At 73.5% G+C, this 910,065-nt stretch carries 882 protein-coding genes, 16 tRNA genes, 3 rRNA genes, 2 other RNA genes, 8 pseudogenes and 1 riboswitch (2 of these 912 running past the window's edge); of the genes and pseudogenes, 491 read left to right on the top strand and 420 right to left on the bottom strand.

All coding sequences use genetic code 11. The features are described from left to right. The 3 genes from AD017_RS12640 to AD017_RS12630 form a co-directional block, all read left to right on the top strand. On the top strand, positions 1–2,024 hold the 3' portion of the coding sequence (locus AD017_RS12640; protein WP_060574349.1) for an acyltransferase. It extends 1 nt beyond the left edge of the window; the window shows 2,024 of its 2,025 coding nt (coding positions 2–2,025); only part of the start codon is in view: it crosses the left edge, with 2 bases visible at positions 1–2; it ends in the stop codon at positions 2,022–2,024. A 164-nt stretch (positions 2,025–2,188) separates the two neighbouring features. Further along, entirely contained in the window at positions 2,189–2,866 is a 678-nt protein-coding gene (locus AD017_RS12635; RefSeq protein ID WP_060574348.1) for a hypothetical protein, read from the top strand. Between the two features lie 23 nt (positions 2,867–2,889). Then, the gene (locus tag AD017_RS12630) at positions 2,890–3,540 is read left to right on the top strand and encodes a nitroreductase family protein (RefSeq protein ID WP_060574347.1); all 651 of its coding nucleotides are present in this window, start codon (positions 2,890–2,892) and stop codon (positions 3,538–3,540) included. Positions 3,541–3,558: 18 nt separating this feature from the next. On the opposite strand, the gene AD017_RS12625 is transcribed toward AD017_RS12630, so the two are convergent. Continuing rightward, a complete protein-coding gene (locus AD017_RS12625) occupies positions 3,559–4,314 on the bottom strand; it encodes a decaprenylphospho-beta-D-erythro-pentofuranosid-2-ulose 2-reductase (RefSeq protein WP_010243854.1) in 756 nt (251 codons plus the stop codon). A gap of 16 nt (positions 4,315–4,330) precedes the next feature. Further along, positions 4,331–5,737, bottom strand: a complete 1,407-nt coding sequence (locus tag AD017_RS12620) for an FAD-binding oxidoreductase (protein WP_060574346.1) — start codon at positions 5,735–5,737, stop codon at positions 4,331–4,333. A gap of 246 nt (positions 5,738–5,983) precedes the next feature. Here AD017_RS12620 and AD017_RS12615 point away from each other — a divergent pair, with 246 nt between their 5' ends. Continuing rightward, positions 5,984–7,666 (top strand): hypothetical protein, encoded by a 1,683-nt coding sequence (locus AD017_RS12615; RefSeq protein WP_060574345.1) that lies wholly within the window; start codon positions 5,984–5,986, stop codon positions 7,664–7,666. A 20-nt stretch (positions 7,667–7,686) separates the two neighbouring features. Further along, a complete protein-coding gene (locus AD017_RS12610) occupies positions 7,687–8,289 on the top strand; it encodes a DUF1707 domain-containing protein (RefSeq protein ID WP_010243848.1) in 603 nt (200 codons plus the stop codon). An 18-nt stretch (positions 8,290–8,307) separates the two neighbouring features. On the opposite strand, the gene AD017_RS12605 is transcribed toward AD017_RS12610, so the two are convergent. From AD017_RS12605 to AD017_RS12590, 4 genes are read right to left on the bottom strand one after another with little or no spacing between them, the layout of a single operon-like run. Further along, positions 8,308–9,048 (bottom strand): ABC transporter permease, encoded by a 741-nt coding sequence (locus AD017_RS12605; RefSeq protein WP_060574344.1) that lies wholly within the window; start codon positions 9,046–9,048, stop codon positions 8,308–8,310. After that, complete coding sequence (locus AD017_RS12600; RefSeq protein ID WP_060574343.1) at positions 9,045–9,917, bottom strand: ABC transporter ATP-binding protein; 873 nt, start codon at positions 9,915–9,917, stop codon at positions 9,045–9,047. The genes AD017_RS12605 and AD017_RS12600 overlap by 4 nt, the downstream gene beginning before the upstream one ends. Further along, on the bottom strand, positions 9,914–10,228 hold the full coding sequence (locus AD017_RS12595) for a transcriptional regulator (RefSeq protein WP_010243843.1): 315 nt from the start codon (positions 10,226–10,228) through the stop codon (positions 9,914–9,916). The genes AD017_RS12600 and AD017_RS12595 overlap by 4 nt, the downstream gene beginning before the upstream one ends. Further along, positions 10,225–10,833: a hypothetical protein gene (locus tag AD017_RS12590; RefSeq protein WP_010243841.1), complete on the bottom strand. Its 609-nt coding sequence runs from the start codon at positions 10,831–10,833 to the stop codon at positions 10,225–10,227. The genes AD017_RS12595 and AD017_RS12590 overlap by 4 nt, the downstream gene beginning before the upstream one ends. Positions 10,834–10,958: 125 nt before the next feature. Between AD017_RS12590 and AD017_RS12585 the strand changes: the two genes are divergently transcribed. Then, complete coding sequence (locus AD017_RS12585) at positions 10,959–11,414, top strand: GtrA family protein (protein ID WP_010243839.1); 456 nt, start codon at positions 10,959–10,961, stop codon at positions 11,412–11,414. A gap of 217 nt (positions 11,415–11,631) precedes the next feature. On the opposite strand, the gene AD017_RS12580 is transcribed toward AD017_RS12585, so the two are convergent. From AD017_RS12580 to AD017_RS12555, 6 genes are all read right to left on the bottom strand, one after another. Then, positions 11,632–12,639, bottom strand: coding sequence for a type IV toxin-antitoxin system AbiEi family antitoxin domain-containing protein (locus AD017_RS12580; protein WP_145982743.1), 1,008 nt, complete (start codon positions 12,637–12,639; stop codon positions 11,632–11,634). A 435-nt stretch (positions 12,640–13,074) separates the two neighbouring features. Continuing rightward, complete coding sequence (locus tag AD017_RS12575) at positions 13,075–13,989, bottom strand: glycosyltransferase (protein ID WP_060574341.1); 915 nt, start codon at positions 13,987–13,989, stop codon at positions 13,075–13,077. Beyond that, on the bottom strand, positions 13,986–14,750 hold the full coding sequence (locus tag AD017_RS12570; protein ID WP_010243833.1) for an ABC transporter ATP-binding protein: 765 nt from the start codon (positions 14,748–14,750) through the stop codon (positions 13,986–13,988). Before AD017_RS12570 ends, AD017_RS12575 begins: the two co-directional genes overlap by 4 nt. 6 nt (positions 14,751–14,756) lie before the next feature. Then, positions 14,757–15,572: an ABC transporter permease gene (locus AD017_RS12565; RefSeq protein WP_029240134.1), complete on the bottom strand. Its 816-nt coding sequence runs from the start codon at positions 15,570–15,572 to the stop codon at positions 14,757–14,759. Positions 15,573–15,765: 193 nt separating this feature from the next. Beyond that, entirely contained in the window at positions 15,766–16,311 is a 546-nt protein-coding gene (locus tag AD017_RS12560) for a bacterial proteasome activator family protein (RefSeq protein WP_010243829.1), read from the bottom strand. 28 nt (positions 16,312–16,339) lie between these two features. Continuing rightward, positions 16,340–17,332, bottom strand: coding sequence for an NAD(P)H-quinone oxidoreductase (locus tag AD017_RS12555; RefSeq protein WP_010243827.1), 993 nt, complete (start codon positions 17,330–17,332; stop codon positions 16,340–16,342). Between the two features lie 57 nt (positions 17,333–17,389). Here AD017_RS12555 and AD017_RS12550 point away from each other — a divergent pair, with 57 nt between their 5' ends. After that, complete coding sequence (locus AD017_RS12550) at positions 17,390–18,079, top strand: GNAT family N-acetyltransferase (protein ID WP_010243825.1); 690 nt, start codon at positions 17,390–17,392, stop codon at positions 18,077–18,079. On the opposite strand, the gene AD017_RS12545 is transcribed toward AD017_RS12550, so the two are convergent. Next, entirely contained in the window at positions 18,072–18,689 is a 618-nt protein-coding gene (locus tag AD017_RS12545; RefSeq protein ID WP_060574340.1) for a VC0807 family protein, read from the bottom strand. The genes AD017_RS12550 and AD017_RS12545 overlap by 8 nt on opposite strands. Next, complete coding sequence (locus tag AD017_RS12540) at positions 18,686–19,543, bottom strand: alpha/beta fold hydrolase (RefSeq protein ID WP_060574339.1); 858 nt, start codon at positions 19,541–19,543, stop codon at positions 18,686–18,688. The genes AD017_RS12545 and AD017_RS12540 overlap by 4 nt, the downstream gene beginning before the upstream one ends. 86 nt (positions 19,544–19,629) lie before the next feature. On the opposite strand from AD017_RS12540, the gene AD017_RS12535 reads away from it, so the two are divergent. Further along, positions 19,630–20,223 carry a TetR/AcrR family transcriptional regulator gene (locus AD017_RS12535; RefSeq protein ID WP_082539099.1) on the top strand — a complete coding sequence of 198 codons (594 nt, stop codon included), beginning with the start codon at positions 19,630–19,632 and terminating at the stop codon, positions 20,221–20,223. A gap of 53 nt (positions 20,224–20,276) precedes the next feature. Here the strand turns inward: AD017_RS12535 and AD017_RS12530 are convergent, their stop codons facing one another. Both AD017_RS12530 and AD017_RS12525 read right to left on the bottom strand, forming a co-directional pair. Then, positions 20,277–21,209, bottom strand: a complete 933-nt coding sequence (locus AD017_RS12530; protein ID WP_010226443.1) for a neutral zinc metallopeptidase — start codon at positions 21,207–21,209, stop codon at positions 20,277–20,279. Between the two features lie 82 nt (positions 21,210–21,291). Continuing rightward, positions 21,292–22,140 (bottom strand): AraC family transcriptional regulator, encoded by an 849-nt coding sequence (locus AD017_RS12525; RefSeq protein ID WP_082399212.1) that lies wholly within the window; start codon positions 22,138–22,140, stop codon positions 21,292–21,294. A gap of 111 nt (positions 22,141–22,251) precedes the next feature. Between AD017_RS12525 and AD017_RS12520 the strand changes: the two genes are divergently transcribed. After that, positions 22,252–23,043: a class I SAM-dependent methyltransferase gene (locus AD017_RS12520; protein WP_060574336.1), complete on the top strand. Its 792-nt coding sequence runs from the start codon at positions 22,252–22,254 to the stop codon at positions 23,041–23,043. Between the two features lie 31 nt (positions 23,044–23,074). Next, positions 23,075–23,160, top strand: a tRNA-Ser gene (locus tag AD017_RS12515). Positions 23,161–23,579: 419 nt separating this feature from the next. On the opposite strand, the gene AD017_RS12510 is transcribed toward AD017_RS12515, so the two are convergent. Further along, on the bottom strand, positions 23,580–24,005 hold the full coding sequence (locus tag AD017_RS12510; RefSeq protein WP_060574335.1) for a DUF6194 family protein: 426 nt from the start codon (positions 24,003–24,005) through the stop codon (positions 23,580–23,582). A gap of 53 nt (positions 24,006–24,058) precedes the next feature. Next, positions 24,059–24,508 (bottom strand): SRPBCC family protein, encoded by a 450-nt coding sequence (locus tag AD017_RS12505; protein WP_060576371.1) that lies wholly within the window; start codon positions 24,506–24,508, stop codon positions 24,059–24,061. Positions 24,509–24,598: 90 nt separating this feature from the next. Here AD017_RS12505 and AD017_RS12500 point away from each other — a divergent pair, with 90 nt between their 5' ends. Further along, complete coding sequence (locus AD017_RS12500) at positions 24,599–25,105, top strand: DinB family protein (protein WP_060574334.1); 507 nt, start codon at positions 24,599–24,601, stop codon at positions 25,103–25,105. A gap of 3 nt (positions 25,106–25,108) precedes the next feature. Here the strand turns inward: AD017_RS12500 and AD017_RS12495 are convergent, their stop codons facing one another. Next, the gene (locus tag AD017_RS12495; protein WP_060574333.1) at positions 25,109–25,510 is read right to left on the bottom strand and encodes a VOC family protein; all 402 of its coding nucleotides are present in this window, start codon (positions 25,508–25,510) and stop codon (positions 25,109–25,111) included. Between the two features lie 48 nt (positions 25,511–25,558). Between AD017_RS12495 and AD017_RS12490 the strand changes: the two genes are divergently transcribed. Beyond that, a complete protein-coding gene (locus AD017_RS12490) occupies positions 25,559–25,900 on the top strand; it encodes a hypothetical protein (RefSeq protein WP_060574332.1) in 342 nt (113 codons plus the stop codon). On the opposite strand, the gene AD017_RS12485 is transcribed toward AD017_RS12490, so the two are convergent. Both AD017_RS12485 and AD017_RS12480 read right to left on the bottom strand, forming a co-directional pair. Further along, entirely contained in the window at positions 25,901–27,097 is a 1,197-nt protein-coding gene (locus AD017_RS12485) for an FAD-dependent monooxygenase (RefSeq protein WP_029239307.1), read from the bottom strand. A 169-nt stretch (positions 27,098–27,266) separates the two neighbouring features. Further along, positions 27,267–29,789 carry a hypothetical protein gene (locus AD017_RS12480; protein WP_168170526.1) on the bottom strand — a complete coding sequence of 841 codons (2,523 nt, stop codon included), beginning with the start codon at positions 29,787–29,789 and terminating at the stop codon, positions 27,267–27,269. 237 nt (positions 29,790–30,026) lie between these two features. Here AD017_RS12480 and AD017_RS12475 point away from each other — a divergent pair, with 237 nt between their 5' ends. Continuing rightward, entirely contained in the window at positions 30,027–30,431 is a 405-nt protein-coding gene (locus AD017_RS12475) for a YccF domain-containing protein (RefSeq protein ID WP_029239948.1), read from the top strand. A gap of 10 nt (positions 30,432–30,441) precedes the next feature. Here the strand turns inward: AD017_RS12475 and AD017_RS12470 are convergent, their stop codons facing one another. Then, complete coding sequence (locus AD017_RS12470; RefSeq protein ID WP_060574330.1) at positions 30,442–31,707, bottom strand: M18 family aminopeptidase; 1,266 nt, start codon at positions 31,705–31,707, stop codon at positions 30,442–30,444. 10 nt (positions 31,708–31,717) lie between these two features. Here AD017_RS12470 and AD017_RS12465 point away from each other — a divergent pair, with 10 nt between their 5' ends. Genes AD017_RS12465 through AD017_RS12450 form a run of 4 tightly spaced genes read left to right on the top strand, consistent with a single transcriptional unit; the run spans position 31,718 to position 36,273 of the window. Continuing rightward, positions 31,718–33,214, top strand: coding sequence for a GMC family oxidoreductase (locus tag AD017_RS12465; protein ID WP_060574329.1), 1,497 nt, complete (start codon positions 31,718–31,720; stop codon positions 33,212–33,214). A 21-nt stretch (positions 33,215–33,235) separates the two neighbouring features. After that, the gene (locus AD017_RS12460) at positions 33,236–33,724 is read left to right on the top strand and encodes an SRPBCC family protein (RefSeq protein WP_060574328.1); all 489 of its coding nucleotides are present in this window, start codon (positions 33,236–33,238) and stop codon (positions 33,722–33,724) included. Further along, entirely contained in the window at positions 33,721–34,218 is a 498-nt protein-coding gene (locus AD017_RS12455; protein ID WP_010241118.1) for a GNAT family N-acetyltransferase, read from the top strand. The genes AD017_RS12460 and AD017_RS12455 overlap by 4 nt, the downstream gene beginning before the upstream one ends. An 18-nt stretch (positions 34,219–34,236) precedes the next feature. Then, positions 34,237–36,273, top strand: a complete 2,037-nt coding sequence (locus tag AD017_RS12450; RefSeq protein ID WP_060574327.1) for a M3 family metallopeptidase — start codon at positions 34,237–34,239, stop codon at positions 36,271–36,273. Between the two features lie 76 nt (positions 36,274–36,349). On the opposite strand, the gene AD017_RS12445 is transcribed toward AD017_RS12450, so the two are convergent. Then, entirely contained in the window at positions 36,350–37,792 is a 1,443-nt protein-coding gene (locus AD017_RS12445) for a family 16 glycosylhydrolase (protein WP_060574326.1), read from the bottom strand. 434 nt (positions 37,793–38,226) lie between these two features. Between AD017_RS12445 and AD017_RS12440 the strand changes: the two genes are divergently transcribed. Further along, on the top strand, positions 38,227–38,961 hold the full coding sequence (locus AD017_RS12440; RefSeq protein ID WP_010229587.1) for a response regulator transcription factor: 735 nt from the start codon (positions 38,227–38,229) through the stop codon (positions 38,959–38,961). Here the strand turns inward: AD017_RS12440 and hisC are convergent. Then, positions 38,958–40,022, bottom strand: coding sequence for a histidinol-phosphate transaminase (gene hisC / locus AD017_RS12435; protein ID WP_010229589.1), 1,065 nt, complete (start codon positions 40,020–40,022; stop codon positions 38,958–38,960). The two genes, AD017_RS12440 and hisC, sit on opposite strands and share 4 nt — an antisense overlap. A 60-nt stretch (positions 40,023–40,082) precedes the next feature. On the opposite strand from hisC, the gene AD017_RS12430 reads away from it, so the two are divergent. The 4 genes from AD017_RS12430 to AD017_RS12415 all read left to right on the top strand — a co-directional run bounded on the left by AD017_RS12430 (position 40,083) and on the right by AD017_RS12415 (position 43,193). After that, positions 40,083–40,778: a dienelactone hydrolase family protein gene (locus tag AD017_RS12430; protein WP_010229591.1), complete on the top strand. Its 696-nt coding sequence runs from the start codon at positions 40,083–40,085 to the stop codon at positions 40,776–40,778. A gap of 100 nt (positions 40,779–40,878) precedes the next feature. Continuing rightward, a complete protein-coding gene (locus AD017_RS12425; RefSeq protein WP_060574325.1) occupies positions 40,879–42,876 on the top strand; it encodes an acetoacetate--CoA ligase in 1,998 nt (665 codons plus the stop codon). Between the two features lie 100 nt (positions 42,877–42,976). Continuing rightward, positions 42,977–43,066, top strand: a tRNA-Ser gene (locus AD017_RS12420). A gap of 54 nt (positions 43,067–43,120) precedes the next feature. Next, positions 43,121–43,193, top strand: a tRNA-Arg gene (locus AD017_RS12415). Positions 43,194–43,251: 58 nt separating this feature from the next. Here the strand turns inward: AD017_RS12415 and AD017_RS12410 are convergent. Next, positions 43,252–43,854, bottom strand: coding sequence for a response regulator transcription factor (locus AD017_RS12410; protein ID WP_060574324.1), 603 nt, complete (start codon positions 43,852–43,854; stop codon positions 43,252–43,254). Beyond that, entirely contained in the window at positions 43,851–45,059 is a 1,209-nt protein-coding gene (locus tag AD017_RS12405; protein WP_060574323.1) for a sensor histidine kinase, read from the bottom strand. The genes AD017_RS12410 and AD017_RS12405 overlap by 4 nt, the downstream gene beginning before the upstream one ends. A gap of 153 nt (positions 45,060–45,212) precedes the next feature. Between AD017_RS12405 and AD017_RS12400 the strand changes: the two genes are divergently transcribed. Both AD017_RS12400 and AD017_RS12395 read left to right on the top strand, forming a co-directional pair. Beyond that, on the top strand, positions 45,213–45,767 hold the full coding sequence (locus AD017_RS12400) for a hypothetical protein (RefSeq protein WP_060574322.1): 555 nt from the start codon (positions 45,213–45,215) through the stop codon (positions 45,765–45,767). A gap of 38 nt (positions 45,768–45,805) precedes the next feature. After that, positions 45,806–46,744, top strand: a complete 939-nt coding sequence (locus tag AD017_RS12395; protein WP_060574321.1) for a CPBP family intramembrane glutamic endopeptidase — start codon at positions 45,806–45,808, stop codon at positions 46,742–46,744. Here the strand turns inward: AD017_RS12395 and AD017_RS37405 are convergent. Continuing rightward, on the bottom strand, positions 46,741–47,895 hold the full coding sequence (locus AD017_RS37405) for a C40 family peptidase (RefSeq protein ID WP_060574320.1): 1,155 nt from the start codon (positions 47,893–47,895) through the stop codon (positions 46,741–46,743). The genes AD017_RS12395 and AD017_RS37405 overlap by 4 nt on opposite strands. Before the next feature lie 1,065 nt (positions 47,896–48,960). Here AD017_RS37405 and AD017_RS37400 point away from each other — a divergent pair. Then, a pseudogene (locus AD017_RS37400) lies at positions 48,961–50,217 on the top strand (DUF6531 domain-containing protein); the annotation flags it as partial. A 412-nt stretch (positions 50,218–50,629) separates the two neighbouring features. Further along, the gene (locus AD017_RS37395; protein ID WP_060574318.1) at positions 50,630–52,480 is read left to right on the top strand and encodes an RHS repeat-associated core domain-containing protein; all 1,851 of its coding nucleotides are present in this window, start codon (positions 50,630–50,632) and stop codon (positions 52,478–52,480) included. 277 nt (positions 52,481–52,757) lie between these two features. Here the strand turns inward: AD017_RS37395 and AD017_RS35310 are convergent, their stop codons facing one another. The 3 genes from AD017_RS35310 to AD017_RS12370 all read right to left on the bottom strand — a co-directional run bounded on the left by AD017_RS35310 (position 52,758) and on the right by AD017_RS12370 (position 55,938). Next, on the bottom strand, positions 52,758–52,925 hold the full coding sequence (locus AD017_RS35310) for a hypothetical protein (RefSeq protein WP_168170524.1): 168 nt from the start codon (positions 52,923–52,925) through the stop codon (positions 52,758–52,760). A gap of 1,138 nt (positions 52,926–54,063) precedes the next feature. After that, positions 54,064–54,948, bottom strand: coding sequence for a transcriptional regulator (locus tag AD017_RS12375; protein ID WP_174521799.1), 885 nt, complete (start codon positions 54,946–54,948; stop codon positions 54,064–54,066). Between the two features lie 66 nt (positions 54,949–55,014). Beyond that, on the bottom strand, positions 55,015–55,938 hold the full coding sequence (locus AD017_RS12370; RefSeq protein ID WP_227012733.1) for a LysR family transcriptional regulator: 924 nt from the start codon (positions 55,936–55,938) through the stop codon (positions 55,015–55,017). A gap of 71 nt (positions 55,939–56,009) precedes the next feature. Here AD017_RS12370 and AD017_RS12365 point away from each other — a divergent pair, with 71 nt between their 5' ends. The 5 genes from AD017_RS12365 to AD017_RS12345 all read left to right on the top strand — a co-directional run bounded on the left by AD017_RS12365 (position 56,010) and on the right by AD017_RS12345 (position 62,220). After that, positions 56,010–57,188 (top strand): TDT family transporter, encoded by a 1,179-nt coding sequence (locus tag AD017_RS12365; protein WP_082399209.1) that lies wholly within the window; start codon positions 56,010–56,012, stop codon positions 57,186–57,188. A gap of 76 nt (positions 57,189–57,264) precedes the next feature. After that, complete coding sequence (locus AD017_RS12360; RefSeq protein WP_060574317.1) at positions 57,265–58,347, top strand: chemotaxis protein CheB; 1,083 nt, start codon at positions 57,265–57,267, stop codon at positions 58,345–58,347. Continuing rightward, a complete protein-coding gene (locus tag AD017_RS12355; RefSeq protein ID WP_060574316.1) occupies positions 58,344–60,272 on the top strand; it encodes a CheR family methyltransferase in 1,929 nt (642 codons plus the stop codon). The genes AD017_RS12360 and AD017_RS12355 overlap by 4 nt, the downstream gene beginning before the upstream one ends. Before the next feature lie 62 nt (positions 60,273–60,334). Beyond that, the gene (locus AD017_RS12350) at positions 60,335–61,117 is read left to right on the top strand and encodes a helix-turn-helix domain-containing protein (protein ID WP_060574315.1); all 783 of its coding nucleotides are present in this window, start codon (positions 60,335–60,337) and stop codon (positions 61,115–61,117) included. A gap of 38 nt (positions 61,118–61,155) precedes the next feature. Further along, complete coding sequence (locus AD017_RS12345; protein ID WP_202796479.1) at positions 61,156–62,220, top strand: LacI family DNA-binding transcriptional regulator; 1,065 nt, start codon at positions 61,156–61,158, stop codon at positions 62,218–62,220. A gap of 14 nt (positions 62,221–62,234) precedes the next feature. Here AD017_RS12345 and AD017_RS12340 read toward each other — a convergent pair whose 3' ends face one another. The 8 genes from AD017_RS12340 to AD017_RS12305 all read right to left on the bottom strand — a co-directional run bounded on the left by AD017_RS12340 (position 62,235) and on the right by AD017_RS12305 (position 70,243). Further along, a complete protein-coding gene (locus AD017_RS12340; protein ID WP_060574314.1) occupies positions 62,235–63,011 on the bottom strand; it encodes an SDR family NAD(P)-dependent oxidoreductase in 777 nt (258 codons plus the stop codon). Positions 63,012–63,048: 37 nt separating this feature from the next. Then, positions 63,049–63,786, bottom strand: coding sequence for an SDR family NAD(P)-dependent oxidoreductase (locus AD017_RS12335; protein WP_060574313.1), 738 nt, complete (start codon positions 63,784–63,786; stop codon positions 63,049–63,051). Beyond that, complete coding sequence (locus tag AD017_RS12330; protein ID WP_082399207.1) at positions 63,780–65,135, bottom strand: MFS transporter; 1,356 nt, start codon at positions 65,133–65,135, stop codon at positions 63,780–63,782. The genes AD017_RS12335 and AD017_RS12330 overlap by 7 nt, the downstream gene beginning before the upstream one ends. A 75-nt stretch (positions 65,136–65,210) precedes the next feature. Beyond that, complete coding sequence (locus tag AD017_RS12325) at positions 65,211–65,747, bottom strand: 2,4'-dihydroxyacetophenone dioxygenase family protein (RefSeq protein WP_060574312.1); 537 nt, start codon at positions 65,745–65,747, stop codon at positions 65,211–65,213. Between the two features lie 196 nt (positions 65,748–65,943). Further along, positions 65,944–66,387 carry a hypothetical protein gene (locus AD017_RS12320; protein ID WP_010242475.1) on the bottom strand — a complete coding sequence of 148 codons (444 nt, stop codon included), beginning with the start codon at positions 66,385–66,387 and terminating at the stop codon, positions 65,944–65,946. A 1-nt stretch (position 66,388) separates the two neighbouring features. Beyond that, positions 66,389–66,661 (bottom strand): hypothetical protein, encoded by a 273-nt coding sequence (locus tag AD017_RS12315; RefSeq protein WP_010242472.1) that lies wholly within the window; start codon positions 66,659–66,661, stop codon positions 66,389–66,391. Positions 66,662–66,759: 98 nt separating this feature from the next. Next, the gene (locus AD017_RS12310; protein ID WP_060574311.1) at positions 66,760–69,372 is read right to left on the bottom strand and encodes a LuxR C-terminal-related transcriptional regulator; all 2,613 of its coding nucleotides are present in this window, start codon (positions 69,370–69,372) and stop codon (positions 66,760–66,762) included. 286 nt (positions 69,373–69,658) lie between these two features. After that, positions 69,659–70,243, bottom strand: coding sequence for a potassium channel family protein (locus AD017_RS12305; protein WP_082399206.1), 585 nt, complete (start codon positions 70,241–70,243; stop codon positions 69,659–69,661). Between the two features lie 225 nt (positions 70,244–70,468). Between AD017_RS12305 and AD017_RS12300 the strand changes: the two genes are divergently transcribed. The 8 genes from AD017_RS12300 to AD017_RS12265 all read left to right on the top strand — a co-directional run bounded on the left by AD017_RS12300 (position 70,469) and on the right by AD017_RS12265 (position 77,270). Next, on the top strand, positions 70,469–71,749 hold the full coding sequence (locus tag AD017_RS12300) for an AI-2E family transporter (RefSeq protein ID WP_060576368.1): 1,281 nt from the start codon (positions 70,469–70,471) through the stop codon (positions 71,747–71,749). 228 nt (positions 71,750–71,977) lie between these two features. Further along, positions 71,978–72,313 (top strand): DUF3040 domain-containing protein, encoded by a 336-nt coding sequence (locus AD017_RS12295; RefSeq protein ID WP_010242466.1) that lies wholly within the window; start codon positions 71,978–71,980, stop codon positions 72,311–72,313. A gap of 17 nt (positions 72,314–72,330) precedes the next feature. Next, positions 72,331–73,857, top strand: coding sequence for an MFS transporter (locus AD017_RS12290; RefSeq protein WP_060574310.1), 1,527 nt, complete (start codon positions 72,331–72,333; stop codon positions 73,855–73,857). A gap of 104 nt (positions 73,858–73,961) precedes the next feature. Further along, a complete protein-coding gene (locus AD017_RS12285; RefSeq protein WP_060574309.1) occupies positions 73,962–74,453 on the top strand; it encodes a DUF1269 domain-containing protein in 492 nt (163 codons plus the stop codon). A gap of 6 nt (positions 74,454–74,459) precedes the next feature. Continuing rightward, a complete protein-coding gene (locus tag AD017_RS12280; protein WP_202968849.1) occupies positions 74,460–74,894 on the top strand; it encodes a DUF1622 domain-containing protein in 435 nt (144 codons plus the stop codon). Positions 74,895–74,981: 87 nt separating this feature from the next. Then, positions 74,982–75,188: a hypothetical protein gene (locus tag AD017_RS12275; RefSeq protein ID WP_010234446.1), complete on the top strand. Its 207-nt coding sequence runs from the start codon at positions 74,982–74,984 to the stop codon at positions 75,186–75,188. 106 nt (positions 75,189–75,294) lie between these two features. Next, positions 75,295–75,798 (top strand): NUDIX hydrolase, encoded by a 504-nt coding sequence (locus tag AD017_RS12270; RefSeq protein ID WP_202796417.1) that lies wholly within the window; start codon positions 75,295–75,297, stop codon positions 75,796–75,798. Positions 75,799–75,836: 38 nt separating this feature from the next. Continuing rightward, positions 75,837–77,270 carry a DUF2252 domain-containing protein gene (locus AD017_RS12265; RefSeq protein WP_060574308.1) on the top strand — a complete coding sequence of 478 codons (1,434 nt, stop codon included), beginning with the start codon at positions 75,837–75,839 and terminating at the stop codon, positions 77,268–77,270. Between the two features lie 22 nt (positions 77,271–77,292). Here the strand turns inward: AD017_RS12265 and AD017_RS12260 are convergent, their stop codons facing one another. From AD017_RS12260 to AD017_RS12250, 3 genes are all read right to left on the bottom strand, one after another. Beyond that, positions 77,293–78,663 carry a diacylglycerol kinase family protein gene (locus AD017_RS12260; protein WP_075302488.1) on the bottom strand — a complete coding sequence of 457 codons (1,371 nt, stop codon included), beginning with the start codon at positions 78,661–78,663 and terminating at the stop codon, positions 77,293–77,295. A gap of 61 nt (positions 78,664–78,724) precedes the next feature. Then, entirely contained in the window at positions 78,725–79,969 is a 1,245-nt protein-coding gene (locus AD017_RS12255; RefSeq protein ID WP_060574307.1) for a DUF418 domain-containing protein, read from the bottom strand. A gap of 94 nt (positions 79,970–80,063) precedes the next feature. Then, positions 80,064–80,876 (bottom strand): IclR family transcriptional regulator C-terminal domain-containing protein, encoded by an 813-nt coding sequence (locus AD017_RS12250; RefSeq protein ID WP_010242339.1) that lies wholly within the window; start codon positions 80,874–80,876, stop codon positions 80,064–80,066. Positions 80,877–81,024: 148 nt separating this feature from the next. Here AD017_RS12250 and AD017_RS12245 point away from each other — a divergent pair, with 148 nt between their 5' ends. The 4 genes from AD017_RS12245 to pcaD (AD017_RS34500) all read left to right on the top strand — a co-directional run bounded on the left by AD017_RS12245 (position 81,025) and on the right by pcaD (AD017_RS34500) (position 85,430). Further along, positions 81,025–81,573, top strand: a complete 549-nt coding sequence (locus AD017_RS12245; RefSeq protein ID WP_010242341.1) for a flavin reductase family protein — start codon at positions 81,025–81,027, stop codon at positions 81,571–81,573. 85 nt (positions 81,574–81,658) lie between these two features. Further along, positions 81,659–83,233: a 4-hydroxyphenylacetate 3-hydroxylase family protein gene (locus AD017_RS12240; RefSeq protein WP_010242343.1), complete on the top strand. Its 1,575-nt coding sequence runs from the start codon at positions 81,659–81,661 to the stop codon at positions 83,231–83,233. A 77-nt stretch (positions 83,234–83,310) separates the two neighbouring features. Continuing rightward, positions 83,311–84,129, top strand: a complete 819-nt coding sequence (locus AD017_RS12235; RefSeq protein WP_060574306.1) for a hypothetical protein — start codon at positions 83,311–83,313, stop codon at positions 84,127–84,129. Next, positions 84,126–85,430, top strand: a complete 1,305-nt coding sequence (gene pcaD, locus AD017_RS34500; protein WP_145982736.1) for a 3-oxoadipate enol-lactonase — start codon at positions 84,126–84,128, stop codon at positions 85,428–85,430. Before AD017_RS12235 ends, pcaD (AD017_RS34500) begins: the two co-directional genes overlap by 4 nt. 14 nt (positions 85,431–85,444) lie before the next feature. On the opposite strand, the gene AD017_RS12225 is transcribed toward pcaD (AD017_RS34500), so the two are convergent. Further along, the gene (locus tag AD017_RS12225; RefSeq protein ID WP_060574305.1) at positions 85,445–86,365 is read right to left on the bottom strand and encodes a LysR family transcriptional regulator; all 921 of its coding nucleotides are present in this window, start codon (positions 86,363–86,365) and stop codon (positions 85,445–85,447) included. A 121-nt stretch (positions 86,366–86,486) separates the two neighbouring features. Here AD017_RS12225 and kdgD point away from each other — a divergent pair, with 121 nt between their 5' ends. The 7 genes from kdgD to AD017_RS12190 all read left to right on the top strand — a co-directional run bounded on the left by kdgD (position 86,487) and on the right by AD017_RS12190 (position 94,080). Then, positions 86,487–87,413: a 5-dehydro-4-deoxyglucarate dehydratase gene (gene kdgD / locus AD017_RS12220; RefSeq protein ID WP_060574304.1), complete on the top strand. Its 927-nt coding sequence runs from the start codon at positions 86,487–86,489 to the stop codon at positions 87,411–87,413. Between the two features lie 37 nt (positions 87,414–87,450). Continuing rightward, positions 87,451–89,064 carry an aldehyde dehydrogenase (NADP(+)) gene (locus AD017_RS12215; RefSeq protein ID WP_060574303.1) on the top strand — a complete coding sequence of 538 codons (1,614 nt, stop codon included), beginning with the start codon at positions 87,451–87,453 and terminating at the stop codon, positions 89,062–89,064. Positions 89,065–89,252: 188 nt separating this feature from the next. Further along, positions 89,253–90,104 (top strand): ABC transporter permease, encoded by an 852-nt coding sequence (locus AD017_RS12210; protein WP_060574302.1) that lies wholly within the window; start codon positions 89,253–89,255, stop codon positions 90,102–90,104. Continuing rightward, the gene (locus tag AD017_RS12205) at positions 90,083–91,132 is read left to right on the top strand and encodes an ABC transporter substrate-binding protein (RefSeq protein ID WP_227012731.1); all 1,050 of its coding nucleotides are present in this window, start codon (positions 90,083–90,085) and stop codon (positions 91,130–91,132) included. The genes AD017_RS12210 and AD017_RS12205 overlap by 22 nt, the downstream gene beginning before the upstream one ends. 19 nt (positions 91,133–91,151) lie before the next feature. Beyond that, the gene (locus AD017_RS12200) at positions 91,152–91,931 is read left to right on the top strand and encodes an ABC transporter ATP-binding protein (RefSeq protein ID WP_060574300.1); all 780 of its coding nucleotides are present in this window, start codon (positions 91,152–91,154) and stop codon (positions 91,929–91,931) included. 23 nt (positions 91,932–91,954) lie between these two features. After that, on the top strand, positions 91,955–93,610 hold the full coding sequence (locus AD017_RS12195) for a M24 family metallopeptidase (protein WP_060574299.1): 1,656 nt from the start codon (positions 91,955–91,957) through the stop codon (positions 93,608–93,610). Then, positions 93,607–94,080, top strand: coding sequence for a RidA family protein (locus AD017_RS12190; protein ID WP_060574298.1), 474 nt, complete (start codon positions 93,607–93,609; stop codon positions 94,078–94,080). The genes AD017_RS12195 and AD017_RS12190 overlap by 4 nt, the downstream gene beginning before the upstream one ends. Positions 94,081–94,084: 4 nt before the next feature. Here AD017_RS12190 and AD017_RS12185 read toward each other — a convergent pair whose 3' ends face one another. Beyond that, complete coding sequence (locus AD017_RS12185; protein ID WP_010224395.1) at positions 94,085–94,870, bottom strand: hypothetical protein; 786 nt, start codon at positions 94,868–94,870, stop codon at positions 94,085–94,087. A gap of 114 nt (positions 94,871–94,984) precedes the next feature. On the opposite strand from AD017_RS12185, the gene AD017_RS12180 reads away from it, so the two are divergent. Both AD017_RS12180 and AD017_RS12175 read left to right on the top strand, forming a co-directional pair. Then, positions 94,985–95,242, top strand: coding sequence for a hypothetical protein (locus AD017_RS12180; protein ID WP_060574297.1), 258 nt, complete (start codon positions 94,985–94,987; stop codon positions 95,240–95,242). 150 nt (positions 95,243–95,392) lie between these two features. Next, positions 95,393–96,235, top strand: coding sequence for an SDR family NAD(P)-dependent oxidoreductase (locus AD017_RS12175; RefSeq protein ID WP_145982735.1), 843 nt, complete (start codon positions 95,393–95,395; stop codon positions 96,233–96,235). 61 nt (positions 96,236–96,296) lie between these two features. Here AD017_RS12175 and AD017_RS12170 read toward each other — a convergent pair whose 3' ends face one another. The 3 genes from AD017_RS12170 to AD017_RS12160 form a co-directional block, all read right to left on the bottom strand. Beyond that, positions 96,297–97,085: a carbon-nitrogen hydrolase family protein gene (locus AD017_RS12170; RefSeq protein WP_060574296.1), complete on the bottom strand. Its 789-nt coding sequence runs from the start codon at positions 97,083–97,085 to the stop codon at positions 96,297–96,299. Continuing rightward, the gene (locus AD017_RS12165; RefSeq protein ID WP_060574295.1) at positions 97,085–98,746 is read right to left on the bottom strand and encodes an NAD(P)/FAD-dependent oxidoreductase; all 1,662 of its coding nucleotides are present in this window, start codon (positions 98,744–98,746) and stop codon (positions 97,085–97,087) included. Before AD017_RS12165 ends, AD017_RS12170 begins: the two co-directional genes overlap by 1 nt. A 151-nt stretch (positions 98,747–98,897) precedes the next feature. Next, on the bottom strand, positions 98,898–99,731 hold the full coding sequence (locus AD017_RS12160) for an SDR family oxidoreductase (protein WP_060574294.1): 834 nt from the start codon (positions 99,729–99,731) through the stop codon (positions 98,898–98,900). 140 nt (positions 99,732–99,871) lie between these two features. Here AD017_RS12160 and AD017_RS12155 point away from each other — a divergent pair, with 140 nt between their 5' ends. Continuing rightward, positions 99,872–100,291 (top strand): hypothetical protein, encoded by a 420-nt coding sequence (locus AD017_RS12155; protein WP_060574293.1) that lies wholly within the window; start codon positions 99,872–99,874, stop codon positions 100,289–100,291. A gap of 10 nt (positions 100,292–100,301) precedes the next feature. On the opposite strand, the gene AD017_RS12150 is transcribed toward AD017_RS12155, so the two are convergent. Continuing rightward, positions 100,302–100,694: a group 1 truncated hemoglobin gene (locus tag AD017_RS12150; RefSeq protein WP_033200631.1), complete on the bottom strand. Its 393-nt coding sequence runs from the start codon at positions 100,692–100,694 to the stop codon at positions 100,302–100,304. 157 nt (positions 100,695–100,851) lie between these two features. Continuing rightward, positions 100,852–105,246 (bottom strand): Pls/PosA family non-ribosomal peptide synthetase, encoded by a 4,395-nt coding sequence (locus AD017_RS12145; RefSeq protein WP_145984047.1) that lies wholly within the window; start codon positions 105,244–105,246, stop codon positions 100,852–100,854. A 400-nt stretch (positions 105,247–105,646) separates the two neighbouring features. Here AD017_RS12145 and AD017_RS12140 point away from each other — a divergent pair, with 400 nt between their 5' ends. Genes AD017_RS12140 through AD017_RS12130 form a run of 3 tightly spaced genes read left to right on the top strand, consistent with a single transcriptional unit; the run spans position 105,647 to position 109,088 of the window. Further along, positions 105,647–107,065, top strand: coding sequence for an amidase (locus tag AD017_RS12140; protein WP_060574291.1), 1,419 nt, complete (start codon positions 105,647–105,649; stop codon positions 107,063–107,065). Between the two features lie 58 nt (positions 107,066–107,123). After that, complete coding sequence (locus AD017_RS12135) at positions 107,124–108,071, top strand: NADP-dependent oxidoreductase (protein WP_060574290.1); 948 nt, start codon at positions 107,124–107,126, stop codon at positions 108,069–108,071. Positions 108,072–108,131: 60 nt separating this feature from the next. After that, positions 108,132–109,088 carry a TIGR03557 family F420-dependent LLM class oxidoreductase gene (locus AD017_RS12130; protein WP_060574289.1) on the top strand — a complete coding sequence of 319 codons (957 nt, stop codon included), beginning with the start codon at positions 108,132–108,134 and terminating at the stop codon, positions 109,086–109,088. 12 nt (positions 109,089–109,100) lie between these two features. Here AD017_RS12130 and AD017_RS12125 read toward each other — a convergent pair whose 3' ends face one another. The 4 genes from AD017_RS12125 to AD017_RS12110 form a co-directional block, all read right to left on the bottom strand. Then, positions 109,101–109,964, bottom strand: a complete 864-nt coding sequence (locus AD017_RS12125; RefSeq protein WP_060574288.1) for a hypothetical protein — start codon at positions 109,962–109,964, stop codon at positions 109,101–109,103. Beyond that, positions 109,961–110,860 carry an ATP-binding cassette domain-containing protein gene (locus AD017_RS12120; protein ID WP_060574287.1) on the bottom strand — a complete coding sequence of 300 codons (900 nt, stop codon included), beginning with the start codon at positions 110,858–110,860 and terminating at the stop codon, positions 109,961–109,963. Before AD017_RS12120 ends, AD017_RS12125 begins: the two co-directional genes overlap by 4 nt. Next, positions 110,857–111,249 carry a GntR family transcriptional regulator gene (locus AD017_RS12115; RefSeq protein WP_060574286.1) on the bottom strand — a complete coding sequence of 131 codons (393 nt, stop codon included), beginning with the start codon at positions 111,247–111,249 and terminating at the stop codon, positions 110,857–110,859. Before AD017_RS12115 ends, AD017_RS12120 begins: the two co-directional genes overlap by 4 nt. Before the next feature lie 129 nt (positions 111,250–111,378). Beyond that, positions 111,379–111,738 carry a hypothetical protein gene (locus AD017_RS12110; protein ID WP_010241083.1) on the bottom strand — a complete coding sequence of 120 codons (360 nt, stop codon included), beginning with the start codon at positions 111,736–111,738 and terminating at the stop codon, positions 111,379–111,381. 125 nt (positions 111,739–111,863) lie between these two features. On the opposite strand from AD017_RS12110, the gene AD017_RS12105 reads away from it, so the two are divergent. Then, a complete protein-coding gene (locus tag AD017_RS12105; protein ID WP_060576363.1) occupies positions 111,864–112,844 on the top strand; it encodes a zinc-dependent alcohol dehydrogenase family protein in 981 nt (326 codons plus the stop codon). Here the strand turns inward: AD017_RS12105 and AD017_RS12100 are convergent. The 4 genes and pseudogenes from AD017_RS12100 to AD017_RS12085 form a co-directional block, all read right to left on the bottom strand. Then, positions 112,841–114,010 (bottom strand): macrolide family glycosyltransferase, encoded by a 1,170-nt coding sequence (locus AD017_RS12100; RefSeq protein WP_060576362.1) that lies wholly within the window; start codon positions 114,008–114,010, stop codon positions 112,841–112,843. The two genes, AD017_RS12105 and AD017_RS12100, sit on opposite strands and share 4 nt — an antisense overlap. Positions 114,011–114,124: 114 nt before the next feature. Then, the gene (locus AD017_RS12095) at positions 114,125–115,531 is read right to left on the bottom strand and encodes an APC family permease (protein ID WP_060574285.1); all 1,407 of its coding nucleotides are present in this window, start codon (positions 115,529–115,531) and stop codon (positions 114,125–114,127) included. Positions 115,532–115,857: 326 nt separating this feature from the next. Beyond that, positions 115,858–116,235, bottom strand: a pseudogene (mscL, locus tag AD017_RS36230) (large conductance mechanosensitive channel protein MscL); the annotation flags it as partial. A 144-nt stretch (positions 116,236–116,379) separates the two neighbouring features. After that, on the bottom strand, positions 116,380–117,123 hold the full coding sequence (locus AD017_RS12085; protein ID WP_060574284.1) for a FadR/GntR family transcriptional regulator: 744 nt from the start codon (positions 117,121–117,123) through the stop codon (positions 116,380–116,382). A 49-nt stretch (positions 117,124–117,172) separates the two neighbouring features. Between AD017_RS12085 and AD017_RS12080 the strand changes: the two genes are divergently transcribed. The 7 genes and pseudogenes from AD017_RS12080 to AD017_RS12050 form a co-directional block, all read left to right on the top strand. Then, positions 117,173–118,414: an MFS transporter gene (locus tag AD017_RS12080; RefSeq protein WP_349675468.1), complete on the top strand. Its 1,242-nt coding sequence runs from the start codon at positions 117,173–117,175 to the stop codon at positions 118,412–118,414. Positions 118,415–118,534: 120 nt separating this feature from the next. Continuing rightward, the gene (gene trpB, locus AD017_RS12075; RefSeq protein WP_193408781.1) at positions 118,535–119,800 is read left to right on the top strand and encodes a tryptophan synthase subunit beta; all 1,266 of its coding nucleotides are present in this window, start codon (positions 118,535–118,537) and stop codon (positions 119,798–119,800) included. Then, positions 119,797–120,588 (top strand): tryptophan synthase subunit alpha, encoded by a 792-nt coding sequence (gene trpA, locus AD017_RS12070; protein ID WP_010241072.1) that lies wholly within the window; start codon positions 119,797–119,799, stop codon positions 120,586–120,588. Before trpB ends, trpA begins: the two co-directional genes overlap by 4 nt. Before the next feature lie 415 nt (positions 120,589–121,003). Beyond that, positions 121,004–121,402: a 6-carboxytetrahydropterin synthase gene (locus AD017_RS12065; protein WP_010241071.1), complete on the top strand. Its 399-nt coding sequence runs from the start codon at positions 121,004–121,006 to the stop codon at positions 121,400–121,402. Next, positions 121,399–122,472: a glycosyltransferase family 4 protein gene (locus AD017_RS12060; protein ID WP_227012730.1), complete on the top strand. Its 1,074-nt coding sequence runs from the start codon at positions 121,399–121,401 to the stop codon at positions 122,470–122,472. The genes AD017_RS12065 and AD017_RS12060 overlap by 4 nt, the downstream gene beginning before the upstream one ends. Next, positions 122,469–123,329, top strand: a complete 861-nt coding sequence (locus AD017_RS12055) for a class I SAM-dependent methyltransferase (RefSeq protein ID WP_227012729.1) — start codon at positions 122,469–122,471, stop codon at positions 123,327–123,329. The genes AD017_RS12060 and AD017_RS12055 overlap by 4 nt, the downstream gene beginning before the upstream one ends. Further along, positions 123,326–124,114, top strand: a pseudogene (locus AD017_RS12050) (lysylphosphatidylglycerol synthase domain-containing protein); the annotation flags it as partial. The gene AD017_RS12055 and the pseudogene AD017_RS12050, both read left to right, overlap by 4 nt. Positions 124,115–124,234: 120 nt before the next feature. Here AD017_RS12050 and AD017_RS33370 read toward each other — a convergent pair. Continuing rightward, complete coding sequence (locus tag AD017_RS33370) at positions 124,235–124,945, bottom strand: creatininase family protein (RefSeq protein WP_029239742.1); 711 nt, start codon at positions 124,943–124,945, stop codon at positions 124,235–124,237. Here AD017_RS33370 and AD017_RS12045 point away from each other — a divergent pair. Beyond that, positions 124,940–125,623 carry a GTP cyclohydrolase II gene (locus tag AD017_RS12045; protein ID WP_082399574.1) on the top strand — a complete coding sequence of 228 codons (684 nt, stop codon included), beginning with the start codon at positions 124,940–124,942 and terminating at the stop codon, positions 125,621–125,623. The genes AD017_RS33370 and AD017_RS12045 overlap by 6 nt on opposite strands. Positions 125,624–125,627: 4 nt before the next feature. Here AD017_RS12045 and AD017_RS12040 read toward each other — a convergent pair whose 3' ends face one another. Next, the gene (locus tag AD017_RS12040; protein WP_060574282.1) at positions 125,628–126,605 is read right to left on the bottom strand and encodes a zinc-binding alcohol dehydrogenase; all 978 of its coding nucleotides are present in this window, start codon (positions 126,603–126,605) and stop codon (positions 125,628–125,630) included. Positions 126,606–126,646: 41 nt separating this feature from the next. Here AD017_RS12040 and AD017_RS12035 point away from each other — a divergent pair, with 41 nt between their 5' ends. Beyond that, a complete protein-coding gene (locus AD017_RS12035; RefSeq protein ID WP_082399200.1) occupies positions 126,647–127,345 on the top strand; it encodes a dihydrofolate reductase family protein in 699 nt (232 codons plus the stop codon). On the opposite strand, the gene AD017_RS35795 is transcribed toward AD017_RS12035, so the two are convergent. Both AD017_RS35795 and AD017_RS35300 read right to left on the bottom strand, forming a co-directional pair. Further along, on the bottom strand, positions 127,335–129,671 hold the full coding sequence (locus AD017_RS35795; protein WP_082399199.1) for a CDP-alcohol phosphatidyltransferase family protein: 2,337 nt from the start codon (positions 129,669–129,671) through the stop codon (positions 127,335–127,337). The two genes, AD017_RS12035 and AD017_RS35795, sit on opposite strands and share 11 nt — an antisense overlap. Continuing rightward, positions 129,668–130,447, bottom strand: a complete 780-nt coding sequence (locus AD017_RS35300; protein ID WP_060574281.1) for an FkbM family methyltransferase — start codon at positions 130,445–130,447, stop codon at positions 129,668–129,670. The genes AD017_RS35795 and AD017_RS35300 overlap by 4 nt, the downstream gene beginning before the upstream one ends. A 774-nt stretch (positions 130,448–131,221) precedes the next feature. Between AD017_RS35300 and AD017_RS12020 the strand changes: the two genes are divergently transcribed. Genes AD017_RS12020 through AD017_RS11995 form a run of 6 tightly spaced genes read left to right on the top strand, consistent with a single transcriptional unit; the run spans position 131,222 to position 136,832 of the window. Then, positions 131,222–132,598: a ferric reductase-like transmembrane domain-containing protein gene (locus AD017_RS12020; protein WP_010233214.1), complete on the top strand. Its 1,377-nt coding sequence runs from the start codon at positions 131,222–131,224 to the stop codon at positions 132,596–132,598. 28 nt (positions 132,599–132,626) lie between these two features. Further along, positions 132,627–133,778 (top strand): DUF4142 domain-containing protein, encoded by a 1,152-nt coding sequence (locus tag AD017_RS12015; protein ID WP_060574280.1) that lies wholly within the window; start codon positions 132,627–132,629, stop codon positions 133,776–133,778. After that, positions 133,775–134,743 carry a Pecanex-like protein 1 gene (locus AD017_RS12010; protein WP_145982732.1) on the top strand — a complete coding sequence of 323 codons (969 nt, stop codon included), beginning with the start codon at positions 133,775–133,777 and terminating at the stop codon, positions 134,741–134,743. The genes AD017_RS12015 and AD017_RS12010 overlap by 4 nt, the downstream gene beginning before the upstream one ends. 1 nt (position 134,744) lies before the next feature. Continuing rightward, positions 134,745–134,945, top strand: coding sequence for a hypothetical protein (locus AD017_RS12005; protein ID WP_060574278.1), 201 nt, complete (start codon positions 134,745–134,747; stop codon positions 134,943–134,945). Continuing rightward, positions 134,945–136,363, top strand: coding sequence for a DUF6529 family protein (locus tag AD017_RS36225; RefSeq protein ID WP_227012728.1), 1,419 nt, complete (start codon positions 134,945–134,947; stop codon positions 136,361–136,363). The genes AD017_RS12005 and AD017_RS36225 overlap by 1 nt, the downstream gene beginning before the upstream one ends. Before the next feature lie 16 nt (positions 136,364–136,379). After that, a complete protein-coding gene (locus AD017_RS11995) occupies positions 136,380–136,832 on the top strand; it encodes a Rieske (2Fe-2S) protein (protein WP_060574277.1) in 453 nt (150 codons plus the stop codon). A 545-nt stretch (positions 136,833–137,377) separates the two neighbouring features. Here AD017_RS11995 and AD017_RS11990 read toward each other — a convergent pair. Continuing rightward, positions 137,378–138,853, bottom strand: coding sequence for an aldehyde dehydrogenase (locus AD017_RS11990; RefSeq protein WP_060574276.1), 1,476 nt, complete (start codon positions 138,851–138,853; stop codon positions 137,378–137,380). A 108-nt stretch (positions 138,854–138,961) separates the two neighbouring features. Between AD017_RS11990 and pcaD (AD017_RS11985) the strand changes: the two genes are divergently transcribed. Continuing rightward, a complete protein-coding gene (gene pcaD / locus AD017_RS11985; protein WP_060574275.1) occupies positions 138,962–139,732 on the top strand; it encodes a 3-oxoadipate enol-lactonase in 771 nt (256 codons plus the stop codon). Between the two features lie 27 nt (positions 139,733–139,759). On the opposite strand, the gene AD017_RS11980 is transcribed toward pcaD (AD017_RS11985), so the two are convergent. Next, positions 139,760–140,329 (bottom strand): CGNR zinc finger domain-containing protein, encoded by a 570-nt coding sequence (locus AD017_RS11980; RefSeq protein ID WP_060574274.1) that lies wholly within the window; start codon positions 140,327–140,329, stop codon positions 139,760–139,762. 55 nt (positions 140,330–140,384) lie between these two features. Here AD017_RS11980 and AD017_RS11975 point away from each other — a divergent pair, with 55 nt between their 5' ends. After that, positions 140,385–141,329, top strand: a complete 945-nt coding sequence (locus tag AD017_RS11975) for a DMT family transporter (RefSeq protein WP_060574273.1) — start codon at positions 140,385–140,387, stop codon at positions 141,327–141,329. 39 nt (positions 141,330–141,368) lie between these two features. Next, positions 141,369–141,617, top strand: coding sequence for a DUF397 domain-containing protein (locus tag AD017_RS11970; protein WP_010226554.1), 249 nt, complete (start codon positions 141,369–141,371; stop codon positions 141,615–141,617). A gap of 9 nt (positions 141,618–141,626) precedes the next feature. Here AD017_RS11970 and AD017_RS11965 read toward each other — a convergent pair whose 3' ends face one another. Genes AD017_RS11965 through AD017_RS11955 form a run of 3 tightly spaced genes read right to left on the bottom strand, consistent with a single transcriptional unit; the run spans position 141,627 to position 143,220 of the window. Next, complete coding sequence (locus AD017_RS11965; protein WP_010226556.1) at positions 141,627–142,481, bottom strand: helix-turn-helix transcriptional regulator; 855 nt, start codon at positions 142,479–142,481, stop codon at positions 141,627–141,629. 56 nt (positions 142,482–142,537) lie between these two features. Beyond that, positions 142,538–142,990 carry a PTS glucose transporter subunit IIA gene (locus AD017_RS11960; protein ID WP_010226558.1) on the bottom strand — a complete coding sequence of 151 codons (453 nt, stop codon included), beginning with the start codon at positions 142,988–142,990 and terminating at the stop codon, positions 142,538–142,540. Then, positions 142,987–143,220 (bottom strand): glucose PTS transporter subunit EIIB, encoded by a 234-nt coding sequence (locus tag AD017_RS11955; protein ID WP_029239312.1) that lies wholly within the window; start codon positions 143,218–143,220, stop codon positions 142,987–142,989. The genes AD017_RS11960 and AD017_RS11955 overlap by 4 nt, the downstream gene beginning before the upstream one ends. 92 nt (positions 143,221–143,312) lie before the next feature. Between AD017_RS11955 and AD017_RS11950 the strand changes: the two genes are divergently transcribed. Continuing rightward, on the top strand, positions 143,313–144,557 hold the full coding sequence (locus AD017_RS11950; protein WP_010226562.1) for a PTS transporter subunit EIIC: 1,245 nt from the start codon (positions 143,313–143,315) through the stop codon (positions 144,555–144,557). After that, complete coding sequence (locus AD017_RS11945) at positions 144,554–144,817, top strand: HPr family phosphocarrier protein (RefSeq protein WP_060574272.1); 264 nt, start codon at positions 144,554–144,556, stop codon at positions 144,815–144,817. Before AD017_RS11950 ends, AD017_RS11945 begins: the two co-directional genes overlap by 4 nt. 10 nt (positions 144,818–144,827) lie before the next feature. Here the strand turns inward: AD017_RS11945 and AD017_RS11940 are convergent, their stop codons facing one another. Further along, positions 144,828–145,514 (bottom strand): thioredoxin domain-containing protein, encoded by a 687-nt coding sequence (locus AD017_RS11940; protein ID WP_168172278.1) that lies wholly within the window; start codon positions 145,512–145,514, stop codon positions 144,828–144,830. A gap of 127 nt (positions 145,515–145,641) precedes the next feature. On the opposite strand from AD017_RS11940, the gene AD017_RS11935 reads away from it, so the two are divergent. Together AD017_RS11935 and AD017_RS11930 are read left to right on the top strand one after the other, a co-directional pair. Further along, complete coding sequence (locus tag AD017_RS11935) at positions 145,642–147,948, top strand: cation-translocating P-type ATPase (protein ID WP_060574270.1); 2,307 nt, start codon at positions 145,642–145,644, stop codon at positions 147,946–147,948. Between the two features lie 55 nt (positions 147,949–148,003). Then, complete coding sequence (locus tag AD017_RS11930) at positions 148,004–148,471, top strand: SRPBCC family protein (protein ID WP_010225747.1); 468 nt, start codon at positions 148,004–148,006, stop codon at positions 148,469–148,471. Between the two features lie 9 nt (positions 148,472–148,480). On the opposite strand, the gene AD017_RS11925 is transcribed toward AD017_RS11930, so the two are convergent. From AD017_RS11925 to AD017_RS11870, 12 genes are all read right to left on the bottom strand, one after another. Then, complete coding sequence (locus tag AD017_RS11925) at positions 148,481–150,535, bottom strand: cytochrome c oxidase assembly protein (protein ID WP_082399193.1); 2,055 nt, start codon at positions 150,533–150,535, stop codon at positions 148,481–148,483. 124 nt (positions 150,536–150,659) lie between these two features. Next, on the bottom strand, positions 150,660–152,351 hold the full coding sequence (locus AD017_RS11920; RefSeq protein WP_060574269.1) for a serine/threonine-protein kinase: 1,692 nt from the start codon (positions 152,349–152,351) through the stop codon (positions 150,660–150,662). 127 nt (positions 152,352–152,478) lie between these two features. After that, positions 152,479–153,345 carry an alpha/beta fold hydrolase gene (locus tag AD017_RS11915; protein WP_060574268.1) on the bottom strand — a complete coding sequence of 289 codons (867 nt, stop codon included), beginning with the start codon at positions 153,343–153,345 and terminating at the stop codon, positions 152,479–152,481. A gap of 26 nt (positions 153,346–153,371) precedes the next feature. Then, positions 153,372–154,676, bottom strand: a complete 1,305-nt coding sequence (locus AD017_RS11910) for a geranylgeranyl reductase family protein (protein WP_060574267.1) — start codon at positions 154,674–154,676, stop codon at positions 153,372–153,374. A gap of 52 nt (positions 154,677–154,728) precedes the next feature. Then, a complete protein-coding gene (locus tag AD017_RS11905; RefSeq protein WP_060574266.1) occupies positions 154,729–155,097 on the bottom strand; it encodes a PH domain-containing protein in 369 nt (122 codons plus the stop codon). Then, positions 155,094–155,639, bottom strand: a complete 546-nt coding sequence (locus tag AD017_RS11900; protein WP_145982730.1) for a hypothetical protein — start codon at positions 155,637–155,639, stop codon at positions 155,094–155,096. Before AD017_RS11900 ends, AD017_RS11905 begins: the two co-directional genes overlap by 4 nt. Further along, positions 155,632–156,885 carry a molybdopterin-dependent oxidoreductase gene (locus AD017_RS11895; protein ID WP_060574265.1) on the bottom strand — a complete coding sequence of 418 codons (1,254 nt, stop codon included), beginning with the start codon at positions 156,883–156,885 and terminating at the stop codon, positions 155,632–155,634. Before AD017_RS11895 ends, AD017_RS11900 begins: the two co-directional genes overlap by 8 nt. Beyond that, positions 156,882–157,520 (bottom strand): methyltransferase domain-containing protein, encoded by a 639-nt coding sequence (locus AD017_RS11890; protein ID WP_227012727.1) that lies wholly within the window; start codon positions 157,518–157,520, stop codon positions 156,882–156,884. Before AD017_RS11890 ends, AD017_RS11895 begins: the two co-directional genes overlap by 4 nt. Then, positions 157,517–158,218: a DUF2064 domain-containing protein gene (locus AD017_RS11885; protein ID WP_060574264.1), complete on the bottom strand. Its 702-nt coding sequence runs from the start codon at positions 158,216–158,218 to the stop codon at positions 157,517–157,519. The genes AD017_RS11890 and AD017_RS11885 overlap by 4 nt, the downstream gene beginning before the upstream one ends. Then, positions 158,215–158,862 (bottom strand): glycosyltransferase family 2 protein, encoded by a 648-nt coding sequence (locus tag AD017_RS11880; protein ID WP_010233054.1) that lies wholly within the window; start codon positions 158,860–158,862, stop codon positions 158,215–158,217. The genes AD017_RS11885 and AD017_RS11880 overlap by 4 nt, the downstream gene beginning before the upstream one ends. Positions 158,863–158,949: 87 nt before the next feature. Next, positions 158,950–160,011, bottom strand: coding sequence for an NAD(P)-dependent oxidoreductase (locus tag AD017_RS11875; protein ID WP_060574263.1), 1,062 nt, complete (start codon positions 160,009–160,011; stop codon positions 158,950–158,952). Positions 160,012–160,021: 10 nt separating this feature from the next. Further along, positions 160,022–160,864, bottom strand: a complete 843-nt coding sequence (locus AD017_RS11870; protein WP_060574262.1) for a nucleoside phosphorylase — start codon at positions 160,862–160,864, stop codon at positions 160,022–160,024. A gap of 116 nt (positions 160,865–160,980) precedes the next feature. Between AD017_RS11870 and AD017_RS11865 the strand changes: the two genes are divergently transcribed. Beyond that, positions 160,981–162,309: an LCP family protein gene (locus AD017_RS11865; RefSeq protein WP_082538246.1), complete on the top strand. Its 1,329-nt coding sequence runs from the start codon at positions 160,981–160,983 to the stop codon at positions 162,307–162,309. 5 nt (positions 162,310–162,314) lie between these two features. Here the strand turns inward: AD017_RS11865 and AD017_RS11860 are convergent, their stop codons facing one another. After that, positions 162,315–163,325: a Ku protein gene (locus AD017_RS11860; RefSeq protein ID WP_060574261.1), complete on the bottom strand. Its 1,011-nt coding sequence runs from the start codon at positions 163,323–163,325 to the stop codon at positions 162,315–162,317. Between the two features lie 84 nt (positions 163,326–163,409). Here AD017_RS11860 and ligD point away from each other — a divergent pair, with 84 nt between their 5' ends. After that, positions 163,410–164,339 carry a non-homologous end-joining DNA ligase gene (ligD, locus tag AD017_RS11855; protein ID WP_082539066.1) on the top strand — a complete coding sequence of 310 codons (930 nt, stop codon included), beginning with the start codon at positions 163,410–163,412 and terminating at the stop codon, positions 164,337–164,339. Positions 164,340–164,421: 82 nt separating this feature from the next. After that, positions 164,422–165,012, top strand: a complete 591-nt coding sequence (locus AD017_RS11850) for a putative glycolipid-binding domain-containing protein (RefSeq protein WP_060574259.1) — start codon at positions 164,422–164,424, stop codon at positions 165,010–165,012. Here AD017_RS11850 and AD017_RS11845 read toward each other — a convergent pair. The 4 genes from AD017_RS11845 to AD017_RS11830 are packed head-to-tail and all read right to left on the bottom strand — an operon-like array spanning position 165,009 to position 169,356. Beyond that, a complete protein-coding gene (locus AD017_RS11845) occupies positions 165,009–165,953 on the bottom strand; it encodes a prephenate dehydrogenase (RefSeq protein WP_060574258.1) in 945 nt (314 codons plus the stop codon). The two genes, AD017_RS11850 and AD017_RS11845, sit on opposite strands and share 4 nt — an antisense overlap. 38 nt (positions 165,954–165,991) lie before the next feature. Next, positions 165,992–166,624 carry a hypothetical protein gene (locus tag AD017_RS11840; protein ID WP_060574257.1) on the bottom strand — a complete coding sequence of 211 codons (633 nt, stop codon included), beginning with the start codon at positions 166,622–166,624 and terminating at the stop codon, positions 165,992–165,994. Further along, a complete protein-coding gene (locus AD017_RS11835; RefSeq protein WP_060574256.1) occupies positions 166,621–167,913 on the bottom strand; it encodes an amidase in 1,293 nt (430 codons plus the stop codon). Before AD017_RS11835 ends, AD017_RS11840 begins: the two co-directional genes overlap by 4 nt. Positions 167,914–167,952: 39 nt before the next feature. Beyond that, positions 167,953–169,356: an MFS transporter gene (locus tag AD017_RS11830; RefSeq protein WP_060574255.1), complete on the bottom strand. Its 1,404-nt coding sequence runs from the start codon at positions 169,354–169,356 to the stop codon at positions 167,953–167,955. A 315-nt stretch (positions 169,357–169,671) separates the two neighbouring features. Between AD017_RS11830 and AD017_RS37015 the strand changes: the two genes are divergently transcribed. Beyond that, entirely contained in the window at positions 169,672–169,803 is a 132-nt protein-coding gene (locus tag AD017_RS37015) for a hypothetical protein (protein ID WP_255356989.1), read from the top strand. A gap of 58 nt (positions 169,804–169,861) precedes the next feature. Here AD017_RS37015 and AD017_RS11825 read toward each other — a convergent pair whose 3' ends face one another. After that, positions 169,862–171,145 (bottom strand): M20 family metallopeptidase, encoded by a 1,284-nt coding sequence (locus AD017_RS11825; RefSeq protein WP_227012726.1) that lies wholly within the window; start codon positions 171,143–171,145, stop codon positions 169,862–169,864. 50 nt (positions 171,146–171,195) lie between these two features. On the opposite strand from AD017_RS11825, the gene AD017_RS11820 reads away from it, so the two are divergent. From AD017_RS11820 to AD017_RS11810, 3 genes are all read left to right on the top strand, one after another. Beyond that, a complete protein-coding gene (locus AD017_RS11820; RefSeq protein ID WP_174521798.1) occupies positions 171,196–171,711 on the top strand; it encodes a tRNA adenosine deaminase-associated protein in 516 nt (171 codons plus the stop codon). Position 171,712: 1 nt separating this feature from the next. After that, a complete protein-coding gene (locus AD017_RS11815; RefSeq protein ID WP_082399188.1) occupies positions 171,713–172,186 on the top strand; it encodes a nucleoside deaminase in 474 nt (157 codons plus the stop codon). A 21-nt stretch (positions 172,187–172,207) separates the two neighbouring features. After that, positions 172,208–172,296: transfer RNA gene (locus AD017_RS11810), tRNA-Ser, on the top strand. 218 nt (positions 172,297–172,514) lie between these two features. On the opposite strand, the gene AD017_RS11805 is transcribed toward AD017_RS11810, so the two are convergent. Next, the gene (locus AD017_RS11805; protein WP_010227865.1) at positions 172,515–172,724 is read right to left on the bottom strand and encodes a hypothetical protein; all 210 of its coding nucleotides are present in this window, start codon (positions 172,722–172,724) and stop codon (positions 172,515–172,517) included. 755 nt (positions 172,725–173,479) lie between these two features. Here AD017_RS11805 and AD017_RS11800 point away from each other — a divergent pair. From AD017_RS11800 to AD017_RS11785, 4 genes are all read left to right on the top strand, one after another. After that, positions 173,480–173,854 (top strand): hypothetical protein, encoded by a 375-nt coding sequence (locus AD017_RS11800; protein WP_010227867.1) that lies wholly within the window; start codon positions 173,480–173,482, stop codon positions 173,852–173,854. A 417-nt stretch (positions 173,855–174,271) separates the two neighbouring features. Next, entirely contained in the window at positions 174,272–176,629 is a 2,358-nt protein-coding gene (locus AD017_RS11795) for a molybdopterin cofactor-binding domain-containing protein (protein WP_060574254.1), read from the top strand. Positions 176,630–176,653: 24 nt separating this feature from the next. Then, positions 176,654–177,124 (top strand): (2Fe-2S)-binding protein, encoded by a 471-nt coding sequence (locus AD017_RS11790; protein ID WP_060574253.1) that lies wholly within the window; start codon positions 176,654–176,656, stop codon positions 177,122–177,124. A gap of 88 nt (positions 177,125–177,212) precedes the next feature. Beyond that, positions 177,213–177,533 (top strand): hypothetical protein, encoded by a 321-nt coding sequence (locus AD017_RS11785; protein ID WP_060574252.1) that lies wholly within the window; start codon positions 177,213–177,215, stop codon positions 177,531–177,533. A 64-nt stretch (positions 177,534–177,597) separates the two neighbouring features. Here AD017_RS11785 and AD017_RS11780 read toward each other — a convergent pair whose 3' ends face one another. Continuing rightward, positions 177,598–177,912 carry a multidrug efflux SMR transporter gene (locus AD017_RS11780; protein ID WP_060574251.1) on the bottom strand — a complete coding sequence of 105 codons (315 nt, stop codon included), beginning with the start codon at positions 177,910–177,912 and terminating at the stop codon, positions 177,598–177,600. 21 nt (positions 177,913–177,933) lie between these two features. Further along, positions 177,934–178,000, bottom strand: a riboswitch (guanidine-III (ykkC-III) riboswitch). A gap of 136 nt (positions 178,001–178,136) precedes the next feature. On the opposite strand from AD017_RS11780, the gene AD017_RS11775 reads away from it, so the two are divergent. The 4 genes from AD017_RS11775 to AD017_RS11760 all read left to right on the top strand — a co-directional run bounded on the left by AD017_RS11775 (position 178,137) and on the right by AD017_RS11760 (position 181,094). Beyond that, positions 178,137–179,030, top strand: a complete 894-nt coding sequence (locus AD017_RS11775) for a metal ABC transporter substrate-binding protein (RefSeq protein WP_227012725.1) — start codon at positions 178,137–178,139, stop codon at positions 179,028–179,030. Beyond that, positions 179,027–179,752 carry a metal ABC transporter ATP-binding protein gene (locus tag AD017_RS11770; protein ID WP_060574250.1) on the top strand — a complete coding sequence of 242 codons (726 nt, stop codon included), beginning with the start codon at positions 179,027–179,029 and terminating at the stop codon, positions 179,750–179,752. Before AD017_RS11775 ends, AD017_RS11770 begins: the two co-directional genes overlap by 4 nt. After that, on the top strand, positions 179,749–180,627 hold the full coding sequence (locus AD017_RS11765; protein WP_060574249.1) for a metal ABC transporter permease: 879 nt from the start codon (positions 179,749–179,751) through the stop codon (positions 180,625–180,627). Before AD017_RS11770 ends, AD017_RS11765 begins: the two co-directional genes overlap by 4 nt. A 101-nt stretch (positions 180,628–180,728) precedes the next feature. Continuing rightward, positions 180,729–181,094: a nuclear transport factor 2 family protein gene (locus tag AD017_RS11760; protein WP_010227883.1), complete on the top strand. Its 366-nt coding sequence runs from the start codon at positions 180,729–180,731 to the stop codon at positions 181,092–181,094. Between the two features lie 19 nt (positions 181,095–181,113). On the opposite strand, the gene AD017_RS11755 is transcribed toward AD017_RS11760, so the two are convergent. After that, positions 181,114–181,503, bottom strand: coding sequence for a nuclear transport factor 2 family protein (locus tag AD017_RS11755; RefSeq protein WP_010227885.1), 390 nt, complete (start codon positions 181,501–181,503; stop codon positions 181,114–181,116). Positions 181,504–181,842: 339 nt separating this feature from the next. Between AD017_RS11755 and AD017_RS37010 the strand changes: the two genes are divergently transcribed. Further along, positions 181,843–181,977: a hypothetical protein gene (locus AD017_RS37010; RefSeq protein WP_255356987.1), complete on the top strand. Its 135-nt coding sequence runs from the start codon at positions 181,843–181,845 to the stop codon at positions 181,975–181,977. A gap of 99 nt (positions 181,978–182,076) precedes the next feature. Here the strand turns inward: AD017_RS37010 and AD017_RS11750 are convergent. After that, positions 182,077–182,164, bottom strand: a tRNA-Ser gene (locus AD017_RS11750). A gap of 80 nt (positions 182,165–182,244) precedes the next feature. Here AD017_RS11750 and ffs point away from each other — a divergent pair. Beyond that, an RNA gene (gene ffs, locus AD017_RS11745) (signal recognition particle sRNA small type) lies at positions 182,245–182,339 on the top strand. 63 nt (positions 182,340–182,402) lie between these two features. Beyond that, positions 182,403–184,916 carry a DNA polymerase III subunit gamma and tau gene (locus AD017_RS11740; RefSeq protein WP_060574248.1) on the top strand — a complete coding sequence of 838 codons (2,514 nt, stop codon included), beginning with the start codon at positions 182,403–182,405 and terminating at the stop codon, positions 184,914–184,916. A gap of 16 nt (positions 184,917–184,932) precedes the next feature. Here AD017_RS11740 and AD017_RS11735 read toward each other — a convergent pair whose 3' ends face one another. Next, on the bottom strand, positions 184,933–185,724 hold the full coding sequence (locus AD017_RS11735) for an N-acetylmuramoyl-L-alanine amidase (protein ID WP_145984046.1): 792 nt from the start codon (positions 185,722–185,724) through the stop codon (positions 184,933–184,935). 130 nt (positions 185,725–185,854) lie between these two features. Here AD017_RS11735 and AD017_RS11730 point away from each other — a divergent pair, with 130 nt between their 5' ends. Together AD017_RS11730 and recR are read left to right on the top strand one after the other, a co-directional pair. Next, positions 185,855–186,169 (top strand): YbaB/EbfC family nucleoid-associated protein, encoded by a 315-nt coding sequence (locus AD017_RS11730; RefSeq protein WP_010243985.1) that lies wholly within the window; start codon positions 185,855–185,857, stop codon positions 186,167–186,169. A gap of 1 nt (position 186,170) precedes the next feature. Further along, positions 186,171–186,788, top strand: a complete 618-nt coding sequence (gene recR, locus AD017_RS11725; protein WP_010243983.1) for a recombination mediator RecR — start codon at positions 186,171–186,173, stop codon at positions 186,786–186,788. A 135-nt stretch (positions 186,789–186,923) separates the two neighbouring features. Here the strand turns inward: recR and AD017_RS11720 are convergent, their stop codons facing one another. After that, positions 186,924–187,127, bottom strand: coding sequence for a hypothetical protein (locus tag AD017_RS11720; protein WP_029240143.1), 204 nt, complete (start codon positions 187,125–187,127; stop codon positions 186,924–186,926). A 287-nt stretch (positions 187,128–187,414) separates the two neighbouring features. On the opposite strand from AD017_RS11720, the gene AD017_RS11715 reads away from it, so the two are divergent. The 6 genes from AD017_RS11715 to AD017_RS11690 all read left to right on the top strand — a co-directional run bounded on the left by AD017_RS11715 (position 187,415) and on the right by AD017_RS11690 (position 194,190). Continuing rightward, complete coding sequence (locus AD017_RS11715) at positions 187,415–188,311, top strand: helix-turn-helix transcriptional regulator (protein WP_060574247.1); 897 nt, start codon at positions 187,415–187,417, stop codon at positions 188,309–188,311. Between the two features lie 167 nt (positions 188,312–188,478). Further along, entirely contained in the window at positions 188,479–190,116 is a 1,638-nt protein-coding gene (locus tag AD017_RS11710; protein WP_174521797.1) for an ABC transporter substrate-binding protein, read from the top strand. 75 nt (positions 190,117–190,191) lie between these two features. Beyond that, positions 190,192–191,196: an ABC transporter permease gene (locus tag AD017_RS11705; protein WP_060574246.1), complete on the top strand. Its 1,005-nt coding sequence runs from the start codon at positions 190,192–190,194 to the stop codon at positions 191,194–191,196. Next, positions 191,193–192,122: an ABC transporter permease gene (locus AD017_RS11700; RefSeq protein WP_010243973.1), complete on the top strand. Its 930-nt coding sequence runs from the start codon at positions 191,193–191,195 to the stop codon at positions 192,120–192,122. The genes AD017_RS11705 and AD017_RS11700 overlap by 4 nt, the downstream gene beginning before the upstream one ends. Then, positions 192,119–193,105, top strand: coding sequence for an ABC transporter ATP-binding protein (locus AD017_RS11695; protein WP_060574245.1), 987 nt, complete (start codon positions 192,119–192,121; stop codon positions 193,103–193,105). Before AD017_RS11700 ends, AD017_RS11695 begins: the two co-directional genes overlap by 4 nt. Continuing rightward, positions 193,102–194,190 carry an ABC transporter ATP-binding protein gene (locus AD017_RS11690; RefSeq protein WP_060574244.1) on the top strand — a complete coding sequence of 363 codons (1,089 nt, stop codon included), beginning with the start codon at positions 193,102–193,104 and terminating at the stop codon, positions 194,188–194,190. The genes AD017_RS11695 and AD017_RS11690 overlap by 4 nt, the downstream gene beginning before the upstream one ends. Before the next feature lie 54 nt (positions 194,191–194,244). On the opposite strand, the gene leuA is transcribed toward AD017_RS11690, so the two are convergent. Further along, positions 194,245–196,041: a 2-isopropylmalate synthase gene (leuA, locus tag AD017_RS11685; protein ID WP_010243967.1), complete on the bottom strand. Its 1,797-nt coding sequence runs from the start codon at positions 196,039–196,041 to the stop codon at positions 194,245–194,247. Between the two features lie 285 nt (positions 196,042–196,326). On the opposite strand from leuA, the gene AD017_RS11680 reads away from it, so the two are divergent. Then, positions 196,327–196,632, top strand: coding sequence for a hypothetical protein (locus tag AD017_RS11680; RefSeq protein WP_227012724.1), 306 nt, complete (start codon positions 196,327–196,329; stop codon positions 196,630–196,632). Positions 196,633–196,647: 15 nt separating this feature from the next. On the opposite strand, the gene AD017_RS34495 is transcribed toward AD017_RS11680, so the two are convergent. Continuing rightward, entirely contained in the window at positions 196,648–196,830 is a 183-nt protein-coding gene (locus AD017_RS34495) for a hypothetical protein (RefSeq protein WP_139316958.1), read from the bottom strand. A 56-nt stretch (positions 196,831–196,886) separates the two neighbouring features. On the opposite strand from AD017_RS34495, the gene AD017_RS11675 reads away from it, so the two are divergent. The 3 genes from AD017_RS11675 to AD017_RS11665 all read left to right on the top strand — a co-directional run bounded on the left by AD017_RS11675 (position 196,887) and on the right by AD017_RS11665 (position 199,954). Continuing rightward, positions 196,887–197,375 carry a CGNR zinc finger domain-containing protein gene (locus AD017_RS11675; protein WP_010243961.1) on the top strand — a complete coding sequence of 163 codons (489 nt, stop codon included), beginning with the start codon at positions 196,887–196,889 and terminating at the stop codon, positions 197,373–197,375. 227 nt (positions 197,376–197,602) lie between these two features. Next, positions 197,603–198,868: an aspartate kinase gene (locus AD017_RS11670; RefSeq protein ID WP_010243960.1), complete on the top strand. Its 1,266-nt coding sequence runs from the start codon at positions 197,603–197,605 to the stop codon at positions 198,866–198,868. 6 nt (positions 198,869–198,874) lie between these two features. Next, the gene (locus AD017_RS11665) at positions 198,875–199,954 is read left to right on the top strand and encodes an aspartate-semialdehyde dehydrogenase (RefSeq protein WP_010243957.1); all 1,080 of its coding nucleotides are present in this window, start codon (positions 198,875–198,877) and stop codon (positions 199,952–199,954) included. Positions 199,955–200,029: 75 nt separating this feature from the next. Here the strand turns inward: AD017_RS11665 and AD017_RS11660 are convergent, their stop codons facing one another. Together AD017_RS11660 and AD017_RS11655 are read right to left on the bottom strand one after the other, a co-directional pair. Continuing rightward, positions 200,030–201,052: an endonuclease/exonuclease/phosphatase family protein gene (locus AD017_RS11660; protein WP_060574242.1), complete on the bottom strand. Its 1,023-nt coding sequence runs from the start codon at positions 201,050–201,052 to the stop codon at positions 200,030–200,032. Between the two features lie 184 nt (positions 201,053–201,236). Next, entirely contained in the window at positions 201,237–202,430 is a 1,194-nt protein-coding gene (locus tag AD017_RS11655) for an MFS transporter (RefSeq protein WP_060574241.1), read from the bottom strand. Between the two features lie 133 nt (positions 202,431–202,563). Between AD017_RS11655 and AD017_RS11650 the strand changes: the two genes are divergently transcribed. Continuing rightward, positions 202,564–204,015, top strand: a complete 1,452-nt coding sequence (locus tag AD017_RS11650) for a catalase (protein ID WP_060574240.1) — start codon at positions 202,564–202,566, stop codon at positions 204,013–204,015. 64 nt (positions 204,016–204,079) lie between these two features. Beyond that, positions 204,080–204,424, top strand: a complete 345-nt coding sequence (gene arsC / locus AD017_RS11645; RefSeq protein WP_060574239.1) for an arsenate reductase (glutaredoxin) — start codon at positions 204,080–204,082, stop codon at positions 204,422–204,424. A 24-nt stretch (positions 204,425–204,448) separates the two neighbouring features. Here the strand turns inward: arsC and AD017_RS11640 are convergent, their stop codons facing one another. Continuing rightward, a complete protein-coding gene (locus AD017_RS11640; RefSeq protein WP_060574238.1) occupies positions 204,449–205,744 on the bottom strand; it encodes a Fic family protein in 1,296 nt (431 codons plus the stop codon). Between the two features lie 106 nt (positions 205,745–205,850). Then, a complete protein-coding gene (locus AD017_RS11635; protein WP_010225703.1) occupies positions 205,851–207,692 on the bottom strand; it encodes a prolyl oligopeptidase family serine peptidase in 1,842 nt (613 codons plus the stop codon). Positions 207,693–207,769: 77 nt separating this feature from the next. Here AD017_RS11635 and AD017_RS11630 point away from each other — a divergent pair, with 77 nt between their 5' ends. After that, positions 207,770–208,171, top strand: coding sequence for a hypothetical protein (locus AD017_RS11630; protein ID WP_139316960.1), 402 nt, complete (start codon positions 207,770–207,772; stop codon positions 208,169–208,171). Between the two features lie 8 nt (positions 208,172–208,179). Here AD017_RS11630 and AD017_RS11625 read toward each other — a convergent pair whose 3' ends face one another. Continuing rightward, positions 208,180–208,776 (bottom strand): TetR/AcrR family transcriptional regulator, encoded by a 597-nt coding sequence (locus tag AD017_RS11625; protein WP_010225699.1) that lies wholly within the window; start codon positions 208,774–208,776, stop codon positions 208,180–208,182. A 164-nt stretch (positions 208,777–208,940) separates the two neighbouring features. Here AD017_RS11625 and AD017_RS11620 point away from each other — a divergent pair, with 164 nt between their 5' ends. Next, on the top strand, positions 208,941–210,107 hold the full coding sequence (locus AD017_RS11620) for an LLM class flavin-dependent oxidoreductase (RefSeq protein ID WP_010225697.1): 1,167 nt from the start codon (positions 208,941–208,943) through the stop codon (positions 210,105–210,107). Between the two features lie 24 nt (positions 210,108–210,131). Here AD017_RS11620 and AD017_RS11615 read toward each other — a convergent pair whose 3' ends face one another. Then, positions 210,132–210,563 (bottom strand): DUF1707 domain-containing protein, encoded by a 432-nt coding sequence (locus AD017_RS11615; RefSeq protein ID WP_168170522.1) that lies wholly within the window; start codon positions 210,561–210,563, stop codon positions 210,132–210,134. A gap of 56 nt (positions 210,564–210,619) precedes the next feature. On the opposite strand from AD017_RS11615, the gene AD017_RS11610 reads away from it, so the two are divergent. Next, positions 210,620–211,099 (top strand): trans-aconitate 2-methyltransferase, encoded by a 480-nt coding sequence (locus tag AD017_RS11610; RefSeq protein WP_082399184.1) that lies wholly within the window; start codon positions 210,620–210,622, stop codon positions 211,097–211,099. A 13-nt stretch (positions 211,100–211,112) separates the two neighbouring features. Here AD017_RS11610 and AD017_RS36220 read toward each other — a convergent pair whose 3' ends face one another. The 4 genes from AD017_RS36220 to AD017_RS11590 form a co-directional block, all read right to left on the bottom strand. Beyond that, positions 211,113–211,961 carry an excalibur calcium-binding domain-containing protein gene (locus tag AD017_RS36220; RefSeq protein ID WP_060574235.1) on the bottom strand — a complete coding sequence of 283 codons (849 nt, stop codon included), beginning with the start codon at positions 211,959–211,961 and terminating at the stop codon, positions 211,113–211,115. Positions 211,962–212,067: 106 nt separating this feature from the next. Further along, complete coding sequence (locus tag AD017_RS11600; protein WP_060574234.1) at positions 212,068–213,030, bottom strand: NADPH:quinone oxidoreductase family protein; 963 nt, start codon at positions 213,028–213,030, stop codon at positions 212,068–212,070. Between the two features lie 21 nt (positions 213,031–213,051). Continuing rightward, positions 213,052–213,867: an NAD(P)-dependent oxidoreductase gene (locus AD017_RS11595; protein WP_060574233.1), complete on the bottom strand. Its 816-nt coding sequence runs from the start codon at positions 213,865–213,867 to the stop codon at positions 213,052–213,054. Next, positions 213,864–214,304 (bottom strand): nuclear transport factor 2 family protein, encoded by a 441-nt coding sequence (locus AD017_RS11590; protein ID WP_060574232.1) that lies wholly within the window; start codon positions 214,302–214,304, stop codon positions 213,864–213,866. The genes AD017_RS11595 and AD017_RS11590 overlap by 4 nt, the downstream gene beginning before the upstream one ends. An 87-nt stretch (positions 214,305–214,391) precedes the next feature. Between AD017_RS11590 and AD017_RS11585 the strand changes: the two genes are divergently transcribed. The 6 genes from AD017_RS11585 (at position 214,392) to AD017_RS11560 (ending at position 220,630) form a co-directional block, all read left to right on the top strand. Further along, complete coding sequence (locus AD017_RS11585) at positions 214,392–214,997, top strand: TetR/AcrR family transcriptional regulator (RefSeq protein ID WP_060576346.1); 606 nt, start codon at positions 214,392–214,394, stop codon at positions 214,995–214,997. Positions 214,998–215,121: 124 nt separating this feature from the next. Beyond that, a complete protein-coding gene (locus tag AD017_RS11580; protein ID WP_060574231.1) occupies positions 215,122–215,829 on the top strand; it encodes a TetR/AcrR family transcriptional regulator in 708 nt (235 codons plus the stop codon). A gap of 129 nt (positions 215,830–215,958) precedes the next feature. Further along, entirely contained in the window at positions 215,959–216,162 is a 204-nt protein-coding gene (locus AD017_RS35295; protein ID WP_010225175.1) for a hypothetical protein, read from the top strand. A gap of 110 nt (positions 216,163–216,272) precedes the next feature. Next, positions 216,273–217,214 carry a DNA-binding protein WhiA gene (gene whiA, locus AD017_RS35290; protein ID WP_060574230.1) on the top strand — a complete coding sequence of 314 codons (942 nt, stop codon included), beginning with the start codon at positions 216,273–216,275 and terminating at the stop codon, positions 217,212–217,214. Between the two features lie 97 nt (positions 217,215–217,311). Beyond that, positions 217,312–218,553: an acetyl-CoA carboxylase biotin carboxylase subunit family protein gene (locus AD017_RS11565; RefSeq protein WP_060574229.1), complete on the top strand. Its 1,242-nt coding sequence runs from the start codon at positions 217,312–217,314 to the stop codon at positions 218,551–218,553. Between the two features lie 52 nt (positions 218,554–218,605). After that, positions 218,606–220,630: a hypothetical protein gene (locus AD017_RS11560; RefSeq protein ID WP_060574228.1), complete on the top strand. Its 2,025-nt coding sequence runs from the start codon at positions 218,606–218,608 to the stop codon at positions 220,628–220,630. A gap of 19 nt (positions 220,631–220,649) precedes the next feature. On the opposite strand, the gene AD017_RS11555 is transcribed toward AD017_RS11560, so the two are convergent. After that, a complete protein-coding gene (locus AD017_RS11555; RefSeq protein ID WP_010240938.1) occupies positions 220,650–221,480 on the bottom strand; it encodes a phosphotransferase family protein in 831 nt (276 codons plus the stop codon). Positions 221,481–221,634: 154 nt separating this feature from the next. On the opposite strand from AD017_RS11555, the gene AD017_RS11550 reads away from it, so the two are divergent. From AD017_RS11550 to AD017_RS11535, 4 genes are all read left to right on the top strand, one after another. Beyond that, the gene (locus tag AD017_RS11550) at positions 221,635–222,741 is read left to right on the top strand and encodes a DUF418 domain-containing protein (RefSeq protein ID WP_060574227.1); all 1,107 of its coding nucleotides are present in this window, start codon (positions 221,635–221,637) and stop codon (positions 222,739–222,741) included. Between the two features lie 53 nt (positions 222,742–222,794). After that, complete coding sequence (locus AD017_RS11545) at positions 222,795–223,052, top strand: DUF4287 domain-containing protein (RefSeq protein WP_060574226.1); 258 nt, start codon at positions 222,795–222,797, stop codon at positions 223,050–223,052. Between the two features lie 75 nt (positions 223,053–223,127). Next, positions 223,128–223,859 carry a MerR family transcriptional regulator gene (locus AD017_RS11540; protein WP_060574225.1) on the top strand — a complete coding sequence of 244 codons (732 nt, stop codon included), beginning with the start codon at positions 223,128–223,130 and terminating at the stop codon, positions 223,857–223,859. Positions 223,860–223,969: 110 nt separating this feature from the next. Continuing rightward, a complete protein-coding gene (locus tag AD017_RS11535) occupies positions 223,970–225,874 on the top strand; it encodes a S9 family peptidase (RefSeq protein WP_060574224.1) in 1,905 nt (634 codons plus the stop codon). Positions 225,875–225,878: 4 nt separating this feature from the next. Here the strand turns inward: AD017_RS11535 and AD017_RS11530 are convergent, their stop codons facing one another. Further along, positions 225,879–226,796, bottom strand: coding sequence for a TIGR03564 family F420-dependent LLM class oxidoreductase (locus AD017_RS11530; RefSeq protein ID WP_060574223.1), 918 nt, complete (start codon positions 226,794–226,796; stop codon positions 225,879–225,881). A 175-nt stretch (positions 226,797–226,971) separates the two neighbouring features. Between AD017_RS11530 and AD017_RS11525 the strand changes: the two genes are divergently transcribed. Continuing rightward, positions 226,972–227,562 (top strand): TetR/AcrR family transcriptional regulator, encoded by a 591-nt coding sequence (locus AD017_RS11525; RefSeq protein ID WP_010240927.1) that lies wholly within the window; start codon positions 226,972–226,974, stop codon positions 227,560–227,562. Between the two features lie 105 nt (positions 227,563–227,667). Then, the gene (locus AD017_RS11520) at positions 227,668–228,402 is read left to right on the top strand and encodes an SDR family NAD(P)-dependent oxidoreductase (protein ID WP_010240925.1); all 735 of its coding nucleotides are present in this window, start codon (positions 227,668–227,670) and stop codon (positions 228,400–228,402) included. Positions 228,403–228,491: 89 nt separating this feature from the next. On the opposite strand, the gene AD017_RS11515 is transcribed toward AD017_RS11520, so the two are convergent. Next, positions 228,492–228,568: transfer RNA gene (locus tag AD017_RS11515), tRNA-Pro, on the bottom strand. A gap of 47 nt (positions 228,569–228,615) precedes the next feature. Further along, positions 228,616–229,566, bottom strand: a complete 951-nt coding sequence (locus AD017_RS11510) for a metallophosphoesterase (RefSeq protein WP_060574222.1) — start codon at positions 229,564–229,566, stop codon at positions 228,616–228,618. Positions 229,567–229,604: 38 nt separating this feature from the next. On the opposite strand from AD017_RS11510, the gene AD017_RS11505 reads away from it, so the two are divergent. Further along, complete coding sequence (locus AD017_RS11505) at positions 229,605–230,078, top strand: GatB/YqeY domain-containing protein (protein WP_010240921.1); 474 nt, start codon at positions 229,605–229,607, stop codon at positions 230,076–230,078. Between the two features lie 93 nt (positions 230,079–230,171). On the opposite strand, the gene topA is transcribed toward AD017_RS11505, so the two are convergent. From topA to AD017_RS11480, 5 genes are all read right to left on the bottom strand, one after another. Next, the gene (gene topA / locus AD017_RS11500) at positions 230,172–233,075 is read right to left on the bottom strand and encodes a type I DNA topoisomerase (RefSeq protein WP_060574221.1); all 2,904 of its coding nucleotides are present in this window, start codon (positions 233,073–233,075) and stop codon (positions 230,172–230,174) included. Positions 233,076–233,304: 229 nt separating this feature from the next. After that, positions 233,305–233,895, bottom strand: a complete 591-nt coding sequence (locus AD017_RS11495) for a hypothetical protein (RefSeq protein ID WP_227012838.1) — start codon at positions 233,893–233,895, stop codon at positions 233,305–233,307. 75 nt (positions 233,896–233,970) lie between these two features. Further along, positions 233,971–234,573, bottom strand: coding sequence for a hypothetical protein (locus tag AD017_RS11490; protein ID WP_010240915.1), 603 nt, complete (start codon positions 234,571–234,573; stop codon positions 233,971–233,973). An 81-nt stretch (positions 234,574–234,654) separates the two neighbouring features. After that, entirely contained in the window at positions 234,655–235,257 is a 603-nt protein-coding gene (locus AD017_RS11485; protein WP_060574219.1) for a hypothetical protein, read from the bottom strand. Positions 235,258–235,397: 140 nt separating this feature from the next. Further along, positions 235,398–237,698, bottom strand: a complete 2,301-nt coding sequence (locus AD017_RS11480; RefSeq protein WP_060574218.1) for a sodium-translocating pyrophosphatase — start codon at positions 237,696–237,698, stop codon at positions 235,398–235,400. Positions 237,699–238,057: 359 nt separating this feature from the next. Between AD017_RS11480 and AD017_RS11475 the strand changes: the two genes are divergently transcribed. Continuing rightward, positions 238,058–240,541: a DEAD/DEAH box helicase gene (locus tag AD017_RS11475; protein WP_060574217.1), complete on the top strand. Its 2,484-nt coding sequence runs from the start codon at positions 238,058–238,060 to the stop codon at positions 240,539–240,541. 343 nt (positions 240,542–240,884) lie between these two features. On the opposite strand, the gene AD017_RS36215 is transcribed toward AD017_RS11475, so the two are convergent. The 6 genes from AD017_RS36215 to ssd all read right to left on the bottom strand — a co-directional run bounded on the left by AD017_RS36215 (position 240,885) and on the right by ssd (position 245,993). Beyond that, on the bottom strand, positions 240,885–241,868 hold the full coding sequence (locus AD017_RS36215; RefSeq protein ID WP_060574216.1) for an Rv3654c family TadE-like protein: 984 nt from the start codon (positions 241,866–241,868) through the stop codon (positions 240,885–240,887). 82 nt (positions 241,869–241,950) lie between these two features. Continuing rightward, the gene (locus AD017_RS11465; RefSeq protein WP_060574215.1) at positions 241,951–242,145 is read right to left on the bottom strand and encodes a DUF4244 domain-containing protein; all 195 of its coding nucleotides are present in this window, start codon (positions 242,143–242,145) and stop codon (positions 241,951–241,953) included. 56 nt (positions 242,146–242,201) lie between these two features. Next, positions 242,202–242,912 carry a type II secretion system F family protein gene (locus AD017_RS11460; RefSeq protein WP_082399181.1) on the bottom strand — a complete coding sequence of 237 codons (711 nt, stop codon included), beginning with the start codon at positions 242,910–242,912 and terminating at the stop codon, positions 242,202–242,204. Continuing rightward, positions 242,909–243,754, bottom strand: a complete 846-nt coding sequence (locus AD017_RS11455) for a type II secretion system F family protein (protein ID WP_060574214.1) — start codon at positions 243,752–243,754, stop codon at positions 242,909–242,911. The genes AD017_RS11460 and AD017_RS11455 overlap by 4 nt, the downstream gene beginning before the upstream one ends. Beyond that, entirely contained in the window at positions 243,748–244,905 is a 1,158-nt protein-coding gene (locus tag AD017_RS11450; protein ID WP_060574213.1) for a TadA family conjugal transfer-associated ATPase, read from the bottom strand. Before AD017_RS11450 ends, AD017_RS11455 begins: the two co-directional genes overlap by 7 nt. Then, positions 244,902–245,993, bottom strand: a complete 1,092-nt coding sequence (gene ssd / locus AD017_RS11445; protein WP_060574212.1) for a septum site-determining protein Ssd — start codon at positions 245,991–245,993, stop codon at positions 244,902–244,904. The genes AD017_RS11450 and ssd overlap by 4 nt, the downstream gene beginning before the upstream one ends. Positions 245,994–246,548: 555 nt before the next feature. Here ssd and AD017_RS11440 point away from each other — a divergent pair. Then, positions 246,549–247,439, top strand: a complete 891-nt coding sequence (locus AD017_RS11440; protein ID WP_060574211.1) for an HAD family phosphatase — start codon at positions 246,549–246,551, stop codon at positions 247,437–247,439. 438 nt (positions 247,440–247,877) lie between these two features. Here the strand turns inward: AD017_RS11440 and AD017_RS11435 are convergent, their stop codons facing one another. Further along, on the bottom strand, positions 247,878–248,630 hold the full coding sequence (locus AD017_RS11435; RefSeq protein ID WP_060574210.1) for a hypothetical protein: 753 nt from the start codon (positions 248,628–248,630) through the stop codon (positions 247,878–247,880). Between the two features lie 351 nt (positions 248,631–248,981). On the opposite strand from AD017_RS11435, the gene acs reads away from it, so the two are divergent. From acs to AD017_RS11415, 4 genes are all read left to right on the top strand, one after another. Continuing rightward, positions 248,982–250,952 (top strand): acetate--CoA ligase, encoded by a 1,971-nt coding sequence (gene acs, locus AD017_RS11430; RefSeq protein ID WP_010224454.1) that lies wholly within the window; start codon positions 248,982–248,984, stop codon positions 250,950–250,952. Positions 250,953–251,031: 79 nt separating this feature from the next. After that, positions 251,032–251,460: an alternative ribosome rescue aminoacyl-tRNA hydrolase ArfB gene (arfB, locus tag AD017_RS11425; protein WP_010224453.1), complete on the top strand. Its 429-nt coding sequence runs from the start codon at positions 251,032–251,034 to the stop codon at positions 251,458–251,460. A 130-nt stretch (positions 251,461–251,590) separates the two neighbouring features. Then, on the top strand, positions 251,591–252,109 hold the full coding sequence (locus AD017_RS11420) for a phage holin family protein (RefSeq protein ID WP_010224452.1): 519 nt from the start codon (positions 251,591–251,593) through the stop codon (positions 252,107–252,109). A gap of 9 nt (positions 252,110–252,118) precedes the next feature. Beyond that, positions 252,119–253,063 carry an alpha/beta fold hydrolase gene (locus tag AD017_RS11415; protein ID WP_060574209.1) on the top strand — a complete coding sequence of 315 codons (945 nt, stop codon included), beginning with the start codon at positions 252,119–252,121 and terminating at the stop codon, positions 253,061–253,063. Here AD017_RS11415 and AD017_RS11410 read toward each other — a convergent pair. Next, positions 253,008–254,099, bottom strand: coding sequence for a glycerophosphodiester phosphodiesterase (locus AD017_RS11410; RefSeq protein WP_060574208.1), 1,092 nt, complete (start codon positions 254,097–254,099; stop codon positions 253,008–253,010). The two genes, AD017_RS11415 and AD017_RS11410, sit on opposite strands and share 56 nt — an antisense overlap. Positions 254,100–254,183: 84 nt before the next feature. Between AD017_RS11410 and purD the strand changes: the two genes are divergently transcribed. From purD to AD017_RS11395, 3 genes are all read left to right on the top strand, one after another. Then, positions 254,184–255,452: a phosphoribosylamine--glycine ligase gene (gene purD, locus AD017_RS11405; protein ID WP_060574207.1), complete on the top strand. Its 1,269-nt coding sequence runs from the start codon at positions 254,184–254,186 to the stop codon at positions 255,450–255,452. A 233-nt stretch (positions 255,453–255,685) separates the two neighbouring features. Further along, positions 255,686–255,895 carry a hypothetical protein gene (locus AD017_RS11400; protein ID WP_029239161.1) on the top strand — a complete coding sequence of 70 codons (210 nt, stop codon included), beginning with the start codon at positions 255,686–255,688 and terminating at the stop codon, positions 255,893–255,895. Between the two features lie 182 nt (positions 255,896–256,077). Further along, positions 256,078–257,262 (top strand): pyridoxal phosphate-dependent aminotransferase, encoded by a 1,185-nt coding sequence (locus AD017_RS11395; RefSeq protein WP_202968848.1) that lies wholly within the window; start codon positions 256,078–256,080, stop codon positions 257,260–257,262. Between the two features lie 7 nt (positions 257,263–257,269). Here AD017_RS11395 and AD017_RS11390 read toward each other — a convergent pair whose 3' ends face one another. The 3 genes from AD017_RS11390 to AD017_RS11380 all read right to left on the bottom strand — a co-directional run bounded on the left by AD017_RS11390 (position 257,270) and on the right by AD017_RS11380 (position 261,606). Next, positions 257,270–259,420, bottom strand: coding sequence for a YhgE/Pip domain-containing protein (locus AD017_RS11390; protein WP_060574206.1), 2,151 nt, complete (start codon positions 259,418–259,420; stop codon positions 257,270–257,272). Further along, positions 259,417–260,166: a hypothetical protein gene (locus AD017_RS11385; protein ID WP_227012722.1), complete on the bottom strand. Its 750-nt coding sequence runs from the start codon at positions 260,164–260,166 to the stop codon at positions 259,417–259,419. The genes AD017_RS11390 and AD017_RS11385 overlap by 4 nt, the downstream gene beginning before the upstream one ends. Before the next feature lie 291 nt (positions 260,167–260,457). After that, positions 260,458–261,606, bottom strand: a complete 1,149-nt coding sequence (locus tag AD017_RS11380; protein WP_060574204.1) for a low specificity L-threonine aldolase — start codon at positions 261,604–261,606, stop codon at positions 260,458–260,460. Between the two features lie 160 nt (positions 261,607–261,766). On the opposite strand from AD017_RS11380, the gene AD017_RS11375 reads away from it, so the two are divergent. The 4 genes from AD017_RS11375 to AD017_RS11360 are packed head-to-tail and all read left to right on the top strand — an operon-like array spanning position 261,767 to position 265,237. After that, complete coding sequence (locus tag AD017_RS11375; RefSeq protein WP_060574203.1) at positions 261,767–262,345, top strand: TetR/AcrR family transcriptional regulator; 579 nt, start codon at positions 261,767–261,769, stop codon at positions 262,343–262,345. Positions 262,346–262,397: 52 nt separating this feature from the next. Then, complete coding sequence (purB, locus tag AD017_RS11370; protein WP_060574202.1) at positions 262,398–263,816, top strand: adenylosuccinate lyase; 1,419 nt, start codon at positions 262,398–262,400, stop codon at positions 263,814–263,816. Beyond that, positions 263,813–264,670, top strand: a complete 858-nt coding sequence (locus AD017_RS11365; protein ID WP_060574201.1) for a phosphoribosylaminoimidazolesuccinocarboxamide synthase — start codon at positions 263,813–263,815, stop codon at positions 264,668–264,670. The genes purB and AD017_RS11365 overlap by 4 nt, the downstream gene beginning before the upstream one ends. 36 nt (positions 264,671–264,706) lie before the next feature. Then, positions 264,707–265,237, top strand: coding sequence for a DUF6879 family protein (locus AD017_RS11360; protein ID WP_060574200.1), 531 nt, complete (start codon positions 264,707–264,709; stop codon positions 265,235–265,237). A 15-nt stretch (positions 265,238–265,252) separates the two neighbouring features. On the opposite strand, the gene AD017_RS11355 is transcribed toward AD017_RS11360, so the two are convergent. Together AD017_RS11355 and AD017_RS11350 are read right to left on the bottom strand one after the other, a co-directional pair. After that, positions 265,253–265,846, bottom strand: a complete 594-nt coding sequence (locus AD017_RS11355; protein WP_227012721.1) for a flavoprotein — start codon at positions 265,844–265,846, stop codon at positions 265,253–265,255. Between the two features lie 13 nt (positions 265,847–265,859). Next, positions 265,860–266,810 (bottom strand): sugar-binding transcriptional regulator, encoded by a 951-nt coding sequence (locus tag AD017_RS11350; RefSeq protein WP_060574199.1) that lies wholly within the window; start codon positions 266,808–266,810, stop codon positions 265,860–265,862. Positions 266,811–266,967: 157 nt separating this feature from the next. Between AD017_RS11350 and AD017_RS11345 the strand changes: the two genes are divergently transcribed. The 6 genes from AD017_RS11345 to AD017_RS11320 all read left to right on the top strand — a co-directional run bounded on the left by AD017_RS11345 (position 266,968) and on the right by AD017_RS11320 (position 273,243). Continuing rightward, the gene (locus tag AD017_RS11345) at positions 266,968–268,065 is read left to right on the top strand and encodes an alcohol dehydrogenase catalytic domain-containing protein (protein ID WP_010240201.1); all 1,098 of its coding nucleotides are present in this window, start codon (positions 266,968–266,970) and stop codon (positions 268,063–268,065) included. Positions 268,066–268,075: 10 nt separating this feature from the next. Further along, positions 268,076–269,392 (top strand): MFS transporter, encoded by a 1,317-nt coding sequence (locus tag AD017_RS11340; protein WP_060574198.1) that lies wholly within the window; start codon positions 268,076–268,078, stop codon positions 269,390–269,392. 57 nt (positions 269,393–269,449) lie between these two features. Then, the gene (locus AD017_RS11335; protein WP_060574197.1) at positions 269,450–271,174 is read left to right on the top strand and encodes a dihydroxyacetone kinase family protein; all 1,725 of its coding nucleotides are present in this window, start codon (positions 269,450–269,452) and stop codon (positions 271,172–271,174) included. Next, complete coding sequence (locus AD017_RS11330) at positions 271,171–271,677, top strand: ribose-5-phosphate isomerase (protein ID WP_010240207.1); 507 nt, start codon at positions 271,171–271,173, stop codon at positions 271,675–271,677. Before AD017_RS11335 ends, AD017_RS11330 begins: the two co-directional genes overlap by 4 nt. Continuing rightward, on the top strand, positions 271,677–272,396 hold the full coding sequence (locus AD017_RS11325; RefSeq protein WP_060574196.1) for a GolD/DthD family dehydrogenase: 720 nt from the start codon (positions 271,677–271,679) through the stop codon (positions 272,394–272,396). The genes AD017_RS11330 and AD017_RS11325 overlap by 1 nt, the downstream gene beginning before the upstream one ends. Positions 272,397–272,484: 88 nt before the next feature. Continuing rightward, the gene (locus AD017_RS11320; RefSeq protein ID WP_060574195.1) at positions 272,485–273,243 is read left to right on the top strand and encodes a DUF2334 domain-containing protein; all 759 of its coding nucleotides are present in this window, start codon (positions 272,485–272,487) and stop codon (positions 273,241–273,243) included. 88 nt (positions 273,244–273,331) lie between these two features. Here AD017_RS11320 and AD017_RS11315 read toward each other — a convergent pair whose 3' ends face one another. The 3 genes from AD017_RS11315 to AD017_RS11305 form a co-directional block, all read right to left on the bottom strand. Further along, complete coding sequence (locus tag AD017_RS11315; protein ID WP_060574194.1) at positions 273,332–273,712, bottom strand: VOC family protein; 381 nt, start codon at positions 273,710–273,712, stop codon at positions 273,332–273,334. Then, positions 273,712–274,353, bottom strand: a complete 642-nt coding sequence (locus tag AD017_RS11310; RefSeq protein WP_060574193.1) for an MBL fold metallo-hydrolase — start codon at positions 274,351–274,353, stop codon at positions 273,712–273,714. Before AD017_RS11310 ends, AD017_RS11315 begins: the two co-directional genes overlap by 1 nt. Before the next feature lie 81 nt (positions 274,354–274,434). After that, positions 274,435–275,445, bottom strand: a complete 1,011-nt coding sequence (locus AD017_RS11305; protein WP_060574192.1) for an NAD-dependent epimerase/dehydratase family protein — start codon at positions 275,443–275,445, stop codon at positions 274,435–274,437. Positions 275,446–275,507: 62 nt separating this feature from the next. On the opposite strand from AD017_RS11305, the gene purS reads away from it, so the two are divergent. The 6 genes from purS (at position 275,508) to purM (ending at position 281,991) form a co-directional block, all read left to right on the top strand. After that, a complete protein-coding gene (gene purS / locus AD017_RS11300) occupies positions 275,508–275,741 on the top strand; it encodes a phosphoribosylformylglycinamidine synthase subunit PurS (RefSeq protein WP_029239885.1) in 234 nt (77 codons plus the stop codon). Further along, positions 275,738–276,409 (top strand): phosphoribosylformylglycinamidine synthase subunit PurQ, encoded by a 672-nt coding sequence (gene purQ / locus AD017_RS11295; protein ID WP_060574191.1) that lies wholly within the window; start codon positions 275,738–275,740, stop codon positions 276,407–276,409. The genes purS and purQ overlap by 4 nt, the downstream gene beginning before the upstream one ends. Positions 276,410–276,493: 84 nt before the next feature. Further along, positions 276,494–278,794 carry a phosphoribosylformylglycinamidine synthase subunit PurL gene (gene purL, locus AD017_RS11290; RefSeq protein WP_060574190.1) on the top strand — a complete coding sequence of 767 codons (2,301 nt, stop codon included), beginning with the start codon at positions 276,494–276,496 and terminating at the stop codon, positions 278,792–278,794. A 7-nt stretch (positions 278,795–278,801) separates the two neighbouring features. After that, complete coding sequence (locus tag AD017_RS11285; RefSeq protein WP_060574189.1) at positions 278,802–279,134, top strand: sterol carrier family protein; 333 nt, start codon at positions 278,802–278,804, stop codon at positions 279,132–279,134. 134 nt (positions 279,135–279,268) lie between these two features. Beyond that, positions 279,269–280,843, top strand: coding sequence for an amidophosphoribosyltransferase (gene purF / locus AD017_RS11280; protein WP_010240227.1), 1,575 nt, complete (start codon positions 279,269–279,271; stop codon positions 280,841–280,843). Between the two features lie 50 nt (positions 280,844–280,893). Then, on the top strand, positions 280,894–281,991 hold the full coding sequence (purM, locus tag AD017_RS11275) for a phosphoribosylformylglycinamidine cyclo-ligase (RefSeq protein WP_010240228.1): 1,098 nt from the start codon (positions 280,894–280,896) through the stop codon (positions 281,989–281,991). 245 nt (positions 281,992–282,236) lie between these two features. Here purM and AD017_RS11270 read toward each other — a convergent pair whose 3' ends face one another. The 4 genes from AD017_RS11270 to AD017_RS11255 all read right to left on the bottom strand — a co-directional run bounded on the left by AD017_RS11270 (position 282,237) and on the right by AD017_RS11255 (position 285,189). Next, positions 282,237–282,971 carry an NUDIX domain-containing protein gene (locus AD017_RS11270; RefSeq protein ID WP_060574188.1) on the bottom strand — a complete coding sequence of 245 codons (735 nt, stop codon included), beginning with the start codon at positions 282,969–282,971 and terminating at the stop codon, positions 282,237–282,239. Positions 282,972–283,181: 210 nt separating this feature from the next. Continuing rightward, on the bottom strand, positions 283,182–283,385 hold the full coding sequence (locus tag AD017_RS11265) for a DUF3073 domain-containing protein (protein WP_010240231.1): 204 nt from the start codon (positions 283,383–283,385) through the stop codon (positions 283,182–283,184). A gap of 221 nt (positions 283,386–283,606) precedes the next feature. Beyond that, the gene (locus tag AD017_RS11260) at positions 283,607–284,728 is read right to left on the bottom strand and encodes a folate-binding protein YgfZ (RefSeq protein WP_060574187.1); all 1,122 of its coding nucleotides are present in this window, start codon (positions 284,726–284,728) and stop codon (positions 283,607–283,609) included. Further along, on the bottom strand, positions 284,725–285,189 hold the full coding sequence (locus AD017_RS11255) for a Fur family transcriptional regulator (protein ID WP_010240233.1): 465 nt from the start codon (positions 285,187–285,189) through the stop codon (positions 284,725–284,727). The genes AD017_RS11260 and AD017_RS11255 overlap by 4 nt, the downstream gene beginning before the upstream one ends. Before the next feature lie 232 nt (positions 285,190–285,421). Between AD017_RS11255 and AD017_RS11250 the strand changes: the two genes are divergently transcribed. Together AD017_RS11250 and AD017_RS11245 are read left to right on the top strand one after the other, a co-directional pair. Next, positions 285,422–287,503 carry a V-type ATP synthase subunit E gene (locus AD017_RS11250; RefSeq protein ID WP_060574186.1) on the top strand — a complete coding sequence of 694 codons (2,082 nt, stop codon included), beginning with the start codon at positions 285,422–285,424 and terminating at the stop codon, positions 287,501–287,503. A 43-nt stretch (positions 287,504–287,546) separates the two neighbouring features. Continuing rightward, positions 287,547–289,109: a hypothetical protein gene (locus AD017_RS11245; RefSeq protein WP_060574185.1), complete on the top strand. Its 1,563-nt coding sequence runs from the start codon at positions 287,547–287,549 to the stop codon at positions 289,107–289,109. Here the strand turns inward: AD017_RS11245 and AD017_RS11240 are convergent, their stop codons facing one another. The 9 genes from AD017_RS11240 to AD017_RS11205 all read right to left on the bottom strand — a co-directional run bounded on the left by AD017_RS11240 (position 289,110) and on the right by AD017_RS11205 (position 294,682). Further along, on the bottom strand, positions 289,110–289,973 hold the full coding sequence (locus tag AD017_RS11240; RefSeq protein ID WP_060574184.1) for a biotin-dependent carboxyltransferase family protein: 864 nt from the start codon (positions 289,971–289,973) through the stop codon (positions 289,110–289,112). It lies immediately after the preceding gene. Beyond that, positions 289,970–290,584, bottom strand: coding sequence for an allophanate hydrolase subunit 1 (locus tag AD017_RS11235; RefSeq protein ID WP_060574183.1), 615 nt, complete (start codon positions 290,582–290,584; stop codon positions 289,970–289,972). The genes AD017_RS11240 and AD017_RS11235 overlap by 4 nt, the downstream gene beginning before the upstream one ends. An 8-nt stretch (positions 290,585–290,592) precedes the next feature. Beyond that, on the bottom strand, positions 290,593–291,231 hold the full coding sequence (locus tag AD017_RS11230; RefSeq protein WP_010227970.1) for an FABP family protein: 639 nt from the start codon (positions 291,229–291,231) through the stop codon (positions 290,593–290,595). Then, positions 291,228–291,398 (bottom strand): hypothetical protein, encoded by a 171-nt coding sequence (locus tag AD017_RS35280; RefSeq protein WP_010227971.1) that lies wholly within the window; start codon positions 291,396–291,398, stop codon positions 291,228–291,230. The genes AD017_RS11230 and AD017_RS35280 overlap by 4 nt, the downstream gene beginning before the upstream one ends. Before the next feature lie 84 nt (positions 291,399–291,482). Further along, on the bottom strand, positions 291,483–291,782 hold the full coding sequence (locus AD017_RS11225) for a DUF1416 domain-containing protein (protein WP_010227972.1): 300 nt from the start codon (positions 291,780–291,782) through the stop codon (positions 291,483–291,485). A 2-nt stretch (positions 291,783–291,784) separates the two neighbouring features. Beyond that, complete coding sequence (locus tag AD017_RS11220) at positions 291,785–292,621, bottom strand: sulfurtransferase (RefSeq protein ID WP_010227973.1); 837 nt, start codon at positions 292,619–292,621, stop codon at positions 291,785–291,787. A gap of 38 nt (positions 292,622–292,659) precedes the next feature. Further along, positions 292,660–293,124, bottom strand: a complete 465-nt coding sequence (locus AD017_RS11215; protein ID WP_060574182.1) for a DUF4395 domain-containing protein — start codon at positions 293,122–293,124, stop codon at positions 292,660–292,662. Between the two features lie 204 nt (positions 293,125–293,328). Beyond that, the gene (locus AD017_RS11210; RefSeq protein ID WP_060574181.1) at positions 293,329–293,778 is read right to left on the bottom strand and encodes a thioredoxin family protein; all 450 of its coding nucleotides are present in this window, start codon (positions 293,776–293,778) and stop codon (positions 293,329–293,331) included. Between the two features lie 7 nt (positions 293,779–293,785). Further along, positions 293,786–294,682: a DUF2993 domain-containing protein gene (locus AD017_RS11205; protein ID WP_060574180.1), complete on the bottom strand. Its 897-nt coding sequence runs from the start codon at positions 294,680–294,682 to the stop codon at positions 293,786–293,788. Between the two features lie 221 nt (positions 294,683–294,903). Between AD017_RS11205 and AD017_RS11200 the strand changes: the two genes are divergently transcribed. Next, a complete protein-coding gene (locus AD017_RS11200) occupies positions 294,904–295,704 on the top strand; it encodes a response regulator transcription factor (protein ID WP_010227980.1) in 801 nt (266 codons plus the stop codon). 67 nt (positions 295,705–295,771) lie between these two features. Next, positions 295,772–296,653, top strand: a complete 882-nt coding sequence (gene mshD, locus AD017_RS11195; RefSeq protein ID WP_060574179.1) for a mycothiol synthase — start codon at positions 295,772–295,774, stop codon at positions 296,651–296,653. Between the two features lie 39 nt (positions 296,654–296,692). On the opposite strand, the gene AD017_RS11190 is transcribed toward mshD, so the two are convergent. Beyond that, on the bottom strand, positions 296,693–297,109 hold the full coding sequence (locus tag AD017_RS11190; protein ID WP_060574178.1) for a hypothetical protein: 417 nt from the start codon (positions 297,107–297,109) through the stop codon (positions 296,693–296,695). Between the two features lie 486 nt (positions 297,110–297,595). On the opposite strand from AD017_RS11190, the gene pstS reads away from it, so the two are divergent. From pstS to ppk2 (AD017_RS11160), 6 genes are all read left to right on the top strand, one after another. Then, positions 297,596–298,699, top strand: a complete 1,104-nt coding sequence (gene pstS, locus AD017_RS11185) for a phosphate ABC transporter substrate-binding protein PstS (RefSeq protein WP_060574177.1) — start codon at positions 297,596–297,598, stop codon at positions 298,697–298,699. Positions 298,700–298,815: 116 nt separating this feature from the next. After that, on the top strand, positions 298,816–299,760 hold the full coding sequence (pstC, locus tag AD017_RS11180) for a phosphate ABC transporter permease subunit PstC (RefSeq protein ID WP_060574176.1): 945 nt from the start codon (positions 298,816–298,818) through the stop codon (positions 299,758–299,760). A 1-nt stretch (position 299,761) separates the two neighbouring features. Further along, positions 299,762–300,871: a phosphate ABC transporter permease PstA gene (pstA, locus tag AD017_RS11175; protein WP_060574175.1), complete on the top strand. Its 1,110-nt coding sequence runs from the start codon at positions 299,762–299,764 to the stop codon at positions 300,869–300,871. 12 nt (positions 300,872–300,883) lie between these two features. Then, positions 300,884–301,663: a phosphate ABC transporter ATP-binding protein PstB gene (gene pstB / locus AD017_RS11170; protein ID WP_060574174.1), complete on the top strand. Its 780-nt coding sequence runs from the start codon at positions 300,884–300,886 to the stop codon at positions 301,661–301,663. Between the two features lie 273 nt (positions 301,664–301,936). Further along, positions 301,937–304,672 carry an HAD-IC family P-type ATPase gene (locus tag AD017_RS11165; RefSeq protein ID WP_060576342.1) on the top strand — a complete coding sequence of 912 codons (2,736 nt, stop codon included), beginning with the start codon at positions 301,937–301,939 and terminating at the stop codon, positions 304,670–304,672. A gap of 21 nt (positions 304,673–304,693) precedes the next feature. Continuing rightward, on the top strand, positions 304,694–305,572 hold the full coding sequence (gene ppk2 / locus AD017_RS11160) for a polyphosphate kinase 2 (RefSeq protein ID WP_060574173.1): 879 nt from the start codon (positions 304,694–304,696) through the stop codon (positions 305,570–305,572). A gap of 19 nt (positions 305,573–305,591) precedes the next feature. Here the strand turns inward: ppk2 (AD017_RS11160) and phoU (AD017_RS11155) are convergent, their stop codons facing one another. From phoU (AD017_RS11155) to AD017_RS11125, 7 genes are all read right to left on the bottom strand, one after another. Then, on the bottom strand, positions 305,592–306,251 hold the full coding sequence (gene phoU, locus AD017_RS11155; RefSeq protein WP_060574172.1) for a phosphate signaling complex protein PhoU: 660 nt from the start codon (positions 306,249–306,251) through the stop codon (positions 305,592–305,594). Between the two features lie 92 nt (positions 306,252–306,343). Next, positions 306,344–306,541: a dodecin family protein gene (locus AD017_RS11150; protein WP_060574171.1), complete on the bottom strand. Its 198-nt coding sequence runs from the start codon at positions 306,539–306,541 to the stop codon at positions 306,344–306,346. A gap of 100 nt (positions 306,542–306,641) precedes the next feature. Beyond that, entirely contained in the window at positions 306,642–307,298 is a 657-nt protein-coding gene (gene phoU, locus AD017_RS11145) for a phosphate signaling complex protein PhoU (protein WP_010228002.1), read from the bottom strand. A gap of 102 nt (positions 307,299–307,400) precedes the next feature. Continuing rightward, entirely contained in the window at positions 307,401–309,767 is a 2,367-nt protein-coding gene (locus AD017_RS37210; RefSeq protein WP_060574170.1) for an LCP family protein, read from the bottom strand. Between the two features lie 99 nt (positions 309,768–309,866). Next, positions 309,867–310,754, bottom strand: coding sequence for a GGDEF domain-containing protein (locus tag AD017_RS11135; RefSeq protein ID WP_060574169.1), 888 nt, complete (start codon positions 310,752–310,754; stop codon positions 309,867–309,869). A 142-nt stretch (positions 310,755–310,896) separates the two neighbouring features. Next, entirely contained in the window at positions 310,897–311,958 is a 1,062-nt protein-coding gene (dusB, locus tag AD017_RS11130) for a tRNA dihydrouridine synthase DusB (protein ID WP_238592077.1), read from the bottom strand. A gap of 173 nt (positions 311,959–312,131) precedes the next feature. Further along, positions 312,132–312,722, bottom strand: a complete 591-nt coding sequence (locus AD017_RS11125; protein ID WP_060574168.1) for a superoxide dismutase family protein — start codon at positions 312,720–312,722, stop codon at positions 312,132–312,134. A gap of 95 nt (positions 312,723–312,817) precedes the next feature. On the opposite strand from AD017_RS11125, the gene AD017_RS11120 reads away from it, so the two are divergent. Both AD017_RS11120 and AD017_RS11115 read left to right on the top strand, forming a co-directional pair. Then, positions 312,818–313,015 carry a hypothetical protein gene (locus AD017_RS11120; protein ID WP_139316965.1) on the top strand — a complete coding sequence of 66 codons (198 nt, stop codon included), beginning with the start codon at positions 312,818–312,820 and terminating at the stop codon, positions 313,013–313,015. A 121-nt stretch (positions 313,016–313,136) separates the two neighbouring features. Beyond that, positions 313,137–313,209: transfer RNA gene (locus AD017_RS11115), tRNA-Lys, on the top strand. A gap of 12 nt (positions 313,210–313,221) precedes the next feature. Here the strand turns inward: AD017_RS11115 and AD017_RS11110 are convergent. From AD017_RS11110 to AD017_RS35275, 4 genes are all read right to left on the bottom strand, one after another. Beyond that, positions 313,222–313,413: a hypothetical protein gene (locus tag AD017_RS11110; protein WP_369821671.1), complete on the bottom strand. Its 192-nt coding sequence runs from the start codon at positions 313,411–313,413 to the stop codon at positions 313,222–313,224. After that, the gene (locus AD017_RS11105; RefSeq protein ID WP_060574166.1) at positions 313,395–313,940 is read right to left on the bottom strand and encodes a hypothetical protein; all 546 of its coding nucleotides are present in this window, start codon (positions 313,938–313,940) and stop codon (positions 313,395–313,397) included. Before AD017_RS11105 ends, AD017_RS11110 begins: the two co-directional genes overlap by 19 nt. A gap of 502 nt (positions 313,941–314,442) precedes the next feature. Then, positions 314,443–314,826 (bottom strand): hypothetical protein, encoded by a 384-nt coding sequence (locus AD017_RS11100; RefSeq protein ID WP_060574165.1) that lies wholly within the window; start codon positions 314,824–314,826, stop codon positions 314,443–314,445. A gap of 383 nt (positions 314,827–315,209) precedes the next feature. Further along, positions 315,210–315,476 (bottom strand): helix-turn-helix domain-containing protein, encoded by a 267-nt coding sequence (locus AD017_RS35275; protein ID WP_010241770.1) that lies wholly within the window; start codon positions 315,474–315,476, stop codon positions 315,210–315,212. Between the two features lie 499 nt (positions 315,477–315,975). Here AD017_RS35275 and AD017_RS36205 point away from each other — a divergent pair, with 499 nt between their 5' ends. Together AD017_RS36205 and AD017_RS36200 are read left to right on the top strand one after the other, a co-directional pair. Then, the gene (locus tag AD017_RS36205) at positions 315,976–316,440 is read left to right on the top strand and encodes a hypothetical protein (protein WP_060574164.1); all 465 of its coding nucleotides are present in this window, start codon (positions 315,976–315,978) and stop codon (positions 316,438–316,440) included. Positions 316,441–316,445: 5 nt separating this feature from the next. Further along, a complete protein-coding gene (locus AD017_RS36200; protein WP_060576341.1) occupies positions 316,446–316,781 on the top strand; it encodes a transcriptional regulator in 336 nt (111 codons plus the stop codon). Positions 316,782–316,833: 52 nt separating this feature from the next. Here AD017_RS36200 and AD017_RS11080 read toward each other — a convergent pair whose 3' ends face one another. Beyond that, positions 316,834–317,766: an N-acetyltransferase gene (locus AD017_RS11080; RefSeq protein WP_060574163.1), complete on the bottom strand. Its 933-nt coding sequence runs from the start codon at positions 317,764–317,766 to the stop codon at positions 316,834–316,836. Between the two features lie 221 nt (positions 317,767–317,987). On the opposite strand from AD017_RS11080, the gene AD017_RS11075 reads away from it, so the two are divergent. Next, the gene (locus AD017_RS11075; RefSeq protein ID WP_060574162.1) at positions 317,988–318,479 is read left to right on the top strand and encodes an SRPBCC family protein; all 492 of its coding nucleotides are present in this window, start codon (positions 317,988–317,990) and stop codon (positions 318,477–318,479) included. 41 nt (positions 318,480–318,520) lie between these two features. Here AD017_RS11075 and AD017_RS11070 read toward each other — a convergent pair whose 3' ends face one another. The 3 genes from AD017_RS11070 to AD017_RS11060 all read right to left on the bottom strand — a co-directional run bounded on the left by AD017_RS11070 (position 318,521) and on the right by AD017_RS11060 (position 321,131). Next, positions 318,521–319,654 (bottom strand): serine hydrolase, encoded by a 1,134-nt coding sequence (locus AD017_RS11070; protein ID WP_060574161.1) that lies wholly within the window; start codon positions 319,652–319,654, stop codon positions 318,521–318,523. A gap of 45 nt (positions 319,655–319,699) precedes the next feature. Next, entirely contained in the window at positions 319,700–320,032 is a 333-nt protein-coding gene (locus tag AD017_RS11065) for an antibiotic biosynthesis monooxygenase (RefSeq protein ID WP_227012718.1), read from the bottom strand. 115 nt (positions 320,033–320,147) lie between these two features. After that, positions 320,148–321,131 (bottom strand): AraC family transcriptional regulator, encoded by a 984-nt coding sequence (locus AD017_RS11060; RefSeq protein ID WP_060574159.1) that lies wholly within the window; start codon positions 321,129–321,131, stop codon positions 320,148–320,150. Between the two features lie 341 nt (positions 321,132–321,472). On the opposite strand from AD017_RS11060, the gene AD017_RS11055 reads away from it, so the two are divergent. From AD017_RS11055 to AD017_RS11035, 5 genes are all read left to right on the top strand, one after another. Further along, positions 321,473–322,162, top strand: coding sequence for an alpha/beta fold hydrolase (locus AD017_RS11055; RefSeq protein WP_060574158.1), 690 nt, complete (start codon positions 321,473–321,475; stop codon positions 322,160–322,162). Between the two features lie 124 nt (positions 322,163–322,286). Beyond that, positions 322,287–323,057: a YoaK family protein gene (locus tag AD017_RS11050; protein ID WP_060574157.1), complete on the top strand. Its 771-nt coding sequence runs from the start codon at positions 322,287–322,289 to the stop codon at positions 323,055–323,057. 148 nt (positions 323,058–323,205) lie between these two features. Beyond that, entirely contained in the window at positions 323,206–323,889 is a 684-nt protein-coding gene (locus AD017_RS36195) for a response regulator transcription factor (RefSeq protein WP_029240001.1), read from the top strand. Between the two features lie 5 nt (positions 323,890–323,894). Further along, on the top strand, positions 323,895–325,307 hold the full coding sequence (locus AD017_RS37390; RefSeq protein WP_060633607.1) for a HAMP domain-containing sensor histidine kinase: 1,413 nt from the start codon (positions 323,895–323,897) through the stop codon (positions 325,305–325,307). Continuing rightward, positions 325,304–326,254, top strand: a complete 951-nt coding sequence (locus AD017_RS11035; protein WP_082399175.1) for a TAXI family TRAP transporter solute-binding subunit — start codon at positions 325,304–325,306, stop codon at positions 326,252–326,254. Before AD017_RS37390 ends, AD017_RS11035 begins: the two co-directional genes overlap by 4 nt. Before the next feature lie 8 nt (positions 326,255–326,262). On the opposite strand, the gene AD017_RS11030 is transcribed toward AD017_RS11035, so the two are convergent. The 3 genes from AD017_RS11030 to AD017_RS35265 all read right to left on the bottom strand — a co-directional run bounded on the left by AD017_RS11030 (position 326,263) and on the right by AD017_RS35265 (position 327,632). Beyond that, entirely contained in the window at positions 326,263–326,913 is a 651-nt protein-coding gene (locus AD017_RS11030) for an LmbU family transcriptional regulator (RefSeq protein WP_168170519.1), read from the bottom strand. Positions 326,914–327,144: 231 nt separating this feature from the next. Continuing rightward, complete coding sequence (locus AD017_RS35270) at positions 327,145–327,444, bottom strand: histone-like nucleoid-structuring protein Lsr2 (protein WP_010241789.1); 300 nt, start codon at positions 327,442–327,444, stop codon at positions 327,145–327,147. Then, positions 327,441–327,632, bottom strand: coding sequence for a hypothetical protein (locus AD017_RS35265; RefSeq protein ID WP_168170518.1), 192 nt, complete (start codon positions 327,630–327,632; stop codon positions 327,441–327,443). The genes AD017_RS35270 and AD017_RS35265 overlap by 4 nt, the downstream gene beginning before the upstream one ends. 703 nt (positions 327,633–328,335) lie before the next feature. Here AD017_RS35265 and AD017_RS11015 point away from each other — a divergent pair. Both AD017_RS11015 and AD017_RS11010 read left to right on the top strand, forming a co-directional pair. Further along, entirely contained in the window at positions 328,336–329,067 is a 732-nt protein-coding gene (locus tag AD017_RS11015) for a MerR family transcriptional regulator (protein WP_060574153.1), read from the top strand. Continuing rightward, positions 329,064–329,402: a YnfA family protein gene (locus AD017_RS11010; RefSeq protein ID WP_212592131.1), complete on the top strand. Its 339-nt coding sequence runs from the start codon at positions 329,064–329,066 to the stop codon at positions 329,400–329,402. The genes AD017_RS11015 and AD017_RS11010 overlap by 4 nt, the downstream gene beginning before the upstream one ends. A gap of 3 nt (positions 329,403–329,405) precedes the next feature. Here AD017_RS11010 and AD017_RS11005 read toward each other — a convergent pair whose 3' ends face one another. After that, positions 329,406–329,723: a putative quinol monooxygenase gene (locus tag AD017_RS11005; RefSeq protein ID WP_010241793.1), complete on the bottom strand. Its 318-nt coding sequence runs from the start codon at positions 329,721–329,723 to the stop codon at positions 329,406–329,408. Continuing rightward, the gene (locus AD017_RS11000) at positions 329,720–330,181 is read right to left on the bottom strand and encodes an NUDIX domain-containing protein (protein WP_060574152.1); all 462 of its coding nucleotides are present in this window, start codon (positions 330,179–330,181) and stop codon (positions 329,720–329,722) included. Before AD017_RS11000 ends, AD017_RS11005 begins: the two co-directional genes overlap by 4 nt. 76 nt (positions 330,182–330,257) lie before the next feature. Between AD017_RS11000 and AD017_RS10995 the strand changes: the two genes are divergently transcribed. Further along, positions 330,258–330,617 (top strand): TraR/DksA C4-type zinc finger protein, encoded by a 360-nt coding sequence (locus tag AD017_RS10995; protein WP_010241797.1) that lies wholly within the window; start codon positions 330,258–330,260, stop codon positions 330,615–330,617. Here the strand turns inward: AD017_RS10995 and AD017_RS10990 are convergent. The 4 genes from AD017_RS10990 to AD017_RS10980 all read right to left on the bottom strand — a co-directional run bounded on the left by AD017_RS10990 (position 330,593) and on the right by AD017_RS10980 (position 333,949). Next, a complete protein-coding gene (locus AD017_RS10990) occupies positions 330,593–332,002 on the bottom strand; it encodes a HAMP domain-containing sensor histidine kinase (protein WP_033200578.1) in 1,410 nt (469 codons plus the stop codon). The two genes, AD017_RS10995 and AD017_RS10990, sit on opposite strands and share 25 nt — an antisense overlap. A 14-nt stretch (positions 332,003–332,016) precedes the next feature. Beyond that, positions 332,017–332,745: a response regulator transcription factor gene (locus tag AD017_RS10985; protein ID WP_010241799.1), complete on the bottom strand. Its 729-nt coding sequence runs from the start codon at positions 332,743–332,745 to the stop codon at positions 332,017–332,019. A 93-nt stretch (positions 332,746–332,838) separates the two neighbouring features. Further along, positions 332,839–333,012, bottom strand: coding sequence for a hypothetical protein (locus tag AD017_RS35260; protein ID WP_010241800.1), 174 nt, complete (start codon positions 333,010–333,012; stop codon positions 332,839–332,841). A gap of 55 nt (positions 333,013–333,067) precedes the next feature. Next, on the bottom strand, positions 333,068–333,949 hold the full coding sequence (locus AD017_RS10980; RefSeq protein ID WP_060574151.1) for a nicotianamine synthase family protein: 882 nt from the start codon (positions 333,947–333,949) through the stop codon (positions 333,068–333,070). A gap of 126 nt (positions 333,950–334,075) precedes the next feature. Between AD017_RS10980 and AD017_RS10975 the strand changes: the two genes are divergently transcribed. From AD017_RS10975 to AD017_RS10965, 3 genes are all read left to right on the top strand, one after another. Then, complete coding sequence (locus tag AD017_RS10975; protein WP_010241802.1) at positions 334,076–334,405, top strand: multidrug efflux SMR transporter; 330 nt, start codon at positions 334,076–334,078, stop codon at positions 334,403–334,405. After that, a complete protein-coding gene (locus AD017_RS10970) occupies positions 334,398–334,922 on the top strand; it encodes a TetR/AcrR family transcriptional regulator (RefSeq protein ID WP_010241803.1) in 525 nt (174 codons plus the stop codon). Before AD017_RS10975 ends, AD017_RS10970 begins: the two co-directional genes overlap by 8 nt. A gap of 96 nt (positions 334,923–335,018) precedes the next feature. Then, positions 335,019–335,726, top strand: a complete 708-nt coding sequence (locus AD017_RS10965) for a metal-dependent transcriptional regulator (protein ID WP_029240003.1) — start codon at positions 335,019–335,021, stop codon at positions 335,724–335,726. Positions 335,727–335,771: 45 nt separating this feature from the next. Here AD017_RS10965 and AD017_RS10960 read toward each other — a convergent pair whose 3' ends face one another. Next, positions 335,772–337,508 (bottom strand): BCCT family transporter, encoded by a 1,737-nt coding sequence (locus tag AD017_RS10960; protein WP_227012717.1) that lies wholly within the window; start codon positions 337,506–337,508, stop codon positions 335,772–335,774. Positions 337,509–337,748: 240 nt separating this feature from the next. On the opposite strand from AD017_RS10960, the gene AD017_RS35255 reads away from it, so the two are divergent. Beyond that, positions 337,749–338,069 (top strand): DUF3040 domain-containing protein, encoded by a 321-nt coding sequence (locus tag AD017_RS35255; RefSeq protein ID WP_168170517.1) that lies wholly within the window; start codon positions 337,749–337,751, stop codon positions 338,067–338,069. A 57-nt stretch (positions 338,070–338,126) separates the two neighbouring features. Here AD017_RS35255 and AD017_RS10950 read toward each other — a convergent pair whose 3' ends face one another. Both AD017_RS10950 and AD017_RS35250 read right to left on the bottom strand, forming a co-directional pair. Beyond that, entirely contained in the window at positions 338,127–338,672 is a 546-nt protein-coding gene (locus AD017_RS10950; RefSeq protein WP_060574149.1) for a Dps family protein, read from the bottom strand. A gap of 33 nt (positions 338,673–338,705) precedes the next feature. After that, entirely contained in the window at positions 338,706–338,855 is a 150-nt protein-coding gene (locus AD017_RS35250; protein WP_157179035.1) for a hypothetical protein, read from the bottom strand. 90 nt (positions 338,856–338,945) lie between these two features. Here AD017_RS35250 and AD017_RS10940 point away from each other — a divergent pair, with 90 nt between their 5' ends. Further along, on the top strand, positions 338,946–339,887 hold the full coding sequence (locus AD017_RS10940; RefSeq protein WP_033200580.1) for a ring-cleaving dioxygenase: 942 nt from the start codon (positions 338,946–338,948) through the stop codon (positions 339,885–339,887). Positions 339,888–339,902: 15 nt separating this feature from the next. Here the strand turns inward: AD017_RS10940 and AD017_RS10935 are convergent, their stop codons facing one another. From AD017_RS10935 to AD017_RS10920, 4 genes are all read right to left on the bottom strand, one after another. Then, positions 339,903–340,262, bottom strand: a complete 360-nt coding sequence (locus AD017_RS10935) for an STAS domain-containing protein (RefSeq protein ID WP_082399167.1) — start codon at positions 340,260–340,262, stop codon at positions 339,903–339,905. Further along, positions 340,259–341,401: a B12-binding domain-containing protein gene (locus tag AD017_RS10930; protein WP_060574147.1), complete on the bottom strand. Its 1,143-nt coding sequence runs from the start codon at positions 341,399–341,401 to the stop codon at positions 340,259–340,261. The genes AD017_RS10935 and AD017_RS10930 overlap by 4 nt, the downstream gene beginning before the upstream one ends. Beyond that, the gene (locus AD017_RS10925; protein ID WP_227012716.1) at positions 341,398–342,783 is read right to left on the bottom strand and encodes a PP2C family protein-serine/threonine phosphatase; all 1,386 of its coding nucleotides are present in this window, start codon (positions 342,781–342,783) and stop codon (positions 341,398–341,400) included. Before AD017_RS10925 ends, AD017_RS10930 begins: the two co-directional genes overlap by 4 nt. 357 nt (positions 342,784–343,140) lie before the next feature. Continuing rightward, the gene (locus tag AD017_RS10920) at positions 343,141–343,806 is read right to left on the bottom strand and encodes a DUF4383 domain-containing protein (RefSeq protein WP_060574146.1); all 666 of its coding nucleotides are present in this window, start codon (positions 343,804–343,806) and stop codon (positions 343,141–343,143) included. Between the two features lie 157 nt (positions 343,807–343,963). Between AD017_RS10920 and AD017_RS10915 the strand changes: the two genes are divergently transcribed. From AD017_RS10915 to rrf, 4 genes are all read left to right on the top strand, one after another. Next, positions 343,964–344,482: a CvpA family protein gene (locus tag AD017_RS10915; RefSeq protein ID WP_010241821.1), complete on the top strand. Its 519-nt coding sequence runs from the start codon at positions 343,964–343,966 to the stop codon at positions 344,480–344,482. A gap of 1,346 nt (positions 344,483–345,828) precedes the next feature. Beyond that, a 16S ribosomal RNA gene (locus AD017_RS10910) occupies positions 345,829–347,348 on the top strand. 320 nt (positions 347,349–347,668) lie between these two features. Continuing rightward, positions 347,669–350,771: ribosomal RNA gene (locus tag AD017_RS10905) — 23S ribosomal RNA — on the top strand. 133 nt (positions 350,772–350,904) lie between these two features. Next, positions 350,905–351,021, top strand: a 5S ribosomal RNA gene (gene rrf / locus AD017_RS10900). The 16S, 23S and 5S rRNA genes sit together here, the layout of an rRNA operon. Before the next feature lie 815 nt (positions 351,022–351,836). Here the strand turns inward: rrf and AD017_RS10895 are convergent. From AD017_RS10895 to AD017_RS10885, 3 genes are all read right to left on the bottom strand, one after another. Further along, complete coding sequence (locus AD017_RS10895) at positions 351,837–352,940, bottom strand: quinone-dependent dihydroorotate dehydrogenase (RefSeq protein WP_060574145.1); 1,104 nt, start codon at positions 352,938–352,940, stop codon at positions 351,837–351,839. A gap of 26 nt (positions 352,941–352,966) precedes the next feature. Next, positions 352,967–353,341 (bottom strand): RNA-binding S4 domain-containing protein, encoded by a 375-nt coding sequence (locus AD017_RS10890; protein WP_010231739.1) that lies wholly within the window; start codon positions 353,339–353,341, stop codon positions 352,967–352,969. An 81-nt stretch (positions 353,342–353,422) separates the two neighbouring features. Then, on the bottom strand, positions 353,423–354,223 hold the full coding sequence (locus tag AD017_RS10885; protein WP_060574144.1) for an SDR family NAD(P)-dependent oxidoreductase: 801 nt from the start codon (positions 354,221–354,223) through the stop codon (positions 353,423–353,425). 51 nt (positions 354,224–354,274) lie between these two features. Between AD017_RS10885 and AD017_RS10880 the strand changes: the two genes are divergently transcribed. Next, positions 354,275–355,153 (top strand): diacylglycerol kinase family protein, encoded by an 879-nt coding sequence (locus AD017_RS10880; protein ID WP_060574143.1) that lies wholly within the window; start codon positions 354,275–354,277, stop codon positions 355,151–355,153. Between the two features lie 16 nt (positions 355,154–355,169). On the opposite strand, the gene AD017_RS10875 is transcribed toward AD017_RS10880, so the two are convergent. Continuing rightward, complete coding sequence (locus tag AD017_RS10875) at positions 355,170–356,024, bottom strand: 2-keto-4-pentenoate hydratase (RefSeq protein WP_227012715.1); 855 nt, start codon at positions 356,022–356,024, stop codon at positions 355,170–355,172. A 19-nt stretch (positions 356,025–356,043) separates the two neighbouring features. Next, positions 356,044–357,834, bottom strand: a complete 1,791-nt coding sequence (malQ, locus tag AD017_RS10870; protein WP_227013371.1) for a 4-alpha-glucanotransferase — start codon at positions 357,832–357,834, stop codon at positions 356,044–356,046. An 86-nt stretch (positions 357,835–357,920) separates the two neighbouring features. Here malQ and AD017_RS36185 point away from each other — a divergent pair, with 86 nt between their 5' ends. From AD017_RS36185 to AD017_RS10845, 6 genes are all read left to right on the top strand, one after another. Continuing rightward, entirely contained in the window at positions 357,921–358,091 is a 171-nt protein-coding gene (locus AD017_RS36185; protein ID WP_227013370.1) for a hypothetical protein, read from the top strand. 226 nt (positions 358,092–358,317) lie between these two features. Then, a complete protein-coding gene (locus AD017_RS10865; RefSeq protein ID WP_060574141.1) occupies positions 358,318–360,717 on the top strand; it encodes a carboxypeptidase-like regulatory domain-containing protein in 2,400 nt (799 codons plus the stop codon). Then, entirely contained in the window at positions 360,714–361,577 is an 864-nt protein-coding gene (locus tag AD017_RS10860) for an alpha/beta hydrolase (RefSeq protein WP_060574140.1), read from the top strand. The genes AD017_RS10865 and AD017_RS10860 overlap by 4 nt, the downstream gene beginning before the upstream one ends. Before the next feature lie 85 nt (positions 361,578–361,662). Beyond that, on the top strand, positions 361,663–367,266 hold the full coding sequence (locus AD017_RS10855; protein ID WP_060574139.1) for a SpoIIE family protein phosphatase: 5,604 nt from the start codon (positions 361,663–361,665) through the stop codon (positions 367,264–367,266). Positions 367,267–367,511: 245 nt separating this feature from the next. Then, complete coding sequence (locus tag AD017_RS10850; protein ID WP_060574138.1) at positions 367,512–368,084, top strand: cysteine dioxygenase family protein; 573 nt, start codon at positions 367,512–367,514, stop codon at positions 368,082–368,084. Further along, positions 368,081–368,515 (top strand): rhodanese-like domain-containing protein, encoded by a 435-nt coding sequence (locus AD017_RS10845; RefSeq protein WP_060574137.1) that lies wholly within the window; start codon positions 368,081–368,083, stop codon positions 368,513–368,515. The genes AD017_RS10850 and AD017_RS10845 overlap by 4 nt, the downstream gene beginning before the upstream one ends. On the opposite strand, the gene AD017_RS10840 is transcribed toward AD017_RS10845, so the two are convergent. After that, entirely contained in the window at positions 368,461–369,156 is a 696-nt protein-coding gene (locus AD017_RS10840; RefSeq protein WP_202968847.1) for a TetR/AcrR family transcriptional regulator, read from the bottom strand. The genes AD017_RS10845 and AD017_RS10840 overlap by 55 nt on opposite strands. A gap of 56 nt (positions 369,157–369,212) precedes the next feature. Here AD017_RS10840 and AD017_RS10835 point away from each other — a divergent pair, with 56 nt between their 5' ends. After that, positions 369,213–370,454: an oxygenase MpaB family protein gene (locus AD017_RS10835; protein WP_060574135.1), complete on the top strand. Its 1,242-nt coding sequence runs from the start codon at positions 369,213–369,215 to the stop codon at positions 370,452–370,454. 393 nt (positions 370,455–370,847) lie between these two features. Here the strand turns inward: AD017_RS10835 and AD017_RS10830 are convergent, their stop codons facing one another. The 7 genes from AD017_RS10830 to AD017_RS10800 all read right to left on the bottom strand — a co-directional run bounded on the left by AD017_RS10830 (position 370,848) and on the right by AD017_RS10800 (position 381,188). Continuing rightward, the gene (locus AD017_RS10830; protein ID WP_060574134.1) at positions 370,848–372,050 is read right to left on the bottom strand and encodes an acyl-CoA dehydrogenase family protein; all 1,203 of its coding nucleotides are present in this window, start codon (positions 372,048–372,050) and stop codon (positions 370,848–370,850) included. Between the two features lie 65 nt (positions 372,051–372,115). Next, entirely contained in the window at positions 372,116–372,502 is a 387-nt protein-coding gene (locus AD017_RS10825) for a VOC family protein (RefSeq protein WP_060574133.1), read from the bottom strand. Positions 372,503–372,547: 45 nt separating this feature from the next. Next, on the bottom strand, positions 372,548–376,867 hold the full coding sequence (hrpA, locus tag AD017_RS10820) for an ATP-dependent RNA helicase HrpA (protein ID WP_082399165.1): 4,320 nt from the start codon (positions 376,865–376,867) through the stop codon (positions 372,548–372,550). A gap of 405 nt (positions 376,868–377,272) precedes the next feature. Then, positions 377,273–378,892, bottom strand: a complete 1,620-nt coding sequence (locus AD017_RS10815) for an ATP-binding protein (protein WP_060574132.1) — start codon at positions 378,890–378,892, stop codon at positions 377,273–377,275. Next, a complete protein-coding gene (locus tag AD017_RS10810) occupies positions 378,889–379,581 on the bottom strand; it encodes a response regulator transcription factor (protein WP_060574131.1) in 693 nt (230 codons plus the stop codon). The genes AD017_RS10815 and AD017_RS10810 overlap by 4 nt, the downstream gene beginning before the upstream one ends. Before the next feature lie 36 nt (positions 379,582–379,617). Next, on the bottom strand, positions 379,618–380,433 hold the full coding sequence (locus AD017_RS10805) for a serine hydrolase domain-containing protein (RefSeq protein WP_202796415.1): 816 nt from the start codon (positions 380,431–380,433) through the stop codon (positions 379,618–379,620). 80 nt (positions 380,434–380,513) lie between these two features. Beyond that, positions 380,514–381,188: an SDR family NAD(P)-dependent oxidoreductase gene (locus AD017_RS10800; RefSeq protein WP_060574130.1), complete on the bottom strand. Its 675-nt coding sequence runs from the start codon at positions 381,186–381,188 to the stop codon at positions 380,514–380,516. A gap of 176 nt (positions 381,189–381,364) precedes the next feature. Here AD017_RS10800 and AD017_RS10795 point away from each other — a divergent pair, with 176 nt between their 5' ends. After that, entirely contained in the window at positions 381,365–382,180 is an 816-nt protein-coding gene (locus tag AD017_RS10795) for a DUF72 domain-containing protein (protein ID WP_060574129.1), read from the top strand. 161 nt (positions 382,181–382,341) lie between these two features. Next, positions 382,342–383,574: an MmpS family transport accessory protein gene (locus AD017_RS10790; RefSeq protein ID WP_060574128.1), complete on the top strand. Its 1,233-nt coding sequence runs from the start codon at positions 382,342–382,344 to the stop codon at positions 383,572–383,574. A 104-nt stretch (positions 383,575–383,678) separates the two neighbouring features. On the opposite strand, the gene AD017_RS10785 is transcribed toward AD017_RS10790, so the two are convergent. From AD017_RS10785 to AD017_RS10755, 7 genes are all read right to left on the bottom strand, one after another. After that, a complete protein-coding gene (locus AD017_RS10785; protein ID WP_369822003.1) occupies positions 383,679–384,497 on the bottom strand; it encodes an ABC transporter permease in 819 nt (272 codons plus the stop codon). Continuing rightward, positions 384,494–385,474 (bottom strand): daunorubicin resistance protein DrrA family ABC transporter ATP-binding protein, encoded by a 981-nt coding sequence (locus AD017_RS10780; RefSeq protein ID WP_010236748.1) that lies wholly within the window; start codon positions 385,472–385,474, stop codon positions 384,494–384,496. The genes AD017_RS10785 and AD017_RS10780 overlap by 4 nt, the downstream gene beginning before the upstream one ends. 102 nt (positions 385,475–385,576) lie before the next feature. Beyond that, positions 385,577–386,797 (bottom strand): MFS transporter, encoded by a 1,221-nt coding sequence (locus AD017_RS10775; protein WP_227012714.1) that lies wholly within the window; start codon positions 386,795–386,797, stop codon positions 385,577–385,579. A gap of 49 nt (positions 386,798–386,846) precedes the next feature. Next, entirely contained in the window at positions 386,847–388,469 is a 1,623-nt protein-coding gene (locus AD017_RS10770; protein ID WP_060574126.1) for an acyl--CoA ligase family protein, read from the bottom strand. A 100-nt stretch (positions 388,470–388,569) separates the two neighbouring features. Then, complete coding sequence (locus tag AD017_RS10765; RefSeq protein WP_010236740.1) at positions 388,570–388,761, bottom strand: ferredoxin; 192 nt, start codon at positions 388,759–388,761, stop codon at positions 388,570–388,572. Positions 388,762–388,840: 79 nt separating this feature from the next. Then, on the bottom strand, positions 388,841–389,128 hold the full coding sequence (locus tag AD017_RS10760; protein ID WP_060574125.1) for a hypothetical protein: 288 nt from the start codon (positions 389,126–389,128) through the stop codon (positions 388,841–388,843). 200 nt (positions 389,129–389,328) lie between these two features. Beyond that, positions 389,329–391,218: a propionyl-CoA synthetase gene (locus tag AD017_RS10755; RefSeq protein WP_060574124.1), complete on the bottom strand. Its 1,890-nt coding sequence runs from the start codon at positions 391,216–391,218 to the stop codon at positions 389,329–389,331. 265 nt (positions 391,219–391,483) lie between these two features. Here AD017_RS10755 and AD017_RS10750 point away from each other — a divergent pair, with 265 nt between their 5' ends. The 5 genes from AD017_RS10750 (at position 391,484) to AD017_RS10730 (ending at position 393,602) form a co-directional block, all read left to right on the top strand. Beyond that, the gene (locus AD017_RS10750) at positions 391,484–392,749 is read left to right on the top strand and encodes a GDSL-type esterase/lipase family protein (protein ID WP_145982722.1); all 1,266 of its coding nucleotides are present in this window, start codon (positions 391,484–391,486) and stop codon (positions 392,747–392,749) included. Positions 392,750–392,942: 193 nt separating this feature from the next. Beyond that, positions 392,943–393,161 carry a hypothetical protein gene (locus AD017_RS10745; protein WP_010243745.1) on the top strand — a complete coding sequence of 73 codons (219 nt, stop codon included), beginning with the start codon at positions 392,943–392,945 and terminating at the stop codon, positions 393,159–393,161. 149 nt (positions 393,162–393,310) lie between these two features. After that, positions 393,311–393,383, top strand: a tRNA-Glu gene (locus tag AD017_RS10740). A 39-nt stretch (positions 393,384–393,422) separates the two neighbouring features. Further along, a tRNA-Asp gene (locus AD017_RS10735) sits at positions 393,423–393,496 on the top strand. Between the two features lie 32 nt (positions 393,497–393,528). Continuing rightward, a tRNA-Phe gene (locus AD017_RS10730) sits at positions 393,529–393,602 on the top strand. A gap of 22 nt (positions 393,603–393,624) precedes the next feature. Here the strand turns inward: AD017_RS10730 and AD017_RS10725 are convergent. After that, a complete protein-coding gene (locus AD017_RS10725; RefSeq protein ID WP_060574122.1) occupies positions 393,625–394,410 on the bottom strand; it encodes a DUF899 family protein in 786 nt (261 codons plus the stop codon). Between the two features lie 222 nt (positions 394,411–394,632). Between AD017_RS10725 and AD017_RS10720 the strand changes: the two genes are divergently transcribed. After that, positions 394,633–395,577: an MBL fold metallo-hydrolase gene (locus AD017_RS10720; RefSeq protein ID WP_060574121.1), complete on the top strand. Its 945-nt coding sequence runs from the start codon at positions 394,633–394,635 to the stop codon at positions 395,575–395,577. A gap of 40 nt (positions 395,578–395,617) precedes the next feature. After that, positions 395,618–396,577 carry an endonuclease/exonuclease/phosphatase family protein gene (locus AD017_RS10715; protein ID WP_060574120.1) on the top strand — a complete coding sequence of 320 codons (960 nt, stop codon included), beginning with the start codon at positions 395,618–395,620 and terminating at the stop codon, positions 396,575–396,577. On the opposite strand, the gene AD017_RS10710 is transcribed toward AD017_RS10715, so the two are convergent. The 3 genes from AD017_RS10710 to AD017_RS10700 all read right to left on the bottom strand — a co-directional run bounded on the left by AD017_RS10710 (position 396,556) and on the right by AD017_RS10700 (position 398,917). Further along, positions 396,556–397,191 (bottom strand): MerR family transcriptional regulator, encoded by a 636-nt coding sequence (locus AD017_RS10710; protein WP_029239523.1) that lies wholly within the window; start codon positions 397,189–397,191, stop codon positions 396,556–396,558. The genes AD017_RS10715 and AD017_RS10710 overlap by 22 nt on opposite strands. Before the next feature lie 9 nt (positions 397,192–397,200). Further along, positions 397,201–397,758 carry an ATP-dependent Clp protease proteolytic subunit gene (locus tag AD017_RS10705; protein ID WP_010229852.1) on the bottom strand — a complete coding sequence of 186 codons (558 nt, stop codon included), beginning with the start codon at positions 397,756–397,758 and terminating at the stop codon, positions 397,201–397,203. A 112-nt stretch (positions 397,759–397,870) separates the two neighbouring features. Beyond that, positions 397,871–398,917: a sigma-70 family RNA polymerase sigma factor gene (locus AD017_RS10700; protein ID WP_010229849.1), complete on the bottom strand. Its 1,047-nt coding sequence runs from the start codon at positions 398,915–398,917 to the stop codon at positions 397,871–397,873. A 242-nt stretch (positions 398,918–399,159) separates the two neighbouring features. Here AD017_RS10700 and mftR point away from each other — a divergent pair, with 242 nt between their 5' ends. Then, positions 399,160–399,798 (top strand): mycofactocin system transcriptional regulator, encoded by a 639-nt coding sequence (gene mftR, locus AD017_RS10695; RefSeq protein ID WP_010229847.1) that lies wholly within the window; start codon positions 399,160–399,162, stop codon positions 399,796–399,798. A 96-nt stretch (positions 399,799–399,894) separates the two neighbouring features. Here mftR and AD017_RS36180 read toward each other — a convergent pair whose 3' ends face one another. After that, on the bottom strand, positions 399,895–400,956 hold the full coding sequence (locus tag AD017_RS36180) for a hypothetical protein (RefSeq protein WP_060574119.1): 1,062 nt from the start codon (positions 400,954–400,956) through the stop codon (positions 399,895–399,897). A gap of 640 nt (positions 400,957–401,596) precedes the next feature. On the opposite strand from AD017_RS36180, the gene AD017_RS10685 reads away from it, so the two are divergent. Further along, complete coding sequence (locus AD017_RS10685) at positions 401,597–401,800, top strand: cold-shock protein (RefSeq protein WP_060574118.1); 204 nt, start codon at positions 401,597–401,599, stop codon at positions 401,798–401,800. A gap of 109 nt (positions 401,801–401,909) precedes the next feature. On the opposite strand, the gene AD017_RS37005 is transcribed toward AD017_RS10685, so the two are convergent. Continuing rightward, entirely contained in the window at positions 401,910–402,683 is a 774-nt protein-coding gene (locus AD017_RS37005; RefSeq protein WP_010243757.1) for a tryptophan-rich sensory protein, read from the bottom strand. Between the two features lie 318 nt (positions 402,684–403,001). Here AD017_RS37005 and AD017_RS10675 point away from each other — a divergent pair, with 318 nt between their 5' ends. The 7 genes from AD017_RS10675 to lon all read left to right on the top strand — a co-directional run bounded on the left by AD017_RS10675 (position 403,002) and on the right by lon (position 409,987). Continuing rightward, on the top strand, positions 403,002–403,511 hold the full coding sequence (locus AD017_RS10675; RefSeq protein WP_060574117.1) for a hypothetical protein: 510 nt from the start codon (positions 403,002–403,004) through the stop codon (positions 403,509–403,511). A 327-nt stretch (positions 403,512–403,838) separates the two neighbouring features. Next, positions 403,839–405,182 (top strand): DUF445 domain-containing protein, encoded by a 1,344-nt coding sequence (locus AD017_RS10670; RefSeq protein WP_010224853.1) that lies wholly within the window; start codon positions 403,839–403,841, stop codon positions 405,180–405,182. A 159-nt stretch (positions 405,183–405,341) separates the two neighbouring features. Continuing rightward, positions 405,342–405,833, top strand: coding sequence for a helix-turn-helix domain-containing protein (locus tag AD017_RS10665; RefSeq protein WP_060574116.1), 492 nt, complete (start codon positions 405,342–405,344; stop codon positions 405,831–405,833). 5 nt (positions 405,834–405,838) lie between these two features. Then, positions 405,839–406,567 carry a hypothetical protein gene (locus AD017_RS10660; protein WP_033198738.1) on the top strand — a complete coding sequence of 243 codons (729 nt, stop codon included), beginning with the start codon at positions 405,839–405,841 and terminating at the stop codon, positions 406,565–406,567. 159 nt (positions 406,568–406,726) lie between these two features. After that, on the top strand, positions 406,727–407,035 hold the full coding sequence (locus tag AD017_RS10655; RefSeq protein WP_010224859.1) for a DUF2516 family protein: 309 nt from the start codon (positions 406,727–406,729) through the stop codon (positions 407,033–407,035). Then, positions 407,029–407,571, top strand: coding sequence for a YbaK/EbsC family protein (locus tag AD017_RS10650; RefSeq protein ID WP_060576337.1), 543 nt, complete (start codon positions 407,029–407,031; stop codon positions 407,569–407,571). The genes AD017_RS10655 and AD017_RS10650 overlap by 7 nt, the downstream gene beginning before the upstream one ends. A gap of 73 nt (positions 407,572–407,644) precedes the next feature. Then, the gene (gene lon, locus AD017_RS10645; RefSeq protein WP_202968845.1) at positions 407,645–409,987 is read left to right on the top strand and encodes an endopeptidase La; all 2,343 of its coding nucleotides are present in this window, start codon (positions 407,645–407,647) and stop codon (positions 409,985–409,987) included. A 187-nt stretch (positions 409,988–410,174) separates the two neighbouring features. Here lon and AD017_RS10640 read toward each other — a convergent pair whose 3' ends face one another. The 3 genes from AD017_RS10640 to AD017_RS10630 form a co-directional block, all read right to left on the bottom strand. Beyond that, on the bottom strand, positions 410,175–411,092 hold the full coding sequence (locus AD017_RS10640) for a DUF559 domain-containing protein (RefSeq protein WP_060574114.1): 918 nt from the start codon (positions 411,090–411,092) through the stop codon (positions 410,175–410,177). A 211-nt stretch (positions 411,093–411,303) separates the two neighbouring features. Continuing rightward, the gene (gene purU / locus AD017_RS10635; RefSeq protein ID WP_060574113.1) at positions 411,304–412,179 is read right to left on the bottom strand and encodes a formyltetrahydrofolate deformylase; all 876 of its coding nucleotides are present in this window, start codon (positions 412,177–412,179) and stop codon (positions 411,304–411,306) included. After that, entirely contained in the window at positions 412,176–412,673 is a 498-nt protein-coding gene (locus AD017_RS10630; RefSeq protein WP_010228403.1) for a DUF2505 domain-containing protein, read from the bottom strand. Before AD017_RS10630 ends, purU begins: the two co-directional genes overlap by 4 nt. Positions 412,674–412,695: 22 nt before the next feature. On the opposite strand from AD017_RS10630, the gene AD017_RS10625 reads away from it, so the two are divergent. From AD017_RS10625 to AD017_RS10615, 3 genes are all read left to right on the top strand, one after another. Beyond that, the gene (locus AD017_RS10625) at positions 412,696–413,745 is read left to right on the top strand and encodes a UDP-N-acetylmuramate dehydrogenase (RefSeq protein ID WP_060574112.1); all 1,050 of its coding nucleotides are present in this window, start codon (positions 412,696–412,698) and stop codon (positions 413,743–413,745) included. A 205-nt stretch (positions 413,746–413,950) separates the two neighbouring features. Then, complete coding sequence (locus tag AD017_RS10620; RefSeq protein ID WP_082399163.1) at positions 413,951–415,117, top strand: Ig-like domain-containing protein; 1,167 nt, start codon at positions 413,951–413,953, stop codon at positions 415,115–415,117. 18 nt (positions 415,118–415,135) lie between these two features. Continuing rightward, positions 415,136–415,333 (top strand): hypothetical protein, encoded by a 198-nt coding sequence (locus AD017_RS10615; protein WP_010228396.1) that lies wholly within the window; start codon positions 415,136–415,138, stop codon positions 415,331–415,333. Positions 415,334–415,340: 7 nt separating this feature from the next. Here AD017_RS10615 and AD017_RS10610 read toward each other — a convergent pair whose 3' ends face one another. Continuing rightward, positions 415,341–416,078 carry an SDR family NAD(P)-dependent oxidoreductase gene (locus AD017_RS10610; RefSeq protein ID WP_060574110.1) on the bottom strand — a complete coding sequence of 246 codons (738 nt, stop codon included), beginning with the start codon at positions 416,076–416,078 and terminating at the stop codon, positions 415,341–415,343. A gap of 137 nt (positions 416,079–416,215) precedes the next feature. Between AD017_RS10610 and AD017_RS10605 the strand changes: the two genes are divergently transcribed. Next, entirely contained in the window at positions 416,216–417,817 is a 1,602-nt protein-coding gene (locus AD017_RS10605; RefSeq protein ID WP_060574109.1) for an alkaline phosphatase, read from the top strand. 19 nt (positions 417,818–417,836) lie between these two features. Here the strand turns inward: AD017_RS10605 and AD017_RS10600 are convergent, their stop codons facing one another. After that, on the bottom strand, positions 417,837–418,118 hold the full coding sequence (locus AD017_RS10600; protein WP_010228389.1) for a DUF2530 domain-containing protein: 282 nt from the start codon (positions 418,116–418,118) through the stop codon (positions 417,837–417,839). Positions 418,119–418,184: 66 nt separating this feature from the next. Here AD017_RS10600 and AD017_RS10595 point away from each other — a divergent pair, with 66 nt between their 5' ends. Further along, positions 418,185–419,618: an NCS2 family permease gene (locus AD017_RS10595; protein ID WP_010228387.1), complete on the top strand. Its 1,434-nt coding sequence runs from the start codon at positions 418,185–418,187 to the stop codon at positions 419,616–419,618. A gap of 183 nt (positions 419,619–419,801) precedes the next feature. On the opposite strand, the gene AD017_RS10590 is transcribed toward AD017_RS10595, so the two are convergent. The 5 genes from AD017_RS10590 to AD017_RS10570 form a co-directional block, all read right to left on the bottom strand. Then, complete coding sequence (locus tag AD017_RS10590) at positions 419,802–420,731, bottom strand: family 16 glycosylhydrolase (RefSeq protein WP_060574108.1); 930 nt, start codon at positions 420,729–420,731, stop codon at positions 419,802–419,804. A gap of 85 nt (positions 420,732–420,816) precedes the next feature. Beyond that, entirely contained in the window at positions 420,817–421,878 is a 1,062-nt protein-coding gene (locus AD017_RS10585) for a glycoside hydrolase family 16 protein (RefSeq protein WP_060574107.1), read from the bottom strand. A gap of 4 nt (positions 421,879–421,882) precedes the next feature. After that, positions 421,883–422,995 carry a lytic transglycosylase domain-containing protein gene (locus AD017_RS10580; RefSeq protein ID WP_145982721.1) on the bottom strand — a complete coding sequence of 371 codons (1,113 nt, stop codon included), beginning with the start codon at positions 422,993–422,995 and terminating at the stop codon, positions 421,883–421,885. Continuing rightward, positions 422,992–423,774, bottom strand: coding sequence for a hypothetical protein (locus AD017_RS10575; RefSeq protein ID WP_145984040.1), 783 nt, complete (start codon positions 423,772–423,774; stop codon positions 422,992–422,994). The genes AD017_RS10580 and AD017_RS10575 overlap by 4 nt, the downstream gene beginning before the upstream one ends. 220 nt (positions 423,775–423,994) lie before the next feature. Continuing rightward, the gene (locus AD017_RS10570; protein ID WP_029239708.1) at positions 423,995–425,482 is read right to left on the bottom strand and encodes a glutamate--cysteine ligase; all 1,488 of its coding nucleotides are present in this window, start codon (positions 425,480–425,482) and stop codon (positions 423,995–423,997) included. Between the two features lie 168 nt (positions 425,483–425,650). Here AD017_RS10570 and AD017_RS10565 point away from each other — a divergent pair, with 168 nt between their 5' ends. After that, a complete protein-coding gene (locus AD017_RS10565) occupies positions 425,651–426,460 on the top strand; it encodes an RNA methyltransferase (protein ID WP_060574104.1) in 810 nt (269 codons plus the stop codon). Between the two features lie 15 nt (positions 426,461–426,475). On the opposite strand, the gene sepH is transcribed toward AD017_RS10565, so the two are convergent. The 3 genes from sepH to AD017_RS10550 form a co-directional block, all read right to left on the bottom strand. After that, positions 426,476–428,203 (bottom strand): septation protein SepH, encoded by a 1,728-nt coding sequence (gene sepH / locus AD017_RS37000; protein WP_145984039.1) that lies wholly within the window; start codon positions 428,201–428,203, stop codon positions 426,476–426,478. A gap of 305 nt (positions 428,204–428,508) precedes the next feature. Then, positions 428,509–429,642, bottom strand: a complete 1,134-nt coding sequence (serC, locus tag AD017_RS10555) for a phosphoserine transaminase (protein ID WP_010242526.1) — start codon at positions 429,640–429,642, stop codon at positions 428,509–428,511. A 74-nt stretch (positions 429,643–429,716) separates the two neighbouring features. After that, positions 429,717–430,703, bottom strand: coding sequence for a GlxA family transcriptional regulator (locus AD017_RS10550; RefSeq protein WP_082399162.1), 987 nt, complete (start codon positions 430,701–430,703; stop codon positions 429,717–429,719). A 70-nt stretch (positions 430,704–430,773) separates the two neighbouring features. On the opposite strand from AD017_RS10550, the gene AD017_RS10545 reads away from it, so the two are divergent. Together AD017_RS10545 and AD017_RS10540 are read left to right on the top strand one after the other, a co-directional pair. Beyond that, positions 430,774–432,060, top strand: coding sequence for an MFS transporter (locus AD017_RS10545; RefSeq protein ID WP_033200638.1), 1,287 nt, complete (start codon positions 430,774–430,776; stop codon positions 432,058–432,060). Between the two features lie 91 nt (positions 432,061–432,151). Then, positions 432,152–433,075 (top strand): hypothetical protein, encoded by a 924-nt coding sequence (locus AD017_RS10540; RefSeq protein ID WP_060574103.1) that lies wholly within the window; start codon positions 432,152–432,154, stop codon positions 433,073–433,075. A 24-nt stretch (positions 433,076–433,099) separates the two neighbouring features. Here AD017_RS10540 and AD017_RS10535 read toward each other — a convergent pair whose 3' ends face one another. Next, entirely contained in the window at positions 433,100–434,248 is a 1,149-nt protein-coding gene (locus AD017_RS10535) for a citrate synthase 2 (protein WP_060574102.1), read from the bottom strand. Between the two features lie 220 nt (positions 434,249–434,468). Here AD017_RS10535 and pdxH point away from each other — a divergent pair, with 220 nt between their 5' ends. The 4 genes from pdxH (at position 434,469) to AD017_RS10515 (ending at position 439,480) form a co-directional block, all read left to right on the top strand. Beyond that, a complete protein-coding gene (gene pdxH / locus AD017_RS10530; protein WP_010242516.1) occupies positions 434,469–435,122 on the top strand; it encodes a pyridoxamine 5'-phosphate oxidase in 654 nt (217 codons plus the stop codon). A gap of 90 nt (positions 435,123–435,212) precedes the next feature. Further along, complete coding sequence (locus AD017_RS10525; protein WP_202969038.1) at positions 435,213–436,583, top strand: MFS transporter; 1,371 nt, start codon at positions 435,213–435,215, stop codon at positions 436,581–436,583. 89 nt (positions 436,584–436,672) lie between these two features. Then, entirely contained in the window at positions 436,673–437,983 is a 1,311-nt protein-coding gene (locus AD017_RS10520) for a citrate synthase (protein ID WP_010242512.1), read from the top strand. 102 nt (positions 437,984–438,085) lie between these two features. After that, on the top strand, positions 438,086–439,480 hold the full coding sequence (locus tag AD017_RS10515) for a deoxyribodipyrimidine photo-lyase (RefSeq protein ID WP_060574101.1): 1,395 nt from the start codon (positions 438,086–438,088) through the stop codon (positions 439,478–439,480). A 32-nt stretch (positions 439,481–439,512) separates the two neighbouring features. Here the strand turns inward: AD017_RS10515 and AD017_RS10510 are convergent, their stop codons facing one another. Both AD017_RS10510 and AD017_RS10505 read right to left on the bottom strand, forming a co-directional pair. Continuing rightward, positions 439,513–440,691 carry an ABC transporter permease gene (locus AD017_RS10510; RefSeq protein WP_060574100.1) on the bottom strand — a complete coding sequence of 393 codons (1,179 nt, stop codon included), beginning with the start codon at positions 440,689–440,691 and terminating at the stop codon, positions 439,513–439,515. Continuing rightward, positions 440,688–441,602: an ABC transporter ATP-binding protein gene (locus AD017_RS10505; RefSeq protein ID WP_010242506.1), complete on the bottom strand. Its 915-nt coding sequence runs from the start codon at positions 441,600–441,602 to the stop codon at positions 440,688–440,690. The genes AD017_RS10510 and AD017_RS10505 overlap by 4 nt, the downstream gene beginning before the upstream one ends. A 132-nt stretch (positions 441,603–441,734) precedes the next feature. Here AD017_RS10505 and AD017_RS36995 point away from each other — a divergent pair. Beyond that, positions 441,735–442,430 (top strand): annotated as a pseudogene (locus tag AD017_RS36995) (MFS transporter); the annotation flags it as partial. A 100-nt stretch (positions 442,431–442,530) separates the two neighbouring features. Further along, complete coding sequence (locus tag AD017_RS36990) at positions 442,531–443,154, top strand: MFS transporter (protein ID WP_369822004.1); 624 nt, start codon at positions 442,531–442,533, stop codon at positions 443,152–443,154. A gap of 60 nt (positions 443,155–443,214) precedes the next feature. Here the strand turns inward: AD017_RS36990 and AD017_RS10495 are convergent, their stop codons facing one another. Beyond that, entirely contained in the window at positions 443,215–444,318 is a 1,104-nt protein-coding gene (locus AD017_RS10495; RefSeq protein WP_060574099.1) for a gamma-glutamylcyclotransferase family protein, read from the bottom strand. Between the two features lie 144 nt (positions 444,319–444,462). Then, entirely contained in the window at positions 444,463–446,295 is a 1,833-nt protein-coding gene (locus AD017_RS10490) for a sigma-54-dependent Fis family transcriptional regulator (RefSeq protein WP_010242500.1), read from the bottom strand. A gap of 536 nt (positions 446,296–446,831) precedes the next feature. Here AD017_RS10490 and AD017_RS10485 point away from each other — a divergent pair. The 7 genes from AD017_RS10485 (at position 446,832) to AD017_RS10455 (ending at position 455,304) form a co-directional block, all read left to right on the top strand. Next, positions 446,832–448,469 carry a methane monooxygenase gene (locus tag AD017_RS10485; RefSeq protein ID WP_010242498.1) on the top strand — a complete coding sequence of 546 codons (1,638 nt, stop codon included), beginning with the start codon at positions 446,832–446,834 and terminating at the stop codon, positions 448,467–448,469. A 219-nt stretch (positions 448,470–448,688) separates the two neighbouring features. Then, a complete protein-coding gene (locus AD017_RS10480) occupies positions 448,689–449,747 on the top strand; it encodes an FAD-binding oxidoreductase (RefSeq protein WP_029240048.1) in 1,059 nt (352 codons plus the stop codon). After that, the gene (locus tag AD017_RS10475) at positions 449,747–450,931 is read left to right on the top strand and encodes a toluene hydroxylase (RefSeq protein WP_060574098.1); all 1,185 of its coding nucleotides are present in this window, start codon (positions 449,747–449,749) and stop codon (positions 450,929–450,931) included. The genes AD017_RS10480 and AD017_RS10475 overlap by 1 nt, the downstream gene beginning before the upstream one ends. A 44-nt stretch (positions 450,932–450,975) precedes the next feature. Next, the gene (mimD, locus tag AD017_RS10470) at positions 450,976–451,290 is read left to right on the top strand and encodes a propane 2-monooxygenase effector subunit MimD (RefSeq protein ID WP_050802567.1); all 315 of its coding nucleotides are present in this window, start codon (positions 450,976–450,978) and stop codon (positions 451,288–451,290) included. Between the two features lie 164 nt (positions 451,291–451,454). Further along, positions 451,455–453,143 carry a chaperonin GroEL gene (gene groL / locus AD017_RS10465; protein ID WP_010242490.1) on the top strand — a complete coding sequence of 563 codons (1,689 nt, stop codon included), beginning with the start codon at positions 451,455–451,457 and terminating at the stop codon, positions 453,141–453,143. Positions 453,144–453,243: 100 nt separating this feature from the next. Continuing rightward, positions 453,244–454,392: an amidohydrolase family protein gene (locus tag AD017_RS10460; RefSeq protein ID WP_060574097.1), complete on the top strand. Its 1,149-nt coding sequence runs from the start codon at positions 453,244–453,246 to the stop codon at positions 454,390–454,392. Positions 454,393–454,428: 36 nt separating this feature from the next. After that, entirely contained in the window at positions 454,429–455,304 is an 876-nt protein-coding gene (locus tag AD017_RS10455; protein ID WP_060574096.1) for a LysR family transcriptional regulator, read from the top strand. Here AD017_RS10455 and solA read toward each other — a convergent pair. After that, on the bottom strand, positions 455,249–456,433 hold the full coding sequence (gene solA, locus AD017_RS10450) for an N-methyl-L-tryptophan oxidase (RefSeq protein ID WP_060574095.1): 1,185 nt from the start codon (positions 456,431–456,433) through the stop codon (positions 455,249–455,251). The genes AD017_RS10455 and solA overlap by 56 nt on opposite strands. Further along, the gene (locus AD017_RS10445) at positions 456,430–457,791 is read right to left on the bottom strand and encodes a sodium/glutamate symporter (RefSeq protein WP_060574094.1); all 1,362 of its coding nucleotides are present in this window, start codon (positions 457,789–457,791) and stop codon (positions 456,430–456,432) included. Before AD017_RS10445 ends, solA begins: the two co-directional genes overlap by 4 nt. Before the next feature lie 207 nt (positions 457,792–457,998). Between AD017_RS10445 and AD017_RS10440 the strand changes: the two genes are divergently transcribed. Both AD017_RS10440 and AD017_RS10435 read left to right on the top strand, forming a co-directional pair. After that, positions 457,999–459,009 carry an iron-siderophore ABC transporter substrate-binding protein gene (locus tag AD017_RS10440; protein ID WP_145982718.1) on the top strand — a complete coding sequence of 337 codons (1,011 nt, stop codon included), beginning with the start codon at positions 457,999–458,001 and terminating at the stop codon, positions 459,007–459,009. Between the two features lie 22 nt (positions 459,010–459,031). Further along, complete coding sequence (locus AD017_RS10435; RefSeq protein WP_010231756.1) at positions 459,032–460,294, top strand: MFS transporter; 1,263 nt, start codon at positions 459,032–459,034, stop codon at positions 460,292–460,294. A 489-nt stretch (positions 460,295–460,783) separates the two neighbouring features. Here the strand turns inward: AD017_RS10435 and AD017_RS10430 are convergent, their stop codons facing one another. The 3 genes from AD017_RS10430 to AD017_RS10420 form a co-directional block, all read right to left on the bottom strand. Further along, complete coding sequence (locus AD017_RS10430) at positions 460,784–461,410, bottom strand: MBL fold metallo-hydrolase (protein WP_202968844.1); 627 nt, start codon at positions 461,408–461,410, stop codon at positions 460,784–460,786. Next, positions 461,410–462,498: an S-(hydroxymethyl)mycothiol dehydrogenase gene (locus AD017_RS10425; protein ID WP_010232574.1), complete on the bottom strand. Its 1,089-nt coding sequence runs from the start codon at positions 462,496–462,498 to the stop codon at positions 461,410–461,412. The genes AD017_RS10430 and AD017_RS10425 overlap by 1 nt, the downstream gene beginning before the upstream one ends. A gap of 228 nt (positions 462,499–462,726) precedes the next feature. Further along, entirely contained in the window at positions 462,727–463,278 is a 552-nt protein-coding gene (locus AD017_RS10420; protein ID WP_060574091.1) for a hypothetical protein, read from the bottom strand. 336 nt (positions 463,279–463,614) lie between these two features. Here AD017_RS10420 and AD017_RS10415 point away from each other — a divergent pair, with 336 nt between their 5' ends. Further along, positions 463,615–464,796, top strand: coding sequence for a fumarylacetoacetate hydrolase family protein (locus AD017_RS10415; RefSeq protein ID WP_060574090.1), 1,182 nt, complete (start codon positions 463,615–463,617; stop codon positions 464,794–464,796). Here AD017_RS10415 and AD017_RS10410 read toward each other — a convergent pair whose 3' ends face one another. Together AD017_RS10410 and AD017_RS10405 are read right to left on the bottom strand one after the other, a co-directional pair. Further along, complete coding sequence (locus AD017_RS10410) at positions 464,797–465,231, bottom strand: thioesterase family protein (protein WP_010232571.1); 435 nt, start codon at positions 465,229–465,231, stop codon at positions 464,797–464,799. A 29-nt stretch (positions 465,232–465,260) separates the two neighbouring features. Then, the gene (locus AD017_RS10405) at positions 465,261–466,004 is read right to left on the bottom strand and encodes a MerR family transcriptional regulator (protein ID WP_060574089.1); all 744 of its coding nucleotides are present in this window, start codon (positions 466,002–466,004) and stop codon (positions 465,261–465,263) included. Positions 466,005–466,195: 191 nt separating this feature from the next. Between AD017_RS10405 and AD017_RS10400 the strand changes: the two genes are divergently transcribed. The 6 genes from AD017_RS10400 to AD017_RS10375 all read left to right on the top strand — a co-directional run bounded on the left by AD017_RS10400 (position 466,196) and on the right by AD017_RS10375 (position 472,591). Beyond that, complete coding sequence (locus tag AD017_RS10400) at positions 466,196–467,416, top strand: acetyl-CoA C-acetyltransferase (protein WP_010232569.1); 1,221 nt, start codon at positions 466,196–466,198, stop codon at positions 467,414–467,416. A gap of 34 nt (positions 467,417–467,450) precedes the next feature. After that, positions 467,451–469,625: a 3-hydroxyacyl-CoA dehydrogenase NAD-binding domain-containing protein gene (locus AD017_RS10395; RefSeq protein WP_060574088.1), complete on the top strand. Its 2,175-nt coding sequence runs from the start codon at positions 467,451–467,453 to the stop codon at positions 469,623–469,625. A gap of 93 nt (positions 469,626–469,718) precedes the next feature. Further along, entirely contained in the window at positions 469,719–470,015 is a 297-nt protein-coding gene (locus AD017_RS10390; RefSeq protein WP_010232566.1) for a Dabb family protein, read from the top strand. Positions 470,016–470,085: 70 nt separating this feature from the next. Then, complete coding sequence (locus tag AD017_RS10385; RefSeq protein WP_212592092.1) at positions 470,086–470,724, top strand: DedA family protein; 639 nt, start codon at positions 470,086–470,088, stop codon at positions 470,722–470,724. A gap of 155 nt (positions 470,725–470,879) precedes the next feature. After that, on the top strand, positions 470,880–471,878 hold the full coding sequence (locus tag AD017_RS10380; protein ID WP_168170516.1) for an ATP-binding cassette domain-containing protein: 999 nt from the start codon (positions 470,880–470,882) through the stop codon (positions 471,876–471,878). A gap of 17 nt (positions 471,879–471,895) precedes the next feature. Continuing rightward, positions 471,896–472,591 (top strand): hypothetical protein, encoded by a 696-nt coding sequence (locus tag AD017_RS10375; protein ID WP_060574086.1) that lies wholly within the window; start codon positions 471,896–471,898, stop codon positions 472,589–472,591. Between the two features lie 12 nt (positions 472,592–472,603). Here AD017_RS10375 and AD017_RS10370 read toward each other — a convergent pair whose 3' ends face one another. After that, positions 472,604–473,293: a TetR/AcrR family transcriptional regulator gene (locus tag AD017_RS10370; protein WP_060576334.1), complete on the bottom strand. Its 690-nt coding sequence runs from the start codon at positions 473,291–473,293 to the stop codon at positions 472,604–472,606. A 103-nt stretch (positions 473,294–473,396) separates the two neighbouring features. Between AD017_RS10370 and AD017_RS10365 the strand changes: the two genes are divergently transcribed. Beyond that, a complete protein-coding gene (locus AD017_RS10365) occupies positions 473,397–474,005 on the top strand; it encodes a hypothetical protein (RefSeq protein ID WP_060574085.1) in 609 nt (202 codons plus the stop codon). A gap of 121 nt (positions 474,006–474,126) precedes the next feature. Here AD017_RS10365 and AD017_RS10360 read toward each other — a convergent pair whose 3' ends face one another. Then, positions 474,127–474,624, bottom strand: a complete 498-nt coding sequence (locus AD017_RS10360) for an SRPBCC family protein (RefSeq protein WP_060574084.1) — start codon at positions 474,622–474,624, stop codon at positions 474,127–474,129. Beyond that, positions 474,621–474,962 carry a helix-turn-helix transcriptional regulator gene (locus tag AD017_RS10355; protein ID WP_060574083.1) on the bottom strand — a complete coding sequence of 114 codons (342 nt, stop codon included), beginning with the start codon at positions 474,960–474,962 and terminating at the stop codon, positions 474,621–474,623. Before AD017_RS10355 ends, AD017_RS10360 begins: the two co-directional genes overlap by 4 nt. 119 nt (positions 474,963–475,081) lie before the next feature. On the opposite strand from AD017_RS10355, the gene AD017_RS10350 reads away from it, so the two are divergent. Genes AD017_RS10350 through AD017_RS10340 form a run of 3 tightly spaced genes read left to right on the top strand, consistent with a single transcriptional unit; the run spans position 475,082 to position 477,083 of the window. Then, on the top strand, positions 475,082–475,444 hold the full coding sequence (locus AD017_RS10350) for a GntR family transcriptional regulator (protein ID WP_010240402.1): 363 nt from the start codon (positions 475,082–475,084) through the stop codon (positions 475,442–475,444). After that, entirely contained in the window at positions 475,441–476,340 is a 900-nt protein-coding gene (locus tag AD017_RS10345) for an ABC transporter ATP-binding protein (protein ID WP_060574082.1), read from the top strand. The genes AD017_RS10350 and AD017_RS10345 overlap by 4 nt, the downstream gene beginning before the upstream one ends. Continuing rightward, a complete protein-coding gene (locus AD017_RS10340) occupies positions 476,337–477,083 on the top strand; it encodes a hypothetical protein (RefSeq protein WP_060574081.1) in 747 nt (248 codons plus the stop codon). The genes AD017_RS10345 and AD017_RS10340 overlap by 4 nt, the downstream gene beginning before the upstream one ends. A gap of 89 nt (positions 477,084–477,172) precedes the next feature. Here AD017_RS10340 and AD017_RS34475 read toward each other — a convergent pair whose 3' ends face one another. Further along, positions 477,173–477,742: a hypothetical protein gene (locus AD017_RS34475; RefSeq protein WP_145982717.1), complete on the bottom strand. Its 570-nt coding sequence runs from the start codon at positions 477,740–477,742 to the stop codon at positions 477,173–477,175. After that, positions 477,739–478,764 carry an NAD(P)-dependent alcohol dehydrogenase gene (locus AD017_RS10330; protein ID WP_227012712.1) on the bottom strand — a complete coding sequence of 342 codons (1,026 nt, stop codon included), beginning with the start codon at positions 478,762–478,764 and terminating at the stop codon, positions 477,739–477,741. Before AD017_RS10330 ends, AD017_RS34475 begins: the two co-directional genes overlap by 4 nt. A gap of 77 nt (positions 478,765–478,841) precedes the next feature. On the opposite strand from AD017_RS10330, the gene AD017_RS10325 reads away from it, so the two are divergent. Together AD017_RS10325 and AD017_RS10320 are read left to right on the top strand one after the other, a co-directional pair. Next, positions 478,842–479,396: a GNAT family N-acetyltransferase gene (locus AD017_RS10325; protein WP_010240415.1), complete on the top strand. Its 555-nt coding sequence runs from the start codon at positions 478,842–478,844 to the stop codon at positions 479,394–479,396. Between the two features lie 40 nt (positions 479,397–479,436). Continuing rightward, a complete protein-coding gene (locus AD017_RS10320; protein ID WP_010240416.1) occupies positions 479,437–479,877 on the top strand; it encodes a VOC family protein in 441 nt (146 codons plus the stop codon). Here the strand turns inward: AD017_RS10320 and AD017_RS10315 are convergent, their stop codons facing one another. Then, a complete protein-coding gene (locus AD017_RS10315; RefSeq protein WP_227012711.1) occupies positions 479,878–481,068 on the bottom strand; it encodes a class I SAM-dependent methyltransferase in 1,191 nt (396 codons plus the stop codon). Positions 481,069–481,160: 92 nt separating this feature from the next. Between AD017_RS10315 and AD017_RS10310 the strand changes: the two genes are divergently transcribed. Next, positions 481,161–482,399: an MFS transporter gene (locus AD017_RS10310; RefSeq protein ID WP_082539065.1), complete on the top strand. Its 1,239-nt coding sequence runs from the start codon at positions 481,161–481,163 to the stop codon at positions 482,397–482,399. Between the two features lie 243 nt (positions 482,400–482,642). After that, complete coding sequence (locus tag AD017_RS10305; protein ID WP_145986082.1) at positions 482,643–484,178, top strand: family 16 glycosylhydrolase; 1,536 nt, start codon at positions 482,643–482,645, stop codon at positions 484,176–484,178. 44 nt (positions 484,179–484,222) lie between these two features. Here the strand turns inward: AD017_RS10305 and AD017_RS10300 are convergent, their stop codons facing one another. Together AD017_RS10300 and AD017_RS10295 are read right to left on the bottom strand one after the other, a co-directional pair. Continuing rightward, a complete protein-coding gene (locus AD017_RS10300; RefSeq protein WP_010244001.1) occupies positions 484,223–484,573 on the bottom strand; it encodes a tetratricopeptide repeat protein in 351 nt (116 codons plus the stop codon). 81 nt (positions 484,574–484,654) lie between these two features. Continuing rightward, positions 484,655–485,485 (bottom strand): NAD(P)H-binding protein, encoded by an 831-nt coding sequence (locus tag AD017_RS10295; RefSeq protein WP_060574078.1) that lies wholly within the window; start codon positions 485,483–485,485, stop codon positions 484,655–484,657. A gap of 98 nt (positions 485,486–485,583) precedes the next feature. Here AD017_RS10295 and AD017_RS10290 point away from each other — a divergent pair, with 98 nt between their 5' ends. Beyond that, complete coding sequence (locus tag AD017_RS10290) at positions 485,584–485,973, top strand: helix-turn-helix domain-containing protein (RefSeq protein WP_060574077.1); 390 nt, start codon at positions 485,584–485,586, stop codon at positions 485,971–485,973. 88 nt (positions 485,974–486,061) lie between these two features. Continuing rightward, positions 486,062–487,411, top strand: coding sequence for a glycosyltransferase family 2 protein (locus AD017_RS10285; protein WP_168170515.1), 1,350 nt, complete (start codon positions 486,062–486,064; stop codon positions 487,409–487,411). Between the two features lie 51 nt (positions 487,412–487,462). Here the strand turns inward: AD017_RS10285 and AD017_RS10280 are convergent, their stop codons facing one another. Further along, a complete protein-coding gene (locus AD017_RS10280) occupies positions 487,463–488,608 on the bottom strand; it encodes an acyl-CoA dehydrogenase family protein (protein WP_060574075.1) in 1,146 nt (381 codons plus the stop codon). A gap of 13 nt (positions 488,609–488,621) precedes the next feature. Continuing rightward, positions 488,622–489,329 (bottom strand): GntR family transcriptional regulator, encoded by a 708-nt coding sequence (locus AD017_RS10275; protein WP_060574074.1) that lies wholly within the window; start codon positions 489,327–489,329, stop codon positions 488,622–488,624. Between the two features lie 64 nt (positions 489,330–489,393). Between AD017_RS10275 and AD017_RS10270 the strand changes: the two genes are divergently transcribed. Continuing rightward, positions 489,394–490,947: an AMP-binding protein gene (locus AD017_RS10270; RefSeq protein ID WP_060574073.1), complete on the top strand. Its 1,554-nt coding sequence runs from the start codon at positions 489,394–489,396 to the stop codon at positions 490,945–490,947. 60 nt (positions 490,948–491,007) lie between these two features. Further along, positions 491,008–491,424: a hypothetical protein gene (locus AD017_RS10265; protein WP_060574072.1), complete on the top strand. Its 417-nt coding sequence runs from the start codon at positions 491,008–491,010 to the stop codon at positions 491,422–491,424. On the opposite strand, the gene AD017_RS10260 is transcribed toward AD017_RS10265, so the two are convergent. Beyond that, on the bottom strand, positions 491,409–491,696 hold the full coding sequence (locus AD017_RS10260; protein ID WP_060574071.1) for a DUF1540 domain-containing protein: 288 nt from the start codon (positions 491,694–491,696) through the stop codon (positions 491,409–491,411). The two genes, AD017_RS10265 and AD017_RS10260, sit on opposite strands and share 16 nt — an antisense overlap. 248 nt (positions 491,697–491,944) lie before the next feature. On the opposite strand from AD017_RS10260, the gene AD017_RS10255 reads away from it, so the two are divergent. Then, positions 491,945–492,751, top strand: coding sequence for an SGNH/GDSL hydrolase family protein (locus AD017_RS10255; protein ID WP_168170514.1), 807 nt, complete (start codon positions 491,945–491,947; stop codon positions 492,749–492,751). A gap of 7 nt (positions 492,752–492,758) precedes the next feature. Here the strand turns inward: AD017_RS10255 and bla are convergent, their stop codons facing one another. Continuing rightward, positions 492,759–493,661 (bottom strand): class A beta-lactamase, encoded by a 903-nt coding sequence (bla, locus tag AD017_RS10250; RefSeq protein WP_060574069.1) that lies wholly within the window; start codon positions 493,659–493,661, stop codon positions 492,759–492,761. Positions 493,662–493,754: 93 nt separating this feature from the next. Between bla and AD017_RS10245 the strand changes: the two genes are divergently transcribed. Together AD017_RS10245 and AD017_RS10240 are read left to right on the top strand one after the other, a co-directional pair. Then, on the top strand, positions 493,755–494,639 hold the full coding sequence (locus tag AD017_RS10245) for a LysR family transcriptional regulator (protein WP_060574068.1): 885 nt from the start codon (positions 493,755–493,757) through the stop codon (positions 494,637–494,639). Beyond that, positions 494,636–495,529: a serine hydrolase gene (locus AD017_RS10240; RefSeq protein WP_060574067.1), complete on the top strand. Its 894-nt coding sequence runs from the start codon at positions 494,636–494,638 to the stop codon at positions 495,527–495,529. The genes AD017_RS10245 and AD017_RS10240 overlap by 4 nt, the downstream gene beginning before the upstream one ends. Positions 495,530–495,612: 83 nt before the next feature. On the opposite strand, the gene AD017_RS10235 is transcribed toward AD017_RS10240, so the two are convergent. Further along, on the bottom strand, positions 495,613–496,842 hold the full coding sequence (locus AD017_RS10235) for an amidohydrolase (protein WP_060574066.1): 1,230 nt from the start codon (positions 496,840–496,842) through the stop codon (positions 495,613–495,615). Between the two features lie 113 nt (positions 496,843–496,955). Here AD017_RS10235 and AD017_RS10230 point away from each other — a divergent pair, with 113 nt between their 5' ends. The 7 genes and pseudogenes from AD017_RS10230 (at position 496,956) to AD017_RS10200 (ending at position 503,996) form a co-directional block, all read left to right on the top strand. Beyond that, positions 496,956–498,056 (top strand): hypothetical protein, encoded by a 1,101-nt coding sequence (locus AD017_RS10230; RefSeq protein WP_060574065.1) that lies wholly within the window; start codon positions 496,956–496,958, stop codon positions 498,054–498,056. An 88-nt stretch (positions 498,057–498,144) separates the two neighbouring features. Beyond that, a complete protein-coding gene (locus tag AD017_RS10225) occupies positions 498,145–498,957 on the top strand; it encodes a 3-hydroxybutyryl-CoA dehydrogenase (protein ID WP_255388981.1) in 813 nt (270 codons plus the stop codon). A 123-nt stretch (positions 498,958–499,080) separates the two neighbouring features. Then, on the top strand, positions 499,081–501,228 hold the full coding sequence (locus tag AD017_RS10220; protein ID WP_010225210.1) for a molybdopterin-dependent oxidoreductase: 2,148 nt from the start codon (positions 499,081–499,083) through the stop codon (positions 501,226–501,228). A gap of 39 nt (positions 501,229–501,267) precedes the next feature. Next, positions 501,268–501,583: pseudogene (gene fdxA / locus AD017_RS10215) on the top strand (ferredoxin). After that, the gene (locus tag AD017_RS10210; RefSeq protein WP_060574063.1) at positions 501,580–502,554 is read left to right on the top strand and encodes an NAD(P)/FAD-dependent oxidoreductase; all 975 of its coding nucleotides are present in this window, start codon (positions 501,580–501,582) and stop codon (positions 502,552–502,554) included. Before fdxA (AD017_RS10215) ends, AD017_RS10210 begins: the two are co-directional and overlap by 4 nt. Before the next feature lie 10 nt (positions 502,555–502,564). Beyond that, positions 502,565–502,999, top strand: coding sequence for a CBS domain-containing protein (locus tag AD017_RS10205; RefSeq protein ID WP_060574062.1), 435 nt, complete (start codon positions 502,565–502,567; stop codon positions 502,997–502,999). A 55-nt stretch (positions 503,000–503,054) separates the two neighbouring features. Further along, positions 503,055–503,996 (top strand): helix-turn-helix domain-containing protein, encoded by a 942-nt coding sequence (locus AD017_RS10200; protein ID WP_010241849.1) that lies wholly within the window; start codon positions 503,055–503,057, stop codon positions 503,994–503,996. A gap of 36 nt (positions 503,997–504,032) precedes the next feature. Here AD017_RS10200 and AD017_RS10195 read toward each other — a convergent pair whose 3' ends face one another. Further along, complete coding sequence (locus AD017_RS10195) at positions 504,033–504,908, bottom strand: alpha/beta fold hydrolase (protein ID WP_010241851.1); 876 nt, start codon at positions 504,906–504,908, stop codon at positions 504,033–504,035. After that, the gene (locus AD017_RS10190) at positions 504,905–505,981 is read right to left on the bottom strand and encodes a tartrate dehydrogenase (RefSeq protein ID WP_060574061.1); all 1,077 of its coding nucleotides are present in this window, start codon (positions 505,979–505,981) and stop codon (positions 504,905–504,907) included. The genes AD017_RS10195 and AD017_RS10190 overlap by 4 nt, the downstream gene beginning before the upstream one ends. 108 nt (positions 505,982–506,089) lie before the next feature. On the opposite strand from AD017_RS10190, the gene AD017_RS10185 reads away from it, so the two are divergent. Next, positions 506,090–507,007 (top strand): LysR family transcriptional regulator, encoded by a 918-nt coding sequence (locus tag AD017_RS10185; protein WP_060574060.1) that lies wholly within the window; start codon positions 506,090–506,092, stop codon positions 507,005–507,007. Between the two features lie 92 nt (positions 507,008–507,099). Further along, positions 507,100–508,110 (top strand): amidohydrolase family protein, encoded by a 1,011-nt coding sequence (locus tag AD017_RS10180; protein WP_010241857.1) that lies wholly within the window; start codon positions 507,100–507,102, stop codon positions 508,108–508,110. Between the two features lie 15 nt (positions 508,111–508,125). On the opposite strand, the gene AD017_RS10175 is transcribed toward AD017_RS10180, so the two are convergent. The 5 genes from AD017_RS10175 to AD017_RS10155 form a co-directional block, all read right to left on the bottom strand. Further along, entirely contained in the window at positions 508,126–508,806 is a 681-nt protein-coding gene (locus AD017_RS10175; RefSeq protein ID WP_010241858.1) for a GntR family transcriptional regulator, read from the bottom strand. Between the two features lie 70 nt (positions 508,807–508,876). Continuing rightward, on the bottom strand, positions 508,877–509,938 hold the full coding sequence (locus AD017_RS10170; protein WP_227012710.1) for a 4-oxalomesaconate tautomerase: 1,062 nt from the start codon (positions 509,936–509,938) through the stop codon (positions 508,877–508,879). After that, entirely contained in the window at positions 509,935–510,651 is a 717-nt protein-coding gene (locus tag AD017_RS10165) for a 4-carboxy-4-hydroxy-2-oxoadipate aldolase/oxaloacetate decarboxylase (protein ID WP_060576330.1), read from the bottom strand. Before AD017_RS10165 ends, AD017_RS10170 begins: the two co-directional genes overlap by 4 nt. Before the next feature lie 53 nt (positions 510,652–510,704). Then, positions 510,705–512,078: an MFS transporter gene (locus AD017_RS10160; protein ID WP_060574059.1), complete on the bottom strand. Its 1,374-nt coding sequence runs from the start codon at positions 512,076–512,078 to the stop codon at positions 510,705–510,707. Continuing rightward, positions 512,075–513,019: an amidohydrolase family protein gene (locus AD017_RS10155; RefSeq protein WP_227012709.1), complete on the bottom strand. Its 945-nt coding sequence runs from the start codon at positions 513,017–513,019 to the stop codon at positions 512,075–512,077. The genes AD017_RS10160 and AD017_RS10155 overlap by 4 nt, the downstream gene beginning before the upstream one ends. A gap of 210 nt (positions 513,020–513,229) precedes the next feature. Between AD017_RS10155 and AD017_RS10150 the strand changes: the two genes are divergently transcribed. The 4 genes from AD017_RS10150 (at position 513,230) to AD017_RS10135 (ending at position 517,386) form a co-directional block, all read left to right on the top strand. Continuing rightward, entirely contained in the window at positions 513,230–514,576 is a 1,347-nt protein-coding gene (locus tag AD017_RS10150) for an MFS transporter (protein ID WP_227012708.1), read from the top strand. Between the two features lie 346 nt (positions 514,577–514,922). Then, positions 514,923–515,291, top strand: a complete 369-nt coding sequence (tgmA, locus tag AD017_RS33315) for a putative ATP-grasp-modified RiPP (RefSeq protein ID WP_168170513.1) — start codon at positions 514,923–514,925, stop codon at positions 515,289–515,291. Further along, the gene (gene tgmB, locus AD017_RS10140; RefSeq protein WP_060574055.1) at positions 515,291–516,250 is read left to right on the top strand and encodes an ATP-grasp ribosomal peptide maturase; all 960 of its coding nucleotides are present in this window, start codon (positions 515,291–515,293) and stop codon (positions 516,248–516,250) included. Before tgmA ends, tgmB begins: the two co-directional genes overlap by 1 nt. Next, on the top strand, positions 516,247–517,386 hold the full coding sequence (locus AD017_RS10135) for a methyltransferase domain-containing protein (RefSeq protein ID WP_060574054.1): 1,140 nt from the start codon (positions 516,247–516,249) through the stop codon (positions 517,384–517,386). The genes tgmB and AD017_RS10135 overlap by 4 nt, the downstream gene beginning before the upstream one ends. A 126-nt stretch (positions 517,387–517,512) precedes the next feature. On the opposite strand, the gene AD017_RS10130 is transcribed toward AD017_RS10135, so the two are convergent. Further along, positions 517,513–518,466 carry a DUF808 domain-containing protein gene (locus tag AD017_RS10130; RefSeq protein ID WP_060574053.1) on the bottom strand — a complete coding sequence of 318 codons (954 nt, stop codon included), beginning with the start codon at positions 518,464–518,466 and terminating at the stop codon, positions 517,513–517,515. A gap of 155 nt (positions 518,467–518,621) precedes the next feature. Between AD017_RS10130 and AD017_RS10125 the strand changes: the two genes are divergently transcribed. The 3 genes from AD017_RS10125 to AD017_RS10115 all read left to right on the top strand — a co-directional run bounded on the left by AD017_RS10125 (position 518,622) and on the right by AD017_RS10115 (position 521,576). After that, on the top strand, positions 518,622–519,989 hold the full coding sequence (locus AD017_RS10125) for a glycoside hydrolase family 140 protein (RefSeq protein ID WP_082399155.1): 1,368 nt from the start codon (positions 518,622–518,624) through the stop codon (positions 519,987–519,989). A 45-nt stretch (positions 519,990–520,034) separates the two neighbouring features. After that, complete coding sequence (locus AD017_RS10120; protein ID WP_082399154.1) at positions 520,035–520,898, top strand: MBL fold metallo-hydrolase; 864 nt, start codon at positions 520,035–520,037, stop codon at positions 520,896–520,898. A gap of 168 nt (positions 520,899–521,066) precedes the next feature. Next, the gene (locus tag AD017_RS10115; RefSeq protein ID WP_075299341.1) at positions 521,067–521,576 is read left to right on the top strand and encodes a bifunctional nuclease family protein; all 510 of its coding nucleotides are present in this window, start codon (positions 521,067–521,069) and stop codon (positions 521,574–521,576) included. Positions 521,577–521,584: 8 nt separating this feature from the next. On the opposite strand, the gene AD017_RS10110 is transcribed toward AD017_RS10115, so the two are convergent. From AD017_RS10110 to AD017_RS10090, 5 genes are all read right to left on the bottom strand, one after another. Then, entirely contained in the window at positions 521,585–521,815 is a 231-nt protein-coding gene (locus AD017_RS10110; RefSeq protein WP_060574050.1) for a hypothetical protein, read from the bottom strand. Positions 521,816–521,820: 5 nt separating this feature from the next. Beyond that, positions 521,821–522,240 carry a hypothetical protein gene (locus AD017_RS10105; protein WP_060574049.1) on the bottom strand — a complete coding sequence of 140 codons (420 nt, stop codon included), beginning with the start codon at positions 522,238–522,240 and terminating at the stop codon, positions 521,821–521,823. A gap of 133 nt (positions 522,241–522,373) precedes the next feature. Beyond that, positions 522,374–523,249: a LysR family transcriptional regulator gene (locus AD017_RS10100; protein ID WP_010241875.1), complete on the bottom strand. Its 876-nt coding sequence runs from the start codon at positions 523,247–523,249 to the stop codon at positions 522,374–522,376. 24 nt (positions 523,250–523,273) lie between these two features. Continuing rightward, entirely contained in the window at positions 523,274–524,425 is a 1,152-nt protein-coding gene (locus AD017_RS10095; protein WP_060574048.1) for a bifunctional 2-polyprenyl-6-hydroxyphenol methylase/3-demethylubiquinol 3-O-methyltransferase UbiG, read from the bottom strand. A 91-nt stretch (positions 524,426–524,516) separates the two neighbouring features. Further along, complete coding sequence (locus AD017_RS10090; RefSeq protein ID WP_060574047.1) at positions 524,517–525,653, bottom strand: NAD(P)/FAD-dependent oxidoreductase; 1,137 nt, start codon at positions 525,651–525,653, stop codon at positions 524,517–524,519. A gap of 78 nt (positions 525,654–525,731) precedes the next feature. Here AD017_RS10090 and AD017_RS10085 point away from each other — a divergent pair, with 78 nt between their 5' ends. Further along, on the top strand, positions 525,732–526,421 hold the full coding sequence (locus AD017_RS10085) for a TetR/AcrR family transcriptional regulator (RefSeq protein ID WP_060574046.1): 690 nt from the start codon (positions 525,732–525,734) through the stop codon (positions 526,419–526,421). 225 nt (positions 526,422–526,646) lie between these two features. Next, positions 526,647–527,972 (top strand): MFS transporter, encoded by a 1,326-nt coding sequence (locus tag AD017_RS10080; RefSeq protein ID WP_060576327.1) that lies wholly within the window; start codon positions 526,647–526,649, stop codon positions 527,970–527,972. A 26-nt stretch (positions 527,973–527,998) separates the two neighbouring features. On the opposite strand, the gene AD017_RS10075 is transcribed toward AD017_RS10080, so the two are convergent. Then, positions 527,999–528,388 carry a 4-oxalocrotonate tautomerase family protein gene (locus tag AD017_RS10075; protein ID WP_060574045.1) on the bottom strand — a complete coding sequence of 130 codons (390 nt, stop codon included), beginning with the start codon at positions 528,386–528,388 and terminating at the stop codon, positions 527,999–528,001. A 101-nt stretch (positions 528,389–528,489) separates the two neighbouring features. On the opposite strand from AD017_RS10075, the gene AD017_RS10070 reads away from it, so the two are divergent. After that, positions 528,490–528,936 (top strand): helix-turn-helix domain-containing protein, encoded by a 447-nt coding sequence (locus tag AD017_RS10070; RefSeq protein WP_060574044.1) that lies wholly within the window; start codon positions 528,490–528,492, stop codon positions 528,934–528,936. Positions 528,937–529,003: 67 nt separating this feature from the next. Then, the gene (locus tag AD017_RS10065; protein WP_060574043.1) at positions 529,004–529,591 is read left to right on the top strand and encodes a TetR/AcrR family transcriptional regulator; all 588 of its coding nucleotides are present in this window, start codon (positions 529,004–529,006) and stop codon (positions 529,589–529,591) included. Positions 529,592–529,594: 3 nt separating this feature from the next. On the opposite strand, the gene AD017_RS10060 is transcribed toward AD017_RS10065, so the two are convergent. Genes AD017_RS10060 through AD017_RS10050 form a run of 3 tightly spaced genes read right to left on the bottom strand, consistent with a single transcriptional unit; the run spans position 529,595 to position 532,054 of the window. Then, positions 529,595–530,374 carry an enoyl-CoA hydratase/isomerase family protein gene (locus AD017_RS10060; protein WP_060574042.1) on the bottom strand — a complete coding sequence of 260 codons (780 nt, stop codon included), beginning with the start codon at positions 530,372–530,374 and terminating at the stop codon, positions 529,595–529,597. A 22-nt stretch (positions 530,375–530,396) separates the two neighbouring features. After that, on the bottom strand, positions 530,397–531,377 hold the full coding sequence (locus AD017_RS10055) for an MBL fold metallo-hydrolase (protein ID WP_060574041.1): 981 nt from the start codon (positions 531,375–531,377) through the stop codon (positions 530,397–530,399). 59 nt (positions 531,378–531,436) lie between these two features. Next, positions 531,437–532,054, bottom strand: coding sequence for a LysE family translocator (locus AD017_RS10050; protein WP_060574040.1), 618 nt, complete (start codon positions 532,052–532,054; stop codon positions 531,437–531,439). A gap of 174 nt (positions 532,055–532,228) precedes the next feature. Between AD017_RS10050 and AD017_RS10045 the strand changes: the two genes are divergently transcribed. Continuing rightward, the gene (locus tag AD017_RS10045) at positions 532,229–532,630 is read left to right on the top strand and encodes an Lrp/AsnC family transcriptional regulator (RefSeq protein ID WP_238591901.1); all 402 of its coding nucleotides are present in this window, start codon (positions 532,229–532,231) and stop codon (positions 532,628–532,630) included. 141 nt (positions 532,631–532,771) lie between these two features. Here AD017_RS10045 and AD017_RS10040 read toward each other — a convergent pair whose 3' ends face one another. The 3 genes from AD017_RS10040 to AD017_RS10030 all read right to left on the bottom strand — a co-directional run bounded on the left by AD017_RS10040 (position 532,772) and on the right by AD017_RS10030 (position 533,768). After that, on the bottom strand, positions 532,772–533,188 hold the full coding sequence (locus AD017_RS10040) for a type II toxin-antitoxin system VapC family toxin (RefSeq protein WP_227012706.1): 417 nt from the start codon (positions 533,186–533,188) through the stop codon (positions 532,772–532,774). Then, complete coding sequence (locus AD017_RS10035; protein WP_060574038.1) at positions 533,185–533,478, bottom strand: type II toxin-antitoxin system Phd/YefM family antitoxin; 294 nt, start codon at positions 533,476–533,478, stop codon at positions 533,185–533,187. Before AD017_RS10035 ends, AD017_RS10040 begins: the two co-directional genes overlap by 4 nt. Positions 533,479–533,695: 217 nt before the next feature. Further along, positions 533,696–533,768: transfer RNA gene (locus AD017_RS10030), tRNA-Arg, on the bottom strand. Positions 533,769–533,931: 163 nt separating this feature from the next. Between AD017_RS10030 and AD017_RS10025 the strand changes: the two genes are divergently transcribed. After that, the gene (locus tag AD017_RS10025; protein ID WP_060574037.1) at positions 533,932–534,573 is read left to right on the top strand and encodes an N-acetyltransferase; all 642 of its coding nucleotides are present in this window, start codon (positions 533,932–533,934) and stop codon (positions 534,571–534,573) included. 37 nt (positions 534,574–534,610) lie between these two features. Further along, positions 534,611–535,021: a RidA family protein gene (locus AD017_RS10020; RefSeq protein ID WP_010241888.1), complete on the top strand. Its 411-nt coding sequence runs from the start codon at positions 534,611–534,613 to the stop codon at positions 535,019–535,021. Between the two features lie 84 nt (positions 535,022–535,105). Here the strand turns inward: AD017_RS10020 and AD017_RS10015 are convergent, their stop codons facing one another. The 3 genes from AD017_RS10015 to AD017_RS10005 are packed head-to-tail and all read right to left on the bottom strand — an operon-like array spanning position 535,106 to position 538,733. Continuing rightward, positions 535,106–536,788, bottom strand: a complete 1,683-nt coding sequence (locus AD017_RS10015) for a biotin/lipoyl-binding protein (RefSeq protein ID WP_060574036.1) — start codon at positions 536,786–536,788, stop codon at positions 535,106–535,108. A gap of 35 nt (positions 536,789–536,823) precedes the next feature. After that, positions 536,824–538,032: an ABC transporter permease gene (locus tag AD017_RS10010; RefSeq protein ID WP_010240981.1), complete on the bottom strand. Its 1,209-nt coding sequence runs from the start codon at positions 538,030–538,032 to the stop codon at positions 536,824–536,826. Then, on the bottom strand, positions 538,029–538,733 hold the full coding sequence (locus tag AD017_RS10005) for an ABC transporter ATP-binding protein (protein WP_060574035.1): 705 nt from the start codon (positions 538,731–538,733) through the stop codon (positions 538,029–538,031). The genes AD017_RS10010 and AD017_RS10005 overlap by 4 nt, the downstream gene beginning before the upstream one ends. Before the next feature lie 137 nt (positions 538,734–538,870). Between AD017_RS10005 and AD017_RS10000 the strand changes: the two genes are divergently transcribed. Next, on the top strand, positions 538,871–540,070 hold the full coding sequence (locus tag AD017_RS10000; RefSeq protein ID WP_060574034.1) for an FAD-dependent monooxygenase: 1,200 nt from the start codon (positions 538,871–538,873) through the stop codon (positions 540,068–540,070). 1 nt (position 540,071) lies between these two features. Here the strand turns inward: AD017_RS10000 and AD017_RS09995 are convergent, their stop codons facing one another. Beyond that, positions 540,072–541,175, bottom strand: coding sequence for an SDR family oxidoreductase (locus tag AD017_RS09995; protein ID WP_060574033.1), 1,104 nt, complete (start codon positions 541,173–541,175; stop codon positions 540,072–540,074). A gap of 147 nt (positions 541,176–541,322) precedes the next feature. Beyond that, positions 541,323–542,123: a polyphosphate kinase 2 gene (gene ppk2, locus AD017_RS09990; protein WP_010240989.1), complete on the bottom strand. Its 801-nt coding sequence runs from the start codon at positions 542,121–542,123 to the stop codon at positions 541,323–541,325. 158 nt (positions 542,124–542,281) lie between these two features. Here ppk2 (AD017_RS09990) and AD017_RS09985 point away from each other — a divergent pair, with 158 nt between their 5' ends. After that, the gene (locus AD017_RS09985; RefSeq protein WP_010240991.1) at positions 542,282–543,478 is read left to right on the top strand and encodes an MFS transporter; all 1,197 of its coding nucleotides are present in this window, start codon (positions 542,282–542,284) and stop codon (positions 543,476–543,478) included. Here the strand turns inward: AD017_RS09985 and AD017_RS09980 are convergent. Together AD017_RS09980 and AD017_RS09975 are read right to left on the bottom strand one after the other, a co-directional pair. Continuing rightward, positions 543,475–544,161 carry an SGNH/GDSL hydrolase family protein gene (locus AD017_RS09980; protein ID WP_060574032.1) on the bottom strand — a complete coding sequence of 229 codons (687 nt, stop codon included), beginning with the start codon at positions 544,159–544,161 and terminating at the stop codon, positions 543,475–543,477. The genes AD017_RS09985 and AD017_RS09980 overlap by 4 nt on opposite strands. Before the next feature lie 24 nt (positions 544,162–544,185). After that, on the bottom strand, positions 544,186–544,890 hold the full coding sequence (locus tag AD017_RS09975) for a hypothetical protein (RefSeq protein WP_060574031.1): 705 nt from the start codon (positions 544,888–544,890) through the stop codon (positions 544,186–544,188). Between the two features lie 88 nt (positions 544,891–544,978). Between AD017_RS09975 and AD017_RS09970 the strand changes: the two genes are divergently transcribed. From AD017_RS09970 to AD017_RS09945, 6 genes are all read left to right on the top strand, one after another. Beyond that, complete coding sequence (locus AD017_RS09970) at positions 544,979–545,206, top strand: hypothetical protein (protein ID WP_010240997.1); 228 nt, start codon at positions 544,979–544,981, stop codon at positions 545,204–545,206. A 5-nt stretch (positions 545,207–545,211) separates the two neighbouring features. Continuing rightward, positions 545,212–546,069 carry an NAD(P)-dependent oxidoreductase gene (locus tag AD017_RS09965; protein WP_174521795.1) on the top strand — a complete coding sequence of 286 codons (858 nt, stop codon included), beginning with the start codon at positions 545,212–545,214 and terminating at the stop codon, positions 546,067–546,069. A gap of 79 nt (positions 546,070–546,148) precedes the next feature. Then, on the top strand, positions 546,149–546,847 hold the full coding sequence (locus AD017_RS09960) for a response regulator transcription factor (protein ID WP_010241001.1): 699 nt from the start codon (positions 546,149–546,151) through the stop codon (positions 546,845–546,847). Continuing rightward, a complete protein-coding gene (locus AD017_RS09955; protein WP_139316979.1) occupies positions 546,844–548,328 on the top strand; it encodes a HAMP domain-containing sensor histidine kinase in 1,485 nt (494 codons plus the stop codon). The genes AD017_RS09960 and AD017_RS09955 overlap by 4 nt, the downstream gene beginning before the upstream one ends. Positions 548,329–548,386: 58 nt before the next feature. Then, entirely contained in the window at positions 548,387–550,039 is a 1,653-nt protein-coding gene (locus AD017_RS09950; RefSeq protein WP_060574029.1) for a trypsin-like peptidase domain-containing protein, read from the top strand. 235 nt (positions 550,040–550,274) lie between these two features. Further along, a complete protein-coding gene (locus tag AD017_RS09945; protein WP_010237740.1) occupies positions 550,275–550,766 on the top strand; it encodes a molybdopterin-binding protein in 492 nt (163 codons plus the stop codon). Positions 550,767–550,830: 64 nt separating this feature from the next. On the opposite strand, the gene AD017_RS09940 is transcribed toward AD017_RS09945, so the two are convergent. Further along, positions 550,831–551,247, bottom strand: coding sequence for an antitoxin (locus AD017_RS09940; RefSeq protein ID WP_010237742.1), 417 nt, complete (start codon positions 551,245–551,247; stop codon positions 550,831–550,833). Positions 551,248–551,408: 161 nt separating this feature from the next. On the opposite strand from AD017_RS09940, the gene AD017_RS35240 reads away from it, so the two are divergent. After that, on the top strand, positions 551,409–551,576 hold the full coding sequence (locus tag AD017_RS35240) for a hypothetical protein (protein WP_162832149.1): 168 nt from the start codon (positions 551,409–551,411) through the stop codon (positions 551,574–551,576). 16 nt (positions 551,577–551,592) lie between these two features. Here the strand turns inward: AD017_RS35240 and AD017_RS09930 are convergent, their stop codons facing one another. Beyond that, positions 551,593–552,249 (bottom strand): SAF domain-containing protein, encoded by a 657-nt coding sequence (locus AD017_RS09930; protein ID WP_060574027.1) that lies wholly within the window; start codon positions 552,247–552,249, stop codon positions 551,593–551,595. Between the two features lie 15 nt (positions 552,250–552,264). Between AD017_RS09930 and AD017_RS36160 the strand changes: the two genes are divergently transcribed. Continuing rightward, entirely contained in the window at positions 552,265–552,576 is a 312-nt protein-coding gene (locus AD017_RS36160) for a hypothetical protein (RefSeq protein ID WP_029239772.1), read from the top strand. 62 nt (positions 552,577–552,638) lie between these two features. Here the strand turns inward: AD017_RS36160 and AD017_RS36155 are convergent. Next, positions 552,639–552,797, bottom strand: a pseudogene (locus AD017_RS36155) (FmdB family zinc ribbon protein); the annotation flags it as partial. 37 nt (positions 552,798–552,834) lie between these two features. Beyond that, a complete protein-coding gene (locus AD017_RS09920) occupies positions 552,835–553,458 on the bottom strand; it encodes a 5-formyltetrahydrofolate cyclo-ligase (RefSeq protein ID WP_060574026.1) in 624 nt (207 codons plus the stop codon). Between the two features lie 61 nt (positions 553,459–553,519). On the opposite strand from AD017_RS09920, the gene AD017_RS09915 reads away from it, so the two are divergent. The 6 genes from AD017_RS09915 (at position 553,520) to AD017_RS09890 (ending at position 558,779) form a co-directional block, all read left to right on the top strand. Continuing rightward, on the top strand, positions 553,520–554,422 hold the full coding sequence (locus AD017_RS09915) for a UTP--glucose-1-phosphate uridylyltransferase (RefSeq protein ID WP_060574025.1): 903 nt from the start codon (positions 553,520–553,522) through the stop codon (positions 554,420–554,422). A gap of 2 nt (positions 554,423–554,424) precedes the next feature. Next, positions 554,425–555,645: a gephyrin-like molybdotransferase Glp gene (gene glp / locus AD017_RS09910; protein WP_082399152.1), complete on the top strand. Its 1,221-nt coding sequence runs from the start codon at positions 554,425–554,427 to the stop codon at positions 555,643–555,645. Between the two features lie 74 nt (positions 555,646–555,719). After that, positions 555,720–556,313: a GNAT family N-acetyltransferase gene (locus AD017_RS09905; protein WP_227013368.1), complete on the top strand. Its 594-nt coding sequence runs from the start codon at positions 555,720–555,722 to the stop codon at positions 556,311–556,313. 210 nt (positions 556,314–556,523) lie between these two features. Next, positions 556,524–557,897, top strand: a complete 1,374-nt coding sequence (gene glpR / locus AD017_RS37385) for a gephyrin-like molybdotransferase receptor GlpR (protein ID WP_145984038.1) — start codon at positions 556,524–556,526, stop codon at positions 557,895–557,897. A gap of 44 nt (positions 557,898–557,941) precedes the next feature. Continuing rightward, positions 557,942–558,017, top strand: a tRNA-Ala gene (locus AD017_RS09895). Between the two features lie 129 nt (positions 558,018–558,146). Further along, the gene (locus AD017_RS09890; RefSeq protein ID WP_010236777.1) at positions 558,147–558,779 is read left to right on the top strand and encodes a DUF5701 family protein; all 633 of its coding nucleotides are present in this window, start codon (positions 558,147–558,149) and stop codon (positions 558,777–558,779) included. Between the two features lie 24 nt (positions 558,780–558,803). Here AD017_RS09890 and AD017_RS09885 read toward each other — a convergent pair whose 3' ends face one another. The 4 genes from AD017_RS09885 to AD017_RS09870 form a co-directional block, all read right to left on the bottom strand. Then, entirely contained in the window at positions 558,804–559,514 is a 711-nt protein-coding gene (locus AD017_RS09885; RefSeq protein ID WP_060574021.1) for a CopD family protein, read from the bottom strand. A gap of 257 nt (positions 559,515–559,771) precedes the next feature. After that, on the bottom strand, positions 559,772–560,356 hold the full coding sequence (locus AD017_RS09880; RefSeq protein WP_060574020.1) for a copper resistance CopC family protein: 585 nt from the start codon (positions 560,354–560,356) through the stop codon (positions 559,772–559,774). 63 nt (positions 560,357–560,419) lie between these two features. Continuing rightward, positions 560,420–561,829, bottom strand: a complete 1,410-nt coding sequence (locus AD017_RS09875) for an NAD(P)/FAD-dependent oxidoreductase (protein ID WP_010225877.1) — start codon at positions 561,827–561,829, stop codon at positions 560,420–560,422. After that, the gene (locus AD017_RS09870; RefSeq protein WP_060574019.1) at positions 561,820–563,415 is read right to left on the bottom strand and encodes a dolichyl-phosphate-mannose--protein mannosyltransferase; all 1,596 of its coding nucleotides are present in this window, start codon (positions 563,413–563,415) and stop codon (positions 561,820–561,822) included. The genes AD017_RS09875 and AD017_RS09870 overlap by 10 nt, the downstream gene beginning before the upstream one ends. 25 nt (positions 563,416–563,440) lie before the next feature. Here AD017_RS09870 and rsmI point away from each other — a divergent pair, with 25 nt between their 5' ends. Next, positions 563,441–564,331, top strand: a complete 891-nt coding sequence (gene rsmI, locus AD017_RS09865; RefSeq protein ID WP_050802236.1) for a 16S rRNA (cytidine(1402)-2'-O)-methyltransferase — start codon at positions 563,441–563,443, stop codon at positions 564,329–564,331. A gap of 327 nt (positions 564,332–564,658) precedes the next feature. Here rsmI and AD017_RS09860 read toward each other — a convergent pair whose 3' ends face one another. Further along, positions 564,659–565,846: a cation:proton antiporter gene (locus tag AD017_RS09860; RefSeq protein WP_010225883.1), complete on the bottom strand. Its 1,188-nt coding sequence runs from the start codon at positions 565,844–565,846 to the stop codon at positions 564,659–564,661. 6 nt (positions 565,847–565,852) lie between these two features. Beyond that, positions 565,853–566,335, bottom strand: coding sequence for a cation:proton antiporter regulatory subunit (locus tag AD017_RS09855; RefSeq protein WP_010225885.1), 483 nt, complete (start codon positions 566,333–566,335; stop codon positions 565,853–565,855). A gap of 77 nt (positions 566,336–566,412) precedes the next feature. On the opposite strand from AD017_RS09855, the gene zwf reads away from it, so the two are divergent. Next, the gene (gene zwf, locus AD017_RS09850; RefSeq protein ID WP_060574018.1) at positions 566,413–567,834 is read left to right on the top strand and encodes a glucose-6-phosphate dehydrogenase; all 1,422 of its coding nucleotides are present in this window, start codon (positions 566,413–566,415) and stop codon (positions 567,832–567,834) included. After that, a complete protein-coding gene (locus AD017_RS09845) occupies positions 567,816–569,666 on the top strand; it encodes a glycoside hydrolase family 15 protein (RefSeq protein WP_060574017.1) in 1,851 nt (616 codons plus the stop codon). The genes zwf and AD017_RS09845 overlap by 19 nt, the downstream gene beginning before the upstream one ends. Positions 569,667–569,687: 21 nt before the next feature. On the opposite strand, the gene AD017_RS09840 is transcribed toward AD017_RS09845, so the two are convergent. Beyond that, complete coding sequence (locus AD017_RS09840; RefSeq protein WP_139323760.1) at positions 569,688–570,248, bottom strand: hypothetical protein; 561 nt, start codon at positions 570,246–570,248, stop codon at positions 569,688–569,690. Positions 570,249–570,372: 124 nt separating this feature from the next. Between AD017_RS09840 and metG the strand changes: the two genes are divergently transcribed. The 8 genes from metG (at position 570,373) to AD017_RS09805 (ending at position 580,194) form a co-directional block, all read left to right on the top strand. After that, entirely contained in the window at positions 570,373–572,163 is a 1,791-nt protein-coding gene (gene metG / locus AD017_RS09835; protein ID WP_082399151.1) for a methionine--tRNA ligase, read from the top strand. Continuing rightward, positions 572,160–573,014: a TatD family hydrolase gene (locus AD017_RS09830; RefSeq protein WP_060574015.1), complete on the top strand. Its 855-nt coding sequence runs from the start codon at positions 572,160–572,162 to the stop codon at positions 573,012–573,014. The genes metG and AD017_RS09830 overlap by 4 nt, the downstream gene beginning before the upstream one ends. A gap of 265 nt (positions 573,015–573,279) precedes the next feature. Continuing rightward, positions 573,280–574,188 (top strand): resuscitation-promoting factor, encoded by a 909-nt coding sequence (locus AD017_RS37205; RefSeq protein ID WP_060574014.1) that lies wholly within the window; start codon positions 573,280–573,282, stop codon positions 574,186–574,188. Positions 574,189–574,231: 43 nt separating this feature from the next. After that, a complete protein-coding gene (gene rsmA, locus AD017_RS09820; protein ID WP_060574013.1) occupies positions 574,232–575,110 on the top strand; it encodes a 16S rRNA (adenine(1518)-N(6)/adenine(1519)-N(6))-dimethyltransferase RsmA in 879 nt (292 codons plus the stop codon). 60 nt (positions 575,111–575,170) lie between these two features. After that, positions 575,171–576,712 (top strand): DHA2 family efflux MFS transporter permease subunit, encoded by a 1,542-nt coding sequence (locus AD017_RS09815; RefSeq protein ID WP_255356984.1) that lies wholly within the window; start codon positions 575,171–575,173, stop codon positions 576,710–576,712. Between the two features lie 458 nt (positions 576,713–577,170). Further along, positions 577,171–577,317: a hypothetical protein gene (locus tag AD017_RS35230; protein WP_168172831.1), complete on the top strand. Its 147-nt coding sequence runs from the start codon at positions 577,171–577,173 to the stop codon at positions 577,315–577,317. Positions 577,318–577,378: 61 nt separating this feature from the next. Next, positions 577,379–578,356, top strand: coding sequence for a 4-(cytidine 5'-diphospho)-2-C-methyl-D-erythritol kinase (locus tag AD017_RS09810; protein WP_060574011.1), 978 nt, complete (start codon positions 577,379–577,381; stop codon positions 578,354–578,356). A 17-nt stretch (positions 578,357–578,373) separates the two neighbouring features. Continuing rightward, positions 578,374–580,194: an ABC-F family ATP-binding cassette domain-containing protein gene (locus tag AD017_RS09805; protein ID WP_060574010.1), complete on the top strand. Its 1,821-nt coding sequence runs from the start codon at positions 578,374–578,376 to the stop codon at positions 580,192–580,194. Positions 580,195–580,434: 240 nt separating this feature from the next. Here AD017_RS09805 and AD017_RS09800 read toward each other — a convergent pair whose 3' ends face one another. Beyond that, entirely contained in the window at positions 580,435–581,265 is an 831-nt protein-coding gene (locus AD017_RS09800; protein WP_060576325.1) for an LLM class F420-dependent oxidoreductase, read from the bottom strand. 47 nt (positions 581,266–581,312) lie between these two features. After that, positions 581,313–582,680 carry a M20/M25/M40 family metallo-hydrolase gene (locus AD017_RS09795; protein WP_060574009.1) on the bottom strand — a complete coding sequence of 456 codons (1,368 nt, stop codon included), beginning with the start codon at positions 582,678–582,680 and terminating at the stop codon, positions 581,313–581,315. Positions 582,681–582,770: 90 nt separating this feature from the next. On the opposite strand from AD017_RS09795, the gene AD017_RS09790 reads away from it, so the two are divergent. Then, complete coding sequence (locus AD017_RS09790) at positions 582,771–584,453, top strand: fatty acyl-AMP ligase (RefSeq protein WP_060574008.1); 1,683 nt, start codon at positions 582,771–582,773, stop codon at positions 584,451–584,453. A gap of 18 nt (positions 584,454–584,471) precedes the next feature. Here the strand turns inward: AD017_RS09790 and pth are convergent, their stop codons facing one another. The 4 genes from pth to glmU form a co-directional block, all read right to left on the bottom strand. Beyond that, positions 584,472–585,065: an aminoacyl-tRNA hydrolase gene (gene pth / locus AD017_RS09785; protein WP_060574007.1), complete on the bottom strand. Its 594-nt coding sequence runs from the start codon at positions 585,063–585,065 to the stop codon at positions 584,472–584,474. Next, positions 585,062–585,736, bottom strand: a complete 675-nt coding sequence (locus AD017_RS09780; protein ID WP_060574006.1) for a 50S ribosomal protein L25/general stress protein Ctc — start codon at positions 585,734–585,736, stop codon at positions 585,062–585,064. Before AD017_RS09780 ends, pth begins: the two co-directional genes overlap by 4 nt. 231 nt (positions 585,737–585,967) lie before the next feature. Further along, complete coding sequence (locus tag AD017_RS09775; protein ID WP_010232607.1) at positions 585,968–586,948, bottom strand: ribose-phosphate diphosphokinase; 981 nt, start codon at positions 586,946–586,948, stop codon at positions 585,968–585,970. Further along, on the bottom strand, positions 586,945–588,432 hold the full coding sequence (gene glmU / locus AD017_RS09770; RefSeq protein ID WP_255358495.1) for a bifunctional UDP-N-acetylglucosamine diphosphorylase/glucosamine-1-phosphate N-acetyltransferase GlmU: 1,488 nt from the start codon (positions 588,430–588,432) through the stop codon (positions 586,945–586,947). Before glmU ends, AD017_RS09775 begins: the two co-directional genes overlap by 4 nt. 402 nt (positions 588,433–588,834) lie before the next feature. Between glmU and AD017_RS09765 the strand changes: the two genes are divergently transcribed. After that, positions 588,835–589,431 (top strand): L,D-transpeptidase, encoded by a 597-nt coding sequence (locus tag AD017_RS09765; RefSeq protein WP_060574004.1) that lies wholly within the window; start codon positions 588,835–588,837, stop codon positions 589,429–589,431. A 117-nt stretch (positions 589,432–589,548) separates the two neighbouring features. Continuing rightward, the gene (locus AD017_RS09760) at positions 589,549–589,992 is read left to right on the top strand and encodes an OsmC family peroxiredoxin (protein ID WP_010234715.1); all 444 of its coding nucleotides are present in this window, start codon (positions 589,549–589,551) and stop codon (positions 589,990–589,992) included. Between the two features lie 85 nt (positions 589,993–590,077). On the opposite strand, the gene AD017_RS09755 is transcribed toward AD017_RS09760, so the two are convergent. The 4 genes from AD017_RS09755 to AD017_RS09740 form a co-directional block, all read right to left on the bottom strand. After that, positions 590,078–590,797, bottom strand: a complete 720-nt coding sequence (locus AD017_RS09755) for a LuxR C-terminal-related transcriptional regulator (RefSeq protein ID WP_060574003.1) — start codon at positions 590,795–590,797, stop codon at positions 590,078–590,080. Then, positions 590,794–591,288, bottom strand: coding sequence for a hypothetical protein (locus tag AD017_RS34465; protein ID WP_060574002.1), 495 nt, complete (start codon positions 591,286–591,288; stop codon positions 590,794–590,796). Before AD017_RS34465 ends, AD017_RS09755 begins: the two co-directional genes overlap by 4 nt. 381 nt (positions 591,289–591,669) lie before the next feature. Next, entirely contained in the window at positions 591,670–592,431 is a 762-nt protein-coding gene (locus AD017_RS09745) for a GAF and ANTAR domain-containing protein (RefSeq protein ID WP_060574001.1), read from the bottom strand. 401 nt (positions 592,432–592,832) lie between these two features. Then, positions 592,833–592,903: transfer RNA gene (locus AD017_RS09740), tRNA-Gln, on the bottom strand. 196 nt (positions 592,904–593,099) lie between these two features. Here AD017_RS09740 and AD017_RS09735 point away from each other — a divergent pair. The 5 genes from AD017_RS09735 to AD017_RS09715 all read left to right on the top strand — a co-directional run bounded on the left by AD017_RS09735 (position 593,100) and on the right by AD017_RS09715 (position 597,331). Beyond that, the gene (locus AD017_RS09735; protein WP_369821667.1) at positions 593,100–594,347 is read left to right on the top strand and encodes a methyltransferase domain-containing protein; all 1,248 of its coding nucleotides are present in this window, start codon (positions 593,100–593,102) and stop codon (positions 594,345–594,347) included. Positions 594,348–594,351: 4 nt separating this feature from the next. Beyond that, positions 594,352–595,191: a sugar phosphate nucleotidyltransferase gene (locus AD017_RS09730; RefSeq protein WP_010224485.1), complete on the top strand. Its 840-nt coding sequence runs from the start codon at positions 594,352–594,354 to the stop codon at positions 595,189–595,191. A gap of 58 nt (positions 595,192–595,249) precedes the next feature. Continuing rightward, on the top strand, positions 595,250–595,939 hold the full coding sequence (locus AD017_RS09725) for a PIG-L deacetylase family protein (protein ID WP_010224486.1): 690 nt from the start codon (positions 595,250–595,252) through the stop codon (positions 595,937–595,939). 29 nt (positions 595,940–595,968) lie between these two features. Continuing rightward, positions 595,969–596,997 (top strand): NAD(P)-dependent oxidoreductase, encoded by a 1,029-nt coding sequence (locus AD017_RS09720; RefSeq protein ID WP_010224487.1) that lies wholly within the window; start codon positions 595,969–595,971, stop codon positions 596,995–596,997. Positions 596,998–597,061: 64 nt separating this feature from the next. Beyond that, entirely contained in the window at positions 597,062–597,331 is a 270-nt protein-coding gene (locus AD017_RS09715) for a DUF2277 domain-containing protein (protein ID WP_060574000.1), read from the top strand. 90 nt (positions 597,332–597,421) lie between these two features. Here AD017_RS09715 and AD017_RS09710 read toward each other — a convergent pair whose 3' ends face one another. The 3 genes from AD017_RS09710 to AD017_RS09700 are packed head-to-tail and all read right to left on the bottom strand — an operon-like array spanning position 597,422 to position 599,582. Further along, positions 597,422–597,826 (bottom strand): RidA family protein, encoded by a 405-nt coding sequence (locus tag AD017_RS09710; RefSeq protein ID WP_010224489.1) that lies wholly within the window; start codon positions 597,824–597,826, stop codon positions 597,422–597,424. After that, positions 597,823–598,587 carry an IclR family transcriptional regulator gene (locus AD017_RS09705; RefSeq protein WP_010224490.1) on the bottom strand — a complete coding sequence of 255 codons (765 nt, stop codon included), beginning with the start codon at positions 598,585–598,587 and terminating at the stop codon, positions 597,823–597,825. The genes AD017_RS09710 and AD017_RS09705 overlap by 4 nt, the downstream gene beginning before the upstream one ends. Continuing rightward, entirely contained in the window at positions 598,584–599,582 is a 999-nt protein-coding gene (locus AD017_RS09700; protein ID WP_060573999.1) for a sugar kinase, read from the bottom strand. Before AD017_RS09700 ends, AD017_RS09705 begins: the two co-directional genes overlap by 4 nt. A gap of 122 nt (positions 599,583–599,704) precedes the next feature. Here AD017_RS09700 and AD017_RS09695 point away from each other — a divergent pair, with 122 nt between their 5' ends. The 3 genes from AD017_RS09695 (at position 599,705) to AD017_RS09685 (ending at position 604,120) form a co-directional block, all read left to right on the top strand. Further along, entirely contained in the window at positions 599,705–600,973 is a 1,269-nt protein-coding gene (locus AD017_RS09695) for an alanine racemase (protein WP_060573998.1), read from the top strand. After that, positions 600,973–602,568 (top strand): amidohydrolase family protein, encoded by a 1,596-nt coding sequence (locus tag AD017_RS09690; protein WP_060573997.1) that lies wholly within the window; start codon positions 600,973–600,975, stop codon positions 602,566–602,568. Before AD017_RS09695 ends, AD017_RS09690 begins: the two co-directional genes overlap by 1 nt. Positions 602,569–602,644: 76 nt before the next feature. Then, complete coding sequence (locus tag AD017_RS09685) at positions 602,645–604,120, top strand: GntP family permease (RefSeq protein ID WP_060573996.1); 1,476 nt, start codon at positions 602,645–602,647, stop codon at positions 604,118–604,120. Positions 604,121–604,124: 4 nt separating this feature from the next. Here the strand turns inward: AD017_RS09685 and AD017_RS09680 are convergent, their stop codons facing one another. The 4 genes from AD017_RS09680 to AD017_RS09665 form a co-directional block, all read right to left on the bottom strand. Next, complete coding sequence (locus AD017_RS09680) at positions 604,125–604,427, bottom strand: nitrile hydratase accessory protein (protein WP_029239168.1); 303 nt, start codon at positions 604,425–604,427, stop codon at positions 604,125–604,127. Beyond that, positions 604,414–605,073 carry a nitrile hydratase subunit beta gene (gene nthB, locus AD017_RS09675; protein WP_060573995.1) on the bottom strand — a complete coding sequence of 220 codons (660 nt, stop codon included), beginning with the start codon at positions 605,071–605,073 and terminating at the stop codon, positions 604,414–604,416. The genes AD017_RS09680 and nthB overlap by 14 nt, the downstream gene beginning before the upstream one ends. Continuing rightward, positions 605,070–605,651, bottom strand: a complete 582-nt coding sequence (gene nthA / locus AD017_RS09670; RefSeq protein ID WP_060573994.1) for a nitrile hydratase subunit alpha — start codon at positions 605,649–605,651, stop codon at positions 605,070–605,072. The genes nthB and nthA overlap by 4 nt, the downstream gene beginning before the upstream one ends. Positions 605,652–605,815: 164 nt before the next feature. Then, the gene (locus tag AD017_RS09665; protein WP_033198676.1) at positions 605,816–606,697 is read right to left on the bottom strand and encodes a hypothetical protein; all 882 of its coding nucleotides are present in this window, start codon (positions 606,695–606,697) and stop codon (positions 605,816–605,818) included. Positions 606,698–607,008: 311 nt separating this feature from the next. Here AD017_RS09665 and mfd point away from each other — a divergent pair, with 311 nt between their 5' ends. From mfd to AD017_RS09640, 5 genes are all read left to right on the top strand, one after another. Continuing rightward, positions 607,009–610,635: a transcription-repair coupling factor gene (gene mfd / locus AD017_RS09660; RefSeq protein WP_060576324.1), complete on the top strand. Its 3,627-nt coding sequence runs from the start codon at positions 607,009–607,011 to the stop codon at positions 610,633–610,635. Positions 610,636–610,682: 47 nt separating this feature from the next. Continuing rightward, positions 610,683–614,189, top strand: a complete 3,507-nt coding sequence (locus AD017_RS09655) for a S41 family peptidase (protein WP_060573993.1) — start codon at positions 610,683–610,685, stop codon at positions 614,187–614,189. A 95-nt stretch (positions 614,190–614,284) separates the two neighbouring features. Continuing rightward, positions 614,285–615,205, top strand: a complete 921-nt coding sequence (locus tag AD017_RS09650) for a peptidylprolyl isomerase (RefSeq protein WP_060573992.1) — start codon at positions 614,285–614,287, stop codon at positions 615,203–615,205. Next, positions 615,202–616,140: a MazG family protein gene (locus AD017_RS09645; RefSeq protein WP_060573991.1), complete on the top strand. Its 939-nt coding sequence runs from the start codon at positions 615,202–615,204 to the stop codon at positions 616,138–616,140. The genes AD017_RS09650 and AD017_RS09645 overlap by 4 nt, the downstream gene beginning before the upstream one ends. 37 nt (positions 616,141–616,177) lie before the next feature. Then, positions 616,178–616,909 carry a lytic murein transglycosylase gene (locus tag AD017_RS09640; protein WP_227012704.1) on the top strand — a complete coding sequence of 244 codons (732 nt, stop codon included), beginning with the start codon at positions 616,178–616,180 and terminating at the stop codon, positions 616,907–616,909. Positions 616,910–616,922: 13 nt separating this feature from the next. Here the strand turns inward: AD017_RS09640 and efeB are convergent, their stop codons facing one another. From efeB to AD017_RS09620, 4 genes are all read right to left on the bottom strand, one after another. Next, on the bottom strand, positions 616,923–618,149 hold the full coding sequence (gene efeB, locus AD017_RS09635; RefSeq protein WP_060573990.1) for an iron uptake transporter deferrochelatase/peroxidase subunit: 1,227 nt from the start codon (positions 618,147–618,149) through the stop codon (positions 616,923–616,925). Then, positions 618,146–619,285: an iron uptake system protein EfeO gene (gene efeO / locus AD017_RS09630; protein ID WP_010242927.1), complete on the bottom strand. Its 1,140-nt coding sequence runs from the start codon at positions 619,283–619,285 to the stop codon at positions 618,146–618,148. Before efeO ends, efeB begins: the two co-directional genes overlap by 4 nt. 41 nt (positions 619,286–619,326) lie before the next feature. Then, the gene (gene efeU / locus AD017_RS09625) at positions 619,327–620,157 is read right to left on the bottom strand and encodes an iron uptake transporter permease EfeU (protein WP_060573989.1); all 831 of its coding nucleotides are present in this window, start codon (positions 620,155–620,157) and stop codon (positions 619,327–619,329) included. Between the two features lie 149 nt (positions 620,158–620,306). Beyond that, on the bottom strand, positions 620,307–620,732 hold the full coding sequence (locus tag AD017_RS09620; RefSeq protein WP_060576322.1) for a tetratricopeptide repeat protein: 426 nt from the start codon (positions 620,730–620,732) through the stop codon (positions 620,307–620,309). Between the two features lie 141 nt (positions 620,733–620,873). On the opposite strand from AD017_RS09620, the gene eno reads away from it, so the two are divergent. The 3 genes from eno to AD017_RS09605 all read left to right on the top strand — a co-directional run bounded on the left by eno (position 620,874) and on the right by AD017_RS09605 (position 623,462). Then, positions 620,874–622,169: a phosphopyruvate hydratase gene (gene eno / locus AD017_RS09615; protein ID WP_010242933.1), complete on the top strand. Its 1,296-nt coding sequence runs from the start codon at positions 620,874–620,876 to the stop codon at positions 622,167–622,169. 155 nt (positions 622,170–622,324) lie between these two features. Continuing rightward, a complete protein-coding gene (locus tag AD017_RS09610; protein WP_010242935.1) occupies positions 622,325–622,930 on the top strand; it encodes a septum formation initiator family protein in 606 nt (201 codons plus the stop codon). A 4-nt stretch (positions 622,931–622,934) separates the two neighbouring features. Next, complete coding sequence (locus AD017_RS09605; RefSeq protein WP_082399145.1) at positions 622,935–623,462, top strand: DUF501 domain-containing protein; 528 nt, start codon at positions 622,935–622,937, stop codon at positions 623,460–623,462. On the opposite strand, the gene AD017_RS09600 is transcribed toward AD017_RS09605, so the two are convergent. Then, the gene (locus tag AD017_RS09600) at positions 623,459–625,114 is read right to left on the bottom strand and encodes an acyl-CoA dehydrogenase family protein (RefSeq protein WP_145982709.1); all 1,656 of its coding nucleotides are present in this window, start codon (positions 625,112–625,114) and stop codon (positions 623,459–623,461) included. The two genes, AD017_RS09605 and AD017_RS09600, sit on opposite strands and share 4 nt — an antisense overlap. Positions 625,115–625,199: 85 nt before the next feature. On the opposite strand from AD017_RS09600, the gene AD017_RS09595 reads away from it, so the two are divergent. Both AD017_RS09595 and AD017_RS09590 read left to right on the top strand, forming a co-directional pair. Continuing rightward, positions 625,200–626,153, top strand: coding sequence for a Ppx/GppA phosphatase family protein (locus tag AD017_RS09595; protein ID WP_060576319.1), 954 nt, complete (start codon positions 625,200–625,202; stop codon positions 626,151–626,153). Next, positions 626,150–626,884: a uracil-DNA glycosylase gene (locus AD017_RS09590; RefSeq protein ID WP_060573988.1), complete on the top strand. Its 735-nt coding sequence runs from the start codon at positions 626,150–626,152 to the stop codon at positions 626,882–626,884. Before AD017_RS09595 ends, AD017_RS09590 begins: the two co-directional genes overlap by 4 nt. A 104-nt stretch (positions 626,885–626,988) precedes the next feature. On the opposite strand, the gene AD017_RS09585 is transcribed toward AD017_RS09590, so the two are convergent. Continuing rightward, on the bottom strand, positions 626,989–627,807 hold the full coding sequence (locus tag AD017_RS09585; protein WP_060573987.1) for a class I SAM-dependent methyltransferase: 819 nt from the start codon (positions 627,805–627,807) through the stop codon (positions 626,989–626,991). Between the two features lie 32 nt (positions 627,808–627,839). Between AD017_RS09585 and AD017_RS09580 the strand changes: the two genes are divergently transcribed. Together AD017_RS09580 and AD017_RS09575 are read left to right on the top strand one after the other, a co-directional pair. After that, positions 627,840–627,912: transfer RNA gene (locus AD017_RS09580), tRNA-Leu, on the top strand. 213 nt (positions 627,913–628,125) lie between these two features. Further along, entirely contained in the window at positions 628,126–628,422 is a 297-nt protein-coding gene (locus tag AD017_RS09575) for a DUF1905 domain-containing protein (RefSeq protein WP_060576318.1), read from the top strand. Positions 628,423–628,774: 352 nt separating this feature from the next. Here AD017_RS09575 and AD017_RS09570 read toward each other — a convergent pair whose 3' ends face one another. The 3 genes from AD017_RS09570 to AD017_RS09560 form a co-directional block, all read right to left on the bottom strand. Continuing rightward, positions 628,775–629,476 carry a class I SAM-dependent methyltransferase gene (locus AD017_RS09570; protein WP_060573986.1) on the bottom strand — a complete coding sequence of 234 codons (702 nt, stop codon included), beginning with the start codon at positions 629,474–629,476 and terminating at the stop codon, positions 628,775–628,777. Positions 629,477–629,700: 224 nt separating this feature from the next. Further along, positions 629,701–630,252 carry a dihydrofolate reductase family protein gene (locus tag AD017_RS09565; RefSeq protein WP_010242951.1) on the bottom strand — a complete coding sequence of 184 codons (552 nt, stop codon included), beginning with the start codon at positions 630,250–630,252 and terminating at the stop codon, positions 629,701–629,703. Positions 630,253–630,338: 86 nt separating this feature from the next. After that, positions 630,339–631,016 carry an FMN-binding negative transcriptional regulator gene (locus tag AD017_RS09560; protein ID WP_145986081.1) on the bottom strand — a complete coding sequence of 226 codons (678 nt, stop codon included), beginning with the start codon at positions 631,014–631,016 and terminating at the stop codon, positions 630,339–630,341. Between the two features lie 190 nt (positions 631,017–631,206). On the opposite strand from AD017_RS09560, the gene AD017_RS09555 reads away from it, so the two are divergent. Next, positions 631,207–631,758, top strand: coding sequence for a dihydrofolate reductase family protein (locus tag AD017_RS09555; protein WP_060573985.1), 552 nt, complete (start codon positions 631,207–631,209; stop codon positions 631,756–631,758). A 7-nt stretch (positions 631,759–631,765) separates the two neighbouring features. Here AD017_RS09555 and AD017_RS09550 read toward each other — a convergent pair whose 3' ends face one another. Further along, complete coding sequence (locus AD017_RS09550) at positions 631,766–632,338, bottom strand: TetR/AcrR family transcriptional regulator (RefSeq protein WP_010242957.1); 573 nt, start codon at positions 632,336–632,338, stop codon at positions 631,766–631,768. 86 nt (positions 632,339–632,424) lie between these two features. On the opposite strand from AD017_RS09550, the gene AD017_RS09545 reads away from it, so the two are divergent. Continuing rightward, positions 632,425–632,634, top strand: a complete 210-nt coding sequence (locus tag AD017_RS09545) for a hypothetical protein (RefSeq protein ID WP_060573984.1) — start codon at positions 632,425–632,427, stop codon at positions 632,632–632,634. A gap of 4 nt (positions 632,635–632,638) precedes the next feature. Here AD017_RS09545 and AD017_RS09540 read toward each other — a convergent pair whose 3' ends face one another. Further along, positions 632,639–633,142, bottom strand: coding sequence for a DinB family protein (locus tag AD017_RS09540; protein ID WP_060573983.1), 504 nt, complete (start codon positions 633,140–633,142; stop codon positions 632,639–632,641). Positions 633,143–633,194: 52 nt separating this feature from the next. Beyond that, entirely contained in the window at positions 633,195–633,986 is a 792-nt protein-coding gene (prcB, locus tag AD017_RS09535; RefSeq protein WP_010242963.1) for a proteasome subunit beta, read from the bottom strand. A 93-nt stretch (positions 633,987–634,079) separates the two neighbouring features. Here prcB and AD017_RS09530 point away from each other — a divergent pair, with 93 nt between their 5' ends. Further along, positions 634,080–635,129 (top strand): nitronate monooxygenase family protein, encoded by a 1,050-nt coding sequence (locus AD017_RS09530; RefSeq protein WP_060573982.1) that lies wholly within the window; start codon positions 634,080–634,082, stop codon positions 635,127–635,129. Positions 635,130–635,139: 10 nt separating this feature from the next. Here the strand turns inward: AD017_RS09530 and AD017_RS09525 are convergent, their stop codons facing one another. After that, positions 635,140–635,373 carry a DUF397 domain-containing protein gene (locus AD017_RS09525; RefSeq protein ID WP_010242967.1) on the bottom strand — a complete coding sequence of 78 codons (234 nt, stop codon included), beginning with the start codon at positions 635,371–635,373 and terminating at the stop codon, positions 635,140–635,142. 245 nt (positions 635,374–635,618) lie between these two features. Between AD017_RS09525 and AD017_RS09520 the strand changes: the two genes are divergently transcribed. Next, positions 635,619–635,831 carry a hypothetical protein gene (locus AD017_RS09520; RefSeq protein ID WP_060633595.1) on the top strand — a complete coding sequence of 71 codons (213 nt, stop codon included), beginning with the start codon at positions 635,619–635,621 and terminating at the stop codon, positions 635,829–635,831. Positions 635,832–635,848: 17 nt separating this feature from the next. Here the strand turns inward: AD017_RS09520 and AD017_RS09515 are convergent, their stop codons facing one another. Next, complete coding sequence (locus tag AD017_RS09515; RefSeq protein ID WP_010242972.1) at positions 635,849–636,085, bottom strand: hypothetical protein; 237 nt, start codon at positions 636,083–636,085, stop codon at positions 635,849–635,851. A gap of 148 nt (positions 636,086–636,233) precedes the next feature. Here AD017_RS09515 and AD017_RS09510 point away from each other — a divergent pair, with 148 nt between their 5' ends. The 3 genes from AD017_RS09510 to AD017_RS09500 all read left to right on the top strand — a co-directional run bounded on the left by AD017_RS09510 (position 636,234) and on the right by AD017_RS09500 (position 638,108). Beyond that, positions 636,234–636,512, top strand: a complete 279-nt coding sequence (locus AD017_RS09510; protein ID WP_139323764.1) for a hypothetical protein — start codon at positions 636,234–636,236, stop codon at positions 636,510–636,512. A 159-nt stretch (positions 636,513–636,671) separates the two neighbouring features. Further along, complete coding sequence (locus tag AD017_RS09505; protein WP_010242976.1) at positions 636,672–637,478, top strand: Bax inhibitor-1/YccA family protein; 807 nt, start codon at positions 636,672–636,674, stop codon at positions 637,476–637,478. A 177-nt stretch (positions 637,479–637,655) separates the two neighbouring features. After that, positions 637,656–638,108 (top strand): hypothetical protein, encoded by a 453-nt coding sequence (locus tag AD017_RS09500; RefSeq protein ID WP_145982708.1) that lies wholly within the window; start codon positions 637,656–637,658, stop codon positions 638,106–638,108. Between the two features lie 13 nt (positions 638,109–638,121). Here the strand turns inward: AD017_RS09500 and AD017_RS33300 are convergent, their stop codons facing one another. The 4 genes from AD017_RS33300 to AD017_RS09485 form a co-directional block, all read right to left on the bottom strand. Beyond that, positions 638,122–638,532, bottom strand: coding sequence for a DUF2267 domain-containing protein (locus AD017_RS33300; protein WP_075299480.1), 411 nt, complete (start codon positions 638,530–638,532; stop codon positions 638,122–638,124). Between the two features lie 128 nt (positions 638,533–638,660). Continuing rightward, positions 638,661–640,100, bottom strand: a complete 1,440-nt coding sequence (locus tag AD017_RS09495; RefSeq protein WP_029240085.1) for a sugar porter family MFS transporter — start codon at positions 640,098–640,100, stop codon at positions 638,661–638,663. A gap of 208 nt (positions 640,101–640,308) precedes the next feature. After that, positions 640,309–641,481: an ROK family transcriptional regulator gene (locus AD017_RS09490; RefSeq protein ID WP_060573979.1), complete on the bottom strand. Its 1,173-nt coding sequence runs from the start codon at positions 641,479–641,481 to the stop codon at positions 640,309–640,311. 312 nt (positions 641,482–641,793) lie between these two features. After that, positions 641,794–643,014, bottom strand: a complete 1,221-nt coding sequence (locus AD017_RS09485; RefSeq protein ID WP_010242989.1) for an acetyl-CoA C-acetyltransferase — start codon at positions 643,012–643,014, stop codon at positions 641,794–641,796. A gap of 110 nt (positions 643,015–643,124) precedes the next feature. On the opposite strand from AD017_RS09485, the gene AD017_RS09480 reads away from it, so the two are divergent. Genes AD017_RS09480 through AD017_RS09470 form a run of 3 tightly spaced genes read left to right on the top strand, consistent with a single transcriptional unit; the run spans position 643,125 to position 646,148 of the window. After that, on the top strand, positions 643,125–643,586 hold the full coding sequence (locus AD017_RS09480; protein ID WP_010242991.1) for a pyridoxamine 5'-phosphate oxidase family protein: 462 nt from the start codon (positions 643,125–643,127) through the stop codon (positions 643,584–643,586). Between the two features lie 19 nt (positions 643,587–643,605). Next, on the top strand, positions 643,606–644,973 hold the full coding sequence (locus AD017_RS09475; RefSeq protein WP_010242993.1) for a cystathionine beta-synthase: 1,368 nt from the start codon (positions 643,606–643,608) through the stop codon (positions 644,971–644,973). A gap of 29 nt (positions 644,974–645,002) precedes the next feature. Beyond that, the gene (locus AD017_RS09470; protein WP_060573978.1) at positions 645,003–646,148 is read left to right on the top strand and encodes a cystathionine gamma-synthase; all 1,146 of its coding nucleotides are present in this window, start codon (positions 645,003–645,005) and stop codon (positions 646,146–646,148) included. A 27-nt stretch (positions 646,149–646,175) separates the two neighbouring features. Here AD017_RS09470 and AD017_RS09465 read toward each other — a convergent pair whose 3' ends face one another. After that, complete coding sequence (locus AD017_RS09465; RefSeq protein WP_010242998.1) at positions 646,176–646,403, bottom strand: hypothetical protein; 228 nt, start codon at positions 646,401–646,403, stop codon at positions 646,176–646,178. A gap of 96 nt (positions 646,404–646,499) precedes the next feature. Between AD017_RS09465 and ilvA the strand changes: the two genes are divergently transcribed. Next, positions 646,500–647,738, top strand: coding sequence for a threonine ammonia-lyase (gene ilvA, locus AD017_RS09460; RefSeq protein ID WP_060573977.1), 1,239 nt, complete (start codon positions 646,500–646,502; stop codon positions 647,736–647,738). 93 nt (positions 647,739–647,831) lie between these two features. On the opposite strand, the gene greA is transcribed toward ilvA, so the two are convergent. Then, entirely contained in the window at positions 647,832–648,320 is a 489-nt protein-coding gene (greA, locus tag AD017_RS09455) for a transcription elongation factor GreA (RefSeq protein ID WP_010243002.1), read from the bottom strand. Positions 648,321–648,803: 483 nt separating this feature from the next. On the opposite strand from greA, the gene mca reads away from it, so the two are divergent. From mca to AD017_RS09435, 4 genes are all read left to right on the top strand, one after another. After that, on the top strand, positions 648,804–649,739 hold the full coding sequence (gene mca, locus AD017_RS09450; RefSeq protein WP_033200678.1) for a mycothiol conjugate amidase Mca: 936 nt from the start codon (positions 648,804–648,806) through the stop codon (positions 649,737–649,739). 74 nt (positions 649,740–649,813) lie between these two features. After that, positions 649,814–650,077, top strand: a complete 264-nt coding sequence (locus AD017_RS09445; protein WP_010243006.1) for a hypothetical protein — start codon at positions 649,814–649,816, stop codon at positions 650,075–650,077. A 24-nt stretch (positions 650,078–650,101) separates the two neighbouring features. After that, a complete protein-coding gene (locus tag AD017_RS09440) occupies positions 650,102–652,117 on the top strand; it encodes a thioredoxin domain-containing protein (RefSeq protein ID WP_060576317.1) in 2,016 nt (671 codons plus the stop codon). A 45-nt stretch (positions 652,118–652,162) separates the two neighbouring features. Beyond that, positions 652,163–652,729 carry a hypothetical protein gene (locus AD017_RS09435; RefSeq protein WP_060573976.1) on the top strand — a complete coding sequence of 189 codons (567 nt, stop codon included), beginning with the start codon at positions 652,163–652,165 and terminating at the stop codon, positions 652,727–652,729. Positions 652,730–652,772: 43 nt separating this feature from the next. Here the strand turns inward: AD017_RS09435 and AD017_RS09430 are convergent, their stop codons facing one another. Continuing rightward, positions 652,773–653,399: a hemolysin III family protein gene (locus tag AD017_RS09430; protein WP_060573975.1), complete on the bottom strand. Its 627-nt coding sequence runs from the start codon at positions 653,397–653,399 to the stop codon at positions 652,773–652,775. A 131-nt stretch (positions 653,400–653,530) separates the two neighbouring features. Here AD017_RS09430 and AD017_RS09425 point away from each other — a divergent pair, with 131 nt between their 5' ends. After that, a complete protein-coding gene (locus AD017_RS09425; protein ID WP_010240742.1) occupies positions 653,531–654,301 on the top strand; it encodes an isoprenyl transferase in 771 nt (256 codons plus the stop codon). A gap of 132 nt (positions 654,302–654,433) precedes the next feature. Here AD017_RS09425 and AD017_RS09420 read toward each other — a convergent pair whose 3' ends face one another. Together AD017_RS09420 and AD017_RS09415 are read right to left on the bottom strand one after the other, a co-directional pair. After that, positions 654,434–654,859: a hypothetical protein gene (locus AD017_RS09420; protein ID WP_139316990.1), complete on the bottom strand. Its 426-nt coding sequence runs from the start codon at positions 654,857–654,859 to the stop codon at positions 654,434–654,436. Positions 654,860–656,068: 1,209 nt separating this feature from the next. After that, positions 656,069–656,458 (bottom strand): hypothetical protein, encoded by a 390-nt coding sequence (locus AD017_RS09415; protein ID WP_010240746.1) that lies wholly within the window; start codon positions 656,456–656,458, stop codon positions 656,069–656,071. Positions 656,459–656,773: 315 nt separating this feature from the next. Between AD017_RS09415 and AD017_RS09410 the strand changes: the two genes are divergently transcribed. Both AD017_RS09410 and AD017_RS09405 read left to right on the top strand, forming a co-directional pair. Further along, entirely contained in the window at positions 656,774–658,048 is a 1,275-nt protein-coding gene (locus tag AD017_RS09410; protein ID WP_145982704.1) for a DUF885 domain-containing protein, read from the top strand. Between the two features lie 437 nt (positions 658,049–658,485). After that, a complete protein-coding gene (locus AD017_RS09405; RefSeq protein ID WP_060722291.1) occupies positions 658,486–659,766 on the top strand; it encodes a PhoH family protein in 1,281 nt (426 codons plus the stop codon). 63 nt (positions 659,767–659,829) lie between these two features. Here AD017_RS09405 and AD017_RS09400 read toward each other — a convergent pair whose 3' ends face one another. Continuing rightward, positions 659,830–661,275, bottom strand: a complete 1,446-nt coding sequence (locus AD017_RS09400; protein ID WP_060573973.1) for a GuaB1 family IMP dehydrogenase-related protein — start codon at positions 661,273–661,275, stop codon at positions 659,830–659,832. Between the two features lie 111 nt (positions 661,276–661,386). Between AD017_RS09400 and AD017_RS09395 the strand changes: the two genes are divergently transcribed. Next, entirely contained in the window at positions 661,387–662,136 is a 750-nt protein-coding gene (locus tag AD017_RS09395) for a GntR family transcriptional regulator (RefSeq protein WP_060573972.1), read from the top strand. Between the two features lies 1 nt (position 662,137). Here AD017_RS09395 and AD017_RS09390 read toward each other — a convergent pair whose 3' ends face one another. The 4 genes from AD017_RS09390 to glpX all read right to left on the bottom strand — a co-directional run bounded on the left by AD017_RS09390 (position 662,138) and on the right by glpX (position 667,828). Continuing rightward, positions 662,138–663,667, bottom strand: a complete 1,530-nt coding sequence (locus AD017_RS09390; protein WP_060573971.1) for an ATP-dependent DNA ligase — start codon at positions 663,665–663,667, stop codon at positions 662,138–662,140. A 94-nt stretch (positions 663,668–663,761) separates the two neighbouring features. Further along, a complete protein-coding gene (locus AD017_RS09385; RefSeq protein WP_060573970.1) occupies positions 663,762–665,168 on the bottom strand; it encodes an EAL domain-containing protein in 1,407 nt (468 codons plus the stop codon). A 140-nt stretch (positions 665,169–665,308) separates the two neighbouring features. Beyond that, entirely contained in the window at positions 665,309–666,709 is a 1,401-nt protein-coding gene (locus tag AD017_RS09380) for a class II fumarate hydratase (RefSeq protein WP_060573969.1), read from the bottom strand. Positions 666,710–666,766: 57 nt separating this feature from the next. Beyond that, entirely contained in the window at positions 666,767–667,828 is a 1,062-nt protein-coding gene (gene glpX, locus AD017_RS09375) for a class II fructose-bisphosphatase (protein ID WP_050802217.1), read from the bottom strand. A gap of 115 nt (positions 667,829–667,943) precedes the next feature. Between glpX and AD017_RS09370 the strand changes: the two genes are divergently transcribed. Further along, positions 667,944–668,789, top strand: a complete 846-nt coding sequence (locus AD017_RS09370) for a DUF4245 domain-containing protein (RefSeq protein ID WP_060573968.1) — start codon at positions 667,944–667,946, stop codon at positions 668,787–668,789. Between the two features lie 413 nt (positions 668,790–669,202). On the opposite strand, the gene AD017_RS09365 is transcribed toward AD017_RS09370, so the two are convergent. The 4 genes from AD017_RS09365 to AD017_RS09350 all read right to left on the bottom strand — a co-directional run bounded on the left by AD017_RS09365 (position 669,203) and on the right by AD017_RS09350 (position 672,470). Then, positions 669,203–670,171 (bottom strand): type IV toxin-antitoxin system AbiEi family antitoxin domain-containing protein, encoded by a 969-nt coding sequence (locus AD017_RS09365; RefSeq protein WP_060573967.1) that lies wholly within the window; start codon positions 670,169–670,171, stop codon positions 669,203–669,205. Between the two features lie 180 nt (positions 670,172–670,351). Further along, a complete protein-coding gene (locus AD017_RS09360) occupies positions 670,352–670,588 on the bottom strand; it encodes an exodeoxyribonuclease VII small subunit (RefSeq protein WP_060573966.1) in 237 nt (78 codons plus the stop codon). Further along, positions 670,585–671,862 carry an exodeoxyribonuclease VII large subunit gene (gene xseA, locus AD017_RS09355; RefSeq protein WP_060573965.1) on the bottom strand — a complete coding sequence of 426 codons (1,278 nt, stop codon included), beginning with the start codon at positions 671,860–671,862 and terminating at the stop codon, positions 670,585–670,587. The genes AD017_RS09360 and xseA overlap by 4 nt, the downstream gene beginning before the upstream one ends. Further along, positions 671,859–672,470 carry a lipid droplet-associated protein gene (locus AD017_RS09350; RefSeq protein WP_010225419.1) on the bottom strand — a complete coding sequence of 204 codons (612 nt, stop codon included), beginning with the start codon at positions 672,468–672,470 and terminating at the stop codon, positions 671,859–671,861. Before AD017_RS09350 ends, xseA begins: the two co-directional genes overlap by 4 nt. A 114-nt stretch (positions 672,471–672,584) precedes the next feature. On the opposite strand from AD017_RS09350, the gene AD017_RS09345 reads away from it, so the two are divergent. Further along, the gene (locus AD017_RS09345; RefSeq protein WP_060573964.1) at positions 672,585–673,547 is read left to right on the top strand and encodes a 4-hydroxy-3-methylbut-2-enyl diphosphate reductase; all 963 of its coding nucleotides are present in this window, start codon (positions 672,585–672,587) and stop codon (positions 673,545–673,547) included. A gap of 100 nt (positions 673,548–673,647) precedes the next feature. On the opposite strand, the gene AD017_RS09340 is transcribed toward AD017_RS09345, so the two are convergent. The 3 genes from AD017_RS09340 to rmuC all read right to left on the bottom strand — a co-directional run bounded on the left by AD017_RS09340 (position 673,648) and on the right by rmuC (position 677,106). Then, positions 673,648–674,202, bottom strand: a complete 555-nt coding sequence (locus AD017_RS09340) for a L,D-transpeptidase (protein WP_010225423.1) — start codon at positions 674,200–674,202, stop codon at positions 673,648–673,650. A gap of 203 nt (positions 674,203–674,405) precedes the next feature. Further along, positions 674,406–675,473 (bottom strand): DUF6542 domain-containing protein, encoded by a 1,068-nt coding sequence (locus AD017_RS09335; RefSeq protein ID WP_060573963.1) that lies wholly within the window; start codon positions 675,471–675,473, stop codon positions 674,406–674,408. Positions 675,474–675,477: 4 nt separating this feature from the next. Beyond that, positions 675,478–677,106 (bottom strand): DNA recombination protein RmuC, encoded by a 1,629-nt coding sequence (gene rmuC / locus AD017_RS09330; RefSeq protein WP_060573962.1) that lies wholly within the window; start codon positions 677,104–677,106, stop codon positions 675,478–675,480. Between the two features lie 247 nt (positions 677,107–677,353). Here rmuC and AD017_RS09325 point away from each other — a divergent pair, with 247 nt between their 5' ends. The 3 genes from AD017_RS09325 to AD017_RS09315 all read left to right on the top strand — a co-directional run bounded on the left by AD017_RS09325 (position 677,354) and on the right by AD017_RS09315 (position 679,181). Continuing rightward, positions 677,354–677,860, top strand: coding sequence for a hypothetical protein (locus AD017_RS09325; RefSeq protein ID WP_060573961.1), 507 nt, complete (start codon positions 677,354–677,356; stop codon positions 677,858–677,860). A 92-nt stretch (positions 677,861–677,952) separates the two neighbouring features. Further along, positions 677,953–678,477, top strand: a complete 525-nt coding sequence (locus AD017_RS09320; protein WP_060573960.1) for a hypothetical protein — start codon at positions 677,953–677,955, stop codon at positions 678,475–678,477. A gap of 194 nt (positions 678,478–678,671) precedes the next feature. Beyond that, the gene (locus AD017_RS09315; protein WP_145982703.1) at positions 678,672–679,181 is read left to right on the top strand and encodes a hypothetical protein; all 510 of its coding nucleotides are present in this window, start codon (positions 678,672–678,674) and stop codon (positions 679,179–679,181) included. Between the two features lie 63 nt (positions 679,182–679,244). On the opposite strand, the gene AD017_RS09310 is transcribed toward AD017_RS09315, so the two are convergent. The 3 genes from AD017_RS09310 to AD017_RS35790 all read right to left on the bottom strand — a co-directional run bounded on the left by AD017_RS09310 (position 679,245) and on the right by AD017_RS35790 (position 681,857). After that, positions 679,245–679,757 (bottom strand): methylated-DNA--[protein]-cysteine S-methyltransferase, encoded by a 513-nt coding sequence (locus AD017_RS09310; RefSeq protein WP_060573958.1) that lies wholly within the window; start codon positions 679,755–679,757, stop codon positions 679,245–679,247. Continuing rightward, positions 679,754–681,238, bottom strand: coding sequence for an AlkA N-terminal domain-containing protein (locus AD017_RS09305; RefSeq protein WP_060576315.1), 1,485 nt, complete (start codon positions 681,236–681,238; stop codon positions 679,754–679,756). Before AD017_RS09305 ends, AD017_RS09310 begins: the two co-directional genes overlap by 4 nt. A 76-nt stretch (positions 681,239–681,314) precedes the next feature. Continuing rightward, positions 681,315–681,857, bottom strand: a complete 543-nt coding sequence (locus AD017_RS35790) for a hypothetical protein (RefSeq protein ID WP_193408780.1) — start codon at positions 681,855–681,857, stop codon at positions 681,315–681,317. Positions 681,858–681,999: 142 nt separating this feature from the next. Between AD017_RS35790 and AD017_RS09295 the strand changes: the two genes are divergently transcribed. Genes AD017_RS09295 through ychF form a run of 3 tightly spaced genes read left to right on the top strand, consistent with a single transcriptional unit; the run spans position 682,000 to position 685,325 of the window. Then, positions 682,000–683,553 carry a cell wall metabolism sensor histidine kinase WalK gene (locus AD017_RS09295; RefSeq protein WP_227013367.1) on the top strand — a complete coding sequence of 518 codons (1,554 nt, stop codon included), beginning with the start codon at positions 682,000–682,002 and terminating at the stop codon, positions 683,551–683,553. Further along, the gene (locus tag AD017_RS09290; protein WP_010223755.1) at positions 683,550–684,227 is read left to right on the top strand and encodes a response regulator transcription factor; all 678 of its coding nucleotides are present in this window, start codon (positions 683,550–683,552) and stop codon (positions 684,225–684,227) included. Before AD017_RS09295 ends, AD017_RS09290 begins: the two co-directional genes overlap by 4 nt. Before the next feature lie 24 nt (positions 684,228–684,251). Next, the gene (gene ychF, locus AD017_RS09285; protein ID WP_060573956.1) at positions 684,252–685,325 is read left to right on the top strand and encodes a redox-regulated ATPase YchF; all 1,074 of its coding nucleotides are present in this window, start codon (positions 684,252–684,254) and stop codon (positions 685,323–685,325) included. On the opposite strand, the gene AD017_RS09280 is transcribed toward ychF, so the two are convergent. Together AD017_RS09280 and AD017_RS09275 are read right to left on the bottom strand one after the other, a co-directional pair. Beyond that, positions 685,315–686,163: an RCC1 repeat protein gene (locus tag AD017_RS09280; protein ID WP_060573955.1), complete on the bottom strand. Its 849-nt coding sequence runs from the start codon at positions 686,161–686,163 to the stop codon at positions 685,315–685,317. The two genes, ychF and AD017_RS09280, sit on opposite strands and share 11 nt — an antisense overlap. A gap of 14 nt (positions 686,164–686,177) precedes the next feature. Then, positions 686,178–686,900, bottom strand: a complete 723-nt coding sequence (locus AD017_RS09275; protein WP_060573954.1) for a dienelactone hydrolase family protein — start codon at positions 686,898–686,900, stop codon at positions 686,178–686,180. A gap of 178 nt (positions 686,901–687,078) precedes the next feature. On the opposite strand from AD017_RS09275, the gene AD017_RS09270 reads away from it, so the two are divergent. After that, the gene (locus tag AD017_RS09270; protein WP_010223787.1) at positions 687,079–687,504 is read left to right on the top strand and encodes a PIN domain-containing protein; all 426 of its coding nucleotides are present in this window, start codon (positions 687,079–687,081) and stop codon (positions 687,502–687,504) included. Positions 687,505–687,515: 11 nt separating this feature from the next. Here AD017_RS09270 and AD017_RS09265 read toward each other — a convergent pair whose 3' ends face one another. Together AD017_RS09265 and AD017_RS09260 are read right to left on the bottom strand one after the other, a co-directional pair. Continuing rightward, complete coding sequence (locus tag AD017_RS09265) at positions 687,516–689,438, bottom strand: S9 family peptidase (protein ID WP_060573953.1); 1,923 nt, start codon at positions 689,436–689,438, stop codon at positions 687,516–687,518. A gap of 113 nt (positions 689,439–689,551) precedes the next feature. Further along, positions 689,552–690,199: a LysE family translocator gene (locus AD017_RS09260; protein ID WP_060573952.1), complete on the bottom strand. Its 648-nt coding sequence runs from the start codon at positions 690,197–690,199 to the stop codon at positions 689,552–689,554. Between the two features lie 163 nt (positions 690,200–690,362). On the opposite strand from AD017_RS09260, the gene AD017_RS09255 reads away from it, so the two are divergent. Further along, on the top strand, positions 690,363–690,821 hold the full coding sequence (locus AD017_RS09255; RefSeq protein WP_060573951.1) for a MarR family winged helix-turn-helix transcriptional regulator: 459 nt from the start codon (positions 690,363–690,365) through the stop codon (positions 690,819–690,821). Between the two features lie 629 nt (positions 690,822–691,450). After that, positions 691,451–692,092, top strand: coding sequence for a hypothetical protein (locus AD017_RS09250; RefSeq protein WP_060573950.1), 642 nt, complete (start codon positions 691,451–691,453; stop codon positions 692,090–692,092). Positions 692,093–692,173: 81 nt separating this feature from the next. On the opposite strand, the gene AD017_RS09245 is transcribed toward AD017_RS09250, so the two are convergent. Beyond that, positions 692,174–692,731 (bottom strand): TetR/AcrR family transcriptional regulator, encoded by a 558-nt coding sequence (locus AD017_RS09245; RefSeq protein ID WP_010223797.1) that lies wholly within the window; start codon positions 692,729–692,731, stop codon positions 692,174–692,176. Between the two features lie 58 nt (positions 692,732–692,789). After that, complete coding sequence (locus AD017_RS35225; RefSeq protein WP_060573949.1) at positions 692,790–693,374, bottom strand: hypothetical protein; 585 nt, start codon at positions 693,372–693,374, stop codon at positions 692,790–692,792. A 162-nt stretch (positions 693,375–693,536) separates the two neighbouring features. On the opposite strand from AD017_RS35225, the gene AD017_RS09235 reads away from it, so the two are divergent. Both AD017_RS09235 and AD017_RS09230 read left to right on the top strand, forming a co-directional pair. After that, complete coding sequence (locus AD017_RS09235; protein WP_010223801.1) at positions 693,537–694,043, top strand: GNAT family N-acetyltransferase; 507 nt, start codon at positions 693,537–693,539, stop codon at positions 694,041–694,043. Between the two features lie 75 nt (positions 694,044–694,118). Beyond that, the gene (locus AD017_RS09230) at positions 694,119–694,538 is read left to right on the top strand and encodes a hypothetical protein (RefSeq protein WP_060573948.1); all 420 of its coding nucleotides are present in this window, start codon (positions 694,119–694,121) and stop codon (positions 694,536–694,538) included. Between the two features lie 22 nt (positions 694,539–694,560). On the opposite strand, the gene mscL (AD017_RS09225) is transcribed toward AD017_RS09230, so the two are convergent. Together mscL (AD017_RS09225) and AD017_RS09220 are read right to left on the bottom strand one after the other, a co-directional pair. Beyond that, complete coding sequence (mscL, locus tag AD017_RS09225) at positions 694,561–694,989, bottom strand: large conductance mechanosensitive channel protein MscL (RefSeq protein ID WP_060573947.1); 429 nt, start codon at positions 694,987–694,989, stop codon at positions 694,561–694,563. A gap of 190 nt (positions 694,990–695,179) precedes the next feature. After that, on the bottom strand, positions 695,180–696,250 hold the full coding sequence (locus AD017_RS09220) for a 3-deoxy-7-phosphoheptulonate synthase (RefSeq protein WP_060573946.1): 1,071 nt from the start codon (positions 696,248–696,250) through the stop codon (positions 695,180–695,182). 230 nt (positions 696,251–696,480) lie between these two features. Here AD017_RS09220 and AD017_RS09215 point away from each other — a divergent pair, with 230 nt between their 5' ends. After that, complete coding sequence (locus tag AD017_RS09215; RefSeq protein ID WP_060573945.1) at positions 696,481–697,293, top strand: carbon-nitrogen hydrolase family protein; 813 nt, start codon at positions 696,481–696,483, stop codon at positions 697,291–697,293. 25 nt (positions 697,294–697,318) lie between these two features. On the opposite strand, the gene AD017_RS09210 is transcribed toward AD017_RS09215, so the two are convergent. The 3 genes from AD017_RS09210 to AD017_RS09200 are packed head-to-tail and all read right to left on the bottom strand — an operon-like array spanning position 697,319 to position 699,404. Then, a complete protein-coding gene (locus tag AD017_RS09210) occupies positions 697,319–697,618 on the bottom strand; it encodes a 4a-hydroxytetrahydrobiopterin dehydratase (protein ID WP_010232766.1) in 300 nt (99 codons plus the stop codon). Between the two features lie 53 nt (positions 697,619–697,671). Continuing rightward, positions 697,672–698,475 (bottom strand): ABC transporter permease, encoded by an 804-nt coding sequence (locus tag AD017_RS09205; protein WP_060573944.1) that lies wholly within the window; start codon positions 698,473–698,475, stop codon positions 697,672–697,674. Continuing rightward, positions 698,472–699,404 carry an ABC transporter ATP-binding protein gene (locus tag AD017_RS09200; RefSeq protein ID WP_082399140.1) on the bottom strand — a complete coding sequence of 311 codons (933 nt, stop codon included), beginning with the start codon at positions 699,402–699,404 and terminating at the stop codon, positions 698,472–698,474. Before AD017_RS09200 ends, AD017_RS09205 begins: the two co-directional genes overlap by 4 nt. A 161-nt stretch (positions 699,405–699,565) precedes the next feature. Between AD017_RS09200 and AD017_RS37380 the strand changes: the two genes are divergently transcribed. Both AD017_RS37380 and AD017_RS09190 read left to right on the top strand, forming a co-directional pair. Beyond that, complete coding sequence (locus AD017_RS37380) at positions 699,566–700,390, top strand: NUDIX domain-containing protein (protein ID WP_349675466.1); 825 nt, start codon at positions 699,566–699,568, stop codon at positions 700,388–700,390. 260 nt (positions 700,391–700,650) lie between these two features. Next, positions 700,651–701,538: a hypothetical protein gene (locus AD017_RS09190; RefSeq protein WP_060573942.1), complete on the top strand. Its 888-nt coding sequence runs from the start codon at positions 700,651–700,653 to the stop codon at positions 701,536–701,538. Positions 701,539–701,776: 238 nt separating this feature from the next. Here AD017_RS09190 and AD017_RS35220 read toward each other — a convergent pair whose 3' ends face one another. Then, positions 701,777–701,926, bottom strand: a complete 150-nt coding sequence (locus AD017_RS35220; protein ID WP_010241599.1) for a hypothetical protein — start codon at positions 701,924–701,926, stop codon at positions 701,777–701,779. Between the two features lie 64 nt (positions 701,927–701,990). Here AD017_RS35220 and typA point away from each other — a divergent pair, with 64 nt between their 5' ends. From typA to AD017_RS09140, 10 genes are all read left to right on the top strand, one after another. Beyond that, positions 701,991–703,946, top strand: a complete 1,956-nt coding sequence (gene typA / locus AD017_RS09185) for a translational GTPase TypA (protein ID WP_010241597.1) — start codon at positions 701,991–701,993, stop codon at positions 703,944–703,946. A 160-nt stretch (positions 703,947–704,106) separates the two neighbouring features. Then, positions 704,107–705,975: an ABC transporter substrate-binding protein gene (locus AD017_RS09180; RefSeq protein ID WP_060573941.1), complete on the top strand. Its 1,869-nt coding sequence runs from the start codon at positions 704,107–704,109 to the stop codon at positions 705,973–705,975. Positions 705,976–706,294: 319 nt separating this feature from the next. Then, a complete protein-coding gene (locus AD017_RS09175; RefSeq protein WP_050802547.1) occupies positions 706,295–708,001 on the top strand; it encodes an ABC transporter substrate-binding protein in 1,707 nt (568 codons plus the stop codon). Between the two features lie 80 nt (positions 708,002–708,081). Further along, positions 708,082–709,014 carry an ABC transporter permease gene (locus tag AD017_RS09170; RefSeq protein ID WP_010241593.1) on the top strand — a complete coding sequence of 311 codons (933 nt, stop codon included), beginning with the start codon at positions 708,082–708,084 and terminating at the stop codon, positions 709,012–709,014. 51 nt (positions 709,015–709,065) lie between these two features. Next, complete coding sequence (locus AD017_RS09165) at positions 709,066–710,049, top strand: ABC transporter permease (RefSeq protein WP_010241592.1); 984 nt, start codon at positions 709,066–709,068, stop codon at positions 710,047–710,049. Position 710,050: 1 nt separating this feature from the next. Then, positions 710,051–712,114, top strand: a complete 2,064-nt coding sequence (locus AD017_RS09160; RefSeq protein ID WP_060573940.1) for an ABC transporter ATP-binding protein — start codon at positions 710,051–710,053, stop codon at positions 712,112–712,114. 35 nt (positions 712,115–712,149) lie between these two features. Beyond that, positions 712,150–713,268 carry a tRNA (adenosine(37)-N6)-threonylcarbamoyltransferase complex transferase subunit TsaD gene (gene tsaD / locus AD017_RS09155; protein ID WP_060573939.1) on the top strand — a complete coding sequence of 373 codons (1,119 nt, stop codon included), beginning with the start codon at positions 712,150–712,152 and terminating at the stop codon, positions 713,266–713,268. 9 nt (positions 713,269–713,277) lie between these two features. Beyond that, positions 713,278–714,168, top strand: a complete 891-nt coding sequence (gene mshB / locus AD017_RS09150) for an N-acetyl-1-D-myo-inositol-2-amino-2-deoxy-alpha-D-glucopyranoside deacetylase (protein ID WP_060573938.1) — start codon at positions 713,278–713,280, stop codon at positions 714,166–714,168. Then, complete coding sequence (locus AD017_RS09145; protein ID WP_060573937.1) at positions 714,165–714,551, top strand: hypothetical protein; 387 nt, start codon at positions 714,165–714,167, stop codon at positions 714,549–714,551. Before mshB ends, AD017_RS09145 begins: the two co-directional genes overlap by 4 nt. A 3-nt stretch (positions 714,552–714,554) precedes the next feature. Continuing rightward, entirely contained in the window at positions 714,555–715,364 is an 810-nt protein-coding gene (locus tag AD017_RS09140) for a hypothetical protein (RefSeq protein ID WP_060573936.1), read from the top strand. A 17-nt stretch (positions 715,365–715,381) separates the two neighbouring features. Here the strand turns inward: AD017_RS09140 and AD017_RS09135 are convergent, their stop codons facing one another. Beyond that, complete coding sequence (locus AD017_RS09135) at positions 715,382–716,452, bottom strand: GNAT family N-acetyltransferase (protein WP_168170510.1); 1,071 nt, start codon at positions 716,450–716,452, stop codon at positions 715,382–715,384. Positions 716,453–716,579: 127 nt separating this feature from the next. On the opposite strand from AD017_RS09135, the gene fdxA (AD017_RS09130) reads away from it, so the two are divergent. From fdxA (AD017_RS09130) to AD017_RS09120, 3 genes are all read left to right on the top strand, one after another. Continuing rightward, entirely contained in the window at positions 716,580–716,906 is a 327-nt protein-coding gene (gene fdxA / locus AD017_RS09130) for a ferredoxin (RefSeq protein WP_010241582.1), read from the top strand. Continuing rightward, positions 716,903–718,006, top strand: coding sequence for a succinyldiaminopimelate transaminase (dapC, locus tag AD017_RS09125; protein WP_010241580.1), 1,104 nt, complete (start codon positions 716,903–716,905; stop codon positions 718,004–718,006). The genes fdxA (AD017_RS09130) and dapC overlap by 4 nt, the downstream gene beginning before the upstream one ends. 92 nt (positions 718,007–718,098) lie before the next feature. Then, positions 718,099–719,328: a CynX/NimT family MFS transporter gene (locus tag AD017_RS09120; RefSeq protein ID WP_082399139.1), complete on the top strand. Its 1,230-nt coding sequence runs from the start codon at positions 718,099–718,101 to the stop codon at positions 719,326–719,328. A 242-nt stretch (positions 719,329–719,570) separates the two neighbouring features. On the opposite strand, the pseudogene AD017_RS09115 reads toward AD017_RS09120, so the two are convergent. From AD017_RS09115 to AD017_RS09105, 3 genes and pseudogenes are all read right to left on the bottom strand, one after another. After that, a pseudogene (locus tag AD017_RS09115) lies at positions 719,571–720,173 on the bottom strand (CHAD domain-containing protein); the annotation flags it as partial. Between the two features lie 138 nt (positions 720,174–720,311). Next, positions 720,312–721,250, bottom strand: a complete 939-nt coding sequence (gene dapD / locus AD017_RS09110) for a 2,3,4,5-tetrahydropyridine-2,6-dicarboxylate N-succinyltransferase (protein WP_010241575.1) — start codon at positions 721,248–721,250, stop codon at positions 720,312–720,314. 11 nt (positions 721,251–721,261) lie between these two features. Then, positions 721,262–721,957 carry a helix-turn-helix transcriptional regulator gene (locus tag AD017_RS09105; protein WP_082399138.1) on the bottom strand — a complete coding sequence of 232 codons (696 nt, stop codon included), beginning with the start codon at positions 721,955–721,957 and terminating at the stop codon, positions 721,262–721,264. Between the two features lie 505 nt (positions 721,958–722,462). Between AD017_RS09105 and dapE the strand changes: the two genes are divergently transcribed. The 8 genes from dapE to AD017_RS33290 all read left to right on the top strand — a co-directional run bounded on the left by dapE (position 722,463) and on the right by AD017_RS33290 (position 727,849). Next, entirely contained in the window at positions 722,463–723,527 is a 1,065-nt protein-coding gene (dapE, locus tag AD017_RS09100; RefSeq protein ID WP_174521817.1) for a succinyl-diaminopimelate desuccinylase, read from the top strand. Positions 723,528–723,574: 47 nt separating this feature from the next. Continuing rightward, positions 723,575–724,345, top strand: coding sequence for a TIGR00730 family Rossman fold protein (locus AD017_RS09095; RefSeq protein ID WP_060573932.1), 771 nt, complete (start codon positions 723,575–723,577; stop codon positions 724,343–724,345). Continuing rightward, entirely contained in the window at positions 724,345–724,938 is a 594-nt protein-coding gene (locus AD017_RS09090; RefSeq protein ID WP_010241569.1) for a TIGR00730 family Rossman fold protein, read from the top strand. The genes AD017_RS09095 and AD017_RS09090 overlap by 1 nt, the downstream gene beginning before the upstream one ends. Further along, positions 724,935–725,927 carry a glucosyl-3-phosphoglycerate synthase gene (locus tag AD017_RS09085; RefSeq protein ID WP_060573931.1) on the top strand — a complete coding sequence of 331 codons (993 nt, stop codon included), beginning with the start codon at positions 724,935–724,937 and terminating at the stop codon, positions 725,925–725,927. Before AD017_RS09090 ends, AD017_RS09085 begins: the two co-directional genes overlap by 4 nt. Before the next feature lie 12 nt (positions 725,928–725,939). Beyond that, complete coding sequence (locus tag AD017_RS09080; RefSeq protein WP_010241567.1) at positions 725,940–726,302, top strand: DivIVA domain-containing protein; 363 nt, start codon at positions 725,940–725,942, stop codon at positions 726,300–726,302. Positions 726,303–726,381: 79 nt separating this feature from the next. Next, on the top strand, positions 726,382–726,903 hold the full coding sequence (locus tag AD017_RS09075; RefSeq protein ID WP_029239979.1) for an SRPBCC family protein: 522 nt from the start codon (positions 726,382–726,384) through the stop codon (positions 726,901–726,903). Then, positions 726,900–727,493, top strand: a complete 594-nt coding sequence (locus AD017_RS09070) for a DNA-3-methyladenine glycosylase I (RefSeq protein ID WP_060573930.1) — start codon at positions 726,900–726,902, stop codon at positions 727,491–727,493. Before AD017_RS09075 ends, AD017_RS09070 begins: the two co-directional genes overlap by 4 nt. A gap of 188 nt (positions 727,494–727,681) precedes the next feature. Beyond that, positions 727,682–727,849 (top strand): DUF3117 domain-containing protein, encoded by a 168-nt coding sequence (locus AD017_RS33290; protein WP_010241564.1) that lies wholly within the window; start codon positions 727,682–727,684, stop codon positions 727,847–727,849. A 63-nt stretch (positions 727,850–727,912) separates the two neighbouring features. Here the strand turns inward: AD017_RS33290 and glgA are convergent, their stop codons facing one another. Continuing rightward, positions 727,913–729,076 (bottom strand): glycogen synthase, encoded by a 1,164-nt coding sequence (gene glgA, locus AD017_RS09065; protein WP_029239978.1) that lies wholly within the window; start codon positions 729,074–729,076, stop codon positions 727,913–727,915. A 125-nt stretch (positions 729,077–729,201) separates the two neighbouring features. Between glgA and glgC the strand changes: the two genes are divergently transcribed. Beyond that, positions 729,202–730,437 (top strand): glucose-1-phosphate adenylyltransferase, encoded by a 1,236-nt coding sequence (glgC, locus tag AD017_RS09060; RefSeq protein ID WP_060573929.1) that lies wholly within the window; start codon positions 729,202–729,204, stop codon positions 730,435–730,437. A 1-nt stretch (position 730,438) separates the two neighbouring features. Here the strand turns inward: glgC and AD017_RS09055 are convergent, their stop codons facing one another. The 21 genes from AD017_RS09055 to AD017_RS34435 form a co-directional block, all read right to left on the bottom strand. Next, positions 730,439–731,071 carry an O-methyltransferase gene (locus AD017_RS09055; RefSeq protein WP_060573928.1) on the bottom strand — a complete coding sequence of 211 codons (633 nt, stop codon included), beginning with the start codon at positions 731,069–731,071 and terminating at the stop codon, positions 730,439–730,441. A gap of 199 nt (positions 731,072–731,270) precedes the next feature. Further along, positions 731,271–731,810, bottom strand: coding sequence for a hypothetical protein (locus tag AD017_RS09050; protein WP_060573927.1), 540 nt, complete (start codon positions 731,808–731,810; stop codon positions 731,271–731,273). A gap of 50 nt (positions 731,811–731,860) precedes the next feature. Continuing rightward, positions 731,861–732,385 (bottom strand): hypothetical protein, encoded by a 525-nt coding sequence (locus tag AD017_RS34450; RefSeq protein ID WP_145982700.1) that lies wholly within the window; start codon positions 732,383–732,385, stop codon positions 731,861–731,863. An 828-nt stretch (positions 732,386–733,213) separates the two neighbouring features. Then, entirely contained in the window at positions 733,214–734,305 is a 1,092-nt protein-coding gene (locus AD017_RS09040) for a DUF5047 domain-containing protein (RefSeq protein WP_060573925.1), read from the bottom strand. A 58-nt stretch (positions 734,306–734,363) separates the two neighbouring features. Continuing rightward, positions 734,364–735,101 carry a hypothetical protein gene (locus AD017_RS09035; RefSeq protein WP_060573924.1) on the bottom strand — a complete coding sequence of 246 codons (738 nt, stop codon included), beginning with the start codon at positions 735,099–735,101 and terminating at the stop codon, positions 734,364–734,366. After that, positions 735,101–737,311, bottom strand: a complete 2,211-nt coding sequence (locus AD017_RS34445) for a hypothetical protein (RefSeq protein ID WP_145984036.1) — start codon at positions 737,309–737,311, stop codon at positions 735,101–735,103. The genes AD017_RS09035 and AD017_RS34445 overlap by 1 nt, the downstream gene beginning before the upstream one ends. 302 nt (positions 737,312–737,613) lie before the next feature. After that, positions 737,614–738,048, bottom strand: coding sequence for a hypothetical protein (locus AD017_RS09030; protein ID WP_060573923.1), 435 nt, complete (start codon positions 738,046–738,048; stop codon positions 737,614–737,616). 136 nt (positions 738,049–738,184) lie between these two features. Then, positions 738,185–738,454, bottom strand: a complete 270-nt coding sequence (locus AD017_RS09025; RefSeq protein WP_060573922.1) for a hypothetical protein — start codon at positions 738,452–738,454, stop codon at positions 738,185–738,187. Between the two features lie 260 nt (positions 738,455–738,714). Then, on the bottom strand, positions 738,715–739,143 hold the full coding sequence (locus tag AD017_RS09020; protein WP_060573921.1) for a hypothetical protein: 429 nt from the start codon (positions 739,141–739,143) through the stop codon (positions 738,715–738,717). A 31-nt stretch (positions 739,144–739,174) separates the two neighbouring features. After that, positions 739,175–739,540 carry a hypothetical protein gene (locus tag AD017_RS34440; protein ID WP_145982698.1) on the bottom strand — a complete coding sequence of 122 codons (366 nt, stop codon included), beginning with the start codon at positions 739,538–739,540 and terminating at the stop codon, positions 739,175–739,177. A gap of 380 nt (positions 739,541–739,920) precedes the next feature. Beyond that, the gene (locus AD017_RS09015; RefSeq protein ID WP_060573920.1) at positions 739,921–741,141 is read right to left on the bottom strand and encodes a phage major capsid protein; all 1,221 of its coding nucleotides are present in this window, start codon (positions 741,139–741,141) and stop codon (positions 739,921–739,923) included. Positions 741,142–741,256: 115 nt separating this feature from the next. Then, positions 741,257–741,904, bottom strand: a complete 648-nt coding sequence (locus tag AD017_RS09010; RefSeq protein ID WP_060573919.1) for a hypothetical protein — start codon at positions 741,902–741,904, stop codon at positions 741,257–741,259. 62 nt (positions 741,905–741,966) lie between these two features. Beyond that, on the bottom strand, positions 741,967–742,527 hold the full coding sequence (locus AD017_RS09005; RefSeq protein WP_060573918.1) for a hypothetical protein: 561 nt from the start codon (positions 742,525–742,527) through the stop codon (positions 741,967–741,969). A 302-nt stretch (positions 742,528–742,829) separates the two neighbouring features. Next, complete coding sequence (locus AD017_RS09000; protein WP_060573917.1) at positions 742,830–743,108, bottom strand: hypothetical protein; 279 nt, start codon at positions 743,106–743,108, stop codon at positions 742,830–742,832. 77 nt (positions 743,109–743,185) lie between these two features. After that, on the bottom strand, positions 743,186–743,626 hold the full coding sequence (locus AD017_RS08995) for a LysM peptidoglycan-binding domain-containing protein (RefSeq protein WP_145984035.1): 441 nt from the start codon (positions 743,624–743,626) through the stop codon (positions 743,186–743,188). Between the two features lie 106 nt (positions 743,627–743,732). Continuing rightward, on the bottom strand, positions 743,733–744,296 hold the full coding sequence (locus AD017_RS33285) for an N-acetylmuramoyl-L-alanine amidase (protein ID WP_369821666.1): 564 nt from the start codon (positions 744,294–744,296) through the stop codon (positions 743,733–743,735). A 166-nt stretch (positions 744,297–744,462) separates the two neighbouring features. Continuing rightward, positions 744,463–744,705: a hypothetical protein gene (locus AD017_RS08990; RefSeq protein WP_060573915.1), complete on the bottom strand. Its 243-nt coding sequence runs from the start codon at positions 744,703–744,705 to the stop codon at positions 744,463–744,465. After that, positions 744,705–745,301, bottom strand: coding sequence for an HK97 family phage prohead protease (locus AD017_RS08985; RefSeq protein WP_060573914.1), 597 nt, complete (start codon positions 745,299–745,301; stop codon positions 744,705–744,707). The genes AD017_RS08990 and AD017_RS08985 overlap by 1 nt, the downstream gene beginning before the upstream one ends. Further along, on the bottom strand, positions 745,294–746,460 hold the full coding sequence (locus AD017_RS08980) for a phage portal protein (RefSeq protein WP_060573913.1): 1,167 nt from the start codon (positions 746,458–746,460) through the stop codon (positions 745,294–745,296). Before AD017_RS08980 ends, AD017_RS08985 begins: the two co-directional genes overlap by 8 nt. A gap of 132 nt (positions 746,461–746,592) precedes the next feature. Then, positions 746,593–748,026: a hypothetical protein gene (locus tag AD017_RS08975; RefSeq protein WP_060573912.1), complete on the bottom strand. Its 1,434-nt coding sequence runs from the start codon at positions 748,024–748,026 to the stop codon at positions 746,593–746,595. A gap of 1,120 nt (positions 748,027–749,146) precedes the next feature. Continuing rightward, entirely contained in the window at positions 749,147–749,902 is a 756-nt protein-coding gene (locus tag AD017_RS34435) for a hypothetical protein (RefSeq protein ID WP_145982696.1), read from the bottom strand. Positions 749,903–750,179: 277 nt separating this feature from the next. Here AD017_RS34435 and AD017_RS08960 point away from each other — a divergent pair, with 277 nt between their 5' ends. The 6 genes and pseudogenes from AD017_RS08960 (at position 750,180) to AD017_RS34430 (ending at position 754,423) form a co-directional block, all read left to right on the top strand. Continuing rightward, positions 750,180–750,599, top strand: a complete 420-nt coding sequence (locus AD017_RS08960; RefSeq protein WP_202968842.1) for a helix-turn-helix domain-containing protein — start codon at positions 750,180–750,182, stop codon at positions 750,597–750,599. Positions 750,600–750,662: 63 nt separating this feature from the next. Beyond that, a pseudogene (locus AD017_RS37375) lies at positions 750,663–751,550 on the top strand (DDE-type integrase/transposase/recombinase); the annotation flags it as partial. A gap of 83 nt (positions 751,551–751,633) precedes the next feature. Next, on the top strand, positions 751,634–752,116 hold the full coding sequence (locus AD017_RS36125) for a Mu transposase C-terminal domain-containing protein (protein ID WP_227012702.1): 483 nt from the start codon (positions 751,634–751,636) through the stop codon (positions 752,114–752,116). After that, entirely contained in the window at positions 752,109–752,921 is an 813-nt protein-coding gene (locus AD017_RS08950; RefSeq protein WP_060573909.1) for an ExeA family protein, read from the top strand. The genes AD017_RS36125 and AD017_RS08950 overlap by 8 nt, the downstream gene beginning before the upstream one ends. 564 nt (positions 752,922–753,485) lie before the next feature. Further along, positions 753,486–753,932, top strand: coding sequence for a hypothetical protein (locus AD017_RS08940; RefSeq protein ID WP_145982695.1), 447 nt, complete (start codon positions 753,486–753,488; stop codon positions 753,930–753,932). Between the two features lie 77 nt (positions 753,933–754,009). Then, entirely contained in the window at positions 754,010–754,423 is a 414-nt protein-coding gene (locus tag AD017_RS34430) for a hypothetical protein (protein WP_145984032.1), read from the top strand. A 283-nt stretch (positions 754,424–754,706) separates the two neighbouring features. Here AD017_RS34430 and AD017_RS34425 read toward each other — a convergent pair whose 3' ends face one another. The 3 genes from AD017_RS34425 to AD017_RS08925 form a co-directional block, all read right to left on the bottom strand. After that, complete coding sequence (locus AD017_RS34425) at positions 754,707–755,264, bottom strand: hypothetical protein (protein ID WP_145982693.1); 558 nt, start codon at positions 755,262–755,264, stop codon at positions 754,707–754,709. A 27-nt stretch (positions 755,265–755,291) separates the two neighbouring features. Further along, positions 755,292–755,471 carry a hypothetical protein gene (locus AD017_RS08930; protein ID WP_060573905.1) on the bottom strand — a complete coding sequence of 60 codons (180 nt, stop codon included), beginning with the start codon at positions 755,469–755,471 and terminating at the stop codon, positions 755,292–755,294. A 133-nt stretch (positions 755,472–755,604) separates the two neighbouring features. Continuing rightward, positions 755,605–756,153, bottom strand: a complete 549-nt coding sequence (locus AD017_RS08925) for a GIY-YIG nuclease family protein (RefSeq protein WP_082538234.1) — start codon at positions 756,151–756,153, stop codon at positions 755,605–755,607. Between the two features lie 450 nt (positions 756,154–756,603). On the opposite strand from AD017_RS08925, the gene AD017_RS08920 reads away from it, so the two are divergent. Further along, on the top strand, positions 756,604–756,960 hold the full coding sequence (locus AD017_RS08920; RefSeq protein ID WP_060573903.1) for a hypothetical protein: 357 nt from the start codon (positions 756,604–756,606) through the stop codon (positions 756,958–756,960). A gap of 203 nt (positions 756,961–757,163) precedes the next feature. Here the strand turns inward: AD017_RS08920 and AD017_RS08915 are convergent, their stop codons facing one another. Next, positions 757,164–758,027, bottom strand: coding sequence for a tyrosine-type recombinase/integrase (locus AD017_RS08915; protein WP_060573902.1), 864 nt, complete (start codon positions 758,025–758,027; stop codon positions 757,164–757,166). Positions 758,028–758,288: 261 nt separating this feature from the next. Here AD017_RS08915 and sigE point away from each other — a divergent pair, with 261 nt between their 5' ends. From sigE to tatB, 4 genes are all read left to right on the top strand, one after another. Continuing rightward, on the top strand, positions 758,289–758,924 hold the full coding sequence (gene sigE / locus AD017_RS08910; RefSeq protein WP_010241558.1) for an RNA polymerase sigma factor SigE: 636 nt from the start codon (positions 758,289–758,291) through the stop codon (positions 758,922–758,924). After that, positions 758,921–759,574, top strand: a complete 654-nt coding sequence (locus AD017_RS08905; RefSeq protein ID WP_060573901.1) for an anti-sigma factor — start codon at positions 758,921–758,923, stop codon at positions 759,572–759,574. The genes sigE and AD017_RS08905 overlap by 4 nt, the downstream gene beginning before the upstream one ends. Positions 759,575–759,666: 92 nt before the next feature. Beyond that, the gene (locus AD017_RS08900) at positions 759,667–761,223 is read left to right on the top strand and encodes a S1C family serine protease (RefSeq protein WP_060573900.1); all 1,557 of its coding nucleotides are present in this window, start codon (positions 759,667–759,669) and stop codon (positions 761,221–761,223) included. A gap of 50 nt (positions 761,224–761,273) precedes the next feature. Further along, positions 761,274–761,738 (top strand): Sec-independent protein translocase protein TatB, encoded by a 465-nt coding sequence (tatB, locus tag AD017_RS08895; RefSeq protein WP_060573899.1) that lies wholly within the window; start codon positions 761,274–761,276, stop codon positions 761,736–761,738. A 34-nt stretch (positions 761,739–761,772) separates the two neighbouring features. Here tatB and AD017_RS08890 read toward each other — a convergent pair whose 3' ends face one another. After that, positions 761,773–763,182 carry an amidase gene (locus AD017_RS08890; protein WP_060573898.1) on the bottom strand — a complete coding sequence of 470 codons (1,410 nt, stop codon included), beginning with the start codon at positions 763,180–763,182 and terminating at the stop codon, positions 761,773–761,775. Between the two features lie 66 nt (positions 763,183–763,248). Beyond that, the gene (locus AD017_RS08885; RefSeq protein ID WP_010229777.1) at positions 763,249–764,232 is read right to left on the bottom strand and encodes a D-2-hydroxyacid dehydrogenase; all 984 of its coding nucleotides are present in this window, start codon (positions 764,230–764,232) and stop codon (positions 763,249–763,251) included. Positions 764,233–764,357: 125 nt separating this feature from the next. Between AD017_RS08885 and AD017_RS08880 the strand changes: the two genes are divergently transcribed. The 5 genes from AD017_RS08880 to AD017_RS08860 all read left to right on the top strand — a co-directional run bounded on the left by AD017_RS08880 (position 764,358) and on the right by AD017_RS08860 (position 768,903). After that, positions 764,358–764,855, top strand: a complete 498-nt coding sequence (locus tag AD017_RS08880; protein WP_010229774.1) for a DUF3830 family protein — start codon at positions 764,358–764,360, stop codon at positions 764,853–764,855. Between the two features lie 42 nt (positions 764,856–764,897). Then, entirely contained in the window at positions 764,898–765,626 is a 729-nt protein-coding gene (locus tag AD017_RS08875) for a maleate cis-trans isomerase (protein WP_060573897.1), read from the top strand. 12 nt (positions 765,627–765,638) lie between these two features. Continuing rightward, a complete protein-coding gene (locus AD017_RS08870; RefSeq protein WP_033199509.1) occupies positions 765,639–766,310 on the top strand; it encodes a GntR family transcriptional regulator in 672 nt (223 codons plus the stop codon). Between the two features lie 68 nt (positions 766,311–766,378). Next, positions 766,379–767,308: an AEC family transporter gene (locus tag AD017_RS08865; protein ID WP_010229767.1), complete on the top strand. Its 930-nt coding sequence runs from the start codon at positions 766,379–766,381 to the stop codon at positions 767,306–767,308. 338 nt (positions 767,309–767,646) lie between these two features. Further along, positions 767,647–768,903 carry an aspartate aminotransferase family protein gene (locus AD017_RS08860; RefSeq protein WP_060573896.1) on the top strand — a complete coding sequence of 419 codons (1,257 nt, stop codon included), beginning with the start codon at positions 767,647–767,649 and terminating at the stop codon, positions 768,901–768,903. An 81-nt stretch (positions 768,904–768,984) separates the two neighbouring features. Here the strand turns inward: AD017_RS08860 and AD017_RS08855 are convergent, their stop codons facing one another. Further along, positions 768,985–770,133, bottom strand: a complete 1,149-nt coding sequence (locus AD017_RS08855) for an Mrp/NBP35 family ATP-binding protein (protein WP_010229761.1) — start codon at positions 770,131–770,133, stop codon at positions 768,985–768,987. A gap of 110 nt (positions 770,134–770,243) precedes the next feature. Between AD017_RS08855 and AD017_RS08850 the strand changes: the two genes are divergently transcribed. Continuing rightward, positions 770,244–770,726 (top strand): MarR family winged helix-turn-helix transcriptional regulator, encoded by a 483-nt coding sequence (locus AD017_RS08850; protein ID WP_010229758.1) that lies wholly within the window; start codon positions 770,244–770,246, stop codon positions 770,724–770,726. On the opposite strand, the gene AD017_RS08845 is transcribed toward AD017_RS08850, so the two are convergent. Both AD017_RS08845 and AD017_RS08840 read right to left on the bottom strand, forming a co-directional pair. Further along, on the bottom strand, positions 770,716–771,273 hold the full coding sequence (locus AD017_RS08845; RefSeq protein WP_010229756.1) for a DUF1003 domain-containing protein: 558 nt from the start codon (positions 771,271–771,273) through the stop codon (positions 770,716–770,718). The genes AD017_RS08850 and AD017_RS08845 overlap by 11 nt on opposite strands. After that, positions 771,266–772,567, bottom strand: a complete 1,302-nt coding sequence (locus tag AD017_RS08840; protein ID WP_010229754.1) for a magnesium transporter MgtE N-terminal domain-containing protein — start codon at positions 772,565–772,567, stop codon at positions 771,266–771,268. The genes AD017_RS08845 and AD017_RS08840 overlap by 8 nt, the downstream gene beginning before the upstream one ends. A gap of 73 nt (positions 772,568–772,640) precedes the next feature. Between AD017_RS08840 and AD017_RS08835 the strand changes: the two genes are divergently transcribed. The 3 genes from AD017_RS08835 (at position 772,641) to AD017_RS08825 (ending at position 775,895) form a co-directional block, all read left to right on the top strand. Next, a complete protein-coding gene (locus tag AD017_RS08835; RefSeq protein WP_010229751.1) occupies positions 772,641–773,543 on the top strand; it encodes a PhzF family phenazine biosynthesis protein in 903 nt (300 codons plus the stop codon). A 155-nt stretch (positions 773,544–773,698) separates the two neighbouring features. Next, the gene (locus tag AD017_RS08830) at positions 773,699–774,658 is read left to right on the top strand and encodes a CoA ester lyase (RefSeq protein WP_060573895.1); all 960 of its coding nucleotides are present in this window, start codon (positions 773,699–773,701) and stop codon (positions 774,656–774,658) included. Between the two features lie 43 nt (positions 774,659–774,701). Then, positions 774,702–775,895 carry an acyl-CoA dehydrogenase family protein gene (locus tag AD017_RS08825; RefSeq protein WP_060573894.1) on the top strand — a complete coding sequence of 398 codons (1,194 nt, stop codon included), beginning with the start codon at positions 774,702–774,704 and terminating at the stop codon, positions 775,893–775,895. Here the strand turns inward: AD017_RS08825 and AD017_RS08820 are convergent. Beyond that, the gene (locus AD017_RS08820) at positions 775,880–776,362 is read right to left on the bottom strand and encodes a hypothetical protein (RefSeq protein WP_227013366.1); all 483 of its coding nucleotides are present in this window, start codon (positions 776,360–776,362) and stop codon (positions 775,880–775,882) included. The two genes, AD017_RS08825 and AD017_RS08820, sit on opposite strands and share 16 nt — an antisense overlap. 271 nt (positions 776,363–776,633) lie before the next feature. On the opposite strand from AD017_RS08820, the gene AD017_RS08815 reads away from it, so the two are divergent. The 4 genes from AD017_RS08815 (at position 776,634) to AD017_RS36120 (ending at position 781,240) form a co-directional block, all read left to right on the top strand. Further along, positions 776,634–777,155 carry a general stress protein gene (locus tag AD017_RS08815; RefSeq protein WP_060573893.1) on the top strand — a complete coding sequence of 174 codons (522 nt, stop codon included), beginning with the start codon at positions 776,634–776,636 and terminating at the stop codon, positions 777,153–777,155. A 137-nt stretch (positions 777,156–777,292) separates the two neighbouring features. Further along, the gene (locus AD017_RS08810; RefSeq protein ID WP_060573892.1) at positions 777,293–779,542 is read left to right on the top strand and encodes a carbon starvation CstA family protein; all 2,250 of its coding nucleotides are present in this window, start codon (positions 777,293–777,295) and stop codon (positions 779,540–779,542) included. Then, the gene (locus AD017_RS08805; RefSeq protein WP_010229733.1) at positions 779,500–779,730 is read left to right on the top strand and encodes a YbdD/YjiX family protein; all 231 of its coding nucleotides are present in this window, start codon (positions 779,500–779,502) and stop codon (positions 779,728–779,730) included. Before AD017_RS08810 ends, AD017_RS08805 begins: the two co-directional genes overlap by 43 nt. Before the next feature lie 133 nt (positions 779,731–779,863). Further along, positions 779,864–781,240, top strand: coding sequence for a class I SAM-dependent methyltransferase (locus AD017_RS36120; RefSeq protein WP_227013365.1), 1,377 nt, complete (start codon positions 779,864–779,866; stop codon positions 781,238–781,240). Between the two features lie 44 nt (positions 781,241–781,284). Here AD017_RS36120 and corA read toward each other — a convergent pair whose 3' ends face one another. Further along, on the bottom strand, positions 781,285–782,403 hold the full coding sequence (corA, locus tag AD017_RS08795) for a magnesium/cobalt transporter CorA (RefSeq protein ID WP_029239517.1): 1,119 nt from the start codon (positions 782,401–782,403) through the stop codon (positions 781,285–781,287). Between the two features lie 342 nt (positions 782,404–782,745). Here corA and AD017_RS08790 point away from each other — a divergent pair, with 342 nt between their 5' ends. Next, on the top strand, positions 782,746–783,249 hold the full coding sequence (locus AD017_RS08790) for a MaoC family dehydratase (RefSeq protein WP_010229726.1): 504 nt from the start codon (positions 782,746–782,748) through the stop codon (positions 783,247–783,249). Positions 783,250–783,433: 184 nt separating this feature from the next. Here AD017_RS08790 and AD017_RS08785 read toward each other — a convergent pair whose 3' ends face one another. After that, positions 783,434–783,841 (bottom strand): NUDIX hydrolase, encoded by a 408-nt coding sequence (locus AD017_RS08785; protein WP_029239516.1) that lies wholly within the window; start codon positions 783,839–783,841, stop codon positions 783,434–783,436. A gap of 104 nt (positions 783,842–783,945) precedes the next feature. Between AD017_RS08785 and AD017_RS35215 the strand changes: the two genes are divergently transcribed. Genes AD017_RS35215 through AD017_RS08765 form a run of 5 tightly spaced genes read left to right on the top strand, consistent with a single transcriptional unit; the run spans position 783,946 to position 787,300 of the window. Then, the gene (locus tag AD017_RS35215) at positions 783,946–784,098 is read left to right on the top strand and encodes a hypothetical protein (RefSeq protein ID WP_010229720.1); all 153 of its coding nucleotides are present in this window, start codon (positions 783,946–783,948) and stop codon (positions 784,096–784,098) included. A 4-nt stretch (positions 784,099–784,102) separates the two neighbouring features. Continuing rightward, the gene (locus tag AD017_RS08780) at positions 784,103–784,660 is read left to right on the top strand and encodes a PH domain-containing protein (protein WP_010229718.1); all 558 of its coding nucleotides are present in this window, start codon (positions 784,103–784,105) and stop codon (positions 784,658–784,660) included. A gap of 55 nt (positions 784,661–784,715) precedes the next feature. After that, positions 784,716–785,585 (top strand): PHP domain-containing protein, encoded by an 870-nt coding sequence (locus AD017_RS08775; protein WP_060573891.1) that lies wholly within the window; start codon positions 784,716–784,718, stop codon positions 785,583–785,585. Positions 785,586–785,636: 51 nt separating this feature from the next. Further along, the gene (locus AD017_RS08770; protein WP_060573890.1) at positions 785,637–786,518 is read left to right on the top strand and encodes a PD-(D/E)XK nuclease family protein; all 882 of its coding nucleotides are present in this window, start codon (positions 785,637–785,639) and stop codon (positions 786,516–786,518) included. Further along, positions 786,515–787,300, top strand: coding sequence for a hypothetical protein (locus AD017_RS08765; protein ID WP_060573889.1), 786 nt, complete (start codon positions 786,515–786,517; stop codon positions 787,298–787,300). The genes AD017_RS08770 and AD017_RS08765 overlap by 4 nt, the downstream gene beginning before the upstream one ends. Positions 787,301–787,317: 17 nt before the next feature. Here the strand turns inward: AD017_RS08765 and AD017_RS08760 are convergent, their stop codons facing one another. From AD017_RS08760 to AD017_RS08745, 4 genes are all read right to left on the bottom strand, one after another. Then, positions 787,318–788,661, bottom strand: a complete 1,344-nt coding sequence (locus tag AD017_RS08760; protein WP_060573888.1) for an NAD(P)/FAD-dependent oxidoreductase — start codon at positions 788,659–788,661, stop codon at positions 787,318–787,320. 83 nt (positions 788,662–788,744) lie between these two features. Next, positions 788,745–789,353 (bottom strand): PadR family transcriptional regulator, encoded by a 609-nt coding sequence (locus AD017_RS08755; protein ID WP_060573887.1) that lies wholly within the window; start codon positions 789,351–789,353, stop codon positions 788,745–788,747. Positions 789,354–789,381: 28 nt separating this feature from the next. Next, positions 789,382–790,647 (bottom strand): PQQ-binding-like beta-propeller repeat protein, encoded by a 1,266-nt coding sequence (locus tag AD017_RS08750; protein ID WP_060573886.1) that lies wholly within the window; start codon positions 790,645–790,647, stop codon positions 789,382–789,384. 15 nt (positions 790,648–790,662) lie between these two features. Further along, entirely contained in the window at positions 790,663–792,429 is a 1,767-nt protein-coding gene (locus AD017_RS08745) for a DEAD/DEAH box helicase (RefSeq protein WP_369821665.1), read from the bottom strand. A 307-nt stretch (positions 792,430–792,736) separates the two neighbouring features. On the opposite strand from AD017_RS08745, the gene AD017_RS08740 reads away from it, so the two are divergent. Further along, positions 792,737–793,393, top strand: a complete 657-nt coding sequence (locus AD017_RS08740) for a ferritin-like fold-containing protein (protein WP_060573885.1) — start codon at positions 792,737–792,739, stop codon at positions 793,391–793,393. A 61-nt stretch (positions 793,394–793,454) separates the two neighbouring features. After that, positions 793,455–793,685 (top strand): DUF3107 domain-containing protein, encoded by a 231-nt coding sequence (locus tag AD017_RS08735; protein ID WP_010232415.1) that lies wholly within the window; start codon positions 793,455–793,457, stop codon positions 793,683–793,685. 87 nt (positions 793,686–793,772) lie between these two features. On the opposite strand, the gene AD017_RS08730 is transcribed toward AD017_RS08735, so the two are convergent. Both AD017_RS08730 and AD017_RS08725 read right to left on the bottom strand, forming a co-directional pair. Next, positions 793,773–794,087, bottom strand: coding sequence for a DUF4873 domain-containing protein (locus tag AD017_RS08730; RefSeq protein WP_010232414.1), 315 nt, complete (start codon positions 794,085–794,087; stop codon positions 793,773–793,775). Next, on the bottom strand, positions 794,084–794,779 hold the full coding sequence (locus AD017_RS08725) for a TetR/AcrR family transcriptional regulator (RefSeq protein ID WP_060573884.1): 696 nt from the start codon (positions 794,777–794,779) through the stop codon (positions 794,084–794,086). Before AD017_RS08725 ends, AD017_RS08730 begins: the two co-directional genes overlap by 4 nt. 55 nt (positions 794,780–794,834) lie before the next feature. Between AD017_RS08725 and AD017_RS08720 the strand changes: the two genes are divergently transcribed. Together AD017_RS08720 and AD017_RS08715 are read left to right on the top strand one after the other, a co-directional pair. Further along, a complete protein-coding gene (locus AD017_RS08720) occupies positions 794,835–795,770 on the top strand; it encodes a diiron oxygenase (protein ID WP_010232411.1) in 936 nt (311 codons plus the stop codon). An 11-nt stretch (positions 795,771–795,781) separates the two neighbouring features. After that, the gene (locus tag AD017_RS08715) at positions 795,782–796,687 is read left to right on the top strand and encodes an alpha/beta fold hydrolase (protein ID WP_227012700.1); all 906 of its coding nucleotides are present in this window, start codon (positions 795,782–795,784) and stop codon (positions 796,685–796,687) included. A gap of 13 nt (positions 796,688–796,700) precedes the next feature. Here the strand turns inward: AD017_RS08715 and AD017_RS08710 are convergent, their stop codons facing one another. From AD017_RS08710 to AD017_RS08700, 3 genes are all read right to left on the bottom strand, one after another. Beyond that, entirely contained in the window at positions 796,701–797,324 is a 624-nt protein-coding gene (locus tag AD017_RS08710) for a TetR/AcrR family transcriptional regulator (protein ID WP_029239644.1), read from the bottom strand. 101 nt (positions 797,325–797,425) lie between these two features. After that, complete coding sequence (locus AD017_RS08705) at positions 797,426–799,210, bottom strand: HAD family hydrolase (protein ID WP_145984031.1); 1,785 nt, start codon at positions 799,208–799,210, stop codon at positions 797,426–797,428. A gap of 4 nt (positions 799,211–799,214) precedes the next feature. After that, on the bottom strand, positions 799,215–800,132 hold the full coding sequence (locus tag AD017_RS08700; protein WP_082538231.1) for a hypothetical protein: 918 nt from the start codon (positions 800,130–800,132) through the stop codon (positions 799,215–799,217). Positions 800,133–800,293: 161 nt separating this feature from the next. Between AD017_RS08700 and AD017_RS08695 the strand changes: the two genes are divergently transcribed. The 11 genes from AD017_RS08695 to AD017_RS08645 all read left to right on the top strand — a co-directional run bounded on the left by AD017_RS08695 (position 800,294) and on the right by AD017_RS08645 (position 814,074). Then, positions 800,294–801,322, top strand: coding sequence for an alpha/beta fold hydrolase (locus tag AD017_RS08695; RefSeq protein WP_060573882.1), 1,029 nt, complete (start codon positions 800,294–800,296; stop codon positions 801,320–801,322). Positions 801,323–801,364: 42 nt separating this feature from the next. Then, positions 801,365–802,537: an adenylyltransferase/sulfurtransferase MoeZ gene (gene moeZ, locus AD017_RS08690; protein ID WP_010228544.1), complete on the top strand. Its 1,173-nt coding sequence runs from the start codon at positions 801,365–801,367 to the stop codon at positions 802,535–802,537. 234 nt (positions 802,538–802,771) lie between these two features. Further along, positions 802,772–804,979, top strand: coding sequence for a hypothetical protein (locus AD017_RS08685; RefSeq protein WP_145982691.1), 2,208 nt, complete (start codon positions 802,772–802,774; stop codon positions 804,977–804,979). 106 nt (positions 804,980–805,085) lie between these two features. After that, positions 805,086–805,913: a TIGR02569 family protein gene (locus AD017_RS08680; protein ID WP_082399128.1), complete on the top strand. Its 828-nt coding sequence runs from the start codon at positions 805,086–805,088 to the stop codon at positions 805,911–805,913. 161 nt (positions 805,914–806,074) lie between these two features. After that, a complete protein-coding gene (locus AD017_RS08675) occupies positions 806,075–807,439 on the top strand; it encodes a NarK/NasA family nitrate transporter (protein WP_010229275.1) in 1,365 nt (454 codons plus the stop codon). 143 nt (positions 807,440–807,582) lie between these two features. Then, positions 807,583–807,981, top strand: a complete 399-nt coding sequence (locus tag AD017_RS08670; RefSeq protein WP_060573880.1) for a hypothetical protein — start codon at positions 807,583–807,585, stop codon at positions 807,979–807,981. Positions 807,982–808,374: 393 nt separating this feature from the next. Next, entirely contained in the window at positions 808,375–810,915 is a 2,541-nt protein-coding gene (gene nirB, locus AD017_RS08665; protein WP_060573879.1) for a nitrite reductase large subunit NirB, read from the top strand. Beyond that, on the top strand, positions 810,912–811,292 hold the full coding sequence (nirD, locus tag AD017_RS08660; RefSeq protein ID WP_010229285.1) for a nitrite reductase small subunit NirD: 381 nt from the start codon (positions 810,912–810,914) through the stop codon (positions 811,290–811,292). The genes nirB and nirD overlap by 4 nt, the downstream gene beginning before the upstream one ends. A 101-nt stretch (positions 811,293–811,393) precedes the next feature. Next, the gene (locus AD017_RS08655; protein WP_060573878.1) at positions 811,394–812,578 is read left to right on the top strand and encodes a uroporphyrinogen-III synthase; all 1,185 of its coding nucleotides are present in this window, start codon (positions 811,394–811,396) and stop codon (positions 812,576–812,578) included. Continuing rightward, positions 812,575–813,297 carry a sirohydrochlorin chelatase gene (locus AD017_RS08650; protein ID WP_010228941.1) on the top strand — a complete coding sequence of 241 codons (723 nt, stop codon included), beginning with the start codon at positions 812,575–812,577 and terminating at the stop codon, positions 813,295–813,297. Before AD017_RS08655 ends, AD017_RS08650 begins: the two co-directional genes overlap by 4 nt. A 21-nt stretch (positions 813,298–813,318) precedes the next feature. After that, a complete protein-coding gene (locus tag AD017_RS08645) occupies positions 813,319–814,074 on the top strand; it encodes a putative protein N(5)-glutamine methyltransferase (RefSeq protein WP_060573877.1) in 756 nt (251 codons plus the stop codon). Positions 814,075–814,183: 109 nt separating this feature from the next. Here the strand turns inward: AD017_RS08645 and AD017_RS08640 are convergent, their stop codons facing one another. Then, a complete protein-coding gene (locus AD017_RS08640) occupies positions 814,184–814,987 on the bottom strand; it encodes a DUF4190 domain-containing protein (RefSeq protein WP_060573876.1) in 804 nt (267 codons plus the stop codon). 217 nt (positions 814,988–815,204) lie between these two features. Then, positions 815,205–815,486 (bottom strand): MGMT family protein, encoded by a 282-nt coding sequence (locus AD017_RS08635; RefSeq protein ID WP_010228934.1) that lies wholly within the window; start codon positions 815,484–815,486, stop codon positions 815,205–815,207. Between the two features lie 65 nt (positions 815,487–815,551). On the opposite strand from AD017_RS08635, the gene AD017_RS37200 reads away from it, so the two are divergent. Beyond that, entirely contained in the window at positions 815,552–819,169 is a 3,618-nt protein-coding gene (locus AD017_RS37200) for an ATP-dependent DNA helicase (RefSeq protein WP_060573875.1), read from the top strand. 29 nt (positions 819,170–819,198) lie between these two features. Here AD017_RS37200 and AD017_RS08625 read toward each other — a convergent pair whose 3' ends face one another. Then, positions 819,199–819,870 (bottom strand): phosphatase PAP2 family protein, encoded by a 672-nt coding sequence (locus AD017_RS08625; RefSeq protein ID WP_060573874.1) that lies wholly within the window; start codon positions 819,868–819,870, stop codon positions 819,199–819,201. Between the two features lie 44 nt (positions 819,871–819,914). Further along, the gene (locus AD017_RS08620) at positions 819,915–820,754 is read right to left on the bottom strand and encodes an LLM class F420-dependent oxidoreductase (RefSeq protein WP_082399550.1); all 840 of its coding nucleotides are present in this window, start codon (positions 820,752–820,754) and stop codon (positions 819,915–819,917) included. 211 nt (positions 820,755–820,965) lie between these two features. Between AD017_RS08620 and AD017_RS08615 the strand changes: the two genes are divergently transcribed. The 4 genes from AD017_RS08615 (at position 820,966) to AD017_RS08600 (ending at position 828,464) form a co-directional block, all read left to right on the top strand. Next, positions 820,966–822,216 (top strand): IS110 family transposase, encoded by a 1,251-nt coding sequence (locus tag AD017_RS08615; RefSeq protein ID WP_060573872.1) that lies wholly within the window; start codon positions 820,966–820,968, stop codon positions 822,214–822,216. A gap of 119 nt (positions 822,217–822,335) precedes the next feature. Next, positions 822,336–823,586, top strand: coding sequence for a serine--tRNA ligase (gene serS, locus AD017_RS08610; RefSeq protein ID WP_060573871.1), 1,251 nt, complete (start codon positions 822,336–822,338; stop codon positions 823,584–823,586). A 288-nt stretch (positions 823,587–823,874) separates the two neighbouring features. Beyond that, entirely contained in the window at positions 823,875–825,047 is a 1,173-nt protein-coding gene (locus AD017_RS08605) for a family 16 glycosylhydrolase (protein ID WP_060573870.1), read from the top strand. Between the two features lie 33 nt (positions 825,048–825,080). After that, entirely contained in the window at positions 825,081–828,464 is a 3,384-nt protein-coding gene (locus AD017_RS08600) for an ATP-dependent DNA helicase (protein WP_060573869.1), read from the top strand. A 66-nt stretch (positions 828,465–828,530) separates the two neighbouring features. On the opposite strand, the gene AD017_RS08595 is transcribed toward AD017_RS08600, so the two are convergent. From AD017_RS08595 to AD017_RS08570, 6 genes are all read right to left on the bottom strand, one after another. Continuing rightward, on the bottom strand, positions 828,531–830,168 hold the full coding sequence (locus tag AD017_RS08595) for a cation acetate symporter (RefSeq protein WP_010242272.1): 1,638 nt from the start codon (positions 830,166–830,168) through the stop codon (positions 828,531–828,533). Next, positions 830,165–830,521, bottom strand: coding sequence for a DUF485 domain-containing protein (locus AD017_RS08590; protein ID WP_010242274.1), 357 nt, complete (start codon positions 830,519–830,521; stop codon positions 830,165–830,167). Before AD017_RS08590 ends, AD017_RS08595 begins: the two co-directional genes overlap by 4 nt. A 184-nt stretch (positions 830,522–830,705) precedes the next feature. Then, a complete protein-coding gene (locus AD017_RS08585; RefSeq protein ID WP_010242278.1) occupies positions 830,706–832,373 on the bottom strand; it encodes a cation acetate symporter in 1,668 nt (555 codons plus the stop codon). After that, positions 832,370–832,720 carry a hypothetical protein gene (locus AD017_RS08580; protein ID WP_060573868.1) on the bottom strand — a complete coding sequence of 117 codons (351 nt, stop codon included), beginning with the start codon at positions 832,718–832,720 and terminating at the stop codon, positions 832,370–832,372. Before AD017_RS08580 ends, AD017_RS08585 begins: the two co-directional genes overlap by 4 nt. Then, on the bottom strand, positions 832,717–833,550 hold the full coding sequence (locus tag AD017_RS08575) for a LytTR family DNA-binding domain-containing protein (RefSeq protein ID WP_060573867.1): 834 nt from the start codon (positions 833,548–833,550) through the stop codon (positions 832,717–832,719). The genes AD017_RS08580 and AD017_RS08575 overlap by 4 nt, the downstream gene beginning before the upstream one ends. Next, on the bottom strand, positions 833,547–834,647 hold the full coding sequence (locus tag AD017_RS08570; RefSeq protein WP_227012699.1) for a sensor histidine kinase: 1,101 nt from the start codon (positions 834,645–834,647) through the stop codon (positions 833,547–833,549). Before AD017_RS08570 ends, AD017_RS08575 begins: the two co-directional genes overlap by 4 nt. Positions 834,648–834,706: 59 nt before the next feature. Between AD017_RS08570 and AD017_RS08565 the strand changes: the two genes are divergently transcribed. The 10 genes from AD017_RS08565 (at position 834,707) to nudC (ending at position 845,480) form a co-directional block, all read left to right on the top strand. Then, the gene (locus AD017_RS08565) at positions 834,707–835,762 is read left to right on the top strand and encodes a TrkA family potassium uptake protein (RefSeq protein WP_010226530.1); all 1,056 of its coding nucleotides are present in this window, start codon (positions 834,707–834,709) and stop codon (positions 835,760–835,762) included. A gap of 48 nt (positions 835,763–835,810) precedes the next feature. Next, positions 835,811–836,518 carry a transketolase gene (locus AD017_RS08560; RefSeq protein ID WP_060576307.1) on the top strand — a complete coding sequence of 236 codons (708 nt, stop codon included), beginning with the start codon at positions 835,811–835,813 and terminating at the stop codon, positions 836,516–836,518. Further along, complete coding sequence (locus AD017_RS08555) at positions 836,515–837,432, top strand: transketolase family protein (protein WP_060573866.1); 918 nt, start codon at positions 836,515–836,517, stop codon at positions 837,430–837,432. Before AD017_RS08560 ends, AD017_RS08555 begins: the two co-directional genes overlap by 4 nt. Before the next feature lie 11 nt (positions 837,433–837,443). Further along, a complete protein-coding gene (locus AD017_RS08550) occupies positions 837,444–838,307 on the top strand; it encodes an exodeoxyribonuclease III (protein WP_060573865.1) in 864 nt (287 codons plus the stop codon). A gap of 124 nt (positions 838,308–838,431) precedes the next feature. Continuing rightward, positions 838,432–839,313, top strand: coding sequence for a DUF4142 domain-containing protein (locus tag AD017_RS08545; RefSeq protein WP_060573864.1), 882 nt, complete (start codon positions 838,432–838,434; stop codon positions 839,311–839,313). After that, entirely contained in the window at positions 839,310–840,365 is a 1,056-nt protein-coding gene (locus AD017_RS08540) for a class F sortase (protein ID WP_060573863.1), read from the top strand. The genes AD017_RS08545 and AD017_RS08540 overlap by 4 nt, the downstream gene beginning before the upstream one ends. Before the next feature lie 33 nt (positions 840,366–840,398). After that, entirely contained in the window at positions 840,399–841,673 is a 1,275-nt protein-coding gene (locus AD017_RS08535; protein WP_010229451.1) for an aldehyde dehydrogenase family protein, read from the top strand. Between the two features lie 38 nt (positions 841,674–841,711). Continuing rightward, positions 841,712–843,058 (top strand): pitrilysin family protein, encoded by a 1,347-nt coding sequence (locus AD017_RS08530; RefSeq protein WP_174521790.1) that lies wholly within the window; start codon positions 841,712–841,714, stop codon positions 843,056–843,058. Continuing rightward, on the top strand, positions 843,055–844,452 hold the full coding sequence (locus AD017_RS08525; RefSeq protein ID WP_060573862.1) for a pitrilysin family protein: 1,398 nt from the start codon (positions 843,055–843,057) through the stop codon (positions 844,450–844,452). Before AD017_RS08530 ends, AD017_RS08525 begins: the two co-directional genes overlap by 4 nt. Then, the gene (gene nudC, locus AD017_RS08520; protein ID WP_060573861.1) at positions 844,449–845,480 is read left to right on the top strand and encodes an NAD(+) diphosphatase; all 1,032 of its coding nucleotides are present in this window, start codon (positions 844,449–844,451) and stop codon (positions 845,478–845,480) included. The genes AD017_RS08525 and nudC overlap by 4 nt, the downstream gene beginning before the upstream one ends. Before the next feature lie 81 nt (positions 845,481–845,561). Here the strand turns inward: nudC and AD017_RS08515 are convergent, their stop codons facing one another. Further along, positions 845,562–845,801, bottom strand: a complete 240-nt coding sequence (locus AD017_RS08515) for a glutaredoxin domain-containing protein (protein WP_010229460.1) — start codon at positions 845,799–845,801, stop codon at positions 845,562–845,564. Between the two features lie 193 nt (positions 845,802–845,994). On the opposite strand from AD017_RS08515, the gene AD017_RS08510 reads away from it, so the two are divergent. The 4 genes from AD017_RS08510 (at position 845,995) to AD017_RS08495 (ending at position 849,378) form a co-directional block, all read left to right on the top strand. Continuing rightward, positions 845,995–848,037, top strand: a complete 2,043-nt coding sequence (locus tag AD017_RS08510) for an ATP-dependent DNA helicase UvrD2 (protein ID WP_060576305.1) — start codon at positions 845,995–845,997, stop codon at positions 848,035–848,037. A 179-nt stretch (positions 848,038–848,216) separates the two neighbouring features. After that, complete coding sequence (locus tag AD017_RS08505) at positions 848,217–848,510, top strand: hypothetical protein (RefSeq protein ID WP_139316999.1); 294 nt, start codon at positions 848,217–848,219, stop codon at positions 848,508–848,510. A 257-nt stretch (positions 848,511–848,767) separates the two neighbouring features. Continuing rightward, positions 848,768–849,073, top strand: coding sequence for a WhiB family transcriptional regulator (locus AD017_RS08500; RefSeq protein ID WP_050802353.1), 306 nt, complete (start codon positions 848,768–848,770; stop codon positions 849,071–849,073). Between the two features lie 47 nt (positions 849,074–849,120). Further along, complete coding sequence (locus tag AD017_RS08495) at positions 849,121–849,378, top strand: hypothetical protein (protein WP_010229467.1); 258 nt, start codon at positions 849,121–849,123, stop codon at positions 849,376–849,378. A 251-nt stretch (positions 849,379–849,629) separates the two neighbouring features. Here the strand turns inward: AD017_RS08495 and AD017_RS08490 are convergent, their stop codons facing one another. Further along, complete coding sequence (locus tag AD017_RS08490) at positions 849,630–850,046, bottom strand: VOC family protein (RefSeq protein ID WP_060573859.1); 417 nt, start codon at positions 850,044–850,046, stop codon at positions 849,630–849,632. A gap of 76 nt (positions 850,047–850,122) precedes the next feature. On the opposite strand from AD017_RS08490, the gene AD017_RS08485 reads away from it, so the two are divergent. Continuing rightward, positions 850,123–850,731: a TetR/AcrR family transcriptional regulator gene (locus AD017_RS08485; protein WP_227012698.1), complete on the top strand. Its 609-nt coding sequence runs from the start codon at positions 850,123–850,125 to the stop codon at positions 850,729–850,731. Between the two features lie 16 nt (positions 850,732–850,747). Here the strand turns inward: AD017_RS08485 and AD017_RS08480 are convergent, their stop codons facing one another. Continuing rightward, a complete protein-coding gene (locus AD017_RS08480) occupies positions 850,748–852,079 on the bottom strand; it encodes an AarF/ABC1/UbiB kinase family protein (protein WP_010229474.1) in 1,332 nt (443 codons plus the stop codon). Further along, complete coding sequence (locus AD017_RS08475) at positions 852,076–853,035, bottom strand: hypothetical protein (protein ID WP_075313985.1); 960 nt, start codon at positions 853,033–853,035, stop codon at positions 852,076–852,078. Before AD017_RS08475 ends, AD017_RS08480 begins: the two co-directional genes overlap by 4 nt. Positions 853,036–853,198: 163 nt before the next feature. Here AD017_RS08475 and AD017_RS08470 point away from each other — a divergent pair, with 163 nt between their 5' ends. Further along, positions 853,199–853,801: a M48 family metallopeptidase gene (locus AD017_RS08470; RefSeq protein WP_050802207.1), complete on the top strand. Its 603-nt coding sequence runs from the start codon at positions 853,199–853,201 to the stop codon at positions 853,799–853,801. Positions 853,802–853,822: 21 nt separating this feature from the next. On the opposite strand, the gene AD017_RS08465 is transcribed toward AD017_RS08470, so the two are convergent. Further along, positions 853,823–855,385: a zinc-dependent metalloprotease gene (locus AD017_RS08465; protein ID WP_060573856.1), complete on the bottom strand. Its 1,563-nt coding sequence runs from the start codon at positions 855,383–855,385 to the stop codon at positions 853,823–853,825. Positions 855,386–855,460: 75 nt separating this feature from the next. Further along, positions 855,461–856,465 (bottom strand): PDZ domain-containing protein, encoded by a 1,005-nt coding sequence (locus AD017_RS08460; protein ID WP_010225067.1) that lies wholly within the window; start codon positions 856,463–856,465, stop codon positions 855,461–855,463. A gap of 277 nt (positions 856,466–856,742) precedes the next feature. On the opposite strand from AD017_RS08460, the gene AD017_RS08455 reads away from it, so the two are divergent. Further along, complete coding sequence (locus tag AD017_RS08455; RefSeq protein WP_060573855.1) at positions 856,743–859,652, top strand: UPF0182 family protein; 2,910 nt, start codon at positions 856,743–856,745, stop codon at positions 859,650–859,652. Between the two features lie 94 nt (positions 859,653–859,746). Beyond that, positions 859,747–859,820 (top strand) — tRNA-Met (locus tag AD017_RS08450). Between the two features lie 72 nt (positions 859,821–859,892). Here the strand turns inward: AD017_RS08450 and AD017_RS08445 are convergent. Next, positions 859,893–860,498: a class I SAM-dependent methyltransferase gene (locus AD017_RS08445; protein WP_060573854.1), complete on the bottom strand. Its 606-nt coding sequence runs from the start codon at positions 860,496–860,498 to the stop codon at positions 859,893–859,895. 33 nt (positions 860,499–860,531) lie between these two features. Here AD017_RS08445 and AD017_RS08440 point away from each other — a divergent pair, with 33 nt between their 5' ends. After that, entirely contained in the window at positions 860,532–860,747 is a 216-nt protein-coding gene (locus AD017_RS08440) for an RNA-binding S4 domain-containing protein (protein WP_010225072.1), read from the top strand. A 7-nt stretch (positions 860,748–860,754) separates the two neighbouring features. Here AD017_RS08440 and AD017_RS08435 read toward each other — a convergent pair whose 3' ends face one another. Both AD017_RS08435 and AD017_RS08430 read right to left on the bottom strand, forming a co-directional pair. Then, complete coding sequence (locus tag AD017_RS08435) at positions 860,755–862,827, bottom strand: acyltransferase family protein (protein ID WP_060573853.1); 2,073 nt, start codon at positions 862,825–862,827, stop codon at positions 860,755–860,757. A 123-nt stretch (positions 862,828–862,950) separates the two neighbouring features. Then, positions 862,951–863,730: a transglycosylase SLT domain-containing protein gene (locus AD017_RS08430; RefSeq protein WP_010225076.1), complete on the bottom strand. Its 780-nt coding sequence runs from the start codon at positions 863,728–863,730 to the stop codon at positions 862,951–862,953. Positions 863,731–864,222: 492 nt separating this feature from the next. On the opposite strand from AD017_RS08430, the gene soxR reads away from it, so the two are divergent. Both soxR and AD017_RS08420 read left to right on the top strand, forming a co-directional pair. After that, positions 864,223–864,693 (top strand): redox-sensitive transcriptional activator SoxR, encoded by a 471-nt coding sequence (gene soxR, locus AD017_RS08425; RefSeq protein ID WP_029239221.1) that lies wholly within the window; start codon positions 864,223–864,225, stop codon positions 864,691–864,693. A 52-nt stretch (positions 864,694–864,745) separates the two neighbouring features. Then, positions 864,746–865,504 (top strand): tyrosine-protein phosphatase, encoded by a 759-nt coding sequence (locus tag AD017_RS08420; RefSeq protein ID WP_060573852.1) that lies wholly within the window; start codon positions 864,746–864,748, stop codon positions 865,502–865,504. On the opposite strand, the gene AD017_RS08415 is transcribed toward AD017_RS08420, so the two are convergent. Together AD017_RS08415 and AD017_RS08410 are read right to left on the bottom strand one after the other, a co-directional pair. After that, entirely contained in the window at positions 865,505–865,897 is a 393-nt protein-coding gene (locus AD017_RS08415; RefSeq protein WP_010225087.1) for a hypothetical protein, read from the bottom strand. Next, positions 865,894–866,142 carry a hypothetical protein gene (locus tag AD017_RS08410; protein WP_010225088.1) on the bottom strand — a complete coding sequence of 83 codons (249 nt, stop codon included), beginning with the start codon at positions 866,140–866,142 and terminating at the stop codon, positions 865,894–865,896. Before AD017_RS08410 ends, AD017_RS08415 begins: the two co-directional genes overlap by 4 nt. A gap of 123 nt (positions 866,143–866,265) precedes the next feature. Here AD017_RS08410 and AD017_RS08405 point away from each other — a divergent pair, with 123 nt between their 5' ends. The 5 genes from AD017_RS08405 to AD017_RS08385 all read left to right on the top strand — a co-directional run bounded on the left by AD017_RS08405 (position 866,266) and on the right by AD017_RS08385 (position 871,078). After that, positions 866,266–867,438: an acyl-CoA dehydrogenase family protein gene (locus AD017_RS08405; protein WP_060573851.1), complete on the top strand. Its 1,173-nt coding sequence runs from the start codon at positions 866,266–866,268 to the stop codon at positions 867,436–867,438. Between the two features lie 11 nt (positions 867,439–867,449). After that, a complete protein-coding gene (locus AD017_RS08400; RefSeq protein WP_060573850.1) occupies positions 867,450–868,490 on the top strand; it encodes an acyl-CoA dehydrogenase family protein in 1,041 nt (346 codons plus the stop codon). Between the two features lie 132 nt (positions 868,491–868,622). Next, positions 868,623–869,132 carry a PadR family transcriptional regulator gene (locus AD017_RS08395; RefSeq protein ID WP_010225095.1) on the top strand — a complete coding sequence of 170 codons (510 nt, stop codon included), beginning with the start codon at positions 868,623–868,625 and terminating at the stop codon, positions 869,130–869,132. A 66-nt stretch (positions 869,133–869,198) separates the two neighbouring features. Next, positions 869,199–870,305, top strand: coding sequence for a peptide chain release factor 2 (gene prfB / locus AD017_RS08390; RefSeq protein WP_010225097.1), 1,107 nt, complete (start codon positions 869,199–869,201; stop codon positions 870,303–870,305). Beyond that, positions 870,302–871,078 carry a hypothetical protein gene (locus AD017_RS08385; RefSeq protein ID WP_060573849.1) on the top strand — a complete coding sequence of 259 codons (777 nt, stop codon included), beginning with the start codon at positions 870,302–870,304 and terminating at the stop codon, positions 871,076–871,078. The genes prfB and AD017_RS08385 overlap by 4 nt, the downstream gene beginning before the upstream one ends. Here AD017_RS08385 and AD017_RS08380 read toward each other — a convergent pair. Further along, entirely contained in the window at positions 871,065–872,291 is a 1,227-nt protein-coding gene (locus AD017_RS08380; protein ID WP_193408778.1) for a multidrug effflux MFS transporter, read from the bottom strand. The two genes, AD017_RS08385 and AD017_RS08380, sit on opposite strands and share 14 nt — an antisense overlap. Positions 872,292–872,353: 62 nt before the next feature. Here AD017_RS08380 and AD017_RS08375 point away from each other — a divergent pair, with 62 nt between their 5' ends. Further along, positions 872,354–872,815, top strand: coding sequence for a MarR family winged helix-turn-helix transcriptional regulator (locus AD017_RS08375; RefSeq protein ID WP_060573848.1), 462 nt, complete (start codon positions 872,354–872,356; stop codon positions 872,813–872,815). A gap of 18 nt (positions 872,816–872,833) precedes the next feature. On the opposite strand, the gene AD017_RS08370 is transcribed toward AD017_RS08375, so the two are convergent. Beyond that, on the bottom strand, positions 872,834–874,087 hold the full coding sequence (locus tag AD017_RS08370) for an oxygenase MpaB family protein (protein WP_227012697.1): 1,254 nt from the start codon (positions 874,085–874,087) through the stop codon (positions 872,834–872,836). 133 nt (positions 874,088–874,220) lie between these two features. Between AD017_RS08370 and ftsE the strand changes: the two genes are divergently transcribed. From ftsE to AD017_RS08335, 7 genes are all read left to right on the top strand, one after another. Further along, positions 874,221–874,910, top strand: a complete 690-nt coding sequence (gene ftsE, locus AD017_RS08365; protein ID WP_010237300.1) for a cell division ATP-binding protein FtsE — start codon at positions 874,221–874,223, stop codon at positions 874,908–874,910. Next, positions 874,911–875,813, top strand: coding sequence for a permease-like cell division protein FtsX (gene ftsX, locus AD017_RS08360; protein WP_060573846.1), 903 nt, complete (start codon positions 874,911–874,913; stop codon positions 875,811–875,813). It abuts the gene before it with no gap. A gap of 66 nt (positions 875,814–875,879) precedes the next feature. Further along, the gene (gene smpB, locus AD017_RS08355; RefSeq protein WP_010237295.1) at positions 875,880–876,365 is read left to right on the top strand and encodes an SsrA-binding protein SmpB; all 486 of its coding nucleotides are present in this window, start codon (positions 875,880–875,882) and stop codon (positions 876,363–876,365) included. Positions 876,366–876,511: 146 nt separating this feature from the next. After that, positions 876,512–877,444, top strand: coding sequence for an amidohydrolase family protein (locus AD017_RS08350; protein WP_010237292.1), 933 nt, complete (start codon positions 876,512–876,514; stop codon positions 877,442–877,444). Positions 877,445–877,472: 28 nt separating this feature from the next. Beyond that, positions 877,473–878,732, top strand: a complete 1,260-nt coding sequence (locus tag AD017_RS08345; protein WP_227012696.1) for a trans-acting enoyl reductase family protein — start codon at positions 877,473–877,475, stop codon at positions 878,730–878,732. Between the two features lie 110 nt (positions 878,733–878,842). Then, positions 878,843–879,234: a transfer-messenger RNA gene (gene ssrA / locus AD017_RS08340) on the top strand. Between the two features lie 88 nt (positions 879,235–879,322). Then, the gene (locus tag AD017_RS08335) at positions 879,323–879,514 is read left to right on the top strand and encodes a ferredoxin (protein ID WP_010241385.1); all 192 of its coding nucleotides are present in this window, start codon (positions 879,323–879,325) and stop codon (positions 879,512–879,514) included. A gap of 15 nt (positions 879,515–879,529) precedes the next feature. Here the strand turns inward: AD017_RS08335 and AD017_RS08330 are convergent, their stop codons facing one another. Next, complete coding sequence (locus tag AD017_RS08330; protein WP_060573845.1) at positions 879,530–880,258, bottom strand: VIT1/CCC1 transporter family protein; 729 nt, start codon at positions 880,256–880,258, stop codon at positions 879,530–879,532. A 64-nt stretch (positions 880,259–880,322) separates the two neighbouring features. On the opposite strand from AD017_RS08330, the gene AD017_RS08325 reads away from it, so the two are divergent. The 3 genes from AD017_RS08325 to AD017_RS08315 all read left to right on the top strand — a co-directional run bounded on the left by AD017_RS08325 (position 880,323) and on the right by AD017_RS08315 (position 883,163). After that, on the top strand, positions 880,323–881,813 hold the full coding sequence (locus AD017_RS08325; protein ID WP_060573844.1) for a cryptochrome/photolyase family protein: 1,491 nt from the start codon (positions 880,323–880,325) through the stop codon (positions 881,811–881,813). 69 nt (positions 881,814–881,882) lie between these two features. Further along, positions 881,883–882,386 (top strand): MauE/DoxX family redox-associated membrane protein, encoded by a 504-nt coding sequence (locus AD017_RS08320; protein WP_010241379.1) that lies wholly within the window; start codon positions 881,883–881,885, stop codon positions 882,384–882,386. Positions 882,387–882,428: 42 nt separating this feature from the next. After that, positions 882,429–883,163 carry a thioredoxin domain-containing protein gene (locus AD017_RS08315; protein WP_010241377.1) on the top strand — a complete coding sequence of 245 codons (735 nt, stop codon included), beginning with the start codon at positions 882,429–882,431 and terminating at the stop codon, positions 883,161–883,163. On the opposite strand, the gene AD017_RS35205 is transcribed toward AD017_RS08315, so the two are convergent. Beyond that, the gene (locus AD017_RS35205; protein WP_010241375.1) at positions 883,160–883,801 is read right to left on the bottom strand and encodes a YitT family protein; all 642 of its coding nucleotides are present in this window, start codon (positions 883,799–883,801) and stop codon (positions 883,160–883,162) included. The genes AD017_RS08315 and AD017_RS35205 overlap by 4 nt on opposite strands. Positions 883,802–883,868: 67 nt before the next feature. Between AD017_RS35205 and AD017_RS08305 the strand changes: the two genes are divergently transcribed. After that, the gene (locus tag AD017_RS08305) at positions 883,869–885,323 is read left to right on the top strand and encodes a PLP-dependent aminotransferase family protein (protein WP_060573843.1); all 1,455 of its coding nucleotides are present in this window, start codon (positions 883,869–883,871) and stop codon (positions 885,321–885,323) included. 4 nt (positions 885,324–885,327) lie between these two features. On the opposite strand, the gene AD017_RS08300 is transcribed toward AD017_RS08305, so the two are convergent. Then, complete coding sequence (locus AD017_RS08300) at positions 885,328–886,800, bottom strand: gluconate:H+ symporter (protein WP_060573842.1); 1,473 nt, start codon at positions 886,798–886,800, stop codon at positions 885,328–885,330. After that, positions 886,797–887,333: a gluconokinase gene (locus AD017_RS08295; RefSeq protein ID WP_060573841.1), complete on the bottom strand. Its 537-nt coding sequence runs from the start codon at positions 887,331–887,333 to the stop codon at positions 886,797–886,799. The genes AD017_RS08300 and AD017_RS08295 overlap by 4 nt, the downstream gene beginning before the upstream one ends. Before the next feature lie 163 nt (positions 887,334–887,496). Here AD017_RS08295 and AD017_RS08290 point away from each other — a divergent pair, with 163 nt between their 5' ends. The 4 genes from AD017_RS08290 (at position 887,497) to AD017_RS08275 (ending at position 890,144) form a co-directional block, all read left to right on the top strand. After that, positions 887,497–888,210 (top strand): FadR/GntR family transcriptional regulator, encoded by a 714-nt coding sequence (locus tag AD017_RS08290; protein WP_010231824.1) that lies wholly within the window; start codon positions 887,497–887,499, stop codon positions 888,208–888,210. A 161-nt stretch (positions 888,211–888,371) separates the two neighbouring features. After that, positions 888,372–889,229, top strand: coding sequence for a TrmB family transcriptional regulator (locus AD017_RS08285; RefSeq protein WP_060573840.1), 858 nt, complete (start codon positions 888,372–888,374; stop codon positions 889,227–889,229). A 93-nt stretch (positions 889,230–889,322) separates the two neighbouring features. Further along, positions 889,323–889,395: transfer RNA gene (locus tag AD017_RS08280), tRNA-Ala, on the top strand. Positions 889,396–889,610: 215 nt separating this feature from the next. Then, complete coding sequence (locus tag AD017_RS08275; protein WP_145982689.1) at positions 889,611–890,144, top strand: hypothetical protein; 534 nt, start codon at positions 889,611–889,613, stop codon at positions 890,142–890,144. Positions 890,145–890,193: 49 nt separating this feature from the next. Here the strand turns inward: AD017_RS08275 and AD017_RS08270 are convergent, their stop codons facing one another. Next, positions 890,194–891,159 carry a hypothetical protein gene (locus tag AD017_RS08270; protein WP_202796386.1) on the bottom strand — a complete coding sequence of 322 codons (966 nt, stop codon included), beginning with the start codon at positions 891,157–891,159 and terminating at the stop codon, positions 890,194–890,196. A gap of 222 nt (positions 891,160–891,381) precedes the next feature. On the opposite strand from AD017_RS08270, the gene AD017_RS08265 reads away from it, so the two are divergent. Next, positions 891,382–891,906, top strand: coding sequence for a TetR/AcrR family transcriptional regulator C-terminal ligand-binding domain-containing protein (locus tag AD017_RS08265; protein WP_010231813.1), 525 nt, complete (start codon positions 891,382–891,384; stop codon positions 891,904–891,906). Between the two features lie 21 nt (positions 891,907–891,927). Here the strand turns inward: AD017_RS08265 and AD017_RS08260 are convergent, their stop codons facing one another. Further along, positions 891,928–892,956 (bottom strand): NAD-dependent epimerase/dehydratase family protein, encoded by a 1,029-nt coding sequence (locus AD017_RS08260; protein WP_010231810.1) that lies wholly within the window; start codon positions 892,954–892,956, stop codon positions 891,928–891,930. 136 nt (positions 892,957–893,092) lie between these two features. Here AD017_RS08260 and AD017_RS08255 point away from each other — a divergent pair, with 136 nt between their 5' ends. Next, a complete protein-coding gene (locus AD017_RS08255) occupies positions 893,093–893,953 on the top strand; it encodes a helix-turn-helix domain-containing protein (RefSeq protein WP_060576303.1) in 861 nt (286 codons plus the stop codon). A 78-nt stretch (positions 893,954–894,031) separates the two neighbouring features. Here AD017_RS08255 and AD017_RS08250 read toward each other — a convergent pair whose 3' ends face one another. Continuing rightward, positions 894,032–894,499: a GyrI-like domain-containing protein gene (locus AD017_RS08250; protein WP_060573839.1), complete on the bottom strand. Its 468-nt coding sequence runs from the start codon at positions 894,497–894,499 to the stop codon at positions 894,032–894,034. Between the two features lie 226 nt (positions 894,500–894,725). Here AD017_RS08250 and AD017_RS08245 point away from each other — a divergent pair, with 226 nt between their 5' ends. Continuing rightward, positions 894,726–895,799: a M20/M25/M40 family metallo-hydrolase gene (locus AD017_RS08245; protein ID WP_227012695.1), complete on the top strand. Its 1,074-nt coding sequence runs from the start codon at positions 894,726–894,728 to the stop codon at positions 895,797–895,799. Between the two features lie 26 nt (positions 895,800–895,825). On the opposite strand, the gene AD017_RS08240 is transcribed toward AD017_RS08245, so the two are convergent. Further along, complete coding sequence (locus tag AD017_RS08240) at positions 895,826–896,440, bottom strand: TetR/AcrR family transcriptional regulator (protein WP_010231802.1); 615 nt, start codon at positions 896,438–896,440, stop codon at positions 895,826–895,828. Positions 896,441–896,599: 159 nt separating this feature from the next. On the opposite strand from AD017_RS08240, the gene AD017_RS08235 reads away from it, so the two are divergent. The 11 genes from AD017_RS08235 to AD017_RS08185 are packed head-to-tail and all read left to right on the top strand — an operon-like array spanning position 896,600 to position 909,477. Then, positions 896,600–897,715: an acyl-CoA dehydrogenase family protein gene (locus AD017_RS08235; RefSeq protein ID WP_082539063.1), complete on the top strand. Its 1,116-nt coding sequence runs from the start codon at positions 896,600–896,602 to the stop codon at positions 897,713–897,715. Continuing rightward, entirely contained in the window at positions 897,715–899,259 is a 1,545-nt protein-coding gene (locus AD017_RS08230) for an acyl-CoA carboxylase subunit beta (RefSeq protein ID WP_060573837.1), read from the top strand. Before AD017_RS08235 ends, AD017_RS08230 begins: the two co-directional genes overlap by 1 nt. Before the next feature lie 25 nt (positions 899,260–899,284). Then, positions 899,285–901,261, top strand: a complete 1,977-nt coding sequence (locus AD017_RS08225) for an AMP-binding protein (protein WP_060573836.1) — start codon at positions 899,285–899,287, stop codon at positions 901,259–901,261. Beyond that, positions 901,258–902,835 (top strand): AMP-binding protein, encoded by a 1,578-nt coding sequence (locus AD017_RS08220; protein ID WP_060573835.1) that lies wholly within the window; start codon positions 901,258–901,260, stop codon positions 902,833–902,835. The genes AD017_RS08225 and AD017_RS08220 overlap by 4 nt, the downstream gene beginning before the upstream one ends. Continuing rightward, positions 902,832–903,632 carry an enoyl-CoA hydratase/isomerase family protein gene (locus AD017_RS08215; protein ID WP_227012694.1) on the top strand — a complete coding sequence of 267 codons (801 nt, stop codon included), beginning with the start codon at positions 902,832–902,834 and terminating at the stop codon, positions 903,630–903,632. Before AD017_RS08220 ends, AD017_RS08215 begins: the two co-directional genes overlap by 4 nt. Further along, complete coding sequence (locus tag AD017_RS08210) at positions 903,632–904,132, top strand: MaoC family dehydratase (RefSeq protein WP_010231787.1); 501 nt, start codon at positions 903,632–903,634, stop codon at positions 904,130–904,132. The genes AD017_RS08215 and AD017_RS08210 overlap by 1 nt, the downstream gene beginning before the upstream one ends. A gap of 27 nt (positions 904,133–904,159) precedes the next feature. Further along, positions 904,160–905,521: an MFS transporter gene (locus AD017_RS08205; RefSeq protein ID WP_227012693.1), complete on the top strand. Its 1,362-nt coding sequence runs from the start codon at positions 904,160–904,162 to the stop codon at positions 905,519–905,521. Then, positions 905,518–905,961, top strand: coding sequence for a MaoC/PaaZ C-terminal domain-containing protein (locus AD017_RS08200; RefSeq protein WP_060573833.1), 444 nt, complete (start codon positions 905,518–905,520; stop codon positions 905,959–905,961). The genes AD017_RS08205 and AD017_RS08200 overlap by 4 nt, the downstream gene beginning before the upstream one ends. Beyond that, positions 905,958–906,788 (top strand): CoA ester lyase, encoded by an 831-nt coding sequence (locus AD017_RS08195; protein WP_060573832.1) that lies wholly within the window; start codon positions 905,958–905,960, stop codon positions 906,786–906,788. The genes AD017_RS08200 and AD017_RS08195 overlap by 4 nt, the downstream gene beginning before the upstream one ends. Positions 906,789–906,790: 2 nt before the next feature. Further along, positions 906,791–907,732 (top strand): LLM class flavin-dependent oxidoreductase, encoded by a 942-nt coding sequence (locus AD017_RS08190; RefSeq protein ID WP_060573831.1) that lies wholly within the window; start codon positions 906,791–906,793, stop codon positions 907,730–907,732. After that, positions 907,726–909,477 (top strand): biotin carboxylase N-terminal domain-containing protein, encoded by a 1,752-nt coding sequence (locus AD017_RS08185; protein WP_060573830.1) that lies wholly within the window; start codon positions 907,726–907,728, stop codon positions 909,475–909,477. Before AD017_RS08190 ends, AD017_RS08185 begins: the two co-directional genes overlap by 7 nt. A 115-nt stretch (positions 909,478–909,592) precedes the next feature. Here the strand turns inward: AD017_RS08185 and AD017_RS08180 are convergent, their stop codons facing one another. Beyond that, positions 909,593–910,065: the 3' portion of a TetR/AcrR family transcriptional regulator gene (locus AD017_RS08180; protein ID WP_060573829.1), read on the bottom strand. The gene runs 127 nt beyond the window's last position; only the last 473 of its 600 coding nucleotides appear in the window; the start codon falls outside the window, past its right edge; the stop codon is at positions 909,593–909,595.

The raw sequence follows: 910,065 nt of genomic DNA, 5'->3' as shown, positions 1-910,065 counted from the left end.
TGAGCATCCACGCCCCCGAGCGTTCCGCGGCCGACGGTCCGGCCGCGGTGACGTCAGGCACCCCCGACGTACCGCCCGAGCTGGGCGGGACGGCGTCGGCCGGCGTCCAGGAGGGGCGTGGGGAGGTCGCCGCGCTGACCGGTCTGCGGATCGTCGCGGCGCTCTGGGTGGTCGCGTTCCATTTCCATTTCACCCCGATGCCAGGGGTCGAGATGGTCACCGACTGGCTCGGTCCGCTGGTCACACAGGGTGCCCTCGGGGTGGACCTGTTCTTCGTCCTGAGCGGCTTCGTCATCGCCTGGACGTACCTGGAACAGCTCGGGCCGCGGCTGCGGGCGCGGGAGGCAGGCCGGTTCGTCTGGGCCCGGGTGGCACGGATGTGGCCGGCCTACGCCGTCGTCTTCCACCTCTTCGGGGTGTGGCTGGTGGCCCGGGCGGTGTTCGGGGACACCGACGAGGTCGCCTACCAGGCCGTGCAGCCGTCGCTGGGCGTCGTGGCGTGGTTCGAGCAACTCGTCGGGATCCAGATGTGGACCGAGCCGTACCTGGACGGGGCGTCCTGGGTCGGGCCGACCTGGTCGATCAGCGCGGAGTGGCTCGCCTACCTTCTGTTCCCGCTGCTCGCGGTGGTGTTCTTCCGCCTGCGGAACCTGCCGTTCGTGGTCCTCGCCGCCGGGTCGCTGCTCTGCGTCGCGCCGCTGGCCGCGGCGTTCGTCGTGGTCGGGTCGCCCTACTACCCGTACAGCTGGCTGGTGCGGATCCTCGGCGGGTTCTCCGCCGGTGTGCTCGCGATGCTGGCGGTGCGCAGGCTGCGCGGCCGGGACGTCGCGTCCGCCGCGTCGTCGGTCGCGACGTTCGCCGCGGTGGCCGTCCCGTTCGTCCTCCTCGCCGGCGCCGCCCACGGCGGCGGGCTGCACGGCACGGCCGTCCTGCTCTTCCCGGTCCTCGTCGGTGCGCTCGCGCTCGCCGACCGCGGACCGGTGCACCACCTGCTCACCCGTGCGCCCGTGGTGCACGGCGGGCGCATCTCGTACGCGCTCTACCTCGTCCACATCCCCGTGTTCGAGGTCTTCTGGTTCCTGAGCGACTCGGGTGTCGTCCCCGCCGGCGGCGAGACCGGACACCTGATCGCGCTCACCGTCTTCGTGGGGACTCTGCCCGTGGCACACCTGCTCTACACGCTCGTCGAACGTCCGGCCCGTCGCTGGCTGCGCGCGCTGCCCACCCGTCGTACGGCGGCGCCGGCCCGCCCGGACACCGTCGAGCCGCCCGCGGCGCGGGCCGTGCTGCACATCGACTCCGACGCCGCCCGTCGCGACCCGGAGACCTCCGTGCTGCCGGTGATCACCGCGGAGAGCGACGTGGCCGCCACCGAGGCACTGCCGGTCCAGTCCCGCGGGCCGGCCGGCCACACTGTGGACAACCCTGTGGGCACCGTGCGTGGACAGCGCCCTGCCCCGGCCGTCGCCCCGCGGCCCCGCCGCGAGCACGCGGCACCGGCCCGGCCGGTGCCGGCGCAGACCACGGACGAGCCCGCCCCGGCCGGGTCGGCCCGCTGGGTGCTCGACCGGCTGGCCGCGGCCCGCTCCGCCGGTGTCGACGGGCCGGGCGACGGTGTCTCCGCGGACCTGGTCGCGGCGGCCCGGCTGCGCAGTGGCGGCCCGGGCACCGGGTCGGCGCTGTTCACCCCGACCGTCGACGGGCCGGGGGCCGCCGACCGGGTGGAGCGGCTGCGGTCGCTGCAGGCGGCCTCCCGCGCGGGCCGGCCGGACACCACCGGCGCCGCCGGTACCGGCACGACCACCGGCGACGCGCAGGTCACGGCCGGGCGCGGCGGGGTCGTCCCGGCCCCGCGCGCCATCCGGTCGGCGGCGGCCCTTCCGGGCAGCCGCTCCGGTGCCGAGCACTGCGGTCGCGCCGGTCGCCGCCGGGACGACAGCCACTCCAGCGCCGCGACGCCGATCGTCGCCGCGTCGGGTGCGGCGGCCCGCCGTCGTCGCAAGCGGCCCGCGCACGGGGCCTGACCGGCCCGCACGACCTCCGCTCGGGAGCGGGAGACACCGGCCGTGCCCCGGACCGCCGCCGCGGTCCGGCGCACGGCCGCGTCGGGGGCCGGGGTACGGCGCCGCGACCGGTCGCGACGGGTGAGAATGGCGGCGACCACCGTCGCCGAGACCCCTGTGGACCGATGATCCCCACGACCCCGCCGCGCGACGCCCTGCCGGACCCCACCCCGGCGCCGCCGGACAAGGCGTCCCGCCAGTGGTACCTGCGCCTGGTCCGGCTGTACCTGGGCCGCGGCCCCTACCTGGACGTCGCCGGCGCCGGTGGGCTGCTGCTGGCCGGGCTCGCGCGGTTCGGCCCCGTGTCCGGCCTCGCCGGGTCCGACGAGGAGGCGGCCGCCATGCGCGCGGGCGCCCCCGGCTGCCCGGTCCACCGCCGCGTCGACGACCTGCCCGGCCCGCTGCCGTCGCTCACCGCGGTCGGGGTGCTGGACCGGACACCGGACTCCGCCCTCGGATCCGACACCGGCCCCCGTGGCTGGTTCCGGGCGCTCGAGCCGGGCGGCCACGTCCTCGTCGTCGCGACCGACGCGGAGGGCCGCGGACGGGAGCTCACCGGGGCCCGCTGGGTGCCGCCGCGCGTCCCGCGCGGGCACGTACGGATCCGGGAGATCCTCGTCACGCACGGGTTCGAGATCGTCCGCGAGGGATCGGACGGCCTGACCGGAGGTCCCTACGGCGGCGTCCCCGCCCTGCTCGACCCGCGTACCGCGCCGGCCCGTGCGCAGCGCTCGTCGGGGCGGCTGACCCTCGACGCGGGAGCCGGCGAGCACGCCGTCCTGGTGGCCCGCAGGCCGGAGTGAGGTGTGCGGGGCAGGATGCGGGTATGACCGACGTTCTGGACCTGGGCCCCGACGAACTGCTGACCACCACCCGCTCGGTGCGCAAGCGCCTCGACCTGGACCGGCCGGTCCCGATGGACGTGGTCCGGGAGAGCCTCGAGGTCGCGCTGCAGGCCCCGAGCGGGTCGAACCAGCAGGGGTGGCACTGGCTGGTGATCACCGACCCGGAGAAGCGCAAGGCGGTCGGCGAGTACTACCGGCAGGCCTTCATGGCCTACCGCAACTCCTCGGCGTACCCGACCAACAGGACCTCGGGCGACGCCGACCGGGACGCCACCCAGAACCGCGTCGCGGACAGCGCGCTGTACCTCGCGGAGCGGATGAGCGACGTCCCGGTCCTGGTCATCGGCGCGCTGAAGGCCTCGGCGGACCTGCCGGCGAGCAACCAGGCCGGGCTGTGGGGCTCGCTGCTGCCCGCCGCGTGGAGCCTGCAGATCGCGCTGCGCGCCCGCGGGCTGGGCAGCGCCTGGACCACCCTGCACCTGCAGTACGAGAAGGAGATCTCGGAGCTGCTCGGTGTGCCGACGGACGTCCGCCAGGGCGTGCTGCTGCCCGTCGCGTACTACACCGGCGACACCTTCAAGCCCGCGAAGCGGCAGCCGCTGGACACGGTCCTGCACGTCGACGGCTGGTGAGCCGCCGCGCGTCCCGCGTCAGATCGGCAGCTTGCGGAAGATCGGGCGCGGGACGTGCCGCAGGGCGCTCATCACGAACCGCATCGGGGCCGGTGCCCAGACCAGCTCCTTGCGGTTGCGCACCGCGTCGACGATGACGTCGCCGACCGCCTGCGGGGTGGTCGCGAGCGGCGCCGGGTCGAGCCCCTCGGTCATCTTCGAGTGGACGAAGCCGGGCCGGACGATCGTGACGGTCACGCCGAACTCGCGCAGCGCCTCGGTCAGGCCGGTGTAGAACGCGTCCATCCCGGCCTTGGTCGAGCCGTAGACGAAGTTCGAGCGCCGGGCCCGCTCACCGGCGACCGAGGAGATCGCGACGATCGAGCCGTGGCCCTGCTCGCGGAACCGCTCGGCCAGCGCGACGCCGGTCGACACGGTGGCGGTGTAGTTGACCTGGGCCAGCTCGACGGCGTGCTCGACGTCGGTCCAGCCGCGCTCGTTGTCCCCGAGCAGGCCGAACGCGACGACGGCGACGTCGATGTCCCCGCCGGCGAAGGCCTTCGTCACGACCTCCGCGTGGGTCTCGATCTTCGCGGCGTCGAACTCGACGGTCTCGACCCCGCAGCCGAGCTCCTCGAGCTCGGTGCGGGCCGCGTCGAGGCGGGGCCCGGGACGGGCGGCCAGCACGACCCGCAGCGGGCGGTCCGCGGCGAACGCACGGACCGTGGCGAGGCCGATCTCGGAGGTCCCGCCGAGCAGCAGGATGCTCTGCGGGTTGCCGACGGCGTCGATCATGTGGGGAGCTCCAGACTCAGAGTGCGAGGGAGAGGCGGCGGGACATGTCGGAGGCGAAGACGCCCGCCGGGTCGGCGGCGTCGCGGATCGCCTTCCACTCGTCGAACCGCGGGTAGCCGGCGGCGAACGCCTCCGGCGAGGTCCGCGACTCCTTGGCCAGGTACAGGCGGCCGCCCGCGGCGAGCACCAGCTCGTCGAGCTCGGTGCAGAACCGGGACAGGCCGGGCGCGATCGGGAAGTCGACGGTGATCGTCCAGCCCTTGGTGGGGAAGGACAGCGGCGCGTCGTTGCCGTCGCCGAACCGCTTGAACACGTTCAGCCCGGACTTGTGCGGGGACCGCGTGATGCGCTCGACGATCCGGCGCAGCGCGGCCTCCTCGCCCATCGGGACGACGAACTGGTACTGCAGGAAGCCCTTCGAACCGAAGATCCGGTTCCACTCACCGAAGAGGTCGAGCACCTGGTAGAAGGCGGTGATGTTCTGCACGGCGCCGCGCTGGCGGCGCGGGGCCTTGCGGAACCAGAGCTCGCTGAACGCGGTCAGCGACAGCTTGTTGGCCAGCCCGTTCGGGAAGACGTCGGGGAAGGTCAGCAGCTGCGGGGCGTCGAACTTCAGCGGCTCGGCGCGCAGCTTCTCCGGGAGCTGGTCGACGGTCGCCAGCGAGCCGCGGGTGAGGACCGAGCGGCCCGTCCGCGCCCCGGTGGCGGTGGTGTCGAACCAGGCGGCGGAGTAGCCGTAGGTGTCGTCGGAGCCGTCGGTGAGCAGCTCCAGCAGGCCGTCGAGATCGTCGGTGCGGTCGGTGTCGACCACGAAGTACGCCGACTCGGTGCGGTGCAGCCGCACCTTCGCCCGCACGACGACGCCGGTCAGGCCCATGCCGCCGACGGTCGCCCAGAACAGGTCCTTCTCGGGACCGTCCGGGGTCAGCTCCTTCACCGAGCCGTCGGCGGTCACCAGCTGCAGCCACTCGACGTGGTTGCCGAAGCTGCCCTTGGTGTGGTGGTTCTTGCCGTGCACGTCGGCACCGATCGCGCCGCCGATCGTGACCTGGCGGGTGCCGGGCAGCACCGGGACCCACAGCCCCAGCGGCAGCGCGGCCCGCATCAGCTGGTCGAGCGAGACGCCGGCGTCGACGTCGGCGACGCCGGAGCCCTCGTCGATCGCGTGGATCCGGTTCATCCCGGGCATGTCCAGGACGACACCGCCCGCGTTCTGCGCGGGATCACCGTACGAGCGGCCGAGGCCGCGGGCGATGATCCCGCGGTCGCCTGCGGTGCGAACCGCCTCGGCGACGTCCTCGGCGCCGCGCGGGGTGACGAGCTGCGCGAGCGTGGGTGCGGTCCGTCCCCAGCCGTGCAGGGACGCGGTCCGGCGCGCCGGGGCGTCGGTCCTGATGCTGGTGGGAACGGTCGTGTCCGTCATCGCCGCCCAGGCTACCGAGAGGGCGCTCCGCGCTCGTGAGTGGTTACCGTGGTCCGGACCGCGATAACCACTCACGAGCGCGAAGCGCCACACTGATCGCGTGCTGGACGAGCGGGAGGCCCCCCGGCCCGGGCCCCGGCACGCCCGCATCCCGCTGCCGTCGCCGCGGCCGCGGCCGCTGTCGCGGGCACGTACGTCCTGCTCGGGATCGCGTACCTGCTGGTCTCACTGTGGCTGCAGCGCCGGGTGCTCGCCGACCCGTCCGGCCTGCTCGCCGGCCACGTCAACGCCGACGCCGACATGTTCGCCTGGTGGCTCAACTGGTTCCCGTTCGCGGTCGGGAACGGCGCGAACCCGCTGGTCACCGACTGGATGCACTGGCCGCACGGGCTGAACGCGCTGTGGAACACCGCGGTGCCGCTGCTCGCCGCGCTGCTGGCGCCCGTCACCGTCATCGCGGGGTCGGTCACCGCGTTCAACGTGGGCATCGTGCTCGGCCCTGTCGTGTCGGGCCTGCTGCTGGTCGCGGCGCTCGGACCGTTCGTCACCTCGTCCGGGATCCGGGGCTGGGTCGCCCGGGGGACCGCCGGTGCGCTCTACGCGTTCTCGCCGTTCCATCTCGCCCACGCCATCGCCGGGCACCTCAACCTCACGTGGTCGGTGCTGCCGCCGCTGCTCCTGCTGATCGCGCACCATCTCTTCGGGCGGGGGCCCCTGCGGCGGCCGTGGCTGGTCGGCGGGCTGACCGGGCTCGCCCTGCTCGGCCAGCTCCTCCTCTACACCCAGACCCTCGCCGTCGGCGTCATCTTCCTGGTGCTCACCGCGATCGTGCTGGCGCTGCGGTTCCCCCGCCGGGTGCCCGCACACCTGCCGGGGCTGCTGCGGGCGGGCGTCGCCTGCGTGGTCGTGTTCGGCGCGCTCGGCGCCTACCCGATCCACCTCGTGCTGGCCGGGCCGAACCGGCCGCGCTCCGCGATCCGCAACGTGCACGCGACCGGTGCGGACCTGGCGAACGTGCTGGTCCCGACCCGGATGACGGCGTTCCGGCCGCTCCCGGACAGCGCGGGGGAGTCGCTCGCCGGGCACATCGGTGAGCAGGGCGGCTACGTCGGCGTCGCGATGCTGGCGCTCGTCGTCGTCGCCGTCCTGGTGATCCGCTCGACGGCGTTGCGGGTGGCCGCCGGGCTCGGCGCGCTCGCCTGGCTCGCGTCGCTGGGTACCGGCGTCGTGCTGCTGGGGTCCGAGACCGGGGTGCCGTTGCCGTGGCTCGCGTTCGCCGACGTCCCCCTGCTGTCGGAGATCGAGCCGGTCCGGATCCAGGTCGTGACGGTGCTGTGCGTCGCCGTCGTCGTCGCGATGTGGATCGACCGGATGCCGACCGCACCACCCGCGACCGCCTTCGGCGCGCTCGCGTTGACCGGGTTCGCGCTGGTCAGCTGGCTGCCGGCGGACGCGCAGGAGGTGCGCCCGGCGCCGGTCCCGGAGTTTTTCACCACGGGCGCCGGAGGGCTGGGGCCCGCCGACGTCGTCGAGATCTACCCGCGGATCACCGCCACCTGGGACGACGGCGCGCAGGGCCTGCGCTGGCAGGCCGCGTCGGGGCCGGACTTCCGGATCCGCGGCGGCTACTTCATCGCCTCCGACCCGGACGACGACGTCGTCATCCAGTCCCGGTGGAACCGCTACCAGGTCGGCGCGCAGTGGGTCGCCGACGGGAAGAACGACCCGAGCGACGACTACACCGCGCAGGCCCACCGGGAGCTCCGCACGCTCGGGATCACCGCGGTGGCCGTCGTGCCGGGCCGGTCCGCCGAGGGCGGCGACGACGCCCGGGTCGTGGAGTGGACGCGGCGCGTCACCGGCGACCCCGGCCGCTTCGACGGTGGGGTGTGGCTGTTCCGGTTGCCGGTGAGCGCACCGGCCGGCTAGGTGCCGTTTACCCTGGACACGTGACCAGCCCGCGGCTTCCCGGTGAGCGGCGCGAGATCAGGATCTCGGACGCCGACCGCGAGCGTGCCGCGGAGCGCCTGAACCGGGCGATGGCGGAGGGCCGCATCTCCGTCGACGAGCTGCAGGAGCGTCTCACCACGGTCTACGCCGCCCGGTTCGGCTCCGACCTGACACCGGTGCTGTCCGACCTCCCCGGTGATCCGCTGGACCTGAGCGCCGACGTCCTCGCCACGCCGGTCGGCCCGCCGACCGTGCTGCGCGTCGGCGTCAGCGGGCTCAAGCGGCGCGGGGACTGGCGGGTGCCGTCCCGGCTGCGTGTGCAGAGCTCGATCGGCTCGGTCCTGCTCGACTTCTGCGACACGGAGCTGCCGGAGCCGGTCGTCGAGATCGAGCTGGCGCTGGGGGCCGGGTCGGCCCGCCTGCTCGTCCCGGAGAACGCGACGGCCGACGTCGACGGCCTGGTCGCGGCCTACGGCTCGGTCCGGTCCAAGGTCCCGGCCCGCGCGGTGCACGGCAGGCCGCACTTCCGGATCTACGGCCGGACGTCCGCCGGATCGGTCACCGTCCGCACCCGCTACACGTTCGCCGGCCGGCACTTCTGAGCCGGGAGGCGCCGTGGGTCACCGGAACCGGCGGCCCTCGTCCCGGCGGTAGGCCCAGCCGGCCAGCAGCGCCAGCGCCACGGTCCACACGACGAACGCGACGACGGCCAGTGGCAGCGGCGCGGCCCCACCGACCGCCCAGATCAGCAGGTCGCGAGCGCCCCGCGTGGGCAGCAGGGCGGACGCCGTCTGCAGCCAGGCGGGGAAGATCTCGGGGGGCATGAGCAGCCCGCCGCCGAAGGCCATCGGGAAGAAGACGAGCTGGGTGACCGGCAGCGCGACCTTCGTCGGCAGCGAGTAGCCGATCGCGAGCCCGCCGAACAGGAACGGCAGTCCCGCGACCAGCAGCATCCCGACCGCGGCGAGCAGCCGTCCCGGCGGGACGTACGCCGGGGTGAACAGCGCACCGAGCACCACGACCGGCAGCAGCCCGAGCAGCGCGAAGAACGCGCCGACCGCCAGGCGTCCGACGATCCGGGCCGTCGGCGGGGCCGGCAACGTCCGCAGGTAGGGGTCCCACGGCTGCTCCCGGTCGTTCGCGACGCCCACGCCGAAGGTGAACAGGAACCCGCTGAGCACGCCGAACAACGCCAGCTGCGCCACCGACACCGTCGCCTGCGCCGGGTCGTCGACCCAGTCGAAGGGCAGCACGAAGAACGCCAGCACCAGCGCCGGGAACAGCGCCGTGGACAGCACCGCGACCGGGATCCGGAGCTGCTCCAGGACCAGGTAGCGGGCGTGCGCGACGACCAGTGTCACGAGGTCTCTCCCGTCAGGCTGAGGAACGCGTCCTCGAGCGACGCCTGTGCCACGCCGAGATCGGCGAACGCCGCGCCGGACCGCACCAGGTCACGGACCAGCTCGTCGGCGTCGGCGGTGTGCAGGGTCCAGCGGTCGCCGTCCCGCTCGGCGAGGTCGACGCCGGGCAGGTCCGGCAGCGCGGTGGCCCGCACGGTGACCCGGCTGCGCCGGACCATTCCGCGGACGTCCGCGACGTCGCCGTCCGCCCGGATCCGGCCCTGCGCGAGGACGACGACGCGTTCGGCCAGGGTCTCGATCTCGTCCAGGTAGTGGGTGGTGAGCAGGACGGTGCCGCCGCCCGCGTGGAACTCGCGGACGGTGTCCCACAGGGCCCGGCTGCCCTCCACGTCGAGTCCGGTGGTCGGCTCGTCGAGCAGCACCAGCCGGGGACGCCCGGCGAAGGCGAGGGCGAGCGCCAGCCGTCGTCGCTGCCCGCCGGACAGTCCGCCCGACTGACGGCGCTCCAGCCCGTCGAGACCGAAACGGGCGAGGAGCTCCCCGGCCGGGACCGGGTCCGGGAAGTGCTCGGAGACGAACCGGACGATCTCGCCGACCCGCAGTGTCTCCGGCAGGCCGGTCTGCTGCGGGGTCGTCCCGAGCGCGACGCGGTTCGCCGCCACCCGCGGGTCGCCGCCGAACAGCCGCACCGTGCCGGAGTCCGCCCGGCGCAGCCCGGAGACGAGGTTGACCAGCGTCGACTTGCCCGCCCCGTTCGGGCCGAGCAGCCCGGTGAGGCTGCCGGCCTCCAGGACGAGGTCGACGCCGTCGAGGGCGACGGTGCCGCCGTAGCGGCGGGTGACGCCGTCCAGCACGACGGGTGCGCTCACGACCCGACCTCCTCGTCGACCTGCGGGGACAGCAGGGTGCGCAGTGCGGTCGTGTAGTCCTCGAAGGCACGACGCCCAGTTCTCGTCAGCTCGACATAGGTGACCGGGGTGCGGCGCTGGTGGGTCTTGGTGATCGCGACGTAGCCGGCGTCCTCCAGCTTGCGCAGGTGCGTCGACAGGTTACCGGCGGTCATCTCCAGCACCTCCTGGAGACGGGGGAAGGTCATCCGGTCGCCGTCGGCGAGCGTCGCGAGGGTGGCGGTCACGCGGAGCCGGGCCTGGGCGTGGATGACGGGATCGAGCTCGCTCATCGGCGGACCCGCCGCAGGACGCCGGTCGCGATCATGGCGCCGCCCCCGCCGAGACCCATCAGCAGCGAGTTCCAGGGCAGCGGCGTGAACGCCGACACCACGGCGATCACCTGCAGCGCGAGGCCGAGCCCGTAGTCGAGCCGGCTCCGCCAGAACGCCCCGCCGAGGGTGTACATCGCCCCGACGACGAACACGAACAGCGCGGGCGCGAGCACCCCGACCCCGGGTCCGCCGAGCCGGGCCAGCGCGCCGACCAGCACGCCGGTGCCGATCATCGACAGCGTCCAGGCCCACCCGTACATGGCCCCGAAGTGCTGCGTGGGACCCGCGACGCCGCGGCCGAGCCGGGCGCCGAGCACTCCGGACGCGATCATCGACAGCACGATCACCGCCGCCGTCGCGATGCCGGCCGCGGTGTCCGGCCAGACCCCGAACCCGGCCCCGGACCACGCGAGGCCGATCACCATCCAGACGACGCCCCACACCACGAAGAACGGCGCGATGTCCGGTTCCTGGCGGGCCTGCTCACGCTCGATGATCGCCAGCGCCTCGGCCGGTGAGGCGGGTGGCTGCTCGTCGACGTCGGTGTGCGGTCGGTCGTCCACGGGATCCCCCTCTGGATGCGCCAACTGGTTTGTGACTGTATCTAGTTTGTAGCGCAAAGTGGTTGGTGGTGTCCAGGGGACGGGTCCGCGCGGTGGCGTCGTTGCACGCCGCTACCCTCGGAGGCGTGACCGCCACCGAGCCCTCGCGGGCCGAGAGCCCGGCTCCCGACGGTGCCGCCGCCCCCGCATCGCGCCACGGACTCGTCCGGCAGCTCGGCAGCTTCGTCGTCATCGGCGCGCTCTCGGCCGTCGTCGACTTCGGCTTCTACCACCTGCTGCTGAACCTGGGCCTGTGGGTGCCGGTGTCGAAGGGGATCAGTTTCGTCCTCGGTACGACGACGGCGTACCTGCTCAACAAGCGCTTCACCTTCACCGGCGCGAACACCGGCGGCAAGGGCCGGTTCGCGGGCTTCGTCGCCCTCTACGGGACGACGTTCGCGGTGAACGTCGGCGTGAACTCCCTGGTGCTGCACCTGCTCCCGCCGCTGGAGTACGGCACCTCCCTGGCCTGGCTCATCGCCCAGGGCACCGCCACCGCGATCAACTTCGTGATGCTGCGCTACGTGATCTTCAAGGACTGACCGGCGGCCTCCATCCCCCGGGTCGCTGCCGCACGGTGTCCTCGGTCGCCGCACCACGTCCCGGTCACCGCACCCCCTGACTGGGCGCCGCGCCCTCTCGCCGGCTGCCGCACCCCCTGACCGGGCGCCGCACCCCCTGACCGGGCGCCGCACCCCCTGACCGGGCGCCGCACCCCCTGACCGGGCGCCGCACCCCCTGACCGGGCGCCGCACCCCCTCACCGGGTGACGCACCCGCTGCGGCCGGTGCGCGGACCGGTGACGGGGTGCGCCAAGCGCTCGCACAGCCGCGCGACCATGCCTTCGGGCCCGGTGTCCGCGATCTCCGACCAGATCCAGCGCACGACGACGAGCCCGCACTCCCGGATCCGGTCCTCCCGGCGCTTCTCCTTCCACAGGATCTCCTCGATGTCGTCGCCCGGCCGCAGCCCACGGCCGTACTTGGTGCGGCCGTCGAACTCCCCGACGACTCCCGCATCCGGCCAGGCGAAGTCCGTCCGGTAAGGGAGCCCCGGCACCTGCCACTGCGTGACTGGGACCGGCAGCCCGGCCACGTGCATGCGGTAGCGGCTGCGCGACTCGCCGGGGCTCTCGGAGAGGTCGTCGGCGAGGGAGAGCACCCGTCGAGCGGGTGGGGCGCCACGACGACCCGCGAACCGGTCGATCGCGGCCCTGATCTCCTCTGCGGTCGTGGCTCCGGGTGGTGGAGGCTCGCCGGGGTCGCGTATCCGGTACCGGTGGAGCGCGGCGTCGAGGGTCACCAGTGCCCGCTCCGCAGACAGCGTCCGGGCGAGATCGGCGACCGTCCGCGCCGGTGAGGTGACGCGCAGCCCGTCGATCTCGACGACGTCGGTCTCCGGCAGCGGTGCACAGTGGACGTGGGTGCCCGCCCGGACCCGGCCGCCGCCGCGCCGGTCCCTGGTCACGTGCAGTCGGGTGAGCGGCACGCTCCAGAACGGGAGCCGGAACAGCAGACCGGCGGTCACGTGGCTGAACGCCGCCCCGGCGGCCAACCCCGGCTCGGCACTGCGGGCGCGCAGGACGTGCATGCCCGCCGGGGACGGCGTGGTCCCGTCAGGGAGCCGGTACACCCCACGGCGGACGACGAGGAGGGCGCCGGTCCGCACGAGGCGGTCGATCTCGTCGGGGCCGTGCCCGGTGGCCAGCAGGGTGTCTCGGCGGAGCAACCCGGCGCGGTCCGGGCGGAGGGTGTCGAGCGGGTCCATGCGCATGACGATGCGCCGCAACGCCATGGACCGGGAGGGGCCGTCCTCCAGCCTGTGGACAACCTGTGGAAAGAGGCTGCATTGTGGACAACTCCGCCGACGATGACCGCGTGCGAGCCTGTCCTCGCGCACCCCGTCACGGCTCCGCGCACCCCATGACAGGTTATGGCACCCCACGTGGGGGGTGCGCCGGCCGATCACGGGGTGCGTCGGTCGGTCACGGGGTGCGTCGGCTGGTCACGGGGTGCGTCGGCTGGTCACGGGGTGCGTCGGCTGGTCACGGGGTGCGTCGGCTGGTCACGGGGTGCGTCGGCTGGTCACGGGGTGCGCGGCCAGCGACGGGGTGCGCGGGGCCGAGTGCGTCGACCCACGATCAGCTGATCCGGCCGTGACGGGCGCGGGGGTGTGGAGACGAGTCCGGGGCGGACAGGGGCGTCAGGCGCGGTCGAACCGCTCGTCGCGGCCCTTCTTCAGCAGGCGCAGCCAGTCGCGGAAGCCGCGCGGGTCCCGCTTCGTCACCAGGAAGTACCAGGCGAACCTCGGCAGCTCCAGGAGCCCGATCCGGCGCATCCCCGGCTGGCTCATGAGGTAACCGCGGTTGCGGTAGGTGTAGTAGCGCTTCACCGGGTCGCCCGGATCCTGCGCGTGCAGGCGCCCGCCGAGCATCGGCTTGAACTCGTCGGATCCGTAGGGGTGCAGGTAGCCGGCGTGCAGCGCGGTGCCGAACGGCAGTCCCGAGCGCACCATCCGGCGGTGCATCTCCACCTCGTCGCCGCGGACGAACAGCCGCAGGTCCGGGACGCCGATGACCTCGAGCGTCGAGGCCCGGAACAGCGCACCGTTGAAGAACGACGCGATCCCGGGCAGGAGCTCGGTGTCCCCGTCACCGGCCGTCAGCGCCGACCGGGTGCGGTGCCAGGTCACGCCCCGGCGCAGCGGGAACGCGAGCCGCTCGGGGTCGGCCTTGTCGGCGACCACGGGGGACACCGCGGCGAGCCCGCGGCGGTTCGCCAGGTCCAGCAGGGTGGCCAGGGTGGACTCGTCGGCGGCGTGGCCGTCGTCGTCGGCGAGGAACACCCAGTCCGCGCCCAGCGCGAGCGCGTGCAGCATGCCCAGGGCGAACCCGCCTGCGCCGCCGAGGTTCCGCCAGGACGGCAGCCAGGTCGTCGGCAGCGGGCAGGCGTCCACGGCCGCGCGGGCCGGCTGGTCCGGTCCGTTGTCGACGACGATCAGGTGCGAGACCGGGTGGGTCTGCTTCGCCATCGCGGTGAGCGAGTCGACCAGGAGGTCGGCGCGGTGCCGGGTGACGATGACGCCGACGACCGAGCCCGGCGGCAGGGGAGCGTTCACGCGGTCCCCTCGAACGGCGTCCTGCCCTTGTAGTGGTCGAGGACCTCCTGCAGCGGGCCGTACTCCTTGATCGTCCCGTGCTCCATCCACAGCGCGGTGTCGCACAGGTCCGCGAGGAACTCGTCGGAGTGTGAGGCGAACACCAGGATCCCGGAGCGGTCGACCAGCTCGTGGAGGCGGCCGCGGGCCTTGTTCAGGAACTCCGCGTCGACGGCGCCGATGCCCTCGTCGAGCAGCAGGATCTCCGGGTCGATCGAGGTGACGACGCCCAGTGCCAGCCGGACGCGCATACCCGTCGAGTACGCCCGCAGCGGCATCTCCAGGTAGTCGCCGAGCTCGGTGAACTCGGCGATGTCGTCCATCCGTGCTTCCATCTGCTTCCGGGTCATGCCCAGGAAGAGCCCACGGATGACGATGTTGTCGAAGCCGGAGATCTCCGGGTCCATCCCGACCGCGAGGTCGAAGATCGGCGCGACCTTGCCGCGGACGGCGGACCGGCCCCGGGTCGGTTCGTAGATGCCGGCCATGAGGCGGAGCAGGGTGGACTTGCCGGCACCGTTGTGGCCGACCAGCGCCACCCGGTCCCCGCGACCCAGCTTCAGCGTGATGTCGCGCAGTGCCTCGATGATCGGCACCTTGGCGTCGGTGCCGATCCGGCCACCGGCGCGTCCGAGGACGGACTTCTTCAGCGACCGGGTCTTGGCGTCGAAGATCGGGAAGTCGACTCCGGCGCGGTCGATGCGGATCTGGGGTTCATTCACAGCGGCTCACACCCAGTAGGCGACGCGGGAGCGGTAGTTGCGCAGGCAGACCAGCGCTGCGGCCCAGCCGACGATCGTGATCAACCCGGCCACCAGCCAGTACCGGCCGACGATCTCCTGGCCGAGCAGCGGCTCGCGCAGGATCTCCAGGAAGTGGAAGACCGGGTTCAGTTCGACGAGTGCGGCACGCTCCCGTGCGGCCTCGTTGTCCTTGAGGATGTCGATCGACCAGACGATCGGCGTCAGGTAGAAGACCAGCTGGGTCACGCTGGCGATGATCGGCGGGATGTCCCGGAAGCGGGTCGCGAGGATCCCGGAGAGGATCGCGATCCAGGCGCCGTTGATCGCGAGCAGCGCGAACGCCGGGACGGCGAGCAGCACCTCCCAGCCCAGCGGCCGCGGGAACACGACCATCAGCACGGCCCAGACGACCATGTTGTGCAGGAAGAACAGCGTCTGCCGCCACACCAGCCGGTAGATGTGCAGGGTCAGTGGCGCCGGGAGGAACTTGATCAGTCCCTCGTTCGAGATGAAGACCTCGCTGCCCTCGAGGATGCACCCCGAGACGAAGTTCCAGATCAGCAGGCCGACGGCCACGTGCGGCAGGAACGTCGCGATCGGGGTCTCGAACAGCGCCGAGTAGAGGATGCCCAGCCCGAGCGCGATGACGCCCATGCTGATCGAGATCCACAGCGGGCCCAGGACGGAGCGCCGGTAGCGCTGCTTGATGTCCTGCCATCCGAGGTAGCCCCAGAGCGGTCGCTGCCGCCAGCCGGCGGCGAGATCCGCGAACGCCCGGCGCCAGCTGCGCGGGCTCGACATCTCGGACGGATCGACGAGGTCGCCCGGCTCGTTGTCGGTCACGGTCACGGTCACGGCCACCCGACGAGGGTACTCACGGCCCTTCGCGCGGCCCGGCAGGGGCGGTCCCTGCCGGGCGCGGGCGAAACCGCAGGTCGGAGCCGGGTGCGCCGGGTCCGGACCCGCGGACGGCGTACCGGCCGCGTCGTCCGGGTCAGAGGTACTGCCCGGTGCCCCGGCCCATGCCCTCCGGCATGCCCTGCTCCGGGCCTGCCGACATGCCCGGCGGGAGCCCGCGGCGCATCTGCTCCAGCTGCGCGCGGGCGGCCATCTGCTGGGCGAACAGCGCCGTCTGGATGCCGTGGAACAGTCCTTCCAGCCAGCCCACCAGCTGGGCCTGGGCGATCCGCAGCTCGCCCTCCGACGGCGTCGAGTCGGCGGTGAAGGGCAGGCTCAGCCGCTGCAGCTCCTCGCGCAGCTCCGGGGCGAGACCATCCTCGAGCTCCTTGACGGAGTTCTCGTGGATTTCCTTGAGCCGGCTGCGGGAGGCCTCGTCCAGCGGGGCCGCCTTCACCTCCTCCAGCAGCTGCTTGATCATCGTGCCGATCCGCATGACCTTCGCGGGCTGCTCGACCATCGAGGCCGGGCTCTGCTGCTCCTCGTCCTCGCCGGACGTGGTGTCGCCGACCGGGCGGCCGTCGGCGCCGACCACCACGACCCGCTCGTCCGGGTTCTCCTGCTCGTCGCTCATGAGCGCCATTCTGGCCCCGGCGGGATCCGGGGCAACCTCAGGCGTCGGGGTTGCGGAGGATCAGCTTGCCGGTGACGCCGCCGTCGGCCAGCCGGCGGTGGGCGTCGGCGGCGTCGGCCATCGAGTACCGCTCGAAGACGACGGGGCGGACCCGGCCCGCGGGGAACAGCGGCCAGACCTGGTCGCGCACCTGCTCGACGATCTCGGCCTTCGAGTGCGGGCCCTCCACCGGGCGCCCGCGCAGGCCCATCGCGGAGACGTGTCCGCGCTTGGCGAGCAGCGCGCCGATGTTGATCTCCGCCTTCACCCCGCCCTGCATCCCGATGATCATCAGGCGGCCGTCCTTCGCGAGGGCGGACAGGTTGTTCGCCAGGCCCTTGGCGCCCATGTTGTCGAGGATGACGTCGGCACCGTGCCCGTCGGTGGCCTTCTTCAGCTCCTCGGCGATGTCGTCGTGGTAGTCGATCGTGATGTCGGCCCCCAGCCCGCGGCAGAACTCCAGCCGGTCGGCGTGGCCCGCGGTCGCCGCGACCCGCGCCCCGAACGCCGTCGCCACCTGGATCGCGTGCGTGCCGATGCCGGACGACCCGCCCTGGACCAGGAAGGTCTCGCCCTCGGCGAGCCGCCCCTCCATGAACACGTTCGACCAGACGGTGCACGCGACCTCGGGGAGGCCGCCCGCGTCCTCCAGCGAGACGCCCTCGGGCACCGGCAGGAGCTGCGCCGCGGGGACGGCGACCTTCTGCGCGTACCCGCCGCCCGCGAGCAGGGCGCACACCTCGTCGCCGACGTTCCAGCCGGTGACACCTTCGCCGAGAGCGGAGATCCGGCCGGAGCACTCCAGCCCGAGGATCTGGGAGGCACCCGGCGGCACCGGGTAGTTGCCCTGGACCTGGAGCAGGTCGGCGCGGTTGACCGCGGACGCGACGACGTCGAGCACGACCTCGCCCGCGCCCGGCACCGGGTCCGGGACCTCCTCCCAGGCCATCTGCTCGGGACCGCCGTACTCCGCCAAGGTGATCGCCTTCATGGTCGTCGACGGTATTCCGTCGCGCCGTCCCGGGCGATCCGGCAGGGTCCGTGGACCATGGACGTGCTCCCGGCGCCGATCGACCCCGTCCCCGACCCGTGGCCGTTGTCGGGGCTCGTGCTGCGCACGCCGCGGCTGGAGCTGCGCCCGGAGGACGACGCGACGCTCCGCGAGTTCGTGACGATGCTCCACTCCACCGGCATCCACCCCGCCGACGAGATGCCGTTCCGGGCCCCATGGACCGATGCCGACCCGCGGTACCTGGGGCGCGGCGTCGCGCAGTACTTCTGGTCGAACCGGGCTCGGGCGGCGCCGGAGTCGTGGGCGGTGCAGTTCCTCGTGCGGGCCGGCGGCGCTGTGATCGGTCTGCAGGACCTGATGGCCGACCGTTTCGGTGTCCTCCGTGAGGTGCACACCGGCTCCTACCTGGGCCTGCGGTACCAGGGACAGGGGTACGGCACCGAGATGCGGGCGGCGGTGCTGGCGTTCGCGTTCGACCACCTCGGTGCGACGGCGGCGCGCTCGGAGTACGTCGAGGGCAACGCCGCGTCCGCGACCGTCTCCGCCCGGCTCGGCTACGTGCACGACGGCACCGCACTCACGGCCACCCGTGACCGTCGGACGGTGGAGCACCGGCAGCTGCTGGCCCGCGAGGCGTTCGTCCGGCCCGGGTGGGAGCTCGGTGTGCGGGGCTACACGACGGAGCTCGCGGACTTCCTGGCCGCCGATCCGCCGCGGGTCAGCTGAAGACGAGGTCCCGGTGGCGTGGCAGTCGCAGCCACACCTGCCCGCCCACCAGTAGTACGGCGAGCACGGCGAACCACTGTACCGCGTGCACGGCGGGGACGACGTCGACCGGCAGCGCGTAGGCGGCCACCACACGGAGCGCGGCATCGGCGAACAGGCCCAGGGCCCACCACGCGGTGAGCCACCGCCAGATCGTCCGGAACCGGGACGAGTCCGCCCACAGGCGGTCCCACCCGTCGGGATCGTGCCCGGCCCGGCTCAGTGTGATCCGGCCGATCGTGAACAGCGCCGGACGTGCGGTCGGCACCGTGACCAGCAATGTCGCACCGAGCGCCGCCGTGACGAGCCCGTCCCGGGCGAGCAGCACTCGTTCGTCCCCGCTGACCAGCGAGGTCGCCGCGCTCGCGACGCACAGGACCAGGACGAGCACCGCGAACCACTCGACCCGCCGGTGCCGGACCAGCACGTACGACGCCCGAACCGCGGGGGCGGCCGCTCCCGCGAGCAGCGCGGTCCCGGCGCCGACGCCGGACGCGCGCAGGCCGTAGAAGATCGCCAGCGGTGCGACGACGTCGATCCCGACCGTTGCGAGCAGCTCGCGCCGGTTCACGACGTCACCAGCGCCGTCATCCGGTCCGCCACCCGCTCCGGGAACTCCCCGGGCAGCGCGTGCGAGGCGTCCGGCCACAGCTCGACCGTCCCGCGTGGCAGCAGCCCGGCGCGCTCGCGGGCCCGGCCCGCGTCGAGCATCGTGCTGCGCCCGCCCAGCAGGACGAGCGTCGGTACCGCGACCGCGCGGACGTCCGCGGGCGAGGGGAGCGGTGGGAACGGCACCGCGGACGCGTAACCGGACATCCCGGCGTCGATCAGCTGCAGGACGGGATCGTCTCCACTCGCGCCGCCGTCGCCGATCCGGTCGAGGAATCGGCGCCGCATGCGGGCCGGGGCCCCGGGCAGCGCGCCGACCGAGGCCACGACCGTCCCGAGCGGGAGGCGGGCGAACGTGTTCGCCGGTTCGAGCAGGGTGAGCGTCCGCAGTCCCTGTGGTGCGCGCCGGGCCAGCTCGAAGGCGATCCGGCCGCCCATCGACGTCCCCACCAGGTGGAACGACGGCAGGTCCAGCCCGTCGAGCAGCGCCCGCAGCCAGCGGGCCTGGTCGGCGACGTCGCGGATCGGCACGTCCTGGTGGCTCGCGCCGGGCCCGCCCAGCGGGTCGACCAGGTGCACGGTGCCGAGTCCCCGCAGCGACGGCACGTTCGGTGCCCAGCTCAGCCCGGGCGCGCCCGCTCCGGGAAGCAGGACGAGCGGGTCCCCGGACGCGCCCTCACAGGTCAGTACCCGGACGGTGCCGTGGGTTGTCCCGACGTCCCGCGCGGTCGACGGCGGCAGCGTCGCGACCGCTGCGTCGTACAGCGCGCGGTACCGGTCCCGTGCCGCCGGGCCGGTGAAGTGTCCGGTCCGCATCGCGCCCCCTCCTTGACGATACGATCGGACTGTAAAGAGCGGCTCGGCTGTATGCAAGCCGATCGGATTGCAACGAGGGGATGCGGGTGCCGAGACTCGTCGATCACGGGCAGCGTCGCGGCGAGATCGTGGAGGCGCTCTGGCGGGTGGCGGCGGACGAGGGCCTGGAGGCGGTCAGCCTGGCCCGCGTCGCGCAGGAGGCCGGTGTCTCCAAGGGCCGGGTCCAGCACTACTTCACCTCGCGCGACGAGCTGCTCGGCTACGCCGCACAGCAGCTCCAGCTCCGTATCGACGAGCGGATCCGCGCGCAGCTGGCCGCCGCCCGACCTGCGACGCCGCTCGACGAGGTCCGCGCGCTGCTGGTCGCGCTCCTCCCGCTCGACGACGACGCCGCCACCGACGCGCGCGTCGGCTCGGCGTTCCTGATCCGCGCCCTCGGCGACGCGGCGATGCGCGAGACCTACCGTTCGGGCAACCGGCTGATCCGCGAGGCCGTCGCCAGCCGCCTGGACGCGGCGCACGCGCAGGGCGAGATCGGCGCCGTGGACGCCGAGCAGGAGGCGACGGTGCTGATCGCGCTGGTCGGTGGGCTGGCCGAGGGGATCCTGCTCGGTGAGTACGCCCCGGCATCCGCTGTCGGGGCCGTCGAGCACCAGGTCGGGCGGCTCCGCCGCCCGTGAGTGATTGTGTGTCGGCCAGGACCGACTCAAGCACTCACGAGGGGATGTGTGGGTCAGCCGAGGGTGCGGGCGGCGAAGGTGTCGCAGGCGTTCGGGTCGCCGGTCTGCAATCCGGTGGTGAACCACCGCTCGCGCTGGGCGGAGCTGCCGTGCGAGAACTGGGACTCGTCGACCCGGCCGCTGCCCAGGGTCGACTGGATGTGGTCGTCGCCGATCTTCTCGGCGGTGTCGAGCGCCGCGTCGATGTCGGACTGGTCCAGCTCGGTGATCAGCGGCCGGCCGGAGTCGCCGGGGACCGTCGTCGCGTGGTGGGCCCAGACACCGGCGTAGCAGTCGGCCTGGAGCTCGAGGCGGACCGAGCCCGAGGTCGGGCCGGTCTCGTTGCCCACGCGGCGGTTGGTGCCGAGCAGGTTCTGGATGTGGTGGCCGTACTCGTGCGCCATCACGTACGACTGCGCGAACGGGCCGCCCTGCGCGCCGAACCGGGTCTGCAGGTCCTCGAAGAACGTCAGGTCGATGTAGATCTCGGAGTCGGCCGGGCAGTAGAACGGACCGCTGTCCGACGTCGCGGAGCCGCAGCCCTGGGTGCTGACGCCGCCGGAGAAGAAGTTCGTCCGCGGCCGCTCGAAGCCGGACGAGAACTGGCCCGCCCAGAAGTCGTCCAGGGAGTTCACGACGGCGACCATCCGGCAGTCCGTCGAGTTGTTCGCCGACGCCCCGGTCGCGCAGTTCTGCGCCAGCGACGAGCTGTCCGCGGTCTGGCCCGCACCGACCTGGTCGAGGCTCGGGTAGCCGCCACCGGCGGCCATGCCACCCATGTCGACGCCCGCGAAGTTCGACAGCAGCAGGTAGATGACCAGGCCGACGATCCCGAGCCCGCCGCCGGCGCCGGCGACCCGGCCACCGACACCGCGGCCACCGCCGCCAGAGCCACGCAGGTCGTCCACACCGGACGTGTCCAGCCTGGCGTTCTCGTCGAACCGCACGCCGACCTCCCGAAGCCGAGTCGGGAAGATCCCACCACACCCGGCCTGCCCGCACACCGGCGATGCGTCCGCCCGTCGGGGGTCAGCCCCGGCGCCAGGCCGCGGGGCTCCGCCCGTGCGCCGTGCGGAAGCGTCGGACGAAGTAGCCGGCATCCCGGTAGCCGACCCGCCGGCCGATGTCCGTGACCGTCAGCTCGGTGCCCACCAGCAGCCGCCGGGCCTCGCGCATCCGTCGCTCGGTGATCCACTGCTGCACGGTCCGGCCGGTCCCGCGGCCGACCACCGTCGTCAGGTGACCCGGCGTGAGCCCGAGCGCCGAGGCGACGTCGCGCAGCGAGATCGGGTCCCGGAAGCGTTGCTCGATCAGCTCGAAGACGGCGGCGAGCTGCGGGTCCGTGGCCTCGGCCGGGACGTCGTCCTGCAGGCGTCCGAGCGCGACGAGCAGCAGAGTGAGGTGGGCGCGGGCGGCCTCGGCGTAGCCGTCGCGCCGCTCGGTCAATTCGGTCTCCAGTGCGTCGAGCCGGGCGAGCCAGCCGGGCCGGTCCGCGGGCGGGACGACCAGCCGCTGCGCCCCGCCACGGTGGTTGCCGACGAACGGTGCGAGCAACGGGTGCCCACGCCAGGACACCAGCGGCGCGGCCGCGTCCGGGTCGACCGCCTCCGCCGGGAAGAGGACGGTCCAGGCCGCCCCGGACGCCGGCGGATCGTCGTCGGCGGCGCCGATGACCGCCCCCGGTGCGACGACGAACGCGTCGCCCGCGGCGAGTTCCCACGCCCGTCCGTCGACGCGGCGGGTCCAGCGGCCCTCCACGAGGTGGATCAGGCACAGGAAGTCGTGGGCGTGCTCGCCGCGCATCCGGGGGACCTCCGCGAGCCCGGAACCCGACCCGCGCTGGACGACGATCGGCACCGGAGAGTGGATGAACCCCATCAGAGGCACATCGGAAGATCGTCTCATCAGCGCCGCACATCCTTCATTGTGCGCCGGTCAACGGCGACGGAAGCTGGGTTCAGCACACGAGTTTCGTACCACGGAGGGGTCATGTCGACCGACTACCTGCCCGCGCTCGTCAGCCCGCGGCTGCTGCCCGGCTACGACGGCTTCGCCACCCTGATGGGGGCGACCGGGATATACTGGAGGCTGGTCGCCCAGGCCGGGATCCAGCCGGGCTCGACCGTCCTGGAGATCGGGTGCGGGACCGGGAACGTCGTGCTCCGGGCGAAGCGGGCCGTCCCCGGGGCGACCGTGATCGGCCTGGACCCGGACGGCGAGGCGCTCGGCATCGCCCGTCGCAAGGCCGCCGACGAGGGCCTCGCGCTCCAGCTCGACGAGGGGGTCGCCGAGGACCTCCCCTACGACGACGGCAGCGTCGACCGCGTCCTGTCGTCGCTGATGCTGCACCACCTGCCCGCCGACCGGCAGGTGTCCGCGCTGCGCGAGGTGCGCCGGGTGCTCGCGCCCGGCGGGAGCCTGCACCTCGTCGACCTCGACGCCGACCCGCGGGTCGCGGGTCCGATGCGGCCGGTGAACCGGGTGCTGTCGCTCCTGCACCGGCTCGATCCGGCCGCACGGCGCCTGGGCTTCGGCGGGGGGTGCGGCCACGGCCACGGTCAGGGCCACGGGCACGGCCATGGCCACGGGCGGGGCGCGGACCCGGCGCACGGGCGCGGCGCGGACCCGGCGCACGGTCACGGCGCGGACCCAGCGCACGGTCACGGTGGGGGCCGGCCGGTTCCGGAGGTGCTGGCCGAGGCCGGATTCTCCGAGTCGGTCGTCGTCGGGCACGGCAGCACACGGATGGGTGCGGTGACCTACCACCGCGCGGATCGCTGACGCCCACGACGCACCCGCTACCCTGCCGTGCGGAAGCGTGGCAGAGCGGCCGAATGCACCCGCCTTGAAAGCGGGCGTCCGAAAGGACCGGGGGTTCGAATCCCCCCGCTTCCGCCACCGGCCGACGGGGCTCCGCCGACGCCGCCGCGCCCCACGCCGTCCCCGCACCCGCACCCGCACACCTGGACCGGCTCCCGCGCACGTGGACCGGCTCCTGCACACGTCGATCGGCTCCCGCACACGTGGACCGGCTCCCGCGCACGTGGACCGGCTCCCGCACAGGACGACCGGCTCCCGCACAGGGCCGTTCCTGTGCGGGAGCGCGCTGTCCTGTGCGGCACACCCGCGGGCTGTGCGGCGACGGTCGGGACCCTGCCCGTCTCGGGTTCGGCGGGCTGCTCCGGCCGGACCGTCCGCATCCGGACGATTGCCGCCGAGATGCGGCTCAGCGTCGTCCGCGCACGCCGGGAGGGACTCTGAGCTGCATCTCGGCGAGAGTGTTCCGGGCGCGGACGAGTTCCGGCGGGGTGGGCCGGTCAGGCCCGGCGCCGGCGTGCGGCGTTGTCGTGCTTCCGGACGGCGAAGGCGTGCGCCTCGTCCAGCAGTGCCTGGACCTGCGGCCACGTCTGGTCCGGGTTGATCACGCTCACCCAGTGGTAGGCCCCGTAGACCGGGTGCGGGAAGAGGGTGTCGAGGGCGGTCGTGTCGTGCTCGGCCGCCACCGGGAACAGCTCGGCGAACCGCGGCTTCGGCAGGCCGATGTTGAGGCGGAAGACGCCGGGCCGGTCCAGGTCGGACGCGGCGTCGTTGACGTCGGAGTTCACGACGGTCGCCCAGCCCTGGCGGGGGCGCTGGTCGTAGTCGTCGTCCGGGTCGTGGATGGCGAAGACGTCACCGTTCGCCTCGATCAGCCGGGTGCCGGGATAGCCGGCCAGGAGGGTGGCGATCTCGTCGGGGTCCATTGCGCCAAGACAGCACGATTCCACCGGGCGATGTGCGGATCAAGTGATGCAGATCACTCGGATGATTCGGCCAGCTCGGCGAGGCGGTCCAGCGAGGCCGCCAGCCGGTCCGCTGTCGTGGCGCGAGCACGGGTCAGCCGGTTCGCGTCGGTCAGCTCCGACCAGTCGTAGGTGTGGGTCACCCGGGTCCGTCCGGGGCCGAGCGCGTCCAGCTCCCAGCGCCACAGGTGGCCGGGCGGTGGACTGCCGGGCTCCGAGGGGAGCCAGGCGATCACCCGTCCCTCCTCGAACTCGACGACCCGGTTCTCCCGGACGGTGCCGAGCGTCAGCGTGGTCGTGAAGACCTCGCCGGTCCGGTGCACCCGTTGTCCGGGAGCGGCGTGGGCGAGGTTGTCGTTGCCGTCCCAGCGCGGCTGCCGTGCCGGGTCGGCGACGAGTTCGAAGATGCGGTCCGCGGGTGCGGCGATCTCCCGGGTGCTGGAGACGACGGTCTGCTCGGTCACCACCGGAGTGGAGCACGCCCGGGAACGGGCTGTCCCGTCGTGGCGGGACGGCACGCGCTCGTTGTCGGACCCCGCTGCCACGATCTCCGCGTGACGACGACCGAACGCGGCATCCCGCCGATGCAGGCCGATCCGGTGACCACGCTCGCCGGGTGGCTCGACTTCTACCGGGCCACCCTGATCGGCAGGTGCGACGGACTGACCGACGAGCAGCTGCGCCGTGCGCCGGTGGAGCCGTCGTCGATGACGCTGCTCGGGCTGGTCCGGCACCTGACCGCGGTCGAGCGGAACTGGTTCCGCACGGTGCTGGGTGGCGCGGACCTCCCGCCGCTGCACGGCCGCGAGGCGGGGACCGGCCACGACGGTGGGTTCGAGCTCGACGGCACCGGGTTCGCCGAGGCCCTCGCCGCCTGGGAGGCGGAGGTCGCGCACGCCCGCGCGGTCTGCGCCGAGGCCGGACCGGACGGCACCGGCTCGCTCGACGGGCACGAGGTGTCGGTGGTGTGGGTGCTGACCCACGTCGTCGCCGAGTACGCGCGGCACTGCGGGCACGCGGACCTGATCCGGGAGCGCATCGACGGGCGCACCGGGGTCTGACGGTCAGCCCCCGCCGCGGTAGGTGCCGAACGTCCAGAGGTTGCCCTCGGTGTCGGTGACCGCGCATACGTAGGCCGGGCCGCCCGCCGCGAACGCCGTCCGGTGGGGCGCCGCCGGCACGGTCGCGCCGGCGGTGACGGCCCGCTCGTGGACGGCGTCGACCCCCTCCTCGGACGCGACGGCCACGTAGACCGCACCCGCCCGAAACCCGGCGTGGACGCCGTCGTCGTGCTTGGTCCCTCCGAACAGGACGGTGCCACCGCCGGGCCAGGAGAGCTCGGCGTGCACGACGTCGCCGACGTCGTCCCGGATCACCACGGTCTCGGTGAAACCGAGACCGGTGAGGAACCGCAGCGCCGCACCGGGGACGTCGTAGTGCAGGACCGGCCACACCGTCGAGGTCATGGCTCCAACCTACGGCGCGGACAGGGTGTCACCTGCCAGGCTGGGTGCGTGAGCGCTCCCAGCGTCGACGGTCGCCGGTTCACCGCTGTCGCGAACACCGGCGACGGCGAGGTCGGCCGGGCCACCGTCTTCGACTACCACGAGACCGACGGCCTGGTCTGGGCCGAGTACGGCGGTGGCGCGGTCCGGCTCGGCCGGCTCGTCGGCACCCGGGAGGGCGATGTCCTGCGGTTCCGCTACGTGCACGTCGCCGAGGACGGTTCGACCAGCTCCGGGCGTTGCGAGGCCCGTCTCGAGGTGCTGCCCGACGGCCGGCTGCGCTCGCACGAGGACTGGTGCTGGGAGTCCCGGCCCGGGGCCGGGACCAGCATCGTCGAGGAGATCGCCTGATCAGACCGGCACGGCGGCCGGACGGGTGTCGGCGCGGGCGTCGACACCGTGGATCCAGGCCAGCCAGGGGTCCAGCCCGGCCAGCCCCGCGTCCCGGCTGCCGGCGGCCTCGCCGTCGGGCAGGTGCAGCAGGTCCGAGGTGACCAGCGAGCTGCGCTGCACCTGGCGGGTGCGGGTCCGGCGCAGCCGCTCGTAGCGGGCGAACGCGGGGCCCGGGTCGGCGCCGGCGGAGGCCAGCAGGTCGGCGAGCACGACGGCGTCCTCGATGGACTGGTTCGCGCCCTGGCCGTGGTGCGGCAGCATGGTGTGCGCGGCGTCGCCGAGGATCACCACCCGCCCCGCCGACCAGCGCGACAGCGGCGGGAGCGTGTACAGCGGCCAGTGCGCGGACTGCGGGACGGCCTCGACCATCTCGCGGACGGCCGGCGCCCAGCCGGCGAACGCCCGGGCCAGGGTGCCGGGCTCGGCGGCGGCCGGGCCGGAACCCGCGTCCCACCGCTCGGGGCCCTCCAGCACGGCGAGGAAGTTGACCTCACCGCCGTCGGGGCCGATCGCGTAGTGCAGGAGGTGCGCGTCCGGGCCCATCCAGAACTGGATGGCCTGCGGGTCCGGCAGCGACGGCAGGTCGGCGACGCCGACGATGCCCCGGAACCCGGACGTCCCGGTGTAGACCGGCCGGGCGTGCGGGTCGACGACCGCGCGCAGCCGCGAGTGGACCCCGTCCGCGCCGACGACGACCGACGCCGTCGCGGTCTCCCCGGAGGCGAGGGACAGCGCGACGTGGTCGCCGTGGTCCGTGACGCCGGTGACCTCGCTGCTCAGCCGGATCGTCCCCGGCGGGCAGGCCCCGGACAGGATCCGCTGGAACTCGGCCCGGTGGATGCCCAGGTAGGGGGCTCCGAACCGGTCGCGGTAGGAGCCGTCGGCGCCGACCGGGAACGCGGTGACGCGGTCATGGGTCCGCCAGCCGCGGTGCACCAGCTCGGTCGGCTGGGTCGCGACCGCCTCCAGCTGCCCGAGCAGCCCGAGCTCGTCCATCGGGCGCAGGCCGTTCGCGGACAGCGCCACCGCGGCGCCGACCTCGCGCAGTTCGCCGGCCCGCTCGTACACGGTCACCGGTACCCCGCGTGCGTGCAGCGACAGGGCCAGCGTGAGCCCGCCGATCCCGGCCCCGACGATCGCCACTGATCCGTCCATATCCGGATCCTCACACGTACACCGGGTGGTTTTCCTGACGCAGAACGTCTCACCGGTGACCAGGTTCCGCTCGGGGCCGGGGCCGGGGCCGGGGCCGGGACGACGACGGCGCCGGCACCCCGGGAGCCCAGGGGTGCCGGCGCCGTCACGTGACCGCCGGTGCCGACCGTCAGCCGGTCGGGGACTCCTGCTCCCCGTCACCGGGGGCCGGGTCCTGGCCGAGCTGGTTCGGCGGGAACCGCAACGGCGGCAGCTCCTGCAGCGGCGGCTGCGGGGCGTTGCCCACCTCCGGCGGCACGGGGGCGCCCCGGAGCGGGTTGCCCACCGGTTCCAGCGGGTCGGCCGGGGCGAACGTGCCCGGCCGCTCCAGGCCACCGGAGTCGGTGCCGTCGAACGACTCGGTGCGGTCGCAGCCGTCGAGCATGACGGTCAGCGGGCCGTCGGTGTGCACGTCGAGCCGGGCGTCGCAGCTCACGCCGGCCCGCTCCGGATCGACCGTGACCGCGCCGACGCCCGCCGAGCGGACCTCCAGCACGTCCTCCGCACCGGCGTCCACCGGCTCGTCGAGGTGCCGGTACTCGCGCAGGTACGGGTTGACCGGGGAGAACGTGCCCTCGGTCTGCCCGATCTCGCGCTGCGGTGCCGGCACGGGTGCCTCGGTGATCCCCTGACCGCGGCTGACGACGTCGATCGTGCCCAGCTGCTGCGGATCGCGCGAGGCGATGCCGGACAGCCAGTAGGCGTGGTCGCCCACCAGGCCCGACCCCGGGTCGTCCATCAGCGGGTTGCGCACGTAGGTCACGTGGTGCGGGTCGACCGCGCGCGGCTCGTCGCCGAGCCAGTCGGTGGTGAGGTCCCACATCCCGTTCTTGCACATCACCAGGTGCTCGGCGCCCACACCGACGTGGCTGACGAACTCGTAGTCGTAGTCGCCCGCCGCGTACAGGTCGGCCCGCTCGCGGGTGATGTTGTAGGGGATGAAGTCGTCGTTCACGCCCGCCCACTCCATCACCGGCTGGTTGCGCCGGCTGGGCAGCAGCTCGGAGATCTTCGACCCCGGCTCGTGCTTCGTCACCGTGTCGACGCCGGCGTTCTCCGCGACCTCGTCGGCGACGCCGTTGACCCCCGGGAGCGACGGCGCGACGTTCAGCCCGTCGCAGACGAACGCCTTCGTGAACACGTCCGGGAAGGTCAGCGACAGCTTGTTCGCGGTGTAGGCGCCGGAGGAGAACCCGGCCATCGTGGTCCGCTCGGTGTCGAGGTCGTAGTGCCTGCGGGCGTCGGCCACCGCCTCGAACACGACGGCGCCGCCCTGGCCGTAGCCCCAGTTGTCGGCGCCGCGGAAGTCGACGTCGATCATCATCGTCGGGTCGTCCGGGCGCTCGGCGAGCTGCCGGTAGAGGTCCTTGTCGCCCGCGACGTCGTCGCCGGGGCGCAGGGCGTACCCGTTGGTCCAGACCATCGACGACCAGCCCTCGGACGGGGCCCCGGTCTCGGGGACGTAGACCATGTAGCGCTGCATGCGGCCCGCCAGGTCGGGGACGCAGTCGTCGCGGCAGGGGTAGCCGAACGACAGGCTCGGGCGCTGGTCACCGGAGCCCTCGCGGGACCCGGTGGCGATGCCGCCCTGCTGGGTGCCGGTCCCCGGGGCCGGTCCGCCCGGGTCCGACGGCAGCCGCCTGCCCTGCTCGGACTCGAACTCCGAGGCGAACACGCGTGTCATGTAACCGCTGGTCGGGATGCCCGACTCGTCGTCGGTGCCGCTGCGCAGCTTCCCGAAGTCGACGTCGGCGTGGAACGGGCTGAGGTCACCGTTCGCGATCGCGAGCCGCTGGTCGTTGTTGCGGTAGGGCGCCTCGAACGGCTCCTGGAACCGGAACGCGGCGTCGAAGAACGCCGACGGCGTCGGGTCCCCGACGACCGCGCCGCCCGGGTGCGTCTCGTCGGCCGTCGCCCGTGGGGTCAGGTAGGCGTCGGCGTCGCGGTCCCACAATCCGGCCGCGGCGGCGATCCGCTGCGTCCCGTCCGCCGGGTCCCACGCGGAGTGCGGGACCCGGATCTCGACCTGCCGTCGCTCGACGTCGACCCGCACATCGGGGGCGTCGGACAGGGTCTCGCCGGTGGCGGCGTCGGTGACGTCCCCGCCCGTGCCGTGCACGGTCACGAACCGCTCCGCGGGCATCACGGTGTGGGCGCCGTGCGGTGCCTCGCGCGGTGCGTCGGAGTCCCCCAGCGCCAGGGTGAGACCGAGGAGCTCCGGGTCGGTCATCGTGTTCATCGTGACCCGGAACAGGGTCGCGTCGTCCTCGGGCTTCGCCCGGACCTCGAGGATGTCGGCGGCGTTGCGCCGGTACCCGGCGGCCTCGGGGTAGGTGTAGTTGCGCAGCAGGGTGTCGTTCGGCCAGCGGTACTGGTTGCCGCCGCCCTCGTCGTCGTAGACGCAACCCTGGTGCACGTACTCACCGGCGCGGTAGGCGCTCGTCATGCAGATCCCGATCGGGTCCGCCGACCACGGTCCGGTGTTCTGCAGCTGGGGTGCGTCGACGGCCGGGGCGCGCAGCAGGTCGGGGCCCGCCGTGTCGCCGGCGCCGGGGTTGCCCGGTGCGGCGAGCGCCGACCCGGCACCGACGGCCGCGCCGGCGACGAGCCCGGCCACGACGAGCGCGACGCCGACTCGCTTCGTCCTTCTCATGGGGAGCCTTCCACCGGTGACCGCGGCCCGCGCCTCGTTGCGCGGTGGGGTCCGGACGGAGCACCGGTACAGGGCACAACGGACCGTCCGTAACGCGGTGACGTGCGCGGATGATCCGGCTCTACTCCGAATGGGCTAAGACGATGCGGCTCTCAATCGACCGGGCGGAATCCGGGGGAAAGGATCAGGGCGAACCCCGAGCATCGCCCCCGGGTGGGCGGGCACCCTGGAAGCATGCTGCGGCTCATCCTGAACGTGATCTGGCTGGTGCTCTCGGGCTTCTGGCTGTTCCTCGGCTACCTGGCCGCCGGGATCGTCGCCTGCGTGCTGATCGTGACGATCCCGTTCGGCATCGCCGCGTTCCGCATCGGCTTCTACGCGCTCTGGCCGTTCGGCCGGGACGTGGTGCGCCGACCCACGGCCGGGGTGGCGTCCACGATCGGGAACGTGCTGTGGATCCTGCTGTTCGGGTGGTGGCTGGTGCTCGGGCACATCGGCACGGCGATCGCACTGGCGATCACGATCGTCGGGCTGCCGCTGGCCTGGGCGAACCTGAAGCTGATCCCGGTGTCGCTGTTCCCGCTGGGCTCGCAGGTCGTCGACACCGACGACTACGTGCCGGGGTCGCGCATCGCGACGTGAGCCCGGCCGGTCAGCCCGCGTCGGAGAGGAACTCGGCGCCGGCCCGGGCGAGCAGCCCCGGGTCGTGCACCCCGCACAGCTCGCGGGCCGAGTGCATGGACAGCACCGGGATCCCGACGTCGACCGTCCGGATCCCCAGCCGCGTCGCCATGATCGGCCCGACCGTCGACCCGCACGGCACCGTGTTCTTCGAGACGAACACCTGGCTCGGCACGTCCGCCGTGCGGCACGCCCGCTTCCACGCGGCCGCGCCGGGCGCGTCGGTGGCGTAGCGCTGTACCGCGTTGACCTTCAGCGACGGGCCGGAGTTCGGCACCGACAGGTGGTCCGGGTCGTGCTTGTCGAGGTGGTTCGGGTGCGCCGCGTGGGTGACGTCCACCGACAGGCAGCGGGACCGGGCGAACGCCGGTCGGCGGGCGTCGAACCCGCCGGCGAGGCGGGTCAGCACGGTCTCCAGCAGCGGGCCCGCGGCGCCGGTGGCGGTGTCGGAACCGATCTCCTCGTGGTCGAACCCGACGAACACCGGCACCGTGTCCGGGTCGCGCCGCGCGGTCTCGATCAGCGCGGTGATCCCCGCGTGGACCGACGCGAGGTTGTCCAGCCGGGGCGCGGCGAGGAGTTCGTCGTCACGGCCGAGGGTGGCGGGCGGGGTGAGGTCGTAGGTGAACAGGTCGTGCGCGGCGACGTCGCCGGGGTCCTCGTCGGCGAGCACGGCCAGGAACTCCAGCAGGTCACCGCCGCCGGGGTCGCCGAGCCCCCAGACGGGGAGCAGGTGTCGTTGCGGGTCCAGGGTGAGCCCCTGGTTCACGCCGCGGTCGAGGTGGATCGCGAGCTGCGGGATGCGCAGCAGCGGCCGGTCCACCCGCACCGGGACGACCCGGCCGTCGTAGAGCGCCAGCCGTCCGGCCAGCCCGAGGTCGCGGTCCAGCCAGGAGTTCCACAGCGCTCCGCCGTAGACCTCGACACCGACCTGCCGCCAGCCCGCGGCGCCGACGTCCGGGTTCGGCTTGACCTTGAAACCGGGGGAGTCGGTGTGCGCCGCGAAGATCCGCAGCGGCTGCTCGCCGGGTGTCGCGCGCTGCCACCAGGCGAGCACGGTGCCGTCGCGCACGAGGTAGCGGCCGCCGGGGCCGTCGACCCAGGGCCCGTCCTCGGGCTGCTCGACGAACCCGGCCGCGGTCAGCCTGCGGACGGCCTCGGCCACCGCGTGGTACGGCGACGGGCTCGCGGTGAGGAACGAGGCGAGATCACGTGCAGCGTCGGTCACGTAAGGCATCCTGGCAGCAATGACTGGAGGGGCGAGGACGGACGTCCACGACGTGATCGTGGTCGGCGCGGGATCCGCCGGCTGCACGCTGGCCGGCAGGCTGGCCGAGCGCGGTGTCCGGACGGCGCTGGTCGAGGCGGGCGAGATCGTCGTCCCGCCGGAGTCCACACCGATCGCGTCGCTCGCGGCGACCACCCCGGGGCACGTCCTGAACTGGGCCTACCGGGCGACCCTGTGCCAGGGCCGGGAGTGCACGGTGCCCCGCGGCCGGGTGCTCGGCGGCTCCGGCGCGATCAACGGTGGCTACTTCGTCCGGGCGGTGCCCGCCGACTTCGCCGACTGGGCGATCCCGGGCTGGTCCTACGACGACGTCCTGCCCTACTACCGGCGGCTCGAGCGCGACCTGGACTTCTGCACCTCCGACGCGCACGGCGACGCCGGCCCGCTGCGGATCTCCCGGCCGGCCGGGCACCTGCTGGCCCCCGTCACGGACCCGTTCCTGCGGGCGTGCGCCGCGCTGGGGTACTCCGAGGAGCCGGACAAGAACGCCGGCGGCAGGCCGGGGGCGGGCCCGGTCCCGACCAACGCCGTCGACGGGAAGCGGATCAGCGCCGCGACGGCGTACCTCCCGCCGCCGTGGGGGGACGCCGAGTGGCAGGACGCGCTGACCGTCTACGGCGGACGCGCCGTCGACACCCTGCTGTTCGACGGCGACCGGGTCACCGGCGTCCGGTTCGGTGACACGGAGCTCCACGCGGCGGAGACGGTCGTCGCGGCGGGTGCGGTGGGGAGCCCGGCCCTGCTGCAGCGTTCCGGGATCGGACCGGAGGACACCCTGCGCTCGGCGGGCGTCGCGGTGCGCCACGAGCTGCCGGGGGTCGGCCGCGGCTGGTCGGACCACCCGTCGGTGTTCCTGCCGCTGCGCAGCGGACTGCCCGACCCGCACCCGGACGCCGTCGCCGGGCAGGCCGCGCTGAACCTCGACTCCGGCACCGACCCCGCGGGCGACCTGGAGGTCCTGTTGTTCGCGCACCCGTTCGCGCCGGGCGGGCCCGCGCACCTGATGTGCGCGGTGCAGCACCCGGACAGCCGCGGGATGCTCGCGATCACCTCGCCCGAGCACGCCGACCCGCCACGGCTGAACTTCCGCTACCTGCAGACCACCTCGGACCGGCACCGGATGCGGGCCGCGGTGCGGGTCGCCGCGGAGATCCTCCGCGCCGCGGGCTGGGACCGGGCCGGCCCGGACGACGGCGGCCCGGCCGGCTGGGAGCTCGGCAACGACACCCGGCTCGACGAGTGGATCCACGGCAGGCTGACGACGTCGGTGCACCTGTCCGGCAGCGCGGCGATGGGGACCGGGCCGGACGCCGTCGTCGGGCCGGACCTGCGCGTGCACGGTCTGGACGGGCTGCGGGTGGCCGACACCTCGGTGCTGCCGTCGGCACCGCGGCGCGGCCCGGCCGCGACCGCCGTCATGATCGGGGAACGGGCCGCCGACCTGGTCGGCGGCTGACCGGCCCGACGAGGAGGAACCATGCGCGACGAGGTCACGGTGCACGTGCGGGCACCGGCCCACGAGATCTGGGAGCTGGTCGCCGACGTGCGCAACACCGGCCGGTTCTCCCCGGAGACCCTGGAGGCCGAGTGGCTCGACGGCGCGACCGGCCCGGCACCGGGTGCCCGGTTCCGCGGGCACGTCAAGCGCAACGGCCGCGGGCCGATGTACTGGACCGTCTGCCGGATCACGGCGTGCGAGCCGGGGCGCGAGTTCGGGTTCGCCGTGCTGGCGGGGAGCCGGACGATCAACACCTGGCACTACCGGTTCACCCCGGCCGGCGACGGGACCGACGTCACGGAGTCGTTCGCGCTGGCCGACAACGTGGGCACCCGGATCTACTGGGCGATCGCGGGGCGGGCCCGGCGGCGGACCAATCTGCGCGGCATGACCGAGACCCTGCACCGGATCCGGGAGGTCGCCGAGGGCGCCCGGTCCGACGACGGCGGGGCGGGCGCGTCCGGATGATCCGGCCGGCGGTGCCCGCCGACGTGGCGGCCATGCGGGAGATCGAACGGGCGGCCGGCGAGCCGTTCCGTGCGATCGGGCTCGACGTCGTCGCCGACGACGAGCCGCTCCCCGGTGCCGTCCTCGTCGCCTACGCGGCCGCGGGCCGGGCGTTCGTCGACGTGCGCGACGGCGCACCGGCCGGCTACCTGATCACCGAGGTCGTCGACGGCTGCGCCCACCTCGAGCAGGTGTCGGTGCTGCCCCGGATGCGCGGCAGGCGCATCGGGGAGGGGCTGGTCGAGCACCTCGCCGGCTGGGCGCGGGACCGGCGGCTGCCCGCGCTCACCCTGACCACGTACCGGGACGTGCCGTGGAACGGGCCGTACTGGGTGCGGCTCGGCTTCCGGGAGCTGGTCGAGCTGACCCCGGGTCTGCGGGCGATCCGCGCCGAGGAGACCGCCCGTGGCCTGGACGTGTGGCCGCGCCTGGCGATGCGCCGCGACCTGGGCTGAGGGCCGTAGGCTCGGCCCATGACCTCGGTGAACCCGTTCCTGGCTCCGAGCGAGCTGCCGTACGGCCTGCCCGACACCACCCGGATCGCCGACGAGCACTTCCTCCCCGCGTTCGAGGCGGGCATGGCGCAGCAGCGCGCCGAGGTGGCGGAGATCGTCGCGAGTGGTGAGCCGACGTTCGAGAACACGGTCGTCGCGCTGGAACGGTCCGGCGCCGTCCTGGACCGGGTGTCGCGGCTGTTCTTCACCCTCGTCTCGTCGCACACCTCGCCCGCGGTGCAGGAGATCGAGGCGACGGTCGCCCCGCAGCTCGCCGCGCACGCCGACGCGGTCGCCCTCGATCCCGGGCTGTTCGCCCGGATCGACGCGCTGCACGCCCGCCGGGACTCCCTCGGGCTCGGTCCCGAGGCGCTGCGCCTGCTGGAGCGCCACCACCGCGACATGGTCCGCGCCGGTGCCCGGCTGGGCGGTGCGGAGCAGGAGCGGCTGCGCGAGCTCAACGCCGAGCTGTCCGGCCTGACCACGTCGTTCGGTGCGAGCCTGCTGGCCGGGGCGAACGCGGCCGCCGTGCACGTGACCGACCGGGAGCGGCTCGACGGCCTGTCCGACGACGCCGTCTCCGCCGCCGCGGCGGCCGCCCGCGACCGCGGGTACGACGGCGGCTGGCTGATCGCCCTGGTGCTCCCGACCACGCAGCCCGCACTGGCCGTTCTCACCGACCGGTCGCTGCGGGAGGAGCTGCACCGGGCGTCGGTGACCCGGGGCCTCGGCGGCGCGCACGACACCCGCGACACGGTCCTGGCGATCGCCCGGCTGCGCGCCGAGCGGGCCCGGCTGCTCGGGTACCCGGACCATGCGTCCTACGTCATCGACGACGCCACGGCCGGCACCGCCGCCGCGGCCGGGGAGATGCTGGAGTCGCTGGTCCCGGCCGCCGTCGCGAACGCCGACCGGGAGACGGCGGAGCTCGCCGATCTCGCCGGCGGTGCGATCGAGCCGTGGGACCGGGCGTTCCACGCCGAGCGGGTCCGCCGCGAGCGGTACGCCGTCGACGACGCGGTGCTGCGGCCGTACCTGAGTGCCGAGCGCGTGATCCACGACGGCGTGTTCCGCGCGGCCGGGCTGCTGTACGGCGTGAGCTTCACCGAGCGCACCGACCTGCCCGCCCACCACCCGGACGTCCGCTGGTGGGAGGGCCGCGATGGCGACGGCCGGGTGCTCGGCCTGTTCGGTGCGGACCTGTGGGCGCGGCCCTCGAAGCGCGGCGGGGCGTGGATGAACGCGCTCGTCGACCAGTCGTCGCTGCTGGGGACGACGCCCGTCGTGCTGAACACGCTGAACCTGGTCAAGCCGGCCGCGGGCGAGCCCGCGCTGCTGTCCCTCGACGAGGTCCGCACCCTGTTCCACGAGTTCGGGCACGCCCTGCACGGGCTGTTCTCCGCGGTGGAGTACCCGACGTTCTCCGGGACGTCGGTGCCGCGGGACTTCGTCGAGTTCCCCAGCCAGGTCAACGAGATGTGGCTGAGCGACCCGGAGATCCTTGCGTCGTTCGCGCGGCACCACGCGACCGGTGAGCCGCTGCCGCCGGAGCTGCTGTCGGCGGCGCTGTCCGCCCGCGGGTACGGCGAGGGCTTCGCCACCACCGAGTACCTGGCGGCGTCGTTGCTGGACCAGGCGTGGCACCGGCTCTCGCCGGAGGAGGCGGGGGCGGTGACCGACGTCGCCGCGTTCGAGCAGCAGGCACTGGAGGCGGCGGGGATCGCGCACCCGCTGATCCCGCCGCGCTACCGCACGACCTACTTCAACCACGTCTTCGGCGGCAGCGGGTACGCGGCCGCGTACTACTCCTACATCTGGGCCGAGGTGCTCGACGCCGACACCGTCGCCTGGTTCGCCGAGAACGGCGGTCTGCGCCGCGGCAACGGCGACCGGTTCCGCCGTGAGGTGCTCTCCCGCGGCGGGGCGGTGGACGCGATGGAGGCGTACCGCGCGTTCCGCGGACGGGACCCGGAGATCGGCCCGCTGCTGGAGCGCCGCGGGCTGACCGTGGACTGAACGCCCGCCGGACACGACACCGCCCGTCGTCCGGTGGGGAGCGCCGGGCGGCGGGCGGTGTCGTCGTGCGGGAGGGTCACGAGTACTGGCGCATCCAGGCCACCTGCATCTCCGACGGCTGGGGCGACCCGCCCGACGGGAAGTAGTCCAGCTGGACCGTGGCGTGCATCGGGCCCGGGGGCAGCGTCTCCGGGTCGGTCGACCGGAAGAACTCGACGCCGTTGACGTAGCCGACGATCGCGTCCGGCGTCCACTCGACGGCGTAGTTGTTCCACTGGGTGATGTCGAGATCGGTCTTGGCGTGCTTCTGCGAGTTGTCCGACCCGTAGTGCAGGAAGAACGACACGTCCTCGCTGGCGCTGGTGGTCTCGGCGAAGTCGACCTCGCCGCCCTCCGGCCAGGAGATCTCGCTCGGCCACAGCAGCAGCACCGGGTGGTACTGCTCGTCGCCCTTCGGGAACTTCGCCCGCATCTCCCACTTGCCGTACTTCTGCGGGGTGCCCCAGGCGATGCCGCCGGTGTTGCCCTCGGAGTCGCCACGGATGACGAGGTTGCCGTTCTCGACCGACACGGCGTCCGGGGTGCGGCGGCCCTGCCCGTCGTGGCCGGCGCCGTCGTAGGCGCTCCAGTTCTCGCCGAGCGAGGAGCCGGTGAACTCGTCGCCGCCGATGGCCTGCCAGCCCAGCTTCAGCGCGGCCTGGATCCCGTCACCGACGACCTGGGCGGCGCCGCCGACCGGGCCGGCGGGTGCGGATCCCGTACCCGGGGCGGAGTCCGAACCGGACTCCGCGGCGCGCTCGGCGGCGGCCTTGCGCTCCGCGGCGCGCCGTTCGGCGGCCTCGGCGGCGGCGATCGCCGGTCCGATCTGGCCGGACGCCCCCTGGGCGACGTCACCCATCGCGGACCCGCCGCCGTCGCCGATGCCGGTCGTCGCGGTGCCGACGCCGTCGGAGACCGACCGGCGCGACGCGTCCACCAGGGTGGTGCTCAGCGAGGGGTCCTCGGCGCCGGGCTGCAGCAGCGTCACCACGAGCGTGGCGGCGAGGATCGCGGCCACGCCCACGCCGAGCGGGCCGTAGCGGCGGAGCCGGGACCGGCCGGCCGGTGTGGCCCGGTCGATCTCGACGACCGACGAGTCACCCGCTCCGGTCCCCGCGTCCGCGGGACCGGCGGGCTCGTGCAGCTCGGCGATCGCGACACCGCTCGTCCCGCGGGCGGCGTGCCGCGCACCGTGCGCACCGTCGTCGGGCTCGTCCCCGGCCTCGCGGTGCGAGAACAGCTCGACCGGCGCGTCCGGGACGGCCGGTGGATCGAGCGTCGTCGTCGCGGAGCGTGCGGGGGCACCGGGTGCCCACCCGCTCGCGTCGTCCGCGTCCGGGTCCGCCCACGGCGAACGGGACACCCGGACCTCGGCCGACCGGCCACTCCGCGTGACACCGGTGGGGGAGTCCGCCTCGGCGGCACCGGTGTCGTCACCGTCCCCGGCGCGGCGGGCACGGTGACGCCCGGAGGCGGTCACCGGTTCCTGCAGCAGGGTCGACGCGGGTACGGCAGCGGACGCGGAGCGCCCGGCCCGTGGGGACGGCACAGAGGGGGAGCTGTGCTCTGCGGCAACCCGCTCGATCAGATCCCGGGGGTCGATCCGATCAGCCGCAGCGGAACTCTTCCGTCGCATGAGGAGGGACTCTAGGTAGGGTGACCGTGCGTGAACACCCTCGCTGAGAGAGGTGGTTGCTCTCCGGCGCCGACAGGTCGTCGGGACACGACGATCAGCAAGATCTCGCAGAAACGGTAATGACTCTGCTCCGAATGGAGCAGTCGCACTCTCAGGTTGGTCCGATAGGCGGACGCGAACACTCTCTGTCGCACCGTTAGCCGATTGTGACCGACTTCCGGTCGCGCCAGAGTGGGCCCGATGCTCCCCCCATCCCCCCGAACCCCGCCCCAGGACCTGTGAACGACAACGCTCCCCCCGTCGCCCCGTCCATCTCCGTCCCGGCGCCCCGCTCCCCGGTCCGCCCCCTCTCCGTCCTCCTCGCCCTACCGCCGTCCACGACCTCGGTCTCGCTCGGTCGCGGACTGCGGCAGGACCTGGCGGCGGAGGGTGTCGACCTGACCGTCGCCGCGGACGGCATCGAGCTGCTCGACGCCGTCCGTGCCGGTGGCACCGACCTGCTCGTCCTCGACATGGACCTGCCCGGCCCCGATCCGGCGGTGCTGCTCGGCGCGGTGCAGGCCGAGTCCCCGCCGACACCGGTGATCACGGTCGTTCCGCGCGAACGGCGGGCCACCGTGCTCGGCCTGCTCCGCGGTGACCGCGACGACTTCCTCATCCGGCCGTTCGTCCCCGACGAGCTGGCCGCGCGGATCCGGCTGCGGCTGCGCGCCGCCGCCGGGCTCCCGGCCCCGACCGTGCTCGGGCACGGCGGGCTGTCCGTGGACGTCGACGCCGGCCAGGTCTTCGCCGACGGCAGGCGGGTCGCGCTCTCACCGACCGAGTACGCGCTGCTCCTGGCGCTCGCCGAGCGGGCGGGCGAGGTCGTCACCCACGACGAGCTGGCCCGCCGCGCCTGGTCCGAACCCGCCTCGCCGAACCTGGTGCAGGTCTACATCTCCTACCTGCGCCGCAAGATCGGTCCGGAGCGCATCCGGACCGTCCGCGGTGCCGGCTACCAGCTGGACGGTTAGCGGGCGCCGTCCCCGGCGGGGAACGACGACGCGGCGTCGAGCAGCACGTCGTTCTCCTCCGGGGTGGACACCGACACCCGGACGCCGTCCGGCTGGAACGGACGCACGATCACCTTCCGTTCGGCGCAGTGGGCCGCGAAGTCCGCGGCCCGCTCGCCGAGCGGCAGCCACACGAAGTTGGCCTGCGTCTCCGGCACGGTGAACCCGAGGCCGCGCAGGCCGGCGGCGACCCGGTCGCGCTCGCGGACGACGCCCGCGCACCCCGCGAGGATCTCCTCCCGGTGCTCCAGCGCGGCGATCGCGCCGGCCTGGGCCACCGAGCTGACTCCGAACGGCGGAGCGACCTTGCGCAGCGCCGTCGCCACCTCCTCCGACGCCAGCGCGTAGCCGACCCGGAGCCCGGCCATCCGGTAGGCCTTCGAGAAGGTCCGCAGCACCACGAGGTTCGGGTGCGCGTCGAGCAGCGGGCGACCGGTGACGGCGTCGGGATCGGTGACGTACTCCGCGTACGCCTCGTCCAGCGCCACCAGCACGTCCGACGGCACCGCGGAGAGGAAGCGCTCGAACTCGTCGCGGTGGACGGCGGGCCCGGTCGGGTTGTTCGGGCTGCACACGAACACCAGCCGGGTCCGGTCGGTGATCGCGGCGGCCATCGCGTCGAGGTCGTGGCGGTGGCCGTCGTCGAGCGGCACGGTGCGGACCTCGGCGCCGCCGATCCGGGTCACGATCGGGTAGGCCTCGAACGAGCGCCAGGCGAAGAGCACCTCGTCGCCGGTGCGGCAGGTGACCTGCACCAGCTGCTGGCAGAGCGTCACCGATCCGCAGCCGACCGCGACCCGCTCCGGCGCGAGGCCGTGCAGCTCCGCGATCCGCCCGGACAGCTCGACGACCCCCAGATCGGGGTAGCGGTTGCCGTTCGCGGCGGCCCGGGTGATCGCCTCCAGGACGGCCGGGGCCGGTGGCTCGGCGACCTCGTTGCTGGCCAGCTTGATCGCCCCGGGGACGGTGCGACCCGGCACGTACGCGGGCAGGGTGTCCAGATCGGGACGGATCAGCGTCATGTGGGCAACGGTAGCTCTCGGGGGTCGAAACACGGGCGGCTGCTCTGGTTGAGTGACCCCATGAGTACGGGGATCCGGACCGAGGGCGTTCCGCTGACCGACGGGAGCGAGCTACGGCTCACGGTCGGCGAGCCGGACGGCCCGGCCCGCGGCGGCGTCGTCGTGCTGCAGGAGGCCCGCGGCGTCACCGACTCCGTGCGGCTGCTGGTGACCGGGCTGGCCGGCGACGGCTGGCTGGCCGTCGCCCCGCACCTCTACCACCGTGACGACGCCGACGACCTCGGCGCGGGCAGCGACACCGAGGTCGCCGAGCAGCTCGGCCGCCTGGAGCCGCAGCAGGTGATGGACGACTGCGAGACCGCGTTCGGCTGGCTGGCGGACAACGGCATCGAGCCCGACCGGATGGGCGTCCTCGGGTTCGACATCGGCGGAACGGTGGCGTTGCACGTCGCGGCGAACCGGACCCTCGGCGCCGCCGTCACCGTGGCGGGTGAGGGGGTCGAACGGTCCCCGTCGCACAGCGTCCCCGCGCTGGTGGAGACCGCGCCCGAGCTGACCTGCCCGTGGCTGGGGATCTACTCGGAGGCCGCCGACAGCGCCGCCGTCGCCCGGTTGCGCGAGGCCGCCGAGTCGTCGGGGGTGGCGACCGATCTCGTCGTGTTCCCCTCCACCGGCTACCGGTTCGACGACGACCCCGAGTCCGCCGCCGAGGCGTGGGAGCGCGTCCTCAACTGGTACGACGCCCACCTCCGCTGACCCGCCCGGCGCCCGCGGTGTGGTCCCGCCCCAGCACGGCGGCCGGGGTGTGTCCGGCGACCACTGGTGCGCGGGCCGCCCGGTCGGGGAAGCTGGATCCATGTCGTCAGCGCAGACCGTGACCGACCCGGAGATCCCCGAGCTCCTGTGGCGGCCCGACCCGGAACAGGTGCCGCACACCGAGATCGTCGCGTTCGCCACGTGGGCCCGCGACTCACGCGGGGCGCCGATCACCGACGTCACGGACTACGCGCAGCTGCACGCCTGGTCGGTGTCCGACCTCGAGGCGTTCTGGTCGGCGGTCGCCGAGTACTCCGGCGTGATCTTCCACGACCGGCCCACCGCGACCCTCGGTGCGCGGGACATGCCGGGCGCGCAGTGGTTCCCGGGGTCGACGCTGAACTACGCCGAGCACGCCCTCACCCCCGGCCCCGGCCGCGCGGACGACGACGTGGCCGTCGAGTTCGTCCGCGAGGACGGCCTGGAGCGCACCGTCACCCACGCCGAGCTGCGCGACCAGGTCGCGCGCGCCCGGGCCGGCCTGGCCCGGGCCGGGGTGGGGACGGGTGACCGGGTCGTCGCGCTGGCGCCGAACTCGGTCGAGACCCTCGTCGCATTCCTCGCCACGGCCAGCCTGGGCGCGATCTGGTCGTCGTGCTCGCCGGACTTCGGCGCCCGTGCGGTGCACGACCGGTTCGCCCAGATCGAGCCCACGGTGCTCGTCGCGGTCGACGGCTACCGCTACAACGGCAAGGGCTTCGACATCCGGTCCAACGTGGCGTCGCTGCAGCAGCAGATGCCGTCGTTGCGCGCGACCGTCCTGGTGCCGTACCTGGACCCGGACGCGACCCTCGACGGCACCGTGTCCTGGTCGGAGTTCACCGCCGAGGCCGGCCCGCTGGAGTTCACCGCCGTCCCGTTCGACCACCCGCTGTGGGTGCTCTACTCGTCCGGCACGACCGGACTGCCGAAGGGCATCGTGCACGGGCACGGCGGCATCGTGCTGGAGCACCTCAAGGCGATGCGGCTGCAGCACGGCCTGGGGCCCGGGGAGCGGTTCTTCTGGTTCACCACCACCGGCTGGATGATGTGGAACTTCCTCGTCGGCGGCCTGCTGGTGGGCGCGACGGTCGTGATGTTCGACGGCAGCCCCGGGCACCCGGACCTGGGTGCGCTCTGGGCGCTCGCCGCGAAGCACCGGGTGTCGCTGTTCGGGGTGTCCGCCCCGTACGTCCAGTCCTGCATGAAGGCCGGCCTGCGTCCCGGCGACGACCACGACCTGTCCGCGATGAAGGCGCTCGGCTCCACCGGGGCGCCGCTGTCGGTCGAGGGTTTCCGCTGGATCGGTGACGCGGCCGGGAAGCACATCCAGATCTGCTCGGTGTCGGGCGGCACCGACGTGTGCGCGGCGTTCCTGACCAGCGCCCCGACCGTCCCGGTGTGGCTCGGTGAGCTGTCCTGCGCGGCGCTGGGCGCCGACGTCCGGTCCTACGGCGAGGACGGGACCGACCTGCTCGACGACGTCGGCGAGCTGGTCATCACGACGCCGACGCCGTCGATGCCGGTGATGTTCTGGAACGACCCGGACGGCACCCGGCTGCGCGAGTCCTACTACGAGGACTTCCCCGGGAAGTGGCGGCACGGCGACTGGGTGCGCCGGACCCCCCGCGGCTCCTACGTGATCTACGGCCGGTCGGACTCGACGCTGAACCGCGGCGGGGTGCGGATGGGGACGGCCGACTTCTACTCGGTCGTCGAGAACTTCGACGGCGTCGCAGACTGCCTGGTCATCGACACCACCGCGCTGGGCGCGCGGGAGGAGGGCGCGCTGCTCTGCTTCCTGGTGCTCGACGACGGCGTGTCCCTCGACGACGTCGAGCCGGCGCTCCGCACGGCGCTGCGCAAGGAGCTCTCGCCGCGGCACGTACCGGACCGGTTCGTCGTCGTCGACGCGGTGCCGCGGACGCTGAACGGCAAGAAGTGCGAGGTCCCGGTGAAGAAGATCCTCTCCGGCACCGATCCGGCGAAGGCGGTGTCCTCCGGGGCGCTCCAGAACCCGGACTCGCTGGCCCCGTTCGTGGCCATGGCAGGGCGCTGATCAGCGCCGGACCGGGGTCCCGGGTGATCGCCCGACCCCGGTTCCGGCCCGGTCAGGGTGCCGTGTAGTGTTGTCCTCGCTGGTGGCCGTGAGGCACCGGGGAGGCTTCGCCTAGTCTGGTCTATGGCGCCGCACTGCTAATGCGGTTTGGGGTAACCCCCCATCCCGGGTTCAAATCCCGGAGCCTCCGCACCGGCACGGCGGAACGAGATCGGACCGGCGGCCGACAACTGAAGAAGAGCACGCGCCCGTAGCTCAACGGATAGAGCATCTGACTACGGATCAGAAGGTTAGGGGTTCGAATCCCTTCGGGCGCACACACAGCGAAGGCCCTCCCGACCAGGAGGGCCTTCGTCGTCGTTCGGGAGTCCGCGGTCAGATCCAGCCCCGCTCCTCCGCGACGAGGACGGCCTGCTGACGCGTGTCGACGGCGAGCTTGCGCAGCCCCGCCGAGATGTGGTTCCGGACCGTGCCCGGGGCCAGGGACAGGGCGCGCGCGATCTGCTGGGTCGACTCCCCGCGCCGTCCGGCCCGCAGGACGTCGAGCTCGCGGTCGGTCAGCGGGGAGCGTTCGTCACTGAGGGCGTCGGCCGCGATCTCCGGATCGACGTACCGCTCGCCGGCGGCCGCGCGCCGGATGACGGCCGCGACCTCGTCGGCGCTGCGGGACTTGGGCAGGAACCCGGCCGCCCCCGAGGCCAGCGCCCGGCGCAGTACCCCCGGCCGCGCGTGCCGCGTGACGATCACGCACCGGGTGGCGGTGCTGCGGGTCAGCCGCTCGGTGACCTCGACGCCGTCGAGCTGCGGCATCTCCAGGTCGAGAAGACAGACGTCCGGCCGCAGCCGCTGCGCCTCGGTGACGGCCTCCGCACCGTCGGGGCACTCCGCCACGACGTCGATGTCCGGCTCCAGGCACAGCAGCGCGGCCAGCGCGGACCGGATCATCCCCTCGTCGTCGGCGAGCAGTACCCGGATCATCCGGCCTCCCGTACGTCGGCGGGCACGGTGACGACGACGGTGAACACCGAGTCGTCCCGCCGTACCTCGAGGTCACCGCCCCCCTCCGCCGCCCGGCGCGCGATCCCGTCCAGCCCGGACCCGCCGGTGTCGTCGGACGGGCGGCCGGTGACGTCGTTGGAGATCTCGTAGCGCCAGGTGCCGTCCGTGCGGGTCAGGCGCAGCCGGGCCCAGCCGCCGCCCCCGTGGCGCAGCGCGTTGGTCGTCGTCTCGCGGACCACCGGGCCGAGGGTCCCGGCCGGCGCCGCCGCCGCGTCCGGATCCACCTCGGCCACGGCGTTCGTGCCCGCCGCGCGCAGCAGGTCCACCGCGTTGGCGAGCTCGTCGGCCAGCGGCACGGAGCGGAACCGGGTGGCCAGGTCCCGGGTGCCCTGCCGCGCCTCGTCGACGCTCACCCGCGCCGCCGCCAGCTGCGCCATGCCGGCGTCCGGGTCGCCCGGCAGGAGCCGCTCGGCCAGCTCCAGCTGCAGAGCGACGACCTGGAGATGGTGTCCCTGCAGGTCGTGGACGTCCGTCGCGACCCGCAGCCGCTCCTGGGCCGCCGCGAGCCGCGCCTCCGACACCCGTGCCCGGTCCAGTGCCTCGATGACGTCCCACCACCACAGCGACGACACGGTGATCGCCGGGAGGACGGTGCACAGGAAGACCAGCTGGGTCCAGTTCGGAGCGCCGTTCTCCGCGAGCGTGAGCCGGGAGTCGATCACCGCCAGCGCCACGAGCAGAGCGGTCGCCGCCAGCACCAGCCGGGCCCGTGTCCCGGACGGCCAGTTCAGCAGCACCGCGGCCTGCAGCACCGGGAGTGCGCCCAGCACCCAGAGATCGAGGGCGACTCCGGCCGCGAGCCCGAAGACCGCACCGGTCACCAGCGGTGCGAGGTGCCGGCGCCGGACCACCAGCGACACGGCGTCGGACCGGCGCCGGTAGTCGTGCAGCGGGAGCAGCGTCGTCAGGAACCACACCACCCCGGTCGCGGCGATCACACCGGTCGGCACCGGCCCGGTGCCGGACCCGGCGAGCGCGTTGATCGACAGGGCCACGACGAACAGCTCGAAGACGACGACCGCCAGGGCCATGTACCACCAGGTGACGGTGATGCCCCGGCTGAGCCGGACGGCGCGACGCGCGTCGACGGCCGTCGACGCGGCGCGCTCGGCCGTCCGCTCCATCCGCTCAGCCTACGACCATGACAGATGTCACGGATCGGACAGCGAAAGCTCCCGGATCCCGATGACGGCCAGGCACTTCTGGCGGGCGCGCCCGGCGTCTGAACTGGACACAGCGCCGGGGAACCGCCCCGCCGCCCAGCACAGGAGCCCGCCGTGAACCTCTTCGAGACCCTCCAGAACCTCGTGGGCCAGGTGCCCGAGCCGCTGCAGCCGCTGATCGCGGCGTTCGCCGGCGCCATCCCGTTCGTCGAGGGGGAGGGCGGTGCCGCGATCGGCATCCTCGGCGGCATCCACCCCGCCGTCGCCGCGGTCGCCGCGATGATCGGGAACTTCGTCGTCGTCGCCGCCCTGGTGCTGCTCGGTGCGGGCGCCCGGGACGCCGTGGTGAACCGCCACCGCACGGCGGCGCGCGCCCGCCAGGGCGCCACGGTCGGCGGCGCCGCACCGCACCCCGCGGCGGTCCCGGGCGACGGCCGGGACCGGGGGTCCGCGCGCCGGGCGAAGTTCCAGCGCGCCTACGAGCGCTACGGCGTCCCCGGCGTGAGCCTGCTCGGCCCGCTGCTGCTGCCCACCCACTTCACGGCCACCATGCTCGCCGCGTCCGGTGTGGGCCGGGCCCGGATCCTGGTCTGGCAGGCGGTCGCGATCGTCCTGTGGACGACCATCACCGCCCTCGTCGTCGGCGGTGTCGTCCAGGCCGTCAGCTGAGCCGCGGCCCGGACCACCACGACGAGGGGGACCAGGACATGACGACCGCACCGAACTGGCTGATGGACGACGGCGCGCCGAGGAACGACCCGGCGGTGCCCGCCGGGGTGGAGTACCACCGGGTGCTCGCCGGCGAGAGACGGCGGGTCGGGCGGGGGATCCTCGCGATCGTCCTGCTGGCGGCCGGGTTCGTGCTGTTCCCGACGGTCATCGGCCAGGGGCTCGCGCTCGTCGACGTCCGGCTCGGGAACAGCCCGCCCGCTGCCGGGGGCACCGACTACCTGCTCGCCCCCTGGAGCATGCTCGTCCAGCGCCTGCTCTACGGCGTGCCCGGGGCGTCGCTGCACTCGGTGACCTCACGGTTCCGCTTCGGCCTGTTCGGTAGGGCGCTGCTCGTGCTCGGGCCGGTCTGGGTGGTCGTCGTCCTGCTGGGCTTCGCGACGCCGGTCGAGGAGAGCCCCTGGTCGCACACCGACCTCGTCGCCATCCTGCTGGCCACCCTGCTGCTCACCCCGTTGCAGGCGGCGGGGGAGGAGTACGGCGTGCGCGGGCTGCTTCTCCGGGTGGTCGGCGGCTGGACCCGGGGGCGGCGCGCCGGCCTGGTCCTCGGGATCGTCGTGTCCAGCGTGCTGTTCACCCTGGTGCACGGGGCGACCGACGCGTACCTCGTGCTCTGGTACCTGGTCCTGTTCGGCGGGCTGGCCGTCATCACCTGGCGTACCGGGGGTCTGGAGATCGCGGTCATGCTCCACGCCGTCCTGAACACGCTGTCCCTCGCCGCCGCGCCGTACCTGCGGATCGACCTCGGTGCGGCGCTGCAGGGCCGCTCGGAGACCGTGGGGACCGCCTACCAGCTCGTCCCCACGATCACCGTCGTCGTGCTCACCGCCGTCGTCTGGTGGGCCACCCGCCGGACCGGCCCCGCGCGGACGACGCCGTCGCGCCTGCCGGAGCGCACGCCGGCGCCGGTCGCCTAGCGGGGCCGGCCCGCAGTCGCTGCGGGCCCGGGCGCCGGTCGGCGGGCGGACACGATGGTCCAGGTGCCGTCGCCGTCGGGGGTCACGATCGCCAGTGCGCCGACGACGGTGGCGAGATCCTCCGGTGCGCCTCGTGTGCGGCCGGCGACGGTGAACGTCTCGCGGTTCCCGTCGGCGAAGTCCACGTGGAGGACACCCCCGACCGGTGTGTCGACATCGACGGCGAGGCGCACGAGCCACCGGTCGGTGCGCACCCAGCCGTCGTCCACGGACGGGAGCCCGTCCGCCCGGGTCGTGGCTCCGACGAGCCCGACCGTTCGTGAGGTGTCCACGAGGGTGCGCGGAGCCGGCACCGGTGCCGTGGGTGAGCCCGTCGTCCCGGTGGTCGGGGGTGCAGTGCTCGGGGCGGCCGCAGGTACGGGTTCCGCGGTCGGCGCCGGTGACGTCGTCGGTGGCGGAGTGCGGGACGGTCCGGACGGGGCAGGGCCCGTCGTCGGTGCCGGCGCCGCCGGGCGCGCGCCTTCGGCTCGTGTTACCGGTACCGGCCGCGGTGTGACGGGTGCGGCGTGAGCCGGTCGTCGGGCTGCCGCCGCGCTGAACGCTGTCGAACCGGCCTCCGCGGGCTGCGATGCTGGTGGGGCCGTCGGAGCCACGAGTGGTGGTGCGGCGGGCGCCCGGAAGTCGGGGTCGTCGGGGATCGCGGGGTCCGGTACGGCGGGCACGGCAGGGTCGGGAGTGGCTGCGGCACCGTCCTCCGCCGCGGGGCGGGTGGCGCCCAGGTACGCATCGCCGTCCCACCGGTACCAGGCGGTCCGGACCGGCTTGCCGAAGGTCGGAGCGTTGACCATGCGTCCCTGGCCGATGTACATGCCGACGTGCCGGACCTTGGCGAGGGTCCCGTAGAAGACGAGGTCGCCGGGCCGGAGTGGCGCACCGGCGGGGACGCGCGGGCCGCGGCGGAACTGGGTGTGCGCGGTGCGGGGCAGTGCGACGCCGGCCTTGCCGTAGGCGAAGGTGGTCAGCCCGGAGCAGTCGAAGCCACGGTGGCCGTTCTCGGGGCCGTTGCCGCCCCAGACGTAGGGCAGTCCGATCTGCTCCATCGCCACCTCGACGGCGATCGTCGCGCTCCGGCCGGGCAGCGCCGTGGTCATGGACGCAGGCACCGCCACGCGGGCCGCGGTCGGAGACGACCGCGAGGAGACGACCTCGGCCGCCGAGGTCGAGGGGGCCCCGCTCGACCCCGCGGGTCCGGCGATCGCGGAGACCGATTGCTGGTCCGCAGGAGCGACCGGGGAAGGTCCCGCGGCTGATGCGGCGGGCAGGACGAGCAGTCCGGGTGAGATCACGGCGACGGCGACCCGGATCGCTCGGCCCGGTCGGTGGGGCTTCCCGGTCGGCGGCGGGGCCCCATGGGTTGTCCGAGCGATCGGGGACACGTCGAACTCCTTCGTCGTGCCGTCCGGAGATTCCGAGGGCAGGAATCGCGATCGGCGTCCAGCGGGTCGGAGATCGCACAGTAAATGCCGGGATGGCCCGCAGGGGAGAGTTTTCCGATTTGATTGCGAAAGTGGTGAAACGAATCGAGTGGCGATGTGGTCCGCGTTGTTCAGTCTCGACCGTCAGGTCGTCGGCTGTCGCGGCCGGCAGTGTGCCATCGTGACGTCGGCCCGCGGCGTTGATCGGGGAGTCGGATGCCGCTGCGAAATGTTCCGGCCTCGATACGGTCCCGGAGGGCGCGCACTTCGGCGCGAGCCCGTTCGAGTTCCGCGATGGCGTGCTGGAGTTGACGCGCCAGTGTCGCGTTGAGGGCCTGCGCCGCGCGGAGCTGCTCCCCGTCTCCGGGACGGGCGGCGCCGCGTTCGTGCTGTTCGTGGAGCTGTTGGCGCTTCCGCAGGGCGCGCAACGGGGTATGGCCGGGGTCGTCACAGTAGGCGGGCGGGCGTCCGCGTCCCGGTCCGGGACGGGCGTGGCTGGTGCAGCCCGGGTATCCACATGGGGTGGCGCGGTGCGGCTCCGTCATTCCCGTCTCCTTCGCTGGCCGTCGGGCACTTCCTAGCGCCGGTCACGTCTTGATCGCTACCCGACGACCTGAACTTCCTGTTGCGGCGCAACGTCTCCGGGTTGCTGTCCGGATCATCTGCCTGCGGTAATGACCGGCCGTGACCGGGCGCGGCCGCTCGGTGTGGTCACCTTTCCTTTCAGGGCTGTGCAAGGAAATGCGATGTACCCAGCGGCAGCGAGTGGTAAAAGCGAGTGAAGAACTGTCCTGTCGTCCTGTCAGGGCTGGCGTACCGCCGGACGGCCGCGTACTAGTTCTGCCTTCCCGTGCATTTCTCGATGCACGTCCGACGATTTTTCCTTGCGGAAAGGAAATACCTGCCATGAGTGCTTCGGGTACACCCATGTCCACATCGCCCCCGTCGCCCTGCGGTTCCGGGAGGGGGGATCCGGGCAGCTCGTCGCGGGCGACGCGGCGGTCGTGGAAGCGGGCGGCGGCACGCGCGACGGTCGTGACGACCGCTGCGGCGGTGCTGTTCTCCGGGTTCGTGTCCCTCCCCGGGGTGCCGGTACCCGAGGCCGCGGCGCAGGAACCCGGACCGGGCGCGGCGGGGTTCAAGCCGCCGAACCCGGCCGCCATCTTCACGCCCCCGGCGGAGATCAACCGGGTGCTGATCGGTGGTGCCGCGCCCGCGCCGTGGACGGCCGGGTCGAGCCAGGGTCTGCCGACCGACGTCCCGGTCGTCCCGTCGGACCAGACGAAGAAGCCCGGCCTGGGCACGCAGGCGTTCTACCCGCTGGAGCGGCGCGCGCTCGGCGACCGGATGGAGGTGCTGGTCAACCTGGCCAACGGCAACCTCGTGGTCCGCAACAAGGACCTCGCCTTCGCCGGGACGGGACTGAACACCGCGGTCAACCACGTCTACAACAACCAGGCCACCAATCGGGGCAGCTTCGGGCAGCGCTGGACGATGACCACCGGCCGCGACGTCGGCCTGGAGGTGTCGGACCCGGGCAAGGTCGTGCTGCAGGGTCCGACCGGCTACCGGCAGGACTACACCCGCGATGGCGACGGCTTCAGGAGCCCTTCGGGCGCGAACGCGACGCTCACCAGGACCGACGACGGGTACGAGCTGAGGTTCGACAAGTCGAAGGAGAGGTGGCGCTTCGACGACAACGGGTTCTTCACCAGCCAGGTCGACCGCAACGACAACACGACCCGCTACCGCTACAACCCCACCGGCACGCTGGCCTCGATCGAGGACACCCGCGGCGCGGTGACGACGTTCGCCTACGACGTGGCCGGGCGGGTCACGAGGATGACCGACCCCACCGGCTACGAGTACGGCCCGTACGACTACGACCTCGCAGGCCGGCACACCGGGTTCCGGGATCCGTCGGGCAAGCGCGTGGCCTACGGCTACGACGACACCGGGAACCTGACCACGATCACCGACCCGAACGGCAACGAGTACCGCCTGCGCTACGACGACCAGCGCCGCGTGGTCGCCGTCGACGAGCCCCGCGAGACCGGGGTACTGCAGGACGACCGCGCGGTCACCACCTACGAGTACACCTCCGACACCGAGACCAGGTCGACCAACCCGGCTGGGGGGAACCTCGACCTACACCTTCGACGACGAGGGCCGGCAGACCAAGGCCAAGGACCCGCTGGGCCGGGAACAGTCCGACACCTGGACCGCCAACTCGGACGTCAACACCACGACCTCGGTCGGGGGGAACGTCACCACCGCCTCGTTCGACCCGAACAACAACCTCGTCGGTACCCAGCTCCCCACCGGAGCCCGCAACGCCATCGGCTACACCGACGGGGCGAACCCGAACGCGCCGACCTCGGTGACCGACTCCGAGGGCCGCCGGACCACGATGACCTACGACGCCGCCGGCAACCCGCTGACGGTCAAGAACGCTGCCACCGGCCAGGGCATCGAGCGGACCTACAACGACAACGGCACCGTCAAGGACTCCACCGACGGCCGCGGCTCGAAGACCGCCTACGCCTACGACGACCAGGGCCGGCTGACCACCGTCACCCCGCCCGCCAGGCGGCAGCCGGTCCGCTACACCTACGACTCCCGCAGCCGCATCACCTCCGTGCGTGACGGCAACGGAAAGACGATCGAGTACGCCTACGACGCCGCCGACCGCGTCGTCCAGCTCTCCGAGCAGACCGGCACCGGGGACAAGGTCGTCCAGCAGACCGACTTCGACGCCAACGGCAACAAGATCGCTAACTACTTCGCCGCCACGACGAAGCAGTTCACCTACAGCCCGCGCAACCAGGTGCTCACCGATGTACGCCGCGGCGGAGGGATCGTCGCCACCGACACCGTCGTCTACACCTACGACGCGAACAACAACCTCGCCTCACTGCGCGACGGCGGCGGCACCACCAGCTACCGCTACAACCCGGCCAACGACCTCACCGAGCTCACCGACCTCGCGGGCGGGGTCACCCGCTACACCTACGACCGCGACGGCAACCGGACCCGCATCCAGTACCCCAACGGCCAGGGCGCGCTGCGGGAGTTCGACAAGTCCCAGCGCCTGACAAGGATCACCAACTACGCCCGCGGAGGCAACGAGGTCCGCTCGTACGACTACGGCGGTTCCCGCGGCGACACCGACCTGGTCCAGTCGGTCGGTGAACCGGGCGGTGCCACCACCCGCTACACCTACGACGGCGCCGGGCAGCTCACGCGCGCCGCCACCAGTGGTGGCGCGACCTACAGCTACGCCTATGACAAGTCCGGGAACATCACCGACTTCCAGGGCACCGCGATGACCTACAACGCGGCCAACCAGGTCACCCGCGTCGGCAACACGAACATCGCCTCCGACGGGCAGGGCAACATCACCCAGGGCCTCGGCGGCACCGCCGGGTACAGCTCGACCAACCAGCAGATCCAGCGTCAGGACACCACGCAGCAGAACTTCCAGGTCAGCTACGACACCGCCGACACCACCCAGATCCAGCAGGTCACCTCCCGTGCTGCGAGTGGTGGGCGGGGGCAGCGGTACGACGTCACCCAGACCGCGTTGGGCATGACAGCCAAGGCCGGCCTGCTCGGTGTGCGGCACTCGGTCAGCCGGGACCCGTCCGGGACGCCGGTCGTGCAGCGCAACCCCGACCGGTCCCTGCGCTACTTCGAACTCGACCACCAGGGTTCGGTCACCGGGCACACCCGCGGCGACGGGACACGCACCGCATCGTTCCGCTACCAGCCCTTCGGTAGCTACGAGCGTGTCTCCGGTGCCGACTCCGCGCAGGCCGACAACTTCATCGGCTTCCAGGGCGGATTCTTCGTCAATTCGCCCGCCCACACCCAGTTCGGACACCGCTGGTACGACTCCCGCCTCGGACGCTTCACCCAACCCGACCCCATCGGCACACCCGGCGCCAGCGGCGACGGACAGAGCAATCGCAACGGAATCGGCGGACCCTACAGCGTCGAGCACTCCGTGTACTCCTTCGCTGGAAGCAATCCGTGCAACTTCTCCGACCCCAGCGGACTAGCACCTCCTGATGCGAGTCAGTGCGCGCTGCGTGCAGCCAACGCGGTGCTAATCACTCTGGCTGCAATTGGATCCGTCATCGGTACCGGAGGGGCTGTTCTGCCCGTGTACCTTCTTGTCGCAATTGGGGCAGGGGGATCGGCTACACTGAACGTTTACAACGCGGCCCGCGTCTGTAGCGGATCACCGGGACTGATCTAACGGAGGGAATCTGCTGTGCATGCTGTCGCGCGTTTCCTGTTCATCGTCGTGGTGATTGGCGGCATCGGATCGATGGCTTTACTTGTATGGCAGGGGTCAAGCGTGGCGAGCTTAGCGCCTTCCGCTGTAGTTCTCGTATGCGCAATTGGTGCGCTAATCTACGATGCGAGAACGAGGTGACCCGACAAGTAGATTGAATGCCGCTGCCACTCGATCGAATGGCGGCGGCATTCGATTGCCATCGCCTAGACTTTCGCGAGCTGCCGCTGCGGCCACTTCACCGCACTACTTCGAACTCGACCGCCAGGATAGCGTCGCCGGGCACGCCCGCGGCGACGGGACACGCACCGCATCGTTCGGTGCCGATTCTGGCCAGGCCGACAACTTCATCCGCTTCCAGGGTGGGTTCTTCGTGAATTCGCCAGCGCACACCCAGTTCGGACACCGTTGGTACGACGCCCGTCTCGGGCGATTCACCCAGCCCGACTCCATCGGCACGCCCGGAGCGAGCGGCGACGGCTAGAGCAACCGGAGCGGAATCGGCGGGCCGTACAGCGTCGAGTACGGCGTCTACTCTTTCGCCGCCAGCAATCCGTGCAATTTCTCCGACCCGAGCGGCCTATTTCCGGTGTGCACCGGGGAGCTGTTGAAGAGCGGTGCAGGGGTCATAGTTGGGACCGCGCGAGCTGCGCTTGCCGGAGCAGCGGGAGGGCAGTCCGAATTTCCTGTCCTCGGCCTGGTCAGCGGGGCTGCCGGAGATGCAGTAATCGGTCTCGTGGGCGGTCCGATACTCGGGGCATTCAATGTCGCAGTGTGCATGATGGGTTCGCCGCTGAACTAGTGGCCCGCTCACCTGATCATGTCGCCAGCTATCCATGGGTGCCGCCCTCTCTCAAGTTCGGCACCCAAGGGTAGTTGCTCACGCTGGCGAACCGGTCTTGGAAGCGTACTTGCCTATCTCCTCTTTGCCCAGCGGAATCTCGTGATCAGGGCGAACGTTCCCCTGCTTGAAGGTGCGATGTCGTACTCTCCGGGTAGCTAGGGTCTTCGCGCCGCGAAGAGGAGGAGCCGGATGCCAAAGAAGCATGCAATCTTGATTGGAGGGATAGTTGGTGTAACTATCTTTCTTGTAATAGGGATAGCGATCATTCTAGCCGATGTGGACCGTACGGAGTCGTGGTATTTCGCGGCTGTGTCGAGCGTATGCAGTGGGCTACTTTCCGCATGCATTGCCAGATTCACGAAGAGTTACACGAAGTCTGGCGGAGCAGCACTGCCGGTAGGTCCCGGACCTCCACCGCGTAGGCGAGTGACTATTTTGGTTTCCGCGTTGCTGGTGGGAGTCACGCAGCTCGGCATGCATCTTTGGTTGGCAGTCCGTGATCATGGAGTCGGCCAGATCGGTTTCGTCGTATTCAGTGTCGTGTTTGTTCTTATTGTGTTGGGGCTTCTGGGTAGGGAGTTTCGCGGGAGGGTGAATTAGGCCTCGACTGCCAGGCTGATGTGACGCACGTGGTGCGCATCAACAATCGTCGATGCGCACCACCTGCTCCGACGTAGGGGCTTGACATGAAGGGGACGACCTACGTGGACAGTAACCGCTCGACCTCGCCGATCCGTGCGTCCAGACGGGCCGACCGGACGCCGCGGGCGGATCGGCGTGCCCGGTCGATCGTGGCGCGTCCGGCGTCGTGGACCCCGGCGCGGGCGTAGGCCTCGGCGAGCCATGTCCGGTAGAGCGCCATCTCGCGCGCGTGCTCCGGCGCGTACGACTCGATGGCGCCGGAGAGCAGGGGGCCGGCAGCGACGGGGTCGCCCAGCTCGATCAGGCACCGACCGGCCATGACGTCGATCTCGCCCCGGTCCAGCCAGTACACCCATTCCGGTTCCTCGATCCCGGGCGAGCGGTCGGCGTAGGAGTCGTCCACCGCGTCCAGTGCCCGGCGGGTGCCGTCCCGGTCCCGCGCGCGGGCACTCGCCCATGCGACCCGCTCCAGCAGCAATGCCCGGACGACCGGTGTCGCGTCGTGTGCTCCGGCGACGGCGGAACGGGCGAGGAGCGCTGCGTCGGCGGGGCTGCCGACGTTCGCGATCTGATAGCTCAGTGACGAGAGCAGCTGTCCCGCCAGGGAGGAGTTCCCGGCGCAGTCCGCGGCAGACACACCGGACAGGTACACCCGCTGCGCCTCGACATGGCGGCCGGAGTCGCTCGCGACCCATCCGGCGAGCTGGGCGAGTTCGCCGACGACGGTGAGCAGCCGGCGGCCGGTCGCCCGGGTGTAGCTGCCCTCCCGGACGACGCTCCGGGCGTCCCCCAGCTCACGCAGTACGGCCGGGGCGAGGTCGGCGCCGCCGACGACGTCGTCGAGGTGGCGCAGCTCGATCACGCGCACCTCCAGCGCGGAGGCCAGCGAGTCCCCGACCCTGCGACCCGACCGCGAGTGCACGATCGCCGGGGTGTCGTTCACGAGCCACTCGTGCGCGATCCGCAGGGGGTCGTCCGGAGGTCCGTGGCGGAGGTCCGACACCGGTGCCTACCGCCCGCGCCCCGTCCCGGTCCGCGCGGCGAGCTCGACGAGCTCCCGTGCCGGCCCGGACGGCGGACGTCCGCGGGGCCAGATCGCGGCGAGGCGGCGGTCCAGCGCGAGACCGCGGACGGGCACGGCGACGAGGGTCCCCCCGGCGAGCTCCCCGGCCACGGCGAGCGAGCTGAGCACCGCGGGTGCGACGCCGTCGGCCGCGGCGTTCTTGATCGCCGTCGTCGACCCGAGCTCCAGCACGGGCTCGACGGGCGCCCCTGTCCCGGCCCGGTCCAGGGCCTCGTCGAGGTGCTCGCGGGTGCCGGAGCCGCGCTCCCGGGAGATCAGGGCGGTGGCGGCGAGCCGGGCCGGTGTGACGCCGCGGCGCCCGGCCCAGGGATGGCCGGGGGCGACGACGACGGTGAGGTGGTCGCGGGCGACGATCTGCTCGTCGAGGTCGGGGGAGTGCCGGGGTCCCTCGACGAACCCCAGGTCGGCCCGGCCGGCGAGCACGTCGTCCTGGACGTCGCTGGAGTTGTGCGAGGTCAGTGCGACGCCGGTGCCGGGCAGGCGGCCCCGCAGGGCGATCAGCCACCGGGGCAGCAGGTACTCGGCGACGGTGAGGCTGGCCGCGACCCGCAGCCGGGCGTCCTGCCGGGTGCGCAGTGCGGTGACGCCCTCGTCCATGGCCCGCGCCGCGTCGACGGCGGTGCGGGCCCAGTCGGCGACGAGTGCACCGTCCCGGGTGAGCGTGGTGCCACGGGTGGTGCGCTCCAGCAGGGTCAGTCCGAGTGCGGACTCGAGGGTCTTGATTCGAGCGCTGACGGCGGCCTGGCTGACCCCGTGTGCGGCGGCGGCCTTGCCCATGCTGCCGAGGCCGGCGACGCTGAGCAGCAGGTCGAAGGCCGCGAGATCGGCCACCCGCGGTGGCAGGGGCACAAGCGGAGATTGTGGCGGCACAAGGTCCACCCCGCTACCGCGGGCCGCACCGGGAGCGCACGGTGGTGGCCATGACGTCCTCCGAGCTGAGCACCGCGGCCGCACGGGAGTGCCCCGTGGACACCACGGGGCACGGCACCGGTCGCTACCGGCTGTCCCGTGCGGGACTGCTGCGCGACCTGGACCGGCCCGGCGACCTCTTCTCCGGCATCGGCCCGAACTGGTACTCGTCGATCATGGGCACCGGCATCGTCGGTGTCGCCGCCGCGACGCTGCCGGTGCAGGTCCCCGGCCTGCACACCTTCGCGGTCGGGATCTGGCTGCTCGCCTCCTTCCTGCTGGTGACGCTGACCGCCGCGTGGGCGGTCCACTGGGTCCGCCACACCGATGTCGCGCTGGGGCACGCGCGGAACCCGGTCATGGCCCAGTTCTGGGGCGCGGTCGCGATGGGCGTGATGACCGTCGGTGCGGGCGCGGTGAAGTTCGGCGGACCGTTCCCCGGCGCCACCGGGGCGATCGGTACCGGCTGGACGCTGTGGGGGATCGGCACCGTGCTCGGGCTGGTCACCGCGGCGTGGATCCCGTACATGATGATCGTCCACCACAGGATCGAGCAGGGGTCGGCGTTCGGCGGCTGGCTGATGCCGGTGGTGCCGCCGATGGTCTCGGCCGCCAACGGGGCGCTGCTGGTGCCGCACACCCCGGCCGGGTGGCAGGCGTCGATGGTGGTCGCCTGCTACGCGATGTTCGGGATCAGCCTGTTCGCGACGCTGGCGATCCTCCCGCAGGTGTGGAACAGGCTGGTCGTGCACGGGACGGGCCCCGCAGCCACGGTACCGACGATGTGGATCGTCCTCGGTCCGCTGGGGCAGTCGGTGACCGCGGCGAACCTGCTGGGCGACCAGGCGGGCGTGCTGGGCGAGCCCTACGCGACCGGGGCGCACGTGTTCGGGATCTTCTACGGGGTTCCGACCTGGGGTTTCGCGATGATCTGGCTGGTCATCGCGGCCGCCGTCACCGTCCGGACGGCACGGCAGAAGCTGCCGTTCGCGCTGACCTGGTGGAGCTTCACGTTCCCCGTCGGGACGTGCGTGACCGGGACCAGCGCGCTGGCCGCGCACCTGCACCTCCCGCTGCTGGCGGTCACCGCGACGGCGCTCTACGTCATGCTGGTGGTCGCGTGGGCGGTGGTGTCGGTCCGCACCGCGCACGGCTCGCTGGTCCGTGGGTACCTCTTCGCTCCTGCCTGACCTCGCGTTCCGGGTGACGGCGGACCGTGGCCGATGTCCCCGCGGCCGAGTACCTTCCGGGCGGAGGACGTTGTCGATGTGCGAGATGGCCGAGGAGACGCCGGACGAGGCGGAGACCGGGCCGCAGGATGGTGGCACCGGGCCGCCGTCGCGGCGTGCGATCGCGATCGGGGCCTCGGCCGGCGGGATCGAGGCCCTGCTGGAGCTGGTCCCGTTGCTGGAGCCCGGGCTCGCGGCCCCGGTGCTGGTGACGGTGCACCAGCCGGCGGCCGCCGCGACCGTCCTGCCGCAGCTGCTGGCCCGTCGCGGGCGGTTGCCGGTCGGGCACGCGCAGGACGGGGAGACCCTGTTGCCGGGCCGCCTGTACGTCGCCCCGCCGGACCGGCACCTCATGGTGGACAAGGGCCGGGTCGTGCTCAGCAGCGGCCCGAAGGAGAACGGGAACCGGCCCGCGATCGATCCGCTGTTCCGTTCGCTGGCCCTGGACGCCGGGGCGGGCGCGGTCGGGGTGGTCCTCAGCGGGGCGCTCGACGACGGCGCGTCGGGGGCGCTGGAGGTGGTGCGCCACGGCGGGACGGTCATGATCCAGGAACCCGACGAGGCGCTCTACCCGAGCATGCCGCTCGCTACGCTCGAGCAGGTGCCGGGTGCGTTCGTGCGACCGGTGGCCGGGCTCGGCGCCATCCTCCCGGGCGTCGTCGACCGCGCCGGTCCCCTGCGGTCCACCGGCCACGGATCGGCCCGGCTGCGCTGGGAGGTCGCGATCGCCCGGATGGAGGGTTCGGAGATGTCTGCTCCCGATGCGGCCGGTACGGCGGCCGGGCTGGCCTGCCCGGACTGCTCCGGTCCGCTGTTCGAGATCCACGACGGGGGACTCCCGCGGTACCGGTGCCGGGTGGGGCACGCCTGGTCGCAGCATGCCCTCGGCGCCCAGCAGGAGCAGTCGGTGGAGACTGCTCTCTACATGGCGCTGCGGGCCCTGGAGGACAAGGCGGCCCTGCAGCGACGCATCGCGGCCACGGCCGCCGAGCAGGGAGCCGACCGGGTGGTGGCACGCGCCCGAGCCGCCGCCGACGAGGCGGTGCGCTCGGCGCGGGTGCTCCGGCGGCTCCTGGGCGGTGCGGGGGACGAGGATCGGGGAAGGAGCAGGACGGAATGAGCGATGTGGCCCGCGACGGGGGGCCCGACCCGGAGTTCGAGCATCTGCTGGACTTCCTGAAGGAGATGCGCGGCTTCGACTTCACCGGCTACAAGCGGTCGAGCCTGCGCCGGCGGATCGAACGGCGGATGCAGCAGCTGGCGATCAGCGGGCTCGACGAGTACCTGGACCGGCTGCAGGTCGACCAGGACGAGTTCGCCCGCCTGTTCAACACGATCCTGATCAATGTGACCGGGTTCTTCCGGGACCACGACTCGTGGATGCACCTGCAGCACGACGTGTTGCCGTCGTTGCTGGCCACCCTGCGGCCGGGCGAGCCGGTACGGGTGTGGTCGGCCGGGTGCGCCAGCGGTGAGGAGACCTACGGGCTCGCGATCCTGCTGGCCGAGGCACTCGGTGCGGAGGGTTTCCGCGAGCGCGTCAAGATCTACGGGACGGACGTCGACGAGGACGCGCTCGCCACGGCCCGCCAGGCGGCCTACACCGCCAAGGACCTCGAGGCCGTGATCCCCGAGTGGCGGGACCGTTACTTCGAGCGCAACGGCCAGCGCTACGTGTTCCGCCCCGACCTGCGCCGGTCGGTGATCTTCGGTCGCAACGACCTCGTCCAGGACGCCCCGATCGGCCGGCTCGACCTGCTGGTGTGCCGCAACACCCTGATGTACCTCAACGCCCAGACCCAGGCCCAGGTGCTGGGCCGGTTCCACTTCGCGTTGAAGCCGGGCGGAGCGCTGTTCCTGGGCAAGGCCGAGATGCTGCTCAGCCACACGCGCCTGTTCGTGCCGACGGACCTCAAGCGCCGCTTCTTCCGGAAGTCCGACTCACCCGGTCTGCGGGTGACGTCGCTGGAGCCGCTGTTCTCGAACGACGCCGCGAGCGTGCCGCGGGTCGAGGACGAGACGCTGATGTCCAGCCCGGTCGCGACGCTCGCGGTCTCCCCCGACGGCGTGCTCGGACTCGCCAACCGCCGTGCGGAGACCCAGCTCGGGCTCTCCGGCCGTGAGGTCGGACGGCACGTCGGTGAGCTCGAGCTCTTCACACGCGTCGCGAAGCTCTCCTCGACCCTGGACCAGGTCCAGCAGCAACGCGGCTCGGCGGTGCTGCACGAGGTCGAGTGGACCCACAACAACGAGACGATGCACTTCGACGTCCAGCTCGTGCCCCTCCCCGTCGACGGCAACGGCGGCACCCCGGCGGCGATCTTCTTCACCGACGTCAGCCGGTACCGCCAGCTCGCCAAGGAGCTGGAGCAGGCCCACCGGCAGGTCGAGTCCGCCTACGAGCAGCTGCAGTCGACGGTCGAGGAGCTGGAGACCACCAACGAGGAGCTCCAGTCGACGGTCGAGGAGCTGGAGACCACCAACGAGGAGCTCCAGTCCACGAACGAGGAGCTCGAGACGATGAACGAGGAGCTCCAGTCCACCAACGACGAGCTCCAGTCGATCAACGACGAGCTCCGGGACCGCACGGCCGAGCTCGACGGCACCAACGACTTCCTCCAGGCGGTGCTGGAGAGCCTGCGTTCCGCCGTCGTGGTCGTCGACTCGGAGCTGATGGTCCTGGCCTGGAACCACCGCGCCGCGGACCTGTGGGGCCTTCGTTCGGACGAGGCGACGGGCCGCCACCTGCTCAACCTCGACATCGGGCTGCCCACCGAACGGATCCGGCCGATCGTGTGGGACACGCTCGCCGAACGCCGTCCCGAGGACGACGAGGACGGTGCGGAGCCGGTCGTCGTGACCGAGCGGGAGGACGACCGGTCCGGCTCCGACGGCCGGCCCGACCGGTCGACCGTCGTCGTCGACGCGATCAACCGGCGCGGGCGGACCGTGCGGATCGAGGTCGCGGTCGCCCCGCTCCGTTACCACGAGCGGGGGCGCAGTGGAGCGATCATCGTGATGGACCAGATCGAGCCGTCCGACTGAGGCCACGTCATCGGTGCCCGCGACTGCTGCGTCACACCGGCACGCGCGGCTATCCTGGTGGGGTGGCCGAGGTCGACGCCGCCGCGAACGTCGAGGCCTTCCTGCAGTCGGTGTCCGAGCTGCTCGCGCAGCCCGTGGGCCCCGACGCCGGAGGGGCCGACCCCGCGGCGGACAACGCTGAGAACCGGGCGATCGTCCGCGCCCGCGCACGGCTGGCCCGCAGCCGTGCCGAGGCGCTCGGGGAGCGCCTCGAGGACCTCGGGCGGCGCCACGCCGACTTCCTCGCCGTCCACCGGCACGACGCCCCCCAGCGTTCCGCGGCGCACCACCGGGCCGTCGGGATGCTGATGGGGATGTTCGGGCTGACCGGGAAGCAGGCCGGGGAGCTGCTGGCCATGCTGAGCTGGCAGCAGGACCGTCCGCCGGAGGCACTCGCCCGGCGGATGGTCACCGAGTGCGAACGCGGCGGCGACCCGGCGAACGTGCTCCGCGACGGCGGCGTGACCGGCAGGCACAGCGTGCCGCTGGTCGTCCGGCGGGCGGTCGCCTTCATCGAACGGCACGCCCACGAGGACATCACCAGCGACCACATCGCCACCGCGGCCGGTGTCGGCCGCCGCCGGCTGCAGCACGCGTTCCGGGAGCACTGCGGCGTGAGCCCGACCCGGTACCTGCGCCGGGTCCGCCTCGCCCACGCACACCGTGAGCTCCTCGCCGCCGACCCGACCCGCGGTGACACCGTCGGGGCGATCGCCGACGCCTGGCAGCTGCCGCACCACGGCCGTTTCGCCGTCGAGTACCGGGCGGCGTACGGGGTCACGCCGGCGACGACCCTGCACCGCTGAGCAGGGCGCACCCCGGGCAGCCGGGTATCGTCGACGCCGTGGCGGACGGCAGGCGGCGGGTGACGATCGCGGACATCGCCGCCCGGGCCGGGGTGTCTAAGGCCGCCGTCTCCTACGCGCTGAACGGTGTGCCCGGCGTCAGCCCGGCCGTGCGCCAGCAGATCCTCGACATCGCCGCCGAGCTGCGGTTCCGTCCCAACCGGATCGCCCAGGACCTCCGCGCCGGGACGGCCAAGGTCATCGGGATCCTGCTCGACAACATCGAGAACCCGGTCTACACCGAGATCGCCGGCGCCGCCGTGTCCGCCGCCGCCGAGCGGGGCTACGAGGTCTTCGTCTCCCACCTCGGCACGGCCTCGGACCGCAAGACCGAGGTCGCGCTCTCGCACGTGGACCGCAACATCAGCGGACTGATCCTCACCTCGGTGACGGTCGAGGACATCCCGCTGCTCGCCTCGCTGCGCGAGCGCGGCGTCGCCTGCGTCCAGGCCTACCGGGGGCTGACCGAGGTGCCGAACGACTGGGTCGGCATCGACGACCGGGCCGCCGCCCGCGAGCTCGCCGCGCAGGTGCTCGCCGGCGGGCGGCGTTCGGTCGCGATCCTCAGCGGTGTCCGGGAGTCCGTGGTGGCGCGGAACCGCGTCGCCGGGTTCCGGGAGGCGCTGGCGGAGCGCGGCATCGAGCCCGTCAACCCGGACGACGTCTGGGGGCCGCTGACCCGCGAGGCCGGCGTCACCCGCGCCCGGGACGTGCTCGACCGGCACCCCGGCACCGACCTCCTGCTCTGCGCCAGCGACGTGATCGCCGTCGGTGCCTGGGACCACGCCCGGGAGGCGGGGCTGTCCGTACCCGGCGACCTCGCGATCACCGGCTTCGACGGCACCGGCATCGCCAGCGCCGGACCGCTGCAGCTGAGCACGGTGAACGCGCCGCGCCGGGTCATGGGGGAGTGCGCGGCGACGATGCTGATCGACCGGATCGAGGGGGCCGACGGCCCGCCGATCCGGCGGATGCTGCCCTACGAGATCGTCCTGCGGGACTCCACCGGGGAGGGCGGCGCCCCGGCGGCCCGCCCGGCCCGGGCGGGCCGGGCGGCCACCTGACGGCTACGACGCCGTCACTGCAGGCCGGTCGGGCCGAGCCGCAGGTCCCCCGCGGTGATCCCCCCGTCGACCGGGATGACCTGGCCGGTCACGAACCGCGAGTCGTCGCCGAGCAGGAACCGGATCACCGGCGCGACGTCCTCGACCGACCCGATCCGGCCCATCGGCGTCCGCGCCCTGATCTCCTCGGCGAACCGGCCCGAGACGAGCAGCGACGCGGCGAGCGGGGTCGCGACGTAGCCGGGGCTCACGGCGTTGACCCGGATCCCGTGCGGGGCCCACTCCACGGCGAGGGTCCGCGTCAGCGCCAGCACACCGCCCTTCGACGCGGCGTACGAGGCGAAACCCGGTGCCCCGTAGTGCGCCAGCATCGAGGTGATGTTCACGATCCGCCCGGGACGGCCCGCCGCGACCAGCCGGTCCGCGAACGCACGGCACACCTCGAACGTTCCGTGGAGGTTGACGTCGACGACGGTCGTCCAGCTCTCCTCGAGGACGTCCTGCGCCCGCTCGCGGCGGTTGAGCCCGGCGCAGTTGACGAGCTGTTCCGGCAGGATCCCCGCCTCGTCGAGCCCGGCGAACAACGCCCGGACCGAGGCCACGTCGCTGACGTCGACGCGGGCCGGCCGCACCCGTCCGGGGAGCCCCTTCCCCTCCAGTTCCGCCGCCAGCCCGGCCGCGGCCCGCTCGTCGATGCCCGCGCAGACGACGTCGGTCCCGCCCGTCGCCAGCAGTTCCACCGTGGCCGCACCGATACCGGTCGCACCGCCGGTCACCAGGGCCCATCCCATTTCGATCCGCTCCTCTCGACGGGGCCGGACGGCCACGTCAGTTCATGAAGATGCCGCCGTTGACGTCGAGCGTGTGCCCGGTGATCCAGGCGGCGGCGTCGGACACCAGGAAGACGACGGCGGCGGCGAGCTCGTCGGGCGTGCCCATCCGCGGGACGGGATAGCCCTCCGGCGCGTAGTCCCGGCCGTGGGTCATCGGCGAGTCCACGGGGCCCGGCGCGATCATGTTCACGGTGACGCCGTCGCCCCCGTACCGGCGGGCCAGCCACTTGCCGAGCGCCCCGACCCCGCCCTTGGACGCCACGTAGGCGGCCCCGGAGTTGACGCCGCCGACCCGGGCGGCGATCGAGGAGAACAGCACCAGCCGGCCCGCCCCGGCCGTCACCAGGTGCGGCAGGACCGTCCGGGAGACGACGTAGGAGCCGGTCAGGTTGACGTCCAGCTGTCGGTCCCACTCCGGGCGTTCCAGGTCCGCGATCGCGGTCTCCGACACGACCCCGGCGCAGTGCACGGCGATGTCGAGGCCACCGAACCCGGTGACCGCGCGGTCGACGGCGGCCGCGACCGACGCGTCGTCGGCGACGTCGGCGACGGCGCCGACGGCGGTCCCGCCCCGGGCGGCGACGGCGGCGCACACCTCGTCGACCGGCTGCCGGTCGACGGCGACGACGCGCACGCCGTCGCGCGCGAGTGCCAGCACCGTCGCCCGACCGATGCCCGAGGCCGCGCCGGTGACCAGGGCGCTCCGGCCCGCGATCCCGGTCGCGCTCAGCACGACGCACCCCGGCCTGCCCCGGCCGCGGTGCGCGCCGGGCCGGTCCCGACGCCGGCGAGGTCGATGCCGCGGGTCTCCCGCAGGAACAGTGCCGCCACCAGCGAGAGCAGTGCGGTCGCCGCGTAGAACCAGGACGGTGAGAGCGGGTTCGCGGTGGTCGCGACAAGGAAGGTCGCGATGAAGGGCGCGGTGCCGCCCATCGTCGAGTTCGCGATGTTGGTGACCAGGGCGACGCCGGTGTACCGCACCCGGGTCGGCATCCTCTCGGAGAAGGTCACGAACAGCGCGCTGTTGAAGACCGACACGCAGACGAAGCAGACCGACTGGGCGAGCATCGCGAGCCCGACCGAGCCGAGCTGCATGAGCTGGAACATCGGGATCGCCAGGACCAGGCCCGCGCCCGAACCGGCCAGAAGGACCGGGCGGCGGCCGAACCGGTCCGCGAGGTAGCCGCCGACCGGCAGGGTGAGGATGCCGAGGACCAGCGCGAGGCTCGTGCTGACGAAGGCCACGGTCGAGGAGAACCCGGCGGTCGTCCGCAGGTAGGTGGCGGTGTAGACGGACGCGGTGTAGAAGCCACCGGCGGACAGCCCGTAGAGGGCCACGAGGTGTGCGATCGTCTTCCACGACGTCCGCAGCAGCGTCGTGATCGGCAGGCTGCTGACCTGCTGCTCCTCCTTGAGCGCGGTGAACTCGGGGGAGTCGTGCAGGTTGTTGCGGATGTAGAAGCCGATGATCCCGATGACGGCGCTCAGCAGGAACGGGAGCCGCCAGGCCCAGTCGATCGCCTGCTGCTCGGTGAACAGCGAGCTGATCGCGAGGCCCGTCAGCGACGCCGCCAGCGAACCCAGGTACATGCCGCCCATGACCAGGGCGGTCTGGAAGCCGCGCCACCGGGTGGGGGCGTGCTCGGAGACGAACACGTTCGCCCCGCCCACCTCGCCACCGGCGGAGAAGCCCTGCAGGCAGCGGCAGAGGATCAGCAGCATCGTCGCCCAGATGCCGAGCGTCGCGTAGGTCGGGAGCAGCCCGATGAGCAGCGTCGATCCCGCCATCAGCAGCAGCGTCCAGGTGAGCGCGGTGCGGCGGCCGTAGCGGTCGCCGATGTGCCCGAAGAACAGGCCGCCGGGGATGCGCAGGAAGAACGCCACCGCGAAGGCGGCGAACGTCTCCAGCAGCGCGGTGTTGGGGTCCTCGGAGGCGAAGAACTGCACGCTCAGCAGGGCGGCCATGTAGCCGTAGATGCCGAAGTCGTAGTACTCGACGATCGTGCCGAGCACGGCACCCTTGATGACCTTGACGCTCGACTGGCGTGGCGGGGGCGCGGTGGGGGAGTGGTCAGTGGACACGACTGTGTATCCCGTCTGGAGTTCGGGTGACGCGGACCGGCGACGTCGCCGGGGAGGGGGCGCGGGCCCCGCGGGTCAGCGGATCAGGTCGTCCACGAGCGCGACGTCGAGACCGACGTCGCGGTAGTGCTCGCGGGTCTTGTCGATCTTGCTGAAGACGTCCTCGATGCCGAGCATCCCGAAGTCCGCGTCCACGTAGATGTAGGCACCCGTCGTGATGAAGAGGGTGATCATCTCCTGGCAGTCGGACGGCACCTCGAGGGTGTGCACGTCGCCGGGGGGCTCGAAGGCGAAGCTGCCCTCCTCGGACCACCAGTCGTACTCCAGGTAGTGCCAGCGCCCGCGCAGCGTGAACGCCTGCACCGCACCCGCGTGCCGGTGGCGGGAGACGACGCCCTGGCGGCGCACGCGCAGCAGGTTGACGAACTTGCCCTCCCCGGGCTGGAACATCAGCGGCCGGAACTCGACCCCGGGCGAGTGCTCGCCCTGCGGGACCCAGAGTCGTTCGTCGCAGTCCAGGTCGAGCGCACCCGGGGTGATCATGTCGTCGACCATCCCGTAGAGCCTCGGCCCGTCGTAGGGCTTGACCGCGTCCTCGATCGGTGTGGACACCCTGCCGTCCTTCCGCAGTAGGTCTGAACTTAAACGGTTAACTTAACCGTTTAATGGACAGTAGCAGCGGGTAGTCACGGCGGCAATGGTCCGTCCGGCGGCGGGGTGGCCCCGGACGCGGGAGATCCGGCCCGGACCGTTCGTGCCGGTCGGGGCCGGATCGGCTGGTGGGGCGGGCGTCCGTGACGCCCCTGCCTCACGTCGTGTCGGGCTCCCGGGTGTAGGTGCAGAGCGCCGCGATGACGAAGACGTCCAGCGTGATGATCAGCAGCGACCAGAGCGGGTACAGCGGGATGAACAGGAAGTTCGCGACCATGCTCAGGATCACGACCACGATCCCGACCACCCGGCCCCAGGTCTGGCCCGCGAGCACGGCGCAGCCGGCCAGCGCCACGACGACCCCGACGATCAGGTGCACCCAGCCCCACGTCGTCAGGTCGAAGGAGAAGACGTACTCGGGGCCGATCACGTAGACCTCGTTGCGGAACAGCCCCACGAGTCCCTGGATCGCGCCGAACACACCGGCGACGATCATGATGATCCCGGCGAAGAACGCGAGACCGGTCCTCCACCCCTCGCGATGGTGCGGCCGCGCGGTCGCCTCCCCGGCGGTGGTCGCGGCCTTCTCGGACAGAGACATGTCAAACCTCCCGGACAGCGGGCACGTCGTCCCGACGAGGGTCGTCGTCCGGCTCCGATTCCTCCTCACCCGGCAGGGGTGAGATGCGCTGCAACGAGAGCACCTCCAGGCCCAGGTCACTGCAGAGCTCCAACAGGGAGTGCAGGTCGGCCTGCTCGGGGAAGACCCCGAGCAACGTCGTGTGTGACGGCACGGTCCGCACCTCGAGCGCTCCGAACGCGCTCCGCGCCGGCCCGGACAGCCGCCCGTTCACACACACCTCGTACCGCGCCATCGCCGATGCTCCCGTCCGCGCGCGCCCCGGTCTGGACGGCCGAGGCTCGCCGCCCGCGGCCCCGCGAGTCATCGCCCGTGCCGGATGAGCACCGGGCGTCAGCGGTGCCCGCTGTCGATCAGGCCGCGCTCGTGCGCCGCGACCACCGCGAGCCTGCGGTTGCTCACCCCGAGCTTCGCGTAGATCGACCGCACGTGGCTCTTGACCGTGTTCACCGAGACGGTGAGGTCCGCGGCGATGTCGTCGAGCGAGAGCAGGGAGGGCAGCAGCTCGAGGACCGTGATCTCCCGGTCGCTCAGCAACGCCTGCTGCGGCGTCCGGCCGAGACCCGCGTCGAGCGCGCGCCTCGCGATCTCGTTGTGGCTGCCGAAGCTGCCGAGCTGATGGACCAGCAGCTCGTGGACACCCGGTTCGGCGACGGCGAACGGGCGGATCGTGCCGAGCGGTCCGGCCCAGGCGAGCGCGGTCTGCAGTGCGTGCCGCGCGGCGAGCCGCTCGTCGGCCGCCATCGCGATCGAGGTCTCCAGGAGCCAGGCGTCCACCACGGTGGCGGGCAGCAGGACCGGGACCGACCCGTCGAGGACGGGCCGGACCAGGGCCCGCGCCCGCCCCCGGTGGCGGCCGGCCGACTCGGTCCAGGCGCGCATCGTCACGAGCTCGCCGCAGTCGCCGGTCCGTTGCGCCGCCCACGCGAGCGCGCTCTGCGCGGCGGCCGGGTGCCCGAGCAGGAGCGCCAGCCGGCACTCCAGCATCGCGAGCGCCGCGGCCTGCTCGGCCCCGATGCCGTGGGTGCCGAAGTCGGCACGGGCCCGCTGCAGCTCCGTCAGGCCCCGCGCGCGGTCCCCGAGGTCGAAGGTGGCGGCGCCGTGGACCGCCTGCAACGCGAACCGGACCGCGGGCGACGCCGAGCCCGCTCCCTCGGTGAGCCCCTCGGCGGCGATGCGCTCGGCGTCCGCGGTCTCGCAGGCCATGAGCTCGGCGTAGGACAGCAGCGCCCGGGCCGTCGTGGGCAGCGCCGTGCCGCCCCACCCGTGGTCGTCGGCGAGGATCAGGGCCTCCCGGCACACCGCCCGCGTCGTGGGCAGGTCGCCGTCGCCGGCCGCGACGACACCGAGCAGGGCCAGCGACACCGCCCGCAGGTGGTCGAAGCCGTGCCGGCGGCCGAGTGACAGTGCGGCGTCCAGCTCGGCGTGCGCCCCCTCGCGGTCGTCGCCCAGCAGGGCCCGGCCACGGCTGAGCCGGGCCAGCGCCGCCGTGCCGGGGTCACCGGGCAGCGGGTCGTCGGGCTGCGGGTGGCCGGGCTGTGGGTCGCCGGGTTGCGGGGCGCCGGCGGGGAGCGGGTCCGGGGCCGTGCCGGGCTCCCCGGCGCCGAACTGCTCGGCGACCGCGCGGAGGACGCCGAGCTCCACGGGGTCGTCGCCGTCGGGAGGGCTGCGCCGGGCCGCGTCCAGGTCGTCGCGGGCGGCGGGCAGGTCGCCGTCGGTGAGGTGCCCGAGTGCCGAGGCGAGCGAGAGCCGCGGGCCGCACGCGTCGGTGCCCGCGAACGAGAGCGCTCGGCGCAGCGGGCGGAGGTCCCCGCGGAGCAGCAGCGGCACGGCGAACCGGTGCAGCAGCTCGACGACGAGCGCGGGGTCACCGGTCAGGACGGCGTGCTCCAGGGCGGCGCCGGGGGCGTCCTGACCGGCCCACCAGCGCGCGGCCACCGCATGCAGGTCCGCGACCCGGCGCTCGCCCTGGCGCTCCAGGTCGGCGGCCAGATGGGTGCGCAGGAGCTCCTGGATCCGGTACACGGCGGGGTGTTGCCCGGCGGTGGAGAGCAGCGAGGTCCGGTGTTCGAGCCGGTCGAGCACGCTGCCGGCGTCGTCCAGGCCGGACAGCTCGGCGGCGAGCCCGGTCGGGACCGGGTTGCAGATGCTGATCACCCGTAGGAACTCGCGCACGTCGTCGGGCAGGCCGGAGAGGATCTCGCCGACGAGGTAGTCGCCCACCGAGCGGTCGTCCCCGGAGAACTGGGCCAGGAACGCCGTCCGGTCGGGGGCCTTCTCGAGGCCGAGCGCGGCGAGCCGCAGCCCCGCGACCCACCCGCCGGTCCGGGTGTGGAGCACCTCGACCTGGGACGGGGTCAGGTGCAGGCCCGACTGCTCCAGCAGGGCCGCCGCCTCGCGGCGGGTGAAGGCCAGGTCGTCGGCACGCAGCTCCCGGACCCGGCCGCCCAGACGCAGCCGGGGCAGCGACAGCGGTGGGTCGAACCGGCTCGCGAGGACGAGATGGACGTTCGGCGGCTTCACCCGGGTGAGGATCCGGACGCCGTGCACGGCGTCCGGGTCGACGAGCTCGTGGACGTCGTCGAGGACCAGGCGGAGCGGGCCCGGGAGGGCGGCCAGCGCTGCGGCGAGATCGGCGACGAGCTCGGGCAGGGCTCCCGGCCGCCATGCCCACGGGGCTCGCAGACGGCTGTCCGGGGGTACCGACGGGCAGCCCGCGATCGCCGCCACGACCGACGCCCACAGCCGGCTCGGCTTGTTGTCGTCCCGGTCGACGGTGACCCAGGCCGTGTCGACCGTCGGGTCGTCCCGTGCCCAGGCCGCGAGCAGCAACGTCTTGCCGTACCCGGCCGGGGCGGAGACCAGGGTGAGGTCGGCCGCGGCGCCCCGGTCGAGCTCGCGGTCCAGCGCGGCGCGCAGCACGGCCTCGGGAGGGACGTGCGGCACCGTGATCTTGACGGCCGGGACCGGTGCCGCAGGCTCGTGACGATCGGGTGGAGGTGTCAGGGCGATCTCCCGGCGGGGGTCGTCCGCCCCGGCGTCCGTGCGCCCGGGGCGCCGCGACGGGGCTGGTGGTGTGCGCTCCGTGAGGGGTCACCCCCTTCCGCGGCGAGGCCGCCGTGCGGTCACCGACCGGCCGCCCCGACGGCGGGCCTCGTACCGTGCTCCCGACCCGTGCGTGATCACATCGCCAATGTTGTTGACGGCCAACGGGCTCGCCCCGTCGCCGGGATCAGCCGGTACCGCGCGTGCCGGGCGGCGGATCGGCCGCCGGACCGCCGTCGGACGTGCGCGGTCCGTGGCCGTCCTCGGCCCGCTCGACGGCCCCCAGGAGGAGCCGGGCGACCAGCCCGACGACGATCAGCCCGAGGATCATCTGGGTCGTCACGAGGATCCGCGTGAGGCTCGTCGTCGGCACGATGTCGCCGAACCCGACGGTGGCGAAGACGGTCACCGTGAAGTAGAGCGCGTCGGTCCGGTCGAGCACCTGGTTGAAGCTGTCCGGACGTTCGTGGGCGACGATGCAGTAGGCGGAGGCGTAGAGCACCAGGAAGAGCGGGAAGCCCGTGGCGACGGCCTTCGCGGCGCGCAGCCGGGGGAAGTCCGACCGGCCGACCGCCCGCACCTGGGCGACGACCAGCCAGCCGTAGACGGCGAGGCCGCTCGCGAACATGGCCCCGGTCGCGAGGTTCAACGGGCGGTCGAGCGGGGCCAGGTAGTAGACGGCGACGAGCAGCACGATCGAGGCCGTGGAGCTCAGTATCGCGACCACCAGCGCCCGGCGGGCCGAGGGGCTGGACGTGCCACCACTCGTCATCGCCGTGGTCCCGTCGCCGCCCGGGCGTGCGGGCGCACCGGGCCACGTCCGCGGGGCCCTGAACCCCGGGACCTCCTGCCGCTTCGCACCGGCCCACCGAACCGCCGGTCCCGGCGGGCGGTCCTCACCCGCACCGGGCGATCCGCCGGGTGCGGTCGGGCCGGGCCGGACTCTCGCCCTCCACGGGTGATGGCGGCCGCCGCCGCCCGGCCTAGCTTCCGCGTCATGACGACTTCGGCAGCCGAGGCCCCGGCCGCTGCTCCGCCGGCCGGCGCCGCGTCGCAGGTCCCCCCGGAGACCGGCGGCGCGGTGGCTCAGCCGAGCATGCCGCGGGCGCTGGTCATCCTCCTCGGCCTCGCGGCGGCGACCATCGCCGCGGCGGGCATGCAGGCGGTCGCCTGGCTGATCGGCCCCGCCTTCATGGCGCTGATCATCGTCATCGCGGTCGCACCGGTGCAGGGCTTCCTGCGGCGGCACAACTGGCCCGGCTGGGCGACGACCCTCGTGGTGGTCCTGCTGGTCTACGCGATCCTCCTCGGGCTGGCCCTCGGGATCGTCTACTCGGTGGCCCGGCTGGCGACCGAGCTCCCCCAGTACGCCGGATCGGCCACCGCCCTCGTGAACCGGGCGACGGCGGGCCTGGCCGCGATGGGCATCGGTCCCGAGCAGCTGCAACAGGCCGCCGGTTCGCTGGACCTCGGCAAGCTGGCCGGCCTGCTCGGTGCCCTGCTGAGCAGCGTGGCCGGTCTGGCGACCAACTTCGTGTTCCTGCTCGCACTGCTGCTGTTCCTCGGGGTCGAGTCGAGCGGGGCCGGTGACCGCCTCGCCGCGATCGCCGCCGACCGTCCCGCCACCAGCGCGGCCCTGGCCCGCTTCGCGTGGGGCACCCGGCAGTACCTGATCGTCACGACGGTCTTCGGGCTCATCGTCGCGGTGCTCGACTGGGTCGCGCTGCTGATGCTGGGCATCCCGCTGGCGGCGACCTGGGGCCTGCTGGCGTTCGTCACGAACTACATCCCGAACGTCGGCTTCGTCATCGGGGTGATCCCGCCGGCGCTGCTCGGGCTGCTGACCGGCGGTCCCGAGCTGATGATCATCGTGATCGTCGTCTTCTGCGCCATCAACTTCGTCGTCCAGTCGATCATCCAGCCGCGGTTCATCGGCGACGCCGTCGGGCTGTCGGTGACGGTGACGTTCGTGGCCCTGGTGTTCTGGGCCTGGTTGCTCGGACCGCTCGGGGCGATCCTCGCGGTCCCGCTGACGCTGCTGGCCAAGGCCATGCTCGTGGACATCGATCCGAGCGCCCGCTGGGCCGACGCCCTGCTCCGGTCGAAGCCGAAGGGCGAACCGGACACGCCGCCCGGCGAGCCCCCCGAGGAGGAGCACCACGGCCGGCTGCACCGCCTGCGACGGCGGCGGAAGGCGACCGACCCGGACACCGACGGTGCGGCCGTCCTCCGGGCGGGCGACACCGGGAACGGCCCGGTACCCCCGGTCCCGGGCTGAGCCCGCGGCGCCGAACCATCCCCGACGGATGAGGCACGGACCCCGTCCAGGTCGGGAGCATCCCCACGGTCCGGCACCCCTGCGACGCCGTCCCCGCCGCCGCGAGCGGCGCGTGACGGCGGCGCAGCTCGGAGAGGAGACCGACATGACCGACACCGGGCGTACGCCGGCCGGGGCCGGCCGTCGCGGCCTCGGCGCAAGCACCTGACGGATGCTGCGGGAGCGGTCGTGAGCACCAGTACCCCGAACACCCCGCCGGGCGGCGCGCGCCCGCCCGAGCCCCGGCCCCTGAGCTGGAGCGAGAGGCGCCGCCTGCGCGCGATCGAGGCGTCCCTGGTCGACGCCGACCCGGCCCTGGCGTACCTGTTCGCCGAGGACCCGCGGGTCGGCCGCCGGCGGCTGCTCAAGCGGATCTGCTGGTGGTCGGTGGCGTGCGGGTTCCTCCTGATCGTCCTCGGTTCCTCCCTGTCCGCGGCCGTGCTGGTGATGCCGGGGCTGCTGGCGACGTTCGTCGTCCCCCCGATCGCCTGGTGGCTCGCCGAGATGCAGCCCGACGACCCCTGACGGCAGGAAGGACCCCGATGACGAAGGACGACGCCGGGCAGGAGGCCCGCGCCGGCGACGACACCGGCAGCACCGGTGTCCGCCCGGGGTGGGGGGTGATGACCGCCGCGTGCGTGTCGACGCTGGTGGTCAACGCGAACACCTCGGCGGTGAGCATCCTGCTGCCCTCGATCAGCGCCGACCTCCAGGTCTCGGTGGACGTCCTGCAGTGGGCGGTCACCGGTTACCTGCTCGTCGGTGCCGCGGTGATCGTCACCTCGGGCGCGATGGGTGACGTCTTCGGCCGCCGGCGGATCTTCGTGGCCGGGCTGCTGCTGTTCGTGGTCTCCTGCGCGCTGATCGCGCTCGCCCAGAGCGGCTGGATGGTGGTGGTCGGACGGCTGATCCAGGGCGCCGCGGGGGCCACGATCCTGGCCTGTGGGCTCAGCCTGCTCTCGGTGGCGTCGTCCGGGCCGGCCCAGATGCGCGCGGTCACCATGTGGGGCGCCGCCGCGGCGGCGGGCGCCGCGGGCGGTCCCGTGGTCGGCGGCGTCCTCAACGAGCTGACCGGCTGGCAGGGGCTGTTCTGGATCGACGCCGTGATCGCCGCCGTCTGCGTCCCGCTCACGCTCCGCACGGTCGCCGAGTCCCGGGACCCGAAGCGGTCGCCCTCGATCGACCTCGCGGGCACGGCACTGATCGCCTGCGTGCTCGTCCCCTTCGTGTTCGCCATGACCGAGGGGCCGACGTGGGGGTGGCTGTCGGTCCCCACCGTGACCTGCCTCGTCCTGACCGTCGTGGCCTCGTTCGGCTTCGTCGCCGTCGAACGGCGGGTCGCGTCGCCGCTCGTCGACCTGCGGCTGCTGGGCAACGTGCAGCTCGTGGCGTCGACCTGGGTGATCTTCGTGGGGGCCGGTGCGATCGCCGCGCTCAGCTTCATGCTCAGCCTGTACCTGCAGAACCCGGCCACGCTCGGCCTGTCGAGCCTGCTCGCGGGCCTCGCCATGCTGCCGCTGGCCGCGGTCGTGATCATCCTGGCGCCCGCGGTCACCCCGCTGGCGCACCGGTTCGGCACCCGTGCCGCCGTGCTCGGCGGCTTCGTGATCCTCACCGCCGGGTTCGCCCTGCTGGCGCTGGTCACCCCGTCCTGGAGCTACAGCACGTTCCTGGTCCCGCTGCTGTGCGTGGCCGCCGGGCTCTCCCTGACGAACGGCCCCGCGTCGTCGGTCGCGACCTCCTGCGTCACACCGGACCAGGTCGGGCAGGCGTCGGGGATCTCCAACATGGCCCGCTACGTCGGCGGCGCGGTCATGACGGCCGTCGGTGCCGGCGTCTACGGGAACGTGATCTCGACCCGTACGGCGGACGGCGACGCGCAGGGCGACGCGCTCGCCGCCGGGTTCTCGGCCGGGTCCGTCGTGCTCGCGATCTTCTCGGCGGTCAGCATCGTGCTCGCCGTGTTCGCCTCCCGGCGCCCCGGCCGGCCGCGTGCCATCGACTACGCCGCGGCCGCCGCGTCGACGTCGCACACCCTGCCCGTGTCGGAGAGCGGCGTCGCGCGCTGACGCCCGCCGGCGGCGGGATCCCCCACCGAGGGTGATGTCCCGGGGCCCGCCGGTCCGAAGAGTCGAGGGGGTACGACGACCGGTTCATCGGACGGAGGTAGGGCATGGCGACCTTGACGGTGTGGAAGTTCGACACGGCGAGCGGGGCGGACGACGCGCTCCACCTGCTGCAACGCATGCAGAAGGAGGAGCTCCTCCGGATCGACGACGCCGCCTGCGTGTACTGGACGGAGGGCCGGAAGAAGCCGAAGACCGAGCAGCTGCACAACCTGACCGGGGGCGGGGCCCTCGGCGGCGGCTTCTGGGGCCTGCTGTTCGGGTTGATCTTCTTCGTCCCGCTCCTGGGGCTGGCGATCGGCGCGACGATGGGTGCGCTCACGGGCTCGCTCTCCGACGTCGGGATCGACGACGAGTTCATCAAGAAGGTGCGGGACAACGTCACCCCGGGGACGTCGGCGCTGTTCGTGATGACCTCGAACGTCGTCGAGGACAAGGTGCTCGACCAGTTCCGCGACACCGGAGCGACGCTCCTGTCGACCAACCTGTCCGACGAGCAGGAGTCCAAGCTGCGTGCGGCGTTCGCCGAGGAGGAGTAGCGGGGCGTGACCGTCGCCGAGGGGATGGAGCACGTCGCCACGGCGTTCGAGGTGATCGGCGCGGCCGTGCTCGTGCTGGGCCTGGTGCTCGCGGGCGTGCTCGCCGTCCGGGTCTGGCAGCGCACGAGGAGCGGCCGCGCCGGTTACCGCACCCTGCGCGAGACGTTCGGCGGGGTGCTGCTGCTCGGTCTCGAGATCCTGGTGGCCGCCGACCTCGTGCGGACCGTCGCGGTCGAGCCGACGCTGCAGAGCGTGGCGGTGCTCGGGCTCATCGTGCTGATCCGGACGTTCCTGAGCTTCTCGCTCGAGATCGAGATCGAGGGGATCCCGCCGTGGCGGCGGGCGCTCGTCGGCGGCGGACGGCAGCTGTCCGCGGCGGTGTCGCGGGCCGGCGCCACCGCGTCCGGCCCGGCAGGCACCGGTGGTGACGGCCGCGCGTGACCCGGGGCCCACCCCCCGCGGGTGGTGTCCGGCCGGCCTGCCCGGCCGGACACTGCTCACCCGCCCCGAGGCGGAGGGAGGCCCGGGATGACGCCGACGGTCTACCGGTTCCGGATCGACGGGCACCTGTCCGAGCAGGCTGCCGAGGAGTTCTGCGACATGCGGATCGAGGAGGCCCGGGCGAGCACCGTCCTCGAGGGCACCGTGGTCGACGAGTCGCACCTGCACGGGATCATCGCCTCGATGCGGGTGCTCGGGCTGACCGTCGTCTCGGTCCGGCCGGTCGTGCGGTGACCGCCGCGCGCCGGCACCGGCCCGCGTTCATCCGCTCCGGACGAGGTGGGCCCCAGCGGGGCCGCCGATGCTCGCGCTCCGGAACCGGCGGTGCGAGGAGGGTGCTGTGAGCGGATCGCCGACGGGCCACGTCGTCGGGGCCCGGCAGGTGTTCGACCACGACCCGGCTGCACCGCTCGCGACGGTCGTCGTCCCGTCGGTGTTCGTCGCGGCCCGTGGGCCGGACCGGACGCTGCTGCTCGTGCGCCGGTGCGACAGCGGCGGCTGGGAGCTGCCGGGCGGCCGGGTCGACGTGGGGGAGTGCGCCGTGGCCGCGGCCGTACGCGAGACCGCCGAGGAGTCCGGCGTGCTCGTCGCGATCACCGGGATCGTCGGTGTCTACACCGATCCGGGGCTCGTCGTCCGGGCCGTCGACGGCGAGGTCCGTCAGCCGTTCAGCCTGGTCCTGCGGGCGGAGCCGGTCGGCGGAACCCTCTGCGCGGACCGGGAGGAGACCAGCCTCGCCGCGTGGCTCACCCCGGCCGAGATCGACCGGCTGCCGCTGGAACCGGGGGCCCGGCACCGGATCGACCACGCCCTGGCCGACGGCCCCGTCCCGTATCTGCACTGACCCTTCCCGGCACGTCCGTCACGTCACCTGGAGCCACGATGACCGCCACCCCGGTCCAGCCGGTCGACACCGCACCGGCGCCCGCCGGAACCTCCGTGGAGGAGCGCGAGGCGCGCGGCCGGGCGGCGCGCCGGGACACGCCCCGCGGCGCGCACGCCGACTTCCGGCCGGACCCCGCGCGCCCCGGCCCGCTCCCGCTGCTCACCGCCCAGGACGCCGGACGCGTCCCCGAGCTCCTCCCGATCCGGTACGGCCGGATGGCCGCCACACCGTTCACGTTCTACCGCGGGGCGGCCGCCGTGATGGCCCGCGACCTCGCCGGTACCCCGGTCTCCGGCATCACCGCGCAGATCTCCGGGGACGCGCACCTGTCCAACTTCGGCTTCTTCGCCTCGCCCGAGCGGCGTCTGGTGTTCGACCTCAACGACTTCGACGAGACCCTGCGCGGCCCGTGGGAGTGGGACGTGAAACGGCTCGCCGCGAGCCTGGAGATCGCCGGGCGGGACCGCGGGTTCCGGCGCGGGGACCGGCGGGACATCGTCGAGACCGCGGCACGGTCCTACCGGCACGCGATGCGCCGGTTCGCCGCGATGACCACCCTCGACGTCTGGTACGCGCGGGCCGACGTCGAGGAGATCCGCGGCCGCTACGAGCGCGAACTGGGCAAGGGGCGCAAGCGGGTGGACCGCGGCCTGGCCAAGGCGCGCACCCGGGACAACCTCGGAGCGCTCGGCCGGTTCACCACCGACGTCGGCGGGCGGCTCCGGCTGGCGGCGGCCGAGCCCCTCGTCGTCCCGCTCCGTGATCTCTTCCCGGAGGAGACGACCCGGCTCGGCCAGGAGGACGTGATGCGCGGCCTGCTCCGTGACTACCGGGCCACGCTCCCCACCGAGCGCCGCGTGCTGCTCGACAGCTACCGGCTGGTCGACATCGCCCGGAAGGTGGTCGGTGTCGGGAGCGTCGGTACCCGCTCGTGGATGTTCCTGCTGCTCGGCCGCGACGACCAGGATCCGCTGTTCCTGCAGGCCAAGGAGGCGGGCCGGTCCGTGCTCGAGGACTACCTGGGGCCGGCACCGCAGTCGTCGCCCGCCCGGCGGGTGACCGAGGGCCAGCGGCTGATGCAGGCCGTCGGCGACATCTTCCTCGGCTGGCAGCGGCAGGTCGGCATCGACGGCCGGACGCGCGACTTCTACCTCCGCCAGCTGCGCGACTGGAAGGCCTCCGCCGAGGTCGAGGCGATGATCCCGCGCGGGATGGAGGTGTACGCCGAGCTGTGCGGCTGGACGCTGGCGCGCGCGCACGCCCGGTCGGGGGACCGTGTCGCCATCGGCGCCTACCTCGGCTCGGGGCCGTCGTTCGACCGGGCCGTCGCCGGGTTCGCGACGGCCTACGCCGACCTCAACGAGCGCGACCACCAGGAGCTGCTCGACGCGATCGGGGACGGCCGGATCGACGCCGAACCCGGGGTGTGACCGCGGGTGCCGGCACCGCCCGTCAGCGCGCCGGCCGTCCTCCGGCCACGCGGAGCAGGGCGGTCAGGCCGCTGCGCACCCCCGCGGGGGCGAAGGCCGCGGGGGCGGCGCCGGGGGTGCCCTCCGGCACCCGCACGCGCAGCACCCCGGGGAGCGACCGGAACCGCAGGGGCGGGGCCATCCGCAACGCCTCCCCGTCGAGGGCCACGTCGAGCACCGGCTCGGCCGAGTCGACCTCGAACTCGGGGGTCGTCCACTCCCGGTAGCCGTGGAAGCGCCCGACCTGCCCGCCCGCCTCGGCGGTGAGCAGCGCGGGCAGGTCACGGGCCCGTTCGACCGTCACGGTGACGACGCCGAGCACCCCCGCGTCGATGCACTCGCGGGTGCCGAACCCGTTGAGGGTGCTCAACCGGTAGGCGCCGTTCGACACGAGCAGCACGTCGGCGGAGTGCACCGGTGCCCCGTCGGCGTCGCTGAAGCGCAGGTCGGACCGGCGGGCACCCGGGCCCAGCATCTGCGGCAGGACGGTCGCCGTGGTCGCGAGCTTCGCGTCGCGGTAGTCGTCGGACTGGACGACGGTCGCGTACACGCCGAGCGAGGCGTTGTTCACGAACACGCGCTCGCCGAGCAGGGCCAGATCGACCCGCCGCTCGACGGCCGGGCCGAACGCGTCCAGCGCGGCCGGGACGTCGTCGCGGTCCAGGCCCAGGTCGAGGGCGAAGTGGTTGCGGGTCCCGGCGGGGACGCAGACGAAGGCGACGTCGTGCCGGCGGGCGACGTCCGCGACCAGCGCCTGCGAGCCGTCGCCCCCGGCCATCCCGATCACGTCGGCGCCGCCGGACACCGCCTCCTCGGCGAGCGCACGCAGGTCGTCGCCCCGCTGGAGGACCACCGGGGTGACACCGCGGTCGCGGGCGGCCGTCACCAGGTCGTCACGCTCGACCTTCCCGCCGCCCGACCGCGGGTTCATGATCAGCACCCCGGAGCGGGCCGGTCCCACCGGCCGTGACGTCGCGGGCGTGCGGGCGAGGTCGTGGCCGATCGCCACCCGGCCCGCCGCCGTGGCCAGCAGGACCAGCACGACGACCGAGACCAGCCGCAGCACCGAGCCGGTGAGGAGCAGGACCCAGACGGTCCCCGCCAGCGCCGCCACGGCGACCGCGGCGGCGAGCACCCGGCGGGTGCCGCGGTTGACCAGGGCCGTCCACCCGGCGACCACCGTGACGACGACGAGGACCAGCCCCAGCACCATCGCGAGCGGGTCCCTCAGCAGCGACAGCATCACGATCGCCGCCACGAGCAGGGCGACGAGCGCGCCCGCCGCGGCCAGCCGGCGCCCGGCCGACGGCGGGTCGAGGGGCGCGGACGCGGCGCCGGGCGGTCCGTCCGGCATGGTGATCACGCCCCTCGGGTGACGACGCGTCCGACCCTGGCCGCGTCGCCGCCCGGCGGCATCACCCTCTCCGGATGACTCCCCGGCGGTAGGTGAGCCGTCGCAGCAGGGTCTCGGCCGGGCCACGGATCCCGGCGCGGTCGAGCGCGTAGGCCAGTACGACGGTCAGCAGCCACGTCCCGATCCCGACGAGCAGCGTCGACCAGCTCGTGAGATGGGCACCGAGCGCGAGTCCGGACGCCGCGAGCAGCGGGGTCCACACCATCGACTGCGCGATGTAGCCGCTCATCGAGCGGCGGCCGAGGGCGACCAGGGCGCGGACGGGCAGCGGCGGCGTCGTCCCACGGGCCGTGATCCGGTGCGCGACCAGGCCGAACAGTGCCGCGTAGCCGACCCCGGCGAAGAAGCCGGTGTAGACGTGCAGGTCGGTGAGGGCGGCCCCGCCGGGCAGCGTGAGCACGCCGAGGTGGACCAGCGCCTGCGCGAGGCCGGCGCCCCAGCCGACCGCGATCCCGAGGACAGCGGTGCGCCGCAGCAGCGGCAGGTGCCGCGCGGGTTCCTCGAGCACCCGGTGCCGCGATGCGAGCAGGCCGACGAGGAACGCGGCGGGCAGGGTGACGGTGACGAACCCCGACAGCAGGCCGGGGAACCACATGACGAGGCGGAGCGGGATCGACAGGAGGTAGCTCTCCTGGGCGATCGCCATCCGCTGCACCTCCATCGCGGCCGGGGCGGCGGGCGCGCCGAGCGCGGTCATCGTGAGGGCCCAGGCCCCGCCGACGCCGAGCAGCACCCCGATCCAGATCTTCAGGACGCGGTCGCTGCGGTTCAGGAAGAGCGGCACCAGGACGAGGCCGAGCAGCCCGTAGGTGCCGAGGATGTCGCCCTGCCACAGCAGCGCGGCGTGCACCAGACCGAAGCCGAGCAGCCACAGGTGCCGGGTGCGCAGGAGCCGGCGGGCGTCGCGCACCGAGGTGCCGCCGCCGGTCTGGCGCGCATACATCTGGCCGATGCCGTAGGCGAACAGCAGCGCGAACAGCGGGTACGCCCGGGCGTCGACGGTGACGATCGTGACCGCCTGTGCGATCCGGTCGGCGACGCCGCCGCCTGCCGGGTGCAGCAGCGTGGCGCCGATGTCGGTCGTGTAGAGGAACCACGGTACGTGCGCCAGCGCGATGAGCAGCAGCATCAGGCCGCGGGCGAGGTCCGGGGCGAGTGCACGGCGCGACACGGGGGTCGGGAGCGCCGGCGAGGTGTCGTCGGGACCGGGGGCCGGTCGCAGCGGTGCGGTCGCATCGGTGGGCACGGGAGGCTTCCTCTCGGTGGCGGAGTGCCTCCATCAGAGACCGTGCCGTCGGGGCACACTCAAGTCCCGGTCCGGGCGGGGCCGGCGGGGAGCGTCAGAAGAAGCCCTCGCGCCGTTCCCGGGCCTGCGCCCCGCGGGGCTGCCCGAGCTCCACGCTGAGCCGGGACGCGGCCGCGAGCAGCGGTTCCAGCACCGTGGCGCGGAGCTGCTCCGCCGTCGTCCGGGCCACCGACGTCGACGACGCCATGGCCGCGACCACGGACCCGGTGTGGTCCCGGACCGGGACGGCGACGGAGATCAGCTCGGGGTCGAGCTCGCCGTCGACGATCGACCAGCCCTGGGCCTGGACCTCGCGGAGCACGCCGCGGAGGGACTTGGGGTCGGTCACCGTCCGTGCGGTGTGCGCGGGGAGCCCCGCCGCGAGGACGCCGGCGACGGTCTCCTCCTCGGCCCACGCGAGCAGCACCCGGCCCATCGAGGTCGCGGCCGCGGGCACCCGGGTGCCGGGGGAGACGTCGATGCTCATGATGCGCCGCACGGCGACCCGGGCGACGTACACCGCGTCGGTGCCGTCGAGCACGGCCAGCGACGCCGACTCCCCCGTCTCCTCGGACAGCCGGGACAGGTGCGGCCGGGCCAGCTCGACGATCGAGTTGGTCGCGGTGAAGTGCTGCCCGATCGACAGCACCCGCGGTGTGAGCCGCCACCGGTTGCCGACGGGCCGGACGTAGCCGAGGTGCTCGAGCGTCAGGAGGATGCGCCGCACGGCCGGCCGGGACAGCCCGGTGGCCTCGGCGAGGTCGGTGCCGGTCGGACGGGGCCGGTCGGCGTCGAACGCCAGCAGCACCGCGAACCCGCGCTCGATGCTCTGGATGTGGTCACGGTCGTCGGCCGGCCTGTCGCTCATTCAGTCGCAGATCCTCTCAGTGCAGCGGGACCCGGTCCCTCGCATCCTGCCCGCGTCCATTGACCGGTGACCCCGGCCACGCCATGGTGAAGTCTGAACGCAGGGCGTTCGACCGGTACGCACAGCGTACACGCGAAAGGAGCGATCGATGGCGATCGACCCGAGAGAGCTACGGCGGTGCCTGGGTCACTTCACGACCGGGGTCACCGTGATCACCTGCCAGGGCGCCGACGGTGCACCGCACGGCGCGACGGTCAACGCGTTCACGGCGGTGTCGCTGGAGCCACCGCTCGTGCTGGTCTCCCTGGACCGGCGGTCGCGGCTGTGCTCGCTGGTCGAGGCGCGGCCCTTCACCGTGAACGTGCTGGAGAGCCGGCAGAAGGACCTGGCACTGCACTTCGCGGGCCGCCCGAACCAGGACGTCGAGTGGCTGCCCGACAGCGCCTGCGGTGCGCCGCGGCTCGGCGGTGCGCTGGCGCACGTCTCGTGCACGCCCTGGCAGTCCTACGACGGCGGCGACCACGTCCTGTACCTGGGCGAGGTCCAGGAGTTCCTGATGAACGGCGGGGAGCCCCTGCTGTTCCACACCGGCAAGTTCCACCACCTCGGCGACGACCACGAACCACTGCTGTGGGGCGACTCCGCCGACGGCCCGCAGAGCCAGTCCTGGATCCCGCCGCACGCCGCGGCCCGCTGACCCGACCCGCCCTCCACCCGTGACCCGGCACCCCGCCCCGCGCGGTGCCCCGACCCGGCATGCCCGGACGACGAAGGAGTCGACGATGACCCTGCAGCAGGATTCCGTCAGCACCCCCACCGACGGCGAGGGCCGCGCGACGCGGCCGATGACGGGCGCCGAGTACATCGAGAGCCTGCGGGACGACCGCGAGGTCTTCCTCTACGGCGAGAAGGTCCGCGACGTCACCACCCACCCGGCGTTCCGCAACGCGGTCCGCATGACCGCGCGGCTCTACGACGCGCTGCACGACCCGGACAGGCAGGAGACGCTGACCGTCCCCACCGACACCGGCAGCACCGGGTTCACCCACCCGTTCTTCCGCACCCCGCACTCGGTCGAGGACCTGAAGAAGGACCGCGACGCGATCGCGGAGTGGGCCCGGATGACCTACGGCTTCATGGGCCGCAGCCCCGACTACAAGGCCGCCTTCCTCGGCACCCTCGGCGCGAACTCGCCGTTCTACGACCCGTACGCGGCCAACGCGCGGCGCTGGTACGAGGAGTCGCAGGAGAAGGTCCTCTACTGGAACCACGCGATCATCAACCCGCCGGTCGACCGGCACCGCGACCCGGACGAGGTCTCCGACGTGTTCATGCACGTCGAGGAGGAGAACGACAACGGCGTCGTGGTGTCGGGGGCCAAGGTCGTCGCGACCGGGTCGGCGATCACCCACTTCAACTTCCTCGCCCACTACGGGCTGCCGATCAAGAAGCGGGAGTACTCGCTGGTCTGCACCGTCCCGATGGGTGCGCCCGGGATGAAGCTGATCTGCCGGCCGTCCTACGCCCAGCAGGCCACCATGACGGGCAGCCCGTTCGACTACCCGCTCTCGTCGCGGATGGACGAGAACGACACGATCTTCGTGCTCGACAAGGTCCTGATCCCCTGGGAGAACGTCTTCATCTACGGCGACCCGGAGAAGGCGTCGACGTTCTTCCCCGGCTCGGGCTTCCTGCACCGCTTCACCTTCCACGGCGTCACCCGGCTCGCGGTCAAGCTCGACTTCATCGCCGGACTGCTGATGAAGGGCCTCGAGGTCACCGGTTCGAAGGACTTCCGCGGCGTCCAGACCCGGGTCGGTGAGGTGATTGCCTGGCGGAACATGTTCTGGGCGCTGTCGGACGCGATGTGCGCCAACCCCGACGAGTGGGTCGGCGGCGCCAAGCTGCCGAAGCTCGACTACGGCCTGGCCTACCGCTGGTTCATGACGATCGGCTACCCCCGCGTCCGCGAGATCATCCTGCAGGACCTCGGCGCCTCGCTGATCTACCTGCCCAGCCACTCGACCGACTTCCTGTCCCCGGAGGTGCGGCCCTACCTGGACAAGTACGTGCGCGGCTCGAACGGCTACGAGGCCGTCGACCGGGTCAAGCTGATGAAGCTGATCTGGGACTCGATCGGCACCGAGTTCGGTGGCCGGCACGAGCTCTACGAGCGCAACTACTCCGGCAACCACGAGGGCGTGCGCGCCGAGCTGCTCTTCGCCGCCGAGGCCTCCGGGACGGCCGGGGCGATGAAGGGCTTCGCCGAGCAGTGCCTGTCCGAGTACGACCTGAACGGCTGGACCGTGCCCGACCTGATCAACCCGGGTGACGACGCCGTCATCGGCCGCCGCTGACCCCGGCGCGGGGACGCCGGTCTCCGGCGGGCGTCCCCGCGTGCCACCCCCTGCCCGCCACCGATCGGAGCCCGGGAATGACCGCCGTACCGACCCAGCACACCGACGCACCGGCCGGGATCCCGGTGTGGCACGGCGTCGACGAGGTCCCTGCGGGCTCCGGCCCGTGCGTCGTCGCGCTGGGCGTGTTCGACGGCCTGCACCGGGGCCACCGCCGGATCGTGGCGACCGCACGGGCGGTCGCGCGCCGCCGCGGCCTGCCGGTCCTGCTCGTCACCTTCGACCCGCACCCGGCCAGGGTGCTGGGCACCGGCCGGGACACCGCCGCCCTCAGCACGCTCGGGCACCGCGCCGAGCTCGCCGCGGACGCCGGCGCCGACGCCGTCTGCGTGCTCCGCTTCACCCGCGAGCTGGCCGCCCGCACCCCGCAGGAGTTCGCCCGCGAGGTGCTGGTGGCCGGGCTGCGGGCCGCGGCCGTCGTCGTCGGGGCCGACTTCACCTTCGGCGCGCGCGGCGCCGGGACCGTCGGCACCCTGCGCGAGCTCGGCCGGGAGCTCGGGTTCACCGCGCACGGCGTCGACCTGCTGCAGGACGCCGGCACGACATGCTCGTCGACGCACGCCCGGCGCTGCCTGCGCGCCGGTGACCTCGCCGGCGCCGAGCGGGCGCTGGGCAGGCCGCACCGGGTCCACGGGCAGCGCCGGTCCGACCGGGTCGTGCTGGAGCCGGACACCGCGCTGCCCCCGCCCGGCCGGTACCGGGCCCTGGTCGGCGACCGGCCGGCGACCGTCGAGATCGACCTCCGCGGCGGGCTGCGCCTCCTCGGCGCGGTGACCACCGGCCGGGACGGGACGGTCGCGGTCACCTTCCCCGGCGCCGGGACGGCCGCGCGATGACGTCGCTGGAACAGCGGATCGCCCGGCTGGAGACGCTGGAGGAGATCCGCACGCTCGACGCCCGCTACTGCCGGGCCCTCGACGACGGCGACTGGGACACCCTCGTCTCCCTCTTCACCGACGACGGCGAGTTCACCGGCCTCGGCCACGCCCGCGGGCGTCCCGGGCTGCGCCGGTTCTTCGCCGGGCTCGCCGGGAACGGGCTCACCGCGTTCTGGCACCACGTCACCAACCTGGAGATCGAGCTCGACGGCGGTGCCCCGGGCCGGGCGCGCGCCCGGTCGTTCCTGTGGCAGCCGTGCGTGCTGGACGGGGTCCCGCACGTCGCGGCGGGCCGGTACACCGACACCCTCGTGCGCGTCGCCGGTGCCTGGCGGTACCGGTCGAAGCAGGTGTCGTTCGACTACTTCGCCCCGCTCGACGAGGGCTGGGACCGCGCCCGGTTCACCGTGGACGCGGCCGCGGGGACCCGCACCCCCGGTGACACCCCGGAACCGCCCCGGCCGGACCACGCGCCGATCGCGCTGCACCACCGCACCGACGGCCCGGCCGACGGCCCGGTGCTGGTGCTCGGCCCGTCGCTCGGCACCGACCTGCACCTGTTCGACGCCCAGGTCGCCGAGCTCGCGAGCGCCTATCGGATCGTCCGCTACGACCTGCCCGGTCACGGCGGGAGCCCCGCCCCGGACGGCCCCTACACGGTCGCGGGCCTCGCCCGCGACGTGCTCGCCCTGCTCGACGGGCTCGGCATCGGCCGCTTCCACCACGCGGGGGTGTCGCTGGGCGGCGCGATCGGCCTGCAGCTCGCGCTCGACCGGCCCGACCGGGTCGCGTCGCTGACCGTCGTCGCGTCGGCGGCGCGGTTCGCTGAGCCCTCGGAGTGGCCGCGGCGGGCGAGGGTGGTGCGCGCCCAGGGAACCGGGGCGATGGTCACCAGCCGGCCGGGCACCTGGTTCACCCACGACTTCGTCCGCCGGCGCAACGGCGAGGCGGTGCGGTTGCTCGCGATGCTGCAGGCCACGACGGCCGAGGGCTACGCGGGGTGCTGCGAGGCGATCGGGGAGTTCGACGTCCGGCGCCGCCTCGCCGGGATCACCGCACCGACGCTGGCCGTCGCGGGCGCCGCCGACCCGGCGACGCCGCCGGAGATGCTGAAGGCGATCGCGAACGGCGTCCGCGACGGGCACTACGTGATCCTCGACGGCGCGGCGCACCTGCCGAACGTGGAACGGGCCGACGAGGTCACCCGCGCGCTCGCCGAGCACCTCGGCCGCTGCTCGGAGGCCCCTGCCACCCGGTGAGGGCACCGGCCGTGTCACGGCCCCCCGGGCCCACCCCGCCTGCCGGTCGCCGTCGCGGTCACGACGATCTCGCGCACGGCGCGCAGGGCGGGGTTCTCGTCGTTCGTGCGCCAGGCCGCGACGAGCTCGACCGGCTCCCCGGCGAGGCCCACGACCGGCCGGAGCACGACACCGTCGAGCCCGAGGGCGGTCGCCGCGTGCGGGACGAGCGCCAGCCCCAGCCCGGCCCGGACCAGGGCCAGGATCGTGTGCACCTGGCTGAGGTGGTGCACGTACCGCGGTGCCACACCTGCGCCGCGGAACACCCCGACGAGCACCTCGTGGAAGTACCGGGCCTCGGTCGGTGAGTACATGACGAACGGCAGGCCGTCGAGGTCGTGCAGGTGCAGGGGGCGGGCCGGGTCGGCCAGGTGGTGGCCTGCCGGAACCGCGGCGAGCAACGCCTCCCGGTGCAGCAGGTGCTGGCCGACGCCGGACGCCGGGACCGGCGGGCGTACCAGCACGAGATCGAGTTCCCCGGACCGGAGCTCCTCCAGCTGGGTCCCGGAGACCCGCTCGCGCAGGACGAGATCCACCCCCGGCAGGTGGGAACGGATCGCGTCCACCACGGTGTCCAGCACCGAGTGTGCGGCCGACGCGGTGAAGCCGAGCGCCACCGTCCCGACCTCCCCGGTCGGCACCCTCCGGACGGCGAGTGCGGCCTGGGTCGACAGGCCGAGGATCCGGCGGGCGTCGGCCAGGAAGGCCCGCCCGGCAGCGGTGGGCCGCACGGTCCGGCCGGTGCGGTCGAACAGCTCGACCCCCAGCTCACGTTCCAGGAGCTGGATCCGCCGGGTCAGCGGCGGCTGGGTCATCGACAGCCGCTCGGCCGCCCGTCCGTAGTGGAGCGTCTCGGCGACCGCGACGAAGCTCTTGAGCTGGCTGAGCGTGAACACCGATCCAGTCTAGGTATTGGTCGATGCGAAAGCAGTGTTGGACGTGCATCGATGCTGCTCCTTACGCTCGATTCCGGTTGCAGCCCGTCGCCGCCGACCGCCAGCCAGGAGGAACCTGCCCATGCCCGCCATCGCTCCCAGCGAGCTCGCCCAGCGTCTCGGCTCGGGGCTGCTGTCCTTCCCCGTCACCCACTTCACCCGCGATCTGGCGTTCGACGAGCCCGCCTACCGGGACAACATCGTCCGACTCGGCAAGTACGAGGTGGCGGGCCTGTTCGCGGCCGGCGGGACCGGCGAGTTCTTCTCGCTGACCCCGCAGGAGGTCGGCCGCGTCGTCCGCGCCGCGGTCGGGAGCGCACCGGAGGACACCCCGATCGTCGCGCCGGCGGGCCACGGCACCGCCCAGGCGATCGGCTTCGCCCGGGACGCCGAGGCCGCAGGTGCCGACGGGCTGCTGCTCTTCCCGCCCTACCTCACCGAGGCCTCGACCGACGGACTCGTCGCACACGTCCGCGCGGTCTGCGAGGCCACCTCGCTCGGCGTGGTGATCTACAGCCGGGCGAACGCCGTGTACACCCCCGAGGCCGTGGCCGAGCTGGCCGGCACCTGCCCGAACCTGGTCGGGTTCAAGGACGGCGTCGGCGACCTGGAGTCGATCACCCGGATCCACTCCCGCCTCGGTGACCGCCTCGTCTACATCGGGGGCCTGCCGACCGCGGAGACCTTCGCGCTGCCGTACCTCGAGCTGGGCGTCACGACCTACAGCTCGGCGATCTTCAACTTCCTGCCCGAGTTCGCGCTGGCGTTCTACGCCGCCGTCCGGGCCGGTGACCGGGCGACCGTCCGCCGCCTGCTCGACGAGGTCGTGCTGCCCTACACCGCCGTCCGCGACCGCAAGCCCGGCTATGCGGTGAGCATCGTCAAGGCCGGGATGGAGCTGACCGGGCACCCGGCCGGTCCCGTCCGCCCGCCGCTGACCGATCTCGACGAGCGTGAGCGTGCCCTGCTGGCGGAGGTCGTCGCGGCCTCCCGAACGGTCACCGGCTGAACCGGCCCACCCCCAGACGACGAGGACGGAGGCGGACATGACCGCTCCCCCCACGACCCGCCCGACCGGAGCCATGATCATCGGTGGCGCGCCGGTGGCCGGTGCTGGCGACGACGGGATCAGTTCCACCGACCCCCGTACCGGGACCGCGCTGGAGCCCGCCTGGCCCGCGGCGTCCACCGGCCAGCTCGACCGGGCCTGCGCACTGGCCGCCGAGGCGTTCCCGGTCTATCGGGCGCTCCCGGTGGAGCGCCGGGCCGGCTTCCTCGAACGCATCGCCGACCTGCTCGACGAGCGCCGGGACGCGCTGGTCGAGCGGGCGCACGCCGAGACCGCCCTGCCCGTCCCGCGGCTGACCGGTGAGGTCGGGCGCACCAGCGGCCAGCTGCGCCTGTTCGCCGAGGAGCTGCGGACCGGCACCTGGCAGGGCGCCCGGATCGATCCCGCCCGGCCCGGCCGCACGCCGCTGCCGCGGGCGGACATCCGGCAGCGCCGGATCCCGCTCGGTCCGGTCGCCGTGTTCGGCGCGAGCAACTTCCCCCTCGCGTTCTCGACCGCGGGCGGGGACACCGCGTCCGCGCTGGCCGCCGGCTGCCCGGTCGTCGTCAAGGCGCACCAGGCCCACCTCGGTACGGCCGAGCTCGTGGCCCGCGCGATCGCCGAGGCGGCCGCGGACACCGGCATGCCGGACGGCGTCTTCGCCCAGCTGGTCGGCAGCGGCACTGGGATCGGCGCGCAGCTGGTCGCCGACCCCCGGATCCGCGCGGTCGGATTCACCGGCTCCCGCGCCGGCGGCCTCGCGATCGCCGCGACGGCCGCCGCCCGCCCGGTCCCGATCCCGGTCTACGCCGAGATGAGCAGCATCAACCCGGTGGTGCTGCTGCCCGGCGCGCTGGCGGGGCGCGGCGCCGAGCTAGGCGCCGCCTTCGCCGCCTCGCTCACGCTCGGGGCCGGGCAGTTCTGCACCAACCCCGGCCTGCTGCTGGCCGTCGAGGGCCCGGGGCTCGACGCGTTCGTCGCGGCGGCCGCGGACGTGGTGGCCGGTGACACCGGCGCGACCATGCTCACCACCGGGATCGCCGGCCACTACGCCGCCGCCGGTGACGCGGTGGCCGGACGTCCCGGTGTGTCCGAACGGGCCCGTGGCACCCGGTCCGGGGAGGCCGCCTCCGGGGCCGCGAGGCTGCTCTCGGTACCGGCGGAGCGCTTCCTCGCCGACCCGCAGTTGCAGTGCGAGGTGTTCGGAGCCACGTCCCTGCTGGTCAGGTGCGCCGACCTCGTCGAGCTCACCGCGGCGGTCGCCGTGCTGGAGGGCCAGCTGACCGCGACCGTGCACGCCGACGCCGCCGACCACGACGCGGCCCGGCGGTTGCTGCCGCTGCTGGAGGAGCGGGCGGGGCGCATCCTGTTCGACGGCTGGCCGACCGGGGTCGAGGTCGGGCACGCCATGGTGCACGGGGGACCCTTCCCCGCCACCACGGACCCGCGCAGCACCTCGGTGGGGACCCTCGCGATCGAGCGGTTCCTCCGGCCGGTCGCCTACCAGGACGTGCCGCAGGCACTGCTGCCCGCCGAGCTCGCCGACGACAACCCCGACCGGGTGTGGCGGCGGACCGACGGCGAGCCCGGCCGGGGGCCGGTCGCCGACTGAGACACGGGCCGGCCCGGCACCGCGACCGACCGGACCGGCCCGTCCCACACCTCCGCGGCCCCGGCCGCGCACCTTCCAACGCTGTGAGGAACTCATGACACCGTCCCCGCCGTCGCGGTACCTGCCGGCCCGGCCGGGCCACCGCACCGCCCGGTCCGCCGGCCACCGTCCCGAGGGGAGCCCCCGCCGTGGCGACTCCTGACGTCAGACCGAAGGACCGCAGCGGGCCCTCCGCCCCGGCGGACCGTCCCGCCGAGCAGCCCGCCCGCCGCCGGGGACCCCGGCGCGACTCCGTCATGGCGGGGGTCAAGGCCGTCGTCGGCATCCTCGGCCTGTTCGCGGTGTGGGAGCTCGTCGTCGCGCTCACCGACCCGCCGGAGTACCTGCTGGTCGGTCCGGTCTCGGCCTTCGTCGAGCTGGCCGGGCGGCCGGGCTACTTCGCCGAGAACACGGTCATCACGCTGCAGGAGGCGCTCGCCGGGTTCGCGCTCGGCACCGCACTGGGTGTGCTGTGCGGCGCCGCGCTGCACTACTCGACGACGATCCGGAGCTTCCTCTACCCGGCGCTCATCGCGATCGACACCATCCCGAAGGTGGCGCTGGCGCCGCTGTTCATCGTGTGGTTCGGCTTCGGGTTCGAGTCGAAGGCGTTCGTGGCGATGGCCATCGCGTTCTTCCCGCTCGTGATCAACACCTACGACGGCCTCGGGTCGGTCCCGCACGAGCTGCAGGAACTGGCGCGGATCAACAGGGCCTCCGCGTGGAAGCGGATGACCAAGATCGAGTTCATCTACGCGATCCCGTCGATCCTCTCCGGCGCGAAGATCTCGATCTCGCTCGCGGTCGGTGGCGCCGTCGTCGGTGAGTTCATCGCCGGTTCGAAGGGGCTGGGGTACGTGATCATGCTGGCGAACAGCCAGGTCGACCTGCCGTCGATGTTCGCGGCGTTCATCGTGCTCGCCGCGATCGCGCTGGCGCTGTTCTTCCTGGTGGACCTCGCCGGGCGCAAGCTCGTCCCGTGGAAGCGGCACACCAGGTGACGGCGGGGAGCCGGGTCCGCCGGTCCGCCGTCGCGCTCGGGGCGATCGTCGCCCTGCTGGCGCTGACCGCGTGCGGCAGCGGCAGCGGCCGCGAGCGCATGTCGCTGATGCTCGACGTCGGCTGGCTGCCCAAGCACGCTCTGTTCGTCTCGGCTGTCGAACGGGGCTTCTTCGAGGCCGAGGGCATCGACCTCGAGGTCATGCCCGGTTCGGGATCCACCAACACCGTCACCTCGGTCGACGTCGGCCGGGTCGACGCCGGCTGGGCCGACTACGGCGCCACCGTCGTGAGCCAGGGCCGTGGTGCGGCCGTCAAGCAGGTCAACCAGGTCCAGGCCCGGTCGGCCTACGCCGTCGTCGCGCTCGCCGGTACCGGCATCGACGGCTGGGAGGACCTCCCCGGCAAGACCGTCGCCACCGAGGGTGCCGGCGCGATGACCGCCATGTGGCCCTACTCGCTGAGCAGGCTCGGGCTCACCGAGGACGACGTGAACGTCGTGCACGCCACGAGCGCCGCCAAGATCCCTGGGCTGCTGGCCGGACAGTGGGACGCCAACCTCGCGCTCTACGTCTCCGACCAGCCCGCGATCGACGCGCTGGACCGCCGGGCTACCGTCCTGAAGTGGTCGGACCTGGGCATCGACCTCTACGGCAACGGGATCGTCTTCTCCGACGAGAAGCTGCGCACGGCCCCGGACCAGGTGAAGCGGTTCAACCGGGCCGTGCAGAAGGGCTACCTCTGGGCCTGCGGGCACCCGCAGGAGGCCGCGCAGGACTTCCAGAAGGAGGTCAGCGGCTTCGAGGACCGCACGATCGTCCTGGCGATCAACGAGCAGTGCGCCCTGAACTGGGGCCCGGACGGGGCCGGCGACTTCGGCGTGATGGACGACGCGAGCGTCCAGAACATGATCGACGTCGCCCACCGGTTCCTCGGGCTGGACCCGGACGCCCGGCTGACACCGGCCGACGTCTACAGCAACGACTACCTCACCCCGCTGCACCGCGGCGACGCCATCCCGACGCCGTGACGGCCGGACGGAGAGCCAGATGAACCACGAGTACGCGATCTCGGTCAGCAACGTCGGCAAGACCTACCGCTCCCGGGACGGGGCGGACAACACCGTCCTGAAGGGACTCGACTTCCACGTCGAGCCGGGGCAGTTCGTCTCGATCGTCGGGCAGTCCGGCAGCGGGAAGACCACCCTGCTCAAGACGATCTCCGGGCTGCAGGACCCGACCGAGGGCGAGATCCTCGTGAAGGGCCGCCCGATCAGGGAGGGCGTCGAGGACATCGCGATGGTGTTCCAGAGCCCGGTGCTGCTGCCCTGGCGCAACAACCTCGACAACGTGCTGCTGCCGCTGGAGTTCCGGGGCACCCGCGACGGCGAGGCCGAGCGCTACGCCCGCGAGCTGCTCGACATGGTCGGGCTCGGAGACCGGGCGACCCGCTACTCCTACGAGCTCAGCGGTGGCATGCAGCAGCGGGTCGCGATCTGCCGGGCGCTGGTGTCACACCCCGAGCTGCTGCTGATGGACGAGCCGTTCGGTGCGCTCGACGCCATGACCCGGGACTCGATGAACATCGAGATCCAGCGGATCTGGCGCACCACCGGCTGCAGCGTCCTGTTCGTCACGCACAGCATCCCCGAGGCGGTGTGGCTCGCCGACCGCGTCGTCGTGGTCGGGGACCGCCCCGGCCGCATCGTCGCCGACGTCGAGATCGACCTGCCGCGCCCCCGCGGCAAGGAGCACCGCTTCTCCCCGGCGTTCTCCGACTACGCGACCGAGATCGAGTCGCACATCGGCGTCACCGCCGGCATCAGCTGACCACCCCGACCCCGGAGGAACCCATGTTGCACCTCACCGCGGACCCCGCACAGGTCGAGCAGCGCTACGGGCTCGACGCGCGCCGGAGCCTGCTGTTCTCCGCGATCCGGCTCGACTCCCACCCGCTCGTCGCCCCGCTGATCGCGGAGCGCGACGGGGAGCGCGTCCTGCTCGTCCGGCAGCAGGAGCAGGGGAACGCGCTCTCGGCGGGCGTGCCGAAGGAGCAGATCCGGTTCTACGCCCCGTGGGTCACGATCGACCCGCGGATCGTCGCGGACACCCCGGCCGCGGCCTCACTGGCCGCCCTGGTCTCCGAGGTCGCCGACGACGGCCGGGTACACCTCGCCGCCGACGTCGTGCTGGCCCACCACCGTGCGCTCACCGGCGCCGGGACGCTGGAGGTGACCGCGGACGACCGGGCCCCGGCCCCGGTCGTCGTGCACGAGGTCGACACCGCCGCGGTGCTGGCCCGGTTCGCCGGGTGGCGCACCGAGGGCGTCCGGGTCGCCCGGGAGCTGATCGAGGGGGTCGAGCACCTCGACGGCCTGGCGGACGAGCTGTCCGCCACCGAGGACACCCGGTTCACCGCCCTGACGGCGCTGGCCCGCGAGCGCGGGCTCGACGCCGTGCTGCTCGCCGCCACCCCCGACTACACCGAGGTGACCGGGCAGGCCGGACCGGACGGAGCCGTCGCGCTGTGGATCCCGGCGTCGGAGCGGCTGTTCGTCCTCGCCCCCGAGGGCGCCCCCGATCTCCCGGGGGCGGCGGTCGGCAGCTACCCGTCGGCCGGCGCCGCGGTCGTCGCGCTGGGCCCCGGACCCCGGACCGGGGTCGAGGAGGAGTTCGTCGGGATCGGGCTCGCCCGCGAGCTGGAGCGCGCGGGCGCCGAGCCGGTCGGGGTCTCGGCCGACCTCGGTCACTGGCGCGACGTGCGCGACCACGAGGACCTGGCCTTCCAGGTCGTCGCCGCCCGCACCAGCGTGTTCGCGATCGAGGCCGCGCTGGCGTGGGCCGAGCAGGGCATCGACGACGGCCGCCGGTTCACCGAGCTCGACATCCACGCCGTGTACCTGGAGAAGATCGCCGAGTTCCGGGCCGCGAACGGGATCCCCTTCGGGATCGAGCCGTACTTCACCAACCTGCACTCGTCGAACCGGATGCTGTTCCCCGGCCCGCCGGTGGACTTCCCGATCGACTCCACGACGACCTGCATCCAGCTCGACGCCGGTGTCCGGGTCGTCGTGGACGGCGTCACCGTCGCCACCTCCGACATGGCCCGTTCGCTGCCGCGCACCGCCGCGGCGAAGGAGGCGTACGCCTTCTTCTTCGACGTCGTGCGGGAGGGCATCATCGGTCAGCTGCGGCCGGGCGTCGTGTGCGAGGACGTCCACGAGGGGACGCTGCGCTACCTGGCACCGCACCTGGAACGCATGCGCGCCATCGGGATGCTCGGCACCGAGATCGACTTCGACACCGAGTACCGCAAGCGGAACGTCGGCCATCTGATGGGCAAGCAGGAGTCGTTCGCCAACGAGCTGCGGCCCGGGTACAAGCACGTCCTGCAGGTCGGGTCGTACGGAGCGGCCGAGATCCCGTGGCGCTACGACGACGCGGCCATCGGCACCGAGGACCTCTGGTACGTCGGTCGCGACCGGACCTACGTGGTGAGCAAGCGATGAGCGGCGCCGTGACGGAGGTCCGCACGCGGCTGGCCGAGCTGTCCCTGGAACTGCCCGAGCCGGGGCCACCGAGATACGCCTACGAGCCCGCCGTACGGGCCGGCGACCTGCTCTTCGTCTCCGGGCAGATCTCCCGCACGGCCGGCGGGAAGGTCCTCGGCGGCCGGCTGGGTGACGGCGCCGGCGTGGCCGAAGGGATCGCGGCGGCCCGCGCCGCCGCGCTCAACCTCCTGGCCCGGATCGACGCCGCGGTCGGCCTGGAGGACGTGGTGCGGATCGTCAAGCTGAACGCCTGGGTCGCGAGCGACCCGGGCGCGACGAACCAGCCCGAGGCCGCCGACGGGGCCTCACAGCTGCTGATCGACGTCCTCGGCGACGCAGGCCGGCACGCCCGCACCGCGCTGCCCGCACCCGTCCTGCCGCAGGGTGCGCTCGTCGAGCTCGACGCCACGGTCCTCGTGCGGGGGTGAGCCGTCAGCGGGCGGACAGCCCGGCGGCCAGCAGCTGGGCGAGCAGCCGGACCAGGTCGAGGTCGTCCTCGCCGAGGTCACCGGGCTGCAGCGAGTCCACGGTCAGCAGGCCCAGCGGGGTCTCCCCGGCACAGACGGTGGCGGCGACGAAGGTCCGGTACTCCGAGACGTCGGTCCAGCCGATCAGGTGCACCCGCTGGACGTCGGCGACGATCATCGAGTCCAGGCTGTCCACGAAGGCGAACACCTGTGCCTCGACCGGGTCCGCCGGGTCGAACCGGGGTCGCGGCTGCCGGTTGCGCCCGTGCCAGGCACGCAGCCGCAGGGTCCGCCCACCGGTCTCCGGGTCGTCCTCCAGGCCGTAGAAGCAGGACCGGCTGCGCTCCGGGCCGATGTACTCGGCGGCGAAGCCGACCGTCATCTGGCGCAGCGACTGGCGGGCCTCCCGGCGCGCGGTCGCCGACGTCGTGGTGAGGACGTCGGTGACGGCCAGCGACAGCGGGATCAGCATGTCGTTGGTGGTCACCTTGTACTCGGCGAGCCGTTCGGCGGCCAGCTGCTCGGCCGTCGTGATCCGGCCGCGCTCGCGCCGGATCTCCAGTGCGGGCAGCAGCACGGTCAGGGCGGAGGCGAGCACCCCGATCGTCACGAGCGAGACCTGCGTCGTCCCGGACAGGTCCTCGCTGAAGTAGATCTGGGTGATCCAGGCTGCCGACGACGCCAGCGCGGGCAGCGGCAGGTTCCACCAGGCTGCGGGCGGGAGCCACCGTCGCCTTTGCGTCACCGCCACCCCCGTTCCGCCGACCGGCGGACCGTACCGGATCCGGGCCGTTCCCCGCGGGACCGTGGGCGAGGGCCGGGTTCGTGGCTATCCTGATGGCGACCGGTGAGCGGGAGGTCGGCGATGACGGACGATGCGGTGCCCACGAACGCGCACGTCGACATCCGTCGCCGTGCCCGGCTCGCCACCCGTGACGCCGCGGGATATCTCGCCCGTGCGCGGGCGCTGCGCAGGCGGGAGGCCGTGGCCGAGGTGCACGGCGCGGTGAGTGCCCGGGTCGCACCCGCCCCGGCCGACCTGTGGCTGCAGGCGTCGATCGCCGTCGCCGTCGCCGGCTGCGTGCTGGCCGGGCTCGGCGTGCTCGTCGGCATCGTCGGCTGATCCCCTCCCGCTGAGACACCACCGTCCCGGACGACCGGTCTCATCTCATCCTGAGATGGCACCCGTGTTGTCCGGGCCCTCTCCCTGCGATCGACTCGGTCGTCCGGCCGACACCCGGCCGGACGGACACTCGACGAGGAGGAGGCACCCGTGACGACGAGCGCCGACATCACCGGACAGTCCCATGTGGAGGTCGCACGGACGAGGGCTCCGCAGGGGCAGCAGGTCGCGGTCGTCACCGGTGCCGCGCGCGGCATCGGCGAGGCGATCGCCCTCCGTCTCGGTCGCGACGGCTTCCACGTGGTCGTGGCCGACCTGCCGCAGTCCCGGGAGGGGACCGACGCCACGGTGAAGGCCGTCGTCGCCGCCGGTGGCACCGCGACCGGTGTGGACGTCGACGTGACCGACGAGGACTCGGTCGAGGCCGCGGTCGCCGCCGCCGTCGAGGCCGGAGGCCGGCTGGACGTCTTCGTGGCGAACGCGGGTATCGCCCAGGTCGAGGAGCTGCTGTCCTACGACGCGGCGGACTTCCAGAAGATCCTGGACGTGAACCTGACCGGCATCTTCAACTCCTACCGCCAGGCCGCGCGGCAGATGGTCGCGCAGGGACACGGCGGGAAGATCATCGGCGCGGCGTCGATCGTCGCCTTCCGCCCGTTCGCGCTGCTCGGGCCGTACTCGGCGACCAAGTGGGCGGTCCGCGGCCTGACCCAGGCGGCGGCCATGGAGTGGGCCGAGTACGGCATCACCGTCAACGCCTACGGGCCGGGCATCGTCGGTACCGACATGTGGGACCTCATCGACCAGAAGCTCGCCGCCAAGAACGGGCAGCAGCGCGGCGAGGCCCTGGCCGAGAACTCCCGCTCGATCCACCTGGGCCGGGTCTCGGTCGGCGACGACGTGGCCCGGATGGTCTCCTACCTCTCCGGCGAGGACTCCGACTACGTCACCGGCCAGACGATGCTGGTCGACGGCGGCATCCAGTTCTCCTGACCCCGCACCCCCGGTGTGCCCCGGCCCGGCGGCCGGGGCACGCGGCGGGCGGCCGCGCCGGTCAGGGACCGTCAGCGAGGCCCCGGTAGAGCTCCGGCCGCCGGTCAGCCAGGTACGGGGTGTCCCGCCGGGAGTCCGCCAGCGCCGCGCGGTCGAGCTCGGCGACCAGCACCTCCGCGCCGCGGCCCGCGCGGGCGGGCACCGCGCCGGTCGGCCCCGCCACGCGGGACAGCCCGCCGTAGTCGAGGGACCCCTCGCGACCCACGAAGTTGGCGTACGCGACGTACACCTGGTTCTCGTGGGCCCGGGCCGGTACCAGGACCTCCGGCACCGCGTCGTACGGGAGCATGTTCGCGGTCGGCACCAGCACGGCGTCCGCCCCTGCCAGTGCGAGGCCGCGCACCGTCTCCGGGAACTCCACGTCGTAGCAGATCAGCAGGCCGAGGCCCCAGCCGTGCAGCTCCACGACGGGCGGCGGGTCGTCCCCCGCCTCGAACACGGAGCGGTCGAGGTCGCCGAACAGGTGGGTCTTGCGGTACCCGGCGAGCCGTGTCCCGTCCGGCCCGACGAGCTGCACCGCGTCGAACACGGCCCGGCCCGACCGCTCGGGGTAGCCGTACAGCACGGCGGTCCCGGTGCGGCGCGCGATGCCGGCGACGGCGGCGGCCGACGGCCCGTCGGCCGGTTCGGCCAGCGCGTGCACCGCGGCGGCGCCGATGTCGTAGCCGGTCAGGAACATCTCCGGTGTGACGACGAGATCGACGCCGGCCCCGCAGGCGTCCGCGAGCCGGCGCAGGTTCCCGGCGACGTCCCGGGAACCCGGCTCGACCTGCAGCAGCGCGATCCGCATCAGTCCGGCAGCGCCAGCGGCGCGAGCTCGTCGAAGCGGTCGCCGGGGCCGGGGTTCGCCGGGTCGCAGGCCCCGCCGAGGTGGCGGACGATCCCCCACACCGCGTTGAGCGCGGTCTGCACCGCGCCCTCCGCCCAGGCCGGCGTCCAGGACACGTCGTCGCCGGCCATGAAGATCCCGCGCCGGGCCGGGGGCAGCCCGTCCTGCACGAAGTGGCAGTACATCCGCCGGTTGTAGCGGTAGTGGCCGGGCAGCGCACCCTTGAAGGCCCCGAGGCTGTGCGGGTCGGACTCCCAGGTCACGGTGATCGGGTCGCCGATGACGTGCGCCGCGACGTCGACGTCGGGGTAGATCTTGCGCAGCGCCGCCAGCGCGAGCCCGACCCGCTTCTCGACCGGGTAGGGCAGCATCTTCAGCGAGTCGCTCATCCACGAGTACGACAGGCAGATCACGCCGGGCCGGTCGGGGCCGTGGTCGAACAGGTACGTGCTGCGGGTGAGTCGGTCGGTCAGCGTCATGCTCATCCGGTCGCGCCCGGTCGCGGGATCGGTGTCGCGCCAGAACGGGCGGTCGACCATCACGAACGTCTTCGTCGACTGCATGTACCGGGTCCGGTCGAGTGCCATCCAGACGTCCTGGTCGAAGAGGGACTCGTCGGTGTCGATCTGGGTGGACAGCAGCCAGCTCTGGCAGGTGGTGAGCACCGCCGGGAAGTCCCGCGTGCCGCCGTAGGTGTCGGTGACGCGGATCGTGTGCGGGCCGACCCGGTGGATCCGCGCGACGCCCGGCCGGGTCCCGCCACCGTGCAGCGACGCCAGGCTGGTCCCGGCCGGCCAGTGCACGGCGTCGTCCGGTGCACGGCGCCACAGCCCCTGCGGGACCTGCTCCACCCCGCCGGTGACGAGGAGCTGGTCCTCGTCGCAGGCCGTCGTCACCACCCGGAGGATCTCCAGCATGGAGTTCGGGAAGTCCGAGTCCCACCCGCCGGTGCCGAACCCGACCTGCCCGAACGCCTCGCGGTGGCGGAACGAGAGCTCGGAGAACGCCTTCGAGGTGGACACGAAGTCGTAGAAGGTCCGGTCGTCCCACAGCGGGACGAGCGCGTCCCACAGTCGCTTGACCGTCGCCGTGTCCCGGGCGCGGACCGCCTCCTGCAGCGCACCGAACCCGGCCCCCTGCTCCAGCGCCGACGCCCAGGCGTCGGCGACCTCGGAGAAGAACGGCGGCAGGTCGTCGAGGGTCCGGCCGTAGAAGGTCTCGCCGTGCAGGTCGATCACGGTGCTGCCGGCCGCGGGGGTGAGCGGGTTCGGGAACGGCTCGGTGCGCAGGCCGAGCAGGTCCACGTAGTGGTGGAAGGCGGTCGACGAGCGGGGGAACCGCATCCCGCCCAGCTCGGCGACGATCCCGTCGGCGCCCTCGAACGGCTGGGACCGCAGGCGCCCGCCGAGGTGCGACGGCTCGTACACGACCGGCCGCAGCCCGATCCGCATCAGCTCGTAGGCCGCGACGAGCCCGGCGATCCCGGCCCCGACGACCGCGACCTCGGCCCCGAGCCGGTCCGGCGGCACCCGGCCGAGCCCGGCCGGGTGGGAGATCCAGTCGTCGAACGGGAACGGGAAGTCCGGTCCGAAGGCGGTGACCGGGCGCGGGTCGGGACTCATCGTGTGACTCCTCGGGGTCGGGCCGGGGGTCGCCCGGTCCGATCGACCCTATCCGGCGGTCCCGCCGGGCCCCGGCGTTCGCGGCCGTCCGGAGCCCCGCGTCAGCCCCGGCGCGAGCGCACCGCGTCAGCCCCGGCGCGAGCGCACCGCGTCAGCCCCGCCGCGAGCGCACCGCGCCCGTGACGATCCGCTGGTAGGCGGACGGCAGTAGCCGCACCATCGAGTCGATCGCCCACGCGTCCGGACCGATGAGGACCCGCCGCCGGTCGGCGCGGACACCGTCGAGGATCGTGCGGGCGGCCTTGTCCGGAGTGGTGTTCAGCATCCGCTCGAACTCGGCCGTGGCGGCGTCGGACGGCTTGCCGGTCGCCGCGGCGACACTGTCGTCGACCCGGGCGGCCTTCGCGATGTTGGTCTTGATCCCGCCCGGGTGCACGCAGGTCGCCGAGACCGCCGACCCGGTCAGCTCCAGGTCCTGCCGCAGCGACTCGGTGAACCCGCGGACGGCGTACTTGCTCGCGTTGTAGCCGCTCATCAGCGGCTGGGCGGCGACACCGAAGATGCTCGACAGGTTGACGACGTGGCCCTCGCCCGCGGCCTGCAGGTGCGGCAGGAACGCCTTGGTCCCGTAGACGACGCCCCAGAAGTTGATGTCCATGATCCAGCGGTAGTCGTCGAGCGAGAGCGCCTCGACCGTGCCGGACAGCGCGACGCCGGCGTTGTTGACCACGAGGTGGACCCCGCCGTGGTCGGCGACCACCCGGTCGGCCCAGTCGAACACGGACTTCTCGTCGGCGACGTCCAGTTCGGTCGTCGTCACCCGCACCTGCGGGCCGGCCAGCGCGGCGGTCTCGGCGAGCCCGGCGGCGTCGCGGTCGGCGAGGGCGAGGTGGCAGCCGTCGCCCGCCAGGCGCAGCGCCAGTGCCCGGCCGATGCCGGAGCCGGCCCCGGTGATCGCGGCAGTGCGGTCGGTGAAGGTCTTCATCGGCGCTCCCGGACGGCGTCGGTGCCGGAGCCAGGGCCTTCCGGCCCTGGCTCCCGTGGACGGTCGCACGCAGCGTAGACGGCGGCCGCGCAGATACCTACTGCCGGGTAACCGGGAGGCCGGCCGGGGGTGGGGGTGTGATGGACGGCGACGGACCCTACGAGCGGTACTACGCCGAGCGGGAGGCCGCGGGGAAGCGGACCGTCGTGTGGCCGTGGGTCCTGCTCGCCGTCGTCGTACCGCTGCTGCTGGTGCGCACCTTCGTGACCGACGACGAGCCGCCCCCGCCCATCGGGGCGGCCGCCGGCCTGCACGCCCCGCAGCCGCACCCGGCCGCGGTGACCCGGGTGGCCGACGGGCGGTTCCGGGTGGGGCCCGTCCTGGTGCCCGGCCACTGGGTGACCGACGGGCCCGCCGCCGGCCGCGCCTGCGCCTACAGCCGTACCGGCCCCGGCACGCGGGAGGCGGCCCGCGCCGCGGTGCACGGGCGCGCCGCCGCCGAGCTGGTCGCCGGTGAGGCGGTGACCTTCAGCGGCGGCTGCGCCTGGTCATTGCGCTGATCGGACGAGATCAGGCGACCTTCTGCTCGACGACCTGTGGGCGGTAGCTCTCGATGATGTCCATGAACTCGACGTGCTCGGCCGCCGGGACGCCGCAGAAGCTGAGCGTCGACGCGATCTCCATCGCGACCGCGTCGAACTGCTCGTCCGTGACGCCCATGGTCTCGTGCGCGGTGATCATGTCCAGGCCCGGATAGCACTGCGGGCCGCCCGCGGCCTGGACCGACCACGCCGTCACCAGGAACTTGTAGCCGGCCGCGTTCGCCGGGACGCCGTGGTGGGCGTGCACCGCCTCGTTGGCGTTGACCGAGGCGTTCTCGAAGAGCCGGTCGACGAGGATGTCGACCGCCCCGGCGATGCCGTAGACGCCTCCGAGGCGCTCGAACAGGGACTGCTCGGTCATGTGCTGCTCCACTCCGGTGTAGGGCGGCGGGTCCGGGACGGTGACCGCGTGGCGGCGGTCACACCTACGGTCCCGGCCGGAGCGGGGCGCGTCAATGGTGCACAACTGAATTTCGCACAACCGGTCCGCGGCGCCGGGCGGTCGACGCGGACCCGGCTCAGCCGGCGGACCGCTGGTCGGGGACCGCCGGTTCCGGCCCGGGCGCGTCGGGCTCCGCGAGCACCGGGATGCGCGAGCGCAGCTCCCCGGGCAGCCGGCGGGCCAGCGCGGTGCGCTCCGCGGGAGGCATCCGGTCCGCCAGAACGCCCAGCACCGCGAGCGACGCGACCGTCGCGTCCGGGTCCGTCGCGTCGAACCGCTCCTGCACCCGGGCCAGGAAGTCGTCCCCGGCGTCGTCCCCGGTGCCGGACGTGTCCACGGCCCCGGGCCGCTCCGGCTCGGCGGGGTTGCCGCCCCAGTGCTCGCCCGCCCCGACCTGCTCGCCCTTGAGCAGGAAGGAGTCGGCGGCCAGCGTCGCGCCGTCGCCCACCTCGGTGGAGTGGTGCACGAACGCGCGCACCCCGACGCAGGCGCCGTCGCCGATCCGGGACCGGCCGGACTCGAACCGCCCGTCCTCCAGGGAGTGGCACTGCACGACCGACCCGGCGTTGAGGACGGCGTCGTCGCCGACCGTGACGAGGCTCTTCTCCGGCAGGGACGCGCCGTCGTCGAACACCCGGCGGCCTGCGGTCAGGCCCGCGACCCGGTTCCGCCAGACCAGCAGCGGGCTGCCGCCCAGGACCGGCCGGACGTAGAACTTCCACAGCCGCTCGTGGAACCAGAAGTAGCGGTCGTAGATCGACGCGGTGCGCGGCTCCAGCGCCCGGAAGCCCAGCGTGGCCCGCTCGAGCAGGGCCGACCACAGCATCAGCAGCAGCGGGCCGAGGAACACCGCCGGGCCGAGCGCCCACAGGCCCCAGGTCGGCCAGAGGGCGACCGAGAGGCCCACCGGCAGCAGCGCCGCGGCGGCGCCGAACGCCCGCAGCAGCACCGTGGCCAGCACGGTCGAGGCGTTGTAGCGGTTCTTCGACCGCAGCCGCCGCAGCCGCTCGTCCTCGGTGGCCGGTGTGTTCGGGTGCGGGCCCGCACCGGAGCGCGGGATCTCCATCGGCGGCGAGCCGAGCAGCCCGACGCCGGACCGCACCGGCCCGTCCGTCGGGACCATGACCTTGGTCGCGAGGAGCACGTCGTCGCCGGTGCGGGCGTCCGGCGGGAGGTGGACGTCGTTGCCGACGAAGTTGTCCGCACCCAGTCGCACCGGGCGGATCCGGAACGAGTCGTGCGACAGGTCGGTGTTCATCATCCGCAGGCCGTCGGACACCATCGTGCCCCGCCCGACGTGCACGAACCGCGGCGACTCCTGGCGCAGCTGGGTGCCGAAGTTCGACCCGGTCTGGTGGAGGTCGCCGAGGTCGTAGCCGAGCCCCCTCAGGTAGCCGGTGATGAAGGAGCTGTCGCCGAGCAGCAGGACGAGGAACCGTGCGTTGGACACACCGGTGACGACCTGCTGGGCGACGTGCCGGACGCCGTACAGCGGGAAGGTCCGGTCGACGGGCACCAGCAGCCCCGCCAGCCGCGGCAGCGCCAGCACGGCGGCCACGCCGACGGCCAGCGCGAGCACGACCAGCGTCATGACGGCCACGACGCCGACCCCGAGGTACCACCACCGTTCCCCGGCCTGCGCGCCGATCAGGGCCGTGACCTGCGGCGCGAACCTCGCGTAGACGGTCACGACGACCGCGAGCACCGCGCTGACGACCGCCCACAGCAGCGCGGCCAGCACCGTGCCGTAGACCGCGCGGCGGACCCGGCCCGCGCCGACCGGCGTCACGGTCCGGTAGTCCGAACCGGACGGTCCGGCCGGGGACCCGTGCCAGACCTCGCCGGCCGGGACGGTGACGCCGGGCCGCAGCGCGGAGGCGTGACCGAGCTGGGCGCCGTCCCCCATCCGGGTCCGCACGTCCAGCACGCCCGCCTCGCCGACGACGCAGTCGTCGCCGACGTCGACGGGGCCGAACTCCAGCGCGCCCGGCACGGCCCGGTAGCCCTGCAGCGACGCCTCCGGGTGCACCAGGGTGCGCTCACCGGTGCGGACGAGATCGGTCGCGACCGGCACGGCGCCGAACCAGGTGCTGCCCCGGCCGATCCGGGCACCGAGCAGCCGCAGCCACAGGGTGAACACGGGGGTCCCGGCCAGCAGGACGACCGGGCTGGTGCGGATCAGCGTCGACACGACCCAGAACCGGAGGTGCGTGAGGCCCCACAGCGGGACGGTGCGCTCGGTGAACCGGCCGATCAGCGTCCACTTCGCCAGCACCGGCAGGAGCGCGACCCCGGCCAGCAGGCCGGCGGCGAGGCCCCCGGCCCGGGCCGCGGTCCCGGCGGTGTCCGGCGCCGCCGACACCCAGCCGTAGCCCAGGGTGACGACGGCGGCCGTCGCGAACCCGGCGGCCAGCAGGAGGGCCAGGTGCGCGAGCCCGGTGAGGGCGTGCGCGACCGGCCGCGGCCGGACCGGCTCGACGTCGGTCGCGGCGGCGGTGACCGGCGGGGCGTCGCCGACCGCGGCGGCGAGATCGCGGACGGTCGGATTCCGGTAGACGTCGCGCGCGCTCACCGGCGGCAGGTCGTCGCGACGACGGACGGACGCCGCGACACCGGCCATGAGCAGCGACGTCGCGCCGAGCTCGTCGAACAGGTGCGCGGTCACCGAGATCTCGCCGGGCTCCACGCCGAGCGCGCCGGCGAGCTCCTCGACCAGTCCGCGCTCGACGTCGGACTCCGGCGCGACGACCGGGCCGGACGCCCGCACCCGGCCCCCGGCCGGGGCGGGCAGGTTCGCACGGTCCGCCTTGTCGCTGGTGGTCATCGGGATCCGGTCGAGGTGCTCCAGGTAGGTGGGCACCATGTAGGACGGCAGCCGGTCGCGCAGCCGATCCTGCAGGTCGTCCGGGTGGTCGGCACCGCTGACCAGGCTGTACCAGGCCACCAGCTCCTTCCCGCCGCCCGGATCGTGGGTGTCGACGACGGCCATCGCGACCGACGGGTGCTCCAGCAGGACGGCCTCGATCTCGGCGAGCTCGATCCGGTAGCCGCGGATCTTGACCTGCAGGTCGATCCGGCCCCGGTACTCGATCTCGCCGTCGTCGTCGACGCGGCCGAGGTCCCCGGTCCGGTAGACCAGGCCGGACGGGTTCCCCGGCAGCTCGACCGGGCACGCGACGAACGCGGCGGCGGTCTTGTCGTCCCGGTTCAGGTAGCCGTCGGCCAGGCCGGCGCCGGCGATCGCGATCTCACCGGTCTCGCCGAACGGCAGGACCCGGGTGGGGTCCTCGGGGTCGAGGACCAGTACCGCGTAGGTCGGCAGCGGCTCGCCGATCGTCACCGGGCGGTCCGGGTGGAGCTCGGTCCAGGTCGCGGTCACGGTGGCCTCGGTGGGGCCGTAGACGTTGAGGAACCGGCGGTCCCCGGTGTGCCAGCGGCGCACCAGGTCCTGCGGGCACGCCTCGCCGGAGACGAGCAGGAAGCGGAGGTCGTCGAGGTCGTCGTCGAGCGTCGCGAGCAGCGTCGGGACGCAGCACAGGGCGGTGATCCGCTGCTCGGCGAGGAAGGCGTGCAGGTCCTCGCCGACCAGCGAGACCCCGGCGGGCTTCGGGACGAGGGTCGCGCCGACCAGGAACGACGTCCAGATCTCCTCGACCGAGAAGTCGAACGCGAGCGTGAGGCCCTGGTACATACGGTCGTCCGGGAGCACGCCGTACTCGTCGGCCGCGACCCGGACGAAGTTGCAGATCGCCGGGTGGGAGATCACCACGCCCTTGGGCCGCCCGGTCGAGCCGGACGTGTAGATCAGGTAGGCGGGGTGCTCCCCGCCGTCGCGGCGGTCGTCGGTGCCGAGCCGCTCGGCGGGCCGGCGCGCGATCTCCTCGGCGGCCGAGCCCTCCCCGGCGACGCGGAGGATCTCGACGTCGCCGTCGATCGCGTCACCGACGGCGTCCAGGGCCGACGTCGTCGCGAGCAGCAGCCCGGCGGACGAGTCGTCGAGGATGTGGGCGATCCGGTCGGCGGGGAAGCCGGCGTCGAGCGGGACGTACGTGGCGCCGGTCTTCAGGACCGCGAGCAGGGCGGTGTAGGTCTCCACCGGGTCGTCGAGCAGCAGGCCGACGACGTCGCCGGGGCCCGTCCCGCGGGCGTGGAGGTGGCGGGCGAGCCGGTCGGCACGGGCGTCGAGCTCGCGGTAGGTGAGCTGCGTGTCGCCGGTGTCGACGGCCACGGAGCCGGGGTGGGCGTCCACGGCCTCCTCGAAGACCTCGGCGAGCTGCTCCCCGGGCCGGGTGCGCGGCGGGGCGAGCGAGTCGCCGGGTACGAGGACCCGCTCGTCGATCGCCGTCCGGGGGCGGGGGGACGGCCGGAACGGGAGATCCCGGCGGATCACCCGGGGGCCGCCCGGCCCGCCATGATCATCGCGACCGTCGGCTCCGTCCGCGGGAGCCGGCCGGTTGTGCACGTCCGTCATGGGGTCCGGCTACCCACGAAAGTGGTCGGAAAATGCCGGGGAAGCCGGTGGTAAGTGTCACTCGCAAAGTGGTGAACCGATCGGGTCCGGCGCACGTAGCAACGGGGGACGGAACCGTGTCCCGGTCAGGGTCGCCTTATCGACGAACCCTCTCAGCAGCAGCGTCGTCGGATCGGCCGGATGTCCGACGCGGCTCCTGGAATGGATCGGGGTCATTGTCGTACCACTCCGAGAACGGGTCGCGGAATGCGGCACGCAATTCCCGGCGTTCCGTTCCGGAATGGTGTCACGACGCCAGGGTCGTCCGGTGGGGACGGTCACGGCCGGTGCCGCTCGCGGGCCCGGCGAGTCATGCTGTGCTCCACCCCTACCCCGCCCGCGACACCCCCGGGAGCGCTCGATGACGACCAGCGGGAACGCCTCCGACCGGCTCACGGCCGACTCGGGCGCTCAGGAGCAGGCCGCCGCGCTGCGCGCCCGCGAGATCTCGGCGCGCGAGCTGCTGGAGCTGCACCTCGACCGGATCGCCGAGCGGAACCCGGAGCTGAACGCGATCGTCTCCCTCGACCCGGAGCGGGCCCGGGCCGGCGCGGCCGCCGCCGACGAGCGGCTCGCCTCGGGCGCGGACGTCGGCCCGCTGCACGGGCTGCCGTTCGCCTTCAAGGACACCCACGCCGCCGCGGGCTGGCGCACCACCTCGGGCTCGCCGCTGTTCGCCGAGCACGTCCCGGACGCCGACGACCTGATCGTCGAGCGGATCCGGCGGGCCGGTGCGGTCCCGATCGGGAAGACGAACGTGCCGGAGTTCGCCGCCGGCTCGCACACCTTCAACCGGGTCTTCGGGACGACGCGCAACCCGCACGACCCGTCCCGCTCGGCCGGGGGCTCGTCCGGCGGGGCGGCGTGCGCGCTGGCGTCCGGGATGGTGCCGCTGGCCGACGGTTCGGACATGGGTGGCTCGCTGCGCAACCCGGCGTCGTTCTGCGGGGTGGTGGGGCTCCGCCCGTCACTGGGCCGGGTGCCGGCGTGGCCCGCGCAGAACATGTGGGAGACCACCGCGACCGGGGGCCCGATGGCGCGCTCGGCCGGTGATCTCGCGCTGCTGCTGTCGGTGCTGGCCGGGCCGGACCCGCGCGCGCCGCACGCGCTCGGCGACCCCGGTGCGGCGTTCGCACCCCCGCTCCGCCCGGCCCCGCTCGCCGGGCTGCGGGTGGCGGTGTCGACCGACCTGGACGGCGCGTTCGCCGTCGACCCGGACGTCGCCGCCGTCGTGTCGTCGGCGGTGCCCGCGCTGGCCGGGGCCGGCGCCGTGGTCGGCTCCGCGGTGCCCGACCTGACCGGGGCCGACGAGTGCTTCCGCACGCTGCGCGCCTGGCACTTCCAGGCCGCGTTCGGTGAGCTCCTCGCCGCGCACCCGGACGAGTTCAAGGCGACGCTGGCCGCCAACATCCGGGCCGGCGCGTCGCTGACCGGTGCCGACGTCGCGCGGGCCCACGGGCAGCGCACGTCGCTCGCGCACGCCGCGCGCGCGTTCTTCGCCGACCACGACGTGCTCGTGCTTCCCGTGTCGCAGGTGCCGCCGTTCCCCGCGGACCAGGAGTTCCCGACCGAGATCGACGGCCGTCCCATGGAGTCCTACCTGGACTGGATGCGGTCGGCGTACCTGATCACCGTCACCGGGTGCCCGGCGATCTCGGTGCCGTTCGGCCGGACACCCGGCGGGCTGCCCGTCGGGCTGCAGATCGTCGCGCGGCACGGCGCCGACCGGTTCCTGCTGGAGGTCGCCGCGGCCGTCGAGCAGCTGCGCCCGGGGGTGTGAGGGGACTCATCGCCGCGCACCGGTGACCCGGCGGGCCGGAGCGGGAACCCGGACGTCCATGGGTACACGCAACGGCCGTACGGTGCGGTTCGACAGCCACGGCGACGTCGACCGGCTGTACGTGGCCGACACCGAGTTCGGGGACCCCGGTCCGCGGCGCGTCCTGGTCGAGGTGCACGCCGCGGGCATCAACCCCGGGGAGGCCGCGCTCCGTGCGGGCGCCTTCGCCGGGACCTGGCCCAGCGACTTCCCGAGCGGCCAGGGCAGTGACTGGGCGGGCGTCGTCGCCGCGGTCGGCGACGGCGTGACGGGGCTCGAGCCGGGCGAGGACGTCTTCGGCTGGACCGACGACCGTGCCGCCCAGGCGACCTGGGTCGACGTCCCCTCCGAGCAGGTCCTGCACCGGCCCGCCGGGCTGGACGCGGCCACCGCCGGCGCGCTGTACGTCGCCGGCGCCGCCGCGACGGCGTCGGTCGAGGCGGTCGCCCCGGAACCGGGGGAGACGGTCGTCGTCTCCGGGGCGGCGGGCGGTGTCGGGCAGATCGCCGCCCAGCTGCTGACCCTGCGCGACGTCGAGGTCGTCGGGGTGGCCTCCCAGCGGCACCACGCCCGCCTGCGGGAGATGGCGGTGACCCCGGTGGCCTACGGCGGTTCTCCCCGGGAGACCCGGGAGAACCTGCAGGCCGCCCTGCCGGCCGCGGTGCACGCGTGGGTGGACGTCGCCGGTGGCGGCTACGTCGCACTGGCCCGGGAGCTCGGCGTCCCGGCCGGCCGGATCAACACGATCATCGACTTCGAGGGCGCCGAGGAGTACGGCGTGCACACCCGGGGCACCGCGGACGCCGCGGGCCGGGAGGACCTGGCCGCGCTCGGCGACCTGGCGGCCGACGGCGCGCTGGAGATCCCGATCGCCGGCGCCTACCCGCTGGCCGCGGTGCGTGACGCCTACACCGAGCTGGAGCAGCGGCACACCGCCGGGAAGATCGTCCTGTTGCCGCAGGAGTGACCGTCCGGCCGCCCGGGTAACCACGGCCGGATCCGCGAGCCAGCAGGGAAGGAACCCGCCGTGCAGATCGGCTTCAAGCTCTTCGCCGAGGCCTACTCCCCGCAGGAGATGGTCCGCCAGGCCGTCCGCGCCGAGGAGGCCGGCTTCGACTTCGTCGAGATCTCCGACCACTACCACCCCTGGCTGGAGAGCCACGGTCACTCCGGGTTCGCCTGGTCGATCCTCGCCGCGATCGCGGCCCGCACGGAGCGGATCCGGCTCGCCACCGGGGTGACCTGCCCGACCATCCGGTACCACCCGGCGATCGTCGCGCAGGCCGCCGCGACGACCGCGCTGCTGTCCGACGGCCGGTTCACCCTCGGCGTCGGATCGGGGGAGCGGCTCTCCGAGCACGTGACCGGCGCCGAGTGGCCGGTCGTCGGGGTGCGCCAGGAGATGCTCCGCGAGGCGCTGGAGATCATCCGTCTGCTCTGGGAGGGCGGCTACCGCACCTACCGCGGCCGGTACCTGTCCATCGAGGACGCCCGGGTGTTCGACCTGCCGGAGACGCGGCCGGAGATCGCGGTCGCCGCCGGCGGGCCGCGGGCCGCGCGGATCGCCGCCGAGCTCGGCGACGCCCTGTTCGTCACCGAGCCGCGCACGGACCTGATCGAGACCTACACCGCGGCCGGCGGCACCGGGGCCCGGTACGCCGAGGTCCCGCTGGCCCACGCCGGCACCGTCGACGAGGCGCTGGAGTCCGCGCACCGGCTGTTCCGCTTCGGCCCGACCGGCTGGAAGGTCCAGGCCGAGCTGCCGAACGTGCGGAACTTCGAGGCCGCGACCGCGTTCGTCCGCAAGGACGACATGGCCGGGGTGTTCGGCGCCGGACCCGACGTCGAGACGCACGTCGCGACCGTCCGGGCCTTCGCGGACGCCGGGTACGACCGGCTGGCGCTGATCAGCGCCGGACCGGACGTGGAGGAGTTCTTCGCCTTCTGGGAGAAGGAGCTGTCCGGGCGCCTGCGGGCCCTCTGACCCGCGGGCGGCTCAGCGGCCCAGTGGCCGGCGCAGCCGTGCGAACAGCAGCGCGAGCGCGCCGGTCGTCAGGAGCAGGTGCAGCCCGACCTCCACCCAGTGCATCGGCCACCGCAGCTCGAGCGGTCGCACCAGCACCCAGTTGCCGTCGATCCCCGCGGCCCGCAGGCAGGCGACGTCGTCCTGCGTGCAGCCCGTCCCGAGCGGACGGAGGCCGCCACCCGCCAGGGTGTAGCCGGCGTCCAGCATCTGGTCCCGGCCGGAGTCGACGGAGCCGCCGTGGGGGAGCGGGCCGGTGCGCAGCACCGGCGGGACGAGCACGTTGCGCAGGGCGGCCAGCGCCACCTCGGTCACGACGACGGCGGCCAGCGTGAGCCCCGACGCCGCGAGCACCCGCCGCACGAGCAGCCCGATCACCGCGCCGAGCGCGACCGCGGACAGGGTGCGGGCCAGGGGCAGCAGCCCGGTCGCGGAGAACTCCTCGAGCGAGTACCACTGCGCCGAGCCGTTCAGCGGCTGCAGCACGGCGGTGACGACGGTGACGGCCACGACCCCGAGGCCGCCCACGAGCAGCAGGGCCGTGGTGGCCCAGCGGCGCCGTGACGCCGCCTGGGTCAGCAGCAGCACGTGGGTGCCGCGCTCCAGGTCCCCGGCGAGCAGCGGCGCGCCGAGGAAGGCCCCTGCCAGTGCGGGCGCCAGCGTCGTGAGCGCGGCCAGGACCTGGGACGCGTCGGCCATGAGGAGGCCGTCCACGCCCACGGCGTCGTCGAGCCGTCCGGTGACGGCGAGCACGGTCACCACCAGGCAGCCGGCCACGGCGAGGAGCACGGTCGTGAGCAGCGCGGAGCGGTGGCTGCGCCAGATCACCCAGGTCATCGGGTCTCCTTCGCCTCGTCGGAGCGGTCGTCGGAGCGGTCTTCGGCGGCGCGCAGGTAGGCCATCACCACGTCGAGCAGGCCGGGGGCACTCACCCGCCAGCCCGGTGCCGGGCCGATCGGTCCGCCCCGGACCAGGACGGTCTGGTCGCGTCCGTGCACCCGCTGCTCGACGACGGTGTGCTCCGCGGACCAGGCGGCGGCCCCGGCCGGACCGTCGAGGATCCGGTGCCCGGTCAGCAGGTCGTCGACGTCGTCGTCGAGCAGCACCCGGCCGCGGTCGAGGAACAGCACCCGGTCGCAGCTGTCCTGCAGGTCCTCGACCTCGTGCGACGCGAGCACCGCGGTCGCCCCGGTCTCCGCGACGTGCGCGGTGACCGCGGCCAGCACCCGCCGCCGGGTCAGCGGGTCGAGCCCGGCCAGCGGCTCGTCGAGCAACAACAGGTCCGGGCCCGTGCCCAGCACCAACGCCAGCGCCAGCATCGCCCGCTGCCCGCCGGAGAGAGCCGCCGTCCGGCTGCCCGGTGGCAGCGAGCCGGCGAGGTCGGCGGCGCGGCCGTCGTCCCACCGGCCCGGGTTCAGCGCCGCGCCCAGCCGCAGCGTCTCGGCGACGGTGAAGCCCCCGGGCAGCGGCCGCGACTGGTCCAGGTAGCCGACGGCCGGGTGCGGCCCGCCGGTGGGCACCGGCGCGCCGAGCACCTCGGCGGTCCCCTCCGACGGCAGGTCGAGCCCGGCCAGCAGGCCGAGCAGCGTCGACTTCCCGGCACCGGGCGCGCCGGTCAGCGCGACCACGGAGCCGGGGTCGACGGTGAGCGAGCAGTCACGCAGCGCCCGGGTCCCGCCGTGCCGGCGGCCGAGCCCGGAGGTGCGCACCGCGTGGGTCCCTGCGGTGGTCATACGTCTCCTCGGTCGTAGTGCCGGTCGAGGGCCGCGCGCACGAGCGCGTCGGCCTCCTCCCGGGACAGCCCCGCCGCGACGGCGCGGGCCGCCCAGTCCTCCAGCTCCGCCCGCAGCGGCGAGCTCGCGGCCGGCCCGGCGGCGACGGCGTCGGCCCGGACGAACGTCCCGACCCCCCGCTTCGCCTCGACCAGCCCGTCACGCTCCAGCTCCCGATAGGCCTTGAGCACGGTGTTCGGGTTGATCGCGGTGGCCTCGACGACCTCGCGGGCCGTCGGCAGCCGGTCCCCGGCCCGCAGCGTCCCGAGCAGCAGCGCCTCCTTCGTCTGCCGGACGATCTGCACGTACGCGGCCACCCCGGAGCGCCGGTCGATCCGGTACTCGATCACCGGTACCTCCTCCCCGGACGGTCTGGTGCCACATCATGCGGGCCGGGTGCCGATCCCCCACCGGCACCCGGCCCGGTGGCCGGTCCACGCTCCCCGGATCCCCTCCGCCCGGGGAGCGCCGACCGTGGCTCAGGCGATGATCCCGCAGCTCAGCCGGGGGTCCTCGGTGGCAGGACGGACGTCGCAGTAGGTCTGGAGATCCGGGTTGAGCAGTGCACGCTCCCCGATGGTCACGCCGTTCTCGCTGATCACGATCCGGCTGTACCCGCCCGCCTCGGTCGGGACGTCGCTCCGGCCCCCGGCGGGCACCGTGAAGGAGTAGCCGTCCCCGTAGGTGTTCAGCACCGTCACGTCGACCGGCCCGTGGCCCGAGGTGATCGTCATGGGTGTCGGGTCGGTGGTGACCGGGTCGGCGAGCGCGGTGCCGGTGGCGCCGCCCATCGCGATCGCGACGGCGAGGAATCCGATGATCGAACGTCGTGCGTGCATGTCCTGTGTCCCCCTCGGTGTGTCCTGCTTGCTTGCTTTCACTAGTTAACTAGTGAAAGTCGGAAAGCGCAACCCCTCCGGCCGGACGGGGCGGCGCGGGTGCGGGGGACGGCAGGGTGGTGACCATGAACAGGGTCGTGCGCTTCACCGAGCTCGGCGGGCCCGGCGTGCTCCAGGTCGTCGAGGCGCCGGAGCCGGTGCCCGGGCCGGGCGAGGCCGTGGTCGACGTCGAGGCGATCGGGCTCAACCGGGCCGAGTCGATGTTCCGGCGCGGCGAGTACATCGAGCCGACCCGGCTGCCGGCCGGACTCGGCTACGAGGCCGCGGGCACCGTCACCGGCGTCGGCGACGGGGTGACCCGCTGGGCGGTGGGTGACCCGGTGAGCGTCGTCCCGGCCTTCTCGATGAACGACTACACGGTCTACGGCGACCGCGCGGTCGTCCCGGCCCGGGCACTGGTGCCGCGCCCGGTGGACGCCGTCACGGGGGCCGCCACCTGGATGCCCTACCTCGTCGCCTACGCCGGGCTGCTGGAACCGCGGGTGCTGCAGCCCGGTGACCATGTGCTGGTCACCGCGGCGTCGTCGAGCGTCGGGCTGGCCGCGATCGCGACGGCGAACCGGATCGGCGCCGTCCCGATCGCCACCAGCCGCAGCCGCGCCAAGGCGGGGGCGCTCCTCGACGCCGGCGCCGCCCACGTCGTCGCCACGGGGGAGGAGGACCTCGTGGAACGGTGCCGGGAGATCACCGGCGGGCGCGGGCTGGACGTCGTGTTCGACGCCGTCGCCGGGCCCGCGGTGGAGACGATGGCCGACGCCGTCCGCCCGGACGGGACGATCGTCATCCACGGCAGGCTCTCCGGTGAGCCCACGATCTTCCCGACGGCGACGCTGCCCGATCTCGTCGTCCGCTCCTTCACGCTGTTCGCGATGACCCGCGACGAGGAACGGCTGCGGCGGGCGGCCGCGTTCGTCGCGGCCGGGATGCGCGGCGGCGACTTCGCCCCGCAGGTCGACCGGGTCTTCTCCGGGCTGGACCAGGTCGTCGCCGCGCACGAGCACCTGGAGTCGAACGCCCAGGTGGGGAAGATCGTCCTCACGCCCTAGGCGCGGGCGGCGAAGGCCTCCAGCGCGTCGGCGCCCAGGGCGGGCCCGTCGACCGCCCGCATCCGGGCGCCGAACGCCTCCGCGGCGGCGCGCACGTCCGGGTCGGTCGCGACCTCGTCCGCGGTGGCCCGCAGCGTCGCGGCATCGAGGGTGTCCGGGTCCAGGCTGCGCCCGCAGCCGAGTTCGGCGACCCGGGCCGCGTTGGCGGCCTGCTCCGGCATCTGCGGTATCCCGATCTGCGGAACGCCGAGGAGCAGCGCCTCCATCGTGGAGTTCATGCCGTTGTGGGTCACGAACGCCCGCGCCCGCCGGAGCACCCCGATCTGCGGTACGTGCGCCTGCGCGACGACGTTCGGCGGCAGCGGCCCGAGGTCGGCCGGGTCGATCCTGCTCCCGACGGCCATCACGACCTGCCACCCGCTGCCGGCGAACGCCTCGGCGCAGGTCCGGAAGAAGTCGGGACGGTCGTTGAACGTGGTGCCCAGCGACACCAGCAGGACCGGGCCGGGGCCGTCCCAGACGTCCGCGGAGCGGGGGCCGAGCGCGGGACCGAGGAAGACGAACGAGTCGTCGAACGTGTCGCCCGCGACCTGGAACTCGCGCGGGAGGAACACCAGGTTGAGGTCACCGGGAGTCCCGAACGGGAGCGGTTCGAGGCCCCGTTCACGGGCGAACCCGGCGATCCGCTCGGTGACCCGGCGGAACGCGGGTGGCGGCCCGTCGTCGCCGGCGCCGAGGACGTCGCGGGCCAGGGAGAAGTGCTCGTTGCTCGCGAACGACGGGTGCATCACCGCGTGCGGGATCCTCGCCTGCTGTGCGACGAGCCCGTCGACCGGGCTCATCGCGTCCCCGCACAGGACGTCCGGCCGGTCGGTGGTGACCCGGTCCGCGAGCACCGGGAACACCTGCTCGACCGAGACGGCGAACGCGTCCACACGGGACACCATCTCCTCGTCGGAGAAGCTCTTCCCGGGCGGCGGTGCCTCCGGCAGCACGAACGGGACCTCCACCGGCTCGGCGCCGGCCGCGGCGACCGCGTCCAGGTGCGTCGCGCCGGTGGCGTAGCTGACCCGGTGTCCGCGCCGGACCAGCTCGGCGACCAGCGGAAGGGTCGGGTTGACGTGCCCGGACGCGGGCATGCTCACAAACGTGAAGTGCCGGCTCATGATCACCGATCGTGGCACCGGTGCGGACCGACGTCCTCCGGGATCAACCGGACACCGCCGGACACCGCGTCAGCTACGGGTACGGAACCGGCGAGGCGTCCGGCGAGACTCCCGTCACCCGTCGAGCTTCGCCGGGTCCAGGGTCGTGCGCTTCACGCCGAGGCGGCGGTTGAGCAGGACGGTGATGCCGTAGAGGACCAGGCCGAGCAGGAGCAGCAGCCCGGCGAGCTCGTACTGGATGGTGTCGCGCCCGGAGAACGGCAGTACCAGGTAGAGGCTGGTGATCGCGCCGACGACGGGCAGGCCGGGCGGGGCGCGGAAGTGGTCGGCGTCGACGGTGTCGCGGCGCAGTACGAGTACCGCGATGTTGACGATGGTGAACACCGCGAGCAGCAGCAGCGAGGTGGTGCCGCCCAGTGCGGAGACGACGTCGGAGGAGTCGTCGAGCGAGACGTAGGTGATCAGCCCGAACGAGATCAGCGTGGTGAACACGATCGCCACCCAGGGGGTGCGGCGGAACGGGTGCACCCGGGCCAGGGGCTTGGGCAGCACGGCCTGGTTGGCCATGCCGTAGAGCAGCCGGGAGGCCATCAGCATGTTGATCAGCGCCGAGTTCGCGACCGCGAACATCGAGATGAAGGGCAGCACCGCGTCGGCCGGGATCCCGGGGGCGCCGGCGCGCACGACCTCGACCAGCGGGGTCTCGCTGGCGGCCAGGGGCCCGACGGGGACCAGCGCGACCGCGCAGATCGCGACCAGCACGTAGATGATGCCGGTGATCGTCAGACCGGTGATCATGATCTTGGGGAAGATCCGGCGTGGTTCGTGGCACTCCTCGGCCATGTTCACCGAGTCCTCGAACCCGACCATCGCGAAGAACGCCAGCGAGGTCGCCGAGGTGACCGCGAGGAACACGCCCTTGTCCTCGGGGGTGTCGAAGGCGATCACCCGGGCCCAGTCGGCGTTGCCGCCGGCGATGGCGACCACCCCGACCAGGATCACCAGCAGCAGCCCGGACAGCTCGACCAGGGTCAGGACCACGTTGACCTTGACGCTCTCGCCGACGCCGCGGAAGTTCACCGCCGCGACCAGGGCCATGAACCCGAGCGCGATCAGCACGATGCCGCCGTTGCCCAGGTCGAGGCCGAAGCCCTCGTTCAGGTTCGAGGCGAACGCCCGCGAGGCCGTCGAGGCCGAGGTGATCCCCGAGCACATCACGACGAAGGTGACCATGAAGGTCAGGAAGTGGATGCCGAACGCCTTGTGCGCGTACAGCGCCGCCCCGGCCGCCGCGGGGTACTTGGTGACCAGTTCCAGGTAGGAGAACGCGGTGACCATCGCGACCGCGAAGGCGACCAGGAACGGCAGCCACGCCGCGCCGCCGACCTCCTGGGCGACCTCGCCGACCAGGGCGTAGATCCCGGTACCCAGGATGTCGCCGACGATGAACAGCAACAGCAGCTTGGGCCCCATGACCCGCTTCAGCGCGGGCTGCGCCTCGGTGGTGGTGGCGTCCGCCATCCCGGTGTTCCCCCTCCTGCGGCGGAGCCGTTCCCGCCGCGACCGGGGTCAGCCTGGTGTCCGGTTCCGGCCGTGTCGAGTCGGAACGGTGCGCGCCCGGGTGATCACCCGCGGCGGCGCGGTGCCTGCGGCTCGTCCTGGTACGACACGTACCCCGGGGACATCTGCTGTGTCTGCGGGACCTGCTGCGGCGGGGGCGTCCACTGCGGTGCCGGCATCGGGGGCCGCGGGGCCGGGCCGCCACGTCCGAGCGGCCCGGCGGGCCCGGCCGGCACGGCCTGATCGGCCGGGGGCAGCACGGTGGTGCGCTCGCGCTCGCGGGCGGACTGCTCCTCGAGGAGGTCCCGGATCTGCTTCAGCAGCTCGCTGTCGGTCTCCGGGGTGTCCTCCTCCTTGCCCTTCTTACGACGCTCCTGCAGCCACTTCATCGGGTAGACGACGAGGAAGTAGATCACCGCTGCCGTGATCATGAACTGGATGATCGCGTTGAGGAACGCCGCGTAGTCGAGCTGGACCTCGTCGGTGAGCGGGATCGTCCCGGGCGGCACCGCGTCCTCCCCGCCGGAGAACAGCCGGAGCAGCGGCTCCAGGAAGGCCTTCGTGAACGCGGTGACCACCGCGGTGAAGGCGGCACCGATGACGACGGCGACCGCCAGGTCGATCACGTTCCCGCGCAGCAGGAATTCCTTGAAGCCCTTCAGCACGCCGGAGCACTCCTCGGGGGTCGTCGGTCGGGGGCCGGTCCGGCGGGCGACCGTAACCCGACCGTGATCGTCGTGCTCCGCCGGTGCGGGACGGGCGGTGACCGGCTCGGTGGGCGGGACGCCCGGATCGGCGGGCGGCCGTCGTCAGGTCGTGGCCGGACCCGGGCCACCCGGCGTGGTGCGGCGCTGGGCGATCAGCCGGTCCAGGAAGTCGCCGGCCTCCCGGGCGGCCCGCTCCACGTCGCCGTCGGCGATGGCCTCGACGATCCCGGTGTGCGAGACGTCGTCGTCGGTGCCGACGGTGGAGGGCATGGTGGCGGCCACGCTCCCGGCGACCGCCTCGACGACGCCCCGGTAGAGCTCGGCGAGCAGCGCGTTGCCCGCGCAGTGCACGACGGTCAGGTGGAAGTCGGTGTCGGCGCGGGCGGCGCGCTCCAGCTCGGCGGGGCCGGGCTCGTCACCGCGGCGGGTGATCTCGGCGACCCCGGCGACGGCGACGTCGCGCTCGGCGAGGGCACCCCGCAGCATCTCCAGGTCGTCGGGGGTGCAGCGGGCGGCGGCGAGCCGGGCGGACTCGACCTCGAGCGTCCGTCGCACCTCCAGGACCTCGCGCAGCTCGGACCCGCACAGCGTGCGCAGGGCGCCGGACAGCTCGGTGGTGGCGCGGACGTAGGTGCCGTCGCCCTGGCGGACCTCGAGCAGGCCGCCGTGCGCGAGCGCGCGGACCGACTCGCGGACGGTGTTCCGCCCGACCTCGAGCGACGACGCCAGCTCGGACTCCGGCGGGATGCGGCTGCCGACCGGCCACTCGCCGTCGGCGATGGCGCTGCGGAGCTGCGCGATCACCTGGTCGACCAGGCTTCCTCGGCGTGCTGTGACCAGAGGCACCGGATCATCCTTCCATCCGAACATCCTATGTCTGTAACACTACTGTTTCGTGAGCATTGCTGAGCACGAGACCCGCGCGGAGGAGACCATCGCCACCGGATCGAGCGAGCGAGTGGACCGGTCCCGCCGGGCCGCGCTCGTCGGGTCCCCGCTGCTCGTCGTCGGTGTGGCGCTCGCCGCGTCGAACCTGCGTCCCGCCGTCACCAGCATGGCGTCGGTGCTCGGCGAGGTCCGCGACGACCTCGGCGCCTCGGCCGCGTGGACGAGTGTGCTCACCGCCGTCCCCACGATCTGTTTCGGGCTGGCCGCGATCGCCGCGCCGTGGCTCGGGCGCCGGTTCGGTATGGCCCGGGCGATCGGGATCGCCCTCGCGGTGCTCACCGCCGGGCTGGTGCTCCGGATCGTCGACGGGCCCTGGGTGGTGCTCGGCGGCACGTTCGTCGCCGCTGCCGGGATCGCGATCGGCAACGTGCTCATCCCGGTCGTGGTCAAGGAGTCGTTCCCGCACGCGGTCGGCCGGGTGACCGGCGTCTACACCGCCGCCCTCGCGGCGGGTGGCGGGATCGGCGCCGCCTTCACCCCGCCGCTGGAGCCGTTCCTCGGCGGCTGGCGCGGTGCGATCGGTGCCTGGGCGCTGCTGTCGGCCGCAGCGCTGGTCGTCTGGCTCTCCGGCGCCCGGCACGGGAGCGCCGCCGAGGTGACGGCCCGCTCGGCCGAGCCGCGCCGCTCGATGCTGCGCCGGCCGCTGGCCTGGGCGGTCACCGCGTTCTTCGGGCTGCAGGCCTGCGTCGCCTACGTCGCGATGGGCTGGCTGTCCGAGCTGTTCGTGTCCGAGGGGATCTCCCGCACCGACGCCGGCCTGATGCTCGCGCTGATCAACCTCATCGGGATCCCGCTGAGCTTCATCGTGCCGCCGATCGCGCTGAACCGGCCCTCCCAGTCCTGGTGGATCGTCGGCCTCGCGTGCTGCTCGCTCGCGGCCGTCGCCGGCCTCGCCGTCGCGCCCGCGGCGGCGCCGTGGCTGTGGACGGTGCTGCTCGGCACCGGCATGGCGGTCTTCCCGCTGGGCCTCGGCGTGATCGCGCTGCGCACCCGGGACGCGTCCGAGACGACCGACCTGTCCGCGATGGCGCAGGGCGTCGGCTACCTGATCGGGGCCACCGGGCCGTTCCTGTTCGGGATGCTGCACGGGGTGACCGGGACCTGGACCGCGTCGCTGGTCCTGCTCGGTGCGGTGATCGTCGTCGAGATGGTCGTCGGGTGGATCGCGGGGCGTCCGCGCTTCGTCTGATCGCGGCGGAAAGCGGGTGGTGGTCGCGGTGTACCGTCGGGCGCACCCGCTCGGCGTCACCGCACCCGGCGTGCCGGCCGTCGCGCTCGCGGGGTCCGCTTCATCCGTCAGGGAGAACTCGTGACCGACACCGCCCTCCCCCCGGCCGGGGACACGGCGCGGCTGGTCGACCAGACCGGCCCGTACTTCGGCCGCTTCGGCGGCCGCTACGTCCCGGAGGCGCTGGTCGCCGCCCTGGACGAGCTGGAGCAGGCCTACCACGCGGCGATGACCGACGAGGCGTTCCAGGCCGAGCTCGCGGAGCTGCACCGCACCTACTCCGGCCGGCCGAGCCTGCTCACCGAGGCGCCGCGGTTCGCCGCGCACGCCGGCGGCGCGCGGATCCTGCTCAAGCGCGAGGACCTGAACCACACCGGCTCGCACAAGATCAACAATGTGCTGGGACAGGCACTGCTCACCAAGCGGATGGGCAAGTCGCGGGTGATCGCCGAGACCGGCGCGGGCCAGCACGGCGTCGCGTCGGCGACCGCGGCGGCCCTGCTCGGCCTCGACTGCGTCGTCTACATGGGCGAGGTCGACACCGAGCGGCAGGCGCTCAACGTCGCCCGCATGCGGATGCTCGGCGCCGAGGTCCGCCCCGTCACCTCGGGCACGCGCACCCTCAAGGACGCGATGAACGAGGCCATGCGCGACTGGGTCACCAACGTGGCCGACACGCACTACCTGATCGGCTCGGTCGCCGGGCCGCACCCGTTCCCGGCGATGGTCCGCGACTTCCAGCGGATCATCGGTGTCGAGGCGCGGCAGCAGGTGCAGGACCTCACCGGCGCGCTGCCGGACCTGGTGTGCGCCTGCGTCGGCGGCGGGTCCAACGCGATGGGGATCTTCCACGCGTTCCTCGACGACACCGGTGTCGAGCTGGTGGGTTTCGAGGCGGGCGGCGACGGCGTCGGCACCCCGCGGCACGCATCGTCGATCGGCGGGGGAGACGTCGGCGTCCTGCACGGGTCGCGCAGCTACATCCTGCAGGACGAGGACGGGCAGACCCGGGACTCGCACTCCATCTCGGCCGGGCTGGACTACCCCGGCGTCGGGCCGGAGCACTCCTGGCTGAACGACCTGCACCGGGCCCGCTACGAGTCGGTGACCGACCGCGAGGCCATGGACGCGTTCCGCCTGCTCTGCCGCACCGAGGGGATCATCCCGGCGATCGAGAGCGCGCACGCACTCGCGGGCGCGCTGCGCGAGGCGGCGCGGCTGGGCGAGGGCAAGGTCGTCCTGGTGAACCTGTCCGGTCGCGGCGACAAGGACGTGGACACCGCCGCGAAGTACTTCGACCTGATCGACGAGCAGGGGAACGCCGTGACCGACGGGGAGACGAAGTGAGCGTCGCGCAGCGGATCGAGGCGGTCCGTGCGGAGGGCCGCGCCGCGCTGGTCGGCTACCTGCCGGTCGGGTTCCCGAGCGTCGACGGCTCCGTCGAGGCGATGCGGGCGATGGTCGAGGGCGGCGTCGACGTCGTCGAGGTCGGCCTGCCGTACTCGGACCCGCTGATGGACGGCCCGGTCATCCAGCGCGCCACACAGCAGGCGCTGGACAACGGCGCCCGCTCTCGGGACGCGTTCACCGCCGTCCGCGGGGTCGCCGACGCCGGGGCGCCCGCGGTCGTCATGACCTACTGGAACCTGATCGACCGCTACGGCGTCGAGCGGTTCGCCGCCGAGCTCGCCGCGGCCGGCGGCTCCGGTCTGATCACCCCGGACCTGCTGCCCGACGACGCCGAGGAGTGGCTCGCCGCGTCGGAGCGCCACGACCTCGACCGGATCTTCCTGGTCGCGCAGACGACCACGCCGGAGCGCATGCGCCTCACCGTCGGGGCCAGCCGCGGGTTCCTCTACGCGGCGTCGCTGATGGGCGTCACCGGCGTCCGCTCGATCGGTGCCGAGGCCCGCGAGCTGGTCGGCCGGGCCCGCGAGGTCGCGACCCTGCCGGTGTGCGTCGGGCTCGGGGTGCGGACCGCCGAGCACGCCGCCGAGGTCGCCTCCTACGCCGACGGCGTCATCGTCGGGACGGCGTTCGTGCAGGCACTCGAGTCGGGCGGGCCGTCCGCGGTGCGCGACCTGGCGCAGGAGCTGTCCGAGGGGATCCGCTCGGCGACGCCGGTGAGCGCCTAGCGGGTCCCTGCCCGCCGTTCCTGAGAGCGGGCGCGGCGGACGGAGCGACCCCGGTACTCCGGTCGGCGGGACACGGGCCCGTTCGGCGTCCACCGGTGCCCGGACGGCGGTGACACCTCTCAGGAACGCAACCCGATCCCGCTCGGGCTTCCTATCGTCGTCGGCACCGCACCGCGGCCGGCTCCCCCGTCGGGTCGCGGTGGTGGCCGGGACCGATCCCGGCCGCTCCCCGAACCGGAAGTGACCCGATGACCTCCCGTGCCGTGCCGCCCGGACGCACCGACCCGTCCGGTGGCCGCACACGGTCCCCCGGGGAGCGGAGTCCACGGCAGACTGTCGGGTATGTCCGATACGGCCGCTGACGGGTGCGCACCACCGTCAGCCGGGCCGCCCGACCGCGAGGAGTCACCCCGTCTTGTTCAGCATCACCGTCAGGGACCACGTCATGATCGCGCACAGCCTGCGCGGGGACGTCTTCGGACCGGCGCAGCAGCGGCACGGGGCGACCTTCCTGGTCGACGCGACGTTCCGGCGCCCCGAGCTCGACCCCGACGGGATCGTGGTCGACATCGCGCTCGCCACCACGCAGCTGGGTGAGGTGCTGGCCGACCTCAACCACCGCGACCTCGACGAGCACCCGGACTTCGCCGGCGTCAACACCACCACCGAGTTCCTGGCCCGCGCGATCGCCGACCGCCTCGCGGAGCGGGTACGGGCCGGCGGCCTCGGGCCCGGCGCGCGCGGGCTGGCCGGGCTGGTGGTGACCCTGCACGAGTCGCACGTGGCGTGGGCGAGCTACGAGCGGACCCTGTGACCGAGCCGGACCCCCGGCGGACGGTGCACGTGGTCGTCCCGGCCACGGTCGACGATCCCCGCTCACCCAGCGGCGGCAACGTGTACGACCGCCGGATGTGCACCGGGCTGGCCGCGCTCGGGCGCCCGGTGCGCGAGCTCGCCGGTGCCGGCCACCCGGATCCGGACCGGGCCGCGCTCGACGCGCTCGACGACCTGCTCGCCGGTGTCCCGGACGACGCACTCGTGCTGCTCGACGGGCTCGTGGCCTGCGGCGCACCGGCCGTCCTCGCCCGGCACGCCGGCCGGATCACCGCGGTCGTGCTCGTGCACCTGCCGCTCGGTGACGAGCACGGGGTGCCCCCGGACGTGTCCGAGGACCGGCGGCGGCGCGAGCGCGCCGCCCTGCACCACGCCGCCGCGGTGGTGACCACGAGCCCCTGGACGGCGCGGCGCGTCGCCGAGCTGCACGACCTGCCCGCGGACCGGGTGCACGTCGTTCCCCCGGGCGCCGACCCGGCGCCCGTCACCGCGCCGCAGGAGCCGGGGACCCGGCTGCTCGCCGTCGGCGCGCTCACCCCGACCAAGGGCCACGACCTGCTGGTGGAGGCACTGGCCCGGCTCGCAGGCACGGACTGGACGCTCCGGCTGGTCGGCCCGCTCGACCGGGATCCGGCGCACACCGCCGCCGTGCGGGACGCCGTCGAACGGCACGGTCTCGCCGGCCGGGTGAGCCTCGACGGGCCGCGCACCGGCGCGGAGCTCGACGCCGCCTATGCGATCGCCGACCTGCTCGTCCTCCCGTCCCGGACCGAGTCCTACGGGATGGTCGTGACCGAGGCGCTGGCCCGGGCGGTGCCGGTGCTGGCGACCGCGACCGGTGGGGTGCCGGAGACACTGGGCGGCACCGGCGACGACCGGCCCGGCCTGCTCGTCGCACCCGGTGACACCGGCGCGCTCGCCGACGGCCTCCGCACCTGGCTCGGCCGCGGCGACGTCCGCGCCGCCGCGCGCGCTGCCGCCCGGCGCCGCCGGGAGCGGCTCGACGACTGGCCGTCCGCGGCCCGGCGGCTCGACCGGGTGCTGGTGTGAGCGCCCCGCTGCAGGGGGCGGCCGGGTCGCCGGTCTGCCCGCCGGAGTGGCTCGCCGTGCGCGAGCCCGCCGACGCCGAGGCCCGCTCCGCCGACCTCGCCGCCGCGCTGTGCGACGCCCTGCCGGAGGGACCGCTCGTCGTGCGCGACCTCGGGTGCGGCACCGGGTCGATGGCCCGCTGGCTGGCACCGCACCTGCGGGCACACGGTGCCGGTGACCAGCACTGGATCCTGCACGACCGCGACCCGGTGCTGCTCGACCGCGCGCTCGCCGGCCTGCCCGGCGGCGTCACCGGCGAGGCCCGCCACGGCGACCTGACCGCGCTCGACGCGGCGGAGCTGGCCGGGACGTCGCTGGTCACCGCGTCCGCGCTGCTCGACCTGCTGACCGCCGGGGAGATCGACGACCTCGCCGACGCCTGCACGCGGGCCGGGTGCCCGGCCCTGTTGACCCTGTCGGTGACCGGCGAGGTGCGGTTCGATCCCGCCGGGCCGGCGGACCGCGACGTGGCCGCCGCCTTCGACGACCACCAGCGCCGCGAGACCGGCGGACGCGTCCTGCTCGGACCGGACGCCGCCGGGTACACCGTGGCCGCGTTCCGCCGTCGGGGCGCCCTGGTCCGGACCGCCGCCACCCCCTGGCGGCTCGGGCCGGACCGTCCGGAGCTGACCCGGGAGTGGCTCGCCGGCTGGTACGACGCGGCCCGCGCGCAGCGTCCCGAGCTGCGCGCGGCCGTCGAGGACCACCGGGAGCGCCGGTACCGGGAGCTGGCCGCCGGCCGGCTCACCGTCGCCGTCGGGCACTCCGACCTGCTGGTGCTCCCGGCCGGGACCGGCGGGCCGGGGCCGCGGGCGTGAGCGCCCGCGCAGGCACGCTGCTCCGCCTCGCCGCCGGTGTCGCGCTGCTCGGGGTGCTGGTCGTGCAGGTCGGGGCGGGACCGGTGCTGGAGCGGCTGCGCGAGCTCGACGCCCGCACCGTGCTGGCCGCGGTCGTGCTCGGGGCACTGGGCACGGCCTGCACCGCGTGGCGGTGGTGCCTCACGGCCCGCGGCCTGGGCCTGCACCTGGCCTGGCCCGGCGCGTTCGCCGACTGCTACCGGGCGAGCTTCCTCAACTCGGTGCTCCCGTCGGGGGTCCTCGGCGACGTCCACCGCGCGGTCAGTCACGGCCGCCGGGCCGGTGACGTCGGCGGGGGCGTCCGCGCCGTCGTGCTGGAGCGGCTCGCCGCGCAGCTGGTGCTGGTCGTCGTCGCGGTGGCGGTGCTCGTCGCACAGCCCGACCTGCTCCGCGCGGTCGGCGCGCTCGTGCCCGGGGGAGCGGTCTGGGCCGCCGCCGCGGCGCTCGTCGTGCTCGTCGTGGCCGGGCGGCTGCTGCGGGACCGGCTGGGCGGGCTGCTCGGTGACGTCCGCGCGCTGCTGCGGGCCCGGACCGCCGCCGCGGTACTGCTGGCGTCGGCGGGGTCGCTGGTCTGCCATCTCGCCGTGTTCGTGCTCGCGGCGCGTGCCGCCGGATCGGTCGCCGGTGTCGCGGAGCTGCTCCCGCTGCTGGTACTGGCCCTGCTGGCGATGGCCCTGCCGCTCAACGTCGGTGGCTGGGGCCCGCGTGAGGCGGTCGCCGTCGCCGCGTTCGCGGCCGTCGGCCTCCCCGCGGCCGAGGGACTGGCCACCGCCGTCGTCTACGGCGTGCTGGCGCTCATCGGGTGTGTGCCCGGCGGGCTGGTGGTCGCGTGGCGGCGGCGGACCGGCGTCACACCCGCCCCGGGCTCACCGGGACCCGAGCGCCCGGAGGTGGTCGCCGAACCCGGCGACCAGGGCGTCGAGCACGGCCCGGCCCTTCCCCTCGGTCGCCAGCGAGGGCCTGCCGACGACGCCCGACCCGGAGTAGGCCTGCAGCCCGAGCGTGAGCATGTGCGGTCGCTCGTCGGCGTCGTGGTCGGCGCCGGCGAACCCGGGCCGGACGACGTCCGGCCGGGTGTGCAGCAGGATCGACGTCTCCAGCTCGCCGGCGTGCATGTCGGCGGAGTGGCTGGAGACCAGGCCGCCTGCGGCCCGGGCGGCCACCCAGTCGTCGCCGCCGGGGAACAACGCCATCGGCAGTGGCCCGGTCGAGGCCTCCTGGACGACGTTGCGCAGCACGTGGTTCCCGCCGTGCCCGTTGACCAGCACCAGCGCCGGGACGCCCGCCGCGCGCAGCGAGGCGGCGACGTCGCCGACGACCGCGGCCAGCGTGGTGGCGGAGATGCTCACCGTCCCGGCCCAGGCGGCGTGCTCGTGCGAGCAGGAGATCGCGACCGGGGGCAGGACCCGGACGGGGTACTCCTGTCCGAGCCGCGCGGCCAGCGACGTCGCGACGAGGGTGTCGGTGTCGAGCGGCAGGTGCGGCCCGTGCTGCTCGTGGCTGCCGACGGGCAGCAGCGCCGCGACGACGGGCCGGTTCTGCACGTCCACGGTGGTCTCGGTCGGGAGAAGATGCACGCGGACGAGGTTTCCACGGGTCCGCCCGCTGACGAAGGAGAGGCAGTGCACGATCCTCATCGCGACGGACCGGCCGAGGTCGCCGAGTCGCAGCTGACGACCCGGCACGGGACGTTCCGGGCGGTCGCGTTCCGCGAGCACCCCGGTGGGCCCGAGCACCTCGCGCTGGTGCTCGGCGATCCGGCGGAGGTGCCGGAGGTCCTGGTGCGCATGCACTCGGAGTGCCTGACCGGCGACGTGTTCGGCGCCCGGCGGTGTGAGTGCGGGGCCCAGCTGGCCTCGGCGCTCGACGCCGTCGCCGCAGCGGGGTGCGGGGTGATCGTGTACCTGCGCGGGCACGAGGGGCGCGGGATCGGCCTGCTGGCGAAGATCCGCACGCACACCCTGCAGGACGACGACGGCCTGGACACCGTGGACTCGGCCGTCGCGCTCGGCCTGCCGGTCGACGTCCGCGACTTCGGGGCGGCGGCCGTGGCGCTGCGGTACCTCGGTGTCGACCGGGTGCGGCTGCTGTCCAACAACCCGGAGAAGGCGTCGGCGCTGACCGGCAACGGGATCACCGTGACCGAGCTGGTGCCGTTGCTGGAACCGGTGGACGAGCACAACGTCCGGTACCTGACGGCGAAGCGCGACCGCCTCGGCCACCACCTGCCGCAGCTCGACGGCACCGGGCCGTGACGGGCTACGCGTCGTCGTAGGTGACGCGGACGCAGAGCGCCGGGGGCCCGCCGGCCGCCATCCGGGCCAGCACCGACGGCAGCTCGTCGAACCGGCACTCGCCGCCGATCAGCGCGTCGAACCGCGGGTCGGCGAGCAGCCGCAGGGCCAGCGCCATCCGCTCGCCGTAGCCGCGGCCGGCCCGGCGCGGGGACACCGTGCCGACCTGGCTGGAGCGCACGGCCAGGCGCCGGCTGTGGAACGCGCCGCCGAGCCCGATCTCCACCCGGCGGGTGCCGTACCAGCTGAGCTCGAGCACCTCGCCCTCCGGCGCGAGCAGCTCCAGCGACCGCTCCAGGCCCGCTCCGGTGGCGCTGGCGTGCACGACGAGATCGCAGCCGCCGGTCGCGTCGGCGGGGGCGGCGAACCCCACTCCGAGCGCCGCCGCCACCGGGGCGCGGTCCGGGTCGGGATCGACCAGCTCGACCCGGGCGCCGGGCAGCCCGGCCAGTACCGCGGCCACGCTGCACCCGACCATCCCCGCCCCGACGACGGCGATCCGGTCCCCGACCAGCGGGGCCGCGTCCCAGGCGGCGTTGACGGCCGTCTCCACGGTGCCCGCCAGCACCGCCCGGCCGGCGGGGACGTCGTCGGGGACCACGACGACGGCGTCCGCGGGGACGACGAACCGGGTGCGGTGCGGGTGCAGGCAGAACACCGTCCGCCCGACGAGCTCCGGCGGGCCCTCCTCGACGTCACCGACGGCGAGGTAGCCGTACTCGACCGGGGCCGGGAACTCGCCCTGCTGGAACGGCGCCCGCATCGTCGCGTACTCGCCGGGCGGTACCTCACCGCGGAAGACCAGGGTCTCGGTACCGCGGCTGATCCCGGTGAACCGGGTGCGGACCAGGACCTCGCCCGGTCCCGGGCCGGGCAGCGGGACCGTCCGGATCTCACCGCGGCCGGGGGCGGCGAGCCGGAACGCGCGGGCCTCTCGGGTCACGCCGGACGACCCTACCGGCGCGCTCGCGTACCGTCCCCACGGTGACGCGCGGCAGGCCGTACGTCCTGGCGTCGGTGGCGATGTCGCTGGACGGCTACATCGACGACGCGGGCCCCGCCACGCTCGTGCTCTCCGACGCCGTGGACCTGGACCGGGTAGACGGCGTCCGGGCGGAGGTGGACGCCGTCCTGGTCGGGGCGGGCACCGTGCGCAACGACGATCCCCGGTTGCTGGTGCGCTCGGACCGGCGCCGTGCGGAGCGGGTCGCCGCCGGGCGCGCGCCGTCGCCGCTGCGGGTGGTCCTCGCCGCCGCGGGGGCCGACCTGGACCCGTCGGCGACCGTGTTCACCGTCGACGCCCCGGCCCGGCCGCTGGTGTACGCGTCCGGGGCCGCGGTGCCCCGGCTGCGTGCCCGCCTCGGCGCGGTCGCCGACGTCGCCGACGGGGGCGACCCGCCCGACCCGGCGGCGGTGGTCGCCGATCTCGCCCGCCGCGGGGTGCGACGGCTGCTGGTCGAGGGCGGCGGCGTCGTGCACACCGCGTTCCTCACCGCGGGCCTGGTGGACGAGCTGCACGTGGTCGTCGCGCCGTTCTTCGTCGGGGACCCCCGCGCACCGCGGTTCGTGCACGACGGCGGCTTCCCGCAGGGGCCAGGGGCCCCGATGGAGCTGGTCGAGGCCCGGCCGATCGGCGACCTCGTCCTGCTGCACTACCGGGTGCGCCCGCCGGTCACCGGTTGAAGGCGGAGAGGAACCGGTCGCGGAAGTCCTCCATCGGCTGCACGGGCGCCGTCGGCGGCGGCCGCAGCCCGGGCGTCCAGCCCCAGCCGGCGATCCGGTCCAGGACGGCCTGGTCCCGGGTCACCACCGAGATCGGCACGTCCCGGCCCGCGTCCTGCCCGACGACCATCGGGGCGGGCTGGTGGTCGCCCAGGACCACCACGACGAGCCGGTCGTCGCCGAAGCGGCTCACCCAGTCGTAGAGGGTCTCCAGCGAGTACTCGGTCGAGCGCACGTAGTCCGCGCGGATCGCGGCCGGGTCGCCGGTCCAGATCGTGTCCCAGGCCCGCTGGTCGTGGGCGTACGGGGCGTAGGCCGACCCGTCCCCGACGCGGTCCCAGGGCAGCAGCGGCGGCACCGGGGACCACGGGGCGTGGCTGGAGGTCAGCGCGACCTCGGCCATGAGCGGGCCGCGGTCGGTGCGGCCGTACTCGAGCCGGTCGAAGGCGGACAGGGCGTACTGGTCGGGCATCGGCGACCAGCTGAACGGCGGGCCGCGGTAGCCGAGCCCGTCGAAGGCGTGCACCCGCTGGTGCCCGTAGAACGCCGCCTCCGGCCAGTCCCGGGTGGTCCCGGGCATCACGGCGGTGGTCTCCCAGCCGGCGTCGCGGAACGCCCGGGTGAGGGTGAGCCGGTCGGACCCGACGAGCTGCTGGTGCCGGGCCTGGTCGCCGATCCGCAGCCCGGAGAACAGGGTCGCGTGCGCCAGCCAGCTCCCGCCGCCGGTGACCGGGGAGGTGAGGAACCCGCTGCGGGAGGCGAACCCGGCGTCGGCGAGCCGCCGGTCGCCCTCGGCCAGGACCGGCCCGACGGACGGCGCCATGGCCGGGTCCTCGATGGCCGACCGTCCGTAGCTCTCGACGACGGCGAACACGACGTCCTTGCCCCGCAGGCCGGCGAGCAGCCGGTCGGCGGGGACGCCGGCCCAGTCGTCCTGCGCGGCCTCGGTGGAGAAGACGTACCGGTCGTGGACCGCGGACGGGATCTGCGAGGCCCGGTCGCGCAGCTGCGCGACGCCGTCGGCGGCGGCGATCGGGACACCGGGGACGAGCCGCCCGCCGGGTGCGGCCCAGACCACCAGCCACGCCGCGCCGAGCACGGCGGCGCAGGCCAGCGTGGTCCGCCGGTGCCGGGCGGCGAGCCGGCCCAGCCGGACGACGGCGCCCGCCGTCGCGACGACGAGCCCGAGCACGGCGAGCGCGGCGAGGACGGCGACGAGCGTCCCGGACCCGCCTGCGCCCTGCAGGAACTCGCGGGCGTTGCCCAGCAGCACCCAGTCCGCGACCGGGTCGAAGCTGCGGCCCAGCGCCACCCCGAAGCCGATGTCGAGCGCCTTGAGGAGCCCGAGCAGCGCGACCACGGTCCCCGCGACGGCCGCCGCGATCGCGCGCAGCCGCCCGGGCAGCACCGCGAGCAGGGCGATCCCGGCGACGGCCTCGACCGGGAGCCGCAGGAACGCCTGCGGCGCGAGGTGCGACGGGTCCCCGGGCAGCACGAGCAGGCCGGTCACCAGCGCCGCGGCGGCGACCGTGAGCAGACCCGCCGCCGCGACCCGCAACCGGACCGGGTGCGCGTCGACCGCGCGCCACCGCCACGCGACCGACGAGCCGAAGGACCAGAGCAGCGCCACCAGGGCGACGGCGAGCGCGACCGTCTCGACCGGCCGGGGGAGCAGCCCGGCGGCGGTCACGATCAGCACGACCCCCTGCACGGCGGCGACGACCTTCGCGGAGCGACGGACCGGCAGCTCCCCGTCCAGCCACGGCAGGATGCGCGCCGCACCGACGTAGGCGTAGCGCATCAGGCCCAGCGCCAGTACCCAGACCTCGCCCGACGTGGCGGTGACGTGCGCCGAGAGCACGAGCAGCAGCAGCGCGTCGGTCTCCATGTCGAACCGGGCGCCGAACGCGGTCGCGGTGCCGGTGCGCCGGGCGACGACGCCGTCCACCGCGTCCAGTGCCAGTGCCACCACGGTGAGCCCCACCAGCACGGCCTGGGCGAGGTCGTCGCGCCCGATCAGCGTGGCGGCACCGACGACGAGCGTGCCGCGGGCGACCGTCACCAGCCCGGCCGGTCCGAGCGTCGTCTCCCCGGCCCGGCGGGCGGCCCGCACCAGCAGCACCAGGATCAGCGCGGCGAGCAGCACGCCCGCCGTCGTCCGGAGGACGCCGGCGCCGGTGACCGCCGCCGAGCCCGCCAGCACGACGGCCAGCAGCGCGGTGGCGCCCGCGAGCTGCCGGACCAGCGGCGACGCGACGGCCGGGGACCGCTCGGGCCGGGCGATCACGACGGACCGGGGCCGTCGCCCGGCGCGGTCGGCGCCGCACGGGCGTAGACGTCGCCGGACCGGCCGAGCGGGCGCCTGCGGTCGAGCAGGGCCCTGAGCTCGTCGGCGTCCAGCCAGCGCCCGCCCGCGGTGGGGTCCCAGCGCATCGTCTCGACGGGGGAGTAGCGGTAGACGTACCGCCCGAGGGACTCGACCCGGTCGAGTGCGGTGAGGGCGGCGTCGTGCGCCGCGGGCAGGTACTCGAACGACAGGGCGGGCAGCGGGTGCGTCAGCCCGGCGAGCACGTCCGCCTCGAACCCCTCGACGTCGATCTTGCAGAACGCGGGGACGCCGTGCGTCGCGGCGAGCTCGTCGAGGGTGGTGACGGGCACCGGGACCGACTCGTCCCAGCGCACCCGTGCGAAACCGGCGTCGTCCGCGACGGTGCGGCGCCAGGTCTCCGACATCGACGACACCGTCGGCGTGGCACGGGAGATCCCGAGCCGCGCGGTGCCCGGCCGGGCACCCAGCGCGGCGGGCACGACCGTCACCTCCGGGTCGCGGTCGAAGAACAGGCGCAGCAGGCGCACGAAGTCGGGCTGGGGCTCGACCGCGACGACCCGCGCGCCCAGCCCGCGCCAGGCGCGCACCCGGTTGCCGGCGTGCGCGCCGATGTCGAAGGCCAGATCGCCGGGTCCCAGGAACTGCCCGTACAGAGCGCGCATCCGGCGTTGGCGGCCGGGGATGCCGTGGTAGGTCGCGAGGGAGCGGGCGATCCCGAATGTCCGGATCAGCACGTGGCCCGAGGGTAGTCGAGCGCGGGCCGTCCGGTGACCGCGAAGTGGCCGTACCGCGAACGGACGCGTCCGCCGGGCGGGGCCGGTCGGCCGTGCCCCCGGTCCGGCGGACCCGGCGGTGGGGACGCCCGGGTGGTCGGCGCGGCAGCCGGCGAACGGGGCTGGATCGGCCGGTCGCATCGGGACAGGAGGATTCGGACGTGCCGGGTGGGGCGGAGGACGGCGGCGCGTGCGTCCGGTCCGGGCACCCGCGCCAGGACCGGACGGGTGCGTTCCCGTGCCTCCCCGCGCGGCGTATGGCCCGGGACACAGTTCCGCCGCCCGTCGACGCCCGACGCCGCTCCGGGCGGTGAACGGTCCGTCCCTGAGAGTGGTGGCGCCGGATGGACGGACGTCTGTACTCCGGGTGGAGCGACCGGTCGCCGTTCACCTTCTCCCGGAGCCCGGACGCCGGTGACGTCTCTCAGGAACGCAACCTGATCTCGGGCCGGTTCCTATCGTCGGCGGCGCCGCATCGCGACCGCTCCCCCTCGAGTCGCGGCGGTGGCCGGGAACCCCCGCCCGGCCGGCTCCCCGAACCGGAAGTGACCCGATGACAGTCCGTCGTCCCGTGCTGCCCGGACGTGCCCCCGGCGTCCGTGTGACCGTAGCGTCCACCGCGCATCCCCGCCCGGTGCGCCCCCGGCCCGTGCCGCTGCGCGCGGCAGCATCCCGCACCGGCCACCCGCGGCCGATGCGTGCTCCGATCCTCGCCGGGCGTGTGCCCGGCGACCGGTGAGCCGCCCCGCCGCGCATCCGGTCACCGTGCCGGTGCGGCGGGACGACCCGCCGCCCGCCGACGCCTGGCTGGCGCACCGTCGCGCCCGGAGGGCCTGGGGATCCGTGCTGGTCACGGTCCTGGTCGGCCCCTCGGTGATCTGGATGCTCCGCTCGGGCCCGCAGCCGTTCATGCACCTGCTGTCGATGCTCACCGGGCTGCTGGCGCTGTCGGCGATGGTGATCGTCGCGGTGCTGCCGTCCCGGGTGCGCGGCCTGTCGGGCGCGCTCGGGCTGGAGACCCTGCTCGGCCTGCACCGCAGGCTGGGCGTGCTCGCCGGTGCGCTCGTCGCGCTCCACCTGGCCTGCGTGATCGCCGACCAGCCGGCCCGGATCGGCCTGCTGGTCCCGCTGTCCGCACCGGCGCGCGGCCAGGCCGCGACGGTCGCGACGGTCACCGTCGTGGTGCTGATCGTCCTCGCGCTGCGCGGGGTGCGGTCCGGCTCGCACGAGGTGTGGCGCTGGCTGCACCTCAGCCTGGCCGCCGTCGTGCTCGGCGGGTCCTGCCTGCACGTGCTCTGGCTGAACAACCTGGTCACCGACGCGGTGATGGGTCCGGTGCTCGCTGGCCTCGGCCTGCTGCTGATCGCCGTGCTGGTGCTGCGCTGGGGCATGCGTGCCGCGGCCGGCGAGTTCCGGGTGCACGTGGTGCGCCCGGAGAGCGCGACCGTCTCGACGCTGGTGCTGGCCCGCCGCGGTCGGCACACCGGCCCCTGGTTCCGGCCGGGCCAGTTCGCCTGGCTCCGGCTGGAGCGGATGTCGGTGGAGGAGCACCCGTTCACGATCGCGTCCTCGGCGACCGACGGCGGCCGGATCGAGTTCACCGTGCGGCACACCGGCGACTTCGCCTCCCGGCTGCGCGACCTGCGCCGCGGCGACCCGGTCTGGGTGGACGGGCCCTACGGCTCCTTCACCCCGGACGCGGTGCCCTCGACCGGGCTCGTGCTGATCGCCGGCGGGGTCGGGATCACGCCGATGATGAGCATGCTCCGCACCGCGGCCGACCGCGGCGACCCGCGGCCGTACCGGCTCGTCGTGCACGCCCGCGACCGCGCGGACCTGCTGTTCCGGTCCGAGCTCGCGTACCTCCGCACGATGCTCGACCTGCAGGTCACCGAGGTCCTGCGCCGCCCGGCGCCGGACTGGGGCGGGGCCACCGGGCCGATCGACACCGCCCTGCTGGCCGCCGTCCTGACCGACATCGACGACGAACGCCGGCGACTCGACTACTTCATCTGCGGGCGTCCGCAGCTGGTCACCGACGTCCTCACCACCCTGTCGACGCTCGGCGTCCCGGAGGACCGGGTGCACACCGAGCAGTTCGCCCAGGTCTGAGCCCCCCGAATCCCGAGGAGAAACACGTATGTCCCGCCGGATCCCCGGCCCGCTGCGCTGGTCGATCGTGGCCGCGCTCGCCGCGGTCGTGGCCGTCGCGCTGGCCCAGTCCTGGGCCTCGGTACCGGCTGCCGCCGGCACGGGCTGGACCCAGACGCAGTGGGGGCCGCTCGGCCCCGCCGACCGCGACCTGCTGGAGAAGGTGCGGCTCGCCGGGCTGTGGGAGGCCCCGACCGGCGAGCAGGCCCAGCAGCAGGCGAGCAGCGACGCGGTGCGCGACGTCGGCCAGAAGGTCGCCGTCGAGCACCACGCCCTGGACGAGATCGTCCGCGACACCGCGGGCAGGCTCGGCGTCCCGCTGCCCAGCCGCCCGAGCGACCAGCAGATCGGCTGGATGAACGACCTGACCGGCCGGTCGGGCGCCGACTACGACCGGCAGTTCGTGCAGATCCTGCGCTCGGCGCACGGGACGATCCTCCCGGCCATCGCGCAGGTCCGCTCCGGTACCCGCAACGAGATGGTGCGGCAGTTCGCCGCCGAGGCCGACGCCTACGTCACCCGGCACATCGGCTACCTCGAGGCGACCGGGATGGTCGACTACGCCGCGCTGCCCGCACCACCGGACCCCGTCTCGACCCGCAGCATGTCCGCCCTGGTCGTCCCGGCGATCGTCGTCGGGGTGGCGCTGCTCGCCGCGGGCGGACTGCTGATGACGCTCTACCGGCGCGGGAGGCCCGGCGGTGGCGCGGCCACGTCGGGCCTCCTCCCGGCCGGCGGGCTGATCCCGCGGCCGCGACGGGCCCGCGACGACGCCGCCGGTCCGCCACCGCGCCGGGCGGCACTCCCGGTCGGTCCGCCCGATCCGTGGGACGAGCTCGCGCACGTCCCACCCGCGCGGCCACGGCCGGACGGGGGTGCGGGCTCGCTCGACACCGACCCGTCCCTGCGTGAGCGCGACGGACCCGGGTCGACGGGGGCGTTCGGCCCGGCCGTCCTCGACACCGACCTGTTCACCCCCGACCGCCGGCACGCCGGACCCGACACGACCGACCCCGACCACCCGGACGCGGGCCCGCCCGGCCTCCCGCCGGACGGACCCGGAACCGCGTCCCACCGACACACGACCCACCGCGCCGGCCCGCGCCGCGCGCGGAACGTACCGAGGAGCCGTCACCGATGAGTCCAGCCTCCGCCAGCCGCCGCCGCATGATCGCGGCTGCCACCTTCGTCGCCTGCCTGCTCGTGGCGGGCCCGGCCGCCTACGCGGCCGGGGCCGCGACGTCGGACGGTGACGACCGCAGCACCTCCAACGTCGCCGAGTCCGGAGAGGGCGTCACCGGCGCCGGAGCGGGCTCCGGCGGTCACGACCACTCCTCGTCGGCCGACCCCACCCAGGACGGCGGGGACACCGGCGGCCAGGACGCCGGTTCCCAGGACGGTGGCTCCCAGGACGCGGCCGGCCAGGACGCCGCGGGCCAGGACGCCGCCGGGCAGGACGACGGCCAGGACGCCGGGGCACAGGGCGGCGCCGGTGACGCCGACGGCGCCGGCGGCGACGACGCCGCGGGCCGGGCCGACGGCCCGGACGGCGCCGCGGCCGCGCTCGACATCCTCGCCTCCGACTGCACGGGCAGCGGCCTGCAGCCGCACGACGGCTTCCAGAAGGCCCCGCGCTGCGTGTCGACCGAGTTCGGCGAGGTCGCCGCGGCCGACCAGAGCCCGTCGCTGCTGATCACCGACTCCCCGGACGAGGTCGCACAGGGCCAGGGGTTCTCGATGACCGTCAGCACCCGGAACCTGGTCCGTGACCGGTTCCTCGCGGCCGCCCAGGGCGGCTACTACGTCGAGTCGTCGCTGCTCAACGGCCAGGGCCTGCAGCGAGGGCACTTCCACACCGCGTGCCGGATGCTCCCGAACCCGGCCGAGGCGCCGGACTCCGCCCCTGACCCGCTGTTCTTCGAGGCCACCGAGGACGGCGCCGGCGGCAGCACCCCGGACGAGGTGAAGATCGACGTCCCGGGGATCCAGCAGTCCGGTGAGCTGCAGTGCTCGTCGTGGGCGGGCGACGGCTCGCACCGCACGCCGATGATGCAGCGGGCCAACCAGACCCCCGCGTTCGACTCCGTCCGGATCAAGGTCGGCTGACATGCGGATCTCCGGACCGGTACTGACACTGACCGCCGTCGGCGCGGTCGCCGCGGGGATGGTGGCGGCGAACGTCGTCCTCACCGCCGCGGCCGACCCGCCGTCCGTCGAGCAGGCCACCGGTGCGCCGGCGCCCCCGGCCGCGCCGCAGGGGCCCGCCCCGGCGGCCTCCGGCTCCGGTGGCGACGGCGGTGGGTACTGATGGGTTCCCGCGCACGGCACGCCGACCGCGACACCACCGACCCGGTCGGTTTCGCGCCGGTGCCGGGCGGCGGCGTCCCCCGTCCCCGCCGGCCCGACCACAGTGGTGGGTGGGCCGGTGACGACCGGGTCTGGCTCGAACCGGAGGCGGCCGCCCCCGCGCCGCGCCGGGGCCGCCGCAGGCTCCGGCCCGACACCGGCCGGGACCCCCACGAGGCACACCACCGGGCCGGCGGCGGGTACGACCCGCTCGGCCCCGGATGGGACGAGGGCGACCAGCACCTCGGGTTCGCCGACCGCTGGGAGGGCACCTCCACCCGGCGGAGCGGGGCGGTCGCCGGCGACCTCTTCGCGCCGGGCGCCCCGCGGAACGCCCCGGGCTCCGTCCGCGCGGACGCGCGGGCGTGGACCGGGGACCACGAGCCGGCCGGGGACCTCCCGCGCCACCCGGGACGGGACGCCGGGGCCCTGCGGCCCGGCCGCCCGCCCCGGGTCGCCGGTGCCCCGGCCGGCTCCCGGCCCCGCCGGGGCGGTCCACCCGTCCCGGACGACACGGCCGGGTGGGCCGAGGACGACCGCCCCGGGAACGACCGGCCCGAGGACGCGTGGGCCGGGGACGACCGGTGGGCCGGGGACGACCGGCACCGCGACGACCGCCGCCGGGGCAGGCGCCGCCACGACGAGCCCCGGTGGGCGGACGAGCCCGGCCGGGACGACGGGCCCCGGGACGACGGGCCCCGGGACGACGGAGCTCGGGACGACGGAGCCCGGGACGACGGAGCCTGGGACGACGAAGCCTGGGACGACGGGCCCGGCCGGCACGACGAGCCCGGCCGCGTCCGGACGCTCGACCGCCGCACCGCACCACCTGCCGCCGACCAGCAGGTCGAGCCGCAGGCGGCGGGCCCGTCGATCCGGGTCGTGCTGGTCGCCGTGGTCGTCGGGTCGCTCGTCGCGGTCGCGCTCGGCGTCTGGGCCCGCCAGCACGAGCCCACCGGCGTCGCGGTGAACCTCGCCGGGTTCTCCAGCGGCGTCGCCGTGAAGGCGTGGCTCGGGTCGCTCGCGCTGCTGCTCGCCCTGGTCCAGGGCGTGACCGGGCGGTGGGTGCTCCGCGGGTCACCGTGGACGGGGTTCGTGCACCGCTGGTCCGGGCGTGCGGCCGTCCTGGTGACGGTCCCCGTCGCCGTGCAGTGCCTGTACGCGTTCGGCTGGTCGGGTGCGACGACGTCGGCCCTGCTGCACTCGGTGCTGGGCTGCGCGTTCTACGGCGCGTTCGTCACGAAGATGCTGCTGCTGCGCCGGCCCGGCGTGCCGGGCTGGGTGCTCGCCGTCGCGGGCGGGTTGCTGCTCGCCGTACTCGCCGGCATCTGGCTGACCTCGGCGCTCTGGTTCTTCACCGACAACGGCCTGACCTTCTGACCGACGAGGAGACCTCATGTCCCCGATCACCCGGCACCGGCTGCTGACCGGCGCGGGCGCGGCGGCCGCGGCGTGCTGCGCCGCCGGCTGCGCCACCTACGGCACGCCACGGGAGTCCGGCCCCGCCCCGCCCCCGGCCGCCGCACCACCGGCCCCGGCGGGTGCGCAGCCGGAGCCGGCCGGGCAGGGGGTCGCGGCCACCGCCGACATCCCCGTCGGCGGCGGTCGCGTGTTCCCCGGCGACGCCCTCGTCGTCACCCAGCCGCAGGCGGGCACGTTCGTCGGGTTCGACGCCACCTGCCCGCACGCCGGATGCCTGGTCGACCAGGTGACCGACAGCGGCATCTCCTGCCCGTGCCACGGCAGCGTGTTCGCGACCGCCGACGGCGCCCCGCTGGAGGGCCCGGCGAACGCCCCGCTGGGGCGGCGCGAGGTCCGCGTGGAGGGCGACCGCGTGCTCCTGGCGTGACCGGCTGAGAGGACCGCGGGCGTTCGGACGACCGCACTGATCCGTCACGGCGAACGCCGTCCCGCTCGTCGTCCGGCCCGCTCCGCCCGACGGTTCCCGTCTCAGACGGTGGGAAACCGGACCCCACACCTCGTAGCGTCCCTGCCACCTGCACCGCGGCAGCTCCCCCCGACCCCGGCCCGCGGCCGACGACATTCCCCCCGGCGATGCTCCCCGCCGCCGGACGGCCCGTTCCCCTGGACGGCGCCGTCGTCGTCCGCGTGCCGGTGCAAGACCCGCCGTGCCCGGGACCTCGACCCCGGGCACGGCGGGACCCCTACCCCTCGGAGGCTCCCCATCTCCTCGCCCGACCCGACGTCCGGACCCACCCACGACCGGCCGCGCCGCCCCCGCCGTCGCGACCACGACGGCGAGCGCTGGCTCGACCGGCTCGGCTGGGAGGAGGCCCGGTGACCCGTCGGACGACGGTGGCCCAGAACCTCCCGCGGTGAGACTCTGTCGGCAACAGGCCGTCGCGGGCACGGCCCGGAGTGGGTATCCGGGCGTCAGCCCAGGGTGAAGGGGTCCCGGGTCCCGCCGGACAGCTCCACCCAGACGGCCTTCTCCTCCAGGTACTCGTCGACGGCGTGCACGCCGTTCTCCCGGCCCAGCCCGGACTGTCCGAACCCGCCGAACGGCACGCTCGGCGCCACCACCCGGTACGCGTTGATCCACACCGATCCGGCCCGGATCCGGCCTGCGACCCGGTGCGCGCGGTGCACGTCCTTCGTCCACACCGCCCCGGCCAGGCCGTACGGGGTGTCGTTGGCGAGTGCCACAGCCTCGTCCTCGTCGGTGAAGGTCAGCGCGGCGAGCACCGGCCCGAACACCTCCTCCCGGAACAGGGTGGACTCCGGCGTGACCCCGGTGACGACCGTCGGCTGCACGAAGTAGCCGCCCAGACCGGCGTCCGGTGCGCCGCCGCAGGCGATCGTGTTGCCCTCCGCGCGGGCCGTCTCCAGGAAGCCGAGGACCTTCTCGTACTGCGGGGCGTTCGCGACCGGCCCCATCTCGGTGTCCTCGGCGTTCGGGTCGCCGAGCCGGATCGTCGCGGCGCGCTCGGCGATCAGCCGGACCAGCTCGTCGTGCACGTCGGCGTGCACGATCAGGCGCGAGCCCGCCATGCAGGTCTGCCCGGTCGCGGCGAAGACGCCCGCGATGATCCCGTTCGCGGCCGCGGCGAGATCGGCGTCCGGGAACACGACCTGCGGCGACTTCCCGCCCAGCTCCAGGGTGACCTTGGCGATGTTCCCGGCGGCCGCCCTCGCGACCGCGCGGCCGGTCGCCGTCGACCCGGTGAAGGCGACCTTGTCGACGCCGGTGTGCGCGGCCAGGTGCGTGGCGGTGTCCCGGTCGTTCGTGGACACGACGTTCACGACGCCCGCGGGGATCCCGGCCTGCTCGATCAGCTCGGCGAACCGCAGCGTCGACGCCGGCGAGTGCTCGGACGGCTTGACCACGACCGTGCAGCCCGCGGCCAGCGCCGGAGCGAGCTTCCAGGTCATCAGCAGCAGCGGCGAGTTCCACGGGGTGATCGCCGCGACGACGCCGACCGGCTCCTTGCGCGTGTAGACCAGGTAGTTCGGGTTCGGCGACGGGATCTGGCGGCCCTCGATCGTCGGGGCGATCCCGGCGAAGTAGTGGTACCAGCCGCCCAGCCCGGTGAGCTGGCCGATCATCTCCCGGTAGAGCTTGCCGGAGTCGTTCACCTCGGTGCGGGCCAGCGCCTCGGCGTTCTCGGCGACCAGGTCGCCGAGCCGGCGCAGGCACGCCGCGCGGGCGAACGGCGTCATCGCGCCCCACTCGCCGTCCAGCGCGGAGCGGGCGGCCGCGACGGCGGCGTCGACGTCGGCTGGGCCGCCGTCCGGGACGGTCGCCCAGGGCTCACCGGTGTAGGGGTTCCCGGTCTCGAAGGTGGCCCCGGACGCGGCGCCGGTGGCCTTCCCGTCGATCAGCATCCGGAACGTCTCGAGCTCGGCCATCGTGGTCCTCCCAGCAGCGGCAGCGGTGGCGCGTCCGAGTCCAGACCTTACGAATCCGGGCCGCCCCGTGCAGCGGACGAACGGGTGCGCGGCGGGCAGGATGGGCCCATGGCACTGGATCTCCACCACGTCGTCGACGGCCCGGCCGATGCACCCGCGGTGCTGTTCGGCCCGTCGCTGGGCACCGACCTGCACCTGTTCGACGCCCAGGTGGCCGCACTGTCCGACCGGTACCGCTGTGTGCGGTTCGACCTCCCGGGGCACGGCGGGTCGCCGGACGCCGACGGTGACCTCACGATCGCCGACCTCGCGGCGGGCGCGCTGGCCGCCGCCGACGCGGCGGGTGTCACCGCGTTCCACTACGTCGGCGTCTCGATCGGCGGCGCCGTCGGGCAGTGGCTGGGTGTGCACGGCGGCGAGCGGGTCCGCAGCATCGCGGTCCTGGCCACCGCGGCCCGCTTCCCGAACCCCGACTCGTGGCCGCAGCGCGCCGCGACCGTGCGCGAGCAGGGGACGGAGGCGATGGTCGCCTCACGGCCGGGCACCTGGTACGTCGAGGACTGGGCCCGCCGGGACCCGGCGGGGGAGACGCGGCTGCTCGACATGCTGCGGGCCGCGAGGCCCGGGGGCTACGCCGCCTGCTGTGCCGCGATCGGCGCGTTCGACATCCGGGACGAGCTCGGGTCGGTGGCCGTCCCTGCGCTGGTGGTCGCCGGTGCGGACGACCCGGCCACGCCGCCGTCGTGCCTGCGGGAGATCGCCGACGGCATCCCCGGCGCCCGCTACGCCGAGGTCCCCGACTCGGCGCACCTCCTCAACTACGAGCGCCCCGCCGAGGTGGACGCCCTGCTCGCGGAGCACCTCGACGCGCAGGTCTGAGGCCCGCGCCGGATCCGCCGGGCCGGGTCAGCCCGCGGCGCGGGCGCGCCGTGCCCGGTAGGCGGCGACGTGCGCGCGGTTGGCGCAGTTGCCGGTGTCGCAGAACCGCTTCGACCGGTTGCGGGACAGGTCGACGAGCACGGCGTCGCAGTCCTCGCCCGCGCAGCGCCGGAGCCGGGACAGGTCGTCGCCGCGGACGAGGTCGACCACCGACATCGCGATCTCGGCGCCCATCCGGTCGGCCAGCGGCGCGTGCGGCGGGGTCACGTGCAGGTGCCAGTCCCAGCCGTCGTGGCGGGCCAGGTGGGGGCGGGCGTCGGTCTCGTCGAGGATCGCGTTGACCAGCGCCACCGTGCCGTCCCGGTCCGGGCCCTCGTCCTCGCCGGGGGCCGGCCACAGCGCGGTCAGGCGCTCCCGCAGCGCGCGGACCGCGGCCCGCTCGGCGCCGGTGCGCGCCCGGTCGCCGGTGTAGGGCTGCTCGGCCATCCACGCCTCGAAGGAGACCGGGTCGCCGAGCACGTCGGGCCGGTCGAGAGCGGTGTTCACCAGCGACGCGGCCGCCGCCAGCACGACCTGCGTGTCATGGGCGAATTCCATGTTGACCCCTGACATCGTCCGTTCCTAGTGTCAGGAGTCTATGAGTACTTCGGTCGTGACACGGGACCACGTGGTCCGCGGACTCGCGTGGGCGCTGGTCTCGGCGGCCGCGTACGGCTTCTCCGGCCCGCTCGGGGCGTCGTTCCTGGAGGCGGGCTGGTCGCCGGGCCTCACCACGCTGATGCGCATCGCGGGGGCCGCGGTGCTGCTGCTGCCGGTGGCGGTCGTGCTGGTCCGCCGGCACCCGCTGGACGGCCCGTCCGCCCGGAAGATCGTGGTCTTCGGCCTGTTCGCCGTGGCCGGGGTCCAGCTGTGCTTCTTCCACGCGCTGCAGCACCTCTCGGTGGGGGTGGCGCTGCTGCTGGAGTTCCTCGCCCCGGTGCTGCTGGTCGGCTGGACCTGGGTGACGACCCGGCGGACGCCGTCGGCGGTCACCCTCGCGGGCTGCGTCGTCGCGCTGGCCGGGCTGGTGTTCGTCGTCGACCCGTTCGGGCCGCAACAGGTCGACGTCGTCGGGATCCTCTGGGGCCTGGCGTCGGCGGTCTGCGTCTGCGTGTACTTTGCCCTGCCCGGCGGCGACGCCGAGGGGCAGGTCCCGCCGCTGCTGATGATCTCGGGCGGGATGCTGGTCGGCGCCGTGTCGCTCACCCTCACCGGGCTCGCCGGGATCACCCCCTGGGAGGTCGGTGCCCCGGTGGGCGAGCTCGGCGGTGCGCAGCTGGGCTGGCCGCTGCTGCTCGGGATGCTCGTGGTGCTGGCCACGGCCCTGCCCTACGTGACCGGGATCCTCGCGATCCGCCGCCTCGACACCCGGGTCGCGTCGTTCGTCGGGCTGTCCGAGGTCCTGTTCGGTGTGCTCGCCGCCTGGCTGCTCGTGGCCCAGGAGCCGACGCTCATGCAGCTGCTCGGCGGCCTGCTGATCCTCGGCGGGATCGTCCTGATCCGGCGGGCCGAGACCCGGGCCGCGGCGACGCCGAGCGAGGTCGCGGCCGAGGGCTGACCCCGGGCGTTCCCCGGCGCCCCGGACGTCGTTGGGCGGGTGTCGGCACGCTTCCCGGCCTGCCGCTCCACGACCGAGAACGAGGCCCGCGTGTCCGAGATCCGCTACGTCACCAGCTCCTTCTGCGTCCGCGGCGAGTGCGTCGAGGTCGCGGCGCCCGAGGGCGGGGTGCTGGTGCGCGCCACGGACCGCGCCGCGGGCGAGGTGTCCTTCACCGACGACGAGTGGACCGCCTTCGTGCAGGGCGTCAAGAACGGCGAGTTCGACCTGGACACCCTGCGCGGCTGACCGTGCCGGTCACCGGCCGAGCGCGTCGGTGAGCACCGCGACGCTGTCCCGTTCGGAGAGCGCCACGCCGAGCAGCTCGGTCCACACGTCCTCGTACCCCGCGACGGCCTGCGGGTCGTCGACGAAGGTGTCGCTGCCGGTGCCCTCGACGTTGACCACGCGCCGGTCGACCGACGGCTCGCGCGGATCGAAGATCGAGAACGTGCTCGTGGCGGTGGTCCAGCCGGCCCGGAACGGGACGATCTGCAGCGTGACGTTGGGCTGGGCCGCCCGCTCCAGCAGCGCGGCGACCTGGCCCCGCAGCACCTCGGGGTCCGCGCAGCGGTGCAGCGCCACCTCGTCCATCAGCACGTGCAGCTCCAGCGGCGGCGCGTCGGACCGGCCGGGGTCGATCACGTGCCGGCGGCCGGTGCGGAGGCGCACCAGGCGCTCGATCTCGTCCGGTGCGCGGCCGTCGAACACCCGGTTCAGGAGCAGGCGGGCGTAGTCCTCGGTCTGCAGGAGCCCGGCGACCGGGACGCAGTAGGTCCGTTTGGCCCGCGCCTCGGTCTCGTGCGAGATCAGCAGGTCGAGGTCCACCCCGGACGACGACGGCCCGAGCGGCTCCCACCACGCCGGGGACCGGGCCCGGTTCGCCCAGTCCAGGATGCGGTCGCGGTCCGCGGCCGGTGCCTCGTAGACGTCGAGCAGGTCGTGGACGTCGCGGAACTTGGTCTCGACCTGCCCGGTCTCGATCCGGGACAGCTTCGAGGCGGAGATCTCCAGCAGCGTCGCGATCTCGCCGAGCCGGCGCCGGCGTTGCACGCGCAGCTGCTTCAGCGCCCGGCCGAGCCGCTTGCGGATGACGACCGGACCGTTCGCCACGGTGACTCCCGATCTCCTCGCGTCCGGCCCCCGGGAGCCAGCGTACTGCGCGGGGCTCAGCCGTCCCAGGTGAACAGCGGGTCGCCGGGGCGGACCTCCCCGGCGGCGTGCTCGGCGGTGCCGTCGGGTTCGGACTCCATGAGGACGACCGGGCACACGGCGGGCAGCCCGCGCTCGCGGACGACATCGGCGTCCATCGTGACGACGGTGTCCCCGGCCGCGACCGCGTCGCCCTCGGCGGCGTGCACCTCGAACGCCGTCCCGCCGAGCTCCACGGTGTCGATCCCGAGGTGCACGAGCACCCCGGCGCCGTCGTCGCCGACGACGACGAACGCGTGCGGGTGGAGCTTCGCGATCGACCCCGGGATCGGGGCGACGACGTCGAGCCGGCCGGCGGCGGGCTCGATCGCCACGCCCGACCCGAGCATCTGCTCGGCGAACACCGAGTCCGGGACCGTGGACAGCGGCGCGACCCGGCCGGCCAGCGGGGCCGTGACCCGCACGGTCACAGCAGGTCCGCGATGTCGTCGGCGATCATGTCCGCCTGCGGTCCGACGACGACCTGCACGACCGTCCCGGACACGACGACGCCGTGCGAGAGCTTCGTCAGCGCCTCCCGGTCGACGAGCGCCGCGTCGTGCACCTCGGTGCGCAACCGGGTGATGCACCCCTCGACCTCCGCGACGTTCGCCGCGCCGCCGAGTCCGGCGAGGATCGCCGCCGCCGTGTCGTCCGCCATCGCGAACACCTCCGAACAGCTCAGTCGTTGACACCCATCGGTGTACAGCGAAAGGTTCCGGAGATCCCCGGTTCCCGACCCCGAGGTTAACGATGACCGCCACCTCCGCCGAGAACCGGCGCGGACTCGCCGGGCTGCAACGTCTCGGCCGCAGCCTCATGCTCCCGATCGCGGCGCTGCCCGCGGCGGGACTGCTCAACCGCCTCGGCCAGGACGACCTCCTGGGCCGGTTCGAGTCGATGTCCACGGTCGCGACCGTGATCGGCGCCGCCGGGTCGGCGCTGTTCGACAATCTCGGACTGATCTTCGCCGTCGGGATCGCGATCGGCTGGGCGAAGCGCGCGGACGGCTCGACGGCGCTCGCGGCCGTCGTCGGGTACCTGGTGCTGCAGGGCGTGTTCGAGGCGATGAGCCCGCTGGTGCTGCCCGGCAGGCTCGACCCGGACGGCGCCCAGGAGCTGATCGACTACGGCGTACTCGGCGGCATCCTGGTCGGGCTGATCGCCGCCGTCCTCTGGCAGCGCTACCACCGGATCAAGCTCCCCACCTACCTGGCGTTCTTCGGCGGGCGGCGGTTCGTGCCGATCCTGACCGCGGTCGTCGTCATGCTGCTGGCGGCCGGGCTCGGCCTGCTCTACCCGCTGTTCGACGCCGGCCTCACCGCGCTCGGCCAGGCGATCACCGCGAACGCCGTGATCGGCGGCGGGATCTACGGGTTCGCCAACCGCATGCTCATCCCGCTGGGCCTGCACCACATCCTGAACTCGGTCGTCTGGTTCGTCATCGGCGACTACGACGGCGCCCGCGGCGACCTCAACCGGTTCTTCGCCGGCGATCCGGACGCCGGCATCTTCATGACCGGCTTCTTCCCGATCATGATGTTCGCGCTGCCCGCGGCGGCGCTGGCGATCTGGCACGAGGCGCGCCCGGCGAACCGGAAGGTCACCGGCGGGATCATGCTGTCGGTGGCGCTGACCGCGTTCGTCACCGGCATCACCGAGCCGCTGGAGTTCGCGTTCGTCTTCGTCGCCTGGCCGCTGTACGTGATCCACGCGGTGCTCACCGGCACCTCGCACATGCTGGTCAACGCGCTCGGGATCCACGACGGCTTCACCTTCTCCGCCGGCGCGATCGACTACGTGCTCAACTTCGGGCAGGCGACGCAGCCGCTGCTGCTGATACCGATCGGGCTCGGGTACGCGGTGGTCTACTACGTCCTGTTCCGGTTCGTGATCCGGCGCTGGAACCTGCGGACGCCGGGCCGGGAGGAACCGGAGGAGCCGGATGGTGCGGGGACCCCGGCGCGGCCGGGCCGGACCGAGGGGGAGACACCGTGAACGCCGAGCGCACCGCCGTCGTCGCGTCGGAGGTCGGACTGCACGCCCGCCCCGCCGCCGTCTTCGCGCGGGCGGCGAAGGACACCGGCCTGCCGGTGACGATCGCCCTCGACGGCGGGGAACCGGTCGACGCGACCAGCGTCCTGTCCGTGCTGACGCTCGGCGCCGGGCACGGGCAGCGGGTGACGCTGCGGGCCGAGGGTGACGGCGCGGCCGCCGCCCTCGACCACCTGGCCGGGCTGCTGGAGTCGACCGGCTGAACCGCCGGGATCAGCTCGCGACGGCCTGCTTCAGGGCGTCGGGCACCGGGTTGTCGATCGTCTGTCCGTCGACCTTCACGGTCGGGGTGCTCTGCACCTCGGCCTGGAACGCCTGCTGGGTGATGCTCTGGGCCCACGGCTCGAACCGCTCGTCCTCGATGCACGAGGTGACGTCGCCCTGCGCGCCGGCCTGCTGCGCCAGCTGGGCCATCTGCGCCGTCGTCAGGCCCGCGTCGCGCTCCCGGGGCTGGTTCTCGTACATCAGCTTCTCCCACTGCGGGAAGGCCCCGGCCTCGGCGACGCAGCCCGCCGCGGCGGCCGACCGGGAGGAGAAGCGGTCCGGTGAGGTGTTGTCCAGGATCGCGATGGGGTGGTAGATGACCTCGGCCTGCCCGGAGTCGCGCAGCTCGTCGATCGTCGACCCGGAGAGCTGCTGGAACTGCTTGCACGCCGGGCACTGGAAGTCGAGGTAGATGTCGATCTTCTTGGCGGCCGCGGCGTTGCCGGTGGAGATCCCCTGCGCGGTCGCGTTCTGCGGGACGACGACGTCCGCGGGCTGGTTGTTCCAGAACACCCCGAACCCGACGACGGCCGCGAACGCGACGACGACGACGGAGCCGATCACCGTGGCCTGCGACGGACCCCGTTTCGCCGTGAGCGGGTTCTTCGACGGCGGAGCCTTCCGCTTCCCGGCCATCATCGGTCCTCCTCGCGCATCCTGGTCACCCCACCCTTGTACCCCTCGCCGGTCCGGTCGCCGCCCCGGGGTGGGTGGGCACGAGCCCGGGTGGGCGTTGTTTGACTTCGTGTAGAACCATGGAGACGTGAGTACCGACAGCGACGTCCGAACGGTCGAGCTGCGGATCGACGGCATGACCTGCGCCGCCTGCGTCGGGCGGGTCGAGCGCAAGCTCGGCAAGCTCGACGGCGTCCGCGCGACCGTCAACCTCGCGACCGAGCGTGCGGTCGTCGAGCACCCGCCGGGCACGCCCGTCGAGACGCTGGTCGAGACGGTGCGCAAGGCGGGCTACGGGGCCACCGAGCTGCGCCCCGCCTCCGGCGACACCGGCGACGCCGCGACCTCCGACGACACCGCGCTCCGCAGGCTGCGGACGCGGATGGCCGTCGCGCTCGTCCTGTTCATCCCGCTCGCGGACCTGTCGCTGGCGATGTCGCTGGTCCCGACGCTGCGGTTCCCGTTCTGGCAGTGGGTGGTGGTCGCGCTCGCGCTGCCGGTCGTCGGCTGGGCGGCGTGGCCGTTCCACCGGACCGCGTTCACGAACCTGCGGCACGGCACGACGTCGATGGACACCCTCGTCTCGCTGGGCGTCATCTCGGCGTCGGCGTGGTCGCTGGGGGAGATGGCCTTCACCGACACGCGGACCACGTTGACCGGGTGGGACGCGGTGCTGCACCCGTCCGGGCCGCTGTACCTGGAGGTCGCGGCGGGCGTCACGACGTTCGTGCTGGCCGGGCGCTACTTCGAGGCGCGGGCGCGGCGCACCGCGGGCCGGGTGATGCGCTCGCTGGCCGCGCTCGAGTCCGACGAGGTCACCGTCCTCGTCGACGGGACGGAGACGACCGTCCCGGTCGGACGGCTGCGCGCCGGCGACCGTTTCCTCGTCCGGCCGGGTGCGCGCATCGCCGCCGACGGCGTCGTGGAGACCGGGCGGGCGGCCGTCGACACGAGCGCGATGACCGGGGAGCCGGTGCCGGTCGAGGTCGGCCCCGGCGACGCCGTCACCGGCGGCACGATCCCCTCGGGCGGACGGCTGGTGGTCGTCGCGGAGCAGGTCGGCGCCGACACCCGGCTGGCCCGGATGATCGCCGCCGTCGAGCGGGCGCAGACCGAGAAGTCCGCGACCCAGCGGCTGGTGGACCGGGTGTCGTCGGTGTTCGTGCCGGTGGTGCTCGGGCTGGCGCTGCTGACGCTGGGCGGGTGGCTCCTCGCGGGCGCCGGCTGGGCGGGCTCGCTGGGGCCCGCGATCGCCGTCGTGATCATCGCCTGTCCGTGTGCGCTCGGCCTGGCGACCCCGACCGCGCTGATGGTGGCCACCGGGCGCGGTGCCGAGCTGGGCATCTTCGTGAAGGGCTACCGGGCGCTGGAGACGACCCGGGCCGCCGACACCGTCGTGCTGGACAAGACCGGGACCCTGACCACCGGCCGGATGACCGTCGCCGACGTCGCGACGGCCGCCGGGACCGGTGCGGACGAGCTGCTCGCCCGCGCGGCGGCCGTCGAATCCGGCTCCGAGCACGCCATCGCCGCCGCGATCCGCACCCGGGCCGCCGACCTCGGGCTGAGCGTGCCCGCGCTCGACGACTTCGCCGCGCTGCCCGGGCTCGGCGCCCGGGGCACCGTCGACGGCGTCACCGTGACGGTCGGCCGTCCCCCGGCCGACGCCGGTGGGCTCGCCGACCGGCTGGCCGGCTGGGAGGCGGCCGGGCACACCGTCGTCGCGGTGCACGTCGGGGAGGCCGACGGGCCCGATCCGGGGGAGCTCGCCGGCCTGGTCGCGCTGTCCGACCCGGTCAAGGAGTCGGCACCCGTCGCGGTCGCCGAGCTGGTCGCCGCGGGCCTGCGCCCGGTCCTGCTGACCGGCGACCGGCCCGCCGCGGCGCACGCCGTCGCCGCGGCCTGCGGGATCACCGAGGTCGTCGCCGGGGCACTGCCCGACGGCAAGGTCGACCACGTCCGCGCGCTGCAGGAGCAGGGCCACACGGTCGCGATGGTCGGCGACGGCGTGAACGACGCCGCCGCGCTCGCCACCGCGGACCTCGGCGTCGCGGTCGGCTCGGGCACCGACGTCGCGCTGGAGGCCGCCGACGTCGTGCTCGTCCGCGACGACCTGCGGGTGCTCCCGGCGACCGTCGAGCTCGCCCGGGCCACGATGGGCACGATCCGCGGCAACCTGTGGTGGGCGTTCGGCTACAACGTCGCGGCGATCCCGGTCGCGATGGCGGGGCTGCTCAACCCGCTGCTGGCCGGGGCGGCGATGGCCGTGTCGTCGTTCCTGGTGGTGACGAACAGCCTGCGCCTGCGCCGGGCCGCGAGCTGGGCCGACGAGACCCTCGGCGGCCGGCGCGACCCGGCCGCCGACGAGGAGTCCTACGTCGAGGCCCCCGCCTGATCCTCCGCGGCCCGCGACACTGGTCCGGGACACCACGGAGCCCTACGGTTCCGCCATGAGCAGCTACACCGTCCAGCGGCGGGTCGTGGTCGGCGCCCCGGCCGAGCGGGTCCACCGGCTCGTCGCCGACCTCCGCGAGTGGCGGGCGTGGTCGCCGTGGGAGGGCCTCGATCCCGCCCTGGAGCGGGAGTACTCCGGTCCGGAGCAGGGCGTCGGAGCCCGCTACGCCTGGTCGGGCAACCGCAAGGCGGGCCGCGGCACCATGGAGGTCACCGGCGTCGCCGACGACCGGATCGACATCCTCGTGACCTTCGAGAAGCCGTTCCGCAGCACCAGCACGTCGACGTTCCTGCTGGCGCCCACCGGTGACGGCGCCGGTGCCACCGACGTCACCTGGCGGATGACGGGGGAGCAGACCGGGCTGGCCGCGGTCGTCGGCAGGGTCGTGCCGATGGACCGGCTGATGGGCGGGGACTTCGAGCGCGGCCTGTCCCGGCTCAAGGCGGTCGCCGAGGCGGGCTGACCGGCGCCCTCAGCCGCCCTGACGCAGCTTCGACAGCATCTCGTTGTAGGCGCGCAGCTCGGCGTCGTCGTCCCGTTCGGCCTGCCGGTCCTTGCGGGCCGCCTCCCGGGAGTCGTCCCGGGACCACTGCACCACCAGCGTCACCATCACCAGCAGCATCGGGATCTCGCCGGTGGCCCAGGCGATGCCGCCGCCGACCTTCTGGTCGGCGAGCAGATCGATCCAGGGCAGCCCGACCTGGGCGTAGAAGTTGCGGCCGAGCACCTCCGACGAACTCATCACCGCGATCCCGAAGAACGCGTGGAACGGCATCGTCGCCAGCATCACGGCGAGCCTGCCCAGGTGCGGCAGCCGGTGCGGCGCCGAGTCGACGCCGATCAGCGGCCAGAAGAACAGGTACCCGACCAGCACGAAGTGCAGGTTCATCAGCTGGTGCGACCAGTGGAACCGCAGGGCGCCGTCGAACAGCGGGGTGAAGTACAGGACGTAGAACGAGCCGACGAACAGCACCGCGGCGCACGCCGGGTGGGTCAGCACCCGCGCGATCCGGGAGTGGACGCCGGCGAGCAGCCACTCCCGCGGGCCGGGCGGGTTGCCGCGGCCGGCCGGGCGCAGCACGCGCAGCGCCAGCGTGACCGCCCCGCCCAGGCTGAGCAGGATCGGCGCGAGCATGTTCAGCGTCATGTGGCTGATCATGTGGACGCTGAACATGGACGGTGAGTAGAAGCCCAGCCCGGACGACGTCGCCAGCAGCAGCGTCGCGCAGCCCAGCATCCACGCCCAGGTGCGCCCGACCGGCCAGCGCACGCCACGGCCGGCGAGCCGGTGCACGCCGATCGCGTACAGCACCGCCAGCAGCACCGCGCCGGTACCGAACAGCAGGTTCCAGCGCCAGTGGGTGAGCAGCGTCAGCGCGGTGAAGGGCTGCTCGATGTCCCAGCCGATCAGCGTCTCCAGCGCGGTCGCCCCGGCGCCGGTGAACCGCGGCGGGACGAGCCGGATGCCCGCGACCCCCAGCGTCGCCACCAGCGCGCCGAGCACCGCCCCGACCGGGAGCCACCGGCCCGTCGCGCGCCCGCCGGGGTCGTCGCGCAGGCCAGCCCCGATCAGGGCGGTGACGGGCATCAGCGCCACCAGCAGCAGCGCCACGACGACGGCGGTGCGCACGTACGCCGACCCGGACAGCGGGCCACCGGTCGTCACCACCAGCTGGAGGACGACCTCGCCCACCAGGTACACGACGCCCGTCACGAGCAGCAGGCCGCGGGCCCGCGCCCCGGTCCGCCCACCGAGCGCCCCACCGTGCGTGCGGTGCGCGACGAGCGCGGCCACGATGCCCAGCCAGGCGACACCCGCGACGGCGCGCAGCACGTTCGCGTCGCCGCTCCAGTCGTGCGCGGTGCCGGTCGCGGCCGGGTGCACCGCGGCCGGCAGCGCGACAGCGGCCGCGGCGATCGCGCCGAGCGCGGCGACCGCCTTCCAGCTCAGCGTCCAGGCGGCACCGGCGGTGACCAGCAGCAGGACGACACCGGCCAGCGCCCAGCCCAGCGGCTCCTCTAGCGTCGCGGCCGCGCCCAGCCAGCCGACCGGCCCGGCCGAGGCCAGCTCGGACGGCGCGGTGCCGATCATGTCGGCGACCGACAGCCAGGCGGCGCCGATCGCGAGCACCCCGGCGGCACCGGCGGCGAGGGTGCCGCGGCGGACCGCCCGGTAGCCGTGCACGTCGACGGTCCCGGACTCCTGCGGGGCCGCGAGCAGCCCGCCGACCAGCAGCGATCCGGCGGCCAGCGCCGTGGCGGCGACGGCGAGCACCTTCGCCGCGACCGTCGCGGCCTTCACCCCGGGGGCCGGGACGGGCAGGCCGCTCAGCTGCCAGAACCCGTCGTCGCCGAGGGACACGGCGACGGCGAGCCCGGCGCAGGCCGCGGCGAGGACGAGCGTCAGCGCGGTGAGCGACGACCGGCGGTCACGCCGGACCGGCGGGCCGACCGCAGGATCCGGGCCCGCTCCGTCCGGTCGCGGGCCGGCCCCGGTGGGGGTGGTCGGCTCCGTGCTCGCGCTCACCGAGGTCCTCCGCAGGTGTCACCGGCGAGCCGCGTCCTGAGCTGCGGCCCGCGCTCCACCCACGATGGTCCCCGATGCCCGCCGGTGCACGCCGCCCCGGGTCGGCACCGTCACGCCGCGCGGATCAGTTCCCTCCGCCGGTGAACCGTGACCACCAGCCCGAGACGGTGTCCCAGAAGCCCTGCGCGTCCTCCCCGATCTGACCGGGGTCCGGCAGGTTCGAGGGCAGCGACGGCAGCTCGGTGGGCAGGTTCGACGGCAGCGACGGCAGCTCGGTCGGCAGGTTCGACGGCAGCGACGGCAGCGGGAAGCCGTCCCCGCCGTCCTCCGACGTCGGCGCCTCGCTGGTCTGCTCGCTGCTCTCCGTCGTGGGGGGAGCGCTGGACTCCGTCGTCGGCGGGGCCTGGGTGTCCGAGCCGTCCCCGCCGAAGAGCAGGAACCCGATGAGCAGCACGAGGAGCGCGACGACGAACGCGCCGATCGCGATCCACTTCCCGGCCCCGGACGAGCCCAGGTCCCGCTGCTCGGGCTCCGGCTCGGGTTCCGGGGCCACCGGCGCCGGGGTGGGTCCGGCGAGCATCTCGGCGACCCGGTGGGCGTCCGGCCGCCGGCGCGGGTCGGTGGCGGTGGCCTCGGCGATCGTCGACCGCAGCGGGTCCGGGACGTCCGCGGGCACGACCGGGGCACGGTGCACCCGCTCCGCGGCGCCCTGCAGCCCCTCGCCCTGGTACTCCTGCCGCCCGGTCCAGGACTCCAGCAGCACCAGCCCGAGCGCGTAGACGTCGGTCGGCGGGCCGACCTCGCGGCCCTGCACCTGCTCCGGCGAGAGGTACGCCGGCGTCCCGATGATCTCCCCGGCCGCGGTGTGGCCGTCCGCACCCAGCAGCGCGGCGATGCCGAAGTCGGCCAGCCGGGCGCGGCCGTCGGAGTCGATCAGCACGTTGGACGGCTTCACGTCCCGGTGCGTCACGCCCTGGCCGTGGACGTAGGCGAGGGTCTGCGCGATCTCGGTGCCGATCCGGCGGATGTCGTCGGGCGGCAGGTCCTCGCGGGCGACGACGTCCTTGAGCGACGGCCCGTCGACGAGCTCCATCACCAGGTAGGCGCGGTCCGGCTCGACGGCGAAGTCGTGCACCGCGACCAGGCCGGGGTGCCGCAGGTTCGCCATGACCTGCGCCTCCTGCTCGAAGCGCTGGTCGGCGGTCGGGTCGTCGGCCGCACCGAAGATCTTGACGGCGACCGGCCGGTTGAGCCGGGTGTCGGTGGCGCGGTGGACGTCGGCCATGCCGCCCTGGCCGAGGAGGCCCTCCAGGCGGTAGCGCCCGCCGAGCAGCTCCGGCTCGGTGACGGGCGCGGGCATCATCCGCGTCGCGTCCGGGCGGTGCTGCCGGGGCGCGCCGTAGGCGGCGGTCGGGGGCGGGCCCATCCGGCGGGTGCCGTCGGGCGGCGGGCCGCCGTGCCGTGCCGTGGCCGGGTCACCGTGCCCGGGCGGGGGCGGACCGGGCGGAGGCGGCGGGCCGACCCGGCGGGTCGCGTCCGGCGGCGGCGTGCGTCGGGTGGGGTCCTGCGGTGCGCCCTGCGGCGGCGGTCCCGGCTGGTGCGGGCCCTGCTGCGGCGGCCCCTGCGGGGGCCGGCCCTGGGGCGGGTTCCCCTGCTGCGGGGGGCCCTGTGGTGGCGGGCCCGCCGGCGGTGGGGCGTTCCGCCGGGTGGCGGGGTCGTCGTCGGCACGGCGCGCGCCGTCCCGGCGGTGGTTCCCGGTCTGCCACGTCCCGGGCGCCGCCCGGCGGGTGCGGTCCGGATCGTCCCCGCGCTGCACGGGCCCTCCCGATGGTCGGTGTCGCGGCCCGGTCCGCGCCCGGCCGTCCGCCGCGTGGCGGAGAGTCGGCCGACCGTACCGTCACGCACCGCACCGGGGGCGGGTCGGCGCGCCACGATCGGCGCGATCACCCGTTGTGGAGCCTCGTGATCCCCTCCAGGACGTCCGCGAGCGGCCCGGGGTGCACCTGCGCCCCGATGTGCGTCGCGTCGAGGTCGTGCACGACGAACCGGTTGTCCGGGGTGAGGGCGTCCGCCTCGGCGATCCAGCGGTCCTGCAGCGCGACCGGCAGGGCGCGGTCGGCGGGGAGCCGGACGTAGTGCCGCGGGATCGTTCCCCAGGTGGCCGCGTCGGCGCGCACCAGGTCGTCGTCGACGAGGACCGACTCGTCCGGGTCCTGTGCGTGGAGGTAGGTGAGCAGCTCGTCGCGGGTCCCGTCGGCGAGCAGCGCGGCCTGCAGGGTGTCGAGCAGCGCGGGATCGGCGGTGCCCCAGTCGAACCGCAGCGCCCCGATCACGCCGGGATCGGCGACGATCAGCCCCGCGGTGTCGTGCAACAGGCTGTCCGCGTTCTCCGGGCTCGCGTGGTACTCGCCGGCGCCCGCAGCGACCGGGCAGTGCGCGGTGACGTAGACGAGCCGGTCCACCAGCTCCGGGTGCGCGTTGGCGACCGCATTCAGCGTGAGCCCGCCCCGGCTGATCCCCACGAGCACGACGGGCCCGTGCTCCCCCGCCCGCCGCAGCACACCCGCGACGGACGCGACGTCGTCGGCGGTCCCGACGCCGGCCATCCCGCTCGGCTCGGTCGCGGCGAGCGCGGCGTCGCGGCCGCCGAGCAGGCCGCGGGGGATGCGCGCACCCGGGCCGTGCCCGGGAAGGTCCACGGCGAGGGTGCGGACGCCGCGGAGCGCGAGCTCGCGGACGACCCCCGTCCACGACGACGAGTTGCACGCGGCGCCGTGGACGAGCACGACGGTCGGTCCACCGGTGGTCACGGCGGTGATCCTGCCGTACCCCGGTCTCAGCGGGCCGGCGCGGGGACCCGCAGGTCGGCGGCCGGGAAGGGCGGCCGGTCGTCGAACCGGACCGACAGCCGTCCGGCGGCCCGCCAGGCCCGCGCCGTGAGGTCGCGGTCCTCGTCGGTCACCAGGTTCCCCATCACCCGCAGCGCCACCGTCATCAGCGACCGGGAGCGCATGCCGACCGGCCCGGCCAGCGGGAGCAGCCGGGGGATCGTGATCAGCCCGGCGAGCCGGCGGGCGATGGAGAAGGCCAGGCCGTAGTGCGAGCGCAGGGTCGCGGGCCAGGCCCGGCCGAGATCGGCACCGGCGGCGAGCAGCTCGGCGACCAACCGGCCGGTCTCCAGGCCGTAGTCGATCCCCTCGCCGTTGAGCGGGTTCACGCAGCCCGCGGCGTCACCGATCAGCGCCCAGTTCGGACCGGCCACACCGGACACCGCACCACCCATCGGCAGCAGTGCCGAGCGGACCAGCTCGACCTTCGGGCCGAGCTCCCAGTCCGCGCGGCGGGCGCCGGCGTAGTGCTCGATGAGGCTGCGGAGCCGCAGGTTCGCCGGCCGCCGGTCGGTGGCGAGGGTGCCGACGCCGATGTTGACGCGGCCGTCGTTGAGCGGGAACAGCCAGCCGTAGCCGGCCAGGACCTCGTCGGCCTCGCCGCGGAGCTCCAGGTGCGAGCTGATCCACGGGTCGTCGTGCCGGCCGGAGGTGATGTAGCCGCGTGCGGCGACGCCGTACGCGGTGTCCTGGTGCCACTCGCGGCCGAGCACCCGGCCCAGGGTGGACCGCGCCCCGTCGGCGACGACGAGGCGCCGGCACCGGACGGACCGGCCGTCGTCGAACACGACGGTGTCGACCCGGTCGCCGGCGAACGTGACGTCGACGGCCTTGGCGCCCTCCATCGGCGTCGCGCCCGCGTCCAGCGCGGCCCGCCGGATCCCGGCGTCCAGCTCGGTCCGCGGGATCGCCGAACCGTGGGCCGGCAGCGACCCGCCCGGCCAGGGCAGCTCCAGGACCTGCCCGAACCCGTGTGCCCGCAGTCCCTGGTTCGTGCCGTGGGTGTCCACCCAGTCGCCGAGCCCGAGCCGGCCGAGCTCGGCGATCGCCCGCGGTGTCAATCCGTCGCCGCAGGCCTTGTCCCGGGGGAACGTGGCGGAGTCGGCGAGCACGACGTCGAGCCCGTGCCGGGCGGCCCAGGCCGCGGCCGCCGACCCGGCCGGCCCGGCCCCCACCACGAGGACGTCGGTGCTCTCCGGCGCGGCCGGGGCCGCGGCGTCGGGCGGGCTCGGCGACGAGGCGGGGGTGGTCATGCGACCAGTGTCGCAACCGCCCGGGCGGGCCCGCCGCCGAGCGTGCCCCCGGTCACGCCCGGGTGAGGTGCCAGAGGATGACGTCGTGGGCGTGCCGGGCCCGGTCGTCGCTCCGGAACGCGACCTCCCAGGTCTGCGCGCCGACCGTCACCGCGATCTCGCCCGCGCTCGCGAACCGGCCCAGCGCGTTCCGGTCGGTGACGAACGAGACGGCGCTGATCCGCGAGTACGGGATCGACGTGACCGCCGTCCGCTTGCCGGTGAACGAGTTGTCCTGCACCACCACCCGCAGGTCGGTGAGGCCGAGGAACCCGGTGCCGCCGGCCACCGCGTCGTACACCGCGAGGATCCGCTCGCCCTCCAGCAGACCGGCCGCGACCGTGTCGAGCTGGTTGCGCTCGTCGAAGACGGGTTCGCTCATGGCCCGATCCTGCCGGGCGCGGCGCGGTCCGCCCGCAGCCGGTGCGCGACGAGGGTCCGCACCAGCCACACCAGCGCGGAGACGGCGAACAGCGCGATCGTCAGCCACACCCACCGCATCCGGTAGGGCTCCTGGTCGAGCCCGGTCGCGGCGAGGTGGGTGGCGGTGCCCTGCCGGAGGATCCCGGGCAGGAACATCAGCAGCGCGAGCCCGGAGCCCAGCACCGGGACCCGGACGTGGTTGACCAGCGGCACCCGGGTCCGGGGCAGACCGAGCAGGAGCAGCCGGTCACCGGCCGCGTACAGCGGGAACAGCACCAGATCGTGCAGGACCAGCGCCCCGGCGAACCACAGTGCCGTGCGGAGCAGGGCGGGGGAGTCCCCGACGATCGCGTGCACCGCGTAGCCGGTGAGGGCGAGCGAGGCGACGACGGCGAGCAGCCGCACCAGCCATCCGGTGCCGCGCACCGCGCTGCCCAGGGCCCCACCACCGGACGGCGCGGTGCGGCCCGCCCGTCGCCGGTCCGCGCGGTGCTCACCCACGGCGGAACCGGATCGTCGCCACCCACTTGGTGTTGTGCACCCCGGGCAGCGCCGGGACGATCAGCCGCGCCGGGAAGCCGTGGTCGCGGGACAGGTCGGCCCCGTTCACGCGCAGCGCCAGCAGCGAGTCCCCGGCCAGCACCTGGGCCCGGCCGAGCTCGGACCGGGTGAAGGGGCCCGCCGCCTCGACGGAGCCGACCGTCGCGCCGCCGGGACCCGGGACGCCCGCCGCGCGGGCCAGGTCGGCCAGCCGCACCCCCGTCCAGGTCTGCAGCGTCGACCAGCCCTCGACACAGGCGATCGGCAGCTCGGCCGTGTGCTGCGGCAGCGCCAGGAGCGCGGCCCGGTCCAGCACGACGGGTGCGTCGCCACCGGTCAGCTCCAGGGCCCAGCCGTCACCGACGGCGTCCGGGGCGATGCCGGACGCGACGAACGTGCGGTTCACCGGGAAGTCGTTCGGCCCGCCGCGCTCGGTGGCGGCGGGATCGGTGGTGCGTCCGCGGGGCAGCAGCAGCGCCGTCGCGCGGAACCGGTCGGTGACCTGGCCGACGGTGAGCGCGGCGACGAACAGCATGCCCCCACCGGCCAGCGCCAGCGCCCCGCGACGGGACACGGTCGGCGGGTCGGGATCGGGCGCGACGAGCTCGTCCGGCCCCTCCTCCGGGCGGGTCGCGGCGAGCGGGGTCCGCAGCTCCGTGCGCAGCGACCGGGAGCGCAGCGACCGCACCACCGTGGGCAGCTTCAGCACGACGTGCAGCGCGAACGACGCCATGAACACCCACGCCGCGGCGTAGTGCCCGTCGTAGAAGGAGAAGCCGAAGACGTAGTCGTACTGGGTGTTGAGCAGCCCGGTGACGATCAGGAAGAGGATCGACCCGACCAGCGGGACGAGGGTCAGCCGTTCCAGCAGCCGCACCGGGTTCCGCGGCGGGGCGGTGAACAGCTTCGGGATCACCGACCACAGCTTGGCCAGCACCATCGGCACCAGCACGATCCCCAGCACGACGTGCAGGCCCTCGGTCAGCCGGAACAGCCACGACGGCGAGACCGGCCACTCCCACCAGGGCAGCTGCAGCCCGCCGACGGCGTCGGCGTCCGGGATCGCCTGGGAACGCCCGTAGGCGAGCCGGTCCAGCAGCCCGGTGAGCGCGACGACCGGCAGCCCCACCAGCAGCGGCAGGGCGAACATCGACGTCAGCCACGGTCCGCGGATCGGGCTCCGCCAGCGCAGCACCCGTCGGCTCACGGCCCGGTCAGCTCCAGGAACACCCGGTCACCGGGATGCCAGTCGGTGACCCGCAGCCCGGCGCGCCCGGCGGTGACGGACAGGGTCACGGCACCCTGCACGGCCCACGGGATCGGATCGCCGGCGCCGTCCGGGCAGGCCACCCGCGCGGTGCCGTGCCAGTCGTGGCCGGGCCGCGGATCGACCTCGACCAGGACGGTCCCGCCCGGGGCGAGGAGCCGTGCGGCGCGGGCCAGCAGCGCCGCGGGATCACCGCCGATGCCGACGTTGCCGTCGGCCAGCAGCACGTGCGCCCAGCCGCCCTCGCCGGGCAGCGGGCCGAAGAGATCGGTGTGGATCATCGGGACGCCGCGGTGCCGGCAGTGCCCCGCCGACACGGCCGACCCGTCGACGCCGATCGCGGCGATCCCGCGGGCGGCCAGCGCGACGAGCAGCCGGCCCGGCCCGCAGCCGAGGTCCACCGTGGGGCCGGTGCAGTGCCGCAGCAGCCAGGCGTCGCAGCCGGCGGCGGGCTCGGTCCACCGGCCGACGTCGAGCGGGATCTCGGTGCCGTCGTCGCAGATCAGCGACGACGGCGTCCCGGCCAGCGGGCGGTCGAACCCGGGCAGTCCTGCCCGGCGGGGCGGGGCCGTCACTCGAGCACCCCGGCGTGCCCGCCCGCGAGCACCCCCGCGAGCTCGTCGACGACCGCGGCGAACCGGCTGCCCGGGATCCCGCGGGCGACGTCGACGGCCTCGTCCGCGGTGTCCACGTCGGTCAGCGCGTCGACGACGGCGACCGTGAGGCCGGCGGCCCGCAGCGCGTCGAGGGTGCGGGCGCCGGTCTCCTCGCACGACATCGGGACCCCGTCCAGCAGGGCCGCCGCGGCCGGGTCGTGCAGGCCCAGGACCCACCAGCCGCCGTCGGTGGCGGGCCCGAGCACGGCGTCGACGCCGGGCTCGGCGAGCCGGTCCGCGCAGCGTGCGAGCAGCTCCGCCGACGCCTGCGGGGTGTCCATGCCGATCTGCAGCGTCGGGCGGCCCGGGTGCAGCGCGGCGGCGTCGGCGTGCGCGGCGGCGATCCGGGCGGCCAGGCCGTCCCCGCGCTGCTCGACGACGCCGACCCGGTCCAGGATGGCGCGCAGCCCGGCCGCCCCGACGGCGTCGGCGCGGGACCCGGTGATCGCGACGACGGTGTCGCCCGGGACACCGGCCGCGGCGTCGAGGGTGTCCAGCAGTGCCGCGGACGCGAGGGCCGCGGCCTGGTCCGGTGTCGCCGGTGGGCAGAGCCGGGTCTTGACCCGCCCCGGCACCGGCGCCTTGGCCAGCACGACCGTGGTGACCCGGGCGCTCATCGCAGCAACCGGATCATGTCGCGGCCGGCCCGTGCGGTGCCCTTCACCGAGCCGGACACCTTCGACCGGCCACCGGCCCGCCGTGAGTAGGCCACCGGGGTCTCGTCGAACCGCCAGCCGGCGCGGCCCGCCTTGAGCAGCAGTTCGAGGGGGTAGCCGAAGGCGCGGTCGGCGATGTCGAGATCGAGCAGCGCCTGCCGGCGGGCGACCCGGATCGGGGCGATGTCGTGCACCGGCACGCCCCGGCCGCGCAGCATCCCGGCGATCACGGAGTTGGCGGCGCGGGCATGCCAGGGCCAGACGCTCGCGGAGTCCGGCACCCGCCGCCCGACGGCGATGTCGGCACGGCCCGAGGCGACCGTCTCGGCCATCCCCGGGAGCGCGCCCGCGTCGAGCGAGCCGTCGCCGTCGAGGAACGCGACGAGCTCGCCGGTCGCCGCCTCCAGGCCGGCGTGGACGGCGGCGCCGTACCCGCGCCGTGGCTCGACGACGACCCGGGCGCCGTGGGCGCGCGCGACGTCCGCGGTGCCGTCCGTCGACCCGTTGTCGACGACGATCACCGGCCAGTCGTGCGGCATCCGGTCCAGGACGTGGGGCAGCGCCTCGGCCTCGTCCAGGCACGGGAGAACGATCTCCGGATACACGTCGCGATCTTCACCTCTCCGCCGCAGTTGTGCCCGCCGAACGGAAGGGTGTTCGGACACGAGGTGCCCCGCGGTTCGGTGAAAGATCTAGGTCGTCGCCCGGACGGGTGACCGCAGCGGATCGGTGGCGAACGCCGTGACCCCGTCGGCGAACGACGTGGCCGCTCGGAACCCGAGCCGCGACGCCGCGTACGACGGGTCGGCGACCACGTGCCGCACGTCGCCCGGCCGGGCCCCGCCGGTGATCTCCGGCGCCGGCCCGCCCATCGCCCTGGCGAGCTCCGCGGCGAGGTCGCCGATCGTGTGCGGCTCGACGGAGCACACGTTCGCCGCCCCGAACCCGGTCGGCTCGGGATCGGCGAGCAGCGCGGCCGCGTTGGCCGCCGCGACGTCGCTGACGTGCACGAAGTCCCGGCGCTGGCGCCCGTCCTCCATCACCCGCGGGGCCTCGCCGCGCTCCAGCGCGGACCGGAAGATCGAGGCGACCCCGGCGTACGGGGTGTCGCGGGGCATCCGGGGGCCGTAGACGTTGTGGTAGCGCAGCGACCACACGGTGCCGCCGGTCTGCCGGGCCCACGCCGACGCCAGGTGCTCCTGGGCGAGCTTGGTCGCGGCGTAGGTGCTGCGCGGGTCGACCGGGGCGCTCTCCGGGACCAGCCCGGGTTCGAGGTCCTTGCCGCACTCCGGGCAGCGCGGCTCGTACCGACCCGCGTCGATGTCGTCGAACGCGCGCGGTCCCGGTCGGACGACGCCGTGGTCCGGGCAGTCGTAGCGGCCCTCGCCGTAGACGACCATCGAGCCGGCGAGCACCAGCCGGTGCACCCCGGCCGCGTGCATCTGCGCCAGCAGCACCGCGGTGCCGAGGTCGTTGTGCGCGGCGTAGTCGGGAGCGTCCGACGGGTCGACGCCGTGCCCGACCATCGCCGCCTGGTGGCAGACCTCGTCCACCCCGGACAGCAGCCGCCGGACGAGGTCGGCGTCGCGGACGTCGCCGTGGACGAGCTCGTGGTCGCCGTCCGGCACGGCGCCGGGGCCGTGCGCCTGCGGGAGCAGCGCGTCGAGCAGGACGACGTCGTGGCCGTCGGCCGTGAGGCGGTCGGCGACGTGGGAGCCGATGAAACCGGCACCGCCGGTCAGGAGTACGCGCATCGTCCGGACGCTATGGGTCGACGGCGCCGCCCGCCCGCTGGGCCGGTCGTCCGGGGCCCTCCGGTGCCCGGTCCCGCTCGCCGGCCCACCGCTCGGCCGCGGCCAGTGCCAGGCCGAACAGGCCGGACCGGGCCTGCGCCGCCGTCGTCCAACCGCGGTGTTCCCACTCCGGGCCGGCCAGCGAGTCGGCGGCCAGGAACACCTGCCCGTACCCGACGCCGAGCCGGGCGGCCGCCGCGACCAGCGCGGACGCCTCCATGTCGACGACCGCGCACCCCTCCGCGCGGCGCCGCTCGATGCGCTGCGGGGTCTCCCGGTAGACGGCGTCGGTGGTCCAGCACCGGCCGACGGTCCGGGGGATGCCGGCGTCGTCGAGCACCCGCCCGAGGACCTCGATCCCGCCCGGATCGGCGTCGAGGGTCCGCGACGGCGGCTGGTAGTGGAACGAGGTGCCCTCGTCGCGCAGCACGCTGCCGAGGACGACGGCGTGCCCCAGGGTCAGCTCGTGCAGCAGCGCACCGGCACCACCGACGCCGACGACGGTGCGGACCCCGGCCGCCACCAGGTTCTCCAGGAACATCGCCGCGAGCGGTGCGCCGACACCCGGGTGCAGCACCGCGACCGGCCGCCCGCCGGGGCCGTGGGCGCGCCAGACCGGGGTCCGGCCCAGCTCGGTGCGCCACACGGTGAGCGCGCGGGCGTCCCCGGCCCCGATGTCGTCGACGACCTCGGGGAACCAGCACAGGACGGCGGTGTCGGGCATGTCCGCCGGGCGCCGCACCATGGCCGTCGCCCGGATGACGCCGTCGGCGTGCAGGTCGTCCTCGAACAGCGGCAGCGCGGTGTGATCCACGCCGACGATCCTGCCCGGACGGGGACGGATCGGCCGCCGCCCCCGTCTGCGGGGCGATCGGCAGTATCGTCGGGGAACGGTCCCGCACCCCGAGGGGCCGGGACGGTGGAGCGCGCATGCCCGGAGACTTCCGCGGCCCGCCCCCGCGCGGTGGTGGGCCACCGCCGGGCGGCCGGCCGCCGAGGCGCGGTGGCAGCCCGGGCTGGGCGAACCAGCCGGGTCGCGGCCCGCTGCCCGGGCACGGGGGCCGGCCGATGCCGCCGCCGTCGCCGCCGCAGCGCCCGGCGGACCCGCCGCCCGGACGCGGTGGCGGTCCGCTGCGCAGGCCGCCGCCCGGTCGCGGGTCGGGGAACCCGCCGCCGCGGGGCGCGGTCCCGCCCGGCGGCGCGATGCCGCGCCCGGCCGGTGCCGCCGGCGGTGGCGGTGGTCCCGCCGGCCCGCCGGTGCACCCGGCGTCGCAGGCCCCGCGGGACGGCCGGGTCACCAAGGGCCCGACGCTGCCCGACTGGCGGCGGGTGCGCGGCTCGATGCGTGGCCGCTGGAAGGCCGTGCTCGTCGTGCTGCTGGTCGCGTTCGTCGGGTTCGGCGTCTACCTGGACCAGAACATGACCCGGGTGGAGGCGCTGCCGTCGGAGTCGGAGGCGTCGTCGTCCGGGACGAACTACCTGATCGTCGGCTCGGACAGCCGCGACGGCCTCTCCGCCGAGGACGAGGAACGCCTCGCCACCGGCGACGCCGCGGGCCAGCGCACCGACACGATCATGCTGCTGCACACCGGCAGCTCGGGGAGCGTGCTGGTCTCGCTCCCGCGCGACTCCTACGTCCCGGTGCCGGGCCAGGGCCGGAACAAGATCAACGCGGCGTTCGCGATCGGCGGCCCGCAGCTGCTCGTGCAGACCGTCGAGGGCGCGACCGGGCTGCAGGTCGACCACTACGTCGAGGTCGGATTCGGCGGCTTCGTCGGCGCGGTCGACGCGGTCGGGGGGGTCGACATGTGCATCCCGCAGTCGATCGAGGACCCGAAGGCCGGCCTGGACATCCAGGAGGGCTGCCAGGAGCTCGACGGCGGCACCGCGCTCGGCTACGTCCGCACCCGGGCCACGGCGGGCTCGGACTTCAACCGGGTCCAGCGGCAGCGGGAGTTCCTCTCGGCGCTGCTGAGCAAGGCGACCAGCCCGCTCACGCTGATCAACCCGTTCCGGATGGTGCCGCTGGCGTCGGCGGTGACGGACACGATCACCGTCGACGACACCGACCACATCTGGCACCTGGCCGGCCTGGCCTGGGGGATGCGGGGCGTCTCGACCGGGGACGGCGTGCAGACGACGGTGCCGATCGGCGGCAGCAGCGGGTCGAACCTGCGCTGGGACCAGGAGCGGTCGGCGGCGCTGTTCGGGGCGTTGCAGCAGGACCAGGCGCCGCCGGAGTCGAGCTTCGGGCCCTGAGCGGCTCAGGCGGTCTTGCGGGTCGAGCGGCGCCGCGTGGTGGCCGGCTTCGTGCCGCCGCCCTCGGTGCCGGTCGCCGCGGTCTCCTTCTCCTCCGTGCTCTTCCGGGAGCGCGACCGGGTCGAGGACCCGGAGGACCCCGAGGACTTCGTGCCCGACGAGCTCCGCGATCCCGAGCCGGACGCCGCGGTCTCCTTCTTCCCGCCCGTGGACCCACCGGACTTCGTCCCTGCCGTCGTCCGTGCCGCGTCCACACTCGCCTGCAGGGCGGACAGCAGGTCGCTCATGGAGTCCGCGCCGTCGTCGGCGCGTTCGGCGGCCGGCGCGGGCCGGGCGTCGCCGTCGGACTTCTTGGCCTCGATGAGATCGACCATCGCGTCGCGGTACTCGTCGTGGAACTCGGACGCGTCGAAGTCCGCGCCCATGCTCTCGACCAGCGACGACGCCATCTGCAGCTCCTGCGGCCGCAGCTCCACGTCGCTCTCGAGGATGTCGAAGTCCGGCGTGCGCACCTCGTCCGGCCAGATCAGGGTCTGCAGGACGATCGCCTTGTCCCGCACCCGCAGCAACGCCAGCGTCTCGCGCTGCCGCAGCGCCACCTTCACCACGGCCGTGCGGTCGGTCTCGTTCAGTGCCTCGCGCAGCAGCGCGTAGGGCTTGGCGGCCTTGGTCTCCGGCTCCAGGTAGTAGCTCTTGTCGAACAGCATCGGGTCGATCTGCTCGTTCGGCACGAACTCGATCACGTCGATCTCGTGGCCGGTGGCGACCGGGAGGGAGGCGAGATCGTTCTCGTCGAGGGTGATCAGCTCACCCTCGGGCGTCTCGAAGCCCTTGACGATGTCGGCGTAGGAGACCTCCTCGCCGCACACCTCGCAGGTCCGCTTGTAGCGGATCCGGCCGCCGTCCTCACCGTGCACCTGGTGGAAGCGCACGTCGTGGTTGGAGGTGGCCGAGTAGACCTTGATCGGGACGCTGACCAGCCCGAACGACACGGCGCCGCTCCAGATCGCCCGCATGAGGTGTTCCCCCTCGGTACCGGTCGCGCGGCCACAGGACGTGGCGCGCCGGACATTCGGTGACAGCATGACGGTGTGTTGCCCATGCTCGCCACCCCCGGACCGCTCCCGACCGGTCCCGGCTGGTCGTTCGAGGTCAAGTGGGACGGCATGCGCGTGCTGGCATCGGTCACCGAGGGTGACGACGGCCGGGCACTCGTCCTGCGTACCCGTTCCGGCCGGGACGTCACGGCGAACTTCCCGGAACTCGCCGAGCTCGCCGGTGCGGCCCCCGACGTCGTGCTCGACGGGGAGGTCGTCCTGCTCGACGCCGGCGTCCCCAGCTTCGCCGCGCTCGCCCACCGCATGCAGGGCGTCGTCGGCGCCGCCGCCGCGGAGCGCCGCCCCGTCACCTTCATGGTGTTCGACGTTCTGCGGCTCTACGGGGTGTCGCTCCTCGACCGGCCGCTGTCCGAACGGCGGGCCACGCTGGAGCGGCTCGACCTGGGCGCGCTCGCGCACGTGGAGGCGTCGCCGCTGTACCCGGACGGGGCGTCGTTGCTGGCGGTGACCGCCGAGCGCGGGCTGGAGGGCGTTGTCGCGAAGAAGGAGTCGTCGGTGTACCGGCCGGGCCGGCGCAGCCCGGACTGGGTGAAGGTCGCGCACCGGCACTCGCAGAGCTGCGTGGTCGGCGGGCGGCGCCCGGAGAAGGGGAGCGGCAGCCGGATCGGGGCACTGCTGCTCGGCGTCTCCGGCCCGGACGGGCTGGAGTTCGCCGGGCGGGTCGGGTCCGGTCTCGCCGGTGACGCGGTGCAACAGCTCCTCACCGAGCGGCTCGGCCCGCTGACGGCGGAGTCGTCACCGTTCGCGCAGACCCTGCCCCGGCTCGACGCGGCCGGGGCCACCTGGTGCACGCCACGCGTCGTCGTGGAGGTCGCGCACCTCGGCTGGACGGCGGCCGGCCGGCTGCGCCAGCCGGTGTTCCGGGGGATCCGCGACGACGTCGACCCCACCGGGGTGCAACGGGAGCCGTGAGGATGACACGATCATCACTCTTCCGTGCACGCGGCGCGGCGTGCCGGACCTGGTCTGAGGCGATCCTCGAACGGTGGTGTGCATGGCGGTCATGCTGAGCTGGCGGTCCGGCCCGGAGGCCGGCGCCGCGACCGGGCTGGAGTCCGCCCGCATCACGGTGGCCGGTGGCGGTTTCCGCGCGGTCGGCCGGATGATCCGCGGCACGCCCGAGGGTGTGCTGACGGCGTCGTACCGGCTGGTCGTCGCCGGCGACGGGGCGCTGTCCCGGCTCGCGGTCGACGTCGCGACGGCCGAGGGCGAGCAGCAGCTCACGATCTCCCGCAGCACCGACGGCGTCTGGCTGGTCGACGACGGCTCCGGCGGCACCCGGGGTGCGTTCTCCGGCGCCCGCGACGTCGACCTCGCGTTCAGCCCCGTGTTCAACGCGCTGCCGATCCGCTGGCTCGGCCTGCACCGCGACCCGGCCGAACACGTCCTGCCGATGGTCTTCGTGGACCTGCCGACGCTCGCGGTGGAGGCCACCGAGCAGACCTACCGGACGGTGAGGTCGGCATCCGCGGCCGGGCCCGCCGTCGTCGGGTTCGCGGCCGGGGACGTCGCCGCCGACATGACCGTCGACGCCGACGGGTTCGTGCTCGACTACCCGGGCATCGCCACCCGGGTGGACCTCTAGGACTTCCAGGGCTCCACGACGTCGCCGCGGCGGCCCAGCTCGCGCAGCTCGGCGAACACGCCGTCGCCGTCGAGGGAGACCGGCAGCGCGAGCGGCTCGCGGGTGGCGGCCCAGCGCATCCGCGCCTCGTGCCCGGACCGCACGGTCGCCGCCAGCCCGCCGGTCGACGCCAGCGCGCCGCGCATCGCGCCGAGGCGGCCCAGCGCGTCGTCGACGGCGCCGAGCAGCGCGGCCCGGTTGCCCTCGCACATCGCGAGCACCAGCTCGGGCCGGGTGCCGGCGACCCGGGTGCCGTCGGCGAACGAGCTCGCGGACAGCGCCAGCGCGAGATCGTCGCCCTGCTCCCCGGCGCCGACCGACGCAAGCACCGCCGCGAACAGGTGCGGCAGGTGCGAGATCCGGGCGACGGCCGTGTCGTGCTCGTCGACCGCCGACGGCACGACCCGCGCCCCGCAGGCCCAGGCCAGCTCGGCGACGTCGCGCCACACGTCGACGTCGAGACCGTCGTCGGCGGCGACCACCCAGGCGGCGTCGCCGAACAGGTCCGGGTCCCCGGCGGCCCAGCCGGACTCGGCGGTGCCGGCCATCGGGTGCCCGCCGACGTAGCGGGCCTGCGGCGCGAACTCGGCGACGGCGTCGGCGACCGGGATCTTGACGCTCACCGCGTCGGTGAGCCGGCAGGCGGGGGCGACGGCGTCGATCCGCCGGAGCACCGGTTCCAGCGCCGTCAGCGGGACGGCGACGACGACCAGCGCATCGGAGTCGGCGGCCCGGGTCAGCGCGGCGTCGGTGTCGGTGGTGACGTCGAACCCGTCGGCGACGGCGGCCGCCGCGGTGGCGTCGGACGCGGCGGTCCCCCAGACCTCCCGCCCGGCACGGGCCGCGGCCCGCATCAGCGACCCGCCGATCAGTCCGGTCCCCAGCACGCACACCGCTCGCATGCGTCCGAAGGGTAGAGACCCGCCCGCAGCCCCCTCGATCACGCCCCGGACTCCAGGAACGCCGCACCGCGCGGCGAGATCCGGTAGCCGATCTCCAGGCTCTCGGTCAGCCCGAGGTCCTTGAGCTTGCGGACGTCGAGCTTGAACGGGTCCCGCTCCCGCCCGGCCCGCGCGGCGAGAGCGGCGGCGCGCTCCCCGGGGTGCGCCGCGACCAGCCGCAGCGTCGCCCGCGTCCACGGCCCGTGCCGCGACGCCCGGTCGAGCCGGTCCAGCCGCGCCGCGGTCGCGTCGAGGCCGTCCACGGACTCCCGCAGCGCGATCCGCGGATCCGCACCCGCCGCACGCAGCCGGATCCGCCAGACCGGGTCCTCGTCGCGCACCCCGTCGCCGGTCGCCGCACCCGGCGCGCGGGGTGCGGCACCAGGTGACGAGGTGCTCCGGGACCGGCGGAACGACCGCAGCACCTCGGCCGCGGACGCCGCACCGGCGGCGCGGGCGTCGTCGTCGGTGAGGGTCGCCGGATCGACCTGCTCGACCGCGACGATCTCCACGACGCCCGCCGCGGTCCGCAGCGTCGAGCCGGCTCGGACCCGCGGCCGTGCCCACCGGCGGTAGACGCGGTCCACCTCGCCCGCGGCGACCCCGCGCGCCACCGCGACCGGGAGGATCACCGCAGTGCCCCCTCGAGCGCGCGCCCCAGGTCCAGCAGGACGTCCTCGCCGACGGTGATCCCGGCGAGCTGGACGCCGGCCGGGAGCCCCGGCACCGGCACCGGCAGCGCCACCACCGGGCGGTCGGTGAGGTTGAACGGCACCGTCGCCTCGAGCAGCGAGAGCATGACCGACGCCCCCGCGGACTCCTCCTCGCCGATCGGTGTCGCCCGCAGCTTCGTGGTGGGGCAGAGGAGGACGTCGCAGGTCAGCCGGTCGAGGAACGCGGCGGAGAGCCGGGCGCGGTCCCGCCTCGCGTCGATGTAGTGATGGGCGGGGGCGTCGGCGGACCGGACGAACCGCGCGGCCGTCGCCGGCTGGTACTCGTCGCGGCGGGTGGCGTACCACCTCCGGTGCGTCGCGTACGCCTCCGCGCCGGTGATCGTCGCGTACGTCGCGGCCAGCTCCGCGACGTCGGGGGTGTCCTGGTCGGACACCGGGTGGCCGAGCGCGGCGAGCGCGTCCGCCGCACCCCGGACGGCGTCGGCGATCGCGGTGTCGTGCGGCCGCCACCAGGCACCGGTCGCGACGCCGATCCGCAGCCGACGGCCGTCGGCGGCCGGTCCCGCGGCACCCAGCGCGGCCCGGGCCGTCGCGAGCCCGGCCGCGTCGGCCGCGATCAGGCCGACGGTGTCGAACGACTCGGCCAGCGGGAACACCCCCGCGCCCGGGAGCGCGCCGCGCCGCGGCTTGAGCCCGGCGACGCCGCAGAGCGCGGCCGGGGTGCGGACGCTGGCCCCGGTGTCGGTCCCGACGGCCAGCGGCAGGTGCCCCGCGGCGACGGCCGCCGCGGACCCCGACGACGACCCGCCCGTCACCCGGGACAGGTCGTGCGGGTTGCGGGCCGGGCCGGTCGCCGCGACGTCGCCGACCGGCCCGTAGGCGAACTCGTGGGTGTGCAGCTTCCCGACGACGACCGCCCCGGCCGCCCGCAGCATCGCGACGACCGGTGCGTCGGCGCCCGCGGGCGGGGCGTCGGCGAGGATCCGGGACCCGCACCGGGTCGGCAGCCCCGCGACGTCGATCAGGTCCTTGATCCCGACCGCGACGCCGTGCAGCGGCCCGGCCCGCTCCCCGCGGGCGGACATCGCCGTCAGCTCGGCCGCGCGGGCCCGGGCGCGGTCGGCGTCGAGCTCGATCACGCAGTTGGTCTCGTCCCGTTCCAGCCGGGCGAGGACGTCGTCGACGTGCTCGGTGGGGGAGATCCCGCCGGTGTCCAGGGCTCGCAACAGTTCGGGGAGCGACAGCACGCGCTCAGCGTGCCGCCGCTCCCCGGGGAGGACAAGCGATCAGTGGACGGCGCGGGCGAGCTCCCGCGCCTCCTCCTCGCTGCCGGCGGACGGCTGCGACCCGCGCAGCGGCTTGCCGTTGGTCTCCGGCAGGAACCACAGCGTCACGACACCGACGACGCCGGCACCGATGAGGTAGTAGCCGGGCCACAGCAGGTCCCCGGTGGTCAGCACGAGTGCCGACATCACGAGCGACACGGTCCCGGCGAACGCCGAGACGAAGATGTTGAACGCGATCGACAGGCCGCCGTAGCGGATCTCGGTCGGGAACACCGCGGGCAGCGTCGACGGGGCCGCCGAGGAGAAGCAGATCAGCAGCCCGCCCATGAGCACGAGGCCGAGCAGCACCGAGGGCACCGAGCCGTTCTGCATCAGCAGGATCATCGGGATGCCCAGGATGATCAGTCCGCCGGCACCCGTCCACATGATCGGCTTGCGGCCGACCCGGTCCGAGAGCCGCCCGAGGAACGGGATGACCAGCACGGCGACCCACAGCACGGCGATCTGCAGCCAGGCCGAGGTCTGCGAGTCGATCGCGGTGCCGCCGTGTGCGGCGACGTCGTCCTCCAGGTAGGTCGGCATGTAGCTGGTGAGCATGTAGTTGGTGACGTTCCAGGCGACCACGATGCCGCCGACCATCACGAACGTCGGCAGGTACTTGGTGAAGATCAGCCGGAAGCCGTCCTTCACCTCGGTGCCCTCGCGCTCCTCCGACTGGGAGAGCAGCGTCTGGAACGCCGGGGTCTCCTCCAACCGCACCCGCAGGTAGACGCCGACGAGGCCGAGCGGCAGGGCCACGAAGAACGGGATCCGCCAGCCCCAGTCGGCCATGAACTCCTCGCTGAAGATCAGCGGGAGGACCGACGCGACGGTGGCGCCGAAGGCGTAGCCGACGAACGTGCCGAGCTCCAGGAAGCTGCCGAAGTACCCGCGCCGGCGGTCCGGGCTGTACTCGGCGATGAAGGTCATCGCGCCCGCGTACTCGCCGCCGGTGGAGAAACCCTGCACCACCCGGGCGCAGACCAGCAGGATCGGTGCCGCGATCCCGATCGTCTCGTAGGACGGGATGAGCCCCATCAGGAACGTCCCGAACGCCATCATGATCACCGTGATGGACAGGACCTTGGTCCGGCCGATGCGGTCACCGAGCGGTCCGAAGAACAACCCGCCCAGCGGGCGGAAGAAGAACGCGACGGCGAACGTCGCGAACACGGCGACCTGGGCGAGTGGCCCGGGCGGAAAGAACTGAGCCTCGATCGTCGTGGCCAGATAGCCGTACACACCGAAGTCGAACCATTCGGTGATGTTCCCGACCGCGGCGGCGGCGACCGCCCGCTTCATGGTGGCCGGGTCGGTCACGGTGACGCCCGGATGGCTCCCACCTGCTTGTTCGTCCACGTCCATCCCCCTGACGACATCTGCGGAGAACCGATGCTTACGTCACGTAACTGTCGGTTCGGCACGATGTGTCCGATTCTGTACCTACTTTTGTCCAACGCTAACCAACGAATCGGGGAACTGCTGGACGGAGCGGCTCGGAGATGTGGCATGAATCATCGGGCGACCGTTCCCCGCGGGGCGGACATCACCCGGGGGCCGGTGGGAGAATCCCTGGTGGGCGCAGTCAGCGTCGTCGTATCGCAAGCGCCGTCGTACCGCCCGGGTCATCCGGACCCGGTCACCGGACACGGCGCGTGCCACCGGTGAGGAGGAGCCGTCATGGCGACCGTTTTCATGTCGATCATCGCGAGCACGGGAGCAGGCCTGGCGGTCACCGCCGGCCTGGCCGCCTACGCCCAGCGCAACTGGAAGGGCTACGGCCGCGCGGCCGTCGCGGACGAGACCGCCTGAGAGACGTCGTGACCGTGGGGCGGGTCCTGCCGGACCCGCCCCACCGTCGTGTCCGGGATCAGGACAGGGCGGCCAGCGCCAGCCCGCTGAGGACCGCGACGCCGGACGGGAACGCGGCCTCGTCGAACACCACCCGGTTCGAGTGGTTCGGTGCGGCCTCGCCCGCCGCGACGCCCGGCGGCCGCGCCCCGAGGAAGGCGAGCGCGCCCGGGATGCGCTGCAGCACATAGGAGAAGTCCTCGGACCCCATGAGCGGGTCACGCATCGGGACGCAGGCGCGGGTGCCGAGCACCCGCCTGCTCACGTCGGCCAGCGACGCGGTCGCGGCCTCGTCGTTCACCGTCACCGGGTAGCCGGGGACGATCGTCACCTCCGCGGTGCAGCCGTGCGCGAGCGCGACGTGGCGGCAGTGCTCGCCGATCTCGCGGTGCAGCAGTGCCCGCACCGGCTCGGACAGGGTGCGCAGCGTCCCGGTCAGCTCGGCGGTCTCCGGGATGACGTTGTCCGTGGTGCCCGCCTGGATCCGGGCGACCGTCAGCACCGCCGCCTCCTGCGGCCCCACCCGCCGGGTGAGCACCGTCTGCAGCCCGCCGACCATCGCCGCGGCCGCCGGGACGGGATCACACGCGTCCTGCGGGGCCGACGCGTGCCCGCCCCGTCCGGTCACCCGGACCTCCACGACGTCGGCCGCGGCCATGATCGGGCCCGGCCGGTGGTGCAGCTCCCCGGCCGGCACGGTGGAGGAGATGTGCAGGGCGTAGGCCAGCTCGGGGCCGTCGTCCAGCAGCCCGTCGTCGATCATGTGCCGGGCCCCGTGGAACCCCTCCTCGCCCGGCTGGAACATCAGCAGCACCCGGCCCGCGATACGGTCCCGGTGGCCCGCGAGCAGGCGGGCCGCGGAGGCGAGCATCGCCGTGTGGGTGTCGTGCCCGCAGGCGTGCATCGCGCCGTCGGTCCGGGACGCGAACTCCAGCCCGGTGGCCTCCTGCAGGGGGAGCGCGTCCATGTCCCCGCGCAGCAGCACCGTCGGCCCCGGGCGATCGCCCTCCAGGACGGCGACGACCGAGCTGCACGACGTCCCCGTCCGGATTGTCAGCGGCAGGTCCCGCAGCGTCCGGAGCACGGCGTCGCGGGTGCGGGGCAGCTCCAGCCCGAGCTCCGGTGCAGCGTGCAGCTCCCGGCGCAGTGCGACGGTGCGCGGCTGGAGTGCGCGGGCGGCCGCGAGCAGGTCACCGGGCAGCCCGGCGACGGACGCGGGGGTGATCGGCACGGGGTTCGGCACCCACCGATCGTCGCCCACCACCGTCCGCCGGGCGACGGCGGCGCCGATGTGACCACGCATACCTGGTCGTGGCGTGGCTCACAGCGTCCATCGGACGTACCGTTGTCGTCGTGCCCACCCAGAGCGTCGAGGCCGCCCCGGACACCCGGGGCGCCGCCCTGCCCGGATTCGCGGTCGCCGCGATCCGCGAGGAGGGGCGGTGGCGCTGCGTCCGGCTCGACCAGGCCACCCTGGTCGATCTCGACGCGGCGATCACGGCCCTGCGCGCGCAGCGCTCCACCGGAGCCGTGCTGGGCCTGCTCGACGTCGACGACGAGTTCTTCGTCCTCCTGCGCCCGTCGCCGGGCGGGGTGCGGCTGCTGATCTCCGACGCCGTCGCGGCACTGGACTACGACGTCGCGGCCGACGTGCTGGACCTGCTCCGGGTCGAGCTCCCCCCGGACGACGACGCGCTGGACGACCCCTGGCCCGAGGGCGACCTCGGCATCGTGGCCGACCTCGGCCTGCCCGCCGACGAGCTGGAGATCCTGGTCGGCGACCTGGAGCTCTACCCCGACGAGCAGCTCGACACGATCGCCCGCCGCTGCGGCTTCGCCGCCCAGCTGGACGAGCTCGTCAACGCCTGAGTTGTATCGCGCCGCCGACGACCGTGCCCTCGGTCGCGCCCTCGAGGTCGCGCGCGGTGCCGCCGTGAGTGACGACGTGCCGATCGGTGCGGTCGTGCTCGACGCCGACGGCACCGAGCTCGCCGCCGCCTGTAACGCACGGGAGGCGCTCGGGGACCCCACCGCACACGCCGAGGTGCTGGCCCTGCGCGCCGCCGCCCGCGTCGTCGGCTCCTGGCGGCTCACCGGCACGACCCTCGCCGTGACCGTCGAGCCGTGCACGATGTGCGCCGGCGCGATCGGGCTCGCCCGGGTCGAGCGGGTCGTGTTCGGCGCATGGGAGCCGAAGACCGGGGCGGCCGGATCGCTGTGGGACGTGCTGCGCGACCGTCGGCTGAGCCACCGGCCGGAGGTCGTCGGCGGCGTCCGCGCTGGTGAGGCCGCCGCACTGCTCCAGGAGTTCTTCGGTCGCCCCCCGTCCGTCAGCGACGGGTAGCCGTCTTGTAGCCTTCTCGGCGGTAGCGTGTCCGAGCGGCCGAAGGAGCGCGCCTCGAAAGCGCGTGAGGTTCATAGCCTCCGTGGGTTCAAATCCCACCGCTACCGCCACACCGGGAAGCCGGGTCCGTCAGGGCCCGGCTTCCGGTCTTTCCGGGGTCGTTCGGCCCCTCGCCGCCCCGCATGCCGGAAGCCGGGCCCCTCCCCGGGACCCGGCCTCCGATCGTGCACCGGCGCGTCCGGCCGCCCCGACCCCCGACGGAGCGGCACGATGGACGACGCCGGCCCGGGCTCGACACTCTGCCCCTGTGTCGAGACCGGGTCGGCCCTCAGAGCAGGCCGTCGACCACCGGGCCCGCGGCCTCCCAGACGCCGCCCAGCAGGCCACCGACGCCTTCGGCGACGCCGGTCAGCAGGCCGGTGCGGCCCTCGCCGTCGTCCGCGACGGACGACACGTGCTCGCCACCGACGGCGGAGTGGCCCGCGTAGGACTCACCCGCCATCGCGGACCCCGCCAGCCCGATGCCCGCGGCACCCACGGCGGCAGCTCCTACGGCGATCCGAACTCGATTCCTCACGTACCCGTTTCCTCTCGTCGATCGTTGTGACGGCGTGGCCCGGGACGACCCCGGAACACGGCGCGAATGCTGATCGACTCGCGACGAGGGCGGCAATCGGCCGTCGGGGCGCAGCCGAACGGGTGTACCGGCTGCCGGGCGGTCGAGCCCGGCGCGCTCGACCGGACGCCCGGCGGGGCCGGTGCGCCGGTCACGGCGGATGTCCCACGTCTGCCACCGCGGCGCGTGCGGGGTTGGCGCCAGGGCCGCAGGGGCGACGTACGGCGGCGGGGTTGCCCGGCGAACGCATGAATCCCGGATCGCAACGGGGCCGTGATCTGCGAGCGGCGCCGACGAGCGGAGCGGCCGCCACGATGACCGGCGGTCACCGGTCGCGAGAGGGTCTCGCCGGGGTGACGGGGCGGTCTCGGCGCCGGTGCGCGATGCGCCTCGCCTCCGGAGACCGTCGTGGGGGATGTCGTCGCGGCGGCCCGAGTCGTTTCACCCGGCGGCCGGTGACGTGTGCCGACGGCGTGGACGGCCGGTTGCCCGGCCCGGCCGGACCGGCGCACCGTTCCGCGGTGATCCGCTCCGAACCGCTCCGACCTGCGACGACACCGCCTCCGACCGTGGTCCGACGCCGCGGATCCACCCCTGCTCCGATGTGTCCGGCACCCGTCCGGCGCGACCCTGGAGGCACCTCGGAGACACGACCGGGAGACACGAAGGAGCTGGAGATGACCACCATGACCACCGACCCGCACGGACCCGCCCCGCGAGCGGCCGGAGACCCGGACGCCTACCCCGTGCTGACGGTCCTGATGCTGATGCTCGGCGGTTTCGTCCTGCCGGTCGTCGGCTGGCTGGCCGGCGTCGTGATGCTCTGGACCGGCCGCGCCTGGAGCACCGGCGAGAAGTGGCTGGGGACGCTCGTGTGGCCGGCGGTCGTCGTCGTGCCGGGTGGTCTGGTGCTCGCCACCGGCGCGCTGGGAGGCGTGGGGAACGGCGCGCCGGGCTGGCTGATCGTCGCCGCGGCCGTGCTCGGTGTGCTGGGCGTCCTCGTCCTGCTGCCGTGGACCTTCGTCCGGCTCCTGCGCGCCGGGCGACGGTGATCCGGCCCGTGCACCGCGCCGCCGTGCACCCGCGCCCGTCGTCGGCTTCTCCGGCGCGGGTGCGGACGCGGCATTTCGGACGACACCCTGTCGCCGGTTCGATCTTTCTGGTCGCTGTTCACCCGTACGGGTGGCATGCGCCACTGGCAGGCAACCTGCCTGTGCGGACCCATGGCTTCCGATGGATCCGCATCTGCGGATAAGGGTGCCCTGACCGGCGGGTCGTTGACCTGCGAATCAGATGGTCGCACACAACCGTCCTCGCGGAGATCGATCGACAGCGTCCACGCGTACCGGCGCGTAACCGTCGAAAGAACCTCCTCGTTGCCCGTTTCGAGAGCCCGCGGCAGTCCCCGCTCCCCGCTACGGACGCCGCTGCACGGGCCCACGCAATGCAGCACCCCGGAGAGGACAACGATGCCCGCTCACCGCGCCCCCGCTCCTGAGCGCCCGGCGTCCGGCGACGGCCGGAAGGACGTCAGCCGCCGCCGTTTCCTCGGATACCTGATCGCCGCCCCGACTCTCGTCGTCGCGGCCGAGGTCGGCCGACAGACCATGTTCGGCGGCACCAGCGCTCCCGTCGCCAACGCCGCAGCGATCCCGTCGCCCCCGCTCCCGGCCGAGCTCTACGACCTGCTCGACGTCATCCGCGACACCGCCCGGCCGACCGCGAACCTGGTCAAGGTCGAGGTGAACCGGGACGGCACCGTGTCGTTCGCGCTGCCGCGCTCGGACAACGGCCAGGGCATCATCACCTCCACCCAGATGATCATCGCCGAGGAGATGAACCTCGACCCGGACCAGGTGAACGTCACCTTGGCCGATGCCCGGCCCGAGCTGGTCTTCAACCAGCTCACCGGCGGCTCGACGACGACCTTCTCCACGTACACGCCGATCCGGGTCGCGGCCGCACTGGCTCAGGGCCGGTTGCTCGCCGCGGCGGCCAACGAGCTGCGCCAGGACGTGAACGTCCTCAAGAGCAGGCAGGGCCTGATCACCGGGCTGAACGGCGAGGAGCTGCCCTTCGGCGAGCTCACCGAGGCCGCCTCGGTCTCGGTCACCGAGGCGTCCGAGGTCGTCCTCAAGGACCGTGAGGAGTTCACGGTCATCGGGACCCGGCGGAACAAGTCCGACCAGCTCGCCATGGTGACCGGCAAGAAGCAGTTCCTCACCGACATGCAGATTCCGGACGCGCTGCCGACCGTCATCTGCCGCGGACCGAACGTCAACTCGGCTCCGCTCGGCGTCAACAACATCGACGAGGTCCGGAACATGCCGGGCGTCACCGACGTCGAGCAGGTCAGTGTCGGCGTCGCGGTGCGCGCGAAGACCTTCGGTCAGGCCGTCGACGGGGTGAACGCGCTCGACGTGAACTGGGACGCTGGCACCGCCGAGGGCGAGAACGACGAGTCGGTGCTGGCGAAGCTGCGTGAGGGCGAGCTGCCGCTGGCCGTCCCGCAGGTCGCCGGTGAGACCGTCGAGGGCGACTTCACCTTCTACTTCCGCAGCAACTCGGCACTCGAGACCAACTGCGCCATCGCCGTCGTCGGCGACGGGCAGGCGGAGATCTGGGGCCCGTCCAAGTCGCCGATCGCCGCTCAGGCGGAGATCGCGAAGAAGCTCGGCATGGCCCAGAACGCGGTGACGGTGCACGTCACCGAGGGCGGCGGGTCGTTCGGCCGCCGGCTGTTCTTCGACGCGCTCGAGGAGGCAGCCGAGGTCTCGCAGACGATGGGCAAGCCGGTCAAGCTCATGTGGACCCGGTCCGACGACTCCCGCCAGGGCCGCACGCACCCGATGGCGACGTGCCGGGTCAGGGCCCAGGTGTCGGGAGATGCGGTCTCCAGCTTCGAGATCGCCCACACCAGTGTCGCGACCGAGATCAACCCTGGGCTGTCCGAGGCGATCACCGCCGCGGCGAACAAGGCCCCGCTGGGGAACCTCACCGTCTCGGAGAGCATCTACGTCACGACCCAGACCAACCCGTACAACGTCGGGGTGGCGACCTCTCTGCTCAACGAGGTCGACATGCGGTTCAACACCTGTTCCATGCGGAACATCTACTCGCCGGACACGGCGACCGCACGGGAGCTGATGGTCGACCAGGTCGCGGCGAAGATGGGCAAGGACCCGTACGAGTTCCGGTCGGCGTTCACGAAGCTCACCCGGTGGAAGAACGTCGTCGACCGTGCTGCCGAGGAGGCGGACTGGGGCAAGTCGATGCCGGAGGGGACCGCCCAGGGCATCGCCATGCACGTCGAGTACAAGGGCGTCGCCTGCGCGGTCGTCGAGCTCGACTGCCGCCCGGAGACCGTCAACCGCGAGATCCGGTCCGCCCGCACCGGCCCGCGTGTCACGAAGGTGACCTACGTCGTCGACGGCGGCCTGATCATCAACCCGCGCGGGTTCGAGGCACAGATGATGGGCGGGATCAACGACGGCATCGCGATGACGCTGACCGCCGGTCTGCACCTGGTGGACGGGCACTTCGTCGAGGCGAGCTGGGACAACTACTTCTACACCCGGCAGTGGAACACCCCGCCCGAGATGAACATCATCGTCATCGAGGACTCCGAGGCGCCCGAGCCCGGTGGCGCCGGTGAGTTCGGTGTCGCGGCGACCTGCGGCGCGATCGCCTGCGCCTACGCGCGGGCCACCGGGACGGTCCCTACCGAGTTCCCGATCCTGCACAAGGAGCCGCTCCCCTTCGAGCCGTACCCGACGATCCCGCCCATCCCGCCGTCGCCGACCAACGGTCGCGAGCTGGCCCGCTGACCTGCCTCGACGAGGAGATCAATCATGTCCACGCACACGTTCACGCTGAACGGTGAGAAGGTCACCGTCGACGTCGAGGACGACGTCCGGCTGCTGTGGGTCCTGCGCGACGTGCTCGGGGTGACCGGCCCGAAGTACGGATGCGGGATCAACGTCTGCAAGGCCTGCACGAGCCACGTCAACGGCAAGGCCTTCAACCCCTGTGCCACCCCGATCGGCACCCTCGAGGAGGGCGACGAGATCACCACGATCGAGGGTCTGGCCGACGGTGACACTCTGCACCCGATGCAGCAGGCGTGGGTCGACAACGACGTCGCCCAGTGCGGGTACTGCCAGCCCGGCCAGATCATGGCTGCTGTCGCCCTGGTCAGGCGTGCCGAGGCCGAGGGCTTCTCGATCGACGACGAGGCCCTCGACGAGATCCGCAACATCTGCCGGTGCGGTACGTACAACCGCATCCGTGAGGCGATCAAGGCCGGCGCCGACAACATGTGACCACCTGTCGGCCACTGGGCCGTTAGGGTGTACGGCAGGTCTCTGCCGTCGTGTTGATGACCGCTCCCCACACAGAAGGACGGATTCGATGAAGAACCGGATGCGCCGGACCCTGGTCGCCGTGGGCGCCCTCGGTGCCGTGGCGTTCCCGCTGGCAGGGTTCGCCGCCGCCGACACCGGCGACGACGAGCACGGCTACCCCAGCACCCAGAGCCCGACCCAGGGTGTCGACGCCGTGGGAGCCACGGCGGACACTGCCGCCTATGGCCTCTTCGACGCGCTCGACGGTTTCTCGTCGAGCAACCGGCCGGACGGCGTCAACGGCACCGACACCGAGTTCCCGCAGGCGGACCCGCGGTTCGTCGAGGGCCCGGTCGGTGGGCTGCTGGTGAACGGACCCTTCGAGTAAGGGGCTCCCCGCGCGGCGGCGGGGTCGGACCGGGGAGACCCGGACCGGCCCCGCCGTCGTCGTTCTAGTGGGCGAGCTTCAGCCCGACCACGCCGCCGACGATCGCCACCAGGCACAGCAGCCGCGCGGTCGACGCGGGCTCGCCCAGCGCGGCCATCCCGTAGACCGCCGTGCCGACCGCGCCGATGCCGACCCAGATCGCGTACGCGGTCCCGACCGGCAGTTCCCGCAGGGCCAGCGACAGCCCGCCCATGCTCAGCACCAGCGCCACGCCGAAGACGATCGACGGCGTCAGCCGGCTGAAGCCCCGGCTCTGTGACAGGGCCGCGGCCCACACCGTCTCCAGCAGGCCGGAGACGACCAGATAGATCCACGCCATGACGAGCGCTCCTCCCGGACAGCTGCGTCGTCTTGGCGATCCGGGTACGGCGCGTCTCGTCCGGGGAGCCCGCCGTGCGGCGGTCCGGACCCCAGTCTGCCCGGTCGCGCGGGACGGGCAAGCGATGGTGACCGGTCCGACCACGGATCTTGCTCGTCGGTGATTCCTCCCGCATAATGTTCGGCATGCCTAACTCACGGTCTATGGCTTGGCGAACATCTGGGGTGGTACTGGCCTGCGTGCTGGTCCTCGCCGGGTGCGGAGCGGGGCCGGAGCCCGCGGACCCGGACGACCCGCGTCCGGTGGTGCTGGCGACCTTCACCGTGATCGCCGACATGGCCCGCGAGGTCGGCGGCGACCGGGTCCGGGTCGAGTCGATCACCCGCCCCGGGGCGGAGATCCACGACTACGAGCCGGTCCCCGGTGACCTGGTGCGCGGCGCGGACGCGGACCTGGTGCTCGACAACGGGCTCGGTCTGGAGCGCTGGTTCGAGCAGTTCGTGGACCGGTCCGAGGCCCGGTCGGCGACCGTGAGCGACGGCGTCGACGTGCTGCCGATCGCCGCGGGGGAGTACCGCGACCGCCCGAACCCGCACGCCTGGATGTCGCCGGTGGCCGGCGAGCGCTACGTCGCGAACATCCGCGACGCGCTCGTGGAGCTCGACCCGGCGGGACGCGACGTCTACACCGCCAACGCGGCCGGCTACGCCGAGCGGATCCGGCAGGTCGGGGAGGAGCTCCGGGCCGACCTGGGCCGACTCCCCGACGCCCAGCGGGTGCTCGTGACCTGTGAGGGCGCGTTCTCCTACCTGGCCCGGGACATGGGGCTGCGGGAGTCCTACCTGTGGCCGGTGAACAGCGACGCCGAGGGCACCCCGGACCAGATCGCGTCGACGATCGCCGTCGTCCGGGACGACGCGGTGCCCGCCGTGTTCTGCGAGAGCACCGTGAACGACTCCGCGCAGCGGCAGGTCGCCGCCGAGACCGGCGCCCGGCTGGCGGGCCCGCTCTACGTCGACTCGCTGTCCGAGGAGGGCGGTCCGGTACCCAGCTACCTCGACCTGCTCCGGCACGACGCCCGGGTGATCTCGGACGGGCTGACGGGGGCGCAGCCGTGACCGCCGCGGTGCTGGAGGTGACCGGCCTGTCGGTGCGCTACGGCGAGGTCATCGCGCTCGACGGCGTCGACCTCCGGCTCGGCGCCGGCACCGTCTGCGGGCTGCTGGGGACCAACGGCTCCGGCAAGTCGACACTGTTCTCCGCCGTCATGGGGCTGGTCCGGCCGCACGCCGGCACCGTCCGGGTCGGCGACGGTGACGTCCGCGCGGCCCGGCGGGCGGCCGCGATCGCGTACATGCCGCAGGCCGAGGCGATCGACAGGGACTTCCCGATCGTCGCGCACGAGGTCGTCATGACCGGGCGCTACGGCCGCATGGGGATCGGTCGCAGGCCCCGGGCGGCCGACCGGACGGCCGTCGCCGACGCGCTGGAGCGGGTCGGCCTGACCGGCCTGGCCGACCGGCAGATCGGCAGGCTGTCGGGCGGTCAGCGCAAGCGGGTGTTCCTCGCCAGGGCGATCGCCCAGGACGCGCCGCTGCTGCTGCTCGACGAGCCGTTCGCCGGTGTCGACCACGGCACGCAGGAGGCGATGACGGCGGTCCTGCACGAGCTGCGCGACGCCGGCCGCACCGTCCTCGTGTCGACGCACGACATCGGCGGCGTCGAGCGGCTGTGCGACCGGGCGGTCCTGCTGGCCAACCGGCTGCTGGCCGACGGCCCGCCGGGCGAGGTGCTCACCCCCGGGGTGCTGGGCCGCGTGTTCGGGTTCTCCGCCACATGATCGCCTGGGTGCTGGAGCCGCTGCAGTTCGGGTTCATGCAGCGTGCGCTGCTCGTCGCGGTCGTGGCGGGCTCGGTCGGCGCGCTGCTGTCCTGCTGGCTGACCCTCGTCGGCTGGTCGCTGATGGGCGACGCCGTGTCGCACGCGGTGCTGCCCGGGGTGGTGCTGTCCTACATCGTCGGGATCCCGTTCGGGATCGGCGCGTTCGTGTTCGGCGCCGGTGCCGTCGGTCTGATCGGGCTGGTCCGGCGGACGTCGCGGGTGAAGGAGGACGCCGCGATCGGCGTCGTGTTCACCGGGCTGTTCGCGCTCGGGCTGATCCTGATCTCGCGCACTCCCAGCGACACCGACCTGTCCCACATCCTGTTCGGGAACCTGCTCGGGCTGTCCGTCGCCGACGTCGTCCAGATCGTCGTGCTGGGCCTCGTGACGATCGCGGTGGTCGCGCTGCGCCGGCGGGACTTCACCCTGGTCGCGTTCGACCGGGTGCACGCGCACGCGGTCGGGATCGACCCGCGCCGGGTGGAGGCCCTGCTGCTCGGGCTGCTCGCGCTCGCCGTCGTGGTCGCGCTGCAGGCTGTCGGGATCGTGCTGGTGGTGGCGGTGCTGATCATCCCCGGGGCGACGGCCTTCCTGCTGACGGACCGGATGGAGCGGATGCTGCTCCTCGCCGTCGGGGTGGCGGTCGTCGCCGGGGTGGCGGGCACCTATGTCAGCTACTACGCGAACGTCTCCACCGGGGGTGCGGTGGTGGTCAGCCTGGCCACGGCGTTCGCGCTGGCGTACCTGTTCGGGCCGCGGCACGGCGTGATCGCGCGGTACCTGGCCGGGCGGCGTCCCGCGGTGCAGGAACCCGGTGCCCGGCGGGCGGGGTGACGGCCGGGTCGTCGCGACGGCGGGTTCGCGGGCGGCGCAGCGATCCGCCCGGAGCGAACGGCGGGCACCCCGCAGTGCCGCCCGGACTACCGTCCGGCCGCATGGACGACGACCTCCGCACGGCCGAACGGCGGCTGCAGGCCGCCCAGCTCGCCTCCGACGTCACGGAGCTGGACGCCCTGCTCGACGACGCGGCGCTGTTCACGGGCCCGGACGGGACGGTCCTGGCCAAGGCCGACGACCTGCGGGCCCACCGTGACGGTGCACAGGTCCTGCGGCGGAGCGAGGAGCTGGAGCTCCGCACCCGGGTGGCCGGCCCGACCGGGGTCACCTGGGTGCTCGTCGCGCTGGAGGGGGAGACGGCGGGCGAGGCGTTCGCCGCCCGGGTCCGCTACACCCGCACCTGGGCGCACGACGACGGCGCGGGCTGGCAGGTGCTCGCCGCCCACGCGTCCGTCGTGGGCTGAACGGCGACCCGCGGCCGGGTCAGAACATGCCGTTGTCGTTGGCCGAGGTCGCCGGGACGACCTGCAGGACGTCCCAGTGCTCGACGATCCGGCCGTCGTCGTCCACGCGGAAGATGTCGATCCCGGCGTAGTCGTCGCCACCCGGCCAGGTCTGGTGGCAGTGCAGCACGACCAGGTCGCCCTCGGCGACGACACGGACGAACCGCACGTGCTTGCCGGGGTACTCCGCGGCCATCCGTTCGAAGTAGTCGACGAAGGCCTGCTTGCCGTCGGCGACGTGCACGTTGTGCTGGGTGTAGGTGTCCCCGGCGTAGCGCTCCAGCGCCTCGGCGGGCCTGCACCCGTTGAACATCAGGTCGTAGAACGCCCGGACGTTGTCCTTGTTGGCCTGCAGGTCGGTGCCGGTCATGACGGGCTAGCCTCCGCTGTGCGGTGTTCGGTCCGGACGGACCGCCCAACCGGGACGTCCCCGGTTTCATTCCGCTCCACGACCGGCGACGCGCGAGGGGCAGCCCACCGTCCGGTCCCGACCGGCCGTATGTCCGCGATGCGCACCGAATGGCCAGTCTCCGACCAGTCGTGCTGATTCCCTTGCGCACCAATGCCACCACGGTGTGATGTGAATCTCCTCATGTCGTCGCGACGTCGACCTCCGCGACGGTTCCGGGCTGCGGCCCGGAGCTGCCCGGCCGGCAACGAGGAGGTAGCCGTGGAGGGAAGGCCTCACGAGAGGTCGCAGGTGGTGTCGGTGCCCTCGATGATCGATCCGGCCGAGCTCAGCACCGAGGTGCTCGAAGCGCTGCTCGACGCGTGCGGTCGTGAGCTGCACCGGCGTCAGCAGACTCCGACGGGTCTCGTGCTGATCGAGGTGCACCCGTCCTGAGTCGCGGCCCCGGGCGGCGGCACGGCGGCCGCACCTGCGTCCGGAACGCCGAACGCCGGGCCACCCGTGGGGTGTGCCCGGCGCTCTGCCTGTTCAGGCTGGCGGAGGATACGGGATTTGAACCCGTGAGGGATTGCTCCCAACACGCTTTCCAAGCGTGCGCCCTAGGCCACTAGGCGAATCCTCCGCGAAGAAGGTTACCTGCCGCCCGGGGCCGTCCGTCACGGCCCCCTCGGCCCCGGCGGGCCCGCTCCGTGGCACACTGTCCGTGGACCCCGTGCGGCGTCCATCCTGTGAACTCCCCCAGGGCCGGAAGGCAGCAAGGGTCAACAGGCTCTGGCGGGTGCGCGGGGTCCCCTTCTGTCTCCGGCCGGTCGGTGTTCCCGGTGTCGGAAACCGTCGGCCCCCCTCGGTAACCTCGCGGCGTGGCTCTGGCTCTGTACCGCAAGTACCGCCCGGCCAAGCTGGCCGACGTCGTGGGGCAGGAGCACGTCACCGAGCCCCTGGCCACTGCCCTGTCCGCGGGGCGGGTCAACCATGCGTACCTGTTCTCGGGCCCGCGCGGCTGCGGGAAGACGTCGTCGGCGCGGATCCTGGCCCGCTCGCTGAACTGCGTCCAGGGGCCCACGCCGGACCCGTGCGGCGAGTGCGGGTCCTGCGTGTCGCTCGCACCCGAGGGTCCGGGGAACATCGACGTCATCGAGCTCGACGCGGCCTCGCACGGTGGTGTCGAGGACGCGCGCGAGCTGCGTGACCGTGCGTTCTACGCGCCCGCCGAGTCGCGGTACCGCGTGTTCGTGGTCGACGAGGCGCACATGGTCACCACCCAGGGCTTCAACGCGCTGCTCAAGATCGTCGAGGAGCCGCCGGAGCACCTGGTGTTCGTGTTCGCGACCACCGAGCCGGACAAGGTGCTGTCGACGATCCGCTCGCGCACCCACCACTACCCGTTCCGGCTGATCCCGCCGGGGACCATGCGCTCGCTGCTGGAGAGGATCTGCGGCGACGAGGAGGTCACCGTCGCGCCGCCGGTGTTCCCGCTGGTCATCCGGGCCGGCGGCGGCTCGGCGCGGGACACGCTGTCGGTGCTGGACCAGCTGCTGGCCGGTGCGGGCGACGGCGGGGTCACCTACGAGCGGGCCGTCGCCCTGCTCGGGGTCACCGACTCGGGCCTCATCGACGACGCGGTGGACGCGCTCGCCGCGGCCGACGGGGCCGCCGTCTACGGCGCGGTCGACCGGCTCGTCGAGGCCGGTCACGATCCCCGCCGGTTCGCGTCCGACCTGTTGCAGCGCTTCCGCGACCTGATGCTGGTCCAGGTCGTCCCGGACGCCGCGGAGCAGGGGCTGGTCGACGGTGCCGAGGACGAGCTCTCCCGGATGGCCGACCAGGCGGCCCGGCTCGGTCCGGCCGCGCTGACCCGCTACGGCGAGATCCTGCACCAGGGCCTGATCGACATGCGGGGCGCGACGGCTCCGCGGCTGCTGCTGGAGCTGCTGTGCGCCCGGATGCTGCTGCCGGCGGCGACGACGTCGGACGGCGGGCTCCTCGAGCGGCTGGAGCGGATCGAGCGGCGCAATGCGATCGCCGTCGACCCCGGCGACGACGGCGGGGCCGCCAAGCGCTTCGTGCGGCCCAGCGAGCGGTCCGGTCAGGGTGGCGACGCGGCGTCGCGGCCGGCCGCGGCCGACGGCGGGTCCGCTCCTGCCGCCGGGAACGGTCGCGGCGCCTCGACGACCGCGGCGGTGCCGGCCGGCGGGGCCGCCCCGGCGCGGGAGCAGGCCGGCGCCGGTGACGACGACGCCCGTGACGGCGCGGCGGCCGAGCCCGCACCCGCCGCCGAGCGGGTGGCGGGTGCGGAGTCCAGCGGTGCAGGGCCCGCGGCAGGGTCGGGCGGTACACGGCAGGCGCCGGAGCGTCCCGTCCCGGAGACCGACACCGAGAGCTCCGTCGAGCCGCGGAGCGAGGCCGCTGGAGCCTCCGTCACCCCGCAGGCCACCGGCTCGCCGCCGCAGGCCACCACGGAGCAGGAGGCCACCACGGAGCCGCAGGCTCCCGTGGGGGAGCCGGCTCCCGCGGGGAGTACCGCCGCCGCGGGCGAGCCCGCCGCGAGGGATCAGGCGGCCGAGCCGCTCCCGCCGGCCCCCGGACACCGGACCACGCCGGCCCCCGAGCCACAGCCCGGGGCCGGGCCGGACGAGGCGGCGAGGCACCCCGACCCGCCGCGCGACGGGGCCCCCGCGGACGCGGTCCCGCCGTCGTCGGCGCAGCCCGCGCCCGCGGTCGCGTCGCTGGACGCGACCGCCGTCCGACGGGTGTGGCCGGAGATCCTCGCGGCCGTCCGCCAGCGCAGCCGCAGCACCGAGGCGCTGCTGGTCAACGCCACCGTCCGGGCGGTCGACGGGGACACCCTGGTGCTGGCGATCGGCGCCCCGCCGCTGGCCCGGCGGCTCTCCGAGTCGCGCAACACCGACGTGATCAGCGAGGCGCTGCGCGCGGTGCTCGGCGTGCAGTGGCAGGTCCGCTGCGACCAGGGCGAGGCGGCCGGGCAGCAGCGCCGGGCCGCGCCGGAACGCCAGCAGCGCCCGGTCCCGCAGCGACCGTCCCAGCGGCAGGCCGCGCAGCAGGGCGACGGGGCGCAGGCTCGTCCGGCCCGGCGCCAGGGCGGTCCGGACGGCGACATCCCGCTGCCGCCCGAGCCCCCGCCGGAGGATGCACCACCCGACCCGCACGAGGGTGGACCCGCCCGGGGCGGCCGTACCGCGGCGGGCGGGCAGGGAGCGCCGTCCCCGCGCGCCAGCCAGGCCGACGAGGAGGAGGCGATGCTCGCGGAGGCCGCGGCCGAGGCGTCGGCACCGGGTGTGCGGCGCGATCCGGAGGCCGCGGCGCTCGGGATCCTGCAGGAGCACCTGGGCGCCCGCACCGTCGACCCGAAGTGACGTCGGGCCCGCGGGGTCAGCGCTCGAGGTGGGCGAGCACCCCGGCGCTCACGGCGGCCGCGTAGCGGTCCCGGCCCTGCGGGCTCGACATCGCCGCGGCCTCGGCGGGGTTGCGCATGTTCCCCGCCTCGACCAGCGCTGTCGGGACGGCGGACGTGTTCAGCCCGGCGAGGTCGTCGCGCCCGTCGAGTCCGTCCCGTCCGATGTAGTCGGCGGGCGGGATCCCGTCGGAGCGCAGCGCGTCGCGCAGCGTGGTGGCGAGCCGCAGCGACTCCGGTCCGGTCCCGTGCACCGGTGGGTCCGCGTAGGCGACGTGGAAGCCGCGGGCCGACGGGCTCGATCCGTCGGCGTGCAGCGACACCGCGGCCACGGCGCCGGCCCGGCGGGCGGCCGCGCCGCGCTCGTCGACGCAGGGGCCGACGCCGTCGTCGTCGGTCCGGGTCATGACCACCCGCACCCCGGCGGCCTCCAGCCGGGTCCGGACCCGCTGGGCGAGGTCCCAGGTGAAGGCGTGCTCGGGATAGCCGTCCGAGGTGGAGGTGCCGGTCGTGTTGCACGGTTTCGTCCCACCGCGCCCGTCCGGGACCTGGCGGGTGATCGCCGTCCGGGCCGCGGCGTTCCCGCCGTTGTGGCCGGGATCGAGGAGCACGACCGGTGCCGGCGGGTCCGGTGTGCGGGCGGCGACCGGGGTGGTCCGGGAGGTGGTGTCCGCGGCGGCCGGGCCGGGCTCGGGCGGCGGTGTGCATCCCGTGCACAGCGCGGCTGCGGCCAGGGCGGCGACGGCGGCGGAGCGGATCGGGGTGACCACGGTGCGACAGCCTGACACGGCTACCCTGGTGGGGGAGACGTCCGCACCGGCCGTGTCGGGGTGACACACCCGGACGCGCGGGCCGGGACCCGACAGCGAGGGGTACGCCGTGCAACCCGGTCAGCCCGACATGCAGATGATCCTGCAGCAGGCCCAGAAGATGCAGCAGCAGCTGCAGCAGGCCCAGGCGGAGCTCGCCGAGGCGGAGGTGACCGGCCAGGCCGGTAACGGCCTCGTCGAGGTCACCGTCACCGCCGGCCTGGAGCCGCGCTCGGTCCGGATCGACCCGAAGGTCGTCGACCCGGACGACGTCGAGACCCTGCAGGACCTCGTCGCCGGCGCGATGTCCGACGCGGTCCGCCGCGCCCAGGAGCTGCAGCAGGAGAAGATGGGCCCGCTGGCCGGCGGCCTCGACATGGGCGGCCTGGGCCTCCCGGGCGCCTGAGGTGTTCGAAGGCCCCGTACAGGATCTGATCGACGAGCTCGGCCGCCTGCCGGGCGTCGGTCCGAAGAGCGCCCAGCGGATCGCGTTCCACCTGCTGGCGGCGGATCCGGCGGACATCGCCCGGCTCCAGGAGGTCCTGCAGACGGTCAAGCAGGGCGTCGCGTTCTGCGAGGTCTGCGGGAACGTCTCCTCCGACACCCGCTGCCGGTACTGCTCGGACGCCCGCCGTGACCCGGCGCTGCTGTGCGTGGTCGAGGAGCCCAAGGACGTCCTGGCCGTGGAGCGGACCCGCGAGTTCAAGGGGCGCTACCACGTGCTCGGTGGCGCGCTCGACCCGCTGGCCGGGGTCGGCCCGGACACGCTGCGGATCCGCGAGCTGCTCGCCCGGCTCGGTGGCACCGGCCCCGCGCAGGACGAGACGTCGATCTCCGAGGTCATCATCGCCACCGACCCGAACACCGAGGGCGAGGCGACGGCGACCTACCTGGTCCGGCTGCTCCGGGACTTCCCCGGGCTGACCGTCACCCGGCTGGCGTCGGGGCTGCCGATGGGCGGCGATCTCGAGTTCGCCGACGAGATGACCCTCGGCCGCGCGCTCGCCGGCCGTCGCGCGTTGTAGCTCCGGGACGGCCGGCCCCGGAACGGCGAACGGCCGGCGCCGTCCGGAACGGACGTGGACCGGCCACCCGGCGCAGCAACCCCCCGCCGCTGCGCCGTTCCTTCCTCCCGGGGCCTCGGGGCCCGGGTCGTGCTTCTAGTCGGTGTCCTCGTCGCCCCACGCGTCGACGTGGTGCGGGCTGCGGTGCAGCTGGCGCTGCCTGCGCTCCCACGCCCGCCGGCGTTCGGCCGCGATCCGGCGCCACGCCCCGTTCTGGCGGGACTCGGTCACCCCGATCACGATCGCCGTGATGACGACGACCGCCAGTCCGGAGAGGACCAGCGTGACCAGGGCGATCACGGCGACCACCGCCCGGTGCGGGTGCTCTGGTGCTTGCCGGTGTGCGGCACCTGTGCCTTGCGGATCATGTCGTTCTCCCTTCTGTTCTGCTCGTGGTGTGCGTCCCCCGGCAGTGCCGTGCGGTGTGCTGCCCGTCACGTCCGGGTACGTCCCAGGGTGCCGGATCCGGATGTGCCGTGCAATTGCAAAGCTGATGAAAATTGCACGACCCGGGAGATTGCACGGGGGATGTGGTTGCATGACCCGGGGTCCGCGGTCGGGCGGACCGGAGGCACCGGGAGGGCGGGGTGGAGCAGGAGCCGGTCGGTGCGCGGCGCCGCCTCGGTGCGGAGCTGCGCCGCCTGCGGGGCAACGCCGGGATGAAGCTCGACGACGTCGCCCGCGGCCTCGCCTGCTCGACCTCGAAGATCAGCAGGCTGGAGAACGGCAAGGGGGTGCCCCGCGCCGGTGACGTCGACGCGCTCCTCGCCCTCTACGGCGGCGTCGCCGAGGTCGAGGCGGACATGCTCCGGCGGCTCGTCACGCAGAGCCGGACCCGGGGGTGGTGGGAACCCTTCACCGAGGGGCTGCGCACCGATCGGTACGAGCTCCCCGCGCCGGGCCGGTACGCCGCCGTGGAGACCGATGCGGTCGGCGTCGACGCGTTCGACCTCTCGGTCCTGCACGGCCTGCTGCAGACGCCCGAGTACGCCCGCGCCGTCCTCCGCGCCCGGTTGCCCCGGCACGACGAGTGGGAGATCGACCAGCTGGTCCACCTGCGCCGCCGCCGGCACGAGGCGCTCACCGCCGACCCGCCGCTGCGGTTGCGCTCGGTGATCGACGAGTCGGTGCTCGCCCGGGGGACCGGCGGCCCGGAGGTGATGGCGGGGCAGCTGGACCGGCTCCTCGACCTCTCCCGGCTGCCGAACGTGATCCTGCTGGTCCTGCCGTTCTCGGCGGGCGTCCAGCGGGCGCACACCGGACGCGTCGCGGTGCTGGAGATCCCCGACGAGCTCGGGTCGGACCTCGTGCACACGGAGGGTCACACGGGAGAGGCGTTCCTCGACTCGCCGAAGGATCTCGACGCCTTCCGGCGGGTGCTCGCCGACGTGCGCCGGGACGCGCTCGAACCGGAGGCGTCCCGTGAGGTCGTCGCGGCGTACCGGGACCGGCACCGCGCCGCCGCGGGCACCGCCCCGGCGTAACGGGAACGGTACATCCGTCCCACTTCGTAGCCCTTTCGTGACGCGAAGGTCTACCGGCAGGTAACGGACCGCTATAGGTTCCCGGTTCATCCGGGTGTCACCGCGCAAACATCGTGGAGGCATGCCCCGGCTACCGAGTGGGGGAACTGATGCGAGCCAGACGGTGGATGACGGCGGCCACGGCCGGGCTGCTGGCACTGACGATGACGGCGTGTGCGGCGTCGGAGCGCGGTGGCTCCGGTGGTGAGAGCGGCGGGAACTTCGTCTTCGGTGCCGCCGGTGCGCCGAAGAACTTCGACCCGATCTGGAACGACGACGGCGAGAGCTTCCGCCCGGCGCGCCAGATGTTCGACACCCTGATCACCTACAAGCAGGGCACCACGGAGCTGGAGCCCGGCCTCGCGACGGCCTGGCAGTCGTCACCGGACGGGAAGACCTGGACGTTCACCCTGCGTGAGGGCGTCACCTTCCACGACGGCACACCGTTCGACGCCGCGGCCGTCTGCTTCAACTTCGACCGCTGGTACACCATGCAGGGCGCCGCCGCCCAGAGCCAGATGATCTACTACGGCGACGTCTTCGAGGGCTTCGCGAAGAACGAGGGCGACGCCTCCGGCGACCCCGTCTACAAGTCCTGCACCGCGGAGAACCCGACCACCGCGGTGCTGCAGCTGAACAAGTTCAAGGGCGCGTTCCCGGCCGCGTTCGGACTGACCTCGCTGTCGATCTCCAGCCCGACTGCGTTGCAGCAGTACGACGCCGACGCCGTCACCCAGAGCGGTGACTCCTTCACCTACCCGGCCTACGCGAACGAGCACCCGACCGGCACCGGGCCGTTCCGGTTCGAGAGCTACGACAAGGCCAACGGCACCATCACGCTCGCCCGCAACGACGACTACTGGGGCGAGAAGGCCAAGGTCGACAAGCTGATCTTCAAGGTCATCCCGGACGAGAACGCCCGCAAGCAGGAGCTCGCCGCCGGCACCATCGACGGCTACGACTACCCGAGTCCCGCCGACTACGGGACCTTGAAGGAGCAGGGCAACCAGATCCTGATCCGTGACCCGTTCTCGATCCTCTACGTCGGCATCAACACCAAGAACAACCCCGCCCTGAAGGACGTCCGGGTCCGGCAGGCGATCGCCTACGCCATCGACCGGGAGTCGCTGGTGCGGACCAAGATGCCCGAGGGCTCGGCCGTCGCGCAGGAGTTCGTCCCGCCGACCGTCGCGGGCTACGCACAGGACGTCACCCAGTACCCGTACGACCCGGAGAAGGCCAAGCAGCTGCTCGCCGAGGCAGGTGCGCAGAACCTGACCCTGAACTTCTACTACCCGACCGAGGTCACCCGGCCCTACATGCCGAACCCGGCCGACCTGTTCTCGGCGATGTCGGCGAACCTCCAGGCCGTGGGCATCACCGTGAACCCGGTCGCGCGGCCGTGGAACGGCGGCTACAAGGACGACGTCCAGAAGGCCGGCAAGCACGACCTCCACATGCTCGGCTGGACCGGCGACTACAACGACGCCGGCAACTTCGTCGGCACGTTCTTCGGCCGGGAGAAGGCGGAGTTCGGCCCGCAGGACCCGGCGATGTACGACGCGCTCGCCAAGGCCGACGCGATCCCGGACCCGGCCGGCCACGCCGCGGCGTACGAGCAGGTCAACTCCGACATCGTCGGGAAGTACCTCCCGGCCGTGCCGATCCTGACGACCGGTCCCGCGATCGTCGTGAAGGACAACGTCCAGGGCGTCGTCCCGTCCCCGCTGACCGACGAGCGCTTCTACACCGTCAGCAAGAACTGACCACGTCCTCCGCGCCGCGGCGACCCCGCGGCGCGGAGGGCCCGTGCCGTCCCCCACCACAGAGGACATCCACGCATGCTGCGCTTCGTCGCGCGCCGCCTGCTCCAGGTGATCCCCACGTTGCTGATCCTGTCCGTGCTGTTGTTCGCCTGGCTGCGCTCGCTGCCCGGCGGGCCGGCCACGGCGCTGCTCGGCGACAAGGCGACCCCGGAGTCGATCGCGGCGCTCAACCGCACCCTGGGCCTGGACCAGCCGATCTGGATCCAGTACTTCCGCTATCTCGGCCGCGCTGCCACCGGCGACTTCGGGGCGTCGCTGGTCAGCGGCGACCCGGTTCTCACCGAGCTGGGCCGGGCCCTGCCCGCCACCATCGAGCTCGGGGCCGCCGCGCTGCTGATCGCGGTGCTCGCCGGCATCCCGCTCGGCTACGTCGCGGCCCGCCACCGCGGACGGCCGTGGGACAACCTGACGATCCTGGCCACCCTGGTCGGCGTCGCCGTCCCGGTGTTCTTCCTCGGCTACGTGCTCAAGCAGGTGTTCGCCGTCGAGTTCGGGCTGCTCCCGCCGTCCGGGCGGCAGGCGGTCGACATCGACGCCACGCCGGTCACCGGGTTCGCGATCCTCGACGGGTTCCTGACCCGCGAGTTCGACGCGAGCTGGGACGCGATCGTGCACCTGGTGCTGCCCGCGCTGACGCTCGCGACGATCCCGCTCGCCGTGATCGTCCGCATCACCCGGGCGTCCGTGCTGGACGTGCTGGGGTCCGACTTCGTCCGCACCGCGAACGCGAAGGGCCTCGCCCCCGGCACGGTCCGTGGGCGGCACGTCCTGCGCAACGCCCTGCTGCCGGTGTCGACGACGATCGGTCTGCAGACCGGTCTGCTCCTCGCCGGTGCGGTGCTCACCGAGAAGGTCTTCAACTGGGGCGGGATCGGGACGCTGATCGCGGTCGGCATCGAGCGCCGCGACTACCCGCGGCTGCAGGCCGTCGTGCTGCTCGGCGCGCTGATCTACGTCCTGGTCAACCTGCTCGTCGACCTCTCGTACGCGCTGATCGACCCGAGGGTGAGGCTGCGATGAGCGCCCCGACCACCACCTGGGCGCAGCGCCGCCGCGAGAAGATCGACGACACGGCGGGCCGCAGTCTCGGCGCCGACGCGCTGCGCCGGCTGCGGCGCAGCCCCACGGCGATCACCGGGGCCGTCATCGTCGGGCTGTTCGTGCTCGTGTCCCTGTGCGCGCCGCTGATCGCGCCGCACGACCCGGGCCAGGCGTTCCCGGAGCTGCTCGACGAGCTGCGGCCCGGCTCGATCCCCGGCCCGCAGGACGGGTTCCCGTTCGGCTCGGACCAGAACGGCCGCGACGAGTTCTCCCGGATGATCCTGGCCTCGCGGCAGACGTTGCTGGTCGGCGTGCTGGCGACGCTGTTCGGGCTGGCCGCCGGGGTCGTCGTCGGGGCGGTCGCGGGCGCCGTCGGCGGGTGGGTGGACACCGTGCTCATGCGGGTCACCGACGTGCTGCTGTCGATCCCGTCGCTGCTGCTCGCGATCTCGATCGCCGCGCTCGCCGCCCGGCCCAGCCAGACCACGGTGATCATCGCGGTGGCGCTGGTGAACGTTCCGATCTTCGCCCGGCTGCTGCGCGGCTCGATGCTCGCCCAGCGCGAGTCCGACCACGTCCTCGCGGCGACCGCGCTCGGCGTCCGGCGCCGGGCCGTCGTGCTGCGGCACATGCTGCCCAATGCGATCGGGCCGGTGATCGTCCAGGCCACGCTCACACTGGCCACCGCCATCCTGGACGCCGCCGCGCTGTCCTTCCTCGGCCTCGGCGACGCCGACCCGGCCCGCGCGGAGTGGGGGCTGATGCTCGCGTCGGCCCAGCCGTACCTGGACGTGCGGCCCGCACTGGCGTTCTACCCGGCGATCGCGATCATCATCGTCGCGCTCGGGTTCACGCTGCTCGGCGAGTCGCTGCGCGAGGCCCTCGACCCGAAGGGGCGCCGATGAACCCGCTGCTGTCCGTGGAGGACCTGTCCGTCCGGTTCGTGCGCAAGGGCGAGCCGACCGTCACGGCCGTCGACGGGGTGTCGTTCGACGTCCGTCCCGGCGAGGTCGTGGGGCTGGTCGGTGAGTCCGGCTGCGGCAAGTCCGTCACCTCGCTGGCGATCATGGGCCTGCTGCCGGGCCGCACCCCGCGGGTGTCCGGCCGGGTGACGCTCGACGGCGAGCCGCCCGTCGACCTGCTCACCCTCTCCGACGCCGAGCTCCGGGAACGCCGGGGCCGCGACATCGGGATGGTGTTCCAGGACCCGCTGTCCTCGCTGAACCCGGTGGTGCCGGTCGGGGTGCAGATCACCGAGGCGCTGATCCGGCACCGGGGCATGTCGAAGGGGCAGGCCCGCGCCGAGGCGGTCTCGCTGCTGGACCGGGTGGGGATCCCCGATCCGGCACGGCGGCTGACCTCGTACCCGCACCAGATGTCGGGCGGGATGCGGCAGCGCGCGCTGATCGCGATCGCGCTCGCCTGCCGGCCGCGGCTGCTGATCGCGGACGAACCGACCACCGCGCTCGACGTCACCATCCAGGCGCAGATCCTGGAGCTGCTGCGCGAGCTCGTCGCGGAGACCGGGACCGCACTGGTGATGATCACGCACGACCTCGGCGTCGTCGCGGGGCTGTGCGACCGGGTCAACGTCCTCTACGGGGGACGGGTGGTGGAGCGGGCCGAGCGGCACGCCCTGTTCGCCCGCCCGCGCCACCCGTACACGTCGGGCCTGATCGGGTCGATCCCGCGGCTGGACTCGGACCCGGCCGACGAACTGCCCGCCATCAGCGGGTCGGTGGCCGACAACCTCCCGTGGGACGACGCGTGCGCGTTCGCCCCACGGTGCCCGCGCGCCCTGGAGACCTGCACGTCCCGCACACCGGCGGCCGAGTCGGATCCCGACCGGCTGCTGCGGTGCCACAACCCGGTGGGAGCCGACGCATGACCGCGTTGCTGGATGTCGACGGCCTCGAGGTGCACTTCCCGATCACCCGTGGCGTGCTCGTGCAGCGCACGATCGGGCACGTCCGCGCGGTCGACGGCGTGGCCCTGCGGATCGAGCGCGGCGAGACCTACGGGCTCGTGGGGGAGTCGGGCTGCGGGAAGTCCACCCTCGGGCGGGCGATCCTGAAGCTGACCGAGCCGACTGCCGGGTCCGTGACGTTCGACGGCACCGACGTCGCGACGCTGTCGGGCGAGCCGTTGCGCCGGATGCGGCAGCGGTTCCAGATGGTGTTCCAGGATCCGCTGTCCAGCCTGGACCCGCGGCAGTCGGTCGGGTCGATGCTGCGTGAGGGCATGGCCGCGCACGGGCTCGGCGACGACCCGGAACGCCTGCGCGGGCTGATGACCGCCGTCGGGCTGCCCGCATCGGCGCTGGGCCGGTACCCGCACGAGTTCTCGGGCGGGCAGCGGCAGCGGATCGGGATCGCCCGGGCGCTGTGCGTGGAGCCGGACCTGATCGTCGCCGACGAGCCGGTCTCCGCGCTGGACGTCTCCGTGCAGGCCCAGGTGCTCAACCTGCTGCGCTCGCTGCAGCGCGAGCTCGGCCTGACCTACCTCGTGATCGCGCACGACCTCGCCGTCGTCCGGCACGTGTCGGACCGGGTGGGGGTGATGTACCTGGGCTCGATCGTGGAGGAGGCGCCGGCCGGCGCGCTGTACGACGAGCCGCTGCACCCCTACACCCGGGCGCTGCTCTCCGCGGTGCCGCAGCCCGACCCGTCCGCCGAGGACGGCCGGGAGCGGATCCTGCTCACCGGTGACCTGCCGTCACCCGCCGCGCCGCCGGCGGGCTGCCGGTTCCACACCCGCTGCCCGTGGCGACAGGCCGACCGGTGCGACACCGAGCGCCCGGAGCTCCGGGAGATCGGGACCGGGCACCGGGTGGCCTGCCACCACGCCGAGGCGATCCGGGACGGCCGGATCACCCCGCACCGGGTGGAGCCGGAGGAGACGGTCGCGGCCCCGGACACCGGTCCCGAGGTCCCGGAGCACACCTTCTCGATCACCGACGCCATGGGCCGCTGACGCGGCTCGTGAGTGGTTGTCGCGGTCAGGACCGCGACAACCACTCACGAGCGCTTACCGCAGTGCCCGGTTGATCGCGCTCACGACGGCCTTGAGGCTCGCGCTGGTGATCGAGCTGTCGATGCCCACGCCCCAGAAGACCTTCTCGTCGACGGCGCACTCGACGTAGGCGGCGGCGCGGGCGTCGTCCCCGCCGCCCATGGCGTGCTCGTGGTAGTCGAGGACGCGGACGTCGAACCCGATGCCGGCCAGCGCGTCGACGAACGCGGCGATGGGGCCGTTGCCGGAGCCGGTGATCTCGTGCAGGTCGGACTCCACCCGGACGGTCGCGACGATCTCGTCGCGGCCCTCGCCGTCGCTCGAGATCCGGTGCCGCACGAGCTTGAGCGGGGTCTCGCGGCCCAGGTACTCGGTGTCGAACGCGTCGCGCATCGTCTTCGGCTCGACCTCACCGCCCTCGGTGTCGGTGTAGGCCTGGATCACGTGCGAGAACTCGATCTGGAGCCGGCGCGGCAGCTCCATCTGGTGCTCGGTCTTCATGACGTAGGCGATGCCGCCCTTGCCGGACTGCGAGTTGACCCGGATGACGGCCTCGTAGGTGCGGCCGATGTCCTTCGGGTCGACCGGCAGGTACGGGACCTCCCACGGGTGCTCCTCGACCGGGTGCCCGGCCTCGGCGGCCTCGGCGCGCATCGCGTCGAAGCCCTTGTTGATCGCGTCCTGGTGGGAGCCGGAGAACGCGGTGTAGACCAGGTCGCCGCCCCAGGGGTGGCGCTCCGGGACCGGCAGCTGGTTGCAGTACTCGACGGTGCGGCGGACCTCGTCGATGTCCGAGAAGTCGATCTGCGGGTCGACGCCCTGCGTGAACAGGTTCATGCCCAGCGCGACCAGGTCGACGTTGCCGGTGCGCTCGCCGTTGCCGAACAGGCAGCCCTCGATCCGGTCGGCGCCGGCCTGGTAGCCCAGCTCGGCGGCGGCGATCCCGGAACCGCGGTCGTTGTGCGGGTGCAGGGACAGGACCAGCGCGTCGCGGCGGTCCAGGTGCCGGTGCATCCACTCGATGGAGTCGGCGTAGACGTTCGGGGTCGCCATCTCCACCGTCGCTGGCAGGTTGACGATCATCGGGTGCTCCGGCGTCGGCTGCCAGATCGCGGAGACCTGGTTGCAGACGTCGACGGCGTACTGCAGCTCGGTCCCGGTGTAGGACTCCGGCGAGTACTGGAAGGTCCAGTCGGTGTCCGGGTACTTCTCGGAGAAGCGCTGGACCTCCTCGGCGCCGTCGGTGGCGATCTTGGCGATCCCGGCGCGGTCGGAGCGGAACACGACCCGGCGCTGCAGGATCGACGTCGAGTTGTAGAGGTGGACGACCGCCGAGTGCGCGCCCTCGCAGGCGGCGAAGGTCCGCTCGATCAGCTCGGGACGGGCCTGGGTCAGGACCTGGATCTGGACGTCGTCCGGGATCGCGTCCTCGTCGATGATCTCGCGGACGAAGTCGAAGTCGGTCTGGCTGGCCGCCGGGAACCCGACCTCGATCTGCTTGTAGCCCATGCGTACCAGCAGGTCGAACATGCGGCGCTTGCGCAGCGGGCTCATCGGGTCGATCAGCGCCTGGTTGCCGTCGCGCAGGTCCACCGCGCACCACAGCGGGGCGCGGTCGATGACCTTGTCCGGCCAGGTGCGGTCCGGCAGCGAGACCGGTTCGACCAGCTGATGGAAGGGCTTGTACCGGTGGAACGGCATCTGCGAGCCCCGCTGGCGGTTCCAGGCGGGCTGGGCGGCGTGCGGGGCACCCGCGGGGGTGCGGACGTTGCTGCTGGCGCGGGACTCGTACGCGTCCGGGGACGTGGTCACTTCGGTGCTCCATGTGTGCGCTTCGGCGGTCGTCGACCGGCGGACACGCGAAACCCCGCGACGAGGGGCCGGTCGGTCAGACCCCGCCGCGGCGGCGAAGGAGCAGGCGCGCCATGCACCCCACGTTAGACCCGGACCCCCGTTGCACGGCAACCCGGAGACCCGATCGATCGTTGCCGGGTCGCAACGAAGTGATCACAACTGTTGGCCTTCCCCCTCGTTGGACCGGCAGCGAAGGCGCTCCGGGTGCGAACATGGCACCCGTCACGACGTGGAGGGTGTGCGATGGCGGCAACCGTGGGAACCACCATGCGGCAGGGGATCGGGATCATCGCGACGATCGTGCGGATCGTCGGGCTGGTCATCGTCGTGATCCTGGTCGCACACATCGTGCTGACCCTGCTCGACGCGAACCCGCAGAACTTCCTGACGGAGTTCGTCTCGACCTGGGCCGCACAGTTCAACCTGGGCCTGGCGAACCTGTTCACCCCCGAGCAGCCGAAGATGGCGGTGACGCTGAACTACGGCGTCGCGGCGATCCTCTGGATGATCGTGACGGCCGTGGTCGTCCGGCTGCTGCGCCGCGTCTAGTCCGGATCCGGCCCGTCAGGACGCGACCCGGCGTCCGGGGAAGGGCTCGGCCACCGTCCCGGACGTGGCCGGCGCCGCCTCCTGCGCTGCCATGTGGATGCGCCACGACCCGCACCGGCACCGCAGGTAGCTGACGACGCCGTCGGACGTCCGGTGGCGGGACACCGGTTCCCACTCGTGTTCCAGGGGTGTGCTCACGACGACGACGGTGCTGTAATGCCTCAGTGCACATCAACCCTTACGGTCGTGATCCCGTGCTGCTCGCCGCCGACCTCGCGAACGACCCGCCGTCGTCGCTCCGGGAGCTGGCCGAGCGGGCGGTGGCCGCGGGCGTCGCGCGGGAGTGGGAGCCGGTCGAGGCCGATCTCGGCGCGGTGCGCGTCCTGCTGGAACGCTGGACCGCCGTCGTCGACGCCGGTCCGGGCGCCGAGCGCGCCCGGCTCCTGAACGCGCTGCTCGCGGAGGGGACCGGTCCGCCCCGCCTGACCGACCACGACGGGCACTGGCACCTCCACCACCGCGACGACGGGCTCGGCCTGGCCGGGGTGCTGCACGCGCTGATCGCGATGGGCACCGCGACGCACCTGGCGACGAAGGGGATGGACCGGCTCGGGCGCTGCGCCGCCCCGGAGTGCGGACGGGTGTACGCCGACGTCTCCCGGACCGGCCGGCAGCGGTACTGCAGCGCCCGCTGCGGGAACACCGACGCCGTCCGGCGGCACCGGCGGCGGGCTGCTGCCTGACCGCATGTACCCGCGGGGCCGCGCGCGGCGCGGGATACCCGATCGGGGCCGCGAAGGCCCGCCCGTGTGGGCTGCGTCATCGAGGTCGGGCCAGAGCCTGAAATCGGGTGCCCCCCGCCGGTAGTGTGCCGTTCCGACCAGCGCCGCGGGTGTGTCCCCACGCGTTCCCGCGGCCCAGAGAGAGCACCCGACGGCTCCGGACCCCGGAGCCAGGACAGGAGGTCGGCGTGGCCCTCGTCGTGCAGAAGTACGGCGGTTCGTCGGTCGAGAGCGCGGAACGCATCAAGAAGGTCGCGGAGCGCATCGTCCGTACCCGCAAGGAGGGCCATGACGTCGTCGTCGTCGTGTCCGCCATGGGGGACACCACGGACGAACTGACCGATCTCGCCGAGCAGATCTCACCCAAGCCCCCGGCCCGCGAGATGGACATGCTCCTCACCGCCGGTGAGCGGATCTCGAACGCCCTCGTGGCGATGGCGATCCACTCGCTCGGGGCCGAGGCCCGCTCGTTCACCGGCTCCCAGGCCGGCATGCTCACCACCTCGAAGCACGGCGACGCGCGGATCACCGAGGTGAACCCGTACCGGCTGCGCGAGGCGCTGGACGAGGGGCACATCGTCCTCGTCGCCGGCTTCCAGGGGATGAGCGCGGACTCGAAGGACATCACCACGCTCGGCCGCGGCGGGTCGGACACGACCGCCGTCGCCCTCGCCGCGGCGCTGAACGCCGACGTCTGCGAGATCTACTCGGACGTGGACGGCGTGTTCTCCGCCGACCCGCGGATCGTCCCGAAGGCCAGCCTGCTGGAGACGGTGACCTACGAGGAGATGCTCGAGCTCGCCGCGTCCGGGGCGAAGGTCCTGCACCTGCGGGCGGTCGAGTACGCCCGCCGCTACGGCGTCCCGCTGCGGGTGCGCAGTTCCTACAACGACAAGCCGGGCACGCTGGTCTCCGGCTCGATCGAGGAGATTCCGTTGGAGAACCCGATCATCACCGGCGTCGCGCACGACCGGTCCGAGGGCAAGATCACGGTCACCGGTGTGCCGGACACCCCCGGCATGGCGGCGAAGATCTTCCGCACGGTCGCGGACGCGGAGATCAACATCGACATGGTCCTGCAGAACATCTCCAACGTCTCCGACAAGAAGACCGACATCACCTTCTCGCTGCCCCGCTCGAACGGCGACACCGCCGTCGCGGCGCTGGAGCGGGCGAAGTCGGAGATCGGCTTCTCCGAGATCATCTACGACAACGACATCGGCAAGGTGTCGCTGGTCGGTGCCGGCATGCGGAACCACCCGGGCGTCACCGCGAAGTTCTGCGAGGCGCTCTCGGACGCCGGCATCAACATCGAGACCATGAACACCTCCGAGATCCGGATCTCGGTCATCTGCCGCTCGGACCAGCTGGACGACGCGGTGCAGGCGCTGCACGAGGCCTTCGAGCTCGGCGCCGAGGACGACGCGGTGGTCGCCGCGGGAACGGGCCGGTGAGCTGAGATGGCCATGGACAAGCCCGTACTGGCGCTGGTCGGCGCCACCGGTGCCGTCGGCACCACCATGATCGAGATCATCGACTCCCGCGAGTCCGTGCCGTGGGGCGAGATCCGCCTGATCGCCTCCGCCCGCTCGGCGGGCAAGGTGCTGCGGGTCCGCGGCGAGGACGTCACCGTCCTCGAGCTGAAGCCCGAGGTGTTCGACGGCGTCGACATCGCGATGTTCGACGTCCCGGACGAGGTCAGCGCCGAGTGGGCGCCGATCGCCGCGGCGCGCGGTGCCGTCGCGGTGGACAACTCGGGTGCGTTCCGGATGGACCCCGAGGTGCCGCTGGTGGTGCCCGAGGTGAACCCGGAGAAGGTCACCGAGCGCCCCAAGGGGATCATCGCCAACCCGAACTGCACGACGCTGTCGATGATGGCGGCGATGGGTGCGCTGCACCGCGAGTTCGGACTGGAGTCGCTGGTCGTGGCCTCGTACCAGGCCGCGTCCGGTGCCGGGCAGCCCGGCATCGACCAGCTCTACGCCGAGATCGAGGCGGTGGCGGGCAAGCAGGCCGGCAACGTCTCGGGCGACGTCGCGAAGGCGCTGTCCGACGCCGGTGTCCCGGTCGGGTCCGAGGCAGGCTCGCCGTTCCCGGCGCCGCTGGCGCTCAACGTCGTGCCGTGGGCCGGGTCCCTCAAGGACGACGGCTGGTCGTCGGAGGAGCTGAAGGTCCGCAACGAGTCCCGCAAGATCCTCGGGATCCCGGAGCTCAAGGTCTCGGCGACCTGCGTCCGCGTCCCGGTGGTCACGACGCACGCGCTGTCGATCCACGCGACCTTCTCCCGCGAGGTCGCGGTCGACGCCGCCCGCAAGGTGCTGGGAGCCCAGCCGACGATCGTCGTCAAGGACGACCCGGCGGCCGGCGAGTGGCCGACCCCGGCCGACGCCGTCGGCGGGGACCCGACCGTGGTGGGCCGGATCCGGCAGGCGCTGGACTTCCCGAACACCCTCGAGCTGTTCGTCTGCGGCGACAACCTGCGCAAGGGTGCCGCGCTGAACACCTACGAGGTCGCGGAGACGGTCGCCGCCGCAGGCTGACCGGACCCGCCGCACGCACCGACGGCCGCCGCCCGGACTCCCGGGACGGCGGCCGTCGTCGTGTGTGGGGCCGGCTCAGGGGAGCCGCAGCGTCGTGACGACGGCCCGGTGGTCGGTGCCCGGCACGACGTGCGTCGAGAACGACTCGGCGGTGATGCCGCCGGTGGACAGCACGTGGTCGATCTGCGGACCCAGCCAGGCAGGCGCCCAGGTCGGCCAGGTGCCGGACAGCCCGTTGCCGGTCTGTGCCGCCGCGTCGCCGCACCCGGCGGTCGCCTCGCGGAACACCGAGTGGTCGAGCGTGGCGTTGAAGTCCCCGGCGATCACGGCGGGGGTGTCGCCCGAGCACCACTGCCCGACCGTCCCCAGGTCCGAGCGCCACTGGCCGACCGAGCGCGGCACCGGCGCGACCGAGTGGAACGCGACGAACCGCAGCTCGCCCAGCCCGCCGCCGGTCGCCTCCATGTAGGGGAAGCGGACGTCGTCGCCGGCGCGGGTGCGGACGTCGCCGAGGCGCTCCGCGATCGCGACCGTGTTGCCCGTGACGTCGGCCCGCCGGGGCGACACCGACGACTCGAGGCGGTAGCCCATCGGCTCGAGCAACGGCTCGAGCTGCTGCTTGTAGCGACCGCCGGCCTCGGGGATCGAGACGATGTCCGGGTCCTCGTCGTCGATCAGCGCGGCGAGCGATCCGGCGTCGGCCTCGCCCTCGTAGACGTTGAGGGCGAGGACCTTGAGGGTGCTCCCGCCCGCGGGCGGGGTGGCCGACGCCGTCGTCCGGGGGAGCACCAGCGAGGCGCCCACCAGCGCGATCAGCGCCAGGACGACCGGCACCGGCCAGAACCGCCGGGCGAACGCGGTGACGACGAGCGCGACCAGCACCAGGACCGTCAGCGCCGCGATCCCGAGCGGCCGGAACGCGATGAGCTGTGCGAACGGCGAGTAGGCGTCGAGCCCGACCAGGTCGGGAAGGGTGGCGCCGGCGGCACCGACACCCAGGAACAGCGCGAACGCCCACCGGACCGGCCCGAACCGGCGGCGGGGAGGCCCCCGGCGGATCGGCTGGGTCTCGGAGTCGGGGTGGGGTGGCGCGCTCACCCGGTCCAGTCTGCCCGAGCGGGCCGCCCCGGAGCGGAGGATCCGGGGGACGGTGCGCCGATCGCCTGTGGACCCTCTCAGACACCGGCTTGCGTGATCGCCCGTCGACCGCTCCACGCTGCCGGTACGCGGGTCGGCGCCTCCTGGACGGGAGGCCCGTGAGCTGTGTCTCCGCAGCGGACGGTCAGGTGCGCACCCGCATCAGCCACGCCGACATCCCGGCGAACACGACGGCGACCGAGCCGCACACGGCGATCGCGGCGCCCGGCGAGACGGCGTCGACGAGGAACCCGGACAGCGGGTTCGCGATGGCGATGCCGAGCGTCGTCGCCGAGCCCTGCAGGCCGGTGACCAGCCCGCGGACCCGGTCTGGGGCGAGCCCGCCGACGGCGTCGCTGCCGGCGGCCAGCGTCGGTGCGACGAGAAGTCCGGCGGGGAGCAGGAGGAGCAGCAGGCCCCACCACGACGAGGCGAGCGCGGCCGGCAGCGTCAGCAGGCCGAGGGCGGCGAGCAGCAGCGGGAGGGGCACGGCCCGGCGGGCGGCCCCGTAGGCGAACCCGCCGACCAGCGACGCCAGGCACCATCCGGCGTTGACCAGCGCGATCGCCCACGCCTGGTCGGCGGCGGTCAGCGCCGCGACGAACGCGAACTCGGTCCCCATGATCGCGATGACCGCGGCGGTCACCGTGAGCAGCGCACCCACCAGCGGGCGGGACAGCCAGCTGCGGACCGGTGGCCGGGGCTCGGAGCGGGCGGCGCCGCCGTCGGCGCGGACGGGTGGATCGAGCCACCACAGCGCCAGCCCGGCCAGCACGAACCCGGCCCCGATCACCCGCAGCGAGACCGCGGAGCCCAGCCACACCGTCAGCAGCGAGCCGATCGCCGGGCCGGTCATGTAGGACAGCTCGACCGACATCGAGTCCAGTGCGAACGCCGGACGCCGGTGCCCGGCCGGCACGATCGCCGCGATCACCTGCCGGACCAGAGAGAACACCGGCAACGTCAGGACGCCCGCGACGAACGCCGCAGTCAGCAGGCCGGCGTAGCCCAGCAGCGGGGCGACCGACCAGAACAGCAGGCCGGACGTCGTCGTCAGCACCACCATCGGGCGCAGCCCGAAGCGGTCGATCACCGAGCCCAGCAGGGGTGCGCCGACCGCCATCCCGGTGGGGACGGCCGCCGCGACCAGCCCGGCGGCGCCGAAGCCGTAGCCGAGCGTCAGGACCGTGTGCAGCGTCAGGGTGACGCCGACGGCCGTCGCGGGGATCCGGGCGGCGATGCCGATCCCGGTGATCGTGCCGACCCCCGGCCGTCGCAGGACGTCGGCGAAGGCGCCGATCCCGGAACGCGGTGGGGCGGTGGTCGTGGCATCGGGCACGTGTCCATCGTGCGGGGCGGTGTCCACCGGATTGCGGCCGGGCCGGCCGGATCCGGTTTGGCTCCGGAGGGCGCGGGAATCCCCGACGGGACTCCCGAACGAACGCCGACCACCACCACGAGGAGGCGCGGCAGTGACGAGCTCGCAGCCCAAGCCGACCACCACCGACTCCGGCAGCCCGGTCGCCAGCGACGAACACTCGCTGACCATCGGCCCCGACGGTCCCATCCTGCTCAACGACCACTACCTGATCGAGCAGATGGCGAACTTCAACCGGGAGCGCATCCCGGAGCGCCAGCCGCACGCCAAGGGTGGTGGCGCGTTCCTGAGGTTCGAGACCACCGAGGACGTCTCGCGGTACACGAAGGCCTCGTTCCTCCAGCCCGGCGCGGAGACGCGTGGCGTGATCCGGTTCTCCACCGTCGCCGGGGAGCGGGGCAGCCCCGACACCTGGCGCGACCCGCGCGGGTTCTCGCTGAAGCTGTGGACCGACGAGGGCAACTGGGACATGGTCGGCAACAACACGCCGGTGTTCTTCGTCCGCGACCCGATGAAGTTCCAGCACTTCATCCGCTCGCAGAAGCGCCGCGTCTCCAACAACCTGCGCGACCACGACATGCAGTGGGACTTCTGGACGCTCTCCCCCGAGTCCGCGCACCAGGTGACCTGGCTGATGGGCGACCGCGGCGTCCCGAAGACCTGGCGGCACATGAACGGCTACTCCAGCCACACCTACAGCTGGATCAACGCCGACGGCGAGATGTTCTGGGTGAAGTACCACTTCAAGACCGACCAGGGCGTCGAGTGCCTGACCCAGGACGAGGCCGACCACCTCGCCGGGGCGGACGCCGACTACCACCAGCGCGACCTCTACGACCAGATCGAGGCAGGCAACCACCCGAGCTGGACGCTGTACGTGCAGGTCATGCCCTTCGCCGACGCGACGACCTACCGGTTCAACCCGTTCGACCTGACCAAGGTCTGGCCGCACGCCGACTACCCGCTGATCAAGGTCGGGACGCTGACCCTGGACCGGAACGTCGAGGACTACCACGCGGAGATGGAGCAGGCCGCGTTCGAGCCGAACAACCTGGTGCCGGGCACCGGGCTGTCGCCGGACCGGATGCTGCTGGCCCGCGGGTTCTCCTACGCGGACGCGCACCGCGCCCGGCTCGGCGTCAACTACAAGCAGATCCCGGTCAACGCCCCGCGGTCCGAGGTGAACAACTACGCCAAGGACGGCTCGATGCGGATCACGAACTCCCGTGACCCGATCTACGCGCCGAACTCCTACGGCGGGCCCGCCGCCGACCCGAAGCGGGTCGCGGAGGCGCAGTGGCACGCCGACGGCGACATGGTCCGGACCGCGTACGCCCTGCGCGAGCAGGACGACGACTGGGGCCAGGCCGGCACGATGGTCCGCGAGGTCTTCGACGACGCCGCGCGCGAGCGGTTCGTGGGCAACGTGGCCGGGCACCTGTCCGACGGCGTCACCGAGCCCATCCTGCAGCGCGCCTTCGAGTACTGGCGCAACGTCGACAAGGACATCGGCGACCGGATCGAGCAGGCAGTGCGAGGCGGCTGACGCCGCCCGTGAGTGGTTATCGTGGCTCTGGCCGCGATAACCACTCACGAGCGCCGGAGGCGCCATGGAGATCTGGCACAACCCGCGTTGCTCGAAGAGCCGCGCCACGCTCGCCCTGCTGCAGGAGCACGGCGTCGAGCCGGCGGTGCGGCGCTACCTGGACGACCCGCCGTCGCGGGCCGAGATCGAGGCCGCGCTCGCCGCGCTCGGCACCGACGATCCGCTCGTGATCACCCGCACCGGCGAGGCCGCGTTCCGGGAGCAGGGCCTCAAGGGTGCCGACCGGGACACCCTGCTCGACGCCCTGGCCGCCGAGCCGAAGCTGATCGAGCGTCCGCTGGTGCGCTCCGGCGACCGGGCCGTGCTGGGCCGGCCGCCGGAGAACGTGCTGCCGCTGATCGAGGGCTGAGGCCGGTGGGTCGCGGGCGCCGGGTCACGGATGCGGTCGAGCCGGGACGGCGCGACGTGGCGTGGACTCGCGGGTGTCCCACCTCGTGCTGGCCAGGCGGCGTTCCGCGAACGTGAGCAGATCGAACACGTCCTGTGCGAAGTAGCCGCGCGTCCCCCGCTCCAGAGTCCTCCGGGTGAGGACACCGGCATCGGTGAGCTCGTCGAGGGCTTTGTGCGCTGCGGGGGCCGACACGTCGAGGAGACGACGGACCGTCGCCGCCGTGACGAGCGGTGCCTCCGGCAGGAGATCGAGCAGGCGGGCGACCCCGGAACCCGATCGCGGCACGTCCCGCACCCCGCGGCCGGCCCGTAGCCGCGACAGCCGGGCCGCCCAGTCCGCGCGCAGCTCCGTGAGATCGGACGCGAACCGGGTGACCTGGTCGACCGCGGTCCCGGCGGCGTCGACGAACGTGCTCAGCCAGGTCTCGGTACCGGCGCGGGCGGCATCCGCGTCGGGGGGACCGAGATAGCGGTAGGCGGTGAGCCCGTCGACATAGGCGTCGGAGTGGGTGAGGAGCACGAGACTGATGGGGAGGATGGCCGCCGGGGTCAGACCGCGCCTGGTGAGGACCGTGTGGATCAGAGCCCGCCCCACCCGGCCGTTGCCGTCGGTGTAGGGGTGGATGGTCTCGAACTGGGCATGGACGAGGGCCGCCTGGACCAGAGGCGCGTGGACGCCGCCGGCCGCATAGGCGACGAGATCCTCCATCAACGGCCGGACGTGCGTCTCCGGCGGCGGGACGAACTGGGCCCCGAGCGGGTTCCAACCGCTTCCCCCGATCCAGTTCTGGACAGTGCGGAGGCCGTGGTGCCGTTCCTCCGGGAGCAGCGCGCGGTGCAGCCCGTCCACGGCGCCCACCGTCACGTCGAGGCCCTCGGCGAGATCGGTCGCGGCGGAGCGGAGGACCGCGATGTTGTTCGCGACGAAGCGGGCGCTCGCGCTGATCCTCCCGCGTCCGACCGGTTCGGACTCGGCGAGCTCCGCGAGCGCCACGCGCTGCGCGGACACGTGCATCCCCTCTATGCGCGACGACGCGATCGCCTCGGAGCGCAGCAGGAACCGGGCCAGCCCCTCGAGACCACGCGCCGCGGTTCCCGAGGACAGCGCGCGGACGGAGGCCTCGACGCCGGCCGCCCGGGTCGCGAGCTCGCCGCCGAGCGCGAGCGGGCGCCCGTCGAGCGGATCGGGGACGTAGGCCTCGTAGCGGCCACCGCGCCGGGCTTCGCGGGTCGGCGCGTCCCAGGACGGTTCCCAGGTCCGGACCGTCAGCTCGGCCATGCTCGACGCTCCTGCCGTAAGTTGCTCAGAACCCCACTGTGGTTAACTTTCGAGGATCAAAGTTAACCACAGTGGGGTTCCGGTCAAGGAAACGGCGCACGCCGGGTCAGCCGGCCAATGCCCGGCGGACGAAGTCGACCTCGGTCGCGATCAGGTCCAGCTGGTCGGACACGACGAGCGACCCGTGGCCGGCGTCGAACCGGCTGACCTCGTAGGCGACGTCGTCGCGGCCCGCGAGGGCGTCCAGGTAGTTGTCGATCTGCCGGATCGGGCAGCGCGGGTCGTTCTCCCCCGCCAGGACCAGCACCGGCACCCGCACCGCGTCGACGTAGGTCAGCGGCGACGCCTCCCGGTAGAGGTCCGGCAGGTCGGCGGGGGAGCCGCCGAACAGCGCCCGGTCGAACGCCCGCAGCTGCTCCATCTCGTCGTCGTAGGCGGCCACGTAGTCGGCCACCGGCACCCCGGCGACGGCGGCCGCCCACCGCTCCGGCTGCGATCCCGCCGCGAGCAGCGCCAGGTAGCCGCCCCAGGACCAGCCGTCGACGGCGCAGCGGGCCGGGTCGACGGTGCCGTCCGCGACCAGGGCGTCCTGCACCGCGGCGACGTCGTCCAGCTCGGTCAGGCCCGGCCGGCCCTCGATCGCGTCCCGCCACGCCGAGCCGTACCCGGTGGAACCGCGGTAGTTGATCTCGACGACGGTGAACCCGGCGTCGACCCAGGTGGCGCGGCCGGCGTCGAACCGGTCCTCGTCGGCGGCGTGCGGGCCGCCGTGCAGCACGAACACCGCCGGTGCGGGGCGGTCGCCGGTCCGGGGTGCCTCGGTGACCAGGGTGTGCACGTCGCCACCGGGGCCGGTGGTCCAGACGTCGCGTACCGGCAGCGAGCCGGGCGGGCGCTCCCCGGGCGGCGCGACCAGGACGTCGTCGGTGCCGTCCGGGCGCAGCGCCCGGATCTGCGACGGGGTCGCCGCCGACGACGACGAGTACTCGACGGTCCCGTCGGCGCGGACCTCGGCGGAGCCGACGCAGCCCGGTGCCGTCGCCAGTTCGACCGGAGTGCCGGTGGCCAGGTCGTAGCGGAACAGCCGGGTCCGCGCCGCGTGCGTGTGCGCGATCAGCAGCGCGGACGCGTCCGGGTAGAAGCCGCCGACGAGCTCCCCGGGCAGGTCGATCTCCAGCTCGGTGACCGCCCCCGTGGTCGGGTCCCAGATCAGCAGCTCCTCGCGGCCACGGCGCTCGTGCGAGACCAGCAGCCGCTGGTCCCCGGCGACCGGCGCGAACTCCAGCGGAGCGAGCCCCTTGCCCGGACCGTCGTGCAGCTCGCCGACGACCCCGCCGCCGTCGAGGTCCAGCACCCGCAGCGACGGGTGGCGGGAGTCGCCGTGCTCGGAGTGCGAGATCGCGAGCAGCGTCTCGTCCTCGGACAGCGCGCCGACCCCGGCGTCCTCGGTGTGCCGGTAGACGACCCTGGCGGGTCCGGCCGAGCCGCGCTCGTGGACCAGCAGGGTGGTGCCGTCGTCGGTGGAGACGCCGACCGCGGTCCGCCGCCTGCCGATCTCCAGACCGGCCGGGTAGCCGTCACCGGCGCCGGGGACGGCGGGCTCGGTCGGCGCGCCGGCGGCCGCGGACCACGGCTGGGCGACCCAGTGCCCGAACTCGTCGCCGTCGGTGTCGGCGAACCACCACAGGTGCTCCCCGTCCGGCGGCAGGACGGCCGAGGTCGTGCCGTTGCGCCGGTCGGTCACCTGCCGGTGCTCGCCGGAGTCCCGGTCCCACACGTGGATCTCGAACGTGCCGGTCGCGTTGGAGACGTAGGCGGTGCGGTGCGGCGCGTCGAGCGCCCAGTCCGGGCGGGACATCCGGACCGCCGTGAACCGCGAGCGCCAGCGCTGCTCGCGCTCGTCGTCGAAGAGCTTCTCGGGAACCGGGGCGGCGGGGTGGGACGTCACGCTCCCGATCGTGCCCAATGCCACGACCGGGTGTACCGGGCGGGGGTCACACCACCGGATCGGGCAGCATGGAGGGCATGCGGAGATCGGCCGGCCTGCTGTTCGCCGGTCTGCTGGTCGTGACGCCGCCGCTGGCGGCGTGCGGCACGGCGGGCGGCGCGGCGCAGGCCGGTCCGACCCGGGTCGCGACGGCCGATGCGAGCGGTCTCACCCCGGTGCGGTTCGACTTCTCCTCGGCCGCCGGGGTCGAGGCGGTGGGAACGGTCGTCGTACCCCGTGGGACGACGGTGGTGCTGACGGTCGGCAGCGACGTCGCACGACGGGTGCTGGTCCCCGAGCAGGGACGCGCCGTGGACGTCACCGCGGGCGGGACCGTCACGATCCGGTTCCTCGCCCTCGGCACGCTGTCGGTGCGGGTGGCCGAGCCGGGCGCGGACCGGGGCGGCACGGTGATCGGCCGCGTCGTGCCCCGGCACTGAGGCCCGGGTCAGGCCAGCGCGTCGGCGCGCTCGACGATCGCGCGCAGGCCCTCCGCGAGGTCCACGCCGCTCGGCGCGGACTCGGGGTCGAGCATCCACTGCACCATGACGCCGGTGAGCAGTGCCTGGTAGACGGCGCCGAGCACGTGCACCCGCCGGTCGGCGGCGGCCGGGTCGTCGTCGGGCAGGGTGTGGAAGGTCAGGGCGAGGCCCTCGCGGACCTCGTGCTGGGCCTCGGCGAGCTTGGCCCGCAGCTCGGGCAGGCGCTCCGCCTGGGCGAGTGCCTCGACGTGGGTGGCCCACAGCCGTCGCTGTGTGGAGAACAGGCTGATCACCCGGCCCCACGTGTCCTCCACCCGGCGGTCCGGGTCGGAGGTCGCGGCACCGTCGGGCTCGGCGAGTGCGCGGTCGAGCTCCTCGCCCCACGCGGTCGTGGCGCGCAGGAGGGCCTCGGTGAGCAGTGCGTCCTTCGACCCGAAGTGGTAGCCGATCGACGCGAGGTTCGTGCCGGAGGCGGCGACGACGTCACGGGCGGTGGTGCGGCCGAAGCCCTTCTCGTAGAGGCACTGCGCCGCCCCGTCCAGCAGCTCCTCGCGGTGTCCCATGATCGGGAAACCTATCCGAGCGGGACGGACGGCCGTACACCGGCCGTTCACCGATCACCGGTTCCCGAATATTCGACAGTTGCGTGACGCCGGTCACGACGGGTAAGGACTTCGGGGAGGGTGCCCCCACCGGAGCGGGTGCCCGCGCCCGACGAGGAGTCCCCGTGAGCAGACTGCGATTCGGAACCTTCCTGGCCCCCTTCCACAAGCCCGGCCAGAACCCGACCCTGGCCCTGCAACGCGATCTCGAACTGGTCGAGCACCTCGACCGCCTCGGCTTCGACGAGGCGTGGATCGGTGAGCACCACTCGGCCGGGTCGGAGATCATCGCGTCGCCCGAGATCTTCATCGCCGCCGCGGCCGAGCGCACGCGCAACATCCGGCTCGGCACCGGCGTCACGTCGATCTCGTACCACAACCCGCTGTGGGTGGCGGACCGCATGGTGATGCTGGACCACCTCACCCGCGGCCGGACGATGCTCGGCTGCGGACCCGGCTCGCTGCCGACCGACTCGGCGATGATCGGTCTCGATCCCACCGCCACCCGCGAGCTGCTCGCGGTGAACCTCGACATCATCATGCGGCTGCTGCGCGGCGAGGTCGTCAACGCGGAGACGCCGACCCACAAGCTGATCGACGCCCAGCTGCAGCTCGCGCCCTACACCGATCCCTGCTTCGACGTGGCCGTCGCCGCGGTCGCCTCACCGACCGGCCCGCGGATGGCGGGGCAGCACGGCGTCGGGCTGATGTCGATCGGCGCGACGCTCACCCAGGACGGCTTCGACGCGCTCGCCCACCACTGGGACGTCGTCGAGGAGCGCGCCGCCCACCACGGGCAGCCCGCCCCGGACCGGGACAAGTGGCGGCTGGTCGGGCTCATGCATGTCGCGGAGACGCGGGAGCAGGCCTACCGCGACGTCGAGTACGGCATCGAGCACTGGTTCAACTACTTCCAGAAGGTCGCCGCGTTCCCGCAGATGGCCGTCGACGGCTCGAACGTCCGAGAGATGATCGACTTCATCAACGACGCCGGTATCGGCGCGATCGGGACCGTCGACGACGCGAAGGCCCAGGTGCAGAAGCTCGCCGACCAGTCCGGCGGCTTCGGGTGCATGCTGCTGCTCGGCCACGAGTGGGCCAACCCGGAGGCGACCCGCCGGTCCTGGGAGCTCATCGCCCAGTACGTGATGCCCGAGTTCCAGGGCCAGGCCGCCGGGACGCTCGCGGCGAAGGACCGGGCGTCGTCGACCCGGGAGCGGCACGCGCAGACCCAGCTCGACGCGGTCGACACGATGACGAAGCGGTACGAGGAGGAGCGGAGCGCCGGCTGAGCACCGCCCCGGCGCGGCGGCCGGCTAGCGGCCGCTGCGCCGGGGACGGCCGATCCCGGCCAGCCACAGCGACGCCAGCACCGCGCCGGGCGGGGCGGCGACCAGCAGGAACCACCACGGGGACAGGTCGGAGAGCAGCGCGACGACCCCGGTCCCGGCGGCGGCCGCAGCCGTCACGCACAGCCAGATGATCGACAGCACCCGCATCGCGACGCCACCCGGCGACGACGAGAACACCAGCCCGTCCCGGCGCGGCTGCGGCCGCGCGACCGGCAGGTCGCGGGTCACCCGGGACAGGTCGCCGCGGGTGCGCATCCGCCACACCTCGGCGACGCGCTCGTCGAACTCGGACAGGTCGATGTAGCCGTCGGAGTGGGCGGCACGCAGCCGAGCGGCGACCACCTCGCGGTCGGCGTCGGAGATCCTGACGTCGTCGTGGTGCACCGGCTCGTTCACCACATCGACTATGCCCGTGTCCGGCCCGGTCGTGCCACGCTGCGGGAGTGACGAGGATGGTTCCGGAGCGAATCCGGTTCGCAGCGGGCGTGGTGGACCCGTCGCCGTCGACGCGGGTGCTCGAGATCGGGTGCGGCCCGGGCGCGGCCGCCGAACTGCTCTGCCCGCGGCTGTCCGGGGGCCGGATGCTCGCGGTGGACCGGTCGGCCGTCGCGGTGCGGCGGACCACGGAGCGCAACGCCGCGCACGTCGCGTCCGGGGTGCTCGAGGTCCGAGAGTCCGCGCTGCACGACCTCGTCGTGCCCGACGGGGCGGTGGACGTCGCGTTCACCGTGAACGTCAACCTGTTCTGGACCCGTGACCCCGCCCCCGAGCTGGCCGTGCTGCGGGCCGCGCTCGCGCCGGGCGGTGTCCTGCACGTGCTCTACGAGGGCCCGCCGCCCGACGCCGTACCGGCGGGGCTGGCCCGGCACGGGTGGGTGGTCACGCCGGTGACCGGCGACGGCGGGGCGGGCGTCTCCGCCCGCCCCGCCTGAGACACCGTCGCCGTCACTCGCAGGCGACACCGTCGCCGTCGCGGTCGAGCTTGGAGCTGTAGCCGGCGTCCCCGCGGTACAGCGGCGCGGCGCCGGCGCTGCGGGCCGCCGAGCAGTTGGCGTAGTAGGCCGACGAGCCCGACGAGCTGCCCGAGCCGGACGAGACGAGCGGCTGCGGCGCGGCCGGGACGTAGGGCCGGTCGACGTCGGTGTCCGGCTCCGCGACGAGGGCCGGCGCCTGCGCCGCGGGTGCGGCGGCGGTGGTCGGCGCACTCTGCGGGGCGACGACCGGCGCCGGCGGGGCGGGCGGGGCGGCGGCCTCCCCGAGCACGATCGGGTCGCCGGGGGCGGCCAGGGCGGCGACGCCGGGGAGCTGGGTGGTCACGGTGCCGGCGGCGACCCCCGCGATCGACCCGGTCGACGGGCCGAGGACGACGTTGCTGAAGCCTGCGGCCGCCAGCACCTCGCGGGCCTGTCGGTCGTCCATCCCGACGACGTTCGGCACGGTCAGCAGGGCCGGAGCGACCGGCGCGGCCGCCACCGGCTGGACGGCCTGGACCGGGGCGTTCGCGGCGGCGACGATCATGAAGACCGACATCAGCACGCAGATCGCGCTACCGGTCCAGCCCAGCACCGTCCCCGCGGTCGACCGTCCGGGACCCGCCGCGCGGCCGCTGCGGAAGCGCGCCCGCCCGGCGTGCGAGAGGACCGCCGCGGGCACGGTGACCAGGAGCCCCAGGATCGGCACGAACCCGGCCACCAGACCGACCAGGCCGAGCCAGAACCCGGCGGTCGCCGGTGCGTTCCCGCGCGCCACCGGCGCCTGCTCGACGGTGGTGGCCCAGGGCTGGGTGGCGGTCATCGGCTGTCCTCCCGAGTGGTCCGTGCGGCGCTGCTGCCGCGCCTGCGAACGGCCTATCGGGAGGTGTCACCGGGCCATTACCGGGCGTCATCAAGGGTGATGACGGCTAGGGGACCAGCACCAGCTTCCCCACGGCGGTGCGCTCGGCGTAGCGCCGGGTCGCCTCCTGCGCCCGCTCCAGCGGGAGCGTGGCGGGAGCGGGCGGGTGCAGCTCCCCGGCGGCGATCCGGCGCAGCACCTCCGCGGCCAGGTCCCGTGCCGCACCCGGGTCGTTCCGCGACCAGTCACCCCAGTCGACGCCGACGACGGTCCGGTTGCGGAGCAGCACCACGTTCGCCGGCAGCCGCGGGATCTCGCCCGAGGTGAAGCCGATGACGCAGAACCGGCCCCCGGTGCCGAGCGCCCGCAGCGCGGCCTCCGCGTTCGGGCCGCCGACCGGGTCGATCACGACGTCGACGCCGCCGCCGGTCCGGTCCCGCAGCGCGTCCTTGAGTGCCGCGGGGGAGTCGCCGTAGCCGATCGCGTCCTCGGCGCCGGCCGCCAGCGCGGCCTCCCGCTTGTCCTCCGTGGACGCCACGGCGAGCACCCGGCCGCCCGCGGCACGGGCCTGGTCGACGGCGGCCAGCCCGATCCCGCCGCCCGCGCCGAGCACGACGACCCGGTCTCCCTCGCGGACCGTGACCCGGTGCCCCAGGGCGAACGCGACCGTCCCGTAGCCCTCCATCGAGGAGGCCGCGACGCCGGCGTCCACGCCGTCGGGAACAGGGACGAGCTCGTCATCGGCGACGACGGCGTGCGAGGCGAACCCGCCGAACAGGCCCAGGAGCGCGGCGACCCGCTCGCCCGCGCGGGGCCCGGACGCGACCGTCCCCGCCACCGCGGACCCGGGCGTGAAGGGCAGCTCCGGCCGCAGCTGGTAGCCGCCGCGGGCGATCAGCCCGTCGACGAAGCTGACCGCCGCCGCCTCGACCTCCAGCAGCACCTCGCCCGGACCCGGCCGCGGCGCCGGTTCCTCGACGACCTCCAGCCGCTCGGGATCGGTGAACTCCCGGCAGAGCACCCGTCGCACCGCGCCTCCTCGTGTCGTGGATCAGTGTGAGCCTGCCACGGCGGCCGCGAGCACCTCCCGCACGCTCCGTGGTTCCCGCCCGGTCCACCGCCGCACCGCGTCGCTCGTCCCGGACTGCGCGCCGGTGGCGATCAACCCGTCGAGCCCGGCCAGGACGGCGGCGTAGTCGGCGGGCATCCCGTCGGCGACGAGCCGGTCGGTCATCGCGGCCACGCTCACCGCCACGTGCCGTGCCGGGGTGCCGGTCACGTCCGTCCAGACCGCGCAGACGTCGTCGTAGGACAGCGGCTCCGGGCCGGTGACGACGACGTCGGGCTCGGGCGGGCCGTCGGCGAGCAGCAGCGCGGCGGCGACGGCGGCGATGTCCCCGGCGTCGACGAACGGGAGCCGGCCGTCGCCGGTGGCGGTCACCAGCTCGCCGGAGCGCAGGCCGCGGGCCGCGAGGTGGTCGCCGAGCAGGTTCTGGGTGAACCAGGACGGGCGCAGCAGCACGGGCTCCGGGACGGTCTCCGCCACGAGGTCCTGCACGGCGCCGAGTCCGGGGGTGCCCCGCTCGACGGCGGCCGCGCTCAGCAGCACCACGCGGCGCAGACCGCGTCCGACGGCCCGCTCCAGGACCGGGGCGACCACCGGCGCCGGGTCGGGGGTGGCGAGCGGAGGGAGCAGGTAGAGGCGGTCGACGCCGTCGAACGCGGCGTCGTGCGTCGCGGGGTCGGCCCAGTCGAACCGGACCGGGGTGGACCGGGCGGCGCGGCGGACGTCGGCGCCGGCGTCGTCGAGCAGTGCGGCGACCCGGGAGCCGGTGGTGCCGGTCGCGCCGGTGACGAGGACGGTCATCGCGTCGGCTCCGCGAGCCCGGTGCGCCCCAGCGTGTCCTGCACCGCGAGCGGGCTCCAGTAGTCGCGGTACCCGGCGATCCCGTCCGGTCCGACGGTCACGACGGCGACGTAGCCGATCGTGTAGGGCTCGCCGCTCGCGACGATCCGGCCCTCGACCGTGAACTCGACGACCAGGGTGTCCGGGTCGGCGGTCTCGTGCCGGGTCTGAGTCACGACGGAGCCGGGCAGCAGCAGGTCGTTGTAGCCGTCGACGTAGCGCGCCACGGCGTCCCGCCCGTCCAGGTGCGACGGCGACCCCGCGGCCGCGAACGGGAAGTCCATCGTGCCGCCGGGGGCCCACAGCGCGGCGAAACCGGCCATGTCGTGGTCGAGGATCCGGTCGAGTGCCGCGTCCATCGCGCGGTGTGCGCGCTCGCGGCGGTCCTGCTCGTCCATCGGGTGACTCCGGTCTGGTCGATACGGTCCCGTCCCGACCAACTATGGACGGGACGGGGCCGTCTCGTCCAGTCGTATGCTGTGACCATGACCGCTCGCCGACCCGCGACCGGGGCCGCCGTGCTCCGGCCCGAACTGACCGAGGCCGTCGTCGAGGCCGTGCTCGTCGAGCTCGCGGAGGTCGGCTACGGCCGGCTCTCGATGCAGCGCGTCGCGACCCGCGCGGGGGTGGGCAAGAGCGCCCTCTACCGGCGCTGGCCCGGCAAGGACAGCATGGTGGTCGACGTCGTCGGGCGGTTCGGCGTGCCGGACGACCCCGCCCCGGACACCGGGACGCTCGCCGGGGACCTGCGCGAGCTCGTCGCGGGGATGCGGGACTGGCTCGACCACCCGCGCCTCGGCCTCGTCCTGCCCGACCTGCTGGCGGAGGCGCGTCGCTCACCGGAGTTCGCGTCGGCGTTCCGCGAGCGGCTCGCCGGGCCGCGCCGCGCCCGCTCCGGTGCGGTGCTGGAGCGCGCCGTCGCGCGCGGCGAGATCCCGGCCGGACGGACCGCCGGGGCCGACGCCGAACTGGTCGTGGACGTGCTCGGGAGCGTGCCGTTCTGGCGGCTCACCGTGCACGGCGCACCCCTCGACGACGATCTCGCCGACCGGCTCGTCGCGTTCGTCGTCCGGGGGCTCACCACAGGGTGAACCGGGGCGCAGGAAAGGGCATGATCCACTGGCGTCCGGGTACGGCTGGATCCGGCGCCCGGGTGCTCGCCGGGGGCCGCACGCGCGCTACCCGGCAGACGTCCGAAGGAGGATCATCCCGATCGTGTCCGCCGTCGACCGACCCGAGAAGCGTCCCGCGCCCGCGGGACGTCCGGTCGACGGCCGGAGCACGCGCTGGGCCGCCCACCGCGCCCGGCGGCGGGAGGAGCTCGTGGACGCCGCACTGGCCGTCCTCGGGCGGGACGGTCCGGACCTCGGTCTGGACCAGGTGGCCCACGAGGCCGGGGTGACCAAGCCGGTGATCTACCGGCACTTCGGCGACCGGGCGGCGCTGCTCGACGCGATGGCCGAGCGCGCGACGAACCGGTTGATGGAACGCCTCATGCCGGCGATCTACGACGAGGGCGCGATCCGCCCGCGCATCCGCGCCTCGCTGGACGCCTTCATGCGCTTCCTCGACGACTCGCCGAACATCCACCTGCTGTTCCGGCGCCGGCTGCCCGGGCAGGGCGACGAGGTCGCCGACGCCGGCCGGGAGTTCATCTCCGGCGCGCTGGCCGGTCTGCTCGGGAGCTACGTGGAGTCGCTCGGGTTCGACGAGCCGGAGCTGGTCCAGATCTGGGCGCAGGCACTGGTCGGGTCGGTGCAGGCGACGGCCGAGTGGTGGCTGGTGCGCCGGGCGGTGTCCCGGGACGCCGTCACCGAACACCTCACGGCCCTGATCTGGGCCCAGATCGACGGCCTCGCCCGCGAGAACGGGATCGATCTCGACCCCGATGCCCCCCTTCCGGTGAGTACCGAGCCGAAATAGGCGTTACTCCGCGTATAGAGTACTCTCCGTGTCCGACCGGCACGACGGGTTCGTGCCCGGTCGCTGCGTGTACATGCGCACGGGCCTCTCGGGGAACGCCGGGCGCGCATCGTGTGCGGAGGGGGACCGATGACGGAGGCGACGAGCGGGCAGGGGGCGGAGCCCTCGGCGTCCGGATCGCGCGACGACCTGGCGCCGGGTGGACCGCGGGCGAAGGCCCGGGGCTGCCTCTGTTCGGTGCTGGCCAACGCCGCGTTCCGGTCGGGTGCCGTCGACGAGCCGTGTGTCGATCCGCGGTGCCCGATGCACGCCGGGCCGGACGGGCCGGCCTGACCCACGACCACGACGGGCCGTTCCCACGTCCCGTCCGGCCCGGTGGGGTGGGGTCACATCGGGGGATTCGTGACCCCACCCCGCCCTCGCGCGCACCTGCAGGAGAGACCGTGTTCGATCCCGAGCGCGTCACCGCCGAGCTGCACCGCGAGCTCGGCGCCGTCCGCGAGGAACGTCCCGTGGTCCGGCACGCCGCCACGGCGACCCAGCTCCGGATCTCGGGTGACGTGACGACGGCCGGTGGCCGCACCGTCGTCCGTGCCGAGTTCACCTCGCCGGAGCCCGCGGTCCGGCTGCGCCGTGAACTGGTGGACCTGTACGGCCGGGCGTCGGCCCGCGCCGACGCCGTCGACGTGTCGGGCCACCCGCTGCGCTATTTCGTCAGGGTGACGGCTACCGGCTCCGACCTGGCCAGGGCCACCGGCCTCGTCGACCGGACGGGCCGTGCCGTCCTCGGGCTCCCGCCCGCGGTCGTCGGCGGCGGGCCCGCGGTCGCCGCCGGCGCCTGGCGCGGTGCGCTGCTCGCCCGTGGCCGGATCCTGCGGTCGTCGGGCCGGGTCCGGATCCAGGTGGGCTGCCCCGGGCCCGCCGTGGTGCTGGCGCTGGTCGGGGCCGCCCGGGGTCTCGGGGTGCTGGCCGTCGCGCAGGAGACGGCGACCGAGCACCGGGTCGTGGTCCGTGATCCGGACTGCATCGACGCGCTGCTCCGGGCGACCGGTGCTCCCGGCGTCGCCGACCTGCTGCGCCGGTGCGCGGCGGCGGCGCCCCCGGCTCCGTCGCGGACGCTGAACGTCCCGTTGGAGACCGTCAACGCGCGCCGGGCGGCCGAGGCCGCCGACCGGACCGTCGCCCGCGTCCGGTGGGCACTCGAGGTGCTCGGGCCGGATGCGCCGGAACAGCTGCGCAGTGCGGGTCTGCTGCGTGTCGGGCACCCGGCGCTGTCGTTGTCCCGGCTCGGGCAGCGGGCCGACCCGCCGCTGTCGAAGGACGCCGTGGCCGGCCGTCTCCGCCGGCTCGTCGCCCTGGCCGAGGAGCACGCCGGACCGGGCTGATCCACGCCACGACCGGCCGGACAAACACATGGCAGGTAGGGTCGAGTGGTCCGCCCGAATTCATTGGGAAAAGCGCTATCACGGGGGAACTGTTTCGATGCCTCGGTCCGAGCCGGTCGCCAAGAATCCAGACAAGGGTTACGTCGCTCTCCTCGGATGGAGTCTGAACGCGGTCGAGGCGCTCGACCGTTTCGACCGGAGATATGTCGTCGTCGCTCCGGAATGGGCCGAGGAGTACTGCGCCGAGCACGACATCCCCTACGTCCCGTGGAACTTCGAGCGACTCAACGACCGTTCGATGGAGATCGCCGAGACGCTGCAGGAGAAGGGCGTCGACGTCGCGATCCCGCTGTTCGAGGAGACGGTGGAGTGGGCCGGGGCGATCAACTCCGTCCTGATGGACAACCCCCGGCTCTTCGGCCAGGCGATGCTGCTCCGCGACAAGGCGCTGATGAAGCGCCGTGCGCAGCTCGGCGGCATCCGGGTGGGGATCTTCGAGGAGGCCCACGACCGTGAGGACGTGATCCGGTTCCTCAAGCGGGTCAACCAGACGCTCCTCAAGCTCGACGGCGACCCGAACGACCCGATCCACCTCAAGGCGTTCGACAAGGCCGGATGCCTCGGGCACCGCGTCATCCGTACTCCGGACGAGGTCGACACCATTCCGGACGAGGAGTTCCCGGTCCTGATGGAATCCCACCTCGACGGTTGGGAGTTCGCCGTCGAGGCCTGGGTCCACAACGGGAAGATCAAATTCCTGAACATCTCCGAGTACGTCACCCTGGGCTACTCGGTGTTCGTCCCGGCGACCCCGGAGCTCGAGAAGTACCGCCCGGCGATCACCGCGCAGATCGAGAAGCTCATCAAGACCTTCGACATCGAGTTCGGGTTCGTGCATCCGGAGTACTTCGTGACCTCCGACGGCGAGATGTACTTCGGCGAGGTCGCCTACCGGCCGCCGGGCTTCAAGGTCTTCGAGCTGCTGGAGCGCGCCTACGGGTTCAACGCGTACCAGGCGCTCGTGCTGGCCTTCGACCCGACGACCACCGAGGAGGAGATCGACGCCTTCTTCCCGAAGGAGGTCGAGGGTGCCGAGGGCGTGGCCGGGTGCTTCGGCGTCTACCCCCGTCGGCGCGTCGTCAGCGACCTCCAGATCCCGGAGGAGACCGAGGACGACGACTACTACGAGTCGCACGACCTCTCGGCGCCGCTGGAGGAGACGGTCACCAAGCGGACCGCGTTCGGCACCCACTGGGGCCTGCTGTACTTCTTCGGGGACGACCCCTACCGCATGCGTGATCTGTTGAAGAAGCAGGAAGAACTCGACTTCTACGTCTGAGGCCCGCGTCAGCGGGAACACCGGACGCAGAACACCGAACGAGGGAAGCCGTGTGAAACCGACCCCCGACGTCGCGGACGAGACCCCGGTGCTGGACAAGCGCCTGGTCTCGCTCGACGACGCCACCCGGGCCCTGGCCCAGACCGCCGACTTCGGCAAGACGACGAAGCTCCGGCGGGTCCTCGAGCAGCTGCGGCGGGTCCTGCTGCAGCCGGGCGGGGCCGCCGCTGTCCAGGCCCGGGCCCGGGAGCTCGAGGAGGCCGGTGTGTTCCTCGGGACGGACTGGGCCACACCGGAGATCCTCGTCCCGTCGTTCGTCGGACCGGGGCTGCACAGCGGGGACGCGGACACCGTCGTGATGGAGGCGACCAGCGAGCTCCGGACGCTCGCGGTCGCCAGCGGCGACTACGAGCACCCGTCGCTGACCCCGGAGGACGCCCGCGAGTTCCTGTCCCAGGTGCTGGCGATGAACCTGGAACTGCTGTTCACCCCGCCCACCGAGGCGGAGCGGACCCGGCAGGGCCGGACGGCGCAGCTCACCCGCGACCTGTTCCGGCACGTGGCCGACGTCGTCGGCTACGACGTCGTCCTGGACAAGCTCGTCGAGGAGATCTGGCGGGTCCTGCGGCAGCGGCCGATCCAGGTGGACCAGGTCGCGTCGCTGATCACGCGGCTGTCGATCTGGCGCGGTGACCCGGACGTCGACCTGTCGTCCGGGCAGGGCCTGGACCGGCTGATCACGGCGTTGTTCGGGACCACCGAGGCATGCCGGGACGACCCGGGTGTCGACGTCTTCCGGTCCCGGCTGGAGGCGATGGACACCGGTGGGCTGCAGTACGAGGCGTCCGGGTTCGCCCGGGCCATGCACGACACCGGCCTGGTCTCGCCGTACCACGCGGAGCTGCTGCAGTTCCTCCGCCACGAGAGCGACTACCTCATCGCCGAGGCGCTCGGGGTGTCCGACACCGGCAAGAACTGCCTGCTCCGCTACCGGGACCTGGTGCACCGGCTGATCGAGGAGGCGGTGACCCCGCAGACCGCCCAGTGCATCTACGGGCTCGCCCTGCTGCTCGACCGCGGCATTCTCTACGAGCCGCCGGTGGTGCCGTCGCTGTGGCGGCAGATCGCGCTCGAACTGTCGCCTGCCGCCCGCGAGCGGCTGGTCGCGGCGTTCGGCGGCGACCCGGCGCCCGAGGTGCGGCTGCTGGCCGGCGTGCTGTCGATGCTCGGCCAGCCGCTGGGCATCGGGCAGGGTGACAACCCGACCTGCCAGTCGGCCCGTGCGCTGTCGATGTGGGCCTACAACGATCCCGACTACCTGTTGCAGATGGTCGTCTGGGCGGCCCGCGACGACGAGATCATCATGCACTTCGAGGGCCAGCGGATCTCCTCGCAGGAGAGCGGGGCCGGGGTGGCCCAGGCGCTGCCGGTCGACCTCGACCCGGTGTCGCTGGTCGTCGTGCCGCACCTGGACCGGATCTACGCCGAGATGGGTCGCCGGTGCGCGGACCGGCCCGGTGACCCGCACCGGTGGGTCAACCCGGAGTTCCACGGCTGGTGGGCGCACCGCGGCTTCCACATCGACGTCGACGTCGCGACGGGCAACCTGGTCGACCTCGACGACTTCCTCCGCCAGTTCCACGCCGGCTACCACCCGTCCTACAACGGGGCGCAGCCGCTGATCCACCCGCAGCCGGCAGGCGTCGCCGTCACCGACAGCGCCGCCCGCTACGTCGGCTGGCACGCGATCACCATCCTGCGGGTCGCGCCCGATCCGCAGGACGTGATGCGGGTGTACTTCTACAACCCGAACAACGACAGCGGGCAGGACTGGGGCGACGGCGTCGTGGTCTCGACGGCGGGCAACGGGGAGCGGTTCGGCGAGGCGTCGCTGCCGTTCGACCAGTTCGCCTCGCGGCTCTACATCTTCCACGTCGACCCGCTGGAGCGCGGGGAGCCGGAGAAGGTGCCCGACGCCGACATCGCCGGGATCATCGGCTACATCGAGCGGAGCTGGGGCGCGGACCGGCTCCCGGCCGGGCAGCTGCAGGCCACCGAGGGGACCAGGCCCGTCTGACGGGCACGGACCTGCCGGTTCAGCCGGTGCCGTCGAGCGCCTCGGCCACCATGCGGTGGCCCTGGCGCTCGAACGGCTCGTCCCCGATCCCGTACGCCCAGACGGCCGTGGCGACCGCCTCGCGCACCTGCTCCCGCCGCCAGGCGGCCGGTTCCCGCGGGTCGGCGCCGTAGCCGTCGAGGAAGGCGCGTTCCCGCTCCGGGTGCCCGCGGAACTGCTGCGCGGCCAGCCGGACCAGGTCGGTGGCCGCGGGGCGCAGGTCCGCCCGCCCGAGGTCGATCACGGCGACGACGCCGTCGTGCACCAGCCAGTTCCGTGGCTGCCAGTCGCCGTGGGTCGGGACGAGGGTCGCCGGGCCGTCCGGCCAGGACGCGATCTCGGACCGCAGCCGGTCCGCGGTCGACGGCGCGATCCGGTGCGGGCGGGAGAGGTGTGCGAGCGAGCGGTCCCGCATCCGCGCCTCGTACCCGGGGTCGACGACGGACGGCTGGTCGTGCAGCAGCGCCAGGAGCCGTCCGGCCTGGCGGTAGGTACCGGGGTCGTGTTCGGACGGGTCGCCCTCGACGAGCCTGCCGGGCAGGTACCGGGTGACGAGCAGCCGGGCGTCGTCGTCGGCGTGCAGGAGAGCCGGGACGTGGCCGCGCAGCGGGCCCAGCCACCTGCGGTGGGCGCGCAGCTCGCGGACGATGTGGGTGTCGGCGTCGTCGCCGGCCTTCACGATGTGCTCGCGCCCGGCGTGGCGCAGCTGCAGGACCGTCGTCCCGGCGAGGCCCCAGCTGTGGTCGTGCACGAGCTCGGCGCCGGGGAGCCAGGCCGCGAGGAGGGCGGACTGGGCCGCGGTGAGCGGCATCGGTGCCTCCTCTCCGTGGACCGAGGACCATGCACGATCATGGACCGTCGCCCGGCTGCCCACACGGACGGGTGAGATCCGGATCCCCGTGTTTCCACCAGGGCGACGCACGAGACGGTGTCGATCATCGACCGCGACGGGCACCTGGAGGCTCGTGGGTACTGGCACCGACCGCGTCCCGCCCGATCCCCTCGTCACCGGCGCACACCGCGTCGTCGTGCTGGACGTCCTGCGCGGGGTCGCCTTGCTGGGCATCGTGCTCGTGAACATCTGGTCCGTCGCCGAGACGGTGCCCGGCACGGCACCGATCGACGAACTGGTGCGGGACGTCCGCCGCCTGTTCCTCGTCGACAAGTTCCACATGCTGTTCGCGTTCCTGTTCGGGTACGGCATCGCGACGCAGTTCGAACGGTCCGGCACCGGACGCACGACGGTGCGCCGGCTCGGGCGCCGGATGGCCGTGCTGCTCCTGCTGGGGCTCACGCACGACGTGCTCGCCGTCTACGCCGTGGCCGGGGCGATCACGGTCGCGATGCGCCGGATCAGCACGGGCAACGCGGTCCGGGCCGGGGTGATCCTGCTGCTCGCGGTCGCGGCGTTCTACGGCGCGACGGCGTTGCTCACCTCCGGGGCCGACGTCCCCGCCGAGCCCGTGCCGGCGCCGCCCGGCAATCTCCTCGCCGACCGGCTCGCCGAGCTGCCGACGACCCTGCTCTCGCTGCCGGACTACCTCGCCCTGGTCCTGTTCGGACTCGCGGCGGGCAGACGTGGCCTGCTGCACCGGCGCGAACCGACCGATGCGGCACTGTGGACGGTCCTGGTGACGGGGCTCGTGGTCGGGGTGCCCGGTGCGGTGCCGTCCGTGCTCGCGCCCGTCGAGGGCGGGCTCGACCCGGCCGCCGCGGTGGCACGGGGCCTGTCCCTGCTGACGGCACCGGCGTTCGTCGCCGCGTACGTCGCGGGACTGCTCCTGCTGCACCGGACGGGCATCGGACGGCGGATGCTCGGCGTCGTCGTCCCGGCCGGGCGGACGGCGCTGACGAACTACCTCGCGCAGGGCTGGCTGTGCCTGCTGATCTTCCCGGCGGCCGGACTCGTGGACCGTGTGCCGACACTCGGGACGCTCGCGATCGCCCTGGCGATCTTCGCCCTGCTGCTCGTCGCGAGCCGGTGGTGGCTGCGCCGGTTCCGGTTCGGACCGGTCGAGTGGGTGCTGCGTTCGGCCACCTACTGGCAGCGGCAGCCGCTCCGCCGTCGGTGATCTCACTGGCCGGACGCCGATGAGATCCCGGGGCGCGTCCGGTCTGTATCGGTATGAGCGGATTCCAGACCTACCTCGACAACGCCGAGGCGCAGACCGGCATCACCCCGCGCGCGTTCCTCGACCTCGCGCAGGAGCGGGGGCTCGCCACCGCGAAGGCCGGGGAGATCATCGCCTGGCTGAAGTCCGACCACGGGCTCGGGCACGGCCACGCGGCGAACCTCGCACAGCTGATCACCAAGGGCCCGGACGCCGTCGCCGACCGCTACAACGGCGGTGAGCCGCTCCGGCTGGACGGGCGCAGCGCGTAGCGCTGCGGTGTCGTCGCCGCCGGGGCCGTCGTTCTACTGTCGTCCTCTGCTGTCCGGAGTCGGAAGGAGGTCGCGGTGCTCAGCAGCGAGCTCGCCGACCTGGCCGGTGTCACCGTCCGCACGTTGCGCCACTACCACCAGATCGGCCTGCTGCCCGAGCCTCCGCGCTCGGCCGGCGGCTACCGGCACTACGACGTCGGGCACCTCGTCCGGCTCCTGCGCATCACGCGGATGGCGGCGCTCGGGATCCCCCTGTCCGCGCTGCCCGGTGTGCTCGACGACCCGGCGGCCGCGGAGGAACTGCTCGACGAGCTCGATCGCCGGGCCGCCGCCGACATCGAGCGGCTCACCGCCCGCCGGGCCGACATCGCTGCGCTGCGCAGCAGCGGTGCCCCACCCGACCTGCCCCCGGAGCTGTCGGCATGGCGGTCGGCCCCCGGGGAGGGCACGCCGGCGGACATGGCCCGCTTCGAGCACGAGCAGCTCGTCCTGGCCGGTCACCTGCTCGGCACGGACGGGCCGGCCGGGTTCACCGCCCTGTTCGGCGACGGCCTGGCCGCGCCCGCACCGCTGACGGCGCGCTTCTACGCGCTCGGACCGGACACCGGGGACGACGAGATCACCGCGCTGGTCGACGACCTGGTGGCGTACCTGGGGCCGGTGACGGCGCGGCTGGCGGGCCTGCCCCCGCTCGGCACGCGCGTGACCGCGCTGATGGAGGAGCTGAACGAGCAGACGCTCCGGCCCGTGCAGCACCGCGTCCTGCGCCGGGTCCAGCAGCGGCTGGCCGAGGTCGACGAGGGCTGACCGGCGACGACGGTGTGACCCGGATCATCCCCGGGCGGGCTTGAGCCCGACGCGACGTCGGGGCGTGGAGTCGGGGACGACCCGCACCCGTCGCACCCGGAGGCCACGTCATGCCCCTTCCGAAGCTGATCACCGTCGAGGAGTTCTTCGGCCCGCCCACCCGCAGCCGCGCCCTGCTGTCCCCGGACGGGACGAAGGTCGCCTACCTCGCCCCGTGGCGGGAGCGCCTCAACGTGTTCGTCCGCGACGTGGACTCCGACTGGTCCACCCCCGGCGACGACCACGGCGCCCGGCGCATCACCTCCGACACCCGGCGCAACGTCGACACCTTCTTCTGGTCCGCCGACGGCCGGTACCTGCTCTTCCAGCAGGACACCGACGGCGACGAGAACTGGCACCTGCACCGCGCGGACCCGGAGCGCCCCGACGAGCCCACGGCCGACCTGACGCCCTTCGAGGGGGTGCGCCTGCTCGGCACACAGCTGCCGCCGGACCGGCCGGGCACGGCGTTCGTGCAGCTGAACAGGCGTCGTCCCGAGCTGGCCGATCTCTACGAGCTCGATCTCGCGACCGGCGGGCTGACCCTGGTCGCGGAGAATCCCGGCGACGTCCTCATCTGGCTCCGCACCGTCGACCGGCTGCTCGTCTTCACGATGGAGGAGAACGGTGACCACGTCCTGTCGGAGTGGGCGGACGGCGACCCCACCCCGATCGCCCGCTTCACCGACCTCCTCCTCGGCGTCTCCCCGATCGCACCCACCCCGGACGGGAGCGGATTGTGGATCGGCTCGGCGCGCGGCTCGGACCGCACCCGCCTGGCCCGTCTCGACCTGGCGACGGGCGAGGAGACCGGAGTGGACTCCCACCCCGTGTTCGACCTGGACACGCCCCGTCCGGAGGCCGACCCGCGGTTCCCGTCCTCGCTGATCCTGCACCCGGGTACCGGTGAGCTGCTCGGGGCCCGCTACCTCGGCGAGCGCCAGGACGTCCACGCCCTCGACCCGCACTTCGCGGAGGTGCTGCCGCGGCTGGCGGAGCTGTCCGACGGCGACCTGGGCCACGTGTCGTGCGACGCCGGCGCGCAGCGGTGGGTCGTCGACTTCACCCACGACCGCGACCCCGGCGTCACCTGGTTCTACGACCACGCGACGGGGCAGGCACGCCGCCTGTTCCGGCCGTACCCGCACCTCGACCCGGCCGACCTGGCCCCGGTCACCCCGGTCACCGTCACCGCCCGCGACGGGCTGCGCCTGCCGTGCCACCTGACCCTGCCGGTCGGAGTGGAACCCAGCGGCCTGCCCACGGTGCTGCTGGTGCACGGCGGCCCGTGGTACCGCGACAGCTGGTGCTACGACCCGGAGGTGCAGCTGCTGGCCAACCGCGGCTACGCCGTGCTGCAGGTGAACTTCCGCGGCTCCACCGGGTACGGCGGGGCCTTCACCCGGGCCGCGATCGGCGAGTTCGCCGGGCGCATGCACGACGACCTGATCGACGCCGTCGACTGGGCGATCGCGCAGGGCTACAGCGACCCCGCCCGGGTCGCGATCTACGGCTGCTCCTACGGCGGCTACGCGGCGCTGGTCGGGGCCGCCTTCACCCCGGACCGGTTCGCCGCCGCGGCGAGCTACACCGGCATGTCCGACCTGGCGGACCTGGTCCGTTCCGTGATCCCCGCGGCCCGCCGCAGCGTCCGGAACTCCTACGGTCGCTACATCGGCGACGCGGACGACCCCCGCCAGGAGGCCGACATGCTCTCCCGCTCGCCCGTCAGCCGGGTCGACGACATCACCGCACCGGTGCTGCTGATCCACGGCGCCAACGACGTCCGCGTGGCCCGGCGTCATTCCGACCGCATCGCCGACGCGCTCCGCTCCCGCGGGGCCGAGGTCGAGTATCTGCTGAACGAGACCGAGGGGCACTGGTTCGTCAACCCGGACAGCAACATCGAGCTGTACGGGACGCTCGAACGCTTCCTGGCCCGCCACCTGGGCGGACGGTCGTCGACCACGGTCTGACCCGCTATGCGGCCCTGCTCAGCAGCAGCGCGCGGGTGCGGGCGCGTTCCTCGTCACCCGGGCCGAAGACGTGCGCGGCGAGCTCGGCGACCCCGGCGTCGCCGAGCTCGTCCAGGCGGCTGCCGACCTCGTCCTCGTCACCGACGATCGCCACGTCCGCCGGGCCCTCGACGCCCTCCCGGTCGAGCATCGCCCGGTAGGACGGCAGGTCGCCGTACAGGGCGTAGGTCTCGGCGGCCAGCTCCCGGGCCTTGGCGGCGTCGTCGGTGACGCAGACCGGCAGCGCCGCGACGACCTCGGCCTCGCGGCCCACCTCGGCCGCAGCGGCCCGCACCGTGGGCACCACGTGGCCGGCCAGCGTCCGTGGACCGGTCAGGAAGGTGATCGTGCCCGCCGTACGCCGGCCGGCGACGCGGAGCATCTGCGGTCCCAGCGCGGCCAGGTACACCGGCGGGGCGGTGGCGCCGGCGAGGGCGACCGTGCCGCGGGTCGTGTACAGCTCCCCGGTCACGTCCGCCCGGTCACCGGCCAGCAGGGGCAGGAGGCCGTCGAGGTACTCGGTGATGCGCCGGAGGGGCCGGTCCCACGGCACGCCCCACATGCCGTCGCAGATCAGGGCGTGGGTCAGCCCGATGCCGAGGCGGAAGCGGCCGCCGCCGACGAGGTTCAGCGTGAGCGCCGACTGGGCGAGTGCCATCGGCTGCCGCAGCTGGATCGGCTGCACCCCGGTGCCGAGCGTCATCCCGTCGATCTCCCGCAGCGCGATCCCCAGGGTGACCAGGGCGTCCGGATCCCAGGGGAGCTGGACGGTCCAGGCCTGGCCGAACCCCTCGTCGCGGGCCGCACGGAGGTCGCGGACGTAGTCGTCGACCGGCGACGGTCCGGGGCTGTCGTGGAAGTAGGTGAACAGGCTCGTGCGCATGGCTGACCTCCGGCGGAGCCGCATCGCCGGCCGTCGCCGCTGCCCGGCGGGCCGGTCGTGTCGCCGTACGAGGTTTGCGCCGGTGGAGTGGTTCCCGCATCGGCAACGTCGCGTATCCGGCGGGCTCTCCGGTGCGGTGCTGGACCGGTCGGTCCACTATGACTAGCCTCGGCCCATGCCACGTCCACGCCAGTTCGACGAGGTGCGCGTCCTGTCGTCCGTGCAGGCCGCGTTCTGGGACAACGGGTACGCGGGGACCTCGCTCGACGATCTCCTGGCGGCCAGCGGGCTCGGCAAGGGGAGTCTGTACGGGGCCTTCGGGGACAAGCAGAGCCTGTTCCTGCGGGTGCTGCGCGAGTACGACGAGGCCAACGACCGGATGCTGCGAGCCTGGCTCGACCAGGCCGACCGCGCTCTCGACGTGATCCGCGGCTTCGTGACCGGCCCGCTGCGCGACCCCGGCGGGACGGAGGCCCGGCGCGGCTGCCTGCTCGCCAACACGGCGATGGAGCTGTCCGTCAGCACCCCGGAGGTGGCCACCGAGGCCCGGCGCAGCTACGCGGCGACCACCACGCTGCTGGCCGAGGCGGTACGGCGGGCGCAGCGCGAGGGCGATGTCGCAGCCCGGGTCGACCCGGACGAGACCGCCCACGCAGTGCTCGCCGGCCAGCTCGGCCTGCTCGTCCTCGGCCGGGTCGGCCAGGACCCGGCCGTCCTGTCGGCCATGGCCGAGACCCTGCTCCACGGGCTGCTGCCCACGCCCTGAGCTTCCCCGGGTGGTCGTGAGCCACGACACCGGCCTTGTTGTTGACCGAATGGTCCATATCCAGTGTTATGGACGGATCAGTCAACAACTTGGTCAGGAGTCACCATGCCGGTTCTGGAGAACAAGGTCGCGGTCGTGACCGGTGCGAACGCGGGTATCGGGCTGGCGATCGCGCGGGCCTTCCGTGCCGAGGGGGCGCGGGTGTTCGTCGTCGGCCGCCGGCAGGAGCAGCTCGACGAGGTCGTGGCCGAGCTCGGTCCCGGGGTGACCGGGATCCGCTGCGACGTGGGTCGGCTCGACGACCTCGATGCGCTCTACGCCACGGTCGCCGAGCAGGCGGGCCGGATCGACGTCCTGGTCGCCAACGCCGGGATCGGGATCGTGGCGCCGCTGGGCGAGATCACCGAGGAGCAGTTCGACGCGATGTTCACCACCAACGTGAAGGGCTCGCTGTTCACCGTGCAGAAGGCGCTGCCGCTGCTCTCGCCCGGGGCGTCGATCATCCTGACCGGATCGACGGCGGTCTCACGGCCCGAGTCCTACCTGCCCGTGTACGGGGCGACCAAGGCTGCGATCCGCAACCTGGTTCGCGGGTTCGCCCACGGCGCCGGTGAACGCCGGTACCGGATCAACGTGCTCTCTCCCGGGGGTACCCGCACGCAGGGGCTGGTCGACCTGCTCCCGCCCGACGAGCTCGCCGCCGCCGGGGCCTCGGTTCCGCTCGGCAGGCTGGCCGAGCCCGAGGAGATCGCCGCGGCCGCCGTCTTCCTCGCCTCGGACGCGTCCAGCTACGTCAACGGTTCGGAGCTCGCCGTCGACGGTGGGTACGCCCAGGTCTGAGGGGGCGCGGGCGCACCACGGCTGTCCGGACGCACGACGAAAGCCCTGGTCCGCGACTCTCGATCGAGTCTCTGACCAGGGCCTTTGTGTGGTCGGGGTGACAGGATTTGAACCTGCGACCTCTTCGTCCCGAACGAAGCGCGCTACCAAGCTGCGCCACACCCCGAGTGGCCCGGGCGTCGACCTGGGGTCTCCTGCGAGCCGTTGAGAACTCTACCCGACGCCCGGCACGGCCTGCGCGGGGGTGGCCCTCCCCGCATCGGCGCTGGTCGGACGCGGCACGAGGGTCAGCAGCGAGGCCTCGGGCGGGCAGGCGAACCGGACCGGCGCGTACGGCGAGGTGCCCAGCCCGGCGGACACGTGCAGCCGGGTGTGGCTGCCCCAGCGGCTCGCTCCGCGGGCCCGGGACCGGTCGATCCCGCAGTTGGTGACGATCGCCCCGTAACCGGGCAGGCGCAGCTGCCCGCCGTGCGTGTGGCCGGCGAGGACCAGGTCGTAGCCGTCGGCGGCGAACCCGTCCAGCACCCGCGGTTCGGGCGAGTGGGTGAGGCCGAGCCGGAGGTCGGCGTCGGCGTCGTGGCCGGCGATCCGCGGGTAGCGGTCCCGGTTGAGGTGCGGGTCGTCGACGCCGGCGATCCGGACGGTGCGGCCGTCCACCTCCAGCAGGTGCCGGGCGTGCGTCGCGTCGACCCAGCCGTGCTCGCGGAACGCGGCGCGCAGGTCCTGCCAGGGCAGCGGCGCGCCGTGCACCCGGCGGGTGTCGCCGCGGCGCAGGTAGCGGGCCGGGTTCTTCGCGGTGGGGCCGTAGTAGTCGTTGCTGCCGAAGACGAACGCGCCCGGCCGGTGGAGCAGCGGCCCGAGCGCGGTGAGGACGTTCGGCACGGCGTCCGGGTGCGCCAGGTTGTCCCCGGTGTCGATCACGAGATCGGGCTCGAGCGCGGCCAGCGACGCGATCCAGCGGATCTTGCTGCGCTGGCCGGGGGTGAGGTGGAAGTCCGACAGGTGCAGGATGCGCAGGGACCGTGCCCCCGGGTCGAGCACCGGAAGTTCGACCTGCCGCAGCGTCCAGTGCCGCCGCTCGACGCCCGCCGCGTACCCGAGCCCGGCGGCTCCGGTCGCGACGGTTCCGGCGGCCAGGCTGGCGAGGGTGCGGGCGGTACTCACGCGCTCCAGCCTACGGCTCAGGACTATCGTGGCCAGCCGTGAGCACCCTCAAGGAGCAGCTGCGGACCGACCTGACGGCCGCCATGAAGGCCCGGGACGAGCTGGTCCGGACGACCCTGCGTTCGGCGCTGACCGCGATCGGGACGGCCGAGGTGGCGGGGGAGTCGGCCCGGGAGCTGACCGACGACGAGGTCCGCACCGTCCTCACCAAGGAGACCAAGCGCCGGGCCGAGTCGGCACAGGCGTTCGCCGACGGCGGCCGCACCGAGCAGGCCGCCCGCGAGCGCGCCGAGGGTGACGTCCTGGCCCGCTACCTGCCCACCCAGCTCGATGACGACGAGGTGGCCGGCCTGGCCCGCGCCGCCGTCGCCGAGGTGGAGGCGGAGACCGGTGCGGCGCCGGGGATGAAGCAGATGGGCCAGGTCATGAAGAAGGCCAACGCCGCCGCGGCCGGTCGCGCCGAGGGCGGCCGGGTCGCCGCCGCCGTCAAGAAGGCCCTCTCCGGGGGCTGAGCGCGCGCCTGAGGGTGCGCAGCCTCGGCACGCACCACACAGGGAGGGCCCCGCCCGGCGACGTGCCGGACGGGGCCCTCTCGTGTGCGACGGTCAGGTCGTCGGCGACTTGCGCGTGCGCGTCGCCGGCTTCTTCGCGGCCGTCGTCCCGGTCTTCTTGGCCGTGCTGCGGGCCGTCGACCCGCCGCTCTTCGACGCCGCCGCCGTCCTGCGCGGGGCCGGCTTCTTCTTCGCCGGGGCCTTCGCGCGGCGCTCTGCGAGCAGCTCGGAGGCGCGCTCGTCGGTGAGCGCCTCGACCTCGTCGCCCTTGCGCAGGCTGGCGTTGGTCTCGCCGTCGGTGACGTACGGCCCGAACCGGCCGTCCTTGATCACCATCTTCTTGCTGGTCGACGGGTCCTCGCCGAGCTCGCGCAGCGGCGGCTGGGCGGCGCCCCGCCCGCGGCCGCGCTGCTTGGGCTGCTTGTAGAGCTCCAGCGCCTCCTCGAGGGTCACCGTGAACAGCTGCTCCTCGTCGGCCAGCGACCGCGAGTCGGTGCCCTTCTTCAGGTACGGCCCGTAGCGGCCGTTCTGCGCGGTGATCTCGTCACCGGACTCCGGGTCGTTGCCGACGACGCGCGGCAGCGACAGCAGCTTCAGCGCCTCGTCCAGGGTGATGGTGTCGACCGACATCGTCTTGAACAGCGACCCGGTCCGCGGCTTCGGCTTCGCCGGCTTCTTCTTGGCACCCTCGGGCACCTCCGGCTCGGGCAGGAGCTCGGTCACGTAGGGCCCGAACCGGCCCTCCTTCGCGACGACCTCGTGGCCGGTCACCGGGTCGGTGCCCAGCTTGCGGCCCTCCTGCGGCACCGAGAACAGCTTCTCGGCGATCTCCTCGGTCAGCTCGTCCGGCGGCAGGCCGTCGGTGAGGTTGGCGCGCTGGGACTCGCCGTCGACGATCCGCTCGAGGTACGGCCCGTACCGGCCGACCCGCACGACGACGTCGCGGCCCGCGGCGTCGGCGAACATGACGATCGAGTTGACCGTGCGGGCGTCGATCTCCTCGAGGTTCGAGCCGACGAGCTTCTTCAGCCCACCCGCCTTCGCGATCTCCGACCCGGTGTCGTCCGGCGCGGCGTCCTCGGACCCGAAGTAGAAGCCGGACAGCCAGTGCACCCGGGAGTCGTTCCCGGAGGCGATGGAGTCGAGGTCGTCCTCCATCTCGGCGGTGAAGTCGTAGTCGACGAGCTGGCCGAAGTGCTGCTCCATGAGCCCGACGACGGCGAACGCCACCCAGGACGGGACGAGCGCGGAGCCCTTCTTCCAGACGTAGCCGCGGTCGAGGATGGTCTTGATCGTCGACGCGTACGTCGACGGCCTGCCGATCCCCAGCTCCTCCATGACCTTGACCAGCGCCGGCTCGGTGTAGCGCGACGGCGGGCTGGTCGAGTGCCCGTCGGGGGTGAGCTCGTCGGCGGTGAGCGTCTGGCCCTCGGTGAGCTCGGGCAGGCGGGACTCGGCGTCGTCGGCCTGCTCCTTGGAGCCGTCGTCGACGGTCTCGACGTAGGCCTTGAGGAAGCCCGGGAAGGTGATCGTCCGTCCGGACGACGCGAACACGACCTTCTCGCCGGTGCCGGCCGTCCCACCGATCCGGACGCTCACGGTGGTGCCGCGGGCGTCGTTCATCTGGGACGCGATCGTGCGCTGCCAGACGAGCTCGTAGAGCCGGAAGTCGTCGCCGTCGACCTCGCGGGCGATCGCCCCCGGGGTCCGGAACGACTCGCCGGCCGGGCGGATCGCCTCGTGGGCCTCCTGCGCGTTCTTCACCTTGCGGGTGTACTGGCGCGGCTTGTCGGCGACGTAGGCGTCGCCGTAGAGCTCCCGGGCCTGGGCGCGGGCGGCCTGGATCGCGGCGTCGGACAGCGTGGTCGAGTCCGTACGCATGTACGTGATGTAGCCGTTCTCGTAGAGCCGCTGCGCGCTGCGCATCGTGCGCTCCGACGAGAACCGCAGCTTGCGGCCCGCCTCCTGCTGCAGCGTCGACGTGGTGAACGGCGCGTACGGCTTGCGGGTGTACGGCTTGGACTCGACCGAGTCGACGGTCAGGTTCCGGCCCTCGAGCCCCTCGGCGAGCCGGCGGGCCTCGGCCTCGTTCAGGACGACGACGTCGGCGCTGTTGTTCTGGGCCGCCTTCTTCAGCTGCCCGAGCGAGTCGAAGTCGCGGCCGGTCGCGACGCGGCGCTCGTCGACCTGGACCAGGCGGGCGCCGAACGTCCGCGGGGTCGCCTCGGCGCCGGCGTCGAGGGTCGCGGAGATGTCCCAGTACTCGGCGGAGCGGAACGCGATCCGGTCCCGCTCGCGCTGCACGACGAGCCGGGTGACCACCGACTGCACGCGGCCCGCCGAGAGCTTCGGCATGACCTTCTTCCACAGCACGGGGGAGACCTCGTAGCCGTAGAGCCGGTCCAGGATGCGGCGGGTCTCCTGGGCGTCGACCAGGTCCTGGTCGAGCTCTCGGGTGTTCTCCGCTGCCGCCCGGATCGCCGACTCGGTGATCTCGTGGAAGACCATCCGCCGGACCGGGACCTTCGGCTTGAGGGTCTCCAGGAGGTGCCAGGCGATGGCCTCGCCCTCGCGGTCGGGGTCCGTCGCGAGCAGGAGCTCGTCGACCGTCTTGAGGGCCTCGCGCAGCTCGGAGACGGTGCTCTTCTTCTCCGGCGTCACGATGTAGAGCGGGCTGAACTGGTTGTCGACGTCGACACCGAGCCGCGCCCAGGACTCGCCCTTGTACTTCGCCGGGACGTCGGCGGCCCCCCGTGGGAGGTCGCGGATGTGGCCGACGGAGGACTCCACGACGTAGTCGTTGCCCAGGTAGGGCTGGATCTTCTTGGCCTTGCTCGGCGACTCGACGATCACCAGGCGGCGGACCGGACGGTCGGACGCGCTCGCCGTCGAGGTGGGCTTGCGAGTGCTGCCCCCCGACGTGCGTGCCGAACCCGTTCCCGTTGTCGCTGCTGCCACGTGGTCCTACCTCATCTCCTCGGCGGCGTCGCGCCTGTTGCGACGACTGCGCCGTAGCCGTGCTCCACCGTGCTGTCGGTGCACCCGCAGAGCGTGCCGGAGTGGTCGCTCTACGCGTCCGTATCCGGTCGACGATCGCACGATCTCACACCGTCGCCACCCGGTGCCGTGGGTTGCGCCACCGTGGCCGGGCGAGTCGCCAGCGTAGCCGGAGCCGGAGTTCGGCAGGTCAGGCGGCCGGTCGGCCGTGGTGCCGGGGCCACTCGGACGCACCGAGCGTGCTCGGCGCCGGACCCACCAGTTCGACCAGGCGAGCCATGCGACGGGTGCCGTGCAGTCGCAACGCCGGACCGGGGGCCCCGTGTTCCCCGGTCGCGAGCCGCGCCGGGGGAAGACCGGCCCGGGTCGCCGCGGCGATGAGCGGCCCGTGCGTCCACGGCGCGTGCGGGTCGAGCAGCAGAAGGTGCCCGCCGCGCAGGTCACCGACGCCCGCGGCGAGCGCCCAGAGCCGCAGCGCGGCCCCGTCGAGCTGGAAGTCCGGTGGAACCTGCTTGCGGCCGTCGGGGGTGCACCAGGTGCGGGCGAGCGGCACGAGATCGCGCCGGAACGCGCTGCGCATGCCGGACGCGCCCGGCGCCAGGGTGACGCCGCGGGCGGCGGCCAGTGCGGCCAGCGCGCGCTCCCGGCCCTCGAACGGGAGCGGTACGTCGAACCGGGCGGTGTCCCCGGCGCCGAACCGCTCGATCCGCCCGGGCCCGCAGAGCAGCCCGGCCAGGTCGGTCAGCCCGGCCGGCCGGGCCTCCGCGGAGAACAGCGACATCTGCGGCACGCGCCGATCATAGAACGCATGTTCGATCACTGTCACCAGCGCCACGCCGGAGGGTGACGCGTGTGCTCAGCCCGGGGTGGTCAGCTTGTTCAGCTCGCCGCACTTCGGGGCCGTCGCGACCGCCTTGTCCAGGCGCGGGGTGGCTCCGAGCTTGTCCAGGCCCTCGGCGGCACCGATGGTGCGCAGCTTGTCCTCGGCGGACTTCAGCCGTGCCTGGAAGCCGGGCACGTCGTTCGGGTCGGCCTGGTCGACGTCGGTCCGGGCCTGGTCGACGGTCGTCCCGGTCCGGTTCAGCAGGTCGCTGATCGAGGTCTTGAACTGGTCGCCGCCGCTGACCGGGGAGGCGCCGGCATCGGCGAGCTGCTTCTTGCCGTTGTCGATGCCGCCCTTGACGTTGCCGAGGTACTCGGACAGCCGGGTCTTGATGCCGGGCAGGTCGGCGCCGCCGTAGTCGGGCCGGGCGCTGAGCGGCTGGTAGTAGGACAGCAGCGCGCCGCACACGGTGTCGCCCCAGGCGACCGGGTCGGCGCCGACACCCTCGGTGGGGCGCGGAGCCGGGTCCGGCGCGGCCGTGCCGGCGACGGTCTGGGCGCAGCCACCGGCGAGGAGGGTGGCGAGCAGGGCGGGGAGCAGGACCCGTGCGGCACGCGCCGGTCGGGGGGTGGCCATCGTCGGGCTCCAGGGTCGGGGGGCCGTGGGAGCGGGCCCGGAGGTAACGGTCGGGTGACGACGGTAGGACGCCGCCGCAGGTCAGCCGCCGCCACCCTCCCCCGCTGCACCGTTCGGGGCAACACCGGCAGGGCCGTCCGGGGCGGACTGTGATCGAGGCTGCTCGGCCAGACGGGTCAGATCGCCGCAGGCCGCGGACGCCCGGAACGCCGGGCCGAGCTCCGGGTCCCCGGTGACGACGGCGAGCGGACCGGTCGTGCTGCCGAGGCGGGCGACCGGCTCCAGGGCACCCGGCAGGTCCCGCTCGACGGCGGCCGGGTCGGCCGGGTCCAGCGCCCCGACCCGGGAGCGGGCCGAGGAGAACGCGGAGCGGATCTCACCGAGGCCGCCGGCGAGCTCCGCGGCGAGGGTGTCGCCGCCGTCGACGGGCGGTGGGCCGAGCCGGTCCAGGTCACCCAGGGTGCGGTCCACCGCGGAGGTCGTGCGGCCCAGGTAGTCGCCGACGGCCTGCAGCCGCTCGGCGGGTGCCGGGCCGGCCCCCGGCGCCGCGACGGCGGTCTGGACGAACGAGCGGACCGCCGTGCACATCCCCTCGGTCCACTCCGGGACCGTGGGCCCGGGGGAGCCGCACCCCGCGAGGAGGGCGACGGCGAGCGCCGCGCCGATCGTGCCGACCGTCCGCATGGCTCCTCCAACCGGATGATCTCCGCGGTCCGGCCGGGGCAGGGTAGCCGAATCGGGTGACGGCGCACGACGGCCGCTCACCCCGGTCGGGACGAGCGGCCGTCGTGGTCCGCGGATACCGCGTGGCGGGATGCTCCGGTCTAGCCCACCGAGCTCTCGGCCGGAGCGTCGGTGATGGCCGACGTGCGGCGCTTCGACACCACGATCGCCGCCGCGATGATCGCCACCGCGACCAGGGCGATCAGGATCCGGATCACCGGGTTGGCGTCCGGCGTCGAGAGCACCACGATCGCCGGGGCGATCAGCACCGAGACCAGGTTCATGACCTTGATCAGCGGGTTGATCGCCGGACCGGCGGTGTCCTTGAACGGGTCACCGACGGTGTCGCCGATGATCGTCGCCTCGTGGGCGTCGGACCCCTTGCCGCCGTGGTTGCCGTCCTCGACCAGCTTCTTCGCGTTGTCCCATGCCCCACCCGAGTTGGCGAGGAAGATCGCCATCAGGGTGCCGGCCGCGATCGCACCGGCCAGGTAGCCGGCCAGCGGGCCGACGCCGAGGCCGAACCCGACCGCGATCGGGGCGAAGATCGCGAGCAGGCCGGGGGTGGCCAGCTCGCGCAGCGAGTCGCGGGTGCAGATGTCGACGACGCGGCCGTACTCGGGCCGCTCGGTGCCGTCCATGATCCCGGGCTTGGACTTGAACTGGCGGCGCACCTCGAACACGACCGCGCCGGCGGCACGGGTCACGGCATTGACCGCCAGGCCGGAGAACATGAACACCACCGCGGCACCGATGATCACGCCGACCAGGGTGTTCGGGCTGAACACCTCGTAGGCGAAGGCGGTTCCGGCGTCGGCCAGCGCGACCCCGGCGCCGTCGAGCGCCTGGTTGATGGCGTCGCGGTACGACCCGAACAGCGCGGTCGCGGCGAGTACCGCCGTCGCGATCGCGATGCCCTTGGTGATCGCCTTGGTCGTGTTCCCGACGGCGTCGAGCTCGGTGAGGATGTCGACGCCGTCGCCCTCGACGTCGCCGGACATCTCGGCGATGCCCTGCGCGTTGTCCGAGACCGGGCCGAAGGTGTCCATCGCGACGATGACGCCGACGGTGGTCAGCAGGCCGGTACCGGCCAGCGCGACCGCGAAGAGCGAGACGACGATCGAGCCGGACAGCAGGAACGCCCCGTACACCGCGGCCCCGATGACGAGGGCGGTGTAGACCGCGGACTCGAAACCGATCGAGATGCCGGAGAGGATCACCGTCGCGGCGCCGGTGAGGGAGGACTCGCCGACGTCCTTGACCGGGCGGTCCTCGGTGCCGGTGTAGTAGCCGGTCAGCTTGAGGATGACGGCCGCGAGCACGATGCCGATGATCACCGCGGCCGACGCGATCAGGCGCGGGTCACCGGCCAGTGCGGCGACACTGCCGTCGGTCGGGTTCGTCAGCGCGCCGAAGCTCGACGGCAGGTAGACGTACGCGGCGATGATCGACAGCACGCCCGCGAACAGCGCGGACAGGAAGAAGCTGCGGTTGATGGCGCGCAGCGTGTTCTCGCCCTCGCGGGCCTTGGTCAGGTAGACGCCCAGGATCGCGGTGATCACACCGATGGCCGGGACGATCAGCGGGAACAGCAGGCCCTGCAGGCCGAACGCCGCGGTGCCCAGGATCAGGGCGGCGACCAGCGTCACGGCGTAGGACTCGAAGAGGTCGGCGGCCATCCCGGCGCAGTCGCCGACGTTGTCGCCGACGTTGTCCGCGATCGTCGCCGCGTTGCGCGGGTCGTCCTCCGGGATGCCCTGCTCGACCTTGCCGACGAGGTCGGCGCCGACGTCGGCGGCCTTGGTGAAGATGCCACCGCCGACACGCATGAACATCGCGAGCAGGGCCGCGCCGAAGCCGAAGCCCTCCAGGACGCGCGGAGCCTGGCCGGCGTAGACGAGCACGACGATCGCGGCACCGAACAGGCCGAGGCCGACCGTGAACATCCCGACGACGCCGCCGGTCCGGAACGCGATCCGGGTCGCCTTCTCCCGGCCGCCCGGCTCGCGGGCAGCCGCGGCGACCCGGATGTTCGCGCGGGTGGCGAGCCACATGCCGAGATAGCCGATGATCGCGGAGAAGACCGCACCGACGACGAAGAAGATGGACCTGCCGATGCGTTCACCGAGGTCCTCTGCGGGGAGCGCGAAGAGCAGTACGAACACGACCGCGGCGAACACCGCGAGGGTGCGGAACTGGCGGTTGAGGTACGCCGTGGCGCCTTCCTGGACCGCGCGGCCGATCTCCTGCATCTTCGGGGTGCCCTCGCCGTTGGCGAGCACCTCCCTGAGCAGCAGACCGCCGACGGCCAGGGCGACGAGGGCGACCACCGCGACCACACCGACGACGGTGAGGTCTCCCGCACCGAGCTCGAGGCCCTGGGCGAGGGTGGAACCGGACATCCGTCCTCCTGGATCAGCGAAGTTCCACCAGGTCCGCCTCGACGAGCGGGGACGCCACGACGGCGCCCCTGCCGACGACGGCATCACTGGCGTCGACTGGGCCCGGGCCGCGGTGCTCCGCCGTCCGGGCGCGTGCAGTGTAGAAGTGTGTCCGACCACTCAGTGCGACAGGGATCACAACGAATAACGATCCCGGCAAAGTGATCAACGCCACAGAGTTCACGGTGCAATCCGGGAACCCGCAGATCGGTTGAGGCGCAACGGACTCCGGGTCAAGGCCCGCCCGGGGGAACCTGTGGTGGCGCGCGTCCGGGACGCGCCGGCACGCGATTCGAACGTCTGTGCCAACCTGGCCGGTCGTGGGGTCCCCCGAGGAGTGCCTGGACGGGTCGGAGCGCGGAGTCGAGCTGCTCCGCCGCGTCCTCGCGGGCTCCGGCGTGGATCCGGGCCGGGCCGACACGACCTGGCTCGGGCCGGGTGGGACGGAGCCGGAGCCGGGTCCGGAGCCGGGTCCGGAGGCCGGTGCCGGTCCGGAGGCGACCGGGGAGCCCGGCGCCCCTGCGGAGACCGATCCCGGCGACCCGTTGCGGCACGTCGTCCGGATCCCACCGCGCCCGGGCCGCAGCACCGGCTGGCCGGACTGGACGCCGGACGTGCTCCGCTCCGGGTGGGCCGGGCGCGGCGTCGACCGGCCGTGGGCCCATCAGGCCGAGGGGGCGGAGCTCGTGCGGGCGGGGTCGGACGTCGTCGTCGCGACGGGCACGGCCTCGGGCAAGTCGCTGGTCTACCAGCTGCCGGTGCTGACCCGTCTCGTCGAGGACCCGCGGGCCACCGCGCTGTACCTGGCTCCGACCAAGGCGCTCGCCGCGGACCAGCTGCGGGCGCTCGACGACATCGCCCCGGACGGGATCCGGCCGGCCTCGTTCGACGGGGACACCCCGATGGAGGAGCGCGACTGGATCCGGCGGCACTGCCGCTGGATGTTCTCGAACCCGGACATGGTGCACCGGTCGCTGCTGCCGCGGCACGGCCGCTGGTCGACGTTCCTGCGCCGCCTGGAGTTCGTCGTCGTCGACGAGTGCCACACCTACCGCGGGGTGTTCGGCTCGCACGTGGCGTTGCTGCTGCGGCGGCTGTTGCGCGTCGCGGCCCGGTACGGCGCCCACCCGACCGTCGTCCTCGCCTCGGCGACGGTGGCCCGGCCCGCGGAGTTCGCGTCCCGCCTGACAGGACGCGACGTCGTCGCCGTCACCGACGACGGGTCGCCGCACGCGGGCCGGACCGTCGCGTTCTGGGAGCCGCCGCTGCTCGCCGAGATCACCGGCGACAACGGGGCACCGGTCCGCCGGTCCGCCGGGGGCGAAGCCGCAAGGATGCTCGCCGACCTGGTGCTGGAGGACGCGCGGACGCTCGCCTTCGTCCGCTCCCGGCGCGCCGCGGAGCTCACCGCGCTCGGGGCCCGCCGCCAGGTCGCCGACGTCGCACCGGAGCTGGGCGACCGGGTCGCGGCCTACCGGGGCGGCTACCTGCCCGAGGAACGCCGGGCCCTGGAGACAGCGCTGATGACGGGTGAGCTGCTCGGCGTCGCGACGACGAACGCGCTGGAGCTCGGCGTCGACATCTCCGGGCTCGACGCGGTCGTCGTCGCCGGGTTCCCGGGCACCCGGGCGTCGTTCTGGCAGCAGGCGGGCCGGGCGGGCCGCGCGGCCGACGAGGCGCTCGTCGTCCTGGTGGCCCGGGACGACCCGCTCGACACCTATCTCGTGCACCACCCGCAGACCCTGATCGGCGCCCCGGTGGAGAGCTGCGTGCTCAACCCGGTGAACCCGTACGTCCTCGCCCCGCAGCTCGCGTGCGCGGCGGCCGAGCTCCCGCTGACCACCGACGACGTCGACGGGATCTTCGGTGGTGCGCCCGCGGTCGAGGTTCTCGACGCGCTGGTCGAGGAGGGCGTGCTCCGCCGGCGCCCGCACGGCTGGTTCTGGCCGGACACCGGGGACGCCCCGGCGGCGCAGGTCGACATCCGCGGGTCGGGCCTCGGGCAGGTCGCGATCGTCGAGGCGGCCACCGGACGCATGCTCGGCACCGTCGACGGCGGTTCCGCACCGGGCACCGTGCACCCTGGCGCGGTCCACCTGCACCGCGGCGAGAGCTACGTGGTCGACGAGCTCGATCTCGACGGCGGGGTCGCGCTCGTGCACCCGGAGGAGCCGGACTGGCGGACCGAGGCACAGTCGGTGTCCGACGTGACGGTGCTCGAGGTGCTCGAGTCCCGCCGGTACGGCCCGGTGGACGTCTGCTTCGGCGCGACCACGGTCACCAGCCAGGTGGTCGGCTACCGCCGGCGCACCCCGGACGGCACGGTGCTCGACCAGACCCCGCTCGACCTCCCCGCGCAGAGCCTCGACACCCGCTCCGTCTGGTACACGATCGAACCGGACGCCCTGGCCGACGCCGGGATCGACGAGGCGCGCCTCCCCGGTGCGCTGCACGCCGCCGAGCACGCCGCGATCGGGCTGCTCCCGCTGTTCGCGATCTGCGACCGGTGGGACATCGGCGGGCTGTCCACGGCGCTGCACCCCGACACCGGGCTGCCGACGGTGTTCGTGCACGACGGGCACCCGGGCGGCGCGGGCCTCGCCGAGCGCGGCCACGCCGTCCTGGCGCGCTGGCTCACGGCGACCCGCTCGGCGGTACGCGACTGCGAGTGCCGCACCGGCTGCCCGTCGTGCGTGCAGTCGCCCAAGTGCGGCAACGGCAACAACCCGCTCGACAAGACCGGTGCGGTGCAGGTGCTCGACCTGGTCCTGGAGGCGCTCGGGGAGGCCGGCGGGCCGGCCTGAACCGGCTGCCCGACGGGTCCGGGCGGGCGGGCCGGTCGCGACGACGCCGAAGGGTGTGCGTGCGCCGGATCCGGCGAGGCACCGCCGGCCCGCCCGTCGGGGGCGTGGGCAGGCCGGCGGCAACCACGGGCGACGGCGTCGGACGGGGGCGCGTGATGCGCTCCGACGCCATCGCTGCCTGGGGAGCGTGGTCTCTGTGCCGGAGACGGACCGGGCCCTGCCCGTCTCCGCGACTGACTCCAGTAGGCAGCAGGGCGGCGCGGGGTGCCAGTCCCGGGCGCTCCGGCGTCGGCGATCGGTCCGGTCGCGACGACGAAACGGCGCCGGAACCCGGCGTTCGTCCTCACCGGACGTGATGCGGGCGTGCTGCGCTGTTACCCGTCCGTTCACCCAGTGCTGCCGACCGCTCACCGAGAGCATGATCACTTCCTCCTCGTCGTCGTGCCGGTGTCACGGCATCCGAGCCGTCGTCGAGCGGTGCCGGTCCGGCCCGGGCCCGTGCGGTCGCCGGACCGCCGATCGGGAGCAGCCCCGACCACCGGACCCGGGCCTCCACCAGCGCGTCCCAACCGTCGAGGTGGCACGCGGCCACCTCGGCGCCGTTGCGGGCGGCGAGATCGGCGGCCACCCGGCACGCGATCTCGGCCCCCTCCACCGACCGCCCGGCGGCGGCCAGTGCCGACAGGTCCGCTGCGGCGGCCGCGACGTGCCGGGCCCGGACCGCGGCGGCGACGTCGACCCCGACGGCCCCGACGAGCAGCAGCACCGCGGCGGCGGTGGCGGCCCAGACCGAGGCGACGCCCGTGTCGTCGTGGCGGATCCGGTCTGCGGTGCTGAGTGGATGGGCGCCGTGTGGATCGGCGTCGTGTGGATCGGGGCCGAGCGGATCGGCGCTGTGTGGGGCGGCGCTGCGTGGGGCGGCGCCGGACCGGGATCGGGTCCGAGGGCCGCTGCTGTCGGCGGTCATCGGGGTGCCGCCCCTTCCGCCGGGTCCGGGACCGCGGGTGCCCCGGCGGTCTCGTCCCCCGGCCCCGGCTCTGGCCCCGACACCGACGGCGGCGTACGCGGACCGCTCGATGCGGCACTCCCGGTACCGGTGAGCCCCGGCTCCGCGACGGCCGCGGCGGAGCCCGTCACCGAGAGCGGCAGCATCCCGACCGGCCGGATCCGGACCGTCGCGATCACCGTGTCGCCCGCGGTCGGCGTCGCCGCGTGCGGCCTGCCGGACGAGCTCGCGGGCGGCGTCGGTGCACCGCACCCCGGCGGCCACGGCGGCGACGGCGGCCACGGCGGCCGCCGTCACCGCCACGAGGGTGCCGAGTGCCATCGCCGCCTCGACGGTGACCGCGCCGTCGTCACCGGTACACAGGGCGGGACGGTCGGCGGCCGTCCGGCGCCCGGCGTGGGCGTCAGAGCGTCGTCGACAGCGCACGTTGCACGATCCCGGTGAGCGCGGCGAGCACGTCGCCACCGCTGACGATGGCGTACAGCAGGGCGACGAACGCGGCAGCGGCCACGGTGCCGACCGCGTACTCCACCGTGGACATCCCGTCGTCGTCGACGGCGAGTGCGGCCAGGCGGGTGCGCAGGAGGGAACGGGTCATCGGAGTGCTCCTTCGTCGGGGGCCCGCGGACGTGCGGGCCCGGTCGTCGTCCGGTGTCACCACCGGGCGAACGCCTCCCCGGCCAGCCCGATCACGACCGGCACGATGCCGAGGACCAGGAAGGCGGGCAGGAAGCAGAGCCCCAGCGGGGCGGTGATCCGGACGGCGGCGCGCTGGGCGCGTTCCTCCGCCCGGTCGGCGAGGCCGGCCCGCAGCCGTCCGGCCTCCGCGGCCGCGGCCCGGCCGAGTGCGGCACCGGTGCTCGCCGACCGGCCGGCGGGCCGGGCGAACCCGGCCAGCGCCGGAGTGGCGGCCGCGGCGGACCAGGCGTCGTCGGCGTCGGCCCCGAGTGCGAGGAGTCCCGCCACCCGGCGGAGCGCCGCCCCCGCCGACCCGGGGAGCCTGCGGGCGGCCGCCCCGACCGCGTCCGGCACGGTCAGCCCGGCCCCGAGGCAGGTGGCGAGGAGGTCCCAGGCGGCGGCGAGATCGGCCTCGTCGGCCCGGGCGCCCGGGGCGGCGGACGCGCGGCGGACGACCAGCAGCGCCCCGCCCCCGGCGACGGTGCCGACGACCGCCCCGGCCGGACCCGCCACCACCCACCCCAGCGCGGCACCGGCGGGGACGAGTACCGCGAGAACCGCGGTGCGCGGACGTTCCGCGGGCCGGTCGGGACCGGGCCCGCGCAGTGCACGGAGACGGTCACGTGCGGGGCTGCCGGACGAGACCAGCACCGCCGCGGCGACCAGTCCCAGCGCCGTGGCGCTCACGACGGCACCGCCGCGCGCAGGATCCGGTCCGACCAGGCCGTCCCGGCGGCGGTCAGCAGCACGCCGACGGCCAGCAGGACCGGGCCGTGCAGTCCGGAACGGAGCACTGTCAGCGGTGCGATGCCCATGAGCTGACCGAGCCCGATCCCGGCCAGAGGGAGAGCGGTGAGGACGCTCGCGGTGGCGCGTGGCCCGGCGAGCTGTGCCCGGACCCGGGCGCCGTGCGCGATCCGCCACCGGATGTCGTCGAGCAGCCCGCCCAGCAGGTCGGCGAGCGGCGCTCCGTGGCGGTCGGCCAGCTCCCAGGCCGCGGCGATCCGCTCCACGTCGCGGCCGGCCGGCCCGCCGGCGGCGCGCCGCAGTGCCGCGGGTACCGGCTCCCCGATCCGGGCCGCCGCGGCGGCGGGTTCGAGCAGTGCGCGGGCCAGCGGACCGTCGTGCGCCTGCCCGGCCAGCGCCGCCGCGGGATGGGCGCCGGTGCGCAGCTCGTCGGTGATGCGGGCGAGCGCGTCGGCCAGCTCCGCCGCGGCTCCGGCGTGCCGTGCCGCATCCCGCCGCGCGGCGATCCGGCGGCGGACGAACCAGGCCGCCCCGCAGGCGCACACCGCCCCCGCGGGGCCGAGCAGCAGGAACCCCGCACCCGCGGCGACCAGGTAGGTCAGGGCGGCGACCGGAAGTCGTCGCGGCCGGGCCCGTTCCGCACCGGACAGGCGGTGCAGCCGCCGGCGCCCCGCCGAGCCCGGCAGCCCGAGCACCGCCCCGGCGAGCAACAGGAGAGCGAGCCCGGCCCGCGCGCCCGACGGCGCGGACGGGAACGCGGCGGCCGGCACCGACGTCAGCACGGGACACCGATCCCGCGCTCGCGCAGCAGCGCGTGCAGGTCGGGCATCGCCGGGCCCGCGCCGGCTCCCCGGGACCAGGCGGCGTCGACCTGCGGAACGCCGTCGTCGTGCCGGCGGAGCACCCCGATCTCGTCGAGCACCCGGCCCGTGCCCGGCCTGCGGCGCATCTGCAGCACCACCTGGACGGCGGCGGCGAGCTGCCCGTCGAGCGCGGCCGGGGACATTCCGCCGAGCCCGGCGAGGGCGCGCATCCGGGCGGGGATCTCGCGTACGGAGTTGGCGTGCACCGTGCAGGCGCCGCCGTCGTGACCGGTGTTCATCGCGGCCAGGAGGTCCCCGACCTCCGCGCCGCGGACCTCGCCGACGACCAGCCGGTCCGGCCGCATCCGCAACGCCTGCCGGACCAGTTCGCGCAGCGCGACGCCACCGGATCCCTCGATGTTCGGCGGCCGGGCCACCAGGCGGACGACGTGCGGGTGCCGCGGGCGCAGCTCCTCGGCGTCCTCCACGGTGATCAGGCGCTCGCCCGGGGCGACGGCACCCAGCAGCGCGTTGAGCACGGTGGTCTTGCCGCTGCCCGTCCCGCCCGCGACCAGCACCGCGAGCCGGGCCGCGACGATCGCGCGCAGCAGGGCCTCACCGGCCCCGTCGAACGTCCCGGTCCGTCGCAGCGCGGCGAGATCGTGGCTCGCGGGCCGCAGCACGCGCAACGAGATCGCGGTGCCGGCCGCGGCGACCGGCGGTAGGACGGCGTGCAGCCGCACCCCGGCGTCGGCGAGGCGGCCGTCGACGCACGGGCTCGCGTCGTCGAGGCGGCGGCCGGCCGCGAGCGCCAGGCGCTGCGCGAGGCGGCGGACGGCGTCCTCGTCGGGGAACCTGACGGTGCTGCGCCGGAGCCCGTCGCCGCGATCGACCCACACCGCGTCCGGCGCGGTCACCAGCACGTCGGTGGTGGCCGGGTCGCGCAGCAGCGCGTCGAGCGGACCGGCACCGGTGAATTCCTCGCGCAGGGTGCGCAGCGCGGCGAGCACGTCCAGATCGGACGCGACCCCGCCGGACTCGGCACGCACGGCCGCGGCCACGGCGGCGGGCCCGGTGCCTCCGCCGGAGTCCGCGAGCCGGGCTCGGACCCGGTCGACCAGCGGGTTCACGACGCCGCCGCCTTCTCGTGGCCGACTGCGGAGAGCCGTTCGAGGACGGCGCGGGCGGCGGTGGCCAGCGCGCCGCGCCCGGCGCCGGGTGTGCGGCCGCGCTCGAGCGCTCCGGGGAGGTCGCGCTCCGCACGCATGGCGTGCAGGAGCGGGAGCCCGAGCGAGGTGGCCACCTCGTCCGGGGTGATGCCACCCGGCGACGGGCCGCGGACGACGACCTCCACCACCCGGGCGTGCTCGGCGAGCACGTCGGCGACCCGGGCCGCGGCGGCGCCGGCCCGCAGCGCCGCCGGTACGACGAGCACGGTCAGGTCGGCCGCGCCGAGGGCCGCGAGCGCGGCGTCGGTCGGGTAGCGGGGCAGATCGCAGACGACGGTGCCGCCACCCCGGCGACCGGCGTCCAGTACCGCGCCGACGGCCGCCGGTCCGGGCCCGTGCGGGGACCGGGCACAGGACAGCACCGAGAGATCCGACCGTCCGGACACCGTCCGGGGGAGCGCCGCGTGCAGTGCCGCCGCCCGTACCCGGCCGTCGCCGACGGCGAGCTCCGGCCAGCGCAGACCGGCTTCCTGTTCGAGACCGACCAGCAGGTCGAGCCCGCCGCCCAGCGGATCGCAGTCGACGAGCAGCGCCGCCGCCCCCGTCCGGGCGGCCGTGACCGCCACCGCCGTGGCCAGCACCGACGCGCCCGCGCCGCCGCTGCCGCCGACGACCGCGAGCACCCGCCCCGGCCGCCCTCCGGCGGCCGCGCGCTCCCGGGCGTCGGCCAGCAGACCGGTCAGACCGGCCTCGCCGTGCGGCAGCTGCACGACCCGGTCCGCGCCGAGCGCGACCGCGGTCCGCCAGTCCTCGGCGGCCGGTTCACCGGTCACCGCGATGACCACGGTGTCGCGCCGCGGGAAGCCCGCGTCGCGGCAGCGGGCGGCCCCGGCCCGGTCCAGCAGCACGACCGGCGCGCGGGCCCAGGCCCGCCGTGCGTCGGCCGCGTCGACGGCGCGCAACGCGTCCATGTCGGCGGCCGCGGCGAGCCGCAGCAGCGCATCCAGTACGTCGGGATCGTCGGCCACGATCAGGCAGCGCCGGTCCATCGGGTCCCACCTCCACCTGGACCCGCCGATGCGGGCCCGGTGTCGAGCCTGCGGCCGGCGGACCCGACGGGACCGACGAGTCGCGTACCTGTGGACAACTCGTGGACGACCGGCGTCCCTGTGGACGGGCGCCGGCCGGGACGGCGCGACCGTCGGTGGGGTGCGGCAGGATCGGGGCGGGACCCGTCCGGGTCGATCGGCGTCGCACAGCGGACCGCCACACCGAGGACGACCCCCGCCAGGGGGATTGGCGGGGGCCGTCGGTTGGTTCAGCCCCGGGGGGTCGAGCTGAACCCGCTCGGACCATGTCCGAGCTCACCCAACTGTAGCCGCAATCCCGCTGTCACGCCCATACCTCGGCCGTGGACTGCGCCGACCGGTCCCGGCCCGCGCGCAGTGGGACGTCCCGGTCGGGTGAACCGGCCGGGCGACCGGTGAGCGCGTCCGGGCGACCGGTCGCGTACGGCCGGTCACTCCCCGCAGTCGGCCGCGGGCCTGCTCGGACGTCGGCCGACCGGCCGCGGGGCGGGCTGCCCGATCCGGCACGCTGGACCGGTGTCCGCCTTCCCCACACCGGCCGGTCCGCCCGCGGAGCAGGCGAGCGGCGCCCCGGCCGCCGAGCCGCCCCAGGCCGTCTTCCTCGATCTCGACAACACCCTCATCGCGGGTTCGAGCGCCCTGGCGTTCGCCCGGACGTTCGCGCGGCACGGGCTCGTCGACCGGGCCACCGTGGCCCGCGGCGCGTGGGCGCAGCTCCTGCTGGTGCTCTCCGGCGCGGACGCCGCCACGATGGACACCCTGCGCCGCCGGATGACCCTCGTCAGCACCGGCTGGGAGGTCAGCCGGGTCCGTGAGATCGTCGCCGCGACCCTCCAGGAGGTCGTCGGCCCGCTCGTGTACCCGGAGGCCGTCCGGATGATCGAGCGCTACCGCGAGCAGGGCGCGGAGATCGTGCTGCTGTCGGCGTCCGGTCTCGAGGTCGTCGAGCCGATCGCCGGGCTGATCGGGATCGAGCGGTTCCGCGCCAGCACCATGCGGGTCGAGGACGGCCGGTACGCCGGTGAGCTCGAGTTCTACTGCTACGGCGAGGGCAAGGCCCGCGCGGCCCGGGAGATCGCCGCGGAGACCAGCCTCGACCTCGCCCGGTGCGCGGCCTACACCGACTCCGTCACCGACCTGCCGCTGCTCGAGGTGGTCGGGCACCCGTACGTCGTGAACCCGGACCGGGAGCTGCGCGCGATCGCCCGGGAGCGCGGCTGGCCGGTGCTCGCGTTCGTCCGGGCGGCGTCACGGCGGGACCGGTTGTTCCGGCTGCGTGACGCCGTGTCCGACCGCATCGGTGTCGACGCCCGCACGAGGACGGCGGCCACGCCGGTGGTACTCGCCGCCGGCGGGGTGGTCGCGGCGGTCGCCGCCGGGGTCGTCGCGTGGCGCCGGACCCGCTGACCGCGCGGACCCGGATCATCGGAGAGGAGCCGGCGCGACCGCCGTCCGGGCGTCGGACCGGCACGGACGGCCGCCGCTCCCGATCACCCACCGCTGCTGAACCGGTGCACCCCTTCGCGAGGGTTGCCCGCCTCACACCCGCGGGACTAGGAACGACGTCACGGACCCCGGTCAGGCCAGGGGCGGTTCGGAGGAGAAGAGCCCGTCTCCCCGGGCCGGGCTCCGTACGCGAGACCCGAGCACTCCCACGCCGAGCACGCCGCGGGAGGCATGTCGTCGTGGGCCTGCGTTCCGGGACGCCGGGCGCCGAGGCCACCAACCACGACACGTAGTGCACGCCAGGGAGCCGGATCTCGCGTCGGGCCGGGCGGTGCTCCACGACAGGGGCGCCGCCCGGCTCTCGTTCGCGGTGGCTGCGGTCCGGCGGTCCGGCCCGACTCAGCCGGACTGCGCCGCCGCGATCGACAGGCCCTCGCGGCCCCCGGCCTCCCACTCGTCGCAGGTGTGGGCGATCCAGCGGGCGAGCCCGTCGGGTGTGCCGGTGGCGAACGCCTCGGCCGCAGCCCGGTACTCGGACGGCCTGCGGAGGAAGCCGACCTCCGGCACCGAGAGCCCGCGCGGGTCGAGCCCCGACGACATCGCCGTCAACCGGGCCGCCGCGCGCGCGACGACACCGTCGGCCGTGCCGAACGGGCGGAGGGTCAGCAGCTCCCCGTGGACCACCGCCACCAGCACCGGAGCCGGCGCGGTCGTCCCGCCGCCGATCAGGTCGGCGAGCGCGGAGAGCCGCGCCGACGCACCCGGTCGGGGGCGGCCCAGCACCGCCTCGTGCTCGGCCGCCGGCACCAGGTCGGTGGCCGCGAGCACGTGCAGCCGGGCCAGTGCCTGCAGCGGCGCCCGCCCCCACACCTCGAGGAGCCGGGCGCGCTCGTCGGCGATGCGGACCGCGCCGGCCAGCACCGGGTCGGACACGTGGTCGGCCGTCGCCGGGCTCAGCGGCGCGCCGTCCAGCGCCGCCGACGACCGGGCCGCACGCAGTGCCGCCTCGGCCGCCGTCGTCGGCCAGCCGCGCCGGTTCACCGGCTGGTTGTGCACCTCGGTCGTCGCGTCCCGGGCCCGGGCGACCGCCTCGGGTACGCCGGGCAGCGCCGCGAGCGGGGCGAGCGGATCGTCGGTGGAGGTGCGGGCCATGCCGTCATCGTCCCAACCGGTGGCCTACCGTCGGGTAGCGACCCGTCGCCCCGCCCCCCGGCCAGGGGCGGAACCGGACGGGTGAACCGTTCGTCACCCGCAGATCGACCGCTCGTCGGCCGCCGGTCCGCGCCCTCGCCGATGCGTCCCGGGGTCACCCCGCCGGGCGACCCGGGCCGACCTGCACCGATGGTGGGGCCGGCCGGGTCCGTGATCCCTCACCTGTCCCGACAGACGGTGCGGACGCAGGGCGGTTTCACTAGCGTCGGTCCGCACACGTGCGCGCACACCGAGTGCGCCTCTGGCCGATCCCAGGCCCGTTTCACGCCGCGTCGAGGAGGACACGAGGACATGGCCGAGTCCGAGAAGAGCAGCGCCCTGAGCGCACTGTCCACCGAGAGCCGGACGTTCCCGCCGCCGGAGGACTTCGCCGCCCAGGCCAACGCCACCGCCGAGTGGTACGACCGTGCCGATGCCGACCGCGAGGGCTTCTGGGCCGAGCAGGCCGACCGTCTGCACTGGACGAAGAAGTGGGACACCGTCCTCGACTGGCAGCCGCCGTTCGCGAAGTGGTTCGTCGGCGGCGAGCTGAACGTCGCCTACAACTGCGCAGACCGGCACGTCGACGAGGGCAACGGCGACCGGGTCGCGATCCACTGGGAGGGCGAGCCGGGCGACAGCCGCACCATCACCTACGCCGACCTCAAGGCCGAGGTCTCGAAGGCCGCGAACGCGCTCGCGGAGCTGGGCGTCGGCAAGGGTGACCGGGTCGCGATCCAGCTGCCGATGATCCCCGAGGCCGTCGTCTCCATGCTGGCCTGCGCCCGGCTGGGTGCGCTGCACAGCGTCGTCTTCGGCGGGTTCTCGCCGGGCGCGCTGAAGGCCCGCATCGAGGACGCCGAGGCGAAGGTCCTCATCACCTCGGACGGCCAGTACCGCCGGGGCAAGCCCGCCCCGATGAAGGAGAACACCGACCAGGCCGTCGAGGGCACCTCGATCGAGAAGGTCCTCGTCGTCAGGCGGACCGAGACCGAGGTCCCGTGGACCGAGGGCCGCGACGTCTGGTGGCACGACGTCGTCGACGCGGCCTCCGACCAGCACACCCCGGAGTCCTTCGACTCCGAGCACCCGCTGTTCATCCTCTACACCTCGGGCACCACCGGGAAGCCGAAGGGCATCCTGCACACCTCCGGCGGCTACCTGGCGCAGGCCGCGTACACCCACAACGTGGTGTTCGACCACAAGCCGGGCGAGAGCGTCTACTGGTGCACCGCCGACATCGGCTGGGTCACCGGGCACAGCTACATCGTCTACGGCCCGCTCGCCAACGGCGCCACCCAGGTCGTCTACGAGGGCACGCCGAACACCCCGCACGAGGGCCGGCACTGGGAGATCGTCCAGAAGTACGGCGTCTCGATCTACTACACCGCACCCACCCTGATCCGCACGTTCATGAAGTGGGGCGACGACATCCCCGCGAAGTACGACCTGTCGTCGCTGAAGGTCCTCGGCACGGTCGGTGAGCCGATCAACCCGGAGGCCTGGATGTGGTTCCGGGAGAAGATCGGCGGCGAGCGCTGCCCGATCGTCGACACCTGGTGGCAGACCGAGACCGGTGCCCAGATGATCGCCCCGCTGCCGGGCGTCACCTCGACCAAGCCGGGCTCGGCCATGCGGTCGCTGCCGGGCATCTCGGCGACCGTCGTCGACGACTCCGGAACCCCGGTCGGCAACGGCGAGGGCGGCTACCTGGTGCTCGACAAGCCGTGGCCGGCGATGCTGCGCGGCATCTGGGGCGACACCGAGCGCTACAAGGACACCTACTGGTCGCGGTTCGCCGAGCAGGGCTACTACTTCGCGGGTGACGGCGCCAAGTACGACGAGGACGGCGCCATCTGGCTGCTCGGCCGCGTCGACGACGTCATGAACGTCTCCGGCCACCGCATCTCCACCACCGAGGTGGAGTCGGCGCTGGTCAGCCACCCCACGGTGGCCGAGGCGGCCGTCGTCGGCGCGTCCGACGAGACCACCGGCCAGGGCATCGTCGCGTTCGTCATCCTGCGCGGCAGCGCTGCGAAGGACGGCGGCGACGACGCGATCAAGGCGCTGCGCGACCACGTCTCCAAGGAGATCGGCCCGATCGCGAAGCCGCGCCAGATCATGGTCGTCGAGGAGCTCCCGAAGACCCGGTCCGGCAAGATCATGCGCCGGCTGCTGCGCGACGTGGCGGAGAACCGGGAGGTCGGCGACGTCTCGACGCTGGCCGACTCCTCGGTCATGGACCTGATCTCCACCGGGATGAAGGACTCCAAGGAGGAGTGACCCCGGCGATGTGACGCCACGACGGCCCCCGGACGCGACGCGTGTCCGGGGGCCGTCGCGTTCCCGGCACACTGGGGGCGTGGACGACGGCGGGGTGCAGGTGCGGCGCGGGTTCGTCGTACCCGAGCGGGAGCTGCGCTGGCGCTTCTCCCGTGCGTCCGGTCCGGGCGGGCAGGGCGTGAACACGACCGACTCGCGGGTGGAGCTGTCGTTCGACGTCGCGGGCTCGCCGAGCGTCCCGGAGGACCTGCGGGACCGCGCACTGCAACGGCTGGGCGGCCGGCTGGTCGACGGCGTCCTCACGATCACCGCCGCCGAACACCGCAGCCAGCTCCGGAACCGGGAGGCGGCGCGGCAACGGCTCGCCGGCGTCCTCGGCGAGGCGACGGCCGCGGGCCCGCGCACGCGCCGCCCCACCCGTCCGACGGCGGGATCGAGGCGCCGCAGGCTGGACGCGAAGACACGACGGGGACAGATCAAGAAGCTGCGGGGGCGTCCGGACGAGTGAGGGCTGATCCTCCGGTCGGGGACGGCGTGGCGCAGCCGAGCGGGCCCGGGGTCCCCGTGGCACGATGGCGACTCACCGAACGACGGCCGTCCGGGGGACTACAGCCCCGGTCGGCGAGGGCGCAGGAGGGATGACGGTGGCCAGCAACAGCCAGTCCGGCGACGCGGAGGTTCCGCCCGTCCTGCCCTCGATCCCGCTCACTCCCGAGCCGGGCCCGCGTGACGCGTCGCTCGGCGCGCTCGCCAAGGACGTGACGACGCACCTGTCCACCCTGGTGCGGTCCGAGGTGGAGCTCGCCAAGGCCGAGGTGTCGGCGGAGGTCAAGAAGGGCGTCCAGGGCAGCGTCTTCTTCGTGATCGCCGCGGCGATCGGGCTGTTCAGCCTGTTCTACCTGTTCTTCACCCTCGCCGAGTTCCTGTCGCTGTGGCTGAACCGCGCGGCCGGGTTCGGGATCACCTTCCTGGTCATGCTGCTCACCGCCGGGCTGTTCGGGTTCCTCGGCTACCTGCGGGTCCGGAAGATCCGCAAGCCGGAGCGCACGATCGACTCGCTGAAGGACTCCGCGCAGGTGCTCACCCAGCGGGGCAAGGGCGACAACGTGCGTGAGCTGTCCGACGGTCCGTCCGGACGGCACTCCGCCGCGGGCTGAGCCGCGACCGTGGCCGGTGCCCCGGACCCGTCCGTCGTCCGGATCCCCGGACCGTGGACGCACCGGGCGGTCTCGGCCAACGGCATCCGGATCCACCTCGCCGAGCACGGCCCGCCGGACGGCCCACTGGTCGTCCTGCTGCACGGGTTCCCCGAGTTCTGGTGGACCTGGCGCCACCAGCTGCTCGCGCTCGGCGACGCCGGGTACCGCGCCGTCGCGCCCGACCTGCGGGGCTACGGCGACACCGACAAGACCCCACGCGGCTACGACCTGTGGACCCTCGCCGGTGACTGTGCCGGGCTGGTCCGGGCGCTGGGGGAGCGGCGGGCCCACGTGGTCGGCCACGACTGGGGCGCCGCCATCGCCTGGACGGTCGCCGCGCTGCACCCGCGGCTGGTGGCGTCGCTGACCGTGCTGGGCGCCCCGCACCCGACGACGATGCGTGATGCGCTCCTGCGCGATCCGCTCGGCCAGGGCCGGGCGAGCCGGTACATGGCGGGGTTCCAGCTCCCGCGGCTGCCGGAGCGCTCGCTGCGCGGCCCGGACCGGGTGGAGCGGATCATGCGTGACTGGGCGGGTCCCGACTGGACGTCCACCGAGGACTTCTCGGAGACCGTCGCGCGCAACCGTGAGGCGATCCGGATCTCGACCGTCGCGCACTGCAGCCTGGAGTACTACCGCTGGTCGCTGCGCTCCCAGTTCCGCCCGGACGGCCACCGGTTCGCCCGCGACGTCGCCGGCCCGGTCGGTGTCCCGGTGCTGCAGGTGCACGGGGCCGACGACCCGTGCGTCCTGGACACGACGATGCGCCGGACCGCCCGCCGCGCCGGGGCGGGGTTCGTCCACCACGCACTGCCGGCCACCGGGCACTTCCCGCAGGAGGAGCGGCCGACCCACGTCAGTGCGCTGATCGGGGCCCATCTGGAGCGCTCGACCCGCGACCGCCCCGCCTGAACGACAGCGCGGCGATCGCGGTGTCCGGGTGGTCGGAGAACAGGCCGTCGACGCCGGCGTCGAGGAAGGCGTCGTACTCGGCGAACACGTCGCCCCAGTCCGAGGCCGGCCCGCCGGAGCGCAGCGCGGGCGGCAGGAAGGCGTTCTCGTTCCGGAACGTGTACGGGTGCACCAGCAGCCCGGCCGCGTGCGCGTCGGCGACCAGCGACGACGGCGGCCCCAGCGCCCCGTCCGGCCCGGCCGGGACGACCTGGGCCTTCGCCGGCCCGACGGCGTCGGCGTAGGTCGCGACCTCGCGCAGCCCGTCGGGCGAGGTGATCGACGTCCAGCTCCGGTCCGGCAGGTCCGCCGGCCCGCCGGTGACGTCGGTGAGCTGGACCAGCGGCACCCGCAGCCTGCCGCGCAGCCACCGCAGGTTCGTCACCTCGAACGACTGCACGTACACCGGGGCGTCCGGCCGGTTCAGCCCGGCGCCGTCGAGCGCGTCGACGAGCAGTGGTTCGGCAGGCAGTCCGATGCCGGCGTGGTGGGTGGAGTGCTTGATCTCCGGGTAGACGCCGATCTCGCGCCCGAGCTCCCGGGACAGCCGCTCCCGCAGGTCCAGCAGCTCGGCGAAGGTGGGGACGGCGAACCGGGCGTCGTAGACACGGTTGCCGGGCCGCTCGCCAGGGAGCCGCTCGACGGCGCGGAGCGTCCGCAGCTCGGCGAGGGTGAAGTCGTGGGTGAACCAGCCCTCGTGGACCTCGCCGTCGATCGTCCGCCGGGTGCGTCGCCCGGCGAACTCGGGCCGGGCCGCGACGTCGGTGGTCCCGCCGATCCCGGGCTCGTGCCGGCAGACCAGGTGCCCGTCCCGGGTGGGGACGACGTCGGTCTCCAGGTAGTCGGCGCCGACCCGCGCGGCGAGCTCGTAGGCGGCCAGCGTGTGCTCGGGCCGGTTCCCCGACGCCCCGCGGTGTGCGATGACCACCGGGCGGGCGCCCGCGGTGGTGGCGGTGCGGTCCGGAACCGTCGCATCGGTGTCGGGCACGACGCGCACCCTGACACGGACGGGTGGTGCCTCCCGCGCCGGGGCCGGTGCCGGTTGCCCCGCCCCGGACGTGCGCGGATACGCTCGACCACCGTGCGAGTCCTGGTCGTGGGTAACGGCGCGCGTGAGCACGCCATCGCGGTGTCCTTGGCGCAGGATCCGGGGGTGACGGCCCTGGCCTGCGCCCCCGGCAACGCGGGGACAGCTGCCGTCTCGGAGCAGCTGGGTCTGGACGTGTCCGACAACGACGCCGTCGTGTCGGTCGCGCAGACCTGGCAGGCCGACCTGGTCGTCATCGGGCCGGAGGTGCCGTTGGTCAACGGCGCCGCCGACGCGGTGCGGGCGGCCGGCATCCCCTGCTTCGGGCCCGGGAGGGAGGCGGCCCGGATCGAGGGGTCCAAGGCCTTCGCGAAGTCGGTGATGAGCTCCGCGGGCGTCCCGACGGCGTCCTCGGTCGTGGTCGACAACCCGGCCCACCTCGACACCGCGCTGGGCGTGTTCACCCCGCCCTACGTCGTGAAGGACGACGGCCTGGCCGCCGGCAAGGGCGTCGTCGTGTCCGAGGACGTCGAGATCGCCCGCGCCCACGCGCTCGGCCTGCTCGACGCCGGCCACCCGGCCCTGCTCGAGTCGTTCCTCGACGGGCCGGAGGCGTCGCTGTTCTGCCTCGTCGACGGCACCACCGTGGTCCCGCTGCTGCCGGCGCAGGACTTCAAGCGGGTCGGCGACGACGACACCGGCCCGAACACGGGCGGCATGGGCGCCTACTGCCCGCTGCCGTGGGCGGGCGACGACCTGGCCGCCGAGCTGGTGGAACGCATCGTCCGGCCGGTCGCCGCGGAGCTCGAGAACCGCGGGGCGCCCTTCTCGGGGCTGCTCTACGCCGGGCTCGCCCTCACCTCGCAGGGCCCCGCCGTGATCGAGTTCAACTGCCGGTTCGGTGACCCGGAGACCCAGGCCGTGCTGGCGCTGCTGCGCACCCCGCTGGCCGGGCTGCTGCACGCGACGGCCACCGGCACGCTCGCCGACCAGCCACCGCTCGAGTGGTCCGACGGCTCGGCGGTGACCGTCGTCGTCGCGGCCGAGGGCTACCCGGCCACCCCGCGCCTCGGTGACGTGATCACCGGTGGCGACGGCGAGGGCGTGCTGCACGCGGGCACCCGGCGCCGCGACGACGGCGCGGTCGTCTCGTCCGGCGGGCGGGTGCTGTCCGTCGTCGGCACGGGCGCGGACCTGGCCGCGGCGCGCGCCGACGCGTACGCGCGGCTGGAGCCGGTGCGCCTCGCGGGGTCGCACCACCGGACCGACATCGGCCTCCGGGCCGAGCGCGGAGAGGTCCGGATCCCGACCGCGAAGGGCTGAATGTTTCTCCAGGATTACCTCCGTATGGCCCAGTGATGTTGGTCCTAACGGCCCAGTACGTGGAGTGACCTGGTGATCTTCGGTGGCGCCGGTCCTGTTGTCCGCAACCGTGTAGAGAGATCTTGAAGACGAGGTAAAACCGGACACTTGGGTTTGATCGTGCCCGTCCGGCGCGCAATCGTCATGTCTCACAGGGGCACAGCCGGTGCCCCTGAGACACAGGAGGATCCATCATGGCCAACGCTCCCCAGCCGGCCCGTCGTCGTCGCGCCCTGACCCTCGTGGGTGCCGCTGTCGTCGCGCCGCTCGCCACCCTGGCGTTCACCGGTTCGGCCCAGGCCGCCGAGCTGACCCCGGTCGCCGAGTACATCGACGACACCGTCGCCGACACCGACGCCCAGGTGGGCGCCGTCGTCGACGCGCTGGGCTTCGAGGCCGAGTGACGTCGCGCGGGCACTGAGCCCGCGCCGTGCGGATCGCGATCCGCACACCGGTACGTGGCGACCGGGCCCGGCACCCTCGACTCGGCGGCGAGGTGCCGGGCCCGGCGCGCGCCGGATCCCCGCGCGTCCGGCCCTGGGCTCCCGGCCGGGCGCGCGGACCCGCGCCACCTACGCTCGGTCCCGTGACCGGACCGACCGCCGCCCAGCTGACCGTCGCGGCCCGCGCCGCCGTCGCCCCGTTCCACGTCATGGACGTCTGGGCGGCCGCCGCGGAGCGGGCCCGCACCCACGGCGACCTGATCAACCTCTCCGCCGGGCAGCCGTCCACCCCGGCCCCCGAGCCGGTGCGGACCGCCGCGGTCGAGGCGCTGAACTCCGAGGTCCTCGGCTACACCGTCGCCCCCGGCATCGCCGAGCTGCGCGAGGCCGTGGCCGGGCACTACCACCGCACCCGCGGACTCGACGTCGACCCGGGTGACGTCGTGCTGACGACCGGCTCCTCCGGCGGGTTCCTGCTGGCCTTCCTGGCCGCCTTCGACGCCGGGGACCGTGTGGCGATGGCCCGGCCCGGTTACCCCTGCTACCGCAACATCCTGTCCGCGCTGGGCTGCGAGGTCGTCGAGCTGCCGTGCGGGCCGGAGACCCGGTTCCAGCCGACCGTGCAGATGCTGGAGGAGCTCGACGAGCCGGTGAAGGGGCTGGTCCTCGCGAGCCCGGCGAACCCCACCGGCACGATCCTCGAGCCCGGCGAGCTCGCCGCCCTCGCGCGGTACTGCGAGGAGCGCGGGATCCAGCTGATCAGCGACGAGATCTACCACGGCATCACGTTCCCCGGGAGCCCGGCGACGACGTCGGCGTGGGAGACCTCGCGCGAGGCGGTGCTGGTGAACTCGTTCTCGAAGTACTTCTCGATGACGGGCTGGCGGCTCGGCTGGCTGGTGTGCCCGCCGCGGCTGCGCCGCACCGTCGAGGGGCTCGCCGGGAACTTCACGGTCTGCCCGCCTGCGCTGCCGCAGCACGCGGCGCTGGCCGCGTTCGACGCGGCGAGCTACGCCGAGGCCGACGCCCACGTCGTCCGCTACGGCCACAACCGCGACCTGCTCCTCGCCGGGCTGCCCGCGATCGGGATCGACCGGCTCGCCCCCGCCGACGGCGCGTTCTACGTCTACGCGGACGTCGCGCACCTGCTGCGGCCCGGCGAGGACTCGATGGCGCTCACCTACCGGCTGCTCGACGAGACCGGGATCGCCGTCGCGCCGGGGCAGGACTTCGATCCCGTCGACGGCGGGAACTACGTGCGGTTCTCCTGCGCGGGCACGTCCGAGGGCATCACCGGGGCCCTGGAGCGGCTGCGCGCCTGGGTCTGAGCGCGGGTCACAGCACGAGCTCCGGTTTCACGGCCGCCGGCGTCCAGACCCGCTGCCGGCGTGCCGCCAGCGCCGCGACGGCGACGGCGAGCAGCAGCCAGCCGAGCAGCACCGGCACCGCGGTCCCGATCACCCCGGCCGGCTCGCCGCCGTACATGAGGTGCCGCAGCGCGTCGACGGCGTAGCCCATCGGCATCACGTGGTGCACCGGGTACAGCGGGGCCGGGATGGTCTGCCAGGGGAACGTGCCGCCGGCCGACACGAGCTGCAGCACCATCAGGACCAGGTCGATGAACTGCCCGACGCTGCCCAGCCAGGCGTTGAGGGCGTGCACGATCGCCGTGAACGTCAGCGAGACCAGGCACAGGAAGCCGAACGTGGCGAACGGGTGCACCGGTGCGATGCCGAGTCCGAAGACGACGATCACGTACATCCCCGCCACCTGCAGCATCCCGAGCAGCCCGGCCGGGAGCCAGCCGCCCAGCGCCACCCGCAGCGGGCTCTGACCGGCCGCGATCGCCCGCCGGGACAGCGGCTGCAGCAGCAGGAACAGCACGTAGCCGCCGATCCAGGTGGCCAGGGCCATGAAGAACGGGGCGAGCCCGGCGCCGTAGGTGTCCGCCTGGGAGTGGGCGACGTCGCGGGTGGCGACCGGGTCGCCGATGTTCTGCGCGGTGGCGTCGCGGACGTCCGGCGCGGGGTTCGGGATCTGCCCGAGCCCGGAGGTCAGCCCGTCGCGCAGCTGCCCGGCGCCGCCGGCCAGCTCGGCGGTGCCCGTGTCGAGCCGGTGGGCGCCGTCGGAGAGCCGGTCGCTGCCGTCGACGGCGGTGCGCTCGCCGTCGACGAGGGTGTCCGCCCCGGTCCGCAGCTCGGTCGCCCCGGCCGAGAGCCTGCCGGCGCCGTCGGAGAGTTCCCGGACGCCGCCGGACAGCTCGGACGCGCCGTCCCGCAGCTCGCCGGCGCCGTCGGCGGCGCTCGCGATCCCGGAGCTCAGCTGCGGTGCGGAGGCGGCGAGCCGTTCGGCGCCGTCGGCGACCCGGCCCGCTCCCGACCCGAGCCGGTCGAGCTGCCCGGAGACCTCCTGGACGCGCTCGTTGCCCTGTTCGAGCGGCTGCTTCGCGTCGGCGAGCACGGCCAGGGCCTGCCGGACCTGCTCGTCGGTGAAGCCGCGCTCGCGCAGGCCGGCCGCGATGGTGCCGTCGGCGGCGTCGAGCTGGGCGGCCAGCCGTCCGCTCTCCTGCGCGACGCGGTCGCCGGCCGCGGCGACCTGCGCGTTGCCGTCCGCGACCTGGCGGGCGCCGTCCGCGAGCTCCCGGGACTGCCGGGGCAGCTGCGCGGTCGCGTCCCGCAGCGTGCCGAGCCCGGTCGCCAGCTCACCGGCGCCGGAGCCGAGCCGGTCGGCACCGGCGGCCGCGGTCCCGGCGCCGGTGGCGAGGGTGCCGGCCCCGGACGAGAGCTCGCCGGCACCGCCCGCGAGCTGCTGCGCCCCGCCGAGCAGCCGGCGCTGGCCCGACGCCAGGTCGTCGGACCCGCTCGCGAGCTGCGCGGCGCCGTCGTGGGCCCGGGTCGCGCCGTCGGCGAGCCGCCCGGCCCCGTCGGCGGCCTCCTGGGTCTTCGTGTAGATCGTCGAGAAGCCGGTGAGGAAGGTGTCCGCGGCCTCGGTGCCGACCTGCTGGGCCACCGAGTCCCGGACCCGGGTCGTGAGCGTGTCGGCGATGGTGCGGGCCAGGTAGTTGTTGGCGTCGTTGGTGGTCAGCACCAGCATGGCCTGGCGGGGCGTGAAGTCCGAGGAGGACCGCAGCGCCGCGGTGAAGTCGGCCGGAACCGTCAGGGCGAAGGTGTAGTCGTTGTCGCGGACGCCGCGGTCGGCGTCGGCGGCGGAGACCCGGTGGAAGTCGAACGAACCGGATTCCTCCAGGTTCCTCGCGACCTCCTCGCCGACGTTCTGCGGGTTGCCGTCGGCGTCGGTGCCGCCGGTGTCCTCGACGACGAGCGCGGCGGGGACCTTGTCGAGCCGGGAGTAGGGATCGCCGTTGGCGTAGAGGTAGAACCCCGCGTACAGCATCGGGATCAGCAGCAGCGCGAGGACGGCGAGCACGGGGAGCCGGCCCGCGGTGATCCGCCGCAGCTCGCTGACGGCCATCCGGATCGCGCTCATCGGTTCTGCTCCGTGGCGTCGAGGAGGGTGGCCGGGGCGGCAGGTCGCGTGTGCCGCCCCGGCGGTTCGTGGTGTGGCCCGGCGTTCCCGCCGCCCAGTCGCACGGCGGGCTCGCCCAGCAGCGCGGCGGACGCATCGGTGCAGGTCACGACGACCGCGAGTCCCGCACGGGCGTGCTCGGCCGCGACCTGCCACCAGGTGCCGGGGGTGCCGCCGTGCCGATCGGGCGCGGTCAGGACGAGCACCGCGGTGCCGGGCCGGGACGCGGCGAGCTCGGTGGTCAGCGCGATCCGCACGGGGGCCGGGACGTCCTCGAACCGGGTCCGGGCCCACTGCTCCGCGCCGCGGGCGGCGAGCCACGCGACCACCGAGCGGGGCCGGGTCCCGCGACCGGCCATCGCCAGCTCCTCCCCGACGACGGTGCGCAGCGGCAGCACCGGCTCGGGCTCGCTCACCCCCGGGGTGTCGACGACGGCGACCGCGCGCCGCAGCCGGGCGGGATCGTCGTCGCCGCCGAGTGTGATCCGCCCGAGGGTCGGCCGCATCCGGCCGGCCAGGCACAGGGCCAGCGCGGTGTGCCCGGACCCGGGGGTGCCGGCGACGAGCAGGACCCCGCCGGGCGTCGCACGGAGGGAGGTCCCGCCGAGCAGCGGGCCGTGCGCGCCGTCGACGGCGACGTCGTCGGCGACCAGGAACTCGGGCTCGGGTGCGGGGGAGTCGGGGACGGGGGCGGTGGGGCTGGTCATGACGGTCCTGCGGTCGGTGGCACCGCGGCCGGCCGGGCCCACCGCTGGGTCCGTGCAGGTCACCGGCGCCGGTCAACGGGTCGGGAGCCACCGACGGGAGGGTGGAGATCGGAGCCCGGAGGCGCGTCCCGAGGGCGGCGGAAGCCTAGGCGGACACCCGCTCCGGCGTCCGGCCGTCGACCAGTGTGGACCCGATCGTGCAGGCCGACTTGACCTCACACGACACCGACTTGCCCGCGCGCGACACTGTGACGGCGCCGACGGGCGGGCTCGCGACCGGTGGCCGCGGGATCACCCGAGGGCGGTGCGCGGCGCCTGCTCCGGGACCTCGCGGGGCCGGGTGAACCCGGCCGTCCGGCCGCCGTCCGGGGAGCCCGTGCTGGCCGGGCCGACCTCGCCGATCCGGTCGAGCGCGGCCGTCACGTGGGCCTCGGTGACGTCGCGGTGGGTCATCAGCCGGAGCTTCCCGGCGATCGCCCCGGCCCGGACGCCGGCCTCGCCGAACGCGGCGATCGTGCCGCGCAGGTCGGCCACGTCCACGAGGACGATGTTGGTCTGCGGCTCCCGGACCCGCCAGCCGCGCTCGCGCAGCCCGGCGGCCAGCGTGGTCGCCAGAGCGTGGTCCTCGGCGAGCCGGTCGACGCCCTCCAGCGCGACCAGCCCGGCGGCCGCGACGACACCGCCCTGCCGGACGCCGCCGCCCAGCATCTTGCGCAGCCTGCGGGCCTGCTCGACGAACTCGGCCGACCCGGCGACGACCGAGCCCACCGGTGCACCGAGGCCCTTGCTGAGGCAGACCGACACGGTGTCGGCGCCGACGGTGAGCGCGCCCGGCGGCACCCCGAGTGCGACGGCGGCGTTCCACAGCCGGGCACCGTCGAGGTGTACGGCGAGGCGGGCGGCGCGCGCCGCGGCGGCGACGGCGGCGTGTTCCTCCGGCGCGGTGACGGTGCCGCCCGCGGAGTTGTGGGTGTTCTCCAGGCAGAGCAGCGACGTCCGGAGGCCGGCGTAGTGGTCGTCCCCGGTGGCCGCCCGCCGGACGGCCGTCCCGGTGACCTTGCCGGGGCCACCGTCGTGCGGGAGCGGCCGGGGCATCCCGCCGGCCAGCCAGGCCGCCGTCCCGAGTTCGAAGTCGAGGACGTGGGCTCCCTGCGGGGCGAGGAACGACTCCCCACGCCCGAGCCGGCTCATCAGCGCGATCAGGTTCGCCATCGACCCGGTCGGGGTCCACAGCGCGTCCGCGGCGCCGAGCAGGCCCGCTACCCGCTCCTCCAGCTCGCGCATCGTGGGGTCGCGGTCGAGGACGTCGTCGGCGACCTCGGCGTCGGCCATAGCCTGGCGCATCTCGGCCGTCGGCGCGGTGACGGTGTCCGAGCGGAGGTCGATCGGCTCGGCCGGGTCGACCCCGGAGGCGGATCCGCGCAGGGTGTTGCGCGACACTCGGCGACTGCGAGGTGACGGACGCACGTCGTCCAGTGTCGGCCATGAGCATCCGGAGCGACACGGCAGGGTCACGAAAAGGTCACGACGTGCGGTGTGACCTGCATGTGAATCGGGGAACTCACTCGAAAGTACGAGGGTCACCGTGCACGATGTGCGAGTGGCAGCCCCGGGTAAACAGACCGAGAAGGGTGAGCGGCGCCGAGCGCAGCTCGTCTCCGCGGCATCGGAGCTCCTCGCCGAGGGCGGGTTCGACGCGATCCGGCACCGCGCGGTCGCCGAGCGGGCCGGGGTTCCGCTGGCCGCGACGACGTACTACTTCTCCTCGCTGGAGGATCTCGTCGGCGCCGCGCTGGACCGGCTCGGCCGCGAGGAGCTGGCCGACGCCCGCGGCTGCCTCGACACCCGCGACGACCCGAACGAGATCGTCCTCGACCTGCTGCTGGGGCCCCGGTCGCGGACCGAGGGACTCGACGCGGTGCTCCGCCGGTTCGAGCGGCTGATCGGCTCCGGACGGCGGCCGTTCCTGGCGGGCCTGCTGCGGGAGCAGCGCGTCGAGTTCGACGCGTTGCTGGAGGAGGCGCTCACCCGGGTCGCGGGCCGTCGTCCCCGCCCGGGGGAGGTGCGACGGGTGACGGCCCTGGTCGACGGGATCGTGGTCACCGCGCTGATCGAGGCCGAGCCCGACCCGCGCGGGATCGCCAGGGAGGCGCTGCGGGAGGCGATCGCGGCGGTGTGAGTCCGCTCCCTGCCCGCCGCACGCGCCCGACCAGCGATTACCATCGCGCCACGTGATTCCCAACGTGCTGGCCGCGCGGTACGCGAGCCCCGAGCTGGTCCGCCTCTGGTCCCCGGAGTACAAGATCCAGTTGGAGCGACGGCTCTGGATCGCGGTCCTGCGCGCCCAGCGTGACCTCGGCATCGACGTGCCGGAGCAGGTGGTCGCGGACTACGAGGCCGTCGTCGACCAGGTCGACCTCGCGAGCATCTCCGACCGCGAGCGGGTCACCCGGCACGACGTGAAGGCCCGGATCGAGGAGTTCAACGCCCTCGCCGGGCACGAGCACGTGCACAAGGGCATGACCAGCCGGGACCTCACCGAGAACGTCGAGCAGCTGCAGATCCGGCTGTCGCTGGAGCTCGTCGCCGACCGCACGGTCGCGCTGCTCTCCCGTCTCGGCCGCCGCGCCGGCGAGTACGCCGAGCTGGTCATGGCCGGCCGCAGCCACAACGTCGCCGCGCAGACCACCACCCTGGGCAAGCGGTTCGCGACGGCCGCCGACGAGCTGCTCGTCGCGCAGGCCCGGCTGGAGGACCTGCGCTCGCGCTACCCGCTGCGCGGCATCAAGGGCCCGATGGGCACCTCCCAGGACATGCTCGACCTGCTCGACGGCGACGAGGCGAAGCTCGACGACCTGGAGGAGCGGGTCGCGGCGCACCTCGGGTTCGCCCAGGGCTTCACCAGCGTCGGCCAGGTCTACCCGCGCTCGCTGGACCACGACGTCGTCAGCGCGCTGGTGCAGCTGGCGGCGGCGCCGTCGTCGCTGGCCACGACGATCCGGCTGATGGCAGGCGCCGAGCTCGCCACCGAGGGTTTCGCCCCCGGTCAGGTCGGGTCGAGCGCCATGCCGCACAAGATGAACGCGCGTTCCGCGGAACGCATCAACGGCCTGATGACGATCCTGCGGGGCCTGTCGGTGATGACCGCCGACCTCGCCGGCTCGCAGTGGAACGAGGGCGACGTGTCCTGCTCGGTGGTGCGCCGGGTCGCGCTGCCGGATGCGTTCTTCGCCCTCGACGGCCTCTACGAGACCGCGCTGACCGTGCTCGACGAGTTCGGCGCCTACCCCGCGGTCATCGCCCGCGAGCTCGACCGCTACCTCCCCTTCCTCGCGACGACGGCGGTGCTGATGGCCGCCGTCCGTGCCGGGGTCGGCCGGGAGACCGCGCACGAGGTGATCAAGGAGCACGCCGTGGCCGTCGCGCTGGCCATGCGCGAGCAGGGCCAGTCCGACAACGACCTGCTGGAGCGGCTCGCCGGTGACGAGCGCCTCGGGCTCCCCGCGGGCACCCTCGACGGCCTGCTCGACGACCCGCTGCGGTTCACCGGTGCCGCGTCCGCGCAGGTCGCGGCCGTCAACGAGCAGATCGCCGAGCTCACCGCCAAGCACCCCGAGGCCGCCGCGTACACCCCTGGAGGGATCCTGTGAAGCTGATCCACTCGGGCAAGGTCCGGGAGCTCTACCTCGACGAGTCGGTCGACCCCGCCGAGCTCCTGCTCGTCGCCTCGGACCGGCTGTCGATCTACGACGTGGTCCTGCCGACGCCGGTCCCCGACAAGGGCGCCATCCTCACCGCGCTGTCGCTGTACTGGTTCGAGCGCACGTCGGACCTGGTGCCGAACCACGTCCTGGGCACCCACGACATCCCGGACGAGTTCGCCGGGCGCGCCGTCCGCTGCCGTCCGCTGGAGATGCTGCCGGTCGAGTGCATCGCCCGCGGCTACCTCACCGGGCTCGGGCTCAAGGAGTACCAGCGCACCGGCGCCGTCTCCGGCGTCACGCTGCCCGAGGGCCTGGTCGAGGGCTCGAAGCTGCCCGAGCCGATCTTCACCCCGACCACGAAGGCGCCGGTCGGCGAGCACGACGAGTTCATGACCTTCGACGACGTCGTGGCCCTGCTCGGCGCCGACACCGCGACCCGGCTGCGGGACCTGACGCTGGAGGTCTACCGGCGCGGCGCGGAGTCCGCCGCCGACGGCGGGATCCTCGTCGCCGACACCAAGCTGGAGTTCGGCCGGGACGGCGACGGCGGGATCGTCCTCGGCGACGAGGTGCTGACCCCGGACTCGTCCCGGTTCTGGCCCGCCGACCGGTACGAGCCCGGACGCGTGCAGTTCTCCTTCGACAAGCAGTACGTGCGCGACTGGTCGTCGGACCTGGACTGGGACCGCACGGCCCCCGGCCCCGAGGTCCCCGACGAGGTCGTGAAGGTCGTTCACGACCGCTACGCCGAGGTGTACCGGAGGATCACCGGGGTCGACTGGGTTTCGCCGGTCGGCTGACGCCCGCCGCTGCGCGGATCCGACGAGGAGACCCGGATGACTCCCGACGACCTGGACGAGTTGTTCCGCACCTACCGGGAGTCGGCCTTCCGGCTGGAGTGCCGCGACACGTACGCCGTCCCGGGCGAGGACGAGGACTTCGACGCCCACCTCGGTGGACGCGAGTTCCCCGCTCGCACCCCGCACGACGACGAGTGGCTGGCCACCGTCCGGGACCAGGTCTCCCGCGGGAAGTACTTCGGCCGCGTCCGGCTGGTCGGGCACCCGCTCACCGACTACACCCGGTTCCAGTTCGTCTGTTACCCGCGGGAGAACATCCCTGCCGGTGAGGAGGTGCGACTCCTCGACCGGCGCCGGCTGCCCGCCGGGGACGAGTCGTGGAGCCACCAGGACTTCTGGATGTTCGACGAGCGCATCGTCGTCCTGCAGCACTACGACGAGGGCGGTCGCTTCGTCGGGGTGTCCGAGGATCCCGAGGCCGGTCCGTACGTCGCGATCCGGCGTCGGGCGGTCGCCCTGTCCGTGCCGTTCGACCAGTACGAGGTCACCTCCGGCCCCGCGCGGTGAACAGGCCTCGCGGACCTACCGGCGCTCCAGCGCACGACCGGTCTCGGCGAGGATCACGTCCCAGGGCAGGCGCCGGTCCGACGGCGCCTCCCGGGGCTCGTGGAGCGCCCACACGCCGGGCCCGCCGACGACCGTCACCCCGGCCGCCCGCAGCGTCGAGAGATGTCCTGACCAGGCCGGATGCCGCACGTGGGCGGCGTTCACCCGGGGGAAGACGACGAGCGGTGTCGCGGGATCGCCGACCGCCTCGCAGAGCGCCGTGAGCGCCTGGTTGTCACCGATCCCGAGCGCGAGCTTGGCGACCGAGTTGGCGCTGGCAGGCGCCACGACGTAGCAGTCGACCGGTGGGTGGGGGCTCCGCTCGCCCGGGAGCCGGGGGCCGGTGCGCACCGGCAGCCCGGTCGCGGACCGGAGTCTCGCGAGCTCGCCCGACCCGGTCAGCCACGCACCCGCCGTCGGGGTCAGGGTGACGGCGACCCGCCACCCGCGTTCCCGTGCCGGTTCGACGAACCACTCGCGGAGGGTCTCGACACCCCCTGCCGCGCACGCGACCAGCCCGACGACCGGGCCGGTCCTGCCGGTGACCTGCCGACCGTCGGGAAGCAGCACCCGGTCACGCTACTCAGACCCGGTCCATGACCTCCAAGAGCGCGCGCGCTGTCGGCAGGTCGGTGACGAGCCGGTTGTACAGCCCGGCCCGGGCCGCCCCGACGATGCTCGGCACCTTCTCCGCCCCGACGGCGACGGCGATCGTCCGCGGGACCTTCCGCAGCTCGTCCGGAGAGATCCGCACCATCCGCTCGCTGCCGGGGAAGTCGATCGGGTCGCCGTCCGCACGGTAGAAGTTCAGGCAGACGTCGCCGACCCCGGCGCGGAGGCCCTCGTCGTCCAGCGGGACCGAGGTGGAGATCGAGTCGCGGCCCGCCGGCGGGGCACCGATGCCGACGAGTGCGGCGTCGGCTCGGGTCCAGAACCCGGTGACCCGCTGGAACTCCGGGTCCTCGACGAGGGTGCGGCGCATCGCCGGTGACGGCATCGCCTGGGTGAACAGGAAGTTCGGGCGGCCCTGCATCCGCTCGGCGACGGCTCGGGTGATCTCGTTGGTCTGGTGCCAGGCCTCCGGCTCGGACACCCCGCCCACGGTCGGGACGATCTCGCAGCCCGGTACCGACGGCAGCGACTCGTGGCTGAGCTCCCACAGTGTCCTGCCCGACGAGACGAGCAGGAGGTCCCCGGCACCCAGGCCGGCCTCGCGCAGCGCCTCGCCGACCGGCTCGGCGAGCGACGGTCCGAGATCGGTGGCGGCGAACGGGGCCAGCCACACCTTCTCGATCCCGAGTGCCCCGGCGAGCCGCAGCGCCTCGTCCCCCCCGGTCCCCAGGGTGTCCGGGTCGTGCACGGTGATCCGCACGATCCCGACCTTGCGTGCCTCGGCGAGCAGCCGGGACACGGTCGGCCGGGACACCGTCAGACGTTCCGTGATCGCGGCCTGGTTCAGGTCGTCGAGGTAGTACAGCCGTGCAGCCCGGTGCATCAGCCCCAGGTCACGGCGGGTGAAGCCGCGCGGCGCCATCGCCGTCTCCTTCCGTCTGAGGACGGATCCTCCCGCACCACCGTACTGCACGTTTGTTCACCTTGGAACCGATGTGTTGACGGATGTTCACGACAGAACGCATGCTCAGGACAAGCGTTCATGCCCAGGTACGCATGGCACCAATGGAGGTTCCGCCGTGGCTGTCGAGACAGCGATCCCCACCCGGATGCAGGCCGTGGTCGTACACGGCCCGGAGGACTACCGGCTGGAGGAGGTGGACGTCCCCAAGCCGGGCGCCGGCGAGCTGCTCATGCAGGTCGAGGCCGTCGGGGTGTGCGCCAGCGACCTGAAGTGCTACCACGGCGCCGCGAAGTTCTGGGGCGACGACAACCGTCCCGCGTGGGCGCAGACCGGTGTCACGCCGGGCCACGAGTTCGTCGGCCGGATCGTCGACGGCGACGCCGAGGGGCTCGCGCTGCACGGCGTCGAGCTCGGCGACCGCGTCGCCTGCGAGCAGATCGTCCCGTGCGAGGAGTGCCGCTACTGCCGGCGCGGCCAGTACTGGATGTGCGGCCCGCACGACATGTTCGGCTTCCGCAACTTCAACGGGGCGATGGCCCAGTACATGGCGGTCCCGACCCGGGCCCGCGTGCACAAGGTCTCCCCGGACCTCGCCCCGGCGCACGCCGCGTTCGCCGAGCCGCTGTCCTGCGCGCTGCACGCGGTCGAGCGGGCCACGATCTCGTTCGACGACGTCGTGGTCGTCGCCGGCTGCGGCCCGATCGGTCTCGGCCTGATCGCCGGCGCCCGGGCCAAGAACCCGCGCCTGCTGATCGCCCTCGACCTCGACGACGACAAGCTCGAGCTGGGTCGCCGCACCGGGGCCGACCTGACGATCAACATCGCCCGCGAGGACGCCGTCGCCCGGGTCAAGGAGCTGACGGACGGCTACGGCGCCGATGTCTACCTCGAGGGTTCCGGCGCGGTCCCGGCCGTCGCGCAGGGCCTCAACCTGCTGCGCAAGCTGGGCACCTACGTCGAGTACTCGGTCTTCGGCTCCGAGGTCACCGTCGACTGGTCGATCATCTCCGACGACAAGGAGCTCGACGTCCGCGGTGCCCACCTCGGCCCGCACTGCTGGCCCGCCGCGATCAAGATGCTGGAGGACGGCAAGCTCCCGATCTCCGACATCTGCACCCACCAGGTGCCCCTCGCGGACTTCCAGAAGGCCCTCGACCTCGTCGGCGACACCTCCGGTGCGTCGGTGAAGGTCTCGATCCTGCCGAACGCCTGAGGGAGCACCGATGAGCAGCGCCGCCATCAACGACCCGCGGAACGAGACCTTCCTCGACCGCATCGGCATCCCGCACTCGTTGCGCTGGGGCTTCCTCGGCGTGCTGGTCTTCATGACCGGCAACGGGACCGAGTCCAACTTCATCTCGCCGCACATCGAGGCCGTGCTGGGGTCGCCGGAGGCCACGGTCGCCACGATCATCACCGGCTACAGCCTCGCTGTTCTTGTCGCGAGCTACCTCTCCGGTGCGCTGGCCGACCTGTGGGGCCCGCGGCGGGTGATGGCCCTCGGTGTGACCGTGTGGGTCGTCTTCGAGGTCCTGTTCCTGCTGAGCCTGCAGCTCGGCAGCCTGCCGCTGGTCGCGCTGACCTACTTCCTGCGCGGCTTCGGCTACCCGCTCTTCGCGTTCGCGTTCCTGGTGTGGATCAACGTGGTCACGCCGTACGAGCGCAACGGTGTCGCCGTCGGCTGGTTCTACGTGATGTTCACCGGTGGCCTGCCGACGCTGGGCTCGCTGTTCGCGATCGGCATGATCCCCGCCTTCGGCGGCGCGACCGGTGGCGAGACCGCCGCGATGGTCGGGTCGACCGCGCTGGTCGTGGCCGGTTTCCTGATCACCCGGTTCGGGGTGAAGGAGGAGCACGCCGACAAGCGGCTCGCCCCCGCCGGTGAGACGAACGCCCAGGTCCTCACCGCGGGCCTGCGACTGACCGCCCGCAACCCGAAGATCCTCATGGGTTTCCTGGTCCGGTTGATCAACACCGCGCCGCAGTACGGCATGTTCATCATCCTGCCGACGGTGATCGCGGTGGACCTGGGCTGGGGACAGAGCCGCTGGCTGACCATGACGGTGTTCGTCTACGCGACGAACATCCTCGTCAACGCCGTGTTCGGCTGGGTCGGCGACACCTGGGGCTGGCGGCGGACCGTGCAGTGGTTCGGCGTCTTCGGCTCGGCCGTGGGCCTGCTGCTCTGGTGGTACGTGCCGCAGTTCGTCCCGGCCGGTTCGACCTGGGGCTTCTGGGTGTCGGTCGCCGCGGGCTGCGTCTTCGGCTGCCTGCTCGCCGGGTTCGTCCCGATGGGCGCGATCATGCCCGCGCTCGCACCCGACCACAAGGGCGCGGCCATGGCCATGTACACCACCGCCGCAGGTGGAGCCGCCTTCCTGGGGTCCGGTGTCGTCGCGCTGATGCTGGCGCTCGGCACCGGCAACGTCGGCGTCGTCTGGGCCTTCGTCGCCCTCTACGTGGCGGCGTTCGTGATGGTCTCGTTCCTCGACGTCCCCCAGGACGCGAAGGAACTCCGCGCACCCGCCGCCACCCACTAGCCATCCGGCACGGGCGGCCGCGCCGCGGCCCGCCCGGACCCGTCCCGAGGAGGGGACATGACCAGGATCTTCGACGACCCGGCCGAGTTCGCCGACGACCAGCTCGCCGGCTTCCTCGACCTCTACGCCGACCGTGTCCGAGGGGTGCACGGCGGGGTGGTCTCGCACCGCGGTGAGCAGCCGCAGGTCGCCGTCGTGATCGGCGGCGGGTCCGGGCACTACCCGGCGTTCTGCGGGACGGTCGGACCCGGCCTGGCCACCGGCGCGGTGGTCGGCAACATCTTCACGTCGCCGTCGGCGGCCCAGGCCTACTCGGTCGGGAAGGCCGCGAACCAGGGCCGGGGCGTGATCTTCAGCTTCGGCAACTACGCCGGCGACAACATCAACTTCGGGATCGCGGCCGAGCGCCTGCGGGCCGAGGGCATCGACACCCGGATCGTCGTCGTCACCGACGACGTCGCCTCCTCCGACACCGAGGACGAGCGGCGCGGCATCGCCGGCGACTTCACCGTCTTCAAGGCGATGGGCGCCGCCGCCGCGCAGGGCCTCGGCATCGACGAGGTCGAGCGGCTCGGCAACGCCGCGAACGCCGCGACCCGCACCCTCGGCGTCGCGTTCTCCGGCTGCACCATGCCCGGCGAGGACGAGCCGCTGTTCTCCGTCCCCGAGGGGCACCTGGGCCTCGGCCTGGGCATCCACGGCGAGCCCGGCATCCGCGACGTGCCGATGCTGCCCGCCCGCGAGCTCGCCGAGCTGCTGGTCGACGAGGTGCTCAAGAACGCCCCCGCCGGTGCCCCGGGCCGGATCGGCACGATCCTCAACGGCCTCGGCACCACCAAGTACGAGGAGCTGTTCCTGCTCTGGCGCCACGTGGCGCCGCGGCTGCGCGACGCCGGGCTCGAGATCGTCGACCCGGAGGTCGGCGAACTCGTGACCAGCCTCGACATGGGCGGCTGCTCGCTGACGCTCATGTGGCTCGACGACGAGCTCGACCCGCTCTGGCGGGCCGACAGCTACACCCCGGCCTACCGCAAGGCCGGCGCCCCGCTGGCCGCGCTGCGCGCGCACACCGCCGACGAGCTCGCCGAGGCCGAGGCCGTCGTCACCGCGCCGGAGGCCGGCGAGGCCGGACGACGGCTGGGCGGCACCGTGCGCGCCGGCCTGGCCGCCGTCGAGGCGACGATCCGGGAGCACGAGCACGAGCTGGGCCGGATCGACGCCGTCGCCGGCGACGGCGACCACGGGCGCGGCATGGTCAAGGGCATCACCGCCGCCACGGCCCGGATCGCCGAGTCGGGCGACGACGTCGGTGGCGGCTGGCTGCTGCAGCAGGCCGGGCAGGCCTGGGCCGAGCGCGCCGGCGGTACGTCCGGGGTGTTGTGGGGTGCCGCACTGGAGTCGCTCGGCCGGCACCTCGGCGACACCGCCGACAGCTACCCCGCGGCCACCGTCGCCGCCGGGGCCCGCGAGTTCGCGGCGACGATCCAGCAGCTCGGCGGCGCCGAGCCCGGTGACAAGACGCTGCTCGACGCCCTGCTGCCCTTCGTCGACGAGCTCGAACGCCGGGTCGGTGACGGCGAGGGCCTCGCCGCCGCCTGGACCTCCGCCGCCGCGCTCGCCACGACGAAGGCACAGGAGACGGCCGGGCTGCGGCCGAGGATCGGCCGGGCCCGTCCGCTGGCCGAGAAGAGCGTGGGAACGCCCGACGCGGGGGCGACGTCGATGGCGCTGGTCGTCACCGCGGTCGGGAACGTCCTGACATCCGAGGAGGAGCAGAAGTGAGCGAGAAGCTGCGCATCGTGGTCGGCGCCGACGACGCCGGTTTCGACTACAAGGAGACCCTCAAGGCCGACCTGCAGGCCGACGACCGGGTCGCCGAGGTGATCGACGTCGGCGTCGCGCAGGACGGCCACACCGCGTACCCGCACATCGGCGTCGCCGCGGCCCGCAAGGTCGCCGACGGCGAGGCGGACCGGGCGCTGCTGGTCTGCGGCACCGGGCTCGGCGTCGCGATCTCGGCGAACAAGGTCCCGGGCATCCGTGCCGTCACCGCGCACGACACCTTCTCGGTGGAGCGTTCGGTGAAGTCCAACGACGCCCAGGTGCTGTGCTTCGGCCAGCGCGTCGTCGGGATCGAGCTGGCCCGCAAGCTGGCGGCCGAGTGGCTGGAGCACCGCTTCGACCCGCAGTCGGCGTCCGCCGAGAAGGTCGCCGCGCTGAACGACTACGACCGCCGTGACGGCGACCGGCTCGCCGAGGCGGGCGCGGTCGGGACGGACTGCTGATGTTCGACCTCACCGGCCGCGTCGCGTTGGTGACGGGGGCGGCGTCCGGCATCGGCGCGGACGTCGCCCGGGCGCTGGCCGCCCAGGGCGCCGTCGTCGCCGGCGCGGACCTCGGCGGGATCACCGGCGACGCGTGCGCCTCGACCCACCGGGTCGACGTCGCCGACCCGGCCGCCGTCGACGCCTGCGTGGCCGAGGTCGTCGACCGGCACGGCACGGTCGACGTACTGGTCAACTCGGCCGGCATCGCGCTGCTGGAACCGGCGCTGGAGCTGGGGATCGACGCCTGGCGGAAGACCCTCGACGTCAACCTCACCGGGTCCTGGCTGATGGCGCAGGCCGCCGGGCGGGTCATGGTCGGGCGCGGGTACGGCCGCATCGTCAACCTGGCCTCGCAGGCCGCGAGCAGCGGCCTGGAGATGCACGCGGCGTACTGCGCGTCGAAGGCCGGGATCAACGGGCTCACCCGCACCCTCGCCGTCGAGTGGGGGCCGCACGGGGTGACGGTCAACGCGGTCTCACCGACCGTCGTCCTCACCGACCTGGGCCGGAAGGCCTGGGACAACCCGGCCGGCGAGGCGCACCGGGCGGAGATCCCGGCGCGGCGGTTCGCCGAGCCGTCCGAGATCGCGGCGGCCGTCGTCTACCTGGCCTCCGCCGAGGCGGCGATGGTGAACGGGGCCGAGCTCAAGGTCGACGGCGGCTTCACCGCCCGCTGATCGGGCGGCGCGAAGCGCTGCGCTGCTCGTCGTCCCGGCGACCGCCGCTCCTCACGTGCGGTTCACGTCGGTCCGGTCCCATGGGGCCATGAGCACGCTGCTGGTGTCGCTGTCCGGCCTGACCGACGGCGACGACGCCGACCGGGCCCGCGCCGCCGCCTTCGCCGCCGAGCTGGACCGTCTCGGGGTGCCGCTGACCCATCTGGTGCAGCCGAAGGGCCCGGACGGTGCGCTGCGCCGCGGCGACGATCTCGTGCGCTGGATCGCGGGCCGGGTCCGCGCCGGCGACGACCTGCTGCTCCACGGCTACGACCACACCGCCGACCCGGTCGGCGCCTGGCAGAACGGCGCCGTACCGCGGATCGGCCGGCGCACCGAGTTCGGCGCGCTGCCGCGGCACGAGGCCGCGCTGCGGATCACCGGCGCCCGCCGGATCCTCGCCGCGACCGGACTGTCCACCGACGGGTTCGCCCCGCCGCGCTGGGCCGCGTCCACCGGCACCCTCGAGGCGCTCGCGGATCTCGGGTTCGCCCTGTGCACGGACGAGACCTCGCTGCGGGTGCCCGGGGGCGAGGTCCTGCGGGCCAAGGTGCTCACCTTCCGCAGCTCCGAGCCGTGGCTCCGGGAGCCCACGGCCGGTGACCGGCGCCGCGGCCGGGCGCTGGAGCAGCAGGCCGTCCGCACCGCGCGGCGCGGCGGGATCGTGCGGATCGCGTTGCGTGCCAAGGACCTGCGCAAGGAGAACCGGGCCGCGACGGCCCTCGCGGCGATCGACGCGGCCCGGGCGGCCGGCGCGACGCCGTCGGTGCACCGTGGCCTCTGCACGGCGGCGCTCCCCGCCGCCTGACCCCGACCACCTGGCGACAGGGCTCGGTTGTCCACAGTGTGTGTTCCCCTGTGGACAACCGGTGCCGCCTGTGGACAGGCCCGTTCCGTCAGACCGTGCGGGGCATGCCCAGCACGCAGAACTCGTTGCCCTCGGGATCCGCGAGGACCGTCCAGGGCTCGTCGCCCGGCTTCGCCCCCGCGCTGTGCTGCCCGACGTTCACCCGGGTCGCGCCCAGCATCTGCAGGCGGGCGACCTCCGAGTCGCGCACGCCGTCCGGGCGCAGGTCGATGTGCATCCGGTTCTTCGTCCGCTTCCCCTCCGGGACCGACACGAAGGTCATGCCGGGGGCGCCGCCGACGGCCGGCCGGATCTCGAACTCCTGCGGGGAGTGGTTCACCACCACCCAGTCCAGTGCCTCGGCCCACCAGCGCCCGAGGCGTACCGGGTCACGGGCGTCCACCACGACCCGCTCCCAGGTCATCGCCATCAGAGGCCGACCGTCTGCTCGCGGTCCGGGACGAGGAGGGTCGTCCCCTCCGGCCCGAGGTTCTCGAAGAACCCGTGGTGCAGCGCCGGGTTCGCCAGCGTCTGCTCGTGGATCGGGACGGCCGTCCGCGGCGCCACCGACCGCAGGTAGTCGACGGCCTCCGAGATCTTCAGCCAGGGCGCGCCGGTCGGCAGCAGCAGGGTCTGCAGGTCGTCGATCCCGGGCGGGACGTAGGCGTCACCGGGGTGCAGCAGGGTGTCGCCGTCGGCGGTGACGAGGTAGCCGTTGTTGGCGATCACCGGGATGTCCGGGTGGAGCACCGCGTGGTCGCCGGACCCGACGACGGAGATCTCCGCCCCACCGACGGTGAGCCGGTCACCCGGGGCGACGGTGCGGGCGTCGACGCCGTCCAGCTGGCCGGCGGTCTGGCCGTCGGTGACCAGGGCGGCGTCCGGGTTCGCCCGCAGCAGTGCCTGCAGCGTCTCGGGCACGACGTGGTCGAAGTGCTGGTGGGTCACGAGGATCGCGTCGAGGCCGTCGAGGGACTCGAAGCCGGAGGAGAACGCGCCCGGGTCGAAGAGCAGCCGGGCGGTTCCGGTGTCGACCAGGACGCAGGCGTGGCCGTAGTGCGTCAGGTGCATGCGTCCAGCATCCCCGGTCCGGCGGGGTTCGTCCGGGCGGGTGAGCCCCGCGCGTCGCTCACGCCGGTCCCGCGGCACGTCTCAGCCGGTCGTGTGCGCCCGCAGCACCCTCTCCTCCTCGTCCGCGGTCAGGCCCGCGAGCCGCGCCCGGTCCGGGCCCAGGTCGTGCTCCCGCTCCAGCGCGGCGACGGCCGTCCCGGAGACCGGTCGCACCGTCAGCCCCGCGCCGAGGGTGTCGGTGACGTCGCGGTCGGCCAGGCCCCAGTGCGTCTCCGGCAGCCACAGCGGCAGCGAGCGGGGGCCGGCCCAGATCGCGACGTCCTCGGACTGCAGGGTCTCGACCGGCACCGGGACCAGGTCGAGGTCCGCCGCCCCGACGGCGCCGGCGACCTCCTCCAGCACCCGGGCGAGGGTCGAGCGCGGTCCGGTGCCGTCGTACGTCCCGGCGGTCCCGTCCGCGGCGCAGCGGACGATCCACGCGGCGAGATCACGGACGTCGACGATCTGCATCGGGTGTCCCGGCGCGTCCGGCACCACCACCCGCCCGCCGCGGGCGAACCGGTTCGCCCAGTACCCGAACCGGTCCAGGACGTCGCCGGGCCCGCACATCAGCCCGCCGCGCACGATCAGGGCCCGGTCACCCAGCCGGCTGCGCACCGCGTGCTCGCTGCCGACCTTGGCCGAGCCGTAGACGTCCGGGTCGGACAGCTGCACCGCGGGATCGGGTCCGGTGTGCAGGGGCGGCAGCGTGGCCTGGCCGACGGTCCCGCCGCGCAGCGACAGGTCGGCGTAGGCGTTGAGCGACGAGACGAACGTCCAGTGCCCCGCCCGGTCACCGACGGCGTCGAGCGCCTCCCGGACCCACGGTGCGGACATCGTCGCGACGTCGACGACCGCGTCGAACGAGGTGCCGGCCAGCGCCGCGGTCAGCGCCCCGGGCGTCGAGCGGTCGGCCCGCAGCACCGTCGCACCGTGCGGCGGCGCGCCGGAGACGCCACGCGACACACAGGTCACGTCGTGCCCGGCGGAGAGCGCCGCCCCCGCGACCGCGCGGGAGAGGAAGACCGATCCGCCGAGCACCAGGATGCGCATGCCGCCCGATGGTGAGGGCAGGCACGTCGAGCCGTCACCCCTGTTCGCCGTAGGGTGAGCGCGTGGCCAGAGTGGTGGTGGACGTGATGCCCAAGCCCGAGATCCTCGACGTGCAGGGTCAGGCCGTGACCCGGGCGCTCGGCCGGATCGGGGTGTCCGGCGTGAGCGGCGTGCGGCAGGGGAAGCACTTCGAGCTCGAGGTCGACGACGCGATCGACGACGAGACCCTGCACCGTCTCGCCGGCTCGCTGCTGGCGAACCCGGTGATCGAGGACTGGACGGTGACCCGGCTGTGAGCAGGGTCGGTGTCATCACCTTCCCGGGGACCCTCGACGACGTCGACGCCGCCCGTGCCGTCCGCCGCGCCGGCGCCGAGGCCGTCCCGCTGTGGCACGGCGACCACGACCTGCAGGGTGTGGACGCCGTCGTCGTGCCGGGCGGGTTCTCCTACGGCGACTACCTCCGGGCCGGTGCGATCGCGTCGCTGGCGCCGATCATGCGCGAGGTCGTCGACGCCGCCGGGCGGGGCCTGCCGGTGCTCGGCATCTGCAACGGCTTCCAGATCCTGTGCGAGGCGCACCTGCTCCCCGGGGCACTGGTCGCGAACGCCGGCATGCACTTCCTGTGCCGCGACCTCGTGCTGACCGTGGAGAACGACCGGACGGCCTGGACCAGCGACTACACCGCGGGTGACGCGCTGACGATCCCGCTGAAGTCGCAGGAGGGCCGCTACGTCGCCGACGCCGCGACCCTCGACGAGCTGGAGGGCGAGGGCCGGGTGGTGTTCCGCTACCGCGACGGCGCCCCGAACGGTTCGACCCGCGACATCGCCGGCATCACCAACGCGGCCGGGAACGTCGTCGGCCTGATGCCGCACCCGGAGCACGCGACGAGTGACCTGACCGGCCCGTCGTCCGACGGTCTGGGTCTGTTCACCTCCGTGCTCGCGCAGGTCACCGCCTGACGGAGGGCCGCATGCGGCCTGCGGCCCGGTGAGTCCCGTCCCAGGCCCCGCGGATCACGGCGCCGGGGCGTCTACCCTGGCGCCGTGACGCAGCCCGAGGTGACCGTCGACTCCGTCAAGCACGCCGAGGCGACGCCGGACCAGCCGCAGCCCCACCGGGAGCTGGGCCTCAAGGACGACGAGTACGCCCGCATCCGGGACATCCTCGGTCGCCGGCCCACCGACGCCGAGCTGGCCATGTACTCGGTCATGTGGAGCGAGCACTGCTCGTACAAGTCGTCGAAGGTGCACCTGCGCTACTTCGGCGAGACCACGACCGACGAGATGAAGAAGGCCATGCTCGCCGGGATCGGCGAGAACGCCGGTGTCGTGTCGATCGGCGACGGCTGGGCCGTCACCTTCAAGGTCGAGTCGCACAACCACCCGTCCTACGTGGAGCCCTACCAGGGCGCGGCGACCGGTGTCGGCGGCATCGTCCGCGACATCATGGCGATGGGCGCGCGTCCGATCGCCGTCGGCGACCCGCTGCGCTTCGGCCCGCTCGACGCCGACGACACCGGCCGGGTGCTGCCCGGGATCGTCGCCGGCGTCGGCGGCTACGGGAACTGCCTGGGCCTGCCGAACGTCGCGGGCGAGGTCGTGTTCGATTCGTCCTACGCGGGGAACCCGCTGGTCAACGCCCTGTGTGTCGGAGCACTGAAGAGCGAGGACCTGCACCTCGCGTTCGCCTCCGGGACCGGCAACAAGATCATCCTGTTCGGTGCGACGACCGGGCTCGACGGCATCGGCGGTGTGTCGGTGCTGGCGTCGGAGACCTTCGACGAGTCGACCGGAGGGGCCGGGCGCAAGAAGCTCCCGAGCGTCCAGGTCGGCGACCCCTTCACCGAGAAGGTCCTCATCGAGTGCTGCCTGGAGCTGTTCGCGGCCGGGCTGGTCGTCGGCATCCAGGACCTCGGCGGCGCCGGGCTGTCCTGTGCCACCTCCGAGCTCGCCTCCGCCGGCGACGGTGGCATGCAGGTCGACCTCGACCAGGTCCCGCTGCGCGCCACCGGCATGACCGCCGCCGAGATCCTCTCCTCGGAGTCGCAGGAGCGGATGTGCGCGGTCGTGACCCCGGAGAACGTCGACGCGTTCCTCGCCGTCTGCCGCAAGTGGGACACCATCGCGACCGTGATCGGCGAGGTCACCGACGGCGACCGCCTCGTGATCACCTCCGGTGGGGAGACCGTCGTCGACGTCCCGCCGCGCACCGTCGCCCACGAGGGCCCGGTCTACGAGCGCCCGGTCGCCCGCGACGACGCGAAGCAGGACGCGCTGGTCGCCGACGGCCCGGAGAAGCTGCCCCGCCCGGAGACCCCGTCCGAGCTGCGGGCCGAGGTGCTGCGGATGGCCTCCGCGCCGAACCTCGCCTCCCGGTCCTGGGTGACCGACCAGTACGACCGCTACGTCCGCGGCAACACCGTCGCCGCGCACGGCGCCGACGCCGGGGTCGTGCAGGTCGACGAGTCCACCGGCCGCGGCGTCTCGGTCGCGACCGACTGCAACGCCCGGTTCGTCGCGCTGGACCCCTACACCGGGGCGCAGCTCGCGCTGGCCGAGGCGTACCGCAACGTCGCCACCTCCGGCGCGGTGCCGCTGGCCGTCACCGACTGCCTGAACTTCGGCTCGCCCGAGGACCCGCACGTGATGTGGCAGTTCCAGCAGGCCGTGCGCGGTCTGGCGGACGGCTGCGCGGTGCTCGGCACCCCGGTGACCGGCGGCAACGTCAGCTTCTACAACCAGACCGGGTCGACGGCGATCCTGCCGACCCCGGTCGTCGGCGTCCTCGGCGTGATCGACGACGTCACCACCGCGATCCCGGCCGGGTTCGCGGGGGGTGACGGCGACGCCGTGATCCTGCTCGGGAGCACCGCCGCCGAGTTCGGCGGCTCGGAGTGGGCGCACGAGGTGCACGGCCACCTCGGCGGGAAGCCCCCGGCCGTCGACCTGGAGCACGAGCGGCGCCTGGCCGGGCTGCTCGCGTCGGCCGCCGCGGACGGCGCCGTCACCGGCAGCCACGACCTGTCCGACGGTGGGCTCGCGCAGGCCCTGGTCGAGGCGGCACTGGCGACCGGCAGGGGCGCCCGGATCGACCTGACCGCCGTGCACGACGACACCTTCACCGCGCTGTTCTCCGAGTCCGCCGGGCGGGTGCTCGTGACCGTCGCCGACGCCGACGCGTTCCTCGCCCGCGCCGCCGGGGCCGGCGTGCCCGCGGCCCGGATCGGTGACACCGGCGGCTCCGCGCTGCGGTTCGGCGACGGGGCAGGTGACCTCGAGCTGGACGAGCTCCGCACCGCCTGGGAGGGGACGCTCCCGGCGCGGTTCGGCGCGGTCTCGGTCTGAGGCCCCGATGGGCGACGTCCTCGACGACTGGCTGGACGGCGGCCCCGAACCCGATCGCGCCGTCCGCAAGGCGGCGGTGAAGGCATCCCTGGAGGAGCTGGCGCACCGCGCACCCGGCCACAGTGTCGAGATGCGGGTGCCGCCGTTCGGCGCGGTGCAGTGCATCGAGGGGCCCCGGCACACCCGGGGCACCCCGCCGAACGTCGTCGAGACCGATCCGCGCACCTGGATCGCGCTCGCCGTCGGGCGGCTGAGCTGGGACGACGCCGTCGCGTCCGGGGCGGTCAGCGCCTCGGGATCGCGGGCCGGCGAGGTCGCGGACCTGCTGCCGCTCCGGTGATCCGGGGCCCGATCCCGTGGTCGGGCGGGTGCACAGCGCAACCGACGTGACGCCCGTCCCCGGACCTGGGTGAACGCCGTGTTGCGCGCGTACGATCAACGCTTGGTCCGGTACGCCAGCCGAGGAGCGCCGCGTTGAGTTCCGCCCGGAACGAGCACGTCAGCCCTGCCCCCACCACACCGTCCGCCGCCGAACCCGAGCCCGACGAGACCGGTCCCCGCGAGGAGTGCGGGGTGTTCGGCGTCTGGGCGCCGGGTGAGGACGTCGCGAAGATGTCCTACTACGGCCTCTACGCGCTGCAGCACCGCGGCCAGGAGGCCGCGGGCATCGCCGTGTCCGACGGCCAGCGGATGGTCGTGTTCAAGGATCTCGGCCTGGTCAGCCAGGTGTTCGACGAGCAGACCCTGTCCTCGCTCCGCGGGCACCTCGCCGTGGGGCACTGCCGCTACTCGACCACCGGCGCGACGACCTGGGAGAACGCCCAGCCGACGTTCCGGACGACCGCGACCGGCTCCGGCCTGGCGCTCGGGCACAACGGCAACCTGGTCAACACCGCCGAGCTGCGGGACGACGTCGCCCGGCTGGAGAACCGCAACCGGTCCGGGTTGCGCGCGACCACCGACTCCGACCTCGTGACCGAGCTCCTCGCGGCCGGCGCCGCCGATCTCGGTGTCTACGAGGCGGCGATGCGGCTGTTCCCGCGGCTGCGCGGCGCGTTCTCGATGGCCTTCGCCGACGAGAACACGCTGTACGCGGCCCGGGACACGCACGGTGTGCGCCCGCTCGTGCTGGGGCGCCTCGAGCGCGGCTGGGTCGTCGCCTCGGAGACCGCGGCGCTGGACATCGTCGGTGCCTCGTTCGTCCGCGAGGTCGAGCCCGGCGAGCTCATCGCGATCGACGCCGACGGCATCCGGAGCCAGCGCTTCGCCGCGCCGGAGCCCAAGGGCTGCGTGTTCGAGTACGTCTACCTGGCCCGCCCCGACACCCACATCTCCGGCCGCTCGGTCTACGACACCCGGGTGGAGATCGGCCGCCGGCTGGCGGAGGAGCACCCGGTCGACGCGGACCTGGTCATCCCGGTCCCGGAGTCCGGCACCCCGGCCGCGATCGGCTACGCCCAGGGCTCCGGCATCCCCTACGGCCAGGGCCTGGTGAAGAACGCCTACGTCGGCCGCACCTTCATCCAGCCCAGCCAGACGATCCGCCAGCTCGGCATCCGGCTGAAGCTGAACCCGCTCCGCAGCGTCATCCGCGGGAAGCGGCTGGTCGTCGTCGACGACTCGATCGTCCGCGGCAACACCCAGCGCGCGCTCGTCCGGATGCTGCGCGAGGCGGGTGCGGTCGAGGTCCACGTGCGGATCGCCTCGCCGCCGGTGCGGTGGCCCTGCTTCTACGGCATCGACTTCGCCAGCCGCGCCGAACTGATCGCGAACGGTGCCGACACCGAGGGCGTCCGGCGCTCGATCGGGTCCGACAGCCTCGGCTACGTCTCGGTCGAGGAGATGGTCGCCGCGTCCGAGCAGCCGCGCTCCCGGCTGTGCTGCGCCTGCTTCGACGGCGACTACCCGATCGCGCTGCCGGAGGAGGCACAGCTCGGCAAGCACCTCCTGGAGGACATCCCGGCCACGACGGCCTCCGGATCGGCCTCGGGGGATCCCGGCCCGCTGGCCGTCGGATACGGTGCGGGTGAGGCGCTGACCCGGCCCTGACCGCGCAGCACCGTCCACGAGTTACCGCACCGCACCTGGAGAACCGACCCATGCCCTCGACCGAGCCCGGCGCCGCCAGCTACGCATCGGCGGGGGTGGACATCGACGCGGGGGAACGGGCCGTCGAGCAGTTCCGCCCGTTCGCGGAGAAGGCCACCCGGCCCGAGGTGATGGGCGGCATCGGCGGCTTCGCCGGGCTGTTCGCGGCGAAGTTCGGCAAGTACCAGGAGCCGGTGCTGGCGGCCTCGACCGACGGCGTCGGCACCAAGGTCGCGATCGCCCAGGCGATGGACAAGCACGACACCATCGGCCAGGACCTGGTCGCGATGGTCGTCGACGATCTCGTCGTCTGCGGTGCGGAGCCGCTGTTCCTGCAGGACTACATCGCCGTCGGGAAGCTGGTCCCCGAGCAGGTCGCCACGCTGGTGCGGGGCATCGCCGAGGGCTGCCAGCAGGCGGGCTGTGCGCTGCTGGGCGGCGAGACCGCCGAGCACCCGGGCCTGATGGAGGAGGGCGGGTACGACCTGTCCGCCACCGGCGTCGGCATCGTCGACGCCGAGAAGATGCTCCGCCCCGAGCGCGTGCGCCCCGGTGACGTGCTGGTCGCGATGGCCTCCTCGGGGCTGCACTCGAACGGGTACTCACTGGCCCGCCACGTGCTGCTCGACATCGCGCGGCTGCCGCTGGAGGGCGAGCTCGAGGAGTTCGACCACTCGCTCGGCGAGGAGCTGCTGGTCCCGACCCGGATCTACGCCAAGGACTGCCTGGCGATCACCGCCGAGACCGGTGTGCGCACGTTCTCGCACGTCACCGGTGGCGGGCTGGCCCGGAACCTCGAGCGGGTCCTGCCCGACGGGCTCGCCGCGACCGTCGACCGCGGCTCCTGGACCCCGGCCCCGGTGTTCAAGCTGATCCAGAGCCGCGGCCGGGTGGACCGCGACGAGATGGAGAAGACGTTCAACATGGGCGTCGGCATGGTCGCGGTGCTCCCCCCCGAGGACGTCGACCGTGCCCTCGCCGTGCTCACCGCACGGCACGTCCCGGCCTGGGTCCTCGGCGAGGTCGGCCGGACCGGCGACGTCGAGGGCGCCGGCTCCGGGGAGCTCGGTGCCCGGGTCCAGCTCCGCGGGGAGCACCCCCGCTTCTGAGCCCCCGCGCGGTCCGAGGGGCGTCACCCGGGCTCGCGCCGAGGGTCGCGCTCTCCTGCCCGCGTCCTCCAGGGCCGCGCTACCGGGGACCGGTCACCGGCTCGGCGCCGGGCCGGTCGCGCTCATCGAGGGCCCCGGTGTTCTGGAATCGCTGCCTGGGGAAGCGGGTTTCCCTGATGGCCTCATCGGTCGTGGGGCCCGGCCCCGTCGTGCCCGGGCCGCAGACGGAGCCCGCCGGACCGCCCTCACCTGATCGGGCCAGCGCCGGTCGCGACAGGCGATGCTTCGGCCGCCCTGTGTGGCTCACGCAGCATCGGCGGGTGCAGGGCGGTCGCCGGACCCCGGCGGAACAACCGCGGCGGTCGTCCGCGTCCGCCGGTCACGAGCGTCGACGTCGGGAGCAGGAAGCCCTCGGTCGAGGTGACCTTGCGCTGGAAGTTCCGCGGGTCCAGCGACGTGTCCCAGACGGCCTCGTACACCCGGCGCAGGTCGGTCACGGTGAACTGCGGCGGGCAGAACGACGCGGCCAGCGTCGTGTACTCCAGCTTCGCCTTCGCCCGTTCGACGCCGTCGGCCGTGATCCGGTCGTGGTCGAACGCCAGCGCGGGTACCCGGTCGACCGGGACCCAGGCCGAGGCGACGGCGCCGCCACCCGGGGTCGGGTCCGGCATGTCGGGCACGAATGCGACGTAGCCCACGGCCAGCACCCGGCCACGCGGGTCCCGGTCCGGGGCCGCGTAGCTGGCCAGCTGCTCCAGATGACCGACGACGGCGTCGCCGGTGTCGGCTCCGGTCTCCTCGCCGAGCCGACGGCTCGCCGTGTGGACCAGATCCTCGTCGGGGCGCACGAAACCGCCGGGCAGCGCCCACTGCCCGGCGAACGGCTGCTCGCCCCGCTCGATGAGCAGGACGTGCAGGCTCTCCGAGCGCACGGTGAGCACGACGAGGTTGACGGCGACCGCGAAGAGGTTGCCGCGCATCTCGTGACCACCTCGGACAGAACGGAACCAGGAACGTCGCTCCGCGGGGGAGCGCGCTCATGATCTTGCCCTATCCGACCGGCCGGGGGAAACCGTCCGGTACGACCGGCGTACCGGACGCAGCGGCGAGCGGGCGCAGTCGGTGCTGCGCGCGACGCGGCGCCCGGGTGGCGGGGATCGGGATCCCCGGCCCGGGCGCCGGTACGGAATTCAGCGGCGAGGGTCGTCGTCCTCGTCGTTGTACTTGGCGGCGAGGTCGGCGTACTCGCCGTATCCGTCGTCGCCGTTGTCGGTAGTAACCGCCGTCCCGCTACCGATCTCGCGCTGCAGCGCGTCGAGATCCATAGCAGGGGAGTCGTACTTGAGCTCGCGGGCCACCTTCGTCTGCTTGGCCTTGGCTCGTCCGCGCCCCATGGCTGGTCCCCCTTACAACAGGGAAGGGGCGGCCCGGTCAGCTGACACGACCCGGCGGCCCCTCTCGTCTCATCAATGTCGTGCCTCTAACCGTACCCTGCTCACCCCGGTACGTGCGACGCGGCACCGCCGTCGTCACAGCCACAGGTGTCCACGTGTGGTCGCCCGTGGGCCGTCGTTCACCCGGCTGCCGCACCGGGCGGGGGACCGCCGGCCGGGCGTCAGCCGTCCGTGCGACGTGCGGCACCCGCGGTCCGCTCGCGGGCGGCGCGGCCCGGGGGCGGATTGTCCGGGTCCTGCTCGTAGCTGTCCGGGTCGATCGTGGCCGGGGAGACCCGGTCGTCGACGCCGGCGGTCAGCTCGGCGTCGACGGGAACCGAACGCTTCACGAGCGCGAGCGCGACCGGGCCCAGCTCGTGGTGCTGCACGACGGTGCCCACCCGGCCGACCGTGCGATCGTCGCGGCGGACCGGATCGCCGGTCCGGGGCAGCTCCTCGTCACCGGCGTCGAGGAGCAGCAGCACCTGCCTGCGCGGCGGCCTGCCGAGGTTCGCGACCCGGGCGACGGTCTCCTGGCCCCGGTAGCAGCCCTTGGTCAGGTGCACCGCGGGCCCGATCCAGCCCACCTCGTGCGGGATGGTGCGGTCGTCGGTGTCCCGGTGCAGCCGCGGCGCGCGCGACTCCACCCGCAGCGCCTCGAAGGCGATCGTCCCGGCGGCACGGGCACCCGCCGCGGTCAGCGCGGACCACCAGGTGCCGGTCGCGTCGCGGGGCACGACGACGTCGACGGCGTCCCTGCCCGGCCACGGGGTACGCCGGACGAAACCGCCGCCGGGCAGCGCGGCGACGCCGTGCGGGGCGGGAGGCAGCGGCAGGCCTGCCTTCTCCAGGACGTCCGGGACGTCCGGCCCGACGACGCCGAGGACGGCGAGCTCGCCGGTCACGTCACGCGGCTCGACCTTGGACCAGAAGACCATCTTCGTCAGGTAGTCGAGCAGCGGCGCGCCCTCGCCGGGCTCGGTGTCGAGGTAGACGGTGTCGCCCGTGGCCGCGACGGCCATGTGGTGCAGCACCCGTCCCTGCACGTCCAGCACCAGTGCCTCGGTGCCGGTGTCCGGCGGCAGCTCGCTGACGTGCTGGGTGAGCAGCAGGTGGAGCCAGGACAGCCGTTCCTCGCCGCTCACCGCGATGACCTCGCGGTGGCTCCGGTCGACGACGGCGGCCGCGCGCGCCATCGCACGCTGCTCGGCGGGCGGGTCGCCGTGGTGGGCCGGGACGGCGGCGTCGGGGTCCGCCGGCCCGCCGGTCGTGTCGGTGTCCTGCTCGGGTCCGGGTGTGGTCACCGGTCTCCCTCCACGGCCCCCGTGGGGCTCGTGTCGTCGGTGTGGTTCGTGTGGTCCGCGCAGTCGACGCAGGTCCCCGACAGCGCCACGTGCGTGGCGTCGAGGTGGAATCCGAGGTCCGCCAGCGTGCGTTCGGCCACATCGGACAGCAGCTCGGTCGGTGCCTCGTCGACCCGGCCGCAGTGGTGGCACACGAGGTGCACGTGCCGGTGCTGGTGCTCGGAGTAGGTCGGCGCACCGTGCCCGAGATGGGCGTGCCGGACGACGCCGAGCTCCTCGAGCAGGTCCAGCGTCCGGTAGACGGTCGTGATGTTGACCGCGGGTGCCGTCTCCTGCACACGGCTGCACACCTGCTCGGGGGTCGCGTGCCCCAGGTCGTGCACGGCGTCGAGCACCAGCTGGCGCTGGGGGGTCATCCGCAGTCCGCGCTTGTGCAACGTGCCCTTGAGCGAGGTGTCCACGACGCCGATGGTATTCGCTCCGGCGGGCGGGGGTCGCACGGCGACGACGGTAGCCGCGCATCATGGCACGGGATCCCCCGGCGCGGGGGTCGCCACGCCGCCGTACGGCGGCCGGGCGCTGCGGAGTTCGCCGCGACGGCGCAGGCGCAGCTACCCTGTCGACCGGGGGTCGACCGGGTTCGCCCGGTCGTGGGTATCCCGCGCAATGCCGGACGACCTGTGAGGAGAGACGATGACGACAGACGGGGCGGACCGCCCGGGCGGTTCCCCGCGGTTCGACGTCGTACTCCGCGGCTACGACCGTAGGCAGGTGGACGAGCACATCGTCCAGATGCAGCGGGTCATGGGCCGGATGCGTGCCGACATCGACGCACTGCGGAGCCGGCCGATGCCGCCGCCGATGCCGATGTCGCCGCCCGGCGGTTTCGCGGCCGCCGGAGCGCAGGGCGCACCGCCGCGTCCGGGGCCACGCCCCGCGCCGGTCGCCGGCCCGCAGGACGCCGAGCGGCACGGCGCCGTCGACAACTTCTCCGACCGGATGCAGGCGATCCTGCAGACGGCCGAGGAGGAGGCCGAGGAGATCCGGAACAAGGCCAAGGCGGACGCCGAGCGCGTCACCGCCGAGGCCCGCAAGCAGGTCGACCGGGCCCGCGCCGACGCCGACCGGGCCCGCGAGCACGGTGACAAGCTCCGCGCCGAGGTCGGTGAGCTGACCCGCCGGCGCGACGAGCTCCGTGCCGAGGGCGCCGCGAGCGGCGCCGGTGACAAGGCCCGCCACGAGATCCGGGGTGCGGCGTCCGCCGCCCCGGAGACGGCGGACGAGGCGTCCCGCAACGGTGCGCCGCAGCCCTCGCGTCCCGGGGGCGACGACCGGCCCCGCACCGACGACGGCGACGGCGCCCGGCGCAGTGACAGCGGCCAGCAGGCCCGTCCCCAGCCCGGTGCCCGTCCCCAGCCGTCGGCCGGGGTGAACGGTGCCCGTCCGGCCGCGGCGAACCAGGCCGGTGAGCAGGGAGCCGCGCCGCGACCGGGCCCCCGCCCGCAGCCCGGCCCCCAGCCGGCCCGTGCCGACTCCGGTCAGCAGGCCCGCCCGGAGGCTCCGGCGCCGGGCAGGCCCGCCGGTCAGGCCCGCCCGGGTCCGTCCGGTCAGCAGGCCCGGCCCGGTCAGCCGAGCGGCTCCGGTCAGCCGAGCGCTGCCGGCCAGCAGGGCGGCGCGGGTCAGCAGGGCACCGGTCAGCAGGGCACCGGTCAGCAGGGCGCCGGTCAGCAGGGCGCCGGTCAGCAGAGCGGCGGTCAGCAGAGCGGCGCCGGTCAGTCGGGTGGCGCCGGCCAGCAGGGCGGTCCGAGCAAGCAGGCAGCCCAGGGCGGACCGAAGCAGGCCGCTCAGGGTGGCCCGAACAAGCAGTCCGGCTCGGGCACGCCGTCCGGCTCGAACCAGAAGGGCCCGGCGTCCGCCGCGGCAGGCGCCCCCGGGAAGCCGGGGCCGGACGCGACTCCCGGTCAGGCGGCCGAGTCGAAGCCGTCCGCCCAGCCGAAGCCGGAGAAGGCCGAGCAGGGCAAGCAGGACGCGGCACCGCAGCCGAACACGTCCGGCCCGGGGCAGCCCGGGCACGGGCAGCAGCCGGGTCAGGGCAAGGGCGGTCCGGCCCAGCCGGGTCAGGGCGCCACGGGACAGCAGGGGCAACAGGGCCAGCAGGGCCAGCAGAGCCAGCAGAGCCGCCCGGGGCCGCGTCCCGGCCCGCGGCCGTCACCGTCCCCGGCACCGCGTCCCGGCCCCCAGCCCGCCCAGGGGAACCAGGGCGCATCGGACGCGGAGCGGACCACGGCCGTCCGGGCCACCGACGAGCCGGAGCCCGCGGACCTGTTCCGCCCGGCGTCGGAGCCGCGGCGGTCCGAACCCGCGACGACCGCGGTGCCGCACCAGGACAAGTCCGACGGGGCCGCGGAGCGGACCGTCGCGGTCGGCGCGGTCCGTCGTTCCGGTGACACCCCATCGGATGGTTCCTCGACGCCGTCGACGGGCGACGCGGCGGGTTCGTCGTCGCTGTCGCAGCCCGAGGCCGACCCGCCGACGACCGCCAACCCCACGGCCGGGCGCGCCCCGGCCACCGGCACCCAGGACGGCTCCCGCACCGGATCCGGCCAGGGTGGCAACGGTCAGAACGGGCGTAGCGGTGGTTCCGACGCCGCCGACGGCGCCGGCGGCCGCTCCGGGAACGGGCGTCCGAACGGCTCGGGAGGCAACGGCGGCAACGCTTCCGGCAACGGCCGGTCCGGCGCGGCGCAGCCGTCGTCGGGGACGCGCAGCGGCTGAGGGTCCACGCGTACGGGCCCCGACCGGCCTAAGGTCCGGGCCCATGCAGCTCGGCTCGTTCACGGTCCCGCCCCTCGCTCTCGCGGCGGTGCTGGGCGCGGGCGTGCTCGTGATCCTGGTTCTCTGGGGCGTCTGGCGCGCCCGCCGGACGCCCGCGCCCGAACCGCTGCCCGTCGCCCCACCGGAGACGGTCGGCGCCCCGCCGCCGTGTGCCGAGGACTGGACCGGAGAGTCCGCGGGCGGCCCGGCCGACCCGCCACGTCCCGCGCGGCCCCGGACGGTGGCGGACGCCGTCGCCGAGCGCGGTGCCGACACCGGACCGATCCCGGGCCTGCCGATCCGCACGGCCCCGGCCGCCTCCGCGACCGGGACGGTGGGTGCGGCAAGTGCAGCGGGGCGTCATGCGGCGCCCGACGGGGCGGGACCGATCACCGTCCCGTCCGACGAACGTCCGGACGGGGCGACCCTCGCCCGCACCGGAGTCCCGGCGGCCACCCGGCGCCGGCCGCGACCGAGCCCGGCCCCGCGCGGCGGATCCGCCGCCCCCGCCGTAGGGGACGAGGAGGCGACCGGTCCGGCCGCCGACGGCACGGCCGACGGCGTCGCCGGATCGTCCACGGTGGAATCGACGCCCGGCCGGGGAGTGGCGGCGGTGACCGGCGCGGTCGCGGCAGGTGCGGTCGGTGCCGGGCTCGCCGCAGCAGCCCCGGATCCCGGCGGAGCGGCAACGGACTCCGGGACGACGACCCCGGATCCCGGTACGGCGGCCCCGGACCCCCGTACGGCGGCTACGGGCTCCGATGCGGCGGCCCCGGACCCCGATGACCCGGCACAGGACCCCGGCGACACCCCGGGCGCCGCCGCGGCCACCACCCGTCCGGCCGCCCGTCTCCGGATCGTCGACGCCGCAGACGCCGTCGACGCCGACACCGACACAGACGCCGCGGCCGAGGCCGACGACACCGCAGCCCCGACCGCCTGGGACAGGCCCCGCACCGAGGACCCCACCGTCGCCGACGACGTCTCCACCGGCCCGCTGCCCCCGTGGTCGGCCGAGCGGACCGTCCCGGCCGTCGAGGACCTGCCCTGCGGAGACCGGGGCTCCGCGGACGCCACCGCGGACCGGGCCGCCGCCGACGAGGCCCCGGACGGTGTCCCGGCCGCCGCAGCAGCGGGCGCCCCGGAGCCGATGTCCCGGGCCGTCCAGCAGGCCCTCGCCGCCCGCGCCGTGCAGCGCGCCCGGATCCTCCGTGCCGAGATCGACGACGTGGAGCCGGAGACCGGTGGCCAGCAGGAGCTGCCGCTGTCGGTGGTGCCGTCGACCCAGGCCGTTCCCGCGGCGGGCGTGGACGCCCGAGACCGGCTGCTCGGCGTGCTGCTCGCCGACCCCGCCCGTGCGCTCGACGCGACCCGGACCCTCGACGACTCCCGCGACCGGATCGAGCAGCTCGGCGACGTCCTGCGCCGGCGCCGCGAGGAGCTGGCCGGAGCCGTCCGGCACCTGCACGAGTGCGGTCTCGATCCCGTCCAGATCGGACGGTTGTCGGGTCTGGCCACCGCCGACGTCCGGACCATCCTGGACGGTGAGGACGCCGGTCGCGGCTGATCAGGCCGTCGCGGTGAACCGGACCGGGGTGCCCGGCGGCGCCTGGGCCAGCAGCGGCAGGTCCGCCGGTTCCACGACCGCGATCACCGGGTAGCCGCCGGTCGTCGGGTGGTCGGCGAGGAACACCACCGGCGGGCCGTCCGGCGGGACCTGCACCGAGCCCGTCACCATGCCCTCGCTGGGCAGCTCCCGGTCCCGCGCGTCAGGGAGCCGTTCCGGCGACGGTCCGTCGAGCCGGATCCCGATCCGGTTGCCGTCCGGTGTGACCGTCCACGTCGGATCGAGGAGTGCGCGGCGGGCGTCGGTGAACCAGTCGGCGCGGGGCCCGAACCGCACCCGCAGGCGGACCGGGGCGACCGGCAGCGACACGGGGACCGGGCCGGTCTCCGGCACCGTGCCGGACCCCGGGCCCACGGGCAGCTCGTCGCCGTCGGCGACCGGGGCGGGCCCGAGCCCGGACAGCAGGTCGGTGCTGCGGCTGCCGAGGGCCGGCTCGACGTCCACCCCACCGTCGACGGCGAGGTACACCCGCAGGCCCCCGACCGGCCTGCCGATCTCGAGCTCCGCACCGTCCGGCAGGTAGACGGCGGTGTGCGAGGCGGCGGCCCGCCCGGCGACCCGCACCGGGGCCGGAGCCCCGGTCACCGCGACGACGCGCGCGCCCCGCGCACGCACCCGCAGGCCGCCGCCGAGGAGCTCGAGCCCGGCCGCGCCGCCGGGGTTGCCGACCAGCCGGTTCCCGAGCTCGTAGGCCGGACCGTCGAGCGCGCCCGACGGCGGGACCCCGAGGTGGGCGTGGCCCGGCCGCCCGCGGTCGGTGACGAGCGCCTGCGGGCCGGCCCGCAGCACCTCCAGCGCGCTCACCGGGCCTCGAACCGCACCCGGTCGCCCGGGGTGAGCAGTGCGGGCCGCTCGGCCGACGGGTCGAACAGGACGGTGTCGGTGCGCCCGATCAGCCGCCAGCCGCCGGGGGAACGGCGCGGGTAGACGCAGCTGTAGACGTCGGCGATCCCGACCGAGCCGGCCGGGACCGCGGTCCGCGAACTCTCCAGCCGTGGCTGGCGCAGCGGTTCCGGCAGCCCGGAGAGGTACCCGAAACCGGGCGCGAACCCGCAGAAGTCCACCGTGTACTCGGCGCCGCTGTGCAGGGCGACGACCTCGTCGACGTCGATCCCGGCGGTCTCGGCGATCAGCCGGAGGTCGGCGCCGTCGTAGACGACCGGGATCGTGTGCACCGTGCCGGTGCCGGGAGGCGTGGTGGCCGGGTCCGCGTCGCGGACGACCTCGCGCACCCGCTCGGTCGACGCCCCGGGCGCGACCTCGACCAGCACCGTGCGCGCCGCCGGGACCAGCTCCGTCACCTCGGACAGGCCGGCCGCCCGGACGGCGGCGACGATCGCGGCCACCTCGGCCGCGTTGGGCACCTCGAACAGCAGCGCCCTGCTCCCGCAGGGACGGACCGCGGCGTCGGCCACCGGGCCGCTCAGCCGACGACGCGGCGCAGCACCGCCGACATGTACGGCGTCAGCTGCCCGCCGTCGACCGCGCGCTCGTCGACGTAGGCGAGGTCGCCCTGGTTGACGAGGCCGTAGAGGCGCTTCGAGGCGACCGTGGGCCGGGCCGAGGCCGTGCGGGCGACGGCGTCGGACTCGATCTCCCAGGAACGCATGTCGCCCTTGGGGCCGTAGAGGATCGCGACCAGGCCGCTGCTGTCGGCGAGCACGACCTCCAGCGAGCCGTCCTCCTGCGGGCGCCAGAAGCCGGTCTCCCGCTCGAGCAGGTCGCCGGTCTCGCCGTCCTGCCCCAGCAGCCAGGTCCGCGACTCGAAGGTCAGGAAGGCGCGCCCGTCGTGGGCGAAGGTGAGCTGCTGCCCGAACGGCCGCGGCTCGCCGGACGCCGGGTCGACCAGCTCGCCGTCGCCGCGCCAGACGCCGACCAGCGGCAGCACACCCAGGCACCACTCGTGCAGGTCCGGGCCCTGACGCAGGTTCGCGGTGTCGTCGGTGACGGGCAGGTCCTCCCACTGCGGCCTATTGCGCCGCGGCGAGTCCGGCGCGGCGTTCTCCGGGCCGGTGATCGTGGTCTGCAGCTGCTCGTCGGTGCCGGATTCGGGATCGGTCACGGGATCGGCTCCTCGCTGTGATGGTCGGCGGCGTCGTCGGGGGCGGGACGCTCGCCGTCCCCGGCCGCGGCGGGCTCGACGACGAACAGGCGCCGGAGCAGCCACCCGGCCCAGGCGGCGGTTCCCGCGGACAGGGCGATCAACAACCCGGTGGAGAACCAGTGCACGGCGCGCCAGCCTACTAGCGGCCGTCCCCGGAACGACGAACGCCGCCCCGGACACGGTCCGGGGCGGCGTTCGGGTGCCGGAACTCAGGCGACGGCGATCTCCGCCTGGTGCAGGCCCGGCCCGTCGGCGACGAGCGCGGACTGGCCGTTGCCGGAGCGCGAGAGCGCCCGGACGGTCCAGCTGCCGGGGGCGGCGAAGAACCGGAAGTCACCCGAGGCCGAGGACACGACCTCCGCGGTGAACTCGCCGGTGCCGTCCAGCAGGCGGACGAACGCCCCGCCGACCGGCTCGCCGCCGGCGACGACGCGCCCGGCCAGCACGGTCTCCTTCTCGAGGTCCGTGCCCGCGGGCAGGGTCAGGGACTGGTCAGGGGCTCCACACATGCTTACTTCGCTCCCAGCTCGATCGGCACGCCGATGAGCGAGCCGTACTCGGTCCAGCTGCCGTCGTAGTTCTTGACGTCGGTGTGCCCCAGCAGCTCGCGCAGCACCACCCAGGTGTGGCTCGAGCGCTCGCCGATGCGGCAGTAGGCGATGGTCGGGCGGCCCTCGTCGAACCCGGCCTCCTTGTAGAGGGAGGCCAGCTCCTCGTTCGACTTGAAGGTGCCGTCCTCGTTGGCCGCCTTCGACCACGGGATGTTGATCGCCGACGGGATGTGACCCGGACGCTGCGACTGCTCCTGCGGCAGGTGGGCCGGGGCCAGGATCTTGCCGGAGAACTCGTCGGGCGACCGGACGTCGACCAGGTTCTTGGTGTCGATCGCGTCGACGACCTCGTCGCGGAAGGCGCGGATCGAGGTGTCGGCGTCCTGGGCGGTGTAGGAGGTCGCCGGGCGGTCCTTGACGTCGGTGGTCAGGGTCCGGCCGTCGAGCTCCCACTTCTTGCGCCCGCCGTCGAGCAGCACGACGTTCGTGTGGCCGTAGAGCTTGAACTCCCAGTAGGCGTAGGCGGCGAACCAGTTGTTGTTGCCGCCGTAGAGCACGACCTTGTCGTCCTGCCCGACGCCCTTGGCCGAGAGCAGCTGCTCGAACTGCTCCTTGGTGACGATGTCGCGGCGGACCGGGTCCTGCAGCTCGTCGGTCCAGTTGACCTTGACCGCACCGGGGATGTGCCCGCCGTCGTAGGCGGTGGTGTCCTCGTCGACCTCGAGGAACACCACCCCGTCGGTCTCCAGGTTCGCTTCCGCCCAGTCGGCGGTGACGAGGACGTCCTCGCGGCTCATGTTCGAATCTCTCCCGAAATCGTGTGCTGGGTGACGGGTCAGGAACGCGCCCCGGCCGGGCCGGGGCGCAGGCGGGCGAGGAGCCCGTACATCTCGCAGCCCAGGCAGTAGCCGAAGGCCGCGTTGAGGAGGGCCGCCGCGAGGGCCGCCGCCGTGGCGACGACACCGAGCGCGGTCAACCCGGTCAGGTAGCCCGCCGCGGCGACGGCGGTGAACACCAGGCCGACGGTCTGCGAGAAGCGGACCGGGGCGGCGTCCTCCCACTCGGACGTCGGCCCGAGCCGCCGGGCGAGCAGGGAGCGGTACATCACCCCGTAGGGCGCGAACCGCATGCCGGCGAACGCGCCGACGGCGAAGACGACGGCCTGCGCTGTGACGAGCAGGCCGCTGCCGGACAGCAGCACCAGCGCCAGTACGACGGTGGTGACCGCGGCGGAGAACCGGACACCGCGCGGGTCGAGCCGGGGCTCGGTGCGCACGGGTCCGGGGTCCGTGACGGACATGGGGGTGACTCCTGTGGACCGGGGCGACGGCCGGTCGTCGGTACGACGTGTCGGCCTTCAGGGCACGCGGATCAGGAGTCGAGACAGAGGCAGCCGGCGAGACGGCACAGATCGACCGTGCGGCGTCGGGTCAGCGGCCAGTTCACAGTGGCGAGGGTAGCCGAACCGGCGGGATCCGTGCACCCGTCCGGTGCGGCCGATCGGTCACATGGCGGGTGCGGCAGGGCCCGGACCGTCCGGCGCCGGGAGCGCGGCGACGAGCTCGCCGGTCCGCGGCACCCCCGCGACGCGCAGCAGCTCGGCGCCGCGCCCGTCGAAGACGACGGTGGTCGGGGTGCGCATGACGCCCAGTGCGCGCGCGACGTCGACCCGGTCGGCCACGTCGATCTCCACGTGTGCCAGCCCGGGGTCGTCGGCGGCGAGCCCGGCGAGCAGCACGGAGGTCTGCCGGCAGGGCGTGCACACCGGCGACGACAGCTGCAGCAGCAGCGCCCGCCGTCCCGCGGGGTCGACGCCCGCGAGCTCCCAGCCGGGACCGGTGGGACCGGCCGGGGCGGACCGGCGGACGGCACCGGAGCGGGCGCGCAGGACGAGACCGGCCGCCGTCGTCACCACGAGGACGACGAGCAGCACGACGAGACCGGTACCGCTCACCGGTGCCTCAGTCCGACGTCCGGTCGGAGCCGACGCCCAGGTCCCGGACGGCCCCGGAGATCTCCAGGACGTTGAACTCCGGCACCGAGACCGACGTCGGCGTGACACCGAGCGGCAGCCGGCCCGGGTCGACCTCGACGGCCATCGCCGACATGAGGGAGTCCCGCACCGCGGCCGGGACGGGCTCGTGCGTCTCGTACTCGCGGACGTCGCGGGGCACGATCCGCAGCTTCCCGTCCGAGACGACGAGCGCGCTCAGCACCGCGACCTTCGCGTCCTCGCCGTCGACCGGCATCTCGGCCACGAACCGAGCCGCGTTCCGCGGGTCGAGCCCGCGCAGGGTGGGGTCCGCACCCTCGCGGATCACCGTGTCGATGTCGTTCGCCTCGACCTCCTCGGCGGTCAGGCGCTCCACACCGGCGGCGGGACCCCCGGCGGCGACGACCAGCCGGCGCACGTCCATCGGGCCGATCCGGACGATCCCCTCGGCGGCCGCCGCACGGAACCGGGACGGCCCCGAGCCGATCAGGTCGGACAGGGGCGCCCGCACGCCGTGCATCTGCACCTCCACCTCGGGGGTCTGCAGCGGGCCGATCGGCACCCGCTGCATGGAGACGTCGATCCGGTCGTAGCGGCCGGTCACGGCCTGCGCGAGGAACGAGATCCCCTGCACCTGCACCGCCGGGTCCTCGGGGAGGCCGAGCCGGTCGCGCATCTGGCGGGAGATCCCGGACTCGGCCGCGGCGGCGGTGCCGAGATCGGCCAGCACGAGCACGGCGACGACGGCCAGGACGGCGGCGACCACGCGGTGCACGGTGGTGCGCCGGTCGGTGCCCCGGTCCGGCCCCGGGCCGGTACCGCGGTCGGCGCCCCGGCCGGGCGCCGGGAGGGTGGGCGACTGCACGGATGGTCCTCCCGGAGATCCCGGTGCTGCGGACGTAACTCCCTGACGGTAGTGAGCCCGCCGGGATCCCGGTCCGGCGGCCCCGGACCTGCTCCGACGGACGGGTTCCGGCCCGATCGTTCGCGTGACCGATCCAGATCGGGAGCGTGAGGCGGATCGCGATCGTGCTGACCACCGGATGACGGGGCGGTATCGTCCGCGTATCGCGAGAGGAGGAGTCCATGGAACTGCTCCTGCTGACCACGGCTCCGGATGCGGCCGCCGTGCTGCCTGCCCTGTCCCTGTTGCCGCACAACGTGCGGACCGCGGCGCCCGAGGTGGCCGCACTGCTCGACGCGGGCCCGCACGACGCGGTCCTCGTCGACGCGCGCAGCGACCTGGTGGCGGCCCGGAGCCTGTGCCGGCTGCTCGGCAGTACGGGTACCGACGTCCCGGTCATCGCCGTGCTCAACGAGGGCGGCCTGGTGGCCGTCTCCGGTGAGTGGGTGGTGGACGAGATCCTGTTGCCGGACACCGGCCCGGCGGAGGTGGACGCGCGGCTCCGGTTGCTCCGTGCCCGGCCCGGCGCCGAGTCGGCGTCGGGGGGCGGGGCGCTGGTGCTCGGTGAACTGGTGATCGACGAGGCGACGTACTCGGCCCGGCTCAAGGGCCGGTTGCTGGAGCTCACCTACAAGGAGTTCGAGCTGCTCAAGTACCTCGCGCAGCACGCGGGCCGGGTGTTCACCCGGGCCCAGCTGCTGCAGGAGGTCTGGGGCTACGACTTCTTCGGTGGCACCCGCACCGTCGACGTCCACGTGCGGCGGCTGCGCGCCAAGCTCGGCGGCGAGCACGAGCAGATGATCGGCACGGTGCGCAACGTCGGCTACAAGTTCGTCCGGCCGTCACGGGGCGGGCTGACCGCCCCGCCGGACAGCGATGCCGACTCCGATGCCGACTCCGAGCCGTCCGACCGTCGCCTGCCGGGCGCCGGCCGTCCCACCGGACCGGGACGGACCACCCCGGGCGCGCTCTCCCCACGCTGACGACACAGTGCACGGACACGACCCGCGGACCCGCCCGGTCCGCGGGTCGTGTTCTAGGGTCCGGCGGGTGGACCCGCAGGTGCTGACCCGACTCGACGCCGACACCGCCACGGCGGTGCACGACCTGCTGGCGACGGCCGCCGCGCACGACGGCGCCGACCCGTTCTCCGAGCAGTTCCTCCTCACCCTCCGGGCAGGGGAGGGACGCGCCGGGGTGCACCACGTCGTGGTGCCCGGCGCGGACCGCGCCGTCGCGGGGTACGCCCAGCTCGACGGGGAGTACGCCGAGCTCGCCGTGCATCCGGCTGAGCGTCGCCGTGGCGTCGGGTCCGCTCTGGTCACGGCCCTGGAGGGGCTCGCCGCGGATCCGCACGTCTGGGCGCACGGCGATCTCGACGCCGCGAAGGGCCTCGCCGAGCGGCACGGCTACCGGCGCGACCGGGTGCTGTGGCAGATGCGCCGCACCGCCGGCGAGCCGTTGCCCGAGGTGAGCCTCCCTGACGGGGTCACGCTGCGGTCGTTCGTCCCCGGCCGCGACGACGACGAGTTCCTCCGGGTCAACAACGCCGCCTTCGACTGGCACCCCGAGCAGGGCGGGTGGACGGGTGCCGAGCTCGCCGCCCGCCAGGCCGAGGACTGGTTCGACGCCGACGGGTTCCTGCTGGCCACGGCCCCCGACGGCACCCTGCTGGGCTACCACTGGACGAAGGTCCACCCCGCCACCGGCGACGAGCCCGCGATGGGCGAGGTCTACGTCCTCGGTGTCGACCCGGCGGCGCACGGGCGCGGGCTGGGCCGGGTCCTGACCCTGGCCGGGCTGCACCACCTGCACGACCGCGGGCTGGACACGGTGCTGCTCTACGTGGAGGCGGACAACGGCCCGGCCGTGCGGGTCTACCAGCGACTCGGGTTCGTCGTGCACGCCGCGGACGTCAACTACGCCCGCTGACGCCGATTGCGGTGGCCGGGCCGGCGGGTCGGCTCTCGGTCACGGACACTGCGGTGGCGCTGACGCCGCACCCTCGGGGGTCAGGAGCTGGGTGAAGTAAGACCCATCCCGACGCTGCACGCCGAACTCGATCGAGCAACGTTCGATGTTCTCCACCCGGGTCGCCCCCGGCTCACCGGAGTTCGTCACGTAGTACGGCGTAGCGACGACGCGACCGTCCCGCACACCGGTGAGGCGGGTCCGGGTGACACAAGACGGATCGATGACCGAGTCGATGAGGAGCGAGTAGTTGTTCGGGGTCCCGGGGTTGCCCTCGACAGTGAAACGAAAGTTCGCTGCACGGCATGCGTCCGTCGCGAGCTCGAGGGCATTGGTCCCGCGGGCGCGCACCTGATCGCCAGGCGCGGCGTGCGCCTCTGCCGAGATGGTCAGGGTGAAGGCCGCCACCGCGAGCACGGCAGCGACTGTTACGCCGGAACCGCGTAGAAATGAGACTGGCATTTATCCCCCGATGGTGGGATCTGACCTGATGTGATTCGACCTCACTTTCGCAACCTGGCGTCTAGCTCCACAACGCTGAACCGAGTGAATCGTCGAGAAGCGAGTGTCCTCGCCCACCGCTTGAGCGGCCTCATGAAGTGACGTGCGGGCTGATCCGGGTGCGTCTGATGCCGGATGCCGCTTGGAGGGGCGATCGTGGCACTGCTGCGGCAGCCAGTTACTCATCGTGATCAATCTGGTGGTCGCAGATACGACGTCGCCTGGAAGGTGCGGAGTCGATCCCGCCGATCGTGTGATGTTCGTCGGTGTCGCTGCCGGCCTTGTTCATTCCACGTTCATCTTCCGTGGGTCCCCCGTCCAACGTCGGCTTCTAGCGTTCCGCCCGGCGGTCACTCCGGCCGCCGTCCCGAACGGCACGAGCCGATCACGGAGGAACCTGCAGTGAAGACCAAGCGGCGTGCGCCCCGGGCGCGCCTGGCGGCCGTCGGTGTCGCGACGACCTGTGCGCTGTTCGTCGCCGGTTGCGGCGCCGCCAACGAGGGCGGTGGCGGCGGTGCGGAGGGCTCCGGCGTCTCCGGCACGATCGCCGGCGCGGGCGCGAGCTCGCAGCAGGCCGCCATGCAGTCGTGGATCGCCGGCTTCGGTGACGCCAACCCCGAGGCCACGATCAACTACGACCCGGTCGGATCCGGCGGCGGCCGTACCCAGTTCGTCCAGGGTGGCGTCCAGTTCGCAGGTTCTGACGCCTACCTGAAGGACGACCAGCTGAACCAGGCGCGCCAGCGCTGCGGCGGTTCGGTCATCGAGATCCCGAACTACGTCTCGCCGATCGCGGTCGTCTACAAGCTCGACGGTGTCCAGGACCTGAACCTCGCCCCGGCGACCATCGCCGGCATCTTCAAGGGCGAGATCACGACCTGGAACGACCCGAAGATCGCCGCCGACAACCCGGGTGCCCAGCTGCCCGCCACGAACATCACGCCGGTGCACCGCTCCGACGAGTCGGGCACCACCGAGAACTTCACCGACTTCCTCAACAAGGCGGCCCCGCAGGCGTGGACCGACGAGGGCGACGGCAACTGGCCGGTCCAGGGCGGCGAGGCCGCCCAGGGCACCTCGGGCGTCGTCGGCGCGGTGAATGCCGGTAACGGAACCATCGGCTACGCCGACGCCTCGCAGGCCGGTGAGCTGGGCAAGGCCAACGTGAAGCTGGGTGACCAGAACGTCGCGCCGACCGCCGAGGCCGCCGCGAAGATCCTCGAGGAGTCGCAGCGGGTCGAGGGCCAGGGCGACACCTCCTTCGCCTACGAGCTCAACCGCACCGCCACCGGTGGCGCCTACCCGGTCGTGCTGGTCTCGTACCTGCTCGCCTGCCCGACCTACGCCGACCAGGCTCAGGCCGACGTGACCAAGTCGTTCCTGAACTACGTGGTCAGCGACGCCGGTCAGCAGGCCGCGGCCCAGGCGGCCGGGTCCGCTCCGCTGTCCGAGGCGCTGCGTGGCCAGATCACCCCGGTGATCGACCGCATCGCGGCCGGCGGCTGATCGAGTCACACATCATCTAGCCAGGAGCCCCGGGTGGTGTTCATGATGGAATCGCCACCCGGGGTTCCCGGCGTCCACCCCCTGTCCAGCGCACGCACGCACCTCCAGGGATCACAGTGACCACCACGGAAACCACGCCTGATCGCCAGGCGACGAAACCGGTGACGCAGATCGGTGACCGCATCTTCGCGGGTTCCGCGAAGGGCGCCGGGATCCTCATCCTCGTCGTCCTGGCCGGCGTCGCAGCATTCCTCCTGATCGAGGCCTTCCCTGCGCTCGTCGCGTCCGGGGACGAGCTGCCCGGCGGGATCCTCGTCTACGTCGCGCCGCTGGTCTTCGGCACGCTGCTCAGCGCGGTCATCGCGCTCGTGGTGGCGACACCGCTCGCGGTCGCCGTCGCGCTGTTCATCAGCCACTACGCCCCGCGCCGACTCGCGGCGGGGCTGAGCTACGTCGTCGACCTGCTGGCGGCAGTGCCGTCCATCGTCTACGGGCTGTGGGGCTTCTACACCCTTGCGCCGCTGTCGGTCGGTCTGTCCACCTGGCTGTCGGACTACCTCGGCTGGCTGCCGTTCTTCGCCGGTCCGGTCTCGACCACCGGCCGGACGATGCTCGTCGTCGGCCTCGTGCTCGCCGTGATGATCCTCCCGATCATCACCGCCGTGGCGCGGGAGGTCTTCCTGCAGGCGCCGAAGCTGCACGAGGAGGCGGCGCTGGCGCTGGGCGCCACGCGCTGGGAGATGATCCGCCTGGCGGTCCTGCCGTTCGGTCGGTCCGGTGTGATCTCCGGGGCCATGCTGGGGCTCGGCCGGGCGCTCGGCGAGACGATGGCGGTCGCCATCATCCTGTCCGCGACCGGCGCGGTGACCTTCAACCTGATCAGCTCCGAGAACCCCTCCACCATCGCGGCGAACATCGCGCTGCAGTTCCAGGAGGCGTCCGGCATCGGGGTGAACGTCCTGATCGCGTCCGGCCTCGTTCTGTTCGTGATCACCCTGCTGGTCAACATGCTCGCTCGCTACATCGTCGAGCGCCGCCGCGACTTCTCCGGAGCGAACTGAGATGTCCACCGGGACCGAACGCAACCGTACCGAGGCACCCGTGACCAGAACCGGCCTCGAAGCACCCGCGAGCACACCCACGGAGCTCCGTCGCACCGCGACCCTCCCGCGTTGGGCGACTGCGGCGGTGCTCGCCGGGGCCGCCGTCGTGGCCGGCGGGATCGTCGGCCTGGCCGGGTCCGGCGTCGGCCTGTGGGTGTTCCTCACCGTGGTGATCTTCGCCGTCGCGACCTATGGCGTCTCCCGTGCTGTGGAGGGTGCCCGCAAGGCCGCAGACCGCCTGGTGACGGTCGTCGTCACCAGCGCCTTCCTGCTCGCCATGGCCCCGCTGGTCTCGGTGCTGTTCACCGTGATCAGCCAGGGCTGGGAGCGGTTCGACGTCACGTTCTTCTCGAACTCGATGCGAGGCGTGGTCGGTGAGGGCGGCGGCGCACTGCACGCGATCCAGGGCACGCTGATCATCACCGGACTGGCCGCGTTGATGTCGATCCCCGTCGGTGTCCTCACCGCGGTCTACCTGGTGGAGTACGGGAACGGTTCCAAGCTGGCCAGGGCGATCACGTTCTTCGTCGACGTCATGACCGGTATCCCGTCGATCGTCGCCGGGCTGTTCGCCTACGCGCTCTTCGCTCTGATCGTCGGCCCGGGTGTGCGGCTGGGGATCGTCGGCGCGATCGCGCTGACCGTGCTCATGATCCCCATCGTGGTGCGGTCGACCGAGGAGATGCTCAAGATCGTCCCGAACGAGCTGCGGGAGGCGTCCTACGCGCTGGGCGTGCCGAAGTGGCGGACGATCCTCAAGGTCGTCATCCCCACCACCGCGGGCGGCATCGCCACCGGTGTCACCTTGGCGATCGCCCGGGTCATCGGTGAGACGGCTCCGCTGCTGGTCACGGTCGGGTTCGCGACCGGCGTCAACCTGAACCCGTTCGACGGCCGTATGGCCACCCTGCCGGTGTTCTCCTACAACTCCTACGCGCAGCCCGGCATCCCGCCCGAGTTCAGCCTGGACCGGGCCTGGACCGCGGCCCTGGTGCTGATGCTGATCGTGATGATCCTGAACATCGTGGCCCGCCTCATCTCCCGCATTTTCGCCCCGAAGACCCGATAAGGAATCCCGGACATGGGCAAGAGTGTCGAAGCCAAGGACCTGAACATCTACTACGGGTCGTTCCTCGCCGTCGAGGGCGTCAACATGGTGATCAAGCCGAAGACGGTCACGGCGCTGATCGGCCCGTCCGGCTGCGGCAAGTCGACCTTCCTGAGGTCGATCAACCGGATGCACGAGAACATCCCCGGCGCCCGCGTCGAGGGGAAGCTCGAGCTCGACGGCCAGGACCTCTACGGGACCAACGTCGACCCGGTCGGCGTCAGGCGCCAGATCGGGATGGTGTTCCAGCGGCCGAACCCGTTCCCCACGATGTCGATCTACGACAACGTGATCGCGGGCATGAAGCTGAACAACAGGAAGGCGTCGAAGGGCGAGTTCGACGACACCGTCGAGCGCTCCCTCCGTGGCGCCAACCTGTGGAACGAGGTCAAGGACCGGCTGGACAAGCCGGGCTCGGGCCTCTCCGGTGGACAGCAGCAGCGGCTGTGCATCGCCCGCGCGATCGCGGTGCGTCCCGACGTGCTGCTGATGGACGAGCCCTGCTCCGCCTTGGACCCGATCTCCACGCTCGCGATCGAGGACCTGATCAACGAGCTGAAGAACGACTACACGATCGTCATCGTGACCCACAACATGCAGCAGGCGGCGCGGGTCAGCGACTTCACCGGCTTCTTCAACATCGAGGGCACCGGCAAGCCCGGCAAGCTGGTGGAGCTCGACGAGACCAAGACGATCTTCTCGCAGCCTACGCAGAAGGCGACCGAGGACTACGTGTCCGGCCGCTTCGGCTGAGCCGCCCCCCGGCACACGACGGCCCCGGCACCCGCGCGACGGGTACCGGGGCCGTCGTGCGTCGTACCCGCGGTGCGCCCGTTCGGTGGGGGCCGTCGGCCCCGCGGCCCCGCAACCGAGGGACGCCCCTCCGTTCACCCGTAGCGGGTGTGGCCGCGGCCGGACCGGCGGTCTTCCATCGGTCCGGACGACGTCCTGCCGGTCCGGGCCCGCCCGGCCGGCGTGACGCCGCGGGACTCCGCGGCGCGGCGCGAGCGGATCGGAGGCCCGGCCATGAGGACCGACGTTCCGGCCGGCCGGGAGGCCGCCACGGGTGACGACTGGTTCGCGCGGACACCGGCCGCGGTCGCGGAGGCCCTCGGCGTCGATCCCGGCCAGGGGCTCTCGACGGCCGTGGCCGAGGACCGGCTGCGGATCCACGGGCCGAACGCGCTGCCCGAGGAGAAGCCGAAACCCGGCTGGGTCCGGTTCCTCGACGAGTACCGCAGCTACATGCAGCTCATCCTGCTCGCCGCGGCCGTCGTCTCGCTGTTCGTGCAGGAGTGGGGCACCGCGGTGCTGCTCCTCGCCCTGACGGTGCTCAACGCCGTGATCGGGTTGCGGCAGAAGGGCAAGGCCGAGAGCGCGATGAACGCGCTCAAGTCGATGATGAAGGCGACCGCGCGGGTCCGTCGCGACGGCACCTCGACCGAGATCCCGGCCGAGCAGGTGGTCGCCGGCGACGTCGTGCTGATCTCCGCGGGTGACCAGGTCCCCGCCGACGGCCGCATCGTCGTCGCGAGCGCGCTGCAGATCGACGAGTCGGCACTGACCGGCGAGAGCACGCCGGCGTCGAAGGACGTCGCCACCCTCGACGCCGGCGGTGCCCCGGGGCCGGGCGACCGGACGAACATGGCCTTCACGAACACCCCGGTCACGCACGGGAGCGGGACGGTGATCGTCACCGGCACCGGAGCACGGACGGAGCTCGGGCGGATCTCCTCGATGCTCGCCGGGACGGAGCGGGAGAAGTCACCGCTCACCCGGGAGCTCGACCGGCTGACGCTGTGGATCGCCGCCGCGGCGGGGCTGACGATGCTGGTGATGTTCGTGCTCGGCCGCGGCCGGGGCGAGGCCTGGGACGTGCTGTTCGTCAGCGCGGTCGCGCTGGCGATCGCGGCCGTCCCGGAGGCGCTGCCGACGGTCACGCAGTGGATCCTCTCCGTCGGTGGTGTCGATCTCGCCGCGCGCAACGCGATCGTGAAGGAGCTGCCGTCGGTCGAGACGCTCGCCTTCACCTCCGCGATCAACTCCGACAAGACCGGCACGTTGACGAGGAACGAGATGACGGCGGTCGAGGTCGTCGACGTCGGTGACCGCTGGACCGTCTCGGGCAGCGGCTACGAGCTCGCGGGGGCGGTCCACCACGCGGCCGGCCGCGCGGCGTCGATCGAGCCCGCGATCCTGCCGTACGTGCTCGCGAGCGATGCGCAGCTCGTCGACGGCCAGGTCGTCGGGGACCCGACCGAGGGGGCGCTGCTGGTGCTGGCGCACAAGGCGGGACTGGACGTGGAGGCGACCCGCGCGCGGCTGCCGCGCCTGGCCACGCTGCCCTTCGACCCCGGCTACAAGCTGATGGCCACCTTCCACACCGCGGCCGACGCGGCGGGGCGGCCGGTGGTGCGCTGCTTCGTGAAGGGCGCGGCGCCCGCGGTGATGGACCGGGCGTCGTCGGCGCTCTCGGGGGACGGCCCGGCACGGTGGGACGCCGGGCTCGCGGAGCGGGCGACCGGGCACATGGTGCGTATGGAGCAGGCCGGGATGCGGGTGATGGCCGCCGCGGTGCGCGATGTCGATCCCGGTGCGTTCGACGCCGACGGCGACCTGCTCGCCCTCGTCACGGACCTCGAGCTGACGAGCCTCGTCGGGATGGTGGACCCGCCCCGCGCGGAGTCCCAGCAGGCCGTGGCCGAGGCCCAGGCGGCGAACATCCGGGTCCGCATGGTGACGGGCGACGACGTGACCACCGGTGCCGCCATCGCCGAGCAGCTCGGCATCCGGGGCACCGCGGTGCTCGGCGCGGACTTCGCCGCCCTCCCCGAGGACGTGCGGCTGGCCCGGATCGACGAGATCGGCGTGATCGGCCGGGTCGCCCCGGAGCACAAGGTGCTCCTGGTGGACACGCTGAAGAAGAAGGGCGACGTCGTCGCGATGACCGGTGACGGCGTGAACGACGCCCCGGCCATCAAGGCCGCCGACATCGGGATCGCCATGGGGTCCGGCACCGACGTCGCCCGGAACGCCGGTCGGATGATCCTCTCCGACGACAACTTCTCGACGATCGTCTTCGCCGTCGAGCAGGGCCGGAAGATCTACGACAACCTGACCAAGTACATCCGCTTCGTCCTGTTGCTGCTGGTCGTCTTCGTCCTCACCTTCCTCGGGGCGACCCTGTTCGACATCGCCGCGGGCGAACCGTTCACACCCGCCCAGGTGCTGTGGATCCACTTCGTCGTCAACGCGGCCTTCGGGTTCGCCCTCGGGTTCGACCGCGAGACGCCCGGCCTCATGCGGCTCCGCCCGCGCCCCCGCGACGAGTCCGTGATGACGCCCGGGCTGATGGTCACCGTCGGCCTCGCCGGGCTCGCGGTCAGCGCCGCGCTGCTGATCCTGATCGCACTGGCCCAGCGGACGTTCGCGGATCCCGCCGTCGGGCAGACGATCGCCTTCACGGCCTTCGCCCTGTGCCTCGTCGTCGCGGCCTTCGAGTGCCGGAGCGCGACCGCGACCGTGTTCACGCTCGACACCTTCGACAGCAAGCAGATGAACCGGGCCGCGGTCGTCGAGATCGCCCTCGCCGTCCTCGTCGGGCAGTCGGACGTCTTCCACCGGCTGCTGGGCACCGTGGACATCAGCGCCGTGCAGTTCCTCTGGGCGATCGTGCCCGCCGTGGGCCTGCTCCTGCTCTGGGAGGGCGGCAAGGCCGTCGGACGGCGGCAGGCCGATCGGGTCCCGTCCAGGTCCGGGTAGTCCACGCCGTGGGGAGCCGCGATGTCCAAGCACCACAAACACCACAAACACCACAAGCACCACGAGCACACAGCGGTCCACGACGGCCACGTCCGTGCGGCCTCGGCCACGGGGGCCGCCGAGCGGCCGCGGATGAAGCGCAAGGAGTACCTGCGGGAGCTGCGCCGGCTGCACGGGGAGCTGGTCGCGCTCCAGGAGTGGGTCAAGGCGACGGGGGCCAAGATCTGCATCGTGTTCGAGGGCCGCGACACGGCGGGCAAGGGCGGCACCATCAAGGCCATCACCGAGCGGGTCAGCCCGCGGGTGTTCCGCGTCGTGGCGCTCCCGGCGCCGACGGAGCGCGAGAAGTCCGAGATGTACCTGCAGCGCTACGTCTCCCACTTCCCGGCCGCCGGTGAAGTCGTGATCTTCGACCGGAGCTGGTACAACCGCGCCGGCGTCGAGCGGGTCCTGGGCTTCTGCACCGAGGAACAGTCCACCCGCTTCCTCGCGATGACGCCCGGGGTCGAACGCGCGATGATCGACTCGGGGATCGTCCTGGTCAAGTACTGGCTCGAGGTGAGCGCGGACGAGCAGACGCGGCGGCTGGAGAGCCGGATCGACGATCCCCGCAAGGTCTGGAAGCTGTCCGGGATCGACCTGGAGTCCTACACGCGGTGGGCGGACTACTCGCGCGCCCGCGACGCCATGTTCGCCGCGACCGACACCGCCTGGGCGCCCTGGTACGTGGCGCACTCCGACGACAAGCGCCGGGCCCGGCTGAACATCATCACGCACCTGCTCGACCGGGTGCCGTACGAGCACGTCCCCCGGAAGAAGGTCCACCTGCCCGAACGGGACGCACCGCCGGACACGGCCACCCCCGTCGTCCCGCTGCGCTGGATCCCGGCACCGTTCTGACCCGAGCGGCCGCCCGGGGTCAGAGCGAGACCTGGTCCGGGGTGGTGCCGGTGACGGCGTAGACGACGTGCTCGGCCAGGTGGACGCAGTGGTCGGCGTAGCGCTCGTGGAAACGGGCCAGCAGGGCGACGTCGACGGCGGCGGGCACCCCGGCGTCCCAGTCGGAGCCGAACATCATCTCGAAGACGGAACGGTGCGCGGCGTCGACGGCGTCGTCGTCGGACTCCAGCTCGCAGGCCAGGACGACGTTGCGGGTGCGGAGCACCTCGACGGCCTTGTCACCCATCGCCGCGACGCGGGCGCCGTACTCGCTGAACAGCGGGCGGGCCTGCTCGGGCAGGGCCGGCCGGTCGCCGGAGCGGGCGACCACCTCGGCGACGTGCCGGGCGAGGTCCCCCATGCGCTCCAGCTGCTGGGAGCAGCGCAGCGCGGTGACGACGGCCCTGAGCGGCGTGGCCATCGGCTGGTGCAGCGCCATGGTCTCCACGGCGAGCAGCTCGATCGCGGCCCGGTGCCCGTCGATGATGGAGTCACGGGCGACGACCTGCTCGGCGAGGCGCATGCGGTCGTGGAGCAGCGCGTCGGAGGCGCGGTGGAAGGCGGCGGCGACCAGCGGGCTCATCTCGTCGAGCATCAGCTGGAGCTGCTCGAGATTGTCGTCGAGCGTCTCCCTGCGCATGGGACGACCTTAGTTCGGGTCCACGGACCGGCTCGGCCCGGTGCCGGTGAACGGTTGGTGAACGGCCGCGGCGGTCGCGACGGCGTGGTGGGTCATGCGGCCCGGCGTACGCCGAGCCTCAGGTCCACCTGGAAGCGCTCGGCGGATCCGAGCACGGTCGAGCGGACGCCCGTGACCTCGAACCACTCGAGGGACTGCCCGACCCGGCCCATGCCGTTCCGGATCGCCTCCTCGACGCTCTCGTCGGAGGTGCCCACCACCTCGGTGACGACGCAACCCGCATGCTCCATGGACGCGGGGTGCCCCCACGGCCCACGGACCAAACCCGATCCGGCGACCGGTCGGCGACGGGCCGGTCGACCGGGTGTGCGGTGGGTGACCGGCGGCCGGTCAGACGGCGAGCGGACCCGGCATCTGGCCGGTGACGACGTAGACGATCCGGCGTGCGACGGCGACGGCGTGGTCGGCGTAGCGCTCGTAGAACCGGGCCAGCAGGGCGACGTCGACGGCCGCGGACACCCCGTGCGTCCAGTTGCGGTCCATCAGCACGGTGAACATGTGCTCGTGCAGGTCGTCCATCGCGTCGTCGTCGGCCTCGAGCTCGGTGGCGGCCTCGAGGTCACGGCTGCGGATCACCTGGCCGGCCTTCTCCGCGAGCTGGACGCCCACCCGGCCCATCTCGGCGAAGTAGGGCTTGATCTCGTCCGGGACGACCGACTGGGGGTGCCTGCGCCGTGCGGCCTGGGCGACGTGCAGGGCCAGGTCGCCCATCCGCTCGAGGTCACCGGCGCCGTGGATGGCGGCGACGACGACCCGCAGGTCCGTCGCGACCGGGGCCTGCAGCGCGAGCAGCCCGAAGGCGCGGTGCTCGGCGTCGGCGCGGACGTCGTCGATCCGGACGTCCTCGGAGATGATCTGCTCGGCCAGCTGGAGATCCGACTCCAGCAGCGCGCGGGTGGCGTTCTCCATCGCGCGAGCGACGTCGTCGCACATCCCCGCAAGGCCGGAGGCCAGCTCGTCCAGCTGCACCTGGTACTCGTCGCGCATGCCACGAGCCTAGAGCGACCTCTTCCGTAGGGCAGCCTCAGTGAGTGAACCCACCGTGAACGGTGGGCGACGTTCGCCCGTTCGGGCAGGTGGGACGTCGGCTCAGGAACAGTCGGCGTCGGTGGCGGGGACGGCCTGGGCGGGTTCCCGGTCACCGGCGCCGACCACGAGCCGCAGCACCCCGCTGCCCGTCGGGTCCGGGGCGGGCCGGGTACCGGGCAGCGTCCCGACGAGCGCACCGGCCGCGTCGGTGTTGTCGGGGGAGTAGCGGACCTCGGCGCGGTCGGTGGCCGGGCCGGTGGTGACCGCCCCGATCTCGTAGCCGCGGGCCCGCAGGTCCTCGGCGACCTGGTCCACGGCGCCCGGGCGCCCGGTCGCGTCCACCAGGTCGACGGTGGTGCCGGCCGCGGGCGCGTCGGCGGCCCGGGCCGCCGGCGCGGTCGCCGACTCGGGCAGCGGCTCGTGCTCGCGCAGCGCGGCGAAGAGCTCACGGGCGTCGCTGCGCCGCAGCTCCAGGTGGCCGCGGGTGTTGGGGGCCTCGGAGACCGGCAGGGGCAGGAAGACCGGGGTACTGCCGTCGCCCGCGGTACCGGCGCGACCGAGCCCCTGCGCGAGGGAGAGGATCTCGCCGGCGTCGACGCCGTCCGCGGTGAGCGCGCCGACCACGCCCTCGGCGGAGCGCCCCGGCGCACCGGGGGTGAGCAGCGACGACGTCGACAGCGCATCTCCCAGAGCCGCGGCGAGCACGCGCTGCTGGCGCTGGACCCGGTTGGCGGGGGAGCTGTCGCCCGCACCGGAGGCCGTGGCGAAGCGGACGGCTGCCTCGCCGTCCAGCGGGACCCGACCGGCGCCCTCGACGACCGGGCCGAGCACCGGGTCGACGACCGGCCGTTCGGTGCACACCTCGATGCCGCCGACCGCACCGACCAGGTCGGGGGCGCCGGCGAGGTCGAACGCGACGAACCCGCTCACCGGGATCCCGGTGAGCTGCTGGACGACGCCGACCGTGCAGGCCGGGCCGCCGATGTCGTAGGCGGTGGCGAACGCCGTGCGGGACTCGGCGGGCACGGTCTCGCCGTAGGAGCCGGTCGCGGCGTCCCAGCGCCGGCACGGGGGCCGGGGGACCTCGAGCGTCGCGGGGACCGACAGGGTCACGGCCGGGGCGCCACCGGCCGGCCGGTGGACGAGGACGGCGGTGTCCGTGCGGGCGGCCTCGGGCGCTCCGGCCCGGTCCGCCTGCACGCCCAGCACCAGCACGTTCCGGTCGCCGGCCTGCAGCTCGGCGTCGAGGACCGCGTCGGAGTCCGGGGCGAGTGCGGCGACGGAGCGGACGCCGTCGTAGACCTCGCCGCGGCCGGCGAACCCGAACGCCGTCGCCGCCAGGACGACGACGGCGGCCGCCGCCGCGGCGATCCGCAGCGGGCCGCGCCGACGGGCCGGTCCTGCGGGCGCCGGGGTCGCGCTGCCGGGCTCGTCCTCGGTGGTGTCGCGGTCGTCGACGGCAGTGGCGCGGGCCTCGTGGTCGGCGTCGGCCCCGTCGTCGTGGCCCTTCCGGCCGTCGGCCGCAGCGTCGGCCGCAGCGTCGTCGGCGTAGCGGCGGCGGAGCCGGCGCGGGACCAGGGCGTCGAACGCCTCGGTGCGGCGGGAGTCCGTGGCGCCGCGGCCCCGGCCGATGACGCGGGCCGGTTCCGCCGTGGCGCCCGGTGCGGGCGGCGGGGTGCCGTGCGCCGGTTGCAGGCGGGACCGGGTGGGGTCCGGGCCGTTCGCGGGCGCCCGGTCCGGCTGCGGAGGCGTGCTCCCCGGGCCGGACGCGTGGGGTCGCCGGTCGGGCCGGTCGGGCGGCGGCACACCCGGTCCGGACGGCGGGACGCGGTTCGGCTGCGACGTCCCGGGGCCGCCCGGGCCGCCCTGGCCCGTGACGGGGCCGCGCTGCGGTGCCTCGGACGCGGGACGCGCGTCGGGCGGGACCGGACCCGGCGGGACGGGCCCCGAGGGGACGGTGCCGGAGTGGCCGGCGGGTCCGCGGCCCGGGGGCACCGGACCGCGCGGCGTCGGGCCCGACGGATGGGAACCGGACGGATGGGAACCGGAGGGTGCGGGACCGGACGGTGCGGGACCGGTTCGTGGGGGACCGGGCGGGACGGTGCCGGGCCCGGACGGCGGGTCGGCCGGTGCCGGGCCGCCGGGGCTGCGGGGCACCCGTCCGCCGCGCACGCGCATGACCCCGCTCGGGGAGGCGGTGCCGGGAACCCCGGGGGTGCCGGGCCGGGGCGTCGGACCGGAGCCGGACCGCCCCGCCGGTGGGCGGGCACCGGCGGGGCGGTCGGGGTCGACGGGCGCGGGACGGTCGGGGTCCACGGGCGCGGGACGGTCGGCGGGCCCGCGCTCCTGCGCGGCGCGGCGTGCGTCCTCGCCCTCGGCCCGGCGACGGGTACGCCGGGACCGGCGCGCGTCGTCGTCGTCCTGCACCGGGCCTCCTCGTCGCGTGTCCGCTCCGGGACGCGCGGTGGCCGTGCGCCGTTCGGGGGGCGCGGGCCACGGACGCCGGCCGGGCGTCCGGCGCCGATTCTATTCGGGAGGGGGCGGTGTCGCGGGTCCGGGGCGGCTCCGACCGGCGTCCGGTTGGGGGATCGACCTACGTCCGGACGCGGCTCCGGCGAGCGTCACCCGGCCGTCGCCGGACCGGTGGGCGACTGCGTTCCGGCCGGCCTGCTTGGCCGTGTACAGCAGCAGGTCGGCCTCGTCGACCAGCGCCTCGGTCCCGGAGGTGCCGGGGACGGCGTGCGCGACACCGATGCTGATCGTCATCCGGAGCTCCGGGTGGAGCGCTGACCAGTCGTGGGCGGCCACCCGCTCCCGGGCCGCCTCGCAGGCGGCGATCCCCTCGTCGGCGGAGACGTCGGGCAGGACGAGTGCGAACTCCTCGCCCCCGTAGCGCGCGCAGAAGGCGCCGCGCGGCAGCTCCCGGCCCAGCTCGTGCACCATCCGCTGCAGGACGCGGTCCCCGAACGGATGCCCGTGGGTGTCGTTGACCTGCTTGAAGTGGTCGATGTCGGCGAGTGCCAGGCAGACCCGGCCGGTCCCGTCGCCGAGCAGGTCGACGAGACGTTCGTCGAGGTAGCGACGGTTGTACGTCGCCGTCAGGCTGTCCCGCCGGCTCTGCTCGCGCGCCTCGGCGTGCTCGCGGCGGAGCCGGTCCAGCTCGTCCTCCACCGTGGCGCCGGTGGGGCCGTTCAGCAGCCGGACGGCCTCGCGCAGGTGCAGGTAGGCCTGCTCGTAGCGGTCGTGACCGGCCAGCCGCTCGGCGGCTGCGGTGTGCAGCGCGGCGCGCGCGGCGGGATCGGACGGTGCGACGCCGTCGAGCGCGGTGTCGTCGAGCGCGACGCCGTCGGCGGGCGGCGCGGTGCGACGTGCCGAACGCACGAGATTGCGCACCGACCAGGCCGTGTCGGTCACCCTCCACCTCCCGTCTCACCTGTCGTCACGAGGGTCATCGGTACGACACCGGTCCCGCTTGAGGCGTGAGCCGGCGTGGCACCCGTTCGGCGTGCCCGGTTCCCCCGGCTCGGGGAACCATGATCGCCCCGTGGTGGCGGGATCAGCCGCCGGAGTGCTCGACGTCCGCTCCGAAGGGGACGGACACGTCGTCCGGGTCGTCGAGCCAGTGCTCGGGGAGGACGACGCGGCCCGGCGAACCCTGCCGCCCGCGCGGGCCGTCCGCCTCGGCCGGGAACGGCTCGTGCGGGTCCAGCCCGGTGAGCAGCTCGTCGAGGTGGTCGATGGACTCGACCATCCCGAGGCTGCGCCGCAGCTCGGGCCCGACCGGGAAGCCCTTCAGGTACCAGGCGATGTGCTTGCGCACGTCCCGGATCCCCTTGTGGTCACCCATGTGCTCGCACAGCAGGACGGCGTGCCGGCGCAGCGTCGCCGCCACCTGACCCAGGTCCGGCGGGGCGGGCAGCTCGCGGCCCGCGAACGCCGCCTCGAGGTCGCCGAACAGCCACGGCCTGCCCAGGCAGCCCCGGCCGACGACGACGCCGTCGCACCCGGTCCGGGCGACCATGTCCAGCGCGTCCTGTGCGGAGAAGATGTCGCCGTTGCCCAGCACCGGGACGTGGGCGGGCACGTGCTCACGGAGCCGGGAGATCGCGTCCCAGTCGGCCTGGCCGGAGTAGCGCTGGGAGGCGGTGCGGGCGTGCAGCGCGACGGCGACGGCACCCGAGTCGACGGCGATCCGGGCCGCGTCCAGGTACGTGTGGTGGTCGTCGTCGATGCCGATCCGCATCTTGACGGTCACCGGCCGGTCCCCGGCGCCCTCGACGGCGGCGCTCACGATCCGCTCGAACAGCTTCCGCTTGAACGGCAGCGCCGCCCCGCCACCCCGGCGGGTGACCTTGGGGACCGGGCAGCCGAAGTTCATGTCGATGTGGTCGGCGAGATCCCGCTCGACGATCATCTGCGCGGCCCGCCGCATCGAGTCGGGATCGACGCCGTAGAGCTGCATCGAGCGGGGGTGCTCGTCGGCGTCGAACGCGATCATGCGGAACGTCAGCGGGTTCTTCTCCACCAGCCCGCGGGCGGTGATCATCTCGCAGACGTAGTAGCCCGCGCCCTGCTCGCGGCACAGACGCCGGAAACCGGGGTTGGTGATACCCGCCATGGGTGCCAGCACCACGGGCGTCTCGACCTCGAACGGGCCGATGCGCAGCGGCGGCAGCACCCGCTCGCGGTGGGCGGGGGTGTCCGTCCGCCCGTCGCGGGGGCGGTCCTGCACGATCGTCACGGGACCATTGTCCCAGGCACCGGTCGCGCGGGCGCCCCCGCCCGGACGGCTCAGAACTCGACGGTCACACAGGCCGGACGGCCACCCGCGGTACCGGCGTGCCCGGCGTGCGTCGCGGTGGGCTCCTCGTGGACGACGACGGACGCCGCCCGCCGGTCGTCCGGGAACGTCCACGGGACGGTGCTGGTCGCCTCGGCGTTGCCCTCGGCGTCGGTCGTGAAGTCCAGCCAGATCTCGTTCTGCGGGTTCGCGTAGGCCGGGTCGACGCTCGGGGTCACCGGGTCCTGGGAGAGCTGGTAGTGCGGCCCGGCGGCGTCGCCGGCGTCGGGTCCGCACGGCATCGTGTGCGCGTGCGAGCCGTAGGCACGGTTCGGGACGAGCCCGCTCACCCGCAGCGTCGTCGTGGTGGAACCGCCGTCGTTGCCGCTGCTGACCTCGAGGGTCGCGCCGGCCGGGACGAGCGCGGTGTCGTAGGTGTAGGCCGGGCCGTCGCCGCCCTCGGCCGTGGTCGCGGACACCTGGACGTTCTGCTCGACGGCGGCGGCGTCGCCCTGGCCGGTCTGCCCACCCCCGCCACAGGCGACGACGAGGAGCGCGGTCGCGCCGAGCAGCGCGACCCTGGCGGAGGTACGGACGTTCATACTCGGCAGTGTGGGTGAAAGGGATGTTTCGGTCGGGTACCGGCACGCCGTGGTGGTGGCGATCCACCGCTTCGGGTGTCCGCTACCGTGGCCGGGTGACAGCCGATGTGGCCGAGGCGTCGCCGGACGCCCTCGCGCAGCCGGTCCCGTGCGTCCGGTGTTCGAACGGCGCGCTGCTGACGATCGTCGGACGGTGCGCGGACTGCATCTCCGACATGGGCCGGAACTTCCCGGACGAGCGCGAGGCCTGGAAACGGGAGCTCACCGAGACGATCGAGGGTCGCTCCGACTGACGGCCCTGGTGTCGCAGTGACGAGATCGGTGGGGGTCCGCTGTAGGGTGGGACCTGGCTCGTCGTGACCGTCCGGGGGGATCCGGTGGCGGGCCGGGCCCGGTGCAGCCGGGGTCGGTCAGGGGCCTCTAGCTCAATCGGCAGAGCAGCGGACTTTTAATCCGCGGGTTCGGGGTTCGATCCCCCGGGGGCCCACATTCTCCCAGGTCAAGCACCTGATGCCGCATCCTCGTCAAGATCCACCCCCGATTGACCCCCGGGATTGCTGAAAAGCTCCAGCACGCCCGCGGCGCCGGTCCGGGCGACCTTCCGGCCGAAGTAGTTGTCCTGCGTCATCGACACCTTCGCGTGGCCGAGCTGATCGGCCGCCTGGCGCGAGCTCAGACCCGCCGCGTCCATGAGGGTGGCCACGGTCTTGGGAGGCACGGGACCAGCTCGGTGGCAGCTATCGGCCTGACCAAGGGCGCATCACCCAGATCCGCAGCAGCGCCCCGCCGGCACATTGCGCGTTCTTCGGTGGCGGCCCGCTCGACATCGCTCTTCCCGGCCGGCGGCTGTTCAACCGCGACGACCTCGTGATCGCCAGCGAGACCGTTGACGTAGCGGTGCTCGGCGACAGCAGCATCGTGCTCGGCACACGCGACGGTCAGCAGATCCGACTCTGCGACGACCGGCTTGAGTCCGTCGCGCCCGACCAGAGGCAGAGCTACCGCGACCGGCTTCAGCAGGGCAGCGGCTACGACGACGCCCACCGGCAGCTCCTCGCCGACCTCCAGCGCGGCGAGCTGCGCGCCCGCAACCGCGATGACGGCTATCGGGTCGCGGAGGCCACCGGCGAGGCCGGCCGCCGTGCCACCGTCGGCCGGTTCGACATCGCAGACCTTAGATGGGCAGTGCTCGCCACCGACCGGGGAGCAACGCACCATCGATCACTTGGGCATGCCCTGGAGCGACGTGGTTGCCCAGGACCACCCCGGGCCACACGTACCTCTGCAGCAGCTAGACCGCTGAGAAGTCGAGCAAGCCCAACGGTTGCCAGCTGCCGCCAGCCAAGCGCCACGACGACAAGACCATCACGACCTGGACGCCGGATACTTGCTGAACCACTCGCACCTTCTCGAGCCGTCGTCCGGGGTTCCGCTCTGTGGGGACGTAATGCAGGTATGCGCGTTCGAGCGGTATCGGCTCTTGTTCCCGAAGGAGCAGGCAGCGGCCCGCCGCGGTGCTGGAGCTGCTCGACGGCGCCCCCGGAGCAACTGCGAGGTCTTTCTGATCACGCGTCGGAAGAGAGACCGCGGGCCTGTGGTGGCTGTCAGTGCCAAGTCTATGAACGACAGCCGCGCTGACCGTGCCCTGAAATGGCAACGGACCGGTCCACCCGGGAGTGTGGACCGGCCCGTCGGCGTCGCGAGAAACGCGACGTGTAGATCAGCCCTCGAAGTCGCTGATCTGGCTCAGAAGGCTCTTCTGGGCCTGGTCGGTGGAGGAGCTGTTGCCCTGCTCGTTGGTCGAGTCGATCGAGTTGTCCTGGACGATCGACTGCCCCTCGCCGCCCTCGGAGTCCTCGTTGGCGAAGTCGCTGATGCCCAGAACGTCGGAGACGTTGAGCGCCGGGTTGAGCTGGGTGACGGGGGCGAAGCTCCCGTTGTCCTGGTCGGTGCTGGCGCCCTGCTCGCCGGACACGGCACCCTCGGTGGTCTGGCCCTGCTCCTGCGTGAAGTCGCCCTCGTCGGCGAAGGCCATCCCGGCGACACCGAGGGACATCGGCACAGCCATCGCGGACACGAGCAGAGTACGCACGGACTTGCGCATGATTCATCCTCTCCTGGGGTGTGATGCACATCCGGAGATCACCGGTGCGCTGACAGCGACGCTATCCGGCAGCGATTTCCAGACAGGAGTCGGGGAGAGTGTGCAGCGTCTCGTCATTTCGGTGAACCGCTGATTGTCTGTATGCGTAGCACCCTCTTCGAGGTGCCTCTGACCAGCATTTTCTCAGGCCAGATGACAGCGTATCGAATCAACGCTAGACGTTGCATCGATAAATAGTCGACTTTCACTGGATCGAGTGAAAACCTATGCTCTCGTCGAGTTCGAACAATCGCGACTTCGAACTTCGGTCGGTTCAGGATGTGCCCCAATAGAGGCATAGCGCCTGGTTCGCCACCGTGGGGTCAGGCTGCTTGTCCGGTGGTCTAGACGGCGGTGCAGGCCACAGCCGACGTCGTGTCCCCCGACCGGGAGTCGATCGGGACCTGATGGCGGAGCACGAACGGCTGCGCGCTTCGCGACTCGCTCCGAGCGTTCGCGGTGTGGGCACGCGGCCAACTCGTCCACGCGGTCGCCGGTGATCCAGGTGTGGTGGTCTGGCGCGAGACGCCGAACTGGGCTGCGACCTGATAGCGCGGTTCGCCTTGCTCGACGGCCAGCACGGCGCGGTAGCGCTGCTCGACCACGGTCATCGACCTGGCCCTCGCCCCGTGGGGAGATCCTGCGTGATCTCCTGGCCGCGGCTGCCGACGAGCCGGCCCTGCTGGAGCTGCTGCGCGAGAGGGCCGGAGGGGCCGCGTCGGACGCAGCCTGGGCCGCGATCGTGGACCAGGCGGTGGCACGCGGCGAAGCTCCGAGGCCGTGCATCCGCGGGTGGCGGCGCTCTCCCTGACGGTGTTGCGTGGCGGGTACGCCCTGTGCGGTGTTCCGGCCGTGCCGGACGAGGTCCTGGTCGAGATCGTCCTGCCGCTCGTCCGTGGGCGGGGTTCAGCTGCCCCGAGGGTCTGCCCGCCGGTTGATGCTGTTGCAGCGGGTCGCCGTACTCGGATGCTCTCCGAGCGACCGGGCCCGCCGAGCGCACTGGACCCGCAATCCCGGCCGGCTCGCGCCTCGGACCAAGAAGGTTGCCGAGTGGGACACCATCTGAGAAACTTGCCGGGTCGGAAAGTGATCGATCGGGGGGCGAGGACAATGGACGGTGACGAGGCCCGCGCGGCCTTGACCGAGGTGAGCCGGCGGCGGGGACAGGGGACCCGGATCGCGCTGTGGTCGGGGACGCCACGCTGGTTCTTCGTGCTTGCAGCCGTGGTTCTGTTCGGTCAGATGCTGGTGACCGACCTGCGCGCCCTGGATCCGGCGCCGGCTGGTTGGTTCCTGCGATGGGGGGTGCCGCTGTCGGTGCTCGTGGTGCTGGCTGTGGCGGGATGGGTTGCCCACCGGCGTGCGCGCGCGACCGCACACCGGAGCACGCTCGGCGAGCAGCTGTCCATCGTCGCCGTCTGCTTCGTGGTGTTCTACGGGCTCCTGATGGGGATCGGCATACCGATGCGCTTCTTCGACGTCCCGTTCGACCAGACCGTGTCCGGGACCGGAGCGATGCTGCTGATGGTGCTCGGCGGGTTCTTGTGGTCGCGCCGACGCGACCGTCGGGGCTGAGCGCGGTGCCACCCGTCCAGCCACCCGGGTTCAGCGAGTTGGTGCACGCCCCGACCCGGCTGTCGCTGCTGTCGCTGCTCTCGGCCACCGACCGGATCGAGTTCGGGCTGCTTCGCGACGGCCTGGCGCTGTCGGACTCGGCCTTGTCCAAGCAGCTGGGCATCCTGGAGGAGGCCGGGCTGGTGGCGTTGGAGCGCGACGGTGTGGGGCGCGGGAAGCGGGTGCGTGTGCGCATGACCGACCGTGGTCGGCGGACCTTCGACGACCACGTCGCCGCGCTGCAGGTCATCGTGCGCCGCGGCGCCCCCGGCACTCCCTCACAGTCCACGTCCGCGAGCTGACCGCACCGATGGATCGGGACAGCCGCTGTCCGGCCCCGCGCCGACCGGGCAGCTACTGATCACGAGTCCTTCGGCGAACATCACCGGTTTGTACCCATCCCCGGTGGCAGGTCGTCACGACCTGGAATCCGCACCGCCGGAGGAACGCGACGAGTTCGGACTCGTCAGGCTCCGCGTACGCAAGCAGTCGATCGACACGAGCGAGCCGGAGCCAGTGCGCAGCAGCCGCGACGAGCGTGGTCCCGACGCCCTGCCAGCGGCTGTCCTCGGCGACACGGAGGTTCCCGACATCGGCCCATCCGACGGGTGCTGCCACCCGGCCCGGGCCGGCGAGCGTCGTGTCGACCTCGACGTATCTCAGCTCCTGCTCTGCGGTGAGAGCGGTGAATCGGGTACCGCACTCGCCGAGGGTCCGCCGGATCGTGAGGTCGTCCCGAGTGCTGTCGGGAGGTGTTGCGACGTCGGCGAGGAGCACCTGTTCGCTTCGACGGCTCTCGAACCCGAGCTCGTCGAGCAGCCGGACGACGTGGGGCCACTGTTCGGGCACGCCGGTCAGCCCGGGAGCCGGGAGTGCGAAGTCGGCGAGCACCGAGCGGACGTTCCAGGAACGGAGGACAGCTACTGCTGCATCGGCCACGGCGCGGCCGGCCAGGTGGGCGTCGGGCCAGTAGGACGCGTCGGGCCATTGGAGCAGCCAGCGCAGCTCACCGGAATCGCGTAGGTCCGCGGCGACGTCGGTGGTGCCGCCGTAGCGGACCACGTGGGCCGCGGCAGTGATCCGGCCACGCTGCTCGCCGACCACGGTGGCACGTTCACGGACCCAGGTGTCCACGATGAACTCGTCCGGCTCGTGCTCGAGCTGGCTCAGTACGGCGTTGACGGTGACGGGCGTCCCGGGTATCGCGGCGTGGGCGTGGCTGTGGATCAGGTCCGTGAGCTGGTCGCGGTCGCTTCGCCGGAACGGTCGCACGGTGATTGCAGACATGGGTCTCCCGGGTCGACATGGTGTCGGAGATCCGCTGCCCGTGCGGTACGCGTCGACAGTAGCCGGTCGGCCGGGAGGTCGCCCGCCCCTCCACCACCTGCGCTCGACTCGGTCGGACTGAGCGGCCGAGGTGCGCGCAGCTCGACAGAACATAACTGTGAGCTGATATAAACGGTCCCTGGTGTGGCCCGCTCGCTACGAGAACCCTGGAGCACTCCGCGATGAAGTACACCGTCTCGATCGAGATCGCCCTGCCGCGGGAGAAGGTCGCCCAGCTGCTCGCCGACCCGGCCCACATACCGAAGTGGCTGCGCGGGGTGGTGCTGCACGAGCCGCTGAACGGGATGCACGGGCAGGTCGGCACCGAGTCGCGCGTCGTCATGCAGATGGGGCAGCAGACGATGGAGTGCACCGAGACCATCACGCGCCGGGAACCGACGAACCTGGACGCGATCCCCCGGGATGGCGTCGTCCGCTTCGACCGCGAGATCGTCGCCGACGGCATGTGGAACGCCGCGCGTGAACGCCTGAGCGAGGCCGGTCCGGGCACGACGCTCTGGGAGAGCGAGAACGAGTACCGGTTCAGCAGCGTGCTGATGCGACTGGCGGGGCCGTTCATGGGCGGTGTCTTCCGCAAGCAGTCCCGGCAGCACATGCTCGACTTCAAGGCGTTCGCCGAGCAGGGGACGGACGTCCGCGAAGCGGAGGCCTGACGGACGAGGAGCCGCTGAGGGGCAGAGCCCGGGACGGCCTTCTAGGTCTGAGGCAGCCGGCAGCGCAGCTGTTCGAGCAGCGCCGGATCCTGGGCCATGGCCTGCACGACGTCCCCGAACGCCTGGCTGGACCGGGCGACCGCGGCGGTGTCCTCGGGGCTCCTCCGCCGCACCAGGAGCACGGCGACCCCTACCGTGCCGTCGTCGCGACGGACCTCGGTCCCGCGAGCGAGAACGCCCGGCGTGCTCCCGCCCTTCACCCCGACGCCGATCAGGCCGGGACCGGGGTCCGGGTCCTGCTCGGTCAGCCGCCGGGCGATGTCGGCGCCCTCGAACGTCCCGTGGCCGACGGCGCTCCAGAGCGCAGCGAGCTGCCCGGCGGTCCCACCCGGTCCTCCGTCGACGAACGCGGGTTCGTCGACGCCGGCGGGTACCGGCCGGGAGTCCACATCGGCGCGGAACGCGGGTTCGGAGGCGTAGCGACGGGCGAGCTGCCATTCGACGGCGCGTCGCGCGGCCCGGTCGGTCGAGGAGGGCATCAGCTCCGGGGCGAAGAACAACACGGTGAGGCCGGTCGTGCTCGGGAGCTCGCCGTCGCGCCAGCCGACCGCCTCCGCGGCGTCGGTCAGGGCCCGGTCACCGAGCCGGTCCCGCAGGAAGTCGGGGGCGGCGTTGTCGCTCCAGATCATCATCTGCTCGACAACCTGATCGAGGGTGACGGTCTGGTCCGGATCGCGTGCCCAGAACCCCTGCCTGGGGATTCCCACGTGGTCGAGAGCCATCGCGTGGGCGTCCTCCCCGCTCCCCCGGACTGCCCAGCGTTCCCAGTCCCCGACGCGGACGGGCTCGTCCGGGGACACGACACCCCGGGCGACGGCACGGGCGTAGGCCACCGTGTTCAGTGCCTTGCTCGCCGAGGCCATGGGGTGCACCGCCTCGGACCGGTGCACCAGGCTCGTGCCGCGGCCGTCGTCGGCGACCAGCGCGACGTCCTCGGGATGGGCGGCGACGTACCCCAGCCAGCCGTCCACCGTCCCGACATCCGACTCGACCGGCGGACACGGTCCGTCGGAGGACCGGGCCGGGGCGGCGCTGCATCCTGCGGCGAGCAGCGCGCACACGACCGGGAGCAGGACGGACATCGATCCGGCCCGGGCCCCGCGCGTCGATTCCACGACGGAATCGTGACAGGACCTCAACGCGGTGATGAGCGTCCGCGGCTACTCCGGCCCGTACTCGCGGACGACCTGCGCGACTCGCACGCGGTAGTCGGAGTACCAGACGTCGCGGCCACGCCGCTGTGCGACGAGATGGGCGGCGACCTGCTTCCACGCCCGGGCAGCCGCCTCGTCCTGCCAGTAGGAGACCGTGATGCCGACGTCCTCGCGGGCGTCCTCGGCTCCGAGGAAGCCCGGCTGCTCCGACGCGAGGGTCAGCATGGACCGGGCCATGGCCTCGTAGCCGTTGTCCCCCTCCGTCCGGACGGACGAGAAGATGACGGCGACGTACGGCGGCTCGGGTGTCGACGCCAGCAGGCGGTGCGGGGCACTCACCCCGGCACCGTCGCAGGCAGCGGTCCGCCCCGCCACTGCCATTCCGACCCCTGTGTGGCGGCCTTGCCCGTGCCCGCCCCGATCGCCGTGCAGGCCCACCGGTGCCCCGCGCGGGTCAGGAGCGCAGCGTCTGACCGGGTGAGCGCCCGTAGACCCGCCGGTACTCGACGGCGAACCGCCCGGCGTGGGCGAAGCCCCAGCGGGCCGCGATCGCGGCGACCGTGTCGCCGTCGCCGGGGACGGCGAGGACCAGGTCGCCGTGCGCCCCCTCCAGACGGACCCGGCGCAGGTACTCCAGCGGGGTCTGGTCCCGGTGGCGGCGGAAGAGGTGCTGGAGCCCGCGCGGACCGATGCGCGCCGCCCGCGCGACCTCGGCGAGTCCGATGTCGCGGTGGGCGTTGGCATCGATGAACTCCACGGCCCTGCGCAGGACGGCCGGTGTCGCGGTGAACGTTCCCGGGGCCGCCCGCTCGCCGAGCGCGCCGAGCGCGTTGTTCGGGAAGGTCGTGATCAGCGCGCTCGCCAGGAGCCGGAACGCCTCGGCACGGATCAGCGGCTGGCGGGCGAGCTCGTCGTGGGCCAGGACGTTCCGGGTGACGTGGGCGACGGCGCGTTTCCAGTAGCGGACCTGGGCCGGGCCGAGCGGACGGGACATGGCGAAGCGGACGCGGGTGGCCTCGACGCCGGTGAGGTCCTCGGCGACGGCACAGGTGTCGGCCCGGTCGAGCCGGACCGGGAGGACGTCCATGTTGTCCAGGACGTAGCTGATCGGACGGTGCGGCGCCATCAGGAGCAGGTCCCCGGTGCCCACCTGTTCGGTGGCGCCGCCCGAGCTCACCGTCATCCGTCCGTGCCTCATGATGACGGCCAACAGCAGGTGGTAGGGCTCCAGGTCCGCGTGCACCAGCAGGGAGTGGTCCATCCGGTCGATCCCGAAGCTGTCGAGATCGTTGGCGAGGTAACGGAACCGGTAGTCCTCGACGTTGCCGGACAGCCGCGGGGTGTGGTCGGAGTAGAGCTGTCGAAGGAGGTCGTGGCCCGTCTCGACGTCGCGGGTCTCCAGCCGGAGCCGACGTACGGCCGGACCGCTCTCCGCCATGACTCGCCCCTCGCCGTCCGCACGAGCGGGCGCGCTCCGGCCCGATGCGGCGGACTGCTCACTCGTCACCGCCCGCGGCGGTGCTGTCCGGGGGTGACTCGGCGCACATGCTAGCCGCCCGGCGTCTCCCTGTCCCGAACAGCGGTGGGTATCCGGCTGGACGACCGATGAGTCCGTTCCGTCGCTCGACCGGCCCTGCCGTGACCGGTGGGGGTGCACCGATGGCGACGACCGAGGACGTCCGGCCGGCGCCTCGTCAATCGAGCCGATGAGGTCCCGGCGCCGGTCGGACACACTGCTCCACCCAGCGGTCCGGCGTACGGAGCACGGAGGCTTCCGCGATGACCACCTTCGTCCTGGTGCACGGCGGATTCGTCGGTGGATGGTTCTGGGACGACGTCGCCCTGCGGCTGGAGAAGTCGGGACACCGCGTCGAGGTGGTCGAGCAGCTCCCCAGCGCCGGGCCCGATCCGGCCGCCCTCGGTGACCTGGCCGACGACGTGGAGGTCGTCACCGAGCTGGTCGAGCGCACCGGCGACGATGTCGTCCTCGTCGGGCACTCCTACGGCGGGATGGTCGTCACCGAGCTGGCCGACCATCCGCGCGTCGTCCACTCCGTCTACGTCTGCGCCGCGTGGCCCGCACGCGACCAGTCGATGATGGACCTGCTCACCCGTGGGGGCCCGCCGCCGGGCTGGGTCGCCCCGTACGAGGACGGGACCCTCCGTGCGACGGACGACCTCGAGCTCCTCCGTCAGGTGCTGTGCGCCGACGTCGAGAAGGTCCAGGCCGAGGCGGGCCTGCGCCGGATGATGCCGCAGTCGATCTCCAGTGCCGTGTCGGTCAGCTCCGCGCCGGAGCGCACGCACCCGACCACGTACGTCGTCACCGAGCAGGACGAGGCATTGCCGCCGGAGCAGCAGGAGGAGATGGCGTCCGCGGCCGACCACGTCGAACGGCTGCCGTCCTCCCACCACCCGACGGCCTCGATGCCCGACCAGCTGGCGGTGATCCTCGGCCGGGTGCACTGAGAAAGGTGCCCGTTCCGGGCGAAAATAGCTGAGAAATAGCCGCCCCATAGGGTTTCTTTAATGGAATCCCACAGTGTGGGCGCGCTGTTTGAAATCGTTGCACGGCGATGATCAGGATGTCGGCATGAACGGTTTCGACCTCCCGGAACGCGCCCCTCGACTTCTCGGTGTCGTCACGATCCTGCTGGCAGCGACGGCAGGATCACTGGACGCCGTCACGTTCTTCGCCTTCGACGGCGTGTTCGCCGGTGCGATGACGGGGAACTTCGTCCATCTCGGCCTCGTCCTGGGGCACGGGAACTGGGCGGCCGTGTCGTCGCCGATGTGTGCGCTCGGCGGTTACGTCATCGGGCTCGGCCTGGGGACCGTCGTCGTGGGCCTCGCTCTGCGCAGGCTGCCGTGGCGTCACGCGGTGTGCGTCGCCCTGGCGGGAGAGCTCCTGGCCCTGGTCCTGGTCGGACTCGGATGGTGGACGCTGTCGTCCCTCGGACACCAGCCCCTCCACGTCGCCGTGCTCGTGTCCGGGGGCGCGCTCGCGATGGGCCTGCAGGCCGCGGCGTTCCGCCACGTCGGTCCGATCGGGACCCCCACCAACTACATGACCGGGGTGGTGACGAACTGGGTGTCCTCGATGGTGGACGTCGACCGGCCTCGCTGGGACGGCAACGCCGGGCTGCGCATCCTCACCGTCGTGGCCGGGGCCGCGGTCGGTGCGCTCGTCCACGGTGTCGCTCCGGCGCTGGCCTACCTCCTCCCCGTCGTGATGGTGGCGGCGGCGGTCCTGGCCATGGCCGGCGTGGCCCACACCGACCACCGGAGCCGTACCGGCGACGGATCGGACGCCCGGCACCCGGCGTGCCGGGCGGCAGCCGGGGGCGCCCCGCTCCCTGTGTGAGGGGCGGGGTAACGGTCGGTCGCGTCCTCATCAATTGTCCGGTGAGCGAACCGGATATCCGAAGTGACGCATGGGGTGGCCCGGCCGATTTCTGCCCTGAGGAGTGTCATCGACATCCTGGCCGCAGACAGGTGTAACACTCTCGAACATGCGCGTGCTGCTGGTGGAGGACGACGACGGAGTTGCTTCCGCCGTGGGCGCTGCTTTCGACGCGCACGCGATCCTCTACGACCGTGTGTCACGGGGTTCCGATGCATTCGCATTCGTCGCATTCTGTGACGTGGTGGTGCTCGACCTGGGACTGCCCGATGTGGACGGGATCGAACTCTGCCGGCAGTTGCGTCAGTGCCGGCTGGTCCCGGTCGTCATCACGACGGCCAGGGGAGACGTGGAGGACCGGATCCTGGGTCTGGACTCCGGGGCCGTCGACTACATCGTGAAGCCGTTCCACGTGGACGAGCTGCTCGCGCGGCTGCGCGCGACGCTCCGTCCCCGGCCGGCCCTGCGGTCCCGGTCGTCGGTCGTCGTCGCTGGCGACGTCGAGATCGACCTGGCGTCGTACCGGGTGTTCGTCGGCGGTGACGAGGTCCTCCTGGGCACCAAGGAGCTGCAGCTGCTCGTCGCGATCGCCGAGGCGGACGGGTCGGTGTGCACCCGTCGCCGCCTCATCGCCCAGATCTGGGGCCGCTGGTGGTCCGGCGCCGACAGGACGCTGGACACCAACATCGCGACGTTGCGCCGCAAGCTGGGACGGACCTGCGTGATCGAGACGATCCGCGGGGTCGGGTACCGCCTCGCGGTGACGACCGATCGATCGCGGCGACCGGAGTAGCCGGAATGCGGGTACGCATGGTGACGGTGCTCATGGCCGCCGTCGTGATCGCCATCGTCGCGCTGGGAGGGCCGCTCGCGCTTTTGTCGAACTTCTGGGCGGAACAGCAGCTGCGGAACGACCGGCTGTCGGACACGAGCTGGTTCGCCGCCCTCGCGGAACGCCCTCTCGTGGAGACGGCGTACACCGATCTCCGGGCTCACGCGGCGCAGTACCACCACCTGTACGGGATCACCGTGCTCCTCGTCGACACGTCACAGGAGATCCTGATGGCGCCGGACCGGCTGAGCGACGCGGATCGTTCGGAGCTCCTGAGGAACGAGTCGATCACCTCTGCCGCGCTCGCCGGGCGGCCCGCGCAGTCGAAGGACATCACGTGGCCGTGGACGTCACGCCCGCTCATCGTCGCGGTTCCCGTCATCGCCGAGGGGCGCATCCTCGGCGCGGCCGTCACGATCTCGCCCACCCGCCCCATGCGCGTGCTCGTCGCCACCCGGTGGGCACTGTTCGGTCTGGGGGCCGTCGTCCTGGCCGGCCTCGCGTTGCTGACGGCCGTCCGGCTCGGGACGTGGATCCTGCAGCCCGTCAGGCGTCTCGAAGCGCGCATGGCCGACGCGACGAGGGACATCGAGATCGGGCGCACGGCGGTACCGCTCGGTTCTCCGGAGGGTCCGCCGGAACTCGTCGGGCTGGAGAGATCCTTCGACCACCTCCAGAAGCGGCTGGCGTGCCTCCTGGAGCGTCAGAGCGCCTTCGCCACGGATGCGAGCCACCAGCTGCGGAACCCGCTCACCGCGCTGCGGATCCGGCTCCTGGCGGTGACCGTGAAGGTGGATCGGGGGCTCCAGGAGGAGCTCGGTTCTGCGCTGCGGGAGGTGCACCGCCTCTCCGAGCTCGTCGACGGCATGCTCGCGCTGGCGAAGGCGGAGAACCGGCCGGCGCGGACCCGGCACTGCCGTCTCCGCGCGGTGATCGACAGCCGGACCGAGGCGTGGAGCCCGCTCGCCGAGCTGGAGTCCGTCCGCCTGGTCGTCCACGACACGGTCGACGGCCATGCCCTGGCCAGTCCCGACGACGTCGAGACCGTGCTGGACGTCGTCATCGACAACGCGCTCCGCTTCGCGCCCCCGACGACGGACATCGAGCTGTCGGTCGTCGCCGCCGACCCCGACACCCTCGAGGTGCGCGTCCGCGACCACGGGCCTGGGCTCCCGGCCGACGACCACGGCAAGGCGGTCCAACGATTCTGGCGCGGACCCGGCCAGGATCCGCTCTCCGGAACCGGCCTCGGCCTTCCCATTGCCGCCAGCCTCGCCCATCGGAACAATGGGCGACTGACCCTTCGGTCCCCGCGCGAGGGAAACGGCGTGGAAGCCGTGCTGACTCTTCTGCGCACATCACATTCCTCCCGAGGATGACCATGGCGAGTGGCCGGCCCCTGACGCGGCGCAGCGTCCTTTTCCTGCTCGCATCCGGACTGGTGAGTTCCTGTCATGCGGCAGAGACGACCGGAAGGATCCGTTTCGCCACGATCGCGGGAGAAGCACCGCAGTATCGGCTCGGCGATGCACTGGCCCGCGAATGGAGGATCGGCAGTGGCGTCGAGGTCGACGTGGTCCGTGGACCGGGTTCGGCGAGCACGATGAACCACCTGCGCAGTGGCACCGCCGACGTCGCGATCGCGACGGTGGACAGCGCCATGGCCGAGCTGGAGCGATCGCCCGGATTCGCGTTGCGGGCGCTGGCGCGTCTTCACGACGACGTCGTCCACGCCGTCGTGCCGGCGGAGTCGGCCCTGCGGGAGATCGCGGACCTGGGCGGCCGCCGCATCTCCGTCGAGGACACGTCGTCCGGGATACGGGCGCTCGCACCGCGCATCCTGGAGTTCGCCGGCATCGATCCCGCGGAGGAGCCGGCGCGCGAGGAGGGACTCCAGCGATCGATCGTCTCGCTGGAGCGCCGGGAGATCGACGCGTTCCTGTGGGCGGGAGCGGTCCCGACCTTCCCCATCGTCGAGGCATCCCGCCGGTACCCGGTCAGGCTGCTCGATCTGGAGCGTCTGGTGCCGATCTTCCGGCAGCACTTCCCGCTGTACTCGGCGACCGTGGTCCCGCGCGGGATCTATGCCGGAACCACCGGCCCCATCGACACGGTGGCGGTGCGGAACCTGCTGCTCGTGCGGGAGGACTTTCCTGAGGAGCTGGCGTACGCGCTGACCTTGACGACCATGAACCGGCGGGCCGATCTGGTACGGGCAGCACCCGTCGCCCGTGCGATCGACCCCATGATCGCGATCATGACGCTGCCCGTTCCCCTGCACCGGGGCGCGGAGCGCGCGTATCGAGCGCTCAAGAACATGTCGTAGGACTCCGGTCAGCCGGGCAGCGACAGCGGGTCCGACACCGGCTGGTCCGCCCGCGGCTGGTCGGCCGCCACGTCGAGCGCAGCGATGACCCAGGCGTCGAACGACATGTCGGCCTGCTCGGCCGCCGAGCGCCACTGCGTCAGCCGGCCTTCGTCGATCCGGAACCGTGGGAGCACGACACCGGACGGATTCCGGCCGGACGGATCGTTCTCGATCGCGTTGCGGAGCGCGGCACGGAGTTGCTTCGTGGACCAGCCGTTCCTCGCCGCCTCGCGCAGCCAGTGGTCCTGCTCGGGGTCGCGGAGCGAGGCCACCTCGGCGTGGTGCTGGAAGGTGAGCGCCGCATGACGTCGCTCCACGGTATAGCGCTGCGCCACCCATGCGTAGTTGCGCAGCGTCTGGTATTTCAGCCCGACGGCATCGATCGCGTGGCGGTAGCGGCCCGGGAAATGTTCCCGGCCGAAGATCAGCCAGTCGCCGAGGCACCATGTCGACGAATCGATGATGCGCTGGATCTGCATCCCGGCCCGTTCCCACTCGGCCAGGTCCAGATCATCGGGGAGCGTCAGGCCCACTCGGGTGAGCAACACCTTGTTGGGCTGGGAACTACAGCGGGCGAGGGCGTCCAGAGCCGCCCCCGGGGTATCGTTCTTCGTCATCAAACCTTCGTCCTCGGTGACCGCCAGCAGACGTACTCCGAGATTAACGCCGTGTACGCGAAGAGTTCCGCACCGTCGCCCATTCCTCAGGCGTTCTTAACGTTGCCGGTCCCCGGCGAGGCGATGACGGCGGGCGGCGCGGCGTGGCGTGTCCGGTCGACGGGACGTGCCGTCGCGGCGGACGCGTGCCCGCCACGGCTCGTGCTCAGGGCGTCGCGGAGTGCGGTGCAATCATGGCTCTCCCCGCTCGTGCTCCCGGTAGGCGTCCGCGATGGCGTCGGGAATGCGGCCCCGGTCCGCCACGAAGTAGCCGTTGGCGCGCGCCCAGTCGCGGATGACCTGGTTCCGGCCCCGTGGTCGGCGTCTCCGGCGCGGATGCCGGACGGGTGCGGGTACGCGGCGCCCGGCCACGACGAACGGATGGAGCGCGGCGCGCAGGGCGCGTGCCTCCGCCGGCGTCAACTCGACCTCGTACTGCTGCCCGTCGAGCGCGAACGCGATGATCTCGGAGCTCGCGACCCAGCCGCTCACCGTCGGCTGTCCGGCAGCACCGGACGACCGTGGCCTCTGTCGTCGCGGACGGCGACGACCGCTCCCACCGACAGCAGTACCGCGCCGGCGGTCAGCAACAGCCACGCCACGACGTGTGCGGCCAGGGAGCCCCCCGCCACGACCAGGAGGCCGGCCATCACGATCCCCAGGACAGAGGCGAAGAGCACGCGCCGGACCATGAATACTCTGCAACGACACTTCGGGGTGTGCATCGTTCCCATTCTCGAATTTCTCGTCGTCGGGGTCCTCGGCGCCCGTGTGGCGTGGTCGCCGCTGATGCCGATATGTCGACCCCGTCGCGGGAGACTGTTCGGCCGGCGTTCTGAGGGGGTGATTCCTCGCCGTGGAGGAGATGTCCGGTCGGCAGGACGCCTCTGTGAAGGGCGCAGGACGAGAATCTTCGACTGTCCGTTCAGGAGGCGCCGTGACCAGGCGCGATCGTCACTGTCGCCGGTGGGCCGGGCCATGCGGTGACAATGCACGGTCTGTGGAATACATCCGCTGGGTCGGTGTCGCCGACGCCGGACGTCGGAGGGGGCACAACGTCGGCGACACCGATGGACATGATTACCGAAACTGCGACCCGATGCAACTTCGACTCGAAGAACAGAGTGAGCGGAGTGAATGGAGCGTGTCCGGTCACTACGGTTGCGGGCATCCGATCCTGGTGTCTGGCCGGTCGCCCCGCGAGAACTCCGAACAATTCCGCCGCGTCGCCCATCCGGTTCTCCGTGCGTGGAGAGCGGCAACGGCTCACCGCCCGCGGTCGGCTGCACCATCAGGGGCCGGGTTCCGGCGTGCGGAACGGCCACGCGTGCCGACCCGTGCACGCTTGACCTTCGACCCGGCTCGAAGGTCTACCGTCGCGCCGTGGTCCGCTACCGCATCTCGCAGCTCGCCGAACGGGTCGGCGTCCCGTCGACGACGCTGCGCTACTACGAGTCCCGGGGCCTGCTCCCCGCCCGGCGGACCCCCGGCAGCTACCGGAGCTACGACGAGCGCGACGTCGAGCGGGTCCGGTTCATCGTCACCGCCAAGGATCTCGGGCTCCCGCTCGACCGGATCCGCGACCTGCTCGGAGTCTGGCGGGACGGCATGTGCCGCGACGTCCGCAGCCGGCTCCTCCCGCTGGTCACGGGCCAGATCGACGCGGCCGACGACCGCGTCCGGGACCTCCGCGCGTTCCGCGGGCGGCTCGTCGCGGCCCGGGACCGGCTGCGCGCCCTGCCCGACCGCGACGCACCGTGCGACCCGGACTGCGCCTTCCTCACCGGTGGTGGCCCGGCCGCGGACGCGCCACCCCCGGTCGCCTGCGCGCTGGATCCCGCTGACCACGCCGCCCGGCTCGACCGCTGGCGGACGGTCCTGTCCGGGACGGCGCCCCGGCGTCTCGGCGACGGGAGCGTCCGGACGGAGATCGACCACGACCGCACCGCCGGGATCGCCGCGCTGATCGCCGACGAGGTGCGGTGCTGCCCGTTCCTCACCTTCACCCTCACCGTCACCCACGACGGCGCCCGGCTCGACGCGTCCGCTCCTCCCGACGCCCGGCACCTGCTCGACGACCTGTTCACGGCCCCGACCGGAGTCCTCCCGTGCTGATCCTCAAGTCCGTGCTGCTGTTCCTGCTCGCCGCCCTGTTCGAGATCGGCGGCGCGTGGCTGGTCTGGCAGGGGGTCCGCGAGCATCGTGGCTGGATCTGGATCGGGGCGGGCGTGGTCGCGCTGGGGATCTACGGGTTCGTCGCGGCCCTGCAGCCGGACGCGAACTTCGGACGGATCCTCGCGGCCTACGGCGGGGTGTTCGTGGCGGGGTCCCTGGCCTGGGGTGTCGTCGCCGACGGGTTCCGGCCGGACCGCTACGACGTCACCGGCGCGCTGATCTGCCTCGCCGGCGTCGCCGTGATCATGTATGCGCCGAGGTCCGGCGCGCTCTGAGGGTCAGGGCTCCCCGACGGCCGAGATCGAGTACCGGTGCACGTCGGCGGTGAGGATCCGCGCGGCGGTGCCGTCGTCCGTGCCGGAGCCGCGGAAGGCCAGCAGCTCGTCCTCGCCCGCCCAGCGCTCGTAGACGTTCACCCGCTGCGGGTCGAGCGGATCGGCGGTGATCGTGAAGTCGAGGCATCCGGCGGCACCGCGGGCGAGCGCGACGACCGTCGCGCAGTCGGCGACGTAGCGGTCGCGGTCCGCGGCGTCGACGAGCAGGTGTCCGGCGACGATGAGCATGTCCTGGTGACCGCGCCCGCCGGCCGTACTCATCGGTCGAGGGCGACCCCGCCCGCCACCGCGTGCAGGTCCCACCCCGCCAGCTGGACGCCCGGTGACCGCCACGCGTGCTGCACCGCGGCGGTGTGCGCGAACAGCGGTTCCGGCAGGTCGTCCGGATCGGCCCAGGTCCAGGCGTCGACGGCGTGCGGCTCGGTGACGGCGAGCTCGGCCCCGGCCGGGGCGGGCACGTGCACCGCGAACGTGACGCCGCTGCCGGCGGTCCGCACGCACACCGCGAACAGCGTGCCGGTCGTGGCCACCACCCCGGTCTCCTCGGCGAGCTCGCGCAGCGCGGTCCGCACCGGGGCCTCGGCGCCCTCGAGGTGCCCGCCGGGGAACGACCAGCTCGGCGTCTCGCCGGCGGTGACGCGGTGGCCGATGGCGACCCGGCCGTCGTCGCGCCGGAGGACGACACCGACACCGGAGACCGGACGCGCGAGGTGATCCACGGGTGCACCCTCGCACCCGCGGCCGCCGGGTGCGCGCGAGTTCCCCCGGAGGGCCCGCGTCGGTCATCCTTCGGGCATGGACCTCGCCGCCGAGCGCGCCCGTGTGGCCGGCCGGATCGCGTCGCTGCGGCGGGAGATCGAGGCGCTGGCCGAGGAGCAGGCCTTCACCAGCCACGACGACGAGCACGATCCCGAGGGCGTCACGATCGCCGTCCAGCGGGCGCAGCTGCAGGGGCTGCTCGACGTGGCCGAGCGGGAGCACGCCGATCTCGGCAGGGCCGCGGAGCGGGTCGCGGACGGCAGCTACGGCGTCTGCGTGCTCTGCGGACGGCCGATCGGGACGGAACGCCTCGAGGCGCTGCCCGCAACGACGACCTGCATCACCTGCGCGTCCCGGCCGCGCCGCGGCCGTCAGCCGGGCCCCGGGCCCCGCTGATCCGGCGCGCCGCCCCCACCGGGCAGCTCCACGACCACCCGGGCACCACCGCCGGGCCGGTCCTCGATCCACACGCTGCCGTCGTGCCGCCGGACGTGCACGGCGACCAGCGACAGACCCAGCCCGGTGCCGCCGCCGTCGCCACGGCTCCCGGCGAGGGTCCCGCGGGAGAACCGCTCGAAGACCTCGGTCCGGCGCCCGGCCGGGACGCCGGGACCGTCGTCGTCGACCTCGATGCGGGCGCGGCCGTCGCGGGCCGAGACGCCCACCCGCAGCGCGCCGCCGCCGTGCGCGTCGGCGTTGTCGAGCAGGTTGCCGAGCACCTGGTCGAGCCGCCGCCGGTCGGCGTGGACGGTCACCGCGGCGGGGGCGTCGATCTCCGGCGGCGTGCCGCAGCCCCGGGCCGCCACCAGGCCGCGGACGAGCTCCCCGAGCTCCCACGGCTCCCGCTCGAGATCGTCGCTGCGGGAGATCTCCAGCAGGTCCACCACCATCCGGCGGAACCGCTGGACGTCGCCGTCGAGCAGGTCCACGGCCTGCTGCGCCGTCGGCGGCAGCTCCGCACGCCGCCTGCGCAGCACCGCCACCGCGTTCACCAGCGTGGTCAGCGGCGACCGCAGCTCGTGGCTGACGTCGGCGGCGAACCGGGCGTCGCGCTGCACCCGGTGCTCCAGGTCGTCGGCGGTCCGGTTGAACGTGGCGACCAGCGGCGCGAGCTCGGCGTCGGCGCTGTCCGGGAGGCGGGCGGCCAGGTCGCCGCCGGCGACCCGTCCGGCGGCCCGGGTGAGCTCGGTGAGCGGCAGCAGCGCCCGCCGTCCGGCCCAGTGGCCGAGCGCGAGCCCGAGCACCGTGCTGACGGCGACCCCGGCGAACAGCACCAGCCCCAGGAACCGCAGGGTGCCGTCGGGCCGCTGGATCGGGAAGACCTCCACGAGGAGGTCCCCGCCGGGCATCGGATGGGCGACGACGAGTGCCGGCATCCCGCCGACCACCAGCTGCTCGCGGGCCGGGACACCCGGCCGTGCCGCGTCGAGCAGCGAGCGGGGGAGCAGTTCCGGGTCGACCGCACGACCGCTGGTCGTCCAGCGGCCGTCGCGGCGCAGCGCCACCGTGGTGTCCGGCGTCCCGGCGAGGCCGGTGAGCAGCTCGCCCAGACCGTCCCCGTCGGGCCGGGTGGTGACGGCCTGCTCGACGAGCCGCAGGTTGACGTCGGCCTGCCGGACCGCGCCCTCGATCCGCTGCTCCTCCAGGTGGTAGGAGGCGAGGTTCCAGGTGACGGTGGCGAACAGCCCGGTCACGACCAGCGAGACCAGCGCGAACGCGACGCCGACGCGGTGGCGCAGCGGGAGGTGGCGCAGCGGCAGGCGGTCGAGCACGGACGGCATCCTGCCGTGCCGGGTCACGCCGGCCGGCCGGGCACCGGTTCCTCGGCCTGCCCGACCTTGTACCCGGCGCCCCGGACCGTCAGGACGACCGACGGCCGGTCCGGGTCGGTCTCGACCTTGCGCCGCAGCCGTCGCACGTGGACGTCGAGGAGCCGGGTGTCGCCGTGGTACTCGTAGCCCCACACCCGCGACAGCAGCTCGTCCCGGGTGACGATCCGCCCGGCGGCCGCGGCCAGCTCGGCGAGGAGCCGGAACTCGGTGCGGGTGAGGTGCACCGGCGCGCCCGCCCGCAGCACGACGCCCTCGTCGGGCCGCAGCTCGACGTCGCCGAGCACCAGCCGGCGCGGCGCGGCGGGTGCCGGGCGGCGCCGCCGCAGCAACGCCCGGATCCGGGCCGCGAGCTCGCCGGCGACCAGCGGTTTCGTCACGTAGTCGTCGGCACCCGCCTCGAGCCCGGTGATGACGTCCGCCGAGTCCGACCGTGCGGTCACCATGATGATCGGCAGGTCGCCGGCGTCGCGGAGTCGCCGGCAGACGGTGAACCCGTCGATGCCGGGCAGCATCAGGTCGAGGAGGACGAGGTCGATGCCCGGGTCGCCCGCGCGCTCGAGGGCCTCCTCGCCGGTGTGGACGGCGTCGACGTCGAACCCCTCGTCGTCCAGCGCCAGCCCGAGCGCGCGCCCGATCCGGACGTCGTCGTCGACCAGCAGGACCCGGGTCCGTGTCACACCGCGTTCAGCCATGGTGGTCCCAGGGTGCCCTGCGGGCCGCGCCACCGCGGCGCGACCGTGGCGCCCGCCGGGCGATCGTCAGGAGATCGCAAGTACACGGGGTCGTCAGGGTGCGAGTGCGGCGCCGCAGCGCCAGCATGTCCGTGGCGGGGCGCCGTCGTCACCGGGGGAGGGCATCGCCCCGCAGTCCGGGCACAGCCGGTCCAGCCAGCACACCGGGTCACCGACGTCGTCGGTGTCGCCGGTGCCCGGGGTTCCGGCGGGCGGTGTGTCGGGCACGCCGCCATCGGACCACCGGGGGCGGTGCGCCGTCCAGGACGGCCCTCCCCGCGTCTCACCGCCCGCCGCGCGCCACCAGGACCGAGTTGACGACGTCGGTCCACGGATGGACCTCCAGCAGGACGTCCAGGTCCGGGAGGTCCGCGGCCGTCACCTCCGGGTAGAGCAGGGTGCGCAGCCCGGCCGCGGTGCGCACCAGCAGCGTCGCCCCGGGCGCGGCCTCCGCCAGCCGGGTGGTCAGCGCCCGCTTCTCCGGGGCGTCCGCCCCGACCAGCGCGCCGACGAGCACGACGTCGGCCTGCGCCAGCTCGGCGTCCAGACCGGGGTCCGGGACGGCCGCGGTCACGTCGGCGACCAGGGTGCGAGCGGGGATCCCCAGCGCCGTGGCGACGGCGTCACCCGCACGGGCCGCGTCGGCGTCGCGGTCGACGTGCACCACCTCGGCGCCGTGCCGGGCGGCCAGCACCAGCCCGGTGAGCGGCAGGGGGCCCGAGCCCAGCACGACGGCCCGGCGCGGGGCGGGGACCCCGACCGCGTCGAGGGAGGCGAGTTCCAGCCGGACGAGATCGTGGTAGTTGCCCAGGTAGGGGAAGAGATCGAGCTCGGCGACGGGGTCGGCGGCCGCGGCGATCCGCGCCGCCCAGTGCTGTTCCATCCGGCCCTCACCGGTGGAGGACAGCTCGCGCAGGCGGTCCGCGCACGGTGCGATCTGCTCGAGGACGCGGGAGGTGTCGCCGGTGGGCGGATGACAGCACAGCCCGACGAGCTCACCGAACGCCGCGTCGACCTCCGGGGCGGGGCGCAGGTCCGTCCGCTCCAGCTCGTCGCACAGCGCGACCAGTCGCGCGACCGTCAGCGTGACGTCGTCCCCGTCGTGGTGACGGCGGGGTCCGGGGAAGCCGGATGTGGTGATCGGACGGCTGCTCTGCGTGGTCACGATGATCCACCGTATCCAATGAAAACCGTTACGCATGTCGGTCGACCGGGTGGCGTAGAAAACAGAGCGTTTGCTCCACATTCTCGGTAGCGTGGCGGACGCCGGACGCGACCGAGGAGGAACGGCATGTGGGGATGGCTGGCGCTGGCGGTGCTCGCGGAGGTGACGGCCACCGTCTCGCTGCGCTTCTCGGAGGGCTTCAGCAGGCTGGTGCCGTCGCTGGTCACGGTGCTCGGCTACGGGACCGCGTTCTGGGCGCTGTCCCAGGCACTGACCCGGGGGATGCCGCTGGGGATCGCCTACGGCGTCTGGGCGGCCGTCGGCGTCGCACTCGTCGCCCTGATCGGCGCGGCGTTCCTGGGGGAGTCCCTGACCTGGGTGCAGGTCGGCGGGATCGCGATGGTCATCGGCGGCGTGCTCGCGCTCGAGATGGGTGGGTCGTCCTCGCATGCCTGAGACGTCCGACGGGCGGCTCCGCAAGGGGGAGCGGCGCCGTCGCGCCCTCCTGGACGCGACGATGCGGCTCGTCGGGCGGTCCGGCACCGCCGCCGTGACCCAGCGGGCGGTCGCGACGGAGGCCGGGGTGCCGCCGAGTGCCGTCCTCTACTACTTCGACTCGGTCGACGGCCTGCTGATCGCGGCCCTCACCGACGTGAACGACCGCTGGGTGGCCCGCCTGGAGGCTCTCGGCTCGGTCGGTGAGCTGGTCGCACTGGTCGACGACTGTGCCCGCCAGGACCGGTTGCTGACCGTCGCCGAGTACGAGCTCCTCCTGCACGCCGCCCGCCGCGACGACCTGCGGGGCGAGCTGCACCGCTGGGACACGGCGCTCGCCGGAGCGGCCGCCCGCCTGCTCCCCGGCGACGACGGACGCCGGGCGCTCCTGGTCGCCGCGGTGAACGGGCTCTGCCTGGGCGCCGCGCTCGGCTCCCCGTACGACACCGGGCCGCTGACCCGGCTCGTGGCCGGCTGAGCGTCCGGGGCCCGGTACCCCGGACGGGTGGGTTCCCGGACGGCCGCGCCCGACGGCCGGTCGGGGCCGGGACGCGCGCGGGATACCGTGGGCCGCATGAGCCCGGATCGCCACTCGGAGTCCGTGGAGAACTACCTGAAGACGATCTTCCTGCTGGCGGAGCGCTGGGAGGGGTCGGTGGGTGTCTCCGCGCTGGCCGAGCGGCTGGGGGTGTCGTCGCCGTCGGCGTCGGGGATGGTGCGCAAGCTCGTCGAGGCGGGTCTGGTCGATCACGCCCGGTACGCGGGCATCACACTCACCCCGTCCGGACGGGAGTCCGCGCTGGCCGTCGTGCGCCGGCACCGGCTGATCGAGATGTTCCTGGTCACCGAGCTCGACCTGGCCTGGGACGAGGTGCACGAGGAGGCCGAGGCGCTCGAGCACGCGGTGTCCGACCGGCTGCTGGACCGGATCGACGACCGGCTCGGCCACCCGCGGTACGACCCGCACGGGGACCCGATCCCGGGCCGGGACGGCCGGATGCCCGAGGTCCGGGCGCGGCGGCTGCCCGAGCTGAAGTTCGGCGAGGGCGGCGAGCTGGTCCGGGTCGACGACACCGATCCGGAGGTGCTGCGCTACCTCGACGCCCACGACGTCCGGCTGGGCGACCGCGTCGACCTGCTCACCCGCAAGCCGTTCGACGGCCCGTTCGTGGTGCGGCTGCGCCGCGGCGACGCGGAGGACCGGACCGCGGCCGACGCCGAGGAGGAGTGGGGGCCGTCGCTGGCCCGTGCGCTCTGGGTCGGGGCGGACGAACCCGCCTGACGACCGCGGCGGGGCCGGAAGAGCCCGGCCCCGCCGCGTCCGTGGTCAGGACGACCGGTCGGTCGGCGGGTCGCCGGCCTCCTCACCGGACTCCCCGCCGGGCGTCGTCGTGGTGGTGGAACGGACCGTCGCGAACTCCGCGACGGTCGTCTCCGACATCAGCGGATCAGTGGCGTCCGGCTCGGTCTGCGAGCCGGTGATCTGCGTCCCCGACGCCCCGGGTTCCGCCGCCGGATTGCGCCTGCTGCTCTCCCGCAGGCTCGTCAGCGGGGACGGTTCCACGGGCAGCGCGACGACGAACCGTTCCTCGCTCAGCGCCCGCGCCAGCCCGACCGCCATCAGGATCAGCACGATCCCCAGTGGCAGCCCGGCGACGATCGAGGCGGTCTGCAGTGCCGACAGGGCGTCCGTGCCGGTCGCGGCGCCCGCGGCGAGCAGGACCGCGGCGATCACGCCCTCCATGACCGCCCAGAACAGCCGCTGCTGCCAGCGGGGGTTCGGGTCGCCGCCGTTGGTGAGGATGTCGACCACCAGCGACCCGGAGTCCGAGGAGGTGGCGAAGAACAGCACGACCACGAACACGGTCAGGACCGAGGCCAGGGTGATCAGGATCCCGGGGACCGGCAGCTGTTCGAGCAGCTGGTAGATCGCGGTCTCCGCGGACGCCTCGGCGAGCGGGTTGTCCGGGTCGTTCCGGACCAGGTCGAGGCCGCTGTCACCGAAGACGGTCAGCCACACCATCGAGGCGCCGACCGGGGCGAACAGGCAGCCGCCGATGAAGTTGCGGATGGTGCGGCCGTAGGAGATCCGGGCCAGGAACATGCCGACGAACGGCGACCAGGAGATCCACCAGCCCCAGTAGAACAGCGTCCAGGCGCCCTGCCACTCCTCCGCGGTGCCGTTCCCGCCGTCCGGGAAGGTCTGGAACGACAGTCCGGGGACCTCCTGGACGTAGGTCCCGACGTTCGCGGCGAGGCTGTTGAGCAGGTCGCGGGTGGGGCCGAAGAAGAACACGAACAGCATCAGGGCGAACGCCAGCCACAGGTTCAGCAGCGCCAGCCGCCGGATGCCCTTGTCCAGGCCGAGCATCAGGGACACGATCGCGATCGCGGTGATCGCGAGGATCAGGACCACCTGGAGAGTGGTGGTGTTCTCCCAGCCGAACAGCGTCTCGAGACCCGCGGCGACCTGCTGCGCCCCGATGCCCAGCGAGGTGGCCAGGCCGAACAGCGTGCCGAAGACCGCGAGCACGTCGACCAGGTAGCCCGGCCAGCCGTTGATCCGGTCCTTGAGCAGCGGGTAGAGCGCCGCGGCGGGCCGCAGGGGCAGGCCCTTGCGGAACGCGAAGTATCCCAGCGACAGACCGAGCACGATGTAGATCGCCCACGGGTGCAGTCCCCAGTGGAAGAACGTGTAGAGCATCGCGTCGCGGGCGGCCTCGGGGGAGCCGCCCTCACCGGTCGGCGGCGCCGTGAAGTGCGAGATCGGCTCGGAGACGGCGTAGAACACCAGACCGATCCCCATGCCCGCGGTGAACAGCATCGCGAACCACGACACCGTCCCGTACTCCGGTGTGGAGTCCGACGGGCCGAGCCGGACCCGACCGTAACGGGACGCCATGAGTCCGATCACGAAGATCAGGAACCCGGTGGCGGAGAAGATGTAGAGCCACCCGAAGGTCGAGGTGATCCAGGTGTTCACGGACTCCGCGACGGACCCCAGCGACCCGGGCGAGAACACCCCCCACGACACGAACGCCACGGCCAGCAGGGCCGAGCTCACGAAGACGGGCGGGCTCGTGTGCTCCCGCAGATATCGGACGATCAACGACTTCCCCCTGGTCTCTCCGGACGGTGCCGACGACCCCTATCACGATTCAGACCATCAGGTCATATCGGACGGACGAGTCGGTACGGGAGATCACGTGCCGTACCGGTCGTCCGGGTGGCCGGGCTCACGGGGGCTGCCTACGCTCGGCAGCACGTGTCCACGTCCGGAGGACCGGTGAACGAGGAGCCCGCCGTGCTCGAGCCTCCCGCCCGCCCGCTGGACGAGCGCGAGCTGCGCGCGCTGGCCGAGATCACCTCGACGACCCAGCGCGACGACCCCGGTCTCGCCCACCGGCTCGCCGGCGTCGAGGGCAACGAACACCCGCCCGTGCATCGCACGGGGACCCCGCTGCGCTGGTGGGTCGTCGGCGCGGTGATGGCGGTCGCGGTCGTGTTCGGACTGGTGGTGCTGGCGCTGCCGGCGGCGGTGGCCCCGGGCGTCGTCCTGGGTGTGCTGCTCGTCGTCGTGCCGGTGGGGTGCCTCGTCTGGGCGCGGCGGCACGGGGAGCTGTAGACACACCTCGGGCCCGGCCCCTGGGCGGGACCGGGCCCGGTACGGGTGTCCGGCGGATCAGCGCGAGGCGTCGGCCGCGCCGGACTCCGTCGTGTTGCCCGCAGTGTTCAGCGAGCCGTCCGAGTTCTCCAGGTGCGCCCGGACGAACCACTGGTACTGCTCGAGCTGACCGGCCTGCGCGATCAGCATGTCCTGGGTGACCTGGTCGAGGGTCTCGAGCTTCTCGATCTGCGTGCGGTGGTCGGAGATCACTCCGCTGTAGACGAGGTCGAGTGCCCCGAGGTGGGCGATCGCGTCGTCCCGGCCGATCGAGTAGTCACCCCAGGTGCGCTCCCGCACCAGGGAACCCGGGGTGCCGTCCGGCGAGCCGCCCAGGGTGGCGATGCGCTCGGCGACGTCGTCGACGAAGCCGCGCACGGAGTCGACCTGCGGGTCGAGCATCTCGTGCACCGCGATGAAGTTCGGGCCGATGACGTTCCAGTGCACGTGCTTGAGCGTGAGCTGGAGGTCGTTGAGAGCGTGCAGGCGGTTCTGGAGCAGGCCGACGATCTGCTCGGCCTCGGCGCGCTCCAGTCCGGGAACCGTGTAACGGACGGTGGCCATGAAGGTGCTCCTCTCGGAAGGGTGTGTCGTCGTTCAGGACGCCGCGGGACGGTCGTCGTCCCGTTCGACCGGCTGCTCACCGAGGTGGACGCCGTCCCCGTCGGGGCTCTCGTCCACGGGTGTGTCGCTCTGCTCGGTGGGGACCGGCCGGCCCTCGGTGTGGGGCTCGTGCGGCGTCGTCATGACAGAGGCGTACCCGGCCCCGGACGGGTTCATGTCCGCACGGCCGCCCCGGATCGTGATAGTTGTGACGGCAACGTCCCGGAGGTGGACATGACGACCGACGACATCCCGCACGGCCTGCACCACGTGACCGCCATCGCCGGGGATCCGCAGCGGAACGCCGACTTCTACACCTCGGTGCTCGGCCTGCGCCTGGTCAAGCGCACCGTCAACTTCGACGCGCCGCAGGTCCACCACCTCTACTACGGCGACGGCGCCGGCCGCCCGTCCACGCTGCTCACCTTCTTCCCGTGGCCGGGCGTCCGGCCGGGGCGGCAGGGCGCGGGACTGACCACCTCGACCGCGTTCGGGATCCCACCCGAGTCGCTGGGCTGGTGGCGGACCCGGCTGGCGGGGCTGGGCGTCGACGCCGACGCCCCGGTCACCCGCGACGGCGAGGAGTCCCTGACCCTGCGCGACCCCGACGGTCTGGTCGTCGAGCTGGTCGCGGCGCCCGGCGACCACCGCTCGGGCTGGGACGGCTCCGGGAGCGTGCCCGCCGAGCACGCGGTCCGTGGCCTGCACGCCGTCACGCTCTCCGAGGAGCAGGCCGAGCCGACCCAGCGGATGCTGACCGAACTCGGCCTGAGCCACGCCGGCGACGACGGCGCCCGCTCCCGGTTCACCGCGCCCGGCCCGGCCGCGACGACCGTCGACGTCGTCGGCGGGGTGTCCGGTCAGGGACTGCAGGCCGGTGGCACGGTGCACCACATCGCGTTCCGGGTCGCCGACCGCGCCGCCCAGGAGCGGTGGCGGGCGGAGCTGGTCGAGCGCGGCCTCGACGTCACCGCCGTCCTCGACCGGCAGTACTTCACCTCGATCTACTTCCGGGAGCCGGGCGGGGTGCTCTTCGAGATCGCCACCGACGGGCCCGGTTTCGACGTCGACGAGCCGCTGCTCGAGCTCGGAAGGACGTTGAGGCTGCCGCCGTGGCTGGAGCCCGACCGCGCCACGATCGAGGCGAACCTTCCGCCGGTGACCGTCGGGGGCTGAGCCCGCCGGGCCGGATCAGGAGTCGAACTGCTCCTCGCGGACACCGGCCGTCCCGCCGGTGAGGTGATCGAGCGTCTTCGTGACCCGCAGCAGCCGCTCCAGCCCCGGGCCGCGGTTGTCGAGGTGCATCGGCACCCCGGCCGACGCCGTGCGGCGACGGACCATGAGCAGCGAGGACAGACCGTAGGAGTCGCAGTACGCCAGGTCCGAGCAGTCCACCCGGAGCTCGCGCAGGTCACCGATGCGTACCCGGTCGTCGACGCCGGAGGTCAGCGCGTCGGCGCTGTCGTAGTCGAGATCGCCGGCGACGTGCACGCGCGCGACCCCCGGCTGCGGGGTCGTCCAGGTCAGCGACAGCTCGCGCGGGGCGTTCACGCGGTCCCCCCGGTCCGGTGCAGGGGAGGTTCGCCGGGAACCGGTCCCGGCGCGACGCCGGGTCCCTCGGCGGCGGCACCGGCCGCGTCGATCGCGGCCCGCCCGGCGGACGCCGAGCGGAGCACCTCCGTGGCCCGGACGAAGTCGCGCAGCTCGTCGGCGAGCAGGTCCAGCACCGGGACGAGCACGCCTGCCGGGACGGAGCGGGCGGAGAGCACCGCGGCCGTCCAGTCGAGGAACTCGGTGAACACCCGCGATTCCCCGGTGTAGAGCGCGACGCCGAGGAAGTCGACGATGTGCCGGACGTCCTCGGCGGTGTGCATCCGCTGCGCCTCGTCGTAGCCGGACATCGACGGCACCCGCTCGGGCAGCCGGTCGACGACGGCCGCGACGAGCTGCGTGGTGTTCCTGCTGACCAGGGTGAACTCCTGGTCGGACAGGTGGGGGAGGTCGTCCATCGGCTGCGCGTGCGGGTGTGCCGGGGGCGGCAGGCCCGCCGTCAGCGTGTCGGCGGCGGCCCGCGCGTCAGGGGCCCAGGCGTCCGCGCCGAGCTGCCGGGCGTGCCGTCCGTCCCGCCCGAACGCGGGCCCGCCGACGATCACCGGTACCCCGGCGGCCTGGCAGGCCGAGATCGTCGCGTGCGCTGTCGGGAGCCGGGTCGCGATCGACGACGACAGGGCCACCGCGTCCGGACCGGTGCGGTGCAGGTGGGTGATCAGGTGCGGGGACGGGACCTGGGCCCCGAGATAGTCGACGGTGAACCCGCGCAGCCGGAGGACCTCGGCCAGCAGGCGGGCGGGGAGCGCGTGCCACTCACCGTCGACGCACGCGACGGTGATCCGCCCGCGCTCGCCGGAGCCACGCCCGCTCGTGAGCGCGAGGGTGCCGATGACGCGATCGTTGATGGCGGTCGCGGCGTGTTCCTGGGCGACCGAGATCCGGTTCGCCGCCCACTCCTCGCCGACCCGGCCCTGCACGGCCCCGATGATCTCGAGCAGCACCGACTCGGCGTCGACGCCGTCACGCAGCGCGTCGACCACGACGTCGACGGCGGCGTACTCGTCACCGCGGAGCACGGCGTCCCACAGGAGGTCGGCGTACCGGGCGACCTGTCCGGTGGTCTCGGGCCCGCCGGTCATGCGGTGTACCGGCCCCGGCCGTGCCCGCCGACGGCGGTCAGGTGGCTGCCGCGCGGGGCGGTGATGGCGAGGAGCGCCATGTCGTCGTGGGTGTTGCGGCCGACCCACTCGGACGCGAGCATCTGGACCCGTTCCACGACGGCCTCGGCCGGCAGCCCCGTGCACTCGGCGGCGACCCGCTGCAGCCGGTCCTCACCGAACTGGTCGCGGCCCAGCGGCCCGCCCTGCGCCTCGGTGATCCCGTCGGTGTAGAGCAGGCACGTCTCACCGGGGGCGAGGCGGGTCTCGTAGGTGGTGGCCTCGACCGTCGGGAGCGCGCCGACCAGGGTGCCGAGCGTGGCCGCCTCCTCGACCCGGCCGTCCGCCCGGATGATCAACGGCGGCGGGTGACCCGCACACGTCAGCCGCACGTCGACGTCCGAACCGCGGCGGGTCACCGACGCCAGGACGAGCGTCACGAAGCGGGCGTGGTCGTCGCTGAGCAGCGCGTCGTTGAGCAGGCGCAGCAGGCGGAGGTGGTCGCCCGACATGGGGCGCAGGGCGTGCACCGCGCTGCGGATCTTGCCGGTCAGCACGGCGGCCTCGAGCCCCTTGCCGCACACGTCGCCGAGCACGGCGAGGGTCTCGCCGGACTCCTCGGCCGCGGCGTGGACGTCGTAGAAGTCGCCGCCGACCCGCTCGTGGTCCTGCGAGGGCCGGTAGCCACCGGCGAAGTCGACGCCGGACACGTGCTGGAGCGTCGGCGGGAGCAGCTCCCGCATCAGCGTCTCGGTGATCGACGCCTGCTGCGCGAACATCCGGGCGGCCGACATCGCGAGGCCGGCGCGCGCGGCGAACTCGCGCGCGGTCACCTCCTCACCCTCGCTGAACGGCCCGGAACCGGCCCGGCGCAGCAGCACCAGCGCTCCGGCCGGGATCCCGTGCCCGGGCAGCGGTGTGACGACGATCGAGCCGACCTCGCCGAGACCGTCCGGGGCCACCCAGGCGGGCGCCGTGGCCGGGTCGATCCAGCGCGACGGCACCGGCGGGAAGCCCCGCAGCGCCTCGGCGAGCCCGGGCACCTCGTCGGGGTCGAACCGCAGCAGCGCGCTGCGCGGCGTGCCGGTGTCGCCCGAGGTCGCGGACACGACCTGGAACTGCCCGCGGGTCGCCGGGGTGATCACCAGCGCCCCGTCGGCCAGCCGTCCGGCCGCGAGCTCGGCCGTGACCTCCATGCACCGCGAGAGGTTCAGCGATCCCAGCAGGGCGGCGGAGGCCTCGGAGAGGAACGCGGCACGGGCCTGCTCGAGCTGCAGCTCGTCGCGGATGGAGCGGACGTCGGTGACGTCGATCAGCCACCAGGTGACGGAGCCGTCGTCGTGCCGGACCGGCTGCGCCTCCACGGCGCGGCCCCTCGATGACATCGGAGAACGCGGACGGCGTACCGGTCTGCTCGGACGTCGCGGCATGGGCCGTGGCGAGCCACGGCACCACGCGGTCGAGCGGCTCGCCCCTGCGGACCTGGGGAAGGACGCCGTACGCGGCGTCGTTCGCCTCCAGCACGATGCCGTCGGCGCCGACGGTCACGGCGGCGCAGGGGGCGTCCGCCCAGCGCGCGTCGACCGTGGTGGTCGGCTCGCCGACGGTCGGTCCCGTCTCGGTCACGTCGATTCCTGGCTCCCGTCCGGCCGGTCGTCGGCGCCCCGGGTCCCTCCCGGGACGGAATGGCCCACGGTACCGCGTACGCGGACGATCACCACTCAGCTCCCCGATCCGGTCCTCGCCTGCCAGGCGGCTCGGCGATCGGCCGGATCGCGGAGGGCGTCGACCTCGGCGAGGAGCCGGCGCTCCCGCTCCGTGCCGCCGCCGGCGGCGACGGTCCGCTCGGTCTCGGCGAGCGAACGGGCGGCCTCGATCCCGGCCTCGTCGCGGGGCAGCAGCTGGTCCCGGTCGGCACCGTCCTCCGCGTCGACGTGGTGACGCTGCTCGGCGGCGTACGGGTTGTCGTCGGGCAGCCGGCCGCTGAACCGGCCGTAGGCGCCGAGGGACAGCAACACCAGCCCGACGACGAGGCTGAACACGACGTTGGGCATCCGGAACGCCAGCGGGTTGAAGGACGTGCCGATCAGCACGACGTTCACGACGCCCGACAGCAGGAACAGGCCGCCGACGGTGACCGCCACGGTCGAGGCGAGCCGACCGCCACGGATCGCCGCCGCGATCAGGACGGTGCCGACGACCAGCGAGATCGTGGAGAGCAGCGTGTTGGTGCTCATCCCGAGCAGCGGGGGACCGTCGGTCGTGAGGACCCCCAGGGTGTCCGCGAAGCCGAGCGATCCGAAGACCCAGAGCACCGTGCCCACCAGGGCGGAGCCGATCCGGTGCAGCAGGTCGAGCAGGCGCGGGTCGGACCCGGGTGAAGTCATGTCGTCCCTCCGTTCCGTGGCGCGGGGCGACCAGGGGGATACCCGCCCGGCCGTCGGCGCACACCGGGACGGCCGCGGGGCCGGTCCGGGGCCGTGCCTCAGCCGCGTCTCAGGTTCGGTGGGCACCCTGGGGACGACGTCCCGGGAAGGGGGAGCCATGACCTGGCTGGACGTGCTGGTCGTGATCGTGGTGCTGGCCGCTGCGGTGGGCGGGCTCCGCAGGGTGGACGGCGTCGCCAGGGCCGGCGGGCTGCTCGGGCTCGTGGTGGGGGCCGGGATCGGCGCCGCCTGGGGTTCCAACCTGGCGGGCTACGGCGACACCCCGGACTCGGCATGGCTGTGGGGACTGCTGGGGATCGGCGCCGGGCTGCTCCTGGGCTCGGTCGTCGGCGGGTTCCTCGGCGGGCTGGTCAGCCGGGTGCTCGCCAGGGCGAAGCTGACGTTCCTGGACCGCCTGGTCGGCGCCGTGACGGGTGGGGTCACCGCCCTGCTCGTGATGTGGCTGGTGTCCTGGGTCGTCCCGGCGATGGTGGGGCCGGCGGCGCTCACCCCGGTGACCTCGGTGGTCGAGGCGCTCGGCGGGGAGAGCCACGTGCTCGCCTCGGTCGGCGGCCTGTTCCCCGCGACGACGTCCGCGGCGCACGACGTCGTCGACGCCGCTCGACCACCCGCCTGAGCATCCCCGCGTAGCCGGGGAAAGGGAGTGCTCCTCGTCCGATCGCGACGCGCATTCGCCCCCGACGCGCTGCAGGACCCGACGAGGAGCACTCGTCGGGTCAACGCGTCAGAAGCGGGACGGATACCCCCCTGATGCGGTGACAGGACACGGAACGGGACGACGCGGTGCGACGACAGGTGCACCGACCGCTCCCCACCGCGGCGGTGATCCCGCCCGACGTCGACGGAGGACGAGGACGTTCGTGCAGGTGGCGCGGGATGACAGCCGCGCGGCAGCACACTGCTCTCACGGATCACCCGTCCCGGGTGTCCGCGAGTGCAGGAGCCGGGTCACCGATCCACCCGGTCCCCGATCCGCCTGGCCCCTGATCCGCCCGGTCCCCGAGCCACCCGTCACCGCGACGGCGACACCGGGCACCGGCTCCACCCTCCCGTCCGGCTCGCCGCGGTCTCGGTGCCGCCCGCGGTCTCGGTGCCGCCCAAGGGATCTGCGCTGCCGACGGGGTCTGCGCCCGCCCACGAGTTCCGGGACCGTGGGACGTGGGACGTGGGACGTGGGACGTGGGACGTGGGACGTGGGACGTGGGACGTGGGACGGGGCCAGATCGTGCGGCCCCGGGCACCAGCGCGCGCAACCGGATCGCCGGGCCCTTCCCGGACCACGGGCTGGTCCAGGTCGCAGGCTCTCCGTGCCGTTTCCCGGGGCCCTCGCGATCGGCGGGACCGTCGTGGGCCGCTCACCGGGCGGGTCGGCCACCCAGGAATGACCCGACCGCTGCGCGGACCGGACGGCCGAAACCGCAGCTCAGCCGGTGTCGAACAGCGGATCCATGAGTGGCCCGACCACCGAGAACACCACGGTCGCACCGGGCTGCGAAGCAGGAGTGCCCGGCGTCACAGGAATCGCTCGAGGGGCCGGACCCCAAGAGAGATGGTGTCGTAAACCTGGCGGCCAACTCCGCTGCCACGTCTGACCTGCGAGGACGGCCCGTGTTTGCCGGAAGGACCCCCCGGTTTGACCTTGCCGGACACCGTGCCGTAACTTTCTTCCTGTCAGCGAGTGAGCCGGACAGAACGGGCCCTGGAGGCCCGGTCAGCAGGCCCCGCGGACAAGGTGACCCCCGGTGGCAGGCCGACATCGTCGGTGTGTTTACCTTGATGGGTCAAGGCGATCCGCCTTCTGGATCCGGTCGGGAGATCGGTGATGGCGGTGCGGGTGTCTTTTGAGAACTCAACAGTGTGTCGAGCTATTATATGGTTTGGCGTTTTTGTGCCAGATTGTTTGTTTGGCTGCCGGTGCGACCCCGTCGTGCTGGTGGGCCAGTTGTTTGTAAGTCAGGGTTTTTGTTGGAGAGTTTGATCCTGGCTCAGGACGAACGCTGGCGGCGTGCTTAACACATGCAAGTCGAGCGGTAAGGCCCTTTCGGGGGTACACGAGCGGCGAACGGGTGAGTAACACGTGGGTGACCTGCCCTCCACTCTGGGATAAGCCCGGGAAACTGGGTCTAATACCGGATAGGACCTCTCAACGCATGTTGAGTGGTGGAAAGTTTTTTCGGTGGGGGATGGGCCCGCGGCCTATCAGCTTGTTGGTGGGGTGATGGCCTACCAAGGCGGTGACGGGTAGCCGGCCTGAGAGGGCGACCGGCCACACTGGGACTGAGACACGGCCCAGACTCCTACGGGAGGCAGCAGTGGGGAATATTGCGCAATGGGCGGAAGCCTGACGCAGCGACGCCGCGTGGGGGATGACGGCCTTCGGGTTGTAAACCTCTTTCGCCAGGGACGAAGCTTTTGTGACGGTACCTGGAGAAGAAGCACCGGCCAACTACGTGCCAGCAGCCGCGGTAACACGTAGGGTGCGAGCGTTGTCCGGAATTATTGGGCGTAAAGAGCTCGTAGGCGGTGTGTCGCGTCGGCCGTGAAAACTTGGGGCTTAACTCTGAGCGTGCGGTCGATACGGGCATCACTTGAGTTCGGCAGGGGAGACTGGAATTCCTGGTGTAGCGGTGAAATGCGCAGATATCAGGAGGAACACCGGTGGCGAAGGCGGGTCTCTGGGCCGATACTGACGCTGAGGAGCGAAAGCGTGGGGAGCGAACAGGATTAGATACCCTGGTAGTCCACGCCGTAAACGTTGGGCGCTAGGTGTGGGGACCATTCCACGGTTTCTGCGCCGCAGCTAACGCATTAAGCGCCCCGCCTGGGGAGTACGGCCGCAAGGCTAAAACTCAAAGGAATTGACGGGGGCCCGCACAAGCGGCGGAGCATGTGGATTAATTCGATGCAACGCGAAGAACCTTACCTGGGTTTGACATGCACAGGATCGCGGCAGAGATGTCGTTTCCCTTGTGGCCTGTGTGCAGGTGGTGCATGGCTGTCGTCAGCTCGTGTCGTGAGATGTTGGGTTAAGTCCCGCAACGAGCGCAACCCTTATTCCATGTTGCCAGCACGTAGTGGTGGGGACTCATGGGAGACTGCCGGGGTCAACTCGGAGGAAGGTGGGGATGACGTCAAGTCATCATGCCCCTTATGTCCAGGGCTTCACACATGCTACAATGGCTCATACAGAGGGCTGCGAGACCGTGAGGTGGAGCGAATCCCTTAAAGTGAGTCTCAGTTCGGATCGGGGTCTGCAACTCGACCCCGTGAAGTTGGAGTCGCTAGTAATCGCAGATCAGCAACGCTGCGGTGAATACGTTCCCGGGCCTTGTACACACCGCCCGTCACGTCACGAAAGTTGGTAACACCCGAAGCCGGCGGCCCAACCCTTGTGGAGGGAGTCGTCGAAGGTGGGACTGGCGATTGGGACGAAGTCGTAACAAGGTAGCCGTACCGGAAGGTGCGGCTGGATCACCTCCTTTCTAAGGAGTCTCACCATGTGGTGGGGCACCGGCTCGTTTCTTTCGTTTCTTCTGAAATGTGGGAATGTGTTGGTTCCTTAACTGAGATCGCACTGTCGGCCCCGAGTGTGGGTCGGGTGTGACTGGGTGGAACGCAACGAACGTCAGGCTGTGGTTCGGCACACTGTTGGGTCCTGAGGGGACACCGGTTTGGTGGGTGTTGTCTTTGGCCGCGTGGGTTCTGGGTTGTCCTAACGCCTTCTGGTTGGGGGTGGTGGTTGCCTGGGGTCTTCTGTGGTTGTGGGTTGAGTGTTGCATAGTGGATGCGAGCATCTTGTTGTGGTCAAGTTGTTAAGAGCACATGGTGGATGCCTGGGCATCAGGAGCCGATGAAGGACGTGGGAGGCCGCGATAGTCCTCGGGGAGTTGTCAACCGAACTGTGATCCGAGGGTGTCCGAATGGGGAAACCCAGCACCCGTCATGGGGTGTTACCCGTACCTGAATTCATAGGGTGCGTGGAGGGAACGTGGGGAAGTGAAACATCTCAGTACCCACAGGAAGAGAAAACAACAGTGATTCCGTGAGTAGTGGCGAGCGAAAGCGGAAGAGGCTAAACCGTGTCCGTGTCAAGCTGGCAGGTGTTGCGGATGCGGGGTTGTGAGACGTGCTGTTCATCTTCTGCCGAGGATGGGACGGTCCAGTGTTTGTGTTAGCGGAACGACTCTGGGATGGTCGGCCGTAGTGGGTGAGAGCCCCGTACGCGAAAGCATGAGTCTGGTCGTGGGCATTGTTCTCGAGTAGCAGCGAGCTCGTGGAATTTGCTGTGAATCTGGCGGGACCACCCGTCAAGCCTAAATACTACCTGGTGACCGATAGCGGACTAGTACCGTGAGGGAAAGGTGAAAAGTACCCCGGGAGGGGAGTGAAATAGTACCTGAAACCGTGTGCTTACAAGCCGTCAGAGCCTGGAGCAGTCTTGTGCTGCAGGGTGATGGCGTGCCTTTTGAAGAATGAGCCTGCGAGTTATGCTTCGTGGCGAGGTTAACCCGTTGTGGGGTAGCCGTAGCGAAAGCGAGTCCGAATAGGGCGGTGGAGTCGCGGGGTGTAGACCCGAAGCGGAGTGATCTACCCATGGCCAGGGTGAAGCGTCGGTAAGACGTCGTGGAGGCCCGAACCCACCAGGGTTGAAAACCTGGGGGATGAGCTGTGGGTAGGGGTGAAAGGCCAATCAAACTTCGTGATAGCTGGTTCTCCCCGAAATGCATTTAGGTGCAGCGTCGTGTGTTTCTCATCGGAGGTAGAGCACTGGATGGCCTAGGGGGCCGACAAGCTTACCGAAGTCAGCCAAACTCCGAATGCCGGTGAGTGAGAGCGCGGCAGTGAGACTGCGGGGGATAAGCTTCGTGGTCGAGAGGGAAACAGCCCAGATCACCGGCTAAGGCCCCTAAGCGTGCGCTAAGTGGGAAAGGATGTGGGATCGCCCGGACAACCAGGAGGTTGGCTTAGAAGCAGCCACCCTTGAAAGAGTGCGTAATAGCTCACTGGTCAAGTGGTCCTGCGCCGACAATGTAGCGGGGCTCAAGCGCACCGCCGAAGCCGTGGCAATGACATCTTGTGGTGTTGTTGGGTAGGGGAGCGTCCTGCATCTGGTGAAGCCCGGGAGTGATTTACGGGTGGAGGGTGTGGGAGTGAGAATGCAGGCATGAGTAGCGAATGCAGAGTGAGAATCTCTGCCGCCGGATGACCAAGGGTTCCTGGGCCAGGTTGTTCCGCCCAGGGTGAGCCGGGACCTAAGGCGAGGCCGTCAGGCGTAGTCGATGGACAACGGGTTGATATTCCCGTGCTCGTGATAGTGCGTCCATGCCGGGGCCGGTGATGCTAACCATCCGAACCCACCTTCGCTCCTTCGGGAGTGTTGTTTGTGGGGGAGCGTGGGATCCGATCCGGTAGTAGGCAAGTGATGGGGTGACGCAGGAGGGTAGCTCCGCCACGCGGTGGTTGTCGTGGTGTAAGCCTGTAGCCCGAGTCCTAGGTAAATCCGGGGCTCATTGAGGGTGAGAGGTGATGCGTAGCCGATTGAGGCGAAGAGGGTGATCCCATGCTGTCGAGAAAAGCCTCTAGCGAGTGCTGTTGCGGCCCGTACCCCAAACCGACACAGGTGGTCAGGTAGAGAATACCGAGGCGATCGAGCGAACTGTGGTTAAGGAATTCGGCAAAATACCTCCGTAACTTCGGGAGAAGGAGGGCCATCTGCCTTGAAGCCCCTTTGCGGGCTAGGGGTGGGTGGTCGCAGAGACCAGGCCCAAGCGACTGTTTACTAAAAACACAGGTCCGTGCGAAGTCGCAAGACGATGTATACGGACTGACGCCTGCCCGGTGCTGGAACGTTAAGAGGACCTGTTAGCTCCTTTGGGGGCGAAGCGGAGAATTTAAGCGCCAGTAAACGGCGGTGGTAACTATAACCATCCTAAGGTAGCGAAATTCCTTGTCGGGTAAGTTCCGACCTGCACGAATGGCGTAACGACTTGGGCGCTGTCTCGACCACAGACTCGGCGAAATTGCATTACGAGTAAAGATGCTCGTTACGCGCGGCAGGACGGAAAGACCCCGGGATCTTTACTATAGCTTGGTATTGATGCTCGGTTCGGCTTGTGTAGGATAGGTGGGAGACTGTGAAGTCGTCACGCTAGTGGCGGTGGAGTCGTTGTTGAAATACCACTCTGGTCGAATTGGGTGTCTGAACCTCGGGCCATGATCTGGTTCAGGGACAGTGCCTGGTGGGTAGTTTAACTGGGGCGGTTGCCTCCTAAAGAGTAACGGAGGCGCCCAAAGGTTCCCTCAGCCTGGTTGGCAATCAGGTGTTGAGTGTAAGTGCACAAGGGAGCTTGACTGTGAGACTGACGGGTCGAGCAGGGACGAAAGTCGGGACTAGTGATCCGGCACCTCCTGGTGGAAGGGGTGTCGCTCAACGGATAAAAGGTACCCCGGGGATAACAGGCTGATCTTGCCCAAGAGTCCATATCGACGGCATGGTTTGGCACCTCGATGTCGGCTCGTCGCATCCTGGGGCTGGAGTAGGTCCCAAGGGTTGGGCTGTTCGCCCATTAAAGCGGTACGCGAGCTGGGTTTAGAACGTCGTGAGACAGTTCGGTCCCTATCCGCCGCGCGCGTTGGAGACTTGAGGAAGGCTGTCCCTAGTACGAGAGGACCGGGACGGACGAACCTCTGGTGTGCCAGTTGTCCCGCCAGGGGCACGGCTGGTTGGCTATGTTCGGGAGGGATAACCGCTGAAGGCATCTAAGCGGGAAGCCTGTTCCAAGATGAGGTCTCCCACCACCTTGAGTGGGTAAGGCTCCCAGTAGATGACTGGGTTGATAGGCCGGAGATGGAAGCCTTGTGAGGGGTGGAGTTGACCGGTACTAATAGGCCGAGGGCTTGCCACAACATGTTGTTCGCATCCACTGTGTGACCCTGAGTCCACAACCCTTGGTTGTGTGGTCTCTGTTTCCTGGGTCTTCTTGTGTCCCACCGTGGTGTGGGGTGTGAGGGGGTGTGGGGATGTAATTGGATAGTGTTGTCGGTGGTTATGGCGGTAGGGGAACGCCCGGTCCCATTCCGAACCCGGTAGCTAAGCCTTCCTGCGCCGATGGTACTGCACTCGACAGGGTGTGGGAGAGTAGGTCGCCGCCGACATTCAACATTTCAGGGGATCCCTCGGACCGTTTCGGTCCGGGGGATTTTCTGCGTTCTAGGCCCGGTTTCTGACGGCGGTCCGGCGGGCCGGCGGTCCGGTGGGTCCGGGGCGCGGGTCCTGGGGTGTCGTCGACGCCGGATGGGTGTGTCGTCTGCGGTCGTCGTGCGTTCCGCGGGACGCCGCCAGGTCCGCGGAACACACCGCCAGGTCCGCGCGACGCCGCCAGGACCGCGCAACGTTGCCAGGACCGCGTTCCGCGGAACGCGGTCGGGACGCGGACGGATTCTCGGAGCGCGACCTGCCCGACCGGTGGGCGCCGACCCGGCGCCGACCGGGCGCCGACCTTGGGCCGACCCGCTGGCGAGCGGCTCCCACAGCACTCCCGGGGCCCGCAGACCGTCGGGCGCGTTCCGCGGAACGCGCCCGCACGGGCGTCCCCCAGGTCGTTCACGCTGGCGGCGCCGGTGGCGCCGGCGGAGGCTGGTCGGGCCGGGCGGGTGTGAGGAGAGTGCACCGTCGTCGGCACCCGAGCGGAGAACGGGTGCCACCCCCCGGGGTACCCGGGACCGATCGGCATGTCCCTCTTCCCGCTGGAGCCGTGTGCGTTCCGCGGAACACGACGGAGCGGCGGACCACCTCGGCCGGGCAGCGGCCGTCGTCGGACCCGCTGTTTCAGCCCGTGAGCGGCAGCCGCGTTCCGCGGAACGCGGCCGGCGGGTCCTTACCGCATCCGGTGACGCGGCCGGCGGGGGAGACACGGTCGTCGATCGATGTGTGTTCCGGTGGCTCCCGGAGGCCGACGCCGTCGGTGTCCTCAGAGGTCGGCCCCCACCGCCTGCCCGACCTCGGTGAACCCGTCCGCGCGCAGCAGCTCGGCGAGCTCCCGGTGCAGCCGCGAGGGCCACAGCAGGCCGCCGTAGACGAAGCCGGTGTAGGACTGGACCAGCGCGGCGCCCGAACGGATCCTGAGGTACGCCTCCGCGGCGTCCTCGATGCCCCCGACCGAGATGACGATCTGGTCGTCGGCCAGGCGGGAGCGCAGGCGTCGCACCACGGCGCGGGCACGGTCGCGCAGGGGACGGCCGGACAGTCCGCCGGCACCCGCCGCGTCGATCTCGGAGGGAGCGGTGTGCAGCCCCTCGCGCGAGATCGTCGTGTTGGTGGCGACGACGCCGTCGAGCCGCAGTCGGACGGCGAGATCGGCGACGGCGTCGACGTCGTCGTCCGCGAGGTCGACCGTGATCTTGACCAGCAGCGGGATCCGGCGGCCCGGTGCGACCCGGTCGAGCTCGTCGCGGACCGCCGTCAGCAGCGGTTCGAGGACGCCGACCTGCTGCAGGTCCCGCAACCCCGGGGTGTTGGAGGAGCTGACGTTGACCACGACGTAGTCGGCGTGGGCACCGAGTGCGGCGGCGCTCGCGCGGTAGTCGTCGACGGCCTCGTCGGCCGGGACGACCTTGCTCTTGCCGATGTTGACCCCCAGGACCGGCATCCCCGGTGCGGAACGGGTACGGAGCGCTGCGAGCCGGGGTGCGACGGCGGCGGCGCCGGCGTTGTTGAAGCCCATCCGGTTGATCAGTGCCTGGTCCTCCACGAGCCGGAACAGTCGCGGCTTCGGGTTCCCGGGCTGCGGGCGGCCGGTGACCGTCCCGATCTCGACCGCGCCGAAGCCGAGGCGGCCCAGCGCGAGGACGCCCTCCGCGTCCTTGTCGAAACCGGCGGCCAGGCCGAGCGGGCCCGCGAAGTCGAGCCCGAGCACACGCGTGCGCAGCACCGGGTCGGACGCGGTCAGCCGGCTCGCGACCCGCTCACCGACGGCCGGGGTCCCACCGAGCGCTCGTACGACACCGAACCCCATGCGGTGCGCCGGCTCGGACGGGAGGTACCGCAGGACCCTGCGCATGAGGACGTCGTACATGCCCCCATCCTCACAGGCGGGCGACGTCAGGTGTCCCGGCGGGACAGCCCCAGCTGGTCGAGCATCCGCCGGTCCCGCTTCGTCGGGCGGCCGGCGCCGCGCTCCCGGCGGGCGAACACCGGCACCTCGGTGCGGGACGGCTCGGGTGGGGTGTGGTCGACGTAGCACTCCTGTGCGATCGGTGCGCCCACCCGCTTCTCGATGACGCGGGTGACCTCGACGATCCGGTTGCGGTCGTGGACCCGTGCGCGGACCTTGTCACCGACCCGCACCGGGGCCGCCGGCTTCGCGGGCCGGTCGTTGATCCGCACGTGCCCGCCGCGGCACGCCGTCGCGGCCTCAGCACGCGTCTTGGCCAGGCGTACCGACCAGAGCCAGCGGTCCACGCGGGTCGCGTCCATCCGGCCATCGTGCCATCGCCGCCGGGCTCCCGGCCGCGTCACGAGGCCACCCGGCACGCCCGGGACCGGGCAGCGGGGAGCTCAGTAGTGCGTGACCCCCGGCGTACCCCCGCCCGCGGCGACGGCGTCACCGTTGATCGCGACCGAGCGGGGGGAGCACAGGAACGTGATGACGTCGGCGACCTCGGCCGCGGTCGTGATGCGGCCGATCGTCGTCGTCGCGTCCAGCTCTGCGCGGGCGGCGGTCTCGTCGAGGCCGGTCGCGGCCGCGCGGTCGGCGAGCGCCTGCGCCGTCCGCTCGGTCTCGGTGACGCCGGGATGCACGACCGTCACGTTCACCCCCTGCGGGCCGAGCTCGTGGGCGAGCGCCGCCGTCATCGACGCGACCGCCACGTTGCGCACCGAGCCGACCAGCGAGGTGGACCGGCGGGCGTTGAGCCCGCTGACGTTCACGATCCGGCCCCAGCCCTGCGCCGTCATCAGCGGCGCCACGGCACGCGCGCAGCGCAGGTAGCCGAGGAGCTTCGTCTCCAGCTCCACGCGGACCGCGTCGTCGGTCGTGGCACCGAGGCCCGTCGGCGCCCCCGCACTCGCCGGGCGGGCCGCGGCGTTCACCAGGACGTCGACCCCACCGAACTGCTCCGCGACCGTCCGCACGGCGGCGCGGACGGCGTCGTCGTCGGTGGTGTCCGCCGCGACGGTGAGCACCTCCGGCGCGCCGGCGTCGCGGAGGCTCGCGGCGGCGGCCTCCAGCGCGTCCGGGTCGCGGGCCAGCAACGCCACCCGGGCCCCCTCCGCGGTGAGCGCACGCGCCGTCGCGAGGCCGATCCCGCGGCTGCCACCGGTCACGATCGCCCGCCTGCCGCCCAGTCCCAGATCCATGACAGCCACCGTGCCGCACCCGTCCGATGTGTGCCCGTTTACGCTGCGCACGTGGCCGAGCCCATCGACTCCGTCCTCGTCGTCTTCAACCCGGGGAGCACCGGCGACGCCGACGTGCTCGCCCGCGAGCTGCGCGACGACCTCGCGGCCGCCCGCCCCGGGCTGCCGGTCGAGCTGCGTCCCACCGAGTACGCCGGGCACGCCCGCGACATCGCACGTGAGGTCGCCTCCGGTCCCGGCCGGCCGCTGATCGTCTCGGCCAGCGGCGACGGCGGCTACAACGAGGTCGTCAACGGCATCCTGGAGGTGCCCGGCACCGGCGCGGCCGCCGCGGTGCTCGCCGCCGGCAACGCCAACGACCACCGCCGCGTCACCGCGCGCCGCCCGCTCGCCGAGGCGATCGTCGCCGACGAGACCGAGCGGATGGACGTCCTGGAGATGCGCTCCGGTGACCAGCCTCCCCGCTACGCGCACTCCTACATCGGGTTCGGACTCACCCCGGTCGTCGCGCTGCAGATCGAGAAGGGCGGCAAGGGGACGATCCGCGAGGTGATCAGCACCATGCGGTCGTTCTGGGCCTTCACCCCGTTCGAGATCGAGTTCTCCACGGGTGACCGGCGCCGGATCGACAACCTGGTGTTCGCGAACATCGGCGAGATGGCCAAGGTCGCCGAGCTGAGCGAGGACAGCCGCCCCGACGACGGCCGGTTCGAGGTCGTGCTGCTCGAGCACCGTCCGAAGTGGCGCCAGCTGCTGACCGCGGTGCGGGCCGCCCTGTCCGGCCTCGGCCGCCAGCCCGCGACGACCGAGTTCCGGTTCTCCACGTGCGGCCCGATGCCGGTGCAGATCGACGGCGAGATCGACGACGTCGCCGCAGGCACCGAGATCCGGGTGCGGTGCGCGCCGGGGGCACTGAGCATCATCCGCTGACCGCGGCGGCTCCGGCTCAGGCGGCCGCGAGGGTGAACTCGACGATGCCGAGCGCACCGCCGTCGCCGAACGACGCCCGCACCGTCGCGCCCGGGTGGACCGCGACCGGCACCGTCGTCGTCCCGGTCGTCACCAGCGCGCCGGCCTCGAGCCGCACCCCGTGCTCGGGCAGGGTGTCCGCCAGCCAGGCCAGTGCCGTCCACGGGTCGCCCAGCACGGACGCGCCGCTACCGGTGGCGGTCTCGTCGTCGACCCGCAGGGTGGTCGGGGTCGCGGCGAGGTCCAGCGCGGCACCGCCGGGGATCTCCGGGCCGAGCACGAACCGGCCCGCGCACGCCGCGTCGGCGAGCAGCGACGGCGCACCCGCCGCGACGAAGTCGTCGAACCGCGACTCGGGCAGCTCCACCGCGCAGTGGACCGCGCCGACCGCGGCGCGCAGCTCGTCACGCGAGGCGCCGGCGTCCACGGTGGACCGCAGCACGAACGCGAACTCCGCCTCGGCGACGGCCATGTGCAGGTCACCGGACGGGACGACGTCGCCGGGGGCGTGCCGGAACCGCTCGAACAGCATCCCGGGCAGCGGGGCGTCGACGCCGATGTGGGCCTGCCCGGCGGCGGCCGTCGCGGCGAGCTTCCAGCCGTACGACGCCCCGGCCCGTTCGGAGAGCCGGCGCTGCGCCGCGAAGCCCTCGGTGAGGGTGCGCGGTCGCAGCAGCTCGGGCAGGGCGGCGAGCCGCTCGCCGGTCGTCCACGCCTGCCACAGCGCGCCGGCCGTGCCGTCCGCGCGCACCAGGTCGACGGCGGACGGGTCGACGGCGCCCTCGTCCGAGCCGTCGTCCGCGGTGCGGTCGGTGTCACCGTGTGCGGTCATCGGCCCGGATAATGCCAGGTCACCGATCGGGTCCGGCCCGCCGGTCCAGGACCTCGGCGACCCGGCGCACACGGTCGTCGCCCAGGGCCTCCTCCAGCGACACCGGCAGCGGGATCCGCCAGTTCGGGTACTCGTCGACGGTGCCCGGCAGGTTCGGCTGGCGGGTCTCGCCGAGCACGTCGTAGAGCGAGGCCAGCACCAGCCGCGACGGTGCCGAGGCGAGCAGCCCGTGCAGCGCGACGACGATCGTGTCCTCGTCGGTCTCGTCCGGCGAGTCGAGCAGGCCCTCCGCCGCGAGCAGCGCCAGCAACTCGTCGCGCTCGGCGCCGGCCTTCGCCTCCTCGGACGCCGGGTCGTCGAGCAGGCCGAGCTCGGCGCGGGCGCGGACGTGCTCGCCGCGCAGGAAACCCGGCGCGGTGGGCAGATCGTGCGTGGAGATCGTCGCCACCGACCGTTCCGGCCAGCGCCGCGGCGGGCGGAGCGGGCCGTCGTCGCCGCCGGTCACCGGGTCCGGGTCGCGGGAGAACCACAGCACCGTCGAACCCAGCAGGTTGCGCTCGGCCATGTCCTCGCGGATCCGCGGGATGACCGTCCCGAGGTCCTCGCCGACCACGAGCGCGTCCGCCCGGTGGGCCTCCAGCAGGAGGACGGCGAGCATCGCGTCGGCGTCGTAGTGCACGTAGGTACCGCGATCGGCACTCTCCCCCGACGGCACCCACCACAGCCGCCACAGGCCCATGACGTGGTCGATCCGCAGCCCGTCGGCGTGCGTGAGCAGCGCCCGGGTCATGTCCCCGAACGCGGCGTACCCGGTGTCCGCCAGCCGGTCCGGGCGCCACGGCGGCAGGCCCCAGGTCTGCCCGCGCTGGTTGAACGCGTCGGGCGGGGCGCCGACGGTGGCGTCCAGGGCGAGGACGTCCTGCAGCATCCACGCGTCGGCGCCCTCGGGGTCGCAGCCCACGGCGAGGTCGTGGATGACGCCGACCGGCATTCCCGCCTCCCGGGCCGCTGTGCGCACCCCTGCGAGCTGCGCCTCCGCCTGTCGCTGCACCCAGGCGTGGAACGCGATCCGCGGCGCCAGCTCCCGCTGCGCGGCCGCGACACCGGCGCCGTCGGGCCGGCGCAGCCCCTCCGGCCAGAGCGACCAGCGACCGCCGTACCGCTCGGCGAGCGCGCAGTAGGTGGCGAACGACGTCAGGTCGTCGTCCGGGGCGCCGTCGGGGTGACCGGCGGCGCGCCACAACGCCTCGAGCGCCGAGCGTTTCGCCGCCCAGACCCGGTCGTGCGGGATGCGGTCCCCGGCGGTCTCCGGACGCAGCGCGTCGACCTCGGCGCGGGTGGGCGCGTCGGCGTCGCGGTAGGCGGGCAGGTCGGTGATCCGCAGCGCCAGCGGGGTGGTGTAGCGGCGGGACGACGGCGTGTACGGCGAGGGCTGCACCGGCGGCACCGGGGTGATCGCGTGGAGCGGGTTCAGCAGCACGGCACCGGCGCCGTGCCCGCCGCGGATCAGCGTGGTCAGGTCGCCGAGGTCGCCGATGCCCCAGGATCCCTGCGAGTGCAGGGCGTAGAGCTGCAGCATCCATCCCCACGTCCGAGGCGGGTCGGGGAGCGCGGGCGGGGCGACGACGACGGCCGACCGGCCGCCGTCGGTCTCCAGCAGGTAGCGGCCGGGATCCAGACCGGACGGCAGCTCGCCGTCCACATCGGAACCGCGGCCGGCGGCGTCGCCGTCGGTGGCGGTCAGCCGCCCGCGGCCGGGCAGCGGGCGGGACCGGTCCGAGCGGAGCCCGATCGTCGGGGGGGAGCGCACCCGCCGACGCCTTCTCCCGCGCGCCGGCGAGTGCGACCCGCTCCGCGCCGGGGCCGGAGACGTCGACCTCCAGCAGGTCGAGCACGGTGCGCACCACCGAGGCGTCGATCCGCTGCTCGGTGCGGGTGCCGTCCAGGTACGAGGTCGCGACGCCGTGCGCGTCGGCGATCTCGGCGAGCTCGGGTGTCACCGGGTCGCGGGTCATGGTCCCGATCCTGGCCGATCCGCCCCGCGGCGGCCCGGCCGGTGCGGCGTGACACCCGGCCGCAGGGTGGTCCTCCGGCACCCGCCCGGTCGACACGCGGACGGCGTTCACGCACGACGGCCGGAGTGTCATCGGTGCTACGGTGCGTCGCCGGATGCGTCGACCGGGCCTCGGGTCCTGCGGGCCCGTGGATCCGCGCGGAGCGCCGGACCTCTCCGGGGCACCCCGGCCGGCGTCGCCGGGCCCGGTTCGTCCGTTCCGGCAGTGAGGATCTCCAGATGTCGACGTGGGCCCTGCTGGGGCTGTTGGTGGTGGTGCTGGTGGCCGTCGGGATCGCAGCTTTCCTGCGGTGGGGGCGGAACCGGGACGAGCACCCGACATCGGGCGACGGCTCTCCTCCGCGCACGGTCGCCGATCTCGTCGACCGTCGTGCCCGCGGGCTGGACGACGGCCGCGGCACCGGGACGGACGATCTCCCCTCCGGGGAGGAGGACGCACCGCACCGCACCGAGAACCCGTACGCCGCAGCACACCCGGACGCGCCGGACATGGTGGACACCGGTTCCGATGTGGCGCAGACGTACCCGGAGACGGCCGGTCCGGACGCCGACGACACCCGGGCCGGAACCGCGTCCGACGACACCGCCGCCGTGCCCGCGGTGCACGCCGTCCCCGCCCTGCCCGGCGGAGCGGCAGCCGACCGTCCGCTCCGGACGCGGGACGAGGACCTCGACCGTGATGTGCACGAGGGCCTGCACGAGGACCTGGACGAGGACGCGGGCGACGACCCGGACGACCCGGACGACCCGGCCGCGACGACCCCGATCGGCCCGACCCACTCCTCGGCACCCGACATCACGCGTGTCCCCGAGGGCGAGGACCGGACCGACCGCATCCCCGAGGTCCGCTCCGCCGAACCGCGGGTGACGCCGGACGTCAGCGCCGGTCCGGTCGGCCCGCCCTGGGCCCGCGGGTTCAAGGACGGGAAGCCCGTCGAGCCCGTCGAGCCGGCGCCGGTCCGCCGGTTCCCGCGCCCGTCGCCGACGGCGCGGCCCCGGCCGGCCGCCGCGCCGGAGGCCGGCGCCGCCAATCACGGGCCCGACAGCTCCGCGCCGGACATCAGCACGCCCGCCGGCGGGAACGAGACCGCCGGACCCGGTGCGGACGCCACCACCACCGGGTTCCGCCCGGTCACCGCCCTCGGCGCGGGCGCCGCGGCCGCGTCGATCCCCTTCCTCGCGAAGGGCGGCCGGGGGACCGGTGATGCCGGCAGTTCCCCGACCGGCACCGACGCGGACACGCCGGACACCGGTCCGCCGGCCGCCGAGGCGGGATCCACGGACGCGACCGACGCCGGTACCACCGCCGCGGACGCCGCGGGCGCGGACGTGACGGGTGTCGGGGACACGGACGTCACCGATGCGGACGCCACCGGGTCCGTCGACGGCGCCTCCGGCGCCGACACGGCCGAGGCCCCCGGCCCGGAGGTCGCCGACGCCGAGCCCGAGGTCGACGAGATCGCCGCGACCCACGACCCGGCTCCGGCGACCCCCGCCGAGCAGATCGACTTCGGCCGCGGCGCCGAGGCCACCGGCGCGGCGGCGACCGGTGCGGTCGTCGCCGGTGCGGCCGCGACCCGGTCCGACTCCCGTTCCCCGGTCGATCCGGACCTGGTCCGGCGGGTGACCACCGTCCCGGCCGACCGCTCCGTCGCCCGGTCCACCGCCTCGCCCGACACCGAGCGGGAGTTCCGCGAGGCCCGGGACCGGATCACCGGCCAGTACGGCTGGACCGGGCGCGTCCCCGAGCAGCAGGGGGGTCCCGGCCAGGACCGCACGTCCGGGCGGTCGGCGCCGATCGGGCTCGTCCCCGGCGGTTCCGGCGCCCAGGAGTCCGGTGAGCACGCCGAACCACCGCCACGACCGGCTCCGCGGCTGATGCGCTCGGTCCGGCCGGCGCCGCCGCCCGCCCCGGACACCGTCAGGACCGCCGCCGCGCAGGACCCCGAACCGGAGGCCTCCGTCCCCGTGAACCCCGCCGCGCCCACGACCGCCGAGCCGACGACCGCCGCAGGTGGCGAGCTGCCCGCCCGGACCTCCGCGCCGGAACCCCCCACCGTGCGGGCCGAGGAGGTCGCCCTCACCGTCCAGCGGTCGGGGCCGGAGCCGGCCGCCGTCGTCCCGGGCACCGCCCCGCAGGACGTGGAGGTCCGCGTCCTCGGACACGACGACGCCGCACTGGCCGGCGCCACCGTCGCCGTCCGCGACCGCGCGGGCGGTCCGGTCGGCACGGCCGTCACCGGTGACGACGGGGTCGCCCGGATCGCGGTCCCCGGGGCCGGCTCGTTCGTCGTCGTCGCCGCGGTGGACGGGTACCGCCCCGGCGTCGCCGCCTGTGCGGTCGGTGACACCGCGGCCGGGGCCACGCTCCGCCTCCGGCGGGCCGCCGTCGTCCACGGCACGGCCCGCACCACGGACGGCGCACCCGCGGCCGGCGTCGACGTCGTCCTCACCCAGGACGGTGAGCCGGTCGCCGAGGCCCGCACGGGCAGCGACGGAGCGTTCCGGCTCGCCGACCTCGACGCCGGCCGCTACCGCCTGGCCGCGGGCTCCGCGTCCGGAGTGGACGTCGAGGTCGAGGCGGGGGCCGACGTCGCGCAGGACGTGACCGGGTCGTGACGACCGCACCGGACGTGCAGGGGCGGTTGCCCGGCGTCGGTGGTGTCGAGCTGTTCTGGCAGGGCTGGCTGCCGCCGGGCGACGTGGCCGGTGTCCTGCTGCTCAGCCACGGCATCGGCGAGCACTCCGGTCGCTACGGCACCGTCGTCGACACACTGCGGCCCGACGGCTGGGCCGTCTACGGGCTCGACCACCGCGGCCACGGCCGCTCCGGCGGGACCCGCGTGCACGTCCGGCGCTACGACGATCTCCTGCAGGACTTCGAGACCTTCCGCCGGGAGATCGTCGCCCGGCACCCCGGCGTCCCGGTCTACCTGCTCGGGCACAGCCTCGGCGGGCAGATCGCCCTCGCCTACGCGCTGCGTCACCAGGACCGGCTCGACGGGCTGGCACTGTCCGCGCCGGCGCTGGCGTCCGACACCGTTCCCGCGCCGCTCGTCCCGGTGCTGTCGCTGGTCGCGCGGGTACTCCCGACGGTGCGCCCGGTCGGGATCGACACCTCGGCGATCAGCTCGGACCCGGCCGTCGTCGACGCCTACGAGGCCGATCCGCTCGTCCACCACGGCAAGCCGACGCTCGCGCTGGGCGCTGCCGTCTACGCGCAGATGGACGACCTGCCCCCGCGGGCCGCCGAGCTGCGGCTGCCGCTGCTGGTCCAGCACGGGACCGCCGACCGGCTCACCGACCCGGCCGGTACCCGCAAGCTGGACGAGGCCAGCGGCTCCGCCGACACCACGGTGCGCTGGTACGACGGTCTCTGGCACGAGATCTACCACGAGCCGGGCCGCGAGGGCCCGCTCACCGACCTGCGGCGGTGGCTTGCCGAGCACCGCGACGCGGCCCGGCACCGCACCGGCTGACCGCGGCCCGCCCGGCTCGACCTGCCGGACACCGGCTGCTGATGGGATCGTGGGGGCCGACGACGCGGGACGGGATGGCGCACAGGTGGAGACGACCGACGAGCAGGTGACGGACGGCGCCGTCGGCGTGCGTCACCTGCTCGAGACGACCGACTGGGCCGCGACCCCGCTCGGGTCCCGCTCCGGCTGGGACCGCGAGCTCGAGGACACCGTCCGGTTCATGCTGGAGAGCCGGCAGCCGCTGGTGGCCTGGTGGGGCGCCGAGTCGGTCCTGCTCTACAACGACGCCTTCGTCCGGCACGCCGGCCTGCGGCACCCGTTCGCGTTCGGCCGTCCGCTGCGCGAGGGCTGGCCGGAGTTCTCCGAGCACCTCGCCGGCGAGCTCCCGGAGCTGCTCGGCGGTGGCCGGGACGGCATCGCCCGGTCCGCGGACAAGATCGTGCTCGGGCGCTGGGGCCGCCCGGAGGCGACCTGGTGGGACTACTCGACGACCCCGGTCCGCGGGGCCGGCGGGCAGGTGCTCGGCCTGATCACGCTGCTCACCGAGGTCACCGGCAGCGTCGTCGGTGCCGCCCGGCTGACGGTTCTCGCCGCGCTCGGCGAGGCCGCGCGTGACGCTCCGACCCTGGACGTGGCCGTCGAGCGGCTGACCGAGGTGCTCGCCGACGCCCAGGAGCACCACGGCTGCGCGCTCATCGCGACCCTCGGTGCCGAGGCCCGCAGGCTGGCCGCGGTGAACGTCGACGACCCGCCGCCGGGCTGGCTGCCCGCGGACCGCAGCGCCGACGTCGGTTCCGACGTCGAGTTCGTGACGGTCGAGCCGTCGGCGGTGCACGGCGCCGAGCCGCCGGTCACCGACCTGGCCCGCGCCGTGCTGCACACGCCGGACGGCGCGACCGGGATCGCCGTCGTGATCGGTGTGCCGCCGCTGCTGCCGCTGGACGCCGCGCACCGCTCGTTCCTGCGGTTGGTCATCGGCAACATCGGCACGGTGCTCGCGACCGCGCTGGCCCGTGACCGGGAGCGTGACCGGCGCGCCGACATCACGACCGCCGAGCAGGCCCGCGTCGAGTACTACGCCGGGCTCGGGGACGAGTTCCGTGACCCGCTGACGCTGGTGCTCGGCCCGCTGGAGCGGCTGCGTGAGCACGAGGACGCGGCCGTCCGCTCCGAGGTGGCGCTCGCCCGGCGCAACGCCGAGCGGATGCTCAAGCTCGTCGACAGCCTGCTCGACGTCTCGGCGCTGCAGTCCGGCCGGCACGAGGGCCTGTTCGCCCCGACCGAGCTCGGCACCACCACCGCGGAGATCGTCGCCGCGTTCGCGCCCGTCCTGGAGCAGGCGAGACTGTCGCTGACGTCGTCCACGCCCCGCGGCGGCCGTCCCGTCTGGGTGGACCGCGACGCCTGGGAGAAGATCGTCCTCAACCTGCTCAGCAACGCCGTCAAGTACACGATGGACGGCGGGGTCTCGGTCGAGCTCACCCAGGACGGCGAGCAGGTCGTCCTGCGGGTGTCGGACACCGGCGTCGGGATCCCGGGCGACGAGATCGACACCGTCTTCGACCGCTTCCACCGGGCGGGATCGCGTCGCGGGCGGACCCTCGAGGGCAGCGGGCTCGGGCTGCCGCTGATCCGGCAGCTGGTCCGGCTGCACCGCGGCAGCATCGCCGTCGCCGCAGGCCCCGACGGGGGCAGCACGTTCACCGTGCGGCTCCCGCTCGGTTTCGCCCACCTGCCGCAGGACCGGCTGGTCCGGTCCCGTACCGGGGCACGCTCCGCGCCGCAGCTCGCCGCGCCGTATGTGGCCGAGGCGTTGCGCTGGCTCCCCGACCCGCCCGACGACGTCGACGTCGGACCGACCGCGGACGCGGACCGGACGCGTGGCCGCGCTGTCGACGGCTCCGTCGTCGACGGGCTCGACCTCACCTGGTCCGACCGCGTCCTGGTCGTCGACGACGACCGCGAGATGCGCGGCTACCTGCGCGACCTGCTCTCCGAGCAGTGGCGGGTGCAGGCGGTCGCCGACGGCGCGGCCGCACTCGACGCCGCCCGCACCGATCCGCCCGATCTCGTCGTGGCCGACGCGGCACTGCCGGCGAGCGGTGGCATCGAGCTGCTGCGGGCCCTGCGCTCCGACCCGCGGACGGTCGGGGTGCCGGTGGTGCTGCTCTCCTCGCAGACGAGCGAGGAGGCCGCGGTGGAGGGGTTCGCGGCCGGTGCCGACGACTACCTGGTCCGCCCGTTCTCCGCCCGTGAGCTGCTCGCCCGGGTCACCAACCACCTGCAGCTGGGCCGGGTCCGGCGGGCCGCGGAGCTGCAGTTCCGCGCCATGGCGGACTCCACACCGGCGCTGATCTGGGTCGACGACCCCGGCGGGCACCGGCTGTTCGTCAACCGGGGCTGGGTGGACTTCACCGGTGTCGACGACCCGTCGCACGAGCTCGGGCTGGACTGGCGGCGCCGGATCCATCCCGACGACCGCGAGCGCTACCGCTCGGTGACCTCGGCCGCGAACCGCGCGCACGCCCCGTTCGAGGTCGAGTACCGCCTGCTCGACCGGACCGGCCGCCACCGCTGGGTGCTCGACCGCGGTGCCCCCGTGCAGGACGGCGAGCGGTCCGCGGGCTACGTCGGCGGCTGCCTCGACATCGACGTCCAGCACCGCGAGCAGCGGCGGCACCGGATCTACTCCGAGGTCGCCGAGTCACTGGAACGGGAGATCACCCGGACCGGCCGGACCGACCAGCTGGTGCGCGCCGTCGTCGACGACCGCCTGGCCGACATCGCGCTCGTGCACGACGCCGGCCCGGACGGGGCGGCCGGAACCCTCGCGGTCGCGGCGGGCCGGACCGCGCTCGAGCCGTCGCTGTGGCGGCTCGGCCCGCTGCTCCCCGTCGACGCCGAGGGCACCGGCCGGCCGGAGATCATCGACCAGGGCCGGCTCGACGAGGCGCTCCGCCACCTCCCGGCGACACAGCGCCGGGCCTGGGGACGGCTGCGGGCCCGGTCCGTGACGGTCGTGCCGCTGCCCGCCCGAGGCCGCACCAGCGCGGTGCTCACCGTCGTCCGCGCCGAGTCCGCCGAGCCCTACACGGCCGACGATCTCGACCTGCTCTCCGAGATCGGCCGCCGGGCCGGGCTCGCCGTGGACAACGCCCGCCTGCTGGAGCAGGAGCGGTCCACGGCGCAGCGGCTCGTGCTGCTGCACCGGGCGACCGCGAAGATGTCCGCGGCCGCCACCGCGGGCGAGGTCGCGGCGATCGCCGCCGACCACATCGTCGACCTGCTCGACGCCGACTTCGCCGGGGTGTGGGAGGTCCGCGGGCCGTGGCTGCACGCGCTCACCGGGCACGGCTGGGACCACGACCTGTGGCAGCGGGCCGGCCGGATCGCCGTCGACGCCCCCATGGCGTTCGCCGAGGTGCTCACCGAGCGCCGGCCGATCTGGTTCGGGTCGGCGAAGGAGTGGGCGGAGCGCTTCCCGGCGCAGATCGGCGTCGCACCCGAGCACGCGCAGACGCTGGGCATCCTGCCGCTGGTCGCCGGCGGCCGGGCACTCGGCGTGCTCGCGGTGTCGATGCTGACCGAACGACGACTGTCCGACGCGGACCGCGAGGCCGCGATCGCCGTCGCCGAGCTGGCCGCGCAGGCGCTCGACCGGGCGTCCATGCTGGACGCCGAGACCGAGGCCCGCCGGCTCGCGGAGCGGCTCGGCGCCGTCGCCACCGGCCTGGCGCAGGCGACCGACCTGGAGGCCGTGGCCGACGTCGTCGTCGAGCACGGGCGCAGCTCGATCGGGGCCGAGGCGGTCGCGGTGCTCCTCACCGACGAGCACGGCACGCTGACGCTGCTCAGCGAGGCCGGCTGGCCCGCGGACGGGCCACCGATGCACACGCCCGGCCGCACCCACCCGCTGAGCCGTGCAGTGGTCGGCGGGGAGCCGGTCTGGAACGCCCAGGACCTCTCCGAGACCCGTCGCTACCCGGTGAACACCGCGGTGCCGCTGATGGTCGCGGGCCGGCCGATCGGCGTGATCGGGCTGCGGTTCCCGAGCGAACCGTCGTTCAGCCCCGAGCAGCAGAGCTTCGTGCGCACCCTGGCCAACCAGTGCGCGCAGGCGATCATGCGGGCCCAGCTGCACCAGGCCGAGCACGAGGTCGCGGTGACGCTGCAGCGCAGCCTGCTGCCGCAGCGCCTCCCCGACATCGAGCGTCTGTCGCTGGCGACCCGCTACCGGCCGGGCACCCAGGGGACCGAGGCCGGCGGCGACTGGTTCGACGTGCTGGAGCTCGAGGGCGACGTCGTCGCGCTGGTGGTGGGCGACGTCGTCGGGCGCGGCCCGGCCGCCGCGGCCGTGATGGGCCAGCTCCGCAGCGCGGTCGCCTCGAACCTGGTCAACGGCCAGCCGCCGGCCCGCGCGCTGGAGCAGCTCGACCTGTACGCGCTGCGGGTCCGCGGCGCGACGGCGAGCACCGTCGCGATCGCGACCATCGACACCGGCACCGGCGAGCTGCGCTACGCCAGCGCCGGGCACCCGCCGCCGCTGGTCGCCGGGCAGGACGGGGTCCGCACCCTCTCCGAGGGACGTGGCGTGCCGCTGGGCATCTCGGGCCGGCCCCCGTTCGCGGAGGCGACCGCGCGGATGGAGCCGGGCGAGACCATCCTGCTCTGCTCGGACGGCCTGTTCGAGCGCCGCGACGAGGTCATCGACGACGGCCTGGCCCGGCTCTCCGGGGCGTTCGGCGAGCTCGCCGGTGCGCAACCGCGCGACATGGCCGACACCCTGCTCAACCGGATGTCCGAGGGCCTGTCGGTCCCGGACGACACGGTCGTCGTCGTCGCCCGGCTGATGCCGCCCCCGCTGCGGGTCACCGTGCGGGCGGACCCGAAGCAGCTGGCCCCGCTGCGCCGCGCCGTCGGCCGCTGGGCGACCGTCTGCGGGATGGGCCCGGACGCGGCCAGCGACCTGCAGCTGACCGTCGGCGAGGCCGTCACGAACTCGATCGAGCACGCGTACGGGGAGGCGGGCGACGAGGCCGGGGCCGGTGTCGACCTGGAGCTCGCGCTCACGACGGACGGAGCGATCGCGGTCCGCGTGTCCGACGGCGGGAGGTGGCGCCCCCCGCCCCCCGATCCCGGGTACCGCGGGCGCGGCATCGCGCTCATCCGCGAGCTCGGCGAGGACGTGCGGATCGCCCCGGGCGACGACGGCACCGTCGTGCGGTTCCGGCTGCCCGCGAACCCCGTCGAGATCGGCACGCCCGGCTCCGAGCCACCGGTGGAGTTCGTCGCGGGCGAGCCCGAGCCGGGCCGGGACCACACCGGCCAGGCCGGACCGTCACCGCAGGGCGACGGGGACGGCGTCCGGCCGCCCACGACGCGGTTGCGGGCCGCGCCGGACGCGTACGGGGTCCGGCTCACCGTCGTCGGCGACCTGGACCTCGACGGCGTCGCCGCCGTGCGTGCCCCGCTGATGGAGCACCTCGCCCGCCGGGTCCCGGTCACGCTGAACCTCGCGACGGGCACCTTCGTCAGCAGCGCCGGGATCGCCCTGCTCTCCGAGGCGGCACGGCGGATGCGCGCCGACGGGATCGCGATGACGCTCGTCGCCCCGGCGGGGAGCCAGGCACGACGGTCGCTGGTCCTGTCGGGGCTGGACACGGTGATCGGCATGTCCGACGACATCTGAGCCCTGACCGTTGTGACGGCGGACACGCAGGTCAGGGCGATGTTGTCCGGACACGGCGGGTGCCGTTCCCGGCGGCCGGACACGCGGTTGAACCCGGCTGTCACCGTGTGGTGACATCGTCGTCATGAGTCAGGCAGCGACCCTCGGTCCCCTGTGGGGTACCCGTCGCGCCGACCACTTCGATCAGGGCTGTCGCCCGAGCTGAGGACCCGATCCCGCTCGACCGACGTCTCTGGAGTACCACCGTGTCCGCACCCGTCCGTGCGTCCCGCCCTGCCCGCCCGTCCGCCTCGCGGACGGCGACCGTCCATGCCCGGCCCGTCGCGGCGCCGACCCCCTACGACCTGCAGGACCTGCAGGAGCTCACCCGCGAGATCGCGGCCGACGTGCGCGCCGGCCGGCACGAGGTCGTCGTCGATCCCCACCGGCGCTGGTACCGGTTGCTGCGCAGCGACGGCCTGGTCGACGTCTGGCTGATCAGCTGGGCCACCGAGCAGATCGCGGAGCTGCACGACCACGCCGGCTCGATCGGCGCGCTGACCGTCGTGTCCGGCACGTTGACCGAGCGCCGCTGGGGCGGTCCGGCCGGCCTCCGGACCCGGACGCTGCGGCACGGCCGCGGCGCCGCGTTCCCGCTGGGGCACGTGCACGACGTTGCCAACACCGCCGACGAGGCCGCCGTGAGCGTGCACGCCTACTCGCCGCCGCTGTCGGCGATGTCCTACTACGAGGTCGAGGACGTCCCTGCCACCGCGGGGCACCAGCGCCTGCGCCGCAGCCGCACCGAGCTCGTCCAGCCGGGACAGGGCGTCGGATGACCCGGACCGTCGGAGATCTCCTGGCCGCGGCGCGGGCCCGGCTCGACCGGCCGGACCCGGCCCGGGCCGCGGCGCTCGTCGAGGAGGGCGCGTACCTCGTCGACACCCGGCCGGGCTGGCAGCGGGTCGAGGAAGGTGCCGTCCCGGGGGCGCTCGTGATCGAGCGCAACCACCTGGAGTGGCGGCTCGACCCCACCTCGGACGCCCGGATCCCGGAGGCGACCGGTCACGACGTCCGGTGGATCCTGTTCTGCTCGGAGGGCTACAGCTCCAGCCTGGCCGCCGCCTCGCTGCAGGACCTCGGCCTCCACCGGGCGACCGACGTCGACGGCGGGTTCCGGGCCTGGGCGGCCGCGGGCCTGCCGACCGAACCCGGTCAGGACGGTCCGTCCGACGCGACCCGCCCGCCGCTCCACCGCGCGTCGAGGTAACCGGCGACCAGCGTCGTCAGCTCCTCGACGAGCAGGTCGCGACCGAACGCGGGACGCTCCAGGACGAACCCGGTCGTCAGGTGCTCGACCGTCCGGACCACCGTCCACGCCGACGCGCGGGCGGTGTCCGGGTCCGTCGCGCCGCGGGTGAGCAGCACCGTCGCGACGAGATCGTCGATCCGGCCGGCGAACGCGGCCCGCCGCCCGGGCCTGCCCGACGACCCGGGTGCGCGCGGGAGCTGCTCGACGATCACCCGCAGCAGGTCGGGCTGCTCGGAGAACGCGTCGAGCAGGGCGTCGAGGGTGGCGCGGACGACCGGCCCGGTGCCGCGGCCCGGGTCCGCCGCACCGCCCGGCCCCGGGGTGCCGCCGCTGAGCCCGTCCAGGAACGCGCGCGAGACGCGAGCCTCCATCCCGTCGAGGTACCGGTCGAGCACCTCGGCGAGCACCGCGTCCTTGTCGGGGAAGTACTGGTAGAGCGAGCCCGGCGAGATCCCCGCGGCCTCGGCGATCCGGTTCGTGGAGGCGCCGTCGTAGCCGCGCGCGACCAGGACCTCGCGGCCCGCCTCCACGATCCGCTCCACCATCCGCCGGGACCGCTCCTGCCGCGGCTCCCTCCGGCGCCCTGCGCGACCGCTCACACCCGGCTCCCGAACGCGCGTTGAACGCGAGCTCCGACTCGTGTCAGCATCGGCCCATGGTGGCAGAGATCCCCGAGGCGAGCGCGCCCGCACCGATCGGGCCGCGCCGTTTCCGCAGTTCACCGGCCCGCGCGGCGCGGATCGCCCGGCCGCTCGCCCTCGTCGCCGGAGTACGCGAGCCGGACGTCGCACTCGTCGACGAGATCGGCCGGCGGATGCTGACCCGCGACGAGACGGGCGCCGCCCTGGCCCGGGCGATGGGGCGCGGCCGGGAGGACCCGGAGCGGGTGACGATGCGGGCGTTCCACCGTGCGCTCGCCGACGGCGCGGCCCCCGCGGACGGACCGGCCGCGCTGCGCGAGTTCTTCGCGGCCGTCACCCCGGAACCGGGGTGGCTGGACCGGGACCTGCTCGAACGGGGCGCGCGGGCGTACCGGCGGCTCGGCCGCAGCCGCGACGACGTGCTGCTGGGCCTGTCGCTGATCGGCGGCTACCGCTACGGCGGGCCGACCGAGCTGCTGGTGCGGACCGGCGGGCTGACCGGCGACGGTGCGATGCGACGGCTGGCGGAGACGCAGGCGTGGTCCTTCGCGGTGAGCGCACCCGGCGGCATGCGTACCGGCGGCGACGGCTGGCGGGCGACCCTGCACGTGCGCGCGATGCACGCGCTCGTCGCCGACCGCTTCGAACGTGGCGACCGCTACGACGTCGCCACCCACGGTCTGCCGATCAACCAGTCGGACTCGGCGGCGACCCTCGGCCTCTTCAACAGCACCGCGATCCTCGGCTGCCGGCTGCTCGGCCGCCACGTCTCCGGTACCGAGAGCCGCGCGATCATGCACCTCTGGCGCTACGTCGGGTGGCTGATGGGCGTCGACGAGGACTGGCTGTTCGACGACGAGCGCGCCCAGAACGTGTTCAACCACCACGTGCTGCTCGCCCAGGGCGACGTCACCCCCAACGGTGCGGCGCTCGCCGTCGCCCTGGTCGACGGCCTCCGCTCGGAGCGGACCGGCGGCCCGCTGGACCGGCTCCGCGGCTCCTGGGAACGACGTCGGCTCCTCAGCCTCCTGCGGGTCTTCCTGCGCGCGGAGGGCATGCGGGACCTGGACCTCCCGGTCACGGCACCGTGGGCGGTCCCGGCGCAGGCGGTGCGCAACCTCGTCGAGGTCGGTGTGGTGGCCCGGACCCGGCGCGGACGGCGATGGCTGGAGTCCCGCTCCGACCGCCGGATCGAGGCCGATCTCGCGCGCCGGTTCGGCCGGGACCGCCCGGGGCCGCGGGACCTCGCCGTCTGAGCGGCCTGCTCGCGGGATGCGGGCCCGGGCGGCACGCATGCGTCGGCGGCGTGCGGTGGCCGGCGTGCGGTGGTCGGAGTGCGGTGGCCGGAGTGCGTGGGCGGTGTGTCCGGGCGGTGGGCTCGAGCTGCCGCGCTCGAGCCGACGCGACGGGCGACCGGGTTCTGTGGAACCGCTTCCTCAGGCAGCGATTCCGTTGTGGGTGATGTCGGAGGAGGGGGCGGGTCCGGCGCGCCGGGGCATGTGTGTTCTGCAGAATCGCTGCCTGGGGAAGCGAACTCAGAGAACCCGCTCCCGGTTGCGGTGGACGACACCCCCGGTCGCCGTGGCGTCGTGAGTGCTACGGCGGGCGCCCGTCCGTGCTGACGGCGCCGCGCTGCGCCGCGGCGCGGCTCAGGTGAAGGCGCTGATCCCCGTCACGTCCCGGCCCACGATCAGGGTCTGCATCGTCTCGGTGCCCTCGAAGGTGTGGATGGCCTCGATGTCGGCCCAGTGCCGCACGACGTGGTGTTCGAGCAGGATCCCGTTGCCGCCGAGCAGGTCGCGGGCCTCGGAGAGGATCGACCGGGCGGTGCGGGTGTTGTGCATCTTCGCCAGCCCCGCGACCGTCGGCGACAGCTTCCCGGCCTCGGCCAGGCGGGCGGTCTGCATGCAGTAGAGCTGCATGCCGGTGAGGTCGGCGAGCATCCGGACGAGCCGCTGCTGCACGATCTGGAAGCTCGCCAGGGGCTTGCCGAACTGGTGGCGTTCGGTCGCGTAGCGGAGCGCGGCGTCGTAGCCGGCCGTGGCGTGCCCCAGCGCCATCCAGGCGCAGGTGGACCGGGTCGTGGCCAGCACCGCCGCGCAGTCGGCGAAGGTGCGCGCGTGTGCGAGCCGGGCGTCGTCCGGGACGCGGACACCGTCCAGCGTGATGTCGGCCTGCCACAGGGCGCGCAGCGACACCTTCCCCGGGATCACGGTCGCCGTGTAGCCCTCCGCCGGGGTCTCGACGACGAACCCGAGCACGTCACCGGAGCCGGTGTCCCGCGCCCAGACGATCACCAGGTCGGCGACGGTGCCGTTGCCGATCCAGCGCTTGGTCCCGTTCAGGATCCAGTGGTCGCCGTCGCGGGTCGCGGTGGTCTCCAGCGCGACCGAGTCCGAGCCGTGGTCCGGCTCGGTCAGCGCGAACGCGCCGGTCCGCTCCAGCGTGGACATCGACGGCAGCCAGCGCTGCTTCTGCTCCTCCGAGCCGCACATGTCGACGGCCTTCATCGCGAGTCCCGCGTGGACACCGAGGAACGTGCCCAGCGAGCCGTCGCCGCGGTGCAGCTCCATGTGGACGAGGCCCAGCGCGAGCGGGCTCATCGCCGCTGCGCCGTGACCGGTGATGTCCTCGCCCACGATGCCGAGCTCGGGGAGCCTGCGGAACAGGTCCCAGGGCAGCTCCGCCCGCTCCCAGTAGCCGTTGATCTCGTCGAGCACCTCGGTGTCGACGAACCGGCGCACGTCGGTGAACCGCTGCCACTGCTCGTCGGTGAACTGGTCGCGCACCGAGAAGAAGTCGGTGCCCAGCGCCTCGCCGAGCTCGGTGTACGGGGTGGTCGATGCGGTCATCGGGGCGGCTCCCTCGCCGTCGGTGGAGCCCGATCGTCACATCTCCACCCACCTCCGGCGAGGTGTCAGGCCCTCACCAGGCAGAACGGGTGCCCGACCGGGTCGAGGAACACCCGGAAGCTCTCCGGCGCGGGCTGCACGTCGTGCTTGCGGGCTCCGATCGCGAGCACGGCCGCCTCACCGGCGTCGAGATCCGGGACGTCGAAGTCGAGGTGCACGCGCTGCGGATCGTCCTGACCGGGCCACCGCGGCGGGCGGTAGGCCCCGTCGGAGATCTTCTGGAACGCCAGCGTCGCGCCGGCGCCGCCGGGATCGAGCTCGACCCAGTCGTCGTGGGTCTGCCCGGCCACCGGCCAGCCGGTGATCCGTCCGTAGAACCGTGCGAGCTCCAGCGGGTCCGGGCAGTCGATCGCGGCGAGGGAGAACCTGGCGATGGGGGCGTCGGTGCTCATGCGGGCAGTGTGCCCGCGCCCCCCGACATTCTCCGTGCGCCGCGTTCAGGACGGCGGGGGCAGCTCGTCGATCGCCCGCTCGACCCGCTGCACCGACACCGGGTGCCGGGTCCGCATCGGGTGCGCGTAGAGCGAGACCCGCAGCTCCTCGATCATCCAGCCGATCTCGCGCAGCGCCGGTGACGGCTCGGTGTGCTCGGGCAACCCGGCGAGCAGCCCGCGGTACTCGGCCTCGACCGGCGCCATCTCCGCGGTCCAGCGGGCGTCGCGTCCGGGGTCGGCGTGCAGCTTGTCCAGCCGCACCTCGCAGGCCTGCAGGTACCGCTTCACGTCACCGAGCCGGGTCGCGCCGGCCGCGGTCACGAACCCCGGGGCGACCAGCCGGTCCGTGATCGCGCGGACGTCGGCGGCGCCGTCGCGGGTCGCGGGTCCGCGCAGGTCGGCGAGCTTCGCGCCGGTGGCGTGCCAGGCCTCGAGGACGCCGCGTGCCGCGTCGAGGACCTGCAGGGTGGTCGCGGGCAGCCGCATCCGCAGCAGCTCGGCGAGCCGGGCGAACTGTGCCTCGTCGAACGGGTCGCCGCCGCCCCGGCCGACGAGATGGTCGGCGGCGGCGGTGGTGCAGTCGTCGAGCAGCGCGTCCAGCGAACCGTGCGGGTTGCGCGACAGCGCCAGCCGGGCCCGGTTGTCGAGCCCGCGCTGGACCTGCTTGCCCGGGTTCGGCGTGCCGAGCAGGAGCAGCCGTCGTGCCCCGCGGTGGTGGGCGGGGTCGCGCTCGGGGGCCGTGGCGAAGACGTGCACGTCGGCCGACCGCCCGCGGTCGCGCAGTCCGGGGTACCCGGTCACGACGTGGGCCCCGCGCCGGATCGGCAGCTCACGGGGGAGCTCGCCGATCGTCCACGACGTCAGCCCGGTCTCCTCGATGCCACTGCCCGCGGCGGCCAGCTCCTCGCGCACCTTCGGCGCTAGATCGCGGCGCAGGCGTTCGAGGTCGGTGTCGCGGGCGATCTCGGCACCGGCCTCGTCGAGCACCCGGAAGGTGACCGTCAGGTGCTCGGGCAGCCGCTCCAGCTCCCAGTCCTCGCGCCGGATCTCGACGTTGCGCATCCGGCCGAGCTCGCGCTCCAGCCCGTCGAGCAGCGGGCGGTCGGTCTCGCCCGCCAGGCGTCGCAGCGCCGCCCGCGCGTGGTCGGGTGCGGGGGAGAAGTTGCGGCGCAGGTTCCGCGGCAGCGTCCTGATCAGCGCCGTCACCAGCTCCTCGCGGAGACCGGGGACCTGCCAGGTGAAGGGCGTCGGGTCCACCTGGTGCAGCGCCGCGACCGGGACGTCGACGGTGACGCCGTCGGTGTGGTGGCCGGGTTCGAACGCGTACGACAGCGGGAGCGTGAGCCCGCCGGCGTCGAGGTGGTCGGGGTAGTGGCCGCGGTCCACCTGGCTCGCGGCCTCGGTGGCCAGCAGTTCCTCGGTGTAGTCGAGCAGACCGGGGGACTCCCGTGACGCCGCCTTCCACCATCGGTCGAAGTGCTTGCCGGAGACGACGTCGGCCGGGACCCGCGCGTCGTAGAACGCGAACAGGGTGTCCTCGTCGACGACGAGGTCGCGGCGGCGGGCACGGTGCTCGAGCTCCTCGGCGTCGTCGAGCAGCTCGCGGTTCGCGTGGAAGAACGGGTGCCGGGTCTCCCAGTCGCCCTCGACGAGCGCGTGCCGCAGGAACAGGTCGCGGCTCACCTCGGGGTCGATCCGGCCGTAGGCGACGGTCCGGTCGGCGACCAGCGGCAACCCGTGCAGGGTCACCCGCTCGGTCACGACGGCCGATCCGCGGTTCCGTGACCAGCGGGGTTCAGAATACGTCCGTTTGACGAGATGTTCGGCGAGCGGCTCGATCCAGTCCGGCTGGACGGGGGCGACCGTGCGCGCCCACAGTCTCGTCGTCTCGACGAGTTCGGCGGCCATCACCCAGCGCGGCGGCTTCTTCGCCAACCCCGACCCGGGCCAGATCGCGAACTTCGCGCCGCGGGCGCCGAGGTAGTCCTTCGGGCCCTTCCGCTCCTTCTTCGGGTCGCCCTTGCCCTTCTTCTCCGCGAGCGGGTCCTGCATGCCGACCTGGGACAGCAGCCCCGCGAGGACGGACCGGTGGATGCGGTCGGCGTGCGCCGCCCACTCGGGGTCCCGCTCGTTCAGGTCCATCCCGGCGGACCGTGCGGCCTGCCGCAGCTGGCCGTGCAGGTCCCACCACTCACGGACCCGCAGGTAGTGCAGGAAGTCCTCGCGCAGCTCACGGCGGAACCGGTTCCCGGACAGGGCGTCGCGGCGCTCGTCGAGGTGGTCCCAGAGCCGCAGGAAGGCGAGGAAGTCCGAGCCGTCGACGCCGAAGCGCCGGTGCTTCTCGTCCGCCGCCTGGCGCTGCTCGGTGGGGCGCTCCCGGGGATCCTGCACCGACAGCGCCGCGGCGATCACCAGCACCTCGCGCAGGCAGCCGTTGCGGTGCGCCTCGACGAGCATCCGGCCCAGCCGCGGGTCCACGGGGAGCCGGGACAGGGACTGCCCGACGGCCGTCAGCGAGCGGCGGTCCGGGCGGAGCGCGCCGAGCTCGTGGAGCAGGTCGAGCCCGTCGGCGACGGCGCGCCGGTCCGGCGGCTCGACGAACGGGAACTCCGAGATCTCGCCCAGGTCCAGCGCGATCATCTGCAGCACGACCGACGCCAGGTTGGTCCGCAGGATCTCCGGGTCGGTGAACTCGGGGCGGGCGTCGAAGTCGTCCTCGGCGTAGAGCCGGATCGCGATGCCGTCACTGGTCCGGCCGCAGCGGCCGGACCGCTGGTTCGCCGACGCCTGGGAGATCTTCTCGATCGGCAGGCGCTGCACCTTCAGCCGGCGCGAGTAGCGCGAGATGCGTGCGGTGCCGGTGTCGACGACGTACCGGACACCCGGCACCGTCAGCGACGTCTCCGCCACGTTGGTCGCCAGCACCACCCGGTTGCCGGTGTGGCTCTGCCAGACCCGCTGCTGCTCGGCCGTCGAGAGCCGGGCGTAGAGGGGCAGGATCTCCGTGTTCCGCAGGTTCCGGCGTTCCAGGGCGTCGGCCGCCTCGCGGATCTCCCGCTCGCCGGGCAGGAAGACCAGCACGTCGCCGGGGCCCTCGCGCTGCAGCTCGACGACGGCGTCGCCGATAGCGTCGTCCAGCTCACGATCCGGGTCGGCGTCCGGGTCGTCGGGATCGACGACCGGCCGGTACCGCACCTCGACCGGGAACGTGCGCCCCGAGACCTCGACGATCGGCGCCGGATCGTCGTCCTCGCCGAAGTGCCGGGCGAACCGCTCCGGGTCGATCGTCGCCGAGGTGATGATCACCTTGAGGTCGGGACGGCGGGGGAGCAGGCGGGTCAGGTACCCGAGGATGAAGTCGATGTTGAGGCTGCGTTCGTGGGCCTCGTCGATGATCAGCGTGTCGTACTGGTGGAGGTCCTTGTCGCCGGCCAGCTCGGCCAGCAGGATCCCGTCGGTCATCAGCTTCACCAGGGTCGAGTCGCCGACCTGGTCGGTGAAGCGGACCTTCCAGCCGACCGCCCCGCCGAGCTCGACGCCCAGCTCCTCGGCGATCCGCGCCGCGACCGTGCGCGCCGCGAGCCGTCGCGGCTGGGTGTGGCCGATCATCCCGTGCACACCGCGGCCGAGCTCCAGGCAGATCTTCGGCAGCTGGGTGGTCTTCCCGGAGCCGGTCTCCCCGGCGACGATGACGACCTGGTTGTCCCGGATCGCGTCGGCAATCTCCTCGCGGCGCGCGGAGACCGGCAGCGTCGCGGGGTAGGAGACGCGCGGCAGCGCCGCCCGGCGGCGGGCGACCCGGTTGCCGGCCTTCTGCACGGCGTCTGCGACGCGCTGCTGGGCACGGCCGTCGCGCGCGCGGTCCAGACGGCTCCCGAGGCGCTCGGCCTCGGCCGGACCCAGCTCGGTGATGCGCTCGCGCAGCGCCGCGAGTTCGATGTCGTCGAGCGGGGGGAGCGGCGGCTCGATCCGGCCGCCGTTCCCGGCCGGGTCCGGGCCGTCGCGGTCGGGGCCGCGACGGCCGGGCTGGTCGGGGCCGGGCGCCGTGACGGCAGCGCTCCGGCCCCGCGGCCCGCGGCGGCGCGGTCGGCGCTGCTGCCCGCGGGCCGGGCGGCCGCGCGCGGCGCCCTCCGTCCCGGGGGCGGCCTGCGCTGCGGCCTGGTCTGGTGTGGTGGTCTGCTGATCGATGTCGTGCTGCCGTTCACCGGCCGGACGCCGGGGCCCGCGGCGGGATCGCCGCGGACGGGAGGTCGTGCCGGCCCCGAGGTCGGGTCGGTCGCTCTCGGGTCGGTCGCTCGAGGACGCGGCGGGATCGGTGGACATCGTCCGTTCAGTGTGCCTGGTGGTTCGCTGTGTCGCGGACGCCGACCATGGTGATCGGGCTCGCACGCACCGGCAATCGGATTTCGGGAGCGGTCGGAAAGGGTGTCCGAACCGGGCGCCGGTCGCCTCGCGGCGAGTGGCACACCGCGGCTCCAGCCGGACGGTATTCCACGGCGGCGGTTATCCATTGCGGCCCGGGGACTCGTGTCGCCCGGCTCGGACAGTCGTTCCAACGGGCGGGCCGGGCGGATCATTCCCGGGGGCCGGAGAATTTCCCGCCGCCCCGTCCGAGGGGCGGACGGGGCGTCGTCACGAGGCGGGACGGCCGGGGAGCTGCCGTCCCGCCCGGGCCGGGTCGGAGCACCCGGACGATGCTGCGCGACGGCGGTCACCGCCCGGACAACCTCACCTCAACGGCGGCTCAACGCGGGGGAGTGCGACGACGGCCGTCGTGCCGGCGTCGACCACCGAGCTGATCGTCAGCGTGCCGCCCATCGCCTCGACCAGCCCCCTGGCCAGCGGCAGGCCCAGCCCGATGCCCTGGTCGGCGGGGCCGTGCTCGGCGAGGTCCAGCCGGTCGAACGCGACGAAGATCCGGCCGGTGACGTGCTCGGGGATGCCGCGCCCGGAGTCGCGGACGACCAGCCGGACGCCGGCACCGCCGCCGTCGATCCCGACGGTCACCCAGCCGTCGGGCCGGTTGTAGCGGATGCCGTTGCCGACCAGGTTGATCAGCACCTGGCGCAGCCGGCGCGGGTCGGCCAGGACGTCCGCCGCGCCGCCCGGTACGTGGTGCAGCGTCACGCCCCGCTCGCCCGCCACCGGCCCGAGGAGGTCGAGCACCTCGTCGGTGAGGGCGGCCGCGTCGACCCGCTCGGGATGGACCGGCAGCGCACCGGCCTCGACGCGGGCGACGTCGAGCACCTCGTCGACGAGGGACAGGATGTGCGACGTCGCGCCGGCGATCCGGTCCAGCGCGCCGGCCCGCCGGTCGGCGGGCAGGTCGAGGGTGCCGAGCAGCTCGGCGAACCCGCTGATCGCCTGGAGCGGGGTGCGCAGCTCGTGCCCGAGCGCCGCGACGAACCGTGACTTGGCCCGGCTGGCCGACTCGGCCGCGGCCCGTGCGACCTCGGCCTCGTGACGGGCCTGCCGCTCGCGCAGTGCCGCGCGGCGCTGCGTCAGGTCCAGCACGGCCACCGACAGCTGGACGACGCCGCCGTCCGGCCCGTGGACCGGCGAGGACGTGACCGCCAGCTCCAGCTCCGCACCGCCGGCGTGACGGGCCCGGGCCTCACCGGCGGCACCCGCGCAGGGGACCAGGACCTCGTCGACCCGTTCCCCGGTGATGTCGCGGCCCAGCAGCTCGGTCAGGGCCCGGTTGGCGTCGGTGATCCGGCCGTGCGGGTCCGCCAGCGCCATCCCCGTCGCGTTGTCGGCGAACGCCCGCCGGAACCGTTCCTCGCTCTCGGCGAGCGCGCCGAAGAGGCCCGCATGCTCGATCGCCACCGACGCGAGGTGGGTCAGCCGGTCGACCAGGCGCTCCTCACGGGCCGAGGGGCGGTGCCGGTGGTCGTGGTAGACGGCGAACGTCCCGAGCACACCCTGGCGCCCCCGGATCGGCGACGACCAGCACGACCGCAGCCCGTGCGGGGTCGCGAGCGCGCGGTACTCGCGCCAGCGCGGGTCGGTCCCGATGTCCTCGGCGACGACCGGCCGGTCCAGGTACGCGGCCGCACCGCAGGACCCGGCGTCGGCGCCGATGGGCAGGCCGTCGATCCGGGACGAGTACGCGTGCGGCAGCGACGGCGCCGCCCCGTGGTGCAGGGTCGACCGGGCCGGGTCGAGCAGCAGGACCGAGCAGCGGGCCCCGGGGACGAGATCCTCCAGCACGGCGGTGATCCCGGCCAGCACGTCGGACAGCGGGGTGCCCTCGGCGATCCGTTCGAGCAGCTCGGTCTGACGGCTGAGCAGCGCGAGCGTGTCGTCGTGGTCCAGCCCGGGGCGGGCGTGCGTCCTCGCGCTCATCCGGGCTCCAGCCGGTAGCCGACACCGCGGACGGTGCGCAGGAACCGGGTGCCCCCGGGGAGCTTCTGACGCAGCCGGTGGACGTGCTCGGTCACGGTCGCCTCGCTCCGCCAGTCCGGCGCGCCCTCCCACACCTGCTCCAGCAGCTGGACCCGGCTGAACACCTGGCGCGGGTGCCGGGCGAGGAACGCGAGCAGGTCGAACTCGCGGGCGGTCAGCTCGACCGGGGCACCGTCGACGGTGACCTCGCGGGAGGCGTCGTCGACGCGCAGACCGCGGACGGGCCCGTCGCCGGGGTCGGGGTGCGGGGGCGCCGATCGGCGGAGCACCGAGCGGACCCGGGCCACGAGCTCGCTGGGGGAGAACGGTTTGACCAGGTAGTCGTCCGCGCCGAGGTCGAGCCCGACGATCCGGTCGGTCTCGCCGCTGCGTCCGGACAGCACGATCACCGGCATCGCCGCGCCCCCGGTCACGGACTCGTCGCCGCGGACCCGGCGCAGCACGTCCAGGCCGCCGACGCCGGGCAGGGACAGATCCAGGACGACGAGATCGGGCCGCTCCCGGCCGATCCGGTCCAGCGCGGCGGCACCGTCGGCCGCGGCGGCGACGGCGAACCCGTCCGCCTCCAGCTGCCAGGTGACCAGGGTGCGGACGCGCTCGTCGTCGTCCACCACCAGCACCGTCGTCATCCCCCGATCGTGGCGCCGACGGTGTGACGTGCGCAACTACCGGTGCGGCTCCGGGAGCTCCGCGAGCACCCCGTCGGTCCACGGGGTCCAGGCCTCGGCCGCCCACGGCCCGAAGTCCCGGTCGGTCAGGACGACGGCGGCGGCGCGCACGTCGGGATCCACCCACAGGAAGGTCCCGGACTGTCCGAAGTGGCCGAACGTCCGCGGCGACGAGTGCTCGCCGGTCCAGTGCGGGGACTTGCCGTCGCGGATCTCGAAGCCCAGGCCCCAGTCGTTCGGGCGCTGCCGGCCGTAGCCGGGCAGCAGGCCGTCGAGACCCGGGTAGGCGACGGTCGTCGCCTCGGCGACCGTGCGCGGGTCGAGGAGCTTCGGGGCCTGCAGCTCGGCCGCGAACAGCGACAGGTCCGCGGCGGTCGAGACGGCGCCCGCGCCCGGCGCGCCCTCCAGGCGGGTCCGCGTCATCCCGAGCGGCTCGCAGACGGCCTGGTGGAGGTAGTCGGCGAAGCCGATCCCGGTGGCCCCGGCGATCGCGTCGCCCAGTACCGCGAACCCGGTGTTGGAGTAGATCCGGCGCTCGCCGGGGGCGGCCTTGACCTCGTCGGTGTCGAAGGCCAGGCCGGACGTGTGCGCGATCAGGTGCCGGACGGTGGCGCCCTCGGGGCCCGCGGCGTCGTCCCAGTCGACGGCGCCCTCCTCGACCGCGACCAGTGCGGCGTACGCCGACAGCAGCTTGGTCACCGAGGCGAGGCCGAACTCGCGGCCGGTGTCGCCGGCGTCGGCGAGCACCGCGCCGTCGGCACCGACGACGGCGGCGGCGACGTGGTCGACCGGCCAGTCCAGGACCCGGCGCACCGCCGGGGCGAGCCCGGTCACGGTGCGGGGAGCGGTCGGGTGCGCATGCACCCATCCTGGCAGCCGGTCGCGCGGCGCCGTCAGGAGTCGCCGTAGACCGGGACGAGCGCGCCGCTGACCGGGGCGGCGTCCGGCCCGGCGAGGAACGCGATCACCCGGGCGATCGCGGCGGGGGCGACGGCGCGGTCCACGGCGTCGGCGTCCATCCACTCGCGGTTGGCGGGGGTGTCCACGACCGACGGGAGCACCGCGTTGACCCGGATCCGCTGCCCCCGCAGCTCGTCGGCGAGCAGCTCGACGGTGCGGTGCACCGCGGCCTTGCTCGCGCCGTGCACGAGCTGTGCGGGACCGGAGGTCCCGGTCCGGGCGCCCACCGCGACGATCGAGCCGCCGCCCGCCGCGGCGATCCGCGGGGCGGCGGCCTGGGCCGCCCAGACCAGCGTGCCGAGGTTGGTGTCGAACAGGCCGTGCAGGGTGTCCGGGTCGAGGTCGGCGAGCCCTCCGTGCGAGTAGCCGCCGGCGACGGCGACCAGCGTCCCGACCGTGAGACCGCGTCCGTCGATCTCGGCGAAGGCCCGCCCGACGTCGCCGCGGTCGGTCAGCTCGACCGGGATCCGGTGCGGGGCGTCGAGCGCGTCCAGCGCCGGGCCGAGCCGGTCGAGAGCGACGACCGGCTGCCCGGCCCGCTGGAACTCGGCGACGACGGCGCGGCCCAGCGCGCCCGCGGCCCCGGTGACGACGACGGCGTGGCTCATCCCGGCATCGTCGCACCTCGGCGGCCCACCGGGGCGTCGCACACGGTGGCGGGAACCGGTCCGGGACCCCAGGATCAGGGCATGCGAGCGGATGCGACGGCGCGGCACCGCCGACCGGGGCCGCGACCGGTGGTCCGGACAGCGCCACCGGCAGCGCCGCGCACGGGAGGCCCCGCGTGACCGGCCGGGTCGTCGTCGGGACGTCCGGCTGGCGTTACCCGCCGTGGCGCGGCACCTTCTACCCGCCCGGGCTGGTGCAGCGACGTGAGCTCGAGTACCTCTCCCGGCAGGTCACCTCGATCGAGATCAACGGGTCGTTCTACGCGCTGCAGCGCCCGGAGAGCTACCGGTCGTGGGCCGCCGAGGTCCCCGACGGCTTCGTGTTCTCGGTGAAGGGTCCGCGGTTCGTCACGCACATGAAGCAGCTCCGCGACGCCGCGGTCCCGGTCGCGAACTTCTTGGCGTCCGGGGTGCTCGGACTGGGCGCAGCGCTCGGCCCGGTGTTGTGGCAGCTCCCGCCGCGGATGCGGTTCGACGCCGACCGGATCGCCGGGTTCCTCGCGCTGCTGCCTCGCGCCACGGCCGCGGCGGCGCGGTTCGCGACCGGGCACGACGAGCGCGTCGAGGGACGCGCGCTCACCGCGACCGACGCCGACCGCCCGCTGCGGCACGCGATCGAACCGCGGCACGAGTCGTTCCGGGACCCGGCCTTCCTCGACCTGCTGCGCGAGCACGGCGTCGCGCTGGTGCAGTCCGACGCGGCCGGGACCTGGCCGGTGTTCGACGAGGTGACCGCGGACCTGGTCTACGTCCGGCTGCACGGGCAGGGCGAGCTCTACTCCGGCGGCTACACGGTGGAGGCCCTGGACTCCTGGGCGCGGCGGATCCGGGAGTGGACCGCGGGGGGACTCGACGTCGTCTGTTACTTCGACAACGACATGAAGGTGCACGCCCCGACCGACGCGATCGCCCTGCTCGACCGGCTGCGGTGACCCCGACGACTCCCGTGACGACATCCGGTGGTGACCCGGCACTGCCGGACGGCGGGGACGTGCAGCCCGATCGGGTGAAGGACGGGTGTTCCGGTCCTCAGTACTGATGAGACCGCCGCGTCACGTGACACGGCAGCGGGGGACCGATCGACAGGGGTCACGTGACCACCTCGCAGAACTCCTCCGGCGCCCCGGCCCCGTCCGACCCGCCGCAGCCGTCCGGCCGCCACGCCGACCGTGACTCCGCCTCCCGCCCCCACATCACCCCGCACCCGGCGACCCAGTACGACCCGGCCCGCCACGGGGATGTGCAGTACGGGGCCACTCCGCAGGGGTACGGCCAGGCGCAGTACCGGTACGGCACCGCTCCGCAGGGGCCGGCGCCGCAGTACGGGGCCCCGCAGGGGTACGGCCCGGCCGGCCCCGGCCACCCCGCACCCGGCTACGGCCCCGCGGGACCGCACACCGGCCACGACCCCCGGTACGGAGCTCCGGGCCCGTACCCGACCGGGCCGCAGCCGATCTACGACGGCCACCCCGGCATCCCGTTCGGCGGCGCCCCGTTCGGCACCCGTTCCCCCGCCTCGCCCCCGGCCGGCCTGCCCGCGGTCCCCGCCGACGCCGGTGCGGCCCCGTGGCCGACCGCCGCGCAGCGGACCACCGGTGCCGCGGCCGCTCCGGCCGTCCCGGCCCAGCGCGGTGCCACCGGCCTCCAGCCGGTCGCGATGCCGCGCAACGGGTTCGGCACCACCGCGCTGGTGCTGGGCATCATCGGTGTGCTGACCGCGATGATCCCGATCGTCGGCGTCGTCGCCTGGCCGATGGTGATCATCGGCCTGATCTTCGGTGTCCTCGGGATCGTGCGGGCGGGCAAGGGGATCGCCACCAACCGCGGCGTCGCGATCTCGGGGACGGTGCTCTCGGCGCTCGGGCTGCTCCTGTGCATCCTCTGGGTCGCGGCCTTCGGGTCGGCGGTCGACTCGGCCTCGTCCGGGGCAGTGCCGTCGGCGGCCTCGGTCCCGGCCGCGAGCGAGCCCGTCGCGAGTGCCCCCGCCGTGACCGCTCCGAGCATCGAGCAGCCCGCCGCGGCGGCGTCCCCCGCGGGGGGCGACGTCATCACCTACGAGGTGACCGGGTCCGGGTCGGCGGGGAACATCACCTACGTCAAGGACTCGAACATGGGTATGGAGCAGGTCAACGCCACCGACCTGCCCTGGACCAAGGAGGTCACCTTCGACGGCGGTGTCCTCTCCTTCCAGCCGCTCTCGCTGGTCGCCCAGTCCGGTTCCGGCGGTAGCGGTGAGATCACCTGCCGCATCATGCGGAACGGCCAGGAGATCACCTCCTCGACCAGCTCGGGCCCCTACGCGGTGGTGAGCTGCTCCGGTAGCTGACCCGCACCCCGACGCGCACCGGGCCGCGCTCGGTGGTCACGCACGACGCTCGGCCCGGAGCACGACGAGGCCCTCCCGCGGACGCGCGGGAGGGCCTCCGTGCGTCAGCGGCTCGCCGCCCGCTTGTACTGCCTGCCCGCCAGCGGCCCGAACACCGCGACGACGGCGACCGACCAGATCAGCGTGTAGAGCACCGGGTTCTGCAGGGGCCAGGTCTGCGAGGCCGTCATCGTCGAGGCGACCGCGTCGGTGTTGCCGAACAGCTCCCGTGCCGCCTGGGTGACCGCGGAGACCGGGTTCCACTCGGCGAACACCCGCAGCGGCCCGGGCAGCGTGTCCAGCGGGACGAAGGTGTTCGCCAGGAACGTCAGCGGGAAGATCACCACGAACGACGCGTTGTTCACGACCTCCGGGCTGGGGACCAGCAGGCCGACCCAGGCCATCACCCAGGAGAACGCGTAGGCGAACACCAGCAGCACCAGGAACCCGGCGAGCGCCTCGAGGAACGAGGTGTGGATCCGCCACCCGACCAGCAGCCCGGTCAGCGACATCACCACCAGCACGATCACGTTGTTCACGACGTCGGACAGCGTACGGCCGGTCAGTACCGCCGACGGCGTCATCGGCAGCGAGCGGAACCGCTCGATGATCCCCTTCTTCACGTCCTCCGCGAGCCCCGCGCCGGTGTTGGTCGCCCCGAAGATCACGGTCTGGGCGAAGATCCCGGCCATCAGGAACTCCCGGTACCCGGCACCCCCGCCGGTCGGGTCGATCGCGCCGCCGAACACGTAGGCGAACAGCAGCACGAACATGATCGGCGAGAGCGTCGTGAAGACCAGCAGGTCCGGCACACGCTTGATCTTGATGAGGTTCCGCTTGGCGACGACCGACGCGTCCGCCAGCATCGTGGCCGCCGCGTTCACGACGTCACCTCCGCGCGCTCGGTGTCCTCGTCGACCTCGGCCGACGGACGGCCGGTCAGGGTCAGGAACACGTCGTCGAGGGTCGGGCGGCGCAGTCCGGCGTCGTCGACCTTCGTCCCGGCCTCGCGCAGCCGGTCGAGCGCGTCGCGCAGCACGTCGACGCCTCCGGTGACGGGCATCGTCAGCGACCGCCGGTGCCGGTCGAGCACCGCCTCACCGACCCCGAGCGGGGCCAGCAGCCGGGCCGCGGGCTCCAGGTCGGCCTCCACACTCGTCGTCACCTCCAGGCGTTCGCCGCCCACCTGGGCCTTGAGCTGGTCCGCGGTGCCGCGGGCGATCACCTTCCCGTGGTCGATCACGACGATCTCGTCCGCCAGCGCGTCGGCCTCCTCCAGGTACTGGGTGGTGAGCAGCAGCGTCGTGCCCCGGGCGACCAGCCCGCGGATCACGTCCCACAGGTCGTTGCGGCTGCGCGGGTCCAGGCCGGTGGTCGGCTCGTCGAGCAGCAGCACCGGCGGGTCGGCCACGAGCGCCCCGGCCAGGTCGAGCCGGCGCCGCATGCCGCCGGAGTAGGTGCGGGCGGGCCGGTCCGCGGCGTCGGTGAGGCCGAAGTCGGAGAGCAGCTCCCGCGCACGCTCCCGGGCCCGGCGACGGCCCAGGTGGTAGAGCCGCCCGACCATCTCCAGGTTCTCGAAGCCGGTCAGGTACTCGTCGACCGCGGCGTACTGGCCGGAGAGCCCGATCCGGCGCCGCACCCCGGCGGGATCGGCCCGGACGTCGGCGCCGGCGACCGTCGCCTCGCCCCCGTCCGGCTGGAGCAGCGTGGTCAGCACCCTGACCACGGTGGTCTTGCCGGCCCCGTTCGGGCCGAGCAACCCCAGGACGGTGCCCTCGGGAACGGACAGGTCGACCCCGTCGAGCGCCCGTACGGCGCCGTAGTGTTTGACCAGTCCGGTGGCGCGGATCGCGTCGGCCATCGTGGAGATTCCCCTCGACAATCCCGGCCCGCCGCGACGGCGGGCCGACGGGCGTCAGACTGCCTCAGGGCCCCGACAGTTTCCGAACGGATTCGGCGTGGCTCAGTCCTGCGCGGCGACGCGCGCGGCGTGTGCGACCAGCATCCGGCGCCCCACGAGCATCAGGGCGGCCGAGGCCAGCATCACCACGGCGTTCACCGACCACGCCACCGTGAACGACGCGTGCGCGGCCAGCCAGCCGAACACGATCGGCCCGGCGAACCCACCGGCGTACACCCCGACCTGGACGACCGCCGTCGCCGCGGCCGGAGCCGACGGGTTCAGCCGGACGACCGCGAACTGCAGCAGCCCCGGCCAGGCCCACCCGAGCCCGAACGCCAGGACCGTGCCGATCACCAGGGCGGGCGTGCCGGGCACGGCGAGCAGACCGAACCCGACCGCGCCGGCGGCGAGGCTGGCGGCCACCACCGCGACGTGCCCACCGCCGCGGCCGGTCGTGCGCCGGGCCTCCTCACGCCGGTCGGCGAGCCAGCCGTGCAGCAGCCGGATGCTCAGCCCGATCACGCTGCCCATGGTCAGCACGAGACCGGAGAGGCCCGGGTTCACGCCGCGCTCGACGGCGGAGGCGACGAGGAAGATGCCCAGCGCGGTCGCGGTGCCCGCCGCCATGCCGGAGGCCGCCCCGATGACGCCGAGCGCACCCGTCGCGCGGTCGTTCTTCGCGGCCTTCGGGGCCGGACCGGCGTCCTCACGGGGGCAGAGCAGCAGCGCCGCCAGGGCGAGCACCGCGCCGAGCGCGTAGGCCCAGCGCCACCCGACGGTCAGCGCGATGGCCGGCACCGCGATGCCGGCCAGCAGCGTGGCGGTCGGGATCGCGGCCTGCTTCACCCCGAACGACAGCCCCATCCGGCGGGCCGGCACCGAGCGCGCCAGCGTCAGGTTCGACGACAGCTGGCCCATCACGTTGCACCACGCCCCGCACAGCAGGAGCGCCACCAGCGAGCCGTACGACCGGGCGCCGAGCGCGAGCGCGGCCAGCATGACGGCCGCGCCGAGCACGGCGATCCGGCTGGTCAGGCGGGACCCGACCCGCTCGACGAGCATCCCGACCGGCAGCGAGCAGAGCGCGCTCACGCCGAAGTACAGCGCGACGACCAGACCGAGCCCGGACGGGTCGAACCCGAGATCGGCGGACAGCTGCACCGCGAGCGCGCCGGTGAGGAAGACCGGGAGCACCGACACCGTCGTCACCGCGACCGCGCCGCCCGCCACCCTGAACGCGGACGGTCCGGTCGTGGTGTGCGATTCGGTCGCGATGCTCACGATGAGCAACGCTAACCGATTCGCCCGCTCCGCAGGGAGCGAACGTGACTCATCCCCGGATGCGGGATCCGCCCTGGTCGGCCCACTCCTTCTCACGCAGTTCGAACTTCTGGACCTTGCCCGTGGAGGTCTTGGGCAGCTCCTCGACGATCTCGACGTACTTCGGTGCCTTGTAGCGGGCGATCCGCGTCTTCACGTGGTCGATCAGCTCCTGCGGCTCCGCGGCGCGGCCCGGCCTGAGCACGGCGAACGCCTTGCAGACCTCGCCCCACCGCTCGTCCGGGACGCCGACGACGGCCGCCTCGAGCACCGCCTCGTGCGAGACGATCGCCTGCTCGACCTCGACGGTGGAGATGTTCTCCCCGCCGGAGATGACGACGTCCTTCGCGCGGTCGCGCAGCTCGACGTAGCCGTCGGGGTGCACGACGCCCAGGTCTCCGGAGTGGAACCAGCCGCCCGCGAACGCCTCGGCGGTCTTCTCGTCGTCGAGGTGGTAACCCTTCATGACGTTGTTCCCGCGCATGACGATCTCGCCCATCGTGGCGCCGTCGGCCGGGACGTCGGCCATCTGCTCGTCGACCACCCGGAGCCGGTCCGCGCAGACCATCCCGACGCCCTGCCGGGCCTGCAGCCGGGCGCGTTCCTCGCCGTCGAGCCCGTCCCAGGCACGCTGGTACTGGTTCACCGAGTACGGGCCGTAGGTCTCGGTGAGGCCGTAGACGTGCACGATGCGGAACCCCATCCGCTCCATCTGCAGGATCGTCGTCGGCGACGGCGGCGCCCCGGCGGTGGTGATCACCAGCGGGTAGTCCAGCGTCACCGCCTCGGGCGCGTTCATGATCGTCGTGACGACCGTGGGTGCTCCGTTGAGGTGGGTCACGCCGTGCTCGGAGATCAGCCCCCAGATGACGTCGCCGCGCACCTCCCGCAGGCAGACGTGGGTGCCGCCGATCGCCGTCACCGCCCACGGGGTGCACCAGCCGTTGCAGTGGAACATCGGCAGCGTCCACAGGTAGACGCTGTCCGGGGTGTGCGTGGAGTGCACGATCTCGCCGAACGAGTTCAGGTAGGCACCGCGGTGGTGGTACTCGACGCCCTTCGGGTTCCCGGTCGTCCCGGACGTGTAGTTGATCGAGATGGTGCCGCGCTCGTCGTCGACCGCCCACGGCCGCGGGGTGTCCGAGCCCCTGGCCAGCAGGTCGGCGTAGGACAGGCCGGACCCGACGCCGTCGCCGGGGGCGGCCGGGTCGGTGACCGTCACGATCTCCCGGACCGTCTCCAGCTCACCCGCGACCGGACGGACGGTCTCGTACAGGACGGCGTCGACGACGAGGACCTTCGCGCCCGAGTGGTCGAGGATGTAGCGGACCTCCTCGGTGGAGAGCCGCGTGTTGATCGCGACCAGCACGGCGCCCGCGAGCGGCACGGCGAAGTGCGCGACCAGCATCTCGGGGACGTTGGGCAGCAGGTACGCCACCCGGTCCCCGGGCTCCACGCCGGAGGCCTCCAGTGCGTTCGCCACCCGGGTCGCCTCCGCCGCGAACTCCGCGTACGTGTGCCGCCGGTCCCCGTAGACGATCGCCGTCGTGTCGGGGAAGACGTCGGCCGAACGGCCGAGGAACGCCAGCGGGGTCAGCGGGGTGGTCCAGACGTCGGTGGTTCCGGCGGTCACGGTCGGCTCCTTCGCAGGCGGTGCACGTCCCGGGGGATCCTCGCGGCCCCGTCCGGGCAGGGCAACCTGCGGAGCCGGCCCGACCGGCCGGCCCGTGCGCTCAGTCCTCGATGGAGATCGCGGCCTTCGGGCAGCCCCGCACCGCCTCCTCGACCTTCGGCCGGAGGGCCTCCGGCGGGTTCTCGTCGAGGATGTAGAGGTAGTCGTCGTCCCGCACCTCGAAGACCTCGGGGGCGGCACCCATGCACACCGCGTTGCTCTCGCAGCGGTCGAAATCCACGATGACCTTCATGGCGTCCATGGTGCCCCCGACGAGGCTCCGACGCACGACTAAGGACGCCCTGACCTGCGGTTATGCTGGCCTTGGTCGGTCAGGGAGAGCCCGTCCCGGCGGTGTCCGCGGGGAGCGGGAGCGGCAACGGTGCGGCTGCCGTCCGTGCCTGTTCCACCGGGCCCGCGGGCGGGGTGGTGTGCGGCAGGCCGAGCATCGCCGGGCCGGTGACCGCGCCGGCGCGCGCGGTGGCCGGGACCACCGTCCCGGTGTCCCGCGAGGTCGCCGCGCGTTCCGCGGGCGGTCCCAGCAGCGCCGCCAGGCCGAGCAGGACGGCGAGGGCCAGCGGCCCGACGATCGCCACCAGCCGGATGCGGGTCCCGTCCATGACGCACCTCCACGTCGGTCGACGACCGCGCGAGGGGGTACCCGGGGGAGCGGGTGCGGCCGTCGACCGGACGATCGACCGCCGGACGTCCGCCGTTACCGCTCGGGTCCGGACGGGTCAAGGTTGGTCCGCGTGGACCACCCGATAGGACCGCGCAATCGCCCCGGCCGGAGCACCCGGCCGGGGCCCGCGGGCGCCCGTCACTCCTTGCGGAGCACCGGGCGGAGGGTGTCGAGGACCGACGCGTCGTCGATGGTGGAGGGCACCGGCTCGTCGGCGCCGTCGGCGATCCCGCGCATGGTCTTGCGCAGGATCTTCCCGGAGCGGGTCTTGGGCAGGGCCGGGACGACGGCGACGTCCTTGAGCGAGGCGACCGCCCCGATCTGGTCGCGCACCATCTGGACGAGCTCGGCGCGCAGCTTCTCGTCGTAGCCCTCGGCGGTGCTGTCGACGCCGGACTTGAGCACCACGAACCCGCGCGGGATCTGGCCCTTCATCGTGTCGGCGACGCCGATCACCGCGCACTCGGCGACGTCGGGGTGCGAGGCGAGGACCTCCTCCATCCCGCCGGTGGACAGGCGGTGCCCGGCGACGTTGATGACGTCGTCGGTGCGGCCCATGACGAACACGTAGCCGTCGGAGTCGAGGTGGCCGCCGTCGCCGGTGAGGTAGTAGCCCTCGAACGCGGCCATGTAGGAGTTCACGTAGCGCTCGTCGTCGTTCCACAGGGTCGGGAACGCGCCCGGCGGCAGGGGCAGCTTCGCGACGATCGCGCCGTCGACACCGGGCTCGGCCGGCTTCCCGGTCTCGTCGAGGACCTGCACGTCCCAGCCCGGCATCGGGCGGGTCGGGGAGCCGGGCTTGATGTCGAGCAGCTCGATCCCGGCCGGGTTCGCCGCGATCGGCCAGCCCGTCTCGGTCTGCCACCAGTGGTCGATCACCGGGATGCCGAGCAGGTCGGCGGCCCACCGGTAGGTCTCCGGGTCGAGGCGCTCGCCGGCCAGGAACAGGTACTGCAGCGACGAGACGTCGTACTGCGCCACGAAGGCGCCCTCCGGGTCCTCCTTCTTGATCGCCCGGAACGCGGTCGGCGCGGTGAACACCGACTTCACCTTGTTCTCCTGCACGACCCGCCAGAACTGCCCGGCGTCGGGGGTACCGACCGGCTTGCCCTCGTAGAGCACGGTCGTGGCCCCGGCCAGCAGCGGCGCGTAGACGATGTAGGAGTGGCCGACGACCCAGCCCACGTCGGACGCGGTGAAGATCGTCTCGCCGGCGCCGACGTCGTAGATGTTGGGCATCGACCAGGCCAGGGCCGTCGCGTAGCCGCCGGAGTCGCGCACCACGCCCTTCGGCTTGCCGGTGGTGCCGGAGGTGTAGAGCACGTAGAGCGGGTCGGTGCTGCGCACCGGCACCGGATCCGCCGGGGTGGCCGTCGCCGCGGCCGCGGCCCAGTCGACGTCGATCGGGCCCATCGCCGCCACGGCCTGCTCGCGCTGCAGGATCACCGTCGCGTCGGGCTTGCGCTCGGCGAGCTCGATGGCCTTGTCGAGCAGCGGCTTGTACTCGATGACACGGCTGCCCTCGATGCCGCAGGACGCCGAGACGACGACCTTCGGCCCGGCGTCGTCGATCCGGACCGCGAGCTCCTTCGCGGCGAACCCGCCGAAGACGACCGAGTGGATCGCACCGAGCCGCGCGCAGGCCAGCATCGCGACCGCGGCCTCGGGCACCATCGGCATGTAGATCACGACCCGGTCGCCGCGCCCGACGCCCTGGTCGCGCAGCACACCGGCGAACGTGGCGACCTCGTCGCGCAGGTCGGAGTAGGTGTAGGACCGCTTCGTGCCGGTGACCGGCGAGTCGTGGACCAGCGCGGTCCGGTCACCGTTGCCGGCCTCGACATGCCGGTCCAGGGCGTTGTGACAGACGTTGAGCTCCCCGTCGGGGAACCAGCGGTAGAACGGCGGGTCCGACTCGTCGAGCGCGGTCGTGGGGGCCACGTCCCAGTCGAGCACCGACGCCGCGCGGAGCCAGAAGCCCTCACGGTCCTCGACGCTGGATCGGAAGATCTCCTCGTAACCGGCCACCGGCGCCTCCCTCGGTCCGGGCGGCCCGCACCGGCCGCCTCCGCATCGGGCACGACCCTAGGAGGTGTCCCCGACGGTTCGCAGCCTTCCGCACCCAGCGGGCGGGCGGGCCCAGCCGTAGGGACAGGCCGCTCGTCGATCTCGTCACGCCGGTCGTCGCAGAGTGAGCGGACGTATCCGTAACGTGATCGAGTGACGGATCGACACAGCGCGTGCGGGACCCGGCCGACCCACGGCCGGGCCGGACCCGGTGGAGGCGGTGCGCGTGCGGTCCACGCACGGAGGGTGGCGACACGGCGCGCGGTGGCGCCGCCCGGCGGTCGCCGCGGTCCTCGCGACGACGCTCGCCGCCGTCGCGGTCGCCGGCTGCGGGGGCGCGCTCCCGGCCGCGTCGGCGGGGGCCACCGGCTGTGGCCCCGCGTGGACGGCCGCCTGGCACGCCGCTCAGCAGGCGGTCCCGGGCGACCAGCTCGCGGGCCGGACGCTGCGCATGGTGGTGCGCCCGCAGACCTCCGGCGAGGCGGTCCGGCTGCGGCTGTCCAACCGGCACGGTGACGGCCCGCTGACGATCGGGGCCGTCACGCTCGCCCGAGCGGCGGGGGAGCCGCCGGTGCCGGTGCTCGTCGGCGGACGTCCGGACGCGCAGGTCCCCGCCGGTGCGGAGGTGCTCACCGATCCGCTGCCGGTGCCGGTGGTGGGCGGCGAGCCGGTCACGGTGGCGCTGTACCTCACCGCGGTCCCGGCGACGATCAGCTCGCACCCGGTCGCGATGAGCACGTCGTGGCTGTCCGGGCCGGGGGACCACACCCGTGCGACCGGGCAAGCGGGCTTCGGGACGACGCTGCGGTCGTGGCCGGTGCTCTCCGGGCTGGAGGTGCACGGGACCCGGCCGGACGGGGCGCTGCTCGTGATCGGCGACTCGCTCGTCGACGGCGTCGGCAGCACCCCCGACGGCGACGACCGCTTCCCCGACCAGCTCGCCGCGCGGCTGGCCGCCGAGCGCCCGATGACCGTCCTCAACGCCGGGCTGTCCCGCAACCAGCTGCTCCAGGACGACCCGCCGGCCGGCGGCGACGCGCCGTCGACCCGGTACGACGCCGACGTCGCCCCGGTGCCGGGGGTGCGCGACGTGCTGCTCCTGATCGGCACCAACGACCTCGCCGCCGGCGCCGACGCCGACGGGCTGCAGGAGGGTCTGCGGGAGTTCGCCGAGCGCACGCGGGAGTCGGGCCTGCGGGTGGTCCTCACCACGATCCCGCCGTCCACCAGCGGCGGCCGGGACGCCCCGGACGTCGTCGCCACGCGCGACGCGGTCAACGCCTGGATCCGTACGGAGGGCCCCCGCTGGGCCGACGGGGTGATCGACGCCGCGACCACGCTCGCCGACCCGGGCGACCCGCGCCGCCTCCGCGCGGAGTACGACTCCGGCGACGGACTGCACCCGTCACCGGCCGGGTACCGGGCGCTGGCGGCCTCGGTGCCGGTCGGCGCGCTGTCCGGGAGCCCGTGCCGGACCCCGGCATCCGGCTGACGGGTGCTGCACCGGGTGACCGCGTGGACGTGGTCCCGTCACCCGGGAAGGGGCATGCGGCGGGTACGCACGATGGGTAACGTCGTGGTCACGGCCACAACACGTGGTGGTACCGGCGGAACCGGCACCGCGGCGCGTCCCACGGTCGGGGAGCGTCGGGAACGGGTCCCCAGACGGCCTACCGGGAGGCCCCATGACGATCGGCGCAAGGCGCGGCACCGACGAGGAGACCGGATCCATCCCGGCGCCCCGGAGCGCGGCCGACGCGTTCAAGGTGTCCGACGACCAGGTGCAGAAGGCCCGCCTCGTCGTGGCGAAGAACTCGTCCGACTCCGGCGACCTCCGTGAGCTGCTCGACATGCTCGGGTTGATCTCCTCGAACCCGGAACAGCCGCCGCCCGTCGCGCGCTGATCGGGCGTCCCCGCGGGCGCACCCCGTCTGACCGGCCACGACACCGGAACGAGGGGGGTGCCTGCAGGGGTCTCGACGACGGTGTCGTATGGTTTTATCGCTCCCAACGGACAGCCGTTGAGGGAAGGACGAGCCCCGAGCTGGTCTGAGCCCCCATCGTCTAGCGGCCTAGGACTCCGCCCTTTCAAGGCGGCAGCGCGGGTTCGAATCCCGTTGGGGGTACGGCGGAAGCCATCGGATACGATGACTTCCGCAGCGCAAGGCCCAGTGGCGCAGTTGGTTAGCGCGTCGCCCTGTCACGGCGAAGGTCGCGGGTTCGAGTCCCGTCTGGGTCGCTCCACTCCCTCGGAGTTCTTCCGAGGGCCGGGGCCAGGTAGCTCAGTTGGTACGAGCGTCCGCCTGAAAAGCGGAAGGTCGGCGGTTCGACCCCGCCCCTGGCCACCTCTCCTCCCGCGAACTCGCGTCAGTGGTGTTCACTCCCACGGCCGAGGGTCTCCACCGGTGTCGCGCCCGGACGGCTCCACTGCGGAACGGGCCGGCTCGTCGGGCCCCAGGTGTCGTGGCCGTCCGCATCCGTCCGCCAGGACCAGCACGCCGTGCGCCCCTCGGGCCAGCCGTCCGGGGTGTCCTCCCACGCCTCGCCGCGGCCGTAGGGCGTCATGTCGAGCAGACCGAGCGAGCCGTTGACCCGCTCGTTGCCGCGGCCGGTCGTGGAGTAGGTGAGGAACGTGCGGTCGCCGTCGCGCAGGTAGCTGGTCAGGAAGCCCATGGCGCCGCCGACCGGCTCGTCCAGGCCCCGCACCGAGTACCAGGGCTGGGTGTAGCCCATGAACGCGACGAAGGTGGCCACCTCGTCGGCCCGGCCCGTGGTCAGGACCGCGTACGAGACGCCGCGGGCGTTCAGGTAGTCGGCGCCCTGCAGGTGCCAGGCCGTGGTGGTGCACCCCTCGCACTGCCCCTGCGACGGCGCGCCGTCCCACCACATGTGCTTGTAGACCACGAGCTCGTCGCGGCCCTGGAAGAGATCGAGGAACGGCACCGGGCCGTCGGGCCCGACGACCTCGACCGTCCCGTCGAACTCCACCATCGGCAGCCGGCGGCGGGCCGCGGCGATGGCGTCGCCCTCACGGGTGTGCGCCTTCTCGCGGACGAGCAGCTCGTCCCGTGCGGCCTGCCAGGTCGCCCGGTCGACGACGGGCGGGCGGCCGGGCGGTGTGGTCCTCGGTGTGGTGTTCGGTGTGGTCGTCATCGTGGGTCCTCCCGATCCGGTGACGCGGCATCGTCCCCACCGGTACTGACCTGCGCCCCGCCGAGAACTCATCGCGGCGGCGGCGCCTCGGACCGGGTTCGCACGGGATCGGATCGCTCGCACGGGATCCGACCCCGTGCGAACGACGCGATCCCGTGCGAAGCGGGCGGTGGGCCACTCGGGTGCGTGCCCGATCGGTCCGGGCGGTCCAGGATCGTCGGCATGAGCACGCAGCCGCACGACATCACCGTCCCCGGCCCGCCCCGGCTCGAGGAGGTCTCGGACGGGCTCTTCGCCTACGTCCAGCCGGACGGGACCTGGTGGATCAACAACGCCGGGCTCCTCGTCGGGCCGCAGGGCGCCGTCGTCGTCGACTCGTGCTCCACCGAGCGCCGCACCCGGGCCTTCGCGTCGGCGGTCGCCGGCGTCACCGACCTGCCGATCCGGACGCTGGTCAACACCCACCACCACGGCGACCACACCTGGGGCAACGCGGTGTTCCCGTCCGCGACGATCGTCGCCCACGAGCGCGCCCGCGAGGAGATGATCGCCTTCGGACCGCCCCGTGACCTGCCGTTCTGGGACCACCCCGACTGGGGTTCGCTGCCGCTCGACCCACCGTTCCTGACCTTCACCGACCGGATCACGCTGCACCTGGGGGACCTGCGGGCCGAGGTGCTGCACGTCGGGACGCCCGCGCACACCACGAACGACGTCGTCGTCCACGTGCCGGACCGTTCGCTGCTCTACTGCGGGGACCTCGTCTTCCACGGTGGCACGCCGTTCCTGCTGATGGGGTCGGTGACCGGGGCGATCGACGTCCTCGAGCACGTGCTGCTCCCGCTCGGCGCCGAGACGACGGTCCCCGGGCACGGACCCGTCTTCCACGGCGACGGCCCCGTCCACGACACCCTCGACTACCTGCGGTTCGTCGTGGACCTGGCCGAGGAGGCGCTCGACGCCGGCATCCCGCCGCTGGACGCCGCACTGGAGGCCGACCTGGGGCGCTTCGCGGAGTGGCCGGACGCCGAACGGATCGTCGGGAACCTGCACCGGGCGTGTGCCGAGCTCGACGGCACCGTCCGCGGCGCCCCGATCGACGTGATCACCGCGCTGGCCGAGATGGTCGAGTACAACGGCGGCCGCCCGCTCACCTGCCGGGCCTGAGCGCGCGGAACCGGCACGCGTCGCCGGCCGTTGATCGGCTGTGTTCCAGCGTGTCCAGCGGACCGTCGACGCCACCCTGCGTACGACGATGCAGATGCTCCCCGCCCGGTGGCGGATCGACCGCGGCTCCGCCCGGGTCGGCGCCACGGCCGTCCGGCCGCACCTCGGTACCGCGGCGCTCGGTGTGGCCGGTGTGCTCGCCCTGGCCGGACGACGGGTGCCCGCGACGGCGGCCGTCGCGGCAGGGCTGGTGGGCACGGCCCCCGCGGTGCGACGGCTGTCGCGCCGCCCGCCGTCGTCCGCGGCCGGTGGGCCCGTCGTCACCGTGCTCGTCGCGAACGTGCTGCTCGGGCGCGCCGACCGCACCGCACTCGCCGCCCTGATCGCCGCCGAACGGCCCGACCTCGCGGTGCTTCCCGAGGCCGGTGCCGGCTACCGCGACGCGCTGCTCCCGCTGCTGGACGGTTACCGCGGCTGGTCGTCGGTCCCGCCAGGGGTGCCCGAGGGCCGGGGCACGGTCGTCCTCGCCGCGCCGCGCGCCGGGGACGTCGAGGTCCGCCCGGGGGAGGGCATGCGGTTGCCGCACCTCGAGGTCAGCGGCGGGCTGCTCGGGCCCCGCACGCTGTACGCGGTGCACACCTCCGCGCCGACCGACCCGCGCCGGCTGGCGTCCTGGCGCGACGAGCTCGCGCTGATCGGGAGCTGGACCCGGGCGCGGCCCGCACCGATCGTCGCCGGGGATCTCAACGCGGTGCTCGACCACCGGCGGCTGCGCGTCGCACTCGGCGGCTGCCGGGACGTCGCCGAGGGGACCGGGCACGGCGCGGCGGGGACGTTCCCGTCGTCGTGGCCGCGGTGGGCGGGCATCCGGATCGACCACGTCCTGGTGCCGCGCCGCAGCAGCACCCTCCGGTACGTGGTGCGCGAGCTGCCGGGCAGCGACCACCGCGCCGTGCTCGTGCGGGTCGCGCTGCCCGGTCAGGCGCCGGACGGGTACTGACGCCGGGAGTGGTTCTCCTGCGCGATCCGGCGCAGTGCGGCGAGCAGGGCGTCGCCCAGGACCGTCCCGACCAGCGCCGTCTCCGCCACCTCCTCGCGGCTCCCGCTGTGGGCGACGGCCTCCAGGTCGCCCGCGGCCGCCAGGTCCGCAGCCTCCGCCCACAGCTGCAGGGTCCGTGTGCCGGGGGCGTGGCCGAGCTCGTGCATCCGGGCCAGGACGCTGCGTGCCCCGGCCAGTGCGGGGGCCTGCTCCGACAGCGTCCAGCCGGCGTGCGCGGCGACCGCCCGGAGGTCGGAGTCGGCGTGCTCGGCCCAGGGGCCGCCGTCGTCGTCGGGGCCGGTTCCGGTGACGGCGTACACGGTGCGCCCGAGCATCTGGTGCAGACCGGTGTCCGGGTCGTCGACGGCGACCAGCACGTCCTTCACGACGGCGATCGGCAGGCCGCCGACCTCCACCAGGGCCCGGACCAGGCGCAGCCGGCTCAGATGGGTGTCGTCGTAGCGGGCCTGGTTCGGCGAGGTCGGCTCGCCGCGGTGCAGCAGCCCCTCGCGCAGGTAGTACTTGATCGTCGCCACCGGGACGCCCGATGAGCGGGACAACTCCGAGACGCGCACGTGGAGAGACTAGCTATCCGCTCCACGGACGTGATCGACGAGGCCCGCGGCTGCGGCGTCACCCGCGGTGAGCCACCGCTCCCGCGCGTCGCCCGGCAGCGAACCCCCGCAGTACCGCTCGGTCAGCGCGTCGATCTCGGCGCGCCGCCGGGCCAGATGGTCCGCACGGACCCGGACGTCACCGGGGTGCGCCCCGCGGACCGGGGCCTGCCCGGTGTCCTCCGGGTCCGGGATGCGGAACGACGCGTGCGGAAGCGCGAACCGCTTCCCCGGGGTGCCGGCCGCGACGAGGAACGGAGCCGGACCGGCCAGCGACCCGTTCGCGACGGTGACCACGTCGACGCCGAGTGCCCGGATGGTGTCGTGCACCGCCGCAGCGGCGACCGGTGAGCCGCCGGGGGAGAGGACCTGCAAGGTCACGTCCCGGCGCGGGTCCTCCGCGGCGAGCAGGAGCAGTCGGCCGCAGGTCTCGGCGGCGACGTCGTCGTCGAGCTCGCGGGACAGCAGCACGATCCGCTCGCCGAGGAGCCGGTCGGCGAGGTCGGACGTGGTCGGCAGGACGGGCATCGGGGGCCTCCGTTCTCGGTGTTCCGACCCCGACGTTAGGTCGCCCCCGCGCCCGTGACCTGCGATTCCGCCCTGGGCTGACGATGTTCGCCCGCGGCGAGCGGGGAACCGGTCAGACCACCTTGGGCTCCCACAGCTCCGGCTTGTCGGCCAGCTTCACCGGCAGCCCGAAGTAGGCGAACAGGTCCTTGTTCAGGAAGATGCTGAGCCCGGTGACCCGGCCGTCCTCGATGCGCAGTGCCTGGATGCCCCACGCCTCGAACTCGCCGTCCGGCCCGGACGGCTTCCACTGGGCGAACCCGACCGTGCCGTTGATCTCGACCGGGGCGACCCGCGAGCCGCGGCAGCCCTGGCCCGGGCCGGTCGCCATCCACGCGATGACGTCCTCCCGGCCGCGGAACCACAGCTCCAGCGGGGGCATGTTCTGCTCGACGTCTTCGTGCAGCAGCGCGGTCAGCGCCTCCATGTCGAACGCCTCGAACGCGGCCATGTACCGCATCAGCAGCTCGGTCTGCGCCGGGTCCGTGACCGGGCTCGTACCGGGGGCGGCCTCCGAGACACCCTGCTCGGAGAGGGTGGCCCTGGCCCGCTGCAGCGCGCTGTTCACCGAGGCCACCGTCGTGCCGAGCAGCTCGGCGACCTCGGCGGCCTTCCAGCACAGCACCTCGCGCAGGATCAGCACCGCGCGCTGGCGGGCCGGCAGGTGCTGCAGGGCGGCGATGAAGGCCAGCCGGATGGTCTCCTTGGCGACGGCCTTCTCCGCCGGGTCGCCCGCGGGGGTCGAGACCCGGGCGTCGGGCATCGGTTCGAGCCAGTCGGCGTCGGGCAACGGCTCGCGCAGCGACTCCGCGACCGGTGCGCCGGGTGCGCCGAGGTCCATCGGCACGGCGCGGCGCTTGCGGCCGTTCAGCGCGTCGATGCAGACGTTCGTGGCGATCCGGTAGAGCCAGGACCGCAGCGAGGACCGGCCGTCGAACTTCGCCAGGCCCTTCCACGCACGGACCATCGTGTCCTGGACCGCGTCCTCCGCCTCGAACGCTGATCCGAGCATCCGGTAGCAGTACCCGGTGAGCTCGCGCCGGTAGTCCTCGATCTGCAGGTCGAGCGGCCGGTCGTCGGCCTGGTCGAGGCCGCCTCCGGCCCGGGTGGGTGCGCTCATGCCGTTCCCCCTCGCGACGTCCCCGTCTCCGGTGACCCGGGGCGATCCCGGTCCGTCTGTGCGCGAGTGTGCCGTGACCCACCGACAATGTGGAGAGCTTTCCGGTGAGCGGGGCCTCCTCCGACGGAGGCGGACCCGCACGGGCGGGCGACATGGAATGATCGGGGGATCGGCGCCCGCACGGCCTCCCGGGCGCGTCCGAACGACCTGAGCGGGGCCCGGAGGACTCGGGGAACGCGGCGATGTCGGCGACGGCCGAGAACGGCACAGACCATCCCGGTGGCACGTCCGGCCTGCGCCGGGCAGGCCGGCGTCCCGTGACGTCCCGGTACGAGATCGAGCACATCGCGCTGGAGATGTTCAGCGAGCAGGGCTTCGACCACACGACCGTCGACGACGTCGCCCACGCCGCCGGCATCGGCCGTCGCACGTTCTTCCGGTACTACGCGTCCAAGAACGACGTCGCCTGGGGAGCCTTCGACGAGCAGCTCGTCCGGATGCGGGCGGTGCTCGCCGCGCAGTCACCGGACCTGCCCGTGCTGGAGGGCATCCGCCGGGCGGTGCTCGAGTTCAACCACGTGGACCCCGACGAGCAGCCGTGGCACCGCAGGCGGCTGCGGCTGATCCTGGAGACACCTGCCCTGCAGGCGCACTCCACGCTCCGCTACGCGGCCTGGCGGCAGGTCGTCGCCGACCACGTCGCCGAGCGACGGGGGGAGCCGTCGTCCGGCCTGGTGCCGCAGAGCCTCGGGCACGCCTGCCTGGGCGTCTGCCTCGCCGCCTACGAGCACTGGCTGGCCGACGACGGCGCCGAGCTCGCCGATCTCCTCGACGACGTGTTCGGCTCCCTCACCCAGGGCTGGGCGGCCGACCTGGGGTGACGCCGCCCCGGTGCGCGGCGGGACACGGACGGCGGACGCGGCGCGACGGCGCCCCGCGGGTGCGGGACGCCGTCGGCGCGGTGGAGCCCGTCGCGGTCAGCGCGGGCTGCCGAACAGCCGCTCCCACAGGCTGGGCTTCGACGGGGAGGTCTCGGCCGGCTCCGTCGCCGCGGCGGTGTCGGTACCCGGGGTGGCCGGAGCCTCCTGGGCCGCGCCCGCGGGGACCTCCGGTGCCGCCGGGGCACCCGGGACGGCCGGGGCCTGCGGCGCGCCCGGGACCGCCGGAGCCTGCGGGACGGCAGGTGCGGCCGGCACGGCAGGCGCGGCGGGCACTGCCGGTGCGGCGGGGACCTGCGGGGCGGCCGGTGCGCCCGGGACCTGCGGGACCGCGGGAGCGCCCGGGACGGCGGGGGCCTGCGGTGCGGCCGGCACCGCGGGGACCTGCGGGTCGGCCGGGACGGCGGGGGCGGCCGGAGCACCGGGCACGGCGGGCGTCTGCGGAGCGCCGGGCACGGCCGGTGCGGACGGCGGCTCGTCGGCCACCTGCTGGACGACGTCGGCCGGGGACTCCTGGGCCGCCACCACTGCCGGTGCGGCGGCCCCCGGGACGGCCGGGGTCGCGGGGACGGCCGGGGCCGCGGGGACGGCCGGGGCCGCGGGGACTGCGGGAGCAGCCGGGACCGCGGGGGCGGCCGGAACAGCGGGGCTGCCGGGGACGCCCGGAGCCTGCGCCACACCCGGTGCCGCGGGAGCCTGCGGCAGCTCCGGCGCCGTGACCTGCGGAGCACCGGGCACCGCCGGCGCCGGCGGGACCGCCGGGGCGGCAGGGGCCTGCGGGACCGCCGGTGCGCCGGGCACCGCGGGTGCTCCCGGCACGGGGACGTCGGCCGGGACGCCCGCCTGCGGCACGGCGGGGACCGCACCGGGTACCGCCGGTGCTGCGGCGTCGACGGTGTCGAGGTCGGCCGGGTCGGCGGGGTCGTCGACGGACGAGCCCCCGAAGAGGGTGTCGAACAGCCGGTCCAGCGGGCCGTCGTTCGAGCTCTGCGGGGCGGCCGGCTGGGCGGGGGCCGAGAGCGAGGCCGGTGCTGCGGGGACGCGGACGGGCTCGGCAGCGCCGGCCACGCCGGCACCGCAGACACCCAGGGTGCCGATCATGAGGGTGAGGGCGACGGAAGTGGTGACTCGGGATCGCACGTTCTCTCCAGTGGGCGCTGCTGCTGCACGGTGACTGACGGCGCAGAGCTTGCGGTGACCAGGCGTGTTCCACCAGTGACCCGATAGTGGCCACACCCGTCACGTCCGTCCCGTCGGTCACAGAGCGACCGTTGCGAGCGGTGACGAGCCCGGAACGGGGGACCCCGTTCGGGGGGCTGGAGGGGTCGTCGGCGGGGCCGGACGCCGTCCGTCACCCGTCCGGGGCCTTTGAGCGCCGAGTGCTCACCCGTCGGCATGGAAAGGGCCCCGCATTCACTCGTCGGGGGACGTGGTGACCGGCCGTGCCCGTTTTCGGGGCCTCGTCTCACTGTCCGTGAAAGGCCGTGGTGCGGGTGGGATGTCAGGGGAGCGGGGGAGTCGTGTGATCGGGAAACGTCGGGTGGGGTCCGTCGCGACGCGGAGAGTGGTAGCGTCCGCGCTGGTTGCAGTCGTTCTTCTCCCGATCGCCGTGAAGCGTCCGTGTGGAAGTTGTGACGGTGGGCTTCGCCGGTGATGCGGATGTGTCATCCGACGATGCCCGCGCGACCTCCGGTGCCTCGCAGTGAGGCCCGGAACCGCTCCATCTGAGAAGGACACAGTTATGCCGCAGGGCACCGTCAAGTGGTTCAACGCCGAGAAGGGCTTCGGCTTCATCGCCACCGACGACGAGGGACCGGACGTTTTCGTCCACTACTCCGCGATCGAGTCCAACGGGTTCCGTACCCTGGAGGAGAACCAGCGGGTCGACTTCCAGTCCAGCCAGGGTAAGAAGGGCCCGCAGGCCGACACGGTCCGCGTGATCTGACTTCCCGCGGGGTACGACCCCGCGTGTGCCGACGGCGCCGGCGCTCCTCCGTGGAGCACCGGCGCCGTCCGCGTCTCCGGGGTCTCCGGCCGCCGTCCCCGGTGGACGGTCAGCCGAACGCCGCGCGCACGCCCTCGCGCGTGCGCAGGACCGCGACCGTCACGACCGCGAGCGCGCCGAGCACCGCGACGACCGTGACGACGGCGACCGACGCGGCCGCCACCCAGACCAGCGCCCACACCACCGTCGCCGCGTACGGCACCGCCGCCGTGGTCAGCCGCGTCGCGTACCCGAACGCGGCCGCCGCCACGAGGAGCAGCGCCGCCGCCGGGACCGGGCCGAGTGCGGCACCCCAGTAGGTCAGCGTCACGGAGAGCCCCGCGACGGTGGCCGCCGAGACCCAGCCCGCGTAGAACGCCCACGGCCCGTGCACGAGCAGCCGGTCGACCACTCCGTCCGCGGGGACCGCGGTGAGCCGCCGCAGTGCGACGGCGAGTACGACCAGTAGTGCGACGATCATCAGCTGCGCCAGGCCGAGGAGCTCCTGGGAGAAGACGACGATCCAGCCCGCGTTGAGCACGGCCGTCGCGACGAACAGCCACCCGGTGGCGCGGTGCACCGGCCGCGACCGCTGTCCCGGGAGTGACTGGTGGACGGCGAACAGCAGCAGGGCCAGGTAGATCACCGGCCAGACGGAGAAGGCGATCGTCGCCGGCGTCAGCAGGGACGGGTAGCGGTCCGACAGGACCCGCTGCGACTCCCCGAAGAACCCGCTGCCACCCAGCGAGCCCGCCACCGTCTGCAGCACCGCCGCTCCCAGCACCGCCCACGTCCGCACCGTGTCGGCGCGGGTCGCCGTGCCGGTGCCCCCGATCGTCGTCATGTCGGTCTCCTCCTGATCGCCCGATATTCCTCTCGATCGTAAAGACAGTTGACTGACGAGGCATGTCGAGCGGTGCGACGACCGGTGTGGCACCCGGAGCGTCGGGGGTTGCCACCGGTCGTCGGCCCGCTCCGCCCGGTCACCTGCCGCTCACCGGCGGTCGCGACGGCGTGCGGTCGGTCGTTCCCGCTCGTCTCGCGGGTCCGCGCCCTCGCCGCGAACCGGTCGCGGAGGCGTGCCCGGAGCCTGCATCCTGGTGTTGCACTTCACAGAGGACACCACGGCGGTGTCCGTCACACGGAAGGAAGTGGATCCCTGATGTCCTGGTGGGACAGCTACCGAGCCGTCTACGGCGCGGAGCTGCGCGCAGCGGCACACGAGTACGCCGACCACGGCTGGCCCCTCGTTCCGGGCCTCGGCTCCGACGTACTCCTGGTCACCGGCGACGTGCTCGACGTCGTCGAGGTCCCGGCGGCGATAGGCCGCGTGGTGTGCCGGACGCTCCGGGAGGCCGGTGAGGTCGTCCCGGTGGCCGCGACCCCCGAGGGCACATGGTGGTTCCCCATGAGTCCGCGGCACGCGCTGCCCGCAGAGCTCAGCCTGCACACCGACGTCGTGCTGCACACCGACGGCATCGGCGTCGTCGCACCGCCGACCGAGCGCCCCGACGGCTGGGTGCAGTGGCGCGTCGCGCCGGCCCGCGTCGGGTACCGCGTGCCCGAGGCCTCGGTCGTCGTCGACGCGGTCGCGGACGCCGTCCGGCAGCGCGCCGCGGCGTCGTCGACCGCAGCGATCGGCCAGGACGAGGTCGGCGTGCTGCAGCGCTGATCCCGACCCGCGCGGCCCGGCCCGGACATCGGCCCGGCCCGCGCGTCCGGCGCACCGCCGGCCCGGAGTCGTCCCGATGTCACCCGTCCCTCGCGGCGGGTGCCGGGACCGGCCCGGCGGCGCGCACCGGTAGCGGCGCCCGAGGGGGCACTTCTCCCTCGCCGGGCGGGCTCGCCTCGCGACCCCGCCGAGCAGCCGCACCGCCGGCGACGGCCGGGCCCGGAGGGATGATTCCCGGGCCCGGCCGGATCGTCGTCCGGGATCACCCGGAGTCCTCCCCGGCCCACCCCGGCGGCCGCTGTCGGAGTCGCGCGGCACTATGGAGTCGTGCAGACCTCCCGCGCGCCGGAGCGCCCGGCACCGATCCCGCCGCGGGACCGGACCGTCGGTTCGATCCCCTCGACCCCGCTCGGTGGCTTCGGCCCCGGCGACGAGCAGAAGCGTCGCGACCTGCGCCGCATGAAGATGGTCGCGACCGGGTTCCTCGTCGGGGCGACGATCGTCTTCTTCCTCGCCAAGTACCTGGAGGTGGTCCAGGGGCTGGCCTGGGCGTCCTACCTGCGGGCGAGCGCCGAGGCGGGCATGGTGGGCGCGCTCGCCGACTGGTTCGCCGTCACCGCGCTGTTCCGGCACCCCCTGCGGCTGCCGATCCCGCACACCGCGATCATCCCGCGCAAGAAGGACACGATCGGCGACAGCCTCGGCGACTTCGTCGGCGAGAACTTCCTGTCCGAGGCCGTGGTCCGCGAGAAGCTGGAGTCGGTCGGGGTCAGCGAGCAGGTCGGGCGCTGGATCGGGCAGCAGGCCAACGCCGACCGCGTCACCACCGAGCTCGTCACCGCGGCGCGCGCCCTCGTCATGGTGCTGCGCGACGAGGACGTGCAGAACGTCATCGAGACCGTCGCCGTCCGGAAGCTGCTCGAGATCCCCGTCGGCCCGCCGATGGGCAAGGCCCTGGAGGGGGTCCTGGCCGACGGCGCGCACCGGCGACTGGTCGACCTCGTCTGCGACCGCGCCTACGACTGGGTCGCCGACAACCAGGACATGGTGCTGCGGGTGGTGCACGACCGGGCGCCGTCGTGGACACCGCGGTTCGTCGACGACATGGTCGCCGACAAGCTCTTCGCCGAGATCCGCGGTTACGCCTGGGCGGTCAAGACCGATCCGCAGCACCCGCTGCGCCACGCGGTCGACCGCTACCTCGCCGAGTTCGCCCAGGACCTCCAGCACGACGCGACGACGATGGACCGCGCCGAGCAGGTCAAGCGCCAGGTCGTCGAGCACCCGGAGGTGCAGCACTTCATCGGCCGGGCCTGGACGGTCGTCAAGGGCATGGTGCTCGACGCCGCCGACGACCCGTCCAACGAGCTGCGGCTGCGGGTGCGTGACGGGCTCATGGCCTTCGGCCGTCGGCTCGGCCGGGACCGCGAGCTCGCCGCCAAGCTGGACGGCTGGATGGCCGACGCCGCGTGCTACGTCGTGCGGCACTACCGGCACCAGATCACCACGCTGATCACCGACACGGTGGCCCGCTGGGACGCCGAGGAGACCTCCCGCAAGATCGAGCTGCAGGTCGGCCGGGACCTGCAGTGGATCCGGATCAACGGCACCGTCGTGGGGGCGCTGGCGGGCCTGGTGATCCACGCCGTCGGGGAGCTGGTCATCGGCTGACGCGGCCGTCTCACTGCGGCGTCACGCCATCGCCATCCCCCTGTCACGAACGTGGCGCAGGCCACGTCACCTGCGCTAGCACTGTGCTTGCAAGAGTTAGCACCCGGGCGTACGGTCGGTTCTGTCAGTGAGGAACGGATCGAACCGGAGGCGAGACGGATGGCCACCCAGCCGAAGCCCGGCAGCGGTGACCGGAAGACCGTCGAGCCCCCCGATCGAGTAGGCCAGGCCGCCGTCGAGCACGTCGGCCAGGTCGTCGGGCAGGCCCAGCAGGCCGTCGGGCACGCGGTGGAGGACATCGGGTCCTACATCCGGTCCCAGCGGGAGGCCGCACAGGTCTCCATGCGTCAGCTGGCCCGCTCGGCGGGGGTGAGCAACCCCTACCTGAGTCAGGTCGAGCGCGGACTCCGCAAGCCGTCCGCGGAGATCCTGCAGCAGATCGCGAAAGGGCTGCGGATCTCGGCCGAGGCGCTGTACGTCCGCGCCGGGATCCTCGAGGAGCGCCCCGCCGGCAAGGTGACCGACGCGGTGCTCACCGATCCGACCCTCAGCGAGCGGCAGAAACGCGTGCTGCTCGACGTGTACGAGTCGTTCCGCAGGGAGAACGGCCTCCCCGACGACACCCCCCACTCCATCGAGACGAGGAAGTGATCACCATGGCCGTGAACCTCCCGACCAGTGCCGACGTGAAGAAGCTGCGCGAGCAGACCGCCGAGCAGGCCGAGGTCGCCCGCACGCCGCTGATGGCCGTCATCGGCGTCGGCGACTACGCCTACACGACCGTGTCCAAGGCCGTCACCGACGTCCGCACCACCGCGACCCAGCGCGCGGAGGAGGTGCAGACCCGCGTCCAGGAGTTCCCGGAGGAGCTCAAGGAGCTGCGCGGCAAGCTGTCCTCCGACAGCCTGCGCAAGCAGGTCGAGGAGTTCCGCTCCGAGGTCGAGGGCGTCTACGTCGGCTTCGCCCAGCGTGGCGAGAAGGCCTGGGGCAAGCTGCGCAAGCAGCCGCAGGTCAAGAACGCGATCGACACGGTCGAGGACCTGACCGAGAAGTTCGACGCCCGCGTCGACGGCTTCGTGGACGAGACCCACGACGCCGCGGCCAAGGCGCTCGACACGGTCACCACCCAGACCCGCTCGGTCGGCGAGAAGGTCGCGCGCCGGACCCAGACCGCGGCCGGCGAGGCCGCCGAGGCCGTGACCGAGGTGTCGAAGGACGCCGCCGAGGCCATCACCGAGGCCGGTGACGAGGTCGCGTCCACCACGCGGTCCACCGCCCGCAAGACCGCGGCGAAGACCGACCCGAAGACCTCCACCGGTGCGAAGAGCACTCCGGCCCGCAAGCCGGCGACCCGCCGCACCACCAGCACGACCGCCAAGAAGTGAGCCCGGCCGGGCGGACCGCCCGGTGATCTTCTCGCGAACGCCCCCGACGGCCCGGAGCCGTCGGGGGCGTTCGTCGTCTCCCCGAGGTGGTTCACGGCTTCCGTCCGTATCGCCGGGAGTCCGCGTGACCGAAGGTCGCTCTGCCCGTACGCTGAGCCCGTGGAACTGCTGTACTCGCTCGATCAGTGGATCGTCTTCGGGATCAAGATCCTCGCGCTCCCGCTGGGTGGCTACGCGTTCCTGCACGCCCTGCGCCAGCGCGCGGACGCCTTCAACGCCGCCGGGAAGCTCACCAAGAACGCCTGGCTCGGCATCACCGGCGTCGGGCTGCTCCTGCTGATCATCACCGGCGGCCCGATGTACGGCGGGGCCATGTTCTGGCTGGCCGCGATGGTGGCGGTGCTCGTCTACATCGTCGACGTGAAGCCGGCGGTGATGGAGGTCCAGGGCGGCGGTCCCCGCTGGTGACCTGGCCGGTCCTCGGCACGTTGGACGCCGTCCCCGCGACCGGGCGTCCCGACCTCCTGGCGGACCCGGTCGCACGCGCCCTGAAGGATCTCGACGCCGACCGGATCGGTGTCGCCGAGATCGACCCCGAGCTCGCCGACACCGCCGCGTTCTGCGCGGCCTACGGGTCGCCGCTCGACCGCGCGGCGAACTGCGTCGTCGTCGCGGGCAGGCGCGCGGGCGAGGTCCGGTACGCGGCCTGCCTCGCCCTCGCCACCACGAGGGTGGACGTCAACGGCGTCGTCAAGAAGCGGCTCGACGTCCGCAAGGTCTCGTTCGCGCCGATGGACGACGCCGTCACCCTGACCGGGATGGCCTACGGCGGGATCACGCCGATCGGGCTCCCCGCCGACTGGCCGTTGTGGATCGCGCCGGGCGTCGCCGGGGCGGACGCGGTCGTCGTCGGCAGCGGGATCCGGGGCGGGAAGCTCGCCGTCCCCGGCGATCTCCTGGCGTCGCTGCCGAACGCCACGGTCGTGGAGGACCTCGCGCGCTGAGCCCGGTGTTCGCCCTGAGCGGACACCGCTCAACTTTCGGAAGCAGTTCCGGCTCACCGCTGTTGGAGCGGACATGAGTGACGTGCTGACGCTCCCGGTCCTGCCCCTCGACGACACCGTGGTCCTGCCCGGGATGGTGGTCCCGGTCCGCCTGGACGCGCCCGACACCCGTGCCGCCATCGACGCCGCGACGGCGGCCGGGGACGGGGACGACGACGACGGCAGACGGGTCCTCGTCGTCCCCCGCCTGGACGGGCGGTACGGCGCGATCGGTGTGGTCGCCGTCCTGGAACAGATCGGCCGGCTGCCGAACGGCGACCGGGCCGCGGTGGTGCGCGGTGAGCGCCGCGCCCGCATCGGCAGCGGGGTCTCCGGACCCGGTGCCGCCCTGTGGGTGGAGGCCGAGCCCGTCGACTCGGCCGGGCCGACCGGACGCACCCACGAGCTCGCCACCGAGTACAAGGCGCTGGTCGTCGGCATCCTGCAGCAGCGGGGCGCCTGGCAGGTCATCGACTCGGTGCAGCAGACCTCCGATCCCGGGCAGCTCGCCGACCTGGCCGGCTGGGCGTCCTGGTTGGACGTCGCGCACAAGGCCGAGCTGCTCGCCGAGACCGACGTGACCGCCCGGCTGGAGAAGCTGCTGGAGTGGACGAAGGCGCACGTCGCCGAGCAGGAGGTCTCGGAGAAGATCTCGAACGACGTCCGCGAGGGCATGGAGCAGCAGCAGCGTGAGTTCCTGCTGCGCCAGCAGCTCGCCGCGATCCGCAAGGAGCTCGGCGAGGACGACCCCGACGGCGAGGCCGACTACCGAGCCCGGGTCGAGGCGGCGGACCTGCCCGAGCACGTCCGCAAGGCGGCACTGGCCGAGGTCGGGAAGCTGGAGCGGGCCTCGGACCAGAGCCCGGAGTCCGGGTGGATCCGGACCTGGCTCGACACCGTGCTCGACATCCCGTGGAACGACACCACCGAGGACTCGGCGGACCTCGTCGAGGCCCGCCGGATCCTGGACACCGACCACGCCGGCCTCGACGACGTCAAGGAACGGCTGATCGAGTTCCTGGCCGTCCGGGCCCGGCGCAACCGGCGGGGGACCGACACGATCGGCGGCCGCGGCTCCGGCGCGGTGCTGTCGCTGGTCGGCCCGCCCGGTGTCGGCAAGACGTCGCTGGGCGAGTCGGTCGCGCGGTCGCTGGGACGGAAGTTCGTCCGGGTGGCACTCGGCGGTGTCCGGGACGAGGCGGAGATCCGCGGCCACCGGCGCACCTACGTCGGCGCGCTGCCCGGCCGGATCGTCCGCGCGATCCGCGAGGCCGGGTCGATGAACCCGGTCGTGCTGCTCGACGAGATCGACAAGGTCGGCTCGGACTTCCGGGGCGACCCGACCGCCGCGCTGCTGGAGGTCCTCGACCCCGCGCAGAACCACACGTTCCGCGACCACTACCTCGAGGTCGATCTGGACCTGTCGAACGTGCTGTTCCTGGCCACGGCGAACGACCCGTCCGGGATCCCCGGGCCGCTCGCGGACCGGATGGAGATCGTGACGCTCGACGGCTACACCGAGCCGGAGAAGGTCGCGATCGCCCGTGACCACCTGCTCCCGCGGCAGGTCGAGAAGGCCGGGCTGGACGACGGCGACGTCGAGTTCACCGACGTCGCGCTGTCGATGATCGCCGCCGAGTACACCCGGGAGGCCGGGGTGCGCCAGCTGGAGCGGGGCCTCGCGAAGGTCCTGCGGAAGGTCGCGGTGCAGCTCGACGCCTCGGACGGCTCGGAGACCGTGCGCCCGGTGCACGTCGACGCCGATGCGCTCGTCACCTACCTCGGCCGTCCGCGGTTCACGCCGGAGTCGGCCGAGCGGACGTCCGTGCCGGGCGTCGCGACCGGCCTGGCGGTGACCGGGGCCGGTGGGGACGTGCTGTTCATCGAGGCCACCTCGATGCAGGGCGAGCCGGGCCTGCAGATCACCGGGCAGCTGGGCGAGGTGATGACCGAGTCGGTCTCGATCGCCCTGTCCTACCTGCGCTCGCGCGGACTGGCCGGTGACCTGGCCCAGGGGAAGCTCCACGTCCACGTCCCGGCCGGCGCGGTCCCGAAGGACGGCCCGTCCGCCGGCGTCACGATGACGACGGCGCTGGCCTCCCTCGCGTCCGGACGCCCGGTGCGTTCCAGCGTGGGCATGACCGGCGAGGTGACGCTGCAGGGCAAGGTGCTGCCGATCGGTGGGGTGAAGCAGAAGTTGCTCGCCGCACACCGGGCCGGGCTGACCGACGTGATCATCCCGAAGCGCAACGAGCCCGACCTGGACGACGTCCCGGAGTCGGTCCGGAACGAGCTGCGGGTGCACCCGGTGGCCGACGTCGCCGAGGTCCTGGAGATCGCCCTGGAGCCGGTGGACGCGCAGCAGCACGCGGCCTGACCACCGCACGATCCGGCGCCCGTCCCGCACACCGCGGGGCGGGCGCCGTTGCGCGTGCCGGGCCTGGTCGTGCGTGCCGGGCCCGGTCGTGCGTGCCGGGCCCGTCGTGCCTGCCGCGTGCCGCGCCGCACCGCCGCTCCGCCGCACCGGACCGTCCGTGCCCGGAGCACTCTCGCCGAGATGTAGCTCAGCGCGGATCGTCGATCACCGGACGGCGCTGAGCTGCATCTCGGCGGGAGTTCCCGAGCGCTCGTCGCACCTCGGTGACGATCCGCTGCGGTTCGCGACGCATCTCGGCCGCGGTGTAGCGGAGCACCCGCCATCCGGCGGCGGCGAGCCGGGTGTGCCGCTGGGCGTCGGCACGGGCGGCCTGCGGGGTCGCGAAGTGGTCGCCGCCGTCGTACTCGACGCCGAGCCGGTGCTCCGGATAGGCGAGGTCGAGCCACAGGACGCGCCTGCGCTCGTCGACGACCGGGTGCTGCGGCACCGGACGCGGCAGGTCGCTCCGCACCAGGATCAGCCGGAGCCGGGTCTCCGGTGGGGAACCGCTGCGGGCGTCGGCCCAGGTCAGGGCGTCGATCACCGCTCGCACCCCGCGCAGGCCGACGTACCGGGCGGCGTACGTCAGCAGCAGGTCCGGGGCGAACGTGCCGCGGGCGAGCGCGTCGATCGCGACGATCCCCTCGACCGGCGGCAACCGGCGGGCGAGGTCGAACGCGGTGCGCATGGGAGTCGTGACGCGGACACCGGCGATCTCGATGATCTCGCGCGGGTGGAGCGCGTCGCGCCGCACGCGCACCTCCCGGCGGGAGCGGGGACCGGAGCAGGTCGCGGGCACCACGACCTCGGCGGGTTCGCCGAGCGGAGCACACGAGCGTCCCTGCAGCTCCGCCGCCGAGTACCCGCAGAGGACGGCGCCGTCCCCCGCCCACAGGGACGCGGCCAGCGAGCGCAGGCGCAGGTCCGGGGACTCCCCGGTGGCGGGGGCGTAGGTGTCGGGGAGGAGCCGCTCGAACGACGGGCCCCGGAGCCGTCCGGGGGTGACGAGCCCGGCGGCGACCGCGGCCGTCCCACGGAACACCTCGGGCCATCCGGGGACCGACATGGCCCGAGGATCCCGGGACCGTCGGAGGACCGGACCCGTTCGCGGTCACGCGATCCCGATCGCGAACGTGCGCTCCCGGAACACGACCCCCGGCGCGGACCGTCCGGCCCCGGACCACCCCCACCGAGATGCGGCTCAGCGCGGATCGTCGATCACCGGACGACGCTGAGCTGCATCTCGACGAGCGGGCGGGGCGAACGCACGCGGGAGCTCAGTGGAAGACGATCGTGCGGTTGCCCTGGATCAGCACCCGGTCCTCCAGGTGCCAGCGCAGGCCCCGGGCCAGGACGAGGCGCTCGATGTCGCGGCCCCGCCGGACCATGTCGGCGGCGGTGTCGCCGTGGTCGACGCGGATGACGTCCTGCTCGATGATCGGGCCGGCGTCGAGGTCGGCGGTGGCGTAGTGGCAGGTCGCGCCGATCAGCTTCACCCCGCGCCGGTGCGCCTGGTGGTACGGCCGCGCCCCCGCGAACGAGGGCAGGAAGCTGTGGTGGATGTTGATCGCCCGTCCGGCCCAGGCCTCGCACAGGTGCGCGGGCAGGATCTGCATGAACCGGGCCAGGACGATCGCGTCGGGGGAGTCCGCGTCGACGAGCTTGCGGACCTCCTCGAAGGCGGTCACCTTGCCCTGCTCACGGAACCGGTCGCCGGGCTCCGGGAACGGGACGTGGTGGAACGGCACCCCGTGCGCGCTGACGATCTCGCCCAGCGCCTCGTGGTTGCCGATCACCCGGGTGATCTCGACCGGCAGCTCACCGGCCCAGACGCGTCCGAGCAGGTCGTGCAGGCAGTGCTGGTCCTTCGTCACCAGCAGCACGGCGCGCTTGCGGACGCCCGTGTCGGAGATCCGGTGCTCGCCGCCGAGCTCGGCGGCCACCGGCGCGAACAGCGAGCGGAGCTCGTCGACGTCGCACGGGACGGAGGCGGCGTCCACGACCTGACGGGTGCAGAACACCCCGGCGTCGACGTCGGCGTGGTATGCGGCCTCGGTGATCGACGCGCCGAGGTCGGCGAGGAACGCGGAGATCCGCGCGACGATCCCGGTCCGGTCCGGACACGACAGGGTGATGACGTACCGGCGGTTCACGAGACCCGTGCCAGCGTGAACTCCGTCTCGGCGGCCAGCAGCTGCTCGATCTGGCCGGCGACGGCCTCCTCGATCCGGGACCCGACGATCGGCACCTTCACCGTCACCTCGGCGCGGATCCGGATCTCGCTGCCGCCGTCGACGTCGGCGATCCGCATGACCGACCGCGCCGTCGCCGGCGTACCGACGACCTTGACCGAGCCGGTGCCGTCGTAGACCCCGGCGCCGCCGGCCTTCCACTGCTCGGTGCGGTCGATCTTCAGGTCCCCGCCGGGGACGAGCGACGTGACGACCGTGGGCAGGTGCTCGGACGGGATCCCGTGCCGCAGCGTGTACCGGACACCGTCGGCGGTCGCCTCGTAGTCGGTGACGGCGGCGCCCGGGCCGCCCAGGTGCCGGAGCTGCTCGTCGAGCAGGTCGCGGTCCACCATGGCCGCGTACACCTTCTCTGCGGGGTGCGCGGAGGTGGCGCGGTAGTCGAGGGAGCGCGGCATGCGCGCAGGTTACCGTTCACCCGTGAGTTTCCCGGGAACGACCACGACCGACCCGCGGCTGAGCGCGCACACCACGCTGCGCCTCGGCGGCCCGGCCGCCCGGATCGTCCGAGCCGAGGGGGCCGACGACGTCGTGGCGGCCGTCGGTGCCGCCGACGCGGCCGGTGAGCGGGTGCTGCTCGTCGGCGGGGGCTCCAACCTGGTCGTCGCCGACGCCGGGTTCGACGGCACCGCCGTCCTGCTCGCCGGCCGGGGCGTGGCCTTCGAGCGTGCCGGCGACACGGTCGTCGCGACCGTGGAGGCGGGCGAGGACTGGGACGACGTCGTCGCGGCCACCGTCGCGGAGGGGCTCGGCGGGCTGGAGTGCCTGTCCGGCATCCCCGGGCGCACCGGCGCGACCCCGGTGCAGAACGTCGGTGCCTACGGCGTCGAGGTCGCCGACCTGCTCGTCGACGTCGATCTCTACGACCGCCGGACCCGCACCGTCCGGACCCGGGTGCCGGCGTCGGACCTGGGGCTCGCCTACCGCACGAGCGTGCTCAAGGGGAACGACGACGCCGTCGTCCTGCGGGTGCGGTTCGCCCTGCGCGGTGACGGTCGGTCCGCCCCGATCCGCTACGCCGAGCTCGCCCGGACCCTCGGCGTCGAACCGGAGACGCGGGTCGATCCGGCCGCCGCCCGCGACGCCGTGCTGGCCCTGCGCCGCGGCAAGGGCATGGTGCTCGACGCCGAGGACCACGACACCTGGTCCGCGGGCTCGTTCTTCACGAACCCGATCCTGCCCGTCGCCGACGCGCCGCAGGTCGAGGGCCTCGCCGCCTGGCCGGCGGGGGAGGGCCGGGTGAAGCTGTCGGCCGCCGGGCTGATCCAGAACGCCGGCTTCACCCGCGGGCACGCCGGCCCCGGCGGACGGGTGTCGCTGTCCACCCGGCACGTGCTCGCCCTCACCCACCGCGGCGGCGGGAGCACCGACGACCTGCTCGCACTGGCCCGTGAGGTCCGCGACGGCGTCACCGGCCGGTTCGGTGTGGACCTGCGCCCCGAGCCGGTGCTGGTGGGCTGCACCCTCTGACCCCGGGCCCGTCCGTGCCCGGACCGTTCCCGCCGAGATGCGGCTCAGCGCGAATCGTCGATCTCCGGACGACGCCGGCCTGCATCTCGGCGAGGCAGGTGGTGCGGCGGACGGTGCGGCGCGGGAGTGACGCAGGCCGCCCGGTGGGGCGGCGCGGCAGGCGTACGGTCGGTTGCGGAACACAATCGATCTGGGGTGGGGGACCGTGCGCCGGCTGTTGTTCGTGGTGGTGGCGTTGATCGCCGCATCGGGTGTCGCGGGCGCGGTGGCACTCGCGGGGGCCCAGGGGGGAACGGCTCCGCTCGCCGCGCCCGCGCCGACCGGGCCGCAGCTCACGTACCAGCCGGCGGCGTCGGCGTCGTCGGCGAACCCGGCCGACCCGGTCTCGGTGCGTGCCGCCGGGGGGACCCTCGACGGCGTCTCGCTGACCGGGCCGGACGGCGAGCAGGTGCCCGGCGGACTCGCCCCGGACCGCGCCACCTGGACGAGCAGCGGGAAGCTCGACTTCGCGACCACCTACACCTGGCACGGCCGTGCGGTGGCCCCGGACGGGGCCGCCACCCCGGTGCAGGGCACGGTCGCGACGCTGGAGCCCGCGCACACCACGCGCGGCACGCTCAACATCGGCGACGGCCGCACCGTCGGTGTCGCCGCGCCGATCGAGATCCAGTTCGACCGGCACGTCGACGACCGTGCCGCCGTCGAGCGGGCGCTGACGGTCACGACGTCGACCGGAGTCGAGGGGGCCTGGGGCTGGCTGCCCGACGAGGGCGGCGGCTCCCGCGTGCACTGGCGGCCGAAGGAGTACTGGCCCGCCGGGACGAGGGTGTCGGTCGACGCGCCGCTCAAGGGCGTGGCCTACGGCGGCGGGAGCTACGGCGCGGCCGACCTGTCGACGTCGTTCACCATCGGGCGCTCGCAGATCGTGAAGGCCGACGCGAGGTCGTTCCGCATGGTCGTGATCCGCGACGGCAGGCAGGTCGCCGACTACCCGGCCAGCTACGGGCTGGCCGCCGACCCGAACCGCAACACCCGCTCCGGGGTGCACGTCGTCACGGAGAAGTTCACCGACAAGCGGATGACCTCGGCCCAGTACGGCTACGACGTCGTCGAGAAGTGGGCCGTGCGGATGAGCAACAACGGCGAGTTCATCCACGCCAACCCGGCCTCGGCGTCGGCGCAGGGCAGTTCCAACATCACGCACGGCTGCGTGAACCTGTCCGCGGCGGACGCGAAGGCGTACTACGACACGGTGCTGTTCGGCGACCCGGTCGAGGTCACCGGCACGCCGGTGCAGCTGTCCCCGCGCGACGGCGACGTGTGGGACTGGACGCTGTCCTGGGACCGGTGGCAGAGGTTGTCCGCCCTCTAGGAACGGGTAGTCGCCCCCATGACCGCTCCCGAGAACCCCGACGTGCCACCGGACCGCGCTGCGACCCGCGCGAACCCGCTCCCGGAGGAGGAGGGCACCGCACCCGGTGCCGAGGAGATCCTCACCGAGTCCGAGGAGCGGATCGCGGGCGCGGTCCACGGCGACGAACCGGCCGACGACGCCGAGCAGCGCCGCCGGTCGGAGGAGACCCTCTAGACCCCGGTCACTCCCGGCGGAACCGCCGCGAGCCGGACGCCTGGTCGCGCGGCTTCAGCACGATCTGGTCGATGTTGACGTGCGCCGGCCGGGTGGCCGCGAACGTGATGGTTTCGGCGACGTCGTCGGCGCTCAGCGGGGTCAGGCCCTGGTAGACCTTCGCCGCCTTCTCCGCGTCGCCGTCGAACCGGACCTCGGAGAACTCGGTCTCGACCATGCCGGGGCATATCTCGGTGATCCGGATCGGCTTGCCGAGGAGCTCGCCGCGCAGCGTGCGGTGGAGCATCGCCTGGGCGTGCTTGGCGCCGGTGTAGCCGGCGCCGTTGTCGTAGAAGTCGAGCGCCGCGATCGAGGTGACGGTGACGACGTGGCCGTCGCCGGAGGCCTCCAGCTTCGGCAGGAACGCCTTCGTCAGCCGGAGCGTCCCGAGGACGTTGGTCTCCCACATCCAGCGCCAGTCGTCCTCGTCGGCCTCGGCGACGGGATCCAGCCCCTTCGCCCCGCCGGCGTTGTTGACCAGCAGCTTCGCCTCGGGAACCGCGGCGTCGAAGGCGGCGACGGATCCGGCGTCGGTCACGTCGAGCGGCAGCGCCGTGCCGTCGATCTCCTTCGCGATCTCCTCGCAGCGCTCGACACGGCGGGCACCGAGGACGACGTGGAAGCTCGCGGCGGCGAGGCCGCGGGCGGTGGCGGCACCGATGCCGGACGAGGCGCCGGTGACGACGGCGGTGGGACGGGAACTCATGGTCACCCAGCCTAGGCCCGCCGTGGTGCCCGGGCGCCCCGGTCGGGTACGTGGCATGGGCAACGTTCCGGCGGCGATCAGGGACCGGTCACCCGTCGGACACGTGACCGCCAGCTCGATCACCGAGCGTCGCAGTCATGGTTACTGCGATCGGGCGAAGGCGATTCCTCGGATGGGCGGGTGCGGGTGCAGCGGCGGTGCTCGCTGGCACCGGTGCGTGGGACGCCGGCGTCGCGGCCGCGGCTCCCCGGGCCACCCGCGGCACGGACCCCTTCACACTCGGCGTCGCCTCCGGTGACCCGGCCGCCGACTCGGTCGTGCTGTGGACGAAGCTCGCGCCGGAGCCGTTCGCCGCCGACGGCCGGGGCGGCATGCCGGACCGGCCGGTACCGGTGCTGTGGGAGGTCGCCGACGACGAGCGGATGACCCGGATCGTGCGGCGCGGACAGGTCCTCGCCACGCCCGAGCTCGGGCACTCCGTGCACCCCGAGGTCGGCGGCCTCGCACCGGACCGGGTGTACCACTACCGGTTCCGCGTGGCGGGCCCCGGCGGCGCGGTCTCGCCGGTCGGCCGGACCCGGACGACGCCGCGGCCGGGCGACACACCGTCGTCGCTGGCGTTCGCGTTCGCCTCCTGCCCGAACTGGGGCGACGGCCACTACACCGCCTACGAGCACATGGTCCGCGAGGACCTCGATCTCGTCGTGTTCCTCGGCGACTACCTGTACGAGGCGACGATCGACGAGACGAAGCGGGGGCAGACGCCACCCGCGTCGGCCGTCGCCGAGCCGACCGACCTCGCGAGCTACCGGACCCGGTGGGCGCTCTACAAGTCCGAGGCGCCGCTGCAGGCCGCGCACGCGGCCTTCCCGTGGATCACCGTCTTCGACGACCACGAGATCGAGAACAACTGGGCCGCGGACGTCTCCGAGGACGACGACGAGCCGGACCAGGACCGCGCCGTCTTCCGGGCCCGCCGGGCGGCCGCGTTCGCCACCTACTACGAGCACCTGCCGCTGCGCGCCGCCCAGCTCCCGAAGGGCCCGGACATGCGGCTCTACCGGCGGCTCTCCTACGGCACGCTGGCCGACTTCACCATGCTCGACACCCGCCAGTACCGCGACGACCAGTCCTGCGGCGACACCTGGACGACCGACTGCGCCGACCGGTTCGACGAGCGCCGCACCATCCTCGGCGCCCCGCAGCGGGAGTGGCTGCTCGACGGGTTCACCCGCTCGAAGGCCCGCTGGCAGGTGCTGGGCAACCAGGCACCGATGGGGCTCACGGACCGCGAGCCCGGCCCGGTCACCGAGGTCAACACGGACCCGTGGGACGGCTACGTCGCCGACCGGAACCGGGTGCTCGGCGCGGCGGCCGACGCCGGGGTGCCGAACCTCGTGGTCATCACCGGGGACCGGCACCAGAACTACGCCGGCGACCTGCTGCGCTCGTTCGAGGAGCCCGGCTCACCGGTCGTCGCGTCGGAGTTCGTCGGCACCTCGATCTCCAGCAAGGGCGACGGCGAGGACGTCGGGGAGCAGCTGCGCGCGATCCAGGAGGCGACGCCGACCCTGCGGTTCGTCAACGACCAGCGCGGCTACGTGCGGGTCGACCTCACCCCCGGCGAGTGGCGCAGCTCGTTCCGGGTGATGGACCGGGTGGAGCGCCCGGGCGGCTCGCTGTCGACGCGGGCGGTGTGGGCGGTGGAGGACGGCCGTCCCGGCGTCGTCCCCGGCTGAGCGGCCGGTGCGGAGTGGCTCAGCGGGGTTCGATGCCCCGCTGGGCCGAACGGTCCCCGCGGCGCGCGGCCGCTCGCTGCGCGGTGAAGATCGCGGCGCCGAACAGGCCGACCCCCAGCCCCGCGATGCACGTCCAGAACGACCCGGCGTCCCACGGGCCGCCCACCAGCCACGACAGGACGACGACGCCGGTCGCGACCGCCCAGAGCAGCATCCCGCCGAGCAGCACCGGCGGCGACTCGTAGAACCGCGGCGGCAACGGCGGTGGGGGCGGAGGATCGCCGTTCTCGTGTGCCGTCACGGGTCCGTAGCGTAGACGTAGCACGGCCGGGCGCCGGAACCGTTGCGCCGCGTCTAGGGTGTCGCCGTGATCGAGCGCCTGTTCCGTGTGTCCGAGCGCGGGTCCACGATCCCCCGGGAGCTGCGCGGGGGTCTCGTCACCTTCATGGCGATGGCCTACATCATCGTCCTGAACCCGCTGATCCTCGGCAGCATCACCCCGACCGACCCCTCTGCCAAGACCGACGCCCTCGGCGGGATCCTGCCCGTCGCCCAGGTCGCCGCGGTGACGGCCCTGGTCGCGGGGGTCATGACGATCCTGTTCGGCGTGCTCGCGAACTATCCGTTCGCGATCGCCACCGGGCTGGGGATCAACACCCTCCTCGCGGTGACCATCGCCCCGATGATGACCTGGCCGGAGGCGATGGGCCTCGTCGTCATCGACGGCATCATCATCGTGATCCTCGCCGTCACCGGCTTCCGGACGGCGGTGTTCAACGCCGTACCCACGGAGCTGAAGACGGCGATCGCCGTCGGCATCGGGGCCTTCATCGCACTGATCGGGCTCGTCGACTCCGGGTTCGTGCGACGGCTGCCGGACGCCGCCAACACCACCGTGCCGGTGGGCCTCGGGATCGACGGCTCCATCGCGTCCTGGCCGACGTTCGTGTTCGTCGTCGGCCTGGTGATCGTCGGTGTGCTGGTGGCGCGGGGGGTCCGGGCCGGGATCCTGATCGGCGTCGTGCTCAACACGATCATCGCGATCGTCGTCGAGGCGTTCGCCGGGGTCGGCGCGTCCGGGCCGGACAACCCCGGCGGCTGGTCGCTCGCCGTGCCGGCGCTGCCGGACCGGATCGTCGGGCTGCCCGACCTGTCGCTGGTCGGCCAGGTCTCGTTCGGCGCCTTCACCCGGCTGGACATCATCACCGTCGTCCTGCTGATCTTCACGCTGGTGCTCGCGAACTTCTTCGACGCGATGGGCACGCTGACCGGACTCGGCAGGCAGGCCGGGCTGACCGACGCCGAGGGCAAGCTCCCGAACGTCGGGAAGGCACTGGTCGTCGAGGGGGCGGGCGCGGTCGCCGGCGGGGCCGGGTCGGCGTCGTCGAACACGCTGTTCGTGGAGTCCGCGGCCGGGATCGCGGAGGGCGCCCGGACCGGCCTGGCGAACGTGCTGACCGGCGTGCTGTTCCTGCTCGCCATGTTCTTCACGCCGCTGTACGCGATCGTGCCGGTCGAGGCGGCGGCACCGGCGCTGGTGGTCGTGGGTGCGCTGATGTTCCGGCAGATCACCTCGATCAAGCTCGACGACCTGCAGATCGCGATTCCGGTCTTCCTCACCGTGACCGTCATGCCGTTCACGTACTCGATCGCGAACGGCATCGGCGCCGGGTTCATCAGCTACGTGGCCCTGTCCGCCGCGACCGGACGGGCGAAGAAGGTGCACCCGCTGATGTGGGTCGTGGCGATCCTGTTCGTCGGATACTTCGGGGTGGGCCCGCTGCGCGAGCTGCTGGGGTAGAAAGGTCACGGTCAGGGCTTGCGAAGTAAGGCAAGGCTGAGCTAACTTTTGGGTGTCGCTTCGTGGTGGGAGCGGCGCGTCAGTTCGGGACAGGAGAAGGCCCCGGCTCCCACAGGAGCCGGGGCCTCCTTCTTTCCCCAGTCACACCGGCCCCGCCGCCGAGCGGGACCGGTGATCCGTCCGTCAGGGCGCGTAGATCCGCACCCAGTCCACCTGGAAGTCCAGGGTCTCCGGCGAGGTCTCGTCGAGCGCCGGGATCCAGTCGTCGCCGTACGGGCCGATGTCCTGCTGCATCGCCAGGTGCATCGGGCGCGGCGGGATCTGCTCGGGATCGGTGGTCCGGAAGACCTCCTGGCCGTCCACGTAGAACACGACCCGGTCCGGCAGCCACTCGACGGCGAAGTTGTGCCACTGCGTGAAGTCACCGCGGACGGTCTTGCCGACCTGGGAGTTGTCCTCGCCGTAGTGGACGATCGTGTGCGTCTCGGAGCGGTCGCCCTTCGGGATCTCCATGAAGTTGAGCTCGCCGCCCTCGGGCCAGTCCTCGGCGTCCGGCCACAGCAGCGCGACGTCGCCGTACCCGGTTCCCGGGTTGGTCTTGGCCCGCATCTCCCAGCGGCCGTACTGCTGACCGCCCCGCCACGCCAGGCCGGCCGAGGTGCGGCCGCGGCTGGTCAGGACGAGCTGGCCGTCGCGCACGGAGATGTTCTCCGCCAGGTGCCTGCCGACCCCGCCGGTGGTCTCGCCGGTGTAGGGGCTCCACTTGTCGCGGTCGAGGGAGGTCCCGTCGAACTCGTCGTTCGCGGTCAGCTGCCAGCCGTTGCGGACGGCGGCCTCCGCGTCGGACCGGTTCGCCGGGTCGAGCGCCCCGACCTGCCCGGGGCGTTCCTGGTCGTGCATCCCGCCGGGGGCCGGTGCCGCCGGAGCCGGGGACTGCGCCGGTGGTGCGGTCCGCGACCCGCCGAACAGGTCGGCGCCTGCCGCGAACCCGATCATCCCGGCCAGAGCGGCGACGGCCACGACGACGCCGAGCGCCGTCGGCCAGCGACGGCGGCCCGGTGCCTCCGGGTCGTCGGGAGCGCGATGCTCCCGCTCCGGAGCCTCCTGGTGCACGTCCGTCCTCCTCTGGTCGCCGGGACGGGCGTCACGCTAGAAGGGGGTGGCTGTGGCTGCGCTGAGAGGCGTCACCGGATCGGGTTCAGCCGGCGGCCCCGCCGTCCAGGTCGTACTCGCGGACCCAGTCCACCTGCATCGTCGACTCCCGGACCGAGCCGCCCTTCGGGAACCAGTCGAGCTGGATGCACAGGTGCATCGGGCCCGGCGGCTGCACCTGCGGGTCGGTGGTCTCGAACCACGGCTCGCCGTCGACGTAGGCGGTGATCCGCTCCGGGGTCCACTCGAGCGCCCAGTTGTGCCACTCCGTGCCGTCGATCTCCACGGAGCCCTCGACCTGCGAGTTGTCGGCGCCGTAGTGGAAGAACGCGTTCGTCGTCCGGCGGGCCGGGTCCATCATCTCCATGAAGTCCAGCTCACCCCCCTCCGGCCAGTTCTCCGCGGTCGGCCAGAGCAGGAGCAACGCGTTGTACGACGGGTCCGACGCCGGGGCCTTCACCCGTCCCTCCCAGCGGCCGTACCGCCGGCTGCCCTCGGTCCACGCCATCCCGGCGGTGCTGCCGTCGGGACCGCCGGTGAGGGTGAGGACCCCGTCCTGCACGCTCACCGCGTCGGGGGTGCGACGGCCGTTCCCGTCGTGGCCGGGGCCGTCGTAGATGCTCCAGCCCGACGTGCCGCCGGTGAAGTCGTCGGTGCGGACGGGCCGTCCCCAGCCCTGGGTCCCTGCGGCGGTGGTGCCCTCGGCGGTCACGCCGTCTTCTCCTGCTGTCGTGCCATCACCCGATGGTGCCGGGTCGTCGGGGCCGGGCGTGGACCCGGTCTCCGGGGCGGGGCAGGAGGGCCCGGAGCCCGGTCCCACCGTGCCCGTGCCGGTGTCCGTGCCGGTGTCCGTGTCGGTGTCCGTGTGGGCATCCACCTCGGTATCCGTGTCGGCATCCACGTCGACGCAGACGTCGCCGCCGTCCCCGAGCTCCAGCGGCGGCCGTTCCCGCGGCCCGGCATCCTGCTCCTGCACGACCGGCGGCGCCGGGTCACCGCCCGGCGTCACGCCGACCACCTCCCCGGCCGGACCGAGGGTGAACATCAGCACCGTCACGCCCTTCGTGACGAGCCTCCTGATCAGGTCCTCCAGCTCGTCGGCGGTCATCGGCTCACTCCGCGAAGCTGACGTGGACGTGGTCGTAGTGCCCGCCGGTCGGGTCGGACGTGTCGTAGACCCCGCCGCCGGTGTAGCGGCGGCCCCAGCCGGTGCCGTCGTCGCGCACCGACGGGTCCCAGTAGCGGCCCTGCCAGATCAGGTACCGGACCTTCAGCGGGGCGGCGTTGCCGGCGAACCACCGGGTGATCCGCCAGCCCTCGTCCAGGTCGGCGCCCTCGGCGACGCGTCCGGCCGGGCCGGTGAACAGATCGCATGCGCGTCCCTTCGGGTGGTCGGAGCGGGGGTTCTGGGCGTGTTCGTCCCAGCAGCCGACGGTGTCGATCACCGGCTCGAACACCGCGGTGACCGCCGCGAGCCCGTGCGCGGTGGCACCGGTCAGGCAGCCGCCGGTGCGGACCGGGTCGGGCCGGTCGCAGCCGGTCGCCCCGCCCGTCCACGCGGGTGCGGGTGCCGCCGCGGGGTCGTCCGGTGGTGCGTCCGGCGCCGGGGCGCCCGCCCGGTCGTCGGGGGCGGGGGCGCCGGAGTAGCGGGCGGCGAGGTCGTGCACCGTGTCGACGTAGCGGCGGACCGCCGCGGAGCACTCCGGCGAGCAGCCCGCCTCGCCGGGCTGCGGCACCCCGGACGCCGACTCCGCCACCCGCCGGCACCCCGCCACGTGACAGACGAGCATCGCGTCGAGCACCGGGACGTCCTTCGGCGTCGTCGCCAGCAGGCCCGCGGCGGCCCGCAGGGTCGAGCACAGCCACGGCACGACCGTGCGCAGGTGCCCGGCCGGGTCGGTCAGCGCCGGGTCCGGCCAGGGCGCACCACCGGCGGCCACCCACGTCCGCTCCGAGACCTGCAGCAGCCCCGCGGCGGCGCCGGTGCGCAGGGCCGGGTCCCAGCCCGACTCGGCCTGCACCTGGGCGACGACCCAGGCGGGCGGGAGCTCCGGGCAGCGCTGCGCGGTCAGCTGGGTGACCAGGCCGAGGTACGGGCGGGCCGCCCCGGGCACGGCGCCCGCGTCCGGACCGGGCGCCGGGGGGACGGCGGCGGCGACCGTCGACGTCCCGGCGAGGAGGGCGGCGACGACGGCGAGCAGCAGCAACGGCACGCGCACGCTCATCGCGCCGGTCCGCATCCGTCCGGCTCCGGGACCGGACCGGCGTCGACGACGAGCCGGTCACCGTCGCGGACGACGGTCACCTCGATCCGCACCCAGCGGGCGGCCAGGCCGCGCCAGCCGCGTGCCGCCGGCGCCGGTGCCGCGGCGGGCTCGCCGAGAGGGGCGTCGGGCTCGGGCTCGGGCACGCCCGGCGCGCGGGTGTCGACCCTGCGGGAGGGCACGACCCGCACCCGGACGTCGACGCGTGCCCGGTCGCCGTCGGTGCGGATCCTGCCGGGCAGCACCAGGTCGGCGCGCTGCCGGCCGGTGCCGTCCCAGCCCAGGAGCCCGGCGCCCTCGGGGGACGCGAGGTGCGCGCCGACGGCCCGGGCCCGGCGAGCCGGGTCGTCCTCGTCCCAGGACAGCAGGTCGGCGGCGAACGCACCGGCCAGTGCGGCCGCCTCGGCCGGGTCGACGGACGGTGCCGGTGCCGGTGCCGGTGCCGGTGCCGGTGCCGCGACGGTGCGGGCGGGGACCGGTGGGAAGCCGAACGGATCGGTGACCGGCTCCGGGACGGCGGGCTCGGGGAGCGGCGGCCGGTGCGGTGTCCACAGTGGTGTCCACAGCGCGGGACGGGCGGCGGCGGTCGCGGGCCCGCCAGGGGCCCGCCCACCTGCCGGGTCCCGGTCGGACGGCACGGGCCCGCCGGTGCCGGGGGACGGGGCCGGGTCGTCCAGCCAGGGGTCGGGACCGTCGTCGACGGTGGCCTGCGGACGTCCGAAGAGGCGGAACGGGGACATCGCGACCGTCCCCGTCATCGCCGCGGACCGGGGTCACCGGCCGGCCGGACCTGGTGCTGCTGCGCGGACATGTCCCTCCCCGGACCGCGTGCCCGGGCGGGTCACGCGGAGGGGACGGTAGGAACGCCGGGTCCTCGCCGGACGGGCTCGGCCGAACCGCTTCGCGATGGTGAAGGCGGCCGGGCACGGAGTGCCGTGCCGGCCGCCTACGAGGGACGGATCAGGAGGGGAGCTCCCAGGTGTGCACCGGCTGGTTCGCCGCGGAGTGGGCGAGGTAGCGCTCCAACATCCCGTGCAGTGCCGTCATCCGGTCGGCACCGCGTTCCTCCAGCGCGGTGACGGTGTCGATCTGCCAGGACGACCCCGTCTGCCGGGTCACGCAGCGCCGTTCCAGCACGGTCAGGTACCGGTCGCAGACGGCCTGGCTGACTCCCCAGCGGGCCAGGCCCTCGTGGGCCAGGGGGAGCAGCTTGCGCAGCGTCAGCTCGTCCGGCCGGACCCACCCGGTACCGGGCCAGTAGAGGGGAGCGTTCATGCCGTGCCGTGCCGCCGTCTGGAAGTTCTCCCGGGCGGCCTCGAACGACACCGAACGCCACAGCTCCTGGTCGGCCTCGACGAGCGTGCGCAGCAGCCCGTAGAAGAACAGGGCGTTCGCCACCATGTCGACCGTCGTCGGGCCGGCGGGCAGGACCCGGTTCTCCAGGCGGACGTGCGGTGTCGCACCCGTACTGTCGTAGATCGGCCGGTTCCAGCGCCAGATCGTCCCGTTGTGCAGGGTCAGCTCGGGCAGCTCGGGGAAGCCCTGCTCGCGCATCTGCGCCATCGGGTCGATGTCGGTGGTGAGCGGCATGAGCGCGGGGAAGTAGCGGGCGTTCTCGGAGAACAGGTCCAGCACCGAGTCGATCCAGCGCTCGCCGAACCACACCCGCGGCCGGACGCCCTGGTTGTGGAACTCCGGCGTCCGGACGTCGCAGGCCTGCTCGAACAACGGGATCCGGGTCTCGGACCACAGCTGCGACCCGAGCAGGTACGGCGAGTTCGCGCCGAGGCCGAGCTGCACGCCCGCCAGGCACTGCGCCGCGTTCCAGTACCGGCCGAACTCCGAGGGCGCGACCTGGAGGTGCAGCTGCATCGAGGTGCAGGCCGCCTCCGGGATGATCGTCTCGAAGTCCGCGTTGACCCGCTCGTCCGGATCGCAGCCGGTGATGTCGATCCGGATCGGCTCGCCGCGGGCGTTGAGCATCTGGTCGTTGAGCGCCTGGTAGCGGTCGTCCGGCGAGATCGCCTCGCCGGTCATGTGGCTCGGGTCCAGGGTGGGCAGGATGCCGATCATCGCGAGCTGGGTGCGCAGGTCACCGGCCTTGGCCCCGGCCCCGGCCAGCAGGTCGAGCAGCTCGTGCTCGAGCTGGCGCCACTGGTCGCCCGGGAGCGGCCGCGGCGGCAGGTTCAGCTCGAGGTTCCAGCGACCCAGCTCGGTCTGCCACTCCCCGGAGTTGATCGTCTCCAGGACGTCGTGACCGTTGAGCGACGGTGCCAGCGCCGGATCGACGAGGTTGAACTCGATCTCCACACCGGTCATCGGTTCGGTGTCGGAGAACGGGTAGGTGCGGAGCAGGTCCTCGAGGGAGTCGAGACACCGTTGCACCTTGATCCGGTACCGCTGGCGGTCGCGCCGGGTGAACGTCGTCCGGTCGACCACCTGACCCATGCGCGAACCGACCTCCATCGAACGGGGAGCGCCTCCTCACCCGACCGGACCAGGCCCGGCACCGAGGGAGGCGGCAGTACACGGTGTCATATCCCCGGACGGGGCGGTACCGGCTGAAAGGGCGACCAGATGCGGCGAACGGTCAGTGACGTGGGACGATCGGCCGCCGTGGCCCTCCTCACCCCCGTCGACGACCCGGACGACCCCCGCATCGACGACTACCGCGATCTGACGACCGCCGATCGGCGGCCGGACCGCCCCGGTGGACGCGGCCTGGTGATCGCGGAGGGTGTCGTCGTCGTGCGGCGGCTGCTGGACTCGCCGTACCCCGTGCGGTCGCTGCTGGGGGTCCCGCGACGGCTGGCCGAGCTCGCCGATGACCTGCACGGGACGGACGTCCCGGCGTTCTCCACCGACGCCGACACGATGGCGCAGGCGGTCGGTTTCCACCTCAACCGGGGGGTGCTGGCGGTCGCCGACCGGGCGCCCGCGCCCGACCCGGCGGAGCTGCTGGCCGGCGCGCGGACCGTCGCGGTCTGCGAGGGTGTGGGCGACCACGAGAACCTCGGATCGCTGTTCCGCAACGCCGCCGCGCTCGGGGTGGACGGGATCCTCCTCGGCCCCGGATGCTCCGATCCGCTGTACCGCCGCAGCGTCCGGGTGTCGATGGGGCACGTTCTGCGGGTGCCCTTCACCCGGTTCGACGGCGAGTGGCCGGCCTCGCTGGACGTCCTGCGCGAGGCCGGGTTCACCGTCGCCGCGCTGACACCGGACGCGGGCGCCGAGCCGCTGGCGACGGCGGGACTCGCGGGCGGCCGGGTGGCGTGGCTGCTGGGCGCGGAGGGGCCGGGCCTGACCGACGAGGCGCTGACCGCCGCGGACCGGCGCGTCCGGATCCCGATGGCGACCGGTGTGGACTCGTTGAACGTCGCCACCGCGGCCGCCGTGGCGTTCCACGCGGTGACGGGCGGCGGCTGAACCGGTCGGGTCGTCTCAGCGCTGGCCGCGGACGCCCAGCAGGACCTCGTCCCAGGACGGCATGACGGGCTTGCCCTTCTTCGTCCGCCGTCCCGCGGCGCCGCCGCGCTGCCGTGCCCCCTGGTCCGTACCGGTGGTGCCGCTCTCCTCGTCGGACGCGGGCGTCCCGTTCCGAGGGGCCTGCTCGGCGGCCGCCGCTGCGGCGGTCCCGGTGTCGTCGGAACCGTTGTCCGAACCGCTGTCGTCGGAACCGGTGTCGTCCGAACCGGTGTCGTCCGAACCGGTGCTGTCGGGCCCGGTGCTGTCGGAACCGGCGGCGGTCGCGCCGGTGGTCCCGGAGCGCGGGGCCGCGGCGCCGGTCGCGGCGGAGTCCGGGGGGGTGGCGTCGCTGGAATCGCTTCCCTGGGAAGCGATTCCACAGACCTGGTTCCCCCCGGTGTCCGAGGCCGACGGGGCCGAGGCGGCCTCGGACGAGTCGGCGGCATCCGGGGTCGAGCCGGGCGGAGCCGAGGTGGCGGGAGCCGAGCCGGCCGGAGCCGAGGTGGCCGGAGCCGAAGTGGCCGGAGCCGAGGTGGACCGGGTCGCTGCACCGTCCGGGTCTGCCGGTGCCCCGGCGGACCGGCTGCCGGAGCCGGGGGCGGGGGTGCCCGGTGTGGAGTTGCCGGCGGGAGTGCTCGGCGCAGCAGCGGCCTGCGATCCGCCGGCCGATCCCGGTGCGGCCACGGCCCCGGCGGCGTCGGAACTGCCGGACCCGCCGGAACCGCTGGCGTCGGCCGCCTCGGCAGAGGTGACGGGCTCGGCAACGTCGGAAGCGTCGGCGACGGTGGTGGCGGCGGGGTCGGCGGGGTCCCCGGGACCGGCGGGGTCCCCGGGACCGGCGGTGTCGTCGTCGGGATCGGTCCGCGGGATCACCGGGGCCGCGGCGGCGGGCGGGCGCGCCTCGTCGGTGCGGGCGGACGTCCGGGTGGAGGGCTCGATCCGCGGTCGCGGCGGGCTGGACCGGCGCTGCTCGGGTGCGATCCCGCGCCCGGCCCACGCCTCCGGCGGTGCCGGGGCCTGGCCGCCCGCGACGGCCCGGGCGGGCTCGGCTGCGGCGGGTGCGGAGGACTGGTCGTCCTCGTCACGGGCCATGTCCACGACGGCGCCGAGCGGGCGCAGCGGACGCGCCGGCAGGCCCTCGATCAGGTCGGAGGCGTGCTCGTCGAGCGCGACGACGGTGCCGCCGTGCGCCCCGGGCTGGAAGGCCCAGCGCGCGGCGTTGTCCGAGCGCCCGGTCTGCCAGGTGAGCACGACGACCCACTTGCCGTCCTCGCCCTTCCAGGAGTCCCAGCCGGCGGACGCGTAGTCCTGCCCGCGGAGGCCGAAGGTGTGCGCGACGGTCTCGCCGAGGGTGCGTGAGTCGGGGCCGTCGGCCCGCTGCGGGTGCGCGCCCTGCGCGAGCTCGGCGGTGCGGGAGCGTTCGAGCAACACCGGATAGGCGAAGCGCTCGATCTTCTGGGTCGGGACGCCTGCCGCCGCGGCGACCTCGTCCACCGACGCGCCGCCCCGGATGCGGGCCTGGATCTCCCGTGGGCGCAACTGGCTCTCCAACTCGATCGCGATCTGGCCGAGCCGGGTCACGTCGCCACGTGCGGCGGCGCGGAGCTGCTCGTCGGCCGGAACCGTGTAGCGCTCGCGGCGCCCCGGGTCCTCGAGGACGACCGAGCCGTCCCCGGTCACCCCCACGACCCGCAACGCCCGCATCGATCAGTCCTCCCGCTGCTCGTCCCCGTCCGGGTGACGGTAGATCCCCACGGCTCGGCTCCGGGTGAGGCGCGCCGGGCGAGTTCTGCCTGGTCGCCGAGTCCACCTGGCCGTGGGACCCGGGAGTGGCGTCACTCACCGTGCGCAGACTCCCACGGGCCGTGGTGCATGAGCACAGTGGGGCACGTGTGACTCGTGTGACTACAACGAGTCGCTATCGATCACGCAACGAATCGTGGAGGACCCCGGACGTGCGACGGCCGGGCACCGCAGGAGGCGGTGCCCGGCCGTCGTCGAGCGGGGGGTCAGGAGGCGAGCTGCCCCACGACCCAGTCGATGCCCGCGGTGAGCGCGGAGACGTCCGCAGGCTCGACCGCCGGGAACATGCCGACGCGCAGCTGGTTGCGCCCCAGCTTCCGGTACGGCTCGGTGTCGACGATGCCGTTCGCCCGCAGCGCGGTCGCGACGGCGGCCGCGTCGACCGAGTCGTCGAAGTCGATCGTGCCGACGACCTGGCTGCGGTGCGCGGGGTCGGTCACGAACGGCGTCGCGAAGTCGCTCTTCTCCGCCCAGGAGTACAGCCGCTCGGACGAGTCGCGGGTGCGTGCGACGGCGCCGTCGAGCCCGCCGAGGCCGTTCAGCCAGTCGATCTGGTCGGCGAGCAGGAACAGCGTGGCGACGGCCGGGGTGTTGTACGTCTGGTCCTTGGCCGAGTTGTCGACGGCGGTGGCCAGCGACAGGAACGGCGGGATCCAGCGGTCCGAGGACGCCAGTTCCTCGACCCGGGCGAGGGCGCGCGGGCTCATCAGCGCGAGGAACAGCCCGCCGTCGGAGGCGAAGCCCTTCTGCGGGGCGAAGTAGTAGACGTCGGACTGCGACACGTCGACGGGCAGGCCGCCGGCGCCGGAGGTCGCGTCGATGAGGACGAGTTGGTCGTCGGTCGCGTCGGCCGGGCGGTTCACCGGGACCGCGACGCCGGTCGAGGTCTCGTTGTGCGCCCAGGCGATCACGTCGACCGACGGGTCGCTCACCGGCGCGGGCGCGCTGCCCGGCTCGGCGGAGACGACCACCGGGTCGGCCAGGAACGGGGCACCCTTCGTGGTGTCCGCGAACTTCTGCGAGAACTCGCCGTAGGTGAGGTGCAGGGAGCGCTCGCGGACGAGGCCGAACGCGGCGGCGTCCCAGAACGCGGTCGAGCCGCCGTTGCCGAGGACGACCTCGTAGCCCTCGGGCAGGGAGAACAGCTCGGACAGGCCGGCCCGCACGCGTCCCACCAGGTTCTTCACCGGCTTCTGCCGGTGCGAGGTGCCGAGCAGCGAGTCACCGGTCGCGGCGAGCGCCGAGAGCTGTTCGGTCCGCACCTTGGAGGGTCCGCAGCCGAAGCGGCCGTCCGACGGCAGGAGGTCGGCGGGGATCTTCAGATCGGCTGGAGAGGTCACGCCGACCAGTGTTGCAGCACCGTACGGCCCTGCCGACCCGACGGTGCCCCCTGCCACATCCCGGTGCCGCGGACTCAGTGCTGCGGGGCGCGGTGCGTGCGCCGGTAGGCCAGCGGCGCCATCCCGATCTCGGTGTGCAGCCGGTGCCGCAGCGCCGCGGTGGTGCCGAAGCCCGAGCGGGCGGCGACCTGCTCGACCGGCAGGTCGGTCGTCTCCAGCAGGCGTCGGACGAGGTCGAGGCGCCGGGCTGCGAGCCAGCGCCCCGGGCTCGTCCCGGTCTCCGCGCGGAAGCGCCGGGTGAAGGTGCGGACGCTCATCGACGACCGCCCGGCCAGCTCCTCGACGCCGAGCGGGCGGTCGAGGTGGCGCAACGCCCAGTCCCGCGCGGACGCGGTGTCCGGGCCGTCGGTCTCGGCGGGCCGGTGCTCGACGAACTGGGCCTGCCCGCCCTCCCGCCACGGCGCGACGACGTTGCGCCGTGCGGTGGCGGACGCGACCTGCGCGCCGTGGTCGCGGCGCACCAGGTGCAGGCACAGGTCGATGCCCGCGGCGACCCCGGCGGAGGTGAGCACGTTCCCCTCGTCGACGAACAGCACGTCGGGTTCCAGCTCCACCTGCGGGTACCGGTACCGGAACCGGTCGGCGTGCGCCCAGTGCGTCGTCGCGCGGCGGCCGTCGAGCACCCCGGCCGCGGCCAGCACGAACGCGCCGGTGCAGATCGCGACCACCCGTCCTCGGGCCGCGGCGGAGCGGATCAGCTCCAGCACCGCCGGGTCGGGTTCCCGCGGCGGGCGGCCCGCCGGTCCGGGCCCGCCGAGCGCGACGGCCGGGACCACCAGGGTCTGCGCGTCGTCGAGCACCGCCCGGTCGTGCTCGGGCAGCAGGCGGTAGCCGGAGCTCGTGCGGACCGGGCCGCCGTCGAGGGAGGCGACCCGGACGTCGTAGAGCGGGGTGCCGTCGGACGCGGTCGTCGTGCCGAGGATCCGTTCCGGGATCGCGACCTCGAACGCGATCACGCCCTCGACGGCGAGCACGCTGACCCGGTGCGGTGCGGTGGACATGGCCGAATTTTTGCACATGTCGTCCGATCGGCCACTGTCGTCGATCATCGCGCCGGGGCAGGCTCGGGGCATGACGGAGGCACCCCCGCGCGCCGCGGGACGGGAACGCCGGGTGCACCCGGCCTGGTGGGCGGCCGGAGCGACGTTCCTGGCGCTGCTCGGCGCGGCGGGTTTCCGCTCGACGCCGGGCGTGCTCGTCGAGCCGCTGAACGCCGAGTTCGGCTGGGGGATCGGCGCGATCTCGTTCGCCCTCGCGGTCAACCTCGCCCTGTTCGGGGTGACGGCGCCGTTCGCCGCCGCCCTGATGGAGCGGTTCGGGGTGCGGCGGGTGGTGAGCTGCGCCCTGCTGCTCGTCGCGGTCGGGGCCGGTTCGACCGTGTTCATGACGGCGGTCTGGCAGCTGGTGCTGCTGTGGGGCGTCGTCGTGGGACTGGGCACCGGCTCGATGGCGATGGCACTCGTCGCGACCGTCGTGAACCGCTGGTTCGTGGCCCGGCGCGGGCTGGTCTCCGGGATCCTCACCGCGGCGACCGCGACCGGGCAGCTGGTGTTCCTGCCGCTGGTGGCGACGGTCGTCGAGTCCGTGGGGTGGCGCCCGGCGGCGCTGGTCACCGCGGCCGCGGCGCTCGCCGTCGTCCCCGTCGTTCTGCTGTTCCTGCGCGACCGGCCCGCCGACGTCGGGGTGCTGCCGTACGGCGGGACCGAGGCCGACGTCGTCGCACCGCAACGGTCGGGGGCCGCCGCACTGGCGCTGCGCGCGCTGCGCGACGCCGCCCGTCACCGCACGTTCTGGCTGCTCGTCGGCGGGTTCTTCATCTGCGGTGCGACGACCGCGGGGCTGGTCCAGTCGCACTTCGTGCCGGCCGCGCACGACCACGGCATGCCCGCGACGACGGCCGCGTCGCTGCTCGCCCTGGTCGGGATCTTCGACCTGGTGGGCACCATCCTCTCCGGCTGGCTGACCGACCGGGTCGACCCACGCCTGCTGCTCGGGGCCTACTACGCGCTGCGCGGTGTCTCGCTGTTCCTGCTGCCGCCGCTGTTCGGCACCGACCTGAACGCCAGCATGCTCGCGTTCGTCGTGTTCTACGGGCTGGACTGGGTCGCCACGGTCCCGCCGACGATGGCGCTGGCCCGGGAGGTGTTCGGGGCGCGGTCGGCCGTCGTCTTCGGCTGGATCTTCGCCTCGCACCAGCTCGGTGCCGCCTTCGCCGCTCTGGTCGCCGGCGTGGTCCGTGACGCGCTCGGCAGCTACGACGCCGCCTGGTACGGCGGCGCGGTGCTGTGCCTGGTCGCGGCCGGTCTCTCGGTGGCGATCCGGCGGCAGCGGACACCGGAGCCCACCCCCGCCGCCTGATCGCGCGGTGATCACGATCGGGTGTCCCGCTGGCCCCGCGGCCGGTCCGTCCGGTACGCCGGGGGTCTCGGTCGAGGCGAGGGGGACACCGATGAGCGAGAACGACCCGGGCGGACGGGGCGCGGAACCGCCGAGGCCGGGGATCGTGCCGCTGCGCGCGCTGGACGCGGGGGAGATCGTCGGCGGCGGGATCCGGTTCGTCCGCGCGAACCCCGTGGCGGTGCTGGTGCCGTCGCTGCTGCTGTCGCTGCTGGTCCTGGGGGCCCAGGCGGCGACGGCCGGGTTCGACCTGGACCGTCCGGTGACGACCGACCCGGGCACCGCCTTCGCCGAGGGGTCGCTGACGGCGATCCCGGCGGCGCTGGTGACGCTCGCCGTCGCCCCGCCGGCGATCGCGATCGTGCTGGCGACCCTGCACCCGGCGGTGCTCGGCAGGTCCCGGATCGGCCTCGGGCAGGCCTGGGCGGCGGCCCGGCCCCGGCTGGGCGCGATCTACGGGGTCGAGGTGGTCGTCACGGTGATCGGGCTCGTCCCGACCCTCGTGACGTCCGGGGTCGCGGGCCCGCTGTGGGGTTCCGGCGGCATCGGGGCCGTGCTCGGCGGTGTGCTCGTCGCCGTCTCGTACCTGCTGATGCTGTACCTGTCGGTGCTGCTGGCCCTCGCGCCGGCGGCCGCCGTCGTGGAGGGTCGCCCGGCCCGGGACGCGCTGTGGCGCTCGGTCGAGCTCGTGCGCGGCTCGTGGTGGCGGTGCTTCGGCGTCCAGATCCTGGTCGGGCTGAGCGTCGTGCTCGCCGTGTTCGTCGTGGCGATCCCGGTGGGGACCGTCGCCGTGCTGATCGGGGTGGCCGGCGCGGTGACGCTCGCGTTCGTCCTCGGCGGCGTGGCGATCGTCGCGGTCGTCACCGCGACGTACGGGTTCGGCATCGGGGCGACCGCGCTGCTGCACCAGGACCAGCGGGTCCGGCGCGAGCGCCACGACCTCGACCTGCAGCACGAGGCGGGCGGCGCGGCCTGAGGGCCCGCGCCGCCCGGCGGCGGCTCAGCTCCCGGTGACGGCGTCCCAGCCGTCGACCTGCTCCGGGCTGCGCGGCCCGGGCCCGATGTACTGAGCGGACGGGCGCACCAGCTTGCCCTCCCGCTTCTGCTCCAGGACGTGCGCCGACCAGCCCGCGGTCCGGGCCGAGGTGAACATCGCGGGCATCATGTGCGGCGGGACCTCGGCGAAGTCGAGGACGACCGCGGCCCAGAACTCGACGTTCGTCTCGATCGGCCGGTCCGGGCGGCGCTCGCGCAGCACCGACAGCGCGGTCCGCTCCAGCTCCGCCGCCACCTCGAAGCGGGGTGCGCCCAGCTCCTGGCAGGTCCGGCGCAGCACCCGGGCGCGCGGGTCCTCGGCCCGGTACACCCGGTGGCCGAAGCCCATGAGCTTCTCCTTGCGGTCCAGCATGCCCGTGACCAGGGACTCGGCGTCGCCGGTCCGCTCGACCTCGTCGATCATCGGCAGCACCCGGGCGGGGGCACCGCCGTGCAGCGGGCCGGACATGGCGCCGATCGCACCGGACAGCGACGCGGCCGCGTCGGCCCCGGTGGAGGCGATGACGCGGGCGGTGAAGGTCGAGGCGTTCATGCCGTGCTCGGCGGCCGAGACCCAGTAGGCGTCGACGGCGGCAACGTGCCGGGGGTCCGGCTCGCCGCGCCAGCGGGTCATGAAGCGCTCGGTGATCGTCGAGCACTCGTCGATCCGGGACTGCGGGACGGCGGCCACGCCGATCCCGCGCGCGGACTGGGCGACGTAGGACAGCGCCATCACCGAGGCGCGGGCCAGGTTGTCCCTGGCCTCGGCCTTGTCGATGTCGAGCAGCGGGCGGTAGCCCCAGTAGGGGGCGAGCATCGCGAGCGCGGCCTGCACGTCGACCCGGACGTCACCGGTGTGCACCGGGATCGGGAACGGCTCCGCGGGCGGCAGCCCCTGGCCGAACCGGCCGTCGACCAGCAGCGCCCAGACGTCGCCGAAGGTCACCTTCCCGGCGAGGTCCTCGAGGTCGACGCCGCGGTAGCGCAGGGCCCCGCCGTCCTTGTCCGGCTCGGCGATCTCGGTCCGGAACGCGACGTGGCCCTCCAGACCGGACCGGAACCCGGGCGGTGGCGGCGGTACCTCGTGCGTCGGGCTGGTCGCGGTCTCGGTCACCGGGTCTCCTTCGGCTCGGATTCGCGGTCACCCTGCTCCCGGTACGTGGTTCCCGGCAACGCGACCGGCCGGTGTGATCGGTCACGAACCGGGCAGGGCCGGGGACGGCGACGGACGGTGCGGGCCGGACGGGGCACGAGCCCGCCGTTCGGCGGGTGCACGGGCGATCCGGTCCCGCCTACGGTCGGGGCCGGGGGAACACCTGCTCGGAAGGGGAACCATGACCGACGCGCCGGCGCTGGAGCGGATGCGGACCGACTACGCGGGTCGGCCGTTCGACGTCGCGGACCTCGCCCCGACCTGGCACGAGCAGCTCACCGTCTGGCTGGAGGAGGCACGCGAGGCCGCCCTCGCCGAGCCGAACGCCATGGTGCTCGCGACGGCCGACCCCGAGGGCGTGCCGTCGTCGCGCACGGTGCTGTGCAAGGGCCTCGACGCGGGCGGCATCGTCTTCTACACGAACTACACGTCGTCGAAGAGCCACGACCTGAACCGCACACGGGTCGCCTCGGTGACCTTCCCCTGGTACGACCTGCAGCGACAGGTGCAGCTCGCCGGCCGGGTGGAGCGGTGCTCCGACAGCCAGTCCGACGCCTACTGGGCGCTCCGCCCGCGCGGGTCCCAGCTGGGGGCGTGGGCGTCGGCCCAGTCGACGGTCGTCGCCGGTCGCAACGTCCTCGACCAGGCGCTGGCCGGGGTGACCGCCCGGTTCGACGACGTCGAGCGGATCCCGCGACCCCCGCACTGGGGCGGCTGGCGGATCGTGCCCTGGCAGGTCGAGTTCTGGCAGGGCCGCGAGGACCGGATGCACGACCGGCTGCGGTTCGACGTCGGCCGCGACGACGCCTGGTCGGTCCGCAGGCTCGCCCCGTAGGGGGAACCCCGAGGCGGGCGGGTCGCCCGCCCGTGTACACCTGACATCGTGAGCAGGCGCAACGATCCCGGTGACGGGCCGACCCAGCCGGTGCCGGGCCCGGACCGGGAGTCCCCGACCCGCCCCGTCGCACCCGAGCCCCCGACCGGCGCCACGACGGCGCGGACCCGGACCGTCCGGTCCCGGGTCACCGGGGTGCTGCGGTCGACGTTCGCCGACACGACGCCGCTGCGCACGCCCGCCTACCGGCGGCTCTGGACGGCCGGGATCGTCACCGTCATCGGCGCGCAGCTGTCCGTCGTCGCCGTCCCGATCCAGATCTACGAGCTGACCGGATCGTCGGCCTACGTCGGCCTGACCGGCCTGTTCGGCCTGGTCCCGCTCGTGGTGTTCGGGTTGTGGGGCGGCGCGATCGCCGACGCCGTCGACCGCCGCGTGATGCTGCTGTTCACCGGCTCGGGGATCGCGCTGACCTCGCTGGCGCTGTGGGTCGCGTCGGCGACCGACCTGGGGAACGTCTGGCTGGTGCTGGTGCTGTTCGCCGTCCAGTCGGCGATGCTCGCGATGAACCAGCCCACGCGCAGCGCCGTCATCCCCCGGCTGATCCCGGCCGAGCAGCTGCCGGCGGCGAACGCGCTGAACATGACCGTCGTGCAGGTCGGCGCCGTGCTCGGGCCGCTGCTCGCCGGGGTGCTGATCCCCGTCATCGGCCTGTCCACGCTGTACCTGCTCGACGCGGTCGCGCTGCTCGCCACGCTGTGGGCGACCTGGCGGCTCCCGCCGCTGCCCAGCTCCGCGCAGAGCACCGGGGGCGGCCGGCAGAAGGTGGGCCTGCGGGCCGTCGCCGACGGGTTCCGCTACGTCGGCATGCACCGGATCCTGCTGGTGTCGTTCCTGGTGGACGTGATCGCGATGGGCTTCGGCATGCCACGGGTGGTGTTCCCGGAGATGGCGGCGACGACGTTCGGCGGGACCGCGGAGGGCGGCATCCAGCAGGGCCTGCTGTTCGCGGCGATCCCGCTCGGGATGGTGGCCGGCGGGGTGCTGTCCGGCTGGCTGCAGCGGGTGCGGCGGCAGGGCGTCGCCGTCGTCGTCGCGGTCTGCGTGTGGGGCGGCGGGATCGTCGTGTTCGGACTCACCGGCTCGCTGTTCCTCGCCGTGCTGGCGCTCGCCGTCGCGGGTGCCGGCGACCTGGTCAGCTCGGTGTACCGGTCGTCGATGCTCCAGACGGTGGCCACCGACGAGATGCGCGGCCGCATGCAGGGCGTGTTCATCGTGGTCGTCGCCGGTGGGCCGCGGCTGGCCGATCTCTGGCACGGTCCGTCGGCCGCCGTGATCGGTCCCGGCCTCACCGCGACCCTGGGCGGCGTGGCCGTGATCGTGGGCACACTCGTGTGTGTCGCGAAGTTCCCCGAGTTCCTCCGATACCGGGCACCGGTGACGAACAGCTCGCCGGGGTGACTCTCGTCGCCGCGTTCTGCGGATCCCGCACGGCGGGCTAGCGTGTGCCCGAGACCCGATTGATCCCCGCTGTGAGAGGGAACCTCCACATGTCCGACGAGACCGCCGCCAAAGCCGACACCGCCGTCCTGAAGCATTCGGGTGGCGAGTTCGAGATGGCGGTGCACACCCCGACGGAGGGGTCGCAGGCCGTCGACGTCAGCAAGTTGCTCGGCAAGACCGGCCTGGTCACCTTCGACCCCGGCTTCACCAGCACGGCCGCCTGTTCGTCCGCGATCACCTACATCGACGGCGACGCAGGCATTCTCCGCTACCGCGGTTATCCGATCGACCAGCTGGCCGGGAACTCCACGTTCCTCGAGGTCAGCTACCTGCTCATCTACGGCGAGCTGCCCACCCAGCAGCAGCTCGACGGCTTCACCAACCGGATCAGCCGGCACACGCTGCTGCACGAGGACCTGAAGCGGTTCTTCGAGGGCTTCCCGCGTGACGCGCACCCGATGCCGGTGCTGTCGTCCGCGGTCAGCGCGCTGTCGACCTTCTACCAGGACAGCCTGGACCCGCACGACGAGGAGGCCGTCGAGCTCTCCACCGTCCGGCTCATGGCGAAGGTCTTCACGATCGCCGCCTACGCCTACAAGAAGTCGGTGGGCCAGCCGTTCCTCTACCCGGACAACTCGCTGGGCCTGGTCGAGAACTTCCTGCGGATGACCTTCGGGTTCCCGGCGGAGCCGTACGAGGTCGACCCCGACGTCGCGCGCGCCCTGGACACCCTGCTGATCCTGCACGCCGACCACGAGCAGAACTGCTCGACGTCGACGGTGCGCCTCGTCGGGTCCAGCCAGGCCAACCTGTTCGCCTCGATCTCCGCAGGCGTGAACGCGCTGTTCGGCCCGCTGCACGGCGGAGCCAACCAGGCCGTACTGGAGATGCTGACCCGCATCAAGGACGTCGAGGGCGGCAACGTCGACGACTTCGTGAACCGGGTGAAGAACAAGGAGCAGGGCGCGAAGCTGATGGGCTTCGGGCACCGGGTCTACAAGAACTACGACCCCCGCGCGAAGATCGTCAAGGAGCAGGCCGAGACGATCCTGAAGAAGCTCGGCGTCAACGACCCGCTGCTCGACATCGCGATGACGCTCGAGGAGAAGGCGCTGGCCGACGACTACTTCGTCGAGCGCAAGCTCTACCCGAACGTCGACTTCTACACCGGTGTCATCTACCGGGCGATGGGCTTCCCGGTGAAGATGTTCACCGTGCTGTTCGCGCTCGGCCGGCTCCCGGGCTGGATCGCGCACTGGCGCGAGATGATGAACGACCCGCAGAACAAGATCGGCCGCCCGCGCCAGCTGTACACCGGCTCGGCGGAGCGGCTCTACGTGCCGGTGGGGCAGCGCTGAACCCCACCTGACCGCGCCTGCGACGGCCCCGCCGGAGAACCCCGGCGGGGCCGTCGTCGTTCGCCGGGCGGGCGCGCGGCCCCGCGGCTAGCGTCGTGCCCCATGGCCTCCAGCACTGCCGTCGTGTGGTTCCGCCGCGATCTCCGGGTCGCCGACCAGCCGACCTTCCTGGCCGCCGCGGACGCCGCCGACCGGGCACTCGCGCTGTTCGTGCTGGACCCGGCGCTCCTCGACCCGTCGGGCGCGGCCCGCCGGAACTTCCTGTACGGCTGCCTGCGGGAGCTCGACTCCGCGCTCGGCGGACGGCTGCTGGTGGTGAAGGGCGACCCGGTCGACGTCGTCCCGCGGGTGGCGACGGCCGTCGGTGCGGACACCGTGCACGTCGCCGCCGACTACGGCCCGTACGGCCGGGAGCGCGACGAGCAGGTCGAGAAGGCCCTCACCGACGCCGGCGCCGAGCTCGTCCGCACCGGGTCCCCCTACGCCGTCGCGCCGGGCCGGGTGACCAAGGGCGACGGCGACCCGTTCAAGGTGTTCACCCCGTTCAGCCGGGCCTGGGCCGAGCACGGCTGGCGAGCCCCCGCCGAGACGTCCGCGTCGACCTGCACCTGGACGGACCCGTCCGGCAAGGACGGCGGGCCACGCGCGGTGCAGGTCCCCGCCGACGAGCCCTGCGACTCCGCGCTGCCCGACGCGGGGGAGACCGCGGCGGCGGCGCGGTGGGCGGACTTCCTCGACGAGGGCGTCGCGGAGTACGAGTCGCAGCGCGACATGCCGGCGAAGAAGGGCACGTCGGGGATGTCGCCGTACCTCAAGTACGGCTGCGTGCACCCGCGCACGCTGCTCGCCGACCTCGGGTCGCGCCGGGGCGACTCGGTCAAGGCCTACCGCACCGAGATCGCCTGGCGGGAGTTCTACGCCGACGTGCTGTACCGGCGTCCGGACTCCGCGCGGCGCAACTACGACACCGGTTTCGACCACCTCCCGCTGCGCACCGACGAGGCGGCCTACGACGACCTCGAACGCTGGAAGGACGGGCGCACCGGCTTCCCGATCGTCGACGCCGGGATGCGCCAGCTCCGTGCCGAGGCGTGGATGCACAACCGGGTGCGGATGGTCGTCGCGTCGTTCCTGGTCAAGGACCTGCACCTGCCGTGGTGGTGGGGCGCGCGGCACTTCATGCAGCTCCTGGTCGACGGCGACCTCGCCTCCAACCAGCACGGCTGGCAGTGGACGGCCGGGTCGGGCACCGACGCGGCGCCGTATTTCCGGATCTTCAACCCGATCACCCAGGGGGAGCGGTTCGATCCCGACGGCGACTACGTGCGCCGGTGGGTCCCGGAGCTCGCCGACGTGCCGGGCAAGGCCGTGCACCAGCCCTGGAAGCTGAAGGACGGCCTCCCGGACGGCTATCCCGAGCGGATGGTCGAGCACAAGGCGGAGCGCGAGGAGGCACTGGCCCGCTACGAAGCAGTGAAGGCGGCGAAGCGCTCGTGAGTGGTCGAGTCGGTCAGGACCGCGACGACCACTCACGAGCGCGACAGCGCCTCCCGCCAGCTCACCCGGGAACCGGTCCGCAGGATCGAGTTGCGGTAGACGCGGGCGGCGAGCCGCACCATCCCGGCCAGTGCGGCGAGGGCCAGGACCAGCGCGACCAGCACCTCCCACCACGCCGCGACGCCGAGCGCGACCCGGGCGGGCATCAGGGTCTGGGAGAAGAACGGCACGAACGACAGCACCGTCGTCAGCGGGTTGCGCGGGTCGGTCGGCAGGATCGCGACGGCCAGCAGGAACGGCACGAGCAGCGGGACCGCGAGCGGTGCGGTGACCGACTGCAGCTCCTCCTGGCGGGACACCAGTGCACCGGCGGCCGCGTAGAGCGTCGCGAACAGGAAGAACCCGACCAGGTACCAGACGACGACCGACGCGAGCGTCCCGAGCAGCAGCGCCGGTACCGCCAGCACGCCGGTGGCGAGCGCGACCGTCGTCCCGATCGTGCCGAGGACCAGCAGCTGGAGCAGCCCGACCAGGCCGAGCCCGAGGATCTTGCCGGCCAGCAGCTGCCGCGGCCGGATCGTCGACAGCAGCAGCTCCACCACCCGGCTCGACTTCTCCTCGACGACCCCCTGCGAGACGGCGGCGCCGTAGGCGGTCACGGAGAAGAACAGCAGGAACGTCACGGCGAACGCGATCCCCACGCGCTGGCCGCGTTCGGTGTCGGGCGGCACCAGTGTGCGGACCCCGACCCCGGACAGGGCAGTGACCTGCTCCGGATCGACCCCGGCCGTGCGCAGGGCGCCGTTCACGGTCTCCTGCTCGACGACGTCGGTGACGAGCGTGCGCAGCCCCGGCGGGACGTCGTCGAGCCCGACGAGCTGGTACACGCCGGGACCACCGGTGAGGAGCGCGTCCGCCTCGCCGGAGCGGACCATCGACTCCGCGGTCTGCCGGTTGCCGGCCTCGGTGAGGGTCAGGCCGGCGCCCGTCCGGTCCGCGGTGGCCTGCAGGGCCGGGCGCAGCTCCCGCGAGGCCGGGTCCAGCACCAGCGAGGACGTCGACGACTGCGACCCGACGAACGCGAAGACCGCGCCGTACCCGCCGAAGACGACGATCATCAGCAGCAGCCCGATCAGGAACGTCCGGGACCGGACCTGGGTGCTGATCTCCCGCCGGGCGACGAGCCCGACGATCCCCGCGGTGCCGGTCACGACGCCGTCCCGGAGCCGGGCGTGGACGGCCGGTCGGCGACGGCGTCGCGGTACAGCTCGGTCAGCGGCGGCCGGTACGGCCCGAAGGCGCGGACCGGACCGGCGGCGAGCGCCTCGGCGAGCAGCTTCTGGTCGTCGGCGCCGGGTTCCAGCTCGACCCGCGTGCGGTCGCCGTCGGTGCCCAGCACCCGGACCCCGGGCAGCGCGTCGGCCCAGCCCGCGGGCGGCCCGGTGACGTCGTAGCGCGGGGCGGTGCCCTCGCGCAGCTGCCCGACCGAGCCGACGGCGGCCATCCGGCCCTCGGAGATGATGCCGACCCGGTCGCAGAGCCGTTCCACCAGTTCCAGCTGGTGTGACGAGAAGATGACCGGGATCCCGGCGGCGGCCTGCTCGCGCAGGACCTCGCTCATCGTGTCGACGGCGGCGGGATCGAGTCCGGAGAACGGCTCGTCGAGCACGAGGGCGTCCGGGGCGTGCACCAGCGCGGCGCAGAGCTGCACCCGCTGCTGGTTGCCGAGCGACAGCTTCTGCACCTCCTCGCCCCGCCGTGCGGCCAGCCCGACCCGCCCGGTCCACAGCTCGACCGCCGCGACGGCGGCTGCACGGGACATGCCGTGCAGCCGGGCCAGATAGACGAGCTGCTCGGCGACCCGCATCTTCGGGTAGAGCCCGCGCTCCTCGGGCATGTACCCGATCCGGCGGCGGACGGCCGCGTCCATCGGTGAGCCCCGCCACGACACGGTTCCGGCGTCGGGCTCCAGGACGCCGAGGACGATGCGCATCGTCGTCGTCTTGCCGGCGCCGTTGCCGCCGACGAAGCCGAACAGCTCACCCGGCCGGACCTCGAACGTCACGCCGTCCAGGGCCGTCACGGTGCCGAACCGCTTGGCGAGCCCCTCGATCGCCAGCACCCGCAGGACGCTACACGGACCCCGTGCCGCGCACCGCGAAGCGACGCTCGCGTGGGGTGGCAACGGATCATTGCGCTCTGTACGCTCCGTTGACTGCAATAGCGCGGAGATTGTGTCGATCGTGTAACGAAAATGCGTCTCCGGTTGCGGGAGCATTGTGCGAATGGGGGGTGTACCGAAATGACATCGGTCCCGGCCAACCCAGGCCAGCAGGGGGCGGAGGACGAGGTCGAGCCATCGGTCCTGCGCAGGGCGGTCGCCGCGTCGGCGATCGGTAATGCGACGGAATGGTTCGACTACGGCATCTACGCGTACCTGACGGTCGAGCTCACGAACGCGTTCTTCCCGGGCGAACTGGGCTATCTCGGAACGCTGCTCGGCTTCGCGATCTCGTTCATCCTGCGACCGCTCGGCGGCTTCGTGTGGGGCCCGCTGGGCGACCGGATCGGCAGGCAGCGCGTCCTGTCGATGACGATCATCCTGATGGGTATCGCGACGTTCCTGATCGGCGTCATCCCGTCGTACGAGACGATCGGCTGGGCGGCCCCGGCGCTGCTGTTCCTGCTGCGCATCGTCCAGGGCTTCTCCACCGGCGGTGAGTACGGCGGCGCGGCCACCTTCATGGCGGAGTACGCCCCGGACAAGAAGCGCGGCTTCTGGGGCAGCTTCCTGGAGTTCGGCACGCTGGCCGGCTTCACGCTGGCCGTGCTGGTCGTGTTCGGCCTCGAGACCGCCATCGGCGAGCAGGCCATGCTCGACTACGGCTGGCGGATCCCGTTCATGATCGCGCTCCCGCTGGCGATGATCGGTCTCTACATCCGGACCAAGCTCGAGGACACCCCGGTGTTCCGGGAGCTCGAGGAGGCCGGCGAGTCCGAGTCGGCGGCGACCGGGGCGCTGAAGGACCTCATCGTCCTACTGGCAGCCGATCCTCGCGCTGTTCGGCCTGGTCATCGCGCTGAACGTCATCAACTACACGCTGCTGACGTACATGCCGACCTACCTGCAGACCACGATCGGGATGGACTCGGCGAGCGCCGACACCCTGGCCGTCGTCGGGCAGGCGATCATGATGCTGCTGATCCCGTTCGCGGGTGCCCTGTCCGACCGGATCGGGCGCAAACCGTGCTGGGGGATATCCCTGGTCGGCATCTTCGTCCTCGCCATCCCGATGTACATGCTGATGGCGCAGGGTCTGGCCTGGGCGATCGTCGGGTTCACCGTACTCGGCCTGATCTACCTGCTGCAGCTGGGGACGATCTCGGCGACCTTCCCGGCGATGTTCCCGACGCACGTCCGGTTCGCCGGGATGGCCATCTCCTACAACGTCGCGACGGCCGCGTTCGGCGGTACCGCGCCGCTGGTCAATGAGAGCGTGGTCGAGGCGACCGGCGACGTGCTGTTCCCGGCGTACTACATGATGGGCGCCTGCCTGATCGGCATGCTCGCCCTGTACTTCGTCATCGAGACGAAGGGCGTGTCGATCAAGGGCCGGGACGTCCCCGGTCTCGCCGAGCAGCAGGCGAAGCTGGCGGGGAAGGGCAGCTCCTGACCCGTCCCGCACGACTCACCGGGCCCGTCTCCGCAGGTCGGAGGCGGGCCCGTCGTCGTGTCAGCTCCGCGCGGCCCAGCCGAGCGGCAGCGCGGTGAGCCCGTCGGCGGACGAGATCCACGACCAGGCCCAGCGCACGGCGCCGCCCTCGGCGGTGACCCGGACCCGCCGGTACTCCGGGCCCTCGTAGGCGTCGAGCGACGGCAGCGCCGCGACCGGGTCGGCGAGCTCGACGACGTAGCCCGGGACACCGGGGCCACCGTCCAGGGTGAGCGCCGGGTACCCGTGCCCGGTGTCGGAGACCGAGCCCGACGGCAGGAACCCGGGCTGCGGCAGGACCTCCGGCGCGGCGTGCTCCCGGATCAGCGGCCAGGCGCGCTGCCCGGGCATCAGGGACCCGTAGACGAACACCCGCGCCGGCCAGCCGTCCGGGTGCGGGACGCCGTCGACGGTCGCCGCGTCCAGCCCGTCGTCGCCGGGGGTGCCGGACAGCGTCCGGGCGGCGTCCTGGCCGAGCGACGAGCACCGCACCGGGGCCCCGTCCACCAGCAGCGGACGCCGGTCGGTGCGCTCGTCCCCGGTGGGCGCGACGGGTGCGACGTAGGCGTACGGACGGTCCAGCGTGCCGTCACCGTCGACGAGGACGACGCCGCCGGTCGCGACCCGGGCGAGCCGGTACCGCGGCGGGTCGGCCGACCGCCCCTCGACGACGTCGAGCGCGGTGAACTGCTCCGGAGCCGCCAGCCAGACGGCGTGTTCCTCGACGACACCCGGGACCGCGGCGAGCGTGGCCGGGCGCTGGTCGTCGACCACCCGGTACCCGGCCGACCAGACCGCGGCCAGGCCCTCCGTCCGCACCCGCAGGACGACGACCGGCCCGGCCAGCCCGCGCTCGGCGCGCGTCCAGGAGATCTTCGACGGGTTCGCGTTCGAGCCGTAGGCGAGGACCGGCACCCGCCCCGCGCACGGCGGCGCGCCCCGGCCGGCCAGCCACTCGTCGAGGCACCGGTCCTCGACCCGCCACCCCGACGGGCACGCAGGGTCCGCCGTGAGCGGGAACGAACACCCCTGGTCGTGGACGTACGACGCGTCGGGCCGGGTGCCCGGGTACGGGTCCGCGGGGAACGCGGAGTCCGGCCACGGGGGTGAAGTGTCCGGTTCCATGCGGAGGGACCGTAGATCAACAGAGGTGCCGGTGTCGCGCCGGCGCAGTTCGCACGGGTCCGCGCTCCTCGCACGGGATCGGTTCTGCTGCGAGCGACGGGTTCCCGTGCGAGGTGCAGGACGGAGCCGGGACGGAGCAGGGGGTCACCCGGGTGCGGTGACTCCCTCCGGTACGGCGATCCCGTAGCCCCGGATCTTGCGGTAGATCGTCGCCCGGCTCATCCCGAGCCGCCGGGCCGCCTCGGCCTTGTTCCCGTCGGCATCGAGCAGCGCGTCGACGATGGCGTCGCACTCGATCGACTCCAGCGGCGTCAGCACCCGGCGGGTCAGTGCCCGCGCCTCCGGCGGGAGGTCCTCGATCCGGATCGTCCCGGTCCGCCGGCGCGCCACGACCTTGCGCAGCACCTGGTAGAGCTGCTCGACGTTGCCCGGCCAGCGGTTGCGCATCAGGACCCGCAGCGCCTCCGGCGAGCAGCTCAGGTCGCTGCCGCGGGTCAGCCGGGCCAGCAGGTACGGCACCAGCTCGGCGACGTCCTCGACGTGGTGACGCAGCGGCGGCACCTCGATCGTGCGGGGGAAGGCCCGCAGCAGCGCGGTCAGCTCGGGGCTCTCCGAGACGCCGTCCGCGCCCGGCCCGCGGGTGGCCACCACCCACGGGCGCTCGTGGCAGGTCGACTCCCGCTGCGGTTCCAGGAGGTCGGTCAGCGCCGTCGCCGCGGCCGGCGGCAGCTTGTCGATGTCGCGGAGCACCAGGGTCCCGCTGCGGCCCGCCAGCTCGTCGGACACCTCGGCGAGCCAGCGCGGGGAGCAGTCGGCGGCGTCGAGGACGCGCACGTGCCCGGCGGGGGAGTGCAGGTGGTGGGTGGCCCGGGCGAGCGTCGTCCGGCCGGAGCCTGGCTCGCCCTGCAGCACGACCCACTCGTTGGTGCGGAAGTGCCGGTCCACGGCCTGCGCACACTTGGTCCACAGCGCCCCGGCCCCGACGGCGGTGGGCAGCGCGGTGGTGATGGTCGGTGTCCCCGGCGTCCGTGACGAGGTCTCCCGGTGGGTCAGCGTCACCTGGAGCACCCCGCCGGCCGATCCCGGTTCGGCCCAGCTCGGGCGGCACTGCACCCGGGCGGTCACGCCGCTGGGGAGGTCCACCACCAGCTGCCGGGAGCGTCCGGTGCGCAGGGCGTCGGTGGCGTCGGCGAGCAGCGGCACCTGGTCGCCGGGGGCGATGAGCTCCCGGGCCCGGTCGTTCATCATCACCAGGTCGTCGCCGACGGCGAGCACCGGTGAGTTCCCGGCGCGCTGCACCGCGACGAGGTAGTCGTGCAGCAGGGTCAGTTCGTGCCGTCCGGAGGCGGCGAGCAGCGCCTCCTCGATCCGCCGGGCGGTGGTGGACGCGGTGGCCATCATCAGGGCGTTCGCCTCCCGCCGCCAGCAGGTCAGGTCGACCACACCGAGGATCTTGCCGGTGATCGGGTGCCGGATCGGCGCGCCCGCGCAGGCCAGGTCCTCGAGGTGCTCCACGAAGTGCTCGTGCCCGAACACCGCGGTCGGACGGCGCCCCTCGAGGGCCGTCCCGATGCCGTTCGTGCCGACGTGCCGTTCGGCGTAGGAGAAACCGGGCGCCAGCCACACCCGGTCGAGGTGCTGGCCCAGCGCGGAGTCCCCGGTCCGCCGGTCGAGCACGACGCCGTCGGAGTCGCAGAGGATGAGGCTGACCGGCTCGGTGGTGAACTGGTCGCACAGCTCGGTCACGATCGGCCGGGCCGCCCTGGTCAGGGGGCTGTCCGTCTCGCGGTCGAGCTCCGGCAGGTCGATGGCGTCGTACGGCACGGCCATGTCCCGCGACCGGATCCACGAGGCGAGGATCGGCGGCCGGACGACGTCGGCGCCGACGTCGTCGCTGTGCAGGAAGGCGTCGCGCGCGGCCGCGATGCGCTCCGCCGCGGTCGTCGACGTCGCCGACGCGGCCAGGAGATCGTTCATCGGGTCGTCCGCGGGGCGCCGTGGGCCCGGTGGACCGGCGGTTCCGGTACCGCCCCGCACGCCGTCGGGCAGGGATGTCACGCGTGGCCTCCTCGCCGTGCGTCGAGATCGGGAACCACACCCGTCGTCCGGTGCCTGAGCAGCGGTGACCTGCTCCGGACGATCGTGTGACGGCGACGGTACGCGCCGTGAGAGGAAGATCACCAGACGTGGCGGCGCGGCAGCGTCTCATATTGAGACCTCTGTCGCCGTACGGACCCGGTGTGATTCGCAGCACGGGACGACCGGCGATGAGCCGCGGGATCCACTCGCGAACCTCCGGCCGGCGCTCCCGCGACCGATCTCCACCCGGGGCACCCGCGTTCGCCCCGAGGTCCGGCGGTCGGGCGAGGTGGACCGCACGGCACGCACTCTCCCCGCTCGGCGGGGACCCGCGGAGGACGTGTGACGGCGGCCCACCGGACGACGCGCGACCAGCACGGACCGAATCCGACCACCACCCACCACTGTGAGGAGACGACGTGAGTCGGCAGAGCTTGGCGAAGGCGCACCAGAAGATCCAGGAGCTCTCCTGGGAGCCGCAGTACCACGAGCCGTACATGAAGTACGGAACCGACTACACCTTCAAGAAGGCGCAGAAGAAGGACCCGCTGAAGCAGGTCCTGCGCTCGTACTTCCCGATGGAGGAGGAGAAGGACCACCGCGTCTACGGTGCCCAGGACGGCGCCATCCGCGGCAACATGTTCCGGCAGGTGCAGGAGCGCTGGCTGGAGTGGCAGAAGCTCTTCCTGTCGATCATCCCGTTGCCGGAGATCTCGGCGGCGCGCTCGATGCCGATGCTGTTCCACGTGGTTCCGAACCCGGAGCTGCACAACGGCCAGGCGATCCAGATGATCGACGAGGTTCGGCACAGCACGATCCAGCAGAACCTCAAGCGCCTGTACATGAACAACTACATCGACCCGGCGGGGTTCAACAACTCGCTGCGGAACTTCCAGTCGGACTACTGCGGCACCATCGGCCGCCAGTTCGCCGAGGGGTTCATCACCGGTGACGCGATCACCGCGGCGTCGATCTACCTGACCATCGTCGCGGAGACGGCGTTCACGAACACGCTGTTCGTGGCGATGCCGGCAGAAGCCGCGGCGAACGGCGACTACCTGTTGCCGACGGTCTTCCACTCGGTGCAGTCCGACGAGTCCCGGCACATCTCGAACGGCTACGCCACGCTGCTGATGGCGCTGTCGGACGAGGACAACCGCCAGCTGCTCGAGCGGGACCTGCGCTACGCGTGGTGGAACAACCACCGCGTCGTCGACGCCGCGATCGGCACCTTCATCGAGTACGGCACGAAGGACCGCCGCAAGGACCGCGAGTCCTACGCGGAGATGTGGCGCCGCTGGATCTACGACGACTACTACCGCTCGTACCTCCTGCCGCTCGAGAAGTACGGCCTCGTCATCCCGCACGACCTGGTCGAGGAGTCCTGGAACCAGATCTGGAACAAGGGCTACGTCCACGAGGTCGCGCAGTTCTTCGCCACCGGCTGGTGCGCCAACTACTGGCGGATCGACGGCATGACCGACGAGGACTTCGAGTGGTTCGAGTACAAGTACCCGGGCTGGTACGACCGCTACGGCAAGTGGTGGGAGAACTACAACCGCCTCGCCAAGCCGAACGGTCACCACGCGATCGTCGCCGAGGACGTCGACTACGTGTACCCGCACCGCTGCTGGACCTGCATGGTCCCGTGCCTGGTGCGTGAGGACATGGTCGTCGACAAGGTGGACGGCCAGTGGCGCACGTACTGCCACGAGGTCTGCCGCTGGACCGACGCCGAGGCGTTCCGCCCCGTGTACCAGGGTCGCGAGACCCCGAACATGGGCAAGCTCGTCGGCCACCGCGAGTGGGAGACGCTGTACCACGGCTGGAACTGGGCCGACGTCGTCCAGGACATGGGCTTCGTCCGCGACGACGGCAAGACGCTGACGGCCCAGCCGCACCTGGACCTGGATCCGAAGAAGATGTGGACCCTGGACCACATGCGGCGGATGCCGCACCTGGCGAGCCCGAACGTGATCCTCAACGAGATGAGCGACTCGGAGCGCGAGGCCTTCGCGGCGGACTACAACCGCCAGGGCCCCGCGGGCCGGCCCGCGCCCACCGACGCCTGAGCGCGGGTCAGGCGAGGGGGGAGGGCTCCCGTCACGCCATGACGGGGCCCTCTTCCCGCGGCCCGGCCGGGAGGTCGTCTTCCCGGCCGGGTCACCCCGCCCGTCCTGCCCGGGCACCGGGGACCCGTGTGTCCCTATCTGTCCGATTCGTCGCTTTTACCACGTCGGTCGTGCGGCGGTCCCGCTCCGCGGGAGCGCCAGAGAGGTGATGTGAAGACCGTGGGTGACAAACACGTCGTGCGGTTCGAACCGGTCGGCATCGAGATCGAGGTCGACGAGGACCAGACCATCCTCCGGGCGGCCGCCGAGCAGGGCGTCCAGCTCATGCACGGCTGCAAGGAGGGGCAGTGCTCCGCCTGCAAGTCGTTCGTCCTCGAGGGCGAGGACATCGAGTACGACAGCTACTCGACGTTCGCGCTCCCCGACTACGAGAAGGAGGAGGGCTCCACCCTGCTCTGCCGGGCGCACGCGTACGAGGACCTGGTGATCGAGCTCCTCAACTACGACGAGGAGATCATCCGGTCCGGCCTGCCGCTCACGAAGGGCACCGTGGAGGTCGTCTCGATCGAGCCGGTCACCCACGACATGCGCCACCTCACGGTGAAGCTGGTGGAGCCCGCCGAGATCAAGTTCTTCCCCGGCCAGTACATGGACTTCGTCGTGCCCGGCACGGAGGAGACCCGCTCGTTCTCGATGGCGAACGTCCCCAACCGGGACGGCCTGCTCGAGTTCGTCGTCAAGATCTACCCGGACGGCCTGTTCTCCGAGTACCTCGACACGCAGCTCCAGGTGGGCGACACGCTCGAGGTCGAAGCCCCGTTCGGGACGTTCACCCTGCGGCAGAACCGCAACTCCCCGCTGATCTTCGTCGGCGGCGGGGCCGGCATGGCGCCGGTGCTGGGGCTGCTGCGGGCGATGGCGGAGGGCGGGGTCGAGCGGCGCGCCACCTTCTACTACGGCGCGCGGACGGTGCGTGACCTGTGCTTCGAGAAGGAGCTCGCCGCGCTGTCGCCCCAGCTCACCGACTTCCGTTTCGTGCCAGCGCTGTCCGAGCCGGAGGACGCCGGCAGCGCGGAGTGGGACGGGGAGACCGGACTCATCACCGACGTGGTCCGGAAACACGAGGCCGACCTGAAGGGAGTCGATGCCTACGTCTGCGGACCGCCGCCGATGGTCGACGCGGCGATCGCGACGCTCACCCAGCTGGGCGTGAGCGAGCAGAACATCTTCTACGACAGGTTCACCACCACCGGTGAGCAGGAAGGCGACGGATCCTGATGACGACACAGCCGGAGACGCGCAGCGTTCCCAAGCCCGTCTTCACCGACGCGGAGGCCGGGGCGCGGGAGTTCCCGGACTCGAGCTCGAGCGCGCGCCACTACAACTACTACAACCCCGCCAAGCGCAAGCAGACCCTGTACGAGGACACCACCGTCGAGGTCCAGCCGGACCCGCGGCACTACCTCGCCCAGGGCTGGATCTACGGGTTCGCCAACGGTGAGGGCGGCTACCCGCTGCACTGGACCAAGCTGAAGGCCTGGGGCGTCGACGAGCCCGAGCCGCAGCGCGGGATCGGGACCGGCGGCCTGCACGTCAAGAACTGGCCGGCCCACGGCTGGCACGAGTTCCGGGATCCGAACGAGGAATGGGAGCAGTCCCTCTACCGGTACAACGCGAACGTCGTCCGCCAGCTCACCCAGAACATCGAGAACGCCCGCAACGCGAAGGCGTTCGAGCTCTGGAACCCGAACTGGGCCCGGTTCGTCGAGCGCAACGTCGGCGCCTGGATGCACATCGAGCACGTACTCGGCCTGTACGTCTTCGCGTCCAACGAGCGGTCCGCGCCGACCAACATGCACAACACGGCGCTGGCCGCCAACTCCACCCGCAAGATCCGGTTCGCCCAGGACCTCGCGCTCTACAACCTGACCCTCTCCGAGGAGATCGACGGTTTCGACGGCTCCGCACACCTCGACGCGTGGGACAACGCGCCGGAGTGGCAGGGCGCCCGCAAGCTGACCGAGGCGCTCACCGCGGTGCAGGACGACTGGGGCGAGGCGATCTTCGCGACCAACTGCGTCTTCGAGCCGCTGGTCGGGGAGCTGTTCCGGTCGAACCTCGTGATGCAGTCCGCGGCCACCAACGGCGACTTCGTCACGCCGACCGTCATGGGTGCCGGCGAGTACGACTACGCCCAGCGCGACCTGCGCTGGACGGTCGCCTGCTTCGCACCGCTGAACCAGGACCGCGAGTTCGCCGAGCACAACCGCGGACTCATGAGCGGATGGCTGCGGACGTACGTCCCGCAGGCGCTGGAGGCCGCACGGACGATGCAGCCGATGTGGTCCCAGTCCGACTCGAAGCCGCCGACGTTCGAGGACTCCCTCGACCGGGCGAAGAACCGCTTCGCCGGGATCTGCGCCGATCTCGGTCTCGACGTCCCCGAGGAGCTGAAGCAGTGACCAGCACCGACAGCCCGTTCAAGCAGGACAGCACCGCCTCGAACATGTGCGGCTTCACGCTGATGAACAACCAGATCGGCTCGGTGATCGCGACCGTCCTGGACCGTCAGGACAACGTGACCGTGCAGCACCTGCCCTCGATGATCCGCGTCGACGGCAAGGGCAAGTTCGAGGTCGACTACGCCGAGATGGACGAGGAGGCCGGCCACGAGGACGGCTGGTTCGACGCGGCCGAGTTCGAGGAGAACATGTCGACCCACTACGGGCGCATGGTCCACCTCGACGACAAGACGATCATGTTCGCCAATCCCGAGGACGCCGCCGAGTACATCGACTTCGACCTGAAGCCCGTGTACTGACGCCCGGCCGTTCGTCCACCACGACGCCGTACCGCCCGGGGCTGATGGCGCAGCGACCCGGTGCGGGCCCCACCACACACCCGAGCCGGCTCGGGCGGTGCGGCGCCGCTCACGTTGATCCGCACCCGCGCACTGGACCAACTTTCTCCGGGAGGACTCCCACCATGGCCAAGGAACTCCGCTTCGGTGCCGAGGGCCGGCACCTGCTGCAGGCCGGCGTCGACCAGCTCGCCGAAGCCGTCAAGAGCACGCTCGGTCCCAAGGGACGCAACGTCATCCTGGAGAAGATCACGGGCTCGCCCGAGGTCACGAACGACGGCGTGACCATCGCCCGCGAGATCCACCTGCGCGACCCGTTCGAGAACATGGGCGCCCAGCTGCTCAAGGAAGCGGCGGTGAAGACCAACGACACCGTCGGCGACGGCACGACGACCGCGACCGTCATCGCGCAGGCCATGGTCCGCGAGGGCATGGGCGCGATCGAGCGCGGCGGCAACCCCGTCCTGGTCAAGCGGGGCATCGACCTCGCCGTCGGGGCACTGGTGGAGCGGCTGCAGGCCGTCTCGCACCCGGTGAGCTCCGAGGAGGAGTACGCCCGCGTCGCCGCCATCTCCGCCAACGACGACTGGTCGATCGGCAACGTCGTCGCGCGGGCGCTCCACACCGTCGGCGACGACGGCGTGGTGACCGTCGACGACGCCCCGATCCCGGGCGTCACGGTCTCGTTCGTCGAGGACTTCGAGTTCGACAACGGGTACGTGTCGCCCTACATGGTGACCAACCCCGGCACCCTCGAGGCGATCGTCGACGACCCCTACATCCTCTTCTCCGCGGAGAAGATCAAGGACGTCCAGCAGATCATGCCGGTGCTGGACCGGATCATGCGCAACGAGCGCCGGCCGCTGGTCGTCGTCGCCGAGACCGTCGAGGGCACCGCACTCCAGATGCTGGTGCACAACCACGTCAACGGGCACTTCCAGGCCGTCGCGATCAAGGCGCCCGGGTTCGGGGAGAAGCGCATCCACCTGCTCGAGGACATGGCCTCGCTGTGCGGGGGCAAGGTGCACTCCAAGAGCTCGTCGTTCTCGCTGGAGCAGATCGACATCGAGCACCTCGGCCGCGCCTCGCAGGTTCGGGTGACCAGTGAGAGCACCACCTTCATCGGCGGGAAGGGCGACCGGGGCGCGCTGGAGAACCGGCTGGCCCAGCTCCGTGCCGAGCTCGCCAGGGCCACCATCGGCACCGACGAGGACTTCTTCTCCGACCGGATCGCCCGGCTCTCCGGCAAGGCCGCCATCATCTCGGTGGGCGCTCCGACGAACGCCGAGACCCGCGAGATCCGGCACCGTGTCGACGACTCGCTGCAGGCCACCCGGGCCGCGGTCGCCGAGGGCATCGTCGCGGGCGGCGGTGCGGCACTGCTGCACGCCGAGCCGGCGCTCGACGCCCTCGACGTCACCGGGGACTACCGGCTCGGCGTCGAGATCGTCCGGCACGCGCTGTCCGAGCCGGTGCACCTCATCGCGTCCAACGCCGGCTACGACGGCGACGACGTCGTCAAGCAGGTCACCGCGATGGCCTCCGACGACGGGTTCGACGCGCTGGAGGGCCGCTTCGGGAACATGGTCGAGCTGGGGATCATCGACCCGCTCCGGGTGGTCCGCTCCGCCCTGCAGAACGGGGCGTCGGTGGCCGGCCTGATCCTCACCACCAACTCGCTGGTGGCCGAGGAGCAGACGCCGTGGAACAAGGCGCTCATGACGGAGTTCGGCCAGCTGGACGAGGGCATCCCGCAGCCCGACCCGGACTCGAGCACACCGCAGTCGATGGGCCTCGGACCGTCGGTGGGCTGACCCCGGCATACGACGACGGCGATCCGGACCCGGGTCGCGGGTCCGGATCGAAGGCCCGGCACGCCCTGCGCGTGCCGGGCCGGTTCGCGAGAGTGGAGGGATGGTCGAGGTGGACCGGTGGTGCGCGGGTACGGACGTCCCGTCCGTGGTGGACGCCCAGGTCCACGGCTGGGACGGCCGCCCCCACAACCAGGCCGGTCCGGCCGGGGAACAGTTCGTCGCCGACCTGCACCACCGGCACCGGATGGTCGACCCCTCGCCGTCGCCGCTCTCGGCCGACGCGTTCGGCCTGGTCACGCCGGACGCGCTGGCCGCACACGTGCTGTCGGCCGTCGACCGCGCCGTCCTGGTCCCGGCCACGTTCGACGACCTGTTCGTGCTCGGCTTCGCGGCACCCGGGTGGCACGCCGAGCTGGCCGAGGAACATCCCGGACGGCTGGTGCTCGCCGGGGAGCTCGACCCGGCCGACCGGGCTCGGGCCCGCGGGATCGGTGCCCAGGTGACCCGGGGCGGGATGCGGGCGCTGACCGTGCTGCCCTCGCGCCGCCCGGAGACGGCGGTGTCGCTGCGGGCGTCGTGGCTGCGGCGGACGTTGATCCGCGCCGAGCAGGCGGGCGCCGGGGTGGTGCACGTCGGCGTCGCACCGACGGCGCGGCCGCCGGCCGCGGCACCGGGCTGGGCGTACGCCGGCGTGGTCGACGCCGGTGACGCCACCCCGCGGCCGCGGTGGCCCAGCTGGGCCGAGCCCGTCCGGGCCGGCTCCGCGCTCCCGGTGCGGGCACGCACCGCGGGCCCCCTCCCGGCCGGCGGGATCGAGCTCGCCGAGGTGCGGGAGCTCGCCGCCGCCCTGCCCCGGGTGCGGTTCGTGCTCGGGGCGACGATCGCGCCGACCGCGGCACTGGTCCGGCTGGCCCGGCTGCCGAACGTGCACGTCCTGCTCACCGAGGTGCTGGTCGGGCTGCGCCGCGACCCGGTCCCCGCCGCGGAGGCGCTGGGGGAGCTGCTGGCCGCCTACGGCCCGGACCGGCTGATGTTCGGCAGCGGCTACCCCCTGGTGCGGCCGGACCGGCTGATCCGGGACCTCATGACGTTCCGCTACCCGGAGCCGCTGCGGGGCCGCTACCCCGAGCTCGACGACGACGTCCGCGAGGCCGTCCTCGGTGGCACCGCGGCCCGGCTCTACGGCCTGGACCTGCCGCACGCGCCGCGCACCGTGCGGCGCCGGGCGCCGCGCCAGGGCTCCCGCTGAGAGCGTCCGCGACGCGATCGCGACGACAATGGGCCGATGGTCGAGGTCCGTCAGCTGCAGTACTTCCTCGCCGTCGCCGACCGGCTCAGCGTCACCGACGCGGCCCGCGAGCTGCAGATGGCGCAGGCCGCCCTGAGCCAGGCCGTCACCAAGCTGGAGCGCCGGCTCGGCGTCGCCCTGTTCGACCGGAGCAGACGACGGCTGCGGCTCACCGCCGCCGGCGCCGCGCTGGTCCCGGAGGCCCGGCTGATCGTGGGCCGCACCCGGGAGCTGGGCGCGGTCGTCGCGGGCGGGTCGACGCGGACGCCGCTGCGGATCGGCTGCATCCCGTCCGCGGTGTCGGGCCTGCTCCCGGACGTCCTGCCGGGGTTCCTCGCCGGCCACCCCGAGGTGCTCCCGCTGGTGCACGAGATGGGGCAGCGGGCGCAGGTCGAGGCGCTGCGGGCGGGCGCCGTCGACGTCGGGGTGTGCCGGATGCTCGTCTCCGGGGACGGCATCGAGGTCGTCCGGCTCGCGGACGAGCCCCTGACCTGCCTGCTGCCCGTCTCGCACCCGCTCGCCGACGCCGGCCCGGTCGACCTCGCCGACCTGGCGGGTGAGTCGTTCGTCTGCTTCCCGCGCGACCACGCGCCCGTCGCGCACGACACCATCGTCGCCGCCTGTGTGCGGGCCGGTTTCTCGCCGCGGGTCACCCAGGAGGCCGTCAACGACCAGTCGGTGCTCGGCGTCGTCGCCTCCGGGCTCGCGGTGGCGATCGTGCCGCGCGCGACGACCCGGCTGCGGATGGCCGGGGTCGTCGCGCGCCCGCTGAGCGACCCGCTCGCCGTCACCCCGCTGTCGGTGCTGGTCGGACCGGTCAGCGCGCCTGCGGGCCGGGCGCTGCGGGACGAGCTGCTGCGCCTGCGGGGCTGAACCGGCCCGGATCCATCCGGGCGACGTCGAACGCCGTCCCGCCCTCGAGGACCAGGTCCGCGGCGACCCGCCCGAACACCGGCGCCATCTTGAACCCGTGGCCCGAGAACCCGGCCAGCACGGTGACGTTCGGCGCACCCGGTGCCGGGCCGACCAGTGCCGTCCGGTCGGCCGTGTAGCCGTCCATGTAGACGCCGTGCCGGATCGGATCCGGGTGCAGACCGGGCAGCAGCCGCCGCACCGCCTCGGTGACGGGTGCCAGCGCGGGCTCGGGCAGGTCCCGGGTGAGCGCGCGCGGGTCGGCCAGCGGGTCCCAGACGTCGGCGACGCCGGCCTTGACCGAGACGCCGTCCATCACCGGGCAACCGAACAGGTGATGGCCGCCGGTGTCGCGGATGAAGGCCGGGAACACCTCGGGCAGGTAGTCCTGCACCCGGACCGGTGCGAACCAGGTGAGCACGACCGGTTTCGGGGTCACCGCGGCACCGGGGACGAGCTCGCGCACCCACGGCCCCGTGGTGACGACGGCGCGGCGCACCCGCCAGGTCCGCTCGGCGGTCACGACGGTGACGCCGGCGTCGTCGGGCTCGACCGCCAGCACCGCCGTCCGCTCCAGGAGCCGGGCGCCGGACGCGCGGGCCCGCTCGAGCGCCGTGACCACGGCCAGCTCGGGGCGCAGCATCCCGCCCGCGGCGTCGAGGATCCCGATCTCGCCGTCGGCCGGCGCGTGCTGCGGGAAGCGGGCGGTCAGCTCGTCCGGGCCGAGGATCTCGTGCTCCAGGCCGTGCTCGTCGACCGAGGCCCGCACGTTGCGCATCGGGTCGATGTCCGGCAGGCCGACCGACAGGCATCCGGTCGGGGTGAACAGCGGGCGCCCGGAGCTCTCCGTGAGCTCGATCCACATGTCCCGGGCCCGGCGCAGCAGCGGGACGTACTCCGGGCCCTCGTGGTAGGCCGCGCGGAACAGGCGGGACTCGCCGCCCGCGGCCCCGCGGTCGTGCGCGAGACCGTACTGCTCGAAGCCGAGCACGTCCGCGCCGGACTCGGCCAGCTGCCAGGCGGCCATCGAGCCCATCGCTCCGAGGCCGATGACGGCGACGTCGGCGTCGGGCAGGGGATGGTCGTTCATGAGGTCCTCTCTCCGGGGCGGTCGGGTGTGCCGGACCGGGCGCGGGTCCAGCCGAGCAGGAACGGCAGGGCGAGGGCGACGAGCCCGGCCGCGGTCCAGCCGCCCGCGACCGCCCACCCGAGACCCGCGAGCACCAGCAGCGGCGTCACCGCGATGCTCGCCGTCTCCAGCGGTGCGACGGGCAGGTACGCGAGTCCGAACTCCTCCAGGGTGCGGCTGTCGAGATCGGGGTCGACCATCCGCAGCAGCGCGACCGACGTCGCGACGGCGCCGGTGGCCCAGCCCCAGGTGAACAGCGACTTCTCGAACCAGGCGCCGTGCATGACCTTCGGGGCGACCCAGCGGAACATCGCCAGGTTGAGTGCGAGCGCGGCGACGAACAGCAGGGTCAGCGGCAGCCAGTAGTCGGCGACCAGGCTGGGCGTGATCGAGGCGATGCCGCAGACGATGAGCAGGTCCGTGGCGAGACCGGAGATGCTCTTCAGGCTGCGCTGGTCGCAGTACTGCCAGGCCGGCGTCCGGCGGGCGACCGTCTTGACCAGCAGCCCGGCGAGGAAGGCGAGGACGAACACCGGCGCCGCGAACGACGGGACCAGCAGCCCGATCCCCTCGGCCACGCCGTAGCCGAGGACCGTCACCGCCGCGATCAGGCAGACCTGCAGGCCGAGCGGCTCGATCGACGACGGCGAGGTCGTCCCGATCCCGGTCGGCTCCCGGTCCGGTGCCGGCACCAGGCCGGTGCGCAGCGCCGCGGGGAGCTGGTCGAACCGGCCGATCCGGTCGGTGTGCCCGCGCCGGGCACCCCAGTTCGCGATCGCGATCCCGCCGACCACGCCGGCGAGCATCCCGACGGTCGCCGACGTGAAGGCGAGCGACGCCGCGCCCTCCCACCCGGCGTCGGCGAACACCGAGCCGACGGCGGCGGCCGACCCGAAGCCGCCCGCCCAGCCGGCGAACAGCAGCAGGCCGAACCCGTCCGGGGTGCCGAACACCGGCACGAACAGCACGTAGGCCAGCACCATGCCCAGCCCGACCTGGAGCGCGTACATCGCGAACGAGTAGGCGGAGAACGCCGCGGTCGACCGGCCGAAGCCGCGCGAGTGCGGGTCGTCGCCCAGGCCGAGACAGGCGAAGACGACGGCGATGAGCACCGAGGCGTAGGTCCCGAGCTGGTCGGAGAACGGCAGGACCCCGAGCACCTGCGGACCGAGCAGCAGCCCCAGGAACCCCGCGACGACGCTCGCCGGGAGCATCAGCCGCTGGGCCGGGACCACCCACCGCCGGACGAGCGTGCCGACGAGCAGCAGCCCGCCGATCAGGCCGGCGTCGACCACCAGCGACCAGGGTCCGAACTCCATGCGCACCTCCTCGGTTGTCCTGCACGTTCGTAGCAACGCGGCAGTGGCACCCGGAAGGGCTGCGCCATACGGACGCGCGAGGACGTCCTACGTGCCGGTGAACGGTCGTCCGCCGCTCGCCCACCGCGGACGGAGTCAGGCTCGCCTGTATGCAGGTGAGGCAAGGCTGGCTAACATTCCGCCGGAACGATCACGGAGGTGCTGGTCATGGAGTTCTCACGGCGGCAGGTGCTGCTGGGTTCGCTGGCGGCGGCGGGCGGTGTGCTGCTGTCCGGGTGCGGTGGTGGTGAGTCCGGTGGGGGCAGCGGCGGCGCGGCCGACGGCGAGGGCTTCCCGGTGACGATCGAGCACAAGTTCGGCTCGACGACGATCGAGCGCGCCCCGCAGCGGGTCGTGAGCATCGGCTACTCCGACCACGACGCGATCCTGGCGCTCGGAGTGCCGGTCGTCGGCGTCCGCTACTGGTACGGCGACGAGAACACCGCCGTGCAGCCGTGGGCGTCGGCCGCGGCGCAGCAGACCGGCTCGCAGCCCCAGATCCTGAACATGCCGACCCTGGAGCCGGAGAAGATCGCCGCGCTGCAGCCGGATCTGATCATCGGCATCTACTCCGACCTGGACCAGCAGAACTACGCCACGATCAGCGCGATCGCACCGACCGTGGGCCCGCCGGCCGGCTTCAACGACTACGGCGTCCCCTGGCAGGACGCGACCCGGTTCACCGGGCGCGCGCTCGGCCGGGAGGCGCAGGCCGACCAGCTGGTCGCCGACCTCGACGCGCGGTTCGCGCAGGTCCGCGACGCGAACCCGCAGTGGGCGGGCAAGCAGGCGGCGGTCGCGACCCGCGGCGCCGACAACTTCAGCATCTTCGCCTCGCAGGACCCGCGGTCGCGGTTCTTCGGCAACCTCGGGTTCGTCACCCCGCCGCGCTTCGACGAGATCGCCGGGACCAACTTCTACGCCGACCTGAGCTTCGAGCAGGCGACCGAGCTGGACCACGACCTGCTCGTCTGGGACCAGCTGTCCTTCACCCCCGGCGGGAGGGCCACGGTCGAGAACGACCAGTTGGTTTCCCGGCTGCCGGTGACCCGCGAGCAGCGCAGCATCTTCCTCGAGGGCGCGGTGGAGAACGCCTTCGGCTGGCAGACCGTGCTGAGCCTGCCCGCCGCGCTCGACGGCATCGTCCCGATGGTGGAGCAGGCGCTGCCCAGGACCTGACCGGGGACTGACAGGGTGGGGCGTGCCCCGCTCGTTGTCCTCCCCGCCGTTCCTGCTGCTCCTCGGTGCCACCGCGCTCGGTTTCGGCGGCTACGCGCTGCTGCTGCCGGTGGTGCCGCTGTGGGTGGCGCGCGGCGGGTCGGGCGAGTTCGGCGCCGGGCTGACGACCGGGGTGCTGATGGCGGTCACCGTCGGCACCCAGCTCCTCGTGCCCGCGATGCTGCGGAGGGTCGGGCACCGCCCGGTGCTCGTGGTGGGATCGCTGCTGCTCGGGCTGCCCACGCCGCTGCTCGCACTCACCGCGGACCTCGCGCCGGTGCTGGCGGTCTCGGCCGTGCGCGGTGTCGGGTTCGGGATGGCGACGGTGGCGGGCAGCGCCCTGGTCGCCGAGCTGGTCGAGCCGTCGGCGCACGGGCGGGCGTCGGCCCGGTACGGCTACGCGGTCGGCCTCCCGCAGCTGGCGCTGCTGCCCGCCGGGGTGGCCGTCGTCGACGCGATCGGGTTCACGGGGGTGTTCGTCGCCGCGGGGCTGGCCCCGGTCGGCGGGGCGCTGGTGATCGCGTTCGTGCGCGGTCCGGCCGTCGCGGGACGCGCTCGGACGGGGCCGGGCGCCGGGGGAGACCGTCGGACCGGATCGGGTCCGGGCGGCGCGGGACACGCTCCGGAGGTGCCGGGGCCGGGCGTCGCGGGATACACACGTCGGTCGCCGTTCGCCGGCGCCACCGGCCACCCCCGTGACGGCCGCCGCCGGCTCCCGGCCGCACCGGTCCTGGCGATGCTGGTGTGCTCGACCGCCCAGGGCGGCGTGATCACGTTCGCCCCGCTCGCCGCTCCCGGGTCGGGCCTCGCGGTGCCGGCCGCGCTGTTCGCCACCGCGCTCGGCGCGCTGGTCGGGCGGGGTGTCGCCGGTGCGCGCACCGACCGCAGCGGACGACCGGGGGCGTTGCTGCCGATCGGGACGCTCGTCGCCGCGGCCGGGATGACCGGCGTGCTGGCCGCTCCGGTCGGTGCGGCGTTCCTGGTGGTGGGCGCGGCCGCGGTCGGTGCGGGGTTCGGCCTGGTGCAGAACGACGCGATGGTCACCCTCTTCGCCGCCGCGGGCCCGCTGCACTACGGAGCCGCGAGCGCCGCCTGGAACATCGCCTACGACGCCGGGACCGGCCTCGGCGCCTCCGGCCTCGGCGCGATCGCCGAACCCTTCGGCTTCGCCGCCGCCTTCGGCGCCGCGGCCGCGGCCCTGCTGATCGCCACCCCCCTCGTGCGCCACCGCCACCGGGCCCCCTGACCCCACCTCACCGGCCGCCCGACCAATCAGCCGCACAGGTCGGAGGCTTCCCGCACAGGGCCGATCCCGTGCGGCAGCCCGAGAACCCGCGCGGTCGTTGCCGAACCCGTGCGGATCCACGGGTTCTCGTCGGCTCCACGGGACTCGTCGGCGGGGCCGGCCGGTGGTGGGGGCGCCTTCGGCTCGGCGGCGCGGCTGGGCTCGGCGGTGCGGCGCGGCGCGGGGCGGGGCGCGCGCAGAGCGGCGCCGCTGCTGCCGCACAGGTTGACGGCCTCCCGCGCAGGATCGGTCTTGTGCGGGGGCCGCGTACCTGTGCGGCTGCCGTGGAGGCTGTGCGGCATCGGCGCGACCGGTCTGGGCGGGTGCGGTATCAGTGCGGGCGGGTCGCGCGAGGTGGGTTGCTGTGGGCCGGCTCGGTACGAGCGGGCCGTGGCACGGCGCGGGCCCGGCACCGAGGTCGGTGCCGGGCCCGGGTGTGCGCCGTGCGGGTCAGGACCCGTTGCGGATCCACTCCTCGAGGTGCGGTGCCTCGTCGCCGATCTTCGTCGAGTCACCGTGGCCGGTGCGGACCTGCGTGTCGCCGGGCAGGGTCAGCAGCGTGGTGCGGATCGACTCGATGATCGTGTCGAACGACGAGTACGACCGTCCGGTGGCGCCGGGACCGCCCTGGAAGAGGGTGTCGCCGGTGAACACGATCCCCAGCTCGGGCGCGTAGAGGCAGGACGAACCCGGCGAGTGGCCGGGGGTCTGCAGCACCCGCAGGTCGATGCCGCCGGCCGAGAGGACCTGGCCGTCGGCGAGCGTGTCGTCGGGCTTGCGGTCGGGCCAGGTCATGTCCCAGAGGACCATCTCGGCCGGGTTGAGCAGGATCGGCGCGGAGAACCGGTCGGCGAGCGCGGGAGCCTGGTTGACGTGGTCGTCGTGCGCGTGGGTGCACACGATGGCCTTGACCCGGCGGTCGCCGACCGCGGCGGCGATCGCGACGGCGTCGTGGGCGGCGTCGATGACGAAGACCTCACGGTCGTCGCCGACGATCCAGACGTTGTTGTCGACGTCGAAGCTGCCGCCGTCGAGGTTGAAGGTGCCGGACGTGACGACGTGGTCGACGGGGGCCATCAGAGGATCACCACCGAACGCAGGACCTCACCGTGGTGCATCTTCTCGAAGGCGGACTCGATGTCGTCGAGGCCGATCTTCTCGGTGACGAACTTGTCCAGCGGGAACCGGCCCTGCAGGAACAGGTCGACGTACATCGGGAAGTCACGGCTGGGCAGACAGTCGCCGTACCAGCTGGACTTGAGTGCGCCACCGCGTCCGAAGTAGTCGATCAGCGGGATCTCCGGCGCCTGCAGGTCCGGGGTGGGCACCCCGACCAGGACGACGGTGCCGGCGAGGTCGCGGGCGTAGAACGCCTGCTTGTAGGTCTCCGGGCGCCCCACCGCCTCGACGACGACGTCGGCGCCGAAGCCGCCGGTGGCGGCCTGGATGGCCTCGACCGCGTCCTGCTCCTTGGCGTTGACGGTGTGGGTGGCGCCGAAGTCGGCGGCCCACTGCAGCTTCTTCGGGTCGGTGTCGACGGCGATGATGGTCGTCGCGCCGGCGAGCTTCGCGCCGGCGATGGCGGCGTCACCGACACCGCCGCAGCCGATCACCGCGATGGAGTCGCCGCGGCCGATCTGCCCGGTGTTGACCGCGGCGCCGAGCCCGGCCATGACGCCGCAGCCCAGCAGGCCGGCGACCTCGGGCGGGGCGGTCGGATCGACCTTGGTGCACTGTCCGGAGTGGACGAGGGTCTTCTCGATGAACGCACCGATCCCGAGCGCGGGGGAGAGCTCGGTGCCGTCGGTGAGGGTCATCTTCTGGCTCGCGTTGTGCGTGTCGAAGCAGAGGTGGGGCTTGCCCTTCTTGCACGCGCGACAGACCCCGCACACCGCACGCCAGTTCAGGACGACGTAGTCCCCGGGCTCGAGGTCGGAGACGCCCTCGCCGACGGACTCGACGATGCCGGCGGCCTCGTGACCGAGCAGGAACGGGAACTCGTCGTTGATCCCGCCGAGCTTGTAGTGCAGGTCGGTGTGGCAGACCCCGCATGCCTGGATCTTCACGACGGCCTCGCCCGGACCGGGATCGGGAACGTTGATCGTCTCGACCGTCACCGGCTCGCCCTTGGCGCGGGCAACGACCCCGCGTACCTGCTGTGCCATTCGTTGTACTCCACTCGTCATCGACGACGTCCGGTAGGACGGATGCTCGGATCGCGACTCTGGCATGCGTCGTGGGTCACTGTCTCGCCGGATCCGGGCGAAACACGTGTTACTCGCGGGTTACCCCCGGCTGCGGGATCACAGCCCGCCCCGGCGGTGACGCAGCGGTGTCGGCGACCGGGGCCCCGGCCCGCCCACGCCGGGTGGGCGGGCCGGTCCCGCGCCGCCTCAGAAGTCGATGTCGCCGCCGTCGAACCCGCCGTCGAACCCGGGGTCCTCGGCCGGGGGCTCGTCGGCCGCGGCCAGGTCCTCACCGCCGGCGTCGCCGGAGTCGTCGAACATCGCGTCGGCGACCGCGGTCCCGATGAACGCACCCGCGACGCCGGCCAGCAGCGAGCCGGCGATCATGCCGCCCATGCCCGGTCCGCGGCCACCGCCGAGGGAGCGCTCCATCGTGCCGGGCTCGCGCATCTCGGCGCGTGTCGCCATCCGGGCCAGCGCCTGCGGCTCGGTCGAGGTGGCCCGCTCGGACTCCGGCACGTTCTCGCCGACGTCGGTGAGGACCTTCTGCCGCTGCTCCGGGGTGAGCTTCGCGAACGCCTCGGCGTGCGCCTGCTCCACCTGCTCCGGCGGGGCGGTCCGGAGCATGTAGCGGTAGCGCTCGATCGCCTGCTGGTCCGGGTCCTGCGGCTGCTGCGGCGTTCCGCCGAACCCGGCGTGCTGCCGGGGCTCGGCCTGGCCGCCGGTGAGGCGCTCCTTGAGCTTGTCGAGCAGACCCATCTGGGGGTGTCCTCCTGGAATCGGGGAGTCACGCCCGGTCCGACCGAACCGGGCACGGAGGACGAACGCACCACCGGGGCCCGGGGTTCCCGCCACCGAAACGCCCTCTGCCCGTCCCGTCCCACCGCGAGCCGCACAGGTTTCGCGGAACCGCACAGGCTCACGGGCTCCCGCACGAGACCGGACCCGTGCGGGAGGCAGCCAACCTGTGCGGATGCCGCCAACCTGTGCGGGAGGCAGGCAACCTCCGGGAGGCAGCCGGTCTGTGCGAGGGGCGGTCGGACGTGTGCAGCGCGGGGGGCCGGATCGCGGTGTGTCCGGGTACGGTCGGGCGCCGTGACGATCGCGCCGCAGCTCCCGTCCAGCCCGCCGCCCGGACTCGCGCTCGGCGCCGTCGCGGGGGCCGGTCGCCCCGGCGGCTCACGGATCGTGTGCCCGCTTCCCGACGGCGGTCTGCTCGACGTCGGCTCGCTCGCCACCGCGCAGCGCGGCCCCCACCCGGAGCTGCTGACCGCGCCGAACCTCGACCGCCTGCTCGACGCCGGCGCCCCGGCCTGGCGCGAGGTCGTCGAGTGGCTGCGGGGTTGGCGCGACGACCACGAGCGGGCCGCGGCGCACCGGCTGCCGGTCGACGGGCTCGTCCCCGTCCTGCCCTTCACCGTCGCCGACTACGTCGACTTCTACGCCTGCGAGCAGCACGCGCGGAACGCCGGGCTGATCTTCCGGCCGGACGCCGAGCCGCTCACCCCGAACTGGCGCCACCTCCCGGTCGGCTACCACGGTCGCGCGGGGACGGTGCGGGTCAGCGGCAGCCCGGTGGTGCGCCCGTCCGGGCAGCGCGGCGCGGACGACTTCGGCCCGACGCGACGGCTCGATCTGGAGGCGGAGCTCGGGTTCGTCCTGGGTGGACCGGTTCCCGGCCCGGTGTCCGTGGACGACGCGGCGGACCACGTCTTCGGCGTCGTGCTGCTCAACGACTGGTCGGCCCGGGACGTCCAGGGGTTCGAGACCCGGCCGCTCGGCCCGCACCTGGGCAAGTCGTTCGCGACGTCGATCTCGGCGTGGGTGACGCCGATGGCGGAGCTGGCGGCGGCCCGCGTCCCGCTCCCGCCGCACGACCCGGCGCCGCTGCCGTACCTGTCCCCGCGCGAGCCGGCCCGCGGTCTCGACATCGGCCTGGAGGTGCACCTCGACGGGCACCGGGTCTCGTCCCCGCCCGCGGCCGACCTCTACTGGTCGCCGGAGCAGATGGTGGCCCACCTGACGTCGAACGGGGCCGGTCTCCGTGCGGGCGACCTGCTCGGCTCGGGCACCGTCTCCGGTCCCCGCCGGGAGCAGTTCGGCTCGCTGCTGGAGCTGTCCTGGAACGGCCGGGACCCGGTGATGCTCCCGGGCGGCACCCCGCGCAGCTGGCTGTCCGACGGCGACGAGGTCGTCCTCACCGCGACCGCACCCGCGGCCGACGGGAGCCGCTTCTCCCTCGGCGAGGTGCGGGGCCGCATCCGGCCCGCGGTCTGATCAGGCGAAGGGCAGCATCGGCTCCGGCTCGCCGAGCGCGTGCCGGATCAGCGGCGGGATCTCCTGCTTGCCGGAGCCGTCGACGGCGATGACCACGTAGACGGTGCGGCAGTCGCAGGTGACGACGACCTCGCCGTCCTCGCCGGTGCTGCGGACCTGGAAGTCGAGGGCGAAGCTCGTGCGGCCGAGCCGGGCCGTGGAGACGGCGACGGCGACGTCCTCGCCCCAGCCCACCCCGGCCCGCCAGTCGATCTCGGTGTGGACGAGCTGGACGTCGAACCCGGCGTCGAGCATCGCGCGGTAGGTGAGGCCGCGGAACTCGAGGAACTCGGTCATCGCCTCGTCGAACCAGGCGAGGTACCAGGCGTTGAAGACGACACCCTGCGCGTCCACCTCGTGGTAGCGCACCCGGACCGGGAACTCGAACGACGCCATGGCGCGATGTTACGGCGGCCCACGGGTGATCACCCGTTCTGCGACGTCCCGCCCACCCGCTCCCGGATCGTCCGGTTCACGGCCCGGCCGAACGTCGCGACGACGCCCTGCACGGTGACGGGCTTGAGCCGGGACAGCGCCGCGGCGAGCCGGGTGCGCTCGTCGGCGGGGCGGCCGCGGTCCCGGTAGGGCTGGAGCACCTCGTCCTGGAACAGGCTCATGAGGTCCTCGGCCAGGGCCGCGGTGTGCTTCTCGATCGCCGCCTGGGCGCGCTGCCACAGCTCGGGCGGCAGCCCGGAGGCGAGCGCGTCCAGTCCGGTGGCCAGTGCGATGGCGCCGTGCACGCGGACGGTGCCGTCGTCGCGCCGGACGAGGGCGCCGAGGTGGGCGAGGGTGTCGACGTCGGCGTCGGACAGCCGGTGGCCCGCCCGGCGGTCCAGCTCGGCGCGGGTCAGGTCCTCGCCGCTCTCCGGGATCCACGGGGTGAGCAGCGCCCGTTGCAGCGCGAGCTCCTCGGGGCCGGCGTCGTGCGGGAGCCGTTCCAGCTGCCGTTCGATCGCGGCGAGGGTGAAGCCCAGCCCGGTCAGCTCGCTGATCAGTTCGAGGCGGGCGCGGTGCCCGGCGTCGTACAGGCCCGTGCGGCCGCGCAGCCGTGGTGCGGGGATGAGGCCCTTGCCCGCGTAGAACCGGATGGTCCGCACCGAGACCCCGGTCCGCTCGGCGAGCTGGTCGACGGTCAGGAGGTCCTCGGACTCGGTCGGCGCGGCGGACATGGCGAGCAGGTTACGGGCCCGGACGCGAACGTGACAGTCTTGATGTGACATCGATGCTGTCACATACTCGGGCGTGCGCCTTGACCATGTGACAGTGCTGCTGTAACAAAAGCTACCGGTAAGTAGGAGGCGACGGCGCCCGTCGCGCCTCGCGCTGGACCCCAGCGCCCGACCACCCACGAGAGGTTCGGATGAGCGAGATCCCCGAGGCCTACATCTACGACGCGATCCGCACACCGCGCGGCCGGGGCAAGGCCTCCGGCTCGCTGCACGAGGTCAAGCCGATCTCCCTGGTGGTCGGTCTGATCGACGAGCTGCGCGCCCGCAACCCCGAGCTCGACCCGGCCGTCATCGACGACCTGGTGCTCGGCGTCGTCTCCCCGGTCGGCGACCAGGGCGGTGACATCGCCAAGACCGCCGCCATCGCCGCCGGTCTGCCCGACACCGTCGCCGGTGTCCAGCTCAACCGGTTCTGCGCCTCCGGGCTGGAGGCGGTCAACACCGCCACCCAGAAGGTGCGTTCGGGCATGGAGGAGATGGTCGTCGCCGGTGGCGTCGAGGCCATGAGCCGCGTGCCGATGGGTTCCGACGGCGGCGCCTGGGCGATGGACCCGGACACCGCCTACGAGACCGGCTTCGTGCCGCAGGGCATCGGCGCCGACCTGATCGCCACCCTCGAGGGCTTCTCCCGCGAGGACGTCGACACCTTCGCCGTCGAGTCCCAGACCCGCGCCGCCAAGGCGTGGGCGAACGGGTACTTCGCCAACTCGGTGGTCCCGGTGAAGGACCGCAACGGTCTGACGATCCTCGACCGCGACGAGCACGTGCGGGCCGGCGCCACGCTGGAGAGCCTGGGCGGGCTGAAGCCGTCGTTCGAGATGATGGGCCGCGACGGCGGGTTCGACGCCGTCGCGCTGCAGCAGTACCACTGGGTCGAGCAGATCGACCACGTCCACCACGCCGGGAACTCGTCGGGCATCGTCGACGGCGCCGCGCTGACGCTGATCGGCACCGAGGCGGCCGGGAAGGCCAACGGCCTGACCCCGCGGGCCCGGATCGTCGCCACCGCGCTGTCCGGCGCCGACCCGACGATCATGCTGACGGGCCCGGCACCGGCGTCGAAGAAGGCGCTCGCCAAGGCCGGCCTCACCGTCGACGACATCGACCTCTTCGAGATCAACGAGGCGTTCGCCGCGGTCGCCCTGCGCTACATGCGTGACATGGGCATCTCGGCCGAGCAGACCAACGTCAACGGCGGCGCCATCGCGATGGGCCACCCGCTCGGCGCCACCGGCGCGATGATCCTCGGCACCCTGGTCGACGAGCTCGAGCGCCGCGACCTGCGCCGTGGCCTCGCCACGCTGTGCGTGGGCGGCGGCATGGGCATCGCGACCATCGTCGAGCGTGTGTGAGACCGGCAGCGGACTTCGGAAGGAACGAATCACAGTGAGTGAGCAGAAGGCCGTCCGCTGGGAGAAGGACGCGGACGGGATCGCGATCGTCACCCTCGACGACCCCGGCCGCAGCGCCAACACCATGAACGACCGCTACAAGGCGGCCATGGGCGAGGTCGTCGACGAACTCGTCGCCGCGAAGGACGACATCACCGGCGTGATCGTCACCTCGGCGAAGAAGACCTTCTTCGCCGGTGGCGACCTGGAGCAGCTCTCGTCCGCCGGCCCGGACGACGGCGCCCAGGTGTTCGAGAACGTCACCGAGGTCAAGGCCCAGCTGCGCAAGCTGGAGACCCTCGGCAAGCCCGTCGTCGCCGCGATGGCGGGCACCGCGCTCGGCGGTGGCCTGGAGATCGGGCTGGCGTGCCACCACCGGGTCGGGATCGACGCCAAGGGCGTCGTCTACGGCCTGCCGGAGGTCTCGCTGGGCCTGCTCCCCGGGGGCGGCGGCGTCACCCGCATCACCCGGATGCTCGGCATCGCCAACGGCTTCATGAACGTCCTCGCGCAGGGCCAGCGGCACAAGCCGGCCAAGGCCCTCGAGCTGGGGATCGTCGACGAGCTGGCCACCACGCCCGACGAGGTGCTGGCGAAGGCCAAGGCGTGGATCGCGGCGAACCCGGAGGCCGCGCAGCCCTGGGACAAGCCGAAGTACAAGATCCCCGGCGGCACCCCGTCGAACCCGTCGCTGGCCTCGATCCTGCCCGCCTTCCCGGCGAACCTGCGCAAGCAGCTCAAGGGCGCCCCGATGCCGGCCCCGCGCAACATCCTGGCCGCGGCCGTCGAGGGCTCCCAGGTCGACTTCGACACCGCGCTGCGGATCGAGGGCCGGTACTTCGCCGAGCTCGTCACCGGCCAGGTCTCGAAGAACATGACCAAGGCGTTCTTCTTCGACCTGAACGCGATCAACGGCGGCAAGTCCCGCCCGGACGGCCCCGAGAAGTGGCAGCCCACCAAGGTCGCCGTGCTCGGCGCCGGGATGATGGGCGCGGGCATCGCCTACGTCTGCTCGCTCGCCGGCTGGGACGTCGTCCTGAAGGACGTCTCGAAGGAGGCGGCCGACAAGGGCAAGGCGTACTCGCAGAGCCTGGTCGAGAAGGGCGTCTCCCGCGGGAAGACCACCCAGGAGAAGGGCGACGCCCTGCTCGGCCGGATCACCCCGACCGACGACTACGCCGATCTCGCCGGCTGCGACGTCGTCATCGAGGCCGTGTTCGAGTCGGTCGAGCTCAAGCAGGAGGTGTTCCGCGAGGCGGCCAAGCACATCCAGCCGGACGCGCTGCTGTGCTCGAACACCTCGACCCTGCCGATCACCGAGCTCGCGAAGGGCGTCGACCGGCCGGACGACTTCATCGGCCTGCACTTCTTCTCGCCGGTGGACAAGATGCCGCTGGTCGAGATCATCAAGGGCGAGCGGACCAACGACGAGGCCCTGGCCAAGGCGTTCGACCTCACGCTCGGGATCAAGAAGACGCCGATCGTCGTCAACGACTCCCGCGGGTTCTTCACCAGCCGCGTGATCGGCACCTTCATCAACGAGGGTGTCGCGATGATCGCCGAGGGCATCGACCCGCAGACGATCGAGCAGGCGTCGTCGCAGGCCGGGTACCCGGCCCCGGTGCTGCAGCTGATGGACGAGCTGACCCTGACGCTGCCGCGCAAGATCCGCGAGGAGACGAAGAAGGGCGTCGAGGCCGCCGGTGGCACCTGGACCCCGCACCCGTCCGACGCGGTGATCGACCGGATGCTCGACGAGTACGACCGCAAGGGCAAGAGCTCGGGCGCCGGGTTCTACGAGTACTCCGACGGCAAGCGCGCCGGGCTCTGGCCGGGCCTGCGCGAGCAGTTCGGCGCGACGAACCACGACGTCGACCTGCACGAGCTGTCGGAGCGCATGCTGTTCATCGAGTCGATCGAGACCGTGCGTTGCGTCGACGAGGGCGTGCTGGAGACCGTGGCCGACGCCAACATCGGCTCGATCTTCGGCATCGGCTTCCCGGCCTGGACCGGTGGCGTGCTCCAGTACATCGAGGGCTACCCCGGTGGCCCGGCCGGCTTCGTCGCGCGCGCGGACGAGCTCAAGGCGTCCTACGGCGACCGGTTCGACGTCCCGCAGAGCCTGCGTGACCGGGCCGCGAAGGGGGAGTCGGCCACCGCGGCCGCCTGATCCCGTTCCGCCCACCGAGGCCCCGCCGGCACCCTGGCCGGCGGGGCCTCGGTGTCGTCGTGGGGGTCGTCCCGGCCGTCGTAGGGTCGGCGGATGATCCGCAACGTGGTCGTGGGACGGCTGAAGGACGGGGTCGGTCCCGCGGAGATCGAGAAGGGCTTGCAGGCGCTGCGCGACCTCGAGGTCGAGGGCCTCGACCTGGACCTCATGGCCGGTCTCGACCTGGGGCTCCGCGAGGGCAACGCACACTTCGTGCTGACCCTCGACCTGCCCGACGAGGAGTCGTACCGGATCTACGACGCCGACGACGAGCACAACCGGATCCGGCGCGAGATGGTCGCCCCGCTGTGCACCTCGATCGAGCGGATCCAGTTCCGGCTGCCCGGCTGACGCGGGTCCGGGAGTCACTCCGGGTGATCCCGGACGATGTCCGGTTCGCCGGACATGCACCATGGTGGGCGTGACGCAATGGGTGTTCGACATCGTGGACCGGCTCGGCGCGGCCGGGATCGGCTTGCTGATCTTCCTGGAGAACGTGATCCCGCCGATCCCGTCGGAGGTCATCCTCCCGCTCGGCGGGTTCCGTGCGTCGACCGGCGCGATGGACCCGATCGGGGTCTGGGCGGCCGCGACGATCGGCGCCGTCGCCGGTGCGCTCGTCCTCTACGCCCTGGGGTCGTGGCTGGGCTTCGAGCGGGTGCACGCCCTCGCCGGGAAGCGCTGGTTCGTCCTCTCCAGCCAGAAGGACCTGGAGAAGGGACTCGTCCTCTTCGAGCGCTACGGCAGCTGGTTCGTGCTCGGGGGACGGTGCATCCCGATCGTCCGGAGCCTGATCTCGATCCCGGCCGGCATCGCCGGGATGCCGCTGTCCCGGTTCACGGCGCTCTCCACGCTCGGCAGCGCCGTGTGGAACGCCCTGTTCGTCTACCTCGGGTTCGCGCTCGGGGAGCGCTGGGAGGTCGTCGAGGGCTACATGTCGCCGATCAGCAAGGTCGTCGCGGTGGCCGGCGCGCTCGTCCTGGTGTGGCTGGTCTGGCGGAAGGTCCGGCAGCGTCGCGCCCGCGGCGGGGTGGAGGAGGCCGACGCAGCGCCGCGCTGAGTACACGGCCCGCTGCGACGGGCGGGTGAATCCGGACGCCCTGCGTGCCGGTCCCACCACGGCGTGCAGCGCTGTGCTACCGGCTGGGAGCCCGTCCGTCGTGCTGTGCGAACCTGATCGGCGAACTCGGAGCCGTCGGACAGGTGGAGGTGGTCGTGCGCCTCGTCGGCATCCACCACACCCATGCGTCCGGGACGGTCGCGCTGCGGGGTGTCGACCTGGACGTCGATCCGGCCGTCGCCACCGTGCTGCGCGGTGGGAACGGCGCGGGGAAGTCGACCCTGCTGCGGATCGCCGCGGGCGCCGTGGTGCCCACCGCGGGTGCGGTCGAGGACCGGCCCGCCGTCGTCGGGTACCTGCCCGACCGGTTCCCCGCCACGATGAAGATCCCGCCGCGGCGCTGGCTCGACCACCTCGCCCGGGTCCGCGGGCTCGAGCCCGACGACCTCCTCGACCGGGCCGACGAGCTGCTCACCGAGCTCGGCTACGACGGTGACGACGACGAGCCGATGGCCGAGCTCTCCAAGGGCAACACCCAGAAGATCGGCCTCGTCCAGGCACTGGTGTGCGACCCGGGCGCGCTCGTCCTGGACGAGCCCTGGTCCGGCCTCGACGACGACGCCGCCGACGCCCTCACCCGGCTGCTCGCCGGCCGCACCGGGGCGACCCTGGTCACCGACCACACCGGAACCGCCCTCGAGCTGCCCGGGGCACGGGTGCACCGGCTCCGGGAGGGCCGGATCGCGACCGACGCCGATCCCGAGTCGGTGCCGTTGCCGGCGGCGCCGCCACCCGGCGCGATGATGCGGATCGACCTGGCGTGCGCCGGCGATCCTCGCCCGTTGATCGAGCAGGTCCTGCCGCCGGCGCGGGTCGAGGGCGCCGCCCCGGGCCGCTTCACCGTGCGGGTGCCCGCCCCGGAGGCCGACGCCTGGCTCACCGCCGCCCTCTCCGCCGGATGTGCCGTCCGGTCCGTGCGCCCGGTCCGTACCGAGCGGCCCCGGGACGGCGCGCCCTCCGGCCGGACGCCGAGGGGTGCGTCCGGCCCGGTGGGCGACGGCCCCGGGGCGGCGCCGCAGCCCGACCGGACCCCCTACGCCGAGGCCCACCGCGCCGCGCGCCCGCGCCGCGGCGCACGGGGGCCCGCGTGGTGAGGAGGGCCCGTTCCGCCGTGGCCGTGGCCATGCTGCTGGGTGAGGACGTCGCGCGGTCCGAGCGGTTCATCGCGCCCGCCGTGCTCTACGTCGGCTTCCTCGCGATCCTCTTCGGCGGGGCACCCGGGCCGCTCCCGGAGCCGTGGGCGGCGAGCGCCCTGCTGCTGTACCCGGTGGGTGCCTGGCTGGCGCACGCGGTCGCCGAGACGGAGGACGACACCGCCCGCACCGTGACGCTGTCCGCCGCGGGCGGGCCTCTGCCGGTCGCCGCCGGGGTGCTGCTGGCGGCGACGGCCGGGGTGGCCGCGCTCGGTCTCGTCGCCGTCGTGTGGGGGGTGGTCGCCGCCTGGGGCACGGCGACGACGGGTGGCCTGCTCGACGGCCTGCTGGCGCACCTGGCCTGCGGGATCACCGGCGCCGCCGTCGGATCGGTGTTCGCGCGGCCGCTGTTCCGCAGCCAGGGCGTGGCGCTCGTCGCCGCCCTGACGGTCCTGGTGGTCACCGGGACGAGTTCCTGGCTGCCGCCGGTCGGGACGGCCGCGGCGTCGCTGGGCAACGGGCGCGGCGGGCTGGGCCCGTTCGGCGACCTGCTGCTGGCCGTCCTCGTCGCCGTCGCGGCGCTCACCCTGGTGGTGCGGGTCGAGCAGGGGCGGTTCGCGTCCTGGCGGGACTCGTGGTCGGCGCTGGTGGAGCGGATCCGGCCCGGCTCCTGAGGGCGCCCGCGGTCAGGGGACCAGCCCGGCGAGGCGGCCGAGGCGCTCGACGGTGCCCTCGAAGACGGCGTCGCGGTCCTCGAGGACGTTCTCGAACTGGCCGAACAGCTCGAACGAGACGTGCCCGAACACGCCGGTCCACGCGGTGACGCCGGCCAGGAGCGCGGCGTCGGGCAGGTCCGGGGTCCCGAGCGCGTCCCGCAGCCGCGCGGCGTCGCCCGCCGGAGCGGACGCGGTGTCCTCGGGCACCCGCAGCGTGCCGGCGGCGTGCGCGTCGGCGAGCAGCTCCGCGAACGGGGCGATCACCCGGGCGGCCGACGGGACGGTCTCGGCGGGCGCCCGGTAGCCGGGGACGGGGGAGCCGTAGATCAGCGCGTACTCGTGCGGGTGCGCCAGTGCCCAGGTGCGCACCGCGCGGGCGATCGCCCGCCAGCGGCCCGCGGGGTCCGGCTCGGCGCGCGCGGCCGGGCCGACGGCGCCGGCGAGGGCCTCGTAGCTCTGCACGATCAGCGCGGTGAGCAGGTCGTCGCGGGTCGGGAAGTACCGGTGCAGCGCGGACGACACCATCCCGATCTCCCGGGACACCGCGCGCATCGACAGCGCGGCGGCCCCGGTCTCGGCCAGCTGCCTGCGGGCGGCCGCGGTGATCTCGGCGACGAGCTCGGTGCGGGCCCGTTCGCGGGCCGTGCGGGAGGCGTTCATCCGCACCACGGTAGACCACCGGTCACATTCGAGAGCATCGCTCTTGCGATTGGCGCTCCGAGAGGAGAGCATTGCTCTCGTCGTTCGGGAGAGGGGATGCGGGATGGTGCGGAACGGTGGCGCGGTGGCACTCGGCGTGGCGGGGGTGGCGTTCGCGGCGTACCCGGCGCTGCGCCCGTACGTGGACGGCCCGCAGGTGTGGGCACAGCCGTGGTGGGTGCCCTCGCACCTGCTCGGGGTGCTCGGTTTCGCGCTGCTCGTCCCCGGACTGGTCGCGGTGCGGCAGCGGCTGCACGGCACCGCGGGGGAGGGTGCGGCCCGGTTCGGTGTCGTGGCGGCCGGGAGCGGGGCGGCGCTGGTGCTGCCCTACTACGGCGCCGAGGCGTTCGCGCTGGGACGGCTCACCGGCCCGGACGCGGTGGCGGTCGGCGAGGCGATCCGGATGGACCCCTGGGCGGTGACGACGTTCGCCGCCGGCCTGCTCGCGCTGGCGGCGGCGGGCGTCGCGGTGCTGGTGGCGGCACGGCGCAGCGGCGGCACCGTCCCGGTGGCCGCGGCAGGCGTGTTCGCGGCCGGGCTGGTCCTGTACCTGCCGCAGTTCTTCGCGTCGCCCGGTCTGCGGATCGCCCACGGCGTCCTGCTGGCGGCGGGCTGCCTGCTCCTGGCGGCGGCCACGCGGACGCGTGCGCGTCCCGCCCTCGCGCCGGCCTGACCCCGCAGCACCTGAAGCCGACAGGCCGCGCCGGGGCCCGCCCGCAGGCCGCGCGATCGAGCTGCACGGTACGGCCCTCGGCGGGGCCGTACCGTGCGTCCCGACGTCCCGGGCGGCGGGATCAGCGGGGGTAGTGTGGGCCGTTCGCGGCCAGGGTCTCCTCCCAGTCGGGCATCGCCGAGTCCGAGAGGGTCGCGGCGAGCCGGTCGAGGTACCAGTGCCAGCCCGGCCCGGCGTCGGCGGGGGAGAACCCGTCCGGCAGCACGTGCTCGAACACGAGCACGGTCCCCGACGGCGGGTCCGGGGTGAGCGAGACGGCCAGCTCCCACGGCGGCCCCGACTCCTCGGCGATCTCCACGGCCAGCTCGTGCGGCGGCTCGCAGACGACGATCCGGGCGTCGGACGGCGGGCCACCACCGTCCTCGTCGCTGGTCAGGCTGAGCCGGACGGTCCCGCCGGGCCGGGCGTCGCCGGTCCAGGTGCCGAACCAGCGGGCGCACCGGCCGGGATCGGTGATCGCCGACCAGACGTCGTCCACGGGCTCGGGGAACGTGCGGCGGAAGGTGAGTCGTGCCCGTCCGTCGGGATCGCGGGTCACGGTTCCGGGTGTCGCGGTCATGCGGAGGTCCCTTTCCGGCGGTGACGACGGCCGCGCGCGAGCTCGGTGTCCAGTGCGTCGAGGCGCTGCGACCAGAAGGCGCGCAGCCCGTCGAGCCACTGCCCGGCGTCGTCCACTCCGGACTGGTCGACGGCGTAGATGCGCCGCGTCCCCTCCGCCCGGACGGTGGCGAATCCGTTCTCCCGCAACACCTTCAGCTGCTGCGACACGGCAGGCTGGGAGATCCCGAACTCGGCCCGGATGACCTCGGTGACGCGGCCCGCGGTGTGTTCGCCGCGGGCCAGCAGCTCGAGGATCCGGCGCCGGACGGGGTCGCCCAGGACGTCGAACGCGTGCACGGTCGCAGCTTATATAAGACACGACGGAAATAGAAGGCCGGCTGGACGGAGAGGTTCTTCGGCTCTATGGTTCATTACATGAGTAATGAACCACCGCACTACAACACCGGGAGGTCGCCGTGAACGACGACGGCCGCCCGCTGTTCGTGCAGATCGCCGGGGAGATCACCTCCGCGGTGGTGGACGGGACCTACCCCGAGGAGACCCAGGTCCCGTCCAGCAACGAGCTCGCCGCGTTCCACCGGATCAACCCGGCGACCGCGGCGAAGGGGCTGAACCAGCTGGTCAGCGAGGGTGTCCTCTACAAGAGACGGGGGATCGGGATGTTCGTGGCCGAGGGGGCGCGGACCCGTTTGCTGGAGAGCAGGCGGGAGGACTTCGCCCGCCGGTACATCGCTCCGCTGGTCACCGAGGCACGCAAGATCGGGCTCGACCCGGAGCAGCTGAAGAAGATGATCGACGTCTGGGGGGACGAGCGATGAGCGTGATCGCGATGCACGGCGTGACCAAGAGCTACGGCGACGTGACCGCACTGGACGACGTGAGCTTCACGCTCGAGGAGAACCGCATCCACGGCCTGCTCGGCCGCAACGGCGCCGGCAAGACCACCGCGATGCAGATCCTCACCGCGCAGAACTTCGCGACGTCCGGCACCGCGGAGATCTTCGGCGAGCGGCCCTACGAGAACGCCCCGGTCCTCGCCCGCACCTGCTTCATCCGCGAGTCGCTGAAGTACCCGGACGCCTACAAGGTCCGGCACGCCCTGCGCGCCGCGGCGTCCGTCTACCCGCACTGGGACCAGGCCTTCGCCGACCAGCTCGTCGCCGAGTTCGGGCTGCCGGCGAACCGGGCCTGCAAGAAGCTCTCCCGCGGCCAGCAGTCCGCTGTCGGCGTGGTCGTCGGCCTCGCCTCGCGGGCCCCGCTGACCTTCTTCGACGAGCCCTACCTCGGTCTCGACGCCGTCGCCCGGCAGCTGTTCTACGACCGCCTGCTCGCCGACTACGCCGAGCATCCCCGCACGGTGGTGCTGTCCACCCACCTGATCGACGAGGTGTCCGACCTGATCGAGCACGTCGTGCTGATCGACCAGGGCCGGGTGCTGATCGACTCCGACGCGGAGGACCTGCGGGGGCGCGCCGTCACCGTCACCGGGCCGGTCGAGCCGGTGGAGCGCTTCGCCCGCGGGCACGTGGAGCTCCACCGCGAGCAGCTCGGCGGGTTCCTGCGGGTCACGCTCTCCGGGGCACGCCCGGAGCCGGCCCAGCCGGACCTGCAGTTCGAGCCGGTCTCGCTGCAGCAGCTCGTCGTCCGCACCACGCAGCTGAACTCCGGGCCCCGTGTCGACGGGGCCCGCACCGACCGGGAGGTCCTGTCGTGACCGCCGCCGTCACCACCGCGCCCGAGCGGCCCGTCACCGGCACGAGCCGGATCGGCGCGGCCCTGCGGATGAACATGGTCGACGTCCGGGAGCGGGTCGGGGGGCCGTGGCTGATCCTGGCCGCCATCTTCGCGGTGAACTTCGCGATCTGGTGGACGATCCGGGCCAACGTCGACGACGCCGGCGCGGGCACGACGGGCGCGGTCTCCGCCCTGTTCTTCATCGTGGGGGGCTTCTACCTCACCGCGATGACCCAGGTGATGCCGTTCGCGCTGAGCCTGGGTCTCACCCGCAAGCACTTCTACGCGGGCATCTGCCTGCTGCTGGCCGCGGAGACGCTGGTGCACGCCGTCGCGCTGACCGTGCTGCTGGAGCTGGAGCGGGCCACCGCGGGCTGGGGCATCGGGATGGACTTCTTCTCGATGACGTTCATGCCCGAGCAGAACGTCCTCCTGCAGGTCGTGACCTACTGGGTGCCGCTGCTGACGATCGCGCTCGTGTTCGTCGCGATCGGCGCGGTCTTCCGCCGCTGGGGCCAGGTCGGGGTGTGGGCGGTCATGGTCGGCATCGTGCTCGCGCTGGGGGCGGTGGTCGTCGCGGTGACCTGGCAGGACGCCTGGGTCGTCTTCGGACGGTTCTTCGTCGACACGCCCACCGTGGTGCTGATGGCCGGCTGGCCGTTGATCCTCGCGGCCGTCGCGACGGCGGGTGGGTACCTGGTCGTCCGCCGCGCGCGGCCCTGAGACCACGGCCGGGCGGGGGACCCGGCCGATCCGCGCTCCGTGGTCCGGCACCTCCTGGGGGTGGTGCCGGGCCGCGGACGCGTGTGCCGTCAGTGGTCGACCAGCAGCAGGCCGGCCCGCTCCCGGGTGCGGCCGTCCGCCGCCAGCTCCTCCTCGGCACGCCGCCACCCGTCCCGGTGGGGCCGGTACAGCGGCCAGTCCGGACGCGCCCGCAGCCGTTCCTCCCGGACGTCCGCCGGCACGTCCACCCACACCACCAGCGACGTGACCGGTGCCAGCGGCGCGGCGCCCGCCCCGCACCCCTCCAGCACGACGACGGCCGCCGGCGGCTGCTCCCGCTCCGGCCCGGGCCGGTCGCGCTCCCAGTCCCACGACGTCCAGCGCAGCGTCCGCCCGGCCGCGAGCGGCTCGCCGATCCCGTGCCGGGCCAGCTCCGGCGCACGGGGCAGGCCGGCCCAGCCGGGGCAGAGGTCCTCGATCTCCAGCAGCGGCGCCCCCAGCTCGCGGGCCAGCTCGCCGGAGCGGGTGGTCTTCCCGGCGCCGGAGAACCCGTCGACGGTGACCAGCCGGTTCCCGGCCGGTCCCGCCGGGGCGGAGCGCACCAGGGCGGCGGCCCGCCGTTCCCAGCCCGGCCGGGCAGCCAGTACGGCAGGGGTCACGGACGGACCATGATCTTCACCTGGGACGGCCCGGGGTCGAGCGCGTCCCCGACGTGGTCGAGGTCGACGTGCCCGGTCACCAGCCGGTCCAGGTCGACCGACCCGGACGCGGCGAGGCGCACCGCGGTGGGCCAGGTGTTGGCGTAGCGGAAGGTGCCGGTCAGGACGATCTCCCGGGACTGCAGCGCGGAGACCGGCAGCGTCATCTCGTCGGCACCCATGCCGACCAGCACCACCGTCCCGCCGGGCCGCACGGCGCGCAGCCCGGCGGCCACCGCGGGCGCGACGCCGGAGCAGTCCACGAAGGCGTCGACGGCGTCCGACGTGGACACGGCGTCGGCGGCCGGGTCGAGCGTCGCCGTCGCACCGAACGCGCGGGCGAGCTCGCGGCGCACCGGGTCCGGGTCGCTGACCAGGATCTCGGCCGCGCCCTGCACGGCGGCCACCTGGGCGACCAGCAGCCCGATCGGCCCGGCCCCCGCGACGAGCAGCCGCGACCCGAGGCCGGTCCCGGCCTTCCGGTTGGCCCAGATCGCCACGGAGAGCGGTTCGAGCAGCGCGGCCGCGTCGTCCGACACGTGGTCGGGCACCGGGTGGGCGAAGTCGTCGGCGATCGTGACGTACTCGGCGAACGCGCCGTCCACCGGCGGCGTCGCGAAGAAGACGATGTCCGGGCACAGGTTGTAGGCACCGGTGTGGCAGTACCGGCAGCGCCGGCAGGGGACGCCGGGCTCCAGCGACACCCGCTCGCCGATCCGGGCGGCGTCGACCCCGGGACCGACGGCGACGACCCGTCCCGACGGCTCGTGCCCGAGCACCAGCGGCTCGCGCACCACGAACTCGCCGATCCGGCCGTGCCGGAAGTAGTGCACGTCGGACCCGCAGGTGCCGACCGCGCCCACCCGGACCAGCACCTCGCGCGGCCCGGGGTGGGGCACCGCCCGCTGCCGCACCTCCAGGTCACCGGCGGCGCGCAGCACGCTGCACCGCATCGACTCGGGCACCTCGGCGGACGCGATCACGACGACGACGGTGGCACGCGGCGACCCGCCCGGCAACGCGCTCGCGGCGGGAGGCGTTCCGGGCCAGGCTGTCGGCCATGGACCCCGGCACGGATTCCGGCACGGACCCGGACGTCGCGCTCGTCCCGCTCGACGAGGCGGGGCTGGCCGAGCTGCTGGAGGCGGCCGTGGCCGGGGCGGCGCCCGCGGAGGTGATGCCGGCACCGGACGGGGCCGGCTGGGACGAGCGGCTGCGGACGGGGTTCCTGGCCTTCCACCGCGGGCGGGCGCTGGCCGCGGATCCGGTCGAGCGCACCTGGGTGGTCCGGTCCGGTGGCCGGGCCGCCGGGGCGGTCCGCGTCGAGCCGGGAGCGGACGGCGACGAGGTCGGGATCTGGCTCGCGCGCGGCGACCGCGGCCGGGGGACCGGTACCGCCGCACTGCGCCTGCTCCGCTCGGAGCAGTCCGTGGCCGCGTCCGGCGCACCGCTCGTCGCCCGGACGACCGCGTCCAACCACGGCGCACGGGGCCTCCTCCGCACGCTCGGCGCCGCTACGGCACCGGGCACGGAGGGGACGGTGACGGCGCGGCTGCCCACCGTCGATCATGATGGCGGCCCGGCGGCCGGACGCCGGACGGGCCGCGGGTGTTGACTGGGCGCCGCATCGGCGACGGGACGGGAAAGGGTGGGAGATGGCTTCGGGCATCGAGCGGCCGACGGTCACCGGCTTCCACCACGTGTCGGCGGTCGTCTCCGACGTGGAGTCCAGCGCCACCTGGTACCAGCGCGTGCTCGGGCTCCAACGGTTGCCGATGACCTTCCCGCACCACGACGCCGGCGGCGGCGACCCGGAGAAAGCGGCGCTGCTGCTCGACCCCGCGACCGGCGTCATGATCGAGCTGCACGCCCCGGCGGACGGCGACGGCGGCCCGGTCCGCGGTGCGCTCGACCACCTGGCCTTCGGCGTCGCCGACCGCGCGACGCTGGACGACTGGGCGGCCTGGCTGGACACCCTCTCGGTGCCGCACGGCGGCGTCGTCGACCGGACCGACCCCACCCGCTACGCGACGCTGGAGTTCCAGGGCCCGGACGGCGTCGCGCTCGAGTTCATCCACTTCCCCGGCCGCGGCTAGCTACGCCGGGTCGACGCAGACCAGGCCCCACGGCCGGTCCTCGACCCGGGTCATGACGACCGTCGCCCGACGCGAGCCGCGCCCGCGCAGCGTGCGGGCGAGCGCGTCGACGTCCCCGGCGAGGCCGCGGCGCCGCACGTCGACCGCGCCGACGTCGAGGTCGCGCAGCACCCGCGGGAGCCGCTTCTGGTCCCAGGGCCGGGAGTCGATGACGCGCAGGCGCCGCGCGAACGGGGTCGGTCCCGGCTCGTCGTCGCCGGTGAGGAACGCGACCCGGGGGTCGATCCGGCTGGTCCCGGTGCTCCGGGCGAGCCCGGACACCAGGCCGGCGCGGGTGACCGCCGGGTTCGGGTCGAGCAGCCAGCCGCCCGGCCCGGTGACGGCGACGCCGGTGTCCCCGTCCTCGGGGTCGGGCTCACCGGCGACGGAGTGCACGCCGTCGCCGTCGACCACGGTGGCCCGGGTGCGCGCCCCGGCCAGCGCGGGCGACCAGACCGCCGCCTCCTTGAGGTCGCGGCCCAGCGCGAGGAACTCGATCTCCCAGCCGTCCGGGACGGTGTCGTGGTCGATGCCGGGAGCGGCCTTGATCCCGACGGCGTCCACCCGTCCGGCCAGGGCGAGGCACCAGTCCAGCGGCGGCTCGGAGTCCCCGGTGCGCATCCGCCGCCCCGCACCGCGCCGGGCCGGGTCGACGAAGACCCCGTCGGCGCCGGTCAGGTCGGCGTCGCGGACGTCGCCGCGGACGGTCCGCACGCTCCGGTCGTGGGCGGCGGCGTTGCGCCCGGCCATCCACAGGTGCACCGGGTCGAGATCGACGCCGGTCACCTCGTGCCCGGCCGCGGCGAGGGCGACCAGGTCGCCGCCGATGCCGCAGCACAGGTCGGTGAGCCGGTCCCGGCCGGCGTAGCGGGCCGCGCGGTGCCGGGCGATCGACTCCGACGACGCCTGTTCCAGCCCGTCGCGGGTGAACCACATCCGCGGGGCACGGGCGAACTTCGCCGCCGCCTTGTCCCGCAGCCCGGCGACGGCCATCGCGTCGGCGACCAGCGTCGCGTCGTACTCGCGGCGCAGGGCGGTGCCGAGCCGCAGCGCGGCGTCGCCGGAGCGGTCGGCCGCGGCGAGCCGGTCGAGCAGCGCGGTGCCCTCCGGCCCGTCGAGCCGGTCCAGCCAGGCGGTGTCCTCGCGATCCACCCGCTCACCCTCCCGGATGCCCGGCGGCCGGGTGCGCACCGGGCTCTGGCACGGGCGTACCGTCTCCCGGCCGGGAGAGTGGAGGAGGGACCGTGGTCGAGCAGGACGACCGGGTCCCCGCCGTACCCGCCCCGCGGGAGTCGCTGCCGCGCGAGATCCACGTCCTGGCCGGCGCCGCCTTCATGATCGCCGTCGGGTTCGGGCTGGTCGCGCCGGTGCTGCCCGCGTTCGTCCGCTCGTTCGACGTCGGGATCACGGCGGCCTCCGCGGTGATCAGCGTGTTCGCGTTCTCCCGGCTGGTCTTCGCCCCGCTGGCCGGCTCGGTCGTGGGCCGCTTCGGTGAGCTGCCGGTGTTCGTGTGGGGTCTGGCCGTGGTCGCCGTGACGACGGCGGAACTGGCCTTCGCCACGGCGTACTGGCAGCTGATCGCGCTCCGGCTCGTCGCCGGGATCGGGTCGACGATGTTCACGATCTCGGCGGTGTCGCTGCTGGTCCGGATCGCGCCCCCGCACCTGCGCGGACGGGCCACCGGCGTGTGGGCGACCGGGTTCCTGCTCGGCAACATCGGCGGCCCGCTGCTGGGCGGGACGCTCGCCGCGATCGACGTCCGGGCCCCGTTCCTGGTCTACGCCGGACTGCTCGTGCTGGTCCTCGCGGTGTGCGGGCGGATGCTGCGCCGTCCCGCGCGGGCCGGTACGGACGACGGCGACGGGGCCGCCGACGGCGGACCGGTCCCGGCCGCCCGGTTCTCCGGGGCGCTGCGGCACCGCGCGTACCGGGCGTCGCTGATCGGGAACTTCGCGAACGGCTGGGCGGTCTTCGGTGTCCGGGTGGCGCTCGTGCCGCTGATGGTGGTCGAGACGCTCGGCCGGGAGGACGCGTTCGGCGGGGTCGCGCTGTCGGTCTTCGCCGTCGGGAACGCGGCGACCCTGCTGCTCGCCGGTCGGGTCGCCGACCGAGCGGGCCGCCGGCCGCCGCTGATCGCCGGGCTCGTGGTGTCCGGGCTCGCGACCGCGGTGCTCGGCTACGTGTCGGCGCCGTGGCTGTTCCTGGTCCTGTCCCTCGTCGCGGGTCTGGGCAGCGGTCTGGTGAACCCGCCGCTGAACGCGTCGGTCGCGGACGTCATCGGGGAACGGGCGAGCGGAGGTCCGGTGCTCGCGGGGTTCCAGATGGCGGCCGATCTCGGCGCGATCGCCGGCCCGCTGGTCGCCGGGGCCCTCGCGGAGGGACTCGGGTACGGGCCCGCCTTCGCGCTGACGGGCGCGTTGTCCCTGGTGGCGGCCGTGGTGTGGTGGCGGGCGCCGGAGACCCTGCCGGGCCGCCGCGGCTGAGCCCGGCCGTCGTCGCCACCCGGACGCGGGGCACCTCGTGCCTCTCCCGCGTCACCCCGGTCACCGGGTGCCCGCCCGTCCCGCGCCCGCTGCCGCATCGTCACCGCGCTGCCCGGGCCGGGGGACCCACGACCGGGTGGGCTCACCCCACCGACGGGTGGAACGCGTGGGTGTCGTGCACGGAACGCCTCTAACGTCCGCCATATCGGACAAGCCGGACACGGACGGGAGCGGATCGGAGCCATGAGACGCGGACTGGCGCGACGCACGGTGATCGGCGCGACAACGGTCGTCACGGCGAGTGTTCTCGCTGTGTCCGGCGGTGGGCTCGCCCTCGCCGACGGGGTGAGTGGCGCGCCGCCTGCCACACCCCCCGTGTCCGGGGTCCCCGTCCCGGGCGCTCCGCCCGCGGCGGGCGCGGACACGCCGGACCCGGAGCCGGGCGGTCTCGGGCCGGTCCCCGCGTCGGGATCGGCACTGCGCTCGTCGTCGGGTACGGCGGAGGCCGACCCGCCACCGGGCCAGGACAGCGGCCCCCCGGCGGACGCGGATCCCGCCCCCCGGGCGGCGCCGGGCCCGGAGGAGCCGGAGCCCGGGGGCGACCCGGCCGGTGGCCCGGGGCAGGGTCCGGCCCGCGCGGCCGAACCGGTGGACCCGGCGGATCCGGCCCCCGCGGCGGACCCGGCCGATCCGGCAGGCCCGGCAGGCCCGGCGGAGGAACCGGCGGGCGCCCCGCCCGAACGCCCCGCGGGTCCGGCGGAGCGGCCCGGCGGTCCGGCGGACGAGCCCGCGGACCCCGCCGATCCTGCGAAGGACCCGGCCGGTCCGGCCGCTCCGGCCGAGGAGCCCTCCGCCCCGGGCGCGGGGCCCGCGGGTCCGGGGGAGGACCCCGCGGGCCAGGGGGAGGACCCCGGGGATCCGGCCGCAGACCCCACGGACCCGGCGGCGGGGCCCGCGGAGGACCCGGCCGGGACCCCGGCCGAGGACCCCGCGGCGGAGCCCGCCGAGGACCCCGCCGACGGACCCGACCCGTCCGCGCGGCCCGCCGACCAGAGCGTCCCGAAACCCGGCGCACCGACCGCCGCCGAGCGGTTCGGCTGGGGGACCCCGCTGCCGGCGTCCGACGAGTTCGACTACACCGGGCGGCCCGACCCTGAGCGGTGGAACCACCCCGGCGAGTGCTGGCCGGGGCACGACGGCAACGGCGGCCGCTGCCTCAGCCGCTCCACCGTCGACGGGGAGAAGCTCGTCCAGACCGGGCTGCGCAACGGCGACTCGGCGTGGATCTCCTCGAAGTTCAACCAGCAGTACGGCCGCTGGGAGGCCCGCGTCCGCTCCGAGGCGAACGGCCCGGACAACGGCAGGCAGTACCACCCGCTGCTGATCATCTGGCCGCAGTCGGACCGGTGGCCCCAGGACGGCGAGTACGACTTCCTGGAGAACGGTGCCCCCGGCGAGCAGTGCGCCGAGGCGTTCATCCACTACCCGCACGGCCGCGGTGCGATCCAGCAGGAGTTCGTCCGCGAGACCGACTGCGGGGAGCCGCTCTCGGAGTGGCACAACGTCGCGGTCGAGTGGACCCCGGACCACATCAAGGGCTTCATCGACGGCGAGGAGTGGTTCAGCTTCTCCGGCGGGGCGCAGGCCGGCCGGCGCGCCATCCAGGACATGCCCAGCGGGCACCTGACGATCCAGCTCGACAACTTCTTCGGCGGCGACATGCAGCCGGCGACCTACGAGGTCGACTGGGTCCGGATCTACGACCTCGACGACGACTGACCGGCCGGGCGGCACCGGGTCGTCCCGGTGCCGCCCTGGCGGGGTCAGTCCGCGGTGACCCCGAGCGCGCCGGCCAGCCGCAGGTGCGGCGCGGCGTCGTCGTGCCGGGACCGCCGCTGCAGGGTGCGCCCCAGCAGCAGGTGGGCGTACCCGTCGGACGGGACGCGCTCCACCAGCTCACGCAGCTCCGACTCGGCGCGTCCGAGCTGGGCCGAGTGGTAGTACGCCCGGGCCAGCAGCAGCCGGACCGCATCCGCGCCGGGCTCCTCGGTGGCCAGGTCCGCGAGGATCCGGGCGGCCCCGACGTGGTCGCCGGAGTCGAACAGGTAGCTCGCGCGCTCCCACCGGTCGGCCGGAGCCGTGACCTCGTCCAGGGTCCAGGGCAGGAAGTTCATCGCTCGGCCTCCTTCGGCGTCGTGGAAGTTGATACATCAACCACAACCGGGGTGCGGCCGTCCTTGTTCCCGGACCGGTGGTCAGGACCGGTCGAGCGCCGCCCGCACGACCTCGCGGATGCCGGTGGCCGGGCGACCCAGCAGCCCGTCCAGGTCGTCCGACGGCTCGGCGAACAGGCCCGACGACACCAGCGACCCGAGGAACGCGTGGTCACCGGCCTCCTCCGGCGTCGGTCCCCGGTGGACGACCGGCGTCCCCGACTCCTCGCCGATCACCGCGGCGAGCTCGTCGAAGGTCCACAGCGGCCCGCGCAGCTCGTACGAGCGGCCGGTGTGGCCGTCGGAGGTCAGCACCGCGGCGGCGGCCCGGGCCAGGTCGTCGATCGTGGCGGTGTTGAGCGCCCGGCCCTCGTCCGCGGCGACCGTGGCGCCGGTCGCGACGGCGTGCGCGACGGCGTCCCGGTTCACGAACAGATCGGTGTAGAAGGTGTTGCGAAGCAGCGTCACAGGCAGGCCGGAGTCGCGCAGCAGGGCCTCGGTCGTCGTGTGGTCGGCGAGGAACCCGGGGGCGCCGCCCTCGGCGTCCGCCGCGATGGCGCTGGTGTACACGACCTGCCCGGCGCCCGCCTCGGCCGCCGCGCGCACCACGTTGCCGTGCTGGCGTGCGCGCACGCCGGGTGTCACATCGGAACCGGACACGAACAGCAGCCGGTCGGCGCCGGTGAAGGCCTCCTTCAGGGAGGCCGGGTCCTCGTAGTCGCCCCGGCGCACGACGACGCCGGCCGCGGCCAGGTCCGTCACCGAGGCGGGGTCGCGCACCAGCACGGCGATCCCCTCGGCGGGCACGGTCTCCAGCAGGGCCCGTACCGCCGCGCGGCCCAGCCGCCCGCTCGCTCCGGTCACCACGATCATCGTCGTTCCTCCTCGTTCGCGATCCCTGTCGTACCCACGATGTGTGCTCTACTTACGAAAAGTAAGTACGCACCTTCGGGTAAGCACGGGAGGCCGATGTGAGCACGCAGGTCGGGGCCGTCGAGTGGTTCGGGCCGGGTGACGCGTTCGACAGCGACTGCCCGGCACGTACGGTGCTCGACCACGTGACGTCCAAGTGGGCGGTGCTCGTGCTGGTCGCGCTGTCCCGGGAGGAACTCCGGTTCTCCGCGCTGCGCCGCACCATCGGCGGGGTCAGCGAGAAGATGCTGGCCCAGACCCTGCGCACCCTGGAGGCCGACGGCTTCGTGCACCGCGAGGTGGCCCCCACCTCGCCGCCCCAGGTCGGCTACCGGCTCACCGCGCTGGGCCGCGACGTCACCGGCCACCTCACCGGCCTGATCGGGTGGATCAACGAGCGGGTGCCCGACGTCGTCGTGGCGCGGTCGCGGGCGGTCGCCGGCCGGTGACCGCCGGCCGGGTGTGCTCCGCCACAGCGGACCTCCTCCCGGGGGACGTCTCAGCGTCGTCACAGCCGCGGTGAGCACCATGGTGTGCATGGCGACGAACCCGGACGGACCGACGTGGGTGGGCGAGCTGGACCGGCTCGCCCCCGCTGCCGACCTCGTGGTCGACCCGCGCTTCGGTGCCGCCCGGCTGCTGATCACCGTGGACGGGACCCCGCAGGACCAGGTGACCGTGCCGCTGCGGAACGGACGGGCCGGCGCGGCCGAGCTGGCGATGGCCATCGCGGCCCTGCCGCCCGCCGGTGCGGTCGACCGGGCGCCGGTCGGATCGGACCCGGTCACCGTGGTCGTCGCGACCCGCAACCGCCCCGAGTCCCTCGCCCGCTGCCTGCGCGCCGTGCTCGCCTCCGACCACCCCGCCCTCTCGGTCGTCGTCGTCGACAACGACCCCGACGACGAACGCACCCAGCAGGCCGTCACCGCCACCGGCTCACCCCGGGTCCGCTACGTCCGCGAACCCCGCCGCGGCGCCTCGGTCGGGCGCAACCGCGGCCTCGCCGAGGCCCGCACCGACCTGGTCGCCTTCACCGACGACGACACCGAGGTCGACCCCGCCTGGGCCTCCCGCATCGCCGGCGCCTTCGCCGCCGACCCCGACCTGGCCTGCGTGTCGGGCCCCGTCCTCGCCGCCCGCCTGGGCAGCCCCGAGGAACGCGCCGCCGACACCGCCCTGGCCTGGAACAAGGGCTTCACCGCCCGCCGGTTCTCCCTCGCCGCGCCCCCGCCGGACTCCCCGATCTTCCCGTTCGCCCCCGGCCTGCTCGGCATCGGCGCCAACCTCGCCGTGCGCGCCACCGCCGCCCGCTCGGTCGGCGGCTTCGACGAGGCCATGGGCCCGGGCACCCCCACCCACGGCGGCGAGGACGGTGAGTTCCTGGTCCGCATGATCCTGGCCGGGCACGTCCTGGGCTACCTGCCCGGGGCCTACCTGTGGCACCACCACCGCCCCGACCAGGAGGCCCTGCGCAAGCAGATGGAGGGCTACGCGGTCGGCCTGGGCAGCTTCCTGGCCAAGGTCGCGCTGTCCCCGCAGGGCCGCTCCGCAGCCCTGCGCCGGCTGCCCGCCGCCGTCGCCCGGCTGCGCCACATCTCCGCCCGCGAGGCCGGGGCGGGCGACGCCGTGCCCGAGGCCGGTGCCGCACAGCGCGGTGCCCGGCTGGCCCGAGGCGGCTGGGCCTACCTGCGCCGCTCACGCGAGGTGCGCCGGGCCGGCGGTGCGGTGCCGCCGATGCTGCCCCCGCGGCGGGCGAGCACGGTCCCCGCGCACGTCCGGCGCGCGGCCCGGGAGGCCGCGCAGACGTCCGGGACGGTCAGTGGCTTCCCGCCGCCGCAGCAGCCCGGCCCCGGTGACGCCGCGCGACGTCAGCCGCTCTCGGCCTGACCGCCGGCCCCGGGCGGGCGGGCGCGACCGGCCCGCCCGGGACCGGTGCCGTCAGAGCCCGTAGGTCTTGCCGATGATGTCGCGCTGGATCTCGCTGGTCCCGCCGTACACGGTGGACACCACGCTCTGGCGCAGCAGCCGCTCCATGCCGTACTCGGTGGCGTAGCCGTAGCCGCCGAGCATCTGCATGCCCTCCAGGGACAGGTGCTTGGCCAGCTCGGTGGCCTTCAGCTTGGCCATCGACGCCTCCCGCGGGAACAGCGCGCCCGGCTCGGCCTCGTCGATCGTCCGCGCGGTGTCGTGCACCAGCAGCTTCGTCGCCGCCAGCTCGGTGGCGTTGTCGGCGATCCGGTGCCGCAGGGCCTGGAAGGTGCCGACCGGCCGGCCGAACTGCTTCCGCTCCTTCACGTAGGCGACGGTGTCGTCGAACGCCCGGCGGGCCAGCCCCAGCATCAGCCCGGCGAGGATCATCCGCTCCAGGTTCAGCCCGGCCATCAGCTGCTTCCAGCCCTGGCCCTCGGTGCCGACGACGGCGTCGGCGGGCAGCTCGCACCCGTCGAAGTAGAGGTCGTTGACCTCCTTGCCGCCCATCGTCTCGATGCCGTGGACGCTCAGGCCCGCCGCACCGGCCGGCACGACGAACATCGTCAGGCCGTCGTGCTTGCCGCCCTCGGTCGAGGTGCGCGCGACGAGCAGGATGTGCGAGGCGATGTGCGCGTTGGAGCACCAGGTCTTCTGGCCGTCGATCCGCCAGCCGTTCTCCGTCCTGGTGGCCTTGCACGTCAGACCACCGACGTCGGAACCGGCCTCGGGCTCGGACATGGAGATCGACAGCACGTCGCCGCGGCACATGCCGCCGAGCAGCTCCTGCTTCTGGGCCTCGGTGCCGAACTTCTCGATCGCGGCCGCGGTGATGATCGTCGTGCCGAACCCGGAGATCGGGGCCTGGCCGTACGCGGTCTCCTCCAGGAAGACCAGCAGCTCGCGCATGCCCTGCCCGGCGCCGCCGTACTCCTCGGGGGCGGCGATGCCGAGCCAGCCGACGTCGGCCATCTTCCGGTAGATCTCCTCGGAGTGCGGGTGCCTCCCGTGGTCGGTGAGCTCGTCGCGGCGTTCCTTCGAGCCGATCTCGCGACGGCAGAACTCGCCGATCGCGGTGGCCAGGTCGGCCTGGTCCTCGGTCAGGGTGACGGGCATCGGTGCCCCCTCCTCAGTCGGTCGTCCACATTCCGATGGTGTCCAGATGGGCTAGCAGCAGGTCCCGGCCGTCGAGCACGTGCCGGCGCATGGCCGACCGGGCCGCCTCCGGATCGGCCGCGCCGAGGGCGTCGAGCAGCTCGGTGTGCGCCCGCAGCGCCCCGGTCCGCCAGGCGGGCGAGCCGGTGTAGAAGTGCGCCGGCAGGTAGTGCGACGACCGCCCCACCAGCCAGGCGAGCTTGCGCGACGACGCCAGCCGGTTGATCTCGGCGTGCAGCCGGTGCTCGGCGGAGACGAGCGGTTCGAGATCCTCCGGGCCGGCGTCGTGCGGCATCCGGCCGCACAGCTCGGTGACCCGGCCGGCCAGCGTGCGCAGGCCGTCGAGATCGGCCGGGCCGAGCTGCTCGGCGGCCCGGGCGGCCAGCGTCCCGGTCAGGTCGGCCTGCACCTCGAACAGGTCGGCGACGTCGCCCCGGGTCAGCTCGGCCACGACGAAGCCGCGGCGCGGGACCGCGAGGACCATGTCCTCGGCCCGCAGCGACTGCAGGGCCTCGCGGACCGGGGTGTGGCTGACGCCCAGCTCGGCGGCGATCCGGTCCATCCGCAGGAAGGTGCCCGGGCGCAGCTCGCCGGACAGGATGCGGTCCCGCAGGACGAGTGCGATCCGGTCGGGCAGCTGCGGTGCACGTCCCGGCGAGGTGTCGGTCGCGAGGTCCGGCATGAGCACTCCACTATCATATACGGTTGTTCGAACCCTGTGCCGACGACGATCGAGGGAGACCGACGTGCCTGGTCAGACGAGTGTTGCCACCGACTTCCGGCTCACCGACATCCTCGCCGACCCCGGCCGCGCGCACCTGGTGGCGGTGACGGCCGACGGCGCCGAGACGACCTACGGCGAGCTCGACCGGCGGGCCGGGCTGGCCGGTGCGGCGTTGCGCGACCTCGGGCTCGGCGTCGGGGACCGGGTGGTCTGGATCGGGAAGAACCGGCCCGAGTTCCTGGAGCTCCTGCTCGGCGCCCCCCGGGTCGGCGCGGTCTCGGTGCCGCTGAACACCCGCCTCACCGAGGCCGACCTGCACGCGCTCGTCGCCGACGCCGACGCGGGGCTCGTCGTACTCGGCCCGGAGTTCGCGGGACTGCGCGCGGACCTCGGTGGGCGCCGGGTGCTCGTCGTCGGGGAGGACTACGCGGACTGGCGGGACGCGCCGGACGCGCCGCTGCCACCGTCGGTGCCGGAGGGGACGACCGTCGACGACCCGGTCCTGCAGCTCTACACCTCGGGCACCACCGGACTGCCGAAGGGCGTGCTGCTGGCCCACCGGCAGTTCTCCGCGCTGCTGCTCGCCGCCGGTCACTGGTCGATCGACACCACCTCGACCGCCCTGGTCGCGATGCCGCTGTTCCACATCGGCGGGGTCGGCTACGCGCTGGTCTGCCTGGCCGCGGGGTCTCGGCTGGTGCTGGTCGCCGACATCGTCCCGGACGCGCTGCTCGACACGATGTCCGGCGAGCGGGTCACCAACGCGTTCCTCGTCCCGGCGGTACTCCAGATGCTGGTCGCGGTACCCGGTGCCGCGGACCGCGACTGGTCGGCGCTGCGCTCGGTGGCCTACGGCGCCTCACCGATCACGGCCGGAGCGCTGCGGAAGGTCGTCGAGACGTTCCGGGCCCCGCTGTTCCAGGTCTACGGGGCCACCGAGACGACCGGGGCCATCACCCAGCTCGATCCCGGGGACCACGACCCGGACGGGCCGCGGGCACACCTGATGCGCTCGGCCGGGCGGGCCTACCCGTGGGTGGAGCTGACCGTCGTCGACCCGGCGACCGGTGAGCAGCTCGAGGCCGGCCGGGTCGGTGAGGTGCGGATCCGTTCCGACCAGGTCACGGCGGGCTACTGGCGGCGGCCCGAGGAGACCGCGACCGCGCTGGGCGACGACGGCCGGCTCCGCACCGGTGACGCCGGCTACCTGGATGCCGACGGTTTCCTGTTCCTGACCGACCGGATCAAGGACATGATCGTGACCGGCGCCGAGAACGTCTATCCGATCGAGGTCGAGAACGTCCTGTCCGAGCACCCGGACATCGCCGACGTCGCCGTCATCGGGGTGCCGGACGAGCGCTGGGGAGAGGCGGTGAAGGCGGTCGTCGTGCCGCGTGGCGGGGCCACGATCGACCCGGACGCGCTGCTCGACTGGATGCGCCCGCTGATCGCCGGCTACAAGCGTCCGCGTTCCGTGGACGTCGTGGAGGCCCTCCCGCGGAACCCGAGCGGGAAGATCCTCAAGCGTGAGCTGCGCGCGCCCTACTGGGCCGGAGTGGGCAGGACCATCGGCTGATCCCTTCACTCCACCGTTATCTGCGGTTAGCCTGACCTGAACAGCGGTCAGGGAGGGCTCATGTCACTGCGCCTGCCGGCCGGCAGCATCACGGTGCTGCTCGGGCCGTCCGTGCAGCGCCGACGGATGATGAACCGGCTCGACGACGCGTCCGGGCGGTCCGCCGACGGCCACGACGCCGTCGTCCGGCGTCTGGGTGCGCGCGTGGCGGAGCCGGTCGCGGACCGGCTGGCCGCGGTCGGGGCGGTCCGGACCGGGGTCACCGCGATGGTCCTCGCCGACCGCCTGACCGACGGCCTCGGCGCGCACGACCGCAGCGCGGTACTGGCCGCACTGCGAGAGGTCGCCGCCGGCGGGGTGGCCGTCCTCGTCGACGACATCGACCCCGTGGCGGCCCTCGCCGTCGCCGACGGCGCGCTGCGCGTCGACGAGCGTGGCGAGGTGCGTGCGGAGGAGCTGACCTACCTGGCCTCGTAGGTCAGGCAGTCGGCGGCGTCGGCACCCTGGCCGATGTTCACCGACGAGGCGGTGCACTCGAGCTTCTCGTTGAAGCGGCAGTCCGAGCGGTGGCACGCGCCGACGAGGCCGTTGCCGTTGCCGCCGCGGAACGAGATCTCGACGAAGGTGCCGCAGTGGGCGTGGTCGCCGGAGATCGTGATCGCTCCCGCGCCGCAGTGCGAGTCGGAGTTGTAGGAACAGCTGGTCGCGGAACACTGCTGCACCTGGGGCATGTCCTGAGCGGTGGTCATGGGGCGCAGCGTGGCGGTGTCGCCTGCGGCGCACCAGCCAACGCAGGCTCGCCTGACCTGCGGTGCGGTCGGCCTCAGTTCGCCGTCCGAGCTGTGGAAACATGTCCGGAAACCTGGTGTTAATGTGATGCGGGTCACAGAAACTGGCATCTGTTCGAGTGATGTGGATCGACACCGGGCCGGGTGATCGACCGGGTCGGCGGCCGGGCATGCTCGTGCCCGTCCGCGCACGCGACCTGGAGGGATCCGTGGAGAGCGACCTGATGACCCGGCTGATCCGGTACGCCGATCTCACGGCCTGGCCGGCGTTCGCGGCGTTCGGGGTGCAGGAGGAGGAGATCGACCGCGTCCTCGCCTCCACGGCGGGCCTCGACCCGTCCGCCGTGTCCGGGGTGCGCGACGCCCTGGCCGGCCGGGTCCGGGCCGCCGCCGGTGCGCTGATCGGCGAACGCCCGGTCGCCGCCGGCCTGCACCGGATGGCGCTGCGCCCCGGCGAGCGGGTCGTGGTCGTCGGTGACTCGATCTCGGCCGACCGGCTGAGCTGGGCCCGGCTGCTGGCCGAGCTGGTGCCGATGGTCGAGCCGGAGGCGTCCGTCGAGGTCCTGGCGCTGTCCGGGCGCACGAGCTCCGAGGCGCTCGCGCTCGGCCCGGTGCTGGTGTCCCGGGTCCCGACACGGGTGCTGGTCATGCTGGGCACGAACGACGTCCGTCGGGAGGGGGCGACCACCGGCATCCGGATGGTCTCGGCGACCGAGACCGCCCGGAACCTGCGGGCGCTGCGCCTGCTGCTCGAGACCGAGGCCGGCTCGCGGGTGCGGTTCGTCGTGCCGCCGCCGGTGGACCCGGCCCGTGTCGGGCTCACCCGGGAGCTGACGGGGGAGTGGTGGGACGCCGCCGACCTGCCCGAGCTCGTCGCGATGGTGCGCGACGTCGACCCCGACGCCGTCGACCTGAGCCGGCTCCCGGCGCGCCCGGACTTCTGGGAGGACGACGGCCTGCACCCCAGCCCGATCGGGCAGGTCGCCATCCTGCGGGCGGTGCTCTCCGCGATCTGAGCGGGCGTCACCCGCGCAGCGCGGCCAGCGCCGCCCGGGTCGCCGCGGCCACGGCCGCCGCGCCGCGGTCGTCGTCCGGTGCGGAGGGGTCGGCCGGGACCGTGAACACCGTCAGCAGCACCGGGGCGCCCTGCGGCGGGAACAGCACCCCCGCGTCGTTCTTCTCCCCGAGCGGCCCGCTGCCGGTCTTGTCCCCGACCTGCCAGCCGTCCGGCACACCGGCCCGGATCTGCTCGTCGCCGGTGGTGTTCGCGCGCAGCCAGCCCACCAGGCGGTCCCGCTGGGCGGACGGCAGCACGTCACCGGTGGTCAGTGCGCGCAGGGTCGCCGCCAGTGCGGCCGGGGTGCTGGTGTCGCGGTCGCCGTCGACGTCGTTGAGCGCCGTCTCGTACCGGTCGGCGCGGGTGACGCCGTCGCCGGTGGAGCGGAGCCACGCCGTCAGGTCGGCGGGGGAACCGACCTCGCGCAGGAGCAGGTTGTGCGCGGTGTTGTCGGAGACCGTCACGGCGGCCTCGCACAGCTGCGCCACCGACAGTCCCGAGTCCACGTGCCGGGACGTGACCGGCGCGTACTCCAGCAGGTCGGCGCGGCCCCAGCGGACCGGGCGGTCCAGCAGGGCCGGGTCGGCCACCGACCGGTGCAGCACGAACCCCGCCATCAGCGCCTTGACCACCGAGCACATCAGGAACCGCTCGCCGTCGCGGTGGCCTGCGGTGGCGCCGGTGCCGGAGTCGAGTACGTGTACCCCGATCCGGCGGCCGAACTCGCGCTCCACCCCGTCCATCGCGGGGATCGGGCGCGGTGCCGGCGCGGCGGGGGCCACCGGTGCGGTGGGCGCGGAACAGCCGAGGAGCGCGCCACCGAGACCGGCGGCGCCGGCGAGCAGCAGGGAGCGGCGGGAGAGCGTCATGGCACCAGACCAGCAGAGCGCACGCCATATCGCGAATATGCTCGTACGGCGTGTGCCATATCGGATGGGTATGAGGCGAGGTGACGATCTCCGGTGGACCTGCTGCGGCACCTGGCCTTCTTCGTGACGGTCGCCGAGGAGCGGCACTTCGGGCGTGCCGCCGCACGCCTGGACATGGCGCAGCCGCCGCTGTCCCAGGGCGTGCGACGGCTGGAGGGCAGGCTCGGCGTCGTCCTGTTCGACCGCGGGCCCGGCGGGGTCGCCCTGACCACCGCCGGGCGGGACCTGCTGCCCCGGGCCCGTGCCCTGCTGGAGGACGCCGACGCGTTCGGCCGCGCCGCCGACCGGCACGCCGAGGCGGCGCAGGTGCTGCGGATCGGTGTCGTCGGTGACCTGGGCGCACGGGCGTCGGCGGAGCTCGCCGCGCGGGCCGGTGCCGCTGCGGGGCGCCGGGCGGTGCTGACCGCCGGGCCGACCGTGACGCTGGTGGACGCGGTGTCGGTCGGGACGCTCGACGTCGCCGTCGTCGCGCACCCGGCGGTGCTGGAGTCGGCGCGGGCCGGTCCCGTCGTCGCCCTGCCCACCGACGTCCTGGTGCCGGCCGGCCATCCCGCCGCGGCCGGTGCGGGGCCGGTCGTGCTGCGCACGCTGCGTGCCCTCGACCTGGCGACCGCCCCGCGGGTGCACGCCCCGGCGGCGCACGACCTGCTGCTCGACACGCTGGAGACCCGCGGGCGTCCGGTCCGGGCGGCGGACGCGGCGGGCCAGGCCGAGGCGCTCGCGCTGGTCGCGACCGGCACCGCGTTCGCGCTCACCCCGGACCGGGCGCTGGCCGCCGCCGGGGTGGCCCGCCGGCCCGCGGCCGGGGAGCCCGTGCCGTTTCGGGTGCGGGTGGTGCACCGCGACGACACCCCGGACGGCGTCGTCGACGCGCTCGCCGCCGTGCTGCGTGAGGTGGCCCGGGCGGCGGGCCCGTGACCGCGGCCGCCGAGGTCCGCGCGGTGTTCCGGGACGCAGGCGTGCGGGGCTGGCTGCACGCCCGTCCGGTCACGTCCGACGGCTCCGGCCCGGGTGAGGTGGCGGTCGGCGCGGACGTCCCGGTGGTGATGGCCTCTGTCTACAAGCTGCTCGTGCTCGTCGGGTACTGCCGCGCGGTCGACGAGGGCCGGCTCGACCCGCGGGAACCGGTCGTCGTCCCGCCGGGGCGGACGCCGGGGGCGACGGGGATCTCGGCGCTCGCCGACCCGGTGACGATGAGCAGGCGCGACCTGGTGACCTCGATGATCACCGTGTCGGACAACGTGGCCGCCGACGTCGTGCACGCCGCGGTCGGGCGGGACCGGGTCGCCGCCCTGCCCGCCGAGCTGGGCCTGACCGGCACCCGGATCCGGGGCGGCACCGCGGACGTCCTCGCCGGTCTCGTCGCCGACACCGGGACCGACGACGTCGCGGCCGCCTTCGCCGTCCTCGCCGACAACGACGTCCCGGCACAGGTGCGGGCGCTCAGCCCGGTCTTCGGGTCCTCGACCACCGCGGCCGACGCGACGGCGCTGCTGGCGCGACTGTGGCGCGGCGAGCTGGCGTCGGACGCAGGGACCGCGTTCGCCCGGCAGGTCCTCTCGGCCCAGATCTGGCCGCACCGGCTGCGGGCGGGCTTCCCGGCGTCCGCCGCGGTCGCGGGGAAGACCGGCACGGTCGGCGCCGTCCGCAACGAGGTCGGGGTGGTGACCTACCCGGGCGAGCACCCGGTCGCCGTCGCGGTGTTCACCCACGCCGCCCGCAGCGACGCGGCAGTCCCCCGGGCCGACGCGGCCATCGGCGCGGCCGCCCGGACGGCCGTGAACGCGGTCCGCGCACCGGCCCTCTGAGTGCCCAGGCGAACGCTCACCGGTTGCGGCCGCGCTCGCCCGATCGCGCGAGCGACCCCGGAACCCGTGAGCGCCGGAACCCTCTAGGTGGGCGGCGGGAGCCAGGCGCGGGCGGCCGCGGTCAGGGCGGCGACGCCGGTGGACAGCGTCGGCTCGATCACCGGGGCGTAGCGCGGGGAGTGGTTCGACGGCAGCTCCGCGACCCGCTCCCGGATGTCGTCGACGCTCGTGCAGTGCGCGAACTCCGTGGGGTCCGCCCCGCCGAGCAGCCAGTACGCGCACGGTACGCCCGCCGCGACCGCGAACCGGCCGACGTCCTCGCTGCCGGTGACCGGTCCCGGGTCGACGACCGGGAGCGCGGTCGCGGTCGTCAGCGCGTGCCGGGTGCGCTCGACGGCGTCGGCGTCGTTGACCACCGGCGGGAACGACTCGAGGACCCGGATCTCCGGGTCCCGCGGCGACCCGGACGCGGCGGACTCGCCGCGCGCGATCCGCTCGATCGCGCCGAGCACCCGCGTCCGGACGGCCGGGGTGTAGGACCGCACGGTCAGCCCGAGCTCCGCCGAGTCTCCGATGACGTTCTCCTTCGTCCCGGCCCGCAGCATGCCGACGGTGAGCACCGCCGTCTCGGTCGCCGGGACCTCCCGCGAGACCACGGCGTGCAGACGCTGCACCGTCGACGCGGCCAGCAGGACCGGGTCGACGGTCGTCTCCGGGCGGGAACCGTGGCCGCCCGAGCCGTGCAGGGTCACGCGCACGGTGTCGCTCCCCGCGAACGCCGGGCCCGGGGTGATCGCGAGGACGCCCGCGGGCAGCGGGGCGACGTGCTGGCCGAGCACGACGTCCGGTGTCCCGAACCGCTCGTAGAGGCCGTCGTCGAGCATCGCGTCGGCCCCGGCGCCGAACTCCTCGGCCGGCTGGAACACCACCAGCAGCGTCCCCGACCAGGTGTCGCGTGTGGACGCGAGCTCGGCGGCGGCCCCGGCCAGGCAGGTGACGTGCACGTCGTGCCCGCAGGCGTGCGCGACGGCGGTCTCCTCCCCGTCGCGGCCGGTGCCCCGCGCGGTGCTCGCGTAGTCCAGGCCGGTGTCCTCGGCGACCGGGAGCGCGTCCATGTCGGCCCGCAGCAGGGCGGTCGGCCCGTCGCCGTTGCGCAGGACGCCGACCACCCCGGTCCGGCCCACGCCCTCGGTGACCTCGAACCCGGCGGCGCGCAGCCGGTCGGCGGCGATGCCTGCGGTACGGGTCTCGGCGAACGACAGCTCGGGATGGCGGTGCAGGTCGCGGTAGAGGTCGGCGAGGTCGGTGCTCACGTGAGCCGAACCTAGTCCGGGACGCCCGGTGCGGCACCCGCGCACCGATGCGCACGCGCTACGTTCATCGGACGTTCCGGACAGCTGCCGTCCGGGTGCACGGGGGAGCCACCATGCCGATCAGCCGCCGCGCCCTGCTGGGTGCCGCCGCCGTCCTGCTCGGGACGACCGCCTGCTCGGCGGAGGCCGACAACCGGATCACCGGCCGTCCCGTGCAGCCGGAGCCGGTCGATCCGGACGACCCGGCGGGCCCGCTGTTCGAGCGGCTCCGGTCCGCACCGGAGAGCTGGTCGCTGTACCTGGACGACGGCCGCGGGACCGTCGTCGAGCACCGCGCCACGACGGTGCGCCCGATCGCGGCCGCGGGCGCGGTCGTGCCCCTCGCCGCCTACGCCCGCGCCGTCGCCGCCGGGTTCCCGGCCGACGCGCCGGTCCCGGTGGCGGAGTGGGACCGCTGGTACGTACCCGGCACCGACCGCGACGCGCACCGCAACGCGCTCACCGCGCTCGGCGCCGGACCGCAGAGCAGCGTGGACTGGGACGACGTGGTCCGCGCCCTGACCGCGCACGGTGACCCCGCCGCCGCCGACCTGCTGCGCGAGACGCTCGGTGACGACCCACTGACCGAGGCCGCCGCGGCCGGCGGCCTGCCCGGCCACGACCTGCCCTGCCACGCCGGCGAGACGCTGCTGGCGACCCGTGGCCGGGTGCCGGACCCGGCGACCCGGCGGGCCGACGCGCTCGCCGCCGGCCGGGCGTACGCGTCGTCGCCGGAGCAGCGCTCCGCCGTGGCGGCGGCGGCCCGGGCCGACGCCTCCGCGGTCCCCGGTGACCGCGAGTTCTGGGCGGGGTCACCGGGCGGCACCGCCCGGGGCCTGGCGTCCCTGCACCGGGCGTGCGCCGCCGACGACCTCGGCGTGCCCGGTGCCGGAGCGGTCGCCCGCCGGCACCTGGAGGGTGCCCGGACCGCGCGGCTGCCAGCGGGCGTCGCGGCCGTCGGGATCACCGACGGCGACCTGCCCGGCGTCTGCAGCACCGCGCTCGCCACCCGCAACGACGACGGCACGGTCGCGTCCGCCGCGCTCGTGCTGACCGGGCTCGACGAGCCCACCCGGCAGGACTTCCGGGACAGCGGCGTCGTCACGTTCGCCGCGTTCCGCGGGACGTTCTCCGAGCAGGTGCGGGACCGGCTCGCCGGGGTCGCCCTCGGCTGAGGCGCCCGGCCGTGATGGGGTCGGGACGGACGCGGTGTCGACACGAGGAGTGACAGTGGAACGGGTAGGGGTCGTCGGCTGCGGTCAGATGGGGTCCGGCATCGCGGAGGTCGCCGCGCGGGCCGGGTACGACGTCCGCGTCGTCGAGACGTCGCCGGCCGCGGTGCAGGCCGGTGTCGAGCGGCTGGAGTCGTCGCTGCGGCGGGCGGAGAAGCGCGGCCGGATCGAGTCCGCCGACGCCGTGCTGGAGCGGCTGGAGGTCGTCGAGGGGCTGGACGCGCTGGCCGACCGCGAGCTCGTCGTCGAGGCGATCGCCGAGGACGAGGAGATCAAGACGGGCGTCTTCCGGGAGCTGGACCGGGTCGTCACCGACCCGGGCGCGATCCTGGCGTCCAACACGTCCTCCATCCCGATCATGAAGCTGGCGGTCGCGACGTCGCGCCCGGACCAGGCCGTCGGGATCCACTTCTTCAACCCGGTGCCGGTGCTGTCTCTGGTCGAGCTGGTGCCGAGCCTGATGACGTCGGACGGCACGCTCGCCGGCGCCCGTTCCTTCGTCGAGGAGGGGCTGGGCAAGAAGGCGATCGACTGCCAGGACCGGGCCGGGTTCGTGGTCAACGCCCTGCTGGTGCCGTTCCTGCTCTCGGCGATCCGGATGATGGAGTCCGGGTTCGCCACCGCGGAGGACATCGACGAGGGTCTGGTCCGCGGGTGTGCGCACCCGCAGGGCCCGCTGGCGCTGTCCGACCTGATCGGGCTGGACACGGTGAAGGCCGTCGCGGAGTCGATGTACGCCGAGTTCAAGGAGCCGCTGTACGCGCCGCCGCCGCTCCTGGCCCGGATGGTCGAGGCGGGTCTGCTGGGCAAGAAGGCCGGCCGGGGGTTCCACACCTACGCCTGAGCGGTACCGGGGGGTACTGCACCCGCCGACAAGGGCTCTGCCCGCAACGCCAAGACCCGGACCCGGTCCGGCAGCCAGTCTCGTGGACGACGCGCCATCCACCACGAGGCCGGAGGTACTGCCATGACCGCGACGTTCGACCCGACCGCGACGACGGTGGTCCGGGCAGCCTGTCCCCAGGACTGCCCGGACACCTGCGCGATGCTGGTGACGGTCGACGGCGACGGCCGCGCCGTCGACGTCGCGGGGGACCCCGGGCACCCGTACACCAACGGCGGGCTCTGCGTGAAGGTGAACAACTACCTGGACCGGGTGTACGACCCCGGCCGGGTGCTGTTCCCGATGCGCCGCACCGGACCGAAGGGCAGCGGCCGCTTCGAGCGGATCACCTGGGACGACGCCGTCGCCGAGATCGCCACGCGGTTCCGGGCGATCGCCGACGAGCACGGCCCCGAGGCGATCATGCCGGTCAGCTACCTGGGCACCCAGGGCATCCTGAACGGGCTCAACGTCGGCGACCCGTTCTTCGCGAAGCTCGGCGCCACCGTCGCCGAGCGCACCTACTGCGACTCCGGCTCCTGCACCGCCTACGCGATGACGATCGGCGACACCGCCGGTGTCGATCCCGAGAGCCTCGTGCACTCGAAGTTCGTCCTGGTGTGGGCCTGCAACATCATGAGCACCAACCTGCACCTCTGGCCCTACATCGCGAAGGCGCGCAGGAACGGCGCGAAGGTCGTGGTCGTCGACCCGATCCGCTCCCGCACCGCGGCCGCCGCCGACCAGCACATCGCGATCCGGCCCGGTACCGACGGTGCGCTCGCCCTCGCCATGGCGCACGTGATCATCGCCGAGGGGCTGACCGACCAGGACTACGTCGACCGCTACACGGTCGGCTTCCCCGAGTTCGCCGAGCGCGTCGAGCGCTACACGCCGGAGTGGGCCGAGACCGAGACCGGCGTCCCGGCCGAGACGATCCGGGTCCTGGCCCGCGAGTACGCGACCGCACAGCCGTCGGTGATCCGGATCGGGGTCGCCGTCGAGCGCCACGCCGGCGGCGGGCAGACCGTGCGCGCGCTGTCCTGCCTGCCCGGCCTGGTCGGGGCGTGGCGCAGGCCCGGCGGCGGCATCCTGCAACTGCCGCTGTGGGCGTTCCCGGTGAACTGGGGCGCCTTCATGCACCCGGAGATGCTCACCCCGGGCACCCGGGTGGTGAACCAGTACCGGCTCGGTGCCGCGCTCGCCGGTGACCTCCCCGCCGGCCCGCCGATCCGGGGGCTGATGGTCTACAACTCGAACCCGGTCGTCACCACCCCGGACCAGGACCGGCTGATCGAGGGGCTCCGCAGCGAGGACCTCTTCACGGTCGTGTCCGAGCAGTTCATGACCGACACCGCGGAGTACGCCGACATCGTCCTGCCCGCCACGACGCAGCTCGAGCAGGACGACATCATGTTCTCCTGGGGCCACCTCTACGTGACCTACAACCACCGCTCGATCGACCCGATCGGCGAGGCGGTCCCCAACACCGAGCTGTTCCGGCGGCTCGCCGCGGCGATGGGTTTCGACGACCCGGTGTTCCGGCGCACCGACGCCGAGATGATCGCCGAGGCGTTCGACTGGTCCCACCCGCACATGGAGGGGATCACCGTCGGGTCGCTGCAGGAGCGCGGCTGGCAGCGGCTCTCCGTGGCCCCGCCCGACGCCTACGCCCCGCACGCCGAGGGCGGCTTCCCGACGCCGTCGGGCAAGGCCGAGTTCGTGTCCGCTGCCGCCGCGGGCGGCAACTTCGTCGTCCCGCTGTTCCGGCAGGGCAGCAACGACCACCAGCCCGGCCAGCCGGTCGACCCGCTGCCGCACTACATCCCGCCGCGCGAGTCCGCCGCCGCCGACCCGGAGCTCGCCGCCCGCTACCCGCTGAACCTGCTGACCCCGAAGTCGCACGCGTTCCTGAACTCCAGTTTCGGCAGCCACGAGTTCCACCGCCGGGTGGCCGACGAGCACAGCCTGGTCGTGCACCCCGACGACGCCGCCTCCCGCGGGATCACCGACGGCGCCCCGGTGCGGGTGTTCAACGATCGCGGGGAGTTCACCGTCGTCGCGTCGTTGCAGGACACCGTGCCCCGCGGGGTCGTGGTCAGCCCGATGGGCGGCTGGCGGAAGAACTCCAAGGCCGGCTCCACGCTCGCCGCCGTCAACCCCACCGTGTTCGGCGACCTGGGCAACGCGCCCACGTTCTCGGACACGCTCGTCGAGGTCGAGATCGCCTGAGTCCGGCCCCGCCGCACCCCCTCCGGAGAGGAGACCACCGTGGCGTACGTCGTCACCGAGGCCTGCATCGACGTCCAGGACCGCGCCTGCATGGAGGAGTGCCCGGTCGACTGCATCTACCCGGGCGACCGGATGATGTACATCCCATCCCGACGAGTGCGTCGACTGCGGCAAGTGCATGCCGGCCTGCCCCAGCGAGGCGATCCACTGGGAGTACAAGGTCCCCGCCGAGCAGGCGGCGTTCGTCGAGGCCAACGCGGTCTTCGTGCGCTCGCACGGCCTGACCGGCGGCGGCGAGGACGCCGACCCGGTCGGGGAGGACCACCCGCTGGTCGCGGAGCGGAGGCCCCGGTGAGCCGGGACCTGCAGGCCGATCTCGTCGTCGTCGGAGCGGGACCGGCCGGGCTGTACGCCACCTACTACGCCGGGTTCCGCGGCCTGTCCGTCGTCGTGGTCGACGCGCTCGACCAGCTGGGCGGGCAGATGTCGGTGCTCTACCCGGAGAAGCCGGTGTTCGACGTCGCCGGCTTCCCCCGGGTGCGGGCCCAGGACCTGGTCGACTCGCTCGTCGAGCAGGCCGCGCCCGGCGGGCCGACCTACCTGCTCGGGCACGACGCCACGCAGCTCGAACAGCTCCCGGACGGCGTCGCCGTCACCACCGACCGGGGCGCCCGGATCCGGGCCGGGGCGCTGCTGATCACCGGCGGGATGGGGCGGTTCACCCCGCGCCCGCTCCCCGCGGGCGACGAGTACGCCGGACGCGGCCTGCGCTACGCCGTTCCGCGTCCGGCCGAGCTCGCCGGGAAGGACGTCCTCGTGGTCGGGGGCGGTGACTCGGCCGTCGACTGGGCGCTGTGCCTGGAACCCGTCGCGTCCTCGGTCACGCTCGTGCACCGCCGCGACGCGTTCCGCGCGCACGAGCGCAGCGTGACCGGCCTGCGGGCGTCCGGGGTGCGGATCCTGACCCCGTACGAGGTGCTCGACGTGCGCGGCGGCGACCGCGTCGCCGAGGTCGACCTGCGGGGCCCGGACGGTGTGCTGACCCTGCCCACCGACGAGATCGTCGCCGCGCTCGGGTTCAGGGCGGACCTGACGGCCCTGTCGTCCTGGGGGATCGGGCTGAACCGGCGGAACATCGCCGTCGACCGGTCGATGCGGACGAACCTGCCCCGGGTGTTCGCCGCCGGTGACATCACCGACTTCGACGGCAAGGTGCGGCTGATCTCGGTCGGGTTCGGGGAGGCGGCGCTGGCCGTCAACAACCTCGTCCCGCTGGTCCGGCCCGGCCTGCCGGTCGTCCCCGGTCACTCCAGCGACGCCGCCTGAGAGGACCCGGATGACCACCGCACCCGCCACGGGCCGTGCCGGTGCCGTGCCGGTGGACGTCGCCGGGGCGATGCTCCGGTTCCCGCGGACCTGCTCCCGCACGACCACGGTGCACCAGGCCCGGGAGGCGTTCCGGAACGACCACGTGCACGCCCTGCTCGTCGTCGACCGCGGGACCCTGCTCGCCGTGGTCGAGCGCGGCGACCTCATCGGCCGGCCGCCCGCGGCACCGGTGCGGTGGCTTGGGACGACCCGGGGCCGCACGGCCGCTCCCGGGACACCGCTCGGCGACGCCCGGGACGCGATGCGCGCGGCGCGGCGGCGCCGCCTCGCCGTCGTCGACGACGACGGCCGGCTGCTCGGGTTGTTGTGCCTCAAGCGTTCCGGCGCGGGCTTCTGCTCCGACGCCGGCGTGCGGGCCCGGGCCGCCGACCGGCACCGGTGATCGACCGCGAACATCCGGGCAATGCGCGCGTGACCTGCGCGTGTCACGCTGCGGTATGGCCCTGGTCACGATCGACACCACCACCGTGGCCGAGTGCGACCGCCTGGACTTCTGGCGGTCCACCGTCTGCGACCAGTTCGTCGCGCTCGACGTGCGGCCGGCCGGGCGCGGCCTCGTCGCGGGCCGGGTGACGGCCGCGACCGTCGCCGACACCCACGTCCGTCGTATCTCGTCGGTGCCGCACCGGTTCGTGCGCACCGAGCGGCAGGTCCGCGCCGCCGACGAGGACTACCTGCAGATCGCGCTGGCCCGCCGCGGCCGGACGCTCGTCGTGCAGGACGGGCGGGAGACCGTGATCGGCCCGGGCGAGTTCGTGATCTACGACAGCAGCCGCCCGTTCAGCTTCGTGACCTCCGACAGCTTCGAGTACTCGGTGTGCCTGCACCCGAAGAGCCGGCTGCCGCTCTCCGCCGCGGAGATGTCCGCGGCCACCGCCGTCACCTTCGACGGCCGGCGCGGGGTCGGTGCGATGCTGCCCCCGCTGCTGTCCTCGCTGGACCGCGCCGTCGCCGACGACCTGCCCGTGGCCGGCCAGGACGCGGTCGCCCGCACGATCGGGGACCTGTTCGTCGCCCTGGTCCGGAGCCACGTCCCGGCCGCCGCACCGGAGAACCTGCACGTGGCACGCGCCCGTGGCCATATCCGGGGGAACCTCGCCGACCGGGACCTGTGCCCGGCCTCGGTGGCAGCGGCCTGCGCGATCTCGGTCAGCTACCTGCACAAGCTCTTCGCGGAGGAGGACACCTCGGTGGTCGGCGTGATCCGCGAGGAGCGGTTGCAGGGGGCCTGGGAGGACCTGCGCCGCCGCGAGCTGGCCCATCTCGGCGTCGGGGCGGTCGGCGCGCGGTGGGGGATGCCGGACCCAGCGGCGTTCAGCCGGGCGTTCCGCGCCCGCTTCGGCCGATCCCCGAGCGCCCACCGGGCCGGCTCGACCTGACCCGAGGCGCAGCCCGCGCCGGTCCCGCCCGACCGCTCAGCCGAAGAACGCCGCGAGGTGCTCCGCGACGATCTCCGGCCGCTCCTCGGGCAGGTAGTGGTCGGCGTCGACCGGGATCCCGGCGACGTCCCGCGCGTACTCCCGCCAGACGCCCGGCACGTCGTAGGTCCGCCCGACGAACGAGTGCGCACCCCACAGTGCGAGCAGCGGCGCCTGCACGAGCCGGCCGGCGTCGGCGTCGTCGTGGGTGAGGTCGATCCCGGCGGCCGCCCGGTAGTCCGCACACGACGCCGCGATCGCCGCCGGGTCGGCGAAGCACCGCACGTACTCGGCGACGGCGGCCGGGTCGAACGGGGTCCCGCCGTGGTGCCGGGACCGCATCCGGGCGGTGATCCAGAACTCGGGGTCGTTGCCGATCAGCCGTTCCGGGATCCCGGCCGGCGCGGTCAGGAAGAACCAGTGCCAGTAGCCGTGCCCGAAGTCGGCGTCGGCGTGCCGCAGCGCGTGCCGGGTCGGCACGATGTCGAGCACCGCCAGGGCCGACACCGCCTCCGGTGCGTCGAGCGCGAGCCGGTGCGCGACCCGGCCGCCGCGGTCGTGCCCGGCGACCCCGAACCGGTCGAACCCCAGCGCGGCCATGACGGCGAGCTGGTCGCCCGCCATCGCGCGTTTCGCGTACGCCGCGTCGCCGGGACCCGGCGCGGGCCTGTCGCTGTCGCCGTACCCGCGCAGGTCGGTCGCCACGACGGTGAACCGCCCGGCCAGCCGCGGCGCGACGTCGTGCCAGATCAGGTGCGTCTGGGGGTAGCCGTGCAGCAGCAGGAGGGGCGGGCCGTCGCCGCCGACGGCCGCCCGGATCCGGACCCCGCCGGCGTCGACGTCGGTGGTCCGGAACGGCTCCGGCAGCCTCATCCGCGGACGGCCTCGGTGATCGCCGCGCCCAGCTCGGCGGTCGTGGCGGTGCCGCCGAGGTCGGGCGTCGTCGTCGCGCCGCCACGGCCGATCACGTCCTCGATCGCGGCCAGGACCGCGTCCGCGGCGGCCTGCTCACCGAGGTGCTCCAGCATCATCGAGGCGCACCAGATCTGGCCGACCGGGTTCGCGATCCCCTTGCCGGCGATGTCCGGTGCGGAGCCGTGCACCGGCTCGAAGAGGCTGGGGAACGTGCGGTCCGGGTTGATGTTCGCGCTGGGGGCGACGCCGATCGTGCCGGTGCAGGCCGGGCCGAGGTCGGAGAGGATGTCGCCGAACAGGTTGCTGGCGACGACGACGTCGAACCGGTCCGGGTTCATCACGAACTGCGCCGTGAGGATGTCGATGTGGTACTTGTCCACGTCGACGTCCGGGTACTGCGCGGCCATCGCGGCGACCCGCTCGTCCCAGTACGGCATGGTGATCGCGATGCCGTTGCTCTTGGTCGCCGAGGTGAGGTGCCGGTCCGGGCGGCTGCGGGCGAGCTCGAACGCGTAGCGCAGCACCCGGTCGACGCCGGTGCGGGTCATGACGGTCTCCTGGATCACCGTCTCCCGGTCGGTGCCCTCGAACATCCGGCCGCCGACGCTGGAGTACTCGCCCTCGGTGTTCTCGCGGACGATCAGCATGTCGATGTCGCCGGGCGAGCGTCCGGCCAGCGGCGCGGCGACACCGGGCAGCAGGCGGGCCGGACGCAGGTTGACGTACTGGTCGAAGCGGCGCCGGAACTGCAGCAGGCTGCCCCACAGCGACTCGTGGTCCGGGAGCACCTCGGGCCAGCCGACGGCGCCGAAGAACAGTGCGTCGAAGCCGCTCAGCTGCTCGAACCAGTCGGCGGGGAGCATCGTGCCGTGCTCGAGCCAGTAGTCGGCGCTCGCGAAGTCGAAGGCGGTCAGGTCCAGCCCGAACCCGAAGCGCTCCGCGGCGGCCTCGAGCACGCGGACGCCCTCCGGGACGACCTCCTTGCCGATCCCGTCACCGGGGATGACGGCGATGCGGTGCGTGGCGGGCATGGAACTCCTCCTACGGCCGGGGCTGGTTCCTCCTAGCCTCTCCCGCGAACTCCGCCGGTTGAAGGCCCGTCTGCCCGTGACAGTCTTTCGGGAGACGAAAGGAACCGCGTGGACCTCCCCGAGCTCGACGACCTCCGCTTCTTCACCGGCATCGCCGCGGCGGGCACGCTCACCGAGGCCGCACGGGTCTGGGGCGTGTCGGTGTCGGCGGTGAGCAAGCGGCTCGCGCGGCTGGAACGACGGCTGGGAGCGCGGCTGGTCAACCGCAGTACCCGGCGGCTGACGCTGACCGACGAGGGGCGCCGCTACGCCGAGGGTGCGGTCGACGTCCTCGGGCGGATCGACGACCTGGAGGACGACATCGGCCGCCGGTCCGCGCGGCTGCACGGTCGGATCGCGGTGCACGCGACGATGGGGTTCGGGCGGTCGCACCTCGCGCCGCTGCTGGGGTCGTTCGGGGCGGCCCACCCGGACCTGCGGATCGACCTGGAGCTCTCGCACCTGCCGGTGCACGTGGGCGGCACCGGGTACGACTTCGCCGTGCGCGCCGGGCCGCTGCCGGACTCGCGGATGCACGCGCGGCCGCTGCTGCGCAACCGGCGGGTCGTCTGCGCCGCCCCGTCCTACGTGGCCCGGCGCGGCGAGCCGCGCACGCTCGGCGAGCTCGCCGAGCACGACTGCATCGTGATCCGCGAGAACGACACCGCCTACGCCCACTGGCGCTTCGGGACCGGGCCCGACGTCGCGGGCGTCCGGGTGACGGGGTCGACGACCTGCAACGACGGCGAGGTCGCGACGGCGTGGTGCCTGGCCGGGCGGGGGCTGGTGATGCGGTCGCTGTGGCAGGTGGCGCCGCTGCTGGAGGCGGGGGAGCTGGTGCAGGTGCTGCCCGGGATCCCGACGCCGCCTGCCGACCTCGTCGCGGTGCACGATGCGTCGCCGCCCCGGCGGGTGGTCGCGGCGCTCGACCATCTCGTCGCGGGGCTCGCGGAGCGGCTGCCCGCGGCCGGGTCGCCCCGGACCTGAGGCAGAGCATTTCTGTCTTCATTATTGTTGACAATTTCGTTAGCATTGACGTGCACTGCCGTCGGAGCGCAGCTCCGGACCCGGAGGACTGCATGATCATCGACTGTCACGGCCACTTCACGACCGCGCCGGGAGCGCACACGTCCTGGCGGGAGGACCAGCTCCGGGCGTTCCTCGACGGCCGTCCGGCGGCCCCGTACCCGCGGATCGGCGACGACGAGATCCGGGACGGCATCGAGGAGAACCAGCTCCGGCTGATGGACGAGCGCGGCGCCGACCTCACGATCTTCTCCCCTCGGGCGTCGGCCATGGCGCACCACGAGGGTGACCTCGCGGTCGGGACCGCCTGGGCACGGGCCTGCAACGACCTGATCGCCCGGGTCGTCGCCCTGTACCCGGACCGGTTCGCCGGGGTGTGCCAGCTGCCGCAGACGGCGGGGGAGCCGCTCGACGCCGCCGTCACCGAGCTGCGCCGCTGCGTCGAGGAGCTCGGGTTCGTCGGGCTCAACCTCAACCCGGACCCGAGCGGCGGCCGCTGGACCGCGCCGCCGCTGACCGACCCGTACTGGTTCGGGCTCTACGAGACGATGTGCGAGCTCGACGTGCCCGCGATGGTGCACGTGTCGGCGAGCTGCACGCCGGTCTTCCACGCGACCGGGGCGCACTACCTGAACGCCGACACGACGGCGTTCATGCAGCTTCTGCAGGGCGACCTGTTCGCCCGATTCCCGCAGCTGCGCCTGGTCATCCCGCACGGCGGCGGAGCGGTGCCATACCACTGGGGCCGGTACCGCGGGCTCGCCGACATGCTCGGCAGGCCGCCGCTGGAGGAGCACCTCATGGGCAACGTCTTCTTCGACACCTGTGTCTACCACCAGCCGGGGATCGACCTCCTGCTCGACGTCGTCGACACCCGCAACGTGCTGTTCGGGTCGGAGATGGTGGGCGCCGTCCGCGGGATCGACCCGCGCACCGGGCACCATTTCGACGACACCCGGCGCTACGTCGACGCGGCCGCGCTGACCGACGAGCAACGGACGGCCGTCCTGTCCGGCAACGCGCTGCGCGTCTACCCGCGGCTGGCGGCCGCGCTCGCCGGGTGAGCCGCCGGCCGGGCGTCAGCCGCGGCGCCCGGCCCGCGGAGCGGGCTCGACCTGGGGCAACGCCTCGACGACGCTCTGCAGGTGCACCCGCATCGCCCGCTCGGCCGCCTCGGGGTCGCCCGCACACAGCGCCTCGATGATCGCGAGGTGCTGGGGGAGGGACACCGACGGGCGCCCGGGCTGCATGGCGAGCCGGAACTGGTGACGGACGTTCTGCCCGCGCAGCCGCTCCAGGATCGTCCCCGCGGTGTGCTGCTCAGCCGCCTCGCGGACGACGCCGTGCAGCTCGCTGTTGAGCGCGGAGTAGCCGAGCAGGTCCCCGGAGGAGACGGCCTCCTGCATCGCGGAGCCGATGCCCCGCAGCCGGGACCGGTCGTCGTCGGACAGGCGGGTCGCGGCCTTGGCGGCGAGCAGCCCCTCCAGCACCATCCGGACCTCGGTGATCTCGACCGCCTCGTCCAGCGAGACCGCACGGACCCGTGCCCCGCGGTTCTGCACCCGCTCGACCAGGCCCTCGCTGGTGAGCTCCAGCAGCGCGGCCCGCACCGCCGCCCGGCTCGCCCCGAACTGCTCGGACAGGTCGGCCTCGACCAGCCGCTGGTTGGGGGCGAAGTCGCCGCCGGCGATCGCGTCACGGAGCGCGTCGGCGACCGTCCCGGCCGGGGCCGTGGCGTCCCGGCGCTCCGCTGAGCTCATTGTCGACAACCTCCACGCCAGGATCGGCAACACCCGGGGCCCACGATAGTCGTGGGGCCCGCGGAGCCGGTCACGCCCGGGGTATCGCGACGCCGTCGAACAGCGCGCGTGCCGTGCGGACCACCGTCGAGCGGGTCACCCGGGGCGGGTCGCCCGCGGCCATCGCGACGTCGATCTCCAGCGAGCCGGTCGGGTGCTCGACGGCGAGCGGGCCGCCGTCGCCGCGGGCGAGCAGGTCGTGCCCGACACCGCCGTCGATCAGCGCCGCGGTCACGACGCTCACGGCGCCCAGCACGCCGATCGCCGGGTGCGGGCGGACCGGGATGAACGTGCGGGTGCTGATCGCGCCGCCGTGCCGGGCCGGCGCCACCAGGGTCGTCTTGGGCACCGGCGCCGCACGGACGTCGCCCAGCCCCATCAGCTCGCCGGCCCGGGTCCGCACCGCGTCCACCCGGGACGCGAGCCCCGGATCGGCGGCCAGTTCGGACGGCGTCTCGTAGCCGCTCAGGCCGAACGCGTCCGCCCGCGCGACGACGACCGGCATCCCGTTGTCCACACAGGTCACGTCGACGCCGTCGATCCGGTCCACGACCCGGCCGGTGGGCAGCAGTGCGCCGGTCGTCGAGCCCTCGGTGTCGAGGAAGTCCAGCAGGACGGGCGCGGCGGTCCCGGGCACCCCGGCGATCGCGGTCCCGCCGGACCACTCGACCCGGCCACCCGGCGTCGCGAACCGGGACACCGCCGTCGAGCCGGAGTTGACCATCCGGATCCGGACCTCCGTGCGCTCCGGGCCCGCCGGGACGAGCCCGCGCCCGATCGCGAACTGCCCGACGGCCGCGAGCAGGTTCCCGCAGTTCTGCCGGTCGGACACGGTCGCGGCGTCCACGCCGACCTGCAGGAACAAGTAGTCGACGTCATGGCCGGGATCGTCGGACGGACCGACCACGGCGACCTTGCTGGTCACGGGGGTCGCGCCGCCGACGCCGTCGATCTGGGCGGGGTCCGGGCTGCCCATCAGGCGCAGGAGCAGCTCGTCCCGGGCGGCCCGATCGGCGGGCAGGTCCGAGGCGAGGAGGAACAGCCCCTTCGAGGTGCCGCCCCGCATCAGGGCGGCAGGCACGCCGTCGATCACGCCGGCTCCCCCGGCGTGGAGCCGTCGACGTAGCGGACGCCGAGCCGGGCCAGCTCGTCGCGCAGGCCGTACCGGTCCAGGCTCAGCTCGCCCCCGGCGAAGGCCCGGCGCGCCGCCTCCTCCTTGTCGAGCCGGGCCCGTCCGGCCGTGACGGTCTCGCCGACCCGCTCGCGGGCGACGACGACGGCGCCGTCGTCGTCGGCGAGGACGGCGTCGCCGGGGCGGACCACCTCGCCGCCGAGGACGACCGGCACGTTCACCGCCCCCGGGCTCGCCTTCACCGAGCCCTGCGCGCTGACCGCCGCGGACCACACCGGGAAGCCCATCGCGCGCAGCTCCGCCACGTCCCGCACACCGGTCGTCGTGACCAGCCCGCGGACGCCGCGGTGGGCCAGCGCGGTCGCGAACAGCTCGCCGAACAACCCGTCGACGCACGGCGAGGTGGTCGTGACCACGAGGACGTCGCCGGTGCGGCACTGCTCGACCGCCGCGTGGATCATCAGGTTGTCCCCGGGCCGGCACAGCACGGTCACGGCGGTCCCGCCGGTGCGGACGCCGTCCTGCCTGGCCCGCAGGTCCGGGCCCAGGTAGCCGGTGCGGCCCAGCGCCTCGTGGACGGTCGCGACGCCGTAGCCGGCCAGTACCGCGACCTCGGCGGCGTCGGCCCGCGGCGGGCCGGTGACGACCACCCCGGTGCGTGGAGTCGTGCTCACGTCGGTTCCTTCCGGTGTCTGCTGGAGTCGGTGACCGCCGGTGCGGTCGGGGGTCATGCCCCGCCGGTCGTCGCGGCGGTGCGGCGCCGGGCGGACGGCCGGGTGCGCGGGCCGAACACGGCGAGGACGAGCGCCCCGACGGTCCACGACCCCGCGATGAAGAAGAAGACGCTCTGGTAGCCGGACCCGGTGTAGAGCGCGGCGATCACCAGCGGGCCGACGGCGTTCGACAGGCGCCCGACGCCGTACGCCACACCGGTGCCGAGCGACCGGCCCCGGATGTCGAACAGCTCGGGGGAGTAGGCGTAGGCGAGCGCCGTGTAGCCGCGCTCGAGCATGTTGACCAGGAACCCGAAGGCGACGATGAACAGCGGATCGAAGGTCAGCCCGTAGAGCAGCCCGCTCACCGCGATCGCGAGTCCGAACACGACGAGCAGCCACTTGCGCTCGAACCGGTCGGTGACCAGGGCGGCGAGCAGCGACCCGAGCGGGGCGCCCACGGTGGTGAGCGCGACGTAGAAGATCGACTTCTCGACGCTGAAGCCCTCCGAGGCGAGCAGCGTCGGTGCCCAGCTCGAGTACCCGAAGAAGCCGATCGTCTGGGTCACCCAGAGCACGGTGAGCACGACCGTCGGCATCAGGTAGCGGCGCTGCAGCAGCACCCGCAGCGGCGCCTTCCGCGCCGGCACGGTCGCGTCCGGGGCGGCCTCCGCGGGTGTCGTGAGCGGACCGTGCTCGCGCTCGATCTCCCGCTCGATCCGGCCCAGCGCGGCCTCCGCCTCGTCGTACCGGCCCCGGCTCTCGTACCAGCGCGGGGACTCCACGATCCGGCGGGAGAAGAACAGGAAGGCGATGCCCAGCGCGCCCCACACGTAGACGAGCCGCCAGGACCAGTCCGACAGCGGCACGACGGCGCTCGCGATCAGGTTGGTGACCGGCGTGCCACAGATGCCGATCACGATGGCGTAGGCCTGGTAGCGGCCCCGGACGGCGGCCGGGTAGAGCTCGTTGACGTAGATGACCGCGACGACGGTCATCGCGGCCAGGCCCGCGGAGGTCAGCACCCGGCAGACGCCCATGGACACGATGTCCCAGGTGAAGGCGGAGGCCATCGAGAAGATCGAGAACCAGATCGTGGTGCCGATGAGGGTCGCGCGGCGCCCCCAGCGGTCCGCCAGTCTCCCGGCCACGATCGACCCGACGAACATCCCGACGAACGACAGGGAGGTCACGTAGGCGACCTGGTCGACCGTCACCCCCCACAGCCGGACCAGCTGGGGCGCGGTCGTGGCGAAGGTGTTGATGTCGGCGAACTCGAAGAAGTACGCGAACGCGACGGCGACCAGGGTGACCTTGTGGAACCGGCCGATCGGCAGGCGGTCCAGCCGGTTCGTGGCGTTGGTGTGCGGGGTGGTTCCGGTGCTCATGCGCACTCCTCCGGCCAGTAGAGGGCCATGGGGTTGTCGACGAGGAGCCGGCGGCGCAGGTCCGCGGAGCCGGCGACGTGCGCGACGTGGTCGACGAGGAGCCCGTCGTCGGGCATGTGGTCGGTGAGGTTCGGGTGCGGCCAGTCCGTCCCCCAGAGCACCCGGTCGCCGAACTCCTCGACGACCGTGCGCGCGAACGAGACGACGTCGGTGTAGGCGTGCCGCTCGCCGTCGAGCGCCCGCGGGCCGGTGACGGTCAGGCGCTCCGGGCAGCTGACCTTCACCCAGCAGCGGTTCCGGTCGGCGAACCGCAGGAAGCGAGCGAACTCCGGCCCGTCCGGGTCGCGGGTGACGTCCGGGCGTCCCATGTGGTCGATGACCAGCGGGACGGGGAAGGTCGCGAAGAAGTCCTCCAGGTCCGGGAGGTCGGCCGCCTCGAAGTAGACGACGACGTGCCAGCCCAGCGGGGCGATGCGCGCCGCGATCCGGGACAGCTCGTCGGTGGGGGCCGCGTCGACCAGCCGCCGGACGAAGTTGAACCGGACGCCGCGGACGCCGGCGTCGTGGAGATCCCGGAGCTCGGCGTCGGTGACGTCGGGGCGGACGGTGGCGACCCCGCGGGCCCGCCCGTCCGCGGAGCGCACGGCGTCGACCATCGCGCTGTTGTCGGCTCCGTGGCAGGTGGCCTGTACGACGACGCGGCGGGCGATCCCCAGACGGGTGTGCAGTGCCTCCAGGCGGTCCCGGCCGGCGTCGCACGGGGTGTACCTGCGCTCGGGCGCGTAGGGGAAGGTCGCGGCGGGGCCGAAGACGTGGCAGTGGGCGTCGACCGTGCCCGCGGGCAGGTCGATCGTCGGCGCCGCCGGCGCCGGGTGCGGTGCCAGCCAGCCGGGGGTCACGGCGGGGTCCGCCGTTCCGGGCGGCGTGCTGTCGGTGGGCAACTCTGGCCTCCTCCTGCGAAGTCCGACGTCGCTCGGACGTCCGGCGCGCAGGACGCTACGTCTCGACCACTTTCCAGCACAAGATGTTCGCCGTGATTGTTAACAATTTTGGCTGGATGCAGTGTCGTCACGTGGCCTGGTGTCGTTACTCACTGCAACGTATGGTGCAGATCACATCCGATGGTGATCTCCGCAGTGCGGGAGGGTTCGATGACGCATCCGTCCCCGACGACGACGCCGACGCCCCGGGAGACCCGCCGGGTCGCCCTGGCGACCCTGATCGGCACGTCGATCGAGTGGTTCGACTTCTTCGTCTACGGCGCGGCCGCCGCGCTCGTGTTCGGCAAGCTCTTCTTCCCGACCGCCAACCCGCTCACCGGCACCCTGCTCGCGCTGTCCACCTTCGGCGTCGGCTTCGTCGCGCGGCCCTTCGGCGGGGTGATCTTCGCGCACTTCGGCGACCGGATCGGCCGCAAGTCGATGCTGGTGCTGTCGGTCGTGCTGATGGGCGGGGGCACGTTCCTCGTCGGGCTGATGCCGACCTACGCGACGATCGGCGTCGCCGCGCCGATCCTGCTCGTCCTGCTGCGGATCGTGCAGGGCATCGGGCTCGGCGGCGAGTGGGGCGCGGCCGCGGTGATGGCCGTCGAGTACGCGCCACCGCACCGGCGCGGGTTCTTCGGCAGCTTCCCGCAGACGGGTGTGCCCGCCGGCATGCTCACGGCGAACCTGGCGCTGCTGGTCATGTCCGCGACGATGTCGGAGGAGGCGTTCCTCGCCTGGGGCTGGCGGGTCCCGTTCCTCGCGTCGATCGTGCTCGTCGCCCTCGGGATCGCGATCCGGCTCAAGGTCGCCGAGTCGCCGGTGTTCGAGCAGGCCCGGGCAGCCGGGAAGATCGAGCGGCAGCCGGTGCTCGCGGTGCTGCGCCGGCAGCCGGGGAACGTGCTCCGCGCGGCCGGCCTGCGGTTCGCCGAGAACAGCACCTTCTACATCCACACCACGTTCGTGCTGACCTACGGCACGGTGGTGCTCGGGATGGCACGCGGCGACCTGTTGGTCGCCGTGATCGTCTCGTCGGCGATCGGGCTGGTCAGCATCCCGTTCTACGGTTGGGCGTGCGACCGCTGGGGGCGGCGGCGCACCGTGCTGTGGGGTTCGTTCGTGCTGCTCGGGATGAGCTGGCCGTACTTCTGGGCCCTCGACACCCGGTCGCTGCCGCTGATCGTGCTGGCCACCGTGGTGGCGGTCAACGTCGGCAACTCGGCCGTCTACGCGCCGCAGCCCGCCTACTTCTCGGAGCTGTTCGAGCCGGAGGTGCGCTACAGCGGCGCGTCGATCGGGGCCCAGGGTGCGAGCGTGTTCGCCGGGGGACTCGCCCCGGTGATCGCGACGGCGCTGCTCGACGCCACCGGTGGTTTCGACGCCATCGCGATCTACATGTCGGCGATGGTGCTGATCACGATCGTCGCGGCGTTCCTGTCGCCGGATCCGTACAAGGCCGGGCTGCGGAAGGCGGCCGCGGCGCAGGCCGCCGAGGTGCGTCCGATCGGCCGGTGATCCCGCCCCGCCCGCCCCGCCGCACCCCGTCACCGCCCGCCGCACCCGTCACCGCCCCGCACCCGTCACCGCGGCGCACCCCGTCGCCGCGTGACGCACCCCGTCGCCGACCGGCGCACCCGTCGCAGCGGGTGCGCGGGCCGGTGACGGGGTGCGTGGAGGGGGTCGTCGGACTGGTGAGTGATCGAGGCGGCGGATTCTGTGTGTCGCTTTCTCCTGAAACGGATCTGCCGGATATCGGCGAAAATAAATCTGTCGCGATTATCAGTCGATCGGCGGGCTCTCGCCGTTCATGCTGCTGAGAGGTGGTTCGTGCGGTCTATCGTGGGGCAGTCGAGCCACTCCGGTGAATGTCGTCGTTCATCACACCGGCAACAATGTCGATCGCCACGGAGAGAGCGCCATGACCGTTCTGTGTCCTGTCGGATCCCGTTTCCCCCTGACCCGCGGCCGTGGCCGCTCCGCCGCGGTGGCGGAGGAGGTCGCTGACGGATCGGCCGACGCTCTCCGTCCCTTCGGCCTGAGGTTCTTCACCCCGCAGCCGGCGCCGTGCGCGGAGCCGGCGTTCGGCTACAGCGAGGACCAGCAGGTCACCGTCGACGTCGGTGGCCGCCCGGTCGTCGAGGGGCCGGATGCGTCGTGGAGCCAGACCTCCACCGGCAACATGGACGGCAACGAGGAGACCAAGATGGATCAGGACCCGGACAGCAACTGATGACGGTCCTGATCCTCGCGGCGAAGGACGACATCGCCGTCGATCGGGTCCTGCTGATGCTCACCGAGCGCGGCGTTCCGGTCGTCCGGTGCGACACCGCGGACGTGCCTCACGACGTCGGTATCGATGCGATGTTCACCTCCGGCCGGTGGTCCGGAACCCTGCACAGCGGGCAGCGCACGGTGGACCTGACCGAGATCCGGGCGATCTGGAACCGGTCCACCCGTCGCTGCCGGTGGCCCGCCGGGATGAACCCCGCCGAGCGGCGCCACGCGGATCTGGAGACCCGCCTGGCCCTCGGCGGGGTCCTCTCGGACCTGCCGGTGCACTGGGTCAACCACCCGGCGGTGCAGGCCGACGCCGACTACAAACCTCGCCAGCTGCGGATGGCCGACCACTGTGGTCTGGAGACCCCCGAGTCGCTGATCACTTCGAGCCCGGAATCGGCTCGCTCGTTCGCCACCGCTGCGCCGACGGTGATCAAGCCGCTCGGCTCGATCATGCTGATCGACGGGACCGACACTTCGATCGGACACACCCACCTCCTCACCACCGAGGACGTCCGCGACCTGTCCGGCATCGAAATCGGCCCGCACTTCCTGCAGCGCTGGATCGACAAGGACCACGAGGTCCGGCTCACCGCGGTCGGCGACGAGTTGTTCGCCGCCCGGATCCGGGCCGGCAGCGCCTCGACCCACATCGACTGGCGCTCCGACCCGACCGCCCTGTCCTACGAGGTCGCGGAGACACCGGACGCCGTCCGGGCCGGAGTGCAGCGCTATCTGAAGGGGTTCGGGCTCGTGTTCGCCGCGTTCGACTTCGTCGTCCGACCGGACGGCACCTGGGTGTTCCTGGAGGCGAACACCTGCGGCCAGTACGGCTGGATCGAGCACGAGACCGGAGCTCCCATCTCGCGAGCACTCGCCGACCAGCTGGCTCGGGAAGCGGACGCGCGGTGACACCCGGCTGGAGGATCCGTGCGGAACGGCTCGCCGGGACGCTCGCCGAGGACGGGGCGTCGACCGACCCGCGGTGGGCGGAGGCGCTGCGCACCGTGCCCCGCCACGTGTTCGTACCCGAGTTCTTCGAGCAGACCACCGACGGGAGCGGTTGGGAGCGCGTGGACCCCACCACCGACCCCGAGCGGTGGGCCGACGCGGTCCACGCGGACCGGTCCCTGGTCACCGAGCTCCGGTCGTCACCGACGGTGCTGGACGGGCACCCGATCCCGTCGTCGTCGTCCACGCTGCCGTCGTTGATGGTCCGCATGCTCGAGCTGCTCGACGTCACCGAGGGGGACCGGGTGCTGGAGATCGGCACCGGCACCGGCTGGAACGCGGCCCTGCTGTCGTCGGTCGTCGGCGCGGCCCGTGTCACCACCGTCGAGCTGCAGCCCGATCTCGCGGAGACGGCGCGCGAACGTCTCGCCGCGCTCGGCATGCACCCGACCGTCGTCACCGGGGACGGTGGCGACGGGGCGCCGGAGGGGGCGCCCTACGACCGGATCATCGCCACCTGCGGAGTCTCCAGGGTGCCGGGCGCGTGGGTGTCCCAGCTCGCCGCCGGTGGCCGGATCGTCGCCGACCTGCGCAGCGAGTCCAGCAGCAGCCTGGTGGCGCTCGACAGGCTCGACCACGACCACGTCGCCGGGCACCTCGTCGGCCGCCCCGGGCTGTTCATGTGGATGCGCCCGACCGTCGACCACCCGCTCCTCGACCCGGCGCGCACCACTCCGGACATCCGGGCCGGGGAACGCACCGGCCCCCGGGAGAGCGTCGTCGATCCCCGCGATCTCGACGCCCCGGGGCTGCGGACGCTGATCGGGATCGCCTGCCCCGAGCTGGAGGTCCCGCCGGTACCGGGGCAACCGATCTCCGACGGCGCCGGTTCGTGGGCCCGGCTCGACGGGAGCGCGGTCACCCAGGGCGGCCCGCGACGTCCGTGGGACCGGATCGAGGCGGTCGCCCGGATCTGGCGGCAGCTCGGCTCGCCGGGTACCGAACGGTTCGGCGTCACCGTCGACTCCGTGGGGACGCACCGGTTCTGGCTGGACCGCCCGACCGACGAGCTGCCCGCCGAGGTCGGCGACATCTGATCGGCGACGCACCCCGTCACGGCGTGGCGCACCCGCTGCGCGGGGTGCGCGGCACCGCAACGGGGTGCGCGGCACCGCAACGGGGTGCGCGGCACGGCAACGGGGTGCGTGGCCGAGGGACGCCGGTCAGTGCGCGGCCGACGCCCGCCGGGGCCAGGGGACCAGGTGCAGCACCGCGACGACGATCGCGCCCACGACGATCCCGAGGATCGCCGAGCCGACGGTGTTCGTGAGCCAGCCGAGGAACCCGCCGAGCGCGCCGGTCGCGTCGTGCACCAGCAGCTCCAGATGGTGGACGAATCCGTACAGCGGGTGGAAACCGAGCTCGTCGGTGCCCACCAGCAGGATGTGCCCGCCGACCCAGAGCATCGCGGCGACGCCGACGACCGACAGCACCGTGAGCACGACCGGCATCGCCCGCACCAGCCCGCGGCCGAACGCGGCCACCGCCCCGGAGCCGCGCGCGGCCAGTGCCAGCCCGGCGTCGTCCATCTTCACGATCAGCGCCACCACGCCGTAGACGAGCGCGGTGATCGCGACGGCCACCACGGCCAGGATCACGGCGCGGGCGACGAATCCCTCGGACGCCACCTCGTTCAGCGCGATGACCATGATCTCGGCGGAGAGGATGAAGTCGGTCCGCACCGCACCGGAGACGACCTTCTTCTCGTGCGCGTCGGGATCGGCGGCGGCCTGCTCGTCCTGGGTCTCGGCGGTCGGGGTGTGCCCGGCGAGCTTCTCCCAGATCTTCTCGGCGCCCTCGTAGCAGAGGTAGGTGCCGCCGAGCATGAGGATCGGGGTGAGCAGCCACGGCGCGAACTGGCTCAGCAGCAGCGCCACCGGCAGGATGACCAGCAGCTTGTTGCGCAGCGAGCCGGTGGCGATCCGCCGGATGATCGACAGCTCCCGCTCCGGCTCGAGGCCCTGGACGTAGCGCGGGGTCACGGCGGCGTCGTCGACGACCACGCCGGCCGCCTTCGCCCCGGCCCGCCCGGCCGCTCCGGCGACGTCGTCGAGGGACGACGCGGTCAGCCGCACCAGTGCCGCCACGTCGTCGAGCAGGGCGAACAGGCCGCTCATCGGGTCATCACGGTGGCGCAGCCTACGGGGTCGGCGTTGCACGGAGACATCACTCGGCCGTCGACGGGTCGTTCCGGTGGAACCGCCCCCTCCGCCGGTAGGTTCGCGGTCGATCATCGACGGACCTGCGGGTCCCGCTGCGGTCCGGAGGCCCCATGCCACGCCCGACACCGAGCCGCACCCGGCGGACTTCGGTGGCGCTCGGTGTCGCGCTGTCGGTCGGTGTGCTCGCCGCCGCCGGGGTCACCTCGTCGCTGCCGTCACGCGGCCCGGACCGGTCCGAGGGGCCGGCCGGGCCACCGCCCGTCCCGGCCGCGGACGCCGGGACGCCGCGGCTGGAGACCGACGGCCGGTGGTTCTCCGCGGGCGGCCGGCCGTTCTTCTGGCTGGGCGACACCGCGTGGGCGCTGCTCGGGAAGGCGGACCGGGAGGAGACCCTCCGTTACCTCGACACCCGCGCCGCCCAGGGCTACACGGTGATCCAGACCGTGGCGATCTTCCCGCAGGCCGGGGCGACGAGGCCGGTGAACGGCGACGTGAGCAGCGTCGGTGAGCACGACGAGTTCTGGGACCGCGTCGACGCCGTGATCGACGCCGCCGCCGAGCGCGGCCTGTACCTCGCGATCCACCCGGTGTGGGGCGACGACCAGACCGGCTCGGTGGTCGACGAGGGCAACGCCGGTGCCTACGGCCGGTTCATCGGCGAGCGCTACGGGGACCGGGACAACGTGACCTGGACCCTCGGCGGGGACCATCCCGCCGACGGCGAGGAGGAGCTCTGGGCCGCGCTCGCGGAGGGCCTCGACGCCGGCGGTGGGACCCAGCTGACGACGTACCACCCGCAGGGCGACCAGAGCTCCGCCCAGTGGTTCGCCGGTGCCCCCTGGCTGGACTTCCACATGATCCAGGGCGGGCACTGCCTGCGCTACGACGTCCGGCGGGAGCTGGTCGGGTCCACCTACGCCGCCACCCCTGCCCGGCCGTTCGTCGACGGCGAGCCGATCTACGAGGACCACCCGTACTGCTGGGAGCCGGACCAGGGCTTCTCGACCGCTCAGGACGTGCGCCGCGACGCGTACTGGGCCGTGCTCGGCGGCGCCGCAGGCCACACCTACGGCGCGCACGCGGTCTGGCAGTTCAGCGACGGCGGCAGCGGCGAGCTCGGTGCGCGCGGGAGCTGGACCGACGCACTCGAGCTCCCGGCCGGGCGGCAGATGGTGCACCTGCGCGACCTGATGACGTCGCTGCCGTTCACGCAGGGGGAGCCGGCGCCGTCGGTGCTCGCGTCGGACACCGGATCGGGGGCCGACCGGATCGTGGCCAACCGCGCCGCCGACGGGTCCTACCTGCTGGTCTACACCCCGTCGGGCCGGTCGGTCGCGCTCCGGCCCGGGGCCCTCGACGGGACGGCCCGGGCGCAGTGGTTCGACCCGAGGACCGGGGAGTACCGGGACGCGCCGCGATCCGGCGGGGAGTTCGCGCCGCCGTCGGACGAGGACTGGGTGCTGGTCGCGCGGCGCTGATCGGACAGGACGTTTCCCCACGGCGGACCCCGGGGAGCCGGACGGGTGGCGACGATCGGAGGCCCGATGCACCTGCAGGACGGACCGCTCTGCCGCCGGTGCGGCGTCCAGTACCCGCTCGGGGCCGGGTCCGGCCCGTGCCCCGTCTGCGAGGACGAGCGCGAGTACGTCGACTGGTCCGGCCAGCACTGGACGACGCCCGCCGGCCTGCACGCCGAGGGCGTCCGCGGCGAGGTCCGCGAGGAGGTCCCGGGCCTGTGGGGGGTCGGCACGACGCCGTCCGTCGGGATCGGGCAGCGGGCACTGCTGGTGCCCGGGCCCGGCGGCAACGTCCTGTGGGACTGCACCGCCCTGCTCGACGACGCGACGGTGCAACGGGTGCACGAGCTGGGCGGCGTCGACGCGATCGCCGTCTCGCACCCGCACTACTACTCGACGGTCGCTGCCTGGAGCAGCGAGTTCGGGGACGTGCCCGTGTACGTGCACGCCGCGGACCTCGACTGGGTCCCGCGCGGTGTCGACGTCGAGGCGTGGGACGGCGCCGGACGCGAGATCCTGCCCGGCCGCACCCTGGTGCACCTGGGCGTGCACTTCGCCGGGGGATCAGTACTGCACTGGGCCGACGGCACCGACGGGCGCGGTGCGGTCTGCGCCGGCGACATCGTGACCGTCGTCCCGGACCGGCGCTGGGTCGGTTTCATGTACAGCTACCCGAACCTGATCCCGGAGCATCCGGACACGGTCCGCCGGGCCGTCGCCGAGCTCGGACGGCTCCGCTACGGCGCGCTCTACGGCGCCTGGTGGGGACACGTCGTCCAGGGCGACGCGCACGACGCCGTCGTCCGCTCGGCGCGGCGGTACCTGCGTCATCTCGGTCTCGACCCGGGTGCGGCCGACGCCGACGGGTAGGCGTCCGGACGGCCCACCGGCAGGCGGTCGTCTCGTCGGTATGGGGGTCGGGGCCTCGTCCGGACCGGGATCGGCGAGTACGTTCACAGCTCCTCCTCCCACGGAGCGGTCGGTGTGCGGGGACGACCGGTCCGGGTAGGTGTGCCGACGCCGAGGACGGGAGCGGTCATGGCGCAGGTACGGGTTCGTGCGGTGGGCATCGACGTCGGGCCGGACACCCCGGTCCTGCTGCTGGAGGAGATCGGCGGGGCGGGTCGCGTCGTCCCGGTGTCGGTGGGCGGGCCGGAGGCGACCGCGCTGGTCGTGGCGCTGGAACGGGTGCACGGTGTCCGTCCCGACACCCATCGGCTGATCGGTGAGCTGCTGACGACCTTCGGACGGCAGCTGGTGCAGGTACGCGTGCACACGCTCGCCGAGGGGATCTTCCACGCCGAGCTGATGCTCGACGACGGCACGACCGTCGACTCCCGGACCAGCGACGCCGTCGTGCTCGCCCTGTGGGCGGGTGCCGGCATCCAGGTCGACGAGGACATCCTCGTGGCGGCGGGGGTCGCGGCCGAGACCGTCACCATCGAGGGTGCCGGGCGCGCCGGCGCGGACGCGGAGATCGAGGAGGAGCTCCGGCGGTTCCTCGACACCGCCACCCCCGACGACTTCGGCCCGGACCCGCAGGACTGACGCCGACGTCACCGGGCGGGGTGCCGGTCCGCCCCCACGACGTCGCGGAGCTCCTCGCGGGCCAGCCGCTCCAGCAGCTCGGGCAGCGATCCGGCCGGCACACCGTCCAGCCGCCGCCGGCAGGTCCGCACCACGGCGACGACGGTGCGGTGGTCCAGGTCGGCGGCGAACTCGGCCGCCAGCCGCGCGGTCACGTGCGACTCGTCGCCCGCCGGGCGGGCCGTGCGGGTCCGGGACACCGCACTCACCCGTCGGCGGCCGCGACGCCGCGACGACGCCGGTGGCCCCGCCGCAGCGGCGTGACGACGGCACTGCCGGCAGGCGCCGGGCTCCGGTCCGGGACCGCGTCGCCGTCGGGGACCCGGGTGACCTGACGGACCGGGTGCAGGCCGCGGACCCGCAGCAGCCGCCGCCGGGTGCCGAGCCGGTGCTGGGTGCGGCCCAGGAGGGCCGGCAACCGGTCGTCGTACCGGGCGACCGCCGAGGCGTCGATCGTCAGGACCTGTCTCCTGCCGGCGAGGAAGTCCGCGATGTGCGTGTCGATCCGGTCGAGGACCGCCTCGTCGATCGCGCCCCGGAGGACGATCAACCAGTCACCGGGACCGTCGATGAACGACCCGACGAAGCTGACGCTCCGCGTCCCGAGCGCTTCTCCGTAGTGCATCGCCGAGCCCTCCCCGACCCTCGATCACACACGACGTGCGGATCACCGAGGTCCAGGGCGATGCCGAGAAAGTACTTGTACCGCACGTCGCGGGGGGTGTCGAGAGGCTCGCGGCCGTATCCGGACGTACCTCTCACCGGGTCGCGAGCCGGGTGAACGCGGCCGCGGCCGGGCTCGCCGACGTCCGCGGCAGCACCAGCGCCCCGTGCAGGCTCTCGCCCGTGGCGGCCGGGCGGACGACGAGTCCGGCCTCCTCCGCGAGCCCGCGCCACGAGTCCGCGACGACCGCGACCCCCATCCCGGCGAGCACGAGCGGCAGCAACGCCTCGCGCTGCTCCACCTGGACCGCGATCCGGCAGTCGGTCGAGGACAGGATCGCCTCCGCCACCCGGCGCATCCCGGTGCCGTGCTGACCGACGACGAGGTCCAGGCCGCGCAGGGCGTCCAGCTCGACCGGTCCGTCGCCGGCCGGGAGGTCGGCCGCGTCACGGGCGACGACGACGTAGCCCTGCACGAACAGCGGCTCGACCCGGAGGTCCGGTTCGAGCACCGGGCCGTTCGCCGTCGCGAGGAGCCCGACCTCGGCCGCTCCGGTGCGGACCGCGTCGCACACCTCGTCCGGTCCGGGCGCGGTGGCGACGCCGACCGACACACCGGGATGGGCCCGGCGGAACCCGGCGATCATCGTCGGGAGCGGGTGCACCGCCTGGGACGGCATCGACGTGACGGCGAGCCGTCCCCCGTGCAGGCCCTCGACCGACGCGACCGTCGCCCGGGCGACGTCGAGTGCCCGGACGAGGTCGCGGGCGGGCTCGACGAGCGCGCGGCCGGCCGCGGTGAGGACCAGCCGGCGTCCGGTCCGGAGGAACAGGTCGCTGCCGAGCTCCCGCTCCAGCCGGCGCAGCGCCTGCGACACCGACGGCTGCGCGACGTGCAGCCGGGCGGCGGCCGCGTGCACGGTCCCGGTCTCGACGACGGCGAGGAAGTACCGCACCTGCCGGACGTCCATGGCGGGACCCTAGCGAGGCCCCCGTCAGCGGGGGCGCATCCGGTAGAAGCGCCAGAACCCGAAGTCCTCGATCGGCAGGACCTCGACGTCGGTGAGCCCGGCCCGGGCGGCGTAGTCCCGCACCGTCGACTCGCGGATGACGGTGCCGGTCGCCGCGGACGGCTCGTGCGACATCGCGTCGGGCAGGCACAGCATCGTGCTGAAACCGTAGAGCAGGCGTTCGACGTCCCCGGCCGGCGCGCGGAAGGTGTCCTCGGCCGCCTCGTCCATCACGACCACGACGCCGCCGGGACGCAGCGCGCGACGGGCCGAGGTCAGGAACTCCACCGGATGGGGCAGGTCGTGCAGGCACTCGAACGCGAACACCGCGTCGTACGCGGCCTCCGGGAGGGCGGTCGCCGCGTCGCCGGTGCGGAACGTGACCCGCTCGGTCTGCCCGGCCGCCACGGCGTGGCCTGCCGCGGCGGCCGTCGACGGCGGGTCCGGGTCGACGCCGTGGACCGTGGCACCCGGGTAGGCCCTGGCCAGCGCGATCGTCGACCAGCCCTCGCCGCAGCCGAGGTCCGCGATCGCGGCACCGGACCGGTCGAGGTGCCGGTGCAGGTCGGGGACGCCGGCGAGCGCATCGGCGAGCCGGTGCTCGTACCAGGGCCGGTTCATGTCGGCCTGCCCCGTGCGCGCGTCCGGTCCGAACTGCGCCCAGCTCACCCCGCCGCCGGAGCGGTAGGCCGCGCCGAGCGCCGGCAGCTGGACGGCCGCCGCGCCGACGAACCGGGTCAGCGGGGCCAGGAAGTTGACGCTGTCGGTGGCCGTCATGACCTCGGCGACGCCCGGTCCGAGCCCGAACCGGCGCGGCTCGGTGCTGTCTGCGCCGTCTCCGTCTCCGACGACGGTGCTGTCTGCGCCGTCTCCGACGACGGTCAGAAACCCCGACGCGGCCTGCTGCTCCAGCCATTCGCGGGCGTAGCGCGGGTCGGTCCCGCTCCGGTCGGCGAGCTCGCCGGGGGAGAGCGGGCCCGCCTCGGCGAGGACCCGGTACCAGCCCAGCCGGTCGCCGAGGTAGCACGCGAGCACGTCGAACGCGCCGAGCGTCGCGGCGAGGACGCGTTCGGCCACCGCCTCGGCCGCCTCCGGGGCGTCGGACCCGGTGGTCGTCGTCTCCGTCGTTCCTGACATCGCGTCCTCCCCTGGACGTGGCCGTGGAAGCGGCCGATCGTCCGCCGTCCCTCTGCGGGCCGGAATCGTCAAGGTTGGGGAGGGGCGGCTCTCATCGGTCCGGACCCACCTCGGCGAAGAAGTCGAGGAGGCTGTGCGGTGCGTCGGCGCCGTAGCAGGCGTCGAAGACGACGGCCCCCTCCGCCGCGGCCTCGGCGCTGCGGGGGAACAGGGCCTGCTCGTACGCGGTGAGCGCGGCCTCGACGTCGCCGGGGTGGGCGGCGATCGCCCGGCCCAGCTCGGCGCCGTCGAGCATGGCCAGGTTGGCGCCGTCGCCGGACGGCGCCATGAGGTGGGCGGCGTCGCCGAGCAGGGTCACCCCCGGCACCCGGTCCCACCGGTACCCCGACGCGGGCAGGGTCGTGATCGGTCGTACGACGGGAGCGGTGTCGCTGTCGGTGATCAGCGCGGTGAGCTCGGGCGCCCAGCCGTCGAACTCCGCGGCGACGAGCGCGGTCGCGGTGGCGGTGTCGCCGGTGCCGATCGGGGCGAACCACTCCTGCGGCCTGGTCAGCGCCACGTAGGAGTGCAGGGTCCCGCCGCGCTCGCGGTGGGCGACGATGCCCGCGCCCGGGGTCAGCGCGAACAGTGCCCCGCTGCCGACGGCCCGGGCGGTGGCCGGGTGGCGGGTGTCGCCGTCGTACAGGTAGGTCTCGACGAACGACGTGCCGACGTACTCCGGACGCGCGCCGGACAGCAGCGCGCGGACCCGGGACCACGCCCCGTCCGCGCCGATGAGCAGCATCGTGACGGCGGTGTCGCCGTCGGCGAAGGTCACCTCGTGCCGGCCCCCGCCGAGCGCCCGGACGCCGGTGACCTTGTGTCCCCACCGGACGGTGCCGTCCGGGAGGGAGTCGAGCAGCATCCGGCGCAGCTCGCCGCGCTGCACCTCGGGCCGCCCTCCGGAGCCGTCGTCGGGCTCGTCGAACAGGACGGTCCCGTCCGGGGCGACGACCCGCGTCGCCTCCCCGCCCGCCAGGACGAGGGCGCGGAACTGCTCGCCCAGACCCGCCGCCTCGAGCGCGGGCCGGCCGGTCTCGTCGTGGATGTCGAGCATCCCGCCCTGTGTGCGGGCCGTGGGGGAGGCCTCCGCCTCGTGGACCGTGACGGGGATCCCGTGGACGTGCAGGACGCGGGCCAGGGTGAGGCCGCCGAGTCCGGCACCGATGATCGTGACAGGGGAGTTCACGACGGCTCCTTCCGACGATTGGAATGTTGTTCCAAGGGGGAGTTTGGAACAACGTTCCAGACCTGTCAAGATGGCGGCATGACACCTCGGACGCGTCGCAGGGATGCGCTCTCCCGCGAGCGCATCGTCGGGACCGCCGTCGAGGTGCTCGACGCGTCCGGCGAGAACGGGCTCACGTTCCGGGCGCTCACCGAGCGCCTGGCCACCGGTCCCGGCGCGATCTACTGGCACGTGGCGAACAAGGACGAGCTGCTCGCCGCGGCGACCGACGATGTCGTCGCCGCCGCGCTGGCCGTCGACCCGGGCCGGGACGTCACGCCACGGGACGGGGTCCGCGCCGTCGCGCTCGGCCTGTTCGACGCGATCGACGACCACCCGTGGCTCGGCGCGCAGCTGTCGTCGCAGCTCTCCCGTGCACCGTGGGGGCCGGTGACGACGCGGATCCTGGAGAGCGTCGGGCAGCGGGTCCGCGCGCTGGAGGTGCCCGAGGACGCGTGGTTCACGGCGACCACCGCGCTCGTGCACCACATCCTCGGCGCCGCGGCGCAGAATGCCGCGAACGCCCGTGTGGCCGGGCCGGACGCGGACCGCAGCGCAATGCTCGGCGTCGCCGCACGGGCGTGGGAGGAGCTCGATCCCGTCGAGTACCCGTTCGTCCGTGCCGTGGCGGACCGGATGCGGGAGCACGACGACCGGGAGCAGTTCCTCGCCGGGATCGACCTCGTGCTCGCCGGGATCGCCGCGCTCTCGCCGGGATCGTCGCCGTGATCCCGGTCATTCGTTCCGGGGATTCCGGGCTTCGGCTGCGTCGGGGCGCTGACCGGTCCTGATCTCGCCGATCGGCCCCACCTGGGGTTTCCGTGTCGAGCCGGGTCTACTCGGAACCGGGTGCCACAAGAGAACAATTCCTTGGTGCAGATTCCTGGCAGGTGATCCGTTGGGGCGATCCCGTTCTGTCCGTACGGTTCGCGGAATCGAGCCGAAAGGGACGTGATGCGATCGCTGTTCGCGGACACGCGGTTCCGGAACCTGTTCGTGGCGCAGGTCGTCGCCCTCACCGGCACCGGCCTGGCCACGGTCGCGCTGGGCCTGCTCGCCTACGACCTCGCCGCCGACCGGGCCGCGCTGGTGCTGGGGGCGGCACTGGCGGTCAAGATGGTCGCGTACGTGGTCGTCGGCCCCGTGGTCGGCGCGGTCGCCGACCGGGTACCGCGGCGACGGCTGATGGTCGGCGCGGACCTCGTGCGCGCCGGCGTCGTCCTGCTCCTGCCGTGGGTCGCCGAGGTCTGGCAGGTGTTCGTCCTGATCGGGGTGCTGCAGACGGCCTCGGCGACCTTCACGCCCGTCTTCCAGTCGGTCCTTCCGGACGTCGTCACCGGCGAGAAGGACTACACGCGGGCCCTGTCGGCGTCGCAGCTGGCGAGCAGCCTGGAGACGGTCGGGAGCCCGCTCCTGGCCGCGGCGGCGCTGGCGGTGCTCGGCTACTCGTCGCTGTTCGTCGGGACGGCGGCCGGGTTCCTGGTCTCGGCCGCGCTCGTCGCCGGGACGGCCGTGCCGGCGGTCACCGCGCGCGCGGAGGGCGGCTTCGGCACCCGGGTGCTCCTCGGGGTACGGCTGTTCCGGGCGGTCCCGCAGCTGCGCGGGCTGCTCGCGCTGAACGCGGTGGTCGCCACGGTCGGCGTCGTCTCGCTGGTCACCACGGTCAACGTCGTCCGCGATCTCCTGGGCGGGTCCGATCCCGAGGTGGGCCTGCTCCTGGCGGTGTGCGGGGCGGGGACCGCGCTCGCGGCCGTCCTCTCGCCCTGGGCGGCGCGGCGCGCGTCGACCCGCACGGTCATGCTCTCCGGCGCGGTGGTCTCGCTCGCCGCCGCGGCCGCGACGGTGCTGGTCGGGCTGCACCCGTCGTGGCCCGCGGCGGTGGTGGCCTGGGCGCTCGTCGGCGCCGGGCCGGGACTGATCATGGTCAACACCGGGCGCCTGCTGCGGGTGTCGTCCGGTCCGGCGCAGCGGCCCGCATTGTTCAGCGCGCAGTTCTCCCTCTCCCACGCCTGCTGGCTGGTCACCTACCCGCTGACCGGCTGGCTCACGGTCGTCGCCGGGTTCACCGGTACCTGGGTCGTGCTCGCAGTGGCGGCGGTCGCCGGGACCGTCGCGGCGGTGACGCTGTGGCCGAGGACCGGCGCCGACCTGATCCGCCACCGCCACGACGGCGCCGACCACGCCCACGTCGCCCTGGCGCGGTGGACCGGGCGGGGCTGGGTGCACTCGCACCCGATCGTCGTCGACGACCGGCACCCGCACGGTCCGGTACCGGTCTGAAGCAGTACCCGACGCGGCCACGGTCCTCAGTGGACAGCACCCGGATCGTCGGCGGACTCCGGGAGGATCACCCCGTCCTCCATCACGTTGGCGCCGGGGACCTCGTGGAGGAAGATCGCCAGGCTCTCCTTGGCGTCCCCGGTGAGGCCGCACCACGCGTCCGCGATCCCGTGGATCAGCCGGCCGCGGACCTCGGCGGACCGGCCGTCCCGGATGAGCCCGACCATGCGCGGGCCGTCCACCGGCTCGCCGGCCACGAAGATGCTCCCGGCCGGGACCTCGGCGAACGAGCAGTGGACGTACGCGGCGGGCGCGCCGGTGACCTCGCTGTGCACCTTCGTCACGGCGGCGGCGATCTCGCGCTTGTGCTGCAGCGTCGCGCCGCCGGTGGGGACGGTGAACTGGTAGTAGGGCATCCGGGGCCTCCACAGGTAGGACTCGAAGAGAGTTCGACCGTAGCGAGGATTCGGCACAGCCACAAACTCGTCGGACTCGAATCGTTTCCTACTATGGAGGGGTGAAGCACGACGAACTGCAGGACGTGTACTGCTCCGTCGCACGCACCTGGTCGGTGATCGGCGAACGGTGGACGATGATGATCCTCCGCGAGTGCTTCCGCGGGGAGCGTCGCTACGACCACTTCCGGTCGAAGCTCGGCCTGGGCAGCAACGTGCTCAACGACCGGCTACGGGTCCTCGTGGCCGAGGGGATCCTGGATCGTGTCCGCTACCAGGAGCGGCCGGCGCGGTACGAGTACCGGCTCACGACCAAGGGCGCCGATCTCTACCCGGTGCTGGTCGCGCTCATGGCGTGGGGCGACCGGTACGAGAACGACGTCCCGCCGGTGCGGCTGGTCCACCGGGGCTGTGGGCACGCCGCGGAGCCGAGGCCGACCTGCGCCCACTGCGGCGAGCCCGTCGGGTGGCGGGACATGACGGCCGAGTTCGAGCCGGACGCGTGGTGAGGCCGGTGCTCACGGGGCGTACGTGACGGGCCCGTCGGGTCCGGGAGGCGGCCCCTAGGCTGCCGGGGTGCCACGACCTGCCCGTTTCGACCAGGACACGATCCTCGACGCCGCGCTCCGGGTGATCGCGGCCCACGGGCCGGCGGGAATGACGGTCGAGGCGGTGGCCGGGGAGATGGGCGGGCACGTCGGGTCGATCTACTACCGGTTCCCGACGAAGGACCATCTGCTGGCGCGGTTGTGGATCCGGTGCGCCCGCACCGGTCAGGCGGGCATGATTGCCGCCCTGTCGGTCGAGGACGTCGAGACCGCGCTGCGTACGGCCGTGCTGCACTATCCGCGGTGGGCGCGGGAGGACCGGCCCGCCGCCCAGGTGCTCGCCGCCTACGGCCGTGAGCAGCTCAGCCCGCATTGGCCCGACGACCTCGCGGCGGAGCTCGCGACGGTGAACGACGACCTGGCCGCGGCGGTGTCCCGGTTCACCGGGAGCTGGTACGGCGAGGTGACTCCGGCGCGGCGGCGGGCGGCGACGCTGGCGTTGCTGGATCTGCCCGGCGCGGCGATCCGCCGCTACCTGCTGGCCGGGCGACCGCCCCCGTCCGGTCTGGATGCCGTGATCCTCGCCGCCTCCCGTGCTGCGCTCGATGCGGCATGAGTGTCACCAGGTCGCTTCGGTTCCCTTGAGCTGCTGCCAGTAGCGCTTGTGGGCGTGGCGGGCGTCGGGCGTGGTGAACCAGCGTGGGAGCTCGTCGTCGAGGGGGTCGGACAGGTCGGCTATGTCGCGCAGGGCGGCGGCCTGGGTGGCACGTTTGGTGAAGGCATAGTGCTCGAGCGTGTCGGCGGGGATGGAGTCGGCGATCTCGACGGCGCGGCCGAGCAGCCGGTCGGCGGGCAGCAGCTCGTCGACCATGCGGAGGTCGAGGGCCTGGTCCTGGTCGACGGTCTCTCCGAACAGGGATGCGCGGGCAGCGGTGCGCTCGCCCCAGGCGTAGGTCAGCATGCGGACGTAGACCGCGGGCATCGGAATGCCGATGGGCACCTCGTTGAGCGCGAAGCGGGCACCGGTGTCGACGGCGATGCGTCGGTCGCACACCGCGGCGGTGATCAGGCCGCCGGCGAAGGCATGGCCGTTGACCGCGGCGACGGTGGGGCGCGGGTAGGTGAACAGGCGGACGTTCGTGGCCCGGTAGGCGGCGAACCAGTCGCGGACCCCGTCGGCCGGGCCGGCGAACAGGGGGAAGTGCTCACCGAGGTCGAGGCCGGCGGAGAACCGGCCGTCCTGTCCGGTGAGCACGACCGGCGAATCCGGGTGGTCGGCTTCGAGGCGGTCGAACGCGTCGTGCAGGTCGGCGAAGAAGGCCCGGTTCTGGGCGTTGACCTTGTTGGTGGTCATGGTGACCACGGCGACGCGGCCGTGTCGGTCGATGGTCCAGCTCATGGGATCTCCTCGGTGGACGGGGTCAGAGTGGCCAGTCGCGCGGCCAGGGCTGGTCGAGCGCAGTGGGGTCGACGGGGACGTATTCCGCGGCCGCCCACAGACGTCCGTCCTGCTCGACGACCGCACCGCTGCGCCGCATCGTGGTGACGAGCTCGTCGACGACGTCCGGGGCCGACCGGTCGAGCTGGGTCGCGGTGTCGGTGATCCAGGCCCGGGCGAGCAGGTAGTCCTGCAGCTCGGGGAGCGGGATGCCGCCGCGGATCATCAGGGCGTAGCCGAAGATGCGGCGGGCGGCATACCAGACGGCACCCTGCGGATCGTCGACCAGGCGCTGGGCGCGGCGGTGGGCGTTCGCCAGTGCGGCGGCGGGGTCGTCGGGGATCCGTCCGTGCGCCGGGAGGAGCACCCTGGGGTGCAGGCCGTCGAGCCGCTCCAGCGACGCCTTCGCGATCGCGGCGGCGTCCGGGCCGTCGAGTGCGGTGGAGACCCAGCCGACGTCGTGGTCCGACAGCGCGTCCCCCACGACGAGCAGCCGCTCCTCGGGCTGCCACAGGCTCAGATGTCCGCGGGTGTGGCCGGGTGTGTGCACGACCTGCCACTCGACCTCGCCGAGCCGGAGCATCTCGTCGTCCTCGAGGGAGCGGTCGACGGTGTACGGGCTGACGGGTTGGTCGAGGTACTCGGCCATGCAGCAGCCGGGATCGCGCCGGGCGACGGCATCGGCATCGGGGGCGCCGGCGGCGATCTGTGCGCCGGTGGCCTGCAGGGCGGCGTTGCCGCCGACGTGGTCGGCGTGCCAGTGCGTGTTGACGACCGTGGCGATCCGGGTGCCGGCCTCGGCTTCGGCCCACGCGCGGGTCTGCTCGGCGTGGCCGACGAAGCCGGTGTCCACCAACGCGGGTTCCGGTCCCGGCAGCAACAACAGGTTGGCATCCGGGAACGGGCGCGGCCGATAGCGCACCCACTTCGGCAGCCGGTCGTCGTCGAGCGCGTCGTCCGTCATGTTTTTGACTCTATGCTCAACAACGATCGGGGGCCAGGACCCACGATGGAGCGGGAGGTTCAGCCGGCGAACTGTCCGACGAGCAGGCCCGCGCCCAGCACGACCATCGCGGCGCCGGACACGCGCGACACCAGCCGTGACCATGTCGGCCGCGCGGCGAGGAGGCGTCGTGCGCCGATCCCGACGCCGATGTAGACGACTCCGCAGGTCACCACGTGCACCGCGCCGAGAACCAGCATCTGGATACCCGCCGGCCAGGAGCTCGCAGGGTCCGTGAACCGGGGCAGCACGGCAAGGATCAGCAGTAGCGCCTTCGGGTTCAACCCGCTGATCCCTGCGCCCTTCGTGACCTGCCGCAGCCACGACGCCGTCTCGACCGTTGCGCCCGGCACCGCGCCTGCGGGGCGGGTGAGGCCGGACAGCCCCAGCCACACGAGGTAGGCGGCACCGATCGCCGTGAGTGCGGTCAGGATCGTCGGGGAACCCGCCATGACCGCCGCCATCCCCGCGGCGACCGCCGCCGTCAGGGTCAGGTGCCCGGCCATCAGGCCTGCGACGGCGGGGAGGACGCTGCGCTGCCCGACTCCGGCGCCGATCGCGTACGCCCAGTCCGCACCGGGAGTGCACACGAGTAGCAGCGACAGTCCCCAGAACGCGACGACCGTCCCGACCACCATGCCTGCCTCCTCTGTTCCGGGCTCCGGAGCGCCTCCGGGCCTGCCGGCAACGCTAGGAGCGCAGCGGTGGAAGGTGTTCTCATTCTTTCGACGGAGCGGCTCACTTGAAGTAAGAATCCATGGGTGGATGCCACTGACCGAAAAATTCTTGCCGAGCTCCAGGAGGACGGCCGAATGACCATCACGGAACTGGCGGAGCGGGTGCAGCTCAGCGTGTCGCCGTGTCACCGGCGACTGCGGGCGCTCGAGCAGGCCGGCGCCGTCGCCGGGTACCGAGCCCATCTCGATCCCCACGTCCTCGGCCTGGACTTCGACTCCCTCGTCTTCGTGACCATGCGCGAGTCCGACCGCGACACCATCGACGCCTTCGAGGGGGCCGTCGCCGACATCGCACACGTCGTGCAGGCCCAACGTCTCTTCGGAGACCCCGACTACCTGCTCCGCGTCCTCACACGCGACCTGACCGCGTTCCAGGAGCTCTACGACGAGCGACTCGCGGCGCTCCCCGGAGTTCAGCGCCTCAGCTCCACCCTGGTCATGAAGAGTGTCGTCGAGAATCGAGTGCTCCCGCTCTGACGGCGGACACCTGTCGGCTGAGGGCGCAACACACCGGAAGGGGAGACAGAATGGCAGAGGTCGCTGTCGTCGGTTGCGGCGCAATGGGATCGGTTGCGCCGGGCTGATGCAGCGTGCCGGTCACGAGGTCCACGGCGTCCGCTACCCGTCCATCAGGTCGATCACGGTCAGCGCCGACTCGAGGCCGGCGAAATCAGCGGCGTTGCGGGTCAACAGCGCGACATCGTGCCGCGCCGCGGTGGCGGCGATCTGCAGGTCCATCCGTCGTGGTCGGGGATTCCGCCCGATCTGGCGCACCAGGGTGGCCAACGCCCCGTAGTACTCGGCGGTCACCACGTCGAACGGCAGTACCTCGAACCGGTCGAGGACGGCCTGCACGCGTCGGCGTCGGCGCATCTGGACCAGAGGGTCGGCCGTGGCGGTCACCCCGTAGTGCAGCTCGCCCATCGTGACCGCCGAGACAGCGACCTCGTCGGCGACCTCGAGAACCCGAGCGGCCGGGAAGTCGATCACGACGGAGGTGTCGAGCAGGGCTCGGCGCGGCTCGCTCCTCGTCAACGCCGGCCACCGTCGAACGGGTCGGCGATGTCGTCGTCGCCGAAGAGCTCGTCAGCGGCATCCAGGTCGGCCTGCCACGCCGCCGGGTCGGGAGGCGGCTCCGTCGCGAACGTATCGACGAGCTCGGACACCGGGACGAACCGGCGCTTGCCCGTGCCCCGCTGGTGCGGGACCACATCGGCTACCGGACGGCCGTTCACCGTCACGACGAAGGACTCGCCCTCGGCGACCCGGCGCATGACCGACGCGTTGTCGTTGCGCAACTCCGACTGCCGGATCTCCTGGCTCATAGCGTCACGATAGCGCTCTCATAGCAATCAGGGTCCAGTCTGCCGGATCGGGGTGCCCGACGACGTCGTCGAACACCATCTGATGGACCGCTCTCGAAGAAAGCGGCGCGCTGGATCGACAGGGTGGTGAGTCACGCAGGCCTGGAACAGGCTGTAGAGGATTTCGCGGGCTCGGCGGCAGTCGGTCGGAGGATCGTCGATGTGCCTCTGACCTGCGTGCCCCCGGCAGGATTCGAACCTGCGACACCCGCTTTAGGAGAGCGGTGCTCTATCCCCTGAGCTACGAGGGCGTACGTGGAGGTTACCTGGGAGTCTCCGGCGCCTCGTCGCCGCCGTCGTCGTCAGGGGGCACATCCGGGACACATGGTGCGGCGTCCGTCCGGTGTCCCGGTGCGGGCCGGGCCGCTGGCTAGTGTTCACCGGCAGAGTGCCTGACGAGCGGAGCAGCCGGGAATGATCGAGTCCAGTGTCGTGGTCGAGCGCGGAGACGTCCTCGGCGAGGAGTACCGGCGCCGCATCACCGAGGTGTACGTACGGAGCTTCGCCGACGACTTCGTCGCCTTCTCCCGCGACCCCGGGAGACTGGCCGACGCGTTCGAGCACATGCTGCTGCTCGAACGGTTCCACGTCGCCCTCGTGGACGGGGAGCCCGCCGGTCTGGCGTCGCTCACCGAGGCGGAGCAGACGCTGTTCGCGCCGCGGTTCCGGGAGATCAGGCGTCATCTCGGGCTGGTCCGCGGGCTGCTCGGTTACGTTGTGATCCGGAGGTGGTTCATGCCTCCCTCGGAGGGTGCACGGCCGGGGCTCGCCGAGATCGGGTTCGTCGCCACCGAACCGGAGCATCAGGGGCGGGGAGTCGGCACCGCGCTGCTGCGTCACCTGCTCGCGCTGCCGGGATACCGCGAGTACGTGCTCGAGGACATCAAGGACACGAACGTCGCCGCCCTCGGGCTGTACACGAAGCTCGGCTTCACGGTGTACAAGCGTCGCTCGGTGCGTTTCGCGAAGCGGGTCGGGTTCACCGAGCTCGTGTCGATGACGCTCGTGCGGGAGCCCGCGCCGCAGGACGACCCGCTCCGGACACCGGAAATCTGATCCCGCCGGGAGGAGCGTCCGGCTAACGTCGGCGGTGATGACCACGGCCGTGACCCTGATCCGTTCCTCGCGACTCTCCGACGTCGCCGAGTACGCCTACGCCGCGACGGTGCCCGCCGGCACGCGACTGATCTTCCTGGCGGGCAGCTGCCCGCTCGACGCGGACGGTGCGACCGTCGCGGTCGGTGACTACGCGGGTCAGGCGGCCCAGGCCGTCGAGAACCTGACGACGGCACTGGAGGAGAGCGGGGCGTCGCTGAGCGACGTCGTCAGCACCCGGGTGCTGGTCGCATCGACCAGGCAGGCCGACCTGGTCGCGGCGTGGGAGGTCGTGCGGGATGCCTTCGGCGAGCACGACGCGCCCAGCACGCTGCTCGGGGTGACCGTGCTGGGCTACGACGACCAGCTCGTCGAGATCGAGGCCGTCGCCGCGGTCCGTGACCGCTGACCGGCTGGAGCCTGTCGAGCCACGAGGGTCACCCACGGCCCGGAGCAGGCACGGGCCGTCCGGGCCGTGGGTGCACGGCGAACCTCAGTTCTGCGGCGGCCCACCCGGCGCAGCGGCGACCTGACCCTGCGGCAGCAGCACCGACTGGCCCTCGTCGAGCCCGGAGCGGACCTCGGTGAACTCGTCCCCGACCATGCCCGGGACGAAGGGCACCGGGGCGGCCTCGCCGTCCTCGCCGAGGACGTCGACGATCCGCTGCCCGTTCTCCGTCCGGACCGTGGACGACGGGACGCGCAGCACCCCGTCGGCCGCCTCGACCCGGACGGCGGCCTCAGCGGTCTGTCCGTCGCGGAGCTGCGGGTCGCCCTCCCGGAGGACGATCGAGGCGTAGTAGTTGACGATGCCGGAGACGTCGCGACCGGTCGGCGCGATCGCCAGCACGGTGGCCGGCGTGGTCAGGCCGGGGACCGCGTCGACGGTCACGTCGACCTCCTGGTTGGGCTGGATGCGCGCGGCGTCGGACTCCTCGAAGGGCACGACGAGCTGGAACGACGCGACGTCGTTGAGGACGATGAACGGTCCGCCGCCGGCCCCGGCGGCGCCCGCGGCGTCCCCGCCGCCAGTGCCCGACGCACCGCTCGCGGCGGCGTCGGGGATCCGGGCCGAGCTGCCCGGCGCGAGGGCGGTCGTCCCGGACGCGGCCGGGAGGAACTCGCCGGTGGCGCCGTTGACCTCGGAGACCACCCCGGCGGTCGGGGCGCGGAGTGCGGCGGCGTCCAGGTCGTTCTGGGCCAGGGCGACGGCGGCCTCGGCGTCGCGAACCATCGCCTCCTGGGCGCTGGTGTCGGCCGGCCGGTCCGTGCCCGCGAGGCCGAGGTCGTTCTCCGCGGTGACCACGCTGGTGCGGGCCTGCTCGATGGAGACCCGGCCCGCGGCCTGCTCGGTCCTGGCCTGCTGCTCGGCCGTCGCCAGGTTGGTCTTCGACGTGACCACCACGCCCTTGGCCTGCTGGACGGCGCTCTCGGCCGTCGGGACGTTCTGGCACGCCGGGTCGGTGGTCAGCCCGCCGGTGGACCCGCCGGGCGTCGCACCGGTGGCCCCGTCGGTACCGCCCTCGGCGCCACGGCCGAGCAGGCTCCCGAGGCCTCCGGAGCCGGGCTCCGACGGCGAGGTGGACGGCGAGGTCGAGGGCGACGTGGAGCTCCCGGTGCCGCAGGCCGCCTCGGCCTCCCGGAGCTGCTCCTCCGCGCGCTCGAGGCTCTTCCGGTCGAAGTCCAGCTGGACCCGCGCCCGTTCGACGGCGACCTCGCCCGCCCGGTTCGTCGCGTCCACCTGACCCCGGGTCGCGTCGAGGACGGCCCGTGCCTGGTCGAGGTTCGCGGCCGCGGCCTCCACCGAGTTGCTGTTGCGGATCTTGTCGAGCGCCGCCTGCTGCTGGGCGAGCTGGGCCCGGCTCTGCTCCAGGGCCTGGGAGAGGGCGAAGTCGTCGAGCCGGGCGAGGATCTGGCCGGGCTCGACCCGCTGGCCCACCTCGACCAGGACCTCGGACAGCCGGCCGCCCTCGGCGAACCCGAGGTTCTGCTCGGTGATCGACACCAGTGAGCCGGTCGCCGCGACGCTCGACACGACCTCGCCGCGGTCGACGTCGACGACCGGTGGCGGTGTCTGGCCCGCGGTGCACGACGCGACGGCGAGCAGCGGCAGCAGTGCCGCCCAGCGCCGGCCGGGTCGTCGTCGAGTCGTCTGCCGGGATGCCGGAACCGGCATGCGGGGCCCCCTGTCGTCGGTCGTGGGTGGAGGTGTCACTGGAACCGGAGCGCCTCGATCGGGCGCAGCCGCGCGGCGCGGTTGGCCGGGTACCCGCCGGCGACGAGGCCGATGAGGAGGCTGATCACGAAGGAGACGACGACCGAGGCGGGATCCACCACGGGCGGCGGGAAGTCGGGGACCACCTGCGGCAGGGTGGCGGCGGCCAGTGTGGACAGACCGACGCCGAGCAGGATGCCGGCGAGCCCGCCCAGCCCGGCGAGGATCGTCGACTCCAGCAGGAACTGCTGCAGCACGGCCCGCCGGGGCGCGCCGATGGCCTTGCGGATCCCGATCTCGCGGGTCCGTTCGGTGACCGTGACCAGCATGATGTTCGCGACGCCGACCCCGCCGACGATCAGCGAGATCGCGGCGACGGCCACGGTGAACAGCGTGAGGAAGCCGAGCGTCTGGTTGACCTGGTCGAGAAGGTTCTGCTGCGCCGTGGCGGAGTAGTCGCGGTCCGTGGGGTCGCGGACGTCGCGCCGGTCGTCGAGCAACGCCGTGACCTGGTCCAGCGCCGCCGGGACGGTGGCCGACGAGGTCGCCTGCACCAGCACGGTGCCGATGTCCTCGCCGCCGCCGAGGACGAACCCGCGGGCGGTGTCCAGCGGCATGATCACCGTCTGGTCGTCCCCGGTGGCCTCCACGACGCCGATCACCCGGAACGAGCTCCGGCCGATCCGCAGCTCCGAGCCCAGCGCGGCCCCGGCGTCCCCGCCGAACAGCTCCTGCACCGGCCCGGGCGCGAGCACTGCGACCTTGGCCTTGGACCGGACCTCGGCGTCGTCGAACATCCGGCCGACGACGAGGTCACGGCCGGTGACGTCGAGGTAGTCCGCGGTGGTGCCGGTGGCCGTGCCGCGGAACCGCTCGCTGCCGTCGCGCTGCACGACGACCGGGCCGCCCGCGACCGGTGTCGCCGAGGCGACGTCCGGGGCGTCGGTGCGGTCGTCGAGCGCGGCGACGTCGGCGTCGGTGAGGGCGCGCGGCGTGCCCCCGCCGTCCTGGTCGGTGTTCACCGTGATCTGGGTGGCCAGCGACCCGAACGAGTCGCTGAAACCGCGCTGGATCCCGTTGCCGAGCGCGACCAGCACGATGACCGCGGAGACCCCGATGATGATGCCGAGCGTGGTCAGGGCGGAGCGCAGCTTGTTGGCACGCAGCCCGCGCAGTGCCAGGCGGGCCGCCTCGACGACGTTCATGCCGGACCGGCCGTCGTGCGGGTCGGCTCCTGCCGGACGTCGCTGGTGATCCGGCCGTCGCGCAGCCGTACGACCCGTCGCGCGAACTCGGCGACCTCGTCCTCGTGCGTGATCAGGACGACGGTCCGGCCCGCCTCGTTGAGCTCCACCAGCAGCTCCATGACCTCGACGGTGGAGCGGGTGTCGAGATTGCCGGTCGGCTCGTCGGCCAGGATCATCGACGGCTCGGTGACCAGCGCGCGGGCGATCGCGACCCGCTGCTGCTGCCCGCCGGAGAGCTCGTTCGGCATGCTGTCGCCGCGGTCGCCGAGGCCGACCCGGGACAGCGCGGCGAGCGCCCGGTCCCGGCGCGCCCGGCGCCCGGCGCCCGCGTAGACCAGGGGCAGCTCGACGTTGCGCGCCGCGCTGGTCCGGGGGATGAGGTTGAAGGACTGGAAGACGAACCCGATCCGCCGGTTGCGGAGGTCGGCCAGCCGGTTCTCCCGCAGCCCGACGACGTCCTCGCCGTCGAGGCGGTAGTGACCGTCGGTGGGGACGTCCAGGCACCCCAGGATGTTCATCATCGTCGACTTGCCCGACCCGGACGGCCCCATGATCGCGACGAGCTCGCCCTCGTCGATCGTCAGGTCCACGCCGGCGAGTGCGTGCACGTCGCCGGCACCCGCTCGATAGGTCTTCGTCACGGATCGGAGTTCGATCATCTACGCCTGGTCCCCCCGGATGGCTCGAACGGTCCAACGGGTTACGGCGTAGGAGGTAACGAACAAATCGGAAGACATCGTGAACGGGCACGGATTCCACCCGTCCGGGGCGGCGGTGGAGCGCCTACCGTCGGGGCATGGTGCAGCACGTCCTGGTCTCCGGAGCGAGCGTCGCCGGCCCGGCGCTCGCCTCCCTGCTGACGGCGTCCGGAGTGGACGTCACCGTCGTCGAGCGGGCCGACGGCCTGCGCGAGGAGGGACAGAACGTCGACGTCCGCGGGGTCGGCCGCGAGGTGCTGCGCCGGATGGGGCTGGAGGACGCCGTGCGCGCGGCGGGGACCGGCGAGTCGGGCACCGACTTCGTCGACGGGCGCGGGCGGCCGTTCGCGTCGTTCGACGCCGGGACCGACGACTCCGGCGGCGCCACCGCCGAGCTGGAGATCCTGCGCGGCAGGCTCGCCAGGATCCTGCACGACGACTCGCTGCCCGGGACGCGGTACGTGTTCGGCGACCGCATCACCGCCCTGCACGACGACGGCGAGGGCGTCGAGGTCGAGTTCGAGCGCGGGCCGCGGCGCCGGTTCGGTCTCGTCGTCGTCGCGGAGGGGCTGCGCTCGCGCACCCGGGAGCTGATCGTGCCCGGCGCCGCCGTGCACGAGCTCGGCCTCTACTGCGCGTACGCCGCGATCCCGCGGACCACCGGTGACGACGACCGCTGGCGCTGGCACCCCTGCGGCCGCGGCCGGACGGCGTCGCTGCGGCCCGACGACGCCGGCACCACCCGGGTGTTCCTCAGCTTCGTCTCCGACGTGCGCGGGCTCGACCGGCTCGGCCGCGACGACGTCGTCGCCGTGCTGCGCGCGACCTACGCCGACGCCGGCTGGGAGGTCCCGCGGATCCTGCGCGACCTCGACGACGCCGAGCTGTACTTCGAGGCGATCGGCCAGGCCCGGCTCCCCGCCTGGAGCAGCGGCCGGGTCGCGCTGCTCGGCGACGCCGCGTACGCGTCGTCCCCGATCAGCGGGATGGGGACCACGCTGGCTCTCGCCGGCGCCTACGTGCTGGCGGGCGAGCTCGTCGCGCACGACGACCCGCGGACCGCCCTCGCCCGCTACGAGCAGGTGCTCCGGCCGCTGGTGACGCGGGCACAGAAGCTGCCGCCCGGCACGCCGCGGCTCGCCCACCCGCGCACCGCGGCCGGGCTCGCCGCGTTCCGGGCCGCGACCCGGCTCGCCGCGTCACCGGCGTTCGGGGCGCTCTCCGGCCTGGTCCGGCCGCCCGCCGAGGCGATCACGCTCCCCGCCTACCCGGTGCCGGGCGGGCCGCTCGCCGCCTGAGTCAGACCATCGCCGCGGTGCCGACCTGCGGGTTCTCCCGGTAGAACCGCACCATCGGGCCGACATGCTCGTCGAACGCCGGGCAGTGCACGCCCAGCCCGGCGAGGGTCGCCGTCGTCGCCGCGGTGTCGTAGCGCGAGGGGTGCGTGAGGTAGTCGAGCGTGCTGGACGGGACCTTGAACAGGCGTCCGACACCGGGCACGTGGTCGATCGAGAACGCGGCCGCACCGGTCGGCATCGGGACCACCCGCAGGCGTGTGCCGAGCTGCTCGGCGAAGGTCTCGCACATCCGGGTCACCGTCGGCGGGTCAGGCTGGGCGAGCGCGAAGGTCCGGCCGGCCGCGCCGTCGTGCCCGGCGAGGGCGGCGATCGCGTCGACGACGTAGTCGGACGGCACCAGGTTGAACTGCGTGCGCGCCGTCTGCCGGGGCAGCGGCACGAACGCGGTGCGGCCCTGCCGGGCCAGCAGCTGCAGCAGGTAGTAGGGCCCGTCGAACTTCTGCGTCGCGCCCCGCACCGCGTCCCCGACGACGATCGAGGGCCGGTAGACCGTCACCGGCAGTCCCGCGTCGCGGGCCTTCGCGACGACCCGTTCCGCCTCGTGCTTGGTGTGGTCGTAGTGGTTCGCGAACGCCTGGCCGAGCTCGAGGTCGGTCTCGGAGAAGATGCCGTCGTAGCGGCCGGAGACGTAGCAGGTGGAGACGTACTGGAGCCGGGTCAGGCCGGCGCCGCCGGCGGCCGCCACGGCGAGCTCGACGACGTGGCGGGTGCCCTCGACGTTGACCCGCCAGGCGACGTCCGCAGGCACCGACAGGTCGTAGACCGCGGCCAGGTGGAAGATCTCCAGCGGCGCGGCGAGCAGCCGGGCCCGGTCCTCGCCGGACAGGCCGAGGCCGGGCGCGGTGATGTCGCCGACGACGAGATCGGTGCGGCCCGCGATCTCCGGGTCCTCGTGCTCGATCCGGTCCAGCGTGGCCCGGGCCTGCCCGGCGAACTTCGCCTGCACCAGTGCCACCGCGCGGGCGCCGGGGGCGCGGCGCAGCGTGCGCGGCAGCAGGGCCGATCCGAGGAAGCCGGGGAATCCGGTGAACAGGACGACGCTCACGGCCGCGCCACCTCTCCGCGCGGCCGGGGCGCCGCGCCCGTCGTCGATCGGCCCGGCCGGGGCGCGGGCCCGTGTCGCGGGCGACGGTATCCGGTACCGCCGGTACCGGACGGCGTGGTGTGCGGGACGCCACCCGTCCGGGCGGTGCTACCCGGCGAGCGTCGCGGCGTGGTCGGGGACGTCGCGCTGGACCTCGCGCGACGGCCGCTCGTAGCCCGACGACGGGGCCCGCTCCGGCAGCGTCAGCACCCGGCGCTCCACCGGCTCCCACGGGATCGCCGACAGCAGGTGGTGGATCATGTTGATCCGCGCGTTGCGCTTCTGCTCGGCCTCGACGATCCACCACGGGGCGTGGTCGGTGTCGGTGTGCACCAGCATGTCGTCGCGGGCCTTCGAGTAGTCGTCCCACCGGGTCATCGACTCGAGGTCCATCGGGGACAGCTTCCACTGCTTGAGCGGGTTGTCCAGCCGCTCGGCGAACCGGCGGGCCTGCTCGTCGGCACTCACCGAGAACCAGTACTTGAGCAGGTGGATGCCGTCGTCGACGAGCAGCTGCTCGAACACCGGGGCCTGGCGCAGGAACCGCCGGTACTCGGCCTCCGAGCAGAACCCCATGACCCGCTCGACGCCGGCGCGGTTGTACCAGGACCGGTCCAGCAGCACGATCTCCCCGGCCGCCGGCAGGTGCTCGACGTAGCGCTGGAAGTACCACTGCGTCGTCTGCCGCTCGGTCGGCGCGGGCAGCGCGACGATCCGGCAGAACCGGGGATTGAGGTACTGGCTGACCCGCTGGATCGCGCCACCCTTGCCCGCGGCGTCACGGCCCTCGAACACGACGACGACGCGTGCGCCGCTCGCCCGCACCCACTCCTGCATCCTCAGCAGCTCGCCCTGCAGACGGAGCAGTTCGGCGTCGTAGACCTTGCGGGGCAGCTTTCCGGTCGCCATCGGACCACCCAACCAGATCGACGTGACGGAGTGGACACGGTTCCGGCTGGCAATCCGCGAGTTTCCTCGTCTAGCGTGGATATTCGCGTCGAGGCCGCCGCCCGTCATCTCCGAGCCACGTCGGCTCACCCACCACACGTCCCAGGAAGGGTCCGCTGATGCGTGCCGTCACCACGCGCCCCTCGCTCGCGCTCGCCGCGCTGGCCGTCGGCGCCTTCGCCATCGGTACCGGCGAGTTCGTGATCATGGGCCTGCTGCCCGATGTCGCCGGGGGCCTCGGCGTCGACATCCCCGACGCCGGCCGCCTGATCTCCGCCTACGCGCTCGGCGTCGTCGTCGGTGCGCCGCTGCTGATCGCGGCGGCGAACCGGTTCCCGCGCAAGGCCGTGCTCATCGCGCTGATGGGCGGCTACGCCGGGTTCAACCTGCTCTCCGCCCTCGTACCGGGCTACGGCCTCGTGCTCGGCGCGCGGTTCCTCGCCGGACTGCCGCACGGCGCGTTCTTCGGCATCGGTGCGGTCGTCGCCGGGAGCCTGGTCACCAAGGACCGCCGGGCCCGCGCGATGGCGATGATGTTCGCCGGGCTCACCCTGGCCAACGTCGCCGGCGTCCCGGTCGGGACGCTCGTCGGCCAGCAGGCCGGCTGGCGGTGGGTGTTCGCCGTCGTCGGGCTGATCGCCGCGCTCGCCGCCGCCGCGATCGTGCTGTGCGTGCCGGACGTCCGCAGCGCCACCCCGGTCCGCCTCGGCCAGGAGCTCCGCGCGCTCGGCCGCCGTCCGGTGTGGATGGCGCTGCTGATCGGGACCGTCGGCGGTGCCGCGCTGTTCTCGACCTACAGCTACATCACCCCGATGCTCACCGAGATCGCCGGCTTCACCCCGACCGAGGTCACGCTGCTGCTGGCGCTGTTCGGCATCGGCATGACCGTCGGGAACATCGTCGGCGCCCGGCTCGCCGACATCGCGACCATGCCGACGATCTACGGCGCGCTCACCGCGACCGCGGTCGTCTCGCTGCTGTTCGTCCCTGCCCTGCAGAACCAGGCGACCGCGATGATCGCACTGTTCACCCTCGCGGTGACGACGTTCGCGATCGTCCCGCCGGTCCAGCTGCGGATCATCACCGCGGCCGGGGACGCCCCGAACCTCGCGTCCGGGGCGAACCAGGCTGCGTTCAACGTCGCCAACGCGCTCGGCGCCGCCCTCGGCGGCGCGGTGATCGCCGCGGGCTTCGGGTTCGCCTCGCCGAACGTCGTCGCGGCCGGGCTGGCCGTCGTCGGGCTGGGCGTCGCGATCGTCGCCGGCCGCACCGCGAAGGCCGACGCGCGCCGCGAGCCCGCGCAGGTCGGCAGCTAGTACCCGGCCCGGCGCAGGGCCTCGGTGAACACCTCGGCGATCGCGGCGTAACCGCGGTCGTTGGGGTGGAACCGGTCGGACGCGAGCTTGCCGCGCCAGTGCCGGGTCCGGGGATCGCGCAGCTCCGCGAGCACGAGCTCGCGGCGCCGCACGGCGTCGTCGATCAGGCCGTTGACCTGCAACGCGGCCGCGAACGTGCCCGGCTGGTTGCCGATCACCGTCCCGCGCGGCAGCCGGTCGAGCAGGACGGCGTAGCGGTCGCCGACGCCGTCCTGGTGTTTCGGCTGCATCAGGTCGTTCGAGCCGATCAGGCAGATCAGCAGGTCCGGCCGCAGCCGCAGCGCCGCGGGCAGCTGCTGGTGGAGCACGTCGTCGACCCGGGCGCCGTGCTGCGACAGGTTCACCAGCCGCCACCCCGGGAGCTCCGGTTCCAGGCGGCCGGCCCAGCCGCCCTCCGGGCTCGTCGCACCGAGGCCCTGGGCCATCGAGTCGCCCAGCACCACGCACAGCGGCCCGGTCCGGGCGAGCTCGGCGCGGTTGCGTTCCCCCCAGTAGGCGGCGAACGGCCCGATCTGCTCCTGGACGCGGCGGATCGCCGGGACGAACCGCGACGCGAGGGTGATCAGGCGCCCGGGCGGGCGGCCGGTCCGGTTGGAGAAGCCGGGATCACCCGTGTCGGTCACGCCAGCCAGTCAAGCAGAGACGGCTCAGCGCACCGTCGTCCCGTCGCCCGCGATCCGGGCGGTGAGCGGGGTGTCGGGGAACGAGCGCAGGCTGCGCTTGAGCTCGGCGAACCCGGGCCAGGTCGCGAGGGTGTACGTCGCGTCCCACAGGCGCAGCGCGTCCTCGCCGAACGGCACCGTGTCGATCACCGGGCCGAAGAGGGCGGGCCCGTCCGGCGGGGAGAACGACAGGATCGGCGTGCCGACGTCGTCGCCGCAGCGCGAACGGGCCTCCTCGACGTTCGCCCGCAGGTCGTCGTCGAACGCGGTGTCGTGCGCGGCGTCGGCCAGGGCGGGGTCGAGGCCGAGCCCCTCCAGCACCGGGCGCAGGTCCCACTCCTGCGCCATCACCTGCATCACGGGGTCGAAGCCGTCGCCGTCGGGGGCGGGGGAGTCCCAGACCAGCTCGCCGAACCCGGTGTAGAGGTCGCCGACGACCTCGGGGCCGTACCTGTCCGACGCGGCCCGGACCACCCGCAGCATCTCCAGCCCGCGCCGGTGCGAGTCCGGGTAGGACTCGGACACCTTCCGGCGCTCCTCGTAGGAGATGCCCTCGTTCAGCATCACCAGCGGCAGCGGGCGCCAGGTCACGGCCAGCTCGCGCTGCCGGCCCACCTCCACCACCCAGCGGGAGGTGACCCAGCAGAACGGGCAGATCGGGTCGAAGAAGAACTCGAGTTCGTCGCTCATCACCCGCGGGGTACCCGCCCGGCGTGGCCTCCTCACCGGACGAACGACCTCGGATGCGGCTCCGGGCGCTCGACGGGCCCGGCTCACGATGGACCGGGAGCCGCTCCTGGGACCGGACGAGCACGGCATCCGGCGCGACGCCGACATCGCCCCGGTCCGCACCGCCGACCGGCGGTTCGCCGACGGCGACCACGACGTCTTCGGTGACGGCACGCTCGTCCTGCTCGCCCGCGAGCACTCCGCCGAGATCCGGGTCTCGCACGACCCCCGGCACCGGGCGGACTTCGGCGCACCCGGCGACGTCGTCCTACGGTGACGTCCATGACGAGCGTGGCACTGCTGGGAACCGGGATCATGGGCGCCGGGATGGGGCACAACGTCCTGGCCGCGGGTCTGGAGCTGCGGGTCTGGAACCGGACGTCGTCGAAGGCGCAGCCGCTGGCCGACGCTGGCGCGACCCTGTGCGAGGACCCGGCCGACGCCGTCCGCGGCGCCGACGTGGTCGTGACGATGCTCGGCGACGCCGGCGACGTCACCGCCGTCATGGAGCGGGCGGCCGGCGGGCTCACCGAGGGGCAGGTCTGGCTGCAGACCACCACGGTCGGCGTCGAGCCGTTCGACGGGCTCCGCCCGATCGCGGAGCGGCACGGCCTGGTGCTGCTCGACGCCCCCGTGCTCGGGACCCGGGCGCCCGCCGAGTCCGGCCAGCTCGTGATCTTCGTGGCGGGCGACCCGTCGGTGCGGGCGACCGTCGACCCGGTGCTCGACGCCGTCGGGAGGCAGACCGTGTGGGTCGCCGACACGAACGCCACCGCAGCCGCGAGCCGGCTGAAGCTCGTCGCGAACAGCTGGGTCCTCGCGATCACCGCCGCCACCGGGGAGTCCGTGGCGCTCGCCCAGGGGCTGGGCGTGGACCCGCAGGCGTTCCTCGACGCGGTCGCCGGTGGCCCGCTCGACCTGCCCTACCTGCAGAACAAGGCCGCCGCGATCCTCGCCGACGACTGGACGCCGAACTTCACCGTCGACAACGCGGCGAAGGACGCCGGCCTGATCGTCGAGGCCGCGGAGGGCGCCGGGGTGCGGCTCGACGTCGCGGAGGCGGTGCGGGAGCGGCTGCGGCGGGCGTCCGGGCGCGGGCACGGCGGCGACGACATGGCCGCGGCCTACAAGGCGTCCTGACCTGCTCCCACCCGGTGGTGACGGTCGCTACCCGAGCGCCGCTCAGCAGCCTCTCAGACGTCTGGGCGAGACTGGCGCCATGCGCATTCTGGTCGTCGACGACGACAAGGCGGTCCGTGACTCGCTGCGCCGCTCCCTGGCCTTCAACGGCTACCAGGTCGATCTCGCCGAGGACGGCCAGGCCGCGCTGGACAGGATGCTCACCGACCGGCCGGACGCGCTCGTCCTCGACGTGATGATGCCGCGGGTCGACGGCCTCGAGGTGTGCCGCCGGCTGCGCAGCGCGGGCGACGACCTGCCGATCCTGGTGCTGACGGCGCGGGACGCGGTGTCGGACCGGGTCGCCGGTCTCGACGCGGGCGCCGACGACTACCTGCCGAAGCCGTTCGCGCTGGAGGAGCTGCTGGCCCGGCTCCGGGCGCTGCTGCGCAGGCGGGTCCCCGACACCGACGACGGCGCCGACCCGCCCAGTGCCGCGCTGACGTTCGCCGACCTGTCGCTGGACCCCGACACCCGCGAGGTGTCGCGCGGCGGACGGTCGATCAGCCTCACGCGCACCGAGTTCTCCCTGCTGGAGCTGCTGCTCGCGCACCCCCGCAGGGTGCTGACCCGCGGGCAGATCCTCGAGCAGGTGTGGGGCTACGACTTCCCGACCAGCGGCAACGCGCTCGAGGTCTACGTCGGGTACCTGCGCCGCAAGACCGAGGCCGACGGCGAGCCGCGACTGATCCACACCGTGCGCGGCGTCGGGTACGTGCTGCGGGAGTCGCCGCCGTGACCGGCCCGCCCCACTCCGGCCCGATCCGGCTCGGCGAGACCGAGGAACGGGGCGAGCGCTGGTGGCGGCGGGTGTACGGGTACCGCGCCCCGGACCGGGAGCGGTTCACCCTGCGCGCCCGGATCGGCGTGCTCGCCGCGCTCGTCGCGGCGGCGATGGTGCTGATCGTGTCGGCCGCCGCGTTCCTCGTGGTCCGGCAGAACCTCACCAGCTCGCTGGACGAGACATTGCAGCTGCGCGCGCAGGCCGCCGCCGAGAGCGACCTGATCAACCCGCAGCTGCTCGCGGCGCTGCCACCCGCCGTGCTGGGCGCGGCGGACCTGCACATCGCGCTCGTCTACGCCTCGGGCGTCTACACCTCCGCCGACCCGACCTCGATGCCGCCGGTCGACGGCCCGGAGCTCGCGGTCGCCCAGGGCGAGGAGAAGATCCAGCCAGGCCGGACGGCGTCGCTCGAGGGCGTCCCGTACCGGGTCGTCGCGGTACCGGCGGGGGAGGGGCGTGCACTCGTCATCGCCCAGCAGCTGGACACGATGACCCGGGTGGTGTCCCGGCTCGGCACCGCGCTGCCGCTGGTCGGCCTGGGCGGGGTCGTGCTGGCCGCGCTGGCCGGTGTGGCCGTCGCCCGGACGGGGCTGCGGCCCGTGCAGCGGCTGACCGCGGCGACCGAGCGGGTCGCGAACACCGGGGACCTGCGGCCGATCCCGGTGTCCGGGTCCGACGAGCTGGCTCGCCTGACGATCAGCTTCAACGCGATGCTCGGGGCGCTGGCCGCGTCGCGCGAGCAGCAACGACGGCTGGTGGCCGACGCCGGACATGAGCTGCGCACACCGCTGACGTCCCTGCGCACCAACCTGGAGCTGCTCGCCGCGGCCGACCGGCCGGACACCCCGGACCTCCCCGCCGACGACCGCGTGGAGCTGCTCGGCGACGTCCGCGCCCAGGTCGAGGAGCTCTCGCACCTGGTCGGTGATCTCGTCGAGCTGGCCCGCGACGACGCCCCCACGATGGCCACCGAGGCCCTCGAACTGGGCGAGGTCGTCGAGCGCGCACTCGCCCGGGTCCGCCGCCGGGCCGGGGAGGTCGAGTTCGACGTCCACCTCACCCGCTGGACCCTCGACGGCGACGCGAACGCCCTCGAACGGGCCGTGCTGAACCTGCTCGACAACGCCGTGAAGTGGAGCCCGCCGGGCGGCACGGTGCGGTTGTCGATGGTCCCCATCTCCCCGGAGTGGCTGGTCGTCGAGGTCGCCGACGCGGGCGACGGCATCGCCGCCGAGGACCTCCCGCACGTCTTCGACCGCTTCTACCGGGCCGACCTCTCCCGGACGATGCCCGGCTCCGGGCTGGGCCTGTCGATCGTGGCGCAGGCCGCGGCCCGGCACGGCGGCGAGGTCCGCGCGGGCCGGGCCCCCGAGGGAGGGGCCCTGCTGTCGATGGCGCTGCCGGGCCGGCACGTGGACGGGGCCGGCAGCCCATAGCCTGGGGGGACGGTCCGGGACGGCGGGCCGTGCACGCGATGTGACGGACGGTGGACGCATGGCCCAGGACAACCCGCCCGACGAGGGGACCGGCGCCGACGTGCCGACCACCGGCGGTCCCGGCTCGGCGGGAGCCGCGTACCCGGAGAGGTCCGGTGCCGGCGAGCGGGAGACCGGGCGCGTGGACTCCGGGACGGCCGCGGCCGGGACCCCGGCGGACCTCCGGGCGGGGGACGACGGATCGGCGGCGGACCGCGGTCCGGACACCGCGGACACGGTGGGCACCGGTTCCGGGGACACCGGCACCGGGGACGCCGGATCGGACGGGGTCGTCACGGCCTCCACCCCCGCCTCCAACCCTGCCGACCGACCGGACCCGGACGCGGGGCCGGACGCCGACGCCGTCTCCACCCAGGACCCGCCGACCGACCGGTGGGAGGTCCCCCCGGCCAGCCCGTGGTCCCGCTCCGGCGGCACCGACCCGGGGGCCCCGGCGCACGGGACGGGAGCGCCGGACCCGGCGGCGGAGGGGGGGACGGGAGCGCCGGACCCGGCCCGGCCCGTCACCGAGCAGCTGCCGCCCTGGGCCTACGGGGCGCAGCCGGTGCCCGGCGACGACCCGTCCGGTGGCCCCGGGGTGGACGCCCCGCCGCCGCGCCGGCCGCGCCGGACCGTCGCGATGATCGTCGGCGGGCTGGTGCTGGCCCTGGTCGCCGGCGCCATCGGCGGCGCGATCGGCACCGACATCGCCCGCTCGTCGGCCTCCGGCGGGGGTGTCCTCGACTCCCCGGTCCCCGAGGCCGAGTCCGACCTGCCCGTCACCCCCGTCGAGTCGGTCGCCGCGCGCGTGCTGCCGAGCGTGGTGCAGCTGCGGGTCGAGGGCGGTGCCGGCAACACCGGCAGCCGCGGCGAGGGCTCCGGCATGGTGATCAGCGAGGACGGCCTGATCCTCACCAACAACCACGTGGTGGAACCGGCAGGCTCCGGCGGGACGCTGCGAGCGGTGCTGCAGGACGGCCGGGTCGCGGTGGGCTCGATCGTCGGCCAGGACCCGCAGTCCGACGTCGCGCTGGTCCGGGTGCAGCTCGCCGGCCTCACCCCGGTCGAGCTCGCGAACTCCGACGGCGTCCGGGTCGGGCAGCAGGTCACCGCGTTCGGCTCCCCGCTCGGGCTCGGCGGGTCGGTGACCACGGGCATCGTGTCCGCGCTCGACCGGGCCGTGAGCGTCGGCGGTGAGGCGGGTGGTGCCTCGACCGTGCTGAACGCGATCCAGACCGACGCCGCGATCAACCCGGGCAACTCCGGCGGGCCGCTCGTCGACATGGAGGGCCGGGTCGTCGGGATCAACTCGGCGATCGCGACGGCGGGTCCCGGCGGCGGGTCGATCGGCGTCGGGTTCTCGATCCCGGTGAACCAGGCCCGCCGGATCGCCGACCAGCTCCGGACCGGTGGCCCGGCCACGCACGCCGTGCTCGGCGTCGAGGTCGCCGACGACCCGCAGCTCGGCGGGGCGATCGTCCGGACCGTCACACCCGGTGGCGCGGCGGAGCAGGCCGGGCTGCGGCCGAACGACGTGGTGCAGCGGCTCGGTGACCAGCGGATCTCCACGGGCACCGATCTCCAGGCGGCCGTCCGTTCCCAGCCGCCGGGCAGCGTCGTCGAGCTGCAGCTGCAGGACCGGACCGTTCAGGTGACACTCGGGGAGCAGTGAGGTGCGCATGCATCCGCACGTGAATACGCAACGTCCACACGGACGGGTCCGGCCGGGTGGAGCCGCTCGCATCTCGTTGACCTGTGAAACATCCGCATGATGGGCTGTCTGCGTATTCGGTGGTGCCCCACCGGATGCGACCGGAGCGCCGTGCCGGCGCGGGTTCCCCCTCCCCGCACCGGTGCGGCCTCCCCGTGGGCGCCGCCGGCCCGGCGATAGGGTGACGACCATGGAGATGCCGGGTCCGCAGATCGGCCGTGCCCTCGTGGTGATCGTCGACGACCGGGTCAGTGGCGGTGAACGCTCGGACGAGACCGGTCCGCTGGTCACCGAACTGCTGGAGGAGGCGAACTTCCTCGTCGACGGTGTGGTCACCGCGCCCGGCGACGTCGTCGCCATCCGCAGCGCGCTGAACACCGCCGTGATCGGCGGGGTCGACCTCGTCGTCACCGTGGGCGGGACCGGGGTCTCGCCGCGCGACGTCACCCCCGACGCGACGACCGGGGTCCTGGACCGTCCGGTGCCGGGCATCGCCGAGGCCGTCCGCGCCTCCGGGCTCGCGGCCGGTGCGGTCGACGCCGGTGTGTCCCGCGGGGTCGTCGGGGTCTCCGGCAGCACGCTGGTCGTCAACCTCGCCGCGTCGCGGGCCGCCGTCCGCGACGGCATGGCCACGCTGACCCCGCTCGTCCCGCACGTCATCTCGGAGCTGTCCGGCCCGCTGGCCTGATCTCCCCCGAACACGGACGGGCCCCGGCGGAGCGACTCCGCCGGGGCCCGTCCGTCGTCGTGACTCAGTTCGCCGGCGGCACCGGCGGCACGCCGCCCTTCCCGTCGTCGGTCGACGACGGGGGCGGGGTCGCCGGCGGCTGCGACGCGGCCGGGTTGCCGTCCGGCTTCAGCGCGTCGCCCCCGGGCGGCGCCGGCGGAACCGGCGGCACGGAGTCCGACCGGGTCCCCGCACCCGGCGGGGTCTCGCCGGTGTGACCGAGCGCCCCCTCGACCTTGCCCTTCACCCCGTCGATCTGGCCGCTGTACTTGCCGCCGGTGGCGTGGTCGACCCGCTCCGCGGCCTTCTCGACGAGCGGCCCGGCCTTCTCCTTCGCCTTCTCCAGGTGCGGGCCGGCCTTCTCCTTGGCCTTCTCCAGGTGCGGTGCGGCCTTCTCCAGCGCGTTCTCGGCGGCCTCGCGGGCCTTGTCCAGGAACCCCATGACCGGTCCCCCTCCTGCTGTCGGCGCCCACGACACCCGTGGACGTGATGCGTACGGCTGGGTCCATGGTGGCACCGCACGGCGATCCGGTGGTGCCCGGCGAGCCCGGCGCGGCACGGTGCAACGCGATCGACACCTCCGTGCGGTGCCACCATGGGGGCATGACCGAGCCCGCGGACCGGCTGCGCCGGCGGATCGAGGAGATCTTCGGCGACGACCACGCCACCACCGCCGACGAGCGCTCCGACGGCGGCTCGGCCGAGGAGCGCGACGACCGCGACCCGGACCGGTGGTTCACCGAGAACCGGCCCCCGCACCACGGCGGCTGACCCGCACCGGTGCCGCTCACCGGAGCGTCACCGTGACCTCGCCGCCCAGGGTCGCGGCGGCCACCGCGGTGGCCTCGCCCTCCGGCAGCGCCACGAGAACCAGGGGGCCGGGCTCGGCGCGCGCCCCGGGCCCGCCCGTCGGCGACGGCGGCAGCACCGCGACCACGACGGCCCGGGCCGCGAGCACCCGTGGTCCCTCCGGGCCGTCCGTGACGACGTCGACCCGGGAGCCGGGGGAGAGCAGCGCCGCGACGGCCGGGTCGGCGGGCCGCAGCGGGACCGCCGACGCGCCGGGGCCGCCGGCGCGCACGGCGAGCCCGGGCCCGACCAGGCGCAGGTCCGTCAGGGGCTCACCGGCCCGGACCGGACCGGCGGGGACCCGGCCACCCGCGTCGGCGACCGCGCGCAGCGCACCGGCGGGCACGAGGGCCGGCGGCCACGCCGTGACGGTCAGGTCGGCCGGCTCCAGCGGTACCCCGGGGGCCAGATCACGGGCCGCGACGAGGACGCCCGCGCGGTCGTCCGCGGCGTCGGGGAGCAGTGCCACCACGAGAGCGGCCAGCGCGAGCAGCGCGGCGGCGACCCGCCGCAGCAGCAGGGCACGGGACCAGGCCGGTGCGCGCAGCAGGCGCTCCCAGGGGCGCGGCACCCGCCGCCGATCGTCGTCGTCCATGCCCGCTCCTCCGCCGTGGTCGTCGAGCCGACGCTAGGGCGGGAACGGGCGCTCCACGGCCCTGTTCACGGGCCTGTGGATGGTTCAGCTACTTGTGGACAACTCCGGGCTCAGGAGCCGGCGGCCTTCGACGACGAGGACGCCGAGGAGGACGATGACGACGAGCCCGAACCGGACGTCGCCGCCGCGGACGACGACCCGGAGGAGTTCGAGGAGCTCGACGAGTCCGAGGACGAGGAGGACGACGAGGACGACGACGCCGTGCTGTCCGCCTTCGACGACTCGGAGGAGCCACTGACCGAGCCCGACCGGGAGTCGGTGCGGTAGAAGCCGCTCCCCTTGAACACGATGCCGACCGAGGAGAACACCTTGCGCAGCTTGCCGCCGCAGTTCGGGCAGGTCGTGAGGGCGTCGTCGGAGAACGCCTGCACCGCGTCGAAGCGGTGGTCACACGACGTGCATGCGTACTGGTAGGTCGGCACAACATCCTCCGGGCGGCCGTCGGGCACTCGAGCAGCTGGCACTCCCACACTGCGAGTGCCAAGCATACTCGGCCTCGCGCGCGGGTCCGAGCCGTCCGACCGGTCAGGGGGAGACGTGCACCACCCCGGCCCGCGGGAGCACCACCGCACCGACCGGTACGTCGTGGTCCTCGGCGGGCACCTCGTCGAGGAACTCGCCGTCGTGCAGCGGGACGGCGGTGAGGGTCCCGGGTGCGAGCAGCGGCAGCGTGCGGTCGTAGTAGCCGCCGCCGCGTCCCAGCCGTCGCCCCCGCCGGTCGACGGCCAGCGCCGGGACCAGGACCAGGGCCGCGGTGGCGACCGCCCCGCTGCCGAGGCGCTCGCCTGCGGGTTCGTCGACACCCAGCGACCCGCGGACCAGGTCGTGGCGGCCGGTGTAGCGGGTCCAGTCGAGCGGACCGGGCTCCGCCGGGACGACCGGGACGAGCACCGTGCACCCGGCGGCGAGCAGCGCGTCCGGGAGGGAGCCGCCGTCCGGTCCGGCGGCGCCGGGTTCGGTCCCGATCGGCAGGTAGCAGGCGACCGGACCACCCCGATCGGATGCGAGCGAGATCACATGCGGGGCGAGCGCGGCGGTGGTCGCGGCGCGGTCCCCGGGGGGCCTGGCGGCACGTGCGTCCAGCAGCGTGCGGCGCAGGGTCCGTTTGGCGTCACCGGGTCGCCCACCCTGATCAGGGGACGATCTCATCCGTGGCCTCCGCGCGAGCCGTCACCGCCACAGCCTAGTGCTGTGGCTAGGCTCGCCGACCATGAACGCGCAGACCTCCAGCACGGCCGGGGCGTTCCGTACCGCCGTGGTCCCCGCGGCCGGTCTCGGTACCCGGTTCCTGCCGACCACCAAGGCCGTGCCGAAGGAGCTGCTCCCCGTCGTCGACACGCCGGGCATCGAGCTCGTCGCGGCCGAGGCCGCCGAGGCGGGCGCGGAGCGGCTGCTCATCGTCACCTCGCCGGGCAAGGAGTCCGTCGCGGAGTACTTCCGTGAGGACGCCGAGCTGGTGAAGACCCTGGAGGGTCGCGGCAAGGACGACCTGGCCGCACGGGTCCGTCGCGCCCCCGGACTGCTCGAGGTCGACTCGGTCTACCAGTACGAGCCGAAGGGGCTCGGGCACGCCGTCGCCCAGGCCGGGCCGGCGCTGCGCGACGACGAGGGGGCCGTCGCGGTGCTCCTGCCCGACGATCTCGTCCTGCCCACCGGGGTGCTCGGGAAGATGGCAGAGGTGCGCGAGCGGCTCGGCGGCAGCGTGCTCTGTGCCTTCGACGTCCCGCGGGAGCAGATCTCGGCCTACGGCGTCTTCGAGGTCTCCGACACCGACGACGACGACGTCAAGCAGGTCCACGGCATGGTCGAGAAGCCGGCGCCCGACGAGGCTCCGTCGAGCTTCGCCGCCGCCGGCCGCTACCTGCTGGACCGGGCGGTCTTCGACGCGCTGGACCGGATCACCCCGGGCGCCGGGGGCGAGCTGCAGCTGACCGACGCCGTCGCGCTGATGATCTCCGAGGGGCACCCGGTGCACGTGGTCGTGCACCGTGGGGGCCGCCACGACCTGGGCAACCCCGCCGGCTACGCGCGGGCCTACGTCGACCACATGCTCCGGCATCCGGAGTACGGCGAGAGCCTGCGCGGCTGGCTGAACGACCGCCTGAAGGACTGACGTTGCGTACGGTCATCGAGCACCTGAGCCGCATCCTGGACGTCGCCGTGCGGCCCGCGCCGGTGCGGGTCGCGATCGCGGACGCGCAGGGACTGCGCAGCGCCGAGGAGGTCGTCGCGGGGCGCCCGCTGCCGGTCTTCGACCAGGCCGCGATCGACGGCTACGCCGTGCGCAGCGTCGACGTCGCCGGGGCCAGCGAGGCCTCCCCGATCACCGTCCCGGTCGTCGGGGAGATCGCCGCGGGCTCGCGGCAGCCGCTGCGGCTGCAGCCAGGGCAGGCGGTCCGCGTCGCGGCCGGGGCGCCGCTGCCGACCCTCGCCGACGCCGTCGCACCGGTGGGCTGGACCGACGGCGGCGCCGCCCGCCTGTCGGTGCACCGCAGCGTGCCGTCGGCCGGGTTCGTCCGCCGGGTCGGCGAGGACGTCCAGTCCGGTGACGTGGCGGTGCGCGAGGGCGACATCGTCGGATCGGCGCAGGTCGCGATGCTCGCCGCGGCGGGGCGGGACAAGCTGCTGGTGCACCCGCGACCGCGCGTCTCGGTCGTCGTGGTCGGGGACGAGATGGTCGAGGTGAGCAGGTCGGCGTCGTCCGGCCAGGTCGCCGACGTCTGCTCGCACGCCCTGGTCGCCGCCGCCCGCGAGGCGGGGGCCGAGACCAACCGGGCCCGCACGGTCGGCGGCAGCGCCACCGAGATCCGCGGTGCCGTGGAGGACCTGCTGCCGGCCAGCGAGATCGTCGTCGTCTGCGGTGCGGGTGGTGGGGCGACCGCGGCCGAGGCCAAGAGCGGCCTCGCCGACCTGGGCGGGATCGACGACACCCGGATCGCGATGAACCCCGGCTCCGCGCAGGGCTACGGGCGGCTCGGGCCGGACGCCGTGCCGGTGTTCCTGTTCCCGTCGCACCCGGCCACCGCGCTGGTGCTGTTCGAGGTGTTCGTGCGGCCGCTCGTGCGGCTGGCGCTCGGCCAGGAGCCGGTCCGCCGCACCTGGACCGCCCGGCTGACCTCGCCGGTCGTCTCGCCGGAGGGCCGGCGGTCCTACATCCCCAGCCGGCTGCTGCGCTCCGACGACGGCGGCGAGCTGCTCGCCCAGCCGCTCGGCGCCTCCGGTGCACACCTCCTCGCGGTGCTGGCCGAGGTCAACGCCCTGGCCGTCGTGCCGGAGGACGTCACCGAGCTGACCGTCGGCGAGCAGATCGAGCTCGTGGCCCGCGGCCGCGGCTGACCGCCGTGCCTCCGCCCGTCCCGGAGCCACCCGGGAGCCACCCCGGGTGGCCGGCGCGGCTGGGGCCGCTGTGGGTGCGTGACCACGAGATCCGGCTGCGCCCGGTGCGGCTGCGCGACGGCGCGGACTGGGCGCGGATCCGGCTGCGCGACGAGGACCACCTGCGCCCGTGGGAACCCACCACCTACGGCGGCTGGTCCCGCCGGAACTCCACCGTGGAGTGGCCGGGCCGCTGGTACCTGCTCCGATCGGCGAGCCGGCGGGGCCTGTCGCTGCCGTTCGCGATCACGGTGGACGGTGCGCTCGCGGGACACGTCATGATCGGCAACCTCGTGCGGGAGCCGCTGCTGTCGGCCTACGTCGGCTACTGGCTCGACTCGCGTCTCGGCGGGCGCGGGATCACCACCGCCGCCGTCGCCCTGGTGCTGGACCACTGCTTCGGGCCGGTGCGGCTGCACCGGGTGGAGGCGACCGTCCGGCCGGAGAACATGGCCAGCATCGCGGTGCTGACCCGCCTCGGGTTCCGCCGGGAGGGCCTGCTGCGCCGGTACCTCGACGTCGACGGTGCCTGGCGCGACCACTACGGCTTCGCCGTGACGGCGGAGGAGACCCCGCCCGGCGGGTTCGCCGGGAAGCTGATCCGGGAGGGCCGCGCGGCGCGCGCCTGATCCGCCACGCTCCGTAGTAGGGACTGCGCGAACGGTGACCCACCGGAGTCACACCGGTCCCGCCGGTCCCTGGAATCGCAACGTCCGTCCGGGGGACGACGGCGCGTCGCACCCGGGTCCCGCAGGATTCCCCTCTTAAGGTGATCCACGGTGGACGGGATCGGGGCCTGTTCACCGGGTGGACTGCGCCGGTCGGGGAGGAGGCAGCCCGTGCCCAGCTCTCTGATCTTCGTGGGTCTGGTCGTGCTGTGGCTGCTGATCCTCGTGCCGACCGTCGCGCGGCGCCAGCAGGAGGTGGCCCGGCTCAGTCCGGCGCTGCTGTCCGGGCGGGTGCTGGAACGTCCGATGCGTCATCGATACCCGGAGGTGGGCCAGATGGAGCGACCGAGCACCGTCGGCGAGCTGGTCGAGGCGCGGGACGACGTCCCGGGCCCGCGCGGCCGCGACGACGACCGCCACGACTCCGACGACACCTACGACAGCTACGACACCTACGACGCCGAGATCGACGACGACGGCCGCGTGCACGGCCTCGACGACGACCTCGACGGTCCCGTCGACGAGGTCCACGAGGGCCCTGGTGACGGCCGGGACGGCGGGCGGGCCGAAGACCGGGAGCGCGATCCCCGGTCCGGCCGCGCCGCCGCCCGGTACCGGCCGGACCGCGACGCCGGTCCCGCCGACACGGACCTCGAGGACGACGGGTTCGACGACCGCGGGTCCGACGGCGGGATCGACGACGAGGACGCGGACGACGTGCGGCACGACGGCAGGCACGACGGCAGGCACGACGACAGGCACGACGACGTCGACTACCTCGACCGGGACGACGAGCACGACGCCGATCCCGACGAGCGGGCCGGGTACGACGACCTCGACCACCCCGAGGGCGCCGACGCTCTCGACCGCACCGACGACCTCGACGATCTCGACGACCTCGACACCGACGACCCCGAGCAGGCCCCGACCCGGTACCGGCCCGGCCGGGGCGGGTTCGACCCGGAGGCCGCCGCCGCGGCCGCGCACGCCAAGTACGCGTTCCGCCAGCGTGTCGTGCTCGCGCTGCTCGTGCTGCTGCTGGCCGCCGGTGCCGTCGCGCTCCTGGTCTCCGCGGTGTTCTGGTGGGTCGCGGGCGCCCTCGGCGCCGGGCTCGTCGGCTACCTGACCTACCTGCGCCGTCAGGTGCGGATCGAGGAGTCGATCCGGGCCCGCCGGGCCGCGCGACTGACCGGGGCGCGTCGTCGTCCGGAGGTCGAACCGGAGATCGAGGAGCGGCCCGACACCGATCCCGCGCACGCGGACCACGACGACGCGGGCGACGCCGACGACGAGACCGACTGGACCGCCGACGACGGCGAGCCCACCCGCGTCCGCGGCACCGGGGAGCCCCTGGGGGTCCTCCCGGCGCGCCGGCGCACCGTCGACGGTACCGCCTCCACCGAGCACGAGTCGTCGCTGCCGCGCCTCGAGGTGGCCCCGCCGCCACCGGTTCCCGACGGGACGTCGCTGGTCGACGTCGACGAGGAGGAGCGTCCGGACACCATGGACGACCTGACCCCCCACCGGCGCGCGGTGGGCGAATAGGGGTCTGTTAGGGTTCTCCAGGTCAGCCCGAGAGGGCGGGCCGCGGGGCTGTAGCGCAGTTGGTAGCGCGTCTCGTTCGCATCGAGAAGGTCAGGGGTTCGATTCCCCTCAGCTCCACCACACCTCACAGGCCGGACCCGGCGATCGGGTCCGGCCTTCGTCGTTCCCGGGAGAGTTCCGGCATCGGGAACACCCCGTCATCCAGGGGCGTTGACGGGCGGCCCGACCCGCCCGACCCGGAGGTCCCGCGTGCCCGTCCCCACCCTCCCGTCCGTCGCCGACCAGGCCGAGAAGCTGATCGAGCTGGGAGCCACCGGCCCCCTCGCCCCGGACGTGCTGCGGAAGGAGGCGGCCGCGCTGCCCGGCGGTCCGGGCCTGCTCGTCGTCGCCGGATTGCGGCCGTCGGCGCTCGCGCCACTGCTGCGCCGTGCCGGGCGGCCCGGTTTCGTCGTCGAGGACATGACCGACGCCGACGACTTCGCCCCCACCGCCGAGGTCCCGGACGCCCCGGTCTGGCTGCTCACCGATCCCGGTCGCGGCGACGACCTGCAGAACGCGTCGCCGGCCGAGGCGGAGGTGGAGTTCGCCGCCCGCGACCGGCTCCCGATGCTCCTCACCGAGGGCGTCCAGTGGGCGCTGCAGGCCCCCGACGTGCTGGAACGCAACCACTGCTTCATGACGACCGGCTCCCGGCTGCGGAAGGCGACCGGCCGGTTCGACGCCCGCACCCCCGCCGTCTGGATCTCGAACGGCACCGGGCGGGACGGCCGGGACCGCCGCGACGCCCCGAAGGTCGGCTGGTGCTGGTGGAACAACCGGCACACCTGGCTGGGCTTCGGATCCGGTGCCGCGCGGCTGGTGGGGCCTGCGCCGGCGCGCTGAACACCCGGACGGCGCGCCCCCGGGTCAGGCCGTGTGGGTGAGGGTCGCCGCGACGCCGGTCGCGGCGACCAGCACCAGGATCTCGACCGCGGCCCAGGTGAGGACGGGTGACCGGCCGTCCCGCAGCCGGCGACGGGTGCGGGCGCCGAGCGCGACCGCCCCGGCGAGCAGCGCCACCTTCGTCAGGACGACCGCGCCGTACGTCGTCGTGACCAGGTCGGCCGGCGACGACAGCCGCGCGGTCGCGGCGGCCACCCCGGACAGCGTCAGCACCGCGACGCAGACCGCGGCGAGCCGGGAGAACCGGGGCAGCGCGACCCGCAGCACGGCGGGGTCCCGGGCCAGGACGAGGACCGCCCCGAGCCCTCCCACCCACAGCAGCGCCGCCGCCACGTGCAGCACGACACCGGGCACGGCGAGCGCGGCTGCCGGTGACGCGGCCGTGTGCCCGGTCGCGGCGGGCGCGGCCGCACCGGCCACGGCGACGACGAGCACCAGCGCCGGCGGTCCGGCGCCCTGACCGGGCCGGGCGGGCCGGGCCGCGACGGCCCCGGCCAGCAGCACCACCGCGACCGCGGCGGCGAGCAGCCCCGCCCCGGCCCGGGGACCGGTGAGGAACGCGACGACGTCGCCGATCCGCACCGACCCGAGCGGGCGTCCTGCGAGGATCGCCCCGCGCACCACCGCCTCGACCAGCAGCACGGCGAGCCAGGCCGGCACGGCGGCCGCGAGCACCCGGTCGGCGCCGGGTGCGCGGCCGGGGGCGAGGAGCGCGGCGAGTGCCGCCCCGGCGACGGTGAGCGCGGCGAGGTCGGCCGCCGTCCGTACCAGGGTGCGGGCGACGTCGAGCGGGACGCCGTCCGGTCCGATCCCGCCGGTGACGCCGGCCGTGAGGACCGCGGCGCCCGCAGCGACCGCGCACCAGGCGGCGGGCCCGGCACGGGGCTCCCGGGCGGGCCCGGCCTCCCCGGGAGCGGGGACGTCGGCGGAGGTCAGCTCTTCGCCCGGCGCAGCGCGACGACCGCGCCGCCACCGATCACGACGACGGCGGCGAGGATCCAGGGCCAGACCGGCGCCCCGTCTCCCGACTCCGCCGCGGCGGGTGCCGCCGACGCCTCCGGGGCGGGGGAGCCCGGTGCCTCCGCGCCCGGCGCGGCGGCCGGGGCGGGGGTGGTGGCCGCGGCGCCGGGGCCCGGCCGGGTCAGGGTGAAGGGAACGGTCCCGGCGACCGGGTGGCCGTCGTCGGAGACGACCCGGTAGTCGACGGTGTAGGCGCCGGCCGGTCCGAGCGGGCGCAGCGGCACCGTGAGGGTGGCGCCGTCGCCGGTGGCGGGGCCGGCGGCGTACGCGGCGCCGTCCGGGCCGCGGACCGTCACGGTCGCCTCGTCGGCGGGGATCTCCTCGGAGAACGTCAGCGTCACCGTCGTCGGTGCGTCGGCCACCTGCGCGTCGGCGGCCGGGGTGCTGGACTCGAGCTCGGTGTGCGCCCAGGCCGGTGCGGCGCCGAGGACGACGGCGAGCAGCACGGCGGGCAGCACGACCGCGGCGCGCCGGAGGGTGGGGAGTAGGGGGCTCACCCCGTAGCGGTCGTCGTGGACGCCGGTCCGGTTCCCGTGGTGCCGAGATTCATGGGCTCACTCTCACCGGCCCGCGCGGGCGAGCGCCTCGGTCGCGGCGAGGTGGCCGGACATGCCGTGGACCCCGCCGCCCGGTGGCGTCGACGCGGAGCAGAGGTACACCCCGTCCAGCGGTGTCGCGTACCGCGACCAGCGGGGGACCGGGCCGAGCACGGCCGAGAACAGGCCGGCCATGGCGCCGTTGATCGCGCCGCCGACGTAGTTCTCGTCGTCGTGGTGCAGATCGGTGGCCGTGCGCACGGTGCGGCGTTCGACCAGGTCCCGGAAGCCGGGGGCGAACCGCTCGACCTGCCGCTCGATCGCGGCGGTCATGTCCCGGTCCGACCCGTTCGGGACGTGGCAGTAGCTCCACAGCGTGTGCTTCCCGGCCGGCGCCCGGGTGGGGTCGGCGACGCAGGCCTGCACCGCGAGCACGTAGGGCGCGTCCGGGTGCCGGCCGGCCTCGGCGTCGGCCTCCGAGCGGGCGATCTCGTCGAGGGTGCCGCCGAGATGCAGCGTCCCGGCGCGGCGGCAGTCCGGGTTCGTCCACGGCACCGGTCCGGACAGCTCGAAGTCGACCTTGCAGACGCCCGGTCCGTACCGGTGCCGGCGCAGCGAGCGGGCGTACCCGGCCGGGAGGTCCGCCATCGCCAGGAACTGGAACGGGGTGACGTCGAGCAGCGTCAGGTCCCGGGCCGGCAGCTCGGCGAGCGAGCCGATCCGGTGCCCCGTCTCGACCTCGCCGCCGAGCCGCCGCAGCTCCCGGACCATCGCGTCGGCGAGCACCCCGGACCCGCCCTCGACGACCGGCCAGTCCGCCGCGTGCGCCGCGACGACGAGCGCCAGCGCGAACGCCGAGGTCAGCGGGGCGTCGAGGCGGCGGATCGTGTGCGCGCCCGCCCCCGCGAGGAGGGCGCGGGCCTCGTCGGTGCGGAACGCGGCACGGCCCAGGTCACGCACCCCGAGCAGGCCGGGCAGCCCGAACCGGGCCAGCGTCACCGGGTGGCGCGGCACCCGGCGCAGGGACCCGAGCATCTCCGGCCACAGCTGCTCGTGGTCGCGTACGAGGGGACCGAGCAGCCGTTCCCACGCGCGGCCGTCCTCGCCCAGCCCGGCGGCGGTCGACGCGACGGAGCGGTGGGCCAGCGCGGCGCGACCGCCGTCGAGCGGATGCGCGAACGCGATCTCCGGGTACCGCATCCGCACCCCGAGCCCGTCCAGGTCGAGGGTCCGGAAGAACGGCGAGACCATCGCGAGCGCCTGCACCGTGGAGCAGACGTCGTGCGTCCACCCGTCGCGGTGGGTGCTGCGCAGCCCCCCGCCCGGCTCGTCGGCCGCCTCGTACACCCGCACCGCGCGTCCGGCCCTGGCCAGCGTGATCGCGGCGGCGAGACCGTTCGGCCCCGACCCGACGACGACCGCGTCTAGCGCCACGACGGCAGCCAGAGCTCGGCCTGCCAGTGCGCCTGGGTGATCGGGTCGCCGACCAGGATCGGCCACAGCCACACGAAGTTCACCAGGATCAGCGCGAGCCACCCGGCGACGACGAGCCGGCCGGTCCGCCGTCGTCGTTCGGACTCGCCGGCGTGCCCCAGCATCCGGCCCATCACCAGCACGACCCCCAGCACCAGGAACGGCACCACCGGCATCATGTAGAAGAAGTACATCTGCCGGTCGAGGTTCAGGAACCAGGGCAGGAACCCGGCGCCGTAGCCGACGAGCACCGCGATCCAGCGCCAGTCGGCCCGCGTCACGGCCCGCCACAGGCCCCACAGCAGCACGGGGATCGCCGGCCACCACAGGGCGGGTGTCCCGATCAGCATCACCGCCGACACGCACTCGGACTCCCCGCAGCCGGTCGCCGAGTCGGAGTAGCGGTAGAGCATCGGGCGCAGCCCCATCGGCCACGTCCACGGCTTCGACTCCCACGGGTGCCGTCCCGCGGAGCTGGTCGTCAGGTTCTCGTGGAACGCCAGCGCCTGACCGTGGTAGTACCAGAGCGACCGCACCGCGTCCGGCATCCAGGACCACATGCCGCCGGTGCCGATCTCGCGTCCGACCTGGTGCCGGTCGATCCCGGTCTCGCTGCCGAACCAGGCCCACCAGGAACCGACGTAGGTGAGGATCGGGACCAGCGCGAGGGCCCAGAGCGCGGGCGCGAGGTCGCGGGCCGCCGTACCGGCCCACGGGCGCGCCACCCCGGCCCGCCGCCGCAGCGAGACGTCCCAGAGCACGCACAGCACGCCGAACGCGGCCACGTAGTACGAGCCGTTCCACTTCACCGCGCAGGCGAGCCCGAGGCAGACGCCGGCGACCAGCCGCCACCAGCGCACCCCCCAGCGCGGGCCGAACGGATGATCACCGACACGTCCCTCGGCGATCACCCGGGCCATCCGGGCGCGGACGTCGTCCCGGTCGCAGAGCAGCGCCGCGAACGCGGCGACCACGAAGACCGCGGAGAACGCGTCGAGCATCCCCATCCGGGACTGCACGTGGGACAGGCCGTCGGCGACGAGCAGCAGGCCGGCGAGGCCGCCGAGCGCCGTCGACCGGGTCAGCCGCCGCCCGATCCGGACGATCAGCAGGACGGTCAGCACCCCGGCCAGCGCGGCCGAGACCCGCCAGCCGACGCCGTCGTAGCCGAAGACCAGCTGCCCGAGCGCGATCAGCTGCTTGGCCAGCGGCGGGTGGACGATCTTCTCGTAGCCCGGGTTGTTCTCGACGCCGCCGTTCCGGACCATCTCCCAGGCCTGCGGGACGTAGTGCTTCTCGTCGAACACCGGGGTGCCACGGTCGGTCGGCTCGCCCAGGTCGTAGAACCGGAGCAGAGCCGCGATCAGCACGACGCCCGCCGTCACCAGCCACCCGTACAGCCGATCGGCCGGAGGCGGGACACCGAGCCGGGCTCCCGGACCGGGATCGGCCCGCCGCAGCGGCGGGGGAGTGCCGTGCGGCGTCAGACCGGGCTCCGGACCCGCTCCGGCGACCCTGCTCCCGGGGTCGGCGGTCGAGGTGGGCATCGCCGTCGATCGTAGGCTGGTCCCCGTGTCGCCCGCCGCTGCCTCCGGTCCCGGGGCGTCCGTCGCCTCCCCAGCGACGACGCCCGGACGCCTCGTCCTGGCCGCGACCCCGCTCGGCGACCCGCGGGACGCCTCGCCGCGGCTGCGTGAGCTGATCGGCACCGCCGACGTCATCGCCGCCGAGGACACCCGCCGCTTCCGGACGCTCGCCGCGTCACTGGAGGTCACCTACGTCGGCCGGATCGTCAGCCACTACGACGCCGTCGAGACCGAGCGGCTCCCCGGCCTGCTCGCCGCGGTCCGGGACGGCGCGACCGTGCTGGTGGTGTCCGACGCCGGGATGCCCGCGGTGTCCGATCCCGGCTACCGGCTGGTCGCCGCGGCCGCCGCCGAGGACCTTCCCGTCACCTGCGTCCCCGGCCCGTCGGCGGTGACGACGGCGCTGGTCCTGTCCGGGCTGCCCTGCGAGCGGTTCTGCTTCGACGGCTTTCCCCCGCGGCGCTCCGGTGACCGGCGGCGCTGGCTGGAGACCCTGCGCGACGAGCGCCGCGCCGCGGTCTTCTTCGAGTCGCCGCGCCGGACCGCCGACACCCTCGCCGACGCCGTCGCCGTGCTGGGGCCCGACCGCCGCGCCGCGGTGTGCCGGGAGCTGACCAAGACCTACGAGCAGGTGAAGCGCGGGACGCTCGCCTCGCTCGCCGCGTGGGCGGCGGAGGGCGACGTCCTGGGTGAGGTGACGATCGTGCTGGCCGGCGCGGAGGCCCGCGAGGCCCCGCCGGTCGAGTCGCTGGTCGACGCGGTCCAGGAGCGCACCGACGACGGCGAGCGGCTGAAGGACGCCGTCGCCGCGGTCGCCGAGGCCGCCGGGGTGCCGAAGCGGGAGCTGTACAACGCGACGCTCGCGGCGCGCGGCTGAGCCGTCACCTGCCGGTCCCGGCGAGGCTGCCGCGGTCGTCGTGCCGCACGGCCGTGCCCCCTTCTGCGGAATCGCTCTCTGTGGAATCGCTGCCTCAGGAAGCGATGTCGTGGACGGTGCAGGCGTGCGAGCGCCGTCGAAGGACGGCTGCGATGTGCGCTCGCCGACCCGGGGCCGTACCTGCCTGTCGAATCGCTGCCTGAAGCAGCGATTTCCTGGAAGAGGTGTCCCTGGCCTTCGCGGTGGCGGACCCACCAGCGGCCCGGAAGACGGGCGCCGGGAGCGAGCGCCGGAATCCGCTGCGCCGGAACCCGCTGCGCCGTCCGCTCAGGCGTTCGCCTTCTCCGTCGCGCGGGCCCGGACCGGGATCGCGCGCACGACCGGCTCGACGTAGCGCGCCGCGATCGGCCCCAGCACGGCCATGATCAGCACGTAGGCCGTCGCCAGGGCCGAGAGCTCGGCGGGGACCGCGGCGTAGCCGACGGCCAGGCCGGCGATGACGATCGAGAACTCGCCGCGCGCGACCAGCGCGGCCCCGGCGCGGGCGCGGCCCATCCGGCCGATCCGGGCCCGGCGGGCGGCCCACCAGCCCGTCGCGTACTTGGTGGCGGTGGTCGACACGGCCAGCACCAGAGCCCAGCCCAGCACCGGCGGGATCGCCCGCGGGTCCGTCGTCAGGCCGAACACCACGAAGAACACGGCGGCGAACAGGTCGCGCAGCGGTTCCAGGAGCTTCGTCGCGTTCTCCGCGGTCGACCCGGAGATCGCGATCCCGAGCAGGAACGCCCCGACGGCCGCCGAGACCTGCATGGCCTGGGCGAACCCGGCCACGAGCAACGCCGCGCCGAGGACCTTGAGGAGGAAGACCTCGCGGTCGTCGGAGTCGACGATCGCCGAGACGTAGCGGCCGTAGCGCAGCGCGACGACCAGCACGACGGCGATGACGACCAGCGAGATCGTGACCGCGCTGATCCCGCCCCACAGCGTCACCCCGAGCAGCAGCGCCGTCAGGATCGGCAGGTAGAGGGCCATCACCAGGTCCTCGAACACCAGCACCGAGAGGATCACCGGGGTCTCCCGGTTGCCCAGCCGTCCCAGGTCGGACAGCACCTTCGCGACGATCCCGGACGACGAGATGTACGTGACGCCGCCGAGCACCATCGCGCCGACCGGCCCCCAGCCGAGGATCAGCGCCACCGCGACGCCCGGCGCGGCGTTGAGCACGATGTCGACGAGTCCCGCCGTCCAGGACCGCTTCAGTCCCGTGACGAGCTCGGCGGCGGAGTACTCCAGCCCGAGCAGCAACAGCAGCAGGACGACGCCGACCTCACCGGCCAGCGAGGTGAAGTCACCGATGTCCCCCAGCGGGAAGATCCCGCCGGAACCGAAGGCGAGCCCGCCGACCAGGTACAGCGGGATGGGCGACAGACCGATCTTCTGCGCGAGCCTGCCGAGCAGGCCGAGGCCGAAGAAGACGGCGCCGAGCTCGAGGAGTTCGAGTGCGGTGTGGTCCAAGGCGGCTCAGCCGCGCGCGAGGACGTCGGCGGCCTGTTCGAGCTTCTCCGTGGTCCCGACCGCGATCACGATGTCGCCGGCGGCGAGCACGAAGTCCGGGGTCGGGGAGGGGAGGACCTGTCCGGCGCGCATCACCGCGACCACCGACACCTGGGTGCGGGTGCGCAGCGCGGTGTCACCCAGCGGGCGCGCGTCGTACGGGCTGTTGTGCTTGATCGGCAGCTTGCGGGTGGTGATGCCCGGCAGGTCCGCGTGCTCGTCGTTGAGCTGGTTGACCAGCTGCGGGGCGCCGAGCAGGTTCGCCAGCGCACCGGCCTCCTCGGTGGTCAGCGGCAGCTCGGCGACGCAGGCGTCCGGGTCGTCCGCGCGGGAGAGGATCAGGTCGATCTTCCCGTCGCGGTGCGTGATGACCCCGACCCTGCGCCCGTTGCGCAGCTCGATCTCCTTGCGTACCCCGATCCCGGGCAGCGGAGTGACATCGACGTTCACCCGTGCAACGGTACGCCGCGGACACGGTGTGGCGAAGCGGGCCGGTTCGACCCCCGTTCACGGGGGTACGACCCGTCATGGCTCTGCCCCCGCACGTCATCGTGCTCTTCGGCGCCACCGGCGACCTCGCGCGGCGCAAGCTCTTCCCGGGGCTGCTGCACCTGCAGAACGCGGGCCTGCTCCCCGAGGACTTCCGCGTGATCGGCTCCGGGCGGCACTCACCCGGCACCGACGACGAGTTCCGCGACCGGATCCGGGACGCACTCGGCGACACCACCGGCTGGGAGGACCTCGCACCCCGGCTGAACTTCGTCGTCTCCGACGCCGACGATGCCGACGACGGCTCCGACCTGGCCGACGCCGTCCGCCGGGCCGAGGACGACCTGCGCGGGCCGGGGGACGCCGACGTCCGGCGGCTGGTCTACCTGTCGGTCCCGCCCGCGGCGATGACCCCGATGGTCGCGATGCTCGGCCGGACCGGGATCGCCGAGCGGTCCCGGCTGGTGCTGGAGAAGCCCTTCGGCACCGACCTGGCCTCGGCCCGCGAGCTGCACGCCGGCCTGGAGCAGGTCTACGACGAGCGCGACGTGTTCCGGATCGACCACTTCCTCGGCAAGGAGTCGGTGCAGAACATCCTCGCCCTCCGCTTCGCCAACGGCCTGTTCGAACCGGTCTGGAACCGGCAGAACATCCGCTACGTGCAGATCGACGTCCCGGAGGAGATCGGGATCGAGGGGCGGGCGTCGTTCATGGAGTCCACCGGCACGTTCCGGGACATGATCTCCACGCACCTGTTCCAGATCCTCGGCTTCGTCGCGCTGGAACCGCCGTACGAGATCTCACCGGACGCCCTGCACGACGAGAAGGCGAAGGTCTTCCGCTCGATCCGGCCGCTGGACCCGTCCCGCGTGGTGTTCGGCCAGTACACCGGCTACCGCGACGAGGACGGCGTGGCCGGCGACTCCCGGGTCGAGACGTTCGTCGCGCTGGAGGTGCACGTCGACGACTGGCGCTGGTTCGGCGTCCCGTTCCTGCTGCGCACCGGCAAGGCGATGGGCGCGACCCGCCGCACCGTGACGATCGGCTTCGACGAGCCCGCCCTGACGATGTTCCCGGGCGGCTCCTTCACGGGCGACGCGTCGGACGGCCCGCCGACCGAGCTCGTCCTGGAGCTGGCCGACGAGCCGAGCGTGGAGCTCGACGTCCGCGCGAAGGTCCCCGGTCCCGAGCTGCGGGTCGGCCGCGGCCGGATGTGCCTGGACCTCGCCGGCTCCTTCCCGGACGATGTCTCGCTGGAGGCCTACGAACGGCTGCTGCTCGACGTGATGAAGGGCGACCGCACGCTGTTCACCACGACCGAGGAGGTGGAGCGGTTGTGGGAGCTCTGTGACCCGGTGCTCGCCGACCCGCCTCCGGTGCAGGAGTACCCGCGCGGCTCCTGGGGCCCGCAGGACGCGCTGGACCTCCCGGGCCCGCGCGGATGGCGGGTGTCCGGGTGAGCGGCGCGGGCGGCCCGGGCGGCACCGGCTACCTGCCGATCGCCGAGCACGGGATCATCGGCGACCTGCGCACCGCGGCACTGGTCGGCACGGACGGCACCGTCGACTGGTTCTGTCCCGGCCGGTTCGACGCGCCGAGCGTGTTCGCCTCGCTGCTCGACGCCGGCTCCGGCGGGCACTGGGGCCTCGCGCCGCGGACCGACGACACCGAGCTGACCACCCAGCAGCAGTTCTACTACCCCGACTCGAACATCCTGATCACCCGCTTCCTCACCGCGGACGGCATCGTCGAGGTGCAGGACTTCCTGGTGCTGCTGGCCCCGCACGACGCAGGCCACCGGCAGCGCCTCGTCCGCCGGGTGACCGGGGTGCGGGGATCGGTGCCGATGGTCGTCGACGTCGTCCCGCGCCCGGACTACGCCCGCGAGGTGCCGGAGGTGGTGACGGGCGGCGCCGGGATCCGGTTCACCGGCAGCGGGATCGTGCTGGACCTGACCTCGACGGTCGAGCTGTCGGTCGTCGACCACGCCGCACGGGCCGAGTTCGACACCCGGGAGGGCCGTACCGAGGTCTTCGTCCTGGAGGTCGACGGCGACGGACCCGACCCCTGCGACGACGGCGCCGACGACCTGTTCGAGGGCACCGTCGCGTTCTGGAAGGACTGGCTGAAGCGGTCGTCGTACACGGGGCGGTGGCGGGAGCGGGTGCACCGCTCCGCGCTCACCCTCAAGATGCTCACCCACGAACCGACCGGCGCCGTGATCGCGTCACCGACGATGGCGTTGCCCGAGCAGCTCGGCGGGGAGCGGAACTGGGACTACCGCTACGTCTGGATGCGCGACGCGGCCTTCACCCTCTACGCCCTGCTGAGGCTCGGGTTCACCGAGGAGGCGGGGGCGTTCATCGACTGGCTCACCGACCGGTTCGTGGAGCCCGAGGACGGCGCCCAGGGACCGCTCCGCGTGATGTACACGATCGACGGCGACGACGTTCCGGCCGAGATCGAGCTCGACCACCTGGAGGGCTACCGCGGGTCCCGCCCGGTGCTGTGCGGCAACGGCGCCGCCGGGCAGCTCCAGCTCGACATCTACGGCGAGATCATCGACTCGGTCTACCTCTACGACAAGCACGGCCGGGGCGTCGGGCACGAGGACTGGACGAACCTCTGCGCGATCCTCGAGTGGCTGCGCGGGCACTGGGACGCCCCCGACGAGGGCATCTGGGAGACCCGTGCCGGCCGCCAGGACCACGTGTTCTCCCGGCTCATGTGCTGGGTCGCGGTCGAGCGGATGATCCGGATGGCGCGGCGGCGCGGGCTGCCCGGCGACGTCGGGGCGTGGACCACGACCCGGGACGAGATCTACCACCAGATCATGGACCGCGGCTGGGACCCGGACGTCGGCCCGCGCGGCTCGTTCGTCCAGCGCTACGGCGCCACCACGCTGGACGCCTCGGTGCTGCTCATGCCGATGGTCAAGTTCTGTGCCCCGACCGAGCCGAGGTTCGCCGCGACCCTGGACGCGATCAACGACACCCTCGTCGTCGACACCCTGGTGTTCCGCTACGACGTCGAGGACTCCCCGGACGGTCTCGAGGGGGAGGAGGGCACGTTCTCGATGTGCTCGTTCTGGAACGTCGAGGCGATGACCCGCGCCGGACGGCGCGAGCACGCCCGGATCGCGCTGGAGAAGATGTTCTCCTACGGCAACCACCTGGGGCTCTACGCCGAGGAGATCGGACTGACCGGGGAGCAGCTGGGCAACTTCCCGCAGGCCTTCACCCACCTGTCGCTGATCAGCTCCGCGATCAACCTCGACCGCGCACTGGGCTGACGGCCGGAAGGGCGGGAGCGCTCAGTGCGCGGTGGCGCACGCCTCCATCAGCCGCGCCCCGTGGTCGACGGCCCGCTCCCGGTCCACCGGGCTGGCCGGGTCGAGCCAGGCGAGGACGATCTCGGCGATCCCGCCCATCACGAAGTGCCCGGCCAGGCGGAGGTCGTCGGGCCCGACCCGGGTGTCGATCGGCTGCGCGGCCATCAGCTCGCCGAACCCGCGGTTCGCGCTGCGCCGCCGGGCGACCAGCGGCGGGCACCCGAACGCGTCGGCCAGCACGACGACCCGTCGCGGGTCGCGGGCGACGTCGTCGAGCATCGCCGCCATCACGGCCCGGAACCGGTCGACGGGGGTCGGGGCGGACGCCGCCGCCTGCAGCATGGCCGCGGCGCGCTCGTCCACGATCGCGTCGAACACCGCGCACACCAGGTCGGCGCCGGTCGGGAACTCCGCGGCGGCCGTCCCGGGCAGCCCCGCCCGCGCGGCCGCGGCGACCGGGTCGACGGCGGGCCAGCCGCCGTCCACCCACTGCTGGAGGGCCGCGTCGAGGAGCCCCTCGCGGTCCTGTTCGGCACGGTCCATGACCGTCATCATGGCACCGCGGGTCCGGTGCGGGGCCGTTTCCACAGCGGACACACACGGTCGGACACACCGCCGGGCCGTGCCGCCGCGGAAGGCGGTGGCCCCGGTGAATACGCTGGAGGGCATGAGCAAAGCCGTGCTGACCGCCGTGGCGTGGCCCTACGCCAACGGCCCCCGGCACATCGGCCACGTGTCCGGGTTCGGTGTGCCCTCCGACGTCTTCGCCCGGTACCGGCGGATGGCGGGGGACCGGGTGCTGATGGTCTCCGGCACCGACGAGCACGGCACACCGATCCAGGTGCAGGCCGACGCCGAGGGGCTCACCCCGCGGCAGCTGGCCGACAAGTACAACGACGTCATCACCCGGGACCTGCAGGGCCTCGGCCTGAGCTACGACCTGTTCACCCGCACCACGACCTCGAACCACTACGAGGTCGTGCAGCACATGTTCACGGCGCTGTACAAGAACGGGTACATCGTGCCGCGGACCCAGCTCGCCGCGATCAGCCCGTCGACCGGGCGCACGCTGCCGGACCGCTACATCGAGGGCACCTGCCCGATCTGCGGCTACGACGGCGCCCGCGGCGACCAGTGCGACAACTGCGGCAACCAGCTCGACCCGGCCGACCTCGAGAACCCCCGCTCGAAGATCAACGGGGAGACCCCGTCGTTCGTCGAGACGGAGCACTTCTTCCTCGACCTGCCCGCGTTCTCCGAGGCGCTCGGGTCGTGGCTGTCGACCCGCACCGACTGGCGGCCGAACGTGCTGAAGTTCTCGGCGAACCTGGCCGAGAACCTGAAGCCGCGGGCGATCACGCGGGACCTGGAGTGGGGCGTCCCGGTGCCGCTGGACGGCTGGTCGGACAACCCGATGAAGAAGATCTACGTCTGGTTCGACGCCGTCATCGGCTACCTGTCCGCGTCGGTCGAGTGGGCCCGCCGCGGTCCCGACCCGGACGCCTGGAAGCAGTGGTGGACCGACCCCGAGGCCCAGGCCTTCTACTTCATGGGCAAGGACAACATCACCTTCCACTCGGTGATGTGGCCGGCGATCCTGCTCGGACACAACGGGCAGGGCGACCGCGGGGGCGACCCGGGGCGCTACGGGAAGCTCGACCTGCCCAGCGAGGTCGTGTCCTCGGAGTACCTGACGATGCTCGGCTCCAAGTTCTCCACCTCGCGCGGCACCGTGATCTACGTCGGCGACTTCCTCCGCGAGTTCGGGCCGGACGCGCTGCGGTACCACATCGCCGTCGCCGGTCCGGAGAACCAGGACGTCGACTTCACCTGGGACGAGTTCGTCCGCCGGGTGAACTTCGAGCTGGCCAACGAGTGGGGCAACCTCGTCAACCGGTCGGTCTCGATGGCGCACAAGAACGTCGGTGCGATCCCGGCGCCGACGGCCCCGCAGCAGGCCGACGCCGAGCTGCTCGCGGTCTCGCGGGCCGGGTTCGACACGGTCGGCGGGCTGCTCGCCCGGAACCGGTTCAAGCAGGCCGCCGGCGAGGCGATGCGGGTCGTCACCGCGGCGAACCGGTACCTGTCCGACCAGGAGCCGTGGAAGCGCAAGGACGACCCGGAGCGCCGGGACACGATCCTGCACACGGCACTGCAGGTCGTGCAGGACGCCAACACCCTGCTCACCCCGTTCCTGCCGCACTCGGCCCAGAAGGTGCACGAGGCGCTGGGCGGTGCCGGGGTGTGGGCCGCGCAGCCGGAGCGCCAGGAGGTCGACGACCTCGGCGACGGGCCGTCGTACCCGGTCCTGACCGGGGACTACGCGGCCGAGCAGGCGCACTGGGGGTCCACCCCGGTCGAGGTCGGCCGTCCGCTGGCCAAGCCGACGCCGATCTTCGCCAAGCTCCCGCCGGAGCTGGGGGAGACCGGTCCGGAGTGGGCACCGATCCAGCAGTGAGCGCGCCGTCGGAGACCCAGGGCCCGCACGGCCGCCGTCCCCGCCCGGATCCGCCGGAGCCGCTCGCGGCACCGACGATCGACTCGCACACGCACCTCGACGCGTGCGGCTGCGAGACCGACGCCGACGTCGTCGCCGCCCTGGACCGGGCGGCGGCGACCGGTGTCGCCGGGGTGGTGACGATCGCCGACGACCTCGTCGCGGCCCGCTGGGCGGTCGGGGCGGCGCACGCCGACGACCGGGTGTGGGCGGCGGTGGCGCTGCACCCCACCCGTACGGCGTCGGTGTCCGGCGCCGATCTCGCCGAGATCGAGCGGCTCGCCGCCGACGACCGGGTGGTCGCCATCGGCGAGACCGGCCTGGACTACTACTGGGACCACGCGCCGCCGTCGGCCCAGCAGGACGCCTTCCGCTGGCACATCGGCCTCGCCAAGCGCACCGGCAAGCCGCTGATGATCCACGACCGGGACGCGCACGACGACGTCCTGCGGATCCTCCGCGAGGAGGGCGCCCCCGACGACGTCGTCTTCCACTGCTTCTCCGGCGACGCGGCGATGGCCCGCGAGTGCGTCGACGCCGGGTACGTCCTGTCGTTCGCGGGGCCCGTCACCTTCAAGCGCAACGACGAGCTGCGCGCCGCGGCGGCGCTCGTGCCCGACGACCGGTACCTGGTGGAGACCGACGCCCCGTTCCTCACCCCGCACCCGCACCGCGGGCGGGCGAACGAGCCGTACGTCCTGCCGTGGACCGTCCGCGGGATCGCGGCGACCCGCGGGGAGACGGAAGCCCGGGTCGCCGAGTCGGCACGACGCAACGCCGAACGGATCTTTCGGCTGGACGCAACCGAATAACACCGCCCAACGCAGCGGAGGTCGGGGTCCTCGTCACTCGGCGTCGATCACGGGCCGCTCGTCGCCGGTCCCGTGTCCGATGGCCTCGGTCCGGTCACGGTCCGCTAACGTCGTCGGCCGTACCCGCCGGGACGGGGTCGCTCCCCCGACCCGCGGGACGACGACCGGTCCGCTCCCCAGCAGAGGTTCCGCTCCCCGGTACCGCGCCGGTCGTCGTCTCCGCAGGTCATGGCCTTGTCCCGGACAGCCGAGCCCACGGGAAGTCATGTTCGAGCGCAGCGTTGTTCCGACCCCCGACGACGACGTCACGCGTCCCCTTCCCCTGTCCGGTGGTGCCGCCGCACCCGCCGGGCTCTCCGGCGACGAGGCCGGGTACGTCAGCTACGAGGGCAGGCACCGCGGCGGACCGTCGAAGACGGGCGTCCGCACCGTCGCCGCGGCCGCGCTGTTCTCGGTGCCGACCGCGGGCCTGGCCGTCGCCGTGATGGCGCCGGAGCCGGGCGACGCGACACAGTCGCTGCGCGCCGACCTCGCCTCGAACGCGACCGACCTCGGCACCGCGTCGATGTCGCTGGAGCGCCAGGCTTCCCCGTCGACGTCGTTCGCGCCGGTCGCGGCGCCGACGTCCGGGGCGGACATCGTCGACGCCCAGATCGTCGAGTCGCAGAAGCTCCCGGTCCCCGAGCAGGAGGTGCAGGACCCCTCCCTGGAGGAGGGCACCCGCACCGTCGTCGACCCGGGCCGTGAGGGCGAGCGCAGCGTGATCTGGCGGGTCACCTACGACAAGGGCCGCGAGGTCGCCCGCGACCGGATCGGTGCCGGCCAGGACACCCCGGCCACGCCGCGGGTCGTGAAGGTCGGCACCAAGAAGAAGGCCGAGGAGGTCGTCGAGAAGGCGAAGTCCGCCGCGCCCGCCGTCTCGAACGGCGCCACCTGGGACAAGCTCGCCAAGTGCGAGTCCGGCGGCGACTGGTCGACCAACACGGGCAACGGCTACCAGGGCGGCCTGCAGTTCGACAAGCAGACCTGGCAGTCCTACGGCGGCGACCAGTACGCCCCGACCGCGGACAAGGCCAGCCGCGAGGAGCAGATCTCGGTCGCCGAGAAGGTGAAGGACGACCGCGGCGGCTACAGCGCCTGGCCGTCCTGCTCGTCCAAGCTCGGCCTGAGCTGATCCCGGCGGGCCGCCCGTCCGCCGTCCCGGCGAGAATGGGCGCGTGAGCGAGAACGGGACCGCCCGGCTGCTGGGCCCCGCCGACGTCCGGGTGCTGGCCGACCGGCTCGGGCTGCGACCCACCAAGAAGCTCGGCCAGAACTTCGTGCACGACGCGAACACCGTCCGCCGGATCGTGAAGTCGGCCGGTGTGGGCGCCGACGACGTCGTGCTCGAGGTCGGGCCCGGGCTCGGGTCGCTGACCCTGGCACTGCTCCCGGTGGCCGCCCGCGTGCACGTGATCGAGATCGACCCGGTGCTCGCGGAGCTGCTCCCGGAGACGGTCGCCGAGCGGGCACCCGGTCTCGCCGACCGGCTCACCGTCACCGGCGCCGACGCGATGCGGGTCTCCGCCGCCGAGCTCGCCGCCGACGCAGGCGGGGCCCGGCCTGCGGATCCCACCGCGATCGTGGCGAACCTGCCGTACAACGTCGCGGTCCCGGTGATCCTGCACCTGCTCGCCGAGCTGCCGAGCCTCGAGCGCGGGCTGGTCATGGTGCAGGCCGAGGTCGCCGACCGGCTCGCCGCCGGCCCCGGCTCCCGGCAGTACGGCGCCCCCAGCGCCAAGCTCGCCTGGTACGCCGACGCCCGCCGCGCCGGTCCCGTCCCGCGGGCGGTGTTCTGGCCGGTTCCCGGTGTCGACTCCGGACTGCTCGCCTTCACCCGGCACGACCCGCCGTCCGGTGCGGACCGGGACGCGACCTTCGCGGTGATCGAGGCTGCGTTCGCCCAGCGCCGCAAGGCCCTGCGCGGGGCACTCGCGGGCTGGGCGGGATCCCCGGCGGCCGCCGAGACCGCGTTGCGGGCGGCCGGGATCGACCCGACCACGCGCGCCGAGCGCCTGTCGGTGACCGACTTCGCCGCCGTCGCCGCGCACCGCTGACCCGCACCGGTACGTGGGGGTGAGCGGAGCGACGGACGCGGCGGGCCGCATCATGTCGGGGTGACACGGGCGAGCGGGCGAGTGGTCGGCACGGACGGGACGAGCCCGTGGCCGGCGTTGTGGGCCCTGGTCATCGGGTTCTTCATGATCCTGGTCGACGCGACGATCGTGACCGTCGCGACGCCGGCACTCCTGGCCGCGTTCGGCGCGGACGTCAACTCGGTGATCTGGGTGACCAGCGCCTACCTGCTGGCCTACGCCGTCCCGCTCCTGATCACCGGCCGGCTCGGGGACCGGTTCGGCCCGAAGCACGTGTACCTGGCCGGGCTCGCCGTGTTCACGCTCGCGTCGCTGTGGTGCGGGCTCACGACGACCGTCGGCGGCCTGATCGTCGCGCGGGTCGCGCAGGGCCTCGGCGCCTCGCTGATGACCCCGCAGACGATGTCGGTGATCACCCGCACGTTCCCGGCGGCCCAGCGTGGCCGGGCGATGAGCCTGTGGGGTGCCGTCGCCGGGGTCGCGACGCTGGCCGGGCCGATCCTCGGCGGGCTGCTGGTCGGCGGTCTCGGCTGGGAGTGGATCTTCTTCGTCAACGTGCCGTTCGGCGTCGTCGCGTTCGTCGCCGTGTGGCGGCTGGTGCCGTCGCTGCCGACCTCCCGGCGACGGTTCGACCTGGTCGGCGTCGTGCTGTCCGCGGCCGGGATGTTCCTGCTGGTGTTCGGGATCCAGGAGGGCCAGAAGTACGACTGGAGCCCGCTGGTGTGGACGTCCATCCTCGTCGGCGCCGGGATCCTCGTCGTGTTCGTGTGGTGGCAGTCCCGGACGCGGTCCGAGCCGCTCGTCGCGCTCCAGCTGTTCCGGGACCGCAACTTCTCGCTGGCCAACATCGCGATCTGCACCGTCGGCTTCGCGATCACCGCGCAGGGCTTCCCGCTGATGATCTACGCGCAGAGCGTGCGCGGGTTCACCCCCACCGAGGCGGCGCTGCTGCTGGCGCCGCTGGCGATCCTGTCCGGCGGGCTCGCGCCGTGGACCGGGCGGCTCACCGACCGGATCCATCCGCGGTTGATCGGCGGGTTCGGGATGGCGACGTTCGTCGCCGGGCTGCTGTGGCTCGCGCTGGCGATGGGCCCGGACACCCCGGTCTGGCAGCTGGTGCTGCCGATCGCGCTGCTCGGCATCTCCAACTCGTGCGTGTGGGCGCCGATCTCGACGAGCGCCACCCGGAACCTGCCGATGGACCAGGCCGGGTCGGGATCGGGGATCTACAACGCCACCCGGCAGGTCGGCGCGGTGCTGGGCAGCGCCGGGATCGCGGTGCTGATGGAGGCCCGCATCGCCGCCCTGGTCCCCGGGGCCGGCGGCGGGTCCGGGGGCTCGCCGGAGACGGCCGTCGCCGGCGGTCCGCTCCCCGAGGCGGTGCGGGAGCCGTTCGCCGTGGCGATGGCGCAGTCGGTGCTGCTCCCCGCAGGCGTCCTCGTGGTCGGGCTGGTCGCCGTCGCCTGCTTCGCGACGCCCCGCCACCTGCTCGCGCAGCGCCCCGGCGCCGGCGAGCCCGCGGCCGCTGCGTCGTCCGCACCGAGGGAGTCGCCGGGCGGATGATCCGGCCGGGACACCGGGACACCGGGACACCGGGACACCGGGACACCGGGACACCGGGACACCGGGACACCGGGACACCGGGACACCGGGACACCGGGACACCGGGACACCGGGACACCGGGATGCGGACGGCCGCATGCCGGGACGCGAAGACCGGTGCGGCCGTCGCGGCCACCGTGCCTTCTGCCGGATCGCTTCCCCAGGCAGCGATTTCCGGAACCCCACTCCGACCCGGCGGACAGACGGAGCCGACGCGGCGTCGGGACTCCGGCACCGGATACCGGACGCCGGAACGTCGGGACGTCGGGATGCCGGGATGCCGGGACGCGCGGACATGGTGCGGCCGTCGCGGTGACCTTCCTCTTCTGCCGAATCGCTTCCTCACGCAGCGACTTTCCGGAACCCCTCCCCGGCCGGACGGACAGCCGGCGTCGCCGCGGCGGTGGTGCCGCCCCGTTATGCCTCCGCGCCGCGCCGCGCCGCGCCGCGCCGCGCCGCGCCGCGCCGCGCCGCGCCGCGCCGCGCCGCGCCGCGCCGCGCCGCGCCGGGCCGAGCCGAGCCGAGCCGAGCCGGGCACCCCGGCGTGGCGCCCGGAGCGCTGGTGAGCCCGCCCACGCATCGGGACGGGCGACGGCAGGTCCGGGTCCCGGCCCGTAGGGTTGAACGGTGCTGTCCGCCGTTCCGCGACCGGTCACCGTCCGGGTCCCCGCGAAGATCAACCTGCACCTCGCCGTCGGCGGGGTGCGGCCGGACGGCTTCCACGACCTCGTGACCGTCTTCCACGCGGTGAGTCTCTTCGACGAGGTGTCGGTGCAGCCCGCCGACGAGCCGGCACTGGAGGTGCACGGCGACGGCGTCGCCGAGGTCCCGCTGGACGCCACCAACCTGGCCTGGCGGGCCGTCGAGCTGCTGGCACAGAAGGCCGACCGCGACCCGGACGTGCGGGTCACCCTGCGCAAGGGCATCCCGGTCGCCGGCGGGATGGCGGGCGGCTCCGCCGACGCGGCCGGGGCGCTCGTCGCGCTCGCCGCGCTGTGGCGGATGGAGCTGGGCCGCGACGAGCTGTCCACGCTGGCCGCCGAGCTGGGATCGGACGTCGCGTTCGGGCTGCACGGCGGCACCGCGCTCGGTACCGGGCGCGGTGAGCGGATCATCCCGGTGCTGGCCCGGCACCGCCTGCACTGGGTGATCGCGCTGGCGCGGGGTGGGCTGTCCACACCGGCGGTGTTCGGCGAGCTCGACCGGCTGCGCGGCGACGGCGAGATCACCGAGCGTCCGGTCGAGCCGGTGCTCGAGGCGCTCTCCTCGGGGGACCCCAACCGGCTCGCGCTGAACCTGGGCAACGACCTGCAGGCCGCCGCGGTCTCCATGGCGCCCGACCTGCGCCGCACGTTGCGCGCCGGGGTCAATGCGGGCGCGCTGGCCGGGCTGGTGTCCGGGTCCGGGCCGACGTGCGCGTTCCTCTGCGCCGACGCCGACGCGGCCGTCGAGGTCGCCACGGAGCTGGCCGGGATGGGCGTGTGCCGCACCGTCCGGGTCGCCCACGGACCGGTAGGCGGCGCCCGCGTCGTCGACGAGAACGAACCCCCGCCCGAGCGCGGCGGACCGGCGTCCTCGGGCGCCTGGCCCCCGGCACGCGCATGACGGACCAAGAGAGCTGAATGCCCGAGAACCTGCTCAACCTGGAGAACGTCACCGCGCACGTGCCCGGTGACGCGTCGCGCGTGCTGCTCGACGGCGTGTCGCTGGGCGTCGAGCGCGGCGACCGGATCGGCGTCGTCGGCCTCAACGGTGGCGGCAAGTCCACGCTGCTCGACGTCATCACCGACGAGCGACCGGTCGAGGGCGGCCGGGTCAGCCGTCTCGGCGGGCTGCGGATGGCGCACCTGGTGCAGCACGACCGCTTCCCGGCCGGCTCCACGGTGCGCGACATCGTGCTCGCCGGCTACGGCGCCGACCACGAGTGGGCGGCCGACCCCCGGGTGCGTGACGTGCTCGACGGTCTCGGGATCACCCCGAAGGGCGCCGGCGCCGACGCGCTCGACCGGCCCACCGAGGGCCTCTCCGGCGGGGAGAAGCGGCGGATCGCGCTGGCCGCGGCGCTGGTCGGCGACCTCGATCTCGTCGTGCTCGACGAGCCGACCAACCACCTCGACGTCGAGGGCATCGGCTGGCTCGCCCGGCACCTGACCGAGCGGCGGATCGCGCTCGTCGTCGTCACGCACGACCGCTGGTTCCTCGACACCGTCTGCACCCGCACCTGGGAGGTCGCGAACGGCCGGGTCGAGTCCTACACCGGCGGCTACGCGGACTGGATCTACGCGCGGGCCGAGCGTTCCCGGCAGGCCGACGCGGCCGAGCAGCGCCGCCGCAACCTCGCCCGCAAGGAGCTGGCCTGGCTGCGTCGCGGGCCGCCCGCGCGGACGTCGAAGCCGCGGTACCGGATCGAGTCGGCCGAGGCGCTGATCGCCGACGTCCCGGCGCCCCGCGACACCGTCGAGCTGATGCAGTTCGCGACCAACCGGCTCGGGCGCACCGTGCTGGAGCTGGAGGACGCGACCGTCGCGATCGCCGGCCGCACCCTGCTCGACCGGGTCACCTGGCGGCTCGGTCCGGGCGACCGGGTCGGCATCGTCGGCGTCAACGGCTCCGGCAAGACGACGCTGCTGCGGGCCCTGTCCGGGGACCGTGAGCTCGACGCCGGACGGCGGGTGCAGGGCAGCACCGTGAAGATGGCGCAGCTGACCCAGGAGCTCGTCGACCTGCCGCCGGAGATGCGCGTGCTGGAGGCGACCGAGGCCGTCGCCAAGTACGTGCGGCTCGGGAAGCAGGAGATGACGGCGTCGCAGGTCCTGGAGCGGCTCGGGTTCCCCGCGTCGCGGCAGTGGACCCCCGTCGGACGCCTGTCCGGCGGCGAGCGCCGACGGCTGCAGCTCACGAGGCTGCTGATGGACGAGCCGAACGTGCTGCTGCTCGACGAGCCCACGAACGACCTGGACGTCGACACGCTCGCCGGGCTGGAGGACCTGCTCGACGGCTGGCCGGGGACGCTCGTCGTCGTCAGCCACGACCGGTACCTGACCGAGCGGGTCTGCGACCAGGTGGTCGCGCTGTTCGGCGACGGCACGCTGACCCACCTGCCCGGCGGCATAGGCGAGTACCTCGCCCGGCGCGCGTCGGCGGACCGGATCACGGCGGGTCCGGCGGCCACCGCGGCGACCCCGGGTGCGACGGCGGCCCGGCCCGCGGCGCCGAAGGTCGACGCGGCGGCCCAGCGCACCGCCCGCAAGGACGCCCAGCGCCTCGAACGCCGCATGGACCAGCTCACGAAGCGCGAGGAGAAGCTGCACGCCCAGCTGGCCGAGGCGGCGACCGATCCGGCGCGTCTGCAGGAGCTCGACCGGGAGCTCCGCGACGTCGTCGCCGAGCGGGAGTCCGTCGAGATCGAGTGGCTCGAGGCCGCCGAGCGGGCCGAGGGCTGAGGCCGTTCTCCTACCGGACCTCTCCTACCGAAGTAGGAGGGAATCCGGTTGGAAATCCGTAGTTCGGCTGATCCGGGGGCCCCCGGTGACCGGCTAGCGTCGTGACCACGCCACGACGGGCTGGGGAGCGTCGTCGTGACGAGGGGGACGAGCCGGTCCCGCCGCCGTCCGTCGGGGGACGACGGCGGGGCCGGTTTCTCGTCTCCGCCGACGGTGACCGGCCCCGTCCGCCGGACGGGATCAGCGTGCCTTCGCCGCCACCTCCGCGAGCTCGTCGAGCGTCGTCAGGGTCTCCTTCTCGGGCCGCGTCGGGAGCATGAACGTCACCCGTTCGACCCCCGCGTCGGCGTAGCCCGCGACCACGTCCGGGTCGGCGGGCGCCCCGAACACCGTGGTCGGGACGTCCGGCTTGCCGCGTCCGGCGAGATCCGCCCGCACCTGCTTGATCTCGTCGAAGGACGCGTGGCCCCGCGGCAGCCAGCCGTCGCCGACCTCGGCGAGCCGGGTCAGCGCCGCCTCGCTCTCCCCACCCAGGTAGATCGGTGGGTGCGGCGAACGGACCGGCTTCGGCCAGCAGTACGACCGCTCGATGTCGACGTGGTCGCCGTGGAACTCGGCCTCGTCCTCGGTCCACAGCGCCTTCAGGGCGTGCAGCTGCTCGGTCATCAGCTTGCCGCGCCTCGTCGGGTCGACGCCGTGGTTGCGCATCTCCTCGCGGTTCCATCCGGCCCCGACGCCGAACAGCAGCCGTCCGCCGGAGACGAGGTCCACGCTCGCCGACTGCTTCGCCGTGTGGATCACGTCGCGCTGCGGCATCAGCGCGATGCCGGTGCCCAGCAACAGGTCCGTCGTGGTCTCCGCCATCGCGGCGAGCGTGACGAACGGGTCGAGCGTGCGGTAGTAGACCCGGGGCAGGTCACCGCCGCCCGGGTACGGGGACTCCCGGCTGGTCGGGATGTGCGAGTGCTCGGCGAGCCACACCGAGTCGAACCCGCGCTCCTCGAGGGCCGCGCCCAGGGGGCCGGGGCGGATGCCCTCGTCGGTCACGAACGTCGCGATGCCGAACTTCATGGTGCAGTGGTACCCGGTCCGGGCCCGCCGCATTCCGCCGGCTGCGGTCAGCCCGTCCCGGAGAGCCGCCGCAGCAGCAACGCCTCGGCCAGCACCCCGCGGCCGAACATGCCCAGGTGCAGGCTCTCGTCGATCCCGTGCCAGCGGCTCGCCGGGTCGCCGACGCCGGTGACCAGCACGGCCGCTCCGGGGAAGGTCCGCGCGAACTCGGCGATGAAGGGGATCGAGCCGCCGATGCCGGCCTCGACCGCGGCGTTCCCGAACGCCGCGGAGAACGCCGCCCGGGCGTGGTCGTACACGGCACCGGTGGAGGACAGGCTGAACGGCTCGGCGACCCCGGCCCCGGGCGTCACGGCCACCTGCGCGCCCCACGGCACGTTCTGCTCCAGGTGCTCCGCGAGCGCCCGCTGGGCCTCGGCCGCGTCCTGCCCGGGTGCGAGCCGCATGCTGACCATCGCCCGGGCACGGGGGAGGAGCACGTTGGACGCCTCGGCGACCTTCGGCGCGTCGATGCCGAGCACCGCGACGGCGGGGGAGAGGTTGACCCGGTCCGGGATGCTGCCGGTCCCCAGCAGCTCGACGCCGTCGAGCAGGCCGGCGTCGGCGCGGTAGGTGGCCTCGTCCGGGTCGGGAGCGTCCGAGCTGCTGCGCACCAGGCCGGGGACGGCGACCTCGCCCTTGTCGTCGTGCAGCGTGGCGAGCGTCCGGCAGAGCACGGTGAGCGCGTCCCCGATCGGACCGCCGTAGACGCCGGAGTGGACCGGCCGCTCCAGCACCGACACCTCGACGACGACGTCGACGAGACCGCGCAGGCTGGTGGTCAGCGCCGGGACGTCGACGGCCGGGTTCGCGGCGTCGGCGATCACGATGACGTCGGCGGCGAGCGCGGCGTGGTGCTCGGCCAGCAGCGCGGACAGCGTCGGCGAGCCGGACTCCTCCTCGCCCTCGACGAACAGCGTCACGCCGACCGGTGGCCGGCCGTCGTAGGCGCGAAGCACCGCCAGGTGGGTCATGACGCCGGCCTTGTCGTCGGCGGCGCCGCGGCCGTAGAGCCGGCCGTCCCGCTCGGTCGGCTCGAACGGCGGGCTGGTCCAGTTGTCGTCGCCGCCGGTCGGCTGGACGTCGTGGTGGGCGTAGAGCATCACCGTCGGCATGCCTTCGGGCGCGGGCCAGTGCGCGACGACGGCCGGTGCCCCGCCGTCGGCGGCGAGGACCCGCACCTCCGAGGCGCCGGCGTCGCGGGCGAGTGCGGCGACCGCGTCGGCGGAGCGCCGGGTGTCCTCGGCGTGCGCCGGGTCGGCCCAGATGCTCGGGATGCGGACCAGCGCCTCCAGGTCGGTGCGCGCTCCCGGCAGGACCGCGTCGACCGCCGAGGAGAGCTCCGTGGGAGGGGTGCCGATCTGCTGCTCGCCCATGGCGCCGGATGCTACGCCCGCGGCCGTCCGGGTCCGCCGGTCACCGATCTTCGCGGCGGGGACGGGTGATTCGTCGCTAGTGTCGGGCCCATGTCCCGCTTCCTGGCGATGATGCTGGAGTCCGCGACCGGTCCCGATCGGGACGCCCGCGGGATGACGACGGGTGAGCCGCGCGAGCCGGTCCGCCGGAGCTGGGCCGAGGTGCACCGGGCGGCCCTGGCGTCCGCGGACGCGCTGCGGCGGCCCGGCGCGTCGGGCGAGCCCGTGCTGCCGTTCGGCGGTGCGGTCGGGGTGCTGGCGGGCGAGCCCGCGGAGATCGCCCCCGCGGCGCAGGCGGTCTGGCTGTGCGGGGGCAGCGTGACGATGCTGCACCAGCCGACCCCCCGCACCGACCTGGCGGTCTGGGCCGAAGACACCGTCACCACGCTCAAGATGGTCGACGCGGCCATGGTCCTGCTGGGGCCGCCGTTCGACGCGCTGGCGCCGGTGCTGACCGAGCAGGGGGTCGCGTTCCGGACGCTCGACTCGCTCGACGGCGACCCGGACGCCTTCACCGCCGCCGCGGACGTCGCCGACGAGGGCGACACCGCGCTGTTGCAGCTGACCAGCGGGTCGACGGCCGCGCCGAAGGCCGTGCGGATCACCCACGGGAACCTGCACGCGAACATCGGCTCGATGGTGACCGCGTCGCAGCTCGACGTGGCGACCGACCGGATGGTGTCGTGGCTGCCGCTGTTCCACGACATGGGGATGGTCGGGTTCCTGACCGTCCCGATGACGGTCGGCCTGGATCTCGTCACCGTGACCCCGGCCGACTTCCTCGGCAGGCCACGGCTGTGGGCCGAGCTGATCTCGCGCTACGGCGGCACGGTCACCGCCGCCCCGAACTTCGCCTACGCGGTGCTGGCCCGCCAGCTCGCCCGGGTCGACGACGGCGAGCTCGACCTGTCCTCGCTGCGGATCGCGCTCAACGGTGCCGAGCCCGTCGATCCCGCGGCGGTCGAGGCGTTCACCGCGGCCGGTGCCCGGTTCGGGCTGCGTCCCGAGTCGGTGCTGTGCGCCTACGGGATGGCGGAGACCGCCCTCGGGGTGGCGTTCGCACCGGTCCACACCGGTCTCGCGGTGGACCGGGTCGACGCCGAGGAGCTCGAGGCGCACCGCCGCGCGACGCCGGCCGGTGCCGCCCCGGCCCGGGGGTTCCCGGAGCTCGGACCGCCGCTGCCCGGCATCGAGGTGAAGGTCGTCGGCTCCGGGGGAGCGGACCTGGGGCCGCGCGAGGTCGGCGTGCTGCACCTGCGCGGTGCCGCCGTGACGCCCGGCTACCTGACCGTGGAGGGCCCGCTGTCCACACAGGACGCAGACGGGTGGTTCGACACCGGCGACGAGGGCTACCTGACCGACGGCGGCGCCGTCGTGGTCTGCGGCCGCACCAAGGACGTGATCATCATGGGCGGCCGCAACATCTACCCGACCGACATCGAGCGTGCGGCGGGGGAGGCCGACGGGGTCCGTGCGGGCAACGTCGTCGCGGTGCGGATCGCGGCGGGCGAGGGCCGGCACCGCGAGTCGTTCGCCGTCGCGGTGGAGGCGAAGGGCGCCGACACCGACGACGCCGTGAAGGCGATCCGCGCGGACGTCGTCCGCCGGGTGGTGTCCGCGGTCGGGGTCCGGCCCGCCGAGGTCGCGGTGCTGGCGCCGGGGAGCCTGCCGAAGACGCCGTCGGGCAAGCTCCGCCGCGCCGCCACCGCCGACCTGCTGACCGCCCCGCGCTGACCCCGCGGGGTCAGGGGGTCAGCCCGAGAGCGGGTGGAAGCGGTTCTGGGCCGGCTCCAGGCCGTCGGACAGCAGCGCCTCGGCGGCGTCGGCGGCCAGGTCCAGCCCCAGGTCGAGCTCCTTGTTCTCGGCGCCCGAGAACCGCTTGAGCACGTAGTCCGCCGGGTCCTGACGACCCGGCGGCCTGCCGATGCCGAACCGGACCCGCAGGTAGTCCTTCGTCCCCAGCGAGCGGCTGATCGAGCGCAGGCCGTTGTGCCCGCCCTCGCCGCCGCCCCGCTTGAGCCGGACGAGGCCGAAGTCGAGGTCCAGCTCGTCGTGGATCACGATCACCTCGGTCGGCGGGACCGAGAAGTACTTCACGAGACCGGTGACCGGACCGCCCGAGAGGTTCATGTACGTCCGGGGGACGGCCACGGTCACCGGGCGGCCGGCCAGCCGGCCCTGGGCCACGTCGGAGTTCGACCGCTTGTGGACCGAGAACCGGCCGGCGCCGGCCCGCGCCGCCAGCAGGGCGGCGACGCGGGTACCGACGTTGTGCCGGGTCCCCTCGTACTCCGGGCCCGGGTTCCCGAGCCCGACGACGAGCGCGGGACCCGGCACCGCACTCACTTGTCGGAGTCGCCCTCGGAGGACTCGGACGCCTCGGCCGACTCGCCGGCGGCCTCCTCGTCGTCGGACGGGTCCTCGACGACACCGGCACCCTCGGTGTCGATCTCGGCCTCCAGGTCCTCCTCGGTCGGGGCCGGGACGACCTGCACGACGAGGTACTCCTCGTCGGTGCGCAGCTCGACGCCGTTCGGCAGGCGCAGGTCCTTCGCGTAGTACTGGGTGCCGATCTCGGCCTCCTCCACGGAGACCTCGATGTTCTCCGGGATGTTCAGCGCGTCGGCCTCGACCAGGACGGTGTTCAGGTCCTGGGTGACCAGCGAGCCCGGGGCGGCGTCGCCGGTGACGACGACGTCCAGCTCGACCTCGACCTTCTCGCCCCGCTTGATGACGAGGAGGTCGACGTGCTCGATGTAGGGGCGCAGCGGGTGCACGACCACGGTCTTGGTCAGCGCGAGCTGCGGCTTGCTGCCGTCGACGTCCAGCTCGAGCACGGCGTTGCGGCCCTGGTCACGGACGACGGCCGCGAACTCCAGCGACGGCAGCGACAGGTGCACCGGGTCGGTGCCGTGCCCGTAGAGGACGGCGGGGATCTTGCCGGCACGGCGGGTGCGGCGGGCTGCGCCCTTGCCGAACTCGGTGCGGTTCTCGGCGGGGATGCGGGTCTGGGCCACGGGTCCGTGCTCCTCGTAGATCTGCTGCGGATGGAGGCGCGCGGCGAGGAGCCGACCGGGATCGGTTCACGTCGATCACGGCGGGTCAAGGTGCACCCGCCCTCGCCGCGGAGATGGCGGAAGTCTACGCGACGCCCTCCACTACACGTCCGGGCCCCCGCCCGCAACGGCGAACGGCGCCCCACCACGAAGGTGGAGCGCCGTCCGGGGACCGCCGGGATCAGGCGTCGGTCAGGCGTTGCCGTCGAACAGGCTGGTCACCGAGCCGTCCTCGAAGACCTGGTGGATCGCCTCGGCCAGCAGCGGCGCGATCGGCAGGACGGTCATCTTGTCGAAGCGCTTCTCGGCCGGGATCGGCAGCGAGTCGGTGAAGATCACCTCGTCGGCGCCGCAGTTGGCGAGGCGCTCGGTGGCCGGGCCGGAGAGCACGCCGTGCGTCGCCGCGACGACGACCTTGGTCGCGCCCTCCTTCAGCAGCACCTCGACCGCCTTCGCCACCGTGCCACCGGTGTCGATCATGTCGTCGATGACCACGCAGCAGCGGCCCTCGATCTCGCCGACGACCCGGTTCGCGACCGCCTCGTTCGGCTTCAGCGGGTCGCGGGTCTTGTGGATGAACGCCAGCGGGGTCCCGCCGAGGGTGTCGGCCCAGCGCTCGGCGAGCCGCACGCGACCCGAGTCGGGCGAGACGACCGCGAAGTTCTCGTCCGGCCGGGTGTCCTTGATGTGCTGCGCCAGCACGGGCAGCGCGAACAGGTGGTCCACCGGGCCGTCGAAGAAGCCCTGGATCTGCGAGGTGTGCAGGTCCACGGTCAGGATCCGGTCGGCACCGGCGGTCTTGAACATGTCCGCGACGAGCCGGGCCGAGATGGGCTCGCGGCCGCGGTGCTTCTTGTCCTGGCGGGCGTAGCCCCAGAACGGCATGACGGCGGTGATCCGCTTGGCCGAACCGCGCTTCAGCGCGTCGACCATGATCAGCTGCTCCATGATCGCGTCGTTGATCGGGGCGGAGTGCGCCTGGATCACGAACGCGTCGCTGCCGCGGACCGACTCCTCGAAGCGGCAGAAGATCTCTCCGTTGGCGAAGGAGTACGCCGACTGCGGAGTGACCGTGACGTCGAGCTCCTTGGCCACGTGGTCGGCCAGCTCCGGGTGCGCCCTCCCCGAGAAGAGCATCATGTTCTTCTTCGGCGTGCCTGCGATCGCGCTCACCGTGCGGTGCCTCCTCGGCTGAGGTCTCTGTTGTCGCTGTTGTCGCTGTTGTTCCCGGCGTCGTGGTCGACGCCGCCGGATGTGCCGTCGCCGGCCGGGCCGGAGCCCGCCCGTTCGGCCGCCTCGGCGGCCGGGGTGCCCGGGCGCTTGCGGGTCACCCACCCCTCGATGGTGCGCTGTGTCCCACCCGACACCGCGAGCGCCCCCGGCGGGACGTCCGACCGGAGCACCGTCCCGGCTCCGGTGTAGGCGCCGTCCCCGACCGTGACCGGGGCGATGAACATGGTGTCGGAGCCGGTCCGGACGTGCGAACCGATCGTCGTCCGCTGCTTGCGGACGCCGTCGTAGTTCACGAACACCGACGAGGCGCCGATGTTGCTCATCTCGCCGATCGACGCGTCCCCGACGTAGGTCAGGTGCGGCACCTTGCTGCCCGCGCCGATGTCGGCGTTCTTGACCTCGACGAAGGTGCCGATCTTGCCCCGGGCTCCGAGCCGGGCGTGCGGGCGCAGGTACGCGAACGGGCCGACCGAGGCGCCCTCGCCGATCTCGGAGTCCGAGCCGTGGGTCCGGACGACCGTCGCGCCGGCCCCGACCGCGCAGGCGGTCAGCGTGGTGTCCGGGCCGATCTCGGCTCCCTCGCCGACGGTGCACGCGCCGTGCAGCTGCGTCCCCGGGTGCAGGACGACGTCGGTCCCCAGCTCCACCTGGACGTCCACCCACGTCGTGGCCGGGTCGACGACGGTGACGCCGGCGAGCATCCAGCCGCGCAGCACCCGGCGGTTCAGCTCGGCCCGCAGCTCCGCCAGCTGCACCCGGTCGTTGACGCCCCGCAGCAGCCACTCGTCGTCGCAGCGGACGGCGTGCACCGTCCGCCCGCCGGCGACGGCGCTCTCGACCAGGTCGGTCAGGTACAGCTCCTGCTGCTCGTTGTGCGCGGCGAGCCCCGTGACGCCCGCGCGCAGGAACTCCGCGTCGAAGGCGTAGACCCCGGAGTTGACCTCGCCGATGGCCCGCTGCTCCGGCCCGGCGTCGGAGTGCTCGACGATCGCCGTCACCGCACCGGCCGGGCCGTCGCGCACGATCCGCCCGTACCCGGTGGGATCGGCGGGCTCGCCGGTCAGCAGGGTCACGGCCGCCGCGTGCCGCTCGTGCTCGGTCACCAGCGACGACAGCGTCGTGGAGTCGAGCAGCGGGACGTCGCCGTAGGTCACCAGCACGGTGCCGGTCAGGTCCGCCGGGAGCGCGGTCAGGCCGCAGCGCACCGCGTCGCCGGTGCCGAGCATCTGCTCCTGCACGGCGGTCGCGACCTCGCGGCCGAGTTCCCCGGAGAACCCGGTGACGGCACCGGCGACCCGCTCGCGCTGGTGCCCCACGACGACCACCAGGTGCTCCGGCCGGACACCCGCCACGGCGTGCAGCGCGTGCCCGAGCATGGGCCTGCCGCCGAGGGGGTGCAGGACCTTGGGGGTCGCCGAGCGCATCCGGGAGCCGGCGCCTGCGGCGAGGACCACCCCCGCGGCGACCGCGGCGCGGGCGGGGTCGGTCGGTCCCCCGTCGTCGCCCTGATGGGGGTCGGGCATGTTCGGTTCCTCCTGCTGGGGTCCACCGCCGCCCGTCCGGGCGGCCCGTGCGCTCAGCCACACGACAGGGGGTCGGCGTGGACCGGCCCGCCGTGACGGAAGGGAATCGTACGGGGCCCGGCCGGGACGTCCCCGGCCCCTCACGGGAGGGGCGCCGCGTCCTACCCACGGTGACCGGCACACCCCGTTCGGGTGGCCTCGTCGAAGATCAAACCTTCGGGTGGTAACCGCCGCCGCGAGGTGTCGTTCAACCGGGCACGCGGCCGGAGTCCGGGCCGTGACCGGAGTGACGACAGGAGTGCGATGACGCGCGAGGTCGGGGGACGCCGCCGGCGTTCCCGCGTGGTGACGGTCCTGGCCACAGTGGTGGCCCTGGCTCTCGGCGTGCTGCTCGCCGGGCTGGTCGGGACGGCGTCGGCCGCGCCGCCGGAGGGCCCGGACGATCACGGTGACCGCGGGCGCGGGTCGTCGCAGGACGGCGGCGGCGAGGGCGGCGAGGGCGGCGGTGACGGCGGCTCGGACGCCCGGGCCGAGGGCCGCACCGAGGGCACCCCGTGCAGCACCGAGGCGCGCGCGTGCGTCGACCGCGCCGGCCGGAAGGCCTGGCTGATCAAGGACGGGCGGATCGAGGTCGGCCCGGTGCCCGCGGCGCCGGGCGGGCAGGGGCAGTCGACCCCGCTCGGCACCTTCCAGGTCGAGTGGAAGAACCGGGACCACCGCAGCGCGGAGTTCGACAACGCGCCGATGCCGTTCGCGGTGTTCTTCGCACCGGGCGGGATCGCCTTCCACGAGGGCAACGTGGACTCGCCGTCGGCGGGCTGCGTGCGCCTGGACCGGGCGAACGCCGAGCGCTGGTTCGGGGCGCTCCAGGTGGGCGACCGGGTCGAGATCCGGGAGTGACCTGCCGCCCGGTGGCCCGGCGCGTTTCGGCGCGACGGCCACCGGGAACGGAGTGGACGGAAGCGCGGCCGGGCCATCCGGTTGTGCACAACTGATTCCGATCCGCCTGGAGGCACGATGCCCACCCGCAGCGCTCGCACCGCCTGGAACGGCACGCTCGAGGAGGGTTCCGGTCAGGTCGAGCTGAGCAGCTCGAAGATCGGCACCTACGAGGTCAGCTTCCCGAAGCGCTCCGCCGAGGAGGCGAACGGCAACACCTCGCCCGAGGAGCTGATCGCCGCGGCCCACTCCGCCTGCTTCGCGATGCAGCTGTCGGCGAACGTGGCCGAGGCCGGCGGGACGCCCGAGTCGCTCGAGGTGTCCGCGGACGTCTCGCTCGGGCCGGACAAGGACAACGGTGGCTTCAAGCTCACCGGCATCACGCTGAAGGTCCGCGGCGAGGTCACCGGCCTCGACGACGACGGGTTCCAGCAGGCGGCCCGCGCCGCCAAGGACGGCTGCCCGGTCTCGAAGGCGCTGACCGGCGTCCGGATCGACCTGGACGCCGCACTCGAGGGCTGAGCCCGGAGCACACCCTCGCCGAGATGCGGCTCAGCGCGATTCGTCGATCACCGGACGACGCTGAGCCGCATCTCGGCGGGTCCGGTCACGTGCCGGACCACTCGCGGCTGCGTTTGCGGGCGCGGGAGTACACCGCCACCGCCTCGAGCTGCGAGGTGACCTGCAGCTTCGTCCGGATCGAGCCGATCTGCGTGCGGACCGTGGCGAGCGAGACGACCAGGGTGTCCGCGATCGTCCGGGCCCGGTGACCCGCCGCGAGCATGGCGAGGACCTGGTGCTCGCGCGGGGTCAGCGTGGCGAGCCGGGCGTCGTCCTGGAGGGCCCGGTTCCGGTGGGTCAGGAAGTGCCGGACGAGGTCCTCCCGGCGGGCCGACGACAGCGGGCTCCGGCCGTTGCGGGCCTGCTGGACGGCCTCCAGCAGCGCCTTCAGCGGTTCGCGCTTGGACACCCAGAGGTAGCCGCCCGCGTCGAGCGCCGCCCCGATCCGCACGGCGTCCGAGCTGCCGGTCAGCACGATGACCCGCCAGCCCGCCGCCGTCAGGTCGGGGATCAGCGTCGCGACGTCGATCCGGTTCCCGAACTCGTCGTGCCCCAGGTCGAGCTCGAGCACGACGATCCCCTCGCCGTGCCGGGTCAGCCGCCGCACGGTCTCGAGGGACCGGGGCGGGTAGAACGCGGCCCGCTCGCCCGCCGACTGCAGCTCCATCGCGAGCGCGGTGCCCACGAGCTCGTGGGTGTCGACCACGAGGACGGGCCGGGCGAGGGTGTCGCCCGTCGGCGAGGGCCGGGACGCCGTGCCGGTCACCGCCGGGCCCCCGGGCCGGGGACCGCCCGCCGCCGTGCGGGCCCGACCCCGGCGAGGAAGACCGGCACGTGGTCGGCGCCGCAGGGGTGCCAGGCCCGCACGACGACGTCGCGCTCGCCCAGCACCCGGACGGCCACGGCCTGCGCGACCCGGGCCGGTGCCCCGTGCCCGGCGCCGCGCGCGGCCAGCGTGATCGACCAGCTCCGCACCCGGCCGTTCCACGCCTGCAGCTCCCAGCCGCGTTCGTGCACGTGACCGGAGTCCGCCATCCGGTCGTGGACCAGCAGGTAGGTCGCCGGGCCGGGCTCCGCGGACCGCCGGGCGTCCGGCTCCGGGCCGGGATCGTCGTCGTGTCCGGGGGGTCTGCGCCCCGGTACGGGGATGCGGCGCAGGACGTGCGCCGCCGCGTCCCGCGGCCGGGGGAGCCGGCGGAGTCTGCGGCGCTGGAGGTGGTCCGTGGCGGGGTCGAGTGGTGGGTGCGACCCGTGCATGCGTTCTCCCTGGTCGTCTCCGGTGACCGCGGTGGCGGCGACGCCGCTCCTGGGCGGTCGTCGTCGCCGGTCCGCTACGAGCGGCTCGGGAGGCGGGGTGGTCCGGTGCCGGCGGGGAGCGGTGTCCGGTCCTTCCCGGCAGGGGGTACCGGCGCGGGGTGTGGCTCCGCCGCGAGGATCTGCACGGGTGTCCGCCGCACGGGTCCCTCCGTGTCCGCGCACGGGGTACCGGTCCGGTTCCGGGCGCGCTCGTCGACTGTGTCCTACAGCCGCCGGGGTCCGGGGCGGGTCGGAAAATACTGCTCCGCGGAGGCGGCGCCCGGTACCCCCTTTCGTGGGTTCACGCCCTGAACGGCGGGGCGGCGGCCCTGCGGCAGAGGGTCAGGCGGTCCCCTCGGACGGCGTCATCGTCGCGGTGTCGAGGGTGCCCTCGACGACGCCGCGCGCCACGTCCGAGAGCCGGGTGCTGGTGGAACGGGCGTACGCCCGCAACCGGCCGAACGCCTCGTCCATGCCGATACCGCCGCGCTCGGCCAGCACACCCTTGGCCTGCTCGATGACCACCCGGCTGGTCAGGGCGGCCTGCAGCTGCTCGGTCAGCAGGTCCCGCTCCCGGGACGCCCGGTCGGACAGGATGCCGATCGTGGCGACGTCGGCCAGCGCCTGCCCGACGGCCAGGTCGCCCGCGGGCATGGCCGTCGGGGCGTGGTGGAACAGGTTGAGGGCGCCGATCGTGCTGCCGCGCCAGCGCATCGGGAGCGCGTGGACGGCCCGGAACCCGGAGGCCACCGCGCGACCGCCGAAGGCCGGCCACCGGGGGTCGCCGCCGAGGTCCGGGGCGCGCACCAGGGCGCTGCTGCGGAAGGACTCCAGGCACGGGCCCTGGTCGGTGTCGATCTGGAACCGCTCGAGCAGCGCGGCGACCTCGGTGGACGCGGAGACGGCCTGCAGCGCACCCCGCTGGTCGGTCAGGACCAGGCCCGCGGCGTCGGCCCGGAGCAGGGTGACGCAGTCCGAGCACAACCGTTCGAAGAGCTCGATCACGTCGTAGTCGTCGACCAGGGTGTCGGCGAGCCGGACGAACGCCTCGATCAGCGGCCGTTCCCGTTCCGGCGGCGCCGGCACGGGCGGTGACGGAGTCATCACATGTTCCCCTCGATGCCGTGCTCGGTCGGGTCGATCTCGGTGAGACCGGGCTGCCGCGATCCGTCCGCGACAGCCGCAGCCGGCGGGCGACGACGTCCGTGGCGATCCGGCCGGGCTCCGGTCCGGTCATGAAGGTGGCAGCCCGCGGGCCTGCCAGGGCCGAACCGTCCGGACCGGCCTCCTGCCGGCGACGTCCCACCTGACGGCTCCGCAGCCATGGTGTCGCGATCGGCGCTGTCGGGCAACGTCCGGGCGGCGACGTCGGGCGCTCGGGGGGCCCCGGAGATCCCGCAGGTCGGGGCGCCGTACCCGGGAGGGCGACCGCGGCTCGGCCGGACGCCGGAGCCGCACCACCCGGACGGCCACGCCGGGCTCCCGCGCCCGCGTCGTCGTGCGTGCTCCACCGCCAGGATTCGAACCTGGACCATCGGAACCAAAATCCGAGGTGCTGCCGTTACACCACGGTGGATCGTGCGGTTCATCGTGGCACGGCCGGTTCCGGGCCCCCGCGGCGCACCTCGCCCGACGGTTGCTTTGCGATGCTCCATCTCACGGACAAACACCCACTATCGGGCGATGTGACCCCGGGCGCGGTGCCCGCGCGTCGAGTTGACAGACTTCCGTCCGTGCTGAACACGGATGCTTCCAGTGAGGTGGGCGAGCCGGTGACGTCGCAACTGTCCGGCACCACCGTCACGTGCCGTCTGTGCGGTTCGACGGACCTGCGCAGCTTCTGCGACCTCGGCGCGACACCGCCGTGCGAGCTGTTCCTGACCGCCGAGACGGCCGAGCGTCCGGAGACGACGTACCCGCTGCACGTGCGGGTCTGCAACTCCTGCCTGCTGGCCCAGCTGCCGCCGGAGATCTCTCCGGAGGAGACGTTCGAGGAGTACGCGTACTTCTCGTCGTTCAGCTCGTCCTGGGTGGAGCACGCCCGTCGTTTCGTGGACTCCGCCGTCGTCCGCGCGGGACTCGGCACCGGCTCGTTCGTCGTCGAGGTCGCCTCGAACGACGGCTACCTGCTGCAGCACGTCGTCGCCCGCGACATCCGCTGCCTCGGTGTGGAGCCGAGCGTCAACGTCGGCGAGGCGGCCCGCGGCAAGGGTGTCCCGACGCTCACCGCGTTCCTCACCCCGGAGACCGGCGCCCGGGTCCGCGCCGAGCACGGCCCGGCGGACCTGGTGTGCGGGAACAACGTGTTCGCCCACATCCCCGACGTCGTCGGCTTCGCGCAGGGCCTCCGCGCCATGGTCGCCGACGACGGCTGGGTCTCGATCGAGGTCCAGCACCTGCTCACGCTGGTCGAGCGCAAGCAGTTCGACACGATCTACCACGAGCACTTCCAGTACTACACGCTGCTCACCGGGCAGCGGGCGCTCGCGGCGGGCGGCCTGACCCTGGTCGACGTCGAGCTGCTCGACACCCACGGCGGCTCGATCCGCATGTGGGCGCGTCCCGCCGACGTCGCGGGCGAGCCGTCGGAGCGCGTGCGCGAGGTGCTCGCGGCCGAGGAGGCCGCCGGCCTGCACACCCCGGAGGGCCACGACGGGTTCTCCGAGGCCGTCTCCACCATCCGCGACGACCTGGTGTCCTTCCTCGTCGACGCCCGCCGCCGGGGCAAGCGGGTCGTCGCCTACGGCGCGCCGGGCAAGGGGAACACCCTGCTGAACTACTGCGGGATCCGGCCGGACCTGCTCGAGTACACGGTGGACCGGAACCCGTACAAGCACGGCCGGCTGACGCCGGGCACCCGGATCCCGATCCACGCCCCGGAGCGGATCGCGCAGGACCGCCCCGACCACGTGCTCGTCCTGCCCTGGAACCTGCGCACCGAGCTGACCGAGCAGCTGTCCTACGTGCACGAGTGGGGCGGCACGCTGGTCTTCCCGATCCCGTCGCTCGAGGTGGTGTGACGCCGTGAAGGTCGTCCTGTTCTGTGGTGGTTACGGCATGCGGATGCGCGACGGCGCGTCCGATCTCCCGAAGCCGATGCACCCGGTGGGCCCGCGCCCGCTGATCTGGCACGTGATGCGCTACTACGCCCACTTCGGGCACACGGACTTCGTCCTGTGCCTGGGCTACGGCGCGCACCACATCAAGAACTACTTCCTCAACTACGACGAGACCGAGTCCAACGACTTCGTCCTGCACCAGGGCGAGGTCGAGCTCATGGGCAGCGACATCCAGGACTGGAACATCACGTTCGTCCACACCGGCCTGGACTCGCCGATCGGTGAGCGGCTGCGCCGGGTCAAGGCCATCGTCCAGGACGACGAGATGTTCCACGCGAACTACGCCGACGTCCTCACCGACGCCCCGCTGGACACGATGGTCGAGCAGTTCACCCGCTCCGACGCCGTCGGCCAGCTGATGGCCGTGCCGCCGCAGTCGGCCTTCCACTGCGTCGACGTGTCCGACGACGGCACGCTCGACTCGATCACCACGCTCCAGGAGATGCCGCTCTGGGAGAACGGCGGCTACCTCATGTTCCGGCCCGAGGTGTTCGACTTCCTCGAGAAGGACTGCGACCTGATCGGCGACGTCTGCGCCCCGCTGGCCCGCAAGGGCCGCATGTCGGCGTACCGGCACCGCGGGTTCTGGCAGCCGGCCGACACGGTCAAGGAGCGCAACGCGCTCGAGGCCGCCTACCAGGGCGGCACCCGGCCGTGGATGCTGTGGGAGGCACACGGCACCGACCGCGACCCGCTGCAGGCCGCGATCGCCGAGATGCACCGCAGCAGCCACCAGCGCGACTGAGCGACGCCCGCGCAGCGACCATGGACACCCACGCGCGAGTCCGGGGGGACGAGAAACCGTGCTGAACCTGCTGCCCGAGCGGCTGGACCGCATCCTGCTGCTCGGCGCGCACTGCGACGACATCCCGATCGGGGCGGGCGGCACGCTCCTGGAGCTGTGCCGCGCCTACCCGGGGGTGAACGTGACCGCACTCGTCCTCACCGGGGCCGGGTCGCTGCGCGAGGAGGAGGAGCGGGCCGCGCTCGCCGCCTTCACCCCCGGCGCGAACCTCGAGGTCGTCGTCATGGACCTGCCCGACGGCCGCGTACCGCAGCACTGGGAGCGGGCCAAGATGGCGCTGGAGGACCTGCGCACCCGGGGCGAGCCCGACCTCGTCATCGGGCCGTCGCCGCACGACGCGCACCAGGACCACCGGACGCTCGCGCAGATGATCCCGACGGCCTACCGGGACCACCTGACGCTCGGCTACGAGATCCTCAAGTGGGAGGGCGACCTCGCCCAGCCGTCGGTCTACCTCCCGCTGTCCGAGCCGGTGCTCGGCGAGAAGATCGCGAAGCTGAACGAGCACTACGGTTCCCAGCGGGACCGCACCTGGTTCGACGACGAGACGTTCCGCGGGATCGCCCGGGTCCGCGGCGTGCAGTGCCACGCCCGGTACGCCGAGGCGTTCCACGTCCAGAAGCTGACGCTGTCCGTCGCCCCGATCGCCGGATCGGAGCCGGCGCCCGGCTTCGGCACCGGGCCGTGACACCCCACCGACCTACTGAAGGGACCACCATGCGGGTACTGCTCACCGGACATCAGGGCTACCTGGGGACGGTGATGGCACCGCTCCTCGCCTCGGCCGGCCACGACGTCACCGGGCTCGACTCCGGGCTGTTCGCCTCGTGCGTCCTGGGCAGCCTGGACACCCCCGACGTCGAGGGCTTCCCGACCGACCTCCGCGACGTCACCGTCGAGCAGCTCCGGGGCTTCGACGCCGTCGTCCACATGGCGGCGCTGTCGAACGACCCGCTCGGCTCGCTGGCCCCGGAGATCACCTACGACATCAACCACCACGCCTCCACCCGGCTGGCGCGGCTGTCGAAGGAGGCCGGTGTCGGGCGGTTCGTCTACGCCTCCACCTGCTCGGTCTACGGCGCCCAGTCCGGCGACGACCTCGTCGACGAGGACGCCCCGCTGAAGCCGGTCACCCCGTACGCGATCTCCAAGGTCCGCGTCGAGGACGACCTGGCCGAGCTCGCCGACGCCGACTTCGTGCCGGTCTCGATGCGCAACGCGACCGCGTTCGGCTTCTCGCCGCGGCTGCGCGCCGACATCGTGCTGAACAACCTGGTCGGCCGGGCGATCCTCACGAACGAGGTCACCGTCCTGTCCGACGGCACCCCGTGGCGCCCGCTCGCGCACGCCGAGGACATCGCCGGTGCGGTCGTCGCCGCGCTGGACGCCCCCGCCGACGTCGTCCGGGCCCGGGCCTACAACGTGGGCACCGAGAAGAACAACCGGACCGTCGCCGAGATCGCCCAGGCGGTCATCGACGCCGTCCCCGGCTCGACGCTGAACATCACCGGCGAGGCGGGCAACGACCCGCGGTCGTACCGGGTCGACTTCGCCCGCGCCCGCAAGGAGCTCGGTTTCGAGGCCGGCTGGACCATCCCGGCCGGTGCCGAGCAGCTCGCGACCGAGTACAAGGCCCGGGGCCTCACCCAGGACGCCTTCGACAACTCCTTCACCCGGCTCGCGGTGCTCAACGCGCGGCAGGCTGCGGGGGAGCTCGACGGGGGGATGCACGTCATCGGCGGCTGACGCCGCCCGTGAGTGGTTATCGTGGCCCTGACCGCGATAACCACTCACGAGCGCCGGAGGCGCCATGTGCCGCAACATCCGGACGTTGCACAACTTCGAGCCGCCGGCGACCGTCGACGAGGTGGACGCGGCCGCGCTCCAGTACGTCCGCAAGATCTCCGGTTCGGCGAAGCCGTCGCAGGCCAACGCCGAGGCGTTCGAGAAGGCGGTGTCGCTGGTCGCGGCGGCGACCCGCGAACTGCTGGACGGTCTGACCACGACCGCCCCGCCGAAGGACCGTGAGGTGGAGGCGGCCAAGGCCCGGGCCCGCGCCGAGGTGCGCTACGCCCGCTGACCGGCCCCCGCGCCCGACGGGCATGACGTGCCGGTGGTCCCGGCCACCGGAACGTCACGCCGGGCGGGCGGGTCCGCCGAACCGTGGGCCCTACTCCGCGGGGACCGCCAGGGCGTCGATCTCGACGAGCATCTCCTCGCGGGGCAGGCCGGCGATCACCGTCGTGCGGGCGGGCAGGTTCCCGTCCGGGACGTGCCGGGACACGAACTCGCCGTACGCGGTGTTCATGTCCGCGAAGTGCGCGCGATCGGTGAGGTAGACCCGGAACATCAGGACGTCGGCGACCGAGGACCCGCCGGCCTCCAGGATCGCCCGGACGTTCTCCAGCGTCCGCAGCGTCTGCGCCTGGACGTCACCCGGGGCGATGTAGGTGGCGGTGGCCGGGTCCATCGGTCCCTGACCGGAGACCTGCAGCAGGCCGCCCTTGCGGATCGCCTGGCTGAAGGTGTGCGCCGGGGCCGGCGCGTCCGGGGTGGAGACGACGGTCGTGCTCATGGGGAGGGTTCCTCTCGGGTCGGGCGCCAGCCGTGCTCCCGGGAGATCGTCCCGGTCACGGCCAGCAGTGACGGGACCAGCTCGATCAGCTGGTCGTAGGTGGCGACGATGCTCGGCACGGACACCGAGACGGCCGCCACCACGGTTCCGGCCGGTCCGCGGACCGGCGCCCCGATGCAGTTGATCGAGGGCTCGTTCTCCTCGCGGTCCTGTGCCCAGCCCTGCTCGCGGACACGGGCGAGCTCGGCCCGGTAGGCGCCGCGGTCGGTGATCGTGGCGGGTGTGCGGGCGGTGAGGTCCGCGCCGTCGAGCACCCGGTCCACCGCGGCCGGGGTGAGGTCGGCCAGCAGGACCTTCCCGGCCGCCGTCGAGTGCACCGGGCCGCGGAGCCCGACCCGGGACGCCATGCGCACGTGGTCGTGCGACTCCAGCTTGTCGATGTAGACGATCTCGCTGCCGACCAGCTCGGACAGGTGCGTGGTGTGGCCGTGCGCGCGGTTGAACGCGAGCAGGTGCGGGGCGGCGATCGAGCGGACCTCGCGCTGGTCCAGCCCGCGGGAGGACAGCTCGAAGAGCCGGGACCCCAGGTGGTAGCGGTGCTGCCCGTCGCGGTGCACGAAGTGCTCGTCGCCGAGCGTGCGCAGCAGCCGCAGGACGGTCGTCTTGTGCACGTCCAGCCGGGTCGCCAGCTCGTCCAGCGACGCCGGTCCCTCGCCGAGGACGACCAGGATCCGCAGCGCCTTGCCCAGGCTGGTGCTCACGTGCGGACCCCCTCGACGACGCCGTCCGGGCCGACGCGCAGGCGCGCCCACGCGTCGTCGCCGAGGTCGAGCAGGCGGTCGGGCAGCGGGGCGGCCGAGTCGCCGGCGACGACGAGCACGGCCGCGGCACCGAGGTGTCCGCGGCGCAGGCAGCGGCCGACGTCCTCGCCGCGGACGAGCCCGGTGAGCAGGCCCGCGGCGAACGCGTCGCCCGCACCGACCGGCTCGACGACGTCGACCTGCAGTGCCGGGCGCGCGGTCACCGTGCCGTCGCGGTGCACGGCGACGGCACGGTCGGCGCCGTCCTTCAGCACCAGCAGCTCCGGACCCGGCAGCAGCGCCCGCAGCCCGGCCGGGTCGGCCGTGCCGAACACCCGGAGCGCCTCGTCGCCGCCGGTCAGGACGATGTCCGCCCGGCCGGCGTGCGCGACGACCGTCGCCGGGTCGCCGCCGGGCCACATCTGCTCGCGCCAGTTCACGTCGAACGAGACCCGGTACGCCCGGGGCCGTTCCAGCAGCGCCGCCAGCGCGGCGGGGGAGACGGCCGAGGTGATCCCGCCGACGTGCAGCCACGACGCCGACGCCAGCCGGTCCCGGATGCCCGGCCGTTCCCGCAGGTCCGGTCCGGCGGCGGAGGCCGCGGACCCCGCCCGCCGGTAGTGCATCCGGGTCCGCGGGCCGTCGGGGCCGGGCTCGGTGGACTTCGCGTAGCGACCGGTCGGCCGTGCGGGGTCGGTCTCGATCCCACTCGTGTCCACGGCCGCGGCGGCGAGCGCGCGGGAGACGAGGGCGCCGTGCGGGTCGTCGCCGAGACGGCCGACCCAGGCGACGGGCACCCCGGCCGCGGCGAGATCGAGCGCCACGTTCACCTCGGCGCCCGCGGCGCTCGCGGGGGCGGCCGGATCGTCGATCCCGCCGGGCCGGGACACCAGCGCCAGCGCCTCGCCGAAGCACACCACACCGCCCGTCGAGGGCCGCCGACCTGCGCTCTCCACTGCTCGAACTCCTTCGTCGCCGTTGACCCGGCCGTCGGGGCGATGCTAGAACGGCCGAACCGAAATACGCAACCAGTGCTGCAAAATACGCAACACACCAGTTCAGACGGGGGAACCAGCGGATGACGACGTCGACGGAGACCGGACTCCGGCTCGGATCGCTCGGGGCCGAGCGGCCCGGCCCGTTCGCCAAGTCGCTCCCGCCGCTCGACGGCACGGTCGCCGACTGGCTGTCCGGGGCGCCCCCGCTGTCCGCGCTCGCCACCCCGGTGCTGACGCTCGACGACGCCGCGCTGCACGCGAACGCCCGCCGGATGGCGGAGTGGTGCACCGGGCACGGCGTCGAGCTCGCCCCGCACGGCAAGACGACGATGGCGCCCGCCCTGTGGGACCTGCAGCTCCGCACCGGGTCGCGCGGCATCACCCTGGCGACCCCGTGGCAGGCGCTGGTGGCGATCGAGTTCGGGGTCCGGTGGGTCATGCTGGCGAACTCGCTGGTCGACCCCCGCGGGCTCCGCGCGGTGGCCGCCGCCCGCGACGCCGACCCGTCGCTCGAGGTCGTCAGCTGGGTCGACTCGGTCGACACGGTCGTCGCGATGGAGGCCGGGGCCGGGAGCCCGGAGCGGCCGCTCACCGTCGTCGTCGAGCTGGGGGCGCCGGGCGGCCGGACCGGGGCGCGGTCGGTGGCCGAGGCCGAGCGGGTCGCCGCGGCCGTCGTCGCCAGCCCGGTGCTGCGGCTCGGCGGGGTCGGCGGCTACGAGGGCGCGCTCGCCCACGATCCGTCACCGGAGTCGCTCGGCACCGTCCGGTCCTACCTCGACGACCTGGCCGAGCTGCACCGCAGGCTGCTGCCCGCCTACGAGACCGACGAGGTCGTCGTCACCGCGGGCGGCAGCGCGTACTTCGACCAGGTCGTCGAGGCCCTGGCCGGGCTCGCGGACGACCGCACCCGCGTCGTCCTGCGCTCGGGTGCCTACCTGGTGCACGACGACGGCTTCTACCGCGGCATCTCCCCGCTGGCCCGGGAGGGCGACCGGCCGTTCCGCTCGGCGATGCACGTCTGGGCCCGGGTGGTGTCCACACCGGAGCCGGGTCTCGCGCTGCTCGACGCCGGCAAGCGGGACGTGCCGTTCGACGAGGGCCTGCCCGAGCCGCAGCTGCTCGCCGACGACCTCGGGCGCCCGGCCCGCCCGCTCGCCGGGACGGTCACCGCGGTCAACGACCAGCACGCGTTCCTGCGGACCGACGAGCCGGTGACGGTCGGGCAGGTGGTGCGGCTCGGGCTGTCCCACCCGTGCACCGCCTTCGACAAGTGGCGCTGGATCCCGCTCCTGACCGGCGCCGACGACCCCGACCCCCGGGTCGCCGGCCTGGTCCGGACGTTCTTCTGATGCGCACGTTGCTGCGCGGCGGGACCGTCGTCGACGGGACCGGGGGGCCGCGCCACACCGCCGACGTCCTCGTCGACGGCGACCGGATCGCCGCGGTCGGTGACGGCGCGGGCGCCCGGCCGGACCGGGTCGTCGACGTGACCGGCATGGTCGTCGCACCCGGGTTCGTCGACATGCACGCCCACTCCGACCTGCGGCTCCTCACCGAGCCCGCGCACCTCGCGAAGATCTCCCAGGGCGTGACGACCGAGCTGCTCGGCCAGGACGGGCTGTCCTACGCCCCGGTCGACGACGACGTCCTCGCCACGCTCCGCCGCAAGATCGCCGGCTGGAACGGCGACCCCGGCCCGGACGCCTTCACCTGGCGCAGCGTCGCCGGGTACCTCGACCGGCTCGACGAGGGCGTCGCCGGGAACGCCGCCTACCTCGTCCCGCACGGCACGGTGCGTGCCCTGGTCTGCGGCTGGGACGACCGGCCCGCCCGCCCGGACGAGGTCGCGCGGATGGCCGACGTCGTCCGCACCGGCATGACCGAGGGCGCGGTCGGGCTCTCGGCGGGACTGACCTACACCCCCGGGATGTACGCCGACGGCGGCGAGCTCGTCGAGCTGTGCCGCGCGGTCGGCGAGCTGGGCGGGTTCTTCGCCCCGCACCACCGCAGCTACGGGGCCGGCGCCCTGGAGGCGTACGCCGAGATGATCGACGTCGCCGACCGGTCCGGCTGCGCGCTGCACCTGTCGCACGCGACGCTCAACTTCGGGCCGAACCGCGGCCGGGCCGGTGAGCTGATCGCGATGCTGGACGCGGCGATCGCCGGCGGCATCGACGTCACCCTGGACACCTACCCGTACCTGCCCGGCGCGACGACGCTGTCGGCGATCCTGCCGAGCTGGGCCCAGTCCGGCGGGCACGAGGCGACCCTCGGGCGGCTGCGCGACCTGGCCGCGCTCGCCCGGATCCGGGAGGACCTGGAGGTGCACGGCTCGGACGGCTGCCACGGCGTCGTCGCCGAGTGGGACACCATCGAGATCAGCGGCGTCACGGACCCGGGGCTGGCCGGGTACGTAGGGCGCACCGTCGCGGAGATCGCCGGGCCGGACGACCCGTTCGACGTCTGCGTCGATCTCCTGCTGCGCGACGACCTCGGCACCGGGATCCTGCAGCACGTCGGGCACGAGGAGAACGTCCGCGCGATCATGCGCCATCCCCGGCACACCGGCGGCAGCGACGGGCTGCTCGCCGGGGCGAAGCCGCACCCGCGGGCCTGGGGGACCTTCCCGCGCTACCTCGGGCACTACTGCCGCGAGCTCGGCCTGTTCTCCCTGGAGGAGTGCGTCGCGCACCTGACGGGGCGGGCCGCGGACCGGCTGCGGCTGGCCGACCGCGGGTACGTCCGCGCGGGCCTCGCCGCCGATCTCGTCGTGTTCGACCCGGACGCGGTCGCCGACACCGCGACCTTCGCCGACCCGGCCCAGCAGGCCGCCGGCATCCCGTTCGTACTGGTGAACGGGACCTTCGCGATCGACGAGGGCGAGCGGACCGCCGCCCTCGCGGGCCGGGCCCTGCGCCGCCGTGCGGACGGGAGCACGTCGTGACCTGCGCCCCCTTGCTCTGCACACCGCCACGCACCACCCCCCGCCCGAGCACCGCCGCCCCGGCAGGAGAACCCCGATGACGGCCTTCCTCGACTGGCTGCAGAACGACACGTCCGGCCTGCTCACCCTGGCCGCGGCGAGCGTCGTGCTGCTCCTGCTGATGATCATGCGGTGGCGGCTGGAGCCGTTCGTCGCGCTGATCGTGACCGGTGTGCTGGTGGCGCTGGTCGCCGGCGTGCCGATCACCGACCTCGTCGGGACACCGATCTCGGCGTCGGACTCGCTGCTGGAGACCGGCTTCGCCGGGATCCTCGGTCACATCGCGCCGATCATCGGCCTGGGCACCGTGCTCGGGGCGATCATGGAGCGGTCCGGGGGAGCGGACGCGCTCACCGAGCGGCTGCTGCGGCTGTTCGGGCCGCGGGGCGCGCCGCTGGCGATGGGCGTCACCGGCGTCGTGCTCGGGATCCCGGTCTTCTTCGACATCGGGATCTTCGTGCTCGCCCCGCTGGTCTACGTCGCCGCCCGGCGCGGCGGCCGCTCGCTGGTGCTCTACGCGATGCCGATGCTCGCCGGCCTGTCGATGACGCACGCGTTCCTGCCGCCGCACCCCGGCCCCGTCACGGCGGGCGGCCTGCTCGGCGTCGGGATGGGCTGGATCATCGCGATGGGCCTGCTCTGCGGGATCCCGGCCTGGCTGGTCAGCGGCGTCTGGTGGGGTGCGTTCATCGGGAAGCGGGTGCTCGTCGACGTCCCCGAGGACGCCCCGGGCGCCGCCGGTCCGGCTGCGGGCACGGCCGGGGGCACGGAGTCCTCCCCGGACGGTGCCGGCGGTGCCACCCGCACCGCCGAGCGGGCGGAGGTGGCGACGACGCCGCGGCCGCCGTCGGTCGCCCTCATCGCACTGATCATCGCGGTGCCGATGCTGCTGATCCTCGGGGCCACGGTCGGATCGGTCGCACTGCCGGAGGGCACCGTCCTGCACGACGTCCTCGTCTTCCTGGGCACCCCGGCGATCGCGCTGACGATCAGCGTGCTCCTCGCGATGTACCTGCTCGGCGTGCGCCGCGGGACGTCGATGGCCGAGCTGAGCCGGATCTCCGGCGAGTCGCTGCGCCCGGTCGGGATGATCCTGCTCGTCGTCGGCGCCGGCGCGTTCTTCGGCAAGGTGCTGCAGGAGACCGGGGTCGGCGACGCGCTGGCCGGGTCGATGACGGCGATCGGGCTCCCGCTGATCGTGTCCGCCTACCTGATCAGCGCGGCGCTGCGGATCGCGCAGGGCTCGGCCACCGTCGCCATCGTGACGACGGCGGGGATCATCGGCCCGACCGTCGCCGCCGGTGGCTACTCGCAGCCGCAGATCGCGCTGATCGTCGTCGCGGTGTCGGCCGGGTCGATCGTCGCCAGCCACGTCAACGACGGCGGGTTCTGGATCGTCGCGAAGTACTTCAACATGTCGGTGAAGCAGACCCTGCTGACGTGGACGGTGCTCGAGACGATCCTGTCCGTCGTCGGGTTCGCCGCCGCCGGTCTGGTGTGGCTGGTCGTGTGAGCCGTCAGTGCCGCGGGTCGGCGTCGAGGCTGATCGGGGCCCCGTGCGGGGTCGCGGCAGCGGCGCGCAGCCAGGCATCGGTGCGCTCGTCGACCGAGCCGGGATCGGTGAGGCCGTGCTCGGTGAGCAGCTCCTCCAGCGCGGCGAGCCAGGCGTCCCAGTAGTCCCGGCCGTCCTCGAGCTCGGCGCCGAGGGTCTCGGCGAAGTCCTGCCGGTCGAGGACGCCGCGGTCCTGCAGCGACACCGCCAGCGCGAACACCTGGGCCTGCCAGGGCTCGTCGAACACCGGGCCGTCAGGCGGGCTCAAGGTAGCTCTCCCAGGCGTCGACCGAGACCGACGACGTCGGGTCGGCGTCGGGCCCCCACAGCTCCGGTCCGGTGAAGACGACGGTGTAGAGCTGCTCGGGGGCCTCGCCGTGGCCGTGTGCGCGTGAGTCGGGCAGCACGTGCGCCCCGCGCCGTGTCTCGACGACCCCGCAGCGGCCGCGGACGTAGCGGGGGAGCCGGGTGTGCCCGCGCGGGTGCACCACCCGGGCCCGGACCCGGTCGCCGGGGGCGAACCGCGGGCCGGCGGGCTCGTCGCGCAGGGTCGGTGCGCCGGTGGCCAGCACCTCGGCGGTCTCGGCCGCGCCGAGCGGGGCCGGGGTGGCGACGCCCGGGCGCAGCGACCGGCCCGAGGCGAGCTCGTCTTCGCCGACGAGGCCGTGCGCGACGAGGAGCTTCTCGGTCGCCGCCAGCCAGATCTCGTAGTAGGTCAGGTTCAGGTAGAGCGGCGGCGGGAGCGACTCGCGGGCGTGCCGGGACTCGTCGATCGACCAGCCGCCGGGCCGGGCCGCGGCCAGGGTCAGCGCCAGCACGAGCGGCTCCCAGTCCGCGTGGAACCGGACGTCCTCGGGCTCGGGCTCGACCGGGCCGAACCCCATCGCCCCGCCGAGGTCGTGCGCGCCGTTCACGCCGTCGCCACGCGGGTGCCGATCATGGAGTCGCGGGAGACGATCGCGGCGAGGTCGTCGGCGGACCAGCCGTCGGTGCCGGGCGGGCGCTGCGGGACGACGAGGTAGCGCAGCTCCGAGGTGGAGTCGTGCACCCGGATCGCGACGTCGTCGCCGAGGACGGTGCCGAAGTCGGCGAGCACCCCGCGCGGGTCGAGCACCGCCCGCGACCGGTAGGCCGGGGACTTGTACCAGACCGGGGGCAGTCCCAGGACCGGCCAGGGATAGCAGGAGCACAGCGTGCAGACGACGAGGTGGTGCTCGTCGTGGGAGTTGAAGACCGCCGCGAGGTGCTCGCCGCCGCGGCCGCCGTAGCCGAGCTCGGCGACGGCCGACGTCGCGTCCTCCGCGAGCCTCCGGGCGAAGCCGGGGTCGGTCCACGCCCGGGCGACGACGTGTGCGCCGTTCCGCGGCCCGACCCGGTGCTGGTAGGTCTCGATGATCTCGTCGAGTGCGTCCGGGTCGACGTACCCCTTCTCGACGAGGATCGACTCGAGCGCCCGTACCCGGGCGTCGACCGGCCGCAGCTCTCCCGACATCACCCTGACGCTAATCATGCGGGGGTCGTCCGTCGAGTGCCGTGTGCAGGTCACCGGGCCGTCGCCCGCGTGTCCCCCGCGAGTCACCGGCGTGTCGGCCGCCGGACGACGACGGCCCGGCACCGCGGAGGCGGTGCCGGGCCGTGCGTGCGGGAGGCAGGACGTCAGGCGTCCGCGAGCGCGGACTCGAACTCGTCCGCCTTGAGCGGGGCGAGGTCGGAGACCCGCAGGAAGTCGCCGAGGGTCGTGCCGGTCGCACCCGAGTCGACGTTCTTCGGCCCGCGGCCGGCCCGGACGTCGTCCAGGTTGATGGTGCGCAGGTCGTAGGAGAACCGCGTGACGTCGGAGGTGTTCGGTGCCGACGCGTGCAGGTGGTTCGACGAGAACATGAAGACGTCGCCGGACTGGCCCGCGATCCGGATCTCGCCGCGGGAGTCGAAGTCCTCCAGCGGGAGCGGGTGCGGGCGGGTGTCGGCGGTCTTGTTGTCCGCGGCGGCGGTGCGGTGCTTCGCGACCCACTCGTCGTAGTCGTACTGGTTCGAGCCGTTCTTCACCGGCTTGTCGAAGTAGTCGGTGTACATGCTCATGACGTTCTCGCCGACGACGTCGAAGACCGGCGTCCAGTAGTTCACGAGCTGCTGGGGGTGGCCGTACCACATGTCGCGGTGGGCCTTGTAGTTGTAGGAGACGCCCGCGGTCAGGAACTGGTCGGCGGGGATCACGCGCAGCCGGGGGATGTCGAAGTAGGTGCGTTCCGGGTCGACACCGAGGTCGATCGCGAACTGCTGGCACAGCTCCTTGGTGCGCTGCCCGTTGGTGAACTCGCCCTTGAGCGGCTCGACCCGGCGGATGAACTCGTCGACGTCCATCTCGTACTGCGCACGCTCGGGGTCCAGCTCGCCGAAGGCACGGGCGATCAGGTCCTTGGCGTGGTCGGCCAGGGCGTTCGCACCGCCGATGCCGGAGTAGAGGAAGAAGTTGCCCTGGAACAGGGACTCGCGGCGCTCGTCGTCGCCGATCCGGCGGTTCAGGTAGACCGTGATCAACGCGTGCTCCTCCGTGCGGGAGTCCGGGTACACCCCGGCTGACGAGGGCGGACGTTAGCGCACACGATCGGGTGGTCTTCTACGAAGGAGCGTAGTAGTCGGGTTCTGCGACGGGGTGTCGGAATCGTCCCGTTCGCGGTGCGGCAGCCGTCACCACCCGGCCCCGCCCGCGGTCACGGGGCCAGGCGTATCGTCGTCCTCCGGCACCCAGGCCCGGGCCCACCGTGAGGCCCGCGTCCCGGGCAGGGGTCTGTCCCGCGTCCCGCGCACCACCAGCCCCACCCCGAGGAGCCAGCGCCGCCGTGGCCATCCTGTCCGGTCTGCTCACCTCAGCACTGTCCGACACCGGCCTGCGGGCCGCGGTCGACGCCGCCCGTGCCGCGGACACCCGTACCGCCGAGACCCCGGCGGTGAGCGTCGAGGGTCCGGCCGCGCTCCGCCCGCTGCTCGTCTCCGGCCTCGCCGAGGACGGCTGCGTCCTGGCCGTGACCGCCACCGACCGGGAGGCCGAGGACCTGGCGGCCGCCGTGTCCGACCTGCTCGGGCACGGCGAGGCGCTGGACGCGGCCGCCGACACCGTGCACGACAGTGCCGGCGCGCCCGTCGTCGTGCTGCCGTCCTGGGAGACGCTGCCGCACGAGAAGCTGTCGCCCCGCCCGGACACCGTCGCCCGCCGGCTGACGATCTTCCACCGGCTCGCCTCGCCGGCGACCGCACCGCGGGTCGTCGTCACGGCGGCACGGAGCCTGATCCAGCCGGTCGCGCCCGGGCTGGGCGCGCTGGCGCCGGTCTCCCTCGCGGTCGGCGAGGAGCACGAGTTCGAGCAGCTGCTGGAGCGCCTGGTCGAGCTCGCCTACACCCGCGCCGAGATGGTGACGACCCGCGGTGAGTTCGCGGTGCGCGGCGGCATCCTCGACGTCTTCCCGCCGACCGCCGAGCACCCGGTACGCGTCGAGTTCTGGGGCGACGAGGTGTCGGAGATGCGCGCGTTCTCGGTCGCCGACCAGCGTTCGGTCGGCGAGGTCGGTCGGGTCGAGGTGCCGCCGTGCCGGGAGCTGCTGCTGACCGGGCCGGTCCGGCAGCGCGCCGCCGAGCTGGCCGCCGAGCAGCCCGAGACCGCGGGCCTGAACCGCAACCCGCTGCGCGAGCTGCTGGAGAAGCTGTCCGAGGGCATCCCCGGCGAGGGCATGGAGTCGCTGATCCCGGCCCTCGTGGGCGGCGAGATGCAGCTGCTGTCCGACCTGCTGCCCGCCGGGTCCCGCGTGCTGCTCGCCGACCCGGAGCGGATCCGCACCCGCTGCGCGGACCTGGTCCGGACCGGGCAGGAGTTCCTGGAGGCGTCCTGGCTGGCGACCGGGTCGGGCGGCGAGGCCCCGATCGACGTCTCCGGATCGGCCTACCGCGACCTCACCACGACCCTCGCGCAGTCCACCGCGACCGGACGCCCGGTGGTCTCGCTGTCCCCGCTGCTGTCCGGTGCCGACGACGTCGTCGTCCCGGCCGTGCACGAGATCGAGCCCTACCGCGGCGACACCGACCGCGCGATCACCGACCTGCGCGCGCACGTCGCCACCGGTGGCGCGGCCGTGCTGGTGCTGGCCGGGCAGGGCACCGCGGACCGCTCCCTGGAGCAGCTGCGCGACGCCGAGGTCCCGGCGTCCAAGGTGGACACCCTGCCGGACGCCCCGGAGAAGGGCGTCGTCACCGTCACCTGCGGCCGGGTGCTCAACGGCTTCACCGCCACCGAGGTCGGGCTCGTCCTGATCTCCGAGGCCGACCTCACCGGCAGCAGGGCCGGGCTCGACGCCGCCCCGCGCAAGACCACCCCGCGCCGCCGCAACGCCGTCGACCTGGCGGTGCTGCAGCCCGGCGACTACGTCGTCCACAACCAGCACGGCATCGGGCGCTTCGTCGAGATGAAGGAGCGCACCGTCCAGGGCGCCACCCGCGAGTACCTGGTGCTGGAGTACGCCAGCTCCAAGCGCGGGCAGCCCGCCGACCGGCTGTTCGTCCCGACCGACGCGCTCGACGAGATCAGCCGCTACGTCGGCGGCGAGCAGCCCTCGGTCAACAAGCTCGGCGGCGCGGACTGGGCGAAGACCAAGGGTCGCGCCCGCAAGGCGGTCAAGGACATCGCGGCCGGGCTGGTCCAGCTCTACGCGGCGCGGCAGGCGTCCCCGGGGCACGCCTTCGGCGCCGACACCCCGTGGCAGCGCGAGCTCGAGGACGCCTTCCCCTACACCGAGACCCCCGACCAGCTCTCGGCGATCGACGAGGTCAAGAAGGACATGGAGCGGCCGGTCCCGATGGACCGGGTGATCTCCGGCGACGTCGGTTTCGGCAAGACCGAGATCGCCGTCCGGGCCGCGTTCAAGGCGGTCCAGGACGGCAAGCAGGTCGCCGTCCTGGTGCCCACGACGCTGCTGGCGACCCAGCACCTCAACACCTTCGCCGAGCGGATGCGCCAGTTCCCGGTGACGGTCCGCGGGCTGTCCCGCTTCACCGACGCCGCCGAGGCGAAGGAGACGATCGACAAGCTGGCCGAGGGCACCGTCGACGTCGTCGTCGGGACCCACCGGCTGCTGCAGGGCGCGGTCCGCTGGAAGGACCTCGGCCTCGTGGTCGTCGACGAGGAGCAGCGGTTCGGCGTCGAGCACAAGGAGCACATCACCGCGCTGCGGGCGCACGTGGACGTCCTCACGCTGTCCGCGACGCCGATCCCGCGGACCCTGGAGATGAGCCTCGCCGGCATCCGGGAGATGTCGGCGATCACGACCCCGCCCGAGGACCGGCACCCGACCCTGACCTACGTCGGCGCCTACGACGACAAGCAGGTCGCCGCCGCCGTCCGCCGCGAGCTGCTGCGCGACGGCCAGGTGTTCTACGTGCACAACCGGGTCAGCTCGATCGACAAGGCGGCCAAGAACATCCAGGACCTCGTCCCGGAGGCCCGGGTCGCGGTCGCGCACGGCCAGATGAACGAGGAGCTGCTGGAGCGCACGGTCAACGCGTTCTGGCACCGCGAGTTCGACGTGCTGGTGTGCACGACGATCGTCGAGAACGGCCTGGACATCTCCAACGCCAACACGCTGATCGTCGAGCGCTCCGACACGCTCGGGCTCTCCCAGCTGCACCAGCTGCGCGGCCGGGTCGGCCGGGGCCGGGAGCGGGGCTACGCCTACTTCCTGTTCCCGCCCGCGCACCCGCTCACCGAGACCGCGCACGACCGGCTCGCCACCATCGCCCAGCACTCCGAGCTGGGCTCCGGTGCCGCCGTCGCCATGAAGGACCTGGAGATCCGCGGCGCGGGCAACATCCTGGGTGCCGAGCAGTCCGGGCACATCGCGGGCGTCGGGTTCGACCTCTACATCCGGCTGGTCGGGGAGGCCGTCGCGGCGTTCCGCAAGCAGGCGGGCGGGGAGACCGGGGCGTCGGTCGAGGACGAGCAGCTCGTCGAGGTGCGGGTGGACCTGCCGGTCGACGCGCACGTCCCGCACGACTACGTCGACGGCGAGCGCCTGCGCCTGGAGGTCTACCGCAAGATCGCCGAGGCGCCCGACGACGCGGCGCTGTCCGCGATCGTCGAGGAGCTGACCGACCGCTACGGCGAGCCGCCCACCCCGGTGCGGAACCTGCTGGAGGTGGCCCGGTTCCGGCAGCTCTGCCGTCGCCTGGGCGTCCGCGAGGTCGCCTCGGCCGGCACCCAGCTGCGGATCGGCCCGCTGCAGCTGCCGGACTCCGCGCAGCTCAGGCTCCGGCGGCTGTACCCGAAGGCGCAGTACAAGGCGGCCGCGCAGATCGTCACCGTGCCGAAGCCGGTGCAGGGCGGGCGGATCGGCGGATCGCCGGTGCGCGACGTCGAGCTGCTCGGCTGGTGCGCGGAGCTGCTGCTGCAGATCGTGCCGTCGTCGACCCCGGTGCACAGCTCGTCGGGCTGATCCCCGCACCGGCCGGGGCTGTCGGTGGCGCGGGCTAGCGTGGCCGCATGCCCGCCTTCCTGCGCCATCCACACCTGCACGACGACACGCTCGTCCTCGTCGCGGAGGACGACGTGTGGACCGCCCCGGTCGCGGGCGGGCGGGCCTACCGGCTGACCGCCGACGAGGTCCCGGTCACGGCGCCGCGGATCTCGCCGGACGGTGCGGCGGTGGCCTGGACCTCCCGGCGCGACGGCATGTGGGAGGTCTACCGGACCGCGCTCGACGGCGGCGGCGTCACCCGGCTGACCTGGTGGGGCGACGCGTCCACCCGGGCCGCGGGCTGGACCCCGGAGGGCGGGGTCGTGGCCCTGTCCGCGCACGACGAGGCGACCGCCCGGTGCCGGGCGTACGCCGTGCCCGCGACCGGTGGCACGCCGCGGCTGCTGCCGTACGGGTCGCTCACCGCGGTCGCGTTCCAGCCCGGCGGTCCCGCGGTGCTCACGCAGGTCGAGGGCGGCCGGGACGCCGCGCACTGGAAGCGCTACCGCGGCGGCCGGGCCGGCAGGCTGTGGCTCGACGCCGGTGGCACCGGCGACTTCGTGCGGGTGCTGGCCGGGCTGGACGGGCAGCTGGAGTCCCCGATGGTCGTCGACACCCCGGGCGGCGCGCGGCTGGCGTTCGTGTCCGACCACGAGGGCTGGGGCAACGTCTACTCGGTCCCGCTCGCCGACCCCGGCTCCGGCCTGCGCCGGCACACCGACCACGGCGCCGGGGGAGCGGTCCCCGACTTCTACGCCCGGCACGCCTCGACCGACGGCCGCCGGGTCGTCTACGAGTGCGCCGGGGAGATCTTCCTGCTCGACGGGCTGGACGCCGGATCACGGCCGCGCCGGATCGACATCCGGCTCGGCGGCCCGCGCTCGGCCCGTGACCCGTTCCGCGCGTCGATCCCCGGCGACCTGGGGCCGGTGCGGCCGGACCGGAGCGGCCGGGCCGGCGTCGTCGGGGTGCGCGGGACCGTGCACCGGCTGACCCACCGCGACGGCCCGGCCCGGGCACTGCTGGCCGAGCCCGGGGTCCGGGCCCGGCTGGCGCACCCGCTGGGCGACGACCGCGCGGTGTGGGTGGACGACGCCGAGGGCGAGGACGCGGTCTGCGTCGCCCCGCTGGACCCGCACGCACCCGGTGCCCCGGAGCGGGTGCGGTACGCGGCGGGCGGGCTCGGCCGGGTGCTGGAGCTCGCGCCGTCACCGGACGGCGGCGCGGTCGCGCTGACCACGCACGACGGCCGGCTGCTGGTGCTGCACACCGGTGTCCCCGCGTCCGGGGCGGAGAACCCGGACGGGGTCGTCGACGGGGCCGCCGGGGACGGGGCCACCGCGGTGCCCGAGCGCGCCGCCGGTGAGCTGCGGGAGCTCGCACGGGGCGCGGCCGGGGAGCCGTTCGACGTCGTGTGGTCACCGGACTCGTCGTGGCTCGCGTGGTGCGACCCGACCGAGGCCGGGCTGTCGCGGGTGGTGCTGACCCGCCTCGACGACGGCGGCCACACCGAGGTGACCCACGGCCGGTTCCACGACAGCGACCCGGCGTTCACCGCGGACGGCAAGCACCTGGCGTTCCTGTCCCGCAGGGTGTTCGACCCGTCCTACGACCAGCACTCCTTCGACCTGACCTTCGGGACCGGCTGGAAGCCGTTCCTGGTGCCGCTCGCCGCGCGCACGCCGTCGCCGTTCGGGGAGAGCCCGGACGGCAGGCCGGTCGACCCGGGCGACGAGGGTCCGGAGGACCCGCCCGCGACCCCGCCCGACCCGGCGGGCGGCGACGAGGACGACGGCGGCACCGACCGCGCCGCGGCCACCGACGCGACCGCGACGGCGGCACCCGCGGCGGCGGCCCCGGCGACGGCGGGCGCGGGGCGCAGGCGCGGCGACGACGGCCCGCCGGAGGTCGTCGTCGACATCGCCGGGCTCGCCGACCGCGTCGTCGGGATCCCCGTCGAGGCGGCCCGCTACCACGGCCTCACCGCGATCTCCGGCGGTCTGGTCTGGCTCCGGCTCCCCGGCGGTGGTGTCCTCGGCGACAGCCTCCCGGACCCCGACGACGAGCGGGAGCGCGCCGTCCTGGAGCGCTACGACCTCGCCCGGCGCTCGGTCACCGTGATCGCCGACCCGGCGTCCGGGTTCGCCGTCAGCGGCGACGGGAAGCGGATCGTCGTGCGGGACCGCGGCAAGGTCCGGCTGCTGCGCGCCGACCGCAGCGGCTCGTCGGCCCCCGACGACGGCGCCGGCGACGAGTTCGAGATCGACACCTCCCGGCTCGTCGTCACGGTGGACCCGTCGGCGGAGTGGCGGCAGATGTTCGACGAGACCGCCCGGCTGATGCGCGACCACTTCTGGGTCGAGGACATGGCCGGGGTCGACTGGGCCGCCGAGGTCGCGCGCTACCGGCCGCTCGTGGACCGGCTCGGCAGCCACGACGACCTGGTCGACCTGCTGTGGGAACTGCACGGCGAGCTCGGCACCTCGCACGCCTACGTGATCGGCGGGCGGCCCGCCGGCGACCCGACCGGCCGGCCCGGGCTGCTCGGCGCCGATCTCGAACCCGCCGGCGACGGCTGGCGGATCACCCGGGTGCTGCCGCCGGAGACGTCCGCGCCGGCGGCCCGCAGCCCGCTGTCGGCACCGGGCGTCGACGTCCGGGCCGGGGACGTGCTGCTGGAGGTGGGTGGCGCCCCTGTCGACCCGCACTGGGGTCCGGCGCCGCTGCTGGTGTCCGCCGCGGGCCGCACGGTCGAGCTCACCGTCCGGTCCGGCCCCGGCCGCGACGACGCGGGCACCGTGCGCCGGGTGGCGGTCCGTCCGCTGCGCTCCGACGCCGAGCTGCGCTACCAGGACCGGGTGGCCCGGCTGCGGGCCGAGGTCGACGAGCGCTCCGGTGGCCGGCTCGGCTACCTGCACGTGCCGGACATGATGGGGTACGGCTGGGCGCAGCTGCACCGCGACCTCGCCCGGGAGACCGCCCGCGACGGCCTGGTGCTCGACGTGCGGGGCAACCGCGGCGGGCACACCTCGCAGCTCGTCGTGGAGAAGCTGGCCCGCACCGTGATCGGCTGGGACCTGCCGCGGCACCGGGCGCCGTCGACCTATCCGGAGCAGGCGCCGCGCGGACCGGTCGTGGCACTCGCCGACGAGCGCTCCGGCTCCGACGGCGACATCGTCACCGCCGCGATCAAGCGGCTCGGGATCGGGCCGGTCGTGGGCGTCCGCACCTGGGGCGGGGTGATCGGCATCGACGGGCGGTACGGGCTCGTCGACGGCACCCGCATCACCCAGCCCCGCTACGCCACCTGGTTCGACGACACGGGCTGGGGGATGGAGAACCACGGCGTCGATCCGGACATCGAGGTCGTCGTGACCCCGCAGGACCGGGCCGCCGGGCGGGACCCGCAGCTCGACCGGGCGATCGAGCTGGCGCTGCAACGGCTCGACGAGCACCCGCCCGCCCGGCCGCCGGACGTCGCGACCCGGCCCTCGATGGCGCGCCCGGCGCTCCCGGGCCGCCCGGGGAGCTGACCGGATCCGGCCGCCGGACGCCTCGCCCGTGCCGTTGCACCGCGACGGGGCGGGCGAGGGAGATCGGCGCCACACCCCGTGAGAAGGTGGAGCCCGTGCGGACACGCAGGATCATCGCCGCCCTGGTGGTCGCCGGGGCGCTCCTGGCCGGGTGCGGAACCGGGCCGAACCGGGTCGACTCGGCGGCCGTCGTCGGGGAGACGTCGATCCCGCTCGACGACGCCCAGGCCGCGATCAGCTCGGTGCTCACCCGGCCCGGTCTCGTCGAGGGGCTGACGTCGCAGGGCGGTTCCCAGGCCGACATCGGCCGTGCGGTCGTGTCCCAGCTGGTCATCCGGGACCTGCTCGACCGGCTGCCCGCCGAGCAGACCGGTTCGGTCACCGAGCAGCAGGTCCAGGAGCAGATCGACCGTGCGGGCGGCGAGCAGGCCGTCGTCGCCGGGTCGCTGTCGGTCGGCGGGCCGCAGGCCTCCGCCCGCGACGACCTCCAGCTCGCCGGGCTGGCCCGCTCGGAGCTCGACCGGCTGTCGGTCACCGCCGACATCGCCGTCGCGCAGACCCGCGAGGAGGCCGAGCAGCTCGCCCGCGAGATCGCCGCGGGCGGTGCCCGTGCCGACAGCGCACTCGCCGGAGCCGGTACGGCGCAGCGTGACCTCGCGATCCGCCCGGCCGAGACCCCCCAGGCCGCGCTGACCCCGTTGATCGGGCTGCCGGCCGGGCAGGTCGCCGCGTTCCCGCTCGGCACCGGCCAGGGCTGGGTCGTGGTCCGGGTGACCGACCGCCGTCTCGGTGAGCCGGTGCCGGGGGCGAGCGCCACCGCGGGCCTCGACCAGCAGACCCTGGCCGAGGCCGGTGTCCGGCTGCTCACCCCGACCGCCCTGGACGCGGGGGTGGAGCTCAACCCGCGCTACGGCGTCTGGGACCCGGTCCGGATGGTCGCGGCGCCGACGGCGGCGGACGCCTCCCTCGTCCTCCCGGTCGCGGGCGCCACGCCGGCCCCGGCGGCCACGCCGTGACCGCGGTCGTCGTCACCTGCCCCCGGCGGGGCGCCGCGCTCCCGGCGGCCGCGCTGCCCGCCCTCCGGGCCGCGGACCGCGTGCTCGCGGTCCCGGGCCTCGACGCCGGCGCCGCCGCCGGCGCGCAGGACTGGGACGGCACCGATCCCGGCGGCCTGCCCGACGGCACCGTCCTGCTCGTCCCCGCGGGCCACCCCGCCGCGACGGCCACCGGAGCGGTGCCGCCGCCCGCCGGGCACGGCGTGCTCGACGCGGTCGCGGTGATGGACCGGCTCCGCTCGCCCGGCGGCTGCCCGTGGGACGCCGAGCAGACCCACGAGTCGCTGCTGCGCTACCTCGTGGAGGAGTGCTACGAGCTCTACCAGTCGATCGAGGACGGCGACCGCACCGAGCTGCGCGAGGAGCTCGGTGACGTGCTGCTGCAGGTGCTGTTCCACGCCCGCGTCGCTGCCGAGCACGCGGACGCGCCGTTCGGGATCGACGAGGTCGCCACGGGCCTGGTCGACAAGCTCGTCGGCCGGCACCCGCACGTGTTCCCGGCCGGTGACGACGCCGGGGAGGAGGTCCGCACCGCCGCGGACCAGGACCGCCGGTGGGACGAGCTGAAGCGCGCCGAGAAGCAGCGCGAGTCCAGCCTGGACGGTGTCGCGGCCGCTCAGCCCGCCGTCGCGCTCGCCGCGAAGCTGGCGTCCCGCACGGCGAAGGCCGGCCTGCCCGCCGACCTGCTGCCGGGCGGCGAGGAGACCGGCGAGCACCTGTTCCGGGTGGCCGCCGCCGCGCAGCTCGGCGGCGGCGATCCCGAGGCTGCGCTGCGCACCGCCGCCCGGGCGTTCGACGCCCGGGTCCGCGCCGCCGAGAAGGCCGCCGCGGCCGCCGGGAAGGACCCGCACGCGTTGACCGCCGAGGACTGGCGGGCCTTCTGGGACACCCCGTAGCAGCACCGTTCCCGGCCGCGTCGGTACGGTGGACGGAGTGGCTGTCCGCGTCGTCCTCTCGATGCTCGGTGTCCTGTTCGCCGGGGTGCTGGTGCTGGTGGTGCTCGCCACCCTCGTCGCCGGCCCCGGTTCCAGGACGTCCCCCTCGGACCCGGTCGACCGGGACGCCCCGCCACCCGCCGTCGCCCCACTCGGGGCGGGCACCGACGTCGTCGCGTGGTCCCGGGACGCCGCCGGGGACACCCGGATCCCGCAGCGCACCCTGCAGGCCTACGCCACCGCCGAGCTCCGCCAGCGCGAGCGGGCCCCGGAGTGCCGGCTGAGCTGGTCGACACTGGCCGGGATCGGCCGCGTCGAGTCCCGGCACGCGCGGATCGGAGGTGCCACGACCGGACCGGACGGCCGGGCCGACCCGCCGATCGTCGGGATCGCGCTGGACGGGACGGACGGCACCCGCCGGATCGCCGACACCGACGGCGGGCGGCTCGACGGCGACCCGGTCCTGGACCGCGCGGTCGGCCCGATGCAGTTCCTGCCCGAGACCTGGGGGCGGTACGGCGCCGACGGTGACGGCGACGGTGTCGCCGACCCGCAGCAGGTGGACGACGCGGCGCTCGCCGCGGCCGGGCTGCTCTGCGCGGGCGGCCGCGACGCCGGCGACGGCGACGACTGGTGGGACGGCGTGCTCGCCTACAACGCGTCCGGCAGCTACGCCCGCGACGTCTGGTCCGCCGCCGCCGACTACGGCCGCCGCACCGCCCGGTCCTGAGCCCTCGGCGGGATCACGCCAGCAGTGAACGGCCCCAGTAGTCGTCGCCGTCCTGCAGGCCGGGCGGGACGGCGAACACGGCCGACCCGGTGTGCTCCAGGTACTCGCTGAGCGTGTCGGAGCGGGCGAGCCTGCGCTGCACGGGGACGAACTGGCGCTGCGGGTCGCGCACGAACGCGACGAAGAACAGGCCCGCGTCGAGGTGGCCGCGGCCGTCCGAGCCGTCGACGAAGTTGTAGCCGCGGCGCAGCATCCGCACCCCGCCGTTCTCCTGCGCGGAGGCCAGCCGGATGTGGCTGTCGTCGGGGATGACCGGGCCCTCCGGGCCCGTCGCGGCCAGGTCGGCGAGGTCGAACTCGGCCGTCCCGGTCAGCGGGGCACCCTCTCCCTTGTCCCGGCCGATGATCTGCTGCTGCTCGTCGAGGTTGGTCCGGTCCCAGGTCTCGATGTGCATCCGGATCCGGCGCGCCACGAGGTAGGAACCGCCGCGGAGCCAGGCCGGGCCCTCGTCGCCGATCCAGACGTGCTCGTCGAGCAGGTCGGGCTCCTCGGCCTTGAGGTTGTTGGTGCCGTCCTTGAACCCGAACAGGTTGCGCGGGGTGGCCTGCCCCGTCGACGTCGAGGACGTCCGCCCGAACCCCAGCTGTGACCAGCGGACCTCGGTGACGCCGAAGCCGTCGCGTACGAGGTTCCGGATCGCGTGCACGGCGACCTGCGGGTCGTCGGCGCAGGCCTGGATGCACAGGTCCCCACCCGACCGGGCCGGGTCGAGCTGGTCGCCCTGGAACCGGGGCAGCTCGGCGAGCGGGGCCGGGCGCCGGTCCGGGATCCCGAGCTTGGTGAACAGCGACGGCCCGACGCCGAAGGTCAGCGTCAGCGAGGCCGCCGCCAGCCCGAGCGCCTCCCCCGTGTCGGCGGGGGCGACGTAGCGGTTGGCCGGGACGGCGCCGCCGTCGGTGGTCTCCAGCCCGGCCGTCATCCGTTCCGCGGCCGTCGTCCACCGCCGCAGGAGGTCCCGGACGGTGTCCCGGTCCGTGCTGGTCAGGTCGAGCGCCACGAAGTGCAGCCGGTCCTGGGCCGGGGTGACGATCCCGGCCTGCCGGCCGCCGCGGAACCCGACCGTCCGCGCGCCGGGGGCACCCGCGCCGGTCAGGCCGTACGCTGCGGCACCCGCGCCGGCCAGTGCCACGCCGGCACCGGCCAGCCCGAACGCCTGCCGCCGGGAGAGCCGGGCACTCATGTGGTGACGGTTCCGGCGACCTTGCTGACCGGCTCGGAGAGGGCGTCGACCGCCGCGCTCATCTTCTTGATGTCCTCGGGGGTCAGCGCGGTGTAGAGCACGTAGCCGTCACCGGAGCGGTAGCCCTGCAGCAGGGTGTCGACGGCCTGGAAGCGCTCGTCGAGCACCGGGCCCAGTGCGGGGTCCTTGGCGTCGATCACCGGGCGCAGCGCCGCGACCGCGGCCTGCGAGCCCTCCACGTTCGCCTGGAAGTCCCACAGGTCGGTGTGCGAGTAGCGGTCCTCCTCGCCGGTGATCTTGCCGGTGGCGACCTCGTCGAGGAGCTCCTTGGCGCCGTTCGCCAGCTGCACGGGCGTGAGCACGACGGTCGTCGTGCGGGTCGCGAGGTCGCCGACGTCGGCCGTGAGCTGGTCGGCGACGGCGGGCGAGTCCGGCTGCAGTCCGGTCACCCAGAGGTCCTTCTCCAGCCGGTGGTACCCGGTGAAACCCACGCCGGGGTCACGCTCGTCGTCCTCGCGGCCGTCGATCCTCGGGTCGATGTCGCCGAACGACTCGGCGACCGGCTCGATCCGCTCCCAGTAGGTCCGCGCGACCGGGTACAGCGCTTTCGCCTTCTCCACGTCGCCCGCCTTGACGGCGTCGGCGAACTCCTGCGTCTTCGGGACGAGCGCCCCGACCTGGGAGGCGACGTACCGCGAGTAGCCGGCGGTGGCCTCGGCGAGCCGGGCGTCGGAGTCGGTGGAGCGGGCGACCGACCCGGTGACGGTGAAGGGTGCCCGGATGCCGTCGCCGGACATGCCCGGCTTGCAGGCGGTCGTGTACGACCCGCCGTCCGGGACCTCGACGATCAGGTCGCGGGACAGCCCCGGGCCGATGTTCTCGACCTCGCCCATGATCCGGTCACCGGTGCCGTAGAGGTAGAACTCGGTGACCTTGGAGCCGGCGTTGGTGACCCGGAAGGTGATGTTCCCGGCGGGGGCCTCGGCGGTCGCCACCTCGCAGGCGGTGTCGGTGTTGTTCACCTCGATCGGGCCGCCCTCACCCGCCGCCGTGGGCGCGGTGGAGGTGCAACCGGCCAGGACGGCGACGGCGGCGAGGGACGCGAGGCCGGTGGCCGTGCGCATCTGCGGGGACATGGTTCTCCTGCGGGGCGAGAAGGTGCCGGGGGCGGAACGGGTCACGAGGTGGTGGAGGGCGTACGGCGCGCGGGACGGCGGGCCGGGCGCAGGAACAGCACCAGGACCACCACGACGTAGACGGACCAGACGACGGCCTCCAGCACGGTCGTCTGCGGGGAGAAGTTGAAGATCCCCTTCAGCACGGTGCCGTACCAGGAGTCCGGCGGGACGGCCGCGCTGACGTCGAAGGCGAGGGTGGTGAGGCCGGGCAGGATCCCGGCCTCCTGCAGGTCGTGGACGCCGTAGGCGAGGATCCCGGCGGCGACGAAGATCAGCAGGAACCCGGTGACGGTGAAGAACCGCCCGAGGTCGATCCGCAGCGCGCCCCGGTAGATCAGGTAGGCGATGGTCACGGCGACCGCGATCCCGATCAGGAACCCGGCCAGGGGGCCCGCGGTCTCGCCGGCGGCCTGCGCGGCGGCGAAGAAGAAGACCGCGGTCTCCAGCCCCTCCCGGCCGACGGCCAGTGCGGCCACGACGACGACGGCCCACGGCCCCATCGCGACCGCCCGGTCCAGCTTCCCCTCCAGCTCGGCCGACAGCGTGCGCCCGTGCGACCGCATCCAGAAGATCATCCAGGTGACGAAGCCGACCGCGAGGATCGACAGCGAGCCGCCGAGCGCCTCCTGCGCCTCGAACGTGAGCGCCTGCTGGGTCAGGGTGAGCCCGAGGGTGACCCCGACGCTGACGACGACGGCGGCCCCGACACCCAGCCAGACCCGCGGCAGCTCCGCGCGGCGCCCCGTGCGGACGAGGAAGGCGACCAGGATCGCGACGACGAGCGAGGCCTCCAGGCCTTCGCGCAACCCGATCAGGGCGTTTCCGAGCATGACGGGCCGCTCCTCGGACCTCTCGTCGCTGTCGGCAGACGCGAGGTCAGGGTGCGCTGCCCGGCGCGAAGGCTAACCTCACCGCCGATGCGGAGGAAGGGTCATGTCTGCTTCCTCCCGTAAGATCCCCGGAGCGCCGTTCGTGCTGGTCAGGACCTCGGGTCCGACGGCCGGTCGCCGCTCAGCGCGATCCGTGCGCGGATCTCCCCGAGCGCCTCCTGGTACTCCGGGCGGGGGTCCATCGCGGACGCGATCTTGAGCTGTGTCTCGGCCTCGGTCAGCCGCCCCTGCCGCTGCAGGGTCTTCCCGAGCGCGAACCGCGCGTAGTGGTCCGCCGGTTCGATCTCGATCACCCGGTGGAACGCCGCCTCGGCCTTCCGCAGCTGAGCCGAGTCCAGATAGGCCCGCCCGGCCAGCAGGTGCACCGAGGCGTCGGTGGAGTCGGCCGGATCACCGGGGCGGAGGGCGGTCCGCAGCGCGTCCAGGGCCTCGAGCGGCCGGTGCCGGGAGAGCAGCTGGTCGGCGCGCCGGAACGCGGCGACCGGGTCCGGGGAGTTCGCGCGGGGACTGCTCATGGTCACCCCACGTTAGGTGTGATCCAACGGCAACGCGAGGCTTGACAGCGCGCCGAGGGTGACCAGCGCATCCCCCGTGCCCCCGCGGTCGATGACTACGCTGGCGCACCGGACGCGACCCCCATGAGAACAGGAGTCACGGTGGCGGTCATCGAGCAGGTCGGGGCACGCGAGATCCTCGATTCGCGGGGCAACCCGACGGTGGAGGTCGAGGTCGCACTGGACGACGGCACGCTGGCGCGTGCCGCGGTCCCGTCGGGCGCCTCGACCGGAGAGCACGAGGCCGTCGAGCTGCGCGACGGCGACAAGAACCGGTACGGCGGGAAGGGTGTCGAGAAGGCCGTCGCGGCCGTCCTCGACGAGATCGGCCCGGAGCTCGTCGGTGTCGAGGCGGTCGACCAGCGGCTGGTCGACCAGCGTCTCGTCGACCTCGACGGCACCCCGGACAAGTCGAAGTTCGGCGCGAACGCGCTCCTGGGCGTCTCGCTGGCGGTGGCGAAGGCCGGCGCCGAGTCGTCCGGGCTGGAGCTGTTCCGGTACGTCGGCGGCTCCAACGCGCACGTCCTGCCGGTCCCGATGATGAACATCCTCAACGGTGGTGCGCACGCCGACACCTCCGTCGACGTGCAGGAGTTCATGATCGCGCCGATCGGCGCGGAGACCTTCCGCGAGGCGCTGCGCTGGGGTGCCGAGTGCTACCACGCGCTGAAGTCGGAGCTGAAGGACAAGGGACTGTCGACCGGCCTCGGCGACGAGGGCGGGTTCGCCCCCGACGTCAAGGGCGGCACCCGCGGGGCGCTGGACCTGATCGCGGCCGCAGTGCAGCGGGCGGGCTACACCCTGGGTACCGACGTCGTGCTGGCCCTCGACGTCGCCGCGACCGAGTTCCACTCCGACGGCAGGTACGCCTTCGAGGGCAAGAAGCTGACCGCGGACAAGCTCGCCGAGGTCTGGCGCGAGCTCGTCGACGCCTACCCGCTGGTGTCCATCGAGGACCCGCTGGACGAGAACGACTGGGACGGCTGGGTCGCGCTGACCGAGGCGGTCGGCGACAAGGTGCAGCTGGTCGGCGACGACCTGTTCGTCACCAACCCGGAGCGGCTGGAGGACGGCATCGCCCGCGGCGCCGCGAACGCGCTGCTGGTGAAGGTCAACCAGATCGGCACCCTGTCGGAGACCCTCGATGCGGTGACGATGGCGCACAACGCGGGGTACCGCTGCATGATGAGCCACCGTTCCGGGGAGACCGAGGACGTCACCATCGCGGACCTGGCCGTCGCGACCGGTTGCGGTCAGATCAAGACCGGCGCCCCGGCCCGGTCCGAGCGGGTGGCGAAGTACAACCAGCTGCTGCGCATCGAGGAGCTCCTCGGCGACGCCGCCCGCTACAACGGCGAGCTGGCGTTCCCGCGCTACGTGGTGCCCGGCCAGGCCTGAGCGGCCGGGACCCGCGGATCCGGGTGCCGTGTCGAGGTCTCCTCGGCGCGGCACCCGGACCGACGCCCGATCGGGCGGCATCCTGGGGGTGACGCACACGCTGCGGCACCATCGGGCCGGTCCGGGGTGCCGGCCGGACCGGGGGAGGGGAACGCATGGGCGAACGGCGCAGCCGCAGTCGTGACACGCGGGCGCGTGCCACCGGGGCCGGCCGGAGCCGGGCCGCGGCCACGCCGCGGAGGTCGCCCTCCCGCTCGTCGGGGGCCCGGAACGGGGACCGGTCCCGCAGCGCGTCCGGACGCTCACGTCCGGCCGGGCCGCCCTCGGCGCGGCCGCGGCTGACCCGGGCCCGCTCCAAGGCCGGCGAGGTCGTCGCCCGCACCACCGGCCTCCTCGGCCTGTCGTCCACCAAGCGGGCCGCGATCCTCGCGATCGTCGTCTGCGCGCTGGCGCTCACCGTGGCCGTCCCGCTGCACAACTTCGTGGCCCAGCGCCAGGAGCTGGCCGCCGTGTCCGAGCAGCAGCAGGCGCTCGAGGCCGACGTCGCCCGGCTGTCGGCGGACCGTGCGCGGCTGTCCGACCCCGCCGAGGTGCAGGCGCAGGCGCGCACCCGGCTCGGGATGGTCCAGCCCGGCGAGACCCCCTACGTCGTGCAGTTCCCGGTCCCGCAGGAACCGGCGCCCGAGGACGGGCAGGCCGAGCCCGGCGTGCCCTGGTTCCACACCCTGTGGGACGACGTCTCGGGCGAGCAACGACGATGAGACCGTGAACGTCTCGCAGGACCCCCGTCCCCCCGGCCTGGAAGCCGGCCCCGTGGCACAGGCCGACCTCGACGCCGTCGCCCGGCAGCTCGGACGTGCCCCGCGCGGGATCCTCGCCGTCGCCTACCGCTGCCCGTCCGGGCACCCGGCGGTCGTGCAGACGGCGCCGCGGCTGCCGGACGGCACCCCGTTCCCGACGCTCTACTACCTGACCTGCCCGCGGCTCTCGTCCCGCATCGGGACGCTGGAGGCCGAGGGCCGCATGAAGGAGATGCAGGACCGGCTCGCCGTCGACCCGGACCTCGCGGACGCGTACCGGCGGGCCCACGAGCAGTACCTGGCCGAGCGCGACGCGATCGAGCCGCTGTCCACCCATCCGGACGTCACCGCCGGCGGGATGCCGGACCGGGTGAAGTGCCTCCACGTGCACGTCGCGCACGCGCTCGCCGCCGGGTCCGGGGTGAACCCCTTCGGGGACGAGGCGATCGCCGAACTCGGGGCGTGGTGGCTGCCCGCCGGGGAGTGCTCCTAGCGCCCGGGCGTCGCCCGCTCGAGGAGGGTGCCGACCGCGTCCGACCCGGGACGGGTGCCCGCGGTGCGCAGCGGGCCGTCGCCGTCCAGCCGGGTGGCGAGGAGGACGTCGGCCACCGCGGCCGGCGCGTGCCGCACCACGAGCGAGCCCTGCAGCGCCAGCGCCGCCAGCTCCGCGAGCCGGCGGGCCCGGCGCTCCTGCGGAGCAGCCAGCTCGGCCCGCAGGGCGGCGATCACGGCGTCCAGCCGCGGGTCGCTCCCCGCGCCGAGGTCGATCTCGGCCAGCAGCGCGTCGACGGCGGCGGGCTCGCGGGCGATCGCGCGCAGCACGTCGAGGGCGGTCACGTTGCCCGATCCCTCCCAGATCGAGTTGAGCGGCGCCTCGCGGTACAGCCGCGGCAGGTCGGACTCCTCGACGTAGCCGTTGCCGCCCAGGCACTCCAGCGCCTCCGCGACCACGGCCGAGGTCCGCTTGCACACCAGGTACTTCGCCGCGGGCAGCGCGAGACGCAGCAGCGCCGTCTCGCCCCGGTCGACGGCCCCGGCCAGCCGGAGCGCCAGCACCGTCGCGGCCTCGGACTCGGCCGCGAGCTCGGCGACCACCTCCCGCATCAGCGGCTGGTCGGCCAGCCGGGCACCGAACGCCGACCGGTGCGCCACGTGGTGCGCGGCCTCGGTCACCGCCGCCCGCTGGGTCCCCGCGGCACCGAGGACGCAGTCCAGCCGGGTCATCGAGACCATCTCGATGATCGTCCGGACGCCGCGGCCCTCCTCGCCGACCCGCCACCCGGCGGCACCGGAGTACTCGATCTCCGACGACGCGTTGGACCGGTTCCCGAGCTTGTCCTTGAGGCGCTGGAGCCGGATGGCGTTGCGCGTGCCGTCCGGCAGGACGCGGGGCAGTACCAGGCAGGTGAGCCCGCCCGGGGCCTGCGCGAGGGTGAGGAACAGGTCGTTCATCGGGGCGCTGGTGAACCACTTGTGGCCGGTGAGGCGGTAGCTGCTGTCCGGCTGCGGGACGGCGACGGTGCTCCCGGACCGGACGTCGGACCCGCCCTGCTTCTCGGTCATCGACATACCGGCCAACAGCCCGGACTTGGTCGCGGGATCGGCCAGGCCCGGCTCGTAGCTGCGCGCGGTCAGCCCCGGCAGGTACGCCGCGGCGAGCTCGGGGGCGTGCTGCAGCGCGGGCACCGCGGCGTAGGTCATCGAGATCGGGCAGAGGTGGCCCTGCTCGACCTGGGAGTGGAGGTAGAACCCGGCCGCCCGGGTGACGTGCGCGCCGGTGCCGGGTGCGGCGGCCCACGGCGCGGCCGCGAGGCCGTGCTCGACGCTGACCCGCATCAGCTCGTGCCAGGACGGATGGAACCCGACCTCGTCGATCCGGTGCCCGGTGCGGTCGTGGGTGTGCAGCTCGGGCTCGTGCGCGTTCGCCGCGCGGGCGTGCTCGCGGTGCGCGGCGGTGCCGATCCGCTCGGCGAGCGACTCCAGCGCGGCCCGGTCACCGCCCTCCCGGTCCGACGCCTCGACGACGGCCGGGTCCGCGCCCAGCAGGTCGCCGTCCGCGCGGGGCGGGACCTGGTTCGTCACCTCGTGGGTGCCCAGGTCGGACAGCGGTGCAGGGGTCCCCGGCCGGGTGTGCGTCGTCGTCACTACTCGAGGGTAACCCGGCCTGGCCGCCCGGTCCGAGGCTTCCGCGTACGGTGAGCGCGACCGTTCTTCGACGCTGGGAGTGCCGATGTCGCGGGTGGCCGCCATCGACTGCGGGACCAACTCGATCCGCCTGCTCGTCGCCGACGTCACCGAGGCGTTCGACGGCCGCAAGGAGCTGCGTGACCTGCACCGCGAGATGCGGATCGTGCGGCTCGGCAAGGGCGTCGACGCGACCGGCAGGCTCGACCCGGAAGCCCTCGAACGGACCCGCGCCGCGCTCGTCGACTACGCCGTCGCCGCCCGCCGCAAGGGCGCCGAGCGGGTGCGGATGGTCGCGACCTCCGCGACCCGCGACGCGTCCAACCGCGAGGACTTCTTCGCGATGGTGCGCGACACCCTCGGCGTCGAGGCCGAGATCATCACGGGCGACGAGGAGGCCCGGCTGTCGTTCGTCGGCGCGGTCGGCGATCTCGAACCGGACGACGGCCCGTTCGTCGTGACCGACGTCGGCGGCGGCTCGACCGAGGTCGTCGTGGGGGAGCTGCGCGACGGTGTCGCCGAGGTGACCGCGGCGAAGTCGGTGGACATGGGATCGGTACGGCTGACCGAGCGGTGCCTGCCGTCGGACCCGCCGTCGGAGTCCGAGATCGCCGCCGCCCGCGCGGTCGCCGCCGAGGTGCTGTCGTCGGCGTTCGAGGCGGTGCCGGTCGAGGGCGTCCGTACCTGGGTCGGCGTCGCCGGGACCATCACCTCGCTCTCGGCGATCGCCCAGGAGCTCCCCGCCTACGACCGCGACCAGGTGCACAACTCCACGCTGACCCGCGAGGAGCTGCACCGCGTCGCGGACCTGCTCATCCACTCGTCGCGCTCGGAGCGAGAGAAGCACGGGTCGCTGCACCCGGGACGGGTCGACGTCATCGGGGCGGGCTCGCTGGTCGTGCAGGCCCTCGCCGACGAGCTGCACACCCGCGCGGGCGTCGGATCCGTGGTCGTGTCCGAGCACGACATCCTGGACGGCATCGCGCGCTCGATCGCATGACCCGGGACCTGCCCGGCCCGCTCGACCTCCTCGACCGGGACATCTCCGGGTGCCGGGCGTGCCCGCGGCTGGTCGAGTGGCGGGAACGGATCGCCGTCGAGAAGCGGGCCGCGTTCCGCGACCAGACCTACTGGGGACGCCCGGTGCCCGGCTTCGGCCCGCCGGACGCCCGGATGCTGATCGTCGGACTCGCACCCGCCGCGCACGGCGCGAACCGGACCGGCCGGATGTTCACCGGGGACCGCAGCGGCGACGTGCTGTACGCGGGGCTGCACGCCGTCGGGCTCGCGTCGCAGCCCACGGCCACGCACATCGGGGACGGGCTCGAGCTGTACGGCGTCCGGATCACCGCCCCGGTGCACTGCGCGCCACCCGCGAACAAGCCGACGCCCGCCGAGCGCGACACCTGCCGGGGCTGGCTGGAACGCGAGCTGGACCTGCTCGCCCCGACCGTCCGCTCGATCATGGTGCTCGGCGGCTTCGGGTGGCAGGCGCTGCTGCCCGTCCTCGCCGGCGCGGGCTGGACGGTGCCCCGCCCGGCGCCGAGGTTCGGGCACGGGGCGTCGGTGACCCTGCATCCCGCGGACGACGACCGGGAGCCACTGGCGATCGTCGGCTGCTACCACGTGAGCCAGCAGAACACCTTCACCGGACGCCTGACCCCGGCGATGCTGGAGCAGGTCCTGGCCGACACCGCCCGCGCCGCAGGACTCTCCCCGGCCGGACGATGACCCGTCCGGCCCCGTCCGATCCTCGCCGAGATGCAGCTCGGCGTCGTCCGATGATCCACACATCGCGCTGAGCCGCATCTCGGCGAGGATCTGCGTCGCGGGGCTCAGCCGGTGGTGAAGCGGTGCAGCCGCATCGCGTCCTGCAGCGCCGGCAGGTGGCCGGCGGCGGAGAGCAGCGGCCGCAGCCAGATCCTCGGCTCCACGAGCGTCACCTCGTCGTAGACCGACACGTCGTCGCGCTCCCGCAGGCGCGGGTGCCGGTGCGCGAACCCTGCCGGGTCCCAGCCCCAGCGGAACTCGGTGCCGACGGCGCGGAAGGTCGGCGTCCAGCGGGACACCCCGACCGTCCAGGGCGCGACGGCGTCGAACGCCAGCACCGACCGTGGCGTGCCCTGCACGACCCGGTCGACCGTGGCGTGCACGTCCTCCGGCGGGACGTACATGAACAGCCCCTCGGCGACCACCAGCGTGGGCCGGGCGGGATCGACGGCGTCCCACCAGTCGTCGTCGGTGATCGACCCCGGGACCTGCAGGACGTGGCCGGGGAGGTCGTAGAGGCGGCCCCGGACGTCCATGACCTCGGGCTGGTCGACGTCGAGCCAGCGGCACGACTCCGGCACCCCGACCCGCAGCGGACGGCTGTCCAGGCCACAGCCCAGGTGCAGGACCTGGCCGCCGGGCTCGGCGTCGAGGAACTCGCGGGTCCAGCGGTCCAGCATCGCGGAGCGGCAGGCGATGGTGGAGACGTCCCCGGTGAACTGCCAGAGGCCCCCGACGTCGTGCTCGATGCGGTCCCAGACCTCCTCGGCGTACGGGTCGCCCAGGATCGGGCGCCGGGACCGGGCGTCCTGGCGTCGCATGTAGAGGGTCAGGAGCAGGGTGGCCGCGGCTCCGCGCAGGTCCACCTTCTCGGTGCTCGTCATCCCGGCCTCCCGCCTGGATAGGCTGGTGCGGCGCCCCCGTAGCCCAACGGCAGAGGCAGGCCCCTTAAAAGGGTCCCAGTGTCGGTTCGAGTCCGACCGGGGGCACCCCGATCCGGCCCCGACGCTACCTCTCTGACCAGGGGCACCCCGCCGGACCGTGCGGCGGAGCGGTGCCTGTCCGCCGTCGGATCGTCGGTCTGCACCGGACCTCCGACCGCAGTCACTGCCGAGCGCCGATGAGTCCTTCGTCCCGTGCCGGTCTCCTCGTTCGTGCGGGCCACGCGCAGCCCGGACGAGCCGTCCGACGAGGAGACCGCCATGAGCGCATCCACCACTCACGCCCTCGACCACCGGTTCACCGGCACCCTCCGGAAGAGCGACGCACCGGGTGGGTGGGTCCACCTGCGCACCGGCTGGTCCGCCGAGTTCTTCGGTACCCGGGGTCTGGTCAAGGTCCGGGGCACGATCGACGGCCACCCGTTCCGGGGCTCCTTCATGGCGTTGGGCGACGGAACCCACAAACTGCCGGTGACCGCCGCGGTCCGCGCGGCGATCGGCAAGCAGGTGGGCGACACCGTCACCGTCCACCTGGAGGAGCGCCTCGAACGTCGGTGAACGTCCCGCGGCGCGTTCCGCGGAACGCAGCCCCTCGCCGAGATGCAGCTCAGCGTCGTCCGGAGATCCGCGATTCGCGCTGAGCCGCATCTCGGCGGGAGCCGGACGTGCCCGGACGGTCGGCCGGGCGAGCTCGGTCCCGGTGCGCTCGGACACTCCCGGGCTCTTCTCGTGCTGGCCTGCGGTCCGCCAGCTACGGCCGGCCCATGAGGATGCGCGCGAACCGCACCTCTCGCCCGCGCTGACTGTCCGACGGTCTCAGCAGCTCGAGTAGCTGCTTCGACACTCGTGGCCGGGCCCAGCGCGTCGCCGCAGGCATCCACCTGTGGAGCGCACCATGCATGATGTGCGCTCACACGGCCTCCAGGACGAAGAACAGGAAGCACAGGAACGCGCCCGACGGCATGGTCGCCACCTGGTCGGGGAACGCCTCCCGGGCGCCGTGCGCTACCGGTGGTTCGCTGACGACCGTGATCCGGAAGCCCGCCGCGGTGAAGGCATCGGTCATGGCGTGGAGCGGCCGGTGCCAGAAGGTCATCGGGGCGGTCCGGCCGCCGAGATTCCAGGTGAACGACCAGGGCCGGAGCGCGAAGTAGTCGGCGCCGGACGGGGCCTGCATCTGGCTCTGGAACGGATGGTCGACGGCCACGATGAGCCTTCCGCCGGGAACAAGGACACGTCGCAGTTCGGTCAGCGGGCCGGACCAGTCCTCGAGGTAGTGCAGGACCAGCGACGCGATCACGTCGTCGAACGCTGCATCGGGGAACGGCAGTGGGTCGCGGAGATCGATGAGCTGTAGGGCCGCGTCGTCGCCGAGCCGACGCCGGGCGAGAGCGAGCATCGCGGAGCTGGAGTCGACGCCCGTCACGGTCGCGCCGCGGTCCCTCAGAGACGCGAGCAGGGGGCCCGACCCACAGCCGGCGTCGAGAATCCGTCGACCCCGGACGTCACCGGCCAGGTCGAGGAGAGCCGGCCGTTCGTAGTAGCCGTTCACGAGATTGTGCTCGGTCTCGGCCGTGTACGCCTCGGCGACGGCGTCGTAGTCGTTCGCCACGGGCCGACCCGACGGTCCGGAAGGATCTTGGGAGGTGTCGGGCACGCGGCCGAGCCTGGCACACCGTCCGTGGCGGTCGGTCCGCGTTCCGCGGAACGCAGTCCCTCGCCGAGATGCAGATCAGCGTCGTCCGGAGATCCGCGATTCGCGCTGAGCCGCATCTCGGCGGGGGCCGGACGTGCCCGGACGGACGGGCGGCGCGGCCGGCGGCACACCGACGCCGGTCAGGAGTCCCTGGTCCGCACCCGGAAGCGGAGCAGTGTGACCGGCCCCGACTGCCTGTTGCCCACCGGCTCGAGGTCGATCCTGCCGAGCCCCGGGGTCGAGAACCGGACGCCGTCACCGAGCAGCACCGGCAGGACGTACACCAGGATCTCGTCCACGAGTCCCCGCCGCAGGCACTGCGAGGCCACGTCGGCCCCGAGGATCTCCAGGTCCTTCCCGCCCGCGGCGGCGCGCGCCGTGGCGACGGCCTCGTCGAGACCGCAGGTGAGGAACGTGACGCCCGGTTCCGGCTCGTCCGGCGGGCGGTGCGTCAGGACGAACACCGGCCCCCCGTCGTAGTCGGTGTCGGTGCCGCCGTGCGCCATCCGCCTGCCGACCTCGTGGGTGCCCCGGCCGGCCAGCATGGCGCCGGTGGCCTCCATGACCTCGGGGAACCCCGTCTGGGTCCGGTACTCGAGGACCCAGTCCATGGCGTCGCCGGGACCGGCGATGAAGCCGTCCAGCGACATCGCCCGGTTCACGACGACCTTGCCCGCAGCCGTGTCGCTCATACCCGTGTCGACCCGGCGCACGTCACGAACTCATCGGTCCAGGGTCGTCTCGGGGGCGGAGACCGGGAGCTGCCGGTCGTCCTCGGTCACGACCCGTCCCGCGACCGGCATGGTCCTCGCCGTGGCGAGGACCGCGAGCCTCGCGCGGAGCTCACGACCGGTGAGCGGCGACGGCGTCGGCCCCCGCGGTGTCCTCGTCCGCGCGCAGGCCCGCGGACGACGCCGTCGACGTCGGCGGCGGGGCGGTTCTGGCTCAGCTTGAACTTCGCGTCGATCCGCTCGATCCGGACCTCGACACCGACGACGGCACGCAGCTGACCGCGGTAGAAGCGTTCCGGGGCGTCGTCGACCCGCCAGGGCGCCGCCCGGCCGGCCTCGTGCAGGTCGGTCAGCCGCCGGACGACGCCGTCGAGCCAGTCGACGTCGTCGTGCACGGTGACCGTGCCGCGGACGTGGGCGGTCACGTAGTTCCAGGTCGGCACGACACGGCCGTGCTCGGCCTTCGAGGCGTACCAGGACGGGCTGACGTAGGAGTCGGGACCGCGCAGGATGACCAGCCCGCGCTGCCCGTCCATCCGGGTCCAGTGGTCGTTGTTGCGGGCGAGGTGCCCCAGCAGGACGTTCTCGGCGGGGTCGTGGACGAACGGCAGCAGCGTGGCCTCCGGCCCGTCGGGACCGCAGGTGACCAGGTCCGCGGCGCCGTGCCGGGCGAGCAGCTGCTGCACGGCCTCGTCGTCGGGTGCGAAGTGGGACGGCACGTACACGGCGCGGCGGGTCTCCTCGGTCGTCGGATCGGTGACGCCGAGGATGCCCGGGCCGGTGGCCCCTGACGACGGCCGATCCCGCCGGATCCCAGGAGGCCATTGCGCGGTCCCGGCCCCGGACCGATGAGTTCCGCACCCGGCCGCGGTCCATAGGGGAGGGACGGCGCACCGTGCGCCGCGGGAGGGACGAATGGGTCGCCTGCGCTACATCGTGATCATGTCGGCGGACGGCTACCTGGCCGACCCCGACGGCCGCTACGACTGGGCGATGCCCGACGACGAGGTCCTCGCCTTCGTCACCGAACGGGAGCGCACCGCCGACACGCACCTCTACGGCCGCCGGATGTACGAGGAGATGGTGGGCTGGGAGGACGTCACCTCCGGCCGGCCCGAGCCGGACCTCGAGTTCGCCCGGACCTGGCGGGCGGCGACGAAGGTCGTCTACTCGGCGACGCTGCCCGCCGTCACGACGGCCCGGACCACCCTGGAGCGCACCTTCGACCCGGTGGCGGCGCGCGCGGTCGTCGACGCCGCGCCGAACGACGCGTCGATCTCCGGCCCGACGCTCGCGGCGGCGGCGCTGCGGGCCGGCATCGTCGACGACGTCGAGCTCTACCTGGTGCCGCAGCTCGTCGGCGGTGGGCTGCGGGCGCTGCCCGACGGCGTCCGGACGGGGCTGGAGCTCGCCGGGGAGCGGCGGTTCGGCAACGGCTTCGTGTTCCTGCACTACCGGCGCAGGTAGGGGTGGTTCAGCGCGGCGGTGCGAGCCGGTCGAGCATCGACACCAGGGTCCGCCGGGCCCGTTCGATCGGCGCCCCGTGCTGGACGACGTCACCGGACAGGCCGGCGGTGAGTGCCATCAGCGCGTAGCCGTCGGTCTCCGGGTCGGGTGATCCGGCGTCGGCGACCACCCGGACGGCGAGAGCCAGGATCTCGTCGTCGCCGTCGGTGAGGACGGCCTGCGCCTTCTCGTCCGTACGGCGGCTGGCGAACGCGTCGTGGATCCGCAGCGCGTCCCGCGACTCGGGGTGCCCGCCGAGCAGTTCGTCGAGGATCGTCGCCAGCACCTCGCGCTCCCCGCCGGTCGTCGCCCGGGCCCGCGCCTCGATGCGGGTCTCCATCCGCCGGTGGGAGAGCTCCAGCGCGTGCAGCAGGAGCGCGTCCTTGCTCGCGAAGTAGTGCTGCACCCGGCCCATCGAGATCCCCGCCCCGGCCGCGACCGATCGCAGCGACACGGCCTCGGTGCCGTCCCGGGCGACGATCGCGAGCACCGCCTCCGCGATCTCGGTGCGGCGGGCCTCGTGGTCGACGGAGCGCGGCATGCCGCCCACCGTAGCAATGCGATCGCATTGACACGATGTCCGCGGGAGTGTTGCAATGCATCTGCATTGCAATGAGGGGAGTCATCGTGAAGACAGCGCAGAACGCACTGGGGTTCGCCGGGATCGTGTTCGGCCTGATCCCGCTGCTGCAGTACCTGTTCGCCGGCGGGATCGGCCTCTGGCGGTTCGTCGTGGGGGACGCACCGCCGCTGCCGTGGCTCTACCCGCTGGTGGTGCTCGTGGTGGCGGCCGTCGGGGTGGTCGGCCTCGACCGCGCCGAGCGCGCCCGGCACTGACCGGTCAGGCCCCCGCGCCCCGCAGCACCCGCAGCTGGCCCAGCTCGGCGACGTTCTTCATGAGCTCGGCGTTCGCCCAGCCGAGCATCTGCCGGACGTCGTGGCCCTCCGGCCAGGGGAACCCGACCGGGCGGTCCCGGTCCGCGGTACCGAGGGCGTCCGACCAGGACGCGGCGAGGGCGCGCAGGGCGGTGGCCACCCCGGCGGAGCTGCCCGGGTAGACGACGTCGTCCCGGTCGCGCCGCGGGACCCCGGTCAGCTCGTCGAGGGCGGTGCCCCACCACCACAGCAGGTGCCAGGCGATCCAGGCGCCGGTCGGGGCCGGCACAGGATCGGGCTCGGTGCCGTCGGCGGGGAAGTCGGGCGTCCACCGGCCGTCCGGGCCGCGGTGCACGGTCCAGTGCAGCGGCGCCGGGGCCCAGGCGAGGTCGTCGTCGGTCAGCCGTTCGAGGTGGTACTCGGCCAGTGCCCAGGTCAGGTCGAACTGCTCGCGCAGGAGGTCGGTCACGGCGGGCGATCCTGGAGGGCGGGCCGGTCCGGCGCCAGCGGGTTCGCGACGCTCAGCCGCCCGGGCGCTCCGCCCGCGCCGCCAGCATGGCCTCGGTCGCGGTGCGGACCTCCGCCTCGTCGACCTCCTCGGCACCGGCGGCCGTCACGGTGATCAGGTTCGGGAACAGCCCGCGGGTGAGGTCGGGGCCCGCGGTGGCGGTGTCGTCGTCGGCGGCGTCCCACAGCGCGTTCACGGCGAGCGAGATCGCCCCGGAGCGGTCGGTGTCGGGGCGGTGCAGCTTCTTGAGCGACGCCTCGGCGAAGTACGACCCCGAGCCGATGCTCGTGTAGCCGGAACGGTTGCGGGCGATGCTGCCCGACGGGTCGAACGTGACGATCCGAGCCGGATCGGCGTCGGCCGGGTCGTAGCCGACGAACAACGGCAGCGCGACGAAGCCCTGCATCGCCGCCCCCAGGTTCTCCCGGACGACGGTGGACAGCCGGCGGATCTTGCCGTCCTGGCTGATCGGGGAGCCCTCGACCTTCTCGTACTGCTCCACCTCGGCCGCGAACATCTTCAGCATCAGCAGCGCGTGCCCGACCGACCCGGCGAAGCCCGCGGCCGACGTGTCGTCGATCGCCATGACCTTGACCAGGTCCTTCTGCGCGATCACGTTGCCCGAGGTCGCTCGCCGGTCGCCGGCGAGCAGCACACCGTCGGCCCAGGTGAAAGCGATGATCGTCGTGCCGTGCGGGGCGCGGAGATCGGCGGGCACCCGCTGCGCGGGATCGCGCGGCAGGTTCACCGGCAGCGACTCGGGGGCGTGCACGCGGAGCTGTTCCAGGAACGACGGGCCGGTCATGGAGGGAGCGGGCTCCTTCGGGTCGGGGCTCTGCGGTGATCCTTCCCTCCCGCGCGCCGCGGGTCCAGCCGGATCGGGTGCAGACTCGTCCCCGTGGACGCGCGGGTACGGACGACGGACTTCTGCACGCGGTACGGCCTGCGGGCGCCGGTCCTGGAGGCACCGATGGCGGGCGCCTGCCCGCCGGAGCTGGCGGCCGCGGTCGCCGCGGCGGGCGGAATGGGCGCCGCGGGCGTCGTGAACGACCCGCCGGAGCGGATCGCGGCCTGGGCGCGGCGCTTCCGCGAGCTCGCCGGGGACGCCCCGTTCCAGCTGAACCTGTGGATCCCGGACCCGCCGGTCGAGGCCGCGACCGGCCCTGCCGACGCGTTCCTGGCCGGGTTCGGCGGCCGTCCGGCGCCCCCGCCCGGCCCCGGCCCGGACGTCGACGCCCAGTTCGGCGCGGTGCTCGAGGCCCGGCCCACCGCCGTCTCGACGATCATGGGTCTGCTCCGCCCCGACCAGGTCGCGGCCGCGCACGACGCGGGCATCGCCTGGTTCGCCACCGCCACCACCCGCGACGACGCCCTCGCGGCCGAGCGGGCGGGCGCGGACGTCGTGGTCGCGCAGGCGATGGAGGCCGGCGGGCACCGCGGGACCACCGACCCCGCCGACGCCGAGTCCACCGTGGTCGGGCTGTTCGCGCTGGTCCCGTGGCTGGCCGACGCGCTCACGGTGCCGGTCGTCGCGGCGGGGGCGGTCGCCGACGGCCGTTCGCTCGCCGCCGCGCTGACCCTCGGCGCGAGCGCCGCACAGGTCGGGACGGCGCTGCTGCGCACCCCCGAGGCCGGGATCGACGACGGCTGGGCCGCGACCTTCGACGGCCTCGCCCCCGAGGCGACCGTGACCACGCGGGCGTACACCGGGCGTCTGGCCCGTGCCGTCCCGACCGACTTCGTGCGGGCCTGGGCCCGGCCGGACGCCCCGGCCCCGGCGCCCTACCCCCACCAGCGACGCATGGTGGCCCGCTACCGCGCGGGCGAGCCCGGCCGGGTGGACCGGGCCAACCACTGGGCGGGCCAGGCCGCGGCGCGCTCGACCACCGACCCGGCCGGGGACGTCGTGGAGCGGATGTGGCGCGAGGCGGACGCGCTGCTGCCCTGACCCGGGCGGCTCACTCCACCATGTCGTCGAACTCGCCCTTCTTCGCGCCGTCGACGAACGCCGAGATCTCCGCGGGCGTGTAGACGAGCACCGGGCCCTCGGGGTCGCGGGCGTTGCGGACGGCCACCTGGCCGTCGTCGAGCACGGCGAACTCGACGCTCTCGTCGTCGGCGGACGCACCGGCCGGGCGACGCCACGTCACCGGTCCGAGATCGGCGGCGCGGGTTCCGTTCGGGTGGCTCACAGGGGCCTCCAGGAGCGTTCGACCAACTGCGGAGTGTCACAAGTGGGTGTGCGTTCGCACTTGCATCCGCAACGAGCATCGTCGACCATAGGAGTGATCCACCGCGAAGGAGTTCCGAAAATGCGCCGGTCGACGCACGGATGTGACTCCGGACGGTCGTCGTCGTGACAGCCGACCGGAGTACTGACGCGGACGAGCTCGATGTGCTGACCTTGACGTCGGTGATCGACAATCGTGCACACAAAGTGATCGGTTCGGAACTCTGTGCACCGCACGCGACGCACACCGGACGGTTCGAGGCGCTCTGCGGACATCTGGTGTCGCCGGCGCCGCTGATCGAGGCCGACGGCGCCCCGTGCGACCGGTGCACCGAGCTGGACCCGACCCCCGCGACGGCGCGGCCACGACGCCGTCGCCGGCGGCGCGGCTGGGGTCTGCGCAGGCTCCTCCCGGTCTGAGTGACCGGGTACCCGGGTCAGCGGGCGAGCCGGTCCGGATCGGGCTGCTCGCGGTGTCGCAGCGGGCCGCGGGAGCGGCGTTCCAGGAACCGCCTGCCGGCGTGCGAGAGCTTGCTGAGTGCGTTCGGCCCGCGGCGACGCTCGATCGCCGCGCCGAGCTTGCCGAGCAGCCAGGCGAGAACCGGCGCACCCACCGCCAGCAGCAGCCACACCCGCAGGTGCCGGGACAGCAACGCCCACACGGTCCGGCCCACCTTCCTCGTCGTCCTCGTCCTCCCGCGACCGTAGTACGCCGGTCGCGTCGGCGCCCGCTACGTGACCGGTCGGGCGCCGGCTCGTTGATCAGGGCAGGGCGGGTTCGGCGGCCCCCGGCCGGACGCCCGGGTCACGAGGAGGTCCCCCGTGCTCGTTTCGGGTACCGGAGGTGTGACGGCACTCGCCGTCGCGCTGCTGCTGGTCGTCGTCGCGCTGCTCAGCCCGCCCGGCCGCCGTGCGGCCCACGCGGTGTTCAGCTCCGTCGGGCGCTGGCCGGGGCTGATCCGCTCCGAGCTGCGGGGCGACGCGCCGCTCGAGGCGGGGGAGCAGGCCGACCGTCGCGACGACACGACGCCGGACATCCCCGCCGTGCGCGACGAGCCGCCGGCGACGCGCACGTTCCCGCAGGTGGGACGCCCCGAGTGAGGAGCCGGGTCGGTCCTGGTGGAGTGCCCTGTCGCCCGGTGACCGGCAAGCGGTAAATTTTCTTTTACCGGCGGGAACCTCCGGCGCTCCCTCGACGTTGCACAGATGCGAGGGCCCGCCGATGGCGGGTCCCGCACACGTCCGTCGAGGAGGATCCAGGTGCGCTCCACGAGCAACCCGGCGTTCCGCAACCTGCCCACCAGTGGGCAGGGCGGCTACGCCACGTTCGGCGGCTCGGGCGGCGGCATGATGGGCGGAGCCACCGCCTACGCCGGCGCCCAGTCGTCCCAGATCGACCCGCGCGCCGCGCAGGAGACCGGTCGGCCGATCACGATCGACGACATCGTCCAGAAGACGGCGATCAGTGCCGTCCTGGCGCTCGTCTCCGGTGTCGTCACCGGGATGCTCGGCCCGATCGGCATGGCGATCGGCATCGCCGGCTTCGTCGTCGGTCTGATCGTGTCGCTGGTCGTCATCTTCAAGCAGAAGCCCAGCGCCCCGCTGACCATCACCTACTCGGTCGCGATGGGTGCCGCGCTCGGCGCCATCTCCGCGATGTTCCCGACCGTGGCCTTCCAGGCCGTGATCGGCACCGCGGGCGTGTTCTTCGGGATGCTGGTCCTCTACAAGACCGGCGCCGTCAAGGTCACGCCGCGGTTCACCAAGTGGATCATGGGCGCGATGATCGGCGTCGTCGTCCTGATGCTGGCGAACCTGGTCATGAGCTTCTTCGTCGGTGGCGGCCTCGGCCTCCGCGACGGCAGCCCGCTCGCGATCCTGTTCAGCCTCGTCGTGATCGGTGTGGCGGCGTTCAGCCTGATGCTCGACTTCGACGCCGCCGACAACGCCGTGCGGTCCGGCGTGCCGGAGAAGTACTCCTGGTACATCGCGTTCGGCCTGATGACGACGATCGTCTGGCTGTACATCGAGATCTTCCGCCTGCTGAGCTACTTCCAGCAGAACTAGCGGCAGGTCACACGACGACCCGGCCCCTGCGGGCCGGGGAGCGGGCCGGAATCGCCCCCTCCGGTCCCACGCGCCGCGGACGCCCTCACGGGTGTCCGCGGCGTCGTCGTACCGGGGCCCTTCGTGCGCCCGGCCGGGCGCTTCCCGGTGTCCCGGGCCGGGCGTACCGTCGGGCGGATGCCCGGGAACGACCCGGTGCTCGCCGGGCTCGCCGTCTTCCTCGGTGTCTCGTTCGGTCCCGCGGTACTGCTGTGGCTGCTGGTGCGCCTGCCCGCTGTCCTGCGGTGGGTGGCCCGGTCCTGGCGACGACGACGGCCACCGCCGCCGGTACCCGCCGGACCGCCGCTGGAACGGCTCGTCGCCGATCTCCGCCGGCTCGACCGGATGCGCCGCGGGCCACCACCCACCACCCGGGTCCGCCGGCTCGCGCTGCTCGCCGCCTACGACGACGTCCTGCTCGCCACGTGCCGGGCCACCGGCGTCGACGACCCGCCGCTGCGGGCGTTCGTCGAGCGCGGCGGCGTGACGGGGACGCTCGACCCGGGTCGTGATCTCGCACGGCTGCGCACCGAGGCCGAGCTGGAGGCCACCGGGGTGCGGATCGACCCGCCCGGCCCGTCGGCGGCCTGAGTCCGCGGGCGGGTCAGCGCGCGCGGACCATCGCCGCGAGCCCGTCCGGCAGCTGCTCGACGGTGTCGGACAGGTCCGCCCACGAGTCCAAGGTGCCCAGCACGGCGGCGACCCGCGCGTCGGCCTGCTCGATGTCGGAGTCACCGGTCGCGCCGGACACGGCGTCGACGAAGGTGCGGCGATCGAAGCCGCGCGCCTGCCCGGTCGCCTGCGCGAGCAGCTCCGAGGAGAGCTCGGTGGGCAGGGCCGGGGCCAGCTTCTCGGCCTCGCCGCGGCTGATCTGCTCGCCGAGACGGTGGAAGGTGGCGCGGGCCAGCGCCTCGGCCTCGGACGCGGTGTCGACACCGGCGCGGTCGCGGACCCGGGCGACGAAGGCGTCGAGACCGGGGGTGGAGTCGGCGGGGTGCGGGTCGTTCGCGGAGATACGGACCTCCTCGGGTCACATCGGTACGGCGGGCGTCGGTGCCGCCGACGGCGGCCTACCCGGTGCCGCCGGCACGAAACGGACCCCGGACCACGCACGGGTGCCCGGCCGGCACGACCGACGGGCGGTCACGACGCCTCCATGTCCTCGAGCGCGCGGCCCTTCGTCTCCGCGACGTACCGGACCACGAAGATCAGCGACAGCACGGCGAACAGCGTGTAGAGGCCGTAGGCGAAGCCGAGGGAGAACGCGGCGAGCGCCGGGAACGTCACCGTGATCAGCCAGTTCATGGCCCACTGACCCGCGGCGGCCAGTGACAGGCCGGCGGCCCGGATGCGGTTGGGGAACATCTCGCCCAGGAGCACCCACACGATCGGCCCCCACGACATGCCGAAGCCGATGACGAACAGGTTCGCCGCGACGAGCGCCACCGGGCCCGCGGCACCCGTCAGCTCGAGCCGGCCGTCGGCCCCGGTCCCGGCCGTGGCGAAGCAGACCGCCATGGCGCCGAGGGACACCGCCATCCCGACCGAGCCGATCAGCAGCAGCGGCCGCCGTCCGATCCTGTCGACGAGCGCGATGGCGATGAGGGTCGTCGCGATGTTGACCACCGAGGTGAACACGCTGATCCCGAACGACGCGCTCTCGGCGAACCCGACCGCCTGCCACAGGTCGTTCGAGTAGTAGAAGATCACGTTGATGCCGACGGCCTGCTGGAAGATCGAGAGGAACAGCCCCACCCAGACGACCGGCCAGATCCCGCCACCGGGCCGCCTCAGGTCGCGCCACGACGGCGTGGTCGCCGTGTCCAGCGTCGACCGGATCCGGTCGATCGTGATGTCCAGGTTCTTCTCGCCGAGCAGTGCCGTGAGCACCGTGCGGGCCTCCGGGATGCGCTGCTGCGCGATCAGGAACCGCGGCGACTCGGGGATGGTGGTGACCAGCGCCCCGTAGACGACCGCCGGGACGGCCATGCACAGGAACATCCAGCGCCAGGCCTCCATGCCCAGCCACAGCTGCTGGTCCGCGCCGCCCGCCGTCTCGGCCAGCAGCCAGTCGACCAGCAACGACAGGAAGATGCCGCTCACGATCGCCAGCTGCTGCAGCGACCCGAGCCGCCCGCGGATACGGGCCGGCGAGGTCTCGGCGATGTAGGCCGGTGCGATGACCGACGCGATCCCGACGCCGAAGCCGCCGATCACCCGGCCGAGCACCAGGATCTCCAGGTTCGGGGCGATGCCGGTGACGACGGCGCTCAGCAGGAACAGCACCGCCGCGATCTTCATGACCTGGAGCCGGCCGACCCGGTCGGCGATCCGCCCCGCCGAGAAGGCCCCGACCGCGGCGCCCAGCAGGGCCGAGGCCACGGCGAAGCCGAGCGGCCCCTCACCGATGGAGTAGACCTCCTTGATCGAGCTGGTGGCGCCGTTGATCACGGCGCTGTCGTAGCCGAACAGCAGACCGCCCAGCGCGGCGACGGAGGCGATCCGCACCACGCCGGTACCGGCACCCTCGTCGTCGCCGTCGAAGACGGACGGCTCGTCATCGATCGAACGGTGTTCGCTCATGCGCAGGGCTCCCTCGGCCGGCACCCGGAGACAGCGCTCGTCGGCGGCGCGCCGGAGCGCCCCGCCGACGGGCGTGGGAAGGGGGTGTGGTGTGCAGTGCTCGTGCGGACTGCTGCGGCCGCCGATCGGGCGTCCGCGTCGAGGAGTGACCGTAGTCACCGTTCAAGAAATAGGCAAGAACCTCAGGCGAAGACGCGCGATGTGTTCATCACGTGGAGATGCCGGCGGCGTCGAAGGCCAGGGCGACGCCGCCGAGCGCGTGCGCCCGCGCTCCGAAGGCCGCCGTCGTGAGCTCTAGCTGGTCGACCGCGCTCGGGATCCCGCGCCGGGCGATGACCTGCTTGATCGGCTCGAGCAGCAGCTCGTCCGCCTGGGCGAGCTCCCCGCCGACGATCAGCAGCTCGGGGTTGAGGATGTTGCACACGTCCGCGATCGCCCTGCCGACCTGCAGGCCGACGTCCCCGACGACCCGGGCGCACGCCCGGTCGCCCGCACGTGCCCGGGCCGCGATGGCGCCGATCGTGAGCTCGCCCCCGACGACGGGGCGGAGCAGCTCGATGACGTGCCTGGCGGCGATCAGGGTCTCCAGGCACCCCCGGTTGCCGCAGCGGCACAGTGCGCCGAACTCGTCCACGGTGGTGTGCCCGATCTCGCCCGCCGTGCCCGTGGGGCCGCGGTACAGCCGGCCGTCCATGATCAGTCCCGCGCCGACGCCCTCGGAGAGCTTCAGGTAGACGAGGCTGGCCACACCGGCACCCCGGCCCCAGCGGGACTCGGCGATCGCGCCGAGGTTCGCGTCGTTGTCGACCACGACGGGACGGCCGAACTTCTGCTCCGCGAGCGCCGCCGCCGGGAGGCCCACCCAGGTGGGCATGATCGTCAGCGAGCCGACGCTGCCGGACCTGACGTCGATCGGGGCGGGCAGGCCCATGCCGATACCCGCCAGGTCGCCCAGCTCCGTACCGGTCTCGGCCAGCGTCTCCCGCAGGAGTCCGGCGGCGATCTCCATGCCCTGCTCGGCGGGGAGGTCCGGTGCGAGGTCGGCGCGCCGTTCGGCGGTGATCCGGCCGTCGGGGGTGGCGATCGCCACGGTCACGTGCCGGTGGCCGTAGTCGACACCGGCGGCCGGCGCGGCGGGGACGTCGGCCCGCAGGCGCACCCGTCTGCGCCGTCCGGTCTCGGACACCTCGACCACGCCGTCGCGTTCGAGCTCCCGCACGATGTTCGACACGGTCGCCGGAGCGAGGCCCGTCGAGCGGGCGAGATCCGCCTGCGTCGCCGCGTCCCCGGTGCCGGTCAGCTCCGAGACGACCCGGTCCCGGTTCGCCCGGCGCAGCGCGGTCTGCGAGCCCGGTCGACCGTCCGGGAACCGGACGTCCATGCCGCGCCACCTGCTTCCGTCGGACGGCGTCTCCTGTCCGAGCCTATCCCGCGTCCCCTGTGTTCAAGAAATGAACGTTAATCGTCCGATCGGCCCTGGACGCCGACGGCGGGTACCCGGTGCCGCCGGGACGACACCGACCCTCCGGACGACACCGACCCTCCGGACGACACCGACCCTCCGGACGACACCGACCCTCCGGACGACACCGACCCTCCGGACGACACCGACCCTCCGGACGACACCGACCCTCCGGACGACGACGGGCCGGCCCGCACGGTGCGGACCGGCCCGTCGTACCGCGGTGCGGAGCTACGACAGGCGCTCGAGCACCATCGCCATGCCCTGGCCGCCGCCGACGCACATGGTCTCCAGGCCGTAGCGGCCGCCGGTGGAGCGCAGGCCGTTGAGCAGCGTGGTGGTGATCCGGGCGCCGGTCATGCCGAACGGGTGGCCGAGCGCGATCGCCCCGCCGTGCACGTTCAGCTTCTCCTCGTCGATGCCCAGGTCGCGGGCGCTGGGCAGGACCTGCGCGGCGAACGCCTCGTTGATCTCGACGAGGTCGATGTCGTCGATGGTCAGCCCGGCGCGCTGCAGCGCCTGCTCGGAGGCGCCGACCGGGCCGTAGCCCATGATCTCCGGGGAGAGCCCGGTGACGCCGGTGGAGACGACCCGGGCCAGCGGGGTGAGCCCGAGCTGCTCGGCCTTCGTGTCGGACATGATCACGAGGGCCGCGGCGCCGTCGTTGAGCGGGCAGGCGTTGCCCGCGGTGATCCGCCCGTCGGGCCGGAACACCGGCTTGAGCTCGGAGATCTTCTCGTACGTGGTGCCGGCGCGGGGGCCGTCGTCGGTGGAGACGACGGTGCCGTCCGGCAGGGTGACGGGGGTGATCTCGCGCGCGAAGAACCCGTCGGCGATGGCCTGCTCGGCGCGGTTCTGCGAGCGCACCGCGAACCGGTCCATGTCCTCGCGGGAGACGTCCTTGTGGCGGGCGAGGTTCTCCGCGGTCTGGCCCATCGCGATGTAGGCGTCGGGCAGCAGGTTCTGCTCGCGCGGGTCGGTCCAGGTCTCGGAGCCCTTCTCCGCCGTCTCCACGGTCCGGGCCTCGGCGTCGGCGAACAGCGGGTTGTGCGTGTCCGGCCACGAGTCCGAGGTGCCCCGCGGGAAGCGGGACACCGTCTCGACCCCGGCCGAGACGAACACGTCGCCCTCGCCCGCCTTGATCGCGTGCAGCGCCATCCGGGTGGTCTGCAGCGACGAGGAGCAGTACCGGGTGATGGTCGTGCCGGGCAGCGAGTCGTAGCCGAGCTGCACGGCCACGATCCGGGCCAGGTTGTTGCCCTGCTCGCCCCCGGGCAAGCCGCAGCCCAGCATCAGGTCGTCGATCTCGGTGGGGTCGAGTGCGGGCACCTGGTCCAGTGCGGCGCGCACCATCTGCACGGTCAGGTCGTCCGGGCGCATCCCGGCCAGGGAGCCCTTGTTCGCGCGGCCGATCGGGGACCGGGCCGCGGCGACGATCACGGCTTCGGGCATCGTCGTCCTCCTCCATCGCAGGATGTGTCCGGACCGAGACTACTCAGCGGTAACAGCGGTGCCCGCCCGGACGTGACGAACCTGTCAGGGGTGGCGGGCATGCTGCACCCATGACGTCGTGGGGAGAGTTCCGGGCGGCCGAACCCGAGTTCGCCGGTCTGGCCGAGCGGATCCTGCAGCGGGGGGTGGCCCTGGTGATCGCGACCCTGCGCGCCGACGGCTCGCCCCGGGTCTCCGGCATCGAGGTGGTGCTCGACGACGCGGGGCCGTCCACGGAACTCGCCTTCGGATCGATGCCCGGCTCCCGCAAGGGTGCCGACCTGCGGCGGGACCCGCGCTTCGCACTGCACGCCGCACCCGCCGACCAGTCCGGCGGCGATCTCGGTGACGGTGACCTCAAGGTGTCCGGGCGCGCGGTCTGGAACGGTCCACTGTCCGGCCCGGTCGCCGGCGACGCGTTCCGGGCCGACCTCTCGGAGGTCGTGTGGACCGGCCTGAACGACGCCCGGAACCGGCTCGTCGTGCGGTGGTGGCGGCCGTCGACGGGGCTGCGGTCGGTCGAACGTGAGTGATCGGTGCGAGGATGCGCACATGCGCTACGTCGAACACGTCGTCGACCTGGTCGGGAACACACCCCTCGTCCGGCTGGGGGCGACGGCGGAGGGGATCGCCCCGCCGGTCCTCGCCAAGGTCGAGTACCTGAACCCGGGCGGCTCGGTGAAGGACCGGATCGCCCTGCGGATGGTGGAGGCCGCCGAGGCATCCGGGGAGCTCCGCCCCGGCGGGACGATCGTCGAGCCGACGTCGGGCAACACCGGCGTGGGGCTGGCCATGGTCGCGCAGCGCAAGGGCTACCACTGCGTCTTCGTCTGCCCGGACAAGGTCGGCGAGGACAAGCGCAACGTGCTCCAGGCGTACGGGGCCGAGGTCGTCGTGTGCCCGACGGCGGTCGACCCCGACCACCCGGACTCCTACTACCGGACCTCCGACCGGCTCGTCGAGGAGATCGACGGCGCCTGGAAGCCCAACCAGTACGCCAACCCGGCGAACCCGGAGTCCCACTACCACTCGACCGGCCCGGAGATCTGGGAGCAGACCGACGGGAAGATCACGCACTTCGTCGCGGGCATCGGCACCGGCGGCACCATCTCGGGCATCGGGCGTTACCTCAAGGAGGTCTCCGGCGGTGCCGTGAAGATCATCGGCGCGGACCCGGAGGGCTCGGTCTACTCCGGCGGCACCGGGCGTCCGTACCTGGTCGAGGGCGTCGGTGAGGACTTCTGGCCGACCACCTACGACCGCGACGTCTGTGACGAGATCGTCGCCGTCTCCGACACCGACTCCTTCCACATGACCCGCCGGCTCGCCCGGGAGGAGGCGCTGCTCGTCGGCGGCTCCTGCGGGATGGCGGCGGTGGCCGCGCTGCGGGTCGCCGCGACGCTCCCGGCCGACGCCGTGGTGGTCGTGCTGCTGCCCGACGGTGGCCGCGGCTACCTGGGCAAGGTCTTCAACGACCGGTGGATGGCCAGCTACGGCTTCCTGCCGCCGTCGGAGGGCGCCACCATCGGCGACGTGCTGCGCCGCAAGGACGGGTCGATGCCCGCCCTGGTGCACGCCCACCCGAACGAGACCGTCGCCGACGCGGCGCTCTACCTGCGCGAGTTCGGCGTCTCGCAGATGCCGGTCGTGAAGGCCGAGCCGCCGGTGATGGCCGCGGAGGTGGCGGGGGCGGTCGTCGAGCGCGACCTCCTCGACGCGTTGTTCACCGGCCGTGCGCAGCTCGCCGACAGGCTGGAGGACCACATGTCCCCGCCGCTGCCGACGCTCGGCGCGGGCGAGTCGGTGCAGGACGCGATGGAGGCGTTCGCGAAGGCGGACGCGGCGCTGGTGCTGATGGACGGCAAGCCGGCCGGGGTGGTCACACGCTCCGACGTCATCGGGTTCCTCGGCAACGGCTGACGTCGGGGGCGGGAGTAGCCTCCGCGGACATGCAGGGCTTCTCCACGCGTGCCATCCACGCCGGTCAGGAACCGGACCCCACGACGGGTGCGGTCACGACCTCCATCCACACCAGCTCGACCTTCGCGCAGGACGGCGTCGGCGGCACCCGCAGCGGGTACGAGTACTCCCGCAGCGCCAACCCGACCCGGACGGTGCTGCAGGAGTGCCTCGCCGCTCTCGAGGGCGGCCGGCACGCGCACGCGTTCGGGTCGGGCATGGGGGCCACCGACACCCTCCTGCGGATCCTGCTGCGGCCCGGTGACCACATCGTCATCCCGCACGACGCCTACGGCGGCACGTTCCGGCTGGTCGACAAGGTGCTGTCCGGGACCGGCATCGAGTACACCCCGGTCGACCTGGGTGACCTCGACGCCACCCGGGCCGCGATCCGGCCGGCCACGAAGGTGATCTGGTCGGAGACCCCGACCAACCCGCTGCTCGGCATCGCCGACATCGCGGGTCTCGCCGGGGTGGCCCGGGAGGCCGGTGCGCGGCTCGTCGTCGACAACACCTTCGCGTCGCCGTACCTGCAGACGCCGCTGGCGCTCGGCGCCGACGTCGTCGTGCACTCGACGACCAAGTACGTCGGCGGGCACTCCGACGTCGTCGGCGGTGCACTGGTGACCGACGACGGCGAGCTCGCCGAGCGGATCTCCTTCACCCAGAACTCGGTCGGGTCGGTGCCGGGGCCGTTCGACGCCTGGCTGACCCTGCGCGGGGCGAAGACGCTCGCGGTGCGCATGGAGCGGCACTGCGACAACGCCGAGCGGATCACCGAGATGCTGGGCTCGCACCCGGCGGTGGCGTCGGTCCTCTACCCGGGCCTGCCGTCGCACCCCGGGCACGAGGTCGCCGCGAAGCAGATGCGCCGGTTCGGCGGGATGGTGTCGTTCCTGGCCGCCGGTGGGCGGGACGCGGCCCTGCGGATCTGCGCCGAGACGCGGCTGTTCACCCTGGCCGAGTCGCTCGGCGGGGTGGAGTCGCTGATCGAGCACCCGGGCCAGATGACGCACGCGTCCACCGCGGGGTCGATGCTCGAGGTGCCGGACAACCTGGTGCGCCTGTCGGTCGGCATCGAGGACGCCGACGACCTGCTCGAGGACCTGCGGACCGCCCTCGACATCGTCCGCTGACCCGTCCCGCCCCGGGGCAGCGCGGCGTCAGCTGCGGGACTGCTCCGGGGAGGGCACCGGGTCGGCGACCGCGGGCGGCGGCGGTACGACCAGGTCGCCGGGCTCGATGCACCCACCGACCAGCGACCAGGTGCCGTCGGTCCGCGGCTCGTAGTGACCCGGGTCGTCGCAGCCCGCGTCGCGCACCGTCGCCACGGCCAGCACGGTCAGCCCGGCGGCCAGCAGCAGGGGCACGGTCGTGCGCAGCCGCGTCATCAGCGAGTCCCTCCCGACACCGGACGCGCAGCTACTGGGGAATCACGCCCGGTGAGACACCACCGAGGCTACCGCCGCGGGTGCGAGACTGCCCGGATGGTCGCCCCACCGGACGCCCCCGTCACCCCACCGGTCACCTCCGCCGACGTGTTCGCCGCTCGTGAGCTGCTCAAGGGGGTCGTCCGCACCACCCCCGTCGCGGGCGCCCGCGCGCTCTCCGACCTCACCGGCACGCCCGTCCATCTGAAGTGCGAGAACCTGCAGCGCACCGGCTCGTTCAAGATCCGCGGTGCGTACACCCGGATCGCCCGGCTCACCGCCGACGAGCGGGCCGCGGGGGTGGTCGCCGCCTCGGCCGGGAACCACGCCCAGGGCGTCGCACTCGCGGCGCGGCTGCTCGGCGTGCGGGCGACGGTGTTCATGCCCGAACGTGCCGCACTGCCCAAGGTCGATGCGACGCGCGGCTACGGCGCCGACGTCGTCCTGACGGGGCGGACGGTCGACGAGGCGGTGGAGGCGGCGTCGGCGGCCGCCCGGGAGTCGGGCGCCGTGCTGGTGCACCCGTTCGACCATCCCGACGTCATCGCCGGTCAGGGCACGGTCGGCTGCGAGATCCTGGAGCAGGTCCCCGACGCCGGGACCGTGCTCGTCTCGGCCGGCGGCGGTGGGCTGCTCGGGGGGATCGCGGCCGTGCTGCGCGAGCACCGGCCGGAGACACGCATCGTCGGGGTGCAGGCCGCGGGAGCCGCGGCGTGGCCGTCGTCGCTCGCCGCCGGCCGGCCGCTGCCGCTCGGCGGGATGCGGACGATGGCCGACGGCATCGCCGTCGGACGGCCGGGGGACGTCACGTTCCCGCAGGTGTCGGCCCTGGTCGACGAGCTCGTCACGGTCGGCGAGGACGCGCTGTCCGGCGCGCTGGTGCACTGCCTGGAGCGCGCGAAGCTGGTCGTCGAGCCGGCCGGTGTGGCGCCGGTCGCGGCGCTGATGGCCGAGCCCGGCCGCTTCCCGGGACCGGTGGTGGCCGTGCTGTCCGGCGGGAACGTCGATCCGCTCGTGCTGTTGCAGGTCATCCGGCACGGACTGGTCGCGTCGTCGCGCTACCTGACCCTGCACGTGCAGATCCCGGACCGGCCCGGCGCGCTCGCCGAGCTGCTGGCCCGGGTCGGGACGCTCGGCGCGAACGTCACCGACGTCGCGCACTCCCGCATCAGCGGTGCGTTGCCGGTGGGCGAGGTCGACGTGGAGCTGAGCCTGGAGACGCGCGGCCCGGAGCACCGCGACACGATCGTCGCGGGCCTCCGCGACACCGGGCACGCGGTCACCGCGCCCTCCTGAGCTGCTCCGGCACCTGTCCTGCCCCACCGGGACACGGGACGCCGACGGGGCCCGGCCGAACCGGCCGGGCCCCGTCGTAGTGTGTGCGCCGGATCAGCCGGTGAAGGCCTCGACCTCGACGAGGCTGACCTTCATGCTGCCGCCGTCGGGCAGCTGGTACTCGCGGGTGTCGCCCGGCTTCGCGCCGAGCAGCGCCGCGCCGAGCGGGGAGTTCGGCGAGATCACCTGCAGGTCGCCGTGGCTGCCCTCCTCGCGGGAGCCGAGCAGCACCTTCTCGGTGTCGTCGTCGTCCTCGTACTTGAGGGTGAGCACGGTGCCCGGCGCGGCCTCGTCGGCGCTGCTCGGGGCGGTGCCGACCTGGGCGGTGCGCAGCAGCTCCTGCAGCTGGCGGATCCGGGCCTCCTGCTGGCCCTGCTCCTCGCGGGCCGCGTGGTAGCCGCCGTTCTCCTTCAGGTCGCCCTCCTCGCGGCGGGCGTTGATCTCGGCGGCGATGACGGGCCGGTTCTCGATCAACCCGTCCAGCTCCGACTTCAGCCGGTCGTAGGCGTCCTGGGTCAGCCAGGTGGCCTGGGTATCCGTCACCGTCATCAACTCCTCCAGGAAAACAGGGCGTGTTTCCGCCGGGCGCCTGGCGCCGGCGGGGCACACGGGGGTGGCGGCTCCGGACGGCACGCCCCGAGTAAGGAAAAACACGACCCGCGGGCGGGCCGTGTGGGAGTCACCTTAGCACGGGGCGCACCGCTCGGCGCAGCCGTTCGATGAACGGAGCGCGGGCCGCGGAAGTTCCCCACACCCCGGTTTTCGCAGGTGACAGCTTCAGTGACGACGTCAGGGAATCGCTTCCGAAGTGACGCGGAACCGTCCACCGTGTGTCGGTGGATCCTCTCGCCGACCGTGGGCCGATCGGGAACAGCCGGGCGCCGACGGGTGTTGGAGAACGCGGGCGCTGCCCGCTCGGAACGATCCTGTCGGTCCCCTCTGCCAGGATCGTCCCCGAGTACGACCTCGCCTCCCGCGCCCGGTGCGCGGGACCCGAGCCCGGTGACCGTGGAGGAACCCGACCCGATGACCCACACCGAACCCGTCCTCGCTCCCGGGGAGCGTCCGCGGCTGATGACGGTGCACGCCCACCCCGACGACGAGTCGTCGAAGGGCGCGGCGACCACGGCGCGGTACGCGGACGAGGGACACGACGTCATGGTCGTGACCTGCACCGGCGGCGAGCGCGGCAGCATCCTCAACCCGGCGATGGAGCGGCCGGACGTGCTCGAGAACATGACCGCGGTGCGGAACGCCGAGATGGCGCGGGCCGCCGAGATCCTCGGCGTGCAGCACGTGTGGCTCGGCTACGTCGACTCCGGGCTCCCCGAGGGCGACCCGAAGCCGCCGCTGCCGGAGGGGTGCTTCGCCGTCGGCGACGTCGAGGAGCAGACCGCGGCGCTGGTCCGCGTCATCCGCGAGTTCCGTCCGCACGTGATCGTCACCTACGACGAGAACGGCGGGTACCCGCACCCCGACCACATCCGCACCCACGTGATCTCGATGGCCGCCTGGGAGGCCGCGGGCGACCCGACCCGCTTCCCGGAGGCGGGCGCGCCGTGGCAGCCGCTGAAGCTGTACTACGGCCATGGCTTCTCGCGGACCCGGCTCGAGGCGTTCCACCAGGCCATCCTGGAGTCCGGGCAGGAGTCGCCCTACGCCGAGTGGCTGGCCAACTGGACGTCCGACCGGCCGGACCCGGGCACCCGGGTGACCACCAAGGTCCCGTGCTCGGACTGGTTCGGCCGCCGCGACGACGCCCTGCGTGCGCACGCGACGCAGATCGACCCGGACAGCCGGTTCTTCTTCACCCCGCTCGAGGTGCAGGCCCGGGTGTGGCCGACCGAGGACTACGAGCTGGTGCACTCGCTGGTGGAGACCACCACCCCGGAGGACGACCTGTTCACCGGCATCCCGTTCGAGCTCGCCGAGACGGCCGGGGAGCAGCGCAGGGCGGGCTGACCCGGCGGTAGCCTGGTCACGGGCCGTCCGGCGGCCCGGGCGTGCACGGTCATGGAGTTCGGAGGCGTACTGCGGTGCTGATCGACAACGCGGTGGCGACCGTGCAGATGGTGGCGACGGGCTTCGTGGTCCCCGCGCAGGACCGCCCGCCGCCCCCCGGGCAGCTGCCCGAGTGGGGGAACGCCGCACCCGTCGGACTGGCGATCGTGCTGGTCCTCCTGCTCGCGACCGTGCTGCTCATCCGCAACATGAGCAAGCGGATCAAGCGACTGCCGGAGTCGTTCGAGGAGCAGCCGGCCGCGGGCACCGACGACGAGGCGGACTCCCGCAGCTCCTGACCGGGGTCTGACAGGGTGGCCGGCATGCCGAACCGGCTCGCGACCTCCACCAGTCCGTACCTGCTCCAGCACGCCGACAACCCGATCGACTGGTACCCCTGGTCGACGGAGGCGTTCGCCGAGGCCCGGCGCCGGGACGTGCCGGTGCTCCTCTCCGTCGGCTACGCGGCCTGTCACTGGTGCCACGTGATGGCGGGGGAGTCGTTCTCCGATCCGGGCGTCGCCGCCGTCGTCAACCGGTCGTTCGTGGCGATCAAGGTGGACCGGGAGGAGCGCCCGGACGTCGACGCCGTCCACATGGCCGCCACCCAGGCCATGACCGGGCAGGGTGGCTGGCCGATGACCTGCTTCCTCACCCCGGACGGTGAGCCGTTCCACTGCGGCACCTACTTCCCCGCCGAGCCGCGGCACGGTCTGCCGTCGTTCCGGCAGGTGCTCGACGCCGTCACCTCGGCCTGGGCGTCCGACGGCGACCGGGTCCGGTTCGCCGCCGGGCAGATCGCCGAGCAGCTGGCGGAGCAGGCCGCCGCGGACCCGGAGCCGGTCGTCGTCGGGGAACAGGCCCTCGACGACGTCGTCGAGCAGCTCGCGGCGCAGCACGACGACGAGCTCGGCGGGTTCGGCCGGGCGCCGAAGTTCCCGCCGTCGATGGTCTGCGAGTTCCTCCTCCGGCACCACGAGCGGACCGGCTCGGACCGGGCGTGGCGGTTGGCCACCGGCACCTGCGAGGCGATGGCGCGCGGCGGGGTCCACGACCAGCTCGCCGGGGGGTTCGCGCGCTACTCCACCGACGACGCCTGGGTGGTCCCGCACTTCGAGAAGATGCTCTACGACAACGCCCTGTTGCTCCGCGTGTACGCCCACCTGGGGCGCCGGGGATCGGTGCTCGCCGAGCGGGTCGCCGTGTCGACCGCGGAGTTCCTGCTCCGGGACCTGCGCACACCGGAGGGCGGGCTCGCCTCCGCGCTGGACGCGGACGCCGGTGGCGTCGAGGGGCTCACCTACGTGTGGACGCCGGACGAGCTGCGCGCGGTCCTCGGCACCGAGGACGGCGACCGCGCCGCCGAGCTGCTCGGTGTGACCGCGGCCGGGACCGCCGACGGTGGCGCCTCGACCCTGCAGCTGCGCCGCGACCCGGACGACGCCGCATGGTGGGAACGGACCCGCTCCGCGCTGCTCGACGCGCGGTCGTCGCGTCCGCAGCCCGCCCGCGACGACAAGGTCGTGACCGAGTGGAACGCGCTCGCCGTCGTCGCGCTGGCCGAGGCCGGAGCCGCGTCTGGGCGTACGGAGTGGGTGCGGGCCGCCGGGGAGATCGCCGACCTGCTGCTGGACGTCCACGTCGTCGACGGCCGGCTGCGCCGCTCGTCGCGGGACGGTGTGCCCGGGCCCGCCGACGCCGTCCTCGCCGACCACGCGCTGCTCGCGGCCGGGCTGCTGGCGCTGCACCAGGCGACCGGCGACCCGCAGCGGCTCACCGCGGCGCTCGACCTGCTCGACACGGCACGGGAGCGGTTCGCCGCCGACGACCGGCCCGGGGCGTACCTGGACACCGCCGCCGACGCCCCGGACGCCGCGCTGCTGCCGCACCGGCCCCGCGAACTGACCGACAACGCGTCACCGTGCGGGTCGTCCGCGCTGGCCGAGGCGCTGGTGACGGCGTCGGTCCTGGCGCCGCCGGAGCGTGCGGCGGGCTACCGGGCGGCCGCCGAGGAGATGGTGCGGACGGTCGGGACCCTGGTGCCGCGCGCGCCGCGGTTCCTCGGGCACTGGCTCTCCGCGGCCGAGGCGCTGGTCGCGGGCCCGGTGCAGGTCGCGGTGGTCGGCGAGCCCGGGACCGGGCCGCTGACGGACCGGGCCCGGCGGGCCGCGCCGGGCGGCTCGGTGGTCGTCGCAGGGGCACCGGAGGCGGACGGCGTCCCGCTGCTGGCCGACCGCGGGACCGTCGACGGGCTGCCGGCCGCGCACGTCTGCCGCGGGGTGGTGTGCGACCTGCCGGTCACGACGCCGGACGAGCTCGCGGAACTCCTCGCGCGGTGAGCGCTTGCTGTGTAATCCTGTAATCATTCGACGCGGAGGTGCGTGATGATGACAGGACGAGGACGTAGCCGGGGCGGTTGGCAGCAGGCCGACCTCCCGCCGGCCGACGACGCCGCGGCGTGGTTCTCCGGGCGGCTGCCGGACGGCTGGTTCACCGGAGCGCCGGAGGTGACCTGCGACCGCGACGAGATCGTCGTCGTCGGCGAGCTCCCGCCGCTCGACGGCGAGCAGGCCGGTACCGACGAGGGCCGTGCGGACACCGCCGCCGCGGAGGCCGGGCGCATCGCCCGTTTCCGTGAGGAGACCCGCGACGAGCGGATCGAGATCGCTCGCCAGGCGGAGAGCCGCTACCGGCGCAAGGTGGCGTGGGGCGCGCGTCTCGGGGAGACGCGGGAGCTGTTCACGACGATCTCGGTGCCGGTGATGACACGGCTGCGTCAGCCGGAGCGGGTCGTGCTCGACACGCTGGTCGACGCCGGCGTCGCCCGGTCGCGCTCGGACGCGCTGGCCTGGTCGGTGCGCCTGGTCGGCCGGAACGCCGACGAGTGGCTGTCCGAGCTGCGGTCGGCGATGGCACGGGTGGACGACCTGCGGGCGGAGGGCCCCGCCTGAGCGAGGTCCGCAGCATCCGGCCGCGACCGCGGCGCGTGCCGGGTCAGCGCAGCAGGACCAGCCAGATCGCGACGTGGTGGCAGGCCCAGGCCAGGACGGTCGCCGCGTGGAACAGCTCGTGGTACCCGAACGTCGCGGGCCACGGGTCCGGCCGGCGCAGCGCGTACACGACCGCGCCCGCCGTGTAGAGCGCCCCGCCGGCGATCAGCAGGACGAACGCGGCGACCCCGCCGCCGTCCAGCAGGGCGGGCAGGACGAACACGGCGACCCAGCCGAGGGCGACGTAGATCGGGACGCCGACCCAGGACGGTGCGGTCGGCCAGGCCAGCTTCAGCGCCACGCCGGCGAGCGCGCCCACCCACACGACGGTCAGTACCCAGGTCGCGGTGCTCGTGGGGAGGGCCAGCACCGACACGGGTGTGTAGGTCCCCGCGATGAACAGGAAGATCATCGAGTGGTCGAGGCGCTTCATCAGGCGCCGGTGGGCGGGGTCGGCCCAGGTGCGCCGGTGGTAGAGGGCGCTGATCCCGAACAACCCGAACGTCGTGAGCGTGTACACGGCCGTCGCGAGCGCGGCGGACGTGCCGACGAGTGCGCCGGCGACGCTGATCAGCGTCGCGCAGGCGAAGACCGAGGCGACCAGGCTCCACAGGTGCAGCCAGCCCCGCATCCGGGGCTTGACCGGAGCGGACGGAGAGGTGCTCACGGGAGACACGGGCCGACGCTACGCGGTGCACCGGTCGTCGTCCCGCGGGGCGGACGAACGCCACACGCGGCGGGGCCGGACTAGGCTCTGCGCACGTGGCCGTCCGAGACCTGCTCTACACGGTGTACGAGCGCAGGATCCTGCGCCAGCTCGACGGGGCCGAGAGCCCGAAACACGTCGCGCTGATCCTCGACGGCAACCGGCGCTGGGCGCGGGAGGCCGGACTGGCCGATCCCGCGGAGGGACACCGCGCCGGGGCCGCGAAGATCGCGGAGATGCTCGGCTGGTGCTCGGAGGCGGGCGTCGAGGTGGTGACGGTGTTCCTGCTGTCGACCGACAACCTCGACACGCGCTCGCCGGACGAGCTCAAGGACCTCCTGGAGATCATCGGCGGGGTCGTGGACGACCTCTCCGGGCCCGACACCCCGTGGCGCCTGCGCGTCGTCGGAGCCATGGAGCTGCTGCCGAAGTCGCTCGCGGACCGGCTGGCGGCCGCGGTGGCGCGGACGGGGGAGCGCGGCGGCCTGCAGCTCAACGTCGCCGTCGGCTACGGCGGCCGGCAGGAGATCGCGGACGCGGTGCGCAAGATGCTGCTGAGCCAGGCCGAGGCCGGACGGACGATCGAGGAGCTCGCCGAGACCCTCGACGTCGACCACATCGCGGAGCACCTGTACACGTCCGGACAGCCGGACCCGGACCTCGTCATCCGGACCAGCGGGGAGCAGCGCCTGTCGGGCTTCCTGCTCTGGCAGTCGGCGCATTCGGAGTTCTGGTTCTGCGAGGCGTACTGGCCCGAGTTCCGACGGGTCGATTTCCTCCGCGCTCTGCGCGACTTCGCCGCACGACACCGACGTTTCGGCGGCTGACCAGAATTCGTGCGTAACCTTCCGGGTCCTCGCTCGTTGCAGCATTTTCGCGAGCGGGTTCCCGGCGGTCCGGGAACGGGAAAGGCCCCGGGGCGAACCCCGGGGCCTTCCCGTGCGCGGTGCGCGGGCGACTTACTTGTGGCTGCCGCCGTGCTTGCCGGACTCCGAGGAGTTCTGGTTGACCTCGTCGCCGTTGTCGGAGGCGTTGGTGCAGTCGACACCGTTGTCCGAGGTGACGCCCGAGGAGTTCTCGGCCTCGGAGAACAGGCCGCCCAGGGCGCCCTGGACCAGGCTGTTGCCGTTGAACGCGGTGCCGCAGGCCTGCGGGGACACGTTCAGGTTGTTGCCCGAGATGTTGACCAGGCCGGCCGAGTCCTTGCTGGCCAGCTGGTCGGCGTTGTCGCCGAGCTGCTTGTTGACCTCGGACTTCGAGTACGACTTGTTGTCGCTGTTCTTCTTGTAGTCGACGTCGGTCTTGTCGCCGGCGAACGCCAGCGGGCTCAGCGCGACCATCGACGCGGCACCGGCCGCCACAACGATTCCAGCCTTCTTCAGCACAGTCCGTCTCCTGTAGTCGGAGAGCGCGCACGGAGTCGCCGCACACACTCTCAGTACCTGTCGACGCTCGAACCGGGGAGCCCGCATCGACTGAGCGTCAATCTAACGGAGGCTTCCGGCGACGACAATCTGACCCTCCGTATTTTTCAGCGGGCGTCGCCGATCCATTCGTGTACCTGCGGATTTCTGGATGATCCCGACAGATGTCGGAGAGGCGTTCGGGCGTGTCGCGGCTGGGTGGAGCGGCGCAACGGTCGGCGGCTGATCGGCGTAGCCGCCCCGGGGGCATCGTGAGCGCCCGTCCGGCTCGTCCCGGATCCCGGCCGCTGCGGCGCTCGGGCGCCGGTGATCGGAGGCCGGAGCGCCGGGGATCGTTGCGTCGGCCGTCGGGGTCGGGCGCGATGGGCCGTCCGTGCCCGGATGAACCTCGCCGAGATGCAGGTCAGCGCGATGTGTCGATCTCCGAGGTGCGCTGAGCTGCATCTCGGCGGGGTCGGGCGCCGTGGGCGCCGCGGAAGGGAAGGCGCTGCAGGGAGGCGGGCGGGAGATGCTGGGCGGCGGGCCCTGCTGCGGCGGATTCGGTGAGTCCCGGCCTGTCCGGGCCGAACAGGCCGAGCCGGCCGAACCGGCCGAGCCGAGCCGGACGGGGCCGGGCGGGGCCTAACCGAGCTGGGTCGAACCGAGCGGGGCCGAATCGGGCGGGGCCGAGCCGAGCTGGGGCGAGCTGGGGCGAGCGGGGGCGAGCCGAGTCCGGGGTGGGCTTCGGGGCCATCGTCCGGTTCAGTGCTGCGGGTCGCGCCGGCGGGTGGAGCGCCTCTGACGGTGAGGCTCGGCCGCGGTGCCGCAGGGCGGACCTCGCGGCGGGACCCCGTGCGGGAAATCGCTTCCCCAAGCAGCGACTTCAGCGGACCCCACCCTCGGTCGGGAGGTCCGGGCCCGGGCGAACCTGTCCGCTGAGCGCCCCGACCAATCCGGCGCGACCCACCGTCGGTGTCGAGGCGACTGACGAGACGGTCACGGAACGTAGCTAGATGCGGGCGATACGGACGATCTACTCCCAGTTATCGGACACGGTCGTGTCGAAGGCGTCCGCCGTTCCGTGAAGAGTCACGTGTGGTGATCGGACGCGGCTGGATCAGGAATCGCCCGGAAACGCGAAAAAGGCCCCGGAGCGAAATGCTCCGGGGCCTTTCGGCGAACTGATCGAGATCAGTTGATGCTGTCGCCCGCGCCCGACTCCTGCGCGCAGTTGTCGGACTGGTCGGTGACCGAGTCGCCCGACTTCGCCTTGGCGTCGCCCAGGATACCCAGGGCGCCGGTGACGCCGTTGAGGGCGGAGGCGTCCTCGACCGGAACCTGAACGCCGAGGACGTTCACCGGGACGTTGTTGTTGCAGGCCTGGATCGGCACGTTGACGTTGTTGCCGTTCAGCCCGGCGATCAGGCCCTTGGCGTCCTTGTCGATGACGTTCTCGGCGCCGTGGTGGTGCCCACCCTTGTGGCCGTGGTCGTCACCCTTGTCGCCGGCGAAGGCGAGGGGGGAGACGGCGAGCAGGGACGCGGCGGAGGCCGCAACCACGATTCCAGCCTTCTTCAGCACAGTTCTTCTCCTGTAGAGTCTCTGAGTCCGCCCGAAGGCCGGTCTCACGCCTGTCGGCACGTTGACAAGTGGGGGAGCCCGTACCGACTGCCGAGAAATCTAGCGGTCGTATTCCGCCCGAACAAACTCGGCCACACCATCGGGGGACCCTATTACTTTGAGTTCGGATACTCCCTCGATCGGGCATTCTTCGAGCGCGCCGGCTGTGGGTTCGGACGCAGGTTTCGGTGACGTTACGTGCCCACTGGCCACCGAACGGACGCGTACCCCGCGGCTCGGGGCGTCGTTCAGCTGCGACCCGCCTACGCTCCGATGATGACCCCGGACCCGCTCCTGGTTGCGACGGTCGAGCTCGCCGTGCGTCTCGACCGGCTGCGCCCCGGGATACTCGACGGGCCCGCACCGGACGCGGCACTCGCACGCCGGGTCGCCGACGAGCCACCGTCCGAGCCGGGTCGTCTCGTGGCCGACGCGGCCCGGCTCCGGGCGGAGCTCGCGGGATCGGGGATGCCGGCTCCGCGCCGTCGTCATCTGGACGCGGGCCTCACCGCACTGCACTGCCAGGCCCGGCTGCTGGACGGGGACCGGCCCGGCTACCTCGCCGAGGTCAGGGACACCTTCGGGGTGACCCCGCGCCGTACGGACACCGACGAGTACCGCGAGGTGCACCGGAGGCTCGGCGCGCTGCTGCCGGGCCGGGGGCCGGTGGTCGCGCGGATGCGCGCGTACCGGGAGGGCGACGTCGTCCCGCCGCGGCGGCTCGGTGCGGCGGTGACGGCGGTGACGGCCGAGCTGCGTCGCCGCACCCGGGACCTGCTGGGGCTGCCGCGGGGGGAGGACGCCGTCGTCGCGCTCGTGGCCGACCGGCCGTGGACCGCCTTCACGCGCTACCGGGGCGGCCTGCGCAGCAGGGTGTCGATCACCGATGCCGCGCGGATCCGTGCCGGCGCGCTGCTCCCGTTGCTCGCGCACGAGGTCTACCCCGGCCACCACACCCAGTACTGCCGGGCCGAGGTGGCGGTGGCGCGCTTCCCCGAGCTCGCGCTGCGCCTGGTGCGCAGCCCGCAGGGGCTGATCGCCGAGGGCGCGGCGGAGGCGGCCGCGGGCGTCGTCCCCGGGCCGGGCTGGGGAGCGGTCGCGGCGCGGGCGTTGGCCGGCGCGGGGGTCCGGATCGACGGAGACCTCGCCGAGCGGGTCGAGAGCGAACTGGACCTGCTCGGCCGGGTCCGGCAGGACGCGGCCCTGCTGCGGCACGTCGACGGCGCGGATCCGGACGAGGTCACGGCGTACCTCGCACGCTGGCTGCTCGTCCCCGAGGCGCGGGCACGGCGGATCCTCGCGTTCCTCGACCATCCGCAGTGGCGGGGGTACCCCGTCACCTACGCCGAGGGTGCCCCGCTGGTCCGGTCCTGGCTGGCCCGGCATCCCGGCGGCCCGGTGGCCGGTCTGCGGGCGCTGCTGGACACCCCGGTGCTGCCCCCCGACCTCGTCACCGAGGGTGGCGACGCGAGAGGCAACGGTTCCGGTACGACAGCAGTCACGGCGCCCGCGCTGCTGCACCCGGAGTACTGCGCGTCCGACGAACGGTAGGCGCCCGTTCGTGTCGCCGCAGGTCGCTGCGACGGCAGACGGTAGCAATGTTGCGATGAACGGCAGGTTACAACTCTGCCATCAGGGTTCTCTGCGGCTGACCGACGGAGAGTTGCTATTGACCGCACGAGGGTGACCACTAGTAGCGTCCTCGTCGACGGGCCGTACCCGATGCGGCTCGTCCGGGAGGCCCTGAACGTGGTGTCGAACGCACCCGAGAGGGCCGGCACCCGGCCCTCGTGGGCGTGCCGGCCGGTGGACCGCCACGGTCCTCCGACGCCGTCACGACCCGCATCAGGGCCGGCCGGCCCGACGCAGAGCGGGCGTGGTGCCACGCCCGTGAGGGAGCACCCGTGACCGATCGTCCCGCTCTCACCGACAGGTCTCCGCTGACGGAGCCCGTCGGGGACGCCCCGGCAGGTACCACCCGCTGCTACGTGCTCGACACGTCCGTCCTGCTGTCCGACCCGTGGTCGTTGCTCCGCTTCGACGAGCACCAGGTCGTACTGCCGCTGGTCGTGATCTCCGAGCTCGAAGCGAAGCGTCACCACCCCGAACTCGGGTGGTTCGCCCGGACCGCACTGCGCCAGCTCGACGAGATGCGCGTGAAGTTCGGCCGGCTCGACGCACCGATCCCGGTCGGTGACAAGGGCGGGACGTTGCACGTCGAGCTGAACCACTCCGACCCCACGGTCCTGCCGGCCGGGTTCCGCACCGACTCGAACGACTCGCGGATCCTGGCGTGCGCGCTGAACCTGAAGGCCGACCCCGCATCCCCGGGGGAAGTCACCCTGGTCACGAAGGACATGCCGCTGCGGGTGAAGGCGGCCGCGGTCGGGCTGGACGCCGACGAGTACCACGGCCAGGACGTGCTGTTCTCCGGCTGGACCGGGATGACGGACCTGGAGGTCGCCCCCGAGGACGTCGACGCGCTGTTCCGCGACGGCGTCATCGATCACGACGAGGCGCGCGAGCTGCCCTGCAACACCGGGCTGCGGCTCACCGGGGCGTCGAGCGCGTTGGGCCGGGTTACCGCCGACAAGCGGGTGAAGCTCGTCCGCGGTGACCGGGAGGCGTTCGGGCTGCACGGCCGTTCCGCCGAGCAGCGGATCGCGCTCGACCTGCTGCTCGACAACGAGGTCGGGATCGTCTCGCTCGGCGGGCGGGCCGGGACCGGCAAGTCGGCGATGGCCTTGTGCGCCGGGCTGGAGGCGGTGCTGGAACGCCAGCAGCACCGCAAGATCGTGGTGTTCCGGCCGCTCTACGCCGTCGGCGGGCAGGACCTCGGCTACCTGCCCGGCAGCGAGAGCGAGAAGATGCAGCCCTGGGCCCAGGCCGTCTTCGACACCCTCGGAGCGCTGGTCAGCCAGGACGTCATCGACGAGGTCATCGCCCGCGGGATGCTCGAGGTGCTGCCGCTCACCCACATCCGTGGCCGGTCGCTGCACGACACCTTCGTGATCGTCGACGAGGCGCAGTCGCTGGAGCGCAACGTGCTGCTGACGGTGCTGTCGCGGCTCGGCGCCGCGTCCCGCGTCGTGCTCACCCACGACGTCGCGCAGCGCGACAACCTGCGCGTCGGCCGGCACGACGGCGTCAACGCCGTCATCGAGAAGCTGAAGGGGCACCCGCTCTTCGCGCACGTCACGCTGACCCGCAGCGAGCGGTCGCCGATCGCCGCACTGGTCACCGAGATGCTGGAGGGGCCGAACTCCTAGACACCGCACCGTGGCCCCCGCACACCCGGTGTGCGGGGGCCACGTCGTGCCGGGGCCCGGTCGCTACAGGCCGTGCGGGGTGCCCTCGGTGAACCCGGCCGTCGTCTGGACCCCGACGACGGACCGCTCGTGCAGCTCGTCGAGGGTGCGGGCGCCGGCGTAGGTGCACGCCGACCGGACCCCGGAGCAGATCTCGTCCAGGAGGTCCTCGACGCCGGGCCGCTCCGGGTCGAGCTGCTGCCGCGACGACGAGATCCCCTCCTCGAACAGCGACTTGCGAGCGCGGTCGAACGCGTTGTCCCCGCGGGTGCGGGCACCGACCGCGCGCTTGGACGCCATGCCGAACGACTCCTTGTAGGCGCGGCCGTGCTCGTCGCGCAGCAGGTCGCCGGGCGACTCGTACGTCCCGGCCAGCCAGGAGCCGATCATCACCGACGCGGCTCCTGCGGCCAGAGCCAGCGCGACGTCGCGCGGGTGCCGCACGCCGCCGTCCGCCCAGACCACGGCGCCGCGCTCGCGGGCCGCCGCAGCGCATTCGGCGACCGCGGAGAACTGCGGGCGCCCGACGCCGGTCATCATCCGCGTGGTGCACATCGCACCCGGGCCGACCCCGACCTTCACGATGTCGGCACCCGCGTCGACCAGGTCGGCGACCCCGTCGGCGGTGACGACGTTGCCTGCCGCGACCGGGACGGGCGCACCGGACTCCGCGACGACCCGCCGCACCGCACCCAGGGCGTCGAGCATCTTCTCCTGGTGGCCGTGCGCGGTGTCGACCACCAGGACGTCCACGCCCGCGTCGAGCAGCGCCTTCGCCTTCACCGCGACGTCGCCGTTGATCCCGATCGCGGCCGCCGTGCGCAACCGGCCCTCGCCGTCGAGTGCGGGGGAGTAGATCCCGGCCCGGATCGCGCCGAGCGGGGTGAGCAGCCCGGCCAGCTGGCCGTCGTCGTCGATCCCGAGCGCGACCTTCCCGCGCCGGGTGTCGAGCTGCTCGAAGACGTCGCGCGGCGCGGTGTCCAACGGCAGCAGCACGGGGTCCGGATCGAGGACGTCGGCGAGCCGGGTGAACCGGTCGACGCCGGTGCAGGCGGCCTCGCCGACCGTCCCGACGGGGCGTCCGCCGTCGTCGACGACCACGACGGCGTCGTGGGCGCGCTTGGGCAGCAGGTTGAGCGCGTCCGCCACGGCGTCACCGGTGCGCAGCACCAGCGGGGTGTCCCACACCGGGTGCCGCGACTTGAGCCAGGACACGATCCCGGCGACGGCGTCGGTCGCGACGTCCTGGGGCAGGACCGTCAGGCCGCCCCGGCGGGCGAGGGTCTCGGCCATCCGGCGGCCCGCCACGGCCGTCATGTTCGCCGCGACGACCGGCACCGTGGCACCCGTGCCGTCCGGGGTGGCGAGGTCGACGTCGAACCGGGAGGCGACCGAGGAACGGCGCGGGACGAGGAAGACGTCGTCGTAGGTGAGGTCGTGGTCCGGCGAGCGGTCGTCGAGGAAGCGCACGGTGTCGGAATGATACGCGCCACGACGGGTGCGGGGTGCGCGTCGGGCCCGTCACCCGCACGTCACGTTCGCGGAACCCTCGGGCAACCCGTCCTCCCTACCGTGGAGTACATGCCGGTGCCGTCGCCGATCCCGCAGGTGCGTGCCGCGGACGCGCGCCGGGTGCGGGACCTGTTGCGGATCGCCGTCGCGGGCCGGCCCCGGGCCGCCGGCCTCCTGCCCCGGGAGGACGAGCTGATGGTCGCCTTCGGGGTGTCCCGCTCGGTGGTGCGGGCCGCGCTCGCACTGCTCTCCGACGAGGGTCTGTTGCGGCCGGGTCCGGCCGCGCACCGGATCGTCGCGACCCCCGACTACCGGGGTGGGCACGACGTGGTCACCGACCCGCACCGGCCGCCGCGCTGGCTCGGCCGTGCCGGGATCACCGCACCCGACGTGCTCGCCGGCTGGCTCGGGGTACCGCCGGGCAGCCCGGTGCTGCGCACCGAGTGCGTGGCCGGCACCGCCGGCGGCGGCACGGTGCTCGAGACCCACTACGTCGCGACGCCCGCCGCCGCCGAGCTGCTCGCCGTGCCCGACACGGGACCGTTCGACCGGCTGCTGGCCGACGCCCGCCTGGACCCCGGTGTCGTCCGGACCCGTTCGGGGCCGGTGCCCGCGGACCCGGACACCGCGGGCCTGCTCGGCGTCGCACCCGCGACACCACTGCTCGGCATCGAGCGGACCGTCGCCGCCCCCGGTGGCGGGGTGCTCGCCGCCGGGGTGCTGCGCACGCACGCGGGCCCGGTGCCGCCCGCCGCCCGCACCGCCGGCGACGGCCGCCCGGAGGGCGCGCTCCCGGCTCCGGTGGCGGCCGTGTGGTGACTCAGCCCGACAGCAGCGCCCGCACCGCGTCGAGGGTGTCCGCCTCCTCCGGGGTCTTGTCGGGCCGGTAGCGCAGGACCCGCGCGAACCGCAGCGCCACCCCGCCGGGATAGCGGGTGCTGCGCTGCGCACCGTCCAGCGCGATCTCCACGACCAGCTCGGGACGCAGGTACACCACGCCGGGCTCCTCGGCGCGCGTGTACCCGGGGAACGTCGTGGTCTGCCAGGCCAGCAGCTCGTCGGTCATCCCCTTGAACGTCTTGCCGACCATCACGGGCTCGTCGCCACCGGGGTCGCGGGCCCCGAGGTGGATGTTCGACAGCGACCCGGTGCGCCTGCCGTAACCCCACTCCGCGCTGAGCACGACGAGATCGAGCGTGTGCACCGGCTTGACCTTCTGCCAGGCCTTCCCGCGCCGGCCCGCCGCGTACGGCGTCGCGAGGTCCTTCACGACGACACCTTCGTGCCCTGCGCCGAGCGCCCCGTCGAGCACGGCCGCGGCCTCCTCCGCCGACGGCCGCCGTGCCCCCGGCATCCGCAGCGACGCGTGCCGGTCGGCGGCGAGCAGCCCGGCGAGCGCGTCGAGCCGGGTCTCCAGGGGCTCGTCGACGAGGTCCCGGCCGTCGAGATGCAGCAGGTCGAAGAAGAACGGGCTGAGCATCACGCCCTCGTCGTCGGTGTCGGACCCGAACCGGCTCATCGTGTCCTGGAAGGGGCGGGGACGGCCGTCGTCGTCGAGGGCGAGGGTCTCCCCGTCGAGCACCGCGGTGTCGCAGGGCAGCCCGCGGGCCAGATCCACGAGCTCGGGCACCCCCGCGGTGATCTCGCGCAGGGTGCGCGTCCAGACGCGGACCTCGTCGCCGCGCCGGTGGACCTGGATCCGGGCGCCGTCGAGCTTGTGCTCGACGACGACGTCGGCGCCGAGCGAGGTCAGCGCGGCGTCGAGCGAGTCGCCGGGGGAGGCCAGCATCGGCCGGACCGGGCGCCCGACCTCCAGACCGACCGCGGCGAGTGCCGTCTCGCCGCCGTCGAGCGCGGTCGCCGCGGTCTCCGGGAGCCGGCCGGAGAGCATGAACGCGCGCCGGACGGCCGCCTGCCCCGCGCCGGAGGCGGCCGCCACCGCGTCGACCATCAGACCCTCGAGCGCGCCCTGCCGCAGCTCGCCGGTGAGCAGCCGGTGCAGGAAACGTTGCTCGTCGGCGGTGGCGGCGCCGTACAGCTCCGCCAGGAGGTCGCGGCGGCGCTGCGCGGAGCCCTCGCCCGCGGTACCGGCCAGCTCGTCGAGCAGCGTGTCGACGGTCCCGACGTCGAGTGCGGGCTCCGCGGCCGCCGGGACGTCGACCGCCGAGAGGGTCCGCCAGCCGGTCCCGATCCGGCCCTGCCGCGGCACCCCGGACAGCCACGCGACGACGGGCAGCACCTCACCGGGCCCGGCCGCGCGCAGCAGCCCGGCCAGCGCGGCGGTCTTCTCCGTGCGGGCGCGGGTCGCCCCGACCGCGGCGGAGGTGGCGACGACGTCGTGGAACAGCACGAACTCATGAAAGCAGCGACCACCGACAGTCGCGCGGCGTCGAGCCGGGCCCGGACCCGTCGCCGTCCCCGGACACGGGCCGGTCAGGTATGGCTCAGGCGCTGCGTGCCGTGCGTCCGTCCCCGGGACCCGGGCCGTGCCGCGCGGCCGGTGCGCTCATCGGCGGGCGGCCCGACGGCCCGTGGACCGGACGGCGACCCGCGTCGGCCCGCACCGGATGCGCCCCGGACGCCGCGGCCGCCGGTACGGGGTGCGGACCCGACACCGCGGCCTGCGACCGGGGACCGGGCCGGTCGGCGGCGCCCGGCAGGATCGCCTGCCGCCACAGCTCCGCCACCGTCACCGTCCCGCGGCAGGACCCGTCCGGCGCGACGACGACCAGGTCGTCGTAGGCGCGGGCGGGGTCGCCGGACAGGCTGAGCTCCAGCGCGCGGGACAGCGGGGTGCGTTCGTCGACCGTGCGCGGCGGGTCGGCCAGCTCCCGCGCGGGCTTGTCGGCCCACAGCGCGTGCCCGAACTTGCCGGTCATGCTCAGCAGGAACCGGCTGCGGTCGAGATAGCCGACCGGTCGCCGGGCCGCATCGACCAGCACGACGCCCGCCGAGTCCGGGTGCTCGCGCATCGTCTCGCGGGCGACGTCGCCGGTGACGTCCGCGCCGACCGTGACGGCGGGCGCGGCCAGTCCCCGGACCGGCGGGCCCGCGGGGGCGGGTCCGGCCGGGCCGGGTGCGGCCGGACCCACGGTGGCCGGACCGGTCGTCCGCACCGCCGCACCGCCCGGTGCGGCACGCAGCAACGCCAGCAGCTCGGGCAGCGTCGCCGGATCCGCCGTGGGCTCGGGCCTGGCCCCACCCAGCAGCGGTCCCTGCGCGACGGACACCCCGGTCGCGTACAGCCCCGTCAGCCGGTCCGGGTCCCGGACGCCGGTCGCGGCCACCGGCACCCCGACCGCCCGCGCGACCTCCAGTACGGCGCGCACGGCCGCCCCGGTGCCGGCGTCCAGGACGCCGTCGGCGAGCTCCGGCTCCAGCTTCACGACGTCCGGGCGGACGGCCGCGACGAGCTCGGGCCCGAACGCCCGTCCGCAGCCGTCGAGCCCGATCCGGAACCCCCACCGGCGCAGCTCCGCGAGTGCGGGCACCAGCACCTCGGCCGGGGCGGCCGCCGCGATCGGCGGGCCGATCTCCAGCAGCGGGGCGACCGCGCCGACCGACGTCGCGCCGACGGTGAGCACGGCCCGCAGCCGGTCCCGCGCGTAGAGCACCGTGTCGGCGGCGACGTCGACCTGGAGCGGGACGACGCCGTCGGCCGCGCGGGCCGACGTCACCGCCGAGACGACGGTGCTCGCGTCCAGCTCGGCGATCTGCCGGGCACCCCACCCGCGGTCCCTGGCCTGCACGGCGACGGCGTCGTGGACACGCCGCGGCACGATCTCCACGCCCGCGAAGCGTCCACTGCGCAGGTCGTGCACGGGCTCGTACGCGAAGCGCTGGTCGGGCATGCGGCTGATCCGTTCGGATGGTGATGATCGGCAATCAGCCACACCGTGTCACGAGGAAGTGGACCGAACGGGGGCCACGAGGTGAACAGGAGATGGCTTGACCTGCAGCGACGGAGCGGTCGCGGTCCGCAGTCGGAGACCTACGAGCGCTTCTCCCCGCGCGTCATCGCCAGCACGTCGAGGGCGCGGTCGAGCTCGTCCTCGGTGAGCCTTCCGGACTCCACGTGACCGCGCTCGATCACGACCTCGCGGATCGTCCGCCGCTCCTTCAGCGCCTGCTTGGCGATCGACGCCGCCTCCTCGTAGCCGATCGTCGAGTTCAGCGGCGTGACGATCGACGGCGACGACTCGGCGTACTCCCGGGTGCGCTCGAGATCGGCCTCCATGCCGTCGACGACCTTGTCGGCCAGCAGCCGGGACGTGTTCGCCAGCAGCCGCGCGGACTCCAGCACGTTGCGCGCCATCACCGGCATCATCACGTTCAGCTCCAGGTTGCCCTGGCTGCCGGAGAAGCCGACGGTCGCGTCGTTGCCCATGACCTGGGCGCAGACCATCATCGTGGCCTCGCAGATCACCGGGTTGACCTTGCCCGGCATGATCGAGCTGCCCGGCTGCAGGTCCGGCAGGTGGATCTCGGCGAGCCCGGTGCGCGGGCCCGAGGACAGCCAGCGCAGGTCGTTGGCGATCTTGTAGAGGCTCACCGCGACCGTCCGGAGCGCGCCGGACGCCTCGACCAGCCCGTCCCGGGAGCCCTGCGCCTCGATGTGGTCGGTCGCCTCGGACAGCTGGTCCAGCCCGGTGGCCTCGCGCAGATTCGCGACGACGGCGCCGCCGAACCCGTCCGGTGCGTTCAGCCCGGTGCCGACCGCGGTGCCGCCGATCGGGAGGACGGCGAGCCGGGGCAGCGCGTCCCGCACCCGGTCGGCGCCGTAGCCGGCCTGACTGGCCCAGCCACCGGCCTCCTGCCCGAGGGTGATCGGCACGGCGTCCATGAGGTGCGTGCGGCCGGCCTTCACGACCTCGGACCACTCCGCCGCACGGCGGCGCAGCGCCGCCTCGAGGTGCTCCAGGGCGGGGACGACCTCGGTGGCCAGCGCCTCGGTCGCGGCGAGGTGGATGGTCGTCGGGAAGACGTCGTTCGACGACTGCGACGCGTTGACGTGGTCGTTCGGGTGCACGTCGGTACCGGCGCGGCTCGCGATCGTGGCGATGACCTCGTTCGCGTTCATGTTCGACGAGGTGCCGGAGCCGGTCTGGAACACGTCCACCGGGAAGTGGTCGTCGTGCCGGCCCTCGGCCACCTCGTCGGCGGCCGCGGCGATGGCGGCCGCGCGGTCGTCGTCGAGCACGCCCAGCTCGCCGTTCACCCGGGCGGCGGCCGCCTTCACCAGGCCGAGCGCGCGGATCTGGGCGCGCTCCAGGCCGCGCCCGGAGATCGGGAAGTTCTCCACGGCGCGCTGGGTCTGGGCCCGCCACAGCGCTTCGGCGGGAACCCGGACCTCACCCATGGTGTCGTGCTCGATGCGGTAGTCGGAGCTCATACGCGCAGGTCTACTCCACCGCGACGGTCCCCGCTCCCTTAGGTGAGGCTCACCTCATCAGGGCAGTGGGGGAGCTTCGCCCTCGACGCCGTCGAAGTCGACCGAGGAGAACTCGCGCAGCTTCGTCAGCCGGTGGTAGCCGTCGATGAGGCGGACGGTGCCGGACTTCGACCGCATCACGATCGACTGGGTGGTCGCGCCGCCACCGCGGTAGTGGACGCCGCGCAGCAGCGGGCCGTCGGTGATGCCGGTGGCGCAGAAGAAGACGTTCTCGCCGCGGACCAGTTCCGCGGTCGTCAGGACCTTGTCGAGGTCGTGCCCGGCGGAGACCGCCTTGCTGCGCTCCTCCTCGTCCTTCGGCCACAGCCGGCCCTGGATCTCGCCGCCCATGCACTTCAGCGCGGCCGCGGTGATGATCCCCTCGGGGGTGCCGCCGACGCCGTAGAGCATGTCCACACCGGATGTCGGACGGGCCGCGGCGATGGCGCCCGCGACGTCGCCGTCGGAGATGAACTGGATCCGGGCCCCGGCCTCGCGGATCTCCTTGACGATCTGCTCGTGCCGCGGGCGGTCGAGGACACAGACCGTCACGTCGGCGACGTCGACGTGCTTGGCGCGGGCCACCTTGCGGATGTTGTCGGCGACGGGCGCGGTGATGTCGATCAGATCCGCCGCCTCCGGCCCGACCGCGATCTTCTCCATGTAGAAGACGGCCGACGGGTCGAACATCGCGTCCCGCTCGGCGACGGCGAGCACCGCGAGGGCGTTCGGCATGCCCTTGCTCATCAGGGTGGTGCCGTCGATCGGGTCCACGGCGACGTCGCAGAACGGGCCCTCGCCGTTCCCGACCTCCTCGCCGTTGAACAACATCGGCGCCTCGTCCTTCTCGCCCTCGCCGATGACGACGACGCCGCGCATCGACACCGACGAGATGAGCTGGCGCATGGCGTCGACCGCGGCGCCGTCACCGCCGTTCTTGTCACCCCGGCCGACCCAGCGACCGGCCGCCATCGAGGCCGCCTCGGTGACGCGGACCAGCTCCATCGCGAGGTTGCGGTCCGGCGCCTCGCGGCGGCGGTTCGTCGTCGGGTTGGGGGGCTGGCTCACTGACGTCTCCATTCACGGCGGCGTGCTCGGTCCCGGCCAGGGGACCGGCGGCCTCCGATCCTCGCACGTGACCGGGTGGGGGAGGAGTGATGAGCGACCGACGCCATGCCTGGGGGACGATGTACCGGTGAGTTCGCCACGGGATCCGAGCACGTCCGCGTCCGGGGGAGCCGACGAGCAGGGACGGTCCGACGACGCCGCGACGCCCGGCCGGTCGGACGACGCGGTCGCCGACACCGGCGCCGACACCGGCGCGGCGGGCGAGGCCGGGCCGTCCGGCGCGGCGGGATCCTCGGGCGCCGCCGCTCGTCCGGGCGCCGGTGGCCGGGAGCCCGCCGGGCCGTCCACCCGGTCCGCCCCGCGGGTGGGGCCGCGCGCGATGCGGAAGCCGGAGCGGGGCGAGACGTCGGTGCGGGACCTCATCGGCGCCGTGCTGATCCTGATCCCCGTCGCACTGCTGATCTTCTCGGTGGGTGGCTCGTGCTCCTTCGCACCGACCGGCCCGGTCGAGGACCCCGACTCCGGGCCCACCGTGAACGTCGAGGCCCGCCTCGCCGACTTCGCCCGCGGCTCGGCGTTCCCGTTGCGGGTGCCGGAGGTGCCGTTCCGCGCGAACTCGGCGGACCGGGGGCCCGTCGGGGGCGGTGGGACAGCGGTCCGGATCGGCTACGTGACGCCGGGCGCGGACTACCTGAGCCTGGTGCAGACCGACGCGTCGGTGGAAGGGGTGCTCGTGACCGAGTCCGGTGCCGCCGGGCGCGGGGAGGGACCCCCGCTGCGCCAGGGCACGATCGACGCCGGTGGCCTGACCTGGGAGACCTACCAGCGTGAGGGCGGGGAGCCGTTCCGCGTCACGACGCTGCCGGGAGCGCCGGAGGTGCGCGTCCTGGTGACGGGATCGGCCCCGGAGGAGGACTTCCGCACCCTCGCCGGAGCCCTGTCCACCGCCCGGACCCTCCCCACCGGGACCTGACCCCGGCGCCGGCCGACCGGCCCGGTCCCCGTGACCACCGTGCCCACCCCCGCCGGGACCCGCGTCGACACAGGCCCCGCGTCGACGCAGGACCTGCCCGTGTCGGATCCCGGTTCGCACGGGATCGGTTCGCTCGCACGGGGTCGGACCTCGTGCGAGCGACGAGACCTCGTGCGAGCGACGAGACCCCGTGCGAGCAGCGGGAGCTCGTGCGGGCGGCGGGAGCTCGTGAGCCACGGGACTTCGTCCCGAACGGACTCCGCTACGCCGGGGCCACGGCCCGCTCCGGATCGGTCGCGGCCCATGGCTCGCACGGGATCCCTCCGTTCGCACTGGATCCGATCCCGTGCGAACGAAGGGACCCCGTGCGAAGTGGCGCAACCAGCGGGCGGGCGGGCGGTGTCATGGGTCGGTCATGTGTTGTGGGTGCCGAGCCTGCGGCGGAGCCGGGCCAGCAGGTGCTGCGGGTCGGCCAGGTCCTGCCAGGTCCAGCGGACCACGTCCAGCCCGAGCTCGCGCAGGTGGTCCTCCCGGATCTTCTCCTGGACGACGACGTCGCCGGGATCCTGACCGGGGCGCAGCAGGCGTCCGTACTTGACCTCGCCGTCGAACTCCCCGACGACCGGGCGCCGTCCGCTCCACCAGAAGTCGACGGTCGCGACATGCATCCCGTCCCGGTCCCTGACCTCCCGCTGGAGCACCGGCACCGGTAGGTGGTTCCGCGCGAACAGGACCCGGCTGCGTGACTCGCCCGGACTTGCGGCGCACCCGTCCGCGAACGCCACGACGCGGGCCGCGCGGGTCACCCCGTGCCGCCCGGCAGACGCGCGGAGGACCTCCTCGAGCGCGGGACGGTTCGTGCCGGTCTGCCGCAACGCGGCGTCCGCGACGACGACCCCCTGGTCGAACGTCGCCGCCCGGGCGATGTCGACGGCAGTCCGTGCCGGTGTCGTCACGGGGATCCCGCGGATCACGGTGACGTCGCCCGGAGGGAGCGGTGCCGCGTGCAGGTGCAGGTCGTGTCCGCGCCGCGCGCCGCTGGGGCGGTCCCGGGTCAGGTGCACGCGGTCGAACGGCAGGTCCCACAGGTCGACGGCGTGCAGGACCGCGGCGGAGACGTGGCTGACCACGGCCGGCGCGTCGAGCCGGGCGACGACGCCACGGATCGCGAGGACGTGCCGGGCCGTCAGCCGCTCGACGTGCTCGGCCCGGGACCGCGCCGGGGCCGGCGCGACCGGGCCCGGCACGTACATGCCGCGGCACACCGCCTGCAGACGGCCCGCCCGCACCAAGGCCCGGATCGCGGGATCGCCGAGTCCCACCGCATGCAGGTCGGCCCGCCGGAACGGCCCCAGTCCGGGGAGCGCATCGGAGCTGGTCATACCCCGACCCTGCCCCCCAGCAGCACCCCTACGACCCCGAATCCGCTCCCTGTGGACAACCAACCGCGCCTCGCACGGGATCGGTCTCCTCGCACGGGATCGGATCCCGTGCGAACGACGGGAACCCGTGCGAACGACGGGAACCCGTGCGGACGACGGGATCCCGTGCGAACCAGGGGCTCAGGTCTCGTCGGCGGTGTCGTCCCCCGACTCGGCCTCGGCGAGCCGATCCTCGATGCGGGTACGGGCACCGGCCAGCTGGTCCTCGCAGCGGCGGGCCAGGGCCTCGCCGCGCTCCCACATCGCGACGGACTCGTCCAGGCCGAGGCCGCCCACCTCGAGCGCGCGCACGACCTCGACGAGCTCGTCACGGGCCTGCTCGTACCCGAGGGTGTCGACGGCAGGTCGCTCGCTCATCCGGTCTCCTTCGCTGTGCCCGAGGTCGTGGTGGTGCCCGAGGCCCGTCTGCTGTCGTCGTCCGGGCCCGTGACGGTCGCCGCGACCGCGCCGTCGGCGACCCGGATCCGCAGCCCGGTCCCGGCCGGTGCGTCGGCGGCCGACCGCAGCAGCGGCGGGACATCGTCCCCGGACCCGGTGAGCTGGACGATCGCGTACCCGCGGGCCAGCGTCGCCGTCGGGCCCAGCGCGGTCAGGCGTGCGGTCAGGTGCTCCAGCTCCGACGACGACCGGTCCAGCCGCCGCAGCACCGCCCGGTGCGCGGCGGCGCGGGCGTCGGCGATCTCCCGCTCCCGGGACCCGACCAGCCGCAGGGGCTCGGCCAGGGCGGGCCGGCGCCGCAGGTCGTCCAGCCGTCGTTGCTCGCGGTCGACCCAGCCGTGCAACGCGTGCCGGGCCCGGTCCCGCAGCCCGGCGATCCGCGCGGTCTCCTCGCCGAGGTCGGGCACCAGGCTCCGGCCGGCCGCGGTCGGGGTGGAACAGCGGACGTCGGCGACGTGGTCGACGAGCGGGGTGTCGGGCTCGTGCCCGATCGCCGACACGACCGGCGTCCGGCAGGCCGCGACGGCCCGGCAGAGGGTCTCGTCGGAGAAGGGCAGCAGGTCCTCCACGCTGCCGCCGCCGCGGGCGAGGACGATCACCTGCACGTCCGGGTCGCGGTCGAGGGTCCGCAGCGCGCCGACGACCTGCTCGACGGCGAGCCCGCCCTGCACCGCGACGTTCTCGATCCGGAACCGCACCGCGGGCCAGCGGGCCGTGGCGCCCGAGACGACGTCGTGCTCGGCGGCCGAGTCCCGGCCGGTCACCAGGCCGATGGTGTGCGGGAGCAGCGGTGGGCGGCGCTTCAGCGCGGGATCGAACAGGCCCTCCGCGTCGAGCAGCCGGCGCAGCCGCTCGATCCGGGCGAGCAGCTCGCCGAGACCGACGGCGCGGATCCGGTCCACCCGAAGGCTGAGCGTCCCGCGCCCCAGGTAGAACGAGGGCTTGCCGTGCACGATCACCCGGCTGCCCTCGGTCACGGCACCGCCGGAGTCGCGCACCAGCGACGAGGGCGCCGTGAGCTGCAGCGACACGTCGGCAGCCGGGTCGCGCAGCGTCAGGAACGCGGTGCCGGTCCGGGCATTGACCTGCGCGAGCTGACCCTCGACCCACACCGCTCCGAGCCGGTCGACCCACTCGGCGATCTTGCGGGCGACCGTGCGGACGGGCCAGGGGTCGTCCTCGGAGGTGGTCACTTCTCCTGGGAGAGCGTCGCGATCCGGTTCGTCAGCATCGTGACGAACGGCGGCCGGTTCTCGTGCGCGGTCTCCCACGCGAGCAGGTCGGAGAGGTCATCGAGGCTCAGCGCGCGCATCTTGCCGCGCAGCTGGGGGACCGTCATCGTCGGGTACTCCGGCACGGCCTGCGGTGCGCCCGCCGCCGCCTCGGCGCGGTTCGACGCCGTCGCGGGCCGCCCGGGGCGCTCGATCGGGATGCCGGAGCGGGACGGCCGCAGCGTGGACACGGAGCCGTTGCGCGGGCCGTCGCCGGGCGTGGCCGACGACGACTCCGGCGGCAGCGGCGGCGCGATCGGCTCCGCCTCGGGCAGCCGCAGGTCGGCGAGGTCGTCGTCGAACGTGGCCCAGTTCGGGACGTCGTCGGCGGGGCGCAGCGCGCCCAGCGCGCGATCACCCTTGATCGCCAGCTCGGTGACCGTCTGCTGCAGGCGCATCGAGACCTGCAGGGCCTGACTGACCGCGGTGACCGGCAGCTCGACGGCGTGCCGGGGCAGCTCACGGGCCTGCTCCACGGCCGTCACGACGAGGCCGGCGGCGATCCGCACGGGGAACGGCAGCGGTGACATGTGGCTCATTGTCCAGCAGTGGCGCGTGCGTGTCGCGGGGGACCGCCGTGGCGTGTCCGGTCGGGCCCGTCACGTACCGCTGCCCGTGCCGATCGTGGTCCGTACGCTGGTGGCATGTCCGGTTCTGCGAAGCAGGTCCTGCTCGCCAAGCCCCGCGGCTACTGCGCGGGCGTCGACCGTGCCGTCGAGGCGGTGGAACAGGCGCTCGACCAGTACGGCGCGCCGGTCTACGTGCGCAAGGAGATCGTGCACAACAAGCACGTCGTCGAGACGCTGCGCGACCGCGGTGCGATCTTCGTCGAGGAGGCCTCCGAGGTCCCCCAGGGTGCCCACGTCGTGTTCTCCGCGCACGGGGTCTCGCCCGCCGTGCGCGACGAGGCCAAGGGGCGTGAGCTCAGGACGATCGACGCGACCTGCCCGCTGGTGACCAAGGTCCACCAGGAGGCGAAGCGGTTCGCCCGCGAGGACTACGACATCCTGCTCGTCGGGCACGCCGGCCACGAGGAGGTCGAGGGCACCTCCGGTGAGGCGCCCGAGCACATCCAGCTCGTCGAGTCGGCCGCCGACGTCGACAAGGTCACCGTCCGCGACCCGGACAAGGTCGTGTGGCTGTCCCAGACCACGCTGAGCGTCGACGAGACGATGGAGACGGTCCGTGCGCTGCGGGAGAAGTTCCCGAAGCTGCAGAACCCGCCGTCGGACGACATCTGCTACGCCACCCAGAACCGCCAGGTCGCGGTGAAGACGATGGCACCGCGCTGCGACCTCGTGCTCGTCGTCGGCTCGCGGAACTCGTCGAACTCGGTGCGGCTGGTCGAGGTGGCGCTCGGCGCGGGCGCCGGATCCTCGTACCTGATCGACTACGCCAAGGAGATCGACGAGACCTGGCTCGAGGGCGTGCAGACGATCGGCGTGACGAGCGGCGCCTCGGTCCCCGAGGTGCTGGTGCGCGGTGTCGTCGACCATCTCGCCGAGCGCGGCTTCGGCTCGGTCGAGGAGGTCGACACCGCCGAGGAGACGCTGGTCTTCTCGCTGCCGCGCGAGCTGCGCCCACCGCGCCAGCCCGCGACACCCTGACCCGCCGCGACCCGCCGCGCGGACTCCGCGCCGGCCGAGAACGGACGAACGCCCCCGGGACCCGATCGGGTCCCGGGGGCGTTCGTCGTGTGTGAGGGGATCAGGCCGGGGGCGCGCCGCGCTCCGCCTGGACCTGCTTGCCGGAGACGACCTGGACCTGGTCGCCGATCTGCAGGTGGTTGAACCACGCGACGGCGTGGTCCTTGGTCAGCCGGACGCAGCCGGCCGACGGGGTGTCGGTGCGGCCCTCGTGGAAGGCGATCCCGCCGTCCTGGAAGAAGACCGACCACGGCATCGGGGCCGGCTCGCCGTTGGTGGCGGTGTACTCCCCGCTGTGGTGCAGCTGCTCCTTGCGGTAGACCCGCAGCGAGTGGCCGATCGGGGTCTCCTTGCCGGGACCGCCGGTCGCGACCGGGACCGGGCCGTTGACGACCTTGCCGGCGTCGAACAGCCAGGACTGCTTCGAGTCGAGATCGACGCAGGCGCGGGCGGTCACGGTGCACGGGGTGCCGGGCACCAGGGGCTGGTCGCGGAACGCCTGCGCCGCCGGCGTCGAGGCCAGTGCCGTACCGACGCCGATCAGCGCGATCGCCGCGGTGACGAGCGCGACGAGGATCGCGGGCCGGGGGAGGCGGGTGTTCCGGGTGGTGGACATCGTTCTCCAGGTCGTGCGACGGGCGTCGGGGAGCGGGCGGTCACGCCTGCCCCCGGAACATGTGACGCCCGGACCGGGGGGCGGGTTGCCTCGATTGTCCGGTCGGTTGCCCCGGACGGTGTGACCGGGGTACCCCCGGACCGCCTACCAGCGGCGACGCCGGCGGGACCGGATGTGTGATCCGTCCGGTGTGCCGGGCTCCGTCAGCCGGAGTCGCGGCGGGTCCGCCCGGAGGGGTTCCGCCGTGTCGCGCCGGACGGTCGCGCTCCTTCCGACCGGGACGTCGACCGGCCCCCGGCCTCGCCGGTACCGCCGGACCGCGCCGCACCCGGGATGCCGGACCGTCCGGACCCGGACCGCCCGGTACCGGACGAGCGGGAGCCGGCCACACCACCCGCGCCCGCGGAGCCGCCGGAGCCGGGTGCCCCGGACCGTCCCGACCCGGAGCGGTCCGACACGGAACCGCCCCGGCCGGCGTCGGCACGGCCGGTCGAGCCGGTTCGGGCGGCGCCGTCCCCGGCCCGGCCGGTGGATCCCCGTCGCGGGGACCGCTCGGTCGCGCCGCCCGCGCCACCGGGACGGCCGCGCCCGTCGGCGGACCGGCCCGTCGTCGTGCCCCGTCCGGAACGGCCACGCCCGGGACGTCGTTCTCCGGGGCGCTCCGTGTCCGCGTTGCGGGCCCCACCGCGGCGGCTCCGGCCGGCGCCGGGGGTACCGCCGGGACCGTCCGGGTCGTGGCCACCCGGGTCGCGGCCGAGCCGCGCCCGCAGGCGTCCCACGGAGTCGTCCGGGCCGAGCCGCTGCCGCAGCAGCCGGAAGCCGGTGACCAGGAGGACGACCGCCGTCGTGACCGCCATCGCCGGGAACGCGTTGATCAGCGGGGCACCCGCCATCAGGACGCTCTCCGCCGCGCCGCCACCGGTCGGCGCGCCGATCAGCACCGCCGTCAACGGCACGACGACGGCCAGCAGCAGCGGTGGCTGCACCGCCGGGAGGAAGATGCTGCGCCGTCGCACCCAGGAGACGGCGAGCACACACCCGAGGAGGTACCCGACCTCGAAGACCCGGCCCACGGTCCCGATCCGGAGCAGGTCGACGAGCACCCCGACGGCCGTCGTCGCGACGGCGATGCCGATCGCGGCGAGCGGCGGGATGCCGAGGACGGGACGGAGGAGCGACCGCTCCCGGACCGGCCAGCTGCCACGGGCAGGAGCGGGGGACCGGGACGCGGATCCGCCGGGCCGGCGGGCCGAGCTCGTGCGCGTGGTCACCCGGTCAGCCTAACTCCCCCCGCGGTGCGGGCCCGGACCCGTCGGCCGGCCCACCGTCGCCGAAGGGGCCGTCCGGGTGGAGGTGCGGGTCGCCGGCGTGGTCGGCCCGGCCGGGCCCGCTCCGGCCGTGCTCGGCCCGGGCCGCGTCGGCCCACGGCGTGCGGACCCGCTGCTGCCGCTCCTCGGCGTCGCCGCGGCCGAGGTCCTCCAGCGACACCAGCGAGTCCCCGGCGGAGGCGACCAGCTCCGGCGCCGAGACACCGCGCGGGGTGCGGTCCACCGTGGTGGGCCCCTCGAGCTCGGTGTCGGCGACCTGCAGCTCGGTGAACTTGCGGGCGCTCACCAGCACCCGCGCCTCCAGCGACGACACGGTGCGGTTGTAGCTCTCCACCACCGAGTCGAGGCTCCGGCCGAGCTTGGCGACGTGCGTGCCCATGGTCGCGAGCCGGCCGTGCAGCTCGCGGCCGAGCCGGTGCACCTGTGCCGCGTTGCGGGCCAGTGCCTCCTGCTTCCAGCCGTAGGCGACGGTGCGGAGCAGCGCGACCAGGGTGGTCGGCGTCGCGAGGACCACGTTGCGGCCGAACGCGTGCTCCAGCAGCCCGGGATCGGAACGCAGCGCCGCCTCCAGGAACGGGTCGCCCGGCACGAACAGCACGACGAACTCGGGTGTCGGCTCGAACGACTCCCAGTACGCCTTGCCCGCGAGCTGGTCGACGTGGGTGCGGAGCTGCCGGGCGTGCGCCGTGAGCTTCTGCGCGTGCACGTCGGGGTCGGTGGCCTCGACGGCCTCCAGGTACGCCGCGAACGGGACCTTGGCGTCCACCACCACCTGCTTGCCCCCGGCCAGGCGGACGAGCATGTCCGGGCGGACGCCGCCGTCCTCGCCGTCGGCGGAGACCTGGGTGGAGAAGTCGCAGTGCTCGACCATCCCGGCCATCTCGGCGACCCGCTGCAGCTGCATCTCGCCCCACCGCCCGCGGACCTGGGGCGCGCGCAGCGCGTTCACCAGCGCCTTGGTCTCGGTGCCGAGTTTCTCGGAGTTGGCGGCCATCGCCCGCACCTGCTCGCGCAGTCCCGCGTAGGCGGACTCGCGCTCCTTCTCCACCGAGCGCAGCTGGCCCTCGACGCGGCCGAGCGCCGCCGTGACGGGGTCGAGCATCTGCTCGACGGCCTTGGCGCGCGCGGTCTCGTCACCCCGGGCCTTCGCCGACAGCTCGGCGGTCGCCTCCTTGAGCCGGCTCTCGGCGAGCGCCACGAACGCCTCGTTGTTGCGGGCCAGCGCGTCCTGCGACAGCGCGGCGAAGGAGTCCTTCAACCCGGTCTCGGCCTCCGCCCGCGCCTCCCGCTCGGCCCGCAGCGCCGCGGTCGCGCCCGCCGCGTCGGACTCCGCCCGCCGCGCACGGACGGTCGCGTCGTCGAGGGACTCGTGCAGCTCCTCGATCCGCTCCATGAGCCCGGAGCGCTCGGCGCGCAGGCCCGCCGCGTCGGCCCGGGTGGTCGCCGCCGTGTTGGCGGCGACCCGTGCGGCCTCCGCCGCCTCGGCGCGGAACCGGGCGGTGGCGACCAGCCAGGTGACGACGGCGGCCAGCGCCGCACCGAGCAGCGTTCCGGCGAGAAGGCTCAGGACGTCCACGGCACGCAGCGTGCACCGGACCCCTGACAGTTCCGGTGAACCCGCAGGTCATGGGCGTGTCCGCGAGTCCGGTGTGCGGCGGACGGCGTACACGCGGACGTCCGGACGGACCTCGGGGTTGCTCCGGCGAGGCGGATGACACGCCGGGCGAACTGTTCCGTGGTGCACGCGTCTCTCCCTGTGCAAGCGCCCACGGCGGCCCGATCGGCTGCCGGGGCGTCCACGAGGAACGAGAGAGGTACCGCAGATGACGACGAAGCAGACCCGACTCGCCCGCATCACCGCCGCCGTCACGATGGCAGCCGCGGCGGCACTCGTCCCGGCCGGGGTCGCCTCCGCCGCGCCCGCCGAGACCCCGCCCTTCACCGGGTGCACCGAAGGCAACCAGAAGGCCGTCGTCGAAGCGCTTCCCTCCACCGCCGAGGTCGCGAACTACACCGTCACGGTCTACGCGAAGCCCGGTGCGGCCCAGTGCTTCCTGGGTGGAACGCCGACCGACTTCGGCTTCAGCCTCAACGGCTCGCCGCGGCCGGCGGACGTGCAGCCCACCGGGGAGGACGGCTACCGCGTCCCGTTCGGTGACGGCGCCCCCGTCACGTTCGACATCCACGTCCCGGACTCCGGCGGGCCCGCGCACGCCAACGAGACGACCTTCAAGCCGATCCCCGGCTCCGACGTCACCTTCACCGCGTACGGCCCGATCACCGTCGACGCCGGCATGACGGCCGGCCCGATCACCAGTGCGGCCCGCTGACCGACGGCGCCGACCCGTCCGGCGGCCCGGCCGCCGTGACACCAGCGCTCCGGGACACCGGAGCGGCACCGCGAGGACCGAGAGAGGTACCCATGGACACCCGACTCGCCCGCACCATCGCACGGACCGCTGCGACGGCGGCCGCCGCCGTCGCCACCGCCGGGGCGGTGCTCGTCCCCGCCGGGGTCGCGAGCGCCGACCCGGTGATCGACCCCGCACCCAGCGCCTGCCGCCCCGCGAACACGAACGCGGTCGTGCAGCCGGCGCCGTCGAGCGCCGGGCACCGCCACTACTCGGTGGTGCTCACCGCCGCGCCCGGGACGGCGAACTGCATCCTGCAGGGATCGCCGTCCGACGTCACGTTCAGCCTGAACGGTTCGCCGCGTGCGGTCGACGCGGTGCCCTACGGCGACCAGACGCGTCCGGTGGTCTTCGGCCCGGCCGATCCCGTGCAGTTCGACGTCCAGGTCCCGAGCTCGCCCGGCCCTGCGCAGGCGGACCAGGTCGACTTCACCCCGGGCGCCCCGGACGGGGAGATCCCGGGCGCCTTCACCGCGTACGGCCCGATCGGGGTCGACGCGGGCATCCGGATCGGGCCGGTCACCGGGCAGCAGTGACCCGCGGCGCCGATCCGTGCGGGACCGGGCCGCACCGCTGAACCGCAGCACCGAGCCACCGCGGGCCGGACCCGGCCCGCGGCGCGGTCCCGTCCGGGACCGCACACCGGCACCCGTCCACGGGGCAGGGGAGGGGGGACACCGCCCCGCCCGTGGACGGGCCGCCGGACGTCACCGACACCCGAGGGGAACCCATGCGCACCATCACCCGTACCGCCGCCGCACTGGCCGTCACGGCGGGTCTGGCACTCGCCCCGGCCGGCGTCGCGAACGCCGCGGCGGCCACGACACCCCCGCCGCCCGCACCGACGGCGTGCGCGCCCGAGAACGTCCAGGCGACCGTCCGGCCGGGTGTGTCGACCGGCGGGTTCAGCAGCTACACGGTCCGCCTCGTCGCCGACCCGGGCACCGCGCCGTGCCGGGTCAACGGCTGGCCGCACCTGGTGGCGGCCTCGCTCGCCGGGGTGCCGCAGGAGCTGCCCTACGCCGGTCCCGCCGACGGTGCCGCGAGCCCGGTCGACTTCGGCCCCGGCACCCCGGTGCAGTTCGACGTCCGGGTCGAGGGCCCGGCGCTCGTCCCGGCCGACACCGTCGAGTTCACGGCGTCGGAGGCGCTCGAGCCGATCCCGGGGCGTTTCGTCGCGACCGGGAGGATCGGCATCGGGGAGCGGATGGGCGTCACGTCCTTCTACCCCGCACCCTGACCACGACGACGGGGCCGTGCGTCCGGAGTGGACGCACGGCCCCGTGGACGGTCCCCCGGCGGGTCAGTCCAGCCGCAGGTCGGCCGACTCGTGGTCGAGCAGCCACCGCTTGACCGGCAGGCCCCAGCGGAACCCGCCCAGTGAGCCGTCGGTGCGCAGCACCCGGTGGCACGGCACGAACAGGGCGGCCGCGTTGTGCGCGCAGGCGCCGGCCGCGGCCCGCACGGCGGCCGGCCGGCCGGTCTTCTCGGCGTACCCGGTGTAGGTGACCGGGGCGCCGGCGGGCACCGTGCGCAGGACGTCCCAGGCGTGCTCGCGGTACGGGCCGGACCGCTGGCGGACCGCGACGCCGTCGACGGCCGACAGGTCGCCGTCGTGGTAGCGGTCGATCGCGTCGCCGACCGCACCGATGTCGCCCTCGGTCACCCCGGTGGGGGCCAGCGAGTCGTGGATCAGCGGCAGCAGGTCGTCGACCGAGCCCGTCCAGCCCGAGGCGAGGACGTACCCGTCGGCGTCGACGACGGCGGTGAAGGGCCCGGCCGGGGTGTCCCGGGTGGCCCAGACGGCGGTGCTCATGCGTTCCTCCTGACGGCGGGGGCGGACGTGGCCGCCCGCCAGAGATGGGTGGCGGCGTAGGACCGCCAGGGCGCCCAGGCGCGGGCGCGCCCGGTGAGCGCGTCCTCCTCGCCGGGCAGGCCGAGCGCCGCGGCCCCGCGGCGCACCGCGAGGTCCGACGCCAGCAGTTCGTCGGGATCGCCGAGCACCCGCATCGCGAGGTAGCCGGCGCTCCACGGCCCGATCCCGGGCAGCGTCCGCAGCTCGGCGCGCAGCGCGTCGGGTTCGCGTCCGGCGTCGAGCACGAGCTCTCCCGACGCGAGCGCGGAGCACAGCCCGCGCAGCGAGGCGGCGCGCCGCGCCGGACCGGCGAGCTCGACGTCGGCGAGCGTCTCCGGGGCGGGGAAGAGCAGGTCGGGGCCGTCGTCGTCGCGCAGGGCGGGTGGCAGCTCCGTCCCGTGCGACGCCGCGATCCGGGACGCCGCGGTCCGTGCCGCGGCGACCGAGACCTGCTGGCCGAGCACGGTGCGGACGGCCGTCTCGGCCGGATCGGCGGTGCCCGCCAGCCGGATCCCCGGCGTCGCCGCGACGAGCGGGGCGAGGACCGGGTCGGCGGCCAGCGCGGTGTCGACGGCGAGCGGGTCGGCGTCGAGATCGAGCAGCCGGCGCAGCCGGGACACCGCCGGGCCGACGTCGCGCGGGTCGGTCGTGCGCAGCGTCGCCAGCACGGCGCCGGGCCGGGCGGTCAGGTCGAGCGCGACCGACGCCGGGCCGTGCGGCAGGCGCAGCGTCCGCCGGTAGGTGCCGCCGTCGACGCGTTCGACCCGGTCGACGGCGCGGGCGGCCAGGTGATCGAGCAACCCGTGCGGGTCGAACGGGGCCCGGTACGGCAGCCGGAGCGTGATCGTCCCCGGTGCCGCGTGCGCCGCACCCCGCCGCCGCGCGGCCTCGCTCCGGAGCCGTGACGGCGGTACGCCGTAGACGCCGCGGACGGTGTCGTTGAACTGGCGCACGCTGCCGAACCCGGCGGCGAACGCGACGTCGGCCAGGCCGAGCGGCGTCGTCTCCACCAGGACGCGGGCGGTGTGCGCGCGCTGCGCGCGGGCCAGCGCGAGCGGCCCGGCGCCGAGCTCGGCGGTGAGGATCCGGCCGAGCTGCCGGGGCGAGTACCCGAGTCGCGACGCGAGCCCGGGCACCCCCTCCCGTTCGACGACGCCGTCGGCGATCAGCCGCATCGCCCGCCCGGCGGCGTCCGCCCGCAGGTTCCACTCCGGGGACCCCGGGACGGCATCGGGCAGGCACCGCCGGCACGCCCGGTAGCCGGCCGACTGGGCGGCCGCCGCCGTGCGCAGGAACTCGACGTTGCGTGCCTTCGGTGGCGGCACCGGGCAGGACGGCCTGCAGTAGATGCCGGTCGTGCGCACCGCCGTGACGAACTGGCCGTCGAACCGCTGGTCCTTCGCGGCGACGGCGCGGTAACAGGTGTCGTGGTCGAGCAGCACGACACCGACTGTGCCACCGCGCACCGCCCGGGACTCGCGGGAATCGGTCGCGGGTATCGGACCCGCGACGAGCCGTTCAGCTCCCGCAGACCGAGCCGGAGAGCCAGCCCTGCTCGCAGGCGAACTCGACCTGCTGCTCCCGCTCGCCCGGGTCGTCGGGGCGGCCGCGGGGCGGGACGCCGTCGTCGTCCGGCGTGGCGCGCGGCGGGTCGGGCCGCTCGGCGCCGGAACCCGATCCGCCGGATCCGGACCCGCCGGATCCGGAGCTGCCGGATCCGGACCCGCCGGATCCGGAGTTCCCGGTTCCGGAGGTGCCCGAGCCGGACGAACCGGAGCCCGACGAACCCGAGCCGGACGAGCCCGGCCCCGAGTCCGACGATCCGGATCCGCGCGATCCGCCGTCGCTCGACGCCTCGTCCTCGACCGGTGCCGCGGGCGGCGGCGCGACGACCGGCGGCGGGGCCGGCGCGGGCGGCGGCGCCGAGGTGGCCGGCGTCGCGGGCGGCAGCGCGGCCTCCTCGGCACCGGTCGCCGTCAGCGACACCGCGGAGACGGTGCCGGCGGTGGCGAGCACCGCCACCCCGGCGGTCAGCAGGGCGTGCATTCCCGGCAGGCGCATGAATCCCCCTCGGTCTCGGCGCCGCAGCTTCCACCCCGTGCGGGCCGGTGTTGCGTCCGTGGGGTGATGCCACCGGTCGTGCCGACGAACGGTGCGTCACGACCGGGTGCTCGGCGCAGTATGTCGTACTCCGCTCGGCCTAGTGACAGCGACGGTCCGTGACCTTTGGCAAGGGGGCCTCGCCGACGCGCACCCCGCGTCGTACGGGATCATGGTGGGGACCCGGGCAGCAGAGGAGGCGATCATCGCGACCGAGGCCGTCGACGCCGGCCCCGAGGGCCGACGTGCGGGCCGGGCCACCGCGGCCCGCACCCGCATCGTGGGCTGGGTGCTGCTGCTCGTGCTCGCGTCGCTGGGCGTCGTCACGTTCGTGACCTGGCTGCTGCTGATCAACGAGTCGGACCGCCGGATCGACGAGGCGCTGCGCTCCGAGACCGCCGAGTTCGCCCGGGTGACGGTGACCGGCATCAACCCGACGACCGGCCGGCCCTACGGCTCGGTCGACGAGATCCTCCGTTCGGTGATCGCGGCGAACGTCGCGCGTCCGAACGAGAAGTTCCTCGGCTACCTCGACGGCGAGTTCCGCTGGGAGTCCCGCCGCACCAGCCCGCGGGTGCTGCTGCGCGAGGACCCGGGGTTCAACCGGCTCGTCGCCGACGTCCCGCGGCTGACCAGCGGTTCCTACTTCAGCGAGGCCGGTGAGGTCCGCTGGTCGGCGCTGCCGGTCGGGCTGGCGGGCGACCCGTCGACCGGCGTCATCGTGATCGGCTACTTCACCGAGCAGGAGCACGAGTTCGCGAACGAGGCGGCGCGGCTGATGGGCCTGGTCGGGTTCGGTACGGCGCTGCTCAGCGCCGTCGGTGCCTGGCTGGTCGCGGGGCGGATCCTGCGCCCGCTGCGCGACGTCGCCGCCACCGCGCGGACGATCACCGGCAGCGACCTCTCGCGGCGGGTCCCGCAGCACGCGCGGGCCCGCGACGAGATCGCCGAGCTGGCCGGGACGCTCAACGCGATGCTCGACCGCGTGCAGTCGGGCATGCAGGCCCAGCGCCGCTTCGTCGACGACGCCGGCCACGAGCTCCGCACACCGATCACGATCGTCCGTGGGCACCTGGGCGTCCTGGACGCGCGTGACCCCGAGGACGTCACCGAGACCGTCGCACTGGTCGACGACGAGCTGGAACGGATGAACCGGCTCGTCTCCGAGATGCTCGCGCTGACCCGCGCCGAGCAGCCGTCGTTGCTCCGGCCGGAGTCCGTCGACGTCGCCGAGCTGACCCGGGAGCTGTTCGACAAGCTGACCGGGCTGGCCGACCGGGACTGGCAGCTGGAGTCCGTCGCGCACGTGCACGCCCGGATGGATCCGCACCGGATCACCCAGGCCGTCGTCGCGCTGGCGGACAACGCGACCCGGTTCACCGGTACGGGCGACCGGATCGCGCTCGGATCCGAGGCGGTGGGGGACCGGCTCCGTGTCTGGGTCGCCGACGGCGGCCCCGGTGTCGCGCCCGAGGACCGGCACCGGGTGTTCCGCCGGTTCGCCCGTGGTGAGAACGCGCCGCGCTCCGACGGCGCGGGGCTGGGACTGTCGATCGTCGAGGCGATCGCGACGACGCACGGGGGCCGCGTGCTGCTGGAGAGCACCCCCGGGCACGGCGCGACGTTCACACTGGACCTGCCGAGGAGCGAGACGTGAGCAGCCGGATCCTGGTCGCCGAGGACGAGCCGCGGATCGCGTCGTTCCTCAAGAAGGGCCTGGTCGCCGCCGGGTTCGGGGTGACCGTCGTCGCCGACGGCACCGGTGTCCACGACCACGCCCTCACCGGCGGGTTCGACCTGATGGTGCTCGACATCGGACTGCCCGGGATGGACGGCTTCGACGTGCTCCGCCGGCTCCGCGCGGCGGGCAGCGCCATCCCCGTGATCATCCTGACGGCGCGGGACAGCGTGCACGACACCGTGGCCGGGCTGACCGGTGGCGCCGACGACTACATGGCCAAGCCGTTCCAGTTCGAGGAGCTCCTGGCCCGGGTGCAGCTGCGGCTCGAACGGGCCCGGCCCGCCCCGGACCCGGAGGTGCTGGCCCACCGCGGGCTGGAGCTGGACCCGCGGACCCGGCTGGTGACCCTGCACGGCCACGCGGTCGAGCTGTCGGCGCGGGAGTTCGCGCTGGCCGAGACGTTCCTGCGGCACCCCGGGCAGGTGCTGTCCCGGGACCAGTTGCTCCGCCTGGTGTGGGGCTCGGAGTACAGCGCGGCGGCCACGTCGTCCAACGTCGTGGACGTCTACGTCCGCTACCTGCGGCGCAAGCTCGGGCCCGACTGGATCGCGACGGTGCGCGGGGCGGGCTACCGGCTCGAACCCGGCTGACCGGCGCGACTACCCTGGTCGTCCGTGTCCCTCACCCTCGGCATCGTCGGCCTGCCCAACGTCGGCAAGTCGACCCTGTTCAACGCGCTGACCCGTAACGACGTCCTGGCCGCGAACTACCCGTTCGCGACGATCGAGCCGAACGTCGGCGTGGTCCCGCTGCCGGATCCCCGCCTGGACAAGCTGGCCGAGATCTTCGCCTCGGACAAGATCCTCCCGGCGACGGTGTCGTTCGTCGACATCGCCGGCATCGTCAAGGGCGCCTCCGAGGGGGCGGGCCTGGGCAACAAGTTCCTCGCCAACATCCGCGAGTCCGACGCGATCTGCCAGGTCGTGCGGGTCTTCGACGACCCGGACGTGGTGCACGTCGACGGCCGCATCGACGCCGCGAGCGACATCGAGACGATCGCGACCGAGCTCGTGCTGGCCGATCTGCAGACGCTGGAGAAGGCACTCCCGCGGCTGGAGAAGGAGGCTCGCACCCAGAAGGACCGGCGCCCGGTGCTCGACGCCGCGCAGGCCGCGGCCGGGATCCTCAACGAGGGCCGGACGCTGTTCCAGGCCGGCGCCGACACCAGCCTGCTGCGCGAGCTGACGCTGCTCACCACCAAGCCGTTCCTGTACGTGTTCAACGCCGACGAGGCCGTCCTCTCCGACGACGCCCGCCGCAAGGAGCTGACCGAGCTCGTCGCCCCGGCGCAGGCGGTCTTCCTGGACGCCAAGGTCGAGGCCGAGCTGCTCGAGCTCGACGACGAGTCCGCGGCCGAGCTGCTGGAGTCGATCGGGCAGGACGAGGCGGGCCTCGCCGCCCTCGCCCGCGCCGGGTTCTCCACCCTCGGGCTGCAGACCTACCTCACCGCCGGGCCCAAGGAGTCCCGCGCCTGGACGATCCCGCAGGGCGCGACCGCCCCGCAGGCCGCCGGCGTGATCCACACCGACTTCGAGCGCGGGTTCATCAAGGCCGAGATCGTGTCCTACGACGACCTCGTCGCGGCCGGGACGATGAACGCCGCGAAGGCCGCGGGGAAGGTGCGGATGGAGGGGAAGGACTACGTCATGCACGACGGCGACGTGGTCGAATTCCGCTTCAACGTGTAGGCGCCGACCGGACTCCGCTCCACCCACCGACCCGGCACCGCCGGTCCGCGTCGTTCCCGGCGGCGACGACCGTCCCGTCCGCCCGGAGCCCGAGAGTGTGGGTGGAACCGGCCGCCACCGCGACGACATCACGCCATTCCTGCACGTCGCACTGCCCGTGGGCGTCGTCCCCGGCGGCCAGGACCGTGCCGTCCGCGCGCAACGCCACGGTGTGGTGGCTGCCGGCCGACAGCGCGACGACGTCCCGCCACGCCCTGACGGCCACGGTGCCCGGCCCGTCGCCGGGCGCCGCGACGACGGTGCCGCCGGCTCTCAGCCCGACGGTGTGCAGCGCACCGGCGCCGACGTCCACCAGGTCGCGCCACTCCTCGACCCGGCACTGGCCGCGCCGGTCGTTCCCGGTGGCGACGGCCGTCCCGTCCACCAGCACCCCGACGGAGTGCCAGTCACCGCAGGCGAGGGCCCGCACCCCACGCCAGTCCGCGACCCGGCACTGCCCTTCGGCATCCCTCCCTGCAGCCACCACGGTGCCGTCCGCGAGCAGCCCGAGGGTCCGGCGCCATCCGGCTGCGACCGCTGTGACACTCCGCCACCCGTCCACGGTGCACTGCCCGTCGCCGTTCCAGCCGGTCGCGAGCACCGTCCCGTCGCAGCGGAGTCCGACCGTGTGGGCCCTGCCTGTGTTGGCCGCGGTGTGGACGTTGCCCACCGCCACGGCGACGACGCCGGTCCACCCGCCGACGTCGCACTCGCCGGCCCGGCCGTCCCCGGTCGCGACGACCGTGCCGTCCGTCCGGCATGCGACCGAGTGGCGTCGTCCTGCCGCCAGGACACCCATCCGTCCTCGCGGCCTCAGGTGCGGAGGTGCCGGTCGAGGAACCGGATCGTCCGGTCCCACGCCGGCCGCGCGGCGGACTCGTCGTACATCGACGGGGCGTCCCAGTTGGAGAACGCGTGCCCGGCGTCGTAGCGGTGCAGGGTGACGTCGGCGCGACCGGCCAGGGCCCGCTCGACCTCGTCGATCTGCTCGGTGGGGATGTACGGGTCGTCCGCCCCGTAGTGGAACAGCATCGGGCACTCGATGCTGTCCGCCGAACCGAGCAGGCCGTTCACGCCGGAGCCGTAGTACGAGACGACGGCGTCCGGTCCGCGGCCCGCCACGCGTGACGTGGTGGCGAACAGGTAGGCGAGCGTGCCGCCGAGGCAGAACCCGACGCCGCCGATCCGCCCGTCGCACCCCGGCATCGCCAGCGTGTGCGCCATCGTGGCGGTGATGTCGGCGGCGGCGAGGTCGAGATCGAGCTGCTGCACCATCGCGAAGCCGTCGGCCAGCCCCGACTCGTCCTTGCGTTCGAAGCGCGGCTCGATGCGCCAGAAGACGTCCGGTGCCAGCGCCAGGAAGCCTGCCTCGGCCAGCCGGACCGCCAGCCCGCGGATGTTGTCGTTGATCCCGAAGACCTCCTGGAAGACCAGGAAGACCAGGACGGCCGGGGCGCCGGGCCCGTCGGGCGCCGCGCAGAACGCGTCGAACGCGCCGTCCGGTGTCCCGATCGACTCGTAGCGAGTGCTGACCATGGGAACAGCCTAGGGACCGGACGCCCTCGATCGGGGTCGCGGAGCTGGCGGCGCGCGGGTTGATCCAGCTCGGGGAGCCCGCCGTGATCGGTGTCGACGACGACCGGTCCGGATTCCCGGTCGTGAGCGTGGGACGGCGGGTCACCTCGGAGGACGTCGCGGCCACGGTGGACGAGGAGTGACGACCTACCTCCTCGATGCGAACGTCCTGATCGCGCTCACCGTCACGGAACACGAACACCACGACAGGGCGTCCGCGTGGGGTGCACGCATCGAGCGTTTCGCCCTGTGCCCCGTGGTGGAGGGCGCGCTCGTCCGGTTCCTGGTCCGGGCCGGGGAGACACCGTCGACGGCGACCGGGCTCCTCCGGGCCGTGCACGCGCTCCCCGGATGCGAGTTCTGGCCGGACTCCCTGTCCTTCGCCGACGCCCGTCTCGGCCACGTGGGCGGACACCGGCAGGTGACGGACGCCTACCTCACGAGCCTCGTGGCCGCCGTCCCGGGCGCGTCGCCGGCCACGCTCGACGAGGGACTGGCGCGGGACGTGCCCGAGCTCACGACCCTCGTCCCACGCCCCGACGCCGTCCCGCCGCAGCGCGGGTGAGCGCACCGTCGTCAGCTCTCGTGCACCCGTCCGCCGAGGTGCTCCGCGAGGAACCGCTCCGCGGACCGGAACATCGTGAGCAGGTTCTCGGGGTTGATGATGAAGTGACCCTCGTCGTCGAAGACGAGGTACTCGACGTCGACCCCGCGGGACCGCAACGCCCCGACGATCCGGTCGGACTCGGCCTGGACCACCCGGGTGTCGTTGGCGCCCTGCACCACCATCAGCGGTGTGCGGATGTCGTCCGCCCGGCTGATCGGGGAGCGGGCGATCATGTCCGCCTCCTGCTCCGGGTCGTCGGGGTCGCCGACGTAGCGGTACCAGTTCATCCGCAGGCCCGGCCGGGCGAACTCGGGCACGCTCCGCATGAACGTCGACAGGTCGGAGATGCCGACGTACTCGACGGCCGCGGCGAAGCGGTCCGGGGTGAAGCTGACGCCGACCAGCGTCGCGTAACCGCCGTAGGAGCCGCCGAAGATCCCGACCCGGTCGGGGTCGGCGTACCCCTGCTCGACGGCCCAGTCGACGGCGTCGAGCAGGTCGTCGTGCATCTTCCCGGCGAACTCCCCGATCGCCGCCTTCATGTGGGCCTTGCCGAATCCGGACGAGCCGCGGAAGTTGACCTGCAGGACCGCGTAGCCGCGGTTCGCCAGCACCTGCACGGACCGGTCCATCCCCCAGGCGTCGCGCACCCAGGGGCCGCCGTGGACCAGCAGCACCATCGGCAGCGCCGACGGCTCCACCCCGACCGGCAACGTCAGGTACGACGGCAGCGTGAGACCGTCCCGGGCGGTGATGGTCACCGGCGTGGTCGGCGCCAGCGCGTCCGGATCGAGGTGCGGGTTCGGCCGGAACAGCAGCCGGCTCTCCCCGGTGGCGTGGTCGTAGAGCCAGGTGACGCCGGGTTCGCGGTCGTGGGTGAAGGACACGATCCAGCGGCGCCCGTCCCGGTCGGAGGAGATCGTGGCCGGATCGCCGTCGGACAGGGCCTCCAGCTGCGGCAGCACCTCGGCGAAGTGCGGGTCCAGCGCATGGATCACCTGCCGCTCGCCGAGGTAGCGGACGCCGAGCAGCTCGCCCGTGCGCCGGTGACGGATCAGTGGCCTCGGCAGGTGGCCCAGGACGAGCGCGCGCGTGTCCAGGTCGAACGACGGGTGGCTGTCGACCTCCGTCTCCTCCCCGGTGGCCAGGTCGACCCGCACCAGGCGGGTCCGGTCGGTGCCACGGTTCGAGCCGACCCAGAGGCCGGTGCCGTCCGGGGTCACCTCGAACGGGTAGAGACCCAGCGGGAGGTCGGATCCGTCGAAGGTGGTGATCCGGCGCGGCGGTCCTGAGCCGGTGCTCCGCAGGAGCTCGATGTCGCCGTCGGCGTTCAGCTGTTCGACGAGGAGCGTCCCGTCACCGACGTGGTGCGAGCTCTTGACGTAATCCCCGTCGTCGGAGGCGGTCTCCGGGGCGCCGGACAGCAGGGTCAGCTCCCCGGTCGCGATGTCGAGCTCGTGCAGCTCGATCGCGGCGGACACCCGCCCGGTGAGCTGGACGATCGCGGTCCCCGGCCGGGCCGGGGGCTGGACGAGGTCGAGTACCCGGGAACCGGGGAACGGGGTCAGGTCGACGGCCGCGGCGTCCGGGTCGTCGACATCGATGCGGTAGACGTGCCAGTTCTCGTCGCCGCCGTCGTCCTGCAGGTACAGCATCCACCGCGGGTCGTGCGTCCAGCGGTAGTCCTGCACGGTGCGGGTCTCGTCGGCGGTCACACAGCGCGGCTCGGGGACCTCGCCGTCCGCCGGGTCGAGGTCCTCGATCCAGACGTTCAGCCGGTTCTTCCACGGCGCGAGGAACGCGATCCTCGTGCCGTCCGGTGAGATCGAGGCCCCGGTGCGCTCCGGAGGGCGCAGGAAGTCCTCGACGGCGATGGTCTCGGGCGGGTTCATGGGATCTCCTCACTGCTCGCGGCCGGTTCCGCCGACGAGGAGACGCTGTGCCGCAGCGGCACACACAAGCTCGGGAGAATGTGACCGGCGCCACACCGGTGTGTCGATGCTGGTCAGGGCCGGGCGAGCGCCAGTCTCGCTCCGAACGCGAGCAGTGCGGTACCGGTCAGCGCGTCGAGCGAGCGCCGCACCCGTGGCCGGCGCAGCACCTGCCCGGTGGCCGCCACGGTGCACGCGACCAGCACGAACCAGACGACCGCCGACGCGACGGTGATCGTCGACAGGGTCAGGGTCGCGCCGAGCGCCGCCCCGGCAGGGAGGAACTGCGGCATCAGCGCGAGGTAGACCAGGATCGCCTTCGGGTTGAGCACGTTGCAGAGCAGGCCCTGCCGGAAGTGCGCGGCGAACGGCCGGGGGCCGGACGGAGCGGCAGGCTCGTCGTCGGTCGCGGGTGTGCCCGACGGCCGGGGGCGGCGCAGCCCGGCCCACAGCGCCGCGATCCCGAGGTAGGCGAGGTAGGCGACGCCGACCAGCTTGACGATCGTGAACAGCGTCGCGGACGCGGCGATGATCGCGCCCAGGCCGAGCGCCACACCCACCGCGTGCACGGCGAGTCCGGCGCCGACGCCCAGCGCCGTCGCGATCCCGGCCCGCCGGCCGCCCGTGCCCGCGTTGCGCAGCACCAGTGCGAAGTCGGGTCCCGGGACGACGAGCAGGAGCACGAACGCGAAGGTGTAGGCCAGGGCCGACGCGACGGTCATGGAAGCGATGCTAAGCGCCGACGTCCGGCCGTCGCGCCCCGGTTTCCCAGCGGTCCGGGCGCCGTCGACTGGCACGCCATGCACCGGTGCGATCAACGGAGGGGTGCACCGAGTACCACTCGACGAGTGCTCACCGTGCCCGGCGGACGGGGATGATGGGCGGGTGTCCGAGCCGTCCGAGTCCCCGTCCGCCCCCGTCGCGGGGCCGGCGATCGAGCCCAGCCCGACGTTCCTGATCATGGCGCTCGGCCGCCGGCTCCGCGAGCAGGTCGAGGACACGTTGCGCACCCGGGACCTGTCCATGCGCCACCTCTCCGCGCTGGGGCACCTCGCGGGAGACACCGGACACTCGTACAGCGAACTCGCCCGGCGGTCCGGGATCACGACCCAGAGCATGCAGGCCACGCTGCGGCAGCTCGAGGAGCTGGGCGCGGTCGAGCGGCGGGGCCCGGGCGGTCGCGGGCGGGCCGCACGCCTGCACGTCACCGAGTACGGCCGGGAGCTGACCCACTGGGGCAGGTCCGTGCTGCGCGAGTCCGACCGGACCCTGCTCGAGGACGTGCCCGAGCACCAGCGCGCCGCCCTGACCGACGGGCTCCTGGCGGCGTTCGCCGGACGCTGACCGCCGGGCGCGGGTCGATCACGGGCGGGTGGCACCGCGTCGGGGTACCACCGACGGCGTAATTCTTCGCCGTGAGCCGTTACTCCAGACGGGCCACGTCGTTGAGCGGGATGCGAACGCACTGACGGCGAGCCGTTTCACGATGGCCTATCGCCAATTGTCGGAGGCGTGAGTCGCGCTGCCGTTCGGCGATCGATATGTCGCCGTCCGCCGTCCGTCGCTCGCGGAACGGCGCAGCAGACGTTGCTCCGGACGGCGCATCGCCGCAGGTGAGATCCCAAGCGAGAGAGTGTCGCGCTTCGGAGTGTTCTCCGTGCCCGCGCAGTAGGACGCCTCGTCCGCCCTGCCGTTGCGCGCATGTGACGTGGGCCTCATTTCCGCGGTCGAGTGTAACGATCGGAGAGAGCCCTCACTTATACGCAGAGTAGCTATCCGACAGATGATGGATAGCACTCGGTGTAGTTGATCAACGGCGAGCGGTCCATCGGTCAGTGCTGAAACGGACAAAAGGGTCGTGAAGTGAGGGGTGCCCTCCTGTTCTGTCACGGTCGTCCGTACGTTCTGTGCCACCTGGCCGTGACACAGCGTGAAATGCGGGCGGTCGGGCCACACAGAAGAGAAGGAGTGCCATGAACGCCCCCGAGACGACGTTCTCCTCCCGCCGCGCCCTGTGGCGCGTCGCCACCGTCGGTGCGCTGACCGTCCCGCTCGCCCTCGGCTCGGCCGGTATGGCCTTCGCCGGTGACTACGGCGACGGCGGGCACGGCAAGGACGGCAAGGACCGTGACTGCAGCCCGTCGCACGCCTCCCAGAAGGGCGGCCTGCTCGGCCTGGACGCCGCCGTCGACCCCGCGCTGAACCTCGGCGGGATCGCCAACGACGGCCCGGTCTCGCAGCAGTCGACGAAGGTCGACCGCTCGAACTCCGGCATCGCGCAGTCCGGCTGCGGCGCCGGCGACGCCGTCCAGGTCGACGACCTGGTGGGCCTGGGCCTCGACGTGAGCCCGTCGGCGAACGTCGGTGGCATCCTCAGCTCCGGCGCGGTCGAGCAGTCGACGACCGATGTCGACGAGTCCAACAGCGGCATCCTGCAGTCCGGCTCCGGCAAGCACGGGCAGGGTGGCGGCCACGCGTCGCAGAAGGGCGGCCTGATCGACGTCGACGCCTCGGTGAACCCGACGCTCAACATCGGCGGCCTGCTCTCGAGCGGCCCGGTCTCGCAGTCCTCGACCACGGTCGACTCGAGCAACTCCGGGATCGTGCAGGGCTGATCCACGGGGTGGAAGGCACGTGCCGCCCGGGCCGCTGGACCCGGCCCGGGCGGCACGGCCGACCGGAACGACCGAGCGAGCTCAGAAGTCCCGGCGGACCAGCATCCGCCACGCCCACCCGGCCGCGACCTCCGGGGCGGGCAGCGGATCGCGCTCCAGCCAGCTCGCCGCGACGCCGAGCAACGACCACGTCAGACCGGCGGCGAACACGTCGAGCGGGATGCCGGCGTCGTCCTCGGCGAACCCCATCCGCCGCGCGGTGTCGGCGACGAAGTCCTGCATCCAGCGGCGCATCCCGGCCGCCGCGTCCGGTGCCGCCGCCCCGCCCAGTGCCTGGCGGTACAGCGACGCGTGATCGCCGACGTGCGCGAACCAGCGGAGCAATGCCCCCGGGGGTTCGGGCCCGACGTCGGTCGTCACCAGCTCGGACAGGTCGGCGCCCGCCGCGAGGGCCTGCGCGCTCAGCGCGTCCGCGAGCAGGGCCTCCTTGTCGCCGTAGTGCTGGTAGAAGCTGCTGCGGTTGACCCCGGCGCGCTCGGCGACGTCCGCGACGGCGATCGACTCCAGCGGGCGTTCGCGGGCGAGGGCGAGCAGGGCGTCCTGCAGGCGCCTGCGCGTCCGTACCACCCGGGGATCCACGGCGGCATCCTCCCAGGAGCGTGGTCGCCGTGCCGCGTGACCGGGGTGTCGCCCACGATCAGGGCTGACGGTTGCAGGGCGGGCCCCACATCCCCGCGTCCTGGTCCTGAGCGATCCGCTCGCCAGCCTCGAACCCGGGCCGGTACCGGCCCTCACCGGGGGAGACCCAGCCCGCCACCAGGGCGGCGTCGGTGTAGGACTGCTGGCTGGCGACGACCAGGTAGGCCGGCCAGGCCGGGGCGTCCGCCGCGGGGGCGGGCAGTGTCGGGTCGGGTACCAGGGTGACCTCCTCGCCGTCGAGGAAGTCGCGGGCGAAGGCCAGCGCGCCGGCCTGCGCGCACTCCGGCGTCGCCGAGGTGTCGACCCCGAGCACCGAGACGGTCACCGGCCGCCCCTGCACGTCGACGACGACGGTGGCCGGGTCCCGCACCTCCTGCACCCGCCCGACGAGCGTCGGCGGGCCGGTCAGGGGGCCGAGTGCGTCGATGCCCGTGTCCTGCGCGTCGGCGCGGCTCAGCATCAGTCCGGTCAGGACACCGGCGACGACGAGCACCGCCACGATCAGCAGGACGAGGACACGGTGGGTTCCGGCCGACCAGGACGAGACGACCGTCCGGGCGCGGTGACGTGGTTCGGGCGGCATGACCGTTGTTCGTACCCGCTCCGGGCTCCGGTTGCCGGTTCGGACCGGACGATCCGGACACATTGCGGCGCCGGAGGTCTCGGACGCCACGGTGCAGCGGGCGTCGGCGGCCGGGTGGACGCTGCTAGGTTCGCCCTTCCGTCCGACCCCGGGAGGTGCTCGTTGGCCGGTCCGTCGATCACCGTGCGAGAGCTGGAGCCCGACGACTGGAGGACCTGGCGTGCGCTGCGGCTCGCCGCGCTCGCCGAGGCCCCGCACGCGTTCCACAGCAGGCTCGAGGACTGGCTGGGCGCGGGCGAGCAGGAGTGGCGGGACCGGCTGGCCGCGCCGAACCGCCACCTCGTCGCCGACCTCGACGGGCGTCCGTGCGGCCAGGTCGTCGCCGTCCCGCCGGACGAGACCGGGACCGCCGACCTGATCGCGCTGTGGGTCGCGCCGCACGCCCGTGGCACCGGCGCGGCGGAGGCACTGGTCTCCGCGGTGCTCGACCGGGCCGGGGGATGGGGCGCGGGCCGGCTGGCCCTGCACGTCGTCGTCGGGAACGAGCGGGCCGCCGCGCTCTACCGCAGGCTCGGGTTCGTCGATCTCGGACCGATCGAGCGCCCGGACGGGATCACCGAGCACCGGATGGAGCGCGGCGTGCCGCGACCGGTGTCGCGGTGCCGGTGACCGTCCGGGCGGCGACCGCTGCCGACGCGCCCGCACCGGCCGGAACTGTCGGGGGTCGGTCGTAGCTTCCGCGCCATGACCACCGCCGCCCGGCCGGCCGCACCGGCACCCACCCTGTCCGAGGTGGCGGCCGCGCTGCGGTCGTCGTGGGGCCGGGACACCTGCGACGACGCGGATCTCGACGACTGGAGCCCCGGGTCGCCGTCCCGCGGGCAGTGCGGGGCGACGGCACTGGTGCTGCACGACCTCTTCGGCGGGGAGCTGCTGCTCGCCGAGGTCTGGCTGCCCGACGGCAGGTTGCAGGGATACCACTGGTGGAACCGGCTCCCCGGCGGCACCGAGATCGACCTGACGCGCGACCAGTTCGCACCGGGGGAGACCGTCCAGCCGCCCCGCCCGGTGGTGCGGCCGCCCGGGCCGCCGCGGCGCTGCGCCGCCCAGTACGACCTGCTGCGCCGACGCGTGCGGGCCCGGCTCGGCGGCGGTGCGGGGTGAGACCGGCCGGGCGGCCCCGGGATCAGTCGGTCGACCCGTCGGGCCCGACGGCGTGCCGGACCGCGACGCCGTCGGCGCGGCCCTCGCGCAGCAGGTCGCGGATCTCCTTGAGCAGCTCGACCTCGGTGGGGTCGGCCGGTCCGGCCTCCTCGCCCCGCTTGCGCCGCTCCTGGATCGTCTTCAGCGGCAGCACCACGAGGAAGTACACGACCGCCGCGGTGATCACGAAGGTGATCACCGCGTTCACGAAGCTCGCCCAGTCGAACGTCACGCCGTTCACCTCGAACGCTCCGGCCAGCTCGCCGCCGCCGGAGAAGAGCTGGATCAGCGGCTTCAGGAACGCCTCCGTGAAGGCCGTGACGACCGCGGTGAAGGCGGCGCCGATGACTACCGCCACGGCGAGGTCGACGACGTTCCCGCGCAGCAGGAAGTCCTTGAAGCCCTTGATCATGTTCGTCCCCTCCCGGTGGTCACGGCCGGTCCCGGCCGGACGGGGGCCGAGCCTCGCACCGTCCGCAACGGACGGACAGTGCCCACGCCGGAACTGTGCGCGACGGAACCCGGCCGGTGGGAGAGGACCCGTGGCGGCGGGCCGGGGCGGGAGCGGCGACCGGCTCCCGGCCCGGCCCCGCCGGTCCGGCTCAGCGGCGGCCGGTGCGGACGGCAGCGGCGAGGGTGCCGAGCAGCTCGTCGGTGGTGTCCCAGGACATGCAGGCGTCCGTCACCGAACGGCCGCGCACCATGTCGGGGCCGAGCTCCTGGCGCCCCGCCTCCAGGAAGCTCTCCATCATCAGCCCGGTGACGCCGCGCTCCCCGTCCGCGATCCGCTCGGCCAGCTCGCCGACCACCACGGCCTGGCGTTCGTGGTCCTTGCCGCTGTTTCCGTGGCTCGCGTCGACGACCACCCGCTCCGGGACCCCGGCGTCGCGCAGGGCGCTCGTGGTCGCGGCGACGTCCTCCGCCGAGTAGTTCGGCCGGGTGCCGCCGCGCAGGATCACGTGGGTGTCCGGGTTGCCGGTGGTCGTGACCAGCCCGGCGAGCCCGTCGGCGTTGACCCCCATGAACACGTGCGACGCCGCCGCCGCCCGCATGCCGTCGAGCGCCGCCCGGACGTCACCGTCGGTCGCGTTCTTGATCCCGACCGGCATCGACAACCCGCTGACCAGCTGCCGGTGCACCTGGCTCTCCGCGGTGCGGGCGCCGATGGATCCCCACGTCACGACGTCCGCGATGTACTGCGGGGTGATCGGGTCGAGGAACTCGCAGCCCACCGGCAGGCCCAGGGCGGAGATGTCGAGCAACAGCTTGCGGGCGGTGCGCAGGCCCCGGTTGACGTCGAACGTGCCGTCCAGGCCCGGGTCGTTGATGAGGCCCTTCCAGCCGACCGTGGTGCGCGGCTTCTCGAAGTAGGTCCGCATGACGACGCACAGCTCGCCGGAGAGTTCCTCGGCCCGCGCGGCAAGCCGGCCGGCGTAGTCGATGGCGGCCTCCGGGTCGTGCACCGAGCACGGCCCGACGATGACGAGCAGCCGGTCGTCGGTGCCGTCGAGCACCCCGGTCACGGCGGCCCGTCCACGGGTGACGGTGTCGGCGACCTGGGGGGTGCACGGCAGATCGTGCCGCAGCAGGGCGGGGGAGATCAGTGGGCTGATCCGCTCGATGCGCCGGTCGTCCAGCGGGGTGTCGAGCAGTGCAGCGGGAGTGCTACTCATCGGGGACGGCGGTCCTTTCCCGGCAGACCGCCCCGGATCACCGTGCCCGAGCCGGTCCGTGATGCCGGCTCGCGGGGATGGAGGTCAGCGCGCTACCGCGCCGGCCGACCCATCCCGGGCCGGCTGGCGAAACCAGTAGTAGTAGGCGCGCAGCACGGTTCGACCGTACCCCACGTTCCGCCCGCGGCTCGACCGGCGCGTCCACCAGGTGGACGTGGTACGACCGGTCCATGCGGATCGCACTGGCCCAGATCTCCTCCACCCGCGACCCCGAGGAGAACCTCGCCGAGATCGGACCGCGGGTCCGGGAGGCGGCCGGTGCGGGGGCCCGCATCGTCGTGTTCCCCGAGGCCGGCATGTGTTGCTTCGGCACCGCGCTGGGACCGGTCGCCGAGCCTCTGGACGGGCCGTGGGCGTCGCGGGTGCGTGGGCTGGCCGCGGCCGCCGGGATCACGGTGGTGGTCGGGATGTTCACCCCCTCCGGTGACGGCCGGGTCCGCAACACCCTCCTGGTCACCGGTGCCGGTGTGGACACCCACTACGACAAGATCCACATGTTCGACGCGTTCGGGTTCGCCGAGTCCGACACCGTCGCGCCGGGGACCGAACCGGTCACGGTCGACGTCCCGGAGGCGGACGGGCCCGGCACCGATCCGGTCCGGGTCGGGCTCTCCACCTGCTACGACGTCCGGTTCCCCGGGCTCTACCAGCGGCTCGCCGACGCGGGCGCGACCGTCCAGCTCGTGCCCGCGTCCTGGGGTGCGGGAGCGGGGAAGCGCGAGCAGTGGGAGCTGCTGGTCCGCGCGCGGGCGCTGGACACCGGGTCGTTCGTCGTCGCCTGTGACCAGGCCGACCCGACGACCGTCGGCCGGGAGCACGGCAAGGCCCCCACCGGGATCGGGTACAGCCTGGTCGCCGGACCGCGCGGGGAGATCGTGCACTCGCTCGACGCCGGCCCGGGTGTGCTCGTCGCCGACGTCGACCCGGCGGTCGCCGCCGAGGTCCGCGAGCAGATCCCGGTCCTGCGCAACCGCCGGCTCTGAGGCGGCCGGGCCGTCCCGGCCGGGCTCAGCCGCCTGCGGTGGCGATCCGGTCGGAGATCTGGCCGGCCAGGCCGGTGTCCTTGGCGGTGAGCCCGCCCTCGGAGTGCGTGGAGAGCCGGAACGTGAGCGTGTTGTAGCGGATGTCGATGTCCGGGTGATGGTCGGCGGCCTCGGCGTCGTCGGCGACGCGGTCCACCACCGACACGGCGGCGACGAAGTCGGGCAGCCGTGCGGTGCGGACGATCGAGTCCCCGTCCCGGTCCCAGCCCGGGAGCGTCCGCAGGGCGTCGGTGATCTCGGCGTCGGTCAGCAGCGGGGTGGCCATCGGCCCATCGTGGCGCAGACCGGACCGCGCGTCACGGCGGGACGACCGCCGGGTCACCCGTCGCGGCGGGTGAGCAGGAACAGCACGATCCCGGCCCCGGCCACGGCGAACCCCGCCGCGCGCACCGTGGTGGCCCACGCCGCGCCGGTGTCGGCGGGTACGGCCGTGACCGCGGCGAGGACCTCGTGCCAGTGCCCGGAGGGGAGCACGGCGGCGGCATCCGGGAGGACCGTCGCGACCAGCGGGGCGGCGGTGAGGGCGGCGAGCCCGGTGGCGACCACGACCGCCGGTCGCCGCACCGCCGCCGACAACGCGAGGAGCAGCAGACCGAGCCCGGTCAGCTGCCCGGTCACCCAGGCGGCGAGGACGAGCGCCCGCCCGAGCGTCACCCCGGTGCCGTACGGCCCGGCGCCCAGCACCAGGCCACCGGCGACCAGCGCGGCGGCGACCACGACGAGTGCGGACAGGGTCGCCGCACACGCCACCGCCGAGACCTTGAGCAGCAACAACCGTCCGGGGCCGACCGGCGACAGGCGCAGCCCGTCGAGGGTGCCGCTGCCCCGCTCGCCGGCGAACGCGTCCGCGGCGACGAGCACGAGGGGCATGCCCAGGGAGAACGCGGCCGGCTCGGACAGAGCGACCACCAGGACACCCAGCGCGTGGGTCAGGTCGCCGGGCCCGCCGGCCAGGGCGAGCGTCGCGAGCACCGGGACGGCCGCCGCCGCGGCGAGCACGACGGCGGTCCGCGGGCGCGCCAGGGCCAGCTCGAGCTCCGAGTGGAGGAGGCGGGGGAGCGGTGCCGCGGTGGCCCGGCCGGCCGCGCGCGGTGCCGTACCGGGGCGGACCGCGGTGCTCACCGGTAGGCCCCGGGTCCACCGGGCGTCCGGCTCCGGCCGGGGTCCCCGGTGAGGTCGGCGAAGACCTCCTCCAGTCGGGCCACGGGCCGGGTCACCCCGTGCACCGCGACACCGGCGTGCACGAGCAGCGCGACGACGTCCGGCGCCGGCGGCCCGGCCGCGACCTGCACCCGGCCCTCCGGTGCCACCTCGGCGTCGATGCCGCGGTCGAGCAGGACACGGACCGCGCGGCCGCCGTCCGGTGTGGTCACGACCAGCCGTCCGGCCGCGCCGTCGAGCAGGTCCCGCAACGGGCCCGCGGCCACCAGCCGCCCCGCCCGCAGCACGGCGACGTGCGTGCAGGTGGTCTCGATCTCGGCGAGCAGGTGCGAGCTGACCACCACGGTCGCGCCGGCCGCGTGCATCTCCGCGACGAGCCGGCGGACGTCGCGGGTGCCGGCCGGATCGAGACCGTTGGTCGGCTCGTCGAGGACCACCAGCCGTCGTCGGGTCAGCAGCGGGACGGCGAGGCCCAGCCGCTGCCGCATGCCGAGCGAGTACTCGCGCACCTTCCGGTCCGCAGCGCCGCTGAGCCCGACCCGCTCCAGGACGGCGGCGACGGCGGTCAGGACCCGGTCGGTGGCCAGCAGCGGTTCGGCCGCCGCGTACCGCAGCAGGTTCTGCCTGCCCGTCCGGTGCCCGTGCAGCGCCGGGCCCTCGATCAGGGCGCCGACGTGCGGGAGGACCTCGGCGGCCCGACCCGGGAGCTGCCGCCCGAGCAGCTCGATCGTGCCGTCGGTCGGGGCGAGCAGCCCGAGCAGCATCCGCAGCAGCGTGGTCTTGCCCGCCCCGTTCGGCCCGAGCAGGCCCAGGATCGATCCCATCGGGACGTCCAGGTCGACGCCGTCGACGGCGCGCACCGCGCCGAAGTCCCGGCCCAGGCCGGTCATGCGGACGGCGGGTGGCCGGGCGGCCGGGACAGCCCGTTCTCCGGGAGCGCCGAGGGTCTGCTGCACGCCGCCAGCCTGGCCGCGACCGCCGGTGGCCGTGGCGTTTCGGCGAGATCCGGCCCGGGACGGCCGCCGGGACCCGTCCTGCGAGGATCGTCCGTGTGCCCGTGCTGACCCTCGACCACCACGTGGACGCACCACCGGCGCTCGTCGCGGGGGTCCTCCGGGAGACGGCCGTTGCGGAGCAGGCGCTCTCCCGGACCGGTGCGCGGCTCACCGCCCCCGCCCGGCTGCTCGTCGCCGGCGACGAGGTGCGGGTCGCCCTGCCGGCCGGGGTCCTCGCCTGCCGGACCCGGATCACCCGGGCCGGCGTTGCCGGAGTGTGGTCCGAGCTCGCGACGGGACCGGCCGCCGTCCTGCGGCACGCGACCCGGGTCATCCCGGACGGCGCCGGTACCCGGGTCCGCGACGAACTCACCTGGTCACCGCCGTTCGGCGTCCTCGGACGGCTCTCCGACCCGGTGCTGCGCCGGTACGGCCGTCGCCTGCTCGGGGCGCGCCGCGACGTCGTCGCCGAGCGGGCCGGGGAGCTCGGCCGGGCCCCCGTCGTCGTCGGTGCGGCGATCGTGCGCGACGGGCGGCTGCTCGTCGCCCAGCGGTCCTACCCGGCCGAGCTCGCCGGTCGCTGGGAGCTGCCCGGAGGTGGGGTCGAGCCCGGGGAGAGCGAGACGGACGCGCTCGTCCGGGAGTGCCGGGAGGAGCTGGGGGCACGGATCCGCGCGGACGGCCGGATCGGGACCGACCTGCCGATCGGGCGCCGGGTGCTGCGTATCCGCACCGCCCGGCTCACGCCGGACTCACCCGAGCCGGAGGCCCGCGAGCACCGGTCGCTGCGGTGGGTCGGGGCGCACGAGGTGGCGGCCCTCGGCTGGCTCGACGCGGACCGGGCCGTCGTCGCGGAGCTGGTCGACCTGCTCCGGTCCTGATCCCGGCACGTGGACCGCGGTGGACCGTGCCGGAACGACGACGGCTCCGGAAGTCGGGGGAACCGCCGGGCCCCGGGTGTCGTCCAAGCCGCATGACTCGCAGCCCGATGCCCTCCACCCTCCCGCCGTCCTCGTCCCCGTCCCCGTCCCGGGGGTCTGCCGCCGGCTCCGCCGGGTCGCACGGAGCGCCACCCGGCCGTCGCCGGTCGCGGAGCGCCCCGCCCGGTCCTGTCGAGCACCTCCTCGCCGCCCAGGACGGTGTGCTCTCCCGTGGCCAGGCGGTGCGGGCGGGCGTCTCACCGGACGCCGTGGACCGCCGGCTGGCGGCGCGCCGCTGGGTGCCGGTGCATCCGCGGGTCTACCGGGACACCGCGTACGCGGTCACTGATGCCGGCCGGGTGCGGGCGGCGGTGCTGTGGGCGGGGGAGGACGCGGTCCTCACCGGCGCCGCGGCCGCCTGGTGGTGGGGGCTGCTCCCGGACGCCCCGGTGACGGTCACCGTGACCGTCCCCCGCCGGCGCGCGCCGCGCCCCCGGCCGGAGGTGCAGGTCCGCCGCCGCGGGCTGAACCAGGCCGACGTCGTGCACCGGGACCGGATCGCCGTCGCCGCGCCGGCGCTCGCGCTGATCGAGGCGGCCCTCGAACCGCACGTCGCGGGGGAGGCCCTGCTGACCCGGGTCCTGTCCGGGGCGGGAACGGGAGGTGCCCGGTCCGTCCCGGACCTGGCCACGCTCACCGCCGCCCTCGGGAGGTACCGCGGCGCGCACGGGTCGTCGGCCGTCGCCCGGATGCTGGCCTCCGCGACCGGGCAGGCCGTCGAGCACGCCCAGCACCGGCTCCGCGCCCTGCTCGTGCAGGAACGGGTGACCGGGTGGCGCTCCGAGCACCAGATCGCCGGCGTCGTCCTGCGGCTGGCGTTCCCCGACGCCCGGGTCGCGGTGGAGATCCGCGGAGCCTCGTCGGTGGGTGACGGGTGCGGGGCGGGCTGGCGGCGGGCGATGCTCCGCCGGCACGGCTGGCGGGTGCTCGTGCTCGACCCGTCGGACCCCGTGGGACGCCCCGCCGCCACCCTCGCCGCGCTGGGCGCCGCGGTGTCCGGGCGACCGGCCGGGCCCGGTGGCGCCACGGCCGGACGGGCCGCCGGATGACGGTTCCGGTGGCCCCGCGGCACCGGGGTGACGCAGCAGACCGTGTGATCCCGGCCATGCCCGCGGGGTGGTCCGTGGGGCTCCCGGACGCTGCCGACGGACGGGTTCGACCGGCCGTCGTCGGGGGCGCAGGCGGAGTCCGGGGACGCGCTCCGCCGCGCTCCGGGCCACTCCGCCCGCTCGGCCCGTGTCGATCGACGGACCGGCTCAGCCGCTGATCAGCGGTCGTCCACTGTGGTCAGTAGATCCGTGCGACCTTGAGTGCGCGCTGGTACGACTTGCCGCTCAGGTCGTCGGCACCGACCTTGCGCAGGCGCATCGCGACCACCGGGCAGTTCTTGCAGCGCTTCGGCTTGGAGCGGCAGCACTTCTTCTTGACCTTACCCATGATGAGGTCAGGCTAACCTGCACCGCGGGCAGGGGGCAGGGGTTGCTGCCGATACCGTGGTGGTGTGACCATCCCTCGTTCCGCCTCGGCCCTCGACGCTGCCTCCGCCATCGGAAGCGACGCCGTGCCCGATTCCGCGGGCCGGCCCGAGCTGCGCAACGTCGCGATCGTTGCGCACGTCGACCACGGCAAGACGACCCTCGTCGATGCGATGCTGCGCCAGTCCGGCGCCTTCGGCGAACGCGCCGAGCCCGTCGACCGGATCATGGACTCCGGCGACCTCGAGCGCGAGAAGGGCATCACGATCCTCGCCAAGCACACCGCGGTGAGCTGGCAGGGCTACACGATCAACGTCGTCGACACCCCCGGCCACGCCGACTTCGGTGGCGAGGTCGAGCGCGGCCTGTCCATGGTCGACGGTGTCGTCCTGCTGGTCGACGCCTCCGAGGGCCCGCTGCCGCAGACCCGTTTCGTGCTGCGCAAGACCCTCGCCGCCGGCCTGCCGGTCATGCTCGTGGTCAACAAGACCGACCGTGGCGACGCCCGGATCGCCGAGGTCGTCGACGAGTCACTCGAGCTGCTGCTGGAGCTGGCCGACGAGCTGGGCCTCGACGAGTCGGCCACCGCACACCTGCTCGACCTGCCGGTCGTCTACGCCTCCGGGCGGGCCGGGAAGGCCTCCCGGATCCGCCCGGGCGACGGCGAGCTGCCGGACTCCGACGACCTCACCCCGCTCTTCGAGACGCTGCTCGACGTCGTCCCGCCGCCGGCCGACGACCCGTCCGCGCCGCTGCAGATGCACGTCACCAACCTCGACGCGTCCAGCTTCCTCGGCCGGATCGCGCTCTGCCGGATCCGTGGCGGCGTGCTCCGTCGCGGCCAGCAGGTCGCCTGGTGCCGGGAGGACGGCAGCACCCCGCGCGTCAAGATCACCGAGCTGATGATGACCGAGGCGCTCACCCGTGTCCCGGCCGAGGAGGCCCGAGCCGGTGACCTCGTCGCCGTCGCCGGGATCGCGGACGTGACCATCGGCGACACCCTCGCCGACCCGGAGCACCCGGTCGCGTTGCCGCGGATCGACGTCGACGAGCCCGCCATCTCGATGACGATCGGCACCAACACCTCGCCGCTGGCCGGTCGCGACCCGCTGCCCGGCAAGAAGCTGACCGCCCGGCTGGTGAAGAACCGGCTGGACTCCGAGCTCATCGGCAACGTGTCCGTCCGGGTGCTGCCGACCGACCGTCCGGACACCTGGGAGGTCCAGGGCCGTGGCGAGCTGGCCCTCGCGGTCCTCGTCGAGCAGATGCGCCGGGAGGGCTTCGAGCTCACCGTCGGCCGTCCGCAGGTCGTCACGAAGACGATCGACGGGAAGCTGCACGAGCCGTTCGAGCAGCTCTCGGTCGACGTCCCGGACGACAGCCTCGGCGGTGTCACCCAGCTGCTCGCCGGCCGCAAGGGCGAGATGGGCGACATGGTGCACGGTGAGGGGCGCGTGCGGATGGAGTTCCGGGTCCCGGCCCGTGGCCTGATCGGCTTCCGGACCGAGTTCCTCACGCTCACCCGCGGCGCCGGGATCGCCAGCCACGTCTTCGACGGCTACGGCCCGTGGGTCGGCGAGATCCGCACCCGCAACAAGGGCTCGCTGATCTCCGACCGCAGCGGCCCCGTCACCGGCCACGCGGTCGACCAGCTCTCCGACCGCGGGACCCTGTTCGTCGGTCCGACCACCCTGGTCTACGGCGGCATGGTCGTCGGCGAGTACACCCGCAACGAGGACCTCGAGGTCAACATCACCCGGGAGAAGAAGCTCTCGAACGTCCGGTCCTCGACGTCCGACGTGCTGGTCAAGCTGGTCCCGCCGACGATCCTGAGCCTCGAGCAGTCGCTGGAGTTCTGCGCGCCCGACGAGTGCGTCGAGATCACCCCGCAGAACGTCCGGATCCGCAAGATCGAGCTGGACCCGAACCTGCGTGCCCGCGCCCGGTCGCGGGCCAAGGCGGCGGCGAACGCCGAGAAGTGAGGTCCGGGGTCCGCGGCGGGTCGTGCGCCCGGGTGCGCAGAGCAAGGCGGTGCACCCGGGTGCAGGGAGCAGACCGGTGCGCCGGAGTGTGCAGAGCAAAGGCACCCGCCGACGGACCCCGTCCGCCGGTCCGGGAGGACCGGACGGGGATACTGCCGACGTGAGAGCACGTCGACCGATCCGAGCGCTCCCCGCGCTGCTGCTGGCCGGCCTGCTGGCGCTGACCGCCTGCTCCGCGGACCCGCAGCCGGCACCTCCGCCGGACATCGACCAGCCGGCCGAACCCGTGACGACCCCGAGCCGGGTCGTGGCGGGGATCGACGACCTGGGCGCCGGGTTCAACCCGCACCTGCGGTCGGACCAGTCGACGGCGACCACGGCGATCGCCGCGATGACGATGCCGTCGGTGTTCCGGCCCGACGCGCAGGGCGTCCGGCAGCTCGACCGGACGGTCGCCACCGACGCGAAGGTCACCTCCCAGAGCCCGTTCACGGTCAGCTACGAGCTCAACGTCGAGGCCGGCTGGTCGACCGGCGCGCCGATCGCCGCCGAGGACTTCGTCTACCTCTGGCAGCAGATGCGCAGCCAGCCCAACACCATCGGCGCCGCCGGCTACCGGGAGATCACCGACGTCCGGTCGCGCGCCGCGGGCAAGGCCGTCGACGTCGTCTTCCGCGAGCCCTACCCGCACTGGCAGGAGCTGTTCGACAACCTGCTGCCCGCGCACCTGCTCAAGGACGCCCCCGGTGGCTGGACCGCGCCGTTCGCGAACGGCACTCCCGCCGCGGGTGGCCCGTTCCGCCTGATGCAGGTCGACCGGCTGCGCGGTGAGGTGCTGCTCGTCCGCAACGACCCCTACTGGGACACGCCGGCGGTGCTCGACGAGTTCGTCCTGCGCCGGATCCCGGCCGACACCCTCCCGACCGCGCTGGAGAGCCAGGGCATCGACCTGGCCCTGCCCGACGCCCGGCCGGAGATCACCCAGGCGCTCGACGTGCTGGCCCGCTCCCCGGAGCCCCCGACGGTCCAGAGCGCCCCGCGCCCGTCGGTGCAGCAGCTCGCGTTCCGCACCCAGGACGGGCCGCTCGCCGACCCGCGGGTGCGCGAGGGCATCGCGGCGAGCCTGGACCGCGGCGCGATCCGCGAACGGGTCAGCCCGGACTCGGTCCCGGTGGACGTGTTCGGGTTCGCCCCCTCCGACGCGGGCTACGCGCCGACGGCTCCCGCGGGCGCCCCCGGGCGTCCCGATCCGGCGGTCGCGGAGCGGGCCTTCACCGAGGCCGGCTACGTGCGCGGTGCCGACGGGCGCTGGACGCTCGGCGGCCGGCCGCTGTCGATCGTGATCGGTGCGGGCGCGGAACGCAGCGAGGACGTCGAGATCGCCCGCGTCGTCGCCGAACAGCTCCGGGTCGCCGGGATCGGGTCGACGGTCGTCGCGCCGTCGGCGACGGACCTGCTCTCGAACGCGAGCGTCGCCCCGACGACGCCGACGCCGACGTCGGCCTCGACGATCACGCCGACGCCCGCTCCCACGCCCGTCCCGGCCCCCGGCGGGGCGCCGGCCGAGCAGGCGCCCACGACGTCGTCGAGCCCGACCTCGTCGTCGAGCGACTCCGACGACGCGTCCCAGGTCGCGGTCGACCTGCTGGTCGCGCCGCGGCCGGCGTACGGGGAGATCGGACCGCGGCTGGACTCCGACTACGGCTGCCCTCCCGGTGACCTCCCGGAGGACCTGCCCGGAACGTCGTGCTTCCCGGCGCTGCAGCCGCTGCTCGACGAGCTGCTGGTCGGTGACGCCGATCCGGCCGTCGTCGGCGAGGCGGAGCGGGTCCTGTGGCGCCAGCTGCCGGCGCTGCCGCTGTTCCAGGCGCAGGGCCTGGTGATCAGCAACCGGGAGACCGACGCGGCCACCCGGGTGACGCCGGGACCGATCCAGAGCGGTCCGATGACGGGCGCGCGGACCTGGGCCGAGCCGGAGGGCTCCGCCGAGGAGGAGATGTCGACGCAGCCGGGCGACCGCGGCAACTGACGCCTGATCCGGCACCCGGAGGGTGCGCTGCGTCCCGCTTCCGTGACGGCTAGTGGTACGTGTGTACCAAACAGGTTTCGAAGTGCATCGGACCCCTGGGAACGCGCCTCTCCCGTTGTTACTGTCCCGTCCGTTCGCGACGGTGTTACGTCGATCGGAGGTCACCCTTTGGTCACGATCGACCACCGGCGTCGCGGCCGGAGGAACGCCATTCCTAGCGTCCTCTCGGGCGGTTACCCGGCAGTACATCCGGGGAGCCGTCCGGTCCCGAGCGGGTGCCACACCGGCGTGCGCCCACCGATTTCGAGAGGCACGACAGATGAGGGGTAGAAGGGCGGCCGCCTCGGCCATCGCCCTGACCGCGGTGGTGGGGCTCGTCCTCACCGGCTGCAGCCAGCAGAGCAACACGGGGACCTCGGGGGACGCCGCGCAGGCCGGCGCCGGGTTCCCGGAGACGCCCGTTCCCGAGCAGGTGCCCGGCAAGCCGGGCGGGATCTTCCGTCTCGGCATCACCGAGCCGACCGCGATCGACCCGTACAACGTGCAGGAGTCCGAGGGCTCGCTGGTCGCCAAGCAGCTGTTCACCGGCCTCGTGCAGGTGCAGCCGAACGGTGACGAGTACCCGGGCGTCGCCCAGTCCTGGGAGTCGAACGACAACTGCACGCAGTGGACCTTCGCCCTCAAGCCGAACCAGACGTTCTCGAACGGTGAGGCGCTGACCTCGGCGTCGTTCAAGCGCGGGTGGGAGCGCACCAGCGCGAAGGCGTCGGCCTCCGAGGTCTCGTACCACCTGGACCAGGTCCAGGGCTATGACGAGATGCAGGCCGGTACGGCCCAGCAGCTGTCCGGCGTGAACGCGACCGACCCGAACTCGCTGGTCGTGTCGCTGAAGGAGCCGAACTGCGAGTTCGAGCTCCGCACCGCGCACCCCGCGCTGTCCCCGATCCCGACCGTGGCCGGTGGCGCCGACAACGCGACCTACAACGACCTGCCGATCGGCAACGGCCCGTTCAAGATGGACGGCGCGTGGCGGCACGACCAGGGCATCCGCCTGGTCCGCAACGACGCCTACACGGCGGGCGAGAAGGCCAACCTCGACGCCGTCGAGATCACCATCACTCCGGCCGACACCGGCGCGGACACCGAGTACAACGGCTTCCGCAACGGCCAGTTCGACTGGGCCCGGATGCCCACGCCCGTCTACCAGCAGGCGCAGGCCGAGTTCGACCCGCAGGGCAAGTGGCTGTCCCGCAAGACGGCGGGCATCAACTTCCTGGTCGTCAACGTGACCAAGCCGCCGCTGGACACGGTCGCGGCGCGCAAGGCCGTCTCGATGGCCATCGACCGGGCCGCGATCACCGCGGGCGTCTTCCAGGGCGGGCAGTCCCCGGCCACCGCGTTCGTGCCGCCGGCGTTCCCGCAGACCTACCAGCCGGGCGTCTGCGACGCGTGCACGTTCGACCCGGAGCGGGCCAAGCAGCTCGCCCAGGAGGCCGGCTTCCAGCCCGGTACCGAGATCAACTTCCAGTTCAACACCGGTGGCGGGCACGAGGAGTGGACCGCCGCGGTGCGCCAGCAGATCGAGCAGAACCTCGGCATCAAGGTCAACTACGAGGGCGTGCCGTTCCGTGACCTGCTGGACAACCAGCAGTCGCCGACCGTGACCGGCATCTCGCGTCTCGCCTGGAGCGCCGACTACCCGACCGCGGCGAACTTCCTGACGCCGCTGCTGGCCACCCGCTCGATCGGCGCCGCGTCGCCGAACGACCCGGCGCTGGGCGACAACCGGGGCCGCTACTCCAACCCGGAGTTCGACCGGCTGATGGACCAGGCCTCGGCCACCAAGGACGAGGCGCAGCGCGACGACCTGTACAAGCAGGCCGAGAAGATCGCGATCGGGGACGACCTCGCCCTCATCCCGATGTTCGAGCGCCAGCAGTACCGGCTGATCAACACGGAGAAGTTCGCCAACCTCGGCATGGACTTCTACGAGAACCCGACGCTGGAGACCATCACCCTCAAGTGACCCACGGGCCGGGCCCGCACCGCCGCGATCCGGCGGTGCGGGCCCGGCACGGGGTCCGCTGCTGACGGGAAAACCACCACATGGGTCGCTTCATCACCCGGCGCGTGCTCCAGGGGATCCTGGTCGTCGTCGTCGCCGCACTCCTGATCTTCCTGGCCACCTTCGCGCTCGGTGACCCCTTCGCCTCGACCGGGGAGAAGGCCGTCCCGCCCGAGGTCGCCGCCCTCAACCGCGCCAAGTTCGGCATGGACCAGCCGCTGGTGATCCAGTTCCTGCACTACCTGGGGAACCTGTTCACAGGCGACCTCGGCATCGACTTCGACCAGCGCCGCCCGGTCACCGAGCTGATCGGCGCCGTGCTCCCGAACACGATCATCCTCGGGCTCGTCGCGATGCTGTTCCTGCTGCTGTTCGGGGTCAGCGCCGGCATCCTGGCCGCCGTCAGGCGTTACTCGTTCTGGGACGCGCTCGTCACCGTCCTGACCACGGTCATGATCGGCATCCCGGTCTTCGTCCTCGCGATCTTCCTGGTCGCGAACGTCTCCGGGATCGGGCCGTTCCCGCCGGTGCCGCGCAGCTTCACCGTCGAGGTGCCCTGGTACTTCGACGTGCTGCTGCCCGCCTTCACCCTCGCCGTCATCGAGGCGGCGTTCGTCGCCCGGCTGATGCGCGGGTCGATGCTCGAGGTGCTGCGCGCCGACTACGTGCGCACCGCCCGGGCCAAGGGGCTGCCGGAACGCACCGTGCTCGGCAGGCACGCGGTCCGCAACTCACTGCTGCCGGTCGTCACGTTCGTCGGCCTCACACTGGGCTCCTACGTCGGCGGCGCGATCATCACCGAGACCGTGTTCCAGTACAACGGCGTGGGCTACCTGCTCTCGCGGGCGATCGTGAACAACAACGCGCCGGTGATCATGGCCGTCGTCATCTACACGGTGATCGCGTACGTCGTGCTGAGCCTGATCGTCGACATCCTGTACGCCTACCTCGACCCGCGGATCCGGCTGAACTGACGCTCCGGCGTCGCAGCGGACCGGTCCCGAACCCACGCGAGGCGATCCCTCATGAACCCACCACCCTCCAGCGGCGCGACCACCTCCGCGCCCACCTCGACCCCGGGCACCCCGTCGGACGCCGACCCGTCGTCGGCGCTCCCGGGCGTCCCGGCAGCCGGGCCGGTCGGCCGCCCGCAGGGCCCCGGCCAGTTCACCGAGATCTGGCGCCGCTACCGGCGGAACAAGCTGGCGATGGCCGGCCTGGTGATCGTGGCCTTCCTGGTCGTCGTCGCGATCGTCTCGCCGTTCTCGACGCCCTACGACCCGTTCGAGCAGAACCTGCTCAACACGCTGCAGCCGCCGTCGGCCGACCACTTCTTCGGCACCGACGTGCTGGGCCGCGACCTCTACTCGGGCGTCATCTACGGCACCCGGCTGGCGATGATCGTCGGCGTCTCGACGGTGCTGTTCTCGCTGCTGCTCGGCCTGACCCTGGGCGCGGTGGCCGGGTTCAAGGGCGGTGCCTGGGACTCGGTGATCGGCCGGATCATCGACATCTTCCTGGCGTTCCCCGCGCTGGTTGGCGCGATCGTCATCGTGCGGGCGACCGGCAACGGCGTCGTCCCGGTGATCATCGCGCTGGTGGCGCTGGGCTGGATGACGACGGCGCGCCTGATGCGCGGGCAGGTGCTGGCGCTGCGCGAGGCCGAGTACGTCGAGGCGGCCCGCTCGATCGGCGCGGGCACCGGGCGGATCCTGCGCCGCCACATCCTGCCCAACGCCGTCGCCCCGGTGCTCGTCTACTCGCTGACCAGCATCGGCGTGACGGTCGTGGCGATGGCGTCGCTGTCCTGGCTGGGCGTCGGTGTCCCGCCGGACGTGCCGGAGTGGGGACGCCTGATCGCGTCCGCCGCCCGGTACCTGTCCGCGGACGGGGTCACGCACCTGTGGCTGTTCCCGTCCCTGGCGATCATGCTCACGACGCTCGGGTTCGCCTTCGTCGGCGACGGGCTGCGCGACGCACTCGACCCGAAGCTGCGCGGGGGGAACTGAGATGAGCGAGCACATGCTCGAGGTCCGCGACCTGCGGGTGCACTTCGAGACCGACGGCGGCCTGGTCAAGGCCGTCGACGGCGTCAGCTGGCACGTCGACCGCGGCGAGACCCTCGCGATCGTCGGCGAGTCCGGCTCCGGCAAGTCGGTGTCGGCGATGAGCCTGATGGGGCTCGTCCCGGCCCCGCCCGCGACGTTCCCCAGCGGCGAGGTGCTGCTGGAGGGCCGCTCGCTGCTGACGATGCCCGAGTCCGAGCAGCGCGCGCTGCGCGGCAAGGACATCGCGATGATCTTCCAGGACCCGCTGACCGCGCTGAACCCGGTCTACAAGGTCGGCGACCAGATCGCCGAGATGATCCGGGCGCACGACCGGCAGGCCGGCAAGGTCACCGCGCGCCGTCGGGCCGTCGACCTGCTCGGAGAGGTCGGCATCCCGAACCCGGCGACCCGGGCGGCGCAGTACCCGCACGAGTTCTCCGGCGGCATGCGGCAGCGCGCGATGATCGCGATGGCGCTGGCCAACGACCCCAAGGTGCTGCTCGCCGACGAGCCGACCACCGCGCTGGACGTCACGGTCCAGGCACAGATCATGAACCTGCTCGAGGAACTGCAGGAGCAGCGCGACACCGCCATCGTGCTGATCACGCACGACCTGGGCCTGGTCGCCGCGCACGCCGACCGGATCATGGTCATGTACGGCGGCAAGGTCGTCGAGACCGGGACGAACGACGAGATCTTCGCCGAGCCGCGGCACGCCTACACCTACGGGCTGCTGTCGTCGCTGGCCCGGATGGACCAGGCCCGGCCGGAGAAGCTGGAGCCGATCCCGGGGCAGCCGCCGAACCTGGCGCACGTCCCGTCGGGCTGCGCGTTCCACCCGCGGTGCCGGTTCGCCACCGCCGCCTGCGCGGAGACCGTTCCGGAGCTGCTGCAGATCACCGACCGGCCGGGGCACGCGCACGCGTGCCTGCACGCCGACCGGGTCGCCGAGGCCGTCGCGACCCCGCGGGAGCCCGCGGCCCCCGTTGAGCACGCCGCGGGTGCCGACGCGGCCGGCGAGCCGATGCTGCGCACCGACGGACTGACCAAGAAGTTCCCGATCCGCTCGGGGGTGCTGTTCCAGCGCACCGTCGGCGTCGTCCAGGCCGTCGACGGCATCGACCTGGAGATCCCCGAGGGGCGGACGCTGTCGCTGGTCGGCGAGTCCGGCTGCGGCAAGTCGACCGCGGCCCGGGCGATCCTGCGGCTGCACGAGCCCACCGCGGGCACCGTGCACGTCAACGGGCGTGACGTCACCGCGCTGTCCCAGCAGGACCTGCGGACCGCCCGGGAGGACATGCAGATCGTCTTCCAGGACCCGTACGCGTCGCTGAACCCGCGGATGACGGTGCGCTCCATCCTGTCCGAGAAGTACGAGCTGCTCGGCGGCGAACTCACCGACCAGACGATCCCGGAGCTGCTGGAGACCGTCGGCCTGTCCGCCGAGTACGCGGAGCGCTACCCGCACGAGTTCTCCGGCGGGCAGCGCCAGCGGGTCGGCATCGCCAGGGCGATCGCGCTCAACCCGAAGTTCGTCGTGCTCGACGAGCCGGTCTCCGCGCTCGACGTCTCCATCCAGGCGCAGGTCCTGAACCTGCTGGAACGGCTGCAGCGCGACTTCGGGCTGACCTACCTGTTCATCGCGCACGACCTGTCGGTGGTCCGGCACATCTCGGACCGGGTCGCGGTGATGTACCTGGGCAACGTCGTGGAGGCCGCCGACCGGGACGACCTGTTCGACCGGCCGCAGCACCCCTACACGCAGGCGCTGATCTCGGCCGTCCCGATCCCGGACCCGGCGGTGGAGCGCTCGCGGGAGCGGATCGTGCTGACCGGGGACGTGCCGAACCCGGCCGACCCGCCGTCGGGCTGCCGGTTCCGCACCCGTTGCTGGAAGCACCTGGAGCTGTCCGACGCCGACAAGCAGCGCTGCATCGACGACAGGCCGGTGCTGCAGATCGGGTCCGGGCCCTCGCACCAGGTGGCCTGCCACTTCGCCGAGGAGCGCGAGGTCGTGCGCGCCTGAGGGCTGGCGTCGCGGCGGCACGCCGGGCTGGGAGAATGCCCGGCGTGTCGCTGGTGCTGGGGATCGAGACGTCGTGCGACGAGACCGGGGCCGGTCTCGTCCGGGACGGTGTGCTGCTCGGTGAGGGCCTGGCGTCGTCGGCGGACGAGCACGCCCGCTTCGGCGGGGTCGTCCCCGAGGTCGCTGCCCGCGCCCACGTGAGCGCCGTCGTACCGATGGTCGGGGCGGCCGTCGAGTCGGCCGGGGTCGCGCTGTCCGACGTCGACGCCGTCGCCGTCACCGCAGGGCCGGGTCTCTCGCCGGCGCTGCACGTCGGGGTCGCCGCGGCGAAGGCGTACGCGGCCGCACTGGACGTCCCGCTGTACGGGGTGCACCACCTGGCCGGTCACGCGGCCGTCGACGTGCTGGAGCACGGACCGCTCCCGGACCGCTGCGTCTGCCTGATCGTCTCCGGCGGGCACACCTCGCTGCTGTCGCTCGGCGACCTCGCCCGGGACCCGGTCGAGCACCTCGGCGACACCGTCGACGACGCGGCGGGGGAGGCCTTCGACAAGGTCGCCCGGCTGCTCGGCCTGCCCTACCCGGGCGGGCCGTCGGTGTCCCGTGCCGCGCTCGAGGGTGATCCGGCGGCGATCGCGTTCCCGCGGCCGATGACGGGCCCGCGCGACGCGGCGTTCGGGTTCTCCTTCTCCGGGCTCAAGACCGCCGTCGCCCGGCACGTCGAGGCCGCCCAGGACGCGGGCCGCGCGCTCCCGGTCGCGGACGTCGCGGCGTCGTTCCAGATGGCCGTCGTCGACGTGCTGGTGCGCAAGGCGTTGCGGGCCTGCCGCGAACGCGGCGCCGACACCCTGCTCATGGTCGGCGGCGTCGCGGCGAACCGGGTCCTGCGCGCGGAGATGGAGCGGGCCTGCGCCGGCGCGGGGATCACCCTGCGGGTGCCCGCGCCGCGGCTGTGCACCGACAACGGCGCGATGATCGCGGCGCTCGGTGACCTGCTGGTGCGCGGGGGGATCGAACCCGCCGGTCTGGCGTCGACGGCCGTGCCGACGGTCCCGCTGACCGGCGCGTCGGTGCCGGTCCCGCCCGCCGAGGGTGAGGCGGCCGCGTACCCGCTACCCGGATCCGTCGCGCCCCGGACGATCACCGCCTCGTAAGCTCCCCCGGTGTCTCCCGCCCGCCGACTGCTGCTCGTCCACGCACATCCCGACGACGAGACCCTGACCACCGGCGGCACGATCGCTCGCTACGCCGCCGAGCCCGACACCGGCGTCACCGTCGTGACCTGCACCCTCGGCGAGGAGGGCGAGGTGATCCCGCCGGAGCTCGCCGAGCTCGCCCCGGACCGGGGTGACCAGCTGGGCGGGTACCGGATCCGCGAGCTGGACGCGGCGCTCACCGCCCTCGGTGGCCCGGACCACCGCTACCTGGGCGGGGCCGGCCGCTGGCGGGACACCGGGATGGTGCTCGCCGGGCACGGCACGCGGGCCGCGCTGCCGCCGGAGCTGCACCCCCGGGCGTTCGCCGCGCCGGACGTCTTCGGGACCCAGCTGGCCCAGCTGCTCGACGTCGTCGACACGGTCCGGCCGCAGGTGCTGGTGTCCTACGCGGCGGACGGGACCTACGGGCACCCCGACCATGTCCGTGCGCACGAACTGACGGTCGCCGCCGCGGCCGCGCGTCCGGACGTCGTCGCCAAGCTGTACTTCGCCGTCCGGTCCACCGCGCTGCTCGACAAGGGCCTCGCCGAGCTGCTCACCGCCTGCGGCGGGGACCCGGGCCGGACCGGTCTGCGCTGGCCCGAGCCCGACGAGCACCCCGGCCACGACACCGCCTCGATCACGACGCGGGTCGACGTCTCGGCCCACGACGACGAGCGGATCGCGGCGATGCGCGCGCACACCACCCAGATCGACGTGCGCAGCGGGGACGGGTGGACGGCGTTCGCGATGAGCAACGAGATCGTCCAGCCGCTGCTGGGTACGGAGGAGTTCGTGCTGCACGGCGCGGACCCGGGGACCTCCGAGACGGACCTGTTCGAGGGAGTCGAGACGTGAGCGACCCGACCCGGCTGCCGTTCGCGGCGCTGCTGGTGGTGATCTCGGTACTGCTGGCGGCCTTCGAGCTGATGTTCCAGATGCTCTACATCGGGCCGGTCCCGGTGCCGGTGGGCACGGTGGTCGTCCTGGTGTCGCTGCCGTGGCTCGTCCACACCACCGTCACCGAGATCTCCCCGACGACGGCCGCCGCCGCCGCGCCGGTGCTGCTGTGGTTCGCGTCGGTGTTGGTGCTGGGGATGTTCGGGCCCGGCGGCGACCTGCTGCTGCCGGCGACGTGGCAGTCGCTCCTGTTGCTGGTCGCGGGCGCCGCCGCCGGTGTGGTCGCGTTCCGGCGGGCCGTCGAGGGCCTCGTGGCCGATTCCGGACCGAGGGTGCTGTAGACGATGCCCGAGATGCCCGACGACTACCTCGTCACGGTGCTGCGGCCGTTCGTCCGGGCCACCCGGCCCGTCCTCGACGGGCTGCGCGAGTCCGACCCGTTCGGGCTGCGGGCGCGGGTGGCGCCGGGCGCGGGCCGCCCGGCCCCGGACGGTTCCGCCGACGGGCCGACCCCCGAGGAGCGCTCGCTCGCCGACAAGATCCTCGACACGCTCGCGTCGGTCCAGGTGCCGGGCACGGCGGCCTGGGCGCGGATGGGCGTCGAGGCCCGCGCGCACTGGTGGGTCTACCGGGTCGGCCGGTTCACGACCCTGATCGCGGCGATCCCGGGACTGGGCGGCGCGCTCGCCCGGACGCTGCCGGTCTCCGACGCCGTCGGTGCCGCGGGGGAGGGGCTGCTGCTCGTGGCGATCGCGGGCGAGCACGGCGTCCGCGACGAGGACCGGCTCGTGGAGCTGCTGGCGTCGGTGCTGTTCCGGCGCGAGCTCACGCTGGACCACCGGGCCCTCACGGCCGAGGAGGACGCGGCGGTCGACGCGCGGGCCTCGGAGCTCACCGGCGATCTTGCGGGCTCCGGGACCCGGGCGACGCTGAAGCGGGTCGGGGCCGCCGTGTGGCGGCTCGGCCGGGCGCTGTGGTCGGTCGAGGACGAGCTCGACAAGCGGCCCAACGGGCGCTTCTACCACCAGTGGATCGGCCTGCTGCCGGTCGTCGGCGTGGTCGGGAAGTACCTCGGCGAGTGGTCGGGGCTCAAGCGTGCCGCCCGGCACGGCCACACGTGGCTGGAGCGCCGCGGGCTCACTGCCCGCGGCTGAGAGGCCGGCGCACGGGATCAACTGCGGGCGGGCGCCGGAGCCAGATAGTGGTAGCGGTGGTGCTCGGTCCATCCGTCGCGGGCGTAGAGCCCGCGGGCGGCGTCGTTGTCGGCGGTGACGTCGAGCATCGCGTGCCGGGCGCCGTGCGCGCGGGCCCAGGCGAGCGCACTGCGCATGAGATCGCCGGCCAGGCCGCGGCGGCGGTGCTCGGGGCGGACGTGCAGCCGGGAGACGTAGACGTGGTCCTCGACGACCGCGGCCCGGACGACCCCGACGGGCTCGTCCCGCTGGGAGACGATCATGCCGAAGCCGAGGTGGGGGTGGTCTGTCTCCGCTCCTTTGCTCTGCACACCGTGACGCGCCGGGCCCTCCGCGGCCCCGCCTTTGCTCTGCGCACCCGGGCGCGCCACCCCACCGAGGCCGCCGGTCCGGCCGGCGACGACGACCGACCACGCCGGCGTCCCGGGCTCGGGGACGGGCTCGTCGACGACCGACCACCAGCCGTCCTGCGGGGTGGGCGCCAGGTCGGGTACGGGTTCGTCGGCGGGGACGAGGTCGTCGACCGCGGCCACCAGCACCAGGCAGTCGCCCGGGTCGTCGAGGACCTGCCAACCGGCCTCCCGGACGCGGTTCGACCACGGCGAACCGACCGGGGCCTGGATCAGCGGGGCGATGCCGTGGGCGGCGGCGAACGTCGTCGTCCCGTCCAGCGCGGTCACGAGCGGCACACCGGGGTCACCGAGCACGAGCGTCGAGTTGGCGCGCTTGGTGTAGCCGCCTGCGGCCCGCAGGAGCCATCCGCCCTGCTCCACCTGCACCGGGGCGGGCCAGGCCGCGGAGCGGAGCCGTTCGAGCCGGGCGACGGCCGCCCGGGACGCCCTCCGGGCCGGCGCGGGTGGCACCTCCCGCACGGCGACGACGGCGTCGCGCGCCACCCGGACCGGTCCCGAACGAGTGTGCACGACCACACCGTCCGGCCCGTCGGGGGTGAGGTCGCCCACGGCGTCGGTCAGGCCGGGGCCCGCTGCGCCCCCCGGTGCGATGCGGTGCCGCAGGCTGACCCGGCGTCCGTGCAACTCGTCCAGCATGTCGCCGACCACCTCACTCCTGCCCCTGCCGGGGTCGCGGGTTAACCTGCGGGAGTCCCAGTTTGACCGGGCACCCCACCACCACATGATCTACGGGGGCCCGCGGCCCGAGTGGAGGACCACCGAAGTGACCTACGTGATCGCCGAGCCCTGCGTCGACCTGCTCGACAAGGCGTGCATCGAGGAATGCCCGGTGGACTGCATCTACGAGGGCGGCCGGATGCTCTACATCCACCCCGACGAGTGCGTCGACTGCGGTGCGTGTGAGCCGGTCTGCCCCGTCGAGGCGATCTACTACGAGGACGACGTCCCGGACCAGTGGGCCGCCTACACCAAGGCCAACGTCGACTTCTTCGACGAGCTCGGTTCGCCGGGCGGTGCGTCCAAGGTCGGGAAGGTCGACATGGACGTGGAGCCGGCCAAGAGCCTGCCCCCGCAGGAACACGACGAGTGAGCCGGCTGGACCTTCCCGACTTCCCCTGGGACTCGCTGGTCCCGGCGCGTGAGCGGGCGGCGGCGCACCCGGGCGGCATCGTCGACCTCTCGGTCGGCACGCCGGTCGACCCGGTCCCCGCGGTCGTCCGCGACGCGCTCTCCGGGCCCGCCGCCGGGGAACCCGGCTACCCGACGACGCACGGCCCCGCGCCGCTGCGGGAGGCGATCGTCGCCTCGCTGCAGCGGCGCTTCGGTGTGGTCGGTGTCGACCCGGCGGCGGTGCTGCCGACGATCGGCTCCAAGGAGATGGTCGCCTGGCTGCCGACGTTGCTCGGGCTCGCCGGCGGCGACACGGTCGTCATCCCGGAGCTGGCCTACCCGACCTACGAGGTGGGTGCCCGGCTGGCCGGGGCCGACCACGTCCGGTCCGACGGCCTGACCGCGGCCGGTCCGGCCCGCGTCCGGCTGGTCTGGCTGAACTCGCCGTCGAATCCCACCGGGCGGGTCCTTCCGGTCGAGCACCTGCGGAAGGTCGTCGCGTGGGCCCGGGAACGGGGCGCGGTCGTCGCGTCCGACGAGTGCTACCTGGGGCTCCCCGGCGAGGCCGACCCGGCGCCGCGCTCGGTGCTGCACCCCGACGTCTGCGACGGCGACGTCACCGGCCTGCTCGCCGTGCACTCGCTGTCCAAGGTGTCGAACCTGGCCGGGTACCGCGCCGGGTTCGTCGCCGGTGACCCGGCCCTGGTCTCGGGTCTGCTGGAGGTGCGCAAGCACGCCGGCATGATCGTCCCGCGGCCGGTGCAGGCCGCGCTCGAGGCGGCCGTCTCGGACGACGCCCACGTCACCGAGCAGGCCGCGCGCTACGACGACCGTCGTACCCGCCTGCGTGCCGGGCTGGAGAAGGCGGGGCTCGAGATCGAGCACTCGCAGGCCGGGCTCTACCTGTGGGCCACCATGGGTGAGCAGTGCAGAGCCACCGTCGACCGCCTCGCCGATCTCGGCATCCTCGTCGCGCCCGGCGAGTTCTACGGCCCGGCCGGCTCCCGGCACGTCCGCGTCGGGCTGACCGCACCGGACGAGCGCATCGACGCCGCGGTGGAGCGCCTCGGCGGTACCTGAGCACCGCGCGCCGGGCTCCTGCTCCGCGCTGTGCGGCGAGGACGGGCCCGGTACACGGCCTGATCGTTTCGCCGGACAAGGGAGCTGCGCCGATGTCGTCGTCAGCGGGTACGCCGCCCGTGCACCGGGCCGTGCGGCCGGGGCTCGTCCTCGCCGGGGTGCTGGCCCTCGCGGTCAACCTGCGTGCCGGTCTGGCCGGGTACCCGCCGCTGCTGGAGACGGCCCGCGCCGACCTCGGGATCGGGGCGGGCGGCGCCGGACTGGTCCAGGCGGGCGCCGTGCTGATGATGTCGGCCGGGTCATTCGGGGCCGCCGCGGTCGCGGCCCGGGTCGGCCGGGAGCGGCTCCTCGGTGTCGCGGTCGCCACGATCGGTCTGGGCAGCCTCCTGCGTGCCGTCGCCGCGCTCCCGGCGCTCATCGGCGGGAGCGTGCTGGTCGGCCTGGGGATCGGCGTGGCGGGCGTCCTGCTGACGGGTGTGGTCAAGGAGCACCTCGCCGAACGGGCCGGGGCGGTGACCGGCGCCTACGTCGTCTCGATGATGATCGGTGCGACGATCGCGTCGGCGGTCGCGGTGCCGCTCGCCGTCGCGCTGGGCGGTTGGTCGTTCTCCCTCGCGGTCTGGGCGGTGCCCGCCGTCCTGGCCGTCGCGGTGTGGATCCCGGTCGCGTCGCGGATGGGGCGGGCCGCCCCGGTGGCGGCCGGGAACACGGTCGGCGACGACGCCGGGGACACCACCGTCCGGGACGAACTCCGGACGTGGCGCGATCCGTTCGCCCGCCGGATCGCCTGCTACCTCGCCGGGTCGTCGACGATCTTCTACGGCTGGCTGACCTGGCTGTCGCCGTTCTACGAGCAGCAGGGGTGGTCCCCGCAGGCGGCGGGTCTGCTGCTGGCGGTCTGGAGCATCGCGCAGATCCCGGCTGCGCTGTTGTTCCCGGCGGCCGCGGAACGGCAGCGGAGGTGGCAGCTGTGGGCGTCACTGACGGTCCTGAGCAGCCTCGCCGGGACTCTGGGGGCGTTGTTCCTACCCGCCCCGGGGACGCCGCTGCCGTGGCTCTGGGCGTCGCTGATCGGCATCGGGGTCGGGGCCGGGTTCCCGCTCGGCCTCACCGTCATCGCCTGGCGGACGCCGACGCCGGCGCGCAGCGCGGCCGTCAGCGGGTTCGGGCTCGGGATCGGCTACTTCGCGGCCGGGATCGGGCCACTGGTGATGGGGCTGCTGATCGATCTCGGCGGGTTCCCGCCGGCGATCGTCCTGCTCGTCGCCGCTGCCGGTCTCCAGGCGGCCGCCGTCTGGCGGATCGGCGACCGCCGGGAGTAGCCGGTCAGAGCTTCTCGGCGCGTTCGGACAGCTCCAGCCAGGCGTCCCACCACCGGGTGCGGAGGTCCTCGGCCCGGGCACGTTCCCGCTCGACGAGGCGCCCTCCGACGAAGACCTCGTGCGCGTCGGGGGAGTTGCCCAGCTCGTCCAGCAGGGCCCGGATGCGGTGCTCGGCGACGCAGGGCGTCCTGGTGGTCACCGAGCACCTCCTGGAGCCCCTCGGCGGCCTTGAGCATCTTCTTGACGTGCTTGGCGTCCTTGGTGCGGTCGCCGTCGTCGTCGCGCATCGCCGGTTCGACGAGCTCGCCGGTGTAGCGGAGCCGCTTGGTGCGGATCCGCAGGTCGTGCAGGGTCATGTCCGGCGGGTTCTCGCCGGCCCGCCGCACCGCCTTGGTGAGCTTGCGGGTCTCGGCGCGCACCAGGTCGATCAGGGCCGGGCGGGCGACCTCGTCGGGCGGCTCCGGCAGCGGTTCCGAGACCGCCTCGACCAGGTGTCGCCGCAGCGCGGTGTGCCGGTCGGAGTCGAGCTCGTCGAGCATCTCCGCCCGTGCCGCGATCCGTTCGGCCTCGAGCACACCGACGAGACGGTCCCCGGCGTCCTGCTCGGCGGGCGGGAGCGTCGCGACCTCGCCGCGCAGGCGTTCGATCATGACGTCGAGGTCGCGGACCGGGCCCAGTGCCCGTCCGAGGCGGCCGAGGTCGGACCGGAGACCGTCGGCCCAGGTGTGGTCGAGGAGCGGGCGGGCCGCCTTGAGAGCGGCCCGCATCCGGCGGACCGCGACCCGCATCTGGTGCAGCTCCTCGATGTCGGAGCCGTCCCGGACACCGGGTTCGTGGTGCAGCATCGCGCGCAGACGCTTGTCGAGCAGCGCCCGCACGTGGGCGACGGCCGGCTCACCGGGCCCGGCCGTGAGTCGTTCGCCCAGGTCGGCGACGCCGTACAGGTTCGAGGGAGGCTGCGGGGCCCCGTCCATGCTCACGTCCTAGTTGGCGTGCAGTGCGGCGTTGAGGGCGATGCCGTCGCCGGTGCGGGCGAGCGCCTCGACCGCGCCGGAGACGGAGTTGCGGCGCAGCAGCAGCCCGTCCTGCCCGGAGAGCTCGCGTGCCGCGGTCGTCGCCCCGTCGGGAAGGACGACCTTCGTGCCCGCGGTCAGGTAGAGACCCGCCTCGACGACGCAGTCGTCGCCCAGCGAGATCCCCAGCCCGGCGTTGGCGCCGAGCAGGCAGCGGCGGCCGATCGAGATGACCTCCTTGCCGCCCCCGGACAGTGTGCCCATGATCGACGCGCCGCCACCGATGTCGGAGCCGTCGTCGACGACGACGCCGGCCGAGATGCGGCCCTCGACCATCGACGCACCGAGCGTGCCGGCGTTGAAGTTCACGAAGCCCTCGTGCATGACGGTCGTGCCCTCGGCGAGGTGCGCGCCCAGGCGGACCCGGTCGGCGTCGCCGATCCGCACGCCGGACGGGACCACGTAGTCGACCATCCGCGGGAACTTGTCGACGTGCGTGACCGTCACGGGCCCGCGGGACCGCAGCTTCGCGCGGGTCAGCTCGAAGCCGGGGACCGGGCACGGGCCGTGATTGGTCCACACGACGTTGGCCAGCAGGCCGAACTGGCCCTCCAGGCTGACCTGGTGCGGCCGGACCAGCCGGTGGCTGAGCAGGTGCAGGCGGAGGTAGGCGTCGGCCGCGTCGACCGGGGCGTCGGCCAGCGAGCCGATCTCGGTGCGGACGACCTCGGTGCGCACCCCGCGCAGCTCGTCGGTCGCGACGAGCGCGGCGAGGTCGTCGGCGGGGTCGGTCACGTCGGTCCCGGCCAGCGCGGGCGCCGGGTACCAGACGTCGAGGACGGTGCCGTCGGTCGTGACCGTGGCCAGGCCGGTGCCGGAAGCGCCTTCGCGGCGGTACTCGGTACTCACGGCCGCCGAACCTACCGTCCCGGCGACGCCCGTGGCGCGCCGCCGTGGGTGCGCCGGGCCACGTCGTGCCCGGACGTGGCGGCACCGCTCAGATGGGCAGCGGCCCGCAGGTAACGCGCGACCCGCTGGGGCGCGAACGGCGGGGGAACGGGCGCGGGGAGCCGGCCGCACGACTCGCACCGCGACTGCAGCTGGATCCACCGCTCGACGGTCGGAGGAGCCGGGACGCACCGGTACAGCGCCACCCGCACCTCCCACACGCTGCGGGCGCGCATCACGTCGCGCATCGCACGATCCCGGCGGAACGTCTCCGGCGGTCGTGCCAGGCCGAACCGGTCGGCCCACCACTCGCCGTCCACGGGGTCGAGGACGGTGTCCAGGTGCGACGGGAACCGGCGCCCCGCACCGTCGCGGACATCGCCCGGGATGTCCTCCATCGGCCGCACGAGGCGGTTCTCCTGGTCGACGGCGACCAACCGCAGGCCGGCGACGTCGAGGATCGCCGAGAGCGTGTCGAGGCTCGGCGCGAGCGACCGGCTCTCGATCCGGCCGATCGTCGACCGGGCCAGCCCGGTGCGCTCCGCGAGCTCCCGCTGGGAGAGGTCGGCTCGTCGGCGGACCGCGCGGACCAGGCCCGAGACGTCGGGGACCGCCACGTCGTCGGGCGCCGCCGGCGGCTCCGCGAGCACCGGGTCATGGTCTGTCATGTGATCGAGCCTGGCTGCCGGCGAGGCGTCCGGAGCGGTCGTTCGCCGGCCTGTGGACAACCGGACGACTTGTGGATGGTTGCGGCGGACGTCGCTCCTCCGGCGGCAGTCGCGTCGGCGCTCCGCGCCACGGCCCGCGGCCTACCCGGTGCCGTCCCGGTACGCCGGCGCGCCTCGAGCCCGCCCGATCGGGCGGGCTCGGGAGGGGTGCGCACTGCTCCCTTTGCTCTGCACACCGAGGCGCGCGCAACTCGGCGAGTGATCGGACGTCGAGAGTGCCCGCGCGCCACGGTGTGCAGAGCAAAGCCGGGAGTAGACACCCCCGCCGCCCGATCCCGCCTCGACTCGACCCGCCGGACTCGGGCGCGTGGCCCGTGATCACGACGGCGCCGCCCGCGCGAGGTCACTGTCCGTCCGCGAACCGGGCCCGGGGCGTGGCGACCGAGCCGGGCGGCCCCGGGAACCTGCAGCGCCGGTCGGTAGCGTCGCGACGGTGACGAGGACGCTGCCCGCCCTGGACCTGACCTCCGACCCGGTAACGCTCACGGCAGCGTTGGTCGACGTCGCGAGCGTCTCCGGGGACGAGAAGGAGCTCGCCGACGCGCTCGAGCGTGCGTTGCGGACGCAGGCGCCGCACCTGGAGGTCCTGCGGTCCGGTGACGCGGTGCTCGCCCGCACGAACCTCGGCCGGTCGCACCGTGTCCTCCTGGCCGGGCACCTCGACACGGTGCCGATCGCCGACAACGTGCCGTCGTACCGGGCCGACGGGATCCTGCACGGCTGCGGCACGTCCGACATGAAATCCGGCGACGCCGTGTTCGCCCACCTCGCGGCCACACTGCCGGATCCGCGGCACGACGTGACCTTCGTGTTCTACGACTGCGAGGAGATCGAGGCCGAGCGCAACGGGCTGGGCCGGATCGAGCGCGAGCACCGGGACTGGCTCGACGCCGATCTCGCGATCCTCGGTGAGCCCACCGACGGTGCGCTCGAGGCAGGCTGCCAGGGCACGTTGCGGGTCGAGCTCCGCACCTCGGGGCGGCGCGCGCACTCCGCGCGGTCCTGGCTGGGCGACAACGCGATCCACCGCGCCGGCGAGATCCTCGCCCGGCTCGCCGCCTACGACGCCCGCGACGTCGACATCGACGGCTGCCTCTACCGCGAGGGGCTGCAGGCGGTGCGGATCGGCGGCGGTGTCGCCGGCAACGTCGTCCCGGACGAGTGCGTCGTCACCGTCAACTTCCGGTTCGCGCCGGACCGCTCGGCGGACCAGGCCGTGGAGCACGTCCGCGAGGTGTTCGACGGGTTCCCGCTGACCGTCACCGATCTCTCGCCGGGGGCGCTGCCGGGGCTGTCGGCGCCCGCCGCCGCCGAGTTCGTCACCGCGAGCGGCGCCACGCCGCGCGCGAAGTACGGCTGGACCGACGTCTCGCGGTTCGCCGCCCTCGGCATCCCGGCCGTCAACTACGGACCCGGTGACCCGAACCTGGCGCACACCCGCGAGGAACACGTCGCCGAGGACGCGATCACCGCCTGCGCGGCCGTGCTGCGCCGCTACCTCGCGCCCTGAGCCAGCCGGGCGATCGGCGTGCACGCACGCGGAATACCGTGAGCCGCATGGCCGACGAGAACGCCGATCCCCAGAAGCTGCCGGAGAAGCAGCGTGGCCCGGTCGTGCTGCGGCGCAGCCGCAGCATCGAGCCGACGACCACCGACCAGCGGCTGCTCGACTCGCGGGGGCCGACGGACTGGGTGCACACCGATCCGTGGCGGGTCCTGCGGATCCAGGCGGAGTTCGTCGAGGGCTTCGGGATGCTCGCCGAACTGCCCCGGGCCGCCACGGTGTTCGGGTCGGCCCGCACACCGGTCGGCTCGGCCGAGTACGAACAGGGGCGCGAGCTCGGGGCCCGGCTGGCCGGAGCCGGTTTCGCTGTGATCACCGGCGGTGGTCCGGGCGCGATGGAGGCGGCCAACCGGGGCGCGTCGGAGGCCGGGGGTCTCTCGGTCGGGCTGGGCATCGAGCTGCCGTTCGAGCAGGGCCTGAACCCGTGGGTCGACCTCGGGATCAACTTCCGGTACTTCTTCGCGCGCAAGACGATGTTCGTGAAGTACTCGCAGGCGTTCGTCTGCCTGCCCGGTGGCTTCGGCACCCTCGACGAGCTGTTCGAGGCCCTCGTCCTCGTGCAGACCAAGAAGGTCACCAAGTTCCCGGTCGTCCTGCTCGGCACCGACTACTGGGGCGGGCTGCACGACTGGATCGCGAAGACCGTGCTGCGCGACGGGAAGGTCTCCGAGAAGGACATGGACCTGCTCTACCTGACCGACGACATCGACGACGCCGTCGACGTCGTCGGCGAGGCCTACCACGCCTGGGAGGAGACGCACTGATGACCGACGCCGCACCCGGGTTCTCCGTCTGCGTGTACTGCGCCAGCTCCGACGGCGTCGCCGAGCACTACCTCGATCTCGCCGGGGCCGTCGGCCGGGGCGTCGCGGACCGCGGCTGGACACTCGTGTCGGGCGGCGGGCGTCGTTCCATGATGGGTGCGGTCGCCGCCGGTGCCCGCTCGGCGGGCGGCCGGACCGTTGGGATCATCCCGAAGTCCATGGTCGACTGGGAGTGGGCAGACCACGAGAGCGACGAGCTCGTGATCACCGACAGCATGCGGGACCGCAAGCGCCAGATGGAGGAGCGGTCCGACGCGTTCCTGGCCCTCCCCGGCGGCATCGGGACCTGCGAGGAACTGTTCGAGGTGTGGACGTCGGGGGTGCTCGGTCTGCACGACAAGCCGGTCGTCGTGCTCGACCCGGACGGGCACTGGGACGGGCTGCTCGACTGGGTCGCGGGCCTGCAGGACCGCGGTTTCGCCGCGCGCCCTCCGATGGGACGGCTGCAGGTGGTCCGATCCGACGGCGCAGGACCGGACGGCGCCGCGCTCGTCGGCGCCGCCCTCGACGCCTGCGCCCGTCCCGTCGCGTGAGCCGCCCGGGCGGCGACGGCGTGCCGTCCGTCGATCCGGAGCGCCTGGCCGCGTCCAAGGACGGTCGCCGGATCACCGTCGTCCTGCCCGCGCTGGACGAGGAGACGACGATCGGCCCACTGGTCTCCGGTCTCGTGCGGCTCGCGGGTGGGCCGACCGCACTGGTGGACGACGTCGTCGTCCTCGACTCGGGCTCCACCGACCGCACGGCGGAGCGCGCCGCCGCGGCCGGTGCCCGTGTGCTCGACCGGGAACGCGCGGTGCCGGATGTCCCGGTGCTGCCCGGCAAGGGCGAGGCGATGTGGCGGGCGGTCGTCGCGCTGGGATCCGGAGCCGCCCCGTCCGACCTGATCTGTTTCGTCGACGCCGATCTCGTCGACCCGGACCCCGAGCTCGTCCCACGGTTGGTGGCGCCGTTGCTGCACCAGCCGGGGACGGCGCTGGTGAAGGGTTTCCACCGCCGTCCGCTCGACGGGCCGGACGGTCACGAGGGCGGCCGGGTCACCGAGCTCATGGCCCGGCCCCTGCTGGCGGCGCTGCGGCCCGGGCTGCGGCACGTCCGGCAGCCCCTCGGCGGTGAGTACGCGGCCACCGTGGGGCTGCTCGACCGGCTGCCGTTCGCCACGGGGTACGGCGTCGACGTCGGCCTGCTGCTCGACACCGTCGCGCTCCGGGGTCCCGAGGCGGTCGGGCAGGCCGATCTCGGCGTCCGGCGGCACCGCAACCGGCCGCTGCACGAGCTCGCCCGTACCTCGCGGGAGGTGCTCGCGACCGCGCTGGACCGGTGCGGGATCGACGACTCCGGCGCCGGCCTCGTGGGGTTCCTGCCCGGAGACGACGACGGTGCCCCCGGCTGGCGCACCGAGACACCCCCCCTCGTCCAGGTCGACCGTCCCCCGCCCGGTGACGTCCGCGCCGGCGGTCCGGCCGAGCCGGTGGACGTGGGCGCCCGGCCGCGTGGGGCGGGCGCCGCCGTCGTCCGCTCGTGATGAGATGGGTCCATGGGGACCGCGCTGGTGTACGTGCTCGTCCTCGCCGTGGTGGCGGCGCTCGTCTTCGTGATCGCCGCCGCCGTCTTCGGGCGGGGCGAGGAGCTGGCCCCGCTCGCGCCGGACGCGACGCCGACCCGGCTGCCCGCACGCGAGGTGGCCGGCTCCGACGTGCGGGACCTGCGGTTCCAGCAGGTCCTGCGCGGGTACCGGATGGCGGAGGTCGACTGGGCGCTGGACCGGCTGGCCGGTGAGCTGGACCGGGTCCGCGCCGACCGGCACGAGCTGGCCGACCGGGTCGCCCGGCTGGAGGCGACGATCGCGCGGATGCACGCCGGGGAGACCCCGGGGGAGGATCCGCGCCGGCAGCGGTGAAATCGCGGGCCGCGGGCCGCGGGCTCGGGGGTGTGCGCCGGAGTGAGCAGAGCAAGGGACGGGCGGGGGAGTGGGCGACGTGCGTGACGGTGAGCAGAGCAAAGGGCCGGCGGAGCTGACCGTCCCGGTCGACGTCGACGTACCCGCCGCGGTGCTCTGGGAGGTCGTCTCCGACCTCGAGGGCCAGTCGGAGTGGATGCTCGCCACGACCGTCCAGATCACCTCGGGGGACGGCCGTTCGGTCGGCACCGAGCTGCGCGCCACGACCGGGCTCGGTCCGCTCGGCGTCGCCGACACGATGCGGGTCACCGAGTGGACCGAGCCGCCCGCCGGCGGGTCCGGGACGCGACGGATCGTCGTCACGCACACCGGCACCGTCATCCGGGGTGACGGGGTGTTCGTCGTCGAGGAGCTCGGGCCCGGCCGGTCCCGGTTCCTGTGGACCGAACTGCTGGAGCTGCCGCTCGGGGCACTGGGCCGGCTCGGCTGGCCGGTCGTCCGGCCGGCGATGCGGGCCGGGGTCGCGCACTCGCTGCGTGCGATGGCGCGGCGCACCGAGCAGCGCCATCACGGGCAGGACGGGGGAGGAGCGCCGAGGTGAGCAGAGCAGAGGCACCGGACGGGAGGGGCCGCTGCGACTGGGCGCTCTCGGCCCCCGACTACGTCGCCTACCACGACGACGAGTGGGGCCACCCCGTGCACGGCACCGCGGCCTGGTTCGAACGCATGACCCTCGAGGGGTTCCAGTCCGGCCTGTCGTGGATCGTCATCCTGCGCAAGCGCCCGGCGTTCCGCGAGGTCTTCCACGACTTCGACCCCGAGCGCGTCGCCCGCTTCGGCGACGACGACGTGGCCCGCCTGCTCACCGACGCCCGCATCGTCCGGAACCGGCAGAAGATCGAGGCCGCGGTCACCAACGCGCGGGCCGTCCTCGACCTGACCGACACCGGCGACGACCTCGGCGGCCTCCTCGCCTCGTTCGCGCCGGACCCGGCCGACCATCCCCGCCCGGCCCGGATCGAGGACGTCCCCGGGAGCACCCCGGAGTCCACCGCCTTGTCGAAGGCGCTCAAGAAGCGCGGGTTCCGGTTCGTCGGCCCGACGACCTGCTACGCCCTCATGCAGGCGACCGGTCTCGTCGACGACCACGTCGCGTACTGCTGGCGGGCCGGCACCGCCCGGGACGCCTGAGACGACCACGCCGGACGGTCGCCGCGCTGTTGCGCTGCGTGAACGCGCACGCGTCCGCGCCCGCGCCGTGATCGCCTCGGTTGCACCCCGCCACCGGGGATGGGGAACAATGGAGGTCCACGGTCGGCGCGTGCCCCGAGCGCGTCCCCGAGGAACGACTGTTGAGGAAGCTGACGGAGGACGGACGAATGGCCGCGATGAAGCCCCGCACCGGCGACGGGCCCATGGAAGTCACCAAGGAGGGTCGGGGCATCGTGATGCGCGTCCCGCTCGAGGGCGGTGGGCGTCTGGTCGTCGAGATGACCCCGGACGAGGCCACGGACCTCAGCGAGGCGCTCAAGTCGACCGTCGGCTGACCGACCGCTCCCCCTCGGTCGAGCGGTGCGACGGCGGGGCCGGGTGACCGGCCCCGCCGTCGTTCAGGCCACGCTCTCGTAGACCTCGAGGGTCCGGCGGGCCATCTCCGCCCAGGCGAACTCGGCGACCGCCCGCTCCCGGCCCCGCTCACCCATCCGCGCCGCCCGCTCCGGGTCCGCCACCAGCGCGTTGACCCCGTCGGCGATGGACTTCTCGAACCCCTCGGTGTCGGCCGGGTCGTAGTGCGCGAGCAGGCCCGTCTCGCCGTCCGCGACGACCTCCGGGATCCCGCCGACGTCGGACGCGACGACGGCCGTCCCGCAGGCCATGGCCTCCAGGTTCACGATCCCCAGCGGCTCGTACACCGACGGGCACACGAACACCGTCGCCGCGGACAGCAACTGCCGCACCTCGGTGGTCTTCAGCATCCGCTGGATCCAGACGACGCCGGAGCGCGACGCCGACAGCTCCGTCACCGCCGCCTCGGTCTCGGCCGCGATCTCCGCGGTGTCCGGCGCGCCGGCACACAGCACGACCTGCGCCGCCGGGTCGAACCGGTGCGCCGCCGCGACGAGGTGCTTCAGCCCCTTCTGCCGGGTGATCCGCCCGACGAACACCACCATCGGCCGGTCCGGGTCCACGCCGTTCTCGAGGAGGGCGTCGCGGGCCGGGTCGGGCGCGTAGAAGCCGGTGTCGATCCCGTTGTGCACCACGTGCACCAGCTCCGGGTCGATCGCCGGGTACGCCGCGAGGACGTCGCGGCGCATGCCGTGCGACACCGCGACGACGGCGTCCGCGGCCTCGTAGGCGGTCCGCTCCACCCACGACGACAGCCGGTACCCGCCGCCGAGCTGCTCGGCCTTCCAGGGGCGCAGCGGCTCCAGCGAGTGCGCGGTCACGACGTGCGGGCGGCCGTGCAGCAGCGCGCCGATGTGGCCGGCCATGTTGGCGTACCAGGTGTGCGAGTGCAGGACGTCGCACCGCTCCAGCTCGGCGGCCATCGACAGGTCCACGCCCAGCGTCGTCAGCGCTGCGTTGGCGCCGTCGGGCAGCGGTGGCGCGGAGTGCGCGCGGGCGTCGGCCGGGGCGTCGATCCCCGGCTCGGCGAAGCAGTGGACGTCGACGTCGACCAGCTCCCGCAGGGCGGGGACGAGGTGTCCGACGTGGACTCCGGCGCCGCCGTAGACGGCAGGTGGGTATTCACGGGTGAGCAGGCCGACGCGCACGGCGGGTGACGCTACTGCGTCCGGGTGCCGCCACGCGACCCACCGGTGTGCCCGGATCGTTCCGGCCGGGTCCGGCAGCACCGGACATATGGCCCCGCCACCGTGTGCCTACTACTGTTCACACCATGCGACCGACGGCGTCCGGGCGTCTTCCCGGAAGGGTTCTCGGAATCGTGCTGGCCGGCGGGGAGGGCAAGCGCCTCTGGCCCCTCACCGCCGATCGCGCCAAGCCCGCCGTCCCGTTCGGTGGCAACTACCGGCTCATCGACTTCGTCCTGTCGAACCTGGTGAACGCGGGCATGGACCGGCTCTGCGTGCTGACCCAGTACAAGTCCCACTCGCTGGACCGGCACATCTCCACGACGTGGCGGCTGTCCAGCGTCCTCGACCAGTACATCACCACGGTCCCGGCGCAGCAGCGGCTCGGCCGCCGCTGGTACACGGGCAGCGCCGACGCGATCTTCCAGAGCCTGAACCTGGTCTACGACGACGAGCCCGAGTACATCGCCGTGTTCGGCGCCGACCACGTCTACCGGATGGACCCGGCGCAGATGATCGCCCAGCACGCCGAGTCCGGCGCGGGCGTCACCGTCGCCGGTATCCGGGTGCCGCGGGCCGAGGCCAAGGCGTTCGGCTGCATCGCCTCCGACGAGACCGGGCGGATCACCGAGTTCCTGGAGAAGCCGTCCGACCCGCCGCACGTGCCGGACGACCCCGAGGTCACCTTCGCGTCGATGGGCAACTACGTCTTCACGACCGAGGCGCTGCTCGACGCGCTGAAGGCCGACGCCGCGAACGCGGACTCCGACCACGACATGGGCGGCGACATCATCCCGGCGCTGGTGGCGAAGGGGGACGCGCACGTCTACGACTTCGCCGACAACGTCGTCCCCGGCGCGACCGACCGTGACGAGGGCTACTGGCGCGACGTCGGGACCATCGACGCGTACTACGACGCGCACACCGACCTCGTCTCCGTGCACCCGATCTTCAACCTGTACAACGCGCGCTGGCCGATCCGCACCGCGACGCCCGCCCTGCCGCCGGCGAAGTTCGTCGAGGGTGGCATCGCGCAGGACTCGATCGTCGGCGCCGGGACGATCATCTCCGGGGCCATCGTGCGGCGGTCGGTGATCAGCCCGAACGTCAGCGTCCAGGGCGGCGCGGAGGTCTCCGACTCGGTGGTGCTGCCGGGTGCCCGGATCGGGCGGGTCGCGGTCGTGCGGCGGGCGATCCTGGACAAGAACGTCGTCGTACCGGACGGCGCGCTGATCGGTGTCGACCTCAACCTGGACCGCAGCCGCTACACCGTCTCCAACGGCGGCGTCGTCGTGCTCGGGAAGGGCGTCACGGCCCAGTGAGTCACCGGCGGACGGCGCAGAGCATGCCGTCCGCCACCGGGAGCAGCGCGGAGAGCAGCCGTTCGTCGTCGCGCACCAGCGCGGCGGTCTCGCGCAGCGCGGCCGTCCCCGGGCCGTCCTCCGAGCCGTCGCCCGCGACGCGGCCCCCGTCGAGCACACCCTCCAGGACCAGCACGCCACCGGGGCGGAGCAGCCGGACCGCCTCGGCGAGGTAGCCCGGGTACTCGGCGGGGACGGCGTCCGCGACGACGAGGTCGTAGCCGCCGTCGGTGAGCCGCGGCAGCACGTCGAGCGCCATCCCGTTGATCAGGCGCAGCCGGCCGGGACCGTAGCCGGCGCCGATCGCGGTGCGCTTCGCTGCGCGCTGCAGCTCCGGGTCGACGTCGATGGTGGTGAGCACGCCGTCCGCCGCCATGCCCCGGAGCAAGTAGAGCCCGCTGACACCGGCTCCGGTGCCGATCTCGACGACGGCGCGCGCGGCGACCGTCGCCGCCAGCACGGACAGCGCCGCACCGCCGGCCGGGGAGATCGGGTGCGCGCCCGCCGACGTGCCGAGCGCACGGGCCTCGCCGAGCGCGTCGTCCTCGGCGAGGTAGCCCTCGGCGTACGCGGCGCCCCCCGCGGGTGTGCTCATGGCGCAAGATTATCTACGTACCGGTCCGGAACGATTTCACATACCCAGACTGTCACCAAGCTAACGATCAAGCACTCTACCAGGGGATCAGCGGCGGGTAGTGGTCAGGCCAGGCCGAAACAGCGAGGTACGGAAGGTCCTGGGATCGCAAGCTCTAGCTCTGACGTGTCGAGCAAGCCTGCGATGACTCGGCAGCTCGTCACACCCCGGGGTCAACACCAAGATCCTCGATGAAGAACGCCAGGGGCCAGGTGTCCGAACCCGCAACCCTGACGAACGTCGAAGCGAGCTGGGGGACGAGGATCATCGCGAAGTGAGCGGTGTGGTTGGTCGAAGGTGCCCAGAGACCAACGCAGTCCACCGACCAAGCCCAGTCGGACGGAGCAGGGATCTCACACTGACCACCGGCGATCATGGTGGAGCTGGTGGTGGGTGGGGTAGTCCCGTACCTGATCTCCATCCGGGCCCTGCCGTAGTTGTTGGCGAAGACCGGGATGTTCCAGGCCCCGACTCGGTAGAGCCTTCCAGCGGTGACCGAGGCGGAGACCCGAGCGACCACCGTGGCAGACATGCCGTTGGTCGTGTAACTGGTCAGGTAGCTCGCAGCGAGCAGGCGTCCCGGGGTAGCAGTAGGGACGCTCGACTCGATCCGCTCGAACTCCTCGTCGATACCCTCGGCAAGATCCTGAAGGTCACCCGGGATGTTCGTAGGGTCTGAAGCAGTGATCTTAGGAAGCACAGGAGTTCCTTTCTGTGCTGACCCTCACGACCGCCGCGGAGCTAGGTCGTTCAGGAAGCACCGACATCCTCCACAGTCAGGACGAAGTCACGGGCACGGACAAGGCCAGGATGGGTGTATCCACGGCTGAAGGCGGTACGGACGGTATAGACGCCTCCGGAAGTGATAGAAATCGTGTCGGAGACGTTGGCAGTCACACTGAAACTAGGCGCCGGCATGTCGAAAGCGGAGTTCATACGAAGCGTCGTCGGCTGACTTGCTCCGTAACCGGCGTACAGATAAACCGAGGCACGAGCATTCCCTGCGCCGTTGGTTTCCAGGACTCCGGAGATGTTCACTCGGTACCGGCGGCCCAGGTTCGCAACGAAGGTCAGGGAGCCGATCTCGATGACAGTGCTTCCGTACCCAGTAGGCGTAGACTGGCGACGAAGTCCAACGATGCCCTTGCCCGAAGACTCCGGGACACCTCCGCCTTCGATGAACAGCAGTGCGGCATCCGCAGACTCAGCCAAGTTTCCGAAAGCAAGAGGCCCGTCAGCAGGATCAGAAGCGGATGGGTACTCGATATCATACACAGGCGTAACTGGCATCAGATCTTCCCCAGGTCTTCGATGTACAAGTTCAAGGGCCAGTCACCGAGACCGTAGGAGGTGACGGCGCTACCTCCCTGAGTCCTCTGCCAGAACAGTGAAGCCCGCAGGGTCCCGTTGGCAGTAGGTTGGAAGTAACCCGTCAGAGTCGCACTCTCTACGTTGTTCGAGTTCGACAGCTCCAGGCCGGTTTCCATCAGGGTCGGTGAACTACCCGTCGGAGCCGACCCGTTAGTGGTGTACCGGATCGACGGACGGATAAGCGCATAGGCAGTAGAAAACCATCCGGCACACGGAGCCTGGACTCGATAGCTTCGTCCAGCCGTCACAGAAGCACTTACGGTCATGGCCCGGTACTGAGTGAAGCTCGCCTGGGAACCCGGCGTAAGGTTGGTAGTCCTTCGAGCCCTGGCGACGACACCGAACGGGAAGCTGCCACCCGCGTCGATACGGTCGATCTCCGCCTGGACAGCATCCGACAGCTCGTTGTAAGCCTTAGGAGCGTCAGGCGAGTCAGTCGGATCAGGGTAGGGGAACTGGTAGTGGGGGCTTGTGCTCATGAGGGCTTCCTCAGTACTCCGAGAATGATCGGGCCAGTAGGCGAGACCGCCACGAGGATTGGTCCGGTAGTCAGAGTCCCGCTCGCAGCGATAGGGCAGTTGGTCCAGAGAGTCCCACGCATCGCCACAGTGTTGGCTCCGGTGGTCTGGTTCCAGGCCACGAGATCCGCAGACTGGATGTTGTAACTAGCGGTTTGAGGATTAACACCCTTATCGAGGAACAGCGGTGCAAGCGTAGGGTCAAGAGGTTGGCTCACGAGGATTCCACCACATCGAAAGTCTTGATAGTCACTTCACGCTCCACGGACAGAGGGATGGTCACGGAGTCGATGTAATGCTTCTGCGCGATACCCACCTCGGGAGTCACCTCAATGACGTCCAGAGGCTCCAGCGCAGGGTTAGGAATCACCATCACCGAAGACGCGACACTCGGAGCCGCCATCTTGGACAACCTGGTAAAGGCAGCCGACTCAGCCGCAGCATTGGTCTTCAGGATCGGCGAGGAGTATCGACTGACGACCTGACCGAACTCCGTAGTCCAGCCGAACATCGGGGCCTGGTTGTACCCGACGAAGAACACGCCGGGGTACTCAGGATCAGAAGACGAGACAGTCACGATATTCGCTACGCCGTCCCGGGAGACCCCGCGAGACCACTTGATCAGGTTCTCGCCGGGGGTCGCCTTGTAGACAACGGGCTTGGTCGTGACATCCGTACTGATGATGTCCAGCTCGCCCTTGTGGTTGAACCTCATCGTGAAGGGACCGATCTCCGACAAGCGGTTCTGGCACCACTCGTAGGTCGAGTCCTCGACCATGGCTCCACCGGTCCCGTAGGAGTTAGGGTTCAGAGCCAGCCAGTTGATCGGAACGATGTCGAACAGGAACATGCCGTAACCGTCCTGGTTCGGGTTCCCGGTGTTGTGAGGATCAGCATTGATCCACCGATCGAACGCGACCTTGAGAGTCTGTGCCGGATAGCTGGGAAGCGTAGGAGGCGCAGCCCACAGAGTCCGGTTCTCCATCATCCGGGATATACGGTCGGTCCCGGAAATCTTGATAGGGCCGTCAGGAGCGTCGTCCTGGTCGATGTCGTCGATACGGAAGTAACCGAGACCGATCCACTCCACGGACCCGTCTCCGTAGTCGACTCCCCGCTCTACGAACAGCTCCTTACCAAACGGGAGAACCTTGTCGAACCACTCACCAGGAACCTCAAGATCGAGGGTGCTCTTGATATCGGAGAACGCTTCGAGCTTGACGTCGCCGGACAGGATAGGAATCTCTTCGCCGGCAGGGTTCAGTCCGAACGAAGGGGTTTCATCTACAATCCGGGCTCGGAACACAGCCTTGTGAGAGCCCTTGATCGTGTCAAGGAAACGGGTAGAAACAGGACGCATAGGATCAACTCACGATAACTGCAGAAGGACTACCGACCACTCCAGCGAGATCCGCGTAGGTGGCATTCGCAGCGGACACGGCGGACCAGCTAGACCACTTCGAACTGACCGTGTTCCAGCTAGCCGCAGAGCCGTAGACACCAGGACCGGGCTTGGCTACCTCAATCACCGGGATCTCCCAGCGGGCGGTGACGCTGCGCTGGGAGGGCCAGTCGTAGGAATAGTCACCCGGGACCACGTACATCGAAGGCAACGGTGCCGACGGCGGGACGTGAAGCAGCATGACCTGACCGCCGAGGAGAGCGAGGTCCAGGTTGTCCCGCGCCTCAGTCGTCCGGGTCCGGACGTACACCGTGGTACTCCGGGAAGAGTGGACGTCAGTGACAACGACGGGGTTGACCCTGCCCCGGACCTGGAAGATTCCGTTCCGGGAGCTACGGGAGATCTCGTCCCAGCCGTTGAGCTCAAGCCGAGTGTTCAGGTAAGGTTTACCCACGAACTTCAGCCAGGCGTTGGTCATCATCGGAGTGATGGAGGCCGTACCCTCGGAGTCCCGGTAGAAGTTAGGGACTCCGGGCGTGAACTCGTAGTCGTCGATGGTGCTGCCGGCGGACACAGAGCTAGCAGCACCACGGACGTAGGTCCACCTGATCCCGTCTGTCGAGTGCTCCACTGTACTGGTGGTCGAGAGCGAGATCCTGACCCGAGAGATCGAGTCGTCGTAAGAGAGTGTCAGAGCCATTAGACGGCGAACCTTCCTGCCTTAGTGGTACGTCGGACAGTCCGGTCCCGGTTGTCGAACTCGACCCGAATCAGATCCTTCAGTCGAGGGTCATCGACATAGATGTGGACCTGTGGCTCGATGGCAAACGTCTGATTGCTACCCGTAGAAGAACTACCGACAGCCCCGCCGCTAGCGAACGCAGGGAAGGAGCCGGAGCGGATAGCCCTGCGGAGAGCGTAAACGCGGGCCTGCCCTCCCAGCTTCCGGACTTCCTTAGCTGTGAGGACGTGTTCACCGTTAGACAGTTTGGCCGTGATCGAGTCAGAGGTTCCAGTACCCGCACCTCGGACTGATCCGCCACGAGCGTAAGCCTGGACGGCCCCACCCTGAGCGAACCCGAACCAGTTACCCACGCGCTTGGCAACCAGCTCAATAGTCTTCCGAACCGGGATGGCCCTGAGGAACGTACCCAGTGACGACATGGCGCCGCTGTTGTTACCGTTGATACCGACCGTACCGCGAGAACCATTGATCTGACCGGTAGTCTTGTCCAAGGTACCGGTAGCCGGGCGGTTGTTGGCGTTCACCGTAACGGTTCCGGTACTACCATCTGCGTACTGAACAGTGGCGGTAACCTTTCCGTTGGCCGGATTCTGGTTACCGTCGATCGTGATAGTCCCGCGCTGACCGTTGGCGAAGGACACTGCCTGATAGGTCTTATCGCCTACAGGAAGTGCGTTACCGTCCAGAGTAATGGTTCCGGTAGACCCGTCTGCGTTAGTGATTACCGACTGAATCTTACCGGTAGCGGGGTCCGGGTTCCCGTCAATCTGGACTACAGGACCTTGTGTACCGTTGGCCTGGTTGATCCATCCGAGCAGGGCGTCACCGGCAGGTACGGCGTTACCGTTGATGTTGACCGTGCCCTGGGTGGTGTTCAGCTCCTCGACGAGACCGCGAAGGGCTTCCGTAGCGGGAACCGTCTCGCCATTGATCTCAACCTCGCCCTGGCCCTCGTTGATCGCAGTGACCACCCGTTCCAGAGCGTGAGAAGCACCCATAGTGTCCGCGCCGATCTGTACCTGAGTATCAAGATCACGGGTTGCCAGCCTGAAGATGTTCAGGTTCCGACTAGCTTGCTCGGTGTTAGCGGACACGATGAACGGAGGTAGTTTCATCGTCGTACCCCCGCCGGACAAACCCTTCACAAGCTCAGCACGAGAACGTCGACCCTGCTGGAAGAAGTTGTCAGCCAGTCCGCCGAAGTCAAGGGAGGCGGCCTTGTTGACGTTGTCCTGGAAGCCGGAGAGGACGTAGTTGCCGGAAGTAGTGCCGAGACCCTTCCAGTCCTGGGTAGCGAATGATCCTGCGATTTCGCCGGCGGCAAGGATTCCGATACCGACAGCGGCCCCGATCAGGCCACCTCGAAGCCCCCCTGCGAACCGCGTCCCAGCAGTACGGCTGGACGTGTTCGCCTTGCCTCCGAGATTAGCCATATCGGAGATCAGGCCAGCAAACGAAACAGCCTTCGCCGCGAGCGAAAGACCCTTGAGAGCTACAGCGGCGGCGATAAGATAAGGAGTAGCGGAAGCGATAGCGGAGATCCAGGCTCGGACCTCGTCCTGGTTCTCGCGAAGCCACGAAGCGACGTCCTTGAGGACCGGACCCCAGGTTTTGGCCAGCTCTCCGAACAGGTAACCAAACAGAGGAAGTAGTTCCTCGATTACCTCTCCGAGACCTTCCCAAAGCACCTTGAAGTCTTCGGCGTAAGGAGCCATCTCGTCGAACATTCGAGAGAGGCCACGGTTCAAACTATCAATGAATGATGCGAACCCCTGAGCAGCGGGGCGCATCTCTGAGCCGAACTTGATCAGCCGTGCAGTGAGATCGACGAACAGGTTACCCATCGACCTCGTGACTGGCTCGGTCGCTCGGAAAAAGCCGTCGAGATCCTTCTTGAACTGCTCGGTCCGGAACAGGTTAGCTAGACGGTCACCCGTATCCGAGAGGATCTTACCTGTCCGGGCAACGGCAGAATCGAGTACAGGGAACAGCTCGATACTAGCGTCCAGAGCACGAGTGATTCCAGGAAGTGCGTTATCAGCGGCAGTACGCTTGAGCTTGGCGAACTCCTGACCGGTCTTGACAAGCTGCTTCGTGAACTCGCGCTGAGACTCCGGCATCTTGGCGAGGAGCTTGTTGTACTCAGTCCAGTCGCCGGACTCCATACCCTGCTTGAAGGCGTCGAGAGCATCCCCGACGCCGGAGAAGGCGAGAGCTAGAACCCCACCAGCAGCGCCGAGAGATCCAATACCTGCGAGAGCGCCGGCGATAGCAGGGCCACCGAGTGAACCGATAGCCCCGACAAGACCTGTGATCCCTGCGGCCTTAGCGCTAAAGTCAAGGCTACGAGAGGCCCTACGCTGAAGCCGCTGAAGGTCTCGTTCTGCCTGACGTGCAGCTCGGTTTAGCCCTCGTGCCTCGCCATCGAAACGGACCTTTACAGTACGAGAGGTGTTACGTTCGGCCATTAATGAGCCCATCTCTGAAGAATGTCGTCCGCAGCCTGATTCCACTGCTGTGAAATCTCGGCCTGTTGTGACTCCACGGTGGTGAAGAACCAATAAGAGTCCTGGCCGACCCAAGGCCGATACTGCTTGAGTTGATCCGATCCAAACTCAGAGCCGAACAAGACCTTGTAGGCAGGCTTTCGGTTACGACCTACCCGCTTAGCGCCACCGGCTTCGATGACAGGAACCCGGTCGCGCTTGGCCTTGACGGTGGGCGCGATGAGTGCCGACTGACCGCTATCGGCTGAGGCTGCCGCCTTCACCTTCACGGCCAGCTTCTCTGCGATGCTCTTGGTGCGGTCCCGGAGCTCGTTGTTGGCGTCCGGAGGAAGTTCTTTGAAAGCTCGGATCGTCTCGTTAAGGCCGTCGATCCGGATCTTGATAGTGACAGCCACTAACCCTCCATCTGTACTGGGTCGGAACTACTGTCCGTCAGGAGTTGGATGGCAGTAGCGATAGATCTCTCGCCTTCCTCAGCCCAGACAGAAGGTGGAATACCTGTGCGGATCGCTAACTGAATGCAGGTGTGATTCAGCGATCCGGGTTGGTAGGGTCCGGCTCATCCTCCGCGACGATTTCCATATCGCACTGGCTCTCGAAATCGGAGAGGCTTCCGGTGAACAGGCCCTGGCGCTTAGAGGCAGCGTGAGCCAGCGAGTAGGCATCCTGCATAGTGAATGCTTCCATCAGGTTACTGACGGAGCGGTTCTTGGCAGTCTTCTCCCAGATAAGGATGTCGCGGGTACCTGCCGACACGACGTAGCTGCCCTGGCCATCAGGAGTAACCTTGAAGTTGAACATTATGATTCCTTACGAAAGGGGTAGGGGATGAGCTGAAGGGACTTACATGGCTCCCCTACAGGCCAATGCCCAACAGCTTTAGTGCTCCGGGCAGCGCTTTCGACGTACGGTCCCTGTAAGCGGGTCGTACGTCTCTACGCAGCCACAATCAAAAGTGATACCCACGGGCCAACTAGTTCGCTCGATGGGTGGGGCACTTGTATTCGACCTTGTCTCCGGTCTTGAGATCGATGTCCCAGGAGCAGCCGCAATCGGCCAACTCAGCCCTCCGAAGGAACCGGACGGGAGTAGACGGGCTTCCCGATGATTTGGAACTCCGCCTCCTGGGTCTCGGTCTCACGAACCTCGCCACCGATCGACGGAGCCTTGAGACGGAGGGTGCCGGCCCAACGAACGTGCTCACCAACGATGTCCGGGTGGTTGTCGAGCTGGAAGGTGACGTTCTCGCCGTCGTGAAGCATCAGGTAGTCCGAGATGCCGTCCTCGGTCCAGTCCGAGTAGAACGTGAGGGTCAGCGACCAGGCCGGGTCAACCTCCTCGAAGTCCTCGCCGTCCGGGCAGTAGGAGTAAATCTTCTCAGGGTCATCAGTGTTGTTCGAAAGCTCCCACTGCGAGATCTGGCAAGCAAACTCGTTGGTGGTGTCGAGAGCGAACGTGATGACCTTGTTCTTACGGTGCTTGATAGCCATACAAAGTCCTTAGTTATTTGACTGGTGCGCGTCAGTACGAGAGCGCCACTGAAACAGTGAAGTTGTAAGAAGGGAGTCCAGAACCCTCACTGGAACTCCAAGAGCCGGTCGAGGCCCGAGTGATAACCATGTCCGGGTGATCGATGGCATCGGATACCTTCGAGACCGCAGCGAGAAGGCTCTCGGTAGCGCGGTTATCGAACTTGACGATGTAGGCCACCTGGAACAAAGCGGAAGTAGGTTCCACAAAAGCGGCGTCCCATTCCAGTTCAGGAAGCGACACCATGATTCCTGGAGGGTCTACCCGTGCGTCCAGTGCGTCGTAGACTCGGACCGTAGAACCCAGGCTATCCCGAAGAAGATCGATAAGTTCCGAACGGGCAGTCAGAACATCCATCAGGCAAACCTCGGAGGTGCGAAACGGCCAATCTGAAGCAGACGCTCAATATCCGGATCGAACGAGGGAACGCGTGCCGCCCCTAGTTCACCCATCTCGATTAGGGCAGCCGGGGACCGGCGACGAACCCACCATCGTCCGGCAAGTCGGATGACCCCCAGCTTGACGTCCTCAGGGATCTCGTCACCAAGGTCCGGTCGGACACGTCGCACGAATGCGATAGCGGCCTTCAGAGACTCCTGAAGGTCATTGTCGTCCCGAGCGTCAGAGAAGTCGACGTCGAGATCGTTCTTAAAGTCAGCGAGGGTTACCCAAGCCATAGAAACTCCAGAAGGGGTTAAGAAGGCGGGTCCCGGCGAATGGAGACCCGCCTTCCGGGATCAGCCGGCGTCGATACCGAACTGCTTGACCGACGCACCCGCGTACTTCACGAAGGTGGCGGTGTAACCCCAGATGCCCAGCTTGATCTGCTCCGGGCCGAGCGGCTGCTCGTAGGAGAACTGGGTAACCGGCGACTCGAACAGCAGGACATCCGACGCCCGGACGGCCAGGATCTGGCCACCGGTCACACCGTCAGACGCGATGACACCCAGACCGTGGACCTCACCGTCAGTCTCGACACCACCGACACCGACAACGTTCATCGGGCCGTGGTTGCTGCGAGGCATGAGCGGGCGGTTGGCACCATCCTTCAGCTTCAGCAGCTCGCCGTAGGTCTCGACGTCCATGACAGCCAGGTCGGCCGGGAGCTTGCGAGCGATGCGAACCGCGAGAGCCGCATCCAGGACACCGTCAGCCAGGTCCGCAGCAGCGACATCGCCGATCGAGGCACCAGCGGAGGCGACCATCGCAGCGACGACAGCAGCCTCGACCTTGGCGTTGTAAGCCCCTACCAGGTCGCCGTAGATCAGAAGGTCCACAGCCGGCGAGGACGAGTCCAGCATCTGCCGGGTAACGATCTGTCCACCAGCGGTCAGCTTCGGGGTCACGTTGGCGGTGGAGCTGGCCCACTCGTCACTGAAGTCAGTAGCCGCCCCCTCAGAAGCCTGGGCCTTGACGACGTCGTCAGTGGCCGCAGTCTGCTTCGGGAGGGTGAGGGACTGCGCCGAGTTGATCGGAAGGTTCCGGACAGCGGAGGCAGCGCGACGACCCTGACGGGCCAGCGTCTCGAACTCCTCGGTCAGCCAGCGCGGGGCAACCACACCAGCACCCGCCGGGGAAGTCGTCAGGGCGCGGTTGTGCACCTGAAGACGATCCTCAGCGTTACGGTCACCACGGCTACGGGAGTTCACGAGGTCCCCGAAGAACGAGTGCTCCCCGCCACGGACGTAGGTACCCGGGTCCCGGTCCACAGCGGTGGTGGAGGCGGTCCGGACCTCGGTCGCAGTCTCAGCAACCTTGGCGTTACGGGCGTCGATCTCGTGAAGGGTCTCGATCTCGCCCGCCAGGGTCTTCAGAACCTCGGACTGCTCAGAGATGGAACGAAGCTCATCTCCGGTCAGGTCACGGTCCTCGTTCGCTGCCCGGGTCTGAATGCCCTCGACAGTGGTCTTGATGCCGTCGTACTTCTCACGCAGACGGTCAGTGTAGGCGTTAGCCATTAGTACTCCTAGAAATAAAGAATCAGATGAAGGAATGCTCTAGGGACAGAGGTGTCTGGTCGGAGGATGAATGCCTTCATCCGCTCGGCCTGAGGTGTCTGTATGAGAAGCAGGCTCAGAGAGGTCCGAGCCAGGTGAATGAAACGAAAGTCGTGTAGCTCGTGTCAGAAGCGACTGAGAAGCCGGAGGTCCCGGTAGAGATGGCTCCGATACCGAGAGTCCAGTTAGGGCCAGTAGCCGGGATGACTCGCGACACGGAGAGCGAGCCCCCGGTCCCGGTCTGATAGGTAGAGTTCTCCGCGTATCGACCGAGAGTGTTCGCCGGGTATACGATGGCGAGGTAACGAGTCTGGTTAGCCTGGGCACCGGCGAATCGGATACCGGCCTCGACAGACCAGCGGCCGGCCCAACCCAGGGTGAAGACAGTGTTCCCCGACGATCGGGATACACCCTTCTCGCCGAGGTTCGTAGCGAAAGGAATCAGGCGGTACGAACCAGAAGCGCCAGAGAACACGGTGCCCGCAGAGTTCTCGTAGTAGCCGTGTGGCGTGTAGATAGCCAGGTCGTTGGTCTCTTGGATCGTGTAGTACTGGCTGTCGTGGTTATGAGCCGTATTAGCCTTAGCCGAGAGCAGCGTGTTGGTTTCGCTCTCGGTGTAGTACCGGTCATCGTGAGTGTGGAGCAGGGTCGCCTTGTTAGCCAGGTCCGCAGGAAGGTTCTCCACATCCGACTGAGGGACCTGGCCGTAGAACCTATGACTCATCAGCCGTGACCTCCTTCAGGTTCGGTCACGGCCGTCGCGACTGTGCACATGCGTGTCGCTCCTCAGACCGGCTGGACGAGAACCCGGTGAGAACTCACCGTCGGGACGAAGGAACCGAAGTCCACCGTCACCGTGTTGTTGTCCGTACGGGAGACCACAGGAAAGACAGTCTGGCCGGTCGAGACTTCGACCACCGAGACCACAACGTCAGTCGTAGCCAGCGAGTGAGTCACTGCGAACGAGGAAACCGTGTTATCGCCGATCGTGGTCTTGTAGTTGACGGCGCCGGACGGTGACTCCTCCAGATCCTCAACACGAGACTCCAGAGCCGCGATCAGCGCAGTGATCGTGGTAGCGAACTCCTCGTCGTCGTTGATCGCAGCCGCGATCTCAGACAGAGTGTTCAGAAGCTCAGGTGCGTTATCGATGTCGAGGACGGTGTCAATACGACCATCGATAACGGCCTGAAGACCAGAGATCAGTGAAGGGTTAAGGGAGCCGGTAGCGTTGTCCAGGTTCGAGGCATTCGCGGCCGCGGTATCAAGCTGCTGCTTAGTAACCGCATGGTTGGAGCTAGTGCCTGGCTGAATCGCTACCTGGCTGTGGAACTTCTGCTCAGCCAAGAGATAGTCCTAAATCTAAGAAAGTCGTGCGGTCCCGGCAACGGACTCCTCAAAGATGAGGGTCACGGTGCCGGATGACCAAATGATGAGAGGAAAGTGAAGGTTGCCGATGAGATCCTGAACCTCGACGGAAGGATCGAACGGCAGGCCATGGGGGATTACCCAGACTGAGCTAGCAGTGTTCTGGGAGTGAAGGTAAGAACCGATCGACTCATTACCGGAGGTCAGTCCGTTCACGGTGTCGATGAGTTGGTTCTGATGGTCGGCACGCAGGCGGTCGCCCGGCCGGACTCTAGGAACGCTCACGACCAGACTGCCGGCCACGAGATCTTCGGGGCAGTCTGACCCTTCTCCACAGAAGCGAGGTCAACCTCAGTCTCAGACGCCTTGAGCTGAACCACGTACTGACGAACCACCGAGTTGACGGTCTCAATCACATGGTAAGCGACTCCGAGAGGGGAGGTTCCCTCGTCGTCGTTCGCTGCGAGCTCCAGTTCGATCGCACCTTCTGTAAGGCAAGCCACGACTGGCGAAGCCGGGATGATCTCCTCGTTCTCCATAGCCGCCGTCGGAATGAACATGACCGAACCCTCGGCGACAGCGTCAGCGGAGTTCGTCCAAGAACCCTTAACAGTAACCATCGTAAACAAGCTGTCTCCTAGAGGAAGAGTGTGTCCCCTGGGTGAATAAGGTGAGGAGACGTGAGGTGAGTGTTCTTGGAGTAGAGGTCCTGCCAAGTCGTACCGTGAGCTTGAGCGATATCGGAAAGGGTGTCGCCAGGCTGGACGGTCACCGTCTTGGAATGCTTAGGCTTGGCCGTCTGGCTCTTGGCAACCTTGTCGCTGGAGTGCTTCTTCTCTGTAATCACAGGGGCGGAGCTGGACAGCTTACCGCCCCAGCAACCCTCAGAAGCACTCCAAGGGGAAGTTCCCCGGGCCTTGTAGATCCGCTCCGCTACGGTCTTCTGCTGGCTGTAGGAAGCCTGGATAGCAGTAGCAGCGAACTCGGTACCGCCGAAGTCCCGCCAGGTACCGTTTGTGATCTGGAAGTACCCGCCAGCGGTGTAGTACGAAGGGTTCGAGGAGTGCATGTAGTTCATGACGTTCCGGCCGCCGGACTCGCATTGGGCAATGACGTCCAGCGGGCCCGTAGGGTGAAGTTCCACCGGGTCAGGTCCCCGAGCGATAGAGACGACGATCAGTAGCTCAGGTATCAAGACGGCCTTCAATCTGGTCGAGTCGGGCTTCGATACGGTCCAGGGATTCCTTCCCCCGGTATCCGAAGGAGTCAGCGTTCATTGCGTAGCCGAGAACCGTGTCCGTGTAGCTAGAGCCTTCGATCCGACGACGGAGACGCTGGGTAAGTTCACGATGGACCTCACGAAGCATTCGGTCCTGTTCGGGAGTCAAGTAGTTATCTCCAATCGAGGCGACCAGCCGACGGAATGCGACCATGTCGAAGTTGGGATCGATCTTCCGACCCACGGGACGAGCGGCTTCCTTGTGAGCGATTACTCGCGGCACCGGAAGGCCGTAGTGATCGATGAGCGCCTTGCACAGTCGTGCGTAGGCGTCGTACTGGTAGGCGGGCCAAGCGGAGGTGCCGGTAGCTTCTGCCTCGATACCGATAGACCAAGAGTCGGTCTGCCAGTTCTCGGCGACGACTCCTGCGTGATAAGACAGTCCGGCTGCCACGACGTGAACAATCCCGGACCTGGAAAGGTAGAGCTGGGAAAGAGGACCGGCGAGCGAGGAGGTTCCGTACTTCACGACGTTCAGCGAGGGTGACTCACCAGAAGGAGCCCCGGCTGTGTGATGGCACATGATAGAACCAACGCCCGACATCTGCGCATGGCCTCGGTTCTTCCAACCCGCCTCTTCGACCACGACAAGCCCAGACTTCCGGCAAGCGTCAGCGAGATCAGTTAAGTACAACCTAAGCTCCAAGCACAGGTGCAATAAGGCTTCCCAGAGTTCCACCAGCGGCAGCCGCGATACCCGAGGCAATCCAGACAGCCTTCTCCAACTTGCGGATACGGCTCTCGTGGTCAGGGTCAGGGACTCGGTCCTCCAGCTTGGAGATCCGGACCTCGTGCCCGTCGATACGCATCAGGATGTGGTCGAGCTTGGTTTCCATTCGGACGAGACGTTCCAGAAGCTCTGGAGTCATGTCGTCCATCAGGTCCGGCTAGGAAGTGCAGGGATAGAAGCGAGGATCTGAGCTGCCTTCTCGGAGTTCGTCAGCTCGTAGATCTCACGGACATCGGTAACCACCGAGAGATCCCCGTAGGCCGGCTCCTCGACTACCGCAGTCTCAACGAGGGTGGCAGAGGTCCGAACGGTCACTCCCTTGTCCCTGCGGTTCTGACGGGCGCGGAAGCCGATGGACAGTCCCGTAAGAACACCGTCACGGAGCAGGGTCAGAGTCTCGTCGCCGATCAGGGTCTCCGAGATCTTCCACTTTCCGACAAGACCCTCGGCGGACTCACGAAGCTCGACCGCCTTACCGATTACGGAACCACCCTGGGTGATGTGCTTACGGGTGAAGAACGTCCGGTGAGCGGCGGAGAGCTGCTTTGCGAATGCGCCGCGCTCGAACCGCTCGGTCAGGTCCTGGGAGATGAACTGGTCGATACCATAAGGAACAGCAAGACCCTCGACCTCTCGCTTGGACTCGTTGATGTCGACGTCGTCAGCAGAGGCGGCAGATCGGATAAGGAGCGAGCTACCCGAGTCCTTCGCAGGCTTGCTCGTTCCGGGCAGGAGTTCAGTCATTAAGGTTCTCCTCGTCGGAGTCGATTACAGGAGGCTCCGGCGGGTTGAGGAACTTGTCGTCCTGACCGGGGATGGCAGGAAGATCTTCCAGTGCACGAACCTCGGAAGGCATCAGGAACTTGTTTCGGAGAGCGATCTCGTGAGCCTGGTAACGGGTCAGCGTGTCAGTCCGGAGAAGCGAGTCTGCGTTGGCCTTGACTGTGGTTCCCCGGGGATGGGCCTTCGTGAACTCCTGCTCGAACCGCGAGAGAATACCGCCGACGGTGAACTTCAGGAGATCAATACCCTTCTGCTCGCCATTCTCGTAGGTCATGGACTGAGCCTCGACACCGAGGAACGACAGCGGGATACCGAAGACTAGACCGATCTCGTGGATAGTCAGCTTCCGGGCTTCGAGGAGCTGCGCCTCGGAAGGGTTCCAAGCAACCGGAACGAAGTCGGTCGTAGCATTCAGCACCGCGACAGAGCGGGTGGACTGAGCGTTCATCCAGCCGGTCTTCGTAGCCTGAAGATCCTCAACCGTGGCGTCCGGGTTACTCACCTTCAGAACACCGGTAGGCACCCCAGAGTTAGAGGCACCGGAGGTAGCGCGGTCCTGGTCCTTGGAGAGCTTCCACAGACCTCGGAACATCTCCAGTCGAGAGAACCCTCGAAGCTCGCCGGGGAGCGCGTGGTCCTTGACGTGGAAGATGTCGTCCTGGTCGTACTCCCTGTCACCGATGCGGTAGACCCTGCGGTTGTCCCTGAGCTGGACCATGACGGAGGTAGCAGGAACGGGGATCATCGCAGTGGGCCAGCCCTCAGAGTCCCGAGCGGTGTAGCCAGCGATGGCGTTCCCGTTGAGCAGGTAGTCGAGCACCAGCGAGGCGAACGTCGTAGTCCGGGTGTCCAGCGGGTTCGGCTGATCCAGGAGTCTGGAGTCAACCTTCTCCGCGTCCCGACCGCCGTGAGTCCGGTAGGCGTGCCAGGGCATCGAGCCGACCAGGTCCGAGAGCAGCGTGACGGACCGGTGGACGGCGGGGATACCAAGCGTCGAATGAGGTCCGTACTCGGGTCCGAGTCCGTCCGGAGGCTGAAGGATAGTGAAAGACTCCGAGAACCCGGTCTGAGTATTCGTGACCTGGTACTGGAGATTACGAGTCAGTAGGCGGCCCAGCATCCTGAACCTCCTTCAAGGTAGCGATGGCGGTGACCAGGAACCCGGCGGCCAGGAGCGTCCAGCCGGGTCCCGTGAGCAAGAAGAGTCCAGCAAGCAGAATCAGGAGACCCGCGGCCTGGATAGCAGTAAGAATCATACGACCAATGGTTTCGGTAGTGGCTTCTCGGCAGGTTGGGTACGGAGCACGTACACGGCGAAAGCAGCGGCATAGACAGAGTCGACGTATCCGATACCGCCCTTACGAGCGAATCGCCAGCCATCTCCGACGTTGTACTTCGAGGCCTGAGCGACCTGAGTAGAAAGAAGGGGGTCGCCGGGATGCGTCAATCGAGTAGAAGCAACGAGATCAGCGAACACCTGGCAACTCTCTGCCACCTCGGTGCCCTTCAGCTCAATCGCTTCGATGCCTCGTAGCTCCGGAGCCAGGACACCAGCGGGACCGCTGGGGGCCCAGCACAGACGGTTCTTGAACTTGGAGAGCACTCCGGGCAGCTCGGTACGAGCGTGGTCCGGGGTGTCCCAGGCAGCGATGACCTCCACCCGGTACTTGCCTCCACCGGTGTCGGCAGCCGCGACCAGGGACACGTGTGTTCCGTCAACCGCGACGTCGAGACCCAGTACGAGATCGTCCCGGTACTGCTCCAGCGTCAGGCCAGGGTCGGCGGACGACTGCCATGCCTGAAGATCGATGGCTCCGTCCAAGGACTCCACCGTCTGGCACAGGTGCTCAGTTCTGAACACCGCGGGCGTGGAGGTTGCCAGCGCGCCGCGAAGGGTGTCCTCGGTGATGAGGTACCCGAGCGAGGGGTTACTAGACACCCAGGCGTCAGGATCATCGAGTTCACAGCCGTCAGGAGCGGACCACTCGAACAGACCGAGAGTGGTCTCGTCCCCGGTAAGTGCTGAAGCTCGGAGGGTGTTGAGGACGACGGAGCTGGAGTCCCCAGCGTTCGAGATCCCGACCTTCAGGGACTCCGGACGGGCCGTGGTCGTAGCAGCCAGCGCAGACCACGAATCCCAGTCCCGGTGCTCACGAAGCTCGTCCAGGATCAGGAGGTCAACCGAGAGCCCTCGGCCGGCGCCCCGGGTAGTAGCGGAGATCCTGTACCGGGCACCCGAGCGGAGGGTGATGCACTGCTCGCCGTTGGTCCTGCGAACGTCCTTGATCTCAGGAGCCGTGTGAGGACTGGCCTGGGCGTGATCGACAGACTTCGTCCAGGCTTCCCGAGCGATGTCGAGCGCCTGGGCCGTACCGAGGATCAGCTTCGCCCGGTCCGAGAACATCAGGTACAGCGAGAAGATCGACAGAAGCTCCGTCTTGCCGTTCTGCCTCGGGAGGAGGGTGACGACCGTCTTGTACCGAAGCCGACCGTCGTGGAGTTCCAGAGCGTGGATCAGCCACCACTCTTGCCACGGGAGCAGTTCGATACCGAGGATCACATTGGCGAAGCGGATAGCCTCGAAGCCAAGAGAAGTCTCGGGAGTCAACTCCTGAAGAGGCTCAGTGAACAAGCGTGGAGTTGTTGAACCGATAAGAGTGGCGCCGGGTAGGGGTTTCAGCGCCATTAGGTTACTTTCTGAAGGTCGCTAGTTCATCCGAGCTAGGGCGGGTACCGCCGCGAGCTGCCGGTGTAGCGCCAAGCTCTCGGAGTACCGTCACGAGCTGCGCAGCGAGTGCGGCCTTGGAAGTGGGGGAGCCCTGACCCTTGATAAGCTGGATCAGTTCCTCGGCAAGCCAAACGAGTGGGGCGTCCTCGGCTTCGAGTTTGAGCTCAGCCAAGGCCACAGTGAGATCATCGAGCTGGTCTATGGCGAAGCGGTCAATCATCATCGCTCTCAGAAGCCTCTTCCTGAGTGGCTAGCACTAGTGCGTCGTCACGAGGGTCGGAGGCGTCGTCTCTACTAGCCTCCTCCGGGGGTCCCAGAGCGTCCTCAGAGCCCGTTTCAGCTTCCGGGGTACTCTCACCTACCCCCGGGCTAGAAAGGGCTTCAGATTCACGATCCTGGGGCAACGCCGGGCAATTCCAGTAGTGGTTCAAGGTGTCAGATCCTTAGCAGTAAGCTCTCCGAGAAACGCACCAACGATCAGGGTCACTGCGAACGCGATCATGAACCAGTGCCTGAGGGCTAGGCGCGGGGAGAGAGATTCGCGGGGGCACAGATGTGGACGGGTCACCCCTGGCTCAAAAAACGGTTCGGCTGACGAGTAGGGCACCAAGGAAAGTGTTGAGGAGCAGAAAGGTAAACGCCGCAGTAGTTGCAACGAGGCTCTTCGTTCATTACTTGTTCCACCATTGATTAACGTTAGGCTTAGGCGTGTGCTTAGTAGGATCGCCGATAGGTGCATGGCATGGGTGGCACGCACTGATCAGGTACCGCATGTCATCACCAGTCACACCACGGCCTACTGTGTGGTGTACCTCAGTGGCTTTATGAGCACAGTAAGGACCGCGGATAAGGCACTTGTAATCATCGCGGGTCAGCACGGCCTGACGAGTCTTCCGCCAGGCTGCTGTAGAGCCCTTACTCCAGTTCCTGCTCAAGGTCCGAACTCCGGTAGAGGGCCTTCTCTATGGTTCGGCCCTTGGTGTAGTCATAGAAGTAGTAGGAACCGACCTGCTCTAGTGCTTCAGGGTTGAAGCCGAGCTTGCTCACTTCCTCGGCGGTCAGAAGGATTGGCCTTTCCTCAAGCACGGGGAAGGCCCTTAGCGATTCGGCCAGTCTTATTCAGCGAGTCGCCATCGGGGGAAGAATCGCTGACGATCGCTTGAACCGGGAAGCTACGTCCAGAACCCTCGATCGAATGGCGGAGCTTGACCGTGGAACGACGGGTCTTGATTCCTACGAGTTCCAGCAGATCGGCCGGGACCTCGACTTCGGGCTCGGTCAGAGTCTCGTAACCATCGAGTTCGACAGCGAGCTTCGCCTTGGCACGGGAGAACGACTTGCGGGACGGGTGCGAGGAGGAGAAGACGTTCTCACCCTCGTAGAAAGCGTCTACGGCCCTTCGCTCTGCCGGCGTCAGGACCTCAAGGCAACCGGGGACGGCCTGAGCCCAAGCGGAAGGGCTGTCATCGGAGTCGCGAAGCCAGTTCGTATGCGCCTGCACGTCCAGGTCGTTGTAGGGCTCGTTCATCTTCCAGATCCAGTTCTTTGTTCCAGCGGGAGGCGTCTCCGCGTATCGTTTGAAAGTCAGTCGGGACATGGCCTTGTCCGGGTAGTCGGCCTTGTAGATCTGGTAGGCCGTATCGACAGAGCGAGACTTACCGAACTCGTCGACCAGGTACTGCCAGACTCGGCGGTGGTTCCGGTTCCGAGGGTCATTTGTTCGCCGACGCTCCTCGTGACCACGAGTTGAGCGGGGTCCGTCGTTCGCGGTGACGACGCGGTGGGGGCGGGTGCGGGGCCCGATGGCGTTGGTGTGCGACGACAGCGTGATCATGTCGGGCCGTCGGTGGAGGCGGTGGGCCCTCCCGGTCGGGGTACCAGCCAGTCCCGGGAGGGCCACCTCAGGCGCGCGGGAGGCGCCCGTGGTCACGGTAGGCAAGAACGTCGTAGAGGTTGAAGCCCGGCTGGTGGCCGGTCGGCTGGAGTGCCGGTGTGGGGGTCGGCTGCGGCCGTGGGGGCATGCCCGGGCGCGGGTGCTGCGCGGGACGGGTGCGCTCGGGTGGCGGCTGCGGCCGCGTCGGGCGCGGTGTTCGGGCTGCGGCACCACGCACGTGCTGTTGCCGGTGGGGGTGCTGGCCCGGCGCGCGGATCTGGTGGCGGTGATCGGCGCGGCGTTGGCGCTGGCCGCGACCGGGTGGGGGCACCGACGGGTCGCCGAGCGGGTAGGTCGGGCGGCGGGAACGGTGCGCGGCTGGCTGCGCCGGTGGCGGGCCCGGGCCGAGGGGCTGCGCGTGGAGTTCACCGCGCTGGCGGCGGCGCTGGATCCGTTGGCCGCGATGCCCGATCCGGCCTCGTCCGGGACGGGGGATGCGGTCGCGGCGCTGCTGGCCGCGGCGGCAGCGGTGACCCGGCGCTGGGCCGCGACGGTGGACGGGTTGTCGCCGTGGGAGCTGGCCGGCGCGGTGACGTCCGGGCGGCTGCTGGCCCCGCCGAGCTCGACGGAGTCGATCAACACCAGATGCCCCTGGTGAGGTGATCACTCCGGCCACGACGCTCCGCGCGGACGATCTTCGACCGCGACAGAGGAGTGATCGGTGAGCCAAACCGACAACGACGCACGCCGCCGAGCCGAGCGGGCCCGGCGGGTGGCGCTGTTTCGCTACGAGTTGATCCAGGAGGTGATCGACCCGACGCTGACCGCGCGCCAGCGCGGGAAGCTGGTGCGCGAGCTGGCCGAACGGGCGCATCCGGGCCCGTTCGCCGAGCCGGTGCAGGTCACCCGGCACACCATCGACCGGTGGGTCCGGGCCTGGCGGGTCGGCGGGTTCGAAGCGCTGGTGCCCCAGCCGGCCAAGGTCACTGCCCGGACCCCGCCCGAGGTGCTCGCGACGGCGGCGGCGCTCAAGCGGGAGAACCCGGGCCGCACCGCCGCACAGATCACCCGGATCCTGCGCGCCCAGTCCGGTTGGGCCCCCAACGAACGCACCCTGCAGCGCCACTTCGAACGCCTCGAGCTGGGACTGATCGTCGACGAGGCCGGCCACGAGCAGCGGCTCACCGCGGCCCCGGCGGCCTTCGGGCGCTTCGAGGCTGACCGTCCCGACGAGCTCTGGGTCGGCGACGCACTGCACGGCCCGCAGATCGCCGGGCACAAGGTCTACCTGTTCGCGTTCCTGGACGACCGGAGCCGGGCGGTGATGGCCGCCCGGTTCGGGTTCTCCGAGGACACCGTGCGGCTCGCGGCGGCGCTACGCCCGGCGCTGGCCTCGCGCGGAGTCCCCGAAAGCATTTATGTCGATAATGGTTCAGCGTTTGTCGACTCGTGGCTGCTGCGCGGCTGTGCCAGCCTCGGCATCAAGCTGGTCCATTCCACCCCGGGCCGACCCCAAGGCAGGGGAAAAATCGAGCGCTTCTTCCGCACCGTCCGGGAGCAGTTCCTCGTCGAGATCACTCCCGATCGGGCCGCCGAGATCGCCGATCTGGCCGAGCTCAACCGCTTGTTCACCGCCTGGGTCGAGACTGAGTACCACCCCCGCACCCACTCCGAGACCGCGGGGTCGCGCCGATGGCGCGCTGGCTCGACGGGCTGGCTTCCCCGTTGCCGCGGCCCACCCCCGCGCAGCTGCGCGAGGCGTTCCTGTGGTCCGAGCACCGCACCGTGGCCAAGACGGCCACGGTCTCGCTGCACGGCAACACCTACCAGGTCGACGAACTGTTGGTCGGGCGCAAGGTCGAGCTGGTGTTCGACCCGTTCGATCTCACCGAACTGGTGGTGCGCTATTCCGGGCGCGAGTTCGGGACCGCGGTCGCCCACCACATCGGGCGCCACGCCCACCCCAAGGCCCGCCCCGAAATCCCCGACACCACCCTGGAACCGACCGGGATCGACTACCTACGGCTGATCGACACCACCCACACCGAACGGCTCGAAGGTCGTATCAACTACAGCGCTCTGCTCGAGCGCCACCACTCCAATACGCCGGTCGAACCAGAATCAGTCGAACTCACCATCCCGGAACTTCAGGCGCAGGAGACTCAGGATGATTGACCAGCTCAGCGGCTACTTCGGATTTTCCCGCACCCCATTCGGCCGTGACCTCGCGCCGGGAATGCTGCATCGTCACCACGCCCACGGCGAAGCGGTCGCCCGCATCCAGTGGTGCATCGGCGAACACGCCCTCGGAGTGATCACCGGCGAGGTCGGGGTCGGCAAGACCGTCGCGGTCCGCGCCGCGCTGGCCGGCATCGACCCCGCCCGCCACATCGTCATCTACCTCGGCAACCCCGACGTCGGCACCCGCGGGATCCAGCACGCCATCGTCACCGCCCTCGGCGGGGTTCCCCGCCCGCACCGGGCCACCCTGATCCCGCAAGCCCTCGACGCGCTGGCCACCGAGTACGCCGAGCGGGGCCGTGTCCCCGTCGTGGTCCTCGACGAAGCCCACCAGCTCTCCCACGAGCAACTCGAGGGGGTGCGGATGCTCACGAACCACGACATGGACTCCAGCAGCCCGCTGGCCTGCCTGCTCGTCGGCCAACCCACCCTCCGCCGCAAGATCAAGCTCGGGATGCTCGCCGCGCTCGACCAGCGCATCGCAGTGCGCTACCACCTCGGCGGCATGACCGGCGACGAAACGGTCAGCTACCTTCGCCACCACCTCACACTGGTCGGCCGCTCGGACACACTGTTCTCCGACGACGCCGTCTCACTGATCCACACCACCAGCCGCGGCGCGCCAAGGGCGGTCAACAACCTCGCGCTGCAGTCGCTGCTGGCCGCCTACGCCGCCGACAAGACCATCGTCGACGAGTCCAGCGCACGCACCGCCGTGACGGAGGTGACGACAGAATGACCACCACCGCGACAACCTGACCACCAGCCCCGCCCGGCACCCAGCCCGGCGGGGCTACTCATGTCGCACGGTGAACATCGCGGACGTCACCGACATGGACACGACGAACGTCGCGCAACAGTCATTCTCAGGATCGTTCAGCTTGCAGAACGTGGACCAGGCTTCGTCCAACTTCTTCTGGGTGGCTCGGTTGAGAGTCCCGTCAGGGCGAAGACCGAGGAGACCACCCGGCGTGTCGGAGGCCATCGACTCGTGCTTCGGGGTGTAAGGCTGCTTACGGAGGATCCAACCGCGACCGCCGGAAGGAAGCTCGGACTGAAAGGTGTAGATCCAAGTTCCGAGGTCGTCAGACCAGTAGCGGTACGCAGTGTTGGCAGGGGAATCGTTACGCAAGAGAAAGTCCTTAAGAGAAGGGACGAGCAAGGGATTGCTTGTCCCGGTTAGGGGCGGACCTTAAGGACGAGGGAGGAAGCCCGTGGTTGATTCGCGGCTTCCGTCCCTCTGAAAACAACGGGGTGGTCCGGGGCGTGTAACGTGTTCAGTGCCGGTAGCGATAGGGTGACCGTGAACGAGTTCTGGAAGGCTGTATCCAAGGCCCAAGACAAGATCGAGAAGGCTGCCGAGAAGGTTCAGGATCAGGAGGACGGTCAGCTTCTACTGTTCCAGTACCTTGAGGCGCGTACCGGAATCAGTGAAGCGATGAACGAACTTCACGAGACCGTGATCAAGCGGCTGAGGGACCTCGACCCGATGACCCACAAGACCCTGACTCAGGCCGGCTCCCCTCCTCCACTGGTGGCTTCGGAGGGGAAATACCTGGTGGAGCAGTTCGATGAAGAAGGCGAACTTGAGCGGAAGCACTGGGTCGACAACCGGTACGAGGCTGTAGTCCTGGTGAAGGCGTTCACCGACTACCTCGAACACGACGGAGAAGGTCTTCGACTGATGGCCTCCGGCGAGAACGATCATCTTCTCGCTGAGGGTCAGCGGTTCGTGGTGACCAAGCTGTAGTGCCGGACTGGGGGAGTGTTCCAGACTGGATCGCGGCACTGGGGTCAGCAGGTGCCCTGGTCGCCGCGATCTTCGCCGTGGTCTACGCCAAGAAGGGATTCGGTCTACAGCAAGACGAGATCCGAGAGCTCCAGCGTGATAAGCGAGCTGATCAGGCTTCTCAAGTAGTCTCCTGGGCGGAGAAGGACACCCCGAACTTCTACCGGGTCAAGCTGGTCAACAACTCCAGTATCCCGGTTTACCTCGTGTACTTCTGGCTGACCGATGGAACAGGCGCACGCCGTGGAGGTACCCGGGTTGGATTACTCCCACCCGGTACCTCGGTGGAGCGAGTGGGCCCCGTCAGGTGGAGAAGCACGCTGTACTCCGAGATGGCCTTCGTCGACAGCCACAACCGTTACTGGCTGAGGTCATTCAACGGGAACCTGGACGAGATCGAGCCGGGCGAGTGGGTGGGCCGCACGGGTCGAGCATTTACTGATGAAGACTGAAGGGCCGGGCCGTGCTGTGCAGGGTTTGCACAGCACGGCACTCTCCCAGATGACTGAAATCCGGTCATCTGCTAAACCCCCCCGTTCCGGTACCCCTCGGAACCCTTCTAGCTTCTCGCGGTCACTCGAAGCTGGTTAGGAGGTTGAGGACAAGGTCGTAACCCCAGTGGAGACCTTGTACTCTTAGAACTACTACTCTCTTCTTCTAGAGTAGTAATCTCTATATTAGTGGGTACCGTTCTGGGGGGGGTTTATACGGTGGGGTTTAGCTTCGTGAGGGCACTCAGCTGAACCACTGCGGCACCGTCGGCAGGTAGGTGGCGCGGTTGGAGTTGTTCCTACCGCCCTTGCCGTTGTCCACCCGCCGGAAGAACCCGAGGCGACAGGCTTCCTTCATCCAGTCACGGGCCTTGTTCTCACTGAGCCCGGTGAACATCGCCAGGTACGCAGCGGTCAGCTCCTTCTTGGTGTCCGGGAACTCCGTTCCGTTGCTCACGGACTCCAAACCGATTTGCAGGTGAGCGTCGAAGGCGACCAGACGAGCGTTACCCTTAAGTGAGTGGGACGAGCGAATAGCCTTCATGTGCTCCGCTTGGGACGCCGGCTTGCGCCAAGGAACTTGGCCGCCGTCGTCTGCTGGCTCCTGCTTCTTAGGCCCCGGTGAGGTCTTCTTGGCCCGCCTCGGGTTTGCGATAGGATCTACTGCCCCATTTGGGACAGCAGGAGTACGCGAAACTACCTGAGCCTGCTGTTCAGCTTCCCTGGCTGCCTGCTGCTTCTCAAGCTCCTCCTGGAACTCGTCCGAGAAGGGGTCCTTACCCTTAAACTGCTTGCGATCCATTGTCTTATCCTTTTATCTTAGCGTCAGTCAGTTCTCGATGGAGTACAGAAGGTCGAGGAAGTCCGACCTTCTGATGTAGGGCGAACGGGTGTCCTTGTCATACACCGTGATGTCAAGACTCTCAAGCAGCGGCTCGATCTTGTGCCGAGGATGGTCAAGATTCGAGCAGAGCTGCCAGACGTACAACCGGTTGTGTTCGGGCACCATCAGAACCACCCTGCGAGCTGAGCCCCGGCGAGCGGGATCATGATGGAGTAGAACGGGATGCTGAACGGGTAGGTCCAGTAGAACTTCTTAGCCTTAGCCAGACTCACCGACGGGGAAAGAGTCTTGGTTCGCTTCACTTGACGTAGTCCTTGTTCGTCTTGGGGTCGTTCTGAGGGGTGTAGCGGGAATAGCGAGACACAGCGAGCTGGCCCGCCGGGTCTATACCGACAGACTGTGCGTGGTCCCGGATGGCAGGGACGTCGTAGAACTGCTCTCCGAGAACTCCGGTGATACGGAAGTCGTTGAACCGGATGTGGAGATCGGCCTCGTCCTGGTGAGTACCGACGAACGAGGCGAGGACCTGGAGCCTTCCTCCGAACTGGTCCCGGTGAAGCTCCTGAAGCCGGCGGTAAAGATCTACTGCCCGCCCGATCTTCAGCGAGCCCTGGGGAGTCTTCAGGATGTAGATCGAAGTAGGAGTGTTCGCTTCGAGTACTGCCTTGTCTGACTTGTAGAGCTGCCGGTTCGTGACCTCGATCCGGCAGTCCTGGCAAGCGAGGAAGCCGTCCTTGGTGATCTGGACAGCCTCGGTAGACCCGCACATCCGCGGCGAACCGTACTCGTTCCCCGAAGGTGAGCCCGGATTCGAGTCATCGATGATGCGGGTGCAGACGTTGTTCATTAGGAATCCTTTTAAGGTGATCGGATTCCCACCTGGGGTTGAGTACTACGGTTGCGTACTCACTTCCGTTTCGCAGTCAGAGCTTCCTGAGATGACTGTGAGGCGCGTCGGCTAGCCTGTCCCCCTTCTAACCAGTACGTAGGGGTGACCGCAAGGGGTTGGTCACAAAGGGCTCGGGAACCTCCGACCCCTTCCGGTATGTACGTACGGGCGCGGTTGGAGGGTTGAGCGCATTTTCAAGATCAAACAAGCAGGATTTCACTCGTTCAGCCTAAGACTCTTGTGCTATTCTAGACAGATGATACAACTCGATACGTTCAAGAACTGGACCGACGAGCAGGTGCTTCATCGGTACAAGTCCCTCGTGATCCAGTCAGAACGGATGCGTACGGATCAACGAGAACTGGCCCGAGTGATCCGGGAAATCCGGAGACGACGTCTGGTAGTTCGGTGACCGTCTTCTCGGTTGAGTCTGATCGTGTCGAAGGGCTCTACGGAACCAGGGAAGAAGCGGAGCGGGCGGCCGAGGAGTATCGGGAGGCTGAACGCACCGAGCACGAGATCCCGGCAGTGTCCGTTTGGGGGTACGAGCTAAACCAGGGGCCTGGACGGCTCGTAACAGTTTATCCACGGCGGAACGCGAAGCTGATGGAGCTCACCCTCGACGAACTTCTTACTCGTGACCGCGAACTCCAGGCTGGCCCGAGCAAAGAACGATCCGCACTGGTGGCCGAGATGAGGAAGAGGTTCGATAAGGAAGGTTGGCGGAGGTTCCAGGACCAGTTAATCGCTCAACGGGAGGACTGATTCGCTCCTCCTCCCTCACCCTGTACGTAGGGGCGCGCTTCAGCCGAAGCGCGCACACGAGTCTTGAGCTTCACTCGTTCGGAGCAGCGGGACAACTGAACAAGATTTTCAACAACTGTAAATCTGAGAGCGAAAAGACCCGGGGGTAGGGTAACTACACCCCCGGGTCTTCTCATGCCCTCTGCGGGCCGTCTGAGGGGGTATTACGCGTACTTCTGATCCAAGCCCATGGAGCGGTGAGCCTCCACAGCACGAGCCGCAGCACCGGAGGACCCATACCTCTGAAGCATCGCTCTCGACGACCAGCCGGCAAGTCTTTGTAGATCGCCTTCCGAACCGCCGGCAGCGAGCCAGTCATGCGCGAACTGGTGACGGAACCTGTGCGGGTGAACCCCCTTGACCCCTGCCAGTGCCCCACGCCGGTGCAGAGCCTGCCCGAGCGTGGACACCGTCATCGGACCCTTCTGGCTCAGGAACAAGGACTCACTGTCGACCTGCCTGGCGCGGAGGTAGCGACGGAGGGCCAGGGCGGGTTTGTCCCCGAACACCACAGTCCGGAACTTCCTACCCTTGCCGTACACCCGGATGGTCTGAAGATCGAAGTCGACGTCATCCAGCGTGAGCCGGCAGAGCTCGGATGCTCGGAGGCCGGTGTCCAGGAGCAGACGGATCACAGCGGTGTCCCGCAGGCCCGTGATCTTCCGGCCCTGCTTGCAGGCGTTCAGGAGCTTGGAGACCTCGTCCCGGGTCAGCAGGGGTACTTCCTTCTCCGGGACGAACGGCGCCTTCAGCTTGTCGAAGGGCGACCGCTCGATGATCTCCTCCTCGACCATCCACTTGAACCAGGCTTGCAGGCAGCGGTAGTGGTTCGCGGTGCCCGCCGGGGAGTAGCCAGCGTCGATCCGGTGGGCGAGGAAGCCCTGTAGGTCCCGCTTCGTAAGGCCGGAGCGAGCACCGCACCAGGCGACGTAGCACCGGGCGGTGGACAGGTAGCCCGTGATGGTGCTCGGTGCCTTGTTGGCGATGGTCAGGCTGAGCTTCCAGTCGTCTACCAGCGAAGCGTCCACGGCAGTACCTCTCTCAGACGTGTTCGAGGTAACAGCGAGGTACACGCTCCATGGCGCAAGACCCGGTGAGGGCAAACCTGCTGGTGAAGCCCTCACCCGGCCCCCGGATCTACGTACCGGTCCGGAACGATTTCACAGACTTCTCTCAGATCCGTTTCACATGCTCCTCATCAGCGGCGGGCACTCTGTACTGCAACGAACCAGACCTCGCGGGCGAGCGAACAACCGACCGGCCGCGATCGACGGAGGTGCCCCGCCCCGATGCCTGCTCCTCGAACCGCCGACGACGCCCCTGTCCGGGACGCCGCTGGCACGCGCCCCGGTGAGGGCGCCGACTGGACCCCGCCCAGCTGGGACGAGGTCGTCCGGGAGCACGCCGACCGTGTCTACCGGCTCGCCTACCGCCTGTCCGGCAACCAGCACGACGCCGAGGACCTCACCCAGGAGACGTTCATCCGGGTGTTCCGCTCGCTCGCGTCGTACAAGCCGGGCACGTTCGAGGGCTGGCTGCACCGCATCACGACGAACCTGTTCCTGGACATGGTCCGCCGCCGCGCCCGCCTCCGGATGGAGGGCCTGCCGGAGGACACCGAGCGGCTCCCCGGTGGCGGCCCCGAGCCGGAGACCGTGTTCGCGATCAACCACCTGGACCCGCACCTGCAGGCCGCGCTGGACGAGCTCCCGCCGGACTTCCGGGTCGCCGTCGTCCTGTGCGACGTCGAGGGCCTGTCCTACGAGGAGATCGGCGCGACGCTCGGTGTGAAGCTGGGCACGGTGCGCAGCCGGATCCACCGCGGGCGGACCGCGCTGCGCGCGTCGCTGGAGCGGCACCGTGCCGCCGAGCGGGACGAGGCGGTGGCAACCGACCGCAACCCGGTGGCAGAGTTGACGTCGTGACCGATCGACGGCGTTTCCAGGTCGTCCCCCCGGACTGGGGGGAGGCCCACCTGACGCTCGAGGCGGTCGTCGCCTACGTGGACGACGAGCTGGCCCGCGGCCCGCACGACCGGGCCACCCGGCACCTCGGGCACTGCCCGGACTGCGCGGCCGAGGTCGCCGAGCAGCGACGGGCCCGGTCAGCCCTGCGCGGTGCCGACGCGCCGACGCTGCCGCCGTCGCTGATGAGCGCGCTGCGGTCGATCCCGCAGGACACCGAACTCCCCCCGCCGCCGGCGGGCCTCTCGCTCACACCCGACGGCGAGCTCGTCTCGGTGCTGCGTCCCGCCGAGTTCGGTGACACCGGAGAGCGCCGCTCCCGCCGGTCGCGGCGGGTGCGGCTCGGCACCGGTGCAGCCGTGTCCGGGATCGCGCTGGGCGCGCTCGCGTTCGGCGTACCGGCCGCGACGACGTCGGCCCCGGCCCCCGGCGGCCCGGGTCCCGGAGCCGCCGCCGTCGCCCGGTTCGCCACCACCCCGACGCAGGCCCCGCGTCAGCGCTCGTCGTCGGCGACCCCGGCGCCGGGCACCCCCGCGTCGCCGACCGGTGGCGTCGCCCCGGCGGCGCCGACCTCCACCGTCCGCAACGCCGGGCTGCCCCCGTCCGGCTGACGGCGCCGGACCGATACAGGGACTTCACCGCCGGACCGGCAGTCTGGCGGGGTGCTGTGGGGTGACGCGACGTCGTGCGTGACGGGCCGCCGATGAGCGGGACTCCCGACCACGGGGACGACCGCCCCGGCGACCCGGCCGGATCGGCCCCGCCCCGGCTGGAGCCGCGTCCGCTGACCCGCCCGGACACCGATCCCGGCGAGCGGGCCGCGTTCGGACGCCCGGACGGCGTCGGGTCGTCGTTCGCGCCGCCGTCGCGGCACGGCTCCCGCAACGGGTCCGGCCTGCCCGCCGCACCGCCGCCGACGGCCGCGGTCGCCCGCGCGTTCGGCAGGCCCGAGGACGAGGGCCCCGGCCTGCAACGGCCGGCGGCCGACGAGGCGGAGGGTCCGGCCACTCCCGGTGAGCAGAGCAAAGAGGCGTTCTGGCCGGGCGGTTCCACCGACGACCCGTGGCGGGATCCGGGGACCCCGGTGGTCGCGTCCGCCCCGCACGGCGACGCCGACCCCGAGCCCGGTCCCGACCCGGAGGACGGCCCGCGGCTCAGCGTCCGCGACGTCCTCTTCGGCAAGCGGGTGCAGCCCCGCGCCCTGGCACTCCTCGGCGTGCTGGCGCTCGGCATCGGCGCGCTCGGCGGTCTCGTCGGGCACTGGACGGCGTCCGGGGCGAGTGAGCTGACCAGCCCCGGCGCGGTGCTCGCGTCGGCGGAGGAGGCGAAGGAACGTCCGCCCGGATCGGTACCGGAGGTCGCCGGGCGGGTCCTGCCGTCGGTGGTGTCGCTGGAGGTGTCGGTCGGCAACCAGGCGGGCAACGGTTCCGGCATCGTCATCGACCCCGAGGGCTACGTCCTCACCAACGACCACGTCGTCGCGCCCGCCGCGGGGCCCGGTGAGGGCTCGGTCGAGGCGGTGTTCTCCGACGGTTCCCGGCTCCCGGCGACCGTGGTCGGCGCCGACCCGATGACCGACCTCGCCGTGGTGAAGGTGCCGGTCGCGAACCCGACGGTGGCGGCCATCGGCCGGTCCTCGGAGCTCGCCGTCGGCGACGCGGTGATCGCGATCGGGTCGCCGTTCGGGCTGGCCGGCACGGTGACGACCGGCATCGTCTCGGCCGTCGACCGCCCGGTCCGGCTCGACCCGGAGGGCAGCGCCGGTGACGCCGTCATCGACGCCGTGCAGACCGACGCTGCGATCAACCCCGGCAACTCGGGCGGGCCGCTGGTGGACGCGACCGGCGCCGTCGTCGGGATCAACACCGCGATCCGCAGCGCGAGCGCCGCCGAGGGCGGCGGTCAGGGCGGCTCGATCGGCCTCGGGTTCGCCATCCCGATCGACGACGCCCGCGCGATCGCCGAGGAGCTCATCCGCAGCGGCCGGGTCGCGCACGCCGATCTCGGGGTGAACGCGCGCTCGGTGACCGACGGCTCCACCGACGGTGCCCAGGTGCAGAACGTCGTCGCCGGGGGACCGGCCGCGGCCGCGGGTGTCGTGGAGGGTGACGTCGTCGTCCGGGTCGCGGGCCGTCCCATCGCCGGCGCCGACGAGTTCGTCGTCGCGGTGCGGGAGCACGACCCCGGTGAGCAGATCCCGATCGAGCTCGTCCGTCAGGGCCGACCGCTCACCGTGACCGCGACGCTCGGCGAGCGCTGAGGAGGACCGGCGCACACCGGTCTCACAGGGACCGGCCGTACGCTGACGGTGTGTTCGAGAACATCGGCATGTGGGAGATCCTCGTCCTCGTGGTCGCGGGTCTGTTCATCCTCGGCCCCGACCGCCTCCCCGAGGCCGCCCGCTGGCTGGGCAGCGCCGTACGGCAGGTCAAGGACTACGCCACCGGCGCCCAGAACCACCTGAAGAAGGAACTGGGCCCGGAGTTCGACCAGATCCGCCAGCCCCTGGACGACCTGCGGAGCCTGCGGTCGCTGAACCCCCGCCGCGCCATCACCCGCAGCCTGTTCTCCGACGACGACCCGGTGAAGCCGAACGGGTTCGCGCCCGGTGCCGCAGGCTCGAACGGCTCCGCGGCCGCTGCCGGGGGCGTGGCGGCGACCGGTGCCGCCGGTGCTGCGGGCGCCGCGACGAGCGCACCCGCACCGGCGCCCCGGCCGCCGCAGCAGCCGCTGTCCTCCGGGGAGCAGCCGCCGGTCGACCCCGACGCGACCTGACGGGACGCCCCGGGGCCCGGGGCGACGGGCGGGCTCAGCCCAGCAGGGCCGGGCGGCGCAGGTGGTGCTCCGTGGCCTGCTGGTAGGCGTGCGCCGCGGCCAGGACGGTCGCGTCGGCGTGCCGCGGCCCCACGACCTGCAGCCCGACCGGCAGCCCGGCGGAGGTGAACCCGCACGGCACCGACGTCGCCGGCTGCTGGGTCATGTTGAACGGGTAGGTGAACGGCGTCCACGACGTCCAGCGCGGGTCGTGCCAGCCCTCGGGGACCTCCCGGCCGCCCTCGAACGCTGTGATCGGCAGCGTCGGGGTGAGCAGCAGGTCGTAGGAGTCGTGGAAGGCGCCCATCAGGGTGCCGAGCTCGTTGCGGACGGCCATCGCGCCCAGGTAGTCGAGCGCGGACACCCGCTCGCCCTGCTCGGCGATCCCGACGAGCGCCGGGTCCATCGCCGCCCGTGCCTCGGCGCCGATCGGTTCGAGCGACTTGGCCGCCGCGGCGAACCAGAGCGTGTGGAACGGCTCGATCGGGTCGGCGAACCCCGGGTCGGCGTGCTCCACGGTCGCCCCGAGCGCACGGGAGAACACCGCGACGGCGTCGGCGACCAGCGCGGCCACCTCCGGGTCGACGTCGACGAAGCCGAGCGTGGGCGAGAACGCGATCCGCAGGCCCTGGGCCCCGCCGGCCAGCCGGTCGACGGCGGACTCCCGGGGCACGTCGAACACCCACGGGGCGCGGGTGTCGGGCTGGGCGACGACGTCGTGCAGCAGCGCCGCGTCGGCGACGGTGCGGGTCATGGGGCCGACGTGGGCGAGGGTGCCGAACGCCGAACCCGGGTAGTGCGCGATGCGGCCGTAGGTCGGCTTGTGCGCGACCGTCCCGGTGAAGGCGGCGGGGATCCGCACCGAGCCACCGGCGTCGGTCCCCAGCGACAGCGGGCCCATTCCCAGGCCGACGGCGGACGCGGACCCGCCCGACGAGCCGCCCGCCGTCCTCGTCGGGTCCCACGGGTTCGTGGTGACGCCGGTCAGCGGCGAGTCGGTGACGCCCTTCCAGGCCAGCTCCGGGGTGGTGTTCTTGCCCAGCAGCACCGCGCCGGCGGCGCGGACCCGGGCGACCGGCGGGCCGTCGACCTCGAACGGGCCGTCGGGCGAGGTCGTCGTCGATCCGCGGCGGGTCGGCCAGCCGATCGTCAGGAGCATGTCCTTGATCGAGGTGGGGACGCCGTCCAGCGGGCCGATCGGCTCGCCGGCCTGCCAGCGCGCCTCGGACTCCTTGGCCCGCGCCAGCGCGGAGTCCGCGTCGACGAGGCAGTAGGCGTTGACGGCCCCGTCGTGGGCCTCGATGCGGTCCAGCGCGTCCCGGGTGGCCTGGACGGGGGAGACCTCGCCGGTGCGGTAGGCGGCCAGCAGCTCGGTCGCGCTCAGGTCCGCGGTCGTCTCGCTCACGAGTTCCCTCCGGTGGCAGTCTCTTCTGCGGGGCTCACGAGTTCGCCCCGGTGCTGTCTGCGGGGCTCACGAGTTCGCCCCGGTGCTGACGTACCCGCGTTCCGGGTCCACGACGTTGCGCAGCTCCCGGCCCTCCCGGAAGCGCGCGAGGTTGTCGGCGAACAGGTCGACGAGCATGGTCTTCCAGCCGACGACGTCACCGGACATGTGCGGGGAGAGCAGGACGTTCTCCATGTCCCAGAGCGGCGAGTCCGCGGGGAGCGGCTCGACCTCGAAGACGTCCAGTGCGGCGCCCGCGATCCGGCCGGACGCCAGCGCGTCGGTCAGGTCGTCCTGCACGACCAGCGGCCCCCGCCCGACGTTGATCACCCGCGCCCGCTCGGGGAGCAGCGCGATCGTCCCGCTGTGCAGCATGCCGCGGGTCGCGTCGGTCAGCGGCGCGGCGAGCACCAGGTGGTCGGAGTCGGGCAGGAGCCCGGGCAGCTCGTCGAAGGCGTGCACGCCATCGGCCGCGCGGCGGCCGACCAGCCGCACGGTCATCCCGACGGCACCGAGCAGGTCGGCGATCGCGTGCCCGATCGGGCCGCTCCCGACGACGGTGGCGACCTTCCCGGCGACGGTCTCGGTCTCGCGGTGCTGCCAGGTGCGCTCGCGCTGCAGGGCCAGCGACCGGGCGGTGTCCTTGGCGAAGGCGATCACCGCGCCGAGCACGAACTCGGCCATCGGCCGGTCGAACACGCCGCGCGAGTTCGTCAGCGTCACCGGGGAGCTGAGCAGCTCGGGGAACGCGACCCGGTCGACGCCGGCGCTGGCGGTGTGCACCCAGCGCAGGTCGGCGGTGCGCTCGGGCGACCACACCTGCCGGACGGCGTCCGAGGTGAAGTCCCAGGTGAGCAGGACGTCGCTGCCGGGGAGCGCGGCGGCCAGCTCGTCGGCGCTCGACACGATCCTGAGGCGTGCGTCACCGATGCGGTCATCGATCCCGGGCGGGGCGTCGCCCGCGCACAGCGCGGTGATGGTGGTGGGGTCCTGACCAGCGGAAACCGGCAACGGGAGATCCTGTCGGTGGGGAGGTCGGGCGGCGTTGACACGCTAGGAAGCGCACCTAGGATTGTCAACAATCCACCTATCCGGTGGAGGTCTCCCCGTATCCGCGAACGACCGAGGGGAAACGGATGCCCAAGCTGATCAGGATCGAACTCGCGAAGCGCGGTGTCGCGTGCACCGCGGAACTGCTGGAGAAGGAGGCCCCGCGGACGTCCGCGGCGGTCTGGGAGGCCCTCGCGGGCGGCCCGCAGGGTGGTGACGCGCAGCACGCCAAGTACGCCCGCAACGAGGTCTACACGATCGTTCCGCGGTTCGGCCCGCGGATCGGCCAGGAGAACCCGACCGTCACCCCGATCCCGGGCGACGTCTGCTATTTCGACTTCCACGGGGGCATGCTCGACGCGGCCTTCAAGGACGACCAGGGCATCGACGCCGACCAGGGCGGCATCGACCTGGCGATCTTCTACGGCCGGAACAACCTGCTGCTGAACGGCGACGTCGGCTGGGTGCCCGGGAACGTCTTCGCGACGATCGTCGACGGGCTGGACGCGATCGCGACGGCCTGCCACGACGTCTGGCGTTCCGGCAGCGTCGGGGAGCGGCTCGTCTACTCGCGGGTCGAGTGAGCCCCTTGCGGCGACCCCGGGCTCTGTAGGATTGTCGACAACATGAGCACGGTCGGCATCCTGTACCCCGGATACTCCGCGGAGGACGACTACCCCCGCGCCGAGAAGCTCCTCGCCGACGGCAGCCGGCTCCCGCTGGTCCATTCCGAGATGAAGGTGGACGCACACCGGGAGGACGCGCTGCTCGACATCGGTGGCGACGACGTCCTCGCCGAGGCGGCCGGGCGCGTCGCCGCCGAGGCGGGGCCCCTCGACTCGGTCGTCTGGGCCTGCACCTCGGGCAGCTTCATCTTCGGCCCCGAGGGGGCGGCCCGGCAGGCGGCGGCGCTGGAGAAGGCGGCGGGCGTGCCGGCGTCGAGCACGTCGTTCGCGTTCGTGGACGCCTGCAAGCGGCTCGGCGTCGCGACGGTGGCGGTCGGCGCGACCTATCCGCCGGACGTCGCCGGGGCGTTCGTGCAGTTCCTGACCCACCACGGCATCTCGGTGCTGACCGTCTCCGCGCGGGACATCATCACCGCCGCGGAGGTCGGGACGCTGCCGTCGTCGACGGTGCTCGAGTTCGCCGACGCGGTGTCGTCGGACGCGCCGGCCGCCGACGCGGTGCTGCTGCCGGACACCGCACTGCACACCGTGGAGATCCTGGACGCGCTCGACGAGCGTCTCGGCAAGCCGGTGCTGACGGCCAACCAGGTCAGCATCTGGCAGGGCCTGCGCCTGGCCGGCTCGGACGTCGACCGCCCCAGGCTGGGGACGTTGTTCCGGAAGGGGTGAGCCCGGGTGGGCCTGGACGTCTCGGACCTGGAGCCGGTCAGCCGGCGGTCGACCGCGGAGATCGTCGCGGACCGGATCCGCGCCGCGATCATGCGCGGCACGTTCGCGCCGGGCACCCAGCTCGGCGAGGTGGACCTGGCCGGACGGCTCGGGGTGAGCCGGGGGCCGCTGCGCGAGGCGATGCAGCGGCTCGTCGCCGAGGGGCTCCTGCGCAGCGAGCGGCACCGCGGCCTGTTCGTGCGCGAGCTCGGCCCCGACGACGTCCGTGACGTGTACCTGGCCCGGACCGCGGTCGAGCGGGCCGCAGCGCTGCAGGTGCTGGCGGGGGACCGGGCGTCGGCCGTCGTCGCGCTGGAGATCCCGCTCGGTGCGATGGAGGCCGCCGCGGCGGCCGGGGACGCGATCGGCCTCGCCGACGCCGACCACGACTTCCACGCCGCGCTGGTCGCGGCGTCCGGGAGCCCGCGGCTGCGCCGGATGACCGACGGGCTGCTCGTCGAGACCCGGATGTGCCTGGCCGCGTTCCAGCAGACCGCCCCGCCCGCCCCGGAGCTGCTCGCCGAGCACGAGCGGCTGCGCGACGCCCTGCGCGACGGCCGGACCGAGCTCCTGCTCGACCGGCTGGCCGCACACATGGACGACGCCGTCACCCGGATCCTCGCCGCGATGCCCGGGGCCGCCTGAGCCGGAACCGTGTGAATCGGGGCGCTCGCCGCCCCGCGCGATCGTTCGCATACGTAACATCTGGGCACGTGACGGGCGTGCTCGAGGGATTCCTGGTCATCACGGTCGTCGTCGCCGTCGGGTACGCCCTGGGCCGGGGCGGGGTCCTCGGCGACAACGGGTCCCGGGTCCTGGCGCGCACGGCGTTCTTCGTCGCCTCGCCCGCGCTGCTGTTCACCACCCTGTCCCGGGCCGACGTCGGTGCGGTCTTCTCCTCCGCGCTCGTGGTCACGGCCGTCACCAGCTCCCTGGCCTGCGCGTTGTTCGTCCCGATCGCGCTGCTGCGCCGCCGGCCCGCGGGGGAGGCGGTGGTCGGCTCGATGGCGTCGGGCTACGTCAACGCCGGCAACCTCGGCATCCCGATCGCGACCTACGTGCTCGGCGACCCGGCGACCGTCGCACCGGTGCTGCTGTTCCAGCTCGCGATCCTCACACCGCTGTTCACGACGCTGATGGACATCCTGCCCGGCGACGGCCGCGGCGAGCGTCCCGGCTGGACGCGCATCGCGTTCGCGCCGCTGCGCAACCCGATCGCCCTCGCGACGGCGGCCGGACTGATCGTGTCGGGTACGGGGATCACGCTGCCCGAGCCGGTCGCGGCGCCGATCGACCTGCTCGCCGACCTCGCCGTGCCCGCGATGCTGCTCGCGTTCGGGATCTCCCTGCACGGCGCCCGGCTGCCGGGCCTCGGGGACACCGCAGGCTCGGTGTGGACCGCCGTCGCGATCAAGAACGTCGTGCACCCGCTGCTCGCCTGGGCCCTGGCCGCCGGCCTGCTCGGGCTGACGGGGCCGGCGTTGCTGGCCGCCGTTGTCCTGGCCGCGCTGCCGACCGCGCAGAACGTGTTCGGCTACGCGGTGCGCTACGACCGCGCCGTCTCCGTGGCCCGGGAGTCCGCACTGGCATCGACGATCGTCGCGGTGCCGGTCCTGCTGGTCATCGCGGGTCTCCTGAGCTGAGGGGCGTCCCGACCCACCGATCCGCCCGGCCGCCTGCCTGCCCGCCCGCCGGGGAGGGTGCTGCCCCGTGGGCCGCTTTGCTCTGCACACCGGTACGCACCACCCGCCTGCGCGGCCCCCGGGCTGGGCGGGCCGGAGCCGGCCCGGTGCCGGAGTCCCGGCTCTGCCCGCCCCCCGGCGCGTACCGGTGTGCAGAGCAAAGGGAGCCAGGGGAGGCCCTTGCCCCGCCCCGGTCGCGCATGCTTCCCTTGGATTGTCGACAACTCGACAACTCGGGTCGACGGACCCGGATCCCAGCCGCACGCCGGACACCTCGACGCACCAGGAGCTGCGAACCCATGGCACAGCTGTCCCCGCTGCTGAAGCAGGCCACCCCGGTCCAGGCCGCCCGCGGTGAGGGCGTCTACCTGTACGACACCGACGGCCGCCGGCACCTCGACTTCACCGCCGGAATCGGCGTCACGTCCACCGGGCACTGCCACCCGACGGTCGTCAAGGCGGCGCAGGAGCAGGTCGGCACCCTGATCCACGGCCAGTACACGACCGTCATGCACCAGCCGCTGCTGAAGCTGGTCGAGCGGATGGGCGAGGTCCTGCCCGAGGGCATCGACTCGGTCTTCTTCACCAACTCCGGTTCGGAGGCCGTCGAGGCCTCGGTGCGGCTCGCGCGCCAGGCCACCGGCCGCTCCACGATCGTCGCCTTCGACGGCGGGTTCCACGGCCGCACGATGGGCGCCGCGGCGCTCACCACCTCCGGTGCGAAGATCCGCGCCGGGATCGGCCCGATGATGGGCGGGGTCGCGTTCTCCCCGTTCCCCTACGCCTACCGCTACGGCTGGTCGGAGGAGGACACCGTCGCGTTCGCGCTGCGCGAGCTCGACCGGGTCCTGGCCAGCTCCGCGCCGGCGTCGGACGTCGCGGCCTTCATCGTCGAGCCGGTGCTCGGCGAGGGTGGCTACGTCCCGACCCCGTCCGCGTTCCTGCACGGTCTGCGGGAGCGGGCCGACAAGCACGGCATCCTGCTGATCGCCGACGAGGTGCAGACGGGCTACGGCCGCACCGGCAGGTTCTGGGGTCACCAGCACGCCGAGGGCTTCACGCCGGACGTCATCGTCACCGCGAAGGGGCTCGCGTCCGGGTTCCCGCTGTCCGCGATCGCCGCGCCGAAGGCGATCATGGAGAAGGCCTGGCCGGGCTCGCAGGGCGGCACCTACGGCGGCAACGCCGTCGCCTGCGCCGCGGCCCTGGCCACCCTGGACGTCGTGCAGGGCGAGGGTCTCGTCGAGAACGCCCGGGTGCAGGGCGAGAAGCTCGTCGCCGGGGTCCGGGACGCGGCGCAGGGGATCGCCGCGATCGGCGACGTCCGCGGCCGTGGCCTGATGGTCGGCATCGAGTTCGTCGACGCCGCGGGCAACCCGGACGGCGCCACCGCGGCGAAGGTCCATGCCGCCGCAGCCGCGCAGGGTCTGCTCCTGCTGACCTGCGGCGTCCAGGGCAACATCGTCCGGATGATCCCGCCGCTGGTCGTCACCGGCGAGCAGATCGACGAGGGCCTCGCGCTCTGGACCAAGGCGCTCGACGACGCGCTGTCCTGACCGACCCCGGGGGAACCGCGAACGGCCCCGCACACCGATCGGTGTGCGGGGCCGTTCGTCGTCCGGGCGGCCCCGGTGTGCTCAGCGACCGACGGGCGAGATGTTCAGGCTCATCCCGGCCAGGCCGCGCGAACGGACCGTGAGCTTCTCGGCGATGCCCTCCAGGGCCTGCGCGGCCCCGGACTCGGGCCTGCCCAGCACGATCGGGTTCCCGGCGTCGCCGCCCTCGCGCAGCGCCACCTCGAGCGGGACCTGCCCGAGCAGCGGCACCGGTGCACCGACGATCTTCGAGAGCGAGTCGGCCACGATCTGCCCGCCGCCGGAGCCGAACAGCTCGTTGCGGGAGCCGTCGGGCATCTCCAGCCACGACATGTTCTCCACGACGCCGGCCAGCCGCTGACGGGTCTGCGTGGAGATCGCACCGGCCCGCTCGGCCACCTCGGCGGCCGCCTGCTGCGGGGTGGTGACGACGAGCAGCTCGGCGTTGGGCACGAGCTGCGCGGTCGAGATGGCGACGTCGCCGGTGCCGGGGGGCAGGTCCAGCAGCAGGACGTCCAGATCGCCCCAGAAGACGTCGGCGAGGAACTGCTGCAGGGCCCGGTGCAGCATCGGCCCGCGCCAGACGACCGGGGTGTTCCCGTCGGTGAACATGCCGATCGAGATGACCTTCACGCCGTGCGACTGCGGCGGCATGATCATGTTGTCGACCTTGGTCGGCCGGTCGTCCGCCCCGATCATGCGGGGCACCGAGTGGCCGTAGATGTCGGCGTCGACCACGCCGACCTTCAGCCCGCGCCGCGCCATCGACGCGGCCAGGTTGACGGTGACCGAGGACTTGCCGACGCCGCCCTTGCCGGACGCCACGCAGTAGACGCGGGTCATCGACCCGGGCTGGGCGAACGGGATCTCGGGCTCGTCGGAGTCGCCGCGCAGCGACTTGCGGAGCTCGGTGCGCTGCTCGTCGCTCATCACGTCGAGCTCGACCTCGACCCGCTCGACGCCCGGGACCTTCGTGACGGCGTCGGTCACCCGGGTGGTGATGGTCTCGCGCATCGGGCAGCCGGCGACGGTCAGGTAGACGCCGACCTCGGCGAGCCCGTCGGCCGACACGGCGACGCTCTTGACCATCCCCAGCTCGGTGATCGGCTTGTGGATCTCCGGGTCCTCGACGGTGCCGAGAGCGGCGCGCACCCGGTCCTCGACGGTGCTGGTGCTGTCGGTGACGGACATGAGCCTGACGACCTCTTTCCTCTCGCGTCCCACCCATGCTACGTGCGGGTACGGGACACGACGCGTGCCTCCCACCACGCCGCAGTCGGCGTCCCCCTAGCATCGTCTCGGTGGAGGACACCGTCGGCGCCCCGGGGCGCGAGCTCACCGGGCGGCGCCGCGCGGTCCCGACGCGCGAGGAGCTGGCGTCGTGGCGCAGCTTCCTGCGCGCGCACGCCGGCATCACCAAGCTGCTCGAGGGCGAGCTGGAGGTCGAGCAGCAGCTCTCACTGGCCGCGTACGACGTCCTCGTGCAGCTCTCCGAGGCCCCGGAGCACCGGCTGCGGATGACCGAGCTCGCCGACGCCGTCCTGCTGTCCCGGTCCGGGGTGACCCGGCTGGTGGACCGGCTGGAGCGGGCCGGGCTGGTCGCCCGCGCCAAGTTCGCCGGCGACGGCCGCGGCGTCACCGCCAAGCTGACCGACGCCGGCTACGAGCGCCTGCGGATCGCCGCCACGACGCACCTGCGCGGGGTCCGCGAGCACTTCGCCGACCGGCTCGACCCCGCCGATCTCGTCGACCTCGAGCGGATCAGCCGCAAGCTCATCCCCTGAACCGGTCCTTCTTGCGGCCCCGCTTGCGGTCGTCCTTCTCCGCGTGCGGGGCCGGACCGGTGCCCTCGGCCGCGCGGGCGACCGCGTCGTCGAGCCGGTCGGTGAGCTTCTCCAGCTCCCCGCGGAGGTAGTCCCGGCTGGCCGTCTCACCGACCGCCAGCCGGAGCGCCGCGAGCTCGCGGGCGAGGAACTCGGTGTCGGCCTTGGTCCGCTCGGCCCGGCGCCGGTCCTCGTCCAGCGCGATCCGGTCCCGGTCGTCCTGCCGGTTCTGGGCCAGCAGGATCAACGGTGCCGCGTACGCCGCCTGGGTGGAGAACGCCAGGTTCAGCAGGATGAACGGGTACGGGTCCCACTGGATCCGCCAGGCGATCAGGTTCAGCGCGATCCAGAAGACCACGATGACGGACTGGATCGCCAGGAAGCGCCCCGTCCCGAGGAACCGTGCGATGCGCTCGGACAGCCGGGCGAAGCCGTCCGGGTCGACCTCGAACCGCCGGCGTCCGACGCGGGGCTGGTCGAGCCGGCGTCCGACGGGGGCCTCAGGCACCGCGCACCTCCGCACCGCCGGTGTCCCCGCCGTTCGCGGTGCCGCTGTGCACCTCGCCGGGGGCGAGGTCGCGGTCCCGCCAGCCCTGCGGCAGCAGGTGGTCCAGCACGTCGTCGACGGTGACCGCACCGAGCAGGTGGTCCTCGGCGTCGACCACCGGGCCGGCGACCAGGTTGTAGCTGGCGAACCAGCGCGTCACCGCACCCAGCCCCGCCTCCGGCCCGAGCTGCTGCAGCTCGGTGTCCACCATGCCCGCGACCAGCTCGAACGGTGCGGCACGGAGCAGCTGCTGGGCGTGCACGCAGCCGAGGTAGCGCCCGGTCGGGGTCGCCGTCGGCGGACGGACGACGAACACCATCGACGCCAGCGCGGGCGGCACCTCCGGGTTCCGGACCCGGGCCAGCGCCTCCGCGACCGTCGCGTCCGGGGACAGAGTGATCGGCTCGGGGGTCATGAGACCGCCCGCGGTGTCCCACTCGTAGCGCAGCAGCCGCCGGACGGGCTCGGACTCGTCGGGCTCCATCAGCTCCAGCAGCCGGCCGGCCTCGTCGTCGGACAGCTCGCCGAGCAGGTCCGCGGCGTCGTCCGGGCTCATCGCCTCGAGCACGTCGGCGGCCCGGTCGTCGTCGAGGTAGGCGAGCAGCTCCCGCTGGTCGGACTCGGACAGCTCCTCGAACACGTCGGCGAGACGCTCGTCGTCGAGGGCGTCGACGACCTGCCGCTGCCGCTCGTCGGGCAGCCGGGACAGGGCCGCCGCGACGTCGGCGGGGCGCATCGTGTCGAACACCGCCAGCAGCCGGTCGGCGCCCTGGGTGGCGGCGACGTCGAGCCCGGACACGGCCTCCCAGCCGTACACCTCGACGCGCGGGCGACGGGACAGGCGCGCCCGGCGGAACCGGACCGCGACCTTCGTGATCGCCCAGTCCCGGGTCCGGGTCGGCTCGATCGCCGCGTCCACGACGACGCCCGACGCCCCCGACTCGCGCACGCCCACCGTGGAGTTCAGCAGCTCACCGACGACGAGCGTCTCGTTCGGCCGCTGGTCGAACCCGCGCAGGTTCACCGACCCGCTGGCCAGCGTGACCGCGGTCGGCGCCACGTCGGAGACCCGCAGCATCGGGACGAAGATGCTCCGCCGCGCCGACAGGTCCACGACCAGCCCGAGCACCCGCGGCGGGTGGCTGTCGACCCGCAGCGACACGACGACGTCGCGGACCTTCCCGATCCGCTCGCCGTCCGGCCCGAACACGGCCAGCCCGGCCATCCGCGCGACGAACACCCGTGCCGAGGCCATGGGGCGAGCCTAGAGCCGGCGCCGGGCCGGGGCCGGGTGGCACACACCCGCCGGACGATTAGGCTGCGGCCACGTGAGCGAGCGCAGCGCCGAGACCCTCCGCTACGACGTCGTCGACGTCTTCACCGACCGCGCCTACGCGGGGAACCCGCTCGCCGTCGTGCACGGCGCCGAGGCCCTCTCGACGGCGCGGATGCAGGCGATCGCGACCGAGTTCAACCTCTCCGAGACCACGTTCCCGCTGCCCCCGACCGGGGACGGCGACGGGAGCGCCGACTACCGGGTCCGGATCTTCACCCCGGGCCGGGAGCTGCCCTTCGCCGGTCACCCCAGCGTCGGCACCGCCTGGGTGCTGGCCCGCGACGGCGTCATCGGGCACGGCGAGCGGATCCAGGAGTGCGGCGCGGGCCTGCTCCCGGTCCGGGTCGACGGGACGGGCGCCCGCGTCGAGGGCGGGGAGCCGTTCGTCGGGGAGGAGCTGAACGCCGTCCGGCTCGCCGCCGCGGTAGGCCTCGGCCCCGACGACGTCGACGGGGCCGCCGTCCCCGGCGTCGCCGGTGCGGGGGTCGAGTTCGCGATCCTGCTGGTGCAGCCGGACGCCGTCGCCCGTTGCCGGCCCGACCCCGCCGCGCTCGCCGACGCGACCGGCAGCGCGACCGGGCTGCTCGTCGCCGCGGTCGACGCCACCGCCGAGCGGGTGCACGCCCGGATGTTCGGCAACGGCATCGGCGTCCCCGAGGACCCGGCCACCGGGTCCGCCGCCGTCGCGCTCGGGGTGTTCCTCGCCGACCGCGGGCTGGTGGGGGACGATGGCGACCATCCCTTCGTCGTCACCCAGGGCGTCGAGATGGGCAGGCCGTCGACGCTGTACGCGGGGGTCCGCACCGAGGGCGGCCGGGTCGCCGGGACCTGGGTCGGGGGCACCGTCGTCGCGGTGGCCGGCGGATCCCTGACCCCACCTCCCGAGCAGGGGTGACCGGCGAGTAACCCCACCCTGACCACCGGCGGGTGAGAAACCAATCACCTGGACGGGGCGGACGGCGGGCGCTCGTGCCAGAGTCACAGTCCGACGCGAGGTCCGCGCCGAGCACCGTGGCGCGGACGAGGACGATCTCGACGAGGAGCCCGCCTGTGAGCACTACCCTCCGCCCGCGCCGGTCCTGCCTGGCCGTGCCCGGTTCGAGCCAGAAGTTCATCGACAAGGCGCGCGGCCTGAATTCCGACCAGGTGTTCCTGGACCTCGAGGACGCGTGCGCCCCGCTGGCCAAGCCCGGGGCGCGGAAGACGATCGTGGAGGCCCTCAACGAGGGCGGCTGGGGTGAGAAGCTCCGCGTGGTCCGGGTCAACGACTGGACGACCGAGTGGACCTACCGCGACGTGACCGAGGTGGTCGAGGGCGCCGGGGCGAACCTCGACGCGATCATGCTGCCGAAGGTGCAGACCCCGGAGCAGGTCGTCGCGCTGGACCTGCTGCTGACCCAGATCGAGAAGACCCTGGGCTACGAGGTCGGGAAGATCGGCATCGAGGCGCAGATCGAGAACGCGCTGGGCCTGACCAACGTCGACGCGATCGCCACCGCGTCGCCGCGGGTCGAGACGATCATCTTCGGCCCGGCGGACTTCATGGCCTCGATCAACATGAAGTCGCTGGTCGTCGGTGAGCAGCCGCCCGGCTACGACGTGGGCGACGCCTACCACCACATCCTCATGTCGATCCTGATGGCGGCGCGCGCGCACGACAAGCAGGCCATCGACGGCCCCTTCCTGCAGATCAAGGACGTCGACGGCTTCACGCGCGTCGCCGGCCGCTCGGCCGCGCTCGGGTTCGACGGCAAGTGGGTGCTGCACCCCGGTCAGATCGACGCGGCGAACGAGACCTTCTCGCCGGCGCAGAGCGACTACGACCACGCCGAGAACATCCTCGACGCCTACGAGTACTTCACGTCCGAGGCGGGCGGGAAGAAGGGCGCCGCGATGATCGGCGACGAGATGATCGACGAGGCCAGCCGGAAGATGGCGCTGGTCATCTCCGGCAAGGGCCGCGCCGCGGGCATGACCCGCACCGAGAAGTGGACGCCGCCGGAGGCGTGAGCCCTCACCCGGTACTGACCAGAGACGTTCAGGAGGAACACCCATGGCCCGGCTCGCACGGACCGCCGGTCTCACCGACATCCAGGAGGAGATCCTCTCCACCGTCCGCAGCTTCGTGGACAAGGAGATCATCCCGCACGCCACGGCGCTGGAGCACGAGGACGCCTACCCGCAGGACATCGTCGACGGGATGAAGGAGATGGGGCTGTTCGGCCTCATGATCCCGGAGGAGTACGGCGGTCTCGGCGAGTCGCTGCTGACCTACGCGCTCGTCGTCGAGGAGATCGCGCGCGGCTGGATGAGCGTCTCCGGTGTGATCAACACCCACTTCATCGTGGCCTACATGCTGCGCCAGCACGGCACGCAGGCGCAGAAGGAGCGCTACCTGCCGAAGATGGCCACGGGCGAGACCCGCGGCTCCTTCTCGATGTCCGAGCCCGACCTCGGCTCGGACGTCGCGGCCATCAAGACCAAGGCCGTGCAGGACGGTGACGACTACGTCATCGACGGCGCCAAGATGTGGCTGACCAACGGTGGCACGTCGAACCTGACCGCGGTGCTGGTCAAGACCGACGAGGGCGCGGAGAAGGCCCACCAGAACCTCACGACGTTCCTGGTCGAGAAGCCCACCGGCTACGGCGAGGTCGCTCCCGGCCTCGTCATCCCCGGCAAGATCGACAAGATGGGCTACAAGGGCGTGGACACCACCGAGATGGTGTTCAAGGGCCACCGGGTGTCCGGCGACCAGATCCTCGGCGGGGAGCGCGGCAAGGGCTTCTCGCACATGATGGACGGCGTCGAGGTCGGCCGGGTCAACGTCGCCGCCCGTGCCTGCGGCATCGCGATCCGGGCCTTCGAGCTCGGCGTCGAGTACGCCCAGCAGCGCTCCACCTTCGGCAAGCCGATCGCCCAGCACCAGGCGATCAGCTTCAAGCTCGCCGAGATGGCGACCAAGGTCGAGGCCGCGCACCTGATGATGGTCAACGCCGCGCGCCTGAAGGACCGCGGCGAGCGCAACGACGTCGAGGCCGGCATGGCCAAGATGCTCGCCTCGGAGTACTGCAAGGAGGTCACCGAGGAGTCGTTCCGCATCCACGGCGGCTACGGGTACTCCAAGGAGTACGAGATCGAGCGCCTCATGCGTGAGGCCCCGTTCCTGCTCATCGGCGAGGGCACCTCGGAGATCCAGAAGACGATCATCTCCCGGGGCCTGCTGCGCGACTACAAGCTGCGCTGAGCGGCCTGCCCGTGGGCTGAGGCGTCCGGCCGGCACGACCGGCCGGACGCCGGCGCCCCGCTCCGCCGCTCACACCGGTACGACCAGCCGCGGGACGCCGAGAGCTGCGGCGTAGTCGAGCGTGTACCGGGTCCCACCGGTCGGCTCGTCGCCCAGCGGGAAGCCGACGACGAGCCGGCTGCGGTCCACCATCCACCGGTTCCGGGCGTGATAGGCGTCCGTCCGAGCCGCGCGGCACCGAGCTCGACCACGGCGGCCAGCCGGTGCGCGTCCTGCCACCGGCGGACGGCCGCGGCCGCGACGTCCGGCTGGTCGGCGACCGTGCACGGCACGACGACGACGATCGCGGCGTCCGTGCACCGCGCGAGCCAGTCGAGCGCCGCGGTGTCGATGCCGACCGCGCCGCCGACGTGGACGGTCGTCCCGGCCCGGGCGAACGGCGCCACGAACTCCTCGAACAGGGCCACCGGTCGTGTGTCCGGTTCCGACCGGACCCCGCGCGAGCCGGTGATCGTCAGTGCGTCGGGCAATGCGGCCTCGCCGGTGTCGTCGGTCGTCGGTCGTCGTGTGCCGGGTGCGTTCCGCGGAACGCACCCGCTCCGCGTCGTCACGGCGGCGTCCCGGATCCGCCGGGGGCGGCGACCCGATCGGTGACGTACCGGACGTCGTTATCCTCCCGGGCACATCGAGCAGTCCTCGTGCGTTGAGGGGGTTGCGAGCGTCGAGAAGGAGTGCACCATGACCAACCCCTTCGGCGGCCAGGCACGCCCGGCACCGGGCCTGCCGCAGCTGCCCACCCCGCCGACCGGGTGGCCGGTCGGCTCCTACGCCACCTACGAGGAGGCGCAGCGCGCCGTCGACCACCTCGCCGACTCCGACTTCCCGGTCCGGGACGTCACGATCGTCGGCGTCGACCTGATGCTGGTGGAGCGGGTCATCGGCCGCCTGACCTGGGGCCGGGGGCTCGCCTCGGGCGCGGCGTCCGGCGCCTGGTTCGGTCTGTTCGTCGGTCTGCTGCTCAGCCTGTTCTCCCCGGACGGGAGTTTCCTCCCGATCGTGGTCGGCCTGGTCTCCGGCGCCGTGTTCGGCATGGCCTTCGCCGCCGCCGGCTACGGCGCCAGCAAGGGCCGCCGGGACTTCCAGTCGTCCAGCCAGATGGTCGCCGGACGCTACGACGTCCTCTGCGAGCCCCGCAACGCCGAGCAGGCCCGGGAGATGCTCGCCAAGCTCGCGATGGGCGGTCCCGGCGGGGGTTTCTGACCCCGCCCGGACCCGTCCCGGCCGCCGTCACCCGGCAGGGTGGCGGCGGTCTCGTGCGTCGGGGCCCCGCACCCGTTCCCTTTCCCGGCGAAGCTCCCTAAAGTGCGCGCGTCGGACATACCGGAAAGGGACACTCGATGACACAGGTGTCACGAGCGGGCGCGGCGGGGCACGACCTGCCCCCGGCCGCGGTCGACGAGGACGTGCTGCTCGCGGAGCGGCGGAAGTGGACCCCGTTCAAGATCGCGATCTGGGCGACGATCGCGCTGCTGGGCGGCCTGGGCTGGGTGATGGTGGCCCTGGTCCGTGGCGAGACGGTCAACGCCATCTGGTTCGTGTTCGCCGCGGTGGCGACCTACCTGATCGCCTACCGCTTCTACTCCACCTACATCGAGGACAAGCTCCTCAAGCCGGACGACCGACGAGCGACACCCGCGGAGTACAAGGAGAACGGGCAGGACTTCCTCCCGACCGACCGCCGCGTCCTCTACGGCCACCACTTCGCCGCCATCGCCGGTGCGGGCCCGCTGGTCGGCCCGGTGCTCGCGGCGCAGATGGGGTATCTGCCCGGCACGATCTGGATCATCGTCGGGGTCATCCTGGCCGGGGCGGTGCAGGACTACCTGGTCCTGTTCTTCTCGATGCGCCGGGGCGGCCGCTCGCTGGGGCAGATGGCCCGCGAGGAGCTCGGCCGGGTCGGCGGCGCCGCCGCGCTCGTCGCGACGCTCGCGATCATGATCATCCTGGTCGCGGTGCTGGCGCTGGTCGTGGTGAACGCGCTCGGCGAGAGCCCCTGGGGCGTCTTCTCGGTCGCGATGACCATCCCGATCGCGCTGTTCATGGGCGTCTACCTGCGCTTCCTGCGGCCCGGGAAGGTCTCCGAGGTCTCCTGGATCGGCTTCGTCCTGCTGATGGTCGCGATCATCGCGGGCGGCTGGGTCGCGGAGACCGAGTGGGGCGCGTCCGTCTTCACCCTGGAGCCGGTGACGATCGCCTGGGGCATCATCGTCTACGGGTTCATCGCCGCGGTGCTCCCGGTGTGGCTGCTGCTCGCCCCGCGCGACTACCTGTCGACGTTCATGAAGATCGGCACGATCGTGCTGCTCGCCGTCGCGATCATCGTCGTGCGGCCGGAGCTGAACGCGCCCGCGTTCAGCGAGTTCGCCGGACGCGACGACGGCCCGGTCGTCTCCGGCTCGCTGTTCCCGTTCCTGTTCGTGACCATCGCCTGCGGCGCCCTGTCCGGGTTCCACGCGCTGATCTCCTCGGGCACCACGCCGAAGCTGGTGGAGAAGGAGCGGCAGACCCGGTTCATCGGCTACGGCGGCATGCTCATGGAGTCGTTCGTCGCCATCATGGCGCTGGTCGCGGCCCTGTCCATCGACCGCGGGCTCTACTTCGCGATGAACGTGCCCGCCAACCTGACCGAGGGCACCGTCGAGGGCGCGGCCGCGTTCGTCAACTCGCTCGGGCTGATGAACGTCAACGTCACCCCGGACCAGCTCGCGACGACCGCGGCGCTGGTGGGGGAGGAGTCGATCGTCTCCCGGACCGGCGGTGCGCCGACGCTGGCGGTCGGTCTCGCGAACATCATGCAGCAGTTCATCGGCGGTCCCGCCATGATGAGCTTCTGGTACCACTTCGCGATCATGTTCGAGGCGCTGTTCATCCTGACCGCGGTCGACGCGGGCACCCGGGTGGCGCGCTTCATGCTGCAGGACGCGATCGGCACCGTCGTCCCGAAGTTCAAGGACACCTCGTGGCGGGCCGGGGCATGGATCTGCACCGCGCTGATGGTCGGTGGCTGGGGCGCGATCCTGGTCATGGGCGTCACCGACCCGCTCGGCGGGATCAACACGCTGTTCCCGCTGTTCGGCATCGCCAACCAGTTGCTGGCGGCGATCGCGCTCGCGGTCTGCCTGGCGCTGGCCGCCCGGGGCGGACGGGCCCGCTACCTGTGGATCATCGCCGTACCGCTGGCGTTCGCGGCCGTCATCACGGTCACGGCGTCGATGTACAAGATCTTCTCGTCGAACCCGAAGATCGGGTACTGGGCGCAGCACCTCGCGTTCCGGGATGCGATCGCCTCCGGCGAGACGAGCTTCGGCACCGCGGGCACCCCGGAGGCGATGGCGGCCGTCGTCCGCAACACCTTCATCCAGGGGACGCTGTCGATCCTGTTCGTCTCGCTGGCGATCGTCGTGATCGTGACCGCCGTGCTGGCGACCTGGAAGTCGGTGCAGGCAGGCGGGCGCCCGGACAACGAGGACCCGGCCGTCCCGGCCCGGATCTACGCACCGGCCGGGATGATCGCGACCCCGGCGGAGAAGGAGCTGGAGAAGCAGTGGGCGGAGACCGTCGGCACGCCGGCCCGGTCGGGGCACTGAGCCCGGTGCTCGACCGGCTGCGCGGCCTGCACCGCTGGTGGCGGGGGGTGATCGGGGCGGACCTCTACGACCGCTACCTCGACCACCACCGCCGGGCCGGGCACGACCACCCGCCGATGACCGAGCGGGAGTACTGGCGGGCCCGGACCGACCACCAGGAGCGCAACCCGCAGGGCCGCTGCTGCTGAGCGCCCCGGCTGCGCCGCACGGGTGGTGCGGCGCAGCCAGGGACGTCCGGACGGGCGGCACGATCGCGTGCGGGGTGTGTCCCCGGGCGCGTCGAGGTTCCCGTCACGCGGCGCGGCGGGCAGGATCGGCTCCGTGAACGGCGAGGCGTGGCAGAGCGACGAGATCCGCCCTTCCACCGTGCACCGGGCCTACGGGCGCGGCGCGGCCGGGTACGACGCGTTCGTCGGGATGATCCCCGGCTACCGCACGCACCTGAGGGTCTCGGCGTCGCGGATGGGTCTGGGCGAGGGGTACGGCCTGCGCCTGCTCGACATCGGGTGCGGGACCGGCGTCTCGACCGAGGCGTTGCTGACCACGGTGAAGGGCGCCGAGGTCGTCGCGGTCGACGCGTCCACCGAGATGCTCGCCGTCGCGCGCCGGAAGAACTGGTCCCCGCGGGTGTCGTTCGTGCACGCCAAGCTGGAGACGCTCGCCGAGGCCGGGATCGAGGGCCCGTTCGACGGCATCCTCGCCTCCTACCTGGTCTCCAACCTGCCCGACGCCGAGCACGGCCTCCGCAGGCTGCTGTCGCTGCTCGCGCCGGGCGCCCCGCTCGCCGTGCACGACTACGCCGTCGGCGGCACCCGCGGCCGGGCCCGCTGGGCGACGGCGGGCTGGGGCTACCTGCTGCCCCTCGCGGCCGCCCGCTGGGGCGTCTCCGACCTGCTGCGCTACCGGCTGAAGCGGGTCGCCTCCGCCGGCGGGCCGGAGCAGATGAAGCTGCGGATGGAGCGGGCCGGGTTCGGTGACGTCCGCGTCCAGACGATGGGCGGGGTGCAGCAGCACCTCGTGCACACCTTCCTCGGGCGGCGCCCCGAGGAACCGGACGTCGTGGGGGAGCGGAAGGCCCGGTCGTCGGCACTGGCCGCGGCCGGCTGGCGGCCGGTCGGCGCTCCCGGCCGGGACACCCCGCAGGACGCCGGCCCGGTCGACGAGGGCGGTCCGGAGGACCCGGGCTACGCCGACGAGCTGCCGGACGAGGTCATCGAGGACACCGGGGGCGAGGGTGACGCCGCCGAGGACGGTGCGGACCCCGCACCTCGCCCGGACGGTCCCTCCGGGACCGGCCCCCGCGACCCGGACGACGACGCGCCGGACCGGCCCCGCGGGCGCGGCGCGTCCCTGGCCGGACGCTGGCGCGGGACACCCGCGCCTGCGGAGCCGTCCGGGGACGGCACGGGCTCCCGGCAGGACGGCCCGGACGAGGCCGGCCCGGCAGCCCGCCCGGCCGACCGCGATCCGGCCGGCCCCGGCTCGGGCTCCGCGGACCGTGCCGCGCCCGACGCCGACGACGCCGACTCCACCGGCCGCTCCGACGCCGGCGCCACGCCCGGCGATGCCGACGCAGGGCCCGGCGACTCCGGGGACGGCGACTCCGGGGACGGCGACTCCGGGGACGGCGACCCCGCGTCCGGCGACCCCGACGACGAACCGCCGACCCCGCCCACCGGCACCCGGACGGTCCGCTGACGGACGTCCGCCGACCGCGGGACCCTGCGGCCCCGGACGGTCCGCTACAGCCAGCCGTTGCGGCGGAAGTTCCGGTACAGCAGCGTGCAGATGGTCGCGATGACCAGCAGCACCAGCGGGTACCCGAAGTTCCAGTGCAGCTCGGGCATGTAGTCGAAGTTCATCCCGTAGACCCCGGCGATCATGGTCGGGACCGAGATGAGACCGGCGTAGGCGGTGATCTTCCGCATGTCGTTGTTCTGCCGCATGCTGATCTTCGCCAGCACCGCGTCGACCAGCGTGGTCAGCAGTTCGTTGAACCCGGCGACCTGCTCGGCGACGCCGCCGAGGTGGTCGTCGACGTCGCGGAAGTAGGACCGCACCTCGTGCGGCACCAGCGCGCTGTAGCCCTCCGACAGCTTGCGCATCGGCCCGACCAGCGGCATCACGCTGCGGCGCAGGTCGAGGATCTCGCGCTTCATCACGTAGATCTGCTCGGGGTTCATCGTCGAGCGGGGTGAGAACACCTCGGCCTCGACGGCGTCCAGATCGCCCTCGATCTGCCGGACGACCTCGATGTAGGAGTCGACCACGTGGTCGGCGATCCCGTGCAGCACCGCGGCGGGCCCCAGCCGCAGCTGGTCGGGGTCCTCCTCGAGACGGCGGCGCACCTCGCGGAGGCCGGTGTGCCTGCCGTGCCGGACCGTGACGACGAAGTCCCGGCCGAGGAACGTCATGACCTCGCCGGTCTCGACGATCTCGTTGGCCGTCGTCGGGTCGGCGTGGCCGACGTAGCGGACCGTCTTGAGCACCATGAACAGTGTGTCGTCGTAGCGCTCGAGCTTGGGCCGGTTGTGCGCGTGCACCGCGTCCTCGACGGCGAGCTCGTGCAGCCCGTAGGTCTCGGCGACACCGGAGATCTGCTCGGCGTCCGGCTCGTGCAGGCCGATCCAGACGAAGCCGTCACCGCGCTCGCGGACCTCGGCGATGGCCTCGTCGTGGGTCCAGCGGCCCGGCAGGCGTTCCCCGTCGACGTAGACGGCGCAGTCGACGACGTAGGCCGACAGCGGGACGCGCAGCCGGTCGGCCGGGCTGTTCGCGGCGGCGCGGGCGGCGGCCCGCTCGGCGCGACGGCTGCGGCCGGCGGACCGGATGGCGGGGCGGAGCTGGGAGAGCGAGGGCATCACGGGAGGAACCTCCGGGCGGGGACCGAGGTCGTGCGGCCGCACCGGCGGCCGCCTGGCTCACGACTCGCCTCCCGCCGGGGCTCAGCCCGGGAGCGTGCTCCGGGCAGAGGGGAGCGGGAGGCGGCACGTACTGCTCGCCGGTGTCCGGGACTCTGACGACACCGCTCTCACCTCCCTGGATCCGACGGGTCCGTCCCTGTCATCGCGCACACGCACCGGAACGTGTCGGAGATGTGAGATCCCCGACCGGGCACGTGTGAGCCGGACCGCCGTGTCGCTCGCGGGCCACCGGATAGATTACCCGCGCAACGAGTCGTCGGCGTGATGGGAGCGTGAACGGTGCAGTTCGGGCGCTACTACGAGGAGTTCGAGGTCGGTGCCGTCTACAAGCACTGGCCCGGTAAGACGGTCACCGAGTACGACGACCACCTCTTCTGCCTCCTCACGATGAACCACCACCCGCTGCACATGGATGCGCACTACGCAGGGGAGACCACGGACTTCGGCAAGAACGTCGTGGTCGGCAACTACATCTACTCGCTGCTGCTCGGCATGTCGGTTCCCGACGTGTCCGGCAAGGCGATCGCGAACCTCGAGGTCGAGTCGCTCAAGCACACGAAGCCGACCTTCCACGGGGACACGATCTACGGCGAGACCGAGGTCCTGGACAAGACCGAGTCGAAGTCCAAGGACGACCGCGGCGTCGTGTACGTCGAGACCCGCGGCTACAAGCAGGACGGCACCGTCGTCTGCACCTTCCGGCGCAAGGTGATGGTGCCGAAGGAGAAGTACGGGGAGACCCGCGGCGGGGAGCAGCCCGGCCGTCCGACCCCCCAGGTCTGAGACGCGCGCCTCGGCCCCGCACCGGATCCCGGTCGCGGGGCCGACGTGTGTCCCCCACACGCCTCCCCGGGGCGCCGCGCGGATCACCCGGTGCAGTGTCGGGGCCGGGTCCCGCCCCGCGGCCGGGGCTCCGGCGGCCGGGCCGGCACCCGTCGTGGGGCCAGGTGCGGGTGGGCGGGTCGCCTCAGCTCCGCGGGAGGCAGCCCCAGCCCGTCAGGGCCTCGGTGAGGCCGTCGACGACGGGCAGCGCGGCGTAGGCGGCACGGTCCACGAACCGGGCGTCGTCGGCGTCGTCCCCGGGCCGCGGTTCCGTCGCGGATCCCGAGGTGAGGGCGCACGCGTAGTCCGCGATCCGGTAGGGCCCGCGGTGCACCACGCCGACGAGCCTGCCGGGACGTACCGTCAGGCCGGTCTCCTCGGCCAGTTCCCGGACGACGGCGGTGTGGTCGTCCTCACCGGGCTCGACCCGGCCGCCCGGGACCGACCACCGGCCACGCCCCGGCTCGTTCGCCCTGCGTACCAGCAGCAATCGGCCGTCCGGGTCAAAGACGATTCCACCCACGCAGGCGACGTGTCGGCTACTGTCGGTCATCCGTAACGACGGTACGCTGCTCGGGTGCCGGTACCCCGGGTCCGCGGGGCTCGGGTACCAATGACGAGGTTGTTCCCAACGGGCCGGAACGGGTGACGAGTAACGTGCGCAAGATTCTGATCTTCGCCGCTGTGGCGCTGGGTATCTTCCTGGTCGTGACCGCGCCGCAAGCGGCGGCGGGATCGGTGCAGAACGTCGGCAACATCCTCTACGACGCCGCCCAGTCGGTCTCGACCTTCGTCACGTCGTTGATCTGATCCCGTGCTCGCGCCCCGGGAGATCGACGAGTACCTGCTCCCCACGGAGCGGCGCGTCATCCGTGTGCGCCAGCACTGGGCCGTCATGGCCCGGCACATCCTGCAGACGGGCCTGTTCATCCTGATCGTCGTCGCGATCGAGCAGTTCACCGACGGCAGGCAGCTCGGTACGTCGGTCGACATCCTGATCGACAACCTGGCGTTCTACCTGGTGCTGGTCGCCGTACTGCGGTTCACGGCGCTCACGATCCTCTGGTGGATCGAGCGCATCGTGATCACCGACAAACGCGTGATGATCGCGCAGGGGATCATCGTCCACAACGTCGGCATGATGCCGCTCGGCAAGGTCACGGACCTGACCTTCCGCCGGTCGCTGTCCGGTCGTCTGCTCGGCTACGGGACGATGGTGGTCGAGTCGGCAGGTCAGATCCAGGCCCTCAACAAGATCGACTACATGCCCCGGCCCGAGGAGATCTACGAGGCGCTCTCCGAGCTGGTGTTCGGCGAGAAGGGCAAGACTCGCGCGACGGGCATGCTCGCCAAGCCGCGCTGGCGGCGCTGAGACGCCCGTCCGGAGGGACGGGCCGCGTGCACCCGCGCGGCGCTAGGGTCGGCCCGTGCCCGTGATCGATCTGCACGCCCACTCCACCGCCTCCGACGGCACCGACACCCCGGCCGAGCTGGTCCGCGCGGCCGGCGCGGCCGGGCTCGACGTCGTCGCGATCACCGACCACGACACGACCCACGGCTGGGACGACGCGGTCGCCGCCCTGCCGGCCGGTCTGTCCCTGGTACGCGGTGCCGAGTTCTCCTGCCTCAGCCCCACCGGCCGCACGGGCGAACCGCGCTGCTCGGTGCACCTGCTCGGCTACCTGTTCGACCCGCGGCACGACGCGATCGTCGCCGAGCAGGACCGGCTGCGGGAGGAACGGGTGCAGCGGCTGCACACCATGATCGGCCGGATGGCGGCCGACGGGTACCCGGTCGACGTCGACACCGTCTTCGCCCACCTGCCCGAGGGCGGCAGCGCCGGACGTCCGCACCTGGCCCGGGCACTCGTCGCCGCCGGCGTCGTCGGTTCGGTCGACGAGGCGTTCGCCGAACTGCTGCACAACGACAGCCCCTACTACGTGCCGCGGGCCGACACCGCGGTCGAGACGGCCGTCGAGATGATCGTCGCGGCCGGCGGGATCGCCGTGTTCGCGCACCCGCTGGCTCGCAGGCGCGGCACCGTGATCGAGCCGTCGGTGCTGGTCGACCTGGTCGGGTACGGGCTCGGCGGCGTCGAGGTGGACCATCCGAACCACCTGCCCGCCGACCGGGAGCTGCTGCGGGGCCTCGCCGCCGAGCACGGCCTGCTGGCCACCGGGTCCAGCGACTACCACGGCACCAACAAGACCACCCCGCTCGCCGAGGAGACCACCGCGGCCGAGGTCTACGACGCCGTCGTCGCCCGCGCCTCCGGCGTGCCGGTCGTGCACGGCTGATCCGTCCGGGCGACCCGCGGGGGGTGACCGGGGTCGCTGTACCGTGGACGGATGGCCCGGACCACCCCTGCCACCACCGGGTGCCCGGACGGTCAGCTCGGCCTCGACCTGCTGGATCCCGACTTCGGCGCCCAGGCACTGCACCGGGTGACCCCCGCCCGGCTCGACGCGTGGGACGCCTGCCCGCGGCGGTACCGGATGCTGCACGTCGACCGCCCTGCCCCGCCCCGCGGTGGCGCCTTCGCGCACACCACGCTCGGCGCCGTCGTGCACCTGGCGCTGCGGTCGCTGGCCGCGCTGCCCCCGTACCGGCGGACCCCGGCCGAGGCCGCCGGGCTGGTCCGGCGACACTGGTCCGACGAGGGGTTCGCCGACCGTGAGCAGGCCGCCCGGTACCGGCGTCGCGCCGAGGAATGGCTGGCCACGGCCGCGGAGGGCCCGGTCGGCGCGACCGAGCCGCTCGCCGTCGAGCGGTGGGTGAGCGCGGCCGCGGGCGGGCTGCTCGTCGAGGGCCGGATCGACCGCGTCGACGACGGCGGCGAGGGCGCGGTCGTCGTCGATTTCAAGACCGGGCGCCGGGTCCCCACCGACGACGACGCCCGGGACTCCCGCCAGCTCGCGTTGTACGCCGTCGCCACCGCCCAGGTGTTCCGCCGCCGCTGCCGGCGGGTGGAGCTGCACCACGTCCCCACCGGCACCGTCGCGGCCTGCGAGCACGACGACGCGTCCCTCGACGGCCACGTCCGGGCCGCGGAGGAGACCGCGGGCGCCGCCGCCGCGGCGACCGGCGCGCTCGCCGGGGGCGGCGACCCGGCGGAGCTGTTCCCGGTGCGTACCGGTGCGCAGTGCGGCACCTGCCCGGTGCGTCGGCACTGCCCCGAGGGTCGCGCCGCGGCACCCGAGCCCCGCCCGTGGGACCTCCTCGTCCCGTGAGCACCGACCCGCGCCACCCCGACCGGCCCGGACCGCGCGGTCCCGGCGACCGGTTTCCCGGCCACCCGCCACCGGACCGGGGCGGTCGTCCCGCACCGCCCGCCCCACCCCGGCACCGGCCGGCCCCGGGCGACGGACCGGTCCCGCCCGGCGGCGCCCGGCACGGCGGCTCCGGGCCGCCGGAGCCGCCGACCCGGCCCTCCGGTGTCCCCCAGGGGCACCGCCCACCGGTGCGGCGCGCCCCGGCCGGGCCCGGTGCCGGAGGTCCCGATGCGTTCGCCGGCGACGGCGCCCGTCGTGGGCCGGCCGGCCCGGGAGGCCGGCGCCGGGACACGGACCAGGCGCCGGGCCGGGCCGGTGGCGGCGGATCGCGGCGCGGGCCGGCCGGACCGGCCGGGGGCGACCGTGCGCGCCGCCGTGGCGACGACGGCCATCCCGCGTCGCGGGCACCGGGCGGCGACCGCGACGACCGTCGGCGCACCCCCCGCGCCGCCGGACGGACGACCACCGCCGCCGGACGGGTCCTGCGCGGGGTCTCCGGCGTGCTCGCCGGTGGCCTCGTCGTGCTGGCCGTCGGGCTCGGCATCGTGGAGTGGGTCGCCGGGAGCAACGGTGTGCCCGGCCCGGGCTCCGGTGCGCTCGCCGGACACGCCGGCGCGGCCGTCGCCGCCGTCGTCGGGCAGGTCGTCGCGGACCGGCGCCGGGACCGGACCGGGTCCCTCGTCGCGCTCGGCGTCGTCGGGCTCGCGGCGCTGGTGCTGGGGGCCGGCTGGTTCCTGTAGCCCGGCCGGACGGGTGCTCAGACGAGCTCGGAGTCCCGCACCCGCTGCATGTCGCGGATCATCCGCCTGCGCAGCACCGGGACCCGGTCGACCAGCCGCATCCCGGCCCGCGTGCCGGCCGTCCCGAGGGCCCGCGCGACCGGCCCGCGCGACGCGGCCCCGTCGTTCATGAACTCCAGCGACTCCCGGACGGCGAGCGCCGAGTAGCGCCGCATCAATGACTCGTACCCGCCGACGGCCTCGCGGAGCCCCAGCTCGCCGTCACGGACCCGGACGAGGCGCTCGCACAGCTCGCGGGCGTCGCGCAGCGCGGTGTTGGCCCCGGCGCCGCGGCCCGGGGGCATGGTGTGCGCGGCGTCGCCGAGCAGCGTGACGGGTCCGGGCTCCCACTCCGGTAGCGGGTCCGAGGTACGGATGTCGATCGTGATCGCCGACGCCGGGTCCGAACGTTCCAGCAGCTCGTGCCAGCGCGGATCCCAGCCGTCGGTGACCCGGCGCGCATGGGTGAGCAGAGCAAAGCCGTCCGTGGAGGAGGTCATCCCGCCGGGGAACCGGGTGTGCGGGACGGTCACGCCCCACGACACGAAGTCGGTCGTCGGGTCGCCGGCCAGGCCCTCCCACCCGTGCAGCGCCGCGGCGTGCGCCGGAGCGATCCCGGGCCGGGGGACGTGATCGTCGTCCCACCGCATCCGCATCACGTGGCTGATGCCCATCCCGCCGTGGCGGTCGAACATCAGCGCCATCCCGTGGACGTCGCCGTCCGGGAGCAGGGCCGTGGCGGCCGCGTCGAGCGGGGCCTTCCCGCCGATCGCGACCAGCCCGGTGGACGTGTGCCCGGCGCCGGGGAGGAACCGCCGCCGGACGGGCGAACCGGCCCCGTCCGCCCCGACCAGCAGATCGCCGGTGACCGGATCGCCGCCGCCGGCGTGCACGGTGACCCGCCCGTCGGGACGCAGCTCGTAGCCGGTGACCGGCCTGCCCCAGGCCACCGCGTCGGTGATGCCGGTGAGCAGCACCTGGCGCAGCGTGGCCCGGCTGACGTTGTGCTCGTCGCTCCCGCCGCCGGGCATCTCGGCGAACGGGACCGCCAGGAGCCGGTGGTACCGCTCGGTGCACATCAGCAGCCGCGTGTAGGGCTCGCCGGTGCTCGCCTCGAACACCGCGTACAGCTCCGGGGCGAGGCAGGCACGCAGCGCGCGGGCCCCGTTCGGGGAGATCCCGACCCGGTAGCCGCGCAGCCCGGCGGCCCGCGGACCGCCGTCGCGCTCCAGCACGACGACGTCGATGCCGGCCCGGCGCAGACCCTGCGCCAGGCAGAGGCCGCCGGTACCGGCTCCGGCGACGATGACTCGGAAGGACATGACGGACCTCCGGACGAGGACAGGTGTGGTCGCGGCCGGTCGCGGGTGCGACGGGCCGTGGTGGGCCGTGGTGGTCGGGGACCTCAGGCGTCGCCGGACTGTCCGAGGCGCTGCGCGAACCGGCGCAGCTCCTCGCGGTCCCAGGTCAGGCGTCCGCCGCGCACGTCGTCGACGAGAGCGGCGACCCAGGCCGTCTCCGCCTCCAGCATCGTGATGGCGTACTCCAGCTCCACGACGACGACGCGGGGAAGGAACCCCTCGACCGCCTCGTGGCTCGCCCGCGAGGCCGCGAGGCGCCGGCGCAGCCCGTCGAGACGGGTGTCCAGTGCGCGGGCCGCGTCGGCCGGGCGGAGCTGGGCGAGGTGCGCGAGCCCGACGACGAACTCGGGGAACTCCGGCCGCGGCGCGGCCAGCATCTCCCGGGTCCAGTCCGCCGCGGTCTCGCGACCGGCGTCGGTGACCGTGTAGAGGGTGCGTTCCGGGCGGGCGGTCTCCCGCTCGGTCGCGTGCTCGGTGATCAGGCCGTCGCGCGCGAGACGGTCGATCGTCTTGTAGAGCTGTGACCGCTGCCCGACGTTGACCACGTCGTCCTTGCCCCGCTCCCGGATGAGCTGCTGCATCCGGTACGGGTGCATCGGCTCCTCGGTGAGCAGGGAGAGGACGGCGAGAGCCAGCCCGGACCGCCGCGTCATAGTGTCGAAGGTACTAGTGTCTCGGACACTAAGGCAAGGAGGCGGACGGACCCAGGAGGACGACCTGATCGCCGCGCAGCTCGGCGAGCAGCCCGCCCTGCGCCGTGACCTGCACGGGGCCGGTCCAGCCCGCGCGGTCGACGGGCACCGTGCGCCCGGCCGAGCCGGTGCCGGGATCGACGTCGGCGAGGCCGCCGGGGACCGGGACGAGCAGCCGGTCGCCGTAGCGGGTACCGGGGCCGAGCGTGCCGGGCACCGACCAGAGCGGCTGCAGGGTGCCGGTGTCGAGCGCGACGGTGGCACTGCCGGTCCACCAGTAGCGCCGCGCGTCGTCGGAGGAGGTGCGGGCCACGCCGTCGGCGGGCGCGGTGATCCGGGGGCCGGTGGCGACCGGGAACTCGCCGGTCTTGCGGCCGCCGCGGTCGTAGAGCGCCAGCCGCGGGACGCCCGGCAGCAGCACCGCGGACCGCTCGGGGGAGACCGCGACCAGCTGCGCGCCGTCGGTCCCGATCTCGGCCGACGAGTCGAAGACGGGCCGGTCGCCGTCGGTCCCGCTGGGCCGGATCACCGACAGTCGTTCGGTGGCCTGGCCGGGGCAGCGCTCGAGCACGCCGGCCCGGTCGCGGGCCGCCGCGAAGGAGAGGTACGTGCAGCCGGCCCGTGGCTGGTCGCCGGGCTCCTCCTGCGCGCGGACCGTGCCGTACTCGGCGGTCCGGACGAGGTCGGAGCGGAACGTCTCGGCGTAGTCCTGCCCGGTGGCGAGCACCGGGTCCTGGCCGATCAGGCGGGTACCGGGGCGGGTGTCGAGGGTGCGGGTCGGCCCGCGCAGGCCGGTGTCCGGACCGAGGGTGCTGAGCTCGGAGCAGTACTCGTCGTTGCGGTAGAGCGCCAGCACCCGGCCGTCGGCCAGGCCGGTGGTGCACAGCGGCAGGTCGCGGGTGTAGCTCCACCGTTCCTGTCCGGTGGTGGCGTCGCGGCCGGAGATCCGGGACCCCTCGGCCACGACGACGCCGTCACCGGCGACGAGCGGGACCGGTGTCCCCGGGCTGGCGGCCCGCCACAGCTCGGTGAAGGACGCGGGCACCGCCCCCGCGGGCGGGGGTGGCGCCGGCGCGGCCGTGGCCGGGACGGACTCGGTGTTCGCGGCGGGACTCTGCACGCCGTAGAGCACGGCTCCGCCGCCGAGCAGCAGGACGAGCACCGCGGCGACCAGGAGGTCGCCGCGGTGGCGTCGTTCGGCCGGTGTCCGCGACCAGGGCAGACGTCCGGGTCGCGGGTCCCGCGGGCGCAGCACGCGTGTGGGGGACCGTCAGCTGGCGGCGGCGTCGGAGTCGCCGGTGGATCCGTCGCCGGAGTCCGAGCGGCGCCGGGCGCCGCCACGGCGACGACGACGGCGCGGCTTGCCGTCGCCGCCGGCCTCCGCCCCACCGTCGGAGCCGGGCCCGTTCTGCGGGGCGGCCCCCTCGCCCTGGCCCTGCTCGGAGGAGGCGTCGACCGCCACCCCGCCGCGGGTCCGGGTCCGGGCACGGCGCTTGCGCGGACGGCGTCCGCCGTCGTCGCCGGCGCCGTCGCGTGCCGGACGCCCGCCATGCTGCTTCTTCGACCCGTGGTCGCCCTCGGCGTCGATGTACTCGGCGTCGAGCCCGGCCCGGGTGCGCGCGGACAGCGGGAGCCGCCCGGTCGAGTCGGTCGGGATGTCCAGGTCGGTGAACAGATGGTCGGAGGTCGAGTAGGTCTCGACCGGCTCCGGCATCCCCAGGTTCAGGTCCTCCGAGATGAGCTTCCAGCGGGGGATCTCGTCCCAGTCGACCAGGGTGACGGCGACGCCCTCGCGCCCGGCGCGGCCGGTGCGGCCGATCCGGTGCACGTAGGTCTTCGAGTCCTCCGGGCACTGGTAGTTGACGACGTGGGTGACGCCGGTGACGTCGATGCCGCGCGCGGCGACGTCCGTCGCGACCAGGACGTCGACCTTCTCCGCCCGGAACGCGCGCAGCGCCTGCTCGCGGGCGCCCTGGCCGAGGTCACCGTGCACCGCGGCCGCGGCGAACCCGCGCTCGGCGAGGTCGTCGGCGACCCGCTGGGCGGTCCGCTTGGTCCGGGTGAAGATCATCGACAGGCCGCGGTCCTTGGCCTGCAACACCCGGGTGACCAGCTCGACCTTGTCCATCGCGTGCGCGCGGTAGACGAGCTGCTTGGTGCGCTCGTGGATGGAGCCCTGGTCGGCCTCCTCCGCGCGGATGTGCGTCGGCCGGGTGAGGAACGCCCGAGACAGCTGCACGATCGGGCCCGGCATGGTGGCCGAGAACAGCATGGTGTGGCGCTGCTCGGGGAGCATGCGCAGGATCCGCTCGACGTCGGGCAGGAACCCGAGGTCCAGCATCTCGTCGGCCTCGTCGAGGACCAGCGCCTTGACCCGGCCGAGCACCAGGTGGCGCTGCTCGGCGAGGTCGAGCAGCCGGCCCGGGGTGCCGACGATGACGTCGACGCCCTTGCGGAGGGCCTCGAGCTGCGGCTCGTAGGCGCGGCCGCCGTAGATCGCGACGACGCGGACGCCGAGGTTCTTGCCCGCCGCGGCGATGTCCCGGGCGACCTGCACGCACAGCTCGCGGGTCGGGACGACGACGAGCGCCTGCGGCACGTCCTTGGTGCGGTCGGCGGCCTCGCCCTCGGCGGTGGCGGCCGGCTGCTCACCGGGCGGGGTGATCCGCTGGAGCATCGGGACGCCGAAACCGAGCGTCTTGCCGGTGCCGGTGCGGGCCTGGCCGATGACGTCCTCGCCGTCCAGCGCGAGCGGGAGGGTCAGCTCCTGGATCGCAAAGGTCCGGACGATGTCGTTCTCCGCGAGGGCGGAGACGATCTCGGGGCGGACGCCGAGCTCGGCGAAGGTCGGGGGGAGCTTCTCGCCGCCGGGGTTGGTGACGCCCTCGGGCGCCTCGGTGGCGGTGATGCCGGTGGCGAGGAAGCCGGGGTCGGCCGTGTCGCCGTCGGGGGTGGTGTCGGGGCTGTCTGCGGAAACGGACAGGGTGATCGCCTCTCTCCGCGCACAGGAGCCGTGGCGTGGCTCGTCGACCGGCACCGGGTCCGTGTGGGACCGGGCGGGAGAGCCGCCGAGGCGCTGCGCGCACCAGTTCGGGTGCGGGTCCCGGTGAGATGTGGCCGGCCGCAGCAGCTGGTGGTCAGCCGTGTCCCGCGGCCCGCCCGCCCCGTTACCCGGATCCCGCGCGGTGGGCACGTCCGCCGCATACCGGAGACGCGCTCCCCGCATGGTACCCGGCCGTTCCGTCGCGCACGACACGCCGGGCCCGCAGCGGGTCGTGAGATGCCTCGCGCCACCGTCCGTGACGTGGCCCGGACGGTCCGGCTCGTCCGGTTAGGGTGGCGCCATGACCTCCGATGCCGACGGGCCGGCCGCGGCGACCGTCGAGCTGCTCGGCGTCCTGGCCTACGGCGAGCTTTCCGCGTTCGACCGGCTGGCCGAGGACGCGCGGGCGGCACCGACCCTCGCCGGCCGGGCCCAGCTCTCCACGATGGCCGCCGCGGAGATCGGCCACTTCCGGCTGATCGAGGAGCACCTCGGCGGGGCCCGGATCGGTGTCGCGGACGCGATGGCGCCGTTCGTCGCGCTGATCGACAGCTACCACGCGTCGACCGCGCCGCGGAGCTGGCTGGAGTCGCTGGTCAAGGCCTATCTCGGGGACGGCCTGGGTGCCGACTTCTACCGCGAGGTCGCGGGCTGGGTGGACCCCGCCACGGGTGAGCTCGTCCGGCGGGTGCTCGCCGACACCGGGCACTCGGCCTTCGCCGAGCGGGAGGTGCAGGCGGCCTGCGAGGCGAACCCGCACCAGCGCGACCGGCTGGCGCTGTGGGGCAGGCGGCTGCTCGGCGAGGCCGTCACGCACGCCCAGCGGGTGGTCGCCGAGCGCGACGAGCTGGCCGAGTTCATCGTCCTGGGCTCCGGCGAGAAGGGCGGCGTCGCCGGCCTGATCAAGACGGTGCAGTCGGCGCACGGGAAGCGGATGAGCAGGCTCGGGCTGTCCTGAGCGGTTTCGACTAGCCTGGCGTCCGCAAGAGCACGAGGTGACGGATCGGGAGGTCCTACCGGTGAAGGTCAAGATCGGCATCGCGGAGACGCCGCGGGAGCTCGTGGTGTCCAGCGACCGCACCCCGGACGAGGTCGCCCAGCTGGTGAGCGGGGCGATGAAGTCCGACGACGGCCTGCTGGACCTCACCGACGACCAGGGCAACCGGTTCGTCGTTCCGGTCGCGCGGATCTCGTACGTGGAGATCGGCCCGTCGGAGGAGCGCAAGGTCGGGTTCGGCCTCGGCGGCTGACGACGTGTGACACGTCCTCCGGGGCGTGGTCGACGGGCCCGGTTCCGCGAGGGACCGGGCCCGTCGGCGTGTGTGGCGGGGTCCCGCTCAGTCGCTCGCGGGCGGGGGTGGATCGTCCAGGGGGAACGGCGGCGGGCCGGTCCCGGTGATCCGGAACCGGTCCCAGGGGTCCGGCTCGGAGAGCGCGCCGACCGCGGAGTGCCCTGGCGTCCGCACCTCGGCCCGGCCGCCGCCGGTGCCCAGTAGCTCGGTCAGCCGGGGGTGCGCGAGCACCCGGCCCGACCAGTGCATGCGGCCGTCGAACGGTTCGTGCCGCGCGTCGAGCAGGACCTCGACGGCCAGCGTCTCCCCGTCGACGACCAGCTCGGCCGGCCCGCGGTAGCCCTCGTCGTCGTCGCTCACGGGGTGCTCCCGGTGTCGGTGCCGGTCGGGGTGTGCGGGTCCGGGACGAGCCGCAGGATGTCGGCGTTCGCCGTCGGCGAGTCGACCCCGGAGACCCCGGCGATCCCGCCCCAGATGATCGCGGACAGGTAGTTGGTGAGCGCCTCCCGGCTCATCGTGCGCCGGTCGAGCCACCAGTCGCCCGCCGACTGGACCATGCCGATCAGGCCGTGGGCCCAGACCTCGGCGCCGCCCGAGTCGCGGCCCTCGGCGCGCAACCGCTCCCCGAACAGCGTGGTGAGGACCGCGCCGATCCGGCCGCGGACGTCCTCGGCGACCTCGGCACCGGCCGTCGGCTCGGCGGGGTTGGACACCACGAACCGGTACAGGTGCGGCTCGTCCTCGATCATGCCGAGGAAGGCGTCGATCACCGCGGCGACGTGCTCGATCGGCTCCGCGTCGATGGCGAGGACGGGGGAGATGCGCTCCATGAGCATCTCCGCCGCGTGCTCGCCCACGGCGCGCTGCAGGTCGGCCCGGTCGGCGAAGTGCCGGTACAGGACGGGTTTGGTGATCCCCGCCGCGGCGGCGATCTGCGCGACCGAGACCCCGGGTCCGTGCTCGCGGATGGCTCCGACGGCCGCGTCGACCATCTCGGCCCGGCGTTCCTCCCGGCGTCGGACGCGTGCGTCCGGCTTGACATCCCTCTCCACGTGGGGCACGTTACCACTGGTAACCGTTACCGGCGGTAACAGCAAGGAGGCTGCGGTGTCCGGAACAGCACACGTCCTCGGCCGGAATGGTCGCACGGGGAGCAAGGCGAACCCGGCCGACCGGGAGGACACCGCGCGACGGCTGCTGCGCAGCTCCGTCGACAAGTCCTACGAGCCGTCGATCGACATCGACTGGGACGCCCCGCTCGTGGAGGGCAAGTACGGGATCGTCCCGGAACGCGTGTCGCTCTACGGGACCCCGCTCTGGGACGGGCTGACCGAGGAGCAGCGGATCACCCTGTCGATCCACGAGTTCTGCAGCGTCGCCCGGATCGGGCTGTGGTTCGAGATGATCCTCATGCAGATGCTGCTGCGCTACGCCTACGACCGCGACCCCCGCCGCGCGCACATCCAGTACGCCCTGGTCGAGATCGCCGACGAGTGCCGGCACTCGATGATGTTCGCGAAGGCGACCGAGCGCTACGGCGTGCCGGACTACGCACCCCGGCGGCTCACCCACGAGCAGGGCCGTCTGATGAAGACGATCGGTACCGGGCCCGCCATGTTCGCCGGGACCCTCTACGTCGAGGAGATCCTCGACCAGATGCAGCGCGAGGGGATGCGCGACGAGCGCGTCCAGCCGCTCTCCCGCATGATCAACAAGATCCACGTGACGGAGGAGGCCCGGCACGTCCGCTACGCCCGCGAGGAGCTGCAGCGGATCATGCCGAGGACCAACTACGCCGAGCGTGCCTGGGCGCGGTACCTCACGGCACGGATCGCCTACGTCGTGGCGCGCAACCTGATCCACCCCGACGTGTACCGCAGTGTCGGGATCGACCCGGCGGTCGGCCGGAAGGCGGCCATGGCCAACCCGCACCACCACGAGATGCTGCGCTGGTCGGCGCGCAAGCTGGTCCCGTTCCTGCGGGAGCAGAAGGTCGTCGGCGGGCCGACCGAGGCGCTGTGGAAGCGCGCACACCTGATCTGAGGGAGTGATCGATGAGCAGGCGGGTCGTGACCCGGGACGGGACCGGGCTGCACGTGTGCGAGTCGGGTCCGGCGTCGGCGCCGGTCACCGTGCTGCTGGCGCACGGCTGGACCCTCGACGAGCGCTGCTGGGCGCCGGTGGCCGACGCGCTGGTGGCGTCCGGCGGGGCCGCGGCACCGCGCGTCGTGCGCTACGACCACCGCGGCCACGGCCGGTCCGACGACACCCCGGACGAGCTCAAGACCCTCGACCGCCTCGCCGACGACATGGCCGAGGTGATCGGGCAGGTGGCGCCGTCCGGGCCGCTCGTGCTGGCCGGGCACTCGATGGGCGGGATGACCGCGATGGCGCTGGCCCAGCGGTATCCGGACCTGGTGGCGTCGCGGGTCGCGGGCGTCGCGCTGGTCGCCACGGCCAGCGGCGGGCTCGGGGGCGCGGCCACGCTCGGGCTGACCGGGCGTCGCGCCGAACTGTTCCTGGCGGGGAAGGACAAGGTCACGGTCAGTCCGCTGTGGACGGGCCGGCGCTCGCTGAGCACCCACCCCGCGCTGCTGCGGGCCGGCCTGCAGCCGTTGCTGCTGGGCAGGCGTCCGGACCGGCTCGCGGTGCGGGCGACCTGCGAGGCGATCGCCGCCTGCCGCCCGACGACCGTCTCCGGCTTCACTCCGACCCTCACCGAGCACGAGCGCGACGAGGCACTGGAGGCGTTCGCCGCGCTCCCGGTCGAGATCCTGGCGGGCTCGCGGGACCGGCTGACCCCGCCGCGGTTCTCGCGGCGCATCCGGGACCGGCTGCCGCGGGCGGGCCTGACCGTGTTCCCGGACGCCGGGCACATGCTTCCCGTCGAGCGCGTCGGCGGGGTGACGGCCCGGATCGCCGCCCTGGTCCGGCAGGCCGCCGCGACGCGGGCGGCCTGACCGGGCCGGGTGGCTACTGCTCGCCGGACTGCTTCGGGAAGCCGGCGATGCCCCGCCAGGCGAGCGAGGTCATCAGCGCCACGGCCTCGTCCCGGGGGACCCGCTGGTCGGAGTCCAGCCAGTACTGGGCACCGACCTGGCTGAGCCCGACCAGTCCGACGGCGAGCAGCCGGGCGCGGTCGTGGTCGAGCCCGGCGTCGGTGGTGACGGCGCCCGCGACCGCGTCGATGCAGCGGTCCAGCGCGCTCTCGACGAGGGCCGCGGCCTCCGCGTCGCCGCGCAGGTCCGACTCGAACACCAGCCGGTAGGCCCGGCCCTCCCCGGCGACGAAGTCGAAGTACGCCGCGACCGCGGCCTGCACGCGTTCCTTGTTGTCGTCGGTGCGCTCGATCGCCCCCGAGACCCGCTCGACGAGCTCCTCGGCGTAGGTCGTCAGCAGCGCCTGGTACAGCTCCAGCTTCCCGGGGAAGTGCTGGTAGAGAACCGGCTTGCTGACACCCGCCCGCTCGGCGATGTCGTCCATGGCGGCGGCGTGATAGCCCTGGTCGGCGAAGACGTCGCGGGCGGCCAGCAACAGCTGGGCGCGCCGCGCTCCACGGGACAGGCGAGCGCCCCGAGGCGTGGCGGTTCCGGTCATCGGCCCCCTACCTTTCACCCGGTGTGGGGTCACCCTACCCGCAGGTAACCGGGTTGACGAACGTTCCGTGAACACCGGTGTGGTCTCAATGGGAGACCCGATCACCGGCCGGGGCGGATCCGGCGGACGCGGACCGCGGCCGCCCCGAGCACCGGCACCGCGGCGACCGGCACCGCGGGTGCTCCGGCCACCGCGGCGACGACCGCCGCCGCACCCACGACGACCCCCGCGACGATCCCGGAGCGGGCGTGCGCCCGCGCCCGGCGGGCCAGCTCGAGGGCCGTGGCCACCTCGGCGGGGCCGCCCCGGGCGACGATCCTCGCCGATCCGCCGGCGGGCGCCGGGACCGGGTCCGGTGCGGCCGGCCCCGGGGCCCGCGGGTGCAGCTCGACGGCCAGATCGGCCCGGTCCAGCGCCGCCGGGTCGGTCCCGGGATCGGCTGCCACCGCGACCGTGCGGCCACGCACCCGCAGCCCGGCGACGGCGGCCGCGCGCCCGCCCGGATCCAGGCCCGGCCGGACGGCGTCGGGGTCGGCCGGGTCCAGGCCGGCGGCGGCGGCGAGCGCGCGGGCGGGGCCGTCGTCGTCGGGGGTGAGCAGGACCGGCTCCGTCCCGGCCGCCCGCAGCGCGTCCAGGCCGGGGCCGGCGCCGTCGTGCGGGGACCGGGTCAGCTCCAGGACGGCCCGGGCGGTGCCGTCCCAGGCGGCCGCGACGATCGCGTGTCCCTCGGCCTCGGCCCGCTCGCGTTGCACGGCCAGGTCGGCGGGCAGCCCGATGCCGTGCTCGAGCAGCCAGGCGGGCGCGCCGAGGAGCACCGCGTGCGCGACGACGGTCGGGGAGCTGCGCTCGAGCGTCCCGATCCCGGCTCCCGGGGGCGCGCTCCCGTCGTCCGGCGCCGGGAGCAGCTCGGCGACCAGCCCGGACATGCCCAGCCCCGGCCGCTCGTCGGCCTCGGCGACGTCCGGGAGCGCGTCCGGGGCCTGTGCGGCGAGCGCGCGGCCGAGGGGCCCGAGGTCCGAACCGGCCGCGATCCCGGTGGCGACCGACCCGGCCAGGCGCAGCACGGTGGCCGTGTCCTCCCCGCGCGCCGGGTGCACGACGAGCGGCGCGGGGACGGCACCGGTCAGCACCTCCGGCCCCGCGAGAGCGACCGTGTCGACCCGGTCGGCGGGGCGCGGACCGCGGTGCGGGGCGGTCCAGCCGACCGGATCGGGCCGGCCCGCCGCCGGCAGCGGGAGCCGCACGGCCGTCCCGCAGGCCCGGTCCGCGGCCCGTACGGCCGCCGGGACCGCGGCGAGCAGCACCAGCGGGCAGCCGGCGAGCAGGACGGCCACCGCGGCCGTCGCGGCGTCGTCCCAGGGCCGGCCGGTGCCCGCACGGAACCCGGCGACGGCCAGCGCGAGCAGCGCCGTGACCGGGACCATCCGCACGCACCACCGGTCGGCGGCCGCGCCGAGCGCGTCCTCGCCCGGCCCGTCGTCGTCGCTCCGTCCGGTGACCCGGACGGCCAGGGCGACCACCGTCAGCACGGCCGCGATCCCCGGCAGCAGGGACGGTCCGGTCAGGAGCGCTCCGGGATCCCGGATCCCGGTGGGCGCGCCCGGCCCCCCGAGCGCCGGGGTGAGCAGAGCAAAGCCCGACCAGGTGAGTGCCGGCAGGGTCGCCAGCGAGACGCCGGCGTCGGCGGTGACGGAGCCCTGCCGCAGTGCACGGGCGGCCGCCCGGTGCCCGTGCCGCCCGGCGCCGCACACGACGGCGGCCCCCAGCAGGACGGCCCCCACGAGGACGCCCGGGTGCGCGGACGGGGGCACCACCGGCCCGGCGAGCGGGAGCAGCAGTGCCGCCACGGCCGCGACGGCGGCGGGGACCGGCACGGGTCGGCGCACCGGCTCAGCTCCCCGGCGCCGTCGGCAGGGTGAACTCGCAGGAGCGCAGCGCGCCGCCGGAGCGGTAGTCGAGGAAGAGCCGGTAGCTGCCCGGGGCGGGGACCGACGCGGTGAACGCGATCCCGGGCCCGGCCCGGTCGGCCGGCGACGCGCCGGTCACCTCCGGGCGCACCGGGAACCGGGCCAGGTCGCCCTGCCGGACGGCGGTGACCCGGCCGAACCCGCCGTCGTCGAGCGGTTCGAGGTCGGTGACCGGGGCGCCGTCCCTCCCGACGGTGGCGAACAGGCGCGAGTCGCCGCCCGGGACCAGCACGCCGTCGAGCCGGACCTGCTGGTCGCTGCCGCCGCAGAGCCCGGCACGGTTCTCGTCGGGGAACTGGAACGCGCCGTACGGGCCGGGGACGTGCAGGTCGGTGCCCAGGTCCAGGCGTGGGCCGCCGGTCGGGGTGAACCCCGCGTAGAGCCGCCAGACGCCCTCCCCGGGGAAGGTCGCCGGGGCCCGCCAGACGCCGTCGGGGCCCTGGGTGGCGCGCAGCCGGGTGTAGCCGGCGACGTCGCGGCGCAGCACGGCCACGTCCATGACCGGCTCGCCGTCGCCGGGGTCGTCGAACCGGGTCACCGGTGCCCCGTCGGAGCCGGTGACGGTGAAGGCCACCTCGGTGGGCTGCCGGTACGGGTAGACCTGACGCACGGGGGACAGGCTGTACCCGGCACCGGTGCTGAGGACGCCGCCCGGCGCGCTCCCGGTGTCGGTGGCCTGCCGGGCGGGGAGCACCGGCGAGCCGGCTGCGCCGTCCGGGGCGCCCGCCGGGCCCAGCGCCTCCAGCGCACCGCCCGCCGTCCAGGCCCCGGTGAACACGAGCACCGACGCGGCACCGAACCCGGCGATCCGGGCGGCGGCCGATCCCGCGATCCGCCCCATGCGTCCTCCCGTGGTCGGTGTCCCCCCGGTACAACGCGCGGGCGCCGCAGCCGTTGCGCTCCGTGGACGCCCGAACGCACGGAGTGACGAGATCGACCCTCGGACGAGATCGGGGTCACCCGGGACGGCGACGGGGATCACCGGCACGTCATCCTTGTCGGATGGCCGCCGGTACGACGCTCCCCGTTCATCCGCCCGTCACCGCGCCCCGGTCCGGGGCGGCGACGGGTGCGGAGCCGCGCCTGGCCGACCCCACGACCCTCGCATCACTGGGGTCCGACCAGGCACCGTGGCCCGGCCGGACGGTCACCGCGGGCGGGGTGTCGCTGCACGTCCGGGAGACCCCGGGCGATCCCGGCACCGAGGCGGTCTACGTCCACGGCCTCGCCGGGTCGGCGACCAACTGGACCGATCTCGCCGGGCTGCTGGGCACCCGCGCCAGCGGACTGTCGGTGGACCTGCCGGGCTTCGGGCTGTCCGAGCCGACGGCGTCGCGCGACTTCACCCCGGACGGCATGGCCGACGCGCTGCTCTGCTGGCTGGCCGGTCGCGGCCGGCCGGTGCACCTCGTCGGGAACTCGCTCGGTGGCCTGATCTGCATGACGGTCGCGGCCCGCCGTCCGGAGCTGGTCCGGACCCTGACGCTGGTGTCGCCCGCGATGCCGGACCTGCGCCCGGACCCGCGGCGGCTGTCCGACCCGCGGATGGCGCTCGCCATGGTGCCGGTCCTCGGCCGCGGCGCCCGGCGCGCGCTCGCCGCCGAGCCGCTGCGCAGCCGGGCCGAGCGGATCGTGAAGGTCTGCTTCGCCGACCCGCAGCGCGGCTCCGAGCGACGGCTGGAGGAACTGATCGCCGAGCACGAGCACCGGGCGACGCTGCCGTGGGCGGCCGAGGCCTCCGACGGCGCCACCCGCGGGCTGCTCGCGGTGTGGGCGGGCCGGACGGCGTGGCAGCGGGCGTCCCGGGTGCGGGTGCCCACGCTGGTGGTGTGGGGCGGCGCCGACCGCGTCGTCACCCCGAAGCTCGCCCGGCGGACGGCGTCGGCGCTGGACGCGGGTCTGCTGGTGCTCCCGGAGACCGGGCACGTCGCCCAGATCGAGCGTCCCGAGGCGGTGGCCCGCGCCGTCGCCGGGCTGTGGGACGGCGGCCGCACCGGCATCGGGGAAGATGGTGGCGACCCGGTGCGTTGAGACGCAGCGAGACCGCACGCGACAACGCGAGGAGTGGACGAGATGGCGCTACCGCCGCTGGTGGAGCCGGCTACCGAGCTCACCAAGGAAGAGGTCGAGCGGTACAGCCGCCACCTCATCATCCCGGATGTCGGGATGGATGGTCAGAAGCGGCTGAAGAACGCCAAGGTCCTGGTCGTCGGTGCCGGCGGGCTCGGCTCGCCCGCCCTGCTGTACCTGGCCGCCGCGGGTGTCGGGACGCTCGGCATCGTCGAGTTCGACGTCGTCGACGAGTCCAACCTGCAGCGCCAGGTCATCCACGGCCAGTCGGACATCGACCGGCCGAAGGCCGAGTCGGCCCGTGACTCGATCCGCGAGGTCAACCCCTACGTCGAGGTCCGGCTGCACAACGAGCGACTGACCAGTGAGAACGTCCTCGACGTCTTCCGGGACTACGACCTGATCCTGGACGGCACGGACAACTTCGCCACCCGCTACCTGGTGAACGACGCCGCGGTGCTGCTGGGCAAGCCCTACGTCTGGGGCTCGATCTTCCGGTTCGAGGGCCAGGCGTCGGTGTTCTGGGAGGACGCCCCCGACGGGCAGGGCCTCAACTACCGCGACCTCTACCCGGAGCCCCCGCCGCCCGGGATGGTCCCGTCCTGCGCCGAGGGCGGGGTGCTGGGCGTGCTCTGCGCGTCGATCGGCTCGATCATGGTCAACGAGGCCGTCAAGCTGATCACCGGTATCGGCGAGCCGCTGCTCGGCCGCCTGGTGATCTACGACGCGCTGGAGACCACCTGGCGCCAGGTGAAGATCCGCAAGGACCCGGAGACGCCGAAGATCACCGAGCTGATCGACTACGAGGCGTTCTGCGGCACCGTCACCCAGGACGCGCAGGACGCGGCGGCCGGCAACACGATCACCGTCGGCGAGCTCAAGCAGATGATCGACGCGGGCAAGGACTTCCAGCTCATCGACGTCCGCGAGCCGCACGAGTACGAGATCGTGAACATCCCGGGCGCGACGCTGATCCCCAAGGACCGGATCCTGTCCGGCGAGGCGCTGTCCGAGATCTCCCAGGACCGGCCGGTGGTGCTGCACTGCAAGTCCGGCGGCCGCTCCGCCGAGGCCCTCGCGGCGCTGCACAAGGCAGGCTTCGCCGACGCCGTCCACGTCGGCGGGGGCGTGCTGTCCTGGGTCAAGCAGATCGACCCCTCGCAGCCGACCTACTGACCCCTCCCGCGCGAGCCCACGGCCGCCGTCCCGATCCCGGGGCGGCGGCCGTCGTCGTCCACGCAGCGGAACGGTGCGTGCGCCCGCCGTTGCCGACCGCGGTTGCCGACCCGGACGGGTGACGATCACCGGATCGACCCCCGTAACCAGGTCGTCCCGCGAAACATGGCTTCGGATCGCCGCGACACGCCGGTGCGCGCCGGTGGCCGGCGGCACGGGTGGCGGGAGGACTTCGTGGACGAACCGGTGCGCACGTGCGCCCTGGACGGTTGTGTGGAGACGATCGGGTCCGTCCACGGACGACCGCAACGGCTCTACTGCTCCGCCGCCCACCGGCTGGCGGCCCGCCGGGTCCGCCGGGCGGCCGCGCAGGCCACCGGCGACGACCGGGCCACCGAGACGCTGCCGTGGCTGCGCGAGCCCGGTCCGGCACACGTCCCGGTCCGTCCGGCACGCCCGGCGGGCGGGTCCCCGGAGGGTGGCCGGGCCCGGCGGACGGGCGCGGCTCCCGGCGCCGCCCCGGTGCCGGCGCGGCTGTGCGCACCGCGGACCCCGCTGCGGCACCGCCGCACCCTCGCGCTCATCGGCGCGACCGCCGTCCTGCTGGGCGGGTACGCACTCACGACGACGCCGCGTTCCGTCGACGGCGCGCCGGCCGCCCAGGAGCGGACCGCCGACGAGTGGGCGAGCCGGGCCCGGGTCACGCTGACGTCCCTCGACGAACAGCTCGGCACACTGGCGAGCACCGAGCGGACGTGGGCGCGTTCCCCGCACGCCACCGGGAACGACCCCGCCGCGGTCGGGCAGCTCCGCCGGCAGCGCGACACCCTGCGCCAGCAGCGGGCCGCGCTGCAGTCCCAGCTGGACGCCTACGCGTCCCGGCCGGACGCCGTCGCCGCGCTGGCCGCGGCCGACCGGCAGCTCGCCGAGCTGGACCGGATCGTCGCGGAGCTGCCGCCGCCGGCGCGCCGCACGACCGGCCAGGTCGCCGCCGCCACCTCGCTGGAGGAGCAGCGGGACCTACGGGCCCGCCGCCGCGACGCGTGCGCCGAGGAGCTGGAGGGGATCGACGACAGCGTCGAGCGTGCCCGGACCGCCCCGCTGCCCGAGGACCGGTCGCGCACCGATGCGGTGTCCGGCGACGTGCTGGCGCTGGCCCGCGGTGCGGAACCGCCGGCGCCCGAGCCGTCCGGCCCGCGGCAGACCCCGCAGGTCCTCGCGGGCGGCCGGGAGACCGGCGGGGACCGGGAGCGCGACGACGTCGGCACCAGCGGCCCGCCGGACCCGCGCGGTCCTGTCGACGAGACAGCGCGACGGGCGGAGGGCCCGGCGGGCGGGTCCGGTCGCGGCGCGGGCAGCAGGCCCGACGGCGACCGCGGCGCCGCCCCGCGTGCCGCGGCGGCGAAGGCCGGCCCGGGGGAGACGCTGGGCGGCGCGGTCTCCGACGCCGCCGACGGCGTGGCGTCGCTGACCGGCGGGAAGAGTGACGACGACCGTCGTCCCGGCCGGGGCGGCACGGCGTCCCGATCCGGTGGGGACGACCGGCGGCAGGGTCCCGGCTCGGGCGCACGGCCCGGGGAGGCGGACGGACCCGTGCGGAAGATCGGTGCGGGGGCCGGCGCGGCCGCCCGCGGCGTCGGGGACACCGCGGAGGGGCTGGGGTCGGCGGTCGACGGGCTCACCGGTGGCGGGGAGCGGCGCCGGTCCGGTGGCGGGGGTGACGCGGACCGGCGGCGCTCCGGTGACGGCCCGTCCGCCGGGGACCGGGCGCGGGCGGACCGGGACGGCGACTCCCGGCGCGGCCGGTCCGGATCGCGTGCGCCGGACCGGGCGGAGTCCACGACGTCCCGTGCCGCGGAGCCCCGAGTCCCGGACCCGCGGTCCGACGGATCGGGGACCGGGTCGCGGTCCGGTGGGTCCGGGTCCGGGTCGGGCTCGGGCTCCCGCGGGATCGCCAGCGCGGTCGCGGGGTCCTACGTCGAGGCGGCGATGGGGAAGGAGGCGGCGGCGCCCGTGCTCGCCGAGGCCGACCGGCAGGCGGCGGAGCAGATGGCGGAGCGCAGCGGGCGGTCGTCGGGGGGCGGGTCCACGGAGTCGGGCGGCTCGGGCTCGCGTTCGGGTGGCTCGGACTCCGGGGGTGGCCGGAGCGCGGAGGGTTCCGGCGGTGGCTCGGGTGACGGATCCGGGCGGAGCCGGTCGGCCGGCGCCTCGGAGCGGGGTGGTTCCGACGACGGCTCTCGGAGCGGGGACCGGTCCGGGTCGGACCGGGACGGTTCCGGGCGGAGCGGCTCGGACCGGAGCGGCTCGGATCGGGGCGGCTCGGACCGTGGTGGTTCCGGCCGCGGCGACCCGGGCGGGAGCGACTCCGGCCGTGGCGGCTCGTCCTCCGAGGACTCCCCGGGATCGTCGTCGGGCTCGGACCGCCGTGACGACGCCGCGTGATCGCGGCCGGTCCGACGGCCGCGGCCACCCGATCGTGGAACCGGGAGCACCCGTCCCTGGCGTGGCGCGATAGGGAGTCCCCGGTTCCGGGGGTACCGTCGCCGCCGTGACCGCAGCCCGCACGCTCGCCACCGCGCCGGCCGCGAGCGCCCTGCCCGAGCACGTCCGCGTCGCGTTCGGCGTCCGAGACACCTCCCCGCGCCCCGTGGTGTGGGCGGGGCAGCGGGCCTGGCAGTGCGGTGACGTGCTGTTGCGTCCGGTCTCGGACCACGTCGTCGCCGCCTGGTCGGCGACGGTCCTGGAGAACCTCGAGGTCGACGGTGTCCGGCTGGCCCGTCCGGTCCGGTCGTCCGACGGGCGCTGGGTCGTCGGCGGGTGGGCGGCGTCGCGCTACGTGCCCGGCGCGCCGGAGCCGCGGCACGACGAGGTCGTCGTCGCGTCGCTGCGCCTGCACGCCGCGACCTCCACGGTGCTGCGCCCGCGGCTGCTCGACGACCGCGACGACCTGCTGTCCCGTTCCGCCGCCGCCGCGTTCGGCGAGCGCAAGCTGGACCTGCACCCCGAGACCGGCGGCGCGCTGTTCGAGGAGCTGGCGGCGCACCGGCGCACGATCCGGCTCACCCCGCAGGTCGTCCACGGCGAGCTCTTCGGCGCGATGCTGTTCGACCCGACCGGCCGACCGGCCGTCCTCGATCTCGTGCCGTTCTGGCGGCCCGCGGAGTGGGCGGCGGCCGTCGTCGTCGTGGACGCCGTCGCCTGGGGCGGTGCCGACGACGATCTCCTCGAGCGCTGGTCGGAGCTGCCCGAGTGGCCGCAGTCGCTGCTGCGCGCGGTGCTCTACCGGCTCGCGCTGCACGCCCAGCACCCCGACGCGACGACCGAGTCGCTGGCCGGCATCGAGCGCGTCGCCGGGCTGGTCAGCCGCCGGCTCTGACCGGCGACCCGGCGAGGCGTCCGGGCCGCCACTTCTCACGGGTTCCGGCAAGTGGATGTGAGATAAGCGTTTCGGGGACGTCACGCGGGGCCATTCGACGGAAACTGGGGCTCCCTAGCGTCATCGCCGACGTGAGACGCCGGCGATCAGGAGACCGATCCGTGACCACCTCAGCATCCCCGCGCCGCATCGGCGGCCGCTGGATCGAGCACTGGGACCCCGAGGACGAGGGCTTCTGGGAGCGCACCGGCAAGGCGATCGCGAGCCGCAACCTCTGGCAGTCGATCTTCTCCGAGCACATCGGGTTCTCGGTGTGGACGATGTGGTCGGTCCTGGTCCTGTTCATGGGGCCGGAGTACGGCATCGACGCGGCACAGAAGTTCTTCCTGGTCGCGGTGCCGACCCTGGTCGGGTCGATCCTGCGGCTGCCCTACACGTTCGCGGTCGCGCGGTTCGGCGGTCGCAACTGGACGGTGTTCTCGGCGGCCCTGCTGATCGTCCCGCTGATCCTGGCGATGGTCGTCGTCCAGCCCGGGGTCTCGTACACGACGCTGCTGGTCGTGGCCGCGTTCGCCGGTGTCGGTGGCGGCAACTTCGCCTCGTCGATGGCCAACATCAACGCCTTCTTCCCGGAGAAGAGCAAGGGCTGGGCGCTCGGGCTGAACGCCGGCGGCGGGAACCTCGGCGTCCCGGTGATCCAGCTGCTCGGCCTGCTGGTGATCGCGCTGCTGGGCGCGGGCCAGCCCCGGGTGCTGATCGCGATCTACATCCCGCTGGTCGTCGTCTCCGCGGCGCTCGCCTGGGTGCGGATGGACAACATCGCGGCGATGTCGAACGACACCGGCGCGTTCGTCGAGGCCTGCCGGGACCGGCAGACCTGGATCATGTCGTTCCTCTACATCGGCACCTTCGGGTCCTTCATCGGCTACTCCTTCGCGTTCGGGCTGGTGCTGCAGAACCAGTTCGACCGGACGCCGCTGCAGGCCGCGATGGTCACCTTCATCGGCCCGCTCATCGGCTCCCTGATCCGTCCCTACGGCGGCAAGCTGGCCGACCGGTTCGGCGGCGCGACCGTCACGCTGTGGAACTTCGCCGGCATGGCGGTGGCGACGGCGATCATCATCGCCGCGTCCGGTGCGCAGTCGCTCGGGTTCTTCACGGCCGGCTTCATCCTGCTGTTCACGCTGTCCGGCATCGGCAACGGCTCGACCTACAAGATGATCCCGGCGATCTTCACGGGGCGGGCCCGGATCGCGATCGCCGAGGGCGCCGACCGGGAGACCGAGCTCGGCACCGCGCGCCGGCTGTCCGGCGCGGTGATCGGCATCGCCGGTGCGGTCGGTGCGCTCGGTGGTCTGTTCATCAACCTGGCCTTCCGGCAGTCGTTCCTGTCCGTGCAGTCGGGCACCCCGGCGTTCTGGGCCTTCCTCGCCTTCTACGTGGTGTGCATCGGCGTCACCTGGGCGGTCTACCTGCGGCCGAAGCAGGCGTCCGTCCCCGGTGGTGCGGAGCTCGCCCGGGTCTGACCTCCCCCACCGCACCGAACCGGCCCGACGGCCGCGCCGCATGCCCGCGGCGCGGACGCCGGGCCGGTTCTGTGTACGGGTGTCCGGGACGCCCGTACACGGAAACCCGTTGCCGTCCTCACTGTCAGGGTTAACCTGACAACATGACCACGATCCCGGACCACGTCCTCACGGTCGACGTCACCCCGGCGGCGAACGCCGTCACCGCGGCCGCCGTCGCCGAGCACGACCGGCACGCCGACGCGATCGCCGGCGTCCCGCCGCTGCCCGGCACCCCGGAGTGGGAGGCCGAGCAGGGCACCGACGTGCCCGTGCAGCGGGAGACCGCGTGGCGGCTCGTCGCCTTCCGGATCGGGCTGGCCGCCGGGCTCGACCTGCTGCCGCACCTGGTCGCGCTCCGGCACACCGGGGTCAGCTGGGACACGATCGGCCGGGCCGCCGGGATCACCCGCCAGTCGGCGCACGAGCGCTGGGCGCCCCGCGTGGCCGCCGTGGTCGAGGGCCACGACCGCACGGCCTTCGACCCCGCCACCCGCCCCTGACACCGCCTCCCCCCACGCTCACCGCACCCGCACCCGCACCCGCACCCGCACCCGCACCCGCACCCGCACCCGCACCCCGCACCCCGCACCCGGCCCCGGCCCCGGCCCCGGCCCCGGCCCCGGAGACGCTCGCGGAGTCCGTCGACGCTCACGCGATCGGGCGAGCACCTGCCGATCCGGTGAGCGTTCGCGGGTCGGGGGTTCATCGCACGGCAACAGGTGCGGCGCCGCCGGGGCGCCGCCGGGGCGCCGCCGGGCGGTGCGGGGCGCTCACGGTCGCCGTCCGCGGGGAATGAGCACCTCGTAACTCCCGTGCAATCGCGGGCCGTCTCCACGTAACTCCCCGTTCCTACCGTCGGTGGCCAGCGCGACGAGGGAACGAGGGAGAAGAGCATGAGCCGTCTGGTGGTCGTCGGGAACGGCATGGTCGGGCACCGCCTGGTGTCGGCGATGCGCGACCGGGACACCGCGGGCACCTGGGAGATCACCGTCCTCGGCGAGGAGACCCGCCGGGCGTACGACCGGGTCGCGCTCTCCTCCTACGTCGACGGGAGGTCCGAGGAGGAACTGCGCCTCGACGACGACGGGCTGCGCGGCGACCCGCTCGTCACCTACCACCTCGGCGACGCCGTCTCCCGGATCGACCGCGACGCCCGCCGCGTCACCACCGCGTCGGGCCGCACGTTCGACTACGACGCGCTGGTGCTCGCCACCGGCTCGTACCCGTTCGTCCCGCCGGTCGACGGCCGTGACCTGCCCGGATGCTTCGTCTACCGCACGCTCGACGACCTCGACGCGATCTCCGGTGCCGCCGCTGCCGCGGTCGCGACGACCGCGCCCGGGCGGCGCTCGGCCGTCGTCGTCGGGGGTGGGCTGCTCGGTCTGGAGGCCGCGCGGGCGATGCGGCTGCTGGGCCTGTCGCCGCAGGTCGTCGAGATCGCGCCGCGGCTGATGCCCGTCCAGGTCGACGACGGCGGCGGCGCGCTGCTGCGGTCGCTCGTCGAGTCGCAGGGCATCGCGGTCCGCGCCGGAGTCTCGCTGACCGGCGTCGCCCGGGACCGCGACCGGCTGGTCGCGACGCTGTCCGACGGTGTCGAGCTGGACGCCGACGTCGTCGTCTTCTCGGCGGGCATCCGCGCCGCCGACCAGCTCGCGCGGGACAGCGGCCTGCCGGTCGGGGAGCGCGGCGGTGTCCTGGTCGACGACCGCTGCCGCACCTCCGACGACGCCGTGTGGGCGATCGGCGAGTGCGCCGCGCTCGAGGGGCGCACCTACGGGCTCGTCGCCCCCGGCTACGCGATGGCCGAGGTCGTCGCGGACCGGCTGCTCGGCGGTCCGGCGCGGATGACGCCCGAGGAGCTCGACATGTCCACCCAGCTCAAGCTGCTGGGTGTCGACGTCGCCAGCTTCGGTGACGCGCACGCGTCCACCGAGGGCGCGCTGGAGATCGTCGTCAACGACCCGGTCGCGGGGACGTACTCGAAGCTCGTGGTGTCCGACGACGCGTCGACGCTGCTGGGCGGGGTCCTCGTCGGTGACGCGTCCCGCTACGGCGTGCTGCGCCCGCTGGTCGGCGCGCAGCTCCCGGACGACCCGGTCACGCTGATCTCGAAGGGCGGTGCCGAGCCGGACGCGTCCGCGCTGCCGGACTCCGCGCAGATCTGCTCGTGCAACGCCGTCACCAAGGGCGACCTCTGCACCGCCATCCACGACGGCGCGCACGACGTCCCGGCGCTGAAGGCGTGCACCCGGGCCGGCACGACGTGCGGGTCCTGCGTCCCCACCCTGAAGCGGATCCTGGAGCAGGAGGGCGTCGAGGTCTCGAAGGCCCTGTGCGAGCACTTCGACCACTCCCGCGCCGAGCTGTTCCAGATCGTCGCCGGGGCCGGGATCACCTCGTTCTCCGCCCTGGTGGAGTCGCACGGCCGCGGCAGCGGCTGCGACATCTGCAAGCCGGTCGTCGCGTCGATCCTGGCGACGCTCTACAACGGGCACGTCCTCGACGCCGAGCGCGCCTCGTTGCAGGACACCAACGACCACTTCCTGGCGAACCTGCAGCGCAACGGCACCTACTCGGTGGTCCCGCGGATCGCGGGCGGAGAGGTGACGGCGGAGGGCCTGATCGTGATCGGCGAGGTGGCCCGCGACTTCGGGCTCTACACCAAGATCACCGGCGGGCAGCGGATCGACATGTTCGGGGCCCGGGTGGAGGACCTCCCGGCGATCTGGACGCGGCTGGTCGACGCCGGGTTCGAGTCCGGGCACGCGTACGGCAAGTCGCTGCGCACCGTGAAGTCGTGCGTCGGGACGACCTGGTGCCGCTACGGCGTGCAGGACTCGGTCGGGATGGCCGTCGAGCTGGAGCTCCGCTACCGGGGCCTGCGCTCGCCGCACAAGCTCAAGTCCGGCGTCTCCGGATGCGCCCGGGAGTGCGCGGAGGCCCGGTCCAAGGACTTCGGCGTGATCGCGACCGAGCAGGGCTGGAACCTCTACGTCGGCGGCAACGGCGGCTTCACCCCACGGCATGCCGAGCTCCTGGTCTCCGACGTCGACTCCGAGACCCTGATCCGGACCATCGACCGGTTCCTCATGTTCTACGTCCGCACCGCCGACCGGCTGCAGCGCACCGCGCCGTGGATCGAGTCGATGGAGGGCGGGCTCGACCACCTGCGCTCGGTGATCGTCGACGACTCGCTCGGCATCTGCGCGGACCTCGACGCCGCCATGGAGCGCCACGTCGACTCCTACGCCGACGAGTGGGCCGGCGTCCTCGCCGACCCGGAGAAGCTGTCCCGCTTCGTCTCCTTCGTGAACGCACCGGAGGCGCCCGACCCGACGATCCGGTTCGTGGAGGAACGGGGCCAGAACGTGCCCGCGCCCGGCCGGCCGGACGAACCCGTGCTCATCGGACTCCCGGAGGTGTCCCCGCGATGACCGCACTCGACGCGTCCCCCACCACCACGCCCGCCGACCTCACCGAGCAGCCCACCGCCTGGCTGACGGTCTGCCCGCTGGACCGGCTGTGGCCCGACCGGGGCGCCGCCGCGCTCGTCGGCGACGTCCAGGTCGCGCTGTTCCGCCGGTCCGGCGACACCGTCCACGCGGTCGGCAACATCGACCCCTTCACCGGGGCGGGGGTCATGTCCCGCGGGCTGGTCGGGGACCGCGGCGGCGAGCCGACCGTCGCGTCGCCGATCCACAAGCAGGTGTTCTCCCTGCGCGACGGCCGCTGTCTCGACGACGACGGTGTGAGCCTCCCCGCGTTCGCGGTCCGCGTCGTGGGCGGATCGGTGCAGGTCGGGCTACGGTGAGGGACCCGACCCGCACCGCCGCGACCACCACCACACGCGACGCCCCCGGGCTTCCCGCCGTCCGAGCCCGATCGGCGGCGCGCCGGAGGAACGGAGGAACGGTGACCCGCCCCGCCGCCCGAGAGGCTGCCCACGCCACGGAGGCCGCGCCCCCGCTGGCGGGGTTCACGATCGGGATCACCGCTGCCCGCCGGGCCGAGGAGCTCGCCACGATGCTGGAGCGTCGCGGTGCCTGCATCCAGCACGGCGCCGCCCTGCGCATCGTCGCGCTCGCCGACGACCACGACCTGGAGACGCGCACCCGCGAACTCGTCGCGGCCCCGCCGGACATCACCGTCGCGACGACGGGCATCGGCTACCGCGGCTGGATCGAGGCCGCCGACGGCTGGGGCCTCGGCGAGGACCTCCTCACCGCGCTCGGCCGGTCGGAGATGCTGGCCCGCGGCCCGAAGGCGCGCGGGGCGATCCGCGCGTCCGGCCTGGTCGACGCCTGGTCACCCGAGTCCGAGTCGACCGCCGAGGTGCTGGAGCACCTCCTCGAACGTGGCGTCGAGGGCCGCCGGATCGCCGTCCAGCTGCACGGCGAGCCGTTGCCGGACGTCGTCGAGGCCCTCGAGCTCGCCGGGGCCGAGGTCGTCACGGTGCCGGTGTACCGGTGGGCGCCGCCCGTCGACATCGCCCCGCTGGACCGGCTGATCGACGCCACCCTGGCCGGTGGGATCGACGTCCTGTCCTTCACCAGCGCACCCGCCGCGGCCGGGATCCTGTCCCGCGCCGCCGAGCGGGGCGTGCGCGACGAGCTGCTGACCGCGTTGCGCGGCCCGGTGCTGACGCTGTGCGTCGGCCCGGTGACGGCGGCGCCGCTGGAGGCGCTGGACGTGCCGACCGTGCAGCCGCAGCGCTCCCGCCTCGGCGCGATGGTCCGGACCTGCGAGTCCGTCGCCCCGGCCCGGGCACGCCGGCTGCCGGTCGCCGGGCACCTGCTGGAGCTGCGCGGGCACGCGGTGCTCGTCGACGGGCGGCTGTGCCCGCTCCCGCCGACGCCGATGACACTCCTGCGTGTCCTGGCCCGGCGGCCCGGGCGGGTCGTGTCCCGCGCGGAGCTGCTCGCGGCCCAGCCCGGCGGGGCCGGTGACGAGCACGCCGTGGAGAACGCGATCGCCCGGCTGCGCGCCGCCCTCGGCGTCCCCGGGCTGGTCCAGACCGTCGTCCGCCGCGGCTACCGGCTGGCACTGGAACCCGGGCACGAGGGGCACTGCGCCGACGTGCCGGGGGACGAGCGATGAGCCGCACGGGCACGACGCCGCCGCTGCTGCTGGTGGCGCACGGGTCGCGGTCCGACGCGGCCGACGCCGTCGTCCGGTCGCTGGCGTCGGCCGTCGCCGAGCACGGGCCGCAGGTGGAGATCTGTTACGTCGACGTCCGGGGGCCGAAGGTCGTCGACGCCGTCCTCGCGCTGCAGGATCGCGGGTACGACGGGGCGGTGGTCGTCCCGGCGTTCCTCGCCTCCGGCTACCACGTGCGCGTCGACCTGCCCGCGCAGCTCGCGGAGGCCGGTGCCGACCCGGCCCGGTTCCCGACGACGCCCGCGCTCGGCCCCGACCCGTTGCTCGCCTCGGCGGCGCTGCACCGGCTGCGCGACGCCGGCTACCGCGACGGTGACGCCGTCGTGCTCGCCGCCGCCGGGTCGTCCGACCCGTCCGCGGTCGCCGAGGTGCGTGCGGCCGCCGGGATGCTGTCGGCGCTGGTCGGTCGGCGGGTCCGGACGGGGTTCGCCGCGACCGGGACGCCGACCGTGTCCGCGCTGGTCGAGGGCCTGCACGCGGCGGGGGAGGAGCGGGTCGCGGTCGCGTCCTGGCTGCTCGCGCCCGGGGTCTTCCAGAACCGGCTGCTGGAGTCGGGGGCCGACGTCGTCGGTGGTCCGCTGGGCGTGCACGACGACGTCGTCCGCGCCGTGCTGACCCGGTACTCCGCAGGGCTCGCGACGATCGCGCGGGCCGCCTGAGCCGCGCGGCACAATGCCGCCGTGAGCGATCTCGTCGCGCGGCTGCGGGCCGCCGGTTGCGTGTTCGCCGAGGACGAGGCCCGGTTGCTCGCCGAGGCCGCCGCCGGCACCGAGCTGGACGACCTGGTCCGGCGCCGCGTCGCCGGTGAACCGCTGGAGCACGTCCTCGGCTGGGCCGCGTTCGACGGCGCCCGCGTCCGGGTGGCGTCGGGCGTGTTCGTCCCGCGGCGCAGGACCGAGGCCCTCGTGCACGCCGCCGTCGCCGGCCTGGGACCGGGCGCGGTGGTGGTGGACCTGTGCTGCGGCTGCGGGGCCGTCGGCGCCGCGATCGCCCGACGGGTCCCGGTGGAGCTGTACGCCGCCGACGTCGACCCGGTCGCCACCGCGTGCGCCGCGACGAACCTCGACGGACTCGGCACCGTGCACACCGGCGACCTGTTCGCCGCGCTGCCGGCGACGCTGCGCGGGCGGGTCGCGGTGCTGGTGGCGAACACCCCGTACGTCCCGGCCGGGGCGATCGCGGGCATGCCGCCGGAGGCCCGTGACCACGAACCCCGGGTCGCCCTCGACGGAGGTGGCGACGGCCTCGACCCGGCCCGGCGGATCGCCGCCGGGGCGCCGGGGTGGCTGGCCCCCGGCGGGACCCTGCTGATCGAGACGAGCGCGGCGCAGGCGCCGCTGCTGGCGGACGTGTTCGCGGGCCACGGCCTGGAGGTGGACACCGGTCACGACGACGACCGCGACGCGACCTGGGTCTCCGGCCGCCTGCCCTCCTGACCTGCACCCCTTTGCTCTGCACACTCCCGCGCACCACCCCCCAGGGCGCGATCGAGCGTCACGGTACGGCCCTGCTGAGGGCATCTACGTCACGCTCGGCGGAGCGGGGTCAGCCCGCCCAGGTCAGGTCCTCGGAGCTGAACAGGCCGCCCTCGTAGATGACCGTCCAGGTGCCGCTCGCGTCGGCTTTCGCGTCGAAGCAGACCTGACCGCTCACCGTCCCGCCCGGTGCGAGCTGCCCGGAGCTCAGGTCGTTGTCGCTGCCGATACTGATCCGGCGGATCACCCCGTCAGGATCCTGGAGCTGCCAGTCCCAGATGTTGAAGCTGGCCGTGCCGGAGCCGGTGTTCCGGTAGGTGACGTCGGTGCACCTGACCGGGCCCATGAAGTCGCTGCGGTCACGGAGCGGGGTGGTGGTGAGCTCGAGCCCGTCCCGGGTGGTGAGGGTGTCGCCGGGGGCTCCCGAGGTGGGCCGTGCGGGTGCGGGGGCGCTGTAGGTGCGGTCCGCGTTCTCGACGCCCGCGGTCGCCGGGCCCGACGGCGCGGACCCGCCCGTGGCGGAGGCCGTGGACGAGCTGCTGTCGGAGACGGCCGAGGCGAACGCGACCGTGTAGAGCAGGCAGAACGCCAGACCGAACGCCGACAGCACCGTCCCGGATATCGCGACTCCGCGGTTGTCGGCCTTGCCCGCGTTCGCGCGCACGATGCCCAGGACCCCGAGGACCAGCCCGATGACCACCATCGGCCAGGCGATCACGCCGATGATCGGGATCAGCGAGAACAGGGCGCCGAGGATGCCGAGCACGAGCGCGGCGGTGCCGAGCCCGTTCCGCTGCGGTCGCTGGACGGGCCAGCCGTGCGGCGGCGGGTACGGCGGTCCGGGAGGGAAGGGCGGCTGCGCTGGTGAGGTCACGTGATCCGCATCGAAAGGGACATTCGAGGCGTTGCCAACACGGTGTCGGCATCGTCAATTCTGACGACAGCGCGGGAGCCCGGCGCCGGCGCAGTGTGCCCTGTCTGGGCCCCTTTGCTCTGCACACTGCCACGCACCACCCCCCGGGGCGCGATCGAGCGTCACGGTATGGCCCTGCCGAGGGCATCTACGTGACGCTCGGTGGGAAGGGGTCGGGTCAGCGGCGGCGGTGTTCGGGAGGCAGGCGGCCGTCCACCATCAGGATCCCCTCCGCCCGTAGCCGGGCCGCCTGTTCGGCCGCGATGTGCGGGGCCGACCGGCCGTCCGCCCGGAGCACTCGGTGCCAGGGGAGGTCGTGGCCGTCCTCCGCGAGGATCCGCCCGACCAGCCGTGCCGACCGTAACCCGGCCAGCTCGGCGACCTCGCCGTAGCTGAGGGTCTGGCCCGGCGGGATCGACGTCACGACGTCCCGGACCCGTTCCACGGTCTCCTCGTCCACATTCCCGATCCTCCCGCCTGCCGGGGTGGCGCGTCACTGTCGGGGGCACGTGGTCGAATCGGTGCATGACCCGAGCAGCCGCCGAGCAGCCGTCCCCGCGGCTGGTGCGCGCGGCCCCACCGCCCGCCCCGGACCGGACGTGGTCGGGCGCGGCCGCGCGGGTCCTCGCGCACGAGCGGGGGCCGTTGCGCGTGCTCGGCGGGCCGGGAACCGGGAAGACCAGCCTGCTGCTCGACGCCGTCGTCCGCCGGGTGCGGGCCGGTGCCCCGCCCGGTTCGCTGCTGCTGCTCGTCGGCAGCCGGCGGGCCGCGGAGGAGCTGCGCGGCAGGCTGACGGCGCTGCTCACCCAGGGCGGCGACGAGATCGCGGGCGACTTCGGCGTCCGCACCACGCGCGAGCTGCTGGTCCGCACGGTGCACTCGTACGCGTTCGGGGTGCTGCGGCTGCACGCGGCCCGGCACGAGGACCCGCCCCCGCGGCTGCTGGCGTCCGCCGAGCAGGACGTGGTGGTGCGCGAGCTGCTCGCCGGTGAGATCGAGAGCTGGAACGGCAGCGTGCCGGGATCGTCGTGGCCGGAACGGCTGGATCCGGCGCTCGGGCTGCCCGGGTTCGCCGCGGAGCTGCGCGAGCTGCTCCTGCGGGCCGCCGAGCGGGGGCTCGGGCCCGCGGAGCTCGCCGGGCTCGGCACGGCCCACGGCCGCGACGAGTGGGTGGCCGCGGCGCGGTTCTTCCGCACCTACGAGGAGGTCACCCTGCTGCGCGGGGCCGCGGGTCGCAGTGCCCCGCAGGCGACCGCTCCCGCGCTCGACTCGGCGGAGCTGGTCGCGGCGGCGCTGGACGCGCTCGCCGCCGATCCGGGCCTGCGCGACCAGGAGCGCGAGCGGGTGCGCCACCTCCTCGTCGACGACGCGCAGGATCTCGACCCGCAGCAGATGGAGCTGGTCGCGACACTGGCGGCGGACGCGGAGTCCACCCTCCTGGCCGGGGACCCGGACCAGGCGGTGCTGACGTTCCGTGGCGCGGACCCGCAGGGCATGAACGCGATCGACGCACCCACCGAGGTGCTCACGGTCGACCACCGCCGGCAGCCCGGTGTCCGTGCGGCGGGTCTGCGGCTCGCGGAGAAGCTGCCCGGCGCCGGCCCGGCACGGAACCGCCCCGGCCGCGCTGCCGGCGACCAGCGCCCGGACGGCGCCCGCACCGACGACCGCCCCGACGAGCAGGCCGACGGTGCACCGGCGGACGGGTCCCGGGCAGGCGCCGGTGGCGCGGCGGACGGGACCGGAGCAGGTGCCGGTCGGCCGGTGGACGGGGATGGAGCAGGCGCCGGTCGGCCGGTGGGCGGGGGCGGAATGGAGGCCCGCCCGACGGCGGAGGACGCCGGTGATGCGGTGCAGGTCCGCGTGTTCGGCTCCCCGTCGGCGGAGGCCGGGTGGATCGCCGACCGGCTCCGCCGCGCGCACCTCGTCGACGGCGTCCCGTGGTCGGAGATGGCGGTGCTGTCCCGATCGGCCCGCCGCACCCTGCCCGCTCTGCGGCGCGCCCTGGCGGCGGCCGGCGTCCCGATCGCGGCACCGCCGGACGAGGTGCCGCTCCCGCGCCAGCCCGCGGTGGTCCCGCTGCTGCTGGTGCTGCGGGCGGCGTCGCGCCCGTCCGCGATCGACGCCGACCTGGCGACGTCACTGCTCACCTCGCCGCTCGGCGGTGGTGACCCGCTGCGGATGCGACGGCTGCGGCGCGGCCTGCTGCGGATGCACGCCGCAGCGGGACACGACGTCCGCGTCGTCCCCGACGACGACCACCCGGATCCGGGGGAGGCCGACCCGGCGGTCGCGAGCAGTGATCCGCTGCTGGTCGCGATGCTGCGCGAGGCCGTCGGGGGGCGTCCGGACCCGCTGGTGATGCTCTCGCCCGCCGAGGCGGCCCCGATGCGCGACGTGGGGTGGCTCCTCGACACCGCGGCGCGGTCGATCGCGTCCGGCGACTCGGTCGAGGACACGCTGTGGCTGGTGTGGCGGCGGACCGGGCTGGCGAAGCGCTGGAGCGACGCGAGCGCCCGGGGCGGGCCCGGTGGCGCGGCCGCCGACCGGGACCTCGACGCCGTGCTCGCCCTGTTCGACGCCGCCGCCCGGTACACCGACCGGCTGCCGGGCGCCGACGTCGGCGGGTTCCTCGAGTACCTCGCCGACCAGCAGCTGCCCGGCGAGACGCTCGCCCCGCAGGCCCCCCGCGGCGGCGCCGTCGAGCTGCTCTCCGCGCACGGCTCGCGCGGTCGGGAGTGGACGGTCGTCGCGGTGCCCGGTGTGCAGGAGGGGCTGTGGCCGGACCTGCGCCTGCGGGGGAGCCTGCTCGGGCACGAGCAGCTCGTCGATCTCGTCGCCGGGGTCGCCGAACCCGGCTCGGCGGTCTCACGGTCGGCGCCGCTGCTCGCCGAGGAGCGCAGGCTGTTCCACGTCGCGTGCACGCGCGCCCGGTCGGCGCTGCTGGTCAGCGCGGTCCAGGGGGAGGACGAGCAGCCGTCGCGCTTCCTCGACGAGCTCGACCCCCGTCCCGCCGACGCCACCGAGGCCCGGCCTGTCCACCGTCCGGAACGGTCCCTGGTCATGGCGGAGCTGGTCGGTGAGCTGCGGCGGGCCGTCACGGCCCCCGACCACGGCGACCCGGCGCAGGCCGCGCGCCGGAGGCGGGCGGCGACGCAGCTGGCCCGGCTCGCCGCCGACGGGGTGCCCGGCGCCCGTCCCGACGACTGGTACGGCCTCGCCGAGCTCTCCGACCACGCCCCGCTGCGCGCCGACGGCGAGCTGGTGCCGATCTCCCCGTCGGACGTCGAGACCATCGCCGGGTGTCCGCTGCGCTGGGTGCTCTCCCGGCACGGCGGCGATGAGAGCGGGGCGCTGTCGGCGGTGACCGGATCGCTGGTGCACGCCCTGGTCCAGGCGCGCGCCGCCGGTGCCGACGCCGCGGAGCTGGAGTCGGCGCTGCGCTCGGCCTGGCGGCGGCTCGACGCGGGGGCCCCGTGGTTCGGCCGCCGGGAGCTGTCGCGGGTGCGGGACATGCTCACCGCGTTCGACGACTGGGTGCGCCGCAGCCGGGCCGAGGGGCTGGAGCTCGTCGCCGTCGAGCAGCCGGTGCAGCTCGACCTGGAGGGCGATCCCCCGCCGGAGGGCCCGGGGCCGTCCGGCGACGACAACCCCGATCTGCTCGCGCCCGAACCCGCGGACGGTCCCGGTGGTGGCGCCGCGCGGTCGGCCCGCCGGGTGCGGCTGCACGGCCGGGTGGACCGCCTCGAGCGCGACGACCAGGGCCGCCCGGTGGTGATCGACGTCAAGACCGGCAAGACGGCGACGTCGGGCCGGGCGACGGCCGAGCACCACCAGCTGGCGGTCTACCAGCTCGCGGCGTCGCTGGGTGCGTTCTCCGAGCTGGTCGGTGCCGGAACCGGTCCGGGTGGTGGCCGGCTGCTGTTCCTGGCCGACCGGAAGGCGAGTGGGGAGGCCAAGGAACCGGCGCAGTCGCCGCTGCAGCCGGAGGAGATGGGGCACTGGCGCGACGTGCTGATGACCTGCGCCGAGGACTCGGCCGGTGCGGTGTTCGTGGCGCGGGCCGGGCCCGACTGCGACCGGTGCCCGGTGCGGACGAGCTGCCCGGCCGTCGAGACCGGGCGGACCGTCGTGGACGGGTGAGCAGCCGGGGTGCGGGTGCGGGACGCGGATCAGCCGGTGCGGGGCACCGGCCGGTCCCGTGCCCGATGGTCCGCGACCCGGTCGATGACCAGCCCCGCACCGAGCCCGATCGCGACCGCGATGCAGAACCCGCCGATCGTGTCGGTCGCGTAGTGCGCGCCGATCCGCACCATCCCGGCGCCGACGGTGCCGCCGGCGAGCAGGGCGACCGCCGCGAGCGTCGCGACCGCCGGACCGGCCCGGGCGACCGGTAGCAGCGCGACCAGCAGCAACGCGACGAGCAGGCCGATCGACACGGCGCCACCGGTGTGCCCGCTCGGGTACGCGAATCCGGCGGTGCCCTCGCCACCGATCGTGCGGCCGATCAGCGGCTTGAGCACGGTCGTCGCGACGCCGGTCAGGCCGGGCGCGACGATCGCCAGCACGGCGAGCCGCCGTCGGCGGAGCAGCAGGGCGGCCCCGGCGAGGAGCAGCGCCCACAGCACCACCGACGGGGGCGAGCCGAACCCGGTCAGCCGGGCGAGCACACCGGGCAGCGCCTCCACCGCCGCGTCGGCGCTGCTGTCGACCCGGCCGGCCTGGGCCTCGCCGGCGTAGCGCCAGGCGAGCACGGCGAACACGACCGTCGCGACGGCGACGATCACCGGGGCCGGTCGGCGCAGCGGGCCGAGCAGGCTCGGCGGATCGGTGGCGTCGCGCACCGGTCCGAGACTAGCCACCGCCGGCACCCGGTGTGCCGTGCGGCTCAGGCGATCCCGAGCGCGCCGGCGAGCCGTTCCAGGTCCTTCTCCGGGGCCTGCATGTCCGCCGTGAGGACCTGCGCGCAGACGTGGTCGGCCCCTGCGGCGAGGTGCTCGTCGAGCCGCGCCGCGACCTGCTCCGGCGTGCCGTGCGCGACGAGCGCGTCGATCAGGGCGTCGCTGCCGCCGTCGTCCATGTCCCCGGTCGCCCAGCCGAGACGGGCCAGGTTGTTCCGGTAGTTCCGCAGGCCCAGGTAGGGCTGCTGCACCCGGGGCCGCCCGACCGCGCGGGCGGCCTCCGGGTCGGTGTCCAGGACGACCTTGTGCTCGGGGGCGAGCAGCACGCCGTCGCCGAGCCGCTCCCGCGCGGTCCGGGTGTGGTCGGGCGTCGTCAGGTAGGGGTGCGCGCCCGCGGAGCGGTCCCGGGCGAGGTCCAGCACCTTCGGCCCGAGTGCGGCGAGGGCACGACCGGCGACGGGCACGTCCAGCTCGTCGAGCCGGTCCAGGTACTCGACGACGGTGGCGTACGGGCGGGTGTAGTCGCTGGTGGCCTCCGGGTGCCCGACGCCGACGCCGAGCAGGAAGCGGTCCGGGTGCTTCGCCGCGATCCGGTGGTAGGACGGCGCGACCTCGTCGGCCGGGGTCGACCACATGTTGACGATGCCGGTCGCGACGGTCAGCGAGGTCGTCGCGTCCAGCATCGACTCCGCGAGTGCGAGGTCACCGGGAGGGGACCCGCCGATCCACACGGTCCCGAACCCGAGGGACTCGATCCGTGCCGCCAACTCGGGCGAGAGGCCCGTCTCGTGTCGCCAGACGCCGTACCGGCCGAGTGAGATGCTGATGGGACTACCTTCCGATCGCACGGTGGATCCCGGCAGAGAGCGCTAGAGATGCGTGTCCTTCGAGGACTTTCATGAGACGGCGCCTCTGCTGGGCCCCGGCGAAGGACTGACGTCTATGAGGGTGTTGTCCCGAGAGGACCGATTCATTAGCACGATGCCGTTCCTTCCCGGTCCGCCGCATGACCAGTGGCCGACGGAGAGGTGATCCGCAGTGATCGGAATTGGCATCGACTGGGCCGAGCAGTTCCACGACGTTGCCATCGGAACTCCAGACAAGGGAGTTATTTCTCAGTTTCGGATATCGCACCGACCGGATGGTGTCGAGTCGCTGATCGAACGCGTCCTGCGGATGGAGCCCGACCCCGCCGAGGTGCGCGTTGTGCTCGAGACCCGCCACGGCCTGCTCGTCGAGGCGTTGGTCGATGCCGGGTTCACCGTGGTTCCAGTCAACCCCGACCTGGTCGCGCGCCGTCGAGGACCTGCCCGGAAGAAGGATGACGCAGAGGACGCCCGCATCTGCTGCCTGCTCGCCCTCGATCGACACACCACTTTGAAGACGCTGGTTCCGCACGGGCGGATCGGCGGCGAGATGCGTGCCATCGGACGTGACGACGAGCGTGCCGCTCGAGACCAGACCCGGTTGCTTAATCGGCTGCGCGCGGATCTGCAGGCGACCTATCCGGCCGCGCTGGCGATCGCCAAGGGCGACCTCAGCGCCCCCACCGTGCTCCGCATGCTCGAACGATGGCCGACTCAGGCGGAACTGCTCGCTGCGACTCGTGACGAGCTGGCTGGCTTCGCGCGAGCAGCGCACCACGGCCGACCCGACCGGTTCGCCGAACAGGTTGACGCTGCCCTCAGAACGCCCGCTCTGGCGGCGAAGGAGTATCTGGCCCGGGCCAAAGCGGCATCGGTCCGGCTTGCCGCGGTCCAGCTCCTGGCACTGCACGAGGCTCGACGAGCTTGGGAACGGCGCATGAGCGAGCTCCTTGCCGATGCGCAGACCCCGGAGGGTGTCGACAGCACGGAGTGGTTCCCCGGGGGGCGGATCTACCTGAGCTTCCCCGGCCTCGGACCGCGTCTGGCGGCCCGTATCGCCGGCGAGATCGGCGAACACATCGAGCAGTTCGACTCTCCTGCAGGGCTGCAGTGCTACGCCGGGCAAGCTCCCGTGACCCGACGGTCGGGCAAAAGCGACTTCGCCGTCGTTCGCCGTCGGGCTCACAATCACTTCCTCGGCGCCGCCGTGCACCAATGGGCCTTCTGCAGCCTCACCAAGAGCGGTTGGGCCCGAGAGTTCTACGACTCCAAGGTGGCGGCAGGCAAACCCCACCACCACGCGTTGAGAACACTCGGCAATCGTTGGCTGGAGATCCTCTGGCACTGCCTCACCAAACAGATGCTCTACGACGAGAGCGTCCACGTCGCCAATCGGAACAGAGCCCTCGGGAGGGCCAGCTGACCCGAGGATTGACAGAGGGTGTCTCATGTCCCTGGTCTACCACCGCGCGGGCCCGATCATTCCCGGCTCTACGATGACGACTCCCGTAGTGCGTACGACGCGAGAGGCTGGACGCAGAAGTGATCGACCTCAAGGCGGCCCGACAGGACCCGGACACCTTCCGCACGGCGCTGTCCCGTCGCGGTGCGTCCGCGGACTTCGACGCGCTGCTCGCGGTCGACGTCCGGTGGCGCGAGCTGACCGACCGTGTCGGTGGCCTGCGCGCCGCGCAGAAGCAGCGCCCGAAGGGCAAGCCGACCCCGGAGCAGGTCGAGCAGTTCAAGAAGGAGAAGGAGGAGCTGCGCGAGGCCGAGGACGAGCTCGCCGCCGCCGACGCCGAGCGCGCCGAGCTCCTCGCCCGGATCCCGAACCTGCCCGACCCGACGGCCGCCGACGGCATGGCCGAGGAGGACGCCGTCACCGTCCGGACCTGGGGCGAGCGGCCGTCGTTCGACTTCGAGCCCCGCGACCACCTGGACCTGGCGTCGTCGACCGGCCGGGTCGACATGGTCCGCGGTGCGCGGCTGTCCGGCTCCCGGTTCGCCTACCGGTTCGGCGACGTCGCCCTGCTCGAGATGGCGCTGTTCCGCTACGTCATCGACAAGCTGTCCGGCGAGGGTTTCGTCCCGGTGCTCGGCCCGGTCCTGGCGAACGAGAAGGCGATGTACGGCACCGGGTTCCTCCCCACCGAGGAGTCGAACCTCTACCAGCTGGAGAAGGACGGCCTGTACCTGACGGGGACGTCCGAGGTCGCGCTCGCGGGCATCCACATGGACGAGATCGTCGAGCTCGACGATCTCCCGGCCCGCTACGTCGCGTTCTCGACGAACTTCCGGCGCGAGGCAGGCGCCGCGGGCAAGGACACCAAGGGCATGTTCCGGGTGCACCAGTTCGACAAGGTCGAGATGTACGTCTACTGCCGCCCCGAGCAGTCCCAGGAGTTCCACGAGCAGCTGCTCGCGCACGAGGAGTCGATCGTGCAGGAGCTGGGCCTGCCGTACCGGGTGCAGAACATCGCCGTCGGCGACCTCGGCAACCCGGCCGCGAAGAAGTACGACATCGAGGCCTGGTTCCCGGTGCAGCAGCGATACCGCGAGATCACCTCCTGCTCGAACACCACCGACTACCAGGCACGACGCCTGAACGTCCGGTTCCGCCGCGAGCCCGGCGCCCCCACCGAGAACGTCCACACGCTCAACGGGACCGGCGCCACCGCCCGCGCGATGCTCGCGGTCATGGAGAACTTCCAGGACGAGCGCGGCACCGTCGCCGTCCCCGAGGTGTTGCAGCGTCACGGGGCGCCCGCGACCGTCGGCACGCCGCCCGCCTGATCGTCGTCCGGCCGGGTGTCCCGCACCCGGGGTGACGGTCGCGACAGCCGGGCGGGCAACCCCGGTGCCGCACCGGGCGTCTGTCTCTGCGTGGACGGAACGGGGAGGGGTGCGCCCGGCTACCGGCCGGGTGAGCTCCCGGTGGTGCCGCGCGACGGCCGTCCCTTCCGCGGCAGGGCCGATCCCGCCGAGATGCGGACCAGCGCGAATAGTGGATCTCCGCGCAACGCTGAGCTGCATCTCGGCGAGGGCCGGAGCGCCCCGGCCGGTCCGCGCGGGCCCGCTCCCGTGCCCCGGCAGCCGCAGGCCGGTGCGCCGCGGGGCGTCCCGGGACCGGCGCCGCGGCCCCGCGCGGGGTGGGACACCCGGGCCGACGCCCGTGCGCCCCGATCCGACGCCCGTGCGCCCCGGGCCGGCGCCGGTGCGCCCCGATCCGACGCTCGTGCGCCCCGGGCCGGCGCCGGTGCGCCCCGATCCGACGCTCGTGCGCCCCGGGCCGGCGCCGGTGCGCCCCGATCCGACGCCCGTGCGCCTCGGCTCGACGCCCGTGCGCCCCGACCCGGCGCTCGCGCGTCCCGCCGCCGGGAGCCTGCCGGGCGTCGCCGCGCCCGCGCCGGGGCCGGTGGATCCGGGATCGGTCGCCGGGTCCTGCACGGCTCGGTCGCACTCGGCCTGGCCGCCGTCGCGATCGCCGGGCTGACGTGGACGATCCTCGTCCCGCCGGACGGTGACGGTGGCGACGGCGCCACGGCCACGTCGGCGCTGGACAACCAGCTGCCGCCCCCGCCGCCCCCGCCACCGCCGCAGCAGTGGCGTCCGGTCGGCGGCGACGAGTTCGACGGTTCCCGCATCGACCGGTCCGTCTGGACCGTCTACAACTCGCCGGGCGGGTTCGGGAACGGGCTGCGCCGGCCGTCGGCGCTCTCCCTGGACGACGGGCTGCTCACCGTCACCGCGCGCCCGCGGGCCGCGGGCGGCGGCGTGTCCGGCGGCATGGCCATGCACTCCGGGCAGCTGTACGGGCGCTGGGAGTTCCGGGCGCGCACCGACGCCGGCACCGGCTACAGCCCGGCGATCCTGCTCTGGCCGGACTCCGAGCGGTTCCCCGACGACGGCGAGCTGGACATGATGGAGATCCCCTACGGGGACCGGAGCGCGGCGACCGCGTTCGTCCACTACGGCGCGGAGAACCACATCGTCTCCACCGAGACGCCGGGCGACTTCACGCAGTGGCACACGTTCGCGCTGGAGTGGCTGCCGGACAGGATCACCTGGTACGTCGACGGCGAGAAGAAGTGGGAGGTCACCGACCGGCGCACCATCCCTACGACGCCCATGCACCTGTGCATCCAGCTCGACCAGGGCCCGGCCGAGAAGTGGATCCCCGCGCCGGACGCGACCACCCCGGACGAGGTCCGGCTGCAGGTGGACTGGGCCCGGGTCTCCGATCCCGTCGGATAGGACCGTCGGGGGTCCGGGGTAGAAATCGTCACCATGGACCCCACCCCGGTCGAGCTCGCCACGGCGCTCGGCCTGCACCCGCCGACCGCGGAGCAGGCCGCGGTGATCGCCGCCCCGGCCGGGCCGGCACTCGTCGTCGCCGGGGCGGGCGCCGGCAAGACGGAGACGATGGCGGCCCGGGTGGTCTGGCTCGTCGCGACCGGACGGGTGCTGCCCGAGCAGGTCCTCGGCCTCACCTTCACCCGCAAGGCGGCCCAGCAGCTCGGCACCCGCGTCCGGTCCCGGCTCCGCCGGCTCGCCGGGTCCCGCATGCTCGACGACCTCGACCCCACCGGCGCCCGCAGGGCCGCGCTGCTCGCGGGCGAGCCCACCGTCTCCACCTACCACGCCTACGCCGGGCGGCTGGTCGGCGAGCACGCGCTGCGGCTGCCCGCCGAGCCGGCGAACCGGCTGCTCGGCCCGACCGCGACCTGGCAGCTCGCGCACCGGGTCGTCTCCACCTGGGCGGCCGACCTGGAGATCGACCGGGTCCCGGCGACCGTGACCGGGTACCTGCTCTCGCTGGCCGGTGAGCTGGGGGAGCACCTCGTCGAACCGGCCGACGTCGAGCGGCTCACCGCCCGGATGCTGCCGGTGCTGGAGCACGCCCCGCCGGGCAAGCGGCAGCGCGCGGAGCCGTCGGCGGGGTACAAGGCCCGGATCGCCGGGCAGCGGATGCGGCTGGAGCTGCTGCCGCTGATCGAGGAGTTCGCCCGCCGCAAGCAGGCCGAACAGGCGATGGACTTCTCCGACCAGATGGCGCTCGCCGCGCGCATCGCCGAGGCCGACCCGGAGGTCGGGCGGATCGAGCGCGGTCAGTACCGGGCCGTGCTGCTCGACGAGTACCAGGACACCGGGCACGCCCAGCGGGTGCTGCTGCGGGCGCTGTTCGGTGTCCCGCCGGGACTCGCCCCGGAGCCGGAGGAGCCCGAGCACCGGTCGGTGACCGCCGTCGGTGACCCCTGCCAGTCGATCTACGGCTGGCGCGGCGCGAGCGCCGGGAACCTGGCCCGGTTCCGCACCGACTTCCCGACGCCGTCCGGTGGCCCTGCTCCCGTGCACGGGCTGCTCACCAGCTTCCGCAATCCGGCCGAGGTGCTCGCGCTCGCGAACCGGGTGTCCGAGCCGCTGCGCACCGCGCCCGGCGCCGTCCGCGTCGGTGAGCTCCGCCCGCTCGACGGCGCCGGTCCCGGCGACGTCCGGGCCGCGTTGTTGCCCGACGTCGCCGCCGAGATCGCCTGGGCGGCCGACGGCATCGCGTCCCGCTGGCACGCCGGCGCCGACGAGGGCGAGCCGCCCACCGCCGCGGTGCTGGTCCGCCGCCGCTCCGACATGGACGCGCTCGCCGCCGCGCTGCGCGACCGTCGGGTCCCGGTCGAGGTCGTCGGGCTCGGCGGGTTGCTGTCGACCCCCGAGGTCCGTGACCTGGTGTCAGCGCTGCGGGTGGTGACCGACCCGCTGGCCGGGCCCTCGGCGGTACGGCTGCTGACCGGGCCCCGCTGGCGGCTCGGCATCGCCGACCTCGCCGCGCTGTGGCAGCGGGCCCGCGAGCTCGTCCCGTCCCGGCCGGCCCGCCCCGGCCCGCTCGGACCCGAGGAGCTGGCCCTGGGGGCGCTCCCCGGTGACGAGGCCGAGCAGGCCGGGCTCGCCGACGCCCTCGACGACCCGGGCGAGCCGGACCGCTACTCCCAGGCCGGGTTCGACCGGATCCGCCGGATCGGCCGCGAGCTGTCCCACCTGCGGGCCCGCGCCGCGGCCCCGCTGACCGACCTCGTCGCCGACGTCGAGCGGACCCTGCTGCTCGACGTCGAGACGATGGCCCGCCCCGGCCCGACCGGCCGGGCACACCTGGACGCGTTCGCCGACGTCGTCGCCGACTTCGCCGCCGGTGCCGACGTGCCGTCGCTGCCCGCGCTGCTCGACTACCTCGACACGGCGGAGCAGGCCGAGGAGGGCCTGACCCCGGGTGAGGTCGAGGTCTCCCCGGACCGGGTGCAGATCCTCACCGTGCACGCGGCGAAGGGGCTGGAGTGGGAGATCGTCGCCGTCCCGCACCTGGTGGCGCAGGTCTTCCCGGGCCGCAAGATGTCCGGCAGCTGGCTGAAGGACCCGTCCGACCTGCCGGTCCCGCTGCGCGGCGACGCCGACGACCTCCCCGGTCTCGACCTCCCGCCGCCCGGCGCGGACCGCAAGCAGGTCGAGCAGGCCCTCGACGACCACGACGACGCCCTCGACGAGCGCCGCCTCGCCGAGGAGCGCCGGCTGTTCTACGTCGCGCTCACCCGTGCCGAGCGCACCCTGCTCGTCTCCGGGCACCGGTGGCCGGCGACCGGGGAGCGCCCGAAGGACCCGTCGGTGTTCCTCACCGAGCTCGCCGAGATCCTGGAGGGGCCCGGTGGCTCCGAGGTCGGCGCGCTGGAGGTGTGGGCGCCGCCGCCGGAGGCCGACACCGGGAACCCGGCGCTCGGCGTGGAGCGCACCGCGCAGTGGCCGCCGGACCCGTTCGGCGACCGGGCGGACGACGTGCGGGCCGGTGCCGACCTGGTCCGGGCGGAGTTGCGGGCCCGGGCACCGCGACGGCCGCGGCGGTCCCGGCGGTCGTCCACCGACCAGCTCGCGCTGGAGCTGCCCGAGCCCGGCCCGGCGGAACCGGCCCCGGACGTACCCGACGCGGAGGGTGACCCGGAGGGCTGGGCCGCCGACGTCGACGTCCTGCTCGCCGAGCGGGCCGCCGCCAAGGAGCGCCCCACCGTCGCGCTGCCGGGGCGGCTGTCGGTGAGCCGGCTGATCGAGCTCGCCGACGATCCGGACGCGCTCGCCGTGCGGCTGCGCCGCCCGGTGCCGCTGCCGCCGAACCCGCACGCGCGACGCGGGACCGCGTTCCACGCCTGGCTGGAGCAGCGGTTCGGTGCGGAACGGCTGCTCGACATCGACGAGCTGCCCGGCGCCGCCGACGAGTCCGTCACCTCGGAGTCCGTCACCTCGGAGTCCGACGCCGCGGAGCTGGCGGAGCTGCAGGCCGCGTTCGAGGCGTCGGAGTGGGCGGACCGCAAGCCGGTCGACGTCGAGGTGTCGTTCGAGACCGTCCTCGCCGGGGTCGCCGTGCGTGGGCGGATGGACGCCGTCTTCGCCGATCCCGACGGCGGCTGGACCGTCGTCGACTGGAAGACCGGTGGGCCGGCCGCCCCGGAGCGGGAGCACGCCGTCGCGGTGCAGCTGGCGGCGTACCGGCTGGCCTGGGCGGCGCTGCAGGAGGTCCCGGCCGAGCGGGTGCGGGCCGCGTTCCACTACGTCCGCGACGGCGTCACCCTGCGGCCGGCGGACCTGCTGGACGCCGACGGGCTGCGGGCGCTGGTGGCGGGTGTGCCGGCGGGCTGACCCCGGAGACGACGCGAGCCCGTGCCCCGCAGCTGCGGGACACGGGCTCGCGGCCCGGACGGATCGCTAGTGCGACTCGGCCTTGGCGATGTGGGCACCGGTCAGCGACCGGACCTCCATCTCGGCGTACTTGCTGCCGTCGGCCCGCTTCTCGCCGACGTAGGTGCCGATGACACCCAGCAGGAACGACAGCGGGATCGACACCAGGCCCGGGTTCTCCAGCGGGAACCAGGCGAAGTCCGCGCCCTGGATGATCGACGGGCTGGACGCCGTCGCCGGCTTCCCGGAGACGACCGGCGAGAAGATGATCAGGATCAGCGTGCTCGCCAGACCGCCGTAGATCGAGAACAGCGCGCCGGTGGTGTTGAACCGCTTCCAGAACAGCGAGTAGAGGATCGTCGGCAGGTTCGCCGAGGCCGCCACCGCGAACGCCAGCGCCACGAGGAACGCGACGTTCTGGTTGCGGGCCAGGATGCCGCCGACGATCGCCACGACACCGATCACGATCGCGGTGCGGCGGGCGACGCGGACCTGGGTGGCCTCGGTGTCGGCCACGTTCCCGCGCTTGATCACGTTGATGTAGACGTCGTGCGCGAACGACGCCGACGCGGTGATCGTCAGGCCGGCGACGACCGCGAGGATCGTCGCGAACGCGACTGCGGCGATGATGCCCAGCAGCACCGGGCCGCCGAGCTCGAAGGCCAGCAGCGGCGCCGCCGAGTTGACCTTGCCGGGAGCGTTCTGGATCGTCTCCGGGCCCACCAGCGCACCGGCCGCGTAGCCGATGACCAGGGTGAACAGGTAGAAGAGGCCGATCAGCCAGATCGCCCACTCGACCGACTTCCGGGCCTCCTTGGCGGTCGGCACGGTGTAGAAGCGCATCAGCACGTGGGGCAGGCCCGCGGTGCCGAGCACCAGCGCGATGCCCAGCGAGATGAAGTCGATCTTCGACGTGGTCGACGTGCCGTACTGCTCGCCCGGGGCGAACAGTCCGACGCCCTTCTCCGAGGCGTCGGCGGCGCCCTGCAGCAGCGCGGAGAAGTTGAAGCCGAACAGCGCGAGCGCCCAGATCGTCATGACCAGCGCACCGGCGATCAGCAGCACCGCCTTGATCATCTGGACCCAGGTGGTGCCGCGCATGCCGCCGATCAGCACGTAGGCGATCATCACGACGCCGACGATCGCGATGACGACGCCCTGTGCGAACGCGCCCGAGATGCCGAGCAGCAGCGAGACGAGCGCGCCGGCACCGGCCATCTGCGCCAGCAGGTAGAAGAAGGACACGGCCAGCGTCGAGGTGGCCGCGGCCGCGCGGACCGGGCGCTGACGCATCCGGAACGCCAGCACGTCGCCCATCGTGAACCGGCCGGTGTTCCGCAGCAGCTCCGCGACCAGCAGCAGCGCCACCAGCCAGGCGACCAGGAAGCCGATCGAGTAGAGGAACCCGTCGTAGCCGTTGATCGCGATGGCACCCGCGATGCCCAGGAACGAGGCCGCCGACAGGTAGTCACCGGCGATCGCGAAGCCGTTCTGGGTCCCCGAGAACCCGCCGCCCGCGGTGAAGAAGTCGGACGCCGTCTTCTTCGCGTGCCGGTTGTTCACGTAGAAGACGATCCCCAGCGTGCCGATGACGAACACGAGGAAGATCGAGATGTTGAGGATCGGGCTCGCGCCCGCGACCCCCTGGGCCAGCACGGCGTTCACTTCGTGCCCCCTTCGATCTCGTCACGGATCTTCGACGACAGCGGGTCGAGGGTGTTCCCCGCGAACCGGACGTACGCGACGGTGATCGCGAACGTGGACACGAACTGGAGCAGGCCCAGGATCAGCCCCAGGTTGATGTTGCCGAGCACGGGCGTCGCCATGAAGTCGGCGGCGAAGCTCGCCAGCAGCACGTAGAGCAGGTACCAGGCCAGGAACGCCGCGGTGACCGGGAAGACGAACCCGCGGAGACGCCGACGCAGCTGCTGGAAGTCGTCGCTCGCCTGTACGGCGCCCCAGTCGGGCGTCCCGGGCGGAGGACCGCCCGTACTGTTCTCGGACTCGGTGGTACTCACGTATGCCTCCTTGCATCTCCCGGGCACCGGACTCGGGGTGCGCCCAGGAAAGTTCCTCGCGGGCGTGTGCGGAACCCCACACACGGTCTCGATTCGGACAGTGAGGCGAGTGGCCGACGATCGGCAGGCCGGGCGCACCAGAATTCGACCGACGGTCTTGACATCGGCCGGATCGGCCCCCTCGCTACTCGCGGTCCGCCAGATGGAGCCGGAGCATCGTATCTTCCGCCCACGACGGAACGTGATCGCCCAGCGACACCGCGATCATCAGTACGAACGACAGGGGGACGGACCACAGGGCCGGTTGGGTGAGCAGGATGCCCGCCGTTCCGCCCAGTCCGAGGGTGGCGCCCAGTCCCATCGCCCCGGCCGAGCAGACCAGCCCCGCCACCATTCCCGCGTACGCGCCGCGCGCGGTCAAGCCCTTCCACCACAGGCCGAGCACGAGCAGCGGGCAGAACGTCGACGCCGCGACGGTGAACGCCGAGGTCACGGCCGCGCTGACGTCGACCCGGACCATCAGCAGCGCGGCCGGGACGACAGCTGCCGAGGCGGCCAGGGCGGTGAGCCGGAGCCGGCGCAGCCCGGACGGCATCAGGTCGTGCGACAGCGCGCCGGACAGCGCGAGGAGCAGTCCGAGGGAGGTGGCCAGGAACGCGGCGAACGCACCGGCGGTGAGCAACGAGGTCAGCACCGCGGCCGTCCCACCGCCGGTCACCCGCCCGGGCAGGGTGACGATCGCCGTGTCGGTGCCCTGCGAGAGGTACAGCTCCGGGGTGAGCACGGTCCCCAGCAGCCCGTAGACGATGGTGAACAGGTAGAACGTGCCCAGCAGCGCGACGGTGATCGCGGCCGTCCGGCGGGCGCCGCGCCCGTCCGGGCTGGTGTGGAACCGGACGATGATGTGCGGCAGCCCCATCGTCCCGAGTGCCGTCGCGACCAGCACCGACCAGGTCGCCAGCAACGGCGCGGTCGCACCCGTGCCGAGCAGCGGCAGCGCCCAGTCCTCCCCGCCGGGCACCGGCAGCGACGCCCGGTCGCCACCGAGCCCGGGGACCGGGGCGCCCTCCGGGAACAGCCACACCTGGTCGGCGCGTGCGTGGTGGGTACCCGGCGTCAGTTCGACAGGGATCCCGTCGACGGCGACGGTGACCGGCTCGGTGACCACGAGATCGGTGTCGAGGCGGAAGTCGACCGGGGTCTCCCGGGTGAAGTGCGTGAACTCCGGCGGGGCGGCCAGCTCGTCGCGCAGCTGGGGCCCGGCGAGCAGCAGCAGCCAGATCGCGGGTCCGGCGAACAGGAGCAGCTTGAGGGCGAACTGGAACGCCTGCACGTAGGTCGCCGCCCGCATCCCGCCCAGGGCCAGCGTGATCCCGACCGCCAGGCCGGAGACGACCACGCCCACCCAGTAGTCCACACCGGACACCAGTGTCAGGAGCTGGCCGGCCGCGACGATCTGCGGCACCAGGTAGAGCACCGCGATCACGACGACGACCACCGCGCAGAACCGGCGCAGCGACCGCGACCCCAGCCGCGCCTCGGCGAACCCGGGCACGGTCAGCGCGCCGCTGCGCCGCATCGGCGCCGCCACCAGCGCCAGCATCAGCAGGTAGCCCGCGGTGAACCCGACCGGGTACCAGAGCGCCCCGGTGCCCTCCTTGATCACCAGACCGGCGACGCCGAGGAACGACGCCGCCGACAGGTACTCACCGGAGACCGCCGCCGCGTTCAGCATCGGCGACGTCTGCCGCGACGCCACCAGGAAGTCCGACGTGGTGCGCATGGCGGCCACGCCACGGGCCCCGATCAGGACCGTGACCAGCAACAGCGCGACGACGGCGGCCCCGGTCACGACGAGTGGGCCCGCTCGGCCCGCTCCGCCCGGCGCAGGTGCCACCACGCGAGCACCGCGAGCAGCGGGTAGGGCAGCCACGCCACGGCGATCCAGCCCAGTGGAAGTCCGGCGCCGCGCCACTGCGCCAGCCCGGGGGCGTACCGCAGCAGCACCGGCAGCCCGAGCAGCAGCACCGCCCCGCACAGCAGCGTCACCCCGGCCCGGCGGAGCTGGGCCCGCCGCACCCGCCGGGCGCGGGCGGCGAGCTCCGGATCGAGCACCGGCTCCGGGGCCGGCCGCGCCGCGACGGCCCGCGCGCCGGGCTCCGGCGGCGCGGTCACGGCGACCCGGCGCGGGCGGCTCATCCCCGGCCCCGCTCCCGGCCCGGGACGTCCAGCGCCCCCGAGGTCGCCGCCGCCAGCAGCTGGTCGCGCAGCTCGCGGGCGTGCCGGCGGCTGACCGGGACGTCCCCGGCGTCGGTGTGCGCGAGGAGCCCGCCGCCGGCGTCGCTGCGCAGCTCGAGGACCGCGGGCAGGTGCAGCAGGAAGCTGCGGTGCACCCGGACGAAGTGGTGGGCGTCCCAGTGCTCCTCCAGCCGGGAGAGCGGGATGCGGACCAGGTGCGAGCCGGACGGGGTGTGCAGCCGGACGTAGTCGCCGTGCGCCTCGACGAACCGCACGTCCTCGCGACGCACGTACCGGGTCCGCCCGGCCAGCTCCACCGGCAGCACCGCGAGCTCGTCGACCCGGGGGACGGCCGGCCCGCCGCCGGTGACGCCCGTCCGGTCCTCGGCGGGAGGCGGCCCCGCGACGGTGCGGCCCGCGCGCGCCCGGTGCACCCGGGCCAGCGCCTCGGCGAGCCGGTCGGCACCCACGGGCTTCAGCAGGTAGTCGACGGCACCGAGGCCGTAGGCGGCGACCGCGTGCTCCTCGAACGCGGTGACGAACACGATCTCCGGCGGGGACGCCATCGCGGCCAGCACGCCGCCCAGCTCCAGGCCGTCCATCCCCGGCATCGTGATGTCGAGGAAGACGGCGTCGAACCGGCCGGTGGGGATGGTGCGCAGCGCCTCGACGGCGTCGCCGGCCCGCGCGACCTCGCCGACATCGGGGGCGTCGGCGAGCAGCGCGCAGATCTCGTCGAGCGCGGGCGCGACGTCGTCGACGGCCAGCACCCGCAGCGGCGTCTCGGTCACACGACCACCCCCGGTTGGAAGCGCGGGACGCGCAGGACGATCCGGGTCCCCGCGCCGGGGGCGGTCTCGATGACCAGGCCGTGCTCGGGGCCGTACACCGCCCGCAGGCGACGGTCGACGTTCACCAGCGCCAGCCCGGCGCCCTCCGCGGTGCCGGCCAGCACCGCACGGGCGTGCTCGGGTGCCATCCCGGGCCCGTCGTCCTCGACGGCGATCACGCAGACGTCCCCCTCGGCCTCGCCGCTGACCTGGACCAGCCCGCCGTCCTGGGTCCGCTCGACGCCGTGCTGCACGGCGTTCTCCACCAGCGGTTGCAGCGCCAGCACCGGGATCGGCACCGGCAGCACCTCCGGCGCCACCCGTACCTGCACCCGGAGCCGGTCGCCGAGGACCGCACGTGCGAGCGTCAGGTAGGCCTCCACCGAGCGGAACTCCCCGGCCAGCGGGGTGTAGTCACCGCGGGCCGCGAGCGAGTGCCGGATGAAGTCGGCGAAGGTCTCCAGCAGGTCCCGCGCACGTGCCGGGTCCGAGCGCACGAACGAGGCGATCGTGGTGAGCGCGTTGTAGACGAAGTGCGGCGAGATCTGGGCACGCAGCTCGCGCAGCCGGGCGGCCTCGGCCTCGGCGGCGCCGTCGTCGAGGCGGGCACGTTCCAGCGCGTCGGCGACGAACGCGGAGATCCGCCGGGCGGCGGCCGTGGTGACCCCACCGAGGACGAGCACCGGTGGCTCGGGATCGGTGCCCAGCGCCGTCGCCGTCAGCTCGCCGTCGGTGGCCCGCCGGGTACCCGCCCGGTGCCCGAGTGCGATGCCCGCCTCGCGGTCGGGGCCGCACCAGGTGGGCGCACGTCCGGGGAGGAGCAGGCCGGCGGAGCGGGCGCCGCACAGCCCGGCGAGCCGGCGCAGCGCGTCGGTCGCGGCCGGTGAGCCGGCGGGTTCGCGCAGCCCCGCCGCGACCGCGACACCGGCCTCGAGCACCTCGGCCGGGTCCGACGGGGGAGTCGTCGCGGACCGGAACCGCCCGGTGAGCCGGGGGCGCAGGGAGGTGCGCCCGCCCGGCACACGCGCGCCACGATCGGAGTCCTCGTCGGCCGGCACCCGGTCAGGATAGGGCCCGCGGGGCCCGTCCCGCGGGACACGGGGCTAGCCTGCCGCACGTGATCGGCTCCTCCCGCCTCGCCGCGCTCGATCCGCACGCCGAGGGCGCGCTGCGGATGCCGGACGCGCGGTCGAGCCCGGTCCGCTCCCTGGTGACCCGGCTGGTGATCGCGTTGTTCGCGCTGGGCGCGACGACGTTGATCGTCTACTTCGGTCGCGACGGCTACCTCGACAACAACGGCGCGGGCGAGATCTCGCTGATGGACGCGCTGTACTACGCGACGGTGTCGCTGTCGACGACCGGCTACGGCGACATCGTCCCGGTCAGCCCGAGCGCGCGGGCGATCAACATCGCCGTCGTCACCCCGCTGCGGGTGCTGTTCCTGATCGTTCTCGTCGGGACGACCGTCGAGCTGCTCACCGAGCGCTCGCGCCAGTCGTTCCGGATCCAGCGCTGGAGGTCGCGCGTGCGCGAGCACACCGTCGTCGTCGGCTACGGCACCAAGGGCCGGGCTGCCGTGGAGACGCTGCTGGGCGACGGCGTCGAGCCCGAGAAGATCGTCGTCGTCGACACCGACCGGGCCCGGCTCGACGTCGCGTCCGGGCTGGGGCTGGTGACCGTGTCCGGGAACGCGACCCGGTCGGCGGTGCTCCGGATCGCCGGGGTGCAGCTGGCGACGACGCTGGTCGTCGCGCTGGACCGGGACGACACCGCGGTGCTGGTCACGCTCACCGCCCGCGAGCTGTCCCGCTCGATCTCGATCGTCGCAGCGGTGCGCGAGGCGGAGAACGTGCACCTGCTGCGGCAGTCCGGGGCGAGCTCGGTGATCGTCTCCGACGAGACGGCGGGCCGGCTGCTCGGCGTCGCGACCCGGTCCCCGGCCGTCGTCGAGGTGGTCGAGGACCTGCTCACCCCGGACGCCGGGTTCGCCATCACCCAGCGCCAGGTCGAGCCGGCCGAGGTGGGCGGGTCGCCGCGGCACCTGCCCGACATCGTGCTCGGCGTCGTCCGCGGCGACCAGCTCTACCGGGTCGACTCCGCCGCCGTCGACGCGCTCGAGCGCGGGGACCAGCTGCTCTACGTCCGCAAGGCGACCCCGCCCGAGGACGACTGATCGGAAATCCTTGACCTGAACCGAGCTTCAGGTCGCGCGGTGGTCCGCATGACGACAGCGACCACCGGAACCTCCGGGACCACCGCCGGGATCACGGGGCTGATGACCCGGATGACCGGCGACGAGAAGCACGAGCCCGCCGCCACCTCGACCCTGGACGTGCTCCGCGTCCTCTACGACCGCGTCCTGCGGGTCGACCCCGCGCACCCGGGCGACCCGGACCGGGACCGGTTCCTGCTCTCCAAGGGGCACGGGCCGATGGCGCTCTACGCCGTCCTGGCCGCGCGGGGGTTCCTCGACCCGGCCGCGCTGGACGGGTTCGCGACCTACGACTCGGACCTCGGCCACCACCCGGACCGCACGCTCGTGCCGGGAGTGGAGATCTCCTCGGGCTCCCTCGGGCACGGGCTCGGGCTGGCCGTGGGCACCGCGCTCGGGCTCCGGTTGCAGGGCCGGGCGGCGCGGACCGTCGTCCTCGTCGGCGACGCCGAGCTCGACGAGGGCTCGAACGCCGAGGCGATCCAGTACGCCGGGCGGGCGGGGCTCGCCGGGCTGACCGCCGTCGTGATCGACAACCGCTCCGCGTCGCACGGGTGGCCGGGCGGGATCGCCGCGCGCTTCGCCGTCGAGGGCTGGGTGACCGCCGACGCCGACGGCCGTGACCACGACGACCTGGAGCGTGCGTTCGGCACGCCGCACGACGACCGGCCGCTCGCCGTCGTCGCCCACGTCGAGCCGAAGGGGACCCCCTCATGACCGCCTTTGCTCTGCACACCGTGACGCACCGGCCCGTCGACCAGCGGGAACGCTTCTACGCGCTCCTCCCGGAGCTCCTCGACGCCGAATCGCGGGCGGTGGCCCTGCTCGCCGACATCGGGGCCGGCTACGTCGACCTCCCGGACCGGCTCGCGCGGCGCGTGGTCAACCTCGGGATCCGCGAGCAGCTGCTCGTGTCGGCTGCCGGCGGGCTCGCGCTCACCGGGATGCGGCCGATCGTGCACACGTTCGCGCCGTTCCTCGTCGAGCGGCCGTACGAGCAGCTCAAGCTCGACCTCGGGCACCAGGACACCGGCGCGCTGCTGGTCTCGGCGGGTGCGTCGTACGACATGGCGGGGGCGGGGGAGACCCACTTCGGCTCCCGTGACGTCGCGCTGCTCGACACCCTCGACGGCTGGACGGTGCACGTCCCCGGCCACGCCGACGAGGCCGAGGCGCAGCTGCGGGCCGCGCTGCCCGGCGACGACCGCGTCTACGTCCGGCTCTCCGGCGCGTCGAACGCGGCCGCGCTGAGCACCGGCCCGGGTATGACGGTGCTGCGGCGGGGGAGCCGCGGCACGGTCGTCGCGGTGGGCCCGCTCGCGGACCGCACCCTCGCCGCCGTCGCGGACCTCGACGTCACGGTGCTCTACGCGCCGACCGTCCGGCCGTTCGACGGCGCGACGCTGCGGGCGACGCTCTCCGAGCCGGACGTCGTGCTCGTCGAGCCCTACCTGGCGGGCACCTCGTCGCGGGTTATCGCCGACGCACTGGACGGGGTGCGGCACCGGCTGCTCGGTCTCGGTGTGTCCCGTGCCGAGCTGCGGCGCTACGGCGACCCGGACGACCACGACGCGGCGCACGGGCTCGACGTCGCGGGCATCCGGCGTTCGGTGCGGCGGTTCCTCTCGTAGGGTCCCGTCCCGTGCGCCTCGCCACCTGGAACGTGAACTCGGCGAAATCCCGGCTGCCGCGGCTGCTGCCGTGGCTCGACGAGCGGGAGCCGGACGTCGTCTGCCTGCAGGAGACGAAGCTGTCCGACGACGACTTCGCCGCCACCTTCGACGACGAGCTGGCCGCGCGCGGCTACGCGGTCGCGCACCACGGCCAGGGCCGGTGGAACGGCGTCGCGGTGCTGTCCCGGGCCGGGCTCGACGACGTCGTGCGGGGTCTGCCCGGCGAGCCCGTCTTCAGCGAGGGCGGGCTCGACGTGCCCGACGCCCGCGCGGTCACCGCCACCTGCGGCGGGCTGCGGGTGACGTCGGTGTACGTCCCGAACGGGCGCGAACCGTCCGACCCGCACTACGCCTACAAGCTGCGCTGGCTGGCGGCCCTGCGCGACCAGGTCGTGGCGGGCGACCCGGCGACGACCGTCGTCGCCGGGGACGTGAACATCGCCCCCACCGACGACGACGTCTGGGACCGTTCGCAGTTCGACGGCGCCACCCACGTCACGCCGGCCGAGCGCGAGGCGCTCGCGGGTCTCGTCGGGGCCGGGCTGCACGACGTGCTGCGCGACCGCTGGCCGGACGAGCGGGTGTTCACCTACTGGGACTACCGCGCCGGGCGCTTCCACCAGGACCAGGGCATGCGGATCGACCTCGTGCTCGCCGGGGAGGATCCCGCGGGCCGCCGGGCGGCGGTGTGGGTGGACCGGAAGGCACGGAAGGGTAGGTCGCCGAGCGACCACGCACCCGTCGTCCTGGACCTGGACTCCGCCCCGGACGGCGACACCGGTCCCGTCGTCCCGCCGCCGTCCGCGCCCGCCCCGCTGGGCGGGCGCAGATAGCCGCTCGCCGGACGATTACTGCCGATGGAGTGGTTCGAGTTGCAACGTTCGGAGTATCGCTGGTAGCCCACCGCATGTGGACCGCTACTCTCGGGGGAAGATCGTGACAACTTCGTCGAAGCGCATGACCCGGACCGTCGGGGCGTCCGTCGCCGCGATCGCACTCGTCGGCCTGACCGCCTGCGGTGGCGAGACGCCGCAGGTCCCGAACATCCCGACCGAGCTGCCGCAGGTTCCCGGCGTCGGGGACCCGCGCCAGGCCTTCGGGGACGCGCACCAGAAGGCGCTCGGCCTCGCCGCGCTGGGTGGCGTCGGCCTGGAGCAGGGCGTCGGCCAGCAGGTCAAGGACCTCGCGCCGCAGGTGCAGGGCGAGGGCCAGCAGCTCAACGACAAGCTGCGTGGCCTGGCGTCCTCGGTCGGCGTCTCGCTGCCCGACCAGGTCTCGCCGGAGATCCAGGCCCAGGTCGACGACCTGAAGGCCCGCACCGGTGAGCAGTTCGACCAGGGCTGGCTGCAGGCCGCCCAGGAGCAGGTCGGCCAGCTCAACGACCAGGCCCAGGGCCTGCTGAACGTGCCCGGCCTGCCGCCGGAGCAGCTGGACCAGGCCCGCGCGCAGCTGACCAACCTCGGTGCGCTGAAGACCAAGCTGGACGAGGCCGCCGCCGCGGCCGGTGCCGCGACCCCGGGTGCCGACGGCTCCGGCGACGCGGCCGGTGGCTCCGGTGACGGTGCCGGCGACGGCGCCGGCCAGGCCGCCGGACCGGACGCGGGTGCCGGCGCAGGTGGCTCGGGCTCCGGTGACGGCTCCGGCCAGGAGGGCGCGGGCAACGGCTCGGGCAACGGCTCCGGCAACGGTGCGGGCCAGGGCGGCGCCCCGGCGGTCGACGCCGGTACCGGCGGCCAGGCCGCGTCGGCGTCCGACGCGGTGCTGCCGGCCGCCCTCGGTGGTGCCGGTCTGCTGCTGCTCGGCGCCGGTCTGATCCGGCTGCGCCGCTCCCGCGCGTGACCGCCCGGCACCGGCACCCGCGCGGCGGTGTCCGGGGAGCGGCGGCCCTGCTGCTCTCCGGCGTCGCCCTGCTGGGTGCCGGTGCCGGACTCGCCCTCGGCGACGATCCGCGGATCGTCGCCGAGGACCTGGGGTCGGTGCCCGCACCGATGTCCGGCGGGGTGCGGGCGGTGCCCGCCTCGGAGGCGCTACCGGTGCTCGCCCGGCCCGACCCCGTCGTCGGGGCACCGGATGTCGCGGACCTGCCGGGCTCGCCCCCTCCCGCGCCGGCCACCCCGTCCGATCCTGCAGCCCCACCCGCGCCGGCTGCCCAGGGCACTCCCGCCGCGCCGACCGCGCCCACCGTGCCGCTCGGCCCGGACCCGGCCGCCGCCCGGCCCGCCCCTCCTGTGCCGGCCGCAGCCCTGTCCCCGGACGTTCCCGGCGGACCGGGGAATCCCGCTGCGCCCGCCGGTGACCCGGCCCGCCCGCTCCCCGGCCCGGGCGTCCCGGCCGCCGAGACCCCGCGCCGGGCCGGCCCGCCGGCGATCGCCGCGCAGCAGCCGTGGACGGTCTCGCCGATCTACCCGCCCACCGGGCCCGGTCCCGGCGAGCCGCCGTCCCCGGTCGTCCCGGCGACCCTGGAACTCCCGGCCCGCGGTGTCACCGCGCCGGTCGACGCCGTCGGCACCGGCCCGAACGGCGGGATGGTCGTCCCGGAGGAGGTCCGGACGGTCGGCTGGTGGGCCCCCGGCGTCCTCCCCGGCGGGGCCGCCGGCAGCTCGGTGATCGCCGGGCACGTCGACTCGCGGACCCAGGGCGTCGGCGTGCTCGCGGTGCTGCCGCAGCTCACCGCGGGGGAACCCGTCGTCGTCCGGGGCGCCGACGGCCGCGCCGCGACCTTCCGGGTCGCCGCCCGGCGGGAGTACGGCAAGCACGACCTGCCCCGTGACGTCTTCCGGCGCGACGGCAGCCCGCAGCTCGTGCTCGTCACGTGCGGCGGGGTCTTCGACCCGGCGACCGGGAGCTACGAGTCGAACATCGTCGTCTACGCGGTCCCGGAGCCGCTCTGACGGCGTCGCGGGATCGACGCCTACCCTGACCGCGTGAGCAGCACCGTCACCGATCCCGGGCAGTCCACCGCCGAGGCGCCGGAGCACGCCGCCGTCCGCGAGGCCGCGCAGCGCGCCCGTGCCGCCGCCCCGGCCGTCCGCGCCGCCGGCGAGGGGAGGATCGACGACGCGCTCCGGGCGGCCGCCGCGCTGATCCGCGACCGCGGTCCCGAGCTGCTCGAGATCAACGCAGCCGACGTCGAGGCGGCCGAGGCGAACGGCATGGCCGCCGGGCTGCTGGACCGGCTGCGGCTGACCGAGGAGCGCCTCGCCGGGATCGCCACCCAGCTGGAGGTGCTCGCCGCGACGCCGGAGCCGCCTGCCGAGTGGCCGGTCCGCACCCTCGAGACCGGTGAGCGTGTGTTCGAGCGGCGGATCCCGGTCGGCGTCATCGGCGCGGTGTTCGAGGCCCGGCCGAACGTGACCGTCGACGTCGCCTCGCAGGTGCTCAAGGCCCGCAGCGCCGCCGTCCTGCGCACCGGGTCGGCCGCGCTCGGCAGCGCCACCGCGCTCGTCGAGACGATCCTCCGGCCGGCGCTGGCCGAGGCCGGGCTCCCCGAGGCGGCCGTGCAGCTCGTCCCGTTGCCCGGACACGCCGGTGCCGAGGCACTCGTCGGGCTGCCGGACCTGGTGCCGCTGGTCGTCGTCCGCGGGTCGGGCGAGGTGACGCGCAAGCTGTCGCTGCTCGGCGCGACCGCGGGGACCCGGATCCTCGCGCACGCCGACGGCGGCGGGGTGCTGTACCTGGACTCGTCGGCGTCCGAGGCGGACGTGACGCGCCTGGTCACCGACTCCACGGACCGGCTCGGCGTCTGCAACCGGCTGAACCTGCTGCTCATCGACCGGCCCGTCTACGACACGCTGCTCCCGGTCGCCAGGGCCGCGCTGGACGCCCGCGGCGTCGCGCTGTCCGAGCCGCCGCACGCGCACCGGCTGGGCCACGAGTGGGCGCTCGACTCCGGCGCCGAGGCGCACGTGACCGTCGCCCCCGTCGACGGGCCGGACGACGCCGCCGACACCGCCGCCCGCGAGACCTCCGGGCTGGCGGCGACGATCTGTGCCTCCGACGAGGAGGTCGCCCGGCGGTTCATCGACCGCTACACCGGCACCGGTGTGTTCTGGAACGCGCCGTCCCGGCTGCTCGACGGCTACAAGCTGCTCGGCCTGCCGGAGACCGGGATCAACGTCGACCACACGCCCGGTCCGCGCGGCCCCGTCACCTACCGGGACCTGGGCCTGCGCCAGTTCGTGGTGCTGCCCCCCGCCTGACCGGGCACCCGGCCGGGGGCGGGGATAGCCTCGCCCCCGTGTCCGTGATCGCCGAGAGACCCGCACTCGCACTGCATCGGGCGACGCTGCCGAACGGGCTGCGCGTGCTCGTCGTCCCCGACCCGGCCACCCCGGTGGTCGGGGTCTCGGTGCACGTCGACGTCGGCTTCCGCTCCGAGCCCGAGGGTCGCACCGGGTTCGCGCACCTGTTCGAGCACCTGATGTTCCAGGGCAGCGAGAGCCTGGACAAGCTGGAGCACTTCCGCCAGGTCCAGGCCGCGGGCGGGATCTTCAACGGCTCGACCCACCAGGACTACACCGACTACTTCCAGGTGCTGCCCGGCGCGGCGCTGGAGCGCGCCCTGTTCCTGGAGGCCGACCGGCTCCGCGCCCCCCGGCTGACGGTGGAGAACCTGCGCAACCAGGTCGACGTCGTCAAGGAGGAGATCCGGCTCAACGTCCACAACCGCCCCTACGGGGGGTTCCCGTGGATCCTGCTGCCGCCGGTCCTCTACGACACCTTCCCGAACGCGCACAACGGCTACGGCGACTTCTCCGAGCTCGAGCAGGCGAGCCTGGACGACGCGGCCGCGTTCTTCGACACCTTCTACGCCCCCGGCAACGCGCTGGTCACCGTGCACGGCGACCTCGGCGGGCACGGCGTCGACGGCACCCTCGCCCTGGTGGAGCGCCACTTCGGCGACATCCCGGCCCGGCCGGTGCCGTCCCGCCCGTCGTTCGCCGAGCCGTCCCCCGGCACCGAGCGCCGGCAGAGCGTGACCGACGCGCACGCCCCGCTGCCCGCGCTCGCGCTCGGCCACCGGGTCCCCGACCCGGCGGCCGACCCCGACGGCTACCTCGCGCACGCGATGCTCGCCTCCGTCCTCACCGACGGCGAGGCGGCCCGGCTGCAGCGGCGCCTCGTGCACGGCGGCGCCGACGGGACGGGCCTGGTCACCGACGTCTCGGCGTCGAACGGACTGATGGGTGGTCCCTTCGACGCCCGCGACCCCGACACCTTCACCATCACCGCCGTGCACCCGGCGGACGTCCCCGCGGACCGGGTGATCACCGCGGTCGACGAGGAGCTGGACCGGCTCGCCGAGCAGGGCCCCGGCACCGACGAGCTCGCGCGCCAGTCCGCGCGCTGGTCCGCGGCCCTGCACCGGGAGGACGACCGGGTGATGTACCGGATGCTCGGCCTCGGCGCCCGGGAGCTGCTCTACGGCCGCGCCGAGCTGACCCTCGAGCTGCCCGCCCGGCTGGCCGCCCTGACCACGTCCGACGTCGCCGCCGCCGCGGCCCGGCTCCGTTCCGCGGGCCGCGCGGTGCTGACCGTCGAGCCCGCCGCCGGCGACGACCGGGAAGAGGGGAGTGCCGCGTGAGCGCCACCCGCACCCACCGCAGCGCCGAGGAGATCGGCCGCACCGAGCGCGGCCCGCGCGCGCTGCCCGATCTCGGCCACACCGAGCAGGTGCCGCTGCCCGAGGTCGTCACCCGGACGCTGCCGAACGGGCTGACGGTGCTCGCCGCCCGCCGGCCGGGCGTGCCGATGGTCGAGACCCTGCTCCGGATCCCGGCCGCCTCCGCCGGGCCCACCGCCGACGCCGGCTGGACGGCGGGCACCGAGGTCCTCGCCGAGACGCTGCTGACCGGCACCGCGGGCCGGGACCGGGTCGGGCTCGACGACGACCTCGCCGCTGTCGGTGCCGAGCTGGGTGTCGGTGTCGATCCCGAGTGGCTGCAGGCCGGCGGGTCCGCGCTGGCGTCCGGCCTCCCCGTCGTGCTCGACGTGCTGGCCGACGTGCTCACCGGCGCCACCCACGCCGACGACGAGGTGCTCCGCGAACGTGCCCGGCTCGTCGAGCGGATCGCGGTCGCCCGCGCCCAGCCACGCACCGTCGCCCGCGAGGCGCTGATGCGCCGCCGCTTCGGCGACCACCCGATCGTCTCCGAGATGCCCACCGCCGAGGCCGTCGCCGGGATCACCCCGGAGCGGGTGCGCGCCCTGCACGCCGACGTCGTCGTCCCCGACGGTGCGCGACTGGTGCTCGTCGGCGACATCGACCCCGAGTCCGCGATCGACGAGGTCGCCCGCCGGCTCGGCGGCTGGACCGGCGACCATCCCGCACGGCGGCTGGACGAGCCGCCGGTGCCGCCGGTCGGTGACGTCCAGCTCGTGCACCGGCCCGGGTCGGTCCAGTCCCAGCTCCGGCTCACCGCGCCCGGCCTGGACCGCACCGACGAGCGCTACACCGCCTTCCAGATCGCGAACCTGGTGTTCGGCGGCTACTTCTCGTCGCGCTGGATGGAGAACATCCGCGAGGACAAGGGCTACACCTACGGGGCGCACTCGGGGCAGGAGTTCGTCCCCGGCGGGGCGGTGCTCGGCCTCGACGCCGACGTCGCCTCGGACGTCACCGCGGCCGCCCTGCTCGAGACCCGCTACGAGCTGGGCCGGATGGTCGCCGTCCCGCCGACCGAGCAGGAGGTCACCTCGGCCCGCCGGTACGCGATCGGCTCGCTGCTCGTGTCGCTGGACAGCCAGTCCGCGCTGGCGGGGACGCTGTCCGCGCTCGACGCGGCGGGACTGGACATCGAGTGGCTCCGCGACCGTCCGCGACGCCTGGAGGAGGTCACCGTGGACGAGGTCGCCGAGGTCGCGGCGGAGATGTTCGCGCCGCCCCGGTTCACCGGCGTGATCGTCGGTGACGCGGACGTCGTCGGACCGCGGCTGACCGCGCTCGGCGGGGTCCGGCGGGCGGAGGCGGACGCGTGAGCCCCGGTGACCTCGACCTGACCGAACAGCCGGTCCTGTCCCGCAACGCGCTGGACCGCGACGAGAACCGGCGTGCCGATCCGGCCTGGCTGCAGGAGACCTGGGCGAAGGCCCGCGTCGTCGTGGTCGACGAGGCGGGGCGCACGCCCGTCGACTGGGAGGTCGGGCCGGGCCGGTCGTTCCGCGAGACGGACGCCGCCGCCTGGGACGACGCCGCCGGCCGGAACGGGCAGGTCCGCACCCGTGCGGGTGCCGACCTCGCCGCCGAGCCCCCGGCCGAGGCCGTGCTGCTCGGCGAACGCGACGGCGTCCCGTACTGGGCGGCGCGCGGCGGCCCGGCCTGGATCGCCGCGGACGACCCGGGGGAGTGGGCGGACCTGCGGGCCGCGGGCGCGTTCCTCGACCCGCTCGGGGCCGGGCTGCTCACCGGTGCCGTGGCCACCCTGAACTGGCACGACCGTGCCCGGTTCTGCGCGGTCGACGGCACCCGCACGCGTCCGCACGCCGCAGGCTGGGCCCGGATCTGCGAGAACGGGCACGAGGAGTACCCCCGCACCGATCCGGCGATCATCTGCCTGGTGCACGACGGCGCCGACCGCGTGCTGCTCGCCCGCCAGCCGGTGTGGCCGGTCGGGCGCTACTCGGTGCTCGCCGGGTTCGTCGAGTCCGGCGAGTCCCTGGAGGCCTGCGTGCACCGCGAGATCGGCGAGGAGGTCGGCATCGACGTGACCGACGTCCGGTACCTGGGCAGCCAGGCCTGGCCGTTCCCGCGTTCGCTGATGGTCGGCTTCCACGCGGTCGGCGACCCGGACGTGCCGCTGCGCCCGCAGGACGGCGAGATCGCCGACGCGCTCTGGATCACCCGCGACCGGCTGCGGGAGGCACTGGCCCGCGGGGACTGGGGTTCCCGTGACGACACCCGTGACGATGCCGGCGCCCCGGACCGGACCGACCCGGTCGTCATGCTCCCGGGGACGGTCTCGATCGCGCGCACGATGCTGGAGTCCTGGGCCGCCGCGGGCGGCTGAGCGGACCCCGGCCAGGAACACGGCGGCGGCCCGGGCACACGCCCGGGCCGCCGCGCTCCGTGGTGGGAGTTCCGTAGGGGGTCAGGCGGCGAGACGCCGCTGGACCTCCGCGAAGCTGGGGTTGGTCGCCACCGACTCGTCGGGGAAGACGACGGTGGGGACGGTGCGGTTGCCGCCGTTGGCCTTCTCGACGAACGCGACCGCGTCGGGCTCGCGCTCGATGTCGATCTCGCGGTAGCCGATCCCGGCCTCGTCGAGCTGCAGCTTGAGCCGGCGGCAGAAGCCGCACCAGCCGGTCGTGTACATCGTCAGGTCCGCCATACCGTGCACAACGACCGGGGATCCCCCGATCTTCCGTGGGCCGCGACACGTCGTGGCCGGTGGTCGCCCCGGAAGCGTCGGTGGCGGGTGTCAGGATGGGTGGGTGCCGTCCCGAACCTCTGCTCCCCGTCCCGCTCGTGCGACCCGGACCGGGGCGGCACCGGGACCGGAGAGCCCCACGGGGGCGGACGGGCTGGATCCCGAGCAGCGCGAGGCCGTCACCGCGCCACGGGGCCCGGTCTGCGTGCTGGCAGGTGCCGGCACCGGCAAGACCCGCACGATCACCCGCCGGATCGCGCACCTGGTGGGGCAGGGCCACGTCGTCGCCGGGCAGGTCCTCGCCGTCACCTTCACCGCGCGCGCGGCCGGCGAGCTCCGGACCCGGCTCCGGCAGCTCGACGCCGGTGGGGTGCAGGCACGGACCTTCCACGCGGCGGCCCTGCGCCAGCTCCGCTACTTCTGGCCGCAGGTGATCGGCGGGTCGCCCTGGCCGCTGCTCGACGGCAAGTTCCGGCTGGTCGGCCAGGCCGCCGCCCGGGCCAGGGTCGGCACCGACTCCGACGCACTGCGCGACCTGAGCTCCGAGATCGAGTGGGCGAAGTCGTCGCTGGTCGCCCCGGTCGACTACGCGGCCGAGGCCGCTCGCCGCAAGCGGGACACCCCCGGCCCCGCCGACCAGGTCGCCCAGGTCTACGCCGCCTACGAGGAGCTCAAGAACGCCGCCGAGGTGCTCGACTTCGACGACCTGCTGCTGCACACGGCCGTCGCGCTCGAGGAGCACGCCGGGGTCGCCGAGGAGTTCCGCTCGCGGTACCGCTGCTTCGTCGTCGACGAGTACCAGGACGTCACGCCGCTGCAGCAGCGGCTGCTCGACGCCTGGCTCGGCGAGCGGGACGACCTCACGGTCGTCGGCGACGCGAACCAGACGATCTACACCTTCGCCGGCGCCTCGCCGCGCTACCTGCTGGAGTTCCCGCGCCGGTTCCCCGGCGCGGCCGTCGTCCGGCTGCAGCGCGACTACCGGTCCACCCCGCAGATCGTCGGTTGCGCCAACCAGCTGATCGGGGCCGCGCGGCACCGGCCCGCCGGGTCGCGGCTGCAGCTCGTCGGGCAGCTCCCGCCCGGGCCCGATCCGGACTTCTCCGAGCACGACGACGAGCCGGCCGAGGCCGCCGCCGTCGCCGGCCGGATCCTGACGCTCCTCAACGACGGGACGGAGCCGTCCGAGATCGCGGTGCTGTTCCGGATCAACGCCCAGTCCGAGGCGTACGAGCAGGCGCTCTCCGACGCGGGCGTGCCGTACCAGGTGCGCGGCGGTGAACGGTTCTTCGCCCGCCCGGAGGTCCGCCGGGCGATGATCGCGCTGCGCGGCGCCGCGCCCGACCAGCGGCCGGGTACCGATCTCGTCGACGTGACGCGCGCCGTGCTCGGCGCCCGCGCCGGGCTCACCGACGAGCCGCCGAAGGGCGCCACCCTGCGTGCCCAGTGGGAGTCGCTGCTCGCACTGGTCGGGGTGGCCGAGGAGCTCGCCGCGATCGAGCCGCAGGCCGACCTGACCCGGCTGTGTGCCGAGCTCGACACCCGGGCCGACTCGGCGCAGGCCCCGGTGGTGCAGGGGGTGACGCTCGCGTCGCTGCACGCGGCGAAGGGCCTGGAGTGGGACGCGGTGTTCCTCGTCGGCCTCGCCGATGGGACGCTCCCGATCGGCCACGCCGGCGACGACGAGCACGCCGTCGAGGAGGAGCGGCGGCTGTTCTACGTCGGGGTCACGCGCGCCCGCCGGGTGCTGTCGATGTCCTGGTCGCTGTCGCGGGCGTCGGGGCGCGGCCCGAAACGGCGCCGGTCCCGGTTCCTCTACGGACTGATCCCGGACTCGCACCCCGCGTCCCGGGTCGCCGGCGAGCGCCGGCCCGGCGCCGCCCGCCCGAAGTGCCGGGTCTGCGGGTCCCCGCTGTTCGGGAGCGCCGCGACCAAGCTCCTGCGCTGTGACGACTGCCCGTCCGACGTGGACCTGGAGCTGCTGGACCGGCTCAAGCAGTGGCGCGCGGGCGAGGCGAAGCAGCAGGACGTGCCGGCCTTCGTCGTCCTCACCGACGCGACGCTCACCGCGATCGCCGAGCAGCGGCCGTCCGGACCGTCGGCGCTGGTCGGGATCCCCGGCATCGGTGCGGCCAAGCTCGACCGGTACGGCGACGACGTCCTGCGGCTGCTCGCCGACCACGACGAGGAGCGCTGACCCTCGCCGGACCCACCTTCGGTCCGCCGTGGGTGAACTTCCGGAGAGACTTTCGAATAATCGGTTGCAGCGGTCTGCGCTGCGCTTCTAGTGTCATCGGCACCGAGTGGGGCAGCGCTCCGCTCACGCATGCGTCGCGCGGGAGACCGTACGGCGGGACCACGGAGGAGGTGATCGACATGGGCACGACCGAGATGACGGTCGGCGTCGCGTCGATCGATACCGCCGTGGCCTGCGAGCCGCTGACCGTCGTGCCGCACGCGGTCGCCCACGCTGCCCTCGCCGACCTGGTCGGCTCCGGGGTGCGCCGTCGGCCGCAGGGGGTCCGGCTGACCGCTGCGACCTCGTTCCGCGCCGGGGGAGACGTGTCCCCGGAGAGCGGTGGGACCGCCGTCCCGATGATCTCCGGCCCGATCGCGTGGTTCCACAAGTCCACAGGTGCGTCCGTTCCCGGGCGCCGAGGGGGTACCTGACCCCCTCAGCGCTCGCGCCCAGTCCATCGGGGCCGCGGAACCCACGCACACGGGTTCTGCGGCCCCGATTTTTTTGTCCGTCCATCCGTCCATCCGTCCCGAGAGAGAGCACCGCGCTGAGAACACAGCTCCGGTCCCGACGAGAAGAAGAAGTTCGATCGAGGAGGTCGATCGTGTACGTGAGGTCCGCTCCGTGTGACGGCGGAGTGATCCGGAATGCGACCGGTGGCGGCTGCGCCGGTTCCGACGAGACGCGGCTGCGGGCCGTGGAGACCGGCCCGCCCGCCGAGCAGTGGTCGGCACTGCCGTGCCGCAACGGCGACGCCGACCTGTGGTTCGCCGAGACGCCCGGCGAGCTGGAGCAGGCCAAGGCGCTCTGCGGCGGCTGCCCGCTGAGGAACGCCTGCCTGACCGGCGCCCTGGACCGCGGCGAGCCGTGGGGGGTCTGGGGCGGCGAGATCTTCGAGCGCGGCCGGGTGATCCCGCGCAAGCGTCCGAGGGGCCGCCCCCGCAAGGCCGACCTGGAGCGCGACCGGGCCTACGCCCTGGCCGCCGGCAACTGACACCGGGTCACGAGCCCGCACCCCTGACCGACGAAGGAGAACCCGACATGAACGACCTGACCACGGTGCCGAGCGCACCGATCCAGCACCCGATCGTCCACCGCGATGTCACCACCCATCTCGTGAACCAGGAGAACGCGATGACGCTCATCCAGGAAGCCCTGGCGAGATCCCATCAGCAGGAGGCGCAACGGGTGGCCGAACAGCATCGGCTCGCCCGCCGGCTCACCGCAGGCCGTGGCTGGGCCCGGCTCGCGTCCTGGGCCGCGGCCCGGGCCGAGCGGGCGCGCCACCGCGCCGGCTGAGCCGCGCTTTCAGCACCGCCGGCTGAGCCGCGTTCTCAGCACCGCCGGCTGAGCCGCGCCGGCTGAGCCGCGCGTCGATCACAGGTGCCCCGTCCGGATCCGTCCGGGCGGGGCACCGCCGCGTCTGCACCACGTCCACCCACCGGTTCTGACCAGGTGGTCCGGAGTCCCCTTTGCTCTGCTCACCTCGGCGCGCCGGGGCCGGGGCCGGGGCCGGGCCGCGCCCCCGGAGCCGCGGGTGTGCGCCGTCGTCAGACTGTTGCCGTTCCGGTGAAGGCCGCGGCGAACTCCGCCGACGGCGGGATCTCGGTGATCACGTCCACCAGGACCCCGTCGGGCCCGGCCAGGATGAAATGGCGCTGCCCGAAGTCCTCGTCCCGCAGCTCCAGGGCGACCGGCAGCCCGGCGCGGACGGCGAGGCGATCCCATTCGGCGTCGACGTCGTCGACCTCCAGGTTCACCAGCACCCCGGTCGCGGAGCGTCCGCGGAAGTCCGCGGGGATCGTCGGGTGGTCGCGGTGCAGGAGCGCGAGCTCGTGGCCCTCCCGGCTCAGGCTGACGTACCACCCGGCGTCGAAGACGATCTCGAAGCCGAGCGGGCCGGTCCAGAACGCGCGGGCGGTGGCGACGTCGTCGGTGGCGAGCACCGGGTAGCAGCTGGTCAGCATGACCCCTCCTCGAGTTCACATACTCACGGTATGCGAAAAGGTACTGGCGTACCCTCGGTACGTCAATCGAGGATCCGTGAACCGGAGGTGTGTGGTGGGGGTGCGGGCCGAGCAGCGTGCACGGACGCGTGACGCTCTGCTCGACGAGGCGGAGCGACTGTTCGCCCGGGAGGGCTACGGCGCCGTCGGGCTCCCGGCGGTCGTGGCGGGCGCCGGGGTGACCAAGGGCGCGCTCTACCACCAGTTCGACGGCAAGGTCGCCCTGTTCGGGGCGGTGCTGGAACGGGTGCAGGCCCGGGTCGCCGAGCGCGTGGTGGAGGCGGCGCGGGCCGAACAGGACCCGTGGGACCGGCTCGTCGCCGGGTGCCGGGCCTTCCTCGATGCCAGCACCGCGCCGGGCACCGCGCGCGTGATGCTGGTCGACGGGCCCGCCGTGCTCGGCTGGCCCGTCTGGCGGGAGATCGACGAGCGCACGTCCGGCCGGCACCTCGCCGAGGCGCTGGCCGGGCTGGTCGGGCTCGGCGAGCTGGAACCGCAGCCGGTGGAGCCGCTGGCCCGCCTGCTGTCGGGGGCGATGAACGAGCTCGCGATGTGGCTGGCCGGGCCGGGCACGACCACCGCCGACCGGGCCGCCGCGCGGGCGGCCCTGGAACGGACCCTCGACGGCCTGCGCCGGCGCGGGTGAGGTGCGCCCCGGCAGGTCAGCCCGTCGGGGCGTCCGGCCGGAACATCTCCGGCTGCCACTCGGCGACGATCTCGCGCAGCCGCACCCGGGTGTCGAGCTGGCAGAGGATGCCCAGCGTCCCCATCGTCACCCGATGGACCAGGAGGAACCGCGGCGGCAGGTTGAGCGCCCGGCCGATGGCGGCGTCCGGGCTGCGCAGGTCGCCGACCCGCTCGGCCTGACGCTGGATCCAGCGGCGGCTGAAGTGGAACTCCTCCGTCTCCAGCGGCTCGGTGAAGGGCGCCAGGTAGTCGAGGACCTGCTGCTGGTCGATCCGGGCACCGCTGCGGACGAAACCCGCCGACCGCATCAGCGCCATCAGGTCGCCGTCCCGGCCCTCCAGGGCGTACTTGGTCATCGCGACCAGCTCGGGCGGCATGCCGTCGGGCATCCGGGCGACCGCGCCGAAGTCGAGGACGAGCAGCCTGCCGTCGTCGAGGATGCCGAAGTTGCCCGGGTGCGGGTCGGCGTGCAGCAGGTGCGCCCGGTCCGGCGCGGAGTAGTGGAACCGGGCCAGCCGGCCGCCGGCGTGGTCACGCTCCTCGACCGAGCCCTCGCGGATGACCGACGCCAGCGGACGGCCCTGCACCCACTCGGTGATGACGGCCTTCGGTGCCGAGCCGACGACCCGGGGGATCTTCACCTCGGGGTCGTCCTCGTAGATTGCGGCGAACTCCCGCTGGTAGGTCGCCTCGTCGCGGTAGTCGAGTTCCTCCTCCATCCGGCTGCGGAGCTCCTCGACGAGCGGCTTGATCTCCATCCCGGGTACCAGCGGTTGGAGGATGCGGCTCATCCGGCCGAGCTGGCGCAGGTCCGAGCGGAGTGCCTCCTCCGCGCCCGGGTACTGCACCTTGACGGCGACCTCGCGGCCGTCGCGCTTCCAGACCGCGCGGTGCACCTGCCCGATGCTGGCCGAGGCGGCCGGGTCCTCGTCGAACTCCGAGAAGCGGGACCGCCAGGACCGGCCGAACTGCTGGGTCAGCATGTAGTCGACGTCGTCCATCGGCATCGGCGGGGCGGCGGCCTGCAGCTTCGTCAGCGCCTCGCGGTACGGCTCGGCGTACTCGTCCGGGATGGCGGCCTCGAACACGGACAGTGCCTGCCCGAACTTCATCGCGCCGCCCTTGAGCTCACCGAGGACGGCGAACAGCTGCTCGGCGCTCTTCGCGGCGAGCTGGGCGGAGATCTCGTCGCGGTCGCCACCGGTGAGCCGGCGCCCGAAGCCGGCGGCCGCCCGGCCGGCGACGCCGAGCGGCAGGCCGGCGAGCTTGACGGTCCGTGCGGCCGTGCGTCGGGGAATGTCGCTCACACCATGATTGTCCACCCCACGGCGGGGGGTTCGCACGCCGCGGTGGTGCCGCCGCACGGGCAGTCCGGCTGCCGATGGAGCGCACGGGCGGTGATCGCCGCCGTGGCGGGGTCGATCTCGAGCTCGGCGGCCCACGACGCCGGCGGCGCACCGCCGAGCAGCGGACCGTCCAGCGCGGCCAGCACCTGCCCGACGGCCAGCGCCCCCGTCGCGGCGACGACGTGCGGCTCGGCCGTCCGCGGGCCGGGACCGGGGACGCCTGCGGCCGCGCCCGCGCAGCGCAGGCAGGGCCCGCGGCCGGGCAGCACCAGCGGCCCGACGACGCCGTGGCCGTCGCGGAGCGTGACGACGAGGTGTTCGACGGCGCCGTCCGGCCCGGGCTCCGGCGCGCCCGCCAGCACGACGAGGTCCGGCGGCACCCGGCCCGGCGGCCCGGTACGCACCCCCGCCGTCCGGAGCAGATCGTGCAGCGCCTCGTCGCGCGCCCGGCCGAGATCGGCCCGGGGCAACCCGGCTGCGGCGTCATCCGGCCCGACCGGGCCCGTCACCCGTGGATGCACCTGCCCGATCCCGGTCGCGGCCAGCCCGGCGACGACGGCGACCGCCGTCGCCGAGTCCCCGCGGACCTCGACCAGCGTGGTCCCGCGGTGCCGCCGGACACGGTCGGCGGCATCGGGGTCGGCCAGGAGCCCGGCCCGCCACAGCACACCGAGCAGCCCTGCCAGCGCGCTGCGGTGCGGGCCCGGCGGTGCACCGGCCAGCAGGTCGCCGGTGGCGCAGGGACCGTCCGCGAGCCGGTCGAGCGCGGCGACGGCGGCGGGGGAGAGGTCGTCGAGGACGCGGCCGCGGGCACCGGAGCCGATCCGTCGGGTACGTGGGCCGGTCGCGACCGCCCCGAGGTGCGGCGCGAGGACGAGCCTCCCGGGCAGGCCGGGTGATCCGGGCGGTGCGGTCATCGCGTCACGGTGACGCATCCGGCGGGCGCCCGGACGGGATCCACACGGAGGTTCGCAGGAGCAACGGTGGTGCGCGGGAGCCACCGGCGGCGCCGTGACCGGCGGGAGCGCCGCGCCCGACCGGCGGCTCACCCCGGTGGCTCCGGCGGCCTACCCTGGGGGCATGGCTAGCCCCCCGGTCGAGGTCCGTCGCAGTGCCCGCCGGAAGCGGATGGTCAGTGCGCGGCGCGAGGGCGACCGCGTCGTCGTGTTCATCCCCGGCTGGATGACGGCCGAGCAGGAACGCGACTGGGTCGCCGAGATGGTCAAGCGTATAGAGGCCAGCGAGGCCCGGCGCCGGTCGCCGGGCCGCAGCGGCGACGACGCGCTGATGACCCGGGGTCGGGAGCTGTCGAAGCGCTGGCTGGAGGGGCGCGCGGAACCGGTGTCGATCCGCTGGGTGCCGACGATGCGGACCCGGTGGGCGTCGTGCACGCCGGACGACCGCACGATCCGGGTCAGCGAACGGCTCCGGGACGCACCCGGCTGGGTCGTCGACTACGTCCTGGTGCACGAGCTCGCGCACCTGCTGTCCGCCGCGCACGACGACGTCTTCTGGTCCTGGGTGTACCGCTATCCCCGCACCGAGCGGGCCATCGGCTACCTCGAGGGCCTGAACGCGGCGGCGGCGCTGGGCATCAGCGGGGTGGACGGCGATCCCGCCACCGAGGACGAGGCGCCCGCCCCGGAGATCCCGGACGACCAGGTCGCGGCGACCGGGAGCTGACCGGGAACCGGCCTGGCGGGATCAGGACTCGCGGCGGCCCTCGCCGGGGCCGTCGGCGTCCGGGTCGTCGGAGCCCGGTGTACCGGTGTCGTCGCCCCGGGCACCGGACTCCTTCTCGGCGTCGGCGGCCATCTGCCGCTCCAGCTCGGCGATCGGGTCGTCCGGGACGCCCTCGCCGGAGGTGCCACGGACGAACGCGGCCGGGTCGTCCAGGTCGTCGGCGGACGGGATCAGGTCCGGGTGCGCCCACACGGCGTCCCGGCCCTCGGTGCCCCGCTCCTCGGAGAGGAGCTTCCACAGCTCGGCGGCGGCGCGCAGCCGCCGCGGCCGCAGCTCCAGGCCGACGATCGTGGCGAAGGCCTGCTCGGCGGGTCCGCCGGACGCGCGCCGGCGGCGCATCGTCTCGCGCATCGCCTCCGCGCCGGGCAGCCGGTCGGCCAGCGCCTCGGCGACGACGGCGTCCACCCAGCCCTCGATGAGCGCGAGCAGCGTCTCCAGCCGGGCCAGCGCGGCCTTCTGCTCCGGGGTGTCCTCCGGCTCGAACATGCCGGACTGCATGGCCTCCTGGATCGACTCCGGGTTCGACGGGTCGATCCCGCGGGCCAGCTCCTCGATCCGGGAGGTGTCGACGGTGATGCCGCGCGCGTAGTCCTCCACCGCGCCGAGCAGCCGCTCCCGCAGCCAGTGCACGTGGGTGAACAACCGCTGGTGTGCCGCCTCGCGGGCGGCCAGGTACAGCGTGACCTCGCCGGCCGGGCGGTCGAGGCCCTCGGTGAACCGCGCGATCGCCTCGGGCAGCAGCGCCGTCGTGCGCTCCGGGCCGACCGGGATGCCGAGCTCGGTGGAGGTCAGCACCTCCTTGCCGAGCTGGGCCAGCCCCTGCCCGAGCTGGCTGCCGAACGCCATGCCGCCCATCTGCCCGAGCATGCCGAGCATCGGACCGGCCGCGTTGCGCACCTCGTCGGGCAGCCCCTCGACCCACGCCGACGACAGCCGGTTGGCGACCGGGTCGCACAGCCGCTTCCAGGTCGGCATGCCGGCGCGCACCCAGTCGCTGGGCGTCCACGCCTTCACCTCGCCGCCCGCGGACGGGAACGACGTCGCCGGGTCCAGCCACAGCTCGGCGAGCCGGACCGCCTCGGAGACGGCGCGGCGCTGGTCGTCGGTGAGCGACGACGTCGTCTGCGCGAGCTGCTGGGTCGCCAGCTGGGCGGCGAGGTCGTAGTTGACCGGGCCGCCGTCGCCGGAGCCGGTGCCGGCGTGACTGAGCATCTGGCCGAGCTGGGACAGCATCTGCCCGAGCTGGCTCATGTCGAACTGGCCGCCGGCCCCGCCCGGCATCCCGGGCATGCCCGGCATCCCGGGCATGCCGAACGCCGCGAACGGGTTCTGCTGGCCCCCGGACTGTCCGCCCGCCGGGTCGGACGACTGCGGGTGCGAGCCGAAGCCGAACGGATCCTGCGGGCCGTCGGGCTCGCCGCCGCGGCCACCGTCCTGACCGCCCGTACCGTCGCCCGGGCCGGACGCGTCGTCCTTGTCGCGGTCGCGGTCGGCGGGGCCGAATCCGAACGGGATGTCACTCATGCGCCCTACCGTACGCGGGTCGGCGGACCCGATGCCGCTGGTCGCGGGCGAGTTCGCCACGGGGGGAGACGGGAACTAGGAGCAGCCCTGCGGCGTTCCGCCGTCGTTCAGGGTCTCCAGCGCGCCGACGGCCTCGTCGAGGGTCCCGACCCTCACGAGCTGCAGGTCGTCGGGCCCCTCGGCGGCCGCCTCCGCACAGTTCGCGGCCGGCACCAGGAAGGTCTGCGCACCGACCTCCTGCGCCTTGATCATCTTGAACCGGATGCCGCTGATCGGGCCGACCCGGCCCTCCGCGTCGATGGTGCCGGTACCGGCCACGAACCGGCCGCCGGTGAGCGGGCCGGGGGTCAGCTTGTCGACGAGGGCGAGGCTGAACATCAGCCCGGCGGAGGGGCCCCCGACGTCGCCGAGGGTGATCGAGAGCCGCTGGCCCTCCGCGGGCGACGTGGCCGGGGTGATCCCGAGGAAGGCCCGGGCCGGGTCCTCGGGATGGGCCGACGGCGTCACCGTCACGTCGCGCGGGGCAGCGCGCCCGCGCACGACCGACAGGGTCACGGGCTCACCGGGCCGGGCCGCACCGAGTGCGTCGAGCAGCGCCTGCACCGACGGGATCGGCGTCCCGGACACCGCGCGGATCTCGTCGCCGGCCTCCAGCACCCCGGACGACGGCGACCCGTCGGTCAGCGCACCGACCGTCACCCGGGTCGGCAGGCCGAGATGGGTCAGCGCGGCGGCCTCGGCGTTCGCGATCGACCCGTCGAACTCCTGCTGGTTCTGTGCCGTGACCTGCTCGGTGCTCTCGCCGGGCGGGTAGAGCGACGACCGCGGGGCCAGCCGGTAGGTGCCCGACGCCCACATCCCGAGCGCGGTCATCGTCGAGATGCCGTCGGTGACGCCGACGGTGGTCATGTTGAGGTGGCCCTCGGTGGGGTAGGTCGGCAGCCCCTGGGCGGACACGACGGGTGTGCCGTTGGCGTCGCCGAGGGTGTCGAAGGTCGGGCCGGGCCCGAGCGCCACGACGGGGGCGGGCACCACCGAGCCGACGACGGTGAGTCCCAGCAGCACCAGCAGTGCCGTCACCCACGTCGAAGATCGAACGCCCACGCGCGGCACCCTACGGTCGGGAGCGCCGTCCGGCGCGGGCGACCCCGGCCCGGGCCTGCATCGACGCCGTCCGCGAGGGACGTGGCGGTCTGCCCGATATGTCGTTTCCAGCACGAAAACGACCGACACGCCGGGGCTCAACCGGGAACTCACGCGCGCTCCGTAGAGTTGGACGCGGAGAACCGCGCCGTCGCTCCCCGCCGGCCGTGTCTTCCGAGTCGTCACCGAGCTGTGGAGCGTGCCCGTGTCGTCCATGCGGCCCCCTGTGGGAGCGCCGTCGTTGACCCGCCGAACCCGGATCCTGCTGGTCGCCGCGGGCGTCCTCGTAGTGCTTCTGCTCGGCGGTTCGCGGCTGCTGAACTTCTATGTCGACTACCTGTGGTTCGGGGAGGTCGGGTTCCGGAGCGTGCAGCTCACCCGGCTGTTCACCCAGATCGTCCTGTTCGGCGTCGTCGGTCTCGTCGTCGGCGGCCTCGTCGCCCTGACGCTGTGGCTGGCCTACCGGTACCGGCCGGTCTTCGTGCCGGTCTCCGGTCCGGAGGACCCGGTCGCCCGCTACCGGACGACGATCATCCAGCGGCTGCGGCTGTTCGCCGTCGGCGTGCCCGTGGTGATCGGCGTCGTGGCGGGCCTCGCGGCGCCCGTGCAGTGGCAGACCGTGCAGATGTTCCTGTACGGGACGCCGTTCGGGCAGGCCGATCCCGAGTTCGGCAACGACATCTCGTTCTACGCCTTCACCCTGCCGTTCCTGCGCATGTCGCTGAACTGGCTGTTCGTCGCGGTCGCGATCTGCTTCGTGCTGGCGCTGGTCACGCACTACGTGTTCGGCGGCATCCGGCTGTCCGGCCGCTCCGGGTTCGTCTCCACCGCGGCACGGGCCCAGCTGGCCGTCCTCGCCGGTGTGTTCGTGCTGCTCAAGGCGGTCGCCTACTGGTTCGACCGGTACGATCTGCTCTGGTCGAACCGCAACTCCCAGACGTTCTTCGGGGCCACGTACACCGACCTCAACGCGGTGCTCCCGGCGAAGCTGATCCTGCTGATCATCGCGGTGATCTGTGCGCTGGCGTTCTTCGTCGCCGCGTTCCGGCAGAACCTGCAGATCCCGGCGGTCGCCGTCGTGATGCTGGTGATCTCGTCGATCCTGGTCGGCACCGCGTTCCCGCTGGTCCTGCAGCAGTTCGTCGTCGCCCCGAACGCCAACGAGCGCGAGGCACCGTCGATCGAGCGGAACATCGAGGCCACCCGGAACGCGTTCGGCATCGGGCCGGACAAGGTCGACATCCAGCCCTACGCCGGGGAGTCGGAGGCGACGCCCGCGCAGGTCCGCCAGGACACCGACACCGTCGAGAACATCCGGCTGCTCGACCCGGGCAAGCTGAACCGCACGTTCACCCAGCTCCAGCAGCGCCGGAACTTCTACGGCTTCGCGCCGAACCTCGACATCGACCGGTACACGGTCGGCGGCGAGACCCGCGACTACGTCGTGGCGGCCCGCGAGATGGACGCGAACGCCCTGGTCGGCAACCAGCAGGACTGGATCAACCGGCACCTCGTCTACACGCACGGCAACGGCTTCGTCTCGGCGCCGGCGAACCAGGTCAACGCGGCGCTGGAGGACACGGGCGGCCAGGGCGGCCTGCCGCTGTTCAGCGTCAGCGACACCCAGACCGAGGGCCGGATCCCGGTCGACCAGCCGCGCATCTACTACGGCGAGCTGCTCGACAACCAGTACTCGATCGTCGGCGCCGAGCAGGGCACCGCACCGCGCGAGTACGACTCCGACGAGGCGCAGTACACCTACACCGGCGCGGGCGGCGTCCCGATCGGCGGGATCTTCGACCGGGCGGTGTTCGCACTGGCCTACGGCGAGCGGAACATCCTGTTCAACAGCTCGATCAACGACCAGTCGAAGATCATGTACGTCCGGAACCCGCGGGACCGCGTCCAGGCCGTGGCGCCGTGGCTGAAGCTGGACAACGACCCGTACCCGGCCGTCGTCGACGGCCGGATCCAGTGGATCGTCGACGGCTACACCACGCTGCAGGACTACCCGTACGCCGAGCGCGTCCAGCTGGGCGACGCGACGTCCGACTCGCGGATCGGCCCGGGCGGCCAGCAGCTGCCGAACGAGACGGTCAGCTACCTGCGGAACTCGGTGAAGGCCACGGTCGACGCCTACGACGGCACCGTGAAGCTCTACGCCTTCGACGAGCAGGACCCGGTCCTGCAGACCTGGCAGAAGGCGTTCCCCGGCACCGTCGAGCCGCGGTCGGCGATCACCCCGGACCTGCAGGCGCACCTGCGGTACCCGGAGGACCAGTTCAAGGTCCAGCGTGAGCTGCTGACCCGCTACCACGTCGACAACCCTGGCGAGTTCTTCTCGACGGTCTCGTTCTGGGACGTCCCGTCCGACCCGACCGTGCAGGGCGGCGGCAACGGTGGGGCGCAGGACGCGCAACCGCCGTACTACCTCTACGCGGGGCTGCCCGGTCAGGACGGCGCGTCGTTCCAGCTCACCAGCGCGCTGGTGAGCCTGCGACGGCAGTTCCTGGCCTCCTACGTCTCCGCCAGCTCGGATCCGGACACCTACGGCCAGATCACCGTGCTCCAGCTGCCGAACGAGACACAGACGCTCGGCCCGCAGCAGGTCCAGGCGCAGTTCCTCGGGTCGCCCGAGGTCTCGCAGGAGCTGAACCTGCTCCGGCAGAACCAGACCACGATCGACTACGGCAACCTGCTCACCCTCCCGGTGGCCGGTGGCCTGCTCTACGTCGAGCCGGTCTACATCGAGCGGGCCGGGCAGGACTCGTCCTACCCGCAGCTGGCCCGCGTGCTGGTGAGCTACGGAGGCCGGGTCGGCTACGACGCCAGCCTGTCCGCCGCACTGGACCAGGTGTTCGGTGCCGGTGCCGGTGCGGGCGCCGGTGGTGCGGCGGCCACACCGGGCCAGCCGGCTCCGCAGACGCCGGCACAGGGTGCGACGCCCGGTACTCCCGCCACCCCGGGAGCGCCGAACGCGGCCCAGGCCGGCGCGGCGCAGGAGATCCGCACGGCGCTGAACGAGCTCAAGGCGGCCCAGCAGAGCGGTGACTTCGCCAAGCAGGGCGAGGCACTGGCCGAGCTCGACCGCGCGGTGTCGGCGTTCCAGAACGCCGGCGGCTGACCGGTCCGGTTCCGGTACCCCCCTCGCGGGGTGCCGGAACCGCCGGGGTACTGTGGTGACACAACACAGACGGAACCGCTGAGGTTCCGGACGGCGCGGGGTGGAGCAGCTCGGTAGCTCGCTGGGCTCATAACCCAGAGGTCGCAGGTTCGAATCCTGCCCCCGCTACTACGCAGGCGAAGGGCCCTGGGATCTCCCGGGGCCCTTCGTCGTGTGTGCGGGCCGGATCGGCCGTGGCGCTCACGCCTCGTGCGGCGCGACCTCCAGCACCCGGTAGCCCCTGTCCGAGACCAGCCGGGTCGTCGGGAACCCCTGCTCGGCCTCCAGCCACCGGTGCAGCGAGTCCGAGCCGAGGTTCTTCGCGACCACGAGGTACGCGCGGCCGCCCGGCATCAGCCGTGGCAGCCACCGCAGCAGCAGCTCGTGCAGGGCGGGCTTCCCCGAGCGGATCGGCGGGTTCGAGTAGATGCCGGCGAACGACAGGTCGCCGGGGACGTCGTCGGGCACGCAGGCCGTCACGTTCCCCAGCCCCGCGGCGCCCGCATTGGCCCGTGTGAGGCCCAGCGCGCGCTCGTTGAGGTCCACGGCCCACACCGGCAGCCTGCGGCGCCGTGCGGCGATCGTGAGGGCGACGGGGCCGTACCCGCACCCGACGTCCAGCAGCGGTCCGCGGACCTCGGGCATGGGGGCCGCGTCGAGCAGCACCTTCGTCCCCCGGTCGATGCGGCCGTGCGAGAACACGCCGGTGTCGGTCGACAGTTCGAGATCGACACCGGCGGTGTGCAGCCGGACCGAACCGGGACGGCTCGCGACGGACGGCGTGGCGCTGAAGTAGTGGTCACCCACGCCGCAGGATGCTACGGCGCGCAGAATGGGCCCATGACCACCCCGCAGGACGTGCCGATCCGTGAGGAGCCGATCCGCATCGGGCAGTTCCTCAAGCTCGCGAACCTGGCCGAGGACGGCGGGCACGCGCGCGAGCTGCTCGAGGCCGGCCTCGTCACCGTGAACGGCGAACCCGAGTACCGTCGCGGCGCGCAGTTGCAGCGCGGCGACGTCGTCTCCGTCGACGGGCACCGCGCACGGCCGTCCTAGCCGCGGGTCACCAGCCCAGCCTGCTCTCGAAGTGGTCGGCGAACACCGGGGCCATCGTCTCGGCGTAGGTCGCCGTCAGGTGGTTGTCGTCCATGTAGACCAGCACGTTGCCGATCTCGGCGGGACACCGGTCCTGCTCGCAGATCGCGGGAGCGGTGTCGATGAAGGACACGTTCGGCGGGACGTCCGGCAGCGCGGCGTAGGGCGGCAGCGTCGGGTAGACGTCGTGCCGGTCGAGGGCGCAGCCCTCCGCGTGCCGGCCCTGGGTGCTGATGCACTCCGGGACGAAGAACGGCGGGCGCGGGTTGTCCCGGACCGCGACGACCGGCACCCCGGCGTCGTGCATCCGCCACCAGGCGTCGACGAACCCGTGCGGCGTCGACTCGGTGAGCCCCGGGCGGACGTCGCGGGTGGCCAGCGTCAGCAGGGCGTCCGGCCTCAGCTCCGCCGTCTCCGCGGCGGCCGCGGCGTTGAAGGCGGTGCAGCCCTCGTCCGCGGGATCGGTCTCGGAGCCGGTCGAGAACGGGCAGGCCCCGCGGAACATCCCGATGATCTCCCAGTGCCGCTGTGCGGCGACCGGCATCAGCGAGGCCACGTACTGCTGGATGTGCGAGTCGCCGATCACCACGATCCGGCGCTCGGGGGGTGCGTCACCGGGCGGCGGGATCGTGCAGAACTGCATCTCGACGCCGTCGCGCTGGAGCGGGCCGCAGTCCCAGGTGCCGCGGTGGTAGCTCCAGTCGTCCGGGGCGCCGACCAGCGACGGTGCGAGGTCGACCTCGGCGGCCGGGGCGGTGGCGGGATCGGTGTCGGCCAGGCCGGCGTACTCGAAGCCCGGAGCGAGTGCGGCCGCCCCGGGATGGGTGGGCGAGCCCGCCTCCACCTGCACCGACGCCCGCGCGGTGGCGACGCCGAACCAGCCGGCCGCACCGACCAGCACGACCAGCGCCAGCGCCAGGCCGGTGCGCAGCGAGTGCCGGACGTCGAGGGCCGCGATCGGCCGCTCGACGAACCGGTGCGTGAGCCAGGCCAGCACGAACGACACACCGATCACGACGGCCCCGGCACCGAGCGAGAGCCGCTCGTCGCCGGTGTACACCAGCGCCAGCACCAGGATCGGCCAGTGCCACAGGTACAGCGGGAACGACAGGTCCCCGATCGAGCGCAGCAGCGGGCCGGCCAGGAGGCGGTCGGCGCCCAGCGGGTGCCCCGACCGTCCGGCGACGATCACCAGCGCGGCCGCGACCGTGGGCCAGAGCGCGGCCCAGCCGGGGAACGCCCGGTCGACCTGCAGCAGCACCCCGCACGACACGAGCGCCAGGACGCCGAGCCAGCCCAGCGCCATCCGGGCCCCGGCGGTGAGCTCGGGACGCCCCTCGATCCGGGAGATCCACAGCGCGAGCAGGCCGCCGAGCGCGAACTCCCACACCCGGGTCAGGGAGTGGAAGTAGGCGAGCGGCTGGTTCACCACGGTCAGGTACACCGAGTACGCCAGCGACGCGCCGCCGACCACCAGCAACGTGCCGGTGAGCCGGGTGTGCAGGTCCGCGCGGTCCCGCTGCGAGGCGATCACGACGCCGGCCACGAGCAGCGGTGCGACCAGGTAGAACTGCCCCTGGATCGACAGCGACCAGAAGTGCTGGACGATGCTCGCGGCGTCGCTGCGGGCCGCGTAGTCGACCGCGTTCGCGGCCAGTTCCCAGTTCTGGACGAACAGCAGCGAGGCGACGGTCTCGCGGACCGTCGGGCTCCACCGGCTCTCCGGCAGCAGGAACGCGCCCGCCGCGATCCCCGCGGCGAGTACCACGGTGATCGCGGGCAGCAGCCGGGAGAGCTGGCGTTTCCAGGTGGCCAGGACGTCGACCCCGCCGCGCAGGCCCGCCCGGTACAGCCCGCCGACGATCAGGAAGCCCGTGATCAGGAAGAACACGTCGACGCCACCGGAGACCCGGCCGACCCACACGTGGTAGACGACCACCAGCACCACCGCGAGTGCCCGCAGGCCCTGCAGTTCGGGCCGGAAGCGGGACCGCGTCGCCGTCTCGGTACGGGCGGGACCGGCTCCACCGGGGGACGTCACGAGCTACGCGCTCCTCTCGGGCAGGAAAGTAAAGGCCGATATTACTTTCCCGGCTGTACCACGACGACGGCGGCCGGCAGGTTCACCTGCCGACCGCCGTCGCCGTGTCGTGGATGACCGGAGTCAGTATCCGATGTAGCCGCCGTGCGAGCCGGTCCGGCCCCCGGCGTCGAGGGTGTCCAGGCCGTAGCGGTCGATCATGTAGCGGACGCCCGCGGTGATGTTCGCGACCGGGTCGGTGACCGAGCGGTCGGCGAAGTCGGGGTGCACGTACGCCTCGAAGGTCGAGGGGATGACCTGCATCAGGCCCTCGGACGGGTTGCCCGCCAGCGCGTTCGAGTCCCAGTTGTTGATGGCGTCGGGGTTGCCGTTGGACTCCTTGAGGATGATCTGCTTCAGCCCCGTCGCGTACGACTGGGACATCCCCATGTGGTCGAGGGCCTCGGCGATCCAGCTGTCGAGGCCGCCCTTCGAGATGAGCTTCTCGATCTCGGCGCGCTCGGCCTTCTTCTTCGCCTCGGCCTCGGCCGCCTTGCGGTGCTCCTCGGCGATCTTCCCGGCGATCTCGTGGGCCTTGCCCAGCGAGGCCAGGTCGGCGTCGTCGGCGGGGGCCGCGGCCTGGAGGGCGCCCGTGGCGGCACCGGAGTGCTCGAAGGACACCGGGCTGAAGTAGCCCGACGGGCTGCCGTCGACCGCGGGGGCCGACGACGGGATGCCGGTCTCGAAGGCGGCCAGTGTGGTCGGCTGGGTGGTCTCCTCGGCGTCGGCCGCGGTGTTCGTCCCGTCCAGCGTGGTCGGGACGACGGCGGCGAACGCGCCGGAGGCGAGGACGCCGAAGGTCGCGCCGGCCGCCGCGGTGCGGGTTCCGGCGCGCCGCGCGGCACTGCCGCGGGCGCCGTCCACGGCGTGCGCCGTCGGACGGGTAGTTCGGGCAGCGGCCTTCGCTGCGGGTGCGGTCGCCACGGGTCGGGGGAACACGCGGCGGCCACCGGGGGAGCGGTGTCCTGACAAGGGTATGGCCCTTTCGCGATCAACGGACGGCTCCGGTACGAGCGGCCGGGTCGGGGGTCCCGGGCGAGCCGGTCGGGGATTCCGGCTCCTGGCCCGCTCGTGATCGGGCCGTGATGACTTGTGAAGCACCGTAGAGGGCCTCGCCGGACGGGTCCAGCCCCGGGGGTGTCGGTCGGCGCGCGGCAGGCACCGCTAACCGAGAAATCGATCTTGAAGGGCCGGGGAGGCAACCCGATCAACGGCTGATCCACAACGGCGGACGGCGGTCGCCGCAGGTGGCGGACCCGCGACGAACGGCTGATACTGAAGCGAGCTTCAGTGTCGGAGGACGGCCGCCGGGACGTCCGGCGGCGCCGCGACGGGGCCGGAGAGGTGGCGGAGGGGATGGAGTCGAGCGATCTCCTGACGATCGGCGAGATCGTCGAGCGGAGCGGGTTCCCGCACTCCGCGCTGCGCTACTACGAACGCGAGGGCCTGATCTCGGCGAGCCGGACCTCCGGCGGGCAGCGCCGCTACCGGCGCAGCGTGCTCCGCAGGCTGGCGTTCGTCCGGGCGGCCCGGTCGATCGGCGTCGGGCTCGACGAGGTGCGGTCGGCGCTCGACGCGCTGCCCGCCGAGCGGACGCCCACCAAGCACGACTGGTCGCGGTTGTCCCGGGCCTGGCGCAGCCGCCTCGACGAGCAGATCGAGGCCCTGACGGCGCTGCGCGACGGGCTCGACGGCTGCATCGGCTGCGGATGCCTGTCGATGACGTCGTGCCGGCTGGTCAACCCCGGCGACGCGGCCTCGGTCCAGGGCGACGGCGCCCGTCGCCTGCCCCCGGCCCTGCGCAGACCTCCGGTGCACACCCGGTGAATCTCGACGCGGACGGTCCGGTCGTCGGGCGGGGCGACCTAGGCTGACGGGCGTGACGGATCTCGTGCCGGACCGCTGGTTGACCTTCGACGGCCTCGCCAACGGCCGGGACGTGGGTGGGCTCCCGCTGGACGGCGGTGGCCGGGTGCGGTCCGGGGTCCTGCTCCGGACCGAGTCCCTGGAAGGGCTCAGCGAGGCCGACGTCGCCCGCCTCACCGGCGAGTACGGCGTCGTCCAGGTACTGGACCTGCGCAAGGACGAGGAGCTCCTCGTCTTCGGGGCGGGCGCGCTCGCGGGTGCGGGGGTGGAGGTGCACCGGCTGAGTTTCATCCCCGAGACCGGCCGCGGGCTCCCCGAGCTCGGCGACGACGCCGACCCGATGGTCGCCAACTATCTCGCGTACCTGGGCGACCGCGCGGCCAACGTGGTGTCGGGGGTCCGCCGGGTCGCCGAGCGGGAGGCCGGCGCGACCGTCGTGCACTGCGCGGCGGGCAAGGACCGCACCGGGGTGCTGGTCGCGCTGATCGCCTCGGCGGTCGGGGTCGCCCGCGCCGACGTGGTGGCCGACTACGTGCTCTCGGCGACCCGGATCGACGCCCTGTTCCGGCGCTGGACCTCCGTCAGTGGTGAGGAGATGCCGCCGGCCGACGAGCTGGACCGGCACCGGCCCCGGCCCGAGGTGATGGAGACGTTCCTGCGGATGCTCGACGAGCGCCACGGCGGCCCCGTCGCCTGGCTGCAGGCGCACGGTCTCACCGACGGCGAGCTGACCCGCCTTCGTTCCCGCCTGCGTGACGAGAACGGGTCCTGATCAGGGAAGTTCCTCGATCGGCACCATCGGGTCGAGCTTGCGCAGGGTGCCGGGGTCGCCGGTCACCGCGGGCCAGCCCCGGCGCCGTGCGGTCGTGACGACCTGGCCGGTGACGATGTCGTCGAGACCCTGCGAGGCGAGCAGCAGCCCGGCCTCCTGGGCGCCCTCGGGCGACAGTTCCTGGATGACCGTGTTCGGCAGGCCGAGCAGCACCTGGAGTGCCGCGTGGTGCTCGGGCTCGACCATCGACCAGGCGCGGCCGAGGGCGGCGCTGGGCACCGCGAGCACGATGTGCTCCTCCACCGCGGCCCAGACCAGGGCGCGCATGTAGACGGGGCGGCCGGTGGCGAACGCCGCCAGGGCCGAGGAGTCGAGGACCCGCCCGCCGATCATCGTGCGCCGACGGCCACGGGCGTGCCCGGGCGCAGGGAGCGCCGGGCCGCGTCCAGCTCGTCGGCCGGGGGTGGGCCGCCGTAGAGGTCGGCCAGTGCGGACAGGGAACGGTCCCTGTCCTGTCTGGCCTGGACGGCCTCCGCCACATAGGCGGACAGGCTCGCCGCCGATCCGCGGGACACCGCGTCCCGTGCTTCCGCTACCAGCTCGGCCGGCAGCGTCACCGTGACTCGCTCGCTGCGCATACCCGAATGCTACTCCCTGCATACCGGTCCGGCCACGCGCCACGCCGGGTAGGCAGGTTACCGGCCAGTATGCAAGGCTGCGGAGAGGGACAGTGCCGACCTCACGCAGAACGGGTGCAACGCATGGACCTGACCTTCACCGCGGCCGAGGAGGAGTTCCGTTCGGAGCTGCGCTCCTGGCTCTCGGCGAACATCCCGCAGGAATGGACCCGGCCCGGGTTCTGGGAGTCCCTCGACGACGACGAGAGCTTCCGGCTGCGCCGTGACTGGGAACGCGACAAGGCCGACGCGGGCTTCGCCGGCATCCAGTGGCCCACCGAGTACGGCGGCCGCGGCGGGACGCCCGGCATGAAGGCCATCTACGACGAGGAGATGGTCCGCGCCCACGCACCGCGCACCGTCAACCCGCTGGGCCTGACCTTCCTCGCGCCGACCGTCATGGCGATCGGCACCGACGCGCAGAAGAAGGAGATCATCGGCCCGCTGCTGCGCAACGAGGTCGTGTGGTGCCAGGGCTTCTCCGAGCCCGGCGCCGGGTCCGACCTCGCGGCGCTGTCCACCAAGGGCGTCCGCGACGGCGACGACTTCGTCGTCAACGGGCAGAAGGTGTGGACGACCAACGCCGTGCACGGCGACAAGATCTTCACCATGGTGCGCACCGAGGCCGGCTCGGAGAAGCACCGCGGCATCTCGATGCTGCTGATCGACATGGACCAGCCGGGCGTGACCGCCCGCCCGCTGCGCCAGATGAGCGGCGCCAGCGAGTTCGGCGAGGTCTTCTTCGACGACGCCCGGGTGGCGGCCGCCGACTGTCTCGGCGAGATCGGCGACGGCTGGCGCACGGCGATGCTGCTGCTGTCGTTCGAGCGCGGGGCGTCGGGCATCTCGCAGTACACCGAGTTCCGCAGGCAGTACGACGAGATCGCCGCCGTCGCCCGCACGCTCGGCCGCGACACGGACCCGGTCGTCCGCGACGACCTCGCACGCGTCCTCACCGAGCTGGAGTGCCTGAAGCTCCACTCGATGCACGTGCTCACGCAGGTCGAGCAGGGCCGTGACCTCGGGTTCGAGGCGTCGATGACCAAGTTGCAGTGGTCGGAGGCGTTCCAGGACCTCTGGGAGGTCTACGACCGGATCCTCGGCGAGCACGCGACGCTCGACACCCTGCCGGACGGCACCGACCTGCGGCCGCTGCACGGCCAGGCGATGTGGTCCCGGTCGGTCACCATCTGGGGCGGCTCGTCCCAGGTCCAGCGCAACATCACCGCCGAGCGCGTGCTCGGCCTGCCGCGGTAGGGGGCACCGGCATGTTCTTCGCACTCACCGAGGACCAGCAGGAGTTCGGCAAGGCCGTCCGCGACTACCTGGCCGAGCGGTTCGACCTGGCCGCCGTCCGGGAGGTCGTCGAGGGCGGCGTGGCCGACGGCAACCCGGCGTCGCTGTGGGCGGCCGCCGGCGAGCAGGGCTGGCTCGCCGTCACCGTCGGCGAGGAGCACGACGGGCTCGGGCTCGGCCTGGTCGAGGCCCAGGTCATCGCCCGTGCGCTCGGCGCAGGCGTCGCGCCGGGGCCGTGGCGGGGCACCGTGCTCGCCGCCGAGGCGATCCGGCTCGCCGGGTCCGACGAGCAGCGCCGCGCCTGGCTGCCGAAGCTCGCGGCGGGCGAGGCGGTCGGCGCCGTCTCCCACCGCGGGGACGTCGCCGGCGGGCTGCCCGCCGTCGAGTACGGGGCCGAGGCCGACGTCGTCGTCGGGCCGTCCGATCCGGACCTGGCCGGCCTGTCCCTGCTGACCGGCGCGACCGCGACGCCGGTGGGCAGCTACGACGGCACCACCCGGCTCGCGTCGCTGTCCGGCGGGACGGCCGAGGCGCTGCCCGGCGCGACGGTCGAGCTGCAGAAGCAGCTGACCGACCGGGCCACCGTGCTGGTCGCCGCCGATCTCGTCGGGATCGCCCGGGAGGCGCTGACCCGCACGGTCGCCTACGACCGCGACCGCGAGCAGTTCGGCGTGCCGGTCGGGTCGTTCCAGGCGATCAAGCACGCGCTGGCCGACCTGCACGTCGGCGTGACGATGGCCGAGCACGCGTCGCTCTACGCCGCACACGCGGCCGACAGCGCCGCGGCCGGCGTGCTGGACCCCGCCGAGGCCGATCTCGCGGTCTCCGTCGCGAAGGCGAAGGCGAGCGAGGTGGCGCTGCAGGCGACCGCGGCGATGATCCAGTACCACGGCGGCATCGGCTACACCTGGGAGCACGAGGCGCACTTCTTCTACAAGCGCGCCAAGCGGCTCGCCGGGCAGTACGGCGACGTCGCCGTCCACCGCGAGCGGATCGCGACGCTGACGGTCTGAGCGCAGGCGGCGTCCGGCGGCGCGGCCCGGGGGGTCCGAACTGCGCACAGTGGATCCCCCGGACGCCGCGTGCCCTGCACAGATGTGCTGAGTGGACTCGCGCGCGGGGCCCGCGCGTGGGACCGTCGCACGATGGCCCCCGTCACAGCGGTCAACGCGACCGCCGCCGCCCTGCTCGGCCTCCTCCACGGTGGCCCGATGACCGGCGGGCAGCTCGTCGCGGCCGCCGGCGAGCGTTTCGGGCTGTACTTCTCGGTCACCCGCAGCCAGGTCTACCGGGAGCTCCCCGTGCTCACCGAGGAGGGCCTGCTCCGGCTGGGCAAGCAGGGGCCGCGGGCCAGCCAGCAGTACGTCATCACGGCGGCGGGCAAGCGTGCGTTCAAGGGCTGGCTCGCGTCCGGCGGCGAGGCCGACGCGGTGCGCAGCCCGATGGTGCTGCGCCTGCTGCACGCCGGGTCGCTGACGGTGAAGCAGCGCACCGAGCTCCTGCGGTCGGCCCGGGAGGCCTACACCGAGCGCCTGGCCGAGGCGCGCGCCGCCGCCCGCGCGACCGACGACCCCTACGAACGTCCGGTCGCCGACTTCGCCGTCGCGCACACCCGGGCGATGATCAAGCTGATCGACGCCGTCCCGGTGGACTGAGGCCCCGGTGCGGGTCGGCGGGGGAGCCGCCGGGTGCGCGGCACACCCCGCGTACGCTCGGTCGACGTGAACCCCGACGTCCAGGCCGACCTGAAGGACCTCGACACCACGCTGTCCAGCATCGAGGCCGTCGCCGACGTGCCCCGGCTGCGCCAGGAGATCGAGGAGCTCTCCGAGCAGGCGGGCCGGCCGGACCTCTGGGACGACGTCGAGGCGGCCCAGAAGATCACCAGCCGGCTCGCGTACGCGCAGGGTGACCTGCGCCGGCTCGACGACCTGCGTCGCAGGCTCGACGACCTCCCGGTGCTCTACGAGCTCGCCGAGGACGAGGGCGACCAGGCCGCCGTCGCCGACGCCGACGCCGACCGCGCCCGGCTGCGCAGCGAGATCGCGTCGCTCGAGGTCCGGACCCTGCTGTCCGGCGAGTACGACGAGCGCGAGGCGCTGGTGACCATCCGCTCGGAGGCCGGTGGCATCGACGCCGCCGACTTCGCCGAGATGCTGCTGCGCATGTACCTGCGCTGGGCCGAGCGGCACGGCTACGGCACCGACGTCTTCGAGACGTCCTACGCCGAGGAGGCCGGCATCAAGTCGGCCACCTTCGCCGTCCACGCGCCGTACGCGTTCGGCACGCTCTCGGTCGAGGCGGGCACCCACCGGCTCGTGCGGATCTCGCCGTTCGACAACCAGGGCCGCCGCCAGACGTCGTTCGCCGGGGTCGAGGTGGCGCCCGTCGTGGAGTCGTCCGACCACGTCGAGATCGACGAGAAGGACCTGCGGGTCGACGTGTTCCGCGCGTCGGGGCCGGGCGGCCAGGGCGTCAACACGACGGACTCCGCGGTCCGGCTGACCCACATCCCCACCGGGATCGTCGTGGCCTGCCAGAACGAGCGCTCGCAGCTGCAGAACAAGGCGTCCGCGATGGTCGTGCTGCAGGCCAAGCTGCTGGACCGGCGGCGGCAGGAGGAGCGCGAGCTCATGGACTCCTTCAAGGACTCCGGCTCGTCCTGGGGCAACCAGATGCGCAACTACGTCCTGCACCCGTACCAGCTGGTGAAGGACCTCCGCACCGAGCACGAGGAGGGCAACCCCTCCCAGGTGCTCGACGGCGAGATCGACGACTTCATCGAGGCCGGGATCCGCTGGCGCCGCCAGCAGGCCGACGAGGCGTGACGGCCGTGACCGCGCGGCGCGGCCGTGGACGGCCGGTCGCCGCCCTGCTCGGGCTCGTCCTGGCACTGTCACTGGCACTGACCGTGTGCACCGGCGGCGGCCCCACCGCGAGCGGACCGGCGGCGGAGCCGGGGCCGTCCCCGCAGGACACCGTGACGGCGGCGGCGCGGGCGCTCGCCGACGCCGGCTCGGCCCGGGCCACCGTCGGGCTGGACGGGCCGACCGGGCCGTTGCGCGCCAACGGGCCCGCGCGCTTCGAGCCCTTCGCGGCCGACCTCACCGTCGATCTCGGCACCCGCGGGGCGCATGTGCGGGTCCTCGGTGACGACGCCTGGGTGCGCTTCGGCGGATCGCCGGGCTGGCAGGCGCTGTCCACCGGACTGCTCCCGGTCGGTGCCGTGACCGGGGCGCTGCACGCGACCGCGGGCCTGCGTGACGTCGTCGCGCAGCCCGGCACCGAGGACGTCGAGGGCCTGCCCGCGGTGCGCTACACCGGGACCGTCGACCTGGCCGCCGCCCGTGCCGCCGCTCCCGACCCGGCGGCGGCGACCCGGGTCGACGAGCTGTCCGGGCTGGTCTCGCCGACCCCGTGGTTCACCGCGTGGCTCGGGGCACCCGACGCGGCGCAGCCGGACCGCGGACGCCTGGTGCAGCTGCGCCTGGAGCCGGCCGGCCCGGCGTCCGGCGAGCAGAGCGCGAACGCCGCCGTACCCGGCGCCGTCACGCTCGGTTTCACCGAGCCGGGACTCCCGGTCGAGGTCACCGCGCCCTGACGGGGGCGCCGCGGGTCAGCGTCGCCAGCGCCGAGGCCGACAGGGCTGCGGCGACGAGCATGGCCACCGCCATCACCGTCGCGCTGGAGCCGACCAGTGGGGACACCAGGGCGCCCAGTCCGAACTGGGTGGCGCCGAGCAGCGCCGACCCGGTGCCCGCCCGGTCGCGGACCTCTCCGGACGCCAGTGCCGAGCTGTTGCCCAGCACGAAGCCCTGGGTGGTGAGGATCCCGAACAGCAGCACCAGGACCGGCCAGCGGGCCGCGCCCAGCAGCACCGTCACGGTGAGGGCGGCGCAGAGCACCACGAGCAGGCCGACGGCGGTGACCAGCTGGCGGCGCGGGGCGATCCGCGACGACAGCCGTCCGCTGACGATGCTGCCGGTGACCAGGCCCATCGCGTTGACCCCGAAGGCGATCGCGTACTGGGTGGTCGAGAGGCCGAGCGTCTGCTGCAGCACGAACGGCGAGCCGGAGATGTAGGCGAACATCATCGCGAAGGCGGTCGCGAACGCGAGGACGTAGCCGACGTAGCGGCGGCGGCGCAGCAGGGCGCGGACGTCGGAGAGGGTGCGCCGCAGCCCGCCTGCGCTGCGCGCCGTGACCGGCAGCGTCTCGCGCACGGCGAGCGCCGAGGACGCCAGCATCACCAGGGCCAGCGCGGCGAGCACCCCGAAGATGCCGCGCCAGCCGATCGGGCCGCCGAGCGAGCTCCCGAGCACCGGCGCCACTACCGGGGCGATGCCGTTGATCGCCATCATCAGCGAGAACAGCCGTGCGGTGCGGTCGCCGGAGGTCCGGTCGGAGATCATCGCCCGGCTGAGCACCACGCCCGCCGCACCACCGAAGCCCTGCAGGAACCGGGCGGCGACGAGCACCGGTACCGACGGGGCGAAGGCCGCGGCGACGCTGGCCAGGAACAGCAGGACGGTGCCCGCCAGTACCAGCCGCCGGCGGCCCCAGCCGTCGGAGAGCGGGCCGATCACCAGCTGACCGGACGCCAGTCCGACGAGGAACGCCGTCAGCGTCAGCTGGGCGGCCGACGCCGACGCACCGAGGTCGGCCGCGACGTCCGGCAGGACCGGCAGGTACATGTCGGTGGCCAGCGGGGCCACGGCGGTGAGCAGGGCGAGCACGCAGATCCAGACACCGTCCGGGACGTGCCGGCCCCGCTCGGGTGCCGGGGAGGTCACGGCGTCGGTGTGGCCGGTCATCGGCTCTCCTTCCGTCAGGTACCTATGAATATAGATATGAATTCCGCGGTACACTGGCGGATGTGACGGATGTCGACGCGCAACCGGTGACCGGTGACTGGCCGGGGCTCGCCACCGCGGTGCACGACCTGTCCCGGGTGCTGCGCAGCGTGGGGGAGCGGGCCGTCGGGCTGGACGCGATCACCGGATCCGAGCACGAGGTCCTGCGCACGGTCTGCGCCCGTCCGGGGAGCACGGTCTCCGCGGTGTCCCGGACCCTCGGGCTGCAGGCCAGCAACGTCAGCACCACGGTGCGGTCGCTGCTCGGGCGCGATCTCGTCGAACGCCGTCCGGACCCGGCGGACGGGCGGCGTGCCCTGCTGCACCCCACGGCGCGGGCGCTCCGGCACCGCGAGCTGCTGGACGCGGCGTGGTCGGACCGGATCGAGCGGGCCCTCGCCGGGCTCCCTGCGGGCGACGCCGAGGCCCTGCGGGCAGCGGCACCCGTGCTGGACCGGCTCGTCGCCGCGCTCGACCCGCGCTGACCCGGGCGACCGTCCCCGTCAGCGGCGCAGGCCGGAGGTCGCCTCGTAGGCCGCGACGTGACCGCGGGCGTAACGCGCGTACCAGCGCTCCCGGTGCCGCGCACCGCGCCGCTCCAGCGCCCGCCGCACCGGTGGGAGCAGGTGCCCCGCGAGCTCCGCGGCGGCGACGAACGGCGCCCGGAGCAGCGGGACGGCGATCCACGGCAGCGGCGAGGGCATGCGGTGCGCCCGCCAGGTCCGGCGCGCCGTCCACAGCCAGGCGTACCCCGCGTGCACACCGTGCGTGTAGACGCCGCGCAGCCGGTCGGCCCCCGTCCGGCCCAGGGCCGGTGCGAACCCGGCGGGGAACGACTCGATCAGCTCGGCGCCGTGCGCGCCGGAGTCGCGGGAGCGGGCGTCGAGCACGAGCAGCAGCAACCGGACGGCGTCGGCGACCGTCTCCGGGTACCAGCGCGGCTCCACCCCGAGCAGATGCCCGAGGTAGCGCTGGAAGTGCAGCAGCGCCCGCATCTCGGCCGGGCTCGTCAGATGGCCCAGCGGCCACAGCGCGAGCGCGGGGGCGACGCTGCCGCCGAGCAGCGTCATCATCTGCCAGGTCCGGCTGATCGGGACGCCCCACCGGTCCTCGTCCCACTCGGGGTGGCCCGCGACCCGGCGCCGCACGGCGACGTGCATGACCCGGACCCGCAGGGCCGTCGACCGGCCCGCCGAGCCGGGCGTGAACAGCGCACCGGGCTCGGAGACGTCGATCCAGAACCGGACGGTCTCGAAGAAACGCCGCCGGGCGTTGTCCCCGGCGTACCCGCCTGCCAGCGAGAGGGGGGTGGCGACGGCCGCCTCGGTGTACATCTCGAGGGTGGTGCTCCCGGCGACGGCGAACAGCATCGTGCCCCAGCGCCGCCACACCGCGGCGCCCCGCTCGACGAGCTCGGGACGCACCCAGTCCGGTGTCCGCTCGAACCCGGCGAACAGTGCGCGCATCGCCTCGGGCGCGTCCGGGACGGCGGCGACCCCGCCGGGGCCGAGCGCGGCGTCGAGCATCGCCCGCCCGCCGGGACGGTCGAGGACCTCGTCGGCGAACCGCTCGGCGAGGGGATCGGCGGCGAACAGGCCGTCGGTCACCGCGCGCACCTGGTCCGCCGCCGGGTGCAGGCCGGTGCCGGTGCACGCCCGCAGGACCCGGTCCACCGTGCGCCCGCCCGGCCACCGCCCGGGACGCCCGAGCAGGAACGCGGCCGGGACCCGCCCGCCGCCGTCGCCGGCACCGCTCATCGTCACCCCGTCGTCGTGTGTCGCTCCGCTCCCGGCATGATCGCTGCCGCGGCGCTACCGCCCGGCGGACGGTGCGCCCGTCGCGCGTGTCGTCACGGCCCGTATACGCGGAGCGGCGGTACCGTCCCGCTCCGTGATCGAGCTGCGGGACGTGACCATGCGCTACCCGGCGTCCGGACGTCCGGCGCTGGACCGGATCTCCGCGACGGTCGATCGCGGCGAGTTCGTGTTCCTCATCGGACCGTCCGGGTCGGGCAAGTCGACGCTGCTGCGGCTGCTGCTGCGCGAGGACGTCCCCACCTCCGGTGCGATCCTGGTGGACGGCCGGGACGTCGCCCGGCTGCCCCGCCGGAAGGTGCCGGGTCTGCGCCAGCGGATCGGCTGCGTCTTCCAGGACTTCCGGCTGCTGCCCGGACGCAGCGTCGCCGGGAACGTGGCGTTCGCCCTCGAGGTGCTGGGCCGCAAGCGGTCCGACATCGCGGTCGCGGTGCCGGAGCTGCTGGAGATGGTCGGCCTGCAGGGCAAGGCGGAGCGCATGCCGCACGAACTCTCCGGCGGGGAGCAGCAGCGGGTCGCGATCGCGCGGGCGTCGGTGAACCGGCCGCCGCTGCTGCTGGCCGACGAGCCGACCGGGAACCTCGACCCCGAGACCAGCCGGGAGATCATGCAGGTGCTGGAACGGATCAACCGTGGCGGCACGACGGTGCTGATGGCCACGCACGACGACACCATCGTCGACGCGATGCGACGCCGGGTGATCGAGCTGTCCGACGGCCGCGTCCTGCGCGACGAGGCCCGCGCGGTGTACGGGGCGGGCCGGTAGATGCGGCCCGCTCTGCTCACCCGCGAGGTCTCCGGAGGCCTCCGCCGGAACGTGACGATGACGCTGGCGATGGTGCTGACCACCGCCGTGACCCTGATGCCGGTCGGGGCCGGGCTGCTCGTGCTGCGCACCATCGACGACATCTCCGCGCTCTACGCCGATCGCCTCGAGATCCAGGTCGCGCTGACCCCGGACGTGTCCGGCACCGACGCCGACTGCTCCGGCCCGACCTGCGCGTCGCTGCGGGCGGCGCTGGAGTCCGCGCCGGGCGTCGGCGGGGTGGCGTTCGAGTCGCAGCAGCAGGCCTACGAGCGGTTCCGCGAGCTGTTCGCCGGGCAGTCGGTCGCCGACGTCGCCCGGCCGCAGTCGCTGCCCGCCACGCTGCGGGTGTCGCTGACCGACCAGCAGGGCGGCGCCGCCGCCGCGACCGCCGCGGTGGAGGGCCGGCCCGGCGTGCGGGGCGTGATCGACCAGCGCGACGTCGTCGGGACGCTGTTCGACTTCCTCGACGGCGTCCGCAACGTGGCGTTCGCGCTGGCGATCGTGCAGGCGATCGCCGCGGTGCTGCTGATCTCCAACACGGTCCAGGTCTCGGCCTTCACCCGGCGCACCGAGGTCGGGGTGATGCGGCTCGTCGGAGCCACCCGGTGGACCACCCAGCTGCCGTTCCTCGTGGAGGCGGCGATCGCCGGCGCGGTCGGCGGCGCGCTGGCCGGGGCCGGTCTGGTCGCGGCGAAGTTCGCCGTCGTCGACGACCTGCTGGCCGCCATCGGGCAGGCCGGGGTGATCCCGCCGGTCCGGCTCACCGACGTCGCGCTCGTGGCGGTGCTGCTGGTCCCGACGGGCGCGGTCGTCGCCGGTGTCACCGGCTACGTGACGCTGCGCGCCTACGTGAAGGTCTGACCACGTGACGGGCCGGGGCGGACGTCGCCACGGATACCGGTGGCGCGCCGCGGGTAGGCTGGACGCGTGAAGGAACAGGGCCGGAAGGTGATCGCGCAGAACCGCCGGGCCCGGCACGACTACTCGATCCTGGACGTCTTCGAGGCCGGGGTCGCGCTGAAGGGGACCGAGGTGAAGAGCCTCCGTCTCGGCCGGGCCTCGATGGCGGACGCGTTCGCCACCATCGACGACGGCGAGATCTTCCTGCGCGGGCTGCACATCCCCGAGTACGTCCGCGGCAGCTGGACCAACCACGAGCCGCGGCGCACCCGCAAGCTGCTGCTGCACCGCGAGGAGATCGACCGGCTGATGGGCAAGACCCGCGAGGGCGGTCTGACCCTCGTGCCGCTGTCGCTGTACTTCAACGACGGCAAGGTCAAGTGCGAGATCGCGCTGGCGCGCGGCAAGAAGGACTACGACAAGCGCCGGGACCTGGCCAAGAAGGACGCGCAGCGGGAGATGGCCCGCGCCGTCGGCCGCGCCGCGAAGGGACGCGCCCGCGAGATGCGCTGAGCCGGCCGTGCCACCGGCTTCGCACGGGTCCGGGTGCCTCGCACGGGATCGGATCCCGTGCGAACGACGGGATCCCGTGCGAACGATGATCGCCAGGGCCGGACGGGCCGCAGGTGGCCCGGCCGGGTGGCGGGGTCGCGCCTAGGGTGGGCGGCGTGGATCTTCCCCCGCCACCCCGCGACGACGCCGACGTCCCGCGCTGGACCGCCGAGCTCGGACTGCCCGGCCTGGTCGACGTGCACGTGCACTTCCTGCCCGAGCGCATGCTGCGCAAGGTGTGGGACTACTTCGAGCAGGCCGAGACGCACTACGGCGTCCCGTGGCCGGTGCAGTACAAGCTCCCCGAGTCCGAGCGGTACGCGCTGCTGGAGCAGCTCGGCGTCCTGCGGTTCGCGCCGCTGACCTACCCGCACAAGCCGGGGATGGGGGAGTGGCTGACCGGCTGGGCCGGCGAGTTCGCCGACGCCCACCCGCGTGCGGTGCGCACCGCGACGCTGTACCCGGAGCCGTCGGTCGCCGACTACCTCGGCCGGGCCGTCGACGACGGCGCGCGGATGGTGAAGGTGCACGTCCAGGTCGGTGCGTTCGATCCGCGCGACCCGCAGCTGCGCGACGCGTGGGGGCTGCTCGCCGAGGCCGGGGTGCCGGCCGTCGTGCACTGCGGGGACGGGCCGATCCCCGGGGACCACACCGGCCTCGGGATCTTCGCCGAGGTGCTCGAGGCGCACCCGTCGCTGCGGATCGTCCTCGCGCACGCGGGCATGCCGGACTTCCGGGGCGCACTGGAGCTGCTGGACCGGTTCCCGAACCTGGTGCTGGACACCACGATGGTCGGCACCGCGTTCAGCGAGCGGATGGCGCCGCTGCCTGCGGACTGGCCGGCCCGCCTGGCCGACCACCCGGGCCGCATCGTGCTCGGCACCGACTTCCCGAACATCCCGTACCCCTACGCCGAGCAGCTGCAGGCGATCCACGCCTGGGCGGCGGCGGAGCCGCGCCTCGGGCACGGCTTCCTGCGCTCGGTGCTGTACGACGCGCCCGCCGAGGTGCTGGGCGTCCGTGACGAGCTGCCGGCCTGACCCCGCGCAGGACCGAGGAGGAGACCCCGTGGTGAACCCGCAGCACGACCCGACCGGCGGCGCCGCGCCCGACGAGCCCGTGGACATCGCGCTCTACGGCGCGACCGGGTTCGTCGGCGCCCTGACGGCCCGCTACCTGGCCGAACACGCCCCGGCCGGCGTCCGGATCGCGCTCGCCGGCCGGTCCGAGGCGAAGCTCGCCGCGGCCCGGGCGGCACTGCCGGAGCGGGCCAAGGAGTGGCCGCTGATCGTCGCCGACGCGTCGGACCGGGCGGCCACCGACCGGCTCGCGGGTGCCGCACGCGTCGTCCTGACGACGGTCGGGCCGTACGCGAAGTACGGCCGGCAGCTCGTCGAGTCCTGCGCCCGGGCCGGGACGCACTACGCCGACCTCACCGGGGAGGTGCTGTTCGTCCGGGACGCCGTCGACCGGTGCCACGGCATCGCCGAGTCCACCGGCGCCCGGATCGTGCACTCCTGCGGCTACGACTCCGTCCCGTCCGACCTCGGGGTGTGGCTCGCGCACACCGCCGCCGAGGCCGACGACGCCGGCGGCCTCACCGAGGTCCGGACGGTCGCGACGATGCGGGGCGGTGTTTCCGGCGGAACGGTCGACTCGCTGCGCGGCCAGATCGACGCCGTCCGCGCCGACCGGTCGCTGCGCCGGCTGGCGGCCGACCCGCACGCGCTGAGCCCGGACCGGGCGACCGAGCCGACGCCGTCGCAGCCCGCCGACGCGGGCCCGCCGAGCCGGCTCGACGACGGCACGTGGACCGCGCCGTTCGTCATGGCGTCCTACAACACCCGGATCGTGCGCCGCTCCAACGCGCTGCTCGGCCACGCCTACGGCCGCGGCCTGCGGTACGGCGAGCTCCAGGGCTGCGGCCGCGGGATCGCCGGTGCCGTCGCGGCGGGCGTCGTGACCGGCGGGCTCGGTGCGCTGGTGGGTGCGTTCGCGATCGGACCGGTCCGCCCGCTGCTGGACCGCGTGCTGCCCGCCCCCGGGAGCGGGCCGTCGGAGCGGACCCGGGCCTCGGGCTGGTTCCGGATGGACGTCCGCGCGACGACGGAGTCGGGGCGCCGCTACCGCGCCCGGGTGTCCGGGCCGGGCGACCCGGGGTACGCCGCGACCGCCGTCATGCTCGGGGAGAGCGGGCTCGCGCTGGCGCTGGGCGGGTCCGCGCTGCCGGACCGGGCGGGCTCCCTGACCCCGGCGACGGCGATGGGGGACGTGCTCGTCGACCGCCTGCGGGCGGCCGGGCACACCTACGAGGTCTCGGCGGACTGACGCAGCCGTGACACACCCGGAACCGGAATGATCCCGGTGGCGCCGGGCGTTATGCTGGGTGTCCGCGCGGGGAGACCCGGGCGGACAGCAGGTGGATCACGACCTGACCAGGGGGTGAACGGTTTCGACTCCGATCGTCGATCGAGGTGAAGCGTGCCGAGGAAGGCGACGATGATCTCGTTAACCATGCGTCGCAAAAAAATAAGTGCCGACAACAGTCGCACTGCCCCGGTTCAGGCTCAGAGCGCCTTCGCGCTCGCTGCCTGATCCAGTAAGGGGCTGTCGGGCCGGAGGCGTCCCCGCTCCGGTACCCGGCATCAGCTAGGGGACTCACCCTGCGGTTCGGCCGCGGAAGCGCAGGGGACATCCAACAGCGGCTGGGATCGTCACACCGGCTCGTCCGCGTGACCGGTGGATCCGAGTAGAGACAGAGCGGACTGCGCACGGAGAAGCCCTCGTGAACCGACGGAGGACCCGGGTTCGATTCCCGGCACCTCCACCAGCCACAGCGGCCCCGTCCCGGACCTCCGGGACGGGGCCGCCGTCGTTCCCACGGTTTTCCCGCTGCGCCGGGGTGGCATCCTGGGTGCATGCGCGTGACCGTGGACAAGGAACTCTGCATCGGTGCCGGCCAGTGCGTCGTCACCGCACCCGACGTGTTCGACCAGGACGACGACGGCATCGTCGAGCTCCTCACCGACGACCCCGGCGAGAGCGACCGCGACGCGGTCAAGGAGGCCGAGCACGTGTGCCCGGCCCGGGTGATCGCCGTCGAGGACTGAGCCGGGTGCCGCCGCTCAGGCGACGCCCACCCCGATGAGCATCCCGACCAGGTAGGTCGCGCCCGCCGCGATCGCACCGAACGCGAGCTGCCGCAACGCGGCCACCCACCACGACCTCGAGGTGAACCGGGACGTCAGCGCCCCGGCGCCCAGGAGTCCCAGCCCACCGACGGCCAGCCCGAGCGCCAGCGAGCCGTACCCGAGCAGGAACGTCACCAGCGGCACGATCCCGCCGACGACGAACGCGGCGAACGACGACACCGCGGCGACCCACGGGGACGGCTGGTCGTCCAGGCTGACACCCAGCTCCTGGCTCAGGTGCACCCGCAGCGCGAGGTCCGGGTCGGCGTGCACCTCCCGGGCGACGGCGTCGGCGGTCCCCGCCGACAGCCCCATCCCGCGGTACATCTCCGCCAGCTCGTGCTGCTCGGCGCGCGGGTGCTCCGCGATCTCGCGCCGCTCGACGGCCGCCTCGGCGTCGACGGCGTCGTTCTGCGTGCCGACCGAGGCGAACTCGCCGAGCGCCATCGAGAAGGCCCCGGCGACCACACCGGCGAGCCCGGTCAGCACGATCACGTCCCGACCGGCGCCGCCCCCGCCGACGCCCGCGACGAGCGCGATCGTCGTGACCAGGCCGTCCATCGCGCCGAACGTGGCCGCCCGCAGCCAGCCGCCGGACACGTCCCGGTGCGCGTGGTCGTGGTCGTGGGCGGCGAGCTCGGCGTCCAGCTCGGGATCGTTCATGCGTGCAACGATAGGCGCGCGGGCTCGCCGCGCGGGGTGTCCGCGCCGCCCCGACACTGGGGCCATGGCCTCCCGGGACCGTCTGCCGCTCTGGCTCTTCGCCGACCAGCTCGGCCCGCACGTGTGGGACACCGACGAGTTCGCGGACCGCGAGATCGTGCTCGTCGAGTCGTCGCGGGCGCTCGGCCGCAAGCCCTACCACCGGCAGAAGCTGCACCTGGTGCTGTCCGGGATGCGGCACCTCGCCGACGCACTCGGCGACCGGGCCACCTACCTGCGGACCGGCACCTACCGGGAGGCGCTGGAGACGGTGGGCCGGCCGGTCGTGGTGCACCAGCCGACGTCGTTCCCGGCGTCGGACATGGTGCGCCGCTTCCGGAAGGAGGGCCTCGTCGCGGAGGTGCGGCCGACGCCGACCTTCGCGCTGCCGCAGGACGAGTTCGACGACTGGGCCGGCGACCGCGAGACGTTCCGGATGGAGGACTTCTACCGCTCCCAGCGGGAACGCTTCGACGTGCTGATGGAGGGCACCGAGCCCGTCGGCGGGAAGTGGAACTACGACCACGACAACCGCGAGTCCCCGCCCAAGGGCGCCGGGACGCTCGGTGTCGAGCCGCCGTGGCAGCCGTCCGAGGACGAGATCGACGAGCAGGTCCGCGCCGACCTCGACGCCGCAGGCCTGCCGACGGTCGGGGAGGACGGCCCGCGCCGCTTCGCGGTCACGCACGACGAGGCCGTCCGCGCCCTGCGGCACTTCGTGGACCACCGGCTCGACACGTTCGGCCCGTACGAGGACGCCATCCTGGCCCGGGACTGGGCCATGGCGCACTCGTTGCTGTCGGTCCCGCTGAACCTCGGTGCGCTGCACCCGCTGGAGGCCGTCCGCGCGGCCGAGCAGGCGTACCACGACGGGACGGCCCGGCTGGAGAGCGTCGAGGGCTTCGTCCGGCAGGTGCTCGGCTGGCGCGAGTTCGTGTGGCAGCTCTACTGGCGGTTCGGCCGCGGCTACACCCGCAGCAACCACCTGCGGGCCCGCACCCCGCTGCCGGACTGGTGGGCCGGGCTCGACGCCGGCGCCGTCACCGCGTCGTGCCTGTCCTCGGCGCTGTCCGACGTCCGGGACCGCGGCTGGACCCACCACATCCCCCGGCTGATGATCCTCGGCAACCACGCGATGCAGCGCGGCTACCGCCCGGACGAGGTCAACGACTGGTTCGCGACGGCGTTCGTCGACGGGTTCGCGTGGGTCATGCCGCCGAACGTGATCGGTATGAGCCAGCACGCCGACGGCGGCCGGATGACGACCAAGCCGTACGCCTCCGGTGGCGCCTACATCGACCGCATGACCGACTTCTGCAAGGCCTGCGCGTTCGACCCGAAGATCCGCGTGGGGGAGAAGGCGTGCCCCTTCACCGCCGGGTACTGGCAGTTCGTGCACCGGCACCGCGAGCTGCACGCGTCGAACCACCGGACGAAGCGGGCGGTCGCGACGATGGACCGGCTGACGGACCTGGACGCGCTGCTGGAGCAGGAGTCGGCCCGCGAGGAGTTCTGACGGCCGGGGGAACGCGCGACACGGACGTGTGATCCGGCGCCGCGGGCGACCTCGCTAGGCTCTCCGGCCGTGACCACCGCCCGGCCGACGGACCTCGTGGGCACCGTCGTCCGGCTCGCGCTCGCGGCCGTCTGGCTGGTGTCGGGCGTGCCGAAGCTGGTCGACCCCGTCGGGACGGCCGTCGCGGTGGGCGCCTACCAGGTGCTGCCCGACGCGGCCGTGCCCGTCGTCGCGACGGTCCTGCCGCTCCTGGAGCTGGCGCTGGGCGCGCTGCTCCTCGCCGGGGCCGGTACCCGGCTGGTCGCCGTCGTCAGTGCGGTGCTGCTGGCCGGGTTCGTGGCCGGGCTGGTGCAGGCCTGGGCGCGCGGACTGTCGATCGACTGTGGATGCTTCGGCGGTGGCGGCCCGGTGCCGCCCGGCGAGGAGCAGTACCCGCTGACCCTGCTGCGCGACCTCGGGTTCCTGGCGCTCGCGCTGTGGCTGGTCGTGCGGCCGCGCACGCTGTTCGCGGTCGACCGGATCGGGGAGACGCCGGCGCCCGCGGCGGGCACGGCCGGTGGGCGCGAGCGGTGACCAGGCCCGGCGGGTGCCGGGGAGCAACGGAGGAGACGCAGGATGGGACGGACAGAGCGGGAGCGGCGGCAGGCCGGGCACGCCCGGTTGCAGGCGGCCGGGATCACGCCGAAGAAGTCGGGCGGTGCCGGCCGGGGGCTGGTGATCGCGGGCGTCGTGCTCGCCGTCGCCGTGCTCGCCGGGGTGTACGTGGCCTGGCAGAACTACAACTCGTCGGCCGTCCCGGCCTATGCGGTCGCGCGTGACGGCGTCGTCGTGACGGCCGGGGACCCGGCCGCGCCGGTCACCGTGGACATCTACGAGGACTACCTCTGCCCGAACTGCAAGGAGCTCGAGCGGTACTACGGCGGCGACCTCACCGCAGCGCTCAACGAGGGCAAGGCGAAGATCAACTATCACCACGTCGCCATCCTCGACGACCGCACGACCCCGCCCGGGTACTCCACCCGGGCCGGAAACGCGGCGCTCTGTGCCGCCGACGCCGGGATCTTCCCGGCCTACCACTCCCGGCTCTACACCGACCAGCCGAGCGAGGGCGGCGCCGGGCTCACCGTGCAGCAGCTGACCGCGCTGGGCACCGAGCTCGGCGCGACCGGCGACTTCGGCGGCTGCGTCACCCGCCAGGAGAGCTCGCAGGCGATCGCCGACGCCACCCGCGCGGCCGCCGCCGACCCGAAGGCCGCCCCCGGGGGCGGGTTCGGCACCCCGACCGTCCTCGTGCAGGGCACCAAGGCCGACCTCTCGAACGGGGCCTGGCTGACGCAGGTGACCGGTTAGGTCGCGGCCCCGGGCGTCCGGACGGTGAGCCGCGGCAGGAACCACTGGATCAGCGGCCCGACCCCGAACGCGTAGAGCACCGTCACCACCCCGAAGGTGCCGCCGAGCAGCCAGCCGGTGAGCACGACCGTCACCTCGATCGCGGTCCGCACCAGCCGCACCGACCGGCCGGTGCGGGCCGCGAGCCCGGTCATCAGCCCGTCCCGCGGGCCCGGGCCCAGCCCGACCCCGATGTAGGCCGCCGTCGCCGCCGCGTTGAGCACGATCCCGGCCACCGCGAGCCCGATCCGGCCGGGCAGCGCCTCCACCGCGGGGACCACCGCGAGCGCGGCGTCGACCGACAGTCCGATGACGACGACGTTCGCCACCGTCCCGATCCCCGGCCGCTCCCGCAGCGGGATCCACAGCAGCAGGACGACGACCGCTACCAGCGCCGTCAGCGCCCCGATCGGGAGCCCGGTGTGCACCGCGAGGCCCTGGTGCAGCACGTCCCACGGCATCGAGCCGAGCCCGGCGCGCATCATCAGCGCCATCGAGAACGCGTAGGCCAGCAGCCCGAGCACCAGCTGGGTGAGCCGCCGTCCGCGCCGGGGCATCCCGGCGACCGTCCACCGGCTGCGCCTCCTGTCGATCGTCACGAAATGGCATGCTCCACGACGGACCGGCCCGCGGTCATCAGGCCAATCCGGCGGAAGTGGACTGGAAATGGACGGAATCGGCGCGGCCCGGCTGGCCGAGCTCTGCGGTGACGTGCGCGGTGGGCGCGGGCCGGCGTACCGGGCGCTGACCGACGCGATCCGGGTGCTGGTGGGGGACGGGCGGCTCGCGTCGGGCACCCGGCTCCCCGCCGAGCGGGCGCTGGCCGGACAGCTCGCCGTGAGCCGGGTGACCGTCACCCGGGCGTACCGCGACCTGCGCGACGACGGCTGGGCCGAGGCCCGGCAGGGATCCGGCACCTGGGTCCGGCTGCCCGACGACGAGCTGCGCGTCGACGGCGTCTGGGCGCCCGGCCCGGTCCGTGGTGGCGTGATCGACCTCGCGCACGCCGCGCCGGCGGCGCCGTCCGCGATGTCGTCGCTGGTGCGGCGGGCCACCGAGCGGCTGGAGGCCGAGCTCGCCGGGCACGGCTACGGCCCCGACGGCCTGGCCGGGCTGCGGGAGCGGATCGCCGCCCGGTTCACCGAGCGGGGTGTCCCGACCGGCCCGGACGCGATCGTCGTGACCGGCGGTGCGCTGCACGCGCTGCACCTGGCGGTCGCCGAGATCGCCGGGCCCGGGGACCGGGTGCTCGTCGAGCACCCCACGTACCCGTCGGCGCTGGACGTGCTCGCCGACGCCGGTGTCCGCCCGGTGCCGGTCGCCGTCGGGGAGGACCCGGCCGAGACCGCGCTGCCGCGGGCCGCCCGGCAGACGGCGGCGCGGGCCGCGTACCTGATGGCGGACTTCCAGAACCCGACCGGCCGCCTCCTCGACGACGACGCGCGGGCCCGCCTGCTGCAGCGCCTCGCCCGGCACGGCACGGTCGCGATCGTCGACGAGTCGTTCGCCGAGCTGGACCTGCGCGGGCCGGGCGCGGCCGTCCCGCTGCCGTGCGCCGCGCACGCACCGCGGCCCGACGACGTCGTCACCGTCGGCAGCACCAGCAAGATCGCCTGGGGCGGGCTCCGGCTCGGCTGGATCCGGGCGGGCCGCGAGCAGGCCGCCCGGATGCGCCGCCGGCTCGCCCGCTCCCAGATCGCGCCGCCGGTGCTGGAGCAGCTGGTCGGGGTGGAGGTGCTGGACGCGCTGGGTGTGGTGCGGGCCGAGCGGACCGGGCAGCTGCGGGCCCGCCGGGACCGTCTCGCCGCCGAGCTGGCCGCCGTCCTGCCGGAGTGGCGGTTCGACCTGCCCGGCGGCGGGCTCGCGCTCTGGTGCGATCTCGGGGCGCCCCGCTCGACCGCACTGGCGGCGGTGGCCCCGCGGCACGGGCTGGTGCTGGCACCGGGCCCCCGGTTCGGCGCGGGCCACGCGTTCACCGACCGGCTCCGGCTGCCCTTCACCCACCCCGAGCCGGTGCTCGCCGAGGCGGTGCGCAGGCTGCGCCGGGCGGCGGACGAGGTGGCGGGGAACGCGGACGGCGCGGACCCCCTGCCGGGGGCCCGCGCCGACGTCCTCGTCTGAGGGGCTAGAGGACCAGGTCCAGCAACAGGACGAGCACCAGGCCGGCGACCGACAGCACCGTCTCCATGACCGACCAGGTCTTGACGTTCTGCCCGACCGTCAGTCCGAAGTACTCCTTGACCAGCCAGAACCCGGCGTCGTTGACGAACGAGAAGAACACCGAGCCGGCGCCGATGGCGAGCACCAGCAGCGACGTCTGGGTCGGGTCCAGGCCCGGCAGCAGCGGCACCAGGATCCCGGCGGCGGTCACCGTGGCGACCGTCGCCGAGCCCGTCGCCAGCCGGATCGCGACGGCGACCAGCCAGCCCAGCAGCAGCGCCGAGATGCCGGCGCCGGTGGCCCATCCGGCGATCATCGCGCCGATCCCGGTGTCGACCAGGGTCTGCTTGAACCCGCCGCCTGCGGCGACGATCAGCACGATGCCGGCGATCGCGGGCAGCGACCGCTCCAGCGAGCCGGTGACGGCCCGGCGGCTCATCCCGGCCCCGCCGCCCAGGGTGAACATCGCGACGAGCACCGACAGCAGCAGCGCCACGAGCGGGGTGCCGACGAAGTCCAGTGCGGACCGGACGGGGTTGCCCTCGTCGGCCGCGATGTCGCCGACCGCCTTGCCCATCATCAGCACGACGGGCAGCAGCACGGTGAACAGCGTGATCCCGAAGCCAGGGCGGCGGGTGGGCTCGTCCTCGGCGGCCGGGGTGTCCGTGCTGGTGTCGGTGCCGGCGTCGGCGGGCGCCGCGGAGCCGCCTGTGGACGTCCCCGCCGGGACCTTCGACTCGAACAGCGCGGGCGGCGACACGTCCACCCAGCGGGCGGCGAGCTTCGCGAACAGCGGACCGGCCAGCACGATCACCGGGATCGAGACGAGGACGCCCAGCACGAGGGTGATCCCGAGGTCGGCGTTCAGGACCCCGATCGCGGCCAGCGGCCCGGGGTGCGGCGGCACCAGACCGTGCATCGCGGACAGCCCGGCGAGCGCCGGGATGCCGACGGCGATCAGCGACACCTGGGCCCGCCGGGCCACCAGGAAGATCACCGGCATCAGGATGACCAGGCCGATCTCGAAGAACATCGGCAGCCCGATCAGGGCCCCGACGAGCGCCATCGCCCACGGCAGCGACCGCGGCCCGGAACGGGCGATGATCGTGTCGACCAGCCGGTCGGCGCCGCCGGAGTCGGCGAGCAGCTTGCCGAACATCGCGCCGAGCGCGATCAGTGTCCCGACGCTCGCGGCGGTGTCGCCGAAGCCCTCGGAGAACGCGTCGACCGCGTCCCCCATGGACATCCCGGCGACGGCGGCGACCAGCAGCGAGCCGATCGTCAGCGCGAGGAACGGGTGCAGCGAGAACTGCGTGATCAGCAGGACGAGGGCGAGGATGCCGACCAGCGCCGCGGTCAGCAGGCGTCCGGCCGAGGCGACCGGTTCGGTCTGCTCGGCGGCGAGGACGAGCGCGGGGTGCGTGAGCAGGGTCGTCATCGGGAGGAGACCTCCGTGCCGTGCCCGGTGACGGCGTCGGCGCCGGCCTCGACCAGCTCGTCGACGGTCCGGGCGATGTCCAGTGTGGCGCCGATCTCGTCGGCGCCGAGCGGCTCGAGCGTGGCGAGCTGGGAGCCCAGCAGGGCCGGGGGCATGAAGTGCCCCTCGCGGCCCGTCATCCGCGCGGCCAGGGTGTCGTGGTCCCCGGCGAGGTGGAGGAAGACGGTGGCAGGGGCGTGCCGGCGCAGCCGGTCGCGGTAGTCGCGGCGCAGCGCCGAGCAGGCGACGACGAGGCCGCTCGCGGCGTGGCCGGCGAGCTGCCCGCCGACGATGTCGAGCCAGGGCTCGCGGTCGGCGTCGGTCAGCGCGACGCCGGCGTGCATCTTGGCGACGTTCGCCGCCGGGTGCAGGGCGTCGGCGTCGGTGAAGCCGACCCCGAGACGCTCGGCGAGGGCGGCGCCGACGGTGGACTTCCCGGAGCCGGACACCCCCATCACGACGACCAGGGGCGGGCGTGGGGTCGGCTGCTGCATCGCTGCATCGGCTCCTCGTGCTGTGACGGCTCCGGCACGCGGACCGGGGGCACCCGGTCGCTGGTGGACCAGAGTGCGCGATAAGTAGTACTTATTCAAGACCGGACCGATACAGATATGTGGAAACAGGTGCCGGGCCCGCACAGGTGCGAGGATCCGAGGTGTGGACAGCGTGGACGGGACGGCAGGCGCCGGGTTGCACGCGGGCGTGCTCGACCGGATCGGCTCGCTCGTCGCGGGCGGTGAGCTGGCCCCGGGGACGGTGCTGCGCGCCGACGAGCTCGTCGAGCGCTACGGCGTGTCGCGGACCGTGGTCCGCGAGGCCGTGCGGGTGCTCGAGTCGATGGGGCTGGTGCAGAGCCGCCGTCGCGTCGGGACGACCGTCGCGCCCCGCGAGCGCTGGAACGTGCACGACCCGCGGGTGATCCGCTGGCGGCTGGACGGCCCGGACCGCGACGGCCAGCTCCGGTCGCTGTCCGAGCTGCGCCAGGGCGTCGAACCGGTGGCCGCGGCACTGGCCGCCGTCCGGGCCACCCCGGAGCAGTGCGGCGAGCTGGTCGGCGCGGTGATGGACATGGCCGTGCACGGACGGTCCGGCGACCTGGAGGCCTACCTCGGGGCCGACGTCCGGTTCCACCGCGCGCTGCTCGCGGCGTCCGGGAACGAGATGCTCGCCGCGCTCGACGGCGTCGTCGCCGAGGTGCTCGCCGGCCGGACCCGGCACCACCTCATGCCGGCGCGTCCCGAGCCGGTCGCGATCCGGCTGCACGGTGACGTCGCCGACGCCGTCCGCTCCGGCGACGCCGTCGCCGCCGAGGCCGCGATGCGCGAGATCCTCACCGAGGCGGCGTCGGCGATGCGCGAGGTCACCGGCTGAGTGGTGATCGGTCATTGTGATGATGGGGCGGTTCCGCCCGTAGCGTCCGGTCCGCCACGATCGATTCACTCCCCGGGGCCGGCCGTGCCGGACCGCGGTCAGGGGTGCGTCGGGCACCGGGGCCGCACGAACGCGTGTCGAACGGGTGAGATGATCTCGCAATGTCCGTGCAGCGGGTGACCGATGAACTGCAACGCCTCGGCATGTCCGGGTGCGAGGCCAAGGCCTACGTGGCGCTCGTCGTCGCGGGGGAGCCGGTCAACGGGTACGAGGTGGCGAAGCGGTCGGGCGTCCCGCGCAGCACCGTCTACGAGACGCTGGGCAAGCTCGTCGGCCGGGGTGCGGCCTACGAGGTCCGGTCCGACGAGGACGGTGTCGGCTACGTGCCGCTGCCGCCCGACTCGCTGCTCGAGCGGATGCGCCGGGACTTCGACCGTACGCTCGGGGTCCTCGAGGACGAGATGCCGAGGCTGACGTCGCCGCCCCGGGTGCGGCTGGCGCACTCGCTGTCCGAGCGCGAGACCCTGCTCGACCGCGCCGAGGACGTCGTCGTCGCGGCCCGCACGGAGCTGTGGGTCTCGGGCTGGCCGGAGGACCTCGAGCGGCTCAAGCCCTCCGTCCGCAGGTCCGAGGAACGAGGCGCGGCGGTCGCGACCGTCGTGTTCGGACGCGACCACGACCCGGTCGGCTGGACGACCGAGCACCGTTACTCGCCACCGGACACCGTCGAGGCCGTCCTCGGCCGGCGCATGCTCGTCGTCGTGGCCGACCGCGAGCAGGCCGTCATCGGCGGTATCGCGGGTGACCAGACCTGGGGCATGTACACCGACGACCCGGCGACCGTGCTGCTCGCGGCCGGGTACGTGCGTTTCGACATCGCGATGCACCTCGTCGCCGAGCGCTTCGCCGGCGACGGGTTCGAGGAGTTCTGGGCCGGCGACCCCGCGATACGGCGGCTCCGGGAGGTGCCGCCCCCGGTCGACGAGGGCGGCGACGACCGCGGCGAGTGGACCGGATGAGAGCGGTCCCGTCCGGCCACGCGGGCATGACGGGGCCGGGGACCCCCCTTCTCGGGGCGGAAACCGGGACGTGTACTGTTCTTCATGTCGCAAGGGGCTGTGGCGCAGCTGGTAGCGCACTTGACTGGCAGTCAAGGGGTCAGGGGTTCGAATCCCCTCAGCTCCACCCTGCTTCACCAGGCCAGGACTTCGGTCCTGGCCTTTTTCATGCCCGGTCCTAGCTGTGCTGAGTGACCATCGGTTCGGGAGCGGTCGGCGGCCGGCCGGGCTCCGTCTGCGGAGATCATGGGTCCTGCCGGATCGGGTACCGATCCGTGGAGAGGGGGTCGATCGGTGCGAGTTCCGGCGGTGAGCCATGCCGGTCGGTGGCCGCGCAGTGGCGTGCTGACGGTGACCGCGGGCGGATTGACCTTCGAGCCGAACCCGGCCGAGAAACGGCTCCGCGCAGACGCCCTGTCCGTCCCGGCAAGCGATGTCCGGTCGGTGTCTGTCGAGCCACGGAGCATTCGTAGACCGATGTCCTGGGGCGTTCATCGCGTGCTGCGCATCGAGGCGGACCGGCGCGAGGGGCCGCTGAGGATCGGCGTCAATCACGGTAGCCGGGTGGCCCCGCTCGTGTCGGTCGTCCTCGCCGGGGCCGAGGACGAGCGGACAGTGCGCCGAGTGGAGCGGAAGGTACGGCAGCAGTTTCCGACCGTGCTGCTGTGGGGCCAGACGCTCACATTGTCGCTGTTCCTCCTCGCCCAGCTCGGTCCGGCGCTTCTGTGGGGCGATGCACCGCTCGATGCCGGGCGAGTCAGCCTGAGCGTCATGATCGCGCTTCTGATGAGCGTCTGCCTCGCCGTGCTGGTGTACCGGGGGGTCAGAGGTCGTCCGCATGATCCTCAGGAGGGAAGATCACGGCCATCGCAGTAGCATCGTGTTCCAGCACCGGACGGAGCTGCCGTCGATGGACGGCGCCGGTTCAGGCCACGGGTTCGCCCGCCCGGAGCCGGCCGTACTCGGCCAGCGCGGTGAAGGCCGCTTTCGGCTCCCAGGGCATCCCGGGGTAGGCGTTGCCGGTACGCCCGTCGGGAAGGATCGTGACGATTCCGAAGCTCCCCAGGTCGAAGTCCTGCTCAGGATGCTCTGACGTCGGCAGGTGGCGGGAGGCGAAGGTGTACACGAACGCGGTGTCCACGCCCCCTGAGTCGTAGACGTCGAGGAGATCGAGAAGGTAGGCGGCTTGTTCGGGCTCGTTGCGCTCCACGGTCTCGGTGAGGTGCGTTGCCTGCCCGCTCTGGTCGTCGTACGCGACGATGTCCCCGCGGCTCCCCCGATCCGCGGCTCCGGTGAAGGGTGCGCAGCCGAACTCGGTGACGGCGAACGGTGTGCCGAGTGAGGTCATGGTGGCGAGGTTCGCGGGGAGGGCGGCCGCGTTGCCGGCATCGCGATAGCCCGCGTCGGTCGCGATGAAGTCGAACGGTGTCCAGTCCACGCCTTCCATAGGGAGCGATGCGTACCCTATGAGGCCACCGAACCGCTCGCGCGCGCCATCGACGGCTCGAGCCAGTAGTGCGTTGGTCCTCCGCTGTACTCCTGGGAGGACGTCGCGGACGCGTGCCGGGTCGGTGAGTACCGCGGACCGTTCGGCCAGAGTCCGGCCGGGCATCAGCCCGATCGTCATGATGCTGATCTCCGAACCGGTGAGGAGCCGGATGTCCGCCCCTTCTCGTCGGATGCGTTCGGCGCGCTCGGCTGCGTCCAGGAGGAATTCCAACAGCTCATCGGTGGTCAGGTCATGGGTGAAGGGGCAGTACCAGACTTCCAGGCCGACGGCTGCTGCGTGCCGCGCCGCGGTCTCCAGGCGGTCCGGGACTCCGCCGGTGATCCGGACGGCGTCGGCGTGGAGCTCGTCACGGATGATCCGCATGTCCTCGGCGACGACCACGGGGTCGAACGGCTCGTGGGTCGTGCTTCCGCAGTGGGTGAAGCCGGTGTCGTAGGTGACGCCCCATGCGCGCATCGCTACCTCCTCAGGGTACGGCTCGTACCGTAACAGCCAGAAGGTACGCTGCGTACCGTGACGGGGCAGCGGCGACGAGGCGCGGAACTGGAGCGGGCGATCCTGAGTGCGGCCGCCGACGAACTCGTTGCTTCCGGCTACGCAGGCATGACGATGGACAAGGTCGCTCGGCGTGCCGGCACGAACAAGAACGCGATCTACCGGCGCTGGTCGCAGCGCGCCGCACTCGGCGTCGCGGCCTATACGTACGTGGCGGAGGCGCGCACCCCCACGGCGGACACGGGCAACCTCCGGAGCGATGCGTTGGAACTGCTCCGGCAGGCCAACTCGACCTGGTCCTCGCCCCGTGGGGCGATCCTGCGTGATCTCCTGGCGGCCGCCGCCGATGAGCCGGCCCTGCTGGAGCTGCTGCGCGAGCAGGCTGGAGGCGGCGCGATGGACGCCGCCTGGTTCGCGCTGCTGGGCCACGCGGTGGCGCGCGGCGAGGCCCCTCCGGAGGCCGTGCAGCCACGAGTGGCGGCGCTGCCGATGACGTTGTTGCGCGGTGAGTACGCCCTGCGTGGTGTTCCCGCCGTGCCGGACGAGGTCCTGGTGGAGATCGTCGACGAGATCTTCCTGCCGCTCATCCGTGGACGGGGCTCGGCCGGCCCGAGACCGCTCCCCGCCGGTTGAGCGCTCCAGGAGCACCTGCGGTCAGCCGGCGAGCCCGCGCGCGACCATGCTCCGGCCTGCCGCGATGATGGCCTCGCGGGCGGGCCGTGGGGTGATGCCGAGGACCGTGCGGATCTTGGTGTCGGAGACCCGCTTGACGTAGCCGAGGTCGGCGGCGACGGGCTTGAACTCGTCCTTGAACAGCGCGGTCGCCTTCACGACGACGTCCGGGATCGTGCGGGTCGGGACCTTCGACGCCTTCGTTCCGAGGCCGGTCCTGAGGATCGCGCCGATGTCCTTCATGGCGATCGCCGGCTCGCCGGTGCCGACCAGGAACCGTTCACCGGCGGCGTCGGGAGCGGTCATCGCGGCGACGTGGGCGGCGGCGACGTCGCGCACGTCGACGATCGGCACGTACATGTTCGGGTAGCCGGGCATCCGGCCGTCGAGGCTGTTCTGCACGATGTGGTTGGCGCCGGAGATGGCCGCACCCATGACCGGGCCCATGACCGCGACGGGCAGGATCGTGGTCAGCTCGACCGTGCGTCCGGGCTCGGCGGCGAACTCCCACGCGGCCTTCTCGGCGAGGATCTTGCTCCGCCCGTAGGCGTCGACTCCCGGGCCGTGCAGCGGTGACCAGTCCTGCTCGGTGAACACGTGGTCGATGTGGCCGTGGCCGAATCCGACGGCGTGGAACGCGGAGGTGAGTACGACGCGTCGGACCCCGGCGTCCTCGGCGGCACGGAGGACCCGGACCGCCCCCTCGCGGGCCGGGGCGATGACCTCGTCCTCGTCCTCGACCTTGCCGATGTGGACGGGCGATGCGAGGTGGACGACGTAGTCCGTCCCGGCGGCGGCCTCGGCCCATCCGGGGTCCTGCATGAGGTCCGCCTCGACGAAGGTCAGGGCGTCGTCGCGGGTGACGCCGGCGTCTCCGAGTACGGCGCGTACGGCGTTCTCCTTGCGGAGGGAGCGGAGGGTGGCGCGCACCGTGTGTCCCTGGTCCAGGAGCTGGATGACGACGTGCCCGGCGATGAAGCCGGAACCGCCGGTGACGAGGACGGATGCCATGAGGCTCTTCCCTTCCGGTGGATCTCGGGTGGCGTGACCATCGTGTCCGGCCCGGTCACGGCGACCCAGATCCCTGCCGACCCTGGTAGTGGCAGGGCACACCCTGCGTCGGGACACGGCGGTTAGCGTGATCGGCGTGACCGACGAGCCGAACACGCTGGGCGAGTACCTCCGGGCCAGACGTGCGTTGGTCACCCCTGAGCAGGTCGGTATCCCCGTCCTCGGCACCCGACGCGTCCCCGGGCTGCGCCGCGAGGAGGTCGCCATGCTCGCCGGCATCAGCGCGGAGTACTACCTGCGCCTCGAACAGGGCCGTGACCGCCGCCCGTCGGTGCAGGTACTCGAGGCGATCGCCCGGGTCCTCCGGCTCGACGACAGCAGCCATCTCCTGGGCATCGCCACCGACACCCCACGCCGGAAGCGCTCGAGAGCCCGCCGCGAGGCACTCCCGCCCAGCACCGCACGCCTCATCGACGCGTTGCCCTTCCCCGCGTTCGCAGAGGGCCGGTATCTCGACGTGCTCGCTGCGAACCCGCTCGCCGGAGCCGTCTCCCCACGGCTGGTGCCGGGCGGCAACCGGCTTCGCGACGTGTTCCTCGACGAGGCCGAACAGGACCTCTTCGAGGACTGGGAACGCGCCGCCGCCGCGCTGCTCGCCGGATTCCGCAGGACCGTCGGCACCAGTGTCGACGACCCGCGCGTGGTGGAGCTCGTCGGTGACCTCTCGCTGGCCAGCCCGCAGTTCCGGCGGCTGTGGGCGCGCCACGACATCGCCGAACGCACCGGCGCCGCCCTCGTCCTCGACCACCCGTCCGTCGGTGCCCTGCGCCTCGACCGCGAGAAGCTCGCGGTCAGCGGCACCGACGGCATCATGCTCGTGATCTACCACGCCCAGCCCGGTACCGACTCGGCCGAACGACTCGCGCTCCTCGGATCCGTCGCCGCGGAGGCCACGGGCGATCAGCGGCCGACGAACGCGAACCGTAGGACTATCTGACAGGGCCGTCGGGGCATCAGTGGCTTCTGCCGGCTCGACGGCACCGTGAGGGAGTAGGACGTCGGCCGGCGGCCCCGATCAGGACACCACCCAGTTGAGCTCCGTGCGCAGGTCACGCGGGTCCATCTCCGGCGACGGCTCGGTGAGGTAGACCTCCCAGAACGTGTCGCCCGGCCGCAGGCCCTGGCCGGCGATCCAGCCGGCCAGGTCCTGCCAGGCCGGCCCCAGCCCGTCGAACGAACCGCTGTGCACCGCCCGCGCCACCCGGCCCGCGGGAAGCTCGCCCGCGGTGACCTCGCCGTCGTCGGCCACCGGCCGGTCGGTCGGGAAGCCCACCTCCAGGTCGACGGTCTCGGCGGGGATGCCGCGGTACAGGCCGAACGCCGGGCCGGTGACCTCCACGCCCTGGGCGGCGAGGACACCGGGGAGCGTGCCGAACACCCGGTCGTAGAAGGCGGGCAACTCGGTCATCGCCACCACGCCACGGACCACCGCCGTGGTCGTCGCGGTGGTGGTGATCAGCTGCGGGGGCGCGCTGGTGGTCATCGGTGAGTTCCTCCTCGACGGTCGACGTACGGGTGACTCCACCCGGGCGTGGAACTCATCGCGCCGGGCGGGATGCCGGCGACCGGCCCGGCTCGTGATCCTGTCGCAAACCCGGTCCCGCCGTGGCAGACTCCGGCATCGGCGCCGACCGGGACGACTCGTGACGAACCGGCTGCCGGGTCCGCGCCGAACACCGGACCACACCCAGGCGACGCGGGAGCCGGACATGCGTTCGCACGTACCGCACCACACCTCCGACGGCAGGGCGAGGGCCGTGCGCCGGTCCCGGCGGCCCGCCCGCTGCGTGGCTGCGCTGCTCGCCTGCGCCGTCATGGTCCTCACCGCCTGCACCACGTCCACCCCGGCAGGGCCCGGGCCCACCCCGCCCGACGGCGCCCTGGCGCAGCGGGTCCGGTCCACCCCGAGCGCCACTCCGGCCACGACCCACCTGGAGGCGCTCCAGAGGATCGCCGACGACGCCGGCGGCAACCGCGCGTCCGGCAGTCCCGGCTACGAGCGCTCGGTCGACTACGTCGCAGGCGTCCTGCGCGACGCCGGGTTCGACGTCGACACCCCGACCTACTACGACGCCGACCTCGGCCGCGAGCTGCGCAACGTCGTCGCCCGCACCCGCGACGGCGACCCCGGCGCACTCGTGCTCGCCGGCGCGCACCTGGACTCGGTGCCCGAGGGGCCGGGCATCAACGACGACGGCACCGGTGTCGCCGCGCTCCTCGAGGCTGCGCTACGGGTCGGCCCGGCCCCGGGCGTCGCCACGACCGTCGCGTTCGGGTTCTGGGGCTCGGAGGAGGAGGGCCTGCACGGCTCCCGCGGCTACGTCGAGGGGCTCACCCCGCAGCAGCGCGACGCCCACCTGCTCTACCTCAACGTCGACATGCTCGGCTCGTCCAACGGCGGGTACTTCGTCCAGGGCGGGGCCGGGGACGACGAGTCCGAGACGGGGCCGCCCGGATCGGGCACGGTCGCCGCCGTGCTCAGCGAGGAACTCGCCGCCACCGGGGCCAGGGCCGAGCCGATCCCCCTCTACGGCGACGACGACGGCCCGTTCGTCGAGGCCGGCATCCCCACCGGTGGCGCCGTGACCGGGGACGGCGACACCAAGTCCGCCCAGCAGGCCGCGGTGTGGGGCGGGACCGAGGGCGAGGTCTTCGACCCCTGCTACCACTCCGCGTGCGACACCCTCGCCAGCGTCGACACCGACCGGTTCGATCGCTACACGACCGCCGTCGCCGCGACCCTCGCCCGCTTCGCCGAGACCCCGGCCGGGGCGGTCGGCTGACGGCCGGCACCCCGTTCGGCCCCGGTTCACCTCGCCGCGAGGGACACCGTGAGTGCCGCCGCCATCTGCCGGCCGATCTCCTCGGGGGAGGACGGCCCCGCGGGGTCGAACCACTTGTAGCACCAGTTCACCGCGCCCAGGCACATGTTCACGTAGATCGACGGCGACATGCCGAGATCGAGATCGGGGTGCCGCTCGAGGTGGCCCCGGAGCTCGTCGGCGAACAGCGCCTCGAACGTGCGGCGCCGCTGCAGGATCTCGCTCGCCAGGTCGGCGGGGAGCTCGTGCTCCTCCTCGAAGCACACCTTGAGCAGCGCCTGGTTCCGGCAGGTGTAGACCACCCGTGAGGCGATCAGGTCCCGGACCGCGTCGAAGGACGACGTGGCGTCGGCGACCGTCTCCCGTGCCATCGCGAGACTCTCGTCGAGGACGTCCGAGTAGATCCGGACGAGCAGCTCCTCCTTGTTGCGGAAGTAGTAGTACAGGGCGGGTTTCGACATGCCCACCGCGGCGGCGATCTCGTTCATCGACGTCGCCCGGAAGCCCTGCCGGCTGAAGATCGCCGCGGCCTCGGAGACCAGGCGCTGCCGCTGGGCGTCCGCCTTGCTCGGCCCCGGCCGGCGCCGCGCGGCCTGCGTCATGGGTCCTCCGTTCCCGATGTGCCCGCTCCACCGTAGTCGGCCGGTCCCGGACCGACGGCCTTGACAAGTCCGGGCCGCGTCTGCGAAAAATCTGACCGACCGGTAAGTAAGATATGTGAGGCGGTGCACATCTGCATGTGGGAACTGGATGAGGATCACGTGCTCTTCCGCGAGTCCTGCAGGGACTTCACCGACCGCGAGGTCCGCCCGCTCGTCGACACCGCCGAGGAGGCCGGCACGTTCCCCGTCCAGCTCTGGGCGTCGCTGGCCAAGGCGGGCCTGCTGGGGCTGTCGATCCCGGAGTCGCACGGTGGGTCCGAGGGGGACGCGCTCGCCGTCGCGATCGTCGCCGAGGAGCTGTCCCGGGCCAGCGCGGGTATCGCGATCACGCCGCTGGTGAGCTCGTACATGGCCGCACCGCACCTGGCCCGGAACGGCTCGCCGGAGCAGCGGGACCGCTGGTTGTCCCGGATCTCCGGGGGCGAGGCCGTCGCCGCCATCGCGGTCACCGAGCCCGGCGCGGGCTCGGACGTCGCGGGCCTGACGTCGAAGGCCCGGCGCACCGACGACGGCTGGGTCATCGACGGCCGCAAGATGTTCATCACCAACGCGGGCCTGGCCGACGTGCTGATCGTCGGCGCCCGCTCGGGAGGGCCCCGCCATTCGGGGATCACGCTGTTCGAGGTGCCGAAGGACGCGCCCGGGCTGTCGTTCGGCTCGCCGCTGACGAAGATGGGCTGGCGTTCCTCGGACACCCGCGAGGTCGTCCTCGACGGCGTCGTCGTGCCGCACGACGCGGTCGTCGGTGCCGAGAACCTCGGGTTCCACCAGATCATGGAGGGGTTCCAGCTCGAGCGGATCGCCCTGGCGGGCATGGGGATCGGGCAGGCCGCCGAGTGCCTCGACCTGGTCCGGGCCCACGTGCGCGAGCGGGAGGCGTTCGGCGCGCCGCTGACCGGTCTGCAGACGGTCCGGCACCGGGTCGCGACGATGGAGATCGATCTCGACGCCGCCCGGCTGGTCACCTACCAGGCCGCGGCACGGATGGACGCCGGCCACCCCGAGGCGCCGGTCTCGGTGGCGCGCGCGAAGTACCTGGCCGCCGTGGCGGCGAACCGCATCATCGACGACGCGGTGCAGCTCTTCGGTGGTGCCGGGTTCGTCGAGGAGACGCCCGTCGCCCGCCACTACCGCGACGCGCGGATCCTGCGCATCGGCGGCGGGACCGACGAGGTGCAGCTGGAGATCCTGTCCAAGTCCATGAAGGGCGCCTGATGACGGCGGTGGACGAGGGCGCCGTCGCCCCGGGTGCTCCGACGGCGCAGGACGTGGTGGACGCCGCCGGGCGGGCGCTGGGCGGGGGAGACCCGGCCCGGTGGCCCGGCAAGCTGCCGGTCCGTGAGCGGCTGGCGGTCCTGTTCGACCCGGGGTCGTTCGTCGAGGACGGCCTGCTGGCCACCGCCGCGGCGGAGGCCCTGCCCGCCGACGGCGTCGTCACGGGTGTGGGTCGCGTCGAGGGCAGGCCGGTCGCGGTCATCGCCCACGACTTCACCGTCAAGGCGGGCTCGTGGGGGGAGCTGACCTGCGAGAAGCAGATCCGCATCCTCGAGCGGGCCGACAGGGACCTGCTCCCGGTGGTCTACCTGGTGGACTCGGCGGGTGGCCGGCTCACCGACCAGATGGGCTTCTACCCGGGCCGGCGCGGAGCGTCGGCGATCTTCAACCTGCAGGTGAGGCTGTCCGGCCGGGTCCCGCAGATCTGCTGCCTGCACGGTCCGTCGGCGGCGGGCGGGGCCTACATGCCCGCCTTCTGCGACTGGGTCGGGATGGTGAACGGCAACGCCTCGATGTACCTGGCCAGCCCGCGGGTGGCCGAGAAGGTCACCGGTGAGGTCACCACGCCGGAGGAGATGGGCGGCGCGATGATGCACGCGTCGGTCTCGGGGTGCGGTGACGAGGTCTTCGACTCGGACTGGGAGGCGGTCGCCGCGGCGCGGCTGCTGCTGTCGTACCTGCCCGACGGCTTCCGCTCGGCGCCGGCGCGGATCGCCGGCGAGGCACCGGAGCGGCCGCTGGGCGACGTGGTGCCGATGGACCCGAACACCGCCTACGACGTCCGGGACGTCATCGACGGGCTGGTCGACGCGGACTCGTTCTTCGAGATCAAGGCCCGCTGGGCCGAGGAGATCGTCGTCGGGTTCGCGAGGCTCGACGGACGCGTGATCGGCCTGGTCGCCAACCAGCCCAGCGTGCGCAGCGGCGCGATCTTCGTCGACTCCGCGGACAAGGCGGCGCGGTTCGTCTCCCTGTGCGACGCGTTCGGCGTCCCCCTGGTGTTCCTGCAGGACGTCCCCGGGTTCATGGTGGGCGTCGAGGTCGAGCGCCAGGGCATCATCCGGCACGGCGCGAAGATGATCGTGGCGATGGCCTCGGCCGACGTGCCGAAGTACACCGTCGTCCTGCGCAAGGCCTACGCCGCCGGCTACTACGCGATGTGCGCACCCGGCTTCGAGCCCCGCGCCACGCTCGCGTTGCCCACCGCCGTCATCGGGCCGATGGCGGCCGAGGCCTCGGTCAACGCCGTCTACGCCAACAAGATCGCGGCCATCTCCGACGAGACCGAGCGTGCCGCGTTCGTCGAGGCCCGCACGGTCGAGCAGAACGCCGACCTCAACCTGCTGCGGATGGGCAGCGACCTGGTCGTCGACGCCGTCGTCGAGCCCGGACGGCTGCGTGCCGAGCTGGCCGCCCGCATGGTCGACGCCGACCGCTGGTCCCGGCCGGCCGACCGCCGTCATCACCCGGTCAGCCCGGTCTGACCACCCGTCCCGAGGAAGGACAACGATGTCTTCACACACCTCGACGAGCGTCCCCGGTCCCGACGGTGACCCGCTCGCGCAGCTCATCGCCACCCCGCTGCAGCCGCTGCCCGCACGGTGGACCGTCCAGGAGCGGGTCGACGAGCTCGCCGAGGTCCGCGCCCTCGGTTCCGCCGACGAGTACTGGGAGTGGGTGGCGAGGCGCCAGCGCTGGTCGCAGCCCTGGGAGTCCGTCCGCTCCGGCGGGATCACCGACTTCCGCTACTTCGAGGGCGGACGGATCAACGTCGCGGACAACTGCGTCGACCGCTGGGCGGAGGACCCCGGGACCGCAGGCCGCCGCGCGCTGATCTGGGAGGGCGAGCCCGGCGAGGTCCGCACCCTCACCTACGCCGAGCTGGCCGACGAGGTCTCCCGCCTGGCCGCCGGCCTGGTGGAGCTCGGCGTCGGCAAGGGCGACGTCGTGGGCATCTACATGCCCAACCTCATCGAGGCGTTCACCGCGATCCACGCCTGCAACCGGATCGGCGCGATCTACACCGTCCTGTTCTCCGGGTTCGGCGAGGAGGCCGTCTCCTCCCGGCTGGAGTCCTCCCGCGCCAAGGCGGTGCTGGTGGCGGACGCGAGCTACCGGCGAGGCCGGCGGGTGCCGTTGCTGGAGACGCTGCGCGCCGCCCGCAAGCGGGTGCCGACCCTGGAGTCCACCGTCGTCGTCGACCGCACCGGTGACGGCGTCGCACTGGAGCAGGGCGAGCACGCGTACGCCGCGGTGCTGGAGGCGGGAGCGGCCGGCACCCCGGCCGTCCCGCTCGACCCGAACGAGCCCTCGTTCCTGATCTTCACCAGCGGGACGGAGTCCACGCCCAAGGGCGTCGTGCACAGCGTCGCCGGGTTCCTGCTCGGCACCTGGGCCAACGCCCACTGGCAGGTCGGCTACGAGGCCGGCGACGTGTACTGGGTGGCCGCCGACGTCGGCTGGCTGACCTTCCCCATCCAGGCCGTCATCGGGGGGCTGGCCAACGGGATGACCATCGCGTGCTTCGAGGGCGCGCTCGACACCCCCACCACGGCGCGCTTCTACGAGATCTGTGAACGCCACCGGGTCACCAAGGTGCTGGCGGCGCCCACCCTCGCGCGGATGCTGCGCAAGTTCGGGGACGAGCTCGCCGCCGCGCATCCGCTGGACCTCGCGCTCATCACCATGCAGGGTGAGCCGCTCGACGCGGACACCTTCGGCTGGACGAGCGCGACCTTCGACGTCCCGGTGGTCAACGCCTACGGGCAGACCGAGACCGGCTCGACCTGGACGTATCCGGTCCACGGTGCCGAACCGCTCAAGGCGGGTTCGGTCGGCACCGCCGTGCCGGGCCACGAGTACGCGGTACTCGACGACGACGGCGAGCCCGTCCCGCCGGGGGTCAAGGGCAACCTCGTCCTGACCCAGCCGTTCCCGACGCTGGCCCGCACCGTCTGGGACGACCACCAGCGCTACCTCGACACCTACTTCAGCCGCTTCCCCGGCCACTACCAGACCAACGACGAGGCCGTGGTCGACCACGACGGGCACCTCTGGGTACTCGGCCGCGCCGACGACGTGATCAACGTGGCGGCGCACCGGATCTCGACGATGGAGATCGAGGCCGTCGTGACCGCGCACTCCGCGGTCGTCGAGGCCGCGGTGGTCGGGGTCCCGCACGACACCAAGGGGACCGTGCCGATCGCCTTCGTGACGCTGGCGCCGGCCACCGTCGCGACGGACGGTCCGACCGACACGGTCGAGGAGGACATCAAGCGGCGGGTCGTCGGCGAGCTCGGTGGCTACGCCCGGCTCGATACGGTCTACCTCACGCCGGCCCTGCCGAAGACCCGTACCGGCAAGACCATGCGGCGGTTGCTGCGCGACCTCGTCGTGCACGGCAGGCCGAGCGGGGACACCAGCGCGATGGAGGACGCGGGCGCGCTCGCCGTCGTCACGGAGGCCATCGCGAAGGCGCGATCGTGACCGGACTCCCCCTGCAGGACCGGACCATCGGCGCGATCCTGGCCCGCAAGGCCGCCACGGTCGGGGACCGCCCCTTCCTCCTGTTCGCCGGCACCCGCTGGACCTACGCCGACGCGCACGAGGTCACCAACCGCTTCGCGGAGGGCTTCCGGCGCCGGGGGATCGGCCGCGGCGACCACGTCGCGCTGCTCCTCGACAACCGCCCCGAGCTGCTCTGGGCGATCTGGGGACTCGGGAAGCTGGGTGCCGTCGCGGTGCCGCTGAACACCGCGGCGAGAGGCGACGCGCTGGCCTACCTGCTCGCGCAGTCGGACTCGGTCCTGGTCTGCGCCGAGGACGGCTACCGGGTCCGGGTGGACCAGGTGCGGGCGGAGGCGCCACTGGTCCGGGAGGTCCTCGGACCGGGGGACCTCGCCGCGTTCACCGGGCTGCCCGCCGACGATCCGGCGGGGATGTCCGGTGTCCGCCACGGCGACCCGCACCTGATCATGTACACGTCGGGGACCACGGGGCCGTCCAAGGGCGTGGTGGCACCGCACTCGCAGGGCCACGCCGTCGGCAGCAGGCTGGCGGCGGTGTCGGGCTACCGGCCCGACGACGTGCTCTACACGTGCCTGCCGCTGTTCCACGCCAACGCGCTCTACTACACGGTCTACGCGGCGCTGTGGGCGGACGCGTCGGTGGCGCTCGGGACCCGGTTCTCGGCGCGGCGGTTCTGGGACGAGGTCCGTGACACCGGGGCCACGGTGTTCAACGCGCTGGGCGCCATGGCGAACATCCTCTTCCAGCAGCCGGAGTCCCCACGGGACCGCGACCACCGGGTGCGGATGGCGATGACCGTGCCGACCTCACCCGAGCTGGCCGCGACGTTCGCCGACCGCTTCGGCATCGGGGCGACGACCTCGGTGTTCGCGATGACCGAGAACTGCGCGGTCACGATCCTCGGCCCGGACGACCCGCGGGACCGGGCCGGGAGCGCCGGGCGGGTCCGCGAGGACATGGAGGTCGAGATCGTCGACGACGAGCGGCGCCCGCTGCCGCTCGGCGAGATCGGGGAGATCTGCATCCGTCCCCGGGAGCGCGGCAGCGTCATGCTCGGCTACTACAAGATGCCCGAGGCCACCGTCGCGGCGACGACCGACCTGTGGTTCCACACCGGGGACCGCGGCCGGCTCGACGCGCAGGGCTACCTCGTCTTCGCCGATCGCAAGAAGGAAGCCATCCGCCGGCGCGGGGAGAACATCTCCGCCTTCGAGGTGGAGACGGTGCTCTGCCGCCACCCCGCCGTCGTCGAGGCCGCTGCCGTACCCGTCCCCTCCGAGCTGGGCGAGGACGAGGTCATGGCCTACCTCGTGCCGGCCGAGGGCGCGGAGATCGACTTCGCCGAGCTGATCGGCTTCTGCGCCGAGCACATGGCCTACTACATGGTTCCCCGCTACCTGGACGTGATCGACGTGTTGCCCAAGACCCCCTCCGAGAAGATCGAGAAGTACAAACTGATGGTCGGCGCCCGCGAGCGGCTCGCCGAGCTGTGGGACCGGGAGAAGGCCGGCGTGGCCGTGGTGCGCTCGTGAGCGGGCCGGTCCGGGTCGCCGTCGAGGGTCGCGTGGCCCGCGTCCTGATCGACCGTCCCGAAGCACAGAACGCGTTGAGCCCGGCGGTGATCGCCGGTCTGGACTCGGCCGTGGACACCGCGCTGGAGCAGCGCGCGACGGTGTTCGTCGTGCGCGGCGCCGGCGGCACGCTGTCGGCGGGAGCGGACCTCCCGCACCTGCGGACCCTGCTCGGCGACCCCGCGCGCACCGACGCCTACATCGGCTCCATCGGTGCCGTGCTGGACCGGATCGAGGCGGCGCCGTTCGTGTCGGTCGCCGTGATCGGCCGCTACGCGCTGGCGGGCGGCTTCGAGATCATGCTGGCCTGCGACCTCGCCGTCGCCGCCGACGACGCGCGGATCGGCGACCGCCACCTCGAGTACGGCCTGATCCCCGGCGCGGGGAGCTCGGTGCGCCTGCCGCGGGTGCTCCCGGCGCCACTGGCACGGCGGCTGTCCTACACCGGCGAGATGATCGACGGACGGACCGCCGCCGGGTGGGGCCTGGTCAGCCACCACGCGCCCGCCGACCAGCTCGACGAGACGCTCGACGCCCTCGTCGCCCGGCTCGCCCGGCACAGCCCGGACGCCCTGTTCCGGACCTCGGCGCTCCACCGGGCGGCCCTGGAGGCTCCCGCGGTCCCCGCGCTGGCCGCGGAACGCGCCGCGCTCGTCGAGCACCTGGAGAGCCCGACCATCGCCGAGGGGCTCGGGGCGTTCGTCGAACGCAGGGCCCCCGACTTCACCGACGACCGCTTCCACCCGCAGGAGACCTGATGTCCGCGACCGGCACGTCCGACCACCGCCCCGCCACCGGCAGGTGGTTCGAGGAGCTCGAGGTGGGGACCGTCGTGCAGCACGCGACCCGGCGCACGGTCACCGAGACCGACAACATCCTCTTCACCACGATGACGATGAACCCGGCGCCGCTGCACCTGGACTTCGACTACGCCGAGGGCACCGAGTTCGGCAAGCCCCTGGTGAACAGCATGTTCACCGTCGCGCTCGTCGTGGGCCTGTCGGTGCCGGAGCTGACGCTGGGCACCATCGTCGCCCAGCTCGGCGTCGACCGGGTGACGTTCCCCAAGCCGGTCTTCCACGGCGACACCGTCCGGGTCGAGACCGAGGTCGTCGAGTCCCGGGCCTCGAGGTCGAGGCCCGCCGCGGGGCTCGTCGTGTTCGAGCACCGCGCGTTCAACCAGCGCGACGAGCTGGTCTGCCGCGCCCGGCGGACCGGCCTCATGCACCGCAGGCCGACCGGCTCTGCGGACGACTGATCGACGTCCAGCACGAAGGAGTGCTCCGTGACCAGTGAACCCGTCCCGGCGACGAGCCCGGAGACGAGCCGGCCGGCCGACCCGACCGGCCGTGTCCAGCGCCGGCGAGTGGCAGCCGCGGTCCTGCTCGGCACCACGATCGAGTGGTACGACTTCCAGATCTACGGCCTTGCCGCGGGCCTGGTCCTCGGCCAGCTGTTCTTCCCCGGGGCCGACCCGGTGGCGGCCACCCTGGCCGCCTTCGGCACCTTCGCGGTCGGCTTCGCCGCCCGGCCGCTGGGCGGGCTGGTGATGGGTCACTTCGGCGACCGGCTGGGCCGCAAGAAGATGCTGGTCCTGTCGCTGTCCATGATGGGCGTCGCGACGTTCCTCATGGGTCTGCTGCCCACCTACGCCTCGATCGGGGTGGCGGCGCCGATCCTGATGGTGCTGCTGCGCGTGGTGCAGGGGATCGGTGTCGGCGGCGAGTGGGGCGGTGCCGTGCTGACCGCGGTCGAGTACGCCGACCCGAAGAAGCGCGGCCTGTTCGGCAGCCTGCCGCAGATGGGCGTGCCCGCCGGGCTGTTCCTGGCCACGCTGGCCTTCCTCGGGGTGTCGCAGCTGCCCGAGGAGGACTTCCTCAGCTGGGGCTGGCGCATCCCGTTCCTGATCAGCATCGTGCTCGTCGTCGTCGGGCTGTTCGTACGTGCCAAGCTCGAGGACACCCCGGTCTTCCGCACCGTCAGGACCGAGAAGCGCACGGTGCGGGCCCCGCTCGCGGACGCGGTGCGCCGCTACCCGAAGCAGCTCGTCCTGGGCACCGGGCTCATGATCAGCACGGGCGCGTACTTCTACATCGTCAACGCCTTCAGCCTCTCCTACGCCAAGGCGACGCAGGTCCAGACCAACGGCACCATGCTGCTCGCCGTCCTCGCCGGCTCCGCCGTGGCGATCATGGCGTTGCCGGTGCTCGGGGTGCTCGCCCAGCAGCACGGCCGGAAGAAGCTCCTCGTCGTCGGGCTCGCGCTGCAGGCGATCTGGATCTTCCCGACGTTCTGGGCGATCGACAGCGGCAGCGCGGTCCTGGTCGTCCTCGCCTACGTCGTCAGCTCCCTGCTGTTCGCGGTGTCCTACGCACCGCAGGCCACCTTCATCACCGAGCTGTTCGACGCCAGCGTCCGCTACAGCGCCTCGTCGGCCAGCTACCAGATCGGCGTGATGCTGGGCGGGGCGATCGCGCCGCTGGTGGCGACCTCACTGGTCGCGGCCACCGGCACCTCGTCGAGCGTCTCGGCCTACGTCGCCGCGCTGTCGGTGCTGTCGCTGCTCTGCGTGCTGGCGATCCGGCAGCAGGACGTCGACCGGGCCAGCAGCGACATGACCGGAACGACAGGAGCGAGCACCCCGTGATCTCCGACTTCCTCGAAGGGATCGGCGTCGGCGACCGGCACGGCAGCCGGTCGCGCACCATCACCGAGACCGACATCGTCACCTTCTCCATGTTCAGCGGGGACTGGCACCCGTTGCACACCGACGTCGAGTTCGCCGCGGCCGACCCCCGTTTCGGGCAGCGCATCGCGCACGGCGCGCTGGTCCTGTCGGTCGCGCTCGGCCTCGTCGAGTTCCGGCCGGACGCCATGAAGGCCTTCTACGGCATCGACCGGCTCCGGTTCGTGTCGCCGACGGTCATCGGCGACACCGTGCGGGTGGAGACCGAGGTGGTGGCCGTCGAGCCGAAGGGCACCGACCGCGGCGTGGTGACCTGCTCGTTCGTCGTCAGGAACCAGGACGACGCCGTCGTGATCGACGCGACCCTCAAGGCCCTCGTGGTCCGGGAGGGCGTGGCATGAGCACGCGCGACCCGCTGACCGTGCGGAGCCTGCTGTTCGTCCCGGGCGGTCGGCCGGAGATGCTGGCGAAGGTCGCCCGCTCCCGGCCGGACGCCGTCGTCGTCGACCTCGAGGACGCCGTCGCCCCCGCGGACAAGGAGCAGGCGCGCGCGGCGGCCTCCGCGGCCCTGCGCGAGGCCCGCCCCGGAGCCGGGACGGTGCTCGTGCGGGTCAACCCGCCCGGCACCCCGTGGCACGAGGCCGACGTGGCCGCCGTCGCGGATCTCGCCGAGACGGTGGACGGTGCGGTGCTGCCCAAGTACGAGCGGGTCGAGCAGCTCGACCGGGTGCGGTCGGCGCTGCCGCCGGACACCCGTGTGGTGGTCGGGATCGAGAGCGCCCGCGGGGTGGCCGACGCGCGCCCGCTGCTGGAGGCGGGACCGGACGCCGCGTACTTCGGGGCCGAGGACCTGATCGCCGACCTCGGCGGCCGCCGCACCGCAGACGGCACCGAGGTCCTCTACGCCCGCAGCCGGGTCTGCCTGTCCGCGCACCTGGCGGCGGTGCCCGCCGTCGACCAGGCGGTCGTCGCCGTGCGGGAGGTGGAGCGGTTCCGCACCGACGCCGAGCAGGCCCGCGACCTGGGCTACCGCGGCAAGATCTGCCTGCACCCCACCCAGGTCGAGGCCGCCCACGCCGTGTTCACGCCCTCCGCCGAGGAGGTGGGCCACGCCCGCGAGGTGCTGGCGGCCTCGGGCGCCGGCGTCGCGGTCATCGACGGGCAGATGGTCGACGCCGTGCACGTCGCGATGGCCCGGGGCGTGCTGGCGCGGGCGGGAGAGGCGTGAGCATGCGGTTCGGCCTGATGATCCCGCCCCAGGTCACGCTCGACCAGGTCGTCCCGCTCGCCGTGCGGGCCGAGGAGCTGGGGTACGACCTGCTGGCCTGTGGCGAGCACGTGTTCTTCCACGGCCCGGTGCCGAACGCGTTCGTCGCGCTGTCGGCCGCGGCCGGCGCCACGAGCCGGATCCGGCTCCTCAGCGCCGTCACCCTGCTCCCGACGTACCCGGCGGCGCTCGCCGCGAAGATGGCCGCCACGCTCGACGGGATCAGCGGCGGCCGCTTCTCGCTCGGCGTGGGCGTCGGCGGGGAGAACCCCGCCGAGCTGCGCGCCTGCGGCGTCGACCCGGCCGAGCGCGGGGCCCGCACGGACGAGGCACTCGAGGTCATGACCCGGCTGTTCGCCGGCGAGCGGGTGACCCACGACGGGCGCTTCGCCCGGTTCGACGACGTGGCGCTCGACCCCGCCCCCGCACGCGGACGGATCCCGCTGTGGGTGGGCGGCCGCAAGCCCGCCTCGTTCCGGCGCGCGGCCCGCTCCGCCGACGTCTGGATGCCGTACATGGTCACCCCCGAGCACGTCGCCGACGGGCTCGCGACGATCCGGGAGCACCCCGCGGCCCCGCCCGGCCGGGCCCCGGTCCGGGGCGCCGCCTTCTGCTGGGCGGCCGTCGGCGCCGACGGCGAGGCCGCCCGCCGCGGCGCGTACGACACCCTGCGCGGCATCTACGACCAGGACTTCGGCCGGCTGTCCCGCTACGTGCCCGCGGGCACCCCCGCCAAGGTGGCGGGCCGGCTGGCCGAGTACGGGGAGGCGGGCGCCGAGACCGTGCTGTTCGCGCCCGCCTGCTCCGCCGACGACCTCGACCGCAACATCGTGGAGTTCGCCCGTGAGGTCGTCCCCGCGCTCACGGGCGCTCCCACCGGAAAGGAGAACGGTTCCCCGTGCTGACCGATGAACCCCGGGTCCCGCTGCGTTCGGTCCTCGTGGCCAACCGCGGCGAGATCGCCGTCCGCGTCATCCGCGCCGCCCGTGACGCCGGACTGCGGAGCGTCGCCGTGCACGGCCGCCCCGACGCCGGTGCGCTGCACGTCCGCGAGGCGGACGAGGCGGTCGCCCTCGACGGTGACGACGCCGCCTCGACGTATCTGGACGTCGACGCCCTGGTGGCGGCCGCACTGGAGTCCGGAGCCGAGGCCGTGCACCCCGGCTACGGCTTCCTGTCCGAGAACGCCGACTTCGCCGAGGCCGTGACCGACGCCGGCCTCGTCTGGATCGGCCCACCGCCCCGGACCATCCGCGAGCTCGGCGACAAGGTCTCCGCGCGCCGCATCGCCGTCGACGTGGGGGCGCCGCTCGCCCCCGGCACCACCGACCCGGCCGGGGACGCCGACGAGATCGTCGCGTTCGGCCGCGAGCACGGCTTCCCACTGGTGATCAAGGCGGCCTTCGGCGGTGGTGGCCGGGGGCTGAAGGTCGTGCACGAGGAGACGGAGGTCGCGGAGGCCTTCGCGGCAGCGACCCGCGAGTCCGCCGCGGCGTTCGGCCGCGGCGAGTGCTTCGTGGAGCGCTTCCTCGACCGGGCCCGGCACGTCGAGGCCCAGGTCCTCGCGGACTCCCACGGCACCGTCCTCGTCGTGGGACTGCGGGACTGCTCGATCCAGCGCCGCAACCAGAAGCTGATCGAGGAGGCCCCGGCACCGTTCCTCACCGAGGCACAGGACAAGGAGCTGCGCACCTCGGCCGAGCGGATCTGCCGGGCCGCGGGCTACGTCGGCGCCGGGACGGTCGAGTACCTGCTCGGCGACGACGGCACGCTGTCCTTCCTGGAGGTCAACACCCGGCTGCAGGTCGAGCACCCGGTCACCGAGGAGAGCACCGGCGTCGACCTCGTCGCCGAGCAGTTCCGGATCGCCGCGGGCGCCCCGCTCACCGGCGAGGCGCCCGTGGCGCGCGGACACAGCGTCGAGTTCCGGCTGACCGCCGAGGACCCGGCGAGGAACTTCGTGCCCGCCCCGGGCACGCTGACCCGCTACCGGATGCCCGCCGGACCCGGCATCCGGGTGGACTCCGGCGTCGTCGAGGGCGACACCGTCGACGGTCGTTTCGACTCGATGTTCGCCAAGCTGGTCGTGACCGGTCGCGACCGCGGCGAGGCGCTGCGCCGGGCCCGCCGGGCGCTCGGTGAGGCCCGGATCGAGGGCGCTCCCACCCCGCTCGGGGTCTACGCCGCGATCATCGAGCACCCCGACTTCGTCGGGGACCCGGCGTTCGCCGTGCACAACCGGTGGATCGAGCAGCACGCCGGCGAGCTCGTCCGCGAGCCCGAGCCGACCGGCGAGCGATTGACGGTCCGTGTCGGACGCCGGCTCATGACGGTCGACGCCCCCGGGCTGACGACGCTGGCGGCGGAGCGCGCCGCGACGATCCGCCGCGAGTCCGCCGAGCTGAGGCGGACCGAGGCGGCCGACGTCGCCGGGGACGCGGTCACCGCGCCCATGCAGGGCACGGTGGTGAAGGTCGCCGTCGAGGACGGTCAGGTCGTCGAGAAGGGTGAGCTGATCGTCGTCGTCGAGGCGATGAAGATGGAGAACCCGGTGCTCGCCCACCGCGCGGGTGTGGTGCGTGGCGGCGCGATGGCGGTCGGGTCGTCGGTGGCCGCGCGCATGGTGCTGTGTGAGATCGTCGACGGCTGACCGGGGGACGCGGTGGGTGAGGCCGGCCGCCGGTGGGCGACGGCATCACGTTCCGACGGCGGACCGACCGGGAATCGGCGTCCCGCAGCCGGGTCGTCCGGTCGACTGCCGGGCCTCAGCCCCGCAGGGCACCGGGGACGGAGCGGGACCAGAGGAGACCCTCGACACCGTCGAGGAAGGTCCGTCCCACGGTCGCCGGATCGGACAGGCAGCCGGCCGCCATCGCACCGTCGCGCAGCATGACGAAGTGCCGGCCGGCGGGTTCGGCCAGGCCGTCCCCGACCTGCGCGAACAGCTCCGAGACGGCGCCGAGGAACCACTCGCGGTGGGCGACGATCCGCCGGTGCACCGGGTGCGACGGGTCCGGGTACTCGGCCGCCGCGTTGAGGAAGGCGCAGCCGCGGAAGCCGGGGCTCCCGATGTCCCCGGCGATGTCGGCGGCGACGGCGCGCAGGACGTCCTCCGCCGTCCCGCGGTCCGCCCGGCTCTGCTCGAAACGCGCCCGCAGCTGCTGGTCGGCGGCCTCGAGGTAGGCGACGACCAGGTCCTCCTTGCCGGGGAAGTGCCGGTAGAATGTCGCCCGGGTGG

It is taken from the genome of Pseudonocardia sp. EC080619-01, assembly GCF_001420995.1.
Lineage (GTDB): Bacteria > Actinomycetota > Actinomycetes > Mycobacteriales > Pseudonocardiaceae > Pseudonocardia.
This window is presented reverse-complemented; position numbering and strand designations above follow the sequence as displayed.

Excerpts from the sequence above, each read along its gene's own strand:
- AD017_RS11825 (WP_227012726.1), bottom strand. The coding sequence starts at position 171,145 with ATGCGTGGTCACATCGGCGCCGCCGTCGCCCGGCGGACGGTGGTGGGC.
- AD017_RS37205 (WP_060574014.1), top strand. The coding sequence starts at position 573,280 with ATGTTCGAGCGCAGCGTTGTTCCGACCCCCGACGACGACGTCACGCGT.
- AD017_RS09960 (WP_010241001.1), top strand. The coding sequence starts at position 546,149 with ATGCGCATTCTGGTCGTCGACGACGACAAGGCGGTCCGTGACTCGCTG.
- AD017_RS09215 (WP_060573945.1), top strand. The coding sequence starts at position 696,481 with ATGCGGATCGCACTGGCCCAGATCTCCTCCACCCGCGACCCCGAGGAG.
- AD017_RS12045 (WP_082399574.1), top strand. The coding sequence starts at position 124,940 with ATGCACGCGGACGAGGTTTCCACGGGTCCGCCCGCTGACGAAGGAGAG.
- AD017_RS36195 (WP_029240001.1), top strand. The coding sequence starts at position 323,206 with ATGCGCGTGCTGCTGGTGGAGGACGACGACGGAGTTGCTTCCGCCGTG.
- AD017_RS10050 (WP_060574040.1), bottom strand. The coding sequence starts at position 532,054 with ATGGTGGTCGGGACGGTCGTCGCGTTCTGGGGACTGTCGCTGCTACTC.
- AD017_RS10815 (WP_060574132.1), bottom strand. The coding sequence starts at position 378,892 with ATGAGCGCGAGGACGCACGCCCGCCCCGGGCTGGACCACGACGACACG.
- AD017_RS34465 (WP_060574002.1), bottom strand. The coding sequence starts at position 591,288 with ATGCACGGGTCGCACCCACCACTCGACCCCGCCACGGACCACCTCCAG.
- AD017_RS12015 (WP_060574280.1), top strand. The coding sequence starts at position 132,627 with ATGTCCCGCCGGATCCCCGGCCCGCTGCGCTGGTCGATCGTGGCCGCG.
- AD017_RS09095 (WP_060573932.1), top strand. The coding sequence starts at position 723,575 with ATGGCCGACGAGAACGCCGATCCCCAGAAGCTGCCGGAGAAGCAGCGT.
- AD017_RS11390 (WP_060574206.1), bottom strand. The coding sequence starts at position 259,420 with ATGAGCGCGATCCGGATGGCCGTCAGCGAGCTGCGGCGGATCACCGCG.
- AD017_RS36180 (WP_060574119.1), bottom strand. The coding sequence starts at position 400,956 with ATGATCGGCACCCTGGGTGTCTGCGGTGCCGGCGTGGCCGGCGCTGCC.
- AD017_RS08670 (WP_060573880.1), top strand. The coding sequence starts at position 807,583 with ATGACCACGATCCCGGACCACGTCCTCACGGTCGACGTCACCCCGGCG.
- AD017_RS11320 (WP_060574195.1), top strand. The coding sequence starts at position 272,485 with ATGAGCACGCTGCTGGTGTCGCTGTCCGGCCTGACCGACGGCGACGAC.
- AD017_RS11695 (WP_060574245.1), top strand. The coding sequence starts at position 192,119 with ATGAACCCGCTGCTGTCCGTGGAGGACCTGTCCGTCCGGTTCGTGCGC.
- AD017_RS10975 (WP_010241802.1), top strand. The coding sequence starts at position 334,076 with ATGTGGGGATGGCTGGCGCTGGCGGTGCTCGCGGAGGTGACGGCCACC.
- AD017_RS10160 (WP_060574059.1), bottom strand. The coding sequence starts at position 512,078 with ATGAGCACCGGAACCACCCCGCACACCAACGCCACGAACCGGCTGGAC.
- AD017_RS12595 (WP_010243843.1), bottom strand. The coding sequence starts at position 10,228 with ATGAGCGAGCTCGATCCCGTCATCCACGCCCAGGCCCGGCTCCGCGTG.
- AD017_RS12010 (WP_145982732.1), top strand. The coding sequence starts at position 133,775 with ATGAGTCCAGCCTCCGCCAGCCGCCGCCGCATGATCGCGGCTGCCACC.
- AD017_RS09495 (WP_029240085.1), bottom strand. The coding sequence starts at position 640,100 with ATGAGCGAACACCGTTCGATCGATGACGAGCCGTCCGTCTTCGACGGC.
- AD017_RS09720 (WP_010224487.1), top strand. The coding sequence starts at position 595,969 with ATGCGGGTACTGCTCACCGGACATCAGGGCTACCTGGGGACGGTGATG.
- AD017_RS10325 (WP_010240415.1), top strand. The coding sequence starts at position 478,842 with ATGGACCCCGGCACGGATTCCGGCACGGACCCGGACGTCGCGCTCGTC.
- AD017_RS09365 (WP_060573967.1), bottom strand. The coding sequence starts at position 670,171 with ATGACCAGCTCCGATGCGCTCCCCGGACTGGGGCCGTTCCGGCGGGCC.
- AD017_RS10410 (WP_010232571.1), bottom strand. The coding sequence starts at position 465,231 with ATGGCGTCGTTCGAGTTCCCGGTCCGGGTGCGCTACCACGAGGTGGAC.
- AD017_RS37015 (WP_255356989.1), top strand. The coding sequence starts at position 169,672 with ATGGCGACCGTTTTCATGTCGATCATCGCGAGCACGGGAGCAGGCCTG.
- AD017_RS10780 (WP_010236748.1), bottom strand. The coding sequence starts at position 385,474 with ATGGCCGACGCGATCCGCGCCACCGGACTGGTCAAACACTACGGCGCC.
- AD017_RS11525 (WP_010240927.1), top strand. The coding sequence starts at position 226,972 with ATGCCACGTCCACGCCAGTTCGACGAGGTGCGCGTCCTGTCGTCCGTG.
- AD017_RS12340 (WP_060574314.1), bottom strand. The coding sequence starts at position 63,011 with ATGGGATGGGCCCTGGTGACCGGCGGTGCGACCGGTATCGGTGCGGCC.
- ppk2 (WP_060574173.1), top strand. The coding sequence starts at position 304,694 with ATGTCCAAGCACCACAAACACCACAAACACCACAAGCACCACGAGCAC.
- AD017_RS12320 (WP_010242475.1), bottom strand. The coding sequence starts at position 66,387 with ATGTCTCTGTCCGAGAAGGCCGCGACCACCGCCGGGGAGGCGACCGCG.
- AD017_RS09500 (WP_145982708.1), top strand. The coding sequence starts at position 637,656 with ATGCCCGGGAACGACCCGGTGCTCGCCGGGCTCGCCGTCTTCCTCGGT.
- AD017_RS36125 (WP_227012702.1), top strand. The coding sequence starts at position 751,634 with ATGGCGCGCTGGCTCGACGGGCTGGCTTCCCCGTTGCCGCGGCCCACC.
- AD017_RS12405 (WP_060574323.1), bottom strand. The coding sequence starts at position 45,059 with ATGGAGCGGACGGCCGAGCGCGCCGCGTCGACGGCCGTCGACGCGCGT.
- AD017_RS10125 (WP_082399155.1), top strand. The coding sequence starts at position 518,622 with ATGCCACGCCCGACACCGAGCCGCACCCGGCGGACTTCGGTGGCGCTC.
- AD017_RS08980 (WP_060573913.1), bottom strand. The coding sequence starts at position 746,460 with ATGCTGGGCCGCCTACTGACTCGTAATCTCCAGTACCAGGTCACGAAT.
- sigE (WP_010241558.1), top strand. The coding sequence starts at position 758,289 with ATGCCTGCTCCTCGAACCGCCGACGACGCCCCTGTCCGGGACGCCGCT.
- AD017_RS08250 (WP_060573839.1), bottom strand. The coding sequence starts at position 894,499 with ATGACCACCAGCGCGCCCCCGCAGCTGATCACCACCACCGCGACGACC.
- AD017_RS10025 (WP_060574037.1), top strand. The coding sequence starts at position 533,932 with ATGATCGAGTCCAGTGTCGTGGTCGAGCGCGGAGACGTCCTCGGCGAG.
- pstA (WP_060574175.1), top strand. The coding sequence starts at position 299,762 with ATGTCCACCGGGACCGAACGCAACCGTACCGAGGCACCCGTGACCAGA.
- AD017_RS12160 (WP_060574294.1), bottom strand. The coding sequence starts at position 99,731 with ATGAAGACCTTCACCGACCGCACTGCCGCGATCACCGGGGCCGGCTCC.
- AD017_RS10605 (WP_060574109.1), top strand. The coding sequence starts at position 416,216 with ATGGTTACTGCGATCGGGCGAAGGCGATTCCTCGGATGGGCGGGTGCG.
- AD017_RS10700 (WP_010229849.1), bottom strand. The coding sequence starts at position 398,917 with ATGAGCGCACCCACCCGGGCCGGAGGCGGCCTCGACCAGGCCGACGAC.
- AD017_RS37390 (WP_060633607.1), top strand. The coding sequence starts at position 323,895 with ATGCGGGTACGCATGGTGACGGTGCTCATGGCCGCCGTCGTGATCGCC.
- AD017_RS12135 (WP_060574290.1), top strand. The coding sequence starts at position 107,124 with ATGGGTACACGCAACGGCCGTACGGTGCGGTTCGACAGCCACGGCGAC.
- AD017_RS12565 (WP_029240134.1), bottom strand. The coding sequence starts at position 15,572 with ATGTCGAGCCCGCGCAGCTGGCGCCGGGCGTTCGCGGATCTCGCCGCC.
- AD017_RS11995 (WP_060574277.1), top strand. The coding sequence starts at position 136,380 with ATGTCCCCGATCACCCGGCACCGGCTGCTGACCGGCGCGGGCGCGGCG.
- AD017_RS09795 (WP_060574009.1), bottom strand. The coding sequence starts at position 582,680 with ATGGGCGAGCAGCAGATCGGCACCCCTCCCACGGAGCTCTCCTCGGCG.
- AD017_RS10990 (WP_033200578.1), bottom strand. The coding sequence starts at position 332,002 with ATGCCGTCCGTGCTCGACCGCCTGCCGCTGCGCCACCTCCCGCTGCGC.
- AD017_RS09800 (WP_060576325.1), bottom strand. The coding sequence starts at position 581,265 with ATGAAGTTCGGCATCGCGACGTTCGTGACCGACGAGGGCATCCGCCCC.
- AD017_RS08225 (WP_060573836.1), top strand. The coding sequence starts at position 899,285 with ATGTCTTCACACACCTCGACGAGCGTCCCCGGTCCCGACGGTGACCCG.
- AD017_RS08210 (WP_010231787.1), top strand. The coding sequence starts at position 903,632 with ATGTCCGCGACCGGCACGTCCGACCACCGCCCCGCCACCGGCAGGTGG.
- AD017_RS11990 (WP_060574276.1), bottom strand. The coding sequence starts at position 138,853 with ATGGCCGAGCTCGAGACGTTCCGGATGCTGATCGACGGGAAGGCCACC.
- AD017_RS10800 (WP_060574130.1), bottom strand. The coding sequence starts at position 381,188 with ATGAGCCACGCCGTCGTCGTCACCGGGGCCGCGGGCGCGCTGGGCCGC.
- AD017_RS11905 (WP_060574266.1), bottom strand. The coding sequence starts at position 155,097 with ATGAGCGAACCCGTCTTCGACGAGCGCAACCAGCTCGACACGGTCGCG.
- AD017_RS10095 (WP_060574048.1), bottom strand. The coding sequence starts at position 524,425 with ATGTCAGGAACGACGGAGACGACGACCACCGGGTCCGACGCCCCGGAG.
- AD017_RS11100 (WP_060574165.1), bottom strand. The coding sequence starts at position 314,826 with ATGCGCAAGTCCGTGCGTACTCTGCTCGTGTCCGCGATGGCTGTGCCG.
- AD017_RS11075 (WP_060574162.1), top strand. The coding sequence starts at position 317,988 with ATGAAGTACACCGTCTCGATCGAGATCGCCCTGCCGCGGGAGAAGGTC.
- AD017_RS08315 (WP_010241377.1), top strand. The coding sequence starts at position 882,429 with ATGGGACGGACAGAGCGGGAGCGGCGGCAGGCCGGGCACGCCCGGTTG.
- AD017_RS11535 (WP_060574224.1), top strand. The coding sequence starts at position 223,970 with ATGCCCCTTCCGAAGCTGATCACCGTCGAGGAGTTCTTCGGCCCGCCC.
- AD017_RS10300 (WP_010244001.1), bottom strand. The coding sequence starts at position 484,573 with ATGAACTTCCTGCCCTGGACCCTGGACGAGGTCACGGCTCCGGCCGAC.
- AD017_RS08410 (WP_010225088.1), bottom strand. The coding sequence starts at position 866,142 with ATGCGCAGCGAGCGAGTCACGGTGACGCTGCCGGCCGAGCTGGTAGCG.
- AD017_RS09685 (WP_060573996.1), top strand. The coding sequence starts at position 602,645 with ATGACGGCCTTCCTCGACTGGCTGCAGAACGACACGTCCGGCCTGCTC.
- AD017_RS09585 (WP_060573987.1), bottom strand. The coding sequence starts at position 627,807 with ATGACGAGCACCGAGAAGGTGGACCTGCGCGGAGCCGCGGCCACCCTG.
- AD017_RS09380 (WP_060573969.1), bottom strand. The coding sequence starts at position 666,709 with ATGAGCTCCGACTACCGCATCGAGCACGACACCATGGGTGAGGTCCGG.
- AD017_RS10720 (WP_060574121.1), top strand. The coding sequence starts at position 394,633 with ATGAGCACGCAGCCGCACGACATCACCGTCCCCGGCCCGCCCCGGCTC.
- AD017_RS08555 (WP_060573866.1), top strand. The coding sequence starts at position 836,515 with ATGACCGCCTTTGCTCTGCACACCGTGACGCACCGGCCCGTCGACCAG.
- AD017_RS11590 (WP_060574232.1), bottom strand. The coding sequence starts at position 214,304 with ATGGACGAGCAGGACCGCCGCGAGCGCGCACACCGCGCGATGGACGCG.
- bla (WP_060574069.1), bottom strand. The coding sequence starts at position 493,661 with ATGACGCTCTCCCGCCGCTCCCTGCTGCTCGCCGGCGCCGCCGGTCTC.
- AD017_RS08860 (WP_060573896.1), top strand. The coding sequence starts at position 767,647 with ATGGCACAGCTGTCCCCGCTGCTGAAGCAGGCCACCCCGGTCCAGGCC.
- AD017_RS11545 (WP_060574226.1), top strand. The coding sequence starts at position 222,795 with ATGAGCGGATTCCAGACCTACCTCGACAACGCCGAGGCGCAGACCGGC.
- AD017_RS09020 (WP_060573921.1), bottom strand. The coding sequence starts at position 739,143 with ATGGCTATCAAGCACCGTAAGAACAAGGTCATCACGTTCGCTCTCGAC.
- AD017_RS08755 (WP_060573887.1), bottom strand. The coding sequence starts at position 789,353 with ATGACGCGGCGGTCCGGGCTGGCTCTCGCCGTCCTCTCCCTGCTCACC.
- AD017_RS10225 (WP_255388981.1), top strand. The coding sequence starts at position 498,145 with ATGGGGTCCGGCATCGCGGAGGTCGCCGCGCGGGCCGGGTACGACGTC.
- AD017_RS11055 (WP_060574158.1), top strand. The coding sequence starts at position 321,473 with ATGACCACCTTCGTCCTGGTGCACGGCGGATTCGTCGGTGGATGGTTC.
- ligD (WP_082539066.1), top strand. The coding sequence starts at position 163,410 with ATGCTCGCCACCCCCGGACCGCTCCCGACCGGTCCCGGCTGGTCGTTC.
- AD017_RS08560 (WP_060576307.1), top strand. The coding sequence starts at position 835,811 with ATGACGACAGCGACCACCGGAACCTCCGGGACCACCGCCGGGATCACG.
- AD017_RS37200 (WP_060573875.1), top strand. The coding sequence starts at position 815,552 with ATGACCCGAGCAGCCGCCGAGCAGCCGTCCCCGCGGCTGGTGCGCGCG.
- AD017_RS08600 (WP_060573869.1), top strand. The coding sequence starts at position 825,081 with ATGGACCCCACCCCGGTCGAGCTCGCCACGGCGCTCGGCCTGCACCCG.
- AD017_RS11225 (WP_010227972.1), bottom strand. The coding sequence starts at position 291,782 with ATGTGTGGAGCCCCTGACCAGTCCCTGACCCTGCCCGCGGGCACGGAC.
- phoU (WP_060574172.1), bottom strand. The coding sequence starts at position 306,251 with ATGCGCAGGGAGACGCTCGACGACAATCTCGAGCAGCTCCAGCTGATG.
- AD017_RS10180 (WP_010241857.1), top strand. The coding sequence starts at position 507,100 with ATGATCATCGACTGTCACGGCCACTTCACGACCGCGCCGGGAGCGCAC.
- AD017_RS11930 (WP_010225747.1), top strand. The coding sequence starts at position 148,004 with ATGAGCAGCTACACCGTCCAGCGGCGGGTCGTGGTCGGCGCCCCGGCC.
- AD017_RS09655 (WP_060573993.1), top strand. The coding sequence starts at position 610,683 with ATGCCCGCCTTCCTGCGCCATCCACACCTGCACGACGACACGCTCGTC.
- AD017_RS08880 (WP_010229774.1), top strand. The coding sequence starts at position 764,358 with ATGCCCAAGCTGATCAGGATCGAACTCGCGAAGCGCGGTGTCGCGTGC.
- AD017_RS11885 (WP_060574264.1), bottom strand. The coding sequence starts at position 158,218 with ATGAGCGCCCGGGTCACCACGGTCGTGCTGGCCAAGGCGCCGGTGCCG.
- AD017_RS12485 (WP_029239307.1), bottom strand. The coding sequence starts at position 27,097 with ATGGACGGATCAGTGGCGATCGTCGGGGCCGGGATCGGCGGGCTCACG.
- AD017_RS08405 (WP_060573851.1), top strand. The coding sequence starts at position 866,266 with ATGGACCTGACCTTCACCGCGGCCGAGGAGGAGTTCCGTTCGGAGCTG.
- AD017_RS11705 (WP_060574246.1), top strand. The coding sequence starts at position 190,192 with ATGCTGCGCTTCGTCGCGCGCCGCCTGCTCCAGGTGATCCCCACGTTG.
- pcaD (WP_145982736.1), top strand. The coding sequence starts at position 84,126 with ATGACGTCGCTGGAACAGCGGATCGCCCGGCTGGAGACGCTGGAGGAG.
- AD017_RS10845 (WP_060574137.1), top strand. The coding sequence starts at position 368,081 with ATGACCCGGACCGTCGGAGATCTCCTGGCCGCGGCGCGGGCCCGGCTC.
- AD017_RS09590 (WP_060573988.1), top strand. The coding sequence starts at position 626,150 with ATGACCCGGGACCTGCCCGGCCCGCTCGACCTCCTCGACCGGGACATC.
- AD017_RS09395 (WP_060573972.1), top strand. The coding sequence starts at position 661,387 with ATGCCGGTGCCGTCGCCGATCCCGCAGGTGCGTGCCGCGGACGCGCGC.
- AD017_RS11730 (WP_010243985.1), top strand. The coding sequence starts at position 185,855 with ATGCAGATGATCCTGCAGCAGGCCCAGAAGATGCAGCAGCAGCTGCAG.
- AD017_RS08495 (WP_010229467.1), top strand. The coding sequence starts at position 849,121 with ATGAACGACCTGACCACGGTGCCGAGCGCACCGATCCAGCACCCGATC.
- AD017_RS09915 (WP_060574025.1), top strand. The coding sequence starts at position 553,520 with ATGAACGCGCAGACCTCCAGCACGGCCGGGGCGTTCCGTACCGCCGTG.
- AD017_RS10100 (WP_010241875.1), bottom strand. The coding sequence starts at position 523,249 with ATGGACGTCCGGCAGGTGCGGTACTTCCTCGCCGTCGTCGAGACCGGG.
- AD017_RS10035 (WP_060574038.1), bottom strand. The coding sequence starts at position 533,478 with ATGAGCCAGGAGATCCGGCAGTCGGAGTTGCGCAACGACAACGCGTCG.
- AD017_RS09035 (WP_060573924.1), bottom strand. The coding sequence starts at position 735,101 with ATGGCTCTGACACTCTCTTACGACGACTCGATCTCTCGGGTCAGGATC.
- hrpA (WP_082399165.1), bottom strand. The coding sequence starts at position 376,867 with ATGTCCACCGATCCCGCCGCGTCCTCGAGCGACCGACCCGAGAGCGAC.
- AD017_RS11465 (WP_060574215.1), bottom strand. The coding sequence starts at position 242,145 with ATGACCCGTTCCCTCCTGCGCACCCGCCTGGCCGCACTCGCCGTCGAC.
- groL (WP_010242490.1), top strand. The coding sequence starts at position 451,455 with ATGGCCAAGGAACTCCGCTTCGGTGCCGAGGGCCGGCACCTGCTGCAG.
- AD017_RS09845 (WP_060574017.1), top strand. The coding sequence starts at position 567,816 with ATGGCGGGTGTCCGGGTGAGCGGCGCGGGCGGCCCGGGCGGCACCGGC.
- AD017_RS09690 (WP_060573997.1), top strand. The coding sequence starts at position 600,973 with ATGCGCACGTTGCTGCGCGGCGGGACCGTCGTCGACGGGACCGGGGGG.
- AD017_RS10610 (WP_060574110.1), bottom strand. The coding sequence starts at position 416,078 with ATGAGTTCCCGTCCCACCGCCGTCGTCACCGGCGCCTCGTCCGGCATC.
- AD017_RS12260 (WP_075302488.1), bottom strand. The coding sequence starts at position 78,663 with ATGCCGGACGGACCGCCCGGCGCCGCGTCCGCGCCCCTCGACCCGCCG.
- efeO (WP_010242927.1), bottom strand. The coding sequence starts at position 619,285 with ATGTCCCCGCAGATGCGCACGGCCACCGGCCTCGCGTCCCTCGCCGCC.
- tsaD (WP_060573939.1), top strand. The coding sequence starts at position 712,150 with ATGCCCGGCGTGTCGCTGGTGCTGGGGATCGAGACGTCGTGCGACGAG.
- AD017_RS10305 (WP_145986082.1), top strand. The coding sequence starts at position 482,643 with ATGAGACGCGGACTGGCGCGACGCACGGTGATCGGCGCGACAACGGTC.
- AD017_RS09595 (WP_060576319.1), top strand. The coding sequence starts at position 625,200 with ATGTCGCGGGTGGCCGCCATCGACTGCGGGACCAACTCGATCCGCCTG.
- AD017_RS09280 (WP_060573955.1), bottom strand. The coding sequence starts at position 686,163 with ATGGGTGTCCTGGCGGCAGGACGACGCCACTCGGTCGCATGCCGGACG.
- AD017_RS09870 (WP_060574019.1), bottom strand. The coding sequence starts at position 563,415 with ATGCCCACCTCGACCGCCGACCCCGGGAGCAGGGTCGCCGGAGCGGGT.
- AD017_RS08395 (WP_010225095.1), top strand. The coding sequence starts at position 868,623 with ATGGCCCCCGTCACAGCGGTCAACGCGACCGCCGCCGCCCTGCTCGGC.
- pcaD (WP_060574275.1), top strand. The coding sequence starts at position 138,962 with ATGGCACTGGATCTCCACCACGTCGTCGACGGCCCGGCCGATGCACCC.
- AD017_RS09000 (WP_060573917.1), bottom strand. The coding sequence starts at position 743,108 with ATGTTCATTCCGACGGCGGCTATGGAGAACGAGGAGATCATCCCGGCT.
- AD017_RS11800 (WP_010227867.1), top strand. The coding sequence starts at position 173,480 with ATGACCACCATGACCACCGACCCGCACGGACCCGCCCCGCGAGCGGCC.
- AD017_RS08305 (WP_060573843.1), top strand. The coding sequence starts at position 883,869 with ATGGACGGAATCGGCGCGGCCCGGCTGGCCGAGCTCTGCGGTGACGTG.
- AD017_RS10630 (WP_010228403.1), bottom strand. The coding sequence starts at position 412,673 with ATGCCGCGCTCCCTCGACTACCGCGCCACCTCCGCGCACCCCGCAGAG.
- AD017_RS09410 (WP_145982704.1), top strand. The coding sequence starts at position 656,774 with ATGACCCCGGACCCGCTCCTGGTTGCGACGGTCGAGCTCGCCGTGCGT.
- AD017_RS09920 (WP_060574026.1), bottom strand. The coding sequence starts at position 553,458 with ATGAGATCGTCCCCTGATCAGGGTGGGCGACCCGGTGACGCCAAACGG.
- AD017_RS08855 (WP_010229761.1), bottom strand. The coding sequence starts at position 770,133 with ATGTCCGTCACCGACAGCACCAGCACCGTCGAGGACCGGGTGCGCGCC.
- AD017_RS10105 (WP_060574049.1), bottom strand. The coding sequence starts at position 522,240 with ATGCACTACGGAGAAGCGCTCGGGACGCGGAGCGTCAGCTTCGTCGGG.
- nthA (WP_060573994.1), bottom strand. The coding sequence starts at position 605,651 with ATGTCGGGAGAGCTGCGGCCGGTCGACGCCCGGGTACGGGCGCTCGAG.
- AD017_RS10520 (WP_010242512.1), top strand. The coding sequence starts at position 436,673 with ATGTCCGACGAGACCGCCGCCAAAGCCGACACCGCCGTCCTGAAGCAT.
- AD017_RS11250 (WP_060574186.1), top strand. The coding sequence starts at position 285,422 with ATGACGACAGACGGGGCGGACCGCCCGGGCGGTTCCCCGCGGTTCGAC.
- AD017_RS10345 (WP_060574082.1), top strand. The coding sequence starts at position 475,441 with ATGAGCGTGATCGCGATGCACGGCGTGACCAAGAGCTACGGCGACGTG.
- AD017_RS09315 (WP_145982703.1), top strand. The coding sequence starts at position 678,672 with ATGCGCACCATCACCCGTACCGCCGCCGCACTGGCCGTCACGGCGGGT.
- AD017_RS11080 (WP_060574163.1), bottom strand. The coding sequence starts at position 317,766 with ATGTCTGCAATCACCGTGCGACCGTTCCGGCGAAGCGACCGCGACCAG.
- AD017_RS10190 (WP_060574061.1), bottom strand. The coding sequence starts at position 505,981 with ATGCCCGCCACGCACCGCATCGCCGTCATCCCCGGTGACGGGATCGGC.
- AD017_RS09345 (WP_060573964.1), top strand. The coding sequence starts at position 672,585 with ATGTCCGGTTCTGCGAAGCAGGTCCTGCTCGCCAAGCCCCGCGGCTAC.
- AD017_RS10010 (WP_010240981.1), bottom strand. The coding sequence starts at position 538,032 with ATGAACGTCGTCGAGGCGGCCCGCCTGGCACTGCGCGGGCTGCGTGCC.
- AD017_RS11325 (WP_060574196.1), top strand. The coding sequence starts at position 271,677 with ATGTTCGACCTCACCGGCCGCGTCGCGTTGGTGACGGGGGCGGCGTCC.
- efeU (WP_060573989.1), bottom strand. The coding sequence starts at position 620,157 with ATGCTCGGAAACGCCCTGATCGGGTTGCGCGAAGGCCTGGAGGCCTCG.
- AD017_RS08195 (WP_060573832.1), top strand. The coding sequence starts at position 905,958 with ATGAGCACGCGCGACCCGCTGACCGTGCGGAGCCTGCTGTTCGTCCCG.
- AD017_RS35240 (WP_162832149.1), top strand. The coding sequence starts at position 551,409 with ATGACCGAGCCCGCGGACCGGCTGCGCCGGCGGATCGAGGAGATCTTC.
- AD017_RS12155 (WP_060574293.1), top strand. The coding sequence starts at position 99,872 with ATGGACGGCGACGGACCCTACGAGCGGTACTACGCCGAGCGGGAGGCC.
- AD017_RS11270 (WP_060574188.1), bottom strand. The coding sequence starts at position 282,971 with ATGCGCGGCAACCTCTTCGCGGTCGCCGTCAACCTCGTCGTGCTCACC.
- AD017_RS10725 (WP_060574122.1), bottom strand. The coding sequence starts at position 394,410 with ATGACGACCACACCGAACACCACACCGAGGACCACACCGCCCGGCCGC.
- AD017_RS10365 (WP_060574085.1), top strand. The coding sequence starts at position 473,397 with ATGGTGCGGAACGGTGGCGCGGTGGCACTCGGCGTGGCGGGGGTGGCG.
- AD017_RS11700 (WP_010243973.1), top strand. The coding sequence starts at position 191,193 with ATGAGCGCCCCGACCACCACCTGGGCGCAGCGCCGCCGCGAGAAGATC.
- AD017_RS08335 (WP_010241385.1), top strand. The coding sequence starts at position 879,323 with ATGCGCGTGACCGTGGACAAGGAACTCTGCATCGGTGCCGGCCAGTGC.
- AD017_RS08825 (WP_060573894.1), top strand. The coding sequence starts at position 774,702 with ATGGCCCGGCTCGCACGGACCGCCGGTCTCACCGACATCCAGGAGGAG.
- AD017_RS10865 (WP_060574141.1), top strand. The coding sequence starts at position 358,318 with ATGTCGACGTGGGCCCTGCTGGGGCTGTTGGTGGTGGTGCTGGTGGCC.
- AD017_RS08925 (WP_082538234.1), bottom strand. The coding sequence starts at position 756,153 with ATGAACAACGTCTGCACCCGCATCATCGATGACTCGAATCCGGGCTCA.
- AD017_RS09350 (WP_010225419.1), bottom strand. The coding sequence starts at position 672,470 with ATGTCACCGCTGCCGTTCCCCGTGCGGATCGCCGCCGGCCTCGTCGTG.
- AD017_RS09275 (WP_060573954.1), bottom strand. The coding sequence starts at position 686,900 with ATGGTCAGCACTCGCTACGAGTCGATCGGGACACCGGACGGCGCGTTC.
- AD017_RS09310 (WP_060573958.1), bottom strand. The coding sequence starts at position 679,757 with ATGAGCACCGCCGTCTGGGCCACCCGGGACACCCCGGCCGGGCCCTTC.
- AD017_RS11555 (WP_010240938.1), bottom strand. The coding sequence starts at position 221,480 with ATGCCGCTCACCGCGGCCCAGTCCGCCCTCCTCGCGGCCTGGCTCCCC.
- AD017_RS12460 (WP_060574328.1), top strand. The coding sequence starts at position 33,236 with ATGCGCGACGAGGTCACGGTGCACGTGCGGGCACCGGCCCACGAGATC.
- AD017_RS11150 (WP_060574171.1), bottom strand. The coding sequence starts at position 306,541 with ATGGAGCATGCGGGTTGCGTCGTCACCGAGGTGGTGGGCACCTCCGAC.
- AD017_RS12555 (WP_010243827.1), bottom strand. The coding sequence starts at position 17,332 with ATGAAGGCGATCACCTTGGCGGAGTACGGCGGTCCCGAGCAGATGGCC.
- AD017_RS08240 (WP_010231802.1), bottom strand. The coding sequence starts at position 896,440 with ATGACGCAGGCCGCGCGGCGCCGGCCGGGGCCGAGCAAGGCGGACGCC.
- AD017_RS12620 (WP_060574346.1), bottom strand. The coding sequence starts at position 5,737 with ATGACGGACACGACCGTTCCCACCAGCATCAGGACCGACGCCCCGGCG.
- AD017_RS09430 (WP_060573975.1), bottom strand. The coding sequence starts at position 653,399 with ATGCGGGGCTGGCTGCACCTGTGGAGCCTGGTCGCCTCGGTCTTCGCC.
- AD017_RS11790 (WP_060574253.1), top strand. The coding sequence starts at position 176,654 with ATGTCCACGCACACGTTCACGCTGAACGGTGAGAAGGTCACCGTCGAC.
- AD017_RS11435 (WP_060574210.1), bottom strand. The coding sequence starts at position 248,630 with ATGGCCCGCACCTCCACCGACGATCCGCTCGCCCCGCTCGCGGCGCTG.
- AD017_RS12180 (WP_060574297.1), top strand. The coding sequence starts at position 94,985 with ATGACGGACGATGCGGTGCCCACGAACGCGCACGTCGACATCCGTCGC.
- AD017_RS08770 (WP_060573890.1), top strand. The coding sequence starts at position 785,637 with ATGGCCCGGACCACCCCTGCCACCACCGGGTGCCCGGACGGTCAGCTC.
- AD017_RS08545 (WP_060573864.1), top strand. The coding sequence starts at position 838,432 with ATGACCCGGACCGTCGGGGCGTCCGTCGCCGCGATCGCACTCGTCGGC.
- AD017_RS08515 (WP_010229460.1), bottom strand. The coding sequence starts at position 845,801 with ATGGCGGACCTGACGATGTACACGACCGGCTGGTGCGGCTTCTGCCGC.
- AD017_RS11595 (WP_060574233.1), bottom strand. The coding sequence starts at position 213,867 with ATGACCGTCCTCGTCACCGGCGCGACCGGCACCACCGGCTCCCGGGTC.
- AD017_RS10150 (WP_227012708.1), top strand. The coding sequence starts at position 513,230 with ATGACGCATCCGTCCCCGACGACGACGCCGACGCCCCGGGAGACCCGC.
- AD017_RS12150 (WP_033200631.1), bottom strand. The coding sequence starts at position 100,694 with ATGACCGAGCAGTCCCTGTTCGAGCGCCTCGGAGGCGTCTACGGCATC.
- AD017_RS11485 (WP_060574219.1), bottom strand. The coding sequence starts at position 235,257 with ATGCGGACGGTCGGCACGATCGGCGCGGCGCTCGCCGTCGCCCTCCTC.
- AD017_RS08975 (WP_060573912.1), bottom strand. The coding sequence starts at position 748,026 with ATGGCGCTGAAACCCCTACCCGGCGCCACTCTTATCGGTTCAACAACT.
- AD017_RS09010 (WP_060573919.1), bottom strand. The coding sequence starts at position 741,904 with ATGAGTCATAGGTTCTACGGCCAGGTCCCTCAGTCGGATGTGGAGAAC.
- AD017_RS08700 (WP_082538231.1), bottom strand. The coding sequence starts at position 800,132 with ATGGGGCGGATCGCGGGATCGGCCGCCGCCCGGATCGCCGGGTTCGGT.
- AD017_RS08695 (WP_060573882.1), top strand. The coding sequence starts at position 800,294 with ATGGCCGCCGGTACGACGCTCCCCGTTCATCCGCCCGTCACCGCGCCC.
- AD017_RS11830 (WP_060574255.1), bottom strand. The coding sequence starts at position 169,356 with ATGGACGTGGACGAACAAGCAGGTGGGAGCCATCCGGGCGTCACCGTG.
- AD017_RS08995 (WP_145984035.1), bottom strand. The coding sequence starts at position 743,626 with ATGAACTACATGCACTCCTCGAACCCTTCGTACTACACCGCTGGCGGG.
- AD017_RS12215 (WP_060574303.1), top strand. The coding sequence starts at position 87,451 with ATGACCGCTCCCCCCACGACCCGCCCGACCGGAGCCATGATCATCGGT.
- AD017_RS09170 (WP_010241593.1), top strand. The coding sequence starts at position 708,082 with ATGGGTCGCTTCATCACCCGGCGCGTGCTCCAGGGGATCCTGGTCGTC.
- AD017_RS12190 (WP_060574298.1), top strand. The coding sequence starts at position 93,607 with ATGAGCGGCGCCGTGACGGAGGTCCGCACGCGGCTGGCCGAGCTGTCC.
- AD017_RS09200 (WP_082399140.1), bottom strand. The coding sequence starts at position 699,404 with ATGACCGGCCTGGGCCGGGACTTCGGCGCGGTGCGCGCCGTCGACGGC.
- AD017_RS12470 (WP_060574330.1), bottom strand. The coding sequence starts at position 31,707 with ATGCCTTACGTGACCGACGCTGCACGTGATCTCGCCTCGTTCCTCACC.
- AD017_RS08650 (WP_010228941.1), top strand. The coding sequence starts at position 812,575 with ATGAGCCGCACGGGCACGACGCCGCCGCTGCTGCTGGTGGCGCACGGG.
- ftsX (WP_060573846.1), top strand. The coding sequence starts at position 874,911 with ATGCGGCCCGCTCTGCTCACCCGCGAGGTCTCCGGAGGCCTCCGCCGG.
- AD017_RS11630 (WP_139316960.1), top strand. The coding sequence starts at position 207,770 with ATGCGGAGATCGGCCGGCCTGCTGTTCGCCGGTCTGCTGGTCGTGACG.
- AD017_RS08715 (WP_227012700.1), top strand. The coding sequence starts at position 795,782 with ATGAGCAGGCGGGTCGTGACCCGGGACGGGACCGGGCTGCACGTGTGC.
- AD017_RS10495 (WP_060574099.1), bottom strand. The coding sequence starts at position 444,318 with ATGGAACCGGACACTTCACCCCCGTGGCCGGACTCCGCGTTCCCCGCG.
- AD017_RS12525 (WP_082399212.1), bottom strand. The coding sequence starts at position 22,140 with ATGGGGTTCATCCACTCTCCGGTGCCGATCGTCGTCCAGCGCGGGTCG.
- AD017_RS10195 (WP_010241851.1), bottom strand. The coding sequence starts at position 504,908 with ATGAGGCTGCCGGAGCCGTTCCGGACCACCGACGTCGACGCCGGCGGG.
- AD017_RS10130 (WP_060574053.1), bottom strand. The coding sequence starts at position 518,466 with ATGAGCGGCCTGTTCGCCCTGCTCGACGACGTGGCGGCACTGGTGCGG.
- kdgD (WP_060574304.1), top strand. The coding sequence starts at position 86,487 with ATGCCCGCCATCGCTCCCAGCGAGCTCGCCCAGCGTCTCGGCTCGGGG.
- AD017_RS12465 (WP_060574329.1), top strand. The coding sequence starts at position 31,718 with ATGACTGGAGGGGCGAGGACGGACGTCCACGACGTGATCGTGGTCGGC.
- AD017_RS08475 (WP_075313985.1), bottom strand. The coding sequence starts at position 853,035 with ATGACCGCACCGCCCGGATCACCCGGCCTGCCCGGGAGGCTCGTCCTC.
- AD017_RS09940 (WP_010237742.1), bottom strand. The coding sequence starts at position 551,247 with ATGGGGTTCCTGGACAAGGCCCGCGAGGCCGCCGAGAACGCGCTGGAG.
- AD017_RS10320 (WP_010240416.1), top strand. The coding sequence starts at position 479,437 with ATGGCTTCGGGCATCGAGCGGCCGACGGTCACCGGCTTCCACCACGTG.
- AD017_RS12165 (WP_060574295.1), bottom strand. The coding sequence starts at position 98,746 with ATGAGTCCCGACCCGCGCCCGGTCACCGCCTTCGGACCGGACTTCCCG.
- AD017_RS36215 (WP_060574216.1), bottom strand. The coding sequence starts at position 241,868 with ATGGCACTCGGCACCCTCGTGGCGGTGACGGCGGCCGCCGTGGCCGCC.
- AD017_RS08440 (WP_010225072.1), top strand. The coding sequence starts at position 860,532 with ATGACCACCCCGCAGGACGTGCCGATCCGTGAGGAGCCGATCCGCATC.
- AD017_RS10540 (WP_060574103.1), top strand. The coding sequence starts at position 432,152 with ATGAGCGAGAACGACCCGGGCGGACGGGGCGCGGAACCGCCGAGGCCG.
- mftR (WP_010229847.1), top strand. The coding sequence starts at position 399,160 with ATGTCGGCGACGGCCGAGAACGGCACAGACCATCCCGGTGGCACGTCC.
- AD017_RS10295 (WP_060574078.1), bottom strand. The coding sequence starts at position 485,485 with ATGATCGTGGTGACCGGAGCGAGCGGGCGGCTGGGCCGCGCGGCGGTA.
- lon (WP_202968845.1), top strand. The coding sequence starts at position 407,645 with ATGAGTGACGTGCTGACGCTCCCGGTCCTGCCCCTCGACGACACCGTG.
- AD017_RS11285 (WP_060574189.1), top strand. The coding sequence starts at position 278,802 with ATGGGCGACGTCCTCGACGACTGGCTGGACGGCGGCCCCGAACCCGAT.
- purM (WP_010240228.1), top strand. The coding sequence starts at position 280,894 with ATGCCCTCGACCGAGCCCGGCGCCGCCAGCTACGCATCGGCGGGGGTG.
- AD017_RS09555 (WP_060573985.1), top strand. The coding sequence starts at position 631,207 with ATGGGTCGCCTGCGCTACATCGTGATCATGTCGGCGGACGGCTACCTG.
- AD017_RS08245 (WP_227012695.1), top strand. The coding sequence starts at position 894,726 with ATGCGTTCGCACGTACCGCACCACACCTCCGACGGCAGGGCGAGGGCC.
- AD017_RS12145 (WP_145984047.1), bottom strand. The coding sequence starts at position 105,246 with ATGACGGACGTGCACAACCGGCCGGCTCCCGCGGACGGAGCCGACGGT.
- AD017_RS10390 (WP_010232566.1), top strand. The coding sequence starts at position 469,719 with ATGATCCGCAACGTGGTCGTGGGACGGCTGAAGGACGGGGTCGGTCCC.
- ppk2 (WP_010240989.1), bottom strand. The coding sequence starts at position 542,123 with ATGGCGACCGGAAAGCTGCCCCGCAAGGTCTACGACGCCGAACTGCTC.
- AD017_RS12315 (WP_010242472.1), bottom strand. The coding sequence starts at position 66,661 with ATGGCGCGGTACGAGGTGTGTGTGAACGGGCGGCTGTCCGGGCCGGCG.
- AD017_RS08710 (WP_029239644.1), bottom strand. The coding sequence starts at position 797,324 with ATGACCGGAACCGCCACGCCTCGGGGCGCTCGCCTGTCCCGTGGAGCG.
- AD017_RS09080 (WP_010241567.1), top strand. The coding sequence starts at position 725,940 with ATGGGGACCGCGCTGGTGTACGTGCTCGTCCTCGCCGTGGTGGCGGCG.
- AD017_RS10265 (WP_060574072.1), top strand. The coding sequence starts at position 491,008 with ATGTCACTGCGCCTGCCGGCCGGCAGCATCACGGTGCTGCTCGGGCCG.
- AD017_RS10575 (WP_145984040.1), bottom strand. The coding sequence starts at position 423,774 with ATGTCCCCGTTCCGCCTCTTCGGACGTCCGCAGGCCACCGTCGACGAC.
- AD017_RS12095 (WP_060574285.1), bottom strand. The coding sequence starts at position 115,531 with ATGGCGGACGCCACCACCACCGAGGCGCAGCCCGCGCTGAAGCGGGTC.
- AD017_RS09790 (WP_060574008.1), top strand. The coding sequence starts at position 582,771 with ATGTCCCGCTTCCTGGCGATGATGCTGGAGTCCGCGACCGGTCCCGAT.
- AD017_RS11610 (WP_082399184.1), top strand. The coding sequence starts at position 210,620 with ATGGTTCCGGAGCGAATCCGGTTCGCAGCGGGCGTGGTGGACCCGTCG.
- AD017_RS10970 (WP_010241803.1), top strand. The coding sequence starts at position 334,398 with ATGCCTGAGACGTCCGACGGGCGGCTCCGCAAGGGGGAGCGGCGCCGT.
- AD017_RS11760 (WP_010227883.1), top strand. The coding sequence starts at position 180,729 with ATGGACGACGACCTCCGCACGGCCGAACGGCGGCTGCAGGCCGCCCAG.
- AD017_RS08840 (WP_010229754.1), bottom strand. The coding sequence starts at position 772,567 with ATGGCCTCGGCACGGGTGTTCGTCGCGCGGATGGCCGGGCTGGCCGTG.
- AD017_RS10985 (WP_010241799.1), bottom strand. The coding sequence starts at position 332,745 with ATGGCTGAACGCGGTGTGACACGGACCCGGGTCCTGCTGGTCGACGAC.
- AD017_RS11035 (WP_082399175.1), top strand. The coding sequence starts at position 325,304 with ATGACCATGGCGAGTGGCCGGCCCCTGACGCGGCGCAGCGTCCTTTTC.
- AD017_RS10005 (WP_060574035.1), bottom strand. The coding sequence starts at position 538,733 with ATGATCGAACTCCGATCCGTGACGAAGACCTATCGAGCGGGTGCCGGC.
- AD017_RS08415 (WP_010225087.1), bottom strand. The coding sequence starts at position 865,897 with ATGATCGGCGGGCGGGTCCTCGACTCCTCGGCCCTGGCGGCGTTCGCC.
- zwf (WP_060574018.1), top strand. The coding sequence starts at position 566,413 with ATGGCTCTGCCCCCGCACGTCATCGTGCTCTTCGGCGCCACCGGCGAC.
- AD017_RS11530 (WP_060574223.1), bottom strand. The coding sequence starts at position 226,796 with ATGCGCACGAGCCTGTTCACCTACTTCCACGACAGCCCCGGACCGTCG.
- AD017_RS11030 (WP_168170519.1), bottom strand. The coding sequence starts at position 326,913 with ATGACGAAGAACGATACCCCGGGGGCGGCTCTGGACGCCCTCGCCCGC.
- AD017_RS09220 (WP_060573946.1), bottom strand. The coding sequence starts at position 696,250 with ATGAGTAGCACTCCCGCTGCACTGCTCGACACCCCGCTGGACGACCGG.
- AD017_RS10060 (WP_060574042.1), bottom strand. The coding sequence starts at position 530,374 with ATGAGCTGGACCATCGACCGACACGGCCGCGTCGCCGTGGTCACCATG.
- AD017_RS10075 (WP_060574045.1), bottom strand. The coding sequence starts at position 528,388 with ATGCCCTACTACCAGTTCACCGTCCCCACCGGCGGCGCGACGCTGCAG.
- AD017_RS09715 (WP_060574000.1), top strand. The coding sequence starts at position 597,062 with ATGTGCCGCAACATCCGGACGTTGCACAACTTCGAGCCGCCGGCGACC.
- AD017_RS11665 (WP_010243957.1), top strand. The coding sequence starts at position 198,875 with ATGGCCATGGACAAGCCCGTACTGGCGCTGGTCGGCGCCACCGGTGCC.
- AD017_RS12250 (WP_010242339.1), bottom strand. The coding sequence starts at position 80,876 with ATGAGCGACAGGCCGGCCGACGACCGTGACCACATCCAGAGCATCGAG.
- AD017_RS10045 (WP_238591901.1), top strand. The coding sequence starts at position 532,229 with ATGACCATCACGGAACTGGCGGAGCGGGTGCAGCTCAGCGTGTCGCCG.
- AD017_RS10765 (WP_010236740.1), bottom strand. The coding sequence starts at position 388,761 with ATGAAGGTCATCGTGGATTTCGACCGCTGCGAGAGCAACGCGGTGTGC.
- AD017_RS09710 (WP_010224489.1), bottom strand. The coding sequence starts at position 597,826 with ATGAGCACGACCGTCGTCTCCACCCCGGACGCGCCGGCCCCGGCGCAC.
- AD017_RS10930 (WP_060574147.1), bottom strand. The coding sequence starts at position 341,401 with ATGACCGGCGGGCCCGAGACCACCGGACAGGTCGCCCGGTACGCCGAC.
- AD017_RS10545 (WP_033200638.1), top strand. The coding sequence starts at position 430,774 with ATGACGGAGGCACCCCCGCGCGCCGCGGGACGGGAACGCCGGGTGCAC.
- AD017_RS09480 (WP_010242991.1), top strand. The coding sequence starts at position 643,125 with ATGACGTCGTGGGGAGAGTTCCGGGCGGCCGAACCCGAGTTCGCCGGT.
- AD017_RS11785 (WP_060574252.1), top strand. The coding sequence starts at position 177,213 with ATGAAGAACCGGATGCGCCGGACCCTGGTCGCCGTGGGCGCCCTCGGT.
- AD017_RS09745 (WP_060574001.1), bottom strand. The coding sequence starts at position 592,431 with ATGACTCCGTCACCGCCCGTGCCGGCGCCGCCGGAACGGGAACGGCCG.
- AD017_RS11875 (WP_060574263.1), bottom strand. The coding sequence starts at position 160,011 with ATGCGCGTACTCCTGACCGGCGGTGCCGGTTTCATCGGCTCCCACGTC.
- AD017_RS12200 (WP_060574300.1), top strand. The coding sequence starts at position 91,152 with ATGAACCACGAGTACGCGATCTCGGTCAGCAACGTCGGCAAGACCTAC.
- AD017_RS10890 (WP_010231739.1), bottom strand. The coding sequence starts at position 353,341 with ATGGACGCGACCCGCGTGGACCGCTGGCTCTGGTCGGTACGCCTGGCC.
- AD017_RS11335 (WP_060574197.1), top strand. The coding sequence starts at position 269,450 with ATGACCAGGATCTTCGACGACCCGGCCGAGTTCGCCGACGACCAGCTC.
- AD017_RS10175 (WP_010241858.1), bottom strand. The coding sequence starts at position 508,806 with ATGAGCTCAGCGGAGCGCCGGGACGCCACGGCCCCGGCCGGGACGGTC.
- AD017_RS09025 (WP_060573922.1), bottom strand. The coding sequence starts at position 738,454 with ATGTTCAACTTCAAGGTTACTCCTGATGGCCAGGGCAGCTACGTCGTG.
- AD017_RS12105 (WP_060576363.1), top strand. The coding sequence starts at position 111,864 with ATGAACAGGGTCGTGCGCTTCACCGAGCTCGGCGGGCCCGGCGTGCTC.
- AD017_RS09440 (WP_060576317.1), top strand. The coding sequence starts at position 650,102 with ATGCCGAACCGGCTCGCGACCTCCACCAGTCCGTACCTGCTCCAGCAC.
- mca (WP_033200678.1), top strand. The coding sequence starts at position 648,804 with ATGACCCACACCGAACCCGTCCTCGCTCCCGGGGAGCGTCCGCGGCTG.
- AD017_RS10360 (WP_060574084.1), bottom strand. The coding sequence starts at position 474,624 with ATGACCGCGACACCCGGAACCGTGACCCGCGATCCCGACGGACGGGCA.
- AD017_RS08400 (WP_060573850.1), top strand. The coding sequence starts at position 867,450 with ATGTTCTTCGCACTCACCGAGGACCAGCAGGAGTTCGGCAAGGCCGTC.
- nirB (WP_060573879.1), top strand. The coding sequence starts at position 808,375 with ATGAGCCGTCTGGTGGTCGTCGGGAACGGCATGGTCGGGCACCGCCTG.
- AD017_RS11845 (WP_060574258.1), bottom strand. The coding sequence starts at position 165,953 with ATGCGAGCGGTGTGCGTGCTGGGGACCGGACTGATCGGCGGGTCGCTG.
- metG (WP_082399151.1), top strand. The coding sequence starts at position 570,373 with ATGAGCAAAGCCGTGCTGACCGCCGTGGCGTGGCCCTACGCCAACGGC.
- AD017_RS08370 (WP_227012697.1), bottom strand. The coding sequence starts at position 874,087 with ATGAGCGGTGCCGGCGACGGCGGCGGGCGGGTCCCGGCCGCGTTCCTG.
- AD017_RS12285 (WP_060574309.1), top strand. The coding sequence starts at position 73,962 with ATGGCGACCTTGACGGTGTGGAAGTTCGACACGGCGAGCGGGGCGGAC.
- AD017_RS08465 (WP_060573856.1), bottom strand. The coding sequence starts at position 855,385 with ATGAGTGACATCCCGTTCGGATTCGGCCCCGCCGACCGCGACCGCGAC.
- AD017_RS10275 (WP_060574074.1), bottom strand. The coding sequence starts at position 489,329 with ATGCCGGACCTCGCGACCGACACCTCGCCGGGACGTGCACCGCAGCTG.
- AD017_RS11420 (WP_010224452.1), top strand. The coding sequence starts at position 251,591 with ATGACGGTGGCCAGCAACAGCCAGTCCGGCGACGCGGAGGTTCCGCCC.
- AD017_RS09950 (WP_060574029.1), top strand. The coding sequence starts at position 548,387 with ATGGCCCAGGACAACCCGCCCGACGAGGGGACCGGCGCCGACGTGCCG.
- mimD (WP_050802567.1), top strand. The coding sequence starts at position 450,976 with ATGTGCGGCTTCACGCTGATGAACAACCAGATCGGCTCGGTGATCGCG.
- AD017_RS10220 (WP_010225210.1), top strand. The coding sequence starts at position 499,081 with ATGACCGCGACGTTCGACCCGACCGCGACGACGGTGGTCCGGGCAGCC.
- dusB (WP_238592077.1), bottom strand. The coding sequence starts at position 311,958 with ATGGCGGGTATCACCAACCCCGGTTTCCGGCGTCTGTGCCGCGAGCAG.
- AD017_RS08505 (WP_139316999.1), top strand. The coding sequence starts at position 848,217 with ATGGGCACGACCGAGATGACGGTCGGCGTCGCGTCGATCGATACCGCC.
- AD017_RS08900 (WP_060573900.1), top strand. The coding sequence starts at position 759,667 with ATGAGCGGGACTCCCGACCACGGGGACGACCGCCCCGGCGACCCGGCC.
- AD017_RS10550 (WP_082399162.1), bottom strand. The coding sequence starts at position 430,703 with ATGTCCACCGCACCGCACCGGGTCAGCGTGCTCGCCGTCGAGGGCGTG.
- AD017_RS10425 (WP_010232574.1), bottom strand. The coding sequence starts at position 462,498 with ATGGCACAGCAGGTACGCGGGGTCGTTGCCCGCGCCAAGGGCGAGCCG.
- AD017_RS34425 (WP_145982693.1), bottom strand. The coding sequence starts at position 755,264 with ATGGATCGCAAGCAGTTTAAGGGTAAGGACCCCTTCTCGGACGAGTTC.
- AD017_RS12520 (WP_060574336.1), top strand. The coding sequence starts at position 22,252 with ATGTCGACCGACTACCTGCCCGCGCTCGTCAGCCCGCGGCTGCTGCCC.
- AD017_RS09485 (WP_010242989.1), bottom strand. The coding sequence starts at position 643,014 with ATGCCCGAAGCCGTGATCGTCGCCGCGGCCCGGTCCCCGATCGGCCGC.
- AD017_RS10200 (WP_010241849.1), top strand. The coding sequence starts at position 503,055 with ATGGCCCTGGTCACGATCGACACCACCACCGTGGCCGAGTGCGACCGC.
- AD017_RS11360 (WP_060574200.1), top strand. The coding sequence starts at position 264,707 with ATGACTCCCGACGACCTGGACGAGTTGTTCCGCACCTACCGGGAGTCG.
- efeB (WP_060573990.1), bottom strand. The coding sequence starts at position 618,149 with ATGAGTGCCCGGCTCTCCCGGCGGCAGGCGTTCGGGCTGGCCGGTGCC.
- AD017_RS11865 (WP_082538246.1), top strand. The coding sequence starts at position 160,981 with ATGCCCGGAGACTTCCGCGGCCCGCCCCCGCGCGGTGGTGGGCCACCG.
- AD017_RS34435 (WP_145982696.1), bottom strand. The coding sequence starts at position 749,902 with ATGATCACGCTGTCGTCGCACACCAACGCCATCGGGCCCCGCACCCGC.
- AD017_RS08295 (WP_060573841.1), bottom strand. The coding sequence starts at position 887,333 with ATGCAGCAGCCGACCCCACGCCCGCCCCTGGTCGTCGTGATGGGGGTG.
- AD017_RS12245 (WP_010242341.1), top strand. The coding sequence starts at position 81,025 with ATGGCGATCGACCCGAGAGAGCTACGGCGGTGCCTGGGTCACTTCACG.
- AD017_RS11795 (WP_060574254.1), top strand. The coding sequence starts at position 174,272 with ATGCCCGCTCACCGCGCCCCCGCTCCTGAGCGCCCGGCGTCCGGCGAC.
- AD017_RS09760 (WP_010234715.1), top strand. The coding sequence starts at position 589,549 with ATGCCCACCCGCAGCGCTCGCACCGCCTGGAACGGCACGCTCGAGGAG.
- AD017_RS11315 (WP_060574194.1), bottom strand. The coding sequence starts at position 273,712 with ATGGCGATGACCTGGGAGCGGGTCGTGGTGGACGCCCGTGACCCGGTA.
- AD017_RS12300 (WP_060576368.1), top strand. The coding sequence starts at position 70,469 with ATGACGACTTCGGCAGCCGAGGCCCCGGCCGCTGCTCCGCCGGCCGGC.
- AD017_RS11765 (WP_060574249.1), top strand. The coding sequence starts at position 179,749 with ATGATCGCCTGGGTGCTGGAGCCGCTGCAGTTCGGGTTCATGCAGCGT.
- AD017_RS11400 (WP_029239161.1), top strand. The coding sequence starts at position 255,686 with ATGGCCAACGCTCCCCAGCCGGCCCGTCGTCGTCGCGCCCTGACCCTC.
- AD017_RS10420 (WP_060574091.1), bottom strand. The coding sequence starts at position 463,278 with ATGGGTCTGCTCGACAAGCTCAAGGAGCGCCTCACCGGCGGCCAGGCC.
- AD017_RS10825 (WP_060574133.1), bottom strand. The coding sequence starts at position 372,502 with ATGAGCACCGACGCCCCCATCGCCAGGTTCTCCCTCGCCGCGATCGAC.
- AD017_RS12580 (WP_145982743.1), bottom strand. The coding sequence starts at position 12,639 with ATGGACCCGCTCGACACCCTCCGCCCGGACCGCGCCGGGTTGCTCCGC.
- AD017_RS12625 (WP_010243854.1), bottom strand. The coding sequence starts at position 4,314 with ATGATCGACGCCGTCGGCAACCCGCAGAGCATCCTGCTGCTCGGCGGG.
- AD017_RS09435 (WP_060573976.1), top strand. The coding sequence starts at position 652,163 with ATGATGACAGGACGAGGACGTAGCCGGGGCGGTTGGCAGCAGGCCGAC.
- AD017_RS09695 (WP_060573998.1), top strand. The coding sequence starts at position 599,705 with ATGACGACGTCGACGGAGACCGGACTCCGGCTCGGATCGCTCGGGGCC.
- AD017_RS11755 (WP_010227885.1), bottom strand. The coding sequence starts at position 181,503 with ATGACCGGCACCGACCTGCAGGCCAACAAGGACAACGTCCGGGCGTTC.
- AD017_RS10490 (WP_010242500.1), bottom strand. The coding sequence starts at position 446,295 with ATGAACGATCTCCTGGCCGCGTCGGCGACGTCGACGACCGCGGCGGAG.
- AD017_RS09250 (WP_060573950.1), top strand. The coding sequence starts at position 691,451 with ATGAACGCCCCCGAGACGACGTTCTCCTCCCGCCGCGCCCTGTGGCGC.
- AD017_RS10830 (WP_060574134.1), bottom strand. The coding sequence starts at position 372,050 with ATGACCGCATCGACCACCCCGTACACCGAGCTCGGCGAGGCGCTGGGC.
- AD017_RS12560 (WP_010243829.1), bottom strand. The coding sequence starts at position 16,311 with ATGGCGCTCATGAGCGACGAGCAGGAGAACCCGGACGAGCGGGTCGTG.
- AD017_RS10455 (WP_060574096.1), top strand. The coding sequence starts at position 454,429 with ATGGTCGAGGTCCGTCAGCTGCAGTACTTCCTCGCCGTCGCCGACCGG.
- AD017_RS11340 (WP_060574198.1), top strand. The coding sequence starts at position 268,076 with ATGAGCAGCGCCGCCATCAACGACCCGCGGAACGAGACCTTCCTCGAC.
- AD017_RS09175 (WP_050802547.1), top strand. The coding sequence starts at position 706,295 with ATGAGGGGTAGAAGGGCGGCCGCCTCGGCCATCGCCCTGACCGCGGTG.
- solA (WP_060574095.1), bottom strand. The coding sequence starts at position 456,433 with ATGAACGACCATCCCCTGCCCGACGCCGACGTCGCCGTCATCGGCCTC.
- AD017_RS10475 (WP_060574098.1), top strand. The coding sequence starts at position 449,747 with ATGACGACACAGCCGGAGACGCGCAGCGTTCCCAAGCCCGTCTTCACC.
- AD017_RS08810 (WP_060573892.1), top strand. The coding sequence starts at position 777,293 with ATGACACAGGTGTCACGAGCGGGCGCGGCGGGGCACGACCTGCCCCCG.
- AD017_RS10965 (WP_029240003.1), top strand. The coding sequence starts at position 335,019 with ATGAGCCCGGATCGCCACTCGGAGTCCGTGGAGAACTACCTGAAGACG.
- AD017_RS08330 (WP_060573845.1), bottom strand. The coding sequence starts at position 880,258 with ATGAACGATCCCGAGCTGGACGCCGAGCTCGCCGCCCACGACCACGAC.
- AD017_RS11955 (WP_029239312.1), bottom strand. The coding sequence starts at position 143,220 with ATGGCGGACGACACGGCGGCGGCGATCCTCGCCGGACTCGGCGGCGCG.
- AD017_RS12495 (WP_060574333.1), bottom strand. The coding sequence starts at position 25,510 with ATGACCTCGACGGTGTGGCCGGTCCTGCACTACGACGTCCCCGGTGCG.
- ilvA (WP_060573977.1), top strand. The coding sequence starts at position 646,500 with ATGGTCGCCCCACCGGACGCCCCCGTCACCCCACCGGTCACCTCCGCC.
- AD017_RS09165 (WP_010241592.1), top strand. The coding sequence starts at position 709,066 with ATGAACCCACCACCCTCCAGCGGCGCGACCACCTCCGCGCCCACCTCG.
- AD017_RS09610 (WP_010242935.1), top strand. The coding sequence starts at position 622,325 with ATGGGCGAACGGCGCAGCCGCAGTCGTGACACGCGGGCGCGTGCCACC.
- AD017_RS10660 (WP_033198738.1), top strand. The coding sequence starts at position 405,839 with ATGGCCGTGAACCTCCCGACCAGTGCCGACGTGAAGAAGCTGCGCGAG.
- AD017_RS08950 (WP_060573909.1), top strand. The coding sequence starts at position 752,109 with ATGATTGACCAGCTCAGCGGCTACTTCGGATTTTCCCGCACCCCATTC.
- AD017_RS11495 (WP_227012838.1), bottom strand. The coding sequence starts at position 233,895 with ATGTCGCTGTTCTCCGCGGAGGCCCGGCCGGCCGGGCTGACCGACCTG.
- AD017_RS10835 (WP_060574135.1), top strand. The coding sequence starts at position 369,213 with ATGGTGGCAGAGATCCCCGAGGCGAGCGCGCCCGCACCGATCGGGCCG.
- AD017_RS09135 (WP_168170510.1), bottom strand. The coding sequence starts at position 716,452 with ATGCTGGACGAGTTGCACGGACGCCGGGTCAGCCTGCGGCACCGCATC.
- AD017_RS36205 (WP_060574164.1), top strand. The coding sequence starts at position 315,976 with ATGGACGGTGACGAGGCCCGCGCGGCCTTGACCGAGGTGAGCCGGCGG.
- AD017_RS09230 (WP_060573948.1), top strand. The coding sequence starts at position 694,119 with ATGACCACCGCCGCCCGGCCGGCCGCACCGGCACCCACCCTGTCCGAG.
- AD017_RS08815 (WP_060573893.1), top strand. The coding sequence starts at position 776,634 with ATGACCAACCCCTTCGGCGGCCAGGCACGCCCGGCACCGGGCCTGCCG.
- AD017_RS11005 (WP_010241793.1), bottom strand. The coding sequence starts at position 329,723 with ATGAGTACGGCCGGCGGGCGCGGTCACCAGGACATGCTCATCGTCGCC.
- AD017_RS09260 (WP_060573952.1), bottom strand. The coding sequence starts at position 690,199 with ATGACCGTCGCGTCGGCCCTGGCCTACACCTTCGCGTTCGTGCTCCTG.
- AD017_RS12630 (WP_060574347.1), top strand. The coding sequence starts at position 2,890 with ATGACCGACGTTCTGGACCTGGGCCCCGACGAACTGCTGACCACCACC.
- AD017_RS10115 (WP_075299341.1), top strand. The coding sequence starts at position 521,067 with ATGGCGCAGGTACGGGTTCGTGCGGTGGGCATCGACGTCGGGCCGGAC.
- AD017_RS11860 (WP_060574261.1), bottom strand. The coding sequence starts at position 163,325 with ATGCGGGCGATCTGGAGCGGCGCCGTGTCGTTCGGGCTGGTCAGCGTC.
- AD017_RS12425 (WP_060574325.1), top strand. The coding sequence starts at position 40,879 with ATGTCGTCAGCGCAGACCGTGACCGACCCGGAGATCCCCGAGCTCCTG.
- AD017_RS08265 (WP_010231813.1), top strand. The coding sequence starts at position 891,382 with ATGACGATGGACAAGGTCGCTCGGCGTGCCGGCACGAACAAGAACGCG.
- AD017_RS34440 (WP_145982698.1), bottom strand. The coding sequence starts at position 739,540 with ATGGATGTTCTGACTGCCCGTTCGGAACTTATCGATCTTCTTCGGGAT.
- AD017_RS09210 (WP_010232766.1), bottom strand. The coding sequence starts at position 697,618 with ATGGCCACCCCGCTGCTGACCGACGCCGAGATCACCGACGCCCTGCGG.
- AD017_RS10370 (WP_060576334.1), bottom strand. The coding sequence starts at position 473,293 with ATGAACGCCTCCCGCACGGCCCGCGAACGGGCCCGCACCGAGCTCGTC.
- moeZ (WP_010228544.1), top strand. The coding sequence starts at position 801,365 with ATGGCGCTACCGCCGCTGGTGGAGCCGGCTACCGAGCTCACCAAGGAA.
- AD017_RS10570 (WP_029239708.1), bottom strand. The coding sequence starts at position 425,482 with ATGGGTCAGGTGGTCGACCGGACGACGTTCACCCGGCGCGACCGCCAG.
- AD017_RS09550 (WP_010242957.1), bottom strand. The coding sequence starts at position 632,338 with ATGCCGCGCTCCGTCGACCACGAGGCCCGCCGCACCGAGATCGCGGAG.
- AD017_RS09475 (WP_010242993.1), top strand. The coding sequence starts at position 643,606 with ATGCGCTACGTCGAACACGTCGTCGACCTGGTCGGGAACACACCCCTC.
- AD017_RS08285 (WP_060573840.1), top strand. The coding sequence starts at position 888,372 with ATGTCCGTGCAGCGGGTGACCGATGAACTGCAACGCCTCGGCATGTCC.
- AD017_RS12430 (WP_010229591.1), top strand. The coding sequence starts at position 40,083 with ATGAGTACGGGGATCCGGACCGAGGGCGTTCCGCTGACCGACGGGAGC.
- AD017_RS11245 (WP_060574185.1), top strand. The coding sequence starts at position 287,547 with ATGCAGCTCGGCTCGTTCACGGTCCCGCCCCTCGCTCTCGCGGCGGTG.
- AD017_RS10875 (WP_227012715.1), bottom strand. The coding sequence starts at position 356,024 with ATGACCGCACACGGTGACACCGACCGCACCGCGGACGACGGCTCGGAC.
- AD017_RS09565 (WP_010242951.1), bottom strand. The coding sequence starts at position 630,252 with ATGAGCGACACGGCTGCGGGCAAGGTCGTCGTGAACCGGGCGATGTCG.
- AD017_RS10000 (WP_060574034.1), top strand. The coding sequence starts at position 538,871 with ATGGTGCAGCACGTCCTGGTCTCCGGAGCGAGCGTCGCCGGCCCGGCG.
- AD017_RS12355 (WP_060574316.1), top strand. The coding sequence starts at position 58,344 with ATGAGCGATGTGGCCCGCGACGGGGGGCCCGACCCGGAGTTCGAGCAT.
- AD017_RS12480 (WP_168170526.1), bottom strand. The coding sequence starts at position 29,789 with ATGAGAAGGACGAAGCGAGTCGGCGTCGCGCTCGTCGTGGCCGGGCTC.
- AD017_RS08190 (WP_060573831.1), top strand. The coding sequence starts at position 906,791 with ATGCGGTTCGGCCTGATGATCCCGCCCCAGGTCACGCTCGACCAGGTC.
- AD017_RS08230 (WP_060573837.1), top strand. The coding sequence starts at position 897,715 with ATGACGGCGGTGGACGAGGGCGCCGTCGCCCCGGGTGCTCCGACGGCG.
- AD017_RS12365 (WP_082399209.1), top strand. The coding sequence starts at position 56,010 with ATGACGTCCTCCGAGCTGAGCACCGCGGCCGCACGGGAGTGCCCCGTG.
- AD017_RS11385 (WP_227012722.1), bottom strand. The coding sequence starts at position 260,166 with ATGACCAGCCCCACCGCCCCCGTCCCCGACTCCCCCGCACCCGAGCCC.
- AD017_RS08740 (WP_060573885.1), top strand. The coding sequence starts at position 792,737 with ATGACCTCCGATGCCGACGGGCCGGCCGCGGCGACCGTCGAGCTGCTC.
- AD017_RS09965 (WP_174521795.1), top strand. The coding sequence starts at position 545,212 with ATGACGAGCGTGGCACTGCTGGGAACCGGGATCATGGGCGCCGGGATG.
- AD017_RS10940 (WP_033200580.1), top strand. The coding sequence starts at position 338,946 with ATGACGACCGACGACATCCCGCACGGCCTGCACCACGTGACCGCCATC.
- AD017_RS11220 (WP_010227973.1), bottom strand. The coding sequence starts at position 292,621 with ATGAGCCGCGAGGACGTCCTCGTCACCGCCGACTGGGCGGAAGCGAAC.
- AD017_RS08760 (WP_060573888.1), bottom strand. The coding sequence starts at position 788,661 with ATGTCCTTCCGAGTCATCGTCGCCGGAGCCGGTACCGGCGGCCTCTGC.
- AD017_RS09465 (WP_010242998.1), bottom strand. The coding sequence starts at position 646,403 with ATGACGCGGCTGCGCACGACCGTGCCCCTGCTGCTGGCCGCCGGGCTG.
- AD017_RS36225 (WP_227012728.1), top strand. The coding sequence starts at position 134,945 with ATGGGTTCCCGCGCACGGCACGCCGACCGCGACACCACCGACCCGGTC.
- AD017_RS10810 (WP_060574131.1), bottom strand. The coding sequence starts at position 379,581 with ATGACGACGGTGCTGGTGGTGGACGACGACGAGCGCGTCCGCACCCTG.
- AD017_RS08985 (WP_060573914.1), bottom strand. The coding sequence starts at position 745,301 with ATGACTGAACTCCTGCCCGGAACGAGCAAGCCTGCGAAGGACTCGGGT.
- pstB (WP_060574174.1), top strand. The coding sequence starts at position 300,884 with ATGGGCAAGAGTGTCGAAGCCAAGGACCTGAACATCTACTACGGGTCG.
- AD017_RS11215 (WP_060574182.1), bottom strand. The coding sequence starts at position 293,124 with ATGTCCGTCACGGACCCCGGACCCGTGCGCACCGAGCCCCGGCTCGAC.
- AD017_RS09945 (WP_010237740.1), top strand. The coding sequence starts at position 550,275 with ATGCCGGGTCCGCAGATCGGCCGTGCCCTCGTGGTGATCGTCGACGAC.
- AD017_RS08785 (WP_029239516.1), bottom strand. The coding sequence starts at position 783,841 with ATGACCGACAGTAGCCGACACGTCGCCTGCGTGGGTGGAATCGTCTTT.
- AD017_RS10920 (WP_060574146.1), bottom strand. The coding sequence starts at position 343,806 with ATGACTTCACCCGGGTCCGACCCGCGCCTGCTCGACCTGCTGCACCGG.
- AD017_RS11490 (WP_010240915.1), bottom strand. The coding sequence starts at position 234,573 with ATGGCCACCCCCCGACCGGCGCGTGCCGCACGGGTCCTGCTCCCCGCC.
- AD017_RS11265 (WP_010240231.1), bottom strand. The coding sequence starts at position 283,385 with ATGGGGCGCGGACGAGCCAAGGCCAAGCAGACGAAGGTGGCCCGCGAG.
- AD017_RS09160 (WP_060573940.1), top strand. The coding sequence starts at position 710,051 with ATGAGCGAGCACATGCTCGAGGTCCGCGACCTGCGGGTGCACTTCGAG.
- AD017_RS12005 (WP_060574278.1), top strand. The coding sequence starts at position 134,745 with ATGCGGATCTCCGGACCGGTACTGACACTGACCGCCGTCGGCGCGGTC.
- AD017_RS10885 (WP_060574144.1), bottom strand. The coding sequence starts at position 354,223 with ATGGATCTGGGACTGGGCGGCAGGCGGGCGATCGTGACCGGTGGCAGC.
- ssd (WP_060574212.1), bottom strand. The coding sequence starts at position 245,993 with ATGGACCGGCGCTGCCTGATCGTGGCCGACGATCCCGACGTACTGGAT.
- AD017_RS10895 (WP_060574145.1), bottom strand. The coding sequence starts at position 352,940 with ATGTACGACGTCCTCATGCGCAGGGTCCTGCGGTACCTCCCGTCCGAG.
- AD017_RS11710 (WP_174521797.1), top strand. The coding sequence starts at position 188,479 with ATGACGGCGGCCACGGCCGGGCTGCTGGCACTGACGATGACGGCGTGT.
- AD017_RS08260 (WP_010231810.1), bottom strand. The coding sequence starts at position 892,956 with ATGGCATCCGTCCTCGTCACCGGCGGTTCCGGCTTCATCGCCGGGCAC.
- AD017_RS09055 (WP_060573928.1), bottom strand. The coding sequence starts at position 731,071 with ATGAGCACACCCGCGGGGGGCGCCGCGTACGCCGAGGGCTACCTCGCC.
- AD017_RS12195 (WP_060574299.1), top strand. The coding sequence starts at position 91,955 with ATGTTGCACCTCACCGCGGACCCCGCACAGGTCGAGCAGCGCTACGGG.
- AD017_RS10085 (WP_060574046.1), top strand. The coding sequence starts at position 525,732 with ATGACACCTCGGACGCGTCGCAGGGATGCGCTCTCCCGCGAGCGCATC.
- nirD (WP_010229285.1), top strand. The coding sequence starts at position 810,912 with ATGACCGCACTCGACGCGTCCCCCACCACCACGCCCGCCGACCTCACC.
- AD017_RS09105 (WP_082399138.1), bottom strand. The coding sequence starts at position 721,957 with ATGACAGACCATGACCCGGTGCTCGCGGAGCCGCCGGCGGCGCCCGAC.
- AD017_RS08875 (WP_060573897.1), top strand. The coding sequence starts at position 764,898 with ATGAGCACGGTCGGCATCCTGTACCCCGGATACTCCGCGGAGGACGAC.
- AD017_RS11110 (WP_369821671.1), bottom strand. The coding sequence starts at position 313,413 with ATGGACGCGGCGGGTCTGAGCTCGCGCCAGGCGGCCGATCAGCTCGGC.
- AD017_RS12455 (WP_010241118.1), top strand. The coding sequence starts at position 33,721 with ATGATCCGGCCGGCGGTGCCCGCCGACGTGGCGGCCATGCGGGAGATC.
- pdxH (WP_010242516.1), top strand. The coding sequence starts at position 434,469 with ATGACCGACGCGCCGGCGCTGGAGCGGATGCGGACCGACTACGCGGGT.
- AD017_RS08380 (WP_193408778.1), bottom strand. The coding sequence starts at position 872,291 with ATGACCGGCCACACCGACGCCGTGACCTCCCCGGCACCCGAGCGGGGC.
- AD017_RS10430 (WP_202968844.1), bottom strand. The coding sequence starts at position 461,410 with ATGGCCCCCGTCGACCACGTCGTCACGTCCGGCACCTTCAACCTCGAC.
- AD017_RS10015 (WP_060574036.1), bottom strand. The coding sequence starts at position 536,788 with ATGCCGGTTCCGGCATCCCGGCAGACGACTCGACGACGACCCGGCCGG.
- AD017_RS10745 (WP_010243745.1), top strand. The coding sequence starts at position 392,943 with ATGACGATCGGCGCAAGGCGCGGCACCGACGAGGAGACCGGATCCATC.
- AD017_RS08300 (WP_060573842.1), bottom strand. The coding sequence starts at position 886,800 with ATGACGACCCTGCTCACGCACCCCGCGCTCGTCCTCGCCGCCGAGCAG.
- glmU (WP_255358495.1), bottom strand. The coding sequence starts at position 588,432 with ATGCGCTCGGCGACCCCCAAGGTCCTGCACCCCCTCGGCGGCAGGCCC.
- AD017_RS10205 (WP_060574062.1), top strand. The coding sequence starts at position 502,565 with ATGACCACCGCACCCGCCACGGGCCGTGCCGGTGCCGTGCCGGTGGAC.
- AD017_RS12265 (WP_060574308.1), top strand. The coding sequence starts at position 75,837 with ATGACCGCCACCCCGGTCCAGCCGGTCGACACCGCACCGGCGCCCGCC.
- AD017_RS09385 (WP_060573970.1), bottom strand. The coding sequence starts at position 665,168 with ATGCCCGACCAGCGCTTCGCGTACGAGCCCGTGCACGACCTGCGCAGT.
- AD017_RS09360 (WP_060573966.1), bottom strand. The coding sequence starts at position 670,588 with ATGAGCGAGCGACCTGCCGTCGACACCCTCGGGTACGAGCAGGCCCGT.
- AD017_RS37405 (WP_060574320.1), bottom strand. The coding sequence starts at position 47,895 with ATGACCACGGCGCTGCCCGGCCGGAGCGCGACGATCGCCGTCGAGGTG.
- AD017_RS10020 (WP_010241888.1), top strand. The coding sequence starts at position 534,611 with ATGACCACGGCCGTGACCCTGATCCGTTCCTCGCGACTCTCCGACGTC.
- AD017_RS09265 (WP_060573953.1), bottom strand. The coding sequence starts at position 689,438 with ATGAACCCGCCCGAGACCATCGCCGTCGAGGACTTCCTGCGCCCTCCG.
- AD017_RS12360 (WP_060574317.1), top strand. The coding sequence starts at position 57,265 with ATGTGCGAGATGGCCGAGGAGACGCCGGACGAGGCGGAGACCGGGCCG.
- AD017_RS09340 (WP_010225423.1), bottom strand. The coding sequence starts at position 674,202 with ATGTCCACCACCCGGAACACCCGCCTCCCCCGGCCCGCGATCCTCGTC.
- AD017_RS11850 (WP_060574259.1), top strand. The coding sequence starts at position 164,422 with ATGGCGGTCATGCTGAGCTGGCGGTCCGGCCCGGAGGCCGGCGCCGCG.
- prcB (WP_010242963.1), bottom strand. The coding sequence starts at position 633,986 with ATGACCGGCCCGTCGTTCCTGGAACAGCTCCGCGTGCACGCCCCCGAG.
- AD017_RS33290 (WP_010241564.1), top strand. The coding sequence starts at position 727,682 with ATGGCCGCGATGAAGCCCCGCACCGGCGACGGGCCCATGGAAGTCACC.
- AD017_RS10445 (WP_060574094.1), bottom strand. The coding sequence starts at position 457,791 with ATGGAGTTCGGACCCTGGTCGCTGGTGGTCGACGCCGGCCTGATCGGC.
- AD017_RS35225 (WP_060573949.1), bottom strand. The coding sequence starts at position 693,374 with ATGCCGCCCGAACCACGTCACCGCGCCCGGACGGTCGTCTCGTCCTGG.
- AD017_RS09575 (WP_060576318.1), top strand. The coding sequence starts at position 628,126 with ATGAGCGCATCCACCACTCACGCCCTCGACCACCGGTTCACCGGCACC.
- AD017_RS11480 (WP_060574218.1), bottom strand. The coding sequence starts at position 237,698 with ATGTCCGGTTCCACCCTCGCCCAGGGCCTCGAGCTCGGTGCGGGAGAC.
- AD017_RS09140 (WP_060573936.1), top strand. The coding sequence starts at position 714,555 with ATGCCCGAGATGCCCGACGACTACCTCGTCACGGTGCTGCGGCCGTTC.
- AD017_RS10760 (WP_060574125.1), bottom strand. The coding sequence starts at position 389,128 with ATGGACGGGACCCGCATCCGGCTGGTGGCGATCGTCGGGCCGCTGGCC.
- AD017_RS10230 (WP_060574065.1), top strand. The coding sequence starts at position 496,956 with ATGCCGATCAGCCGCCGCGCCCTGCTGGGTGCCGCCGCCGTCCTGCTC.
- AD017_RS10615 (WP_010228396.1), top strand. The coding sequence starts at position 415,136 with ATGACCGCTCCCGAGAACCCCGACGTGCCACCGGACCGCGCTGCGACC.
- AD017_RS10405 (WP_060574089.1), bottom strand. The coding sequence starts at position 466,004 with ATGTCCGCCGCGCCGACCGAGTCCGAGGACCTCCTGACCGTCGACCAG.
- AD017_RS11640 (WP_060574238.1), bottom strand. The coding sequence starts at position 205,744 with ATGGCCGAGCTGACGGTCCGGACCTGGGAACCGTCCTGGGACGCGCCG.
- AD017_RS12540 (WP_060574339.1), bottom strand. The coding sequence starts at position 19,543 with ATGCGGACCGGACACTTCACCGGCCCGGCGGCACGGGACCGGTACCGC.
- AD017_RS09970 (WP_010240997.1), top strand. The coding sequence starts at position 544,979 with ATGGACCGGGAGCCGCTCCTGGGACCGGACGAGCACGGCATCCGGCGC.
- AD017_RS10440 (WP_145982718.1), top strand. The coding sequence starts at position 457,999 with ATGGAGTTCTCACGGCGGCAGGTGCTGCTGGGTTCGCTGGCGGCGGCG.
- AD017_RS12240 (WP_010242343.1), top strand. The coding sequence starts at position 81,659 with ATGACCCTGCAGCAGGATTCCGTCAGCACCCCCACCGACGGCGAGGGC.
- AD017_RS10460 (WP_060574097.1), top strand. The coding sequence starts at position 453,244 with ATGGTCGAGGTGGACCGGTGGTGCGCGGGTACGGACGTCCCGTCCGTG.
- AD017_RS12140 (WP_060574291.1), top strand. The coding sequence starts at position 105,647 with ATGACGACCAGCGGGAACGCCTCCGACCGGCTCACGGCCGACTCGGGC.
- AD017_RS10285 (WP_168170515.1), top strand. The coding sequence starts at position 486,062 with ATGGCGACGAACCCGGACGGACCGACGTGGGTGGGCGAGCTGGACCGG.
- AD017_RS10400 (WP_010232569.1), top strand. The coding sequence starts at position 466,196 with ATGAGCGAGATCCCCGAGGCCTACATCTACGACGCGATCCGCACACCG.
- AD017_RS12275 (WP_010234446.1), top strand. The coding sequence starts at position 74,982 with ATGACGCCGACGGTCTACCGGTTCCGGATCGACGGGCACCTGTCCGAG.
- glgC (WP_060573929.1), top strand. The coding sequence starts at position 729,202 with ATGCGACCGACGGCGTCCGGGCGTCTTCCCGGAAGGGTTCTCGGAATC.
- AD017_RS11350 (WP_060574199.1), bottom strand. The coding sequence starts at position 266,810 with ATGGCGCCGCGCGGCTTCACCCGCCGTGACCTGGGGCTGATGCACCGG.
- AD017_RS11950 (WP_010226562.1), top strand. The coding sequence starts at position 143,313 with ATGACCGCCACCTCCGCCGAGAACCGGCGCGGACTCGCCGGGCTGCAA.
- AD017_RS09620 (WP_060576322.1), bottom strand. The coding sequence starts at position 620,732 with ATGAGCAGTCCCCGCGCGAACTCCCCGGACCCGGTCGCCGCGTTCCGG.
- sepH (WP_145984039.1), bottom strand. The coding sequence starts at position 428,203 with ATGCGGGCGTTGCGGGTCGTGGGGGTGACCGGGGACGGCTCGGTCGTC.
- AD017_RS11105 (WP_060574166.1), bottom strand. The coding sequence starts at position 313,940 with ATGGTGCGTTGCTCCCCGGTCGGTGGCGAGCACTGCCCATCTAAGGTC.
- AD017_RS10915 (WP_010241821.1), top strand. The coding sequence starts at position 343,964 with ATGACCTGGCTGGACGTGCTGGTCGTGATCGTGGTGCTGGCCGCTGCG.
- AD017_RS08990 (WP_060573915.1), bottom strand. The coding sequence starts at position 744,705 with ATGGACGACATGACTCCAGAGCTTCTGGAACGTCTCGTCCGAATGGAA.
- AD017_RS10950 (WP_060574149.1), bottom strand. The coding sequence starts at position 338,672 with ATGGCCACCGTCCGTTACACGGTTCCCGGACTGGAGCGCGCCGAGGCC.
- AD017_RS08490 (WP_060573859.1), bottom strand. The coding sequence starts at position 850,046 with ATGCTGACCAGCTGCTACCCGGTGCTCGCCACCGACGACGTCGCCACC.
- AD017_RS09840 (WP_139323760.1), bottom strand. The coding sequence starts at position 570,248 with ATGGACCGTGCCGAACAGGACCGCGAGGGGCTCCTCGACGCGGCCCTC.
- AD017_RS35275 (WP_010241770.1), bottom strand. The coding sequence starts at position 315,476 with ATGACCGTGGTCGAGCAGCGCTACCGCGCCGTGCTGGCCGTCGAGCAA.
- AD017_RS35220 (WP_010241599.1), bottom strand. The coding sequence starts at position 701,926 with ATGGGTAAGGTCAAGAAGAAGTGCTGCCGCTCCAAGCCGAAGCGCTGC.
- AD017_RS11910 (WP_060574267.1), bottom strand. The coding sequence starts at position 154,676 with ATGACCACCCCCGCCTCGTCGCCGAGCCCGCCCGACGCCGCGGCCCCG.
- AD017_RS12550 (WP_010243825.1), top strand. The coding sequence starts at position 17,390 with ATGGACGTGCTCCCGGCGCCGATCGACCCCGTCCCCGACCCGTGGCCG.
- AD017_RS10995 (WP_010241797.1), top strand. The coding sequence starts at position 330,258 with ATGGACCTCGCCGCCGAGCGCGCCCGTGTGGCCGGCCGGATCGCGTCG.
- mscL (WP_060573947.1), bottom strand. The coding sequence starts at position 694,989 with ATGATCAAGGGCTTCAAGGACTTCCTGCTGCGCGGGAACGTCGTCGAC.
- AD017_RS09015 (WP_060573920.1), bottom strand. The coding sequence starts at position 741,141 with ATGGCTAACGCCTACACTGACCGTCTGCGTGAGAAGTACGACGGCATC.
- AD017_RS09120 (WP_082399139.1), top strand. The coding sequence starts at position 718,099 with ATGTCGTCGTCAGCGGGTACGCCGCCCGTGCACCGGGCCGTGCGGCCG.
- AD017_RS11060 (WP_060574159.1), bottom strand. The coding sequence starts at position 321,131 with ATGGCGGAGAGCGGTCCGGCCGTACGTCGGCTCCGGCTGGAGACCCGC.
- AD017_RS08325 (WP_060573844.1), top strand. The coding sequence starts at position 880,323 with ATGGCCTCCCGGGACCGTCTGCCGCTCTGGCTCTTCGCCGACCAGCTC.
- AD017_RS12290 (WP_060574310.1), top strand. The coding sequence starts at position 72,331 with ATGACGAAGGACGACGCCGGGCAGGAGGCCCGCGCCGGCGACGACACC.
- AD017_RS12110 (WP_010241083.1), bottom strand. The coding sequence starts at position 111,738 with ATGCACGCACGACGTTCGATCATCGGATTCCTCGCCGTCGCGATCGCG.
- AD017_RS11680 (WP_227012724.1), top strand. The coding sequence starts at position 196,327 with ATGGCGGCAACCGTGGGAACCACCATGCGGCAGGGGATCGGGATCATC.
- AD017_RS10055 (WP_060574041.1), bottom strand. The coding sequence starts at position 531,377 with ATGACGGACGACGCGCTCGACGACGACCGGCTGCCGAAGTGGGTGCGC.
- AD017_RS12635 (WP_060574348.1), top strand. The coding sequence starts at position 2,189 with ATGATCCCCACGACCCCGCCGCGCGACGCCCTGCCGGACCCCACCCCG.
- phoU (WP_010228002.1), bottom strand. The coding sequence starts at position 307,298 with ATGCGCGACGAGTACCAGGTGCAGCTGGACGAGCTGGCCTCCGGCCTT.
- AD017_RS10260 (WP_060574071.1), bottom strand. The coding sequence starts at position 491,696 with ATGACCACCGCTCAGGACATGCCCCAGGTGCAGCAGTGTTCCGCGACC.
- AD017_RS10665 (WP_060574116.1), top strand. The coding sequence starts at position 405,342 with ATGGCCACCCAGCCGAAGCCCGGCAGCGGTGACCGGAAGACCGTCGAG.
- AD017_RS12450 (WP_060574327.1), top strand. The coding sequence starts at position 34,237 with ATGACCTCGGTGAACCCGTTCCTGGCTCCGAGCGAGCTGCCGTACGGC.
- AD017_RS11780 (WP_060574251.1), bottom strand. The coding sequence starts at position 177,912 with ATGGCGTGGATCTATCTGGTCGTCTCCGGCCTGCTGGAGACGGTGTGG.
- AD017_RS11585 (WP_060576346.1), top strand. The coding sequence starts at position 214,392 with ATGACCGCTCGCCGACCCGCGACCGGGGCCGCCGTGCTCCGGCCCGAA.
- AD017_RS09930 (WP_060574027.1), bottom strand. The coding sequence starts at position 552,249 with ATGGACGACGACGATCGGCGGCGGGTGCCGCGCCCCTGGGAGCGCCTG.
- AD017_RS09490 (WP_060573979.1), bottom strand. The coding sequence starts at position 641,481 with ATGGACGTCCGGTTCCCGGACGGTCGACCGGGCTCGCAGACCGCGCTG.
- AD017_RS10280 (WP_060574075.1), bottom strand. The coding sequence starts at position 488,608 with ATGCCCGTCACCCTGACCGAGGACCAGGCCGACCTGGCCACCGCGATC.
- AD017_RS10515 (WP_060574101.1), top strand. The coding sequence starts at position 438,086 with ATGGCCTCCAGCACTGCCGTCGTGTGGTTCCGCCGCGATCTCCGGGTC.
- AD017_RS09765 (WP_060574004.1), top strand. The coding sequence starts at position 588,835 with ATGACGCGCGAGGTCGGGGGACGCCGCCGGCGTTCCCGCGTGGTGACG.
- AD017_RS11520 (WP_010240925.1), top strand. The coding sequence starts at position 227,668 with ATGCCGGTTCTGGAGAACAAGGTCGCGGTCGTGACCGGTGCGAACGCG.
- hisC (WP_010229589.1), bottom strand. The coding sequence starts at position 40,022 with ATGACGCTGATCCGTCCCGATCTGGACACCCTGCCCGCGTACGTGCCG.
- AD017_RS12305 (WP_082399206.1), bottom strand. The coding sequence starts at position 70,243 with ATGACGAGTGGTGGCACGTCCAGCCCCTCGGCCCGCCGGGCGCTGGTG.
- AD017_RS10580 (WP_145982721.1), bottom strand. The coding sequence starts at position 422,995 with ATGAGCGTGCGCGTGCCGTTGCTGCTGCTCGCCGTCGTCGCCGCCCTC.
- AD017_RS12100 (WP_060576362.1), bottom strand. The coding sequence starts at position 114,010 with ATGAGCCGGCACTTCACGTTTGTGAGCATGCCCGCGTCCGGGCACGTC.
- AD017_RS10685 (WP_060574118.1), top strand. The coding sequence starts at position 401,597 with ATGCCGCAGGGCACCGTCAAGTGGTTCAACGCCGAGAAGGGCTTCGGC.
- AD017_RS10640 (WP_060574114.1), bottom strand. The coding sequence starts at position 411,092 with ATGTCGGTCCCCGGATGGCCCGAGGTGTTCCGTGGGACGGCCGCGGTC.
- AD017_RS11310 (WP_060574193.1), bottom strand. The coding sequence starts at position 274,353 with ATGCACCTGACGCACTACGGCCACGCCTGCGTCCTGGTCGACACCGGA.
- AD017_RS12235 (WP_060574306.1), top strand. The coding sequence starts at position 83,311 with ATGACCGCCGTACCGACCCAGCACACCGACGCACCGGCCGGGATCCCG.
- AD017_RS08930 (WP_060573905.1), bottom strand. The coding sequence starts at position 755,471 with ATGGTGCCCGAACACAACCGGTTGTACGTCTGGCAGCTCTGCTCGAAT.
- AD017_RS08470 (WP_050802207.1), top strand. The coding sequence starts at position 853,199 with ATGGCTAGCCCCCCGGTCGAGGTCCGTCGCAGTGCCCGCCGGAAGCGG.
- AD017_RS09325 (WP_060573961.1), top strand. The coding sequence starts at position 677,354 with ATGACGACGAAGCAGACCCGACTCGCCCGCATCACCGCCGCCGTCACG.
- AD017_RS11565 (WP_060574229.1), top strand. The coding sequence starts at position 217,312 with ATGCCTCGGTCCGAGCCGGTCGCCAAGAATCCAGACAAGGGTTACGTC.
- AD017_RS35790 (WP_193408780.1), bottom strand. The coding sequence starts at position 681,857 with ATGCGCCTGCCGGGAATGCACGCCCTGCTGACCGCCGGGGTGGCGGTG.
- AD017_RS08580 (WP_060573868.1), bottom strand. The coding sequence starts at position 832,720 with ATGAGCCGCCCGCGCCGGGTCGCCGTGACCGCGCCGCCGGAGCCCGGC.
- AD017_RS12170 (WP_060574296.1), bottom strand. The coding sequence starts at position 97,085 with ATGCGGATCGCGCTGCTGCAGGTCGAGCCGGGTTCCCGGGACGTCGCC.
- glpX (WP_050802217.1), bottom strand. The coding sequence starts at position 667,828 with ATGGAGACGTCAGTGAGCCAGCCCCCCAACCCGACGACGAACCGCCGC.
- AD017_RS11980 (WP_060574274.1), bottom strand. The coding sequence starts at position 140,329 with ATGGAATTCGCCCATGACACGCAGGTCGTGCTGGCGGCGGCCGCGTCG.
- AD017_RS09985 (WP_010240991.1), top strand. The coding sequence starts at position 542,282 with ATGCGTGCCGTCACCACGCGCCCCTCGCTCGCGCTCGCCGCGCTGGCC.
- AD017_RS12395 (WP_060574321.1), top strand. The coding sequence starts at position 45,806 with ATGACGACCGCACCGAACTGGCTGATGGACGACGGCGCGCCGAGGAAC.
- AD017_RS12125 (WP_060574288.1), bottom strand. The coding sequence starts at position 109,964 with ATGACCTGGGTGATCTGGCGCAGCCACCGCTCCGCGCTGCTCACGACC.
- AD017_RS35250 (WP_157179035.1), bottom strand. The coding sequence starts at position 338,855 with ATGACGACGCCGCACGAGCCCCACACCGAGGGCCGGCCGGTCCCCACC.
- AD017_RS11165 (WP_060576342.1), top strand. The coding sequence starts at position 301,937 with ATGAGGACCGACGTTCCGGCCGGCCGGGAGGCCGCCACGGGTGACGAC.
- AD017_RS10585 (WP_060574107.1), bottom strand. The coding sequence starts at position 421,878 with ATGACCGCCGACGAGCTGGAGGACCTGATCAGGAGGCTCGTCACGAAG.
- AD017_RS08455 (WP_060573855.1), top strand. The coding sequence starts at position 856,743 with ATGCGGCCCCCTGTGGGAGCGCCGTCGTTGACCCGCCGAACCCGGATC.
- corA (WP_029239517.1), bottom strand. The coding sequence starts at position 782,403 with ATGCCCTCGCTCTCCCAGCTCCGCCCCGCCATCCGGTCCGCCGGCCGC.
- AD017_RS09975 (WP_060574031.1), bottom strand. The coding sequence starts at position 544,890 with ATGAGCGACGAACTCGAGTTCTTCTTCGACCCGATCTGCCCGTTCTGC.
- tgmB (WP_060574055.1), top strand. The coding sequence starts at position 515,291 with ATGACGGTCCTGATCCTCGCGGCGAAGGACGACATCGCCGTCGATCGG.
- AD017_RS11625 (WP_010225699.1), bottom strand. The coding sequence starts at position 208,776 with ATGGGACACCGCGAGGAGCTGCTGGACGGGGCGGCGCAGTGCCTCTAC.
- AD017_RS34445 (WP_145984036.1), bottom strand. The coding sequence starts at position 737,311 with ATGGAGTCCGGCGACTGGACTGAGTACAACAAGCTCCTCGCCAAGATG.
- AD017_RS10705 (WP_010229852.1), bottom strand. The coding sequence starts at position 397,758 with ATGCCCGTCCTGCCGACCACGTCCGACCTCGCCGACCGGCTCCTCGGC.
- AD017_RS09805 (WP_060574010.1), top strand. The coding sequence starts at position 578,374 with ATGCCCGAGAACCTGCTCAACCTGGAGAACGTCACCGCGCACGTGCCC.
- AD017_RS37005 (WP_010243757.1), bottom strand. The coding sequence starts at position 402,683 with ATGACGACGATCGGGGGCACCGGCACGGCGACCCGCGCCGACACGGTG.
- AD017_RS11050 (WP_060574157.1), top strand. The coding sequence starts at position 322,287 with ATGAACGGTTTCGACCTCCCGGAACGCGCCCCTCGACTTCTCGGTGTC.
- AD017_RS10675 (WP_060574117.1), top strand. The coding sequence starts at position 403,002 with ATGTCCTGGTGGGACAGCTACCGAGCCGTCTACGGCGCGGAGCTGCGC.
- AD017_RS11305 (WP_060574192.1), bottom strand. The coding sequence starts at position 275,445 with ATGCGCATCCTGGTGCTCGGCGGATCGGTCTTCCTCTCCCGCGCGGTC.
- AD017_RS11690 (WP_060574244.1), top strand. The coding sequence starts at position 193,102 with ATGACCGCGTTGCTGGATGTCGACGGCCTCGAGGTGCACTTCCCGATC.
- arsC (WP_060574239.1), top strand. The coding sequence starts at position 204,080 with ATGGAGATCTGGCACAACCCGCGTTGCTCGAAGAGCCGCGCCACGCTC.
- AD017_RS12120 (WP_060574287.1), bottom strand. The coding sequence starts at position 110,860 with ATGACCACCGCAGGGACCCACGCGGTGCGCACCTCCGGGCTCGGCCGC.
- soxR (WP_029239221.1), top strand. The coding sequence starts at position 864,223 with ATGGAGTCGAGCGATCTCCTGACGATCGGCGAGATCGTCGAGCGGAGC.
- AD017_RS09470 (WP_060573978.1), top strand. The coding sequence starts at position 645,003 with ATGCAGGGCTTCTCCACGCGTGCCATCCACGCCGGTCAGGAACCGGAC.
- AD017_RS10080 (WP_060576327.1), top strand. The coding sequence starts at position 526,647 with ATGCGATCGCTGTTCGCGGACACGCGGTTCCGGAACCTGTTCGTGGCG.
- AD017_RS11200 (WP_010227980.1), top strand. The coding sequence starts at position 294,904 with ATGGAACTGCTCCTGCTGACCACGGCTCCGGATGCGGCCGCCGTGCTG.
- AD017_RS35295 (WP_010225175.1), top strand. The coding sequence starts at position 215,959 with ATGACGGAGGCGACGAGCGGGCAGGGGGCGGAGCCCTCGGCGTCCGGA.
- AD017_RS09320 (WP_060573960.1), top strand. The coding sequence starts at position 677,953 with ATGGACACCCGACTCGCCCGCACCATCGCACGGACCGCTGCGACGGCG.
- AD017_RS36220 (WP_060574235.1), bottom strand. The coding sequence starts at position 211,961 with ATGACCGCCACCCAGCCCTGGGCCACCACCGTCGAGCAGGCGCCGGTG.
- AD017_RS11125 (WP_060574168.1), bottom strand. The coding sequence starts at position 312,722 with ATGAACGTCCGTACCTCCGCCAGGGTCGCGCTGCTCGGCGCGACCGCG.
- AD017_RS35230 (WP_168172831.1), top strand. The coding sequence starts at position 577,171 with ATGCCTCCGCGCCGCGCCGCGCCGCGCCGCGCCGCGCCGCGCCGCGCC.
- acs (WP_010224454.1), top strand. The coding sequence starts at position 248,982 with ATGGCCGAGTCCGAGAAGAGCAGCGCCCTGAGCGCACTGTCCACCGAG.
- AD017_RS12410 (WP_060574324.1), bottom strand. The coding sequence starts at position 43,854 with ATGATCCGGGTACTGCTCGCCGACGACGAGGGGATGATCCGGTCCGCG.
- AD017_RS11940 (WP_168172278.1), bottom strand. The coding sequence starts at position 145,514 with ATGGCCGGGAAGCGGAAGGCTCCGCCGTCGAAGAACCCGCTCACGGCG.
- AD017_RS37395 (WP_060574318.1), top strand. The coding sequence starts at position 50,630 with ATGACCTACGACGCCGCCGGCAACCCGCTGACGGTCAAGAACGCTGCC.
- AD017_RS09090 (WP_010241569.1), top strand. The coding sequence starts at position 724,345 with ATGACCGACGCCGCACCCGGGTTCTCCGTCTGCGTGTACTGCGCCAGC.
- AD017_RS12510 (WP_060574335.1), bottom strand. The coding sequence starts at position 24,005 with ATGGACCCCGACGAGATCGCCACCCTCCTGGCCGGCTATCCCGGCACC.